Source organism: Flavobacterium sp. 9, from assembly GCF_002754195.1.
In the GTDB taxonomy this organism is placed as follows: domain Bacteria; phylum Bacteroidota; class Bacteroidia; order Flavobacteriales; family Flavobacteriaceae; genus Flavobacterium.
In genome coordinates, this window is sequence record NZ_PEEU01000001.1 from 5,419,131 (window position 1) to 6,328,714 (window position 909,584).

783 protein-coding genes, 5 tRNA genes, 3 rRNA genes, 4 pseudogenes and 1 riboswitch (1 of these 796 only partly in view) are annotated in these 909,584 nt (G+C 33.3%); of the genes and pseudogenes, 446 read left to right on the forward strand and 349 right to left on the reverse strand.

The genetic code is table 11. From position 1 onward, the window contains the following. Together CLU81_RS22670 and CLU81_RS22675 are read right to left on the reverse strand one after the other, a co-directional pair. A protein-coding gene (locus CLU81_RS22670) for an NADH:flavin oxidoreductase (RefSeq protein ID WP_099711895.1) crosses the window boundary here: on the reverse strand, positions 1-791 show its 5' portion. Its footprint begins 316 nt before the window's first position; the window shows 791 of its 1,107 coding nt (coding positions 1-791); the start codon lies at positions 789-791; its stop codon lies off the left edge, out of view. Positions 792-797: 6 nt separating this feature from the next. Then, the gene (locus CLU81_RS22675) at positions 798-1,100 is read right to left on the reverse strand and encodes a helix-turn-helix transcriptional regulator (RefSeq protein WP_041518777.1); all 303 of its coding nucleotides are present in this window, start codon (positions 1,098-1,100) and stop codon (positions 798-800) included. 247 nt (positions 1,101-1,347) lie between these two features. On the opposite strand from CLU81_RS22675, the gene CLU81_RS22680 reads away from it, so the two are divergent. Both CLU81_RS22680 and CLU81_RS22685 read left to right on the forward strand, forming a co-directional pair. Next, a complete protein-coding gene (locus CLU81_RS22680; RefSeq protein WP_099711896.1) occupies positions 1,348-1,842 on the forward strand; it encodes a TlpA disulfide reductase family protein in 495 nt (164 codons plus the stop codon). A 19-nt stretch (positions 1,843-1,861) separates the two neighbouring features. Further along, complete coding sequence (locus CLU81_RS22685) at positions 1,862-2,335, forward strand: hypothetical protein (RefSeq protein ID WP_144444542.1); 474 nt, start codon at positions 1,862-1,864, stop codon at positions 2,333-2,335. Positions 2,336-2,364: 29 nt separating this feature from the next. Here CLU81_RS22685 and CLU81_RS22690 read toward each other — a convergent pair whose 3' ends face one another. Further along, positions 2,365-2,748, reverse strand: coding sequence for a hypothetical protein (locus CLU81_RS22690; protein ID WP_099711898.1), 384 nt, complete (start codon positions 2,746-2,748; stop codon positions 2,365-2,367). Between the two features lie 215 nt (positions 2,749-2,963). Here CLU81_RS22690 and galA point away from each other — a divergent pair, with 215 nt between their 5' ends. The 8 genes from galA to CLU81_RS22730 all read left to right on the forward strand — a co-directional run bounded on the left by galA (position 2,964) and on the right by CLU81_RS22730 (position 13,544). Next, complete coding sequence (gene galA / locus CLU81_RS22695) at positions 2,964-5,801, forward strand: beta-galactosidase GalA (protein ID WP_099711899.1); 2,838 nt, start codon at positions 2,964-2,966, stop codon at positions 5,799-5,801. A gap of 140 nt (positions 5,802-5,941) precedes the next feature. After that, positions 5,942-7,513, forward strand: coding sequence for a Na+/H+ antiporter (locus CLU81_RS22700; protein WP_099711900.1), 1,572 nt, complete (start codon positions 5,942-5,944; stop codon positions 7,511-7,513). A 73-nt stretch (positions 7,514-7,586) separates the two neighbouring features. Then, positions 7,587-8,459, forward strand: coding sequence for an AraC family transcriptional regulator (locus tag CLU81_RS22705; RefSeq protein WP_099711901.1), 873 nt, complete (start codon positions 7,587-7,589; stop codon positions 8,457-8,459). 188 nt (positions 8,460-8,647) lie between these two features. Then, the gene (locus tag CLU81_RS22710) at positions 8,648-9,064 is read left to right on the forward strand and encodes a cupin domain-containing protein (RefSeq protein ID WP_099711902.1); all 417 of its coding nucleotides are present in this window, start codon (positions 8,648-8,650) and stop codon (positions 9,062-9,064) included. A gap of 93 nt (positions 9,065-9,157) precedes the next feature. Continuing rightward, positions 9,158-9,562: a cupin domain-containing protein gene (locus tag CLU81_RS22715; protein ID WP_099711903.1), complete on the forward strand. Its 405-nt coding sequence runs from the start codon at positions 9,158-9,160 to the stop codon at positions 9,560-9,562. A 383-nt stretch (positions 9,563-9,945) separates the two neighbouring features. Next, a complete protein-coding gene (locus CLU81_RS22720; protein WP_099711904.1) occupies positions 9,946-10,998 on the forward strand; it encodes an NAD(P)-dependent alcohol dehydrogenase in 1,053 nt (350 codons plus the stop codon). A 204-nt stretch (positions 10,999-11,202) separates the two neighbouring features. Next, the gene (locus tag CLU81_RS22725; RefSeq protein ID WP_099711905.1) at positions 11,203-12,075 is read left to right on the forward strand and encodes an AraC family transcriptional regulator; all 873 of its coding nucleotides are present in this window, start codon (positions 11,203-11,205) and stop codon (positions 12,073-12,075) included. Between the two features lie 107 nt (positions 12,076-12,182). Beyond that, positions 12,183-13,544 (forward strand): amidohydrolase, encoded by a 1,362-nt coding sequence (locus CLU81_RS22730; RefSeq protein WP_099711906.1) that lies wholly within the window; start codon positions 12,183-12,185, stop codon positions 13,542-13,544. Between the two features lie 390 nt (positions 13,545-13,934). Here the strand turns inward: CLU81_RS22730 and CLU81_RS22735 are convergent, their stop codons facing one another. After that, positions 13,935-14,522, reverse strand: a complete 588-nt coding sequence (locus tag CLU81_RS22735; RefSeq protein WP_099711907.1) for a DUF4142 domain-containing protein — start codon at positions 14,520-14,522, stop codon at positions 13,935-13,937. A 667-nt stretch (positions 14,523-15,189) separates the two neighbouring features. Here CLU81_RS22735 and CLU81_RS22745 point away from each other — a divergent pair. The 11 genes from CLU81_RS22745 (at position 15,190) to CLU81_RS26680 (ending at position 22,879) form a co-directional block, all read left to right on the forward strand. Continuing rightward, on the forward strand, positions 15,190-16,086 hold the full coding sequence (locus CLU81_RS22745) for a hypothetical protein (protein ID WP_199174587.1): 897 nt from the start codon (positions 15,190-15,192) through the stop codon (positions 16,084-16,086). Between the two features lie 271 nt (positions 16,087-16,357). After that, entirely contained in the window at positions 16,358-16,828 is a 471-nt protein-coding gene (locus CLU81_RS22750) for a hypothetical protein (protein ID WP_099711909.1), read from the forward strand. A gap of 133 nt (positions 16,829-16,961) precedes the next feature. Further along, positions 16,962-17,444: a hypothetical protein gene (locus tag CLU81_RS22755; protein ID WP_099711910.1), complete on the forward strand. Its 483-nt coding sequence runs from the start codon at positions 16,962-16,964 to the stop codon at positions 17,442-17,444. Positions 17,445-17,644: 200 nt separating this feature from the next. Further along, entirely contained in the window at positions 17,645-18,763 is a 1,119-nt protein-coding gene (locus CLU81_RS22760) for a serine hydrolase (RefSeq protein ID WP_099711911.1), read from the forward strand. 58 nt (positions 18,764-18,821) lie between these two features. Further along, the gene (locus CLU81_RS22765; RefSeq protein WP_099711912.1) at positions 18,822-19,331 is read left to right on the forward strand and encodes a GNAT family N-acetyltransferase; all 510 of its coding nucleotides are present in this window, start codon (positions 18,822-18,824) and stop codon (positions 19,329-19,331) included. Positions 19,332-19,486: 155 nt separating this feature from the next. After that, on the forward strand, positions 19,487-19,753 hold the full coding sequence (locus tag CLU81_RS22770) for a hypothetical protein (RefSeq protein WP_144444543.1): 267 nt from the start codon (positions 19,487-19,489) through the stop codon (positions 19,751-19,753). 199 nt (positions 19,754-19,952) lie between these two features. Further along, positions 19,953-20,192, forward strand: coding sequence for a Rho termination factor (locus CLU81_RS22775; RefSeq protein ID WP_099711914.1), 240 nt, complete (start codon positions 19,953-19,955; stop codon positions 20,190-20,192). A gap of 119 nt (positions 20,193-20,311) precedes the next feature. Beyond that, positions 20,312-21,397 (forward strand): DNA topoisomerase IB, encoded by a 1,086-nt coding sequence (locus CLU81_RS22780; protein WP_099711915.1) that lies wholly within the window; start codon positions 20,312-20,314, stop codon positions 21,395-21,397. 109 nt (positions 21,398-21,506) lie between these two features. Then, entirely contained in the window at positions 21,507-21,668 is a 162-nt protein-coding gene (locus CLU81_RS22785; RefSeq protein WP_099711916.1) for a DUF1328 family protein, read from the forward strand. A 92-nt stretch (positions 21,669-21,760) separates the two neighbouring features. Beyond that, the gene (locus tag CLU81_RS22790) at positions 21,761-22,408 is read left to right on the forward strand and encodes a DUF5661 family protein (protein WP_099711917.1); all 648 of its coding nucleotides are present in this window, start codon (positions 21,761-21,763) and stop codon (positions 22,406-22,408) included. A 270-nt stretch (positions 22,409-22,678) separates the two neighbouring features. Next, complete coding sequence (locus CLU81_RS26680; RefSeq protein ID WP_144444544.1) at positions 22,679-22,879, forward strand: hypothetical protein; 201 nt, start codon at positions 22,679-22,681, stop codon at positions 22,877-22,879. A gap of 363 nt (positions 22,880-23,242) precedes the next feature. Here the strand turns inward: CLU81_RS26680 and CLU81_RS22795 are convergent, their stop codons facing one another. Together CLU81_RS22795 and CLU81_RS22800 are read right to left on the reverse strand one after the other, a co-directional pair. Continuing rightward, the gene (locus CLU81_RS22795; RefSeq protein ID WP_099711918.1) at positions 23,243-23,746 is read right to left on the reverse strand and encodes a hypothetical protein; all 504 of its coding nucleotides are present in this window, start codon (positions 23,744-23,746) and stop codon (positions 23,243-23,245) included. A 187-nt stretch (positions 23,747-23,933) separates the two neighbouring features. Continuing rightward, complete coding sequence (locus CLU81_RS22800; RefSeq protein ID WP_099711919.1) at positions 23,934-24,248, reverse strand: hypothetical protein; 315 nt, start codon at positions 24,246-24,248, stop codon at positions 23,934-23,936. Positions 24,249-24,438: 190 nt separating this feature from the next. Here CLU81_RS22800 and CLU81_RS22805 point away from each other — a divergent pair, with 190 nt between their 5' ends. From CLU81_RS22805 to CLU81_RS22815, 3 genes are all read left to right on the forward strand, one after another. Continuing rightward, on the forward strand, positions 24,439-25,011 hold the full coding sequence (locus CLU81_RS22805) for a ferritin-like domain-containing protein (protein WP_099711920.1): 573 nt from the start codon (positions 24,439-24,441) through the stop codon (positions 25,009-25,011). Between the two features lie 69 nt (positions 25,012-25,080). After that, complete coding sequence (locus CLU81_RS22810) at positions 25,081-25,812, forward strand: DNA-formamidopyrimidine glycosylase family protein (RefSeq protein WP_099711921.1); 732 nt, start codon at positions 25,081-25,083, stop codon at positions 25,810-25,812. Next, a complete protein-coding gene (locus CLU81_RS22815; RefSeq protein WP_099711922.1) occupies positions 25,809-26,522 on the forward strand; it encodes a DUF72 domain-containing protein in 714 nt (237 codons plus the stop codon). The genes CLU81_RS22810 and CLU81_RS22815 overlap by 4 nt, the downstream gene beginning before the upstream one ends. 111 nt (positions 26,523-26,633) lie before the next feature. Here the strand turns inward: CLU81_RS22815 and CLU81_RS22820 are convergent, their stop codons facing one another. Beyond that, a complete protein-coding gene (locus CLU81_RS22820; protein WP_099711923.1) occupies positions 26,634-27,140 on the reverse strand; it encodes a pyridoxamine 5'-phosphate oxidase family protein in 507 nt (168 codons plus the stop codon). Positions 27,141-27,390: 250 nt separating this feature from the next. Here CLU81_RS22820 and CLU81_RS22825 point away from each other — a divergent pair, with 250 nt between their 5' ends. After that, positions 27,391-27,822 (forward strand): response regulator, encoded by a 432-nt coding sequence (locus tag CLU81_RS22825; RefSeq protein WP_099711924.1) that lies wholly within the window; start codon positions 27,391-27,393, stop codon positions 27,820-27,822. Between the two features lie 34 nt (positions 27,823-27,856). Here CLU81_RS22825 and CLU81_RS22830 read toward each other — a convergent pair whose 3' ends face one another. Beyond that, positions 27,857-31,066 carry a PAS domain-containing protein gene (locus CLU81_RS22830; protein WP_099711925.1) on the reverse strand — a complete coding sequence of 1,070 codons (3,210 nt, stop codon included), beginning with the start codon at positions 31,064-31,066 and terminating at the stop codon, positions 27,857-27,859. A 203-nt stretch (positions 31,067-31,269) separates the two neighbouring features. On the opposite strand from CLU81_RS22830, the gene CLU81_RS22835 reads away from it, so the two are divergent. Both CLU81_RS22835 and CLU81_RS22840 read left to right on the forward strand, forming a co-directional pair. Beyond that, positions 31,270-31,608, forward strand: a complete 339-nt coding sequence (locus CLU81_RS22835; protein WP_099711926.1) for a hypothetical protein — start codon at positions 31,270-31,272, stop codon at positions 31,606-31,608. A 380-nt stretch (positions 31,609-31,988) separates the two neighbouring features. Continuing rightward, the gene (locus CLU81_RS22840; RefSeq protein WP_099711927.1) at positions 31,989-32,819 is read left to right on the forward strand and encodes a hypothetical protein; all 831 of its coding nucleotides are present in this window, start codon (positions 31,989-31,991) and stop codon (positions 32,817-32,819) included. Between the two features lie 351 nt (positions 32,820-33,170). On the opposite strand, the gene CLU81_RS22845 is transcribed toward CLU81_RS22840, so the two are convergent. Continuing rightward, entirely contained in the window at positions 33,171-33,431 is a 261-nt protein-coding gene (locus CLU81_RS22845) for a SemiSWEET family sugar transporter (RefSeq protein WP_099711928.1), read from the reverse strand. Positions 33,432-33,554: 123 nt separating this feature from the next. Next, entirely contained in the window at positions 33,555-34,403 is an 849-nt protein-coding gene (locus CLU81_RS22850; RefSeq protein WP_099711929.1) for an SDR family oxidoreductase, read from the reverse strand. 298 nt (positions 34,404-34,701) lie between these two features. Here CLU81_RS22850 and CLU81_RS22855 point away from each other — a divergent pair, with 298 nt between their 5' ends. The 5 genes from CLU81_RS22855 (at position 34,702) to CLU81_RS22875 (ending at position 41,607) form a co-directional block, all read left to right on the forward strand. Beyond that, on the forward strand, positions 34,702-35,916 hold the full coding sequence (locus CLU81_RS22855) for a response regulator (protein WP_099711930.1): 1,215 nt from the start codon (positions 34,702-34,704) through the stop codon (positions 35,914-35,916). Between the two features lie 184 nt (positions 35,917-36,100). Beyond that, on the forward strand, positions 36,101-39,670 hold the full coding sequence (locus CLU81_RS22860; RefSeq protein ID WP_099711931.1) for a response regulator: 3,570 nt from the start codon (positions 36,101-36,103) through the stop codon (positions 39,668-39,670). Between the two features lie 188 nt (positions 39,671-39,858). Beyond that, the gene (locus CLU81_RS22865) at positions 39,859-40,224 is read left to right on the forward strand and encodes a response regulator (RefSeq protein ID WP_099711932.1); all 366 of its coding nucleotides are present in this window, start codon (positions 39,859-39,861) and stop codon (positions 40,222-40,224) included. Positions 40,225-40,231: 7 nt separating this feature from the next. Beyond that, positions 40,232-41,041 (forward strand): protein-glutamate O-methyltransferase CheR, encoded by an 810-nt coding sequence (locus tag CLU81_RS22870; RefSeq protein WP_099711933.1) that lies wholly within the window; start codon positions 40,232-40,234, stop codon positions 41,039-41,041. Then, complete coding sequence (locus CLU81_RS22875; protein WP_099712842.1) at positions 41,023-41,607, forward strand: chemotaxis protein CheB; 585 nt, start codon at positions 41,023-41,025, stop codon at positions 41,605-41,607. The genes CLU81_RS22870 and CLU81_RS22875 overlap by 19 nt, the downstream gene beginning before the upstream one ends. Positions 41,608-41,840: 233 nt before the next feature. Here the strand turns inward: CLU81_RS22875 and CLU81_RS22880 are convergent, their stop codons facing one another. Next, positions 41,841-42,614, reverse strand: a complete 774-nt coding sequence (locus CLU81_RS22880) for a porin family protein (RefSeq protein WP_099711934.1) — start codon at positions 42,612-42,614, stop codon at positions 41,841-41,843. 9 nt (positions 42,615-42,623) lie between these two features. Beyond that, positions 42,624-43,745: a hypothetical protein gene (locus tag CLU81_RS22885; RefSeq protein WP_099711935.1), complete on the reverse strand. Its 1,122-nt coding sequence runs from the start codon at positions 43,743-43,745 to the stop codon at positions 42,624-42,626. Between the two features lie 320 nt (positions 43,746-44,065). Here CLU81_RS22885 and CLU81_RS22890 point away from each other — a divergent pair, with 320 nt between their 5' ends. From CLU81_RS22890 to CLU81_RS22910, 5 genes are all read left to right on the forward strand, one after another. Continuing rightward, positions 44,066-44,389 (forward strand): DUF6660 family protein, encoded by a 324-nt coding sequence (locus CLU81_RS22890; RefSeq protein WP_233209749.1) that lies wholly within the window; start codon positions 44,066-44,068, stop codon positions 44,387-44,389. A 108-nt stretch (positions 44,390-44,497) separates the two neighbouring features. Next, entirely contained in the window at positions 44,498-47,650 is a 3,153-nt protein-coding gene (locus tag CLU81_RS22895) for an efflux RND transporter permease subunit (protein ID WP_099711936.1), read from the forward strand. Between the two features lie 176 nt (positions 47,651-47,826). After that, positions 47,827-48,948: a TolC family protein gene (locus CLU81_RS22900; protein ID WP_233209750.1), complete on the forward strand. Its 1,122-nt coding sequence runs from the start codon at positions 47,827-47,829 to the stop codon at positions 48,946-48,948. A gap of 1 nt (position 48,949) precedes the next feature. Beyond that, on the forward strand, positions 48,950-50,215 hold the full coding sequence (locus CLU81_RS22905; RefSeq protein ID WP_099711938.1) for an efflux RND transporter periplasmic adaptor subunit: 1,266 nt from the start codon (positions 48,950-48,952) through the stop codon (positions 50,213-50,215). Between the two features lie 256 nt (positions 50,216-50,471). Continuing rightward, positions 50,472-52,478 (forward strand): heavy metal translocating P-type ATPase, encoded by a 2,007-nt coding sequence (locus tag CLU81_RS22910; protein WP_099711939.1) that lies wholly within the window; start codon positions 50,472-50,474, stop codon positions 52,476-52,478. Between the two features lie 52 nt (positions 52,479-52,530). On the opposite strand, the gene CLU81_RS22915 is transcribed toward CLU81_RS22910, so the two are convergent. Then, complete coding sequence (locus tag CLU81_RS22915; RefSeq protein WP_099711940.1) at positions 52,531-53,181, reverse strand: GNAT family N-acetyltransferase; 651 nt, start codon at positions 53,179-53,181, stop codon at positions 52,531-52,533. A 209-nt stretch (positions 53,182-53,390) separates the two neighbouring features. Between CLU81_RS22915 and CLU81_RS22920 the strand changes: the two genes are divergently transcribed. Continuing rightward, on the forward strand, positions 53,391-54,467 hold the full coding sequence (locus CLU81_RS22920; protein WP_099711941.1) for a BamA/TamA family outer membrane protein: 1,077 nt from the start codon (positions 53,391-53,393) through the stop codon (positions 54,465-54,467). A gap of 404 nt (positions 54,468-54,871) precedes the next feature. Here the strand turns inward: CLU81_RS22920 and CLU81_RS22925 are convergent, their stop codons facing one another. The 4 genes from CLU81_RS22925 to CLU81_RS22940 all read right to left on the reverse strand — a co-directional run bounded on the left by CLU81_RS22925 (position 54,872) and on the right by CLU81_RS22940 (position 59,477). Then, positions 54,872-55,273, reverse strand: a complete 402-nt coding sequence (locus CLU81_RS22925; RefSeq protein WP_099711942.1) for a tautomerase family protein — start codon at positions 55,271-55,273, stop codon at positions 54,872-54,874. 113 nt (positions 55,274-55,386) lie between these two features. Beyond that, positions 55,387-56,958, reverse strand: coding sequence for an arylsulfatase (locus CLU81_RS22930; RefSeq protein ID WP_099711943.1), 1,572 nt, complete (start codon positions 56,956-56,958; stop codon positions 55,387-55,389). 190 nt (positions 56,959-57,148) lie between these two features. Beyond that, positions 57,149-57,799, reverse strand: a complete 651-nt coding sequence (locus CLU81_RS22935) for a VOC family protein (RefSeq protein WP_099711944.1) — start codon at positions 57,797-57,799, stop codon at positions 57,149-57,151. A 217-nt stretch (positions 57,800-58,016) separates the two neighbouring features. Next, positions 58,017-59,477 carry a sulfatase gene (locus tag CLU81_RS22940; RefSeq protein ID WP_099711945.1) on the reverse strand — a complete coding sequence of 487 codons (1,461 nt, stop codon included), beginning with the start codon at positions 59,475-59,477 and terminating at the stop codon, positions 58,017-58,019. A gap of 196 nt (positions 59,478-59,673) precedes the next feature. Between CLU81_RS22940 and CLU81_RS22945 the strand changes: the two genes are divergently transcribed. From CLU81_RS22945 to CLU81_RS22955, 3 genes are all read left to right on the forward strand, one after another. Next, entirely contained in the window at positions 59,674-60,399 is a 726-nt protein-coding gene (locus CLU81_RS22945; RefSeq protein ID WP_099711946.1) for a hypothetical protein, read from the forward strand. Positions 60,400-60,481: 82 nt separating this feature from the next. Next, complete coding sequence (locus tag CLU81_RS22950) at positions 60,482-61,372, forward strand: serine hydrolase (RefSeq protein ID WP_099711947.1); 891 nt, start codon at positions 60,482-60,484, stop codon at positions 61,370-61,372. Positions 61,373-61,450: 78 nt separating this feature from the next. After that, positions 61,451-61,927 carry a hypothetical protein gene (locus tag CLU81_RS22955; protein ID WP_099711948.1) on the forward strand — a complete coding sequence of 159 codons (477 nt, stop codon included), beginning with the start codon at positions 61,451-61,453 and terminating at the stop codon, positions 61,925-61,927. Between the two features lie 93 nt (positions 61,928-62,020). Here the strand turns inward: CLU81_RS22955 and CLU81_RS22960 are convergent, their stop codons facing one another. The 15 genes from CLU81_RS22960 to CLU81_RS23030 form a co-directional block, all read right to left on the reverse strand. After that, positions 62,021-62,434, reverse strand: a complete 414-nt coding sequence (locus CLU81_RS22960; RefSeq protein WP_369804821.1) for an arsenate reductase ArsC — start codon at positions 62,432-62,434, stop codon at positions 62,021-62,023. Between the two features lie 540 nt (positions 62,435-62,974). After that, on the reverse strand, positions 62,975-63,448 hold the full coding sequence (locus tag CLU81_RS22965; protein WP_099711950.1) for a DUF6428 family protein: 474 nt from the start codon (positions 63,446-63,448) through the stop codon (positions 62,975-62,977). A 59-nt stretch (positions 63,449-63,507) separates the two neighbouring features. After that, positions 63,508-63,834, reverse strand: coding sequence for a helix-turn-helix transcriptional regulator (locus CLU81_RS22970; protein ID WP_099711951.1), 327 nt, complete (start codon positions 63,832-63,834; stop codon positions 63,508-63,510). 175 nt (positions 63,835-64,009) lie between these two features. Continuing rightward, positions 64,010-65,158 carry a cytochrome-c peroxidase gene (locus tag CLU81_RS22975; RefSeq protein ID WP_099711952.1) on the reverse strand — a complete coding sequence of 383 codons (1,149 nt, stop codon included), beginning with the start codon at positions 65,156-65,158 and terminating at the stop codon, positions 64,010-64,012. An 85-nt stretch (positions 65,159-65,243) separates the two neighbouring features. Next, entirely contained in the window at positions 65,244-66,737 is a 1,494-nt protein-coding gene (locus CLU81_RS22980; RefSeq protein WP_099711953.1) for a hypothetical protein, read from the reverse strand. After that, on the reverse strand, positions 66,724-68,202 hold the full coding sequence (locus tag CLU81_RS22985; protein WP_233209751.1) for a RagB/SusD family nutrient uptake outer membrane protein: 1,479 nt from the start codon (positions 68,200-68,202) through the stop codon (positions 66,724-66,726). Before CLU81_RS22985 ends, CLU81_RS22980 begins: the two co-directional genes overlap by 14 nt. Positions 68,203-68,206: 4 nt before the next feature. Beyond that, a complete protein-coding gene (locus CLU81_RS22990) occupies positions 68,207-71,560 on the reverse strand; it encodes a SusC/RagA family TonB-linked outer membrane protein (protein ID WP_099711954.1) in 3,354 nt (1,117 codons plus the stop codon). 2 nt (positions 71,561-71,562) lie between these two features. Further along, complete coding sequence (locus CLU81_RS22995; protein WP_099711955.1) at positions 71,563-72,675, reverse strand: FecR family protein; 1,113 nt, start codon at positions 72,673-72,675, stop codon at positions 71,563-71,565. A gap of 67 nt (positions 72,676-72,742) precedes the next feature. Further along, positions 72,743-73,342 carry an RNA polymerase sigma-70 factor gene (locus tag CLU81_RS23000; protein ID WP_099711956.1) on the reverse strand — a complete coding sequence of 200 codons (600 nt, stop codon included), beginning with the start codon at positions 73,340-73,342 and terminating at the stop codon, positions 72,743-72,745. Positions 73,343-73,724: 382 nt separating this feature from the next. Then, positions 73,725-75,071, reverse strand: a complete 1,347-nt coding sequence (locus tag CLU81_RS23005; protein ID WP_099711957.1) for a DUF3526 domain-containing protein — start codon at positions 75,069-75,071, stop codon at positions 73,725-73,727. A 1-nt stretch (position 75,072) separates the two neighbouring features. Beyond that, positions 75,073-76,524, reverse strand: coding sequence for a DUF3526 domain-containing protein (locus tag CLU81_RS23010; RefSeq protein WP_099711958.1), 1,452 nt, complete (start codon positions 76,522-76,524; stop codon positions 75,073-75,075). 5 nt (positions 76,525-76,529) lie between these two features. Further along, positions 76,530-78,818 carry a TonB-dependent siderophore receptor gene (locus tag CLU81_RS23015; RefSeq protein WP_099711959.1) on the reverse strand — a complete coding sequence of 763 codons (2,289 nt, stop codon included), beginning with the start codon at positions 78,816-78,818 and terminating at the stop codon, positions 76,530-76,532. A 32-nt stretch (positions 78,819-78,850) separates the two neighbouring features. After that, on the reverse strand, positions 78,851-79,546 hold the full coding sequence (locus CLU81_RS23020) for an ABC transporter ATP-binding protein (protein ID WP_099711960.1): 696 nt from the start codon (positions 79,544-79,546) through the stop codon (positions 78,851-78,853). Positions 79,547-79,983: 437 nt separating this feature from the next. Next, on the reverse strand, positions 79,984-80,334 hold the full coding sequence (locus CLU81_RS23025; RefSeq protein ID WP_199174588.1) for a hypothetical protein: 351 nt from the start codon (positions 80,332-80,334) through the stop codon (positions 79,984-79,986). A gap of 142 nt (positions 80,335-80,476) precedes the next feature. Next, positions 80,477-80,911: a DUF1810 domain-containing protein gene (locus CLU81_RS23030; protein ID WP_099711961.1), complete on the reverse strand. Its 435-nt coding sequence runs from the start codon at positions 80,909-80,911 to the stop codon at positions 80,477-80,479. A 595-nt stretch (positions 80,912-81,506) separates the two neighbouring features. Between CLU81_RS23030 and CLU81_RS23035 the strand changes: the two genes are divergently transcribed. After that, a complete protein-coding gene (locus CLU81_RS23035) occupies positions 81,507-82,256 on the forward strand; it encodes a 4-hydroxy-tetrahydrodipicolinate reductase (protein ID WP_099711962.1) in 750 nt (249 codons plus the stop codon). Positions 82,257-82,642: 386 nt separating this feature from the next. On the opposite strand, the gene CLU81_RS23040 is transcribed toward CLU81_RS23035, so the two are convergent. From CLU81_RS23040 to CLU81_RS23060, 5 genes are all read right to left on the reverse strand, one after another. After that, positions 82,643-83,389 (reverse strand): succinate dehydrogenase/fumarate reductase iron-sulfur subunit, encoded by a 747-nt coding sequence (locus CLU81_RS23040; RefSeq protein WP_099711963.1) that lies wholly within the window; start codon positions 83,387-83,389, stop codon positions 82,643-82,645. A 70-nt stretch (positions 83,390-83,459) separates the two neighbouring features. Then, complete coding sequence (locus CLU81_RS23045) at positions 83,460-85,370, reverse strand: fumarate reductase/succinate dehydrogenase flavoprotein subunit (protein WP_099711964.1); 1,911 nt, start codon at positions 85,368-85,370, stop codon at positions 83,460-83,462. Between the two features lie 155 nt (positions 85,371-85,525). Then, positions 85,526-88,444 carry a PQQ-dependent sugar dehydrogenase gene (locus tag CLU81_RS23050; RefSeq protein WP_099711965.1) on the reverse strand — a complete coding sequence of 973 codons (2,919 nt, stop codon included), beginning with the start codon at positions 88,442-88,444 and terminating at the stop codon, positions 85,526-85,528. A gap of 157 nt (positions 88,445-88,601) precedes the next feature. After that, positions 88,602-89,702, reverse strand: coding sequence for a hypothetical protein (locus CLU81_RS23055; protein WP_099711966.1), 1,101 nt, complete (start codon positions 89,700-89,702; stop codon positions 88,602-88,604). Between the two features lie 143 nt (positions 89,703-89,845). Next, positions 89,846-90,223: a helix-turn-helix domain-containing protein gene (locus CLU81_RS23060; protein WP_099711967.1), complete on the reverse strand. Its 378-nt coding sequence runs from the start codon at positions 90,221-90,223 to the stop codon at positions 89,846-89,848. A gap of 107 nt (positions 90,224-90,330) precedes the next feature. On the opposite strand from CLU81_RS23060, the gene CLU81_RS23065 reads away from it, so the two are divergent. Then, a complete protein-coding gene (locus CLU81_RS23065) occupies positions 90,331-90,942 on the forward strand; it encodes an FMN-dependent NADH-azoreductase (protein ID WP_099711968.1) in 612 nt (203 codons plus the stop codon). A 168-nt stretch (positions 90,943-91,110) separates the two neighbouring features. On the opposite strand, the gene CLU81_RS23070 is transcribed toward CLU81_RS23065, so the two are convergent. Beyond that, a complete protein-coding gene (locus tag CLU81_RS23070; RefSeq protein WP_099711969.1) occupies positions 91,111-92,391 on the reverse strand; it encodes an acetyl-CoA C-acetyltransferase in 1,281 nt (426 codons plus the stop codon). Positions 92,392-92,611: 220 nt separating this feature from the next. On the opposite strand from CLU81_RS23070, the gene CLU81_RS23075 reads away from it, so the two are divergent. Further along, entirely contained in the window at positions 92,612-94,987 is a 2,376-nt protein-coding gene (locus CLU81_RS23075) for a TonB-dependent receptor (protein WP_233209752.1), read from the forward strand. 295 nt (positions 94,988-95,282) lie between these two features. Here CLU81_RS23075 and CLU81_RS23080 read toward each other — a convergent pair whose 3' ends face one another. From CLU81_RS23080 to CLU81_RS23095, 5 genes are all read right to left on the reverse strand, one after another. Continuing rightward, on the reverse strand, positions 95,283-96,305 hold the full coding sequence (locus CLU81_RS23080) for an LLM class flavin-dependent oxidoreductase (RefSeq protein ID WP_099711971.1): 1,023 nt from the start codon (positions 96,303-96,305) through the stop codon (positions 95,283-95,285). A gap of 132 nt (positions 96,306-96,437) precedes the next feature. Continuing rightward, positions 96,438-96,845, reverse strand: a complete 408-nt coding sequence (locus tag CLU81_RS23085; RefSeq protein WP_099711972.1) for a DUF1634 domain-containing protein — start codon at positions 96,843-96,845, stop codon at positions 96,438-96,440. Next, complete coding sequence (locus tag CLU81_RS23090; RefSeq protein ID WP_099711973.1) at positions 96,832-97,668, reverse strand: sulfite exporter TauE/SafE family protein; 837 nt, start codon at positions 97,666-97,668, stop codon at positions 96,832-96,834. Before CLU81_RS23090 ends, CLU81_RS23085 begins: the two co-directional genes overlap by 14 nt. A 208-nt stretch (positions 97,669-97,876) precedes the next feature. Beyond that, positions 97,877-98,041, reverse strand: a complete 165-nt coding sequence (locus CLU81_RS26880; protein WP_158235357.1) for a hypothetical protein — start codon at positions 98,039-98,041, stop codon at positions 97,877-97,879. A gap of 235 nt (positions 98,042-98,276) precedes the next feature. Continuing rightward, positions 98,277-98,708 carry a DoxX family protein gene (locus CLU81_RS23095; protein WP_099711974.1) on the reverse strand — a complete coding sequence of 144 codons (432 nt, stop codon included), beginning with the start codon at positions 98,706-98,708 and terminating at the stop codon, positions 98,277-98,279. A gap of 78 nt (positions 98,709-98,786) precedes the next feature. Here CLU81_RS23095 and CLU81_RS23100 point away from each other — a divergent pair, with 78 nt between their 5' ends. Then, entirely contained in the window at positions 98,787-100,253 is a 1,467-nt protein-coding gene (locus CLU81_RS23100) for a PLP-dependent aminotransferase family protein (RefSeq protein WP_099711975.1), read from the forward strand. Between the two features lie 84 nt (positions 100,254-100,337). After that, positions 100,338-100,775 carry a GNAT family N-acetyltransferase gene (locus CLU81_RS23105; RefSeq protein WP_099711976.1) on the forward strand — a complete coding sequence of 146 codons (438 nt, stop codon included), beginning with the start codon at positions 100,338-100,340 and terminating at the stop codon, positions 100,773-100,775. A 113-nt stretch (positions 100,776-100,888) separates the two neighbouring features. Here the strand turns inward: CLU81_RS23105 and CLU81_RS23110 are convergent, their stop codons facing one another. After that, positions 100,889-101,530 (reverse strand): FMN-dependent NADH-azoreductase, encoded by a 642-nt coding sequence (locus CLU81_RS23110; protein ID WP_099711977.1) that lies wholly within the window; start codon positions 101,528-101,530, stop codon positions 100,889-100,891. A gap of 67 nt (positions 101,531-101,597) precedes the next feature. Then, positions 101,598-101,978, reverse strand: a complete 381-nt coding sequence (locus CLU81_RS23115; RefSeq protein WP_099711978.1) for a helix-turn-helix domain-containing protein — start codon at positions 101,976-101,978, stop codon at positions 101,598-101,600. A gap of 82 nt (positions 101,979-102,060) precedes the next feature. On the opposite strand from CLU81_RS23115, the gene CLU81_RS23120 reads away from it, so the two are divergent. Together CLU81_RS23120 and CLU81_RS23125 are read left to right on the forward strand one after the other, a co-directional pair. Beyond that, positions 102,061-102,939, forward strand: a complete 879-nt coding sequence (locus tag CLU81_RS23120) for an NAD(P)H-binding protein (RefSeq protein ID WP_099711979.1) — start codon at positions 102,061-102,063, stop codon at positions 102,937-102,939. 137 nt (positions 102,940-103,076) lie between these two features. After that, entirely contained in the window at positions 103,077-105,281 is a 2,205-nt protein-coding gene (locus tag CLU81_RS23125; protein WP_099711980.1) for a TonB-dependent receptor, read from the forward strand. Positions 105,282-105,330: 49 nt separating this feature from the next. On the opposite strand, the gene CLU81_RS23130 is transcribed toward CLU81_RS23125, so the two are convergent. After that, positions 105,331-105,594 carry a hypothetical protein gene (locus CLU81_RS23130; RefSeq protein ID WP_099711981.1) on the reverse strand — a complete coding sequence of 88 codons (264 nt, stop codon included), beginning with the start codon at positions 105,592-105,594 and terminating at the stop codon, positions 105,331-105,333. Between the two features lie 604 nt (positions 105,595-106,198). On the opposite strand from CLU81_RS23130, the gene metN reads away from it, so the two are divergent. From metN to CLU81_RS26885, 7 genes are all read left to right on the forward strand, one after another. After that, on the forward strand, positions 106,199-107,230 hold the full coding sequence (gene metN / locus CLU81_RS23135; RefSeq protein ID WP_099711982.1) for a methionine ABC transporter ATP-binding protein MetN: 1,032 nt from the start codon (positions 106,199-106,201) through the stop codon (positions 107,228-107,230). After that, a complete protein-coding gene (locus CLU81_RS23140) occupies positions 107,223-107,876 on the forward strand; it encodes a methionine ABC transporter permease MetI (RefSeq protein WP_099711983.1) in 654 nt (217 codons plus the stop codon). The genes metN and CLU81_RS23140 overlap by 8 nt, the downstream gene beginning before the upstream one ends. A gap of 399 nt (positions 107,877-108,275) precedes the next feature. Beyond that, positions 108,276-109,094: a methionine ABC transporter substrate-binding lipoprotein MetQ gene (gene metQ, locus CLU81_RS23145; protein WP_099711984.1), complete on the forward strand. Its 819-nt coding sequence runs from the start codon at positions 108,276-108,278 to the stop codon at positions 109,092-109,094. A gap of 183 nt (positions 109,095-109,277) precedes the next feature. Next, the gene (locus CLU81_RS23150) at positions 109,278-109,859 is read left to right on the forward strand and encodes a TetR/AcrR family transcriptional regulator (protein WP_099711985.1); all 582 of its coding nucleotides are present in this window, start codon (positions 109,278-109,280) and stop codon (positions 109,857-109,859) included. A 59-nt stretch (positions 109,860-109,918) separates the two neighbouring features. Continuing rightward, the gene (locus CLU81_RS23155) at positions 109,919-111,142 is read left to right on the forward strand and encodes an MFS transporter (RefSeq protein WP_099711986.1); all 1,224 of its coding nucleotides are present in this window, start codon (positions 109,919-109,921) and stop codon (positions 111,140-111,142) included. 155 nt (positions 111,143-111,297) lie between these two features. Beyond that, a complete protein-coding gene (locus tag CLU81_RS23160) occupies positions 111,298-111,834 on the forward strand; it encodes a hypothetical protein (RefSeq protein ID WP_233209753.1) in 537 nt (178 codons plus the stop codon). A 58-nt stretch (positions 111,835-111,892) separates the two neighbouring features. Then, the gene (locus CLU81_RS26885) at positions 111,893-112,063 is read left to right on the forward strand and encodes a hypothetical protein (protein WP_158235358.1); all 171 of its coding nucleotides are present in this window, start codon (positions 111,893-111,895) and stop codon (positions 112,061-112,063) included. A gap of 289 nt (positions 112,064-112,352) precedes the next feature. On the opposite strand, the gene CLU81_RS23165 is transcribed toward CLU81_RS26885, so the two are convergent. Further along, a complete protein-coding gene (locus CLU81_RS23165) occupies positions 112,353-114,977 on the reverse strand; it encodes a phosphatidylglycerol lysyltransferase domain-containing protein (RefSeq protein WP_099711987.1) in 2,625 nt (874 codons plus the stop codon). A gap of 230 nt (positions 114,978-115,207) precedes the next feature. On the opposite strand from CLU81_RS23165, the gene CLU81_RS23170 reads away from it, so the two are divergent. From CLU81_RS23170 to xylA, 3 genes are all read left to right on the forward strand, one after another. Next, positions 115,208-117,871, forward strand: a complete 2,664-nt coding sequence (locus CLU81_RS23170) for a polysaccharide deacetylase family protein (RefSeq protein WP_255410531.1) — start codon at positions 115,208-115,210, stop codon at positions 117,869-117,871. Then, a complete protein-coding gene (locus tag CLU81_RS27260; protein WP_255410532.1) occupies positions 117,864-118,595 on the forward strand; it encodes a glycosyltransferase in 732 nt (243 codons plus the stop codon). Before CLU81_RS23170 ends, CLU81_RS27260 begins: the two co-directional genes overlap by 8 nt. A gap of 153 nt (positions 118,596-118,748) precedes the next feature. Continuing rightward, on the forward strand, positions 118,749-120,074 hold the full coding sequence (xylA, locus tag CLU81_RS23175; RefSeq protein WP_099711988.1) for a xylose isomerase: 1,326 nt from the start codon (positions 118,749-118,751) through the stop codon (positions 120,072-120,074). A gap of 235 nt (positions 120,075-120,309) precedes the next feature. On the opposite strand, the gene CLU81_RS23180 is transcribed toward xylA, so the two are convergent. Beyond that, entirely contained in the window at positions 120,310-122,988 is a 2,679-nt protein-coding gene (locus CLU81_RS23180) for a T9SS type A sorting domain-containing protein (protein ID WP_099711989.1), read from the reverse strand. A gap of 576 nt (positions 122,989-123,564) precedes the next feature. Here CLU81_RS23180 and CLU81_RS23185 point away from each other — a divergent pair. The 10 genes from CLU81_RS23185 to CLU81_RS23230 all read left to right on the forward strand — a co-directional run bounded on the left by CLU81_RS23185 (position 123,565) and on the right by CLU81_RS23230 (position 135,790). Continuing rightward, positions 123,565-124,167 carry a TetR/AcrR family transcriptional regulator gene (locus tag CLU81_RS23185; protein WP_099711990.1) on the forward strand — a complete coding sequence of 201 codons (603 nt, stop codon included), beginning with the start codon at positions 123,565-123,567 and terminating at the stop codon, positions 124,165-124,167. Between the two features lie 72 nt (positions 124,168-124,239). Then, positions 124,240-125,505, forward strand: coding sequence for a TolC family protein (locus tag CLU81_RS23190; RefSeq protein WP_099711991.1), 1,266 nt, complete (start codon positions 124,240-124,242; stop codon positions 125,503-125,505). 8 nt (positions 125,506-125,513) lie between these two features. Then, positions 125,514-126,407 (forward strand): HlyD family secretion protein, encoded by an 894-nt coding sequence (locus CLU81_RS23195; RefSeq protein ID WP_233209754.1) that lies wholly within the window; start codon positions 125,514-125,516, stop codon positions 126,405-126,407. Then, on the forward strand, positions 126,407-127,315 hold the full coding sequence (locus CLU81_RS23200) for an ABC transporter ATP-binding protein (RefSeq protein WP_099711993.1): 909 nt from the start codon (positions 126,407-126,409) through the stop codon (positions 127,313-127,315). The genes CLU81_RS23195 and CLU81_RS23200 overlap by 1 nt, the downstream gene beginning before the upstream one ends. Before the next feature lie 184 nt (positions 127,316-127,499). Continuing rightward, positions 127,500-128,240 (forward strand): ABC transporter ATP-binding protein, encoded by a 741-nt coding sequence (locus CLU81_RS23205; protein WP_099711994.1) that lies wholly within the window; start codon positions 127,500-127,502, stop codon positions 128,238-128,240. A 22-nt stretch (positions 128,241-128,262) separates the two neighbouring features. Then, positions 128,263-129,366, forward strand: coding sequence for an ABC transporter permease (locus CLU81_RS23210; RefSeq protein ID WP_099711995.1), 1,104 nt, complete (start codon positions 128,263-128,265; stop codon positions 129,364-129,366). Continuing rightward, complete coding sequence (locus CLU81_RS23215; RefSeq protein ID WP_099711996.1) at positions 129,366-130,484, forward strand: ABC transporter permease; 1,119 nt, start codon at positions 129,366-129,368, stop codon at positions 130,482-130,484. The genes CLU81_RS23210 and CLU81_RS23215 overlap by 1 nt, the downstream gene beginning before the upstream one ends. 567 nt (positions 130,485-131,051) lie before the next feature. Then, a riboswitch (cobalamin riboswitch) is annotated at positions 131,052-131,287 on the forward strand. A gap of 144 nt (positions 131,288-131,431) precedes the next feature. Then, positions 131,432-133,438, forward strand: coding sequence for a TonB-dependent siderophore receptor (locus CLU81_RS23220; protein ID WP_233209755.1), 2,007 nt, complete (start codon positions 131,432-131,434; stop codon positions 133,436-133,438). Positions 133,439-133,470: 32 nt separating this feature from the next. Continuing rightward, positions 133,471-134,631: a YncE family protein gene (locus CLU81_RS23225; protein ID WP_099711998.1), complete on the forward strand. Its 1,161-nt coding sequence runs from the start codon at positions 133,471-133,473 to the stop codon at positions 134,629-134,631. 22 nt (positions 134,632-134,653) lie between these two features. After that, the gene (locus CLU81_RS23230) at positions 134,654-135,790 is read left to right on the forward strand and encodes a PKD-like domain-containing protein (protein WP_099711999.1); all 1,137 of its coding nucleotides are present in this window, start codon (positions 134,654-134,656) and stop codon (positions 135,788-135,790) included. A gap of 107 nt (positions 135,791-135,897) precedes the next feature. On the opposite strand, the gene CLU81_RS23235 is transcribed toward CLU81_RS23230, so the two are convergent. Beyond that, positions 135,898-136,491, reverse strand: coding sequence for a hypothetical protein (locus CLU81_RS23235; RefSeq protein ID WP_099712000.1), 594 nt, complete (start codon positions 136,489-136,491; stop codon positions 135,898-135,900). Between the two features lie 584 nt (positions 136,492-137,075). On the opposite strand from CLU81_RS23235, the gene CLU81_RS23240 reads away from it, so the two are divergent. After that, positions 137,076-137,498 (forward strand): OsmC family protein, encoded by a 423-nt coding sequence (locus tag CLU81_RS23240; protein WP_099712001.1) that lies wholly within the window; start codon positions 137,076-137,078, stop codon positions 137,496-137,498. A 66-nt stretch (positions 137,499-137,564) separates the two neighbouring features. Next, a complete protein-coding gene (locus CLU81_RS23245) occupies positions 137,565-138,362 on the forward strand; it encodes an alpha/beta hydrolase (RefSeq protein WP_099712002.1) in 798 nt (265 codons plus the stop codon). 346 nt (positions 138,363-138,708) lie between these two features. Here CLU81_RS23245 and CLU81_RS23250 read toward each other — a convergent pair whose 3' ends face one another. From CLU81_RS23250 to CLU81_RS23295, 10 genes are all read right to left on the reverse strand, one after another. Next, positions 138,709-139,674, reverse strand: a complete 966-nt coding sequence (locus tag CLU81_RS23250; protein ID WP_099712003.1) for a hydrogen peroxide-inducible genes activator — start codon at positions 139,672-139,674, stop codon at positions 138,709-138,711. A gap of 430 nt (positions 139,675-140,104) precedes the next feature. Beyond that, complete coding sequence (locus tag CLU81_RS23255) at positions 140,105-141,571, reverse strand: glycoside hydrolase family 130 protein (RefSeq protein ID WP_099712004.1); 1,467 nt, start codon at positions 141,569-141,571, stop codon at positions 140,105-140,107. A gap of 501 nt (positions 141,572-142,072) precedes the next feature. Continuing rightward, entirely contained in the window at positions 142,073-142,708 is a 636-nt protein-coding gene (locus CLU81_RS23260; RefSeq protein WP_144444545.1) for a DUF6193 family natural product biosynthesis protein, read from the reverse strand. A gap of 86 nt (positions 142,709-142,794) precedes the next feature. Beyond that, positions 142,795-143,271: a GNAT family N-acetyltransferase gene (locus tag CLU81_RS23265; RefSeq protein WP_099712006.1), complete on the reverse strand. Its 477-nt coding sequence runs from the start codon at positions 143,269-143,271 to the stop codon at positions 142,795-142,797. Between the two features lie 63 nt (positions 143,272-143,334). Continuing rightward, complete coding sequence (gene mug / locus CLU81_RS23270; RefSeq protein ID WP_099712007.1) at positions 143,335-143,841, reverse strand: G/U mismatch-specific DNA glycosylase; 507 nt, start codon at positions 143,839-143,841, stop codon at positions 143,335-143,337. Between the two features lie 24 nt (positions 143,842-143,865). After that, positions 143,866-144,471 carry a DNA-3-methyladenine glycosylase gene (locus CLU81_RS23275; protein ID WP_099712008.1) on the reverse strand — a complete coding sequence of 202 codons (606 nt, stop codon included), beginning with the start codon at positions 144,469-144,471 and terminating at the stop codon, positions 143,866-143,868. 17 nt (positions 144,472-144,488) lie between these two features. Continuing rightward, a complete protein-coding gene (locus CLU81_RS23280; RefSeq protein WP_099712009.1) occupies positions 144,489-145,046 on the reverse strand; it encodes a GNAT family N-acetyltransferase in 558 nt (185 codons plus the stop codon). 239 nt (positions 145,047-145,285) lie between these two features. Then, positions 145,286-146,827 (reverse strand): hypothetical protein, encoded by a 1,542-nt coding sequence (locus tag CLU81_RS23285; protein WP_099712010.1) that lies wholly within the window; start codon positions 146,825-146,827, stop codon positions 145,286-145,288. Positions 146,828-147,272: 445 nt separating this feature from the next. Next, positions 147,273-148,010: a hypothetical protein gene (locus tag CLU81_RS23290; protein ID WP_099712011.1), complete on the reverse strand. Its 738-nt coding sequence runs from the start codon at positions 148,008-148,010 to the stop codon at positions 147,273-147,275. Positions 148,011-148,517: 507 nt separating this feature from the next. After that, complete coding sequence (locus tag CLU81_RS23295) at positions 148,518-149,804, reverse strand: transglycosylase SLT domain-containing protein (RefSeq protein WP_369804805.1); 1,287 nt, start codon at positions 149,802-149,804, stop codon at positions 148,518-148,520. A 261-nt stretch (positions 149,805-150,065) separates the two neighbouring features. Here CLU81_RS23295 and CLU81_RS23300 point away from each other — a divergent pair, with 261 nt between their 5' ends. Next, complete coding sequence (locus CLU81_RS23300) at positions 150,066-151,247, forward strand: MFS transporter (RefSeq protein ID WP_099712012.1); 1,182 nt, start codon at positions 150,066-150,068, stop codon at positions 151,245-151,247. A gap of 12 nt (positions 151,248-151,259) precedes the next feature. Here the strand turns inward: CLU81_RS23300 and CLU81_RS23305 are convergent, their stop codons facing one another. Together CLU81_RS23305 and CLU81_RS23310 are read right to left on the reverse strand one after the other, a co-directional pair. Then, a complete protein-coding gene (locus CLU81_RS23305; RefSeq protein ID WP_099712013.1) occupies positions 151,260-152,186 on the reverse strand; it encodes a phytanoyl-CoA dioxygenase family protein in 927 nt (308 codons plus the stop codon). Positions 152,187-152,615: 429 nt separating this feature from the next. Beyond that, positions 152,616-155,258, reverse strand: a complete 2,643-nt coding sequence (locus CLU81_RS23310) for an Ig-like domain-containing protein (RefSeq protein ID WP_158235359.1) — start codon at positions 155,256-155,258, stop codon at positions 152,616-152,618. Positions 155,259-155,869: 611 nt separating this feature from the next. On the opposite strand from CLU81_RS23310, the gene CLU81_RS23315 reads away from it, so the two are divergent. Together CLU81_RS23315 and CLU81_RS23320 are read left to right on the forward strand one after the other, a co-directional pair. Then, complete coding sequence (locus CLU81_RS23315) at positions 155,870-156,232, forward strand: BlaI/MecI/CopY family transcriptional regulator (RefSeq protein WP_099712015.1); 363 nt, start codon at positions 155,870-155,872, stop codon at positions 156,230-156,232. After that, positions 156,229-158,307, forward strand: a complete 2,079-nt coding sequence (locus tag CLU81_RS23320) for a M56 family metallopeptidase (protein WP_099712016.1) — start codon at positions 156,229-156,231, stop codon at positions 158,305-158,307. The genes CLU81_RS23315 and CLU81_RS23320 overlap by 4 nt, the downstream gene beginning before the upstream one ends. A gap of 267 nt (positions 158,308-158,574) precedes the next feature. Here the strand turns inward: CLU81_RS23320 and CLU81_RS23325 are convergent, their stop codons facing one another. From CLU81_RS23325 to CLU81_RS23335, 3 genes are read right to left on the reverse strand one after another with little or no spacing between them, the layout of a single operon-like run. Then, positions 158,575-158,943 carry a polyketide cyclase gene (locus CLU81_RS23325; protein WP_099712017.1) on the reverse strand — a complete coding sequence of 123 codons (369 nt, stop codon included), beginning with the start codon at positions 158,941-158,943 and terminating at the stop codon, positions 158,575-158,577. Beyond that, positions 158,936-159,427, reverse strand: coding sequence for a thioesterase family protein (locus tag CLU81_RS23330; RefSeq protein ID WP_099712018.1), 492 nt, complete (start codon positions 159,425-159,427; stop codon positions 158,936-158,938). The genes CLU81_RS23325 and CLU81_RS23330 overlap by 8 nt, the downstream gene beginning before the upstream one ends. A 57-nt stretch (positions 159,428-159,484) precedes the next feature. Beyond that, positions 159,485-160,066, reverse strand: coding sequence for a TetR family transcriptional regulator (locus tag CLU81_RS23335; RefSeq protein WP_099712019.1), 582 nt, complete (start codon positions 160,064-160,066; stop codon positions 159,485-159,487). A gap of 287 nt (positions 160,067-160,353) precedes the next feature. Here CLU81_RS23335 and CLU81_RS23340 point away from each other — a divergent pair, with 287 nt between their 5' ends. Then, a complete protein-coding gene (locus tag CLU81_RS23340; protein WP_369804806.1) occupies positions 160,354-161,001 on the forward strand; it encodes a GNAT family N-acetyltransferase in 648 nt (215 codons plus the stop codon). A 327-nt stretch (positions 161,002-161,328) separates the two neighbouring features. Here the strand turns inward: CLU81_RS23340 and CLU81_RS23345 are convergent, their stop codons facing one another. Then, positions 161,329-161,871: an isochorismatase family protein gene (locus CLU81_RS23345; protein ID WP_099712020.1), complete on the reverse strand. Its 543-nt coding sequence runs from the start codon at positions 161,869-161,871 to the stop codon at positions 161,329-161,331. A 574-nt stretch (positions 161,872-162,445) separates the two neighbouring features. On the opposite strand from CLU81_RS23345, the gene CLU81_RS23350 reads away from it, so the two are divergent. The 7 genes from CLU81_RS23350 (at position 162,446) to CLU81_RS23380 (ending at position 169,618) form a co-directional block, all read left to right on the forward strand. Continuing rightward, complete coding sequence (locus CLU81_RS23350; protein WP_099712021.1) at positions 162,446-163,216, forward strand: alpha/beta hydrolase; 771 nt, start codon at positions 162,446-162,448, stop codon at positions 163,214-163,216. Positions 163,217-163,306: 90 nt separating this feature from the next. Then, the gene (locus CLU81_RS23355; protein ID WP_099712022.1) at positions 163,307-164,128 is read left to right on the forward strand and encodes an alpha/beta fold hydrolase; all 822 of its coding nucleotides are present in this window, start codon (positions 163,307-163,309) and stop codon (positions 164,126-164,128) included. Between the two features lie 292 nt (positions 164,129-164,420). Continuing rightward, positions 164,421-164,942, forward strand: coding sequence for an RNA polymerase sigma factor (locus tag CLU81_RS23360; RefSeq protein WP_099712023.1), 522 nt, complete (start codon positions 164,421-164,423; stop codon positions 164,940-164,942). 41 nt (positions 164,943-164,983) lie between these two features. Continuing rightward, positions 164,984-165,199 carry a hypothetical protein gene (locus CLU81_RS23365; RefSeq protein ID WP_099712024.1) on the forward strand — a complete coding sequence of 72 codons (216 nt, stop codon included), beginning with the start codon at positions 164,984-164,986 and terminating at the stop codon, positions 165,197-165,199. A gap of 12 nt (positions 165,200-165,211) precedes the next feature. Then, on the forward strand, positions 165,212-166,054 hold the full coding sequence (locus tag CLU81_RS23370) for a FecR family protein (protein ID WP_099712025.1): 843 nt from the start codon (positions 165,212-165,214) through the stop codon (positions 166,052-166,054). 100 nt (positions 166,055-166,154) lie between these two features. After that, entirely contained in the window at positions 166,155-168,767 is a 2,613-nt protein-coding gene (locus tag CLU81_RS23375; protein WP_099712026.1) for a TonB-dependent receptor domain-containing protein, read from the forward strand. 5 nt (positions 168,768-168,772) lie between these two features. Further along, positions 168,773-169,618 carry a DUF4249 domain-containing protein gene (locus CLU81_RS23380; protein ID WP_099712027.1) on the forward strand — a complete coding sequence of 282 codons (846 nt, stop codon included), beginning with the start codon at positions 168,773-168,775 and terminating at the stop codon, positions 169,616-169,618. A 231-nt stretch (positions 169,619-169,849) separates the two neighbouring features. On the opposite strand, the gene CLU81_RS23385 is transcribed toward CLU81_RS23380, so the two are convergent. The 3 genes from CLU81_RS23385 to CLU81_RS23395 form a co-directional block, all read right to left on the reverse strand. Next, positions 169,850-170,548, reverse strand: a complete 699-nt coding sequence (locus CLU81_RS23385; RefSeq protein ID WP_099712028.1) for a hypothetical protein — start codon at positions 170,546-170,548, stop codon at positions 169,850-169,852. Between the two features lie 122 nt (positions 170,549-170,670). After that, positions 170,671-171,192: a hypothetical protein gene (locus CLU81_RS23390; RefSeq protein ID WP_099712029.1), complete on the reverse strand. Its 522-nt coding sequence runs from the start codon at positions 171,190-171,192 to the stop codon at positions 170,671-170,673. Between the two features lie 22 nt (positions 171,193-171,214). Continuing rightward, positions 171,215-171,805, reverse strand: a complete 591-nt coding sequence (locus CLU81_RS23395) for a hypothetical protein (protein WP_099712030.1) — start codon at positions 171,803-171,805, stop codon at positions 171,215-171,217. Positions 171,806-172,344: 539 nt separating this feature from the next. On the opposite strand from CLU81_RS23395, the gene CLU81_RS23400 reads away from it, so the two are divergent. The 5 genes from CLU81_RS23400 (at position 172,345) to CLU81_RS23415 (ending at position 175,017) form a co-directional block, all read left to right on the forward strand. Next, the gene (locus CLU81_RS23400; protein WP_099712031.1) at positions 172,345-173,127 is read left to right on the forward strand and encodes a hypothetical protein; all 783 of its coding nucleotides are present in this window, start codon (positions 172,345-172,347) and stop codon (positions 173,125-173,127) included. 70 nt (positions 173,128-173,197) lie between these two features. Next, positions 173,198-173,389: a hypothetical protein gene (locus CLU81_RS27330; RefSeq protein WP_369804822.1), complete on the forward strand. Its 192-nt coding sequence runs from the start codon at positions 173,198-173,200 to the stop codon at positions 173,387-173,389. Beyond that, positions 173,386-173,658, forward strand: a complete 273-nt coding sequence (locus CLU81_RS27335; protein ID WP_369804823.1) for a hypothetical protein — start codon at positions 173,386-173,388, stop codon at positions 173,656-173,658. Before CLU81_RS27330 ends, CLU81_RS27335 begins: the two co-directional genes overlap by 4 nt. Positions 173,659-173,660: 2 nt before the next feature. After that, the gene (locus CLU81_RS23410; RefSeq protein WP_099712033.1) at positions 173,661-174,566 is read left to right on the forward strand and encodes a sporulation-delaying protein SdpB family protein; all 906 of its coding nucleotides are present in this window, start codon (positions 173,661-173,663) and stop codon (positions 174,564-174,566) included. Then, entirely contained in the window at positions 174,553-175,017 is a 465-nt protein-coding gene (locus CLU81_RS23415) for a hypothetical protein (RefSeq protein ID WP_099712034.1), read from the forward strand. Before CLU81_RS23410 ends, CLU81_RS23415 begins: the two co-directional genes overlap by 14 nt. Before the next feature lie 119 nt (positions 175,018-175,136). Here the strand turns inward: CLU81_RS23415 and CLU81_RS23420 are convergent, their stop codons facing one another. Continuing rightward, positions 175,137-176,120, reverse strand: a complete 984-nt coding sequence (locus CLU81_RS23420) for a beta-ketoacyl-ACP synthase III (protein ID WP_099712035.1) — start codon at positions 176,118-176,120, stop codon at positions 175,137-175,139. Between the two features lie 702 nt (positions 176,121-176,822). Between CLU81_RS23420 and CLU81_RS23425 the strand changes: the two genes are divergently transcribed. From CLU81_RS23425 to CLU81_RS23485, 12 genes are all read left to right on the forward strand, one after another. Beyond that, on the forward strand, positions 176,823-177,419 hold the full coding sequence (locus CLU81_RS23425) for an RNA polymerase sigma factor (protein WP_099712036.1): 597 nt from the start codon (positions 176,823-176,825) through the stop codon (positions 177,417-177,419). Between the two features lie 170 nt (positions 177,420-177,589). After that, positions 177,590-178,738 (forward strand): FecR family protein, encoded by a 1,149-nt coding sequence (locus CLU81_RS23430; RefSeq protein WP_158235360.1) that lies wholly within the window; start codon positions 177,590-177,592, stop codon positions 178,736-178,738. Between the two features lie 172 nt (positions 178,739-178,910). Continuing rightward, entirely contained in the window at positions 178,911-182,231 is a 3,321-nt protein-coding gene (locus tag CLU81_RS23435; protein WP_158235361.1) for a SusC/RagA family TonB-linked outer membrane protein, read from the forward strand. Between the two features lie 5 nt (positions 182,232-182,236). Then, positions 182,237-183,682: a RagB/SusD family nutrient uptake outer membrane protein gene (locus CLU81_RS23440; RefSeq protein WP_099712039.1), complete on the forward strand. Its 1,446-nt coding sequence runs from the start codon at positions 182,237-182,239 to the stop codon at positions 183,680-183,682. Positions 183,683-183,697: 15 nt separating this feature from the next. Further along, positions 183,698-184,471: a DUF4843 domain-containing protein gene (locus CLU81_RS23445; protein ID WP_099712040.1), complete on the forward strand. Its 774-nt coding sequence runs from the start codon at positions 183,698-183,700 to the stop codon at positions 184,469-184,471. A gap of 33 nt (positions 184,472-184,504) precedes the next feature. Continuing rightward, positions 184,505-186,001 (forward strand): PKD-like family lipoprotein, encoded by a 1,497-nt coding sequence (locus CLU81_RS23450; RefSeq protein WP_099712041.1) that lies wholly within the window; start codon positions 184,505-184,507, stop codon positions 185,999-186,001. A gap of 75 nt (positions 186,002-186,076) precedes the next feature. After that, complete coding sequence (locus tag CLU81_RS23455; protein WP_158235362.1) at positions 186,077-186,949, forward strand: thioredoxin fold domain-containing protein; 873 nt, start codon at positions 186,077-186,079, stop codon at positions 186,947-186,949. A 6-nt stretch (positions 186,950-186,955) separates the two neighbouring features. Continuing rightward, a complete protein-coding gene (locus CLU81_RS23460) occupies positions 186,956-188,431 on the forward strand; it encodes a retropepsin-like aspartic protease (protein WP_099712043.1) in 1,476 nt (491 codons plus the stop codon). 26 nt (positions 188,432-188,457) lie between these two features. Beyond that, positions 188,458-189,843: a TlpA disulfide reductase family protein gene (locus CLU81_RS27180; protein ID WP_233209756.1), complete on the forward strand. Its 1,386-nt coding sequence runs from the start codon at positions 188,458-188,460 to the stop codon at positions 189,841-189,843. Between the two features lie 299 nt (positions 189,844-190,142). After that, positions 190,143-192,959: a pitrilysin family protein gene (locus CLU81_RS23470; protein ID WP_099712044.1), complete on the forward strand. Its 2,817-nt coding sequence runs from the start codon at positions 190,143-190,145 to the stop codon at positions 192,957-192,959. A 144-nt stretch (positions 192,960-193,103) separates the two neighbouring features. Then, positions 193,104-195,146, forward strand: coding sequence for a cytochrome c biogenesis protein CcdA (locus CLU81_RS23475; protein WP_099712045.1), 2,043 nt, complete (start codon positions 193,104-193,106; stop codon positions 195,144-195,146). A gap of 521 nt (positions 195,147-195,667) precedes the next feature. Then, the gene (locus CLU81_RS23485) at positions 195,668-196,603 is read left to right on the forward strand and encodes a Dyp-type peroxidase (protein ID WP_099712047.1); all 936 of its coding nucleotides are present in this window, start codon (positions 195,668-195,670) and stop codon (positions 196,601-196,603) included. 349 nt (positions 196,604-196,952) lie between these two features. On the opposite strand, the gene CLU81_RS23490 is transcribed toward CLU81_RS23485, so the two are convergent. The 3 genes from CLU81_RS23490 to CLU81_RS23500 all read right to left on the reverse strand — a co-directional run bounded on the left by CLU81_RS23490 (position 196,953) and on the right by CLU81_RS23500 (position 201,829). Further along, the gene (locus CLU81_RS23490) at positions 196,953-199,316 is read right to left on the reverse strand and encodes an FdhF/YdeP family oxidoreductase (RefSeq protein ID WP_099712048.1); all 2,364 of its coding nucleotides are present in this window, start codon (positions 199,314-199,316) and stop codon (positions 196,953-196,955) included. Positions 199,317-199,397: 81 nt separating this feature from the next. Next, positions 199,398-200,279 (reverse strand): formate dehydrogenase accessory sulfurtransferase FdhD, encoded by an 882-nt coding sequence (gene fdhD, locus CLU81_RS23495; RefSeq protein ID WP_099712049.1) that lies wholly within the window; start codon positions 200,277-200,279, stop codon positions 199,398-199,400. Between the two features lie 95 nt (positions 200,280-200,374). Continuing rightward, positions 200,375-201,829: an NAD(P)/FAD-dependent oxidoreductase gene (locus tag CLU81_RS23500; protein WP_233209757.1), complete on the reverse strand. Its 1,455-nt coding sequence runs from the start codon at positions 201,827-201,829 to the stop codon at positions 200,375-200,377. A 196-nt stretch (positions 201,830-202,025) separates the two neighbouring features. Here CLU81_RS23500 and CLU81_RS23505 point away from each other — a divergent pair, with 196 nt between their 5' ends. The 3 genes from CLU81_RS23505 to CLU81_RS23515 all read left to right on the forward strand — a co-directional run bounded on the left by CLU81_RS23505 (position 202,026) and on the right by CLU81_RS23515 (position 206,724). Next, complete coding sequence (locus tag CLU81_RS23505) at positions 202,026-202,598, forward strand: Crp/Fnr family transcriptional regulator (RefSeq protein ID WP_099712051.1); 573 nt, start codon at positions 202,026-202,028, stop codon at positions 202,596-202,598. A gap of 92 nt (positions 202,599-202,690) precedes the next feature. After that, positions 202,691-203,413: an SDR family oxidoreductase gene (locus CLU81_RS23510; RefSeq protein WP_099712052.1), complete on the forward strand. Its 723-nt coding sequence runs from the start codon at positions 202,691-202,693 to the stop codon at positions 203,411-203,413. Positions 203,414-203,775: 362 nt separating this feature from the next. Beyond that, positions 203,776-206,724, forward strand: coding sequence for an Ig-like domain-containing protein (locus tag CLU81_RS23515; protein WP_099712053.1), 2,949 nt, complete (start codon positions 203,776-203,778; stop codon positions 206,722-206,724). A 264-nt stretch (positions 206,725-206,988) separates the two neighbouring features. On the opposite strand, the gene CLU81_RS23520 is transcribed toward CLU81_RS23515, so the two are convergent. Further along, positions 206,989-208,596: a class I SAM-dependent methyltransferase gene (locus CLU81_RS23520; protein ID WP_099712849.1), complete on the reverse strand. Its 1,608-nt coding sequence runs from the start codon at positions 208,594-208,596 to the stop codon at positions 206,989-206,991. Positions 208,597-209,516: 920 nt separating this feature from the next. Between CLU81_RS23520 and CLU81_RS23525 the strand changes: the two genes are divergently transcribed. Together CLU81_RS23525 and CLU81_RS23530 are read left to right on the forward strand one after the other, a co-directional pair. Then, positions 209,517-212,699: a SusC/RagA family TonB-linked outer membrane protein gene (locus CLU81_RS23525; protein WP_099712054.1), complete on the forward strand. Its 3,183-nt coding sequence runs from the start codon at positions 209,517-209,519 to the stop codon at positions 212,697-212,699. Positions 212,700-212,711: 12 nt separating this feature from the next. Next, positions 212,712-214,136 (forward strand): SusD/RagB family nutrient-binding outer membrane lipoprotein, encoded by a 1,425-nt coding sequence (locus CLU81_RS23530; protein WP_099712055.1) that lies wholly within the window; start codon positions 212,712-212,714, stop codon positions 214,134-214,136. Between the two features lie 129 nt (positions 214,137-214,265). Here the strand turns inward: CLU81_RS23530 and CLU81_RS23535 are convergent, their stop codons facing one another. The 3 genes from CLU81_RS23535 to CLU81_RS23545 all read right to left on the reverse strand — a co-directional run bounded on the left by CLU81_RS23535 (position 214,266) and on the right by CLU81_RS23545 (position 219,464). Further along, positions 214,266-214,715, reverse strand: coding sequence for a hypothetical protein (locus CLU81_RS23535; protein ID WP_099712056.1), 450 nt, complete (start codon positions 214,713-214,715; stop codon positions 214,266-214,268). A gap of 115 nt (positions 214,716-214,830) precedes the next feature. Then, positions 214,831-217,389: a leucine-rich repeat domain-containing protein gene (locus CLU81_RS23540; RefSeq protein WP_144444546.1), complete on the reverse strand. Its 2,559-nt coding sequence runs from the start codon at positions 217,387-217,389 to the stop codon at positions 214,831-214,833. A gap of 80 nt (positions 217,390-217,469) precedes the next feature. Then, positions 217,470-219,464 (reverse strand): DKNYY domain-containing protein, encoded by a 1,995-nt coding sequence (locus CLU81_RS23545; RefSeq protein ID WP_099712058.1) that lies wholly within the window; start codon positions 219,462-219,464, stop codon positions 217,470-217,472. A gap of 343 nt (positions 219,465-219,807) precedes the next feature. Between CLU81_RS23545 and CLU81_RS23555 the strand changes: the two genes are divergently transcribed. Together CLU81_RS23555 and CLU81_RS23560 are read left to right on the forward strand one after the other, a co-directional pair. After that, complete coding sequence (locus CLU81_RS23555) at positions 219,808-221,319, forward strand: SBBP repeat-containing protein (protein WP_144444547.1); 1,512 nt, start codon at positions 219,808-219,810, stop codon at positions 221,317-221,319. Between the two features lie 80 nt (positions 221,320-221,399). Beyond that, entirely contained in the window at positions 221,400-222,572 is a 1,173-nt protein-coding gene (locus CLU81_RS23560; RefSeq protein WP_158235363.1) for a BatD family protein, read from the forward strand. A gap of 87 nt (positions 222,573-222,659) precedes the next feature. On the opposite strand, the gene pgl is transcribed toward CLU81_RS23560, so the two are convergent. The 6 genes from pgl to CLU81_RS23590 form a co-directional block, all read right to left on the reverse strand. Next, positions 222,660-223,376, reverse strand: a complete 717-nt coding sequence (gene pgl / locus CLU81_RS23565) for a 6-phosphogluconolactonase (protein ID WP_099712062.1) — start codon at positions 223,374-223,376, stop codon at positions 222,660-222,662. Then, positions 223,357-224,889: a glucose-6-phosphate dehydrogenase gene (gene zwf / locus CLU81_RS23570; RefSeq protein ID WP_099712063.1), complete on the reverse strand. Its 1,533-nt coding sequence runs from the start codon at positions 224,887-224,889 to the stop codon at positions 223,357-223,359. Before zwf ends, pgl begins: the two co-directional genes overlap by 20 nt. A gap of 34 nt (positions 224,890-224,923) precedes the next feature. Further along, entirely contained in the window at positions 224,924-226,333 is a 1,410-nt protein-coding gene (gndA, locus tag CLU81_RS23575) for an NADP-dependent phosphogluconate dehydrogenase (RefSeq protein ID WP_099712064.1), read from the reverse strand. Between the two features lie 508 nt (positions 226,334-226,841). Next, positions 226,842-228,851 (reverse strand): sensor histidine kinase, encoded by a 2,010-nt coding sequence (locus tag CLU81_RS23580; RefSeq protein WP_099712065.1) that lies wholly within the window; start codon positions 228,849-228,851, stop codon positions 226,842-226,844. An 87-nt stretch (positions 228,852-228,938) separates the two neighbouring features. Continuing rightward, entirely contained in the window at positions 228,939-229,133 is a 195-nt protein-coding gene (locus CLU81_RS23585) for a hypothetical protein (protein ID WP_099712066.1), read from the reverse strand. Between the two features lie 326 nt (positions 229,134-229,459). Next, positions 229,460-230,173, reverse strand: coding sequence for a LytTR family DNA-binding domain-containing protein (locus CLU81_RS23590; protein WP_099712067.1), 714 nt, complete (start codon positions 230,171-230,173; stop codon positions 229,460-229,462). A gap of 100 nt (positions 230,174-230,273) precedes the next feature. Between CLU81_RS23590 and CLU81_RS23595 the strand changes: the two genes are divergently transcribed. The 5 genes from CLU81_RS23595 to CLU81_RS26900 all read left to right on the forward strand — a co-directional run bounded on the left by CLU81_RS23595 (position 230,274) and on the right by CLU81_RS26900 (position 236,665). Further along, positions 230,274-230,930, forward strand: a complete 657-nt coding sequence (locus tag CLU81_RS23595; protein ID WP_099712068.1) for a response regulator — start codon at positions 230,274-230,276, stop codon at positions 230,928-230,930. Positions 230,931-231,199: 269 nt separating this feature from the next. Beyond that, complete coding sequence (locus CLU81_RS26685) at positions 231,200-231,361, forward strand: class I lanthipeptide (RefSeq protein ID WP_144444548.1); 162 nt, start codon at positions 231,200-231,202, stop codon at positions 231,359-231,361. A 202-nt stretch (positions 231,362-231,563) separates the two neighbouring features. After that, positions 231,564-232,748: a lanthionine synthetase C family protein gene (locus CLU81_RS23600; protein WP_099712069.1), complete on the forward strand. Its 1,185-nt coding sequence runs from the start codon at positions 231,564-231,566 to the stop codon at positions 232,746-232,748. Between the two features lie 79 nt (positions 232,749-232,827). After that, a complete protein-coding gene (locus CLU81_RS23605) occupies positions 232,828-235,887 on the forward strand; it encodes a lantibiotic dehydratase (RefSeq protein WP_158235364.1) in 3,060 nt (1,019 codons plus the stop codon). A gap of 631 nt (positions 235,888-236,518) precedes the next feature. After that, positions 236,519-236,665: a hypothetical protein gene (locus CLU81_RS26900; protein WP_158235365.1), complete on the forward strand. Its 147-nt coding sequence runs from the start codon at positions 236,519-236,521 to the stop codon at positions 236,663-236,665. Between the two features lie 50 nt (positions 236,666-236,715). On the opposite strand, the gene CLU81_RS23615 is transcribed toward CLU81_RS26900, so the two are convergent. Beyond that, positions 236,716-237,330, reverse strand: a complete 615-nt coding sequence (locus CLU81_RS23615) for a YdeI family protein (RefSeq protein WP_099712072.1) — start codon at positions 237,328-237,330, stop codon at positions 236,716-236,718. A gap of 283 nt (positions 237,331-237,613) precedes the next feature. Here CLU81_RS23615 and CLU81_RS23620 point away from each other — a divergent pair, with 283 nt between their 5' ends. Beyond that, on the forward strand, positions 237,614-237,805 hold the full coding sequence (locus CLU81_RS23620) for a cold-shock protein (protein WP_072958530.1): 192 nt from the start codon (positions 237,614-237,616) through the stop codon (positions 237,803-237,805). 80 nt (positions 237,806-237,885) lie between these two features. On the opposite strand, the gene CLU81_RS23625 is transcribed toward CLU81_RS23620, so the two are convergent. Further along, a complete protein-coding gene (locus CLU81_RS23625) occupies positions 237,886-238,917 on the reverse strand; it encodes a hypothetical protein (protein WP_099712073.1) in 1,032 nt (343 codons plus the stop codon). A gap of 150 nt (positions 238,918-239,067) precedes the next feature. Between CLU81_RS23625 and CLU81_RS23630 the strand changes: the two genes are divergently transcribed. The 6 genes from CLU81_RS23630 (at position 239,068) to CLU81_RS23655 (ending at position 243,048) form a co-directional block, all read left to right on the forward strand. After that, positions 239,068-240,054: a hypothetical protein gene (locus CLU81_RS23630; RefSeq protein ID WP_099712074.1), complete on the forward strand. Its 987-nt coding sequence runs from the start codon at positions 239,068-239,070 to the stop codon at positions 240,052-240,054. Positions 240,055-240,110: 56 nt separating this feature from the next. Then, a complete protein-coding gene (locus tag CLU81_RS23635) occupies positions 240,111-240,743 on the forward strand; it encodes a hypothetical protein (RefSeq protein ID WP_144444550.1) in 633 nt (210 codons plus the stop codon). Positions 240,744-240,761: 18 nt separating this feature from the next. Next, positions 240,762-241,592 (forward strand): Sir2 family NAD-dependent protein deacetylase, encoded by an 831-nt coding sequence (locus CLU81_RS23640; protein ID WP_099712076.1) that lies wholly within the window; start codon positions 240,762-240,764, stop codon positions 241,590-241,592. A gap of 118 nt (positions 241,593-241,710) precedes the next feature. Beyond that, on the forward strand, positions 241,711-242,058 hold the full coding sequence (locus CLU81_RS23645; protein ID WP_144444551.1) for a hypothetical protein: 348 nt from the start codon (positions 241,711-241,713) through the stop codon (positions 242,056-242,058). Next, complete coding sequence (locus tag CLU81_RS23650) at positions 242,051-242,572, forward strand: hypothetical protein (protein ID WP_099712078.1); 522 nt, start codon at positions 242,051-242,053, stop codon at positions 242,570-242,572. The genes CLU81_RS23645 and CLU81_RS23650 overlap by 8 nt, the downstream gene beginning before the upstream one ends. Before the next feature lie 56 nt (positions 242,573-242,628). Then, positions 242,629-243,048 (forward strand): hypothetical protein, encoded by a 420-nt coding sequence (locus CLU81_RS23655; RefSeq protein WP_099712079.1) that lies wholly within the window; start codon positions 242,629-242,631, stop codon positions 243,046-243,048. 53 nt (positions 243,049-243,101) lie between these two features. On the opposite strand, the gene CLU81_RS23660 is transcribed toward CLU81_RS23655, so the two are convergent. The 3 genes from CLU81_RS23660 to CLU81_RS23670 form a co-directional block, all read right to left on the reverse strand. Further along, positions 243,102-243,893, reverse strand: coding sequence for a hypothetical protein (locus CLU81_RS23660; protein ID WP_099712080.1), 792 nt, complete (start codon positions 243,891-243,893; stop codon positions 243,102-243,104). Positions 243,894-243,948: 55 nt separating this feature from the next. Beyond that, complete coding sequence (locus CLU81_RS23665; protein ID WP_099712081.1) at positions 243,949-244,608, reverse strand: hypothetical protein; 660 nt, start codon at positions 244,606-244,608, stop codon at positions 243,949-243,951. A gap of 353 nt (positions 244,609-244,961) precedes the next feature. Beyond that, positions 244,962-246,263 carry a hypothetical protein gene (locus CLU81_RS23670; RefSeq protein ID WP_099712082.1) on the reverse strand — a complete coding sequence of 434 codons (1,302 nt, stop codon included), beginning with the start codon at positions 246,261-246,263 and terminating at the stop codon, positions 244,962-244,964. Between the two features lie 423 nt (positions 246,264-246,686). Here CLU81_RS23670 and ppk1 point away from each other — a divergent pair, with 423 nt between their 5' ends. After that, positions 246,687-248,720 carry a polyphosphate kinase 1 gene (gene ppk1, locus CLU81_RS23675; RefSeq protein WP_158235366.1) on the forward strand — a complete coding sequence of 678 codons (2,034 nt, stop codon included), beginning with the start codon at positions 246,687-246,689 and terminating at the stop codon, positions 248,718-248,720. Between the two features lie 33 nt (positions 248,721-248,753). On the opposite strand, the gene CLU81_RS23680 is transcribed toward ppk1, so the two are convergent. Then, complete coding sequence (locus tag CLU81_RS23680; protein WP_099712084.1) at positions 248,754-249,338, reverse strand: hypothetical protein; 585 nt, start codon at positions 249,336-249,338, stop codon at positions 248,754-248,756. A gap of 397 nt (positions 249,339-249,735) precedes the next feature. Between CLU81_RS23680 and CLU81_RS23685 the strand changes: the two genes are divergently transcribed. Further along, positions 249,736-253,401: an HYR domain-containing protein gene (locus CLU81_RS23685; protein ID WP_099712085.1), complete on the forward strand. Its 3,666-nt coding sequence runs from the start codon at positions 249,736-249,738 to the stop codon at positions 253,399-253,401. A gap of 204 nt (positions 253,402-253,605) precedes the next feature. Here the strand turns inward: CLU81_RS23685 and CLU81_RS23690 are convergent, their stop codons facing one another. Genes CLU81_RS23690 through CLU81_RS23700 form a run of 3 tightly spaced genes read right to left on the reverse strand, consistent with a single transcriptional unit; the run spans position 253,606 to position 256,076 of the window. Continuing rightward, positions 253,606-254,037 (reverse strand): hypothetical protein, encoded by a 432-nt coding sequence (locus CLU81_RS23690; RefSeq protein WP_099712086.1) that lies wholly within the window; start codon positions 254,035-254,037, stop codon positions 253,606-253,608. A gap of 18 nt (positions 254,038-254,055) precedes the next feature. Further along, positions 254,056-254,754, reverse strand: a complete 699-nt coding sequence (locus tag CLU81_RS23695) for a response regulator transcription factor (RefSeq protein WP_099712087.1) — start codon at positions 254,752-254,754, stop codon at positions 254,056-254,058. Then, positions 254,751-256,076 (reverse strand): sensor histidine kinase KdpD, encoded by a 1,326-nt coding sequence (locus CLU81_RS23700; RefSeq protein ID WP_099712088.1) that lies wholly within the window; start codon positions 256,074-256,076, stop codon positions 254,751-254,753. Before CLU81_RS23700 ends, CLU81_RS23695 begins: the two co-directional genes overlap by 4 nt. A 285-nt stretch (positions 256,077-256,361) precedes the next feature. On the opposite strand from CLU81_RS23700, the gene CLU81_RS23705 reads away from it, so the two are divergent. Together CLU81_RS23705 and CLU81_RS23710 are read left to right on the forward strand one after the other, a co-directional pair. Further along, positions 256,362-258,758: an outer membrane beta-barrel family protein gene (locus CLU81_RS23705; protein WP_099712089.1), complete on the forward strand. Its 2,397-nt coding sequence runs from the start codon at positions 256,362-256,364 to the stop codon at positions 258,756-258,758. Positions 258,759-258,872: 114 nt separating this feature from the next. Next, positions 258,873-259,895: an LLM class flavin-dependent oxidoreductase gene (locus tag CLU81_RS23710; RefSeq protein WP_099712090.1), complete on the forward strand. Its 1,023-nt coding sequence runs from the start codon at positions 258,873-258,875 to the stop codon at positions 259,893-259,895. Between the two features lie 123 nt (positions 259,896-260,018). Here CLU81_RS23710 and CLU81_RS23715 read toward each other — a convergent pair whose 3' ends face one another. Continuing rightward, the gene (locus CLU81_RS23715; protein ID WP_099712091.1) at positions 260,019-261,305 is read right to left on the reverse strand and encodes a WG repeat-containing protein; all 1,287 of its coding nucleotides are present in this window, start codon (positions 261,303-261,305) and stop codon (positions 260,019-260,021) included. Positions 261,306-261,629: 324 nt separating this feature from the next. Here CLU81_RS23715 and CLU81_RS23720 point away from each other — a divergent pair, with 324 nt between their 5' ends. Further along, complete coding sequence (locus CLU81_RS23720; protein ID WP_233209758.1) at positions 261,630-262,388, forward strand: carbonic anhydrase family protein; 759 nt, start codon at positions 261,630-261,632, stop codon at positions 262,386-262,388. Between the two features lie 308 nt (positions 262,389-262,696). On the opposite strand, the gene CLU81_RS23725 is transcribed toward CLU81_RS23720, so the two are convergent. Then, entirely contained in the window at positions 262,697-263,647 is a 951-nt protein-coding gene (locus CLU81_RS23725) for an AraC family transcriptional regulator (protein WP_233209759.1), read from the reverse strand. A 96-nt stretch (positions 263,648-263,743) separates the two neighbouring features. On the opposite strand from CLU81_RS23725, the gene CLU81_RS23730 reads away from it, so the two are divergent. Then, positions 263,744-264,931, forward strand: a complete 1,188-nt coding sequence (locus CLU81_RS23730) for an MFS transporter (protein ID WP_099712092.1) — start codon at positions 263,744-263,746, stop codon at positions 264,929-264,931. Here CLU81_RS23730 and CLU81_RS23735 read toward each other — a convergent pair whose 3' ends face one another. The 3 genes from CLU81_RS23735 to CLU81_RS23745 all read right to left on the reverse strand — a co-directional run bounded on the left by CLU81_RS23735 (position 264,932) and on the right by CLU81_RS23745 (position 266,996). Beyond that, on the reverse strand, positions 264,932-265,813 hold the full coding sequence (locus tag CLU81_RS23735) for an AraC family transcriptional regulator (RefSeq protein WP_099712093.1): 882 nt from the start codon (positions 265,811-265,813) through the stop codon (positions 264,932-264,934). Between the two features lie 77 nt (positions 265,814-265,890). Beyond that, entirely contained in the window at positions 265,891-266,286 is a 396-nt protein-coding gene (locus tag CLU81_RS23740; protein WP_099712094.1) for a nucleoside deaminase, read from the reverse strand. Between the two features lie 344 nt (positions 266,287-266,630). Next, positions 266,631-266,996, reverse strand: a complete 366-nt coding sequence (locus CLU81_RS23745; protein WP_099712095.1) for a DsrE family protein — start codon at positions 266,994-266,996, stop codon at positions 266,631-266,633. Positions 266,997-267,288: 292 nt separating this feature from the next. Between CLU81_RS23745 and CLU81_RS23750 the strand changes: the two genes are divergently transcribed. Next, a complete protein-coding gene (locus tag CLU81_RS23750; RefSeq protein WP_099712096.1) occupies positions 267,289-268,377 on the forward strand; it encodes an NADH:flavin oxidoreductase in 1,089 nt (362 codons plus the stop codon). 126 nt (positions 268,378-268,503) lie between these two features. Here the strand turns inward: CLU81_RS23750 and CLU81_RS23755 are convergent, their stop codons facing one another. Then, the gene (locus CLU81_RS23755; RefSeq protein WP_099712097.1) at positions 268,504-269,298 is read right to left on the reverse strand and encodes a polysaccharide lyase; all 795 of its coding nucleotides are present in this window, start codon (positions 269,296-269,298) and stop codon (positions 268,504-268,506) included. A 317-nt stretch (positions 269,299-269,615) separates the two neighbouring features. On the opposite strand from CLU81_RS23755, the gene CLU81_RS23760 reads away from it, so the two are divergent. Both CLU81_RS23760 and CLU81_RS23765 read left to right on the forward strand, forming a co-directional pair. Beyond that, positions 269,616-270,626, forward strand: a complete 1,011-nt coding sequence (locus tag CLU81_RS23760) for an NAD(P)/FAD-dependent oxidoreductase (RefSeq protein WP_099712852.1) — start codon at positions 269,616-269,618, stop codon at positions 270,624-270,626. A 19-nt stretch (positions 270,627-270,645) separates the two neighbouring features. Beyond that, positions 270,646-271,203, forward strand: a complete 558-nt coding sequence (locus CLU81_RS23765; RefSeq protein ID WP_099712098.1) for a cupin domain-containing protein — start codon at positions 270,646-270,648, stop codon at positions 271,201-271,203. 15 nt (positions 271,204-271,218) lie between these two features. Here CLU81_RS23765 and CLU81_RS23770 read toward each other — a convergent pair whose 3' ends face one another. Continuing rightward, positions 271,219-272,061 carry a helix-turn-helix domain-containing protein gene (locus CLU81_RS23770; protein ID WP_099712099.1) on the reverse strand — a complete coding sequence of 281 codons (843 nt, stop codon included), beginning with the start codon at positions 272,059-272,061 and terminating at the stop codon, positions 271,219-271,221. A gap of 351 nt (positions 272,062-272,412) precedes the next feature. Between CLU81_RS23770 and CLU81_RS23775 the strand changes: the two genes are divergently transcribed. The 3 genes from CLU81_RS23775 (at position 272,413) to CLU81_RS23785 (ending at position 275,597) form a co-directional block, all read left to right on the forward strand. After that, complete coding sequence (locus CLU81_RS23775) at positions 272,413-273,447, forward strand: hypothetical protein (protein ID WP_099712100.1); 1,035 nt, start codon at positions 272,413-272,415, stop codon at positions 273,445-273,447. A 154-nt stretch (positions 273,448-273,601) separates the two neighbouring features. After that, positions 273,602-274,300, forward strand: coding sequence for a DUF1826 domain-containing protein (locus tag CLU81_RS23780; protein WP_099712101.1), 699 nt, complete (start codon positions 273,602-273,604; stop codon positions 274,298-274,300). A gap of 268 nt (positions 274,301-274,568) precedes the next feature. After that, positions 274,569-275,597 (forward strand): rod shape-determining protein, encoded by a 1,029-nt coding sequence (locus tag CLU81_RS23785; protein ID WP_099712102.1) that lies wholly within the window; start codon positions 274,569-274,571, stop codon positions 275,595-275,597. Between the two features lie 126 nt (positions 275,598-275,723). Here CLU81_RS23785 and CLU81_RS23790 read toward each other — a convergent pair whose 3' ends face one another. After that, the gene (locus CLU81_RS23790; RefSeq protein ID WP_144444552.1) at positions 275,724-279,836 is read right to left on the reverse strand and encodes an HYR domain-containing protein; all 4,113 of its coding nucleotides are present in this window, start codon (positions 279,834-279,836) and stop codon (positions 275,724-275,726) included. A 375-nt stretch (positions 279,837-280,211) separates the two neighbouring features. Between CLU81_RS23790 and CLU81_RS23795 the strand changes: the two genes are divergently transcribed. From CLU81_RS23795 to CLU81_RS23810, 4 genes are all read left to right on the forward strand, one after another. Then, the gene (locus tag CLU81_RS23795; RefSeq protein WP_099712104.1) at positions 280,212-280,928 is read left to right on the forward strand and encodes a hypothetical protein; all 717 of its coding nucleotides are present in this window, start codon (positions 280,212-280,214) and stop codon (positions 280,926-280,928) included. A 41-nt stretch (positions 280,929-280,969) separates the two neighbouring features. Then, complete coding sequence (locus tag CLU81_RS23800) at positions 280,970-281,689, forward strand: hypothetical protein (protein ID WP_099712105.1); 720 nt, start codon at positions 280,970-280,972, stop codon at positions 281,687-281,689. Between the two features lie 94 nt (positions 281,690-281,783). Further along, entirely contained in the window at positions 281,784-282,131 is a 348-nt protein-coding gene (locus CLU81_RS23805) for a chitin binding peritrophin-A domain-containing protein (protein ID WP_099712106.1), read from the forward strand. An 84-nt stretch (positions 282,132-282,215) separates the two neighbouring features. Then, positions 282,216-285,011 (forward strand): TonB-dependent receptor, encoded by a 2,796-nt coding sequence (locus CLU81_RS23810; RefSeq protein ID WP_099712107.1) that lies wholly within the window; start codon positions 282,216-282,218, stop codon positions 285,009-285,011. A gap of 314 nt (positions 285,012-285,325) precedes the next feature. On the opposite strand, the gene CLU81_RS23815 is transcribed toward CLU81_RS23810, so the two are convergent. After that, entirely contained in the window at positions 285,326-285,754 is a 429-nt protein-coding gene (locus tag CLU81_RS23815; RefSeq protein ID WP_158235367.1) for a response regulator, read from the reverse strand. A 587-nt stretch (positions 285,755-286,341) separates the two neighbouring features. On the opposite strand from CLU81_RS23815, the gene CLU81_RS23820 reads away from it, so the two are divergent. The 6 genes from CLU81_RS23820 to CLU81_RS23845 all read left to right on the forward strand — a co-directional run bounded on the left by CLU81_RS23820 (position 286,342) and on the right by CLU81_RS23845 (position 294,084). Further along, entirely contained in the window at positions 286,342-287,925 is a 1,584-nt protein-coding gene (locus tag CLU81_RS23820) for a hypothetical protein (RefSeq protein ID WP_144444554.1), read from the forward strand. A gap of 2 nt (positions 287,926-287,927) precedes the next feature. Further along, positions 287,928-288,824, forward strand: coding sequence for a hypothetical protein (locus tag CLU81_RS23825; RefSeq protein WP_099712110.1), 897 nt, complete (start codon positions 287,928-287,930; stop codon positions 288,822-288,824). Positions 288,825-288,826: 2 nt separating this feature from the next. Continuing rightward, entirely contained in the window at positions 288,827-289,897 is a 1,071-nt protein-coding gene (locus tag CLU81_RS23830; protein WP_099712111.1) for a S8/S53 family peptidase, read from the forward strand. An 82-nt stretch (positions 289,898-289,979) separates the two neighbouring features. Beyond that, positions 289,980-291,911 (forward strand): hypothetical protein, encoded by a 1,932-nt coding sequence (locus CLU81_RS23835; protein WP_144444555.1) that lies wholly within the window; start codon positions 289,980-289,982, stop codon positions 291,909-291,911. 179 nt (positions 291,912-292,090) lie between these two features. Beyond that, entirely contained in the window at positions 292,091-293,515 is a 1,425-nt protein-coding gene (locus tag CLU81_RS23840) for an amino acid permease (protein ID WP_099712113.1), read from the forward strand. Between the two features lie 203 nt (positions 293,516-293,718). Continuing rightward, the gene (locus tag CLU81_RS23845) at positions 293,719-294,084 is read left to right on the forward strand and encodes a hypothetical protein (protein ID WP_099712114.1); all 366 of its coding nucleotides are present in this window, start codon (positions 293,719-293,721) and stop codon (positions 294,082-294,084) included. A 58-nt stretch (positions 294,085-294,142) separates the two neighbouring features. On the opposite strand, the gene CLU81_RS23850 is transcribed toward CLU81_RS23845, so the two are convergent. Continuing rightward, positions 294,143-295,267: a DUF4238 domain-containing protein gene (locus tag CLU81_RS23850; protein ID WP_158235368.1), complete on the reverse strand. Its 1,125-nt coding sequence runs from the start codon at positions 295,265-295,267 to the stop codon at positions 294,143-294,145. A gap of 257 nt (positions 295,268-295,524) precedes the next feature. On the opposite strand from CLU81_RS23850, the gene CLU81_RS23855 reads away from it, so the two are divergent. From CLU81_RS23855 to CLU81_RS23865, 3 genes are all read left to right on the forward strand, one after another. Next, a complete protein-coding gene (locus tag CLU81_RS23855) occupies positions 295,525-296,619 on the forward strand; it encodes a putative phage abortive infection protein (protein ID WP_099712116.1) in 1,095 nt (364 codons plus the stop codon). A 186-nt stretch (positions 296,620-296,805) separates the two neighbouring features. Beyond that, on the forward strand, positions 296,806-297,621 hold the full coding sequence (locus tag CLU81_RS23860) for a hypothetical protein (RefSeq protein WP_099712117.1): 816 nt from the start codon (positions 296,806-296,808) through the stop codon (positions 297,619-297,621). 49 nt (positions 297,622-297,670) lie between these two features. Continuing rightward, positions 297,671-298,372 (forward strand): hypothetical protein, encoded by a 702-nt coding sequence (locus CLU81_RS23865; protein WP_144444556.1) that lies wholly within the window; start codon positions 297,671-297,673, stop codon positions 298,370-298,372. 323 nt (positions 298,373-298,695) lie between these two features. On the opposite strand, the gene CLU81_RS23870 is transcribed toward CLU81_RS23865, so the two are convergent. Together CLU81_RS23870 and CLU81_RS23875 are read right to left on the reverse strand one after the other, a co-directional pair. Beyond that, positions 298,696-298,968 (reverse strand): hypothetical protein, encoded by a 273-nt coding sequence (locus CLU81_RS23870; RefSeq protein WP_099712119.1) that lies wholly within the window; start codon positions 298,966-298,968, stop codon positions 298,696-298,698. 269 nt (positions 298,969-299,237) lie between these two features. Then, positions 299,238-299,552, reverse strand: a pseudogene (locus CLU81_RS23875) (XRE family transcriptional regulator); the annotation flags it as partial. Positions 299,553-299,808: 256 nt separating this feature from the next. On the opposite strand from CLU81_RS23875, the gene CLU81_RS23880 reads away from it, so the two are divergent. Both CLU81_RS23880 and CLU81_RS23885 read left to right on the forward strand, forming a co-directional pair. Beyond that, entirely contained in the window at positions 299,809-301,413 is a 1,605-nt protein-coding gene (locus tag CLU81_RS23880; protein WP_099712120.1) for an arylsulfatase, read from the forward strand. 285 nt (positions 301,414-301,698) lie between these two features. Further along, positions 301,699-303,741 carry a DKNYY domain-containing protein gene (locus tag CLU81_RS23885; RefSeq protein ID WP_099712121.1) on the forward strand — a complete coding sequence of 681 codons (2,043 nt, stop codon included), beginning with the start codon at positions 301,699-301,701 and terminating at the stop codon, positions 303,739-303,741. Here CLU81_RS23885 and CLU81_RS23890 read toward each other — a convergent pair whose 3' ends face one another. Then, a complete protein-coding gene (locus CLU81_RS23890; protein ID WP_099712122.1) occupies positions 303,742-304,662 on the reverse strand; it encodes a hypothetical protein in 921 nt (306 codons plus the stop codon). A gap of 134 nt (positions 304,663-304,796) precedes the next feature. Beyond that, positions 304,797-305,150: a helix-turn-helix transcriptional regulator gene (locus CLU81_RS23895; protein ID WP_099712123.1), complete on the reverse strand. Its 354-nt coding sequence runs from the start codon at positions 305,148-305,150 to the stop codon at positions 304,797-304,799. A gap of 369 nt (positions 305,151-305,519) precedes the next feature. Between CLU81_RS23895 and CLU81_RS23900 the strand changes: the two genes are divergently transcribed. From CLU81_RS23900 to CLU81_RS23920, 5 genes are all read left to right on the forward strand, one after another. Next, positions 305,520-305,708 carry a hypothetical protein gene (locus CLU81_RS23900; RefSeq protein WP_144444557.1) on the forward strand — a complete coding sequence of 63 codons (189 nt, stop codon included), beginning with the start codon at positions 305,520-305,522 and terminating at the stop codon, positions 305,706-305,708. Positions 305,709-305,812: 104 nt separating this feature from the next. Beyond that, positions 305,813-306,001 (forward strand): hypothetical protein, encoded by a 189-nt coding sequence (locus CLU81_RS23905; RefSeq protein WP_144444558.1) that lies wholly within the window; start codon positions 305,813-305,815, stop codon positions 305,999-306,001. Between the two features lie 103 nt (positions 306,002-306,104). Beyond that, complete coding sequence (locus CLU81_RS23910) at positions 306,105-306,290, forward strand: hypothetical protein (protein WP_144444559.1); 186 nt, start codon at positions 306,105-306,107, stop codon at positions 306,288-306,290. 160 nt (positions 306,291-306,450) lie between these two features. Beyond that, positions 306,451-308,019: a thioredoxin domain-containing protein gene (locus CLU81_RS23915; protein ID WP_099712127.1), complete on the forward strand. Its 1,569-nt coding sequence runs from the start codon at positions 306,451-306,453 to the stop codon at positions 308,017-308,019. An 11-nt stretch (positions 308,020-308,030) separates the two neighbouring features. Continuing rightward, entirely contained in the window at positions 308,031-308,870 is an 840-nt protein-coding gene (locus tag CLU81_RS23920; RefSeq protein ID WP_099712128.1) for a DUF6625 family protein, read from the forward strand. Positions 308,871-308,971: 101 nt separating this feature from the next. Here CLU81_RS23920 and CLU81_RS23925 read toward each other — a convergent pair whose 3' ends face one another. The 32 genes from CLU81_RS23925 to CLU81_RS24075 all read right to left on the reverse strand — a co-directional run bounded on the left by CLU81_RS23925 (position 308,972) and on the right by CLU81_RS24075 (position 356,228). Continuing rightward, positions 308,972-310,321, reverse strand: a complete 1,350-nt coding sequence (locus tag CLU81_RS23925; protein ID WP_099712129.1) for a TlpA disulfide reductase family protein — start codon at positions 310,319-310,321, stop codon at positions 308,972-308,974. 171 nt (positions 310,322-310,492) lie between these two features. Then, positions 310,493-311,797, reverse strand: coding sequence for an ATP-binding protein (locus CLU81_RS23930; protein WP_099712130.1), 1,305 nt, complete (start codon positions 311,795-311,797; stop codon positions 310,493-310,495). Between the two features lies 1 nt (position 311,798). After that, the gene (locus CLU81_RS23935; RefSeq protein ID WP_099712131.1) at positions 311,799-312,620 is read right to left on the reverse strand and encodes a peptidoglycan-binding protein; all 822 of its coding nucleotides are present in this window, start codon (positions 312,618-312,620) and stop codon (positions 311,799-311,801) included. Between the two features lie 143 nt (positions 312,621-312,763). Further along, positions 312,764-316,909 carry a DUF4157 domain-containing protein gene (locus CLU81_RS23940; protein ID WP_233209760.1) on the reverse strand — a complete coding sequence of 1,382 codons (4,146 nt, stop codon included), beginning with the start codon at positions 316,907-316,909 and terminating at the stop codon, positions 312,764-312,766. A gap of 3 nt (positions 316,910-316,912) precedes the next feature. Beyond that, on the reverse strand, positions 316,913-318,280 hold the full coding sequence (locus tag CLU81_RS23945; RefSeq protein ID WP_233209761.1) for a DUF4157 domain-containing protein: 1,368 nt from the start codon (positions 318,278-318,280) through the stop codon (positions 316,913-316,915). A 40-nt stretch (positions 318,281-318,320) separates the two neighbouring features. After that, entirely contained in the window at positions 318,321-319,181 is an 861-nt protein-coding gene (locus CLU81_RS23950) for a DUF6734 family protein (RefSeq protein WP_099712132.1), read from the reverse strand. Between the two features lie 228 nt (positions 319,182-319,409). Next, positions 319,410-320,237 (reverse strand): DUF6734 family protein, encoded by an 828-nt coding sequence (locus tag CLU81_RS23955; RefSeq protein WP_099712133.1) that lies wholly within the window; start codon positions 320,235-320,237, stop codon positions 319,410-319,412. After that, positions 320,234-320,812, reverse strand: a complete 579-nt coding sequence (locus tag CLU81_RS23960; RefSeq protein WP_099712134.1) for a hypothetical protein — start codon at positions 320,810-320,812, stop codon at positions 320,234-320,236. The genes CLU81_RS23955 and CLU81_RS23960 overlap by 4 nt, the downstream gene beginning before the upstream one ends. Before the next feature lie 11 nt (positions 320,813-320,823). Next, positions 320,824-322,575: a contractile injection system tape measure protein gene (locus CLU81_RS23965; RefSeq protein WP_099712135.1), complete on the reverse strand. Its 1,752-nt coding sequence runs from the start codon at positions 322,573-322,575 to the stop codon at positions 320,824-320,826. Further along, the gene (locus CLU81_RS23970) at positions 322,559-326,020 is read right to left on the reverse strand and encodes a hypothetical protein (RefSeq protein WP_099712136.1); all 3,462 of its coding nucleotides are present in this window, start codon (positions 326,018-326,020) and stop codon (positions 322,559-322,561) included. Before CLU81_RS23970 ends, CLU81_RS23965 begins: the two co-directional genes overlap by 17 nt. Before the next feature lie 11 nt (positions 326,021-326,031). Then, positions 326,032-328,740: a hypothetical protein gene (locus CLU81_RS23975; protein ID WP_099712137.1), complete on the reverse strand. Its 2,709-nt coding sequence runs from the start codon at positions 328,738-328,740 to the stop codon at positions 326,032-326,034. Beyond that, positions 328,728-332,114 carry a baseplate J/gp47 family protein gene (locus tag CLU81_RS23980; RefSeq protein WP_099712138.1) on the reverse strand — a complete coding sequence of 1,129 codons (3,387 nt, stop codon included), beginning with the start codon at positions 332,112-332,114 and terminating at the stop codon, positions 328,728-328,730. The genes CLU81_RS23975 and CLU81_RS23980 overlap by 13 nt, the downstream gene beginning before the upstream one ends. A gap of 13 nt (positions 332,115-332,127) precedes the next feature. Beyond that, positions 332,128-332,538 (reverse strand): GPW/gp25 family protein, encoded by a 411-nt coding sequence (locus CLU81_RS23985; protein WP_099712139.1) that lies wholly within the window; start codon positions 332,536-332,538, stop codon positions 332,128-332,130. Between the two features lie 2 nt (positions 332,539-332,540). Next, entirely contained in the window at positions 332,541-332,831 is a 291-nt protein-coding gene (locus CLU81_RS23990) for a PAAR domain-containing protein (protein ID WP_099712140.1), read from the reverse strand. A 73-nt stretch (positions 332,832-332,904) separates the two neighbouring features. Next, positions 332,905-334,650, reverse strand: coding sequence for a type VI secretion system tip protein VgrG (gene vgrG, locus CLU81_RS23995; RefSeq protein WP_099712141.1), 1,746 nt, complete (start codon positions 334,648-334,650; stop codon positions 332,905-332,907). Then, a complete protein-coding gene (locus CLU81_RS24000; RefSeq protein WP_099712142.1) occupies positions 334,651-335,346 on the reverse strand; it encodes a hypothetical protein in 696 nt (231 codons plus the stop codon). It lies immediately after the preceding gene. 1 nt (position 335,347) lies between these two features. Continuing rightward, a complete protein-coding gene (locus CLU81_RS27005; protein ID WP_199174590.1) occupies positions 335,348-335,509 on the reverse strand; it encodes a DUF5908 family protein in 162 nt (53 codons plus the stop codon). 7 nt (positions 335,510-335,516) lie between these two features. Further along, positions 335,517-335,963 (reverse strand): phage tail protein, encoded by a 447-nt coding sequence (locus CLU81_RS24005; RefSeq protein WP_099712143.1) that lies wholly within the window; start codon positions 335,961-335,963, stop codon positions 335,517-335,519. 2 nt (positions 335,964-335,965) lie between these two features. Next, positions 335,966-336,394: a phage tail protein gene (locus tag CLU81_RS24010; protein WP_099712144.1), complete on the reverse strand. Its 429-nt coding sequence runs from the start codon at positions 336,392-336,394 to the stop codon at positions 335,966-335,968. Between the two features lie 31 nt (positions 336,395-336,425). Continuing rightward, entirely contained in the window at positions 336,426-338,600 is a 2,175-nt protein-coding gene (locus CLU81_RS24015; RefSeq protein ID WP_099712145.1) for a phage tail sheath C-terminal domain-containing protein, read from the reverse strand. 21 nt (positions 338,601-338,621) lie between these two features. After that, complete coding sequence (locus tag CLU81_RS24020) at positions 338,622-339,458, reverse strand: hypothetical protein (protein WP_099712146.1); 837 nt, start codon at positions 339,456-339,458, stop codon at positions 338,622-338,624. Beyond that, complete coding sequence (locus tag CLU81_RS24025) at positions 339,455-340,057, reverse strand: DUF4255 domain-containing protein (RefSeq protein WP_099712147.1); 603 nt, start codon at positions 340,055-340,057, stop codon at positions 339,455-339,457. The genes CLU81_RS24020 and CLU81_RS24025 overlap by 4 nt, the downstream gene beginning before the upstream one ends. 415 nt (positions 340,058-340,472) lie before the next feature. Further along, the gene (locus CLU81_RS24030; RefSeq protein WP_099712148.1) at positions 340,473-341,216 is read right to left on the reverse strand and encodes an Abi-alpha family protein; all 744 of its coding nucleotides are present in this window, start codon (positions 341,214-341,216) and stop codon (positions 340,473-340,475) included. Between the two features lie 76 nt (positions 341,217-341,292). Next, the gene (locus CLU81_RS24035) at positions 341,293-342,363 is read right to left on the reverse strand and encodes a DUF4291 family protein (RefSeq protein WP_099712149.1); all 1,071 of its coding nucleotides are present in this window, start codon (positions 342,361-342,363) and stop codon (positions 341,293-341,295) included. Between the two features lie 155 nt (positions 342,364-342,518). Continuing rightward, positions 342,519-342,929, reverse strand: coding sequence for a helix-turn-helix transcriptional regulator (locus CLU81_RS24040; protein WP_099712150.1), 411 nt, complete (start codon positions 342,927-342,929; stop codon positions 342,519-342,521). 191 nt (positions 342,930-343,120) lie between these two features. After that, positions 343,121-347,725 (reverse strand): hypothetical protein, encoded by a 4,605-nt coding sequence (locus tag CLU81_RS24045; protein ID WP_099712151.1) that lies wholly within the window; start codon positions 347,723-347,725, stop codon positions 343,121-343,123. A 4-nt stretch (positions 347,726-347,729) separates the two neighbouring features. Continuing rightward, the gene (locus CLU81_RS24050) at positions 347,730-348,731 is read right to left on the reverse strand and encodes a MoxR family ATPase (RefSeq protein ID WP_099712152.1); all 1,002 of its coding nucleotides are present in this window, start codon (positions 348,729-348,731) and stop codon (positions 347,730-347,732) included. A 6-nt stretch (positions 348,732-348,737) separates the two neighbouring features. Then, on the reverse strand, positions 348,738-349,976 hold the full coding sequence (locus tag CLU81_RS24055) for a DUF4062 domain-containing protein (RefSeq protein ID WP_099712153.1): 1,239 nt from the start codon (positions 349,974-349,976) through the stop codon (positions 348,738-348,740). A gap of 6 nt (positions 349,977-349,982) precedes the next feature. After that, positions 349,983-350,891: an N-acetylmuramoyl-L-alanine amidase gene (locus CLU81_RS24060; protein ID WP_099712154.1), complete on the reverse strand. Its 909-nt coding sequence runs from the start codon at positions 350,889-350,891 to the stop codon at positions 349,983-349,985. Positions 350,892-350,920: 29 nt separating this feature from the next. Then, positions 350,921-353,536, reverse strand: a complete 2,616-nt coding sequence (locus CLU81_RS24065) for a patatin-like phospholipase family protein (protein WP_099712155.1) — start codon at positions 353,534-353,536, stop codon at positions 350,921-350,923. 134 nt (positions 353,537-353,670) lie between these two features. After that, on the reverse strand, positions 353,671-355,620 hold the full coding sequence (locus CLU81_RS24070) for a KGGVGR-motif variant AAA ATPase (RefSeq protein WP_099712156.1): 1,950 nt from the start codon (positions 355,618-355,620) through the stop codon (positions 353,671-353,673). Next, on the reverse strand, positions 355,620-356,228 hold the full coding sequence (locus tag CLU81_RS24075) for a TIR domain-containing protein (protein ID WP_099712157.1): 609 nt from the start codon (positions 356,226-356,228) through the stop codon (positions 355,620-355,622). Before CLU81_RS24075 ends, CLU81_RS24070 begins: the two co-directional genes overlap by 1 nt. A gap of 729 nt (positions 356,229-356,957) precedes the next feature. Between CLU81_RS24075 and CLU81_RS24080 the strand changes: the two genes are divergently transcribed. After that, the gene (locus CLU81_RS24080; RefSeq protein ID WP_099712158.1) at positions 356,958-357,503 is read left to right on the forward strand and encodes a hypothetical protein; all 546 of its coding nucleotides are present in this window, start codon (positions 356,958-356,960) and stop codon (positions 357,501-357,503) included. 195 nt (positions 357,504-357,698) lie between these two features. On the opposite strand, the gene CLU81_RS24085 is transcribed toward CLU81_RS24080, so the two are convergent. Next, positions 357,699-359,108, reverse strand: coding sequence for a DUF1254 domain-containing protein (locus CLU81_RS24085; protein ID WP_099712159.1), 1,410 nt, complete (start codon positions 359,106-359,108; stop codon positions 357,699-357,701). Between the two features lie 277 nt (positions 359,109-359,385). Here CLU81_RS24085 and CLU81_RS24090 point away from each other — a divergent pair, with 277 nt between their 5' ends. From CLU81_RS24090 to CLU81_RS24120, 7 genes are all read left to right on the forward strand, one after another. Further along, a complete protein-coding gene (locus tag CLU81_RS24090) occupies positions 359,386-360,174 on the forward strand; it encodes an SDR family oxidoreductase (RefSeq protein ID WP_099712160.1) in 789 nt (262 codons plus the stop codon). A 230-nt stretch (positions 360,175-360,404) separates the two neighbouring features. Further along, complete coding sequence (locus CLU81_RS24095; protein WP_099712161.1) at positions 360,405-361,211, forward strand: phytanoyl-CoA dioxygenase family protein; 807 nt, start codon at positions 360,405-360,407, stop codon at positions 361,209-361,211. A 154-nt stretch (positions 361,212-361,365) separates the two neighbouring features. Beyond that, on the forward strand, positions 361,366-362,052 hold the full coding sequence (locus tag CLU81_RS24100; RefSeq protein ID WP_099712162.1) for a CDP-alcohol phosphatidyltransferase family protein: 687 nt from the start codon (positions 361,366-361,368) through the stop codon (positions 362,050-362,052). 1 nt (position 362,053) lies between these two features. Next, on the forward strand, positions 362,054-362,470 hold the full coding sequence (locus CLU81_RS24105) for a GtrA family protein (RefSeq protein ID WP_099712163.1): 417 nt from the start codon (positions 362,054-362,056) through the stop codon (positions 362,468-362,470). A gap of 226 nt (positions 362,471-362,696) precedes the next feature. After that, positions 362,697-363,275: a DUF4833 domain-containing protein gene (locus CLU81_RS24110; protein ID WP_099712164.1), complete on the forward strand. Its 579-nt coding sequence runs from the start codon at positions 362,697-362,699 to the stop codon at positions 363,273-363,275. Between the two features lie 555 nt (positions 363,276-363,830). Beyond that, the gene (locus CLU81_RS24115) at positions 363,831-364,151 is read left to right on the forward strand and encodes a helix-turn-helix domain-containing protein (protein ID WP_099712165.1); all 321 of its coding nucleotides are present in this window, start codon (positions 363,831-363,833) and stop codon (positions 364,149-364,151) included. Positions 364,152-364,430: 279 nt separating this feature from the next. Next, positions 364,431-366,122, forward strand: coding sequence for a S41 family peptidase (locus CLU81_RS24120; protein ID WP_099712166.1), 1,692 nt, complete (start codon positions 364,431-364,433; stop codon positions 366,120-366,122). A 69-nt stretch (positions 366,123-366,191) separates the two neighbouring features. Here CLU81_RS24120 and CLU81_RS24125 read toward each other — a convergent pair whose 3' ends face one another. Then, a complete protein-coding gene (locus CLU81_RS24125; RefSeq protein WP_144444560.1) occupies positions 366,192-366,488 on the reverse strand; it encodes a helix-turn-helix transcriptional regulator in 297 nt (98 codons plus the stop codon). 344 nt (positions 366,489-366,832) lie between these two features. Between CLU81_RS24125 and CLU81_RS27010 the strand changes: the two genes are divergently transcribed. The 15 genes from CLU81_RS27010 to CLU81_RS24195 all read left to right on the forward strand — a co-directional run bounded on the left by CLU81_RS27010 (position 366,833) and on the right by CLU81_RS24195 (position 383,616). Further along, positions 366,833-367,003, forward strand: a complete 171-nt coding sequence (locus CLU81_RS27010; RefSeq protein ID WP_198857312.1) for a hypothetical protein — start codon at positions 366,833-366,835, stop codon at positions 367,001-367,003. Between the two features lie 155 nt (positions 367,004-367,158). After that, positions 367,159-367,542, forward strand: a complete 384-nt coding sequence (locus CLU81_RS24135; RefSeq protein ID WP_144444561.1) for a hypothetical protein — start codon at positions 367,159-367,161, stop codon at positions 367,540-367,542. A 43-nt stretch (positions 367,543-367,585) separates the two neighbouring features. After that, positions 367,586-368,746: a lanthionine synthetase LanC family protein gene (locus CLU81_RS24140; protein ID WP_099712169.1), complete on the forward strand. Its 1,161-nt coding sequence runs from the start codon at positions 367,586-367,588 to the stop codon at positions 368,744-368,746. A gap of 47 nt (positions 368,747-368,793) precedes the next feature. Then, on the forward strand, positions 368,794-371,649 hold the full coding sequence (locus tag CLU81_RS24145) for a thiopeptide-type bacteriocin biosynthesis protein (protein ID WP_099712170.1): 2,856 nt from the start codon (positions 368,794-368,796) through the stop codon (positions 371,647-371,649). A gap of 12 nt (positions 371,650-371,661) precedes the next feature. After that, positions 371,662-372,999 carry a DUF6734 family protein gene (locus CLU81_RS24150; RefSeq protein ID WP_099712171.1) on the forward strand — a complete coding sequence of 446 codons (1,338 nt, stop codon included), beginning with the start codon at positions 371,662-371,664 and terminating at the stop codon, positions 372,997-372,999. A 6-nt stretch (positions 373,000-373,005) separates the two neighbouring features. After that, positions 373,006-374,334, forward strand: a complete 1,329-nt coding sequence (locus CLU81_RS24155) for a DUF6734 family protein (RefSeq protein ID WP_099712172.1) — start codon at positions 373,006-373,008, stop codon at positions 374,332-374,334. A gap of 2 nt (positions 374,335-374,336) precedes the next feature. After that, on the forward strand, positions 374,337-376,556 hold the full coding sequence (locus CLU81_RS24160; protein ID WP_099712173.1) for a peptidase domain-containing ABC transporter: 2,220 nt from the start codon (positions 374,337-374,339) through the stop codon (positions 376,554-376,556). Positions 376,557-376,592: 36 nt separating this feature from the next. Then, positions 376,593-377,885 carry an HlyD family secretion protein gene (locus CLU81_RS24165; RefSeq protein WP_099712174.1) on the forward strand — a complete coding sequence of 431 codons (1,293 nt, stop codon included), beginning with the start codon at positions 376,593-376,595 and terminating at the stop codon, positions 377,883-377,885. A gap of 332 nt (positions 377,886-378,217) precedes the next feature. After that, on the forward strand, positions 378,218-378,373 hold the full coding sequence (locus tag CLU81_RS27015; RefSeq protein WP_199174591.1) for a hypothetical protein: 156 nt from the start codon (positions 378,218-378,220) through the stop codon (positions 378,371-378,373). A 78-nt stretch (positions 378,374-378,451) separates the two neighbouring features. Further along, entirely contained in the window at positions 378,452-378,964 is a 513-nt protein-coding gene (locus CLU81_RS24170; protein ID WP_099712853.1) for a PRC-barrel domain-containing protein, read from the forward strand. A 47-nt stretch (positions 378,965-379,011) separates the two neighbouring features. Next, positions 379,012-379,386, forward strand: coding sequence for a DUF4440 domain-containing protein (locus CLU81_RS24175; RefSeq protein WP_099712175.1), 375 nt, complete (start codon positions 379,012-379,014; stop codon positions 379,384-379,386). Positions 379,387-379,575: 189 nt separating this feature from the next. Further along, positions 379,576-380,055 (forward strand): DUF1203 domain-containing protein, encoded by a 480-nt coding sequence (locus CLU81_RS24180; protein ID WP_099712176.1) that lies wholly within the window; start codon positions 379,576-379,578, stop codon positions 380,053-380,055. A gap of 434 nt (positions 380,056-380,489) precedes the next feature. Further along, entirely contained in the window at positions 380,490-381,962 is a 1,473-nt protein-coding gene (locus CLU81_RS24185; RefSeq protein WP_099712177.1) for a P-loop NTPase fold protein, read from the forward strand. A gap of 162 nt (positions 381,963-382,124) precedes the next feature. After that, entirely contained in the window at positions 382,125-382,715 is a 591-nt protein-coding gene (locus CLU81_RS24190) for a hypothetical protein (RefSeq protein ID WP_099712178.1), read from the forward strand. Positions 382,716-382,905: 190 nt separating this feature from the next. Further along, positions 382,906-383,616 (forward strand): hypothetical protein, encoded by a 711-nt coding sequence (locus CLU81_RS24195; RefSeq protein WP_099712179.1) that lies wholly within the window; start codon positions 382,906-382,908, stop codon positions 383,614-383,616. A gap of 382 nt (positions 383,617-383,998) precedes the next feature. Here CLU81_RS24195 and CLU81_RS24200 read toward each other — a convergent pair whose 3' ends face one another. Together CLU81_RS24200 and CLU81_RS24205 are read right to left on the reverse strand one after the other, a co-directional pair. Continuing rightward, positions 383,999-384,406: a helix-turn-helix domain-containing protein gene (locus tag CLU81_RS24200; protein WP_099712180.1), complete on the reverse strand. Its 408-nt coding sequence runs from the start codon at positions 384,404-384,406 to the stop codon at positions 383,999-384,001. Between the two features lie 138 nt (positions 384,407-384,544). Further along, positions 384,545-386,155 (reverse strand): serine hydrolase, encoded by a 1,611-nt coding sequence (locus CLU81_RS24205; RefSeq protein ID WP_099712181.1) that lies wholly within the window; start codon positions 386,153-386,155, stop codon positions 384,545-384,547. Positions 386,156-386,455: 300 nt separating this feature from the next. Here CLU81_RS24205 and CLU81_RS24210 point away from each other — a divergent pair, with 300 nt between their 5' ends. After that, entirely contained in the window at positions 386,456-386,998 is a 543-nt protein-coding gene (locus CLU81_RS24210; protein ID WP_099712182.1) for a DUF6252 family protein, read from the forward strand. Between the two features lie 184 nt (positions 386,999-387,182). Here CLU81_RS24210 and CLU81_RS24215 read toward each other — a convergent pair whose 3' ends face one another. Next, positions 387,183-387,812, reverse strand: coding sequence for a nitroreductase family protein (locus CLU81_RS24215; RefSeq protein WP_099712183.1), 630 nt, complete (start codon positions 387,810-387,812; stop codon positions 387,183-387,185). A 267-nt stretch (positions 387,813-388,079) separates the two neighbouring features. On the opposite strand from CLU81_RS24215, the gene CLU81_RS24220 reads away from it, so the two are divergent. The 7 genes from CLU81_RS24220 to CLU81_RS24250 all read left to right on the forward strand — a co-directional run bounded on the left by CLU81_RS24220 (position 388,080) and on the right by CLU81_RS24250 (position 394,203). Beyond that, the gene (locus CLU81_RS24220; protein WP_099712184.1) at positions 388,080-389,132 is read left to right on the forward strand and encodes a DUF1852 domain-containing protein; all 1,053 of its coding nucleotides are present in this window, start codon (positions 388,080-388,082) and stop codon (positions 389,130-389,132) included. A gap of 27 nt (positions 389,133-389,159) precedes the next feature. Next, a complete protein-coding gene (locus tag CLU81_RS24225) occupies positions 389,160-390,191 on the forward strand; it encodes a methionine synthase (protein WP_099712185.1) in 1,032 nt (343 codons plus the stop codon). Between the two features lie 58 nt (positions 390,192-390,249). Next, positions 390,250-391,242, forward strand: coding sequence for a bile acid:sodium symporter family protein (locus CLU81_RS24230; RefSeq protein WP_099712186.1), 993 nt, complete (start codon positions 390,250-390,252; stop codon positions 391,240-391,242). Positions 391,243-391,319: 77 nt separating this feature from the next. Continuing rightward, a complete protein-coding gene (locus tag CLU81_RS24235; RefSeq protein WP_099712187.1) occupies positions 391,320-391,772 on the forward strand; it encodes an Lrp/AsnC family transcriptional regulator in 453 nt (150 codons plus the stop codon). Between the two features lie 171 nt (positions 391,773-391,943). Continuing rightward, positions 391,944-392,246, forward strand: a complete 303-nt coding sequence (locus CLU81_RS24240) for a transposase (protein ID WP_099707978.1) — start codon at positions 391,944-391,946, stop codon at positions 392,244-392,246. Beyond that, a complete protein-coding gene (locus tag CLU81_RS24245; RefSeq protein WP_233209776.1) occupies positions 392,243-393,109 on the forward strand; it encodes an IS3 family transposase in 867 nt (288 codons plus the stop codon). Before CLU81_RS24240 ends, CLU81_RS24245 begins: the two co-directional genes overlap by 4 nt. Then, positions 393,106-394,203: an NADH-dependent flavin oxidoreductase gene (locus CLU81_RS24250; RefSeq protein ID WP_255410542.1), complete on the forward strand. Its 1,098-nt coding sequence runs from the start codon at positions 393,106-393,108 to the stop codon at positions 394,201-394,203. The genes CLU81_RS24245 and CLU81_RS24250 overlap by 4 nt, the downstream gene beginning before the upstream one ends. A gap of 501 nt (positions 394,204-394,704) precedes the next feature. Here the strand turns inward: CLU81_RS24250 and CLU81_RS24255 are convergent. Further along, complete coding sequence (locus CLU81_RS24255; RefSeq protein ID WP_233209762.1) at positions 394,705-395,148, reverse strand: nuclear transport factor 2 family protein; 444 nt, start codon at positions 395,146-395,148, stop codon at positions 394,705-394,707. Positions 395,149-395,566: 418 nt separating this feature from the next. Between CLU81_RS24255 and CLU81_RS24260 the strand changes: the two genes are divergently transcribed. The 3 genes from CLU81_RS24260 (at position 395,567) to CLU81_RS24270 (ending at position 398,127) form a co-directional block, all read left to right on the forward strand. Further along, positions 395,567-396,244, forward strand: a complete 678-nt coding sequence (locus tag CLU81_RS24260) for an IS6 family transposase (protein ID WP_099712190.1) — start codon at positions 395,567-395,569, stop codon at positions 396,242-396,244. A 327-nt stretch (positions 396,245-396,571) separates the two neighbouring features. Next, complete coding sequence (locus CLU81_RS24265) at positions 396,572-397,021, forward strand: response regulator (RefSeq protein ID WP_099712191.1); 450 nt, start codon at positions 396,572-396,574, stop codon at positions 397,019-397,021. 335 nt (positions 397,022-397,356) lie between these two features. Next, the gene (locus CLU81_RS24270; protein WP_099712192.1) at positions 397,357-398,127 is read left to right on the forward strand and encodes a Ku protein; all 771 of its coding nucleotides are present in this window, start codon (positions 397,357-397,359) and stop codon (positions 398,125-398,127) included. Here CLU81_RS24270 and ligD (CLU81_RS24275) read toward each other — a convergent pair. The 3 genes from ligD (CLU81_RS24275) to CLU81_RS24285 all read right to left on the reverse strand — a co-directional run bounded on the left by ligD (CLU81_RS24275) (position 398,124) and on the right by CLU81_RS24285 (position 401,514). Continuing rightward, complete coding sequence (gene ligD / locus CLU81_RS24275) at positions 398,124-400,658, reverse strand: DNA ligase D (RefSeq protein ID WP_099712193.1); 2,535 nt, start codon at positions 400,656-400,658, stop codon at positions 398,124-398,126. The two genes, CLU81_RS24270 and ligD (CLU81_RS24275), sit on opposite strands and share 4 nt — an antisense overlap. Beyond that, the gene (locus tag CLU81_RS24280) at positions 400,645-401,130 is read right to left on the reverse strand and encodes a hypothetical protein (RefSeq protein ID WP_233209763.1); all 486 of its coding nucleotides are present in this window, start codon (positions 401,128-401,130) and stop codon (positions 400,645-400,647) included. Before CLU81_RS24280 ends, ligD (CLU81_RS24275) begins: the two co-directional genes overlap by 14 nt. Before the next feature lie 126 nt (positions 401,131-401,256). Then, positions 401,257-401,514, reverse strand: a complete 258-nt coding sequence (locus CLU81_RS24285) for a hypothetical protein (RefSeq protein ID WP_099712195.1) — start codon at positions 401,512-401,514, stop codon at positions 401,257-401,259. A gap of 284 nt (positions 401,515-401,798) precedes the next feature. Here CLU81_RS24285 and CLU81_RS24290 point away from each other — a divergent pair, with 284 nt between their 5' ends. Both CLU81_RS24290 and CLU81_RS24295 read left to right on the forward strand, forming a co-directional pair. After that, positions 401,799-403,943, forward strand: coding sequence for a catalase (locus tag CLU81_RS24290; RefSeq protein WP_099712854.1), 2,145 nt, complete (start codon positions 401,799-401,801; stop codon positions 403,941-403,943). A gap of 25 nt (positions 403,944-403,968) precedes the next feature. Then, the gene (locus CLU81_RS24295; RefSeq protein WP_099712855.1) at positions 403,969-404,625 is read left to right on the forward strand and encodes a DUF6766 family protein; all 657 of its coding nucleotides are present in this window, start codon (positions 403,969-403,971) and stop codon (positions 404,623-404,625) included. Between the two features lie 73 nt (positions 404,626-404,698). Here CLU81_RS24295 and CLU81_RS24300 read toward each other — a convergent pair whose 3' ends face one another. Beyond that, entirely contained in the window at positions 404,699-405,175 is a 477-nt protein-coding gene (locus CLU81_RS24300; RefSeq protein ID WP_099712196.1) for a hypothetical protein, read from the reverse strand. Between the two features lie 18 nt (positions 405,176-405,193). Beyond that, positions 405,194-405,325, reverse strand: coding sequence for a hypothetical protein (locus CLU81_RS27265; protein WP_255410535.1), 132 nt, complete (start codon positions 405,323-405,325; stop codon positions 405,194-405,196). A gap of 210 nt (positions 405,326-405,535) precedes the next feature. Between CLU81_RS27265 and CLU81_RS24305 the strand changes: the two are divergent. The 4 genes and pseudogenes from CLU81_RS24305 to CLU81_RS24320 all read left to right on the forward strand — a co-directional run bounded on the left by CLU81_RS24305 (position 405,536) and on the right by CLU81_RS24320 (position 410,626). After that, positions 405,536-406,201, forward strand: a pseudogene (locus CLU81_RS24305) (IS6 family transposase). 487 nt (positions 406,202-406,688) lie between these two features. Then, a complete protein-coding gene (locus CLU81_RS24310; RefSeq protein ID WP_099712197.1) occupies positions 406,689-408,167 on the forward strand; it encodes a hypothetical protein in 1,479 nt (492 codons plus the stop codon). A 601-nt stretch (positions 408,168-408,768) separates the two neighbouring features. After that, on the forward strand, positions 408,769-409,248 hold the full coding sequence (locus tag CLU81_RS24315) for a DUF1203 domain-containing protein (RefSeq protein WP_099712198.1): 480 nt from the start codon (positions 408,769-408,771) through the stop codon (positions 409,246-409,248). A 208-nt stretch (positions 409,249-409,456) separates the two neighbouring features. Further along, positions 409,457-410,626 (forward strand): amidohydrolase family protein, encoded by a 1,170-nt coding sequence (locus CLU81_RS24320; protein WP_158235369.1) that lies wholly within the window; start codon positions 409,457-409,459, stop codon positions 410,624-410,626. A gap of 197 nt (positions 410,627-410,823) precedes the next feature. Here CLU81_RS24320 and CLU81_RS24325 read toward each other — a convergent pair whose 3' ends face one another. The 22 genes from CLU81_RS24325 to CLU81_RS24435 form a co-directional block, all read right to left on the reverse strand. Next, complete coding sequence (locus CLU81_RS24325; RefSeq protein ID WP_099712200.1) at positions 410,824-411,171, reverse strand: DUF4291 family protein; 348 nt, start codon at positions 411,169-411,171, stop codon at positions 410,824-410,826. Positions 411,172-411,245: 74 nt separating this feature from the next. After that, on the reverse strand, positions 411,246-411,716 hold the full coding sequence (locus CLU81_RS24330; RefSeq protein WP_144444562.1) for a hypothetical protein: 471 nt from the start codon (positions 411,714-411,716) through the stop codon (positions 411,246-411,248). Next, on the reverse strand, positions 411,664-411,882 hold the full coding sequence (locus CLU81_RS26905; protein WP_099712202.1) for a hypothetical protein: 219 nt from the start codon (positions 411,880-411,882) through the stop codon (positions 411,664-411,666). Before CLU81_RS26905 ends, CLU81_RS24330 begins: the two co-directional genes overlap by 53 nt. A gap of 439 nt (positions 411,883-412,321) precedes the next feature. After that, positions 412,322-412,732, reverse strand: a complete 411-nt coding sequence (locus tag CLU81_RS24340; protein ID WP_099712203.1) for a helix-turn-helix transcriptional regulator — start codon at positions 412,730-412,732, stop codon at positions 412,322-412,324. A 515-nt stretch (positions 412,733-413,247) separates the two neighbouring features. After that, positions 413,248-413,610 (reverse strand): DUF5004 domain-containing protein, encoded by a 363-nt coding sequence (locus CLU81_RS24350; protein WP_099712205.1) that lies wholly within the window; start codon positions 413,608-413,610, stop codon positions 413,248-413,250. Positions 413,611-413,701: 91 nt separating this feature from the next. Next, positions 413,702-415,630: a glucosamine-6-phosphate deaminase gene (nagB, locus tag CLU81_RS24355; RefSeq protein ID WP_099712206.1), complete on the reverse strand. Its 1,929-nt coding sequence runs from the start codon at positions 415,628-415,630 to the stop codon at positions 413,702-413,704. A gap of 273 nt (positions 415,631-415,903) precedes the next feature. Further along, positions 415,904-417,175, reverse strand: a complete 1,272-nt coding sequence (locus CLU81_RS24360; RefSeq protein WP_099712207.1) for an MFS transporter — start codon at positions 417,173-417,175, stop codon at positions 415,904-415,906. Between the two features lies 1 nt (position 417,176). Then, positions 417,177-417,842 carry a bifunctional 4-hydroxy-2-oxoglutarate aldolase/2-dehydro-3-deoxy-phosphogluconate aldolase gene (locus tag CLU81_RS24365; RefSeq protein ID WP_099712208.1) on the reverse strand — a complete coding sequence of 222 codons (666 nt, stop codon included), beginning with the start codon at positions 417,840-417,842 and terminating at the stop codon, positions 417,177-417,179. Beyond that, positions 417,835-418,845: a sugar kinase gene (locus tag CLU81_RS24370; protein ID WP_099712209.1), complete on the reverse strand. Its 1,011-nt coding sequence runs from the start codon at positions 418,843-418,845 to the stop codon at positions 417,835-417,837. Before CLU81_RS24370 ends, CLU81_RS24365 begins: the two co-directional genes overlap by 8 nt. A gap of 6 nt (positions 418,846-418,851) precedes the next feature. Continuing rightward, on the reverse strand, positions 418,852-419,646 hold the full coding sequence (locus tag CLU81_RS24375) for a gluconate 5-dehydrogenase (protein ID WP_099712210.1): 795 nt from the start codon (positions 419,644-419,646) through the stop codon (positions 418,852-418,854). A 303-nt stretch (positions 419,647-419,949) separates the two neighbouring features. Further along, positions 419,950-421,080, reverse strand: coding sequence for a DUF4861 family protein (locus tag CLU81_RS24380; RefSeq protein ID WP_233209764.1), 1,131 nt, complete (start codon positions 421,078-421,080; stop codon positions 419,950-419,952). 6 nt (positions 421,081-421,086) lie between these two features. After that, entirely contained in the window at positions 421,087-421,929 is an 843-nt protein-coding gene (kduI, locus tag CLU81_RS24385; RefSeq protein WP_099712211.1) for a 5-dehydro-4-deoxy-D-glucuronate isomerase, read from the reverse strand. Positions 421,930-421,976: 47 nt separating this feature from the next. Beyond that, positions 421,977-426,017 (reverse strand): two-component regulator propeller domain-containing protein, encoded by a 4,041-nt coding sequence (locus CLU81_RS24390; protein ID WP_099712212.1) that lies wholly within the window; start codon positions 426,015-426,017, stop codon positions 421,977-421,979. A gap of 95 nt (positions 426,018-426,112) precedes the next feature. After that, positions 426,113-428,797, reverse strand: coding sequence for a DUF4962 domain-containing protein (locus CLU81_RS24395; protein ID WP_099712213.1), 2,685 nt, complete (start codon positions 428,795-428,797; stop codon positions 426,113-426,115). 24 nt (positions 428,798-428,821) lie between these two features. Beyond that, on the reverse strand, positions 428,822-430,201 hold the full coding sequence (locus CLU81_RS24400) for a sulfatase (RefSeq protein WP_099712214.1): 1,380 nt from the start codon (positions 430,199-430,201) through the stop codon (positions 428,822-428,824). Between the two features lie 378 nt (positions 430,202-430,579). Continuing rightward, the gene (locus CLU81_RS24405) at positions 430,580-431,542 is read right to left on the reverse strand and encodes an ROK family protein (RefSeq protein ID WP_099712215.1); all 963 of its coding nucleotides are present in this window, start codon (positions 431,540-431,542) and stop codon (positions 430,580-430,582) included. Positions 431,543-431,673: 131 nt separating this feature from the next. Continuing rightward, the gene (locus CLU81_RS24410; RefSeq protein WP_144444563.1) at positions 431,674-432,009 is read right to left on the reverse strand and encodes a hypothetical protein; all 336 of its coding nucleotides are present in this window, start codon (positions 432,007-432,009) and stop codon (positions 431,674-431,676) included. A 16-nt stretch (positions 432,010-432,025) separates the two neighbouring features. Beyond that, entirely contained in the window at positions 432,026-433,912 is a 1,887-nt protein-coding gene (locus CLU81_RS24415; RefSeq protein WP_099712217.1) for a RagB/SusD family nutrient uptake outer membrane protein, read from the reverse strand. 16 nt (positions 433,913-433,928) lie between these two features. Next, a complete protein-coding gene (locus tag CLU81_RS24420) occupies positions 433,929-437,084 on the reverse strand; it encodes a TonB-dependent receptor (RefSeq protein WP_233209765.1) in 3,156 nt (1,051 codons plus the stop codon). A gap of 1,002 nt (positions 437,085-438,086) precedes the next feature. Further along, entirely contained in the window at positions 438,087-440,069 is a 1,983-nt protein-coding gene (gene hepC / locus CLU81_RS24425; protein WP_099712219.1) for a heparin-sulfate lyase HepC, read from the reverse strand. Between the two features lie 127 nt (positions 440,070-440,196). Then, a complete protein-coding gene (locus tag CLU81_RS24430; protein ID WP_099712220.1) occupies positions 440,197-444,117 on the reverse strand; it encodes a chondroitinase family polysaccharide lyase in 3,921 nt (1,306 codons plus the stop codon). Positions 444,118-444,431: 314 nt separating this feature from the next. Beyond that, entirely contained in the window at positions 444,432-445,637 is a 1,206-nt protein-coding gene (locus CLU81_RS24435; RefSeq protein WP_233209766.1) for a glycoside hydrolase family 88 protein, read from the reverse strand. 660 nt (positions 445,638-446,297) lie between these two features. On the opposite strand from CLU81_RS24435, the gene CLU81_RS24440 reads away from it, so the two are divergent. From CLU81_RS24440 to CLU81_RS24450, 3 genes are all read left to right on the forward strand, one after another. Continuing rightward, complete coding sequence (locus tag CLU81_RS24440) at positions 446,298-446,840, forward strand: cysteine hydrolase family protein (RefSeq protein ID WP_099712221.1); 543 nt, start codon at positions 446,298-446,300, stop codon at positions 446,838-446,840. A 175-nt stretch (positions 446,841-447,015) separates the two neighbouring features. Beyond that, the gene (locus tag CLU81_RS24445) at positions 447,016-447,888 is read left to right on the forward strand and encodes an AraC family transcriptional regulator (protein WP_099712222.1); all 873 of its coding nucleotides are present in this window, start codon (positions 447,016-447,018) and stop codon (positions 447,886-447,888) included. A 124-nt stretch (positions 447,889-448,012) separates the two neighbouring features. Beyond that, positions 448,013-449,368, forward strand: coding sequence for an MATE family efflux transporter (locus tag CLU81_RS24450; protein ID WP_099712223.1), 1,356 nt, complete (start codon positions 448,013-448,015; stop codon positions 449,366-449,368). A gap of 119 nt (positions 449,369-449,487) precedes the next feature. Here CLU81_RS24450 and CLU81_RS24455 read toward each other — a convergent pair whose 3' ends face one another. Then, positions 449,488-450,384, reverse strand: coding sequence for an SDR family oxidoreductase (locus tag CLU81_RS24455; RefSeq protein WP_099712224.1), 897 nt, complete (start codon positions 450,382-450,384; stop codon positions 449,488-449,490). Between the two features lie 118 nt (positions 450,385-450,502). Between CLU81_RS24455 and CLU81_RS24460 the strand changes: the two genes are divergently transcribed. The 6 genes from CLU81_RS24460 (at position 450,503) to CLU81_RS24485 (ending at position 455,961) form a co-directional block, all read left to right on the forward strand. Beyond that, complete coding sequence (locus CLU81_RS24460) at positions 450,503-450,835, forward strand: helix-turn-helix domain-containing protein (protein ID WP_099712225.1); 333 nt, start codon at positions 450,503-450,505, stop codon at positions 450,833-450,835. A 699-nt stretch (positions 450,836-451,534) separates the two neighbouring features. Further along, complete coding sequence (locus tag CLU81_RS24465; RefSeq protein WP_099712226.1) at positions 451,535-452,221, forward strand: AraC family transcriptional regulator; 687 nt, start codon at positions 451,535-451,537, stop codon at positions 452,219-452,221. A gap of 187 nt (positions 452,222-452,408) precedes the next feature. Then, complete coding sequence (locus CLU81_RS24470; protein ID WP_099712227.1) at positions 452,409-453,464, forward strand: serine hydrolase; 1,056 nt, start codon at positions 452,409-452,411, stop codon at positions 453,462-453,464. 53 nt (positions 453,465-453,517) lie between these two features. After that, positions 453,518-454,303, forward strand: coding sequence for a subclass B1 metallo-beta-lactamase (bla, locus tag CLU81_RS24475; protein WP_099712228.1), 786 nt, complete (start codon positions 453,518-453,520; stop codon positions 454,301-454,303). Positions 454,304-454,341: 38 nt separating this feature from the next. Further along, complete coding sequence (locus CLU81_RS24480) at positions 454,342-455,184, forward strand: prolyl oligopeptidase family serine peptidase (protein ID WP_099712229.1); 843 nt, start codon at positions 454,342-454,344, stop codon at positions 455,182-455,184. 114 nt (positions 455,185-455,298) lie between these two features. Further along, the gene (locus CLU81_RS24485) at positions 455,299-455,961 is read left to right on the forward strand and encodes a dienelactone hydrolase family protein (RefSeq protein WP_099712230.1); all 663 of its coding nucleotides are present in this window, start codon (positions 455,299-455,301) and stop codon (positions 455,959-455,961) included. Between the two features lie 874 nt (positions 455,962-456,835). On the opposite strand, the gene CLU81_RS24490 is transcribed toward CLU81_RS24485, so the two are convergent. The 3 genes from CLU81_RS24490 to CLU81_RS24500 all read right to left on the reverse strand — a co-directional run bounded on the left by CLU81_RS24490 (position 456,836) and on the right by CLU81_RS24500 (position 459,508). After that, positions 456,836-457,537: a M23 family metallopeptidase gene (locus tag CLU81_RS24490; RefSeq protein WP_099712231.1), complete on the reverse strand. Its 702-nt coding sequence runs from the start codon at positions 457,535-457,537 to the stop codon at positions 456,836-456,838. Between the two features lie 2 nt (positions 457,538-457,539). Continuing rightward, entirely contained in the window at positions 457,540-458,268 is a 729-nt protein-coding gene (locus CLU81_RS24495; RefSeq protein ID WP_099712232.1) for a hypothetical protein, read from the reverse strand. A 94-nt stretch (positions 458,269-458,362) separates the two neighbouring features. Then, a complete protein-coding gene (locus CLU81_RS24500) occupies positions 458,363-459,508 on the reverse strand; it encodes an AraC family transcriptional regulator (RefSeq protein WP_099712233.1) in 1,146 nt (381 codons plus the stop codon). 1,026 nt (positions 459,509-460,534) lie between these two features. Between CLU81_RS24500 and CLU81_RS24505 the strand changes: the two genes are divergently transcribed. Beyond that, complete coding sequence (locus CLU81_RS24505; RefSeq protein WP_099712234.1) at positions 460,535-461,839, forward strand: M20/M25/M40 family metallo-hydrolase; 1,305 nt, start codon at positions 460,535-460,537, stop codon at positions 461,837-461,839. A gap of 828 nt (positions 461,840-462,667) precedes the next feature. Further along, positions 462,668-463,051, forward strand: coding sequence for a response regulator (locus tag CLU81_RS24510; RefSeq protein WP_099712235.1), 384 nt, complete (start codon positions 462,668-462,670; stop codon positions 463,049-463,051). A gap of 360 nt (positions 463,052-463,411) precedes the next feature. Here the strand turns inward: CLU81_RS24510 and CLU81_RS24515 are convergent, their stop codons facing one another. The 4 genes from CLU81_RS24515 to CLU81_RS24530 form a co-directional block, all read right to left on the reverse strand. Beyond that, on the reverse strand, positions 463,412-465,397 hold the full coding sequence (locus CLU81_RS24515) for an ATP-binding protein (protein ID WP_099712236.1): 1,986 nt from the start codon (positions 465,395-465,397) through the stop codon (positions 463,412-463,414). A 6-nt stretch (positions 465,398-465,403) separates the two neighbouring features. Further along, complete coding sequence (locus tag CLU81_RS24520; protein ID WP_099712237.1) at positions 465,404-465,784, reverse strand: response regulator; 381 nt, start codon at positions 465,782-465,784, stop codon at positions 465,404-465,406. 150 nt (positions 465,785-465,934) lie between these two features. Further along, on the reverse strand, positions 465,935-466,693 hold the full coding sequence (locus CLU81_RS24525) for an SDR family oxidoreductase (protein ID WP_099712238.1): 759 nt from the start codon (positions 466,691-466,693) through the stop codon (positions 465,935-465,937). Positions 466,694-466,720: 27 nt separating this feature from the next. Next, entirely contained in the window at positions 466,721-468,901 is a 2,181-nt protein-coding gene (locus CLU81_RS24530) for a hypothetical protein (protein ID WP_099712239.1), read from the reverse strand. A 497-nt stretch (positions 468,902-469,398) separates the two neighbouring features. Between CLU81_RS24530 and CLU81_RS24535 the strand changes: the two genes are divergently transcribed. Together CLU81_RS24535 and CLU81_RS24540 are read left to right on the forward strand one after the other, a co-directional pair. After that, entirely contained in the window at positions 469,399-470,010 is a 612-nt protein-coding gene (locus CLU81_RS24535) for a ferritin-like domain-containing protein (RefSeq protein ID WP_099712240.1), read from the forward strand. Positions 470,011-470,434: 424 nt separating this feature from the next. Beyond that, a complete protein-coding gene (locus CLU81_RS24540; RefSeq protein ID WP_233209767.1) occupies positions 470,435-471,061 on the forward strand; it encodes an alcohol dehydrogenase catalytic domain-containing protein in 627 nt (208 codons plus the stop codon). Here the strand turns inward: CLU81_RS24540 and CLU81_RS24545 are convergent. The 5 genes and pseudogenes from CLU81_RS24545 to CLU81_RS27340 all read right to left on the reverse strand — a co-directional run bounded on the left by CLU81_RS24545 (position 471,037) and on the right by CLU81_RS27340 (position 474,058). Further along, on the reverse strand, positions 471,037-471,957 hold the full coding sequence (locus CLU81_RS24545; protein WP_144444448.1) for an IS3 family transposase: 921 nt from the start codon (positions 471,955-471,957) through the stop codon (positions 471,037-471,039). The two genes, CLU81_RS24540 and CLU81_RS24545, sit on opposite strands and share 25 nt — an antisense overlap. After that, a complete protein-coding gene (locus tag CLU81_RS24550; RefSeq protein WP_099707978.1) occupies positions 471,900-472,202 on the reverse strand; it encodes a transposase in 303 nt (100 codons plus the stop codon). Before CLU81_RS24550 ends, CLU81_RS24545 begins: the two co-directional genes overlap by 58 nt. Before the next feature lie 447 nt (positions 472,203-472,649). After that, entirely contained in the window at positions 472,650-472,844 is a 195-nt protein-coding gene (locus tag CLU81_RS24560; RefSeq protein ID WP_233209768.1) for a hypothetical protein, read from the reverse strand. A gap of 56 nt (positions 472,845-472,900) precedes the next feature. Next, positions 472,901-473,380: a CinA family protein gene (locus CLU81_RS24565; RefSeq protein WP_099712241.1), complete on the reverse strand. Its 480-nt coding sequence runs from the start codon at positions 473,378-473,380 to the stop codon at positions 472,901-472,903. Positions 473,381-473,402: 22 nt separating this feature from the next. Next, positions 473,403-474,058, reverse strand: a pseudogene (locus tag CLU81_RS27340) (DUF6766 family protein). A gap of 289 nt (positions 474,059-474,347) precedes the next feature. Here CLU81_RS27340 and CLU81_RS24575 point away from each other — a divergent pair. From CLU81_RS24575 to xseB, 8 genes are all read left to right on the forward strand, one after another. Further along, on the forward strand, positions 474,348-475,514 hold the full coding sequence (locus CLU81_RS24575; RefSeq protein WP_099712242.1) for a sorbosone dehydrogenase family protein: 1,167 nt from the start codon (positions 474,348-474,350) through the stop codon (positions 475,512-475,514). A gap of 2 nt (positions 475,515-475,516) precedes the next feature. Continuing rightward, positions 475,517-476,476, forward strand: a complete 960-nt coding sequence (locus CLU81_RS24580; RefSeq protein ID WP_099712243.1) for a gluconolaconase — start codon at positions 475,517-475,519, stop codon at positions 476,474-476,476. Positions 476,477-476,502: 26 nt separating this feature from the next. Next, positions 476,503-477,612: a catalase family protein gene (locus tag CLU81_RS24585; RefSeq protein WP_099712244.1), complete on the forward strand. Its 1,110-nt coding sequence runs from the start codon at positions 476,503-476,505 to the stop codon at positions 477,610-477,612. A 21-nt stretch (positions 477,613-477,633) separates the two neighbouring features. Then, positions 477,634-478,272, forward strand: a complete 639-nt coding sequence (locus CLU81_RS24590) for an NAD(P)H-binding protein (RefSeq protein WP_099712245.1) — start codon at positions 477,634-477,636, stop codon at positions 478,270-478,272. Positions 478,273-478,321: 49 nt separating this feature from the next. After that, a complete protein-coding gene (locus CLU81_RS24595) occupies positions 478,322-478,555 on the forward strand; it encodes a hypothetical protein (RefSeq protein ID WP_099712246.1) in 234 nt (77 codons plus the stop codon). A 310-nt stretch (positions 478,556-478,865) separates the two neighbouring features. Beyond that, complete coding sequence (locus CLU81_RS24600; protein WP_099712247.1) at positions 478,866-479,249, forward strand: response regulator; 384 nt, start codon at positions 478,866-478,868, stop codon at positions 479,247-479,249. Positions 479,250-479,329: 80 nt separating this feature from the next. Then, complete coding sequence (gene xseA / locus CLU81_RS24605; protein WP_099712248.1) at positions 479,330-480,766, forward strand: exodeoxyribonuclease VII large subunit; 1,437 nt, start codon at positions 479,330-479,332, stop codon at positions 480,764-480,766. Beyond that, entirely contained in the window at positions 480,744-480,950 is a 207-nt protein-coding gene (gene xseB / locus CLU81_RS24610; RefSeq protein WP_099712249.1) for an exodeoxyribonuclease VII small subunit, read from the forward strand. Before xseA ends, xseB begins: the two co-directional genes overlap by 23 nt. A 92-nt stretch (positions 480,951-481,042) precedes the next feature. On the opposite strand, the gene CLU81_RS24615 is transcribed toward xseB, so the two are convergent. From CLU81_RS24615 to CLU81_RS24625, 3 genes are all read right to left on the reverse strand, one after another. Continuing rightward, on the reverse strand, positions 481,043-481,357 hold the full coding sequence (locus CLU81_RS24615) for a hypothetical protein (protein ID WP_099712250.1): 315 nt from the start codon (positions 481,355-481,357) through the stop codon (positions 481,043-481,045). Between the two features lie 60 nt (positions 481,358-481,417). Next, entirely contained in the window at positions 481,418-483,460 is a 2,043-nt protein-coding gene (ligD, locus tag CLU81_RS24620; protein ID WP_199174592.1) for a DNA ligase D, read from the reverse strand. A 70-nt stretch (positions 483,461-483,530) separates the two neighbouring features. Continuing rightward, the gene (locus CLU81_RS24625; RefSeq protein WP_099712251.1) at positions 483,531-483,770 is read right to left on the reverse strand and encodes a hypothetical protein; all 240 of its coding nucleotides are present in this window, start codon (positions 483,768-483,770) and stop codon (positions 483,531-483,533) included. Between the two features lie 217 nt (positions 483,771-483,987). On the opposite strand from CLU81_RS24625, the gene CLU81_RS24630 reads away from it, so the two are divergent. Further along, positions 483,988-484,236 (forward strand): hypothetical protein, encoded by a 249-nt coding sequence (locus CLU81_RS24630; protein WP_099712860.1) that lies wholly within the window; start codon positions 483,988-483,990, stop codon positions 484,234-484,236. A gap of 827 nt (positions 484,237-485,063) precedes the next feature. On the opposite strand, the gene CLU81_RS24635 is transcribed toward CLU81_RS24630, so the two are convergent. The 7 genes and pseudogenes from CLU81_RS24635 to CLU81_RS24665 form a co-directional block, all read right to left on the reverse strand. Then, positions 485,064-485,900: a DUF1214 domain-containing protein gene (locus CLU81_RS24635; protein ID WP_369804824.1), complete on the reverse strand. Its 837-nt coding sequence runs from the start codon at positions 485,898-485,900 to the stop codon at positions 485,064-485,066. Continuing rightward, positions 485,901-486,466: pseudogene (locus CLU81_RS27345) on the reverse strand (DUF1254 domain-containing protein); the annotation flags it as partial. A gap of 27 nt (positions 486,467-486,493) precedes the next feature. Continuing rightward, entirely contained in the window at positions 486,494-488,869 is a 2,376-nt protein-coding gene (locus tag CLU81_RS24645; RefSeq protein ID WP_099712254.1) for an arylsulfatase, read from the reverse strand. 64 nt (positions 488,870-488,933) lie between these two features. Beyond that, positions 488,934-490,424 carry a DUF1254 domain-containing protein gene (locus CLU81_RS24650; RefSeq protein ID WP_099712255.1) on the reverse strand — a complete coding sequence of 497 codons (1,491 nt, stop codon included), beginning with the start codon at positions 490,422-490,424 and terminating at the stop codon, positions 488,934-488,936. Positions 490,425-490,443: 19 nt separating this feature from the next. Beyond that, complete coding sequence (locus tag CLU81_RS24655; RefSeq protein WP_099712256.1) at positions 490,444-491,934, reverse strand: DUF1254 domain-containing protein; 1,491 nt, start codon at positions 491,932-491,934, stop codon at positions 490,444-490,446. Between the two features lie 28 nt (positions 491,935-491,962). Continuing rightward, a complete protein-coding gene (locus CLU81_RS24660; RefSeq protein WP_099712257.1) occupies positions 491,963-493,309 on the reverse strand; it encodes a DUF1214 domain-containing protein in 1,347 nt (448 codons plus the stop codon). Between the two features lie 26 nt (positions 493,310-493,335). Continuing rightward, positions 493,336-494,163 (reverse strand): hypothetical protein, encoded by an 828-nt coding sequence (locus tag CLU81_RS24665; RefSeq protein WP_099712258.1) that lies wholly within the window; start codon positions 494,161-494,163, stop codon positions 493,336-493,338. 849 nt (positions 494,164-495,012) lie between these two features. Between CLU81_RS24665 and CLU81_RS26690 the strand changes: the two genes are divergently transcribed. Beyond that, on the forward strand, positions 495,013-495,201 hold the full coding sequence (locus tag CLU81_RS26690; protein WP_144444564.1) for a hypothetical protein: 189 nt from the start codon (positions 495,013-495,015) through the stop codon (positions 495,199-495,201). Between the two features lie 546 nt (positions 495,202-495,747). Here CLU81_RS26690 and CLU81_RS24675 read toward each other — a convergent pair. The 8 genes from CLU81_RS24675 to dinB form a co-directional block, all read right to left on the reverse strand. Beyond that, entirely contained in the window at positions 495,748-498,135 is a 2,388-nt protein-coding gene (locus CLU81_RS24675; RefSeq protein ID WP_099712260.1) for an ATP-dependent helicase, read from the reverse strand. 149 nt (positions 498,136-498,284) lie between these two features. Further along, entirely contained in the window at positions 498,285-498,512 is a 228-nt protein-coding gene (locus CLU81_RS24680; RefSeq protein WP_099712261.1) for a hypothetical protein, read from the reverse strand. After that, positions 498,499-498,705, reverse strand: a complete 207-nt coding sequence (locus CLU81_RS24685; RefSeq protein WP_099712262.1) for a hypothetical protein — start codon at positions 498,703-498,705, stop codon at positions 498,499-498,501. The genes CLU81_RS24680 and CLU81_RS24685 overlap by 14 nt, the downstream gene beginning before the upstream one ends. 21 nt (positions 498,706-498,726) lie before the next feature. Next, the gene (locus CLU81_RS24690) at positions 498,727-499,557 is read right to left on the reverse strand and encodes an IS982 family transposase (RefSeq protein ID WP_099712263.1); all 831 of its coding nucleotides are present in this window, start codon (positions 499,555-499,557) and stop codon (positions 498,727-498,729) included. An 81-nt stretch (positions 499,558-499,638) separates the two neighbouring features. Beyond that, positions 499,639-499,818, reverse strand: a complete 180-nt coding sequence (locus CLU81_RS24695) for a DUF3606 domain-containing protein (RefSeq protein WP_099712861.1) — start codon at positions 499,816-499,818, stop codon at positions 499,639-499,641. A gap of 134 nt (positions 499,819-499,952) precedes the next feature. Beyond that, positions 499,953-500,573 (reverse strand): alpha-ketoglutarate-dependent dioxygenase AlkB, encoded by a 621-nt coding sequence (locus tag CLU81_RS24700; RefSeq protein ID WP_369804807.1) that lies wholly within the window; start codon positions 500,571-500,573, stop codon positions 499,953-499,955. A 58-nt stretch (positions 500,574-500,631) separates the two neighbouring features. Then, complete coding sequence (locus CLU81_RS24705) at positions 500,632-503,688, reverse strand: DNA polymerase III subunit alpha (protein ID WP_099712264.1); 3,057 nt, start codon at positions 503,686-503,688, stop codon at positions 500,632-500,634. Continuing rightward, entirely contained in the window at positions 503,688-504,872 is a 1,185-nt protein-coding gene (dinB, locus tag CLU81_RS24710; RefSeq protein WP_099712265.1) for a DNA polymerase IV, read from the reverse strand. The genes CLU81_RS24705 and dinB overlap by 1 nt, the downstream gene beginning before the upstream one ends. 326 nt (positions 504,873-505,198) lie before the next feature. Between dinB and CLU81_RS24715 the strand changes: the two genes are divergently transcribed. After that, the gene (locus CLU81_RS24715; protein ID WP_099712266.1) at positions 505,199-505,654 is read left to right on the forward strand and encodes a response regulator; all 456 of its coding nucleotides are present in this window, start codon (positions 505,199-505,201) and stop codon (positions 505,652-505,654) included. Between the two features lie 79 nt (positions 505,655-505,733). Here CLU81_RS24715 and CLU81_RS24720 read toward each other — a convergent pair whose 3' ends face one another. The 6 genes from CLU81_RS24720 to CLU81_RS26695 form a co-directional block, all read right to left on the reverse strand. Next, on the reverse strand, positions 505,734-506,270 hold the full coding sequence (locus CLU81_RS24720; RefSeq protein ID WP_099712267.1) for a nucleotidyltransferase family protein: 537 nt from the start codon (positions 506,268-506,270) through the stop codon (positions 505,734-505,736). Between the two features lie 185 nt (positions 506,271-506,455). After that, positions 506,456-507,019 carry a nucleotidyltransferase family protein gene (locus CLU81_RS24725; protein WP_099712863.1) on the reverse strand — a complete coding sequence of 188 codons (564 nt, stop codon included), beginning with the start codon at positions 507,017-507,019 and terminating at the stop codon, positions 506,456-506,458. 137 nt (positions 507,020-507,156) lie between these two features. Beyond that, positions 507,157-507,546 (reverse strand): VOC family protein, encoded by a 390-nt coding sequence (locus CLU81_RS24730; RefSeq protein ID WP_099712268.1) that lies wholly within the window; start codon positions 507,544-507,546, stop codon positions 507,157-507,159. Between the two features lie 362 nt (positions 507,547-507,908). Then, positions 507,909-508,829: an IS3 family transposase gene (locus tag CLU81_RS24735; RefSeq protein ID WP_144444448.1), complete on the reverse strand. Its 921-nt coding sequence runs from the start codon at positions 508,827-508,829 to the stop codon at positions 507,909-507,911. Next, entirely contained in the window at positions 508,772-509,074 is a 303-nt protein-coding gene (locus tag CLU81_RS24740; protein WP_099707978.1) for a transposase, read from the reverse strand. Before CLU81_RS24740 ends, CLU81_RS24735 begins: the two co-directional genes overlap by 58 nt. 97 nt (positions 509,075-509,171) lie before the next feature. After that, positions 509,172-509,390, reverse strand: a complete 219-nt coding sequence (locus tag CLU81_RS26695; protein WP_144444565.1) for a hypothetical protein — start codon at positions 509,388-509,390, stop codon at positions 509,172-509,174. A 24-nt stretch (positions 509,391-509,414) separates the two neighbouring features. Between CLU81_RS26695 and CLU81_RS24745 the strand changes: the two genes are divergently transcribed. After that, positions 509,415-509,624 (forward strand): hypothetical protein, encoded by a 210-nt coding sequence (locus CLU81_RS24745; protein WP_144444566.1) that lies wholly within the window; start codon positions 509,415-509,417, stop codon positions 509,622-509,624. Between the two features lie 21 nt (positions 509,625-509,645). Here the strand turns inward: CLU81_RS24745 and CLU81_RS24750 are convergent, their stop codons facing one another. Continuing rightward, positions 509,646-509,870 carry a hypothetical protein gene (locus CLU81_RS24750; protein WP_099712270.1) on the reverse strand — a complete coding sequence of 75 codons (225 nt, stop codon included), beginning with the start codon at positions 509,868-509,870 and terminating at the stop codon, positions 509,646-509,648. A gap of 648 nt (positions 509,871-510,518) precedes the next feature. Continuing rightward, positions 510,519-512,123 carry a hypothetical protein gene (locus CLU81_RS24755; protein ID WP_099712271.1) on the reverse strand — a complete coding sequence of 535 codons (1,605 nt, stop codon included), beginning with the start codon at positions 512,121-512,123 and terminating at the stop codon, positions 510,519-510,521. A 309-nt stretch (positions 512,124-512,432) separates the two neighbouring features. Between CLU81_RS24755 and CLU81_RS24760 the strand changes: the two genes are divergently transcribed. The 18 genes from CLU81_RS24760 (at position 512,433) to CLU81_RS24845 (ending at position 528,969) form a co-directional block, all read left to right on the forward strand. Then, positions 512,433-512,675, forward strand: a complete 243-nt coding sequence (locus tag CLU81_RS24760) for a hypothetical protein (RefSeq protein WP_099712272.1) — start codon at positions 512,433-512,435, stop codon at positions 512,673-512,675. Between the two features lie 119 nt (positions 512,676-512,794). Further along, positions 512,795-513,559 (forward strand): hypothetical protein, encoded by a 765-nt coding sequence (locus tag CLU81_RS24765; RefSeq protein ID WP_099712273.1) that lies wholly within the window; start codon positions 512,795-512,797, stop codon positions 513,557-513,559. Positions 513,560-513,648: 89 nt separating this feature from the next. Continuing rightward, a complete protein-coding gene (locus CLU81_RS24770) occupies positions 513,649-514,269 on the forward strand; it encodes an OmpA family protein (protein ID WP_099712274.1) in 621 nt (206 codons plus the stop codon). 36 nt (positions 514,270-514,305) lie between these two features. Next, on the forward strand, positions 514,306-514,788 hold the full coding sequence (locus CLU81_RS24775; RefSeq protein ID WP_099712275.1) for a hypothetical protein: 483 nt from the start codon (positions 514,306-514,308) through the stop codon (positions 514,786-514,788). Positions 514,789-514,862: 74 nt separating this feature from the next. Further along, positions 514,863-515,792: a hypothetical protein gene (locus CLU81_RS24780; RefSeq protein WP_099712276.1), complete on the forward strand. Its 930-nt coding sequence runs from the start codon at positions 514,863-514,865 to the stop codon at positions 515,790-515,792. Continuing rightward, entirely contained in the window at positions 515,764-516,591 is an 828-nt protein-coding gene (locus CLU81_RS24785) for a DUF2490 domain-containing protein (protein ID WP_099712277.1), read from the forward strand. Before CLU81_RS24780 ends, CLU81_RS24785 begins: the two co-directional genes overlap by 29 nt. Positions 516,592-516,630: 39 nt before the next feature. Beyond that, positions 516,631-517,632 (forward strand): hypothetical protein, encoded by a 1,002-nt coding sequence (locus tag CLU81_RS24790; RefSeq protein WP_099712278.1) that lies wholly within the window; start codon positions 516,631-516,633, stop codon positions 517,630-517,632. A 60-nt stretch (positions 517,633-517,692) separates the two neighbouring features. Continuing rightward, positions 517,693-519,294, forward strand: coding sequence for an arylsulfatase (locus CLU81_RS24795; RefSeq protein ID WP_199174593.1), 1,602 nt, complete (start codon positions 517,693-517,695; stop codon positions 519,292-519,294). A 135-nt stretch (positions 519,295-519,429) separates the two neighbouring features. Then, the gene (locus CLU81_RS24800) at positions 519,430-520,443 is read left to right on the forward strand and encodes an HAD family phosphatase (RefSeq protein ID WP_099712279.1); all 1,014 of its coding nucleotides are present in this window, start codon (positions 519,430-519,432) and stop codon (positions 520,441-520,443) included. A 799-nt stretch (positions 520,444-521,242) separates the two neighbouring features. Next, entirely contained in the window at positions 521,243-521,659 is a 417-nt protein-coding gene (locus CLU81_RS24805; protein WP_144444567.1) for a hypothetical protein, read from the forward strand. A 155-nt stretch (positions 521,660-521,814) separates the two neighbouring features. Further along, on the forward strand, positions 521,815-522,681 hold the full coding sequence (locus tag CLU81_RS24810) for a helix-turn-helix domain-containing protein (RefSeq protein ID WP_099712281.1): 867 nt from the start codon (positions 521,815-521,817) through the stop codon (positions 522,679-522,681). A 131-nt stretch (positions 522,682-522,812) separates the two neighbouring features. Continuing rightward, positions 522,813-523,955 carry an aldo/keto reductase gene (locus CLU81_RS24815; protein ID WP_199174594.1) on the forward strand — a complete coding sequence of 381 codons (1,143 nt, stop codon included), beginning with the start codon at positions 522,813-522,815 and terminating at the stop codon, positions 523,953-523,955. Positions 523,956-524,216: 261 nt separating this feature from the next. Beyond that, positions 524,217-525,059: an SDR family NAD(P)-dependent oxidoreductase gene (locus CLU81_RS24820; RefSeq protein ID WP_099712282.1), complete on the forward strand. Its 843-nt coding sequence runs from the start codon at positions 524,217-524,219 to the stop codon at positions 525,057-525,059. A 14-nt stretch (positions 525,060-525,073) separates the two neighbouring features. After that, entirely contained in the window at positions 525,074-525,955 is an 882-nt protein-coding gene (locus CLU81_RS24825; RefSeq protein ID WP_099712283.1) for an AraC family transcriptional regulator, read from the forward strand. Positions 525,956-526,202: 247 nt separating this feature from the next. Next, positions 526,203-527,222 carry a S9 family peptidase gene (locus tag CLU81_RS24830; RefSeq protein WP_144444568.1) on the forward strand — a complete coding sequence of 340 codons (1,020 nt, stop codon included), beginning with the start codon at positions 526,203-526,205 and terminating at the stop codon, positions 527,220-527,222. Positions 527,223-527,275: 53 nt separating this feature from the next. After that, positions 527,276-527,959, forward strand: a complete 684-nt coding sequence (locus CLU81_RS24835) for an NAD(P)H-dependent oxidoreductase (RefSeq protein WP_099712284.1) — start codon at positions 527,276-527,278, stop codon at positions 527,957-527,959. Positions 527,960-528,000: 41 nt separating this feature from the next. Further along, positions 528,001-528,465 (forward strand): NAD(P)H-dependent oxidoreductase, encoded by a 465-nt coding sequence (locus CLU81_RS24840; protein ID WP_233209771.1) that lies wholly within the window; start codon positions 528,001-528,003, stop codon positions 528,463-528,465. A 312-nt stretch (positions 528,466-528,777) separates the two neighbouring features. Beyond that, positions 528,778-528,969 (forward strand): cold-shock protein, encoded by a 192-nt coding sequence (locus CLU81_RS24845; protein ID WP_099712285.1) that lies wholly within the window; start codon positions 528,778-528,780, stop codon positions 528,967-528,969. Positions 528,970-529,053: 84 nt separating this feature from the next. Here CLU81_RS24845 and CLU81_RS24850 read toward each other — a convergent pair whose 3' ends face one another. From CLU81_RS24850 to CLU81_RS24885, 8 genes are all read right to left on the reverse strand, one after another. Beyond that, positions 529,054-529,248, reverse strand: coding sequence for a hypothetical protein (locus tag CLU81_RS24850; protein WP_099712286.1), 195 nt, complete (start codon positions 529,246-529,248; stop codon positions 529,054-529,056). Between the two features lie 637 nt (positions 529,249-529,885). Beyond that, positions 529,886-531,079 (reverse strand): hypothetical protein, encoded by a 1,194-nt coding sequence (locus tag CLU81_RS24855; RefSeq protein ID WP_099712287.1) that lies wholly within the window; start codon positions 531,077-531,079, stop codon positions 529,886-529,888. A 105-nt stretch (positions 531,080-531,184) separates the two neighbouring features. Further along, positions 531,185-532,396, reverse strand: a complete 1,212-nt coding sequence (locus CLU81_RS24860; protein WP_099712288.1) for a Shedu immune nuclease family protein — start codon at positions 532,394-532,396, stop codon at positions 531,185-531,187. 169 nt (positions 532,397-532,565) lie between these two features. Next, positions 532,566-532,823 carry a hypothetical protein gene (locus CLU81_RS24865; RefSeq protein ID WP_099712289.1) on the reverse strand — a complete coding sequence of 86 codons (258 nt, stop codon included), beginning with the start codon at positions 532,821-532,823 and terminating at the stop codon, positions 532,566-532,568. A 314-nt stretch (positions 532,824-533,137) separates the two neighbouring features. Further along, the gene (locus CLU81_RS24870; protein ID WP_099712290.1) at positions 533,138-533,773 is read right to left on the reverse strand and encodes a hypothetical protein; all 636 of its coding nucleotides are present in this window, start codon (positions 533,771-533,773) and stop codon (positions 533,138-533,140) included. Positions 533,774-533,834: 61 nt separating this feature from the next. Next, positions 533,835-534,980: a hypothetical protein gene (locus CLU81_RS24875; protein WP_099712291.1), complete on the reverse strand. Its 1,146-nt coding sequence runs from the start codon at positions 534,978-534,980 to the stop codon at positions 533,835-533,837. Between the two features lie 67 nt (positions 534,981-535,047). Continuing rightward, positions 535,048-535,968: an IS3 family transposase gene (locus CLU81_RS24880; protein WP_144444448.1), complete on the reverse strand. Its 921-nt coding sequence runs from the start codon at positions 535,966-535,968 to the stop codon at positions 535,048-535,050. Beyond that, positions 535,911-536,213, reverse strand: a complete 303-nt coding sequence (locus CLU81_RS24885; protein ID WP_099707978.1) for a transposase — start codon at positions 536,211-536,213, stop codon at positions 535,911-535,913. The genes CLU81_RS24880 and CLU81_RS24885 overlap by 58 nt, the downstream gene beginning before the upstream one ends. Positions 536,214-536,329: 116 nt before the next feature. Here CLU81_RS24885 and CLU81_RS24890 point away from each other — a divergent pair, with 116 nt between their 5' ends. Further along, entirely contained in the window at positions 536,330-536,893 is a 564-nt protein-coding gene (locus CLU81_RS24890) for a hypothetical protein (RefSeq protein WP_099712292.1), read from the forward strand. A gap of 28 nt (positions 536,894-536,921) precedes the next feature. On the opposite strand, the gene CLU81_RS24895 is transcribed toward CLU81_RS24890, so the two are convergent. Both CLU81_RS24895 and mobC read right to left on the reverse strand, forming a co-directional pair. After that, on the reverse strand, positions 536,922-539,597 hold the full coding sequence (locus tag CLU81_RS24895; RefSeq protein WP_099712293.1) for a UvrD-helicase domain-containing protein: 2,676 nt from the start codon (positions 539,595-539,597) through the stop codon (positions 536,922-536,924). 206 nt (positions 539,598-539,803) lie between these two features. Next, positions 539,804-541,792, reverse strand: coding sequence for a conjugal transfer protein MobC (mobC, locus tag CLU81_RS24900; RefSeq protein WP_099712867.1), 1,989 nt, complete (start codon positions 541,790-541,792; stop codon positions 539,804-539,806). A gap of 421 nt (positions 541,793-542,213) precedes the next feature. Between mobC and CLU81_RS24905 the strand changes: the two genes are divergently transcribed. Beyond that, positions 542,214-547,031 (forward strand): sacsin N-terminal ATP-binding-like domain-containing protein, encoded by a 4,818-nt coding sequence (locus CLU81_RS24905; RefSeq protein WP_144444569.1) that lies wholly within the window; start codon positions 542,214-542,216, stop codon positions 547,029-547,031. 145 nt (positions 547,032-547,176) lie between these two features. On the opposite strand, the gene CLU81_RS24910 is transcribed toward CLU81_RS24905, so the two are convergent. Then, positions 547,177-548,445, reverse strand: coding sequence for a relaxase/mobilization nuclease domain-containing protein (locus CLU81_RS24910; RefSeq protein ID WP_099712295.1), 1,269 nt, complete (start codon positions 548,443-548,445; stop codon positions 547,177-547,179). Then, positions 548,430-548,822, reverse strand: a complete 393-nt coding sequence (locus tag CLU81_RS24915; protein WP_099712868.1) for a plasmid mobilization relaxosome protein MobC — start codon at positions 548,820-548,822, stop codon at positions 548,430-548,432. The genes CLU81_RS24910 and CLU81_RS24915 overlap by 16 nt, the downstream gene beginning before the upstream one ends. A gap of 338 nt (positions 548,823-549,160) precedes the next feature. Between CLU81_RS24915 and CLU81_RS24920 the strand changes: the two genes are divergently transcribed. The 3 genes from CLU81_RS24920 to CLU81_RS24935 all read left to right on the forward strand — a co-directional run bounded on the left by CLU81_RS24920 (position 549,161) and on the right by CLU81_RS24935 (position 551,563). Beyond that, the gene (locus tag CLU81_RS24920) at positions 549,161-549,448 is read left to right on the forward strand and encodes a hypothetical protein (RefSeq protein ID WP_099712296.1); all 288 of its coding nucleotides are present in this window, start codon (positions 549,161-549,163) and stop codon (positions 549,446-549,448) included. Between the two features lie 222 nt (positions 549,449-549,670). Further along, positions 549,671-551,191: a MauE/DoxX family redox-associated membrane protein gene (locus CLU81_RS24930; protein WP_099712298.1), complete on the forward strand. Its 1,521-nt coding sequence runs from the start codon at positions 549,671-549,673 to the stop codon at positions 551,189-551,191. Positions 551,192-551,287: 96 nt separating this feature from the next. Continuing rightward, positions 551,288-551,563, forward strand: coding sequence for a DUF6520 family protein (locus CLU81_RS24935; RefSeq protein WP_099712299.1), 276 nt, complete (start codon positions 551,288-551,290; stop codon positions 551,561-551,563). Between the two features lie 76 nt (positions 551,564-551,639). Here CLU81_RS24935 and CLU81_RS24940 read toward each other — a convergent pair whose 3' ends face one another. From CLU81_RS24940 to CLU81_RS24950, 3 genes are read right to left on the reverse strand one after another with little or no spacing between them, the layout of a single operon-like run. Then, positions 551,640-554,273: a prolyl oligopeptidase family serine peptidase gene (locus CLU81_RS24940; RefSeq protein WP_158235370.1), complete on the reverse strand. Its 2,634-nt coding sequence runs from the start codon at positions 554,271-554,273 to the stop codon at positions 551,640-551,642. 53 nt (positions 554,274-554,326) lie between these two features. Further along, entirely contained in the window at positions 554,327-555,715 is a 1,389-nt protein-coding gene (locus tag CLU81_RS24945; protein WP_099712301.1) for a RagB/SusD family nutrient uptake outer membrane protein, read from the reverse strand. Between the two features lie 11 nt (positions 555,716-555,726). Further along, a complete protein-coding gene (locus tag CLU81_RS24950) occupies positions 555,727-558,747 on the reverse strand; it encodes a SusC/RagA family TonB-linked outer membrane protein (protein WP_099712302.1) in 3,021 nt (1,006 codons plus the stop codon). Between the two features lie 521 nt (positions 558,748-559,268). Between CLU81_RS24950 and CLU81_RS24955 the strand changes: the two genes are divergently transcribed. From CLU81_RS24955 to CLU81_RS25015, 14 genes are all read left to right on the forward strand, one after another. Further along, the gene (locus CLU81_RS24955; protein ID WP_099712303.1) at positions 559,269-559,511 is read left to right on the forward strand and encodes a helix-turn-helix domain-containing protein; all 243 of its coding nucleotides are present in this window, start codon (positions 559,269-559,271) and stop codon (positions 559,509-559,511) included. Between the two features lie 42 nt (positions 559,512-559,553). Further along, on the forward strand, positions 559,554-559,730 hold the full coding sequence (locus CLU81_RS26910; RefSeq protein WP_158235371.1) for a hypothetical protein: 177 nt from the start codon (positions 559,554-559,556) through the stop codon (positions 559,728-559,730). A gap of 355 nt (positions 559,731-560,085) precedes the next feature. Then, complete coding sequence (locus CLU81_RS24960; RefSeq protein WP_099712304.1) at positions 560,086-561,054, forward strand: hypothetical protein; 969 nt, start codon at positions 560,086-560,088, stop codon at positions 561,052-561,054. Next, positions 561,041-561,646, forward strand: a complete 606-nt coding sequence (locus CLU81_RS24965; protein ID WP_099712305.1) for a hypothetical protein — start codon at positions 561,041-561,043, stop codon at positions 561,644-561,646. The genes CLU81_RS24960 and CLU81_RS24965 overlap by 14 nt, the downstream gene beginning before the upstream one ends. Next, complete coding sequence (locus CLU81_RS24970; RefSeq protein WP_099712306.1) at positions 561,624-563,633, forward strand: hypothetical protein; 2,010 nt, start codon at positions 561,624-561,626, stop codon at positions 563,631-563,633. The genes CLU81_RS24965 and CLU81_RS24970 overlap by 23 nt, the downstream gene beginning before the upstream one ends. Positions 563,634-563,859: 226 nt before the next feature. After that, positions 563,860-564,492 (forward strand): hypothetical protein, encoded by a 633-nt coding sequence (locus CLU81_RS24975; protein ID WP_199174595.1) that lies wholly within the window; start codon positions 563,860-563,862, stop codon positions 564,490-564,492. 57 nt (positions 564,493-564,549) lie between these two features. Continuing rightward, the gene (locus CLU81_RS24980; protein WP_099712308.1) at positions 564,550-565,368 is read left to right on the forward strand and encodes a serine protease; all 819 of its coding nucleotides are present in this window, start codon (positions 564,550-564,552) and stop codon (positions 565,366-565,368) included. Positions 565,369-565,572: 204 nt separating this feature from the next. Next, positions 565,573-566,259: a hypothetical protein gene (locus CLU81_RS24985; protein WP_099712309.1), complete on the forward strand. Its 687-nt coding sequence runs from the start codon at positions 565,573-565,575 to the stop codon at positions 566,257-566,259. A 233-nt stretch (positions 566,260-566,492) separates the two neighbouring features. Continuing rightward, positions 566,493-568,478, forward strand: a complete 1,986-nt coding sequence (locus CLU81_RS24990; RefSeq protein WP_099712310.1) for a class I SAM-dependent DNA methyltransferase — start codon at positions 566,493-566,495, stop codon at positions 568,476-568,478. Then, a complete protein-coding gene (locus CLU81_RS24995; RefSeq protein ID WP_099712311.1) occupies positions 568,471-569,709 on the forward strand; it encodes a restriction endonuclease subunit S in 1,239 nt (412 codons plus the stop codon). Before CLU81_RS24990 ends, CLU81_RS24995 begins: the two co-directional genes overlap by 8 nt. Further along, complete coding sequence (locus CLU81_RS25000) at positions 569,699-570,961, forward strand: AAA family ATPase (RefSeq protein WP_099712312.1); 1,263 nt, start codon at positions 569,699-569,701, stop codon at positions 570,959-570,961. Before CLU81_RS24995 ends, CLU81_RS25000 begins: the two co-directional genes overlap by 11 nt. After that, positions 570,958-571,683: a retron system putative HNH endonuclease gene (locus CLU81_RS25005; RefSeq protein ID WP_099712313.1), complete on the forward strand. Its 726-nt coding sequence runs from the start codon at positions 570,958-570,960 to the stop codon at positions 571,681-571,683. The genes CLU81_RS25000 and CLU81_RS25005 overlap by 4 nt, the downstream gene beginning before the upstream one ends. 1 nt (position 571,684) lies before the next feature. Beyond that, on the forward strand, positions 571,685-574,708 hold the full coding sequence (locus CLU81_RS25010; RefSeq protein WP_099712314.1) for a type I restriction endonuclease subunit R: 3,024 nt from the start codon (positions 571,685-571,687) through the stop codon (positions 574,706-574,708). A 96-nt stretch (positions 574,709-574,804) separates the two neighbouring features. Continuing rightward, positions 574,805-577,711, forward strand: a complete 2,907-nt coding sequence (locus tag CLU81_RS25015; RefSeq protein WP_099712315.1) for a hypothetical protein — start codon at positions 574,805-574,807, stop codon at positions 577,709-577,711. A 20-nt stretch (positions 577,712-577,731) separates the two neighbouring features. On the opposite strand, the gene CLU81_RS25020 is transcribed toward CLU81_RS25015, so the two are convergent. Together CLU81_RS25020 and CLU81_RS25025 are read right to left on the reverse strand one after the other, a co-directional pair. Next, the gene (locus CLU81_RS25020) at positions 577,732-578,010 is read right to left on the reverse strand and encodes an AraC family transcriptional regulator (protein ID WP_099712316.1); all 279 of its coding nucleotides are present in this window, start codon (positions 578,008-578,010) and stop codon (positions 577,732-577,734) included. 103 nt (positions 578,011-578,113) lie between these two features. Next, positions 578,114-579,424: a lipopolysaccharide assembly protein LapB gene (locus CLU81_RS25025; protein ID WP_099712317.1), complete on the reverse strand. Its 1,311-nt coding sequence runs from the start codon at positions 579,422-579,424 to the stop codon at positions 578,114-578,116. A gap of 408 nt (positions 579,425-579,832) precedes the next feature. On the opposite strand from CLU81_RS25025, the gene CLU81_RS25030 reads away from it, so the two are divergent. The 17 genes from CLU81_RS25030 to CLU81_RS25105 all read left to right on the forward strand — a co-directional run bounded on the left by CLU81_RS25030 (position 579,833) and on the right by CLU81_RS25105 (position 595,207). Continuing rightward, the gene (locus CLU81_RS25030) at positions 579,833-580,717 is read left to right on the forward strand and encodes an AraC family transcriptional regulator (protein WP_099712318.1); all 885 of its coding nucleotides are present in this window, start codon (positions 579,833-579,835) and stop codon (positions 580,715-580,717) included. 37 nt (positions 580,718-580,754) lie between these two features. Then, complete coding sequence (locus tag CLU81_RS25035; protein WP_099712319.1) at positions 580,755-581,954, forward strand: hypothetical protein; 1,200 nt, start codon at positions 580,755-580,757, stop codon at positions 581,952-581,954. A gap of 172 nt (positions 581,955-582,126) precedes the next feature. Beyond that, positions 582,127-582,555: a hypothetical protein gene (locus CLU81_RS25040; protein WP_099712320.1), complete on the forward strand. Its 429-nt coding sequence runs from the start codon at positions 582,127-582,129 to the stop codon at positions 582,553-582,555. Between the two features lie 202 nt (positions 582,556-582,757). Then, on the forward strand, positions 582,758-583,024 hold the full coding sequence (locus CLU81_RS25045) for a DUF4134 domain-containing protein (RefSeq protein ID WP_199174613.1): 267 nt from the start codon (positions 582,758-582,760) through the stop codon (positions 583,022-583,024). 117 nt (positions 583,025-583,141) lie between these two features. Beyond that, positions 583,142-583,456 carry a DUF4133 domain-containing protein gene (locus tag CLU81_RS25050; RefSeq protein WP_099712322.1) on the forward strand — a complete coding sequence of 105 codons (315 nt, stop codon included), beginning with the start codon at positions 583,142-583,144 and terminating at the stop codon, positions 583,454-583,456. A 44-nt stretch (positions 583,457-583,500) separates the two neighbouring features. Further along, positions 583,501-585,969: a TraG family conjugative transposon ATPase gene (locus tag CLU81_RS25055; protein WP_099712323.1), complete on the forward strand. Its 2,469-nt coding sequence runs from the start codon at positions 583,501-583,503 to the stop codon at positions 585,967-585,969. A gap of 13 nt (positions 585,970-585,982) precedes the next feature. Continuing rightward, positions 585,983-586,666 carry a conjugal transfer protein TraI gene (locus tag CLU81_RS25060; protein ID WP_099712324.1) on the forward strand — a complete coding sequence of 228 codons (684 nt, stop codon included), beginning with the start codon at positions 585,983-585,985 and terminating at the stop codon, positions 586,664-586,666. Between the two features lie 14 nt (positions 586,667-586,680). Further along, complete coding sequence (locus CLU81_RS25065) at positions 586,681-587,304, forward strand: hypothetical protein (protein ID WP_099712325.1); 624 nt, start codon at positions 586,681-586,683, stop codon at positions 587,302-587,304. A gap of 2 nt (positions 587,305-587,306) precedes the next feature. After that, positions 587,307-587,939 carry a hypothetical protein gene (locus CLU81_RS25070; RefSeq protein WP_099712869.1) on the forward strand — a complete coding sequence of 211 codons (633 nt, stop codon included), beginning with the start codon at positions 587,307-587,309 and terminating at the stop codon, positions 587,937-587,939. A gap of 71 nt (positions 587,940-588,010) precedes the next feature. Next, positions 588,011-589,150 (forward strand): conjugative transposon protein TraJ, encoded by a 1,140-nt coding sequence (traJ, locus tag CLU81_RS25075; protein ID WP_233209786.1) that lies wholly within the window; start codon positions 588,011-588,013, stop codon positions 589,148-589,150. Between the two features lie 17 nt (positions 589,151-589,167). Continuing rightward, complete coding sequence (gene traK, locus CLU81_RS25080) at positions 589,168-589,788, forward strand: conjugative transposon protein TraK (protein WP_099712327.1); 621 nt, start codon at positions 589,168-589,170, stop codon at positions 589,786-589,788. Between the two features lie 413 nt (positions 589,789-590,201). Continuing rightward, the gene (traM, locus tag CLU81_RS25085) at positions 590,202-591,467 is read left to right on the forward strand and encodes a conjugative transposon protein TraM (protein ID WP_099712328.1); all 1,266 of its coding nucleotides are present in this window, start codon (positions 590,202-590,204) and stop codon (positions 591,465-591,467) included. Positions 591,468-591,482: 15 nt separating this feature from the next. Next, positions 591,483-592,313: a conjugative transposon protein TraN gene (gene traN, locus CLU81_RS25090; protein WP_099712329.1), complete on the forward strand. Its 831-nt coding sequence runs from the start codon at positions 591,483-591,485 to the stop codon at positions 592,311-592,313. 19 nt (positions 592,314-592,332) lie between these two features. After that, on the forward strand, positions 592,333-593,133 hold the full coding sequence (locus CLU81_RS25095) for a hypothetical protein (protein ID WP_099712870.1): 801 nt from the start codon (positions 592,333-592,335) through the stop codon (positions 593,131-593,133). Positions 593,134-593,136: 3 nt separating this feature from the next. Beyond that, positions 593,137-593,424, forward strand: a complete 288-nt coding sequence (locus CLU81_RS25100) for a hypothetical protein (RefSeq protein ID WP_099712330.1) — start codon at positions 593,137-593,139, stop codon at positions 593,422-593,424. A 71-nt stretch (positions 593,425-593,495) separates the two neighbouring features. Further along, a complete protein-coding gene (locus tag CLU81_RS26915; RefSeq protein ID WP_158235372.1) occupies positions 593,496-593,660 on the forward strand; it encodes a hypothetical protein in 165 nt (54 codons plus the stop codon). Then, the gene (locus CLU81_RS25105; RefSeq protein WP_099712331.1) at positions 593,657-595,207 is read left to right on the forward strand and encodes a recombinase family protein; all 1,551 of its coding nucleotides are present in this window, start codon (positions 593,657-593,659) and stop codon (positions 595,205-595,207) included. The genes CLU81_RS26915 and CLU81_RS25105 overlap by 4 nt, the downstream gene beginning before the upstream one ends. On the opposite strand, the gene CLU81_RS25110 is transcribed toward CLU81_RS25105, so the two are convergent. Continuing rightward, positions 595,173-595,246, reverse strand: a tRNA-Arg gene (locus tag CLU81_RS25110). The two genes, CLU81_RS25105 and CLU81_RS25110, sit on opposite strands and share 35 nt — an antisense overlap. 115 nt (positions 595,247-595,361) lie before the next feature. On the opposite strand from CLU81_RS25110, the gene CLU81_RS25115 reads away from it, so the two are divergent. Then, entirely contained in the window at positions 595,362-595,874 is a 513-nt protein-coding gene (locus tag CLU81_RS25115) for an adenine phosphoribosyltransferase (RefSeq protein ID WP_099712332.1), read from the forward strand. A gap of 42 nt (positions 595,875-595,916) precedes the next feature. On the opposite strand, the gene CLU81_RS25120 is transcribed toward CLU81_RS25115, so the two are convergent. From CLU81_RS25120 to CLU81_RS25170, 10 genes are all read right to left on the reverse strand, one after another. Further along, positions 595,917-596,561 (reverse strand): response regulator transcription factor, encoded by a 645-nt coding sequence (locus CLU81_RS25120; RefSeq protein WP_099712333.1) that lies wholly within the window; start codon positions 596,559-596,561, stop codon positions 595,917-595,919. Further along, complete coding sequence (locus tag CLU81_RS25125) at positions 596,551-597,243, reverse strand: sensor histidine kinase (RefSeq protein WP_233209772.1); 693 nt, start codon at positions 597,241-597,243, stop codon at positions 596,551-596,553. Before CLU81_RS25125 ends, CLU81_RS25120 begins: the two co-directional genes overlap by 11 nt. 721 nt (positions 597,244-597,964) lie before the next feature. Further along, a complete protein-coding gene (locus CLU81_RS25135) occupies positions 597,965-598,396 on the reverse strand; it encodes a hypothetical protein (RefSeq protein WP_099712336.1) in 432 nt (143 codons plus the stop codon). A 393-nt stretch (positions 598,397-598,789) separates the two neighbouring features. Next, positions 598,790-601,210 carry a phenylalanine--tRNA ligase subunit beta gene (pheT, locus tag CLU81_RS25140; RefSeq protein WP_099712337.1) on the reverse strand — a complete coding sequence of 807 codons (2,421 nt, stop codon included), beginning with the start codon at positions 601,208-601,210 and terminating at the stop codon, positions 598,790-598,792. 286 nt (positions 601,211-601,496) lie between these two features. Beyond that, positions 601,497-602,426 (reverse strand): type IX secretion system membrane protein PorP/SprF, encoded by a 930-nt coding sequence (locus CLU81_RS25145; protein WP_099712338.1) that lies wholly within the window; start codon positions 602,424-602,426, stop codon positions 601,497-601,499. Next, entirely contained in the window at positions 602,419-604,605 is a 2,187-nt protein-coding gene (locus CLU81_RS25150) for a gliding motility-associated C-terminal domain-containing protein (protein ID WP_099712339.1), read from the reverse strand. The genes CLU81_RS25145 and CLU81_RS25150 overlap by 8 nt, the downstream gene beginning before the upstream one ends. Before the next feature lie 60 nt (positions 604,606-604,665). Next, positions 604,666-605,529 (reverse strand): bestrophin family protein, encoded by an 864-nt coding sequence (locus tag CLU81_RS25155; protein WP_099712340.1) that lies wholly within the window; start codon positions 605,527-605,529, stop codon positions 604,666-604,668. A 27-nt stretch (positions 605,530-605,556) separates the two neighbouring features. Next, complete coding sequence (locus CLU81_RS25160; protein WP_099712341.1) at positions 605,557-606,867, reverse strand: TolC family protein; 1,311 nt, start codon at positions 606,865-606,867, stop codon at positions 605,557-605,559. Between the two features lie 79 nt (positions 606,868-606,946). Then, complete coding sequence (locus CLU81_RS25165; RefSeq protein ID WP_099712342.1) at positions 606,947-610,045, reverse strand: efflux RND transporter permease subunit; 3,099 nt, start codon at positions 610,043-610,045, stop codon at positions 606,947-606,949. Between the two features lie 79 nt (positions 610,046-610,124). Further along, positions 610,125-611,186, reverse strand: coding sequence for an efflux RND transporter periplasmic adaptor subunit (locus CLU81_RS25170; protein WP_099712343.1), 1,062 nt, complete (start codon positions 611,184-611,186; stop codon positions 610,125-610,127). A gap of 550 nt (positions 611,187-611,736) precedes the next feature. Between CLU81_RS25170 and CLU81_RS25175 the strand changes: the two genes are divergently transcribed. From CLU81_RS25175 to CLU81_RS25185, 3 genes are all read left to right on the forward strand, one after another. Beyond that, positions 611,737-612,333, forward strand: a complete 597-nt coding sequence (locus CLU81_RS25175; RefSeq protein ID WP_099712344.1) for a peroxiredoxin — start codon at positions 611,737-611,739, stop codon at positions 612,331-612,333. Between the two features lie 28 nt (positions 612,334-612,361). Beyond that, positions 612,362-613,216 carry a hypothetical protein gene (locus tag CLU81_RS25180; protein ID WP_099712345.1) on the forward strand — a complete coding sequence of 285 codons (855 nt, stop codon included), beginning with the start codon at positions 612,362-612,364 and terminating at the stop codon, positions 613,214-613,216. Positions 613,217-613,421: 205 nt separating this feature from the next. After that, on the forward strand, positions 613,422-614,024 hold the full coding sequence (locus CLU81_RS25185) for a PAS domain-containing protein (RefSeq protein ID WP_099712346.1): 603 nt from the start codon (positions 613,422-613,424) through the stop codon (positions 614,022-614,024). A gap of 475 nt (positions 614,025-614,499) precedes the next feature. Here the strand turns inward: CLU81_RS25185 and recG are convergent, their stop codons facing one another. Next, positions 614,500-616,608, reverse strand: coding sequence for an ATP-dependent DNA helicase RecG (gene recG, locus CLU81_RS25195; protein WP_099712348.1), 2,109 nt, complete (start codon positions 616,606-616,608; stop codon positions 614,500-614,502). A 275-nt stretch (positions 616,609-616,883) separates the two neighbouring features. Between recG and CLU81_RS25200 the strand changes: the two genes are divergently transcribed. Both CLU81_RS25200 and CLU81_RS25205 read left to right on the forward strand, forming a co-directional pair. Further along, the gene (locus tag CLU81_RS25200) at positions 616,884-617,297 is read left to right on the forward strand and encodes a hypothetical protein (protein WP_099712349.1); all 414 of its coding nucleotides are present in this window, start codon (positions 616,884-616,886) and stop codon (positions 617,295-617,297) included. Positions 617,298-617,379: 82 nt separating this feature from the next. Then, a complete protein-coding gene (locus tag CLU81_RS25205; protein WP_099712350.1) occupies positions 617,380-617,922 on the forward strand; it encodes a DUF1697 domain-containing protein in 543 nt (180 codons plus the stop codon). Positions 617,923-617,992: 70 nt separating this feature from the next. On the opposite strand, the gene CLU81_RS25210 is transcribed toward CLU81_RS25205, so the two are convergent. Beyond that, positions 617,993-618,733 carry a diphthine--ammonia ligase gene (locus CLU81_RS25210; protein WP_099712871.1) on the reverse strand — a complete coding sequence of 247 codons (741 nt, stop codon included), beginning with the start codon at positions 618,731-618,733 and terminating at the stop codon, positions 617,993-617,995. A 96-nt stretch (positions 618,734-618,829) separates the two neighbouring features. Here CLU81_RS25210 and CLU81_RS25215 point away from each other — a divergent pair, with 96 nt between their 5' ends. From CLU81_RS25215 to CLU81_RS25225, 3 genes are all read left to right on the forward strand, one after another. Then, the gene (locus CLU81_RS25215; RefSeq protein WP_099712351.1) at positions 618,830-619,681 is read left to right on the forward strand and encodes a transposase; all 852 of its coding nucleotides are present in this window, start codon (positions 618,830-618,832) and stop codon (positions 619,679-619,681) included. Positions 619,682-619,687: 6 nt separating this feature from the next. Further along, positions 619,688-621,763: a M1 family metallopeptidase gene (locus CLU81_RS25220; protein ID WP_099712352.1), complete on the forward strand. Its 2,076-nt coding sequence runs from the start codon at positions 619,688-619,690 to the stop codon at positions 621,761-621,763. Between the two features lie 165 nt (positions 621,764-621,928). Further along, entirely contained in the window at positions 621,929-622,828 is a 900-nt protein-coding gene (locus tag CLU81_RS25225) for a patatin family protein (RefSeq protein ID WP_099712353.1), read from the forward strand. 99 nt (positions 622,829-622,927) lie between these two features. On the opposite strand, the gene CLU81_RS25230 is transcribed toward CLU81_RS25225, so the two are convergent. Further along, the gene (locus CLU81_RS25230) at positions 622,928-623,449 is read right to left on the reverse strand and encodes a hypothetical protein (protein WP_099712354.1); all 522 of its coding nucleotides are present in this window, start codon (positions 623,447-623,449) and stop codon (positions 622,928-622,930) included. Positions 623,450-623,573: 124 nt separating this feature from the next. Between CLU81_RS25230 and CLU81_RS25235 the strand changes: the two genes are divergently transcribed. The 3 genes from CLU81_RS25235 (at position 623,574) to CLU81_RS25245 (ending at position 627,839) form a co-directional block, all read left to right on the forward strand. Beyond that, entirely contained in the window at positions 623,574-624,341 is a 768-nt protein-coding gene (locus CLU81_RS25235; RefSeq protein ID WP_099712355.1) for a TSUP family transporter, read from the forward strand. Positions 624,342-624,696: 355 nt separating this feature from the next. Next, on the forward strand, positions 624,697-627,033 hold the full coding sequence (locus CLU81_RS25240) for an ATP-dependent helicase (RefSeq protein WP_099712872.1): 2,337 nt from the start codon (positions 624,697-624,699) through the stop codon (positions 627,031-627,033). 185 nt (positions 627,034-627,218) lie between these two features. Continuing rightward, a complete protein-coding gene (locus CLU81_RS25245) occupies positions 627,219-627,839 on the forward strand; it encodes an L-threonylcarbamoyladenylate synthase (RefSeq protein ID WP_099712356.1) in 621 nt (206 codons plus the stop codon). Positions 627,840-628,028: 189 nt separating this feature from the next. Here the strand turns inward: CLU81_RS25245 and CLU81_RS25250 are convergent, their stop codons facing one another. From CLU81_RS25250 to CLU81_RS25260, 3 genes are read right to left on the reverse strand one after another with little or no spacing between them, the layout of a single operon-like run. Continuing rightward, entirely contained in the window at positions 628,029-628,862 is an 834-nt protein-coding gene (locus tag CLU81_RS25250; RefSeq protein WP_099712357.1) for an OmpA family protein, read from the reverse strand. Positions 628,863-628,896: 34 nt separating this feature from the next. Then, positions 628,897-629,916 (reverse strand): glycosyltransferase family 2 protein, encoded by a 1,020-nt coding sequence (locus CLU81_RS25255; protein ID WP_099712358.1) that lies wholly within the window; start codon positions 629,914-629,916, stop codon positions 628,897-628,899. A 29-nt stretch (positions 629,917-629,945) separates the two neighbouring features. Further along, positions 629,946-630,392 carry a type I restriction enzyme HsdR N-terminal domain-containing protein gene (locus CLU81_RS25260; protein WP_099712359.1) on the reverse strand — a complete coding sequence of 149 codons (447 nt, stop codon included), beginning with the start codon at positions 630,390-630,392 and terminating at the stop codon, positions 629,946-629,948. A gap of 83 nt (positions 630,393-630,475) precedes the next feature. Between CLU81_RS25260 and holA the strand changes: the two genes are divergently transcribed. From holA to ettA, 3 genes are all read left to right on the forward strand, one after another. Then, positions 630,476-631,480 carry a DNA polymerase III subunit delta gene (gene holA / locus CLU81_RS25265; RefSeq protein WP_099712360.1) on the forward strand — a complete coding sequence of 335 codons (1,005 nt, stop codon included), beginning with the start codon at positions 630,476-630,478 and terminating at the stop codon, positions 631,478-631,480. Between the two features lie 66 nt (positions 631,481-631,546). Further along, complete coding sequence (locus CLU81_RS25270) at positions 631,547-631,729, forward strand: CAL67264 family membrane protein (protein ID WP_089351409.1); 183 nt, start codon at positions 631,547-631,549, stop codon at positions 631,727-631,729. An 82-nt stretch (positions 631,730-631,811) separates the two neighbouring features. Continuing rightward, positions 631,812-633,503, forward strand: a complete 1,692-nt coding sequence (gene ettA, locus CLU81_RS25275; RefSeq protein WP_099712361.1) for an energy-dependent translational throttle protein EttA — start codon at positions 631,812-631,814, stop codon at positions 633,501-633,503. 265 nt (positions 633,504-633,768) lie between these two features. On the opposite strand, the gene CLU81_RS25280 is transcribed toward ettA, so the two are convergent. After that, on the reverse strand, positions 633,769-634,182 hold the full coding sequence (locus tag CLU81_RS25280) for a thiol-disulfide oxidoreductase DCC family protein (protein ID WP_099712362.1): 414 nt from the start codon (positions 634,180-634,182) through the stop codon (positions 633,769-633,771). A 329-nt stretch (positions 634,183-634,511) separates the two neighbouring features. After that, positions 634,512-636,677: a DNA mismatch repair protein MutS gene (locus CLU81_RS25285; RefSeq protein WP_099712363.1), complete on the reverse strand. Its 2,166-nt coding sequence runs from the start codon at positions 636,675-636,677 to the stop codon at positions 634,512-634,514. A 109-nt stretch (positions 636,678-636,786) separates the two neighbouring features. Between CLU81_RS25285 and CLU81_RS25290 the strand changes: the two genes are divergently transcribed. Continuing rightward, positions 636,787-637,455, forward strand: coding sequence for a uracil-DNA glycosylase (locus CLU81_RS25290; protein ID WP_099712364.1), 669 nt, complete (start codon positions 636,787-636,789; stop codon positions 637,453-637,455). Positions 637,456-637,593: 138 nt separating this feature from the next. Here CLU81_RS25290 and CLU81_RS25295 read toward each other — a convergent pair whose 3' ends face one another. From CLU81_RS25295 to CLU81_RS25325, 7 genes are all read right to left on the reverse strand, one after another. After that, positions 637,594-637,980, reverse strand: a complete 387-nt coding sequence (locus CLU81_RS25295) for a DUF4258 domain-containing protein (protein WP_099712365.1) — start codon at positions 637,978-637,980, stop codon at positions 637,594-637,596. 36 nt (positions 637,981-638,016) lie between these two features. After that, the gene (locus tag CLU81_RS25300; RefSeq protein WP_099712366.1) at positions 638,017-639,216 is read right to left on the reverse strand and encodes an alanine dehydrogenase; all 1,200 of its coding nucleotides are present in this window, start codon (positions 639,214-639,216) and stop codon (positions 638,017-638,019) included. 83 nt (positions 639,217-639,299) lie between these two features. Continuing rightward, on the reverse strand, positions 639,300-639,773 hold the full coding sequence (locus CLU81_RS25305) for a GNAT family N-acetyltransferase (protein ID WP_099712367.1): 474 nt from the start codon (positions 639,771-639,773) through the stop codon (positions 639,300-639,302). Then, positions 639,760-640,530, reverse strand: a complete 771-nt coding sequence (locus tag CLU81_RS25310; RefSeq protein WP_099712368.1) for a DUF4262 domain-containing protein — start codon at positions 640,528-640,530, stop codon at positions 639,760-639,762. Before CLU81_RS25310 ends, CLU81_RS25305 begins: the two co-directional genes overlap by 14 nt. A gap of 9 nt (positions 640,531-640,539) precedes the next feature. Beyond that, positions 640,540-640,947 (reverse strand): tRNA (adenosine(37)-N6)-threonylcarbamoyltransferase complex ATPase subunit type 1 TsaE, encoded by a 408-nt coding sequence (tsaE, locus tag CLU81_RS25315; protein ID WP_099712369.1) that lies wholly within the window; start codon positions 640,945-640,947, stop codon positions 640,540-640,542. Between the two features lie 20 nt (positions 640,948-640,967). After that, the gene (locus CLU81_RS25320) at positions 640,968-641,630 is read right to left on the reverse strand and encodes a M48 family metallopeptidase (RefSeq protein ID WP_099712370.1); all 663 of its coding nucleotides are present in this window, start codon (positions 641,628-641,630) and stop codon (positions 640,968-640,970) included. A 107-nt stretch (positions 641,631-641,737) separates the two neighbouring features. After that, positions 641,738-643,291 carry a bifunctional response regulator/alkaline phosphatase family protein gene (locus CLU81_RS25325; protein ID WP_099712371.1) on the reverse strand — a complete coding sequence of 518 codons (1,554 nt, stop codon included), beginning with the start codon at positions 643,289-643,291 and terminating at the stop codon, positions 641,738-641,740. A gap of 221 nt (positions 643,292-643,512) precedes the next feature. Between CLU81_RS25325 and CLU81_RS25330 the strand changes: the two genes are divergently transcribed. From CLU81_RS25330 to CLU81_RS25435, 22 genes are all read left to right on the forward strand, one after another. Continuing rightward, positions 643,513-644,742: an HD domain-containing protein gene (locus CLU81_RS25330; protein WP_099712372.1), complete on the forward strand. Its 1,230-nt coding sequence runs from the start codon at positions 643,513-643,515 to the stop codon at positions 644,740-644,742. A gap of 39 nt (positions 644,743-644,781) precedes the next feature. Further along, positions 644,782-645,825: a UDP-3-O-(3-hydroxymyristoyl)glucosamine N-acyltransferase gene (gene lpxD / locus CLU81_RS25335; RefSeq protein WP_099712373.1), complete on the forward strand. Its 1,044-nt coding sequence runs from the start codon at positions 644,782-644,784 to the stop codon at positions 645,823-645,825. Next, complete coding sequence (locus CLU81_RS25340; RefSeq protein WP_099712873.1) at positions 645,818-647,206, forward strand: bifunctional UDP-3-O-[3-hydroxymyristoyl] N-acetylglucosamine deacetylase/3-hydroxyacyl-ACP dehydratase; 1,389 nt, start codon at positions 645,818-645,820, stop codon at positions 647,204-647,206. The genes lpxD and CLU81_RS25340 overlap by 8 nt, the downstream gene beginning before the upstream one ends. Positions 647,207-647,281: 75 nt before the next feature. Then, a complete protein-coding gene (gene lpxA / locus CLU81_RS25345) occupies positions 647,282-648,067 on the forward strand; it encodes an acyl-ACP--UDP-N-acetylglucosamine O-acyltransferase (RefSeq protein ID WP_029270176.1) in 786 nt (261 codons plus the stop codon). 92 nt (positions 648,068-648,159) lie between these two features. Continuing rightward, positions 648,160-648,726, forward strand: coding sequence for an elongation factor P (efp, locus tag CLU81_RS25350; RefSeq protein WP_099712374.1), 567 nt, complete (start codon positions 648,160-648,162; stop codon positions 648,724-648,726). A 136-nt stretch (positions 648,727-648,862) separates the two neighbouring features. Beyond that, complete coding sequence (locus tag CLU81_RS25355) at positions 648,863-649,792, forward strand: UDP-3-O-(3-hydroxymyristoyl)glucosamine N-acyltransferase (protein WP_099712375.1); 930 nt, start codon at positions 648,863-648,865, stop codon at positions 649,790-649,792. 1 nt (position 649,793) lies between these two features. Further along, positions 649,794-650,156 (forward strand): nuclear transport factor 2 family protein, encoded by a 363-nt coding sequence (locus tag CLU81_RS25360; protein ID WP_099712376.1) that lies wholly within the window; start codon positions 649,794-649,796, stop codon positions 650,154-650,156. A gap of 84 nt (positions 650,157-650,240) precedes the next feature. After that, positions 650,241-651,113 (forward strand): succinate--CoA ligase subunit alpha, encoded by an 873-nt coding sequence (sucD, locus tag CLU81_RS25365; RefSeq protein WP_089351425.1) that lies wholly within the window; start codon positions 650,241-650,243, stop codon positions 651,111-651,113. A 141-nt stretch (positions 651,114-651,254) separates the two neighbouring features. After that, positions 651,255-651,683: a hypothetical protein gene (locus tag CLU81_RS25370; protein ID WP_099712377.1), complete on the forward strand. Its 429-nt coding sequence runs from the start codon at positions 651,255-651,257 to the stop codon at positions 651,681-651,683. Between the two features lie 384 nt (positions 651,684-652,067). After that, complete coding sequence (locus tag CLU81_RS25375; protein ID WP_099712378.1) at positions 652,068-652,679, forward strand: RNA polymerase sigma factor; 612 nt, start codon at positions 652,068-652,070, stop codon at positions 652,677-652,679. Positions 652,680-652,768: 89 nt separating this feature from the next. Then, the gene (locus CLU81_RS25380) at positions 652,769-653,884 is read left to right on the forward strand and encodes a FecR family protein (RefSeq protein WP_099712379.1); all 1,116 of its coding nucleotides are present in this window, start codon (positions 652,769-652,771) and stop codon (positions 653,882-653,884) included. Positions 653,885-654,189: 305 nt separating this feature from the next. Next, the gene (locus CLU81_RS25385) at positions 654,190-657,927 is read left to right on the forward strand and encodes a SusC/RagA family TonB-linked outer membrane protein (protein WP_099712380.1); all 3,738 of its coding nucleotides are present in this window, start codon (positions 654,190-654,192) and stop codon (positions 657,925-657,927) included. 11 nt (positions 657,928-657,938) lie between these two features. Continuing rightward, positions 657,939-659,444 carry a RagB/SusD family nutrient uptake outer membrane protein gene (locus tag CLU81_RS25390; protein WP_099712381.1) on the forward strand — a complete coding sequence of 502 codons (1,506 nt, stop codon included), beginning with the start codon at positions 657,939-657,941 and terminating at the stop codon, positions 659,442-659,444. Positions 659,445-659,461: 17 nt separating this feature from the next. Then, positions 659,462-660,325: a putative zinc-binding metallopeptidase gene (locus CLU81_RS25395; protein ID WP_099712382.1), complete on the forward strand. Its 864-nt coding sequence runs from the start codon at positions 659,462-659,464 to the stop codon at positions 660,323-660,325. Between the two features lie 21 nt (positions 660,326-660,346). After that, entirely contained in the window at positions 660,347-661,678 is a 1,332-nt protein-coding gene (locus CLU81_RS25400) for a DUF4302 domain-containing protein (protein ID WP_099712383.1), read from the forward strand. 210 nt (positions 661,679-661,888) lie between these two features. After that, a complete protein-coding gene (locus tag CLU81_RS25405) occupies positions 661,889-662,089 on the forward strand; it encodes a hypothetical protein (protein WP_099712384.1) in 201 nt (66 codons plus the stop codon). A gap of 261 nt (positions 662,090-662,350) precedes the next feature. After that, complete coding sequence (fabG, locus tag CLU81_RS25410) at positions 662,351-663,097, forward strand: 3-oxoacyl-[acyl-carrier-protein] reductase (RefSeq protein WP_099712385.1); 747 nt, start codon at positions 662,351-662,353, stop codon at positions 663,095-663,097. 107 nt (positions 663,098-663,204) lie between these two features. Next, positions 663,205-665,232 carry a hypothetical protein gene (locus tag CLU81_RS25415; RefSeq protein WP_099712386.1) on the forward strand — a complete coding sequence of 676 codons (2,028 nt, stop codon included), beginning with the start codon at positions 663,205-663,207 and terminating at the stop codon, positions 665,230-665,232. A 275-nt stretch (positions 665,233-665,507) separates the two neighbouring features. Further along, positions 665,508-666,293: a hypothetical protein gene (locus CLU81_RS25420; RefSeq protein WP_099712387.1), complete on the forward strand. Its 786-nt coding sequence runs from the start codon at positions 665,508-665,510 to the stop codon at positions 666,291-666,293. A 225-nt stretch (positions 666,294-666,518) separates the two neighbouring features. Then, positions 666,519-667,379, forward strand: a complete 861-nt coding sequence (locus CLU81_RS25425) for a hypothetical protein (RefSeq protein WP_099712388.1) — start codon at positions 666,519-666,521, stop codon at positions 667,377-667,379. A 27-nt stretch (positions 667,380-667,406) separates the two neighbouring features. Beyond that, entirely contained in the window at positions 667,407-668,303 is an 897-nt protein-coding gene (locus CLU81_RS25430) for a LysR family transcriptional regulator (RefSeq protein WP_099712389.1), read from the forward strand. Between the two features lie 74 nt (positions 668,304-668,377). Beyond that, positions 668,378-669,343: a YeiH family protein gene (locus CLU81_RS25435; RefSeq protein WP_099712390.1), complete on the forward strand. Its 966-nt coding sequence runs from the start codon at positions 668,378-668,380 to the stop codon at positions 669,341-669,343. A gap of 10 nt (positions 669,344-669,353) precedes the next feature. On the opposite strand, the gene CLU81_RS25440 is transcribed toward CLU81_RS25435, so the two are convergent. Further along, positions 669,354-670,307, reverse strand: a complete 954-nt coding sequence (locus CLU81_RS25440) for a hypothetical protein (RefSeq protein ID WP_099712391.1) — start codon at positions 670,305-670,307, stop codon at positions 669,354-669,356. A 173-nt stretch (positions 670,308-670,480) separates the two neighbouring features. On the opposite strand from CLU81_RS25440, the gene CLU81_RS25445 reads away from it, so the two are divergent. Further along, positions 670,481-671,479 carry a zinc dependent phospholipase C family protein gene (locus tag CLU81_RS25445; RefSeq protein ID WP_099712392.1) on the forward strand — a complete coding sequence of 333 codons (999 nt, stop codon included), beginning with the start codon at positions 670,481-670,483 and terminating at the stop codon, positions 671,477-671,479. A 390-nt stretch (positions 671,480-671,869) separates the two neighbouring features. Here the strand turns inward: CLU81_RS25445 and CLU81_RS25450 are convergent, their stop codons facing one another. Then, entirely contained in the window at positions 671,870-673,960 is a 2,091-nt protein-coding gene (locus tag CLU81_RS25450; protein ID WP_099712393.1) for an LTA synthase family protein, read from the reverse strand. Between the two features lie 200 nt (positions 673,961-674,160). Between CLU81_RS25450 and CLU81_RS25455 the strand changes: the two genes are divergently transcribed. From CLU81_RS25455 to CLU81_RS25510, 12 genes are all read left to right on the forward strand, one after another. Beyond that, entirely contained in the window at positions 674,161-674,826 is a 666-nt protein-coding gene (locus tag CLU81_RS25455) for a response regulator transcription factor (RefSeq protein ID WP_099712394.1), read from the forward strand. Continuing rightward, a complete protein-coding gene (locus CLU81_RS25460) occupies positions 674,827-676,227 on the forward strand; it encodes a cell wall metabolism sensor histidine kinase WalK (RefSeq protein WP_099712395.1) in 1,401 nt (466 codons plus the stop codon). It abuts the gene before it with no gap. A gap of 309 nt (positions 676,228-676,536) precedes the next feature. Further along, positions 676,537-677,394: an ATP phosphoribosyltransferase gene (gene hisG, locus CLU81_RS25465; RefSeq protein ID WP_099712396.1), complete on the forward strand. Its 858-nt coding sequence runs from the start codon at positions 676,537-676,539 to the stop codon at positions 677,392-677,394. A 101-nt stretch (positions 677,395-677,495) separates the two neighbouring features. Next, a complete protein-coding gene (hisD, locus tag CLU81_RS25470; protein WP_099712397.1) occupies positions 677,496-678,779 on the forward strand; it encodes a histidinol dehydrogenase in 1,284 nt (427 codons plus the stop codon). A gap of 129 nt (positions 678,780-678,908) precedes the next feature. Beyond that, the gene (gene hisC, locus CLU81_RS25475) at positions 678,909-679,955 is read left to right on the forward strand and encodes a histidinol-phosphate transaminase (protein WP_099712398.1); all 1,047 of its coding nucleotides are present in this window, start codon (positions 678,909-678,911) and stop codon (positions 679,953-679,955) included. Between the two features lie 40 nt (positions 679,956-679,995). Beyond that, entirely contained in the window at positions 679,996-680,475 is a 480-nt protein-coding gene (locus CLU81_RS25480) for a hypothetical protein (protein ID WP_099712399.1), read from the forward strand. Between the two features lie 171 nt (positions 680,476-680,646). Further along, the gene (gene hisB, locus CLU81_RS25485) at positions 680,647-681,783 is read left to right on the forward strand and encodes a bifunctional histidinol-phosphatase/imidazoleglycerol-phosphate dehydratase HisB (RefSeq protein ID WP_099712400.1); all 1,137 of its coding nucleotides are present in this window, start codon (positions 680,647-680,649) and stop codon (positions 681,781-681,783) included. Between the two features lie 79 nt (positions 681,784-681,862). Then, positions 681,863-682,444 (forward strand): imidazole glycerol phosphate synthase subunit HisH, encoded by a 582-nt coding sequence (hisH, locus tag CLU81_RS25490; protein ID WP_099712401.1) that lies wholly within the window; start codon positions 681,863-681,865, stop codon positions 682,442-682,444. Between the two features lie 53 nt (positions 682,445-682,497). After that, positions 682,498-683,223 (forward strand): 1-(5-phosphoribosyl)-5-[(5-phosphoribosylamino)methylideneamino]imidazole-4-carboxamide isomerase, encoded by a 726-nt coding sequence (gene hisA, locus CLU81_RS25495; RefSeq protein WP_099712402.1) that lies wholly within the window; start codon positions 682,498-682,500, stop codon positions 683,221-683,223. A gap of 83 nt (positions 683,224-683,306) precedes the next feature. Then, on the forward strand, positions 683,307-684,062 hold the full coding sequence (gene hisF, locus CLU81_RS25500; RefSeq protein ID WP_099712403.1) for an imidazole glycerol phosphate synthase subunit HisF: 756 nt from the start codon (positions 683,307-683,309) through the stop codon (positions 684,060-684,062). A 128-nt stretch (positions 684,063-684,190) separates the two neighbouring features. Continuing rightward, a complete protein-coding gene (gene hisIE / locus CLU81_RS25505) occupies positions 684,191-684,787 on the forward strand; it encodes a bifunctional phosphoribosyl-AMP cyclohydrolase/phosphoribosyl-ATP diphosphatase HisIE (protein ID WP_099712404.1) in 597 nt (198 codons plus the stop codon). Positions 684,788-684,916: 129 nt separating this feature from the next. Continuing rightward, on the forward strand, positions 684,917-685,522 hold the full coding sequence (locus CLU81_RS25510; protein WP_099712405.1) for a hypothetical protein: 606 nt from the start codon (positions 684,917-684,919) through the stop codon (positions 685,520-685,522). A gap of 254 nt (positions 685,523-685,776) precedes the next feature. Here CLU81_RS25510 and CLU81_RS25515 read toward each other — a convergent pair whose 3' ends face one another. Then, positions 685,777-686,475, reverse strand: coding sequence for a carbohydrate-binding family 9-like protein (locus tag CLU81_RS25515; RefSeq protein ID WP_099712406.1), 699 nt, complete (start codon positions 686,473-686,475; stop codon positions 685,777-685,779). Between the two features lie 168 nt (positions 686,476-686,643). Between CLU81_RS25515 and CLU81_RS25520 the strand changes: the two genes are divergently transcribed. Both CLU81_RS25520 and CLU81_RS25525 read left to right on the forward strand, forming a co-directional pair. After that, positions 686,644-688,299, forward strand: a complete 1,656-nt coding sequence (locus tag CLU81_RS25520) for a M1 family metallopeptidase (RefSeq protein ID WP_099712407.1) — start codon at positions 686,644-686,646, stop codon at positions 688,297-688,299. 316 nt (positions 688,300-688,615) lie between these two features. After that, positions 688,616-688,822 carry a hypothetical protein gene (locus tag CLU81_RS25525; RefSeq protein ID WP_099712408.1) on the forward strand — a complete coding sequence of 69 codons (207 nt, stop codon included), beginning with the start codon at positions 688,616-688,618 and terminating at the stop codon, positions 688,820-688,822. Positions 688,823-688,964: 142 nt separating this feature from the next. Here CLU81_RS25525 and CLU81_RS25530 read toward each other — a convergent pair whose 3' ends face one another. Both CLU81_RS25530 and CLU81_RS25535 read right to left on the reverse strand, forming a co-directional pair. Further along, positions 688,965-690,356: a hypothetical protein gene (locus CLU81_RS25530; RefSeq protein ID WP_099712409.1), complete on the reverse strand. Its 1,392-nt coding sequence runs from the start codon at positions 690,354-690,356 to the stop codon at positions 688,965-688,967. Positions 690,357-690,708: 352 nt separating this feature from the next. Next, complete coding sequence (locus tag CLU81_RS25535; protein WP_099712410.1) at positions 690,709-692,253, reverse strand: hypothetical protein; 1,545 nt, start codon at positions 692,251-692,253, stop codon at positions 690,709-690,711. 155 nt (positions 692,254-692,408) lie between these two features. Between CLU81_RS25535 and CLU81_RS25540 the strand changes: the two genes are divergently transcribed. The 7 genes from CLU81_RS25540 to acs all read left to right on the forward strand — a co-directional run bounded on the left by CLU81_RS25540 (position 692,409) and on the right by acs (position 703,133). Beyond that, positions 692,409-693,584, forward strand: coding sequence for a 2-isopropylmalate synthase (locus CLU81_RS25540; protein ID WP_099712874.1), 1,176 nt, complete (start codon positions 692,409-692,411; stop codon positions 693,582-693,584). Between the two features lie 82 nt (positions 693,585-693,666). Further along, positions 693,667-694,785: a 3-isopropylmalate dehydrogenase gene (gene leuB / locus CLU81_RS25545; RefSeq protein WP_099712411.1), complete on the forward strand. Its 1,119-nt coding sequence runs from the start codon at positions 693,667-693,669 to the stop codon at positions 694,783-694,785. A 269-nt stretch (positions 694,786-695,054) separates the two neighbouring features. Continuing rightward, positions 695,055-696,728, forward strand: a complete 1,674-nt coding sequence (ilvD, locus tag CLU81_RS25550) for a dihydroxy-acid dehydratase (RefSeq protein WP_099712412.1) — start codon at positions 695,055-695,057, stop codon at positions 696,726-696,728. A 167-nt stretch (positions 696,729-696,895) separates the two neighbouring features. Next, entirely contained in the window at positions 696,896-698,584 is a 1,689-nt protein-coding gene (gene ilvB, locus CLU81_RS25555) for a biosynthetic-type acetolactate synthase large subunit (RefSeq protein WP_099712413.1), read from the forward strand. An 86-nt stretch (positions 698,585-698,670) separates the two neighbouring features. Then, positions 698,671-699,192, forward strand: coding sequence for an acetolactate synthase small subunit (ilvN, locus tag CLU81_RS25560; protein ID WP_099712414.1), 522 nt, complete (start codon positions 698,671-698,673; stop codon positions 699,190-699,192). Positions 699,193-699,252: 60 nt separating this feature from the next. Continuing rightward, positions 699,253-700,722: a ketol-acid reductoisomerase gene (gene ilvC / locus CLU81_RS25565; protein WP_099712415.1), complete on the forward strand. Its 1,470-nt coding sequence runs from the start codon at positions 699,253-699,255 to the stop codon at positions 700,720-700,722. A 503-nt stretch (positions 700,723-701,225) separates the two neighbouring features. Beyond that, positions 701,226-703,133 (forward strand): acetate--CoA ligase, encoded by a 1,908-nt coding sequence (gene acs / locus CLU81_RS25570; RefSeq protein ID WP_099712416.1) that lies wholly within the window; start codon positions 701,226-701,228, stop codon positions 703,131-703,133. 246 nt (positions 703,134-703,379) lie between these two features. On the opposite strand, the gene CLU81_RS25575 is transcribed toward acs, so the two are convergent. The 3 genes from CLU81_RS25575 to CLU81_RS25585 are packed head-to-tail and all read right to left on the reverse strand — an operon-like array spanning position 703,380 to position 704,623. After that, positions 703,380-703,598 carry a DUF4287 domain-containing protein gene (locus CLU81_RS25575; protein ID WP_099712417.1) on the reverse strand — a complete coding sequence of 73 codons (219 nt, stop codon included), beginning with the start codon at positions 703,596-703,598 and terminating at the stop codon, positions 703,380-703,382. A 23-nt stretch (positions 703,599-703,621) separates the two neighbouring features. Beyond that, the gene (locus CLU81_RS25580) at positions 703,622-704,167 is read right to left on the reverse strand and encodes an SRPBCC family protein (protein WP_099712418.1); all 546 of its coding nucleotides are present in this window, start codon (positions 704,165-704,167) and stop codon (positions 703,622-703,624) included. A gap of 33 nt (positions 704,168-704,200) precedes the next feature. Continuing rightward, a complete protein-coding gene (locus tag CLU81_RS25585; RefSeq protein WP_099712419.1) occupies positions 704,201-704,623 on the reverse strand; it encodes a VOC family protein in 423 nt (140 codons plus the stop codon). A gap of 149 nt (positions 704,624-704,772) precedes the next feature. Here CLU81_RS25585 and CLU81_RS25590 point away from each other — a divergent pair, with 149 nt between their 5' ends. Then, a complete protein-coding gene (locus CLU81_RS25590; RefSeq protein ID WP_099712420.1) occupies positions 704,773-705,777 on the forward strand; it encodes a GlxA family transcriptional regulator in 1,005 nt (334 codons plus the stop codon). Positions 705,778-706,026: 249 nt separating this feature from the next. Here CLU81_RS25590 and CLU81_RS25595 read toward each other — a convergent pair whose 3' ends face one another. After that, complete coding sequence (locus CLU81_RS25595; protein ID WP_099712421.1) at positions 706,027-706,623, reverse strand: PolC-type DNA polymerase III; 597 nt, start codon at positions 706,621-706,623, stop codon at positions 706,027-706,029. 3 nt (positions 706,624-706,626) lie between these two features. Continuing rightward, on the reverse strand, positions 706,627-708,543 hold the full coding sequence (locus tag CLU81_RS25600; protein ID WP_099712422.1) for a DUF294 nucleotidyltransferase-like domain-containing protein: 1,917 nt from the start codon (positions 708,541-708,543) through the stop codon (positions 706,627-706,629). A 611-nt stretch (positions 708,544-709,154) separates the two neighbouring features. Here CLU81_RS25600 and CLU81_RS25605 point away from each other — a divergent pair. From CLU81_RS25605 to CLU81_RS25645, 10 genes are all read left to right on the forward strand, one after another. Next, on the forward strand, positions 709,155-709,481 hold the full coding sequence (locus CLU81_RS25605; protein ID WP_099712423.1) for a hypothetical protein: 327 nt from the start codon (positions 709,155-709,157) through the stop codon (positions 709,479-709,481). Between the two features lie 152 nt (positions 709,482-709,633). Further along, positions 709,634-710,827, forward strand: a complete 1,194-nt coding sequence (locus CLU81_RS25610) for a hypothetical protein (protein WP_099712424.1) — start codon at positions 709,634-709,636, stop codon at positions 710,825-710,827. A 277-nt stretch (positions 710,828-711,104) separates the two neighbouring features. Continuing rightward, complete coding sequence (locus tag CLU81_RS25615) at positions 711,105-711,824, forward strand: hypothetical protein (protein ID WP_099712425.1); 720 nt, start codon at positions 711,105-711,107, stop codon at positions 711,822-711,824. Between the two features lie 3 nt (positions 711,825-711,827). Beyond that, a complete protein-coding gene (locus CLU81_RS25620; RefSeq protein ID WP_099712426.1) occupies positions 711,828-712,259 on the forward strand; it encodes a hypothetical protein in 432 nt (143 codons plus the stop codon). Between the two features lie 111 nt (positions 712,260-712,370). Then, complete coding sequence (locus CLU81_RS25625) at positions 712,371-712,772, forward strand: hypothetical protein (RefSeq protein WP_099712427.1); 402 nt, start codon at positions 712,371-712,373, stop codon at positions 712,770-712,772. Between the two features lie 102 nt (positions 712,773-712,874). After that, a complete protein-coding gene (locus CLU81_RS26920) occupies positions 712,875-713,042 on the forward strand; it encodes a hypothetical protein (RefSeq protein ID WP_158235373.1) in 168 nt (55 codons plus the stop codon). Continuing rightward, positions 713,035-713,580 (forward strand): hypothetical protein, encoded by a 546-nt coding sequence (locus CLU81_RS25630; protein ID WP_099712428.1) that lies wholly within the window; start codon positions 713,035-713,037, stop codon positions 713,578-713,580. Before CLU81_RS26920 ends, CLU81_RS25630 begins: the two co-directional genes overlap by 8 nt. A gap of 158 nt (positions 713,581-713,738) precedes the next feature. Further along, complete coding sequence (locus CLU81_RS25635; protein ID WP_099712429.1) at positions 713,739-714,317, forward strand: hypothetical protein; 579 nt, start codon at positions 713,739-713,741, stop codon at positions 714,315-714,317. A gap of 14 nt (positions 714,318-714,331) precedes the next feature. Continuing rightward, positions 714,332-715,183, forward strand: coding sequence for a hypothetical protein (locus tag CLU81_RS25640; RefSeq protein ID WP_099712430.1), 852 nt, complete (start codon positions 714,332-714,334; stop codon positions 715,181-715,183). A gap of 914 nt (positions 715,184-716,097) precedes the next feature. Beyond that, on the forward strand, positions 716,098-716,658 hold the full coding sequence (locus CLU81_RS25645) for a hypothetical protein (RefSeq protein ID WP_099712431.1): 561 nt from the start codon (positions 716,098-716,100) through the stop codon (positions 716,656-716,658). 184 nt (positions 716,659-716,842) lie between these two features. On the opposite strand, the gene CLU81_RS25650 is transcribed toward CLU81_RS25645, so the two are convergent. Further along, positions 716,843-717,226, reverse strand: a complete 384-nt coding sequence (locus CLU81_RS25650) for a hypothetical protein (protein WP_099712432.1) — start codon at positions 717,224-717,226, stop codon at positions 716,843-716,845. 104 nt (positions 717,227-717,330) lie between these two features. Then, on the reverse strand, positions 717,331-717,750 hold the full coding sequence (locus CLU81_RS25655; protein WP_099712433.1) for a hypothetical protein: 420 nt from the start codon (positions 717,748-717,750) through the stop codon (positions 717,331-717,333). Between the two features lie 150 nt (positions 717,751-717,900). On the opposite strand from CLU81_RS25655, the gene CLU81_RS25660 reads away from it, so the two are divergent. Beyond that, positions 717,901-719,130: a multidrug effflux MFS transporter gene (locus CLU81_RS25660; protein WP_099712434.1), complete on the forward strand. Its 1,230-nt coding sequence runs from the start codon at positions 717,901-717,903 to the stop codon at positions 719,128-719,130. Between the two features lie 208 nt (positions 719,131-719,338). On the opposite strand, the gene CLU81_RS25665 is transcribed toward CLU81_RS25660, so the two are convergent. The 5 genes from CLU81_RS25665 to CLU81_RS25685 all read right to left on the reverse strand — a co-directional run bounded on the left by CLU81_RS25665 (position 719,339) and on the right by CLU81_RS25685 (position 725,064). Then, positions 719,339-720,616 carry an NAD(P)/FAD-dependent oxidoreductase gene (locus CLU81_RS25665; protein ID WP_099712435.1) on the reverse strand — a complete coding sequence of 426 codons (1,278 nt, stop codon included), beginning with the start codon at positions 720,614-720,616 and terminating at the stop codon, positions 719,339-719,341. A 122-nt stretch (positions 720,617-720,738) separates the two neighbouring features. After that, positions 720,739-721,263 (reverse strand): GNAT family N-acetyltransferase, encoded by a 525-nt coding sequence (locus tag CLU81_RS25670; RefSeq protein WP_099712436.1) that lies wholly within the window; start codon positions 721,261-721,263, stop codon positions 720,739-720,741. A gap of 84 nt (positions 721,264-721,347) precedes the next feature. Then, positions 721,348-722,682 (reverse strand): DEAD/DEAH box helicase, encoded by a 1,335-nt coding sequence (locus CLU81_RS25675; protein ID WP_099712437.1) that lies wholly within the window; start codon positions 722,680-722,682, stop codon positions 721,348-721,350. A 198-nt stretch (positions 722,683-722,880) separates the two neighbouring features. Beyond that, complete coding sequence (locus tag CLU81_RS25680; RefSeq protein WP_099712438.1) at positions 722,881-724,422, reverse strand: DEAD/DEAH box helicase; 1,542 nt, start codon at positions 724,420-724,422, stop codon at positions 722,881-722,883. A 111-nt stretch (positions 724,423-724,533) separates the two neighbouring features. After that, positions 724,534-725,064: a DUF6155 family protein gene (locus CLU81_RS25685; protein WP_099712439.1), complete on the reverse strand. Its 531-nt coding sequence runs from the start codon at positions 725,062-725,064 to the stop codon at positions 724,534-724,536. 103 nt (positions 725,065-725,167) lie between these two features. Between CLU81_RS25685 and CLU81_RS25690 the strand changes: the two genes are divergently transcribed. Next, positions 725,168-725,455: a DUF3817 domain-containing protein gene (locus CLU81_RS25690; RefSeq protein ID WP_099712440.1), complete on the forward strand. Its 288-nt coding sequence runs from the start codon at positions 725,168-725,170 to the stop codon at positions 725,453-725,455. Further along, positions 725,448-726,704: a mechanosensitive ion channel family protein gene (locus tag CLU81_RS25695; protein ID WP_099712441.1), complete on the forward strand. Its 1,257-nt coding sequence runs from the start codon at positions 725,448-725,450 to the stop codon at positions 726,702-726,704. The genes CLU81_RS25690 and CLU81_RS25695 overlap by 8 nt, the downstream gene beginning before the upstream one ends. Positions 726,705-726,890: 186 nt before the next feature. Here CLU81_RS25695 and CLU81_RS25700 read toward each other — a convergent pair whose 3' ends face one another. Together CLU81_RS25700 and CLU81_RS25705 are read right to left on the reverse strand one after the other, a co-directional pair. After that, complete coding sequence (locus tag CLU81_RS25700) at positions 726,891-727,319, reverse strand: hypothetical protein (protein ID WP_099712442.1); 429 nt, start codon at positions 727,317-727,319, stop codon at positions 726,891-726,893. 88 nt (positions 727,320-727,407) lie between these two features. Continuing rightward, positions 727,408-727,791, reverse strand: coding sequence for an acyl-CoA thioesterase (locus CLU81_RS25705; RefSeq protein WP_041516175.1), 384 nt, complete (start codon positions 727,789-727,791; stop codon positions 727,408-727,410). A 59-nt stretch (positions 727,792-727,850) separates the two neighbouring features. Between CLU81_RS25705 and CLU81_RS25710 the strand changes: the two genes are divergently transcribed. The 4 genes from CLU81_RS25710 to CLU81_RS25725 all read left to right on the forward strand — a co-directional run bounded on the left by CLU81_RS25710 (position 727,851) and on the right by CLU81_RS25725 (position 730,445). After that, positions 727,851-728,258, forward strand: coding sequence for a glyoxalase (locus tag CLU81_RS25710; protein WP_099712443.1), 408 nt, complete (start codon positions 727,851-727,853; stop codon positions 728,256-728,258). A gap of 9 nt (positions 728,259-728,267) precedes the next feature. Continuing rightward, positions 728,268-728,723, forward strand: coding sequence for a hypothetical protein (locus tag CLU81_RS25715; RefSeq protein WP_099712444.1), 456 nt, complete (start codon positions 728,268-728,270; stop codon positions 728,721-728,723). Between the two features lie 21 nt (positions 728,724-728,744). Next, entirely contained in the window at positions 728,745-729,320 is a 576-nt protein-coding gene (locus tag CLU81_RS25720; protein ID WP_099712445.1) for a Crp/Fnr family transcriptional regulator, read from the forward strand. A 153-nt stretch (positions 729,321-729,473) separates the two neighbouring features. Continuing rightward, complete coding sequence (locus CLU81_RS25725; RefSeq protein WP_099712446.1) at positions 729,474-730,445, forward strand: zinc-binding alcohol dehydrogenase family protein; 972 nt, start codon at positions 729,474-729,476, stop codon at positions 730,443-730,445. A 191-nt stretch (positions 730,446-730,636) separates the two neighbouring features. Here the strand turns inward: CLU81_RS25725 and CLU81_RS25730 are convergent, their stop codons facing one another. From CLU81_RS25730 to CLU81_RS25755, 6 genes are all read right to left on the reverse strand, one after another. Continuing rightward, a complete protein-coding gene (locus CLU81_RS25730) occupies positions 730,637-731,428 on the reverse strand; it encodes an AraC family transcriptional regulator (protein WP_099712447.1) in 792 nt (263 codons plus the stop codon). Positions 731,429-731,442: 14 nt separating this feature from the next. After that, entirely contained in the window at positions 731,443-732,573 is a 1,131-nt protein-coding gene (locus CLU81_RS25735) for an MBL fold metallo-hydrolase (protein ID WP_099712448.1), read from the reverse strand. Positions 732,574-732,579: 6 nt separating this feature from the next. Continuing rightward, positions 732,580-733,224, reverse strand: coding sequence for an NAD-dependent epimerase/dehydratase family protein (locus CLU81_RS25740; protein WP_099712449.1), 645 nt, complete (start codon positions 733,222-733,224; stop codon positions 732,580-732,582). 12 nt (positions 733,225-733,236) lie between these two features. Further along, positions 733,237-734,313, reverse strand: coding sequence for an aldehyde reductase (locus tag CLU81_RS25745; RefSeq protein WP_233209773.1), 1,077 nt, complete (start codon positions 734,311-734,313; stop codon positions 733,237-733,239). Between the two features lie 351 nt (positions 734,314-734,664). Next, the gene (locus CLU81_RS25750; RefSeq protein WP_099712450.1) at positions 734,665-736,407 is read right to left on the reverse strand and encodes a DUF885 domain-containing protein; all 1,743 of its coding nucleotides are present in this window, start codon (positions 736,405-736,407) and stop codon (positions 734,665-734,667) included. 67 nt (positions 736,408-736,474) lie between these two features. Beyond that, complete coding sequence (locus tag CLU81_RS25755; RefSeq protein WP_099712451.1) at positions 736,475-738,451, reverse strand: thiamine pyrophosphate-dependent enzyme; 1,977 nt, start codon at positions 738,449-738,451, stop codon at positions 736,475-736,477. 171 nt (positions 738,452-738,622) lie between these two features. Between CLU81_RS25755 and CLU81_RS25760 the strand changes: the two genes are divergently transcribed. From CLU81_RS25760 to CLU81_RS25810, 11 genes are all read left to right on the forward strand, one after another. Further along, on the forward strand, positions 738,623-739,573 hold the full coding sequence (locus CLU81_RS25760; RefSeq protein ID WP_099712452.1) for an isopenicillin N synthase family oxygenase: 951 nt from the start codon (positions 738,623-738,625) through the stop codon (positions 739,571-739,573). Between the two features lie 112 nt (positions 739,574-739,685). Continuing rightward, on the forward strand, positions 739,686-740,018 hold the full coding sequence (locus tag CLU81_RS25765; protein ID WP_099712453.1) for a translation initiation factor: 333 nt from the start codon (positions 739,686-739,688) through the stop codon (positions 740,016-740,018). Positions 740,019-740,466: 448 nt separating this feature from the next. Beyond that, positions 740,467-741,336 carry a nucleoside phosphorylase gene (locus CLU81_RS25770; protein ID WP_099712454.1) on the forward strand — a complete coding sequence of 290 codons (870 nt, stop codon included), beginning with the start codon at positions 740,467-740,469 and terminating at the stop codon, positions 741,334-741,336. Continuing rightward, positions 741,336-741,599 (forward strand): hypothetical protein, encoded by a 264-nt coding sequence (locus CLU81_RS25775; RefSeq protein ID WP_099712455.1) that lies wholly within the window; start codon positions 741,336-741,338, stop codon positions 741,597-741,599. Before CLU81_RS25770 ends, CLU81_RS25775 begins: the two co-directional genes overlap by 1 nt. A gap of 26 nt (positions 741,600-741,625) precedes the next feature. Further along, on the forward strand, positions 741,626-742,066 hold the full coding sequence (locus CLU81_RS25780; protein ID WP_099712456.1) for a DinB family protein: 441 nt from the start codon (positions 741,626-741,628) through the stop codon (positions 742,064-742,066). A gap of 4 nt (positions 742,067-742,070) precedes the next feature. Next, the gene (locus tag CLU81_RS25785; RefSeq protein ID WP_099712457.1) at positions 742,071-742,463 is read left to right on the forward strand and encodes a VOC family protein; all 393 of its coding nucleotides are present in this window, start codon (positions 742,071-742,073) and stop codon (positions 742,461-742,463) included. Between the two features lie 75 nt (positions 742,464-742,538). Further along, complete coding sequence (locus CLU81_RS25790; RefSeq protein WP_099712458.1) at positions 742,539-743,012, forward strand: DUF4265 domain-containing protein; 474 nt, start codon at positions 742,539-742,541, stop codon at positions 743,010-743,012. Between the two features lie 64 nt (positions 743,013-743,076). Then, the gene (locus tag CLU81_RS25795) at positions 743,077-743,928 is read left to right on the forward strand and encodes a substrate-binding domain-containing protein (protein ID WP_099712459.1); all 852 of its coding nucleotides are present in this window, start codon (positions 743,077-743,079) and stop codon (positions 743,926-743,928) included. Between the two features lie 20 nt (positions 743,929-743,948). Next, positions 743,949-744,881 carry a transglutaminase gene (locus CLU81_RS25800; RefSeq protein WP_099712460.1) on the forward strand — a complete coding sequence of 311 codons (933 nt, stop codon included), beginning with the start codon at positions 743,949-743,951 and terminating at the stop codon, positions 744,879-744,881. Between the two features lie 337 nt (positions 744,882-745,218). Beyond that, entirely contained in the window at positions 745,219-745,587 is a 369-nt protein-coding gene (locus CLU81_RS25805; RefSeq protein WP_099712461.1) for a hypothetical protein, read from the forward strand. 388 nt (positions 745,588-745,975) lie between these two features. Further along, on the forward strand, positions 745,976-747,562 hold the full coding sequence (locus CLU81_RS25810) for an ABC-F family ATP-binding cassette domain-containing protein (RefSeq protein WP_099712462.1): 1,587 nt from the start codon (positions 745,976-745,978) through the stop codon (positions 747,560-747,562). 185 nt (positions 747,563-747,747) lie between these two features. On the opposite strand, the gene CLU81_RS25815 is transcribed toward CLU81_RS25810, so the two are convergent. Then, positions 747,748-747,942, reverse strand: a complete 195-nt coding sequence (locus CLU81_RS25815; RefSeq protein ID WP_099712463.1) for a hypothetical protein — start codon at positions 747,940-747,942, stop codon at positions 747,748-747,750. A gap of 86 nt (positions 747,943-748,028) precedes the next feature. On the opposite strand from CLU81_RS25815, the gene CLU81_RS25820 reads away from it, so the two are divergent. The 14 genes from CLU81_RS25820 (at position 748,029) to CLU81_RS25885 (ending at position 761,729) form a co-directional block, all read left to right on the forward strand. Then, positions 748,029-748,742, forward strand: a complete 714-nt coding sequence (locus CLU81_RS25820; protein ID WP_099712464.1) for a S24 family peptidase — start codon at positions 748,029-748,031, stop codon at positions 748,740-748,742. Between the two features lie 317 nt (positions 748,743-749,059). Continuing rightward, entirely contained in the window at positions 749,060-749,383 is a 324-nt protein-coding gene (locus tag CLU81_RS25825; protein ID WP_099712465.1) for a helix-turn-helix transcriptional regulator, read from the forward strand. Between the two features lie 5 nt (positions 749,384-749,388). Next, positions 749,389-749,856 (forward strand): SRPBCC domain-containing protein, encoded by a 468-nt coding sequence (locus CLU81_RS25830; RefSeq protein WP_099712466.1) that lies wholly within the window; start codon positions 749,389-749,391, stop codon positions 749,854-749,856. Positions 749,857-749,882: 26 nt separating this feature from the next. Next, positions 749,883-750,260 carry a DoxX family protein gene (locus CLU81_RS25835; protein WP_099712467.1) on the forward strand — a complete coding sequence of 126 codons (378 nt, stop codon included), beginning with the start codon at positions 749,883-749,885 and terminating at the stop codon, positions 750,258-750,260. A 163-nt stretch (positions 750,261-750,423) separates the two neighbouring features. After that, positions 750,424-751,497, forward strand: a complete 1,074-nt coding sequence (locus CLU81_RS25840) for a hypothetical protein (protein WP_099712468.1) — start codon at positions 750,424-750,426, stop codon at positions 751,495-751,497. 262 nt (positions 751,498-751,759) lie between these two features. After that, a complete protein-coding gene (locus CLU81_RS25845; RefSeq protein ID WP_099712469.1) occupies positions 751,760-752,620 on the forward strand; it encodes a helix-turn-helix domain-containing protein in 861 nt (286 codons plus the stop codon). Positions 752,621-752,699: 79 nt separating this feature from the next. Further along, positions 752,700-753,884 carry an NAD(P)/FAD-dependent oxidoreductase gene (locus CLU81_RS25850; protein ID WP_099712470.1) on the forward strand — a complete coding sequence of 395 codons (1,185 nt, stop codon included), beginning with the start codon at positions 752,700-752,702 and terminating at the stop codon, positions 753,882-753,884. A gap of 120 nt (positions 753,885-754,004) precedes the next feature. Further along, positions 754,005-754,484: a hypothetical protein gene (locus CLU81_RS25855; protein WP_099712471.1), complete on the forward strand. Its 480-nt coding sequence runs from the start codon at positions 754,005-754,007 to the stop codon at positions 754,482-754,484. A 25-nt stretch (positions 754,485-754,509) separates the two neighbouring features. Beyond that, on the forward strand, positions 754,510-755,268 hold the full coding sequence (locus CLU81_RS25860; RefSeq protein WP_099712472.1) for an AraC family transcriptional regulator: 759 nt from the start codon (positions 754,510-754,512) through the stop codon (positions 755,266-755,268). A 32-nt stretch (positions 755,269-755,300) separates the two neighbouring features. Beyond that, positions 755,301-756,470, forward strand: a complete 1,170-nt coding sequence (locus CLU81_RS25865) for an NAD(P)/FAD-dependent oxidoreductase (protein WP_099712473.1) — start codon at positions 755,301-755,303, stop codon at positions 756,468-756,470. Positions 756,471-756,763: 293 nt separating this feature from the next. Further along, entirely contained in the window at positions 756,764-758,350 is a 1,587-nt protein-coding gene (locus CLU81_RS25870) for a serine hydrolase (protein ID WP_199174596.1), read from the forward strand. Positions 758,351-758,397: 47 nt separating this feature from the next. Continuing rightward, complete coding sequence (locus tag CLU81_RS25875) at positions 758,398-759,054, forward strand: hypothetical protein (RefSeq protein WP_099712474.1); 657 nt, start codon at positions 758,398-758,400, stop codon at positions 759,052-759,054. A gap of 200 nt (positions 759,055-759,254) precedes the next feature. Continuing rightward, positions 759,255-760,691: an MBOAT family protein gene (locus CLU81_RS25880; RefSeq protein ID WP_099712475.1), complete on the forward strand. Its 1,437-nt coding sequence runs from the start codon at positions 759,255-759,257 to the stop codon at positions 760,689-760,691. Between the two features lie 3 nt (positions 760,692-760,694). Beyond that, entirely contained in the window at positions 760,695-761,729 is a 1,035-nt protein-coding gene (locus CLU81_RS25885; RefSeq protein WP_099712476.1) for a hypothetical protein, read from the forward strand. Positions 761,730-761,762: 33 nt separating this feature from the next. Here CLU81_RS25885 and lepB read toward each other — a convergent pair whose 3' ends face one another. Continuing rightward, positions 761,763-763,370: a signal peptidase I gene (gene lepB, locus CLU81_RS25890; RefSeq protein ID WP_099712477.1), complete on the reverse strand. Its 1,608-nt coding sequence runs from the start codon at positions 763,368-763,370 to the stop codon at positions 761,763-761,765. Between the two features lie 314 nt (positions 763,371-763,684). Here lepB and CLU81_RS25895 point away from each other — a divergent pair, with 314 nt between their 5' ends. After that, positions 763,685-764,473: a TlpA disulfide reductase family protein gene (locus CLU81_RS25895; RefSeq protein ID WP_099712478.1), complete on the forward strand. Its 789-nt coding sequence runs from the start codon at positions 763,685-763,687 to the stop codon at positions 764,471-764,473. Between the two features lie 20 nt (positions 764,474-764,493). Beyond that, positions 764,494-764,919: a hypothetical protein gene (locus CLU81_RS25900; protein ID WP_099712479.1), complete on the forward strand. Its 426-nt coding sequence runs from the start codon at positions 764,494-764,496 to the stop codon at positions 764,917-764,919. Between the two features lie 71 nt (positions 764,920-764,990). Here the strand turns inward: CLU81_RS25900 and CLU81_RS25905 are convergent, their stop codons facing one another. The 4 genes from CLU81_RS25905 to CLU81_RS25920 form a co-directional block, all read right to left on the reverse strand. Then, entirely contained in the window at positions 764,991-765,488 is a 498-nt protein-coding gene (locus tag CLU81_RS25905; protein WP_099712480.1) for a hypothetical protein, read from the reverse strand. 59 nt (positions 765,489-765,547) lie between these two features. Continuing rightward, positions 765,548-766,414 (reverse strand): chromate resistance protein ChrB domain-containing protein, encoded by an 867-nt coding sequence (locus CLU81_RS25910; RefSeq protein ID WP_099712481.1) that lies wholly within the window; start codon positions 766,412-766,414, stop codon positions 765,548-765,550. Positions 766,415-766,485: 71 nt separating this feature from the next. Next, positions 766,486-766,887 (reverse strand): DUF5958 family protein, encoded by a 402-nt coding sequence (locus CLU81_RS25915; protein ID WP_099712482.1) that lies wholly within the window; start codon positions 766,885-766,887, stop codon positions 766,486-766,488. 66 nt (positions 766,888-766,953) lie between these two features. Next, a complete protein-coding gene (locus CLU81_RS25920; RefSeq protein ID WP_099712483.1) occupies positions 766,954-768,159 on the reverse strand; it encodes a PQQ-binding-like beta-propeller repeat protein in 1,206 nt (401 codons plus the stop codon). A gap of 377 nt (positions 768,160-768,536) precedes the next feature. Between CLU81_RS25920 and CLU81_RS25925 the strand changes: the two genes are divergently transcribed. The 7 genes from CLU81_RS25925 (at position 768,537) to CLU81_RS25955 (ending at position 773,738) form a co-directional block, all read left to right on the forward strand. Beyond that, positions 768,537-769,406, forward strand: a complete 870-nt coding sequence (locus CLU81_RS25925) for a DMT family transporter (RefSeq protein ID WP_099712484.1) — start codon at positions 768,537-768,539, stop codon at positions 769,404-769,406. Between the two features lie 228 nt (positions 769,407-769,634). Beyond that, the gene (locus CLU81_RS25930) at positions 769,635-771,452 is read left to right on the forward strand and encodes a hypothetical protein (RefSeq protein ID WP_099712485.1); all 1,818 of its coding nucleotides are present in this window, start codon (positions 769,635-769,637) and stop codon (positions 771,450-771,452) included. Between the two features lie 18 nt (positions 771,453-771,470). Continuing rightward, positions 771,471-771,884 carry a carboxypeptidase-like regulatory domain-containing protein gene (locus CLU81_RS25935; protein WP_099712486.1) on the forward strand — a complete coding sequence of 138 codons (414 nt, stop codon included), beginning with the start codon at positions 771,471-771,473 and terminating at the stop codon, positions 771,882-771,884. A gap of 2 nt (positions 771,885-771,886) precedes the next feature. Further along, positions 771,887-772,237, forward strand: a complete 351-nt coding sequence (locus CLU81_RS25940; protein WP_099712487.1) for a hypothetical protein — start codon at positions 771,887-771,889, stop codon at positions 772,235-772,237. Between the two features lie 47 nt (positions 772,238-772,284). Continuing rightward, on the forward strand, positions 772,285-772,767 hold the full coding sequence (locus CLU81_RS25945) for a hypothetical protein (RefSeq protein ID WP_099712488.1): 483 nt from the start codon (positions 772,285-772,287) through the stop codon (positions 772,765-772,767). Positions 772,768-772,812: 45 nt separating this feature from the next. Continuing rightward, on the forward strand, positions 772,813-773,073 hold the full coding sequence (locus tag CLU81_RS25950) for a hypothetical protein (RefSeq protein ID WP_099712489.1): 261 nt from the start codon (positions 772,813-772,815) through the stop codon (positions 773,071-773,073). A 23-nt stretch (positions 773,074-773,096) separates the two neighbouring features. Beyond that, complete coding sequence (locus CLU81_RS25955) at positions 773,097-773,738, forward strand: hypothetical protein (protein WP_099712490.1); 642 nt, start codon at positions 773,097-773,099, stop codon at positions 773,736-773,738. Between the two features lie 5 nt (positions 773,739-773,743). On the opposite strand, the gene CLU81_RS25960 is transcribed toward CLU81_RS25955, so the two are convergent. Then, positions 773,744-774,412 carry a hypothetical protein gene (locus CLU81_RS25960; protein WP_099712491.1) on the reverse strand — a complete coding sequence of 223 codons (669 nt, stop codon included), beginning with the start codon at positions 774,410-774,412 and terminating at the stop codon, positions 773,744-773,746. Between the two features lie 183 nt (positions 774,413-774,595). Here CLU81_RS25960 and CLU81_RS25965 point away from each other — a divergent pair, with 183 nt between their 5' ends. Continuing rightward, positions 774,596-775,063 (forward strand): hypothetical protein, encoded by a 468-nt coding sequence (locus tag CLU81_RS25965; RefSeq protein WP_099712492.1) that lies wholly within the window; start codon positions 774,596-774,598, stop codon positions 775,061-775,063. A gap of 1 nt (position 775,064) precedes the next feature. After that, positions 775,065-775,436, forward strand: coding sequence for a hypothetical protein (locus CLU81_RS25970; protein WP_144444571.1), 372 nt, complete (start codon positions 775,065-775,067; stop codon positions 775,434-775,436). A 95-nt stretch (positions 775,437-775,531) separates the two neighbouring features. Here CLU81_RS25970 and CLU81_RS25975 read toward each other — a convergent pair whose 3' ends face one another. After that, the gene (locus CLU81_RS25975) at positions 775,532-775,939 is read right to left on the reverse strand and encodes a helix-turn-helix domain-containing protein (RefSeq protein WP_099712494.1); all 408 of its coding nucleotides are present in this window, start codon (positions 775,937-775,939) and stop codon (positions 775,532-775,534) included. 369 nt (positions 775,940-776,308) lie between these two features. Between CLU81_RS25975 and CLU81_RS25980 the strand changes: the two genes are divergently transcribed. Next, positions 776,309-776,935 carry a hypothetical protein gene (locus CLU81_RS25980; protein ID WP_099712495.1) on the forward strand — a complete coding sequence of 209 codons (627 nt, stop codon included), beginning with the start codon at positions 776,309-776,311 and terminating at the stop codon, positions 776,933-776,935. Between the two features lie 2 nt (positions 776,936-776,937). Continuing rightward, a complete protein-coding gene (locus CLU81_RS25985) occupies positions 776,938-777,618 on the forward strand; it encodes a hypothetical protein (RefSeq protein ID WP_144444572.1) in 681 nt (226 codons plus the stop codon). Positions 777,619-777,659: 41 nt separating this feature from the next. On the opposite strand, the gene CLU81_RS25990 is transcribed toward CLU81_RS25985, so the two are convergent. Next, complete coding sequence (locus CLU81_RS25990) at positions 777,660-778,082, reverse strand: hypothetical protein (protein WP_099712497.1); 423 nt, start codon at positions 778,080-778,082, stop codon at positions 777,660-777,662. Positions 778,083-778,259: 177 nt separating this feature from the next. Here CLU81_RS25990 and CLU81_RS25995 point away from each other — a divergent pair, with 177 nt between their 5' ends. Both CLU81_RS25995 and CLU81_RS26000 read left to right on the forward strand, forming a co-directional pair. Beyond that, positions 778,260-778,751: a GNAT family N-acetyltransferase gene (locus tag CLU81_RS25995; protein WP_233209774.1), complete on the forward strand. Its 492-nt coding sequence runs from the start codon at positions 778,260-778,262 to the stop codon at positions 778,749-778,751. A 215-nt stretch (positions 778,752-778,966) separates the two neighbouring features. Beyond that, on the forward strand, positions 778,967-780,049 hold the full coding sequence (locus tag CLU81_RS26000; RefSeq protein WP_099712499.1) for a nuclease-related domain-containing protein: 1,083 nt from the start codon (positions 778,967-778,969) through the stop codon (positions 780,047-780,049). Positions 780,050-780,109: 60 nt separating this feature from the next. On the opposite strand, the gene CLU81_RS26005 is transcribed toward CLU81_RS26000, so the two are convergent. Further along, a tRNA-Val gene (locus CLU81_RS26005) sits at positions 780,110-780,184 on the reverse strand. Positions 780,185-780,391: 207 nt separating this feature from the next. Between CLU81_RS26005 and CLU81_RS26010 the strand changes: the two genes are divergently transcribed. Then, positions 780,392-781,729, forward strand: coding sequence for a WG repeat-containing protein (locus tag CLU81_RS26010; RefSeq protein WP_099712500.1), 1,338 nt, complete (start codon positions 780,392-780,394; stop codon positions 781,727-781,729). On the opposite strand, the gene CLU81_RS26015 is transcribed toward CLU81_RS26010, so the two are convergent. The 4 genes from CLU81_RS26015 to CLU81_RS26030 form a co-directional block, all read right to left on the reverse strand. Continuing rightward, entirely contained in the window at positions 781,726-782,271 is a 546-nt protein-coding gene (locus CLU81_RS26015) for a hypothetical protein (protein ID WP_099712501.1), read from the reverse strand. The genes CLU81_RS26010 and CLU81_RS26015 overlap by 4 nt on opposite strands. A gap of 38 nt (positions 782,272-782,309) precedes the next feature. Further along, positions 782,310-783,296 (reverse strand): hypothetical protein, encoded by a 987-nt coding sequence (locus tag CLU81_RS26020; protein ID WP_099712502.1) that lies wholly within the window; start codon positions 783,294-783,296, stop codon positions 782,310-782,312. Between the two features lie 204 nt (positions 783,297-783,500). Beyond that, entirely contained in the window at positions 783,501-783,752 is a 252-nt protein-coding gene (locus CLU81_RS26025; RefSeq protein ID WP_099712503.1) for a GIY-YIG nuclease family protein, read from the reverse strand. A gap of 60 nt (positions 783,753-783,812) precedes the next feature. After that, positions 783,813-783,887, reverse strand: a tRNA-Val gene (locus CLU81_RS26030). 263 nt (positions 783,888-784,150) lie between these two features. Here CLU81_RS26030 and CLU81_RS26035 point away from each other — a divergent pair. Next, on the forward strand, positions 784,151-785,941 hold the full coding sequence (locus CLU81_RS26035) for an ABC transporter ATP-binding protein (RefSeq protein WP_099712504.1): 1,791 nt from the start codon (positions 784,151-784,153) through the stop codon (positions 785,939-785,941). 310 nt (positions 785,942-786,251) lie between these two features. On the opposite strand, the gene CLU81_RS26040 is transcribed toward CLU81_RS26035, so the two are convergent. Further along, complete coding sequence (locus tag CLU81_RS26040; RefSeq protein WP_099712505.1) at positions 786,252-787,421, reverse strand: proline dehydrogenase family protein; 1,170 nt, start codon at positions 787,419-787,421, stop codon at positions 786,252-786,254. Between the two features lie 441 nt (positions 787,422-787,862). Between CLU81_RS26040 and aroB the strand changes: the two genes are divergently transcribed. The 5 genes from aroB (at position 787,863) to recQ (ending at position 794,595) form a co-directional block, all read left to right on the forward strand. Further along, positions 787,863-788,930, forward strand: coding sequence for a 3-dehydroquinate synthase (aroB, locus tag CLU81_RS26045; protein WP_099712506.1), 1,068 nt, complete (start codon positions 787,863-787,865; stop codon positions 788,928-788,930). Positions 788,931-789,227: 297 nt separating this feature from the next. After that, entirely contained in the window at positions 789,228-790,631 is a 1,404-nt protein-coding gene (locus CLU81_RS26050) for an arginine decarboxylase (RefSeq protein ID WP_099712507.1), read from the forward strand. A gap of 108 nt (positions 790,632-790,739) precedes the next feature. Continuing rightward, positions 790,740-791,708: a deoxyhypusine synthase family protein gene (locus CLU81_RS26055; protein WP_099712877.1), complete on the forward strand. Its 969-nt coding sequence runs from the start codon at positions 790,740-790,742 to the stop codon at positions 791,706-791,708. Between the two features lie 7 nt (positions 791,709-791,715). Next, entirely contained in the window at positions 791,716-792,126 is a 411-nt protein-coding gene (locus CLU81_RS26060; protein WP_099712508.1) for a DNA primase, read from the forward strand. Between the two features lie 150 nt (positions 792,127-792,276). Then, complete coding sequence (recQ, locus tag CLU81_RS26065) at positions 792,277-794,595, forward strand: DNA helicase RecQ (protein ID WP_099712509.1); 2,319 nt, start codon at positions 792,277-792,279, stop codon at positions 794,593-794,595. Between the two features lie 181 nt (positions 794,596-794,776). On the opposite strand, the gene CLU81_RS26070 is transcribed toward recQ, so the two are convergent. The 4 genes from CLU81_RS26070 to CLU81_RS26085 all read right to left on the reverse strand — a co-directional run bounded on the left by CLU81_RS26070 (position 794,777) and on the right by CLU81_RS26085 (position 799,709). After that, positions 794,777-795,292, reverse strand: coding sequence for a DinB family protein (locus CLU81_RS26070; RefSeq protein ID WP_099712510.1), 516 nt, complete (start codon positions 795,290-795,292; stop codon positions 794,777-794,779). Between the two features lie 29 nt (positions 795,293-795,321). Next, complete coding sequence (locus CLU81_RS26075) at positions 795,322-797,907, reverse strand: phosphoenolpyruvate carboxylase (RefSeq protein ID WP_099712511.1); 2,586 nt, start codon at positions 797,905-797,907, stop codon at positions 795,322-795,324. Positions 797,908-797,997: 90 nt separating this feature from the next. Continuing rightward, on the reverse strand, positions 797,998-798,477 hold the full coding sequence (locus CLU81_RS26080) for an Lrp/AsnC family transcriptional regulator (protein WP_007805990.1): 480 nt from the start codon (positions 798,475-798,477) through the stop codon (positions 797,998-798,000). A gap of 77 nt (positions 798,478-798,554) precedes the next feature. Continuing rightward, positions 798,555-799,709 carry a M14 metallopeptidase family protein gene (locus CLU81_RS26085; RefSeq protein WP_099712512.1) on the reverse strand — a complete coding sequence of 385 codons (1,155 nt, stop codon included), beginning with the start codon at positions 799,707-799,709 and terminating at the stop codon, positions 798,555-798,557. Between the two features lie 313 nt (positions 799,710-800,022). Between CLU81_RS26085 and CLU81_RS26090 the strand changes: the two genes are divergently transcribed. Continuing rightward, positions 800,023-800,499: a helix-turn-helix transcriptional regulator gene (locus CLU81_RS26090; protein WP_099712513.1), complete on the forward strand. Its 477-nt coding sequence runs from the start codon at positions 800,023-800,025 to the stop codon at positions 800,497-800,499. 83 nt (positions 800,500-800,582) lie between these two features. Here the strand turns inward: CLU81_RS26090 and CLU81_RS26095 are convergent, their stop codons facing one another. After that, on the reverse strand, positions 800,583-801,134 hold the full coding sequence (locus CLU81_RS26095) for a 1-acyl-sn-glycerol-3-phosphate acyltransferase (protein WP_099712514.1): 552 nt from the start codon (positions 801,132-801,134) through the stop codon (positions 800,583-800,585). 65 nt (positions 801,135-801,199) lie between these two features. Here CLU81_RS26095 and CLU81_RS26100 point away from each other — a divergent pair, with 65 nt between their 5' ends. The 6 genes from CLU81_RS26100 (at position 801,200) to CLU81_RS26125 (ending at position 805,976) form a co-directional block, all read left to right on the forward strand. Beyond that, the gene (locus CLU81_RS26100; RefSeq protein WP_099712515.1) at positions 801,200-801,865 is read left to right on the forward strand and encodes a spermidine synthase; all 666 of its coding nucleotides are present in this window, start codon (positions 801,200-801,202) and stop codon (positions 801,863-801,865) included. A 12-nt stretch (positions 801,866-801,877) separates the two neighbouring features. Beyond that, positions 801,878-802,555, forward strand: a complete 678-nt coding sequence (locus tag CLU81_RS26105) for a peptidoglycan DD-metalloendopeptidase family protein (RefSeq protein WP_099712516.1) — start codon at positions 801,878-801,880, stop codon at positions 802,553-802,555. Positions 802,556-802,561: 6 nt separating this feature from the next. Next, positions 802,562-803,038, forward strand: coding sequence for a hypothetical protein (locus CLU81_RS26110; protein WP_099712517.1), 477 nt, complete (start codon positions 802,562-802,564; stop codon positions 803,036-803,038). A gap of 9 nt (positions 803,039-803,047) precedes the next feature. Beyond that, positions 803,048-803,572: a hypothetical protein gene (locus CLU81_RS26115; RefSeq protein WP_099712518.1), complete on the forward strand. Its 525-nt coding sequence runs from the start codon at positions 803,048-803,050 to the stop codon at positions 803,570-803,572. A gap of 50 nt (positions 803,573-803,622) precedes the next feature. After that, positions 803,623-804,093 carry a nuclear transport factor 2 family protein gene (locus CLU81_RS26120; RefSeq protein WP_099712519.1) on the forward strand — a complete coding sequence of 157 codons (471 nt, stop codon included), beginning with the start codon at positions 803,623-803,625 and terminating at the stop codon, positions 804,091-804,093. Between the two features lie 140 nt (positions 804,094-804,233). Further along, a complete protein-coding gene (locus tag CLU81_RS26125) occupies positions 804,234-805,976 on the forward strand; it encodes an APC family permease (protein ID WP_099712520.1) in 1,743 nt (580 codons plus the stop codon). Between the two features lie 437 nt (positions 805,977-806,413). Here the strand turns inward: CLU81_RS26125 and CLU81_RS26130 are convergent, their stop codons facing one another. The 3 genes from CLU81_RS26130 to CLU81_RS26140 all read right to left on the reverse strand — a co-directional run bounded on the left by CLU81_RS26130 (position 806,414) and on the right by CLU81_RS26140 (position 809,815). Then, on the reverse strand, positions 806,414-807,019 hold the full coding sequence (locus CLU81_RS26130) for an NAD(P)H-dependent oxidoreductase (RefSeq protein WP_099712878.1): 606 nt from the start codon (positions 807,017-807,019) through the stop codon (positions 806,414-806,416). Positions 807,020-807,140: 121 nt separating this feature from the next. Further along, on the reverse strand, positions 807,141-808,004 hold the full coding sequence (locus tag CLU81_RS26135) for an AraC family transcriptional regulator (protein WP_099712521.1): 864 nt from the start codon (positions 808,002-808,004) through the stop codon (positions 807,141-807,143). 323 nt (positions 808,005-808,327) lie between these two features. After that, complete coding sequence (locus CLU81_RS26140; RefSeq protein WP_099712522.1) at positions 808,328-809,815, reverse strand: aminotransferase class V-fold PLP-dependent enzyme; 1,488 nt, start codon at positions 809,813-809,815, stop codon at positions 808,328-808,330. 181 nt (positions 809,816-809,996) lie between these two features. On the opposite strand from CLU81_RS26140, the gene msrA reads away from it, so the two are divergent. Both msrA and CLU81_RS26150 read left to right on the forward strand, forming a co-directional pair. After that, complete coding sequence (msrA, locus tag CLU81_RS26145; protein ID WP_099712523.1) at positions 809,997-810,530, forward strand: peptide-methionine (S)-S-oxide reductase MsrA; 534 nt, start codon at positions 809,997-809,999, stop codon at positions 810,528-810,530. Between the two features lie 149 nt (positions 810,531-810,679). Beyond that, positions 810,680-812,248, forward strand: coding sequence for a YdiU family protein (locus CLU81_RS26150; protein WP_099712524.1), 1,569 nt, complete (start codon positions 810,680-810,682; stop codon positions 812,246-812,248). Positions 812,249-812,388: 140 nt separating this feature from the next. Here CLU81_RS26150 and CLU81_RS26155 read toward each other — a convergent pair whose 3' ends face one another. Then, positions 812,389-813,354, reverse strand: a complete 966-nt coding sequence (locus tag CLU81_RS26155; protein WP_099712525.1) for a YpdA family putative bacillithiol disulfide reductase — start codon at positions 813,352-813,354, stop codon at positions 812,389-812,391. A 4-nt stretch (positions 813,355-813,358) separates the two neighbouring features. Further along, the gene (locus CLU81_RS26160) at positions 813,359-813,832 is read right to left on the reverse strand and encodes a CYTH domain-containing protein (RefSeq protein ID WP_099712526.1); all 474 of its coding nucleotides are present in this window, start codon (positions 813,830-813,832) and stop codon (positions 813,359-813,361) included. A gap of 213 nt (positions 813,833-814,045) precedes the next feature. Between CLU81_RS26160 and CLU81_RS26165 the strand changes: the two genes are divergently transcribed. After that, entirely contained in the window at positions 814,046-814,957 is a 912-nt protein-coding gene (locus CLU81_RS26165) for an OmpA family protein (protein WP_099712527.1), read from the forward strand. Between the two features lie 19 nt (positions 814,958-814,976). After that, on the forward strand, positions 814,977-815,528 hold the full coding sequence (locus CLU81_RS26170) for a hypothetical protein (RefSeq protein WP_099712528.1): 552 nt from the start codon (positions 814,977-814,979) through the stop codon (positions 815,526-815,528). Between the two features lie 47 nt (positions 815,529-815,575). Here the strand turns inward: CLU81_RS26170 and CLU81_RS26175 are convergent, their stop codons facing one another. From CLU81_RS26175 to menD, 10 genes are all read right to left on the reverse strand, one after another. Continuing rightward, positions 815,576-816,622: an o-succinylbenzoate synthase gene (locus tag CLU81_RS26175; protein WP_099712529.1), complete on the reverse strand. Its 1,047-nt coding sequence runs from the start codon at positions 816,620-816,622 to the stop codon at positions 815,576-815,578. Between the two features lie 103 nt (positions 816,623-816,725). Next, on the reverse strand, positions 816,726-817,928 hold the full coding sequence (locus CLU81_RS26180; RefSeq protein WP_099712530.1) for a M48 family metallopeptidase: 1,203 nt from the start codon (positions 817,926-817,928) through the stop codon (positions 816,726-816,728). A 41-nt stretch (positions 817,929-817,969) separates the two neighbouring features. Beyond that, complete coding sequence (locus CLU81_RS26185; protein ID WP_099712531.1) at positions 817,970-818,482, reverse strand: DUF2199 domain-containing protein; 513 nt, start codon at positions 818,480-818,482, stop codon at positions 817,970-817,972. Positions 818,483-818,710: 228 nt separating this feature from the next. Next, positions 818,711-819,388 (reverse strand): metal-dependent hydrolase, encoded by a 678-nt coding sequence (locus CLU81_RS26190; RefSeq protein WP_099712532.1) that lies wholly within the window; start codon positions 819,386-819,388, stop codon positions 818,711-818,713. Positions 819,389-819,419: 31 nt separating this feature from the next. Next, on the reverse strand, positions 819,420-820,382 hold the full coding sequence (gene menA / locus CLU81_RS26195; protein WP_099712533.1) for a 1,4-dihydroxy-2-naphthoate octaprenyltransferase: 963 nt from the start codon (positions 820,380-820,382) through the stop codon (positions 819,420-819,422). Between the two features lie 92 nt (positions 820,383-820,474). Next, a complete protein-coding gene (locus tag CLU81_RS26200) occupies positions 820,475-821,308 on the reverse strand; it encodes a 1,4-dihydroxy-2-naphthoyl-CoA synthase (RefSeq protein ID WP_035681238.1) in 834 nt (277 codons plus the stop codon). 709 nt (positions 821,309-822,017) lie between these two features. Next, a complete protein-coding gene (locus CLU81_RS26205; protein WP_144444573.1) occupies positions 822,018-822,791 on the reverse strand; it encodes a hypothetical protein in 774 nt (257 codons plus the stop codon). Between the two features lie 208 nt (positions 822,792-822,999). Next, on the reverse strand, positions 823,000-823,857 hold the full coding sequence (locus CLU81_RS26210) for a S1 RNA-binding domain-containing protein (RefSeq protein WP_099712535.1): 858 nt from the start codon (positions 823,855-823,857) through the stop codon (positions 823,000-823,002). A gap of 196 nt (positions 823,858-824,053) precedes the next feature. Continuing rightward, positions 824,054-824,398, reverse strand: a complete 345-nt coding sequence (locus CLU81_RS26215; protein ID WP_099712536.1) for a DUF2853 family protein — start codon at positions 824,396-824,398, stop codon at positions 824,054-824,056. Positions 824,399-824,494: 96 nt separating this feature from the next. Further along, entirely contained in the window at positions 824,495-826,156 is a 1,662-nt protein-coding gene (gene menD, locus CLU81_RS26220) for a 2-succinyl-5-enolpyruvyl-6-hydroxy-3-cyclohexene-1-carboxylic-acid synthase (RefSeq protein WP_099712537.1), read from the reverse strand. A gap of 175 nt (positions 826,157-826,331) precedes the next feature. On the opposite strand from menD, the gene CLU81_RS26225 reads away from it, so the two are divergent. Together CLU81_RS26225 and CLU81_RS26230 are read left to right on the forward strand one after the other, a co-directional pair. After that, positions 826,332-827,510, forward strand: coding sequence for a thioredoxin family protein (locus tag CLU81_RS26225; RefSeq protein ID WP_099712538.1), 1,179 nt, complete (start codon positions 826,332-826,334; stop codon positions 827,508-827,510). An 18-nt stretch (positions 827,511-827,528) separates the two neighbouring features. After that, positions 827,529-828,026 (forward strand): GNAT family N-acetyltransferase, encoded by a 498-nt coding sequence (locus tag CLU81_RS26230; RefSeq protein WP_099712539.1) that lies wholly within the window; start codon positions 827,529-827,531, stop codon positions 828,024-828,026. A gap of 214 nt (positions 828,027-828,240) precedes the next feature. Here the strand turns inward: CLU81_RS26230 and CLU81_RS26235 are convergent, their stop codons facing one another. Together CLU81_RS26235 and CLU81_RS26925 are read right to left on the reverse strand one after the other, a co-directional pair. Beyond that, complete coding sequence (locus CLU81_RS26235) at positions 828,241-828,828, reverse strand: glutathione peroxidase (protein WP_099712540.1); 588 nt, start codon at positions 828,826-828,828, stop codon at positions 828,241-828,243. Between the two features lie 373 nt (positions 828,829-829,201). Beyond that, positions 829,202-829,354 carry a hypothetical protein gene (locus CLU81_RS26925; protein WP_158235374.1) on the reverse strand — a complete coding sequence of 51 codons (153 nt, stop codon included), beginning with the start codon at positions 829,352-829,354 and terminating at the stop codon, positions 829,202-829,204. A gap of 356 nt (positions 829,355-829,710) precedes the next feature. On the opposite strand from CLU81_RS26925, the gene CLU81_RS26240 reads away from it, so the two are divergent. The 4 genes from CLU81_RS26240 (at position 829,711) to CLU81_RS26255 (ending at position 832,278) form a co-directional block, all read left to right on the forward strand. After that, positions 829,711-830,241, forward strand: coding sequence for an RNA polymerase sigma factor (locus tag CLU81_RS26240; RefSeq protein ID WP_099712541.1), 531 nt, complete (start codon positions 829,711-829,713; stop codon positions 830,239-830,241). After that, on the forward strand, positions 830,241-831,029 hold the full coding sequence (locus CLU81_RS26245; protein WP_099712542.1) for an anti-sigma factor domain-containing protein: 789 nt from the start codon (positions 830,241-830,243) through the stop codon (positions 831,027-831,029). Before CLU81_RS26240 ends, CLU81_RS26245 begins: the two co-directional genes overlap by 1 nt. An 89-nt stretch (positions 831,030-831,118) precedes the next feature. Continuing rightward, positions 831,119-831,502 carry a DoxX family protein gene (locus tag CLU81_RS26250; protein ID WP_099712543.1) on the forward strand — a complete coding sequence of 128 codons (384 nt, stop codon included), beginning with the start codon at positions 831,119-831,121 and terminating at the stop codon, positions 831,500-831,502. Between the two features lie 47 nt (positions 831,503-831,549). Next, positions 831,550-832,278, forward strand: coding sequence for a DUF3667 domain-containing protein (locus CLU81_RS26255; protein WP_099712544.1), 729 nt, complete (start codon positions 831,550-831,552; stop codon positions 832,276-832,278). A 269-nt stretch (positions 832,279-832,547) separates the two neighbouring features. On the opposite strand, the gene ccsA is transcribed toward CLU81_RS26255, so the two are convergent. Then, entirely contained in the window at positions 832,548-835,769 is a 3,222-nt protein-coding gene (ccsA, locus tag CLU81_RS26260; RefSeq protein ID WP_099712545.1) for a cytochrome c biogenesis protein CcsA, read from the reverse strand. A 301-nt stretch (positions 835,770-836,070) separates the two neighbouring features. On the opposite strand from ccsA, the gene CLU81_RS26265 reads away from it, so the two are divergent. From CLU81_RS26265 to CLU81_RS26350, 18 genes are all read left to right on the forward strand, one after another. Next, positions 836,071-837,759 (forward strand): glycoside hydrolase family 28 protein, encoded by a 1,689-nt coding sequence (locus CLU81_RS26265; protein ID WP_099712546.1) that lies wholly within the window; start codon positions 836,071-836,073, stop codon positions 837,757-837,759. 176 nt (positions 837,760-837,935) lie between these two features. Further along, positions 837,936-838,697 (forward strand): Rossmann-like and DUF2520 domain-containing protein, encoded by a 762-nt coding sequence (locus CLU81_RS26270; protein WP_099712547.1) that lies wholly within the window; start codon positions 837,936-837,938, stop codon positions 838,695-838,697. Next, positions 838,681-839,208, forward strand: coding sequence for an HAD family hydrolase (locus tag CLU81_RS26275; RefSeq protein WP_099712548.1), 528 nt, complete (start codon positions 838,681-838,683; stop codon positions 839,206-839,208). The genes CLU81_RS26270 and CLU81_RS26275 overlap by 17 nt, the downstream gene beginning before the upstream one ends. 138 nt (positions 839,209-839,346) lie before the next feature. Next, positions 839,347-840,273: a geranylgeranylglycerol-phosphate geranylgeranyltransferase gene (locus CLU81_RS26280; protein WP_099712549.1), complete on the forward strand. Its 927-nt coding sequence runs from the start codon at positions 839,347-839,349 to the stop codon at positions 840,271-840,273. Continuing rightward, positions 840,266-840,850, forward strand: a complete 585-nt coding sequence (locus CLU81_RS26285) for a Maf-like protein (RefSeq protein WP_099712550.1) — start codon at positions 840,266-840,268, stop codon at positions 840,848-840,850. The genes CLU81_RS26280 and CLU81_RS26285 overlap by 8 nt, the downstream gene beginning before the upstream one ends. A gap of 10 nt (positions 840,851-840,860) precedes the next feature. Further along, positions 840,861-841,391 (forward strand): mechanosensitive ion channel family protein, encoded by a 531-nt coding sequence (locus CLU81_RS26290; protein WP_099712551.1) that lies wholly within the window; start codon positions 840,861-840,863, stop codon positions 841,389-841,391. 114 nt (positions 841,392-841,505) lie between these two features. Continuing rightward, complete coding sequence (locus CLU81_RS26295) at positions 841,506-842,606, forward strand: AI-2E family transporter (RefSeq protein ID WP_099712552.1); 1,101 nt, start codon at positions 841,506-841,508, stop codon at positions 842,604-842,606. A gap of 85 nt (positions 842,607-842,691) precedes the next feature. Continuing rightward, a complete protein-coding gene (locus tag CLU81_RS26300; protein ID WP_099712553.1) occupies positions 842,692-844,503 on the forward strand; it encodes a hypothetical protein in 1,812 nt (603 codons plus the stop codon). 189 nt (positions 844,504-844,692) lie between these two features. Next, positions 844,693-845,220 carry a hypothetical protein gene (locus CLU81_RS26305; RefSeq protein WP_099712879.1) on the forward strand — a complete coding sequence of 176 codons (528 nt, stop codon included), beginning with the start codon at positions 844,693-844,695 and terminating at the stop codon, positions 845,218-845,220. A gap of 219 nt (positions 845,221-845,439) precedes the next feature. Continuing rightward, positions 845,440-847,068: a hypothetical protein gene (locus CLU81_RS26310; protein WP_099712554.1), complete on the forward strand. Its 1,629-nt coding sequence runs from the start codon at positions 845,440-845,442 to the stop codon at positions 847,066-847,068. Between the two features lie 206 nt (positions 847,069-847,274). Continuing rightward, the gene (locus CLU81_RS26315) at positions 847,275-849,806 is read left to right on the forward strand and encodes a PIG-L family deacetylase (protein WP_099712555.1); all 2,532 of its coding nucleotides are present in this window, start codon (positions 847,275-847,277) and stop codon (positions 849,804-849,806) included. 121 nt (positions 849,807-849,927) lie between these two features. After that, positions 849,928-851,652: a sodium:solute symporter gene (locus tag CLU81_RS26320; protein ID WP_099712556.1), complete on the forward strand. Its 1,725-nt coding sequence runs from the start codon at positions 849,928-849,930 to the stop codon at positions 851,650-851,652. Between the two features lie 12 nt (positions 851,653-851,664). Further along, on the forward strand, positions 851,665-852,351 hold the full coding sequence (locus tag CLU81_RS26325) for a hypothetical protein (protein ID WP_099712557.1): 687 nt from the start codon (positions 851,665-851,667) through the stop codon (positions 852,349-852,351). Between the two features lie 28 nt (positions 852,352-852,379). Continuing rightward, complete coding sequence (locus CLU81_RS26330; protein ID WP_099712558.1) at positions 852,380-853,177, forward strand: hypothetical protein; 798 nt, start codon at positions 852,380-852,382, stop codon at positions 853,175-853,177. Between the two features lie 56 nt (positions 853,178-853,233). Next, entirely contained in the window at positions 853,234-853,725 is a 492-nt protein-coding gene (locus CLU81_RS26335) for a hypothetical protein (RefSeq protein WP_099712559.1), read from the forward strand. Next, a complete protein-coding gene (locus tag CLU81_RS26340; protein WP_099712560.1) occupies positions 853,704-854,192 on the forward strand; it encodes a hypothetical protein in 489 nt (162 codons plus the stop codon). The genes CLU81_RS26335 and CLU81_RS26340 overlap by 22 nt, the downstream gene beginning before the upstream one ends. 77 nt (positions 854,193-854,269) lie before the next feature. Continuing rightward, positions 854,270-854,878: a hypothetical protein gene (locus CLU81_RS26345; RefSeq protein ID WP_099712561.1), complete on the forward strand. Its 609-nt coding sequence runs from the start codon at positions 854,270-854,272 to the stop codon at positions 854,876-854,878. Positions 854,879-854,950: 72 nt separating this feature from the next. Beyond that, positions 854,951-855,580 carry a hypothetical protein gene (locus CLU81_RS26350; protein WP_099712562.1) on the forward strand — a complete coding sequence of 210 codons (630 nt, stop codon included), beginning with the start codon at positions 854,951-854,953 and terminating at the stop codon, positions 855,578-855,580. On the opposite strand, the gene CLU81_RS26355 is transcribed toward CLU81_RS26350, so the two are convergent. The 7 genes from CLU81_RS26355 to CLU81_RS26385 all read right to left on the reverse strand — a co-directional run bounded on the left by CLU81_RS26355 (position 855,581) and on the right by CLU81_RS26385 (position 860,844). Then, the gene (locus CLU81_RS26355; protein ID WP_099712563.1) at positions 855,581-855,994 is read right to left on the reverse strand and encodes a nuclear transport factor 2 family protein; all 414 of its coding nucleotides are present in this window, start codon (positions 855,992-855,994) and stop codon (positions 855,581-855,583) included. Between the two features lie 2 nt (positions 855,995-855,996). After that, positions 855,997-856,521: a TetR/AcrR family transcriptional regulator gene (locus CLU81_RS26360; RefSeq protein ID WP_099712564.1), complete on the reverse strand. Its 525-nt coding sequence runs from the start codon at positions 856,519-856,521 to the stop codon at positions 855,997-855,999. Positions 856,522-856,927: 406 nt separating this feature from the next. Then, positions 856,928-857,770: a DUF2911 domain-containing protein gene (locus CLU81_RS26365; RefSeq protein ID WP_099712565.1), complete on the reverse strand. Its 843-nt coding sequence runs from the start codon at positions 857,768-857,770 to the stop codon at positions 856,928-856,930. Between the two features lie 69 nt (positions 857,771-857,839). Then, positions 857,840-858,502, reverse strand: a complete 663-nt coding sequence (locus tag CLU81_RS26370; RefSeq protein ID WP_099712566.1) for an HAD family phosphatase — start codon at positions 858,500-858,502, stop codon at positions 857,840-857,842. 240 nt (positions 858,503-858,742) lie between these two features. Continuing rightward, on the reverse strand, positions 858,743-859,459 hold the full coding sequence (locus CLU81_RS26375; protein ID WP_099712567.1) for a ThiF family adenylyltransferase: 717 nt from the start codon (positions 859,457-859,459) through the stop codon (positions 858,743-858,745). Positions 859,460-859,597: 138 nt separating this feature from the next. Next, a complete protein-coding gene (locus tag CLU81_RS26380; protein WP_099712568.1) occupies positions 859,598-860,245 on the reverse strand; it encodes a TatD family hydrolase in 648 nt (215 codons plus the stop codon). After that, positions 860,245-860,844, reverse strand: coding sequence for a DUF1684 domain-containing protein (locus CLU81_RS26385; protein ID WP_099712569.1), 600 nt, complete (start codon positions 860,842-860,844; stop codon positions 860,245-860,247). The genes CLU81_RS26380 and CLU81_RS26385 overlap by 1 nt, the downstream gene beginning before the upstream one ends. 97 nt (positions 860,845-860,941) lie before the next feature. Here CLU81_RS26385 and CLU81_RS26390 point away from each other — a divergent pair, with 97 nt between their 5' ends. From CLU81_RS26390 to CLU81_RS26420, 7 genes are all read left to right on the forward strand, one after another. Next, positions 860,942-862,159: an MFS transporter gene (locus tag CLU81_RS26390; RefSeq protein ID WP_099712570.1), complete on the forward strand. Its 1,218-nt coding sequence runs from the start codon at positions 860,942-860,944 to the stop codon at positions 862,157-862,159. Between the two features lie 445 nt (positions 862,160-862,604). Next, positions 862,605-862,973, forward strand: a complete 369-nt coding sequence (locus CLU81_RS26395; RefSeq protein ID WP_099712571.1) for a BlaI/MecI/CopY family transcriptional regulator — start codon at positions 862,605-862,607, stop codon at positions 862,971-862,973. Positions 862,974-862,979: 6 nt separating this feature from the next. Further along, positions 862,980-864,563: a M56 family metallopeptidase gene (locus CLU81_RS26400; RefSeq protein WP_099712572.1), complete on the forward strand. Its 1,584-nt coding sequence runs from the start codon at positions 862,980-862,982 to the stop codon at positions 864,561-864,563. A gap of 24 nt (positions 864,564-864,587) precedes the next feature. Then, positions 864,588-864,956 carry a BlaI/MecI/CopY family transcriptional regulator gene (locus CLU81_RS26405; protein WP_099712573.1) on the forward strand — a complete coding sequence of 123 codons (369 nt, stop codon included), beginning with the start codon at positions 864,588-864,590 and terminating at the stop codon, positions 864,954-864,956. A 4-nt stretch (positions 864,957-864,960) separates the two neighbouring features. Continuing rightward, positions 864,961-866,715 (forward strand): M56 family metallopeptidase, encoded by a 1,755-nt coding sequence (locus CLU81_RS26410; protein ID WP_099712574.1) that lies wholly within the window; start codon positions 864,961-864,963, stop codon positions 866,713-866,715. A gap of 246 nt (positions 866,716-866,961) precedes the next feature. Beyond that, a complete protein-coding gene (locus tag CLU81_RS26415) occupies positions 866,962-867,102 on the forward strand; it encodes an SsrA-binding protein (protein ID WP_099712575.1) in 141 nt (46 codons plus the stop codon). 112 nt (positions 867,103-867,214) lie between these two features. Further along, positions 867,215-868,060, forward strand: coding sequence for a DMT family transporter (locus CLU81_RS26420; RefSeq protein ID WP_099712576.1), 846 nt, complete (start codon positions 867,215-867,217; stop codon positions 868,058-868,060). Positions 868,061-868,149: 89 nt separating this feature from the next. Here the strand turns inward: CLU81_RS26420 and CLU81_RS26425 are convergent, their stop codons facing one another. Then, entirely contained in the window at positions 868,150-868,704 is a 555-nt protein-coding gene (locus CLU81_RS26425; protein WP_099712577.1) for a fasciclin domain-containing protein, read from the reverse strand. A gap of 210 nt (positions 868,705-868,914) precedes the next feature. On the opposite strand from CLU81_RS26425, the gene CLU81_RS26430 reads away from it, so the two are divergent. Further along, positions 868,915-869,442 carry a biopolymer transporter ExbD gene (locus CLU81_RS26430; RefSeq protein WP_099712578.1) on the forward strand — a complete coding sequence of 176 codons (528 nt, stop codon included), beginning with the start codon at positions 868,915-868,917 and terminating at the stop codon, positions 869,440-869,442. A gap of 12 nt (positions 869,443-869,454) precedes the next feature. After that, entirely contained in the window at positions 869,455-869,985 is a 531-nt protein-coding gene (locus CLU81_RS26435) for a biopolymer transporter ExbD (RefSeq protein WP_099712579.1), read from the forward strand. Between the two features lie 180 nt (positions 869,986-870,165). Here the strand turns inward: CLU81_RS26435 and CLU81_RS26440 are convergent, their stop codons facing one another. The 3 genes from CLU81_RS26440 to CLU81_RS26450 form a co-directional block, all read right to left on the reverse strand. Next, positions 870,166-872,373, reverse strand: a complete 2,208-nt coding sequence (locus tag CLU81_RS26440) for a T9SS type A sorting domain-containing protein (protein WP_099712580.1) — start codon at positions 872,371-872,373, stop codon at positions 870,166-870,168. Positions 872,374-872,512: 139 nt separating this feature from the next. Further along, a complete protein-coding gene (gene rpsA / locus CLU81_RS26445) occupies positions 872,513-874,291 on the reverse strand; it encodes a 30S ribosomal protein S1 (RefSeq protein WP_099712581.1) in 1,779 nt (592 codons plus the stop codon). A 428-nt stretch (positions 874,292-874,719) separates the two neighbouring features. Beyond that, positions 874,720-875,265, reverse strand: a complete 546-nt coding sequence (locus CLU81_RS26450; protein ID WP_099712582.1) for an NAD(P)H-dependent oxidoreductase — start codon at positions 875,263-875,265, stop codon at positions 874,720-874,722. A 99-nt stretch (positions 875,266-875,364) separates the two neighbouring features. Here CLU81_RS26450 and CLU81_RS26455 point away from each other — a divergent pair, with 99 nt between their 5' ends. Then, positions 875,365-875,736, forward strand: a complete 372-nt coding sequence (locus CLU81_RS26455; RefSeq protein ID WP_099712583.1) for a helix-turn-helix domain-containing protein — start codon at positions 875,365-875,367, stop codon at positions 875,734-875,736. A gap of 51 nt (positions 875,737-875,787) precedes the next feature. Beyond that, positions 875,788-876,297, forward strand: coding sequence for a hypothetical protein (locus CLU81_RS26460; protein WP_099712584.1), 510 nt, complete (start codon positions 875,788-875,790; stop codon positions 876,295-876,297). Between the two features lie 3 nt (positions 876,298-876,300). Here the strand turns inward: CLU81_RS26460 and CLU81_RS26465 are convergent, their stop codons facing one another. The 9 genes from CLU81_RS26465 to lon form a co-directional block, all read right to left on the reverse strand. Then, positions 876,301-877,545, reverse strand: a complete 1,245-nt coding sequence (locus CLU81_RS26465; protein ID WP_099712585.1) for a hypothetical protein — start codon at positions 877,543-877,545, stop codon at positions 876,301-876,303. A 161-nt stretch (positions 877,546-877,706) separates the two neighbouring features. Continuing rightward, entirely contained in the window at positions 877,707-877,835 is a 129-nt protein-coding gene (locus CLU81_RS27270; protein WP_255410537.1) for a hypothetical protein, read from the reverse strand. Between the two features lie 2 nt (positions 877,836-877,837). Then, on the reverse strand, positions 877,838-878,080 hold the full coding sequence (locus CLU81_RS26470) for a hypothetical protein (RefSeq protein ID WP_099712586.1): 243 nt from the start codon (positions 878,078-878,080) through the stop codon (positions 877,838-877,840). Between the two features lie 78 nt (positions 878,081-878,158). After that, entirely contained in the window at positions 878,159-879,535 is a 1,377-nt protein-coding gene (locus tag CLU81_RS26475) for a nucleoside permease (RefSeq protein WP_099712587.1), read from the reverse strand. A 68-nt stretch (positions 879,536-879,603) separates the two neighbouring features. After that, complete coding sequence (gene cmk, locus CLU81_RS26480; protein ID WP_099712588.1) at positions 879,604-880,296, reverse strand: (d)CMP kinase; 693 nt, start codon at positions 880,294-880,296, stop codon at positions 879,604-879,606. 46 nt (positions 880,297-880,342) lie between these two features. After that, complete coding sequence (locus CLU81_RS26485; protein ID WP_099712589.1) at positions 880,343-880,945, reverse strand: murein L,D-transpeptidase catalytic domain-containing protein; 603 nt, start codon at positions 880,943-880,945, stop codon at positions 880,343-880,345. A 126-nt stretch (positions 880,946-881,071) separates the two neighbouring features. After that, positions 881,072-881,674 (reverse strand): murein L,D-transpeptidase catalytic domain-containing protein, encoded by a 603-nt coding sequence (locus CLU81_RS26490; RefSeq protein WP_099712590.1) that lies wholly within the window; start codon positions 881,672-881,674, stop codon positions 881,072-881,074. A gap of 4 nt (positions 881,675-881,678) precedes the next feature. After that, positions 881,679-882,698, reverse strand: a complete 1,020-nt coding sequence (gene porQ / locus CLU81_RS26495) for a type IX secretion system protein PorQ (RefSeq protein WP_099712591.1) — start codon at positions 882,696-882,698, stop codon at positions 881,679-881,681. Positions 882,699-882,934: 236 nt separating this feature from the next. Then, positions 882,935-885,388 carry an endopeptidase La gene (lon, locus tag CLU81_RS26500; RefSeq protein ID WP_099712592.1) on the reverse strand — a complete coding sequence of 818 codons (2,454 nt, stop codon included), beginning with the start codon at positions 885,386-885,388 and terminating at the stop codon, positions 882,935-882,937. 534 nt (positions 885,389-885,922) lie between these two features. Between lon and CLU81_RS26505 the strand changes: the two genes are divergently transcribed. The 5 genes from CLU81_RS26505 (at position 885,923) to CLU81_RS26525 (ending at position 890,959) form a co-directional block, all read left to right on the forward strand. After that, positions 885,923-886,477 (forward strand): RNA polymerase sigma factor, encoded by a 555-nt coding sequence (locus CLU81_RS26505; RefSeq protein WP_099712593.1) that lies wholly within the window; start codon positions 885,923-885,925, stop codon positions 886,475-886,477. Then, entirely contained in the window at positions 886,474-887,007 is a 534-nt protein-coding gene (locus CLU81_RS26510; protein ID WP_099712594.1) for an anti-sigma factor, read from the forward strand. Before CLU81_RS26505 ends, CLU81_RS26510 begins: the two co-directional genes overlap by 4 nt. Then, a complete protein-coding gene (locus tag CLU81_RS26515; RefSeq protein WP_099712595.1) occupies positions 886,991-888,049 on the forward strand; it encodes a hypothetical protein in 1,059 nt (352 codons plus the stop codon). Before CLU81_RS26510 ends, CLU81_RS26515 begins: the two co-directional genes overlap by 17 nt. A gap of 19 nt (positions 888,050-888,068) precedes the next feature. Next, on the forward strand, positions 888,069-888,794 hold the full coding sequence (locus tag CLU81_RS26520; RefSeq protein ID WP_099712596.1) for a head GIN domain-containing protein: 726 nt from the start codon (positions 888,069-888,071) through the stop codon (positions 888,792-888,794). Between the two features lie 311 nt (positions 888,795-889,105). Beyond that, the gene (locus CLU81_RS26525) at positions 889,106-890,959 is read left to right on the forward strand and encodes a serine hydrolase domain-containing protein (RefSeq protein ID WP_099712597.1); all 1,854 of its coding nucleotides are present in this window, start codon (positions 889,106-889,108) and stop codon (positions 890,957-890,959) included. 17 nt (positions 890,960-890,976) lie between these two features. Here CLU81_RS26525 and CLU81_RS26530 read toward each other — a convergent pair whose 3' ends face one another. The 6 genes from CLU81_RS26530 to CLU81_RS26555 form a co-directional block, all read right to left on the reverse strand. Beyond that, positions 890,977-892,296 (reverse strand): MFS transporter, encoded by a 1,320-nt coding sequence (locus CLU81_RS26530; RefSeq protein WP_099712598.1) that lies wholly within the window; start codon positions 892,294-892,296, stop codon positions 890,977-890,979. Between the two features lie 177 nt (positions 892,297-892,473). After that, positions 892,474-893,283 (reverse strand): M48 family metallopeptidase, encoded by an 810-nt coding sequence (locus CLU81_RS26535; protein WP_099712599.1) that lies wholly within the window; start codon positions 893,281-893,283, stop codon positions 892,474-892,476. Positions 893,284-893,368: 85 nt separating this feature from the next. Further along, positions 893,369-895,768: a glycoside hydrolase family 31 protein gene (locus CLU81_RS26540; RefSeq protein ID WP_099712600.1), complete on the reverse strand. Its 2,400-nt coding sequence runs from the start codon at positions 895,766-895,768 to the stop codon at positions 893,369-893,371. A 201-nt stretch (positions 895,769-895,969) separates the two neighbouring features. After that, positions 895,970-897,874 carry a 1,4-alpha-glucan branching protein GlgB gene (gene glgB / locus CLU81_RS26545; RefSeq protein WP_099712601.1) on the reverse strand — a complete coding sequence of 635 codons (1,905 nt, stop codon included), beginning with the start codon at positions 897,872-897,874 and terminating at the stop codon, positions 895,970-895,972. Positions 897,875-897,912: 38 nt separating this feature from the next. Then, positions 897,913-899,193, reverse strand: coding sequence for a glucose-1-phosphate adenylyltransferase (locus CLU81_RS26550; RefSeq protein WP_099712880.1), 1,281 nt, complete (start codon positions 899,191-899,193; stop codon positions 897,913-897,915). Then, the gene (locus CLU81_RS26555) at positions 899,183-900,610 is read right to left on the reverse strand and encodes a glycogen synthase (protein WP_099712602.1); all 1,428 of its coding nucleotides are present in this window, start codon (positions 900,608-900,610) and stop codon (positions 899,183-899,185) included. Before CLU81_RS26555 ends, CLU81_RS26550 begins: the two co-directional genes overlap by 11 nt. Before the next feature lie 138 nt (positions 900,611-900,748). Here CLU81_RS26555 and CLU81_RS26560 point away from each other — a divergent pair, with 138 nt between their 5' ends. Both CLU81_RS26560 and nth read left to right on the forward strand, forming a co-directional pair. Next, positions 900,749-901,615: an alpha/beta hydrolase gene (locus CLU81_RS26560; RefSeq protein ID WP_099712603.1), complete on the forward strand. Its 867-nt coding sequence runs from the start codon at positions 900,749-900,751 to the stop codon at positions 901,613-901,615. A gap of 48 nt (positions 901,616-901,663) precedes the next feature. Next, positions 901,664-902,308 carry an endonuclease III gene (nth, locus tag CLU81_RS26565; protein ID WP_099712604.1) on the forward strand — a complete coding sequence of 215 codons (645 nt, stop codon included), beginning with the start codon at positions 901,664-901,666 and terminating at the stop codon, positions 902,306-902,308. 6 nt (positions 902,309-902,314) lie between these two features. Here the strand turns inward: nth and CLU81_RS26570 are convergent, their stop codons facing one another. The 8 genes from CLU81_RS26570 to CLU81_RS27205 all read right to left on the reverse strand — a co-directional run. Next, positions 902,315-902,749, reverse strand: a complete 435-nt coding sequence (locus CLU81_RS26570; protein ID WP_099712605.1) for a nuclear transport factor 2 family protein — start codon at positions 902,747-902,749, stop codon at positions 902,315-902,317. Between the two features lie 23 nt (positions 902,750-902,772). Beyond that, positions 902,773-903,225 carry a DUF1569 domain-containing protein gene (locus CLU81_RS26575; RefSeq protein ID WP_099712606.1) on the reverse strand — a complete coding sequence of 151 codons (453 nt, stop codon included), beginning with the start codon at positions 903,223-903,225 and terminating at the stop codon, positions 902,773-902,775. 399 nt (positions 903,226-903,624) lie between these two features. Further along, positions 903,625-903,734, reverse strand: a 5S ribosomal RNA gene (rrf, locus tag CLU81_RS26580). A 153-nt stretch (positions 903,735-903,887) separates the two neighbouring features. Beyond that, positions 903,888-906,768, reverse strand: a 23S ribosomal RNA gene (locus tag CLU81_RS26585). Positions 906,769-906,904: 136 nt separating this feature from the next. Beyond that, positions 906,905-906,978 (reverse strand) — tRNA-Ala (locus CLU81_RS26590). A 157-nt stretch (positions 906,979-907,135) separates the two neighbouring features. Next, positions 907,136-907,209: transfer RNA gene (locus CLU81_RS26595), tRNA-Ile, on the reverse strand. A gap of 124 nt (positions 907,210-907,333) precedes the next feature. Further along, positions 907,334-908,843: ribosomal RNA gene (locus tag CLU81_RS26600) — 16S ribosomal RNA — on the reverse strand. Together the 16S, 23S and 5S rRNA genes with 2 tRNA genes alongside form the textbook arrangement of a ribosomal RNA operon. Before the next feature lie 547 nt (positions 908,844-909,390). Further along, positions 909,391-909,584: hypothetical protein (locus tag CLU81_RS27205; RefSeq protein ID WP_233209775.1), on the reverse strand; the 194-nt coding region annotated here is incomplete at its 5' end.

Genomic DNA, 909,584 nt, shown 5'->3' on the forward strand with positions numbered 1-909,584 from the left:
CTGCGTTGTGAAGCATGTACAATATCAACTCCGGCATCAACAAGAGGCGTAAGCCAAGCTTCTAATTCCTGTGGATTTTTAGCCAATTTATAATTGTAATCAGAAGGTTTGAATTGAGAGAATCTCATGATAACAGCAAAATCGTTACCTACTTGTTTTCTCACTTCTTTTACAACTTCAATTGCAAAACGGTTACGTTCCGGAAGAGTTTTTCCACCATAAATATCAGTACGTAAATTAGTTTCTGCTCTAAAGAACTGGTCGATTAAATAACCGTGTGCACCGTGAATTTCGATCGTGTCAAAACCTAATCTTTTAGCATCAGCAGCAGCTTTTCCAAATGCAATAATAGTGTCTTCGATATCTTTTTCAGACATTGTTATTCCATTTCTGAAATCTGGTCTGTTTAATCCTGATGGTCCTTCAAAAGGAACTGGCGGAACCCAACCTGAATGGTGATTATCCATGATTCCCATATGCCAGATTTGTGGTCCCATTGAACCTCCGGCAGCGTGAACTTCATCTATAACTTTTTTCCATCCTTTTAGAGATTCATCTCCATAAAAGTGAGGTACATTTGCATCATTTGACGATGAAGGTCTGTCGATAACAGTTCCTTCAGATAATATTAAACCAACTTGACCTTCGGCTCTTTTTTGGTAGTAAGAAGCAACTTCGTCAGTTGGAACTCCGTTTGGAGAAAATGAGCGCGTCATTGGCGCCATTACGATTCGGTTTTTAAGATTTAACGATTTTAAGTTAAATGGCGAAAACAGGTTGTTTGTACTCATAGTAATTTACAAATTAGATTGGATTAATTTACTGAGTGCTTCAAAGGCACCTTCGTTACGTTTATAATAGGTCCATTGTCCAACGCGTTTAGATTCTATAAATCCGGCACGTTGCAAAATAGACAAGTATTCAGAAACTGTTGATTGCGTCAGACCGGCTTTGGCTTGAATTTGACCCACACATACTCCGTGTTCAAATCCGGCATGCTGAAGTTGATCCGGAAAGTTTATTTCGGGTTCTTTTAACCATTCCAGCATTTGCAATCTGGACTTATTAGATAATGCTTTAAAGATTTCTATATTTTCCATGGCGCAAAGATATCGACTTTTCCCGATATACCAATTAAAGAAAAAATATTTAGCAAAAATTTAAGATAGGGGAAACAAAACAGTGGAAGATTTAATAAAGAAAATATATATTTGCTTGTCTAATAATCTCGCAAAGTCGCGAAGTCGCAAAGTTTTTACAGAAAGACTTAAAAAAGAATTAAACTTTGCGACTTCGCGACTTTGCGAGAGTTGAAACACGCCCCCAATTAAATAAACTTAATCAATTATGAAAAAAACTTTACTCATTTTAGGATTCTTATTTTGTTTTATAACCAACTCAAAAGCTCAGGTTGTTGGAGTTGAAGTAGGAGATATTACGCCTGAAATTGATCTTCCGGATACAAAAGGAAATAATGTTGTACTTTCTTCTTTTAGAGGAGAATTAGTTTTGGTTGATTTTTGGGCTTCCTGGTGCGGGCCATGTACTAAAGAACATCCCGAATTAATAAAATTGTACAATGCTTATCCTGATAAATTTGCGATTTATAGTGTTTCAATGGATACTAAAAAGCCACTTTGGTTAGGTGCAATCGCAAAACAAAAACTTCCGTGGACTCAAGTAAGTGATTTAAAATATTGGAAATCTCCGGTTGTTGCTGATTACATGCTTCAATCTGTGCCATTAAACTTTTTAATTGACAAAAACGGAATTATTATTGCCAAAAACATTCATGGAAATGCATTGAATGATTTGGTTAATAGTTTGTTATCTCCAAAATAAAAAGGAAATTAAAAGTCAAATGCAATCAAAACTCAACTTATCTGAATTCCGCACAAAATTACAGGATAATACAGAGATTGGTTCTCTAAAATCAACATTAGGACAGGTTAGAGTATTTCCCGTATCTGGTGCAATTAAACCATTTTACGGACTTTTTGATGATAAAAGTTTTCACTTGACCATAAATTCAATACAATCGCCAACACCTTATATTATAAAAGGAAAATATAAGAATATTAATAATACAGTTAAAGTAGATTACGTTATTGAACTAAACAATAAATTTCAGCTGCTTTGGACTAGATATTTTCCAATAGTTTGCATAATAGCCATAAATATATTTTTTCTCTTTTTTGCTAGAGGACTTCGGCGAGCGTCAACAATTGTCAATTTGTTTTTGCTTTTTATGGCTTTCTATTCAAGATGGAATACAGAGCGAAAGAGACAGAAACTAGAAAAAAAATTTCTAAGAATTTTTGAAATTCGAGCATAAAAAAGTCCGATTTGTTTAGATCGGACTTTTTAATGAGAATCAGTATGAGGTTTCTTGACACCTCCAAAATTTGTTTTGAGAATTTCTCTAATTTGGAGCTGGGTTTTATTTCTGGTACTGTTTTTCCATTCGTTAAAATCAAAAATATGAATTTGATCTGCATAAGGATTGGTAACAAAAAAGAGTCTTGAAATCGAAAACTTATAATACTTCAATTCGTGCGAGATATGACGATCCGGCACCACAATAAGAATCGTTTCCCAACTCAGGTAATCCTTTGGTACATCTTCTCTTTCCGTTAATCCAAGGGATTCGAAAAAGGCATTTATCTTTTGATCGTTGATCTTGTCAATCTTCTGATCAATGCGTTTAATAGTGCTAAGAAGTTTATCTTCATCTTTAATAACACTCATGATAGGCTTATTTTTATTTGAATTTTAATATAAAATTACATCAAAAGAAAATCATTTAACAAAACATAGCCAATAGAATGATTCTAAATTTTAATTCTCGATTTTCAGCCCGAAATTAAAAGAGAAATCGATCACCTTTTGATAAAATACTATTAACTTTTAAGAGTTAAAAAAGCTATTTTTATCATCACTAGCTCACCACTTTAACTTTACTTATGAAAACCATTTTTCCAAAAGAAATTCTGCTGTATTTTATTTTTTTGATTTCCATTTGCACTTTCGCACAGAACAAATCAGAAAGAGAATTGATTTTGATCGATAAAGAATGGCGTTTTTCATTGGGACATTCATACGATAAACAAAAAGATTTTGGTCACGCCGAAGGTTATTTTTCTTATTTGGCGAAAACTGGTTTTGCCGACGGTCCTGCATCATCGCAATTTGACGATCGTGCCTGGAGAATACTCGATTTACCACATGATTGGATCGTAGAACAATCTTTTAGCGAAAGCGCGAGTTATAGCCACGGATTTAAAGCTGCGGGAAAAGGTTTTCCTGAAAAAAGTATTGGTTGGTACCGAAAAAAAATCTCAATTCCCGAAAGCGATCAGGGAAAAATTATCTCTTTAAAATTTGACGGCGTTTTTAGAAATTCCAAAGTCTTTTTCAACGGTTATTTTCTTGGAACTGCCGAAAGTGGTTATAATGGTTTTGAATATGATGTTACTTCTTATGTTAATTACGGCGGTCAAAATACAATTGTTGTTCGCGTTGATGCTTCAATGGAAGAAGGTTGGTTTTATGAAGGCGCGGGAATTTACAGACATGTTTATCTCCAGAAAACAAATCCGTTACATGTTATTGAAAACGGAACTTATGTAACTTCAGAAATAAAGACTAATAATGCCGAAGTTAGTGCAGAAGTTTCAATCGAAAACAAAGGAAATTATAAAGGTGCAATTGAAATAATCCAAACTATTCTGGATCCTTCGGGTAAAGAAATTACGAGTAGTTCTGAAAATGCTTTGGCACCGGATTTTTACAAAACAGTCAAATATTCTTCAAAACTAAAAGTAAATAATCCATTTTTATGGGATATTGATTCGCCAAATTTATATCGTTTAGTTACGCAAATAAAGCAAGAAGGTAAAATTGTAGACCGTTATGAAACTTCTTTCGGAATTAGAACAATTAAGTTTGATCCTGAAAATGGTTTTTTCCTTAACGGAAAAGCCTTAAAATTAAAAGGAACCAACAATCATCAGGATCACGCCGGAATTGGAACTGCTTTGCCGGATGAACTTCAATATTACCGAATAAAAAAGCTTAAAGAAATGGGTTCAAATGCCTATCGTTGTTCGCATAATCCGCCAACGCCTGAATTGCTCGAAGCTTGTGATAAATTGGGAATGCTGGTAATTGACGAAACACGTTTGATGGGAATAAATGAGTATCATCTCGATGATTTGAAGCGAATGATAGAACGCGATCGAAATCATCCAAGTATATTTTGCTGGTCTGTGGGCAATGAAGAATGGAATATTGAAGGAAATATTGTTGGTGAACGCATTACAAATGTCATGCAGGGATTTGCAAAAAGTATAGACTCGACAAGACCTGTAACGGTGGGAATTAGTAGTGGTTTTAAAAGCGGAATTTCGTCTGTTGTCGAAATTATGGGCTATAATTATATGGGTAACGGAGATATTGATGCACATAGAAATGAGTTTAAATCCCAACCCGGAATGGGAACGGAGGAAGGTTCGACCTTTGCAACGCGCGGTGTTTATTTTACAGACGATACAAAACATTATCAAAGTGCATATGATAGAAAACCGCGTCCAACATTTTACAGTATCGAAGAAGGCTGGAAGTTTTATGCAACGCGTCCGTATCTGGCAGGAATGTTTATCTGGACAGGTTTTGATTATCGCGGCGAACCAACTCCTTATGGCTGGCCGTCGGTTACGTCTTATTTTGGAATGATGGATGTTTGTGGTTTCTCGAAAGACAATGTGTTTTATTTGAAATCCTGGTGGGGAAATGAACCAGCTCTTCACATTATGCCACATTGGAATTGGAGCGGCATGGAAGGACAAGAAATCGATGTTTGGGTACATTCTAATTGCGATGAAGTAGAACTTTTCCTAAATAAAAAGAGTTTGGGTAAAAAGAAAATGGAGCAATATGGACATTTAGAATGGAAAGTAAAATATACTCCGGGAACTTTGGAAGCAATTGGATATAAAAACGGCAAAAAAATCCTTTCGGATATTCAGAAAACGACCGAAAACCCAGAAGCTATAAAACTTTCCATAGATAAAGAAAATAATGTGAATGCCAATGTTTCTGTAATAACGGTTGAGGTTACAGACAAAAAAGGACTTCATGTTCCAATGGCAAATAATGAGATAACATTTGCTATAAAAGGCGGAAAAATTTTAGGCGTTGGCAACGGAAATCCAACTTCTTTGGAAAAAGATCAATTTATTGACGAAATTCTGCTTACTCCAATTACGGATTTTGAAGAGCAAAAAGTAACTACAGAAATTTTACCGCAACAATTACCTGTGTATTCAGATAATGATTGGACGACAGCTTTTAAGGATAGAGATTACAAAAAACAAGCGCCTTCTTATGTTTATCGCGGTCAGTTTGAATTAAAAGATTATTCGGCTATTAAAAACGTAAACTTCTTTTACAAGAAAATAGGAGTAGAAGTTGTGGTTTTTGTCAACGGAAATAAAGTGAATTCAAGTGCCGAAGATCCTCAGAAATACATTCTGAATTCTAATATTTTAAAAGAAGGTGAAAATTCCCTCTATATTATCGCAACACCATTGCAAAAAATAAAAGATTGGGATGTTATGAATACAGATCCGGGAATCATTCAGGTCGTAACACCAAGTAAACCTTGGACTAGACAGCTTTTTAATGGTTATGCTCAAGTTATTATTCAGAAAGAAAATAATAATAAACCCGTTATTTTGTCCGCTTCTGCGAAAGGATTAAAGTCACATACCATTACAATTTCAGGAAAAGAATATCTATAAGGTGTTTTATGTCAATGTTTTACGTTTGAAGCTTTGGATGTATTTTATATAAAAATATTTCCTAATATTGATAGTTCAAAGACGATAGCGTAATTCTATATCGTTTTTAATCAATATTATTTCTCAAAAAAGTTATTCAAATGCTGAACGATTTTCCGTTTTATTTAATCCTTGTCATCGTTATTCTTTTATTAATAATGTTGAGCAATAAAATCAAAGTTGCATACCCTGTTTTGTTGGTTTTAGGAGGATTGGCAATTAGTTTTATTCCCGGAATTCCAGTGTTGCGCATCGATCCGGAACTTATTTTTGTGATCTTTCTTCCGCCATTATTGTATGAAGCAGCGTGGAATATTTCATGGAAAGAATTATGGCGCTGGCGACGCATTATTTGCAGTTTTGCCTTTTTGGTCGTGTTTTTTACGGCATTTTCTGTGGCTTTGGTTGCCAATCATTTTATACCCGGATTTACATTAGCATTAGGATTTTTGCTTGGCGGAATCATTTCTCCTCCAGATGCCGTTAGCGCAGGAGCAATTCTTAAATTTGTAAAAGTACCACGGAGATTATCATCAATTTTAGAAGGCGAAAGTCTTTTAAACGACGCATCATCACTTATTATTTTCAGATTTGCATTGATTACAGTTGGAACAGGACAATTTATCTGGCAAGATGCTATTACAAGTTTCGGATGGATGTTATTTGGCGGAGTTGGTATTGGCGTTGGAATAGGTTTTATTGCCATGAAATTGCATAAATACTTGCCAACCGACGCTAATTCTGATATCATACTTTCTCTCGTTACACCTTATATCATATACATTGCGGCCGAAGAAGTTCATAGTTCAGGAGTTCTTGCCGTTGTGAGCGGAGGTTTATTATTATCACATTTCAGACTTTCGTTTTTAAGCAGCAGTTCGCGTTTGCGTGGCGTGAATGTCTGGGAAAGTTTCTGTTTTATCTTGAATGGATTGATATTTATGTTTATCGGACTTGATTTGCCCGAGATCGTTTCCGGATTAGAAGGCGTGAGTCTTTCATCAGCAATTGGTTACGGATTATTAATTACAGCCGTGCTTATTGTGGGTAGAATTTTATGTGCTTTTGCTGCTGTTTTTACCACTATTATTGCCAGAAATTTTATTAAAGTGGCCGATGCGAGACATCCGGGATTCAGAGGTCCGATTTTAATTGGCTGGACCGGAATGCGCGGCGTAGTTTCTTTGGCTGCAGCCTTATCAATTCCCGTACAATTGGATGGAGCGCCGTTTCCGCAGCGAAATCTGATCTTGTTTATCACATTTGTCGTAATCCTGACAACGCTGGTTTTGCAGGGATTGACATTGCCTTATTTAATTAAGAAGTTCCACATGAAAGATCCTGATTATACAAAACCGGAAGACGAAATCTATAATCAGATTAAAAGAGAACTTGCAGATCACGCTTTAAATCATCTGAAAAGCACTTATAGCAACGAATTAGAAAGACAGCCCATTTTACAGCAAATTGCTCGTAAATGGGAAGATATTCATGTAAATACGGATGATAATATTCTAATGTCTGATGAAACCAAGATTATTTATCTCAATTTACTCGAGCATCAGCGTAATTGGCTTTTGGATAAAAATCACGAAGAAATTCTGGATGAAGAAATTATCCGCAGGCATTTACTTTATTTGGATTTAGAAGAAGAGAAATTGCAGTTTATGTAATCGCCGGAAATGCTTTTCTATTCTTTAACATTTTCAAAACCTAACTTTTGTTTGATTTTCATAACTTTGCGGCATGAAAGATCAATTAGAGTTTCAGGCTTCTGAACTTGGTACAAACGATTTAAAGCTAAAAGGCTTTAAAGTATACGAAGTAAACGATACAATCAGTAAAATTCCGACTTATAACCGCAGGGATTTTTACAAAATCTGTATTAATACGAGTAAGAGTTTAATTCATTATGCAGACCGTGGTATAGAAACTGATGGTACTATATTATTCTTCGGAAATCCGCATATTCCATATTCATGGGAAATTATTTCGCCTGAATATGAAGGATATGCTTGTGTTTTTACCGAAGAATTTTTAAGAGCCAATGATCGTTCTGAAAGTCTTCATGAATCGCCTTTGTTTAAAATTGGCGGAACTCCTATTTTTACCTTATCTGCTGAACAAAAGGTGTTTATAGATTCGTTGTTTAAGAAAATGATTGAAGAACAGGAAACTGATTATGTTTTTAAAGATGATTTAATTCGAAATTATATCAATCTGATTATTCATGAATCAATGAAAATGCAGCCTTCAGAAAATTTCTTTAAACATAAAAATGCTTCTTCCCGAATCACTTCTTTATTTTTGGAATTATTAGAAAGACAATTTCCAATAGAAACCAAGAACGAACCATTGGCTTTAAAGACGCCACAAGATTATGCACAAAGCCTTGCGGTTCATGTGAATCATCTAAATCGTTCTGTAAAAGAAATCACAGGAAAGCCGACAACGGCGCATATTACCGAAAGAATTATCAGTGAAGCAAAAGCATTATTGCATCACACAGATTGGAGTATCTCAGACATTGGATATTCTCTTGGATTCGAATATCCGAGCTATTTTAATAATTACTTTAAAAGACTTACAGGAACAATTCCGAAATCATTAAGAACATAAATTGTTTCATATTCTTAATTTTTTGTTTGATTATTGTTATTTCTAATTGTCGTTGCTAAAGTAATTTTGCCTTCAAATAATTAGTATTAACCACTTATCGGTTTTTAGCTGACTAAATATAACTTCTATAAAGCGCATTCTAGCTTTCTGATTTAGTTTCCGGCACTGATATTAAAAAACAAATAATTATGAAAGAACCAGAAAATCAATTAAATGAATCTATTTTCCCAAAAGGAGACTTAGCTTCAGCGGATTATTTTACAGGAAAAGCATGGGTGAAGATGTTGGTTCCAAATGATCCGATTTTAAATACGGCCGTAGGAAATGTGGTTTTTGAAGCCGGCGCACGCAACAACTGGCACACACATCCCGGAGGTCAAATTTTAATAGTTACCCAAGGAACAGGTTTTTACCAAGAAGTAGGGAAGCCAATTCAATTGTTAAAAGAAGGCGATGTTGTAAACATTCATCCTGAAATTAAACATTGGCACGGAGCTTCTCCAGATGGCGAATTTACTCATATCGCAATCAGTACAAATACAGAAAAAGGTATTGTAGACTGGCTTGAACCGGTAACAGACGAACAATATAATAGCTTTAAATAATTAAAGTTAAAGTGTTGTTGGTTGATCTAACGATGATTAACGGTATTGTTAGATCTTTTTTTAAATAAAAATCAATCTCAAAAAATCAATTTTATGTCAACACTTTATACTTCCGCTATTGAAGAGGGCAAAGTCCCAAATACATTTATGACTGGTGATGTTTCTTATAAAAAACAAACCAGCAATATTCATCCGGACAACACCATGATTAAAGAAGTTTCCTTCGAACCGGGTGCAAGATGCAAATGGCATATTAATGCAAGTTTGCAATTGTTTATCGCTACTGACGGAATTGGCTATTTTCAGGAAAAAGGCGCTGCTATTCGTTTACTTCATAAAGATGAGGTAATTACGATTTTACCTGGCATAGAACATTGGTATGGCGCAACACCGTTCAGCCGATTTTCACACATTAGCATCATTACAGAAATCGACAAAGGAAAAGGAATCTGGCTGGAAAGCGTTACAGATGAAGAGTACTTTAGTTTTGGAAAATAATCTAATTAGATAATTCTTTAATGTAGAAACTTATTCTCTTTTTGACTTATTAATGATGAAATTTTTCTCGCAGATTTGGCAGATTTTTTTTTGCACACTTTTTACTACTCTTGATTAAAAGGATTTCTATAAAAGGAGTAAAAATTTACAAATTCAATGGTTAATAGTATTATTAGAATCAGAAAAATCTGCTCACCCGAGCGATAGCGAACAGGCGGAGCAATCTGCCAAATCTGCGAGAAACAAAAAAACATCTTCGAAAGAAACAAAAATCGGTTTAGATCTGCTTAAATCAGTAAAATCTGCGTGAAACTCATTTAAGATTACAATTATCAAACTTGAAACCTGAAACAAAGAAAACCTGAAACAAAAAAAACAAAAAAATGGAAACAAAAAACATAAAAGCCTTTGGTACAGAAGCTGCAGAAGCACCATTACAAACATTAGACATCAAACGTAGAACAGTTTTGGCGCATGATGTAGAAATTGAAATCTTATATTGCGGAATCTGTCATTCAGATTTACATTCTGCCAGAAACGAGTGGCATGGAACAGTTTATCCAATAGTTCCGGGACATGAAATCGTTGGACGAGTAACAAAAGTAGGAGATCACGTAAAACATTTCAAAGTTGGCGATCTTGCCGGAGTTGGCTGTATGGTTGATTCTTGTAGAGAATGTGAGCATTGCAAAAATGATTTAGAGCAGTTTTGTGATGAAGGAAGTACATTGACTTTCAATTCTCCGGACAAACATTTAGGCGGACAAACTTTTGGAGGATATTCTCAAAGTATTACAGTCGATGAAAATTATGTATTGCATATTTCAGATAAACTGGATCTTGCAGGAGTTGCACCTTTACTTTGCGCAGGAATCACAACATATTCGCCATTAAAACACTGGAAAGTTGGTCCTGGACAAAAAGTCGGAATCGTTGGTATTGGCGGTTTAGGACATATGGGAATCAAATTGGCAAAAGCAATGGGCGCTCATGTTGTAGTTTTCACAACTTCATTATCTAAAACCGAAGACGCAAAACGCCTTGGAGCAGATGAAGTAGTTTTGTCTACAGATGCTGAACAAATGGCAAAACACGCCAAAACACTTAACTTTATCTTAGATTGCGTATCTGCAGAGCACAATATAGATTCGTATTTGAATTTACTTAAAGTAGATGGAACGTTAACTTTGGTTGGCGCGCCTATGGAACCACTTCCTGTAACTTCATTTAGTCTTATATTAGGAAGAAGAAGTTTTGCCGGATCTGCTATTGGCGGAATCGCAGAAACTCAGGAAATGCTTGATTTTTGTGCTGAACACAATATCACTGCAGATATTGAAATAATTGGCGTTAATGAAGTAAACGATGCTTACGAAAGATTGCTTAAAGGAGATATTAAATATCGTTTTGTAATTGATATGGCTTCTCTTAAGTAACGAAGAAGAGGTTCAGAGGTACAGAGATGCAAAGGTTCAGAGGTTAAAAACTTTGCGACTTAGCGCCTTTGCGAGATTTTAAAATTTTTATATAAATACTTAAAAGGCCTGACTTTAATAACGTCGGGCCTTTTTTTATTCTTTTATAGACTTATATCATTTAATTATTAATTTTGAAAAGGAACAACCAAATCCTATTTTGCTTTGAATAAACAATCGATTCCTACTTTATCAGTTGGTAATATACTTGGAGAAGAAACTTTAGATATTACTTTGTTTCGCCATAGCGTAAAGGGACGAAATGAGTTTGAGCAACCTCATAAACACGATTTCTATCTCGTTTTTTTTGTCGAAAAAGGTTCTGGTGTTCACAATGTCGATTTTACAAAACATAATGTAACCGATTATCAGGTTTATTTTATAAGACCTGGACAAGTTCATAATTGGTCTTTAGATGTTGATACAACAGGATTTCAGCTGATGCTTTCGGGCGAAATAGTTACTATTTTTCCAAATTTGGTTCAGTTTCCGTTTTTCGAACAAAGCGTTCCTGCTTGTCTTTCTTTAAATGAGGAAGAATTTTTGGGATTTAAAAACCAATTACAGGAAATAGAATTGATATTGCCTCAAAATGATCAGCTTACAAAAGAAATTGTATTGCTTCGTTTGCATTTATTATTGAAATTGCTGCAAAAGGAGTTTTTAAGACAATTTCCCGAACATGAATCGGCTACAAAACCTGAAAAAGTGATCAAAAATTTTATCGCATTACTTGACAGTCATTTTAATCAGGAATCATCAGTTAACTTTTATTCGAATAAACTAAATATTACGCCTAATTACCTTAATATCCTTTCTCAGAAATACTTGAAAATGCCCGCTGGCGATGTTATAAAAGAGAGAACCATACTTGAAGCCAAGCGTTTACTGACCAGTACAGATTTGTCTATAAAAGAAATAGCGTATCAGCTTGGCTTTAATGATAATGCTTATTTCAGCAAAGTATTTAAAAAGTATGCGGGGAAATCACCCGGAGATTTTAAAGAAAGTTATAATTTTTACCATCCTTATCCGTAATATTACCGTTCTCATTTTAAATTCTATACGATTTTTGCAAAGCAATGTTTTTATTGCTAACAGGATTTTTTTAAATAAAACCAAACTGCAAAATTCAAATATAATTTATGGAAGAAAATAAAATAAGCAGAAAGAAATTCTTAGGACTTGGAGCCGCAGCCACCGGAGCCGCTTTGTTTTCAGGAATTGGCGCAAACGCAATGACAAATGTGATGTCTTCAGAAAATAAAGGCGGAGATTTGAAAGAATATATTTTAATCAATGTTCGATTAGAAGACGGTTTTGAATACAATGAAAAAAATGAAGTTGTAGCGACCAAAACAGCTTTGTATAATATTCATATTGCCAATGGTAAAATTAAAAGTATTACGTCAGGAAAGCCAGCTTTAAAAATAAAAACAGTTGATGCAAAAGGACTTTTGATGCTTCCCGGATTACGAGATATGCACATTCATATCGATAAAACGTATTATGGAAGCGGAACCTGGAATGCCGCACCACGAAAAGGCTATACGGTAAAAGACATGATTACGCTGGAGCAAACATTGATTCCGAAATTATTGCCAGATTCACAACATAAAGCCGAAGAAGCAATTAAACTAATGCAAAGTCAGGGAAGTTATTTTGCGCGTTGCCAATGCAATATTGATCCTGTAAGCGGATTGAAAAGTTTGGAACATCTACAAGCAGCTTTAGAGAAAAATAAAGACAGTTTTGGTTGGGAAATAGTAGCTTTTCCGCAACATGGAATCCTTTATTCAAAATCAGAACCTTTGTTGAGAGAAGCTGCCACAATGGGAATTGACTTTATTGGCGGACTTGATCCCACAAATGTTGACGGAAATATGGAAAAATCACTTGATGTGATGTTTCAAATTGCACTTGATAATAATAAAGGTGTCGACATACACTTACATGAATCGATACCATCTGGTAAAGCTGCGATTGAATACATGATTAAAAAGACCGAAGAAAACAAACAATTACAAGGGAAAACATATATAAGTCACGGTTTTGCGCTTGCCAGAATGGATCCAAAAGATTTAGAGAAAATTGCCGAGCAAATGGGAAATCTTGGAATAGGAGTAGTGTCAGGAATTCCGATTGGGAAAACGGTTATGCCAATTCCGACTTTGAAAAAATACGGTGTAAAACTTATGACTGGAACAGATAGTATTGTCGATCATTGGCAGCCTTTCGGAAGTTGCGATATGCTCGAAAAAGCAAAATTATGCGCACAACTTTACGGTTGGACAGACGAATATAATCTAAGCAGATCTTTACACATCGCTACAAAAGACGAAATATTACCGCTTAATGACGCAGGAACTCGTGTATGGCCGGCAGTTGATAATGAAGCCAATTTTATTCTGGTAAAAGCAAGCTGTTCCGCTGAAGCCGTAGCACGTTTACCAAAAAGAGAAGGCGTTTTTTATAAAGGTAAAATGATTGCTGGGGAGCTTTCTTGATAGGTACAGAGGTTCAGAGTAACAAAGGGGCAAAGGTTTTGTAGAGGCGCACAGCAGTGCGTCTTTTTTTGTGTTTATTTGACATTCTTTGCGTATGATGGATTAAAATCCATCCCTACAATATATCTTGTTCCTCCGGAACGGCTTGACAAAATTGCGGATTCAGCCTTTATCTCTTTGCGCCTAAAAAAGAAAAAACTTAGTACCTCAGAACCTCAGTAGCTTAGAACCTTAAAAAGGAAAAACCCCTCAAGCAATTCAACTCTCAAGGGGTTTTGGAAAATAAATAACAATCGATTATTTTTTTGAGCTTCTAAGTAAAAATCTTAGAATCTCAGTTCCTTAGTATCTCAGTACCTTTAAAAAAGTATCTCAGTACCTTTAAAAAGATCACTTTTTATCTAAATCTTGTTTTAGCAATTTTGCATGCTCTAAATGAGCTGTAAGCGGTGCTATATTATTTGAAGCCCAAAGCTTAACGTCTTGGTCTTTTGCATCTTCAGTTGCTTTTTGCAATTCTTTAATTGCTTTTTCGTGTCCGTCGATCATCATATCAGCGAACTTTTTATCAAAATCAAGACCCGATTTTTCATTTAGTTTTTTGTATTCCTCTTTTCCATCTTCGGTAATCGAAATTGGTAAAGTGAAGTTTTTAGCTTTAGCTAAAGCACTAACTTCAGAAGCCGATTTGGTATGCTCATCAACAAGCATTTTTCCAAATTTCTTCACCTCAGGATTGGTACTTTTTGTTTGAGCCAGTTTTCCGATTTCGATTTCAGCAAGATTCACTTCTGCGATATCTACTAAAAAATCCGAATCATCTTTTTTCTCCGCAATAGAGTCAAATTTGGCTTCGTTTGTGTCTTCAGCAACTTCTTTTGGATCTTCTTGTTTAGTTTCATTTTTACAAGAATTCAGAAATATTATAATTAGTCCTGCTCCCAAAATTGCTTTTCCGGCTATTAGTATTCTTTTCATGATTTTATAGTTTAAATGTTATAATGTAAAATTATTCAGATTGTAAAGGAATGTCTTACAGCATTTTTGGATAATGTTACAGGATTTGGATATTATGCTGTTATTGTAAGTTATTTTGTAATAGAAATAGTTTTATATTAGCACAAGAAAACCGCTTTTTAAGCGAATTGCCTATTAAGGATTATGATAAAACCATTACAATTGACTTTACTTTTTATGATACTTCTCTTTGGGAGTTGTCAAAAAAAGATTAGTGATTTAGAATTCGAAAAAAATGTAATGACTGAGATTTTTCCGGATTTGATTGACAATACTTCGGTTTCATGACATTAATAAAAAAGATTATAGGTTTGTTTTTAATTTTTATTGGAGGCTTATTATTCATTGTGACCTATGGAACTTTGTTAGAAGCAGTTATAAGCTATATAAAAGCATCGACGAATGAAGATTTTTGGTATCTAATAGCTTTCATAGTGCTAGTTTTTTTTCTCACTATAATAATAATCTATATGATAAGATTTGGTCTAAAATTAATTAAACGAAAAGCTATTCCGGAAGATTCAATTGACGATATTGGATCTTGAAATAATATAGAATAAAAAGTATTAAACTTAAAGAATACCGTAATTAATAAAAAAAACAAACAAATAATTGAACCTAATATTTTATGAATGCTATAGCAAATCCCACAATTCAGCAGAAAATTTTAATAGCATTACTTTTTTTAGCTTCAATTCAATTAACAGCACAAACAACTTATACGGGATTTATAGACAAGTATCCGATAGAATTTATCACGGATATTAGTTCAGATGGATCTGGAAATGCCATTTATACCTATTCTAATTATAATACTCCAATAGAAATAAGCGGAACTTTAAAGAATAAAACCTTAACCTTTTATGAAAAAGATAAAACGGGTAAGAATACTGCTAAAATGACTTTTGAAAATTTTAATCCTAAAAGCAAGAATCTGGAAGGAATCTGGGTGGATTTAAACACAAAAAAAGAGCTTATCATTACTTTATCAAAAACATTTGAAATTAAAGATGGAGATGCCTCAGCATGGAAAAACAAAGAAATTCTGCAACCGGTTTCACTAAAAGGTAAATACTTTAAGTTGATTATTTCGAAAACTAAAGGTGATTTTGCGAAAGTGACAGGAGTCAAAATTTTAGAGAAGAAGACCAATAAACTAATTCAGAAATTTGATTTAGAATGTCAGCTTTTGGGATTGAATAATATAAGTATTGGAGATTATAATTTTGATGGTATAGACGATTTTTCTGTTTATGAAGCAGGATCTGCCGGACCAGATTCTTCGAGTTTGTATTTTCTTTTTGATTCTCAGACCGGAAAATATTTTCAAAGTACTTTTAGCGGAAGCTCGTTAGAATTTGATAGTAAAACGAAAAGAATTACCGAACATAGTGAATGTTGTGCAGGATCGAAACAGAGAGACGCGGAATACAAAGTTGTAAATAATAAAATGGTTTTAGTAAAGCAAACCTGTCTGGAATTAGACATGAAATCCGGAAGTTTAAAAAAGGTAAAGTGCGATTAAGTTAACTTTTAGGTGTTCTAGTTTAAATATAAAGTAGTCCATATAGTAAAGGAATGTCTTACAGCATTTTTGGATAATGTTACAGGATTTGGATATTGTGTTTATAAACAAGTATAAATGTGGGTTGTCGTTTTTTTTATTTGATAGTATACTTACTATTAATAAAATTTTATATAAAATATGGTTTTCCGTAAAACAGATATTTATAAAAATCTAATATTTGTTTTGATTTCATATAATTTTAATCAAACTATAAATAAAAAAAATAATCATGAAGAAATTAATACTATTACTAATAATAATTGCCACATCAATTTCTTGTAATCAATCAAAACAATCAAAAACACAAAGTCCCAATGTAATCGATATTAAGAGTCTTGCAAGTAAAAGTAAAACGGAAGTTGAAAAAATACTTGGAAAACCTAATAAACTAGAACCGTTTTCTGAGAGTTCTACACCATGTAAAAATACTGCTTGCCAAAAAGGTTATTATCAAAATAATAAATTTGAAATAATATTTGTAAATGAGAAAGCTGATTGGATAACCATTAATGACTTAGAAAAATATGATTTTAATGAAGATAATATTGAAATATTTGGATTAACAAAAGTAGAGCCTGAATTCAAAAATCCAAAAGATCTAATAAGATGGAAAAATATTGAGGGATTTAATGAAATTACTATTTTTAATAATGGATCAGATAAGATTTCGTATGCGTATATTAAGGTTTTAGCAGAGTAAAGTAAAGTAATGGAAAGGGCAGAGTATAATAATCAACATAATATTAGTAATCAAAAGATTTAAATTAATTATTGATTTTGATAAAAATATAATCAAACCGATAAAAAAATATAAAACAAATAATCTAAATAATATGAATAAAATTGTAAGAATTTTAAGAGTTACCTTTAATTTTAAAATAGGTAATTTGACATATAAAATTGCCTATTTAAGGAATATTAACGATAATGATTACGATATGGAGAATGGTGATGTTCTAGACCAAGCAATCTTTGTTTTATTTTCCGCAAAGAATCCTACGAATATTATTTGGGAATATTTTGGTAGACATAATCAAAATATTGATCTATCTCGTTATTCAATTGGTTTTTCTTCAAAAAATATCCCATTAATTATATCAGCTAAACTTAGCGAATCATTAAGTTTATTTGAATTAGATGATTTAGCAAATAAAGGAACAGTATTTACCGATCAAAATCGTACAGTAAAACTTTTCTTCCGAACAAATGTTAATGAAGAACATGATTTTTACTCTTTTTTACCAACATCTATTAGAGTTGCAATAGATCGTTCAATATATATTGACCTTGCTCAAACAATTCTCCCATTAGTTTAATAGTTTTAATAAGTATTAAATTGAGTTATAACTTGAACATATTGAGTTAGCTTCATAAAGGTAATTATTTACTAGCACAAGCTTAGTGTAAATTGATTTTAAGTTTTAAGCATTCCTTATAAATACCCTAATAGATTATTTTTCGAAATCAGAACTTTAATTTGTATTTTCGTTTAGCTAAAAACTAAATGTAATGTCTTATGATAAAGTGTTTTATGTTTAAAGTTCTGCCTTTTAAGATTCTTCTTTTGTTTCCTTTTTTATGTTTTTCTCAGGTAAAATCAGATAATAATTTAAAAACTTCATTAGATTCTCTGATAGACAAAAACGTAAAAACGTATTATAAAGACCCAAAAGCGGTTGGGCTTTCATTAGGAATTGTTCTCGACGGGAAAAAATATTTTTATAATTACGGTTCAATTGAGAACGGAAAAAATATTTTGCCTACAAACAAAACTATTTACGAATTAGGTTCTATCACAAAAACTTTTACAGGAATCGTGCTTGCGCAAGCCACTTTGGATAAAAAAATCAAACTGGATGATAATCTTCAGAAATATTTAAAAGGCGATTACCAAAATTTAGCCTACAATGGCAAATCGATAAAGATTCAGGATCTTTCTAATCATACTTCGAGAATAACAAGAATATTTCCGAATTTATGGAAACGAGCAGAATGGGATTCGCTAAATCCATATGCCAGTTATACAAAAGAATTGCTTTTTGAGGGACTTCACGAAATGAAAATGGATACTTTGCCCGGAGTTAAATATACGTACTCAAATATGGCCGTGGGGATATTAGGAATAGTTTTAGAAGATCAATATCAGAAAGATTACTTTTCTCTCGTACAACAATTTATTCTAAAACCTTTGGAAATGAGTTATACAACTAAAGATCTTTCAAAGGTTGATAAAAAGAATATTGCGCTGGCACATAATAAAAAAAGAGAAGTTATTCCGTTTTGGGACAATGCAATAATGCCTGCGATTGGGGGATTGCGTTCAAATACTTTTGATATGACTAAATATATTATCGCAAATAATAAAGATGTTTTACAAAGTATTAAGCTATCTCATCAGTTTACATTTAGCGGTACAGAGGGCGATTTGGGATTAAATTGGTTTCTTCACACAACTCCCGAAGGCTACAAAATATATGAACATACAGGAGGTACAGGAGGCTCGAGATCATCAGTATATTGTTTTCCGGATCTTGATTCGGGTTTTATTATCTTGTCTAATAGTCTCGCTGATCGGAAAGGTTTGGAAAAAGAATTATCAGCGATCATTATAAAGTTAAATTCAAAAAGTAAATAATGATTGTAATAAGAATAGTTCTGCTTAAATTAGATTTTAATTTTTAATTATCTTTTCAATGAATACATCAAATACAATCATAAAAGCAGCAACACTTGCAGATTTACCTGGAATTGTAAAACTTCAGAAAGAGAATCAAATCGCTCAAGGCGGAAGTTTATCGGCAGAACTTACGTCGGAACAAATTCGGGAAATGATGAGCGATATGCCACAGATTGTTGCAATTGTTGATGATGAGGTTGTTGGTTTTTTATTGACGACTTCGCAAGAGGTGAATAAAAAACGAAATTTAGCGATTGTAGACGCAATGTTTACTTCGTATAAAGCTAATTCGGATTCTTATATTTATGGTCCTGTTTGTGTTAGCAATACGCAACGCGGAAAAGGTTTGGCGCAACTAATGTTTAAAGAACTTTTGCAGAAAGAACCCAATCGAGAAGGGGTATTATTCATAAAAGGCGATAATGAAGCTTCTTTGAGAGCGCATGAAAAAATGGGAATTAAAAAAGTAAGCAGCTTTAAATTTAATAATGCTGATTTTGACGTTTTTGCTTATTCTTTCTCATAATATAAAATTAGAAATAGATAAATAACTTTAAAGAACTAAAATTGACAATGGAAAGCATTACTTCGGAAAAAAATCTAAAAGATAAGATTGCTAATATTTCAAATCAAAAACTCTTTTTTATTACGTTGGGTTTGATAATTCTAAATTCAATTTTTATGATTCTTATGTCAAGAATAATGGGAACTTACAATTTAGATGGTACTTACAATTCAGCAAATAGTTCTGCAATGATAATTAGCGGAATTGTAGGGCTTGTGATCAGTTTTCCTGTATTGTGTCTGTTTTTAGCATTTATTACAACAATTTTTATTAATAAAGATCTGCCTTATAAGAAACGCTATTTAAAAGGATATTTATTCACTTTGATTATTATAAATACAATTTTTGCAATTAGGCTAGCTTATAATGTATTACAAGGATAACGTAATAGTGTAATTACATAATTTAGTAAAAATCCCAATTCTTATTGAATTGGGATTTTTTTTATGTCTGAATTTTAATAATATGACATAGAGTTAATTATGAAAATTATTACAGGAATTGTATAACGACTCGCAATTATTTATAAACGAATTTTGGAATACCATATTGACAGAATTATTAATCTCAAAAGTTTAAGTGATGCCAGATTCAAGAATTAAAAATGAAGAACAATATCGAGCACTTTTAGAAATAGGATATAGTAAAGAAAAATCGGCTCGAATTGCCAATACGCCAGATGCCGGTGTAAAAGGCGGACATGCAAAACCATATAACGAATGGACAAAAGCCGAATTATATCAGCAAGCACGACGAGTTGGTATTCCGGGACGTTCGTATATGTCGAAGAAGAATCTTATTCATTCTTTACGAAATAATTAAAATTAAAATACGCCACTCCTGATAGTTAGCGGGAGGAAAGATAAGTTGAATATCGGAAATAATCTTTTGAATCTCTAATCCCGATAGCTATCGGGCGTGGCTATATAAACCAAACGACCATGAATGCAGCAGCCAAAACCGAAAAACTAATGAATCAGCTTATCAAAACGCCACATTTGGTGATTGATAAATTGGATTTAGTGTATATAAACAATCAAAAATTACCCATTGAACGTTGTGAAGGCGAGGAGGGTTTTGTGTATAAAAAGAACGGACGCTGTATTAAGCAAAAAAGCGAATTGAAACGTTTTAGCAGTTTGGTACTTCCGCCGGCTTGGGTAAATGTTCAGATTTCGGATTTGCCAAACGGTCATTTACAAGCCGTTGGTTTAGACGATAAAAACAGAAAACAATACAGATATCATCCTAAATGGAATTTGATCCGAAATCAGACTAAATTTTACAAAATAGCTGAATTTGGAACCAAATTGCCTTTAATCAGAAAACAAGTCGACGAAGATTTAGAACAAAAAGAATGGTCGAAAGAAAAAGTAATCGCTTTGGTGATTCGGTTAATGGAAGAAACGCATATCAGAATCGGAAACGAGAAATACGCCAAAGACAATAAATCATACGGACTTTCGACTTTAAGAAAACGCCACATCAATATCAATAAAAATTCCCTGAGATTTGAATTCATCGGAAAAAAAGGAAAAAAACACACGATCACAACCCGAAACAAACAATTGGTAAAGTTGGTGAGTCGTTGTGAGGAAATTCCGGGTTGGGAAGTTTTTAAATATTACGATAAAAACGGAGAAAGAAAGGTTTTAGACAGTCACATGGTCAATGAATATCTGCATGAAATTTCAGGAAAATATTTTAGTGCCAAAGATTTTAGAACCTGGGCGGCATCGATTGTGTTTTTTGAAACTTTAATGGATATTGGAATTACTTCTGACGAAAAAGAAATAAAAAAGAACATCTTATCTGCTTTTGATACTACGGCCGAAGCTTTGGGAAATACCAGAAATGTATGCCGCAATTATTACGTTCATCCGTTGTTGGTTTCGACTTATGAAGACGGTTCGATTCAGAAATATTTTGATCGCGCCAAAAAATGTCGAAGCAATAAATCTAATTTTTCGCATAGCGAAATTGCTTTTTCAGAACTTATACAGAACTATCAAATCAATTTGGCTTAAAAGAGATTTAATAGCGCTAAAAATAGAATGTTTTGAGTTAATGCATCTCTTTAAAAAGCATGAAATTTGAGTAACAAACAAAATCATTATCAACTAAAATCACAAGCTTATGTTACGTTATACAGTTATCTTTATTATTCTCGCTATCATAGCCGGAATATTTGGTTTTGGCGGAATTGCCGCTGGAGCAGCAAGTATTGCTAAAGTTTTATTCTTCATATTCTTAGTTTTATTCATTATATCACTAATTAGCGGAAGAAGAAGCGTTTAGCCTCAGACAAATAAAAAAAAAGTAAAAAAACGGCACATATATCTCGGTAAATGTGTCGTTTGTATTTTCAAAAAAAAATAAAAAATATAATTATGGGAACAAAGAGCGGTGCTTACCAGGATGTTTACATCAAAAGAGACAATGAAATGGTAAGCTTAAAAAACGATGTAACGGATTTCTGCGAAAAATACTTAAAACCTGTACATCCACAAAACTGGGATTGGTCGACGCGTGATTTCGAAAATCCTAAAAATGATCCAACAATTGCCGAAGCAAGAGCAATTGCAAACGTGGTTTTTAAGGATTTAAACGATAAAAAAGAAACTGACGTTGATTTGTCTACAATGAATAATGTCGAAGCGATCAAGGCTTATTTAAATCCGAAAAGCAAATATGAAGCTTTTAATATGGAAGAATTTGCTTTTGCCTTGAAAGTAGAACTCGAACACGGAAAAATTAAAGACGTCAACGTAACCAATAATCATCCGTTTTTGACCGCTATGATTGCACTCGCACATATGACCGAAAGCCTCACGTATTACAAAAGATTGAAAGTAATGGAAGCTGAAGGTGAAATTTATGAAATCATGCGCAAAATCGAAAATTCAAAAACCGGAAAGGATAAATGGTACAAAGAACTAATCAAAGCCGAAGAAGAATTAATAGAAGCCAGAACAGGACTCGCAGAACGTTTAGAAAAAATGGATGATATACCGGTTCTTGAGATTATTGGGGATTAGGAAAAGAGAATAGAAAATAGAGAATAGAGCCAAGATGAAAGAGGCAAGATTATAGATTATAGAAAATAGACTAAAGTTTACTTACAGGAGCTGAGGTAATAAAATGTTTTGTTCCTGCGGAACCATCTCACACAATCTTGTCATTTCGATTTCTATTTTAAAAGTAATTATGCCATTCTTTCTTGATGGATCGAAATCCTAATTTTAAAAATAAAGAATTCCTACGGAATTTCATAAAAACGTTCCGGAGGAACAAAATATATTGTAGGGATGGATTTTAATCCATCATTCGCAATCAAAACACAATCATTCGCAATTGGAACACAATCATTTGTAATCCTGAATACAATCATTCGTAATCGGAATACAAACATTCGTAATCCGGAACACAATCATTCGCAATTTGAAAACAATCATTCGCAATCAAAATACAATCATTCGCAATCCGGAACGCAATCATTCGCAATTTGAAAACAATCATTCAGAACCATATCACACAATCTTGTCATTTCGAGGAACGAGAAATCTTCGCGAGAAACTCTACAAAGATTGGCGATTTTACTTATCGAGCTACTTACGAAGATTTCTCTCCCGAAGCTTCGGGATCGAAATGACAAGATTACTCACAAAAATAAAAGATTTCCACATAAAAAAACCGTTAAGCAATTAACGGTTTTTTTAACGCAACAAAGTTGCAAAGCAATATCAATTCAAAGTTTTTTAAAATTAGTCCTTTTACTCCTTCAAATCTTCAGTCTATTTTCTATAATCTGTAATCTTGGTTCTTTCATCTTGCCTCTATTGTTCTTTCATCTTGCCTCTATTTTCTAGCATCTATTCTCTATAATCTATTTTCTCAGCTTTCTCAGCGTCTTCTTCCTCCTGAACATCATCCTCAATATATTCTTCTTCCTCTTCATCGTCCTGGTCGAGATCTTCTAAATCATCCTCGGTTTCATTAAAATCATCTTCCAGAACATCTGACGGATTATCGAATTCATCGTTAACCTCGTCGGCGATGTTGTTGCCGCTTAAATCCAGTTTTTCCAGATATAAATCGTCACTATCGTGTTTTAGGTCTTTTTCAGAATGAAAATCATCGTCTAAATCCTCTTCGTCTGCAATTTGATCCGGATTTGGTTTATTTGGGTTGTGACCATTTCTAATTGTATAACCACGCTCAGCGATTTCTCGGGTATTATCATCGCTTTCTTTCATGTCATCGATATCATATAGCTCTTCGTTCATAAGAGTGCTTCTATCGGCCTTATTTTGATTCTGATTTCTAGGATCTTTATTTCCTTTAATCGTGCTGTATTTATTATCTGTAGTATTCATGATATTTAGTTTTAATGTTACATATACAAATCTAATACTGAAACGAGAGGATTGCATTATAGAATTATAAATCGTAATTGTATAATTAACAGATTGTTACTTTGCTGAAGATGAGTTTCTGCATAAAAAAAGACCGTTAATGATTTAACGGTCTTTTTAATGGATTTATAGTGCTAATTCAAAAATACTAATTGTCGTTTCTTTCTAAATCATCGTCATCAAAATGATCTTCGTCTTCAATATGTTCTTCCTCGTCAAAATCGTTTGGTTCAGGAAGAATGTTGTCATCTTTCTCCGTTTTTTCGATAAAATCATCTTCATTTATAACTTGTTCCTCATTCGGAATATTTTCATTTCTCGTAATACTATCTTTTTTCAGAAGATTATCAATCGCATTATCAATAAGAATTGCAGTATCTACGTCTAAATGACCTTTTTGATATTGTTTATGAAAAAAAAGTATCGCTTCCTGATAAATAGTATCTGTAGTATGTGATTTCATTTTAGTATGTTTTTTTAATTTTCAACAATACAAACCTATCTTACAAAACAAAAAAAAGTCTTACAGAATTCTAAAATGTCGTTGCATAATATACAGGTGTTTAGAATGCAATTTTAGTCTATAATGATATAACTAGTCTGATAATCAAGTGGGTAATTTTATCAAATATTAATCTTATAAAATTATTACCATGAAAACTACTGATAGTAAAAAAGCAACTACTTCGAAACAAGAAGTAAAAAAAGGAGCAACAAAACCAAAATCAGATGCAGCATCCGGATTAACCGAATTATTCGAAAACGGATTAAAAGACATCTATTGGGCCGAAAAAGCGTTGACGAAGGCAATCCCTACAATGACCAAAAATGCGACGTCAGCGGACTTAATAGAGGCTTTAAACGCCCATTTGACCGAAACCGAAGAACATGTCATTCGATTAGAGAAAGTTTTTGAGCTTATTGATCAAAAAGCAGTCGCTAAAAAATGCGATGCAATGGCAGGTTTAATCGAAGAAGGCAAGGGGATTATTGAAGAAACTGAAATTGGGGTTGTACGTGATGCGGGTATTATCGCAGCAGCACAAAAAATCGAACATTACGAAATCGCTACTTACGGAACTTTAAGACAATTTGCCGAAACACTTGGCTGGGCCGAAGTTGCCACTTTGTTAGAGCAAACGCTTGAAGAAGAAAAAGGCGCCGACAAAAAATTGACCATTATTGCTGTAGACGCAGTAAATCTTGAAGCTGCAGAAGCAGATTAATTACAGAATAACAACTAAGAAAGTGCGACTGTTAAGTGGCACTTTTTTAGTTTATAAAAAGAAAATATTATGCCAGAAGGTCCGTCAATAGTGATTTTAAAAGAAGAAGTGCAGCAATTTACCAGACAGAAAGTGATTTCGGTTTCCGGAAATAGCAGTATTGATATTCAAAGGCTTAGCGGTAAAACAATTCTTGAGTTTAAAACCTGGGGAAAGCATTTTTTAATATGTTTCGAAGGTTTTACAGTCAAAACCCATATGCTCATGTTTGGTACGTATCGCGTTAACGAACGCAAGGAAACCGAGCCAAGACTTAGTATGGTTTTTAAAAACGGAGAACTTAACTTTTATACCTGTTCAATTAAAATCCTTGAAGGCGATATTAATGCGATTTATGATTGGGAAGAAGATGTGATGAACGAAAATTGGAACCCTAAGAAAGCAAAACAAAGTCTGGATAAAATTCCGAATGAGATGATTTGTGATGCTGTTTTAGATCAAAACATTTTTGCAGGAGTAGGGAATATTATTAAAAATGAAGTTTTGTACCGTTGTAGAATTCATCCCGAATCTTTGGTTGGTAAAATTCCATCGAAAGATCTGAAACAAATTATTGAGGAATGTTCGATTTATAGTTTTGAATTTTTGCATTGGAAGAAAAACCACGAACTGAAAAAACATTGGCTGGCATATACAAAAACAACTTGTTTAAGATGCAATCTTCCAATGAAAAAAAAGCAAACGGGAAGGAGAAATCGCAGAAGTTTTTTCTGTAACAACTGTCAAAAATTACATTTATGAAAAATGAAGTTTTAATAGGATGTTCAAGTTACAATAATCGGCTCTGGAAGGGAATTTTCTACCCTGACAATTTGTCTGGTTCAGGGTTCTTTGAGTTTTATAGCCAGTACTTTAGCACGTATGAGTTCAACGGAAGCTTTTATAGGTTTCCGACCATAAAAATATTTGAAAACTGGTACAAAAAGACACCTGAGAATTTTATTTTTTCGGTAAAAGCGCCAAAAGAAATCACTCATATTAGAAAATTTACAGATTGCGAAACGCTAATTTCTGACTTTTATAACGTTTGTAAAACAGGCTTAAAAGAGAAATTAGGATGCGTTTTATTTCAGCTTCCGCCGAGTTATCACTTTAGTTCTGAAAAACTTCATCAGATTATTGGCAATTTGGATCTGAAATTCAAAAATGTAGTCGAATTTCGCCATGAAAGTTGGTGGAATCAAGAAGTTTGGGACGCTTTTCGAGAACATAATATCACGTTTTGCAGCGTTAGTCATCCGCAATTACCAGATACAATTTTTAAAGATTTTCCGTTGATTTATATTAGACTTCACGGAAAACCAAAGATGTTTTATTCGAGTTATTCACTTGAAGAATTACTTTATATAAAGAATGAAACTAATTTAAAATCAGCATTTATATATTTTAATAATACCGCAAGTGAAGCAGGGATTCTCAATGCTTTAGAGTTACAGAAAATGATGAGGTAAAAAAAATTAACCGCAAAGTTCGCAAAGAAAAAAAACGCAAAGAACACAAAGAAATTAAACTTTGCGAACCTTGCGTAAATCTTTGCGAACTTTGCGGTTAGGTTTTTAATGCTAACTCTGCAATTTCAAGTTTCCTTCAATTCCATCGTCCATTGTTTTACCGGTTACTAAGGCTGCGGCCATTTTTGCAATTGCGGCCATTTTCCCGTTTTTAGTATCCCAATAATAACCGTCTTCCGGAACTACTTTGATAACGCTTAAGTTTGGATCGTCTTCGCCGCCTGGCATCCAGACTTTAACGATTGGATCCCATAATTCTTTGATTGTTTCGCGATCGTACGAAATAGTTGCGGTTCCGTGTAGCGTCAGGAATTTGTCGTGTGGTTCCGAAAAGAAAATCTCAACCTGAGGATTCAGTGTGATTTCGGCATTATGACTGCTGTTTCGGTCTGATAGAAACCAAAGCTGTCCCAAATCATCAATTTTCTGAACAGACATTGGGCGCGATAGCAATCTGTAATCGTTGTAAGTGCAAAACATACATGTTTTTATATTTGCTGCAAGATCTTTTATTTTATCTACAGCAAACTCATTCGTAAGGTCTTTATGATCTCCCATGACTTTATAATTTTTAGTTAGTTATTCGTTAACATGAATTTGTTAAACAGCTCATATATTGAGTTATATGTTAATCAGCTTCATTTAAAACTTAAGAATGGTAAAGTTGGCTTTTTTATATTTTTTTGAGTTATAGAATTTGATTTAAAACTTATTATATTCCAATTTAAAAAACTCTTTTTACAGAAAATAAAACAAAATATTTTAGCTATATTTGAAGAATATTTCAACCCCATTTATACAATACCACATGACTGAATTTACTATTTTTTATACCGATGATGATGAAGACGATTTGAGCATTTTTTCAGATGCCGTCGAATCATTACCAAAAAAAATAAAGCTTCAGACTTATACTGGGGGAGAAAAGCTATTGAATGCAATTTACAATCCGCCGCCAACGCCTCATGTTGTATTTTTGGATTTGAATATGCCTGGTAAAAATGGTTTTGATGTTCTGACTGAACTTAAGAATTCAGAAGAGAAAAATGATATTCCGGTTATTATTTTCTCTACTTCAAACGAGCCAAGTATCATTGAAAAGTGTCGAAATCTAGGCGCAAGTTACTTCATCACAAAACCTATTTTGATGAAGGATATCGTAAAATCTATAGAACACGCAATTGAAATCGATTGGGATAAATTCGATCCAGGCGAAAAAGACTTCGTTTATAAGTCATAAACGAAAAATTGCGATAGATTTGATTATTTTAAAACTATTGTAATTCAGGAATATAAATATCGAAAGTGGCACCTTTGTCTTTTTCGCCATTTGCTGTTATAATTCCTTTATGATTTTCAACGATTTTTTTAACGATTGCAAGACCAATTCCGGTTCCGGCGAACTCAGTTTCAGTGTTTAAGCGTTGAAAAACCTCAAAGATGCGTTCCTTGTATTCTGGATCAAAGCCAATTCCGTTATCCGAAATTTTAAGGTGATAATAAATCTTATCCGGAAAATCAACAGGCTGTTTTAAGCTATTTCCTTTAATTCTCTCCGCTTTAATTTCTATAATTGGCACAATGTCCTTTCGGGAGAATTTTAACGCATTACCGATCAAATTATGCAATAATTGTCTAAATTGAAACGGAATTACAGTTACTTCGCCCAAAGGCTGAAAATTGATTTGAGCATTTTTCTCTTCAATACGTTCCGAAAAATCGCTTGTAATTTCCTCAGCAATATCATCAAGATTAACGGTCACAAAAACTCTTTCTGCCGAATTTGTTCGTGAATACGTTAACAAATCCTGAATCAAAGTTTGCATTCTTTTTGCTGCAAATTCAATTCGGCTTAAATAAGTTTTGGCATTCGCCGAAATATTTTGCTCATCTAAATCCGCTAATCTACTGGCAAAAGTTTGAATTTTTCGAAGTGGTTCCTGCAAATCATGACTAGAGATATAAGCAAAAGACTGAAGTTCAATATTCATATTGATCAAGTCTCTGTTTTTAATTTCAAGCTGTTCCGTTCGTTCATGAACTTCTTTTTCCAATCGATTGGTAAAATCCTTTTGATCTTGAATATCAGTACTTGTACCAACCCACATTTGAATCTTTCCTTCTGAATCTTTCTGAGCAATGGCGCGGCTTAATTGCCATCTGTATGCACCATCAAAACGACGAAAACGATGTTCTAATAAAAAGTCATTTCCGGTTTTTATAGATTCCATCCACGTATTTACGTTCTCTTCGCGATCATCAGGATGAATAATTTGCAGCCAGCCATGTTTGTCAATGTCGTTTTTATCTAGACCTGAAAAGCTGTAAACAGATTGGTTAAAGTAATTCAGATTTCCCAGAGCGTCACTTGTCCAGACAAATTGCGGCATCGAATCGGCCAAAAGCCTGAATTTTTGCTCACTTTTCATCAAGATTTCCCGACCTTCTTTTTCATCCGTAATATCCATTACGGTTCCAATCATTTTGATAGGTGCTTTATTTTCATCAAAAAATATCTTGCCATGCGCTCTAATCCATGCGATAGAATCGTCAGGTTTAATAATGCGGCATTCATATTTGTAAATACTTGATTTAAGAGCTATTGTATACGCTTTTTCTAAAATAGGAAGATCTTCGGGATATATCTGATTTAAAATCTGCGGACGCGTAATTTTTACAGCTTTATCCAGGCCAAAAACAGTCGGTAAATTCTCAGAGTATATTAATTTCTGATTCGAAACATTCAAATCCCAAGTTGCGATTTCAGCTATTTCGGCTGCAAGACGCGCTCTTTGTTCTGCATTTTCTACCTTTTTTCGAGCTTTGACTTTATCCGTAACATCATTTACCGTAACCATAACGCCCGATATTTTGCCTTCTTTTTCGAACAAAGGCGTGTATTGATAATCAAGATAAAATTTTTGCAGTTTTCCTTTGATATCAACATAAGCAAGCGCTTCTTTTTCTTTGACAATTTTTCCTTTATACAAAACTTCATCAAGAAGTTCAGGGTATTTTTGTCCTCGTAATTCAGGGAAAACATCAAGTAACGGTAGGCCAATAGCTTCATTTTCTTTTTTCTGCCAGATGGTTTTCATCATTGTATTATTGGCCAATTCAATCGTATGATCTTTACCTCTAAAAATCGCCATCGCAATAGGAGAGTCCATAACCAGTTTTCTAAAAGCAGTTTCACTTTCAGTCAAGAGATATTTTGCTTTTACAGCTTCTGTAACTTCATGCGAAACAATTATAACGCCGGATATACTGCCATCTTCTTCCCTTAACGGATGAAAAACAAGATTAAAATAACAATTTTCTTGTCGGCCATAACGGTTTAAAGTAACCGATAATTCATCTGTATAATATGGGATTCCATCCTGATAAACCTTTGATAGCAGCGGATAAACAGTATCTCTGGCTTCCGGAACAGAAGTAAAAACAGGTTTGTCTAAAACTTCTTCTTCGGTTTTATCTACAATTTGCAAGTATGTTGCATTAGCCATTTCTACAATTAAATCAGCGCCTCTAAGAATTGCAATTCCCAGCGGAAGCTGCTTTACAGTATCTTTAAATCGTTTCTCACTTTCTTCAACAGCATTGCGGGAAACCACCTGAAGCGTCACATCATTTGCAATTGCGACAATTCCAGAAATCGTTCCGTCAGGTTCTTTTAAAGCTTCATAAACGACATTTATAAAGGTATTTACGATTTTGCCTTTTCGGGTCAATTTTACAGGAAGCTCGTACGCCATGAATTTCTCGCCGGTTGTAAAAACGTTTTCGAGAATATCCTCAAGACCTTGACCTGTGGCTTCTGGTAAGGCTTCAAAAACGGGTTTATTAATTACGTCATCGATTTTGCGTTCCCAGATTTCAAGCATCAGTTCATTGGCGATTTCGATAACATAATCTTTTCCTCTAAAAATGCACATAGCATTTGGCGTCTGAAGAATGTTGTTTCGATAACGTTCATTACTGTTTTCAAGCTTTTTTAGAATATTTACTTTATCGGTTGTTTCATTGCAAATTACAAGTACACCGCCAATTTTTCCTTCATCATTACTAACCGGACTATAACTAAAAGTCCAGTAAACATCTTCCATTTTTCCGTTTCGGTATATTGGCAAAAGCTGATCTTCGTGCCAGGTAGCTTCACCTTGAATGAGAACCTGATCGATCAAAGGCTTAATAAAATCCCAGATCTCAGACCAGAATTCGGCACCTTTTTGACCCAAGATTGCAGGATGTTTTCCGTCGTTTCCAAGACTTGGACGATATGCATCATTATAAAAACAAATATGATCTGGTCCCCAAAATAAAAACATCGGAAATTTTGAGTTCAAAAGAATTCCCATAGTTGTACGCAAGCTTTGTGGCCATGAATCAACACTTCCAATCGGAGTTTTGCTCCAATCTTTTGCACGTGTTAATGCGCCCATTTCGCCTCCGTTTGCCAGGAAATCTTGATTTTTTGTACTCATTCTAAGGTTATATTTTGATTTTGATATGGTCTTCTAACTTTTTAAGAAATTAGATAATTGTTAAAATTAGTAAAATATCCTAATGATTTCCTGTCAATTTTTGAATGAGCTAATAATTAAATCTATTGAGTTAATTTTATTTGGTTTCAATCCTGAAATTTGAATAAACAATAGATTCAGGAAATCTTAAATGGAATAAAATCATGAAAAGAGAGCAAAAACACGAAACCGACTATATAAAAAAGTACCAAGACGAAGGCTATACTTGTAATTATTTATTTGCAGATGGATCGCTTTTAGATTCTGAAACTAAATATGCTTATCAGCCTGACGAAATATACATCGTGGCGCATCATCGATATGAAGGTATGAGTGATCCGGATGATATGTCGATTTTATATGTCATCGAAACAAAAGATCAAAAAAAAGGAACGCATTTATTAGGATACGGGCCAACCGCAGATCTCGAAGAAGCCGAATTTTTTAAAGATATCCCAAAAGCGAATTACGCTAAAAACGCCGATATCAACGAACTTACATAAGATAAAATAGAGAAGTATTTTTTATTTTGCTGGGGAGCAGTTGTTTCAGATTTATCTGGAGCAGCTGCTTTTTTTCTTTAAAGGTACTGAGGTTCTGAGTTGCTAAGGTTCTGAGGTGAGAATGTGTCAATTATATAATTAGTGAATTAGATAATTCATTGAATGCTTAAATTTTGATTCTTCGCATTAGCAGGTTTTACATTTTACATTTCACAATTCACAATTTACCCTATTCTAATAATTATGAAATATCTCTCTGAAATTGTATAAGGGTTTGATTTGCAATATGTACGAAATTTGACTTATAGAAATGCAATAAAAACCAAAGTTGTTTTTTGTACGTAAATAAGTACTAACCACTTTATTTAAACTGAACCAAAATGAAAAAACTTTACTTAAATACAGGAGGATTTGACGCTATTTTTAACGATCTTAAAGATAGTTTTAATGGGGAATTGACTACCAATAACAATGAATATAATTTGGCTATCAAGTCAAAATGGGCAAAAGGAACGATTACAGGCGTTTGTTTTGAAAACAGAATGTCACATTTGACTTTTGATCTTATATTTAATTGTGATGTAAATTTAAGTATCGAATCTTTTCAGTCGGCGCCAATATTTTTTGCGCATTGCGAAAAAGGAAATCTGACACATAGTTTTGGTATAAATGGAGAGAAAAAGAGTCTTTCAAAGAATCAAACCGGTATTTTGAATAATACATCATTGGTAAACAGTCTTTTGTCTTTTGATAGTCACAAACATATTCAGTTTTCATTGATTGGAGTTCCAACAGAAAATTTAGGAACAGAAGAGAACCAGGAATTAATTACTGACTTGAAAAAAAGGTTTATGAATGAAACCGGAAATTACATTTATGTAGCTTCTGAAAATTTTAAAGTTGCCGAAAAATGGCAAGAATTAAAAACGCTTTCGCAACAAGGAATCGTTAGAAATTTAGTCAAAAAATTGATTCTCAAAGAAATTGTAGACTTAGAGATAGCCCAACATAGTTATAATTACTTAAAAACGTTTGATCAAATTTTAAATTTGGCAATCAAACCAATAAACGAAATCAGAAGAATATCAAATATGAATCTTACAGAAGTAATTTATACTGCCGGATTAGCTAGCCGAAACTATTTGCCTCGTATTTTCAAAGAAAAATACCATTTATCTTATAAGCCATTCAATCAAAAATTAGTTAGCTAACAAGCATTAAATACACTTCTTTATTTCGAAAAAAACAGCTTTAACGAGCTGTTTTTTTATTTGTTGTAAGTTTGAAATGGCAAAATAGCACGCGGATGACACGGATTCGCTAAAGCGAAGACGCGGATTAAAAACGGATTTTTTTTATAAGATAATGTAACCCCAGTTTTGTCATCCCGAGGAACGAGGGATCTCCGCAAGAAACTCCACACAGTAAGTTGCCAATCTTTGGCGAGCTACTTGCGGAGATCCCTCGTTCCTCGGGATGACAAGATTGCGTAAACCTCTCTAAAAGAATAAAAATTCAGAACCTTAGCAACTTAGCAACTTAGTACCTCAGAACCTTAAAAATCACTCTTTTTCGTAGTAAATAATAAAGTAAACCATAATCAAGTTCAGGCACAAAGAAACGCTATTTGTTATTATTATAGGTAAATCATTTTTTAAGAAGCCATAGATAATCCATATCAAAATTCCGAAAGTCAGAATTCCGAAAGTTTTAAGCGAAATCTCTTTTACCTTCTTGGTTTTCCAGACTTTTAAAATCTGAGGAATAACTGAAATGGTAACGCAAGTTCCTGCAAAAAGACCGATGATATCTATGAAGTTCATTTTTTTTGAGGGTCTAAGGTTCTGAGGTACTAAGGTTCTGAGGTTTTCTGGTCACAGTCGCAGTTTCAGTCGCAAAGCAACCTGAAACTTGAAACCTGAAACATACAATTTGAAACAAAAAATTTATCCACTCACTAATTCGCCACCATTTATATGTATAAATTGTCCGGTGATATAACTACTATCCTCACAAGCCAGGAATACATAAGCTGGAGCAACTTCTGATGGTTGACCGGCTCTTTCCATGGGATTGTTTTTTGCGAAATCTTCTAAATTATCGAAAGTAGCAACAATCAAAGGCGTCCATATTGGGCCTGGAGCAACACCATTTACACGTATTTGCCTTTTGACTAACATTGTAGATAATGATTTTGTAAAACTCACAATCGCACCTTTTGTACTCGCATAATCAGCAAGATGTTCGCTGCCGCGATATGCTGTGACTGAACTTGTATTGATAATAGTATCGCCTTCTTTCAAGAAAGCCAATGCAGTTTTTGTGACATAGAAATAGGGATAGATATTGGTTTCGAATGTTTTATGTAGTTGCGCAGCGGTTATTTTTTCTATTTCGTCTTGCGGAAATTGTATCGCCGCATTATTCACCAGAATATTTAACTTTTTAAAGAAAGTATGGCATTTTTTTACGGCACTTTTACAGAATTTCTCGTCTTTTAAATCGCCGCTTATTAGCAAACATTGCTGACCTTCTTTTTCTATAAGTTCCTTTGTTTTCAAGGCATCTTTGTCTTCTTTTAGATAAACAATCGCAATATTAGCGCCTTCTCTTGCAAAATGTACGGCAATGCTTCGGCCAATTCCGCTGTCACCTCCAGTTATAAAAGCAACTTTTCCTAGAAGTTTTCCGCTTCCTACGTAGTTTTCTCTAATAATTTCGGGTTCGGGATTCATTTTATATTCATGACCCGGAAGTTCTTGTTTTTGTTCTGGGAATGTCTTTATCTTTTTCATGATATTAAATTTTAGCGAATAATCTAATCCTAAGTTAGATAAAGGTTCAGGAAGATATTAACTGATATAAATTAAAGATTATCGTAATAAAACTGAATGCATAAAATAGAGTCAAACATGGGAATTATGTAACGATTTTTATTCTGAATAAAAAAGGACTAAAATTATTTTTCCTAAATTTGAGGGTTTATCTGACGTTATTTAAAAATAGGATCAGCTGTTTTTAAATAACATTTTTCAGGAATAATTTCCAAACCAAGAATAATTTTAACCCTAATGCTTTATTCCCCACAACAGCATGGTATTAATCGTAGATGATATAAAGGCAAATATTATTGCCTTAAAAAAAACATTAGAACTGCATAATATCGATGTAGACACTGCCGAGTCGGGTGAAGAAGCCCTTAAGAAAATTCTCAAAACAAATTATTGCTTAATCATTATGGACGTTCAGATGCCTGGACTTGATGGTTTTGAGGTTGTAAAAATTCTTTCAGGCAACAAACGAACAAAAGATATTCCGGTTATATTTCTTTCGGCACTTAATATCGAAAAGAAATACATCTTTAAAGGATACGAAACTGGTGCTGTCGAGTACATTACGAAACCCGTAGATACTGATTTGCTGATTTTGAAAGTAAAGACATTCATTAAGATTTACGAACAGCAAAACGAACTAAAAGGCATAAAAGACCTGCTTTCTAAAGAAATCAAAATTAGAAAAGAAGCTCAGGACAATCTCGAAATCAAAATCGCAGAAAGAACCAAAGAACTGGTTTTGAAAAACGAAGAATTAGAGATGAAAAATCATGAACTACAACAGTTTTCCTGGGTAGTTTCGCATGATTTGAATGAACCAATCCGAAAAATTCAAATCTTTATAAAAATAATCAAAGAACTTTATCTTGCCGATGACGCAAAAGCGGTTGATTATGTTGACCGAACGATTAAATCTGCGGAAAGAATGCAGACTTTAATTACGGATCTTTTGGCATATTCGAGATTATCATCGCAGGTAAAACCCGAAATTACAGACCTGAATGTGGTTTTGCAGGAAGTACTTTCGGATTTTGATTACTTGATCGAAAGAAAAAATGCTACGATAAAAACCAGCGAATTGCCTACAATAGATAGTATTCCGAGTCAGTTAAGACAGGTTTTCCAGAATTTGATTGGAAATGCTTTGAAATTCTCCGGAAACGCTGAACATCCTTTGATCGAAATTACTTCTGAATTGATTGCAAACAAATCATTTGACAGTCCAACTTCCCCGGAAGGGAAATTTTGTCGAATCATTGTAAAAGATAACGGAATTGGTTTTGACGAGATTTATCTGGATCGAATATTTATCATTTTCCAAAGTTTAAACGATCGTCAATCTTATGAAGGAACAGGGATTGGTCTGGCTATAGCCAAAAAAATAATCGAAAAACATAACGGATTAATCACAGCAAAAAGTCAAGTAGGCAAGGGCGCAAGCTTTATTATAATATTGCCTTTGAAATATGAATAAACAAAGGAAGCCCACGGATGAAACAGATTAAACGGATTTACACTGTTTTTTTTTAATCATCGCAATCTGTGAAAAAAAAATAACAGGATTCAACAATTTCAAAACAACACAAAGTGTAAAACGTGAAACAAAGAAAACCTGAAACAAAATACCAAAAACAAAGAACACCTGAAACAAAAAATATATGAAGAGTAATTTTAAAAGGAATTTATTAATAAGCTCATTCGTTTCATTACTGGTTTTGATGATCAGTTCGACGGCTTCTTTTTTGAGCATAAAAAGCTTATTAAGCAGTAATTTTTGGGTAAACCATACTCAGGAAGTGATTTATAATCTGAACGAAGGTTCTGCGATTATAACTGAGGCTCAAACAAGTATGCGTGGTTATTTAATAACCGGAGACGAGCAATTTGTAGAAAGATACAATGATGCTGAAATAAAATCTAATGGTTATTTCGAAAAAGTAACAGAGCTTACTGTTGATAATGAGTCGCAGCAAAAGGAACTAAAAGAGCTAAAAGAACTTCGTGCCAGCTTCTTTAAATACTTGAATAATCAAATCGTCAAAAAGCGATTGGGCAAGGACAACGTTGTGTTTGATCTCAATGAAGGGAGAAATATGATGAATGATTTGCGTGCGAACATTAAAAGAATTGAAAATACAGAACAAAACCTTTTAAAAGAAAGAAACGAAAATTCTGAACGTTACGGAACGTATAGTATCGCTTTAATTATTGTTGCGTTTATTATTGCGTTTTTGATTTCGATTGTTTTCTTGATGCGTATTTTAAAAGATTTTAATGAACGTGCTTTACTTCAAAGCGAATTAGAGAAAAAAGATCGCGAAACCGAAGAGAGAATCGAGGTAATTAGTAGCATTGCCAGTAATATTTCGAGTGGAAATTATGACATTCGCGTAGACGATACTAAATCTGATGCTTTGGGAAGCGTTGGTGAATCACTGAATAATATGGGAGTTTCGCTAAAAAGCTCTTTCGATTTATTGTCTCAAAAAGAATGGCTTCAAAGTGGTATTGCGAGTCTTAATAATGTAATGTTGGGCGATAAAACCCTTCAAAAATTATCAAAAGACGTTATTGAATTTGTATGTCAATATACCAATAGCAGCGCGGGAGTTTTGTATATTTTGGAGGATAACGAGCTTTTTGTTTCGGGCGGATACAGTTATATTCCAAGTAAAAACAGAGAACGTATTCGAAAAGGCGAAGGATTAATTGGTCAGGCGATTACTTCCGGAAAAATATTAGAATTAAAGACTTTATCTCCGGATGATATTCAGATAAATTATGCTTTGGGGCAAATAAAACCAACACATATTGTTGCTGTTCCGTTGATTGATAACAGAATCGAAGGCGCACTTGAATTGGCAAGTATTTATGGTTTTTCGGACTTGCATTTGGAGTTTTTAAAAACGGTTTCGAACAATATAGGAATCGCGATTAAATCGACTCAAAACAGAAAAAGAGTGATGGAATTGTTGGAAGAAACCAAATCTCAATCTGAGGAACTTCAGCAACAACACAGTGAATTGGAAGCTATTAACGCCGAATTGGAAGCGCAAACGGAGAAACTTCAGGCTTCTGAAGAAGAACTGAGAGTGCAACAGGAAGAGTTGGAGCAAACGAATGAAGAGTTATCTGAAAGAAGTGTTTTATTAGAAGAAAAAAACAATGAAATTCAGAAGAAATCAGAAGCTTTGGAACTTACGACACGTTATAAATCAGAGTTTTTGGCGAATATGTCACATGAATTAAGAACGCCTTTGAATTCGATTTTGCTTTTGAGCCGTTTACTTTCTGAAAATAATAACAAAAGCATGGTTGCTGAGGAAATTGAATTTGCAAAAGTGATTCAGAGTTCCGGAAACAGTTTATTGGGCTTAATCGATGAAATTTTGGATTTATCTAAAATTGAAGCCGGAAAAATGGAGCTTGAATTCCTTGACGTTTCTACAAAAGAAATCACGGATAATTTGTGGAATTTGTTCAATCAAGTGGCAAAAGAAAAAGGAATTATATTCGAAATTATTTCTAAAGACGCACCAATTGTTATCAAAACAGACAAAATGCGTTTGGAACAAATTTTGAAAAACCTGATTTCGAATGCGATTAAATTCACAGAAAAAGGAACGGTAAGTTTAGAAATAAAAATCAATACTGACGACGATAAAATCATTTGCTTTATTGTAAAAGATACCGGAATTGGAATTCCGTTAGATAAACTGCCTTTGGTTTTCGAAGCTTTTCAACAAGCGGATGGTTCTACAAAACGTAAATATGGCGGAACTGGTTTAGGATTATCAATTAGTAGAGAATTGGCAAAACTGCTTAGAGGCGAAATTATTCTGCACAGTAAAGTCAAAGAAGGAAGTACGTTTACATTGTGTCTTCCGGTGTTTGGATCTGCGATTACTAAAATTAATGTCGATAAAATTCCTCCAACGGAATTTACTGAAGTTGAAGCTGAAGAAAAACCTACAACTAAAAATAAGTATTTAAGCGCTACGATTCCTGATGAAATTGAAGACGACAGGGATACTATTAAATCCGGCGATAAGGTTATTTTGATTGTTGAGGATGATATCAATTTTGCAAAATCACTTTTGGCTTTCACCAGAAAAAAAGGATATAAAGGAGTTGTTTCCGTACGAGGCGATTATGCTTTGAATTTTACCTTACTTTATAGACCTGTTGGCGTTTTATTGGATATAGAATTACCAATAAAAAGTGGTTGGGAAGTTCTGGAAGAATTAAAAAATCATGCACAAACCAAACATATTCCGGTTCATATTATGTCTTCGCATAAATTGAAACAAGAAAGTTTGCTAAAAGGCGCGGTAGATTTCTTAGACAAACCGGTTGCTTTTGACAAAATTCCGGATGTGTTTTTGAGAATCGAACATATCATAAGTAAAGAAGCTCAAAAGGTTTTGATTATCGAAGACAATCCAAAACATGCAAAAGCATTGGCTTTTTTCTTAGAAACCTATAATATTAATTCGGAGATTAAAAGCGAGGTTTCTCAAGGTTTAGAAGCTTTAAATAAAACTGAAATTGATTGCGTGATTCTCGATATGGGAATTCCGGATAAACATGCTTATGAGATTCTGGATGGCGTAAAGAAAAGTCCTGGATTAGAGAATCTTCCAGTAATTGTATTTACAGGAAAAAGTTTATCGCTGAAAGAAGAGGTTAAAATTAAGAAATATGCGGATTCTATTATCGTAAAAACCGCACATTCGTACCAAAGAATGCTTGACGAAGTTTCACTTTTCCTTCATTTAGTCGAAGATAAAAAAGACGTAAAAGACAAAAAGGAAAGTTATAAAAAGCTAAATTTACTAAACAATATTCTACACGAGAAAAAAGTGTTGATTGTAGACGATGATGTTCGTAATATTTATTCGCTGACAAAAGCGCTGGAAGTATTCAAAATGAATGTTATCACGGCTTTTGATGGTAAAGAAGCAATTAAAATATTAGGCGAACATACTGATACTGATGTTGTTTTGCTTGATATGATGATGCCAAATATGGACGGTTATGAAACGGCGGAAAAAATAAGAACGATGCCGAAATTCTTAAATCTGCCTGTAATTGCTGTTACGGCAAAAGCGATGACGGGTGACAGAGAAAAATGTATCAAAGCTGGAGCTTCGGATTATATTACAAAACCTGTTGATATTGATCAGTTGTTGTCGCTATTGCGAGTTTGGCTTTATGATAAGATTTAAGAGAGTTTTATTGTAGAGGAAAGATTATAGAAGCAAGAAGCAAGAAGCAAGATTATAGATTATAGAAGAAAGAATTTTGTTGTGAATTGCACAAATTGATTATTTAATTTATTTATCTGGAATTAGTGAAAATTTGTACAATTCGTGGCAAAAAACCGTGACAAAAAAACTTTAAAAAGAAGACGAAAATGAATAAAAAAAGACTCTTAATTATTGATGATGATTCTAGAAATATTTTTGCTTTAGAAAACACTTTACGTGCAAAATCATTCGATTGTTTGTCTTGTTTAAGTGCTGAGGAAGCTTTGAAATTATTAGAATCTGATGAAATCATAGATGGTGTTTTAATCGATATGATGATGCCGGAAATGGATGGTTATGAAGCCATTCCGTTAATAAAAAAGATTCCGTCAAGAGAATCAACTTTTGTAGTTGCAGTAACCGCTCAGGCGATGGTAGGCGATAAAGAAAAATGTTTGGAGGCGGGAGCAGATGAATACATTTCGAAACCCGTTGATGTAGATAAATTACTGCTTATTTTGGGTAAAATTTGAATGAATTATGATTGAGGATATCGAATTAGAAACGCTTATTAATGATGTTTACGAATATTATGGTTTTGACTTTGGAAGCTATTCCAGAGCTTCATTAAAAAGGCGTGTTACCCGAGTAATTCAGTTAGATGGCTTTAAGCATTTTCATGAATTTCTCTCGAAAGTTCGTTCAGATCCTGAATATTATAAAAGAATGGTTGATGAAATCACGGTCAATGTAACAGAAATGTTTCGTGATCCTGGTTTTTATGCTGTTGTGCGCAATGAAATTTTACCTTTATTAGGAACAAAACCCTTTATCCGATTATGGCATGCAGGCTGTTCTACAGGCGAAGAAGTATATTCGATGGCAATTATGCTTAAAGAAGCCGGTTTACTTCATAAATCGTTACTTTATGCAACTGATATAAATGCAACGGTTTTAGAAACGGCCAAAAAAGGTATTTTCCCTTTGCGAATGATGAAAGAATACTCAGAGAATTATCGTACTGCGGGCGGACAAGAAGACTTTTCGAACTATTATATTGCCAATTATGGTATTGCTAAGTTTAATGAAGAACTGGCGGAAAAAATGGTTTTCTCACAACATAATTTGGTTTCAGATACTTCATTCAATGAATTTGATATGATTTTATGCCGAAATGTTTTGATTTATTTTGATAATGATCTTCAAAAAAGAGTTATTAATTTATTCGATGAAAGTTTGGCTGTTTTAGGATTTTTAGCGCTTGGAACAAAGGAAACGATTAAGTATTCGATTGATTTGGGCAAATACAAACAGCTGGACAAAGAGAAAATATGGAGGAAAGTAAAATAATATCAGGCTGTAAAGTTGTAATTATAGGTGGATCTGCAGGAAGTTTGAATGCTTTGATGCAAATCTTGCCGGAATTGTACCAACTAAATGATTTTGCGATTGTAATTGTAGTTCACAGAAAAAGTACTGACGATCAAACATTGGAAGATCTTATCGCTTTGAAAGCAAAAGTTACCGTAAAACCTGTTGAAGATAAAGTGCCGCTTTTACCCGGATTTATTTATATCGCGCCCTCAAATTATCATTTATTATTCGAAAATAACGAAACACTTTCTCTGGATACTTCAGAGAAAGTAAACTATAGTCGACCAAGTATAGATGTTTCGTTTGAATCTGCGGCAGAAGTTTATAAAGAAACTTTAGTTGGAATTTTATTATCAGGTTCAAATACTGACGGAACTTATGGTTTAAAGAGAATTAAAGCTTCGGGAGGAACTATTGTAGTTCAGAATCCTCTTGCTGCAGATATGCCTTTTATGCCGAATAATGCAATCGAAAAAACTTCTCCTGATTTTATCTTAGATAATGAAGAATTATTAGCATTTATTACTTCAATCAATACTTAAAAATAAAATTGATTAAGTATAATTGTTTTAACACATAGAAACATAGCTTTTATTTACTTAAAAAAAGGCGTTTCACTTAATTTAAATACACATAGCACTATCTATGTGAAAGAAATATATTTCTTTTATTATCTCCTTTTTGCACACATAAAATCTATGTTTCTATGTGTTTAATTTTTTATACATCAAGCGGAAGGAAATAGAATGAGTAATTAAACTCAACGGGTCAAAAATTACTTTTTGAGCTGAGGCGCTTCGTCTGAAGGAAGTACAATCTTGTTGAGTTCAGCTTCTTTTTCAGCTCTTTTTTGTGCTGCTTTTCCTCTTCCAATTGGGATTCCTGCTGTTATGTACAAAGATCTGTTGTAAACATTTGGACCGTCGCCTTTCATTACAGGAACCAATCCGTAGTAATATTGAACGGTAAAATTCAATCCGTTTCCAACATTCATATGATAACCCGCGCCCAGAGCAACTCCGGCGTCAATAACACGAATTTGATCTCGGATATTCTTTTTATAAATCACATCATCTTTATCATATTCTTGTTTGAATTCATCAAAAGCTTTGGCTAATAAACCAAATTGAGGTCCTGTTTTAAAGTAAATTCCGTTTTTGAATTGGTACTTTATTAAAATAGGCACATTAAAATAGCGTAATTCACGATTTACACTTCCGTTGGCAAACGTATTATCCAGATTTACATCGTCTAGTGAATACACAGGCAATCCATGCGCTCCCATTGGCGATTTTACGATAACGCCAGTATTAATCATCCATGAGGGATTTTTATGCGATCGAATATCAAAATAAAAACCAAGATTAAATCCAGGTTCTGTCCCTGAAGTATCCAAACCAGAAATCGTGGAGAGATTAATTCCGCCTTCTAAACCAAATTCCAGAAATGGCGAATTCAGTTTATCTCCAAAAATCAAGGAAATTAAAACTTGCGAATGAGCAGGAGCAAAGCAAAGCAGTGCAAAAAGCAATAATAAACCTTTTTTCATATAATTGGGTTAAAGTCCAAAACGATATTGAAGACCACCTAAAACTTGTGTACGACTGCCTAAAAATCCAACTTCGGCACGGAACATAACATGTTTATTGTATTGAAACTGAGTTCCTATTAGAAAGTTCCACATATCTTTTGGCGCTTTCTGAAGCGAATATTGTACTGATGAATCGCCGGCAGTACTCAAGGCTCCGTCTAAAGTTGTTAAGAAGGTTCCAGCTTTTTCTAGCGCTCGGTTTGCAGTATTGTGTTTTGCAACATTTATTGGATTTGCTTGTTGCGCAGGCGTCAATCCATCCCACCAAGTATTGACTTTGGTTTGATTATCAGAGACTTTTGCCAATCCATCATCCACTTTTTGTTGCGCAGTACTTAGATCAAATATATCAGACATATCAATGTTTCCGTTGGTATCTCCTGAAATATGTACTCTAAAAGCACCAACCCAAAAAGCAATATTTTGATCTTGCTTATGAAATTTAAAAGTTTTACCCAATCGAGGTCCAAAAATATAAGAGAACGCTGGTTTATCAAGAGAACTTATATCCGTCCATGCCATGTTCATGTCAAGAGCCAGCCAGCCACCGCCAATACCAATTGTAGGCGTCATACCAAATCCAAATGTAGTAGCGTTAAAATCTGCTTTTGTACTAAAACTGGCAACTTGCGACCAGTTGTTATCAGCGTCTGGAACCCATATACCTGCATTTATTTTGGTCGAAGTAGAAGCTTTTCCAAAAATTCCATAAATATTTAAAAAAGGCAATAACCAAATATCAGGTCTGATAGTAACAGAACTTGCCTCTACAGAAGATTTATCAAAACGAACAATTTCATCTAAATTATATAAAGGACCATTGTTAAAACCAACTTCAAGATCCTTGATCGTAATCTCAGAATCCTGCCAAAAATAATTTACAGAAAGTCCGGCAGAATAAGGCAGATTGTATCCTTTTTGAGCCACTTTTTCTCCCCAAATTGGTAAAGCATATGGATAACTTTCGATTTTAAGACTGTCTTTTAGAACTTGATTTTTTTCTCCAACGATTTTATCGGTGTAAACCTGTCCAAAAATCTGTATACTAAAAAGTAATAATAAGGCTGATATTAGTGTGTTACATTTCATTGATTTTGTAGTATTATAAAATTAATTAATATAGGACTGCGTAAAATAAATATGTACTAATGTATTCTTATGTAAAAAGTCTTCTTATCTTTTGTATTTCAATGTATTGGATTAAAATTGGAGCGGTATTTTGTTTTTAGATTATATGTTAATTATTGTTAAAGTTAAATAAATTTTCTTACCAGTTGCAATATTTTTCAAGAAAGTACACTTTTAAACCGAAAAAAATCAATCGGTTTTGTAAGGCATTTGTTGTTCTTCGGGAATAGCATTTTTAATTATTTAAGTTTTTGAATAGAAATAAATAGTATTTTTGTACCGTGAAATGGATAACAATTATATTGTCAGTTTATTTAATGGCGCTTTCAAATATGCCTTGTGCAGATATGGAAGTAGATAGCGCCGTTCATAAAACAGCCCAATTTTCATCAGAAGCAAATCATTCTCACGATAAAGACAATGATTTATGTTCCCCGTTTTGTGCTTGTAATTGCTGTGGAGCGCAGGTTTTAAGTTATCAAACCGTTGCAACTTTTGATTTTCAGGCAGTAAATCCTATCATTTCGATTCAATTACCAAGTTATAATTCTGTTTTTGCTTCCAATTTCTACGGAAGTATTTGGCAACCCCCTCAAATAGCATAATGATGCCCAACCCAATAAAATGGGCTTTGGGATAGAGAGTTGTGGATTTTCCACAGTATTCAAATAGGCAAAACTTTGCCTCATTTCTCATATCATTATACCAATAAAATGTTAGATAAAATCATACAGTTTAGTATAAAGAACAAGTTTGTTATACTATTATTTACCCTTGTTTTAATAGCTTGGGGAAGCTATTCGCTCAAACAATTGCCACTTGACGCCTTGCCGGATATTACCAATAATCAAGTACAGATTATTACAACGGCGCCAACATTGGCAAGTCAGGAAGTGGAGCAATTAATAACATATCCTCTGGAACAAGCTGTAAAAACAGTTCCGGATATTATAGAACTCCGCAGTATTTCTCGTTTTGGATTATCAGTTGTAACCGTTGTTTTTGAAGACAATGTTGATATTTACTGGGCTCGTGAACAAATATTTCAACGTTTAAAACAAGCCGAAGAAAATATTCCCGCTTATGCCGGTTCGCCGGAATTAGCACCAATTACAACAGGTTTAGGCGAGATTTATCAATATGATGTTTATGCCAAAAAAGGCTATGAAAACAAATACGATGCAGTAAAACTAAGAACCATTCAGGATTGGATAATTATTCCGCAATTGCAAGGAGTCAAAGGCGTTGCCGATGTAAGTACGTGGGGCGGAAAACTTAAACAATACGAAATCGCCGTAAACCCAAATACACTAAATAGTTTGGGCGTTACGATTACCGAAATTTTTGAGGCTTTAGAAAAAAACAATCAAAATACCGGAGGCGCTTATATCGAAAAAGATCAATACGCTTATTTTATTCGTGGCGTTGGAATGGCAAAAGACACTAAAGATTTAGGAAATGTCGTGGTTAAAAACCGAAATGGTTCGCCCGTTTTAGTTCGGGATGTTGCCGAAGTCAGAGAAGGTGTTGCCTTGCGTTACGGAGCTTCTACAAAAGACGGTAAAGGCGAAATTGTTTCGGGTTTAGTTTTGATGCTAAAAGGTGAAAATTCAAGCGCTGTAGTCAACAGAATCCACGAGAGAATGATTCAGATTAATAAAAGTTTGCCGGAAGGTGTTGTTGCCGAAGCTTTTATCGACCGAGGAAAATTAGTTGATAATGCGATAGGAACCGTTACAAAAAACTTATTAGAAGGAGCTTTAATCGTAATTTTTGTCTTGATTTTATTTCTGGGGAATCTTCGCGCTGGTTTAATCGTAGCTTCAGTGATTCCGCTAGCGATGCTTTTTGCTATTATTTTAATGAATGCCTTTGGCGTAAGCGGAAATTTAATGAGTTTGGGCGCAATCGACTTTGGAATAATTGTCGATGGAGCCGTAATTATTGTTGAAGCCACAATGCATCATCTTCAAAAACTCAAACTCAAAAAAGAATTATCGCAAGGCGAAATGGATGCCGAAGTCTATAATTCGGCTTCAAAAATTAGAAATAGTGCCGCTTTTGGCGAAATCATCATTCTGATTGTCTACTTGCCAATTCTCGCTTTAATAGGAACCGAAGGAAAAATGTTCAGACCTATGGCGATGACCGTTGGTTTTGCCGTTATTGGAGCTTTTATCCTTTCGCTGACTTATGTGCCAATGATGAGCGCTTTATTCTTATCTAAAAATACAGAACACATAGAAAATTTCAGTGATAGAATGATGGCTTGGCTAGAATCCATTTATACGCCATTTCTAGAGAAAGCGCTGCAATTTAAAAAGATCGTTTTAGGAATATCACTTGGTTTATTTGCGTTTGGATTAGTAGTTTTTAATAATATGGGAGGAGAATTTATTCCAACAATCGAAGAAGGTGATTTGGCTATAAATGCTACAATTATGACCGGAAGTTCGCTTACGCAGATGGTTGAAACGACTACAAAATACGAACAGATTCTAAAAGCTAAATTCCCTGAGATTAAAACCATCGTAACCAAAATAGGAAGCGGTGAAATCCCGACAGATCCAATGCCAATTGAAAGTGGTGATTTGATTATTGTTTTGAAAGACAAAAAAGAATGGAAAGGCAAATATCATAATTGGGAAGATCTGGCGAATGCAATGAAAGAAGAAATGGAAGTAATTCCGGGCGCTAATATTGAGATTTCGCAACCTATACAAATGCGTTTTAACGAGTTAATGACCGGAAGCCGAAGCGATATTGCCATCAAAATTTTTGGTGATGATCTGGAAATTCTGGACACAAAAGCAACAGAGTTAATTTCGAAAATAAAAAACATCAAAGGAATTGGTGACTTAAAAGCCGATAAAGTAACGGGTTTACCGCAAATAACGATTAAATACGATTACAATAAAATCGCATTATACGGATTGAATATCTCAGACATTAACCGAATCATTCGTTCGTCGTTTGCCGGAGAAAGTGCCGGAAAAATCTATGACGAAAGCAAACGATTTGATGTTGTCGTGCGAATGAATGAGAACAATCGCGCTGATATTACAGATGTGAGCAATTTGTTTATTCCGTTGCCAAATGGTCAGCAAGTGCCGCTTTCGCAAGTTGCGACGGTAGATTATGAGCAAGGTCCGGTGCAAGTCGTTCGCGAAGATGGAAAACGTAGAATCACAGTTGGATTAAACGTTCGTGGACGAGATATTAAAAGTGTTGTCGAAGAAATTCAGCAAAAGCTGGATAAAAATTATAAACTTCCGGCAGGTTATTATGTAACGTATGGCGGTCAGTTTGAGAATTTAATCGAAGCTACAAAACGACTTTCGGTTGCGTTGCCAATTGCATTAGGATTGATATTGGTATTGCTTTATTTCACTTTTAAAAGTTTCAAACAGGCAGGATTAATTTTTACAGCAATTCCGTTATCGGCGATTGGGGGAGTTTTTGCGCTTTGGTTACGCGGAATGCCTTTTAGTATCTCGGCAGGAATTGGTTTTATAGCCTTATTTGGAATCGCGGTTTTAAACGGAATTGTATTGATTTCGTATTTCAATCAGCTTAAAACCGAAGGAATTCTAGATCCGCTGCAAAGAGTTTTAATTGGAACCAAAACCAGATTACGTCCCGTTTTAATGACCGCAGCCGTAGCTTCTTTAGGCTTTTTGCCAATGGCATTATCGACAAGCGGAGGAGCAGAAGTTCAGAAACCTTTAGCAACCGTAGTTATTGGAGGTTTAGTTTCAGCGACTTTATTGACATTAATCGTTTTACCGATTTTGTATTTGTTGTTAGAGAAGAAGTTTAACCGCAAAGAGCGCGAGGATTTACGCGAAGAACGCAATGAAGATTAAAAAGAGACAAGATGAAAGACACAAGATATAATTTAAACACAAACCCCTTTGCGAACTCTGCGAATCTTCCTTTGCGAGCTTTGCGGTTAAACAAGTTCCAATTGGGCAATAAAACTTTCTGGTTAATCACGTTCCTATTAACCGCAATGTTATCGCAAGCACAAGAAAAAATTAGCTTGGAAAAAGCAATAGAACTTGCCAAATTAAACAACATCGAGTTAAAAATTGCTGATAAAGAAATAGAAAGACAAACAGTTCTAAAAAAGACAGCATTTCAGCCGGAACCGCTTCAGGTACAATATCAAGGCGGACAATTTAATAGTGCCGATTTTGATCATAATGTTTCCATTCAGCAGTTTTTTCCGATAGGGAATATTACAAAAGCGAATAGACAATTGCAGGAAGAACTGGTAAAACTGGCGGAAAAACGAAAAGCTTTGTCTTCTTACGAATTAGAAAAAGCAGTTACGTTGGCGTATTATCAGTATTTGTATGGAGTTTCGATTCAGAAATTGAACTCGGAATTAAATGATATTTATACCAAATTTCTAAAGAATGCTGAACTTCGATTTCAAACCGGAGAAAGCGGAAACATTGAAGTTATTAGCGCTAAAGCGAAAGTAAAAGAAATCGAAACGCAAAAAGAACAATTAGAATATGATTTGGCGATTTACCAAAAACAGTTGCAGTTTTTTGTTGAAACGGATCAAAATATTGTTCCGGATGAAAACACAGCTTTGCAATATTCGATTGTAAAAGAAGAAGGAAATTTGAAAGTCGAAGGTTTAATGACGGATTATTATCAGCAACAAATTTCGGTATATCAAAAAGAAGCGAATACGTATAAAGCAATGCGAACGCCTAAATTAGGTTTGGGTTATTTTGCGCAAACCATTAATACCGAATCTTTGTTTCAGGGTTTTACGGCTGGATTGCAAATTCCGTTGTTTGGAGGTGTAAATACTGCAAAGGCGCAGGCTTCGGCGATAAGTATTTCGCAATCGCAATTGGCTTTAGATAAAAATAAATTAGCGCTGAATCTGCAAAAGCAAGAATTAGAAAACAACTTCAAAAAGCAGCAAAAAGCATTAGATTATTATCAAAAAGAAGGATCGCAATATGCCGATCAAATCATAAGTACGGCGCAAAAGAGTTATGCCAATGGCGATTTGAGTTATTGGTCGTACATCAGTTTTTTAAATCAGGCAATTGATATTAAAAAACAATATACAGAGGCGACTCATAATTATAATCAAAGCGCTATTGAACTTCAATTCCCAACCATCAAAAACAATTAAAATGAAAAATATAGTTAAAAACTTAACCGCAAAGAGCGCAATGGATTTTTCGCAAAGTTCGCAAAGTTTAATTTCCTTGCGTGCATTGTGCTTTTTCCTTGCGTGCCTTGCGGTTATATTCTTTGCATCTTGTAATGAAAAGAAAACCGAAGAAGCTCCTGAAGAAGAGAAATCGCAAACAGAAGTCGCTCTAAACGAATCTCAATATAAAACCGTTGGAATCGAAACCGGAATTGTCGAAAACAGAAACCTGAACAAAATTATAAAAGCAAACGGTTATACAACGGTTCCGCCGCAAAATTCTGCCGAAGTTTCGACTTTGATAGGAGGAACTGTAAAAGATATTTTTGTTCTGGAAGGCACTTTTGTGAACAAGGGCAAAGTTTTGGCTACGATTCAGAATCTTGAAGTAATCGAAATGCAGGAAGATTATCATTCGGCTACAGCCAATATCGAATATTTGCAATTAGAATACAATCGTCAGAAAACGTTGAGCGACGAGAATGTGAATCCGAGGAAAGTTTTTCAGGAAGTAAAATCAAAACTGGCAGCAGAAAGAGCGAGAGCACAAGCAGCAAAAAACAAATTAGACGCTTTGCATGTGAGCACAAAAGGCAGTACTTCGTTAGTGCCAATCGTAGCGCCAATAAGTGGTTATGTGGGAAATATAAAAATTGCAAAAGGAGCGTTCGCACAAAGCGGAGTAACATTGTTTGAAGTCGTTGATAATACACAGATGCATCTTGATTTGAATGTTTATGAGAAAGATTTAGGTTCGATTTCGGTTGGACAAGTTATTGATTTTGTGCTGACAAATCAGTCGAATAAATCTATTAAAGGAAAGATATTCGGAATCAATAAATCTTTTTCTAATGAAAGTAAAACCGTTGCTGTTCACGCCAAAATTGATCCGGCAGATGCCAAAGGATTAATTCCGGGAATGTATGTTTCGGCAAATATCAATATTACAAATACGACGGTTCCGGCTTTACCAAAAGATGCGGTTGTTCGAAATGCAGATAAATATTTTGTGTTTGTTCAGGAAGAAGATCACGAAGAGAAACACGAGGAAAAGGCAACAGAAAAGGGAACAGCGCATGAAAAAGAAATCCACTTTAAAGCAATTGAAGTGATTCCGGGCACAACAGATCTTGGTTTTACAGAGGTAAAGTTTGTGGACAAAATTGCGCCTGAAGCTAAAATTGTTACAAAAGGTGCGTTCTATTTATTATCGGCATTGAAGGGCGGAGGAGAACATGAGCACTAGAAGAGTTTCAGGTTTTTCTTTGTTTCAGGTTTCAAGTTGGTTTAACCGCTAAGTTCGCTAAGATTTACGCAAGGTTCGCAAGTTTTGAACCTTGAACCTGAAACTTGAAACAATATTTTTAATTTCAGTACATATAATATTTAAAAAAACTTTGCGACTTAGCGTCTTTGCGAGATTAAAATAGTCTAACATAAAAACATTTGAGACAAAATCCGTAAATTTAGAAGCTATTTAGATAAAACTTGAAACCCATTTTATGGAACATATACATACAGAAGAAAAAATAATAAAAAAGAAACCGAAACAATCTACTTGCTGTTGTTCACATGACGAACCCGTTCACTCTGAAAATGACGGACATGATCACGGAGACGGACACGATCATGAACATAATGCGGATAGCGGTTTATTCCGAATGTTTTTGCCAGCGATAATCTCATTTGTTTTATTGCTTATTGGGATTGGCTTAGACAATTATTTTCCGCAAAGCTGGTTTACAGGTTATGTTAGAATTGCTTGGTACGTAATCGCCTATTTACCAGTTGGAGTTCCTGTTTTGAGAGAAGCGTATGAAAGCATTATGAAAGGTGATGTTTTCTCGGAATTTTTCCTGATGTGCATCGCAACGATTGGTGCTTTTGCAATTGGAGAATTTCCCGAAGGAGTTGCCGTAATGTTGTTTTATACCATTGGAGAAAACTTTCAGGGATTGGCAGTTAGCCGGGCAAAATCAAATATCAAAAGCTTATTAGATCAACGTCCGGATGAGGTAAATATTTTAGAAAATAATGTTGCTACAAAAGTCAAAGCTGCCGATGCAAAAATAGGATCGATTATTCAGCTTAAAGCTGGAGAAAAACTAGGATTAGATGGCAAATTATTATCAGATACAGCTTCGTTTAATACGGCGGCACTTACCGGAGAAAGTAAACCTGATACTAAGGTAAAAGGAGAAACTGTTCTGGCGGGAATGATTAACGGAAACACGATTGCGCTGGTAAAAGTAACAACGGCTTATAACGATAGTAAACTTTCTAAGATCTTAGAAATGGTACAAAATGCCACGACTAAAAAAGCGCCAGCCGAGTTATTTATTAGAAAATTTGCGAAGATTTATACACCAATTGTCGTTTATTTGGCGATTGCAATATGTGTATTACCATGGCTTTTTGTAGATAATTACGTCTTTAGCGATTGGTTGTACAGAGCTTTGGTTTTCCTGGTAATTTCATGTCCATGTGCTTTGGTTATTAGTATTCCGTTGGGTTATTTTGGCGGAATTGGCGCTGCGAGTAAAAACGGAATCCTGTTTAAAGGAAGTAATTTTCTCGATAGTATATCAACGATTCAGAATGTTGTGATGGACAAAACCGGGACAATGACCGAAGGCGTTTTTAAAGTTCAGGAAGTTATTATTGCCGAGGAATTCGATAAAGAAGAAATCTTAAAATTTGTCAATGTTCTCGAAAGCCAAAGTACACATCCTGTGGCAACGGCGATTCATAATCATGTTGGAAAAATTGATGCTTCGATCGAATTGAAAAATGTCGAAGAAATCTCTGGACATGGATTAAAAGCTGAAATTAACGGGAAAGAATTGCATGTTGGGAATTTCAAATTATTGGATAAATTCAATATTAAATATGATATTGATCCAAATTCAGTTGTTTATACGACGATTGCAATTGCATACGATAAAAAATTTGCAGGATATTTGACCATCGCAGACGAAATTAAAGAAGATGCACAAGAAGCTGTAAATAAATTAAAAGCTTTGGGCGTTAAAGTAACAATGCTAAGTGGCGATAAAACCAATGTGGTACAGTTTGTTGCCAATAAATTAGGCATTACAAATGCGTTTGGAGATTTACTTCCGGAAGGTAAAGTCGATAAACTAAACGAGATAAAAGCAAAAAACGAAACTGTAGCTTTTGTTGGCGATGGTGTAAATGATGCGCCCGTTATCGCTTTAAGCACCGTTGGAATTGCAATGGGAGGATTAGGAAGTGACGCCACAATCGAAACCGCCGATGTTGTAATTCAGGACGATAAACCAAGTAAAATTCCAATGGCAATCAATATTGGAAAACAAACCAAAAAGATTGTCTGGCAGAATATTACACTTGCTTTTGTTGTAAAAGCTTTTGTATTAATTCTTGGCGCCGGAGGATTAGCCACAATGTGGGAAGCTGTTTTTGCCGATGTTGGCGTAGCATTATTAGCGATATTAAACGCGGTAAGAATACAGAAAATGAAGTTTTAATATAAAAAGAAACCGTTTCAGAGTAAAATTTGAAACGGTTTTTTATTTCTTTTTAATTATTATCAGGAATTACAATCGAAGTGTAAAGAGAATACACTTCCCAACCTAAAGACTGGTACAATGATTTGCCTTCTTCGGTTGCAACCAAAAAATTATTATGAATGTTATTTGCTAAAGCAATATTCTCCAATTCTTTCATAAGTAAAGTAGCGAGCCCCATCCTTTTATGTTGAGGTTCGGTTGAAATTCGATCATAAACTGCTAAATCATCAACAAGAACAACGCGTCCTGTTGAGGCTAATTGACCTTCTTTAGTAACAATTCGGACAAGATAAGTAGTGTTATATTGTTCAAATTCTAAGGTATAATTATCGTTTAAACTGCGGTTTAAAATATTCATTGGATGAAAACAAGTCATCATATAACCTTGAGGCTGAATAATCCATTTATCAGAGATTCTGTTTTTTAATTCATCAGCAGAAGCGCAAACTTTTAGAAAAATCCAAGGCTGATTTATAGATTCTGACAATTCAATAAAATCATCATTAAGTTGAGGAAAAACATATCGTCTTTTTTGATTTTCATAGCCAACTTCGGCCACAAATCCTGATTTGTATTTGTCAGGCAAAGGTAAATTTCTTGATAATGTCCAAGCTGTAAGCCATTTTTCGACAATACTAAAAGGAATGTTTTCTTGAGTCATAATACTAAAAGCAGAATTGTAAATGTAAAGAAATAATACAGAGATTGTAAAAATTACTTTTTCAGATCATCCTGTTTTTCGAACAATTTTAGATTTAAAAACTTGTAAAGATGGTTGCATTTTAGAATATGAAACACAAGATCAATTAAATTAAAGAATTGTTTTTCAGTGAAGTATTAGCTTTGTTTTTATACCTCAAAAACAAAAATATGAAGAAAGTACTTTTCCTTGCAATACTATTATTCTTAAGTTGTTCGGCGGCGTGGACACAAACAAAAATTTCGGATAGTACCAAAACAGCCAAGGCAAAAAATAAGAACATTGATTTTAATGTGATGCCTTATCTTAACTACAATCGTACTCTTGATTTTATGTTTGGAGCGATCCCAATGATGATGTACAAATTAAACAAAACAGATACTATTTCGCCTAAATCGCTATCGGGAATTTCGGCAGTGTATACGACCAATAAATCTTATTTTATAGCTTCATTCAATAAATGGTATATCAATGAAGATCGCTGGCGCGCGCAATTTTTCGTGGCAACAGGCAACCAAAACGCGCAGTATTATGTGGATGATATTGATACTCCGGATTTTTATAATTACGGAACCAAAACTACGATGGTCAACTTTAGTCTACAGCGCAAAGTGGTAAAAGCTTTGTATGCAGGACTTGGTTATGCCTATGCGCATTATGACACAAAATACGAAGACGATGTCCAGCCAACTTCGATAACACATACAAATGGTTTGCAGTTACTAACGATGTACGATACACGCGATGCCGTTTATTATCCTACCAAAGGTGATAAAATCAAATTGCGATGGTTAAGTTATCCCGAATGGTTTGGAAATGATGTTAGTGCGAATAAAATACTATCAGAATTTAATAAATATTTTCCAATGCGAAATGGTGTCGATGTTCTTGCAGCTCGTTTTTCGGGTAAATTCGGATTAGGGAATATTGCTTTCGAACAGCAAGTAACCATCGGAAATGAAGATATCAGAGGATATTCTGAAGGGAAATACCGTGGCGACGGACTTATGGATTTACAAGCAGAATATCGATATAATTTTGGTAAAAAAATGGGACTTGTCGGGTTTGCAGGTGTTGCTACGATTTATGGTTCTGATACCGAGAATTTCAATTGGAAATTATATCCCGGAGCCGGAGCCGGTTTTCGCTACAGAGCTTTTAAAACTGAAAAATTTAATGTTGGACTTGACGCCGCTGTCGGAAAAGGAGATTGGGGACTTTATTTCCGAATTGGCGAAGCTTTTTAGAAAATCTATAACATTATAAAATACCTGTTGAACGTAATGTTTTAACACAAAGAAACATAGTTTTTGTTTTTTTAAAAGGAGTTTCACTTATTTAAATGCATTCTAACGCTTCGGGCAATGTCGTTAAATTTAAGCTTTTAGAAAATAAATTAATCTCGCAAAGGCGCTAAGACGCGAAGTTTAAATACAATGTTGTCATTTCGACGGATGAGAAATCTTCGCAAGTAACTCCGTAACGAGAATCCAATCTTTGTCGAGCTTCTCGCGAAGATTTCTCCTCCGTCGAAATGACAAAATCTTTGCGATTTTGTGTCTTTGCGAGGGATTTATTCACCATATCTAAATGTGTTTAATTTTTTATACGCCAAGCGAAACAAACGGATGAATTATATTCTGCCAAAAAATTATAAATTCATTAAATGTGCAGAGATTTGAATTTCTCCATTTCCAAAAGACCAATTTTCAAGACCATTATTTTCTAATAAAACAATAATGACATTGTTGATCTGGATTTCTGTTGAGGTCGAAATTTTGGTTGCAATCTGATGGTATAATTTCTTCTTTTGTTCGCGGGTTCTGCCTTGTCCGGCTGTTATTTGAACATATACAATTGAATCAGAATGTGAAACACCAAGATAACTTTCAGGATATTTTATTTGATGAGGTTCTAATTCTTCAATTACATGAAAATAATCATCTTTCGGAATATGAAATTCTTCGACTAAAGCCTGATGAACAGATTCTGAAATATTGTTTTTAGTTTCCAGCGAAAGTATCTTAGGAAGGCTGATTCGTACAAATGGCATTTGGATTTTTATTTAAGGTTGAAATATAAAGATAAATCTTCTTTTTTAAAGAGTAATAAAATTTAAAAGAAAACCCCGAAAATTTCTTTCGGGGTTTATATTTTATTAGAAAATTATCTTTCTATCTGTGGTTTCGGCAGTTTTGCAATTACATCATCTATTGAGAATGTTGCCGGAGCCTGACGTGGCGGAAACTTACGGTAGGTTTCCAGATATGCTGCGACTTTTGATACTGCCGGCAAAATTAGAAATGCACGATCCATCATCCATTTTTCATATCCAATAGAACCATCTACAGAATATTCGAAAGGATCTGCTAATAAGTCAATTATAAACGGTCCTCTTAGTTTTAGCATTGGGTCACGCCATATTTCCATTCCTTTGGCATATTGAGCGGCAAAAGTATATTTAAAACGGTCATCACGATATGCAACTAAATTTCCATCATCATCAAAATAAACAAAATCATGACGATTACTTCCGCTTTCACCTTTTAGATACGACAATTGATTGTAACCATCTAAGTGAACTTTGAAGTTTTTGCTTCCTTCCTGCACACCATTTTGAGCACTTTGTACTAAATTTTGATCACCTCCTGCCGCAGCGACTAAAGTTGGTAACCAATCTTCTGCCGAAAATAATCCGGTTAAATTACTTCCCGGTTTGATAACTCCCGGCCAGCGAACCACAGCGGGAGCACGATAAGCGCCTTCCCAGTTGGTATCTTTTTCTGAGCGAAATGGAGAAGAACCTCCGTCAGGCCATTGATTTTTCATCGCACCATTATCAGTAGACCAGATTACAATCGTATTGTCGGCAATTTTAAGATCGTCTAATAGTTTTAAAAGTTCGCCAACCATTGCATCGTGTTCAACCATTCCGTCAGCTTGAGTTCCAAGACCTGTTTTTCCTAAAGAAGAAGGTTTTAAATGGGTGAAAACGTGCATTCTGGTACTGTTAAACCAAGTGAAGGAAGGTTTTCCTGCCTTAGCTGATTTGGTGATAAAATCTTTGGCTGCAGCCAAAAATTCTTCGTCTACAGTTTCCATTCTTTTTTTAGTCAAAGGTCCTGTATCTTCTATTTTTCCGCCTGCAGTTGCTCTTAAAACACCACGAGGTCCAAATGCTTTTTTGAATTCTGCTCCTTTTGGATAATCAGCATTTTCCGGTTCTTCTTCAGCATTTAAGTGATAGAGATTCCCGAAAAACTCATCAAATCCATGTTCGGTTGGTAAGTATTTGTCCTGATCTCCAAGGTGATTTTTACCAAATTGTCCGCATACATAACCTAGTGGTTTCAGGAATTCGGCAATTGTTGGATCTTCTTTTTGTAAACCAACGGGAGATCCCGGAAGTCCAACTTTTGTCAAACCGGTACGATAAGGAGATTGTCCTGTAATAAGTGCAGCACGACCGGCAGTACAGCTTTGCTGTGCATAATATTGAATAAAAACAGCTCCTTCATTACCAATTTTGTCGATATTGGGAGTTGTAAAGCCCATTAAACCACGGCTGTAAGCGCTTACGTTTGTAACTCCCACATCATCACCAAAAATAATTAGAATGTTAGGTTTTGATTTGTTTTTTTGAGCTACAATATTTGTAGAAATTCCGAATAACAATAAAATAAGTAAGGACAATTTCATCGTTATTTCAATCCTGTTTAATTTTTTTGATGAATTCATGAAAATTGTTTTTAAGGGGTTCTATTTGTGTTAGGGACTAAGTTCTTGATTAGGTAAGAATTAGTACACGTAAAGTTATTTATTTTTAAGGTTTGGTTTTTAAGGTATTATGTTTCAAATTATAAATTGAAACATAAAAAAAGCCCAATTCATAAGAATTGGGCTTGGTGTTTTTTTTGAAATTTTAGCATTAGAAAGATAATTCTATAGAATCGCTATTATTTTCAATCCTGACTTTTGTTTTATTTCTTTGAGAAGGCGTTTGCGTTGGATACCAATTGCGATAAGGTTTTACAATGATAAGCAAGCCTTCGTCGTCTCCAATTGCAGCAAAATTTTCGCTATTAAAATTTTTAGCAAAAAAAGAAAGACCATAATCTTCTATTAATTGTGTTCCTAATTCTATTGGATTTTCATCGACAATACCAATTTCGCTAATGTTTAATATTGATTTATAACTGAAATCTTTTATCTGTGAATTATCAAGATCATGTCTGGCAATAAACTCTAATAAATTGCCATTGTTATCATAAAAATAAACTGCATTTGCATTCCAGGTTTCAAAATTTGCAATTACACGTTTATCTTCAATAACTACTAAATCAATTTTGTCGTTACACCATTTTATTGCTTCCTCAAGTTTGTTCTCCGGAATATTGAAAGCAAAATGATACATAGAATTAAAATCAGGGTTTTCCACAAATTTCAAGATTGAATTTCCTGCTTTAATGGTAACAGATTTTGATGTTTTTTCTATGATTGGCAATTCGAGAATATCTCTATAAAATGCAACAGTTTCCGGAATATTGTTGGTTTGAATTTGAATATGTTCTAACTTCATAATAATAGTATTTTATGTTGAGGCAAAAAACTTCTTTTCGTTTCAAACAAATTTAAAAAACGGTTATAGAATTCTGAATACGCTACGATTTTATACTTCAATGAAAGAATAAGAAATTATTATGAGAAAGGAATCTATTATTCGAAAAGGAGAGTTTTATCAATAAAAAAAGCCAATTCATATGAACTGACTTTGGTTATTAACTGAATTATGGTCTTTAAAAAGTGGCAGGATTTCTAAGATTCTTCCCAATTTTATTATTCAAATCATCGCCCAAATCTTCTCGGGCAGTTTCTGCAATTTTTTGTATTTGCTGTACAATTTCAGGATATAATAATTGCACATCACGAGCTTCTCCGGGATCATGAGACAAATCATAAAGCGCTAGAGGAACTTGCATTGTTGCACCTTCGCCACGAAGTCCGTCTTTGCCTTGCAGTTTTTGATTGTAAGTTGTTGATTTATGCGGAAAAACTAATTTCCAGTGTTTATATCGAATTGCTTCAAGATTATTGCTTCCAACTCCAAAATAATAATAAAAAGTATCTCTAGGTCCGGTTGCTGTTTTTCCGGTAAGAAGCGGTAAAAAGTTTAAACCGTCAATTTGTTTTTCCGGCAAAGAAGCTCCAGTAATAGCCGCAATAGTTGGCAGTAAATCCATATTAGTCATTAGGGAACTATTTACGGTTCCGGCTTTTATTTTTTCGGGCCAACGAATTAAAAAAGGAACCCTCGTGCCGCCTTCCCAAGTAGTGGATTTTCCTTCTCTAAATCCTCCCGACGAACCTGCATTATCTCCAAATATCAACCACGGACCGTTATCGCTGGTTATAATTAGTACCGTATTTTTGGCAATTCCTTCGTTATCCAGTGTTCTTAATATTTCGCCAATTGACCAATCGAGTTCCATAATTACATCGCCAAAAAGTCCTAAATCGCTTTTGCCTTTAAACTTGTCTGAAACCGCGAGTGGGGCATGAGGCAAAGGATGTGTCAGGTATAAAAAGAAAGGATTTTTTTTGTTCTTTTTTATAAAACCAACTGCTTTTTCTGTAAAAAGTGTAGTCAAAGCCGAAGCATCTTTGATATTTTTAATAGTATCAATAATAGTCGTATTACTTATTAACGGAAGAGGAGGAAAGCCCGATCGCATATCTTTCGCATCTGTTACTTTTGAGTAACCATCATAATCAATTGGCCAGACGTCATGCGAATACGGAATACCAAAAAATTCATCAAAACCATAATTTGTAGGCCAATATGGAAGTTGGTTTCCTAAATGCCATTTGCCATAATTAGCGGTTTTATATCCTGCTTTTTTCAAAAGTGTTGCAATAGTTTCTTCATTTGGATTTAGCGCACGTTTGGCTCCGGGAAGCAACACGCCGGACATACCAATACGATTGGGATAACATCCTGTTAATAAAGCAGCTCTCGATGCGGTACAAATGGCTTGTCCGGCATTAAAATTAGTAAAACGCATTCCTTCCTGCGCAATCTCATTAAAATGCGGAGTCGCAATTCCCGTCATTCCATAAGGTTCCGTATCGCCGTAACCCATATCGTCCATGTTGATAATGATGATATTGGGTTTTGAATTTTGTGTTTTATTTTGAGCACTAATATTCAGGATAATGGTAAAAAAGAATAGGATTATCAAAACGAAACCTCTTTTCATAATTGATGGTTTTTGAGATAGTAAATAGTAGTTTGGCTTTTATTTAGTCAAATACAAATATATTCAAAAGTCAAAACTTAAATTGTTTTATAAAAGCATAGAACGAAGGTTTTATGTTAGAAAAGAAAGAGCTTTTTAATTTTTATTAATAGTAATACTAATAATTAATTTTTAGTATGTTTGAAAGAAAAAACGGATGAATGAATATCTAAAGAATTATTATAATATTATAAAAGAGAACATAACTATGTTTGCTATTGTGCCAACAATATTAGGCGGAATATGGCAATTATGGATGTTAGGTTCTATTTCATCAAATATGATTCGTTTTTTCTCGATTTCGCAGTTGATTTCTGATGGTTTGCTTGTTTTAGGTTTTTTCGTTTTTCCAGTTTCAATTGTTTTTCAAACTATTAAAAATAGGAGGAAAACTGAAAAGGTGAAAACAGAACCGACAAGTAAATTTGTAGATGTTTATGTCGCTTTTATTGTTTTAACAATTGTGCTGGTGATTATTACGGTTTTACTTCTTGTTTGGATCATTAGTGACATTCGAGAGATTATACAATTAAAAGAGCTTAACTCTTTATGGAAGCTTTTATTTCTTTTAAACGTATTAACGGTTTTGGTTTATACCTATTTCGGGAAGTTTATTGAAAGAAGACTAACTTTTGGTTTATTTGTAGCTATTGTGTTAATAATGAATATGATAATTACCTTGAGATGTTTTTCTAAAGTTTCAAAAGATGTTTCAGGTATAGAAAACATTCAGGTTTTGCTTGATGATATTGAGAAAAAGGATTGTTATTCTAAAGCTCCTGAAATCTTATATTTTAATGACAAATACATTTTTATTGCTTTACAGAAGAAAAACAAACAAAGCATTTTGATTAAAAAGTTTGATGCTCTATTTGAAGAATAAACGTTATCTGAATTAAAAAAAGTTTCAATAACTGTCACAAAAACAAAAAAGTAGGGTCTATTATACTTGAAAACCATTTACTATGACAAAACTATTTATTTCGCTTACCGCAATATTATCTTTTTCGTTTTTAACGGCGCAAGAACAGACAAAGACAGCAAAGGAATTAAATACTAAGATTGATCAATATTTAACTGAAGTTACAACCAAGTATAATATGCCTGGAATTGCTGTTGCGGTAATTAAAAATGGCAAAATCATTCACCGAAATAACTACGGAAAAGCAAATATTGAATTTGATGTTCCAGTATCTGACAAATCTATTTTTAGAATTTATTCTTTGACAAAAACGATTATTGTTACAGGAGTTTTTCAATTAATTGAGCAAAATAAACTGGCATTAGAAGATCCTATTTCAAAATATCTTCCTGATTTACCAGCAACATGGAATTCAGTTCAAGTAAAACATTTAGTTTCACATTCATCAGGACTTCCTGATATTGTAAATTACGAACAATTGCCGGAAAATGAAGCTAAAGCAAAAGTATTTGTCGATGCTATTCAATTTGAGAAAGGCGAAAAATACGAGTACAATCAAACTAATTTTTGGCTGCTTCAAAAAATTATAGAAACCATAAGCAAACAAAATATTGAAACGTTTATAATTGAAAATCAGTTTGGAAGTCAAGCGGATAATAAAGATGTTTTTTTCTCTACAGATTCACGAGATATTTTTGCAAACAGAGTTACACCTTACAATAATTTTTCGGGAGGTAAAATGCAAATCGGACTTTCTAATAACGGAAGTTACCTAAATAGCTGCAATGGTATAAATATTACTATGGATGAGTTTATAAAATGGGATAGTAAATTCAACCAAAATAAACTCATTAATGAGAAAACTAAAAACACAATGTGGACTTTATTTCCGTTCACAAAAACAGATTATAAATTTACTTTAGGTTGGGATTAACGCAATATAAACGGACACATTTCATATGGTTTTTCGGGAGGAAGAAGAGTTGCGTACAGAAATTTCCCCAAAGACAATTTGAGTATTATATTCCTGGCAAACGGAATTGGAAGCGATGCAAATGTCGAAGATATAATCAATCATATTGCTAATTTTGTGGATAATGATATCATAGATTATGGTTTTGTGGCGTATGAAACTTTAATGAAAAGTGCGCAGGAAAACGTTTCAGGTTTAAAAAATACTTTTGCTGCTTTGAAAAAAGATCCAAAATATGCCAATGTCAATTTAGAAGAACATCTTAACAGAATTGGATATGTACTTTTATATCATGATCAAAAAGTGCCCGAAGCAGTTTCGGTTTTTAGTTTGAATGCCAAAGAATATCCTAAATCAAGTAATGTTTACGATAGTTTAGCAGAAGCTTATGAAGTAAATAAGGATATAAAAAATGCTTTACTGAGTTATACAAAAGCAGCAGAATTAAATACTGACGCAGATTATCGCGCCAGAATCAGCAAGAAAATAACAGAGTTAAAACAATTGCTTAAATAAAACGAAAACTCAAATTCAGAACTCAGTTCTAAAATAAAAAAAGCCTATTTCCAAGATCCGAAAATAGGCTTTTAAATTTTAATTCAACAGCAATTAAGAAATTTGTAATGCGCTGCAATATTCTTTAATCATTTGTCTAACACGTCTGAATTCGTTTAAAATTTCTTCTTCAGTTCCTGTCGCTTTTGCAGGATCAGGGAAGTTTTGATGTAGTTTTTTGGCTTTTGTTGGCAAAAACGGACAGCGTTCTTTGGCATTATCACAAACGGTAATTACGATATCAAAATCAATATTTTCATATTCATCAACGTGATTTGATGTGTGATTTGATATATCAATTCCATCTTCTTTCATTGTTGTAATCGCTCTTGGATTTACACCGTGTGTTTCAACTCCGGCGCTGTAAACTTCGGCTTTATCATCAAAAAAATGCCTTAAATAAGCTTCGGCAATTTGACTTCTGCAACTATTTCCGGTGCAAAGTACGAGAATCTTCTTTTTCATAATTTTAGACTAATAACCAAATGATATTGATAATGCAAAACTTTGGCTCAAAGCCAAAAATAAGCTGCAACACAATAACAGATGTGGTGATGATAATTGGTTTTTTGTATTTAATTAATAGATCGAACATATTCAAATCAAAATTTCGAAGATTTTTTTTATGCCTTTTGGCACAAAATATTGGTTAAAAAAAAATCGGAAATGTATCTAGCGTGCCGTAGGTACGCAATGGTCATCGTTTTGTTGCGTACCTACGGCACGCTGTTACTTTTTTAATCTAAATTGCTACCAATATATAGTGCCTAAAGGCACATTTCAATTTTTGTTTTGAATATGTTTCGCTCAAAATTTTGAAGGTTTTTTTGTGCCTTTAGGTACAACAGATTGGTAAAAAAAAAATCGGAAATGTATCTAGCGTGCCGTAGGTACGCAATGGTCATCGTTTTGTTGCGTACCTACGGCACGCTATTACGTTTTTAACCTAAATTGCTACCAATATATAGTGCCTAAAGGCACATTTTAATTCTTGATTTGCACATATTATTAACAACAACCCGAATCTGGTGAACAAGAATTTGCTGAGTCACTATGCAATTGAGTCAAACTTATTTTTTGCTTTTGCGAAGGAATTCCGCATGCATCTTGCGCTAAACAAGCTGTAGTTTTACTTTTCAGAATAAAATTTTTGCCATTGAATTCTAGGTCATATCTGCCAATTGTTTCGCTTTGATATTCAACTTCAATCTCTAGATCTTCGATGTTTAATTTTTCTTCAGAAAGAGTAATGATGTTCAAAAGTTTAGTTGGTTTTAAACGATGTTCAAAATCATCTGCATTCCAAAGTTGAAAGTTTACTGCTTTTTCATGACGAATTACACCGCCACAATCAATAAAGTTTTTTGAGATCATTCCAACTTCTGTAACATGGAAATGTTCTGGAACAAAAGTCCCGTTTTCTAATTGAAATTCTACGTTTTCAAGTGTCGGAAGTATACGTTTAATGTCTGATAGTTTCATTGTTTTTTTGTTTTATAGTTATAATGCAATATTACGATATAGGTAATTAAAAAAATGCTTTAGCAACATTTCTGATCTTTGGTGACAGCAATAATATTCGAAAAGTAAGTTTTTAAAACATCAAAAGTTTCCTCGTTGATGCAATAACAAATCGCATTTCCCTCGATATTTCCTTTTATAAGCCCGGCATTTTTAAGTTCTTTAAGATGTTGAGAAACGGTAGGTTGCGCAAGTGGCAATTCGTTTACAATATCACCACAAATACATTCGTTTACCTTCAAAAGATATTCAATAATGGCGATTCTTGCGGGATGTCCTAATGCTTTGGCAATAGTTGCAATTTGGTTTTGCTTATCTGTAAAATGTTCTGTTTTAGTCGCTCCCATAGCTTTTATTTTTATATTGCAATATTACGATATAGTTTTTGAAATACAAATATTTTAGACAGTAATTTTTATTCGGAAATAATTTAGTTGTGAATAAAAAGTAAAAAAGCCCATTTCAAATTAATGAAACGGGCTTTGCAGGTTTGAAATTTTATGGGGCAAATTACAAACTAAATTATTTCGGTAAAGTTGGAATTATAATTCTTCGGGTTGGTGTACTCAAAGTTTCTATAAAAGCCAAAAGATCATTAATTTCTTCTTTGTTTAAATCCAGTTTTTTAAGCATCGGATCTGCTTTTGGAATCAAAGAATCGCGTTCTGTACCCAGATATTTTTTCTGAACAGGCGAGGGATTTCCCAAATTGTATAATTCAACAACATCCAATAAAGACGGAAAATGTCCGTGATGCATCCATGGTTTTGTATTTACGACTTCACGTAGTGTTGGCGTTCTGAATTTCCCAATATCTGCTTTGTTTTTGGTAACATTATAACGTCCGAAATCTTCATTTTTTGTTCCAAATAAAGTTTGTCCGTCATTATGAAATTGATTGTCACTAAAATAAGGTGTATTATGACAATTGATGCATTGCGCTTTGGTTCTGAACAAATGCAAACCTTTTACTTGTGAATCTGTATAAGCATCAGATTTTCCGCTAACAAACTGATCAAATTTACTTTTAGGACTATTTATTGATCTTTCAAAAGTTGCGATGGCATATTGTATGCGTTGCAAGGATACTTCTTTATTTCCAAAAGCAGCCTCAAAAAGAGCGTTATAGCCTTTAATTTTTGCAATTTTATCAACGGCAATTGTTAGTTTTTCGTTCATTTCAAGAGGATCTCCAATCGGAAATTGTGCCTGATCTTCTAAACTTTTTGCACGTCCGTCCCAAAATAAAGATGTGGCATACGCCGAATTTAAAATCGTCATCGAATTTCGTTTTCCCGTTTGGCGATCATGACCAAAAGAACGCGTTAAATTATCTGTCCAGCCCAATTCCGGATTATGACAGGAAGCGCACGCAATTTGTCCGCTTGTAGATAACCTCGGATCAAAAAACAATATTTTACCCAGACTTTCTTTTTCCTTAGAATACGGATTATATTCAGGATAAGGCACAGTAGGAAGCACTCCAATATCACGGAATGTTTTTTTGTCTACATTTTTATCCAATTCAGCCTTTGGCCAAATGGATGGATCTCCACTTGAATATAATTTTCGTAATTCCTGAACATCGATATAATCCGGTTGATCAATGCTTTTGTAAGCCGTTAAACTTAACAGGAATAAAAGAGGGATTATCGTTTTTTTCAATTTCATTTTTGTTTTTTTAGACGTAAACCTTTGTCAAAGTTTTAAACTTTGACAAAGGTGATTTGCGTTTGACTGCGACTGAAAACTTAAATTACGGTAAAGTAACTTCCTTAGGACAAGACTCGTTTAAAGGTGCTAATTTTGGGTATGTTTTATTGTTATACATTCTATATTGACATGAAACAGTTCCTCCAAAAAGTAACTCGTTTGTTAGTTTTAATTCAAAAGAAATCTCAAACAAACCGGCGCTTATTTCTTTATAAGTTCCTTCTCCTGAAATCTCGATAACATGACCGGGTTTATCTTTTCCGTCGGGACCTTTTCCGCTTGGTGCAATTGTTATCGATTGCGGATTTACAAGCACGCTCCCGTTGGTTTTACTAGTTCCGTTTTCTGGGAAAAATTCAAGCGCTGATGTGATATTAAGTCCCGGAGAATTTGCTCCATTTACATTTTCGTTTGTAAACCATCTTTTTAAGTTAAAGGAATTTGTAGTCGAATTTCCTGTAACTACGTTAAATCCTATTTTAAAAGCATCGTGATAGATATCATCATTTGTATTGCTTGTACCGTTATCACTATATAATATGGCATTTTCTGAATCTTTTGCTACAACAACCGGAAACGTAAAGGCATTATAAGATTGCCAACCGCAAGTACCGCTTTTATCAAACCAGTTTTCGCCATAAGTCAGGTAAAATTTATTCGATAAATCGTAGAATTTAGAAGCCGGATTAGTTTGTATATCTCGCGGTGATTTGATTGGTTTTATGATTTGTAAAACGGTATTTCCGGCTGCAATATAATTGGTGGAATTAATCAGTGTAATTTTGGTTTCAAACCTGACATCGTCGTTTTGTATGTCTTCCAAAAGTGTCAAATGATAGGTAACAGAACTTCTGTTATCACCAAATTCGTCATGACTTAATGCGTATTCAAAACCATTTACAAATTTAAAAATAGATTGATTTTCAATTTCCGATGGAATAAATCCGTTAGGGAAATTTACTTTAAAATCGACTTTTTCGCCAGCAATTCCTTTTATGGTAATTTGTTTGTCAGGAATGGTATAAGTTGTACTTATTTCTGCCAAATTAATGGTAAAAGTATTGTTTGGTGCTGCTGTATTCAGGTTTCCAATATGAATTGCAGGATCAGAAGTATTTTCTAATTTTAGGGTTATAGCTTGTTTGTCTTTCCATCTTTTATCAAACGAAAGATAAATAGTATCTGTCAGTTTATTGCCTTCAAATAATAATTGATTTTCCGGTTCTACGCTAAAAGTATTGACATCTCCGGATGTTACGGCGCTAAAATTGACTGTAACAGGCGATTTTAATGTTGTTGAAGTTAGCGTTACCGGAACTTTTAATTTTTTAACTGATTTATTGTCATACGTTGTTGCTGGCGCCAATGTGGTACTTACAGCAGGATATTCGAGCGGAACTCCTGCAGCAGTTGCCAGAAAATTGAAGCGTACAAAAGGTTCAACATTTTTAGAATCTAACCTGTAATCGTCCTTAGAACAAGATGCAAATAAGGCAACAACAATGCTTAATACGGATATAATTTTAGTATGATTCATTTTGTTTCAAGTTTGGATTAAGGTTAATGTTGTAGCGCGGTATTGGCATTATATATTTTGGCGACGGGTAGGTAAGCGAGCAGTTAAGCGAAATACAACCGTCATTGCGTGAAATGTCTTTTTTGTTTCTGGCAATGTCAAAAAGTAAATGACCTTCAAAACACAATTCTTTTCTTCTTTCGATAAATAAAAGCTCTTCGAGGTTGTTTGTATCGGTCAATAAAGTGGCATTAGATCTTGCTCTTATTGTATTAATATCTGCTTTTGCCTTCTCCGGATTGTTAAGTTTTAATGCAGCTTCGGCACGAATTAAATATTGTTCACTTAATCTAAAGGCAACATATCCGGGGTTTCCCTGAAATTTTTTGGTAAAATAATACTTCTTGTTTTCGAATTGCAAATTGACAAGAGTTGGAATTGTTTTTTCCAGAAATAATTGTTTTCTGATATCATTACTTTCGTATAAATCCAATAAATCCTGAGAGGCAGCATAATCGCCATAAACAGTTGCAGAAGTATATCCGAAAGGAACAGATAATGATCCGCTGGCAGTTCCGTCAGTAGTTTTGGGAATCGTAAATTCAAGTAAAATTTCAGAAACTGGCAAATCTGGTTGTTCCCATTGTGCGATATAATCAGCTGAATTCACTAAGCTTACGCGTGAGTTTAAAATAATATCATTCGAAGTTTCGTAGGCGTTTTTCCAATCTTTTTTAGACAAATAAACCCTTGCCAATAATGCTTTTGCACTTGTTTTATTAAAATAAGAATAAGCAGGACCAGTCAAAAGCGAAGCGTCAGCATATAGATTTAAAGCCTTTGTAATATCATCGATTATCAAAGTATAAGTATTGGCAACGGTTTCTCTCGCCGGATAGGTAAGACCTTGTACCAATGAAGCTTTGTTGTAAACGATTCCTAAATGCGATGCGTCATCTGTATAACTGTAATTTTGGCTGTAAACTTCGCTTAATAAAAAATGAGAATACGCTCTAACAGTCAAGGCTTCGGCTTTTATTTGATTTTTTTCAGCTTCAGTAGCATCCGGCAATGCATCGACAAATTCTAAAATCAAATTTGATTGATTGATAGTGCTGTAACTATTGCTGTAAAAAGACGAAAAATTAGAATTATCAGATTGATCTTCAAAAGAATAAAGGTTTGTAATAGGCGACGGAATACTAATTAAACCTAGTGAACTGGCTGTCGTTGAAGGTGTAAATTTTAAATTTCCGCCCTGAACATCCGCATAAACAGGAAAAACACCTCCACGTACATTAGCTTCAAGACCACGATACATACCATTTACTGCTTGTAACATACCTTGTTTGTTTTTTAGCTGTTCTGTAATCGAAATTTGTGTACCAGGTTCTTGCTCCAGAAAATCACTACAGCCTTGCAAGGAACAAAGTAAGGTGAAAAGCAGTGCAAATTTAAACGCTGTTCTATTTTTAAAATATTTCATCTTTTTAAAATTTAGTATTAATTCCGCAGGAGATTGTTCTGGCTTGCGGATAAGTGTAATTAAATTCTCTGATACCATTCATTCCCGCCGGACTTTTTTCTTTGTACCAATACAATGCATTCGAAACATCTGCAAAAAGGGTCAAAGTATCCAGAAAAGTATTTTTTAGCGGAACATTATAACTCAGGTTTATATTGCTGATTTTGATATAAGTAGCGTCATAAACATATTTACTCATATTAGGTAATAATGTATTGTTACTAGGCGCAGGCTGCGAAACAACATCGCCCTGATTTCTCCAGTAATCGTATGCATTTACAGACATATTTCGGTTTGAAGTCGTTCTGGGTTTTGAGATCATTTCATCCGAAATTAATTTATCGCCACCCCATTGAAAAGCGCCTGTTACAGATAATGTAATATTGTTTAGCGTAAAACGATTGCTAAAACCTCCAAAAGCCTTGGGTTGTGTATCACCAATTGGTTCCCAATCAGCATTGGTAAACAATCTGTTGTAAGTCGCGGCATCATAAACTTGTCCATTTTTTTTAACCAAATCTCTTCCTGTTGCGGGATCAACGCCCACCCAGTTTATACCCCAGATAGTTGAAGTACTGTAACCAATTTTTTGAGCAAGAGCAATATTAGCCAATGAATAATCGCTTCCTAAACCTACCAAATCCGTTACTTTATTATCTACCGTCGAGATATTAAAAGAAGAAGTCCATTTGAATTTTCCTTTTTGAAACCATTTGATTCTTGTCGTAAATTCAAAACCTTTATTGTACATATCTGCCGCATTTAATTGCACAGAACTATAACCGGTTTCGGTTGGAATATCGCGTGCAACAATCAAATCAGATAAACTATCATAATAATATTCTAATGAAAGTTCGATTGTATTGAATACATTAAAATCGATTCCGGTATTGAATTTTACATTTTTCTCCCAGCTTAAATTTCCGTTAGGAGAAACGCTTGATGATGCACTTGTATCGCCATTATAACCATTTTGCAAAACAGTATAAAGACCTTTTGATCGATAAGAACCTATGCGCGAATTACCGGTTGAACCATAACTTATTTTCAATTTTAAGAAATCAATCCACGAATTTGATTTTAAGAAATCTTCGTTGCTCGCAATCCAAGCTAAACCTGCACCGCTATTGTAAGCAACATTTGTATCGTCGCCAAAAACAGAACTTTCGTCACGTCTGAAATTGACTAAAGCATAATATTTTTTCTTGTAATTGTAGTTGATCTGCGAGAATAAAGAAACTCTTGAATTATAATTAATGTCAGATCCGTGAACCTGTCTCGTTTTACTTTCATCTACCAAAGGAGTTGCAGGATTATCATCTTGCATCGCATCTTCAACGCGATTAATTACGTTAGGATTTACAAATCCTGAAGCCGATGAATAATCAAAATTGGCCTTTTCTTCAGAAAGTTCAAAACCTACAACGCCGTCTATCGCATTGTTTTTATTGATTTCTTTATTAAATAACATTTGTCCCTGCCAGTTCCATTTGGTAGCATTTCGGTTATTTATAAGGCGTCTTCCCCAATTGGGATATGTTTTTTCGTTCAAGACGAAAGTTCCATTGTTTTGTCCGCTTTCATTTTCTCCCGAAAAATAGCGATCCTGAACTTTATCGATATAATCCAGACCAAATAAAGTCCCGAATTTTATATTTTTATTTAATTCATAACCTAAATTCAAACTTCCTAAAATTCCACGGCTTTCCGTTTCATTCTTATTTTGTTCAATTGCTGCCAAAGGATTTCCACCGGTATTTCCTCCCGATACACCAAGATTTGAGTAAGTTTCGTCTTGATTATAAGGCGAAATTGTTGGCAAATAAGCAAAATCATAATAAATATTAGGAGCATCTTTTTTGATATAACTAGGATTTAATGACAAATTAATATCCCATTTTGAATGTCTATATCCTAAATTAATTCCTCCGTTAAGCTGTTTTGTAGTATTGCCTAATTGCGGTTCATCGATATTTAGATAAGTGATTGTGCTTCGATACGAGAAATCCGATGTAGCTCCGGAAACACTAAAATTATATTTATTATAAATCCCGCTTTGGTTCAATAATCCAAACCAATCCGTGTTGATTCCATTATAAGGAACCGGAACATAATCTGTAGAACTATTTTTTAAATAATCATTTCGCAAGTCCGTATATTGCGCGCCATTCAAATATTTAATTTGATTAATAGCCGATGAAACTCCAAGTTGGTTCGAAAATCCAAATTGAACTTTCCCTTTTTTACCCTTTTTTGTCGTAATCAAAATCACACCATTTGCACCATCAGCACCATAAATTCCAACAGCAGCGGCATCTTTTAAAACCGTAAAATCTTCAATATTATCAGGCGAAATCATCGCTAACGGATTCGATAATCCCTCAGATAATCTTCCTCCGTTAAAATATTCATTATCAATACCAGCTTGTTCACTCATAATTACGCCATCAACAATAATCAAAGGCTGAGTAGAAGTGCCTAAAATAGAGTTAGATAAAGATTTTAAAGTTCCCTGACCACGAATATTAATTTTAACCGGACCACCAATTCCGGAAACATTTTCGACCAAAACCCCGGCAATTTGCCCTTCGACCATTTTATCAATACTTTCTGAGGCTTGTTGTACCGGAATATCTTTAGTGTTTAAGCTCGAAATACTTCCAACAACTTCTTCTTTAAGTTTTTTAGTTCCGTAAGAAGACGTAATAACAACCTGATTTAGTTCATCTGTAAATTCTTCCAGATAAAATGTAAATTCTTTTTTATTATCTGCCTTAATAGCTTGAGATTCCATTCCTAAAAAGCCAGCTTCAAGCACCATATTATTGATGTTATTTCCTTTTAACTGATAAACAAATTTTCCGTTAAAATCAGTTATAGCGCCCATTCCAGTACCTTTTATACGTATTGTTGCTCCGGCAAGCGGTTGTTTTTCTTTGGCACTATAAACGATTCCGCTAATAAATCTTTCCTTTTCATCAGGATTTGAAGAAGTTGGAGCAGGAGCAGAGTTCGTTAACAAAACCTGCTTTTTCTGTATGTAAAAAGAGATGTTTTTACCAGTAAATAATTGCGTTAAAACAACTTCTAAAGACGCATTTTGAACATTAATATCCGCGAGTTGATCGGCATCAATTTTTCTTGCATTATAAATGATTCTAAAATCAGTTTGATCTTCAATTGATTTGATAATGAAACTAATAGGTTTATTTTTTAGCTGTAATGTTATGCCTTTATTTTGAGAAAAACCTTTAAAACTGGATATGAGAAGCGCTAGGAAAAATAGAATTTTCCTGAAATTTGGTATCGTAAAAGTCATGTTTATTTAGTTATGGAAGGATTGGTAATAGTAATAGTATTTTCTTCGATCGAATAATTAAATGGCGTGTCACGTTTTAGAAGTTCTAAAATGTTTTCGACACTTGATTCACTAATTTTAATCGTACCGGTAAAATTCTGTTTGGCCAAAACAGTATTTTCGTTGATGATTTCGACATCGTAAGTACGTTGAATTATTTTAGCGATCGTTGAAAATGGAGTATCTTTAAAAGCAAGTTCGCCCTTTGTCCATGCCGAATAAAAACTTGGATCAACTGCTTTTGTTGTAATTTTTTTAGCGTTATTTTGCCAGGTTGCCATTTGATTTGGTACAAGTAAAACCAAATTTTCTTTGTTCTCAACCTCGTACATCTTAATACTTCCTTCGATCAAAGTACTATTAACCGTTGGGTTTTCAGGATATGCACTGATATTAAATTTTGTTCCAAGAACTTCAATATCAACCTTATTAGCGTTTACAATAAACGGATGCTGTTTGTCTTTTGCAACTTCAAAAAAAGCTTCACCGGTTAAGAATACATTTCTTTTACCGTTGATACCAAATTGTTCCGGATAACGAAAAGTTGTCCCGGAATTTAAACTCACAATCGTTCCGTCAGAAAGCGTAAGTTTAAAGCGTTTTCCGTATGGAACTTTAAGCGTATTATAAACCACTTTCTGATCCTGAACTTTTCCGAAGTAAATAATATGGTTTGGAAATTTCTTTGCGATCAAACTTCCTTTGTCGTTTATAACTTGAGTTTGATTACTTTTTGTGATGATTTCAGAAGTTCCATCCGCTAATTCTAAAACAATTTCTTTTGATGATTTTGTTTTTTGACTAAAGTCGAAAGCCAGTTTTCCTAATCCGAATAAAACTAAAAATACTGCAGCATATTTTAAATACTGAACTGCATTATTCTTTGGTTTCATCGAAATTACCGAAACCGATTCAGTTGTAATTGTATCCGAAAGAGATGTTAAAGCCCAAGTTTTCTTTAAAGATATAAAGTGCTTTTTGTTTTCTTCAGAAGCATCAATCCAATCAAAAAGAGATTGAACTTCTTGTTCTGAAGCTTCATTAGAAAGATATTTATAAATAAGTTCCGATGTCATTATTTTGGTTTTAAACTTCTGGTTATAGTAAGTACACTTCAGAAATAAAATACCCTACCTTTTATTTTTAATTATTACAAATAAGGATAAAAATTAAGAATAAATAATCCGATAATTTGGTTTTTAAAATCTTCAAAGCCTTTGTCATGTGGGCTTCAACGGCTTTTAGCGATACTTGCATTTCTTCGGCTATTTCTGCATTTTTTTTATTCTCGAAACGCTTTTTTATAAAAACTTCTCTGGTTTTTGGCGGAAGATCGCTTATTGATTCCTGAATTAAACGTTCTAATTCCGTTAATTCTAAAGTATCAAATTGTACCGAATTTAAGATTTCGATATCCAATTCACGTTCTTTCTGATTTAAAACTTCACTTTTAAATTTATCCTTTACTTTATTATGGCGAATCATGTTCAGACATTTCGATTTTGCATAAGTGTACAAGAAAGATTGTATTCCGTTTATCGATTCTACAGTTTCTCTGCTTTGCCATAAATGCAAAAAAGCTTCTTGCGCGAGATTTTCGGCTTCATCTTTATCGTAAATAAATTGAACACTAAAAGCGGTAATTCGACGGAAGTATTTGTCGTAGAAATAAGTGAAAGCAGTTTCGTCTCCTTCTTTGAAAGATTCAAAAAGATTTAATTCGAAACTGTTATTAATGTTCATCAAACGAAATTTACTTTGGAAAAGCAATATCGGTAAATTTAGAAAACTACCAGAATTTGCCAAGAAAGCGGCAAATATAAAAGTTTATTTATATTAATTCTAAATAAAATTTAAATAAAGATTGTTTGAAAAAATATTAGTCAGAATAAGAAGAAAAAATCTTAGCAACGTGGATTTTACCGCAAAGCACGCAAAGTTTTTTGTTATGCTGGTTTTTATAAAAAAGCAAAGTCCGCAAAGCTTTGTCTAATACCTTTGCGAACTTTGCGTAAACCTTTGCGTTCTTTGCGGTAAAAAAAATGCACAAAATCCGCAAAGCTTTGTCTAAAACCTTTGCGAACTTTGCGTAAACCTTTGCGCTCTTTGCGGTTAAAAAAAACGGTTAAATAATATTGCTTTTAAAATTCCTCCATCCAAAACCAATCAACAATAAATTGAAAAGTAATAAAGGCAAAAACGCTTTCATAAAACTTATTTCTGAAGGATCACTAAATGTTTCAACTTTAAATTTAGACCAGTTTTCTTTATTTACAGCTGCATTATCGAAGATTTTTGGATAGAAATACAAACGGAGTTTTTCATGAAAATGCTTGGTTTCTTTCAAAAACAAAAGCTGATTTCCTATGTCGGATTTAGCAATTTCGTTCAATTGAATCTGAGTATGTAAAGTGGGAATAAATTGCGCAATCAATTGGCTTGCTTTGTTTCGTTGTTGCAATTTAGACTCTAATTCTCTCGATTGTTTTGCCGAATCGTCGTCGCCCGCTTGTTGCATCGCATAATACCAAAGCCAGCTAAACTCGGCGTTTGGCAAAGGATAATGCTTGAATTGTGGATAATGATTGTAGAATTTATCCATCGTGATTTTTTTATCCATATCCCATTTTTCATGATAAGCATTTCGTTGTTTTACAGTCAATTCGAGAGCTTCGGGAATTGGATATTTATTGACAATATAAGTGTTGATTGTTGCTGGTAAAATGATAATTAGAAACAACCAAATCGTCAATAAAATAACCGCATTAAAGTTCGAATGTTGTTGTAATGAAACGATAAAAAAGCTTACGGCAAACCAAAAAAGAATGTAGAGAATTGCTATTGTGTAAAAAGTAAAAAGTGCTTGGTTAAATGGAATATTCAGAAACAATATTGCTATAAAAAGTACGATCGTCAATAACGCAATCAAGGTTAAAATTCGAATATAAAATAACTTCAAAATGTATAGAAAAGTGTTTTGGCTTTGAGTCGCGACAATTTTCCAGGTTCCGCTTTCTTTTTCTTCCGAAATCAAATTATAAGAGAAAGCAATAATCAAAAGTGGAAAAAGGTAAATCAATACAAAGCCAAAATCGATATTTCCGGACAAAAGATTATTCGGATTATTGAGTTCTGAATCATATTTCTGAGCTTCAAGACCACGAATTGTAACACTTTGAATCGACGGATTTACATCGCGCTGACCAATTGCCAAACTATTAATTGGCAATGTTTTATTGACCAAAGAAAACTTGATATAATAGAGTAGAAGTCCAATTTCGTCTTTGTGAAAAGCAGCATTTCTCGCAATATGTTCTTTTTGATAAATTGCCGCTTCGGTGATATTATTTTGTTGTTTTTGTTGAAACTGTTGTCCAATTAAAAGACTTATAAAACAGATAATCAATAGAAATATCAGCCCAATTTTGGTTCCTTTTGATCGGATGAAATTTTTAAAAAGTAATGCTAACATATTAAATGGCTTTAAGGTTTTTAGCGGCAATTCGGATGAAAATAAACAACAATATAATCCAGAGAAAAATGGAGATAAGCGCAATAATTTCAGATTTCAAAACATCCTGAATTCCTTTTGGTTCATAATGAAATTCCTCGAGATCAGCCCAATGTTCTTTGCCAATTGTCAGAGGTTTATCCGTTGGTTTTGGCTTATTATTACTGATATATTTTACCTGCAATGCATTCATTTTTTGCGCCATTGTATAGCGATAATCTTCAGCTTGTTTCTGGAAATCGATATACGAATCATAATCTGTATTGGATAATCCCATCGATAAATTTTTGATTGCGATGTACGGATTTATAAAAGAAATCGTCTTAGAAAAACTGTTTTGCTTTTCATAAACCTTCAATAGATTTTCTAAATGCTGATTGTAAATTTTAGAACTTATTTTCTCGCCTTCGGTCATAATAAATCCCGAATAATTAAAAGGAAGTTTCTGTACAGAATTGACTTTGTAAATACGCAAAAGCGAATCTTTAATAGCTTTATAATGCAAATCATTTGGATTATGACTGTCGCCTTGTTTCAGAATATCTTTCTCAATATCGCTATTGAATGGTATTTTAGAAGGCGCTTCATAAATATAAGCTCCGATTGCCTGAGTGGTTCTTGGCAGAATTATCGTGAAAACCAGCCAAATTCCAATCAATGAAATCAGCGCTTTTTTTGATGTTTTGCTTGACGCCGAAATTAAAACGGAAATAACGCAAAAGAACATCAGATAGATAAAATGAAAGAGAATAAATAATACCATTTTGATTGTTTCATCGGCAGAAATGCTAAAATTTTGAAGTAATAACCAGATAAAAACAAGTACGATAATTGTTGGCAGAAAAAGCATCATAATAACAGAAGCAATTCCTAATGTTTTACCAATTAAAAGCTGTTTCCAATTGATTCCCTGACTTAAAAGCAGTTTTAAGGTTCCGTTTTCTCTTTCGGCTGCGACCGAATTAAAGCCTAAGAAAAAGATCAATAAAGGCAATAAAACCTGCAAAACCATCGCAATACTGATTTCTCCAAAACGAAGCATACTATTTGAAAATCCCGCTTCAGAGAAATTGGCTGTATTTTGTTTGTGCGCTTCCAGAAATATTGCATTTCCAAAAAACGGTTCCATTCCAAATTCAAAAACACTCAAAGGCGTACTTTTTCTGAAGGCAAAATTTCCGTAATGCGCCATTCTATGTGGGTTTTTATCTGGATTTCTCAACCAGTCTTCTCTTGATTCATGTTGGTATTTCTCGCTGGTTTCGTTTTGGTTGGTATAATTTTCCCAACCCGAAAACGCAGCATAAAGCAAAATAAGACCAATAAAAAGCGTGATAATAAATACCGCTTTATTCTTAAATACCGAGTTCTTTAAATGCTTGGCGATTAAAATTTCTATGTGTAATGATTTCATACCAATTAAAATTTATAAGTTACAGTAAGGCTGAAATTTCTTGGTGCTCCGGGAAATAATCTCAAATAATTCTGTGCACCTAACCAATATGTTTTGTTGAATAAATTGCCTGCATTCAAAGCAATTTGCATATTACTTTTGTTGGGTTTGTAATATAAAGCGGCGTCAAAAACGGTGAAATCCGGAAGCGTGAAAGCTCTTGTAAACCAAGGCACTTTGCTGCTTTGATATTGCATCCCAAAACCAACGCCCAAATCCTTCAAACCTGAATCTGAATTAAAATTATAGCGCGTCCATAAATTGGCGCTATTTTTTGGTGTGTTTTGTTTTCTGGCACCAATTAATGAAGGATCGCGATCGTTAGTAATTTTAGCATCTATATAACTGTACGAAGCATTTATTTGCCAATCCGGAGTGATATAACCCGCAAGATCGCACTCAAAACCACGGCTTCTTTCAGCGCCTCTTGTTACCAATAAATCCGGATTTGCAGGATCGTTGGCATTCATTAGAATATTACGCTGATTGATTTCGTAAACCGCTGCATTAAAGCTTATTGAATTATTAAAGAATGTCGCTTTTACACCAACTTCTTTCAGATTACTTTCAAGGGGATCAAATAGACTTCCAGCGGGTAAACTTCCCGTTTGAGGCATTAAAGTCACCGTATTCGATTGTGGCTGATAACCTTCAAGATAAGTCGTGTAGACATTAATTTCGTTGTTAATCGCATACGTAAGTCCTACACGTGGCAACAATGCCGATTTTTTGACCGTCAATTCCTTGTTGGTTTCATAATTGGTAATGTCCTCAAACCATTCGTTTCGTAAACCCAACAAAAAGGTGAATTTTTCCCACTGAATCTGATCCTGAATATAAATTGCATTTGTAGTCGTCAACGCAGACGGCAATGCAGTTCTGACATTTAGCGTGTAATCTTCAGGACTTGTTAAGGTGTAAACAGGATTGTTTAAATTGAAATAATTGACATTTGGTTTTGGCAAAACGACGCCATCAATTGTTGTCGTTTGGTAATTGGCAGCGTTTGCGGCAACAAAAGTACTTGCCACAGTTCCGTCTTTTAGCAAATAACCTCTTGCCGCATTTTGTCCGCCGCCTTTGGTTTTGTTCCAACTGCTTAAATCGTAACCTGCCAGTAGTTTATGTTTTAGTTTTCCTGTTTTTAAATCAAAATTAAAATAAGTACTCAAATTGTCAATGTCCCAATATTGTTGACGTTGTACAAATTGCATCATCGCCAGACTTGTAACAGGTTTATTGTTCATATCGACCGCAAAAGCATTTGTAGTTCTGTGTTCCTGAAGGTTTTCGGTCCAGGTTTGTTTCATATATTGGGCATTAAATCCAATTTTAGAATTGAATTTATGAGTGAAATTCGTCATCAAAATCATTTCTTTCGATTTAAAGAAATCACTTGGAGCGCCTAGATTTAAGCTAATTGGTGTTTGATTTAGATTCGTAACTCCGGCAACAGCGCCAAAAATTGGTTGTCCGCGATCTAGAGTTCCTGTCATGTTGCTTAAAATCAATTCGGTATTAATCGCTGTTTTCTCATTCGGAATATAACTGAACGATGGAGAAATCAAAAACGATTTATTACTCACCAAATCCCGAAATGATTTTGCTTCCTGATACGCACCGTTTACACGATATAATAAGGTTTTAGATTCGTTAAGCGGTCCTGTAAAGTCAAGAGTTCCGCGTAAAGTGCTAAAACTTCCTACGCTCAAACTCACTTCTTTTCGGTTAACTGCCAGAGGTTTTTTAGTTACCAAATTAATGCTTCCGCCAGGATCAACTGAAGAAAATGTGGCGCTCGAAGGACCTTTTATAACTTCGACGCGTTCGATATTATTGGTTAAAGGCTGCAGAAAATAATATTGGCGTGTTCGCATTCCGTTTACAATCTGACCTTCTTCGTTTTGACTAATTCCGCGAATGGTATATTGATTGTAATAACTCGCCGGAATTACGCCACTTGCCATTTTTACGGCGTCAGCAAGATAAAAAGCGCCTTTGTCAGCAATTAATTCCTTTGTTATTGTCGAGATAGATTGCGGAATATCTTTATTCAAAGCGGCCGTTTTTGTCGCTGCAAAAGAATAATCGCTATTGTATTTTTTAGTCGAACGACCAATGATTTCAACAGTTTGAAGTTCATTTCGTTTAATAGAATCCTGGGCAATACTATCGTTTACTTTTTTATTTATGTTTTGCGATTGAATAAACTGCGAACTGCTGAATACCAATAGCATTAAAATTGTATGTTTCATTTTTTTGGTTGGTTTTGAAAATGCTATTTCTTTTATACAGTTTGTAAATACAAGTTTTCGAGTTCGTTTGCCGATATTTTATCAGCTTCGATCACCGTTACTAAATTGCCTTGTTTCATGATTCCAATATGTGTAGCAACTTCTCTGGCTCTGAAAATATCGTGCGTTGCCATTAATATTGCCGTTCCGTCTGCCGAAAGTTCTTTCAGGATTTGAGAAAATTCGTTTGAAGCTTTCGGGTCTAATCCGCTTGTGGGTTCGTCCAGTAATAATACTTTGGCTCTTTTGGCAATCGCAATGGCAATGCCTACTTTTTGGCGCATTCCTTTAGAATATCCGCCAAGATTCTGGTCGTGCGCTTTGAGTTGTAAACCAGCTTTTGAGAGAAAATAAGTCAATTCTCCAGATGAATATTTGAATCCGGCGAGTGAGGAGAAGAATTTCAGGTTTTCTAAACCGCTCAAATTTGGATATAACATTACCGTTTCAGGAATATAAGCGACATATTCTTTGGTTTTTGAAGCATTTTCTATAACCGATATATTATTGATTTTAAGTTCTCCGCCTGTTGGCTCGATAAAACCTAAAAAGAGATTAATTGTTGTTGTTTTTCCGGCACCATTCTGACCTAAAAGCGCAAAGATTTCGCCTTGTTTAATGGTTAAATTTAATTTGTTTAAGGCAACATAATCGCCGTATTTTTTCGTAAGATTCTCAGCTATAAGCATAGTTTTTATGTATTTGGGTGATTTTTTAGTTTTCGATCGCAGGATTTTAGTCGCTGTTTTTGATACAACGATGATTTTAAAATTGGAGTAGGAGGAATGGATAGTTTACAACTATTGTAATAGAAGAATTTCTATTGGAAGATGAAGAATAAGGATTTGTTGTTTAGATAAATTAGAAAGAAATAACCAATCACTATAAAATATTGTCACATAGCCAACGGTTTCTACCGTTGAAGCGCATTTCATTTCTTGCATTTTATTATCAATTACAAGCTCTCCCAAGGTTGAAACCTTGGGCTATGTTTGAAATAGCATAAATAGAGAGAATTTGAATTCTTTCTTTGGCTTTGAATAATATAAATGCTTAATTTTTATGGTTTAACATTTACTGCTGAACCATAAGAGATATTCTTCTTCTTCGAATAAAATGTAGTAAACTATAAAATAGAAGGTGGTGCTCTAAGGGCAAAAAGACTGCCTTTAAAGAAGTTTGAAGACGCTTTTGTATAAAAGAATACATAAGAGGTTTCAGTAATTACTTTATGAAATGATAAAGTTTGAAATGAATTGGGAATAAAAGTGCTGAACGCAAAATGACAAACGTGACAATTATTGTCTACAGAATGGCTGTGTGTAATTTGCTTTTGTCCATCAACAGAATTGTGGTGACACTGTTTTTCAGTTAGTTGTCTGTAAACATGTTCGTAAGAATGTATGGTCTGAAACAGCATTGCGAACAATACGGTTAAAGACATAAAAAGATTAATTAAGACAATTTTCTTTTTCATTCTTGTTTTGGCAATCAGCGTGTTTACTCGACTTTCTGAGTTATTAACTAACGCAACTTGGTTGCAAATATAGTTTTCTTATTTAGAAATACACTAAAAAGGAATAATTTTTTAGCTATTTTCTCAGACGACTATATCAGGTTTAGAAATTACTATACAATAATTGAAGCGTATGAAAATCTGAAGAACCATCAAAATATTTGTCCAATACTTCTTCAAATATTGGTTCAGAATTTTGAATACTGGCGAATAATGTCATGCACGATTGCAGTTTTTCATCATCTGGATTTCCGAATATATCTGCAGCAGTTTTTTCGTCTGTTTTGATTAATTCAGATGTAATTTCCAATAGATGTTTTCCCAGAATTGGATGTTCTAAAAACGCAATTGCTTCGTCAGCATTTTTAATTTCGTAAAATTTTGAGGTATCGCAGGAACCAAGCCCTTTTATCTGAGGAAAAATAAACCACATCCAAGGAGATTCTTTTTTTCCTTTTTTAATTTCGGAAAGTGCCGATAGGTATAATTTATTTTGTGCGTCTAAAAAACGTACTAATTCTTTATTGTTGTAGGCCATTATTTGCTGATTTTATTTGGGGTCAATCAGGTCGTAAAACTACTGAAAATATGTTAAGTTGTACATTCGTATTAACATTTTTGCATCTATTTTTTTAAAATATAGTAAGTAAATAATATCCTGTAGTATTAATCGGAAAATTTTATTTTAATGTCAAAGATTAAAAGTTTTTTTAGTGATTTATGATAATCTCGCAAAGACGCAAAGTCGCAAAGTTTTTTTTGTAAGTTATAAATTTGGCGACTTTGCGACTTTGCGCGAAATTCTCGGTGCTACATCAAAAAAAACTTAATAAATAATCTCGCAAAGGCGCAAAGACGCAAAGTTTTTTTATTCTAGATTGTAAACTTAGCGGCCTTTGCGAAAAACCTTTGCAACTTTGCGGTTAAAAAAAATTCACAATATTATTCCTATTAACAAGGCTCTTTTTTGTTACAAAACTCAATAATAGTTAGTCTTCCCGTGATAATATCCCTATTTTTACTAATAGAGGATAATTATCGACTTAGATAATAATTAAATTTTTGATTTGGCATGAACTTCAAAATATGTCAATTTCTATTAACGAGCATATCGCTCAATAAAAAAATAAATTATGAAAATAGGACTAATCGGATTCGGAAAAACTGGAAAATCAGTAGCATCAATACTACTCGAAAACAATAAATTTTGCCTGGAATGGGTTTTAAGACAAAGCACTGTTTTAGAACACAGATCAGTTCCGGAATTTTTTGGTGTTCAGTCAGACGAACCGGGATTAATTTACTCTAGTTCCAAAACTTCGGTAGAAGAATTGCTGGACAAACATCCGGTTGATGTAATTATCGATTTTTCGTCAAGCGAAGGAATCTATACTTATGGTGAAATTGCAGCAAATCGAAAGGTTAAAATTATCTCGGCAATTTCTCATTATAAAGATAAAGAACTTCAATTATTAAAGAAATTAGCGCATAAAACAACCGTTTTTTGGTCTCCAAATATTACTTTGGGAGTGAATTATTTACTTTTTGCAGCCAAGTTTCTAAAGAAAATTGCGCCTTGGGTTGATATTGAAGTCAATGAAGAACATTTTAAAAAGAAAGAAGGAACTTCAGGAACGGCGGTTAAAATTGCTGAAGCTTTAGATGTTGACAAAGACAATATAAACTCAGTTAGAGCTGGAGGAATCGTCGGAAAACACGAAGTTATATTTGGATTTCCGTATCAAACGGTTCGTCTTATTCACGAATCGATTTCAAGAGAAGCATTTGGTAACGGAGTTGTTTTTGTTGCAGAAAACTTAGAAAACAAGAAAAAAGGATTGTATAATTTTGAAGATATTTTGACGCCTTATTTTGCAATTTAATTAAAATAAAGCTCAAGAAATAATCTCGCAAAGTCACGAAGTCGCAAAGCTTTTTATTGTAAGTTTTGAATTTCGCGCCTTTGCGACTTTGCGTGCAATTCTCGATGCTGCGTCAAAAAAACTTAAAAAAATAATCTCGCAAAGTCGCGAAGTCGCAAAGTTTTTTGTTTTAAGAAACTTGTTGGGATTTACTTTGAGATTGAAATATAATTTTTAAAAATATTTATTTAACACATAGAAACAGAGCGAGTATGGGGCAAAAAGGCTTCAAAAAAAGAACTGCATTTCTCTCAAAAAGATTGTTATGCTTATTTTTATTAATTGAAATGCCATTTTTTGAGTTACAATATCAATGTTTCTATGTGTTTTAAATAAATAATATGTTGTTATTTTCTAAAAATTAAAGCTTTAGCATATTCTGAATTCATTTTTGCAATGGAAAGAATGGAAATACCTTGCGGACATTCTATTTCGCAAGCTCTTGTGTCTGAGCAATTTCCAAAACCTTCTGCATCCATTTGACTTACCATCGTTAAAACTCTTTTTGAAGCTTCAATTTTTCCTTGCGGAAGCAAAGCCAAATGCGTGATTTTTGCTCCAACAAATAATGCGGCACTTGCGTTTTTGCAAGTTGCAACACAAGCTCCACATCCTATACAAGCGGCAGCATCAAAGGAAGCTTCAGCAGTTTCATAAGATATCGGAATACTATTTGCTTCGGGCGCCTGACCCGTTGAAGCGCCAATAAAACCGCCTGCTTCAATTATAGAATCAAAAGCGGATCGATTGATTTTTAAATCCCTTAAAACCGGAAAAGCTTTTGCTCGAAAAGGTTCAATATAAATCGTATCGCCATTTTTAAAACTTCTCATATGAAGCTGACAAGTTGTAGTGTTTTTTAATGGTCCATGCGCTCGTCCGTCAATCATAACGCCACATTGACCACAAATCCCTTCTCTGCAATCGTGATCAAATTCTATAACGCGTTCTTTTTTCTGAATAAGAGATTCATTCAAAAGATCGAGCATTTCGAGAAAAGACATATGCTCAGAAACATTATCAATTTCATAATCTACCATTTCTCCTTTGGAAGAAGTATTAAGTTGTCGCCATATTTTAAGATATAGTTTCATAGGTAATTATTAATTATAAATTGTTAATTGTTAATTATGAATTATTGGATCTTTAATTAACGTTCAATAATTATTTGTAACTTCTCACAGCAAGTTGAACGGATTCGAATACTAAAGGTTCTTTGTGTAATTCCGGTAATTGTTGTTTTCCTTTCCATTCCCAAGCCGAAACGTAACAGAAATCCTTATCATTTCGAACCGCTTCGCCATCAGGAGTTTGATATTCTTCTCGAAAGTGCGCGCCACAGGATTCTTCTCTTTGCAGAGCATCGTGACACATTAATTCGGCGAGTTCTATATAATCTGCAATGCGTCCGGCTTTTTCAAGTTCACTGTTAACTGTATCATCTCCAGTAATTAAAAGGTCTTTTTCAAAAGAATCTTTTAGTAATTTGATTTCGTTTAAGGCATCTTCCAGTTTTTCTTTACTTCTCGAAAGACCACATTTTTCATAGAGTAATCTTCCAATTTTTTTATGGAAATAATCTGTCGAAAGTGTTCCTTTACTATTCAAAAATTTATCTAATTGTGCTCTTACTGAAGTTTCGGCTTCGTCAAAAGCAGGATGATTTATATCAGATTTTGGAGCATTTAATTCTCCTGCCAAATAATTCGGAATTGTGTAAGGCGCAATAAAATAACCGTCTACACAAGCTTGAAGCAATGAATTTGCGCCAAGTCTATTCGCGCCATGATCGGCAAAATTAGCTTCTCCAAGAGCAAATAATCCTGGAATTGTACTCATTAATTCATAGTCAACCCAAAGTCCGCCCATTGTAAAATGCGCTGAAGGCGAAATTAGCATTGGTTCTTTGTAGGCATTGATTCCGGTAATTTTCTCGTACATCGCAAAAAGATTGCTGTATTTGGCTTCGATTTTATCTTTTCCCTGCGTTTTTATAGCATCGGAGAAATCCAGATAAATAGCATTTTTCATTGGTCCAACGCCATGTCCGGCATCAATTTGTTCTTTTGCAGCTCTTGAGGAAATATCGCGTGGAGCAAGATTTCCAAAAGAAGGATATTTGCGTTCCAGATAATAGTCGCGTTCTTCTTCGGGAATTGTATTTGGATCTCGGTCGTCTTTGGCAGTTTTCGGAACCCAGATTCGGCCGTCATTACGCAAAGATTCCGACATTAAAGTCAATTTAGACTGATTTTCTCCATGTTGCGGAAGTGAAGTAGGATGAAACTGAATCCAGCTTACTCCAGCCATATAAGCGCCTTTTTTGTGTGCCCGCCAAATTGCCGAACTATTACAACCCATTGCCAATGTTGACAGATAATATACTTTGCCATAACCTCCGGAAGCTAAAACGACAGCATCAGCAACGTGACGCTCGAGTTCTCCGGTTTCAAGATTTCGTGCAATAATACCTTTGGCTTTTCCGTCAATAACGACCAATTCCAGCATTTCATGTCGCGTATGCATCGCTACTTTTCCTAATGAAACCTGACGTAATAAAGCCTGATAAGCTCCCAGTAAAAGCTGTTGTCCCGTTTGTCCGCGAGCATAAAAAGTTCTCGAAACCTGAACACCTCCAAAAGAACGATTATTAAGATATCCGGCATATTCTCTGGCAAAAGGAACGCCTTGTGCAACGGCATGATCAATTAAATGTGCAGAACATTCCGCCAGACGGTAAACATTTGCTTCACGTGATCTAAAATCGCCACCTTTTATAGTGTCGTAAAACATTCTGTAAGTACTGTCTCCGTCGTTTTTGTAATTTTTTGCAGCATTAACTCCGCCTTGAGCAGCCACAGAATGTGCTCTTCTTGGAGAATCCTGAAAACAAAATGATTTGATATTGTAACCTTGTTCAGCCAATGATGCAGCGCATGAAGCTCCTGCAAGACCAGTTCCTACGACTATAATGTTTAGTTTTTTTCTATTTGCGGGGTTTACAAGCTTAGCTTTTGCTTTATAATTATTCCATTTTTCAGCTAGAGGACCTTCTGGTATTTTTGAGTCGATCATTTTGGTTTTATTTAAAATGAAACTTGTCTTTAAGAAGCTGTAATTTACTACAAAAAAATGAATTTTAAAACAAAAAAAGGTTATGATTTAAAAAATGCCCTGAGAAAAATAAGAATTCTTTACAGGGCATTATTTGTATTTAGAAAAGTAAACTATTATTGTTTGCCTATCGAAATTGCTTTACTGGCAGCATTTGTTTTTACAAAATAGATTCCTGTTGGATGTTCTGAAATCGAAATTACACTTCCGCTTCCTTGTTTTATTTTAGTTCCTGAAGCCGAATAAACGGTCCATTCCAACTCTTTTGACAAATGAAATATTCCCGTTGATGGATTTGGAAAAACGATGATTTTATTCGATTCTCCATTTGGGTTTTCAATACCAAGATTGCAATTGTGTACCATATATGCAACTTCTTTTTTATTGTCTCCAGCAGTATTACTAACGGTTAAGGAAACTGTTTTTGTTCCTTCGGTTGAATAAATTACGCTGTGAGGGCCAATTCCTGTTGCGGTTGCCGGTGTTGCGCTTTCGCCAAAATTCCACAGATAATTATCAACAGTTCCAAGTGAAACAGACGTGAAAGTAACTGCCGTATTCAGACATCCCATTTGAGTATTTACCTCAAAATCTGCAACTGGAGCGGTTGTACTTCCGGTTAGGACAAATTCCATTTTATTGACGTTGATATCTCCTTCTTCAAAAAATAAAGTAATAACACGTGTTCCTTGCGTTAAAGCAATATTAGGAATTGTAACGGTTTGCCACGCCTGAAATCCTGTAGTATTTGGAATATTTACAGTTCCTGTAACATTTACTCCGTCAACTTCAAGATGTAATTTTCGATTTGCATAAGGCGATGCAATTCTTAAAAGGATATTGTAAGTTCCGGTGGTATTTACTTTTGAAGTGTATTTAAGCCATTCATTTTTGCCAACATAAGCAAGGTTAAATCCGCCTTCATTGCAAGCTTCAGTTCCTACGCCATCTCCAGCTCTGTAAGCAGTATCGCCACCGCCATTAATGTCAAGAAAAGCGCTTGGACCAACATCGTAATTTTCGGCTTCAATTGTACCCGGAATTTGCGCTACGGTTCCTAAATATGGTGCATTAAGAAGTGTTGTTGCAGTATAAACAGCGGTATAAGTTGCAGTTCCTGTTGCCGGAGCTTTGAAGGTTTGATTGGCAGCTCCGCCATGATCCCAATGGTCAAAATCATATCTGATATTATTGATGTATTGTGGAGTAGGAGCGTTTAAAGTTTGCAATGCTGCATTTGCCACAACTTGTTTTGTTAACGGCGCTGTAACAGGTTTCTGATTGAATTCGAGAGCTAATAAAGCCGGCGAACTTGTAACCGTCACATCGACTAAATTAGGTTTAATATCAACAAAAGTTGAAGCTGTTAAACCATTGCTATCGGTAACTTTTACTGTAAATCGATACCATACATTTGGCGTTTTTTCACCTTGATTTGATGCTGTAAAATCACCTGATTTTGCACCTTGCGGACTTGCTCCGGGATGCGAATGACCTGAACCTGGAATGTCTTCGTGAAAAAGATCAATATTCCATGAAAAAGCGCTTGCAGGTAATGTTCCGTCTTCTATATCTGTTGCTGTTGCTTCAAAGTGTATAAGATCATCAGCATTCCATTTTAAAGTTGGCAAAGGTGAAACGATCGTAACTGTTGGCGCATTGCTAAAAGGTGTCACCGTTAAAGTCGCGGGATCACTAGTTGCATTGCCAGCAGTATTAGAAACTATAACATGATAATCGCCTGCATTTGCATTGGTTACATTTGCAATAGTATATGTTGCGGCGTTTGCTCCGGGAATATTTACATTGTTAAATTGCCATTGATACGAAAGTCCAACGCCACTTGCAGAAACTGTAAAAGTTACGGGAGTTGTTTGCATAATGGTTTGCGAAACGGGATGATTTACGATAGTTGGAGCGGCAGTTGCAATATAATCCAGCTTAATTAGTGAACCGTTATTTCCGTAAGCACAATAATAAATGTACCCGTCGTTGCCCAACATCATTCCGAGTGCTTGCTGTTGTGGCGCCGAATAGAATTCGGTAGAAACAGGATCAGCAACGTTTGGATCAAACCAACGAATTGCATTTCGAACAAAATCTTTGATAATAAATTTCCCCTGAAGATCAGGATAACGAGAAGTTGTCGGGTTATAAAGTAAGCCGTTTGTTAAAGCATTTCCAATACTTCCGGTTGCGTATGTAAAAATCGGATTGGTAAATAAATTGGTTTCAGTTTGTTTTCCGTCACCGCCTTGAGGATGTCCCCAAGCGTAGTTGCGAATTGTGGGATTGCTAATTTCGTTGATTTCTTCCCAAGAAGTTCCAACATCCAAAACAAATAATTTATTGGACGTTTTATTGGCTACAAGTCTCCACGGATTTCTGAAACCATAAACCCAGATACTTTGTCTTTGTACAGAACCACTTCCATAGAAGGGATTTCCTGGCGCAGGTTGTCCGTCTTCGGTTAGTCGAAGTATTTTACCTTTGTAAGTGTCAAGATCCTGAGAATTTGTGTTTTGCTGACTATCTCCAACGGTTACGTAAAGAAATCCATTAAAGAATTTCAGATCGCCGCCATTATGAAAACCGCCACCAATAGGCTCTAATAATAAAATTTCCTGTCGGCTTACAACCTGATTGGCATTGTCGATTTTTATTCTCTCTATTCGATGTCTGATTACGCCATCATTTATAGAGTAAAACACATAAATATAACCGTTTGTAGCAAAATCAGGATGCAAAGTTAAGCCAAGTAAACCTTGTTCATTATCTGTTACGGTTTGAACGGTAAAGACGGTTGAAACGGCATTATTTTGAAATACTTTGACAATTCCGCCTCTTTCAGCAATAAAAATTCGTCCATCAGAAGATTGTTCCAGCGAAAGTCCTTCTTTAATAACCGCTGTAGGAGCAAGGTTTTGTGTGATATATTGACAAGTTCCGTGCAGGGAAAGCAATAAAAAGAAAGTGCACAATAAAGGCGTTAACATTCGCCTTTTTAGAAAATAAGCAAGTAGATTTTTTTTCATAATTATTAAGAATGAATTTATAATTTGGGTAACCAAATGTAAACTTTTCTTAATAATTATTTTAGTTTCTTATATTGTGTTTTTTTGTAATTTATTGATTATTAGGTATTATTGATTTTGTTGTGTAAGGATTTGATGTATTCTTTAGCTAAAAATATTATTTGATAAATTTTTCTACATTCGGAATTTTCTTTAATGATTTGGTGTTTTCTTCGAGAATTTTGGCTGCAGCCTGATTTATTTTACTTGCCGGAATTGTTTTCCATTTGTCTAAGTTCTTTTCGTAATCAGTATTAAATAAAAAACGGGATAAATCTCTGATAACACAGTAAGCCGCAATAGAATGGCCGTTATCGCTGTCGTAATTTCCATTATTTATAAAAGACTGTATTCTTTTGTAAAGTCCGTCCTCAGAGTAAAGTGATAACTCCGTCAGTTTTCCTCTGTATTCTAAATCGGCAGAACCAACACCTTTTAATTTTGGGAATAATTTATAATCAGCAAAATGTCTGCCTTCATGGCCAATATAACTTACTCTGAAGGTTTCTGATTTTAAATCGTATGCTTTTTTTACACAAAATAAAGCTTCCTGAGTTGCCCAACCTGCAGGATAATAACGTCCTAAAGTGGCGTATTCGCTCCAGCCTAAGGTTATAAAATCATCCATAAAGTAGATTTTGATTGGAGTTTCTTTTCCTTCATAATTCACTTTATAGACTGTATCTTTTTCAGTTTTCCAGACTAATAAATCATAAAGTCCGCCGGTTTTTCCAAAACCAGTTGTATGATAGCCTAAGTTTGAGATGTATTTTTTTTGATAGACATTGATACTGTCTTCGTTAAGTGGTAAGTTTTTTGCAGCCGGAAGATTTTTTTTAAGAAAATTGGCAACATTTTTCATAATCAGAGTATCAGTTTTCTTTTCTTTATTTAAGAAAGAGAATCTCCAGTAATCTCTGTAAATTTTTAAAAGCTCGTCTATTTTTGATTTTCGGGTTTCCAGGAAATCACTTTTATCTGCTGCAAACTTAAATCGGTTTTCGAAATTGGTTTTGAATTTTAAGTCTTTCTGCGCTATTTTTTTAGTGGGATCAATTTCAAGTAAAGGCAAAGCTTGTTTAGGATTTCCGTCTAATGCGAGCGCATAAATTTTAGTATAATCGAGTTTTATACTGTCATTTGGAGTAGTTTGAGCATTTGTTTTCGAAAATGAAAAGAAATTCAAAATCAGTAATGTAGCTAGTTTTATGGTTTTCATAATAAAAATATCAAGTTGATTTTATGACTTTTTTATTATAGAGACGACTTTTTTGATTTTGTTACACTTTTGGTTCTTATTTTATTAAAAAATTAAACCCGACAGGTTTTTAAAACCTGTCGGGTTTGGATTTTGTTAACTATCTAATGTCCAATGATTTCTTTTCTGTGCAAAGTTCCCCATTCGTTTAATGCGCCAATGACATTATATAATGTGTGGCTGTGTTCTGTTCTTGCGTATTCTACAGTTGGCGGAAAAGTATCATAGACAGTTCTGGTAACCAGTTTGTTTATCTCCAGATCTTTAAGTTCTTTCGAAAGCATTTTATCTGTGATTCCGTTTATATCTTTCGAAATCTCCTTAAATCGTTTCGGTCGGTTTGACAATGCAATTAAAATTGGCAATTTCCATCTTCCGCTTAAAACTTCCAAAGCATCTCTTACCGGTAATAATGCTGCGAGACATTCTTCCGGTTGATGTCCACAAGGCATTTCTTCTGTTAATTCACTCTTTGTTTTCATATGTATTGCGTTACTATCCTCAAGGATAGCGCTATCCTTGAGGATAGTACTATAAAAGAGATAGCAAATGTAGATAAGTTTGTATCGTAAACAAAATAATTATAAAAATGAGTAAAAAGATTCTGAATATAGTAACAAGCATCAAAGGAGATGCTTCATTTAGCAACAAATTATCGAATGCTATTCTTGATAAACTGAAAGCGGAATACAGCGAAATCGAGGTTCAAACGCTTGATCTTTCTAAAACGCCTTTGCCTTATTTGAGCGAATTGGATATTAATGCTTTTTATACTCCGGCAGATCAACATACAGAAGCTCAGAAAGAGACGCTGAAATATTCGGATGCAGCAACAAAAGATGTTTTAGAAGCTGATGTTATTGTTATTGGTGTGCCACTTTACAATTTTGGGATTCCGGCAGTTTTAAAAGGCTGGATCGATCAGGTTGCGAGAGCAGGAAAGACTTTTAGCTATGATGAGAATGGGCCAAAAGGATTATTGACGAATAAAAAAGTGTTTTTAGCGATTGCTTCGGGCGCTATTTTTTCTGAAGGACCTTATAAAAGTTATGATTTTTCTGAGCCGTATTTGCGCGCTGTATTAGGTTTCTTAGGTATAACCGATGTTACTGTTTTTCGCGTAGAAGGAACTGCTATTCCTGATTTTGCCGAAAATGCTTTACCTAAAGCGTTGTCTGCAGTTGAAGAATTTGCTTTTTAAAGTAAAAACTACGAGAGTTGGACATTTTCGTATGTAGTAAACCCGACAGGTTTTTGGAACTTGTCGGGTTTTGTTTTTTTTATATATAATCTTTGTCATCCTGAGCGAAGTCAAAGACTTAAACGAAAGTAGGTATGGGCTTCGACTTCGCTCAGCCTGACAATAGTATTATTTCTCAATAATCATCGTAACACCTTGTCCTCCGGCGGCACAAATTGAAACAAATCCTCTTCCGGAACCTTTTTCGTTTAATAATTTAGCCATTACGCCAATTATTCTTCCGCCTGTTGCGGCAAAAGGATGTGCGGCGGCAAGACTACTTCCTTTTACGTTTAGTTTTTCTCTGTCGATTGCGCCAAGAGGTTTTTTAAGCCCTATTTGAGCGCTTAATTCCGGACTTTCCCAGATTTTTAAAGTTGCGAGAACTTGTGCTGCAAAAGCTTCGTGAATTTCATAATAATCAAAATCCTGCAAAGTCAAACCTGCTTTTTCCAGCATTCTGCTTGCTGCAAATAATGGCGCTAATAAAAGGTTTTGCTGATTTTTGACGTACTCAATTGCTGCAATTTCGGCAAAAGAAATATAAGCCAGAATAGGAAGTCCTTGTGCTTTTGCCCATTCTTCGCTTGCCAAAAGTATGCATGACGCGCCATCTGTAAGCGGAGTAGAATTTCCTGCTGTCAAAGTTCCGTTTACTTTATCGAATGCGGGTTTTAGTTTTGCCAGTTTTTCAATTGTGCTGTCTCTTCGAAGGTTATTGTCTTTTTCAAGTCCATTAAACGGAGTTATCATATCATCAAAAAAGCCTTCGTCGTACGCTTTTGTCATATTCAAATGACTTCTGAGCGCAAAGTTATCCTGATCTTCACGGGAGATTTGATAATGTTTAGCCGTAATTTCGGTATGGCCACCCATCGAAAGTCCGGTTTGTGATTCTTCGTTTTTAGGAACTAATGGCGACAAATCTTTTGGACGAAGTTTTAGAAACAACTTAATTTTTTCGCCTAATGATTTTGCTTGTCTGGCATTCAATAAAATCTTTCTGAGTTTTTCGCTTACAGCAATTGGCATATCACTAATCGAATCAACGCCGCCTGCAATTCCGGATTCTATTTGCCCCAGAGCAATTTTATTCGCAATATAAATGGCACTTTCTATTCCGGTGTCACAAGCTTGTTGCAAATCACAAGCCGGAGTTGCGGGATCAAGAGCTGTTTTCATGACACATTCTCTGATCAGATTATTATCATAAGTATGTTTAATTACAGCTCCTCCGGCAACTTCGCCTAACAATTTACCTTCAAGATTATATTTGGTAATAAGTCCGTTTAGGGCAGCGGTCATCATTTCTGTATTTCCAACTTCGGCGTAAGCGGTATTTGCCCTTGCAAACGGAATTCGATTGTAACCTACTATGGCTACTTTTCTAACTGTACTGGTATTATTCATAATATGAGGTTTGTTTTTGGAAGTTCCTTTTTAAATTTTTCAAGCTTAAAGATAAGCAGACTTATTTATAATTGGAGTTTTTGTAAGATAATATTGTTTTAACTTTTTGAGAGGGTTATAGGTGTTTATTTTTATTTAGAATAATTAAAAATAATCTTGTTTAAGAAATATTTAGCATTTACTTTTGCACGAAATTCAAAACCAATTAAAAATGAATATAATGACCCTAAAAAAAGTTTTACTTAGTCTTATGTTTCTAACTTCATTGCAAATGATGAGTCAGGAACTTGGAAAAATAACAGGAAAGATTTCGCTAAGCGGAAATGTTCCTGCAGAGAATATTACTGTTGTTCTGAAAGGAACAAGATATGTTGCCACCACCAATGAAGACGGGCAATATGAGATTAAAAACGTAAAACCTGCAACTTACATAATTATTATAAGATCTGTTGGAATTCATAAGGTTGAAGACCAAATTGTGGTTACTGCAAAACAAACAACGACTAAAAACTTTACACTTTCTGAAAGTCAGGAAGATCTTGATGAAGTTGTGATTACAAAAAATAAATACAAACAAGACAAGCCTTCATTATCTTTAAGATTGCAGACTCCTGTTCTTGAAATTCCTCAAAATATTCAGATTGTAAGTGCTCAGACTTTAAAAGATCAGCAAATTACAAGTATGAGCGATGGAGTTATCAGAAACGTGAGTGGAGCCGTGCGTCTGGAACACTGGGGAGATTTGTATACTAATATTACGATGCGTGGTTCTCAAATTCAGGCTTTCCGTAATGGTTTTAATGTGGTTTCTTCTTTCTGGGGACCTCTTACGGAAGATATGAGTTTTGTAGATCATATTGAATTTGTAAAAGGACCTGCTGGATTTATGCTTTCGAGCGGTGATCCAAGTGGACTTTATAATGTGGTTACTAAAAAACCAACGGGAATTACTAAAGGTGAAGTTTCAGTATTAGGCGGAAGCTATGATTTTTACAGAGTTAGTATTGATCTTGATGGAAAATTAGATAAAAAAGGAAAATTATTATATAGATTCAACGGAGCGGCTCAAAATAAAGGTTCGCATCGTGCTTTCGAACACAACAATCGTTATGTAATTGCTCCGGTAATTTCATACCAAATTGATGATAAAACGAAACTTACGGCGGAATATAATTTTCAATATGCAAACATGACCGAGGTTGGTTCTTACTACGTATTCGGGCCTAAATCTGAAGGTTATGCGACTTTGCCAGTTGGATTTACAATGATGCAGCCAGGATTGCCTGATACTAATATTCAGGATCATAGCGGATATCTTATGTTCGAACATAAGTTTGATGATAACTGGAAATTGACAGCGCAAACGACTTATTTTAAATATCTTCAGCAAGGATATAGTTCTTGGCCAAGCGCTGTTGGTTCAGACGATGATGCTCTTGGAAAGGGGAATATCATTAGAAATGTTGGAATCTGGGATGCAGAAAGTAATATGTATTTAGGTCAGATATTTGTAAACGGAAAGTTCAATACAGGATCAATTACACACAAAATATTAGGAGGTTTAGATTTAGGAAGTAAAGATTATATGGCTGATTGGGGACAATCTCATAATCTTGATACACCTGCTAATCCGTTTAATGTTTATAATCCAAATTATGGAACTCCTTCAAATGGTTTTCCGAATTTCGATCATACAACACCGCTTTCAGTAAGAGCTGGTGGAAAAATGAGCTCAGAGTATGCAGCGGCATATATTCAGGAAGAAGTTGGTTTTTTTAGAAACAGACTTAGAGTTACTGTAGCAGGAAGATATACCTGGATTAGTCAGACAAGCTGGGGAGAAACTCAGGCAGATAGTCATATCACGCCGCGTATTGGTATTAGTGCTTCTATAACGGAGGATCTTGCGGTTTACGGATTATATGATCAGGCGTTTTTACCGCAATCGGGTATTATTAAAAATGGAGATAAAGTAAAACCGTTAACCGGAAATAATATAGAATTTGGTGTTAAAAAAGATTGGTTTGACGGATCTTGGAATACCTCATTATCGGTTTATCGCATCATAAAAGAAAATGAACTTACAGCTGATCCTATGAATGGACCAAAAGATATTTACAAAATTGTTTTGGGAGAAAAAAGAGCAGAAGGTGTTGAATTTGATGTAAGAGGAAAATTATTAGACGGACTTAATCTTATAGCAAATTATGCTTTTACAGAATCAATAGTAACGAGTTCAAATATTTTGAAAGTAGGTTCTGTTGTTCCGGGATATTCTAAACATACTGCAAATGCATGGTTAAATTATACGCTTCAAAGCGGAAAACTTAAAGGTTTAGGAGCGTCTATTGGCGGTACTTATCTTGCAGGCCGTCAAACGGATACGTGGAGTGAAGGTGGAGAAAGATTACCAAACTATTTCAAACTTGACGGAGGTTTATCTTATGAAACCGGAAAGATAAAAGTTACGGCTAACGTATTCAATATTTTAGATAAATATCTTTATAGTGGATCTTATTATGAATGGCTTTCGGCTTATTATTGGCAAACAGAAGCACCAAGAAATTTTAGAGTTGGTGTAACTTATAAATTCTAATTTTTTTTAGCCCACGTATTTGGCGGATTCAAACGGATTTTCGCAGGTTTTTTAATTTGATAATCTATATGAAAATAAAAAGCATCAGTTTCGGCTGATGCTTTTTTTATGTTTAGAAGTTTTAGCCTCCGGATTGCACGGATTAAACGGGTTTCCAGAGGTTCTTTTAATGTAAATCTTTGTCAAAGTTTAAAACTTTGACAAAGATATTTTTCAAGTCTTCTTTTGTTGAAATGATGAAAAAATCAGTGAAAATCCGTTTAACCCGCCAAATCAGTGGGCAAACACATAAAATTTATCCTTTACGTATCAACGGAATCACTTTTGATCCTATAAGTTCGATAGCATTCATTAATTGAGTGTGTGTAAGTCCTGCATTATCCATTTGGAATGTAAATCTTGAGATTCCTCCAAGTGCTTCGCTGTGTTTTAAGATTTTCTCGGCAACACGTTCCGGACTTCCTACGATTAAAACGCCTTGATCGTCAATAAGTCCGTCAAATTTGGCTTTTGTAACTGGTGGCCAACCGCGTTCGAGTCCTAATTTTGTCCAAAGTTCAGCATAACCCGGATAATATTCTTCGATTGCTTTTTCGGTTGTAGTTCCAACAAATCCAGGAGAATGTAATCCTACTTTAAGCTCTTCGGGTTTGAAACCTGCAGCTTTTCCGGCTTCATGATATAAGTCGATTAAAGGGCGAAAACGATGTGTTTGTCCTCCAATAATGGCGACCATTAAAGGTAAACCAAGACTTCCGGCTCTCACAAAAGATTCCGGAGTTCCGCCAACGCCAAGCCAAACCGGTAATTTTTCTTGTATTGCTCTCGGATAAATAGGAAGATTATTCAATGCGGGACGAAATTTCCCTGACCACGTCACAAATTCATTGTCTCTGATTTGTAGAAAAAGGTCTAGCTTTTCTTTAAAAAGCGCATCATAATCATTTAGATTAAATCCAAAAAGGGGATAAGCTTCAATAGAAGATCCGCGGCCTACGACGATTTCTGCTCTTCCTTTCGAAATCAAATCCAAAGTTGCAAAGCTTTGATAAACTCTGACAGGATCTGCAGCACTTAAAACCGAAACGGCGCTTGATAATCGAATGCGGCTTGTTTTTGCAGCAGCGGCGCTTAGTATAACAACTGTAGCCGAATCTAGAAACTCTTTTTTATGATGTTCTCCAATTCCAAAAACGTCAAGTCCGGCTTGATCTGCAAGTTCAATTCTTTGCAGTAATTGCTCCATTGCATCAACACTGCTCAACGTATTATTGTCTCCGTACATTGCCGAAGCAAAGCTGTCTATTCCTATTTCCATATTTTTTTATTTAGCTTTAAGCTTTAGGCAATATGCTTTAAGCTTCATAGCGTTTACGATTAGTTTAAAGTTTTAAGCAACATATTTTAAGCGTTCCCAAAGAAAGCCTAAAGCTTAAAGCCTACAGCGTTATCAATGTGAAAAACCAAAAGAAACACTAATTAAAATGATCACAATCACAATTAGTGTAATGCCAACATAAAGATAATCTTTTTCTAAAAGGAAAGAAAATAAAGAAAGTAACACACGTAAAACGGGCGTTAGAAAGAGAAGAATAATTCCAACAAAAATTAAAGATTCTCCATTTCCCTGAATCGCACCATTATAAACAGCCGAAATTACTTCGAATATATTGCGGTCATTTTCATGAAATACCGAGTAGTTTTCGATATCTGTACTATGTCCGAATAAATAGACGATTCCGCCAATAAAAGCTACGGACAATGAAGTCCAAACGCCATAACGCAACAAATTACCAATTATATATTGAAAGTTTTTTTCTCCAAATTTTTCGTTTTGCATAACCTTAGATTTTTCCATTAATTCCGTTATAAATCATATTCACTGCAAGTACAAAAATCAGGCAGGCAAAAAATATTCTTAGTTTTTTAGGGTTTGTTCGGACTAATACTTTGGCTCCAGCCATAGCCCCAAACAAAACACCAATAACAACAGGCATACAGATTCCGGGTTCGATATATCCTTTTTGAATGTAGATTACAGAACTCGCCATTGCAGTAACGCCCATCATAAAATTACTGGTTGTAGTAGAAACCTTAAACGGAATTCTCATAATATTATCCATCGCAATAACCTTAAAAGCACCGGAACCAATTCCTAATAATCCTGACATCATTCCGGCAATTCCCATCATACCAAAACCTCCAACGACGTTTTTAGTTCCGTAACTTACGACTTCACCATCATGCGTGGGATAAGTTCCGTTTAAGCGTAGTTTTTTTGCCAAAGGACTCGATTCTAAAACAATATGTTCTTCTTTTTTTCGAAGAGAATTTATAGCAGAGAAAATTAAAGTAAGACCAAATAATATGGCAATAAATGAAGTTGGCGCAATTGTAGAAAGCAAAGCTCCACAAACGGCACCGATTGTTGTGGCAATTTCGAGAAAAATTCCCAGTCGCATATTTGTGATTCCTTCCTTGACATATGCAGAAGCTGAACCTGAAGAAGTTGCAATTACCGAAACCAAAGCGGCACCAATTGCATAATGTATATCAACACCAAGAACGACCGTTAGAAGTGGAATAATTATGATTCCGCCACCTAAACCTGATAATGAGCCAATAAAACCTGCTAAAAAAGCACCAAGAATCATAATCAGGGTAAATGTAAGTACTGTCATTCGGATAAATTTTGTTTGGCGCTAATTTACGAATAGAAATTTGGCAGAAGGATATTTAAGGGCTTAAAAAATCCTTAAAAATAATTCAGCTTTGTTTTTTTGGCAACTTTAAATATTCTAAGAGGTTTTAATTAAAATATTTAGTTTATAAAATATAAAAGGAGCCAATTAGGCTCCTTTTATTATAGTTATGGATTAGAAAATCGATCTAAAAAGTTAATTCAATTTGAGTAATTACTTTATTGACTTCTTCTATTTTATTTGAGACAAAATTTACATTTTTAATTTTATCTAATTTTTTATCTACAGAAATAGTTGAATTAGTACTTGATACATTTTTCTTTATTGCTATTTTTTTATCTAAATTTTTCATTATTTATTTTTTGTAAATTGTATACATTAAAGATATTCCTAATAAACTATAATACCTAACAGGTTTTGTAAACCTGTTAGGAGAGAATTCGTTTTGCCAGATTAAGCACTTTATAAAAATAACTGCCCTAGGCCAGACAAGAACGACATCCTTTTTCTCCCTTCTTTAGGGAGGAAAAGATATAGTGGATGGCTGGATTAGCTTCTAATTAATGAAAATAAAAATTATTCTAAGCTTATTTATTGTCTACAGAAAAAGAAGTTTTGCCAATCGCAGAAAGTAATAATGCTGCAGCAGAACTTGTAAAAACCGAATAATCAAAAGGTGCTTTTATAGAAACAGAAATCGCCATACTAAGAGCAAAAAGCAACATTAATCCGGAAGTTCCTAAAGCAACGATTCGGGTTTTGAAGCCGATGATTAAGAATAAACCAAACAGAATTTCAAAAAAAGTAGTCAAAGCACCTAATATTCCGGCTACAGATTTACTGGCAAAAGAGTTTAGAGTTTGCGTATAGGCAATAAAATTATCCCAGTTTCCCCATGCAACGCCAGGATCTCCGGGCGCGCCCCAAAGTCCAAAACGATCTGCAACTGCTGATAACATTGTGATTCCTAAAACAATTCTTAGAATTAAACCTGCTTGTGGTATTGTTATATTTTTCATTTGGATTAAATTTTTATGTAAATGTATAAAGATGTTGGGTAACTTAGCAGACCAATTTATATAAAAACCACAGCCCAGATGTTGCCGTATAAAACTCTAATTCTAATTGATCGCGAATCGTCAGTAACACTTTATATACAAGTGTGCAATACTTTTATTTCGTTGATTACCAATGGTACTTTGAAGCCTTCAGATGCGTTACCAAGTTCACGTGTTTTATCGGAACTCATTGGTATTAACAGAAATACGGTTAAATTGGCTTACGAAGAATTAATAAGTCAGGGTTGGGCAGAATCTATAGATCGGAAAGGTGTTTTTGTACTTTCGAAATTGCCTATAATTTCTAAAGTAAAATTACCGGAAACCAATAAAAATCAGTTTCAGGAAGGTTTTATCTGGACGAATACTTTTGAGAAAGAAGTAGAATCATATGGAAAAAATATTCACAAAGATCCAATTGTTATTGATGATGGTTTTCCCGATGTTCGCTTGGCGCCAATAGACCAATTGATGCGCGAATACAGAAGTTTATCCAGAAAATTCTATGGCAAAAACTTCCTGAAATATGGCAGCACATTAGGATCTGAAAATCTTAGAATTGCGATTTGTAATTATCTTTCGAATACAAGAGGATTAGTGGTTTCTCCCGAAAATATTATCATTACAAAAGGCAGCCAAATGGGAATTTATCTGGCGTCTCAGTTAATTTTGAATCCAAATGATACAATCGTTGTTGGTGTTTCGAGTTTTGCAACTGCCGATGATACTTTTAAATATTGTGGCGCAAATTTAGAACGAGTTCCTATCGACGATAACGGAATGGATGTTGATTATTTGCAGGAAATTCTGAAGCATAAAAAAATAAAAGCCGTTTATATAATTCCGCATCATCATTGTCCAACTGGCGTAACGATGAGTATGGAACGTCGTTTAAAACTGCTGAATCTTGCCAAAGAATATCGTTTTGCGATTATAGAAGATGATTACGATTTTGATTTTCACTATGATAATAAGCCTTATTTGCCATTGGCGAGTATTGATCACAATCAGAATGTGATTTATATTGGCTCAATTTCAAAAACTTTTGCGCCCGCATTGCGAATTGGTTTTATGGTTGGATCTCCGGCTTTTATTGAAGCAGCGGGATCTTTACGAAAAATGATTGACAGACAAGGCGATACACTTCTGGAAGAAGCTTTTGCAATTATGTATGAAAATGGAGAAATGGAAAGGCATTTTAGAAAATCATTAAAAATCTACAAACAACGCCGAAATCATTTTTGCCAAATTCTGAGTTCTGATTTTAAAAACGAGATAGACTTTAGAATTCCCGAAGGCGGATTGGCGGTTTGGGCGAATTTTAATGAGAATATTAACTTGATAAAAATGTCTAATGAAGTTGGTAAAAAAGGACTTTCGATTAACAACGGAAATTTTTATAAAAACGATAAATTCTCTCCAAATGCAATACGAATGGGTTTTGCTTCTTTGGCAGAGAATGAAATGGAAAAAGCGTTGGCAATCCTCAAAAGCGTACTTCAATAAGACTTCTGGACCACTATCGATTTTAGAATTGGGGTATTTTAGATCCTGATTACTGTTCTAATTTTGTATAAAAAACATACAATTATGGAGTCTATTTATCAGATTAAAAAAATCGAAACAACATCAGAAATCGAGCAATGTTGGGATGTCGCTTATGTATTAAGACCACATTTGAATAAAAATAACTGGAATGCTACGATTACAGAAATGATGCAAAACGAAAAGTACAGCATTGCCGGAATCATGGACGAAGATAAGGTTGTTGCTTTTGCAGGATATCGCGTTATGACTTCTCTGCACAGTGGAAACATCATTTACATTGATGATTTATGCACGTTAGAAAATTACAGAGGAAAAGGTTTTGCGACTCAATTATTAAATCATGTAAAAGAAATCGCTATTTCGCTTGGCAAAGAAGCTGTAGTTCTGGATACTGGTTTTACGAATAATACAGCCCAAAAAGTATATTTAAAAAACGGATTTGAATTGACTGCGGTTCATTTGTCAAACAGATTAAAATAATAATTTAAACACGAATTTCACGAATTTGCACAAATTGAAATGGTTAAAATAGTTTGTGAAATTAATTTCACGAACGAGTTAGTGTAAATTCGTGAAATTCGTGTTTAATAAATCTAATTCAATTCTTTTTCGATAAAATCTCTTATCGCTTGATGTGAATTATTTATAGATTCCTGATATTTTTCGGGATCAAAACTTTCTCCGTTTACAGCAACTGTGTGAATGTTGGTAATACCAATAATATTAAAAACGGTTTTTAGATAATTGCTTTGAAAATTCATATGCTCGTTATATTCTCCTTTTTCATAACCCTGAGCGCCTCTTGAAAGTAACAGAAATACAGTTTTATTTTGAAGTAAACCAATATAAGGATTCTGCATATTCTCCGGATTTAGTTTCCAGGTTTCGTTGACTCTTAAAACCTGATCGATATAAGCTTTAAGGCTACTTGGAATAGACCAATTGTACATTGGCGCACCAATTACAATCACATCGGCTTCGCGCAATTCAGCAATATATTCGTCGCTCGTTTTTAAAGCTTCAATTTCTTGCAAAGATCTTAGGTTTTCGGGTTTGAAAGCCGCTGCAATCCAATTTTCGTTGATATGAGGAACATGACTTTCGCCTAAATCACGATAATTAATAAGGGCATTATTTTGAATGCTTTTCCAGTGATCTGTAAATACTTCGGTAAGTTTTCTGCTTTTAGAATTTTGCTTTCTGGCACTTGAATTTAAAACTAATACTTTCTTCATTTGAATAAATTTTTAAGCAAAAGTAAAATTATAGTGGACTGATTTTCTATACCAATTTATATAAAAACTACAGTCCAGATGAAGACTCATTAAACCCATCTTCCTTATCCTTAAAAGCCCACATTGCCATTGCTTCTATAACCGGCATTAAGCCATTTCCTGAGGCACTCAAACGATAAGTTACATAAGGAGGAACAACAGGCTTGGCTTCTCTGATAACAAGATTATCGGCTTCGAGTTGCTTTAAATGCTGAATCAACATTTTCTCTGTTACTGCCGGAATGGCTCTTTTTAATTCGCTATAGCGTTTACTTCCGCCAGAAAGATGATAGATAATAATGGGTTTCCAATAGCCGCCAATTTTTTCCATAACATACGTTACAGGGCATTTTTCTAAGGCATATTGCTTATTTTCCTGAATAGTCGAAGATTCTTTAATCGCTGTCATTTGCGCATACTTTAGGGTAAGTACTTGTGTAAAAGTAAGTACAAATATACCTTTGTTTCAGATAATAAAAAAATATAAAGCTATGAAAATTACAATTTTAGGTTCATTAGGAAATATAGGAAAACCTTTGACACAAAAACTTATTGCGTCAGGAAATCAGGTAACAGTTGTGAGCAGTAACTCAGACAGAGTAGAAGCTATCGAGGCTTTGGGAGCAAAAGCAGCAATAGGATCTGTTAGTGATGCTGACTTTTTGAAAAATACATTTGCAGAAACTGACGCTGTTTTTGCATTGACACCGCCAAATATGGGAGGATCAAATGTAATTGCGAATACTATAGATGCCGGAAAAGCGATCGCAACAGCAATTGAAGCGGCGGGAGTAAAACGTGTGGTTATGTTAAGTAGTATTGGTGCCGATTTACCTGAAGGAACTGGTCCGATTAAGGGACTTTATAACATCGAGAAAATATACGAAACATTAGAAAATGTATCGGTTACTTTTCTTCGCGCCGGATTTTTCTATACCAATTTATATGCTAATGTTCCGATGATAAAAGGAGCGGGGATTATTGGTTCAAATTATGCAGCAGAAACAGTGATTCCGTTTGTACATCCTGAAAATATTGCAACTGCAGCGGCCGAGGAGTTGACAAAAACGACGTCAGGAAAAAACATTCGTTATATTATTAGTGATGTTCGCACGTCAAATGATGTTGCAAAGATTTTAGGTTTGGCAATTGATAAACCGGAATTACCATGGATAGAATTTACAGATGAACAATCTCTTGGCGGAATGAAAGAAGCTGGAGTACCGGAAGAAATAGCCGAATTATACACAGAAATGGGATCGGGTTTAAATAGTGGTAAAATTCAGGAAGATTTTTTAGCCAATAAATTTTCTGTTGATGGAAAGACGAAATTAGAAGATTTTGCAAAAGAATTTGCTGCAAATTTCTAATTAACATAAAAAGAGCTGATTGTAAAAATCAGCTCTTTTTATTTATATGGTGTTTTTTGTTTCTCCATAAAAATAAAAATAATGTAGTATTATTTTTACATATATTTTATGCTATATTTGCACTTTTTTAAAAGAGCATGAAATTATTATTTGTATTTGGGATTTTTATATTGTCTTTTGCTGTAAAAGCACAATCAGTTAATGGAGTTGTTAATGCTGAGGATGGAAAACCTCTTACTGATGTAATGATTCGGAATTTAAGCTCTAAAACGCACGCACATACAGACATAAGCGGAAAATTTATACTCGAAGGAGTTCATATAGAAGATAGTTTACAAGTATCGAAGCAAGGATATATTACTCAAAAAATCCAGGTTGCTAATTACGATTTTATAAGTATTTCGCTTGACGAAAAGCCCTTTTTGCTTGAAGAAGTAAAGATTACCAATAACTTAAAATATTTAAATACTATTTCTAAGATAGATTTAGAAATTCAGCCTATTTCAAATTCGCAGGATTTAATGCGTAAAGTGCCGGGACTTTTTATCGGACAACATGCTGGTGGAGGAAAAGCAGAGCAAATTTTTTTAAGAGGATTTGATTGTGATCACGGAACAGATATTAATGTTTCTGTTGATGGAATGCCTGTAAATATGGTTTCTCACGCTCACGGACAAGGTTATGCCGATTTGCATTTTGTGATTCCGGAAACGGTGGATAAAATAGATTTTGACAAAGGAGCTTATTTTGCCGATAAAGGTGATTTTAATACCGCAGGATATATAGGATTTAGTACTAAAAATGCGTTGGATAAAAGCACTGTTTCTTTTGAATTGGGTGAGTTTAATACCTACAGAACCGTTGCTTTATTTAATCTATTGAATAAAGAAAATCAATCTGCCTATTTTGCGGGAGAATACATGATGACAGATGGTTATTTTGATGCTCCACAGAACTTTAACCGAATCAATTTATTTGCTAAATATTCGGCTAAAATCAATAATGGCGATAAAATAGCAATCTCATTATCACATTTTACAAGCCAATGGGATGCCAGCGGTCAAATTCCGGATCGTGCTGTGAACAGTGGAATGATTTCTCATTTTGGAGCTATTGATTCAAACGAAGGAGGAAACACCGGAAGAACGAATTTTAATTTGCAATACGATTCAAAAATTGACGAATATTCTCAAATTAAAAACACGGCATATTTAAGTAAATATGATTTTGAATTGTATTCTAATTTTACTTTTTTCCTGAATGATCCTGTTAACGGTGATCAAATTAGACAAAAAGAAAACAGAACAATAATTGGTTTTCAATCTGAATATGATCGAAAATTAAACGAAAAATGGGTTTTTAAATTAGGCGCAGGATTGCGAAATGACAATAATAAAGGTATTGAGTTATCTCACACTTTAAATCGTAAAACAGTTTTAGAATATCTAAGTTTGGGGAATATCAATCAGAGCAATCTTTTTGCTTATACAAGTTTTGATTTTACGTCTGGAAAATGGCTTATTAATTCTGGTTTACGTGTGGATTATTTTAAATTTGGTTATGAAGATCAATTACTTCCGGTTTATAGCAATCAAACTCAAAGCAAATCAATAGTAAGTCCGAAGCTTAACTTTTTGTACACACAAGACAATACTTTGCAATATTTTCTTAAACTAGGAAAAGGCTTTCATAGTAATGATACTCGTGTTGTCGTGGCTCAAAAAGGACAAAAAATACTTCCGGAAACCTATGGAGCTGATTTAGGAATTAACTGGAAACCTTTTCCAAGAATGATAATTAACTCGGCGATTTGGTATTTATATTTAGCACAAGAATTTGTATATGTTGGAGATGAAGCAGTTGTAGAACCAAGCGGTAAAACAGAAAGAAAAGGATTTGATTTTGGTTTTAGATATCAATTTACCAATTGGTTATTTTGGAATACTGATTATACATACACGCATGCACGCTCACTTGACGAACCTAAAGGAAACGATTATTTGCCGCTTGCTCCGGTTAATACTTTAACAAACGGAATTTCGGTTAAAGATTTAAAAGGCTTCTCAGGAAGTTTAAGAACAAGATTTTTGGGAGATCGACCTGCAAACGAAGACAATTCAGTTGTAGCAAAAGGATATTGTATCACTGATTTCTCAGTGAATTATCAAATTAAAAAAGTCTCAATAGGAGTGAATATCGACAATATCTTTGATACAAAATGGAAAGAAACTCAATTCCTGACTGAATCAAGATTGGCAAACGAAACAGATCCTGTAGAAGAAATTCACTTTACTGCAGGAACTCCTTTTAACGCAAGATTAATTTTGAAATATAGTTGGTAATTAAATCTTGATTTGAGCTAAAAAAATGCATTTTGTAGCTAAATCACATTTATATTTCCTCTGTATATTTTACAGAATACTTCTCAAGTATATTTTTTACATTGCTAATAAAATTTTCGGTGTTTTTGATTTCGGGTTTAATTTCATGATCATACTTTGATAAATGAAACTGCTCGAGCATATCTCTTTTTAAGTATTTAATTAAAGAATCAATACTTCGGGTGTCATTTTGATGCTCTCTTTTTAATTCTCGTTGTTTGCTTTCCAGATAATCCAAAGCTTTTTTTAACCGCTGAACGTCTAATTCCTCCAATATAATGCAATTTTAAATTTAATAAAAAACGATAATCTGGAGTGTGATAAAATTCAATATGCTCCAAAAACCAATACCATTTGAACCTATACCATTCCAGACTATCGTATTTCCCTACATACGTAAAATTTGACAGTTTAGTTTTATAAAGAACCTGTTATTTAACAGACTTTTAGCATGAAATTGATTTTGTTTGAATGTATGTGTTTGATTTATAGTTTGTTTGGTGTTTTTTGTGATAAAAAGAGATATCTAAAAGAATATAAAAAAGTTGATTTTTTTAACAATTCTTCAAAGTTTACGATTTATTAACCTATTACATTGATAGGATAATAAAAGTTTTATGGTTTTATGCATAAAAATTAAAAATAACTCTTTAAATTTGCCCCAGAAATGAAAAACAATAACCAGAATAGAATGTATTATAGCTGCAGCATGATGATGTGTTGTGATGTTGCTATGCGTATGTTTTGATCTGGCTGATATAAAAATTAATTTATTTTAAGGCCTTTCATAAACAATTGAAAGGTCTTTTTATTTTAAAATTTATCAAATTCTAAAGCAATGAAACATTTTATTGCCCAAAATAAACCTGAATAAAAAAATGATTGAATTAAAAAATGTAACTAAAAATTTCCATCAGAAAAACCGAATTGTTTCGGCTTTATCAGATGTTTCATTAAAAGTTCCTCCAGGGAAAATCTTTGGTGTAATAGGAACTTCCGGAGCAGGAAAAAGCACATTAATTCGATGTGTAAACTTATTAGAAAGACCAACTTCGGGAGAAATTATAGTAGATGGAAAATCGCTAATACAACTGTCAAATGCGCAGCTTGCAATTGAAAGAAGGCAAATTGGAATGATTTTTCAGCATTTTAATCTGCTTTCATCCAGAACTGTTTTTGAGAATGTTGCTTTTCCATTAGAACTTGTTGGAGTTTCAAAATCAGAAATCAAAACTCGTGTTTTAGAATTATTGCAATTAGTAGGTTTGGCCGAAAAAGCAAACGATTATCCTGCAAGTCTTTCTGGTGGTCAAAAACAAAGAGTTGCAATCGCAAGAACATTAGCCAATAATCCAAAAGTGCTATTATGCGATGAAGCGACGAGTGCATTGGATCCGGCGACAACAAGATCTATTTTAAATCTATTAAAAGACATCAATCGCCGTCTTAATATTACCATTTTACTGATCACACATCAAATGGAAGTTGTAAAATCTATTTGTGATGAAGTTGCGGTAATCAGTCACGGAAAACTAATAGAGCAGGGAAGTGTTGGTGAAATTTTTGCAGATCCAAAGCATGAATTGACAAAAGAATTTATTTCGTCATCCTTACATCTTGATATTCCTACGGTTTATCAGGAAAAACTTCAAAAGGAAGACGGCGAAGGTTTAAGTCCTTTATTAAGACTTGAAATGACTGGGAAATCAGTAAATGAACCTGTTATCTCTGAAGTTTCGAGATTATTCGACACTAATTTTAAAATTGTGAGTGCACAAATGGATCAGGCCGGAGACGTTAATTTCGGAGTTATGCTGATCGAATTGTCCGGTAAACGTGAAAATTACGAAGCTGCAATCCAATATTTTATTTCTAAACATATTAAAACTGAAATCATAGGTTATGTCTGAATCCATTTTTGAATTATTATTAAAAGGCACTTGGGAAACTATCGTTATGACATTTGTCTCTGGTTTTTTTGGCTTTGCGCTGGGACTTCCAACAGGAATTTTGCTTTTTCTAACTAGAAAAAATCAAATTTTAGAACAACCGGTTTTAAATAGAACTTTATCAGTTTTGGTTAATATTTTTCGTTCAATACCTTTCATTATTTTGATCGTTTGGATGATTCCGTTTACACGTGCACTTGTAGGGACCTCGATTGGTGTTAGTGCTGCATTGGTTCCGTTAAGTATTGGAGCAGCGCCATTTATAGCGCGACTTGTAGAAAATAGTCTATTAGGTTTGCCTGCCGGATTAATTGAAGCTGCAAGAGCTTTGGGGGCAACTCCATTTCAAATTGTGTATAAAGTGTTGCTTCCGGAAGCTTTGCCGTCATTAATAAACGCAGCGTCAATCACGTTGATCACACTTGTAGGATATTCGGCAATGGGTGGAGCCGTTGGAGCAGGCGGTTTAGGACAAGTTGGATATCAATATGGTTATATTGGATATGATGCTGTGACGATGAATTCGGTTTTGGCATTGCTTGTAATATTGGTGTTTTTGATACAGTTTGTGGGTGATTTTTTATCAAAACGATTTGATCATAGATAGGTTTCAATTAAAAATTGAGAATTAAAAATTAAAAAAACTAGGAGAATAACTTTGAGATTTTACCGGTGAGATTTTACCGCAAAGTACGCAAAGGTTTTACTTTTCTAAGTTTGTTAAAAACACAAAGAACGCAAAGCTTTGCGAACTTGAAATTGTGTTTACACAATCAAATCTTAGTGACCTTTGCGAAAATCTTAGCGAACTCTGCGGTAAAAAAAACACAAAGTACACAAAGAACGCAAAGCTTTGCGAACTTGAAATTGTGTTTACACAATCAAATCTTAGTGACCTTTGCGAAAATCTTTGCGCACTTTGCGGTAAAATACACACAGTGAACAGATAAAAATAAATTAAAACACACACAGAGAATAGATTATAATTAATTATAAAAATAAAAGAATGAATACTAAACTAAATTTTTTAAAAGCAGCCGGAATTATAGCCTTGTCATTATCATTGGCTAATTGCGGAAAAAGTAAAAACGACGATCCGCATCATATAAAAGTTGGTGTTGCTGCAGGACCGGAATATGCTGTGGCACAAGCAGCGCAAAAAGTAGCCAAAGACAAATATGGCTTAGACGTAGAATTGGTTTCGTTTAACGATTACGTAATTCCAAATGAAGCTTTGAGTCAGGGAGATATTGATGCAAATGCTTTTCAGCACAAACCTTATCTTGATGAGCAATCAAAACAACGTGGATATAAGTTAGCAATTATCGCAAAAACTTTCATTTACCCAATTGCAGCTTATTCTAAGAAAATCAAAAACCTTTCGGAATTGAAAAACGAAAGCACAATTATTATTCCAAATGATCCAACAAACGGAGGACGTTCTTTGTTGCTTTTGCAAAAAAACGGATTGTTGAAATTGCGTCCAAATGTTGGTTTATTGCCTAAAGTAACTGATATCGTAGAAAATCCTAAAAACCTTAAGATTTTAGAACTTGAAGCGCCACAATTGCCGAGAGCTTTAGACGATCAAAATGTAACGATTGCAATTATTAACAATACATTTGCTTCTCAAGCGGGATTAGTTCCTGCGCGTGACGCTTTGTTTGTTGAAGATAAAGACTCACCTTATGTAAATCTTATCGTAAGTCGTGAAGACAATAAAAAAGAAGAGAAAATACAGCAATTTGTAAAAGCTTTTCAATCTGCAGAAGTAGAGCAAGCAGCTGTTCGCGAGTTTAAAGGCGGAGCGGTAAAAGGCTGGTAATATCTTATTTACTATATATTTTCAATTTAAAACTCATCATAATCTGATGAGTTTTTTTGTTTACAATGATTTGAAATGAAGTCATTATTTGAAGACCAGATTTTCTTTAGAATTAAAAAAAAGTTAAAATATTTGTTTATTTAGACCGATCGGTCTTATCTTTGTCCCGTTAAATTTAAAGTCATGAGTAAAGCAGAACGTACCAGACAATTTATTATCGAGACATCGGCACCTATTATTAATAAAAAAGGAATGGCCGGTACTTCGTTGAGCGATATTATGGAAGCTACAAAGCTGGCGAAAGGCGGTATATATGGCAATTTTGAGAATAAAGAAGAAATCTGTACCGAGTCATTTTTATATCTAAGATCACAATTAGCAGCTAAATTAGACGCTGCTGTCGCTAAGGGAATTTCGGCTAAAGCCAAATTTACAAACCTGCTTGAAGCTTACGGAGACGATAAAAATACCGTTGGAGGTTGTCCGATTTTGAATTTTGGAGTAGAAGCAGACGACACCAATCCGGTTATTAAAGAATATGTGAAAAAATCGATTCATTCTGCTCAAAAAAGATTTTCAACCATTATCGAAAATGGTGTTGCAAACAACGAATTATCCTCAAATATAAAACCCGAACATTTTGCCATAAAAGTTTTTGCGATGATCGAAGGCGCGATTTTATGTCGTGAAATATTGAATAATAATGAACAAATGAATATTATCCTGGATAGTATCAAAACTGAATTTGAAAGCTACGTTTTGTAGTTTTTTTTTAATCATTTTTAGACCGATCGGTCTATTTATTAATAATTAATTTTTTGAAAATGAGAAATTTAAAAGAAAATCATAAAGGCTTTAGTACCTTTTTAGCCCTTGCCCTAATTCCTTTATCTGGTTTTGCAACCGATATTTATTTGCCGTCACTTCCTGCAATGGCAAAAGACCTGAATGTTTCTGCTTCAGCCATTCAGCTTTCACTCGTGTTTTTTATGTTTAGTTTGGGTGTCAGTCAGATATTTATAGGAAGCATACTCGATAGTTTCGGACGTTTTAAGATCAGTATTGTTTCACTTGCGGTATTTTCTTTAACCAGTTTTGTTATTGCCATTGTGCCGGATATTTATGTAATATATGCCATGCGAATTATCCAGGGAATCGCCATTGCATTTATTGTGATCGCAAAACGAGCTTATTTTGTAGACCTTTTTTCGGGTGATAAGCTAAAAAGTTACATTAGTTTATTCTCAATTATTTGGGCGTGTGCGCCAATTATGGCGCCGTTTTTAGGAGGATATTTGCAAAATATATTTGGCTGGAGATCTAACTTTTATTTTCTTGGCGGATTATCATTGTTATTTCTGATTTTAGAACTTCTTTATAGTGGAGAATCTTTAAAATATTTTCATCCTTTTAAATTAAAAAGCATTGCACAAACTTATGCAGGAATGATCAAAACGCCTGATTTTACATTAGGAATCGTAATTCTGGGTATTTGTTTTGGTCTGGTTGTTATTTTCAATTTGTCAAGTCCGTTTATTGTAGAACGTGTTTTAGGATATTCGGCTGTTACAACTGGTTACAGTTCTTTATTGTCTGGTTTATCTGTAATGACAGGCGGAATTATTTCGAAATCACTTATTCATAAACCTTTGGGCAAAAAAGTAACTATAGCTGTTTCTTTGCAAGCTGTTTTGGTATTGCTTATGATTTCTACGGCTCCAATGATTAGTAATATTTATACTTTGGTAGGTTTTACAATGGGAATAAATATCTGTGGAGGTTTCATTTTCAATACGATTTATGGATATTGTCTAAGTTTATTTTCTAAAAATGCCGGCGTAGCAAGCGGTTTAACCGGTGGAGCAACTTATATGGTAAGTTCAGTATTTAGTTATGGATTTGTGAATTTATATGCCGTAAAAAGCCAATTATTGCTTGGAGCAGCAAATATATCATTAATTGTTTTTATTAGTATTCTTTTTATCATTTTCAATAGATACAGAGTAAATAGTATCATTAGTAAAAGTCTTAATTTTCAGAATAAATAAGAACAAGTATTCTATATAATGGTTATTTTGTTAACACATAAATAAACAAACTTAGTAATGTGTTGTTTATGAGTTGACTATAAAAATAAAAGCAATTGATACTGCATTATGATATAATTCATAGAAAATTTCAATAATATTGTAAGAAAAAATTTATGAATAATATTGATATTTATGAAACGAACTTATCAATAGAAAATTCTATCGTACAGTATCTTTTTGAAAGTACAGGGAATAAAAAAATTATTAAAGCAGTTCAATACTCGGCTTTTGAAACTCAAAGTGGTGCAACTATTTATAATTTAGGTTTTGGAGATTATAATTCTGAAGTTCAAAGCATTTCTGATAAAGAAAATAGTAATAATGGTGATATGTGGAATGTATTTAATACAGTCTTAAGTACTGTACCTAGATTTTTTAATGATAATCCAGGATTTCCCATATACGTTCAAGGTAGTGATAGTTCAGATTTATTTGTAGTAGAGTGTAAAAAATCATGTTCTAAAAAATGTTCTGTAACTTGTAAAAACAAAAACAGAAGAATAAGAACTTACACTTACTTTGTAGACAAATATTTTAAAGAACTTTCAAAGGATTATATCTTTTTTGGTCTGGATGAAAAGGAAAGAGACTTTGTTCAGTATCTTCCAAAAAATAAGTACATTGCGATACTAGTTTACAAGAAAAAATAGATAATTTTGTACAATAATTGATTTCGTATGTATTAATAATCAATTAAATAAAGTGGTTATGAGAAAAGATAGTAAAACACTGAAGGAAGTAAACATAATTTCTATGTCGAGCGAGACTAAGAAAAAGATTTCTGAAGTTGCTAATGAGATAAATGGGAGAAATTTGTTTACAGAGAAAATTGAACTTGCAAAAAAAACTTTACAACATTTAAAATCCTTACCGATTTAAATTTGTCATTATAGGAATAAATAAAAGCGATCTATATTGGATCGCTTTTTTTATATTGTAGAAATAGAAAAGCCAATATCTAAAAACCAGAATCTATTTTTGGTTAAAGGGCTTTAAATTATTATCATTATATGCAGTAGGTAATTTATAAAACACTTTTTATAAAAAAATAATATTTTTCTGCCTATCCCAAAAAAAGCAAAAATATAGGAAACGAAATTGTTTATTACAGATTACACATTCTCTGATTTAGAGAATTCTCTTTCGAAGAAATAAAGTTATTTTAGAGCTAAGGTTTTATGACTTTAGATAAAATTCTAGGTATTTGAATTAAATCATAATCATCTTCAAAAACAATATATTGATTGTGCCACGAAGGAGAAAATTTGTCTTTGAAGTTGCGTAAACCTTTATAATGAGAAAATGATTTTACTTTTTCGTACGCATATTTCATTGATTTTTCCTGTATGGTTTGCGGATTTTCGATTCCGCTCATTGGAGCCAGACCAAGATCAACATAAGTAATGTCTTTTGATTTAAGATAATTAAAAAGCGCGACCATAATAAAGTCCATAATGCCATTTGGCGCATCATCAGTTTTTCGGATTAAATCATAAGTACTTTCATTTTTTGCATAATCGGGAATAATATTTATGAAAGCAAGAATTTTTCCTTCGCCGTTTTCGACCGTAATAATGGTTTGTTGTTTGAGTTCTTCCCACAGAAAAATTCCCTGCGAAAAAAGGATTTCTTTTCTCGAAGTTTCCTGAAGCCATTGATCGCTAACAGCTTTAATTTGCTGCAATAATCCATCTTTTATTGGGGGTTCATTTACAATAGATTGCAAACCAAGATCTGTAATCTTTTTTAAGCCATTTCGCAATGATTTCCGATTTTGCCCTTCCAAATGAAATTCTCCAAGATCAACAACCGCAGCTTGCCCGAGAAAGAAGTATTTTTTGCCAATATCAGTGTAGGTTTTCAGACTTGTTTCAGGAATTCGGTAATAAATACTTCTAAGCCCAAAATCGTAACAGAATTTATCAAATTCAAGAATGCAAAGTTTGATTTCTTCGATAGAACTTCCAACAGGATTTTCTAAAGCAACGGCAAAATTTCCCGCTAATCGATACGAAATAAAGGCATTTTTGCTTTTCGAAATAAAGAATGATTTATCAAAATAGGTTTTAAAATAACCCAGACTTGAGTTTCCGTATTGCTGCATTAAATTATTTGCAATCTCTTTTTCCTCGTCTGTTGGAGTATTTTTTAAGATTGAAGGTTTTACCAAAGTATAGATTAAAAAGCCGAAAGAAAGGAATCCGCTAATCTTGAGCGAAATTAGAAAATGTGTCGCAAAAGTTCCATTTGGATTCAGATTTTCGCTGCCAATCAAGAAATAATTCTGAAGCGTATATCGAATCGATTCTCCTAAACTAAAATCGATATTAAAATGTTTTTTATCAAAGAAATAAAAACCAAGAACACCATAAATTAGAACGGCTAAAATACTTAATAATGAAGTTTGTAAACCAATAAGACCAAGCTTTGGATTTGTTTTGATATAATATTCTTTTCTCGTAGCGATTAAAACAAAAAGTACTAAAAGTGCGATAGTAGATTCTTCAAAATCAATTGCTTTGGTTAGATTTCCTATCAAAGAAATTACAGATAAAAGCACCGCAAACCACCACGCCATTCGGAGCCCTTTTAGCATAAATGCCGAAGTAACCAATAGAAATAATCCGGTTGTGAATACCAGATAATTTGAGGTGCTTATAGCTTCAATTGGGAGGAAACTTTTAAGAATATGCAATCTGCTATGGATTGCGGGTGTGAGAACGGAAATAATATTGACAATACCAAGAATCAGCAAAAGCAAGGCGGGAATAACACGTAATAGAAGCTTCTGAATTTTGGAAACAAAAAGAATAATGCCTGCAAATAATGGAAGCCAGAATTCAAAAAAACGATAAAATAAAGTGATTGCAACGGCTTGCATATTATCAAAACCGTAGCGAATTAAAATATATCCCATAGAAACTTCGACTGCGCCCAAACCTCTTAAAAATGGAGATATAATCAGGAAAATAACTGCAACAACATAAGCCATTGTTGCGGCAAAAAGCGACGACTCAAATTGAAGCGCTTTCATGGCAATGTAAATGTGCAAGATTCCAACGGCATCAATTATTACGGAACATAATACTATTTTGAAAAAGCCAATTCTGTTTATTTTGTGTTCTTGTAAGTCAAGTAAAAACGGTTCTATTTTAGGAAAATTTCTCAAAATAAATCTATAGAGTTTTCCCTTTTGAAGTACCGAATTAAACAATAGAAAAAACAACGGAATAATGACGATTACAAGACCAAAAACCAACCATTCGTTATAACCAATATCTCCTTTTAGAAGAGAAAAAAGAAACAACGGTATTGCAAAAAGAATTACGGAAAGAATACCTGTAAAACCATAAATTGCTGAGGCTAAATGAACGTCTGTTTTGGTTACGCCTTTCTTTAGCAAAGGTTCGGTAAAAAATAGAAGCGAGGTAATACCGCCAGCAGGAATAAATACACTGATAAAATTACGTTTCAGAAACAAATTTGTAGCATCTTTCAAAGTGATTTTGGCGCCAATTGCCGAAAACGAAACGACATACATTAATCCTTGTAGAAAGATATAAGAAAGCGTGACTAAGAAACCAATTAATATCCATAAAGGATTTGCTTCTGTAATGCTGTTTTTGATTTGATAAAGTTCGGTTCGTTCTTGTTTTATAAACCAAAAAGCAATTAGAAAAAAAATAAGCGTCAAGACAATCTGACCTAATAATTTACCCTTTTTCGAAAAGAAATTAAACACTATTTTTTTGAAAAAGTTTAGTTTGGTATTCGTGTCTTTTGCTTCTGTCATAATAAGCTTACTTATTTACTTTATTATAAAAATACCACAATTATTTGTTATTTAAGAGGCTTGATTCTTTAAAAGTCAGCGAATTAAGAATTATATAAGGAAAATTGGTGTTTCAATATGAATTGGAATCAGAATTTATATTTACAACGTAAAAACTTGTTAATACATCGGAAATGAATTAATAGAATAAAAATTTTGGTGTACATTTATACATCAATTTTCAGAAGATTATGGAAGATAAAAAACAAGTATTTCAGACGGAAACAAAATTGCGCTGGCGAACTTTTCAATGGTCAACGCGATTGATTATTTTTTTCTTATTAATGTTAATTCCGGTCTTTATTATCACTTTGCAAAGAGGTTTAAAACCTGTTTTGCCAATTTTGGGTAATGATCCTTCGACACAAAAATTATTGAGTCCAACTATTCCGCAGGAGCTTAGTGCAAAAGACCTTAGAAAATACAAAGGTTTTGATAGTTTTTTGAGATCAAAATCAAAAATGGAAGAGCTGAAAAAACAAAATCAGGCAGTTGATCTTCAGGAAATCCGTGCTGCTTTTTATGTAGATTGGGATCCGCAGAGTTTGTTTTCGCTTCAAAAAAATATTGATAAACTCAATATGGTGATTCCCGAATGGTTTTTTATAGATCCTAAAACTGATTTGCTTCGGACAGAAATTGACACGGCAGCTTCGAAGATTATGAAAAAGGCCGGAATCAAAATTATTCCAATAATCAACAATATTAATGACGCAAAAGGTGGAGATTTTGATGGTGATTTGGTACACCGAATTCTGCATGACAATGTAAAAAGAGAAAGACTTATAAATGATATTGTAAAGAATCTGAAGCAATATAAACTTCAGGGAATTAATATTGATTTTGAAGAATTTAAGGAAACTAGTGATGAACCAATTATCGCTTTTCAGAAGGAACTTTACGAAAAATTGCATGCACAAGGCTTTATCGTCACGCAGGATATCATGGCTGACAATGGCGATTTTAATATAAAAGCATTGGCAAAGTACAATGATTATATGTTTTTGATGGCATATGATGAACATTATGCAGGAAGTGTTCCGGGCGCAATAAGCAGCCAGAAATGGACAGAAAGAATTCTTGATCAGATTGCGAAAGAAATTCCATCGAACAAAATTATTCTCTGTTTTGCAGGATATGGTTATGATTGGGAGCAAAACAAAGAGGCAATAACGGTTACTTACGATGAAGCATTATCGCTCGCAAAACAATATGGCGCAACGATTACTTTTGACAATAATACTTACAACAATTCTTTTAGCTATAAAGACGGAAGAGGGAACAAGCATCAGGTTTATTTTACAGATGCAGCGACCAATTTTAATACCATTCGTTTTGCAGATGAATACGGAACTGCCGGAACCGCATTATGGCGATTAGGCAGCGAAGACGGCAGATTGTGGCATTATTATAATAGAAGTTTAACGAACGAAAGTGTTACAAAAAATGCGTTCGATTTTAGAACTTTAGAAAAAGTACACATGATTTTTTCGACGCCGGATTATATTGGAGAAGGCGAAATTCTGAATGTTTTGACAGATCCTCAGCCGGGAAAAATTAAACTTCAAACAGATCCGAAAGAATCGATTATAACTGAGGAAAGTTATCTTGAATTGCCAACAAAATATGTAATCAGCAAGTTTGGAAATGTACATAATGAGGTTGTTTTAACTTTTGATGATGGTCCGGATCCAACTTATACACCGCAAATTCTGGATATTTTGAAGCGTGAAAATGTGCCTGCAACCTTTTTTGTTGTGGGACTTCAGGGCGAGAATAATATTCCGCTTTTACAGCGAATTTATACGGAAGGACACGAAATAGGGAATCATACTTTTACTCATCCAAATATTGCATTGGTAAGTAAAGAACGAGCTTCGGCAGAAATGGAAACCACGCGTTTGTTGATCGAAGCGGTTACTGGCAGAAGTACCGTACTTTTTAGAGCGCCCTACAATGCAGATGCTGAACCTACAACTGAAGCTGAACTTAGACCTGTTGCGTTGAGTAAAGCTCAGAATTATTATACGGTTGGCGAAAGTATCGATCCCAACGATTGGGAAAAAGGCATTATTGCGGATAGTATTTATGCCAGAGTCATTCGAGAATATGAAGAAGATCCAAGCAAAGGGATAATTTTGCTTCATGATGCGGGCGGAAACAGGCAACAAACTGTAGAAGCTTTACCGCGAATTATTAAATATTTTAAAGATAAAGGCGTTCAGTTTACGACTGTTTCTAAGTTATTAGGAAAAAATAAAAACGAAATTATGCCTAAAGCCAAAGGAAACTTAATGACGATTGATAACATTATTTTTGGTTTGGGATATTGGTTTGGACATTTTATTACGGCTGTTTTCTGGATTGCAATTCTGTTGGGATTCTTTCGTATTTTGTTGATGGCAATCATGGCTTTTTACAAGAAATGGAAAGACCACAAACATCCTTTATCCTATACTACAGAAGGAGAAAATTATCCTAAAGTAAGTATTATTGTTCCGGCGTATAATGAAGAAGTAAATGCTGTAAAAACAATTCAGAATTTGCTGCGACAAGATTATCCTAGTTTCGATATTATTTTTGTTGATGATGGCTCAAAAGACAGCACTTTTTCTAAAGTCGATTTAGAATATAAAAATCATCATATTGTAAAAGTTCACACCAAAGTGAATGGCGGAAAAGCTTCTGCTCTTAACTACGGAATTTCCATTACAAACAGTGATTTTGTGGTTTGTATTGATGCCGATACACAATTAAAAACCGATGCACTTTCGCAATTAATGAAGTGTTTCAGGCTGCAATTCAAAAAACAATCAACAAGTTGGTGCCGTTGCCGGAAATGTAAAAGTGGGTAACGAAAATACGATGTTGGCAAGATGGCAAAGTATCGAATATACAACCGCGCAAAACTTTGACAGGCGAGCTTTTGATTTAGTTAATGGAATTACAGTAGTGCCGGGCGCTATTGGAGCTTTTAGAAAAGAAGCGATAGAAATTGCTGGAGGTTTTACAACAGATACTCTTGCCGAAGATTGTGATTTGACCATTAGAATTTTGCGAAACAATTATCGTATCGTCAATTGTGTTGAAGCAGTTGCGGTTACAGAAGCTCCTGAAACTTTGAACGAGTTTATGAAGCAGCGTTTTCGTTGGAGCTATGGAATTATGCAGGCATTCTGGAAAAATCGAGACGCTTGCTTTAATCCAAAATATAAAGGTTTGGGAATGATTTCGCTGCCAAATGTGCTGATATTTCAGATTCTGCTTCCAATATTTGCTCCATTGGCAGATTTAATTTTGATTCTAAGTTTAATATGGAATCATAACGATCCGGATAGTCTTCATAAAATCGCTATTTATTATCTGGTATTTATGCTTGTCGATATGTTAGTAAGTGTAATTGCTTTTGTCTTCGAAAAAGAGCGATTAAGCAAACTAATATGGCTTATTCCGCAGCGATTTGTGTATCGTCAATTGATGTATGTGATATTGTTCAGAGCTATCAGAAGAGCCATAAAAGGAGAAAGTCAGAGTTGGGGAGTATTAACCAGAACCGGAAATGTAGGGTCATTAGATTAGTTTTCAGTAGGTTATTCTTTTATAACAAAAATCTACTCTAAAGTAAGAATTCAAACGTTTTTTTATTTTCAAATGGTCATTTAAACTATATATTTGGATCCTGATATAGCAAGGCTTAGAAAAGAAAATTAGGTTAATAATAAAGCAAGAAAAATGGTAGTTTTAGGAGACAAAGAGTATTATAAAGGAATTGGTAAAATCAATTTTGAAGGAAAGGATTCAGACAATCCTTTGGCTTTCAGATATTACAATCCTGATCAAATTGTTGCAGGCAAAACTATGCGTGAACATTTTAAATTTGCGATATCTTATTGGTACAGTTTCGGAGGTGCAGGATCAGATATTTTTGGACAATCAACTCAGACTCTTGCCTGGAATGAATTAAGAGAGCCTATTCAGGCTGCAAAAAATCGTGCCGATGCCGCTTTTGAATTTATAAGCAAAATGGGATTTGGTTATTATTGCTTTCACGATCACGATTTGGTTCAGGAAGGACAAACTTTTACCCAGTCTGAATTGCGATTGGCAACCATGACAGATTATTTAAAAGAAAAACAAGCTGTCTCAGGAATTAAAGTACTTTGGGGAGCTGCCAATTGTTTTTCGAATCCAAGATATATGAACGGAGCTGCTACAAATCCGGATTTTAAAGTAGTTGCCAGAGCTGCGGCTCAGGTAAAATTAGCGATGGATGTGACTATTGCACTTGAAGGCGAAAATTATGTTTTTTGGGGTGCGCGTGAAGGTTATTTGAGCTTATTAAATACAGACATGAAACGCGAACTGGATCATATGGGAACGTTTTTGTGCAAGGCAAGAGATTATGCACGAGGACAAGGTTTTAAAGGGAATTTCTTAATCGAACCAAAACCTATGGAACCTTCTAAACATCAATATGATTTTGATTGCGCCACGACAATTGGTTTCCTGCGTCAACATGGTTTAGAGAAAGATTTTAAAATAAATATAGAAGTAAACCACGCAACATTAGCACAGCATACTTTTCAGCATGAGCTTGATGTAGCGGCGATGTCAGGGATGTTAGGAAGTATTGATGCTAACAGAGGAGATAATCAGAATGGCTGGGACACGTCTCAGTTTCCAAATAATATTCAGGATGTTACAGAAGCGATGTTGGTTTTTCTTAAAGCTGGTGGAGTTAATGGCGGTGGCGTAAATTTTGATTCAAAAATTAGAAGAAACTCTACAGATATGGAGGATATTTTTCTGGCTCATATTGGTGGCGCAGATGTTTTTGCAAGAGCTTTATTAACAGCGGATAAAATTATTACTTCATCACCATATGAAAATTTAAGAAAACAACGTTACAGTTCTTTTGATAGCGGAAAAGGAAAACAATTTGAGCAAGGCAAACTGAATTTTAAAGATTTGTACACGATTGCAATCGAAAACGGTGAATTGGAATTACAAAGCGGAAAACAAGAGTTTTTTGAGAATATAATCAATCGTTATATCTAGTTTAGAAGAGTCATAAAAAAAACTATTAAAATGTTATTCCGGAGCAGATATTCTGAATCAATTTTAAACACAAGTATCACTAATTTTTACAAATTCGAAGGATTTGCTTAGTTTGTGAAATTAATTTCACAAACTAATTAGTGGCAATTAGTGAAATTCGTGTTCAAAATAAAAAAATCCCATTCACAGAAGCGAATGGGATTTTAAGGTTATAATTAAGGGCAAATTGTAAAATTTAATTTTTAACGAATTTAAAGTTTTGTACCGAATTCCCTTCTGTTGAAGCTTTTATCATATAAACTCCTTTTGAAAGACCATTTACAGGAACTTCAGAAGTAATCATGTCTTCGGCAATAATAGTAGTTTTCCAAACTTCTTTTCCGGCTATATCGTACATAGAAAGCGCAACAGGACCATTTATAGTATGATCAAATTTTATTCTGAAAGTACTTGATGCAGGATTTGGAAACACATAATTGGTCGCCGCAGTTTTAAAATAATTTGGTGTACTTAAATTTGTTGCCACCGAAATTGCATACAAAGCAGCATCAGCCTGAGGCAATTGAACACTCAAAGTTCCTTGCGATGTACTAGTTGTACCAGAATACAATTCTTTAACTGTATAATTTCCCGAGCCTAAACCAAGACGGCTTAAATTGACATTGTTGGTTACTGCAGCATTGCTATAATTAAACACAGCAACATAAGTAACGCCGTTTTTTGTAGCCGAAAAAACATTGGCAGCATTATAACCTGTATTTCCATCTGCAGGGCGGAATTGAATATCAGCGCGGGCAACATTCATAACATCATTATTTTGTAAAAGTGATTGTGCTTTTGCTTTCCACGCGCCTGCAACAGAGAAATCATCACCACTTGTAATCGTTCCTGTTACAATACTGCCTAAAAGTCTAGCACGATTTTCTCCCGCAGTAACAGTTCCAAACACAACGTGATCCGCATCCAGATAATCATAAATTTGATTTTGCCACCAGCCATAAGTCGTGCTGTTAAGCGTATAATCGCTATCGCCAATACTGCTGTAAGCATCGCAGGCAATACGGCGCATATGTACATAAGGTCCCGTCGCAATATTAGGCGATATCGCAGCTTCGACTAACATTGTACCATTAATTTCGTCTACTAAATATTTCATTCCTTCCTGATAAGCCTCCATTCCTGTATGCAATTGATAATTCACAAAACTATCAGCTTCGATACTGGCGTGCGTCAAAAAGTCGACTTTTACCATTTCAAAACCAGCGGCTTTAAAACGATTGATAAAATAATGTATTCTGGCCTTAGTTCCCGGACTTGTTGGGTCCATTGCATAAGCGCCATCCAATTCAAAAGGAGCACCATTAACGGTAGTCCAACATTGATTGTAGTTGTACGAACTGCCTTCGACCTGACGATTGTATTTTCCCCAATCTACAAACGGAGCCCAATAAATACCGGCTTTAAAACCTTTGCTTTTGGCATAAGTAACAAATTGTGCCAGTTGTGCATCAGACATATTATCCCAATACGAATCAAGATCTATGAATAAAGTATTGTCTTCGGTTTTGAAAGCCGGACAATCATTCTTAAAAAAGTCTACAACGGCATTAACCTTTGTTAAATTAATAGAAGTCTGCATTGCGCCCCAACTATTCCAACCCATTGGTTTTGGTGCTGTCCAGTCGAAAATATATTTAGGTTGAAGCGCCGCATTTGCCTGAGCAAATTCTTCGAAACCAGTTCGCCAATCGTCATTTGCATTTATAATTACTTTAGGCGAAGGACAACTTGTTTGACCAACATTTACCCAGCCATGACCACGAGTATCTCTTGTAACTTCCTTTTTTGTCCATCCTGCAATAACTGAAACGTAGGCAGATGAGGTTCCGCCGCCATTTACCGTAATTCCCGTTTTCCATTTTGTGTGTTCAAGAGAACCAATAACCAATCCTTTTCGGTTCGTATTATTGTAAATATTAGTAATCTCAGATGCTGTAAAATCTGCAGCATTAAGCGGATAAGCATTATAACGAACCCAAGCATCATTATCATAAGGTACAAAAACTGCTCTGGTATCTCCCGTACCAAAGTTTGGTGTAACCTGATTACTCGTCAAAGGTGACATTTTGTAGCAATTAGAACCATTTCCCGTAAGGACAACCTGAACGGCAAGGTAATTTTTGTTGGTATAAGTGTAGAAAATCTGTTGCATTCCCAACGTATAATTTCCACTTAAAGTGAAAATATGCTTCGTGCCGCTTCCAATATTATCCGTAAAAGATTCTGTAGAATAAACCGCTGAAGCAAAATTACTGCTCACATATTGTTGATCGCTAGACGCATAAGCAGATGCATTAGTAATTACTGTAGCGCCATTAAATTTTACGTTATACGTTTTGTTGGTTAAATTGTAAACCACACTGTTATTTGTTCCAAAATTCACCGTTTGAGTTGTTGACGCCGCCATTGGTGTCAAAACAAACTTGTCTAAATTGGGCGCCCAGGAATTCGTGTTATCCCAAAGCAGAGTAGTGGTTCCGCTGTTTAAATATACACTGATGTTTTGCGAAGCTGCGGTACTCCAGCCTCCGCTAGGATCACACGGAATTGAAATTGCTGTTGCTGATCCTGCCGTTAAACGAATTGTTCGCGGATCTCCCGTGCAATAAAACAATTGCAGCTTGTACCAGCCAGTTGTCGCTACAGAAACGTTTACCGAAACACTGCTGTCACCGCCCAAATTCCCAACTATTTTGTTGGAACAGGCATCGCAGTTTTGTATGTTGGCGCTATTGGTGCGCGTGCCATTTTCGAATTCATAAGTCTGAGCCGAACTGCATAAGGCAAATAATAATACTATGACGGTAAGATATGCTTTAACCGAAAATTTTTCTTTTGTAATTTTTTCTTGCATAATAATTTATTTTAAATAGTTAAGATGCAGTACTATACTATACTGTGCTACAATGATAAGAAAAATATTAATATGATGTATATAATGTTAAAAAATAAATGATTTAATTATTTTTTAATTACTTAATTATGGTATGTGTTTATGCGTTATTGATAATGTTTAGGAAAATTCATTTATTAAGGTCTAAAAAACGAAAACTATTAAGTACATAATTATATATAGAAACCAAAGGTTGAAAAGTGCCGTTAGTTACAAAATATTGGTAGAAAACACGAATCGAAATAAATTTAGCGTATCGTAGGTACGCAATGATTAGCGTTTTGTTGCGTACCTACGGCGCGCCCAATGCCATTAAGTTAGCTTTTAGAAAATAAAATCCGTTTTCATCTGCGTTTTTACGAAGTAAATCTGTTTTTATCCGCGTCAAAATTAGACGCTGATTTTACTGATTCGCTAAAGCGAAAACGCAGATGAAAACGGATTTTTATTTCATTTATTATTAAAATTAATCATTTGATTAAATCTTTTGTTTAATTCTAAAAATAATTTTTATCTTTGCCCCAGAATAAAATAATTATGGCACCAAAAAGCAAAGACGCAAGCACTGAGGAAAGAATAAAAGAAGCAGCCCGAACTGTATTTACACAAAAGGGATATTCGGCTACGCGAACTCGTGATATTGCTGAAGAAGCAGGAATTAATCTGGCATTGCTAAACTATTATTTCAGAAGTAAAGAGAAACTTTTTGAGCTTGTAATGGCTGAGAAAGTAGCAAAGTTGTTTGGCGTAATTGCACCAGTTGTCAATAATGAACATACTTCGCTTGACGAAAAAGTAACCTTAATTGCTGATGCTTATATCACAATGTTGACTCAAAATCCTGGTTTGCCTTTGTTTGTTTTAAGTGAAATCAGGAATAATCCGGAACATTTTGGGAATAAAATGCAAGCCGGAAAATTATTGACTGAATCTTATTTTGTGAAGCAATTATTAGAAAAAAGACCCGATATTCATCCGTTGCATTTTATTATAAATGTTTTGTCGATGTGTATTTTTCCATTTATTGCGAAACCGGTTTTAGAATCAGCCGGAGTGATGTCAGATAATCAATTAAGCGATTTTACGGAAGAAAGAAAGACTTTAATTGTAAAATGGTTTAAAGCTATGATAGATTCGTAGCTATTTTTTTGGATTTAATTTAATCAAATGATTAAAACGAAATATTAAATATTAAATATTAAAAAATTGAGTATGAAAAGGTTATTGATTGTTGTACTGGTTATTTTTCCTGTATTTCAGTTTTATGCACAGCAAGAACGCAAGTTTTTAAAACTCGAAGATTGTTATGCATTGGCAGAAGAAAATTATCCATTGTCTAAAAAAAGAGATTTAATTGCCAAAAGCAGCGAATTTACGATTGATAATATTGCGAAAGGATATTATCCGAAGTTTGATATTTTTGGTCAGGCAACGTATCAGTCAGATGTTACAAAATTGCCTGTTAGACTGCCAGGTTTAGAAGTTCCGATTTTAAAAAATGATCAATATCGGGCTTACGCCGAAGTAAACCAGCTTCTTTATGACGGAGGCGCTTTGAAACAACAGAAAGAAATTGTCGAAAAGCAAACCAAAGTTTCAGAACAACAACTTAAAGTCGATTTATATGCGGTAAAACAGCGTATTACTGAACTTTATTTTGGAATCCTTGTTTTTGATGAACAGCTTCGTCAGAATGATTTGCTTAAAAACGACATCAATATCGGGATAAAAACCGTTGAAGCTCAGCTTGCAAATGGTACGGCTTTTAGAAGCAGCGTTGATTTGCTTAAAGCAGAATATCTAAAAGCAGATCAAATTGCGATTGGGATTCGGAATTATAGAAAGTCATATTTAGACATGCTCGGACTTTTCATTAATTCAGAATTGACTTCGGATACAAAATTAGAAACTCCTGCAAATATTGTAAATTCAACAGAGATTAAACGTCCTGAACTGGATCTTTTTAGTTATCGAAATGAAAGCCTTGAAATCGGCAAAAAAACAATTGAAATTCAGAATTTACCAAAGTTCAATTTTTTCGTGCAAGGCGGTATGGGAAATCCGGGATTGAATATGCTCGAAGAAGGCTGGAAAGGCTATTATATTGGCGGCGTTAGACTTAATTGGTCTTTAACGGGACTTTATACGGATAAAAAACAAAAGCAAATTATCGATATTAATAAGCAACAAATCGAAGTCGATAAGGAAGTTTTTCTTTTTAATACCAATCAATCTGTCAAACAGCAAAATGCCGAAATCACGAAGCTTGAAGAATATCTGGTTTCTGATACTGAAATCATAATGCTTAGAAATAATGTGAAGAAAGCAGCTTTGGCACAATTAGAAAATGGCGTTATCGATTCCAGCGATTATTTGCGTGATGTAAACGAAGAAAATACGGCAACGCAAAACAAAATAATCCATGAAACTGATTTGCTTTTGGCCAAATACAGACAAAAATTAATAACCGGTAATTAATTATAAAGATGAAAAGAGTATTATTCATAACAATAGCAGCATTTGCAATATCATGTTCGAACAACAAAAATGAATTTGACGCTACAGGAACTTTTGAAGCCGTAGAAACTATTATTCCCGCAGAAGCTGGTGGAATTATCAAAGAATTGAAGGTTGAGGAAGGAAATGCTTTAAAAGAAAATCAGGTTGTAGGTTATATCGATACGATCCAACTTTCGCTTAAGCGCGATCAATTATTAGCGCAAATTAAAGCAACACAAAGTAAAAAACCGGATATTAACTCGCAATTAGATGTTTACAGAGAAGAATTGCGTCAGGCGAAAATTGATCAGCTACGCATGCAAAACCTTGTAAAAGCTGATGCCGCAACGAGAAAACAGCTTGATGATGCTACAACAAAAGTTGCCGTATTGCAAAAACAAATTAATGCTTTGCAAACGCAATTGAATATTAGCACAACAGGAATTGATGACGAAACGCAGACTTTAAAAGTTCAGATAAGTCAAATTAAAGATCAATTGTCAAAATCGAAAATCGTAAATAAAACCAACGGAACTGTATTGACAAAATATGCAGAAGTAGGCGAAATGGCGACAATTGGCAAACCTATGTATAAAATTGCAGATTTGTCGACCATAATTTTGAGAGTTTATATTACCGGAGATCAATTACCAACGCTTAAATTGAATGATAAAGTAAAAGTTTTTGTTGATGCTACAAACAAAACTTACAAAGAATATGAAGGTGTTGTAGAATGGATTAGTGATAAAGCGGAGTTTACGCCAAAAACAATTCAGACGAAAGATGAACGTGCCAATTTGGTTTATGCCGTAAAGGTGAGAGTTAAAAATGACGGTTACCTTAAAATTGGAATGTATGGCGAAGTAAAACTTTCGAAATAATGGAATCTGTTGTTGTAAAAAATATTGTCAAAACCTACGGAAAGGAGAAAAAAATTGCTGTAAACGATGTTTCTTTTTCTGTAAGCAAAGGCGAGCTTTTTGGATTAATTGGTCCTGATGGCGCAGGAAAAACCAGCATTTTCAGAATTTTGACTACGCTTTTATTGGCAGATCAAGGTTCGGCTTTTGTTGGTGGTTTGGATGTGGTGAAAGATTTCAAATCAATTAGAAACACAATTGGTTATATGCCGGGAAAATTCTCGTTGTATCAGGATTTAACTGTCGAAGAAAATCTTAATTTTTTCGCCACATTATTCGGAACCACGATCGAGGAGAATTATGATTTGATCAAAGACATTTACATTCAAATAGAGCCTTTTAAAACCCGAAGAGCAGGAAAATTATCAGGCGGAATGAAACAAAAACTGGCTTTGTGCTGTGCATTAATCCATAAACCAAATGTGTTGTTTCTGGATGAACCTACAACAGGCGTTGATCCTGTTTCGAGAAAGGAATTTTGGGAAATGCTCAAAAAATTAAAAGAACAGGAAATCACCATTATTGTATCAACGCCATATATGGATGAAGCCAATCTTTGCGATAGAATTGCCTTGATTCAAGACGGAAAAATACTTTCGATCGATACGCCCAAAAACATAATTAGCAATTATCCGGACGCACTTTTTGCGGTAAAAGCTGCCGAAATGTATCCGCTTTTGAAAGCTTTAGCAATTTACCCAAACCGACTTGCGAGTTATGCATTTGGAGAATTTGCTCATTTTTCTTTCAAAGGAAATCCTGATAAAGAAGATTTAGTAAAATTTCTTGAAAGTAAAGGAATTAAAAACATCGATATAAAAGACGCAGAAGTAACAATTGAAGATAGTTTTATTAAGCTTTTGAGCTAAAGCCAAAAGTTAGTAAGCGCATTTTTGTCATCCCGAGGAACGAGGGATCTCCGCAAGTAGCTCGACAAAGATTGGAAACTTACTTTACGGAGTTTCTTGCGAAGATTTCTCCTCTGTCGAAATGACAATAATTGAGGTTACTATATCTTAAAAATGCGAAGACAGTTTTAAAACCAAAGTAATTATGAATGAAAAAGTAATTTCATGCAACGCATTAACCAAACGATTTGGAGATTTTACAGCTGTAGATTCCATCACATTTGACGTGCAAAAAGGAGAAATTTTTGGTTTTCTGGGTGCAAATGGCGCGGGAAAAACTACTGCAATGCGAATGTTATGCGGATTATCAATTCCGACATCTGGAGAAGCTACAATTGCGGGATTTAATGTTTATAAAGAAACCGAGAAAATAAAGAAAAGCATTGGTTATATGAGTCAGAAATTCTCTTTGTATGATGATTTGACGGTGCAGGAAAACATTACATTTTTTGCTGGAATTTATGGTCTTTCTGATAAAGCTATTAAAGAGAATAGTGCTTCACTTTTGAAACAATTAGGGATGGAAGATCAGGCGAATATACGAGTTGGATCGCTTCCGTTGGGATGGAAACAGAAACTGGCATTTTCGACGGCGATTATTCATAAACCCGAAATTGTATTTCTGGATGAACCAACCGGAGGAGTTGATCCCGTAACGCGCAGACAGTTTTGGGATTTAATATATGAAGCCTCTGGAAACGGAATTACCATTTTTGTGACAACGCATTATATGGACGAAGCCGAATATTGCAACAGAGTTTCGATAATGGTTGATGGCAGAGTAGAAGCGCTTGATACGCCAACGAATTTAAAAAAGCAGTTTAATGTTGCAACAATGGATGAGGTGTTTTATCATCTTGCGAGAGAAGCAAAACGAGGAGAATAATTAGACGTGAATAACTAAGAATATGAAACAGTTTTTGACATTTGTAAGGAAAGAGTTTTTGCACGTACTGCGCGACAAAAAAACATTATTCATTCTTTTTGGGATGCCAATAGTGCAAATCCTGATTTTTGGTTTTGCATTGACAAACGAAGTGAAAAATTCGCAAATTGTTGTGGTAGATTATGCTAAAGATATGGCTTCGCAGGAAATCATAACTAAAATAGAAGCAAGTCGTTATTTTGAAATCACCAAAAGTCTTGCTGGAAGCAAAGAACTTGAAGCTGCTTTTAGAACCGGAGAAATCAAAATGGCCATTATATTTCCGGAAGGATTCAACAATCAATTATTACATCAGAATAAAGCCCAGATTCAGGTTATTGCAGATGCTTCAGATCCAAATAATGCGACAACATTAACCAATTATGTATCATCGATAATAAGCGATTATCAGGCACAAATGAACGAGAATGTGCCGGTTCCTTATCAAATCAAGCCCGAAGTAAAAATGTTGTATAATCCGCAGTTAAAAGGCGCTCCAAATTTTGTTCCCGGTGTTATGGCTTTGGTTTTGATGCTTGTTTGCGTGATGATGACGGCAATTTCGATCGTGAAAGAAAAAGAAACAGGAACGATGGAAATTCTTTTGGTTTCGCCCTTTAAACCTCTTATGGTAATACTCTCAAAAGCAGTTCCGTATCTTTTGCTTTCAATGATAAATGTGATTTCTATTTTATTATTGAGTGTTTTTGTACTCGATCTTCCTATTGCGGGGAATATTTTCTTGCTTTTTGCCGAAAGTACTTTGTTTATTATCACTTGTTTAACGCTTGGAATATTTATTTCGGTGAAAACAGATTCACAGCAAACCGCAATGTTGATTTCGTTACTAGGAATGCTTTTACCAACGTTGCTTTTCAGCGGATTTATGTTTCCAATAGAAAATATGCCAGTCCCTTTGCAATGGTTTTCCAATATAGTGCCTTCAAAATGGTATTATATTATCGTAAAAGGTATTATAATCAAAGGATTAGGGTTTTCATTTGTATGGAAAGAGACGCTGATTCTATTTGGAATCACGGTTTTCTTATTGATAATTAGCCTTAAAAGCTTTAAAATACGTTTGTAATGAGAATTATAAAATTTTTGCTTGTCAAAGAATTTAAACAAATATTTCGTAATCGCGCAATATTGGCCGTTATAATGGTAATGCCGGTTATGCAGCTTATTATTTTACCGCTTGCTGCGAATTATGAAATCAAAAACATCAATCTGGCAGTTGTAGACAATGATCGATCTGATTATTCGAGAGATTTGACCAATAAAGTTGTTGCGTCAGGATATTTTAAACTTCGCAGTTACAACGATTCTTATAAACAAGCTTTTACTCAGGTCGAAGAAGATCGCGCCGATTTAATTCTGGAAATTCCACATGGATTTGAACAAGATTTGATACGCGAAAATCATCAACAGCTTTTTATTGGCGTAAATGCCATAAACGGAACAAAAGCGGGATTAGGCGCGGGATATATTGCCGACATTATAAGAGATTATAATAGTAATCTAAGCCTAAAAAATAACCCAAAAGGAAGTTTTAATCCAATTCCTCAAATAGAAATTGCGTCGTCAAATTGGTACAATCCGCATTTGAATTACAGATTGTATATGGTTCCGGGAATATTGGCGATTTTGGTAACGCTTGTTGGAGGATTTTTGTCGGCATTAAATATTGTAAAAGAAAAAGAAGCCGGAACAATCGAACAAATCAATGTTTCGCCCGTCAAAAAATATCACTTTATATTAGGAAAACTGATTCCGTTTTGGATTCTGGGCAATGTTGTATTTACCTTAGGATTATTGGTTGGATGGCTGTTTTATGGAATAATTCCGTTAGGAAATCTATTGGTTTTATACGCTTTTGTATGCGTTTATTTATTGGCGATTTTGGGTTTTGGTTTACTGATTTCAACCATTTGCGAAACGCAGCAACAAGCGATGCTTATTATGTTTTTCTTTGTCATGATATTTGTTTTAATGGGCGGTTTATTTACGCCAATTGATAGCATGCCGGATTGGGCAAAAACGGTTTCGAAATTTAATCCCATAAGTTATTTTATTGATGTTATGCGAATGGTAATCATCAAAGGAAGCGGTTTTAGGGATATTTCAAAACATATTCTGATTATAATAGGTTTTGCAATTGTATTGAATTTGGCTGCAATTCTTAATTACCGAAAAACATCTTAAAATAAAGTAAGTCAGTTTGATAAAATATTGATTTTTATTTGGTTAGTTGATTTAAAATTAAGTATTTATTCTTTATTTGGATCACTATAAATGAATTAAATTTGATTCGAAGATTAATCTCGCAAAGACGCAAAGTTTTGGTCATTTTGATTTCTATGATAAAATTATTTTTTAGGAGCTAATCCCGCTATCCGTTTCAATCTTTTGTGGCTCCCGAAGCCTCGGGACCGCCACAAAAGGATTTTCACTTCTATCGGGGCTAGGACAATCATTTTCATAATAGTATTCTCGTCTAGTTTGTCATTTCGAGGAACGAGAAATCTCCACAAGTAGCTCGACAAAGATTGGTGACTTTGATTACGGAGTTACTTGTGGAGATTTCTCGTTCCTCGAAATGACAAAATCTTTGCGATTTTATGTCTTTACAAGAAATTTGGTCACTATAATATGTGTTTAATTAATTACTTCTAATAATCTAGTTTTATTTTTAAAGCATTAACTTTTAGATGTATAGACTTCTATTTTCTGTTTTTTTTAAGAAATTAGATATTAACTGATGTGTTTATGTATCTTTGCGCTCGCAATGGTTTAGCTATTCTTTTCGAGTTTAGCTGACGAAGAGGGAATCAGGTGCAAATCCTGAACAAGCCCGTTACTGTAAATTCCATGCAACATTTTGACTGATTCAATCGCTTTTTAAGCCTTTGAAATCGAATCTTTTGCCACTGCATTTTTTCTAAATGTGGGAAGGCTGATCAAAATGGGAATAAGTCAGGAGACCTGCCAATGCTTATAATTTCAAACTCTCGTGGACCAGAGTTTTGAGACAAACACAAATATCAAACTAACATTTGATTTCGATTTTACCGTTAACAACTATTTAGTTAAATAGAGTATTTTTTATGCACTTATGTGAACATAGGCGTTTGCGTCTAATACATAGTGGATTGTTTGTATTTGCATGGATTTTATTTTTGAATCCGATGTATGGACAAGATAATCCTCTGAAAAATAATAAGGAGTCAGATTCTTTAAAGAAACATCAATTGAATGAGGTTATTGTAACCACAAGCAAGCGTGAATTTAAGGTAGAATCTCCTATGCCTGTCCAAATATTGTCAGGAAAACAGCTTGAAAAACTAAATAGTCTTTCTGTTGCAGATGCTGTGCGTTATTTTTCGGGTGTGCAACTAAAAGATTATGGCGGAATTGGCGGTTTAAAAACTATAAATGTCAGAAGTTTAGGAAGTGCTCATACAGCAGTTTTTTATGACGGAATGAGTGTTGGAAATGCGCAAAACGGACAAGTAGATCTCGGAAAATATTCACTGGATAATATCGAAGCCATTGAATTGTATAATGGACAAAAATCTACTATTTTTCAGCCTGCACGAGGTTTTTTCTCTTCGAATACGCTTTTCTTAAAAACAAAAATTCCTGATTTCTCTTCTGGAAAAACCACAAAAATAAGAGTTGGCGTAAAAACGGGTTCGTTTGGACTTTTTAATCCTTCTTTTCTATATCAACAAAAATTATCGTCTAATTTCTCTCTTACAGCAAGTACAGAATGGCTTAAAGCCGATGGAAAATATAAGTACAGATACCAAAAGACGAATGGTTATGATACAACGGCTGTCAGGCAAAATGGCGATATCACGGCTTTAAGAAGTGAATTGGCATTACAGGCAAAAGTTGGAACTACGGGTCAGGCTACATTAAAAGCTTATTATTATGATTCTGAACGTGGACTTCCGGGAGCGATTTTAGCCAATAAATATGAATATGTACAGCGGCAATGGGACAGAAATTTCTTTGTTCATGGTTCTTTTCAAAATTCATTTTCGAAGAATTACGAACTGCTTGCCAATATAAAATTCAGCAGAGATTATAATCGGTACATTGATCCTGATTATAAAACATTGCAAGGCGCGCTGGATAATAAATATTATCAAAATGAATTTTATGCTTCTGTTGTAAATCAATATACGATCAAGGAATGGTGGAAAGTTTCTTTGGCAACAGATTTTTCGATCAATACACTTACTGCTAATTTATACCGATTTCCATATCCAACCAGATATTCTTATTTGGGCGCATTATCTACAGAAATGCATTGGTCAAGACTTGATATTCAGGCAAATTTGTTAGGCGCATATGTCGACGAACAGGTTAAATATTATCAGCAAGGAGATAGTCAGCACGTTTTTTGTCCGGTTGTATCCGCTTCTTATCAACCTTTTGATACTAAAAAATTCAGGGTTAGAGCATTTTATAAAGAATCTTTCAGAATGCCAACTTTCAATGATTTGTATTATACTTTTATCGGAAACAGCTCTTTAAAACCTGAATTTACTACGCAATATGATTTTGGTTCCACTTATATTATTGAGCCGAAAAAGTTTCTGCAATCGGCTTCCTTTCAGGCAGATGTATATTATAATCACGTAAAAGACAAAATTGTTGCGATGCCATCTGCCAATTTATTTCGATGGACGATGATGAATCTTGGGGAAGTTGATATCACAGGTTTTGAATTGAATACCAATTTTGTATTCCGTTTTCCGGAAGAAATATTTCTGGATTTGGGCTTGAGTTATACGTATCAAAAAGCAATTGATGTTACGCCAAAAGGCACAACTTACGGAGATCAGATTCCGTACACGCCAATGAACAGCGGAACAGCAACTTCGTCTATAAGCTGGAAAAACTGGCAGTTGAACTACAGCTTTATTTATACCGGAGAACGATACAGTCAGAAAGCCAATATTCCTGTAAATTATGTAAAACCTTGGTATACCAGCGATATGGCTTTGATTTGGGATGGAAAATTCCTGAAACTTCCAACAAAAGTAGGAGCGGAGGTCAACAATATATTCAATCAATATTATGATGTGGTTTTAAATTTTCCGATGCCAGGGAGAAATTATCGCCTGAGTATGTCAGTAAATTTTTAATGTAAAAGATACTAATAATTAAATTTTCTATTATGAAAACAAACTTCAAGTTTTTGATTCTATTGGTTTTAATAGCGATGAGTTTTCAAGCGTGTCAGCAAGATGATCCTATTATCCCAGAAGAGGTAGTTGTTTTGCCTCCGGAAACGGTTACAAGCGTCGACGGATTTTATCTCCTTAACGAAGGAAATATGAATATGAACAAATCGTCATTAGACTATTATGACTATCAGTCCGGGACTTACAGACGAAATGTTTATGGTCAGGCAAATCCGGAAGCGACTTTAGGCTTGGGAGATGTGGGAAATGATATTGGTATTTACGGATCAAAAGTTTATGCTGTGATCAATAACTCAAATAAGATCGAAGTTATGGATGCTGCAACAACTAAACGTATTAAAGTTATTGATGTAAAAAACTGCCGTTATGTAACTTTTGCAAACGGAAAAGCCTACGCAAGTGCTTACGATGGCGAAGTACAATTGGGAGAAAATTCGCCAAATGGTTTTGTTGCCGAAATCGATACGACATCACTTAAGATTACAAGAACGGTAAAAGTAGGACGTCAGCCTGAGGAAATGGCGATTGTTGGTGACAAATTATACATCGCAAATTCCGGCGGATATAGTCCGCCAAATTATGAAAGAACAGTTTCTGTAATTGACTTAAAAACCTTTACAAAAATCAAAGATATTGATGTTGCAATTAACCTTCACAGACTGGAAGCAGATGCTGACGGAGATATTTATGTAAGTTCTCGTGGTGATTATTACAATATTCCTTCAAAACTTTTTGTAATCGATACAAAAACAGATAAAGTAAAGAAAACCTTTGATATTGCTTGTGCTAATCTTTCTATCGTTGGCGATAAAGGTTACATAATTGGATCAGAATTTAGTTATGTCACTTTCAAATGGAAAATAAATTATTCTATGATCGACGTAAAAAATGAGACTTTACTTGAAGGAAGTTTTTTACCAAAAGCAGTTAGTGATCAAATTAAAACGCCTTACGGACTTGCGGTTGATCCTTTTTCGCTAAATGTTTACGTAACAGATGCCGGTGATTATGTTTCGCCAGGAAAACTGTATTGCATCGATAAAAACGGAGAAACCAAGTTTACTGTAATTACAGGAGATATACCGGCTCATTTTGCCTTTAAACTAAAGAAAACAATCAAAAACAATAAATAACCTTTAAAATTTAAAAAAAAGAATGAAGAAGATTTTATTTACCTTGTCAATTGTCCTGTTCTTGGCGGGATGTTCTAAAGATGATGATGCTGTACAGAGTCCTCCGAAAATTGAAATTACGATTCCTGCAAATGGTTTTGTTACAGATAAAATGCAATGGTTCAGTGTTAAACCTCAAGTGGGAAGTGAGATAGAGAATACCTATAAATGGATCGTGAATGGCAAGGAAGTGTCAACAACCGCTGATTTATCTTATGTATTTGCAACAGCAGGAACTTATAATATTGAATTTAAAGCTAAAAATGGAGCAGGCGAAAGCTCGAAATCATTTACTGTTACAGTAAACGATAAAGCGTATTTGAACAGAATCAAAAATGTGTTCGATTTCTTTCCGGCGCCGGGACAATTCACCAATGGTTTACCTGAATATATTGCGGGAGATACTGATGAAACCATGCGAGCAAAAGCTGAAAAAGCAATCACGACCGATAATAGCATGATTACTCTTGGAGGATTTGGAGGTTATGTAACCTTTGGTTTTGATCATACGGTTATTAATAAAGAAGGAAATGATTTTATCGTACTTGGAAATGCTTTTTCAAATTGGGCAGAACCTGGAATTATAATGGTTTCGATCGATGCTAACGGAAATGGAAAACCAGATGATGAATGGTTCGAAATTGCGGGTTCTGAGCATAAAAAAGCAACTACAATTAAAAACTACGAGATAACATATTACAAACCTGCTACAGAGCCGGAAGATCCAAGTGAACCAAATTATATTCGCTGGACGGATAATCAGGGAAAAACAGGTTATGTTTCGAAAAATCCTTTTCACAGTCAGCCTTTTTATCCATCTTGGAAAGGAAGTACGATTACTTTTAAAGGAACATTTTTGCAATCTAATGCATTCGATCAATCAGGAACGGGAAGTTACTGGGTTTGTCCGGCATATGATTGGGGTTACGCAGATAACTGGTCTAATACTGATGACAAATCGCAAATTGATATCAATTGGGCTGTAAACTCAAAAGGAGAACCTGTAAAACTAAAAGGTATTGACTTTGTAAAAGTTTATAATTCGAATCGTGCAGAAGCAGGTTGGTTAGGAGAAGTTTCTACGGAAGTTACAGGATTTAAAGATTTGAATTTACCGTAAATTATTATTATTATTATTATTCAGAATCTTATTAAAGAATATTAAATAGTAAACCCGACAAGTTTTTAAAAGCTTGTCGGGTTTGTTTTTTAGATTTCGGAATAAAATTATTCTTTATACAATATAATAGTTGCTTTATAACCAGTTCCAACATTCCATTGACTGGCTTTGATTACTTCGCCTTTTTCGTCATAAACCTGAAACTCGGCTGTATTTGGTGATGCAGAACCTTCATTTAAAGCTTCAAAATCAATTTTGTTGATTCCTTTTACCAGAGTTATTTTGAATCCCTGAAATTCACCATTTAAACTTACTTCTTTTTCAATCACTTTATCATTCAGATAAACCCTGATTTTGTCGCCATCTACAAAAGCAGCATCACGATATCGAACTGACGAAACGGTTGTATTGGTAACATAACCGCCTAAATATTCATTTCTTCTATAAAAAATTCCTTCAACATTAGCTTCTTTTTTATAGAGACTATTATTTTTATAAAGATCATCCGGATTGATTTTTAAAACTGTCGGATCTTTTACCGGCGGCGTATCTGTATTTGGAGGTATTTCTGTTGGTGGTAGATTTTCTTTTATTTCAGAATTGTTGGCCGGAATTGGCTTGTATTTACCATTTACTTCTTTTTGCGCATATCCATGTAGAGAAACCCCGGTTATTATAATTATAAACAATATTTTTTTCATACTTCCTGTAATTAATTTTAAAGCATTAAAAACGTATTAATGCCTATGTAGATAACATTTATTGATAGGTGTTTATTGCATTCGGCAAAAATTAATTGTATCGTAAAGTAGACTTTTCATCAATTGAGTATGATCTGAACTTATATTCTAAAGTTACTAAATTTTTGAATACGAATGCTTTATAAGTACAAGTCTAATTGAAGTTGTATTTAACGGAAGTTCTAATTGTTGCTTCTTTTGTTTGTGACGAGATATCAATACTCTTTAAGATATTATAGCGAAATGTGACAATTGCAAGAAAAGATTTTAGTCTAAATATCCCTTTTATATAGAGATTTTAATCATGGCACATATGTTGGCTAAAAATAATTGGAAAATAAAAGCGCAAGGCTTTAGAACCAATATTGAGCAAAATACTATAAAAGAAAGGCTTTTATTGAAATTAGAAATCAATATTATAAATTTAATTTATAAGACTACAAAATTATCAATTTGATTAATGAAGATAACCGCCATACATTTGTCTCATCAAATCAGAACAATTATTTGAAAATCAAAAATTTATAACATTAAAAACTTTAGTCATGAAATTTACAAGAAACGCAAACGCAAACTGGAAAGGTACAGGAATGGAAGGAAATGGAACCATTACTACTCAAAGTACAACATTAAACAATGCACAACTGTCTTTTAAAACTCGTTTTGCAGAAGGAGTAGGGACAAATCCTGAAGAATTGATCGCTGCAGCACATGCAGGATGTTTTACAATGCAATTGAGCTTTTTATTATCAGAAGCAGGTTTTGTGCCTGAAGATTTAAATACGGTTGCAAAAGTAACTTTTGAAGATGGTACAATTACTTTAATCACTTTGGAACTTACAGGTTCAGTTCCTGGGATTTCAGTTGATGATTTTGAAAAAACAGCTCAAAAAGCAAAAGAAATCTGTCCAATTTCAAAATTACTTAATACTGAAATTGTTTTGAAATCAACTCTAGTGTCTTTATAATCAGTATTTTAATAAAATTTAATAACTTTAATACACCTAATCATTCACATCTTAAATAATAAAAACATGAAAACAGCAATTTTAAAAAGACAATTGAATCGTTTATTCTTGTCTGCAGCATTAATTTTAAGTCTTTTGGTAGTAACAAATGCAAACGCACAAACAGCGCCAACAAAGGTTAAAAATGTAGTTTTGGTACACGGAGCTTTCGCCGATGGTTCCGGATGGAGAAATTTATATGATATACTTTCGAAAAAAGGATATAAAGTAACAATCGTTCAAAATCCTTTAAGTTCTCTTGAAGATGATGTTGCAGCAACAAAAGTGGTACTTGACAATCAAGACGGACCAACAATTTTAGTTGGACATTCTTGGGGAGGAACTGTAATTACAGAAGCTGGAAATCACCCAAAAGTTGTTGGATTGGTTTATGTAGCGGCTTTTCAGCCTGATAACGGAGAAAATACTGTACAATGGTTACAAACTGCACCTCCAGCGCCAGAAAACGGTGTTTTGCCTCCAAACGATAAAGGAATTGTTTATTATGATGAAGCTAAATTTCATGCAGGATTTTGTGCCGATGTAAGTAAAGAACTAGCTGCATTTATGTACGCATCACAAGGTGCTTTTTATGCAAAAGGATTTGGAACACCTGTAACAAAAGCAGCATGGAAAGATAAACCTGCTTATGCAGTTCTTGCAACACAAGATAAAAGTATTGATCCTTCGATTCAACGTGCAATGTACAAACGTTCAAATACTAAAGTTACTGAAGTAAAAGGAAGCCACTGTGTTTTCATTTCTCAACCTGATGCAGTTGCTAACGTAATCATTGGTGCAGCCAAAGATTTAAGCAAAAAATAATTCAAACATCTTACTTATAGAAAAGCCGAAATGCTGTAAAGTATTTTGGCTTTTTTTATGATTTATAGAAATAAAGAATGTGCTGTTAAACATATAATGTTGGTAGAAAACAGGATTTTTTTATGATTAATATGAATCGAGAATTGGATTGTGCCGTTAGGTACAAAACATTGGTAATAATAAGAACAGAGCTTTTTTGGCGTGCCGTAGGTACGCATCAAAACGAAATGTATTGCGTACCTACGGCACGCTAAATCTATTCCAAATTCATATTTTCTACCAATATTTAGTGCCTAAAGACACATTTGAAACTCTTGATTTGAATGATATGACTTTCGATAAAAATTTATCTCGTGGTTGCTTTAATAAAATAAGGAGAATCGTTCCATTTGATTTTTTTATACGCAAAATTTTGCTGTAAGGATTCCGGAAGGCAATTCCAAATTGCTTCATTCATTTTTTCGAGTAGTAATTTTTTCGAAAAAGTATCTGAAACTACAAGACTGATTTCGCGAACGGGTTTAGGTTCTTTGAAATGTTTAAAAAGTCCCGTTTCAACTTCATTAATCATCGAAAGTTCCGGTATTATAGCAAATCCTAATTGTGCTCTTACCAGATTTTTTAAGGTTTCAATCGAACTAATATCATAACTGAATTGTTCTTTTATTTTCCCTGGATTCTTAATGTCACAAATATCCAAAAGTTGTGCATTATAACAATATTCATTTTGGAGTAAAAGCAGTTCGGCTCTGTCTGACGGCTGCAATTCATAATGAGATTCTGCTGCCATAGGATGTATTGTATTTAAATAAGCAACAAAAGGTTCTTTGAAAACCGGATGTTCTATTAAATGCGGATTCCCTGTGGGAGTTGCCATAATTGCTACATCAAGTGCTCCGGTCATAACATCATTCATAAGCTGACCTGTATTAGCTTCTTTTATAATGAATTGCATTTTGGGAGTTGCCTTTTTCATTGCCTTAATAAAAAGCGGAATCAAATAAGGTGACAATGTCGAAATAATACCGATTTTGACTTCTCCTTCAAGCTTATTTTTTTCATTAACTACAAAATCCCGAATTTCATCGGCTTCACGAAGGATTTTTTTGGCACGGTTTATAATTTCAATTCCAAGTATAGTAGGAGTTAAGGGCACTTTATTTCGATCAAAAATTTTGATTCCAATTTCTTCTTCCAGATTTTTTAACTGAATTGTTAGTCCGGGTTGCGTTACCATACAAACTTCTGCAGCTCGTGCAAAATGGCGTTCTTCGTCTAATGCTACAATATATTTTAACTGTTGAATGGTCATCTTTATTAAATTTTTATATAAAGATAGAAAAATATTAGTTTAAGTTATTAAGTTTTCATTTTCAAAATCAAACATAGGCCAAGGTTTCAACCTTGGGAACGCAATAAATCGTTATAATGACATTGTAAAATTAATTAAACATAGCCCGTGGTTTCAACCATAGGAACGCAATAAATTATCACGATTTAAATCCGAATTCCAATTCGTATCCCAAGGTTGAAACCTTGGGCTATGTTTGAAATACGATTGAAATATGATTTAATTTATCCTTATTTTCTGAATTGCCTCCAGCTTTAGCTGGAGATTGAGTTATTAATAATGAATTGGGCTTTAGCCAAATAATAGGCATTTTGGCTAAAGCCCAATTTTTGGTTTCATTTTATAACTCCAACTAAAGTTGGAAGCTATTCAAAAAGGTGGAAATTCAATATTATTTGCTGTTTTTCAATGCATCTAAAAGTACTATCATATCAACAATGGCATAAGTCGAAGAGTAATCGGATACGGCATAAGGCAAAATCAAACTATTATTGTGAATAATTGCGCCACAAGAATACACAACATTTGGTACATAACCTTCACGTTCGTCTTCTAATGGCGAAAGTAATGGTTCTTTAAGTCTTCCAATTTCTTTTGTTGGATCATCAAGATCAAATAACGAAGCGCCAATGCAATAACGTCTCATTGTACCAACGCCGTGCGTGATTACAAGCCAGCCTTCCTCTGTCCAAAGTGGAGATCCACAATTTCCTATTTGCGTAAATTCCCAAGTATAGCGCGGTTCTTGCAGTAAAACAGGATTATTCCATTGTGTAACTCTGTCAGAATACATGATGTAATTATTTACGCCATCGATTCTGGCGAGCATAGCAAATTTGCCTTTTATTTTCTTTGGAAATAACGCTAAGTTTTTATTTTGAGCACCAATACCATGCAAAGGCATTACTCTAAAAGAGTAGAAATCTTCGGTTGAGATAAGTTTAGGCAATATCGCGTGACCGTTATAAGCCGTGTAAGTTGCCATAACTCGGGTGGAACCATCATCATCAGTAAAACGAACAAAACGTGCATCTTCTATACCGCGGCTTTCAGATTCAGAGATTGGAAATATAACACGTTCCGTAATATCAGAATCGTGTTTGAATTCTAAATCGTAGAATGATTTCGCCAGCCACATTATTTCGTTTAGGGCAATTCTTCTTTCTTCGCGAATCGAAGGATCGCTTAAAGCAACAGTGACCAGGTTTTTCAGAACAGCATACTCGAAGTCATTTGGTAATTCCTGCATGATTTGTGTGATGTATCTGTCTTGCGTGTGCATTTCGGACAATTTCGACAAGAATCGTTCTTTATTGAAAGTCGATTTATGATTAATCTCGGCCTTATCAATATTATGACCAATTTTCATGACTTGCAGATTATTGTTTTTGTCAAGAATTCCTCGTCTAAAAACAATTGATGAAATATGTCCTTCACCCGTGGCTCTAAAGGAAATGATAACACGTTTTTCGCCTTCTTCAAGTCCTGACTGATCAAAATCTTCGACAATAGACGGATTAAAAATGGCTGCAGATTCTATGGCGTATTCCATTGTGCAATAAGAACCTATGAGCATTTTTCTGTCTAGAGACATCGCTTCATAATCAATTTGCAAAGCTTCGATTAAAGGTCTTATTCGTTCGCAATGTTTAAAAAATATTGCAGAAATATTTCGGTGACGTCTGGCAAACTCGCGAAGTGTCTGTTCTAAGGTTTCCAGAACTTGTTTTTCGTCGAGCATCATTATGCGGAGAACCATTTGTTGGGTTCGTTCATCACCATTCATAAAATATCGGGCAACAACTCTTTTAGAATCTGGGCAAAATAATATATTTTTTCGTATGACTGGTACTCGCATAATAAATCTTTTTTTGATGTTAGAAAAATTACTTTAGATATACTACGTACAATTTTGTTCTGGAAAAAAATGGGAAAAATAGAAGAATAAAAACAAGATTAATACTATATATTGTAGTAATTATATACAAGTTAGTGATTTTGTTAAAGAAAAAAAACTTTATTTTTTTATTCTTTTTCGATGGGTTAATCCCGAAGCTTTGAAATTAATCGATTCTTAGTAAACAGAATAGTCATTTTTGTCATTTCGAGGAACGAGAAATAACAGTCGAAATTCCACAATCAAAATCACCAATCTTTGTCGATCTGCGAGTGTGATTTCTCGTTCCTAGAAATGACAAGATTGGGTTTCGTTCCTAGAAATGACAAGATTGGGTTCCGATTGAGAATGATGGATTGAAATCCATCTCTATAATATATTTTGTTCCTGCGAAACTCTTCGAAAAAAAATCACAGATCAACTTGAACTTAAATCTTTTTCAAAGGTGAAATAAATGTTTTTTTAATCTTTTGCGACTCCTTTTCTGGCGAGTTCCAAGCCTTTTGGTAAATTAGCTTTAACAATTTTTAGAGCAGTAGCAGCATTTCCTTCACCAAGATATTCCATATTATTTATTGTCACTACAAATTGTTTTTCATTTGAAATTTCTGAGTTATTTTCAAATTCTTTGGATGTTACATGTGGTAAACCTTCAAAATCATAAGGGTAGCCTGTACATTTGCTAAAACATAAAGTATCATGACTTGTAAATGGAAAAAGATTACTTAAAATTTCATCGTTAATTGCTAAGCTAACAAATTCTTTAAGATCCCAATCATTATCATCTTCTAATAAACCTTCCCATTGATATTCAATTTCTCTTCCCTCGTCAAAAGCAAAAGATTTTTCACTAGTGTGAATAAATTTAAATTTTTCAGAAAACATTTTAGTGGTTACATCCTGGCATAACCAATAATCTAAGGCTTTTGCAAATTCTGTAATGTTTGGCGCTTTTCCGCATGCTAAATAAACGCCATCTCTCCAAAAATCAGATCTATAAATTTTTTCCTCTTCAATAATATTTATTTGCGAAAATCTATTTCCATTTTCAACTATTGCTGAATTCTGAGATGCTTTATTTGGGTTTTCTGAAATCAAAACTTTTAAAGTTGAATTAATTTTGGCAAATTCTCTATTTAAAATTTCTGCAATTCCTTCGTTTTTTTCAATCTCCATATAAGTAATTAGTTAATCTCGTAACGCATTTCGGTCATTATTTTTTTGAAGCCTGCTTTTTCATAAGCACGAATGGCGGCTTCATTATCAGAGTAAACTTCGAGTCGGACTTCAGAGATTCCTTTTGATAAAATCCATTTCTTAAGATCGTTCATCAATAAATTATTAATGCCTCTTCCTCTAAATTCCGGTTTTACAAACATAAAGCCAAGATATCCATAAAGCTCATAGTTTTTATAAGGTTTTGCAGATCGAATTTGGGCATATCCGCATCCAATAATTTCATTATTTTCTTCGATTACCAAAAGTTCTGTTTTTTCGTCTGAGATAAAATCCTGAATATTATAATAGAAAATTTTCCCTTCTTTTAAGGTTGGATCAAAAGGGCGTTCTGCTTCAACGAGAAATTGCAGAAATTCATTAAGCTGCGGCAAATCTGTGTTTGCAGCTGGTCTTATAATTATGTTTTTATTATTTATATCCATATCTCAAATGTATTTAAAATAATTAAAAAGGACAACAAAGCAGCGATGTGATTTGGATTTTTGCTAGGCTTGATTTGCAATAACCAAATATAATTCGGAATAATGAGTAATAAGATCGTCTATGCTAAATCCTCGATTCAAACCACTGGGATTTGGTAAAACCCAAACTTTAGAACCACAGAAATCTTCTTCTTGTAAGCCCCATAAAATTTGCTTTTTGCCTGAAAAAGCTTTGTACGCTGCTTTGCCCAGAAACGCGATATATTGCGGCTGAAATTGATTTATTTTGTTTTTGAATATTTGGATAGAATCCCTAAATTCCTCTTTAGAAAGTTCGTCTGCACGAGTTGTTGGTCTTGCGACTGCAGTTGTTAATCCGTATCCTAATTCAAGAATTATAAAGTCATTTTCGGGTTCGATTTGATGTGGTGTAAAACCAGCCTGATGCAAAACTTTCCAGAAACGATTACTTCTTCCGGAAAAATGATGACCGTCTGAAGCGGATTTTAAACCCGGATTAATTCCGCAAAAAAGTACTTTAAGATCTTTGGCAATAATATCGGTTAGCATTGGTTATTGGTTGATTTTAATAATTTAAAACTTGTTAGGTTTGCTTACATATTTGTTGTCTTTTATACAAAAACGCCACGGCAAAAGAGCATCTTCCTGAGCATATGCAACACCTACGCGAGGAACTGCTACAATTTGATCATCCGTATATCGAATTCCATGATCTTCGATCCAGATTTCTTCTCCGGCTAAATCTTTTCCGTTAAAAGAACGATCAATTCCTAAAGCTTTGGCAGCAGAACCCGGACCAGATGAAATCGCCGCTTTAGTAATCGCCATTTTACGCCTTAATTCTATAATATCTTTGCCAATTAAAGGTTGAATTGCCCGAATCAAAACGGCATGAGGTTCTCCTTCGACAGAACTCACAATATTAAACAGATTATGGATTCCGTAGCAAAGATAGACATACGAGATTCCGCCTTGATTGTATAAAGTTTCCGTTCGATCCGTGCGTCGGCCACCGTAAGCATGCGATGCTTTATCCTGAACGCCAAAATAAGCTTCGGTTTCTACGATTATGCCAGCAGTTATTTCTCCGTCGATTTGAGTGAAAAGAACTTTACCTAAAAGATCTTTAGCCAGAAAAAGCACATCCTGATTGAGGTAATAAGAGAATTGTAGTTTCAAATTGATTTTTTTACTTATTAGATGGCTTTTAGAGTATGAGGATTTCTTAACGTAAAAGTGACCAGATTTTTTACTTTTTCATGAGTGTTATTGTATTTATTCTCCTCGAATTCGAAATTTAGCTTTTTTAGCATTGCAACAGAACTATTATTATCAGAAGATGGAAATGCCGTAATTATTTTTGCTTTCATTTCTTCAAACGCATATTCGATTACTTTTTTAAGCGCTTCGCCCATAATCCCTTTTCCTTGAAATTCACTCAGCATTTCGTATCCAATTTCAACAATTTCATTTTCAGGATCAAAATTCCACAGACAAACACATCCCATCAGATCTTTGTTTTCTTTTAAATTGATAACCCAATAAATGCATTCATTTTTCTGTATTAAATTCTGTATTTTAAGGATATAATCTTTTGCTTTTTCTAAAGTAGAGGAATTATCTCTGCCCACAAATGCATTTACAGTTTCATCTGAACGCAGTTTATGAATTAAGGCTACATCTGTATTCTCAATGTTTCGTAATATTAATCGGTCTGTTAGGAGTTGTGGGAATTTTTTAAAATCCAAAACCATTCTCTAGCTTTTTAAATTATCAATAGGTTCACTAAAAAAAATGCAGTTGCTTTATTTTTCAGATCACGAAAGTTAAAAAATAAATACCAAAGTAAGTGATGTTGTGAAGCGGTCTTTTAAAAAGAGAAATAGTAAAAACAATTTATTATACTCATTTAAAAAAAACATCCCAAAAAGAAATTTTCTTAATGGGATGTTTTTGTAATTTATAAATATCTGAAAACGATTATATGCGGATTTTAGTTCTCGCAGAAATCACCAATTTGCTGCAAATGTTTTTCTGTTTGGTATTTATTAAAGTTATCCCATTTAGGCGGAGAACTTGTTTTTTGTCCGTACATAGCATCCAGACAAACGTTGTTGTCTTTGTACTTGTCGTGTAAAACAGCCAGAATTTTAAAGAAAAACTCGTCTAATAAAACAATTGCTTCAAATTCAGATTTTAGAGTGTCGTAATTAGAATCTGATGGATTTAATATTTGTAATAAATCCAGAACTTCTTTCTTTTCTTCGTCATTAATTTCAGTCGAATAACCCATTTTTAAGGTTTTGAAAACTAAATTATTCCAGGCTTTACTGTCATGCGCCCATTGAACATCAGGCAGATTTAAAGAATGTTCGCAAATCAAAATAATAGAGAAAAGAACATCATTTAAATATTCAGCAGGAAATTCATCAAAGCTTCTGAATTCGAATCCGCTTTGGTACATTTTTTCCTGATTAAAATCCAAACCAACTTCAGAAAGCATTTCATATTCCATGTCAGCTTCAATCTGATCGCGCCACCAAATGTTTTCTTCTTTTTCGAATTTTAGTAATTTTCTAAAATCATCCACTTTATAAGTTAGAATTTTTCCTTTTGGCATTGCTTTATTATAAGTTCCAACACCAATGTAACGTGACATTGCGTTTCTCATAGAACCCAAAGTAAATTTTTTGTCCAGACTATATTTATCACTTATAACTCCCATAATATCTGGGCTTCCAAGCGTTGCTATAAAGAAAGGTTCAAACCATTGCAGTAAATAAATTGCGTTACCATGCGTTTTATTGAACTCATTATAATCTACAATTCGGCTATCTTCTGTCAATGATGGTAATGTAATATGAAAGTGGTACGTTCCGTTGTTGAACAAAACAAGATTTTCCTGATTTGTCATGAACATATTAAGACCATTGTTATAATCCGGAAAGCTTAATTTTCCGTCTAAAACAGCAGATTCATTGATTTTATCAAGAAATAGTTTTTTAGTCGCTTTTAGTTCTTTGCAAGAATCAGCTATTGTTCTGTTTTCAAAATATTTAGTTACAAATTCGATTGAATCACCATCAAAATGTACAGAACCCATCGTTTTATTTCTTTGGGTAATCATACTTTGAATGTTATAAGGCTGATCTTCAAGAAAAACTTCCATGATAGATTGTCCCAGATAATCAGGATTTTCAATTGGTTGAGCAATAACTTCGCCAGTTTCAGTATCCATTAATGGTTTTATTGGCGATAATGTTTTATGCTGAAAATTAATATCCAGTTTTTCAAGCGAATGACTGTTCATCATTCTGCTTACTGTATAGTTTTCGTTTATGTCAAAAGCTTTTTTCAAAACAGGAGTTAAACTCTCTGGTTTGTAGCATTTTCTGTAGTCGATACTATATTTCTCAAAGCCAATTTTTTCTTGTATAAATTCACCAGAGACAATTAGGGATTCTTCAAATTGCATGTAGGTTTCGTTTTCTAATCCTATTCCCCAATAATATTTTTGTGTCTGATTGTCTTTCATTTATACTAATTGTCTTTTTTATGGTTAATTTAATTTTTTAAAATCACTGCTTTTTATTCGGAAAAAAATAAAACTAATCTGCTAACAATCAGAGGCAAGAAATCTTTTAACGGATAAAGCATAATTGGTTGCATCCATTAAAAAAGTCTTGATTTACTTTTAAAATTGTATGAATTTATATTAGTTTTAGAAATTTTGCACTTGTATCGACTGAATGATTGATAAAATCAATATAATTTTATAAGTAGGTTATAAAATTAGTATTGATGTTAATTGCTTTTATATCAATAATTTAAGAAGATGAATAGCCGAATGACAACTTTTACTATTCCTGTTTTTTCCAAGTTGCAAAAGTAGTTTTTTATTATGTGATTTACAAATAGTTAACGCATTGAAAATCAATAAAGTTTTTAGAAGTTTAAACAATTAAGGCAATTGTTTTTATTTAATCATGGTAATATAAGACATAAGAGGAATATAGCTCGTCATTCCACCAGTCTTCACGAACTTCTGAAAAGTAATTATAGTTTAATTTTCCGGCTTGTGATTGTAGCGGATATACTACTATATCATTTTCTCGATATGCTTTATGTAAGTCTGTTTCGGGAACAACGGGAACGATATGACCTGAAAGTCCTTTTTCTTTTCTTTTTGCACAAATAATTCCAATTCCGCCATTAGCATTTACCTTATTTTGAAGTTCATCAACGGTAAATATCCTTTGCCAGCCAAAACTAACTCCCCATTCCAAAAACCAATCGTGTATGGCACTGGAGTAAATACGATCGACAGTTTGCTCAAAAATGGGTTCAACTTCTTGTCCTTGCAAAACTTTTTCAAGAGATTCATCTGTCCACCAAACTGTTGGTAGATATACTTTCGAAAAATAACAATAATCGTAGGAGTAAACATTGCAATACGTATCTTCTACAGTTCTTTGATATCTAATATTAGTTTCGACATCAAGTTTATCAATCAATTTGGTAATGCTTTCTTTTTTAGTCGCAACATTTGTTAAATCTCTAAACGGAATAGTAGAATCCATAAGAGGTTTTTCTTTCATTTCCATAGAATCTAATCGAGATTCAGGATCTGGTAATAAATCGACTTTCTTTATTTTATCGTTGGGTATTGTATTATCCTCTAAAGTTGATGACACTACTGATACGTTATATTTTTCCATTCTGACTTCTTAAAATTAATTGGTTTAACGGTGCGATAATTCATTATTTGTGACACGTTATTCTATTAACCAAAACGTAAATATATTTTAATCTTTTTAAAGAGCTGTATAAAAAGGCAAATTTTAGAAAATTTTTTACATTTAATAGCGTTGGTTCAGGAGTTTCAAAACTGCTAAAAACTACTTTTATTATGTGATTAAACCGTTAATAAAAGTAGTTCAAATACCAATCAAGAGTTGAAAGTCTATAATTTGTGCCGTTAGGCACTAAATATTGGTAGTCATTGTAGATTCAAAATACGTTGGCGTGCCGTAGGTACGCAACAAAATGATAACCATTGCGTACCTACGGCACGCTAAATTTATTCTAATTCCTGTTTTCTACCAATATTTAGTGCCTAACGGCACATTTTAACCTTGGGTTTATTTCTAATAAAAACCTCTATTTAATACTATTTTCCTGTTATTTTTAAGCTTTTGCCTAATGCTAATAATTCGTTATTTATTTTATTCCATTTTTTTTAGTTCAGAAACACTTACAGAATATTTTCTTGCGATGCTGCCCAAAGTATCTCCTTTTTGAATAACGTAATATTTTCCTTTTTCAAGTGTTGCAGACTTTTTTGAGTTTGTAGTTTTAGATGCAATCATCATAGAATTCTGAGACGGTTTCTCACGCAAATTTGCTTGATATTCAGCGTAAGCATAGATTTTTTCTTCATTCGAAGTAAAAACGGCTATTTTATCCTGTGGCAATCTTAGATAATGGTTTTGTTTGTCATAAACAGGAATAATATTCAATTTATAAGAAGGATTTAATAATTCTAATTGGGCTATTGGAATGTCGATTAAGTCAGAAATTTGCTTGAAACTCATTTGCTTTTTGATCATTATGGTATCTGTGGCAAAATGTTTTACTAATGCTTTTTCGGGTTTAATTCCATGTTCAGCATGATATTCATAAAGGTACATTGTAGCAAGAAAAGCAGGAATATAACCTTGTGTTTCTTTTGGTAAATTTTTTCTAATATTCCAGTAATTTTTTTGTCCGCCAGAACGGTTAATCGCTTTAGAAACGTTTCCTGGACCAGAGTTATAAGCGGCTAGAACCAAATCCCAATCACCAAAAGCTTTATACATACTATTCATGTATTTTGCCGCAGCTTCTGTAGATTTTAGAGGATCATGACGTTCGTCAACATAAGAATCTATTTCCAGTTTATATTGTTTTCCGGTATTATACATAAATTGCCAAAGTCCTGTTGCGCCCATATTCGAAACCGCTTTTGGATTTAAAGCAGATTCTACAACGGCTAGATATTTGATCTCAAGTGGAATTTTTTCTTTTGCTAAAGCTTCTTCAAACAATGGGAAATAATATTCAGAAGCAGCCATTAATCGACCAAATGATTTCTTTCTGTATTTTAGAAACGATTTAATAACGGTTTCAAGCTGTGGATTATATTCAATATTAAAAGGCGATTTAGCATTCATAGCGGCTAATCTCGATTTAAGCAATTCAGTAGGTAATTCTAAATCAATTTTTTGATCAAGAGCACCGTTTTCAATATCAGCCGTAAGCGTATTAAAAGTATCCAGACTTGTTAATTCCTTCATCCATAAGCTATCAACACGCGCAGACATAGTATTCTTGACAAATGTCTTTTTTACAGAGTCAAGGTAAGTATTGTTTTTCTCTTTTAAAGTGATTGCCTTATTCTGACCAATTACTTGCGAAAAGAATGGAATTAAAAATAGGATATAAAAGTACAGCGTGGTATTTTTTGTTTTCATATTTATAAGAGTTAATGCTTTGTTATTTAGGTTATTACTTTTGTAATTTCCTTTTTATTACAAAGGCGCAAAAGTACAATGTGCCTGCCTTTTATTATGACCATAATAAGTTATAAAACAATCAATATCAGACTTTTATTAGTGTGTTTTGAGAAGGGTTTAAAATTGATTTAGCCATAATATTTATCTAATTAGCTTTATGATTGAACCATTAGTTTGAAATTAGAGTTTTCTCTATCTTTGCATTTCTAAAAATTCCTCATGAATTCCCCAATCAAAGCCATTCACCCAATCTATAATCTGCAATTTGGATTAGTTTGTTTAAGTTCCTTACTCTTTTCAGCGAGTTTTAATATGTTGATTCCGGAACTTCCTGAATATTTGAGTAATATGGGCGGAGCTGAGTATAAAGGATTAATTATTGCTCTTTTTACGTTAACGGCTGGAATTTCAAGACCTTTTAGCGGTCGATTGACAGATACTTTAGGTAGAGTTCCTGTTATGGCGGTTGGATCTATTGTTTGTTTTGTTTGTGGTATTCTTTATCCGGTTTTAGGCACGGTTTCCGGTTTTTTATTCCTGCGTTTGATTCATGGATTTTCTACAGGATTTAAACCTACAGCAACGGCAGCTTATGTTGCAGATATTGTTCCAAGAGAGCGTTGGGGAGAAGCTTTAGGATTGCATGGACTTTGTTTTTCGATAGGAATGGCTTTGGGACCAGCGATTGGAAGTACCATTAAAATATATTCTTCGATGAACATGCTTTTCTATGCATCTTCTGTTTTTGCCTTGATGTCGATCGTAATTTTGATGAACATGAAGGAAACTTTAAAAAATAAACAGCGTTTTAGCTTGCGTATTCTAAGGATTTCAAGAAATGACATTATAGCTGTAGAAGTATTGCCCGCAGCTATTGTAACGTTTCTTTCTTATATGGCTTATGGCGTGATTTTGACATTAATTCCGGATTGGAGTCAGCATTTAGGAATCGCCAATAAAGGATTGTTTTTTATGGTCTTTACAATTACTTCGGTAATGATTCGTTTTGGAGCCGGAAAAGCATCTGACAAATACGGTCGTTTGCATATAATAGCAATTGGTTTGTTCTTTTTGATTATGTCACTTTTCATTGTTGGATTCTCGACTTCAATCACAGGACTTTTAGCAGGATCTGCACTTTACGGAGTTTCTACCGGAATTGTTTCTCCGGCTTTAAACGCCTGGACGGTTGACATGAGTTTCGCCGATCATCGCGGAAAAGCTATGGCAACGATGTATATTGCTCTTGAAGCAGGAATTGGTCTTGGAGCACTTATTGCAGGATGGATGTATCAGGATGTGATTGCAAAAATCCCAATGCTTATGTACGCGAGCGCAGCAATGGTTTTCTTAGCATTAGGATATGTTTTGATTCGTTTGCGAAAAGTGGAAAACGCTTAATAAATTCTAAATTTATATCCATTCTCCATCAGCATTATATTCATTTGGTAAATAGGTAAGATACTGAACCATTCTTGGATTTTTTCCTTTGTTTGCTGTAGCACAATGCGGTAAAGTATTATTCCAGATTATAAAATCGCCGGCATTTCCAGCAATAGGTTTCGGCTGTAATGTCGCAATTGCTTTATCTCTCGGGTTTTCATCTGGTTGGAGATTGTCAAGCCAATGATTTATCTCATTGTGAAATCCCGCAACACAATGAAAAGCTCCTTCATCAATGTTACAATCCGTGAGATAGAGTAGTCCCTGAAGCCCAAATTTAATAGGTTGTTTTAAACTTGTATCCCAATGAATCGGACTTCCTAAAAAAGTAAATTCTGAGGTTTCAGGAGGATTGAAACTTACTTTATCAATGGTTTTATAGATTTTATCTGTATTATAAAGTTGTTCGTATGCTTTTTTTATTCTTGGCGAAAGTCGGTTTTTATTTAAGGTTTCATGATCCGAAAAATTAAGCATTAAGCCTTTTTGATTTTCGTGTCTGTTATACCAGGTTTCTTTTTTATTGGGATCCATTTCTAAGAAATCCCAAATTGCTTGTTGTGTAGTTTCACAATCTTCTTTTGAGATCGCATTTTTTACAATTACATAGCCGTTTTTATCCCAAAATTCAAGGTCTTCTTTTGAAAGAACATCGGCAGTAAAACCGTCAGAATCGGAGTTATTGCTTTTGTTTTTCTTGTTTACCCAGTTTTTAAACGTTTCGAAATCAGGTTTTTCAAAGTATAAAAATTGCAGCGCATCTTCCATACCAATACCCAATTGATACAACGCTTTTATTTCATCGTCCCAGTTTTGAATTTCATTCGTTGAAGATGTATTGGAAGGATTTAAAGTTCGTTCCCATAGTTTTTCAAGAATAGTAAAAGGTTCTTTCATTTGGATAGATTTATAGTAAGAATCTGCTTATTCAAAAATAGCAATTATTAGTTTTCTATCTAAAGTATAAATACCTGTTTTAGTTTCTGAATATAATTTGGGATTCTATGAAACAATTAAAGGATTCAGAAAAGATATTTTCGATCGAAATTTATAAAATGCAAAAAGCCTAAATCAGAACAGAATTAGTTTGTTCCAATTTAGGCTAATTAATTATATCAAAAATAAATCCGTTGGGTGTAATTCAACAAAAATAATCTAACACATAGAAACATAGATTTTATACTTAAAAAAGGAGACAAAAAGAAACACGTTTCTTTCACATAGTGTGGCTATGTTTATTTAAAAAAAGTGAAACGTCTAATTTTCGACTCTAAAAGCTATGTTTCTATGTGTTGAAAATAATTACACCCAACGCGTTAAAAACAATTATTGCTTAATAACCGTAATTGCTTTTTTCATTCCCGGATAAGTAATAAAATAGATTCCGGTATTTAAATCATTAAAATCAAATGTATTTAAACCTTTTGTAACCGAATGTATCTCTTTTACAAGCGAACCGTTTTGACTATAAACCGAAATACTTTGAGGCGCAAGATCATAAAAATCGATATTTAGTACAGAAGTAAAAGGATTTGGATATGCTATTACTTCATTTGCTGTAATTTGAGTTGCAAATTCTTCCTGAACAAGAGCTTTTTTACCTGTCGATGGAGCGCTTACACTAATAGTTGACGTTAAAAATTTACGGTGATTTGGCTCTACAACTTCCTTGTTTTCTAAACCATCATTATACGGAATGTCTGAACCCAAATCTGACACTAAATCTAAAGTAAATGATCCCGAAATATCAGCCGGAACATCTACGATACCTTCCGGTTTAAGGTTGGCTAAATTAGCATTAAGTAAAACCGGAGCAGTTGCACTTTGACCATTCCATGAGTATAATTCAAACGTTCCTGTAGCAGCATAACTTCCAGCTACAATGATATAATTGTTTGAAGCATTTTTACCTAAACTTCTAATTCCGTGATTGTTCAGGTTTAATTCGATTGGAGAACCAAAAACAGGATTAGCAGAAGGGCTTCCGTTTCCAAACCAAGATTCAAAATTTTGCAAAGGACAGATTAACGCTTTGTTAGTTCCGCTTCCAACATATGGCGCTCTAAAACCAATATAAAGAGTTGTTCCGTCAGGACCCATTTCGAGACCTTCAATATTAAAACCATCTATACGTTTTGGTTCAATTCCTGTAGCAGCTTTTGCTGTAAAATTGTAACCATTATTATTTCCCCAAGTAATAAGTTTACTTCTAAGATTACTGTAATATCCAACAAAAACAAGCGTTGCATTAGCTCCGGTTCCTACAATATCCGTAGCAAAAATTCGGTTTCTGTCCGCTCTTGCTTCTCCGGATTTAGAATTACTCAAAGAACCAATCCAGTAAATACGATTTGGTTTAGTTGTACTTCTAAAAGACGCTTCAATATCAACTTCAGTTCCGCTTAAAGCTAAATATTGATTCACATCAAATTGATAAACAGAAAGCCCCGAATTGTTTCGGCTAAATAATTTAATCACATTTGTTTCATCATCGGCAGCAAACATATAATTTTCATCAATAGGAATTGCAGTCGAACCATCGGCAACACCAGCGTGATAAATATCTTTAAGAGAAGCTGTAGCCAATGCTTGAGAAACGGCCACGTTTACCGTTATAGATTTATTTCCGCCTTGAGCGTCAGTCACTTTTAAGGTTAAAGTCGAATATCCAACTCCTGTTGGGTTAATTCTGAGTTTACGCGCATTACCAGTTCCGGTTACCGTAAAATTAGCGTTTGGAACCACGCTTGTTTTAGAACTCGTCATAGAGAATGTTAGTCCGTCAAGATTATCATCAGTTACTGTAATATCAAGACCGGAAACGATAAAAGGATCTGTATTGTTATTCATCACACAACCCACTTTTGCAGAAGTAGTTGATAAACTCACAAATTTTGAAGCCGTTGTATTAAAAACTAGCGTTGGCGCCACATTTACAGTGCTGTTTACCGTTACCGTTTTTACAGAAGAAACTGTTGCATTATTGCTATTATCAGTTGCTTTTGCTGTAATCGAATAAGAACCTGCAGCAACATTTGTCCAAAAATATGTATATGGAGAAGAAGTCACAGAAGTAAGCAAAGTAGATCCGTTAAAGAATTCAACTTTAGAAATCGTTCCGTCAGAATCTGTTGCAGTTGCAGATAAACTTACAGTTGCTGGAGCATTTCCTGAAACTGTTGGCGTTGCCAAAGTAATTGTTGGATTAACATTCCCAACTGGCGTTCCTGCAATAGTTATAGAAGTCGAATTATAACTTGTAGTACTTGTCAAAGCCCATGTACGAGCTGTTGTAAAAGTATTAGTCGACGTGTTGTAAACGCCAGAAGTTGCTTTTACTAATTCGTCACTTCCAGGATCTGGCGCCAAATAAGAAGAAGTTTGTAATTTTCCTCCATTATATTTATCATTTACAGGCAATTGATAACCAGAACCAGAGCTTTTGAAAGCGCTTCTTACAGCATCACCAAAAAATAGAGCATCAACAGGAACGGTAGAAGACGAGATTGAAGAAGCTGTTACATCAAATACCGCAACAGCATCGGCATTGCTGCCGCCATTTCCTAAAACTCCGGAAGTATTTTTAGAACCAAAACTATCTCCCGCAGTTGTTCCGGTATTTTTAGTTTTTAAGGCAATTCCACCTTGGCTTAAAGGCAACATCGAAGAACCTCCAACATATACAACTTGTCCAGCTGTGACTGATCCTGAGTTGATTAAGAAAGCGTAAGTAACAGAACTTCCGGCTTTCCATCCGTTTGAAGTTGCCGTACCATTGTCTGTAAAAACAACTGTATAAGGTGTAGTTGCAAAATTAATTGTAGTTGTGGCTACAAGTTCAACATATTCTAATGGAGAATCATCACCATTGGGATTCGTCAGAATCTCTGAGATAAGCAAACCTTTCTGTGAAAAGGCATTATTGCAAATTAAAGTAATTGCAAAGATTAAGAGTAGTTTTAGTTTCATTTTTGACAGTTTTTTTGTGTTATTTAAGTTGCGAAGATAGAATCGCAACATTACCTTAATAACATGAATTGATTAATGTATTGTGTTTGTAATGTTAAATTTTAATAGATTTTATATTTGAATAAGTCAATATTGTAATTATGTTTAAAATTTTAAGATTTGTTTATGTTTAGTTTGTGTATTACTTCTGTTTATGCCTGTTCAGGCAAAATTATTATTGAATTATAGAATTGTTAAGAATATGATTTTGTTCGAAATGATTCCGCCTGACGCTACTATTTGTGTTATTTATAGTTTGCAGAATTCGTTAACTTTTAATTAAAAATTAAACAACCTTAGGTTAATCTGGCTTTGAAAAAAGTGATTTTTTTCTATTTGGGAACATTTTTTTTTATTCGAAATCTAAAAAAAGAATACAAACCTCTTTATTATTAGAAATTTATTGTTTTCTAATAAATTGTATTTAAGTTTTTGATTTACTTAGTTTTAGTAACTTTGTGAAGCGCTTTTTTTATGAAAATTTAATCCAATTACTAACTTATTAGTAAAAATACTAATCAATTAGTTTGTCTACTAATTAATTAGTAGTACCTTCGTAAAAAGATTTAACGATGATAAAACTAGCCAAAAGAGAAGAACAAATCATGCAAGTGTTTTGGGATTTAGACAAAGCCTTTATAAGAGATATAATTCCATTATTGCCAGATCCAAAACCACACTATAATAGTGTAGCAACAATTGTCAAGATTCTTAAAGACAAAGAATTCCTAAATAGTGAAACGGCAGGGAATATGCATTGCTTTTTTCCGGTGATTAGTAGAGAAGAATACCAACAATTTGCATTGAAGGATATTGTTAGCCAGTATTTTGATAATTCTTACCCAAGAATGCTTGCCTTTTTTGCAAAAGAACAAAAGCTTACAGAAAATGATTTAGATGAAATCGTAGACATCATTAAAAAAGGAAAAATATGATACCATATATTTTATACACAGCCCTTATTCTTGCAGCCTGTTTTGTGTTTTATAAACTGCTTTTGCAAAAAGAGACTTTCTTTTATCTCAACAGATATATATTATTGGCCTGTATGATTATGGCTTTTATTTTGCCGCTTGTTCCGGTTCCTCAGCAATTATCATTAAGAAAAACAGCAGTAGAAAAACCTGTTGTAGTTGCCCAAACTCCGGTTAATAAAATTGAAACGACAAAACCACAAATACAACCTGTAGAATCAACAGTTGTAGAACAAACCAAGGAAACTTTTAAGATCGAATCAGTTGTTCAATGGTTGGTTTATTTGTATTGGTTTGGCGTAATCGTTTTTGCACTTAACTTTTTAATGCAAGTCGTTATATTGCTTTACAGAGCCTATTCGCAATCTGTTATTCAAGACGGAAAATTTCGTATTATAGAAATTACAGGCGACAAAGCACCGTGTTCTTTTGGGAATAATATCTTTATCAATCCAGAGAAATATGAGTGGGAAACCTACAATCAGATTTTGCTTCACGAAAAAATTCATATTGAGCAAAAACATACCATCGATCTTTTGCTTGCAGAGATGGTTTTGATCTTTCAATGGTTTAATCCGTTTGCCTGGCAATGGAGAAAAGCATTAGAAATTAACCTTGAATTCTTGACAGACGATCAAATGCTACAGCAAGATACTGTCGAGAAAGAAAGCTACCAATTTAGTTTACTAAAAGTAGCCGCTCCACAATTCCCTTTGAGTCTTACAACTAACTATAATCAATCATTATTAAAAAAACGAATCATCATGATGAACTCGAAAAAATCAAACGTGCACACCACTTGGAAATATTTTTTCCTATTGCCAATATTGGTGTTGTTTGCGTGCCTTTTTAATCAACCGGCAGCGCAAAGTCAAAATCTTTCTTCTATAGAAGAACCAAAAGAGAATACAAACATTCACAGCAGTGTAAGAACTGAAGGAGATTGGTTTGCTACAATTAAAGAGAATACAATCAATATTCAATTTAAAAGTGACGAACATGACAATTCTACAAGTACTTTTCAAGTAAGTGAATTTTCAAGTTTGCCAAGAGATAAAGAAGGTACATTTACCTTAACACGCGAAGCAGGAACAATGTCTTTTGTTGGGAAATTTGAAGGAAACAAAGGAATGGGAACTTATAAATTTACGCCTAATAAAGACTATAGTCAAGCATTGTCTAAAGAAGGAGTTGTACTTAAAGACGACAATAATCTTATGGTTTTCTTTATGATAAATATCAAAAAATCTTACGTTCAAATGCTAAAGAAAAATGGTTTCAATAATATCGATAAAGATCAGGTTATTCCACTTGCTGCTTTAGATGTAAATGAAGCTTATATCGCATCGATCAAACAGGCAATTCCGGATATCGATTTGGACAATCTGGTTCCTTTTAAATCATTAGAAATAGACAAAGCTTTTATCGAAGAGATCAAAAAAGCAGGTTACAAAAATGTTAGTCCAAGTAATCTTATAGCATTGAAATCTCAGGGAATTGACGGAAAATATATTGCCGATGTTCGCAATTCTTCAGGTGCCAAAAATGACGAAGATGCTGATGATGATATCATTGCTTTTAAATCTATGAATATCGATCAGGACTTTATTAATTCGTTTAAAAAAATAGGATATAATGATATTTCGAACAGTAATTTAATTGCGTTGAAATCTTTAAATGTAACTGCCGAATATGTAAACGGTTTTCAAAAAGCAGGTTACAAAGACATTAAACTGGACGATTTGATCGCAATGAAGTCCTTAAATGTAACACCTGAATATGTAAACAATTTTCAAAAAGCAGGATATAACAACATAAAACCAGACGATTTGGTTGCTTTGAAATCTCAAAATATTACACCGGAATTACTGCAACAGTACAAAGATCTTGGTTTCAGTAATTTGGATATTGACGATATCATTGGCGCTAAAGCAACTGGAACAACGCCAACTTTCATAAAATCGATGAAAGGTAAAGGACATAATTTTAATGACTTACAAAAGTATATCGAATTAAAAACAGTTCTGGGTTATTAATAAAAAGCAATCAGAGTTGTAAGACTATAAAAAGCCCAAACCGAAAGGAATGGGCTTTATTAATTGTAATTATTTTCAACACATAGAAACATAGTTTTTAGAGTCGAAAATTAGACGTTTCACTTTTTTTAAATAGACATAGCCATACTATGTGAAAGAAACGTGTTTCTTTTTGTCTCCTTTTTTTAACTATAAAATCTATGTTTCTATGTGTTAGATTTTTTTTTAAAATTATATCTAACGGGTTATTTAAAGTAAAAAATGATATTATGAACCTAAAAATTGTTTTGGGTCATAAAAAAACTTTTCCTTCTTTATAAGTTCATTTTCCCAGTTTTGATAAGCGATTTCTTCAATTTCAGAAACACGTCCATCTTTCCATTCAAATCTAAAAAACCATTGAATAACAACAGAATCACCATCTATAAAGTAGGGGCGAACGCATTTGGAAACTAATGATTTAACCTTCAAAAGAGTGTTTTTTTCGTTTGCAACAAGAAGATCTCTGCCAATTCTTGGTTCAGATTGATTTTCCTGCATTGAAGCATCAATTGTATAAAATTTTTCAATCGCTTTGTCATGTTCGTTAGATTCGACCATTGCGATAAATTGTTCTATTGTTTCTACTTTAGGCATGAGTTCTGGCTTTTAAATTTTGAATAGTTTCTAAATATCTATTTTCAAAAACAGACTGATTTACAGGCACAACAACAGACTGAAAGAGTTTCATTAAATCTTCGGAATGATTTGCCGCTTTTTTTGTCTGAACGTTATACGGAATAAATTTTATCCATAGAATAGCCTTTAATTCGGTTTCGTTTTCATTCCACATTTTCATTTCAACCAACAAAAGATTCTCGCTATATTGAATCAATTGCGATTCAATTAATACAGTTTCCATTGTAAAAGCCGGTTTTATATAACTGATTTGGTTAGAGGCAACAACCCAACTAAGTCCCGTTTTGTGCATGTATTTAAACACATCAAGATCATAATGTTCTGCAATTTGATCTTCGCGCGTATTAAGGAAATATTCTAAATACTTGGAGTTGTTTAAATGATTAAAAGGATCACAATCCTGAAATCTTACTTTTCTTTTTGTTTTTAATACTTTTTCCATTTTCTAAAATATATTACATCAAATACCGATCGGTATCTGAAAAGTTAAATTTTTTTTCTACTTCCTAATGCTTTCAATTAGTGTATTATCAATAAAATCCATCGCATTGTTTATATAGCTTTGGTCATTATGAGTAAAGGCAAGAAGCGAACTTCCTTCAATAAGCGATAATATTATTTTTGAATATTTGACAGCATCCGTATTAGGCTGAATTTCATTATTAATAATGCCATCGTTAAGAATAGTAGTTAAACCCAAAGTGAATTTTTGAGATAAATTTTGCGCCGCTTCAAATAGTAACGGATTATTAAATTTGGTATCAACACCAACACGCAACATTGGACACCCGCCTCTGTCTTTGACTAAATCATAATAGTTTCGTTGATATTCCGTTATGACGTGTAATTTATTTAGAGCTCCTTGTGTACTAGCAACTATTTTGAATAAAGGTATTATTGCGATGCTTATATTGAGTTGAAATGATTGTAATGCTAAATCTTCTTTATTAGAAAAATTACAATAAATAGCACCTTTTGTAAGACCGGTTGCTTTTGTTATATCGGTTAAGCTAGTTCCAATATATCCTTGTTTATTGAAAATAGGCGCCACTTTGTCCAGTATAAATTCGGAAGTATTCATAATTTTTGTTTTGAAATAAATAAGATCAGAACAAATATAAACATAAATACCGATCGGTATCTGAAAATTTTATTTAATGTTTAAAAAAATATTAGACAGATTAAAATAGAATGAGAACGATGCCAAAATGATAAAATCATATCATTTTGATAACCATATTTATAAGCGATAAAGCCTTGTTTATTTCGTAAGTTCAAGAGAAACAGGTGATAACGCTTTTGGTTTTACTATAAAATAATTGTGGTATGTGGTTTGAATATTCGGTTTTGTATTTCCAAATATCAAATATGAAACTCGAACTTCCCCCCATAGATTTTTCAGGCAAAGTTTTTCCATTGCCTACTTCATTTCCGAATAAAGCAATTTTATTTCCGGACAATCAAATTCCCGAAGAGTTACTAGATTTTACGATTGAGGTTGCTAACGCGAATCATATTTTTTGGGTAAAAGAAATTTGCGACACAACATTATCTTCTGCTTTAGCACGAGGAACAGGAATTTCTGGCCGTTCTCCCGAATCGCTGGAATCAAAAATAAAAAATGGTGAAGCGGTTATTGCTTTTGCGTCAGACGGATCATGGGCAGGTTTCTCGTTTATTTCTTCTTGGGAAAATGACAAATATGTTTCGAATTCCGGATTAATAGTCGCGCCACAATTCAGACATACAGGTCTTGCAAAAAGAATTAAAAGAAAAATTTTTGAATTAAGCCGTCAAAAATATCCCGAAGCAAGCATTTTCAGTTTAACCACAGGATTGGCAGTTATGAAAATGAATCACGAACTTGGTTTTGAACCCGTTACTTATTCAGAATTGCCAAATGATGAGGTTTTCTGGGAGAATTGTAAATCATGCGTCAATTGCCCAATTTTAATGAGCAAAGAAAGAAAAAACTGTTTGTGTACGGCAATGTTATATGATCCGAAAAAGGCATAAGTTTTGTATTATTTTGTAAAGTGTAGTTTCTACGGGCAGTGTCATTAGGTTAAGGAAAAACGCAATGGAACAATTTGTAAGGACAATAATTTATCACTTTGTTTCTGTTCCATCGGAACATTTCATCGGTAGTAGCCCAATAAATGCGTCGTTTTTGCACGTTCCGTAGGAACGTTTGGTTTTATGAATATTTGATTTTATAAATAATATTGATAAAAACAAATATGGATTACATATAGAATTTCTCAAACGTCCCAATGGGACGATGTTTCTCTCGATGCATTTTTTTCTACCGATGAGTTGTTCCGATGGAACACAATCTGTTTATCACTTAATAAAGGTTTTAAGCACAATCTTAAAAAGTTCAGTTTCTGCTTTTTCCAGCCATTCAAACGCAAGCATATCTTTGGTAATTATTTCAGCACCATTTTGCTGCATTCTTTGTAATGCTCTTTCTTTATCAATTGGATTTCGGGTTCCTACAGCCGAATCTAATATAAAAACTTTATAGCCTAATTCCAGAAAATCCAAAACTGTTTGTTGAACGCAAATATGAGCTTCGGTTCCTGCGACAATAATTTGTTTTCTTTCTTTTTGGATATGTTCCAGAAGATTTCCTTCGCGAAATGCCGAAAAATAAGTCTTTGTGACAATGTCAATTTCTTCAAATTTCTCTCTGATTATCGCCGGTGTAGTTCCAATTTTCTCCGGACAATGTTCCGTTAAAAGCATTGGAATTCCAATTGTTTTAGCCAAATCTATTGCCCAGATTACATTTTTCATTACCTCTTGATTTTCATAAATCTTTGGCAATAATTTTTCCTGTACATCAATGACAAGCAACGTAGAATTTGATGGTAAAATCTTCATATACTTTAGTTTTTAGAATGCAATTCAACCAAATTTAGTAAAAAAGTCGATTACTTCACTTACATTAATTAGTAAAGTATAGTCCCTGAAGGCAATGTCATTAAGTTAAGCTTTTAGAAAATAAAATTCGTTTTTATCCGCGTTTTCGCTTTAGCGAATCAGTAAAATCAGTGTCTAATTTTGACGCGGATAAAACAGATTTACTTCGTAAAAACGCAGATAAAAACGGATTTTTCTAATTACTTTCTTAATTAAACTGTTAAGTGATCAAAATCAAGGATATCACGGGTGAATTTTATGTCTTTTCGCGGAACGCATTTTTTTGTTATATATCATAAAAGGGAATAAAAATTAGCGAAATGTAGCGAGAAATAAAATATGTTTAAATGTTTAATGTGTTGATAATTAGTATTTTGTATATTTGGCTTAATGATTGCCTGAGTTTTCGAGATCGCAAAATTAAGGGCATAATTAGACTGATTTATTCTAAGAAATATCAGAGTAATAATTTGAACTTAAAAAAAACACATATCGTCATTGTCCATACTTTATTACTCATTAAATATTAAATCTTATGACAAAATCAAAATCCATAATTCTTATTCACGGAAATTTTGTAAACGACCTTACCTGGACAAAATGGAAAACCCATTACGAACAAAAAGGATACACGGTTTACACACCAGCTAATCCGGGACACGAAGGAGTTCCGGCAGATTTAAGAAATCAGGTTCATCCTGCGCTTACCAGAACAGGATTTATTGATATAATAAACAATCTTTTGGAACTAATTAAAACCTTGCCGGAAAAACCATTAGTTGTTGGACATTCTATGGCAGGAATGGCGGTAATGAAATTGTTAGAATTAGATAAAGTTTCTGCAGCAGTAAGTATTGACGGCGCACCGCCAAAGAATGTGTTTCCGCCACTTTCGACCTTAAAAGCAGCACTTCCTGCATTTGGTTTTTTTTCCAGCAAAAAGTACTTTTTGGGAAGCCGCGATTGGTACGATAAAAACTTTTTCAACACATTGCCGGAATCCGAAAGAGCAAAAGCTTATGATGCCGTTGCAGTGCCGGAAAGTTTTAAAGTAAACAGAGAATTGGTATTAAACTCTTTTTCTAACATTGATTTTAAAAAACCGCATCAGCCTATATTATTTATTGGCGGCGGAAGTGATAATATATTTTCGCCTGCATTGACAACCACATTGGCAAATAAATATTCAGATAAAAATAGTCGTGTCGATTTGAAGATATTTCAAGGAAAAAGCCACTTTATTTGTGGTGAAAAAGGGTGGGAATCCGTTGCAGATTATATTTTAGATTGGTACGAAGGATTATAAAACTTCACAAAACACTTTAGTTTAGAGAACAAAGTTAAGTAAGACAAATTCAATTTTAAATCATTAATAAACCCATTAAACGAAATTAAAATGAGCAAGTTTACAGTAAAAGACGGAACAGAGATTTATTACAAAGATTTGGGAACAGGACAGCCAATTTTTTTTCATCACGGTTGGCCATTGTCTGCAGACGATTGGGATGCACAAATATTTTTTTTCTTAGAGCAAGGCTATAGAGTAATTGCTCACGACAGACGCGGACACGGCAGATCTACACAAACTGCGACAGGAAATGAAATGGATACTTATGCAGCTGATGTTGATGAATTGACAACATTTTTGGGCTTAAAAGATGCAATACATGTTGGACATTCAACCGGAGGTGGAGAAGCAATACATTACGCAGCAAAATACGGAAAAAACAAAGTTTCGAAAGTTGTACTTATCAGTGCCGTAACGCCTTATATGATTGTTGATGACAATAATCCAAACGGAGTTCCATTGGCAGTTTTTGATGATATTCGTTTTAATACGGCCAATAACAGACACCAATTTTATATTGATATAACATTTCCGTTTTACGGATATAATAGAGAAGGAGCTGATATCAAAAAAGGAATTCAGGACAATTGGTGGCGTCAGGGAATGAATGGCGGAATTAAAGCGCATTATGATTGTATAAAAGCATTTTCGGAAACTAATTTTACCGAAGATCTTAAAAGTGTTGATGTTCCTGTATTGATATTGCACGGAGAAGACGATCAGATTGTTCCGTATGCAACGACCGCTTTGAGAGCAATTGATCTTTTGAAAAACGGAAAAATCATTACTTATCCTGGTTTACCTCACGGAATGCCAACAACTCATGCCGCAACAATTAATGCAGATTTATTGGCATTTATTAAATCTTAGTAATCAAAATTTAAATAACATATAAGCGTTGTTATTTATTTTGGTAATATCATAACCTCTTCATTCCGAAGAGGTTTTTTATTTTTGATTCTTCCACGAAAGTGAATTTTGATTTTAAGATATGATTTATTAAAGTATAATTTTCTGTTAAATAATTCTAGAATAAAATTTATTTCTGTTCTTTGCACCTTAGGATTTATTAAGAAAATGATTAAGGTAGTCTTAAGACGTCGTTTTTATAATGCAATATTATAATAGACAATGAGTTTAGACTAATTATCATATTTAAGTTATGGACAATAGAAAGTTTATATTAAGTTTAAAAAAAGGTAATGAGGCTTCTTTCAAGGAAGCTTACCTTAATTACTATGATAAACTGATCAATATTGCCAGACGATTTAACTTTACAGTACTTACTCCGCAGGATTTTGTTCAGGAAACTTTTTTAAGACTTTATAATAAAAGAGAATTGCTTAACGAAGACGTTTTGTTCGATAAACAATTGTTCACGATTTGCAAGAACATTATCATCAATCACGTAAACCGCGAGAATAAAATCATTCAGCTTGATTCTTTTCACGTTCAAGCCGAAGAAGAAGACACAGAAACCGAAGTTTTTGAAGAAAGACAAGAAATATTATATAATTTCATAAATCTTCTTCCGGAGCAACAACAAAAAATATATACACTACACAAACTGGAAAACCTTAGTTATAAGGAGATTGCAGCAATGACAGAGCTTTCTGAGAAGACAATTGCCAATCATATTTATCTCGCCAGTAAATTTATTCGAAAAAAAATCGAAAACCATTAGGAACTTTTGTGATCTCGTTTGTTATATATAAAAACGACATCATGAAAACCAATATAGAAGCTTACAAAACAGATATTACAACCAAGGAAGACGCACGTTTTATTGTAAGGCTTCTTCAATTTGTTATTTCTGATTGTATCATGAATTTTGATTTAGAAGATTCTAATCATGTTCTAAAAATCGAAACCAACAGAGAAATTAAAGAAATGGTTTATGGTGTTTTTAATAAACAAGGATTTTATTGTCAGAAACTTTAATGCCCCAAAGATATGAGTGATAAAAAAATAGAAGACGAATTAAAAAAGATCTGGGACGAAGTTCCTATTTCGCACTCTGATAGTGAGAAAGAAGCTTCGTGGGAAGATTTTCAATCTAAAGCTTTTTCGGCAAAGAAGCCAAAATTTAAGATTTGGCGTTATGCGGCAGCAGCGGCAGTTTTAGTATTTGCATTGATTGGAACCGGACTTTATTTTAACAGAGATTCTGTAACGCAAAATACAATAGTTGCTACTAATGTAATTGAAAATACAACATCGAAAATAAAAACTGTTTTCTTACCGGATAGTTCCAGAGTTGAGTTAAGTCCTAATTCTAAACTTTCATACGCTGATAATTTCCAAACCAACAGAAAAATAGAAATTGAAGGCGAAGGATATTTTAAAGTTCAAAAAGACAAAAAACATCCTTTTCAGGTTTTTTGCAAAGAAACAACAACAACAGTTTTAGGAACTTCATTTACGGTAAAAGGAAGTTCAAAAAATAGTGTGAGTGTTTCTCTTTTTGAAGGAAGCGTTGAAATGAGCGTTAAAAATCAGGACAAAAAATGGATTCTTGTTCCGGGCGAAACATTTACGTATGCAAACAATACGGCTGAAGTAACGGAGTTTAGCAGGTTTGTAGATTTTGACAACCAAAAATTAACCGATGTAAGCGTTTATATTCAGGAGAATTACGGTTATAAAGTGATAATTCCCGCAGAATATTCTAATCAGCGAATTACGGTAAGAATCAATAAAAAAGAAGATTTAAAAATAATTGTACAATTAATATCAGAAATGTATAACCTAAACTTTGAAATAAACGATGAATTAAAAGAAGTTACTTTTCAATAGAAAAGAAAAGGATGCACTAGCCGCGAAACTACACATCCTCCTCATAGTAAGGATAGTATGAAACTATTCCATTTAATAATATTCAAAAATACAAAATTTCATGAAGCATATAATTTCCGCATGCTTTTTTTTATTCGGTTTAAGTGCGTTTTCCCAAAACGTTACAGTAACGGTAGATAAAACGGTAGCTTTAAAAGAATTCTTTAAACAAATTGAAAATCAAACCGATTTTAAATTTGCCTTTACAGATCAGATTAATACAAGTCAGCATTATTTTACCCACCAAAAAACATATAAAAATATTGAAATAAAAGATCTTGTTAATGAATTAAATAAAACTGCAACAGTTCAGTTTTCGATTGTTGGCAACAACATTTTTGTGAAGCAAAAAGCAACGAAAACAGCTAAAAAAAAAAACAAGCTGACCGGACAGGTTTTTGACGATAATAACGAACCTATTATTGGCGCCAATGTTTATATAAAAGAACTGGAAACTGGTGTAACAACAGACAGAAACGGAATGTTTGCTATAGACCTGGATAAAGGAAGTTATACGGTTGCGATTAGTTATATTGGTTTAAAAAATAAAGAAACGAAAATAGCTGTATCTGATGATGCAAGGATAAATTTTACAATGGATTCTGACAGTCAGGAGCTGGAACAAGTGATCATAACCACCAGTAAAGCTGTTGATGTTAAGAATACTCAAATGAGTGTTAGTAAGCTTTCGATGGCTGAGATTAAAAGAATTCCGGCTGCTATGGGCGAGCCGGATCCTTTAAAATCATTATTGACATTGCCGGGAGTTACAAACGCCGGAGAAGCTTCGTCAGGATTTAACGTTCGTGGTGGTGCAGCAGATCAGAATTTAATTCTTTTGGATGGCGCTCCTGTTTATGGTGATTCTCATATGTTTGGATTCTTCTCTATTTTTAACGCAGATATTATAAGCGGAATAGAATTATACAAAGGTGGGATTCCTTCTAAATTTGGAGGACGTGTTTCTTCAGTTCTTGATGTAACACAACAAACCGGAGATTTTGACGAGTATAAAGTTAACGGAGGAATTGGTTTAATATCAAGCCGACTTTTGGTACAGGGACCAATCCAGAAAGGAAAAGGTTCGTTTATAGTTGCGGGACGTACTTCGTATGCACATTTATTTTTGAAACTGGCAGATAACAGTAATTCAGCGATGTTTTATGATCTTAACGCCAAATTTAATTACCGTTTTAACGCGAATAACTCTATTGCGTTTTCAGGATATTTTGGGAATGATGTTTTTGATATCGATAATCGTTTTACGAGTACTTTCGGAAATACTATGGGAACCTTAAACTGGAAGCATAAATTTTCGGATAACTTAAGTACCAATTTATCCGTTTTCTATAGCGATTACAGATTTAATCTTGGCTTGCCTACAGAATTCTTTAAATGGAATAATAACATTCAGACTTCCGGACTTAAGTATGCCTGGAATCATACTGTATCAGAAAAGCTAAAACTAAATTACGGAATCGACGGTCAATATTATAACTTCAATCCGGGAACGGTAGAACCTACCAACTCAGCTTCGCAGTTTAATTACAAGCAATTAGATAGAAAATATGCTTTTGAATCTTCGGTTTATTTAGACTTCGAACATCAGATTACAGAGAAACTGAATTTAAGATACGGACTTCGTTATAGTATGTTTTATCGTTTAGGAGGCGAAGAAATAAGCACGTATGAAAATGGGCAAGCGGTAGTTTACAATCCGTTATATCATATTTATGAAAAAGGAACTCCAACGGGAACTATCTCTTATAAAAGCGGAGAAACGATAAGTAAATTTGATAATCTGGAGCCACGTGCAGCATTGTCGTATGCTTTTAACGACAATACATCTGTAAAAGCAAGTTATAACAGAATGGCACAATATATTCATATGTTGTCAAATACACAATCGCCATTGCCAATGACGATCTGGACGCCAAGCGGACCTTTTGCAAAACCACAGATTCTGGATCAGTACGCGGTAGGATATTTTAAGAACTTTAAAGACAAAGATTATTCTTTTGAAGGAGAATTGTTTTATAAGAAAATCCAAAACCGTATTGATTATATAGACGGAGCTGATATATTGGCAAATAATAATGTAGAACAGGTAATCCTGAATGGTAAAGCCAGATCATACGGTATGGAATTATCGTTGAGAAAGAATACCGGACGTTTTACAGGATGGGTTTCGTATACTTTATCAAGAGCAGAGCAAAAAACACCAGGAAGAACTCCTGAAGAACCGGGTATTGCAAATGGAGAATGGTATTTGTCAGGATACGACAAACTGCACAATTTGAGCATTGTAGGAAGTTACGAATACAGTCCTAAATGGTCTTTTAATGGTAATTTCACGCTTCAATCTGGTCAGCCGGTAACATATGCAAACGGATATTATGAATTTGGCGGAATCAATATTCCTAATTTTTCTCTTAGAAATGAAAACCGTTTACCACTTTTTCATCACTTAGATTTGGCAGCGACTTATACGCCAAGACCGGACAAAAAGAAAGGATGGCAAAGTTACTGGGTATTCAGTCTTTATAACGTGTACAATAGAAAAAATGCTGCTTCAATCACGTTTACAACAAATGATGATACAGGAGCAAATGAAACCAGAAGACTGTCAATTTTTGGCGTAGTACCTGGAGTTTCTTATAATTTTAAATTTTAATAAATATGCAAAGGATTAGAAAGTATAATTTTAAAAGTAAAGCGCTGTTTTTTTTAAGCCTTCTTTCTGTGATGTTTTTTTCATCTTGTGAAGATGTTGTAAAACTTGATTTAGAAACCGGAGAAACAAAACTAGTTGTCGATGCAGAAATTATCTGGCAAAAAGGAACTACCGGAAATGTGCAAGTTATTAAAATCAGTAAAACTGCACCATATTACAACAATACGACACCAAAGGTTTCTGGAGCACAAGTAAAAGTTGAAAATAGTAATGGAGACGTTTTTACTTTTAATGAAACCGAACCGGGTTCTTATGTATGTAATAATTTTGTTCCAGTTCTAAACATGGATTACACACTTTCTGTAACCGCAGAAGGGCAAAGTTTTAAAGCGACCGAAAAGCTGACATCTGTAACACCAATTGATAGAGTAGAGCAGGAAATTCATAAAGATGCAGTAGGAGATGAGTCAATCGAAATTGTATTTTATTATAAAGATCCGGTTGATCAGCTCAATTATTATTTGACAGATTACAAAGCTGATTTCCTTTTGTATCCGGAATATACACTTACAGACGATGAATTTTATAACGGAAATGAGATAAACAATCGATTCACCAACGACGACGACAAAATACAGCCGGGAAAAACGATTAATATTACACATCGCGGTATTTCTAAAAACTTCTATAATTATATGAACCTAATTTTAGAAATATACGGTGGAAGTCCATTTTCAATTCCTCCCGGAAACATCAGAGGTAATATCGTGAATACTACTGATTCAAATAATTTTGCTTTCGGTTATTTCAGACTTTGCGAAGCCGATAAAATAGCATACTTGGTAAAATAATAGACACTTAATTAAGTTTTTTTTTGACAATTATGACTTGAAAAAAATCTCGCAAAGTCGCAAAGGCGCCAAGTTTATGATCTCTTTGCGACTTCGCGACTTTGCGAGATTCATTCGATACAGTATTAAAAACATACTTATATTTTGAATAGCTTACACAAAAAAGGTTTAATTGTACGTTGATTTGTAATTACATCTGGCATATAAATATTTATGTCAGATGTTTTTTATTTACATAATTTCGAAATACTTACTTGGAACAAAACCATCTTCATTTTTTTGAATTAATTCCATTTCTATTTTGTTTGAATTATATTTTTGACCTCTATAAATCCATCTGAAAATATTAGGATATAGACTATTGTTTACAATATCTCGTTTATCTATAATTTTTTCTTCCTTCAAATCATAGACAAAACAAAGATTAGAAAATGCCTGAATAATTTGAATTTGCGTTGGATTGATAAAATACGCCCATTCGATGTCAATATCTTCAGTAAATTTTATTCTTTTCTTTTCTAAAGTTGCCAAATCGGTTACAACCAAACTCCTTTTATTGATTGTTAAATGAAGATCCGGATAAAAAAAACTTCCCACCAATGAATCCATAACCATAGATTTATCAACTCTGTGGTACGTATCTAAATTTGTTTTTTGATAAGTAGAAATGTTTATTAAAAAAGAACCAAGACTCCAAATAAATGCAAAATTTTTAGTTGGATGTTCAATTTCAACCTTTTCATCTATGGAACATTGAATTCTTTTTTCTCCAAAAATCTCCTGCGTTCGGTTAAAATCATCAATCAAAACAGCATAATAAAAAATTTCCAGACCACGATTAAGTTCTTCCCAACCCAAATATTTCACTTGTACCCTGTTGTTTAGATTTTTGATTAAACTTAAACTTTCAATTTGTTTTACTTGTATCATTTATTTATGTCAGAAGGCTTTTGTGATTATAAAATTTATTTCTAAGAAGTTGATAATCTTAGTTTTGTGGATAGTTTTTAATTAAAGAATTTCTCCATAATGCCAGTAAACATAAGGAAAATCTACATTTTTAACTTTGCAATTATCTCATCTGTTAATAAAGGATTTTCCCAAAAACCTAAAACGTACGTAATATTTTCGCCAAGCGAATCTTCCCCAGCAGATCTTGGTTGATATTCGAATTCCCATCGATTAAATTCGATTCTCAAATACTCTTTATCGTCTTCTTCAATGAAAATTATATCTGCAGAACTTGTATAAAGCGGATGAATTTTTAAAACACTGGTTAAATATCCTTCATACATATCATGTTCGACAATATCGAATTTATAGGTTTCCGAAAGAAAAAGAAATTCCTCTTTAGTAAAAGATTCATTTGAATAAGGATCCGGATTTGCCCGTAAAGTTTTTACAAAAAGCTTTCTATTTTTATTGGTTGTTATATCGCTATTTTCGCCAATAAGTCTAATTAACGGACGTTTTAATTCTTGTTTGACAGAAACGATTCCTTCCTCAACAATCTTTTCAGATCCATCGCCAAATCTTTCCGTTTGAATACAATAAAATTGGTCTATTAGTTTCATTTATAATTGGTTTATTGCTTTTTTATAAAGTTTCAAGAAAAGAATATTGCTTCATAATTTCATTGTATTTTAGAGAAGGAGTTAAACCTTCTAAAAGTAGTTTTTCCTTCATTATTACAATTTCCTGAAAAACTTTTAAATCATAAAAGTGTACAATATCTTCTATAAGTTCTCTTTCGTTGATGTAAAAACTATATTCTCCACGATGTTTGAAAAAGTCAAAAAGCAGTTTTTTTTCTTCAATCGTAAATTGCGGATTATTGAAAATATATTCAAAAGGATCAACACCAATAATTCCGTTTAATACTAAAATATCAGAGTAAGATCCAGAATTTATATCCTTAAAAGAATGTTTATTAAAATCTTCACGAGGAAACATTTTCGTCATTAACAAAGTCCAGTCTTTTAGAAGGAAATCTTTCCATATATCTGGACAAGAAAGAATTAAAGATAAAATAAATCCTTTGTCATAGTTTTTAAAACAATAAACTAAGAGATCAATCTTTTCAGTGTTGGAAAATTTAGAAAATTCATTTTCAAAACTAACTTGAAATCCTTTCAGTAAAGGTTGTGATTTATAAAGCCTATCTGCTAATAGTATTATTTTTTCCATTTAAGCACTTATAAATATAGTTTTAAGTTTTTTTTCTCCCAGATCATATCGGTTTTTATAGCCAATATATGCAAACATATATATTTCTGATTACAAATTCTCAACAATAGTAAGACTTTAGAATTTTAGAGCGATTTAGAAACTTGGATTAGAAAAACAATGCAATAATTAAAATAAGAAATAATTGGTGTAATTGAGGTTTTACGTAAGAAAAAGAATAATTTATTATTGATATTTGGCGAAAATTACAGCTAATTAGTATAATTTATTGAGAATTCTGCAAGTAGGCTTTTAAGGAAAAAAGAACCATTTTGCCCTTATTTTATTAGCGTTTGCTCAAGAAAATAACGTTAACTCTTAGCTGGAAATGAGTTTTTTTAAGCAGTTAAATTTAATTTTTTTGGGTACAAAAAGGCTTACCACCTAACTATGGAATTTTGAAAAATAATACCAGTCCGTAATAATTTGATCAGAAAATGGGAATCAGATTATCTCAAGGGCAAAAAATCTATTAATTATTTAAAACAAAAATTTATTAAATGAAGAATTTCAGAAATCACGCAAGAAAAATCTCAGCAGTAATGGCGTTGAGTATTTTATTTGTAAGCTGTTCGACAAATGAAGATACTGCAGCAGCAGGATCTGCGCAACAAAGTGCTGTATCAAAACAGTATTCCGGTGAAGATCTTTTTAGAGGAATCTTTTTCTCTGAAGGAGTTGTAGCTTCAAAATTATCTAATTATGGAAAGTTTGAAGATGTAAAAGGCCAATTAAATGCAGAGCAGAAAAAAGAGCTTTTAACGCTGCAAAACGAATTAATTAGCTATATATCGAAAAATGATCCGACTTATTTTTCAAAATTTCAGAAATCGATGAACAGCGGTAATCCTGTTGTAATTCGTGCTGCAATCGCAGAATCGAAAGGCACTTTAAAGCAAGCAGTTTTAAAAATCACCAATGTTAATTTGACCGATGTGGAGAAAAAAATTAATATGGAGAAAGCCAAAGGCGTGGTTGATTTAAATAAAATAAAGGATTTAAAAACGCAGCTTGGAAATAATCCTTATAATTCTTCAAAAGAAGTTGCTGTTTTCCCAGTTTGGGCAGTTGCTGTAGTTGTTGCGGTAGTTGTAGCAGTTGCGGTATATGCTGATGTGGTATATTGGTCTGTAATTGAGCCAGTACCTTTAGATCCTGAAGATCCAATCATAGGACCAAGACCTATAGATCCAGAGCCAATATTTGTCCCTGAAGATCCGGGTCTTAGATTGGAAAAAGAGCAATTTGTTAATTCAATAATAGAATTAAATGCTATCCAATAAAAAGAAAATCTTTATTCTTTTTAACCTTATTGGGTGGTTGTTTTTGGGCATTATCTTCTTTTATGGAGTAATGCCCGAAACTCCCATACATGTGGATAAAAATCTAAAGAAACAGATCACGATTATATTTCCTAACCGATGGATTTTTTTTACCAAAGATCCCACGGAAGATTATCTCTATATTCTAAAAAAAACGCCTAAAGGATATGTTTTTCATGAGAATTTTCCAAACTCATCTGTATCAAACTATTTTGGAATATAAGCTATCAGAAGGCTTTAGGTCTTGAATATGGAATCATTGCCAATCAGATTGATGATAATTTATGGAGTGAAAACAATACCGGAAAAAGCTTATTTAATTTTGTAAATAAGGATAATATTAAAGTTTTGGAATTAAATAGAACAAAAGAAATGACAACATTAATTGGAGAATTTTTATTCATTAAGATTGAGCCGGTTCCTTATTTGTGGAGAAATAAGATTCGTCCTTTTGAAATGCCTTCCAAATTTGTCAAAATTAAAATTAAGTAAACATGAATAATTTTTTCTTAAATATCTATCATAAATCACAGGGAATTAATTATCATACAAATACATTAGGATTGGTAAGAAGCCTTCTTGCGTTTTCAACCTTGATTATATTACTGGTAAATCCGGCGAGTCTTATTTTTCATACCGGACTTGGCGTTCCACAGATACCATACTGCAGCGATAGTTTCTTATCTAGAATTAACTTGTTTTGTGTTTTTTCAGAGCATCTGGTTTTCGGGCGAATTTTAGCCATAGTAATTTTACTGGCAACAATTTCCGGTTTTTTTCCAAAAATTACTGCACCATTGCATTGGTGGGTAACTTTTAGTGTCAATGCGGGTTTGGTAATCGTAGACGGAGGTTGTCAGGTAGCAGCAGTTTTAACCTTTATGATTATTCCGCTTGTGTTTACAGATAATCGAACAAATCATTGGAGTATTTCTAAAAAGCATACAAATGAATACGCAAATATTACAGCTTATTTGGCTCTGCAAGCTTTAAAATTACAAGTTGCTTTTATTTACCTTGATTCGGCAATGTCTAAATTATCTGCACCTTGGTGGACGCAGGGAACGGCGCTGTATTATTTTATAAATGATCCAATTATTGGAGCCACTGGAATCAGACTTGAACTGTTTAATATGATTTTTAATTTTCCGGTTCTTTTAGTGTTTTTTACCTATTTTGTTATCCTGTTAGAATTTGCATTAGGATTAAGTCCGTTGTATGCCAATAAAAAAAAGAAATCTATTCTTTTTAAACTCGGAATACTTTTTCATATATTGATTTTTCTTACATTTGGCATATTCACATTTGTAGTAACCATGTTTGCAGCTCTAATTATTTTATTTCTGCCAATGGAAAATAATATCCGTCTTAATTTTAGAAAAAACGATGAACGAAAATAATATCCTTTACAAAAAAGTACAGTTTGCTTACTGGATTTTGGTGATCTTTTTAGTCGCAGGTTTAATGATTGGTTTGGTTGGTAAAAACGGTACATATTCAATTGCACCATTAATTATTCTGGTTATTGTCTTTTTCTTTTTTCATAAATTGACAATTGTAATAGATAATGATAAAATCGCCGCATATTTTGGATTTAATTTTTTCAGAAGAGAAATGACTTTTGAAGAAATAGATCCCGAAACCATTGAATCAGTTAAAATAAACTGGCTTACCGGAATTGGTATCAGAATCACAGGAAAAGGGACTCTTTATAACGTAAAATACGGCAAAGCAATTCATATAAAATCAAAAAACAAATCTAAAACTTTCTATGTAGGAACAGACGATTTTGAAGAAATCAGAAAAATTTTGATAGAGCAAATTCAAAAAAATAAACAGGATAATTTATAAAGTACCATTTAAATATTTTGGTATAGATTTCTTTAGTCCTATCACATAAAAAAACACTCAGTACAAATTTTGCACTGAGTGTTTTTTTATAAAACCTAAATATTAGACTTTAGTATAAATTACCATTTGATGTACATACTTCCCCAAGAGAATCCTGCACCAAAAGCAGTTACGATGATATTATCACCTTTTTTGAAATCATTTTTAAAATCCCAAAGACATAAAGGAATCGTCGCTGCGGTAGTATTTCCGTATTTCTGAATGTTTATTTTAAACTTTTCAATACCAATACCAATATCCTCACTTACCGCCTGAATAATTCTCAGGTTTGCCTGATGTGGTATAACCCAGTCAACCATTTCAGGAGTTAAGGAAGCTTTTTCCATTAATTCCTTAGAAGTTCCACTCATGTTTTTTACAGCTTGTTTGAAAACAGTTCTTCCTTCTTGTTGTACAAAATGCTGTTTGTTATGAATCGTTTCTTCAGAAGTCGAAAGTAGAGAACCTCCGGCACGAACCGTAAGATATTCAGCTCCTGTTCCGTCAGTTCTAAAAATGTTTTGTTGTATTCCTCGTCCTTCAGTATTTGGCTGTAAAAGTACTGCTCCGGCACCGTCACCAAAAAGAATACAGCTATTTCTGTCTTCATAATTAACGATAGAACTCATTTTGTCAGCGCCAATAACGATAACATTTTTATATCTGCCGCTTTCAACGAAACTTGCACCAACAGAAAGTGCGTACAAGAAACCGCTGCAAGCAGAGTTAAGGTCAAATCCCCAGGCATTTTTCAAGCCCGCTTTTTCGCATACCAAACTGGCTGCAGGAGTTAAAATACGATCTGGTGTAGAGGTTGCCAAAATAAGACAATCAATATCAAGCGGATCTATTGCGTAGTTTTCAATTAAATCTTTAACTGCAAAAGAAGCCATATCTGAGGTTGCCAAAGCAGGATCATCAAGTATTCTTCTTTCTTTTATACCCGTGCGTGAAGTAATCCACTCATCTGAGGTATCTACCATTTTTTCTAAATCAGTATTGCTTAAAACCGTTTCCGGTACATATCCCCCAATAGCAATAATGGAAGCGTTAAGTGTATTCATTTATTTATTGTTTCTCTATTGTGTTTTTTTTTTATTTTGATTCCCTAAGCAGCATTTTGCTTAGGTGATTTCTCAAAGTCAGATAAAGAAACTGTGAAGTAAAGAGAAGTTTTTGTTTTTCTCTAATCAAAGTCATTCTTATAGTTATTTTTAATCAGGACAGTGAGAGGATTATTTCGAAGTAAAAATCAAAACGATTTTACCGGAAACAAAAAAAACTTTGACTTATAAAATGAGCCTTATTTTTTTGGTGCAAAGATAGAAATGTAGTAGGAGCAATCCTAAATTTATTTGTCTGTAGAGCTGCTTAACAGTATTAAAAAATTGTTAAACAAGCAAAATAATCGAAGTTCGGGATGTTTTGATCGACGTTTCAACTTTTATCCCTTATCCCGAAATCGATTTCTTAAAATGTTATTTTAACACTTTTGTTGTTTCAGAAAAAACTTAAAAGCAGTATTCGGAATTAATGAAATTACTAAAAAAACGTTTTTAGGAAAAGCATTTTTAAAGTTGAAAAGAATTATGGAATGTAAATTTTTTCAGCAAAGAAATTATTAATTATTGTTATTTCTACAAGTTTAGTAGAGTTTAAAGCCAGCGCAAAGAAGCAGAACCGGATTTCTTGTTTAACGTCAAATTAAATTTATTGAATTATTTTATTATGTTTGCTCCAAATAGAATTATCCAAAAGAAAAGAAATTGTTAAATCAAAGCTTAAACCAAGACACTATTCTCATAAATCGCCTGCGTAGCGGTGATGAGACAGCTTTGACAGAATTATACAATAGATTTTGGCAGGCATTATTTGTTTCTGCTTATAATGTTCTAAAAGACAAGGAATTGTGTGAGGATATTATTCAGGATATCTTCATGAATATATGGCACAATCGCGAAAAACTGGAGATAAATATTTCGCTAAAAGGCTATATGTATGCCTGTGCGCGATATCAGGTCTTTAATCAATTCAAGAAAAATAAAGACAAAATTCATGTTGAACTTTTTCAGGAAATTGATAAACGTTTTCAGCATTCAACTCCCGAAACTTTGTTGATGCACGAAGAACTTGTGCATCAAATAAATGCAATAATTGAAACCCTTCCGGAGAAATGTCAGCAAGTTTATAAGCTGAGCAGAGAAGAACAATTAACGCATAAGGAAATTGCTGAACGATTAAATATTTCTACAAAAACAGTCGAAAACCACATTACAAAAGCACTTCATGTTATCCGATTTTCTATGGGAAGCACTGCAAGTGTGGCGATGGTTTTATGGCTTTCGAAAAATCTTTTCAAATAGAAATGCATTATTCTGGATCATAGGATATTATTTGATTTTATAAGATAAAACTTTTCCTATTTTTTAGATGAATTTCAAAAAAAAACAAAAAAAATCATATTTCGACTAGGGGGTACAAGTCACTTTGTATACTTACTAGTATTATTCCCCGATTAATATATTAAATGAAAATGAAAAGAGAAGAATTTTTGGTGTTACTAAATAAATATCTTTCTGGTCAGACGAATGCCGAGGAGAATAAGTCATTATTGAATTATTACGAAAGTTTTCAGATCACATCAGATTGGGATGCAAATTTAGGTCCCAAAGAAGAACTTGAAAGCAGAATGAGAAATCGAATTCAAAATACTTTGGCATCAGAACAAGTAAAAGTTGTACCAATTAGTAAACCTTTCTATTCAAAAACAATATTCAGAGTTGCTGCTGCGGCAGTTGTTTTATTGTTTGTTTCAATTTCTGTATTCTATAATAACGATGTATTTAACAAACCCGAAAATTCGGTTATTATCAATAAAAAGATTTTGATAGGAAGTGATAAAGCAACTTTAACTCTAGAAGACGGATCTGTAATTGCGCTCGAAAAAGGAAAAACATACAAAACCGGAAACGTTTCGAGTAACGGAGAAAAATTAGTTTACAATTCAGAAAACAATAAAAATACAATCGCCAATAACTTTTTGACGATTCCAAGAGGTGGACAATTTTTTGTGCAATTGGCAGATAGTACAAAAGTTTGGCTAAACTCAGAATCGCAATTAAAATATCCGGTTGAATTTGTAGATGGCGAAACGCGCCAGGTAGAATTGGTATACGGAGAAGCTTATTTTGAAGTATCGCCAAGTACCAAACACAAAGGCTCGAAGTTTAAAGTAAAAACACAAATGCAAAATGTTGAAGTAATAGGAACGCAATTCAACATTAAAGCTTATAAAGACGAAACGAATATTTACACCACTTTGGTAGAAGGAAAAGTAGCGATAAGCAATGCAAAATCGAGAGAATTATTAGCGCCAAGCGAGCAATCAAAAATAAGTCGTGATACTGATAATATTCAAATTACGACGGTAGATGTTTACAATGAAACATCATGGCGAAAAGGACTTTTTGTATTTAAAGGAATGCCGCTAAAAGATATTGCAAAAGTCTTATCACGCTGGTATGATGTTGATATTGAGTTTGCTGACCCGGCTTTAGGAAACGTGAAATTTAATGGAGTTTTGAATAAAAATCAAAAACTGGAAGATATATTAACCACTATAAAGAATATTAATTTTATTACCGCCTATGAGATAAAAAACCACAAAGTAATAATAAAATAAAAAGAAAAGGGATTGAAGTTTAGACTTCCGACGGTACCGCGCTTCATCCCTTTTTTGAGATTAATCAACTAATCGATTTTAACAACCAACCAACCAATTAACATGTAAATTTATGAAATTTAAATTAACCGGAGTCTTTTTCTCTTTTAGAAAAAGGCTAATTATTAACATTATGAGAACCTTCATTTTCTTGTTTTGCACCGCAATTTTTGGTTTTACGCCAGGAAATATGTTTTCTCAAAATCTAAAAGTTGTGATTCCCGCTGATAAAACGGTGACCGTAGATGAAGTTTTTGATATTATTAAACAACAAACAAACTACACTTTTATTTATCAGGAAGATTTATTTAAAAAATTACCTAAAGTACATTTAAAGAAAGGAAAAATCAGAGTAAACGATTTACTTGAAGCCAGTTTTCCTAAAAAAGATTTTGATTTTAGCTTTACCAATGGCAATACGATTTTAGTAAAAGAAAACAAGCTGGAGAAAGTAATTGTTCTTCAACAAGCCAAACCTATTGAAATCACTGGTATTGTTACAAATCAAAAAAAAGAACCGCTGCCGGGAGTTAACGTAAAAGTCAAAGGAACAAACGCAACTGCGCAAACTGATTTTGACGGAAAATATACTATTACAGCGCCAAATGACGGGATTTTACTCTTTAGTTATATTGGTCACAGATCTGAGATTATCGCTGTAAACAATCGAAAAGTAATTAATATTTCGCTTAACGAAGAGACAAGACAATTAGAAGGAGTTGTTGTAAATACCGGAGTTACAGTTCGTAAAAAAGAACTTATTACCGGAGCCGTAACAACTTTTAGAGGAGAAGAATTAAGACAAATTTCGACTCAAAACGTTGTTCAGGGTTTAAAATCTTTAGATCCTTCGTTCATGGTTTTAAACAATAATATAACGGGTTCAAACCCAAATGTTTTGCCAACGATAGAAGTAAGAGGACAAACGAGTTTATCTGCAAATCAGGTAGATAGTCAGTTTAGAGACGATCCTAATCAGCCGTTGTTTATCCTGGATGGATTTCCTACGACTTTGCAGCAAGTTGTTGATTTAGATATTAATAGAATCGCCAGCATTACATTATTAAAAGACGCCGCTTCGACAGCATTATATGGATCTCGTTCTGCAAACGGAGTTGTAGTTATCGAAACCAACAAACCGGTTCCGGGAAGATTGCAGTTTTCTTATGTTTACAATTCGTCGTATGAATTAGCAGATTTAAGTGTTTATCATTTAATGAATGCCGAACAAAAACTGGAATTCGAAAGACTTTCAGGCGCTTATAATGCAGGTTTAAATCCAGAGTTGCAGTTTCAATGGGATCAGGAATACAACAAACGTTTGGCTGCAGTTCGTCGCGGTGTAAATACATATTGGCTGAACGAACCAATTCAAATGGGAATCACTTCAGGACACAGTTTGTCTCTTGGTGGTGGATCTGAAGAGTTTAGATTTAATATTGCCGGAAACTACAAAACCCTTACCGGAACAATGAAAGGTTCTGAGCACAATACCTGGGGATACAATACAACAATCGCTTATAGAAAAAACAGATTTAGCCTTAACAACAACTTTTTTGTTTCGGGAGGTAACAATCAGGAATCGCCATATGGTTCTTTTGAAACTTGGGCAAAAGCAAGTCCATATTATCCAAAAGTCAATGAGAACGGGATAATAACGCGATATCTCGATGGGACATCTTTGCCAATTCCGGCAAACCAATATACCATTGTTAATCACGCACCTAATCCGCTATACAATGTTTTTTTGCCAAGTTATAATAAAGGAATCGATTTTAATTTCACAAACAACTTTGCTTTAAATTATGATGTAAGCGAACATCTTAAAACTACAGGAGCAATTTCAGTTTCCAGAAATAGTACTATAGGAACTGTTTTTGTATCGCCGGATGACACTAGTTTTATTACTGAAATCGCAACCAGAAAAGGAACATACGCCAGAAAAGAATCTTTAACCAATAAATGGAATGCCAATCTTGGAGCAACATATTCTAATGTTTTCAATGATGTACATTCTTTCAATTACACCATTAGAGCGCAGGCATTAGAAACAAAAAACAACTCTTATTTATCTGAATTAAGAGGTTTTCCGCTTGGTGTTCCCGGAAATCCGTCGTTTGCTTTTGGGTATGAACCCAATGAAAAACCAACGATTTATACGGAGTTAATTCGAAGCGTCGATTTAACCAATCAGATTAATTACGCTTACGATAAAAGATTTTTGTTTGATTTTACCCAAACAATTTCCGGAGCAACAAACTTTGGAACAAACAAAAAATATTCGCCATATTGGGGAGTTGGTCTTGGATGGAATTTGAATAACGAATTCAAAATGAATCAGGATATTGTCAACATCTTAAAAGTACGTGCGAATATTGGTCAAACCGGAAATCAGAATTTAGTAGGATATGCGTCTTATGATGTATATGCTTATGATGCCAACACGAATGTTTTTGGTCCGGGATTGGCAATTTCTCAAATCGCAAATCCTAATTTAGAAGCACAACGTACCAAAGATTTATCAGTAGGATTAGATCTTGCCATGTTTAGAAACAGATTAACAGCAACATTAGGCGCTTATCGTCGTAGAACTTCGCCACAAATTGTTGCAATAGATCTTGCAGCTTCAACAGGAGTAAATGCTTATCCGTTGAACGTAGGTTACTTAACAACAGAAGGATTAGAGATTAAAATAAACTACAACTTTATTTATGACCTGAAAAACAATTTTGTTTGGGGCGTAGGATTAATGTCTACATCTGGAGATAATAAATTGGGAGGTTTCAATAATGCATTAGCTTCTTTAAACGAAGCGGCACAAAAAACAACCAGCTTAACAAGATTCTACGATGGCGCAAGCAGCAATGATCTTTGGGCAGTACCATCTTTAGGAATTGATCCTGCAACCGGAAAAGAAGTTTTCCTTAAGAAAAACGGACAAACGACTTTTATCCTAGACAAAAAAGACGAGGTTGTAATGGGGAATTCCAGAGAAACTGCAACAGGAGTTGTTTCTACAAATATGAATTACAAAGGCTTTAGTTTTGGATTATACGTGCGTTACAGCTTTGGCGCAGACCGATTTAATAATGCATTATATGATAAAGTAGAAAACATTTCTAAGGATAATATTTTTGATAATCAAGATGCAAGAGCTTTTACAGATCGTTGGACAACACCGGGACAAATTGCACAATTTAAATCAATTGGATTAACAAACGCAACACCAATATCGTCAAGATTTATCCAGAAAGACGATTATATCTCAGGAGAATCTATTCGTTTTGGATACAGAGTAACAGACAGAGCCTGGCTAAAAAGAGCAGGACTTACAGCGTTAGCATTTAATGCATTAGGAAATGAATTTTTTAGAATATCTACTATAAAAGCTGAACGAGGCATCGATTTTCCTTTTTCCAGAATCTACTCACTTAGTTTAAACTTATCATTTTAATAATTATGAAAAAGTACTTATATAAAATCACATTGACTTTTCTTCTATCTCTTGTAGCCGTTAGCTGCAGCGATTTTTTGGATGTTGTGCCACAAGACAAGATTTTAGAAGATCAAACTTATAGTTCAGAAACAGGAGTTCAAAATGTACATAACGGACTTTATCTGCAATTGGCGTCAAACTCACTTTATGGGAAACAATTGACCATGGATGCCGTTGAGATTTTGGGACAGCAATATAATATGGGAGGATCGCACTCACAAGCCAGAATGGCAAGTTATTCTTATGCCGAAAAAACTCCAAAAGCAACCATTTCGGCAATTTGGGAAAAAGCGTTTACCACTATTTTATCAGCAAATAAATTCATAGAAAGTATAGACGAACATCAAGGTGTAATCTCAACAGAAAAAGCAAATTTATTAAAAGGAGAAGCGATTGCCATTCGTGCCATGCTTCATTTTGATATGCTGCGTATGTTTGGACCAATTTATAAAAATGCTCCTTCAGATCCTGCAATCCCTTATTATGATGTATTTGTAACTACAAATAATCCAATTTTGCCAGCAAAAGATGTTGTTGCAAAAATCCTTTCAGATTTAGATACATCTTTAAATTTATTGGCAAAAGATCCGGTACTTACCGTTGGAAAATACGATACAGCAAATACTTTTGACGGTATTCCTTATTATGCCGGAAATCGCGGACAAAGAATGAATTACTTAGCCGTAAAATGTCTAAAAGCCCGTGTTCTTTTATATTCAGGCAATAAAACTGGCGCATCTGCAGTGGCAAACGAAGTAATTACTTTTGCAAAAACAACGACACTTTTTCCTTGGACACCATTTCTGGAAGCTACAAATTCATCAAATCCGGACAGAACTTTTTCATCAGAAAATTTCTTTTCACTAAGCGATTATACTTTATATACAAAACAAGCAGATTTGTTTGATTCAAGTCTTGCCGATGATAAAATATATGCGCCATTATTAAACAGATTAAATACAGTTTTTGAATCTAATGATAATGATTACAGAAGTTTACCAAGTTGGAAAATTCCAATTATTGGAGGAAAAACACAAAAAACCTTTTTTAAATATCAAGATGTAAATGATAAAACCAAGCTTTTTCGTTTGCAGATTCCAATGTTTAAACTTTCAGAAATGTATTTGATCGCGGCAGAAACAGCAGCGACTCCAGCAGAAGGAATCGCGTACTTAAACACATTTCGCTTTAACAGAGGTTTATTGGATTTGGGACCAAAAGCAGTTTTAACAACAGAAATTACAAAAGAATACAGAAGAGAATTTATAGGCGAGGGGCAATTATTTTTCTATTATAAGAGAATTAATTCTGCAACAATTCCTAACGGTTCGGCATCATCAGGAAACATTTCGATGGGACCGCTTCAATATATTGTGCCGTTGCCGGATTCTGAGATTAATTTTCAATAATTTAAAAAAGTAAACATGAAAAAAATATTGATTTTAAGCATCATTCTTTTGTCTTTTTTAGGATTTACATCCTGTAATCAAGAAGAAATAGAAACCTATAAAAGTACCGATAATATTTATTTTTCGCCATCCGTATTTCCAATTGCGATAGCTGGAGCAAAAGTTTTAACAGACAGCGTAGGATTAAGTTTTGGCTTGGAAAATCCGTCAATTATCGAAAAAACATATAAAATTCCAATAAGAGTACAAGGAAAACTAAGCGATACAGACAGAAAAGTAAAAGTAAGCGTAGATCCGTCAAGTACAGCTATTGCAGGAACACATTTTAAACTTCCAGACAATATTGTAATGCACGCCGGACAAGAAGTTGATACCATCGAAGTAAAGATTTTCAGAACTCCGGACATGAAAAATAAAACGATGCTTCTGGTTTTGAACTTAGAACAAAATGAAGCATTTACCACAAAGATGAAAGACAAAGTGCTAAATGTTTTGACGCAAAAAATGATGAGTTTTATAAGTTTCAAATTGTCATTTGATGATAAATTGACAGTTCCTCCGGGATGGTTTTCAGGATTTTTGGGAGATTTTACAGCCAAAAAGTTCTTTTTGATGTGCGATTTAATGCATTTAGAACCGGCAATGTTCAATAATAAATTAGGAAGTACCGGATTATCGATTTCAGATATACAGTACTATCAAAACTTTATGAAACGATATCTTAACGATCAAAAAGAACAAGGAAATATAATTTATGAAGAGGATGGAAGCGAAATGTTTTTTCCTTGATAATTATTCATTTTTAATATAAAACATACGACGATGTCAAAACATATAAAAATATTATTTACGCTTTTAGTGCTTCTTTCTTTAAGTTGGAGCTGTACAAACGACGAAGGTAATTATAGTTACAATGCTATAAACGAAATAAAAGCAAGCGGAATCGAAGAAACATATACGGCATATACCGGAGATAATTTTAAGATTACGCCAAATTTAAATCCAACAATTGACGATGGCAGTAATCCGGATCGTTATAGTTATGAATGGATTGCGGTAAATCCTGTAAAACTTGCATTAGAATCAAAAACAACTATTGGAACAACAAAAAATCTTGACGGAACATTAAAATTACCGCCTGCAAAATACAATGTTTACTATTTTGTAAAAGACAAAGTAACAGGAGTAACCTGGCAGCACGAACCTTTTGTGCTAAATGTAGTTTCGTCTATTTATGCAGGTTGGTTAATAGTAGGTGACGCAAACGGAAAACCACGCTTAGATATGGTTTCAATTTTGCCGGATGTAGCGCAACCGCGTATTATTACAGATGTTCTGGATGCAACAGGTTCAGCTCTAAAATTAACTGGAAAAGCGGTTGATGTTCATTGTTTTAATCAGCCTTTTGTTACGCCGCTTATGTACGGAATTTACGTAACAACCACAGAAAATGGTACAGCAAGATTAGAGCAGGATTCATTTAGTTGGACACAATCTCAAAACATTGCTTATGAAACAGTTGGAGGTTCGTTGCCAAGTAATTTTGGAGTAGATTTTATGGAATCTTATGGCAGTGGTGAAAATTTTATTTACAGTAAAGGCAATATTTATTATTACATGAGAATAATGCAAATAAAATACGGTCTTCCTCAAAATATTGTAGATATAGAAAGTAAACCATTTTATGCAGCACCATTTATTGCCGAAAATATGGGATCTTTAGGAACACCGGTTTTTTATGATAAAGATGCGCGCCGTTTTTTACGTTATAGTTATTCAAGAGGAAACTGTTCTGCAATGCCACCTTTAACGGGTTCACCAACAGTGTTAGACTGGAATAATACCAATAGTGATTTGGTTTTTATGGCATCAACAAATTACAATCAGGGAGAAAATTTTGCCGTATTAAAAAACATTTCTACAGGAAAGTATAGTTTACTTCGATTTAGTGTAGAATTGGCGCAGGTTTATTATAAAGAAATCCTGAATGCACCGGATTTTGACAAAGCAACCAAGTTTGCTGTAAGTCCTGATACAGGATATTTGTTTTATGCTGTGGGAGGAAAATTATACGAGTACGATAACGGAACTCAATCGGCTAAATTGATGTTGGACAAAGGAGCAGAAGAAATCACTTATATAGATTTTAATAGCAGATCACCAGTAGATTTTAGACAAAAACTAATCGTAGGAAGTTATAATGGAACCGCTGGAAAGATGGAATTATTTACAGTTCCGCCCGTAAATGGTGCTTTAATTCTGAATACGACTTACAACGGTTTATGCAAAATCGTAGACGTAGCTTACCGCTCGAGATAACTTAAAAACCTTAACTATTAAAAAAGCCGAATGATTTTTCAGAAGTCATTCGGCTATAAAAAAACCTCACATTTTATGAAACGTATTTTTCAAATTGCAAGTGCATTTTTGCTGCTCGCCTGTCCAACTATTGCCTTAAAAGCACAGACACAAACCACAGATGAAAGTTGGGAATTGGTTAAAAAACAAGCTGTTGCCGAGAAGAAATTAATCTTCGTAGACCTTTATTTCACAGGTTGTATGCCATGCGCACAAATGGACAAAGAAGTATTTCCAGATCCTAAAGTTGCTGCATTATTGAGCGCGGATTTTGTCACTTTTAAATCTGATATTATGAAAGAAGAAATCGGAAAAAAACTGTGCATGAAATATGGCGTAACAGGATTTCCAACTTTCTTATTTGTAAATTCTGATGGAAAAATTATTGATGTTGCCGGAGGTTTTCAAGGCGTAGAGCAATTTACGGCATTACTTCAAAACGCAAAAGAAGCTGCTGCAAAAGGAAATTTCAAAAAATACAGTCCGCAAATTCAGGAAAAAGATTATCCGGAGTTTTATCAGCAAGCGTATATGGCAGGCAAACGCAATGTATCTTTTGACGTGATTGACGCTTATTTAAAAGCACAGCCATCATTATTGGCAGAAGTTCCGTTTGTGATCATTTCAGGATTAAGAGTTGGAAAAGATTACGACGAGTTTTTCCTAAAAAACATCAAAACACTATATAAAGATTACGGAAGATCAAGCGTAAACGTTCACTTGTTTGACATTTTGCAACGCAAGAAAAAAGAGTTCGAAAAAACCAATGATTTAGCGTCATTCAAAAAATTATTAGAAAGCTCAAAAGAATTTTATACACCACAAGAATGGACCAGATTTGAAGGCATTTTACTAAAAGATTTTGGAGGCACAAAAACAGCGGATAACCCGTATACATTGCAAAAATAATTTCAAATGAAAAAGATATTGATGTTCTGGATATCGTTTACCGGATTATGTGCAAATGCTCAAAAAAACACAATTCCGCAAGTAATTAAAGCCTTTGAAGAATCATTTCAAAAGAAAGATTACAACACTATAAAACAGCTTTTGGCGCCACAATTTAATGTTGGAGTTGGAGATTCGTCATCAAATGAATTTTATTTGAATGGGATTTTTAATGCATTTCCGGATTTAGATTCTTTGCAAGTTGGAAAATCTGTTACCGCCAAAAACGAAACTCGTGTTGCTGTAGATTTTTGCTTTCGCGGAAAAGAAAAGAAACCATCAGAAATTGTTTTTGACAAGGAAAACAAAATTCTATATGTGACTTTTTTCGACAAATTGTACAGAGTCGATCGCAATGCAGTCGTAAAAAAAGTAGCAACTATACCTTTTGAAATAATCGAAAATGCAATTGCTATTAAAATAAAACTAAACAAAGCAGATCGCGAATTTTTAATGCTTTTTGATACCGGAGCCGATGGAATGGCACTAAATCCGGACAGCGCTCACAAAGCGGGAGTTGTCGTAACGAGCAATAAATCAACATCTGTTGTGGGCGGAAATCAGCAAGTTCAGTATTCGGCAAACAATACAATTTATATTGGCGATCAAATAATACCAAATCAAGGATTGGTTATTTTTCCAAAAAGCAGTGTTTACGACGGATTGTTTGGCGCAAATTTACTTCGCAATTACATCACAAAAGTCAACTTTGATACCAAGACAATTGAGCTTTATAATTTTGGAAATTATGTATATGATGGAAAAGCAAAACCGTTTGTTTTCGATTATAAAACAGGTTTACCGTTAGTAAAAATGGGATTAACCTTTGAAGATAAAAAAACGATCGAAGGCATATTCACTTTTGATACCGGAGCCGGTTATAATTTGATCGCTTACGGACCTTTTAATCATAAACATAATTTGCAGCAAAATGTCAAAATAGATTTCAATTCGACAAATCACAGTTTAGGATATCAAACGCAAATTGTTGCGGAAACAATCCCGAATGTTTCGATTGACGGAAATAATTTTCCAGACGTAACAATTGCGATGCAGGAATATCAGGAAAACAATAAAAGCTGGGCTTCCGCAGATGGATCACTGGGAATTGATTTGATAAAACGTTTCAATTTTACGATCGATTTATTGCACAAAACTATGTATCTGGAACCCAATAAAAGCTTTAAGAAAATGGGCTCTTTTTATCTGTCAGGAATTGATTTAGAATTTGATGAGCAAGATAATCTAATTATAAAAAGCATCTTAAATACCGAAAACGAAGAGCTTAAAAAGATAAAACCAGGCGCCAAAGTAACGCAAATTAATGATTTTGAAATTGCCGATTTACGCAATCCGGAGAATATCAAAAAGCTAAGAAACACCAAAGAAACTAAAGATTTTATAATAGAACAGAACGAACAATCTGTAAGGATTTCACTTTAACAAACAATCAAAAAACAAAAAACATCATGAAAAAACAAACCATTTATCTATTATTAATTGCCATTTTTATTGGGCAATTTGGTTTTGCTTCAGGCAATTCTGAATACGCTCTTATAACAGGAAAACTTTCAGGAATAGAAGAGAAAGTCAAAGAAATCACGATTCACAACGCCGTAGAAGGAAAACCGGAAATAGTTGCAACAGCAAAAGTAAATGCATTGGGCGAATTTGGTTTTATGCTGCCAATCACAACTCCGGGATTTTATTATATAGATTACGGACAATTTAAAAGCCGAAATCAATTAATTCGTTTGTATTTAGAACCAAAAACAGACTTAAATCTTGTCATCAATAAAGACAATTATGTCTTGAGCGGAAAAAATGTTGGTCAAAATGCTTTAGTTCAAAAAGCAAATGAAATTTACAACGAATTTGCCGTTTACGCAAGATTAGGAGGAAACGTAACGTATCTGGATTTTTATCCGTGGCTTGATGGAGCAGTTGCAAAAGCAGACACATTTAGCAAAACAATCAAAACCAAAGATGCCATATTTAATAAGTTATTAAAACTTGCCGTAGCAACAGATGTTGAAGAATTAAGCTATACTTTTTTCAGAATGCCAAGAACAGCGTTTCCTGACAAAGACGATCGTCCGGCAGTTATCAAAACATGGCAAACAGACAAAAAGTTCACAGATCCGGATTTATTAAAACTGGCAAACGGCGTTTCATTAATGTCAAATTACTTCTTTTATGTGACTATGAATAGTGGTACGGCACCAAAACGTCTGGACTTAGCAGAAGCAATCACACACATTACAGATCCGTTATTGATAGACGCTTATTTGCATGACGGAATTGCAACATCACGTATGAAAATTGAAGAATACGAGAAAGTTGCACCAGTTCTTAAACCTTATTTAATTTCAGAAAACAGCAAAGCATTTATATTGGAATATGAAAAAGTATTGCATAAAAATGTAGGTCAAAAAGGAATCAATTTCACTTATAATGACGTTGAAGACAAACCAGTTTCATTCTCAGATTTCAAAGGAAAATATGTATATGTAGATTTATGGGCAACTTGGTGCGGACCTTGTAAAGCAGAAATTCCTCACATGAAAAAAATCGAAGAAGATTATCACGGAAAAAATATTGTATTCGTAAGCCTTTCTTTAGACAAAGCAAAAGACAATCAAAAGTGGAAAGATTTCGTCAAAAAAGAGCAATTAAAAGGCATCCAAATTATGGCTGATAAAGACTTTAACTCAGATGTAGCAAAGAATTACGACGTAAATGCCATACCAAGATTTTTATTATTTGATACAAAAGGAAACATCATCAATTCAGATGCATTTCGCCCATCAAATCCTGAATTAAGAGAACAATTAGATAAATTATTAAAAGTATAAGTAACTTTTTGGGGAAAGTGAGACTTATAGGTTCGTTGTAGAGTTGCAAAGGTGAAAAGGTGCAAAGGAACAGAGGTGCAAAGGTGCAAAGGAACTAAGACACAAAGAAACTAAGACGCACAAAGTTTTTGTCATTTCGACGGAGGAGAAATCTCCACAAGAAGCTCGACAAAGATTGGATTTTCGGTGCGGAGTTACTTGCGGAGATTTCTCCTTCGTCGAAATGACAAGATTGTGAAAAAACTTAGCGTCTTCGTGGCAAATCTTTACCCAATTAGACAAAAAAAAAGAAAAATAATATGTTTTATAAACAAAAGTCTACACTAATTTTTTTATTTATACTTGGAATATTTCAGGCGAATGCTCAGGATTTCAAGGCAAATGATCCAATTGCGGTTAATCAGAAAATAAAAAAAGGAGTTTTGCCAAACGGCATGACGTATTATATTTATCCAACAACCGTAAATAAAAATACAGCAAGTTATTATATCATTCAAAACGTAGGTTCGATTCTTGAAAATGACAAACAAAAAGGTTTGGCGCACTTTCTGGAACACATGGCTTTTAATGGAACGAAGCATTTTGAAGGAAAAGGAATTTTGAATACACTTCAGAAACAAGGCGCTATTTTTGGCAAGAACATAAACGCTTATACGAGTACAGACGAAACCGTTTATAATCTCGACAATATTCCGTCGAAAGAGGACGGCGTTGTTGATACTTGTTTATTGGTTTTGCACGATTGGTCGAATTTTTTGTCCTTGACAAATGAGGAAATCGATGCAGAACGTGGCGTAATTACCGAAGAATGGCGCACGAGACAAAATGCGTCACAACGTATTTACGATCAGCTTTCGCCTTATTATTACAACAATAGTTTATACGCAGATCGCAAACCAATTGGCGATATGCAAATCGTGAAAAGCTTTGATTATCAGGTTTTAAAAGATTTCTATAAAGATTGGTATCGTCCGGATTTGCAGGCAATCGCAATTGTTGGAGATATAAATGCTGCCGATATCGAAGCAAAAATCAAAAAGCTTTTTGCAGATATTCCAACGCCGGTAAATCCTAAAAAGCGTATTGAAATCGCGATTCCAAACAGTGATAAAGCAACCTTTAAACTAGCATTAGATAAAGAAGTTTCGGCATCAAATATTACTTTCATGATTCGTCATGATGCCGAAAAACCAACAACAACCTTCGCTGATTTAGAAAAGTCAACGCAACGTAGTATTGCCTTTTCACTAATCAATAACAGATTGGCAGAAATGGCGCAAAAAGAAGATTGTCCGTTTAAAGGCGCTCAAATTGGATATCAAAATTACAGCCGTTTAAATGATGTTTTGTTTGCCAGTATTTCGCCTAAACCAAACCAGCAACAAGCCGCTTTTACAGCCGTAATGAATGAATGGATTCGTGCCGCTAAATTTGGTTTTTCTAAAGGAGAAATTGAAAGAGCTGTTGCCGAAAATATTGCCTATTATGAAGATTATCTTGAAAAGTTAAATGAGATTTCGCATAAAAGTGTGATTGGAATGGTGAAAGAAGATTATCTAAAACATGAAATCATAAGCGATCCCGTTGCTGAATTTGAAATGGAAAAGGTGATTTATAAAAATTTAGATACAGTAATTCTGCAAAAGCAACTTAACGAATTATACACTGCAAACAATAGAGTAATTGGAGTTACAGGAGTAGAAAATGAAGACAATTTAACACAGGAACAAGCTTTTGATATTATCAATAAAGCCGAAAATAATCCTGCTTTAAAACCATATGTAGACACATTTGTGGCTCAAACTCTTATGGGAGACACGGTTTTGGCGCCTGGAAAAATTGTGTCAGAACAAAAAACGGCAGCAATTGATGCAACGACTTATGTATTGAGCAATGGCGTAAAAGTACATTACAAATTTGCTGATAAAAACAAAAAAGAAGTATCACTGGTGGCCGAAAGTTTTGGTGGCGCTTCATTATACGAACCTGTAGATATTCCATCAGTTGATGGCGCTGCAACGTTGGCGATGATGTCAGGTGTTGGATCACTTTCTAATACAGATTTAGAAAAAGTTCTGAAAGGGAAAACGGCATCAGCAAATGCGTCTATTTCTAATTTGACCGAAAAGATTCAGGCTAATACAAACGTAAAAGATATAGAAACCATGATGCAATTGGTTTATTTGCGCTTTATGAAACCAAGATTTGATCCTGAAATATATGCCTTGACAAAACAAAGAAAACAGAATTCTTTGAAGAATAAAGAGAAAAATATCAACGCAAAAATGTCTGATAGTTTAACGTATGCGGTTTACGGAAAAAACAATCCGAAAATACGTCTAATGGACCAGCAATTTATCGATGATTTGTCTTTTGATAAAATGAAAGCAATCTATTTGGAGCGTTTTGGAGACATTGGAAATTTCGAGTTTTATATCGTGGGAGACATAACTCCGGAGGTTTTAAAACCATTATTAGAAAAATATATTGCAAGTATTACAGGAGCCAAAAGAAACGAAAAATTCAAGGATAATACCGTTAAATGGGTTTCGAATAAAATTCAGAAGAATATTTATCTAAAGATGGAAACGCCAAAGAGTTCGGTTAAAATCAAATATCAAAAAGAATATGCTTATAACCAGAAAAATGTAATTGCAGCTTCGTTTTTAGGAGATATTTTAACCTTGAGACTAACCGAAAGTTTACGTGAAAAAGAAGGCGGAACTTATGGTGCGCAAGTTGGAGCGAGTGTTGTAAAACTACCAAAACCTACAGCGACACTTGCTGTTGCATTTGATTGTGATGCTAACAAAGTCGATCATTTAGTGCCAATTGTTTATCAGGAAATTGATAAAATTAAAAAAGGCGAAATAGTAAAAGAAGACTTAGAAAAAACAAGAACCAATTACATAAAAGTTAAGCAGGATCAGAAGGATTTTAATTATAACAGCATGGATTTGATTTATAATTATTTTCAGAATAATCTAAATATGGACGACCCAAAAAATTATCTGGACATTGTAAATGGTATGAAAGCAAAAGATATTCAAGATTTTGCAAATTCTTTCCTGAACAAAGCAGATTCATACGAAGTCGTTTTTAAACCACAATTATAATTTCTCTTTAAAGATTTTTATAAAAGTGATTAATTATTTTCCCTATAACTAAATATTTTGAATTAGTAAGCAAATAGATTTTTATAGTGGATTATACGGAGGGTTGTTTGGCAATCCAACCCTCCTTTTTTTAAAATTTTAACCATGAACAAAAACATACTTTTAGCGAGTTTTTTACTGTTGTTTTCGATAATGGTAAAAGCTCAAATTTATAATCCAATTAAGTGGAAACCGAGCGTTCAGAAGATCTCGGATACAGAATATGAGTTGCAGATAAAAGCAATTATAGATTCCGGCTGGCATTTGTACAGTCAGAATGTGAGCGATGGCGGACCAATTCCAACGCATTTTAATTTCCCAAAAAGCCCCGATTTTCAATTGATTGGAGACGTAAAAGAAGAAAAAGGGAAAACAATTCAGGATCCGGTTTTCAAAATGCCAATTAAGTTTTTCGAAAAAGAATCAGTTTTTAGACAACGCATTAAAGTGCTTTCTTCAAAACCATTTAAAATCAAAACAGATGTTGATTTTATGGTTTGTAATGACGAAAATTGCTTGCCGCCAAGTACCGAAGAAATTGAATTTTCGGTAAAACCGACAACAGAGAAAATCACAGAAAAAGCAGATCAAAAAACAGAAATTAATGCAGTTTCTACAGATTCGGCAATTGTTTCGACAACAACAGATTCGCTTGAAAATAAGGTTTTAACCAAAGAAATTAAAGAAGTCAAAAAGGAAGTAAGTAACCCAATTCAGAAAAAAAGCAAAAGCTTTTGGGGGATTTTTATAATTGCCTTTTTATCCGGATTTGCAGCTTTATTAACGCCTTGTGTTTTTCCGATGATTCCGATGACGGTAAGTTATTTCACAAAACAAAGTAAAACCAAAGCCGCAGGAATGAGAAACGCTTTGATTTACGGATTTTCAATCGTGATTATTTATGTTTTATTAGGATCAATTGTAACCGCGGTTTTTGGCGCAGATTCTCTAAATGCGCTTTCTACAAATGTGTGGTTCAACTTGATTTTCTTTCTTTTATTAGTGGTTTTTGCGTGCTCATTTTTGGGTGCTTTCGAAATAATGCTGCCAAATGCATTAGCCAACAAAGTCGATTCTCAAGCCGATAAAGGGGGATTAATCGGTATTTTCTTCATGGCTTTGGCTTTGGCCATTGTATCATTTTCCTGCACAGGACCAATCGTAGGCACTTTATTAGTCGAAGCAGCATCAAAAGGCGGAATTGCGCCAATTGTTGGAATGTTAGGATTTTCGATCGCCATTGCATTGCCATTTTCTTTATTTGCGGCTTTTCCGGGTTGGTTAAATGCGTTGCCAAAATCAGGTGGATGGCTCAATACTGTAAAAGTGGTTTTGGGCTTTTTAGAATTGGCTTTAGCATTCAAATTTTTATCCAATGCCGATTTAGTTTTGCAATTGCATTTTCTGTCAAGAGAAGTTTTTCTAACGATTTGGATTGCCGTTTTTGGAATTCTGGCGCTTTATTTATTTGGAAAAATTACTTTACCGCACGATTCTCCTTTGCCACATATTTCTGTTGGAAGACTGACTTTTGGAATATTGGTTTTGAGTTTTACGATTTATTTAATTCCGGGACTTTTTGGAGCTCCGCTTAAATTAATTAGCGGTTTTCCGCCGCCAATGCAATATAGCGAATCACCTTATGGCGTTGGTTTTTCGAAAAATTCTGAATCAACAACTAAATCTATTTTGCCCGAAGGAGCAGAATATGGACCGCAGGATATTATCACTTTTCATGATTATGACAAAGGAATGGAATTTGCCAAAAAAGCGGGAAAACCAGTTTTGCTAGATTTTACAGGATATGCCTGTGTAAATTGTAGAAAAATGGAAGAATTAGTTTGGTCTGAACCTAAGGTTTTAGGCGTTTTAAAAAAGGATTTGGTTTTGATTTCCCTTTATGTCGATGATAAAAAAGAGTTGCCTTTAGAAGAACAATATGTTTCTGAAACTACAGGCAAAAAAATAAAAACCGTTGGTAATAAATGGAGCGATTTACAAATTAAAACATACAAAGCAAATGCGCAGCCTTTTTATGCTCTTGTCGATCATAACAACTCGAATTTGATAGAACCATCCGCTTATAATCCGGATAGTGATGATTATTATAATTGGTTAAATACTGGAATCAGGAAGTTTAATTTGTAAGATGTTTCAGCCTGATTTATTAGAAATTGTTTAAAGGAAAGAAAGTGCTAAATTGAAAGATTTAGCGCTTTTTTTTCATTCTTCAGGGATTTAGAATTTCACTAAAAAACATGAAATGATCTTTAAATATCAGATGAATTATTTGAAAAAATAGCCAGGCAGAAATCATGGAAACGCCCATAATTGTTACAAAATAAAAGACATTCGCAGTCCAGCTTCTAAAGTATCTGAAGTAAACAATTGAAGTGTTGAATTGGAAATCTATTTTAGTAATTGCAAAAGAAATTCCAAATAGAATTATCCAATAGAGAAAAATTGTAGTTTCCATTTAATCCTATGGGTTTAAAAACTAATTGAATAATGTAAAATTATAAAATTTAATCCATTTTTATTCAGTTGTTTAGTGAAGTTTACTTTATGATAATGTTAACTTTTAAGACTGTTTCTATTTAGCGAATAGTAGGTCTTTCTTTAGAATTTTATTTTTAAATTTGATAGAAAATAACCAACAAATACCAAGTATGAATCACTCGCAAAGCGTCACCGACTATCCAAATAATAATACCATTTTTATGGTTTGGAAATTTAAAAATGAGGCGGATATAAAACCTGCATTTGAGAAAATTTGTGCATTGGTAAGTAATTTAAACAATTCTTATACGATTAGAATTCCCGACGGAAGAACCAGTTGTGTTATGGGAATTGGACATGATGCGTGGATAAAGCTTGGATTACCAACGCCTTTGCCTAAAGAATTGGTGAATTTTGAACCAATTGTAGGCGCTAAACATGCTGCAATTTCAACGGTTGGCGATCTTCATTTTCATTTAAGAGCTCAAAATGCAGCGATTTGTTTTGATATGGCAATGGCAATTTCAAATGTATTGGAATTAGTTGCAGAATGTCTTGAAGAAGTGCATGGTTTTAGATATTGGGATGGTCGTTCAATCATTGGTTTTGTTGACGGCACCGAAAATCCGATAGGCGAAGAAAGAGATTTTTTTGGTGTAGTAGGAGAGGAAGATTCTGCTTATAAAGGAGGAAGTTATTTATTTGTCCAGAAGTATTTTCACAACATGAAAAACTGGGAAAATCTATCCACAGAAGATCAGGAAAAAGTTATTGGAAGATCTAAAATGAATGATATCGAAATGGCTGACGACGTAAAACCAACAAATTCGCATAGCGCACTTACCGCCATAACAGATGAAAATGGTGAGGATTTAAAAATTGTACGCGATAATATGCCTTTCGGAAATCCTTCAAAAGGAGAAGTTGGAACTTATTTTATTGCTTATGCAAGCAAATTCAGTACAACAAAAAAGATGTTAGAAAATATGTTTCTTGGTAATCCTCCAGGAAATTATGATCGAATATTAGATTTTAGTACAGCACAAACCGGAACGTTGTTTTTTGTACCAACATTTGATTTATTAGATGATTATTCAGCGGAGTAGTTGCTTTTGTCATTAATGAATCTCGCAAAGACGCTAAGTCGCAAAGTTTTTGTCATTTCGACGGAGGAGAAATCTTCGTGAGAAGCTCTGCAAAGATTGTCGATTTTGATTGCGAAGGATGGATTGAAATCCATCCCTACAATATAATTTGTTCCTCTGGAACGCTATGATGAAAAAATCTCCTGCAAAGGCAAAGTCCTGAGGTTTATTAGGGAGTAAAGGTTTTGTCAGAAATGACAATATTGTGTTTACAAAAACTTTGCGACTTAGCGTCTTTGCGAGATTATTTTTGTTTTCTAAAAGCTTAACTTAATGACATTGCTTGTAGAAGCTACAATAATGTACTCAATTACAATCGACCTATTCGATCATAAATTTTAGGATCGTGTTTTTTGATTTTAATCTTCACATATTTTGATGCCGGCATATTACTATCCTTCACAACATTATTAACCGAAACCAAAACATTAGTTTCGGGAAAATAAGTAACCGTATTTTTCTCCGGTATTTGGTACGAAACAATTATAAACAAAGGCGCAATTCGTTCGATATTGTCATCATAATTGAATAAATCGACTTTGTCACCGGCTTTAAATCCTGCCAGATCAATATCTTTTTGATTCATGAATATTACTCTGCGTTCGTTTTTTATACCGCGATATCGATCGTCTAAACCATAGATTGTGGTGTTGAATTGATCGTGCGTTCGTGTTGTTGCCATCATGTATTCGTCAGGCGAAAGTTCGTTGTTTGGAATTGTTGTTAAGGTGAAAGGCGCTCGATCGCCAAATCTTTTCGTAATAAATTGTCCGTGTCGTGCGGCATTTGGCAGATAAAAACCGCCTTTTTCGCGTACACGTTTATTATAATTTTCAAAACCCGGAATACATTTTTCGATATCATCTCTTACTGCATCATAACTGTCGTGATAACGTTTCCAGTCAATTACAGATTTACTTCCTAAAGTTGCCATCGCCATTTTGCATACAATCTGAGTTTCGTTAATAAGGTTATCAGAAACCGGTTTGAGCATTCCTTTTGACGATTGTACGACGCCCATAGAATTCTCTGTGGTTATAAACTGTGCTTCGCCATTTACAATATCAAGATCACTTCGGGAAAGAGTGGGTAATATAAGCGCTTCTTGTCCGTGAATCAAATGACTGCGATTGAGTTTAGTAGAAACGTTAACCGTTAAATTAAGCTTTCTTAAAGCGCTCGCAGTATAAGTCGTATCTGGCGTTGCAGACAAAAAATTACCTCCCATGCAAAACAGTAATTTCACTTTTTCTTCCTGCATGGCTTTAATAGCTCGAACGACATCATAACCATGACTTCTAGGCGGATTAAAACCATAAAACGCCTGAAGGCGATCAAGCTGTTCGTCTGTTGGTTTTTCGTCAATCATCATCGTTCTGTTTCCTTGCACATTGCTGTGGCCACGAACGGGACAAACTCCTGCGCCCGGTTTACCAATACTTCCTTTTAGCAATAAAATATTTAGAATTTCCCTGATCATTTCGACGCCGTTGGGTTGTTGTGTAAGTCCCATTCCCCAACAAACAATAATTCGTTTTTTGAAAGCAATAATTTCGGCAGCTTCATAAATTGCTTCTTTCGAAACGCCTGAAAGCGAGACAAGATCATCAAGATTATAATCGTCAAACTGTTTTAAAAACTCTTCATATCCAGTAGTTTTCTCTTTGATGAAATCATAATCAAAGACTTTTGCAGGGTTTTTATTTTCGAGTTCAAGTAATATAATTTCAAGAGCTTTTAGCAAAGCCATATCACCGTTTATTTTTACAGGCAAATAAAGATCGGCAAGTTTAACGCCGCTTCTAATAATACCATTAATTTCCTGCGGATTTCGGAATCCCATTAATCCTGCTTCCGGTAACGGATTTATGGCAATAATTTTTGCTCCGTTCTTTTTACCTTTTGATAAAGCGCTCAACATTCGTGGTGCGTTAGTTCCGGGATTTTGCCCAATGATTAAGATAACATCTGTATCGTAAAAATCGTCTAATGTTACGGTTCCTTTTCCAATGCCAATTGTTGGTCTTAGAGCAGATCCAGAAGTTTCGTGGCACATATTCGAACAATCGGGCATATTATTAGTACCATATTCTTTCGCAAAAAGCTGATAAAGAAAAGACGTTTCATTACTAGTTCTTCCTGAAGTATAAAAAGCAGCTTCATTGGGAGATTCTAAAGCATTAAGATGTTCTGCTATTTTTTTGAAAGCATCGTCCCAACTTATTGGCTGATAATGTGTAGCATTTTTAGGCAGATACATAGGTTCTGTCAAACGTCCCATTTTACCAATTTGATAATCGTCTAATTTGGCAAGATCGTAAACAGAGTTTTCTTTAAAGAATTCAGCTGTAACTTTTTTGGTAGTTGCTTCTTCTGCCAACGCTTTAGCACCGTTTTCGCAGTATTCGCCAAGCGGAGATCTCTCGTCATCAGGATCAGGCCAGGCACAACTTGGACAGTCAAAACCACCAACCTGATTCATCTTAAATAATGCTTTTGTTCCTCTAACAAGCGTTTTTTCTTCGATAAGATCACTAAAAGCAGATATTACAGCAGGAACTCCTGCAGCCCAGTTTTCTACTTTTGTCAATTTCAGGTCTAAAAGTCTGTATGGATTTTCAGGATCCGGTAATTTTTGTGGGTCAGTATTTTTATCGTGTTGATCTTCTTTCATAGCTTTTCTATTTAATTAGCTCGGGAACAAAAGTGTTGAATAATGATGATTTTTTCGGGATGATGATCTTCAATATTTTTTTCAGTATTGATGCGAAGTTTCTATTATCACTTCATCGCTGGAATTATAGATATTAAAACGATCTTCTTTCAGAAATCCCAAAAGTGTGATATTAAATTCTTTTGCCAATTCTACCGCAAGACTTGACGGAGCACCAATTGCCGCGACAATCGATATTCCGGCCATAGCTGCTTTTTGAATTAACTCAAAACTGGCTCTTCCGCTAAGAAGTAAAATATGTTGGTTTAAAGGCAATAAATCTGAAGCCAAAGCGGCGCCAATTAGCTTATCCAAAGCATTGTGACGCCCTACATCTTCCTGCAAAAGCATAAGATTTCCTTCAATAGAAAAAAGGCCGGAAGCATGAATTCCTCCTGTTGAAGCAAAGTCGCTTTGGGCTAATCTTAATTTTTGTGGCAATTGATGTAAAATGTCTGTCGAAAGACTTAATTGAGGTCTGTTTGTGTGATTAAAAGAACTAACGGTTTTTATGGATTCAATCGAACCTTTTCCGCAAACGCCACAACTCGAAGAAGTATAAAAATTACGATCTGCCTGCATTAAATGCGGAATAAAATCCTCTTTTAACTCAATAAGAATATTATTTTTCTTTTCGAATTTACATCCGGTTTGTAAATGAAAAGCATTTTTTACAACATGATAAGACGATATAATTCCTTCGGTAAATAAAAAACCTATGGCAAGTTCCGGATCATTTCCGGGAGTTCGCATAGTTACAGAAACGTTCTTTTGTATCCTTTGATTTTCAGGTCCGTATTCGATCTTGATTTCCAAAGGCTCTTCTACAGAAAGAATATCCGATACCGTTGAACTGTTGAAACCATTGACCTTTTTAATTAGTACTTCCTTAATGGAAACTAATTCCAAATTATTCATTTCCATGTAAGTTGATTATAAAAAGCTTAGTAAATTTAAGAAAATAAATCCTTAAATAATAACTCTTACTTCTTATAATTGAATGTTACAGGAAGGAAATATTAAGCGTCTTTTCGCTTTAAACAACGTCCTCGAGGTTCGTCGCCTTCATGAAGTACAATATCAGAATGTAGAAATTGAGCAGCATCGGCTGAATCTTTTACTTTGGTGGCGCTTCGTTTCAACATTTCGGCTTCAAATTCGGTTAAGACATTTTTTCTTATTCCGAGTTTTCTCCATTCAGATGAAGGTCTGCAACCTTTTGAAATTCCGCGAGCGAGCATAAGTGCATCAAGTAAAGCCTGGTTTGCACCTTGCCCTTTAAACGGACTCATAGGATGTGCAGCATCGCCAATTAAAGTTATTGAACCAGCTTTTTCCAACAATTCCGGTTGAAGTAATTCGCGGTCATAAACAGGATATCCTGAAATTTGAGCTTCGGCAGTTGCCAATAAAATTTGCGGAATCGGATCGTGCCATTGTGTTCTTAAACACGCTTCTTCTTTAAGTGCTTTTGGACCTTTGGCACTTAATGCTTTAGCTTCATCTTCCGGCATCGGAAAACTAAGTTGCCACATTACAGAATCTGCTTTATAAGGCATAATATAAATTCGTTCATTGCCATTTGCAGTTTGAAAAACCGTAGCAGAATCTAATAAAGAATTATCAAGATTTTCAAGCGCATTTAATGGACAAATACCCAAAATCACGATACAATCCAGATAACGTAAAGGAGCAGATTCTTCGCCAATTAGCAAGTTTCTGATCGAACTTCGAATACCATCGGCACCAACAACAAGATCGGTTTTGACGCTTTTTATTTCGCCATCAACTTGAAAGTTTAGTGCAATACTTTCGTCGTCACATTTGGTATAATCAATTAATTGATGTCCCCATTTTATGGCATCATGTCCGCCAAGTTGTTCCAATAATGCCAAACGCAGCGATTGACGCGCGATATGCATATTAGAACGTTTCGTAGAAGTTTTCTCGTCAGACTGAATCCATTTTCGAATTCCCCATTCTCCAATAACCTTACCTTCAGTAGTATGTACCAAATGTCTTGTTGAAATTACGCGGTCTTTTAGCGAAAAAATACCTAATCCTTCGATGGCTTTACTCGCTTGTTGCAAAGTAAGTCCGTAACCTTGAGATCTGGCGTCAAAACTAGTATCGCGTTCATAAATCGTAAAGGGAATTTTTCGGTGTAAACAAGCTACAGCCAGAGCAACTCCGCCAATTCCGCCGCCAATAATAGCAACGTGCGGGTAGTTTTCTGTATCTGCAACAGGAGGATTTTCAGAAGGAATCAATCCCGATCCGGAACATTTCGGGCAAATGTGTTGGTGTCCTTTTGGAGGAATTGGAGCGGTTGTTTCGCCATTTGTTTTTTCAAATTGGGCTAACGCATTTTGATAGCGAAGTTTTGCTTTTTTGGTAATTCCACGGCTTTTTTTACCGCGTCCCTGACATTCTTCGCAAATGATCCAACTCGTTTCTTTATTTTCTACTTCCACTTTATTTTGCCTGATCCAGACTCTCGTTATTTATATTTCCCAATATTTTGCTGTTTGTCACGGCTGTGCAAATTTAAGGTAAAAGATTGCGAGTACAAAAACTACTTTCGAACGTAATTTTCTAAAGCTTCAGTAAATCTTATATCTTTGATAGAGAAAATGAATAGTAGAAAAACCCTGAAAAGATTATAATAATATGTTTGAATCCCTTTTTAATTATTTAGAACTTTTTCAAAAAAGACCTTCGGAAGATAAAAACAGTATTGAACAGATTTTAGAATATCGAACTGTAAAAGAAGGTGAAATTCTGTTTGAGGAAGGAAAAATTGCAAACGAAATTTTTTTTGTTTGTAAAGGTGTTTTGAAAATAGTAAGTATTAATGATAAAGGGAATGAAATTATCCATTTCTTTTTTAGCGAAAATCAGTTTTGTACGATTTTAAAAAGCTTTACTGAAAATACATTTTCAACAGATAGAATTCAAGCAGCATTTGATGCAGAAGTAATTGTTTTCAAGAAAAATAAATTAGAGCTTTTGTATCAGGAATTGCCTTATTTCAAAAGCATTTTAGACAATATATTTCAACAGTCTTTGCTTAATAAAGTTGAATTGCGTAATTTTTATCTTGGTGAAGATGCAACTTCGCGTTATCAAAAATTTATTGTTCGACAAGCTAATATTGCGTCGAGAATTTCACAAACCGATATTGCTTCTTATCTGGGAATTGCAAAACAATCTTTAAGCCGAATTAAAAAGAATACACTCTAATTTGCTTTTTAACAATTGTTAAATCCTTTGTTTATCCCGCTTTCTACTTTTGTCCGACTAAAAAATAGTCAGGAACATTAAAAAAGTAAAAAATGGAAAATCTAAAAGGCAAAAAGGTAGTAATTATTGGTGGAAGTTCAGGAATTGGCTTAGCTACAGCAAAATCAATTGCTTCAAAAGGAGGAAATGTAATTATTGTTTCGAGTAATCAAGGACGCATTGATAAAGCTTTACAAGAAATATCCGCTGAAAGTATAGGATATGCGGTTGATGTAACAAACGAAATTCAGGTAAAAAATCTTTTCGAAAAAATTGGTTCATTTGATCATTTAATCTTTACTGCGGGAGAAAATCTTATTCTTTCAAATGTTGAAGATACTACTTTGGAAGATGCCAGAAATTATTTTAATATTCGTTATTGGGGCGCTTTTGCAGCTGTAAAATATGCAGCAAAATTTATAAATCCTAAAGGTTCTATTGTTTTAACAAGTGGTATTGCAAGTAACAGACCCAATAAAGGTTGGGCTTTGGGCGCGAGTATTTGTGCTGCTATGGAAGGCTTTACAAGAGCAATGGCTATGGAATTAGCGCCAATAAGAGTAAATATTGTTTCTCCTGGAGTTGTAAAAACAGAACTTTGGGGCGGTATGTCAGAAAGTGACAGAGAAGCTATGTACGCCAATATCGGAAATGCATTGCCGGTTATACGAGTGGGCGAGGCGGAAGATATTGCTAAAACATTCCTGTATTTATTAGAGCAGGAATATGGAACCGGGCAAACATTAATTATTGACGGCGGCACTTCGTTAGTTTAAACTGCATTGGGAATAAATCTAAAACAACCTTCGGGTTGTTTTTTTATAGTATTGAATAGATGGATTCTATATGATTTTTATTATTTGGTTTTGAAAAAGAGAATCTACTATAATTGATGTTAATTTTTTTCCATATTCTTATTCTTAATGCTTAAAAATGCAGACTTCACATCTATATTAATTCTTGATTTTTTATTTATTGTAAAATATTAATGTATTGATTTTTAGTGTTTTAATATAGCAAAAACGATATATTAACCTCGATTTTTAATCTATATTTTTTATTTGCTCTTTTTTAAATCTAGTTTCGTTGTACCCTTTTTTTAGGAACTAACTTACTAATTTTAAAAAACCGAAAAATTATGAAGAATCCATTACATTTTAATTTTTTTAGAAGAGAGAAATATTTCCATATCATATGGATTTGTTTTGTGCTCTTAACCTCAGGTCTGTATGCGCAACGAGGTTATTATGATGCGGCGTATAAAAGGTACGAAGCAAACGTTGGACAATTGTCTAATGGCGCTGCAACTACTTCAAAATCATACATTCAGTCAGATCTTCAATCGGAAGCGACAGATCAGCAATGTGTGAATATGTCTGCGACAAATGCTACAGTTCAATGGACGCTAACTGAAGCTGCAGACGGACTTGTAATCCGATACAGCGTTCCTGACGGACAAACGGCGACTTTGGGCGTGTATAATGGGAATACAAAAATTACCACGTTAACCTTGACTTCAACCTGGTCTTGGGAATATTTGTGGAGCAACGGAAATCCCAATAACAACGGAATCACGAATCAAAATCCTAGAATGCGATTTGATGAAGTACGTTATAAACTTCCGAGCAAAATCGCAGTTTCGGGAACTTTAAAACTGGTGCGTGAATCTGGGAATGTTCATGTAGATTTTGCTGAGATAGAACCAGTTCCAACAGCTATTACGGCTCCGTCTGGCGCTGTGACTTATACCGGAAACGGAAGCGATCTTCAGACTTTTATTGATGCAAACGGCGGTAAAAAGATTTTTCTTCCAACTGGTGTTTATAGCGTAAATCGCGAATTGTATTTTGGTGCTGCCAATACTTCTTTGATAGGCGCGGGAATGTGGTATACTCAAATTAATTTTACGAATACGAGCAGCCTAAACGGAGGATTGCGTGCTAATGCAGCAGGAATTTCATTTACGGATCTTTATTTGACTACAAATTCGGCGTCGAGAAGTAATTCTTATAAAGGTATAAATGGAGTATTTACAGCTTCTTCGATTGTAAAAAATATTTGGGCAGAACATTTTGAATGTGGCGCCTGGATTGCACAATACAATACTGGAGGTCCAGCAATTGCTGATGGTTTTACGCTATCTCATTGTCGTTTTAGAAATAATTATGCTGATGGAATTAATCTTTGCAAAGGAACTGCAAATTCAATTGTAGAGCATTGTAATTTCAGAAATAATGGTGACGACGATCAGGCGATTTGGTCTGCAGATGGATTGGAATGTATCAATAATACGTTTAGATACAATACTTCTGAAAATTGCTGGCGTGCTTGTGGACTTGCTATTTATGGCGGAAAAAATAATAAAGCTTACAATTTAATTATAAAAGACAATCTTGAAGCAGGTATCCGTGTTAGTAATAATTTTCCTGGAGCGCCATTTAACAATGATGGAATGCACGAAATTCATGATATCACGGTATCAACATGCGGAACTTTTAATGATACTTACAATAATCCTGTAGCTGCTGTAGATATTTTTAGTGCTACAAATGCGGGAAGTCAGGTCAAAAATGTTCAGCTTTATAATATCGATATTCTGGATTCAAGAAACGATGCAATTTCGATAAGCAAAAGATCGGGAGACGGTATTTATAACCTTAGTTTCAAAGACATTACGGTTAACGGAACAGGTAAGGAATATCCAAACAATAATGCGCTTAACAGAAACTGGGGAAGAGGATATTTTGTACTTATCGCGGGTTCTCCAGCCGGAAACGGAACGTATTGCAACATGAATTATTCAAATAGAGGAGGAAATGCTGCGGCAAATGAAGAAATCAGTGCAATTGGTACATTCTCTTGGACAGCAGGAAGTAATTGTTCGAGTACGCCAGTTGCAGTTACAGGAGTAACTATTTCGCCAACTACAGCGACTTTAGGCGTTGGCGCAACCCAACAATTAACTCCAACTGTTGCTCCGGCAAACGCTACAAACAAAACGGTGAGTTATAGTTCTAATAATACTGGTGTAGCAACCGTAAATGGTTCAGGATTAGTTACTGCAATTGCTTCAGGATCTGCAACAATTACGGTTACAACTCAGGATGGAGCAAAAACTGCAACTGTTGTAATTACTGTAAATTCATCAAATATTGCGGTAACAAGTGTAAGTTTAAGTCCAACAACAGCATCATTGGCAGTAGGAGCAACGCAACAATTAACGCCAACGGTTTTGCCTTCGAATGCAACGAATAAATCGGTTAGTTATGCTTCTAATAATACTGGCGTAGCAACTGTTAATGCTTCGGGTTTAGTGACGGCTGTTTCTAACGGAACGGCAACAATTACAGTAACAACTGTAGACGGAAGCAAAACAAGTACAGCTGCAATTACGGTTAGTACGGCAACAGGAAACTATTTTACAATCAAAAATAAATGGACTGGCAATTATTTATATGATGCCGGAGCGAATGTAGGATATGGCGCAACTGTAGCAAATAATAACTACAAATGGGAAAAAGTTGCTGTTGATGCTACTTATTATATCCTAAAAAATGTAGGCACGGGAGATATCATGAATATTGAAAATTTGACTGGTGCGGTACAATGTAATGCCGGATCAACAGGTTGGTATAGTGCACAATGGTCAACTGAAAATGTTGATGCTACATGGGTAAGAATTAAAAACAGATGGCAAACGGGAAGCATGATTCATATCGAAAATCTGAATGGTTCTGCTCAATATGCCGGAGGTCAAAACAACTGGGAAAGTGCGCAATGGCAATTTCAAAGTACTTCGACATCCAAAAGAGCAAATGGTATTGAAACAGCAGTAACGGTTGAGAATAATTCGCTGGTTAGTCTTTATCCAAATCCTTCGATCAATAATGAGTTTAATGTTGTTTTTCCAGATCTAAAAGCTGGTAATCAAGCAACAGTAACGGTTACAGATATAAACGGAAGAAAGGTTTTGGTAAACAAACTGAATACATCTGGAAAAATTGATCATCATTTGACTTCAGGAGTTTATATTGTTACCATTAGTTCTAATGAATTTAATGTGTCTAAAAAACTGATTGTGAAGTAATTTATTAAATATGCAATTAAGAGTTTAAAGTTTTTAATTCGTGCCGTTAGCCACTAAATGTTGGTAGAAACATGAATTGGAATAAATTTAGCGCGTGCCGTAGGTACGCAATAGTTATCGTTTTGTTGCGTACCTACGGCGCACCAACGTATCTCGAATCTATTATAACTACCAATATATAGTGCCTAACGGCACATTCTAAACCTTGATTCGCATTAAATGCTAAAACAGAAAATGCCAGACTTTTGATCTGGCATTTTTTATTTATTTTCCTTTTAATAAATTGATACTTACCGTAGCGATATTAGCGTCAGGAAATTGTTTAGAAAAGGAGTTATCGGGAAATAATCCTGCTTCTGCAGCAATTTTATTAAAAACAGGAAGCTCAACAATATATTGATCAGAAAAACCGTGTGTGGCGTCGTAAGCTGTTGCAGGAGTTTTTCCTAAATTATTGGCTGCAAGTTTTGGATCTATAGTATGCAATTCGATCAAAAGTAAACCGAATTTACGAACATATGGCGACCATTTTTGTAAATGCTCCAGAAGATTATCTTCGACCAAATTGTTGCTGATTCTTTTTCCTCGAAAGGCAAATGCGCCGGTAGATTTACTGATTCTTTCTTTGTGAATGTGTTCCGGATCTGTCCAAATTCGATTGTGATCTAGAAAAGTTCTCACGTTAAGCAAATCTTTTAAATCGATGTTATAATTTTCTTTCAAGTCATCAGAAAGTAAATCGGGACGACCAATATCTCCCCAAATTACTTTTGCCCAAATATCTGCTTTTATAAGATTAGCTCTGGTTACTTTTAGTGCAGCCTGATTATAATCGGCTCCAACGAGAAATAGTGGATAATCATCGAGCATTTTTCCTCTTAAGGTTTGTCTTTCGATTACTTCAAAAATATGTTGCAGAAAAGCACCATTGCCGCAACCCATATCCAGGATTCCTTTTGGTTGTTGCTCAATTGGCAAATTAAAAAGACTTATAATAATTTCATCGACAACTTTAAAATAAGTATCGTGAGCACCGCCGCTTCCCCAAACATTCATTTCGCGATCAACATGAATTTCGTTTTCGCCATCGGCAATTGCTCTTAAAACGGTTGGATCACCAAAAATTAATTCCTCAATTTTGGCAAATGTTGGTAAATACGAAACGGTAACGCCATAAGCACTGGCTCTTTTGGCAAAAAACAAACCGACTTCGGTAAATTGATAATTTCCATTTTTTTCAAGAAACCATCCAAGATGAACAAAAAAGTCTAGTATTTTTTTGAAATTTTCAGGAGATTTATGAAACTCTTCTGGTCTGAAAGAAGTTTCCATAAAGTATTTGTGAAACATTCCGTTCATCGCTAAACGAACGATTGTTGGACCAATTAAATATCCTTCAATGTGTTTTAAAACTTGTTCCTGAATATCATTTTTCAAAGGATTATCAGAAGGTTCGATTCCGTATCTTTTTTTATATTTTTCGAAAATAATATTGAGTTTTTCAAATGGAGCGTCATCAAAAAGGCGGGAATGAAACTGGGTAGAAAAATGGAGTAAATCAACCACATCCTGATAAAGATGAAACATTGAAAAAGCAATTTCTGTTTTTTCATTTACAGAAATCTTAATTTCCTGTGTTTCGTTATTGACTTCGTATTCTAAAAAGTCCTGAGAAACCAAAATTCTTAAAGCAACATTCAGATAACCTTCATTTGCTTTAAAAACAGTTACAAGTTCAGATAAGTGAGTTTGCTTTTTTTCTAAGATAAATTCTAAAACGCCGTGATTTTTTAATGCAATTGCTACCGGAGCAACAGCTAAGCCGTCAAGATGTCTGAAAATGGAGCTTCGGAGTTGTGATTTATCTGTCATAGTAAGATATTGAATGTTTACTAAAATTAGTGATTTTTTTCTAACAGAGAACAACATATTTTGCATTGCTGATTATTTCATATTCCAAAAAACTCTTTGAATCTTTTATTGCTTTTTCTGATAAATGACTTCATTTTAAACCCCAAATTTTGACGACTATTTCGCTTTACAAATAAAAAAACATCATAATAATTCGCATAAAATACAATTCATATTGTGAGTATTTGCAAAATGGATTAATCCAAAACTATGATGATTTCAGAAGAAATTTGGAGAAAATGGAGGTCAAATTATCATTTATTCAACAAAAAATGAGGTTCGTTTTATTAAATGCAGGTTTTAAAACAATAGATTTTTCTGGTTTAATCCTGTCAATTTGCAAAATTTCTTACAGATGTTAAAAAAAGCGAATCGGCATTAACTCTTTTGTTTTTAGCGTTTTAAAGTTTTACTAAAATTTTAATTAACATTTTTTTTGCAAAAAAAACGATTAAACTTTTGGAGTTAATATTTTTAACATACTTTTGTTCTATCAAATTAGTAGGGTTTAAAAATAAAGTAAATAAAAAAAGATTAAAGGTTAACAAATACAATTCATTTTTGAGCAGGCAAGAACCATTCGGTACTATATCCCTTCTGATTTTTCGGTGTTAAAAAAACTCTTCAATCTCTAATTCATATAATTTTTTAATAAAGACGGACCTGAATTTTAGGGTCGAAATCTTATAAAGACAAAATCAAAATAATAATAATCAAAAAAAAAGAAAATGAAAAAACGAATGCAATGCAGTTAAAAAAAAACCATTTCTGTTGCAGCAGAAATGGTGAAGCTTAAAGAAATTGTACATCTCTCTATAAGGAAAGTGGGAGTGGAGTAAATCCTTCCGGACTTGCCTTATTTATTAAACCAAAACAAAGTAATGAAAAAAAAATTAAATAGATATGCATACCTATGCATTTTGTTGATTTCCATAGGGATTAAGGCTCAGGAAACCAAACCGTTAATTCAGTCCAAGCTAGAAGGTATAGTGATTGATGCTGCTACAAAGGAGCCGGTTATTGGAGCTTCAATAAACATAAAAGGTACTACACACGGGGTTCAGACAGATTTTGACGGAAAGTTTTATTTCCAGACAGGACAAAAATTTCCTTATACTTTAATCGTAAGTTTTTTGGGATATAAAAGACTGGAAACTGTAGTGAATCAAAATTCGGTTGTAATTGAAATTACTCAGGAACAAAATGCACTTTCAGAAGTTGTAGTTACTGCTTTGGGTATTTCAAAAGAAAAGAAATCTCTGGGATATACCACTCAGGCAGTTAAAGGCAAGGATTTAGGAGAAACAAAAGAAACGAACTTCCTGAATAGTCTTAGCGGTAGATTGGCTGGTGTACGTATCACCAATTCTCAGGGAGATATGGGATCTTCGCGTATTGTGATTCGTGGAGAAACTTCAATCGCTGGAAATAACCAACCCTTATTTGTGGTTGATGGAGTTCCTGTAGATAACTCGCAATTAGGAAGCGTTGGTGGAGCAACCCGTGATTTCAAAAATGCAATTGCAGATATTAACCCACAAGATATTGAAACATTAACAGTATTGAAAGGTCCAAATGCTGCGGCACTTTACGGATCACGTGCTGCGCATGGTGTTGTTTTGATTACTACAAAATCAGGTAAGAATCAAAAAGGACTTGGTATCACTGTTAATACTGGTATTACGGTTTCTCAGGTTACAACTTTGCCTCGTTTTCAAAACTCATTTGGTCAGGGATCAAACGGAAAATTTAGTTTCGTAGATGGTAAAGGTGGCGGAGTTAATGATGGAGTTGATGAAAGCTGGGGACCAAAATTAGACGGACGCCTTATTCCTCAATTTAATTCAAATGGTGTAGCGGTTCCTTTTGTCGCGCATCCTGATAATGTGAAGGATTTCTTTAATACGGGACTTACTTATGATAACAGTATTTCTATTGCAAAATCAGATGATAAATCAGATTTTCGTTTAGGAGTAAATAATCAAAAACAATTGGGAACTGTACCAAACAGTGAAGTAAACAAAACAAACTTTACGGTTAATACGAATTACCAAATTTCAAAAGGCGTTAGAGTTGGTGTAAATGCGAACTATATTGTTACTGATGCTCCGGCACTTCCGGGTGGTCCGTCTGGTAACCGTGCTGCGGGTGTAATGCTTCAGTTTCTTTGGTTTGGACGTCAGGTAGATACTGAGGAACTTCAAAGAAACAGAAATGTAAACTGGAACAACAGCTATTATAGTAATCCATATTGGAATGCTTATTACAATACAACAAGTCAACAACGTAACCGTTTGATTGGAGATATCCATTTGGATGCAAAACTTGCGGAAGGATTTAATTTTAAATTCCGTACAGGAATTGATTATTACAATGATCGTAGAAAATATGAGATTAAATATGGTACAAACGGAACTCCTTTTGGATCGTATGCTGAAGATGCTTATACTGTAAGCGAACAAAATACTGAGGGTATTTTTACTTATACTAAAAAATTAAATGATGATTTTAGTTTAGACGCTCTTGCAGGATTCAACGTTCGTACACATAGTGATGCAAACAATTATCAAAAAGCGCCGCGTCTTGCTGTTCCGGATTTATATACTTTGACGAATTCACGTGATCCGTTAACTTCATCAAATATTTATTCAAGATTAAAAGTTTATAGTGCATATGCTTCGGCACAATTTGGTTTTAGAAACTATGCATTTTTTAACGTAACTGCTCGTAACGACTGGTCATCAACATTGCCAAGTAATAACCGTTCTTATTTTTATCCTTCTATTAATGGAAGTGTGATTTTAACAGACGCTTTGAATTTGAAAAGCAATACACTTGATTTCTTAAAATTACGTGGTGGTTGGTCTGAAGTTGGTAATGATGCTGATCCGTATCAATTGTCTACAGTTTACAATTTTCAAACGGCATTTGACGGAAATCCAATTCAAACTTCTTCTCAAAAGAAACTTAACGATAACCTGAAACCAGAAACTACACGTTCTACGGAAGTTGGTTTAGAAGCTTCTTTTTGGAAAAACAGACTTCATTTTGATTTTGCTTATTATAACACAAACAGTTTAGACCAGATTTTAGAAATTAAAACGACTGCTGCGAGTGGATATAATTCACAATTAATCAATGCAGGAAAAATAAACAATCATGGTGTAGAGATTCAATTGGACGGAAATCCTGTTCAAACAGAAAATTTCAAATGGAATGTTGCTGTAAATTATGCAAAGAACATAAGCAAAGTTGAGATTCTTGATTATGATAAACAGATTCAAAACTACACAATTGGTACTTCTGGAGGTGTTGATGTATTGGCATCTGTAGGTCAGGCTTACGGAGCGCTTTATGGAACTGCTTATTTACGTGACGCAAACGGAAACATTGTAGTTGGTGCAAATGGATTGCCAAAAGCAGATCCGCAAAAGAGAGTATTAGGACATTATACTCCGGATTATACAGGTGGTGTTACAAACACATTAACATACAAAAATCTTGAACTTTCGTTTCTTGTTGATGCAAGTGTAGGTGGACAGATTTTCTCTGGAACGAACAGAACTGGTAATTATACAGGAGTATTAGATCAAACAATGCCAGGTCGTGATGCAGCAAATGGTGGTTTAAGTTACTATGTAACTGGTACTACAAAAACTTTATTACCTGCAGGAGCAACTGCTCCGGGTGGTGCACAAGTATACGATGATGGAATGATTTTTAAAGGAGTATATGCTGATGGAACTCCAAATAATACATTACTTAGCGCGCAGGAATATTACAAAGCATCTTACAATATTAGTGAAGCTTATCTTTATAGTTCAACTTACGTGAAATTAAGAGAAGTAAAGCTTACTTATAATGTTGATAAAAAACTAGTTAAGAAATTGGGATTAGCCGGAGCAAGTTTTACTGCTGCAGGTCGTAACCTGTTCTTTATTTACAAAGACGCACCAAATATCGATCCTGAATCGGCTTTTAATACTGGAAATGCACAAGGTTTAGAGAGTTTGTCTCTGCCAACTACCAGAAGCGTCAGTCTTAATGTTAATCTTAAATTCTAAAAACACGAAATCATGCTAAAAAAAATAGCTTATATAACTCTATTTGCATTGTCGCTGACTTCTTGCAGCAACGATTTGGATGAAATAAATAAAAATCCAAATGCAACCGAAACGCCATTGGCACCTTACCTGTTAACAGGATCATTAAAACAAGGCGCAGACTTATATTGGGGTTCAACAAATAACTTTGATTCGTCTTTATTATTTGTTCAGCATTGGGCTAAAATTCAATATACTGAACCGGACAGATTTGATGTATCTAACACGTCTTTTACGACTTTGTGGAATACAGGATATGCAACTTTAATCACGGATTTGAACACAATTCTGAATTTCTCTGATCAACAGGCAAATTCAAATTATAAAGGAATTGCACTAACATTGCGTTCATGGACATTTTTGCTGTTGACAGATGCTTACGGAAGTATTCCTTATAAAGATGCAGGTCTAAAAGTGACACCAACTTATAATACTCAAAAAGAAGTTTATACAGGATTACTTGAAGATTTGAAAAAAGCGCAGTCTTTACTTGCTACAACAAATGGTACTGTAACTGGTGATTTAGTTTACAAAGGAGATATTCTAAAATGGAAGAGATTGGTAAATTCACTTCGTTTGCGTATTGCGTTGAGAATTTCTGACAGAGAACCTGCTTTGGCTAAACAAGCTGCAATTGATGCAACAACAGATCCTGCAGGAGTTTTGAGCAGCAATAGCGATACTTTTCAATTTGTTTACATCAGTTCGCCACAACAAAATCCAGCTTCGGCATGGTTTGAAACGAGAGATGATTACCGTATTTCAAAAACATTAGTAGATAAATTATATGCATTATCTGATCCGCGTTTGCCAGTTTATGCACAATTACCATCTGATGCAACTGTAGGTAAATATGTTGGCGGAGCTAACGGATTATCAAATAGTGATGCTAATAGTCAAGGTTTTGCCAAAACATCGAAACCGGGTAAATATTTCTTAACGTCAACTTCTCCGGCTGTAATTGCTTCTTATTCTGAAACATTATTCAATCTTTCTGAAGCTGTAGCACGTGGTTTTATTCCAGGAGATGCAGAGCAATTTTACAAAAGTGCAATTACTGCTTCATTAAATCAATTTGGAATTAACGATGCGACAGTTGTTTCGAATTATCTTAATCAGGCTACTGTAAAGTACGATGCTACAAACTATGCGAAATCAATTGGTACTCAAAAATGGATTGCATTCTACGGACAAGGTCTCGATGCTTTTGTAGAGTGGAGAAGACTTGATTATCCAGTATTAACAGCTGGTCCGGCTACAGTTTTGGACGGACAGATTCCTTCGCGTTTCTTTTATCCGGGTACAGAGCAATCGTTAAACGGAACTAGTTACCAAGCTGCAATAGCAACTCAAGGAAAAGATTTATTGACTACAAAACTTTGGTTTGATATAAAATAATATCGATTCAAACGAAATACACTCGATTTTAGTGCTTACTAATAAATCACATTAATGAAAAAATCCGCAAATGTCTATTAATGACTTTGCGGATTTTTTTTATGTTTTTCAGATGATAAATTATAGTAGTTATAACTGAATTAACCAATCTACAGAAAAAGCAATAATGATAAAAATATTGTGTACAAATACAAGTTGCAGATAATACCCTTTAAAGTTTTTAGTATGAGTTGATGGTATAATTTCAACGAGAAAAGTCCAGCTAATAATTCGGATTAAACCATTAATGAAACCAATAATAATAGTTGTTGTCCATGAAATTTCTGCAAATTCATTATACCAAAGCAAATAATAAATGGTAGCAAAACAAAGTCCGAAGCTGTGATGCAAGATCTTTCCGGCTTTTAATTTCGCTTTAAGCGGTAAATTTATATTAATAGCAAAAAGAAGGCTTGTTAGAAGAGTAGGTTCACGATAAAATTCATTGTCTGAGTTTGATAACGCTGTGTTGAATATTTTGAGAATACAACAGGTTAACAACCAGGAAATCAGAATTTGAAAAAGTAGGTATAAGATCATAAAGGGGCGTAAAATTTTTTACGCGGCAAAGATAAGCATGAAAGTGATAAGAATAAAATTAAAATGGTTAGAATGACCTTTTCCTTTAAATATTCAATTAAACTAACGTCTTATTTTATTGGCATGAAGTACTAAAAATCACACCAGAATCTTTGAACCATCTCGAAGAAGGAAAATCCACTTTATCAACCTGAATGCATTTGAGATTTTCATTTTTAAGAGCAGAAACATAGGATATTGTGCTATTATTTCCGTTTTTGAGATTAAGAGAAGTCAATTCATTCGAAGAACAAATTAAATCAAGTAATGCTGTGTTATTGGATAAATCGAGGGTTTTCAATTTGTTTTTTTCGCATGAAACTCTGGTTAATTGCAGATTGTGAGACAGCTCTAAATTTTCCAGTTTATTTTGCTGACAACGAAATTCTTGCAAAGCTGTATTTTTAGTGATATCCAAAGTCTTCAATAAATTAGAGTGGCATTCAAGATACATTAAAAGAGTATTTTGACTTGGATTCAAATTAGTCAGTTTATTTGAACTACAATTAAAATACCACAAAACGGTGTTTTTAGACACATCCAAAGTCGTTATTTGATTCGATGCGCAGCTAAAATTACGTAGTATTGTATTTGAACTTACATTAAGTTCTTTTAATTTATTCTCATTGCAATACAGCGTGCTCAGGTTTTTATTTTTAGAAATATCCAGATTTGTCAATTGATTATCGGCACACTCAAGTTTTTCTAATTTTGGGTTCAGACTTATGTCTAAAACAGTTAAGAGATTATGACTGCAAAATAACTCATCTAAAATTACATTTTTAGATAAATCCAAAGTTGTCAATTTATTGTCATTACATCGTAAAATTGTCAAAGCAGTGTTTTTGGAAATATTTAAATTCTCCATTTTATTAGACTGACAATCAATGTAATCCAAACGCACATTTTTAGACAAATCCAGGTTTGTTATTTGATTTGCATAGCAGCCCAATTCGATTAAAGAAGTGTTTTTACTAACGTCTAGCTCCGTTAATAAGGCATTGTCACAATATAAAGTAGTAAGTGCTTTGTTTTTAGATAATTTCAAAGATTTCAAATCGTTGTAACCACAGCTCAAATTTAGTAAAGCTTTATTTTGGCTAACATCTAAAGAAGTCATATGATTATTTTCGCAATTTAAAAAAGTAAGTGCTTTATTGTGAGAAACATCTAAATCGATACTATTCACTTCACAATTTAATTCTTTTAAAGCCTTATTTGTAGAAATATCCAAAGTAGTAAGCCAATTTTCCTGACAGTAAAGCGCAGTCAGATTTTTATTATTGCTTACAGTTAAGTAGCTCATTTGGTTTTTAGTACAAGTAAGTTTTGTCAAGGCTTTACATTCGGTAATATCAAGATTTTCAATTTGATTTTTAGAGCAATCCAACGTTTTTAAAGCGATAAAAGCTTCCAAACCTTTTAAGTCTTTGATTTGGCTATTCGAAACATCCAAATCTGTAATAGTGGCAATATTTGCGGTAAAGACTCTTCCGTCCGGTTCACCAGAATCATATTTCAGTGCAATTAAAGCTTTCTCAAAATTAACATCAGGAATCACCGTATATCCAGGTTCGAGTTCTATACATATTATTTTGCATTTTGAAAAATCAGACATACCACTCCCATCATAAGGTTTACCATCAAAATCTGCACTAATACATTTTAGATCAGGATTCTCTTCGGCAAACATATAACTTATACGAGGACAATTCTTAATGTTCAAATCAGTTAATTGATTTGCGGAACAATCAAAACCTTTTAGAGAAAGACTGTTTGATAAATCCAATATTTTTAACTGATTCCCTCGACATCCCAAATCTATCAAAGCTTTGTTTGGACTAAGATCCAATTCAGTCAATTGATTGTTGAAACAGTTTATATAAGTAAGGATATTATTTTTTGAAAAACTTATAGAGGTTAACTTATTTTCATAACATTCTAAAGAAGCCAGATTAATGTTCTGAGTTAAATTCAATTGAGTTAATTTATTATCTTGACATTCTAAAGTAGTTAAATTTTTATTTTGGCTTAAATCCAGCGAAGTCAGTTCATTATTAAAACACTGCAAATATTGTAAAGCAATATTCTGATGCAAATTCAAAGAAGTTAACTGATTTTGAAAACAAAATAATTCTATTAAAAGACTGTTTTTACTTACGTCTAAAGTTTCTAATTTGTTGCTGGAGCAAAATAACTCACTTAGCTTTGTATTCTGTGTTACATCTAATGCTGTTAATAAATTATTGTAACAACGTAAATAAATTAGGGCTGTATTTTGGGTTATATTTAATGATTTCAGCCTGTTATCAAAACAATCTAAATTAGTCAAAGCGGTGTTTTTGCTAAGATCGAGCCTCGTTAATTTATTTCCGCCACAGAACAATTCAGTTAATGACTCAAAATCTTGTATGCCAGTTAAATCTGAGATGTTTTTTTTCGAAATATCCAATCTTTTTACATTGACAATAGTAGCAGTCAATACTTTTCCGTCAGGTTTACCAGAATCATATCCCAGATCGATTATACATTTTTCGAAATTAGAGTCGCGGATTAAAGTATATCCGGTTTTGGCTTGCGAAAACAAATTATTTGACGCGCAACAAAGCAAAATAACAAATAGTATTCTTTTCATAAATGTCTCTTTTATACCAATGGGAATTACCGAATATGATTTTTCAAACATAAACAGATATAATAATTTTTGATGCTAATTTATTTCTGAATAATGAATGGAGTAGTATAAGCACACCTTACTGTTTTTCCTTTTATCTGTCCCGGAATCCATTTTGGCATTTTATTCAGGACTCTCAAAGCTTCTGCGCCGGAACCATAACCATAATCTCTCATTACTTTTTGATTCGTAATTGTTCCGTCTTTTTCTATTACAAAATACAAATAAATTTTCCCTTGAATTTTTTCTCCTTCGTCTTTTGGTGCCTTAAAGTTTTTATCTATAAACTTATTTCTTGCGGCCATTCCTCCGTTATAATCTGGCAGTACATCTAGGTCTACTGTATTATAAATCCAATTTTCGAGTATAGTTTCAGGTGTGATTATTGCTGGAGGAGTATATAGAGTACCAATATTTCCTGTACCTTTAATTGGTTTATTTCCTAAATATTTAATCTTAACTGTATCTGAAATTAGAGCAAGCCAATGTCCTTCATCATTTTTAAGAAAATAATAATCAGATGAAGGAGTTTTATCTAAACCACAACCGGGTCTGTTTCCTGTTATAACCGCTAATATTTCGGTATTCTTATTTTTTATTACTTTATTGACGCCACTGTAGATATAATCTTTGTCGGCCAGAAAATTAAAAAATGGCTTAACGCTTTGTGCATCAATTCCTTTTATAGGAATAAGCTTGTCACTTCTATAATAAGTGTAAACATTATTTTTGTCTTTATAAGAATTCAGAATTCTTTCAAAAGTTTCAGCATCTGCAGTTGTTTCTTTGCCATTGATATAAATTTTCTTATCAGATTCATACAACTGATATTCGTAAAGTTTCTTTCCTGCTGAATTGAAGATGTCTTTTTTAGCGTTTTTTGCTGCATTGATTTGCGTCTGAGATAGATTTTTATACATTTTCTTTTTAGAAAGATCGTAAGCCTGATTTTCATATATCAAATAGCGATAGGATTGGCCAAGAAAAGTATTTTTGGACGAGACTTTTTTAGTATAAACAAATGGGAATTTTTTAGATTCAGATTTTTGCGTTTTTTCGTTCCATACACGTTCATAAATTCCATTTTTATCAAAGTACCAATCTGAAAACGGAATCATTCCAAAAGTTTTAGCGTCAACTTCAGGAAATGGATATTTTGCACCCGCATAAACCATTTTTCCATCAGAAATAAATCGGCTGTTTTCCTGATCCCAAGCTTTTATATTTTCTGGATTTTTTGCTGTCAGTATAGTTTTTTCGCCATCATAATACACAAAATTCTTATCTATAGAATAATGTCGAGACAATGGTCGAATGGTATTTGCATCAATATTTGGAACAACAATCCAGTGGGTTAATGTCAATACTTCTTTTGAAGTTTTCATTAAATAATCATTTACAGAACGAAGCGTATCGCCATTATGCAGACCAATCTCGCCATTTATATAAACATAGTTTTTGTCATACATAATAGCTTCAAAAGTTTCTGAAAGTGAATTTACATCAGCGTTTTTTATCTTTTTAAAATTGTAATAAAGATGATTTTTGTCTTTAAAATAAAGTGTTGAAGAATAACTGGCTGATCTGAAACTTTCGATATCAATATCTTCTGTAATCTCGATATTGTTTTTAAAAAGTTTATACTTTGTTTTCCATACCAAATCCGGGCGACCAAGGTATTCTGTATTCCTGATTTCGGCCAGGATTTTAAATCCGGTTGTATCAGTTGCTATAAAATCTCCATTATAATAAACACCATTTTTATCTAAAGCAAAAAGGCCATTGTCATTATATCTTGGAAATGTAAAAGATTCAACATCTGCGTCTTTTAGAATTTTTCGTTCACTCGCATTTTTTTGAAAAACAATATAATTTTTGTTTTTGATGTAAAGCGGAGCCATATAACCAGCACTTGGATATATTGCAAAAGTAGAATCTACAACAGGATCTATTACCGAAAAAGAATCCGGAGTTTGTGCACAGCTTAAATTTGAAAGCAATATAATTGATAATACTAAGAAGTAATATTTATTCATGTTGTGGTATCTTTTATGGTTTTTCGGTTCTCTTTATTATATAGATACATTAAAATCTAAAAAGGTTGGGAGGGGAGAAACTTTTTTTATTCTATCAATTATTGCACTGTTAAAAATGCTAATATATAGATTAGTTTGCGATAGTTTATGGTTTAATTTGGTAGTAATGAAAGTTAAAAAGTGAGAAATGATTTTATGAGGTTTTTAAATTCCTGAAAGCTTTAATTTTTAATTTTAGTAGTACAGATAAACTATAAACTGACTTATATTTGGGTGAAAAATAAAGGTTGTTTTTGATATTACTGTAAGTTGACAATCTATAACTGTTTCTTAAAATTATTTTATGAATTTAAAAACTAGATTTTTACACAGATTACTTTTACCAATGTTTCTTTTTATATTCATGCCTGTTATTCAGGCTCAAACTTCGCTGCAATTGAATTGGATTAATCCATTAGAATCTAATGCGCTATTTTCTGTTAAAGCTAAAAGCGTAAAAACCGATGCTTCAGGGAATATCTATCTTGTTGGTAACTTTACCGGAACAACCGATTTTGATCCAAGTGAAGGAATAGCCAATTTGACGAGTGCCGGCGAAGAAGATGTTTTTGTAGCAAAATACGATATCAACGGAAAATATATATATGCCTGTGCTTTAGGCGGAATCGAATATGATAATTGTAACGCACTTGCTGTTGACCGTTATGGGAATGCCTATATTACCGGAAGCTTTAAAGATAAAGCCAGTTTTAATTCTAAGAAAAAAATAATAAAAAAGGCTAGTGCAGGTGATTTTGATATTTTTATTGCTAAATATGATCCTGACGGAAGATTACTTTATGCGAATACAATAGGCGGAAAAGAGCGTGATTATGGACAAGCTATTACAGCAGATGATAATGGAAACGTATATGTTACGGGTTATTTTGCCGGAATCTGCGATTTTGATTTAGGAAAAGGAACTGCTAATCTCTCCAGTCAAGATGGCGTTCATTTATTTTTTGCCAAATACGATGCAAATGGTGAGTATGTATATGCAAAAAACATAAATGGCAACAGTTCCGGAATTGCCAATGATGATAAAGGCAACATTTATCTTACCGGATATTATGAAGGTACTGCAGATTTTGATCCCGGAAAAGGAGTTGAAGTTATGAAGAGTATTTATGATGAGAATATTTTCTTTGCAAAATATGATTCTTATGGGAATTTCGTTTTTGTAAAAAATATAGGAAGCGAAAGATCAAAAGACGAAAGTAGAGCTATAGCTCTTGATCGTGACAATAATATCTACCTTACCGGATTTTTTGAAGACGATGCAGATTTTGATCCCGGAATAGGAACCGCAATTTTATCTACACCCGAACCATGCGGAATGTTTCTCGCCAAATATAATGCAGAAGGAGATTATATTTATGCCAAAAGTATGTCTGGCGGAAGAGGTGTAATTGGCAATGCTATCGCTGTAGACAGCACAGGAAATGCATATGTTACGGGCTATTTTGAAGGTACTGTTGATTTTGACCCAAGTGCAGAAATTGCCAAGCTGACAAGTCCAGGGCAAACAAAAGAATCTACAGGTTATGAAGCTGATATTTTTCTGGCGAAATATGACACTAAAGGCAATTATATTTACGCCAAATCTATGGGAGGCAAGGATTATGATAAAGGACATGGTATTGCACTTACAACAGACGGAAGGATATATCTTGCGGGAACATTTGAGAGTCCGACAAATTTTGATCCGGTGAATAATACCAATTTTGTCAAATTAAAAAAGGCTATTTATGGTGCTTTTCTAGCTTCCTATAGTGAATGTAATGTCAATGAAAATGAGATAATAAAGACCAATTAGAATATTTTTATTTGATGGAGAACAGCTTTAGACATCATACTTTTATTATTATAAAACCAACCAAAAACCAAATTACCCTTATGAAAGTAAAAATTTCATTGCTTATTTTTTTTGCCTTTTTTACCGTAACTGCTTTTTCGCAAGATATTACCGTTCGCACTAAAGTTTCCACAGACATTATTGGCTACTTTGATATCTTGAGAGTTAGTTTTGAGGCAAATAGTAATGAAGTCACACTTAGAGAACCTTATTTTGAAGATTTTACAATTTATAAGGGTCGGGATACAAAAATAGAACAAAGTTATCTAAATGGTAAAACGACCTCTAAAACGATTATTTCTTATCTTTTAAAGCCTAAGAGAACAGGTGAATTAACTATAGATAGGGCAGTTTTTGAATATGACGATAAAGTTTTTGCAACAGATCCGGTTACCATAATAGTAAAAGGAGATACCTTGACAAACGATCCTTCAAAAAAAGACAGTAAGATTTTTGTTTTTGCTCAAGTTTCCAATTATACACCGTTTTGTTATCAGCCAGTAATGATAGAATACAAATTGTATTTTGATGCAGATATAAAACCTTCAACGATTGGCTTTGATTTTAAGAAAGAATACACTGATGATTTTTTAATTTATGCTATTACTTCAGGTGAATCAGTTAATACAGAGGTAATTAATGGGAAAAAGTTTAATAGTATTGTTATAAAGAAAGACGTCATTCGATTTAAAAACCAAGGCGAAATTTCTATTAATAATAATGTAGTGGTTGAGTATAAAACAAGTAAACCAACGAAGGACGATGAAAACGCTGACCAAATTTCGGAAAAAAGTCTGCCAGTAGTTTCAAATAAAATTAAGTCGAAAAAAATGGAGAAAACGCCCAATTTTCCTCATGATATTCAATCGTATGGCGATTATAAATTAGATGTGTTTTTTCCTGAATACACAATAATCAAAAAGAATAAAATTTTCGAAATTACTGTACAACTTTACGGAGAAGGCTATATAGAAGATGAAATTTTACCACAACTTAACATTCCCAAAGGATTTGAAGTTATTTCGAATACAATCGTAAATGATCCTGTTATGGAAGACGAAAAAATAAAATCTGTAGCCACAAGAACCTATAAAATAAAGCCTTTAGCGATTGGTAGTTATAAATTTCGCCCCGTTAGTTTTTATTTCTATAATGAAAAGATAAAACAAAGAAAAGCCGTTTCGTCTAAAGAATTTACACTTACAGTGAAATAAAACAGACTTTGATAATTTGATAAAAACAAAAAAGTTTATGCTTTATGGGCATAAACTTTTTTAATATAAGGGTATAAAAACAATTTCTTAGTTTGTTCCCGCAGCGCTTTTATCCACAAGGAATAATAATTCTCCTGAAACAGGTTTAATCAATTGCATTGGGTAAGTTTCAGGATTATAACTTCCTGTTGTAACTTCCTTTAAAGCATGTGCTTTTTTCTCTCCAAAAGCTACAACTACGATATTTTCGGCTTTGTTTATTAACGGTGCCGTAAGCGTAATTCGGTGCATTTTTTGAGGTTCAAGATAATAAGCATCAACCCATTTTGTTTGTTCTTTTAATACTTCTTGTCCTGGGAAAAGAGAGGCTGTGTGTCCGTCATCGCCCATTCCTAATAAGATAAGATCAAATTTTCCTTCATCGCCCAAAACTTTTCGAATAGATTGTTCGTAAGAAGCTGCATAATCTTCTGGTGTAACACCATCTTTGTACATTTCAAAGATATTTTTCTTCGGAACAGGAACGTGGCTTAATAATGACGCATAAGACATTTTTGCATTGCTTAAATCATCATTTAAAGGTACCCAACGTTCATCACCCCAAAATACAAAAACTTTACTCCAGTCAATTTTTGTTTTGTAAGCATCAGAAGCTAATAATTTGTAAATCCCTGCAGGAGAAGAACCTCCCGTAAGTACAACGGTAAATTTGTCTTTCTCTGCAATTGCTTTTTGTGCAGCTGTTACGAAAATATCGGCAGCTGTAGTATTAATTTCTTCTGTATTATTGTAAATCTTTATCATCTAAAATTTCTTCTTTCGTTTGTATGTTTGGAATCCATTTGTGACCCTGACGTGCTAAAAGTTCGTCAGCTTCTTCAGGTCCCCAGCTTCCTGCTTTGTAATTAGGGAAATTGGTTGGCGCCGTAGTTTTCCAAACTTGTTGAATCGTATCAATTGCATCCCAAGCTTGTTCTACCTGATCCCAACGCATAAATAGAGTAGGATCTCCCGCCAAAGCATCGGCGATAAGCGTTTCATAAGCTTCCGGTGACATTGTAGAGCAAGAGAAATAATCAAATATCATTTCTGCAGGTCTTAATGAAAGTGACAGTCCAGGTTTTTTGGTCATAAACTGCAACTTGATATCCATTGCCGGCTGAATATTGATAATAAGTCTGTTTGGCGTCATTCCTTCTTTTCCATAAGAAAATGCAGAATGCGGAACTGGTTTAAACTGTATAATTATAGAAGATTGTTTTTCTTTCATTCTTTTTCCGGTACGCAAATAAAACGGAATTCCCTGCCATCTCCAGTTATCCAGATAGATTTTCATGGCAACGTAGGTTTCGGTATTAGAATCCGGAGCAATTCCTTTATCTTCACGATATCCTACAACTGGTTTTCCTTTTATCAATCCTGCATCATATTGACCGCGAACAATATAGTGATCAACTTCATCAGGTTTAATGCGGCGAATTGATTTTAAAACATCAGCTTTACGGTTTCTAATATCATCTGCTTCTAGTGAAGCCGGAGCTTCCATAGCGGTCATACATAAAATTTGAAGCAAATGGTTTTGAATCATATCTTTTAATGCACCAACGCCTTCATAAAAGCCACCGCGTTCTTCAACACCAACTTCTTCGGCAACTGTTATTTGAACAAAATCAATAAAATTACGGCTCCATAAAGGTTCAAACATTGAGTTTCCAAAACGAAAAGCCAAAATGTTTTGTACCGTTTCTTTACCTAAATAATGATCGATTCTATAAATTTGTTCTTCTTGAAAAGTCTGCGAAAGCATTGCATTCAATTCAATTGCAGAAGTTTTATCGTAACCAAAAGGTTTTTCGATAATAATACGATCTTGTTTTGGATTAGCTGCAAGACCAATTTTTTTAATATTACTTGAAATTGTAGTAATAAAAGAAGGCGTAATCGAAAGGTAAAATAAACGATTGGCACGTTCTCCAAACGCTTCATCGATACTGTTTATCTTGTCGTTTAAACTTTGATAAGATTCTTCTTTGTCAATATCAAGACTGTGATAACTTATATGTGAAAGAAATTTTTGAGTTTCAGGATCCGAAAGTCCTTTTTTTCTCGAAAAGGTTTCCAGATTTTCTAAGACATAACTACGGAATTCTTCGTTGCTTTTTTCGGCTCTTCCCAGTGCAATAATCTCAAACTTATCAGACATACGTCCGTCAAGATAAAGATTTTGAAATGCAGGAAAGAGTTTTCTTTTCGCTAAATCTCCGGTTCCTCCAAAAATCACAATGATTGTTGGATTTATATTTTTGAACTTACCCATTTGTGTGTGTTGTCGTTGTGTTGTTTACAGTTCTTTATTCAGACCATTTTGTGTGAAAGACACCCGGAACATCAGTACGTTCGTAAGTATGCGCTCCAAAATAATCTCTTTGTGCCTGAATTAAATTTGTTGGAAGATTTTCTGATCTGTAAGCATCAAAATAAGCCAATGAATTCATAAGTCCGGCTACAGGTAATCCTTTTTGAACAGCAAATTGAATAACTGCTCTCATTCCTGTTTGGTTGTTTGTTAATTCTGAAGCGATTCCAGAATCTAAAAGTAAGTTTGGTAAATCAGATTTTGCAACATATGCTTTTCTGAAATCTTCTAAAATTGCAGCACGAATAATACATCCACCGCGCCATATTTTGGCAACAGTTTCAAGATTTAATCCGTAATTATATTCTTTAGAAGCGGTGTGAAGCTGTGCTAATCCTTGTGCATAAGTCACAACGATAGAAAAATATAAAGCCGATTTTAATGCAGCAATTGCTTCACTTGTATTTACGTCAGTTTTGGCAGCGTCCCAAGTTAATTTCTTAGCAGCTTCAATTCTTTCCGGTTTAGTTTTAGACATATCACGCATAAAAACTGCTGCATCGATTGTTGGAATCGGAACTTGCAAATCCATTGCGTTTTGAGAAGTCCATTTTCCTGTACCTTTAGATTTTGCCCAATCCGAAATTTTATTGATTAACGGACTTCCGTCTTCGTCTTTTTCTTTTAAGATACTTCCGGTAATTTCGATCAAATAAGATTTAAGTTCGTGCGTTTGGTTCCATTCTTCAAAAGTTTTCTGAATCGTTTCTTCATCAAGATTATAACCTCTTTTCATCAAGTCATAAATCTCAGAGATCAACTGCATAATTCCGTATTCGATTCCGTTATGAACCATTTTTACATAGTTTCCGGCAGAACCGTTTCCTAGATATTCTACACAAGGTTCTCCATCAACTTTTGCTGCAATAGCTTCAAAAATAGGACGAAGTCTTTCGTATGCTTTCTGATCACCGCCCGGCATCATTGCAGGACCAAATCTCGCACCTTTTTCTCCGCCTGAAATTCCCATTCCAAAGAAATGAATTCCCTGAGCAGATAATTCTAAAAATCTTCTGTCAGTATCTGTATAAAAAGTATTTCCACCATCAATTATAATGTCTCCTTTATCAAGATGAGGCAATAAACTTGCTATTGCGCTGTCAACAGGTTTCCCCGCAGGAACCAGCAACATAATCGCTCTTGGTTGTTGAATAAGCGATACAAAATGTTTAACATCTGTAGTCGCTTCAATTATATGATCAGGATCAGCTTCCTGTTGAAGTGAATTAACTTTCTCAGTATCTAAATCTAAACCTGCTGCAGCAAAGTTATGACTCGCAATATTCAAAAGTAAATTACGCCCCATTACACCGAGTCCTACAATTCCAAAATCAAATTTGTTCATAGTTTTCAATTAACTAAAATTATTATAAAATGCTTTTCTAAATAGAAACCAAAGAAAATAGTAATCCATTTTCTTTCAGTTCGTTATCAAAAAAAGTTAGTTTTAATCTTATATTTTAAGATCTACAGCGCTAAGTTAGAGAAAAATGGTGAAATAAGAGGTGATTAATAATCCACTTTTAGGCTTATTATCATACTTTTTTTCTTGTGGAAATAAAAATTCAAAATCTGTAGTATTTCTATTGGTTCAGGATTTTTAAAAGCAAAGCTTAAACACAATTTTTTTGAATAGGCTCCAGCTTTAGCTGGAGTTTATATTGGCAAAGACGCAAAATCGCAAAGGTTTGTCATTTCGACGGAGGAGAAATCTCCACAAGTAACTCCGCAACGCAAATTCAATCTTTGTGGTGCTTCTCGCGGAGATTTCTCCTCCGTTGAAATGACAATATTGTGTTTGAACTTTGCGTCTTAGCGCCTTTGCGAGATTAAAAACATCGTAGAAATCAGCTTTAAAAAATCACTTCTATAGTAGTTCCTTTTCCTGATTCGGATATTATTTTCATTTCTCCGTTTAGTGATTTCGCTCTTTCTTTTATGTTTCGCAATCCGATACCTTCTTTTATTTTTTCGATATTAAATCCAATTCCGTTATCCCAAATGCGAATCGTAATTTTATCTCCGGTTTTTAAAAGCATTATATAACATCTTTCGGCTTTAGAATATTTATTGCTGTTTTGCAAAGCTTCCTGAATAATGCGATAAATATGTATTTTATTAGTACTTGAAACCGGCGACCAATCTATGAGTTTATCAACCGAGAAATCAAACTTTGTATTGTATTGATTTTGTTGAGATTCTACCAGATTTTTAATTACATCAGTAAAACTATTATCTTCAAAAAGTTGGTTTTGGGTTAAATTATGAGAAACTCTTCTGATTTCATTCTCTGTTTTTTCGAGCTCTTTTACAAGTTGTTCTTTTTTATCATTTTGGGTAGAATCCAATTGAATCAGATTAAAACGCGTCGTAAAAACACTGTTTACAATTCCGTCGTGAAGTTCCATTGCAATACGATTTCTCTCTTCATTACGTACACATTCCGTTTCTGATTGCTGTTTCAGCAAAAGCTGATAAATTCTTTCATTCGCTTCTTGTTGTTCTTTTATAAAAGAAAGCTCTTTGTTTTTTACTCTTAAACGAAATATAATTATAAAGATTCCTAAAAAGAGAATTATAACCGCGGAACTAATTATAATAATGGTGTTTCTACGGGATAAAATCTCATTTTTTTCTTCGACCTGATCCGTTTCGTATTCTATTCTTGCAAATTTGTCTTTTGTAATTCTTTCGACTTTCTGCAGACTGTCATTAATTTTTAAATATTGAGAAGTATAAACGTTTTTGTTTTCTAAATCATTCGCCATTAACAACTTCAATGATTCAATTGTATGCAGATTGCTTTTGATTTCTTTAGACAATTTAAGCCCTTCTTTCAGATAAGCCAATCCTTTGGTTTTATCCTTTTTATAAAGATAATATTCACCAATATTAATTTTACTCGATGCTATACCAATTGCAACATCAAGGCTATCTCTTATTTTTAAGGACTCAAACAGAAGTTTATCAACACCTTTAAAATCGCCAATTTTCATTTTTGAGTAGGCAAGATTATCCAATAACATCGCATAAGATTTTGGATGTTTGTTTTTTATGTCCTTTATTTTCAGGCCTTTTTTGTATAAACGAATTGCTTCGGGATAGTTTTTAAGTTTTTCGTAAACTCTTCCGATATTGTTAAAACAAGATACTCTCGATTTTTCGATTTTGCTTTTAGGATAGCCTTCTCTTTCCTGTTTTTCTAATTGTTTTAGAGCAAGGTCAAAATATTTTAGAGATTCAGTACTGTTATTTAGCTCTTTTAGTGAAATCGCCAATATTACATAACATTCATAAATTAGTCGTGTATTATTAGTTTTTATAAGTAATCTCAAAGCTTCTACAGCTTGTGTTTCACTTTCAGAAAAGATTCCGGCATCAAACAAAATTCCGGCTTTGTATAATTTTGTTCTGCCAATGTTTAGCGTATCTTTTATTTGAGAATATACTTTTTCAGATTGAGAATAGTAATTAAAAGCACTGTCCAATTGTGATTCTTCGTCATAATAATCTCCAAAATAATACAATGATTTTGCGATATGAGAATCGTCTTTTGCTTCGACAGATAAATTATGGACGTTTTTAACAACAATCAGAAATTTGCTGTATTTATCGATGCTATAATATTTACTTGCAATTTTGAAATAAAGATTTCTATTGATCGAATCGTTTTTATGTTCTAATAATTGATCGTAGAGTGTGTCAATTATTTTATCTTTTTCGTCATTTCCCGCTGATGAAGAATCAAGGTTTTTTAGAGCGATGGTAACATTTTTTTTTAATTCGTCAGTTTTGTGTGCATCTTCGCACGCTGTAATTTGAAAAAAAATAATTAGCAGTACTATTTTAAAGCTTGCTTTCAATTGTTTTGGACATAGTGGTTATACTTCCAAAAATAAATATTAATAACCAGATAATAATAGTATTATCTGGTTATTAATTAAAAAATCTTATCCTTGAGCTTTATCTTTATCATCCACGCCATCTAATAAAGGCTTAGCCGTAGTATTTGGGTTGGCTGGAGGAGTTACCTTAGTTTCTTTATTCAGAGCTTCAGTATTTGGTCCTTCAACACTGTCTGCAGTACAAGATGACATTAAAATAATTGCTGTTAAACAGCCGAAAGTAGTTATTAGTTTTTTCATTAGAAAATAGTTAAAAATTAGAAAATGGTTTATTTGGGCATTATCCACAACGGAATACCTTTTTTAAGAAAAGTCGGGAATTGACCATTCTGAAATATTAAAAATGACACTGCATAAAAGCAGATGTTCCCCCATTTTTAATACCAATTTTTAGAAGCTTCTTTGGTTTAAATCTGTTGCAAATTAAACGGTTATAAGAGACAGATTGTTGAATTTTAGGCACGTTATAGTGAGCCTGTTTACCAGAATAGTTTTAAGTAGAATCTGCGTGGTGAAATAGGAGTATTTGAAATTTCTGTTTTTAGAGAATTATAAAAAGACTAATCTTAAATATTGATTTTCCTGATTATTGCATCAACATTGTCTTTGTACGTCAATGAAAATGGCAATATTTCATTGTAATTAAGATAACATTTTGATTTGCTCAAATGTATTCTCGATACATGATTGATGTTTACGATGTAGCTTTTATGAATTCTAAGAAAATAAAATGGCAAAGTGCCTTCAAAATGTTTCAGCGTTTTATAGGCATTAACCGTTTTGCCGTTATCCATTTGAATATCAGTAGTATTATTGTCTGCTTTTAAATAAGTGATGTTTTGTAAATCAACAAATTGATAATCGCTATAAGATTTAATACAAATTGTAGAGACAACATTTGGAGGATTTCTTTTTTCGAATTTAAACAACATTTTCCCTAATTCGTGCAAATGCAAAGGTTCAATCATATAATCTGAAAATCCGGATTGTATGGCACTAAGCGCATAATCAGGCGTTGAAGCCAAGGCAATGAAATACGGAATGTAATCCAGATACTGAAATAACTCTGTTACGGTTTTAAAGAATGCATTAGCATCATTAGATTTAGCAGAAATGCGAAAAAATACCAATTGTGGTTTTATTTTTATAATTTGGTTTATCGCTGATTGACTATCTTTGACAACACCAGCGCAAAAATAATTAGGGAAATTGTCAAAGAGTTCCAAAGTTCCTTTGACATTAGTGGCATTGTCGTCGATAAGAAGAAAAGAAAATCGCATTAAATTACAATAAGAATAAAAAGCTGCAAGCTAGGCAAGTAAATATTTTTTTTGTTGCAGAAAAACTGCTTGTTTTGTTAAAGTTTAAAAAAATGTTTGAATGAATGTACTCATAGTAGATGATCATCCAATGACCGTAGAAGGTTATATAAATGCACTCTCAATGGCACCTTTTGCATTAAATTCTCCTATTTTTTCAAAAGCCCATAATTGCGAGGAAGCTTACAATTGTCTTATGAAAACTTCACTGACCAAAGAATCATTTGACATTGCTATAATTGATAAAGGTTTGCCGGGATATGAAGAAAAATCTATTCTGTCAGGAAGTGATTTGGCTGGTTTTATTAAAGAAATCATGCCCAATTGCAAAATCATTATGATCACCGCACATACCGAAGTTCTCGTTGTTTATGAACTCTACAAAAATGTGCGATTAGATGGACTTATCATAAAAAATGATATTACGCCTGAAAAATTGCAACAAGCTGTAGCAGAGGTTTTACAAGGCAATTCATATAAAAGTATTACAGTACAAAACTGCATTAACGACATCTGGAAAAAAGAGTTGATGGTCGAAGATTATAACCGTCAGATTCTATTTTATTTATCCAAAGGTTTTAAAGTAAAAGAACTCGAAGGAGTTATCTTTTTGACTACAAGTGCAATCCAAAAACGCATTATCAGAATGAAAAGAGCCTTTGACGTGACAGACGATTCCGGTTTGGTCAAAGAAGCCATTAAACAAGGGTTTATCTAAAACCACTTTCCAAAAATTAACAATATTTATCTAAAAACAACCTTCTTTGTTAAAGGTTGTTTTTGCTATGTATACAATTCATCTCTTCTTTATATGTTTGATAAAAATTATCAATTATTTGCTTTTTTAACAAAAATCAAGTACACATGATTAATGTTAGAGAAGGGTTGGTTGCAATTTTTTAGAATTGAGGGAACATAAAGGAGAAAACCTTAAACCGCATAAACCACGTGAAGGAGCGATACAAAAAAACATAAAAAACAATTAACATGAAAAAAGTAAAATTCGTAGGTAAATTAACTCTGAACAAAGTTACCGTTGCAAAATTAAATAATGAGCAAATGACTAAAGTTGTTGGTGGTGGACAAACTGAAAAACCATCTACAACAAAATCAACTGTTTATACTTGTGGATTTTTATGTACTTACTAAGATTTTTTGGTTTTTAATACTTTGAGACACCTTCCTGTTTTAACCTTGAAAAATGGGAAGGTGTTAAATTATAAGATCAAATGAAAATGAAATTATAAAAAAATGTAATAATTCATTAGAAAATGTGAATGCCCATATTTTTAATATTGAAAGCATCATTAAAATTATTTTAAGAATTCGGTGATATTTAATTGTATAACAAATGTGGAATAAAATTATAAAAAACGAGGATTTAGTAAGTAAAGTGGAGAAAAAACTAAAGGAAATTTCAAAATCCTTCGACACTTACGATGAATCAGATTGTTCTTTGTTTTTAGGACAATCAGGATTGGTATTATTCATGGCTTATCATTCTAAGCATAAAGAGCGCCTGAATGAAAGTGAAGCTTATGTTCAGGAGTTATTTGATTATTTTCAGGAGCCTGATAATTTGAATTTCTCTTTTGGAATCGCCGGAATTTTGCATACGCTTTATCATTTAGAGAAAGAAGATTTTTTTGATTTTGAGGATAACATCAGCGATTTTGACTATTCAATTTTTCATGAATTTATTTCTAATGATACTTCTTTAGATTTTTTGCACGGTAATACAGGCGTTGTATTTAGTCTCTTAGAACAAAATATAGGGTCCAAATATGATTATTTATTTGATGCCTGGCTAGCTTCGATAGATAGAATAAAAGAAAATGATCCAAATTTTTTAAAATGGAAAGTTGATTTTACATTGGCAAAAGATGAACATCCTACAGAAGGATATTCTTTTGGACTCGCACATGGAGTTCCGTCTATAATTCTTGTTCTGCTAAAATTATTTGACAGAAAGAAAGATTTTAAACTATTAAAATACTTAAATAAAAGTATTGACTTTTTGCTAAGCGTTAGATTTGATGCTTCGTCAGAATTTTATTTTCCAAGTCAATTAGTAAATAATGATAAAACCGACAGTAATCTGGCTTGGTGTTATGGTGATTTAGGAGTTGCAATGGCAATTTTTCAATATGCTAAATATTTTGACAAAAGAGAATTAGTAGAATTTGCATTAGAAATATTTACCAAACATTCCTCAAAAAGGGATGTTCATACATATACGGTTTTTGATGCAAGCATTTGCCACGGAAGCGCTGGTATTGCACATATTTACGCAAGAATCTATAATTATACTAATATCGAATTATACAGAGAAACTGCCGAATATTGGTACGGAATCACTTTAGAAAAAGCGGAACATCCTGATGGAATTGCCGGATATAAGCAATTTCACGGTAAAGATGAGCCATTAGTAAATGAATTTGGTTTGTTTGAAGGAGTTTCCGGTATCGGACTTTCTTTGATTAGTGCAATCAGTAATATTGAACCAAGATGGGACAGGACATTATTATTATCATAATTATATGAAATTTCATTCTCACTTTATTTTTCGCTCGCCATTTTATAGCACAGAACAAAAAATTAATGAAACTAATTTTTTGGAAGCATTATATGTGGCATCACCGGCATTTTATGAAGAATTTAGAAAACATCTTAATAAACCTATTACTGATAATAAGGATCTAAAGAAAATCAATAATTCGTTGTACAAATATCAAAGTCGTGCAAGTAATCGTTGCACACCATTTGGTTTATTTGCAGGTTTGAGTATTGGTAATTGGTCTGACGAAAATAAAATTGAGCTTAGTAAAGATTTAAATAAAACCCTGAATCGCAGAACTCGTTTAGACATGAATGTGCTTTTTTGGATTGCACAGGAAATAACAAAACAATCTTTTATTAAACCTCATTTAAGATATTTTCCTAACGCAAGTATCTATTTAGTTGGAGATTGTTATCGTTATATCGAATATTATTATCTTAATAATCGTCGTTTTCATAAATTAAATAAAGTTGATTATTCACCTTATCTGGATCTTATTTTAGAACAAAGCAAAAACGGATTAAATCAGGATGATCTCGTTCATTTATTGATTAATGACGAAATTAGTTTTGAAGAAGCCAATGATTTTGTTGAAGAAATAATTGCTTCACAATTGCTTATAAATGAATTTGAGCCTACAATTACCGGAGAAGATTATTTCTCAAGATTGCTTGAAAATCTGGACAATATCTTTAAAATAAATCCTGGTAATGAACTAAAGCATTTAATTAATTTACTCGATTCAGTCGATGAATTAATTGAAATTAATGACACATCACTTTTCAATTCTATTGATGCCTATAAGAGTATCCATCAAAAATTAAAAATCATTCTGCCTGAATTGAGTGAAACAAACTTGTTTCAGATTGATTTGTATAAAGAAGCCGAGACTGCGACTTTGAACAAAACAATACAGACACAATTACAGAATGCGATTTCGTTTTTAAACAAAATTACACCACCGGAAATAAATTCAAATCTCGAAAACTTTAAAACCAGATTTGAGGATTATTACGAAGGCAAGGAGATCCCATTATTACTGGCATTAGATACAGAAACAGGAATTGGATATCCGCAAAAAGACAACAATGGAATTAATGATTTAATTGATACTATTTATGCAGATGTTACAAGCAAGGAGCAGGAAATAAAATGGGATTCTGTACAGCCGCATTTACTGAAATTAATTATTAGCAGCATTAAAGAAAATAAAAAAGTTATTGAAATTAGCGAATCAGATTTTAAAGGAATCGATTTTTCAGATTCAGTATTAACTTCTTCTTATTCAATAATGTTTAAAGTACTTAATGCCGAAATTAATAAAATTGCGATTTCAGGTACAGGTAATAGCAGCGCTATAAATTTGCTTGGCAGATTTGCGGGCGGCAGTAAAAAACTCGAAAATATTGTTAAAGAAATTGCAGTATTTGAACAGCAACAAATGCCTGATAAAATCCTGGCAGAAATAGTTCATTTACCCGAAAGCAGAACCGGAAATGTTTTATCGCGACCAGCTTTTCGGGATTATGAAATTCCTTATTTAGCCAAAAGTTCTGTTGATGATGAATTTCAGGTTAAAATGGAAGATTTAGTGCTGAAATTAAAAGACGATAAAATTATTTTATTCGACAATCGTCTAAAAAAAGAAATTATTCCCCGTATGGGAAATGCACATAATCACAGCAATAATAGTTTACCGGTTTATCATTTTTTAGGTGATTTACAAACTCAATATTTTGCAAAAACAGCTTTAGGTTTCAATTGGGGAGTTTTGACGAATCAATTTAGCTTTTTGCCAAGAGTCGAATATCAAAATTCAGTTTTAAGTCCGGCAACATGGCAATTAAATAAGCATGATTTAGAACCATTTCAGAATAAAACAGCAACGAATATTGAAAAACAAAAGTTCTTTTTTGATTTAAAAGAACGAATTGAATTGCCAAACAAGTTTTTAGTAATTGAATATGATAACGAATTATTGATTTCAACGGATAATCCAATAGCGGTTGACACCTTTATAGATATGGTAAAAAATAGGGATCAACTTACCATATTTGAGTATTTATTCGAAAAAGATTCGGCACTAATTAAAGACACAGAAGGAGCAGAGTTCGCAAACGAATGCATTGCAATTGTACTAAATGAAACCACTAAAAAGGAATCACAAAAAGTTGTAGAAAAGAAGACTTTTGCAACCAAACAAACATTTGGCATTGGAAGCGAATGGTTGTATTATAAAATTTATTGTGGTGTAAAAACTGCCGATTCTATTTTATCGGAAAAAATAAAATATATAACCGAAAAGCTTTTAAGCGAAAATAGTATTGATCAATGGTTTTTTATCAGATATGCAGATCCTGATATTCATCTAAGATTTAGATTGCATATTACTAATTTCGAAAAGTATGGCGAAATATTACAGCTTATAAATACCGAATTAGAACCATTATTAGACCAACATATTATATCTAAAATTCAAGTTGATACATACAAGCGAGAATTAGATCGATATGGCGATAATAGCATTGAACTTGCCGAACAATTGTTTTATAATGACAGCGTATTTGTTATGGATATGCTGGAAATGATTGATGCTGATAATGGCGGAACAATTAGATGGCAAATGGCAATTCGATCAGTCGATGAATTTTTGAATGATTTTAGATTGACATTAGAAGAAAAGTATAATTTGATAGAAATGCTTAGTAATTCTTTTTTTAAAGAACACGGCGGAAAACAAGAGTTAAAAAGAACTTTGAATCAGAAATTCAGAACATTACGAAGTCAACTAGAAGATATTCTGGATTCGAATAATGAAGAAGAAAAAGAATATTATCCAATTGTAGAATTACTTCAGATTCGAAGTCAATCTAATCAATTAATTGTGGATGAAATTCTAAAATTAAGAGATCAAAACGAATTAAAAGTAAAATTAGGCGGATTACTTTCAAGTTTGTTGCACATGAATTTAGACAGACTTTTTATGGGACGCAATCGTACCAATGAGTTTGTAGTTTACGATTTATTGGCGAGATATTACAAAGGGAAGTTAGCAAGATTAAAATTTGATTGTAAAACGTCTCTAATAGATTCTGAGCTTATGCAGCTGCGTTAAAGCGCAATGTCATTAAGTAAAGGAAAATATTTTAGCACTGCATTGAATGAATCTCTCGCAAAGTCGCGAAGTTGCGAAGACTTAAATGAAGGATATAAATTTGGCTTCTTTGTGACTTTGCGAGAAAATTTTCTCGTCATAATTGTGTAAGTAAGCTTAACATAGTGACATTGCGTTAAAGTAAAAAAATAATAAATGCCTTTCATTTTGGAAGGCGTATCGTATCATTTTGATAAGAAAATATAAAGTATATAAAGATTTGGTTTTGTAATTATTTATTAGTCAGTAATTTGTGGTGTTTTGGAGTGGTTTGGCATAGCGTTTGTTTTTTATGGTTTTGAAATAAACTTATATAGTCCCAAAACACCATCAAATTATTAGAAATATGAAAGCAAATAAAACAAGAAACAAAGAGATTACTAAACTTTATATGTCAAATAAATCATTGAAGAATAAAGACAGAACCATTAACTTAATGGTATTTTCTATCGTCTTTTTTATAGCTATTTTGCTAATCTCTCAAATAGTTTAGGTAAAATTTAATACAAGTTGTTTCAGAATCATAAAATTTTATTATTTTGGCAAAAACTTTTACTATATAATTTACTAAACCGAATTTAACCAAACCATTATGAAAATTATAAACCCTATTATTGATCCTAGAATCAACCTAACATCGAAAAAAAGTTTCTTTTCAAGCTTATTTCAAAACAAAACAGAAGAACCGGTTAATGCTACAATAGAAAAGCCAAATAAAGAAGTTCGTAAGAATAAATAAATAAAAACCTCCAAAGTCATTTGATTTTGGAGGTTTTTTATTTTATAAAATTATTTCTTTGCGTATTGCCAGAATCTGCCTTTTCCTTCGGCAATCCATTCCAGAGATTGTTCTATTCGTTTTTGTCTTGTAGCGTCTGTTTTAGCGTCGATTATCCAAACTAAATAATCTTTGCGAAAAGAATCTGATTTCGATTCCCAAACCTCTTTTGCTTGTTTATTTGCGTTAAGCACTTCTGTTAAATAATCTGGCGTTTCAAACACTTTTGGTTTGTCAGATACAGGCTTTTCTTTTTTGATTCCATTCTCATTAATTGTCATTGCTTCTTTAAGAAATGAAACCAAAACTTGCTTTGATGGTAATTCAGAAACAGATTTCAGTTTATCCATATAGCCAAATTTCTTTCCGGCTTTTACACTTTCTACGATTTCTTTGTCTTTCATGAATTCTGCTTTATACAGACTGAAAGAGCAATGGTTTTTGAAACCCGCAATCATACATAAATGGTCGCCTTTGTATGAGTAATGAGGAGTTCCCCATTTAATATCTTCCGCTGCATCCGGACAGGTTTCATGAATAATTTGTCGTAGATATTCGAGGATTGGCTTTGCAAAGTCTTCCGATTTTGCAATATATCCGTCTACTTTTGAATTTAATTGTGCCATTTTAAGTGTGTTTTGAGAATGGGAAATCTGCAGCTAAAGATAATTCGTATTTTTAAGTTTCTCAAAATTATCATATTAATAAATGCAAAATAGGATTGATATCCAGATAGTTTGATTCAAAGCTTAAGTTTGTTTTAAGTTATCGCGATGTTATGAGACTATAAAAATGTGAGGTATTTAGCTTAGTTATGTTACAATTTATATATTGTTTAGGTCTAATTCGTTCTTTTTCAGTTTTGTACTGTTAAAATTAATATATTTACACCAACAAATAATTATTAAGATGCAAGAAGGTACAGTAAAATTCTTCAATGAAGAAAAAGGTTTTGGTTTTATTACACCAAAAAATGGTGGAAGTGAAATTTTTGTTCATGTTTCAGGTTTATCAGAAAATATACGTGAGAACGATGAAGTACGTTATGACATAGCAGAAGGTAAAAAAGGACCTAATGCTGTAAATGTTGTAGTAGCCTAATACATTAGGACAAAGAAAAAAAGCACCTGTCGAAAAACAGGTGCTTTTTTTTGGAAAAAACATTTAGAGATATCTAGCTCTTATAAAGGATTATTTAAGAACTTAATAGTATTCAAATCAATTGTATAAGGTTCCTGAACATTCATTTCGTAAGTTACTTCTATTTCATTTTCAGATACAAATTCTATTGTTTTAGCGCATCCATGAGCACAGGATTCCACAATAATAGGAAAGTACAATTTTTTGTTTTTGTCATATCCTATAACGTTGTGTCTAAAATAAGTGACAATTTTGAAAGATTCATTTTCGGTAACCTGGTCTTTATCATATTCGCCATTAAGTTTAAATAAATCTTCAGAATAGTATGTGCTTGTTATAATATCAGGCGATTTCCCGTTTTTTGGAGCATTATCTGAATACCATTTTTGCTCAAAATTCGTATAATAATTAATGTCTTTTTCTTTTCCCGTTGGTTTGTAAATCCATTTGCTTTGATTCGCGAAATCATATAATTCTTTCTTGATTGCAGGATTAGAATCTAAAGTTTTATTTTCTTCGAAATTGCCATCAACTGCTTCTCCGGATCTTACTGTATTTTCTCCAATATATTCTAATGTATAGAATTTAAGAGTATTCATGTTTAACATTATAAAACTCAAATACAAACCAGGATCTCCATTACCCATTGGAGATTTCTGTACTGCAAATAGAAAATAGTCTACATTTTGAATCTTCTTTCTTAAAAAAAGTTGGGGATCGATATTGACAAGAGAATATTCAATTTTTAATAAAGTATCTGTTTGAATTAATTTTAAGTTCTCTTTGCTTTTTTTAAATTTTGAAATTATCAGTACAACTTTATCTCCGGAAAACAAAAATTTATCATCGTCGGTGGCTGCGTCTTCGTTACCCGATATTTTAATTACTTCAGTATTATTAGAATTAGCAATAGAAAATATAGTCGACATTTTAGGACTAGCATCTATTTTGGTACTATCTTTTTTAATGCTTGTATTTGCGTTATTATCAGCTGTTTTTTCATCATTCTTGCAAGAAGATAAAGTAATAAGAGCTAAAAGAATTGCGGCTAGTTTGTTTTTAATTGCTTTCAATTAATAGTCTGTTTTTGGTTGATGGAAAGATAAAATTTATTTTAGAATTTAAAAATAAAGTAGCCAAAGTCTTTTTAAAATTTTATAATTATTGCTTTAATCTTTTGGATTTGACAATTAAAATTTGCTAGTTTTACTTAAAAACAAATCGTGGTAAAAAAAGTACTTTTTCTATTTCTTGTTTCAATAATTACAATTTCCTGTAAAAAGGAAAAGCAAGAACCTATTAAAGAAATCCCAAAAGAAACCCAGAAAGTTGCTAAGGTTGAAACTTATGATGATACAAATAAGGATTTTACAATTGCTCCCGTCGATTTTTTGGATGAAAAGTATAAAACCAAAGGGTTTGTTCTTCCGGATCATGCGCCTTCATTTCCAACTTATACTTACTTTGATAAAAGTTTGGGAGGATTTGTAGTTAACTACATTGGGAAATCAGCATTCATTCAGTACAAGTGGAGTGCTGATTATTCAGGGAGTTATTTTTCTCAGTTTAAAGATTTAGGGGTAGAAGGAGAAAATAATAAAGCAAAACAAGTAAACGAGATCGTAACTAAGATTTTAAAACGAGAGTTGAAGGATTATTATATCGTTGCTGATTTTTTGCCTAAAGAAGCTATTCGGGAATATATGAATGATGGATCGGGAGAATTTGAGCTGAAAGAAAATGCACAAACTTATTTTTATGTTTACGAGAATAATAAATGGGTTTTTATAAAGAAACTTCCAACCATGAAAATTAAAAAAGAAGGAGTTGATCTTTATAATGATTTATTGTTGTTTCATAAACTAAAAAATATCAAACCAATTGCAGAAAAGTTTCAAGGAAAATTTAGAGCCGAAGTAGACGGAGAAGTTACAATGAATGAAATAGGTCATACGACATATTATTTTACAATTACGGAGAACCAAATTGATTTGAAATCTGAAGCCATTAGAGGAGATTTTGTATGTGAGGGAAATTATAAGGGGATCCAAGAAGATAATATCTTAGAATTGTATTATGATAGAAATGATCAACGATGCATAAAGTTGGAGGCAACATATTCAATAAAAAAAGAAGGAGATGATTTTTTTATTAAAGGAATTGGCGGTGAAGTAAGGGCCAATGATTGGATAAAAATGTATATAGAATAGAGAACAAAGAGCAAAGAATAGAGAATAGAGAATAAAGAATATAGATAAAATAAAAGATGAAAATTAGAATAATTATTGGTGTGCTGTTTTTCTCTTTATTTACTTGTAATGAAGCAAAAAAAGAAACGAAGAAAGAAATAAAAGAAAAAGTACCAAAAGTAACTGAAGATAAAATTGAACCAGTAATTAATGATCAATTAACTGATTTCGTTGGATTGTATGAGTATAAAGATGTTGACAATCCAAGGGAAAGTCTTTTTCTGGTTTTGAAAATAGTTGATCCTGGAAGCATTCCTAATTTTGAAGGATATTTGTGGAAAGAGAAGAAAGAGAACGGAGAAGTTGTTGAGCAAACATTAGCGGGATTGCTTTACGGTAATACAGATTTGTTTGATGAAGTAAGAGAAGGTTATGCGCCCGGTTTTTTCGTTGCCAATATACAAGTAGAACCATTTGAGAATAATGAATTAAAAGTGACTATAGATGGAGATTCTTCGGCTATTTTCGAAAATCCCCTTCCGTTTAGTATTAAATCAACCAAAGAAGCTCTTGCAAAAGGATATAAAATATGGGAAGTTACAGAAATGGATATTTCCAAAAATTTGATTTTTGAAGTAAAAAATCCTAATGAATTAATACTGAGATCAGATCTTGGTTCAGATGAAAAAACATTCAGTAAGACAAAATAACATTTAGAGAATTAAAACATGAATGAGCAACTTACTGAAATCATAAGGCAGGTTTATCATAAGAAAAACAGAAATCTTTTTACGTTTTTGACCGGCGCCGGAATTTCAGCAGAAAGCGGTATTCCAACTTATAGAGGAGTTGACGGAATCTGGGTAAAAGGAACTAAATTTCATAAACCGGAAGAATTTGGAACCTTTAAATATTTTAAAGAAAATCCCGAAGAAGTTTGGCAATATTCTCTCTTTAGAAAAAAGATGTTTGAAAGTGCTCAGACAAACAAAAGTCACGATGAAATAGCAGCAATTGAAAATCTTTTGCAAGACCGATTTCATTTGATAACTCAAAATATAGATAATCTGCACAGGCGTTCCGGTGTAGAAAGGATATACGAAATACACGGAAATAACAGAGAAATTAAATGCTCGAATGGTTGTAAAGAAATCGAATTTTTACCCGCTGAAATTGAAGGTAAAGACATAGACCAAGATTTAACCGAAAAAGATATTGAATTACTGAAATGCAAAGAATGCGGAAGCTGGATGAGACCAAATATTTTGTGGTTTGATGAGTATTATGACGAAAAGACAAACAAAAAATTCAGTTCCTTGAAAATCGCCAAAAACTCAGGAATTCTTTTTATTGTAGGAACGTCAGGAGCAACAAATTTGCCAATGGCAATTGCAGAAACTACATTAAAATACGGAGGAACAATTGTTGATATTAATACAGAAGATAACTTATTTACGGCGCTTATTAAGGACAAGAAAAATAAAATTATAATTCGGGAAACTTCAACTGAAGCTTTAAAAACAATTCGGGAAATATTAGAAAATATAGTAAAAGAATAAACTGTTTTTAAGAATAAAATTTATGTGCGAAACCGGAAAAGAAATTAAGCTTTGTACTTGCGTTCCAAACGGGATGAATAGAATTGTACACAATAAAAATTCCCGATGATTTAAAAATTTGCCTAAAGAATTTACCTGGACCTTACGAAAATATATTGGCTTTAGCAGTTCCATGATGGAGGGAATGATAACCTTTCCGCTCCATATGCTATCAGAAGATCTTACGACAGAAAAAATGCTTGAAGATCTTAATAGTAGAAATTGTTTTGATTTTAATTATCAACCCAATGAAGGTGATAATCTTCAAATTTTTACACCTGAAAAGTACTCGAGACAGTTTTTATCTTTCATCTATAGAAATGGAGAATGGATTGCTGACTTTTATGATGGTTTCAGGTATGAAACCGAAAAAATAAATCATGGGAAAGTATATTTTGACGAAAAAACAGAAAATAAAAATGATTAAAAAAACACTACTTTTAATACTAGGATTCACAATCTTAACAAGCTGTAAAAATCAAAAAGAAGAGAATAAAGTTATAGTTACAAAAAGCGATAACAGTAAAAATTCGGAAGAACTTTTAGAAAAAGACAAAGATTCTAAAACCTTAGATTTACAGGATGAAAATAGCGATGAACCACCTAAAGAATCACTTTTTAAATGTAAAGAGAACGACAATGGTGTTTCAATATATGACGATCCTCTAAATAAAACATGTGTATGCAACGATAGCACATTCAATAAGGCTTATGAAATATTTTATACGGAATCACCGGATTACATTCAGCGCAATTTATTGAAAAAATTGCCACAGAAAAATCACGAATGGAAAGCTGTTGATGCAGATATTACTTATACCTGGGTTTTGCAGGATACTTTAAAAATAAAGATGTTTTTTCAAGGTGGCGAAAACAATTATGTCTTTTATAAAAACAGCGATAATAAAATGGAATACAAAGAATATTTATCGCTTCCTTAATTGAAATTTATCACAACGATAAACAGAGATATAAACGATTTTAGTAATAAAAATTTATGTGCGAAACCGGAAAAGAAATTAAACTTTGTACTTGTGTGCCAGATGGTATAGATAAAATTGTACACAACAAAAATTCCCGCAGATTCAAAAAAAATCGTAACGAGTTTGCGTGGACATTACGAAAATATGTAGGTGACAGCAAATGTACGATGGATGGAAGGATCATTTTTCCGCTCGATGTTTTATCAGAAGCTTTGACAACTGAAAAAATGCTTGAAGATCTTAATAATAGAAATTGTTTTGATTTTGATTATCAACCAAATGAAGGCGATAATCTTCAAATTTTTACTCCACATAGATACGGACGAGAATTTTTATCCTTTATCTATCGAAATGAGCAATGGATAGCTGATTATTATGACGATTTAAAAGATGAAACTGAAAAAATTAATTATGGAATAGTAAGTTTTGAATAATTTAATCGCAACTTAAACCATACAAATCTAATTTGCCTGATATGGTTTTAAATTTATCTTTTGGTTTGCTTAATAATTTCTTTTAAAGTTAGCCATTGTTCGTTTTTACAATTCTCAACACTAAATTCCTGAGTATGATGTCCTGTAAAAAATAGTACCGGCATTTGTTTTTGAGATTTAGGGTCAGTTTCTTCGTTTCCGTCTCTAATTATTTGATGGTTTAAAGAACAGAATAATTCAATATTGTCTCCGTTTTTTCGTGCTTTTATATTTTTGATATCCCATGGATATCCCCAATATTTTTTTCCGTTTTCTATTATAACCGGATTTACATAAAGTAAAGTAATGTCTTTTCCGGTTGATAAATTTTGATCCGTAATAACGTAGTCTGCACCATCTTCGTCGCCAATTCCTTCAAATATTTCAGGTTCAGGATCGCCGTCTAAATTTATAAACCAGCGGTAATGAAAACCATATGCAAGTTTTGTTTTTTTAATTGTTTTGAATTCTGATGAAACCCAATATTCAGTACCATTTCCTAAAGAGTCAATTGTAGTTTTACAGATATAATCCGGGATTTTATCTCCTGTAAAATCAACTTTTTCTACACTATCAAGTTCTACTTTCAGATAATTTCTAAGTTGGTCTGTAGCAAGTATTTTTTCTGATTTTATAAAATAAACAGCTGGAAGTCCTGTTGATGAATCAGCAATTTCAGATTCTGTTTGTTTAGTATCGTTTGTGACTTCTTTTGATGAAGTTTTTTCGACTTTATCGCTTTTATCTTTACAGGAAATAAATAAGGAAAATGAAATTATAAAGATTATTATAGTTGCTTTTTGCATTGAAATTTTTATTGAAAATTGTTTAATTATAAAGAGTGTTTTTTTTAGAGGATAATTAGCAACAACTTATAAGATCAACAGCTTTCTTTTGTTTTTTTGAATAACCAATATAAGTGGTATCTTCTTCTCCAAGTGAAATTATGAATAAAGGTCTTTTGTCATTTTCACATTCTATAAAAGTATCATAATCTGTAAATTCTTCTTTTGATTGACCAAGAACGCCATCCTTTTTTATTTCATTTGTGATGTACATAAATGAATCCTTTTCTAATATTTGTTTGGCTTTAGTCAAAATATATTTCACCATTTCGGCATCATTTTTAATATTTTCCAATTCATAACCATTTGCCATATATCTTGTTGTAAATGATGTTTCGTATAGCAATTCACCAGCATTATTAAAGATCTTCAATACTGATGTTGTATGATTTATATTTCCTTTAGGAACAATAAGGATAAATTTATCATCAGTTGATAAATCTGAAAATTTTGTAAAAAGTGAATCCTTATATTCTTCTTTAATTATCGAATTATTAAATTTAGAATATACTACTGAATCCGGATTTTGTACAGCACTTAAAGTGTCTTCTTTGGGTTCTGTATTTTTCAAACTATCACTTGCTATTGAAGCTTTTTCGGTTTGTTGTTTTTCAGCTCGATTGCAGGCATAAAAACATAAAACAATAACAAAACAAATTAGAGTATTTCGAAGCATTTTTGGTGATTATATTTTGGTTATGGTTAATTCAAATATACAGAAGTATTTTATTAAAAATTATCAGTTTTATAAAGTTATTTGTGCCTAATAGCACATTTCAATTCTTGATTTACATTATGAAAAAAAGGATATGCAAACAAGAATATAGTTTAGTTCTATATTTTCATTTGCATATCCTTGATAAAAAGGAAATTTTGCGGACACAAATATTATAAATGAATTTCAAACACGAATTGCACGAATTAGCACAAATTCTAATGATTTAACCTTGTTTGTGAAATTAATTTCACAAACAAATTAGTGATAATTAGTGCAATTAGTGTTTTTCATACTTGTGTACACACGGTAGTTTACAGAGCAGTAATTTTTACAGAACTGGCTTTATCATTAAAACTTCCTAAACAGCTATTATTTCCTGTTATTACAACAGATTCTCCGCCATAATTATCGTTTTGATACATTGTAATTTTGTATCCGCTTTCTAATCGAACAGAAGACAAATCATCATTTGCAATACCATAAGATTTTAGCTGAGCCAATGTATAATTGCCAGCAGGCAAGGCGATTGCATAACCTGTATAATTGCAATTTTGGTAAAGCGTTACGATACCGCCAGCCGAAGCATTGTATTTATTATCCGTATAAATGCGGGAAAGATTACCTACACCATCAAAATAATTATCTGCTAGTTTTGCAGGATCTGTTGCAAATTCTCCACCTTGTACAATCGCATCATTTCCATCATTCCATGCCCATGGAGCGTTTGCACCACCAGTTTTAAAATCATTTCCTGTAAATCCTCCGCCTGGACTAGAGAATAATTGTGTATTAAATCTTTGATCCCATAATCCGCCGCTTTCAAAAATATCGACAAGTTTGTATTCTACATAATTATCGTAATTATCAGCTGGTATTTGCGCCACTCCGCTTGCCGATGGATAATAGATAATTCCGTCTCCGTCAATATCGTGCTGTGGCCACGCTTTAAGACTATGTCCTTTAGAATCTTGCGCCGTAACAGGATGCAATTCTCCGTTAAAATCTCTCATTTGCAAAGTTCCGTCAACACTTTCCAATCCGCTTACAAAAGAACTTCCAGACGGAACATACGAAAAGAAATCAGAGTGACTTACTGTAACCGCTCCTTTTAAAGTTCCATAAGTTGAACCATTTTTTTCTACAATCATTAATACACCTTCTAAATCATTTTCGTGTTGGTCTAATGAATACAAAAGCGGATTATCTGTCCAATCTCTTGGAGAGAAAAAAGCATACGTAATGAACCAATGCGTGTTTGATTCTACTACAGAATAGTAACAATGTGCCGCTAAAGAATTAGCATAAGCCGGAAGATTATTCCAGTTGTTTTCGCCATTCCAGTCATTGTCATAATTAATAGCTGTAAGATAATCTGATTTTCCTCCTTCGGCATACGTTCCTGTGGCATCTACATCTTTGTAATGAATAGGCGCCCATCTTCTTGCCAAATCAGAACTTGCTGCTGAACTCATTTTCTTGAAACTTTTTTGTTCTTTTACCACAGCGGTAGTTTCTGCTTCGTCCATTGTCGTGTCCTGACAAGAGAATGTAATTGCAGATAATGCAATAATTAAGACTTTACTTAAAATCTTTTTTGGATTCTGTTTTTTCATAATTCTAGGTTTAATGGTTTATAATAGATTTAAATGCACTGATTTTGATAAATTATGGATTAGCATTAGAAACTTGTTTTTGAATTATAATTCTTACTAGTTATAAGTACTGTAAAAGAGAAATCGTACTATCTGAAGGGTATTATAATACGGTTAACAAAAAGTTAATAGGATTAATATTATTTGTCGCTTGCGAAGTCAGTAAAAGCGCTGAAGTATTTTAAGTATATATCGCAGTTATAATGGCGTGTGTAGATAAGTTATAACCTTGATATAAGGAAGATTAAGATATGTTACCGATAAATTAAATTATGGTTAACTGGTTGTGTTTGATTCTATTTTAATGTAATTAATTCTCAAATTTACAGACGTGTCAATAAAGCATAAACCAATTTATTCTCTTATAATAGTACCTTAATAAACGTGCAAAACTACCTTATACCTTCAGAAATTTCATGGCTTTCTTTCAATAACTGTATTTTGGATGAAGCAAATGATGCCAATAATGCATTATACGAACGAATCAAGTTTTTAGCGATTCATTCTTCAAATCTGGATGAATTTTTTAGAGTTAAAATCAGAAAATTGCTGATCAAAAATTCAAAGAAAAATAAAGATTTACTGGAGAAGATTTTAGCCGAAATTAATCTTCAGCAAAATAGATTTGGGGCAATCTGGAACAATTCGATAGTGCCGGAATTAGCCGCAAATAATATCGTTTATTATGAAAATCAAGAACTTTTAGAAGAGCATTTGCATGAGATCGAATATTATTTTAAAAGTATTATTTTGTCTTATATTCAGGTAATTTATATATCGGTAAACCTTCCAAAAACTTATTTTTTAAACAATCGCAGTTTATACTTTTTAGTCAAGCTAAAAGATTCGGCGGGCAATTATCATTATGCTTATTTGAATATTCCATCGGACAAACTGGATCGCTATAAAAAATTGCAAAGTCTCGGAGATACACACTATATTATTTCGATTGATACGATTATAAAAAAATGTTTGTCTCTGATATTCCCAACCGGAAAAGTGGTTTCCTGCAATGCAATAAAGCTAAACAGAGACGAAAATTATCTTATCGAAGATGAAAACTCCGGAGATTTAATTGCAAAGATTGAAGCAAAAATTGAAGAACGAAAACGAGGTTCATCGACACGATTTCTGTATGATTATAATATGGATGCCGAAACAATTTCGGTATGTAAAAAAGCGTTCCGACTTCATAATAATGAAATGATAAAAGGAGGAAGTCATCACAATCTTTATGATTTATTTCGGTTTCCAAATCCTGTAAAACCAAATCTTCAAGGAGCAAATTATCCAGGTCTTCAACATTTGCCTTTCGAAAGTAATAAGTCGGTTTTTGAAATTATTGACAGACAAAATCAATTGCTTCATTTTCCGTATCAATCGTATTATTATGTACTTCAGTTTTTTAATCAGGCAGCAATTAATAGAAACGTTCTTGAGATAAAAATTACTTTATACCGTATTTCATCAGAATCGTTAATTGCAAATGCTTTGATAAGTGCGGCAAAAAACGGTAAAAAAGTAACTGTTTTTGTAGAAGTTAAAGCACGCTTTGATGAATATAATAATTTATTCTGGTCGAGAGAAATGAAAAATGCCGGAATAAAGATTATTCAAAGTATGCCAAATTTAAAGGTTCATGCCAAAGTTGCAATGGTAACCATGAAAGATAAGTACGGAAACAAGAAACATTATAATTATCTGTCAACGGGAAATTTTAATGAAAGTACCGCAAATATTTATTCTGATTTTGGTTTTTTTACTTCGGAAAAAAGATATACAGATGATTTGAAAAAAGTCTTTGCATTCTTAAAAAGCAAGAAGAAAACCGAAGCTCCAAAACATATTCTGGCCGCAGGTTTTAATATGAAAGAAAAATTAATAGAATTAATAGACGACGAAATAAAGAACAAAAAAGAAGGTAAAGAAGCGTACATCTTTTTGAAAGTAAACGGAGTCGACGAAAAGGATATTATTGATAAACTTATTGAAGCAAGCAAAGCTGGCGTTGATGTAATCATGATCGTACGCGGAATTTGCACATTATTACCGGGAATTAAAAATGTATCCGAAAACATCGAAATTTACCGCATTGTAGATATGTTTTTAGAACATTCGAGAATCTACAAGTTTGCAAATAATGGTCAGGAAAAAGTCTATTTATCATCGGCAGATATGTTAAGTCGAAATTTAAACAGAAGAATAGAAGTTGCTTTCCCGATATACGATCAAAGAAATATTGCGGAAATAAATAAGATTATTGAATTACAACTCGAAGACAACACAAAACGCAGAAGTGTAAATAGCGAAGGAATTAACGAATTGGAAATCTTAGATTCAGAGATTCCGAGGCGTGCTCAGACCGAAATTTACAATTGGATTGCTGAGAATAATAAAGTGGAATCTCAAGACTTTTAATTGCCATTTAGACACAAAGAGAATATATTAGTTTCATAACAAGATTGGATTGTTTTCTATCTGTCTAAATTGGTTCTTTTGAAGTCTTATACTTTTTATTTGATGAAGACATTCATTAACGAGATTTTTTATTTCGAGGTAAGTCACATTATGAATTGAAGTAATAGAACTTTTGACCATGTCGATATAATTTCCGGCATCAATTAAATCTGTTTCGAGTTTTTTTAGAATAGTACTTTCAGGATTTTTGCTTTTTTTATAATAGTAAATGCAATTATGAAGATCTTCAATTTGACCACGTAAATCAAATACTGCATTTTTTGAAATTGCACGTCTGTAATAATTCGAAAACTCTAACGGATTCTCTTCAATCAATTTATCAAAATCTTCAATTGCCTGCGAATGTTTATTTAACTTTTGAAGACACTTTGCTCTTAATTTAAAGACTTTTAAATCAAATCGGGAATTTAAAGAATTATCAAAGTATAGTAAAGCCTCACCAAATTTGTTAGACAAATAAAGTTTTTTCCCTTTTTTTAAATTGATCAATTCCTGTGTAGACTTCGATTTAAAAAAAGTAGTCTTAAGTTTTGCTTCCAAATTATTAAACCATTTCATATGCCAAAAAATTAGATGGTTAGAGTTTTACTGATGCAATTAAAAAGAAATTTTTGGGATTTAAATTTAGTTGTTTTTTTTTAATTCGATAGCTTTTAAATAGAATTAAATTTACAATTACTTTATAATTAATTGTGTTAGTTAGCAATAAATGGGAGTTTCGCTTAAAGATTCTACAGTTTTATTAACCATTTTTTTATGATGATTTTAATTACGTTTAGTTAGAAATTTTTTCTGAATAGTGAGAATTCATCATTAACTCTTTATTAACCCTTAATACGGGAAACCGTATTAAAAAAGTAAAGTTTTTTGGTATGTTTGTACCGATTTGATATTTTCATTTTCTTGAGATTCTTATGCTTACCAAATTATTATAAATAAAAAATACCACTAGTCTATGAAGAAAATTCTACTCTTTTTTTGTGTTTTACAATCTTTAATAACTTTTGCCCAAAACCCTGCTGATATAGAGCACAACTTTGGACCAGGACCTGGATTTGGCAGTCTTGTAAATTGTATGGTAACCCAACCAGATGGAAAAGTAATTATAAAAGGATCTTCTGTGTATAAAGGCGCGATAACCAAATTATTGATTCGTATTAATCCTGACGGAAGCGTAGATCCAACTTTTGATTATTACGTGGAAAATGCTTTTGATATAAAAACGGTTGCTTTACAGCCTGATGGAAAATTACTTATAGGAGGTCTCGATAAAACTCTAAGAAATCGTGTAATACGTTTAAACAGCGATGGTAGTAAGGATACTTCTTTTGAGTTTGGGGCCGTGCAGGAGGTTAGCGCTTTTGTTAGTTTAATAACATTACAACCCGATGGAAAAATACTTGTAGTCAATAAAAAAGATTCTGTAGAACCAAGGAGACGCTTAATTCGTTTGAATGCTGACGGAAGCCTTGATTCAACTTTTGATATAAAAAACGGATTTGATAGCAATGTTTTTGCAGTTGCTGTTCAATCTGACGGAAAAATAATTGTAGGTGGCAGCTTTAGTACCTATCAGGGAGTAGCACAGAGTTATTTGGTACGTTTAAATGCAGATGGTACAAAAGACACTTCATTTAGTATAGGAACAGGCTTCGCTGGTAGTTCGGTCGCGTCTATTGTAATACAAAATGACGGACAAATAATTGTAGGCGGTGGTTTTACACGCTATCAGGGAGTAGCTCAGAAATATTTGGTTCGTATAAATCCAGACGGAAGCATTGATACTTCATTTATCAGTCCACCTAGTTTTATGTACATGACTAGTGAAAGTGTGAATAATATGTACTTGCAGCCTGATGGAAAATTACTTGCAAACCTTTATAGATCTAATGGTAATGACGCTGTTTATCGTTTTAATACTGACGGAACTACAGATACTACTTTTTCAATTCCTTCTTTTAGCGAGAGCGCAAATATTCTTAATGGGCGTTCAAATGCGGATGTTAACGCCATAACCCTTTTAAATGATGGAAAAATCCTTATTGGAGGAAAATATAGTTACTGTCGGGATATTATTGATAAAGGTATTATTTGTTTAAATGCTGATGGAACCAGAAATGCTACTTTTAACAAAGACACAGGTCTTGACGCTGCAGTGTTTTGTTCAGCGGTACAAACTGATGGGAAAACTTTGATAGGAGGTTTTTTTGACAATTATCAGGGAGTTACACAAAAAAAGCTGATTCGTTTAAATGCTGATGGAAGCAAGGATACTTCATTTAATCCGGATTATAAGTTCAATAATGAAGTGAGTTCAATACTATTACAACTGGATGGGAAAATATTAGTTAGAGGAAAATTTACGGATACAGGCAATGGAGGCAGAAATTCTCTGGTTCGGTTAAATCCAGATGGTTCGCTGGATACTTCCTTCATTAAGAGATTTGAATATGCGGTTGAAGAAATGGCTTTACAGCCTGATGGCAAAATACTTGTAAGTGCTTTTGTGGATAGTTATCCAAACTTACCCTATAGAAAATTATTTCGCTTGAATATCGATGGCAGTGAAGACAAATCTTTTAAACCTGGAACTGGTTATGATTTTACGAATGCTTTAATTTCTTCTATTGTAGCACAACCAGATGGTAAAATACTTTTAGGAGGATCATTTACTACTTTTAACGGACTTGCTGAAAAGTATTTGATTCGTTTAAATCCCGATGGAAGTAAAGACACTTCCTTTAATGTTGTAACGCTGCATGATTCAGCAATTGATGTTAGTGATATAGTCTTACAGCCAGACGGGAAAATACTTGTAAACGTAGGTTTTTCTAACGCTCAGGTAAATTATCAAAGTTATTTGATTCGTTTAAATTCAGACGGAAGTAAAGATGTTTCATTTGCTGACGGAACCATAACTGAAAATGTAGGAACAGGATATAGTGGTACCATTATTTCTGTGGTTTTGCAATCAGATGGAAAAATACTTTTAGGAGGAGAATACAATACTTATCAAGGCGTTACTCAAAATCGTTTGACACGTTTAAATACTGATGGAACAATAGACAATACCTTTGACTCAAAAACAGGATTTGGAAGTCCGGTTTACACTATATCTTTATTTCCTGATGGAAAAATTAATGTAGGCGGAGTTTTTTCAGGTTACCAAGGTATTACGTCTGCTTATTTTATTCGCCTAAAAGGGACTTATGTTAAACCTACCGTAAGCGCAACAACGATTCAAACTAATTTAACTTGTCCTGGCAATCAATCCGGTTCAGCTTCGATAGTATCAGTTTATGGCGGAAAAAGTCCTTATACTTATCTTTGGTCAAATGGAGCAACAACAGCGACCGTTAGCGGATTACCGGAAGGAAATTATTGGTGTAAAATAACGGACGCCAATTCGGAAAGCGTAACGAAGAATTTTGTCATAATTACAGATCCAGATATTGAAAAACCAACAATCATTGCTCCGGAAGCTGTAACCGTAAATTTAAATACAGGTTGTACAGCAACACAAATTTCATTAGGAACTCCTGTAACAAGAGATAATTGTATCATAACTTCAGTTACAAATGATGCTCCAACAGAATTTCCGTTAGGAGACACAAAAGTAACCTGGACCGTAAAAGACGCAAACAATAATACTTCAATCGCAGTTCAAACAGTTACAGTAAAAGATGTTACTTTGCCTACGATCACAGCTCCAGCGCCTGTAACGGTGGAAGTTGGAGAATATTGCAGCGCTAAAGATGTAGTATTAGGAACACCAACAACGGCTGATAATTGTTCTGTTGCTTCAGTTAAAAATAACGCTCCAAAAAGTTTCCCTTTAGGAAAGACAACCGTTACCTGGACTGTAACTGACGGAAGCAATAATAGCGCAAAAGCAACACAAATAGTAACCGTAAAAGATACAACTCCACCAACTATAACAGCTCCTGCAGATGTTGTAGCAGAAATGGAAACAAATTGCAGTGCAATAAACGTTACATTAGGATATCCGGTAATAACGGATAGTTGCGCAAATGTTTCAGTTACAAATAATGCTCCCGGAAGTTTTCCTATAGGAAAAACAACAGTAACCTGGACAGCAAAAGACATAAGTAATAACATTGCAACAGCGACCCAAATAGTAACCGTAAAAGGTATTGATGTAACCATTACATTCAATGCAGGCAAACTATCTGTTGCCGAAACTGGTGCTACATATAAATGGGTGACTTGTAATAATGGAACATTTACACCTATTGCAAATGAAACTAATGCTGTTTTTACACCAAAACAATTAGGAAGTTATGCTGTTGAGGTTATAAAAAATGGATGTTTAGCAAGAAGTACTTGTTTTGATGTTACAGTTTTGGGAACAAAAGATTTTGAACTTCAGAATTCATTCAAATTATATCCAAATCCGGTTAAAGATTTCATTACAATTGAAATGAATTCATCAGATAATGCAAAATTGAATGTATTTGATGTAACTGGTCAAATTGTCCTTTCGAAAGAATTAAAAGCGACATCAACGAAACTAAATATCTCTAATTTACCAACAGGAGTTTATATGTTTCAGATTTCAAATGAGACAGGAATTGTAACGAAAAAAGTAATTAAAGATTAAGTTTAATACTGACATAAAAGTTTAATCTTCTTTGAATAAAAAAAGCCGAAAATCAGTGATTTTCGGCTTTTTTTATTATGTTCTCTTGTTCTAAACATATAAACTCCAGCTAAAGCTGGAGCCAATTCAAAAAAACTTCGCTCCCGAAGCCTCGGGATTGAGACTTTGCGAGATTAATTTTATTTTGAGATCTAAAAGTAAAGTTTAGTTTTTTGAAAGTGTTTCAGAAATTTTATCTCCCAAAGCTTGTAATTTCTCAAAGGTTTCATTAGAAACTAATTCTTTATCAATGCTAACTTTTAATTTTCCTTCTTTTAGAACAAAAGAATAAGCAGTTTCGCCATTGTTGTCTTTCTTCCAAATTTTGCTGCCACGCTCAGTTGATTCCATATCGTTGTCTAAGTTATCAGACAATAATTTTTCTATTTTTTTAGTTTTAGAAACATCGAAATTTGCCAGTAAAGAATAAGAATCATCTGAATTAGAAATCGAAACAGATGAAGAAGATTTTGTCGTTTTTGTTTGTGTCGAAGGCACTTTTGCAATAGCAGTTGTATTTCCCGAAGTTGCCGTTGCTGTTTGTGCCTGAGCTAAAGTTCCCCAAATTAAAAGGGTTAGTAATGAGATGATTTTCATAATAGAATTTTTAAATTTTTATTCGTTGTTAGTAGTAAATTTAAATCCCAAACCTCGTACGCTTGGAATAGAAATATCAGGATCTTCACTAAAATATTTCCGAAGGCGACTCATAAAAACGTCCATGCTTCGTCCTGAAAAGAAATCGTCATTGCCCCAGATTTCCTTTAAAATATCTTCACGTTTGAGAAGTTTATTTTTATTGGTATATAAAAACCGAATCAAATTTGCCTCTTTTTCGGTAATTTGATGTGTAATTTTTTCATGGGAAAGCGTATAATTATCACCATCAAAAATATATTTACCAATAGAAAATACCATAGGTTCCGGCGCGTTTTTTACGACTGGTTTTTGACTTCGCTTCAGAATGTTTTGAATTCGCAAAATCAATTCTTCGACTTCAAAAGGTTTTACCACATAATCGTCGGCGCCAAGACGCAAACCTTTTATTTTATCTTCTTTAAAACCTTTTGCTGTCAAAAAGATAAAAGGAGTTTCGGCATGTTTGTCAATAATGTTTTCAGCCAGCGTAAAACCGTCCATGTGAGGCATCATGACATCCAGAATACAGATATCAGGTTTCGTGTCCGGGAAAATTTTCAAAGCTTCCTTACCGTCTTTTGCCCAGGTTACATTAAAACCCGAAAATTCAAGATATTGCCTTAATATAGACGCATAATCAAAATCGTCTTCGACTAATAAAATATGATGTTTCATACCGGAATTGTAATGGTGAATAATGATCCTTTTTGTTCTTCGCTTTTAACGCTAATAGTTCCTTTATACGTTTGTACCAATTGTTTAATATAGAATAATCCAAGACCAAGACCTTTGTTATTGTGAATATTCCCTTTTTCGACTCTGTAAAATTTATCAAAAATCGAAACTTGTTCCTGAACCGGAATACCTTTTCCGTCGTCTGTTACAGAAAGAATGAAGTTTCCTGTCGTTAATTTTAAGTCTACCAAAATTTTCAAAGCACCATATTTTACCGCATTATCCAGAAGATTTATCAAAATCGTATTGAAATGAAAACGATCCATTGCAATGGTAAAAGCTTCTTTTTGACTTGTAAATTCAATAGTTATATCAGGCCTCGAAAGTTCAAAATCTGCAATCATATCCTTAATTTCTTCACTCGTAACCTGAATAATATCTTTGCCGGCAATAGGCGTTAAAGAAGCTTCGGTTACCTGACGAAATAATTTTTGCAGTCTTTCATTTTGCCTTGCAATCATAGCAAGCGTATTTTTATAATGCTCCGGACTCATTTGCGCATCTTTTCGTTGTAATGTTTTGATCGCGAGATCCATCGTAGCAAGAGGCGTTTGAAACTCATGCGTAATATTATTGACAAAATCCGTTTTGATATCCGCAATTCGTTTTTGAGTGATGAGGTTTTTGAGTGACATATAATACAAGAAAACCACAAACGCCATTAATAAAACAGAAAAGATTAATAAACCTGCCATTTTCGAAATAATAGTTTGCTGCAATTTCTCAAAATTATAATAACGATTACTTTTTATAACGATTGTAAGTTCGTCTTCCGTATTTTGAGTTTCCGAACGTCCCATCGAAGAGAGAATTTGGTTCTTTTTTAAAGTATCATTAGCCAGAACTAATATTTTTCCATTAAACAAAGTCTCCGGTTTTCCATGATTCACGATTGCAACTGAATTGATATAAACCGAATAACTAATGGGATAATCTTCTGGTTGTGCCTTCCTTTTCATGTAAGCATTCATGGCTCTCGAAAGCGAATCTCTGTTGCTAATAATGTATTTGGTATAATCTTGCTTTGTTGCATTTCCCTTCACATATTCCTTTACATATTTTTTTGATTGTAATATCCAGGTATCGTTCAGATTTTCGCATTCATCAGTGTCTTCCAGACGGGCAATTTGCTTTTTAATGGCCGTATTTATTTCCTTTTCATTTAATTTATAAATATTGTAGATAAAATAGCCTTGAATTGTAGCCAAAGCAATTACTGTAAAAATACAGGCACCAATTAAAAGCATTATTTTTCTTTTCATCTGTTTTCAAAGTTTTGATTAAGAAAGGAAATCAGTTTGTTTTACTAAAGCAAAGCTATTGCATTTTTAGCTTTTTCAGATTAAAAATACCACCGTTAACCCTACTTTAACCAAATCTGTAAACCATAAATCAGGCAAACCCGTGCCACGATTAAAATGTCTTTACCAAAAGCTTTTTTGCGTTTACAATATGTTTTTTACCTTCCTGTGTTTAACCCTTCGTTAACCCTATATTAACCATTTTTCGAAAATGATTTAAAGAGATTTGCATCAAATAAATCATCAATGAAAAAATTAATCATGTTACTGTTGTGGGGTTCTTTTGCGGGATATTCGCAAGAAGTTTCCCTGTCTGGAAAGGTAATCGACGGCTCTAATCAAGCCGTACCTTTTGCAGATGCTTTGCTTTTGCAAGCAAAAGATTCTGTAAGTTATAAAGAAACGCAGACAAACGAATCCGGAGAATTTCGCTTTAGCGGAATAATAAAAGGCGATTATCTGCTAAAAGTGAAAACGGTTGGTTTTGAAGAATATTTCAAAAAGATAACCATTCAAAAAGATACCGTTTTGGGAATCCTTTCTTTAAAAGAAATTTCGAACAATCTTGACGGAGTTACAATTACCACAAAAAAGCCAATTGTAAAAAGATTGACTGACAGACTTGAGTTTGCGGTAGAAAATTCATCACTTTCTTCAAACAATGCCTGGGAAATTTTAAGTAAAACACCAAGCGTAACGACAAGTTCTACCGGAGCAATTAGCATTCGCGGAAGCCAAAGTATTCTTGTAACGATCAATGACAAAAAAGTCTATCTGAGCGGAGAAGAACTAAAACAGTTTCTTGAAAACACAAGCGGAGAAGAAGTAAAATCAATAGAAGTTATTACCAATCCGCCTGCAAAATACGAAGCGCAGGGAAGTGCCGTTTTGAACATTAAACTAAAAAAGAATCTATCATTAGGTTACAAAGGTTCTGTCAATACCGCGTACATACAATCTATTTATCCAAAAGGAGTTGCGTCGACAAACCAGTTTTACAAAGGAAAAAAATTGTCTCTTGCCGGAAGATATGGTTTTGGAGCAGGCGTATATGTCAATGAAGGAACAGATGTCGTGCATTATTTAAAAGAAGATGGTTCGATCGATTCGCGCTGGGAAAGCATTATGAGACGCAAATCAAAATCATTGCAACAACATTCTTATCGTCTTCAGGCTTCTTACGAAATTGATTCGCTTAATACGATTTCTGCCGGAGGAACAGGATTTATAGCGCCCAAACAAATGGGAGATTTTACAGTTCCAACCTATATTTACGGAGGAAATGGAGTTTTAGATTCGCTTTATGTAACCCGAAATAATCGTAGAACTCCGTTACGAAATAATGCCTATAATATGTCTTTCGATCATTTGTTTGATGCAAAAGAGAAAATATCCGTAACGGCAGATTATACAACATATTGGCATCAGGAACGTCAGGATATTACTTCTTCATTTTCGCTTCCCGAAGAAAGTCCTTATCGTACAACACGCTTTATCAGTGATAATATTCAGGATATTCAGCTTTTTTCGGCTCAAACCGATTATTCGAATGAAAAAAACGGCACATTTGAAGCAGGATTAAAATTCGGAAACGTAAATGCCAAAAGTAACCTCGATTATAAAGACGAAGTCAATGGCGATTTCGTGAATAATCCAAACAGAACGAGTCTTTTTCTTTATGATGAATCTATTCTGGCAGGATATACAAGTTATGACAAAGAATTTGGGAAATGGAGTCTGAAAGCTGGTTTACGTGGCGAATACACAAGTCTGAAAGGAAACTCGGTTACAACTTTTGAAGTCAATGAACAGCATTATTTTAAGCTTTTTCCAACTTTCTATGGACTTTACAAACCATCAGAAGGTCATGAAATTGGAATTTCGTACGGAAAACGAATTACACGTCCGCAATACAGCAGATTAAATCCGTTTCGTTCGTATTATAATTCCTATTCTTATTTTACGGGCGATCCAAAATTGTTGCCAACAATAAGTCATAATCTTAATTTGCTTTATACGCTGAAAAACAAATACAATTTTGATCTTTTTTACCGCTTAGAAAAAAATCCTTCGATGGAAATTTCTTATCAGGATTATGAAACCAATACGCTTGTTTATCATTTTACGAATATTAAAAAAGATTATGCCTTTGGACTGGAATTTAATACCAATCTTACTTTTTATGATTTCTGGGAATCCGGAATACAAGCAGGATTAAGTTATGTCGAAGATAGTTTTCAGGGCAGAGACGGGAATTTACATAAAAACGGAAAACCAACTTATAATACAATCATTAGCAATCGTTTTGTTCTGAACAAAAAGAAAGAGTTAACCGCAGAATTAAATTTTCAATACAATTCATCATCAGTTCAAGGGACATTTGTTTTTAGCCAGACCTCAAATCTTTCGGCTTCGATTCGAAAGAAAATATGGAAAAGTTACGGCGAAATATATGCGATCCTTTCAGATATTTATCGTGGCGAAAAAGAAAAAGTCGCTACAGATTATGCAGATCAATACAATTACTTCTTGTCTTATGGCGACAGTCAAAGTATTAGATTAGGATTTAAATATAATTTTGGAAACCAGAAGTTGGAAAACAAAAAGAAAGAAGGTCAAACCGAGGAACAACAACGATTATAGTTAACAAAAAGCCCATCTCGCGAGAAATGGGTTTTTACATAATAAGAAATAGTGCTTAGAAATACTCGATAATGATGCGTATATTTGAAATAGTAAATAATAACAATGCTATCTATGAAAAATATAGGATTTTTATCTTTTGGGCATTGGGCGAATCATCCTTCCTATAAAGCTCGTACGGCAAGCGATACACTACTTCAGTCTATTGATTTGGCGGTTGCTGCAGAGGAAATTGGTTTGGATGGCGCTTATTTCCGAGTTCATCATTTTGCGCAACAGTTGGCATCGCCATTTCCTTTGCTTTCGGCAATTGGAGCTAAAACGAGTAAAATAGAAATTGGAACAGGTGTTATCGATATGAGGTATGAAAACCCTTTGTACATGGTAGAAGATGCCGGAGCCGCTGATTTAATTTCAGGCGGACGTTTGCAATTAGGAATCAGTAGAGGATCACCGGAACAGGTAATTGACGGTTGGCGCGCTTTTGGTTATGAACCTGAAGAAGGTGAAACGGATGCTGATATGGGACGCAAAAAAGCGTTGGAATTTTTAGAAAGACTTAAAGGCGAAGGATTTGCGGAACCAAATCCATTTCCAATGTTTCCAAATCCTCCGGGTTTATTGCGCCTTGAGCCATATTCTGAAGGATTAAGAGAAAGAATTTGGTGGGGAGCTGCATCTAATGCAACTGCTGTTTGGGCTGCTGAAAACGGAATGTATCTGCAAAGTTCTACTTTGAAGTATGACGAAAACGGAAAACCTTTCCATATTCAACAAGCAGAACAAATCAGGCTGTATAAAGAAGCATGGAAAAAAGCTGGACATGAACGCGAACCACGAGTTTCTGTAAGCCGTTCGATTTTTGCATTGATGAACGATCAGGACAAAATGTACTTTGGCGATCAAGGCAGAGGTTCTGACAGTTTTGGTAATATAGAAAGAGATAAACGTGCAATCTTCGGAAAAAGTTATGCCGCTGAACCAGAAAAACTAATCGCAGAGTTAAAACAAGACGAAGCAATTCAGGAAGCCGATACGTTGTTGCTGACTATACCAAATACATTAGGCGTTGACTATAATGTGCATATATTATCGTCCATACTTGAACATATTGCTCCGGAAATGGGTTGGCGATAATTTTTTTTATCGAAAAGAATATTAGATATAAAAAATGCTAAACATTATCGTTTAGCATTTTTTTATGAAGTGAAAGTAATCTCTTTTTTAATATAAGTCAAAAACGAACTTTAAAAGTTTAAACTACTTTTTAGAGTAATATAGTTTCCCTTCTTGATTTGAATAACAAAAGAATTTTCCGTTTTCATCAAAAAGCTTCAATAATGGCTGGCCTTTTCCAAAATAATTATATTCAGTAAGTGTTGGGATTTTATCAAAGATTGGTTCTATGATTTTATGATTTGGAGCATCATATATAAAAATACCATACTTTTTATTATCCTTCAAAATATAAGCAGCTCTGTCTCGAGACGAACCATCTTCCATAATTTCATCATATTTAATAGGAACCAACAATTCACTGCCATAAACATTAAACAGCCCCGCTTTTCCCTTACTTGAAAGAATGTATCTTTCATTTTCATTAAATGTTTTATCAATGAATTCTATTTCTTCAACACTTTTAGGTAAGTAATAAAGATCGGTTTTTATTTCGATTCGATTTATGGTAAGTATCTTTTTCTGCTCGTTTCCACTAAAATTTTGAGGTGTATTTTTTTCAGCAGGAGCATCTTCTACAGTCATATGATCTATTGTTAAATCATAATCATCTCCTCTGTTAGATCTATTATTTCTTTTGCTTATATCAGCAATTTCGGTACTATAAATCTTGAATTGGTTGTTTTCAATTTTTATCTTAATTTTTTTCCCTTTACCGGTTTCATCTTCATAAATACAGGTAATTGTTCTGTCAGTATAATTATCCTCGTAATTGTAATTGATATTCAAAAACGGAGTTTTATTAAGTAAGGTACGTGTGATTTTTTTAGATAATTTGTTATAAACCAGAATAGAGAATTTTCCGGATAAGTCTTTGGTTATTATTAAAACTTCCTGCAAATTTTTCTTAGGTTCATGCATAACCGACGTATTTTCAAAATCTTCAGTTACTGAAATAATCGCCAAACCTTCGTCAAAGATTTTTTTTCCATCAAAATCATACAAATAATTTATTTCCCCTGTTTTTTGAATTCTTCCGGATCTTGCATCCTTTTTAAGCTGATATTTTGTTGCAATGATAAAATTGCCATCGATATGATAGTCAGAGTAATCTTTGTTATTGATTATTATTTTGTTATTGAAAATAAAACTCGACAAACTTGTAGTGTCTTTTATAGTAAAAGCCTGAAAATAAGCTTTACCTTTTTCTAAGTTAACAGAGATATAATCATATTCAGGTTTGATGATTATAGTTCCATTTTTATCTGAAATTCCAAATTTATCTCCTACACGAAAAGGTAATCCATTTTCCTGGCTGAATATTTTTACATTAAAAACCAGAAGTGATAAGACTGCTAAAATTATTTTCATAAAATACTTTTAATAATAGTTAATTAGTCATCGAAAATACGAATAAAAATCTTAAACAGTCAAGTTGGTGAAGCGGTTCTATTTGAATTTAGAAAGAATTACTTTCGGCTGAAATAGTAACAAAATCAAAACTTTCCTTGAAGTATTTTTTACGATAGGTTTCAAGTTATGATTTGCAAATTATAAAAATTATATTTTAGTCTAATTGGCTATAATTTAGATTGTTGATATTCAGTATTTATACTGCTTTTAGATTGCAAAATATTCTCTACTTTTATAAGTATAAAATACACACTTATTAGTTGGATATTAAATTACATTATTATGGAAAAAAGATTATTTATTATTGCTATTCTTATGTTGGTGTCTTGCGGAAAAGAAACACCGTCATCACAAACACAAGTGCAAAATGATACTGTAAATACGGTGTCAATAAAAAAAAATCACATCTTAGAAACTGAACCTCTCACAGCAGAAGAGCAGGCAAAACTGAAACCAATCGATGTGATTAATCGTTTAAAACAAGGAAATAAAGATTTTGTAGAAGATAATTTAACGGTTCGAAATACTACTGAACGTGTTAGAAATGCTTCGCTGGGTCAGTTTCCTAAAGCAGTTATATTATCCTGTCTCGATTCCCGCGTTCCTGTTGAAGATGTATTTCATAGCGGTTTAGGCAATTTGTTTGTTGCCAGAGTTGCCGGAAATATTATCAATGATGATATTTTGGGAAGCCTTGAATATTCTTGTAAAGTGTCCGGAGCAAGAGTAGTAGTTGTATTAGGTCATGAATATTGCGGAGCAGTTATATCAGCTATTAAAAATGTAAAACTTGGAAATATCACAACTTTATTGGATAAAATACAGCCTGCTATAGCAACGGCTAAAAAAGATTTTAAAGGCGAACCTAAAGCCGAAAATGAAGAGTTTGTAGAAGCAGTTTGTGATGCAAATGTTTATCATTCGATAGCGGAAATTAGAGAAAGAAGTCCAATTTTGAATGAGATGGAAAAAAAGGGCGAAATAATTATTTGCGGAGCCGTTTATAATATGAAAACGGGTAGAGTGGAATTTTTAAAATAACCAATAATCGATTATAATTAAAGTCAGTTCTTCGTTCGAAATGACAAAAAACTCAACGATAGATTTATAGAACTGTCGATACCTTTGTCAAAGTTTAAAACTTTGACAAAGGTTTGCGTAATCTAAATATACCTCAATATTGTCATTTCGACGGAGGAGAAATCTTCGCAAGTAACTCGACAAAGATTGGATTCTCGTTACAGAGTTACTTGCGAAGATTTACTTCGTCTGTTCGCTATCTCTCGGGTCTCCTCCGTCGAAATGACAAAATCTTCTCGATTTTGTGTCTTTATTATTAGAATTCTATTTTACAATTTACTGTATTGCTTCGGTTTAATACCAATATGAGCAGCAAATACTTTCGAGAAATGGCTTAAATTGGTAAATCCTAATTTGTAGCCAACATCAGAAACGGATAAATCTCCTTGTTTTAAAAGTATTGCAGCTTCTTTCATTCTAAATTCCTGATAATAATTGAAAATACTATTCCCGAAAATCTGCTTAAATAAATTCTTTAGTTTGGTAGGACTCATATTGGCAGAAATGGCGAGATCTTGAATCACAGGCGGAATGCTTAGATTTTCAAGCATTTGCTGTTTTACTTTGTAAATTTTCTCAACATCATTACTATTTAAAGTATAGAGTTGTTTTGTATCTCGCTTTTCTAATTCAATTAATAATCGGCAAATCAGTTCTTCTGCTTTTATTCTTAGGAAAAGGAGTTTAAAAGTTTTAGAAATAGATTCTGATACAATTTCATTTACAATTTTTTCTAAAGAAGGATACATCATTTGTTCAAACAACAAAGGCTGTTTATTCTGAAGTAGATTATATAAAATTGTCGATTCTTCGGAAATTTCAAAAAGTTCGCTTAAATAATCAGCATTTATCTCAATATTGATAGTGGCAGTATTCGTATGAATTGGAATTACAGTATCGGTATTTAAACTGCTGGTTCCAATTAAAACTGACGGAAGCATTTTTGACTGCGTTTCTAAAGTTTCTGTTGCAGGAAATATATTCTGAAACTTAAAAAATAATGTCTTCTTTGAATGATCTACATCTATATTTTCGACAATTATATCTTCATTCAGTTCATAATTAGAAATGATCATTCTGATATTGGCATTGAATCTAAAGCCAATGCAATATCCTCTCCCAAACTTTTCGGGAATTTCCAGTTTCCAGTCTTTTATTTCGGTATTCAATAAATGAGCAAATGCTTTTAAAACATTTGGTACCGTTTGCTTTTGAATCATAAAATGTCTTTTACGGCTATTTTTATATCTAATGAGGTTATTTTGACTCTAATATACAAGATAAATTTGTACCATAATTGAAAATTATTTAAAATCATGAAATCTAAGAAATATAAATTATGGATTATTATAGGAATCGTTCTTTTGAATTCCATTGGGTTTTCTATTGTATTGCCGCTTCTGCCTTTTCTAATAAGCAAATATTTACCCTCTCAACAAGTGGTTGTAGGCATGAGTTTACTGATGTCAATATTTGCTGTTTGTTCCTTTTTTTCGGCACCGGTTTTTGGAGCATTAAGCGATAGATACGGAAGAAAAAATATCCTTTTAATCAGTTTGTTAGGTTCAGTAATTGGTTATGTTTTGTTTGGTATTGGCGGCGCATTATGGATTTTATTTCTGGGAAGAATAATCGACGGACTTACAGCGGGAAATATCAGTATTTTATTTGCCTACATCGCTGATACAACTGAACCAAAGGAAAGAGCTAAATGGTTTGGATATATTGGTGCCGTTATGGGAATAGGAAAAATAGGCGGACCTGCTTTGGGCGGTTTATTAGGAAGCATATCTATTGGATTGCCATTTTTTGTAACGGCAGCTTTGATATTTCTTTCAGGAATGGCGGTTTATTTTCTATTACCCGAATCATTGGCTGCTGAAAAACGAACCAAACATTTATCGGTTTCCAGCTTCAATACTTTCTCCCATTTTAATGAGATTTTCAAACTAAAGGGACTGAAACCTTTATTGATTTTAGGCGTTTTATTCTATATAGGTTTAAGTATTTTTCAGTTTAATTTTACCCTTTTCTTAAAAGATATTTACCAATGGACTCCTGGATTTATTGGCGGAATCTTAACCTTTGTTGGTATTTGTGATATTCTTACCAGAGCCGTTTTATTGCCTTGGTTATTGAAACATTTCAATGAGAAAAATATCGGAATAACAGGTTTAATTATTTTGGGAATTGGTTTAGGATTAATTCTGTTAAGCGTTTATGTACATTCGACAGTACTTATTTCGCTTGCGGTAATTTGTATTATTTCTGGTGAAGGTTTGTTTGATCCAACATACAATGGCAAATTATCGCAATCTGTAGAAGAAAGTAAACAAGGGAAATTGCAAGGCGTAAATCAGAGTTTGCAATCGGCTATTAATGTGTTTATTCCGTTATTGGCGGCGGCTATTTATTATTATAGTCCGAGTGTTTTGTATGCAACAGCGGCATTTATTGTGCTCTTCGCAGCAATTATGTATGCGAAGTATAAACCTAAAAATTAATTAGCTCAAAGCAGCTCGATTAAAACCTATTGTATCTCTGTATAATTGCGGCGAGATATCGGTTTTACCCTTAAATACGCGGCTAAAATAATATTCATCATCATAACCAAGTTCGTAAGCAATTTCTTTTACGGTTTTGTTTGTGAGATATAATTCTCTTTTTGCTTCAACAATGATTCTTTCGGTTATCAAATCAGAAAGTGTCATGTTGAAGTGATTTTTTGCTGCTCGTGCAAGAACAACAGGCGTTACATGCAACATATCAGCATATTCACTTGCAGAATGTTTGGTTCTGAAATTATCCTCAATTGCATTTCTTAAGTTTTGTATAATGAGCAATTGTTTGTCATTGCGAACTTCATCATTAACAGTTTGTTGTTCAAGTTTTATTCTGGTTGCCAGCACTAAAAATATTTTCAAATAAGAAACCAAAACCTCGTCTTTTCTTAATGCTTCCATTTTCAATTCGGCGATAATTTCTCCAACGATATTCAGCAAAGTTTGTTTGTTGTTTTGATCCAAAAGTATAAAAGGCTGCTGATAGATATTATTGAACAAAATACCATTTGCAGCAATCTCTTTATGGTTTCTGTATATGCAGAAGAAATCATGATGAAACTGAATCGAAATACCTGTCAAAACGCCTTCTGAAGCCAACATAAAAGGTTGATAAGGATAAAAAGCAAACAGTGTATTTTCTTTAAAACTATATTCAGAAAGATCAACTTTTGCTAATCCTTCGCCTGACGTAATAAGAATCAACGTGAAGTAATTATTACGCTGAATATGATCGAAATAACTGCTGTTATCAAACTCAAATACTTTGAATGATAAGTTGCCATTTTGCTGATTAACGAGCGTATATACAGATTGTAATAGCATAATGATTCACGATTTGTTTAATAATTCTAAAAATTGAGCATTAAGTGCATTACATTCTTCGATGCAGATATCGCCGATTACTTTGGGTTTATTTCCCCATTTAGAACATCTTCTGTTGCTAGAACATCATATTTTGAAGTAAAACCTCCAACATACGGAACACTTGTGCCATAAACAATTTCAGGTATTTTGTGATGACGTATCATATAAGAACACATAATGCAAGGTTCGTGTGTCGTGTACATACTTGCCAAATGTAATTTATCCGAATATCCATTTTTGAGAGCGTCTCTAACTGCCATTATTTCGGCGTGATTGGTAATGTCTCCGGTTGATTTTCCTGATTCGATACCTGTACCAATAACTTTTTCATCTAAAACAATAATTGCGCCCACAGGCGGATTACCTTCTGCCAAAGCAGTTTTGGCAAGATCCAAACATTGATGCATATAATCTTGAAATTCCTTTTGCATAATTTATAATTTAACGCGGATTTTAGTTTTATAAATGTATTTCAAGTTCTGCTAAATTACTCAAAAAAATAAGGATTTAGGACAACTACTTGGAGCAGAAATAAATTAAAATTATTCCGTTACGTGTAATTTTTAACACATAGAAATATAGTCCCGAAGCTTCGGGATAAACTAAAATAAGGCGTTTCACTTATTTAAATGCACATAAGTTACTATGTGAGAGAAATGTATTTCTTTTTGTCTCCTTTTGTTGCACATAAAATCTATGTTTCTATGTGTTTAACATTTTTTTCATGATTAAAAACTGTCCTCTCTGGAAAAAAGAGGACAGTTTGAAAATTGAATTAGAAAATCAAAATTTCGTAACCTTCTTTTCTAAGGTTAAGAAAACTTGGTAAACCCGGAGTTCCCGGTACTTCGTTATCATTCAATAATTCATAACCCGAAACTTCGGTGCCAAATACGGCAACACAACCTTTAGAAAGACCATGAACGTGATCTTTTACTTCGTTATAAAGAGCATTAACCGGATGCTCAGGTTTTTCTAGTTGTTCAGGCCATCTGATTCCTGCGCCCTGAAAAATAATTTTTACATCTTCATCTTCGTGTTTGAATTCATATGCCGATGCTAAAGCATTGAATACACGTCCTAACGCTTCTTCTGAACCCGCTTTTGGATCAGAAAGAATAATAATAGCTGTTTTTTTCATTTGATTAATTTTTATTAACAGGGCAAAGATCCGCCAGCAATTGTCGCCAAAGAATGGATGAAATTTACTTTATGATGGAGAATTTTTTCATTACCAGATTTCATATTAGATAATGTTATAAGTAGGATTATAAAACTTTAAAAAATAAAGGAATCACTCAGAATAAGACTTTGAAAGATTAGGTCCAAAACGTCCATTATAAAGTAAAAATCATCCATTTCTTCCGAAGTAATCTCTGAGCAACTTTGCATCAGATAATAATTCGAATAAGTAGAACTTAAAAAATAATAATATGTCTGTTTCTGATTTATTTAAACCGCTTACTTTGCTGCATGGTCCGGCAATGAGAAATCGTTTCATGCTAGCGCCGTTAACCAGTCAGCAAAGTGATTTTGATGGCACAGCATCCGAATACGACCAATATTGGATGGAACAACTTGCTCAAGGCGGCTACGGATTAATTCAAACGAGCGCTTCAACCGTCGAAGCGGGAGGTATTGCTTTTGAACGCCAATTAGGGATTCATAGTGATGATCATTTATTTGGTTTAACCAAAATGGCAACTTCTATTCGAAATGGAGGCGGATTATCTGCGGTACAATTGCATCACGCGGGACATCGTGCCAAACCATCAATAGGAGGGATTCCAGCTCCGGCTTCGGGTAAAACAGTTGAAGGAATCAAAGCTATTACAACTGAAGAAGTTGAACGCATACGCGAAAGTTTTATCGCTGCTGCAAAAAGGGCTCAATTGGCAGGATTTGACGGAATTTCAGTTCACGGCGCTTTCGGATGGATTCTTTCCGAATTTATGTCTCCAAATCTGAACGATCGCACCGATAAATATGGCGGAAGTCTGGAGAATCGTGCCCGTTTTACAATTGAAGTTATTGAAGGAATTCGGGAAGCTTGCAGTCCTGATTTTCAAATAGGATGGCGATTGTCGATTGAGCGATATGGACTTCTTTTAGAGGAATTACGCGAAGTTACCGCTGAAATTTTTAATCGGGAATTAATCGATTATTTAGATTTAGCTTTATGGGATTCGGCTCAGATTGTTCGTGACGGAACTTTTAAAGGTAAAACAATGTTGAGTGTTTTTACTGAACTTCCGCGTAAGGGAGTGCGTTTAGGCGCTGCAGGAAAAATTATGAGTGCGCAACGTGCCGGAGAACTTTTGGATGAAGGCTGTGATTTTGTACTTATCGCTCGTGCAGCAATTCTTCAGCGTGATTTTCCTCTTCAGGTAAAGGCAAACTCAATGTATGATAGTCCGCAGTTGCCTATAATGGCAGATTATTTGCGTCAAGGCGGATTAAGCGAACGGTTTATTGATACCATGCGAGGATGGCAGACTTTTGTGAAGGCAGGTTCGTTATAAAAAAAAATCCCATTTCGATAGAAATGGGATTTTAATTTTGCTATCCTTTCTCACTTCATAATTTAGTGTTGAGAAAAGGTATTATTATTATTATTATTATTATTATTATTATTATTATTATTACAACTATTGGGCATCCCAAGAAGCGCTAGGATAAGTAATAGAACTTGTTACCGGAGCTTTCCAGTATTCCTGACTTCCACCACGGAAAGTGTGAAGACTTACCGCATTTACATTTCGCTTAGAATCATTAGTTACCCAACGAATGGTTTGATTCAATAACTCTGTACCGTTTACATAATATTTTACATATCCGTTGGTACTTGATCCAGTGTTTAACTTAACAGATATCTGGCAATTGTAAGTAACTCCCTCTTGTATGAAGTACTTTTTCCCAAAATCATTACCAAATTGTCCCGGCTGATCTCTGTAATATACATAAGGCTGAAGATAAGCTCCACTTCCTTTAGCAGAATTTGATCCGTTTGGACAATACCACATAAATCTTGCGCTACCGCCATTTCCGTCCCATCCCGGATCACCACCGGTATTTTGATCGCCAATTAATATTCCGTATCCGCATTTACCGCCTCGGCTCCAATAAAAACCGGAATTAAATTTCATCTGGAACCAAACGGTATAAACGCCTTCTGACCAAACTCCATAAGATGTACATAAACCGCCTGGACATGATAATGTATTGGTTTGTAATGTGATAGTTCTCGATCCGGCGCTACCGGCTAATGCAGCAGCAGCTGACGCAGCGGCTTTTTTAGTGTTTTCTTGTAATTCATTGTTGACGATTTGTGTTTCGTCTTTGTTAACGCTTTGTTGCGCATTTAAATCTTGTTCCTTTTCGCAGGAGTTAAACACTAATGCTGTAATAAATAGCATACTTGTTAATTTTAATAATTTTTTCATTTTTAAAGGTTTAGGGTTAGTAAAAAATTGTAACTACATTATTGATAATCAAAGAGAAGACTTTACGGAATTTTTAAAATCATCATCAATACAATAAGTAATTAGTACAGCAAAGTTGGTTAATAACAATTTGTAAACGGATTAAAAAAGTACGATTTTGGGTACACAATAATCCTGAAGAGGTATTTTCTGTCTATTTTTTCGATTTTTTCTTTTGTCTCATATCGTCAAGATAATGAGCTATATATCCATTTTCTATAATCTTCTCTTTAGTGAACTTTGTCAGCGATAATGAAGCTCCTAAAACCGATACTGTTATGGAAACAACGTCGAGAAGAAATTTTATAAAACAAACAGGAATGGCACTTGGTGCAGTGATGCTGCCTTTGAGTGTATTCTCATTTAAAAAACAATATACTATGAAGGATGTATCTCTTTTTGATGTCATTATAATCGGTGGAAGTTATGCCGGACTTTCTGCAGGAATGGCTTTAGGCAGGGCTTTGAAAAAAGTATTAATTGTAGACAGTGGCCAGCCGTGTAATATACAGACACCACATTCTCATAATTTCCTGACTCAGGATGGTAAAGCACCAAAAGAGATTGCAGCTCTTGGTAAAGAAGAAGTATTAAAATACAAGACGGTACACTTTCATGAGGGACATGCTGTCATGGCTAGTAAAGTCAGCGAAGGATTTGAAGTGTGTATGCTTTCCGGCGTTGTTTTCCGGGCTAAGAAACTCATTTTTGCTACGGGAGTTAAAGATATTATGCCTCAATTGGATGGTTTTTCAGCTTGTTGGGGTAAATCTATAATTCATTGTCCTTTCTGTCATGGTTATGAGGTTAAAAACCAACCAACAGGAATTCTTGGCAATGGAGATGCGGGATTTGAATTTGCCAAGATGCTTTCGAACTGGACTCAGGATCTTACCTTGTTTACAAACGGCCCTGCCACATTTACAGACGCACAGTTGAAAAAATTACAGTACCATCATATAACCATTATCGAACAGCCGATTGCTTATTTTGAACATCAGAACGGATATCTGAAACAGATTGTATTTTCTGATTTAACCGATCATCCAATCAGTGTCTTATATGCGAAGCTGCCTTTTGTACAGCAAAGTGTTCTTCCTTTGGCACTTGGCTGTGACCTTACTGTCCAGGGACTTATTAAAGTCAATGAGTTTCAGAAAACTTCTGTGTACGGTATTTCCGCCTGCGGTGACAATGCTAATCCTTTACGATCTGTTTCAAATGCTGTCGCATCGGGCACAGTAGCGGGAGCGATGATCAATAAGGAGCTTACAGATGATACTTTTTAATTAATATCAGATTAGGATTATGCCAGTCAAAGGTCAGAAACTTGAGAATCCCCATACAGGAGATACGTATGAATTTTTAGAAACGGCTGCCGATACAAATGGAAATTATATCAAGGTGATGGTTACTTTGAAATCAAAGGGAATTCGGATGCCAGATCATATTCATCCGCTTCAGGATGAATTTTTTGAAGTGATTTCCGGTAAGCTCACAATTATAGACAGAGGTGAGAAAGTGGTTATCTATCCTGGTGGAGAAAGGTTTTTTCCTTGCGATCAACCGCACAATCATTACAATGATCATCTTGGTAAAGTAATTTTTATCCAAACCGTTTCACCGGCATTAGACTTTGATTATCTCTTGGAAACCCTGCACGGACTCAGCTGTGATGGTAAAATAAGAAAAGGAAAAATTGGTTTTCTGCAGCAGATGGTACTGCTTAAATATATAGAAAGTAAAAGGGTGTTGGCCGATGTTCCCCTGGGATTTCAGAATGCTCTGGTGAATGCGCTTGCACCGGTTGGGCGTATTTTAGGGTATAGAGCAATCTATAAAAAGTATTCCGGGATCGAGAAATAAAACTGGCACCTTTATTTATTGCTGCTTCCTGAAATCAGAGGGTTTCAGGTTAGTGGCATTTTTAAAAAATCTGCTAAAATGTCCTGCATCGCGAAAACCCAGTTCATAGGCTATTTCTTTAATAGAAAGCGTTGTATAGGTAAAAAGTCTTTTGGCTTCCATTATAATACGATCCTGAATAATGACTGAGGGAGAGCTGTAATTGAACCCATTAAAAATTCTGGTGAGCGTTTTGGGAGTTTTGTAAAGCTGTCCTGCGTAATAGCTTACCTGATGCTGATTTTTAAAGTCCTTATCCACCAGAATATTAAACTGCCTTATAAGATCAAATTTTTCTTCTTCATAAAATTTCCCTGCCAAATACTGCTCCTTAGCCAGTCGGGTAGTTAAAATTATAAGTCTCTTAAGGAGCATTTGCAGCATATCAGTCTGAATGGTATCGATGGTTTCAAATTCTTCGATAAAGAGCTGTTTGAGTATATTAAATTTTTCCCTGCATTCTTCTTTCATATTTAGGAACTGACTTCCTCTAAAACCAAAAAACAGCACACCAAAACAGCTAATTTCAAAATTGCTGTCTACGTTGCAGTAAAAATCCCTTGAATACTGCCACGCTGTAATCTGTTCTGGTTTTTCAAAACTATAATCCTGGGCAGAAACCAGCGGTATAATAGAGTAGGGAGGAAATTCATGAAGTTCCCCATTGATGACAATCTGCTGAGACTGTTCTCCGTTAAGGGCAATGGTGAGAAGCAGGTCTTCATTGAGTCCATTTTTATTGAAATAGGATGGCGTGGATTCCTGATGTGTAAAAATCAGTTTGGCTTTAGTCTTTGGACAATGGTGTATAAGCTGCATATATCAATGGATTATTGGTGCTGCGGTTGCAAAACTATTGATAATCTGTTCAAAAAAATGAAATTGGGAAAATTCGTCAAGTCTTTGAGAAATATGTCCCACTCTTTTTGCAGAATCCATATTTAGATTTGCATGCATTAAAAGTTAAACCCTAAATTATTACTAATGAAAACAATACCATTTTCCTTTATCGTGACTTCTTTTTTTGTCAGGTTCGTGATGGTGAAAATCCCATTGGGACCACCACCGCTTGATAATCTGTTGATGTACCTTTTAATAAAACCAAAAGGCACTTAAAATTACAATGAAAAATTCAGAATTTATCTTTAAAAAATCTTAAAAAAATCCTACATGAGAACAACCTTTAAAATGTCTTTATTGTCTTTTCGTTTTTTGGCTATAGCCTTTGTCAGTGTTTTATTTGCTGTCGCCTGCAGCAGTGAGCCATCTGAGGCAGAAACTGATCCAAAGGAAGAAGTTACAACCCCAAAAGAGCCAGTAAACAATCCCATCGCAGATCTGCAGGATTGTAAAAAGAAGCCAAGCCAGATTATCTACGGTCTTCATAAAATTGATGTCAAGTACAATGATAAAGATCAGGTGATTGAATTTACAACTAATATGGTCAATGACAGAAAGCTTTCTGATCCGCCTGTTAAAACAGTCTACACTATTACTTATAATGGAGCAGGTAAACCAGAGAAGGTAAGCAAATCAACTGCTGACAAACCAGACGGTCACTATGAACTGGAATACAATACCAAAGGGCAGGTTAGCAAACAATCAGAATATGATGCAGCAGGTAAACTAATTTATTACACTAACGCAGAGTATGATACTGCCGGATTTCTAAGCAAGATTACCACTTTTAAGCAAGGCAATGATAATGGCATGGATCTGAGTAATACTTATGAATTCACCAATGGTAATCTGAGTAAAAAGACAACTAAAAATTTGTTTGATAATGATTCAAAGGAATATTATAATGCAGATTACAAGTATATTTATGAAGATAAAGAAATGAAAGTAAAGCCAATTTTTGACGGTCCGTTGGGACTGCGTATTCTTGCTAATATTGCACAGAGTCCTACGCTTCAGTACCAGTCTATTGATTACATTGCGCAGTATTTTCAAGTTCACGAAGCCAGCGCCAGCAAGAATATGCTTAAAAATATTGAAATTATTGCGCATCGCTACGGAACACGTGATACAACCAATATTGACTATACATATGAATATGATGCCGATGGGTTTCCTATTTTTCAGAAAGGAGTATTAAAAAACATTACAAGACGTAAATCCAACGGCTCATTTGGTGTTGATATTATTACGACGACACCACATAACCAGACAATTAAGTTAGGTATTGAATACAAATGTAAATAAACCCACTTCCAAGTAAAGCTCCTGCTGTAACAGGAGCTTTTTTTTTTGAGGATGAAATATGATAACTCAAATGTTTATAACGATAAAAATTTCTCAACTCGTTACTATTACATAATTTTGTGAGCACGAAGTAACGAACTTCTTGATATATACTATGAGCAATACATTTTCTGACAACAGCCAAATAGGATTAGTTTCTACTTTCTCTGAGCTTATAAATACCGATTTCAAAGGAGAAATGAATGCGCTATGTTGGCACAGAAAATTGGATGGCGATTTTAATGAGATCGTAGCTCAACTATCTCTGGAAGATAATATTACAGAAGTTTGTCCCGAAGATCTAATCGCGCTCCAACTATCCGAAAAAGGAAATATAGCAAGGGAAATAATCTTAAACGATTTACAATTATTAGCGGATTTTGGCGCTTCGCCTTCTCTTAATTTACTAAAGTGTTATGAACGTGATGACGAATTTGATTTCATATCGACTGATGTGTATTCGTTTCATGTTGATCGTTCGCCTATTGCAACAGATACTTTTTTATGTACTTATCACGGAGCTGCAAGTGATATTGTTTCTAATTCGGAAGCAGAACAAAAAGTCCTGATTCCGGAAATTCGCGCAAAGCTAAAAGAACTGCATGATGGACCAGCAGAAGAATTCGAAGACTTTTTGAAGGAAAATTATTTTGATTTGCATTATCAGTTAAATACAGATGCAAAACCTGTTAATCTAGGTTTAGGACATCTTTGGCGACTTGCTGTAGATCATCCAAAACAAGAAGTTTTGCCTTGTATTCATAGAGCACCAGTAGAAAATGAAGGAGAATATAGGTTGTTGTTGATTTGTTAAGGAAATAAATTTTAAGGATTACAACCTTCTTATATCCTGATGATTTCAAATGAACACAAAGTAGTACTTCTGTTTTTTTAATCAACTACCTGACAAAGAAAAAATCAGACTCATTGAGCATAAAATCTCATTAACAAAATAATACATTTGGTTGGCTTTGATTAGTTTTTTCTCCAAAATATTTGGCAGAAAGCAAGAACCGTAGTGAAATTTTCGTCTTTTTAGAGAATAAAGCAGTAACAAAAGCGTTCTTAAATAAAACTATATTATGGGCTTATTTGATTTTATGATAGTGGAAATAGCTATGGATTTGGGAACAGCTAATACTTTAATAATTTATGATGGAAAAATCGTAGTAGACAGTCCGTCAATTGTGGCAAGGGATATTAGAAATGGAAAAATTATTGCTGTAGGTAAAGAAGCTAGTTTAATGCAGGGTAAAACACACGAAAATATTAAAACAATCCGACCGCTAAAAGATGGGGTTATTGCAGATTTTGATGCCTCGGAGAAAATGATCAGCTGGTTTATAAAAAATATACCAGAATTAAAGAAGAACTTTTTTACGCCTGCACTGCGAATGATTGTATGTATTCCTAGTGGTATAACGGAAGTAGAAATGAGAGCTGTAAAGGAGTCTTGCGAAAGAGTTAATGGTAAAGAAGTATTTTTAATTCATGAGCCTATGGCAGCTGCTATTGGAATGGGGCTTGATGTTATGCTTCCTCAAGGAAACATCATTGTAGATGTTGGAGGAGGAACTACCGAAATTGCCGTTATTGCTCTTGGAGGTATAATTTGTGACAAATCGATAAAAATTGCCGGTGATGTTTTTACCAATGATATATTGTATTACATGAGAACACATCATAATTTGTATATTGGAGAGGCGTCTGCAGAGGCAATAAAAATTGATGTTGGAGCTGCTATGGAAGAACTTGAAATGGCTCCTGATGACATAACGGTTCGCGGAAGAGATCTTCTTACCGGAAAACCTAAGGAGGTACACGTTAGTTATCGTGAAATTGCAAAAGCTTTAGATAAATCAATACAAAGAATTGAAGATGCTATTATGGTGACGCTTTCATTGACGCCGCCAGAACTTGCTGCCGACATTTATAATGCAGGATTGTATCTCGCAGGTGGAGGAGCACTGTTGCGCGGTCTCGATAAAAGGATATCTCAGAAAACAGAATTACCCGTATTCATTGCAGAAGACCCTTTAAGAGCGGTGGTTAGAGGCACGGGAATTGTTTTAAAAAACATATCTAAATATAAAAGTGTACTTATAAAATAGATCGATTTTGTCGCGTCTGTTTTAGATAAAACTTAGCTATGAATGCGAAGGAATCTAACATTACAGAACAAAAAAATGCCGGACTCTTCAAAAGAATCCGGCATTTTTAATATAAAGTAAGTTATTCTATTTCTTGATGATTTTATTAATAGATAGTATTTTGTTACCACTACTTAAAGTGTAAATATAAATACCTCTCCAAAGACGACTTATATCTATTTGCACTGTGTTTTCAGTTGCGTTTCCTGTTATTTCTACTGGTGCAACAACTTGAAATCCGAAGATATCATACAATTTTATCGTCATATTTTTTGGTTTGTCTGCTTTAACCGTAAAATTGACAAAGTCAGTTGCAGGATTAGGATATGCTTTTATCGAAACTCCTCCGTTTGGTTCACAATCTGGCGGTAAATTTTTCACAATATTTACAGTAAAAGAACAGCTGGTTGTGTTTCCTGCTGCATCAACTACTTTGAAAGTATTGGTTGTAATACCCATTGGAAAAACACTTCCTGATGCCAATCCTGATGTTTGTGTAACAGTAATACTTGAACAGTTATCAGTTGCTAAAGGAATTGAATAGGTTACTTTTGCACCATTTAATCTATTATCTTTTTTCTGGATAATGTTTTCCGGACAGCTTATTATTGGTAGTTCTGTGTCTTTTACAATTACATTAAATGAAGTTGTTGCTGTATTTCCAGATGCATCCGTTACTTTAAATGTATTGGTTGTTGTTCCAACCGGGAATACATTACCTGAAGTTAATCCTGCAGTTTGAACAGTAGTTGCTCCCGGAAAATTATCAGTTCCTACTGGAGCTACATAGTTAATTTTTGCTCCGCAAATTCCTGTATCATTGCTTTGCGTTATTGTTGCAGGTGCTATAATAACAGGTAATTTTGTGTCAGTTATGGTTATTGACTGATTAACATCAGCGGCAGCTAAATAATATTCGTTTCCTAATTGAGAAGCCGTAATTGTTACAGTTCCTGCGCTAATTATTTGGATTTTTCCATTAATAATTTTTGCAATAGCTTCATTAGAACTTACGTAAGTAACCGCTAAACCAGATGTGGCTGTAGCATTTAGATCATAAGATGTAGCTTCTGTAATGGTAACAGGAGGGAAGTTGATGCTTTGAGCTGCTTTCTTAAAATCAAAACGTGCAATAACAGGCCCGTGATCAGATGTTGTGTTTACATAATTTGCAATATCCAAACGTGGATCATAAACAGCAACAGAATTTGGAATGTACTCGTTTGTCAGTTCATTAGAAATAATAATGTGATCTAGAAAACCTCCGGAAGCTAAGTAGCTATAAGCGCCAGCTTTACTAATTTCTAAAGTTAAAGCATTATAACGAGCAGTATCTTCGACTATTTTTTGATACGAAGAAGGATTTGGAGTAATAACAGATACATCGACATCATCATTATAATCTCCCAGAATCATAAAGTTTGCATTAGGATATTCTACATCTAAACTATCCTTTAACAATTCAGCGTCGTACTTACGCATATTGTATTTCGAAATATCAGTTCCGCTATTGGCACGACCATGAAGATCAATAATGTTCAATTCTTTTTTAACTCCGTTAATATTGGTTTCAATATTTACTAAATACGGCAAACGTCCTGAGGCAAAGAAACTAGAACTATTTCCTCCCGGATAATTAGGTAAACTGGTATTTCCTGCACGAATATTATCGTACAAAGCGTTAAACATAACACGGGTTTTGTTTACTTTAGTTGTTTGTGTATTGTAAATAACAACTAGTTTTTGAGGAGGGAAAAGAGGATCCGGTGGCGAAAATGAATAAGACCACGCTGGAGAAATACTTTTGTCAAATGTTTTGCCATTAATGCTTATTTTTTGAATCAAAGATTCCAATGCAGCCTCATCAGATACTTCCTGAACTACATAAACATCGGCATTTAATTTATTCATTACTTTGGCTACATTCTCAACTTGCAAAGCATCGTCAATTGGACCAAATTCTCCGCTTGTTCCAACTACATCACTTCCAAAAAACTCTAAGTTGTAACTTACAATATCGAAAGTTTCAGATTTTGGAAAAGAAGAACCTGCAAAATGACCAATTTGCTGGTTTAATCCTGTAGATGTAACAGTCAATGAGCCTTCTAAACTTAATGCTTTTACTGAAGGTGCAAAACGGGCATAAATAGTTTTACCTGCTAATGCATCGTTTGCAGAAACAACAAGACTTGATTGAAAATTAGTATTGTCAAGCGATAATTGGAAATTGGATGGTGCTGAGATATTAAAATCACCATAACCTCCAGCCATGAAAACAAATGATTGACTATCTGAAGTTGAATTTGCGTTTGTTTCGCTAAAATTTAAATTAGGATTAGAAGCTAAAAATGTTGCTTCATTTGTAATACTTACATCATCTATTGTCCATTCGGCTGCATTGTCTGCACCTGCAGCGGTAGTTTCATATACCCAGGCAATATAAGTATTGTCAGATTTATAAGCACTTAAATTGATGAAACTAGAAGCCTTAAATACTCCTGTAGTCAAAGGGAAATCACCTTGAAGTTCTGTCCACGTTGCAGTTTCAGGGCTGCTTGTTCCGTCGTAATCAACAGAAACCATTAATTTTAAGTTTGGACCCGAATAGAATTTACGGGAATAAAATGATAATAATGGAAATTTATCGAAACTATCTAAATGTAATCTAGGTGAAATTAACCAATCTTTACTTGCTCCGTTTTCAGCGTAGCCATTTATTGATACTGCGGCTGGTGAACTATTAAAACGGCTCGTTGTACTAGCCCATTTAATTTTATCTCCTGCTACACTATAAGCAGTCCAGCCACTGTTTGTAAGTACATTTACATCATTAAAATTTTGAGTATAAGGATTGATCCCTGTACCAGTTAATAGTACCGTTTTAGTACTTGCTCCTGAAGTTTGATGGTCTATTTGTCCTGAAAAACTACCTGTTGCATTAGGCGTAAATCGCACATAAACCGTAGGAGTATTATTAGCATCAAAATCCAGAACATTAAAAACCAAAGAAGATTGGAAACTATCATTTGGATTTTTTGAAATTGTAAAATTATTAGAAGCAGTAACAGTAACGACATCATTAAGATTTTGTGCCTGAATTTGATAACTGCTTGTTTTTGATGCAAAATTTTGCTCTGAAAAACCAAAATCCAATGCTGTCTTTGTTGTCGATATTGAAGGTACTAAAACATTAGAGGTTTTTACATTCAGCTGATTACTGTCGGTTTGAATATTACCATAAGAATCTTCCGAAATAGCGTAAACAACATAATCAGTATCAATAGTTAAGTTGGAAATGCTTTTAGAATAAGCCAAAGTTTTATCGGTAATATCAAATATACCAGATTGTAAGGCGGTATTTCCATTAGCATCTAAACCTGATTTTATTTGAGAAGCACTTGGTTTTGAACTTCCGGAAGCTAATAATACAAAATACGTTTTTCCAATTTCGTTTAGTTGAACTGAAAAATCAAAACCATTGGATAGAATATTTTCTATTTTAGGATATCCATCAGCATAAGCAGGTGGCGTTGTGTCATTTTGAATCGTAATATTATCAATAGCAAAAGAAGGACGTGAGCCTGCTCCTGAGTTTTGCTTAGAAATCCATCTTAATTGTACAACCTGCTGATTGTCGCATTCAGCTGGTAAAATTACAGTGATAGTAACTGGATTTAAAGGAGAGGTAACTCCAGAAGTGGTTTGTTTAACAGTATTGCTTAAGTATGAAGTCGAAGGCAGGGTAGTAAAAATAGAAGAATCGCCTATTCGATATTGCAAAACCATTTCATTAATACGAGTGTTGGCAGTTCCGTCATAAGGATTACGAATTACCATCGCATCATATTGTACTACAATGCCCGACTTTGTCAATGTGTTAATTGCTAAACCAATTGTTAAGTCTAATGAACCGGAGTTTAAAAAACCAATTTTTCCATTATAATTATGAATATTACCGCTTGTAGTAGAAGCAGAGCTGCTAGCTGTTAAGGTTCGGTCTCCAACTAAGATGGCGTTCGTATTGTATGAACTTCCGGGAATTGTACTTGCTGTCCAACCCTGTAATCCCGAGGGATATGCGGTAGAGGTCGCTTCTAATAAAGAAAAATCTTGTACATATGGCAAATTTTGAGGTGCCGGAGATGTTCCTTGTGCAAATAAGGACATTGAGAAGCACCAAAAAAGACTTAAAAAAGCCATAAGATGGCGAGTTTGGTAAAAGTGTTTCATTTGTTAAGAAATAAGGTTGTTAGAATTCAAATTTAGGACCTTTAAAGTTAAGCTATTATTATAAAATTTATAAATTTATTGTCTTTATCTAAGAATTTTAAGATTAAAATTAATCAATTTATTCAGTAAATTAATCTTATTGATTAAAAAAACATGTAAGATTTGGAGGATAACAAATATTTGAATAATTAAATTTGATAATGAAGAAAAGGAAAAAGTAGAGAGAAATACTGGTAAAATTTACGGTTTTGCCACAATTGAGATTTATAAAGAGCGTATATATTTGTAAAAAATATATTACTGTTTTCAAGGTTTTTTACCTAACATATTACGCTGATTTAAAACATGAAAAAACTCCTGTATGTAATCTTTGCATCTTTTATTTTTATTACTTTTTTCTCGTGTACAGAGAAAAACACAATAAAGAAGTTAGACAAAAAAACGTCTGTCAGTGCGTTGATTCATCAAAATACTGAAAATCATCCTATTTTATTATTGATCAAAAATGATAAATGTGATGCTTGTAAAATTTTCTATAAGTACTTTGATGCAAACTTTGAAGCATTAGTTCTCCCTAAATTGCCAGAAGACACTCGGGTTTATCAAATTAGTATAAATGATTTTAACAGCAAAAATATGTGGCTGTTTCATGTGCTCGAAGGGTATTCTTTTCCTACAGTTCTCTATTTAGACAAGAATAATAACATTAAAAACATACACAAAGGAGCGGACTTATATGCTTTTAGCAGTTTTTTAGATAAAATAAATCAAGAGGAAACCAAAGAATTTATTTCAAGAGATTTAGAGAAAAAATCAACATTACTAAAAAGTTATATCGCTTTAGAAGAGGATCATTTTATCTCCAAATCAAATTTTAAGGAAATCTCAAAAATTAATCACGAAAGTCCCGGTTTTATGAGTGCACTCCTTGAAGGGTACTATTATAAATACAATAAAATTCATGTGGATAGAATTTTCTACATAAAAGAAATATTGCAAAAAAGTTTGAATAGTTCAAATCAATATTTCAAGATACATGAAAATCTTGTTAAAGAATTATAAAGTATTAACAGCATCAATTTACTGCTTAAAAAGATAAAAACTTGAAAAAATACAATTATTTGATACCATTTTTCTACGGCTTTCTTCTGTTATTTTCAATTTCGCTAAAAGCGCAAGTCATTGTTGATGGTGATCTCAGCGAATGGGGAGATAGTAAAAAAATGAAGTATGATAACGAAAACAACTTGTATTATGCTTTTAAAAAAGACAATCAGTTTCTTTACCTAAGCATATTAAAAAACAAAAATGCTTCCAAATTTAACGGAGGAGGTATACAGGTTTTTTTCTCTAATAAAGAAGCCGACACGACTGGTTTACAAGTGCTATTCGCTAATAGGGTTAAAGATACTGAGACTAACAAAAATCAAAAATACACACACGATTTTTTTTCGGTAAAAAATTTAAACGGAGTTTTAAACCAGCAGTTAGCAACTTACAATGAAACAGGTATTTTGGTAGAATGGAAAGTTACAGATATTCAGTATTTTGTAATAAGAAACGGAGTAGTGGATGAAATGGCGACTCCTGCCAATCCAAATGTTTTTACTGCCGAAATTCAAATTCCTTTAGCTTATTTACAAAAATACAATTTGGATAAAACCATTCATTTCGGAATCTCAATGCGGGGCCAAGCGTACAATTTTAAGATGCCCTGGTCGTCTGTAGTGGGTGGAGGCAATAAAAGCACCAGCCAAAAAGAGTTTTTGGATAAAATGACACCAACTTCCTTTTTTGGATCGATTGATTTAAACGAATTATAAATGCTAATTAATCGTAAGTAAGCAATCGTATAATCTCAGGCAATTTAAAATACAATTCAAAAAGAATTTAATAAGTAACCTTAAAAATGTAAATATGAAAAAAAACATGCTCTCACTTTTATTATTTATTTGCGTAACAGCTTCTTCATTAGCGCAATATACACCGCAAGAATGGTTTTTAAGAATTCACGATACGGGACGGTTTGTTTCTGGAGCAATTTATTTTGCAAGCGCCTGTAGAGGATATGAAAAAGATGGTGCCATATTGAAAAATTCTACAAATCCATTTTCATTCTATTTCTGCGACAATTCTGATTTTACAACCAATGTGATGGGATGTCCTAATGGCCTAGCTTTTAATCCCTCGATACTAGGTTGTGATTATCGCTCGAATATTGATCTTTCTGAATATCCTAATTTTCCTTGGGAAGAGTATCCATAATACATTAAAAAAACCTGCTATTAAAATATATCATAGCAGGTTTTTTCTCTCTTCTATTAAAATATATTTTCCAAATAAAATTACATGTTTAAAAAACAACTTTACAGATCTTTTATTATAAGAAAGACTAATTTCAATCTACTTTTTATAGTAATCGGTTTTCTTTTTAGTAATGCAAATTTAACAGCTCAAACAACTCCCTCTACTGTGCGAAATGTAACTGGCATACTTCGTGATTCGTTAAACAAACCTATAAGTGGTGCAGATATTCGATTGATTTCGGCAAAAGACACATTAAAAGCGACAACTAATATTTACGGATTTTTTGGTTTTGCAAAAGTTCGTTCTGCTGATTTTCTTATAAGTGTAAAAGCATTAGGGCATCAATCGTTCAACCGAAAGTACTTTAATAACGATACCAAAACACTGATTAATTTGCCGCCTATTCAGCTAGGAATAAAAGAAGAACAGCTGGAAAATGTTACTATTACCCGCTTGAAAGGACCCGCGATAAAAGGTGATACCACTGAGTTTTGGGCTAAAGATTATATTGTTCGGGATTTTGCACGGCTTGAAGATTTGTTAAAACGAATGGAAGGTGTACGAATTGATGCTAACGGAACTGTGTTTTATAATGATGAAGAGGTTGTGAAAACGCTTTTTAACGGTGCCCAATATTTTAACGGATCAGTTAGAGAGGCCATTAAAGAATTACCTGCAGATATTATAGAACGTATTCAAATTATCGATATGGACGAATCGGGCAATGCTTCCAAAAAGCTGAAAACCGATAAGTCTGTCAAAGTATTAAACATTGTAACCAAAGCCGATAAATCTGCCGGAAAAATGCTTGATTTTACTGGCGAAGGTGGATCACAATCCAGAATTCGTGCAGCGGCAAGTATAAAAAATATTGATGAATCCAATCAATTTTCGGCATATGGAGATTATCAGCAAGAACCTTTAGGCATCAGGAACACGACAGTTCCCGGTTCATTGGCGAAGCAAAATTTTATTTTAATGCGCACAAATTCTGAAGGTATGAATGGGCGGTTAAAAAACATGAACGCCGGAATTGCAAAGAATTTTAAATTTAAAAATACAAACTTATTTAGTGATTTAAGATATTCTCGTACTATCAATAAAAATACTGCTAAATCAATTGGCGAAAATTATTATGAAGATGGTAATTTGTACAAAGAAACAGTTAGAGAATCTACATCTGAAAATGGTAATCTAAATTTGACCAATAATTTTGTCTCTAATTTTAAAAATAACAGCAGCCTTGTTGGGGCCCTCGCTGTGACTATTGGTACAAATGACTCAAATTCGTCCAATAAAAGTCTTCAATCAGGGTTAATTGATAATTTTGAAGATGCAAATTCTGCAGTAAATTCCAAAAAACTTGCCTACAATTTCAATACGCAATATCGTACTAATATTAATCAAAATTTATCTTTTAATCTTTGGTTAATAAGTGCTTACAATGCCAATAGATCAAAAAATAATTCGATTACCAATATTTACAAAGACACATTAAATTTTATTGCCGCTGATAGTACGCTGCATCAATTTAAAAATATTAAAAGCAGGGGTTTTGTAAATTCGATCAAAAATGAATTGAATTGGAATTACAATAAACAATTGAAATTTAAAGCAAATCTTAATTTCGACAGCAATGCTAATTTAAATGATACCAATACTTCGATAGCCGAAAATGAATCTATTAGCTATGATCCTACTTTGAGTTATTTCCAAAAAGATGTAACATATCAGATTCCTATTTCCTTTAAAACGGAATATGCTCTGAAAAATGGTTTAACGATATCTCCTGTTTTTGGAATGAGAAATAATTGGATAAAAGGAGAAATTGGGCTCGAAAAAAACAAAGTAAGCCGCTACGACTTACTGCCCGAAACTGCGTTTGATGTTGCATATAATAATAGTGCGTTTGGACAATTACGCATTTTAGTTTCTCAAAATTTTAGACAGCCTTCATTAAATGCACTAAATCCTGTACCAAATAATGCAACTCCTTACTATACAACTATTGGAAATCCTAATTTAAAAAATTCAGAAATACTAAATTATAACATTACATACTCCAAATTTTTTAGAAGTCTCCAGCTTAATACCTCAATAAGGTTTTTATCCATGGCTTCTAAAAACGGCGTTGGAGCTGTAACAAGTACGATTGTAGATCCTGATAAAAATACACTTACAACGGTTAATACTTTTGCTAATATTGATGGTCAGAAATCGAGGATGATAAATTTTAATTTTGGAAAAAGCTTATCCATATTTGATTCGAATATTCAACTAAATGGTTATATTTCACAATCTGATAATCCATATTTTCTAAATGAAGCGCTCGAAATGCGAAAATCAACAATGCAAAACTGGAAGGCTGATTTTATGTTTCATCCCAAAAAATGGTTAGAAATTACAACAACATTAGAATATTTATCTCAGGTAGACCGAAATTCTGCGTCTCCGGTCAAGACTTTCAATCAATTGTTTAAGGGCAATTTAAACCTAAATCTATATTTTGCTAAAACCTGGAATATGAATTTTTATTTAGAGCAAAATATAAATCATACTTCAAATAGTGAGCAAAAAATGACTCCATTTGTTTTAAATATGAATATCGAAAAACGAATTTTTAAGAAAGAAAACGGAATTATCAGTTTTGTTATAATGGATTTGACAAAACAAAATTATCTTGTAAACTATACTAGTTCTGATAACGGATATCAACAAAGTCTGACGAACAGAAATAGTAATTATTTTTTACTTCAATTTTCCTGGCAGCCGCAAATGTGGGGCAAAAGCCAATTTGATAACGGACAAGGAAGAAAAGGTAATGGCAGCTTTAAATGAGAAAATGGGAAAATGAAATATTAAAAATCAATAATTTTAGTTTAATTCAAATTGTTGATTTTTAATGTGTTATTTGGCGTTTTTTAAAAGGTTGTAATCTTATATAAAACCTTCTTTTCTAACTTTATCCAGTAATGATTCATCGCTTTTTACATTAAAAAGTTCTTTTATTTTACTTTTTCGTTTTTCTATAGCGCTTAACGATAAAGGAATAAATTTCACGAGGTTTTTTGTTCTCACACCTTGAGAAAGGTTCTGCAGAATTTTGAAATCTAATTCATCAAGAATAAAAGTTTGCTTTTCGGCGATAATTTTTAAAGCTTTACTGTCAGGCTATAAAATGAATTACCTGCAAGAACAACATCTAGCGCTTCCAGAATGATCTCGGGCGTGGCATCTTTTTTAATTAATAAAGCATGAAAGGGAATGTTTTTTAAAATAGAAAACATCTTTGCTTTATTTTCGGATATTTCCAATATAATTTTGGTCTTAGGAAACTTGCTTCTTATCAAAATAGTTAGTCTCTCTCCTGATATATGTAAATTATCATTTGAAGAGGATAATTCAAAATCAATGAAAACCACATCAAAGTTGTTGCTGTTTAAAATCACCAGAGCTTCACCATAAGACTTAACAATATGTGAGTTTATTTCGTAATTATTATTATCGAAAAAAATTCTTTTGTAAGCTTCTGTAATAATTGGATGGTCGCCAATTATTAGAATGTTTAATTCCTTTTTCAAAAATTGTCTTAGATTAGAATTGATGTATAGTAGTTGATAGTTATATAGTAAGTATCAAAAAAGGTATTAATCCCCTAGTTGAATTGGTGTTTTTTATAAGTTATTTTTTACCGGACAGAAAAAAATGCCCAAGATCCTGGATTTGACCTGGTAACGTTCTGCATTTATTTAATCAAAATGCTCGATACCGTTAGGCTAATGAAAGAAAGAGGCGTTGAGAAAATCAAGAAAGGAATCAGATTGTTTCTGTAACAGTTTTTTTGCTTATCCCGCCTTTAAAAATACGATATTATAAAAGCTTCAATATCGATTTTTTTTGGCTATTATATTTACCATTTTGCAAAACAGGTGTTTTTACGTTGTAGTATATTATTTATTTTTTTTAACTTTGATTTATTTTTAATTATCTGATTTTTAGATTTTTAACTAGTTTTGTTGATTTAGATATTATGTAAGAAAGAGTACTGGATTCGGTGTTTTTTTGACATATTTTCATTTAGTTGAACAAATACTATTAATCAGGTTTGTTTACAATTCTGATCGCATTCACAAAAGTTGACATTTATAAATATCTAAATATTATCGATATGATAAATAATGTAGCCCTCGATGTTTTTATTGGACTTACTTTCATTTTTTTACTGTATAGTCTTTTAGCAACAATAATTCAGGAAATGATTGCTGTAAGATTTTCTTTTAGAGCAAAACTGCTCGAGAAAGCCATTCTTAGAATGTTGGAAGATGGTAAAACAAAGGTAGGATGGTCCTCTTTTATTGATGATAGGATATATGGAACACTTCATTTGTTTGGAGTAGTGAACATACTCAAAAACAAGCAAGTGGCAGTTTGGTTTTATTCGCATCCATTAATTAAATATCTGGCAGAAGATAACTACTACAGTAAGCCTGCTTATTTGACAGCAGCTAACTTTTCGAAAGTAATTATCGATTTATTAAAAGGTTTTAATCAGCCCGAATCACAAGCGGTACAAACCATTAATCAATCGATAATAAATGGTACAATTTACAAATTACCCATTAGCAACAAAAATGCTCAGGCAGATAAGTCAAATCCAGCTTTTAAACTATTAATTGAAGCAGATAATCTTCGGGAAGTTGATACAGATACTGCTTCTCAAACTATTGAAATAAATCCAAATACCGCTTTTTTTCTAAGATCACTTTGGCAGGAATCAGGTGCGGATATTGACATATTTAAATCAAAGCTGGAACAATGGTTCAACGATACAATGGAGAGAACAACGGGCTGGTATAGAAGATATACCAGAGTTGTGTTGTTTGTTATTGGTTTTATAATGGCTTGGAGTTTTAATCTGGACACAATTGCTATTCATAGAATTCTGAGCAAAGATAAAGTTGCAAGGGAACAGCTTGTTCAAATGGCTATTAAAGATCAGGGCAATTATGCTGAGGCTGTTGATAATATTCGAAATGGAACGCTGCCGCAAAATAAAACAGATCTTCAAAAAACATATGATATGGTAGCCAAGGATGCTAAGGAAGCTGAGAGTATTATGGGTTTAGGAAGACCGTGGAAGGATTCGTGTGCTACTTGTGAAAAGTATTTTAAATGTGATAAAAAAGTATCAGAAGTAAAGAAAAACATGAGCGCTTTACGAGAAAAAATTACATCAATTGAAACTTTTCTGGTAACAATTAGTAGTTACGATAAACAATTAAAAGACAAAGAGTCATTGTTATTAAAACCAGCTTTTAAAGATAGTATTGACAAACTGAATAAAGACATTAAAGAGTTAAAAAAACAGAAAGATTCGGTAAGTAAAAAAATAGAAAAAAATAGTCTTGATAGCTTAACAACGTTCAAAGACACTTTGAATAAAATGACTGTTTTAAGCGCGCGATGTCCCAAGATACAAGATGCTAAATGGCTGCAGTATAGTTCCTATCAAAAAGGAGAATTAGAAACTATTATAGGCTGGCTGATAACAGCATTAGCGGTCACTTTGGGCGCTCCGTTTTGGTTTGATCTTCTTAGTAAGTTAATCAGTGTTCGTGGTGTTGGATCTAAGGCTTCTACAAATACAGATCCTGATTCGACAGGAGGAAAACCAAATGGAACAGGTTCAAATTCTAATAGTACAAGTCCGGTAACAATTATTAATAATTCAGGTGAGGAGGCTGTTGGTTAATTATGGCACAATTAAAAGTAATCGTAAATAAGTTGAATAAAAGAACAGGTCCGATAACTGATTTTAATGATAAATCAAATATCAAAGGAGCGGTTTTCAAGGGGCACATATTCGATGCAGAAGAAAAGCTAACAAATATTCTGGGTAAATGGTACTGCGATCAAAACGGATATTATTATTGGGGAGGAGGAATTAGCATTATTTCGTTGTCTCCAATAAACAATATTCCACCTGTAGCTAATACGCAAGCAGGGAAAGCGGTTATTGTATTACCAAAAGCCCCGCCGAAAGATTTACCGCTAAATGAAACACTATGTTTGAAGGTAGCAAGGTGGATGGAAACTCATTTTGGGGCTAAATGCGAAACCGCTGTAGCGAATACACCTTTTACAAAACAGCTACTTTATGCAATTGTCTGTAAAGAAACTGCTATTTATATCTATAAATGGATCGATGAATATACACCCGAAGAGATATTAGGCTTTTGTGTTTTTGACGCCAGTGGTGATGCTAATGGAACCCGAAAAGCGTTTCCTAAAAATACCGCTGCTTTTGTTGAAAAATATGGACAAACGTTGGCAGACAAACTTATCAAAGAAGCTAATAAAACAAGAGCAATAAGAGGTTTGGGACCAAAACAGTGGGTATATGCAGGTTATGGGCTTTTTCAATATGATTTACAGCATATCTTAACAGATCAAATTTTTTTCGAACAAAAACGATGGTATTTTATCGATGATTGTATGGATAGGGTTATAAAGGAACTTATGAGCAAATGGAAAAACAATCCCAATGATCTCTTTCACACCATCAAAGCTTATAATGGCAGCGGAGTAATGGCCGAAAATTATGCCAATAGTGTTTTGCAGTTTCTTAACTGGATTAATAAAGGGACATAATTATGAAACTAGTAGTTACAGCAAATAAACTCAACGTCCGCAAAACTCCCGTAATTGATTTTGCGAAGAAAAGTAATATTGTAGGGGTTATTGTAAAAGATTCTATTCATGAAAGTACCGAGCAACATGAAAACATTTTAGGAGTTTGGCATAAAATAGATGATGGTTGGGTAAATGAGAAGTGGTTAAGTGAAGATAAAACTCTGGAAAATATCAATTGGTGGTTTGATAAATATAAAATACCCGATTGGTGGACTTTAACTAAAGGTGAAGATGTACTTGTATCAGTTTTTGATTCTGGTATTGATACAAAAAATAAATACATAAACACCAAAATTGATTTTGAACTAAGTAAAAATTACTGGAATAATAATAATGACATAACGGATTTATACTTTCATGGTACTCATTGTTCTTCGCTGATAGTAGCGGATACGTATAATACTTTCTCAGGGATTGCACCAGAGGCAAGGATTTCTGTGATAAAAATTACAAACAAGGGAAGTATTTTAAATAGTGTAATTGCAAAAGCATTAAGGGATATTATTATTAATCCAAGTATAGATATAATATCAATTTCTCTTCAAATTGAAACAGCCAATGACGAATTAATTTTATTATTTAAGGAAGCTGTAACAAAATATAATAAAATCATAGTTTGCTCAATAGGGAATAACGCCGATAAAATACCTGTTGAACAAGATGTTTATCCGGCTAAATTGTCGCTTTCAATTCCCATTATTTCAGTGGGTTCACTAAATTCTTTGGAAGAGTTTTCAGAATTAAACTATTTATTCCCTGCAACTATTTTTTGTCCCGGAGAGGATATTTATTCTTTCAATGCCTCTCAGGTATTAGTTAAGGAATCAGGTACAAGCCAATCTACAGCAATAATGTCAGGAATCATTTCCTTAATTATATCAAGGCTAAAGCAAAAGAATAAACAAGTTTTACCCGAACTTATAAAGGAGATGATTTCATCTTCCACAAGAAAAGAGAAATCTGAGAAATATGATATAACATACAACAAACTTGACATGGATCTTCTTTTCGAAACCCTAAAATCTATTTAATTCAATATTTATGGAACTTAAAAAATCTTTATTACTCCTTTTATTCTTAGTTTTTTCTTCCTTGGTTTTTTGTCAAAAAAAAATGCCTTCAAGAAGCATATATTATGATGCAAAATTTATAAGAGAACATTTAGATCCTGATCATAATATCTTTGATGGTGACTCTATCAAGAGTATATTGAAACAATATTTTCCAGCACAAGGCTTTACAGATGCTCTACAGAAAAATCCATTTCTAAAAGAATATGTTCCGGATGGATATACTGCATCTTTTACATCAGGTTTACTTAAAAACACTATTAACCAAGTTGGCGGTCTCGACGTAACAAACTTTGCAGACGGACTTGCCAAATTTTTGGTAGAACGCAGCAAAGAGGAGCTAAACGTTGCTTTTTTTAGAAAATTTCAAGATTTTCTAAAAAAATATCCTGAAGCAAGAATTGTTTTTCCCACTACTGTAAGTGTCATAAATAATATAGCAGCCTATAATTATGCTGCAATGTTACCTGCTTTGAGAGCTTCGTTTCAAAAAGATTTGAATGCTATTAGTTCCAATCTTCTTAGTTTACGTGATACGTCTAACTATGATGGTTATGATACCGATGATATAATAAAAGTGCGGGCAGATGCCATATCTCATTTTTTAAATGATAGTATTTCTGGGAGATCTATCAGTGCTGCAATAATTACTGCCGATGAAATCATTAAAGGCACTAATACTGCCGACATTATAGATCAGATTGCAAATGATAAAGCATGTGAACCTGAAGATAATTTTTCGAATGCAATTTTGTTTGTTAATTTAATCTCAAAATCTTTAAGAAGTACTGAAGATCATCAGGTTTGGATTACAAAGCAACAAGTTAACGACTTAGTAAAAGATGAAATTGCATTAAGAATCTATTTCGGATTGCTTTATGAAGCAGATAAGAATAGCAGTCGTCCGGTTACCTTTACAACGCTATCATTTACATTACAAAGTTTTTTAACAGAGTTAAATACAAAATGGAATGATCCGGCTGGTCGTAAATTTATTGGATCGTTTAGAAATCTTGCTCTAAAAGCGAGTAGCGTGGCAGATAATACAAAAAGTATTATGGCTATAACACAAAAAAGTGAACAACCTTCAATAATACAATATGCCGAGTATGCATCTTCTATTTCTGATTTTCTAAAATTAACTGTTCAACTGCTTCCTAATAATGCAGCTATAGATTCTACTGCTTCAAAGTTAACTGCTGATATTAAAAAATTTGTAACGGTTATTGACGCTGCTACAAACTTGTGTTATGATATTAAATCACAAAACTACAGTGCGCTGATATTGCACACTTCGCTTTTGCTTCCTGAAATAAAAGGTATAAATCCTGAATTAAAAGAAAAATATATCAAATACGGAACTTTTATGGCCAATATTGTAGAAGCCAAAAGTTCTGACGAAGTTAAAGCAGCTATCGAAACAGCAGTATTGCCTGTAGGCAGTTCATCTATTAAGCGAGAAACAGATTTTAATATTTCATTGAATGCATACATAGGACCATTTGCCGGTTATGAGTATATGCCTACTCTTAAGAAGGAAGATCGATACGCTTTTTCATACGGAGTTACAGCTCCGGTAGGTATAGCTTTTAGTTGGGGAAACATTGGCAAATTTAAAAGCGATGGAAAACCTAACACAAGAGGGAAAGGCGATAATATTGTTGATGTGGGAGGTAAAAGTTTTACCATTTTTGTTCCCTTAATAGACGTTGGTGCTGTAGCCGCGTTTAGAGCTGGAGATGATGGCAGTAAAGTTGCTTCTGAGGTTACGCTCTCTAATATTATTTCACCAGGTTTATATTTTTATTTAGGCTTTGGAAAATGTCCGATATCGCTTGGTGTAGGCGCACAATTAGGTCCGCAATTAAGAGAAGTTACAGCAACCGATATCAATGTAGATAAGAATTATTATGTAAGATATGGTTTAAATCTCGTTGTAGATATTCCTTTTTTTAATTTATATACGCAAAATTAATTCTGGTTTTCGGGTAAAAGTATTCGAGTAAATACATTGCTGTTTTTATTTGTTTTGCCTTTGCAAAGACAAATAAATATTTCTTTGGCATAATGCATGCTTTGTAGGATTCCTTTTTTAACTTATATTCGCTGTTTATACATTTGTGGGTATATTTTACTCGCTTAAAAATTTAATTTGTGAAAAACACACCCGAAGACGCACAAGATAATCAGCTTAAACGTGGGCTGACGAATCGCCACATTCAGTTAATTGCTTTAGGCGGATCAATAGGAACAGGACTTTTCCTTGGTATTGGTCCAGCGGCAGTATTAGCAGGACCATCTGTTATTTTAGGATATGCTATTGCCGGGATTATCGCTTTTTTTATCATGAGACAACTTGGCGAAATGGTTGTCGAAGAACCTGTTTCAGGAAGCTTTAGTCACTTTGCCTATAAATATTGCGGTTCTTTTGCCGGTTTTGCATCGGGGTGGAATTATTGGATTTTATATATCTTAGTGAGTATGGCTGAACTTACAGCCATTGGTGTTTATGTGCAGTTTTGGTGGCCCGAAATTCCGCTATGGGCATCGAGTTTGTTTTTCTTTCTGGTTATTAACGCTTTGAATTTTGCCTCTGTAAAAGTTTATGGAGAAACAGAATTTTGGTTTTCGATCATAAAAGTTGTTGCCATTATTGCAATGATTCTTTTTGGTACTTATTTGCTAATAAGTGGAACAGGAGGAGAGCACGCTACAATTCATAATTTATATAACGATGGAGGTTTCTTTCCAAAAGGTTTCTTTGAAAAAACTGCAACCGGTGATTTTCAAGGTTTATTATCTGCAATGGCGCTAATTATGTTCTCTTTTGGAGGTTTAGAACTTATTGGAATTACCGCTGCCGAGGCCGAAAATCCAGAGAAAAACATTCCGAAAGCGACAAATCAGGTTATTTATAGAATCCTTATATTTTATGTTGGTGCATTGGTAATTTTATTTGCTTTGTCGCCTTGGAGACAAATTACTACAGATAGTAGCCCGTTTGTAATGGTTTTTCAAAATCTAAACGGAATGGAATTTGAGCTATTTGGCACCAAAATATTTTTTACAAAGCTTATTGCTAATGTGCTTAATTTAATTGTATTAACTGCAGCTTTGTCTGTATATAACAGTAGTGTTTATAGTAACTCACGTATGTTATATGGTTTAGCAGATCAGGGAAGTGCTCCTAAGTTTTTAAAGAAACTAAACAAACATTCAGTGCCAATTAATGCTATTTTAATCTCTTCGTGTTTTGCAGCGATTTGTATTTTAATAAATAAAGTAATGCCCGAAGAAGCCTTTAGTATTTTAATGTCTTTAGTAGTGTCTTGCTTAGTTATTAACTGGGTTATGATTTCGTATACGCATCTAAGATTTAGACTTTCGAAAGACAAGGAAAACACAAAAACTAAGTTTCCTTCCTTATTTTATCCGGTAAGTAATTATATCTGTTTTGTGTTTTTATTTGGTATTTTATCCATCATGTGGATCACAAATATGAAGTTATCCGTAGAATTAATTCCTATTTGGTTAGGTATTCTTTTTATATGTTTTAAAGTTTTGAAAACGAAAAAATAGGTAGGTTTTATTACTTCATGTATAAAATTATTTTGCAATAGATGAAGTAACAAGCTTCTTAATATTTTAATATGCTATTAAATATTCGATAAATTTAAAAAAGGTCATTTCATTTAGACAAATAATGGTCAATTTAAATTGGTCTTTCTAATTATTTAGTGATTCGTGTAATGGATTAAATCCAATAAAATAATTATTAAAAAATGCAGATTCAAAATTTAAATCAACTATATCTTTCGTCGAATTTAACTTATTGGAACATTTTTGTTTACAATTTATTAAAAAATGGAGTTTCGATAAAAATATCCATTTCGATAGAAATTGCCGACAATGGCGGATTGATTCCGGCTCTCACGAATTACAAAATGGTATTCCATAAAGGATATTTAAATACTACTCCTGATTTACGTAAGGTTGCAATTGATGTTTCTCTTCCTTCTTACGATTCTAATACCTTATTTGCGCAAGCTATTCGTATGATAATCTTAAAGGGAGGATATGTTGAGTTTGAACGTAGTTCAAGTGAATACCATTTTTTATTCAAATATAGAGCTAAAACGAAAACTTAATTTATGCGTAATTAATTTTCCTCCGCTGGTACGAGCGGGACACTCGCGCTAGCGGGTATTATGACTTTTCATCAATTGGTAGAAATCTATAAACTATGTGAGTATAAGCTTTGAATTTTACGTTTTTCCTGTATTGATCATCAAACGACTTTAGTTTGACAGTGGATGATTTAGAGATAAAGTTTAATTTTTGAACACATAGCTTGATATTTAGATCTGAAACACCCATTTCTATCATTTGCGCGGTAAGGTTATCAAACCCTTTGGGAATATTCATTTTGTGCACGTTAATAGATGCATCGTTCGCTTTTTTATATTTTTTAGATCTTTCATAAAGTGTGTCTATATAAAGTTTAGATGCCTTATGATTAAAATTAATTGTAGTTTCAGAATTGAGAAACTGTAGAAGATTAAATTGGTCAATACTGTTTTTATCATCGATGGTTACTACCTGCTGTTTTTTAGACCCAAGTTTATAAATATTAGGATCATATGCAATTAGCATATATGAATCGTTCAGTGGCAAGAACAATTGCAATCCTTTTAATCCAAAATCTCTTTGGCTGCCGATCGTCCAGTTTCGTTTTTCTAAAAACTGATTGTAGAGAACTAGGGGATTATCTGAAATAATGAAGGGGGTTGAAGTTGTATTTTTAATGAGTTTGTATTTGAGGTCCAAAAGATCAGAAGCCAGTAGTTCTGCGGATTGGAGTGAGTCATGTTTTCCTTGATAAGTTTGATGTTCCTTTAATTTAGAAACCATGTCATCACTGGAGAGATTACCTTCACTAATTTTAGATTTAGTTTCGGGAAGCTTTTGCTCAAGATTATTTAGAATTTTGAAATGAATAGGATTTCGAAGATCCAAAACAACCATAAAATGCAACATTTTAAAATGATCTTTACTTTGGGTAATTGGCAGTTTTTCTTTTTCCCACATTTCTTTGAAGATTGGAGCGGAATCAGTTTCGTGCTGTGAAAGCCAATTTTCCAGATTTCCGTCCTGGTCATAAAAGTAATCACTGCTGAGTTGTGAAGAAATCGACACCTGGTTTTTGAAAGTATTCAATTTTGTATTAAACATACCAATTGTTTTTCCATTATTTTCATAAGAGAAAAAACGCTGGAAAAACTGCGGAACAAAGTGCTGATTTTTTGTAATATGTTTTTTCTGTTGAGCCATTTTCATTTTTCTAATAATCTCGCGGCAGAATGGGATTTATTCAGTTTATAATTAAGCCGGGTTAAATTCTAAAAAAATGTTTCAAATATATAAAACTTACCAAAATCAAAAAGCAGTATAAATACGTATTGTAAATGATTTTGAAAATTATTTCTTTGTTACGGTTTTCCGTAATAAAATTATGCATTAATTAATTTTATTTGTGTGTAACTAATATTAAAACATAATTTTTTATAATTAAATGCTGCTTGAATATTATGAGTAAAGAAATAAATAAGGAGAATGAAGCAATAAAATTTGGAACAAGGCTAAGTATACTTTATATAATTCTAGGTGTACTAGGCTTTGTTTTAATAATGTTACCTATGATTGCTTATTCTAGTGATAAATTGGAAAATGTAGGTATTGTTGGCGATACACTTGGAGGTATTTTAAATCCAATCTTTGCAGTTCCAGCAACCATTTTAACTTTTTTAGCATTTTGGGTACAATTTAAAGCTAATCAAGAAGTACAGAATCAATTTAAAATCCAACAATTTGAGAGTCAGTTTTATGAAATGGTACGACTTCACAAGGAAAACATTAACGAAATGAAAATTTCGGGTTATGACTATAATATTTCTAAAACTCTCAATGAGAAAACAGGAGATAGTACAATTACAAGGAGCCAAGTAGAAAGATTTGTTGAAGGTAGGAAAGTTTTTGTTTCGATGGTTAAGGAGTTAATTGCTTGTTATGAATTTTGCAAATTATACGATATAACTAATAAATATAATTCACAAGAATTATTAGAACTATCATATAGGATTTTCTTTTTTGGTTCTCAGTCAAGTCTTGTTTCCTCAAAGACAATTGATGATGATTATATTCAAATGATTAAAGATCAGTTAAAAATAGTAAGAGATAAACATAAAGAAAGCATCGGTGGAATAAATGAATTTTATATACAAGAATCAAATAAGACCATAAAACTGCATATTAAATATGCCCCATTTACGGGACATGAAAACCGATTAAGTCATTATTACAGGTATCTTTATAGTACCGTTAAATATGTTGTAGGAAAAGAAAAAGAAGGACTAATAACATACAATAAATCGCGTGAATATTTGAAAGTTTTAAGAGCACAAATATCAAATGATGAACAATTAATGCTTTATTATAATTATATAATTGGATTTGGAAAAGATTGGGAAAATGAGGGTTATTTAACAAAGTATAGAATGTTGCATAATTTACCTATTGATAAAGTAAAATATGCTGTAGCTCCAAGAGTTCATTTTCAGAGCTTTATAAGCTCTATAAATCAAGATGAGGGAGATTTGTTTGAATGGGGAGATATAGATAACTAAAATTTAATTCGAGGAACATAAGTAACAATTCAAAAAATGCTGAATATAAAATTTTCAATAGCAAAAAAAGTAAATTCTGATCGTCTTCTCTGCAAAGACAGCTTTCGAGCTAAATTTTAAGACAGGAGGTAAAAAAAATATACAATTTGTTATGATTTTTAAATCAGAATTAAAAAAAAATAAATAATGATTAAAATCATTTATCAAGCAATGAAACTTAAACAACTAATTTATATACTTATTGCACTAGTATTATTTGTAATAATATTATTGACAATAGATATTTTAACGGGATTTTGGTATTGGAATCGATATAACTTAATTTTCGATTCGTATGAATTCAATAATCTAGTTACTCCTAGTCTAACAATTATTGCGACTATTATTTATGCATACGCACTATTTCTTAGTCTTAAACAAAATAAGATAGTACTGAGTCAAAATATAAAACCGCATTATGAAAGAGAAACAGAAAATTTGATTAATGATGCTCGTAACATTAAAATTGAAAACAAGACAATTCATTCTGATCAAGATATTAATGTTACAAATTATATTCAATTTATAAATGAATCAATACTAAACCTTGCAAAGAACAAAGAATTTTTAGAGGATTATCAGAATTATAATAAAGGAGAAAAAATAACATCGGAATACATTATGAATAGAGATTACATATGTGATCTTATGTTTTTATCTGGATTTACTATGTTAAATAAAGTTTCATTTTTTTATGACAAACTTAAAGGTTTTATTGAAGAAATTAATCATTCAAAATTAATATCGGAAGACAAAGAACTTATAAAAAAAAGATTAACGGGTAGTTTATTAAGTGACTATATTTCCTTTATTGAATTTGAAGATAATTATGGAAATATCATTCCTCCAGTTCCGTTACTTTTTGCTGATCTTAATAAAAGTGAGGTAAAATTTGAACATATTAGTAAAACTGATTTTAGAAAACATTACGAATATTTCAAAAAGGAATTTAACAAGCCATAAAATTAGAATAGCAAATTGTATCATTAAAATTTTAAATAAAATTAAATATATGGATCTTATTAACGTCAGTAGAAGAATAATGGTAGATATTGAAAAACTGGATGATATTGTAGATTCTTACTTTGAACCTATTAAAGATTTAACAGATACAGCTTCAGATATTTTTACTCCTATTAAGGCAATTCATTCATTATACACTTTTAATAAAAAAATAAAATTCAAGAAATTCCTTAAAGCTTATGCAAAGAGCTTGAATGAAAATGGGTTTAGCAATTTTGATGATACTGAAAAATTAAAAAGATATCTAAAAGATGAGAAGAATTTTAATTTTCTGAGTGATACGATTGAAAATGCTATTAACTCGAAATCTATGTTTGGATCTGTTTTGTTAGGATATTATGCGGGGCAGATATTATCTCAATGTGAAAGAATAAATTATAAGGATCTTATTATTATTGAAGGGCTAAAAGAGTTAAACGATATCGAATTATCTTGTTTTGCAAGAATTTATAATAGGGCTGATCTTTCAAAAATGGTGATTTTTCATGAGTTAAATTTACGCGGATTTGAATTTTTTTCAAAATTGACAATTGATAAACTAATTCAGTTGAGATTTATCACAAAAGATCATACTGTTTATCATGGATCTAATGGAAGTTACAATTTTATATCTACAAATGTTGCTGAAGAATTATTTTTCCTCATAAAAGTAGTAGGATTAAACGACGAATTGCTAAATTTTCATTATTAAATAATGTTCCAAAACAAAAAAAGAGACTTTAAAAGTCTCTTTTTTAAATTAATATATCTTTATAAATGATTATTTATGCAACTGTTTCAAGTCTCCTAAATTTGGACACGTTTGTTATGTCAAAATTGTACTTCAATTTTCATTAGCTACGAAATTTCAGAAAACGTATAATTAAGCATAGATTTTGACATAAAAAAGCCCTTTTCTTACGAAATGGGCTTTTCGTCTTGTGATCCTTACTAAATAATTTACAAAGAATCGTAAGATTCCTAATTTTTTAAGGGTTACGTTTTAATTAATTTCTGTTATTCTATAATAATCTTTTAAGAATGAGTAAAAATATGAATAGATCTGCCTTCGCATGCGCCTTGATATTGTTGAAAAACAACTGCTGATTTAGCAATTCTACTCATTGTTCTTGAGCTACAAGCTTCGCTAAAGGATGAACTAAAATTTCCGTAAAACCAAGAAGAATCGCTTGATAGAGTGTCATAAGCTGCCCATGATTGCTTAATAGTGCTGTAGGGTGCAATTTGATTTACATCAAGTGATTCATTTACAGGAAGTAATTCAAAAAAATCATCTAATTTTTCCATAATTTAGTTTTTAAGTTAGTAGTAAATAAAAGAAAAATTATATAGTATTTAACACGTATTTATACCTGATTTTATGTTTCTTGACTTTTATTGTAAAAAAATACAGTCATTTTATTAGTCTTAGCAATTGTTATATATCTGAAACTCGCTCTACTAAGAGTTCTTTTTAAAAGGCAAATGTTTCCTGACTTCGCATTTATAATACTTCCAAAACCAAAAAAAGAGACTTAAAAAGTCTCTTTTTTGTTTTAAATATCTTTATAAACAAATTATTTATCCTTAATCAATTTCTCAAACCTCGCCATCATTTCATCTTTCTCTTTCAACATACGCTCATACAAAGCAATTTTTTCATCATATAATTCCACAATTTTGTCAATTGTATTAAAAGTAGGATTGTCATTTCTTTGATATCCAATACCATTATCACCAAATGAATTAGAAATAACATTCACCGCTTGTTCTTCATCAAAATTCTGAAAAGCTTCAACTGGAATTTTTAATACAGCTGAAATTTGTTTTAACAGATTTTCTTCAATTACATCTTTCTGCTTAAGCATAGAAATTTTCTTCTGATTCCAGTCATTTCTCGGATTTTCTGGGTTTTTCTGTTACAAATGCTTGAAAAATTGTCATTTAGTTTAAGTTGCATTTTGATTTTTGTTGTTTCATATTATAACATGAAACAACTTTATGTGGTTTACTCGTAAGTACTTTCTTTAAATTTATCTTATCGATTATAGTATTGCCAAAAAATAATGGATTTCCATTATTTAAAAATGTAATCAATTTTGAGATACTATAGAAATCTAAAGCTTTGAATAATTTAAAACCCTTATTATGAACAGAAAAAAACTTTTATTATTAGTATTGGTGATTTCGTGTTTTTCGAGTCTGCTTATTAATGCGCAGTCAAAGAAAAGCCCGAATATTATTATTTTATTGTCAGATGATACCGGATGGGGAGATTTAGGTCCTTATGGCGGTGGAGAAGCAAGAGGAGCTGCAACTCCCAACATCGATCGTATGGCAAATGAAGGTATGCAGTTTTGGTCATTTTACGGACAACCAAGCTGTACACCGGGAAGAGCAGCATTAATAACCGGAAGAATACCTAATCGAAGCGGTATGACTACGGTTGCATTTCCTGGAGATGGAGGTGGTCTTCCTAAAGCAGAATGGACATTGGCTTCTCTGTTAAAACGTAAAAACTACAATACATTTTTTGCCGGAAAATGGCACCTTGGCGAAGAAGATTATTCTATGCCAATTGCACAAGGTTTTGATGTTATGAAGAACGTTACTTTATACCACTTAAACGCTTACACATATACAGATCCGGAATGGAATGCTGATATGCCAGACGATATTAGAGCAACATGGGTTAAAGGAACCAAAGGAGCTTTAGAAGGAGAAGCTGGAAAACCATACAGAGAAGTTAGAAAAATAGATGGAAAAGTAATTCCGTTTTTAGATCAATATACAGAAGAAGAATCTATAAAATGGCTTAAGGAAAATGCAAAAAAAGACAAACCATTTTTTATGGAAATTTCTTTTGCTAAAAACCACCAGCCAAATTTACCACATCCGGATTATGCTGGAAAATCTGCAGGAAAAAACAAATACGCCGATTGTATTGTTGAACTAGATGCCAGAATTGGCCATATTATGGATGAGGTTCGTAATCTGGGAATTGCCGAAAACACTTTAATTATCTATACAGTAGATAATGGTACTTGGCAGGATGTATATCCAGATTGCGGATATACACCTTTTAGAGGTACAAAAGGTACAGATAGAGAAGGAGGAAGCCGTATTCCAACATTGGCTTGGTGGCCGGGACAAATTAAAGCAAATAGCAAGAATAGTGATATCTTAGGAACACTTGATTTTATGGCAACATTTGCAGCATTGTCAGGGCAGGAATTGCCAACGGTAGACAGAGAAGGTAAGCCAACAATTTTTGATAGTTATGATATGTCTCCGGTTTTATTTGGAACTGGAAAATCAAAACGAACAATGTGGTTTTATTTTACAGAAGATGAATTATTGCCGGGAGCAATAAGAATTGGAAAATTTAAAGCAGTCTTTAATTTACGTGGTGATAACGGACAAGCAACTGGAGGTTTAGCAGTAGATTCTAATTTAGGCTGGAAAGGCGGCTCGAGTTATGTAGCAACTGTACCACAAATATTTGACTTATGGGCAGATCCGCAAGAGCGTTACGATTTATTCATGAACAACTTTACAGAGAAAACGTGGTTCTTGCCAACTGTTCAGAATATTATTGGAGAATTTGCCAAAACCTATGAAAAATATCCACCTCACGTAGTACAAAGTAACCTGTATCCTGGTCCAATTACTATTGATAACTATTTGAAGCTTAAAGATGCACAAGAGAAATTAAAATCGATATCAACTTCTAAAAGAAGTGGTGGCGGGTGAAAATAAAAATCAAATTTATTTATAATTTAGTACTGTTTCATGCAAGAGCCTATAACTTATTTAAGTTTTAGGCTCTTTTTTAATGTTTTAGAATCTGATTGTTTCTTTATCGAAATAAAATATTTCTTCCCAACCTTTTCGCATTTTTATGCCTCTATCTTTATAGGAAGAAAATTTACTTTAAAGATTTTTGTTTCAGTACTCTTGTAATGGAATAAATTTTTGTTTTTTTACTTCTGTATAATAGTTGAAAATTCAAAAGCATTCTCCACTAAACAAAAATCGATGATAAAAAAGTTTTTCATAACCATTAGTTTCGGATTGTTATTGAGCTGTCAAAATAGTAGTATTCCGGCATTGGCAGATCCTGCATTAAAAGTAGAATACGAATCCGGAGGATGTAATTTTGTTGAAAATCCAGCCTACATCGTCAACAAAGATTATGTTGTTTATCAGGACTATTGTACGCATATGGTTATTTATCCTGATTTAGCTTCTTTTTCGATTAGAAAAAATGAAGAATCTGCTTTTGCTTTCGATAAAAACGGAATGTACGTAAAAGGCGAATTTATTAAAACAGATACTTCAGGATTTACCGTTTTAGGAACGAATAAAGAAATGGATCTCCTTTGGAAAACAAAATATAAAGTATTCAAAAATTCGACCGAATTAAAAGACATTGATGTAGCAACCTTTCAGGCTAATCCAAGTAAAAATCTGAGTCGAGAGGATCAGGTTTTATATTTTAAAGACAAAAACTCTATTTATTATTTCGATAAAAAGATTGAAGGTTCTGATGGCGCATCGGCAAATACAAATCCGAATGATTTTTGCCACGATAAAAATCATATGTATTCTAAAGGCGAAATCGCTTCTTTTGGTAATGAGCCGTATCAATATGTGAATTATGACTTCTTTAAAACAAAAAATTTCGTTTTTGACAGGCAGCATCTCATTGATAATATGAAGCCTGATTCCTTACAAGCGCTATCAGGAAGTTATACAAGATACAAAAACGACGTATATTATCAGGGTAGAAAAACACCAATTCAGCTTGACAAACATAGCCAAGTTAAAGTCTGGAGTGTTAATAATCAAGACCGTTACATTACTGACGGAAAAAAACTTTTTAGAGACGATGAAGAAATTCATAAAAAAGTAGATCTGTCTTCTTTCGGATTCTTTTTCAATTCTGCTTGTTTTTATGATAAAAACGGAGTTTATGAAATAAGATATGATCCCGAATCGAAAAAAGATATCATTGAAAAACTGCCTTTTAATTACACCGAAAAAGTAAGCAGTGCGAATACTTCTTACAACTATTTTTCAAAGATTGTATTTTATAAAAATCAGGCTTATGCAACTCGTACAAAATCTTTCTACGAAAATTTAAGTCAAAAGGAGATTGCATTGGCAAAAGCACAAAAGAAAGATATTGATGATTTTGACGGTTCCAATAAGGTTATTATCGATTTTAGTTTTTCTAAAATGAATGATCGTATTTATTGTAATAATAAAAAGACAGGATTTGATGCAGAGACATTTGTGTTAATGGATAAAAAAGCTAAATATTATAAAGATAAAAATGTTGTTATTTATTATGAGGAAAGAGATCACGAGATAAAAATACTAAAAGATATTGATGCAAAATCAGCCCGAACTTTGAATATATTTTTGATCGATAAAAACTACTTGTATTGCCGAAATGTAAAGATTATCAAAAGTACGAATATAGAATTACTGGCTGCTTTTTCTGGATATAGAGGTGGTTTTTGCGGTAATGATTCAACACCGATTTCGGATTTTTATTTATTTAAAAATTCAGAAGGTTTCTGGCTTGTAAAAATCTCAGACGATATTTCGTATCGCTTTTTAGGAAAAGTATTTGACCGCAAATGGGATCCGGCTTTTGAACCAATTGATCTTGCTAAAAAATATGGAAATAAGAGAACAATTGTGCTTCAAAAACCTGTTGTTATACAGGACAAAAAGAAACAGTATGAGGAAAATCGAGTTTTTTCTGCTTCTGAAGTAGAGATATTACCAACATTTCCGGGAGATATCGATAAGTTTTATGCTTTTTTAAAGAAGAATTATGTTGTGCCAAAAGCAATACTTGATGAAGAATATTCGAGCGGCGCAGTTTTTGCAAGTATAAGAATTGAAAAAGATGGCAGTATATCTGAGATAAAAATTCTTCGTGATCGTGGTTATGGTTCAGGAAAAGAATTAGAAAGAGTCTTGAAATTATCTCCAAACTGGATTCCGGCAATGATAGACGGAAAACCAGTAAGATGTTTGTTTACTATCCCGCATTATATTCCGTAATTAAATGCTATTTAGTCTTACTGATAAACTTTTTAAATCTTGTTCAAGAGAACGAACGGTGGCTTGCAGTTCATTTAGCATATTGGCTCTGGAATATAAATCATCGGCGGTGTAAATTCCGCCATCGTAGAAAAAAAGCTTTTCGGTTTCAGTATCTATTTTCCCATCAAAATTGTATTGCAGCCATCTGTTTTTGATACTTTCCTGAAGATCATTTTTACCGGAATTACTAAATTGTTTTTCGTTTAGAATTGCCCATATAGAGTTGGGATATGCGCCATCAGAATTATCATTGAACCAGATATTTCTAAGCAGATTTCTTTGTAGTTTTAAGTTGATTTTTTTTCCTTTAGGAGCAATGGTCAGCGCTCCTAATCCGGCACTTAATAATCCGCCGCTTACACCAACTATATCACTTGAATTATTGTTTTTTATTAAAACAGTTGCCACAGTCGTTAATGCTCCAATAGTTACAGAAGCGACCGTAAGATTTCTGGTTTTTTTATTATTGATATCGTTAACAAAATTGGCTAGTTTATTGATGCGTTCGCCATTACAATCTAATTCCGAAGCCAGTGCATTTATCTCTATACTGGTAAGAATTAAGCGATCCGTGATTTTTTGTTTTAATACCAGTCTTTTCAAAGTGTCTTTTTTGGTTTGGAGATATTCTGTCAGATAGGTTTCAATACCAATAGCATTGCTTATCAGGATATCATGCTGAGATAAATTAGCTTTTAAAATACTGTCGTGGTTTGCTGATTTATTTGGGAAAACTTCGAGTTTAGAATAATCATAGTCAATTGTAGGCTGACAATAGTTACTGGTGAGATAATCAATTTTTGGACTATTCAAAACCGTTGAACATGATGATACAAAAACAGATATAACTAATAAAATAAATACTTGAAGCTGTTTCATATAGATTTAGTTTAACATTAAAAATACAAATTAACCTTTTACAGTTATCGATAAAATCAAATAAAAAAAGCCCATTTCGAGAGAAATGGGCTTTTCAGTTTGTGATCTTAACAGGAATGTTAAAAAGGAATAGTTTAAGAAGATTGAAGCTGCATCTTTAAAAGCATATTTTCGTTTTCTAATTTTTCAATGTATTTTTTCATTACTGCCAATGTAAGATCATAATATTCATTGTCAGGAGCGAAATCATTAGACCGATTGATGTTTGTATTATCATCCAGGAAATAAACATCATCTTCTGATTGGTATATGGTTTCAAGATTGGTTTCTAAAACTTTGGCTAAGATATTCCATTCGCTCTTTTTTATTTTAGTAATGCCGGATTCTCTGCGGCTATATTGAGATTGAGTGATTCCTAAATGAAAAGCCATTTCCTCTTGTTTTATATTTTTTTCTATTCTTTTTTTTATGAGTTTTTGTTTAATCATGAATCTTGTTTTGTTAATGAGGTTGTTTTGTTGTTATGTGTAATTTTTGGCTATTTTTTTCTGAATTTATTTTAAAAATAGCTTTAAAATGAGTTTTTAGCATATTTTAAACTGATTAATAAACACATCAAAAACTTATCAATACGACGTTTTGTTAAACAAAAAACCTGAAAAACTATAACAATTGGGCAATTATGCTCTTTTTAGCATATTATATGCTTAATTGAACATAGGTAAAACCTTACGGATTTTTGACATTTGGAAAAGTTATTCTTCTTATTTCAAGTCAAGTGCACGTGATTTAAATAGTAAGCATGACCCATTCATTAACATTAATAACCTAAAAAAATAACTATGAAAACTCAAAAAATGAGCCTTAGCAACATTCAGGGCAGACTTACAAGAAGTGAATTAAAAACAATTATGGCAGGAAGCGGAGTCTATGATGGACCTAAGTCGGTTAAATGTTGTAATCAATCTACTGGCCGTTGTGGTGACTGTGCATCTAGTACTGGTATACCAACTTGTTCTCAAGGATATGAACTAAAAGATTGCTAAAATTTAAAAAAGGGCAGAAACTATTTCAAAGTAGTTTCTGCTTTATATAAGAATTGTCAAAACAAACAAAGAACATTAAAAGATAGTATATGAAAACTCAAAAAATGAGCCTTAGCAACATTCAAGGCAGACTTACAAGAAGTGAATTAAAAACAATTATGGCAGGAAGCGGTGTCTATGATGGACCTAAATCTGTTAAATGTTGTAGCCAGGCTACAGGCCGTTGTGGTGATTGTGCATCAAGTACTGGTATACCAACTTGTTCACAAGGCTACGAACTAAAAGATTGCTAAAATCTGTAAAGAGCAGAAACTATTTTAAAATAGTTTCTGCTTTATATGATAATTGTCAAAACAAACAAAGAACATTAAAAAATATTATATGAAAACTCAAAAAATGAGCCTTAGCAATATTAAAGGGCGACTTACAAGAAGTGAATTAAAAACAATTATGGCAGGAAGTGGTGTCTACGATGGTAATAAAGCTTGGATGTGCTGTTATTATTTTGGAAAATGTAGTGACTGTGCATCTGGTCAGGGATTCCCTACCTGTAGTCCAAATACTGAATTAAGACCTTGTTAAAAAATAAAAAAGCAGAAACTATTTTCAAACTATTTTCTGTTTTTAAACTAAAGATCAAATTAAATTACAGCTATTAAAAAAATTGTACTCTTGAATTGTTAGTAGTATAAACAGCCAAAAAAATAACCAACAATCAAAAAATAAAATAAAGAGAATTATTATGCTTCAAAACTACAATTGCCTTCATACATATCTTAAGGCAGAAGGGATAAATATTGATAAAGAAGAATTAATATTTCAAAATAAGTCTCATCCTAATTATCCTTCCTTACTATCAATTTCTGATACTTTAAGTTTTTTCAATATTAAAAATGGTGTTATTAAAGTGGCGATTTCAGAATTAGAATTGTTACCTGATCGATTTGTTGCATTTTTAAAGAATGAAATTGGGTTATACGAACTTTGTTTAATTGAAAAATCAAAAGAGAATTACTTTTTTAGCCAAAATGGTAAAAAAGGAATAATTAGCAAAGAAGAGATTGAGAATAAATGGGATAATATTGTGCTTTTGGTTGAAAATTCAGAGACCGAAAATGAAGTTACAAATGACTATTTAAAAAAGAGTTTACCGCTCTTAACTACTGTTTTTTTTATTTATTGCATATTGCAATTTGGAAAAACTTTTGAGATTAAGACTTTTTTTATATTCTCATTTATTGGCCTTTTTTTATCTGCTATTTCTTTAAAAGATTTATTTGGTATCGATGGCGGATTTTTGCAAACCATATGTGATAACAAAAAAACAGGCACAAGTTGTACTACAATAACGAGTTCTAAAAAGTGGAAAATATTTAACTATGTTACTTTTAGTGATTTGAGTATTATATTTTTTCTTTTTCAGTTTATTGGTTTGTTTTTATTTAATCTGAGAAACGAAACAGCAATTTTCTTATATATCCAAAAAGCAGTTCTTTTTTCCTCAATTCCTATATTGATTATTTCTGTTTATTATCAAAAATTTGTAGAGAAAAAATGGTGTCCGGTTTGTTTATTAACGGCTCTTTTGCTTTTGGCAGAACTCTATTTTTTAAACTTATTTTCTCATGATATTGTTGTCGTGACAAAAGAAATTTTCTTTTTAGGTATAACCTGTTTTTTTGCTGTAAGTATTGGTTGGTTTAAACTTAAAAAAATATTAGTTGCACAAAAAGACTTAAAAGAATCATCAGTAAAGAATAATCGTTTTGTGAGAAACTATGATATTTTCAAAAGTGTTTTATTGTCTAATCCAAAAATAGACGTAAGCGTAAACAATCCAATTATTCTTGGAAATAAAGATGCTAATACCGAAATAACCCTTATTACAAGCCCGTTATGTAGTTTTTGTAAAGACGCACATCTTTTAATAGAAAGCTTATTAGACAAATATAGAGACGATTTAAAAGTTGTAATGATCATAAAAGTTGATATTGAAAAACAAACAGAAGATTATAAATGGTTTTATAGAAAACTAATGCAAAATTATTTGATTGAAGGCGAGGAGGTATTTACAAGCGCTTTAAAACATTGGTTTCTAACAAAAAATATTGATGATTTTAATGCAAAAGATAATTTTCAGATTGAGATTGAAAAAATTGACGAAATATTCAATTCGCAAAACGATTGGTGCATAGAAAACAGTATATATTCAACGCCAACAATCCTTATAAATGGTTATCCTTATCCCAGACCATATGAGAGAGAAATTTTAGAACATTTTATTAATGATCTTTTAGATGATAATTTTTAATTTCTCTGATTATGAATGACACTTCCAGAATTGCTATTATTACTTGTTGGTATGGCAAATATCCTTGGTACTTTCCTTATTATCTTCATTCGTGTGGATATAACGAAACGGTTGATTTTTATATTATTACGGATAACACAGAGGTAATTCCGAATAAACCCAATAATGTAAAAATTATCCATAAAACATTAGAAGACATAATTACTGATGCTTCAGAAAAATTAGGATTCACTGTAAATATTGATCATCCGTATAAACTTTGCGATTTTAAACCAGCTTATGGTTTTTTGTTTCCCGAAATTATAAAGGATTATGATTTTTGGGGACAAAGTGATTTGGATATTATCTATGGCAATGTTCGTGATTTTATAGATGAAGAAATGCTTCAAAAATTCGATTTTATAAGTCTTCGGCATGATTACACGACAGGATGTTTTGCCTTGTACAAAAATACTCCATTGATGAATAATTTCTTTATGCGAAGTAAAGATTATAAAAAAGTGTTTTCTGATCCAAAACATCATTGTTTTGACGAATGTAACTTTGTCTGGGATGCACTAACAGATGGAGAATCTATATTTGATCTCGACACTGAAATTGAAAGTTTTACTCATATTATAAAAAAAGCAGAGCAGGAGAATGAAATTAAAGCTCATTTTGATTTTATTCTGCTTGAAGGACTAACAGGACGCATAAATTTTGATAACGGAAGAATTTTTTACAAAAATCAATTCGAAGGAATATTATATCATTTATTCTGGCTGAAAAAAGATTACAAACCGGACAAAGTTCCAAGTAGAATTCCGGAGAAATATTACATTAGTAAAACCAGAATTTATCATTCAAGATAATTCAATCAAACGAAGGATTTAAAAAGCAAGATATTGATCTTTAAAATTGTAATTGTTATTGCAATTTTGATCCGTATTTTGCTTTTTAAATCCTTTATCTGTTATTGTATTTTTAAACTATTTAAAAGCTCAATAAGTTTAGGATCAGAAGGTGTTGGCGCGCGTGCACTAATAATATTGCCATTTGGATCAAGAAGAATAAATGTTGGAATTCCCTGAACATTATAATCTCTTATAAATTTTGATTCCCATTCATTTTCTGCCAATAATTGAATTCCGCCTAATTGTTTTTCTGTAACAAATTTGCTCCATTTACCGCGATCTTTTGCTGCATCTATCGAAATACTGACAAACTCAATATTTTTTCCTTTATACTGTTCCTCTATTTTCTGAAGAAATGGAATTTGTTCCAGACAAGGACCACACCATGTTGCCCAAAGATCGATGTAGATATATTTTCCTTTCAGATTTTCTAAAGCAATTTTTCCTCCTTTTTGATTTTCATAATCGAATTTTGGAGAAGGATTTCCAAGTTGTAATGCGTTGGTTGCATTATAGTTTTTGGTAAGTGTTTGTTTTATAACAGGATCGTTTGTAAGGGATGAAAATTCTTGATATATTTTATCATAATCCTGATTTTCCATGCTAATATCGTTTGTTGAGTTTTCGATTAAACGATTTTTTATGCTTTGACTTTTTAAAGCCTTAATTTTTGGAATTACATTTTTAGCCGAAAGTGTAGGACTATCGCTCTCAACGTTTTCATAGAATTTACTTAAAACAATTTCCTGATATTCACTTGAAAATAGAAAATCAGAATTATTATCCAAATCGATTGTTTCATCAATCTTTGGGTATTTTTCAGAAACGGTAAAACCATTTACGTTTCCGTAATAATAATGGTATTTTTTATAAAAAAGCAAATGTTTTTGTTCCAGGTAATGAATATTTCTGGCTTCTTTTTCTTTAAAATTAAGATCATTAAATTTTGTTTTGAGGTACAAAATGTTAACTGAATTTTTTATTTCCTGAAGCTTTTTCAGGAAGTCATTTTCATTAAGTTTATAAAGTTCCTGATCGGTAATTGCTGAAGTTATAAGTTGCTTTTTAGCAAGATATTGATTTTCGATATTTCCTTTTCCGGTAAATTTTAAACTTGAAGTTAGGTTTGCATCATCAGCATTTATTATCAATTTGGAATCTTTAGATAAATAGATCGGAATACTATTTTTAGTGGTTTCAATTTTATAAATCCGACCACTTTCTAATGCAAGATTTTCTGAAAAACTGCCATCTGGTTTTAGTTTGATTTCTTTATCAAGTAATTCTCCTTTAATTTTAATTATTCCATCTTCAGTATTTGTTATTTTGCCGGAAACAATTATTGTATCCTCAGAAGTTGTGAAAGAGTACAAAATTACAATTAGTAATAAAAAAAAGGTTTTTTTCATTTTTGACGGTTAAAGAGTTTGGACTTTATCTAGATACTTATTTTTAAATAAGTATTTAAAAATAAGTATTTTTTAAGAATAAAACTATAAAATGATATTATTTGTAAAATCTGCCGTTTTAACCGGAAATCTCAAAATTTCACCTACATCATTTCACCTACATCATTTCACCTACATCATTTTACCTTCTTTTGCATATTCTTTTTTAATTCCCTGAAGCAGATGATTTAAGTTGATACTTTCATTTTTATCTTCTAAAGTTCGCAGACAAGCATATTGAATAATATTGACAATATTAGCGCCTGTAATATCGTATTTTTTTGAAAGTTCATTAAGGTTTACATCTTCAGCAATCTTAATTCCTTTAGGCAGATTATTTTTCCAAAGCTGTAAACGCTCTCCATACGAAGGCACTTCAAACTCAATTATAGATTGAAATCTTCGGGTAAAAGCGGTATCAATATTGGTTTTAAAATTAGAAGCCAAAATCACTAATCCCGGATGATTTTCGATACGTTGCAGTAAATACGAAACTTCCTGATTGGCGTATTTGTCGTGTGCATCCCGAACATTTGTTCTTTTTCCGAAAACGGCATCAGCTTCATCAAAAAATAGAATCCAGTCTTTGTCTGCGGCTTTGTCAAAAAGAGAAGAAAGATTTTTTTCGGTCTCGCCAATGTATTTCGAAATTACCATTGACAAATCAATTCTATAAACATCTCTTTGAGTATATTTTCCTAAAAGTGAAGCCGTAAGTGTTTTTCCGGTTCCCGGTGTTCCGTAAAACATGACTCTGAAACCGGGTTTTATTTTGGCTTTCATATCCCATTCATGCAACAGAATTTCGTTGAATTTAAGCCAGGTTTCTATTTCTTTTATCTGATTTAAAGTATTCGAATTAAGAACCAAATCGTCCCAATCTAATTGCGTTTCTATTAATTGCGCAGGGAAAGTACTGCTCAATTGAGGTTTCAGGATTTTTCCGGTTATGAATTTTTCAATGTATTCCTCTTCTAAGATTAATAAACCACTTAGTTTAGGTTCACCATTGGGAACAGATTCTATTTTTATAATGCCTTTATGATAAAGATAAGATTGATTGTGCAGGTAATTATAGAATGAAATTCGGTTTTCCAGATCATTTCCGGCAACTAAAAACTGAGCCGTTTCTCCGGTTGGTAAAATTCCTCGATGATTTTTTGTTTTCAGTCCGCCAAACTCAGGCAGTTCACCGCCATTTGGTAAATATTCGGCAATAATCGAACTCAAAAAATCAGGCTTCATATGTGGAACGAGAGATAATCCCAAGATAAGAATATCAATTTCAGACAGATTATTTTCGATGATAAATTCGTCAACAAAACCATTTGAACCAAGTTGATTTAAAACAGGTTTTTCTATTTGATTCTCAACCTGAAAAAGAGCATCAAGCTGAAACGCAAATTGGTTTTTTAGGTATGTGAATATATTTTCCATTTTATGCTACTAATGATTCAATTGAAAAAAAGTCAATTTTGGATTGTTTAAAGTTTCTGATTCTGTTCATGACAGCGTTTCCATTATGTGAACCATCAGAATTTGTATTTCCTTCTATAGTTTCAATGATATCGCCGTGAACTGCAGTTACAATTCCTGTATGAATCCAATCGTTTGGTGTTTTTTGAAGCAGAAATATATCTGCTGGTTTTATCAAAGCCGAATTCGTTCTTGCCGTTTGATAACGAGTCAGTATTTTTTTCTGAAGACCAGTTGCACCAACAATATCACAACTGTAAGTTAACGGCATCAGGTTTTTAAAGTTTTTTCCCTGAACAGAAGCCGCCTGATCGATAATTGCCTCAACAAAGCCCATACACCAAAACCAGTCTGTTCCTTCATGACCGTCCATATAACTTCGTACCCAAGGTCCGGTATTACTTTGATTGTTGATTGTAAGTTCAAAAGGATGATTTTTGAGATGGTTTTGAGCCGTATTGAGAATTAATTCTCTTAGATTGCTTCCTGATATTGGACTTTCAAAAGCTTTTTTGAGTGGCGACGCAAGTTTTTCGAACAAGTTTTGATCTACATTTCCGTTTTGAGGCAAACCGCTGAATTTTTGATAATTCAATACAGCCTTTTCTGTTGCAGGACCAAAATCGCCATCAATACCCGTTGCCGTTGCCGAACCAGGATTCTGCATAGCAAATAAATTAAGCCAGGACTGAATTTTTTCGACGTCTTTCTTGTTGTTGTTTGCTCCGTTTCTTTGTTGTGTCGCTTTAATAAGCAGTTCTTTTTGGTAGAATGTTTTTTGCATGACTTTATTTTTTTAAATGTTTTCAAATTATTGTCTATACAATCTCTCCAGTTTTTATTTTATTTTGGTCGCCCTGAAGATTGAATTATTATTAACTTTTTTATTCTTTCGTTAATAATGAAAGCGGTAAATCATTAGCACTTTTATGGTGGTGTATTTAATCTTAAAAATTCATTAATCTTAGCAACAAGCGCAGCCCTTGCCTGAGTTTCTCTTCTCATCATCGTTCTTCTAAATCCAGTATCAACAGGAATATTCAATTCAGCGTGACGAGTCCATTGTGAATACGATTTTGAACCTTTTGATGAATTTGCTCTGGGGCTTAATGCGGCAAAGTTGTCTATTAAGTTTAAAACAGCAATTTTTTGTTCAGTAGTCAGAAAGTTAAAATCAGACATTTGTACAATTGTTGCAAATGGTATAATATGATCCGCATGTGCAGTACCGTCAACAGTTAACGATAAAAAGGCAGGGTCTGGAGCAGTAGATGGTAATAGGGATTGTGCCCAAGATTGTATTTCCGGAGAAGGCGTTTGGCTTCTCAAATATTCATTATCTTCATTTATAATGATTATTTCTCCAGTACTTATTTTGGTAACAAAATTACTAAATACAGTACTGAATTTACCACTTTGTCTACGGAATCTATAAGAAACTAAACCTTGTCTTTCTGGTTCTACTATTTCAGCTACATAAGATCCTGTTATATAAGGAGCTTTAATATGTTGTCCAATACTTACAGGTGAGCTGCCTCCCGGAATGAGTTTTTCCCAAGTTCCTTGTGCAATACCTTCATTTATAGTTGAGGTATTATAGGCAATAGTTGAAGTAGGGTGATTTAAAATTTTCATTGTTAATTGTTGTGTAGCTGCATTTTTTGCAGTAACTAAATAATAGGTATCATTTGGTTTATCCAACAACAAATCTTGAATATTTATTTCAGCTCCTGATTTAGAAATGTGTATAACAGACCTCTGAACATAGGTGAAATCCCAATTTTCTCCACCATCGGTAACAGATGAAATATTAATAACATTAGCATGATCGGTATTGACTTTATTTTTAACTGCCTCTGCTTCTTCCTGAGTAATTTGTCCTCCGTCTTTTTCTTTTTCAGATTCACTATTAATTTCAGCTAAAGCTCCCGCAATTGGGCCACCTGCTGTTGCTGCTTCAGGTTGGCTTCTTCCCATTACTCTGTCCAATAAAGCCATTCCTCTGTCAACAGCTTGATTCACCAACCATGTAAGCGCTTCATCAACCATTTGTTGTACAGAAATAATCATTTCGCCAATTCTTGCGCCAATTCCGGTTAAGCCAACCTGATTTGCCAGGAATCCTATTACGACAGGCATAGCTTGTCCCATTGTTCTTTCGAGATAATTGGCTGCTGTGGCGACATTACCTCGGGCAAGATCTGCAACTCCGTTGACAAACGAATTGACAACTTCGAGCATTTCACGTAAGTATTTTATAAAACTTTGTATCGCATTAAAGAAAGCCATAGCGCCGTTTATCACCGCCATGATTCCGGTTGGATCTAACATGCTTAAAAGCCTAGCGGTAATTCTATTCACAATGCGTTCCATGACAAAGTTTTTCACAGCATCGAGAACGGTATTCCATAAATTACTAAGCTGTTCTTGTATTTTATCCCAAATGGCCGCCATACCGCGTTCCTGAACATCTTTTATAAATGTCCAGATGCCTTCGAGCGTATTAATCGCGCTGCGGATTCTGGCAACTCTTGCAGCACCAATTCGAGGATGTGCGGCAAGTTTTTCCCAGATTTTTTCCATCGAGATATTCAGCACTTGTAATACCCAGGCAATAACACCGCGTAGAGAGAAATCAGTAAGTACCGGAATATTGGCATCTTTCAACTCGCTCATCAGCCAGCCGGTTACACCATTGATTAAATGGGTTACAATATTGTCAAAGAATTGTATAAATCCTTGTTTAAGCGCTCGCAATATATTTTTCAAGAAACCAATTGGATCTTTCTTGATGTCTTCAATAGCTTCTAATGCTCTTGTAATGATATTTCCGATGAGGTCAAAAGGGAAATTCATGATTTCGAGAATGGCTATAATTACAATTCTGACAATTTCTGCCACAAAAGCGATTAGTCGGCCAATAGGTTCTCCAAATTTGTCAATGATTCTCAAGAAAGCATCTAGCGGATGAATAAGATCATTGATAGTCATCGAATCCCAAATATCAGTAAAGAGCTGTATTATTGATTGTGGCGTCATGTTGAGCGCTGCTACTGCGGCTTCAACTTCGCCTGCAATTCTGGCTATTGCACCAGATTCAACCATTTGTGCATATTGTTCTTCTCCGCCATCCATGAGGCTCATAAATCCTCTTATTAGATTTGGAATTGTACGTGGTACAGCTTCTTGTGTAAAAGGATCTTTACCAATAATTACTTTCACAAGCGAATAACCTCTTACAGTTGCAGCTTGCGAAGACAGCCATCCTAATAGTGAATCCTTAACAAGTTCTAATACTTTTAGCGCTACGCCTGAGGCAAAATCCCAAACCTTTTGCAGGAATGTTCCCGCCTGAGTGGCAAGCGCAGAAAGACTATCGCCAATGTTTGCCAGATTTGCAGGCTGAATGGCATTCCAGGCTGCAGTTATAAGTCCGCGAAGTTCACCTAATAAAGAATTGAAAGTTCCAACCTGAGTATCAAGCCAGTCAGCAGTTTTTTGAAGCGTGCCTTTTTCACGCATTTGCTCAAGCTCTGTTTGCTTGTCTATCAGGATTAAGAAATCTTCTAATATTTCGACCGTTGTTGAATTGACTGCCACATCGCGAAGCGGATCGTATTTGATTATTTTTTTGATTAATGACCACGCTTTGTTTTCTGCAAGTAAAGGTTCTGCAACACCAATTAAAGCTTCTTTTATCCAGGTAATTACCTGATCAACAAGCGAAGTTGCGAAAGTAGTTACGCGATTTACTAAGTCATTAAATTTAGTTCTGGCAACATCTATAAAAGTTGTAACCGAAGATTCGTCCCAGGCATCCTGAACGAGTTTGAGTAACGAATCCATACTAAGACCCAATTCGCTCAAACGAGTATTGACCCAATCAAAAACGCGATCAATAATACCATATTCTTGCAATTTATCGAATATGGCTGTCCCAAAAGGAACCAATCCCATAAACCCTTCGATAAGATTAATGGCATTTCTTTCGACATTTACATCATTCAATGGATCGTAACCTGCTACAACTGTAAGAAGCGTATAACCGGGAACATGTCTGACGTTGTTTTTTATAAAATCAGGAATCGCAAAGGACAATAACGAACCCTGAATCATTTCGGGAGCAGGGGAGATTGGTTCCGCTTTTTTTCTAATAGCTGCTCCTTGCTGTACTGTATGTGTTAATTCGTGGGCGAGTAAATGTTTACCGTCTTTTGAATTTGGATTGTATTTTCCTTCGTTAAAATAAATATTGTTTCCCGTTGCAAAAGCCTGCGCACCCAATTGCTTATTCATTTGAACAGCATTGGAATCATTGTGTATGCGAACATTGCTGAAATCGGCTCCAATGCCTGATTCCATTTCGGATTTTACTTTTCCGGATAGAGGAGAACCGCCGCCTTTACTGCTGTTTAAATTGGATTCTAAATTAGAATTATCACTAGGATTGGCATCGCCGGAAGGGCTTTTTTGTATTTGTTTATCCTCGTCTTTGCCTTGTTTATCTTCTTCTTTTTTCTGTTGTAAATTTTCTTCTTCTCCTTTATTTTTATTTTGGATTAAAGGTTTAAGTGAAAGTGTTTTTTTTGAGGCAGTTTCTGTTTTTTTGACTTCTGTCTTTTTCTGAATTGTCTCCTCTTTCTTCTGAACTTTATCTTCGAGTTTATGCTGAATTAAAGTTTTTGAAGAAAAAGCCGGATTGATTTCTCGTTTTTCCGGTATTCTGGAATCGAGTTTATTTTGAATTAATTCCTCTTTTAGCTGTACAATAGGTGTTATGGTTTGGGCTACAGTTTTTCGCTGAATTTGTTTGTTTTGCTCTTCTTGTTTTTGAACATTACCTGCCAATCTTTTTTGTACTACCGGCGATGGCGAAAAGAAAGTGTCTGCTTTTGCTGTTTGTTTATTAGCAACCACTTGGTCTGCAACTCTATCGGCTTCAACTTCAAATTTATCGTTAGATTTTCCTATATTCAATTTTGCCTGTACCCCAAAAAAAGATTCCTTCCCCTTGTCATGATGTGACGCGGAGTGCGAAGGATTCGTATTTGTTTTTTTGGTTAAGACTGGCATATTTTATTGACTTACACTATAACTTGATTTTAAAGCTGAACTGGATCTTGAATATATTCTAATGAAATATTTATCTCCGGGAGTAACACTTGCAATCTTAAATTCTAAGGTCGAAGGAATATTATCCGGCGATAGTCTTTTTGAACCTATATTAGTGTCATCGAACCGACCACATTTTATAACCTGAGCACTGAAATCTTCTTTAATCCAGGAGGCAGGAGGTTCCATATAATCTACATCAATAACTATTTTTAAAGCATCACTTTTAGAAGGGATAAAAGTTTCTGTATAACAGGTATTGTGATAATCAGAACACGAGCCGGATAAAGTTAAGGTTGTTGTTGTACCACAATCCGAATCTGATAGTTTTTGAACATTATTTGTTGTCTTGCTGCCTGTTTGCTGTATCGTATGTGTGAGTTCATGCGCAAGCAAATGTTTTCCTTCTTTGGATTCCGGGTTGTATTTTCCTTTATTAAAATAAACATCATTACCATGCGTAAAAGCCTGTGCGCCCAACTCTTCGCTCATTTTAACGGCTTTGCTGTCTGTGTGGATGTTTACATTACTAAAATCAGCTCCAAAACCAGATTCCATTTCTTGCTTTGTGTTTTTGTCCATTCCATTTCCACCGCCTTTTGAGCTGTTAAGGTCACTTTCAACTCCTTCATTTACAGTGTTCGAATCTTTTGATTTTGCCTGAACCGGTTTTTTCTCTTCCTTTTTTTCTTCTTTTTTCTGAGCCTTTTTGTCTTCGCCCTCACAATCAGCACATTTTTTTTGGACTTTCTTGTCGTCTTCTTTTCCGCCCTTTTTCTGAACTTTTTTATCTTCTTCCTTATCGGATTTCTTTTGGACTTTCTTGTCGTCCTCTTTTTCGCCTTTTTTCTGAACTTTTTTATCCTCTTCTTTATCGGATTTCTTTTGGACTTTTTTGTCGTCCTCTTTTTCGCCTTTTTTCTGAACTTTTTTGTCTTCTTCCTTGTCAGATTTTTTTTGGACTTTCTTGTCGTCTTCTTTTTCGCCCTTTTTCTGTACTTTTTTATCTTCGTCTTTATCAGATTTCTTTTGGACTTTTTTGTCTTCTTCTTTTTCTTTGCCCTTTTTTTGTAAAAGTTTTTCTTGTGCCAAATCTTGTTTTTGAACCGATGAAATGGTTTCTGAAATAGGTTTTTGCTGCACAGCTTCTTCGCTTCTTGATTGCAATAAACCGCCAGTTTTACGTTTGTTAACGACTTTATCAGCAACATTATCGGCTTCGGTTTCAAACTTATCTCCGGGAGTTCCTGTAGTTAGTTTCTTTTGGATTTTTGGTCCAAAAAAAGGAGAAGGAGAGGAGTTAGCTATTTTTTTTTGTTCAAATTCTCTCATGATTTATTATTTTACCATCTTGAATTAATAATTTGTTTCACTAAACAAACTGCAGATTATTCGCCACAACACCTTCTTTCTCTAATGCGTTTTTTATTTGCATATACCAATACGGAAATATTTTAGAGAGCCGAAGTTCAATCTCGTCAACAACATATTTTTCATATTTTTTCATTCCAAAAAAATGAGAATACCCAATATTATCTGCATATTTTCCTTGTTCTGTTATGTTTTCTCCTTTCAATAATATTGTAGGATCATTGTTTTTATAATTCAAAAGCGATGCAAGTGTATATTGTTCGATTAAAATACAAGTCTCATAACCTTCTTGTTTCAATACAGAAAAGTTGTTTTGGTTTTCAACGTATATTTTCTCCAAATCATAATAGCTTTTTATAAATTCATCGCGAAGCTTGAGATCGTTAAAACCGAATATTCCGCAATTATATGAATAGCCCAAATTGTTATGCCAATAAGGCAAGTTATTGGTGTATTTATTAAAAAATTCCACTTGCTTCTTGTAATGAATTTCATAAGTATCTTCCTTGCGTTCTACTATTACATCATCAAAACTAAAATCTATTTTTTTCTTTATAAATATGTCGGTGTCTACGTGAACAAATGGTTTTGTTTGTAGTTCCATAGCATTAATTTTAGATTTCATCCAAAGTTCAATTCTGTTGTCATTATGCACTTTGGTAACCGCACAAGGAAGCATATACAAAAACTTAAAGCCAACTTCATCTACATAAAGCTCAATTTCATCATACCACAAATGACTATATAAGACACTTAGAGCAGTCATGTATATAGTTTCCTTTAGTTTGTCTCCCATATTCCATCGATTATTTGTTATAGGACGCACATCAAGGCTATAAATCATCTTGTGTCGTTGTTTCATATATAGCTATTTATAGTTTAACTCTTTAAACGTAATCGTCTTAACACATAGAAACATAGATTTTGTAAGCTCGAAAAAAGGCGTTTCACTTTTTTAAAACACATCCCGAAGCTTCGGGACTAACTATGTGAAAGAAATGTATTTTTTTATTACATTCTTTTTTTAATTAAAATCTATGTTTCTATGTGTTAAAAATTTCATGCATTACACTCAACGTGTAGTTTTATTTTAAACGATACCTTCTTTCGCCAAGGCATTTTTTACTTCTTTGTACCAATACGGAAACAGTTTAGAAAGCCTGTTTTCTATTTCCTGAACAATCTCAATTCTGTATTTTTTTTGTCCGGCAATGTGTGTGTAACCAATTTTATCTGCAAGCTGACTGTTTTCGTACAAGTTTTTTTTCCACAGTAATAATGTTGGTTTAACATTATTGTGATGTAATAATGCCGCAAGATTATATTGTTCTAAAACAATACAAGGTTCTACTTTTGTTATTCCCGGATTATTATTTTTTATAAAAATTTCCTCTAAAGCATAAAAAGCTTTTAGAAACTGATCCCGAAGTTCAAGGTCTCTAAAACCCAAAACTCCGCAGTTAAAAGCGTATCCTAAATCTGGTTTCCAATAGTCTAAATCCTGAGTAAATTGATTAAAAAAATCCAAACGATATTGGTACATACTGTATAATTCATAATCGTTTTGTTCGACAATTACCTTCTCAAAATCAAAATTTATTTTTTTCTTTATAAAAGCGTCATTATCAAGATGTATAAAAGGTTTAGTTTGTTTTTCGATGACATCAATTTTCGATTTCATCCAAATAACAGTGTCTTTATTACTGCTAATTTTACTAACTCTGCACGGAAGCATATACAGAAACTTATAAGCCGTTTCATCAGCATAAAGTTCAATATCCTTATACCATAAATGGCTGTATAATACGCTCAATGCAGTCGAATAAATTGTTTCTTTAAATTTATTTCCTTCATTCCATCGATTGTTGCTAATAGGAAATGCATCTAAGCTGTAAATTATTCTAGGCTCTTCCCTCATAATATATTTTTTTTAATAGTATGAATTAAGTTTTTTTCTTCCAGGAAAGTTACATTGTTGTACAAAGAAGCTTTTCGGCTGTGTTTATACAATCGTCTCCATTCATAATCGTTACCCTTTGCCTGTGAGGTGTTTAGATGTATTTCATTATTATGATTTATTTTACTTTCTTCAAACGAAGTATGCCAGACCATTTTACCCAACAAAGGCGATTGTATATGAGTTACGTTAGAAAAATCCCTTGGAAAACTGTCTATATTAATCGAAGTTTCTCCAACTCTGAATATGTTTACTAACGCTTCACCATTTTTTGTTTTATAGAATTTAGACGGATATCTTCTTGTTGCCAATTTGCTAATCATGGGTTGTAAATCCTGTTCGTTTTCAAAAATTATATCGATATCATTAATTGTAATGTCATAATACTCGCGAAGATTAATATAGTCTGCAATGCCTCCGCAAAAGACCACTTTAGACATGTTTACATTATTAAATAAAAACTCTAAAGCCATTTGCTGAAAGCCGCGAATATTTCTTTTATCGTATTCTAAAAAAGAGGTGTTTTCAACATTCATATTTTTAATTTTTACCAGTTAACATATATGATTCGTTTTTTCCAAGCCAATTTTATGATGCTCAAATTCCAGCTTAATTTGTCTAATAAAACATCTTGCGTTTTTCGTTCTATAATTATTGTGGGACTTTCGTCTCCAATAACGCTCAGTTTTCCCGGGCGTTGCAAAAACTCGTTTTGAAGTAATTCTGCCGATGATTTTTTCATGATATCCCAATTATCCAATACCGCCTGAAGCATTTCTGCCGCTTCTTTTTTCATTTCTTCAGAGAGTACAATGTTTCTTTCAATAGGTTCGTCTATTGGAATATTGCATAAGAATTTTTCGAAAGTCATAGCATTCTCATAATCCTGTTCTTTTCCGGTCGCGACATAATGCAAAAGGTGCGTGGCAACTTCGGGATCATTTATTGTATTGTCTTTATCGAGCAATTTGCAATTAACAAACAGTGATTTCAAAAAGGGATGAATCAACATTAAACCCGCATTTTCTACATATAAACCGCTAATATCTGCTTCTAAAATATTTTCTTTTTTATCAAGCGAAAGCTCTTTTTTATCGATTACTTTTTCATGATTATTTGGCGTTTTTTCTTCTGAATCATTCGATAATGATTCGATATTTTTCTCGTCTTTATGAACAGTTTCTTCTTTGTTTTTTATCGAAATAAAATCAGGATCAGGTGTTGTCGTTTCCTTATTTTTCTGAATTTTTTCTGCTTCGATTTCTGATTCTATTTCAGTTTTATTTTTTATCTCTGTTTCTGTTTCAGGTTTTATTGGTTCTTGTTTTTTTGAGGAAGTTTCGATTCCGGTTTCGATTCCCGTTTCTTTTCCTTTTAAAATAACCTTGTCTAGTTTTTTTTCGATAATCGAAATAATAGCATCTAGATTAGCCAGTAGTTCCAATTCGTTTTGGTTCTCAATTTGATTTTCAATTTCCTTTAGAAAAAGTTCTGTGTGTTTTAAAAAACTGTTCTGTTTATGAAATTCAAACACATTAGAAATCAATGCGAAAAGCTTTTGTTTTAAAATTGTATTGCTTGTTTCCAAAAGGCTTAAAACAACTATTTCCCACATTAAAAATCGTTGATTCGGAATCAATATATTTTTTGAAATACTGGTTTCAATAGATTTTTTTATCGCTTCAATCCTGATTATTTTGGAATTGCTTTCAGCATTATTTTTTTTAAGTAATATTCCTTTTTTAATTATTGTTACAATTTGTTCATCACTAAATTGCTTGATAAATCGTGTTCTCGCAATTGGTTTTCGGACTGTATTTTTCCACTTAAAAGAAAAACTTTCATCATTTAGTATTTCATCAAAAGCCGTATCGTCAACTATTTTAAAATTATGATCTAAAGTTGTCCACCAAACATTTGTGCCTGTTTCCAGGAAATAAAAAAAGCTTTCGATTTCTTTTTCCTGTGGTTTGATGATTTTATAACCTTCTATATTATTTGAATCTTCTTTTTCAAAAACTTCTTCAACTTGTTTGGTGATTTTGTTTAGGATTTGCTCTTTAAAATCTTCAATATCCAAATTTTGATTAATGGCAATATCAATGTTTAGTTTGTCTAATTGTACGCTGTACGAAGGATTTTTAGAATCTAATTCATTAAAGTAATTTTCTAAAACTTTGAATATTTCCTGTTGTAAAAACGCATCAATATTGTCCTTGAGATAATATCCTTTTTCTTTAGAATCGGTATTTATCTCAAGGAAAACTTTATTGATGATATGTTTATTTGAATTTAGCACCAGTTGTAAGTTCGTCTATTTGTTTATTTAAATTATTCAGTATAAAATCTACTTTTGAGAATACTTTTAGCATGCTCAGCAAGAAATCTCTCAATGATCCGTTGGTATCGGCATTGAATTTCATTGCGATAAAATTTTCAAATAAATTATTAAAAAGTACTCCTGTTGAGAAAATTTGTTTTTCAGAAGCCTTAAGCGTTTCCGGATCCTGACATCTCAAAATTGTGTAAAACAAAGAAGTATTTAATTTGATAAGTGTTTGTACTGCAGTAATCTGATTTGAATTTTGCAATCTAATGGCAGCGGCAACAACTGTAGCTATAGAATTGAAATATTCTTGTTTGAAGATTTCAGATAATTTAGTATTTGACTTACCGTTGATGTAACTCGGAAGATCTTTTTGAACATCGAGAAATCTGCTTTCGGTATCAGCAATGAAGTTAACGGTTTCCTTATTGAATTTATTTATATCAGAAGTTTCTCTTAAATTGGTAGTCGTTTCAATTGACTCTTTTACAAATAAATCAGCATTGTCAAGACATAGATTTACTTCAGGCACTTTTTTAAACTCAATTAATTTTGGACCATCGGTTACTGAGCCACATTTACCTTCAGCAGTTAATGCAACGAAAATAGAAGGTTGATTAAATGAAGAAACTTGCTTTACTATTGGATCTTTTTTATCTGTACTTATTATTTCCTTATCAATTTGCCAAGTGTAAGTTGCAGCATTTACAGAGTTGTTGGTTAAGGTTAGATTTCCCAATGGATCGATAACAAAAGCAAAACTTGCAGTAGGAAGATCTAAAAGTGTGATTGTTAGATTGGATGGTTTTCCGTCTATCAAAATATTTACACTTGTAACACCAGGAGAAACACTACCTGGATTAAACTGAACTCCTGCTCTTGAGATTAGAATAACTCCTTCTCCGGAAATAACAGCTCCTTTTACATTTGGTTCAAGGGTAAGTATCACTGGTTTATCGTTTCTGCAAAAGGATATTTTATTGACTAATTTGCCATCTATCAGTACTTTTGGGTCTTCAATTTCAAAACTTACTTGATGACTGATATGAAAACCACAATTGCCATTATCAGCATTAAGAACAACATCAAATGTGAATTTTTTCTGTGATTCACTATTATACTTGTAGATGTGTTTTATTTCTGTTTTATCATCTGCGACAAGATTGGTTTTGTCTCCAAAATCCCAGATATATTTATTGCCGGCAATATTATCTCCGGTTATGGTAAAAGTAACTTCGGTTTCATTAATTCCTGATGGTTTTAAAGGAACTGCGTTAAAATCGAATATTGGTTTTTCGAAAATGGTTATCGCGCAATCCGTATCAAAATTATTAACGGTAAATGTTATGGTTTGACCAATTAATTCTTTGCTGACAAAATTTGGATCAAACACAAGTTCTCCAAGTTCATTTACCGTTATTCCTCCGTTTTGATCATATCTCACATTGGCTTTTACAAAACCTCCCGCTGGAGAAATTTTAAAAGGCAGAGGTGGAGTTTTGCTGTCAAAACAAATTTTATCTACAGGCAAACTAAGACCAATATTGTTTTCATCACAACATAAATACGGAATCGAAAAATCAGCCACAATTGGATTTAAAATAGGGATTCCTTCAGCAAATTTTTCAAAATCACTCGTTAAAGATGGTCTGCGAGCGTTGTAATAGTAATAATAAGGTACTTTTTCCTCAAGATATATCATTATAAAAGTACCTCCGGGAACTACGCCGGCTTTATGCTCATAACCATGATTTTTGTTCAGGTAATATTTGGTGAAATTCTGAATGGTTTTATCCAGTTCATTAGCATTTACGGCAAGAATCATTATGTTGAATCCAAGTCCGTTATCTAATCTAATTTGTTGAATAGCTTTTAGTGCTTCTTTGTAATTGCGTCCCTGATGTCCTTCGATTCTGTAGAAATCACTATCAAGATGAATTTCAAGTGGATTTTTAGTATCCAGTAAATCATCGTGATAACTAACATTGTTTTTTTCTAAGCCTAAAATGGTTTTATCAAAATCCCAGGCTTTAATAAGCGAATCGTTTACATTATTGTAAAAAGGGATTGCTTTTTTACCCAATTTACCCAATTGCAAAGACGGCGTAATTTTTATAAAATCAAATGCTGAGTTGTAGTTTTCTAATAATTGAGCACTTCTCAAAATAAGACTGTACATTCTTTGTTTGGCTGTGTTTTCGCCGTAGCATAGTTGCAGTTCATCTGGAGTTTCTTCTTTTTCTTTCTCCTTTTTGTCTGAATCTTTAACGGGAACTTCAGCATCTGCAAGACAGTCATTGCAAGTGGTTAGGTTTTCTCCTGTAAGTAAAGGCGATTTGTAAAATGCATGACGGAATTCATAACAAGGCTCCGTTTTAATTAATTCGCCCAGCATTAAATGTTTTGGAAAAGCATTGATATCGGGAGAACAATAACTATCGTTTATAGAAAGCAAAAGCGCTCTGATTTCGTTGTAAGTATCAACAAGATCGTTAAGCAAATCATACAGATATTGAAAATCAGCAGGAAGTACCGGATCTCCTTCAAAATTAAATAGTTCGTCTATTTTTTTCTGAATTGAATCTAAAACTGTTGGCATATTTAAGCCTTTCAGTAATTGAGTGTAACCATCCTGTAAATTTTTAACAACATTGTTTTTGAAAATGCCTTTGGTAAAAGTTTGTTTTATTGCCTCAAGATGTGCAAAATCATCTGGTTTTAATACAATTCTGTTTGATTTTAGGTCCGGTAATGAATAATATAAATTAGAATAATTGATTTTGCCAATCATGCTGTCACGATTCATTATTTGTGCGGCAACGACTTTGCTGACAATTAAAACTTTAAAATTGCCAACAATTTCTAATCCCTGATTGTCACACGAAAGACTTACACAAAGGTCAGATTCTTTTTCATAAGACTCCAGATACAAAAGAATTACAGCTTCTTTAAAATCAAATTTTGTATTTGCGCTAAAATCTGCTAAAGCAAAATTGGGATCTTTTTCTTTTTTTTGCTCTTCTTTTGTCAAGAGTTCAAAAAGAGGCAATTGCTTGTTTCCGTCATCATAAAAGAAGGGTTTATAAGCCGCTTTTTTATTATCGTAAATTTTGCAATGCGTATAGGTTTTGGAGTCAAAATCTATTTTTTTGTTTCCCAATACATCTGCCAGATATAGTTTAAAAAGATCACCATCAGTAGTAATACCATTTCCTTGTGTTATTGAAATAGTTTGTTGATCCGGATTATAAGCAGTATAAAATCCGCAAACTATACCAACGCCACTCAGGTAAATGCGGGAAAGGCGATCCTGATCGTCAAAAAAATCTACTACCTCATTAAGGTTTCCTTCTGTAAGTACCTGATTCTTTGTGAATCTGCGGTATTGTGTTGTTATTGTTGAAAGTTTTGCTGACATGGGAATAGTTTTTATAGTGATCCTAAATTCGTTTTTCCTAGTATAATTTTATCTGACAATCGCTCGTTTTCATCGCTGCAATCAAACAGTCGTCCGGTTGGGTAAACATTGTCCAGAACGGTTAACGCCTTAATAAAGCTGATTAATTGTGGTTCCGGCTGCTCTTGATTCAAATCGGTTTTGGCGATTAAGTAGTCTTTATATGTTTTTTCAAATTGAACAAGCTGGTTTTCTGCGGGATCTTTTACATCTTTTTCCCTATAGCCAATCCAGCATATTTTTGCCAGAACGTGAGCCGGCAATTCTTCTTTAATTATTTTTTCGATATAATTTCTAAAATCGGTATTGGCAAATCGTAAAGTATATCCCGGCAGTACAACGCTCACACGGTAGGAGTAGGGATCTATTGGTTCGTAATTATCGCATTCATCGGCGCAGATAGGCATGAAAGTATCCGGATTTACAGATGTGAGATTTACATCCGGACGAAGCATCATGTGTTCGATCAAAAACATTCCTTCTTCTGTAAAATCTTCTTTCATGAATTGAATTAAATCCAGAATCGATTTTTCTAAATCAGGTAAATTAGTGTAGTATTCAAATCTGCGGGCAATAATGCGGTTTGGGTTTTTCTTGTCTGTGATTGCCGGATTTATAATGTCATAAGAATATTTTCCGGCATCAGACTCTTGAATTAAAATATTGTCAACAATAGATAAATCTGTTATTGTACCGTTTTTAAAAGCCTCTTTTATTTTATATTCCCGAGTCTGAATAATTTGTAATACAGCAAAATAAAGCTCCTTATTTGCAGCAGAAGTATCAAAATATTCTGCTGTTGAAGAAAGTACAATATCTTCATTCTTGTCTACAATACGCCATCTATAAACAGATTGATTGTCTGTATCTATAAAATTATACATTTGGACAAACGAATGAGAAAGATTTCTGCGACTGTAATCTCTAATACCAATGAGTCTTGAAATCCTTTTTTCGGCTCCTGAAACATTATTGGTATTCCATAAATTGGCAATGGGTTGTTTGTAATAATCGAAAGCATTGCCGCGGTCTTTGCTTACTACTTTATAATCTTTCAGAAAGTTTTCTTTGTCACGCAATACGACCTGATCTGTGGTGTTGCCATAAATGGTTTTGTTAACGAATACGTATTCTGAAAAATTCTCTGCAAAACGTGATAAAAGATGGTCTAAAATTTTATTTCTTCGTTCAATATTATTGTCCTGCTGATCAAAAAGCAGTGCTGTAATAGTTTCATCGTCGTAATTTTCATATCCGTTTACAATATCATTAGCGCCTTCAATATCCTGAACAACTTGAGTAAAAAGAGTTCGGGACAAATTCCCGCTTACCGAAAGCAATTCGCTTACTTGCCCTAATTGTTTAAAATAACTTCCTAATATCTGATCAAAAAACAAAAGATATCCTTTTAATTGTTTTGCTTTAGATTTACGTTCAACAGATGCTCTGGTAGGAAGTCCCACTTCGCCAATACCATATGTTTCAGGAAAATCATTTTGTATGGTGGTATAAAAATCCGTGTTAAGATATTCGCCATTTGGTATTTCTAATTCCTTATTTTGACTGGCATTGGTTGTCGCTTTGTCTTTTTCGAGTTTTATGGCGTCTAAATAAAATTGTACTTTTGCCTGATTGATATTTAAGGGCAATAATCCTTTGTTGTAATTGAAAACACTTTTAGGACAAATAACAGGTTTTTCGTAAGGTGCAAGACAGATAAGCCATTTGTTTTCCAGATCATCACCAGCACAATTCCCTAAAGAAATATCTTTAATTAGCAGTACGTCCGGCACTGATATTATTATTCTCATAATATCCGAAAGACGCACTTCGTTTCTCAAATCGGCGATAAGCAATTCTTCAGTATCAATAAAACCATGCTGTAAAGTTGGTCCGTCAAAAATTTCCAAAGTCGAATATCCTTTGTCAATCATTTGCTTTAGAGAATAAAAATTGACCGTTGTCGATAAGTAACTTTCCAGTGCATCACGGACATTTGCATGAACCAATTCTTCATCGGCTTCGGTATTTACTTCAATATCTGCGCATATTTTTATTGGATAGTCTACAACTTTTTTTATGTCAACAAGATCTTCGCAAAGGTTTCTGTTTGCATGATATTGCTTTCTTATTTTTTCTTTAACAATCGCTATATCTGCAGGTTTTGAACTTACAAAATCTACATACAAATCATATAAACCATTGAGCTCAAATGATTTTCTTAATTTTGGAGTTGCTGATAAATCATTAAAATCCTTAACATCATAAGAAAGTTTATCTTTTTTACAGTCTACATATACTGTTTTTTCATGTTTTGCGAGCCAGCAGTTTCGAACTCCTTCTATATCTATAAATAGTTTTCGGTAATCATTTTGCGTTACAGGACTTGATGACAATACTTCTGAGGCTTTAAAAAACTGTTTCGGAATACCCTTATTAATGTCATTAGATTCTAATATATTTTCGATTGGCAGATTGAGTCTCATGCCAAGATCAGAAATAGCGTAGCAAAGCATCTCCAGCATCGTAATACCTGGATCGTGCTCATTAAAATCAGTCCAAAATTTACTACCAAAAGACTCTATATATTCGATTCCTTTTTTTCTCAAATAAAAGAAATCCAAATCGTCATCGGTTGCTGATTTTTTAGGAATGGTGATATGTTGGTTTAGTATTGACATTTTTCAGGATCTACTGGGGTTGTTTTTTTACAAGTTATTATGTTGGTACCGATAATGTGGTTTTTAACAGAGACTAAAATGTTTTTTGGACTTGATGGTGAAAGCGTGGTCTGAAAGTCTAAAAGGCTTACTCTGGCTACGTTATCTTCTTTATCTTCTAATGGTTTAAGTTGGTCCTTATTTGTTTTTTTATCTATGTATATTGCCATTTCAAGCTGAGATAAAAAATCTACATAATATAAATTTTCAATATATTCTATAACAATACTTCGTTGTAACTCAACTCCAAATATGATTTGCTTAGAAGTATCAAAAGCCCAAGGCGATAAAAATTTTATAAGATCTTCATTAAGCTGTTTTTTATAAAAATTTTCATCATATTGTGGATAAAACTTCACATCCAATTTTATTATAACTTTCTCGTAATCAGGATTAATTACTTTTGCAGACACTTGCATTGAATTTTTAGAATTAATAAAATTTTCTATGCTGTTCAATGTTGCTGTACTTACTCTTGGCTCATAAATATCAAATACATTTTTGTCGACGATATCCGGAATTACTACAAGTGTTACTTTTCCCGGAGATAAAAACGAAGTGCTTGTTCCCGAAATAAAAGTGTGATTAAGGCATTTTACTCTAAAAACACTTGGAAATTCCTGTAAAATCAGATGTTCATAATCCCAAAGTGTTATAGCTCTGTTTTTGTGGCGCAAGCGTTCGCTTACACGCAGATAATAGGAGGGATCTGACTCCAATGGCTTTCCGGAAAATGAATTAAAAGGCTGGTCAATACTTTTAATTTGCGGAACTCTCGTAATTAATTTAGATATTGTTTTGGCTGGTAATGAGCTGTCTAAATGAGCTAAATTGTTGTTGTTATCAAAAAATTCTGCGGTAACAACCTGAGTTTTCACATCAATAACTTTACAAACTGCATCATAATCTTTGTGCATTTTTGCTTTTACCCAAATTGTATCGGCTGGAAATAACGTATTATCATTAGATGCCTGCTTTGGAATATTAAATTTTACGATACCCGATTTTAAAAAATTATCGATACCATTTGCCAAAATATCCTTATCAAGAGTTTTCCAGTAATTATCGCATAATATATACCATGATACTCTTTCTTTTCCTTTAAAAGTGTCAACGCTGATATTTTCGCTTCCTTCTAATATTTGAAATAATAATGAAATCTGCTGCATTGTTTCGGCATCGTGAAGACCTATATAAAATTCGCCTCCATTACAATAATCCGGAACCAGACAATTGGTAGTTAGCGTTCCAGTCTCTAAAATCTCTTTATTGATGGCTTGTTGTTTCAAATAAGAATGCTCTTCGCGCTGACCAAAAGGAGCTTCATGAAACAATTTTATTCGGTTAGACTCGTAGTGCTCAAAATCAATATTTTCCTCAGCAGAATAATTCAGACTTATGCTTTCTACAACTGGCGTGTAAGGTTCATTTGGAATAGGCGTTGTTGGCTCTGCAGCGATATTCATTATTGCCAGAGTATATATTCTTGGAAATAAAGAATGTAAAAACGACTGATTTAATGTCAATCGTATCGGACCGCTTTTGTCAATGTCATATTTGCTACCATCTACATGGATATTAGTTTCATATATTTTATCATTATCCGGATCATCAAATAAATTGACAATTTTATTTTGTTCATCCCAAACTTCTTTGTTTAAAACTGCTAATGTTGCTTTAAAATAGCCTTCTGTAACAATTGGACCATTTGGGTTTGTTGCAGGTGGATCGGTATTTTCTGTAGCAATTTTTGGTTCCGGAGCGCTTCTTTTTGCGATTCCATCTTCAGGTTGATTGGCATTCATTGTGGTTACAGTGCTATCGTCGCTGAAAATTGCATCAATAAAACTTTGTTTACTTATGGTTTCAAGAAAACTTTCTTTGTAAGAAGCATAATGAGTTTCAAATGATAATGGAGTGTTTTTCCACTTTATATGAATATCTGCATCTGTCCATTTTTTAGAAAATATTTCAGGATAATTTATTATAAAGGAGCTGTTTTTTTCAGGTTGAGTTGTAAAAGGATAAAAGGGTTTTGCAGCATTAAGTAAACCGTTATCACTCTCTAATAATAGAGATTTAACATCCTTAACTTCAACTTTTACATTAATGTTGTCTATTGTGTTTGTGACTAAAGCTCTAAAAAGATTATGTCCATGTCCCTTTGGATCTTGCGTATTGATTAAAAATCGAATTACAGGAAGTTCTGTTGAGAAATATTCGCCTAAAACTTTCTGGTCATAACCAACAACTGCCGGATCATCTTTTGGTATCTGAAAAACCAATGTTAATTGCTTTCCTCCAACGCTTGAAGATAGACTTCCAGCTTTAAAAAGAACGTTTTTGTCCGGTTTTAAATCTCCAATCCATGCTTTTTTCCCACTATACAAAATACTGATATTTGTTGGAAGATCGTCTGAAGTAAATGGTTTATGAAAATTTAGGTCAGCAGCAAAAGTAATTGTGATAGCAATATTTCTATCGCCTTCTTTAAGATTAAATAACTCTGAAGCTATTGCAAAACCTAATTTTGCATCGTCCAGTTTCGGGTATTTTTTTTCTTTGGATGTATATCCAAAAGGAAACCAATATTGAGCGTCTTCTTTTAAGGGTTCACCTTTTCCGTCCAGAGAATTTGCAATATCGCTGTATTTTATTTCGCCCAAATCAAAGTCATTATACACGCTTTTTAGGTACGCTATATTGGCTTTATTAGCAATAAATTCTTCTGTGGTTTTGTATATTAATTTTTTGCCATCAGGATCTTTTCCTGCGTCAAGTTCTGTATTTACGGCGATTTTTTCTTCGGCAATTTTTTTTGCCAACTCAAAAATGATACTAACTTTATCTGCTTTTGCAGGAAGTTTTTCGATTTGAAGTATATCTTTATAGAAAAAATCTAAATGCTTTTTTGTAATAAGATTAAGTTTGTTTTGGGATAATTCTAATAATTTCAGGAAACACACAAACAATGTCATGTGCGGCGTAAGGTCCTGATTGATATTGGCATTCGATAATGTTCGGGTAATGTCTTCTTTTAAAATATCATAATTTTTCTCTGTTCTTTTTGGAATATTACCATCCGGAAGATTATCTTTTGAAAAACTGAAACAGTTAAAAAATTCCTGCCAATCTCCTTCCGGTTTTTTATCGTTATTAGTGTCGAAAAAGTTGACTTGTTTCGCAAAATTAAAAGCAAACAACAACCAGTCTTCAATAGTAAAATCATGAAGTTTCAGGTTTTCTGGCTCTAGTGCGTAACTAAAGCGTTCTTCCTGATTGACTCCATTTCTTTTAAAAATAACATTGTCTATTTGGCTGCCGTCAGTATTCATAGCTTATAAACTTTTAAATATTAGTGCCTTCTCCTTTGTAAAACGGATAAACAAGATTGCTTCTTGAGTTTGTGCTTCTTATTCTGTAATCGATTATGACTAATAATTCACCTTCTAAATCGTCACTTTGTGTTATGTCAATTTTTTCAACATCAATTCGCGGTTCGTAATATAGAATTGCCGTTTTTATTAGTTCAGAAACATAGGTTTTTAATGTTCTGTCTAATGATTCAAAAAGTAATTCGTCCATATTACAACCATATCTGGGCAGCATAATGCGCTCGCCAATTTTGGTGGAAAGCAATATCTCTAAACTGCTTTTAATATCTGCCTCGTCAGATGTCATTACAACTGCTTTCGTGTTTTTTTTAAACTCTGGCGGAAAACTCCATCCGGTACCTAAAAAAGCTTCTTTATTTTCCATAATTAGCCTATTAAAACAGTTGGACATCCTATTATAATTGTTCCGCCATGCGCTGTGGAATCTCCCATTCTTGCGGCTGGTTTTCCTCCAATAAGTACTGTACTTGAACCTGCGATAATGCTATCCGGAGGTCCGGTGCAAACGATCATATCGCCTAAACAAGCTGCTGGTTGACCGCCTATCAATACTGTAGGTGCGCCTGGGGGCAATATTGGCCCGCCTACATGAGGAACTGTTGCGGTTACCATTGGGCAAACGTGCATATCGTTGATTCGTGCGGCTGGTGCTCCCATGATTATTTATTATTATTATTATTATTATTATTATTATTTCGTTTAAAGACCGAAAAGTGATTGAAGGAATAAGTTAATTTATCTGAACAATACTGCCTTTAACTATCGCGACTGCTGCTGATGACATTTCTGCTCCGGCACTGCCTTCGGCTTTAAATTGGGCGGTTGCTTTTAGATTTACATTAGTACCTTCAATTTTTACATCGCCTGTTGCCTTTATCGAAATATCGCCCGCACTTTCCATCTTTATTCCTGCGCTGTCAATTGTAATCACGTTCGAATTTTCGTCTTCAATAACTATTGATCCTTTATCTTCGTCAAGTGTTATTTTTTTGCCAGCGGGAGTTTCAATGGCTATCGATTTTTTATCATCGTCAAAGAGCACTTTCATTTCGCTTCGGGTAAAAATCCCTTTTTGATGGTTATCGTCAGAAGCTTTTAGCGGAGCAGGTTTTGCGCTGCTGTGGAGCATTCCTAATACAATCGCATCATTAGGATCTTCGTTAATGAAGCCAATAATTACTTCGTCTTCAATTTCAGGTCTAAAAAAAGTTCCTCTGTTATCACCGGCATCAAGAGCAGCAACTCTGCACCAAATACCTTGTTCTTCGTTATTGATAATTGGTATTTTGACCAAAATTCTGTCTTCGCCGTCGGGATCGTCCTGAAGTTGGGTTACAATACCAATATGCAGTCCTTTTATGGATGGAATTATTCCTGAAGCCGATGGTGTATTGACATCATAAGTTTCAGAAAACCATTCCGGATTTAATCCAAATTGTGCGTTTACAGTCCAATTACCGTTTGCAATTTCATGGAAAACCCCAGTAATATATGCTTTGCCATTAAAACGATCTCCAACGCCTTCAAGCATAATAATCGTGTTGGGTTTTACTGCGGGAATGCCTTGAAATTTTACTCTTCCGCGAACTTTTGACAGTTGTTGAAATAATAATTTTGCATCGGCCCAATCTTGCAATTCAGTATCGGTAACATGACCGCCGTGACGCAATTCTAAGTTTTCGAGCTTTACGATATCGGATAAATCCGAAGGAGATAAATTCCCGTTTAGACTTACGCTTGGATCTTTGGCTTCAATTTCTAATAATTCCTGATTGGATGCATTCCAACTGAAAGAGGAAACTTTGGCAAACTGATTTCGAGCATCAATTTCGGCATCAAAGTCTAGCATACTGGCACCAAAAGCAACTGTTTCAACTGCTTCTGAAGCTAAATCTGGTTTTTTAATCGAGATTTTGCCGTTTTCAACAAAACATAATTTTCCATTGGCTTGCGCACGAGAGACAATAAAATCCCAATCGGATGTATTGTATTGCACTAATTCTTTATGACTATAATTAGTACTTTCGACATCTTTTTCTAATCCGTAAGTGCCTATAATGTCTTCAAAAGCATCACTGTCTTTTACGTCATAAAAATATTTGCTTTTTCTGCCAATGGTCATTTTTACGGCTTCGTCTTTGCATTCCACAATTAGCAGGGACGAATTGTCTTTTATTTTTATGGAATGTTTTACAACTATTCCTTTATATATAGTTTCTTCGTCACTGTGATAGCCGGCTTTTATTTCAATTTTTTTCCCCGGAATCAGCAAATCTTCATTACTTAATTTAAAATCTCTTGCAGAAGCATCTCCATCGGTCAAAATAATTTGCGCCATCGGTATTCTATTCACTTCGTTATGAACTACAATGCTCATTACTTGGTAAATACCAGATAACTCATTTCCCTCAATGAGCAATTTGTGCGTTACTAAATCTGCACTTTTACTGGTTTGTATGACGCCGCTATTGTTCATCTATTGTTGTTTTTGAAGAGGAGGGAAGAATATTTTTTGACCAATTTTTAGCTTTCTAAAATTTATAATCTTGTTGGCTCTTGCTACTTCAAGATAGTATTTTGAATCGCCATAGATTCTAAATGACATTAACGGAAGCGTATCGCCAGCTTTTACAGTTCTGGTATGCGTTAAATCAGGAGATTGATTGTTTTGCTGTTTTGCCCTTAGCTCATCTTCAACAACTCCTTTAAATTTTCCTTTTGCAATAGCTCTAATTGGCGTTCCATCTGGTCGGAAAAGTTTATACTCAATGGTCATTTCTGTAAGAGATCCTTTGAATAGCAGACTTCCCCAGGCAATTTTTAAGTAATTTGGCTTATGTTCTGTACCATTATATTCTAAAATTACTTTTCTAAAATGCTCAATGTCTTCAATAACACCATTTTCGGTACTTTCTTTTCCGGCAATAACGCCTGTTCGATCAAAAACAAAATCCAATTCTAATTCCTCCGGAGCAATCGCTGTAAATCTTGGTGCAGGACTGCTCGTTCCGGCGGCTTGGGTTGTATCTTGCTCTATCTTGTAATGAAAAGTATACTTTTCGGGATTCATCAAAGTAATGAACTCTTCAATATCCGAAATAGGATTGTTGAATTGAGGATCGCTGTAAGCAATGATCTTCAGTTTTTTTAATTCACCATTAGTCGTTGTCATATTAGCGTTCTTTTTTTCGTTCAATAATCTTCATTACTTGCTCGACACAGTCAGCCACATTATCTTTTTTATTAGTGGATGAAGAAGAAGCTGGTTTTGCACTAGAATTTGAATTTTCGTTCACGTTTATTTTAATGTGAAGCTCTTTGATTTCAATTGGCATGGTAAAATTATTTTTTGTGAAGAGTGAAATAATTATAAGTAAGCTCAAAGCTTTCAATAACAATTTTGCTTTCCAGAGCGCTAAAATCTTCAACTGCCCATTTTACGGGATAGGCATGTACAACTTTCCAGTGCATTAAAGGTTCGTGATCCTGATTCAAGAGTTTTACAGTTAAATCGACAGGCTTAAATTCAAAATTTTCTATTGCTTTTCTGCACCATTCAATTACGTCAGAATCAATAAGTATCCCTCTTTTTAGAACCAAATTTGGATATTTGGTTTTTACAGGAACTTTGTGTTTGAATCTGTTTTCTCCACCCTCGACAAATTCTTCCGTTTCAAGATCTACGGATAGTCCTGAAACAGATTGAAATTGATGGTCTTTTTCTTTCGTTCCCAGTTGATCGAATTCAACGAGAAAATGAAAACCTACGGGTGGATAGTAATTAGCCATGATTAGTCATTTTGAATAGATAAACCTTCGTGAACCAATTCTATTGACTCGATAGCAACTTCGTTTCCATCGGCTTTTAAATCAGTTGATTGAACCTTTGTTGGCCATGCATTTTTTACTTTCCAGGTAATCACTGGTTCGTGTTCCTCGTTAAGTAATTTGATGGTGATATCTCTTCTTTCGATAGTGTTTAGTTTTACCGAATTCCACCAGGCATAATATTCATTATCGCTTTTAAAAGTTCCTCTTTTCATGGTAATGTTAGAGAACTTCTGCATGCCCGGCATCTTGATCTTGCTGTATTCCGGACTTGCGCCCTGACGGTATTCAATAACTTCAGTTTCTACATCTAATCCGGAAACCTCTGTAAAACCTATTTTTGTTCCACCCCAGTCAACTGAGAAATGAAACTTTGATAATGGATAACTCATGATCTATATATTTTTAATGATGATTATTTAATTAAGATTCCTGCATTTTGTGAGAGAAACGAAGGATGATAAACTCAGCCGGACGAACTACCGCCAAACCAATTTCGATTATCATTTTACCGTCTAAAATATCCACCGCAGACATGGTTTGTCCCAGTCCGATTCTTACATAAAAAGCTTGTTCTGGTTTTGCTCCCGCCAAAGCTCCGGCTCTCCATTGTAGAATTAAGAAATTCTCAATCATAGCTCTTACTCTTATCCAGGTATTGGCATCGTTAGGTTCAAAAACGAATTGTTCGGTTGCTTTTTTAATGGATTCTTCGGCCATATTAAAAAATCGGCGAACCGGAACATAACGCCATTCGCTATCGTTACCAGCTAAGGTTCTTGACCCCCAAACCAAGGTTCCTTTGCCGGTAAAAGTTCTAATAGCATTAATAGATTTACCTGCCACGGTATCAATATTCAATCCGTCTTGTATATTATTAGTGATTTTTACCGTAGGAGCAATGACATAGTTTAAACTAACATTTGCCGGTGCTTTCCATACGCCACGATCACCATCGACTCTTGCATAAATTCCTGCTATAGCAGAACTTGGAGGCAGAGTTATTGAAAGATTAGAAATTTCGGAAAGTATTTTATTGTAGGTAACATTATCAAGCTCTGTAATATCTGCTAAAAAGCGGCCATTCATAGCACCGTTATTTTGATCATTTGGTTTTGCGGTTGTTACAGCAGCAATAATTGCATCAATATTAGCTGTAATAGGCGCAAAAAGATCAACATCAATGGTGATAGCTGCCGGAAAGTCAAGGATAGAAGCTGGTGCTGTGAAATGCAGAATTTTTGGAATTTCAGAAAGTACAGTAGTAACACCTGCTGCGCCTTTGATATTAGCGGTTATTTTTACTTTGGTATTTGCTGCTTTTGCTTTCCCTAATAAATCAGCCAAATTGGTTTTAACGCTTTCAATTTTATTAGCTAATTCAAAAGCATCAGTGAGAGTTTTTAAAGCTGCCGTGATAGCGTCTCTGGTTGGTTGGTCTTCTTCATCAGAAGCTATTGCTGCTAATGCTGCTTTTTTAATTTTTTCTTTTTCTCCTATAACGTTGCTTAGATCTTTAGTCAAAGTTTCTAACAAGGGGATAAAGAGCGTATTTTTTGCTACCGTAAAAGTTCCTGCAGCTGCAGCTGCGGCATCTGCATCTGCTTGTGTTCCTCCTCCAGTGATAACTGCTTCTGCTGCTGCAGTTGCTGCTGCATTATTAAAGCCGGCTGCTGATTCAATAAATTTCAAAACTTCGGCTATACTTCCTGTTAGATTATCATTTGTTCCCGGAACTGTTTTTAATTTACTGATTAGTGGTGCAATTGCAGTTTTTGAACCTCCTAAATCGCTTAATACAGTTGACATGGCATCAGGTGTAGGTGAGGTAAAATGCTTAATCAAAATTTCGCTTGCATTGTATCTGTAATCTAAAATAGTCTCTAAATGTGGATAATAAGCAGCGCCATATTTTAAAGTATCTTTCTCTGAACTGATAACTCCTCTCAAATCATCAATGTTTGTATCTGTTGGACTGGTAGCATCATAGCTAAGCGTGTCGATAATTGTAAATCGATCCTGCAGATTTCTACATTGGTTTAAGGCATCATTATACAAACCATAAAAATCAGTTGTATTAATACCGGTTACCTGAGTAGCATCCGGAAAAAGGATAAGTGTTGGTTCATCCATTTTTTCTAGTTCAAGCAAGCCTTTTTTTAATTGAGAACTATCATTTATAGAAGTTACTTTTGTATCAGCGTCATCCAAATCTTCGCCATAACGGCCAACGGATATAATATAACATGGACCGCCGCCATTTGCAAAAAACAATTGCATCGAATAATACATCAAAAAAGGCTGTCTGCTAGTTGGTTGATTTACAATCACTGATCTTGCTGTCGAACCATTATCAACTATATCATTAATGGTAACACTAATTGTTGTCTCTGGTTTTGCAAAGCCAAAAAAGCGTTCGTATTCTAAAAGAGATGTTATTCTTGTTGGTTTCAATTTCAAATCTCCATTAATCTTGTTCGTGGCTTTTTCAGTATAGCCAATAAAAGCAGGAATCGCTGTCTCTACCTGGGCAACAGAAGGGGGAAACTTTACGATTTCCTCAACATATACTCCAGGCGTTTTGTAAGTTGTTGCCATAATTGAATTGTTTTTTAATTATTAAATAAATATTTCCGAATAGTAATCACTATTGATTTTTGTTATTGATTTTACAGATGGATTTGGGTATTGACTTTCTGCCGGTTCTGCCGGAAAAAAATCGTTAAGCGGGTCAATTTCAACAAAACCGGAACGTGTTAGTGGTTTTACGGTTTTGGTTTCAATTGTGGTTCCTGCTTTACGGTTGATATATTTCCAAAGTGTTTTTCGATTATCAAAATGAATTTTAAAACTTGGACTTATCATTTTTCCCACATTGTTTATAATGTTTCCTGAGCTATTATCACCCTTCGCGGTTAGTGAAATAATCCCAAAGACATTTTGTTGTTCTGACGGCTGCAGTGTCGAAACTAAATCTGCAGTGGTTTCTTCAGATACTAAATAGGCGTTTGAAATAAGTTTATTGTCATTTATTTTTGGAAGATATTCAAACGAAACAGGCTCAGTCAATGGTTTTACATTACTGAAAAGATATACCTGAGTAGGAGCAAAATCAAGATTAGTATAATTTTCAAATTGATAGTCATTAATTTTAATTAAAAACTTTAGGTTCAAATCAATAGGGACTTTTATAAATGGGTCAGATTCACCTTTGACTTTAATGTATATTCCGAAACCTGTTTTGGTTTTTTTGAATATCATTTTGTGGTTTCGCAGTACAGTATTGGTTTCTAAAGTTGGCGTTATTGTCGAAAATGCATCTGTATCAAATTGTTGCAGCATTTTTTCTTTATCAGCATTTGTCATACTTGCAAAAGTTTTTTCTCCATTATTCAAAAAATAATTGTGAGGAAGCGTGACTTCAAATAGCAATTCATATGTAGCGGTAAAACTCATGACTGTTCTTTTCTTTTGGTTGTTCCTGAAAACTCGCCAATTAATTGTCCTTCGGCCTGAACGATATTGCGTTCGATTTGTATCATACTCACTTTATATAAGGCCGATGGAAGCTGTTTTCCGCCCAATGTTCCCCAGATATAATTCAGTTCTTCAAAAGTGGGAGTATAGAGTTCAACCGTAAATCTAAAGTTGTCTACATTGCTCATCGCACTAGTGCTTCTGTTAAAGATGGTATTGGCTTGAGTAAAAAGTCTTTTCCCTTGAAAAAATTCAATAATCTTCGAAATATCTTTAAGCGAGTTGATGTATATATCTCTATTTGCACTAAAAAGGATATACAGATTTAAATTGACGACACTATTTTTATAAATTGTTTTAGTATTTTCAACACTATGGTTTGGGAAGTTTTTTAAAGTAGCTTCTTCGGCTAAATTGATTACTGTAAGTGCTACGCCATCTTTTAACTTATTGTCCGGATCATCTTTTTGAGATTCTAAAAAAGCTATATTTTCAGGAACAACAGATTTCTCTAACCCAATTTCGGCGAGATAGCTGTTTACTTGTTCTGAAATTATTTGTATTACTTCAAAAATCATCTTTTGATAAAATTTATTATAAATACTAAATGAAATTAACTGAAAGGAATATGATTTTGGGCGCAGAGTATAATTAGAAATAGGGGGCTTCTGACTGTGCTTAAAACTTATGGTAAAAACAGGGCTTTTAATATTTGACTAAATTAGATAAATGTAAGTGTACCAGAAAAGGGGAAAATTCCCCTTTTTTTATTTATTTAAGATATTGGTTTTTAGTTAGTTGAGAGCGTTTTTTGATTCTTTAAAATAAGGAAGATTTCAAGCAAAAAAAAAGCTCCAGATTTCTCTGAAGCTTTTACTTTGTGAGCTCGTGTGGAAATAAAGGTTACGAGTAATATGTTGTAGATCAGTATTAATATATGTGTATTGGCAAATTTGTGGGAAGCTTAGCTTTTGACCCTTAACCGTTTAAAATCTAAACTTGTTTAAATTCTTTTGCGTTGACTAGGTTGGGTCTCCAGTATACGCTTGGATCACCATTGTAACCTTGAGACTTTAAATATAAGTTTAATCCTAAAGCACTAGGGGTGATGGATGCATTTAAACTATCATCATCAACATCGAATCCTCCTTCATTACTAATTAATTGAAGTGATCTTAAATGATCAAGCTCTCTATCAAGTCTATGAACATCTGTAACTCCTGTTAATTTAGTTAGTTCAGGGAATTCGATTTCAAAATCGAAGCCTAAAATCAAGCCATTTTGATAAATAACTTTTTTTGAGTTTTCACACGCATATTTAAGTATTTTGGCTTGAACTTTTGTGATTTGTTTTAATAAGTCTATGAAAATTAGATTCTCATCTTCTTGACCTTCTTTTGTACAAGATGATGCAAAGAGTCCAGCCCATAGGTCTTGCATATCTGGATCGTCATTAAGAGAACCGTTTTCGATAATTGATATAGCAATTTTGGGATCTGCCTTGATTTGAAGTTGATTTTCAGAAAAGTCAATTTTTCCTTGTGCTTTTTCAATAATGTTAAGTACGTTTTTAAATCTCCATGATCTTACTTGGTCTTTCGCAAGTAGTCCGACTTCCTCTAATGCGGGAGCACAGACTAATTTTAAAAAGCCTTCAATTGCTTCAAATGACTTTGTCACTGTTGTTTCAATTGCTTTCCCAATCGGCTCTATTCCAAGTACATCTTTTATTTCCATAATCGTTACTACTTTTTAATTAATTTTTTGCTTTTTGTTACTTAGTTATGTTCTGTTTTTGTGAGGTTAAAGTTGTTTACATCCATTTCTCATCAATGAGTTCGGGTGTTTCAAAATCAACTATTCTTTCTTTAGGAAGCATTAGTTTATCGATCTGATTTTGGTCGATATATTGTTTTTGTTCTTTAATAAAATCCGAAAGGTCGAATACAAAATCAATTTTTTCTTTTATCAGTTTCTCAAAATCCTCTTCGTTTAAATCAAGTTGAATGGTTTGTCTTTCGAGTTCTTTTCCAAAATAATCATAGTCGGGATTCCATTTTGGTGTTACTTTTTGTAAAATCTCTTTAAAGACTTCTTTTTTTATCCAAATAGCCAATACACTTTCCTGATTTTCTTTTTGTCTTGAATTGTAATCGTGTATTATTGATAGGAAACTTAGCTGTAATGAATTTGCTTTCAGACCACTATAATCAGGTTTTTCAAGATCTTGGCTTTCTGTAATAGTGGCAGCTGTACTTTTTTCATTAACAAGATATAATACAATATACTCCGTTACGATACCATGATATGGTGGAGCATTATCAATAATATCAACGTTTTTCATCATATAACCTATTATATCTTGTCCGTTTTGAGGCAATTCTTTTAGCCTTTCTGAATAACTTTCAAGCCCTATTTCAAAACCTTGATAGCGTGATTCTCCTATTGTAGGAACTTTTCTTCTGAATTCAAAATCCCATTTTACCAGTCTTTTGGTGGCGTATTCCGCTATTGTTTCATTGGCTTGCTCTGCTATTTGTTCTAAATATTTTTTAGCCTCATTAGTGCCAATGTCTGCAAGTGCCCAAGTACATTTTCTCTGTAAAGGAAAATATTCATTCCATCTAATATATTCAAAGTCCGAAAATGCTACTTTAAATAAAGTTTCTACAGTAATAGGATTTGAAATATACTGAAAAGCCCTAGCCATATCTTCATGTCCCTTATGCCAGTCAGATTCGAAGATTTGAAAAAGAAGTAAAAGAATTTCCTCGTCTTCTTCATAGGTGTGAATAAAAGAAAAACCATTTTCATACGCTCCATCACCGTCTTTCTCGGCTATAATTTTTTTTAGTTTAATTAAATCAGTTTCTCTTTGGTTCATTTGTTTATTAAAGATTTGGTTTCTGGTTAAAGTTGTCCGAATGTCTCCTGAATTCGTACTTATGATTTTGATTGGATGATAAATAGAACAAATACGATCAAAAAAAAGAGACTTTAAAGCCTCTTTTTTGAATTAATATATCTTCTATAAATGAATTATTTATTGAGTAACTTTTCAAATCTTGCCATCATTTCCTCTTTCTCTTTGAGCATTCGCTCATACAATGCAATTTTTTCATCATATAATTGAACAATTTTATCAATTGGATTAAATGTACAGTGTGGGTTAACTGCATTTAATGTTGATGTATCGTTACTTGTAAAAGTATTCGAAATAATATTTATAGCTTGTTCTTCATCAAAATTCTGAAAAGCTTCCACGGGAATTTTTAATACTGCTGAGATTTGTTTCAACAGATTTTCTTCAATTACATCTTTTTGTTCGAGCACAGAAATTTTCTTCTGATTCCAGTCATTTCCTAAATCAAAAGCTAATGCTTCCTGTTTTATGTTAAGCATTTCTCTGAAACGTTTTACGTTTTTTCCCTGATGTATTTTCTGTTCCATAATGAATATCAATTTTCTAAAGGCTCAATCATAAAGCCCTTCGGATTAAAAATCCTGAATTTCAAAGATAGAAAAATATCCGTAATCTAAATTTTAAAAACGATATTATGAAAAGTTGAATTGCGATTTTCTTACACTATCATCATATGTTGTTTTAATTGAATTATACTTTTTAGGATAAAAAGTGTAACCTATTTTTGCATTTCACTCGAGTTTGAAGTACCTAAAATAAACATTTCCAATTCGTCAAAATCCGAGTAAAAATGTGTTACACCATTTTTTAATAATTCAGATTGGTATTTTTTTATTGTTTCCGGATAAGAGAAAATGATAATCTTTGATTTATCGCTTATCCTATTTATTAATTCCACACCAGCTTTATTTTTATCAGAGACTGCTTTTTCATCATTGTTACGACCTATGTCTGTTATTATAAAATCATATTCATTATTGTTTTTAGAAATATTTGCGATTGCCTCATTATTAGTTTTTACTAAATCAACTGTAATTCCAATAGATTTGAACTTATTTATTACATCAGAGTTATTTTCCGGATGATCGTCAACCCATAGAATTTTTGGTAACGGTGGACCATTATCTATAAGCTTAATTTCAATGCGATCAAAACATTTTTGTTTTTGATACTCTTTATTCCCCATATCTATTGCGCGTATTCTTTCTGAATTAATATCATTTTTAAGAAGTCGGCTTAGTGCGGAATCCAAACGATTTTTGGATTGTTTCGAACCAGTGCTTGAGTGAGAAATGATTGTAGCTGTAAGATTAGGATTTTTTCTTAATTGACTTAAAGTTTTATCAAGATACATTACACCATCAGGTGGCAAATTCATTGTTTCAGAATCAAAATAAATAATATATGTAGAATTATTGTTAAAGGCTGATGGGCATTCTACTATACAGCCAAATTGGTTATTATCTAAATTATCCAGGGTCAATACTGCACAGCTATCATAATCGGCATTATATGCGAGTTCTACATTGTATATTAGATTAGATTTATATCTTAAAGCCTTTATAGTAAATCCTTGTTTTATAATATCTTTAGTAAATTCAATTGCCTCCTCTTTCGTCGTTTTTTCACCATAGTATATGCAATTATTATTTCGCTCAATTCCCCCATCCTTAGCTAAGGATATTTTCATGCTACTGTCTTTGAGGTATTTATATAGCATATCTGATTGACTTATTCCATTTAACAAAACAGTCCATTTCAGCAATGTTACCACTAATACACGTGGATCGTTATAAGGATTATAACTAAACTTTTCTGAGATTATCTTTCGTTTCAATGCATTGGTTGCAATTTTAGCAAGTGTGTCTGCATCTTTTTGAAAATCTTTTTGATGCACCGATATTCCTTCCTCATTAGATAGGCTAACCTGACCATCCGAAGATGTATGAAAGGTAATTTTTGAATATTTAAAACCACTCTTAATAATTGCCTGCTCTAATTTTTTAGCTTCGTCATAATTTGATTTCGGAAAATAAGCAATTTTGATTTCTGGTTTCAGGATTTTGGTTCCCCGTTTCGGGATTTTATTTCCCCAAAAATATTCATCAAGCTCTTCTTGTGTTTCAATTATTTTTGTGTCAGATTTCCTTTGCTCAAGTAATATCTTTACGTCAGCATTTTTAACCTCATCATTACTAAAATGTTTATCCATAATAATTTTCTGTAGAGGAAATTTTCTTTTGATCAAATCAAGACAGAGTTTATATACAAAGGCAGAATCAACATCAGATCTAAAAATAAGACTATTTGTGTTATCGCTCGATGGAATATTAGTGGTTTGTAACTGTTCTGTTTCCAAAACATCTTTATAGAGATCATAAGTTCTGCCATAAAACTCTGCTTTAATTCTATTACAATAAAATCCTGCGATATTAACAATAGAAGTTGGTTGCTGTATCTTTAAAACACTTGAAATTTTGTCATTTTTATCAGAAATAAATTGAAATGAAAGTTCCTTCCCAAATACTGATTTCAATGAAATAATACTGTCCTTTTCGTTAAGAGAGTTATTATAAATTATTTTCCCTTTATCTGATATTATAAGTTTTTCGGGATTAAATGCCTTATAACAATCGTCACTATTCAATTTAATAATACATTGGTATGGCACTAACTTTTGTTTGTTTACAAACAGACCTATAGCAGGTTTTGTAGCGCCAATAAATGCCAAAGCAGCTACTATAATCAGAAAGAAAAGTGAAGTAGCACGTAAATAATTTTTAATATTTTTAGAAATAATATCCTGTGGAGTTGGATTAGTCTTAGTAAGGTAATATTGCTCGAGGTTGTCGATCCCTTCTTCGGTACTTTCTTTCATCAGACTTTTCCAAGCATCTTTTTTATCGGGATCAATGCCCTTAAGATATATTTTTGTTGGAATATCTCTAATTTTATCATCCCGATAAAGCATTAGAAATTCCTTTTCTTCTTTTTCATACAAAGCAAAAGTTATAGGATCGTATGAAAACAAGATAAACTTATTGAATATTAACTGAATGATACGCTCATTATTTGAAAACGAATTATCATCTTTTTTTGATTCTTCTTCCAATAGTTTTATTATGGTCTTTCTCGCTGCAATCTCATATTTGCTATCTAAATTTTTTAGCAATTCAAGTCGGATTCGGGTTGGAAAGCTTCCGTTTTGTACCCATTTAATCCTGCTTATTTTTAATAGATTGTCATAAGTAACAATGGTTGAATTTATAGTTTCTCCAATGCTCATGATTATTTCCCATGTAATTTTAGGATAAACGGCAATTGCACATAACCACTGAAACATTTCATCGTTTACAAGGTAGGTTTTAAGGCTCTCTATATCTTCAAACTCAATAAATTTAGATGTGTAATTAGTATCTTTATTATTAATAGTCTCTTTATTATTAGCTATTTTTTGGTTGTAGCGGCCTTTTTCAAGCACTGAAGAAATATTAAGCAAATCACTACTATCTGCAGCAACAATATGAAAAAATGAAGCAAGTATTTTTTCATTAACAGACCAGTCCAATGAAGTCATTGGAGTAATTAAAATCCGTTTGTCCCAATATGAATATTCTTTTTGGATTGGAGCATATATTTCGGGTGCATTTGCATCTAAAAAGTTGTAGCCGTTACCAAAAACGATGAGTACTGATTGATAATACTTATCCTTTAGAGTTTTTATATCAATAGAGTCATCAATTTCTTTTTTAAATACTCGTATAGGATCTCCAAAGTAGTAATTAACATCTAAGTCGACTTGGCTTTTCTTTAAATGGTTAATTAAAAAGGTAAATAACTTTATCTGAGTACTTTTGGAATTGCTGACATCAATTAAGAATAGGTAGCGGCGTTTGGCATTTTTATTCTCATAAAGAGGTGTTAATAAATCAAAATTTCTGATACTTGCCTTGATGGTATGTTTCAGATCAATTTTTGAGTCCTCGGTGGCTATCTTTCTTTGTAGATCAAAACCTAGCTTTTTGATATTTTGCCTGCGTTTTATAAGTCTGTCTTTATTATAAAAACTAATATCGATTGGAGGATTATTACCAATGAAAATAGGTTCGGGAGTATCTTTAAAATATTCCTGAGCTTTCTTACGATTGGCTGCATTAAAATAGCGGCTAATTATTTTTGCATATAAGGAATATATATAAGGAATAAATAATGTAAGCAGACAGAAAAGCAATAACAGTAATGCAATTCCTAAAAGCCAATAAAAAATATTCGAAAGAGTAGTTAAAGATGGATAAATGTACGGTTTATCAGGTCTTTTATTTACTGTGAACACCTCCCTGTTTACTACAGTAATTTTTTTATTATTGATACCTTTATGAGTACATAACTGATCCTGAATTTTGCAGCTAATATTATGATTTCCTCTTTCAATAAAGGTATATTCAAGCGTATTGCTTTTTGTAATGGTGTCTCGTCCATCAAGTGTCCATGTCACGGATTTATTAGGAACTGAAGTTGCTTTGAACGTTACTTTTTTATCTACAAAAATAGAATCTGGTACATTTATATTAGGAGGAGGTTCGCAAATAAAGATGGAGTCTTTATAGGTTCTTTTTAGATGATTATTATATAAAAAACTAACAGCAATATTTTTCTTCCCTGAAGATTTAAAACGATACTCAATGTTTTTTTTGTTTTTTATAATTGTATCCTCAAAGTTCCATACGACTTTTAACCCTATAGTATTATAACTAGGTTTAAATAGGCTCTGATAAATGGTTTGTTTTGATTCCCATTTTTTATCAGTAGATATATCGTTTTTTACGGGATTATTAAAAGTAGAAAAACTTACCATTTTATCAGTAGTAAAATGATCAGATGTTTTTATTGGCTTTTTTTCGCCTGTGTATTGCTCGGTTTTTACAATTGGTACAAAACAAAGAAAGATTAATATCAATAATACAATATCCAGTAAGATGAATGTAAAAAGTATTATTCTTTTTTGTCTAGTAGTCCTCTTAGTTTCGTTTAATAATTGTTCCTTTTTATTATTTATAAATTCTGCCTCTTCTATATTTTTTTTAATATGATCGTCAAACAATTGATAAAATTTTTCCTGCTCTTCTGCATTTCTACAAATGATTGCTGCAAGCGAATATTTGGTCTGTTCAACTGTTAATTCCTTGTTTGAAAAAAGATTATTGATTTGGGTCGCGACTACATAATCATCAATATCAATAGAAAAATCATTTCTTTCTAGTGATTGAAGAAAATCATTTAGAAGGAAACCGTTATTTTCAGAATTGACAGTATTAAGACTCATATCTTTAGATAATTGATAACATTTTTTTTGCTTCTTTAAAATCTTCGTCTTTTTTTAATAATATAGAAAGCGTATGTACGCAATCCGCCATAGGTTTATTTAATAAGCTATTTTTATGCAGATAATTTAGCCAGTCGATGCATTCGCTGGTATAAGGTTTTTTGTCTATGTTATCATTATTGAAAATTTGAAAGAAGAGACGAATTTTATCACTCAAGCCTTCAAAATCTTTTATTGTATCGATTTCCTCCAGATTTTGTATTTGATTGATCTTCGTTATTTCTTCTTCATTTAACTTTTTCAGGCTTAATTTTTTTGCAATAATCTGTGCTAACTCTTTGTCTTTGGGAAATTCAATATAATGAAACAAACATCTTCTAAGGAAGGCATCCGGGAGGTTTTTCTCATCGTTGCTCGAGAGGATAACAATTATTTTTTCTTTTTGGGAATCATCCAGACTAACTTTTATACTTGGCGAAGCTTCTTTTATTGTAAAGGATAGATTTTCGATTTCATGCAGTAAATCATTCGGAAAATCTCTTGGTGCTTTGTCAATTTCATCAATCAGGACTATGCTTTTTTCTTTTATTTTTTCTTCATTTATATCTGAATTCGCAGCAATTTTCTTAAGCCTTTCATCCTCAATGTTTTCAAATCCTTTAACGCACACGATGGCTTTTCCTAAAGCAGTGAGCGTTATAAAGTCAGTGACATGTTTGTCTCCATCCTTATTCCTAAAATGGGAAACCGCATCATATTCATAGAACAAATCGTTGTAGACTGAGGTGGATTTAGTATTAAATTGGAATACCTCGTTAAAATCGTTTTTGTTCTCCTTATTGGTTGCATACCAATGAGCAAACTGTGTTTTTCCGGTTCCCGGTTTTCCAGTCAATAACAATGGACGTCCTAATGAAATGGCCATGTCAATTGCTGTTTTCAATGCTGGCGAAGGATCATAACTGGCAATATCTTCTTCACGAGTTAGTTTTATTATTTTTGTCATGATTGATTATTTGTTTGTAATTGTTTTTAAAATTTCTTCAGCTTTTTCTAATTCTTCTAGTACGGAACTCATTGATTTAGGAAAGGGACTAATGAAATATTTTTCTATATACTCTTGTGCAACATTAGGATTACTGTTTATATTCTCTCTAATCCATGTTTTTACTTCTTCAAATTCAATAGGTTTTAATATTCCTAAGTCATTATAGACGATAGTATTATTATTGACATTGATTATTGAGTTAATATTCATAATGTCAATATCCTGGAAGTTTATGATGAATACGATTTTTTTATCTATAATTTCAGATATGCCTTTAATGAATAAATGAAATAAATCTGAGATAATTTTGTGGTTGATATTTATTTCTTCGCTATGCGTTAATAGAATAGGTATAATTAACAAATTGTTTTTATAGGTTTTGTAAAATGAGTTAAATTCATTTATGTCAAATAAATCTTTACCAAATGTTCTTGTTGAAATTTCATTTATAAAGCAAGAAAGTAAAGTGTCCAATTCGCCATTTTGAATAGATATTATTGTGGACAGATTTAGGAAGAACTCTTTATTAAATTCCAGATTAGCAGGATTTGAGTTAAGTATACTTAATCTATAATTTAAGTAATGTGCAAAATCATTTTCTTTTGATTGGTAGTAAAAAAATATAACCTTTTCGTTCCTTAAAATGTTATTTCTGAGTTTATAACTCATTATTTGATTTTTGCGGTCAATGACACTCATTACTTCTGCTGGAGAACGTTTAATTATGTAATTATCATTACTATCTGTAAGTGAAAAAAAACATTCTAAGTAGGCAATCCTAAAATCCTTTATATCTAAAAACTGGTGAACATCAATACCGTTAAATAAATTTCTTAGCTCGTTATATTTTTCAAGATTATCACATTCTTGTTCTTTAAATTCTGAATAAACAAACCTAAATATTGTTTTCCCTGCTTTAAGTGCTGTAATATATTCATGCATTGTATAGGTTTTTTCAATATCGTCAGGAGGAAATGAACCAGCATTTTTACCTAATATTATGATGTATATATCACTAGCCATAACTTGTTCCAGACAAGTATTTAAAAAAGGTTTACTATCTCCTTTGTCATACATATGCTCCATTAGCTCAAGCTTTTCAAAATGGTTTTTTCCCTGTTTATCGAAAAAATCAATTAGCACGGCTCTAAAACCTTGTAAATCTTTAAATGTGGATGATATGTATACCTTTTGTTTAGCCATGTTTTTTTATTTCAAAATCAATAACGAACTATGTATCCATCCAATTTCTTTTTTACTGCTGCCATCAGGATTAACGACATCTTTTCGTTCATTTACTAAATAAACTTTGTACCAGGAACCATTGGTTTCGATGAGTCCAACTTCATAATCTTTTTTAAGGCTTTTTATTGGGGTATTTTCTTTTGATGGGGTACTTCTAAAGTTGGTGCCATTTTCTGTAACCTTAAATATTCTGCCAACAAAATCAGTTTTTCCAAAGACTGCCTTTTTGAAATCATCCCAAGGGAATGCAGGACCCGGATCTGGTTTTCGCGCAGGCGAAATATCGTCGTGACCAATAGCGGTAATCAGTTGATAATGTTTTGTAAGCAAGTTGCTTAATTCATATACAGCATCCAGTTGTGCCTTTGGAAATTGAAACCAAAGATGATTATCAGAATCTGTCCAGAATTTATGTTTATGATCGCCAACATAAATTTTAGAAGCAATAGAAGCAGGGTAGGTCTTATAAACAGGCTTCTTGTTTTTGTCTTGTCCAACATGTCTTCTGTAACTTCCGTCAGGTAATTTTTCTAAATAGCCAGGATTAACGATTTCTATACCTATCGCATGATCATTAAATCCGGATATTTTATCCCAAACACTGTATCCTGCATGATTAGCCCTTCTGTTAAAAGGAACTAGTTGAGTAATTGTACCATCTACATCTACAACAATATGTGCTGCAATTCGGTCTGGATTACCCTTGTCTTGTGTTGTCATAAACCAATTAATAGCTGATTCTGCAGTATCACCGGCAGTGTAATGAATAACCAAATATTTAGGAATAATAATATAACGTGCGTTTGGAGAAATCAGTTTTTTTATTTTTTCCGCATCTGTATCTGAAACTAGCCAATCTTTATTTATTTTCATGATAATTCAGTTTTTAAATTAATAATGATTTATCTCATTTTTCCTATTTTATTGTATAATTTATTGAAAGACAGTAAGTAAATATTAGATAATAAAAAACCAAGAAAAATGATGATGATATAAAAAATATTTTTCTTTATCCAGCTTTCAATATTTATGTATTTGGCAAACTTATAATATATGGAAAGAACAATCAGGATGGCTGCTACAGCTACTTCCTGATAAGTAATTGTGAAAATTGGATCAGGAGATTCCCATTTTTTATAGAACATATTTATCAAAAGTATTAATAAGACAATACCTAATGCGGCGGCAAAATATTGTAATAGTTTAGAAAGACGCACAATTTTGAAAGGGACATAAGTACTTATTTTAAGTTGATTTATTAGTTGAGTTTCTTCTGCAGGAAGTGTGCAACTAGGTTCAATTTTTTTAAATGACCATTGTTCTGGTGTATCGCTAAATGCATAATCAACTTCATGATTAGTTTGTTGGTATCCGCTATACATTAGTGCAAAGGATTCTAATTCATTAAATGAATCCAGGTCTGTTCTGACTTCAGAGAGTTGTTGTTGAATTTTTTTCATCAAACCGTAATCTAATAGTACATTGGGGTCTTCAATTTTACCGTCATGAAGGATTTTTCTATTCACATCAGTACAGTTAATCCAACTTACAGGAAGCTCACCTAATCCTTTTTTTAGATGTACTATATAAAGTTGATTAATGTTTTCACTGTACTTTCTGGATTTCAAATCAAGTAATTGTATTTCTCTTAAACGTTCCTGCAGAATAGTGTCTACTCTTAAAAAAAGTGATAATTCATTAGCAACATTTTTATAATTATTAGACATTTGAGCACTGCCATCACTTATAATAATAGAACTACATTCTTGTTCTAGTATAGAGGCAATACCCTGATTGTCATGAACGCCTCCATCTATTAATTCTAAATCAATATCCTCGTACAAATCGCTTAATAATAGAGGTTCAAAAAGAACAGGTACACAAGAAGAAGCTGCGACAGCATATCCTAATCGAAATTTTTGATAAGCCTCAGGGGCATTTTGATAATACATTCTTCGTAATCTTGGTTTTACATCAACAGTATCCGAAATATATGTTGGTGGTTCTCCCATCCAAGTAGCTGTAAATTGCCAGTTATGTCCGGTATTTACTGCTGTGGAATTCAGTATTAATTGAGGAATTTTATTTTTTCTTTTCCAATTATCATTATAGATATTAAAGTTTGAAGCACTTTTAGGTTTGATAATTAAATCACCCATATAAATAGCTTTTACGTTCTTATCAAAATATTTGTTAAATAGTGGCAAATAAAAATGCTCTTCATACAATTCTCCTAATCGATAACTTCGGGAGTATTTTTTTGTGTAGTACATTTTGACATTCTTAAATAAATTGGAGAAAACCTGAACTCTTAAATTTTTCTCCACTGCAGCTTGAAACTCAATCTCAATTTCTTTAACAATTTCGATATAATCGAGTTTGGTTATTTCATCATCAACTTTGGTTTCTAGTAAGTGTTTTAATTTTAAATAATAGTAAACTCCAATTATAGAACCTCCAGATACACATGACATGACTTCGATATCTCTTAATTTATCTTTTTCGGCCAGACTGGCTAAAACACCTATATGAAATAATGCAGCTCTGAATCCTCCTCCGGATAGTCCAATTCCAAGTTTTCCTTCTTTTTTGGATTCAAACTCTGAAGGAGTTAAGTTCTCTTTTTCATTTTTTTCTAATGCTAAAAAGCATTGTTTCTGCTTTTTAGTATCTATTTTTTTTGTTTCGAAAGGATCATTTGGCAGTTGATTAAACTTTTTTTCTGTTTCCTGAAATGAGGCAATGTGATAAAGCTGTTGAGCAAATGTTTGTATTTTCCACGTTTCCTCAATGTCAGCAACATAGAGTTTTATAAAATGTATAGCTTTTTCATATTGTCTTGTTCCAAAATAAGCTTCAGCTATAGTAGCATTAAACCATTTGTCGGGACCATCAGTTATTAGCGAGAGATCATCGTTTACATAAGTATTTATAATCTCTTTCCGTACATTTTGTGAAGTAGTGAATTTTTTTATTACTTCATCCGTTACTCCTTCTATTTCTGAAAGTTGTTCCAGACTCTTAACCACAATTAATTCATTTGCATAGGCATAGTTTATAGCGGTATATTCAGAAGAAAGGCGTGAATGATCTTCTTTCCATAATTGATATCCTTTTTTATAATAGGCTCTGGACTTTAATAAATTTCTGAACTGATGGTCAAATTTCCATTTGTATTTATAAATAGCTCCTGCAATTCCAAGTGTTTCACAATCTAATGTATCATCTAATTTGCAATGCGTTTTTAAAATATTTAAAGCTTTACCAAATTTAAAATAACCGGATAGAGTAGTGTCTTTATATACATTTCGGGCCAATTCATGATAAAGTTTCGGCGTTGTTGTTTCGCCTTTTTTTTCTATTTCCTCAATCCTTTTTAGAATAATTTCTGTAGCATAACCAAATTGTTCATATTGAATCAGGCCTTCATATAATTCCTTATAAGTTTCCGTATCAATTTCTTCACCTCTCAAGTGATTTTTAGCCAATGTTATTAAGTCGTGTTTATCTTTTTTCATAATAAATAAGTGTTATGCTTTTTTTATTTTAGATGGTTTAAAAACATTCTGCTCAGTTTTTAAGACTATAAAAACCCGAAAGAGAAATTGCTGTTTACATTTTTGTTTTGAACTGGGCTATTCCAAATTATTTATCATCCTATTTCCAGTTCTTTTAATGCGGATTTAATTACAATAATTTGATTTGGATCTTGGACTATACTTTTTTCAATATTTTTTTTCGCTATTTTCAAAGTCTCCTGAATCTCTTTTTTATATTCTTTTCCAAAAGACCTTGATGCTATATAAATTGCAACACAGGCATTATAACCGATAAAGGGTTTTTCAGAATTCCCTACATGTTCAGCCAACCACTTTAAATAATCTGAATTTGGAAATTTTTGAAGTTTAGCTATAGCGAGTAATCTTTTACCTGTTGACGTACTTTTTGTCCAAGTTGATAAATTGGCTATTGGGTCATTCATTCCTGCTTTCATTTTGACTACAATGTTTTCCATTAGTTTAGTTCTTGAAATACCACTTGGCATTTTCCGTCTAATTTCTTCATAATCTTTTGCAAATTGTAATAGCTCTTCCAGGTTTTCCTCAGTCTTTATTTCTTCTTTATTGGCAGATTTTATATTTTGATTTATTGATTTAACAATTGCTAAAGATAATTTTTCAACTTCCTGGCCAAATTGAGAGCGAAGTTTGGTGCTTTTAATAGTCTCTTCAAGATTAAAGGCGCTAAAATCTATGAAGCTTCTTGAATTTAAACTTGAAGGTAAAAATTCTATTGTTTTCAAATTTGAATGGCCATATGTGATAGGAAACAAAAGATTTTTTCCAGTATTTTTTTCCCTATTTAGAATAGAAGTTAATTCGATATTCAAAAATGTGTTGTCAAGCCCGGAGTCAGTAACAACGAATATGTATGTTTTTGCTTTTTGGATAGCTGTTTCGGTACTTAATGTTGTTGATTGAGAAATATTAACTTCGTTTATGTCAAAATATAGATTAGGAATATATCCTAATTCATCGATTAAATATTCGTTCAATGCAGGAACAAGTAATTCTCTAACCCATTGATAAACTTCTCTGGGATAGCTTATATAAACATCATACAAATATTCCGTTTCTTCCTGTTTTTTATTTGAATTATTAATTAAGTCAAACTCGTTTTTCTTCAATTGATAATATTCTTTACCTACAAAACTTTCAATATCACTGAAATCCGATATAAGAAGTGTCGCTATCTTTGAAAAGATAAATCCCATTCCTTCAGGGTCATTAGTTCCTTGTTCTACTACTGCTAATTTTTCTCCAAAGCTGAAGTAATCAAATTGAGGTATTTTAATTTGTTCCAGAATATATTTTGGTTCAATCCATTTGGGTAGCCAATCACTATAACAATCTTTTAGTATATCTGCAATTCTTTCAAGCCATTCCTGAGATTCTTTAAATTCTACTCTTGTTCCAAATCTTGAAGGTATTGGAAGAACGGTTAAAGCCATTCTATCAACTTCAAGTTTTTGTCTTGCAGTTTGGATGTATTTCACAATATCACGAATTCCAAATAGGCTTTGATAATTTGCCGTAAACATTGGAATTAGTATGTCAGGCATCAATATAGTGCAAATACCACTTGAATCACTTAAACCTGTTCTGCTATCAATTAAAACAAAGTCAAAATCTTTATGCCAGGCTTCTCTTAAAGATTCTAAATGTAAACCCCCATTTTTATTTGAGAAAAAATCTGACCAATCAAAGGATTGAAGTAATGATGAGTAGATTGCGGGATCTTTATCTCTTCCGCTATTTAGTAATGAAATTGGAAATTCGTTTAAAGTTTCGATTTTCCATAAATAATCCTGATAATTTGGTTCACTATCACTTTTAAATGCGACCAATAATTGAAGCAATCCTTCTGAAGAATTTTCAATTTTAAAACTACTAAAATACCGCTCAATTCCAGGAGCTTCCAGATCCCAATCCACAACAAGAACTTTCTGTTTTCTTTTAGATAATTCATATGCGATATTGGCTAAAGCCATACTTCTGCCAACACCTCCCTTATAGGAATAGAATGTTATTATATTACTCATCAGTTTGAAAATCTAGGCGGTTGGTTTTGTGTTGATTCTTCTTTATGAAATTGCTTAACAAAGCTATTAACAGCTTCGATCTGCCAATCATTTTGCCATTGGGGAGCGTCGTCTATTGCTTTAGCAATTTTTCCTGCTAATGTTTTTACTTTATCTTCAAATTCAGTGTATTTTTGACCATCTTTGTTAAGTGTTAGTTTAAAAAATTCCTGCATTTCTACTTTCTGAATTGTTGATATTTGTATAGGCATAGTTTCTCCATCATGAATAACAGTTGGAAAAATCAATCCATCTGGCCTTTCTATTGTTCTGTATCCATTCTTTTTTTCCCTTTCTAACATATGACCTATTTCACACGAACACCATAGACTTTCTAAGTATTTTTTTGACCATAATAATATAATAACCTTAGAAGTAGAAATTGTTTGCCCTAAGACATTTGGCCAGGAGTCTCCAGTTTCAATTTGCGAATCAGTAAAAATTATGGGGTTACGGCCCAATTCCTGACTAAGGTGATTCTCTAATAGTGGAACAAAGTAGTTTTCGATCCAGGTTCGAGTATCGCCAAGTCTTCTGTAACTTATAAATATATCGTGGTTGTATGCCATTTTAAATTTTATTTTAATAATTAATTACTTTTTTGAAGTTCATTTTACTTAAATGAAAATAAGACACAGCACTATTGTTTTGCGTCTAAATGACCAAAAGGATGTAGAACCTGTGTTTTTTCATCTTTACTTGTACCTAATTTTTCTAATATTTTAATAGCCTGTTTTCTTGTCGTCTCATGGCTTCCAATCGAGTTTGGTTCGATAAGAAATCGTCTTCTGTTACTTCCTGAGTTTCTAAATTTCAGGTAATAGATATTTTGTTGAATAATTAAGAAAAAAGAAATAAAAGGCGTGTAGAATTTTCTTTTGGAGATATAGTGTGTATATAAAAAATCAACAACGATATAAATAACTGTCTAGTAGTTAGTTGTTGATTTTTTGTTAAATCAAATTTATCAATATATAAGATATTAACAAAGAGTATTTATACTTGTTTTTTTAGTTGGTATAGAAATTCGGTTAATATTTTTTCCAAAACAAACCAATTTTAAAGAAATTGAATCGCTACTTAATTTTAACAAGGATTTAAAAACATTAGATCAGTTCATGGTAATTTCTTCTTCTAAATTTGTAAATTTAAAAAAATCAAATAGTGAGGTTAATTTAATAGGTATTTTTTTATGGTCGAAATCTGGTTTTCAGCAGAAAGATCTACAATTTATTTCTAGATTAGATAACATAAAATCTTTACCTATGATTCAAATTAATATTATATCATAAAACAGCATGAAACATTATTTAATATTTAGCGGGCACTTGATCGATAGACCAGATCGGGTGCAAAAGAGATTTCCGCAGGAAAACGAGGAAATTATAAGATTGAAAATAAAAAAATGTGTATCTGAAATTAAGAACAACACTAATGCAGAGCTTTACGGTATCGCGGGTGGAGCTTGCGGTGGCGATATTTTATTTCATGAAATATGTGACGAACTTCAAATTCCGACTGTAATTTATTTGACATTGCCTCCAGATGAATTCAAAAAAGAATCGGTTTCTTATGCCGGTAAAAATTGGGATACCCGATTTGATGATTTGCTAAAAAGAAAGCAGTATAAAATACTTTTGCAAACCAATGATAGTCAACAAAACTCCATATGGGAAGATACAAATGTTTGGATGCTAAATGATGCGCTCAAAAAAGGTGGTGAGCATGTAACTCTTATTGCGCTATGGAATAATAAAGAGGGAGATAATAAAGGCGGAACAAAGCATATGATTGATATTGCTGAAAAAGCAGGCGTAAAAAGAGAAATTATTGATAGTAATTAGTATAAAAAGGCTTTCAAAAAATAGATACTTTTTTAAATTGCAATATCACAAATTAATCAATAATATTTAATCTTAATGTATTTGAAGTTGACAGTACTATAGAGATGAAACTGTTTTGTATTTATGAGTAAAGTCAGCTAAATAATATAAAAAAAAGCCCATTTCGTTGAAAATGGGCTTTAAATTTGTCTGGATTTATTGTTTGGCAATTTCAGGTAAAGGCATTTTCCAAATGTTATTAATTACATCGGGTTCCGGACCATAAATTCTCATTACAAACATGAATTTTTCATCTTTTGGAGTAGGGAGCCAGTTGCTTTCTTTTTCTTTTCCAGGGGAATTTTTTTGTAGATAAATAATCAAATCTCCATTAGGTTCATATTTTAAACCTTTAGTTTTATTTCCAATAGAATATCTGTTAATCGGATTTGAAATAAGGAAACGTTTAGGTAGATTATACATGGTTATACTCCAAAAATATTTTGCTTTTGGCAGCTGATTTTTGCTGAATTTTAAAATATAATTGTTATTTCCTAAAAGCGGTTGGTTATTCTTGTCATTACTGCTTCCCGTATAAACTGCTTCTTCTTTTGTGTTGCCATAAATTCCGGCAGCTGCTGCAATTGCACGGTTTAGGTAATTATTTTTAAGTTCAGCCCGCGTACCAAAAAGATTTCCGAAATCTTTCAAATTATTCAATTTAGTTTCCAGCTCTTGTTTTGCTTCTGCGATTCCTTTTTCTATTGCTTTAATAGTTTCTGGTGGATACTTAGAGCTATCGTAGGGAACTCCGGGTACAATTCCAATTTTTGCAAAACGCGCTCTAAGTTCTTTTTCGCTGCTGTCTTCGCTGGCATATTGCAACAAAGAATTTAAGACATTGATAAATTGTGGAGAACTGTAATCACTCTCTTTCCAGACAGGAAGCGGCAGATTATAACTTTTAACTTTCGGCGCCGCCTGCTTTGTATATTCGTGCAACGGAATTAATTTATATTGCGTTTGTATTCTTTTAAGATTCGACAAATCACCTGGATCGTGAAGCTGAGTTCTGCCAACCACAAATATTAAATTTGTCTCGGAATGTAAAACTTTATCAATTCCCTTTGGAGTTTCACCTTTCCAGTCCGGTCCTGCAATCAGATATTTCCCCGGATTATTTCCCGTTGCACGAGTCCCGATATATTCGTAATTAAAAGTATAGAGATCTACTAACTGCATTACATAATATCGGTCGTTTTCGATTTTTGGAACTTCTAGTACAACAGGTTCATTTGAAACATCGAGAGAAGCCATCGAATATGGAGTATCATTATTTATGGTTATTACTAAGGTATCTGCAGGAGTTGCACTCATTGCAAAGTTTTTAAATTTATTAAACCCGGCATATGATTTATCATCTTTATTTATTGCACTTGCATAAATGGTTTTATAATTGTAAAATATTGGATATCCGTAAATCCAAGCTTCTTTTGCAATTACTGTTATTGAATCAGATGCTAATGCAGTTGTACTTTTAGTGTCTTGTTCAACTGTTGAATGTTCTTTTTTGCAAGCTGTTGCTACTAAAAGTGAAATCATTAAAAAATAGGATAGTTTTTTCATAATTCTACTAGATTATTTTGTTTTCATATAAAAATCTCATAACCTTAAAATTAGAATTTAAAAGAACATTTTATTTTTTTTTAATCTTAAACGTGGTTGCATATTATAAATTGAAACCATTTTTTGTTATGAAATTTGTACGAAGTGGTTCGATTGAAAGGGTACTATAAAATAGTGTACAATAAAGAGAGTAAGGAAGAAGAGGAGAACCATTATGCACGTTGCAGAGCCAACAGTTTACAATTAATCTCTATATTTGATTTATTAAATTAATAAAATGAGCGAAAAAACTAAACCGTATGCTTTAATAACCGGCGCCAGCAAAGGCATTGGAAAATCTATTGCTTATGAATTGGCTAAACAAGGTTATCCACTATTGCTTGTTGCAAGAAGTGAAGAGGATTTAAAAACTCTATCTGATGATCTTCAGGTTAAATACGGCATCGATGCTTCTGTTTTACCGATTGATCTTTCGACGAATGATGCATCGCTAAAAGTAACAAATTGGATAAAAGAGAATAACTATCCAGTTGGTTTTTTAATAAACAATGCAGGTTATGGTGTTTGGGGCGATTTTAGTCAGTCTTCTCTAAGTGATCAGCTTGGAATGATGCAACTTAACATGAATGTCGTTGTAGAGCTTTCGCATTTATTAGTACCTATACTTTCACAACAAAAACAAGCCTATATTTTAAATATATCGAGTACTGCTGCATACCAAGCTGTGCCAACGCTTGCTGTTTATTCGGCAACAAAGGCTTTTGTTTTATCGTTTACGCGTGCCTTGCGTTTCGAACTTGCTCAAACTTCAATTTCAGTTACTTGTTTTAGTCCGGGTCCGGTTGATACTGGTTTTGCTGAGAGAGCTGGCTTAAATGCTTTTAGCAAAATGGCCGAAAAGTTTAATATGCAACCTGATGAGGTTGCAAAAATGGCTGTAAAAGCCATGTTCAACAAAAAATCTGAAGTTATTCCGGGTTTTACAAATATTATTTCGGTTTATGCGAATCGCATACTACCAAAGGCTTTCATCGAAAAAACCGCAGCCGGAATTTATAAAATTTAATTTTTTTCGAAAAAAAATAAAAAAAATATTCTTTGCAAAAGAAAAATTATATTATGTTTGTATTAAATTCTACTAATTCTATAGAGTATGTCAGATAAAAGAAAAAATATGTTTAGTTTTCCTAAAGGCCGAATGCACACAAACATGCTAATGTATTGTTGTTGCTGTTGTTGCAGTCTTTTAGATAAAATTACAAACACTATTATTTCATTTATTAAATCTATATTATCATGGTATCTTCTTATAAAACCTTCACCCTTACTGAGCAATTAACTAATGAGCAAATTGCATTTTTTAACGAACATGGTTTCATCCATTTCAAAAAATTTATAAATCCCGAAACTGTTTCATCAATCATTGACGCCTCAAAACAAGTAGAGCAAAATTGGATTGAAAATGATCTTCAAAAAGTAAACGGCGTTCCAATTAAATATGGAAAAGATTTAGATGGTTCTCCAATTGTACAACGTTTTGCTTTTATCAACCAACATCATCAAACTTTAAGCGGTCTTTTACTTGATCCAAGATTTGATGGTTTATTGCCATTGGCAGGCGAGGGCGCAAGATTAGGAACGGAAGAAAAAGACGGAATGGTTTTCAATCATTATATCAATGGACCAGAAAGTAAGTTTACTAAAATGGGTTGGCATACAGATGGTTTGAGAGATATTTTTTATGGGGCAAAATTAAACCCAATGCTAAATGTGGGTATTCATTTAAGTACTTTAAAACCTGAAAACGGTGGTCTTAAAATCATTCCGGGAACTCATAAACAAAGTATTTATCAAATGCTTTTTCGCAAAAAATACTTTTTAGATAATAAACCAGATGCAGAGGAAGTTGCTATTATTCCGGAAGCTGGAGATTTAACGATTCACGATGGCCGTTTGTGGCACAGAGTTGCAGAATCTTCTATTATAGGCGAAGAAAGCAGAAGGAGAGTTATTTATATCCCGATTATAGCCGGAAAATATGCTCCTAAAAATGAGAATAGTCCAACGGTTTTCTATCAGCGCTTTGCGGGAATTGTTAAATAATCATGCTTATTATCCTCGCATTTAGTTATCTGGTTAGATCAGGTAAACTAAAAAGTACGACCGATTTTTTAAAAAATAGTCAGAGAAAAGTAAAACTAAAAATTGCAAAAGTAGAATTGACGATACTTTCTGGCTTACAAATATTACGCTATTAATGGGAAAAGAAATACAGATTGAAGATTACAGTGCCATTGCACAAAGAACATTTTCAGACCGTAAGCGAACTAATATTTTAAAAAGAGCAGAACAGTTAACGATTGTATTTTTGCTTCCGAAAGTACCTAAATTCATTTCGCCAAACGTACTTACTTTAATTGGTACGTTTGGTTCGGGATTAATTTTTCTAGCCTTTGTTTTAGGTACTTATTTAACAAATTGGTATTTGCTTTTGGGTATTATTGGTTTGGTTATAAATTGGTTAGGCGATTCTTTAGATGGAAGATTGGCTTATTATAGAAATATTCCGCGTCGTTGGTATGGTTTTGCACTCGATATTATTGCCGATTGGATTGGTATTGTACTCGTAGGTTTTGGCTACTACATTTATGCTAAAAACGGCACAGAAATAGTAGCTTTTGCTTTTGTCGCATTGTACGGTTGGTCTATTATTATCAGTCAATTACGCTACAAAATTACAAATGAATACAGTATAGATTCTGGCTTTTTTGGTCCAACAGAACTTAGATTTATTATTGCTTTAATTTTAATTATAGAAGTTTTATTTCACGGATCAATTACCTATTTGGCGGGCTTAATTTCTATTATCTTATTTATAATCAATACTATTGATAGCTTAAAACTTTTAAAGTTAGGCGATTTAAGGGATAAAAACCAAGTCTGAAATGTTCAGGAAAAAATCTGTTTATACCTTTCTACAAGCACAAGTTGCGGCATTTTTAGGTGGCATTACTGATTATGCCTTAATGATTTTATTAACAGAAGTATTTGAATTGCATTTTACTTTTTCTATTCTAATCTCCGGAACCGTTGGCGCAATTATCAATTTCAGCATCAATAGATTTTGGGTATTTAAAACTCAATCCGGTTATAGCAGCCACATCAATAGTCAGCTTTTTAAATTTGCGTTGGTTGTATTGGGAAGCATTTCCTTAAAATCATTTGGTACGCTTATTTTACAAAAAGTATTTCAAATCGATTATAGAATCGGAAGATTAATCACGGACAGTTTTGTTTCTTATGGATTTAATTATCCGCTGATTAAATATTGGGTTTTTAAAGTAAACGAAAAAAGAATGTAATCGAATCTAATCTAATTAGAATATAAATAACCAATTAAGTGTTTTCTTCCAACACATAGAAACATAGATTTTATATGTAAAAGAAGAATACAAAAAGAAACTAGTTTCTCACACATAGTCAACTATGTTTGTTTGAATGAGTGAAACGCCTTTTTTAAGCGTCCTAAATCTATGTTTCTATGTGTTAAAAATAATTGTAACCAATAGGTTATATAAAAACTTCGATATGAATAATTTATCATTTAAATATATTACAAAATCACTAATCGTTATAACGATCTTAGTAACTATAATTTCTGAAAATGTATTGGCACAATCTAAAAATCCATCGCCATTAAATTTTCCAACGCCTAAGAATATAGATAATATGCTATTTTATATTCAGCGTGACCCAAATATAAACACTGCTATTTATGCTATAAACTATCAGGAAAATGGAAAAATAAACAAAAGCAATCCTATAAAAGCCTATTGGATTCGATATGCTGAAAACGGAGAAAAAAAAGATTTGAATTATATGCAACGCAAATTTGCATACGGATTAGAAAGCAAAACCTTAAACAATGAAGAATTTGAGCTTCAATTTGTATCGTATAAAAAGTTGCCTTTAACCTTGAAAAAAATAGATTCAGATCAAAAATATCATGTTTTTGTAAGTGTGAATCAGAAGAGAATTCAAGTCGAAAAAATATTTGTGCGCATTGAAGGAGGTTCTTTTTGGTTACCAAATGTAAAGTATGCCGAAGTTACCGGAGTTGAAACTTCCTCAAATAAAATAATTACGGAAAGAATGTTATTGAAATAAGATACTGAGACAACTTTTTATTTAAGTGTAAATATGAATAAATAAAAAGTCAAAAAAAGCCCATTTCGTTAGAAATGGGCTTTTCATGTTTTGACCTTGACGGGGACAATTTACAAATCATTTTTTCTTTTTTAAGAATCTTTTGCGCTTTTTTAGAGCTACTACATCGATAATTTACCTGCTAAATTTCTATATTTTATCTTGATATTTATTTTTGCACTATAAATGTATGTATTTGATTGTTAATTTTTTAGATCTATATAGCAGTTTTTTAAATCTTGATTTTTATTGGATGTTTTTTTATTTTTTGATTTTTAATATAGTTTCGATTTGTCCTTATCAGGGATTTTACTAGTTAAAAACTGCATTCATGAAAAATCAATTATTACCACTTTTTAATAAAGGAGCGTACGTGATCATTTATAGCTTTTGTGTGTTCTTAACCTCCAACTCTCAATCCTCTGATCTTGTACAATAACAACAGACAGAACGAAAAAAGGATAAGTATTATTTCTTAAAATAAACTCAGAAGTGATTAAATTAAAATTGCAGATTATGCGATTACAAAGACAATTATCGCAGGAAGAAATTGCTGATTTAATTGGTATGACACAGTCAACTTATAGCCGAAAAGAAAAAGGAGTTACAAATATAACAATGCAGGAATGGATAAAAATTGCTAAAGTTTTAGGTGTCGAAAAAGACGAAATCTATCAGGCAAGTGTTTCCAAAAAAGACAAACTAAATGTGTCGGAGAATCAAAATCTCTATATTGTTACTTACGTTTTGGAGCAAATTGACTTTTTGCAGAGGAAAAATTATGAACTTAAAGAAGAAATAAGAATACTTCAAAATAAAGATGCTGTTTTTAATTAACTGATAATGAGTTTATTTAAAGGCAGGTATGAATAGTTCTGGATTGTATTAAAAATTTTATAAAATATAGGCAATCGGTACTGTCTTTTGATAATATCTTAGTTTTGAAATTAACTTTTTCCATTCTTCAAGACAATATTCCCTATAAAACATTTACTATTAATATAACTATGAATTGTTTTCTTGGAAATCAATCTGTTCAATAAAATATTTTATTTACAAAATGCTCTTTCTAAAAGACATTAATTTGACCATGCAAGTAACTATTTAATCCATTCTATGAAAAAAATTATTCTGCTTTTTATGCTTTTAGCTGGTATATATGGATATTCGGCAACATTGAGAACTAGTAATAATTCTTATAACAATGAATTAACTGAAGTTGAAAAACTATATGCAATAGGTAAAGTTTGGGGCTTTTTGAAATATTATCATCCAAATGTTGCTAATGGCAGCCAAAATTGGGATGATCAACTATTTAAAATTTTACAGGAAACAGAAAAAACACAAACGCAGGAAGAATTTTCCACTGTTATTTTTGAGTGGATCAACTCTTTGGGAGAAGTTAAAAATAGTGTCAACTTATTAGAGCGATCGTCTAAAAATGATTATTTCGACAAAAACTTAGGTTTTGCATGGTTTAAGAATAGAAAGTTTTTCTCAAAAGAACTGTCTGAAAAATTAGAAACTATTGAGGCAAATAGATTTCAAGGTCCCAATTTTTATGTTTCTTTTCAAACAACGAATCCAAATGCCTCTCCTTTGCAATTTACAAATGAGGTTAAATATTCTAAATTTGAATGGTCTGACAAAAAAATGAGGCTCTTAGCCTTATTTAGATATTGGAATTATGTTGCTTATTTTTTTCCTTATAAATACCAAATGGATGAAAATTGGGATAAAGTCCTCGTCGATATTTTGCCGGAATTTATAAATACAAAAAGTGAAATTGAATTTCATTTAGCAATGCGCGAATTATCGATTAAATTAAATGATAGTCACGCATCTATTGGAACAAGTAAAATGTTTGAAAAATTTGGCGATAAATTTGTACCAGCTGATTTTAAAATTATTAATAAAAAAGCAGTAGTCATAAGTTTGAAAAATGATTCTCTGGCAACTATTTCTGATATAAAAGTAGGAGATGTTATTACAAAAGTGAATGGAAAAACCATTGATTTTTTAATTAAGGAGAACAGCAAGTATGTTGAGGGATCTAACGAAGCAGCTATTTTGCGAAATATGTATTGGGTGATTTTTAATGGAAAATCAGATTCTCTACAAGTTGAATATAACAGGGAAGGAAAAACAGCCTTAAAGTATATAAAGCGATATCCCTATCAGAATATAAAAAATAAGGTTGTTGAAAAAGATAAATGGAAATTTTTGGACAATAATGTGGCCTATATTGATATGAGTGCAATTACAGAAGATGACGTTCCTACAATCATGAAAGAATGCATGAATAGTAAAGCAATTATTTTTGATTTGAGATATAATTCACAGGGTACCAATTATATAATATCAGAATATCTGAACCCGGAACCACGAGAATTTGTGAAATTCATCGACAACGATTTAACCACTCCTGGTAGATTTGTCTGGAGAAAAGAAATCGAGAAATGCGGAAAGATTAATCCTGATTATTACAAAGGAAAGGTCATCATATTAGTAAATGAAGTCACCCAAAGCCATGGTGAATATACTGCAATGAATTTTCAGACAGCACCATACGCGACTGTTATTGGCTCTCAGACCTCAGGAGCAGATGGAGGAGTGGTACGCTTTGAAATCATAAATGGATTTTGGACACAATTTAGCAGTTATGGTATTTTTTATCCTAATAAAAAAGAAACCCAGCGAGTTGGAATAGTACCCGATATTAAAGTAAAACAGACTATTTTAGGGATTCAGCAGGGGAGAGACGAATTCCTTGAAAGAGCTTTGTTATTTGCTCAGACAGGAAATTGAAAATTAAGGTACCCAGTTTAATTTTTTTCCCAACTCCTGTTTTTTTAAATACAGACAAGTTTAGTAGTGTTATTTTTGAAGTATTCTTAATTTTTCCTGAAGTTCAAAATTTTCTTTTTGCAAAAAGTTTATTTTCTCCAAAAACTCGGGAGGAATGTTTAGATTTTCGAACACCTTAAATATGTCTTTTTTGGAAATGCTTGCCTGATAGATTTCATCTTTTTCGACAGCCAAGACTTTAGCAATTTTTATCCATTCCTGCATTGTTATATTTGTAACTCCTTTTTCTTTTCGACTATAAGTTGACTGAGTCATACCAATTAAATCAGCAATTTCTTCCTGCGATAATTGTCTCTTTAATCGCATTTTTTGCAATTTTATTTTAATCACTTCTGAGTGTTTTTTTGTAAGCAATAATACACAATTTATAAGAATATACAAACATATTGTATGTAATTGAATTTTATTTTTAATTTTTTTTTGTGATATTTTTTATTTGTAATGTAATTAAATGTGTAAAAGGAAATAAATAGTGTGTTAAAATTGCATAAAAAATGCATAAGACTTAATTTGTATCTAACCTATTTTTGAATTCAGTCTTGATTGAAAAATCGACCTGTTTTTATCAAAAGTCGACGTGGTTTAAAATAGGTTTTTTTGGTTAAGATGGAACTATAAAAAACAATGTCAAACATCAAACAAAATTAAAGATGAAAAAAAAATTAAGTTTAAAAAGTCTAAAAGTTGTTAAATTATCAGATCAGGAAAAATCTACAATCACTGGCGGAAGTGGAACTTGCGGAAATTCTGGAGCAAATTCTTGCAACCAGACATCTGTATGGCCAATCAATTGTTATACTACAATGGTTTTCAGCTGCTAAAACAAAGTTTCTGAATTTAAGTTAAGTTTAAAACCTGAATTTAAATTTCTACAAAGGGTATTTTCAGTTTTGAAAATATCCTTTGATTGAAATTAATAAATAAAATTACTGTCGGGAGAAATCCTGACAACATTTTAAAAAGAAAAAATTATATAATGAAAAAATTCATGCTTCTTGTTACCCTTTTTATTGGACTTGCAGGGTATTCTCAAAGTTTAGATTGTGCAAGATTTAAAAATGTAAAATATTATTCTCCGGCTCATCCCGGACAATATGCTATTATGAAAGATTCGATTCAGGAGAATTACACTAATGATAAATTAGAAATTACCTGGAGTTTAAACTGGTTATCAGAATGTAAATACGAAGTTGTGTGTACAAAAAATACAGGCTCAGAACCTATACAGCCCGGCGACAGGCTTATATACACAATCATTAATACTGATAATGATTGTTTTACGGTATCTGTATTATATAAAAATAAAGATAATACCGCTGAGAAAACTTTTCAGAGAGGCTTTTGTATCAAAAAAGATTAGAAATCTTAGTTTTTACATTTAACTAGGTTAATTTTTTTAGTATATGGAAGATGCAATATTAAAGGTTGAAAAAAATATTTGGGAATCATTTGAAGGTGAAAACAGGATTGGGCTATTAACAGGTTTATCCGGAATGGCTTTTTTTTACAGTAAAATGTATTCAGTTTACAAACTGGATGATTATTTGGTGAAATTAACAACAATTATCGAGAAAGTAAATAATATACTTGAAAACGAACCATCTATAACTACGTTATGTTCAGGATTAGCCGGATTTGGTCTCGTATTGTTAAGTTTAGAAGATGATATAATTGATATTGATAGAGAATATTTTGAAAGTATCGATTCCGTTTTATTAGAAGATTTGAAAAGTAACTGTGAAGCAAATCACTATGATTTCCTCCATGGTTCAATGGGAATTGCAATGTATTTCATTGAAAGATGTAAATCTGATAAAAATGAACAAAACATAGCAGAATTAAATCATTTTTCTGAAAATTTACTTTATAAAATAAATAATAACCTGCAGGAAATTTTAATTTCAGAAGTGGCGTTAGACAGTGATGATCGATTCTGCATTTATTTTGGTATAGCTCATGGAATAGCCGGTTATTTAAATTTTTTACTCTATCTGCAAAGCAATTTTGCAGAACTAAAATCAGACATCACTTCTTCTTTACAAACGTGTATTTCTTATTTAAAGTCGTATAAAAAGTTTGATGAAAATTCGAAGCAATTTTATCCAAACTTACTTTTAATACACTCAAATACAATTGTTAATTCAAGATTATCTTGGTGTCAGGGTGATTTTGGAATTGCTAACTCCTTATATAATTGTGGAATTTATTTAAATGATACTCATTTAATAAAAGAATCAGAAGAGTTAATAGCATCCTGCCAGAAAATATCTTTTGAAGAATCCTTTGTAAATGATTTTGGATTATGTCATGGATCTGCAGGAATAGCGATTCAATATCATTTAGCTTCCAAAAAACATGAAACTCTTTTTTCAGAAGATATTCAAAAATGGCTAAATATAGTTGAGAGACAAACTTCAAATTATCAGCAATTCTTAGCTTATGAAAAAGGCAGTTATCATTTAGAAACAAATCTTTTAGAAGGCTCAGTTGGTCTTGGTTTGATCCTGTTAACACTAGAAAACAAGATTGACCACAAGTGGCTTGAGCTGGTGAATTTGCATTAATAAAGCATTTTACCAACCCTAAATTACAATTAATAAACAGCATAAAAATGATTTTTTTTGACGCAATTATCAAGAGAGCTACCAACTTTTCGGTTCAATCATATAGCATTCATAGAAATGATATAGTAGATTTTTTTGATGCAAACGATTTATTCCAGCTTTCAGTATTAATTTCTTCAAACAGCCTTTATCATGATGTAAAAAAGAATAAAAGAGACAAGATTGAAGGTTCATTATCAAAATATTATACGAGAGCGCACTTTAATCCAACGCCTTTTGGATTATTTAGCAGCGTAGGCATTGCAAAATGGGGCACTTCTACAAAATTGCCCAAATCAAAAAGCATTAAGTTATCTATTACTCACGATAATCTTTTTTTGTCTTTGCACCAGAATAATAAGTTAAAGACAGATTGGAAGGGACTTAAATATTCAATAAATCCTTCGCTACATTTTTTAAATAATGATAAAATTGGTTTTTATAATTCTGAGGCAAAAAAGAATGATAAAATTGAGATAAATTTTGTTGAACTTGATTATGATGAGGATTTAAAATGGTTACTGGAAAAATTTAGGCAAAGTACTGATATCGGTCAATTAATCAATGATTTATTATTAGAAGGATTTGAAACAGATGAAGTCGAAGTTTATTTACTGCAGTTAATTGATATTGGATTATTGATTGAAAATTTTCTATTTAATCCGTACGGAAAAAAATTAGAAACCAATTTTCCGGTTTATTTTTCTGATTTGATAGCCAAAAAAAGTTATCACTTACAGGATAATAATGATGCGAAGTTGTTTAATAATCAATATATTCTGGAACAGGATTTGTTTTTCAAAGAAACTGAAAACAAACGCTTTTCGCATTCTATTAATTCTTTTGATTTGCAAATTGGTTCTGTCAATTCGAATATTCAGCCATTAATAGAAAAATATATAGATTTTATTTTAAGTTATAATTTTAATACAAAACCTGTTACAGGAAAAATTAACGAATTTATAGCTAAAGTGTCCGAAAGCTATAACGATGGTTTTATTCCTTTAAATTCAATATTTAATCCTTATTCGGGAATTCGCTATCAAGATGATAATGCAGATTTTGTTCTAAAACTTCATCAGGATATTTTCCGTAAAATTATAGCATCAACAGAAAAAGAATTATTTCTAAATCTGCCAACAGAAGCAAATATTAGTGAAAAGAAAAAACAGCTTCCGCTTACTTTTAATGTTTTAGCAGAGATTTTAAAATGTAAAAGTACAGGTGAAGAAATTGTGTTTATGCGAGGTTTAGGCGGTGGTTCTGCGCTCGATATTATTTCGCGATTTAGTGAAGTCAATACCGAATTGTGTAAGGAAATAATTAATTATGAAAAGGAGGTTAACAAGAATAAAATCCTTGCGGATGTAAATTGTGTTGGTAACTTTAGAAGTATTAATATTTCACCAAAAGAGCAATTATACGACTACTGCATCCCAATCAATACCTCTTATGCAGAAAGTAAAAATCCAATATTTACATCAGATATATACGCTTATTTAGAAAGCGGAAAAATGCGTTTGGTATCAAAAGAACATCAAAAAGAGATTAAACCCAAAAAAGTATCAGCGATTAATCCTAAAATGTCCGAGTCTGATTTATACAAGTTTTTGTGTGATTTTGAAGTTTATAATGAAGAAATATATGGCATCAATTTCGATTTTAATACTTATTCGTGTTTTAGGGATTTTATTCCCAGAATATATTTGGAAAGCAATATATTGTTAGCACCAGCTCAAATTCTTTTGGTAGACGATGATTATAGTTTTGAAGAATTTAAAAATTATTTTCTTGAAAAAATAGTGAAGTTTGAATTTAGTAAAACAGTTAATTTTTATTATTTAAAAGGAAATTCAATCATTGACACATCCAAAGATGAAGAGCTGAAAATTATTTACGACAGTCTTAAAACGCGTGATTATTTTTATGTTTCTGAGAATATTTACGAACAATTTCATCCGGCAGTAGAGAATGATTCGGGTAATTATGCTCATGAACTGATCTTGAGTGTAAAAAATAGTTATTATAAATCGGAAGAGTTTACAAGAAATATTGTTATAAACAACCATGCAAATACTCATATTCCGCTGGTTTCTGATTGGATATATTTTGAGGTTTATTGTAATTCTTACGCAGACAATGATATTTTAAAAAGGATATACAGCGAACTCTGTACAGCAAATAAATTGACAGAATTTTTCTTTGTTCATTATGACAGCAATGGTCGTCAATTGCGATTACGTTTTAAAACTGATTCGGTTGATAATAAAAGAGATATTATAAATTTTGTGGATAATTTGCAGGTAGACAATATGATCAAAAAGTATCAGATTTTACCTTATGCACCAGAAACTTTCAGATATGGAGGTCCTGTATTAATGCGTTGTGCTGAGTTTATTTTTAATTTGGATAGTAAAGATTTGATAGAAAATGTCATTCTAAAAGATCTCGATTCTGCAGATTATTCTATTGTTGCCATACATAAAATTATAAATTATCTTGACTTAATTGGCTTCACAAATGATGAGATGATTCATTATTGCGAAAACTGTATTCAAAATTTCTCCAAAGAATTTCAACTGACTACAGATTTAAGAAAGAAATTTAATGAAGAATATGCTAAAATAAGGTTCAATGTTGCGACCTATAGTTATACCAGTTTTGTTCATAATAGGGATCTAAAAAGCAAATTATCAGAAGAGTTAAAGCAAAATACAATTCCGGTTGCTTCTTTTATATGGCTCATAATTCACATGAGTATGAACAGGCATTTTAATGAAAAACAAAGATTCAATGAATTCAAGTCTTATTATTTGACCAAATGTTATCTGAATCAATTGAAATTTAAAAACTTAGCTAATTAGTTTCTCAATCGAATGAAAATTATACAAAGTTTTTGGTCTGGAAATCAAAAAAAAATAGATACTGAATACGGTTGGTGTAAGTCTCAATATCATTGGATGGGATGGATACTTAGTGTAAATCAATTAGTTAAGTATTATGATAAAGTAGAGCTTTATACAGATGATTTTGGATATGAGATTCTTATTAATAAGCTTCAATTGCCTTATACGAAAGTTCATGTTGTTTTAAATGACCTTAATGAATATCCGGCAGAACTTTGGGCTCTGGCAAAAATTAAGGTTTATTCGATGCAGGAAGAACCGTTTATTCATGTTGATGGCGATGTTTTTGTATGGAGCGAGTTTTCAAATAATTTAAAAAAGGCCGCTTTAGTTGCTCAAAATAAGGAAAAAACGACAAATTACTATCATTTTATGTGGACTAGTATAGCTCCGTTTTTGTCTTATATACCCGTTGAGATTGAGGATTTTGGCAAGAATGCTTCACATTTAAGTGCTAATATGGGAATTACCGGAGGCACTGACATTTCATTTTATAAGCAATATGCAAAAAAGGCTTTTGAGTTTGTTGAAAAAAACAAACAAATCTGGACCGATATAAACCTATTCAACTTTAATATTTTTTTTGAGCAGGTGCTTTTTTATAAAATGGCCGAGATAAATAGTTTACCGATAGCGTATTTATTCTCTGAAATTTGGGAGGACAATTTATACACAGGATTTGGAGATTTTCATCATGTTCCTCACCAAAAAACGTATTTGCATTTATTGGGAGACTTTAAAAGAAATCTATCCGTGTGTAAGGCAATGGAAGGATATATAATGAAATTTTATCCTAAAGATTATTCTCAATTAATGAAATTATATCTCTTGAAAGAAGCTGTAATAGGAAAGGAGCATACTTTAAATGATAAGGTTGTAGCCGAATTATCTGAAGAATTTGAGTTGGAGGTTCAAAAAAATAAATTTTCAGAATCTCATTTTCTTTTAAAAAGAGACCTTAATAATGTTGGTTTAAATAGGGAATATAAAAAATTTCTGGAAGAAGAAAATGATTTTAAAGTGGTTCGTTTGCCCGGTTTTAATATTGTTGAAAAAGATGAAATAAAAACACTGGAAATAGAGGAGTATAATTCAGATTTAAGAATTTTTGAGTTAGATCAGGTAGATGAAATACTTATGGAGGTATTGCTTGTTCCAATATCTTATTTCGATCTTATCGACGAAATGAACTTGTATTTAGAAGATGAGAACGATCAGGATTCCGTACAAGAAATGGCAGCTGTTATTAAGGGTAAAATTGAAATTTACATCACTTTAAAAATTATAGGTATTTACAGTTTTAATTAAAAAAAAATGAAAGTTATACAAAGTTTCTGGAGTGGAAATCAAAATAATTTTGATAATTCCGGGGGATGGTATTCTTATCGGTATCATTGGATGAGCTGGATTTTGAGTTGCCATCAGCTCATTAAATATCACAATGATGTAGAATTATATACGGACAAATTTGGTTATGAAATTTTGATCGAAAAATTAAAATTGCCTTATACCAAAGTTCATGTCATTTTGGATGAAGTCAATGATTATCCCAAGGATTTTTGGGCAATTGCAAAAGTCAAAACTTTTCAAAAACAAAACGAACCTTTTTTACACGTTGATGGCGATGTTTTTGTATGGAATTCGTTAACAGACCAATTTAAGAATTCAAATTTGGTTGTTCAAAGTATGGAAGTTACGGATATGTATTATCGCAATATCTGGAAAGATATTTATCCGGAATTGGTTTATTTACCGGAAGAATTGCAAAAATTTCATATCGACCAAAGCAATATTTCATACAATATGGGTATTGTTGGGGGAAATAACGTGAATTTTTTTAAAAACTACTGTAAAAAAAGTATCGAGTTTGTTGATGCTAACAAGGTTTCCTGGAGTCGGATAAACGGGCTGCATTTTAATGTATTTTTTGAGCAGCTTTTACTTTGTAAATATGCAGAATCAATGAAACAGGAAGTTAATTTTTTATTTCCTGAAAAGCCTGTTGATAATGAATATTTTGGTTTTGCTGATTTTCATAAAGTTCCTGACAAGACATATCTGCATTTGTTAGGAAACTATAAAAAAGAGCCTGTAATATGCAAATTCATGGAAAATTATATCATGAGATTTTATCCGGAATCTTACGCAAATCTGGGCGCATTAATCAATGAATTTAATGAAATAGATTCAGAAATTGAAATTCTAAATCCGGAAATTGTTCAGGAATTAATGAATGAATTTCAAGCTGAATTGCGAAACGATAGTTTTGATTCGAATCAATTTTTATTAAAAAGAGATCTCTATAGCGTAGATCTGTATAAAAAAATAAATGTTTTTTTTAAAGAAAATCAGGATTTTAAGATCGTAAAATTAAATGGTTTTGAGCTAAAGGAATCTGCTTCTGATCAAAATAGTATAGTAATTGAAGAACTTAATTCGCCTTTTAGAGAATATATATTAGATGAATTGGATGAAATTTTATTAGAAGAACTAAATATTCCTGTTTCCTATGTTCATCTTGCAGAAACTATAAAAGAATATTTGGAAGACGATGACGAGGAATCTGTTAATGAAATTTCAGAACTATTAAAAACAAAACTTAAAAATTATATTAAGTTAAAAATAATAAGTATATACAATTAATTTTGAAAAAATTTACCAATTATATTCAGGCTGATTCTAAAGATTGTGGAGCGACTTGTATAAAAATTATTGCCAAACATTATGGTAAAATTATTCATATTCAGGATTTAAGAACTTATAGTGAAACCAATCGCGAAGGCAGTAATTTATTGTTGTTAAGTGACGCTTGCGAAAAGATTGGTTTTAGAACATTAGGTGCAAAACTTAGCTGTGAAAAACTCAGCGAGATTCCCCTTCCGTGCATCATACATTGGAATAAAATTCATTTTGTGGTATTGTATAAAGTTAAGAATAGAAAATATTTTATATCAGATCCGGCATTTGGTTTATTAGAATATGATGAAGAACAATTCATAAAATTATGGATAGGAAGTAACTCAAATCGTGAAACCGAAGAAGGAATAACGCTCTTACTAGAACCAGCTCCGCTTTTTAGCGAAAATGAAGAAAAGGGACCTGAAGAAAATAAATTTGGATTTTCGCTATTATTCAGATACATCATTCCTTATAAAAGATTTCTGGTTCAGTTAGCCGTAGGATTACTTGCTACAACAATGCTGCAGTTGATTTTTCCATTTTTGACACAGAGTATTGTTGACGTTGGAATACAAAATCAGAATATCAATTTTATTTATCTCATTCTATTTGCCCAGCTTTTTTTATTTGTTGGTAAAACTGCTCTGGATCTTATACGAAGCTGGATTATGCTTCATATGTCAGCAAGAATCAATATATCTTTAATTTCGGATTTTTTCATAAAATTAATGAATCTGCCTATTTCATTTTTTGATGTCAGGATGACGGGTGATATTATGCAGCGTATTAATGACCATCAGAGAATTGAAAACGTTTTAACTTCTTCATCATTAACCGTTTTATTTTCAATAGTCAACATGGTTATTATGGGCGGTGTTTTAGCGTATTACAGTATCGAAATATTTGTTGTTTTTTTCTTAGGAAGCGCCTTTTATTTTTTATGGATTATATTGTTTTTAAAAAGAAGATCTGTTTTAGATTACAAACGATTTGCAGAGGTAAGTCAGGAACAAAGCAAGGTGATAGAATTAATAAGCGGAATGCAGGAAATTAAACTTCACAATGCTGAAAAGCAAAAAAGATGGGGTTGGGAATATATTCAGGCGAGATTATTCAAAGTGTCAATTAAAAGACTGGCTTTAGAGCAAACCCAAATTACGGGATCGAATTTTATCAATGAAATAAAGAATATAATTATAATTTTTCTGTCGGCTAAATTTGTTATTGACGGACAAATTACTCTCGGCATGATGCTCGCTATAAGCAGTATAGTAGGAAGTTTAAACGGACCTATAGTACAAATTATCACTTTTGTGAGAGAAATTCAGGATGCAAAGATATCTCTGGCCAGACTATCTGAAATTCATGAAAAAGAAGATGAAAGTCAGCAGGAAGAATATCAGACCCATGATTTGCCTTCGCAATTTGATATTTTAATTAATAATCTGTCGTTTCGTTATGCAGGTTCTAATAACATCGTTTTAGATAATTTAAATTTATTAATACCGGCAAACAAAATAACGGCTATTGTTGGTACAAGCGGCAGCGGAAAATCGACCCTGATGAAATTATTATTAAAATTTTATGAATTAGAAAATGGCACAATTACACTGATGCCTAAATTGCTTAACGAACAAAACAATGCTATTGATTTAAAAAATATTGCTCAAAAAGTATGGCGTCATAGTATTGGAACGGTAATGCAGGAAGGGTTTATTTTTAATGATACCATTGCCAATAACATTGCAGTTGGAGTTGATAAGATTGACAAAAATAAACTAAAATATGCAGCAGAAGTGGCTAATATATCAAGTTATATTTTGGGGCTTCCGTTAGGATATAATGCTAAAATTGGAAGCGAAGGTACAGGTATGAGCACGGGACAAAAACAAAGATTACTTATTGCGAGAGCCGTATATAAAGATCCTGAAATTTTATTTTTTGATGAAGCAACTTCGGCTCTGGATACCAACAATGAAAAAATTATAATGAAAAATTTATCAAATTTTTTCGAAAATAGAACAGTGGTAATTATAGCCCACAGATTAAGCACAGTGATTAATGCAGATAAAATAGTGGTTCTGGATAAAGGCCAGATTATTGAGGTTGGAACGCATCAGGAATTGGTTGGATTTCAAGGAGCTTATTATGAATTGGTTAGAAATCAGTTAAACTTAGGCTCTTAGTTTGTATTCAAATGAATTAAAAAGATTAAATAGTATATGCCCGAAAATAGACAAATTGAATTAAGAAACGAAGAAGTTCAGGACATTCTCTCCAAAATACCACACTGGATGATACGTTGGGGAACCGTTTTAATATTTGTGATACTTTTTATGCTGTTTTTTGTGTCCTGGTTTATCAAATATCCGGATGTGGTAAATACCGAAATCGTAATTACAACCAATATTCCGCCAGAAAAAATAGTTTCAAAAACATCAGGACGTATTGAAGCAATTTTGGTTAAAGATAAATCGATTGTAGAGAAAAACACAACTTTGGCTATTATTGAAAATACAGCCAACCATAAAAATGTTTTTTTATTAAAAAAAATAATTGATAACTATAGTATTAACGACACAAAGATAGATTTTCCGTTTAAGTTGCTTAAAAATGCACAATTGGGAGAAATTGAAAGTGCGTATGCTGCTTTTCAAGAAGATTATCAGGCACAGAAATTAAATGAAAATCTGCATCCTTTTGAAGTCGAAAGCAGAGCGCAGTTATCTGAAAAGATTCAGATACAGGAACGACTGAAAATATTGCAACAGCAAAAAGCTTTAAGTGAAAGCGAACTGCAACTCAAAAAAAATGAAATTGCCCGTTTTGAAACCCTTTTCGATAAGGGAATCATTTCAGTTCAGGAGATGGAGACCAAAAAGTTAGGCTATCTTCAGGCTCGAAAGGATTATAAAAGCATTTTGACATCTGTTTCTAATCTCAAATCTACTTTGATAGATAACAAAAAATATAGTCAAAGTTCTTCTATAAACACTATAAAAGAGGGGGTTAACCTGCAGCGCGGCACAACGCAGTCTTTCTATCAGCTGAAAAAAGTAATAAAAGACTGGGAGCTCAATTATACACTGAAAGCATCTGTAAGTGGAGTTGTTACATTCTTACAGGTCTGGACGGAAAATCAAACTATAAATAGTGGTGATAATGTATTTTCAATAATTCCCGCTTTAAAAAATGGTTTTGTCGGAAAAGTAAAAGCGCCTGTCTTGAATTCAGGAAAAATAAAAGTGGGCCAGAAAGTAAATATCAGACTGGCAAATTACCCGGACCGAGAGTTTGGCGTATTACAAGGCAAGGTTCAGAATATTTCTTTGGTTCCGGATAAGGATGGAAATTTACTATTGGATGTGGCTTTTCCAGATGGATTGCGAAGTTCTTACAAGAAAGATATTTTGTTTCAACAAGAAATGAAAGGAAGAGCTGAGATTGTAACGGAAGATTTACGCTTGCTTCAGCGGATTTTGTATCAATTCAAGAGTCTTTTTGTACAATTTTAAGAGTATATCTGGACAAGTTCCATTCTTCCAATTTAGAATTAGAAAGCTTGCAATATCGATACAATTTTTTATGTTAAAAGGCTCTTCATATCTTTTTAACGACTTTACTTTTAGATCATTCTTTTAATTGAGATATAAAATTCAATTATCTCGAAGATATTACCAATAAAAACATTATAAAGGTTTTATAATCAAATAGTAAATATATCTTTCGAATCAAATCTACTGGGAATTTTGTAACATCCTAGTGGAATTAAATACTTCTTAGTCTCCTCTCATTTGTATCTTTAATACTGTTATTAAAACTATTATAAAATCAAAATAATTAAGTTATGGCAGAAATTAAAATTGAGAAGAAAAAACCAGTATGGCCGTGGATTGCAGTATTACTGGTTATTGGAGGAATTATATATTACATCTATTTTGTGGATCATGAAACTCCTACCGAAAGCAGTACCGAAATCGAAAACACCACAAGTGCACAATAGAACATAATGACTGGGAAATACTAAAGTTAAACCCAGATGAAAAGTGAATATGCATACATACAATTAAAAAAAGAAATTATGGAAAATAGAGATAAAAATTTATACAGGTTAGACGAACTATCTGATTATAAAATCGCATCAAATTATTCTGATGTAAGAGGATGGAAAATTGTTGATTCTGATAACCAAACGGTAGGTGAAATTGATAATTTGTGGGTTAATAAAGATATGCAACGTGTTGTATATTTAGATGTTAAACTAGATAAACGATTATTAGAAGACAGCCGTAATGAGGTTAGAGATGTTATAGCAAACGACAACGGAAAAGAGTTTATTTATAAAGAAGGAGCCAGCCATATTATTATACCAATAGGATCCGTAAGTATAAATAAAGACACGAAAATTGTTATGGCGAACAGTTTAGGATATGATACCTTTAGAAATACAAACAGATATGATAGACAGCACAATTTTGACAGGGAATATGAAAGAAGAGTAATGAATTCGTATTATCCTCAAAATAATCCTGATTCTGTTTATTATAGTGACGATGACTCTTTTTACAACCGCAGAGAATTTGATAATAAATAATACTTTTTCAGATTTCCTGTAAACTGTTTAATTTAAAAAAAACGATCATGGAAACGCAAATCATTGAATTAGAGAAAAAATATTGGAAGGGAATGGAAAATCATGATTATGATACAGTAAAAAATCTTACGCTGTTTCCTTGTGTAATTGCCGGTAAAAATGGAGTGCAAAGTGTAGACGAATCTAATTTTAAAAAGATGTTTGAATCCGGTGATGCTCACAAAATAAAAGTAGTAGCTATTTCTAATGTAGAAGCAAAGTTAATTGCTGAAGATACGGCAATAATTGGATACTTAATTGAATTAGGAAGTGGAGATGATAAACAAAATCAAGCTATGAAATGTGTCTGCACTTCGACCTGGATTTCAAAAGATAATAATTGGGTTTGTGCATTGCATACAGAAACAGAATTATCTCAGTGAGATTATATAAATAAAATAAAAAAAAGCTCTGAATCATTGATTTAGAGCTTTTTTTATGATTTCTACTGAACAAATTTCTATACATTTTATAAAGATTTGAAGAAATTGAAGGGCTTTAATTGAGCAAGAAACGGGTTTTTAATAAGAGGAACAGCATATAAATTTGTTTTGATTTAAAATATAAAAAACATGAAAAAATTTAAAATTGTTCCGTTGTCTAAAGAGTTTGCGAGCCAAATTCGGAAAACAAGTATTGATAATTTTGGTAATCAGGTTTACGAGCAATTAGCAACGGGAAAAGGACCATGCCGAATTTCGTTGAAACCATTTGATGTTGGTAAGGATATTCGTTTGGTTTTTGCTTATAGTCCGTTTTCAGAAAACAATGCTTTTAATCAATCCGGACCTATATTTATTCACAAAAACGAAGTCGAGCAATATTCGGATATTTACAATTTCCCAAAAGAGTTAAAAGCAGATAAAGAAAATTTTCCTTTATCGCTAATTGGCTATAACAAAGAACAAAAAATGATTTTTACTAAATTAGTTGGCGATAATGATATCGATTTACTAATTGCTGAAATCTTTGAAACAAAAAGGGATGTTGAATATCTTCACGCAAGAAATTCAGAAGCTTGTTGTTTTATTTGTAAAATCGAAAGGGTGTAGTTGTGCGCTTTTAAAAATTGAAATGTAAACACAAAAAAAAATTAGCGAACGAATAAGCTGGTCTTTGAAGTGTTATCATGAAAAGCTGCGCAAATGTCTTTGACTTTGCGCAATTTTTTGTTCCTTAGAAATTATAAATCTATTAGAAGTCTCTTTTTATTTAAAATCTGTTAAGATATATTTTGTGGGCGTGGATTACAAATTTGCACGATCAGGTTATCAAAGCAGCAAGACCACAGAAATTTACATGCATATTAGTACGAAAAGTATTCCACAAATAAAAAGTTCGTTTGATGATTTATGAAATAAAAATCCTATTTTTGAAAGCAAATAAAAACTGAAATTTATCAAACATATCGACCAAATTTAGAGTAAATAACTCTGATATCTTTAGACATATATACAAGTTAGCGGCAAGTAAAAAAAAAAAGACAATGACAAACAAATTACTACCTAATACACCAATTGAAAACTTAAATTCTGAAACAGATTTTCTTGGAATTCTAGATAAAGCAACGCTTATAAAAGACTTCCTGAAGGGGTCGAAAAACAACTCTGAGAATATTAAAATGTTTTCATTGTATGGTAATTGGGGTAGTGGAAAAAGTTCTTTAATGAAATTTCTCCAAAAAGAGCTTTCTCAAGAATACAATACTTTTTTCTTTGAAGCATGGGAATTTGAAAAAGATGAAAACTTATCTTTTTCACTTTTGGAATACTTGACTTATGAAACAAAGGATTTGACAGAAGAATTTGCTGATGATGTTCTTAAATACGGCGGAAGAATACTGAGGGGGTTGGGAAAATCTATAAAATTAAATATCCCACTATTTCCCAATGGTCCTGCTTTAGAGTTAGATCCTTCAGCATTCGTCGAAGAAATTTCGAAAAATGAAGAGCTAACATTTTACGAAGCAATTAAAAAATTTAAATTAGAGTTTCAAAGATTAGAAGATCTAATGACGCGCCAAGGTCGACCTAGTCATAATATTGTATTTATTGACGACTTAGATAGATGTGAACCACAACAAGTCTTAAACTTAATTTCCGCAATAAAACTCTTTTTTACATTAGGGAAAAAGACTATCTTTTTTTGTGGTGTAGATAAGAGTGCTGTTGAAGCAGCAGTAGAAACAAAGTATGGAAAAGTAGTAAAAGCAAATGAATACCTAGAAAAGATTTTTGATATTTCTTTTTCAATGCCTGAAAAATATGACTTACAAAAACTTATTAATCAATATTTTGATGAAACCTTTTATTCATTAGGTGAAACTGAAATGGGAATTAATATATGGATTAATAATTTTTTTGAATCTTTAGAATTTACAAACCCTAGACGTATAAAAAAGGTGTTAAATAAATTTCAAATGCTTCGAACATTTGCGAAAATGGATTTAAACAGCAACAAAAACATTCCTAATATTGATCTTCAAAATAATGAAGAAAAGGGCTTTTTAGAAACAATTCTTATTTTGTATTTAATAATATTACATGAATTTTATCAAAATGAATTCGATTCTTTCTTAAACTTTGAACAAAAAAAAGAAGTCTATTTTAAAGTAAATGAAGGTAGTCCAAATATGCTTACAGCTTTTAAAGATGCTATTGAAACAAATTTTAGTTTGGAACTTTTTGAAAATATAGCTCAAAGAAATTTGACAAATCAAGGATTAAGACTACAAGTTGAACGTTCTTTCTTTGTTTGCCTTTCACCAGTTAATGTCGAGAGATTTAATATCAACTCTCTTCAACCAAGAAAAATTAGCGAGATGACAGTAAAAGAAAAATATATTGATTATTTATTTTATAAATATATTTCTTCTTTTGACGTTCAAATCTTATTGAGTAAAAGTCAAAATAAAACATCTTTTATGTCATTAAAGAATCTCATAAAAACATTCTTATAAAAAAAAGTCACTAACATTTGAGATTTGACTTAATGAAAAATTGGTTTGTATTTGGAAGAATTGCCAAATCCGAATAATGGATTTAATTTAGTTCCAAATCCGCTGTAGTGTCAGAACGTTAGTGGTAATGTAAATCGGCAATCATCTAAATAACATATATATATGGAATTTAACAGCGATATTTGGAAAGTCCTCACTACTGCATTCTTTGCACTATTGGGAGTTATTATTGGAAGTATACTATCATACCGAAATTCCTTTAAGCTTTTTAAAAATCAAAAGAAATACGATAATAGGAGAATCGCATATTCACGTTTGCTTGCTTACAAGTATATTTGGCCTCAATCAATAATATTTCATCTAGGAACACGATTCTCAGCAGAATATTTCTATGCGAAATTTAATTTATTTTCCAACGAAAAGGATTTGGAGCAATCTAATAAAGAATTTGATAGAGCAGCTAATTTGATGAGAGATACATCTATTTATCAAAAAGAGATATTTGAAACAATTGGTTTAATTCAAACTTGCTACATAATAGATTCTGAACTTGAGTTAGCTATAGAGGAGTTATTTGGAGCCGGAACAATCCAAATTCAACCATTTCCTAAAACTCTTAAAACTCTTAACGAATTAAATCACTATAATGATGAAAATGGTGCAAAAATTCCAATGATGGCAGAAGCCAAATATGTAGTTAGAGTAAATAAGTTATTGAAACTTCTGAAAGTACAATTGGATTCTGAAAAGTAGTACCAACACTAACGATTACTACCGCAGATTTGCGAAATAATCCTTATATGTATCGTGAGGGGTAAATGTTAAAAAACGTTAATTCGACAAAGATATAATTTGTATTGGACTGATTAGTATTTGTAAATTTATGAAAAAACTTAAGATAAATCAGAGTACTTTTGTATGTTTGAGCTATTTATAAAAAACAATGAAAAAAATTAAGAAAAGAACGCTTTTGAATACAAGTGTAATTCTTTGTGTAATTGTATTTTTAATTCCATTTTTTCTAAAAGATGACAGTGATACTTTGTTAACTACAATTTCTGTATCGTTTACAGCAATGGGTGCTACAGCTACTTTGATAACTTTGTTTATTGCAATTTTTCTTTACGAAAGATTTGGTTTAGAATCAAGATTTGTTAATAATCAAACTGATAAGGTTTTAGAGTTAGTAGACGAATTAAAAGGTAAAATGTTTAGAGGAGTAACTAACAATGGAACGTATTTATTCGGCACAAATAGAGATAAACTTAAATTTATAAAAGAATTTTCAGAATTTAAGGAAGATGATAAAGAGAAAATAGTTTTAATCAGTTTGGAAGATTATAATGATTGTTGGGATAAAATATTAGAAATTAGTCGCAGTTATTGGCTTCCGAAAATTATTAAAGAGAAAATTTCATTTCTCAACTTGATTATGGTAAATGAGACTGAAAACCCATTAAATGATGAATATGTTAGATTAAAGTTTGGAAAGGAAGTTGCTGGTGAATGGTTAATAACTTTACCTAAATTTACATTCTTAGAATTTATTGATCATTTAGATAGTTTATCTTCTTCGATAGAAGAGTGGCTTAAACAGCATTCAGACCTTACTATTGACTTTAAACTCGAAGAACCTGAAAAACAATCCAGCTAATAACAAAGTATAACTGCTTAATCAAAAAGTGGACATATAAATTAGTATTTAATTGTCATAAGTATAAACCCCGCCCTCCGAAGTTTTTCCAATGAAAACCTGTGTAAATGTCTCTGACTTTGCATATTTATTTTTGCATCTTAGAAATTCTATACCTGATAAAAATCTGCTGACTTCGTACCCGTAATCTTGATTAGACGGACAAAAATAATTCTGATGATTAATCTAAATTGGAGATTAGTTTTAATCTTGAATTATAAAAGTTGTAATTTTAAAAGTAAAGGCAACATAATTAATATAGTTAAATAGAATAAATACTTCCAAAACAAAAAAAGAGACCCGAAAGTCTCTTTTTTGTTTTAATATATCTTGTATAAATAAATTATTTTTTAATCAATTTTTCAAGCCTTGCCATCATTTCATCTTTCTCTTTCAACATACGCTCATATAATGCGATTTTTTCTTCATGAAGTTGAATCAATTTGTCAATTGGATTAACATTAAATGTTGCAGTATGACCTGTATTTAAGAAAGCACCATGATCAAAAGTATTAGAAATAACATTCACCGCCTGTTCTTCATCAAAATTTTGAAAAGCTTCAACAGGAATTTTTAATACTGCTGAGATTTGTTTCAACAGATTTTCTTCAATTACATCTTTTTGCTCCAGCACAGAAATTTTCTTCTGATTCCAGTCATTTCCAAGATCATAAGCCAATGCTTCCTGCTTTATGTTAAGCATTTCTCTGAAGCGTTTTACGTTTCTTCCCTGATGTATTTTCTGTTCCATAATGAATATTGATTTTCTAAAGACTCAAAGATAAAGCCATTTTTTGAATTAAAACCCTGCGTTTCAAAAATTAAAAAAAAATCCCATTTCGTTAGAAATGGGATTTTTTGTGCCCCTTACTGAGCAATTTATAAACTTTTAACTTTTCTTGAAAATTTGGTATTTTGGTTTTTCGTAATCAGTTATGTCCAAAATAATATCATAAACGCCTGTTGAAATTTCAATATTATCTCCTTTTGGCATTATTCCGTCGCTCATATCTTTTCCAAAATTTAAAGTCCAATCGTCATTAAAACGAAATTTAAGCTCTCCTGTTTTTAAAGTCACATTTTTAATTGTCCAAATTCCTTTTGTTTCAGTTTCAAAAAGTTTTGCATCGGGACCTTCCCAGCCTTTTTCTGTAGCAGTTCCTACAATTCCCCAAGAAGGAAATATTTTATTTGCTTTTTTTAGTTGATTTCCTACATGAAAACTTAATGACTCTATTTGTGAAGTCTTGTCTCTTTCAAAAATTACATCACCCATTAATTCTTCAGCGAAAAATAAATTTTCTTTTACAGGATATAGAATAGTTGTGGGGCCGTTTCCACTTTGCAATTTTAATTTATTGTTTTCAACTGTAAGGTAAACTACAAAATTGTCTTCTACTTGATAAGTTCCCACATATTGCTTTAAAGTTTCTGAGCTTACGTTGGCTACAATTGGAATTTTATAATCTTTATCGTATAAATTATACAAAGTTTTCATAATAGCATAAGTGGCAGTGTTTAAACCTCTTTCTGTATTTGTAAGCAGTATAATGCAGATGTCATCTTCGGGAATTTGAACAAAATTGCTGCAAAAACCGGCTGCATAACCACTATGACCAACTGTCATTTTTCCAAACATTTTCATTGTGATCCACCCATAACCATAATTTTTTTTGAAAGGTGTGTATGCTTTTTCTAAATTTTCTTTGGAGATAATTTTGTAATTTTTTAGTCCATTATAATATTTGTTTAAATCTTCAACAGTTGAGTATATACCACCGGCTGCAAAAGGCATAGGTGGATCATAAACAATCGATGGTTTTTGTTCTTTTTCAGTAAAAATCTCATAGCCAATGACTTTATTTTTACTTTTTAGATTTTTAAAAGCAAAACCACTTTGCTTCATTTTCAATGGTTTAAATATGTATTTTTCAACTGCTTTTTCGTAACTTATTCCAGTAACTTTTTCAATTACATAGCCTAGAAAATAATATCCCGAGTTAGAATAACTCCAATCAGTTCCAACTGGAAAATCCAAAGGTTTTGTTTTTTGAAATTCAACAAATGATTTTTCCGTTTGGTCTTTCATATCATTTCCTCTGGTATAGTCATAAACTCCAGCGGTATGGGTTAACAAACTTTCAATTGAAATAGCATTTGCATCGGGATAATCCGGATAGAACTTTGAAAGTTTATCCTGTAATGAAAGTTTTTTTTCTTCTACTAATTTTAAAATTACCGTTGCTGTAAAAGTTTTTGTAATGGAATATATTTGAAAAATGCTGTTAGCGTTATTTTCCTTTTTTAAAGCTACATTTGATAATCCATAACCTTTATCTAGTAAAGTTTCTCCTTTTTCAGAAATAAAAACAGAACCGTTAAATAGATTTTGTTGATTGTAAAATTCAAAAAGTTGCTCTAATTTTTCTTTCTTACTTTGTGTAAAACCTAATTGTGTTATAAATAATAAAATAAAAGTTATTGATTGAATTAATTTCATATTTTTTTGACTTTTTATTGAATTTTAATTAACGGTTTGCCCTTTGTGACAGTTGCGTAAATTTATAATAAAAGATTACAAATAAAAATTCCTAACTGAATTTTCAAGCAAAATTCAGAGCACAAGCTAAGCGAACAGATCCTGTTGGGGATTAAACCAAAAATCTATTGATTTCTATACTATTTAGCCATTTTTTTTACTTCAAAAAATGAATATGTTAAAAACCAAATAAATAAAAAAAATAATGTAAACTTTATCTTATGTATAAAAAATATTACATCTTTACAAAAACTTTAAATCATGAGAAAAATATTATCACTTTTTTTTGTTTTGTTTCTGTTTACTTCCTGCGATAAGGACGGCAGTATTTTTAAAGGAGAAGAACAACTGCCACCAGCAACAACTACCGGAGCAAACACTGTAGGATGTCTAGTCGACGGCAGAGTATTCTTGCCACATCAAAGCGGCATTAATCCTTCAGTAAATTGTTTCTATCAAATTGAAGGAGGAGAACAATATTTCGTTCTGAATTTCGCTGATCTTCGCAAGGAAAAAAATGAAATGGTCGTGGTGATGCTCAGAAAAGTTGAAGTAAAAGAAGGAGAAGTGTACAAACTAAACAAAACATTTTCCATAGCACCTGAACTCACCGGAGCAATAGGAGTTTACAGTACAGCAGATAGTCAGTTATATTATACTAATGAAATCGTGAAGGGTGAATTGAAAATAACGCGTTTAGACCTTTCAAAATCAATTATAGCAGGGACTTTCTGGTTTGACGCTGTTAGTGATAAAGGTGCAAAAGTGCAGATAAGAGAAGGACGTTTTGATTGGAATTATTAATATTAAAAACAGTATATGATAAGAAAAATTACTTTTTAAACATTTATTCCGCTTACTTGATTTAAAGAAATTAGCTTACTTTCAAGTTGATTTGTAAGATAATTATTTTAAATTTTTATAAGTAAACGGTTTGTATACCCATCCAGTCAAGGTTAAATGTTAAAACATATGCATTCTTATAACATTAATAAACTTTCGTTATCATTTCATCTATAGGCAAACGAACTTTTTTCGTAGTTGCCATATAGTCTTTTTCCAAATCACGATATCCTAAAGCGAGGATAACTGTAGAATGCAACCCTTTTTCTTTCAAACCCAAAACGGCATCGATAATGGCGGCATTAAATCCTTCGATAGGAGTGGCGTCGACTTTCAATTCTGCCGCAGCAATAAGTGCAGTTCCTAGTGCAATATAAGCCTGTTTGGCCGCCCAAAGGGCTTTTTGTTCTGCGTCAATAGCGCTGAAATAGGAATGCAGTCCATTTCTAAATCCTGATAAGGCACCAGGATCAAGACCTCTTTGCTTTTCTGTCATTGCCATATAATCGTCAATGTAAGTCGAAGACATGTCATTGAATGCAGCAAAAACCAACAAATGAGAGCAAGAGCTAATCTGTCCATTATACGAATTAGCGCCTAATTTTTTTTGAATTTCCGGGTTGCTTACAACAAAAATACGGTAAGATTGCAGACCACAAGAAGATGCTGAAAGATTTATAGCTTCTAAGATCTGATCAACCTTCTCTTCTGTTACTTTAATGTCATTGTAAGCTTTTGTGGCGTAGCGCCATTTTAAATTTTCTATCAAATTCATTGCTATATCTATCTTAATTTTTGGCAAATATAAATGATATTGTTTTCTTTTTCGAGTTTTTGTAGCGCTCTGGGAAACTCCAAATCAATCATCTTAGGTCACTAAAGAATATTTATCTGTTTTCTTTCATTATCACATTTGTTTAAAGATTAATAATCTTTAAAAATGTGTATAAAAAGAATATTTAACTGATTTTATGTTAAAATAAAAATATTAAATCTTTTATTTTCAAATTTGCAGGGTAAAAAAACTAAATATTGTCATCATATGAAAGCGAACATACAAGAAGATAGGGGAATAAACGAAAAGCAGAATATTGAAAACACTCAGAATACAATCCCGAATGATTTTGTATTCACACTAAAGAGGACTTGTTTAGATGAAAACTATCACCCCTCAAGTGAAACGCGTTTGACAACCAATTTTGCAAACCTGGCTAGAGGAGGTAATCGCCAGCAAAATTTACGTAATGCCTTAAATATGATTAACAATCGATTCAATGCATTGGCTCATGTAGATAATCCAAAAGCTGATCGTTACCTTGTAGAACTTGAAATCATCACAGTAACGATGAGTATTGATGATAAGAATGGTATTAAAAATCTGCCGCTGATTGAAGTTTTAAAAACGAATATTTTTGACCGCAAGACTAGCCAGCGTATCGAAGGTATTGCCGGAAATAATTTTTCGTCTTATGTCCGTGATTATGATTTCAGTATTTTATTGATCGAGCACAATAAAAATAAATCTAATTTTTGTATTCCTGAAAATTTTGGTGATTTGCACGGAAAACTTTATAAGTGTTTTGTCAATTCAGCCACTTATAAAGAGCACTTTAAGATGTCACCAATCATTTGTCTGAGTGTATCGAGTAACAAAACTTACACTCGCACTGAGTATCAGCATCCGGTTCTGGGTTTTGAGTATCTGCAGGATCAGTATTCTATCACTGATGAATATTTCTCTAAAATGGGCTTAAAAGTTCGTTTTTTCATGCCTCAAAATAGTGTGGCACCGATGGCTTTTTATCATTCAGGAGATCTACTTGCTGATTATACTGATCTTGGACTAATCAGCTCAATCAGCACGATGGAGACTTTCCAAAAGATTTATCGCCCTGAAATTTACAATGCAAATTCAGTGGCTGGAAAAATCTATCAACCTACCCTTAAACACGAAGATTATTCACTGACTCGCGTGGATTATGACCGCGAAGAGCGCAGCCAATTAGCTGTTGAACAAGGTAAATATGCAGAAGAGCATTTCATTAAGCCTTACAAAAGTCTCCTGGAACAATGGTCTGCTAATTTTACCCTTTAATTGATTACAACACATTAAATTACTACTATGAAGAAATTATTATTACCTACCTCTATTGTTGGAAGTTTACCTAAACCTGCCTGGCTTGCACCACCCGAAAAACTTTGGTCTCCATGGAAATTAGAAGGCGATCAGCTACTTGAAGGTAAACAAGATGCTTTACGCATTTCTCTGCAGGAACAACAATTGGCAGATCTGGATATCATTTGTGACGGCGAGCAGACACGCCAGCATTTTGTAACGACTTTTATCGAGCATTTAAGCGGTGTAGATTTTGAAAATCGTAAAACAGTAAAAATCCGTAACCGTTACGACGCGAGTGTTCCAGTGGTTGTAGGTGAGGTTGCACGTCAAAAAGCAGTTTTTGTTGAAGATGCAAAATTTTTACGCAAACAGACTAATAAGCCTATAAAATGGGCATTGCCAGGCCCGCTGACAATGGTAGATACCTTGTACGACGACCATTATAAAAGCCGTGAAAAATTGGCATGGGAATTTGCGATAGCACTCAATGAAGAAGCAAGAGAACTTCAGGACGCAGGGGTAGATATTATCCAGTTTGATGAACCTGCATTTAATGTGTTCTTTGATGAAGTAAACGATTGGGGAATGGCAGCATTAGAAAGGGCTATTGAAGGTTTACACTGTCAAACTGCGGTTCATATTTGCTACGGTTATGGAATACAGGCAAATACTGATTGGAAAAAGACATTAGGTTCAGAGTGGCGACAATACGAAGAAATTTTTCCAAAAATTCAAAAATCTAAAATTGATGTGGTGTCTTTAGAATGTCACAACTCTAATGTGCCTTTAGATTTAATGGAACTTGTTCGCGGTAAAAAAGTAATGGTAGGTGCCATTGATGTGGCAACCAACACTATCGAAACACCAGAAGAAGTAGCTGCTACCCTGCGTAAAGCCCTTGAGTTTGTAGGTGCCGAAAATCTTTACCCTTCTACAAACTGCGGTATGGCACCGTTATCTAGAGATGTAGCCAGAGGCAAGTTAAGTGCTTTAAGCGCAGGAGCAGAAATTATACGCAAAGAACTTGGGATTTAGTCTCAGTATATTAATAATAAAGTCCGTGCCTCCACGGAGGAATAATATTTAAAACACATTGAAGAAATTATTAGAAGTATTAAAAAAAGCAGGTTTCGACGGTTTCCTGTTAATGATAGCCACCATGATTCTGATGGCTTATTTTTTGCCAAAGCCAGGCATGGTCAAAGAACCTGTTTCACTGGAAGAGATTGCCAATGCTGGAGTTTCCTTGATTTTCTTGTTTTATGGCATGCGACTAAGTGTTGAGAAGCTAAAAGCCGGACTTTCCAACTGGAAAATGCACATTATCGTCCAACTGACAACCTTTTTATTTTTTCCGCTCATTGTTTTGGCATTTCGCCCGTTGTTTGTTAATAACGGCTTTGAGCTGCTTTGGCTGGGAGTATTTTTTCTGGCAGCATTGCCGTCTACAGTTTCCTCTTCGGTGGTGATGGTTTCGATCGCTAAGGGAAACATTCCTGCAGCCATTTTCAATGCAAGTATTTCGAGTTTGATCGGAGTAGTCGTTACGCCTATTTGGGTTGGGCTGTTTATAGCTTCTGCGACAGGCGATTTTGATGTTACTCATATCGTCATAAAGTTGATTCTGCAAGTATTGCTGCCTGTCATCATTGGCATAAGCCTCAATTCCTGTTTCGGTGCCATTGCCGAAAAATACAAGAAACAGCTCAAATATTTCGATCAGGCAGTTATTCTAACGATTATTTACACATCGTTTTGCAAGTCATTTTCCCAACATCTTTTTGAAGGCTTCACCGCCCTAGAACTTACTGGACTCGCTGCAGGGATGATGGCGTTGTTTTTCGCCGTATTCTTTTGTGTCGGACTAATTAGCCGCCTGCTTGGTTTTTCAGATGAAGACCGTATTACTGTCTTATTTTGCGGATCTAAAAAGTCATTGGTACACGGCACCGTTATGTCAAAAGTACTTTTTCAGCACAGTACTATCACTGGTATTGTATTGCTGCCGCTCATGCTTTACCATGCCTTGCAATTGATTGCCGCCAGTATCATCGCTCAGGGTATGGCTCGGCGAAAAGAAGTATAATGAGATTTTTGTATTGTTTTTAGTTATATTTGAAGGATTTTATTCTGTCTTATAAATAAATTAAACCAAAATATTCTATGGAACAAATAGACGATATTGATCTTCAGTTATTAAATATACTTCACGATAATTCTAAATACACTGTAAAAGAGCTTGCTAGAATGGTAAATCTTTCAGCATCGCCTGTTTTTGAGCGGATTAAAAGATTAGAAAACAATGGTTATATTAAAAAATATATTGCCCTGCTTGATGCAGAAAAATTAAACAGAGGTTTCATTGTTTTTTGTAATATCAAACTTAAACAGCACGATCGTAATATCGGGAATCAGTTTGTTAGTGATATTATGAAAATAGAAGAAGTTGTGGAATGCTATAATATCTCAGGGGATTACGATTTTTTAATGAAAGTATCTGCCAAAGACATGAAGCATTATCAGGATTTTGTGTTTAATAAATTGGGATCAGTTGAAAGCATAGGGAGTACCCAAAGCACCTTTGTTATGTCGGAGATAAAAAATTTGTATGGATAGTTTGTTTGTAATCGATTTTATTTAAATCTCAATAATTATTGTAATTACAAGAAGATTACCCCTCGCTCTCCGAAGTGTTCTCATAAAAAGCTGCGCAAATGTCTGGAGTTGCTACATTTACTGGGACATAAATTTTAAGACTGTTTAAATAAAAATAAATATCTTAGAATTATGAAAAAACGAGTTTACAGTGCTGAGTTTAAATCATCAGCAGTACGATTAAGTTACGAGCGAGAAAACATCAAAGAATTAGCAGATGAACTAGGCGTCCAGGTAGAGCGTATTTATAAATGGAGGTCTTCTCAAAAAACATTTACTAATCTACAACCAATTATTTCTAAAAAGACAGAGATAGATTCTTTAGAAGTAAAACAATTACGAAAAGCCCTTAAAGAAAAAGAATTAGAGCTTGAGATATTAAAAAAGGCCGTTCACATCTTTTCCAAGAGCGATGGGAAATCTACCAATTTATAGTCAGCTATAAACATTTATATCCTATTGAAAAGATGTGCAGCGTTTTAAAAGTAAGCCGAAGTAGTTATTATAGATGGTTCAGTGGCGGTCCTTCTAATAGATTTATAGAAAATAGTCTATTTACAGATTTAATAAAAGAAGTTTTTGATCTAAGCAGTCAAACTTACGGAAGTCCCAGAATAGCGGAACAGCTAAAAAGAAAAGGATATAAAATATCCAAAAGGAAAGTTGCTAAATTGATGCTTCTTAATGGCTGGAGAAGTAAACTTAAAAGACGCTTTAAAGTAACCACAGATTCTAATCATCGATATCCAGTGTGCAGTAATCATCTCAATAGAAATTTTACACCAAAATCACTTAATGAGGTTTGGGTGTCTGATATAACCTATATAAGAACAGCTGCCGGCTGGTTATATCTTACTACTATTATTGATTTATATGACAGGCAGGTTATAGGATGGTCGTTAAGCACACGAATGTATACCGATCAAACGATTATTCCAGCTTGGAAAATGGCAGTATCAAAAAGAGAAATAACAGAATCTTTACTTTTTCATTCAGATAGAGGAATACAATATGCTTCGATAGAATTCAGAAAATTGATTAATAAAAATACTTTAATCACTCAAAGTATGAGTAGAAAAGCTAATTGTTGGGATAATGCTGTAGCTGAAAGTTTTTTCAAGACCCTTAAAGCAGAACTTATCTATCAGCATAAATTCACAACCATTGAAGAAGCTAAATTAGCAGTCTTTGAATATATAGAAGTATGGTATAATAGAAAACGTCTGCATTCTTCTTTGGGATATAAAACACCTAAAGAAATGGAACTAGAATTTTATAAAATAGAAAGTGTAGCATAGGTCTTAGAAAATTTGTCCGACTTTTTGTTGCAAGTCCAATGACTACCTGGTCATCTAATGAAGACTTCACTATATCTGATGAAGAAGTTGAATATTACAAGAAAAGAGTAAAAGGTGTTGGTTTAGTAATCACAGGATGTACCCACGTTACAGCAAATGGCATTGGTTTTACCCACGAATTTGCAGGATATGACGATACCTTTCTTCCAAGTCTGAAGAAGTTGGCGGATGCTGCAAAAAGTGGTGGGGCACCGGCAATTTTACAGATGTTTCACGCAGGCAATAAAGCAATCCCCGGACTTATTCCAGATGGTGAAGTGGTAAGTTCAAGCACCGTTTCAAGTGGTCCTATAGTGCTTTTGGAAAATGAAAATTTCCCAAAAGAATTGAGTGAAAATGAAATTTTAGAAATTATCAAAGCATTTGGAGAGACCACCAAAAGAGCAATTGAAGCAGGTTTTGACGGTGTAGAAATTCACGGGGCACACGGATTTTTGCTTCAAAATTTTATATCACCTTTTTTCAATAATAGAAATGATAAATGGGGAGGTTCTCTGGAAAACCGTTTGCGATTTAGCCTGGAAATTTTGAGAGAAGTAAAAAAAATAGTTTCAAAATATGCTGATCGTCCTTTTTTGATAGGGTACCGAATTTCACCTGAAGAATTTCCGCAACAAACATATGGACTTCCAGATACATTCGTTCTAATGGATAAATTGATTGAAGAAAAGATTGATTATTTACATTTTTCCTTGCTGGATGCTGTCAATCAAAAACCAATTGATTCAGCCTTTTCTAAAGAACCTATATCAGTTGTACTAAACAATTATGTTAACAGCAGAGTTCCTGTTCTAGTTGCCGGAGGTGTTACAACACCAGCAATGGCTAATCAGGTTGTAGATTATGGTGTTTCTATGGTGGCAATCGGAAGAACTTTGATTGTTAATCCTGATTGGGTAGAATTAACTCAAAATGGAGAAGAAGATAAAATCACTTCAATTCTTAAACTCGCAACAGTACAAGAGAAAAAGATCCCATTAAAATTAATGGCAATATTCGAAAAAATAGAAGGTTGGGTACAAGTAGAAGCTTAATGGAATTAATATCGAAAATAAAGATATAAAAAATGGCGTCAATTGTCTTCAATTGACGCCATTTGGCTGTATAGTGACCGCGACGGGACAAATTTCTATAAATTTTTTGGAAGATTTGAAGAAATTGGCTTACTACATTTAGTAGCTGTCTTTCATTGGCTTTATGAATTTGGTTTAGATGTCCTGTTGGAGATTGACGAAAAATGTAGTATCAAAAAAACAAATCATTAACCACAATTGATATCCAATATTAATCCGAACGATCGTTGCAATACTCAACATCGCCATCAATTATTTTTTTTAAAAAGCGAGGCATCACATTAATTAAATGAAACCAAAAAAAGCAAACTGTCCATCTTTAAAATTTCATTTTTCAGAAGATCGGTTTTTTAACCCTCATTTTATCTGTCTGATCTTTTGCTTCTCTGCTTAAAAAACAATATAAAAAAGGCTAATGTGTTTATCATGTTATCATGCACATCATAGCTTCTTTTTTTATATTTATTTCGTTTGGGTTTTAGTACTATCTTCAGTTTGATGATCGTAACTAAAGCATCTTGACAATTTCCAAACACCATCTTTTAATAGCCAGACATGCGTAAATCGTGCTGTACTGCTAAAATTTTCTTTAGCGTTCGCCAAAGATTCATTTTTTTCTACTGATTTTTCATAAAATTGATGAATCCCCATTTGCATCGCACCGTACAAGACACCTTTATTATACAATGGATAAACTTCTGTAGTATTTGGAACTAAATATCTTCTATATTGACGCGTTCCAATAAAACCACACAAACCTTTTTGCATATTTTTTACAAACAAAGTCTTGTCAGAAGTTCCAGACCTGTCATGATAAAATTCCAAATCGTTGCTAAATAGATTTTCAAACTGTGAAATGTCGCAAGTATTAAAGCCAATATTAAAGAGCAGGCTGTCTTTTGACATAATGATTTTGTATAGTTCTGAGTTTTTTTTCTCTTGAGAAAATCCACATTGGAATTGGAAAAATAAGAACCCAATTAGAATTGTTTTTAAGAGGAAAACGGATGAATTGATTTTCATTTTATAATTGATTTGATTTGATTGATGATTTACAATATTACTATTAAAATTTTTAAAATTGTAAATATATTCAAACGAAATGTTAGAATCAAAGGTGCTTTTTTTTCCTCCCCAAATTTATAGACTCGCAATAGGCTATTACTTAAGAAAAAAGTACGGAAGATTGTAACTTTATTTTCATAATAGCTTTTCTTTAGAAATAATATTTTGCACTAAAAACCTATTATTGTCCATGCAAAGTATGAAGCTAATAACTGGTTCTGTCGCATCTAAAGCTAAGTTTTATCTTTACCTTTTTTAAATTCTTAAACTCATAAATACAAAAGGCCATTGCTATCCGAAGTCTATTATACTGCAGGCAGTATATTTTAAACTTAGGTTTACATTAAGCTATCGGGATGTTGAAGAGATCATGAAAATGCGAGGAGTTCCTGTTGATCATGCTACTATTCAGCGCTGGGTTTATAAGTTTACACCTTTGCTTGAGTCAGAGATGAAGAAGAGAAAAGGCAGAGTGGGGGCGAGCTGGAGATTAGATGAGACCTATATCAAAGTAAAAGGTATTTGGTGTTATTTATATCGAGTGGTAGATAAATTAGGCAATACAGTAGACTTTCTTTTGACCAGAAAAAGACAAAGAATGAGCGCTCAGTCTTTTCTAATTAAAGCAATTGATAATAATTGCCGGCCAAGAGTAATAAACATTGATAAAAGCGGTTCTAATGCAGCAGCGATCAAAGTCTATAACAAACGTTCATTCTCAAAGATTAAAATCCGGCAGTGTAAATATCTCAACAATATTGTCGAACAGGACCATCGTTTTATCAAGTGGCGCATACAAAACGGATTAGGTTTTAAAAGTTTTGAATCGGCCCGACGAACATTGAGTGGAATTGAAGTTGTGCATATGCCCAGAAAGAATCAGATGGTTAGACCAGGGATTACTACATTTAAATCATTCTGTAAATTGGCAGTTTAACTTTTAAATTACTTAAATTCTTATATTTGATTCTGACAGATGCGACAGAACCTTAGTTTCTAATATTGTATAATGTAGGTGGTAATTATTAGAATGGTAAATCATAATAAAGTTTTAGATCTAAATTCGGTATGCCTTGATTTTGCTAGTTTCCATTTTTCCACACGTAAGGACGTTTTTTTTGCCTATTTTTTTTTATATTTACATTATCACTAATTATTGCACAATATAATTCGATTACTTATCGATTACAAAAGATTGTATTGTAAATAAAAGTTGTAGGTTTTTAGACTTTTTTTTGTGTTAATAAATGGAAAACAGATAGTTATGTCCCTGATTAATCAAAATTCCCACAGATATATTTATATAGCAGATGACGATGAAGATGACAGAACACTTTTTACAGAAGCTATTCTTGAAGTTGACCCTTTTGTAATTTTAAAAGAAGCTCAGGATGGAATCGAGCTGATGCATATTGTTGATACTTTATCTAATCCGCTGCCCGATATTATTTTTCTTGATATCAATATGCCAAAAAAAGATGGTTTTGAGTGTCTGGAAGAAATACGAAAACAGGATGGCGCTATAAAGGATGTAAAAGTTATAATACTTTCCACTAGTAGTAATCCCGAAGATATTGAAAAGGCATTGGAGCTTGGCGCAACCTTTTACGCTGTGAAACCCAGTAGATTTGAAACTCTGAAATTATTTCTGGAAGATGTATTAAAGACGAACTGGGAAGTATTAAAAAATAAAAAAAAATTTCGACTGATTTAATAACAGGATATTTAATCCTTGTTTACCTGATAAATCCTTGCTTTTTAAACCTCATGTCCCACAATTTGCCACAAAACTCTTTTAAGCACTTTCATGTAAGTTATTTTTTTAATGAAAGGTATAATTTTTTTTTTACACTGTCAAATTATATTATTTAATGATAAAGTAAAGAAAAAATTATATCAATATTTTTGTAGTAAACATACTTAAATCTACATTATCTACCTCTGAAATGTAAAATTATTAAGAAGAAAAATATAATATGTTTTGATGATTATGTAAGAGTCGATTAGCTTGGATGATTTAATTTTAGTTCAATTTTAAATTAAGAAGTTATGAGAGCAATATGGACAGGGGCTATTAGTTTTGGGTTAATTAATATTCCAATTAAGTTATTTTCAGCAGTTCAGGAAAGCAATCTGGATATGGATATGCTTGATGAAAAAGACCATGCTAATATTAAGTTTAAGCGTGTAAATGAAAATACAGGCAAAGAGGTCACTTTTGCAAATATTGTAAAAGGGTATAAACTCGATGATAAATATGTAATTCTTGAAGATTCAGATTTTGAAGCGGCAGATGCTGAAAAAACCAAAACGATAGACATTGAAAGTTTTGCTTTCGAAAAAGAAATCGAAAGTATTTATTATGAACAGCCTTATTATCTGGAACCTGACAAAGGCGCTATGAATGCTTATGCGTTGCTTCGCGATTCGCTTGCAGCTTCGGGAAAAGTTGGTGTTACCCGTTTTGTTTTGCGTAATAAAGAAAGTCTGGCAATCTTAAAACCGTATAAAAATGCCATTGTTCTAAACAGGATCAGGTTCGAACAGGAAATTAGAAATACAACAGATTTAAAACTTCCTCCGGCTTCAAAAGTAAAAACAAAAGAACTGGATATGGCCAATAAATTAATCGAACAGCTAACAGAGAAATTTGATATCAGTACTTTTAAAGATGAATATACAGCGAAGCTTTTGGAAATAATTAAAAAGAAAGCCAAAGGAAAAGCTACCAAACCAACTGAATTAAAAGTTGTTCACAAACAAAGTGATGATTTAATGAGTATGCTTAAGGCGAGCTTAGAAAGAAAAAAATCTTCTTAGTCTTTTTGTCTTTCTTCCAGTTTTTTAAGAATGTGTTTAATGTTGGTACCTTTTGACAAAACCGGCGCCCACAAATCTCCTTTTTTCTCAAATCTGGTCAATACATTTTTAATGGTAAATTGCGACGGATGCAATTTATCATTCACCTCATTCCATTCTAGAGGTGTCGAAACCGTCGCACCCGGTTTTGGACGAACAGAGTAAGGAGCGGCCAGAGTTTGCCCTCTGCGGTTTTGCAGATAATCAATATAAATTTTATGATCTCTCTTTTTAATGCTGCGTTCGAGAGATGTCGTTTCCGGCAAACGCACTTGGATTTCTTTTGCCAATAATTCGGCAAGGATTTTTATAGAATCATAATCATATTGTGCTCCAAGCGGTATATAAACATGTAATCCTGAGGCACCCGAAGTTTTGCACAAACAATCGGTTTCTAATTCATCCATGACTTCTTTTACGACCAATGCCGTTTTTACAACTTCCTTAAAATCGTCTTTGTCAGGATCAATATCAATCACCATCCAATCTGGATTTTCGATGTGCTGTACGGTAGAATACCATGGATTAATTTCGATACAGCCAAGATTTGCCATATACAATAGAGTTTCTTTATCATTGCAGATTAGATAATTTACATTTGCATCAGTCGAATCAGAAAATATTTTTTTAGTTTTAAGCCATGAGGGGATTTTTTCAATATCAACATCTTTCTGATAAAAACTGGGAGAATTGATTCCGTTAGGAAACCGATTCATTGATTCCGGACGATTTTTAAGATAAGGCAATATCAAAGGAGCAACTTCATTATAATATTGCACAATATCACCTTTCGTAATTCCGTTTTTTGGGAAATATATTTTGTTTTGATTGGTTAGATGAAGTACGGTTTTTCCAACTTTCAGATCAAAATCATTTTCCGTTTTGTTCAGGGATTTAGTTTCCATTTTTTCTTCTTTTAAAGTAGTATTCGTAACATCAGAAGTTAAAAAAACTTCTGCAGGTTTTTTATCAATTCTAAGGCCGAGATAAACCGGGTGTCTGAGGTTTTTATCCTGAGTCCATTCAGAAAATTTCACCTGACAAACCAGTTTGGGCTTCACCCATTGTATTTCATCTCTCAAATTAATTTTTTCGCCAAGCGGAGATTCAGTAATAAAAAGAGGTTCTAGTTTTGCATAAAGTTCTTTCAGTGTTGATTCAGAAAAACCAGTTCCGCACTTTCCAATATATTCCAGTCTTTTTCCATAATATTGGGCAAGCAGCAAAGCGCCAAAAAATTTGCGTGAATTTTTAGGTTTGGTAATCCCAATAATAATCGCTTCTTCCTGATTAGAAGTTTTAATTTTTAGCCAGTCACTGCTTCTTTTATTTGGTAAATAAATACTGTTCGCTTTCTTGGCAATAATACCTTCTTCCTTATTTTTTTCGGCGATCTCAAATTGTTTTATACCTTTTTCGACAGTATGTTCCGAATAAAAAACATTCGTAAAATCATATTTATTAAAGAGTATTTTAAGTAATTCTTTTCTATCGAGCAAAGACAATCCCGTGATCTGGTTTCCATCTAAATTCAAAAGATCAAAAACGTAATAGTTTAATTTTCCTAAGCCTGTTTTAAGATAATTTTGAAGCAATTGAAAGTTTGCTTTTCCCTTTTCATCTTCCACTACAATTTCGCCGTCTAAAACCGCAATATGATCGATTTTCTTCAACTCGTCAGCAATAGGTTTAAAAGGAATATCGAAGGAAATTTCATTCCGGCTGAATAATTCGACTTCATTTGGATTTATCACTGCAACGGCACGATAACCATCATATTTTTTTTCAAAAATCCATTCTGAATCATCAAATGCTTCTGTTTTTGTATTCGCTAACATTGGTTTTATAAAGGAAGCCTTTAAGGAAAGTTTAGTCTTTTTTTTTAAAGGTGTTTTTTCTTTTTCTTCTGAAACTATTTTTTCTGATTTTTTTTGTAAATCTTCTAAAGGTCTTTGCGATAGTACAGATTTGTCTTTGGTCAGAATATCAATATGTGTGGCATATTCATCATTTTTTTTAATTAATAGCCAGGCATTTTCCTGTTTGCCCGGCAATTTTACCAGACTAAAGACGCCTTTAAGTTTTTCTCCTTTCAGAATAAAACTCAGATGTCCTTTTTTAAGATTGGCGATCAATGTTTTTTCAGGATTTTCAGATGATTCTTCCGGTTCATACGTGCCATTATCCCATACAATTACATTTCCTGCGCCATAATTTCCTTCCGGAATTGTGCCTTCAAAATCTTTGTAACTGTATGGATGATCTTCGACCATTACTGCAAGACGTTTAACAACAGGATTTGTTGAAGGCCCTTTTGGTATAGCCCAGCTTTTGAGTACGCCATCCATTTCAAGTCTAAAATCATAATGCAAATGAGATGCTGCATGTTTTTGCACCACAAAAATCAATTCATGTGCAGATTTTCCAATTTTGCCTTTTGGCTCTTGAGTTTTCTTAAAATCTCTTTTCTGATTGTATTTAGATAGTGACATATGCTTTTGTAAGTATTAAAAAAGTTAATGAAAGCGAATAAAAGGCAGTCGCTGTAATGGCAAAAATTAAATGAGCAAAAAAGAGCTGCAAATAATAGCCTTTGAAATCAATATGAGGCTGATGATTGCTTATTTTAAAAATAAACATCCAGCCAATAATGCCAATTATTCCGCTGATAGCACCCAATAATAGAGCACTTAAAATTGAGATTGGCAAAATATCACGCACCCAAAGGAAATGATAAGCCAATACAAATAAATAACCAATCAAAAAATGAAGCAGCCATCCGATCGTTTTTTCTGGTTTGACAGACGATTTCATTTTGAATTTGGAAAGCACAAACGAAAGCAAAACAGGCTCTTTGTAAAGTTCCTGAAATTGTTTTGACATAAAATAACTAAACCATGTCATTGCCGCCGTTGCGATAATGGAAACTGTTAGAAGCTGTAAAAAAGTGTAAAAGTCCATCATTCAATATTTTATAGATTTGAATTAATAAAATAAAAGAAGAATATACTTCCTGTGCCTTTTTTTTTTTAAAGATTCAGAAAGTATATTAATCTTAATTATTTTCTAGTTTGAATCTTTTCAGGATCATCATTCTTGTTGATTTTCAATTTGCGAATCAGACGAAGAATGAGATAATTTTTTATAACAGCCAACTGCCAATAGTGGCAATGCCCATTTTGCGATCCAGGAACCTACAGAGCGTTTTCCTGCAATTTTTAATGTAGCTCCTAACAATAAGGAGCCCGCAGCACAATACAATATTTTATTGGCCGATATTGGCGAGAGATTTTTTTCTGTAAAATAACCTGGATTTTCTCGGGTTTGAGGATTGAAGATATTTTCCATGATATTTAAATTTAAATTGATCGATTCTTTTTAGTTTATAATTTTTAAACAAATCAAATTTAATATCAATAATGTATTTTTTTTTATAGAATTCAGTTTTGTAATTGTATAATTATCAGTCTTTTAATGTGTTTTACTTGGGATTACAAATTGAACAGCAGAAATAAAGTTTAAATGTTATAAATCTCAATTTTAATTATGTAAGTGCTTGATTTGTAACTACTTTAAATTTGCTTGGACATTACAAAACTGTACTTCATACACAAACATTAAAAGACGAGAAAATGAAAAATTCAAAGAAAACAAATCCAGACCTTTCGGATGCTAAACAAAGAGATTTGGATGTTAATCGATCTAATGCTGAGAATCAATTTCTAACCACGGATCAAGGTTTAAAAATTAACGATAATAACAATTCATTAAAAGCGGGCGAGAGAGGACCTTCTTTATTAGAGGACTTCATTTTAAGAGAAAAAATAACAAATTTTGATCACGAACGAATTCCAGAACGTATCGTTCATGCCAGAGGTTCTGCAGCGCATGGTCATTTTGAACTTTATAAAACAATGGAAAAATATACCAAAGCTGGTTTTTTGAACGATATTAAAATCAAAACGCCTGTTTTTGTTCGTTTCTCTACTGTTGCAGGTTCCAGAGGTTCTACAGATTTAGCACGTGATGTACGTGGTTTTGCTGTGAAATTTTACACACAGGAAGGTAATTTTGATTTGGTTGGAAACAATGTTCCCGTATTTTTTATTCAGGATGCGATGAAGTTTCCGGATTTGATTCACGCAGTAAAACCAGAACCACATCACGAAATGCCACAAGCAGCATCTGCGCATGATACCTTTTGGGATTTTATTTCGTTAATGCCGGAAACGATGCATATGATTATGTGGGTTATGAGTGACAGAGCGCTTCCAAGAAGTTTGAGAATGATGGAAGGGTTTGGTGTACATACCTTTAGATTTATAAATGATAAAAATGAATCCCATTTTGTAAAATTTCATTGGAAACCAAAATTAGGAACTCACGCCGTTGCCTGGGATGAAGCCCAAAAAATTTCAGGTAAAAATTCCGATTTTCACAGACAAGATTTGTGGGAAGCGATCGAATCAGGCAATTTTCCGGAGTGGGAACTGGGAGTTCAAATAATCCCTGAAGCGGATGAACACAAATTTGATTTTGATCTTTTAGACCCTACCAAGTTGGTTCCTGAAGATTTAGTTCCCGTAACAATTGTTGGAAAGATGGTTTTGAATAAAAACCCGGATAATTTTTTTGCAGAAACAGAACAAGTTGCTTTTCATCCCGGACATATTGTTCCAGGAATTGATTTTAGTAACGATCCGTTGTTGCAAGGAAGATTATTTTCTTATACAGACACACAATTATCCAGATTAGGAAGCCCAAACTTTCACGAAATTCCAATTAACAGAACTGTTGCTCCAATGCACAATAACCAACGTGATGGACATATGCGTCAGGAAATTGCTGTTGGCAGAGTGAGTTATCATCCTAATTCATTAGGCAACGGATGTCCTTTTCAGGCAAAAATTGATGAGGGAGGTTTTGCCAGTTTTAACGAACGAATAGATGCACACAAAGTGAGAGCAAGAAGCGAGAGTTTTTCAGATCATTTTAGTCAGGCTAAATTATTTTATAATAGTCAGACCCAGGTCGAGCAGGATCACATTGCGAATGCGCTGTCTTTTGAACTAGGAAAAGTTGAAACACCTGCAATTAGAGAAAGAATGTTAGGCTTATTATCCTTTGTTGATAGTGCTCTGACTGCTACGGTTGCAAAAGCATTAGGAATAAAAGTTCCCGTAGATATTCAAAAGCCAATTAATCATGGAGTAGGTGCAGATGATGAGGGAAAACAGGAACCAACGGATAAAAAGCAAAGTATAGAAAGTTCTGATGCCTTGAGTATGTTGAAAAATGCAACAATTTCAAACACTATTGCTACCAGACAAATTGCTTTTTTATGTGCCGAAGGTGTAAATGCAGCTTCTGTAAAGACGATGAAACAAGCATTGAAAAATGCCGGAGCTAAAGCAATAATTATTGCGCCACATTTAGGAACCATAGTCTCAGAAGAAGGACTGGAAATTCCCGTGGATCAAAGTTATCGTATTGCCTCTTCTGTACTTTTTGATGGCGTTTTTATTCCCGGAGGAAAAGGAATTATTGCACTAAAAGACTTGAAAGAGGTACGAGAATTTATAAATGATTCTTATAACCATTGTAAGTTTATTGCAGCCGAGGCACAAGGAATTAAAGTACTGGAGGATAAAATAGAAAAAGTAAAGAAAGACAGCGGAATTATTACAAGCGAAAGCGTTGGAGATAAATCTTTAAGCGTATCGTTTATAAAGGCTTTGGGAAGACATCGCTTTTGGGAAAGAGAAAAAATGTTGTAAAGTCAGTATTCTAAATATGTTTCAAATGAAAAAAATCATTTATCAAAACAGTTTGTCCATCGTATTTCTGTCATTATTTATTCTTGTTTTTGCAGGACAAATATACTTTGGGATACAAGAATACAACAAAGAACTGGTTGATAATGGTTTTCATACTGTCGATTTTGTTGAATATTTAAGTACGGGACATTTTATCGAAGCAACTTTTGAGAATTGGGAAAGTGAATTTTTGCAAATGGGTTTATTTGTTTGGTTTACTATTTTTCTCAGACAAAAAGGATCTTCAGAATCAAAAGGTTGTGATGGCAAAGAAGAAGTAGACAGAGAACCAAATCCGAAGAAAAAAAATGCACCCTGGCCTGTTAAAAAAGGAGGGATTTGGCTAATGCTGTATCAAAATTCGCTGACCATTAGTTTACTTTTATTGTTTGTAATTTCTTTTGTACTTCATTTCTATGGAAGTCTAAAAGATGAAAACACAATGAATATTTTAGAAGGAAAACCGCCATTATCAGCCTTAAACTATTTAACCAATTCGCGATTATGGTTTGAATCTTTTCAGAATTGGCAAAGCGAATTTTTATCCGTATTTGCGATTATTATCTTATCTGTTTTTCTTCGTCAAAAGGGTTCATCACAATCTAAACCCGTTGATGCGCCACACGATGAAACAGGCGAGTAGAATTTAAAATAGTAGTATAAAATAAAAAACCATTAGTAATGATTTACTAATGGTTTTTTATTTTCATGAAGAATTAGAATTTCCGCGGATTATTAACCGGATCTACTTCTTCAAGATCCTGATCAATATCGAATTCCTGATCATATTCATTTCTTTTCAGTTGATCTGTAGCAAAGCCGTCCATTTCGCGATCATTTTCGTCGTAATCTTCTTCAAGATCATCGTCAATATCATCAGGGTTAATATCGTCCTCATCAATGTCATCGAGATCGTCTTCATCTTCATTCCAATCATCATCATCTCTTTCAAGAGAATTTGAGAATTGTTCGTCCAGATTATCTGGATTATTTGTAATGTCACTGTTTTGATTTACAACTTGTTGTTCTTCCATTTTTTCCCTTTGATATTCGTCGACATAACTTTCGTTGTCTTCGGGATTGTAAGTATTGGCAATGCCATTATTTTTGTCTGAATTGGATCTGATATCATCTTCCGGATGATAAAAATTACGGTCATCCCGACCGTAATTTCCATTGTTTCCTGTTATCATAATAAAATGATTAACCACTTATTTTTTAGTCATCGACTTGTGACTGTCGTTAGACTTAGTGGTTTTTGAGCCAGTTCCTTTTGCATCAGATTTTTTGGCTGATGTTTTTGCACCTGTAGTGCTGCTGTTTTTTTGATTTGAAGTGTTCATAATAGTTAATTTTTAATTAATAGATATAACTTTCTTTTTGTTCTAAGACTGAACCTGAAAGCTTTAATTCAAAATTAACTTTTAAATAAAAAACATGCTTATAAGATAATCATTGATAATTATATAATTATCAGTGTTTTAAGATAAGTCTTCTATGTTCTGTCGCATTTGGTAATAACTTTATCTTTATAATCTTAAACCCATCAAAAAATGAATACCAAAGGTCATTGTTATCCAAAGTCTATTATTCTGCAGGCAATATATTTTAAGCTTAGGTTTACTTTAAGTTATCGAGATGTTGAATAAATAATCAAGATAAGGGGAGTGATTGTGGATCATGCTCCGATTGAGCGTTGGGTTTATAAATTTACACCTTTCATTGAATCAGAGATGAAGAAGAGAAAGGTCAAAGTTGGGACAAGCTGGAGATTAGATGAGACCTATATCAAAATAAAAGGCATTTGGTGTTATTTATATCGAGCATTAGATAAATTAGGCAATACGGTTGACTTTCTTTTGACCAGAAAAAGACAAAGAATGAGCGCTCAGTCTTTTCTAATTAAAGCAATTGATAATAATTGCCGGCCAAGAGTAATAAACATTGATAAAAGCGGTTCTAATGCAGCAGCGATCAAAGTCTATAACAAGCCTTCGTTCACAAAGATTAAAATCCGGCAGTGTAAATATCTCAACAATATTGTCGAACAGGACCATCGATTTATAAAATGGCGTATACAAAACGGATTAGGTTTTAAAAGTTTTGAATTGGCAAGACGAACATTAAGTGGAATTGAAGTGGTGCATATGCTTAGAAAGAATCAGATGATCAGACCAGGGATATCCATGTTTAAATCATTCTGTAAATTGGCGAGTTAATTTTTAAATTACTTAAATTCTTATATTCGATTCTGACAGATGCGACAGAACCTTATAATTTTCTTAATATATAAAGCCTACAAGGGGCATTTAATTTGGTCGACAATTAAAAACGAAATTTTGTTTTTAATTTTGACAGGACTATTAATGACTATTTTTTATTTTGTAAATGCTTATAGTGATACATCATAGAAGGAGGGTTAGTTCATGAAATTCTATGATTTTAATAAAAAAAAAGGATGTGGTACGGAAAACCGTAAGAATATCTCTGTATAGTTTAATACATTTGAAATTATAAGTGATAAATATCACTATATTATAGATAGGAAAAACACCAGATTAAAATTGAAATTGGCTGAAATCGATTGCCAATGAAGCGAGCTAGCTTTTACTCTCTATGCAACTTTTCGATATAATTTGTTTTTACTATTTTCTATTTATCATATAATATAAATTTTAAATTACTATAAACCCCTAAAAAAAACTTATGAAAAGAATACTTTTAAGTATCGTCTTGTTATCTTCTGTTTATTTATCTGCCCAAGAAACTGTTATTATTGATAAAAAGTTTGGGGAAAAAGATCTTCCGGTAAGTTTCGAATATCTTCCTATTTCTCAAAAATTTGTTTTTTTTAGTGGTGAAAAAATTACCATGACAGGTTCTTCATTTACAACAACTGCATCAGCATTTGATGGAAATGGGAAAGAATCTAAATTATTCGAAAACCAAAAGTATTTTAGTTGTTCCTATTCAAGTACTGAGAATTCATTTATGAATATTGATATTGAAAAGTCAATTTGGACCTACAACTATAAGATTTATATTAAGGATCAAATTGTAGAGATGGGTTCTGAAAAAATTAAAGATATGAGTTTTAGTTATTTTGGAAATATCATTAATGATGTAGCTATAGCCAAAAGTCAAGGTGGTCGTGGAACGATTGATGGGGCATTTAACGATTTTTATCTTTTAGGTTTCTCAAACCAGAAGAAAAAAGATAAGGTGGATTTTGAAAAAGATGATGTTTTTTTAGAAGTAATTGAATTTAAAACCGGTTCTAGAAATAGATTTCAAATAGAGAAGCCTGATTTAACAGCACTAAAAGGTGATTCTTTTGCTAAAACAGAACACAAAGTAACCTTTACGTGCAGATTAAATGGCAATGATAATTTTGATTTAATAACAAAATCAATCTCGAACGATTTTCAAACAGTCATAATTTATAAAACAACATACGATTTTGCAGGAAAAAAAATAAAGATGATTCCTTTTACTCTTAAAATTGAAAATAATTTTTTTGTAACGTCTAATAATGGCGGTGGGCCACAAATATCAACTGCTAATGGAGGTACTAAACTTGATGGTTTGTCTATTAATAATTATTTTGAAGATAGAAAAAATGGTGATTTGTACGTGTTTGGAATTTTTAGCGATAAATCACAAAAAAAGATTGGTGGTAGCATCCATCCTAATGGATATTACGTGTTTAAGTTTGATAAGGATGGAAATAAATTATGGGAATCCATTAATAATATAGACGGTAAAGATTTTCTTGAACGAATTGATTATGCTCCAGGACTTGATGTTCGATTAGCAGAGTATAAAGAAAATCTTGTTTTTTCTGTTTCAGTTAATGATTTCACTGAATTTACAAATGCTGCAATTGTAGATAAAACCAATGGTTCTATCTTAAAAAGTAGTTTTTTAGAATATAATAACAATACGGCGCATGAAAAATTTAGTGCTTTTATTAATAATACTTACGATTATAAAGAGCTAAGAAATAAGTCTTTTTCGCCAAATGCATTCGCTGCAATGACATTAAATGACAGTTTATTTAAGTATTTAAAAGGTATTCCTGAAGGTGATAAAAGATTACATTTTAGTACATTGTTTTCTAATCAGGGAATTTGGCTGGTAGAAACAAATAATAAAGATTATTATAAAGTTCTTTTATTCAAATAAAAAAAAGATCCAAATTAGACAACTTGGTCGGAAGAAAAATCTTCCGACTTTTTTTTGTTCTTTCCGAAAGCTAGCATTCAATTTGTATTCTGCTTGTACCTTAAACCCATTTTGAATTACTTAAAAATGGAAATTTAATTTCTGGAAGTGAAATTCGCAATATTGAATTTTCTAAACTTATGATCAATTTAATAATGGACTTGTTTTGTTTTAAATATCATTTGTTAGTATGAGGGGAAAGAATGTCGGCGATAATATATTCCGTCAACTTAGAAGATGTTTATAATCTATAAGATGTATTGATGAAAAACGAAAACAAAAAATTAGCTAATATATTGATTAATATTTTTTAAATAAAAAATGGCTCCAATTGTCTTCAATTGGAGCCATTTGGCTGTAGTGAACTCGACTGGACAAATTTCTATACATTTTATGGAAGATTTGAAGAGATTGGCATATCACATTTAATGTCTGTCTCTTATTGGCTTTATGAATTTGATTTGCATGTCCTGTCGGCGATAGATAGAAAATTGAGCAAGAAACGGATTTTTAATAAGAGGAACAGCATATAAATTTGTTTTGATTTTAAAATATAAAAAACATGAAAAAATTTAAAATTGTTCCGTTGTCTAAAGAGTTTGTAAGCCAAATTCGGAAAACAAATATTGATAATTTTGGTAATCAGGTTTACGAGCAATTGGCAACGGGAAAAGGACCATGTAGAATTTCGTTGAAACCATTTAATGTCGGTCAGGATATTCGTTTGGTTTTTGCTTATAGTCCGTTTTCAGAAAACAATGCTTTTAATCAATCCGGACCTATATTTATTCACAAAAACGAAGTAGAGCAATATTCGGATATTTACAATTTTCCCACAGAATTAAAAGCAGATAAAGAAAATTTTCCTTTATCGCTAATTGGCTACAGCAAAGCACAAAAAATGATTTTTACTAAATTAGTTGGTGATCATGATATCGATTTACTAATCGCTGAAATTTTTGAAACAAAAAGCGATGTTGAATATCTTCACGCAAGAAATTCAGAAGCTTGTTGTTTTATTTGTAAAATCGAGAGGGTGTAGTTATGTACTTTCAAAAATTGAAATAATTGTAACAATCAGCAAAATTTGTAGTCTTTGATACTAATTATTTGCATTTCACCAGAATCAAAACTAACTAATTCACTATAATATGAATAATATCGTTCACACTTTCCTGACGTTTTTTATTGTCTTTAGTTTACACTGTAGTATTGTTAATGGACAAGAAACCAAACAAACTAAAAATGCTTTGGCGTTCGTCAATGCCACTATATATGTTTCACCAACCAATCCGGCAATTCTTGACGGAATCGTAGTTATTGAGAATGATAAAATAATTGCAGTTGGTAAAAAGAACGTGGTAAAACTACCAAAGAACGCTAAACTAATTGACTGCAAGGGTTTAACAATTACAGCGGGATTCTGGAATAGTCACGTCCATTTTACCGATCCAAAAATTGCCAATGCGCCAAGTTTAAGTAATAGTGAATTATCCGCCTACCTTGAACAATTTCTAATCAAATATGGGTTTACTTATGCCTTCGATATAGGTTCATTTCCAGAGAACACAAATAACATAAGACAACGTATTAACAGTGGTTCCATTTCAGGTCCTCTCATCCTGACTACTGGCCTTCCACTTACGGCTGAGGATGGTACTCCTTTCTATGTGAAAGCAATGAATATAAAATTGCCGGAACTGACTTCTATAGATGTCGCTGCAAAAATCGTAAACCAAAATATTGCCGATGGTTTAGATGGAATAAAAATATTTGCAGGATCTCCTATGGGACCCGGCAAGGCCGAAAAGATGATGCCTGTAGAAATAGCGAAAGCTGTTATCATTACTGCCCATAAAAAAGGCAAACTCGTCTTTGCACATCCTTCTGTAAATGACGGGATTTTAGTTTCATTAGAATCCGGTATCGATATACTGGCGCACACCACTCCTGATGGCGGTCTGCCTTGGGATAGACAAATGATTCAACAAATGGTTAAAAAGAATTTATATCTAATTCCAACATTAAAACTTTGGAAATGGAGTTTACTTAATAACAATCAATCTCCACAACAAATTGAAGATTTTGTTTCTATCGCTATCAGACAAGTAAAAGATTTTAATGAAGCAGGAGGGAATCTTTTATTTGGAACAGACATTGGTTTCATGGATGATTTTGATCCAACAGATGAGTATGTTTATTTGCAAAAGGCAGGACTTGATTTCCGACAGATTCTGGCAATGCTTACTACAACACCTTCAGAAAAATATGGTTTTTCAAAGCAATATGGCAGACTTGCTGTTGGCATGACTGCAGATATGGTGGTTTTTAAGGGAAATCCAGAACTAGACATCAGAACTTTGTCGGATGTAAAATATACGGTTAGAAAGGGTGAAATTATATATACAAAAACAGATTGATTATAAAATTATAAGAAGCACTTGTTTAAAATGGCGCAAAGTCAGTCCCGAAGGCTTTCGGGATTGCGCAGCGTAAATAAGAACACTTCGGAGAGCGGGGGATTATAAGCAAAAAAAAGCTCCGGATTTCTCTGAAGCTTTTGCTTTTTACCACTTAGTAATTTAGTTATGTTCTGTTTTTGTGAGGTTACAATTGTTTACATCCATTTCTCATCAATGAGTTCGGGTGTTTCAAAATCAACTATTCTTTCTTTAGGAATCATTAGTTTTTCAATCTGATTTTGGTTGATATATTGTTTTTGTTCTTTAATAAAATCAGAAACGTCGAATACAAAATCAATTTTTTCTTTTATCAGTTTCTCAAAATCCTCTTCGTTTAAATCAAGTTGTATGGTTTGTCTTTCGAGTTCTTTTCCAAAATAATCATAATCGGGATTCCATTTTGATGTTACTTTTTGTAAAATCTCTTTAAAGACTTCTTTTTTTATCCAAAGAGCCAATACACTTTCCTGATTTTCTTTTTCTCGCAAACTGTAATCGTGCATTATTGATAGAAAACTTAGCTGTAATGGATTTGCTTTCAGACTACTATAATCAGGCTTCTCACGATCTTGGCTTTCTATAATAGAGGCAGCTGACTTTTTTCATTAATCAAATATAATACAATATACTCCGATACGATACCATGATAGGGTGGAGCATTATCAATAATGTCAACGTTTTTCATGATATAACCTATTATATCTTGTCCGTTTTGAGGCAATTCTTTTAGCCTTTCTGAATAACTTTCAAGTGCTATTTTAAAGCCTTCATAGCGTGATTCTCCTATTGTAGGAACTTTTCTTCTGAATTCAAAATCCCATTTTACCAGTCTTTTGGTGGCGAATTGCGCTATTGTTTCATTTGCCTGCTCTGCTATTTGTTCTAAATATTTTTTAGCCTCATTAGTGCCAATGTCTGCAAGTGCCCAAGTACATTTTCTTTGTAAAGGAAAATATTCATTCCATCTAATATATTCAAAGTCCGAAAACGCTACTTTAAACAAAGTTTCTGCCGTAACAGGATTGAAAAGCCCTTGCCATATTTTCATGATCTTTATGCCAGTCTGATTCGAAGATTTGACAAAGAAGTAAAAGAATTTCTTCATCCTCTTCATAAGCGTGGATAAAAGAAGTTTTACTATTATAAAATCCATCACCGTCTTTCTCGGCTATAAATTTTTTTAGTTTAATTAAATCAGTTTCTCTTTGGTTCATTTATTTATTAAAGATTTGGTTTTTAGTTAAAGTTGTCCGAATGTCTCTTGAATTCCCTCGCTGGCGCGCAATGTCATTAAGTTAAGCTTTTATAAATAAAATTAATCTCGTAAAGATGGAAAGCTTAAACACAATTTTTTGAATAGGCTCCAGCTTCAGCTGGAGTTTATATAAAATCAATGTGAATGGCTTTAGCCAAAATGCGTGATTTGGCTAAAGCCTTATTCTTTGCATAATAGGTTTCTCCAGCTGAAGCTGGAGCCTATTCAATAAATTTAATACTTAAAAAAGTGGCGTCTTTAAGAAGTTTTTTCAAATTTAATTATCTTAAAAAAAGCTTAACTTAATGACGTTGCGCTCGCGCCAGCACGGGTAAATACGATCAAAAAAAAGAGACTTTAAAGCCTCTTTTTAGAATTAATATATTTTTTATAAATAATTATTTATTGATTAATTTTTCAAGTCTAGCCATCATTTCCTCTTTCTCTTTTAGCATTCGCTCATACAATGCAATTTTTTCATCATATAATTGAACAATTTTATCAATTGGATTAAATGTACAGTGTGGGTTAACTGCATTTAATGTTGATGTATCGTTACTTGTAAAAGTATTAAAAATAATATTTATAGCTTGCTCTTCATCAAAATTCTGAAAAGCTTCAACAGGAATTCTTAATACTGCTGAAATTTGTTTCAATAGGTTTTCTTCAATTACATCTTTTTGCTCAAGCATAGAAATTTTCTTCTGATTCCATTCATTTCCCAAATCATAAGCTAAAGCTTCCTGCTTTATGTTAAGCATTTCTCTGAAGCGTTTTACGTTTCTTCCCTGATGTATTTTCTGTTCCATAATGAATATCAATTTTTCTAAAGACTCAAAGATAAAGCCATTTTTTGAATTAAAACCTTACGTTTCAAAAATTAAAAAAAAATCCATTTCGTTAGAAATGGATTTTTTTGTGACGTTTAGTTTACAATTCACAAACCATTTTATGCAAGATTTAAAGAAATTAGCATATTTCCAAATGAATTTGCAAAATAATATTTTGAGTTTTTGGTTAAAAGCGGTTTGATTGTATTGTAAGGGTTAAATGTTAAAATTGTTAAACGATAAAGTTTTATAATTCATCAAAAAGCTAAATGTTAGGTTTATTTTTAAACATTAGAATTTTACATTCAATTGAGAATTCTGTTTAGTTTTTAGTAAAGTTAAATTATAGTTCTGAGATTATTCTCCTCAAAATTTGTGGATGATAAATCTAAAGATTGACAAACTTGTGTAGAAAGAAAGTATCAGTAACAAAAAAAAGAGCATTATATAAATGCTCTTTTTTTTTGAATTCTAAAAACAGATTTTATACTTTCTTAAAGTACTTTCTCATATTCTAAAGTTCCTAATTGATCTGTTGTAATGATTCTCTTTTTTGAATCAAAATAGTTAATTTTAAAAGGCACTGTAAAGACTCCGGAAATTATAGTAAGTTCATCGTTATTTCTGGATAACTTCCATTTTCCTTTATGGGTTTTGTCACCAACAAGACTTTTAAAGCGGTTATCATCTTCAAATACCTGATAAACTTGATCTGTTTTGTAATATTCCTTAATATCTTTTTCTTTACCTCTTTGTGTCCATTTTACTAATTTCCATTTTCCAATAAGTTCAGTTGATGTTTGTGAATAGGAGGCAAGTCCATAAATGCAAAATAATAAAAGGATTAATTTTTTCATAATTTTTTATTCTAATATGATTTTAGTTCCGTAATTGTTTAAGAATCAAATTTGTTTTTTTTATTGATTTATCTAGGAAAGAATACTTTAATTAAAATTCCCATCTCACAAAAGCTTCCATAGCTGCATAGCGAGACAAACCTAATTCGTTGTATAAGTCTGCAGTTTCACTATTTCTGTCTTCTGCTCTTTGCCAAAATTCTCTTGCATCAGTTCCCTGAAAAACAACTCCGTCTTTTTGAGATTGGTGTTTGAAAATTCCGTGACGTTTTGCCAAAACCTGATCCGGACTCATTGGTACAGCCATTTCGACTTCGTCAATTCCCCATTCCTGCCAAGCTCCGCGATATAACCACAACCAACAATCATTCATAAAAGATTTTGGTTTCAAGGCTTTTACAGCTTCAAAAATAGCGTCAAGACAAACTTTATGTGTTCCGTGTGGATCTGCTAAATCTCCTGCGGCATAGATTTGATGAGGTTTAATTTTTTCGATTAAATCCATTGTCAGTTGAATATCTTCAGGACCTAAAGGCTTCTTTTCGATCGTTCCGGTTTCGTAGAAAGGCAATTCCATAAAATGAATTTGCTCGTCTGGTAAACCCACAAAATGACTTGTAGAACGCGCTTCTCCTTTTCTAATTAAACCTTTTAGATATCGAACTTCAGGAATATCAATTTCACTTGTTTTTTTGTTTCTAAGAAATGCAATTGCTTTTTTATAAATGGCTTCAGCTTCCGGACTTTTGATGCCGAATTTATCGTTATAATCGCAAACAAAACTGGCAAAACGTAAAGCTTCATCATCCGCAACAGCGATATTTCCAGAAGTTTGATACGCAACATGCACTTCATGTCCTTGCTCTTGCAAACGCATAAAAGTTCCTCCCATACTAATAATATCATCATCAGGATGTGGGCTAAAAATCAAAACTCGCTTTCTTGTCGGTTCCGCTCTTTCAGGACGATTTGTGTCGTCTGCATTTGGTTTTCCACCTGGCCAGCCCGTGATTGTATTTTGAAGTTTATTAAAAATTTTGATATTGATGTCGTAAGCAGGACCAGAATCGGCTAATAAATCACTCATTCCGTTTTCGATGTAATCAGCATCTGTAAGCATTAAAATTGGTTTTTTAAGCTGAAGCGCCAATCCTAAAACCGCTTTACGGATTAGTTTATCCGTCCATGTGATTTTCTCTACAAGCCAAGGTCTGTTTATTCGGGTTAGTTTTGAAGACGCTTCTTTATCCAAAACAAAAACGACATCATTGTGCTCTTGTAAAAAGGAAGCCGGAATTTGATTGGTAACTTCTCCTTCAGCAGATTTTCTAATAATATCTGATTTTCCTTCGCCCCAAGCCATCAAAATTACTTGTTTAGCTTCCATGATTTTTTTCACTCCAAGTGTGATTGCAGTTCTTGGTGTATTACTCAAACCTGAGAAATCGCCGCTTGCTGCAACTCTCGTAATGTGATCTAAAGCAACCAAACGAGTTTTTGAGTTTTGTAAAGATCCTGATTCGTTAAAACCAATATGTCCGTTACCGCCAATTCCAAGAATCTGAAGATCGATTCCGCCCAAAGCTTCAATTTTAGCTTCGTATTCGTGGCAATAATCTGCAATTTGTTCTTTTGTCAAAAGACCATCCGGAACATGAGCGTTTTCAGGTAAAATATCGATATGATCAAACAATAATTCTTTCATGAAACGAACATAACTGTTGATAGAATTGGGTTCCATTGGATAATATTCGTCCAAATTAAAGCTAATTACATTCTTAAAACTTAAAGCTTCTTCTTTGTGTAAACGAACCAATTCAGCATACAATCCTTTCGGAGAAGAACCTGTTGCAAGACCTAAAATGCATGATTCATTATTTTCTTGTTTTGCTTTGATAAGTGCCGCGATTTGTTGCGCAACAGCTTTGGAAGCTTCAGTCGAATTTTCGAAAACAACGGTATTGACGTTCTCAAATCGTTTTTCGAACCCCGTTGCTTTATCTATTTTACTTTTTATCATTTTGAGTTTATTTTAATCTAATAGGTGTAATTATTTTAACACATAGAAACATAGGCCTTGTATTCTTAAAAAAAAAGGTATTTCATTTATTTAAAAGGCACAGAGCCCATGCTATGTGAAAGAAATATATTTCTTTTTGTATCCTTTTTATGCTTTATAAAATCTATGTTTCTATGTGTTAATTTTTTTGCTAATCACAGCTAAAGAAATTGTTTTTTAGAATGTTTAATTTGATCTCCATATTTTTCAATAGCTAATACTGATGAAAAATAATTAACTTTTCTTTGAGGTTAGAAAATGCATGACAATCCACGCCAGTAAATAGGCAGAGCCACATATAATGAATATGATATTGTAACCTGCAGAAATATTTCCTAATAGTTTATAATGATCCAGAATTATCCCGATTGCCAAAGGAAAAAGAATACCTCCAACTGACCCGGCCATACCACCAATTCCTATAACGGAACTAATATCTTTTTTAGGAAAATAATCGGATACGGTAGTAAATATATTGGCGCTCCAAGCTTGATGAGCCGCAGCCGCAAAACTAATTAATCCAACTGCAATCCAGATATTTTTGGTAAACTGCGCCAACATGATTGGTAACACACAAAGCGCAATAATGAACATGGTTGTTTTGCGGGCTTTTTGAACATTCCATCCTTTTTTTATGAGATAAGAAGATAGAAATCCGCCGCCAATACTGCCAATAGTTGTGGCGGTATAAACAATTACCAAAGGCAAACTAGGCTTCTTTAAATCCAGATTAAAGGTTTCGGAGAAATAGGAAGGGAGCCAGAATAAGAAAAACCACCAAACAGGATCTGTCAATAATTTCCCGAAGATAAAAGCCCAGGTTTGTTTTATTTTGAATAATTCAATCCATTTTACCGGAACTTCTGTTTCTGAAACTACTTCGTTGTCACTATGGATATAATCAAATTCTTCTTTGGATATTTTTTTATGACGGGCAGGAGTTTCATAAAATTTCCACCAAAAAATCAACCAAATAAAACCAATTGCTCCAGTAATCACAAAAGCTTCCTGCCAGCCATAAGCGCCAAGAATTGCGGGAACCATAATAGGCGCAACCACAGCACCAACATTTGCTCCTGAATTGAAAATTCCGGTGGCAAGGGCGCGTTCTTTTTTAGGAAACCATTCGGCTACGGATTTTATTGCCGCAGGAAAATTACCTGCTTCTGCAACACCTAAACCAACTCTGGCTAAGCCAAAACCCAATGTGCTTTTTGCAAATGCATGTGCTACAGCAGCAATACTCCAAAAGAAAACGGATACTGAATATCCTAATTTTGTTCCTATTTTATCAATCCATCTTCCAAAACCCATCAAACCAATTGCATAAGCCGCAGAAAAAGCCATTACGATATTGCTATAATCTGTTTCTGTCCAATTAAATTCTTTTTCTAATGTGGGTTTTAGTAATCCAATTACCTGTCTGTCGATATAGTTTATGGTTGTTCCAAAAAACAATAAGGCAAGGATGCCATATCGAACTCTTTTTTCTGAAGATTTATTCATTTTAAGAGTTTTTACAAGATTGAATTAAAAGCATGACTTTTGAGATATAATCCGAAAGGGCTTCAAAATTGTTTTCTTCAATAATGCTGTTTTTTAGAAGTTTACTTCCCATTCCTACAGCAGAAACTCCCGCATCAAACCAATCTCTTAGATTTTGTCGTTCCGGTTCAACGCCGCCCGTAGGCATAAAAAGAAGCTCCGGAAAAATGTCTTTTATAGTTTGTATATAGGAAGATCCAACTAAATTGCCTGGAAATATTTTTATAAGTTTGGCTCCCAATTCCTGTGCCTGATGAATTTCTGAAGGTGTTAAACATCCCGGAATCCAGGTTAAATGATGTTCTGAAACTACTTTAGCAACTTCAGAAGAAACTATTGGGCTTACTATAAAATCTGCACCAAGATCTATAAAATCTTTGGCTTGTTTTGCCGTTTTTATTGTGCCAATTCCCAGCAATAAATCAGGCATTTCTTGTTGTGCTATTGTCTTTAAAACTTTAAAATTTTCTAAGGCATTTTCGCCTCGATTGGTATATTCTAATACTCTGATTCCGGATTGATATAAAGCTTTTAAGATTTCGATACTTAAATCTTTACTATCATTGTAATATAAAGGCAACAAACCCGCTTGAATGATTTGTTGAATAACGCTTTCTTTTTTATTCATTTTGCTTTATTAACTGTTCGATTTCGTCCACTTTTGATGTTGTCGCATCTCCTTTTATGAATAATTTTTGATAGGCCGCATGTGCTGCAAAACCTACTATTTGCTGTGATTTTTTTTGATGCAGGATTCCGTAAATAAGTCCTGCCATAAAGCAATCTCCGGTTCCTACTTTATCAATAGTATTTGTTGCAAATAAGGTTTCACTTTTATAAATATTTCCGTTTTGATATAAAGTTGCAAAATACTTTACGCTTTCTTCTTCGCTAAAGCGGAAGGTATTTGCAATGGTTCTACAATTGGGATATCTGGCCAAAATTTCTTTAGAAGTAATACGGGCTTGTTCTACTAAATCAGGATCTTTTTCAGATGCGATTAAATTTGGATCAATTGCTATTCCCAACATTTTTTCGGCAGACCAGATATTTCCCATAATTACATGTGCATAATCTGCCAGTTTAGGCATTACTTGCTTAGGATTTAAACCGTATTTCCAGAGTTTTTCTCTGTAATTTAAATCTAAAGAAATAGTAATTCCTTTTTTTGTGGCAACAATTAAAGCTTCTTCACAAAGTGCTGCAACATTAGTGTTTAAAGCAGGAGCAATGGCTGTAAAGTGAAACCAGGAAACGCCTTCAAAAACTTCTTCCCAGTTGATAGTTGATGGTTTTAACTGTGAAAAAGAGGAATATTTACGATCATAAATTACTCCGGCATTCTTGACATCGGCACCTTGATTAAGGTAATATGTCCCAATTCTTTCTCCGGATTTAATTATGGAACTTGTATCAACTCCCATTTTATTATAATACGCCAGAATTGTATCTGATAAAAAATGATCCGGCAAAGCTGTACAATACCCAACAGGAATATTCCAATTTGCCAATGCTAATGCAACATTACTTTCTGCGCCACCAATGTAGGCAGACATATCTTGTTGCTGAGGAAAATTTTTCCCCATGCTGTATCTCAAAAGAATTTCGCCAAAACAAAGAACTTTACCCATGATTTATTAGTCTTCGTTTGATGGTTTTCCTATCGTAGCCAGAATTCCTCCGTCTACATAAACTATATGTCCGTTTACAAAATCACTTGCTTTAGAACTCAAAAATATCGCTGCTCCCTGCAAATCTTCGGGATCTCCCCAACGTCCTGCTGGTGTTCTTCCAATAATAAATTCATTAAAAGGATGTCCGTTTACTCTAATTGGTGCCGTTTGACTTGTTGCAAAATATCCCGGACCAATTCCGTTTGTCTGAATATTGAATTTAGCCCATTCTGTAGCCATATTTTTGGTCAGCATTTTCAATCCTCCTTTTGCAGAAGCATAAGCACTTACAGAGTCTCTGCCAAGTTCGCTCATCATCGAACACATATTAATAATTTTACCACCGCCACGACTGATCATTCCTTTGGCAACATTTTTTGAAACGATAAATGGCCCTGTTAAATCTACTTTGATTACGGCTTCAAAATCCGCAACTTCCATTTCTATAATTGGAGTTCTCTTGATAATTCCTGCGTTGTTTATTAAGATATCAATAGGACCAACTTCGGCTTCTATTTTGTTGATTGCTGCGATTACTGCGGCTTCATCCGTAACATCAAAAATATATCCGTAGGCTTCGATTCCTACTGACTTATATTCAGCAACAGCAATGTTTACTGCATCTTGCGAAGAGTGATCGTTTATAACAATTTTTGCACCGGCATGTCCAAGTCCTTTTGCCATCGCCATTCCCAGACCATGAACTCCGCCTGTAATAAGTGCTATTTTTCCAGTTAAATCAAATAAGTTAATTGACATTTTTTTTTCTTTTTTTTGGTTAATAGTAATCTGATATTTTTATTGAATTGCCTGCAGCTTTAGCTGGAGGTTAAAGAGTTGATGACAGATGTGGCTTTAGCCAAAATGTTTTTTTAATTCGGCTAAAGCCAACACTAATATTTCCATTTATTCCTCCAGCTAAAGCAGGAGGCTATTCAAAAATTAAGATAGAATTGATGCTAAATTCTTTTCAAAATTGACATAAGTAAGACCGTCAACTACAATTTAATGCATTGATTAAGTCAGTTTATATAAAGTTTTTATTTATATAATAAAGAAGCCTTATTCTACTTTTGTAATAAGCGGATTTTTTAATTGCAGGTAGAAATTATCCAGATAATTGAACCATTGTTTTGCATCGGTAATTTTTCCAGCTTTGTTCCATGCAGCTCCGGTGTAATAGATGATTGGTTCATTATTGGTAACCGTAGTTTTGGCTAATATTTGCGTATTCGTTACAAACATATTTTTTACTGGTGTCGTTACTATCGAACCAACTCCAGTTGTTCCGTCTTCGCCAAAAGTTGGCTCCCAATAACCCAAAATACCTTGTTGCTCGTTTAGCGAAATAACTCCAGCTTTCTCTCTTTTGCTTAGACCGACTACAACATCCATTGTTTTATTTCCATCAAAAGTATAAGTGTTTTCTACTCGATTAAGTTGTGAACCAGCGTCGATAGAAATCAGTTTTGTGGCTTTTACTTTGATTCCGCCAGCATCCCAGGCATCATAAGACAATAAAAATGTACTTCTCAAAGGACCGTTATCAAACACTTTCCATTGGTGATAATTTGCCGAATAACGGATACTGTCTTTTACATAAGGCGCCATATTTCCTGCGCCCAATGTTGGTCCAACATGATAATAATCCATTCCGTCACCGGCATCGATATGATAATTCCCTCGTTTGTAACGATCGTTTAGTATCATTTTATTCGTTCTTTTAACCCAAACATCAAAACCCGAAGCATCTTCGCTGGTTTTTTCTATAGCTTTTCCATAAGCGCGAAAAGCTATTTGGTCGTTTTCCCAGGCAAAATCATCTTTGCGTTCCGGTACATAACGTGCGTAAGTTTTAACCGCAAAAGTTTCCGGTTTTCCTTTTTGAATTATAAGCTTAACAGATGTTTTTGGTTTAAGACTAATCTGAACCAGTAAATTTTGAATAGAAGAATGTCCACGATGTTCTAATTGAAAAGGAACTTGCTTTTTTGTAGTTTGATTAATTACAACAAAATTTGCAGTATCTATTTGCGGATAACGTGCCAAAACAGTTTGCCAGTTTATAGAAGCTACAGTTTCTTTTCGTTCTAATACCGAATTATTCTGAATTGTTATTGTCGCTTTTGTTTGTGCCAAAAGGCTCAATGGTAATACAAAAGCAAAACCAATAAGGTGTTTTATCATTTTCATAATCTGTTATTTTAAATCATTAATTGCGCAGTGATCCATATCTCCATAATCTAAATTTTCTCCCGCCATTCCCCAAATAAAAGTATAATTTGAAGTTCCCGCGCCGGAATGAATCGACCAGTTTGGCGAGATCACCGCTTGTTCATTTTGCATCCAGAGATGTCTTGTTTCTTGCGGTTGTCCCATAAAATGACAAACACTTTGATTTTTTGGTACTTCAAAATAAAAATACGCTTCCATACGTCTGTCGTGCGTGTGTGCCGGCATCGTATTCCAGACACTTCCTGATTTTAGTTCTGTCATTCCCATTTGAACCTGACAAGTTTGCACTACACTATTTACAATCAATTTGTTGATAATGCGATGATTTGCCGTTTCCATAGCGCCCAATTCTACAATTTCGGCGTCAGCTTTTGTTATTTTTTTAGAAGGATAAGCATGATGTGCAGGAGCAGAGTTCAGATAGAATTTGGCTGGAAAATTTGAATCTGCTGATGCAAAAAAAACTTCTTTGGTTCCTTTACCAAGATATAAAGCTTCTTTAAAGTCAATTTCAAATTGTTCTCCGTCAGCAGTGATAATTCCTTTTCCGCCTACGTTTATTATTCCTAATTCTCTTCTTTCCAGAAAATATTCCGCTTTTAAATCAGCAGGATTTGGCAAAATAACTTTTTCATTTATTGGCATTGCGCCGCCTACAATATATCTGTCAAAATGCGATAAGGTTAATTTTACCTGATCTTCGACAAAAACGGTTTCGATTAAAAAATTTTCGCGTAATTCTTCAGTATTCATTTGTTTTGCCTCTTTTGGACTGACAGCAAAACGGCTTTCAAAATTGGAATTCATAATTATTTGGTTTATTGTAATTTCAGTTTGTAAACTGTATTTAGAAGTTAATTTTCAGTATTCAATTTGGCGAGATATTCGCTTGGCATACAGCCATAATGTTGTTTAAAAGCGGTCGAAAAATACGATGGCGAATTAAAACCACACATATAGGTAATTTGTGCAATCGTGTAGCGCTTGCTTTGCATTAGTTCAACGGCTTTTTTAAATCGGATTCTTTTGATAAAATCCATTGCAGATTCACCCGTAATAGCTTTTAGTTTCAGATACAAATTTGATCTGCTCATTCCTATTTCTTTACTAAACTGATCGACTGAAAATTCAGAGTCTGCCAAATGATCTTCGACAATCTGAATCGCTTGTTTTAGAAATTCTTCGTCAAGCGTATTAAAAGCAATATTCTCAGGAACCATTTCTTTTCCAACAGAATAATATTCTTTTAGTCGTTTACGGGAACGCAACAGATTCGTAATTTTTGCTGCCAGTAAAGGTGTCGAAAAAGGCTTCGTGATATAATCATCGGCGCCCATTTCGAGCCCTTTTAATTGTTGGCTGGTTTCATTTCTTGCCGTTAAAAGCATTAATGGAATATGCGATGTATTGATGTTTTGTTTTACTTTTTTACAAAAGTGTAAACCATCCAGTTCCGGCATCATAACGTCACTTATAATAAGATCAAATTGCTGAATTTCTAAAAGTTCCAAAGCCATTTGACCGTCAAAAGCTATCGTAACATCGTATATTTTGCTGAAATAATCCTGCAAATAATCCAAAATCTCTTTGTTATCGTCTACAATTAAAAGCTTGATTGGCTGATCTCTTTCTATTACTTCATTTTCTTCCGGCAATAAAGAATCGTCTGTTTCGAGTTCATTATCAGATATAATCGACAAATCATAAGCAGATTCTTCAACATGCTGATCATTTTTATAAACCACATCTAAAACCGGAATTGTTACTGTAAAAATACTTCCTTCCTGCGTGGTACTTTCGGCAGTAATTTCGCCATGATGCAATTCGACCAAACGTTTTGTAAAGGCCAATCCAACACCGGAACCCAAATTCATCTCGCGATTATTTACCTGATAGAAACGGTCGAAAACCTTAGACAAATCGTCTTCGCTAATTCCGACCCCCGTGTCAGCGACCTTTATTTGTACCGTATCATTTTTCTTAATTAATTCTACATGAATTGTCTGACCGGTTTTGGTGTATTTAAAAGCATTCGATAAAAGATTAAATAAAATCTTTTCCATTGCATCTTTATCAAAATAAAACTGCAATTGCGGTTCTTCTGAATGATAGGTATAATGAATGCTGTTTTTCTCAGAAAGTGGTTTAAACGATTCAAAAATTTCCTGAGTAAAACTTACAATATCGCCTTTGCCTACTTTAAGCTGACGGGTTCCCATTTCGGTTTTTCTAAACTCAAATAACTGGTCTACTAAGTTGTAAAGTCTTTTGGCATTGATGAACATTAATTCGTGTTTCTTTTTGGATATTTTATCTGCAAAAGGCATTTTTAATAATTCTTCTAAAGGCGCTAAAATCAAGGTCAATGGTGTTCTTAATTCATGTGATACATTAGTAAAGAAATCCATTTTTACCTGATTGATATAATTCCCACGTTCCTTGTCGATACGTTCTAGTTTTAATTGCTGAACGGCTTTTATTCTTTCTTTTATAATTTTAAAACCAATATAGGCTGCTGTGCCAATTATTGTAAGCAATAACAAAGAAAACCATATCGTTTTGTACCAAGGCGGGAGTATTGTAACTTTCAGACTTCGAACGGCGCTCATTTCGCCATTTGGACCAATTGCTTTGATTTGAAAATTGTATTTTCCCGCAGGCAAATTACTGTAGCTAACTTTCAATTCATCTGTTCGTTGCCAATCTTTGTCAATTCCTTCTAACTTGTAATAATAGTAAGTTCGATTGGAAGAGATGTAGTTGAATGTATTAAAAAAGATACTGAATTGTTTGTATTCCGGTCCAATTTCCAATTCATTTGTTTGATCGATATGCTCTTCAAGAATGTCCGTTTCATCGGCAACGGCAACGTTTTTATTTAAAACTTCCAATGCTGTAAAACTTAATTTTAGCTGAAGCGGACGTTGTTTAACCATCGAAGGATAGAAATAAGAAACGCCTTTTATTCCTCCAAAAAGAAGCATTCCGTCTTTGGCTTTATAGAAAGAATAATCGTTGAATTGTTTGTTTTGTAAACCATCGCTTTCGTCAAAAGTCTGAACAGAATCTTTGTCAGGATTAAATTTAATTAACCCGCTGTTGGTCGAAATCCATAGGTTTCCATCGTCATCAGGAACTATTCCGTAAATGGTTTCTTTAACGAAATCTTTACGGGCTTTAAAACTGGTAAATGATTCCTGCGTTTCATCATAAAGGCGTAAACCTTCTCTTGTACCAATCCAGATTCTGTGTTTTTGATCCTCAGTAATACAATTTACAATATCATCGCTTTGTTTTCCGTGTCCAATGTTTCCAAATAACATTGTATCAGGATAAAAAAGCGTCACGCCGTTTGTGGTTCCAATCCAGATTCTATGTTTGCTGTCTTCAAAAAGAAAAGTAATATCGTCTGAAGTTGGCCGTTTTCCTGCTTTGTCTAAATGAATGTGCGTAAATGACTTTGTCTCAGGATGAAACTGATCTAATCCGGATCTTGTTCCAACCCAAATACGGCCTTTTGAATCTTTTAATAAGCTGTAAACCAAATCTCCGGCAATCGTGTTTGGATTATTTTCGTCATGAAGAAAACGCTGCGCAGAACCTGTATTTGGGTTCAGTAAATTCAATCCGCCGTTATGTGTTCCAATTAGTACATTTCCGTTATCGTCAAATTCGATAGCTTTTATATTATTCGAACTTAAACTGTTTGGATTGTTTTCACTATTCGAAAAATAACTGATCGTATTCGCATTTTTATTCCAGTAATTAATGCCTTTATCGTTACTTCCAATCCAGAAATTACCTTTTGAATCTTGTTTGATAACACCAATTACTTCATCATTCAAAGAAGGTTTTCCTGAGTTTTGACTTAAAAGATTGAACTTAATATCGTTTTTATGATAATAGTTTAAACCTCCATAATACGTTCCCAACCAAATTCCGTTTTGTTTGTCTCTAAAAAAACAACGAACCGAATTTTGACTAATAGTGTAAGGTTGAGATATTTGATGGTAATAATTGGTAAATGAATTATTTGTTGGATTAAAAATAGTAAGTCCTCTAAAAGTTCCAAGCCAGATATTTCCCTCGGTATCTTTTCCTATGCATCTTATATTATTATCGGCAATACTATTGGTTCCGGTTTTATGAAGCAGGGAATTAGTCTGTCCATTTTCCGCATTGTATTGAATTACGCCTTCGCCTTCGGTGGCAACCCATAATTTTTTTCCGTCTACGAAAACATCATTTATATAAGGTTTTTTGGGACCTAAATTAATTTTTATTAGTTCATGTGTATTGGCTTTTAGCTTAAAAAGTCCAACATCAGAACCCAGGATTATTTGCTTTTGCCAAACGCCTATGTAGGCTATTTTCTTAATTTCGTGAGAAGAAGCATTAAACTTAACCGTTGTAAAATTCTGGCCTTTCGGCGAAAGAACAAAAACTTCCCCTGTAATCGAGGTTGCCCATATTTTATTGGTGCTGTCTTCGGTTATTGATGAGATATACCATTCGCCAATACTTCGCGGAAGCTGATAGTTTGTAAAGCTGTCTGTGTTGTAATTATAAACACTGATTCCTTGATTTCCTCCAACCCATAATCGCCCTTTACGATCTGTAAACAAGCTTCGAATGTAATACGATTGTAAACTTGTTTTAACGTTTTTTACGGGGCGATATACTTTAAAACCCTTACTGTCATAGCGATTTAATCCGTCCTGAGTTCCAATCCAGATAAAACCAAGCGTGTCTTGCTGAATGGCAAAAACAGAACTTTGCGATAAGCCTTTATCGACCGAAATAGTACGAAAATATCGGTCTTGTACTTGCGCATGGCTCTTCGCAGCGAAAAGAACTATGTAGAAAAACGTAATGAAGGCGATCGTTTTCTTCATGAAAGTGGTATTATAATTATTTTGTTCTTGTTTAATCTTTTTGATAAAAGTAAAATCTCCTCTAATTTAAAGAAAAAGTCAACATCTTATTTGCTTTAATTTTTATCGTATTTAGCAACATCCGGCAATTCGTCAATTACTTCTTGTTTCGTTATTTTTTTGTTGTTTATTTCCAGTAATACAGAACTTCCGGCGATTTTAGGCGAATATGTTTTTCCTTCAAATTTAATGGGCAAATTTCCATAGCTAAACAATGATTTAGCACTTTTACCAACGATTTGTAAGGCTGCAGGTTTTTCACCGTTTAGTTGCACGTGAATATCCCAATCTCCAACCTGAAAATGGGATAAACCATCATTGTCAGATAGTGTTTTAATTGTTTCTGTTTTGCCATCTTTGATTTGAATAATGGTTAAATATTTAAATTTTTGTTTGGATTCAGAAGTTATTCCGGCATGCCATTGGTCTTTAAATTCTTTGATTTGACCTTCGTCATTTGTGACTTTATTCCAGTTTACGGCAGCTTCGTAAAATTTGTTATGTACAGCCATTTTCAACGGACTATTGGCAAAAACACTTGCATTTACATTTCCCAGATCTGTTTTTACAATGAAATTTTGTTGTTTGGCATTCGCCGAATTTTCTCCTTCAATTGTATAATATGGACAGTGAAATTGAGTGGTCCATTTTACAGGATTTTTAGCTTCTAATTCGTCGTACAAAACAATATATCCACCTTCTAATTGCAACATATGTCTGCGGTATAATGTTACGCCCGAATCTCCGTAACCGTTTGCTTTGCTTGGTACAACATTGATTTGTTTGAATCTGTCGAGCCAGAAATCGCTTTTTATTTCGCCATAAGCATTGCTGGCATCTCCTAAAGCATATTGAATGCGCTGACCCGAAATTGCTCTTGGAATCCAACCGTAACCTTCTTCACCAATTTTCTGATTTAAACTATCGGCCAAAATAGTATTGTATGCTTTTGATGATCTGTAATATAAAAGATTGTGTTTGTCGCTAAAATTGCTGTAATAACCCGTTCTGCCAAAGATTACTTTGCCTTTATAGTTGATAGTAAAAGCATTTTGCGAAGCATGGCCATGTCCTGAAGACCCAAACGGACTGCTGAATAAATAACTGCTTAATGTTTTATTGGCTTTCGCCAAATCTTCATGCATAGCAACTACACCAACGTCACCAAATTTGCGCGATTTAGGCAGTTTTTCAGGTGAGGTTGCGGGTAAATTTCGGTTAGGTTTATAGTTTAATAATCTAAAGAATAAGAAATCGTCTGTGCCGTGATAATAGCTTGGATAATCTCGTTTTATCTCGCCAACATACCAGTTTAAGTACGGATTGTTCATTCTGTATGTAAGTGCATCGGCAAACCAGGCTTCGCCTTTTACGATATACGGAATATTCTCCCACATATCACCAATTGCAGTACTTGCAGCACCACTTGGATGTGTGTACATCATGTAATACGGAAGGTTTTCCATCCAGGGCAATTTAAAATAATCCACTCCGCTAAAGTCTCCAAACATTTGAGACAAGTAAATTATGGATTTAAAGTTTACTCTGAAATAGCCGTTTCCTTCGTGCCAGCCACCATCTGTTGTGCCTAAAACGGGGAATCTTGCTGACCAGACTTCATACATATAGGTTAACCATTCTTTGGCTTCAGGAACGTCATTGATTACTGCAACTGTTGCAATAGCAAGGTTTCGCAATGTAATTTGCCAAACATGATTGTCGCTTACATGGAGTTCAAAACGATTTGGCAAATGACTGTAAACTCGTTTGGCTCTAATTGTAATTATGTTTTTGAATTGTTCTTTTTCGGCAGGAGTTAGAAATTCGTATCCTGCATCATAAAACCAACCTAACGCTTCGAGAACTGCACCACTTGTAAAATCATCGCCTGTTGCTAATCCGTCAGGATTCATATTGGCAATGTTTATTGCTCTGCGTTTTGCATCGAGAATAAAACGTTTGTCTTTTGTGAGTTGATACGCGATACATAGATTGCGAACAGGATTTCCCACAGCATCACCAAAACCGTGATACATTCTTTCTATAATGATCTTTTTCTCGAGCTTATTTTTTCCGGTGGTGTCAATTACTCTCTGAGGTTTTTCAGTAGGAAGAGGCGCTTGCATTAGCTTTTCTGCGAAAGCAATAAATTTTTTAGCTTCAGGATTCTCCAGATTACTGCGATAAAAATCTTCACCAATACGATTCATATCCCATAAAAGTGGGTGTGCACCTTCGTTTCGTTTAAGAACTTCACTTATTGGCGGAGACACTTTTTGATCCGCATATTTGGCATCGACTACAAAATCGTAAACAGATGACCATGTCCATTGAGTGCTTTCTTTTAAGGCGTACCCATATTTCCAATACCATTTTCCAGCTTTTAAAGCGTGATGTAAAGGATAAACTGCCCAACGTTGTTCTGTTCCTAATAGCAAATCTTTTGTGAAGTCGGGATTACTTGCCAGCATTATTTTGTAACGCACATTGCCAATGTTTGGATCTTCAGGAACTTCGCTGCCGCTTTCCATTGGTTTAACCATTTCTTTGCCATTTGTTCCCGGCCAAAGCAGGGCAGGAGCATTGGTAGGAACCGTTATTCCGTTTACAGGATAAGGCCATTCGCGTACTCTTGAATGCAATTTTTCTGCGGTCAGTTTTATAATTGCGGATTGTTGCTGGCTGAAAACAGACAAGCTTAAAATGGAGAATACGACAGTATATATTTTTTTATTGATCATGATAATTTTCTTCTTTTATGCGAATTACAATCCTGAATTGAATGTGTCTCCATTGTTTTTGCACCATTGTTTTAGATAACGACGCATGGCGATTAGTTCTTTTTTGTATGTTTTGTTTACGGCAAGATTTGTGATTTCTCCCAGATCTGTGGTTAAATTGAAAAGTTGTTCTTTTAATTCGCCTTTGTTGTAGACTATATATTTGTAATCTTTTGTGATGACGGCGCGTCCGCTAATGTTTAATAGTTCTTCATTATCAGCAAAATCAGTTTCAATGACTAAAGTATCTCGCAGTTTTTCTGTTGGATTTTCTATTTTTTTACTGATGTCGATTCCTTTTAAATATGCTGGTTTTGGAACACCTGTAAAACCACAAATCGTTGGGATAATATCGGTTCCGTTGCAAACTAATAAATCATCAGTTCTGGGTTTCCATTCGCCAATTTTTGAAATGATAAACGGGATTTTAGCAGATTCTTCATATAATATTTGCTTCTGATTCCAACTGTGTCCTGCATAACCGTCGCCGTGATCTGCTGTAAAAATGATGATGGTGTTTTTTTCGATATTATACTTTTTCAAAGAAGCAAGAACCATTTCGATATAACTGTCTACTTTTTCAACAAGGCGATTGTATGCCCAACGGTATTGACGCCATTGATCGGGACTCCAATTGACAGTTGGATAGGTTCTGAAACTTATTTTTTGCTGATCGCGGACAATCTTCGGTTCGTTGTCAGGGATTTTCCAGTTCGCGGGTAATTGCGGACATTGATCTGCGGGAGGTGCTTTTTCTAAGATATCCATTTTTAGATCTTCGTCACGAGCCCATTCGCAAATGTCATGCGGATTTAAAAAAGAAGCAACTAAAAGAAACGGAGTGTTTTTATTTTCTTTGATAAATCGTGCGCAGAAAGAAGGTGTTGCGGCATCGTTGTAATCCTGAAAATTGGTGTTTTCGATATATTCAAAACCATGCTGACTTTTCTTAGTTGTGGGAACTGGTAAATGCCATTTGCCTACATATCCGGTTTTATAGCCTCCGTTTTGGAAAATTTTTCCCATCATCAATAAATCTTCCGGCCATTGACCGTCTTTTTCAGGAGCGTTGCCTATAAAACCTGTTTCAAAAGGCATTTTACCGCTCATTATAGAAGAACGTGATGGCGAACATAATGGCTGGGCGCAATAGGCTTTGGTAAAACGGATTCCGTTTTGTGCCAGTTTATCCATTGCAGGTGTGTGCAAATCGTTGTTGCCGGAGATACTCATGGCATCGGCGGTTTGCTGATCTGTCATGATGATCAGAATATTTGGACGCGCAGCAGTTTGTGCAGTACTTAATAAAGGAATGTTTAGTATCCCTAATAGACATAGAACCAATATGTTTTTTTGAAACATCATATCTGCCTAATTTTAATAGATTATTTTTTGCTTTGTAAACTCTTAAATGCAAAAACGAATTTAATCAGGAATACTTTAGAAAGGTTTTGAATTTGTGTAAAATGATATTAATTTTAGCTAAAACCCTTGAATTTGGATAGTTTCGTGAATTTCCAGCGGAATTTTATCGCAATCCTAATAGTTATCAGGAGTAAATTTTTTTGAATTGCCCCTAGTTTTAACTAGGGAAATTTAGATTTAAATAGAAAAAGGTTTTAGCCAAACTATTACAGCTTTGGCTAAAACCTTTTTCCGCTTCGTATCTTTTTACATCCAGCTAAAGCTGGACGCTATTCAATCATCATTGAAACGAACTTGCGACTTTGCATCATTAATTTATTACAATGCGTATTCTGTCTTTTTAAACTTTTGAAATGCATTCGCGCAAGCGCCCAATAATCCGGCTTTATTACCTAAATCTGCAGCTACAATTTTGGTGTGTGCAAAAGCGACAGGAATTGCAAATGTTTTAACTCTTTTAGTTAATTCATCAGTATAAAAGGGACCTGCTTCACTGATTCCTCCACCAATAATTACTTTTTGAGGACTAAATATGTTTACAAAATTAACTATTCCCGCAGCGAGATAATCAAAATGATGCTGCATGGTTTTTACGGCATGATCTTCACCTGACAGGTATTTTTCGATTATGGTTTTACCGTCGATGTTTTCTTCGGCTGCTGGGTTTATAGCTTTATAATAATTGATTAATGCCGTCACAGAAGCGTAGGTTTCTAAACAACCGCGTCCGCCGCAATTGCATAATATTCCGTTTTGCTGAATTACGGTATGTCCTAATTCACCACCACGATTTTTGAAACCGCTATAAAGTCCTTTATTGATCATAATTGCTCCGCCAATTCCTGTTCCAATAGTTAGAAAAACAGCATCGGTACTATCTTTGGCTGCGCCGTAGATTAATTCAGCAAGTCCCATTAAGTTGGCATCATTGTCAATTACAATATTATGACCTGTAAGCTCATTCAGAATTTTACCTAATGGCAATTGCTCAAAACCAGGCAAATTAACGCCACCGCCAATAATAACATCATCTTCGATAAGACCGGGAAAACCAATTCCGATACCAACAATTGGTTCTTTTAACTGATCTGTACATTGTGTGATAGCGTTGACCATCAAGGTTATAATTTCTGCTTCGGTTTTAGCCTCTTTTAAGGAAACTATAAACGAAAATAAAATTTCGCCCTGTTCATTCACTACGCCACATTTAAGGGATGTGCCACCAATATCTATTCCAATGGCATACGATTTAGATATTTGGGCAGGCTTTAAGGTATTCATAATTTTTACTTTGATATATTATTTTATCTAGTTCCAAAAACAATTAATGCAGAACGGCAAGTTCTGCATTAATGTCCAAAAAGCAAATAATTTTCTAAAAAAAAATATTTTTTATTCTAAAAGAATCTGGATTATGTCTTAGACTTATTTAAAGATTTGGCAAAATCCCTCCATATTTTAAATTGATTTGGAGTTAGAGTTGATTTTTCTTTGGTCGTAATGCCGTTTTTCCAGAGTAAAAGTTTCTCTTGTCGCTGATCATAAAAAAGCGCAGGATCGTCTTTTATTGCCTTTTGACCTTTTCCATTTTCTGCGATTAAATCGTACATTTTTTGTCTATTTACTTTACTCAGTTTCATAACTGTAAAGATAGAATCTCGTAGAATTTTCATGTCTCTTGGTTTGTCTTGCGCAAACGTAACCGAAGTCATTAGGATTAAACTGAATACTACTATTACCTTTTTCATAATTGTGTTTTATATTTTAATATTTTGGATTTTGACGTGTAATGCTTTTATTTACATCGGTTTCATTTTGCGGGTAAGGATATAACTCATGTTTTCCGGCAACAAAATTGGCAATTGACGGATAGAAATAATTCGAGCGAATCAATTTCACAGCAGCATTTGTCTCGGTTATTTTATCGGCCAAAATTCCCCATCGAATTAAATCGGCTCTGCGCATTCCTTCACCGGCAAGTTCCCAGGCTCTTTCTTGCTGAAGTGCTTTAAGGAAATCAGCTTTGTTTAATCCGATTTGTAAATTCATTTCGCTAGTTGTAGGTTTTGGTAAAATTCGGGCTACTGCTGTCGCTCCGGAACCTTTGCCGTTTGTACTGGTTATAGTTACTGTTGGTACAGAAGTATAGCCATCACCGGAACGAAGCATTGCAATTGTGCCAATACCTCCACTCGCAAGTGTAACTACAGCTGCCGAAGCATCTGAACCTCCACCGCCTGTAATTGATATTACGACATTTGCAGGAGCAGTATATCCGGTACCCTTATTTACAATATCAACAGCGATTCGGCTTCCGGCAATATCAGCACCAAAACCTCTTCTACGAACTTGATTTATAGCATCATATGCAATAGGAGTGGGACCTTCGTTTAATTCATTTTCGACTTCGGCACGCATTAGCAATAAGTCAGAGTAGCGCATCACAACCCAATTGATATGTGTATAAGCTCTTTCCTGAGCCGAGTTGGTTTGATACTCACGGCTCCATTTTGCGGCTGTCCAGGATTCATCTTGTCTTGCGGTTAAAAGCGGAAGTTTGTTTCCAACATTATTGATAGAATAGGTTGCAACCGAAAAATCTCTTCGTTGATCGCCATCTTTAAAACTTGTATAAAATGGTTTTGGTACTAAACAGCGTCCTATTGAATTTGGGTATAAACCTGTTGCAGTAAGCGGTCCGTTAAAATAACCAACCCAGGAACCATTGCTCATTGTTCCTGCGGGATTGTAAAAAGCAACTTGAAAAATATTTTCACCAGGTTCTAAAACGTGCTGACATTGATTTTTGAATACTTTAGAAAAGGAAGGATTCAGCTTGTATGGATTTTGTGCCAATACTTCGTTGATTTCTTTTTGTGCCAGTTTGTAGTATTCTTTATAATTGGAAGAACGTTTCATTGTTCCGTCTGCGTTTAAAGAATATCCTCCTGCAAACATCGCAATTCTGGCAAGCATTGATTTTGCTGCCCATTTATTGATGCGTTCATCTGCTGGTGTTTGCTCCGGAAGAACAAGAGCGGCTTCCTGTATGTCTTTTATAACTTGGGTATAAATTTCCTGACGATCCACTAAAGCGCCTTTCAGATTATCTCCGGATTGTGAACTTTTGGTTTTGAAAGGGACATCGCCCCAAAGTCTGACAAGTTCAGAATAGTAAAAACCACGCAGGAATTTAGCTTCTCCAACAAATCGGGCTAATTGTTCTTTTTGAGCAGGATTTCCGTTTGTGTACAAATCCATTTGCGGAATTCTTTCGATTACCACATTTGCTCTGTCGATTCCTTCATACAATTTACTCCATGCATTATAGAAAACGGTGGTTTGAGAAATTCCCTGATAATGACCAATTGTACGCCAGTCATCAGCGCCTAATCCGCTCATTTGACTGATATCAGTATCGGCATCAAAAATTAAGGAAATGTCATACCCATAACTATCAACAGACGACATGGATTCATAAACTCCTAAAGTTGCCATATAAGCTTCGTCTACATTTGAGAAAAAGGTAGAAGTTGTGAAATACGAATATGGCGTAACTTCCAGTTCGTTGTTACAGGAATTAAGCGGTAACAGTAGACAGGTAATGCCGGCTGCAATAATAACTCTGCGGGAAAATATATATTTTTTCATCTTTTTAAACTTTAAATTATAGTGTAATATTTAATCCTGTCAAGAAAGTTTTACTTCTTGGATAAGCACTAAAATCTACTCCTCTGGTTATTGCATTATTCATCACACTTACTTCAGGATCATATCCGGAATATTTGGTAAATACATATAAATTATAAGCTGTAAAATAGATTCTGAGGTTTGAGATTTTCGATTTTTTCAACCATTCTTTTGGCAATGTGTATCCTAAGCTCACATTGTTGATTCTTAAAAAAGAACCGTCTTCGATAATATCGCTGTACAAACGTCCGGTCGCATTACCATTGTAAGCAGGAATTGTTTTACCCACATTCAAAGCTGCAAGTTCTGTAGGATCTGTAACGCGTTGTCCTGCTGCATTTATCGTAGTCCATCTGTCAGCATAAATTTGTAATGTGTTTAAGTTCTCAAAATTAAGTCTGGAGTTGTTCAACACGTTTGCATTGTAAATATCATTACCAACTGTAAAATCCAGAAATACACTTAAATCAATTCCTTTATAACTAAAAGTGTTATTTAAACCTCCTGTAAATTTAGGATTAGCGTCGCCAATAGCAGTTCTGTCAAGATCATTGATTACGCCATCAGGAGTTCCCTTTGGTCCGCTAATATCTTTGAATTTAATGAATCCCGGCTGTACGGCAACGTTATCACTAACAACTCCGGTTTTTAAGGTATAGGCACTTGTGGCCGGGTTATAATCAAAATCATTAACCTGATATAATCCATCACTTACATAACCGTACATTACACCAACAGGTTTGCCAACTTGCAGGATGTAGTCGTTTTTGTCGGTATAACTATTGGTTACTAATGAATTTTCTCCCTCGCTTAAAGCAAGAACTTTCGTTTTATTGAAGGCGATGTTAAAGCTTGTATTCCAATTAAAATTACCATTTTTGATATTAACGGTATTTAAGGTAAACTCAAGTCCGCGGTTTGAAGTGGCTCCAATATTCTGAAACTGTTTTTTGAAACCTGAACTTGAAGGAATACGCGTGTTATAAAGCAAATCCTGAGAACGATTATCATAAAGTTCTGTAGTAAGAGAGATTCTTTGTTTAAAGAATCCTAAATCCATACCAATATTGGTTGACTTTGTAGCCTCCCATTTCAGAAAAGGATTTGGAATATTGTTTTGAAATGCCGTAATATTTACCTGATTATTAAGCGGGTAAGATCCTGAATTAAGAATACCTAATGCTGCATAATTTGCAATTCTGTTGTTTCCGGCTTCTCCATAACTAAAACGGAATTTCAAATCAGAAAACACAGGAACGTGTCTCATGAAATCTTCTTCGATAACTCTCCACGCCAATGATACTGATGGGAAATAACCCCATTGATTTTCAGTTCCAAATTTAGAAGAACCGTCAGCTCTAATACTTGCCGAAAGTAAATATCTGTTTTTGTAAGAGTAATTTGTTTTTCCGAAAAAGGATAATAAAGTATCATCTTCAGAGAATGTTGTTGGAATTCCTGCGATAGTTCCCAATTGCAATTTGTCCCAACCTAAATTAACACCAGGAAACGCAGAAGCTGTAGCTGTAATTCCTTCTGAATAATTATAAATATATTCTTGTCCGGCTGTTATATCAAACTTATGATTTGTATTGAAGGTTTTGCTGTAAGTTAAGACGTTGTTGTAGTTTAAACGAGTTGATATATTGTGTGTAACTCCACCATTTGGTCCACCGCTTCTAATGGCTTGAATACCACTTGCATCATTAAAATATTTGCTTTTATCGCTATTGTCCGTGTAACTTATCAATCCTGAATAAACTAAGTCAGGAGTAATGTTGTATCGAAGCTGCATGCTCATATTTATGGCTCTGTTTACAGCTTCTCTTTTTTGGCTTTCGATAGTTATAAGCGGACTTTGAAATGTTGGTGAAGCCTGATTATCCAGCGGATCTACGGTTAGATATTTAAGATCATCATCTGATCCGTTTTTTCCAATTGTTGGACGGTATTGCAATAAGTTTTGCAACATACTTAGTCTGGCATTTCCGCCGTCTGCAGGAGACAATCCAGTTATTTTTTGATTAGAAAAATTGACAATAGCATTGATAGATAATTTTTTGCTCACATTATGTGTAACGGATAGTTTTGCGATGTTTTTAATAGATTCGCTTCCTAGCATAATTCCCTGATCATTATTAACAGAATAAAACGCGTTGAATCTTGTATCATTTTCGCCTCCGCTAATCGCAAGTTTATGATATTGGCTTACTACGGCATTTCCAAAAATCTCCTCTTGCCAGTTTATACCTTGTCTGTTTTTGTATAATCCTTCAAGCTGATCGAAAGTTCCATAATTGTCTTCAAATTTTTGTTGTCTTACTGGATCATTTACTGCTCCTTCATACATTAATTGAACATATTGATAAGGATTCAGTACCGGAAGTTTTTTTGCAATTGTTTTGATACCTGCGTAGCTATCATAGCTCAATTGCAGTTTTCCGCCTTTTGCACGTTTTGTAGTTACGAGAACAACACCATTTGCACCTTGAGCACCATAAATAGAAGTAGACGAAGCGTCTTTCAAGACATCGATAGTTTCAATATCTGTTGGATCCAGAAAATTTAATCCTCCAGTTTGCGCCACACCATCAACAACATACAAAGGCTCGTTGCTTTGTGTGATTGAAGTTCCTCCACGAATTCTTAACGATGGCTGTGCTCCGGGAGTTCCGTCAGGCATTGTAACCTGCATACCTGCAATACGTCCTTGCAATGCTTGTGCTACGTTTTGCACCGGAACTTTAGCTAGTTCTTCCCCTTTGACAGACGAAACGGCTCCGGTAAGATTCTTTCTGGTTTTTGTTCCATATCCTACCACAACGACCTCATCAAGATTGTTGGTGTCATCCAGAAGTTTGGTATTAATAAGAGTTCTGTTTTTTACCTGTTCTTCTTTAGGTTTTGTTCCTAAATACGTAAAAACTAATGTTGCGTTAGATTTTACTTTAATTTGATAATCACCATCAATAGAGGTAGCAGTACTGTTTTTAGTTCCTTTTTCAGAAACTGTTGCTCCCGGCATTGGCATATTTTGCGCATCGGTGACTATACCTTTTACGGTAATAACATCCTGACCGTACATAACCTTACAAGTTGTAAGGAGTAAAAATAAAAATAGAGTCCTTTTCATAATTTTTTTTTAAATTGGAATAAGTGTGACCTTAATTCCTATTGGTATTATTTAAGTTGAGTTTTTGCCTTGTTAAATAAATTATCTCCTTTTTTTACTTCAATGTCAATTGATAAATACCAATAATTTTGGTATTATTAGAACTGGAATTCCAAAATACATTTGTAATAAATACGATTTAATGTTACTTATTAGTTTCATTATATCAATATGTCAAATGTCGTTTGCGGAGAAAATTATAACAATTTATTAATCTGTGAAAGGGGCTGGGGAATTTTGCGCCTTGTAAATAAAAATAGATGCTGTGCTGTTCGGGTCATTTTCTTTGGATTGGTCATGTTTTTTTTGATTTAATAAAAACAAATATAGAAATCGACTATATACAGCAGTTTTGAAAATGTCCAAATTACTATTGATTTTGATTAATTATACTTTTGAAACCCTTGTAAACACTCATTAAGCCAGTGTTTTGTCCTATTTTTTTGGTTTTGTTTTTAGGTAGAAAGTGCCGTTTTTACTGAACAATTTTAAAATATTCTGTGTAGTCTAAATGTTAATTTAAAGTGAGAATAGTGTTAGCGAAAACGATGTAATTTTTAGTGAAATTTAGATAAAGAAGTGCTTTTTCTTTTTTCTTCTACAGATAAAACTGATTAAAGTTTTGGTTGTAGTTCTTTCAGGGTTTCCTTGAGAAAATAGATTGATAGAAAAATTGAAGTTTTGCTGATAGAATTGGTAAAAGCGTGACGAAATTGCGAATAGGATGGAAGTGATATTTTTAGTCCCGGCGGGACGATATATTTATCTAGTAAGGATGTCGCTTCGCTGAAGCTTTATTGAAAAAAAACGAATATTGAAATGGCTATAAATAGTACACTCCTCTGGAGTTATGCGGATTTATTGAGGGTTAAAATGATTTTGATTTTGTATTAAACGAGAAACCCGACAGGTTTTTAAAACCTGTCGGGTTTGCTTGTTGGAATAACAAACGTTGCGACTTCCTTAATCGTTCAAACTTGTTATTACGTCACTTTTCTTGCCGTCAATAGCAACAGTTATACTGATATTTCCTTTTTCATAATCATTAGCCGTATTTGGTGTAATGCTAATTTCGGGCGCTTTATTTCCGTTGTACGGATATACTATTGTTATAAATTGTTGTGTTGAATTGTCATTTTTAGGTTTTTCGAAAACAAAAGCAGGTCTTGCGATTTCTTTAGCATAAACATAAGACACTTTTCCTTCTTCCTCTTTTAGCGTTACTTTATCCGTATTTAAGGATTGTATCAAAAGATTATTTCCATCTTCATACGTTGTAGAAACGCTGTTATTGGTGGTATCAAAAACAGGTTTGCTATCTTCTTTCAATTGAAAATGAATGCCTAAATTTCCTGTAGCCTTTCCAATAGCTTTATCTATAATTAGAAAATATTTCTGATCTATAAAAAGCACGCTGCGCTGGTGGTTTAAATCTGTATAACTGGGATTTGTATAGGTTAAAAGATCAAGGTTTTTACTGGTTTTCCACTTGTTTTGCTCTGCTTTGGTAATAACCATATTCTGATTGTCTAATGTCAAAGTATTGTGAACTCTTGTCTGGCGAAACCAATTCCTCATTTTGGTTACTTCGGCATCGCCGCTATAAATATAACAACCTGTGTCGGGCATAAAATTGCGTCCTTTAACCCAAAGTTCAAAAGTACCATTATCCGGCTGCGCGTGAAACTCTGCGGGTGGTCCGGCTTTTAAAATCAGTACGGTTGATTTATTATTCCAACCATTTCTAAAGGCATAAAAACCACCATTTGGGAATTCGTTTGCGGTATAATTTGGCAGTGAACCTTCTTTTCCGTCCGTACCTAAGTATCTAATTAGTCCATTTTCAGGGAAGATTTTCGACCAGCTTAAAAATTGCTTTATTCTGCTATTTTTGTCAAATATCCAGGAATCACCAAACATTGGATTACTGTAATCCGGAAAAGACATATTGGCTGTGACCAAAATCATTTTCTCGATGGTTTTGATATAAGTATCAGGAAATTCTTTTTCTAAGTTAGCCATTTTTGCCGAGTTGTATGCTTTTAGAAAGATTTCAATACAAGCAACATGATAAGTAGGCGAGAGTTCCCATTGAACACCGTCCTGAAGAACTTGCAATTTGATTTCGCGAATAAGAACTTCGATACCACTTTTGCGCCATTCTTCGGCTTGTTTAAGTTCCGGAAAAGAAGCTCCTGCACCCAAAACACGTTGTGCTTCAAACAATAAATGATTGCCTTCTTTGCTATAATTCTTTGGAATATATGCTGCTTGTTTGCTGAAACTGTTTAGAAATTCCATTAAAAAAGCGGGTGTAAAATTAGAAGAAGCTACAAATAAGTTGAAGGTTCCGGGAAGACTTTGGATGCGTTCTGAAACTTCCAGAGGTCGCCACGCAATTTGGTCATTTTCTTTAGATCGGCCTAAGTAATTTTTCTTTTCCCAATCCCGAAATTGTAAAACCCATTCTTTGGCATATTTTTCGTCACCACTGCTGCGATATGCCATTCCCATAGGCTGCCACCAAGTTACTCTGTGCAATTGCCAGCGTACTTCATTGTCTTTTACAGGCCAGTAATCCCAGTTAATATCTTGTCCGTAGTCAAAAAAGCCATATCCTTTTTGGGGCTGAAATTGATGTAATAAAGCGTTATCTGCTTTTTCCTGATTGTTTTTTCCAATTTCTTTTCCTCTAAATTGGGTTTCTTCACCCACATTAAAATCAGGATTTTTGACCGTTTTTCGATTGCGATAATAGGCTAATAATTCTTTGGCTGCAGCCTCATATTTAGCGGCTTTAAAAAATATCTTGACTTTCTCTAAGCCCGGATAGTCAAGATTAATAGCATCAAAGCTTTCTTTTTTTACCGGAGCTTCCTGAGCTTCAGCAAAACAGACTGTCATTAACATAAAAAACAGTGCTGTTGTTTTTTTTAGATTCTTCATTTGGTTTTAATTAAAATAAATGCTGTTAGTAGTTTTAAAATAAAATAAGAAGCTATTAAAATTGATTTTTCAGATCAAAAATAGCTTCTTATGTTTTGATTTGCGTGTTAAGCAAACTAAAGTTTAATTATAGTTTTATTAGTTTGACTGTTTTCTTATTGTAACCCTGACTGATTTCTGCAAGATATAATCCCGGACATAAATCGGTACCAATTGAGATTGTTTGTTCATAATCTGATTTTAGTGTTTTTAGTCTTCTTCCTAAGATATCAAATATCGTTACGACAATTTCTTGTGTGTTATCGCCTCCGTTTATGTTTAGGTGAAAGGCTGTTTTTGTTGGATTTGGAGCAACAATCACTGTGAAATCTTTAATTGGTGAACTGTTTCCTGTATCTGTATAATGGCAAGAACCTAAATAACAGCCGTGTGCCAAATGGCTTGCCACAGCATTTGTCGAGATACATAGACTTTTATCGTTGGTGTGGCATATTGTTATTTTTTTTCCTGAACAACGAACATCAATTACGGTAATTTGTTTTGTTAATGTAATATAACAACCCAAAGCGTCCGTTATAGTTACAGTATAATTGTGTGTTCCAACAGTTGACGGATTCACTGTAGTATTTTGTGACGTAGCTCCATCATTCCATGAATAAGTGTAAGGCGCAATACCATTTGAAGCTGTTGCAATCAAGGTCAGAGAAGATGGACCATAACCTAAATAAATAGTATTTGGGTTTCCTCCGGGATTTACAGCATAAACATTTGCAATATTTGCAGTGATTAGGTTGTTTATTGTGACTATTGTGGTATTGGTTTTGCTATTTCCTGCATTGTCCGTAACTGTCCATGTTATTGTTGATGTTCCTGTATTGAAATTACCACTTGCATCCAATCTGTTTCCAGTTCTTGTGGTTGCGCCAGTAATTTCATAAACAATAGTATTAATAGTGCAGTTATCAGTGGCTGTAGCCAAAGGAATATTATAAATACCGTTTGGATCGTAACAAAGAGAAACAGAAGCTGTAGTACTTACTGTTGGAGCTTCAGAATCCGTAATTGTGATGGTTTGTGTAATGGTGTTTATGTTACCATTTTCATCTTCTGCCTTCCAGTTTACAATTGTTGAACCTACAGGAAATATTGCGGGAGCATCATTTGTAATACTTGCAATACCACAATTATCAGTCACAATTGGATTTGTTAGCGTTAGAGTTTTACTACATTCACCAGAATCATTGCTTACAATAATCTCTATTGGCGTTGTAATAACAGGTTTTTCTTCGTCTTTTACTGTAACTGTAAAAGTTGTTGTTGAACTGTTGCAATCATCAGTTGCCTTCCAGATAACTGTAGTAATTCCTTTGTTGAAAACAACGTTTTGTAAAGTTGTGTTGCCCGTTGCTATTGTTGCTCCACTTAAAGTGTAAGTAAGAGAAGAGGTTCCACAATTGCTTGTTGCTGTTGCATCAAATTCATTGTTAGCCACTGTATAAGTGCAAACACCTGGATTTGTATTGACTGTAATATTTTCTTTTGGATTAATTGCCAATGAAGGTTTTATCAGTTCAGTTTGGATGGTTAATCCGTTAATCGTTTTAAAAGTAACCTCTGTGTTTGCTCCGTTTATGGTTGTCGTTACATTGTTTGAAGGTGATGCCAAAGCCCATTTTCCGACAATTGTTAGTGTTACTATTTCGACTTGTGGCGCTCTGTTCAGAATTGAGTTTTGACCGCTAATTTGGTTCCACGTATAAGTTTCGTTTGAAGCCAATAATCCTAAATTCGGATTGGTTAGACTTACTTTTAATTTATTTCCACCATCTATTTTTTGAGTCATTATTGCTGCCGGTTTGTTTACACTTATGACAACGTCATAAGTAAAAACCGCTGCAGGATTGAAAATTACGTATCCAAATATAGATTCCGGAATATATTCAACAATATGAGCCTGACTGTTTTGATGGTAAATTTTAAAATAGGAAGAAAAGTTATTCGCCAGTTGTTGCGTAGCTGTTTGTCCGCCTTGCATTACAATCGCATATTGAAATTTTGCCTGAGCCGGAGCAATTCCATGATTAATATAGGCGGTTGTAAAATTTCCTGTAGTATTGGCGGTATTACTGTTATTGCGTGAATTTTGTACAGATCTGTTAATAGTAATTGCATCTGTATTGGAAGAATTTGCTGGAATCACATACCCATTTCCAATGGCATCAGTTGCCCAGAAACCGCCGCCTGTTTGCGTAAAATTAAAACTAGTTCCGGTTGCGGTATTACCATTTACATACGTTGGAGTATTTACATCGGTAAGATTCGTTTGAAATAAAGTAGTCTGGATAGGATAAGTTCCGTTTGTGTCCCTGATATTTGAACCAAGGCAAAGAATCATGTCTTTAAAAAAGAAATTAGATTTTAAAGCGGTCATTGCCGTAGCCGAATTATAATCTTTATAATCAATCCCGAAAACGCCATTGTTATCCAATGAAGCATGTGTCAGAAAAGATTTTCCGTTCATTTCTCTCATTTTTCCGGTACTAAGAACATTTAGAGGAAGATAGGCAACAGTAGTTCCGGGAACATGCGACCAATCCCAGCCGTTTTCTGTAAAACCGTTTGTAGTTCCTGATGTAAGCAATTCTAAAGCTCCGGCTGATGTATATCTTCCAAAAACATTCTCAGTTGTTGAATTTTCAAAATGCCAGATATTCTTGCTTGTTCCTTTTGCACTGATTTGATATCCATTATATTTGTGAACGCTTAAACCTGCATAAGGAAAATTAAAATGTCCTTCGGTTATTTCAGGAAGTGCAGTAAGTCCGGAGTTTAAAGTCTGTATCATATCCATTACAGCACCTGGTGTATAAACCATAGTAATAGACAATGCGTTTTGTCTTAGTAAGTTTGTATTTGCTGTAGCAGAAATATTCCAAAGCCTGAGAAACTCACGTCCGGCATCTGCATTAGCGACAGGATCTGTTAGGTATAAAAAAGCCAAAGCTGGTCGTAAATCATTATTTGCATCTGTATTTGTTGGAAATCTACCTGCCAGACCAAGCGGCATTTCAAAACCTTTGCTGAATTTACTGTAGCTTAAAATAGCATTTTTCAGATTACTTTGTGCTTCTGTACTTAACTCATAAACGGTATTTTTTAGCATCATATTCATAATCGAAGATTGATGTAAAGCATCTACACCATACGAATTTGAATAAGCTCCTCTGTGATGGTAGGTAATAAAATCTGGTTTAATGCAATCATTCCAGCCATTGCTGATTTTTAAGGCGTTGTTTATAAATCTTTTCAGGAAATCCATATTAGCAACTTTTGTAGTGTCAGAATCTTCCTGAGCCAATATGTAGCAAAGTCGCTGCTGAATAGAAGAGCGGATAATATCTGTATTAAATCCGGGATTGGTAAAATTAAAACCTGTATAATCCGGCGAGATAAAAGCGGTGAGGGTTTTAAGCGCCCCCATATGATGGTTAAATTCTCCTGCAGCAATTAGTTCGTCTTTCATCAGGAAAATTGCCGTAGCATATCCTGAAGAACGCAAACAAATACCATGACCGCTGGTAATAACTTCTTCGGTTGCGGGAATGGCGAGATAAGCAAAATCTGTCGTACTGCTAATACCTTTTGCTTTCATATAATTGAAAAGCGAAAGTATCGAATCTCGTAAAGCCGGACTGTGATAATCCGGATTAGGGTTTGTCAGAGAACCTTTGAGCTGATACAGAAATACCAGACGAATCAGTTTTTGTTCGACCAATACCTGATAAGCATTTTGATCTGCACTTACGCTGAAATTCCAAACAGAACCAGGATTGGCAAAATCATAAGCCGATAAATTTTTGGCAGCTATTCCGTTTGTGAGAAACCTACTGTATCGCTCATTGGCCTGCGAATTCGAATAATCAAGGTTTTCGCCTGTGAGCCAATTTTGATACTTTGTTTTAATGTTGCTAATGTCGCTCAATTGAGCATACGAAAAGTTGAATACTAAGGCGATTAGCCATGCGGAGAAAAGTAATTTTTTACACATAAGATTAATTTTTAATAGACTAATTATTAGAATTATTTTGGTTTGGTTATTCTGTATTCTTAGCAATTATTTCCGTAGTATTCTTAAAATATCTATTTCAATAAAGTCAATTATTTAGTTTTAAATTAGAATAATATCGGTTTTTATAATTAAGCTATTAGGTCAGGAATTCTTTAGAGCAAATAGTACTTCAAATGTTTTTTGGCAAACTAGGTATCATTCGATCAAGTACTCTATTTTTTAAAATTCCTAACCTGATAAGCTTAATTTTTCAGTGTTTCTTCCGCTGGCTGACAATCCGGTTGATCGGCGTTTTAGATTTCAATTTTTTTGATTGTGGCGTATCTTTTTAGTGCTTCCAGATAATAATAATCGGCATAATCAAGAGGCGTATCAATCTCTGAATTGTACAAAAATGCACCAACGCTGTGTTTTAAAAGGAAATAATTATTCTCGCCCGGTTTGGCTAAATAAGCATCAGATGATAATGACTTTAAAATTTCTTCGGCATAATCAGCATATTTTTTTCCGTCTTTAACCTGAGTACTCAAATCCAATAAAGCTGATGCAATAACAGCTGCAGCCGAAGCATCTCTTGGAGCCAGAACTTCTGTATCTAAGGCATTATGAACATCAAAATCCCAAACCGGTACTTTGTCTTTTGGCATTGTTGGATGATTCATAATAAAAGACGCAATATGCTCCGCTTGCTGCAGAAACTTCGGATTTTTAGTATTCTCATAACACATGGTGTAACCGTACAATCCCCACGCTTGCCCGCGTGCCCAGGCCGAAGCATCGGTAACGCCCTGATGTGTTCCTTTGCGTAATACTTTTCCCGTTTTAGGATCATAATCTACCAAATGATAAGAGCTATAATCTTTTCTAAAATGATTTTTCATAGTAGTCAAAGCATGTGTGCTGGCAGCATTTGTATATTCAGGTTTGCTAAACTGATTTGCGCTCCAATATAAATACTCCAGATTCATCATATTGTCGATAATAACAGGATAATTTAGCCATGCAAAATCCCACGAACGTATTGTTCCTACAATTGGGCTAAAACGTGCATAAAGATTTGCTGCGCCATCTGCCAATACCGGAAGATAAATTTTGTCACCCGTGATTCTATAAGCATTTCCATAAGAGCAATAAAGCATAAAACCTACATCATGCGTGTTTTTTATATTGCGTATAGAATCTAATGCAAGTGTGAATTTTTTGGCTTCTTCTGCCAATGTTTTATCTCCGGTAAGTTCATATCCGTACCAAAGACTTCCGGGAAAGAAACCCGTTGTCCAATCTGTCAAACCGGCAAGTCTTACAGTTCCATCAGGATTTACGGAACGAGGGTTTTTTCCGGGTTTATAAGTTTGTGCGGCTTTGTTTAATTGAAAATGAACTACTTCAGTTGTTTTTTTAAACCAAAGTAAAGAGGGATCGTCCTGAACAGGTTTAGCAAAAGAACTAATAGTAATGGTCGAGATGGCCAGAAATAAGTTGAAGGTTTTTTTCATCATTTAATCGTTTATATGAATATTCAGTTTGGTAGAATATTTTATAAAGCGAATTTAAACGGGAGACTGAAAACGGCCTTTCAGTTTTTATTATAAATGTTTTGAATTTGTGTAAAGATCATTTTTAAAGTCTTGAAATTATTGATTGAATCAATATTTGATTTTGTTTTTTATCATTTTTAAATGTAAACAAAGAGCCTATAATAAAGATGCAATTGAAAAGTTCTAATTTGTAGAATAGGTCGATTTAGTAGAGATCCTGAAAATTGTTTATCTGGAGTTTGTTATTAAATATTAGCTCAAGATTCCTTAAAACTTAATTAATTAGATTAAAAGTTTTTAATAGTTGTTTGATTCATCCTCTTTGTTTTTACTTAAAAATTCCCATACTGCTTTTAGTATCTATCTCTGATTAGCTTAAAGAATTTGATTAGATGTCCTGTTGGGGATTAAAGAAAAAATGTTGTCTAAATTTGAGTTTGTCTAATAAAGGTTATCATTCCAAACCAAAATCGTGAGCCACTTTTTCTTTTTTTAATTTCAAGGTTGGTATTTGAAAAAAAAGTACTTATCAAAATGGTATCTATTGGGAATGCTTTGGTATCTGATATCATTACTCTACGATTTAATTTTGTCAGATATAAATTTTAAAATTAAAATAAAATGAATAAGGCATTATTATTAATTGATATACAAAAAGAATATTTTGAAAATGGAGCGTTAGAACTTGTAAATCCTATTGCTGCAAGTGAAAACGCCAAGAAACTATTGGAGCATTTTAGAAAAGAAAATGGGACTATTATTCATGTCCAGCACATATCCGGAGAAGGAGTTCCTTTTTTTGTTGCGGGGACAAAAGGAATAGAAATTCATGAAAATGTAAAACCGTTAGAAGGGGAGAAAGTTATCACTAAACAGTTTCCTAATAGTTTTAGAGGTACTGATTTACTGGAATATCTTGAGTCAAAGAAGATAACACATTTGGTTATCGCAGGAATGATGACGCACATGTGCATTGACGCAGGAACAAGAGCTGCTGTTGACTATGGATTTGAATGTACAGTAATTGGAGATGCCTGCGCTACAATGAATCTTCAAATAAATGGTCAAGATATCAAGGCTGCAGATGTTCATAATGCATTTTTGGCGGCATTAGAATTCTTTTACGCAAAAATTATCACAACAGAAGATTATTTGCTTTCGTAAAATAAGTGATTAAATAAGGAATCACTTTTATATAATGAGCCGTAATTTATTACTGCTCATTTTTTTGGTATGAAGTAATTTGTAAATGAAGTTGTAAATTTGCTTTAATTATAACATTAGAGCAAATCTTAAAAGTAAAAGAAACGGATTTCAATAGGTTAACTAATTAAAGAAAATGGAAACAGTTAAATTTCATAAAACAGAATGTGGTGTTGAAGTGCTTCTAAATGTATTGCACGGCGATATGCTGAGTAAGAGATATTTGGAGCGCAATACTTATAATACTGATTTTTTTGAAATATTGCTTTTTAATACCGCCAAAGGATCCTTAATCTTAAATCAGCAGAAAATCAATATAACCGATAATACGATGGTTTTTATTTCTCCTTTTCAAAAAAGGCAATGGACTTTGGAGAAAGAAGGATTGGATTATACTGCTCTGGTTTTTCAGGAAAATTTTCTTAATGATTTTTTTTCAGACAAATTCTTTACATACCGGCTTCTTTATTTCTATCAATTGAATAATCCTTTAGATATTAGCATTGAAAAGGAAGAACTTCAAAAAGCACTTGACCAACTTGCAGAAATTAAATACGAACTTGTTAATAGCAGAACAGACAGTATTCATATTATACGATCTCTTACTTATTACTTGCTTTTGAAGTTTAACAGAATTTATGCTGACACAAACAATCTTTCAATTGAGAGGGCAGAAAATAATTTTGCTTACCAGTTTAAACAATTACTGGAAATACATATCAGGCAGAAGCAGCGAATTGACTATTATGCAGATTTATTGAATGTGAGCAGGATTACAATTAATACTTGTGTGAAAAAGCAGTTTAATGTTACTGCGACAGAGCTCTTAAAACAGAGATTGCTTTTTGAAATAAAGAATGACCTGATACATTCCGGAAAAACTATTGCTGAGATAGCCTATGATCTTCAATTTTCGGAACCCGGACACATGATGCGATTTTTCAAAACGCAGACAGGAATAACCAGTAGCCAGTTCCTTTCAGATTACCAAAATGGTATATTTTCATAGCATTTTAGTAAGGTTATTACAAAATAAGAAAATCTACAACAAAGAATAACGATGCATTAAATGAAAGTTTAAGGTATAACAATTTCAATACATTAATCTGCTTTAAGGCAGTTAAAATTTTAATATGTTCAATAAATACAAATCCAATAAGATATATTACCAAAGCACAATAACACTTGCAGGGCCAGTTGTAATTTCTCAATTAGGGCATACCCTGGTGCAGACTCTCGATACCATTATCATAGGGCATTATGCAGGAACTATATCTTTGGCGGCAGTCTCATTGGTCCACTCTGTTTTCATGGTCGTTTTGGTAATTGGATTAGGTGTTGCCTACGGATTGACACCTTTAATTGCGCAAGAAAATGGGAAATCAAATTTTAAGGAATGTGCCGAGCTTCTGTCAAACAGTTTATGGCTTAATGTAGCAGCTGCTATTTTTCTTTTTTTAGTAGTATACTATGGTTCTATGTTTGCGATGCAACATGCAGATCAGGATCCTCAGGTTGTAGAAACAGCAAAACCATATTTACTTATTTTAAGTTTATCTATTCTGCCTTTAATGATATTTCAGACTTTTAAACAGTTTGCAGAAGGGCTGGGTTTTACAAAGCAAGCAATGTCTATAACGATATGGGGAAATGTACTTAACGTAATTATTGCAGTCATTCTGGTAAAAGGAATGTTTGGAATTGAGCCAATGGGAGTTCGCGGAGTAGGAATTGCAACATTGATAGATCGGGTTTTAATGATGCTGGTCATGATGTGGTATGTGGTTAAATCTGAAAATTTTAAAGTTTATATCAAGCATTTCTCTGTTAAGTTTGTTGATTTTTCAAAAATTCTAAAAGTGGTAAAAATAGGATTGCCTGTGGCGATGCAGTATGTTTTTGAAATAGGAGTATTTGCAGTTGCGGCTTTAATGGCTGGCAATATAGGTGCAACGGAACAGGCAGCTCATCAAACAGCAATAACCCTTGCGGCAATGACCTACATGATGGCAGGAGGAATTGCATCGGCGGCAACTATTAAAGTCGGAAATAGTTTCGGAAATAAAAACTACAAAAGACTCCAGAAGTTTGCTTATGCGTCTTATCATTTAGTTATCATTTTTATGATGTTTTTTGCCGTAATTTTCACACTCTTTAATCAATATTTACCTTACTTAATAACAAATGATGCAAGTGTTGTAGCTCTGGCTGCACAGTTATTGATAATTGCTGCAATATTCCAACTTTTTGATGGTACGCAGGTTGTTGGATTGGGAACATTAAGAGGAATGGCAGATGTAAACGTTCCTACTTTTATAACTTTTGTTGCCTACTGGCTTATTGGGCTACCTGCAGCCTATGTTTTAGGAATTTATTTTAATGCAGGAGTAAAGGGAATCTGGTACGGTTTGACTCTGGGATTGTTAACATCATCTGTCTTACTGTATTTAAGATTCCGATATGTAATAAATAAAGTTTTAGAAAATTAATTTATTAAGTCAATATAGATTTTTTAATTAATTCAATTATTAAAGAGAATGTCTGTAATTTAAGAATATTATAAAAGCAGCAAGAATAGGACACTATTCTTGCTGCTTTTTTTTACAACTTAATTAATAAAAAATTCTTTATGCATTTTAACCCATTCTTCCATTGAAGTCATTTTTACAGGCAGTTTTTCCAATACCTCTTGCAAGTTAGGATTGAATTTTGTTGGATATACCGCAAGACTGGCCAGCATTTCATAATACCCTTGTACACCTCTGGCACTTTCTTCTCCAACAAGAATGCTTAATTTATCTCCAAACTCTTGCGGAGGCATTGCGTAGAAATCAATTTTTTCGCCCAAACCAAGAGAGAATTTTTCGGCAAGACCATTCCCTTTCAAGTCATCCAAACCACTCACAAGAAATGATTGTCCGGATAACTCTGGTTTGTATAAAGCTTCTACCACAAAAGTGCTGACATCTCTTGATGCAATATAACCAATAGGCATATTTTCTGGAGTTGGGTAAGCTACTTTTCTTTCGTTTTTTACATAATCGGTTGTATAAGGAGCCAGTAAATTTTCGGCATAAATAGAGGGCTCAATGATTACATACGGTACTCCGCAATTTTGAAGATATTCCTTTGTGTCCAGTTTTACATCTTCCATAGGAATTCCTAATTTTTGTGGTGCCAAAAATCCGCTGGTATTCCAAACTATCATTTTTACGCCATTTTCCTTAGCTGCATCAATTACGTTTTTGGCAAGTTGAAATCCATCTGCCGGATTAGGCAGGGAGACAGGAATCAGCAAAGCAACAGCATCAATCCCCTTAGTGATTTCTTTCATTTTTAGAGCATCAGACATATCGCCCAGTACAGGGATTGCACCTGCGTCTTCTAGTTTTGAAAAGTTTTTTTCTGAACTTGTTGCTGCATAAACAATTGCGCCTTTATTTTTTGCTTCTCCAATTACATGGAATTGCTGTGAACCAGTGGCTCCAAATACTAATACTTTCATTTTATTTTTTTATTTAATTGTTTTAATTTTTTGGTAAAACTAATTAATAACTTACTTTTGTACAAGTACTTACGTTTTAGTTGGGTACTTACCAAATAGTTAGAAATACTGAAAATCAATGGAAAAAAATCTAAAAATAATTAATGCATGTGATGAAAACTGCCCGGTAAAAAAGTCTTTAGGTTTATTGGGAGGAAAATGGACAATGATGATTTTGTATCAGCTTAATACCAGAACCATTAGATATGGTGAACTTAAAAGGGCTGTAGTGGGTATTAGTGAAAAAATGCTGATTCAGGAATTGAATTCTCTAGTAGAAAACAAATTGGTCAATAAAAAAGCCTATCCTGAAATCCCTCCAAGAGTAGAATATACATTAACAGAACTGGGTTTGAAGACTTTACCAATTATAGATCAAATAGCTGCTTTTGGATTGGAAAATTTGGTTTAGTTTGCTTGCTCAAATCTAACATTTAGCCTTTCTTTTTAAGCATTGTTTTCGCCTTTATTGGTGAAATTTTCCCTTTATATCTTCGTAGCCGCTTAAAAAAATAAATTAGTAAAAACGAGTAAAACTTATATTTACAGGATATATGAAAAAAATGGCGCCAATTGTCTTCAATTGGCGCCATTTGGCTGTGGTGACCTCTACGGGACAAATTTCGATAAATTTTATGGAAGATTTAAAGGTATTGGCTTACTACATGTAGACGCTGTCTTTCATTGGCTTAGTAAATTTGGTTTGGATGTCCTGTTGGGGATCCATGCAAAAAATATATAAACTCAATTTGTTTACCACATTAAACTATTATACAATTCTACTAATATTATGAAGGATTTGAACAGATTCTTATAGTTAACGTAGAATTGTCTTTCATTGTCTATATGAATTACTGTTTCGGATTTAAAAATAAAGCTATTTGTTTTTTTTTGGTTAGATAAGTCTTTCGTAATTTTCGTGGTAAAAATATCAGGGTTAATCATTCGAATATGTTACTTTCCTAAAAAATACGAAAAATCCTGTTTTAATATTAGCAGTTTATTATATTTGTTTTAAGCAACAGAAGTTTTTTCACAGACTAAAGTCGATAACAATCTCATTGAACCAATAGTAATTAAAACAACTCTTCAAAATTATAATAGCAAGTTAATGAAAATAGTTTTTTACCAACCTAAAAATAGCATTCTTAAAAAATATATGGAAGGTTACTATTTTATGACTCCTGATGATTCTCATCAACCATTTCACTACCTCACTTTTCCAAATAATTTTTTTATTCTTTCTGTAGCAATAGGCAGTCAGATTATGACTGATGATAAGCAAATTATAATCTCCCATTCCCCAGCAAACGAAATAATAGCGGATTTTCTAGCACGTTATACAAGACCAATTGAGATTCTATATAAAGATCCCGTACCAGAAATCACCATTTATTTTAAGCCTTCGGGCATAAATCATTTTATTGATAAGGCTTATCTGCTATTCGGGCAGAAAACGGCAATCAACTTCAATCCCTTTGCTGATTTTTATGAAGCAATGAAGGGTATATTGGAACTGAAGGATCTAACACTCCAAATAGAGATGCTTGAAGAATACTGGCTTTCAAAATTTGAACAAAAAGACCTTAAATTGATCGAGGATATTTTACTAGATATAGAGTCAGATATGAAAATTTCAGACATTGCTTCAAAGCATAATATGTCAAGACAGCATCTTAATACTCTATTCACAAAAATAGTCGGAAAACCCTGTTCTGAGTATAGAAAGATCTATCGTTTCAGATCGACAATTGAAAAAAAGAAAAATACAAAAAAAACTGACCCAGCTTACATATGACAATCTCTTTTATGATCAATCTCATATGATAAAAGATTTTAAAGACCTTACCAAGGTAAGTCCTCAATCTTTCTTTAAAAAAATAGATATAGACAAAAAAAATATTTGGCTTTACATATAGACTTTACATTTTTACAATTTTCGCTGTCGTGATAAGACTACTTTCGTAATCTTATAGGAAAAAAAAATGAAACACAATTTCAAGCTTGCATTTTTTGCAAATATCATTTTATTTGCAAGTTGCAACTTATCGGCACAGCAAAAAGACAATTACTCAACAAAAATCGACAGTTTGCTGAAAACCAAAAATCCAAGAAATTTTAATGGAGCGGTTATTATTCAGCAAAAGGGAAAATTAAAGTATGCAAAAGCGTTTGGGTTTGACGATTTCAATAAAAAAACTTCGCTGAAAGTCGACGATAAATTCTCTACAATGTCGCTGGCAAAACAATTTACAGCAACACTTATTTTACAGCAAGTAGAAAAAGGAACGATTGATTTGCAAACACCTATTCGTAAATATTTGCCAGATTTTAAATATTCCTGGGCAGACACGGTTACCGTTCATCAGCTGCTGAATAACAGTTCGGGTTTGTACAGCGAAAGTTTGGACAAACCGCTGAAGTTTAAGCCTGGAACAGCTTTTAGTTATTCAAACGTTGGTTATTATGTGGCTGGATTGGTTTTGGAAAAGCAAAGCGGGAAAAATTTTGAAACTTTAGTAACAGCGCTATTCAAAGCATGCAAAATGAAGAACAGCTATTATCCGAATGAAACCAATAGCCAATTTTTGACGAAAGGACACTTAATAAAGAAAGATGGAACGATAAATCAATTTGATAAAATAAGCTTAACAACTGACCAATATTGGGGGAGTCATTTAATTGTATCCGCACAAGATCTTGCAAAATGGAATGAATGTTTACACAACGGTAAATTACTAAAGTTAACTACTTATAAAATGATGACGGGTTATTCAATAACCAATACGCATATTCTTTTTAGCGAAAAACCAATTGGATATGGATATGGATTACGTATAAACGATAAAGAAAATATACTTGAAATCGGACATACAGGCTTTCATCCAAGCGAAGGATTTACAGCGGTCAATTTATATTATCCTAAAACAGATACAAGTATTATTGTTATGGAGAATCAGGCGAACGAAAATTTTGAGATTGCATATTATTTTGAACAGCAAATTAGAAAAATTATAAAAAAAAGCCAGCTTTTAAAATAATCCTAATTCATGACACGAGACAACTTTTACACTCAATAATCTTAAGAACAGATATGAATCAAATTTTTAGATTACCATTTCTTGGAATATCACTTCTATTTTTAAGCTGCAATTCAACTTCAGTTGTTAGAAAACAAAATGGAAAACTATCAGCTGATACTTATTTGCCTAAAGTGGTTTATAAATCAGGCGATTTTGTCATAACGCAATTAACTGAAAATGCATTTGAACATAAGTCTTTTCTGCAAACAAAGAGTTCCGGGAAAGTGCCTTGCAATGGAATGATAGTTAGAAACAGTGGTGAAGCAGTTATCTTTGATACAACATCCGACAGTCTTTCCTCTGCGAAATTGATTTCATGGGTAAAGGAAAAACTGAACTGCAAGATAAACGCTGTTGTGCCAACCCATTTTCATATTGATAATTTGGGTGGGTTGAAAGCATTTGAACAAGCCGGAATTCAGTCATATGCTAATTTTAAAACCATTGAATTTGCAAAAGAACGAAATGAAAATTTACCACAAAATGGTTTTACGGATTCGCTTGTAATAAAAGTTGGAAACAAGAAAGTCATAGCAAAATTTTTTGGAGAAGGTCATACACGTGATAATACTGTTGGATATTTTCCTGATGAAGAAATATTATTCGGAGGCTGTTTAATAAAAGATATTGATGCCACCAAAGGCAACCTTGCAGATGCAAATGAAAATGAATGGTCAAATACGGTAGCAAAAATAAAAAAATCATATCCCAATATTAAATACGTGATTCCAGGGCACGGACAATATGGTAATCAAAAATTATTAGATTATACTATCGAATTATTTAAAAAACATTAAGAATATTCTACAATAAGACAACCTCATAAAAAAACACAATGGCAAAGAACTTTTTTATTTTATTTATTTCTACAATTTTATTAATAGGCTGTTCGACAAATAAAGAACAATTCGGAGAAAGTACTATTGAAAATGCTACCGGCACAGCTTTATCGAAAGATGAGTTTTCTAAAATCAGGAGTTTAAACAATGAGACTTTCGATACGGTAAATTTTGTAAGTAGAGAGAAAGTAGGACTCAAGTATCGCTTATATAGGCCCAAACAGCAAAAAACATGTAAATCATTCCCATTAGTAATCGTGTATCATGGTTCCGGAAGGCCCATTGGAAGTGATAATAGTTCTCAATTGGGGGTTTTACCAAAACTATTTGCAAGTGCAGAAATACAAGATAAATATCCAGCATATGTTTTAGCGCCGCAATTCTCTGAGCGGTCTTCAGACTATGAAACCGACAATAAAAGAAATCTGCTGTATTCAAAACCTAGAGCTTCCCTAAATTCAGTAATGCAGCTTATAGACTCGCTAAAATCAAATTTAAATATTGACAGTAAAAGAATTTACGTAGTTGGATATTCTATGGGCGGTTCAACTGCAATTAATTCATTGGCATCAAGACCGGATCTTTTTGCAGCAGGAATTAGTATTTCTGGCATACCGCAGTTTGATAAAACAGAAAAGCTGAAAACAATTCCCATTTGGCTTATTCATGGTCTTGATGACACAGAAAACCCGATTAGCAGTGATGAGCAATTTTATAAAGAAATGAGCACTAATATCCGTTTTTGGAAACTAAAGGGAACAACCCACGATAATATATTTACCACTACGATTTTAGGAGAAACATTACCGGAATGGTTGTTCAAACAGCATAAGAAATAAAACTGCTGCTGATATCGATTTTGCAAAAATAAAAATTTCAAAAAATACCAGATATGATGTAGTTACGAATTTTAATAAAAAGATTTTATAAAACAAATTAAACAAAACTTACCTATGAAACAATTACCAAAGTTATTCTTTACCTTTTTACTTATTATGTTTTTTGGTTGTACTGCTTTTAGCCAAGAAAAAGCGATTGCCAGTGACCAACGTTATATTTTCTTTTTTCATAATGGTTTTATTGAACAAAATGATCTTAGTGTAGCACATCCTGAATATGGAAAAGCAGAATACAATGAAATTTTAGATTCCTATAGAAAGGATAATTTTATTGTTTTTAGCGAAATTAGAAAGAAAGATACTGATGTTCATAAATATGCAAAAAAGGTAGTCAAACAAATTAAAGGATTACTAAAAAAAGGTGTTTCACCAGATAAAATAACCGTAATAGGAACTTCGAAAGGGGGGTACATTGCACAGTACGTATCAACTTATCTGGCAAATCCAGAGGTGAATTTTGTTTTTATCGGATGTTTCAGGGATATCGATATTGAAGAATGGCCTGATATTAATTTTTGTGGAAACATTCTAACTATATACGAACAATCAGATGTATTGGGCGTTTCAGCTATTAGAAGAAAAGTAACTTCGAAACTTAAAGTAAATCATTTTAAGGAAATAGAGTTATATACTAATCTTAAGCATGGCTTTTTATATAAAGCCTCAGACGGATGGATTGCACCTTCTAAAAAATGGGCAAATGGGAACTATGAATAGTGCATATAATTTGACAAACCTGTGGAAAAAAGTAAACAATTTTGGACTCAGTTGATCCGTAATTGATTAGGTACAAGTAGGAGAGTGGTTTATAAGATTATAGACCACTTTGTAAATTGTGTTTTATAATTAGACCTTGAAAATTAGTTCAGCAAAATTTAGAAAAATGTTAGTCTTTGTTTTAACTCATTCAATGTTTTCGAATGCTGTTAATTTATCTTATTTAAACGGAAAAATGATTTAAAGGTAATTTCTTTAGTAGTCGAAATAAAAAAATGGCGCCAATTGTCTTCAATTGGCGCCATTTGGCTTTGTAGTGACCTCAAAAGGACAAATTTCTATAAATTTTATGGAGGATTTGAAGAGATTGGCTTACTACATCTAGTTTCTGTCTTTCATTGGCTTTACAAATTTGGTTTGGATGTTCTGTTGGGGATCGAAGGAAAAAATTCTCGAACCATTTTAAAATTGTCTTTAAAAAATATCTAGTTTCAATCCCTTGACTGGACAAATTTCTATATTTTTTTTTCAAAGATTAGAAGATCTTAATTTTGGGCAGTGGTTGTCTTACATTTGCTTTATAAACTTGGCTTAATGTATGTAAGAGTAAATTGGATGTGCTAGAGAAAAAAAGGAGATTTAGTTACAAGTACATTTTTGGTAATTAATCTATTTTATAGATAGACTAATGTACTTTAAAATTCGCTTTAGCTTTTTGTGGTGGAAAAGTTATCAAGTCCAGTTAGAATCATGTTCCAGCTTCGAGAAAAAATATAAAGCATGAGAAATTAAATTTCTCATGCTTTTTTGTGATTCAATAATTTAATTTTTGTCAATTTGGTTAATATACCAAAAGATTGAAAATTATCATTTTTTAATTTTTCCTCACTATCTGGGAAGTAATTGGCTCTCCTCTCTCTGTTAAAACATCGTCGGCATAGTAGTTTTGAAATTGCATAGGGAGACCAACACCAGTTGTAAGAGATGAAGTTGTCTGCAGATGATAATGCAGATGCGGCCCTGTAGAATAACCGCTGTTTCCAGCCAGACCAACCTGCTGACCTCTCTCTACCGTATCTCCAATCGCTACTATTATAGAATTCTTTTTTAAATGAAGCATAAAGGAAAACTCCCCATTCAAATGATCAATAATAATATAATTCCCTAACGATTGCTTACTGTTTTTAATTCCGGGAACATTATCCTCAATTGCGTTTTCCATCGCTATTATCTTTCCGTCTCCAGGCGCATTCAAACGTTTCCCAAAACAATAATAATCTTCATTTTTGGTTCCGTCTCCTGTATTCCCTCTTCTGTTTATTATATGAACAATGTCCAGTGCATATCTCTGGTGCCGGTTAGGCATAAAATGATGATTTAATTCTAGAGATTTCCCTCCTGCGACTATATACCAGTCGTCTTCAAAAGGCAATTCTAATACTGTTTTTGTCTTGTAATTTAAATAGATGTCTTCATCGTATTTTCCTTCATCACCCATAAGCATGTCTGCACAGGAGGTAAATAAAACCATAAAGATAATTGCAAAAAAGCACGCCAAAGATTTGATTTGTTTCATGATTAAAATTTATAGTTAATACCCAGATTTAATTGATGCTGCAGTTCTCTGTATGCACTTGGCACCTGAAGCCTCGCATAATTAAAATTATAGACTGCTTTTACATCAAAATGATTAGAAAGCTTATAACCATACTCCAATTCCCATAAAACACTTTGATAGTTGTCTATGGTATAAAACTTACCTTCTGCGTTGGTAACTCTAAGTAACACTACAGGAAGAGTTAATTTTGACGATAAATATTGTTTTTCACTAGATTGGTATCTAAATCTACCCGTTATCCCAAATTCCTGATGTAGCGTATAATAATCCTCATTATTAAAAGAAGAAGTGTTTGGATTGCTATAAATAGAAGTATTGGTCTGTGATTGAAGTCCTCCATATATAACAAATCGATCTTTATCATAAATCTTTTTGAGATAAGAAAAATCCAACCCGACTTTCGCAAAATCATTATTGAGATTGGAAAGTTTATCGGTTTTTAATTCAGATGAAAGATAATCAATCTTAATTTCAAATAGATTTTCTTTTTTACTAGTATGTGTGTAATTTAATTTATACACCGAGCCTTCATACTCATACATCTGCACTGGCGCAAACTCGAGGTTTTTCAAATAGCCAAAATTATAGCCTGTCGAAAATTCCAGCTGGTTCTTTTTTTCGGTAGTTTGTGCTTGAACCGAGACTGCAGACAAAATCGCAGTCGTAAAAATAAGTCGATTTAATTTCATATAAATTGAAATGATTAAGTTGATTATGATGGCAAACCTAAATGAAATAAAAACCGATAAAGTCCAAATATCTTAAGACTGGAGAAATCCGAACTTATTTATTGGTATTCCGAAAACTGTTTGGTGTCATACCTGTAGATTTTTTGAAGGCATTGTGAAATGTTGTCTTCGAAGTGAATCCAGATTCTAATCCTATTGCCAGTAAGCTGTAGTTTTCATAGTCTGAATCTAGAATCATTTCTTTCACGGCTTCGACCCGATAGTTATTTATATAATTGGCAAAGTTATCTCCCGTAATCATATTAATGAGTTGCGAAACATATCCTGCACTTATTCCTAGCTGTTCTGCTACTTTTTCTCTGTTTAGATTGCTATTTTTATAAATTTGATGCTCTTCGCAAAGTATTTCCAGCCTCTTAAAATAAGGGTTTTCTTTTGTAAAGAGATCTAAACCATTTGCATCATTTCCTTTTTTAAGGATTACTTCTTCGACAGATATTTCATCTTCTGACAAAGTCTTTTTATTTAACAGTTCTTCTATTCCTGCTTTATTGTCGGCCAGCCTGTATCTAAACACACCATAATAAGCTGTGCAATGAATTAAAAATGTAGCAAACAATGCCAGAATCTGCATAACATACGAAAGATCATATTCAAAAAGCAAGCCTGTCAGAATAGCCACCATCCAGGAAAGCATTAATAAATAAACCAAAAACCATAAAAAAGTAATCCATTTCTTTTCCTGTTTATCTTTTGAAAATTTAATAAATCCGAAGGTATAAACAGTCATAAAGGGCATAAATACCAGAACAAGATAAAAATCAAAACTTCCAATAGTTTCTATAATGCTTTTAAGAAAATGCGGAATTGTAAAAATATGCGCTACAGCATCGCAGTCATAAAAAACATTTGTAATGGCTGAATATAGAAACGGTGCATACAACCATCGAATCTTTTTCGAATTTCTGATGGGATGATTCAACTGATGTATAACAAACATAAAAATTAAAACAGGAAAGAGAAATGCCCATTCGACATCATCAAGAAAACGCAGAAAAGGTATACTGCTGTAAAGATCAATTATTTCAAAGACGAGGTTAGCAATAAGAATGGAAAGCGTAAATATTGCATAAGCCAAATATTTATTGGCTTTGCTTTTGAACAATGGTGATTTTAAGATAATTGCTCCTAAAACTATTCCTTGAAAAATTGCTGTGTTAAAAAATATTGTAAAGATCAATCTATATAGCTTTTGTTTAAATATACTGATGCTATAATGCTTCCAGTACAAAATTATTTTTAGTCTATTGCCTACATTTTATTTCACGAAACTATACTTAATTCATTTCATTTTATGTTAAAGGAAATACAATTAAAACTAAATAAAAAGACAATTAATAAGATCCAGAATTACAAATCATGAAGCCGCGATTCTTTCATTATTTTAGTTATGGAAAAACCAATTTTTTGCTTCAGTCGAGCAACAATTATATTTGAAAAAATGAGAGCAGGAAATTCAAATAATTATGAAATATTAAATCATTTAAAAATGAGATTTCATTTTCTGAAATTGAACAGTAACTAGAAAAAAACAGGATATTATAAAGTCATAGTTTCTCTTCATTCTTGGTGTTCGAATCCTGTTAAGTTATCGAATGATAAATCAACTATTTATGTTATTTTTCATATAAATATATACACCGATGCAGCTTTTTGTTTTAGAGAAAGAAAATAAAAGCAAAAAATGATTCAAAGTTATTGCATTTAGTAGAAAGAGTAAAAAAAATGGCGTCAATTGTCTTCAATTGACGCCATTTGGCTGTGGTGACCTCGACTGGACAAATTTCTATAAATTTTATGGAGGATTTGAAGAGATTGGCCTATCATATATAGTGTCTGTCTTTTACTGGCATCAGAAATTTGGTTTGGATGTCCTGTTGAGGATCCATATGTTTTTCGGTATAAGAATAAGTGAATGAAAAATGTTTCTATTCAAAAGTTATTAATCTTGATAGACGAATATTGAGCCGAATTAAAGTTGTGCATATGTTGAGAAAGAATCAGATGATTGAACCAAGGATAACTATGTTTAAATCATTCTATAAATTGGCGGGCTAACTTTTAAATTACTTAAATTCTTATATTTGATTCTGACAGATACTACAGAACCTCAGTTTTTTCAATCAAAAACTTTTACTAGCACTAAGTTTTGCAAATAATTAACGTACTTTTGGTTTAACTAAAAGGTTATTTATAAAAGTAAAATATGAAAAAAATTATTGTTAGTATGTTTGTTCTAAGTCAATGTTTTAATGTACATGGACAATCGATTGATAAAATTATTACGAACAAGGAAGTAACTCGTATAGAGAAAATACTTTCGGCTGATGATATGCAGGGTAGGAGAACTTTTACTCCCGGTATTGACAAAGCATCTGCCTTTATAGAATCAGAGTTTAAAGAAATTGGTTTGCAAACTTTTAATGCAGCAACAAATTACAGACAAGAATTTTCGATGACTACTTCTAAAGCAGTTTCTTCAAAAATTACTATTGATGGCAAAGAAATAAATAATAATCAAGTTGTAACATTCTCATACCTTCCTCAAGTTTCTTTAACTGAAAAAAGCCATATTTCTATTGTAAAAATCACTAAAGGGGATAACATTGGCGAGAAATTTAGTGAATATTATAAAAGTCCGAAAAATATTTTGGTACTAGTTGATCCTTCATTTGATAGTGTTTTACCGAATATTCAACATATTGATCGAGTAAATGCTAATCCAGGAAACAATACGATTATGTTTGTTTTTGGTACCATAGAAGCGACTACTTTTTCTGTTGAATTAACGAATGTAATCTCCAAAAAAACATTGAATAATGTTGTTGGAATATTACCCGGAAAAACTAAACCAAATGAGTATGTGATTTTTTCAGGACATTATGATCATTTAGGAGTAGGCTCTCCCAAAGAAGGTGCTCCGCATCCTGCAACAGATTCTATTTATAATGGTGCTAATGATGATGCCGCGGGAACAACATCAGTAATTATGCTTGCGAAATATTTTAAAAAACAAAATAACAACGAGCGTACTATTATTTTTACCACATTCGTAGCTGAAGAAATAGGTGGTTATGGAGCCAAATATTTTTCTAAACAGCTTGCGCCAGAAAAAGTGATTGCGATGTTCAATATTGAAATGATAGGTACAGAATCTAAATGGGGTAAAAACTCTGCTTACATTACAGGCTACGAAAAGTCGAATATGGGGCAGATTTTACAAACTAATTTAACAGGAACAAGTTTTACATTTTATTCAGATCCTTATCCAGAACAACAATTATTTTACCGCTCAGACAATGCTACGTTAGCCAAGCTTGGAGTTCCTGCTCATACCATTTCTACTTCAAAAATGGATAGTGAGCTAACGTATCACACAGTCGATGATGAATTTGAAACGTTAGATATTGATAACATGACCCAAATAATAAAATCAATCGCATTAAGTTCTTCTTCGATTATTAGTGGAAAAGATACGCCAACAAGAGTTGATACTACTCAATTGAAATAATATAAGTAAATTATAAAAAATCGAAAAAGCACTGAAGATGATCGATTTTCAGTGCTTTTTTATTATTTACCTTGTTCTGATATACTATAAATATCAATTAGTATATTTTATAAGTTTTTTTTTTAAAATCTAAAGAGCTGTTTTGCCAACAGCTCTTTTTTTTGGCTCTATTTTTAATATTGAACGAGGGTTTCAGCATGGTGCCGCGATGACTTTAGAAAAATTATTACTGGGCAGTGTAGAGGAAGTAAAGACAATGTGGAAAGATGAGATTTGATTTTAAAAATCAATGTTAAGCAATTGAAAACAATCTAGGAGAATATAAACTTAATTTCCGGTGCGTTCTTGGCGTTCGAATCCTGTTAGGTTATCACACACTAAATTTTAAATTTACCTTATTTTTCATGTAAATACGTATTCTTTTGCAGTTTGCCTCTTTATTTTAGTGTGATCGTAGCTATTCGAAGTCTTCCAACTTCGGGCACATTTGTTATTTCCAAGTTGTAAATCTATTTGCTATTCATTAAAAAATCTCTTTAAAGAAGTATAAGTATAAAGAAAAAGTCAAAAAAAAATCCCATTTCTTATGAAATGGGATTTTAATTTTTGGGAACTCGATAGGACAAATTTATATAAATTTTATGGAAGATTTGAAGATATTGGCTTACTACAGATATAGCCTGTATTTTAATGGAATCAACATTTTGGTTTGGACGTACTGTTGGGACTGATGTAAAATTTTATCAACTTTCATATGTAGATCGATTAATAATTCAAATCGTATATAAGGCTCTTGCTGTAAAAATCATATTTTCATAAATTTGTGAAATGAAATTTAAGTATATATTCCATATTGACGATGACCAGGACGATACGGAGTTTTTTTTCTCTGCAGCCCTTGAAGCGTCTCATGGGGTAAATGTTGAGATATTTTTTGATTCACGTAAGGCTTTGGAAAAGCTTTTGGATATGGATGTGAATGTGATGCCTGATGCCATTTTTCTGGATCTCAATATGCCTGTGCTGAGCGGTTTTGAATTCCTTAAGGAAATAAAGTGTCATTCCAGCCTTAAAATGATCCAGGTAATTATTTTATCCACGTCCTCTCAACAAGAATCAAAAGAAACTGCTAAGAAATTGGGTGCAGATGGTTTTATAACCAAACCTTCAAACTTCTATGAATTGGTAAGCATTCTGAAGTCCTATTTGTGAATTATTAAAAAGTTGCATATGCCGCATGGCAGCGGATAATAGTTGGTAGCACTTTATTATTGTTATGCAAATTTTCTGCGAAGTTTGTTTAGCCAGCTGTAGTGATGAAAGTGGTTAAATTATTGCTGTAGATGAGGGTTAATTATAAAACGAATCTGCCGCAAACTAAATATAATTTATAAAACTGCAAATTCGTTTCAAATGATTATATAATTCTGTATTGAAATGAAAAATAAGTAATCCCTTTTCATTAAAACAGAAAATTAACAGCTTTAACTTTCTATGGCAAAAAAGGCAGCAGAGCCATATTTTAGTATGTTGGCATTTGAATCTTTATTGTAATTCTAATAAAGAAGTTACTTATGCAGGCAGGTACACATTAAACACTGCACCATTCTTGCTGCTGCCTTCAGCATCGATTTCACCATTATGATTTTGGACAATTTTCTTGCACATTGCCAGCCCGATGCCGGTACCTACATACTCATTTTTTCTGTGCAGTCTTTGGAATATACTGAATATTTTATGAGTATTTTCTGGATCCATACCAATACCATTATCAGTAAATTGAATTTTATAATAAGATGCTCCTTCTTTTAGATTTAGCGGCCTTATTTCCTCTGGCGTGGCAATACTGCAATGGATTTGAATTTTTGGCTGTACATCTGCGCGTATAAACTTTAAGGCATTTCCAATGAGATTGAAAAACAGCTGGGACATTTGAAGCGGAATGCCTTTAATTATCGGCAGGGTATTCCAAGTAACTGCCGCTCCTGTCCGGTCCAGCAAAACGTCATAATCTTCCAGTGCATGTTTTACAGTATTTTCAAGGTTTACTTCCTCAAAAGAGTAATCGTTTTTAGGCAGTGCCGAATAGGCGAGCACATCCCTTATAAGTTTGCTCATACGTACCGTGGCATCTTTTATTTTGTTTATATAACTACGCGACTTTTCGTCAAGATGATTTGTGATGCTGCTCTCGAGCAGTTCCATAAATGTACTGATCTTGCGAAGTGGCTCCTGTAAGTCATGCGAGGCTATGTATGCAAATTGCTCCAGTTCCTGATTGGAATGTTTCAATTGTAAATTGGTCTGCTCCAGTTCTTCATTTGTTGCCCTTAATTCCTCTACAACAGAAGCGATTTCCTCGGTGCGCTGCTGCACTTGATTCTCCAGTTCGATTTGGAGTTTAGTCTGTATCGTAATATCCTGTGCCGTACCGTTTAATCGGACAGGTTTTCCTTCGGGATCAAAAACTGTTTTACCCTGTGCATGCAGTATCCTTTTATTTCCTGTTGTGGGATGAATAACAGTATATATCTCATCGTACAATCCGCCAGACTGCGGATTTAATGCCCATGCTACTGCATCTGCGACCCGTTTCTGGTCTTCGTCTGAAAGAATTGGAATCACTTCATTATAATCCTTTGCTGCGGGGTCAAAGCCGAACCATTCAATTAAGCGGTCCGAATAGGTCAATCCATTTGTAGCTACATCAATGCTCCATGTGCCCAGTTGTGCTAGTTCCACTGCGCCTCTCATGCTGAGCTCGGCTTCTTCAAGTCTGTTTCTTGAAATTACCTGATCGGTCACATCTATTATAGTAAATATAACCCCGTAGACGCTCCCATCTGTATCTTGCAGCGGCTTAAAGGTATAATCATAATACCCGACAGAAGATATGCCGTCTTTGATTAACTCGATACGCTCGGCTGAATTAGTATAAGTTTCGCCCGTTCTTAAAACATGCTGATACTCGTCGGGAAGCCTGGTATTTTTGAGTTCGGGTACCGTTTCCAAAATTGGAGTGCCGATTATAGAAGGCTTTTTTCCAAAAAAATCCAGCATTTTTTCATTTGCCTCGCGCAGCAGCATATTGCTGCCGATCAATACGATTTTGGCAACTGGAGAATTATAAAATACGGTACGCGCAAATTTTTCGCTTTCTTCTACTTTTCGCCTCTGAATTACCTGGGGGGTATTTTCCAAAACCCATATAGCAATTTTTTCCACTTTCCCTTTGGCACTTTTTAAGGGAGTATAAACAAAAGTAACATACACAGTTTCTTCCCTGCCGTTTCTTATTAATATAAGTTCAGCTTCATTTGCAGAGAAGGTCTTGCCATCACTGACAACGCCGGCCAACGCAGCTTCATAGTATTCCCGTACTTCTGAAAAAGTATCCCAGTAAAAGCGGTCCAGGATCGCTTCCCGAGGTTTTCCGGCTACGGCTATAAAACTGTCATTTACAATTTCTGCTTTTAGTGTATCAGCATCCAGAACACAGATGCCCACTGGCGCGCTCATTACTAACAAATATAGTTCCTTTTCGTTTTCGATATTCATAACACTTTAAATTAGGTAGGGGCGAAGAAGATTGACCAGTTCTTTAATGCCGGAAGGTTTAGTAAGAAAACCGCTTGCACCATCGCTTTTTAGCTTATGAATAGTGTAAGAGTCTGAAGAAGTGGAAAGTATTATTACAGGAATATGCTCCAACATTTCATAGGCTTTGAGTTTCAACAAAAATTCCTGCCCGTTGATAATCGGCATATTGAGATCAAGAAATATAGCATCTGGAATCATCTCTCCATTTATTAGTTTCTCCAGCGCAGCTGCGGCATCAGTAAATGAAAAGCAGTTTGCTGAGGCTGACAATTGATTTACTGCTTCAGCAAAAAAATCAATATCGTCGTCGTCATCGTCAATATGAAAAATTGTTGTATAGCCCATAATAGCAAGTTAATAAATTTTTAATAATTAAAAAAATATTTCTCGCTTACCCATAAGAGCAGACTATTACCATTAAAGCACCTGTCGTATACAGGAGCTTTGATATCATAAATAAGCTTAGGGTTTACTATTTGACATCAGAAATTGCAATTAAATGATCTGCAGATGAGGACGAATCTGCATCGTCACGATATCGCACCTCTTTGGCTGAGACAGACAAAACAAGGTGCTCATTGCAATATCTTCTGCTTTGAGCATTTCCAATTTCTCTATTTTTTGCTTTTGTTCTTCTTTCGAACTTTTTTGCATATCGCTTGTAACCGCTCCCGGTTCAATTAAGGAAACTTTGATACCTAGCGGATTCAATTCTTTGCGAAGCGATGTGCTAAAACCTCTTATGGCTGATTTGGTCGCCACATAAATCGTACTGGCCGGTTCACGGCTTTCTGCGCTCATAGATCCAATGTTTATGATATGCCCTGATTTTTGACCTTTCATTCGTGACGCAGCTTCTTCACAAAAAGCGAGATAACCCGTAATATTGGTATCGATTACATATTGGTAATCTTCATAGGTGCTTTTTGTTATTCCTTGGGCAGATAATGCTGCGTTGTTGATTAGAATATCAATTCCGCCTAATTCATTGTCTACAATTTCCATGATTTTAGCAATGTCTTCTTTTTTGCTGACATCGGCAGGAGTGCCATATATTTCACTGCCCGGAAACTGCTGTTTAATATCTTTAACGGCTTTTTTGAAATCTTCATGATCTCTTCCAAAAATAACAACGCGACCTCCAAGAGATACTAATAAATCAGCAATTGCTTTGCCGATTCCGGTTGTTCCACCTGTGATTACAATTCTTTTATCTTTTATATTTTGTCCAAAGTAATTTGTTAATTTTTCCATTTATTAGTTTTATTTATTATTAGTATATCACAATTGAATTTTAATTAGGCCCTGACCTGAAATTTTGTATTCGTGCATTTTCGCAGTTTTTCTGTACGGACTAAGCATTTCATTATCCTGCGAAACTTTAAAGTCTATTTTGCTTTTAGAAAGCTTTATAATTTTCAAATTGCAGGTCATCTCTATATCTCCATCCAGGCGTATCGTGATTGATTTTCCTCTTTTAGTAAATTGATGTGGATAATCGATAAATATCAAAAAGTCTTCATCGATTTTGATGTATTGTCTGGGTACTATCCCAAAGGCCATTCCGGCGCCGTACACTTCCTGACCGACCTGACCGCTCTGTTCCCATCCATTGTATAAATCCTCCAGTGGAACCCACAAATCAGCTTGTAATTCTCCTGTTTTAACTTCTTCGGAGAGCATTTCTTTTGGCAGCTTAGGCGGATAATAATAGGCAATTCTGTTTACCGCATATTTAATAAATTCCGGAATTAATGTTTTTAGGGATGGTAAAATTTCAACATCCGTAGCCTGAATAAAATATTCTGATAAAGCAGCATAAACTTCCAGTTCCTCATATGCGGCCGTATAAGGCGCATCATTGAGTGGGAATATCGAAAAGAAATTGGTGTAATTTTTACCAAAACCGTACCTGCAGTCGTAAAGCTGTATGTTTTTAAATAATCCGCTAAGACAGGTATAACTGATCTCGAGATATAATTTTTTATTGGTAATTTTATACAATTCTAATAGTGCTCCGGCCGCAAAAGCTGTGTTATTGGCCTGGTACAAAATATTGAGGCCCAGTTCAGTTAATTTTTTTGCTGCTTTCTCTGCTTCGTATAAATATCGTTTTTCTTTGGTTAGCTTAAAAAGAAGAAGCATTAAATGTGCGTAGGCGCCAGAAACATCTTTTTCTCCCCCTGCGCCGGGTGCTGTTTCTTTTTTGATTACTTCGAGCGTTTCCATATCATAAAATACTGGCCATTCGTATTTAAAATGGTGGGCAACTTTGATAGCATAATCAATAGAATCCAATAGCAGTTTTTCGGCTGTTTTGTCTCCGTGCAGAGCCAGCCTTGCTAAATTCATTAATGGATGATGCAGATACCAGGAATCCATCACCATCTCTTTTTTTTGTTCCTCTGACTGATCCAGTTTGTCGGCTAGAGATGGAAGCCATCGGTTTATACAGTTTATCTTCGGATCGTAAAATGCAGGCAATCCGCTAATTAAATCATTGTAAAGCGGGTGCTTTTCACTGTTCCATATCTCATATTCACGATATGGAGACAATACAGAGAGCTGAACCATACTTTCTGCAGGCGTTTCATAATCGCACAAATAAGCATTTAGATACGGAATTCCGTTTTTTTGTGTCCAAGCGCCTTTATTTTGTGATAAATCACTTAAAACATTCTGGGCGATTTCTGGCCAATTGTGATATTCAATTCTTGGCTGCTGAAGCACTTTATATATCTTGACCAGATTATTTAAAAAGTGCTCACAAATAGACAGTGTTTCCTTTACTATTTCAGTTTCTAATACTATATAGGCATCTGATATTGTAAAAGTTTTACCTGCGGGAAGCGGCAGTTTATCAGTAATTGGAAGCATAAACCCAATTTCCGGCCAGTTTCCGCCAACTGTATTTTTCGATTCCGTTTGAGTTGCCTCACAATATTCAGATAGTGAGGTAAGATTTTGAAAATAAAAAAAGGAACCCGTTTTTGGTTTTGTGATGCTGGCAAATATGAGTCCTGATCGTGATCCAAATTGTTCCATATGAATTTTTCCAGCTGTGTTTTCGATATTCCCGTTTTCTGTAAGCGGAATTATATCGCGTGGCCAAAACGGAATCATAAGTGCCGCATTTGCCTTAAAAGTGGTCATGTAATGCAAAATACGTGATGATTCATCGGGAAAATTAATACGGACCTCATAACTGCCCAGCCTGGTATCGAGTGCAAAAACAATAGTGTCCTGGTCATCAAAAAGGTTGACAACTTCAAAACAGCTGTTCATTGCAAATGCTGCGCGAAAAGCTAATTTTCCGTTTTCGGGCATAAGTGCCACAATCCAGAGCGAATCGCCTGTATTATAAAATTGATAGGTATAATCAAGAATTTTTCTTTCTAAAAGTATTTCGCTATTTTCAATATCTGCCTGAGCAGTTTTGCTCCACGCTGTAACTGTATGCATACAAAAGAATTTTAGTTTATATTAATGTAACGTCCAGTAAATAATGAAAAAGAATCAGTTTGAACCCTCATTTTGAGAACCTTATAGTGCTATTCACTAAAAATGAAATGACTCATCATTAGCGTTCCCAAAGAAAGCGCTAAGAAATATAAGAATAAGCCATATGTTCGCAAATAGATATTCATCATCAAACTGATTTATAGCAAATTTCAGCAAAAACACTTTTTTTTTCTTATACAATTTTTTCAACTTTTTATAAGATTAAGTATCAATGGATAAACTTGTAAAATAAATCTCATCTAAATTTTAATGTCGGTATTATAATGTCGGTAACTGTGCAGCGCATTTTAAGAATCGTTGCAATAGCAGATAAATGCTTTTAATGTATAAGAAGCTCGTAATCAATGTTTAAATACTGTAAAGTACAGATGAAAAGTTGTAAGGTAAAACAATACAGTGCATTGTAATTTTGGCCTATAACCTTAAAAAGTAATATTATGAAAACTGCCGTAAAAAATAATGCTGCTACGACAAGCAAAACCGGAGCTGCCAGTAAATCAACAGCATCTAACACTGCGTCAAAAGGAACTGTAAAGGCTAAACCTACCGCTGCGGAAGGATTAAGAGAATTGTTTGTTGACTCATTAAAAGATATTTACTGGGCTGAAAAAGCATTAGTAAAAGCACTTCCAAAAATGGCCAAAAATGCCACTTCAGAAAATCTGATCACGGCCATTAACGATCATCTAGCCGTAACACAGCAGCAGGTAGCCAGACTTGAAGAAGTTTTTAAATCTGTGGGCGAAAAAGCAGCCGCCAAGAAATGCGATGCGATGGAGGGACTTATCAAGGAAGGCGAAAGCATAATGGGAGAAACAGAGGCCGGACCTGTTAGAGATGCAGGAATTATTGCCGCATCACAAAAAATAGAGCATTATGAAATTGCTACTTACGGAACACTGGCAGCCTTTGCAACAACATTGGGGGAGGATGATGCAGTACTGTTGCTGGAAAAAACACTCGGTGAAGAAAAACAAGCTGATGTTACCCTCACTGAGGCCGCGTATAATACTATTAACTTCGATGCAAAAGAAGAAGATCAAAGATAATTTCAAATTGCAATTCCACAAGTAAATTTGATTTTTTATGAAACCTGTACCATTATTTTATAAAGGTGCAGGTTTTTTAACTGCCTTAATTTCACTATTTTAAATTCCAGTGGTTCAAAAAAAACATAAATGAACCTGATAAGTATTGCTAAATTCTATTTTAATTACAACTAATTTTTCAGGTGACTTACCCGATGATTTTTTTTTAGTAAGCTCAAGGTTCATGCCCACCATAAATCAAGAGCAGCACAATTAGTACCAAAGCACTTTCCGGTTTAGATCAGCTAAGTGGAGCAAGAAGAATCTATTTCCTAAACTATGGCTGTCTATTGTGTTTTATTTGTAAGAATTCCAAAAGATCTTGTAAAATTAATCCTCTAAATAATACGTACTTAGGGGGCTATTAATTTAAAAAAAAACTATCATGAAAGCAGCAGTTATTCACGGACCAGGTTCCGTTAAATATGATACGGTAGAAGACCCAAAAATCAATGCTCAGGACGATATAATCTTAAAGGTCACCTCAACGGCAATATGCGGATCAGATCTTCATATTTACTCAGGTGCCATGCCGACATCTCCTATGGTGCTTGGCCACGAATTTATGGGGATTGTAGAAGAAACAGGATCAGCCGTTACACATTTGAAAAAAGGAGACCGTGTGGTGGTTCCTTTTCCCATTGCCTGTGGGAATTGTTTTTTCTGCAACCATGATGTTCCGGGAAATTGTGAACACAGTAATCCCGAGCATTACGGTCCTGAGGGTGGAGTCCTGACTGAAAAGGGCGGAGCGCTTTTTGGATATACTGACCTATACGGTGGATATGACGGTGGGCAGGCACAATACGTAAGAGTGCCCTATGCCAATTACGGACCACGCATTGTTCCGGAAAACCTAACCGATGAGCAGGTCCTTTTCCTGACTGATATTTTCCCTACGGGTTACACAGGAGTGGACTGGGGCGAGGTAAAAGGAGGTGAAACGGTTTGGACTTGCAACAAAAAGTCGGACAAATTTTCTAAGACCTATGCTACACTTTCTATTTTATAAAATTCTAGTTCCATTTCTTTAGGTGTTTTATATCCCAAAGAAGAATGCAGACGTTTTCTATTATACCATACTTCTATATATTCAAAGACTGCTAATTTAGCTTCTTCAATGGTTGTGAATTTATGCTGATAGATAAGTTCTGCTTTAAGGGTCTTGAAAAAACTTTCAGCTACAGCATTATCCCAACAATTAGCTTTTCTACTCATACTTTGAGTGATTAAAGTATTTTTATTAATCAATTTTCTGAATTCTATCGAAGCATATTGTATTCCTCTATCTGAATGAAAAAGTAAAGATTCTGTTATTTCTCTTTTTGATACTGCCATTTTCCAAGCTGGAATAATCGTTTGATCGGTATACATTCGTGTGCTTAATGACCATCCTATAACCTGCCTGTCATATAAATCAATAATAGTAGTAAGATATAACCAGCCGGCAGCTGTTCTTATATAGGTTATATCAGACACCCAAACCTCATTAAGTGATTTTGGTGTAAAATTTCTATTGAGATGATTACTGCACACTGGATATCGATGATTAGAATCTGTGGTTACTTTAAAGCGTCTTTTAAGTTTACTTCTCCAGCCATTAAGAAGCATCAATTTAGCAACTTTCCTTTTGGATATTTTATATCCTTTTCTTTTTAGCTGTTCCGCTATTCTGGGACTTCCGTAAGTTTGACTGCTTAGATCAAAAACTTCTTTTATTAAATCTGTAAATAGACTATTTTCTATAAATCTATTAGAAGGACCGCCACTGAACCATCTATAATAACTACTTCGGCTTACTTTTAAAACGCTGCACATCTTTTCAATAGGATATAAATGTTTATAGCTGACTATAAATTGGTAGATTTCCCATCGCTCTTGGAAAAGATGTGAACGGCCTTTTTTAATATCTCAAGCTCTAATTCTTTTTCTTTAAGGGCTTTTCGTAATTGTTTTACTTCTAAAGAATCTATCTCTGTCTTTTTAGAAATAATTGGTTGTAGATTAGTAAATGTTTTTTGAGAAGACCTCCATTTATAAATACGCTCTACCTGGACGCCTAGTTCATCTGCTAATTCTTTGATGTTTTCTCGCTCGTAACTTAATCGTACTGCTGATGATTTAAACTCAGCACTGTAAACTCGTTTTTTCATAATTCTAAGATATTTATTTTTATTTAAACAGTCTTAAAATTTATGTCCCAGTAAATGTAGCAACTCCACATAAACATATTGACAAGTTATTGGAATACGTGGTTCAGGGAAAAGTACAGCTTGATGATATTATTACCCACAGGCTGCCTCTGTCTGAGATCTCGCATGCATATGATATTTTCAATAAAAAAGAAGATGGCTGCGTGAAGGTGGTACTGGATCCTTGGAAATAATCAAGACATTGCTTGCTATAATCAGTAATTCTCTTTCATTTAAAATCTGTTGAGAATCTGGCTTATTATATCATGCGTAAGTATTAAGTGAAAAAATCTGCACCTTGTGCAGATTTTTTTTATCCTTTCTTTGCATGCTAAAGTAAAAAAGTGGTTATTAAGTACGCGCAGCAATTTAATTAATGCAATCTAAAGGCTAAAGTTAGTTAATTACTTATGAATCTGATTCTGTGGCAGGTACCAGAACTGAGTCCATAAATTTTCCTGTAATAATGTTACCCTGCTCATCCTGCCATTGGGTGATAATATTTTCAATCAGTTCAGGTTCCAAACCAATTACTTTCATTACCGGACCGCCGAATTCCTGCTGTACCCTTTGTTGCTTCTGAAATTTCATACTCTTTTTCATCTCTTTATTGTTTTTTGCTAATAACCTGTTTAGGTCAGTTAAAATTACTGGTTTATTTATAGGCTTATTTTGTTGAGAATCAGTTCTGCTGTTTTCTCTGCTGCCTGCTGTATGATCTGTTCAGCACTGCCAGAGAAGATTTCACGATGAATAATACTGCCCAGCGGCGTTATGATGTGCAGAAAAATGGTACCTACGGGTTTCTGCGGGGTTTCACTTCCTCCTGAAGTCGTGAGACCGGTCAGCGCTACGGTAATATCTGAATTAAAAATAAAGGCAGTCCTCTCGGCCAGCGCCTGAGTCACTTCGTGGGATTCAGGGGTAAACTCTTCGATAAGAATTTCCGGTACATGCAGTATCTGTTCCTTGACAAATACTTCATAACATACAATTCCGCCACGGAGAATTTTGCCTGAATACGGCGTAAGTGAAAATTCAGTACTTAATTTTCCGGCTGACGCGCTTTCGGCAAACGCAATTTTCCAGCCTTTATCCGCAATTGCCTGACTGCAATTGGTAATGATTTCTGATGACATAGCTTTAGTTTTAAATTATGTTTTATTCTCCTGTTTCCATATTAGGGGCGTCAACGGGCTTGGACTGCGAGGATCCGATCTGGCGCAGGTAAATGGACAGCATTACAATAGCAAAGACAGAAAGGAATTCGCTCTGCCAGTTCTGAAAAGATTCAAACCAAAATCTGGAACCGGCAATATATTGAGAAGCGCTCTCCAAGGACATTCCTTTGAGCGAAAGCTGTTCATTTTCATCCTTAAGGCTGCCGTAAAAATGAACACCAAAAGATATAAAGAATAGCAGCACTAGGGAGAGCGTCAATGAATGTTTGTACAGGTAGAGAATCCATCCGCCTTTTTCTACGGGCCAGGGAGCATTTTTCCGGCCAGCAGAAGGTTCCCTGTCCACTTCTTCCTGCTTGTCAAATCTTTGGATTCCGATGAGCCCTTCTGCTGAAAAAATATCGTAAGGATGACAAATAGTGCCATCTGGAGGAATTCGCTCTCCCAGTTTTCAAAAGTGGACTGCAGAAAATGGCCTGAAGAAAAGTACTGTAAAATGGGAATTGCAGCTGCCCCTTCCTGCTGCAGTTCCTCATTATGCTCCTTAAATCCAAATACGATTTGTCCGATTATCGAACCGATGAATAAAAGAAAAAAAACGATTGATAGCCCGTTGCTGCGTAAAAATGTTTTCATAACAGATGTATTAGCTGTACAAATTTCAGAAAACAGGTATTGTATCTGTTATATATTTTGCGCGAGAATTTATAAAATTTTTAGTCATTGTTCAGCACTTTGTATCATTTTGAACCTTCAACGTAATCCTGTGCGATAATTTCTTTGGCTGTAAATTCTATAAATCGCATCATTTATTTTGTAAATTTTTAATAAATCAAGTTTATACTTTTGGCAATCAAAGTGATGCACTAAAATTTTTATTTTAGGGTCAGGACATCCTTCCTTGTTAAACTGTCAATTTATATATATGAAAGCTAGATACACCCTTACCGCATTTCTGTGTTTTACAGCACTGCTGTCTTACAGCCAGAAAGGTATTCCTCCTAAGGAAGATACCAAGAAAGTAACCATCACCAATTTTCCAACTCATCTTGAATACAGTTCCGCCTTAGCCTCTTCTCTTAAAACTGCCAAGGGCTGGGAGGTCACGCCTGTTGCCACAGGGCTTGGAAAACCCCGTATGCTTTACATTGGAAAAAAAGGACAATTATACATTACCAGACGTGATGCAGGTGATGTGCTGATGCTCACCGATACCGATAATGACGGCAAGTTTGATGAGATGACCCGTGTTGCGGATTTTCCCGGAGTTCACGGAATTACTTCGAAAGATGATTATATGTACCTGTGCAATAACAACAAAGTACTGAGATATTCCCTGAACACAGACGGCACTCTGGGAAAAGTCGCCGATACCCTTATTAAGGATTTGCCCAGCGGAGGCCAGCATGCCAACCGCACGATGGATTTTGGACCTGATGGAAAATTATATATTTCGGTAGGAAGTGTCTGCAACGACTGCAAGGAAAGTGATAAGGAAACCGCCACGATGCTGCAGGTAGATCCTCAGACCTGGAAAAGAACCTTGTTTGCCTCGGGCCTTCGTAATACCATTGGTTTTGACTGGCACCCGCAGACCAAAGAAATGTGGGGTGTAGACAATGGAGGAGATACCAAGGGAGACGACTGGCCGCCTGAGGAATTAAATAAGATCATTATGGGAGGCAATTACGGATTTCCTTTTGCTTACGGCAAAAAGGCAGTAGATCAGAGCAGGGAAGATCCGGTGGGCAATACCAAGGAAGGTTGGGTAAAACCGACTCAGGCTTCAGTACTGGAATTCCCGGCACACAGCGCACCGATTGCTTTTGCTTTTTTTGATACCGGAAAAAATAAAGGAGATGCTCTTGTATGCTGGCATGGCTCGTGGAACAGACAGAATCCCAGCGGATATAAAGTGGAGCTTATCAAGTTTGACAGTAAAGGAAATGCTGCGGGATCTGAAGACTTTTTAACAGGATTCCTCATTGGCAATGAACGTTTTGGAAGGCCGGCAGGATTGGCTATTGGCCAGGATGTGGTTTATGTATCTGATGATGCGAATGGTATTATTTACGCCCTTAAACAAAAATAAAGATGAAAAAGTATATTATACTGCTGCTGATGGCCCAATTAACCTGGGGGCAGGAACCGACAAAACGTATTGAATTTGAAGCGCCTGAAAGCTATCCCGAAGGAGTGGCTTTCGATAAGGCTGCTAATGTATTTTATGTATCCTCGGCACGATTGGGTACTGTAGGGAAAGTCACCAAGGATGGAAAGTATTCGGAATTATATGCCGATAAAACCCTTAAATCAACCTATGGGCTTAAAGTGCAACCTGACGGGAAAAGGCTTTTTGTCTGCGCAGGTGATGCCAACTACAGCAAATTCAGCACGCCCGATACCAAAAAGAAAATGGCTAGGCTTGTAATCATTGACCTGAAAACCGGCAAAAAAATAAATGATATAGATTTGGCAGGGCTGATTCCAGGTGAGCATTTTCCTAATGATCTGGATTTTGACAAACAAGGGAATGTTTATATTACAGACAGCTTTGCAGATGCCATATATAAAGTAGATAAGGCAGGCAAGGCAACTGTTTTCAGTACAAGTGAACTGCTTAAAACCGCAGGGGTGGGGCCAAACGGCATTGTATTTCATCAGGAAGGTTTTCTTCTTGTGGCAAACAATGGTACAGGGGCACTTATAAAATTACCGGTTTCCAGTCCAAATACTGGAACAAAGGTAAAAATTGACCAGTTTTTTCCCGGTGCTGACGGTATGCTTTTAAACGATACTACTACTTTAACAGTAGTACAAAATGGAGGGGTAAACAAAATCTTTAAAATCAAAAGCTCCGATAACTGGACTACGGCTCAGGTAGCAGAATCTACATCGGTGGAGGACCGTTTTGCCTTTCCGTCTACTGCAGCTATATCTGGCAGTGAGACCTGGATTATGAATGCTAATTTCAGTGAACTTGCAGAAGGAAATAACGTTCCATCGAAAAAATTCTCGCTGCAGCAGGCTGTATTTGCTCCTGTAAAAAAATAAATTGATACCAACCAATTCTAAGATAAATGATACAATCCCTTAACTATATACCATACAGTGATTCTATAGAAGTTATACAGTCCGATGAGCAGGAAATCAGCCAGAAAATTGTAGACTCAATGGCGAGGGTTAACCGTCTGATGTACGAAAAATACCGTCATGCTATTAGGGATGCCCATGCTAAAAGCCACGCCATTTTGAAAGGCGAACTGCAGGTGTATGAAAATCTGCCCGAACATCTGGCGCAGGGTCTGTTTGCCAAAGCGAAAACCTATCCGGTTATTGTGCGTTTGTCGACTGCTCAGGGATCCATCTTGCCCGATAAAATGTCTGCATTCAGGGGTATGGCCATAAAAGTGATTGGAGTAGAAGGCGAAAAACTTCTGCCGGAACTTTCCGATGCCCTGACGCAGGACTTTCTTATGGTGAATTATCCGGTAATTCCAACCGGTACGATAATGGAATATCTAAAGATGCAGCAGGGACTTGAAAAGCAGGCAGACAGTGGGGAACTGTTTCAGGAAATAGCACAGAAGGCGGCCGTTGGGGTTCAGAATGTACTGGCCGCAGTAGGTCTTGCAGATCATACCAATGAACTGAGCGCACCCGGACCGCACATTTTGGGTGATACTTATTTTAGTATGGCAGCATTGCGATTTGGTGCTTATGTAGCCAAAATAAATGTCAAACCGCTATCGGAAAATATCAAAGAGTTATCAGGAAAGAAAATTGATAAAGATATAATCGAATCTGACGAGCATGCTTTTTTGACTAAAATCATCTCTGATTTTTTCCAGTCGGGTACAGCGGAATATGAACTCGGCGCGCAGCTATGTACCGATCTGGACATTATGCCGGTGGAGGACGGATCCGTGCAGTGGCCCGAGGATAAAAGCCCGTATCAGCCTGTTGCAAAACTTACTTTTCTTCCTCAGCAGACTTTCAGTCCCGAGCGCCGGGTGTATGCGGATGATACTCTTAGTTTTAATCCGTTTCACTGCCTGCCGGCGCACCGCCCGTTGGGAAATATAATGCGCGTGAGAAAATTAGCCTATGAAACTTCAAGCAGGTACAGGCATCATATGAATGCCATGGCACGCGTTGAGCCGGCAAGCATTGACGAATTACCAAATTAGATTCACACCAAAGAAAAAGCTATGAAAGCATTGCTAATAGGAGCTACGGGCTCCACCGGAAAATTTCTCTTAAATGAGCTGATACAGGATGACGATTATACCTCGGTAACTGTTTTTGTAAGGCGGCCCACGGGCAGATCCCATCCTAAATTGATTGAACATGTTATTGACTTTTCCAATCTGGATCAATATAAAGAGCAGATCACAGGAGATGTTTTGTTTTCCTGTCTAGGCACAACTTTAAAGAATGCTGGTTCACAGAAAAAACAATTTGAAATTGATTTTGAAATTCCTGCCAGGTTTGCCAGAATTGCAAGACAGAACAAGGTCAATTCGGTCGTATTGGTTTCCTCGTCAGATGCTTCGCCAAAAAGCAGGATTTTCTATTCAAGAATGAAAGGAGAACTGGAAACCGCCATTACAGCGCTTGATTTTGGGCAGTATATAATATTCAGGCCCGGGCCTCTCCTGCGGGAAGGAAGTGACAGGGCTGGTGAAAAAGCACTCGTAAAAGTCCTCAGCTTTTTAAACGGCATCGGCCTGCTTAACAAGTACAAACCTCTGCCGACCGAAGTCCTTGCAATGAAGCTGGCCAAGGCGCCCTGGAAACTGCCGCAGGGTACTACCGTTTTAAAACTTCAGGAAATTGCTGCGTTTTAAAAAGAGTGTACAGGAAAAACTTAAGTTTGATTAGGATAAATTAGTTAATATGGAAGAGTTAATTGAACAGTTTGAAAAGGATTTAAAAGCGCATCTTGAAAGTACGTTCGCGGCTTCCAGTGAGCAGGATCCAATTAAAAAATTAAATGAAACTGAACAGACCGTTTTTGAATATGTTGATAATTATCTCTTGGAGACAACTTTAATCGCAAAAGATGTAGAGAGGCCAACGCAGCAAATTTTAGATGAATTTGCAAAGGCAAAGACAAAATATATTGAATAGTACTTGAACAGGGATCGGATTGTGTATATACGCTAAAATTGTAAAAAACCACCATGGAATTATAAATACTCATGGCAGTTCAGAGAATGGTGCAATGTTCAATATTTATCTGCCATTATAGTATTTACACAGTGAATATTCAAATACTGCGTCATCAGCCGCTTTAAGTTATTACAAAGTTTTTCAGTGTTATTACAAATTAGCATTACCCCCTTTTGAGATACGGTTATTTTATTATAAAATTGCACTGAATATAAAGAAAATAACTCTCCTGGGGTAAAACTTTTACTGCTAAAAACCAAGCTGCGGAATGAATTATAAAAATGTATTACTAGTCAACGATATTAATGATGATGCTGAAACTTTTTTATTAGTTCTCAGCACCATCAATCATAAAATAAGATCATCTGTAGAAGGAAGCGCACTTGAGGCACTAAAAAAGCTTAAGGATTCAAAATTATCACCCGATATAATTTTCCTGGATTATAACATGCTGCATCTTGATGGTTCTGTATTTCTAAAATTACTTCGTGGTATTAAAGGCCTGAAAAACATTCCAGTTGTACTTTATTCCCGTAATTCAGGAGAAATGGTGCAGCAGGCACTGACTCAATTTAAAGGAGTGCAGTATATGAAAAAGCATGCTGACTTTCGAAAACTTTTTAAGTCCCTGAAGAAGATAATTATGGCTTAATGTATCAGCCGGCCTTTTCAGTTTTTGAAATTCTTCTGTAATATTAGTACCTTAGCTGAACAGTTAAGTAACCGCGGCCAATGGAACCCCAGCATTATATCAGACTCTCAGCGCTTAATGATATGATTCATGACACGATCAATTCGCGTTTTGAGGGACAGCGTTTCTGGGTACTGGCCGATATTACCAATCATTCCTTTAAGGCAGACAAAAAGATCCATTACTTTGAGCTGGTGGAAAAAGCGCAGAAAGGAAGTGCCATAACTGCTAAAATACTCGGAAAATCCTGGGGCATCGGAGCAGTCCGTATCGAAGAGTTTGAAAAAAAAACGGGACAGCTCTTTACCAACAACCTGCATGTGCTGGTTCAGGTGAGCGTGGATTATCACCCCTTATACGGTTTGTCAGCCAGCGTGCTGGATGTTGACAGCAATTTTATGCTGGGCATACTGGAGCAGCAGCGAAATGCAACCCTGGAGCGTCTGGTCAGAGAAAATGATTTTATAGAGAAAGCGGTCGATGGCTACTCCACGCTTAACAGCCGTTTAAAACTTCCTGCGGTAATTCAGAGAATGGCTGTAATCTCATCGAGCAGTTCGGCGGGAAATGAAGATTTCCGCCACACGATGCAGCACAATGATTTTGGCTATGTTTTCCAGATTGATGATTATTATACCGTTGTGCAGGGCGATAACAATGCAAAACTATTCTTAAATAAACTCATCGAAATATATAATACGGGAATCCCTTACGATGCCGTGGTAATTAACAGGGGAGGCGGTTCTCAGTCGGATTTTCTGATCTTTGACAATTATAATATCGGACGGGCAGTAGCAAAGTTCCCCATCGCGGTCATAACAGGTATAGGCCACCAGAAAAATGTAAGCATAACGGACCTGATGGCACATACGCATACCAAAACACCAACTAAGGCAGCTGAGTTTATCATTGCACATAACCGAAGTTTTGAGATACAAATCCTTTCCATTCAGCAAAATATTGTAATTAAATCACAGCAGCTTTTTCATGGCCGTTACAGAGAACTAAACGAAATCAATAATGCAGTTTCCCGTAATGTAAGGCAGCTGGTGCAGCTGCATGGTGAAGAGCTGACGCGAACCAACCAGCGGATTATTAGCAGCTCAAGAGCCGTTTTGTATGAACATCAAAAGATACTTATCTTATCGGCCCATCAGATGGTGCAGAGTCCTAAAATTCTGCTGCAGCAGAAAAAAAATGATTTGGTTCAGATCCGAAATAGTATAAAAAATTCTTCCGATGCGTATCTTCGCCGAGAGAAACTTATGCTCGAGCACCATCAGAAAAGCATTCTTATGATGTCCCCGCAGAATATCCTTCGCAAAGGTTACGCAATTGTCAAGGTCAATGAAAAAATTGTCAGCAGCGGTGAGAACATAGAAGCCGGACAGGAGATAGAAGTAATATTGCGGGACACAAAACTGATAAACACCGTTAAAGAAAAAATACAATACGATGGAAGAGAAACTGACCTATGAGACGGCGCTGGCAGAGCTGACTGCCATTTCAAAAGAAATTGAAAGTGAAAAGATATCGGTAGATGCCCTGGCTTCAAAAGTGAAAAGAGCATCAGAGCTTATTGAGTTCTGCCAAACCAAGCTGAAAAACACGGAAGCGGAAGTTACCAAGATTATAAGCAGGATGGAAAATACTCAGACATAAGTGTGATTTCTAATGCGCACAGCTTTTATTTGCTATAAAATACATAAGTTGTAGGGTAAAACAGGAATTTATTTTTTAAACAAGGGCAGAATTTAATATTCCAGCCTGTTTAATATAAAGCCTTCCAGTTCTTTATCCACAGCATCATCACGACGCGTTGCAGTAAGGATTTTGCTGTAAAGCGTTATATTGTTTTCAGTAATAAAATCATCCATATCTTTCAGGCATGACAGAAAAGAAGGCTGCGCTGTCTGCCATATCAGTTTGTTTTCAGAGGAAATATCAGTCAGTAGCACATTGTATTGATCACCTGACTTCATAGTATTTTGATCTGGAACTGCAATGGTGAGTTCAAAGTCATTATCGGCATCATTATAGGAGCCCGTAAGAAAATAAGCTGTGTTCATAATCAGTTTTTTAGTTAGTTCAAATCGTTTGTGCGTTTCTGTTTTTTTACATCACCAGGTTTAGAAAAAGATGCTCTGCGCCTTAGCCAGCGCTTTTTTCATATCGATGCCTTTCTGCAGCGCACCCTTGAATATATCCCCTTCGGCCCTCATACGGGCGATGGAGTTTTCGATATTAAAATCCTTCATGGTAAGTCCTTTTTTGATTTCTTCCCAATGCAGGGGCATGGAAACCGTTGCGCCTGTCTTAGGGCGCAGTGAATAGGGACAGGCAATGGTAGCGCCGGGACGGTTCTGCAGGAAGTCCAGGTACATTTTGCAGTCCCTGTTTTTGATCTGGCGCTCGATACTGGTAAAGTCCGGGAGCTGGTCATGCACGATAGTTACAATGAGCTTGCCAAACATTTGTGACTGGTCATAGGAATACTTCGCTCCCAGGGGAATATAAATATGAATTCCCGTAGAGCCAGATGTCTTGACAAAGCCGGTTATTTCCATGGCATCAAGAATTTTTTTAACCTCCTGAGCCGCGGTGATCACCTGCTCGAACGTGTTGTTTTTATCGGGGTCAAGATCAATAACGCAATAATTGGGGTTATCGGGATGCTTTATGGTGCTGAACCAAGGATTCATTTCAATACAGCCCAAAGAAGCCATATACAAGAGTGTAGCTTCGTCGCCTCCGACAAGGAATTCCTTGTCCTCTTCGTCACTGGTAGTATAGGGAAAAGTTTTGGCCCACTCGGGCGCTTTGCCTTTGACGTCTTTCTGGTAAAAACTTTTGCCGTGAATACCTCCGGGAAACCGGTTGAGCGAAAGCGGCCGGTCTTTAAGATAGGGAAGGATATATTCAGCCGCCTGATAATAGTAATTAAACATATCACGTTTGGTATATCCGTCCTCGGGCCAGTACACTTTGCTCAGATGGGAAAAAGTAAGGGTGTGGCCTTTTATCTTCTTGGTCTGTGTTTCCTCGGTCGGGTTAAGCAGTCTTTTGATTCCTGTATCTTTGGCCCCCTTAACAAGACCATTGTCCTTCTCGGCTTCCAGAACCGTTTCGGCCGTGGATGAGGCTGTTTCACGTACCACATCGGCAGCTTTTTTATCCGGCCGCATGCCTTCAAAAGAAGGATGACGGAAAACACCATCGGCTGTGACCTCCGCGAAACTTACCTCGCATACCAAAGACGGCTCAAGCCACGTTGCCACGGCATTGGGCGGGTTAGGACGAAAACGTGATGGTTTGTTGATGTCCGGCTCTGATGCGAATGGGATTTTTTTGGTAATCAAAGGCGTAAATTCTTTTATCATCTCTTTCTGGAGTTTGTCACTGAATCCCGTGCCGACTTTGCCTACATACTCAAAACGTCCGTTTTCATAAACACCCAGCAGAAGGGAGCTGAACTCTTTGGAAGACCCGTCATTTCTGGTAAACCCGCCGATGACCACTTCCTGTCTCAGGTTCACTTTTATTTTCAGCCATTCCTTATTGCGCGCATCGGGAGTGTAAAGCGAAGTGAGCCTTTTGGCCATAATACCCTCAAGGCCCATTTTTTTTGCCGCCTCAAAAAAATCAATACCTCCGCCGGCAAATACCTGTGAGAGGCGGATACGGTCGTCACCTGCAGGAAATACCTCTGAGATGATTGCCTGTCTCTCAGATAAGGGCAGTCCCATAATATCAGTACCCTTGTACCAGAGAAGATCAAAAACATAATAAACCAGATCACCGTCGGCTTCGCTGCGCCAGTTCTGCAGCGCACCGAAATTGGCTTTGCCGTCTTTGCCGATCACTACGATCTCGCCGTCCAGTACCGCCTCGAAAGGCCAAAGGGACAGCGCCTGGGTAATGGGATAATATTTCTCGGCAAAAGATTTGTTATTGCGTGAGGAAATAGCAACGGATCCCTTTTGGATATAGGCCAGTGCACGGTAGCCGTCCCATTTGACCTCATAGCTCCAGTCGGGATTGTCAAAGGGTTCACCCACCAGTGTGGCCAGCATCGGTTTAACCCCGGTGGGCATCTTGGCTGTAATGCCGTTTTTTAACAGAGCAATGTTTTTCAATACGGCTTTTCCTGTTGTTTCTTTTTTTGTGTTCATCTTTGTTTTGATTTTATTTCATACCGCCTGGTCGGAAATATTGCGCTGTAGAGTGTTTTACAGCGGTATATTATAAATTATCGAGCTGTTCCGCAGCACTTTCCGTACTGCCGTCCCCGCCCGAGTTTTCATTGGAACCCTTTTCGAATTTGCCGGGCTCATAACGTTTGGGATCGGTTCCCGATTCATCGGGCCTGCCGGTCTCTTTAGGGGTGTCTTTTTCAGCATCCGTGCTGTTTTTTGTATTTTGCCCGCTGTGGTAAGGGCATTTGTGAAGTTCTTCGGCGCTGTAAAGGTGTAAGTTATCCATGACTTATTTATTTAAGTGGTTAATGCACTTAAAATTAATACTATAGCATCAATTATTTTTATATTAAAAGGCACAGTTATTATCAAATTTACATTCGGATGTCGCCTGTTTTGATCAAAAAAATGAAAGTTAAATCTCCTCCCTGAAACTAAATATTGTGTAATAATTTTTATATTTGATAGGAAATACCAAAAACATATTATTTAAATTACAGGCAATGGAGAAGGGGATGAAGCTGAAGGTTCGAAAAGAACTGGACAGCAAACAGCAGTCGAATATTATTAAATTAAAAGGCAGTTTAGTTGCAAAAGGCTACACGGAGATTATACACATTTTGGATCAGGATGAGGAGTTTCATATCAATTCTTTTGACATTGAGAATGGAACGGGCATTGAAGTGCGTGAATTTATTACGGCATTTATTGCCAGGGAGCAGCTTCAGGACAGTATATCTATTTTGAAATAATAGGTGGACAGAATTGTGGACGGCTTGAATTAATATTATATTAAGAATTGTTACAGGAATGTAATTTAAGTGATTAAGGATCGTCAATTGTATATCATTCTTTTTGAGGAGCTCTTCCCGCTATATGTTCCAATCTTATGTGCCGAAATCGGCACAAAAGGATTTCCACTGCTATCGGGGCTAAGGCTGCTGCAGCGCCTTTTTTATTCTGGAGAACTAATATTCGCCCCAATTGTTTAACCTCTAATTAGTATATTAAATTTTTCAGATTTTATAGTTTTAAGATACGAAGATTCAGTAGGAGATCAAAATTTAAATTTTGAAAATTTTATTTATAAAAATTTAAATCCAGAATCACATAGACCCAAATGAGAATGGGATACGCCATATTTTTATAAATATTGAGGTTGTTTAATGCATTGTTTGCGGTATTTTTTTTCTAGTGTGATTTGAATAAACCAAACGAAAACAAAAAATTACCTAATATATTAATTAGTAATTTTTTGAATAAAAAATGGTCACACTGTCTTCAATTGGCGCTCTTTGGCTGTAGTGATCCGTAAAGGACAGATTTCGCACCATTTTATGGAGGATTTGAAAAGATTGGCTTACTGGATGTAGGGACTGTCTTTATATGTCTTCAGGATTTTGGTTTGGATGTCCTGTTGGGGATTGGTGTAAATATATTTCTTTTTATATCTGATTTTGCAACAAAACTTAATATAGCAATCCTGTCAATGACATTAAAATAACTATATGAGGAACAAGTATGATATGCAGAAAACATTAAGATATTATTTTCATTGAAAAGCACTATTTGATACTTTTTATTTCACTTGTTCCGGCTGTGCAGCTTTCCATGTTCCATCTAAAATTGATTTCTCAGGCCCGTAAATTCGGATCAGATAATAAAAAGCATCCTTGGGAGCCGGCAGCCAATTCGATTCTTTTCCCTTCGGAGCTTCATGCTGAATATAGATAATAAGATCGCCGTTTGGCTCGTATTTTAAACCTGTCGTCCTGTCTCCGATTGAATATCTGTTAATGGGATTATTTACCAAGTAACGGCTTGGAAGTTCGTATAAGGTGATGCTCCAAAAATATTTGTCAGGAGGTGTCTGTCCTTTTGGAAAGCGAATCACATATTTGTTTTTCCCCGACAAGAAATTATTCGCTTTATCAGATCTTGTTCCAATGTAAACGGCTTCTTCTTTTGTATTTCCAAATAAACCTGCAGCGGCTCCCAAAGCTCTTTTATTATAATCTCCATTAATCATTTCACGGGTCCCAAACAAATCAGTGGCATTGGCTAACTTATCGGTTCCTTCTTTTAACTCTTTTCCAGCTTCCTGAACCCCTTTATTAATGGCCTTTAAAACTTCCGGAGAATAATTTTTAGGATCAAATTCTTTTCCCGGAACAATTCCAATCTTTGCAAATTTTGCTCTTAATTCTTTTTCTTGATCGTTAACAGAAGTGTATTGCAGCAGGTTGCTGGTTAATCCGATAAATGCAGCCGATGCTAAATCAGTCTGCTTAAATGCCGGAAATGGCAAAAAATATTCTTTGTGTGCCGGCGCTGTTGTTTTTGTAAATTCATGAAATGGGGCCAGCTTATATTGTGCCTGCAGTTTTTTTACATTCTCAATATCTCCGGCGGCCATTTTTAGCTCTGTCCTTCCCAGTAAAGTAACCAGATTGGTTTCTGACTCAAGCACTTTATCAATTCCGGCTGGTTTATCGCCTTTCCAATCTGGTCCGGCAATAAGATATCTGCCCGCTTTGTCTCCTGTCACGCGGCTTCCCAAATACGCAAAATTAAAGGTGTACAGATCAATAAACTGAAACGAATAATACCTGTTTTTTACCTCTGGAACTTCAAGGATAACTGGTTCACAGTCAGATTTAAAATTGCCCAGGAATAAGGCGTGTCATTGTTTGGCGTAACGACCGCAGTATCGGAAGCCGTAAAAATTTTATCGTAATGCTTGAATTTATTAAAACCGCCTGCATAATCCGGATAGGTTTTATCCAAAGCATATAGATGCATCGTGCGGTAATTCATGGCCATCGGAAAAGCATAGGTCCATGCTTCTTTTGCAATGGCTTTGGCAGAATCTGCTGATTTTGTAACAGCAGTAGCTGCTGCTGGCGCATTACTTAAATTTTCTTTCTTTTTACAAGAGAAGAAAGAAATTAAAATGACTGCTATGAAGAGTGTTTTTTTCATTTTCGTACCTTTTAAGTTATATTTTGATTATTCAATGGCCTTTTTTGCTTTTTTTTGCTGCTGCTGTGTTTTAGCCTGCACTTCATTGCTTACCGGTGCAGGCAATAATTTAAAATTTACCGATTCGATTCTTCCATTAAATGCAAAATTGTCTTTATATTGTGTAGAAGCAGGCTCCCCGGTATCTTCTCCAATATCAAATGTCTCTGTTGCGCTGTATCTTGCCGGGGGGACATGTGCAAAAACACCTTTTGCCACTTCTTTCCCGTTTATTAGTAATCTGGCTGTTCCGCCTTCTCCGTACTTTTTACCTGTATGGGTGTATTCAAAAACAGCAGTAACTTTTCCTTTTGGCAGTTTGTCGCTTGATTTAATAACGTTTCTTTCTTTAGAGAAGAAATTATTTTCATACATCAGGTAGCCGTCTTTTATAAAAAACGAATATCCGCCGCTTCCCCCAGCAGCCACTAGAACCCCTTGAGCTTTATCGGAATTAGAAATTTCAATATTTGCCGTTATGATATGTGATTTGGCTTTAATATTCGGGGCGGATCCTTCAGGAATTCGAACAGCCCCCGAGTAATAAGTAAAGTCAGTTTTGCCCTTTGTTACACTTGGCCTTTCAGGAACTACAGCTCTTTCGGCAAAACGGTCATCAAGGGGATAGACTTGGTTTTCTTTGGCCTGCAGATCAAAGAGCTTTTGCAGTTCTTTTAATTTTTCGGGATTTTGGGCTGCTAGATCATTAGCTTCTGAAAAATCGTTGTCAATATTATAAAGTTCCCATTTATCATTTTCAAAATCACCTTTTTTTCCAACCAATACCCATGGCAAACCGTGTCTTGCAGTAGCGATCCATCCATCATTATAGATGGCTCTGTTTCCAAAGATTTCAAAATACTGGGTATGATGTGTTTCAGGAGATTTAGCGGCAGTAAATGTCGGTACGATGCTTGTTCCTACCAGTGGGACCTGCTTTATTCCCTGTACAGACTCCGGCATTTTAATTCCTGCGGCATCATAAATGGTAGGGGCAATATCAACAACATGATAAAACTGTGAACGAATCTCTGAATTTCCCTTGAACTTCTTGGGCCAGGAAACAATCATTCCGTTTCTGGTTCCTCCCAGATGGCTGGCCACTTCTTTTGTCCATTGAAAAGGGGCATCTACTGCCCAGGCCCAGCACGCAGAAAAATTATTTTCATGTTCCGGCCCGCCCAATCCTTCATTAGCTTTAAGCATAGTGGGCATGTCGTCAGGAAAACCATTCTGAGTTGCCATATTATTAACGGTTCCCTTTAATCCGCCTTCAGGAGAACAGCCGTTATCACCCAGAATCGCAATGATCATAGTATTATCTGCATTAGGGCTGTTTTCAACAGCATCCAGCAAACGGCCTATATTTTCATCCAGATGGGCCAGAAAACCGGCAAATGTTTCCATCTGACGGGCATATACTTTTTTATCATCTGCACTCAAAGATTCCCAAGCAGGCATTTCAGCAGGTCTTGCGGTAAGTTTTGTATTGGCAGGGATAATTCCTTTTTTAAGCTGATTGGCATAAACCTCTTCTCTGAATTTGTCCCAGCCCATATCGAATTTACCTTTAAAACGGTCGATATATTCCTTTGGAGCATGATGCGGTGAATGCATCGCTCCGGGGGCAAAATACATAAACCAGGGTTTGTCCGGAGCAATTGAATTTTGATTTCCCAGCCACGAAATTGCTTCATTGGTCAGATCCGGAGTCAGTAAATAATTAGGATCGTGCGTGATTCCTTTCTCTATGGGCTGAATATTTTGATACAGTTGAGGATAGTACTGATTGGTTTCTCCCCCTATAAAACCATAAAATCTTTCAAACCCTTTCCCGGTTGGCCATCTGTCAAAAGGTCCTAGCGGGCTTGTTTCCCAATCCGGGGTATTGTGCCATTTCCCAAATGCGGCAGTATTATATCCGTTATCTTTTAAAATCTCGGGAATTGCGGCGTTTTCCTGACCCCAAAAGCTGTCATAGCCGGGGAATCCAGTCGAACCTTCGGTTATCCCTGCGTTGCCGCTTTGATGGTGATTTCGGCCTGTTAGCAATGCTGCCCTTGTGGGAGAACATAGTGCTGTGGTATGAAAACGATTGTATAACAATCCTTTTTTTGCCAATCGGTCTATGTTTGGGGTAGGAATCAGACCGCCAAATGGCTGCGTACCTCCAAAACCAAGATCATCAATAAGTATCAAAAGTACATTTGGGGCTCCGCTTGGAGCAGTTATGGGCTGGGGAAAATCAGGTTTTGATGTTTTATATGTTGTTTCTATTTTTCCGTTAAATGGGGGAGTCGGTTTTGGCAGATTCTGAGAAAAAGAATAAGTCGACACTAAAAGAATTATTATAAATACTCTCATTTTATTTTCATTTTATTTTATTACACTATATTTTCCATATATTCTACTGTGTTCCATTACGCTATTACTTCGTTTTTACAACTGCAGGAGGCAGCCAGCTATCTTTTACCACCCTGTCTTCCGGCCAATAACATCTTATATATAATGAGAATGTTTCTTTAGGTGATGGCAGCCAATTACTCAACTTATCATTTGATGGTTGTGTATTTTGTACATACAGTGTCAATGAGCCATCAGCATTATACTTTAAATCTTTATTCTTGGTTCCCAATGAAAATCGATTGATGGAGTTTGGTGAAAAGAAATGATACTGATTGTACAAAGTAAGTGACCAAAAACCTTTTACAGGTGGTATTTCACCTTTTGCAAAAGTTATAGTATACTTATTATTGCCCTGTAATCTGGTGCCGGCAACATCTCTGTCCTGATAGAAATATTTGGTTTCATTAGGTTTGTTAACAAATATGTTAGCTTTGGCGCAAGCCGTTCTGGTCAAATAATCCAATCCGAATTGCGCTCCGTTCCCTTGGGTTGTCCAATTGTCTTTTAATGGATACCCTACGTTAGAGAATTGAAATAAAGGATTTATTAATTTCTGATCTGCTTCCATAGCAGCTTGTTTTAGCAGGTCTTTAATCCTTGTATCTTTTGCAGCTGCAGCGAGAACAGATTCTATTTGTCCATAAATCGCCTCCTCTCCAGGCAATGGCGGAACTTCTTTTAAGATAACAGGCAATTCATCAAAAAATACTTCAGGTTTTACCCACTTTGTTTCTTCATTCCCAGCAGTTGGCGCAGATGGCAGTACAGGAATTTTTGTCCAGTCCTTTGTTTTTGTTTTTGCGTCAAACTGGTTCAAAGGATACATTAATATTTTTTGAAGTGTAGGCTGTATTGATTTTTTATCGGCAGGATCATCAGTTTGAAATACCCGGGGAATTACAACTCCCAAATCAGTATCACATTTAAAAACCTGTGTAATTCCTTCCGGTACTTTTCCATTCCATTTAGGTCCGGTTAATAAATAAAATCCCGGTTTTGTTCCGTACATTTTCCCCAATTGCGCGTAGCCGTCCGTGCGCTGGTTACAGACCTGATACACCCAAAAACGGTCTCCAAAATCCGGCACTTGAATTACCAAGGCATCTTTTGAAAAATCAGTTAAACCAAAACCATATACCACATCCTGATTAGGACACGTAACATCTTTTTCTCCGGGTTTAATATAATCCGTAAGCATACATAATTGATTTGGTGGACTCAGTGGTACAACTCCTCCTTTATACAATGGCTCAGGAAGCTTCTCAAAGGTTACTTTTCTATTATGAATATTCACCATAGGCCAGCCCCATAAATAGGCCAGAGTACCAATATGTTTCACATACTCATCAGTCATAATGGTATTTGCCATCGGACCTGCCGGGAGATTTTTTTTAATAGCAGAAGTATCTTTAATTGCTAAATTATCATTATCAGCTTCTCTGATTTTTTTCTCCTCTTTACAGTTTATAAACAATAAACAAGTTGCAAATAACAGTATATATGACTTCTTCATTTTCGTTTTTAGTTAGTTATTACTTCACCTCTTTAATATCATCCATTTTCCAGCTCTTATCAAAATAAGCCGCTGTTGGTCCGTAGAAACGCATATAGGTAAACCAATGTTTTCCCGGTAAAGTCTGAACCCAGTTTTTCTCTTTTCCTGCCGGTGCTTTTGGTCCGAAGTATAAATCGACAGATTCGTCACTATTTTTTATTAAATCCTTACGGGAAGATAAATCGGCATTTTTCTGCGGATTATCAATCAAACATCTCGTAGCCGAGTCATAAATCGTAATCGACCAGAAGTTTACTGCCGGAGGATTGGCAGGAATATTCAAAGTATAGTTTTTGCCTCCGTCCAGCCAGTTTCCTTCGCTGTCATAGTAAGAGCCCAGATACGCCTGACCCACGTTTGGTATTTTGGTAATCATAGCTTTTGAGTAGGTAACGGCTTCATAGAAATAAGAAGTTCTCTCGAAGAATTCATCGTAATAATCTGCATGTTGCGACGGATCTTTGATGATCATTACATAATCCCATTTTTTATCCGGCCAGTGTTTTACATCTGCAAAACGTTTGTTGAAGGAATTCGCCATTGCCATTTGCTGTCCTTTTGTGGCAGCGGCAATTAAAATTTTCTTCTGACGCTGGTCCGGAGCAAAAGGTTTTCCTTTTTCTATTCCCAGATTTCTAAGCCATGCCATAAAAAAACGATCACGTTCTTCAACAGGTTCGTTTTGCAGAATAGCATGAAGACGCTGCCAATAGGCAATTCCAGCTGGCTGAATTCCGTACCATTTTTTTCCTGCCGGCGGACTAACGACTTTTGTTGGTGTTGGGTTCGCTCTTTTATCGTACGGATAAATTTTTACTTGTTTTACTAAAGTTTCCGTTGCTTTTGGATCCGGATCTAAAGCCCTGAACCCGAAAAACATATTTACGGTTGTACATGGAACTATAAAATATCCAGCCGGTTTAAAGTTTTTCATTGTTGGCGGAACTAAAATATATTTCCCGCCTTTTCCTTTATCAGGTCCCATTTCACCTATTACGGCCTGCTCGCGCTGCCAGAAATCTCCAAGTCCTCCTGCTGTGTGTCCGGCGGGCATTTCAATGACTGTTGGCCCATTTTTGGATAAATCAATAAAGGAAATAATATATGGTGTTGTGGCATTTGCAGTAAGGATTCCCAAACGATCATTATACGTATTGTAAAATATCAAATCGTTGCTTGTTGCATTAAAAGTTTTGTACTGCTGCTCTTGCCATTCAGCGAAAGCCACAATAGGCAATCCCCATAAATAACATTGTGTTGCCTGCTGAAAATCCATTTCGTCGAACAAAGCCGGAATAGATTCTTTTGAAGGCAGTTCACCATCCATTTTTATTTGTGTTCCAAATTCAGAAACTACAACCGATGTAGAGTCTAATGATGGTGGTTCATTTATTACGGTCTTTTTTTTACATCCGACAGCTAAAATTAAAAATGCAGCAACTAAAAAAATAAAGGATTTATTTTTCATGGGATTTGTTTTTGGAAGTTATAAGTAATTATTTCTTTTCTTCGATAGGAGCAGGAAACCATTGTCCGTCAAGAACTGGTTTCTTAGAGACATACATACGGAATGTTAAAGCAAAACCTTTTCCAGCTGGAGTTGGCAGCCAGTTACTTTCTATTGCTCCTTTAGGCAATGAAGAAGCCAGCCAAATGCTCAAAGAACCGTCAGGATTTTTCTTTAAACCCGAAACATTATTAAGATTATATCTTTTTAATTTATTATCGACTACTCTGTAATCCGGAACGCTATATAAGGTCACAGACCAAAATGCATTGACTACAGCATCCGGAAGTGCCTCTTTAGGAAACTTGATTTCATAGACTTTATCACCGCTTAATAATTGTTTATTACTGTCTGTTAGTCCCACAAAATAAATTGCTTCTTCGACTCTGTTTGCCCACAAACCTCCGTAATTGATAATGTCCCGGGCCAATATATCATCACCAAAATTTCCTGCCGCATACGATACTGACCATCCGCCTTTTTGTGTACCAAAACCTTTTGCTCCGGCTAAGAATGCCGGAATTGCTTTGGTTTTAACTACCTTTTCAATGTGAGCTTTTGCCTTATCATTTGTTTTAGCATATTCGCCAATTGCTTTTGCTTTTTCCTGATATTCTTTTGCTTTAGGCATTGCATCCGGATAAGAATTGAGTACTTCCTGAACTTTGTCAAATATTTCACCACCAATTGGTGCTTTCGGAGTAAATTCTGGAATGGTAATTGGTGCTGCAATTTTAATTCCATCCGGTACATTAAAAGTAAATTGTTCCTGAAGTTTTTTGGCAACAGCCGGAGTTCCTTTTAATTCTACACGAGCCAGCATTTTTACTTTTTCTGATGGCAATTCGATTTTTACTGCGCCGGTAGGAATCGTTGGATTTGAGCCTTTTAATACCAAAGCAAATTTTCCATAAGGTGTTTTAGGAAAATTACGTTCGTTGATATTTACGATTACTTCTCCCCAGCCGTCTAATAATTGCGCAGTATAATAACGACCCTCAATTTTAGGAACATTCAAAATAACAGTGTGGTCTTTATCTACTGCAATCCAGGCTTCAAGGTAAGCAACATCTAAATTTGGATTCACAAATTGTGCTGAACCCAGCGGATTGTATTTGATTTTATTATAACCTGCTTTCTCTACATTTATATCATGATTTTCCTGTTGGATTACGAGATATCTTGCATATAAATATTGGTAAGCATCTATAATGTCCTGATCTGTAGGAACTGCATTCGTTTCTGAAACAGCAGTTGTCGAATCTTTAGTTGCTGTTTCTTTTTTACAACTAATAAATAGACCTATCGCAACTAGTATAAGAAGTGATTTTTTCATGGAAGTGATTTTAAAATTGAAATATTTTATGAACCAGGAAATACAAAAGCCAATACGGCTCTTAATCCCCAATCTGGTCTGCTTTCGCGTGGCCCGACAATTGGAATTAAGGGCATTATGGCAAACTGAACCACCTGATCTCCGAGTTTTGTTACTGCACCAATATTTGGGCTTATGGTAACCAGGGTCGATTTGCCTTCCCAGTTTTGAGTGATTTCTGAAGTTATCCCTAAACTTGCACCGCTTTTGTAACTGTGGGTAAGAAATATTTGCGTATAAAACTGATTAAAGTCAGTACGGTCCTGGTTTCCGGCAACCGACCAGATCTGATTGGCTATAAAACCAATGGATAATCCTTTTCCCTGATGCATAACCAAAACACTTGGGCCAACACCGAATTTCTCTGTTCCTAAAAACTTCTCTGTTGCGGTAGGCACCAAAAATGCAGGTCCCACTCCAAAAATAATCCCTTTGGTTTTAGGAGCGAAAAAAGCCGTTACCGTGGCATCGCTGAGGCCAAATTCGTGAGTGTTTTCCCCTGTAATGTCTCTTTGATCAACGACAGGGAGGATGTAGCGGGTAATCAAATTAAGATTATCCGATAATTTAAAAGGGATCACCGGCTGGATATTAATAGTGTATTTGGATCCGTTGTAAGGACCAATCCCATAGAGTAGATTATTTTGCAGCGGAACGCTTATTAAGCTGGCTACCGGATTGGCTAGTTTGTCTGCCAGTTCCTGAGCGCTTGCGCCGCTTTTTGCAGGCGTTTCCTGCCCGGATGCTTTTAAACTGACAACGAAAATTGTGATGCATAATAATCTCGATGCTAAAAGTAAATTTGAATATCTCATAATGGCTTAAAATTTTATGTGTACTGTTGGATACGTTTTGTTATTAATAGAACTCAATGATCAGAGCATTGCTGCTAAATTTGCAGTAAAGAATTAATACACTCATTAAGATTTATCTAAGTTTTAATCTTAAAACCATTCACAAAAATATTAAAGGGACGTATTGTAAGAAAATCTACAATCCTATTTTTGCAGACAGCAGAGCGATACTTTTTTAACTATTGTCTTGTGATTTACCTATTAATAGGTAATAAGCTAAAGATAAATAATTTATAAATACGATTTGTGTTTTTTTTAAGATTTTACCTAAGTTTTTTTGTCCCAGGTAAAAAAAATATCTGCTTACTGCATTTGTTATTATGTAAGAATAAAAAAAAGCGGTTCTCCCGCCGATCCAGTTCTGGTTTTATAAGTTTGCACCTTTGCTTGTGATAGAGATGAACTGTAGAATGGTGCCAGTAGGGCACGCTGGAGAGTGGATGAAACCTATGCCAAATTTTAAGGTAGTATGTCCTATTTTATTTGTTTTACGCATGATCCAAAGCACAAGTTTTGTTCATGATCCATAAGTTAATTTGCAGATTATAAGAATTCAAAAAAAAAGCGCCAATTGTCTTCAATTGGCACCTTTTGGCCTTGGTTACCTCGGTGCATAGCGGACAGGCATGATAACCGCTCTATAATCGTGACATCACAAATCCCAATTTAAGGCTGGTATGAATTGGAGAAAAAACGATTTCAGATGTTATACTAGACAGGCTTATACACCAATCTCATCAACTGGTTGTATATGCGGGGTTTTAAGGTCTTATTAAATATAATGGGACTTTTTTCTATAATTTATTTTAAATGATAAATAGAATAAGGCCGCCGGCTTACAATAGCCGGCTGATGTACGTGAGAAGTAATAATAAAGGTATCAATTTATTTTATGGAATCTTCAATTGGAATCCGGGAAATAATTTTATTTTTGATACCAAAGAGCATCGTATTACTTATATAAATTGCAATGGCAAAGGGGATGAAACTGAAGGTTAGAAAAGATCTGGACGGCAAACAGCAGTCCAATATTATTAAGTTAAAAGGCAGTTTAATCTCAAAGGGCTACACGGAGATCATACACATTTTGGATCAGGACGCGGAGTTCCATATCAATTCTTTTGACATTGAGAATGGAACGGGCATTGAAGTGCGTGAATTCATAACAGCATTTATTGCCAGGGAGCAGCTCCAGGACAGTATATCTATTTTCAGTTGATTGTTGTCTGATTTAGTTTTAAGTAACCTTTAAAAAAAAGTACAAAAAAGGGTCCTTTTGAATAAATGGGGGCTTTTGATTTTGTATGTGGTATAAAAAAAGGAGTTAGGGATTATTAAATATTATTTTTAGGAGCTATTCCCGCTATTCGTTCCAATCTTTTGTGCCGAACACCGGCGCAAAAGGATTTCACTGCACACGAGCGAAGCGAACTGGCGAAGCAATCGGGGCTAGGGCTTCAGGAGCGCTGTTTTGTAGTGTACCAATAACCGGCGCAGCTTGCCAGTGCACCAATAGAAAAAGTTATCAATAGAAATTTTGTTTTTTCAGAACTTCCACCACTTTTTATCCTTGCTTTCAGCTGTATCCGTAGCAGTGTCTGAACCTAAATTCTCGCCTGAAGCAGCTGTGTCATCTTCATCGAATTTTTGATCCTGTGAAGACTTCGCATCTGAAAGCGCATTGAGGTCCTGGTCAAATGGATTTTTCTGGGACTTCAAATGAGATTGTAAATCCTGCGAGGAATCTGCACCATCATTCTCATTGGATTCTGAAATGGAATTGTCGTCTATTTTTTTAAGGAAGCGGAAATTGAAGTCTATTGGTTTTTCTTTTCCAATTTCAAAAAAGTCGATTGTATATTGGTTTTTATCCGGATTGACTGCCTTGACTCTCCCTTTTTTAAATACCTCATGCAAGACCAGATCCCCGACAGCAAAAAGCTCCTTGCTTTGCGCATCCGAATTTCTAACCGGTACTTGAGAGGCCTGCAGTATCTCAGGACTTAATTTGCCTTTACGGATGTAAAATTCCTCGCTGATTTCAAAAAGAAAGCGCGATGGATATTTTTGGAGCCCCGTGGTGAAATTATATCCTTCCGAATCAGTGATATAAAATCTTTTCTCGGCGCGGGTCACCGCAACGTAAGTAAGCCTTCTTTCTTCCTCAATGGCGCGGCTTCTTCTTTCTTTGATCGACAGTGCGCTTGGCAGCACGCCTTCGGTAAAACCGCAGAGAAAAACATACGGGAACTCCAGTCCCTTTGAAATGTGGATCGTCATCAGTTTTACCTTGTCCTGATTTTCATTTTGGGTATCCAGATCGGTGTACAGGGCAATTTCCTGCAGGTACTCTTCCACGTTGACGGGCTCTTTATATTCCTTTTCAAGCAGGAGCATGGAACTGACAAGCTCCTTGATGTTTTCCAGGCGGTCCTCGTCACCGTCTTTCCGGTACAATTCAGCCAGTCCGCTTCTCTCCAGGATCTCTTTGACCAGATCCGATATGGATTTTGTTTTGGCAACCTCTTTCAGTCCGGCTATTAAATCCAGAAATTCAGCGGCCCCTTTTTTAGCCAGCTCCTTGTCAGTACTGTTTTGTTCGAGCGCACTCAGAAGGGAAAGGTTTTGCTCGCGTCCCAGATAACTCAGGCGTTCGATAAACTTTTTGCCAAGACCCCGGGAGGGATGGTTGAACATGCGAAGGAATGAAATATTATCGCCCGTTACAATTAACCTTAAAAGGGATAGAACATCTTTTATTTCTTTTCTTTCAAAGAATTTAACGCCTCCAAAAATCGTGTAGGGAATATTTTCCTTAATGAGTGACTGCTCTATGTTTCTGGAGATATGATTGGCACGGTACAGTATTGTGATATCGGAATATTTTGCCTTCTCGGTTTTAAGGATCTCCTTGATTTCCGAGGCTACCCAGAGGGATTCCTCAAAATCATTTTTGCCGTGAAAATGGACCACTTCAAACCCTGCAGGCTTCTCGGTGATCATATCCTTGTCGACCCTTATTTTGTTGTTTTTAATGATGTGGTTGCCAACTTTCAGGATATTGGGAGTAGAGCGGTAGTTCTGGTTCATGATGATGGTTTCGCAGTCTGGGAACATTTTGTCAAAATCCACCAGGTATTCAGGTTTGGCACCGCGCCACTCGTAAATGGTCTGGTCAGGGTCGCCCACCACAAATAAATTCTGATGAACACGCGAGAGCATTTCCACAAGCTCAAACTGGCTGTCGGAGCTGTCCTGGGCCTCATCAACTTGTATGTAATGCATGTTTTGCTGCCACTTTACAAGTATCTCATTAAAAGTATTCAGGATGTATACCGTGAAATGTATCAGGTCGTCAAAGTCCAGGGCATAGTTCCGCTTCTGTTTATCGAGATATTTGTGAAATACCTTAAGTGATAAATCCTCGGTGTTTTCGTCCTCAAAGCTTTTATTGGCCAGAATGTAGCTTAAATAATCAGATGTGCCTTTTGATTTGGAAATGAACTGCAGGACCTGCTTAAAGGTCAGGTTTTTGGAGTTGATGTCCAGTTCGTTAAACACTTCGCGCAGAATGGTCTTTTGATCTTCCGCGTCGAGTATGATGAAATTTTTGGGATACTGGATCTTGTTGATTTCCTCGCGCAGAAACCGCACGCAGAATCCATGATAGGTGGTGATAAGGCTCACATCATAGGTGTCGCCAATGAGCATTTTGACCCTTTTTTTCATTTCCTGGGCTGCCTTGTTGGTAAAGGTCACACAAAGTATGTTGGAGGAGTTGATCCCAAGCCTGTCCACAATATAGGCAAACCTTGAGGTGAGGGCTTTTGTTTTTCCTGATCCGGCCCCGGCAATCACGCGCACATATCCTTCGGTAGTTTTCACTGCCGCAAGCTGCTTTTGGTTTAGGTTCTCTAAAATCGGATCAGTCATTTTGTTTTTTAGTTTGAAGAAATATTGTTTTTGGAATGTATCAGGCTCATTTTACACCTTCGGATAAAATCAAAAATCCTGAAAAGAATTTACCATAAAAATACTAAATTCTTTTCAAGATCTATAAGTGTAATTATAGTCTGCCAGTGTTAGATATCGGACAGTTTTGAAGGATCAGTGGCCTCGGCAATGCTTTTTCCCTCCGGGTTGTTTTTTTTCTCTGACCCGTCTTGGGTGTCCTCCTCCTGATAGTCATTCAGGCGGCCGGCTTCTCCGGTTCCTGCTCCGGGCTGCATGCTGCCAGAACCGCTGTACGCGCTGTTGGCATTTTCGTTGGTATTTTCCTTGTTTTCGTTTGTGTTTTTATTGGTTTCCATGATTTTCAGTTTTATCGGTTTTCTCTTTATGATTTTTGAGCAGCTCACGGGCCTGCTTGAGTCCGGTGGCTATAGCAGTTCCTTCTTCTGCGCCGTCCCCAAGCAGGGCATTGGCGATCTCGACAGCCTTTTCCCGGAGTTCAGCGGGCTGGTTTTTATAAGATGGGGGATAGTCCCCGTTATGCCAGGGCATGATATTAATTAATTCAAGTTGCTAGTTGATTGCTTTATTTAACTGGAGTCCAAATACAAACAATGTCAGTTTTATCATAAAACCTTCTAATGTTACTGCATGTATAGTTCTTGGAAACATTTTTTTTATGTCGCTTATTGTTGTTTCTACTCTTTTTCTCATTTTTAACTTTTCTTTTTTTTGCTCTATTGTATCTGTTCGTTTAGCATTTGACTTTCTTTGAATTTTTAATAAAACACATTTTTCCATTAGGGCAAAATCTTCTAAACCGTAATCAGTATAAGCACTATCTCCATAAATCGATGCTTCAGCAGGCAGCTTATCTATCATTTTTCCTAAAGCTTTTATGTCAGCTGTTTTACCTGGAGTGAAATGAAACGCTATAGGTATTCCATTTTTAGTTGTCAATAACTGAACTTTTACCCCATAAAAATAGTTTCTCATACTTGCTGTATAGCCTCTGTACTTTTTGCCTTTAAGAATCTTAGAGTTTGTAATCCTCATGTTTTTACAAACTGCTACGGGAAATGAATCTATAATGTATTGCATCTCACAACAGAAATCTTTAAAATAGGAACTTATGGTCTCAAATAATTCATATAGAAGTCTGCCAACTTTATGTAAACGTCTGTTGAACCTGCTCTTATCAAGCATCTTTGGAATAAATCCATATTCTTTCATAAACTTAATGGCTGAGCAGTGATTACCATAAAAACTTGTCGAAGAAACAATTGCAGTCAGGATAATTTCGCTATCACTTACATGTCTTCTTACATCTTCCGGATGATTAATTCCTTGTAAAATATCGTCTATTAAACAAAAAATTGATATAATTTTGTCTTTACAAAGCATGGGTAAGGTTTATTGGTTCGCAAAACAAATTTACTGAACCTGTGCTTTGTTTTTTTATTACCTCTAAACTAGCAACTTGAATTAATTATTTTCTGCCAGATAATCCCTGACGTCATCCACTCTGGTGCCTGCGGCTCTCACGGCACTTTTTAATGTTTCCTGCGGCACATTGAACTTTTCAGACCAGTACTGCACCTCATATGATTCGTTTATATTAATCTGCGAATCATCTGCTTTTCCTGTTTTCGTTTTATCATCCATGATTTTTGCATTTTTTAGTTTATCTAAAGTTACCATAACGGTGCAGGAATCCTGTTATAGGATAAAAGCCGATTTTTACAGGATTGCAATGACGCAGCAGCCGATAAGTCATTTGAAACCGGATCAGTTACTGTTTATCTCACCTGACGAAAAGTAAGGTTGATCCTCGGGAGCACATCGCGGGCTGTTTTAGGAACCTGGTGCTCCCAATACGTATTGGTATGTCCTGCCATCAGCAGAAGGGTTCCATGATGCAGGGGTATCTCAATCGGGGCAATGTGCTTGAGGGTTTTATGGCGCAGGCGGAACAGCCGTGTTTCCCCAAAGGTTACCGATGCGATGTTCATGTCTTTATTGGTACTGGTAGTTTTGTCGCTGTGCCAGCCGACCCCGTCACTGCCGTCCCTGTAGAGATTGAGCAGCACGGCATTAAAATTAATAGCGGTATGCTGCTCCACGCGTTCCCTGATCTGAAGCAGTTCGGCGGGCCAGTCGGGATTTGATTTTCTTTCGGGCCTTCTTGTCTCGCCGTACCATGTAATCATTCTGGGGGCAGTGACCACCTTGTCGTACATCGGCATTTCATATTCCCTCCACTGGGAATTATGGTATAAAAAATTATAGTAATAATCGGATTCTTCCTTGCTGAAAAAATTATCAATCAGCATCAGGTCCGCATCAGGGACGTCAAAAATCCTTTTGCCGCCTTTGCCTGATGAAAAAATTTCGGTATCATCAAACAGCATCATTTTCATAAGTTTTAAATTATACATATACATAAACCATAATCTAAAGAGTCAAATAAAAGCGTTCTTAATTACTCATCTTAAGCCTGGGCAGGTTAATTTCATGTTCCTGCGGGTAAGGCTGGCGGTCGGTCATGCTCACATCTTCCCGCAGCTGTCCATGTACTGTAAACTGGCGGTCATCAGAGTTCGAATACCTGGGATCGGCAATAAAAGGCATCTTGGCCATTTTAGAAACGGTAATGGTAGGGAAGTGATAATCTACTTCGACATGTCCCAGAAGCAGATAACATCCACCTCCCTGAAAAGGATATTTGGCCAAGCTGTCTGTAAAATGCGCCGTATCAAAAAAATCTCCATCCGCATCAATCCATGTACCGAAATACATCGCGCCCATTTTCGTTGGTACATGTTTGCGTGAGATCAGGTAAGCCAGCATTCGAACTGTTTTTTTATGATGTTTTAATAAATCTTTTGCCAATACATCACCTCTGAATTTAGTCTGTAGCAGATCAAAAGGGGAGCAGGAGACAGGAAAACTTAAAAGCTCAATTTCATCGAAAGCATCTTCAAATTCAGAACGTTCCAGTTTAGGAAGTTCATATTCCTTTACAGGCTCCTGAATCAGCATAAGGCTTCTGTTCTCGGGCTTGAAATTGACTAGAATCAGCCTTGCAATTACCAGCAATTGATTTTTAGTTTTTCCGGTAAAACGGAATGCCCCTATAAAAATCAGAATCTGTATCCCTTCGATACCAATCGCAATACGATTGATAAAATCCTCAAGTGATTTATACTCCCCGTTTTGCTCCCGTTCGGTTTGTATTTGTATTGCTATTTTAGATTCCAGGCTCTGCAGGTGCATAAAGCCCAGATAGACATCTGATCCGTAAAGGGTGGTTTCAAGCCCGCTTTTGTTCACGCAGGGATTGTGAATTGCAGCCCCTGACATTCTAGCTTCATGAACATACACTTCGGTGCGGTAAAAACCGCCTTGATTATTGATCACGGCCACCATGAATTCCACAGGATAGTGCACTTTCAGATAAAGGCTCTGGTAGCTTTCCACGGCATAAGATGCCGAGTGCGCCTTGCAGAAGGAGTATCCGGCAAAGGATTCAATCTGGCGGTAAATTTCCTCGCTGAGTTGAAGTGGATGTCCCTGAGCTGCGCACGATACAAAGAAGTTATCTTTTACTTTCTGCAGTGCTGCCTTGGAGCGTCCTTTCCCTGACATGGCACGCCTGAGGATATCCCCATCTTCTGCGGGCAGTCCGCCATAATGCAAGGCAATTTTAATGACATCCTCCTGATAAACCATAATCCCGTAGGTTTCCCCAAGCTGCTGCTCAAAAACAGGATGGAAATACTCGAATTTGTCGGGGTAGTTATGTCTGAAAATATATTCTTTCATCATGCCTGACTGCGCCACGCCGGGACGTATAATGGAGGAAGCCGCTACAAGGGTTTTGTAATTGTCACATTTCAGGCGACGAAGCAGTCCACGCATTGCCGGACTTTCAATATAAAAACAGCCAATTGTATTACCTCGTCCCAAGAACTCATTACACCTCATTTCATTCTTTGAAATTGAGGTATCTCGAATATTAAGACGTATACCACGGTTTTTCTCGATAAGCTTCACACTGTCATCGATATGACCAATCCCTCTTTGACTCAGTATATCGAATTTTTCAAGGCCGATATCCTCGGCAATATGCATATCAAAAAGCACAATGGGAAAGCCTTTTGGAGGCATTTCCAGAGGCGAGTAATTGGTAATTGGTTCCTCTGAAATAAGAATACCGCAGGAATGCATACTTCTTTGGTTGGGATATTTCTCCAGCAGCATCCCATATTCCTGTACCTGTTTTACCACTTTGTTTGTGGCATGGAGTTCCATTGGATTTTTCGCCAGCGTATCGAGTTCTTCCTTTGGAAGCCCGAAAACTTTGCCTACTTCACGAAATATGGATCTGTATTTAAACTCGACATTTGTTCCGCAAAAGGCAACATGATCATAACCGTAGCGGGAGAATATATATTCGAGTATCGTATCACGTTCTTTCCAGCTCCAGTCAATATCAAAATCAGGAGGACTCTTGCGATTGAGATTCAAAAAGCGCTCGAAATACAAGTCAAGTTCCAAAGGGCAGATGTCCGTTATGCCCAAACAATAGGCAATGATGCTGTTGGCTCCGCTGCCCCGCCCAATATGCAGAAATCCTTGGGAATTACTGAAACGGATAATGTCCCAGGTAATGAGAAAATAGCCGCTGAACTGGAGCTGATCAATGACTTTGAGTTCCTTGAACATACGGGATTTGGCCTCTGCATTGTTTTTGCCATAGCGCCACTCCAATCCCTGCTGCGCCAGGGTGGTCAAAAGGTTAATATCGTCTTTTCTGTTATTGGTGTAAAATTTTTTATTTTTTGGTGTTGTAAAATCAAATTCAAAATGGCATCCGGCAATTATTTTTTGGGTATTGGCAATGATCCCGGGATATTCTGCATAACAGGTGGTCAGCCTTTCGGGCGAGACCATTATTTCGGTTTTCCGGCAGTAATCTGCCGCAGCAAGGCGCGATAAAATTACATTCAGGTCAATAGCCCGCAGTATTTTATGCAGCTGGTACTCTGCTTTAGTGCGGAACGTTACAGGCTGGAGTATGACCATGCGGTCTATTTTGGTTTTCCAATCCGTCAATATTAGTTTAGACAGCTCTTCGGGGCGGATTCCAATAAACTCGTTTTCCTTTAAAACGTCAGGGACATTTTCCAGAGGATAAATCACAAACACATTTTCAAACTCAGGCGCATAGGGCGGAAGTGCTGTTTTCTCAAAATTATGACCGGTCAGAAAACGGTTCATTTCCGCAAGCCCCGAAGCATTTTTGGCAAGGCCTATAAAGCGGAGCTGGTGATCCGAGCGGAATTCCATTCCTATAAGGGGTTTGATCCCAACATTCTGGCATCCCTTTATAAAATCATAAATTCCCGTTACGGTATTGATGTCCGTAAGTGCCATGGCACCCACACCGCAGTCAGCAGCCTTAGATATCAATTCCTCAGTGGGAATGGTACCGTAGCGCAGGGAATGGAAGGAATGACAATTGAGATACATTAGTCTGATTTACGTTTTAAAATTTCATTTTTATTGTTGGGTTTAAACGATGCTCCGGCGCAGCGCATTACCGCATCAAACCCGTAACGTGTTTTCATCCGGTCCATGGCCTGATAGAGAGCAAGCATTTCTTCGGTATCCTGAAAAAGATCGATCTGGTAGGTGCCTCGGACCAGCCCGCTGAACCTTACCCCGATAAGACGAAGCCTCATTCGGCGCTGGTATAATTTCTCAAAGAGATCCGTAACGGTCTGGGTCAGGATATGATCGGCCGAGGTATACTGCACACGGCATTGTTTGGTCTCGGTATCAAAATTGGCATAACGGATTTTAACGGTTACCGTTGAGGTCAGCCACTCTTCAGAGCGCAGCTGAAAGGCTAGTTTTTCCACCATACCCAATATTACTCTTTTGAGTTTTGGAATATCGATGGTATCCTGAGAAAAGGTATGTTCCGTAGATATGGACTTTCTTTCGGTATAAGGCTCTACGGGATTATGATCTATGCCATTGGCTTTCTTCCAAAGTTCGGACCCGTTTTTACCAATCATCTGCTGCAGTACTTCGCATGGCATTTTGGAAAGGGTTTCAATTTTTCTGATACCGATTCTTGACAGCAACTGAAATGTCTTTTCACCTACCATGGGTATTTTCTGAACGGATAAGGGATTTAAAAAAGACTGCACTAAATGTTCAGGAATCTCCAGATTCTGTTTCTGTTTTCCTTCCCCGGTTCCAATTTTGGACACGGTCTTGTTGATGGACAATGCAAAGGTTAGGGGAAGGCCCGTTTCTTTTATAATGGTCTGGGCGAGTTCACTCGTCCATTTGTAGCTGCCGTGGAATTTGTCCATACCGGTAATGTCCAGATAAAATTCATCGATGCTGGCTTTCTCCACCACGGGCGCTTTTTCCTGAATGATCTCGGTAATGTCGTGCGAGAGCCTGGAATATAATTCCATGTCGCCCTTCATGATTTTGGCCTGCGGGCAGAGTTTGGTGGCCAGATGGATCGGCATGGCAGAGCGAACCCCGAAACGCCTGGCTTCATAAGAGCAGGAAGCCACAACGCCTCTTTCGCCTCCGCCGATAATAAGCGGTATTCCCTGAAGCTCGGAATTAGTCAGTCTTTCGCAGGACACGAAAAATGTATTCATATCGATATGTACAATTGACCTTTCCATACTCTTCTCATTTTATACAGGACAAAATTAGTACGGATCGTAACATTTTTTACAGCTTATTATGTTCTAATTTATAACAAAATTAATTAGTCATTTTTTTCTTATAGGGCAAATACCCGTAAATATTGAATTTCTGAAGATAAAAGGGCTGAAAAGAAATAGTTAAAAGTTTTTTTTTAATGTGTTTTTTCCTAATTATGAATTATCTTTACTACCCTTAATTCTATTTTGGAATATTTAATGCCCTTACTTTTACATCGCCTGTAAATTGAAAATGCCATTTTGCTTTAGCAAAATCTCTTATCATTAATATAATTTTTTTTATTATGGCTTTTGACAACCACAATACTCAGAGATATATTTATTTGGCCGATGATGACAGCGATGACAGGGAGTTCTTTGCTGATGCGGTGATGGAAATTGACCGGAATGTTATTTTAAAACAGGCCCGCGACGGCATGCATCTAATGGAGGATCTCCGGACACTTTCCGGCTCAGAGCTTCCCGAATTTATTTTTCTGGATATCAATATGCCCGGCAAATCAGGGCTTGAATGTCTCAAGGAGATAAGAAGCTGCGAAGGCAAACTAAAAGAAATAAACATTATTATGCTCTCCACCAGCAATGATCCTCAAAATATTCAGAAGTCATTGGAATTGGGCGCTACATTTTACGCAGTCAAGCCCAGTTGTTTTGAGAAGCTTAAATCCATACTAGAGGAGATACTCAGCATGAACCTGGTTTCGGCTCTGGGCGCGAGCAGGAAATTCCTTTTGGTTTAGCATATCCCAAGAGAAGCAAATTTGGAAATCAACGAAATCTAAGGAACTGAATTTGTTGGAAAGGTTATGAGCTGCTGCCTTATATTTTTAGTTTTCCCCATTGTTTTCCCCATTGTTTTTCATTTACCCTTTTTTGAAAAAGGGCTGAATCAAAATGTGGTGTAGGCTTAACAATTAAATCAAACAAATCATTTAAACCGTATGGCGCCAAAATTTCGACGATATTCTTTGAATTTAATCGCACTGCAATAGCCGTTGCGGTCTCGGGCCAATGCGAAATTGCATTTTCAGTGTTGCTATATCTGGGATGGTTATTGCGTAAATGCATTCTTGCCTGATTCTTGACAGACCAGCTGGTCTTTGGATCTGTTTGAGTAAGTTTTAGCTCTATTTCTTTTTCCAGTGTTTCTGATATATTGCTTTGATCAAAAAAGACCACATCTGTATCAGTAAGTTTTATTGTGTTTTGCCCATGTAAAAAATCCCAAACTTTATTTCTTACAAATCCGGCTCCAATCCAGCAATCATTTAAATTTAAATTTTTAACGATTCTCAGAGTTTGGATCATTAATTTGTCGTTTACGATTATATCAGTCAGTTCTTTTCGGTGTTCCATTGCTTACTACAGCTTATGATTTGTTTTGCTTTAATTATATAAGTTTTCTATTGTAACTCAAAACCCGAGGTAAGGGTTGCAGAGCTGCAAAGCAGAAAATTTAAAGTCCAGATCTTAAATTTAGCGGAGAAAATCCATTTACCAGTCCTTACTGCCAGTTATGGCTGCTGGGTATCATTGGTCAATTAGTCCCAGGGAAGGATATTTATATTGTGCCAGCGGCTTTTAAAACTTTTTGTCATTATTACATAATTATTTTTTGTCATTGTCAGTCTATTAGGCCGGACAATCATATCAAAAGCATCATCAAGTCCATAAGGGGCAAAGATTTCCAATTTATCTGACTCCATCCGTACTCCAATGGCGAAGGCCGATAACCAGGTTTCAATACCCTGCCGGGTTGTGCTGAATTTTTCAATAACACTTCCAAACTTTTTAGGATACCACTGGTAAACATATGCCTGGTTGGTAATGTCAAGTTTAAATGTATGTGCGGCGATTTTTTCAATATTTCTCTGATGTGATTTCTCTACTAAACTATCCTCGGTGTCACAGTAGTATACGATATCAAAATCTTTCACATTTTCAAGGTTTGGCCTGCCCAGTATATTGTTCCATAGCAGCTGGGTTACTGCTCCTCCCGCCAAATAATACTCTGGCAGACCATAGTCATTGCATATCTTTAAGGTGTCAATGATTTGCGGGCAATTTTCTAAATATGAAATCAATTGTTTCTTTCGATCTGTCATTGCTGCTGGCATTTGGGCTGGGTGGGCGATTAAGGTTTTTGATATTGCTGCAGCAAAGTGATTGCCTACTGGTATGAATAGTAAGCTGAGCCTTTGCCGATCATTTTGCTGTACAAAATTACAAGATTATCCCGTTTTTATGTCAGGTCTGAATACAGTTCGAACAAATTGTGCTCCGGGTCCCTAAAGTGTACTGCCCTGATTCCCCAAGGGGTCATGTCTTTTGGCGCTGTGAGAAACTGGACACCTTTCTCCTGCAGGGAAATATAGCTTTCATCGACATTGTCCACCTTAATTATGATGGCCATTTTGTCTTGCAGAATTTCGTTTTTTCCGGCCTTGCTGTTTATGGCGCTGCCCATTAATTCTGCCTTAAACAATGCCAGTGCCGATGGCTCCCCAAGGCTGAAACTGGCATAATTTTCTCCGGGTTTGCCCCAGGTACATTCCAAACCAAGGATGTTGTTGTAAAAAGTGAAGCACTTGTCAAAGTCGCTTACTAAAAGCCTGATGCTGCTGAATTTCATTTTGCTGTTTTTAAATATTAATGATGCAAAACTACTTTTCTTTCATTGTCGCTAATTGTAAAAATCGGTCGTTTTTGTTTTCAAACAATTCCGTAGGTCTGTTTCCTGTATATTTTTTTAAGTCCTTGATAAAATGGGACTGGTCAAAATAATTCTGCTGCGGATAAAGCTGTCCTTTCTTTACCTGCTTAAATGAATCATAGCATTTTAAAATCCTGCAGTATGATTTCAGCGGGATATCAAACCTGTCTTTGAAATATCGGTTGATCTGCCGCGTGCTCCAGAAAACCTGCTGCGAATACCATTCTACGCTCTCTTGCCCATTGGACTTGCAACAAAAAGTCGGACAAATTTTCTAAGACCTATGCTACACTTTCTATTTTATAAAATTCTAGTTCCATTTCTTTAGGTGTTTTATATCCCAAAGAAGAATGCAGACGTTTTCTATTATACCATACTTCTATATATTCAAAGACTGCTAATTTAGCTTCTTCAATGGTTGTGAATTTATGCTGATAGATAAGTTCTGCTTTAAGGGTCTTGAAAAAACTTTCAGCTACAGCATTATCCCAACAATTAGCTTTTCTACTCATACTTTGAGTGATTAAAGTATTTTTATTAATCAATTTTCTGAATTCTATCGAAGCATATTGTATTCCTCTATCTGAATGAAAAAGTAAAGATTCTGTTATTTCTCTTTTTGATACTGCCATTTTCCAAGCTGGAATAATCGTTTGATCGGTATACATTCGTGTGCTTAATGACCATCCTATAACCTGCCTGTCATATAAATCAATAATAGTAGTAAGATATAACCAGCCGGCAGCTGTTCTTATATAGGTTATATCAGACACCCAAACCTCATTAAGTGATTTTGGTGTAAAATTTCTATTGAGATGATTACTGCACACTGGATATCGATGATTAGAATCTGTGGTTACTTTAAAGCGTCTTTTAAGTTTACTTCTCCAGCCATTAAGAAGCATCAATTTAGCAACTTTCCTTTTGGATATTTTATATCCTTTTCTTTTTAGCTGTTCCGCTATTCTGGGACTTCCGTAAGTTTGACTGCTTAGATCAAAAACTTCTTTTATTAAATCTGTAAATAGACTATTTTCTATAAATCTATTAGAAGGACCGCCACTGAACCATCTATAATAACTACTTCGGCTTACTTTTAAAACGCTGCACATCTTTTCAATAGGATATAAATGTTTATAGCTGACTATAAATTGGTAGATTTCCCATCGCTCTTGGAAAAGATGTGAACGGCCTTTTTTAATATCTCAAGCTCTAATTCTTTTTCTTTAAGGGCTTTTCGTAATTGTTTTACTTCTAAAGAATCTATCTCTGTCTTTTTAGAAATAATTGGTTGTAGATTAGTAAATGTTTTTTGAGAAGACCTCCATTTATAAATACGCTCTACCTGGACGCCTAGTTCATCTGCTAATTCTTTGATGTTTTCTCGCTCGTAACTTAATCGTACTGCTGATGATTTAAACTCAGCACTGTAAACTCGTTTTTTCATAATTCTAAGATATTTATTTTTATTTAAACAGTCTTAAAATTTATGTCCCAGTAAATGTAGCAACTCCAAACCGCAGAGGAAAAATTAAACTATCTTCTTAACCGTCAATTTTGTCCTTATGGTACTCCCTGAGCCATTTCTCCATTTTCTGAAGCAGCAGGATTTGTTTCGGGTCGCCTGTGGGATCTGAAAGTCCTGTGATGGTTCGGCTGTAATTGAATTTTTTGTCCTCAAAGCGGCAGGTAAACCTTGGTAGCTCATTATGGGAAACCATCCAGCTGTCGGGTTCTATTTTTTTTATTTCAAACTTTTTCATATCTCATGCCCGTTTAAAGCTGCTATGACAGCTTTAAATCTACTGTCAAAAGGCAAAATTAACGGTTTTATTTTTATTGCCGCACGCTTTGATGTTAAGTTAGCGGCCGTACCAGAAATTGAACGGCTGGTAGGGGTGGACTTCCCGATTAGTTACGCCTTAAAAACAATTAAAATTAATCCAAAAAAAAGCCTTCTAAATGCAGTCATTCAGAAGGCTTTTCATTTTTTGTAATCTGCGGTAAGAGGTATATCTTTAATCCTTGTCATCCTCATCGGCCTGGGACTCATCCAGGGTCCTTCTGTCCGCATCGTCATGGTCCAGTTCGGTGGGCTGGTGGTCGGCCGATCTTTCATCGTCATCATGCTGGTTGATGGCCGGATCGGTATGTTCCATGGTTTCCGAGTGGATGGATTCTTCTCCCATGTGATACATGCTGTCTTCCTGACGGTAAGTATCGTAGTTTTCCTGTGGTATCATACTGTTTTAATTTAATAGTTTGTAATTTCTTTAAAGGCCTTCTTCGTATTTTTTTGGGCTTAGAAAAGCTTACTGGAAGAATGCAGGATAAAATTAAAAATTTGAAACCTTATAAAATTATATGATAACCCGATATACTTGTATTATTTTCAGATGGTTATGCTTAATTTTAGTCTTAGCATTAATTATTTTTAGGAGCTATTCCCGCTATTCGCTACAATCTTTTGTGCCCAGCCTCGGCACAAAAGGATTTTCACTGCACACGAGCGAAGCGAACTGGCGAAGCAATCGGGGCTAGGGCTGCTAAGGAGCGCTTTTTTTTCTTGGAGAACTGTATATGGACACCATTTTATGGAAGATTTGAAGAAATTGGCTTACGGAAATAGAGGCTGTCTTTTTTATATGTCTTCAGTATTTTGGTTTGGATGTCCTGTTGGGAATTGAAACAAAAATGTATTTAGTTTTATATATGATTTTGCCATAAAATGTAATCTTATAATTTACTTAAAGTAAAAAGAGACAGCCTTAACTTTTTGTGGCAAAAAAGGTATCAACTCCAAAATCCATGTGCCATCATTCTGCCGCAAAATTCAGAGCAATGTTGATTGAAATCTATTTGCTGTAAATATCTTTTCATTTTGCATATGATTATTTGACTGGAATTTTCTGAATTTCCATAAGACCTGCTTTGTTTAAACCAACAATTATCTCTTGCACAAGATCATCTGATAATAATAATGTCGAGAGCATAATTTTTATATTGGCTGGAGTCTCAGGTTCCAATTCAAGAAGTTTTAGCAGTTGATTTTCTGCGCAGCCATTTTTATTCAATAAGGCCAGGGTTGTAGATTTTAGTAAAGGATCCCAAAAAGTTTCTCGAGAATCTATTTTATTAGCCCAATGATATGCCGTGGAGTAGTCTTTTTTGTGTAAATAATAAAAGCTGAAACCACAGTTTATCCACCATGGATAATGGGGATTAAGTTTGATTGTTTTTTCTAATATTGTAAAACCTTCCTCAAAATAACCCGCGCAAATAAGCATTACAGCGACTCCTGAAACAATTACAGAGCAGTTTGGGTTTAGCTGTATGCATTGTCTGGCTGCAATTAAACACTCTTCTTTCTCTTTTTTAAACACATGAGCCAGCGTAAGAGTATAAAAGCCATGCTGGCATGAAGGATCTATTTTTAAGGCCTCCATGCAACAACGATATCCTTCTTCAATTGGGCTGTCGATATCCTTAATAGCAAGTCCTGCACCATTGAGGTATATTTCTCCCAACATGGCCCAGGAAACAGCATGCTGGGGATGCTGTACCACGGCATGGCGCAAAGATATAAGGGCAACTTTATAATTTTCAATGGAGTAAGAACGCTGGTATTTATAATAATTATAAATTCCTTTCCAGATACTTATATTCTTCGATACCTTTTCTGGTGCAGCTTTTTCCATTTCCTGGAATATTAATCCGTAATACCCCCCAACCGAGGTAATCACAGACTTTATAATTTCATCCTGTATCTCGAAGATATCTGATACTATTTCCTTTTCAATAGATTTTGTCATCATAATTTCTCCAGTGGCAGTGATTAGCAATATTATTCTAACCCGCATTTTCTGTTCACTATATTGAATACTTCCTGTTATAATATAATCTGCTCCTGATAACTTTCCGGCTTGTAAAATATTATCGTTGATTTTTGCAATCACATCTGCAGAATAATATCCTATAACTGTTATATCTTCAAATCTTGAAAGTTCTGCAGTTAATTCATTTCGAAGTAATGCCGCAAATAAATCAGCATCTTTTCTTTTAGGTGTACATTGAAAAGGGAATATTGCCACGGTTGGATTAATACTATCCGTGTTTGAATAGGGGACAAAAGATGGCAATGCCGCCAATTTTTGAGGAATTTTAAACTCAGGAATATAACCTCCTTTTGGAATTGAAATTATTATAGAATCCTGTATACCATCACTTAGATAATAGTCATTTAAAGTTCTTCTCAATCTTCCGGCATGAATCCGGACTGCCGCATCATCATTAGAGTTAAAATTGCTGGAGCGCTTTAAAACATTGACAGCAATAGAATATTCTTTAAGAAATTCTTCTCTCTCATTAATTGTTTCATGGACAATATATGATAGAAAATTAGTGAGGGTTGGAGAATTTTTAAATGATTTAAAATTTAAAATATATTCCAATTGCAGGCAAATTTCTTCTGATGAAAAATTTTTTATTTTTTCCATTCTTAATATGTGATTTGATTGTAAAAGGTAATAGGGTAATTGATTGTTAAACAATGAGTTAAAATTAATATATATTTTGGTATTATTAACATAAACTTAAGATTTTTCCTTAAGTGTGTTTTGTAAAATGTTTATAAACAATCGTTTAACGGTTAATAACCTTGTAAATGTTAGAACAGTGGATTCGTTGTATAAATTTACTTCACAAATATTAACATTTGGCTTTAATGTTTGTTATTCAGTAAGATAGAACATTGCGAATAAAATTTATTAGTTAAGAAATAATTTTTAACCTTTAAAATTGAGATTATGCCAATACCAGAAGTCCTTAATGTTGAAAAATTCAAATCACATAGAGAATTGATAAGGATATTATACCAGGTTGATGGCGATTTTAAAAATATGTGTGATGATTACAGTATGAGCAGATTTTGTATTGAAAAGTATAAGGAAAAGCTGGCTCAGGATCTTGGAGTTAAAAAAGAATATGAAAAACTTTTTGCAGAGCTGGAAAAAGAAATACTCAGGTACATAAAAAATAATGAAATCTGAAATCAAATCAATGTTCGGTTAATTAAAATTTGTTCCCAATGAAATTAAAATACAGTTATTGATCTGGTTTCTGTTTTCAGGTATATATTCATTTGCAACCAATCCTAAAAATGACACCCATGAAAATAAAATACATGCTACTGATAGCCGTACTAAGTTATCCTTCGTTAGAATTGCTGGCACAGGAATTTCCGGTTGAACAAGGATGGTCATTTTATGCAGAACCTTATGTGATGTTCCCTAATATGAGCGGGAAAACAGCACTTGGAAATTTGCCGGAAATGAATGTAGATGTAAAGTCAAATAAGATTTTTGATCAGCTTCAATTTGGGGCGATGTTGTACTTGGAGGCTTCAAATGAGAAATGGAACTTGAATTCTGATCTTCTGTATATGGATATCGGGCAAGGGGTTAAAAGCAGTACATTAATTAACAATGGTGATGTTACGGCCAAACAGCTCGGTTGGGAATTGGCCGGACTTTATAAAGTGAGACCAGGGCTTGAAGTGGGAGTGGGAGCTCTTTTAAATTCGATTAAACTCGAACTTGATATCAATCGAAATACTATTGGAGGAGGCACAACAAATATCAAAAAAGAAATGACGCAAACCTGGGTTGACCCCATGGTGATTGCGGTTTTTAAAAATACACCCGCAGAAAAGTTTCTATACAAAGTACGCGGAGAAATTGGCGGATTTGGAATAGGTTCACAATTTGCCTGGCAATTTCAGGCGTACGCAGGATATCGATTTTCAGAATTATTTCAAATTCAGGCAGGTTATCGCATTATTTCGCTTGATTATGATACCGGAAACGGAGCGGATTACTTTTTATATAATGTAGATACATCCGGCCCGGTTGTGAAATTTGGCTTTCATTTTTAAAAAGTGATAATGGAAACAGCATCGAATAATCTTTTCAAAATAATGTATTTATAAGCAATATGAATCCCTAACAGATCAAATCAAAAATCATGAGACACTACATTTTATTAATGATTGCTTTACTGTTGTCAATAGCCGCAAAAGCACAGGATACGGGATCCCTATCCCTGAATTTATATGGAGGTTATACTTTTTCGGATAAAGTACAATACAATAATTCTTATGGTTATGTAGAAGATGGCTTTGAATATGGTGCAGGTCTTGAATACTTTTTGCCTGAGAATAATTCCGTTGAATTGAAATACCAAAGACTCGATACCAAATTGCCTTTATACGCACCTAGTAGAACCCAGGTAAACGCAGGAGATGATAAAGGAGCCATAAATTATATTTTGCTTGACGGAACTCATTATTTTGGAGGAAATACACAAAAAGCTTTACCCTATCTGGGAGCTGGAGCGGGGATTGCTGTTCTTGAAACACCGCAAAGCGGCAGCGGAACCTATTTTGCATGGGAAGTTAAAGGAGGCGTGAAAATTAAAACCAATTCGGCAGTATCCATAAACCTGAATGCTTATTTACAATCAATGGCGGTAGCCGTTGGAAACAGTTACTACTGGACCTACATTGGTGTTGTTGGTGTGACAGATTATGTTTCAACTTATCAGTTTGGACTGGGAGCGGTATTGAGTTTCAATTTTAAAAATTAAACAAATCAATTAATTATAACCCTTAAAAATAAAATCATGAAAAAATTACTTATCGTTTTAATCTTGACCTTATCAGCAACTTTAAACGCACAATCCTCTGCAAAAGATGAACTTGCCATTATTCAAAGCAGTTACGGAAAATCAAAAACAGATTTGATTAATCAGTACATGGCTTTGAGTCCCGAACAAACAACAGCTTTTCAGCCTGTGTACGACAGTTATGAAGCAGAACGCAAAGTTTTGGGCCAGAAAAAAATTCAGATTATTGATGACTATGCGGCGAAATATGCTACGCTGACCGATGCTGACGCGGATCAATTGACAAAAGCAAACCTGAAAAATAATCTGGACGTAGAGAAACTATATAGCAAAACCTATGAAAAGGCCAAAAAAGCTATTGGAGCCACCAATGCTGCCAAGTTTATACAGCTTGAAGTTTATCTTCAAACCTCAATACGAGAAGAGATTCAGGATTCTATACCATTTATTGGTGAGATTGACAAAACCAAATTGAATTAGACATTAAAAAAAAGTGATGGCTCAGCGCAGTTATCACTTTTTATCTAACTGTTTACAAAAGAAATTGAATTGAAATGCAGGACCAATACTATTATGAAATTAAAGATACTATTTTGCACGTAATGGTTTTTATATGTTTAGGAATGCCTTTTTTAATGTTTTGCCAAGAAACTGCGCAAAACATGACATTTTCACTTCAGGACGGAAATGAATTGAACCGGAATCAGAAAGTAAAACCTGAGCTGCCATGGTTTGTAAGACGCATAAAAGCAAGTGTTGGATTATTTATACCAATAAACAATACAATAATAGAAGTAGGAAGTGCAAACGGCGATTATGGAACCACAATTGATCTGGAAGATGATTTGGGTTTTCGCAAATCGACCAATACGTTTTTAGCAGATCTGCAATGGCGGATATCAAGAAGATCACAATTTGAAATAAGCTATTTCTATTTAAATCGTACAACATCCAGAACATTAAAAAGAACAATAGAATTTGGAGATCATACCTATCCGGTTGATGCTGCTGTTGAATCTTTTTTTAAGACCAGCATTTTTAGGGTTTCTTATGGTTATGCTTTTTTTGTTGATCCAAAATATGAATTTGGATTAATGATTGGGGCGCACATTATTCAAAGTGAAGTTGGCATTAGTCTTTTGGGAGCAACGGTAGGCCTTAGTTACAAAGACGAATATAATTTTACAGCTCCTTTGCCGGATATTGGTATCTGGGGAGGATACGCCATCTCTGATCGGTTTGCCGCAAAAGGCAATGTGAGTTATTTTGCGTTAAAAATAAACAATATAGACGGGAAGGTAACCAGTGGCGATTTTTCAGTTTTATATAAAGTAATAGAGAACCTGCATTTTAGCCTTTCTTACACCGGATTAAACTTTAGGGTAGACGTTGAGAAAGAAAAGGGGCAAGGCTATTTTAAATGGGGGTATAACGGTCCGTTAATAACTGCTTCGTATGCATTTGGAAAAAAGAAACCATTTTAAGGTAAGGCAAAGTTTCAGTAAAAAGATTTGGTATTTCCTGTTGATTATTGCCAGTACCCATTTACAGGCACAAACCGATAAACTCAATCAGTTTTGGAATGAGTACGACTTTACCAAAGATCTAAGCCAAAAATGGGTATTACAGTTCGATGCCGGGCTTGTCACAAGCAGTACACCTGAGGACAGTGATATTTTTCATAACATCACACAGTTTTATATTAGGCCTTGGGCACATTATTATCCTTCCCAAAGATGGAAAGTTTCTGTATTTTACGCCTACTATTCGAATCAAAATGTACCGGAACTCAATCAGAGAAAAGCCCCTGAATTCAGAACAGCTATTCAGGCCACTTATAATCTGGTAAAGTTGCCGCAAATTAAAGTAAACCTTAGGGCAAGAATCGAAGACCGGCATATTGAAAATGATGATCATTATCTGGAAGCCGTCGAGCGATTCAGGTTTCAGATAAAAGCAGTTTGTCCGGTGACCACTTTTGGCTTAAAAACAAAAGCCATGTATGTTTTTGCTTCAGATGAATTGTTTTTTAAAACCAAAAGCCAGGTCAGTGGTCCTGATTTATTTGATCGAAACCGGGCAAGTCTTGGAGTCGGATTTACGCTCATAGATAATATACAGCTAGAAGTGGCTTATGCCAATGAATTTATGCCCAGAGACCCCACCAATAAAATGGTAAATGCCATTCAGCTCAAAGGGATTTTTAATAATTTTTTTCCAACGCTTCTAAAATCATTTAAACGCAAAAAAAGCGCAGTTGATCTGGGCGAGGGAAGTCTGTAACAGATCTTTTTACTTCCATTTCACTTTAATACTAAAAACATGAAAAATTTCATTTTTACAATAACCGTTTTTGTAATGAGTTTGTTAAGTCTGCCCGTTTTCTCACAAGGAGATAAGGAACCAAAAGCTTTGGGACTTCCGGGAGATAATCTCGATCTGTATGCCGTTCTGGATCTTTTTCAGAAATCAAAAACAATCGAAGATTTTGAGTCTTCCTTAAATTCGGAAAAACAAGGCATCAATAATCTGGATTTGGATAACGATAAAAAAATTGATTTTATCAAAGCCGTTACCAAAAAAGAGAATGATTCCTATACCATCATACTTCAGGATCCGGTAAGTAAGACCGAAACTCAGGATGTCGCTGTAATTCTGGTAGCAAAGGATAAAAATAAAAAAGTGACACTTCAGATTGTAGGTGATGAAGCCCTTTACGGTAAAAATTATATCGTTGAACCTGCACCGGCAGCAACTACCTCTGTTACGCCTAATCCGGCCTATGTAGGAACTAATCCTGTTGCCGCCGCACCGCAAGTTGTAGTGGTCGAGTCAAGCCCGGTAATTGTGTATTTGTATTCTCCGGTTTATGTGCCTTATGTTCCGCCATATTATTATGGATTTTATCCGCCTTATTTCCATCCCTGGGCACCTGTTTATTTCAGCATGTATTACCATCATGTGTACCATCATCATGCTTATTATCAAAATACGGTTATCATACGCAGCCCTAATTATGCTCATTATTCAAGTTCTTACCGTAGCACTTCTGTAACGGTAAACAATTATAATAAAAATGGTAATTACAAAGGAACTTATCAGGGCAATACTTATAAAAAGCCAACAACTCTGCCTTCAAATGCATCGTCGCTCACGTCAAATGCGAATAGAGCTGTGAATACACAAACGACTAATCGTGCCGCTAATACTACATCTCTTCCTTCGAATGTCAATAAGTCCAATGTTCCACAAGGGGCTAATCGTCAGCAAGATGCCAATATACAATCAGCCAAAGCGAATGCGGCAGGAAAAAGGAGGCGTTGAGAATGTTCTTCCATACAAATCAGACGAGTAATTAAATTATGAACGAATCAAATCAAAGAAATGAAAAAAGTACAAACTTTAGCGCTGTTATTTATGGCAGTTTCTTTTGTTGCTCAGGGGCAGCAATCAAAGAAGAGTAATTCAAAAAACTCAGGAAAACCTAACATTATTATCATCCTTGCCGATGATGTTGGTATCTGGAATATAAGCGCTTATCATCGGGGCATGATGGGAGGCCGAACTCCAAATATTGACAGAATTGCAAGTGAAGGAGCTTTGTTTACGGATTATTATGGACAGCAATCCTGTACGGCAGGACGAGCTGCACTTATTTTGGGTCAATCACCCTTTAGGACCGGTTTATTAAAAGTGGGTCTGCCGGGGGCTAAACAAGGTGTGCAGGAGGTAGATCCTACCATTGCTGATTTGCTTAAAACGCAGGGTTACGCAACAGCGCAAGTTGGTAAAAATCATTTAGGCGACCGTAATGAATTTCTGCCTACTGTACATGGTTTTGATGAATTTTTTGGAAATCTGTATCACCTTAATTCTGAAGAAGAACCAGAAGATCCTGATTACCCTAAAGATCCTTCATTCCACCAAAAATTTGGACCCCGGGGAGTGTTAGACTGTAAAGCAACTGATACAGATGACCTGGCGGTGGACCCACGTTTTGGCAAGGTAGGAAAACAGACTATCAAAGACACTGGGCCATTGACAAAAAAACGTATGGAAACGGCAGAGGAAGAACTGCTGCCGCGTTCGCTTCAATTTATTGAAAAATCGGCTAAGGCAAACAAACCGTTTTTTCTATGGCACAATACTACAAGAATGCATGTATGGACACATCTTTCTCCAAAATGGGAGAATAAAAGCGGTTTTGGCCTATTTGCAGATGGCATGATGGAACTTGATTATAATGTGGGAGAAATTCTGAAGAAATTGGAAGAGCTTGGAATTGCAGATAATACTATAATAGTATTTACCAGTGACAACGGGGCTGAAATGTTCTCCTGGCCTGATGGGGGGATGGTACCTTTTAAAGGGGAGAAAGGAACAACTTTTGAAGGCGGTTTCAGGGTTCCTTGTGTAGTTAGATGGCCGGGAACAATTAAACCTAATACTATTGTAAACGATGTGATGTCTCATGAAGACTGGATGCCTACTTTTCTTGCAGCGGCAGGTGATCCTGATGTAAAAGAGAAATTACTGACAGGATTTAAAGCAAATAACAAAACCTTTAAGAATCATTTAGACGGTTATAACTTTCTTCCATTTTTTAAAGGACAGGAGAAGGAAAGTCCGCGTAAAGAGATCTTTTATTTCGATGATAATGGAAACCTGAATGCACTTCGTTATGGCAACTGGAAGATAGAATTCTCGTGGATAGAAGGGAATCTTTTCACTGGTAAACGAACAAGTATGAATGTACCGCTAGTGGTTAATCTGCGTCAGGATCCTTTTGAGAAAGCGCCGTTCGAATCCGATTTGTACAGAAGATGGGCTGCAGAGAAGCTATGGACATTAGTTCCTGCTCAGGCCATAGCAGGTCAGTTTGTCCAGTCTTTTAAAGATTATCCGCCAAGTCAGAAGAGCGGAACTATGAATCTGGATGCAGTTATGGAAATGCTCTCCAATGGTGCCAGCGGCGGGGGTAAATAAAAGACAATATGCAGTAATATGTAATTTTAAAAAAACAGTAATAGCTAAGCTACACGCAGAAAATATGAACATAAAACTATTGAAATGCTTGGGTTGTTACTAACTCAGGCATTTCAATAAATTAAAAATAATATTATGAAAAGAATATATGTATTACCCGTACTTTTATTTTTCCTTGTTTCTTTTAATACAATAGAAAAATACACAACTATTAATGCAAGAGATAGTATTGCAGTTGTTGCAACTAGCCAGGATCCGCTGCCAAGCTGGAATGATGGACCATTGAAAAATGATATTACTGCTTACGTAAAAAAAGTCACAACAAAAGGAAGTCCTGATTTTATTCCCGTTGAAAATAGAATTGCCACTTTTGATAATGATGGAACGCTGTGGGCTGAAAAACCGTATGTTCAGGAATTATTTGCTTTTTACCGTGTTAAAAAAATGGTAGAAGCAAATCCGGCCTTAGCCCAGCAGCAGCCTTTTAAAGCTGTTGTTGAAAAAGACAAAGCTTTTTTTGAAACTGGCGGTGAAAAGGCGCTTATACAATTAGTTGCAGCAACCCATACCGGAATGAGCGAAGATGAATTCGAAGCCTCGACTGCAGCTTTTTTTGCCGAAGCGAAATATCCCGGCAAAAATGTAACATTGAAACAAATCAGGTACCAGCCGCAATTGGAGTTGTTGAATTACCTGCGGGCAAACGGGTTTACAACCTATATCGTAACGGGCGGTACAATTGAAGTGGTAAGAGCGATTTCAGAAAATTTTTACGGGATTCCCAAAGATCAGGTTGTGGGGACTTCTTTCAAATATACATTTGATGATGCTTCTAATAGTATAAAAAGAGAAGCTGCCTTAGACCATTTAAATGATAAAGAAGGAAAGCCGGTTGGAATTCAGCTTCATATTGGCCAGCGTCCTGTTTTTGCATGCGGCAACGAAGGCGGAGCAGGGGACATAGCCATGCTGAGATATTCTCAGGGAAATAAATATCCTTCTTTTCAATTGCTGGTAAATCACGATGATGCCGTCAGGGAATACAGTTATCAGGAAAAAGATAATTTGTCATTGAATGCAGCGGCAAAAAACAATTGGCACGTTATCAGCATTAAAGGCGATTGGAAAAAGGTTTTTGCTGATCAGTAATAGGTTAATAATCTATTTTATAAAAAAAACAACGGTTTTTTTTATTTGGCAGCAAAATCTGAATGCATTAAAAATTTCCCTGGCCAAATTCATCACGGTTCAGCTCGTCATTATTTATTTCATCGCTGCTGCGTTCATCGTTTTTAATCTCTGCGCGGCTGAGTTTCCCAATTTCGAATTCTTTTTGAACCGGGTTATCCGGGTCCAGTTCCCTGGTTTGAAATTGGCCGCTTTCAAATTCATCGCCCTATGGCTTATTAATTTGGTTTTCAAACCCCTTTGAAGGGTCATTATCTATAAGGTCCTTCTCTATGTCCTTCCCGGTTATGTCTTTGGGGTCGCTTTGGGATTCCTTACGGGGGGTCTCCGGGTCATAAGGGTTGCTCTTTGGACCTGCGTGTTTTGGGTCTTTGTTTTGGTTTTGAGAATTACGGTGGTCCTTGTCGTAATTTTTTGTTGTATGGGAAGTTGTAATTTTATTTTTTGAATTAGATTATTGCTGTTGTTTTTTTTAAAGGGGTGGCGAGGGGGGAAGGTTGGGCGGTATGGCAGTGCTGGTTTGGGGTTGTACTTTATTCTTTGTTTGTACTTTGTCCTTTATGCTCTGCCTTTGCCTTTGTTTTAGTGCTTTGACTTTATGATTGTCTTTGTCAAATGTAAAAAGGATAAGGAACACTTTTTTTTACAGAATAATGGTTTGTATTTATAAAATAGCGATCAGTTAATCAGGCGGGTAGATGCAGTATTGTATATTATAGACCATGCTGATCACTGAGTTTTTAGGCTTGATGTTATTATTTTGGGAGCTTTTTCCCGCTATCCGTTACAATCTTTTGTGCCGAACACCGGCACAAAAGGATTTTCACTGCTATCGGGGCTAGGGTCCGATTGTCTTCAATTGGCGCCGTTTGGCTGTGGTGACAGGAACAGGATAATTTTCTATAAAATTTATGGACGATTTGAAGAGATTGGCGTATTATATTTACTGTCTGTCTTTAATTGGCTTTATGAATTTGGTTTGGATGTCGTGTTGGGGATTGATGGAAAAATTCATTTAATTTTTTATATAATTTTGCTGCAAATCCAAATTCCAGAAATTGAGATGGAAAGTAATTTGACAGCCATAACCTTTTATACAATAAGTCAGGAAATCATCACTAACATTGTTATGTGTGAAAATCAATTAAGAAAAGTACTAATTAGAAAAAGGATTTAATTGCAAAAAAATACAAGTGTAACATAATAATAAATTTTAATAATCATAGATTTGTATTCTAATGCTACTTTTTAAATAATTTAGAACTTAGAATAAAGTATTTTTATTTTTAAGATTTTTAATTGTTTGTTATCTAAATTTTCAATTTTACTTATATGAGAACATTCACGGATTTTAAATCATATAATCAGTTTATGGGTATGGAAATACCTCTGGATAACGATATTGACGTAGGTTATTATGATCCTCCAAAAATAATTTTAAATTCTCAGCCTGTTGTTGTCGATTTTTATAGAATTTCAATCAAAATAAAATATAAAAGAAAATCTACTCCGGATGTTGCGCCTGTTTCTGCGGTATTTTTTAATACACCGGATTTAATTATCGAACCAGGCTGGGATGCCGAACCTACTTATACCGGGATGTATCTCCAGCTTTCAAAAAAAATCATTGAAGAAAACAGGTTTTTATTCAAAACTTACTTAGATTACGGACAGCACGAAGCCTTATATTTAACCGATGACGAAGTTGAAGAAGTGTCTGCAGTCTTTAAATTAATGATTAAATATTATCAAAGTGAAATAAAACATTTTGGAGTTTTACTTTCTTATGTAAATGTGCTTGTATCTTTGGTAGAAGCATTTTACAAAAGGCAATTTTCCACTGACCCTAAACAGTACAACCGTGTTGTAACAGATTTTCAACAAAGTCTGATCGATTATTATAATGAGCCTGTAAAGCAGCTTCCAAACGTCCAGTATTTTGCAGATCAATTAGGAGTGACAGCGAATTACCTCGGTGATATCATCAAACACTTTACCCAAAAATCGGCTTTGGAGAATATCCACGATTTTATCATTAAAAGGGCAAAAGAATTGTTGGTCCAGAATCAAAAATTCAATACGGCTGAAGTTGCTTACGAACTGGGTTTTGAATATCCCAATTACTTTTCAAAATTTTTTAAAAAGCAGGTCCATCTCACACCAAGAGAATTCCGATTGCAAGCCATCGGCAGAAATTAAATAAATCAAAACACCTCCACAAGAGGTGTTTTTTCATTTTCAGTAATTTGTATCTTTTTTACAGGTAATCTGTTTCTGTCAATTATTTTTTACAATGGTAAATTTGCTAAGCAATTTTAAAACATCTTAAAATGAAACACGATAATACCAGTCAAAAGGACGAAAATCCGAGACGAAAATTCTTTCAGCAAACAGCAATTGCCGGGGCAGGCTTAATGCTTACACCAAGCCTTATCACTGCTTCATCCGGCAATATTGAAATTAGTGAACAAAACAAGGATAAAGAAAATAAAATGACTACAAGAAATCTTGGAAAGTTAAAAGTTTCTGCATTGGGTGCAGGCTGTATGAGCATTAGTGCCAATTATGGTGCGCCGGCAAAAATTGAAGAGGGTATTAAAACCATCCGCAAAGCGTATGAAAGCGGTGTTACCTTTTTTGATACCGCTGAAGTTTACGGCCCGTACACCAACGAGAAATTAGTGGGAGAAGCGTTAGCTCCCTTTAGAAATAAAGTGGCTATTGCTACTAAATTTGGTTTTGAAATTGGTGCGCCAAATATCACTTTAAACAGCAGACCCGAACATATTAAAAAAGTGGTCGAAGAATCATTAGCCAGACTTAAAACAGACAGAATCGACCTTTTATACCAGCACCGTGTTGACCCTAATGTACCAATTGAAGATGTTGCAGGCGCGGTAAAAGACTTGATTGCAGCAGGTAAAGTACTGCATTTCGGTTTATCGGAAGCAAATACTGCAACCATTCGCAAGGCACATGCTGTACAGCCTGTCTCTGCCATCCAGACAGAATATTCATTTATGGAACGAAGCGTGGAGAAAAATGGCGTGTTAGATTTATGCGAAGAATTAGCAATAGGTTTCGTTCCGTGGGGACCACTTGGAATGGGGTATTTAGCCGGACAACTTAATGCGCAGACACCTTTTGATAGTAAATTGGATCTGCGTTCCGCTTTCGAAAGATTTACAGCTGAAAATTTAGCTGCTAATATGCCAATTGTTAACCTGCTGAACCGTTTTGCATCAAACAGAAATGCAACAGCGTCCCAGATTGCACTTGCGTGGCTTATGGCTAAAAAACCTTTCATCGTTTGTATTGCAGGAACTAGGAACATCCCTCATCTGAGTGAAAATTTAGGCGCTTATGATGTCGAGTTATCTGCCGCAGAATTTCAGGAATTGGAGACTGAATTTGCTAAATTGAAAGTTTATGGCGGGAGAATGAACGCAATGCAAATGACTTTTTGCCAATAATCTAAATTGGGCAGCAATTAAAATTGACTTTCTTCAAATAGAATTATTAATATAGATTCAAAGAAGGAATGATCCTTTGAGTAACTCATTTGGCATAAGTGAAGATTAAATGATATTCAATTATTGTTACAAAAACGCTCTGCTGCCCAGAGCGTTTTTTCTATCAGTAAAATGTTTCTTTTTTATTAGTAATCCGTTTCCATCATGATCATTGCTTGTCTATACCTTTGTAGTGTAATTATAACATTAAAAAATTAAAAAATGACAAATAATAAAGTTTGGCTCGTAACCGGAGCAAGCAGTGGAATAGGATTGGAGATTACTAAAGCTGCGCTAGCAGCAGGCAATAAAGTAATAGCGACTGGCAGAAATGCAGAGAAAGTAGCTAAAGCATTTGGAGAACCTACTGATAACTTACTGGTGGTACAATTGGATGTTACCAATACGGAAGAAATAAATACAGCCTTGGATGCCGCCATAGAAAAATTTGGAACTGTTGATGTTTTGGTAAACAACGCAGGCAGCTTTTATGCCGGTTATTTTGAAGAATTGAGCCAGGCTCAGATGGAGCTTCAATTTGCAGTAAACGTATTTGGACCGATGAATGTGACAAGAGCTGTTTTGCCCATTATGAGAAGCAATAAATCAGGCCACATTATTACCGTTTCATCAACAGCAGGATTAGTTGGTTATGAGCTTTGTACGGCTTATGCAGGATCTAAGTTTGCACTGGAAGGCTGGATGGAATCCCTGCAGTTGGAAGTTTCACAATTTGGGATCAATACCACTATAGTAAATCCGGGATTTTTCAGAACCAATTTATTAGAGCCATCTTCAACAATTTGGAACGAATTGCATATTGCAGATTATGCAGAACGTATTGCAATGCTTCGTCCGGGATGGCAGGCAATGAGCGGAACCCAGGGAGGGGATCCTGCAAAATTAGCAGCAGGTTTACTAACTATTGCAAGTGAGGCAATACCTCCAAAACGTTGGTTTGCGGGCGCAGACGCGATTGCAGAAACAGAAAGAAAAATCAAGGAATTACAAGACCAAGCTGATGCCTACCGGGAATTATCTTCTTCCTTGGCGATTGATAAATAATATCTAATTTTTCAATGAAATTATTCAAAGACATAGAATCGTTTAACCGGTACATTGGTTTGCCAAAACCATTGGATAACAATATTGACATAGGATATTATGATGTTCCGGCAATACTTCTCAAATCAGCACCTGTGGCGATTGATTTTTATCGAATTTCTATCAAGAGTAATTTCATTGATAAATCTGTTCCCGGCTATGATCCACAAACCACTAAGCCTTTGAACGCGGTTTTCTTTAACAGTCCTCAAATAAGAGGCGGATGGGATATGGAGCCTGGTTTTAATGGGATTTATTTGCAGTTTTCTAAAAAATTGATCGAGGAGAACCGTTTTCTTTTTAAGAACTATTACAATTACGGACTTCACGAACCATTGTTATTAATTGAGGATGAAGAAAAGGAAATAAGAATGATTTTCAGTTTAATGCTGAAATATTATGAGAGTAAAAAAGACAATTTCACGGTGCTGATTTCTTATGTCCACGTAATGGTTTCCCTGGTAGAATCCTTTTATAAAAGACAGTTTTCTACAAATATTAAACAATACAGTCCAATTGTTTCAGAATTTCAGCAGCTGCTGATGGGATATTACAATGATCCGGTCAATCAGATTCCTGCAGTTCAGTATTTTGCCGATAGGATGGGATTGACTCCAAATTATCTGGGCGATATTATAAAGCAAATTACAAAGAAAACAGCCATAGAAAACATTCATGAATTTGTGATCGTAAAAGCAAAAGAAATGCTTGAAAATAGAAATGATCTCAATACCACGGAGATTGCTTACGTTCTCGGATTTGAATATCCAAACTACTTTTCAAAATTTTTTAAAAAACAAACAGGATTGACTCCGAAAGAATACCGTTTACAATATACTAAGATGCTTCAAAATTAATGTAAGGATTTCTTCTTAGGCAATACAGTAGAATCTATTAATAACCAATTTTTTTTAATGCTTTTGAAAGATTAGAAAAAGCAGGGGTGAAGCGCCGATTTGTCATTGATGTGGCAAATTCAGAGAACTACTATCTGGTCAGTTAAAAGGATAACGGTAAAATGTTTCTTTTATACTGGTAATCTGTCCCCATCATTTTCAGCACTGAGATCTAATTTTACACTATCCAATTAATCATCAATTCAATATGAATATCAATAGAATTATTAAGGTATCTACAGCAATTTGTTTTGCACTTATCGCTGTTGCTGCAATGGCGCAAAATAAGGCCCAAGAAAGCTCACAAAAAGAAATAAAGAATACAGCAGATGCAAAAACCGATGAATTTATCGATGGAATTGCCGAGCTAATGGCATATTCTGCCCGTACACCAATTTTGCGCACACCAGACCAATACGGGATGGCATACGAAGATATATTTTTCCCTGCAATGGATGGCGTAACATTGGAAGGCTGGTTTATTGCTGCAAAAAATTCCAATAAGCTAATTATCTGTAATCATCCTATGCCTGCCAATCGTTATGGCTACCCGGGTCATTTGGAACCTTGGAAAAACTTTGGAGGTTTTGAAGTCAATTTTTTACCGGAATATAAAATTTTGCACGATGCAGGCTATAATATTATTGCTTATGATATGCGCAATCACGGGCGCAGCGGTGCCGGTAACGGTGGTATTGTTGGACACGGCATCGTGGAATATCGTGATGTAATAGGTTCATTGCGTTATGCCAGGTCAAGAACTGGTACAAAGGATATGAAAATAGCCTTGTACAGCCGTTGCCTGGGCGCGAATTCCACATTTGTTGCTATGGAGAAATATCCGGAAGAATTTAAAAACATAACGGCAATGATTGCGCTGCAGCCTTCGCCTCCGCGCGCCTTTGTAAAGACGGCGATGGATAATGCCAAAATACCTAACGGTTATGAACTGTTCGATCAGGCCCTGCAAAGAAAAACCGGTTATGTATTGGATGATTTCAGACCAGTAGAAAATTCTAAGGCAGACTCTATACCAACACTTGTAGCTCAGGTAAAAGCAGATTTTTTAATGCCTTTTTACTATGTGGAAGAAATCTACAATAACATTTCTGCAAAAGATAAAAAGCTCTTTTGGATTGAAGCAACAGACCAGCGTTTCCAGGGATATAACTACTTCGGGCAAAATCCAAAAGTAATGCTGGAGTGGTTTGACACGCATTTTAAATAATAGAAAGCTTAAAAGTACATCAAGAAATAGATATAATTTAAAAGAAGATTAGAATGAAAACAAGAATATTTTTTGCAATGCTGATAACAGTATTAACATTCGCAACTAAAATTAATGCACAAACAAAATCAGCAGATAAGCAAAAAACTGTTTTGCTGATTAATGCACATTTAACTTATCCGGGATTATCAGAAGGTCAACTTAACAAGGCTTTTTATGACAAAGCCAAAGAATTTTTCCTGTCACAAAATTTTAAAGTTTTAGAAACAAAAATTGAGGCCGGTTATAGTGTGGAGCAGGAAGTGGAAAAACACATGCAGGCAGACATCATCGTGTTGCAGACACCCGTGAATTGGGAAAATACGCCTTGGATATACAAAAAGTACGTGGATGAAGTTTTTACCAGTGCAATGTTTAGTAAAAAATTTCTCTCCGGCGATGGCCGATCAGAGAATGACCCCACTAAAGAATATGGAACCGGTGGAAAAATGCAGGGTAAAAAGTTTTTGCTTTCTGCAACCTGGAATGCTCCCAAAGAAAGTTTCAACAATCCAAAACAACCGCTTTGGAAAGGCAAAAGCGCCGATGATGCTTTGTCTAATATAGGTGCCAATTATGCATTTGTTGGATACACGGTACTTCCGGGACATTATTGCTACGATGTTTTTCATAATAAGCATATAAAGGAAGATTTGGAAAATTACCCCAAATATTTGAAAAAAGTATTTGGACTTTAAAATAAAAATTAATTAAAAAAAAATATTTAAATAAAATTATAATGAGTACTACAAAAAAAGTTCTATTAATCAATACACATTTAACGTATCCTAACTGGAGCGAAGGCAAACTCAATGATTCATTCCACCAAAAGGCTAAAGAATTCTTCGAAGCTAACAATTTTGAAATTTTAGAAACAAAAGTAGAAGATGGTTATGATGCAAACGAGGAAGTTGAAAAACATCTGCAAGCAGACAGTATCATTTTGCAGACGCCCATCAATTGGTTTGGAGCGCCTTGGATCTATAAAAAATATGCGGATGAAGTTTTCAATAGCGGACTGATGAGCAAAAAATTTCTTAGCGATGACGGGCGGACAAGAGAAGACCCAGCTCGCCAGTACGGAACCGGAGGACACTTACAAGGCAAGAAATTTATGGTTTGTGCAACATGGAATGCGCCTAAAGCAAGTTTTGATGATCCAAATCAGGTGCTTTTGAGGGGAGAAGTACGGCCGATGCTTTAATTCAAATCACCAGTAATTATCGTTTTTGCGGTGTTGATATTGTTCCGGATTACAACTGTTTCGATATTTTTAAAGACGGTGATATTGCCGGAGATTTGGAAAATTACCCAGCCCATTTGAAAAAGGTATTTGGCTTATAGAATTTCGCCGGCAAAAGGTATTAAAATATAGTTTAGATGGAAGACTCCAAAAAAAGTATAAAGGCGGGAATAGTATTAAAAACGTATTTTACTTCATTCTAAAAATAAAATCTTCAATATCAATAGGCTCCCATTTTTATAATGTTATCTTTGGGCAATTAAATACATTAAAATGCAAGAAGGTACAGTAAAATTTTTCAATGAAGAAAAAGGATTCGGATTTATAACTCCAAATAATGGAGGGGCCGAAGTTTTTGTTCATGCTTCAGGTCTATCAGAAAACATCGCTCAGGACGATGCAGTGCGATATGACATCGAAGAAGGCCGTAAAGGTCCAAACGCAGTAAACGTAGTTGTAGCATAATCATACTATCACAGTGAGCTTTTAAAGGCACCTCTAACGAGGTGCTTTTTTGTTTTATGGATACAGGCATCAAATCTGGGTGCATTAGAATTTTCGCTGGGAAGGTTTCGTATTGCCCGGTGCACCGCCGTCTGTCGCGTCTCGGGTGAGTTCATCTTCCTGAAGCTCCTCATTGCTAAGTTCTCCCATTTCAAATTCCTTCTTTACGGGATTATCCGGGTCCGGTTCAAGGGTTTGAAAGGCTGCGCTTTCAGCCTCATTGCTCTTTTGGGTATCCATATCAGTTTGGGACCCCTTTGAAGGGTCATTCTCTATTAGGTCCTTTTCTATGTCCTTCCCGGTTATGTCTTTCGAATCGCTTTGGGATTCCTGACGGGGGTTCTCCGAGTCATAAGGGTTGGTGTTGGGACCTTTGCTTTTTGGGTCTTTGTTTTGGGTTTTGAGAATTACGGTTGTACTTGTCGTAATTTTTTGTTGTATGGGAATTTTTTTTTTATTTTTTTGATTAGATTATTGGTGTTGTTTTTTTAAAGGGTTGCCCCGGGGCAGGTTGGGCGGTATTGCAGTGCTTGTCTGGGGTTGTACTTATACTTTGTTTGTACTTTGTACTTAGTGAATTGTATATAGTTTTATTTTTTGGAGCTTTTTCCCGCTATCCGTTCCAATCTTTTGTGCCGAACTCCGGCACAAAAGGATTTTCACTGCTATCGGGGCTAGGGCTGTAAAACAAGAAAAATCTTATCTTAAGTCATTTCTTTTTGTTTTTGAGCTAAGAGAATGAGCAACGTTCTACTATTACAGCGAGTTTGGGAAAAATTAATCCCGTTAATTGGATTTCCCAAAATCATCACAAATAAATCATCAACTTCAATTAAGTCAATTGCCCAAATCCCTTGTAGTACGTGTTAGTAGCCGCTTATTCTAATTCGTCAAATTGGAATTTTAATTCTTCCGTTGCTTTTTCTCCAAGTAATTTACTTATTTGATTGTTGAGAAAATTACCAGGAAAAACTAAAATGCTATTACATAATTCAGATGGATAAATACATTTGTTATGATTTTCTATGGTACTATTATTATACCGTTTAAGTTGAACTTGTATGTCTAACATTTTCTGATAATCAATTTTTTTATAGTAATATATAAGTTTGTTTCCATCTATTTCTTTTGAGAACATTTTTGTCGGTTTCAAATCTTCCAACTCGAATATATCCTTTACTTTATAATTAGTTTCTCGTTGTACTTCTTTAAGGTAATTAAGCCATAAACCTGCAATTTCTTTATTGCGATTGAAAACAAGTTTTGTTGTAGCTTCTTCTATATACCTAATGTTTTCTTCCAGGTTAAAAATAAATTTAGGGTTGTTTTTAGTTGAACCTGATGCTTCTTTTCCAGAAATTACTTCTTGTAGCAGAAAATCTGTTGAAATTTTATCATTATAGATATTTATAGTTCTATATGTTGGAATTAATTCTTTGCTTTTCAACGGTTTGATTAAATAGGAATATTCTTGGTATATCAAGTCTGTACCACCACTTGATTGGCTGTATGGGTCAAAATTAATTCTCAAGAAGCAAAGTACAATAAGATTAATTATTAAAAAATTTGTCAATGTAATAAATGTAGCTTTCCCAAACTTTTGTTCAATTGCATAACCAAAAAATAAAAACATATAAATACTACTTATTGCTGAAAAAATATTTTGGATAAAATAATAAGTGTAATTTTCACTAGTAAAAAAAATGGCAGTCAAAATGTTAATTATTGGTATGGCAATCAGATGAAAAATTATTACATACGCCAAAGTTCCACCAACATATTTTTTACCGAAAAACCTACTTACTAAACAAAATATTAAGGCTATGGGAAAAATATAAAAAAGATTTAAAATTGCCGGTTTTATTCCAGCTGTTAGGCTAGTTTCAACACTTAGAAAAATAAATGTTGCAGCGTAAACAAAAAAGTAAAATAAAAATTGTCTAGTTTTTTGCTCTTTATTTTTTGATAAGATATCATTGATTGTCGTCCTTGGGTTTAAAAAAAAATTATAATACTCTGTAATCCATTCATACACTTCGTTAAAGGTAAAGTCTTTTTGAAATTCAAACATATAATTGGGTTTCTAATAATTAGTTTTTATTAAATGGCTGCTCACTTGCATATTGTGATAATTCACACAAAGCTACTTGTGGTAGCTATTATATCAAGCCCATATTTATTGAGCAATATTTTCTTTTTTATGGCAAATATAAAACGCTCTTTGGTAAAGTTCGTCATATGTGAGAATTTCTATGTTTTTTAAGTTTTTTCTAAACATTTCAAATGATGAAAATTTAATTTCATTGATTTTATCGTCTTTTATAAACTCGTTTAGATTACCAATTAAGATAAAAGCTTTAGGATTGTACAGATAAAGTTCTTCACCTGTTAAATAATCTTCTGAATCTTTAATTTCTGTTTTAGTTGAAATTTCTTTTATAGCTTTTTGAACCGTTCTCTGAACCTGAGCTATTGCGCCTGATAAATGATCAGAGATTTGCCAAGACTCTTCGCGATAAGAATTTTTGATTTCTTTTAGTAATGAATGCGAACTTAATTTTAGTTCACAGAAACAAAGTGAATTGATTGCGCCTTGTGATTTTAATAATGCATCTATTCTTTTGCCTTTTGCTAAAAAATTTGAACCAGATGTTACTTGTTCTAATTTTTTTTCATCCAATTCTGAATTAAAAATATAATCTAAACCGTAGCCTAATATCCAAGTGTTTTTTTCGAAAAATTTTTGCCAAACGGCTTCATCTCCCTGACTTTTATTTAATTCATTTTTGATCTGCTCCTTGTACTCATCGAAAAAGCCATCAAGGTTTAAAAGTTTATCAAAAATTTCTAATTGATTTTTTCTGTAACCGAAATTGATAATATCTTTAGAGGTAACATTATTACTTAAAGCTTCTTGTAATATTTCCAAATTTTCGGCAATCAATTTTACTGCTTGATCTTTATTTAAAAGCATTTTTGCAAGTTCAGCATCACTAATATTAAATGTGTTGTCATTTGGAAATTCAACTTCTTTAATGCTTTTTAGAAATTGATAGAGATGTTCTACTTCTCTGCCGTGAAATGAAGCTTCTTTCTGAGAATTTTTTAGAGGATTTCTCTTGACATCAAATTGCTGGAGGACGAGTTTCTCAATATTTCGATTGTCATCTTGAAAAAACAAAGCTTTTAACTGTCTTAGGCCACTTAAAGTGTGCCCTAATGTTGTTTCATCTTTTAGAAGATATTCGTTTTCTTGATGGTCTAATATTTTATGCGCAAATTTTTTCTTAAAGTTAGAGAAAGTTGGCTGAAAACTTTTCGAAAAATATGTTTTACCAACTACGCGCTGTGACGCATGGAATTCATCTTGATTCATTTCTTCATTCATAGTTATAAATTTATTGAATAGGTGATATGGATTTTATATAAATTACTAGCGCTAAAAGCAGTGTAGGATTAAATTAAGGCCATTATTCGGATTTGCCAAATATCCCAAACATCAACCAACTTCCCATTTGGTCTAAAACTAAATTGTATCTAGCGAGGGTTAGCGGCAGTTATTCCACTTCGGTTAATGCTCCCAGTTCATGTTGAATACTTGAAATTTCCTTTATTTGAAATTTAGCTACGCCTAAGCCTAAAGGGAAATATGGATGTGCATTATCGTAATCGTAAAAGAATTTTATTATCGATACAGATGAACCAATGATCCTAAAAATATCGTTCTCAAGTAACCTATCATATAGATCTGAATTTAATTGAGTTCCGTCCTCGATAGTTTTTTGGTGAACAATTTGATTTCTAATTTGTTCCAATTTTTTAAATTGTGGCCAGAATGATTGATTCTTTATGTTTTCAGTTTTTAAAAAGATAGGAAGTATTTCACTGATTTTTTGTGAAGTAGAAAACCATCTTTCAATATTTTCTTTTGTCCATAATTCTTTAACTTGTTTTTCATTTACTCTTTCGTAAATAAAATCATTTGGTATGGATGCATTAGCAAAAGATTCAACAGCAATATAAGCAAAAATTACACTTGTTGTTATTGATTCAAAATATTCATAAAGATCAACCTTGTCTTTTTCTTTAAGCTTAATTAATTTTTGCTCACGCGTTCCGAGTAAAACTTTTAAATGTTTTTTGACTTTTTATATGATTTCTTCATTAAACTTAATGATAAAGAAATATTATTTGGTGTATAATAAACTATCTTTTTGTCGGAATGTTTTGCCTCTTTTCCCTTATTTAGGAAATATATTTTATCTGTTTCCTTGTCATGAAGTTTAATCATTCTTTCATCTCTGATGTCATTCTTAAATGAATTTTCATCTAGATGTCCGCCGTATTCTAATACATGATTGAAGTTTTCATAAAGTTTATTTTGTTTTAAAACAGAATTTTCGAACAAATTTACATATATTGATTTTATATGTATTAACTCATGGGCAGAGTATATAGAACTTAAATTTTCGTTATTAACTAGATTTAAAATTTCAATATCTAAAAGTATAATATTTTGATCAGTTAGTGCTAGAAATAAAATCCCATAATATATCAGGTCATGTTGTTTATTTTTGTAATAAGGAGTCTTCAGACAAATTGTATCTTCTATTAAAAAGAATGATTTATTATCCTCATAAGTTTTGTCACGCAACCATGACCAACCTTCAGGTAAATTCCTTTTTATTGAGTCGAAATATTTGTTTAATCGAATATTATTCTTAGAAGTAATTGTTAAATCTGTAAAAACATTTTGTTCAGACATATATTAGAGAAGTAAATTAATTTAAAAAATCTATTTTTTTTTGTAAGGATTATTTTGTTTTTTACCAATCCATGTCTGCCGAATTATCAAAAACTCCTTGTAAATAATCACAAAATTTCTGCATTGTTTCGGCATCGTGCATAGCTGATTCATAAAATCCATTATTGGCATGTGGTAATATGGTTATTAAACCATGATATTGTGTATAAATTAAAGCCGGTTTTAAATTACTGTTATTTAAATCAGTAATAAAAGACTCAATTAAATTAATAACTTCATTTTCATTAAATTCAAGTGTTCCTTGAAATGAAAATCGATTTCGATTCTTTTTAAAACTCATTGTTACAGGGACAGCACCAGCACCAGAATGAAAATAGAATGCATTTCCCGCTTTTCCAAAAGCTCCATGAGCAACAAAATTTCTTACTTGATTTCTAACTAATAACAAATCATTAAGATATTTATTTAAAATTGGGTCTGAAATTGCTATATTAAATTTTTCTTTCCATTCTCCATCTATTAACTTAGTAACTTCAACACCAGTTTTAACCTTCTGAGTAATTATCGCAAGATGAATAAATAAATGTTCTGTCCAACTAAAAAATGACTCAATAACAGATATAGCTAACCATTTGGCATTTTTTCTTGCATCAGAATATTTTTGAGAATCAAAAATAAAATTGACAGTAGTTGAATTTTTCTCTTTCGAAAAATTTCTTAACTTTTGATTTTCTGATTTATAGAGATTTAAAAAGTATGTAAAACGATCAAATAGATTTTCATTGTTGTTTACAATGTTGATTTGTGAGCTCTTAATTGCTTGTTCAGCTAAATAGTTAAAGTATGGTCTTGAAGATTTTATTGCAGCATTAATTTTGCGTGTAATTATTTTAGCATCATCTTCATCCTCCTGTTTATCAATGAAAATTCCAACACCCATTTTACGATGCTCAATTAAAAATACCTTTCCATTATATTCAACAGGAATAGACCATGCTAATTTTTCAAATTTACCAAGATTTCTAAAATCTAATAAGTTCACAAATAGAAAATAAACTAAATAATAATCTTGTATTTGTCGACCGGCCTCACTTCTAATAGCATTATGTAAAAAGAAACTGCTGACTTTAATCTTTTCACCGGCTGGTTTAACAGGACTTAATATTTTTAAGGCATTTTCTTTATACTTTACTATATCTATACTCATTTTGTTTCTAAAATTACATCCCTCTTATTTGGACTTGCAACAAAAAGTCGGACAAATTTTCTAAGACCTATGCTACACTTTCTATTTTATAAAATTCTAGTTCCATTTCTTTAGGTGTTTTATATCCCAAAGAAGAATGCAGACGTTTTCTATTATACCATACTTCTATATATTCAAAGACTGCTAATTTAGCTTCTTCAATGGTTGTGAATTTATGCTGATAGATAAGTTCTGCTTTAAGGGTCTTGAAAAAACTTTCAGCTACAGCATTATCCCAACAATTAGCTTTTCTACTCATACTTTGAGTGATTAAAGTATTTTTATTAATCAATTTTCTGAATTCTATCGAAGCATATTGTATTCCTCTATCTGAATGAAAAAGTAAAGATTCTGTTATTTCTCTTTTTGATACTGCCATTTTCCAAGCTGGAATAATCGTTTGATCGGTATACATTCGTGTGCTTAATGACCATCCTATAACCTGCCTGTCATATAAATCAATAATAGTAGTAAGATATAACCAGCCGGCAGCTGTTCTTATATAGGTTATATCAGACACCCAAACCTCATTAAGTGATTTTGGTGTAAAATTTCTATTGAGATGATTACTGCACACTGGATATCGATGATTAGAATCTGTGGTTACTTTAAAGCGTCTTTTAAGTTTACTTCTCCAGCCATTAAGAAGCATCAATTTAGCAACTTTCCTTTTGGATATTTTATATCCTTTTCTTTTTAGCTGTTCCGCTATTCTGGGACTTCCGTAAGTTTGACTGCTTAGATCAAAAACTTCTTTTATTAAATCTGTAAATAGACTATTTTCTATAAATCTATTAGAAGGACCGCCACTGAACCATCTATAATAACTACTTCGGCTTACTTTTAAAACGCTGCACATCTTTTCAATAGGATATAAATGTTTATAGCTGACTATAAATTGGTAGATTTCCCATCGCTCTTGGAAAAGATGTGAACGGCCTTTTTTAATATCTCAAGCTCTAATTCTTTTTCTTTAAGGGCTTTTCGTAATTGTTTTACTTCTAAAGAATCTATCTCTGTCTTTTTAGAAATAATTGGTTGTAGATTAGTAAATGTTTTTTGAGAAGACCTCCATTTATAAATACGCTCTACCTGGACGCCTAGTTCATCTGCTAATTCTTTGATGTTTTCTCGCTCGTAACTTAATCGTACTGCTGATGATTTAAACTCAGCACTGTAAACTCGTTTTTTCATAATTCTAAGATATTTATTTTTATTTAAACAGTCTTAAAATTTATGTCCCAGTAAATGTAGCAACTCCACTTTATTATTTAATAAAAACGCAGGATGATTTTGATAATAAAACCCTGTTGGACCATCTAAAAAAACATCTCGACATACTGCAAAGCATAACAATTGATACCCTTCAAGAAAGTAAGGTCGTACTTGTTGATTTTCTTGCTTTTTTAATTCATTATGATAAGTATAGGCAATTCAGAGGAGATTTTCCTTCAAGCCGTTACAACGGGCATCTGGTTAGCCCCCATTACTATCCTGAAAAAGAATTTTTAGAAATTTTCGATATCATGGCAGCTTACAGTTTTAGTGCCGCAATTTCAGTTTATGAAAAAGGAGGAGATTCAAATGCTATCGCTTTTAAAATTCTAGATTGTCTTCTTTCACTACCAGATTTAATAATTTTACTTACTGTACTAGATGATCTTACCAAGCAGGATAAAATGGAGGCGGTGATTATTTTAATCAGAGAGTTTCCAAATGTAGTAACACGTGAATTTGCAGGACAGATTGGCTACATAATAGGAAGACTTGATCTTGAGCCTGTAAATACTGATGATATTATTTCTGATAAATGGCTGGATCAGCTACATGAAAATGTATATAATTTGGCAATTGAAAAGTTTAAACTGGAATAATTTTAATTAATGCAGGAACAGATACGGATTACAAGTACAGTTTGTTGTAATTAGTCCATTCAGTGGTGGTGTAATCACAGCCATATAAATAATTACTGCAGCCAAAGAATTTATAGGTATTGCCGTTGCTGGCAGTTCCGGTTTTTCTCACCACAATATCTGCAGTTTTACAATTCGGACACTTTTTATTTGGCGAGAGCCCGGTTTTAACTTCAAGTTCAGTGATAAATTTTGATTTGTTATAGCTATCTGCTACAAAATAAACTTGATCTTTTGCCCGGGTCATAGCTACATAGAACAAACGTCTTTCTTCACCGTTTTCAAATTGGTCAGCATTACTCAATAGTAAATTAAGTACAGGATCATCAGACATTTCGGAAGGAAAACCAAATTTTCCTGAATTACAATTCAGTACTATAATAATATCTGCTTCAAGTCCTTTGGACTTATGAACAGTCATAAACTGTGCTTCCAATTTTCTTGTTACTCCTGTATCAATCAGCGTGCTGTAAGTTATTTTTGCATTAGTACTGTCAATTTTTAAAAGTCCATTTTCATTTTTTATTCTATTAATATCAAAACTATACCTGCCCAAAATAAGTATTTCTTTTTCTGCAATTGACTCATCGACAATGAGAAGTTGTGTAAAAATTCCTAGAATTGCTTCTGTATCATCCTGATAACCTGAATTGGAATAATGTATTTTATAATTGGTGCTTTGCGTGCCGCCTCCGGGGTTTAGTTTTTTCTGCGTTTGGTTTGGGTTTTTCTGAATAAAGTCACTTGAAATTCCAATCAGTGGATTATTAAAACGGTAGGTTGTTTCAATTTTGCTTTTTACAGTAAAGCCAAAATACTTTTCGAACTCTTTGAAAAGTGCAATATCACTACCCGTAAAGCGGTAAATAGACTGCCAGTCGTCTCCAACACAGAAGAGTTTGCAATATGGATTGTTTTTTTTAATAGCTTTTACGAGCTGGTACCTTCCAATGGAAATATCCTGAAATTCGTCTATTATTACATAGCTGTATTTTTTGTTGAATGCGCCATTTGAGATATAGCCAGAGGCTTTATTGATCATATCATTAAAGTCAATTTCATTTCTATCCTTGAGATAACTTTCATAACGTTTAAAGATTGGTTCAATGATTTCAATAAACAGTTTATTTCTGTCTCTGAAAAAAGGTGCTTTTTCAGAATTGTTTTTAGCCAGCAGACTGGTAATGGAATAATTGTTTGATTTTAATAAAGTGATAAAGGTGCCAAATAATGTAATGAAACTGTTTACCTCATCATTGGCGGCCTGGGTGATGATATTCCAGATTTCTTCAGATGGTCTAGGCTTTAAAATTATGCCAACGGCTTCCAGATTGGCTTTTAAATTGCGGTACAGAATGTTTTCACTCATTTCATAACTGTAGCTTTCTATTAAGATAGTATTGTTTTTTTGATGAAGTTCCTGCTTCCATTTCATATCATCCTGGTACTTCTGAGTTGGTGTGCGGTTCATGTCGCCTTCGAACCATTTAGGAACTGAACCGTTTCTTGAAATACCGAAATGCTCCAAATAGACTTTTTTACCATTTTGAGTTATGGTAAAGTCAGGTTTATACTGCCTGAATTTCTCGTTGGCCGTATTATGCTCATAAGGATACTCATATTCATAATCAATTCCATTGAATAAAAGAAAATTGGCTATTTTGCATTCTTCAATGCTTTTAACCACTTCCATTTTAAAAGTGATTTTTCCCTTGGCAGTAACTTCAATAAGTTTGTAACTCTGGAAGTTTTGGTCTTTAAGATATTGGATGTAATCTCCTTTATTTTCAAATTCAAATTGGGATTTGCTTGGTTTGAGAAAGTCTAAAAAGTATCGAGTTACCTTTTCCAGATAATCAGAATTGGCAATTAATTCTTTAAAGTATTTGGTAATTAAAGGCTTGAATTGTGCCTCGTCAAAAATGCTTGGTTGCTGTCCTTCACATGTAACGATGATATCTTTACCAAATTTGTGGAACGTTTTAGCTTCCACGCCTTCAATATTAATTCTGCCGGCTAGAGTGGAAGCAGATTTGTTTGTGAATGAAATAAGAAGTATTTCCTCAGGCTTGATTTTATAGCGGTCAATGATATAATTAACCTTTCCTACAATAGTGGTAGTTTTACCCGATCCTGCCCCTGCAATTACAATATTGCTCTGTTCATCTGTAACAACTGAAGTTCTTTGCTGTAAATCCAATTTACGGCCTTCAATAGTGTCAAAAAAAGTGCTGTAATTTTTTAGCTCTTCTTTTACAAATCTCTGGTTGAATTCATCGCGCATTATACTACCGTCTGTACAGTAGTTATAAAAATTTTTGATGATCAAAACCTCCTCATTGGACAAACCAATATTGTCGTATCGGCTGCCTTTTATCTCATTAAATTTACTAAGAGTTTTAGTGGCCCAGACTGTCCATTGATAATGTGTAAAGTAACCGGTTTTTAAGTCGAGTAATTGATAAAATATCTGATTTGCACTCTTAATCCCTTCTAAATTGGTTTTAAAAAAATCATATAATTTTTGTCTTTCAATCTCAAGAAGTCTTTGCTTTTCTTCTTCATTTTTTTTCCTGTTACGCTTATTTTCCTGTGCGTTATAGTAGATTATAATGCCCACAACAAGAAATAAACACAAAAATATAAAAGTACCAATGCTATTCATTTAATTTATTTTTTGAGGTTAAGCAACCTTTAATACGCCAGTAAAGCGGAATTAACGACCAGCAATATAATTGCGAGCATTAATTTTTTAAAGTATGTGCCTAAACTACAAATAAATATAGAAAATTTATATAGAATTGATTGGATTTACGTACTAAATTTTGATTTTAAAGTTGCCGGTACTCAATACAAATCATATTTGAAATTCTATTTTCCCTTTTTAATAACCAAATGTGTTAAGGATAAGTTACCAACTAGTCGCTCGATTTCGAAGTCAACAATATCATTAATATCCTGTTTAATCTGAAGATAATTACGCTGTACTAAAGTATTGTCTATTCTTCGTATCACTGGAATTTCAGTATAGTTATCTATTTCTTTTTCCAGTGCTTGATGATCATTTATTATTTCGTTGTGAAACGTTTTAAGTTCAATTTTACACTTTGGATCGTCTGCAACCATACCAACAAATTCTCCAGAACTTAAAGAAGAGATTTTAGAAGCCGGAACTGCTGATTCCAATTGTTTGGATCGGCTTATTGAGGTGTCTGAACTGTTGATAGAGAGACTCTCACGATCCTGCATGATCTTTCCAAATCGTTCCGAAAGCTGTTTGGCTGTATCTCCTGTTACCTGACCGCTTATGATATTTCCGGTGATATTTAATATAACTTCTGCCTGTTCGCGTCCGTAATCTTTTCTAAGCTGGCTGAAATCCTGAATTCCCAAACAGGTGGCCACTTTATTGCTTCTGGCTGTGGCGATCAAACTGTCCATATTATTGAGATAAATGGTTGGAAATTCATCAAATATCAGACTGCTTTTGAGTTTTCCTTTCTGGTTAACCTGTTTGATTAATCGGCTGACGTATAAAGATAAAACAGCTCCATACGTTTGAATTTTCTGGGGATTGTTTCCCATGCAGACAATTTTTGGCTCCGTTGGATTATTAATATCCAAAGTGAAATCATTCCCGGAAAGAACGTAATAGAGTTGGGGAGAGGCAAGCCTGGCCATAGAGATTTTAGCAGATGCAATTTGTCCTTCTAGCTGCTCCATGACATCATTTAGATAGGCATTGACAAAGGGATTAATTAGTACATCAATTTCTTTTTCTGTTCTAAGAATGGTGAAAAGATTGTCGTAATCCACCTGCATCAGTTCAATCACATGAGGCAGGGTACAGAATTCACCATCATTGTATTTGCGCAGGTACCATATGATGGCAGTGAGGAAATTAATGGGGGATTCTACAAAAAAATCCCCCTGTTTTTTAATCCATTCGCGGTTAAGACCAAGCAAGATTGTGCGGGCTGACTCAGCTGCATCCGTAATATCGGTCATAGTGGAAGGATCTAGGGGATTACACCTATGAGTACGGCTCAGATCATCAAAATTTATAACATAGAATTTAGGTTCAACAACGTAGAGATGCTTTACTTTGAGCCATGTATTATAAGCAATTTTGGTCAGATCATCGAATTTAAAATCATAGATAAACATGCTGAATCCTTTTTTGATATGCTGGGTAATAACATGACGGATTACAAAGTATGATTTACCTGATCCAGGTGTTCCTGCAACGAGTAAAGACCGAAAAGGATTTATGATGTTGATCCAGCTATTTCGGATTTTGTCTTTCAGATAATATTGCGCCGGCAGGTTAATGGAATATTCATTTTCAAGCAGCCTTTCTTCCTGAGGAAATGTTTCGTTCTCTTTATTAAAAATATCTTTGTGATTTATTCTGCTCGTTATAATTCGAGTGAGTAAAATACCACCAGTCAGAAGAAGCAGATATCCACACGAAGTAAAAAACATGTAAAGAATTACCCTAATGTTTACAGGAAGAGACAATACTATAAACATATAACTGGAGAAGTAAAGGCATATACCTGAAATTAAATAGGATAAAGCCATTTTTAACTGCAGTTTTTCATTCTTTCTCCCTTTTGCACCCAATAGAGAAATTAGAAGAAAAGCAAGCACTAAGAGCTTTGATTTATGAAAAAAATTAAAGAGTCCTGTTTTATAAATATTGTCCAGAATGGTATCACTTAATGGACTTACAAGCTGCCATTGTTTAAAAGCGCTATAACCGTAGTAATAAAAATGTATACCCAAAAGCACAATGCTGATGAGGCGGGTCATGTCTAAAATTTTTCTTAGTGCCTGTTCATTTTCTCCTGTCTGCATCATCAATCATTCAAAAGGTTACATAAAAAAAATGTTGTTTACTTTAATTTGAAGCATTAAAGTTAATGATGATTTAATGATTTATTTTAGTCAAAATATGGTGGGAAACAATATTTAATATCATTCTTCTTCAGAATTGAATTCTTAATCTTATATCCATTTTTATTAAATAAACGCGTAAAACTACCTGCTCTTCTTTGTTTGTTAGTTAATATTTTTGAGATTAATAAATCAATTATGGTTTTACGTAATAACCTTATAGAATAAATTCTAATATTTGTTTTTGGAATCTGTTATTGAGAACTATAGTACTGTAAATTAAAAGTTAATTTATAAATAGCAGCAAATGATAAATTTTGAACAGCTTATCTATAGCTTTTCGGAACCTAATCACTAAGTAACATTGTTTAAAATTATTCAAATGGAAAAAGAACAAACTATATCAATTCAGGAAATAGCTAAAAATCAATTAGATATAACAAAAAAAGTATATTTACTAAGCCCTAATAGAATGTTTTCCGAATTTAAAGGAGAAAAAGAAAATGTTAAAAACTATAACAATAGGCAGCTTTTAGAAATGCTTCAAAATGCCGATGATGCTGCTTCTGAAGCAAAGGAAGAAAAGAAAGTTTTAATCAAATTAACGGGTAAAAAATTAATTATTGCTAATACTGGATATGGTTTCTCTGAAGAAGGTTTAAATTCTATTTTCCACAGTCATTTAAGTCCAAAAGAAGCGATGGAAGGCCAAATCGGCAAAAAAGGATTAGGATTTCGTTCTATTTTAAGTTGGGCAAAAAAAGTGACTATTGATAGTCATGACTTATGTGTTGGATTTTCAAAAGATTATAGTAAGAAGGTATTATTTGAACTTTTACAAAATCAAAAATTTAAGACAGCCTTCGAAAAATTAAAAAACAAGGAAGAATTTCCTATTTCAACTTTAGTTTGTCCGGAGGTAGAAGGTGCTGTGGTTGACTATTTTGAAGGAAAGGAAGATTTCGACACAATTATTCAAATTGACTTATTAGATAGTGCAATAGAGCAGGTAATAAAACAATTAAGTCAGGATATTGACAGTGAAGTATTATTGTTTTTAAATAATCTTACATCCATTTATATAGATATCAATGGGATACAATGCAGTTATAAAAAAGAAAATATATCAAAAGATATTCTGAAAATTATAAATACTACAGAAGAAAGCGTAACTGATAATATTTGGAACATTTACAATATCGAAGGCAAATTTGAAGACATCAAAAGAGATTATCATTTGAGCGTTGCATGGCAAAATGATTTTGTTCAAACTAAAGATGTGGTTTATTCCTATTTCAGAACAAAAGTGCCTATTCAATGCAAAGGAATTATTCATGGATCATTTGAACTGAATGCTGATAGAAATCTTATTATTGATGATGAAGAAGATTATAATAAAAAACTAACCGCTTTAATTCCGTACTTACTTACAGAAGCTTCTGAGAAAATTGCCCAAATTGAAAATGATAATTTTAATTTTAAATCAGTAAGTTTTTTACAAGCCGATTTTCAGTCTTTAAACCATCTGGCAGATAATAATGATTTAAAAAATAATATTTTAAACCTCATAAAAGATAAAAATGTTTTTCCAGTTACAAGCAATCAATATATAAAATGGGATAATGATAATAAACCAGTTTATTTTGTTGAGCGAATTATTCCAAAGTATTTGAATCCCGATCAATACCCTGATTTGCTATTGCATACTGAAGATGAATTTGTTTTAAATTTTTTAGAAAATCTGGGATATGAGAATTACAATGTCGAAGTCGTAATTCCTAGTATTGCCACCCATAGAAAGGATATTAACCTTCCGGATTATGCACTTTTAATAAAATCGATTGGTAATTATATTGGAAAAGATACGGAATTATTAAAAACCGAGGGCGTATTTTTTGATAACGAAAAGAATTTATTGTCTTTTGATAAACCAATTTTTCTGCCAAATCAAGGTGTAAAATACAACTTACCTCATGAACTAGGAATTCAAATAATCAGTAATGATTTAGCAGCCGAATTATTAAAAGTATATCAGTGTTCCGATTTCAAGAACCTAGCAGAAGCTCTTTCAAAATACAACTTAAAAGAGTTTAATTTTAATGAGGTTGTTGAAGCTTTAATTTCACATTATTCACAGCATGAAGAGGTTTCGTTAGATGATGTGAAAAACCTGCATAAAACACTTTTTGATATTTACAAATTGGAACTTCACACAGATTCTAATTGGAAGGGCACAGCTATTCATATAATCAATAAAAAAAATAAAATTGAACTGGCTAATAAATTATACTTCGGAAAAGAATATGGTAATCCGCTGGCGGAGGAAATCTATAGTTATGACAAAGCAAAATTAATAGCATCTCATCTGAAATTTGAAATAGAAGGCCTCAATACAATCAAATGGAAAAAATATATCGAGTGGCTGGGTGTGGCATATTATCCAAGAAAAGAAACTGTTAGAGTTAAAGATGATTATGCTGATTACGTTATGAAAAATTATAATTACAGAAATTCTGTAGGTGATTATACTTTCAAAAAAGGCTATAAACAATTTAAAGACACATTAACAGGTGGATATGGTCCGGTGAATGTTTTATCAATTGATGATTTTGATAAAATTTTATTGAATAATACATCAGAATCAATTATTAACTTAATTGACAAGGATTTAGAAATCTTTAATTCGATCGATAAAAATATAGAACCACATTCCAGTTTAATATATTTTGATTTTTTTAATACGAGGAATTACCGTAAAATAAATGGCAGTATGATGACTTCTTACATTAAATGGAAATTAGAACATTCTACTTGGTTGCAAACAGAAGCAGTTATTAAAACAGAGCCTTCAAAATGTTCATCAGCAGCATATATTAACGAGGAATTTAGTGGTTTAATTGAAAAGCCTAAAGTTGATTATGATGTTCTTAAATCAAAACAAGTTCAAAGAGAAAAAGTTGATTATATCTTAAGTTTAGTGGGAGTTCATAAAACTATAAATACACTTTCTCCTGAAATGATTTATACTATACTTCATAAATTACCCGAGATAGATCCATCAGGTAAAAAAGCGAAAACAATTTACAATCAAATTGCTGTTAACTATGATGAAAAAGCACTGTTTAAAATAAGCACTCTGGATCGTGAATATAAAAATTATATGACATCAGGAAGAGTTTTCTGCAAAGATGGAGTTGACTATCCTTTAAATGAAGTTTATTATGTTAATGACAAAAGATATGGTGAAACAGTAATAAAACAGTTCAATATCATTGAGATTGAGAGACGAAGAGGAAAAGATAAAATTAAAAAGATATTTGGAGTTCAGCCATTAGACAATATTGACTTAAATGTGGTTGGTATTCCCGAGGTGCATACTTTAAATTCAAAATTTGAATTGGAAATTGAAAATTTCAAACCTTATGTTTATGTATTGAGAAAAGAACAGGATAGTGGCAATGAGAAAAATATAATTAAAAATACAAAGTTTCAATTAGTATCTAATTTAACTGCAACACTAAGTATATCGGGACAACAAAAAATATTTGAATTGGATGATTTTGAATATTTATACATAAAAAAAAGAAATATAATTTTCATTAAAGTTCCAATATTCTTTGATGAAATTATTGATCTAAAAGAAAGCATATTTTTCTGTTCAACAATTGCAGAAGTTTTTTCGGCAATCTTAGATGTTGATGCACAGAGACTTCAAATTAGAGAGCTATTCTCTAAAAGCGCTTCGGTTAGAGATGAATTATTACGTTCAGAAACGGATGATATCAATTTGGAAAAACTTAACGATGCAAGAAAGAAATTAGGTGTAATCAGCAACCCTAAAATCGACTTTTGGAAAGCTTTTGTTAAGTGTTTTAAAAACAAAACGCTAAATATTAAGACTGATACAGATCAGGCAATATTAGAAGCATTAATGATACATTTTCCAAAAAATCAGGAACTAATTCTAAACACTATTGATTTTATTAATTATCAGGATTTAAATGAAGAAGTCAGCGCTGAACTTATAATCAATTTATTTAAAAGCACAGGTATTACAATTTCTCAATTCAATACCTTTCATTATCCATCCATTAATATTTCACTGCTTTATGAAATTAATTTTAAAGAAGCAGTTAATGATAACTTGGAAAAATTTAAGAGCATATTATATGATTTTTGTTTAGCCAATAAGTTACCTAAAAATAGATTTTTAGAGATGGTTAATACCTATTTAAATCTAACTTCTGAACCTTTCAATGAAGTCAATTTTGATGTAATAAGCGATTTAAAAACAATTATAAATGAATTATTTGAGATTGACTTGAACGCAGGTGGCGAAATAATCGACTGGAGTGTTCTGTATGCTTTAAATACTGAAAAAGTATGGGAAATGGTTAAGACACCTGATCTTGATAAGAAGCTTTTCAACCAATTTATTCAAGAGAGTTATTCCATACAATCATTACTGTTTTTTGAAAATGAATTTCCTCAAATTGATGTATCATTTAAAACCTGGCTTGGAAAAAATATTGCTGAAAAATCAGATTCAAATACAACTCCATCAAAATCCAACAGAATTGTATTTGGTAAAGAACCTATATTTTACAATGACTTATTAGATTTAAAAAACCAAATAGATAATTTATTATCTGATGTAGAAATAAAAAAAATTGGATTTGCAAATGTAAAAATTGCTAAAAAAGACATTATAAATGGAAAAGGCAGCCCATCAGGAAGTGGAAGATCAAGAGGCTTAAATCCGAAAAAGCCTAAAGAAGAAATAGGTTTTTTAGGCGAATATATTGTTTACAAACATCTTTTAGAAATTAGTGAAAACAAATCTGATGTAAAGTGGGTTTCGGGTTATGCCAAGGATTGCGGTGTTAATCTGGATGGTGTGGATGGGTTAGGATATGATCTGATGTATTTACCAAAAGGGGCCAAACATTCAAGAAAGGTAGAAGTAAAAGTAGTCGGATGGGAAGATGCATTTCATATAACATCCAATGAAGTTAAGGTTGGAGAAAGACTAAAGAGAAACTATGAAGTATTTCTCGTTAGAAACATTGATAATATATCAGAATTAAAAATTGAAAAAATACAAGGATTGTTTGATTATAAAGGAAAATCCTTTACGGATAATGAACTTTTTACAGTCGTAAACGACAATTTTATTCTTAAATTTAAAAAAGCGAACTAATGAAATATACAAAAATAAAAGCTTAATAAAAAAAGATTCAAGTAATGCAATAATTTATCAAAGGAGCAAACGAATATGCAAGTAAAATAAAGAGGATAAACAGGATGTAATAAAAAATTTTATTACTTAAGTTATTTTTTAATTATTAAGAAAGTCCTCTTTTCCTTTTCTTGCTTCTTTTCTTTTTCAAATGATTTGGTATGCAGTCGGAAGTATATTCTGCATGTGTCAGCAAATCCAATATCTTAACCAGATCAGGAATATTTAAATTTTCTTTTTGATATTGAAGGTTGTCAATTAAAGATTCTTTAGAAGGCAATTTTTCATACATCTGATTATTTTTATCTTTCACTGCATCCCTTAATCCACATCTTTCTTCTATAGCTTTTGCACTGTATTCTTTTCCCAGACTACTTCCGTTAAAAACATTTCTTGTCGTGTGGTCAATGTATGTAACACCGTAAAGCATACCTTCAGTACTTCTTCTAAAAACAGTACAGATTCCCTCTTTTTCTAATAGTTTTGCAAGTTTGCTTACTGGCATTGCGTGCTCTCTGAGCAATGCCATATTAATAGCATTTTTTACCCGCACCTTGTCGGATGTTTTTCTTATTTGATTCTGCTTAAATTTCTCTCCCAGCAGTTTTAAGGTAGGTTTAAAATAAAAATCACTGGCTTTAATGGGAACACCTGTAGGATTTCCTTTTTCATCCAATATTCTATACACTAGTCCACTAGCTAAGAATACTCTTGATTTTTCACTGCCACGATCAGCCAAAACATTGTATTGTTTCAGTACCGCATTAAGTTCGGGAAGGCTAGAATATTTGTACTCATTTATTATTGTGTTTATAACATTGCTTAAGGCTTTCTTGGATTCAATCTTTCCGTAGCGAACTCTGCTTATTGAAATGGGTTTTAAATTAAACTGCTCTCTGTTTTTTCTCCCTTCTGCCTTTACAAGTCCAAAAAATTTTTCTATTTCCTTTCTCGCAGGTTCTGACTTTCTTATACCCAAATGGTGCAGATCAATTCGTCTGCCATCCCTTTCGATATTTATAGAAACTATATGTACGTGCGGATGTCCAGCATCGTGATGCTGATAGACGAGATAGGGTTGTTTTCCAAAGCCTATTTTGTCCATATATACTTCCGCAATACCCATTAGTTTATCTTTGGAATGATTTTCTGACGGATCAAAATTGAGGGATATATGTACGCTGTTTCTCTTGGTATTTTCGTTTAATGCAAGTCTTTTTGTAAAGCGATTTAGCTTTGCAAAATAGGTTAATTTTTCTACATCAACGGGATAGTTTCCTGCACCGATAAACTCTGCCACACCTTTTTGTACTTTATTTTCATTGTAATTTAAAACACTTCTGATGGAATGGCTTGTTTTTATAATTGCAACCATATCTCCGTGATTTTATAAATATGATTTTGAATTTTATTTATCTTTTGAAAAAGAATCTTTCTTTCCTCTTCATAACGGACAATCCACTCTCTGAATTCAGGAATCTGCTGCAGGGTATGCATCTTTTTTACGACCTGATTTAAATTGTTCCCAACGGCATTAAGCTCATTACGCATTATTATAATTTCTTCCATCGCATCATCTATAGATTGATTTCGGTAATAGGTTGTTATGGGCTTGTTAAATAAATGCCTGCGTATATAATCGCTAAGCTTACGACACGTACTCTCTTTGTATCTGCGCTCAATTTTAGCATATTCTTCCAGTGTCAGTCTTAGGGTAATTCTACGTGATCTGTTTGAATTTTCTCTTTCCATCATCATTAATTTTCATTGTTATCAAACTCTTTTTTGGCTTCTCAGTGTCACTGATCCCGAGTTCCGAGGATAGATCAGCCAGATCCGGTTGTCCGACAACCGTTCATCTGGCCGATTGCAGGAACGTGGCAATCTTTCAGCTTTTCAATAATATCTTAGATCTCTTCCTTAAAATTTTAGAAGCCAAAATCATTTACAGGCAGCTTTACTGTTAAATCATCGGAACGAAATTATAAAAGTCTGCACTGACAGGCAATCCCCGCCATATTTTGACTATTATAAAATCAATCAAGCTGATTATTTTTACATCATCGAATATTAATTTAAAAGTGAAAATTATGATTACAACAAATGAAGTAGCCAAGGTATATGATACTGTTTTGAGTATCCCTGGCATGAGTGAGCCAGTGAGGATTGATTTGAAAATTTCACGAAAAAATGTACTCTTATTAAGCCATGTCATTATGCGCGGACTGAACTCCAAAGATGAAGATCTGAGTCCCTTAGGCAGTGTTGCAGAGGAGTGTTTAACAGAGCTAAAAAATGTTTCTGAAGAGTGCCTCCAAAAAGCGGGACTAGTAGAATTAAATCAAAAGCTGATTGCTTTGAGCGAAGCCTGCAGATAACAAAAACAGTTCACCATTCAATGAGTGCTTACCATGTATCTAATATCTGGTAAGCATTTTTCTTTTAAAATTAATCTGTTTTTAAAATTGACCTGTTTTTGGCAATTAATGTCCTGTTTTTGATAACGTCCTGAAAGATTTTTCGTTCTAGTTTTGTTTATGTTTTCCTTAATTCTTTTAGACAAGTCCAGTAGAAATTGCAAACTCATAAACTTTAGGATCATGAAATTAACGGCAAAAATTTCCAGTAAAATAGTAGAGATTATCAGTCTTTTGTATATCCTTTTATTTGTCTACGCAGCAGTCAGTAAACTACTGGATTTTGAAAATTTTCAGGTGCAGCTCGGACAGTCTCCGCTACTTAGTCCTTATGCAGTCTGGGTATCGTGGATGGTACCTGTAATGGAATTGTTAATTGTAATCTTACTACTTGTCCCAAGCTGCAGAAATATAGGGCTATTGGCATCGATAAGTATGATGACTATGTTTACCGCTTATATTTTTATTATACTTCATTACAGTTCTTTTGTGCCTTGTTCCTGCGGAGGAATTCTGGAGAAGATGACATGGAATGTACATATGGTTTTTAATCTGGCTTTTGTGCTAATAGGTATAATTGCTTTAGGATTAGACAATGGAACATGTAGCCGAAGAACCGCTGAGAGAAACAGAAGAGTAGGATTTAAAACGATTTTAACTTCAATGCTCTTTAGCATCATTCTGGTCCTGGTTTTGTTTTTAACCTCGGAGGAAATCATGAAGTATGAAAACCCATTTATACGGCGTTATCCCCAGCATCCCATCACACAACAGAAAACAGTTAATCTAAAATTTAATTCCTATTATTTTGCCGGAAACAGTGACAGCCATATCTATTTGAGCAACTACACAGATCCGCTTCATATTATTGTTTTCGATACCAAGCTAAAGAACAAACAGACCATTAGAATACAGTTTAACCCAAAGGATATAACGTTTAAATCGGTTAAAATTTCAGTAAGAGGATCTTACTTTTTCCTGATGGACGGGACAGTGCCCTGCATATATAGAGGCAGTACTGAAGACTGGAAAATTACGCACGAACTAAAAGGAATTCATTACTTCACAAGTGCTCAACCAGTGGATAGCTCCTCTGTAGTATTCAGGTCTAACAGCGGTAAAAATTCGTCTCATATTATTGGAAGTTACAAGGAGCATGAGTGCCCTAAAATCACGTATAACGATTCGCTTTTACAGCAACAGATTGACGGTGTCTTTGATACGGACGGAATGCTGGTCTACAATGAGAGAATAAGAAGAATGGTTTACCTGTATTACTACAGAAATGAATTTATTGTGGCAGATCAAAATGCAAAACTAAAGTACAGAGGAAATACCATTGATACCATATCTCGTGCCCAGATTAAGGTTGCTTATCTTAAAGACAATACAGAGAGAAAAATGGCAGCACCGCCGCTGGTGGTAAATGCAGATTTGATGGTTTATCAAAACCTGCTGTTTGTACATTCCAAAATTCAGGGTCAATTTGAAGATCAAAAATTATGGCAAAAGGCAGCTATCATTGACGTGTATGATCTCAATACAAAGGTTTATCTAATGAGTTTTGCTGTCTATCACAGCGGGGATAAAAAGCTACGCTCATTTATAGTTACCGATGATAATTTTTACGCTCTTATGGGTGATGAGCTGCTTGTTTATAAGCTGCGAAACATGTTAAAAAAAGAAATGAAACTGCTGAAATAAAAAGCTCAGCATTTAAAATATATCGCGCGATGTCAGGAATTAGATCGAACACCTGTAGAAAAAAGTAGATCGTGTTTTAATTTAATATTTATTATTATGAAAACGTTATTTTTAAAAAAAGTGGCACCAGTGGCAGTAATTGCTTTTGGTATTGCGGGAGCATTTGCCACTATGTCCATGCAGAATGCTTCAAAAGGGAACCCTCCAAAAATTGGGTATGTTATGAATGCACAGGGAGCTTGTAATATTCCGACAGACTGTAGCACAGACGGAAATCAATTGTGCCGTCTTAACGGCGCTAGCGGCCCTCAAGCCTTTGGGAAAAATCCCCAAGGCAACTGTAGCGAAGTGCTGTACCGACCAGCCAATTAAAAGACTAAGTCTTTAATAAATGGCAACGCAGCTTCAATTGGAGCTGCGTTGCTTTTGTTGTTTAAAAAATCAAGAATTATTTTACACCCTCAGTAATCCATTCTGCTGACAAGTCATCTTTTAGATAATAGGCAAACCATTGCTGCATACGATCGGTCAAATCTTTTTGATTGACAGCTTTTGAAAAGCTGTGTCCTTCTTGAGGATAAAGCAGCATAATACATTTTTTATTCATACTGCGAAGCGCAAAATAAAATTCCGTTGTCTGATGCGGATCTATGTTATGATCCTCAGTTCCTGCGTATAATAACACAGGAGTTGTCACTTTATGGGCATGTACGATTGGTGAATTACGCTGATATGCAGCAGCGGCTTCAAATGGGCTTTTGGTCATTTTCCATTGTCCATTAAAATATCTAAATATATTTGGCAGATAAAAATCTTTGGCCAGGGTAAAATAAAAACTGTTCAGATCCGATACTCCCGCTCCTGGAGCGGCAGCAGCAAATAAATTGGACTGTGTTATGATAAAGGTACTTTCATACCCGCCGAATGAAAACCCTGTGAGACCAATTTTTTTTGGATTAATTATGTCTTTGGATATAACTTTTTCCACTGCAGAGGTAACACAATCAAGGGCACTCATACCAGGATCATCAGCCTCTATTATGATGTCGGGTTGGAGAAAAAAGTAACCCTGAGAGGTCCAAACTACGCCATTTTCACCTTCCTCAGTGTAAGAAGTAGGGTTCTCATATTTATGATGTAGTTCATTTTTGATTTGGTAGATGTGCACGATCATCGGATACTTTTTAGCTGGATCATAATTAGCAGGATATCGAAGTACGCCTTTCATTTTTATGCCTTTTGAATTTTGATACTCGATCAGTTCGGATTTGCCCCAGTAGTATTTTTTCTGCTGCTTGTTGCTTTGAAATAAAACTACTGCATCAGATTTATTTTGCTTCATCATTATTCGTGGCGAGAGATCAAATTTTTGCTCTCGGTAAAACAAATCTTTTTTTTCTGTGGTGTAGATCAACTGGTCTAAATGACTGTCTTTATAAGTAATGGGACTTTCTCCTAAATTTTTATTCCATTTAAAATACCCTGTTTTTCCATCATCTCCCTGTCCGTGCAGAAAAAGTTCTTTATTCAAATCAAAATTATCTATTGTTAGTCCGTTATAAATAAAATTAAATTTATTTCTACCGGGACTATTTACCAATCGATAGCTGATATTTAATTCCCTTCCTTTGGTTAATCTTCTGTAAGCACTACCATCTGGTTTAATATCCCATAAGTCATACTCATCATAGAGCAGTATTTCATTATCATCAACACTCCATCCTGCATTATTGTTTTTTCCAGTAAGTGAATATCCAACATCAAATGCAGTAAATTTGGTTTTGACGGTAGCTGTAATATTTTGATGTGACTCTGTAGCGATATTGTATGTCCACCAATTTCCATCTTTATAATACGCAAGATACTTGCCAGAGGGAGAAGGAATCATTTCAAAAAAATGTGTTGAATGTCTTTCCAGGATTCGTTTTTTATCAAATGTTTGAAGATTCATGATATAAACGTCGCTGGGGCCTCCATTAGTAAAAATCTGCGGTTCATATTGTTCCTGATTAAATAGAAATGCATATTTCTGATCACCTGATAACATGAGTTGCGGAAAATCTTTTGAAGTAACAGCGGTAACCAAATTATTTGTTGGAATCCATAGAGCCACTCTAGGAAAATTATCTGGATTACCATCTTTTTTACGCTTTAGATAGAGCGATTTATCATTTGCATTCCATACCTCGACATCAGATCCGGCAATTATTGGAACCTCCGCATTGTAGATTTTAGTTGTAAAAAATACTCTTTGCAAATCATCGGATATTGTCAGTTTTAAGGTGGGGTCTGCTGGTATAAAAGTATTTTTGGCAAGACTGGATCCAGCAGGATTCATCTGATAAAGCTTATCATTTTGTAGTATATAATAAAACAAAGAGTTGCTGGTTACCAGATCTGATTTTAGAACAAAAGCGACCGCTTTTCCATTTTTATGCCATGTAAAACCAAAGCTGGTATCGGGATTATTTATGACTAAAAATTTCTCGTGATTTAATTCTCTTAAATCTAAAAGCATAACCGAATGTTTATTATTTACAGAGATTCCGTAAATCAGATGCTGCTTATCAGGACTAAGTAAAAAATCCGTTACATCCGTTATCTCCCTTACTATTTTTCCATTTGGATTTTGAATCAATAACTTCTTTTTAGCATCGGGAGAATCAACTGTTAGAATTAAAAGATCAGTTAAGGCTGAATAGGAATATTGTTGTGTTAAAGGTATAGACTGTTTTTTACCGGTCTTTAAATCCAATATCTCAAGCCCTTTATTGCCCATCGATACAAAAGCATCTTTAGTGAATTGGGAACTATAGGACGTGGAAAAAGCATATGTTTTCTGATTACGCGTACTTTGCACAAAAAGTGTATCAACGTTTTTCTCATAACCCATAGTGTAAGTGATCCACTGACTATCAGGAGATATTTTCTCCATATTCATGGTGCCCCAAAGGTGGTAATCTTGAGGTGTAAGATCTTTTTTTTGCACCTCCTGTCCCCATAAGGGACAGGATACTAATGGCAAAATAAAAAATAAAATTAAACAAAAGTGCAGACACACTTTCAGCGATAAAACTCCCATTAGAGGAATTGTTTTTTTTCTGACGTTGTTCTTGAAAAACATAATAGATTGATTTAATATCCCGGATTTTGAGGCCGGAGGTTAGGGTTAGTACTTAATTCACTTTGAGGCAAGGGAAACAAACCATCGGAGGGATTCCATCCGGATTTTGTGCTCGATAGCACTGCATCAATTTTATTGGATCGTTTCAGATCAAAAAAGCGATGTCCATGTTCGGTAAAAAGTTCCCATCTTCTTTCCTGAAGTATAGCTTCGAGAATCTCCCCCTGAGTAACGGCTACAGTATCTGGAAGTCCGGCGCGATGACGTATTTTGTTTAAATCTTCTTTAGCACCGATAAGGTCGCCCTGATACGCTCTTGCTTCGGCTCTGATGAGGTACTGTTCTGCAAGCCTGAAAACAATTGAATATTCTTTAGAGATTGAAGTAAAGTTCTGTTCTTTGTATTTATAAGAATGGTACCATATTGATGTCCCATCGGTCACCTCTCGAATCCAGTTGGATTTTCGGAGATCGGAAGCAATAAAGGAGTTTGCTAGATCTGGATTCAGCCCTACTAAGGGAGGAGGACCCGAGAGGAATATAAAAGTCAAAGCTTCCTCCGAGTTCTGACCAGACTCAGCAGACTGGAGTTGCCAAATGGTTTCTTTGGAGTCAAGCAAAAATACCTGATGTATGTCTTCTAATTTAAACTCATCTGTTTGATTAAGAACTGCTGAAGCCTTATCAGCCGCAGCTGCATAGGATTTTGTATACAAATAGACTCTGGCCAGAAGGGCGTTAGCAGTATTTTTATCCACGCGGATTTTTTGCGCAGTGCGATATTGATCCTGCAGAAGTGTAATAGAATTCTCCAGATCACGAATAATATTTTCATATACCTGTACAGAAGCCATTCTGCTTACTGTGCTGGTCTGTTTATAATCTGTTCCGGTAATATAAGGCACATCACCAAAAAGATTGACCAGATAAAAATGCAAAAGAGCGCGTATAAAAAGAGCTTCCCCCTGAAGCTGATTTTTTTGCTGGTCTGAAATCGTTTCACTTGCCTGCAGGCCTTCTATAACAGCATTAGCGCCATAGATTTGATTATAAGTAGTGTTCCAATAATCTGCTACACTGGGATTTTCAGCTAAAAGATTATTGCTGTAAAAGATACGGCTGGGACTGGACGGTACACCGTAGGGAATAATTTCATCAGTATAGTTCCCAAGCTGATTGGACAGTCCTGTGTTGGTTCCTGTAAGCAGTCCCTTATCTCGGATATTTGCATACACTGCCATGAGAGATGCATTAGCCGTCGCATAATCTTCAAAAACAGTTGCAGTAGTAAGCTGTGATTTGGGAAGATCAACCTCTACAAATGAATCGCAGGAGTTTACAAGTAAAACCAGTGCTACTGCCCATACTTTCTTCTTTGTAAGACGATAAATTGTTTTCATAATTTCATAATTTAAAAAGTTAATTGAATACCTGCTGTTACAACCTTTAGCGGGGGCAGATAACCTGAGGAGGTAAATTCAGGATCTCCATACTTGTATCTGGTAAAAGTCAAAATATTCTGTCCTTGCAACATTAATTTGCACTGTACGGCATTTAACTGCAAGGGTAGCTGATAGGTAAGCGAAATGTTTTTCAGACGAATAAAAGAAGCATCGGTTATCGCAGCATCACTTCTCTCGTATAAATAATCCGCAGTTACTGCCTCACTGTTATTTCCGGTAGTGTAGAGCTGATACGTGGCATTGTCTCCGGTTGTTTGCCAGCTGTCTGTCAGCAAAGTTGACTGATTGGACATCTGGCCGGCATATCCCATTGAATTGATTCGGTTTTTTTGTTTGACAAACTGAAATAAAAAGTCAAGATTCCAATTTTTAAACCGAAATTGGTTCTGCAGTCCTCCATAGTATTCAGGGTTGAGATCTACTACTTTCTGCCTGTCTTCGGGAAATGTAATTTTACCGTCTTTGTTAAGATCCTCAAACTCATATACACCGGTCTCCGGATTGATGCCTTTATATTCATAAACAAGCTGCATATTCAAAGGCGCACCAATGCGGTATTTCTGGCTGTAAGGTGAACTCTCCAGTCCAGGAAAGCTAAGTAGTTTGTTCTTGGCAAAAGTGAGATTGAAACTGGTCGTCCAGCTGAATTGTTCACGGCTAAAATTGCTGGTTCTAAGGGTTAGTTCCAAACCTCGATTCTGCACTACGGCGTTTAAATTGGACTGAAGTACGGTAAAACCTGTTGTTCCGGGAAGCGGAACCCCAACAAGCTGATTGGATGATCTGTTTTGATACCAGGATGCAGTGGTAAATATTCTGTCCTTAAAAAAGCCCAGTTCCAGAGCCGCTTCGAGTTTTTTATTGGTTTCCCATCCAAAGTCAGGATTGTAAAGCCTTGTAGGTTCAAGCCCAATAATACCGTCGTAATTTACACCTGTAGTGGAATAGGTATTGAAGAACTGATAATCACCAATCTGGTCACTACCTGTAGTTCCATAGCTGGATCGAAGCTTTACAAAGCTAAGCCATGAGCTGTTTTTAAGGAAATTTTCGTTGGAGAATAGCCATGCTGCACCCACGGCTCCAAAGGTGGCAAACTGATTACCTGGGCCAAAACGGCTCGAACCATCGCGTCTGCCGGCAAGGTTAATAATGTAACGCTTATCAAAATTATAGTTGATGCGTCCAAAGAATGCCTGATATTTATAAAGGGTTTCATCATTTAACAGCACTTTGATATAATTGGCTGATGCCAGATTATAAATAAGACTGTTGGAACTAAATCCGGTCCCAGATTGATACAGCCTTGTAGTGTTCTGATTCTGAAAAGTTGTTCCAGCAAGCAGATCCAGTTTTCCACGGCCCAATTGCTTTTCCCAGCTGATCTGCGGCTCTATACTCCAAGATGATCTGTCTGTATTATTTACATACAATATCGAACTAGCACTGCTGATATTATAGGCGGGATTATAAATTGTAGAAGGGGAGGTTCGGGTTTCAACAGTACTGAGATCAGTGTAACCAAAACTACTTTTTATCACAAGTCCCGGTGACAGCTCATAGGAAAGCACTGAATTAGCGATCAGATCATTTGTTTTGGATTCAAATTTTGCATTTAGATTGCGAAGCGGATTATCCCAAGTGCCGTTTTCCCAGTTTAAATTTCCCTGTTCATCATAAAGTGCCGGAGCATTAGGAGCAAGGGATCGGGCATCATACGTCAGGTCAAAGGCCGGTTGGTCATTGTTCTGACTAGTATACCCTGCAGAAAAGGTAAGTCTGAATCTGCTGTCTTGTGAACGGTGATTTAAATTGATTTGAGAGCCTCCTTTCTTGTACAGAAAATCCCCGGGAAACACACTGGACTGGGTATGATAATTACCGCTCAGCAGAAACTGTGTAGTTTCAGATCCTCCCGACAAGCCTGCCTGCAGGTCCGTTATACGTGAAGTGCCGCCGATAAGCTCTTTCTGCCAGTCGGTATATCGGTTCTGGTCCCACGTTCCATTCACATCATAGTCCCATGGATTATAAGCAACACCATCATTGATAAAGGCCTGTTTACGCATAGCTAAATACTGCTCGGTGTTCATGAGTTTCATGAATTTAGTCACATTACCAACTCCGGTTGATGCGTTTACAGTAAAGGCTGTCTTTCCTGCTTTTCCTTTCTTGGTTGTGATCAGGACAACTCCATTGGCTCCACGAGAACCATAGATAGCTGTAGCATCAGCATCTTTAAGTACTTCAATACTTTCAATGTTATCGGGATTAATACTGTTAAGGGGACTAGTAGTAGTCGGGTAAACAGTGGAAGTCTGATTGTATCCGATGGGATCAGAAGCATACGGAACACCGTCAATCAAATAAAGCGGAGCGTTGGCATCGGTGCGGATACTGTTCTGCCCGCGAATTTTGATGTCAAATCCTCCTCCGGGCACACCTGTGGACTGAATAATATTCACTCCAGCCATACGTCCCTGCATGGTAGCAAGTACATTGGAAACGGGTTGTGATTCGATATCTTTGGAAGTGATTCGGGCAATGTTTCCTGTACGTTCGCTTTCTTTGACCGAATAGTAACCAGCATTGACACGAACTTCCTGCAGAACGGTGGTGTCATAGACAAGCTGAATATCAATTTTTTTTCTTCCCCTTATGGGAATAATTGCGGTTTTGCAACCAATAAAAGAGATAACTAAAGTATCGGAAGGGGAAGCAGAGATTGAATACTGACCGTTAAAATCGGATATAACACCACTACTGGATTTTCCACGAAGAGAAACAGTTACACCCGGCAAAGGACTGCTGCCATCGGTAATAGTTCCCTGAACTTGTGATTGTTGTAATTTTTCAGAGCGTGGCCGCACTGAATGATTGGCCTGAACAGGAGCGGAAGCTAAAAGAAATCCCATAAAAAATAGGTAACAAAAAGCCCTGCCACCCATGTAAAATGAAATAATTTTCATAATATTGGAATGGTTAAATTATTAGAAAGTTAGTTTGGCTACGGTCCTCTATGGTTGTTTGGCGACGAAATAGAGGACCATTTTTGTGAATTAAGTGGAGTACTTAATAATCATGACTAAGAGTTTTACTTCACATGTAAATATTTTAAAGGTTCGACATCAAAATGCGCGACGTTAAATAATATGTAAAGATTTGCTGTGAATTTTATCTGATTGCTATAATAAAAAAAGCGCGGAACTCAGCTTATCGAACAGAGGTACTGGCGGCACCAACCACAATAAGTGAGCCCACGCCAATGACGTGAGCATCTTACTTATCCTCTCGTGGTTTAAAAACGCCAGTTTTCTGTTCGAGATTCAAAGCGAATGCTTCAAATATTTTTAATTGAAGAGTCGCAAAATTAATAAAATCCTATTTAAAATTTCTTTAAATAATTTTTTAGAATTCAAATATATGAAAAAAATCACAAAATTGTCAAATTTGACAATTTTTTTTCTTCTAATTATCTCAATTTCACTTTATGAAGGAGATTAGAAAAAAATATTATATAGCATTTGGACAGAATTTACAAAGGGTTATGATAAAGAATAACAAAGATGTTATGACTGTTGCTTCTGTTGGAAAACTTGAACTCAAGCAGGTATATAGAGTTCTAAATGGTGAGCATGGAGCATCATTGGGTACGATAATTTCAATAGCAAAAGGGCTTGATATTGAACCTAAAGAATTATTTGATTTTAAATTTGATTTAGAAAAGGAATAAATATTAATAGATGCATGAGCATCTTAATTAAATTACATAAATATGACACAAGCAGAGATTAATGATTTAGCAAATGAGATTTTTAATGAGATTCCAAATGGAGATATTAGAAAGTATATTACAGAATGTATCAATGAAGGGGAAACAACAAAAGAAGAAGTAAAAGCATGTGTGTTATTTAAAATTGCACAAAATTTTAGAAAAAACGCTGGATTGTAAATAAATAAAAAAAAAGATGCTTTAGCATCTTTTTTTTTGTTCTTTAAAAAAATTATAAAAACAGGTAATAATACGGTACTCATTTATTAGTTAAAAAACTAATTTGCTACGGATAAAAGTCTATTATGGAAAACCGTAAAAGATATTGAATGATGTTTTGTATGTTTGATAATTATGATGAAATAATTGTTTAATATTAAAGCGATATATTATATAAATACCAATTTATGTTATAAGGAACTCAGAGTGCAATAATTTGAAACGAAATTTTTGTAAATATAATAGATATTAGTACAGAGTATATTTATAATGAAATTATTAATTTTCTGAAATCTATGAATAAACATTTAAAAATATGCCAATCAGTGGAAGTGATTTTGAGAAAATAATTAAACCATTCTTTCAAGAAATATTTGAAGAAATGGGGTATATTGTTTTTCAAGTTAGACAACAAACAGCCGGAACACAGGATGGCTTTGATATCAGTGTTTTATTTTTGGATTTTTGTGGTTTAGAAAGAGAAATGTTTTTCGAATGTAAGTATTATACATCATCAGCTTTGCAATGGTCCGATATTTTTAACAAGCAATTGCAACTGAAAGCATCTAGCCATAAACCTTGTGCTTTCATATGTTTATCTCCTTTAAAGGATTTAAGCAATATTGATCATAATCTGCAAGCGAATATTGTAAAGAATTTTAAATATCCGGTTGATTTTTGGACTCCTGATAAAAAAATTGAAACTCTTTTTGCTCTTAATATTGAGGTCTATAAAAAAGTATACGATGTTGCAAAATGTAATATTTCATTCGATAGAGATAAGGAGCTTAGAAAATATAGGGCCAAAATTGATCTAATGATTCAACAAAAAGATTTACTTCAATATTCAGATCTAATTAAAATTGAAGATGTTGCAATTGATCCAATTGAAGATATTAATTTAAAAACGGCTATGGACGAAAAGTTAAACGCCATATTGTCTGTTGAAGACCCTAAACGTATAGAATTTCATCGACTAAGAGCAAATTATAAAGTATTTCTTGAATCGTTAGTTGATCTTAATCCAGAATTGAGAGATAATATTTTAAGATGGGAAAGTAATTTAAGATTAAAAGCAAGCAGATTAACTGATAAATTCAATATTGATAGTTCATATTCAACAGAATTATTTTTTCATGATTTCTTTGAAGAAGCGGAAAAAGACATGCTAACTTTTTACTCAGATTTCAATTTAAAGGGAGATAGAGAAAAATTATTAAATGGAGTTGTATTTGAGTTAGCGGCTCAATGTCCCTTAGATTGGCGAAAAAATGGAAAAGCTTAATTATTTAATTACCTCGATATCTTCTAAAGAACTAAGACCAACTATTAATTTGGATAGGCCAACTTATATTCAGCCTGAAGATAGAATTCAATATAGATCAATTCGATTAATTATAATTTTAGGCATGTTAAATACTAAATTTGGCTTAAGTAAAAATGTCATAGCTTGTGTTGATTTTCTATTAAGAAATGATTCTTTTCAGTTAAAATTTATCTCTGAATATTTCTCTGGTCAAAAAAATGTGATTAGTAAATTAATGAAACTTGAGTTATCATCACAAACTGAAATAGACTTTAACGTTGTTCAATACAAAAGCGTACCATGGGATTTAAGATTTAATGATATGCTTTTATTTTTGTATGTAAGAGACTTAATTTTATACAAATCCGATAAAGATAATAATAATATAAGAATTCTTCTTTCTGATAAGGGGATAGAAGTCTTTGGAAAACTAAAAGAAATTTTTCCTAGCGAAGTTAATTTTTTGGAACTATTTGGCAGTCGAATGATTGAAGAAAAAACACTTAAAATAATTACTGACGTTATTCCTAATTCATACTGGAAACAAAATGCGGAAACTAAAAATAAATAAGCTTATTTATAAAGTAACAACAGTTAATGATAATATTTATGGGGCCACAATTCCTTTCAAGGATGGTTTAAATATTGTTTATGGCCCTAATTCTGTTGGGAAAACAAGTATTGTTACCGGGATAATATATGGACTAGGTTCAGAAAAGGGATTAGGCATATTTAAGTCTATTCAAAATCCATTCAAACCAGAGTTTTATCAATCTATTGATGGGGAACAAATAAAAAAATCTTTTTTACTTCTTGAAATCTTTAACGGTAGTAAAACAGTTACTATATTTAGATATATTACTGGTGGAGATATAAATATTGTTGCTGTTAAGAATTGTATTGCAGACAATTTTTTTAAAACTGAGGAGGTAGAAAAATATATTGTAGTAGGTGAAGGGGTTTTTTCAGAAAATGGATTTCAGAATTTTTTATTCGATTTTTTGAACCTTAAAACAGTTGAAGTTCCAACTTATGATCAAAAATATTCTAAGTTATACTTCGAAAATATTCTTCCTTTATTTTTTGTAGAACAACGTGCCGGTTGGTCACAAATTCAAGCAAGGCAAGTTGTTAGATATAATATAAAAGATGTAAAAAAAGTAGCTTTCGAATATCTTTTTGGTTTAGATAGATTTAATCTTCATTTATCAGAACTTAAACTTAAAGAAATAGATGTTCAATTGAAAAAAAATATCAGTGAGTTGAGCGGTAAGGAAGAAAATTTATTTATAATTGCTAATGCAGAAAAGATAGATGAAATTTTACTTATTGAAACAAAGGTGATTGGTAAATCTAGTATTTACGATTATATCAAGTACTTAAAGGAAAAGTATAAAATTGAAAGTGATTTGATTAATAATGTATCTAGTCAAAATAAAGAATATGAAGATTCTAATTTAAAACTAAGAGACAGCCTAAAACGTCTAGATTATGAATTTAGATTTAGAACAAATCAAATTGAAAAAATAACTTTAGAAATTGAGGGGTATAAGAATTATCTTGACAGAATACAATCAAATAAGTATAAAAATAAACAACTTAAAAAAATACAAGAATTTGCAATTGAATTAAATATAAAAACTTGTCCTGTATGTGAAGCAAATTTAAGTCATTCAAATTTGGAAGAATGTTTTCTATGCCATTCAGATTTAAATAAGAAAATTTCATCACCAGAGCAAAACCTTGTGTTTTTAGAAGATGAGGAAAGTACTTTTAAAAAAGTTATTTCGCAACGTAATTTAGATAGAAAGAAAGTAATTGAAGATAGAAACAATATTAAGGATAAAATATCATCATATGAAACACAATTAGACCATCAAACGAATACATATGCTGGAAAAGAGTTTGCTATATTGAGACAAAAGATTCTAGATGCAGATGCAACATATAAAGAACTGGAAAAGTATTCTAGAATTGAAATTCGTTGGAGAGATCTTGATCCCTTGCGATTATTAATAAAAAAGCTTCAATCTAAGTATGATACTTTAAAGCTGGAAATTGACGCGCATAATCAAACGGAAAGAGATATAAAAATTTTAAATACTATTAAATCTTTCATACATTTAAATGTCAAAGATTTGGGATTATTTAAAGGCAATCAAAAAATGATTAGCGATATTAGATTGGATTCAAATGATAATTATTCTCCTTATTTAGATAATTTTGATATTTATAACATTTCAAGTTCAAGTGATAATATACGTATCATTTTGAGCTATTATTTGGCTCTTTTACAAACATCAATAAAATTAAAAGCTGATAATAAGATTAAATACCCTAATATTTTAATTCTGGATGAGCCTAAGCAACAAAATTTAGATAATGACTCTCTTATTAATTGTATAAACACAATTTCGAAAATCTCCCCCTCAGATGGTCAAATAATTCTAACAACATATAGCGAGCTGCCAGAAGATAAAGAAAAATTTAAAGAACATATTATTTTCGAAATGAAAAATAAAAAAGATTATCTACTCAAAAAAATAAAAAAACAATAAAGCCTTTTATTTAATTTAAAAAATGTTTGTCACTTTAAGTAGTCTAATTAATTCTATCGTTTTAGTATTAAACTAATTTGTTTTTTAAATAATGCTATTATGAAAAACCATAAAATAAATTAAAAGTGGTTTTGTATGTTTGATGATGACATAGCTCTTTAAAAATACCAATCATTGTATGGCAGGAATAAATTAGTTAGAACAATTTTTTATAAAAAAGACACAAATGATGGAAGATAGAAATAAGCAGCTTTCAAAATCTCTTACAGAAACTTTGACAAGTTCAAATTTACCCAAGATAGGAAATGATATTGCTGAAATAACTTTAGATTCTGTTTTAAAAGAAGGTGTTTTGAAAGATTTTCCAATTATCGGTTCTTTAGTTGGAATTTGGAAAACAGGTGTTGCTGTTAATGACTACAGATTTTTAAATAAATTACTTCTATTTCTACAGGAATCATCAGTGATCTCAAGTGCAAAGAGGGAAAACCTCATTAATAAACTAGAAGATGATAAATATCAATTAGAAGCTGGCGAAAAACTTATAGCTGTAATAGATAAATTAGAAACAGGTTCTAAGGCCAAACTCCTAGGAAAAGCTCTAGCGCTTTTTGGCAATGGTCTTATCTCTAATGATGAATTTTGGAGAATATCTTTTGTAATTGAGAGATTACCAATGACAGACATTATTGCCATAAAGAATTGGCGAGGTACTGATTTAAATCAGGTTTTTGAAATCAGAAGACATCTATATCTATCTGTTGGGCTCGGTTGGTTTGTACTTAATGCATCATCAACAGGATTTTGCTGGCAAGAAAGACTTTGCGTTATATTTGAACAACATTTACTAGCTGAATAAAATTGTGCATAAGGTTTACCTAATGAGATTTGAGTAAATTGCTTAACGCGAGACAATATGAGAAAGAAAAAAAATAATAGAAAAGTAAAGAACATTAGCATTGTTAAACGAGTAAAAGCATTGAAAAATAAAATTTTCTACGCCCGTCTTAAATCTGCATTTGAATCTACAATTTGCTTTTTCCGTAATGACGATCAAAATGTAGTTGCTCCGGCAGGTAGTGGTGTTTTTATTAAATACAAAGAAAACTATTATGTCGTAACAGCTGCTCACGTTTTAGCTGAATATTATAATGAAACTTTCGTTATACTTCATGATACAGAGCTAACTATTGGCGGACAACTGTATAATACAGAAATGCCTAAAAGTGGCATGAGAGCTGATGATAAAATTGACATTTCAATTCTTAAAGTTGACAACAATAGTGCTACAAAACTTTTGACAAGATTCAAAGCTCTTGAAAGCTGCTCTGAAATTGCGACTAATCACAACTTGTCAAACGCTGCTAGTTACTTTTCCGTAGGATTTCCATTGACAAAAACAAAAAAAGTATGGGGTAAAGATGAAATTAAATCGATTGGTTTTACATATCAAACAGAACCAATTTTAAACTATGAATTTAAAAAATTCGGTTTTGATTCTTTATCTACAATTGCAATAAAATTTGATGGACAAGTGATAAATGCAACAAATCCACATCCACATTTTTCCCCAAATCTGGCAGGAATGAGTGGAAGTGGGCTTTGGCATTTTTACGATAAAGGAAAAAAAGCATTAATAGGAATTATCATTGAACAAATAAAGGAAACTGGACATAAAGCTGTACTTGCAACAAAAATTGACATTGTACTAAAAATGATTGATGGAATTAAATAAAAAAAGAACCTGCATCTTTGATTGTAATTTAGCATTGCGGGGTAATTTTTTCCAAAATTTTTAGAAATGAATAATGTTTTAGGAATTGAGGTTATAAATCAGATTAAATTATAAAATTGCTTCAAACGAGGGATAAATATCAATTTGATATTTTTCTCAATTAAGTACTATTTTAAATTATATACAAAGTTTAAAAATCTAGAAATGAAAGATATTAAAGAAAAATTAGTACAAGCAAGTAAGGCTTACTCCGATCAAATAGTACTTCGTGCAGCAATAAATGCAATCCCACAAATTGGAGGTTCTTTAGATATACTTTTATCTTCATCAGGACAAAATTTTGTTATTAAGCGAATTGAAGAATTTGTTTCGGAACTTAGTCATCAGATTGAACAGCTAGACACATCGAAAATTAATTACGATTTTTTTGAAAAAGAAGAGTTCTATGACTTAATTATAAAAGCTTTTAATTCCGCATCAAGAACTAGACAATCAGAGAAGTTGCAATTATATGCTAAAATTGTTAAAGGTGCTTTAATTGAAGGTGCAGAATATGAAGAAGATGACCCTGAACTTTATTTAAAAATTATTGAAGAGCTTTCGGTTAAAGAGCTCAGAGTTGCAAAATTTTTGTATGAAATAAAGACATTAAATAGCACTGAGCTTGAGGAAGTATCTAAAAGAAATGGTGAAAATTTAAATAACGACGCCGCATTGTTGTCAAACTTGTACCCAGAGTTTGATGAAGACGATCTAATCTCAGTATTTGTTAGACTGGAGAGAACTGGTCTGATCAAAGAAATGGTAGGAAATTATTTTGGTTATGCAGGAGGTTTATATGATATAACTCCACTATTTAAAAAATTATTAAATTTTATAGAAAAAATTTAATCTAATTATGAATTTGTTAAATTTGAAAACAAATCAAATTTTACTCTCAAAAAGAATGAGTTAAAAATAGAATCCTAAATTACAAAGATGCCATAGAGCATCTTTTTTTAAAATTATTTACTTACACTTTAATTTAAATATTTAATGTCAATATTTAAAATGAATAGTATATGGATAATATTATCTTTGTAATAATAACGATAATAAATAATTTCTGATCTAATTTACCTTTAATGTCAAATCATCAAGAACATATAAATTTTATTTGGCATATTGCCGATTTACTACGAGGACCATACAGACCTCCACAATATGAAAGAGTAATGCTCCCAATGACTGTTCTTCGTCGATTCGATTGCGTTTTATACAATACAAAAGATGAAGTAATAGCAAAGCATGAAAAGTTAAAAGGAAAATTGGAAGGAGAGGCTTTAGATGCAATGCTTAATAAAGTATCAGGTCAAAAATTTCATAATCATTCTCCATTTACGTTTGAAAAACTTCGCGGAGCACCTGATACAATTGGAAAAGATTTAGCAAGTTACATTAACGGATTTTCATCAAACGTAAGGCGTATATTTGAATATTTTGATTTCGAAAAAGAAATTGAGAAAATGAATGAAGATAATATCTTATATCTTGTTGTTTCTCAATTTTGCAAGGTTGATTTACATCCTATAAAAGTAACTAATATTGAAATGGGTATGATTTTTGAAAATCTTATCCGCAGATTTAATGAATTAGCAAACGAAACTGCTGGTGACCACTTTACTCCTCGAGAAGTAATTAAACTTATGGTTAACCTACTATTTATCAACGATGATGCATTTCTTTCAACACCTGGGACTATCAGAAAGATGCTTGATCCAACTTGTGGCACGGGAGGGATGTTGGCAGAAGCACAATCATATATAAAAGATCATCATTCTCATGCGCAATTATATGCTTATGGACAAGATTACAATAAAAGGGCATTTGCTACTGCTGCCTCAGATATGCTTATTAAAGAAGTTGCTCATAATGGTACAGGTGAAAACATTCGCTATGGAGATAGTTTAATTGAAGATCAATTTTATGGTGAAACTTTCGACTACCTTATAGCAAATCCACCATTCGGAGTTGATTGGAAAAAGCAACAAAAAGAGGTTATAAGAGAGCATGAAAAACTAGGTTTTTCTGGACGTTTTGGAGCAGGACTTCCTCGCGTAAATGATGGGGCATTATTATTTCTGCAACATATGATTAGTAAATTTGAGAAAGTCAATGAGAAAAATAAAAAATATGGAACGAGGTTGGCAGTTATTTTTAGTGGTTCACCTTTGTTCTCTGGTGGTGCTGGATCTGGAGAAAGTAATATTCGTCGTTGGATAATAGAAAATGATTGGCTAGAAGCAGTAGTTGCACTTCCAGAACAAATGTACTATAATACTGGTATAGGTACTTACATTTGGATATTGACTAATAGAAAGAGGGAAGACAGAAAAGAAAAAATACAATTATTTGACGCTCGTGATTTTTATGTTTCGATGCGAAAAAGTATGGGAAGCAAGAGAAGAAAACTTGGAGAAAAGGAAGATGATGAACCTGATCATATCGGGCAGATAGTAAAATTGTATGGGGAATTTGTTGAACAACCACATTCAAAGATTTTTAGTAATAAAGAATTTGGATATACACGCGTAACCATAGAACGCCCTTTGAGACTTAGTTATCAAATGAATTTAGAGAATAAAGCACGTTTTCTGGATGTATATCCATCCTTGTTAGATGATATACAACTCATAGACAAAACATTAGGACGAGAAGTTTTTATGAATTGGAATGAAGTAGAAAAAAAGATACGTAAGTTATTGAAAGATAAGAACTCAAAATGGAAAATAACAGAACTTAAGCTTTTTAAGAATATTTTTACCAAGAAGGATGTCAATGCTTATAAAGTACTTAAAAACAAAGAAGAATTTGAAGCTGATACGGAATTAAGGGATTACGAGAACATTTCATTTCAATATGATATTAATAAATATTTTGAAACTGAAGTATTACCACATGTTCCTGATGCGTGGATGGATAGAAGTAAGGATAAAATTGGTTATGATATTAATTTTAATAATTATTTTTATAATAAAATTAAAGTTAGAGAACTTGATAAAATAGATAAAGAGTTAAAAGACGTTGAACATGAAATCTTCCAATTATTAAATTCCGTCGTAGATGAATAAGATAATTAATAGAAAAGATTGGTTTTTTGGTAAAATTCCAGCAGATTGGGATATTGTACCATTAAAATATGTTTGCGATAAATTTTCTGTTTATGGAGCAAATGTATCCGCAGATAATTATTCAGTGCATGGTATACGTTTTTTGAGAACAACAGATATAAATGATGACGGAACATTAACAAATAATGGAGTATACATTGATGAAAAGATTGTTGGTGACTACAAATTAAATGAAGGAGATTTACTTTTATCAAGAAGTGGTACTTTGGGGCGTTCATATATTCATAGTTACAAGAATGGTACTTGTGCATATGCGGGGTATTTAGTTAGGTATATTTTAAACAAGAAAGTCAATCCGAAATTTGCATTTTATCTGACCAAAACAGTTTTTTTTGAAAATTGGTTAAGTAGTTCATTAATTGAAGCAACGATTGGTAATGTTAATGGTGAAAAGTATGCAAATATGTTAATACCATTACCTTCATTGGAGAAACAAAAACACATAGTAAATTATTTAGATAGAGAAATTTTATTAATAGATGATCTGATAAATGCTAAAGAAAAATTAATTTCGTTAATGTTAGAAAAACGTGAAGCTTTAATAACGAAAGCTGTAATTAAAGGTGTTAATTCAAAAATTAAATTTAAATCATCGGGCATCGAATGGTTAAAGGAAATACCTGAAGACTGGGAAATAAAAAAAATAAAATATATCTCTAATTTAAAAAGCGGAGAGTTTATTTCAGCTGAATCTATTAAAGAATCTGGTAATTATCCAGTTTACGGAGGAAATGGCTTAAGAGGATATACGAATAAAAATACACATGGTGGTGAATTCGTATTAATTGGCAGACAAGGTGCTCTTTGTGGAAACATTAATTATGCTGAAGGTGAATTTTGGGCAACTGAGCATGCTATTGTTTGTCACCCAATTGTGAACTATGATTTATTTTGGCTAGGAGAGCTATTAAGGATTATGAATTTAAATCAGTACTCTGTGGCTGCCGCTCAACCAGGTCTCTCTGTTGATGTTATTAAAAATTTATCGATTCCTTTTCCATCTTTTGACAACCAGAAACAGATAAGTGAATATATTCGTGTAAATCTGTCTAAAATAGATAAGTTAAAGAGTGCTACCTCCAGAAGTATTAAATTACTAAAAGAGAGAAAAGTGTCATTAATTTCGGGCGCAGTAACTTGTGGGATAAAAATATCAAAAAATGATTATTAAAGGACTAAATATTGCGAATCTTAGAGCTTATAAAGTAGCTGAGTTTAAATTTCAGCCTGGTATGAATTTACTTGTAGGAGTCAATGGAGTTGGAAAAACAACATTACTAGAAGCCTTGCGAGTTTGCCTTTCACAGATTCAACCGGAAATTAGCATATCAAAAAACCGTAAAGAGAATTTTGCAATATCGGATATTAGAATTGGGACTGATAGTTTACAGGTTTCATGTGATTTTGAAATAGAGAAGCAATCTTTTAATTTGTTAATTCATAAACAACGTGAATTAATAAGAATTAAAGATACAGAAAACATTAGAGAACAAATCGAAGAGTTATCTGATAAGGAAGTGATGACTCCATCCATAAAAGGAGTTTTTCCTAATGCCAGCAAATCTGATACACAAAGTTTAGGTATTTTCTTTTCTACACGAAGATCGCTAATGGTTGATAGAGAGCCTGGTAGATCAGCAAGTATAGGAGGTCAAGGTACTGCCTTTAGTGATGCATTATCAGCTAATAGGGAGTTCAATTTACGGATTTTTGCAGAATGGTTTAAAGTACAGGAAATTTTAGGGGAGGAAAATTCTAATTCTCTAAGGAATATCAAAGTATTGAAAGATGCAGTTTGCGGTTTTTTACCAGGTTTTTCTGACTTAAAGGTTGTGGAAATTGCTGGCGAACAAACATTTTCAATTGTTAAAAATAAAACAATTTTAAACATTAAGCAGTTATCTGATGGTGAACGTGGTGTACTATCTTTAGTATTGGATATTTCTAGAAGATTATCACAAGCTAATCCTAAGCTAAATAACCCTTTAAAAGATGGAAAAGCTATTGTGCTTATTGATGAACTGGACTTACATTTACATCCCAAATGGCAATATTCAATTATAGAAAATCTTATTAAAGTCTTTCCAAGTTGTCAATTTATTGCTACAACTCATTCACCTCAAATGATTTCCTCACTTGATGTTGATAATATATATATCATTGATGAAGGTAATATATTTAAACCAGATAAAAGTTTAGGAATGGACACTAATTGGGTTTTAAAGTATATAATGGATGGGGAAGATCGCTTACCATTGGCCTCGGAGGCTATAGATAAAGTTGAGAATTTAATTTTAGATTTAGATTTTGATGCAGCTCGTCAGTGCATTCAGAAATATATAAAGGAAGGTCTGGACATATCAGAATGGACAATATTTGAAGCAAGAATGTCAAATTTAGAAATACTTGGCGAAGGCGAATGAGGAGAATTGTAAAAAAAGGAGAGCCAAAAGAACTAATTGACTATAAGCTTTCAAATAAGGATGTAAAGAAAAATTTAGATTACAGATATCTAGGCGCAAAAGAAAGAGGACCGCTGAAAGAAACCTTAATTATGGAACAAGGTTATTTGTGCGCGTATACGATGAAGAGAATTTCAATGGATACCTGTCATATTGAACATATTAAACCAGAAGGCCTCTGCAGAGAACAAGCAAATAGGGGATTACAAACTGTTTCTGATCTTGATTATTTAAATATGGTTGCTTGTTTTCCTAAAGAAGGTATGTCGAGTAAAATACGTTATGGTGCGCAATTTAAAGATAATTGGTGGGATGATGATGGTAGAAACTTTATTTCACCTTTGGCATCAAACTGCGAAGATCAATTTTCTTTTGATATAAAAGGAAATATCTCGGGAACAACAGTGTCAGCCAGAACGACGATAGATGTTTTAAAACTAGATCATGGCTCATTAACAGAAGATCGAAAAAGAGCTATTGATACTTTTTTATATGGGGAAAATCAGAAACCAATTTCTAAAGCAAAAGCTCAAAGCGCACTTATAGAAATAATGCAATTACAAAGTGGTATGTATCCTCAATTTTGTTTAACCATTAAGTGGGCATTGCAAGAGCATATAAGTAGAATTGACAAATTAGCTTTGAAAGCGAAACATATTAAGTCTGCGAAAAATAAAAAATAAAATGAATATCAATAGTAGGGAAGCAGCTTTTGAAAATATTATTGAATCTAGTCTATTGCAAAGGGGATATACTAGTCTTGAACGAATAGATTACGATACGGAAAAAGCTTTATATCCGCGGATAATTATTGAATTTATACGTACAACTCAATTAAAGGAATGGAGTAAATTAGAGAATTTATTAGGTAATCAAATTGAAGATCAGGTTATAAGTGATTTATGTAGATGGATTGAATTACATGGCTCACTTTCAACTTTGAGACACGGATTTAAGTGTTATGGACGTTTGCTGCAAGTAGCTTATTTTAAAGCTTCACATACGATGAATGTGGAGTTAGATAGTCAATATAAAAAAAATATTTTAGGTATAACCAGACAACTTCAGTATTCTAAACGTAATTCAAATTCACTTGATACTGTACTAAGTATTAATGGCATCCCTATTATAACACTTGAATTAAAAAATCCTTTAACTCTTCAAACTGTCGAACATGCCAAAAGGCAATATAAGATGGATCGTGATCCTCGTGAATTATTATTTGAATTTAAAAAGCGTGCACTAGTACATTTTGCGGTCGACACCGAAAATGTATTTATGACTACTCGACTTGCCGGCGATGCAACATATTTTTTACCGTTCAATAAAGGAAATGAAGGAGGAGCAGGTAATCCTCATGATAAATTTGGAAATAATTACAGGACTGCATATCTCTGGGAAGAAATTTTGCAGGCAGACAGTTTACTGGAATTGATCTCCCGTTTTATTCACATGCAAGTGGAAGAAAAATTAACGGATGAGGGTAGAAAAATTAAAAAAGAAACTTTAGTCTTTCCTAGATATCACCAGTTAGATGCCGTCCGTAAAATTATAGATGTTGCTTTTAACAACGGCGTTGGAAATAACTACCTCATTGAGCATTCTGCTGGAAGTGGTAAAAGTAATACTATTGCATGGTTATCACATCGTCTTGCGTCATTGCATAACGCACAAAATAATAAGGTTTTTGATTCAGTAATTGTTATTACTGATCGAGTAGTTTTAGACAAACAGTTACAAGATAATATATATCAATTCGAACATAAACGCGGAGTTGTTGAAAAAATAGATGTTAATTCTAGGCAATTAGCAGAAGCATTGGAAAATAGTATACCTATTATTATTACTACTTTGCAAAAATTTCCTTTTGTTTCACAGCAGTTATTAAAAATGGCAGAGGAAAAAGGAGAAAAAAGTAATGGCTTATTAAAAACGAAAAAATTTGCAGTAATTATTGACGAAGCACATAGTTCGCAAACTGGAGAGACAGCTACTGATTTAAAAGAAGTTTTAGGAGGGGAGGACTTAGTTAATTTAGCCAAAGAAAAAGCGCTTAGTGAAGAAATCTTTGGTATGGAAGAGCTTTATAGGAGTATGGCAAAAAGAGGAAAGCAAAGTAATATTAGTTTTTTTGCATTTACAGGGACTCCTAAACATAAGACTCTGAAAATTTTTGGAGCAAATAATAAACCTTTTCACAAGTATACAATGAGGCAAGCTATTGAAGAGGGATTTATTATGGATGTACTAAAGAACTACACTACCTATAAGACATATTATAAACTTCTTAAGGCAGGACAAAATGACCCGAATGTAGAAAGAAAGAAGGCAGCACAAGCATTAACTCGTTTTTTAAAGCTACATCCTCATAACATTTCCCAGAAAACAGAAGTAATGATAGAACATTTCTATTCCAATACTTATCATAAAATTGGCGGACATGCAAAAGCTATGGTAGTAACAGGTTCGAGATTAGAAGCAGTGCGCTATAAGCAAAGTTTTGATAAATATATCAAAAATAAGAATTATGATATTAAATCTCTAGTAGCTTTTTCAGGAATTGTAAATGATAATAAAAATCTTGAAATTAAATATAGTGAAGAGCAGATGAATAATGGCATAAGGGAAAAAGAATTGCCTGAAATTTTTGCGACTTCTGGCTATCATGTACTTTTAGTTGCAGAAAAATACCAGACAGGATTTGATCAACCATTATTACATAGTATGTACATCGATAGAAGATTATCGGGAATACAAGCAGTCCAAACATTGTCAAGATTGAATAGAATTCATCCATTAAAAGAAGATACATTTATATTAGATTTCGTAAATGATCCTGTGGATATACAAAATGCTTTTAAAGCTTATTATGAAGGAGCTGAAATTGGTGAGGAAGTAGATCCTGCAAATCTATATAGATTGCAAAATGAGTTACACCTCTCTCAAATTTATTTTGATGAAGATATTTCAAATTTTTGTGACATTTATTTTAAACCAAAGCAGAAGCAGAGTATATTGGATCATCAGTTAATGAATGCAGCTTTGGATCCATCTGTATCTAGATTTATTAAGATGCATCAAGAAAATGAATTTGAAGCTGAATTGTGGAAAAACAAACTTAATTCTTTTCGTACACTATATGTTTTTTTAAGTCAAATTATTCCATATCAAGATTCAGACTTAGAAAAACTATTTATTTTTTTAAGATATCTCGCTCCAAAATTACCTAGACGAGATAATGGTGAAAATTATAATTTTGATGATTCTGTAAGGTTAGAGTATTATCGCTTGCAAAAAATTAGTGAGGGATCTATTAGTCTTATGACAAATGAAAAACATTTTTTAAATGGTCCGATGGAGATTGGAACTGGAAAGGTTATTGAACTTGAAGTCCCATTTTCTAAGTTAATAGATGTTGTAAATGAAAGATTTGGAACCGATTTTAATCAGGCTGACCAATACTTTTTTGATCAATTAATAGAGTCTGCCATTTTAGATGCTACGATTATAAAAGCAGCTGAAGTAAATCCAGAAGATAAATTTGAATTAGTTTTCAAAAATCTATTACAAAATTTATTTATGGAACGAATAGATCAAAATGAGGTGATTTTCTCTAAATTCATGAACGATTCTAGATTTCAAAAAGTAGTAACTAATTGGTTGTCTAATCAAGCTTACAATAAGATAAAGCAAATTGAAAAAATATAACAAATATAATATAATAGAAGGTTCTGGATTCTTTCTTCATTTTTTTTGTCTTTCTCTATTTTCAAGCTTTACTAACTAATTATATAATTCTAAATCATGAATCTTAAATCAATCTTTTCAGAAACTTTTTTAGCGCAATATTTGAATGATTTTAGATTATCAAGTGTAACGAATATTAGAAATATAACAATTTTAATTAAAGATTACATCGAAGAGCTGGAGTCAGGCAAAATCGAAAAATTAAAAGAAGAGGAAATTAAGTCAAGATTTGTTAGCATATTTTTTGGAGATGTTTTAGGCTTTAACTATGGTAATTCAAGCAAGTGGTTGCTTCGAGAAGAGAAAAAATCTACAACTGACGGAACAAAACCGGATGCAGCATTGGGTTATTTTTTTGTTGAAAGTAATAATGATGATGTAAGAGCAATTATAGAAATTAAAGACGCAAAAACGGACCTAGATGAAAAACAGAAACGAGATGGTAATCAATCCTCCATTGACCAGGCTTTTAGTTATGTGCCAAAAGCAGGAGGGAAGTGCAAATGGGTTATTGCATCAAATTTGATTGAGATAAGGTTTTACGATTCTCTTGACCGATCCAAATATCAGTATTTCTTAATAAAAGATCTGGTTAACGAGAATAAATTAAAAGAGTTTCTATTTCTATTTCATAAAGATCGATTGATAGTTGAAAACAAGAAAGAAAAATCACCTACTGACAGATTGCAGGAACTTGCAGGGAGAATATCATCTATAAATGAGAAACCAATACATGTAATTGATAAGCTATACAACAGTTTAAAACGATTTGAAGGTTTTGGATTTGTTGATCCAAATTATATTGCTATCATTTATCCGTTTAACGTATTAAATGATCATGTTTGGCATTATAGATGTCCAACATTATTTACGCTAAACAATGAAATTTATGATTTTTTATTAGAAGTGGAAATCGAAAACTATTTGATTACATTTTCTGATAAATTAGTAACCGAGATTAAAGATTTTAATATTGTTGAAGCTAAGTACAAAGTAAATTGGGTTTTTAAATTTTTAAATCATTGTTTAATTCATGAAATATCAGCAATAAAAGATTATAAAAAGGTTGAATCAGAAAAAGATAATGATAAAGTAATTGGCCCCGGGGTGAGACATATATTTCATTTTGGTGAAGATGAAGGAATAACAAAAAGTATTAAAGTACATAATGCGGATAGTTGTGATTGCATTGCTTGTAACTACAAAGATTTAGACTTTACTAAGATTTTAAGTAAAATGAAAGTTGCAGAGGGAGACCAGGATTTTAATACGTTTGAATATGGTTATGCCAATTATCTAACCGCTTCGAATAATTTTAAAACTGCTTATACTATTTATAGAGATATTGCAAACAAAAATAAAGGTAAACAGAATAAAGCTATTGAATATTTTCTGGCAAATCTAAATCTGAAACTCCTGCATAATTTAATTGAGGATTACTCTCATGATGATAGAAATATTATTATGGATGATATTAAATCTATTGATTTGGATAAAGTAATTTATAATGAAATTGAATTCGATGTAGATAAGGAAGTAAAAAGGTACTTAATTGAGGTTAAAGAAGAAAATTTAATTTATAGAACTCAGGATCGAATTGAAGAAACTCTTTTTGCAATTGAAAATTTATATAATAGATATAAAAGAGGTGGTAAACAAACAGCAGGTCCGCCATTGGCAAGACAGTTAATGATAAACTATCTTTTGCTTTATAACCATTTTAATGTAAACTGTATTATTTATGACAGTTTTAAGCGTTATAAAAATTTAACTGAAAAGGTTTTCAAAGGAATGATTTTAAGCTATAATACTCCAGATTGGGGAATTACTTACTTTAGCAAATTCATCATAATGGAAGCAATTTTAAATATTTATCCTCAATCTCTGCAGGAATTGTTAAAAAATGAAAGCGACATCCTTGTGGAAAAAGGATGTGTTGAACTACTTTTGAAAAGATTAAATAATTTTACTTCATGTATTTATAATGACGGGTTATTTGCTGATTCGTCATATGAAAATGAGTTATTAGCATCACAATTGCAATTTTGGTCCTTTGAAGATCGATTCACTAATATATTTGCCAACATTTTCACGGTTCTCTCTAGATTGGAAATATCCAAGGATAAGTTTAGAAACTGTGTTGCGCCTCTTTTAAAATTTCTGAGAACAGAAAAGGTTTTATATTGGTTTGATTTAAAAGAGCTTTCTCAATTTATAAAAACTCGGGGTAATGCATTCGAATCAAAAGATTTAATTGAAATTTTAAAAATATGTATTGAGTTTGATAAATACGGGAATAATAAATATAGTGAGCTTTTGATTACTATTCCAGAAAGTATAAATAAATTTTACCCTGATTACAGATTTGAAAATAGAAAATTAATCAGTCTGGCTATTCTAAACAATACTGCTGACGATGGAACGATAAGTGATTATCACAATTTAATTTGGCTAAGTAAAATTTGCAGTGAAAGTTGTAAAGACATTCTACATAAAGAGTTTGAAACATTTTTAGATACTTCTTTTAGTATAAGTTTTTATGAAGAACTAATTCGAATTACCGATTATGATATTAATAATAAAGAATATTTTAAAACCTATTCGGAAAAAGTAAATAGCGGCAAGGCACAGTCCGGAAAATATGGCAAGCATAAGTTTACTGACTTTCTATTTATTAATTATATTCTAATACTATACAATTATAATATTGATCTCTCAAGACCTGAAATTAAATTGCTGACAGATCTAAATGATTTTGAGGTTTGGATTTTAAATCCGGTTCAATTTAATTACAATAAATTTGTAACCACTTGGTTGATAGATCTTGATTTTCCAATTATTTTAGATAAATTAAAAGGTAATCAGAAGATTACGAAAGCAATTGAACAAGAGCTTGTCGAGAGTTATGATTCAAAGCTTGCTGAAGTTCTGTACAAATATTTTAAACCCGTTACTATTGTTTGATAGTAGATGATGACTTCTATCTATTCTCCTTTTTTTAGTTGCTCAATAAAATAGGTTACGCTGATACCAGTCCTTGCTAAAAAAGCGGTAGCAAACCGTTGAGTACTACTAAAACCAACTTCCTCGGCAAGTGCTTTATTGGTATAGTTTCGGGTACGTTTTTCAGTATTCAGTAGTGTAATGATATAATCTACTTTTAAATCGTTGATGTAATCAGCAAATTTTTTTTCCTTGTAATGAGATATGATTTTTGAGAGATATGTTACATTTACATCAAAAGATGCAGCGAGTTTTCCCATGGTCAGATCTTTGGCTATATATTTATGTTCCTTTTCAAATTTTTCCAACTGTCTTAGAACGCTTGCAACGGCATCCGGGTGTATGTCCAGAATATCTGCTTTTTTAGGCTTGGTTGTCTGCTAAGGTTCTGTCCTTGTTTATATTTGACATCAGTTGCTCAAAATTACTTTTATAAGTCCGGCAATTTGTATAGTGCCTAAAAGCATAATAACAGACAATTGCTATTGCAAGAATAATTAGTCCTATAATAATTGGCACATGATTGTCATTACCGGACAGCTGCTTTGTTAATTTTTGTTGCTCAAGGATTAATTGCTTAGCATCATATTGTCTGCTAATTCTTCGTGATAAATGATTGTAGTTTATGTTAGTAAGTTTATCAGCTTTAAGGAATTGATCTACATAATGTAATTGGCTTACAGGGTCGTCTTTTTCTCTGTAATATTCAATGAGCAGTTTATAGACTTCCCTTAGTTCCAAAGTCATATAGTTTTCATCGTCAAATATTTTATCTACTTTTAAAAAATAGGGAAGGGCTGTCTCTTTACGATTCAAAGCCAGGTAACTTTTTCCAATATAAAAGCTCGCCAATGATTCATTTTTAAAATCACTATTTTTAAAGTGATGTAGCGAAGATTCAAGCTTTGAAACAGCAGAAGTATAATTGTGTTTGAAATACTCATTGATACCATCAGATAAAATAAAATAGGGTTCCATTTTTCTAATATTCAGCTTCTTTGCGGCATTAATTCCTGTTTGATTGATTTGTGAACATTTCTCATAACTTCCATTTTTAATATAGCAAAGGCCTATCGAATAAAGAGATTTTAGATAAAATTCATCGTCACTTTTTTCAAAGTAATCGATAGTTTCTCGCAGTAATGAAATCGACTCGTCGTAATACGCCAACTGATACTTTATAAGGGCTATATTGTATTTTACTTTATTGGTTAAATCTTCGCTATCAGTTCGGGATGTGTGGTTATCCGCTTTTATAAAGCAATCGAACGCTTTACCGTAGTTTTGAAACTCATAATAAATAACACCTTTGGAGAGATGCGCTGATCCTATCAAAGAATTGTTATTTGATTTATTGGCGACTAAAATTAAGCTGTCTGCATAGGCCAGCTTTTTTTTCTCTGTAGCATATTTTACTTTTTCATTAGATGTAGCAGAATTGTTCGAATTATTCTTTAAAGTGGCATTTTCGACACATTTTAAGAAATATCCATCACTTTTGGAGGTATCCTTTTTAAGCTCAGTTTCTTTTGGCTTTAAGCCGGTTTGTTTCCCATACTGCAAATGATCGAGAGTTTGACTGCGATTACTTTGCGCCACGACTATCTGACAAATAAATATAGAAGCTGTAAGTAATAAAAACCTTTTAAAAGTAATAGTTAAAGTTCCACTCATATACCATTTTTTAGTAAAGTTCAGGATTGAAAAGGGGCGATATTATTCTTGCATAATTCGATGCCAAAAATATGATAATCCATTTGAATCACCCCATTTCTAGATCAGGTCGTGTATGGATTTTAATAAAATCCATACTTAAATTTATTAAAAAGGACAGATGTAGTGTTGTGGGAAAACTTTTGCCTCTATAGATTTGCCTCATCTTTTAAATAAAGCCCTGTATTTAAAACCTACAACTGCAGGCATCTGAATTAAAACGAACCTATGCTTATTGTAAAACTGTCCCAGGTTTTGAAGTGTAAACTATAAAATTTTTATAGATGGCAAATTCTTTTAAAAGCGAAGTATAGATTTAATCCATCACCATATTTCGTATTCATTTGGTCTCTCGAAAGAGTTTAAATCATGATCAAGGATTTAATAAATATTGAATTAAATGATCTTCCCATTAAGGGACTGGATATTCATGTGATTAAAAGGTATGTTGTTAAGACCAGACCTGACGAGTCTTTTATCGTTAATAATTTTTCTATTTTACTAATTAAATCCGGACGGTTTAAAATTCAGCTAAAAGATATTATCAGCGATTTGGCTCCCCATGATCTAATGGTAATTCCAAAGAATTCATTTTGCACACTTTTAGAAGTTCATGGAAAACTGAAGTTATTTTTGATTTCTTTCAATTCTGATTTTGCATTTGAAAACTGTTTAAAAAAGGAGCTTTTGGATTCCTGTTATTTTTTTATTTCAAAGTCTTCTCTTTCAATTGCTCTTGATAGAAAAGATTTTCAGCTGCTATCGCTAATCTATAAATTAATCTATTTTATAAATAAAGACGCAAAACGAAATGGAGTTGAACAGGAACTGCAGCGTGTAAGTTTTAATCTCTTTTTATACGAGCTAAAAGTTATTTATGCTAAATATACTTCCAGCAGCATAATGAACTTCAATAGAATGGAGAGCCTCACCATTCAGTTTTTGACGATACTGACCATACACTGTAAAAAGCAGCATAGTGTAAAATTTTATGCCGGCTCTCTCTTTGTGACAGCGGACTATTTGAATAAAATGGTAAAAAAAGTTACAGGAAAGACTGTAAAAAGCCTGATTGCCGATGCGATTATTAACGAAGCTAAAAACCAATTGAATGATAATATTCATTCAATTGCCAGCATAGCTGAAGATTTTGAGTTCACTACCACATCGGGTTTTACTTCATTTTTTAAAAGACATACTTCAATGTCACCTTCGGAATATCGTTCGAAATTTATCGACAATACAAGCCGCTAGTTTTCGACGTACTAATTGTTAACCTAAAAGCAGTACGATGATCAAATTATATCCATTAGAATGGTTAGATTCTTTGATATTACAGACTTTTAATCCAAAGAAAACTAATGTAAATATCCTAACAGAAACGGATTTAGCGCATATTGCAGAGAATGTTGCAAAGGAATCCCAAAGCATACAGCTTCAACTCAAGAAACAAGTATTTTCCATGCGAAAGAAGCGACAGATTCGTCTACTGATCCGCAAATATCATTCAACACTTATTTTTCTCCTGAACAGTGTAGTTGAAAACAAAAATAATGAAGCTTTAAAAAGCAAAACAGTTTCGGATATTCTCGATACCATTGTTTTAACACTAGATGAACTCTTAGGATTTGTAGAGAATCGCTTTTCAGGTTATTTAAACCTTGATGAACGTATTCCAGTTACTTACTGGATTGTTTCGCAAAATGAAATATTGCAAAAATTAGATCTATTAAAGAAAAAGAAGCAAGAGGAGTACATAGATACTCGAATTATAAAAATAGTTACTGATACCCTTATTAATTCGCTCGCTTCAAGCATTGCCGGTAAAATAACGTACAGACAAATAATGTATTATAAAGAAATCTTATCCCATTTAGAAAAGGCTGAAATTTCGCTTGAAAAAACAGGACTATATTCCACTATAGATGAGATTTTAATAGAATCTAATTTCAATAGTTCAGTTTATATCAATTATTTCACAGGAAAGATACTTCAGAAGCTTCATTCTCAAAGTACTATTAACGCAACGATGAATGAGCTTTTATTGTTTTATAAGGAGTTCTGCCACCTTCATTTCAATGAAAAAATATCTTTTGACCCCACTCATGATAATATAAAACATGTATTAGGTAATTGGTTCAGAGATGAGATCGCTTATCTGGAGAAAAAAATGACATTATCACCATCCAGCACAAACGATCCAGAAGTGCAAAAGGATTCGTTTTTGGAAGTTCAGGATAATAAAATTGAATGCATATTGTCTACTGACCAGATGGGTTTGATACTAAGGGCTACTGATGAATCCAGAATTATAAAAGCCAAATCCATGAGCCAGGTTTTTAAAACCATAATTCCGTTTTTGTCTACTCCCTTTAAAAAGGATTTATCCTATCAATCGGTGAGGAGCAAATCTTACACGGCAGAGGATCGGGATAAGGAAGTAGCCATTCAGACTTTGGAGAAAATCATCAATAAAATTAAATCTTATTAAAAATATACTACGCTAAGACTTTTGTTTACAGGGGTACAGGTGGGTACAACTTAAAGTTGTACTTGTAGGGCAGTATTTGTAATTGTTCCTTTGATCCGTAGAATAAAACATACCAAGGCTTTGGTGTTTTATTGGAGTTTCAAAAAGAATGTTGAACAATTAATTAATAGTTATGTTATCAAATATTTCATGGGGCAACTATTTTATTGCCGTTACTGTCTTAATTCTGGCTTGGTATTTTTTTATAGGATTAAAGTTTTATTACAGGGATTTTAAAGATATACTCAGCGGAGATAAAAAAATTAAAATACCCTTTAAAAAAGTTAATAAACGGTCATATGCGGAACCTCATACAACTTTAAGGGAAGTTGAGGAATTATCTAATATTCTCATTAAAGCTACCGAAGAATATGCAGAGAAAAAATCGTCTCATATTGAGTACAAAAATTATATCAAGCTTACGTTTGATGAATATCCGCTATTAAAAGATTCATCTGAAAGGGTAAAAATAAATCAACTTGTGGTTACACTTAGTGGAAAATATCCTCATCTACAGTTGACTTACACAGATGTGGATAGTCTTTGGGACCAAGATATTTAAAAATAAGGCGGAGGAAGTAATCCCTGTTCTCTCTGGTGCGGTATGGCTTAATGTGACAGGAAATAGAGTTTGCAACAGTGATCTTCTTCTGCTTTTTGAAATGTAATGTTAAACTTAAAAATGATATGTGATGAGAAAGAGAGGTTGGGAATTAAAGAACATTGACGGGAGTAAAATACTGTCTTATGGTATTCTTGCAGTTATGTTGTTCTACGAGTGCAGTGCTTTTGCACAAGATGGAGTCGCCGGAATTAATGAAGCGAATCAAAAGGTGAGAAGTTATTTCGATGCCGGTACGGAATTGATGTATGCCGTCGGAGCATTATTGGGTTTGATCGGGGCAGTTAAGGTATATCAGAAATGGAATGCAGGGGATCCTGATACTGGAAAAGTTGCCGCAGCATGGTTTGGAAGCTGTGTCTTTTTAGTGGTTGTAGCAACTGTTATTAAATCATTCTTTGGAGTATAGGTTGTTGTAAATCATTGTAAAGCTTATGTTTATTTGTTTGATTATAACTCATTGATAAACATTGTTTTAATTATTTTAAAAACTAATAATAGGTTTTCTTTATAATAGCAAAATACCATGAATAATAGCGTTTATCAAATAAATAAAGGTATCAATCAAAGTATCGAATTCAAAGGCCTCAAAGCGCAGTACATATGGTATCTGGGAGGAGGTGTAATTGTGCTAATGATTCTTTTTGCAATACTTTATATCATTGGATTGCCATCGATCTTTTGTGTTGTGCTAATTGGCGCCACAGGCGGAATACTTATTTATAAAATTTATAAGATGAGTAATAAATATGGTGAGTATGGACTAATGAAAACTTTAGCCAGAAAGCAGATTCCTAAAAAAATTAAAGTCAACAGCAGAAGAATTTTTACTATAAGATAGTTATAAAACGTTAGATTAAGGATAAGTGTAAAATCGAGAGGAAGATGGAGAAGAAGATGGAAGATATATTGCCAATTATGGCAGTGGAGCACGATTGTATTTTATCAAAGCAAGGAGATGTAACAATAGTTTTTAAAGCGGAATTACCAGAGATTTTTTCTTTGTCTGACCAGGAGTATGAAGCTTTTCATCAGTCCTGGATTAAGGCAGTGAAAGTTCTACCGAAATTTTCTGTTTTTCACAAACAGGATTGGTTTTTAGAAAGCAGCTATAAACCGAGTTTTGCTAGCAATGACAGCAGTTTTTTGACCAGAAGCAGTGAACGTTTCTTTAATGGCCGGCCTTTTTTGGATCATTCCTGTTATATTATGCTAACTAAAAAACCTGCAGGCAGAAAGAATTCCAGTTCCTTGTTTTCGACATTGATTAGAAGTTCACTGGCACCTGAGGAAAATTTAAAACCTCAATTGCTTCAGGATTTTATCGATAGTGCCGGACAGTTTAAAAGGATTATGGAGGATAGTGGATTTGTCAAGCTAACACGATTAAAAAATGATGAATTAAGGAGTCAAAGCAGGAGTAAAGGCCTTGTAGAGCAATACTGTTTTCTATCTGAAAAGAAGGATTCTTATATATACCAGGACATCAATTTTGACAAAGGACTGCAGGTAGGTGATAAACATTGTCAATTATTTACCTTGGGTGATGCTGCAGATCTGCCGGCTTTGTGCGGTTCCAGAATTAACTTTGATAGGTATTCAACCGACAAAACCAAGTTCAGTATTGGATTTGCCTCAACTCTTGGTCAGCTTTTATCCTGCAATCATATTTATAATCAGTATATTTTTATTGATGATGCTCAAAAAACAATACAGAAACTAGAAAGTAAAAGGCTTCGGCTTCAATCTTTATCAGCTTATAGTAGAGAGAATTTAATTGCACGTGATGCAACAAATGACTTTTTAAATGAGGCTATAGGACAGCGGCGACTTCCTGTAAAAGCTCACTTTAATGTACTGGCATGGTCATCAGAAGCGGAGGAACTAAAGGATATTAAAAACAAAGTATCCTCTGCACTGGCGCAAATGGATGTGGCTGCAAAACAGGAAACGGTAGGGGCTCCACAGATTTATTGGGCTGGCATGCCTGGCAATGAAGCTGATTTTCCCATGAATGACACCTTTGATACGTTCACAGAACAGGCGGTTTGCTTTTTAAATATGGAGACGGGTTATAAATCATCCTTAAGCCCTGTGGGTATTCGCCTGGGCGATCGCATTACCGGAAAGCCTGTTCATGTGGATATTAGCGATGAGCCGGTTAGGATGGGAATCTGTACTAATCGCAATAAATTCATACTAGGGCCTTCGGGCAGTGGTAAATCCTTTTTCACCAATCATATGGTCAGGAGTTATTATGAGCAGGGAACGCATGTTGTACTAGTAGATGTGGGTCACAGTTATAAAGGATTGTGTGATATGGTTGGAGGTTATTATTTTACTTACGATGAGAAGAATCCCATCCGTTTTAACCCTTTTTACATTGGAGAAGGAGATAGTCTGGATACTGAAAAGAAGGAAAGTATTAAAACGCTTTTACTTGCTTTATGGAAAAAGGATGATGAAACTTTCAATCGCAGCGAATATGTGGCCTTATCCAATTCTCTGCAGCTGTATTACGAAAAACTAGAAGGCAACTCCGAGATATTTCCGTGTTTCAACAGCTTTTATGAGTTCTTAAAGGATGATTTTATTCCAATTTTGGAGGGTGATAAAGTAAAGGAAAAAGATTTTGATGTCAATAATTTTCTCTATGTATTGCGTCCATATTATAATGGGGGAGAATTTGATTATCTACTTAATGCCACTGAAAATCTGGAGCTCCTGCAGGAACGTTTTATCGTTTTTGAATTGGACAATATCAAAGATCATCCCATACTTTTTCCGGTTGTTACCATCATCATTATGGAAGTTTTTATCAGTAAAATGAGAAAACTTAAAGGGGTGCGTAAAATGATTTTAATTGAGGAAGCATGGAAAGCTATTGCCAAAGAAGGAATGGCCGAATATATTAAGTACTTGTTTAAGACTGTTAGAAAGTTTTTTGGAGAAGCAATCGTGGTTACACAGGAAGTTGAGGACATAATTTCGTCACCTGTTGTTAAACAGGCTATTATCAATAACAGTGACTGCATAATACTGCTGGATCAAAGCAAATATCAAAACAAGTTTAATCAGATTCAGGAATTACTGGGTCTAACCGAAAAGGAAAAGGCATTGGTGTTGTCGGTGAACAAGGCAAACGACCCCGATAAAAAGTACAAAGAGGTCTTTATTTCATTGGCTGGGATTGTATCAAGGGTATTTAGGACTGAGGTTTCTTTAGAGGAATATTTGGCCTATACCACTGAAGAGAGTGAAAAGGTAAAAGTGAATGCGTATACTAAAAAATTTGATGGCAACATTAAAAAAGCAATAGCTGCATTGGCTTTGGAGATGAAAGGCGGAAATTAAATCTAAAACGAAAATGAAAACAAAAATTATGGCTTGTTTGCTGTGGTTGCTATTATTAGGAACTCCAGCACAAGCAGCTAGTAGTGTAGCAGCTATACCGATTCTGGAATTAGTAAAGGTGGTAACTAAAAAAGTGATAAAAGCTATAGATCTGCGGATTCAGCGCTTACAGAACAAAACGATTTGGCTTCAGAATGCTCAAAAGAGAATTGAAAATATTTTATCAAAATTAAAACTAGATGAGATATCGGAGTGGACGCATAAGCAGCGTGATCTCTACAAGGAGTATTATGAGGAACTCATGAAGGCGAAGTCATATATAACATACTATCATCGAATCAAGGACATGGCACAAAAACAGGCTCGATTGGTGCAGGAATATGAGCGCTGCTGGAACCTTTTTAAACAGGATGATCATTTTAAAGTATCTGAATTGGAGTATATGCAAGATGTTTATTCGGGAATTTTAGAGGAAAGTGTAAAAAATATTGATCAATTATTTTTAGTACTCGATTCTTTTGCAACGCAGATGAGTGATATGAAGAGACTGGAAATTATTAATACTGCAGCAGATAAAATTGATGAGAATTATGATGATTTAACTCTCTTTAATAAGCAAAACATCTTAATGAGCCTACAGAGAGCGAAAACTCAAGCTGATGTAAATAAGGTTAAACAATTTTACGGAATTCCGTAATTAATTAAATTATTATGAAAAAAGCTGTTTTGATACTGTTAGTTAACTGTGTTTTCTTTCAGGGACTTCATGCTCAAGCTAAGCAGCGAAAGGAATTACTTCTGCAAATTGCTGCTCTAAGAATTTACGCGGACTATGCTAAAAAAGGGTATACTGCGGTTAAAAAGGGACTTCATTTCATCAGTGACTTGAAAAATGGTGAAGTTGATCTGCACAAAGATTATTTCCACTCTTTGGAATCAGTGAACCCCCGAATTAAGAACTATGGGAAAATTGCCTCAATTATTTCTTTGCAGATTAGTATTATCAGGATTTACAAAAATACCTGCCGAGAACTGCAAAACAATGATTTATTCCATGGTGATGAACTGGATTATGTAGAGAGAACTTTTGACCGGCTGCTCGAACACTGCAGTGATTCCCTGGAACAACTGTATGTACTTACGACAGATTCAAAGCTTGAATTACAAGATCAGGAACGGTTAGCACGAATTGACAATTTACATATAGAAATGATGGATGACTATGTCTTTTGCCAAGCCTTTAGCAGAGAAGCAAAAATGTTGGCCAGATCGAAGATGAGAGAGCGCAATGATATAAAAAAAGTGGAAGATTTGAATGGTTTAAATTCAGAATGATTATGAAAAAGATACTTATTACTATTTCTTTTTTTATGTTCCTTTCAATTTATAATGTAAGGGCGCAGTCCCAGGAAATTCAGCAACTGATTTTGAATATTGAAAAGCTTACTCAGTTCAAGCAGATATTGAAGGACATGAAGAAAGGTTATGAAATTCTAAACGGAGGATACAATGCGGTTAAAGACATCTCAGAGGGAAACTTCACACTTCACAAAACTTTTTTAGATGCCCTGATGCAGGTCAGTCCCACGGTGAGAAAGTATAAAAAGATTGAGCAAATTATCAATTACCAGATTCTTTTGGTAAAAGAAAGTAAAAAAGCATATTCCCGGTTCGCAGGTGCCAAAAACTTCTCTCAAAAGGAACTGGATTATTTTGAGAAAGTCTACGGCAATTTATTGCGGCAAAGTCTCCGTAATCTGGATGAACTCACCCTTGTTATTACGGCTGATAAATTGAGAATGTCTGATGATGAAAGGCTCTCAGCTATTGATAAAATCTATATTCAGATGGAAGATAAAGTACGATTCCTGAGGGCTTTTAATACTTCTTCCAATATTCTGGCACTACAGAGATTAAAAGAATCCAACGATGTAAAAACATCTAAAGAAATACATAATCTAAAAAACTAGTTGAGATGAGCTTACTAAAATTAAATAGCAAAATTTTTCTTGTTGCTGTTATCACGTTATTTCCGGCATCGATGCTCGCACAAAGCATAGGTTATGAGATGAATAGTCTTCATGGTATATTAGATAAACTGTATGACGAAATGATGCCTCTGTGCAGTGGTCTTATGTCGGTGGGTCAGGGAATTGCAGGATTTGGGGCAATTTGGTATATCGCATCCAGGGTTTGGAGACATATTGCCAACGCGGAACCAATTGATTTTTATCCTCTTTTCAGGCCTTTTGTTATCGGCTTTTGTATCATGATATTTCCTTCCGTGCTTTATTTGATAAATGGAGTAATGAAACCTACTGTTACTGCCACTGCATCAATGGTAGAAGGCTCAAATAAGGCCATCGCTCTTTTGCTGCAAAAGAAAGAGGAGGCTATAAAGACGACAGATGCATGGCAGATGTATGTTGGAGAGTCAGGAACCGGAAATCAGGACAGATGGTATAAATATACACATGATAATGCAGATCCGGCAGATGAAGGAATGATTGCGGGTGTTGGTACTGCTATTAAATTCGCGATGGCAAAGCAGTCCTATAACTTCAGAAACTCAATAAAGGAGTTTATGAGCGAAGTCTTACGGGTTCTTTTTGAGGCAGCTTCACTGTGTATTGATACTTTGCGAACTTTTCAGCTGGTGGTACTTTCTATTTTAGGTCCACTTGTATTTGGGATTGCTGTATTTGATGGTTTCCAGCATACTCTTACCGTGTGGCTGGCTAGGTATATAAACATATTCTTGTGGCTTCCGGTGGCTAACATATTTGGAAGTATTATTGGGAAAATTCAGGAAAAGATGCTTGAGCTGGATCTTTCTCAGATTTCAGATTCCGGGGATACATTTTTCAGTACTACAGATATCGCCTATTTAATTTTTATGATAATAGGTATCGTGGGGTATTTTACAGTCCCATCTGTTGCAAATTACATAGTTCACGCCGGTGGAGGAGGAGCGCTAGGTCAGAAAGTAACAAGTTTATTTGGTGGCTCAACAAGCTCTGTAATTAGAAGTTCGTCACAGGGTGCAGGAATGGTTTTAGATGCAATGGGTGCTGCTGATAGCAGAATGACAAAAAACATGGCTGCTACTGCAGGCAGCAGTCCCTATTTTGTGGATAAAGGAAATTATATGAGCGATAAGCTTAAAGGAAATTCAAAGTAATCTAAAAAGAGCAAATCATGTTTACTAAAATGAGAAATATTGAATCTGCATTTCAGTATGTAAGAAGGTTTACAATGCTGGTTATTGTAGGATGTATAATAATTTGCTGTTATACCCTTTATAAAAGTTTTGAATCAATTGGCATGATGCAGGATCGGGTATATATTTTAGCCAATGGCAAAGCATTGGAAGCATATTCTTCAGATCGGAAGGATAATGTAATAGTGGAAGCAAGGGATCATGTAAAAACTTTTCACAAATTATTTTTCACACTTGATCCTGATGATAAAGTGATAAAACTAAATGTTACTAAGGCACTTTACCTAGCTGATGAAAGTGCTAAGCGTACTTATGACGACCTAAAGGAAAATGGATTTTATGCCAGTATTATTTCAGGAAATGTAAGTCAAACCATTACGGTAGACAGTGTAGCCATTAACATCGATGCTTATCCATATCAGTTTAAGTGTTACGGGAAGCAGAATATTATTCGTACTACGAGCATTGTAAACAGAACTCTTATCACAGAAGGCATTTTAAGGAATGTTTCGAGAAGTGATAACAATCCTCATGGATTTTTGATTGAGAGATTGACTACTCTTGAAAATCGAGATTTAAGTGTCGAAAATCGGAAATAATATTATGTGGTCACTTTTCAAAAAGCGCAGTCCTCCTGTAATAACTGAAAACCAAGGAGAGAATCCATTTTATGAATTTTTAAACCGGTATTATTTACTTGTACAATCTAAGTGGGTTAATAAAATGAACTCACTCACCGCAGGCCTATCTCGACGAGGGTTGATATACTTACTTTTCCTATTTGTCATTCTTCAGGTGCGATAAGTATTTATATCATGTATCGAGGTTTAAATAGTCATTCATTAGCAACATTCCAAGTCAGTTCTAGTGCAAAAGTAATCCAAGTGAAGTAATTGATTCGTCAGTTTTTTTAAGGTTTGAACTTGGTTATGTCTGCTTTTGTATCCGGTTAGGATAGAAAACATCCTTTCGGATAATCAATTATTAAAAACTAAATTTTAAAAACAAAGTGATGGAAGAAAAATCTATAACAATGAAAGAACTAAAAAAACGTAGAATGCTAATAGTGCTCCCTTTATTGACACTGCCCTTTATAACCTTTTTGTTTTGGTCTTTAGGCGGAGGAAAAGCACAGGAAGATATTCTTGAAAATAAACAAAAAGCTGGGTTTAACATTGACCTTCCTTTACCTCGGTTAAAAGAAGACTCCGCCTTGAATAAAATGAGTTATTATGAAATAGCGGTTATGGATTCTTTAAAGCTGCAAGATGAAATCAGGAATGATCCTAACTATTCCGATAATTTGGTTTCCAGCGATAGTTTAATTCATGATGATTATACTCTAAAAAGCAATAACAAACTTCGCAATATTTCTTCGAAAAATGAAAATGAAGTGAAAGTATATGAAAAACTGAAAGCGCTACAAAAGGCCATCAGGAAGCCGGCGGAGGGAAATGAAAATACCCACGATATGCGCGAATTTCAGAACTATGCTTCATCGGACAGTAATGAAGATGAAGTCAGAGGGTTGGAACGTATGATGACAATTATGAATACTCCTCAGGAGCCTGATCCTGAATTAAAACAACTAGGAGGTATGTTGGAGAATATTCTGGATATTCAGCATCCTGAACGGGTTGAAGAAAAGTTAAAACAGTCTTCACTGGATCAGAAAGTTAAAGTATTCACGGTGCAGAAAATGGAAGGATATCAAAATTTTCATATTTCTTCACTAGAAAATAATATCAAAACCCCACAGTTAAACAACAATTCATTTTACTCTTTAGATGAAAACCATAGTTTCAATTTTCAGCAAAATGCAATCGAAGCAGTAATTCACGAAACGCAGACCATAGTAAATGGATCGACAGTAAAAATAAGAATATGTAATTCCATTATTATCAATGGGATTCAAATTCCTAAAAATGTATTTGTATTTGGGGCTGCTACTTTAAAAGGGGAAAGACTAGAGATAATGGTCAATACAATTAAATATGGCAATACTATTTTTCCAGTGGCTTTAAAGGTATTTGATATGGATGCCATAGACGGAATTTATATTCCAGGTGCGATTTCCCGTGATGTAGCTAAATCTTCTGCTGATCGTTCTATGCAAGCTGTTAATTTTTCGGGCTTAAATGATTCCTGGACAGGTCAGGCAGCGGGGATGGGAGTAGAAGCGGCTAAAAGTTTACTTAGTAAAAAAGTGAAATTAATTAAAGTGGTGGTCAAAGCAGGTTATCAGGTACTGCTTTGTGATGAAAAGGACTTGAAATAACAAAAAAAAGAAAACATGAAAAAGATTAAACTAGGGTTAATAACCAGTGCACTGCTGAGTTTTGTTTTTGCATACTCACAAACGGTGGAGAGAAGTATTTCGGATTTTATAACAGTAGGTTTTTCTAAAACGACAAGTATTGTATTTCCGTATTCAATTGCAAGTGTTGATAGAGGAAGTCAGGAAGTTTTGGTTCAGAAAGCGAGCGGCTCAGACAATATCTTACTTGTAAAGGCGGCTAAACAAAATTTTTCAGAAACAAATCTGACGATTGTTACCTCAGATGGAAGGCTACATTGTTTTGTGCTTCAATATGATGATCAGTCGCCGATGCTGAATATTGTAATAGATGACCATGATACTGTTCAAGGTAAAGTTTTATTAACTGATGAAAGTAAGAATCAACAGCAGATTCAGCAATATGCTACTCTGGCTTTAATGAAAAGCAATGAAGTTAAAGGTTTGAAGACAAAGAGATTTACAGTAAAACTTGAAGTGACAGGGATTTTTATTCATCAGGACGTGATGTACTTCAGAATAAAACTAAGCAATTCTTCAAGGATCAATTATGAGATTGAACAGATGCGATTGTTTATTCGAGACCAAAAGAAATCTAAACGGACAGCCTCACAGGAGATTGAAGTTATACCGCTTTACACATGTAATTATAATGCAAAAATAGCCTCTGAATCTGAGATGAGCTTTATTGTAGCTGCATCGAAATTTACGATCCCAGAAAACAAATATTTAGCAATTCAATTCAATGAGAAAAATGGAGGAAGACATATTGATCTTTCTGTAAAGGACAGGGATCTCCTGATGGTTGAAATACTTAATAGCAATTAATAATTTAAAATCTAAAATCATGAACGAGAAAAATTTAGAATTTTTAAAAGACCAAGTTCAATACACGGGATTCGGCAATTCAATGGAAAATGTTTTACGAGAAAACTTATTGAAAGGTGAAAAGGAGTTTAAAATAAATCATGAACTAAAATTTGGAAGTGATACCATAGGTACAACTTTGAATTTTAAAAAATCAGATCAGAGCGACATTTATTTTTTTAACTCGTATCAGGTCAATCTTCACAAAGATGATTCGAAAGAAGCATTGCAGCAGACTTTTTACATTAATAAAAGCAATAATATTACAGCTAAAGAAGCTTATAATTTAATGGAGGGCAGATCTGTTAACAAGGATTTAAAAAACAAAGAAGGAGAAGTTTATAATGCTTGGATTAAATTGGATTTTAAAGAATCGGATACCTCTGGCAACTTTAAAATTAATCATTACCATCAAAATTATGGCTATGATCTTGAGGCAAGTTTACAAAAGCATCCTATAAAAGAGTTAGAAAATCCGCAGTACAAAGAAGATCTATTAAATTCTCTTAAAAAGGGTAATCTACAGTCAGTAACATTTGTTATGGGTGATACGGAAAAGAAACAATTTGTAGAAGCTAATCCGCATTTTAAAACCGTAAACGTTTACGATGGCAGTATGCAAAGAATAAATACTCGTGAACATAAAGATCAAAAGCAAACTGAGTCTGAGCAAAACTCAAAGGGTAAGGAGGTTAAACAGAACAATGATGCTGATTCAGATGCACCAGATTCCGGTCAGAAAAACAATACTCGAAAAAAAAAGCATAGTAAATCAATATAGAAAATGGAAAGTTTAAAACCCTTATCAGATTTCTTTTTAGCCATTAAGAATGATTATCGTATCAGTACTACGCATATAGCCATTTATGCGGCATTACTCCAGTACCGAATAGATAAGGGTTTTATTAATCCTATTGAGGTATACAGGCATGAAGTAACTCCTATTGCAAAAGTTTCTTCGGCATATACCTATCATAAATCCGTCCGTGAATTAAGTGATTATGGATATATAAAATATGAACCTTCTAATAAAAAGACACAGGGCAGTAAAATTTACTTCTTAGAGAGTTGATGTATCTATTAGTTATTCAATTAAACAAAAGCCCTATAAAGGGCTTTTGTTATAATATAAAAGTATGAGCAATGGAAGATGAAAAGGAAACCAATAGAGGGAAAATAACCCCAGAGAAAGCTATGCAAATGTTAAACTCTGAGGGTATGAATGTTACAATTGAAGAAGCAACTGAAATTTTGCTATTTTTACGAAAATTGGCCCATGCGGTCGTATCAAAATTTTTAGAATCATGAGTATTATTGCAGATTTATACATTCGGGTGAGTACAGACGAACAGGCTGAAAAGGGCTATTCACAAAGAAATCAGGAAGAAGTCCTGCGCAAGTACTGTTCAATAAACTATATCGAAGTGCGTAATGTTATTTATGAAGATCATTCAGCGAAAACCTTTAATAGACCTCAGTGGAATAAACTACTTCTTAATTTTAAAAGAGAGAAAAATAAATGTGATTTTGTTTTATTTACAAAATGGGATAGGTTCAGTAGGAACGCAGGAGATGCATATCAAATGATAGGCATATTGAGAAAGTTCGGTGTGGAACCTCAAGCGATTGAACAACCTCTTGATTTATCCATTCCGGAAAACAAAATGATGCTTGCTTTTTACCTTGCTGCTCCTGAAGTAGAAAATGACAGACGAGCGTTGAATACTTTTCATGGAATGAGGAGAGCTAAAAAAGAAGGAAGATACATGGGGACTGCACCTTTTGGTTATGCTAATAAGTCAAAAGAGGACGGAACTAAATATATTGCTCTTGTAGAGCCCGCAGCATCTGTAATGAGATGGATTTTTGAAGAAATTGCAAGGGGAGTGTTTAATACTGAGCAGGTTTATCATCTTGCTTGCAAAAGAGGATTTAAAAGAACCAAAAGCAATATGTGGGGATTAATTCGTAATCCAATTTATTATGGTAAAATTTTTGTGCCAAAATATAAAGATGAAGAAAGTATATTAGTTACAGGACAGCATGAACCTTTAATTTCTGAAGGACTTTTTTATAACGTTCAGGATATTTTAGATGGCAAATCTCGTATATACAGACCAAAAATCAAGACAGTTGTAGAATTTCCTCTTAGAGGATTTTTTATATGTCCAAAGTGCCAAAAAAATCTTCAGGGAAGTAAGTGTAAAGGCAGACACAAGTACTATTACTATTACCATTGTGAATCTCAGTGTAAATTTAGAATTAACGCTGAAACTGCTAATGAGTTATTTATTGAAAATTTCAAAAAATATCAACCAATACCTGAGGTTAAAAAATTATACAGCTCTGTTTTGTATGAAACTCATCGAGAATTAGCTAATAATGCTGGTGAACAAAAAAAGAGGCTTTTGGAGCAGATAAAAGATTATGAGCTAAGATTGACAAATGCTAGAGATCTGTTGTTGACATCAAAAATTGATCCTGATGATTATAAGCTTATGAAAGAAGACTATGGTGTACGAATTACAAACCTTGAGAGAGAATTTTCAACCATTGCAAAAGACAAGCATAGCATTGAAGCCCTACTGAATAAAGGGATTGACAATCTGATCAAGATAAATCAGGCTTATTTAGATATGGATTTATCAGATTCTCGTGTCTTAATTGGTTTGGTTTACCCTGAAAAATTCACAATTCGAGAAAATAAAATACAAACCGCTAGAGTGAACAAAATTGTAGAGTCTATCTATTTGATTAACAAGGAATTGGAGGGTAAAAAAAATGGGACAAAAGATGATTTTTATCTTTTGTCCCGTAGAGTGACCTCGACTGGATTCAAACCAGTAACCTTCTGAGCCGTAATCAGATGCGCTATTCAGTTGCGCCACGAGGCCTTTTTTGTTATCAATTCAGCTATTTTTTGTAGCTTTGTTGATTGCTTATTGCGGGTGCAAAGATAGGAAGAAATGTGAGATAAACAAGAGAAAAATAACATAAAATTAAAAAAAAATGCAGTTAGAAAAGTATATACGTGATATTCAGGGTTTTCCAAAAGAAGGAATTTTGTTTAAAGATATAACTCCGCTACTAAATAACCCAATTGCGACTAAAGAATGCCTTAAAATTCTAGTTGAATCTCTAAACGGACAAAAAATCGACAAGGTAGTAGGAGCAGAAAGTCGTGGCTTTTTCTTCGGAATGTTGTTGGCGCAGGAATTAAATGCAGGTTTTATTCCCGTAAGGAAACCAAAAAAGTTACCGTATGAAACAATTTCTGCGTCATATGAATTAGAATATGGCACAGACAGCTTAGAAATGCACACAGACGCAATAAAAAAAGGAGACAGGGTTTTAATCCATGACGATGTTTTGGCGACAGGAGGGACCGCAAAAGCAGTTTGTGAATTGGTAGAGAAATTAGGCGGCGAAATTGTGCAATGTAATTTCCTTATGGAATTAAGCTTCCTTAACGGAAGAGAAAAAATCAAGGAAAATCCAATTTTTGCTGCAATAACGTATTAAGCAAAATCAGAATAATCAAAAAACAAAATTGTCTTAGTTATTTTAAACTAAGACAATTTTATGTTTTATAGCATATAATACTAAACCTATTCGGGTTTTGATTTCTAGTTTATCGAATAAACATTCTCGATAACCATCAATTGTTTTGGGACTTAAACACATTTCTGAGGCAATCTCCTTGTATGTTTTTTCGGTGCAGGCGTGTTTTATAAAAATGATTTCTTTGTCCTTCAAATTGATTTTAGTCGAATCACTGTTGGCTTTTTTGACTAACATTCCGGATACCAATTCGGTAAAATAAAAACCTTTTTCGATAACAGATGTAATACCAGTTCTAAAAATTTCAGGAGATGTGTCTTTAAGGAGATAACCTTTGGCACCATTGGTCAGCATTTTAATAATGACTTCTTCGTCATCATTTACAGATAAAGCGATTACTTTAAGTGAAGGTCTGTTTTCTTTAATCCATTTCATGGCGCTTAAACCATCTAAAACAGGCATATTTACATCCAACAAAATTAAATCAACTTCTAAGTCGACGTTTTCCTGTAAGTACGAAATGAATACTTTTCCGTTTTCAAAGCGATTAATTACTTCAAAATCTTTAAAACTATTGATCAAAAGTTCTAGTGATTGTGAGAATAATAAATGGTCATCTACAATAATAATTTTGTTTTTAGGTTTCATCGGGTTCAGTTAAAGGATATTCTAGTGTTACAGCGGTTCCAGACGAATCTGAATTCATAATTAATGTTGCACCAATTAATTTGGCTCTCAATTTCATGTTGTTTAAACCAATTCCTGAATTTGTTTGAAGCGGATCATAACCAATTCCGAAATCTTTAATTTTTAGACAAAATAAATCATCGGTTGTATTGATATTTACTTCAAACAAATCGCTGTGCGAATGTTTTAAACTATTGTGCAATGCTTCTTGAAAAATTCGGTAAATAAACAAATCATGTTCCTCGCAAATACGAGGAATTTCGCCTGAAAGAGTATATTTATATTGAATTTTCTTAAGCTTCTTTATTCGCTCTAAATCCTGTTTAATGGCTTCGATAAAATTGCTTTGCAGTAAGTTGTCTTTATTTATAATTCGGGACAAAATTCTTATTTCGTCCAGAGATTTGGCTAAAATTTCTTTAAGATCACGCAGTTCATTTGGTTGAATTGCCTTCTCATTATTGATATGCATATTTAGTTGCATAATTCCAACAGAGATTATTTGGCCTATATTGTCGTGTAGTTCTTTGCTGATTTCAGAGAGCGTCTGATCCTTTATTTCTATTCGGGTTTTTACTAATTCGGACTGAAAATAAAGCTCAGATTCCATTTTATCAACCAGATAGCTATTTTTTTTCTTCAAAAAGTAAAAGAATATAACAAGCAAAGTCACAAGTAAAGTTAAGAAAACAATACCTAATGAGATGACTAATAATTGTATTTCTTTTCGCTCCATATAAATCCAATTATAAAACAACTATGCGCCAGAAAATTCAGGATAAACAAAACCAAACTAAATATGGATTCGTCTTGTCTTATTAAAAACCAGTTGATTGCCAGCATAAAAGGCAAAAATGGCACATGAAATACCAGAATACCTAAGATGTACCAAAAAAAAACTGATTTTTTGAAATTTAATATTTTGTCTGAATTGAAAATCTCTACCAAATATAAGCAAGATAATATCATAACTAACAGAACTCCAATTGCAAAGCTATAAATAAATGAATGATTAACGTTCTCTTTGAAGTACCAAATATTTAGAAAAAAAGAAGCGATAAACAATATCAAAAATATATAACCAGCAAATTTGTAGGAGCGATTTAATAAAATGCTGCGAATTAGTAGTATATAGGCAGAAAAACTTACGAACATATAGAAATTATAAACATAATAGTTTAATAAACCTGTCCATTGCGTAAAGTAGTAGCCGACTATTTCTATTAATACGGAGAACCAAATTAAAACAACTAAAAATTTAGCTTTTTTACCAGGCAGTTTGTTCAGTGAGAACAAACCAATAATACCTGATAATAAAGCTAAATAGACGATATAAGATCTTAAAAATTCAAACATAATTTTTTTTAATATGTTAAGCTAGGTGGTCTTCCAATATTTCCATAATTCATTGGTGAAAGAGTTTCTACGTCGCTTGAGGTTTGTTCTTGAACCAAAGCAAAACTTTGCACTTTTGCAATGGAAGTTACTGTTTTCTTTCCGGTTGGCACCAAAAATAATGTGGTTAATCCGGCTTTTTCTCCGTGTTTTTCATCATTTGGATAAACTCCAAAATAAAAACGGATACCATCTACTGTATAACCATCTTCTAATCCTTGAGTTTTTATATAATGAATGTAGTTTTCCAGTTCTTCTAAGGAATACCAAATCGCATTTGCATCTTCTTTTTTAGCAGCTTTGGCAGCCAGACCAGCTCTTGTTTTATTATAATTCTGATTCAGTTGTTTAGCGAATTCCTTAGTAATTAACTGACTCGGTTTTGCAGGTGGATTTTTCATGACTTTTAGTTTTTATTGGTTGGTTAAAAAATTAGTTTATTGAATACTTTAAAATATTCATGCCAAAATTATTTCAATCGTTTCATCAGAACAAGGGTGAAAACACCCTTTTTTGGTTTGGTAAATTTGTTTCATGTTTTCTTTATTTCAAGTTTCAGGTTTTCTTTAGATTGAACATAATTTTACCGCAAAGTTCGCAAAGATTTACGCAAAGGACATTACACAAAGCTTTGCGAAACTTTGCGTAAATCTTTGCGAACTTTGCGGTTAAGTAAAACATTCCAACAACTTTAAACCTGAAACAAAGAAAACCTGAAACAAACATTAAAAAAAAGAAAAACCCGACAAGTCCTAAGAACCAGTCGGGTTTATATATTATAAAAGAAGTTGTTTTTATCTTAAAACAGCTCCAATTTCAGTCTCAAAAGTTTGTTGTAATTTCGACATGATTTTATCAATTTGAGAATCGGTAAGTGTTTTAGTATTGTCCTGAATAGTGAAACTCAAAGCATACGATTTTTTACCTTCCGGAAGTTTATCACCTTCGTAAACATCAAATAAATTAACGTCTTTTAAGAGCGTTTTCTCCGTTTGTTTAGCCAAATTATAAATACGCTCATAAGTTGTACTTTGATCGATCAATAAGGCTAAATCTCTACGAACTTCCGGGTATTTAGGAATTTCGGTATATTTGATTTTTCCGGTAATAATTTTCAGAACTAAATCCCAGTTGAAATCAGCATAATAAACATCTTGTTTGATTCCGAAATGTTTCAATATCGATTTTTTAACCACACCCATTTCAACCAAGGTATCGTTGTTGTAGCAAATCGCAGTTCCTTCTGAGAAAATATCAGATTGTACCGGAGCATTTGAGATTTTTTCAATTCCTAAACGAGTAAGAATTCCTTTTGCATATCCTTTCAATAAAAAGAAATCAGTTAATTTTTGAGGATTTGTCCAGCTTTCTTTGTTTCTGTTTCCAGAAATTAATAAAGTAAGGTGTTTGTGCTCTTCGTAACCGTTAAGGTATTTATGGTATGATTTTCCGAATTCGAATAATTTCAAATCAGAATTTCTTCTGTTAATGTTATAAGAGATTGCTTCTAAACCAGAAAACAACAAAGATTGACGCATTGTTGCCAAATCACTACTTAAAGGATTCAGCATCGTAACATTATGTTCTTCTTTTAAAGTAGTCGATAATTTTGCATAAGCCGCTGTTGTCAACGAGTTTGCCATCATTTCGTGAAATCCTTGCGAATTCAATTGTCCTGCAATTACATTCTGAACTTTATAATCTTCAGTTCTTGGAGAATTAGCAACTGTTGCATTGAATTTTTTAGAGAATTCGATGTTGTTATAACCGTAAACTCTTAAAATTTCTTCGATTACATCAATTTCACGTTGAACATCAACACGATAAGCCGGAATTGTTAAGCCTAAACCTGAATCAGAAACACTATTGACTTTAATATCTAAAGAAACTAATATTTTCTTAATTGTATCTTTTGGAATTTCTTGTCCGATGATTTTCGAAACGTGACTGAAATTCAATAAAACAGAGAAATCTTCTACTTTTTTAGGATAAACTTCAACAACATCAGATGTTAGTTTTCCACCAGCAACTTCCTGAATCAAAAGTGCTGCACGTTTTAACGCATATTCCGTAATTGTTGGGTCAATTCCTCTTTCAAATCTAAAAGAAGCATCTGTATTTAATCCGTGGCGTTTTGCTGTTTTACGAACACTTACAGCGTCAAAATAAGCACTTTCTAAGAATATAGAAGTTGTTCCTTCAGTCACACCAGATTTTTTCCCACCAAAAACACCTGCAATACAAAGCGGTCCTTTTTCGTCACAAATCATTAAATCTTCTTTGTGCAATGTTCTTTCGACATCATCCAAAGTGGTGAATTTTGTGCCTTCCGGAAGTGTTTTTACGATAATTTTTCCGTTGATTTTTGCAGCATCAAACGCGTGCAAAGGTTGTCCTAATTCATGCAAAACATAATTAGTAACGTCAACAATATTATTTTTTGGAGTTAATCCAATAGCTTTCAAACGATCTTGTAACCAGCTTGGAGATTCATGAACAGAAATTCCAGAAATGGTAACACCGCAATATCTAGGCGCCAATAAAGGTTCCTCAACATTAACGTCAATTTTTAAAGTACGCATTTCAACTCTGAAATTACTTACAGATGGCGTAATCAATTCGATATTAACACCACGTTGAAGCATTCCTGCTCTTAAATCACGTGCAGTACCAAAATGGCTCATTGCATCGGCACGATTTGGCGTTAATCCAATTTCGAAAACTTCATCATTAGCAATCTGAAAAACCTCAGAAGCAGCTGTTCCCGGTACCAAAGCATCATCAAGAACCATGATTCCGTCGTGGCTTGTACCTAAACCTAATTCATCTTCGGCACAAATCATTCCGTGGCTTTCCATTCCGCGAATTTTTCCTTTTTTAATGGTAAATTCACCACCGTCTTTATCATATAAAATGGTTCCAATAGTTGCAACAGGCACTTTTTGTCCGGCAGCAACATTTGCAGCACCGCAAACAATTTGTATAGGCGCTTCCTGACCAATATTTACAGTCGTAACTCTTAATCTGTCAGCATCAGGGTGTTTTTCGCAAGTAAGTACGTGTCCTACAACAACTCCTTCTAAACCGCCTTTAATCGATTGGTATTTTTCGACAACTTCAACTTCCAGTCCTAAATCTGTAAGTAATTCTGAAGTTTGCTCCGATGTCCAGTCTGTTTTGATGAACTGTTTTAACCAGTTGTAAGATATTTTCATGTGTAACTTTATTATTCTTGTATGAGGATACAAATATAAGGATTGCGTGTTGTAGTAAGAAACAATTTATTTGGTTTTTTTAAGGGTATTTTAATCTGTTGAAAATTAATTATTTCTGATTTTTATTCATTTTAGAATCATTATTTTATGAATTAGACATAAAATGAAACTAGTAGGGATTAATATGGTTTTTTAACTGAAAAAAAATAACAAGAAAGAAAAGCTTAAGCTAATTATAAAACTTTAAAATAAGATAAAATGTAGTCATTAAGACTTTGTAACGAAGTTAATAGATCTTGCAGCTGCATTTTTCGCTATTTTCATTTAATAAAGTATAGGTCAGCAAAAAGGTGTGTGTACCATTGTTGTAACGGCTGAACTTGGTTATGGATTGATCGTAAGCGTAACCAACTTTGAAATTATCAAACAAACGAACTCCAAAAAGAAGCCCAACACTTGAATTGTAGTCAAAATTTAAACTGGCGATATATTTTTCATACCAATTGAGGTTAAGAGAAGTTAGAACACTAATTGGAGCGCCTTCTGTAACTCTGACTAAAGCTGCAGGAGTTAAGGTAACGTCTCGTCGCAGTTCAAATTTATAGCCAGTATTGAGGTAATAATTGTTTTTACTTTTCGAAAGAGTACTAGAATTATTAGCATTATAATATTTTGAAACCAATAGATTAGGAGTTGAAAGTCCGATAAAAAATTTATCTGAATACAAGTTCAGTCCCAGTCCTAATATGAATGATAAATTGTTCTCAAAATTTGAATTAAAAACTTGTTCGCCAGGTTGGTAAACATCTAGCTGATTGATGTCGACTTTATAAGAATGTAATCCGCTTTTTAGTCCCAACGCCAGTTTGTATTCGTCATTTACATCAATGTAATAAGCAAAATTTCCTTCAATATTATATTCTCTTGCCGGACCAATAGCATCATGATACAAACTTAAGCCAAGTCCAATTTTATTATATGGTAATTTTGTATCTACAGATAAATATTGCGTTTTTGGAGCGCCATCAAATCCATACCATTGACTGGAATAAATTCCTGCTACATTTAATCCGTCAGCTGCGCCTGCAAAAGCTGGATTATAAATCAAAGGATTATAATTAAAGATGGATAATTTAGAGTCGTTTTGTGATCTTGCTATTAATGATAAAAGGAAGACTCCAGCAAAAACTATTATTTTTTTTGATTTGCTATTCATTGTTGCTGATATAGAGAAAACCTTTTTGTGAATTATTTTCTGATGAAATGTTCTTTTTAAAATTTATTACATAAAAATAGGAACCGGTTGGAAGTTTTTTACTTTTTTGAAATACTTCTCCGGCGTTTGCTTCGCCATAAAAATAATTCTCATTTACGCCATATTTTGCGGTACGATAAACCAACTGACCAAAACGATTATAAATTTCGACAGTATTCTCAGGAAAGAATTCTATGTTTTTTACAACAAAGTGATCGTTTAAATTATTTCCGTCAATTGTAATTGAATTAAAAACCACTAATTGACATGGAACTACGGAAACCAAAATAGCAGCTCTTTTTGCACTTTCACAATTGGTTTTAGAATCAGATATAGAAGCATAATAGGTAGAACCATTTCTAATAGGAGTATTTTCTGAAAGAGGAATGGTAGCATTTTCTGAATCGTAAAAAATCATTTCAGTATTATTATCTCTCAAAGAACGGATCAATAATTCGTCGTCTAAGCATAATTGTTTCGTATAACTTGCGGGTAAAATATTTGAAGGATCTTCCAGAACAACATTAACTTTCAAGCGCTCTTTACTTTCACATCCTGTTTGCAAATTAGTTTGTGCTGCATAATAAGTAGTATTGGTTAATGCTGTTGATGCAATCAAAGCGTTCGTATCTGTTGGACTTTTAAACCATTTTATTCCATTACCTTTTGCATCTAGATTACTAATTGTCGGTTTGTTAATTGTACAGAAGTATTGAATTGGATCACCAATTGGAGGAGGAAAATTTGATACAGAAGCAGTAAAAGCGATTCGGTTACCTATACAGCCATTATCATATACAGCCGCATAATATGTTGTTTTGTCGACCAAAGGGGTTGAGGCTGCAAGTTCTTCTGCTGATGTTAAAGAACTGAACCATTTTAGATTTTGGCTACCAACATTTATACTGCCAATTGTTGCATTTTGATTGCAGAAATTTTGGTCCGCATTTAAAACAGGTTCTAAAATAGGATTATTATTGATTGAAATAGGTTCGCTAAAATTAAAGGTACATCCGCTTTCGCTCGTGGCTGTTAAATTTACAATATATCGTCCGGAATTTGTATAAACATGTTTAGGAGACTTTTCTATTGAAGTTGATCCATCACCAAAATCCCAATTCCATTTTACATTTGTTTCAGTTGTAATAGACTGATTTTCAAAAACTATTGGATTGGACGTAATTTGAGATGTATTACAAGATGTTATTGCTTCAAATAGAGGAGTAATTTTTGTTGGTTTTGTTAGTATTATCTCAATTTTTGATTCACAAACATTAGAATTACTATAAGCGGTCATCGTACATTCAAAAATTGCGCCCTCAGGATAATCTGCCACCGGTAAAGATGTTGTTGATGAGTTTGTACCGACTGGTTTTCCTAAATAAGTCCAAAGATATTTGCTGAATCCATATGGAGCGATTAAATCAAAGTTTAGGTTATTTGAACATACTTTTAAATCAGCTTTTAATTTATTGCATCTCGCTGAAATATAGGCATAGCCAAAATGCTCTTTTAAAGCACAATCTTTTGTAGTGAATTCGATCTTTACAGTGGTTCCAATATAAGCAGATAAGTTCACGCCAACTGTTTTCCAGTCGACCCATTTTACAATCCTTGTACGGTGTGTTTTAGGATCTATGTAATCATAAGTATTAAAATTTTGCCCAGGTTGACCAGCATAGACATTATAATCGCCACATAATGGATCAATAGTTTGACCATTTACATCTGTAATTGTAACACTAAATTGAGGCTGTTCTTTTGGGGTATGATCAGGGTCTTCAACGACAACAGCATATTTGTATAAAAAAATGCTGTTTTCAGGTGTAACATTCATGGAATAAATTAGCACTTCTGTCTCAGCGCCCGCAGACTCATTTCCTAGTTTTGCAGCAAATTTTTCTCCTGGCGGTATTGTAGCCAGCATATTACCGGTCCTTGGATCTAATGTAGATTCAGTTATGATTGTCTGTCTGGTTTCTTTGAAACCTTTATCTTTTTTAGGACGATTGTACGTACCGGTATAACCTTCCCATCCAGAAAAAGTTCCTGCTGAAAAATCCGAATTATAGCATTCAGACTGACTGAATCCTAAATTTACAAATAGAATAAATAGTAAAAAGAAGTTTTTGTTTAGCATATATTTTACTAATTTATTAAAATTATAAAATATATCAAGATAATTAAGAGTTGTTTTTAATTAAATCAGTTCTTCGACGTGTTTTTTGATGTTTTCCGCAATCTTCTTTGTCGGTAAATCATTTTCATCATTACCAAACGGATCTTCGATTTCCTCTGCAATAAGCTCTAAGCTTGCTAATACATAAAAGATAAAAACAACCACCGGAGCCACAAGATATCCTAAACTTATGGAGTAACCAAAAGGCAATGTCATCGTATAAATAAAAATGAATTTTTTTATAAAAGCACTGTAAGAGTAGGGAATAGGTGTGTTTTTTATTCGCTCGCAAGCACCGCAAATATCTGTAAATGCTTGTAATTCGTCGTTTAAAATTATAAGTTGTTCTCCGCTAATTTTTTTTGCATCATACAAATCATTGATTTTATGAAACATCATTCTCTTGATCTGATTTGGCTTGTGTTTATGATGATCAATTTCTAAATCTACATCATCAAAAAGCTGTTTGCTGGTATCTTCATCATGAAGATGTTTGTGTAAAATTGCAGCATATGCAGGAATAAATTTTCTAAAGAATTTACGATCATTTTCATCCTTTAACATTGCTGAAAGTTTAATCGCAAGATTGCGACTATTGTTTACAAGACCACCCCATAATTTACGGCCTTCCCACCAACGATCATAAGCGGTATTGGTTCTGAAAACAAGCAACAACGAAATTACAAATCCCAACATTCCGTGCATTACCGGAATATTATGGATGTAATCATTTTTACCAACTTTGAAATAAGAAACTTCAAGATATCCGATAAGGGAAGAATAAATTCCGATGGCAATCATTATCGGAAACAATTTTCTAACAGTATCTGATTTGTGAAAATGGAAAATAAAAGTAAACCAATCTTTGGTATTATATGAGATCATTTATATTTGTTTTGAAACAAATTTAAATTAAAAATTAATATTTCCAGCTAATTCTTTCAAAGCAATTTCAGATAATTTTGCTTCATATTGAGCGTTGCTGTAACGTACTTTTGCATTAACATAATTAAGCTGAGCCGTTCTAAAATCAAGCGTTGTAATGGTTCCAATTCTAAATTTATCCAACGTAATATCCAGGTTTTGTTTAGCAATTGCTTCGTTATCTTCTTCTAAACCAATTAATTCAAGATTAGTTAAGTAAGTTTGAAAAGCTGTACTCAATTGTGTATTCAGAATCATGTTTTGTTGCTCGATTGCGATCTGAGAATTCTCAATTTGCAGTTTTGCTACTTTTTCATTTCGATGTTGATTAAAACCATCAAAAATGTTTAAAGTCGCATTAAAACCATAATTAAAACCTTTTGAAGAAGCTGAACTTGTAAAACCTAAACTAGACTGACTTTCTGTAAAAGTGTATCCAGATGTCAGATTTACAACAGGATAACGATCTGCTTTTATTTGCTTAAGTTGTAATTCGGCAATTCGTTTGTTAATGATTTGCGATTCTAAACCAGGGTTTTGTTTCTGAGCCAAATCCATTAAATCTGCCAAAACTAATTTATCATCTACTTTAACCAAATCAGTTACCGTAAAATTTATTTTTGGATCACGCGCTAAATATTGGTTCAATAAAATCTTTGCATTTGCATATGATTCCTTTTGTCTCAGGAAAGCAACCTGATCAGAATTTAAATCTACCTGAGCATTTAAAACCTCTAATTTTGAAGCTTTTCCAATACTGAAACGATTTTGTGCCAATGTCAATCTTTGCTTAGAAATTACGATTGTAGTATCTAATGCTGATAATTGATGTTGTTGCTGAACTAAGTCATAATAAGCGGAATTTACCTGACCAATTTTTACCAGAATAGTTCTTTTTAATTCAGAATCACCCAGTTTTTGCAACTCTTTTAATTGGTCTAATTTGGCAAACATTTTCATACCATCAAAAACTGTCCAGCCTAAACTTACACCATAATTTAAGTTATTATTTTTGGCATTGTTTAATTGTGTCGAAGTTCCATCCTGACGTGTTTGAGAGGAATTTGTAACGCTGTTATTGTCTGTGATTGAAGCAGTAGCTTGTGGTAACATTCCTGCGTTTCCAACGGTTACATTTGTTTCACTAATTTTTGTGTTGTTCTTAGCAATCTTAATTTCAAAATTATTTTCCAGCGCTATTTTCATAGCATCTTCGATCGTTAGAACCTCTTGTGCATTACTTTTTGCTATACAAAACAAAAATAAAACGAGACTTTTTAATACTATCTTAGTTTTCATATTATGAAGGATTAGCTTTGAATTTCAGTTTACTAACTTAAAATTCAAAGCTTTTATTTTATTTCAAAAAAATTAGAATCTATACTTTGCTATCTCTTTCATATTCTTCAATATGATCAAACTCCGGATAATGTTTTCTGGCTTTAGACCACATTAAATAAATTGCAGGAATTACAAATAGGGTCAAAGCCAAAGAGAAAATTGTTCCTCCAACGATTACAACTCCCATTCCAATTCTACTTGTAGACGCAGCTCCAAGTGACATTGCAATTGGTAAAGCTCCTAAAGCAATTGCCAAACTCGTCATCAAAATTGGACGTAAACGCGCTTCTGATGCTTCGAGAATTGCTTCCATTTTTGGTTTTCCCTGTTCTCGTAGCTGATTCGCAAATTCGACGATCAAAATACCATTTTTAGTAACCAGACCAATAAGCATTACGGTACCAATCTGACTAAAAATATTCCAGGTTTGATTGAATAACCATAACGAGAATAATGCTCCCGCAACCGCCATTGGTACTGTCAAAATGATAATTAACGGATCAATAAAACTCTCAAATTGTGCTGCAAGAATCAAAAAGATCAGTAATAAAGCCAATCCAAATGCAAAAGAAGTATTAGAACTACTTTCGACAAAATCTCGTGATTCTCCACTTAAATCGGTTGTAAAACTTTGATCTAAAACCTTAGTTTTAATTCGGTCCATTTCTTCAATACCATCACTAATACTTTTCCCGGGAGCTAAACCAGCTGAAACTGTTGCAGACATATATCGGTTATTGTGATACAATTGCGGCGGATTACTTTGTTCTTCCACTTTTACCACGTTATCCATCTGGATCAACTGACCTGATTTGTTTCTAACAAACATAGAAGTTAAATCCAATGGTTTAGATCGGTCTTTTTGATCAAATTGACCAATTACCTGATATTGTTTTCCGTTTTTAATAAAATAACCAAAACGCTGTCCACTTAAAGAAAGTTGCAAAGTTTGGGCAATATCCATAATTGATATTCCTAAACTTTCGGCTTTTGCACGATCAATACTTACGTTGATTTCAGGTTTATTAAATTTAAGGTTGACATCTGAAGTAGAGAAAACATCACTTTTACCAACTTCATTCATGAAAACCGGAATTTTTTCTCTTAGTTTTTCAAAAGTCGGAGCCTGAATAATATACTGAATCGGTAAACCTCCACGTCTGTTTACGGCAATTGTAGGTTGCTGAATTACAGATGTTTTAGCATTTGGATATTTTTTAGTCCATTTGGTTAATTTATCAGCAATATCTTTTTGAGATCGTTTTCTTTCATCCGGTTCTTTCAACGAAAGTCTGATGAAACCTGAATTGGTCGCAGAACCTCCTGAACCTCCGGCTGTGATTACTAAACTTACTTTTTTCTCCGGAATAGAATCATCTACCAATTTTGACATTTCCTGCATAAAACGATTGGTATATTCATAAGAAGAACCTTCAGGAGTTGTCATACGCATCGTTACAGAACTACGATCGTCATATGGTGCAGTTTCTTTTGGAAGAATTGTAAAGAATAAATAAATCAATCCAAAACACGCTATCAGGATTGGGAAACTAATCCATTTTTTAGCCATGAAACGCTCTAAAGCTTCTGCGTAGCCACTATTTAATTTTTCGAAAAAAGGCTCTGTTTTAACGTAGAATTTTGACTTTTTCTGTTCTCCGCCTTTCATTAAATAGGCATTCAACATTGGTGTTAAAGTCAAAGATACAAAGGCCGAAATTAATACTGCAGCACCAATTACAACACCAAATTCCCGAAAGAGTCGGCCTACGAAACCTTCTAAGAAAATTACTGGTAAAAATACCGCTGCAAGTGTAACAGAAATCGAAATTACGGCATAGAAAATTTCATTAGATCCTTTGATTGCCGCTTCGATTGGCGACATTCCTTCTTCGACTTTTTTGAAGATATTTTCGGTAACTACAATTCCATCATCTACTACTAAACCAGTTGCCAATACAATTGCTAATAAGGTCAATACGTTGATCGAGAACCCGAAAAGCCACATGATAAAAAACGTAGCAATTAACGAAACCGGAATATCAATTAAAGGTCTGAATGCAATTGCCCAGTCTCTAAAAAACAAATAAATAATAATGATTACCAGAATAATCGAAATCCCTAAAGTTTCGGCTACTTCAAGTACTGATTTTTTTACGAAAAGTGTATTATCAAGCGCAATATTCAGTTTGATATCCTTTGGAAGATCTTTCTTTAAAGCGTCATATTTTTTATAAAACTCTTTCGAAATATCAAGATAATTGGCTCCGGGCATTGGTACAATAGCTAAACCAATCATTGGAAGCCCTGATGATGTTAATGAAGTTTCAATATTTTCAGGACCTAATTCAGCACCACCAACATCGCTCAAACGAACAATTTTATCTCCATCGGTACGAATGATAATATTATTGAATTCTTCCGGTTTAGAAAGATTTCCAATTGTTTTTACGGTCAATTCGGTATTGTTTCCGGTTAATTTTCCGGATGGCAATTCTACGTTTTGCGCGTTCAAGGCATCTCTAACATCAGAAACCGTACAATTATAGGCATTTAATTTTACGGGATCGATCCACAAACGCATAGCGTAACGTTTTTGTCCCCAAATTTGAACACCGCTCACTCCAGGAATCGTTTCCAGACGTTGCGAAATAACATTTTCAGCATAATCACTCAATTCTAAGGAACTTCTGGTGTCACTCTGAACTGTCATCGAAATAATAGATTCACTGTCAGCATCGGCTTTAGAAACTACCGGCGGAGCATCTATATCCTGTGGTAAACTCCTAACAGCTTGAGAAACCTTGTCACGAACGTCATTTGCAGCTTCTTCAAGGTTTTTATCTAAGTTAAACTCGATGGTAATATTACTGCTTCCCTGATTACTTGAGGAAGTTATATTTCGAATTCCGTCAATCGCATTTACGGCTTTTTCAAGAGGTTCTGTAATTTGCGATTCGATAATATCAGAATTGGCTCCGGTATAATTGGTTCTGATAGAAACCTGTGCCGGATCAATAGAAGGAAATTCCCGAACACCCAAAAACGTATAACCAATGAAACCGAATAAAATAATTAAAAGATTCAGTACAATCGTTAAAACGGGTCTTCTTATACTTGTGGTTGATAAACTCATTATGATTTTAGATTTTAGATTGTTGATTTTAGATTGCAGATTTATTGCTAAATCTTACTACTTATCTTAAAATCTAGACTTATTTTTTTACTACAACTTTTATTGGGGCTTCATCTTTTAATGACATAACGCCGCTAGTAATTAATGTGTCTCCCGCTTTTAATCCTGACAAAATCAAAATAGAAGCATCTGTTCTTGTCGTTGCATCAACCTTAACTTCTTTGGCTTTGCCCATATTAGCGATAAATACTTTTTTACCATCTTGTATTGGAACAATCGCTTCAGAAGGAACTACGATCGCATCTTTTATAATGTTCAATGGTAATTTTACATCGGCAAATGTTCCAGGGAAAAGCTTTCCGTCGATATTATCCGCAATAGCGCGAACTTGTAAAGTACGTGTTGCAACAGCTACTTCCGGCTCAATTGCATAAATTTTTGCCGAATAAACTTTATCAGATCCTGAAACCGAAAAATCTATTGTTGATCCTGATTTTACTTGTGATGCATATTTTTCAGGAATAGAAAATGTAATCTTCAATTTTCCTGTATTGACTAATTTTGCTACTAAAATAGTTGGAGTAATATAAGTTCCCGGTGAGATAGAACGTAAACCAATTTTTCCGGAAAACGGAGCTTTTACAGAAGTTTTAGCAATTTGAGCTCTTATCAATTGGCTTTGCGCCTGAGAAGAAGCGTGATCTGCTTTTGCAACATCAAATTCTGCCTGACTTATAGCTTCTTTTTGAAGTAGTAATTTAGCTCTTCTTTCATTTTCGGCAGCCAAACCTTCTTTGGTTACAGCTTGTCTTAATTGTGCTTTTAGTTCGATATCATTTACTTTAAAAAGCACCTGACCTTTGTTTACAAAACTACCTTCATTAAAGTAAATACCTTCAACAATTCCTGAAACTTCACTGCGGATTTCAATTTGTTCATTTGCTTCAATTGATCCTGATAATGAGAGATTATTGTCAAAAGTAGAAGTGTTTACTACAATCCCCGTCACAGTTGTTGGAGTATCTTTGTCACCAAATTTTTTAGATTCGTCGTTTTTACTTTTGTTTGATACCACTCTGTAGGCAATAAAACCTCCTAGAACGATAATTAGAAGGGCGTAAATTAGGTTTTTTACTTTCATAAAATTAGGGTGAATGTGTTTTGGTCTGTGTTTTTAGTAAACTTGCAAATTTAACTTTTTGTTGTGAAAACTAAAGCTGTTAGCTTTTATTTAACACTTGTATGTACAAGTTTTTTAATTAATACAAGTCTTAGACTATTCTTCTTAACAATGGTTTAATGTTGATCGAAAAAAAAGTTTTTTATGATTCTTTTTGAGGATTTAAAAGTATTAAAAAAAGCGTCATTTTTCCTTGTTTTTTACTCGTTTTGTAAGTTTTTACTTTTTATTTAAGTATAATTAACTATTTGTTATTACGGAAAAATCTTTCAATATTGCTATTTAAAGTATTTTATCTGATTTATGTTGCACTTTATCGATTTTATTTGTAACATTGATAAGGTTAAACAAAATATATTTTTTGATACATAAAAACCTATATTTTTAATTCGTAAACGGTTCAGATATGAGAATTGGCGCCCTTTTTTAATAAAAAGTCTTAATTTTGCAAGTAATTGCGTTAACAAGTGTTTATCTTTTTTTATTCCCTCAGTAAGAAAATAATCAATTTATGAAGAAAAAAATACTTTTAGTCTTATGGTTTTCATTATTACTTGTTGCAATTTCTTTTTTGTTTTGGCAAAACGAATTTAAATATAGTTTACCAACACCAATTCCTCGTGATTATCATGAGATAGCCATGGGAAGTAAAATTGATCTAAAATGCTGCACGGCAGATCGCAGACCGGTTTTTATTCATTTCTTTAATCCGGACTGTCCATGTTCCCGCTTTAATATACCTCATGTAAGCGGATTGATTAAGAAATACGGAGATCGTATTAACTTTAAAATTGTTGTTCTCAACAAGCAGAAGAGCTTTACAATCGAAGAAATCCAGAAAAAATTCGACGCTAATATTCCAGTCTATTTTGATGATGGAATGGCAAAGAGCTGTGGTGTTTTTTCGACTCCGCAAGCAGTTCTTCTTGACGATTCTCAAAATTTATATTACCGCGGAAATTATAATAAAACAAGGTATTGCACCAATGCCGACAGCAATTATGCCCAACAGGCAATTGAGGCTTTGCTGAAACAAAACCATGCCCCTTCATTTGATGCTTTAGCTCTGAGAGCTTATGGATGTTCGTTACCAAAATGCACTAAATAAATCTATCCTTAACCTAATTATTTAATTTATGAAAACAAAAGCCAGTTTGAATGAACAAGACTATCTGTACAATTTTACGTCTACAATGACACAAAAATCAGATACAATTATCAATTATGTTCTTGCCGCTTATTTCCTTTTCGGAATCGCGTTAGCCTTTAAATATGATACTTTTGAAATAGGAGTAGGCGTTGGTACTTTGAATTTATTACTGTATTATTCGGCAAAGTTTTTTGTCAAAAGATCTACTTTTTACCAATATGTGTTGTCTGTGGTTTTAGCAATATTTATGGCGCAGTATATCTATCAAATGCACGGATTGTTTGAGATGCATTTTACGGTTTTCATTGCAAGTACAATTTTGATTATTTATCAAAACTGGAAACTTCAAATTCCGCTAACATTACTGGTAGTATTGCATCACGGAGCTTTGGCTTATATGCAAAATTTTACTTTTACTGATCCAAAAGGTTTACAATTGTATTTTTCGCAGGTTAATTTTGACCTTGAGACTTTTGTAATTCACGTAGTTTTAGCAGCAGTTGTATTTTTCATGAATGGATATTGGGCGTATTATTTTAAGAAACACAGCCAAAATCATATTTCTAAAATTTCTGATGAATACGAATTAGAAAACATCAAATTGGCATCTGCAAAATATAGCTCTCAAAGTGCTACAAAAGACTATAATGATTTTATTCACAGAACAACTTTAGATTTAAAACTGCCTGTAAATTCAGTTTTAAAACTTATCGATGTTTCAAAAGGACATACTGACAATGACAAACTGCTTAGTTATTTAGAAATGATGCGTGAAAGTGCTAAAAAGATCGACGATTTAGTAAACGACATTCATGTTAAGTCAACAAACAGCAGGGGATAAAATTTAATAGAAACCAACTTCCAGATTAATTATTAAATCTATTTTATTTTACATGTCAGTATGATTTTTAATCGGCCAGTCCAATGTGCTGATTACAAAAGCATATTAATGATTTTAGAACCAGAGCTTAATTAGAATAATGCTTTAAAAGAATTGACTTTATACGCAGAAATCTAACTGTATATTAATTTTAAAGACAAAAATTATGGATACCAGAACTAACCGTCCAACTCCATCAGATCGCGAAGTTGATTGGAATAAGAGTAAAGTATTACTCAGTAAAACAGATACAAAAGGGACGATTCTATACGCCAATGAAGATTTTATAGATGTATCCGGATATGATGAATTTGAGCTTGTTGGACAACCTCACAATATTGTACGTCATCCTGATATGCCAAAAGTTATTTTTAAATTCTTGTGGGATAGTATTAAGTCAAGCCAAAATATTCATGTGATTATCAAGAATATGTCCAAAACCGGCAGGTTTTATTGGGTTGTCACCGATTTTAAAATCATAGCTGATGCTGATGGAGAAATCGTTGGATACTTTGGAACCAGAAAATCAGTTCCAGAGGATATTATCGTAAAGTTTATAGAACCTTTGTACAAAAAACTTCTGCATATTGAAGAAGTAAGCGGACTTCACGCTTCTGAAGAATACCTTGTGGGTTTTCTGGAAGAGCGCAAGAAAACTTATATGGAATATGTGGATCACCTTATCGCAACAAAAAAAGATGATAAAAATAAAGTAAGTAAAGGTTTGTTCAATGGTTTATTTGAAAAGAAAGCACCTCCAAAAAAGTAATAACACAACAACTAACTCTAACAATATGCTTCATTGCATCAGTTAGAATATTCAAAATTTAATATTTGACCCCCAACAAATCTGAATCACCTTTAGAAATGGTAATTGAATATTCGAATCCTAAACGCTGTTTAGGTATGATACAGTGAAGTATATTTTTTTTAGGAGCTAATCCCGCACCCGAGCCTGAAAGTGCGAACTGGCGAAGCAATCCGTTCCAATCTTTTGAGGCGAACCCCGCCACAAAAGGATTTTCACTTCTATCGGGGCTAGGACAAACATTTTCATAACAAATATTAAGCTGATAAAATCCGTTTTAATCCGTGTTTTCGCAAAGCGAATCCGCGTCATCCGCGTTCTATATTGTAGCCAATCTTTGTAGAGTTTCGCGTGTGATTTCTCCTTCGTCGAAATGACAATATTGTGGAAAACCTCAGTTCCTCAGAATCTCAGTTCCTCAGCACCTTAAAAAGAATTAGCTTATATAATTCCAGATATTTTTCTTTTTAGTCAGCTCAAGAAATACAGCTTTCAAAACCGCGTGTTCCGGTTTTTGCAACGGACCATCTTCTTTAAGAATTTTCATGGCATAATTTCGGGCAAGACTCAAGATATCACGATCTCGGACAATATCTGCAATTTGAAGATTTAAAACACCACTTTGCTGCGTTCCCATTAAATCTCCGGGACCACGAAGTTTAAGGTCGACTTCGGCAATTTCGAAACCATCATTCGTCTGAACCATTGTTTCCATTCGAGTTTTACTGTCGGCACTCAATTTATGGCTAGTCATCAAGATACAATAACTCTGCTCGGCGCCACGACCAACACGACCACGCAATTGGTGAAGCTGAGACAATCCAAAACGTTCGGCACTTTCGATAATCATTACACTCGCATTTGGAACATTTACACCAACTTCGATTACTGTTGTTGCGACCATTATATTAGTTTTACCTTCAGAAAAGCGTTTCATTTCAGCATCTTTATCTGCGGGTTTCATTTTTCCGTGTAAGATCGAAATCGAATATGGAGGCAACGGAAAATCACGGGAAATACTTTCGTAACCGTCCATTAAATCCTTATAATCCATTTTTTCGGATTCCTGAATCAGCGGATAAACAATATATATCTGTCTTCCAAGAGCGATTTCATCTCTTAAAAATTTCCAAACCTTCAAGCGATTACTGTCAAAACGATGAACAGTCTGAATAGGTTTTCGACCAGGAGGTAATTCATCAATTACCGAAATATCTAAATCGCCATACAAACTCATTGCCAAAGTTCGCGGAATAGGAGTGGCGGTCATAACCAAAACGTGCGGAGGAATATCGTTTTTCTTCCATAATTTAGAACGTTGTTCTACGCCAAAACGATGTTGCTCATCGATTACAGCCAATCCCAGATTCTGAAATTTTACTTTGTCTTCAAGTAAAGCGTGCGTTCCGATTAAGATATTTAAAGTTCCGTTTTCAAGTTCTTCGTGAATGATTTTTCGAGCCGAAGTTTTAGTTGAACCCGTAAGTATTTTGATATTGATATTTAAGGTTTCTGCTAATTCTGATAAACCAATAAAATGTTGATTAGCGAGAATTTCTGTCGGCGCCATTAAACAAGCCTGAAAACCATTATCCATTGCCAGAAGCATGCTCATAAAAGCCACAATTGTTTTCCCGGAACCAACATCACCTTGCAGCAAACGGTTCATTTGAGCATTACTGCCCATATCTGAACGGATTTCTTTGATCACCCTTTTTTGCGCATTTGTAAGCTCAAAAGGCAAATGATTCTGATAAAACTCACCAAAAAACTCTCCTACTTTAGAAAATGGATGTCCTTTTATTTTATGTTTCCGAATCAGGTTTTTGGTAATTAATTGCAACTGAATAAAGAACAATTCCTCAAATTTTAGTCGGAATTGGGCTTTCGCCAAAATCTCGGTGCTTTTAGGAAAATGTATGTTGAATAAAGCCGCTCTTTTTGACATTAAATTTAATTCCGCGATCAAATAAGGAGGAAATGTTTCTGTAAATAAAGCTTGAGTTTCAATAAACAATTGCTCCATTATTTTGTTAATCGTTCTATTTGAAATTCCTCTGTTTGCCAGAGTTTCAGTCGAAGGATAAACAGGTTGCATTGCAGAGCGAAGACTTTTTTCATGCTCGCTAAACAACTCAATTTCCGGATGCGCCATACTAAACTGACTTCCGTAAAGAGAACATTTTCCAAAAATCACACAAACTTCATTCAACTTTAAACTTTCACGAACCCATTTATGTCCCTGAAACCAGTTTAAGTCCATTTGTCCCGTATCATCCACGAAAGTAGCGACAAGACGTTTTTTGTTTTTGGCAAATTCAACCGTTTTTATGTTGATGATTTTTCCAATAATCTGAACTTCTGAACCTGTATTTTGAAGTTCGTTTATCTTATAATAACGAGTTCTGTCGATATATCTATTCGGAAAAAAATTAACTAAATCCCCATATTTATGAATTCCCAATTCCTTACGAAGCAATTGACCACGAGTTGGGCCAACACCTTTTAAGTATTCGATAGGAGTTTCAAGGAGATTATAGGACATTTTTTTAGACTTCTTAAAATTTAGAGTATAGAAAATAGATTATAGAACAAAGAAACGAGATTGTAGAATTAAACGTCAAAGTTCGGTCTATATTCTTGCTTCTATAATCTTTTCTCTTTGGAAAAGCGAAGATAGATTTTAATTGGGAAATTTGAAAATGTATTGTTTCTCATAAATTATTGAATACAAATATCGTAAATTTAGCAAGTTAGGACGCAACCATTTTAAGAAAGTAAAATCTTAATAATAAGTAACCTTAAAAAACCTTTTAAAAAATGAAAATAACTGCACTTTTATTTACAGTCCTGTTTGTTGCTATTTCTTGTTCGTCTAATGATTCAGATGACAAGCCTGTGGTTTCTAATTATTATGGAAAATGGATCAATGTCGTTGATGCAAAAGATATTGATAACCCGTATGTTTTTAGAGAGTCTTATAAATTTAACAGAGGTAATACTTTTACAAAAACCAGAATTGACAGAGGCGTAACCACAACAGCATCAGGGACATTTGAAGTCTCAACTAACGAAATAGGAACAAATTTAAAATTAACTTATTCTACTGATAGCATGCTAATATTAAATTGTTCGAATAGTTTAATAGAAACCCTAACGATAACTAAAGCAGGTCTGCTGGACAATGACGGACGTATGTGTGATGCTGAGTCAACATACGAGAAAACGAAATAAAAATCGTAAATTTGCTAAAGAATAAAAAAAGTATTCAATTTTTAAAATTGGATACTTTTTGTTTTTAAATAAAAAAAATAAAATGACAACACATTTAGCACTTTTACGAGGAATCAACGTTTCGGGACACAATATGATGAAAATGGAGGCTTTGAAAACAATGTTGGAAAATATTGGTTTTAAAAATGTGAGAACGTATCTTCAATCCGGAAATGTTTTTGTAGATACGGACGAAGAAAGTGCGTCGAAAGTTGGTTTTATGATCAAACAGGAAATTTTTAAAGTTTTTGGACACGAAGTTCCTACGATTGTAATCACAAAAGAAGATTTGGAATTATGTTTTAAAAACAGTCCGTTTTTGAAAGAAAAAGAAGTTGATACTAAAAAGCTATACGTCGCTTTTGTTTCGATTGCGCTAAAAAGCGAAAACATCAACGATTTAAAAATAAGCCAGTTTAAACCTGATGAAGCCAGTATTGATGGCAACAGAATCTTTATTAAATATGCTGTTGGCGCTGGAAAAACGAGATTTGATCAAAAATATATTGAGAAAAAACTAAACGTTACAGCAACAATTAGAAACTGGAATACGGTGACTAATTTGTTGAATATGTATTCAGAATAATTAAATAATGAGATAATGAGATAATTTATTTGAGTGTTCTAATAATTATCTCATTATCTCATTATCTAATTTAGTTTTTAGGAACCAAATCACAATACCAAAATCCGTAATCAAAAGCATCGGTTGAATTGGTGTCGCAAGCTGTATTTGAAGAATCTTCGGTTTTTGGTTTTTCATATTTTCGATAAACAATTTCTCCGATTTCAAAATTTATAGGTTCTGAAAAAATTGGTCCGTCAAAAGTAAAAGTGTGAAATTCGCCATTTTCGCCACAAACATCTACATTTTCGGGTAGATCATTTATAAAACTCTGATCGATTATACGTCCAACAAAGCTTTTGTCCAGATAACGCTCGTTTACACAAACTACAATAGTTTTGAATCCTAAGGAAATAAACTCCTGAATCAAATCGTGAGTCGGGATTTTCCAGATTGGGAAAACGCCTTCAAATCCCATTTTTGCCAATTGATCTTCGCGGTATTTTCGTAAATCTTCCAGGAAAATATCCCCAAAAACTGAATGTGTAATACCACCTTTTTTTAATTCGGTTAAAGATTTGGTCATTACATCTTCATAAACTTCCATTGTTGGCATTTCCGGAATTTGCAGAATTTTCAATGGTAAACCAATACTTTTTGCTTGCGCTTCAAGTAATTCAACACGAACGCCATGCATCGAAATACGCTGGAATTGTTGGTTGACGCTTGTCAATAAACATTCGATTTTATAATCAGGATTCTGTAAAATTTTATATAAAGCAAGTGCAGAATCTTTTCCGCTGCTCCAGTTAAATAAGGCTTTTTTGGGTATTGACACGATAATGTAATTTTCTGTTGGTAAACTTACAAATTTCGTTCGATTTGTTGGCGAAACCTTTGTAACTTTGGATTTCTTATACGCCAAAAAATGACATTATTTAAAGATAAATATAAAATTGATTCTAAAAGATTGAAAAATTGGGATTACTCTAGTGAAGGAATGTACTTTGTTACATTAGTGACTAAAAACAGAAAATCTATTTTTGGATTAATCGAAGAAGATAAAATGATTCTGAATGAGAACGGACAAATAATCGAAATGGAGCTTTTAAAATCAATAAAAATTCGTAAAAATTGGTTTTTCCATAATTGGATTGTTATGCCAAATCATATTCATGTATTGATTGAAATAATGGAACCAAGATTAGAAGGTCTACAGATTGCCAGTATGCAGAATGTAGACATTCAGAATACCCGCACGCATATTGTAGAGGCGCACAGCAGTGCGTCTCCGTCCAGTATATCGACAAAGATTGGGTCAAATATTGCCGAGACGCACTGCTGTGCGCCTCTACGTGGTAATTGGGACGGAATTGAAAATGGGCACAAAAATCAATTAGACACAGAAATCGTAGAGGCGCACAGCAATGCGTCTCCGTCCAGTATATCGACAAAGATTGGGTCAAACATTGCCGAGACGCACTGCTGTGCGCCTCTACGTGATAATTGGGACGGAATTGATAACGAGAAGATGAATCGTAAATATGAAAACGAGAACCAAAATTCATTAACTACAACATTATCACGTAAACCAAATTCAATATCTTCATTTGTTGCCTTATTTAAATCGGTAAAAACCAAACAAATTAATGGAATCGAATCTATATGGCAAACCAATTATCACGACCATATTGTTCGTAATTACAAATCATTTGAAATTATTTATAATTATATAAAAACCAACCCAAGATTGTGGGAAATGGATTCTATGAAACTTTAATCGTCAATGAAATATATTCTTCTATTTTTTACCACTTTCATTTTTGCACAACAAACTCAATTTGTCGATTTCAAATCGGTTAATAGCCAATTGAAATTAGATGTATCAGGCAAAACAATCGCCGGTTCAGTAGAATATCAGTTTGATGTTTTGAAACCAATTGACACGATTAAAATTGATGCCAAAAACATGGAATTTACGAAAATCCGAATCAATCAAAAAGAGGTCAATTTTGTAAATACAGGCAAAGAATTAAAGCTTATTGATAATTTTCAGAAGGGAAAAAATACTTTGACTTTTGATTATTGGGCAAAGCCAAAACAAGCGCTGTATTTTATTGATATGGAAAATTCAGAAGTTCAAATTTGGACACAAGGACAAGGAAGATATACGAGTAATTGGTTTCCGAGTTTTGATGATGTCAACGAAAAACTGATTTTTAATTTCGGAATTACTTTCAATAAAGACTATCAGGTAATCTCAAACGGAACTTTAAAAGAAAAAACGACAAATAGCGATTTAACGCAATGGCAATACGGAATGGAAGAACCAATGAGTTCTTATCTGGCAATGATTGCGATTGGGAAATATGATAAAAAAGAACTGAAAGCAAAGTCAAAAGTTCCGTTGGAATATTATTTAGAAAATAAAGATGTTAGTCGTTTTGAATCAACATATCGTTATTCAAAACGAATTTTTGATTTTCTGGAGAAAGAAATAGGAGTAAAATATCCATGGGAAATTTATAGAGAAATTCCGGTTCGTGATTTTCTGTATGCAGGTATGGAGAATACAACATCAACACTTTTCGCCACACGTTATGTGGTAGATTCAATAGGTTTTGAAGATCGCAATTATACAAATGTAGATGCGCATGAATTGGCACATCATTGGTTTGGGGATTTAATTACCGCTGAAAGTAGTACACATCACTGGCTTCAGGAAGGTTTTGCAACTTATTATGCTTTGCTTGCTGAACGTGATATTTATGGAGAAGACTATTTTTATTCGAAATTATATGATTCTGCACAACAAATAAAATTCGCTTCCAGAACAGATTCTGTTCCGGTTTTGAATGCCAAAGCAAGTTCTCTGACTTTTTACGAAAAGGGAGCTTGGGCATTATTCGTTTTACATGAAGCAATTGGCGATAAAGCATTCAAAAAAGTGATAAAAAGTTACTTGAAAAAGTATTCTTATCAAACCGTAAATACGCAAAATTTCTTTGACGAAATAAAGAAAGTATCTGATTTTGATTTAGACAAATTTCAAAAAACATGGTTAGAATCTCCAGCTTTTGATACTCCAACAGCAAATGCTTTATTGAGTAAAAACAAAGCGATTCAAACACGTTTAGAAGTTGATAAATTAAAGAAAACGCCTTTGGCTGAAAAAGAAGTTTTTCTGAAGAAAACTTTAGAATCAGATGTTTTTCAAGGCGTGAAACAAACAATTGTTGATCAATTAGCAAATGAAAAATACGAAGCTAAAAAAGATCTTTTATTAACAGCTTTAAAAACAAATAATGTGCAAGTCCGTCAAGATGTTGCAAGTACTTTGACTAAAATTCCGGAAGATTTTAGATTAGAATATGAAACCTTGCTTGACGATAAATCATACCAAACTCAGGAAATTGCTTTGTTTTGGTTATGGAAAAACTTTCCGAATCATCGTTCAGAATATCTTGACAAATCAAAAAACTGGACAGGTTTTAACGACAATAATCTTCGTACAATGTGGCTTTCATTAGCTTTATCGACACAAAATTATAGTAGTAATCCAGAAGAGTTAATTAGCGAATTGATTTCTTTTTCTTCAACAAAATATGAAGCTACAACGAGACAAAATGCACTTGAAAAACTCATTTCCTTCAAAATTATTAATGATCAGGTTTTGACTAATTTAGTATCGGCAACAACGCATCATATGTGGCAGTTTTCTAAGTTTGGAAGAGATACAATTCGCTTTTTATTAAAAAATTCAGAGATGCGTGTTTCATTTGAAAGAATTTTGCCTAATTTGACCCCTGATGAACAATTCCAATTGGATCGTTTGTTGAAAGAGAAAGTAGTGGAGAAATAGAGAATAAAGAATAAAGAATAAAGAATATAGAATATAGAATATAGAATAAAGAGAATAGAAGCAAGAAGCAAGAGTAAGGATTTAAACGAATAAGAAGTCTTTGCTCTTTATTCTTTATTCTATTTTCTTAAAAAGTTTCCAAAAACAAATACCTACAATATATTTATGAGAGCATTGGTTATTTCTGGTGGAGGAAGTAAAGGCGCATTTGCTGGTGGTGTGGCGCAATATCTAATTGAAGAAAAAAATCACGAATATGATTTGTTCATTGGCACTTCTACCGGAAGTTTGCTGATTCCGCATTTGGCGTTGGGACATATCAAGAAAATCCATTCCGTTTATACCAATGTTACAATGGGAAGTATCTTTAATATTTGTCCATTTGTGGTTAAAAATAAGGATGGAGTCGATATTGTAACTATAAATCACTTCAATGTTTTACGTCAGTTTTTTAAGGGAAAGCGAACTTTTGGAGAGAGTAAAGGATTAAAGAGATATATTCAGAATAACTTCAGTCTTTCGGATTTTAATAAATTAAAGAAACTGAATAATGATGTAATAATCACCGTAACCAATTTTACCAAAAACGAATCAGAATATAAATCTATAAAGGATTGTAGTTATGAAGAGTTTTGTGATTGGTCCTGGATCTCTAGTAATTATGTTCCGTTTATGAGTTTGGTGGAGAGAAATAATTCTGAATATGGCGATGGCGGATTTTCGAGTTTGGTTCCTATTCGTGAAGCTATTAATCGCGGCGCAACAGAAATTGATGTAATTATTCTGGAAACAGAAGTAAATATGGATAAAACCGTTATTGGTAAAAATCCATTTTCGCTAATGATCGATTTGTTTAGAATTGCGTTAGATCAGGTTGAAAAACATGATATTGCTATAGGAAAACTTATGGCAACCAATAAGAATGTGAAACTTAACTTATATTATACGCCAACAAAATTGACTAATAATGCGCTTATTTTTAATAAGGAAGTAATGAAAGTTTGGTGGGAACAAGGATATGAATATGCTCAGAATAAGTCTGAAATTATGAGTGATAACAGGTAATTTAAGAATGTTGATTTTAGATTTTAGATTGATGGGAACCTAAATGTTGTTCTTAATAAAAAATCTAAAATCTAAAATCTGAATTCTAAAATTAAAATCTTACCAAAGTTCGGCTACTTCATTTTTAATATATGCCAAAGCAGCATTACTTGGAGATTGTTTCTCTAGTAAATCATTCAAAATCTTTTCGCGCAATTTGTCTGCACTCTCAACACGATCGCTCATGGCAGCTTTACGAATGATTTGTATTGTTGAGTTTTTTGCTGTTGTAATAATCGTCCAACATTCATCAGACATATAAATTTGTTGTGTCAGATTGTGCTCAAATTCTTGTTCGATTTGATCGATTACAAAGTTCTCATAATCGTGTTTTTCGTTAGAAATTGGAGCAATTCTGATCAATAATTTCGTAAGGTTGATACGCTCTAAATACAAAGTCATACGCTCGTAAGCCTGCAAACGTATTGGTAACGATTGTTTTTGATATTCTCTGTTTAATAAAAAATTACGTTTTTTATCATTGTTTTTAATGTGCAGTTCAAAAAAACTATAAGCCACAAATCCGGTAACGATGGCTGGTAAAGTGTAACTGGCTAATTCTATAATTCTATTAAAATCCATTTGGTTTAATTTTTCAACAAAAATATACTTTTTGAGGAGAAATCCGCTTTAAATTTATTGTAATAAACAAAATGGAAGTTTACTTTTGTTTCCTTCTTCTAAAACCTACTGAAACACAACATTAATGGATTCATACATTATACTTTTTCTTTGTTTAGCAGCTTTTGCAGCTGGATTTATTGATGCAATTGTAGGCGGCGGCGGATTGATTCAAACTCCAATGGGATTGATTTTATTACCTAATTTACCGGTTTCGACTGTTATTGGAACGCTGAAATTACCGGCTTTTAGCGGAACCGCTTTTGCAGCTTTTCAATATTTGAAAAAAGTAGTCATTCAATGGAAGTTGCTTTTGATAATGATGTGTTTAGCAGTTCCCTCGGCATTTTTAGGCTCTACTATATTAACAATGGTAAGCAATGATTTTATGAAACCGCTTTTATTGGTCGTTTTATCATTGTTGTTTATTTATACGTATGCAAAGAAAAATTTTGGACAGCATGAAGCCAAAGATCATTCGGCAACTACTCAAATTTTATACGCGGTTGTTATCAGTGTAATTGTGGGTTTCTATGACGGATTTATTGGTCCGGGAACGGGAAGTTTTTTTGTAGTTGCTTTTATCGCACTTTTAGGCTTTGACTTTTTACACGCTTCTGCAAATGCTAAAATGGTAAATCTGGCAACCAATTTTGGCTCGATTTGTTTATTTATGATTAAAGGAAAAATCATTTGGTCAATCGCAATTCCTATGGCAATCAGCAATGGACTTGGCGGATGGCTTGGAGCCAAACTGGCAATTAATAAAGGAAATGGTTTTATTCGGATTTTCTTTCTGATTGTTGTAATTGGTACTTTGATACGATTTGCTTACGACGTATTTTTTAAATAAAAAGGTTCTGAGGTACTAAGATTCTAAGTTGCTAAGTTTTTTAGTTAATTATTAAGGATTATGGTGTAAATCTATTATTCTAAAACAAAAACTTAGAACCTTAGCCACTTAGAGCCTCAGTACCTTTATAAAAAAGAAACGGATTGTTTGTTTATAGCCCCGATAGAGGCGGTATCCTCGCAGTGAAACGGAGAGATATAGCCGAAAGCGGGAACTATGTTTGTTGAAAAAGCCTAATGTTCTGCTTCAAAAAAAGCTTAGAAACTTATAATCTCAGAAACTTAGTAACTTAAAAAAAGGTAGTAGCTTATTCAACCATTAATTCTTATTTTTGCATAATATGGAGAAAAATTTCATGCAAAAGTACATTGATCAACTCAATGAAGCGCAACGACAACCCGTGCTGAAAAAAGACGGGCCAATGATTATTATTGCTGGTGCAGGTTCGGGAAAAACCCGTGTTTTAACTATTAGAATTGCTTATTTGATGGCGCAAGGAATTGACGCTTTCAATATTTTATCGCTTACGTTTACGAACAAAGCTGCTCGTGAAATGAAGCACAGGATTTCGGATATTGTGGGTGCATCTGAGGCAAAAAATCTTTGGATGGGAACTTTTCACTCGATTTTTGCACGTATTCTTCGTGCGGAATCGGAGCATTTGGGATATCCATCCAATTTTACCATTTATGATTCTCAGGATTCGGCGAGACTGATTTCTTCTATTATTAAGGAGATGCAGTTGGATCGTGATATTTATAAACCAAAACAGATTTTAGGTCGTATATCTAATTATAAAAACAGTTTAATTACGGTAAAAGCGTATTTCAATAATCCTGAATTGGTAGAGGCCGATGCAATGGCTAAAAGACCACGTTTAGGAGAAATTTATCAGCAATATGTAGAGCGTTGTTTTAAAGCAGGCGCGATGGATTTTGATGATTTGTTATTGAAAACCAATGAATTATTGACTCGTTTTCCTGAGGTTTTGGCAAAATATCAGAATCGTTTCAGATATATTCTGGTTGATGAGTACCAGGATACGAATCACTCTCAGTATTTGATTGTTAGGGCTTTGTCTGATAAGTTTCAAAATATTTGTGTTGTTGGTGATGATGCGCAGAGTATTTATGCTTTCCGTGGAGCAAATATTAATAACATTCTGAATTTCCAGAAGGATTATGAAGGCGTAATTATGTTTCGTTTAGAGCAAAATTATCGTTCAACAAGAAATATTGTTGAAGCGGCAAATACGGTGATGGAGCACAATAAAACAAAACTTGATAAAGTTGTTTGGACTGCAAATGATTTTGGACAAAAAATCAAAGTACACCGCAGTTTAACGGATGCCGAAGAAGGACGTTTTGTTGCAAGTACGATTTTTGAACAAAAAATGCAGAATCAATTGCATAATGGTTCGTTTGCGATTTTGTACCGTACCAATGCACAATCTCGTGCAATGGAGGATGCGTTGAGAAAACGTGATATTCCTTATCGAATTTATGGAGGTTTGTCATTCTATCAACGTAAAGAGATCAAAGACGTTTTGTGTTATTTACGTTTGGTAATTAATCCAAAAGATGAGGAAGCGTTGGTTCGTGTAATCAATTATCCGGCACGTGGAATTGGTGATACTACTGTTGAAAAACTTACGATTGCTGCCAATCACTACAAACGTTCGATTTGGGAAGTGATGGTGAATATTGATAAAATTGACTTGAAATTAAACGCTGGAACGAAGAATAAAATCAATGATTTTGTTACGATGATTCAGAGTTTTCAAGTAATTGATCAAAATCAGGATGCTTTTTATATTACAGATTATGTAGCTAAAAAAACCGGTCTTGTTCAGGAATTGAAGAAAGATGCAACGCCGGAAGGAATGGCGAAGATTCAGAATATCGAAGAGCTTTTGAATGGTTTAAAAGATTTTACTGAAGGACAAAAAGAAATTGATGGCGCAAGAGGAGCTTTGTCTGAATTTATGGAAGATGTGGCGCTTGCAACTGATTTAGATAAAGATACATCTGATGAAGATCGTGTGGCTTTGATGACGATTCACTTGGCAAAAGGACTTGAATTTCCGCACGTTTTTGTGGTAGGAATGGAGGAAGATTTGTTTCCGAGTGCGATGAGTATGAGTACCAGAAGTGAATTAGAAGAAGAACGTCGATTATTTTACGTAGCTTTAACTCGTGCAGAACATCAGGCATATTTGACTTACGCACAATCGCGTTATCGTTGGGGGAAATTGACAGATAGTGAACCGTCACGTTTTATTGAAGAAATCGACGGACAATATCTGGAATATCTTACTCCTGCGGAAACTAATTATAGATACAAATCGCCAATTGATGGTGACATTTTTGGAGATATTGATAAATCTAAATTGCGTTTAGCAAAACCAATTGGTTCAACGCCACCAAAACATGTTACGGATAATCATCCAAAACCGGATTTGAATATTCGTAAACTAAAACCTGTTACAGGAACTAATCCAAATAGTGCTGCGCCAAATTTATTCGACAATAAATTGACGATTGGAAATGTTGTAATGCATGAACGTTTTGGAAAAGGTGAAGTTGTAAATCTGGAAGGTGTTGGAGCGGATAAAAAAGCCGAAATAAAATTTGAAGTGGGAGGTCTTAAAAAATTGTTACTTCGTTTTGCTAAATTGGATGTTGTTGGTTAAGAAGAAAGAATATAGAAGAAAGAGGATAGAAAATAGATTTTTGAAAAAAGTTGTTTTTTTATTACTGGATTTGATTTTCTTGCTTGGCAATTTCTCGTGACTTTTGTTATTATTTGTTTTAAAAACTTTAAAAGAATTAAAGATTAGTCTTTATTCTATAATCTAATTTCTTTATTCTAAAAAAAATGGCTGAGTTCATAAAAATATATCCGGATAAACCTAGTGAGGCAGCAATTGCCAAAGTGGTAAAAGTGCTTCAGAATGGAGGATTGGTAATTTACCCAACTGATACTGTTTATGGTTTAGGTTGTGATATTACAAATTCACGTGCATTGGAGAAAATTGCAAAAATTAAAGGTGTGAAACTAGAGAAAGCAAATTTCTCGTTCATTTGTCATGATCTGAGTAATTTATCAGATTATGTTCGTCAGATTGATACATCGACTTTCAAGATTCTGAAAAGAGCTTTGCCGGGACCTTATACTTTTATTTTGCCTGGAAATAATAATTTACCAAAAGAGTTTAAAAAGAAAACTACTGTTGGTATTCGTGTTCCTGATAATAATATTATTTTAGAAATTGTTCGCCAATTAGGAAATCCTGTGGTTTCAACTTCTATTAGAGATGAAGATGATGTGATTGAATATACTACAGATCCTGAATTAATTTTTGAAAAATGGCAGAATATTGTCGATTTAGTTATCGATGGTGGCTATGGTGACAATGTTGGATCGACCATTATTGACTTATCAGATTATGAGCCAGTTATTGTGAGAGAAGGTAAGGGCGATATTGGTATTTTGTAAAAAAATACTGAAATTGAATAATAGTTAAAAATAAATAACTAACTTTAGTATAGTTAAAATTTAGTTAGTTAATTTAAAATAATGCTATTCTTGATTTATATTTAATTGGTTATTAAAAAAATTAAGGATACATAAAAGCAGGTCAATTGACCTGCTTTTTCTGTATTATAAAGTATGTAAAAACTAAGATTATTTAGCTTGTTTTTTCATTTCTTTTTCAATCATATCATAGAATTGATCGATTTTTGGCATAACCACAATACGAGTTCTTCTGTTACGAGCTTTGTTTTCTGGAGTATCATTAGCAACTAATGGTACGTAAGAACTTCTACCAGCAGCAATTAATTTTGCAGGGTTAACTCCAAGATCGTTTGTTAAAACACGTACAATAGATGTAGAACGTTTAACACTTAAATCCCAGTTGTCTAAGATTATACCGTTGCTTTTGTAAGGAACGTCATCTGTGTGACCTTCAACCATACATTCGAAATCTGGTTTGTCATTTACTACTTTTGCAACTTTAGCTAAAACAGATTTTGCTTTGTCGCTTACGTCATAGCTTCCGCTTTTAAATAATAATTTATCTGCAATAGAGATAAATACAACTCCTTTTTCTACATTGATTTCGATATCTGGATCGTTAATACCAACTGCTCCTTTTAAACTAGTAACTAAAGCAAGTGTAACACTGTCTTTTTTAGTTAAAGCATCTTGAAGTCTAGATATTTTTAAATCTTTCTCTTTTAAACTTTCTAAAGATTTTTCAAGATTTTCAGCTCCTTTAGTAGTTAATACTGTTAAATCTTTAGAGCTATTGATTAAGTCTTGATTATGTGCTTTGTAGCTTTCAGCTGTAGCAGCAAGTCCAGCTTTTTCTTCAAGACAAGAATTTAATTTTACGGTGCAAGAGTTTAATAAATCCTGAATCTCTTTGTTCTTAGCTTCTAATGCTGCATATTCTTTTTTCGATACGCACGAAGTTAAGGCCATTAATACTGTTAGTGCGATAACTATTTTTCTCATAGGTATTATATTTAATTAAACGTTGATTACAAATTTAGTTTTTAATATTTTGTTTAGTGTTAAAGATTTCTTTAAAAACACCCAATTTCCTGATGTAATATAGGTAAACGATACTTTTAACGGTATAGTATTGCTGTATTTGAAAATCTTTTCTTTTACTTAGATATTTTAAAGATAGGCAATAAAAAGAGAAGTGCGCCTTTAAAATAGCAAAAGTATGGCTGAACTTACCTTGTGTAAGAAAGCGGATACCGGCGATACCATCTAAAACCATTCGGAAGAAAATCACAAAAAACAACCCCTTTTTAGGTAAGTTTTTGACAAGCATTAATAGTGAATTTCTAAAATTCAAAAATGTCTTTTTCGGATTTCCTTGTTGCAATGTGGCACCTCCAACATGATACACAACAGATCCTGAATTGTATTTTATAATATGGCCTTCATTTGCAGCTCTCCAGCATAAATCGATTTCTTCCTGATGCGCAAAAAACGTTTCGTCGAATCCTTTTAATTCATGATATACTTTGCTTCTGATAAAAAAACAAGCTCCTGAAGCCCAGAATAATTCGCAATTATCGTCGTATTGTCCGTTATCTTTTTCGATTGTATCAAAAATTCGGCCACGACAGAAAGGAAAACCATATTTATCGATAAATCCTCCGGCTGCACCAGCGTATTCAAAGTATTCCTTTTTCTTAAAATCAAGAATTTTAGGCTGAATTATAGCAGTTTGTATTTCAGTATCAAAAGTATGAATTATAGGTTGAAGCCAATTTTCTGTCACTTCAATATCTGAATTTACTAAAGCATAAATCTCAGCATCTATGTGTTGTAATGCATCATTATAACCTTTTGCAAAACCATAATTTCCACTATTCTGAACAATTTTAATAGTAGGGAAGTTTTGTTTGACAAAATTTATAGAATCATCTGTAGAAGCATTATCTGCGACATATATAGTGGCTCCTTCTGAAAATTGAACGACCGAGGGTAAAAATTGTTCCAACAACTTTACACCGTTCCAATTTAAAATGACAACAGCTATTTTATCCAAAAGTAAAATTTATTTGTTTTTAGTATTTTTTATTTCTTATAATCTGGCAAGTCTCTTAAAAACTGGTATTTTTCGTTTTCAAAATCCATCTGACAATAAAAATGGCTGAGACCATTCGTTACATTCAAAAACCGTGCCTTCATTGTCATGTTATAACGGGCAATTTGATCAAAAGTTGCCTGAGAAATTTTTACTTCAGGCGCTTTGCATTCCACTAATATATGTATTGTACCATCTGAATTAAAGACAACAACATCGTATCGTTTTCGTAATCCGTTGACAGTTAAAACTTTTTCTACATTAATAAGCGATTTTGGGTATTTTTTTTCATTCATTAAAAAATGAACAACATGTTGACGAACCCATTCTTCAGGAGTAAGAATGATAAATTTTTTCCTGATTTCATCAAAAATAGACACTTTATTTTCGCTATTTTTGAATCGGAAAGTATAAGTAGGAAAATTTAATTGCTGCATAGTACAAAAATATTAAAATAGTTTAAAGTTTCAAGTTGTTAAAGCCAGAACCTGAAACTTTAAACTTGAAACAAAAGATTTGAATGGACGAAGTTGTAAAAATTGTTAACGATATAAAGGCCGGAAATATTAAACCGATATATTTTTTAATGGGTGAAGAACCTTATTATATAGATAAATTGTCGGAATATATTGAGCAAAATGTTCTTTCGGAAGAAGAGAGAGGATTTAATCAAACGGTATTATATGGTAGAGATGTTTCTGTAGAAGATATTGTTTCAACGGCCAAGCGCTATCCTATGATGGCTGATCGTCAAGTTGTTATCGTAAAAGAAGCGCAGGATTTATCAAGAACAATTGATAAAATAGAATCGTATGTCAATAATCCGATGGAAACAACTGTTCTTGTTTTTTGTTATAAATATAAAACACTTGACAAACGTAAAAAAGTAACTAAATTGCTTGCTCAAAACGGAATCGTTTACGAAAGTAAAAAACTTTATGAAAACCAAGTTGGAGATTGGATAAAACGCGTTCTTGCCGGAAAAAAGTACACAATTGATCCTAAAGCAAACGCCATGTTGGTGGAGTTTCTAGGTACGGATTTGAGTAAAATTAATAACGAATTAGAGAAATTACAGATTATTTTACCGCAAGGAACTGTAATTACGCCGCAACATATTGAGGAAAATATTGGCTTTAGTAAAGATTATAATGTCTTTGAACTTAGAAAAGCAATTGGAGAACGTAATCAGCTAAAAGCATATATAATAGCGGAGAATTTTGCTCATAATCCAAAGGAATATCCGTTGGTAATGACAACAGGTTTGGTTTTTGGATTTTTTGTTCAGCTTTTAAAATACCATGGATTAAAGGATAAAAACCCTAAAAACGTTGCTGCTGCAATTGGTGTAAATCCTTATTTTTTAAAGGAATATGATTTAGCCATAAAGAATTATCCTATGCGAAAAGTGAGTCAGATTGTTGGTGCCTTGCGAGATGTTGATGTAAAAAGTAAAGGAGTAGGAGCAAGTGCATTACCACAGTCAGATTTGTTAAAAGAAATGCTTTACAAAATATTTAATTAAGCCGTGGAAATTCACGATATTTGCACTTCTAAAAATAAATCACATTAAAAAATAATTATCACAATTATGGGAATGAATAAAAATACCGTTTTAGGATGGGCTACTTTTATAATGATACTTATGGGATTGTTACTTATAGGTCTTGGAGCTTTTAGATATAGTGATGTATCAGGCTGGGGATTTGCCGCAGCAGGAGTTGGCTTTTTAGCTAATGCCTGGGTTTTTAATGCGTTGAAAGGTAGAGTTTAATTCTATACAATATCAATTGCAAGAATCAATTGCAATATCAAAGTCAATAAAAAATAATTAATTAAAATAAAAAATAAATAGAATGTCAGACGATAAGAAAGTAATTTTCTCAATGCAAAAATTGAGCAAAACCTATCAGGGAGCAGACAAACCAGTGCTTAAAAACATTTATTTAAGTTTCTTTTACGGAGCTAAAATTGGTATTCTTGGACTAAATGGTTCTGGAAAATCTTCTCTTTTAAAGATTATTGCCGGAGTAGATAAAAATTATCAAGGAGATGTTGTTTTTCAACCAGGTTACACAGTTGGTTATTTAGAGCAAGAGCCAATTCTTGATGATTCTAAAACAGTTATCGAAATTGTTCGTGAAGGAGCTGCAGAAACGATGGCAGTTTTAGAAGAATACAATCAAATCAATGATTTATTTGGTCTTGAAGAAAACTATTCAGATCCAGATAAAATGGATAAATTGATGGATCGTCAGGCAGCATTGCAAGATAAAATCGATGCTCTTGGTGCTTGGGAAATCGATACAAAACTTGAAATCGCAATGGATGCGTTACGTACTCCAGAAGGTGATACACCTATTAAAAACCTTTCAGGTGGAGAGCGTCGTCGTGTAGCTTTATGTCGTTTGTTGTTGCAACAGCCTGATGTATTATTACTTGATGAGCCTACCAACCACCTTGATGCTGAGTCAGTTCTTTGGCTAGAGCAACACTTAGCACAATATTCAGGAACTGTAATTGCTGTAACGCACGATAGATATTTCCTTGACAATGTTGCTGGTTGGATTCTTGAGTTAGATAGAGGAGAAGGTATTCCATGGAAAGGAAATTATTCTTCTTGGTTAGACCAAAAATCAAACCGTATGGCGCAAGAAGAAAAAGTAGCTTCAAAACGTAGAAAAACTTTAGAGCGCGAGCTTGACTGGGTTCGTCAAGGAGCAAAAGGTCGTCAGACAAAACAAAAAGCGCGTTTACAGAATTACGATAAATTATTAAACGAAGATCAAAAACAACTGGATGAAAATCTGGAAATTTATATCCCGAACGGTCCACGTTTAGGAACAAATGTTATCGAAGCTAAAAATGTTGCAAAAGCATTTGGAGAAAAATTATTATATGATAATTTAAACTTCACTTTGCCACAAGCCGGAATAGTTGGAATCATTGGACCAAACGGTGCTGGTAAATCTACCATTTTCAAAATGATTATGGGAGAACAAGCTACGGATAGCGGAGAATTTTCAGTTGGAGAAACTGTAAAAATTGCTTACGTAGATCAATCGCACTCTAATATTGATCCGAATAAATCTATCTGGGAAAATTTTGCAGATGGTCAGGAATTAATTATGATGGGAGGAAAGCAAGTTAACTCAAGAGCTTACCTTTCTCGTTTTAACTTTGGTGGAGGCGAGCAAAATAAGAAAGTTTCAATGTTATCAGGTGGTGAGCGTAACCGTTTGCACTTAGCAATGACGTTGAAAGAAGAAGGAAACGTACTTTTGCTGGATGAGCCTACGAATGATTTAGATGTAAATACACTTCGTGCACTTGAAGAAGGTTTAGAGAATTTTGCTGGTTGTGCCGTAATTATTTCGCACGATAGATGGTTCTTAGATAGAATTTGTACACACATTCTAGCTTTCGAAGGAGATTCTGAAGTTTACTATTTCGAAGGAGGTTTCTCTGAATACGAAGAAAACAAGAAGAAACGTTTAGGTGGTGATTTAACTCCAAAACGTTTGAAATACAGAAAATTAATCAGATAATAATTCTGGATAATTTTTAAATTTTAAAATCCCAAATTCGAATTGATAGATTTGAATTTGGGATTTTTTGTTGTCGTTATGATTCGTGTTAAGTTTGTTATTTCGAATTCCATGATATTTTCGTGTAGTTTGTCATTTCGAGGAACGAGAAATCTTCGCAAGAAACTCGACAAAGATTATACTTTTCGTTGCGGAGTTACTTGCGAAGATTTCTCGTTCCTCGAAATGACAATATTGTGAATTTGGAATTTTTAAATATTGGAATTTAAATAAATTTATTCCTCAATTCAGGAGTTGGAATCATACAGCTTTCTTTTTTGCCGTACCATTTATAACGATTCTTCGCAATATAATCGTAAATATAATTTCGAACTTTTTCCGGAAATATTTTAAAAATAGAAATCAAACTATAAATTCCTCCAAGCTCTTCAGCGATTTTAATTGCAGCTGTAGATTTGTAATAATACGCAACACCAGGATTGTATAAAATTATACTATCGATTTTAGTTTGATCAACGCCAATATAATTGCAAATCTCAATTCCTAATTCTGATTGCAAAGCCACAAAACGGAAAGTATCTTTCTTATCATTTTTGATAATAAACTGAACAGCGCCGTTGCATAAATTGCAAACACCGTCGAAGAGAATTATTTTTTTGTTTTCTGGAAGGTTTTGCATTTTGAGGAAAAGTTTAAAAGTTTCAGGTTTTAAGCTTTGTCAAAGTTTTGAACTTTGACAAAGCTGTAACATCTAGTTTGCCATTCCTCGTTCCTCGGAATGACAAATATGAGGATAATTAATGCTATAAAAATAACTTATAAGAATTCAAAAATCAATAATTTTTACAAATTAAAAACAGCTTTCATAAATTGTTTTTAAGCTGTTTTTTAAAAATATTCATCTTCGTTATCGTATTTTTAAAAATAATTAGCTAAATCGCTTTATTTTAATTTTGGACTAATTTTCATGTATTTTAAGACTGAAAACCGCTCCTAAAAACTAAAAACTTACTTTTTTCCGGCTTCGACAAATTCCAATTCATCTAAACTTACTTTTGAAGTAAAGATTCCGTAATTAACAGTTGCTTTGTTTTTTTCGATAGAATCAATGCTTCCGACAGATCTTCCGTCGAGCATTCTCACGCGATCTCCAACTTTTAGAACTGGTTTTGGTTTTTCGACAATAGGTTTAAGTTTCTTTTCTTTTTTCTCTTTCCGAATTTCTTCCACCTGAACGGTTACTTCTGCAATGACTTCTTTTTTCTTTTCGATTATCGCTTTGGCTTCCTTTGGAGTTGCTTTTTTGCGTTTTGAATTTTCGATTTCAATAATTTTCAAGAATTCGCCAATAAGTTCCTTCTTGTTTTTATTGTTGAAATATTTCTCAGAGATATCTTCAATTTTCTGACCAATGTAAATTGTCTTTTGATTACTATCATATAATTCCTGATAGCTTTCTAATTTCTGTTTGATTTTTACATTGATGTTTTCCATCTTCTTACTTTCTTCGCGCGCTCGGGTTTCTTCTTCTTTAAGATTTATAGAAGTTTTTTCGAGTTTCGATCTTTCTTTCTGAAGTGTTGCAATCGTTTTGTCAAAACGAACTTTACCAACTTCGATCTTCTTTTTGGCACGATTAATTAATCCAAACGGAATTCCGTTTTTCAATGCAACTTCAAAAGTAAACGAACTTCCAGCTTGACCTAATGCTAACTTATACATTGGTTCCAATGATTTTTCGTCAAACATCATATTTGCATTTGTTGCAAAAGGTAATTCGTTAGCGAGAATCTTTAAATTTGAATAATGTGTTGTAATAATTCCGAAAGCTTCACGATGATAAAATTCTTCTAAGAAAATTTCCGCCAAAGCGCCACCTAATTCCGGATCAGAACCTGTACCAAATTCATCAATTAAAAACATGGTTTTCTTGTTACATTTCTTCAAGAAATAATTCATGTTTTTTAGTCGGTAACTATAAGTACTTAAGTGATTCTCAATAGATTGGTTATCTCCAATATCTGTTAGAATTCTATCGAATAAAAAAGTTTCACTTCGTTCGTGAACAGGAATCAACATTCCTGATTGTAACATCAATTGTAATAAACCAACTGTTTTAAGCGAAATTGTTTTTCCTCCGGCATTTGGACCAGAAATTACAATGATTCGGTTATCTTGTTTTAATTCAATAGTTTGTGGATGCGTGACTTCGTTTTTTTGCTTATTATTCAAATATAAAATCGGATGATAAGCTTCTCTAAAAAACAATCTTCTTTCTTCTGTGATTATTGGTAAGATTCCGTTTATTCTATTTGCGTATTTTGCTTTTCCGGCAACAACATCAATATCACTTAAAAATTCCTGATACTCAATCAATAAAGGTAAGTATGGACGAATTTGATTTGATAATTGCTTTAAGATTCTGGTAATCTCTTCTTTTTCTTCGTATTCAAGATTTGCTAATTCACGTGAATATTGCAAAGTTGCTTCTGGTTCGATATAAGCAATGCTTCCGGTTTTGGAACTTCCTAGAATTGAGCCTTTTACTTTTCGTCGATACATTGCAAGAACTGCTAAAACTCTACGATTTTGAACAAAACTTTCTTTAATATCGTCTAAGTAACCAAGGCTATTATTGTGAGTAAGTGCAACTCCAAAACTTTGATTTACTTTGCCGCGAACAATATTCATGTTTTGGCGAATGCTCAATAAAGCTGGTGAAGCATTGTCTTTTATTTCGCCATATTTATCTACAATGGCATCGATTAAAGTTACAATGTCTTTGGTATATTCAACTCTTGAAGCTCTTGCATTCAAGTTTGGGTAATAATCATCGAACTTTTTAAGGAAATTCAGCAAGAAATTCGATGTAGAAGAAAGTGTTGCAATTTTTCTAAAACTTCCTACTTCAAGAAAGCTATCTTCAATTGCTAAAAACTTAATTTCGTGTGTTATAGCGTCAAAACCGTGATTTGGAATTGCGTTATTATTTTGAAAAGACGAAACATACTCTGATGTCTGCATTAAAGCTTGCATCAAAGTTTCTTTGTCTCTAAAAGGTGTTATTTGTAAAGCTTTTTCTTTTCCAATATCAGTATTACAGCCTGCTGAAATGGTTTCGAGCACTGTTGGAAATTGTAAATCTTGTAATGTTTTTTCGGTAATGGATATCATTATATATCGTAAGTTGTAAAGTTCAAAGTTACAAAGTTTTAAAACTAAATAGCACTATTAATTGGTACTTTGGAAAAAACTTTGCGTAATTTGTATAAAATTTAGTAAAATGAAAATTAATCTTTCTTCTGAGTGGCAGGCAATTTTAAAAGACGAAATCCAAAAGCCTTATTTCAACGAATTGATGTTGGCTTTAGATGTCGAATACAAAACTCATACTTGTTATCCTCCGGCAGAATTAATTTTCTCGGCTTTTAACAACTGTTCTTTTTCAGATCTAAAAGTTGTTATTATTGGCCAGGATCCTTATCATGGAGAAGGTGAAGCCAATGGTTTAAGTTTTTCGGTAAATGATTCAGTTAAAATTCCGCCTTCATTGCGTAATATTTTTAGAGAATTAAATGATGATCTTGATTCCATTTTTATGCCAACTTCAGGCAATTTAGAAAAATGGGCTCAACAAGGTGTTTTACTTTTAAATGCTTCATTAACAGTTCGTAAAGACAGTCCAAATAGTCATAAACACTTAAAGTGGAATCTTTTTACAGATGCTGTAATCCAGGCAATATCTGATCAAAAAGAAAATGTTGTTTTCTTGTTATGGGGAAGTTTTGCTCAGAAAAAAGGCCTGAAAATAGATCGTTCAAAACATTGTGTTTTAGAATCTGGTCATCCTTCACCAATGAGTGCTAATCAGGGAAAATGGTTTGGGAATAAACATTTCAGTAAAACAAATGAGTTTCTAAAATCAAAAGGAATTAAGGAGATTGAATGGTAATATTTAAACCATATAAGTGATGTAAGTCAAATATAAGATTTATTGTGAAAACTAATCGCCAATCTTTGTCGAGTTTCTAGTGTGATTTCTCCCTTTGGTCGAAATGACAAAAAACTCGATTAATAAAGTCTTAGTAGATTACTTTTCTACAGGTTTCTTAACAATCTCGTCTAGAATTGCTTTGTTTTCGTAGTTAATTACTTTAAGGATAATCTCTTGGTTTTTAACTGTTTTTCCTTCTATAATGTATAGTTTTCCTTTTTTGAAAGGAACATTACTTTGATCAAAATCAACGTCTCCGTAAGTTAATGTGTTTTTGATATCTAAAGTATCAACCCATTTTTCGTTTAAAGTCTGGATTGCCTTTGGAGAATATTGAAAAGGTTTTGTTCTTAAATTATTCAAAACTCTGGCGTTCGGAAAGTAATTGCAACGAGTATCTTTTCCACTAAAAACAAGGGCTACAAAAAAGCATCCCATAATCAAACCAATCAAATAATATGCAAAACGATGTACGAACTTCATGAAATAAAATTTTTGCAAAGGTACGCTAAAGTTCCCTTAAAATACAAGTAAATTAATATCGTTATCTGGCAAATCAAACCATTCGCCAATTGCTTTGTTGGTAAGGATTCCGTGGTATAAATAAATTCCGTTTTTTAGACCTTTATTACATCTGATTGCGCTCTCTAAACCACCATCTTCAGCTATCTGAAGTAAGTATGGAGTTAAGATGTTACTGATTGAAAGTGAGGCAGTTTTGGAATATCTTGACGGAATATTTGGTACACAATAGTGTAAAACATTACTTTTTATAAAGGTTGGTTTTTCGTGAGTTGTAACTTCTGAACTTTCGAAACAACCTCCTGTATCAATGCTAACATCAACAATTACAGCACCTTTTTTCATGTGTTCAACCATAGTTTCTGTCACTACAATCGGACAACGTTCTTTTCCGCGCATCGCACCAATAGCGACATCACAACGTCTTAAAGCCTTTAATAATGCTTTTTGCTGAATGGTCGAAGTAAATATTCTTTGGTTTAAATTGTTTTGTAAACGACGTAATTTGGTGATTGAATTATCAAAAACTTTCACGTTTGCACCAAGTCCAATTGCGGTTTTAGCAGCAAATTCACCTACAGTTCCTGCACCAAGAATTACAACTTCAGTAGGAGGGACACCGGTAATATTACCAAATAAAAGCCCTTTTCCAAATTCGTCCGTAATCATTAATTCCGCAGCAATAAGTATAGAAGCGGTTCCTGCGATTTCGCTTAATGATTTTACTGCTGGATAAGAACCGTCTTCATCCTTAATATATTCAAAAGCAAGCGCAGTAATTTTTTTCTGAGCTAAAGCTTCGAAATATTCTTTCTTTTTAGTTTTTAACTGAATTGCTGAAATGATAATCGTTTCCGGATTAATCATTTTAATTTCAGCCAATGTTGGAGGTTCAACTTTAAGTAATAACGGACAGCCAAAAACTTTTTTAGTGTCTTTTGTTACTTCTGCACCAGCATCTGCATATTCTTTATCAGAATAGCTAGAGCTTTCTCCGGCACCAGATTCAATCATAACACGATGACCTTCGTAAGTCAAAGAGTTTACCGCATCTGGAGTCAGGCAAATACGACGTTCCTGGTAACTTGTTTCTTTAGGAATTCCTATAAAAAGTTCACTTTTGAATCGGCCAATTTCAAGTTTTTCTTCTTGTGGCAACAATTGTTGTTTCGTAAATGGAGTTAAGGTAATTGACATGGGTTGTGCAAAATATTAAGAGTACAAATTACGTAAAAAGTTTTAAAATCAATGTAAAAATTGTGCTAATACTGTTTTAATAATTAAGGTATTAGTTTTTCCATTTTAATGTCGGCTCTTTCGTAAATCCCATCTTCTAAAGGAATCTCTTCAAAGCCAAATTTTCTATAGAGATGAATTGCGGGAAGTAATTTTCGATTTGAATATAAAAGTACTTTTTTAATACCGTTTTCTTCGGCGACAGCCAGACAATGAATTAATAGTTTATTCCCAATTCCAAGACCTTGCGCTTTGTCAGAAACTGCCATTTTACTCAATTCAAATGTTGTATCGTCAATTTTCATTAAAGAAACCGTTCCAATAATTTCGTCATTATATTTAGCGTAGAAAATAAGTCCGCCTTTATCAATAATTTCTTCTTGCGGATTTGAAAGCACTATTTCATCTTTTTCTTCTACTCTAAAATACTTTTGAAGCCATTCTATATTTAAGGTTTTGATGTGATCTTTTAAATCTTGAGAAAAAGGGATTATTTCTACTATATTATTCATCGTCATTGTATTCAAATTTATTTCTAACCCATTTATCTCCAATGAAATCTCTTTCAGCTTCTTCTCCATATTCGAGGTCAAAAATTTCATTTAAAGTTTCATCACTTAGAACTAATTGTTCTAATGCAACAATTATCGAATTTTCTGTTGTTATTTCGTCATTTGTTAGAAACTGCCAATCACCATCTCCATCATGAACGACACGTAAAATTGGTTTTCCTTCGTTAAGCCAATGCTTTGTTGTAAAAGTGGTAAGGTTTTTTGGTTCTCTAAATTTAAATTGAGCATTTCTATCCAATAAAGGCTGTTCATGAAGAAATTCTTCTTCAAAATTTTCTTCCCAAGGAAATTTGTCATTTCGGTCTGTCCAAACTAATTGAAGTGCCGGAAAATTATCAGTATCGTAAAGTTTTATAGCTGTACCAAAATAGTCGTTGATATTTCTTGGATCTACTTTTAGAAACTCTGCTCTACTATCTTCAAAAATATTTAGATAGGCTTTATTTTCAACTAATATTTCATTTGCTTTTATTATTTCTGCAACATCATTTATTATTTCGTGTAATAAAGATGTAGATAATCCAAAGCAAATTATTTCTGGATGTTTATATTTTTGCCATAAGCCAACGCTATACGCGAAAGATGGTAAGTAATCAGTTGATTTTATAATTATGACATGAAGGCCATACTTTTCAATATTAAGTTTGGCATTCGTAATTAAGTCATCGGGATCAATGCAATTATGTTGATTTTCTGTGGTCACTAAATTTGATTAAATTAATTCTAAACTTCTTTTTCCGTCAGCCAATAATTCAATATTGATTGTAGAAGTTTCTTCAGGAAGTAGATTTGCAATTTTTTCAGACCATTCGATAAAACACCAATTTCCCGAATATAAATAATCATCAACACCCATATCGAGTGCTTCGGTTTCTTTGTTTAATCGGTAAAAATCAAAGTGATAAACGATTTGATTGTTTGAAGTAGAATATTCATTTACAAGTGAAAAAGTTGGGCTGTTTGTTGCACTTTCAACTCCTAAACTTCTGCACAATTGCTTGATAAGAGTAGTTTTTCCAACACCCATTTCTCCATTAAAAAGAATAATCTTTTTAGGATTTGAGGCTAAAATTTGTTCTGCTACTTCTTGAATTTGATCTAATGAAAAAACGATATTCATTGTAAGTATTTAATTTGGTTTTATTTCTTTTTTGCAAGTTTCCTAACTTCCGGATTGATTAAATTAGGATCAATTTCGTCTGTTTTTTTGATGTATTTATTTAAGCTGTCTTTTTGAGAATAATAGGCGTAAGAATTTGCTAATTGCGCATAATAACTTCCATTCTTTGGTTCAATTTTAACAGCTTTATTTAAATTTTGAATAGCCAGGTTTAAATATTTTTTATCATTTTTCTCCATGAATATTTGACCATAACTTGTAGCTGCGCAATAAAATACTTTTCCGTTATTTGGATTTAATGCAATGGATTTTTCCAAATAAACGGCAGATTTTTCATATTCTTTTTTCTTTCCTAGAATAATTCCAAATCCCCAAAAAGCATTAGGATTTTGATTATCCAAAAGCCAAGCTTGATTGAATCTTTTCATTGATGTGTCAAGATCATCTTTATAGAAATATTCCCATCCTTTACTGACATAATATTCAGAAGCCTCTTTTTTATTTTTAAATTGTTTTTCAGATTCTTCAATAAATTGATTATCACTTTGTATTTGCTGAGGACATTTTTTGACTTCGCCATACATGGGAATCAAATTGATTCCTTGGGGACAATCTTGAGCGCAACTATAATTAATATTTGCTAAGAAAACTAAAAAGAATAAAAAATTTAATGGTTTCGTCATATAAAAGTTGTCTTTCTATTTTGGATTAAATTCTATGCTTATTATATAAGTCTCAGTCGCAGTTCTAAGTATCAGCTGAAAACTGAAAACTGCGACTGAAAACTTTTTTATTTCGGATTAAAAACCAAAAACGGAATAATCATTTCTTCTAACGAAATTCCTCCGTGTTGATACGTATTTCTGTAATAACTCACATAATGATTGTAATTGTTTACATAAGCTAAAAAGAAATCATTCTTAGCAAAAATAAACGAACTACTCATGTTTATAGCCGGTAAACCAATATCTTTTGGCTCTTTTACGACATAAACATCTTTTTGCTCATATGTTAAACTACGACCAGTTTTGTAACGCAAATTTAAGCTTGTATTTTTATCTCCAACAACTTTCGAAGGATTTTTTACATTAATTGTCCCGTGATCTGTTGTCAAAATTAATTTAAAACCTAAAAGTTGTGCTTGCTGAATAATCTCTAAAAGTGGAGAATTCTTAAACCAGCTCAAAGTCAGAGAGCGATAAGCTTTATCATCAGAAGCAAGTTCTTTTACGACTTCCATTTCAGTTTTGGCGTGCGATAACATGTCGACAAAATTGTAAACAACCGTAACTAAATCATTTCCTTTTAAGGCTTTGAAATTTTCAGCCAGTTTTTTTCCGCCAGCGTAATTGGTAATTTTAAAGTAATCTTCCTTAATATTTAATCCTAAACGCTTTAATTGTGCCGAAAGAAATTCAGCTTCGTAAAGGTTTTTTCCACCATCTTCGACATCATTTTTCCAATATTGAGGGAATTGTTTTTCCATTTCAATAGGCAATAATCCAGAGAATATCGCATTTCTGGCATATTGTGTTGCCGTTGGAAGAATTGAGAAATACGGAACTTCTTTTTCTAATTTGTAATAGTTAGAAACCACTGTTTCAAAAGATTTCCATTGATCATAACGCAAATTATCAATAACAACAAACAAGATTGGTTTATCTTTTTTCTTGATTTCCGGAACTACTAATTCTTTGAATAAGTTGTGAGATTGAATTGGTTTATCTGCTTTTGGAGCAAACCAATCTTCGTAGTTTCTTTCGATATATTTTCCGAATTGTGAATTAGCTTCAACCTTTTGAGATTCAAGAATCTCTATCATTCCCTGATCGTTTATATTTTCTAGTTCAAGTTCCCAGAAAATCAATTTTTTGTATAATTCAACCCAATCTTCAAAGGAATTTACCATCGCCAATTCCATTGAGATTTTGCGAAATTCTTTCTGATAATCTAAAGTGGTTTTCTCTGAAATCAATCTCGAATGATCCAGATTTTTCTTCAAACTCAACAAAATTTGATTCGGATTTACAGGTTTTATAAGGTAATCTGCGATTTTAGAACCAATCGCTTCTTCCATTATATATTCCTCTTCACTTTTGGTGATCATAATCATCGGGATTGCCGATTTCTTTTCTTTCATTTCCGAAAGCGTTTCCAAACCACTCATTCCTGGCATATTTTCATCTAAAAAAACAATATCAAAATTGTCTTCTTCAAATAAAGAAATAGCGTCAAGGCCGTTATTACAAGTAGTTACAGCGTAGTTTTTTTTCTCCAGAAATAATATATGTGGTTTCAAAAGATCGATCTCATCATCGACCCAAAGTATTTTTATCTTGTCCATAAACGATTTTATTTTTAATGCAATTTAGAAGTATAGAACTTAAAAAGTATTAAAAATAGTATAAATTTCAGAATAATGATTTATGATTTTTATAGAATATCTTTTTTTTATTTTGTTATTATATTGAGAATCAGTGTTAATTATTGTTGATTTTTAAGTAAAAAACAGGAAGTGAATTATAGTTATTTACTTATATTTGTTGATCTAAAAATAACCAAATAGTGACTCATATCAATAAGTTAAAAATATTCAATGATCCCATTTATGGGTTTATTTCCATCCCGAACGAACTTATTTACGACTTAATCCAACATCCGTACTTTCAGCGTTTACGCCGCATTTCGCAAATGGGATTATCGTATTTGGTTTATCCCGGGGCAAATCATACCCGTTTTCATCATGCGTTGGGATGTATGCATTTAATGCAGAAATCTGTCGAGACTCTTCGTTTTAAAGGAGTTGCGATTTCTCCCGAAGAGGAAAATGCTTTATATATTGCTATTTTACTGCACGATATTGGTCACGGGCCGTTTTCTCACGCAATGGAAAAGAGTATTGTTGAAGATGTGAATCATGAAGCTATTTCGTTATTATTTATGAATCAGCTTAATGAAGAATTTGACGGAAGATTGAGTTTGGCTATTCAAGTTTTTAAAGGTGATTATCACAGAAAATTCATGTTGCAATTGATTTCAAGTCAGTTAGATATGGATCGAATGGACTATTTGAAACGTGATAGTTTTTATACAGGAGTTGCAGAAGGAAATGTTAATTCTGAACGTTTGATTCAGATGATGAATGTGGTTGATGGCACTTTGGTTATTGAGGAAAAGGGAATTTATTCAGTCGAAAAATTTCTGCTTTCGCGTAGATTAATGTATTGGCAGGCTTACTTGCATAAAACAAGTTTGGTGGCCGAATTAATTTTGATGAAAGTATTAAAAAGAGCTAAAGAATTGACTTTAAAAGGAGTTGCTTTGCCTTGCAGCGAGCCTCTTTTGTATTTTATGCAGAACAAAGTTGCGTTGGAGGATTTTAATGCCGAAAAGCTTGATTTGTTTTCTCAATTAGATGATTTTGATATTATTAGCGCTCTAAAAGCGTGGCAGAAAAATAGTGATTTTATACTTTCTACTTTAAGTAAAATGCTTATTAATAGAGATTTACTTAAAATTAAATTGAGTGCAGAAAAAATTCCGATGGAAGAATCCCAATCTTTAAAAGAAGAATTTGCAGAAGCACATCATATTTCGGCTGTTGATGCCGGATATTTCATTTTTAGAGGTAAAATAAAAAATCAGGCTTATAGTAAAGAAGCTGAACCAATACGAATTTTGAAAAAAGATAAAACAATTGAGGATGTTGTAGAAGCGTCTGATCAGCTGAATTTGAAATCGTTATCTAAATTGGTGACAAAATATTACATCTGTTTCCCAAAACAACTTATCTAAAATTAACATTTAAAATCTATTTTTTATATTTTTGTCGCAATGAAATTTACAGCAGAACAAATAGCAGGAATTTTAGAAGGAGAAGTTGTTGGGAATCCCAATGCAGAAGTTTCTCGGCTATCTAAGATCGAAGAAGGCGAGGAAGGTTCACTTACTTTTTTGGCTAATCCTAAATATATCAACTACATATATACTACCAAAGCTTCAGTGACAATTGTTAATGATAGCTTTATACCTGAACAAGAAGTTACGACAACTTTAATAAAAGTAGAGGATGCTTATGCTTCCTTTTCGAAGCTTTTACACTTTTATAATCAAGTAAAATTGAATAAAAACGGTATCGAACCACAATCTTTCATGACCGAAGGAACTAAACACGGAGAGAATCTATACTTAGGGAGCTTCAGTTATATAGGGCAAAACGTGGTTTTAGGCGATAACGTAAAAATTTATCCAAATAGTTTTATTGGTGATAATGTTGTTATTGGCAATAATGTATATATTTTTGCAGGCGCTAAAATTTATTCTGAAACTATAATAGGAAACAATTGCACGATTCATTCAGGAACTATTATAGGTGCTGATGGTTTTGGTTTTGTGCCTAATGAAGAAGGAGTATATAGTAAAGTACCTCAAATTGGTAATGTTATCATTGAAGATAATGTTGATATTGGAGCAAATACGACAATAGACAGAGCAACTCTAGGTTCTACAATTATTAGACAAGGAGTTAAATTAGACAATCAGATTCAGGTTGCTCATAATGTAGAAATTGGTAAAAACACGGTGATTGCGGCGCAATCTGGTGTTGCCGGTTCTACTAAAATTGGAGAAAACTGTATGATTGGTGGGCAAGTTGGTATCGCAGGTCACTTAACAATAGGTAATAATGTGAGATTGCAAGCTCAGTCAGGAGTTGCAAGAAACATCAAGGATGGTGAGATTTTGCAGGGGACGCCGTCACTTGGATATACTGATTTTAACAAATCGTACGTTCATTTTAAGAACTTACCTAAAATCGTAACCGAAATTGAAGAATTAAAAAAACAAATAATAAACCCAAAAAATGGAAATAATGGTTAAACAGAAGACCATCAAAAATGAAATTTCACTAACAGGCGTTGGATTACACACTGGAAAAGAAGTTACAATGACTTTTAAACCAGCTCCAATTAATAATGGTTTCACTTTTGTAAGAGTAGATTTGCAAGGTCAACCAGTCATTGAGGCTGATGCTAACTATGTTGTTAACACGCAAAGAGGTACTAATTTAGAAAAATTAGGTGTAAAAATTCAAACACCAGAACACGTTTTAGCTGCTTTAGTTGGATGTGATTTGGATAATGTTATCATTGAATTAAACGCTTCTGAGCTTCCAATAATGGATGGTTCTTCAAAATATTTTGTTGAAGCTATTGAAAATGCCGGAATCGAAGAACAAGATGCTAAACGTAATGTTTATGTGGTAAAAGAAGTTATTTCGTTTACTGATGAAACTACGGGAAGTGAGATTTTGGTTATGCCAAGTGATGATTATCAAGTAACTGCAATGGTTGATTTTGGTACTAAAGTTTTAGGTACTCAAAACGCAACTATGAAAAGTATAGCCGATTTTAAAGATGAAATCGCTAATTCAAGAACTTTTAGTTTCTTACATGAATTAGAATCTCTTCTTGAAAACGGATTAATTAAAGGTGGAGATTTAAACAATGCTATTGTATATGTAGATAAAGAAATATCTGATGCTACAATGGAAAACTTAAAGAAAGCTTTCGGGAAAGATAAGATTTCTGTTAAGCCAAACGGAGTTTTAGACAACCTTACTTTACATTATCCAAACGAAGCTGCAAGACATAAATTATTAGATGTTGTTGGAGATTTATCTTTGATTGGAGTTAGAATTCAAGGAAAAATTATTGCTAACAAACCTGGACACTATGTAAATACACAGTTTGCCAAAAAATTAGCAAAAATTATCAAAATAGAGCAAAGAAATCACGTACCGGTTTACGATTTAAATCTTGAGCCGTTAATGGATATTCATAAAATTATGGCTGTATTGCCACACAGACCTCCATTTTTGTTAATTGACAGAATTATTGAAATGTCAGATAGCCATGTGGTTGGAATGAAAAATGTAACAATGAATGAGAATTTCTTCGTTGGACATTTTCCTGAAGCTCCGGTTATGCCAGGGGTTTTAATTGTGGAAGCAATGGCACAAACAGGTGGAATTTTGGTTTTAAGCACAGTTCCGGATCCTGAAAATTATTTGACATATTTCATGAAAATTGATAATGTTAAATTCAAACACAAAGTATTACCTGGTGACACCTTGATTTTCAAGTGTGAATTGATTTCTCCTATCAGAAGAGGAATCTGTCATATGCAGGCAAATGCTTACGCAAACGGAAAATTAGTAACTGAGGCAGAATTAATGGCTCAAATTGCTAGAAAACAATAATCATTTAATCGATTTTATTGTTTACGTTTGTTGCCCAAATTAGATTATTTTAAATTTAAAATATAAAACATACAGATGAATCAACCATTAGCATATGTTCATCCCGGCGCCAAAATCGCTAAAAACGTTGTAATAGAGCCTTTTACAACAATTCACAATAATGTTGTTATTGGTGATGGTACTTGGATTGGTTCAAATGTGACCATCATGGAAGGTGCTCGTATTGGTAAAAATTGTAATATTTTTCCAGGAGCTGTAATTTCTGCGGTGCCACAAGATTTAAAATTCGGAGGAGAAGATTCTCTTGCCATTATTGGAGACAATTGTACGATTAGAGAATGTGTTACTATAAACAGAGGTACAGTTGCGTCTGGACAAACTATTCTTGGTAACAATTGTTTAGTTATGGCGTATGCACACATTGCGCACGATTGCGAGATTGGTAACAATGCCATTATCGTAAACGGAGTAGCTCTTGCAGGTCACGTAGTTGTTGGTAATCATGCCGTAATTGGTGGTTTGGCAGCAATTCATCAATTTATTCACATTGGTGATCATGCTATGATTTCTGGTGGATCTCTTGTTAGAAAAGATGTTCCTCCTTATACAAAAGCTGCAAAAGAGCCATTATCATACGTAGGAATCAATTCAGTTGGTTTAAGAAGAAGAGGATTTAGTACTGAGAAAATCAGAGAGATACAAGAAATCTATAGAATTTTATACCAAAAGAACTATAATACAACACAAGCTTTAAGTATTATTGAAGCTGAAATGGAAGCAACTCCTGAGAGAGATGAAATTCTTGATTTTATCAGAAATTCATCACGAGGAATTATGAAAGGTTATTCAGGAAACTATTAGATAAAAGTTTAATCGTTTATTTGTTTGTCGTTAAATCGGAAACAGATAAACGATTTAACGATTCAACAAAATATTAAACAAAAAAGAACAAAATGGCATCTACATCAGATATTAGAAACGGATTGTGTATTAAATTCAATCATGATATTTATAAAATCGTTGAATTTCTTCACGTAAAACCTGGAAAAGGTCCAGCTTTCGTAAGAACAAAATTAAGAAGTTTAACTACAGGAAGAGTATTAGATAATACGTTTTCTGCAGGTCATAAAATCGACGTTATTCGTGTAGAAACACATAATTATCAGTTTTTGTATGCTGAAGGAGATGAATTTCATTTTATGAATACAGAATCTTTTGAGCAAATTTCTTTGAATAAAAACATTTTGGATGCTCCGGGATTATTAAAAGAAGGAACAAGTGTAATGGTTCAGGTAAATACTGAAACTGATTTACCTTTATCTGTAGATATGCCATCTTCTGTAATTCTTGAAGTTACTTATGCTGAGCCAGGAGTAAAAGGAAATACAGCTACAAATGCTACAAAAAATGCAACAGTAGAAACTGGAGCATCAGTAAACGTTCCGTTGTTCATCAACGAAGGTGATAAAATTAAAATTGATACAGCTTCAGGTTCTTACATGGAGCGTGTAAAAGAGTAATTTTTAATTAGATAATTTGTCAATGAGTCAATTAGAAAATTAATGCATACGCAGAAATTGAATAATTTTTATTTTCTAATTGACTCATTTTCTAATTGACACATTCTCTAATTGACAAATTTTCTAATTTAAATATATGAAATTTCCAAAGATTCATTCTTTACAAGAAATTGCAAATTTGCTTCAATGCGAATTTATTGGTGATGAAAACTTTCCGGTTTCAGGCATGAACGAGATTCATGTTGTTGAACCTGGAGATATAGTTTTTGTAGACCATCCTAAATACTACGATAAAGCTTTACAATCAGCTGCAACTATTGTTTTGATCAACAAAAGAGTAGATTGTCCGGAAGGTAAAGCACTTTTGATTTCTGATGATCCTTTCAGAGATTTTAATACTCTTACGAAACATTTTAGACCTTTTCAAGCTACAAATGTATCAATCGCGCTTTCTGCAAATATTGGAGAAGGAACTGTGATACAACCCAATTGTTTTGTTGGAAACAACGTTACAATTGGTAAAAACTGTTTGATACATCCTAATGTTACCATTTACGATCATACCGTAATTGGAGATAATGTAATGATTCATGCCGGAACTATTTTAGGTGCCGATGCGTTTTATTATAAAAAACGTCCGGATGGTTTTGATCAGTTAATTTCTGGCGGAAGAGTTGTAATTGAAGATAATGTTGGTATTGGTGCGCTTTGTACGATTGACAAAGGTGTAACTGGTGATACGACAATTGGAGCAGGAACAAAATTGGATAATCAGGTACATGTTGGACATGATACCGTGATTGGAAAAAAATGTTTGATAGCTTCGCAAACCGGTATTGCAGGTTGCGTTGTTATTGAAGACGAAGTTACGATCTGGGGACAAGTAGGAACAACTAGCGGAATCACAATAGGAGCGAAGGCTGTTATTATGGGGCAAACAGGTGTTACTAAGTCAGTTGAAGGTGGGAAATCTTATTTTGGAACTCCTATCGAAGAATCAAGAGAAAAGCTAAAACAATTAGCGAACATCAAGAAAATTCCTGAAATTTTAAATAAATTGAAATAATATGTCTATTAAAGAATTTGTTCAAAAATTTTACAAGTCAGATGCCTTAATCGATAGCGAAATCATGAAAACGTATTTACATCCCGATGTAAAGTTAGATTGGAACAGCACGAAAGGATTGATCGAGATGGATTATAATTCGATGTTAGATATGGCGAATGAGCTAAGTCGTGCTTATGTGCGTTCTAAAGTCAGAATTAGCCATATTATTGCCGAAGAAGACTTGGTTTCAATTCGTTATTCTCATTTTGTAAAAACGATTGAAAACCCAAGAGAAGAGATGTTATTGGCCCATTTTGCTACAATTTGGCAAATAAAAGACGATAAATTATATCGTGGTTATCAAATGAGTCAATTTTCTTAATTTTTTTGAAGACAAAAAGGTTAAAATACGTTACAAAACCTTACTTTTGCATCACAATTTTAAAAACTACATAAAATATATATCATGAGTGTTTTAGTTAATAAAGATTCCAAAATAATTGTTCAAGGATTTACAGGAAGCGAAGGAACTTTCCACGCTTCTCAAATGATTGAGTACGGTACTAATGTTGTTGGTGGTGTTACTCCTGGAAAAGGAGGAACTAGCCATTTAGATCGTCCGGTTTTTAACACAGTAAAAGACGCTGTTGACCAAGCTGGAGCTGATACATCTATTATTTTTGTACCGCCAGCTTTTGCTGCTGATGCAATTATGGAAGCTGCTGACGCTGGAATTAAAGTAATTATTGCTATTACAGAAGGAATTCCTGTAGCAGATATGATTAAAGCAAATAATTATGTTAAAGAAAGAAATTCTAGATTAATTGGACCAAACTGTCCGGGAGTTATTACTCCGGGTGAAGCTAAAGTTGGTATTATGCCAGGTTTCGTTTTCAAAAAAGGTACAGTTGGAATCGTTTCTAAATCAGGAACTTTAACTTACGAAGCTGCTGACCAAGTTGTAAAACAAGGTTTAGGAATCACTACAGCTATTGGTATTGGTGGAGATCCAATTATTGGAACTACAACTAAAGAAGCTGTTGAATTATTAATGAACGATCCAGAAACTGAAATCATCATTATGATTGGTGAAATTGGTGGTCAACTTGAAGCTGATGCTGCAAGATGGGTAAGAGCTGATGGTAACCGTAAACCAGTTGTTGGTTTTATCGCTGGAGAAACTGCTCCTGCTGGTAGAACAATGGGTCACGCAGGTGCTATTGTTGGTGGTTCTGATGATACTGCTGCTGCTAAAAAACAAATTATGAGAGACAACGGAATTCACGTTGTTGATTCACCAGCTGAAATTGGTAAAAAAGTAAAAGAAGTACTTGGATAATCTCCAATATTCGAAATAAAAATTCCAGAAAAAAGTCTCAATATTTTGTTGAGACTTTTTTCCATTTTTAAAATGCTGGAATATAAATTAAAAACTTAGCAACTTAGAACCTCAGTTTCTTAGAAGCTTAAAAAGAGAAATATGTACAAAGAATTAGAAAAGTTTAAAGTAAGCAATAGCTTTACTTTTACCATTGAAGATAGTTTAGAACAAACTTGTAATGCTCCGGAATCTGGTGCAGGAGTTTTTGTGGTTTATGCTGTTGAAGGAGATGCAAAAGAATTAATCATGGTTGGTTCTACAGGAACAGTTCAAAATGATGGAACTTTAAAAAGTAAAAACGGTGGTTTATACGATAAAATCGTAAACGGACACCAATTTGCTAAAACAGGAAGAAAATATTCTTGGCCAGCACAAATGAAGTTAGAAAATATCGATGCTCTTGAAGTAGTTTGGTACGAAACTTTTAATGCTGATGTAAAAGGAATTCCTACTACTGTTGAAGGACAAGTTTTGCAAAATTTCTTAGATGAAAATGCAAAATTACCAAGATGGAATGTAGCTTTCTAAAAAACTGTTTTTAGAATAAAATTCATAGAACCTTGCTATTTTTTTAGCAAGGTTTTTTTGTTTTATAGGTTTATTTCTGAATGATAAACTAAATTTCAATACTTAAAATCAGAAAATAGGATTGCGAAATTATTGTAGTAAAATCTCACAATTGGTATATTTAACAAAATAAAATTAAGATTTAAATAACAGGGATTAGATTAACTAAACCGTAATAAAGAAGCAGTTTTCTAATATTAGGAAACTGCTTCTTTTGTGTAAAAAAATTTGTTTTAAACTTTTGCTTTTATATATTTATCGCACAAAATGAAAAGATAATGTTAAAAAAACATATTCTTTGTATTAAGTAGAAGATTTACTTTTAGAATATCAGCCACAAGCACTATGAAAACCTCAATCCTTGAATTTAGCACCTTTGATGACATTACCCTTTGGACTAACCTAAAGGAAGGAGATGAAAAATCCTTCTCAATGTTGTTTGAAAGATATTACGCAGATTTAGTGAGTTATGGAAATTCACTTTCTCCATTTCACGAAAAAGTGCAGGATTGTATTCAGGATGTTTTTACTGATATTTGGGTGTATCGCAATTCATTACAGCCGTCTGTGGTTGTAAAAGCATATTTGTTATCAAGTGTGCGCAAGAGAATTGCACGGCTTCATGAACGTGATCATATTTTTAGAAAAGCTACAAATACTGATTCTATTGCATTTTTGTTGGAATTTTCTGTGGAGCACGAACTTATAGATGATGATTATGCAACTAAAGAAAAAGTTACCTATCTGAATAAATTATTAAATGATTTACCGCCTCGTCAAAAGGAAGCTTTGTATTTAAGATACCATCAGGGACTTACTGTAGAACAAATTGCCGAAATGCTTGATGTTAATTATCAATCGGCTAGTAATTTGTTGTATCGTGGTTTAATGGCACTTCGCAAAGAATGGAAAGGTAGTTTTTCATTATTTCTGCTACTATCTTCAAGTAGTTTTTAAATTTTTTCAAAAAAATATAAAAATAATCACAATTTGGTGAGTATATAATCAAAGAAGTGTCCTCTATGTTTTTGTAACCTTATTTTTAGATGCAAAAACGTAATACATATACCGAAATAGAGGATTTTTTATCTGACGAATCCTTCCAATCATGGATTTTATTAAAAATTGACAATGATGGTTGGGAAGAGTGGACTCTGGAAAGTCGTCAACGTGCCAAATTAGTCGAAGACGCAAGGCATTTATTGTTGGCAATGAAAGTTCCGGATTCAAAATTATCAACCTCAGATATTCGCAGAGCGTTAGAAACAACGTGGTCGAAGATCGAGCGAAAAGAAAATCAAAGCAATTTATCTGAAAACTCAAATAGCAGATTCGTTAGAAAATGTTTTCTTGCCGGAGTCGCAGCAACTTTAGTTTTTGGATTAATCTCTACCTGGTTTTACAAAAATAACTTCCAGACAGAAAATAAAGTTGTCACTTACAAAGAACTTATTGATGAAAATAGTGAAGGATTAGTTGAGCAAACAAACAATTCTGATAAACCGCAAATCATCACATTATCAGATGGTAGTTCGGTTTTATTACAGCCAAATAGTAAATTAAGTTATCCTAAAATCTTTACCGGAAACGAAAGAAAGGTGTATTTATCCGGCGAAGGTTTCTTTGAAATTAGTAAAAATCCTAAAAAACCTTTTTACGTTTATGCAAACGAGATTGTCACAAAGGTAGTTGGAACTAGTTTTAGGGTCAAAGCTTATTCTGATCAGCCTGATGTTGAAGTTCTTGTTCGCACCGGTAAAGTTAAGGTTAGGTCAAATGAATTGGTCTCGAAATCAGATCATGAAGAGATCGTTTTACTTCCCAATCAAGCATTGCGATTTGTACGTAATGATCTAAAGTTTAATAAAATTACCAATATTACTGAAGATGTTGAACTGGCTCAAAGTGTTGGAAACATCGAACAATTAAGCTTTGAATTTAGCGATATTCCGGTTTCTCAGATTTTTGAAACTATCGAGCAAGCTTATTTAGTCGATATTGATTATCCTAAAGACAAGCTTAAAGATTGTCACCTTACAACTTCACTGAGTGATCAGCCATTGACAGAAAAATTGAAAATTGTCTGTAAAAGCATTGGCAATAATACCAGTTTTGAAATGAACGGAAATCAAATTACTATCATATCAGAAGGCTGTAATTAATTTGATTGTTTAACTGTAATTAAACAAGAGAAAATCAGGCTCTGAAAAACAAAATTTTGAAGTAAATACTTTCTTTTTAAAACAAGAATGTAATTTATTTCTTTTGAAACAAACCAAAACCAAATTATAAACTAAAAACCAGAAAAAAACCAAAAATGCCTATGTAGAAGACCATGCATAAAAAAAGTGCCGAAATGCTGTAACATTCCGACACTTATTAAAATTGAATTTCTCTCTGTAAAGAGTTATTCAGTACGTTTCTTAAAATACACTCGAATCAGTATTAATCAAAACAAACCAAAATTATGAAAAAACCAGTTGTTAAACAACGATTACTCCATCGAATCATGAAAATAACACTATTTCAGTTTGTCCTTGCACTTGTGTTTTCAAGTGGTGCAATGGCGAACGATGTAAATGGGCAAAAAAAATTAGATACCAAAGTCACAATTACAGTTGAAAATTTGACATTGGATAGTGCATTATCTAAAATTGAAAAGTCTGCACATGTAAAATTTTCCTATAATTCCAGATTACCACAATTAAACCAAAAGGTTAGTATTGAGGCAAATCAGGAAACATTATCCAGTATTCTGGACAGAATATTGCTTCCATTTAATATAACATTTGCAGAAGTTAGTAACCAGATTATTTTGCAAAAGAATGTTATTAATCCATTTGCAAATTCAGATAATCATGATTCATTATTTGAAATATTAGTTGGTCCAACTATCAAAGGAAAAGTTACTGATTCAGCAGGAAATCCTTTGCCTGGAGCAACAGTAATGGCAAAAGGAACTAAAACGGCTGTATTAACGGACTTTGATGGTAATTTTACTATCGAAGTTCCTGCTAATAGTGATAAATTGATCATTTCTTATGTAGGTATGGAGACAAAAGAAATTGATACAAACAATACAACGCCAACGATTGTTTTAAATGAAGTGGGACAAAATCTGAAAGAAGTTATTGTTACTACAGGTTACGAAAAAACTTCTAAAAGAACATTTACAGGAGCAATTAGTAAAATTTCTGGAACGGAATTGAAAGTTGATGGTGTAGTTGATGTTAGTAGAATGATTGAAGGAAAAGCAGCAGGGGTAACGGTTCAAAATGTAACAGGAACTTTTGGTACAGCGCCAAAAATCACGGTTCGTGGATCTTCGTCAATCTTTGGAGATACAAAACCTTTATGGGTTATTGATGGTGTTGTTCAAGAAGATATTATTAATATTTCATTTTCTGATTTAGCTTCTGGTAACTCTGAAACTTTATTGAGTTCTTCTGTAGCAGGTTTAAATGCTAATGATATTCAGAATATAGAAATCTTAAAAGATGCATCGGCAACTTCTATTTATGGTTCAAGATCATTAAATGGAGTTGTGGTTGTAACTACAAAACAAGGACGTAGAGATTCGCCTTTAAAAGTGAGTTATTCTGTTGAAAATACGGTAAGAACTGTTCCGAGTTATTCGCAATATGATATTTTAAATTCTCAGGAATCTATGAGTATTTTAAAAGAATTAGAAGGATATGGCGGAGACGGTAAAGGATTTTTGGAAATTGCATCATCACTTAACGGAAGATTTGGTGGAGTTTATAATATTTTGGCAAAACAAATTGATACTTACAATAAAACAGGAGGTCAGTTTGGAGTTAGAAATGACGAAGTTAGCCGTAATCAATTTTTAAAGAAATACGAATTAGGAAATACAGATTGGTTTAGTGTTTTATTCAGACCATCGATCACTCAAAATCACTCTTTGAGTTTTTCAGGTGGTGGAAAAAACAATACTTTCTACGCATCTCTTGGTTATTATACAGATCCGGGATGGACTATTGCGGATAATGTAAAACAATTGACTTCTAATATAAAAGGTACTTTTTATATCAATGACAGATTAAATCTTACTTTATCTACAATGGGTTCGATTCGTAATCAAACTGCACCGGGAAGTTATGAAAGCAAATCAGATCCCGTGTACGGAAGCGTAAACAGAGAGTTTGATATCAATCCATTTAAGTATGTTTTGAATACAAGCAGAACTTTAAGACCTTATGACGAAAATGGAAATTTAGAATATTACAGAAATAACTGGGCTCCAATGAATATTATCAATGAGCTTGAGAATAATACATTGGATATTAAAGTAAATGATATTCGTTTTCAATTGGATTTAGAATATAAATTAAACAATCATTTGACTTATAATCTTACAGGTTCAGCAAGATATGCCAATACTTCTAGAGAGCATAAAATTTATGAAGATTCAAACGTAGCTGCAGCTTACAAAGCCGGTACTGCTTTAAGTTCAGAAGGTGAAAATGCGATTGTTCAGGAGGCAAATATCTTCTTATACCGTGATCCGGATAATTTGACAGCACCAAAAGTTTCTGTACTTCCAAATGGTGGATTCTTAAGAAAATTTACAAATGATATGACTTCTTACAACATTAGAAATAGTGTTAATTATAGAAATACATTTAATGACAAACACGAAGTAGAAGGTTTCTTTGGTACAGAGCTTAGATCTGTAGACAGAAACAGCGATAATTTTACAGCTGTAGGACTTCAGTTTGACCGTGGACTTACGCCTTTTATTGATCCAAGATTGATTTCTAAAATCGTAAATGATGGAGATTCTTATTATGGTTTTGATGCTGAAAGAGAAAGAACAGTTGGTTTCTTCGGGAAAGTAGGATATACTTATGATCGTCGTTATACTGCGTCTCTTACAGGTCGTTATGACGGTTCTAACAGACAAGGAAACAGCGGATCTAACAGATGGTTGCCAACTTATACTGTAAGTGGAAAATGGAATATTACTGAAGAAAATTTCATGAGAAATGTTAAGTCTATAAACAATTTAGCATTAAGAGCTTCTTACGGACTTACAGCAACTGCAGGACCGGCTACAAACTCATTGGCGATTTACAAAAGTTTTATCACAGACCGTCTTTTTCTTGCAAACAGAGAATCTAAGATATCAATTGATGAATTACAAAATGGTGATTTAACCTGGGAAAAACAATATGAAACTAACATTGGTTTAGACTTAGGAATGTTTAACAACAGAGTACAATTTGTAACTGATGTTTATACTCGTAATGCCTTTGATTTGGTTGATTTTGTGACAACTTCTGGTGTTGGAGGAGAAAGTATCAAGCAAGGTAATAATGCTGATATGAGAACTAAAGGTCTTGAAGTAGGTTTCACGACTCAAAATATTGTAACCAAAAATTTTAAATGGTCGACAACACTTAATTTCTCTGTTTATGATCAAAAAATCACAAAATTACAGAACAAACCATCTGCTTTTAGCTTAGTAAACGGAAACGGTGGAAATGCATTAGGATCTCCTAGAAATTCAATTTATTCTTATGAATTCACAGGATTAAATAATCAGGGATTACCAACTTTCAAATTGCAGGATGGAGCTGAGAATAATATGACAGATGCAGATTTTCAAGACACAAAAGACGTAACTAAATATTTGAAATATGAAGGTTCTATTGAGCCAAATAAATCTATAGGTTTAGCGAATACTTTTACTTATAAAAACTGGTCATTATATGTATTTATTGTTGGTTCAGGAGGAAATAAAGTTCGTTTGAATCCTGTTTATGACAGCGTTTATGATGATTTGACAGTATTTACAAAAGACTTCACTAATCGTTGGATAAATCCTGGAGATGAAAATATTACAAATGTTCCGGTTATCGCAGACAAAAGATTGATTGAAAATAATGGAGGAGAACGTACGTTAGCAAAAGCTTACAATACTTATAATTATTCCGATGTTAGAATTGCTGATGGTGATTTCGTGAGATTGAAAAATATCTCATTAGGTTGGGAATTCCCTAAGGATTTCAAGAGAAAATTAGGAGTTAGCACATTTACATTAAAAGGATCAGCAGTAAACCCTTGGTTGATTTATTCAGATAAGAGACTTAACGGTCAGGATCCTGAATTCCGTAATACAGGAGGTGTAGCTTTCCCAATTACATCACAATATACATTCGCCATAAACCTTTCATTTTAATATAATTGATTATGAAAAATATAAAAATAGCTTTATCACTATTAATACTTGTTGGTTTTAGTAGTTGCGATGATTTCCTTTCGGAAACTCCAGATAACAGATTACAGATTGACACACCAGAAAAAATATCAGAATTATTGACAGACGCATATCCGGACGGTACTTATATCGATATTGCCGAAACGATGACTGATAACGTATCTGATAATAAAAGTTCGCTTGTAAATATAAATAATGCTCAAAACTACAATTGGGAATTACAGGATGATCAAACCGGTAGAGATACTCAGGGATTTTACTGGAACGCGGCATATAAAGCAATCGCAACAGCAAATCAGGCATTAGCATCTATAAAAGAACTTGGAAACACGCCTAATCTAAACCCTCAAAAGGGTGAAGCATTGCTTGCAAGAGCTTATGCTCATTTTATGTTGGTTTCAATATGGTCTAATCGTTACAATCCGGCTACTGCAGGAACTGATTTAGGAATTCCTTATGTAACAGAGCCTGAAAAAGCTTTAATTGTAAACTACAAACGTAATTCAGTAAAAGAAGTTTTTGATCTAATTCAGGCAGATATTGAAGAAGGATTAAAATATGTTACTAATGATTACAGAACTGATTATTTAAAATATCACTTTAATAAAGAAGCAGCAAAAGCTTTTGCAGCAAGATTTTATACTGCAAAAGGGGATTGGAGACGTGTATTGGAACTTACAGACGGATTAGGAAATAAACCAGTTGGAAAACTTAGAGACTGGGTTGCTTATAACTCTTATGATTTCCCCAATAAACCAATCGAATATGCAAAGAATACACATGTTACAAACCTATTAATAGGATCTCCAAGTTCAATTTGCGGAAGAGCAACAACTTCAAACAGATTTGCTTTTACAAGAGCAAACGAAAGAGATCAGATACTTGGCAGCGATACTAATATATTCAATAAAGATTGGTTAATTGATATTTCAATTCAAGGAGCGAGCGGAGCAAATGTGGCTGTATATAAATTTAATGAGTATTTTAAATATACAAATGTAACGGCACAAATTGGTCTTCCATTTACAGGAGTTGTACTTTTTTCAAACGACGAAATGTTCTTAAATCGTATCGAAGCTCACGTTATGACAAATCAATTGGATGTTGCTACAGCAGAGTTAGAATATTTTCTGGGAACCAGAACAGATGGATATGACAGCGCTACAGATGTGTTGACCAAAGAAATGGTGTTAGAAAAATATCCGGTTGTTGCTAATGAATATACACCTTTTTATTCTTTAACTCCAGAGCAAACTTCTTTTATCAAAGCAATTACAGAAGCAAGAAGAAGAGAGTTTTTACACGAAGGACTAAGATGGTTTGATATCAAGAGATTTAATCTGGTTGTAGTACACAATACTTATAATCCACAAGGACAGATAACTAAGAATAATATCTTAGTTAAAGATGACAAGCGTCGTGCGGTACAAATACCACTAAATGCATCTAATAATGGAATTGAACTAAATCCGAGATAAATTTAATTTAAGCGATTATGAAATTAATTAAACAATATAAAAATATAGTACTGGCTGTTGGTTTATTGACACTTGCATCTTGTTCTCAGGAAGATCAGCCGAAGGAAAGTTTATTGGATTTTACTCCAAAAGTAAAAACTGATTTAGACAAATGGATTGATCAAAACTATATCGATCCTTATAATATAAGTGTGCAATATGAGTGGAATCAAAATGTTGTCGATAATAATAGATTTTTATTTCCGCCAGAGGTTGACAAAGTACAACCAGCATTAGAAATAATCAAAAAAATATGGATCGATAGTTATACAACAATCGGAGGAAAAGATTTCGTTAAGATCATTGCACCTAGAGATTTTGTTTTGGTTGGAGGCGTAAATGTGAATCCTGATGATGTTTCAAACACCTTAGGTTTAGCCGAAGGAGGAAAGAGAATTTCTCTTTTTCAGGTTGATTATGTAGATAAGAAAAACCGTGAAAGTGTAACAGAATTTGTTCATACAATTCAGCATGAATATGTACATATTTTAAATCAAACTAAAATTTTTGATGTAGAAGCCTGGGCAAAAATAACACCTAAAGATTATACCTCAGATCCGTTTAGTATTTCAGATGGTGAAGCTCAGGAACTTGGTTTTATAAGCGCATATGCAAGATCAAATTATACAGAAGATTTTGCAGAAACAGCAGCAATAATTTTGCTTAGTTCAAAAGAAGAGTATGCGGCATTGCTTGCAAGTATCGTAAATCCGGCTGGAGTTGATGCTATTAAGAAAAAAGAAGCGCTTGTAGTTCAATACTATAGAGATGCTTTTAATATAGATTTTTATGAGCTAAGAGACGAAGCACAGAAGAATACAACAGATGTTCTAAATGATTAAAAATTTAACAAAAGAAAAATTATGAAAACTAAAAATATATTTAAGTATTTGTTGCTCATTATTTTGATGTTGCAAGTAAATAGTTGTGTGAGCACAGATGCCGAACAAAAGTTTGACGATACGCCAACGGAGCGATTAAACAAGCAAAAAAAGGAACTTAATGATTTATTACTTTCTGCAGATCAGGGATGGAAAGTAGTCTATTATACAGATGATAATCAATTAGGAGGATTTACACATTTGATTAAATTCCAGCCTAATGGAAAAGTAACTATGGCTTCTGATTTTGATGAAGATACAAAGAAACATGATAGTCAGTATGAAATTCAATTAGGAAGTACTGTAAGTGTGGTTTTTACGACAAAAAATAAAATTCATTTATTGTCAGACTCTGGTAATTCACCACTTGCTCCGGGAAGAGGCTTTTTAGGTGATTTTCAGTTTTTATTTTATGGAGTAGAAAATGAAGACCTTGTTTTCAGAACCAATAGAACTGTAAAAGAAGTTCGTTTTGTAAAAGCAACAGCTCAAGATTGGGATGATTTGGCAGGAAACACTATCATGAACAAAAACCTGACAGGTGATATTAATAGCCCGTTATTCAGAACGCTTGAAACTACAGATGGAACAACAGTTAAAAAATACGAGCTTAACTTTAATCCAGTAGTTCGATTTGGAACAGCATCTCCTTTAGAAGAAGGAAATGCCGAAACACTTAAATTGGCAGTTGCTTATACACCAACTGGAATAACTGTAAAGCCTGCAGTTACTGTTGGATCACAAAAATTATCAGTTTTCGCTTATAATGCGACTGATAATAACTTTGTAGCAACAGGAACAAGCGGAGCAAAAGCTACTATTCAATTTACAAATGCACCACCAAGATTAACAGATGATTACAAACTGTTTTTAGAAGGCGGAGGACAAATTACAATAGGATATATAGCTGCGAATTTAGCCAATGCCGGTACCAACTCGCCTTATGCTAAAGCAATATTAGCGCAGGTAAATGCTAGTTTGCCTGCAAATCAAAAAATTGCAAGAGTTCAGATAGCTTTTAATGATCCATTGAATGGTAACTACATTGCGTATACATTTACTGGAGGAAAAGGACCGATCTATCACTTTTTCACAACTACTGAAGATGCGGTAAATAAGACGATTATCTTAACCAATGACGGTTGGACAGCCTCTGCGGCGACAAGAGCATTTTTAAAAATCTTAGATGATGAGATTACTAATCCTAAAGGATTATATATTAAAAAAGAATCGTTTACAATCTTCTATACGAATGTTATTTACACTTATGCAAGTGCAGCAGCACCGTTTAGATTAACAAACTACAAGTTTTAAAAGAAGAGTTTTTTTTAGTTTTGTTTTTAATTTTGGAAAAAAAGCGGCTCCAATCGAGCCGTTTTTTTTAAAACAAAGTCAATTTTAAGAACATAATTAATTTGCTTTTTTGTCTGTATATCAAAAAATAATGAATCCATTTATTGTTACGTCTGAAACTCAACAGACATAAAATGATTGAGAATACAAATATTAAACAACTGAATTATTATGTTAGAAAAAATTTTAAACCTTAGAGGAGTTGAAGTACTTAGTATTAGTGAACAAAAAAATGTAATGGGCAGCGGAACTGTGAGATGTACAATTCCTTGGACTCCATTTCCTTATAACGGACCATGTATTATGGAACCACAAATCTTTCCGGTTGAGCCAATATGCAAAGCAACAATCGATGGTATAGAATGCTTGTAATAAAGTTATTTCTTTTAGAACCGTTTCACAATTCGTGAAACGGTTTTTTTATTCTTTTTCATTTTAAAGAAGCGTTCTTCTTCATAAAATATACTATTGTTATTTTTTTAAAAAGGGAATTATCATATATTTGGCAAGTCATTCATAGCCCTGATAGAAGTGGTATCCTTTTAATGGTTTTTTTGCCAGAAAAAGATACAAGCGTCCCGAGGCTTCGGGAGCAGGAATAGCTACAAACAATTATTAAAATTAATTTTGAATATGAAATTACTAGAAGGAAAAGTTGCCATCATTACGGGCGCTAGTCGTGGAATTGGAAGAGGAATCGCTGAAGTTTTTGCTAAACATGGTGCAAACGTTGCTTTTACATACAGCTCATCTGTAGCATCTGCAGAAGCGTTGGAAGCTGAGTTGAACAGTTTAGGAGTTAAAGCAAAAGGATACCAGTCAAATGCGGCCGATTTTAATGAAGCACAAACTTTTGTTGACGCTGTTTTGGCTGATTTTGGAACAGTTGATATTTTGATTAACAACGCTGGAATTACAAAAGATAACCTATTAATGCGTATGTCTGAGGCTGATTTTGACCAGGTTATTGATGTCAATTTGAAGTCAGTATTTAATATGACAAAAGCAATTCAAAGAACTTTCCTGAAACAACGTGCAGGTTCTATCATCAATATTAGTTCAGTTGTTGGAGTATCAGGAAACGCAGGACAAACTAACTATGCAGCATCTAAAGCTGGTGCAATTGGTTTTACAAAATCAGTAGCATTAGAATTAGGTTCTCGTAATATTCGTTGTAATGCAATTGCTCCAGGATTTATCGAAACTGAAATGACAGCAAAATTGCCGGAAGATGTAGTAAAAGGATGGAGAGAAGGAATTCCGTTGAAACGCGGAGGAACAGTAGAAGATGTGGCAAATGCTTGTCTTTTCCTTGCTTCAGATATGAGTGCATACGTTACAGGACAAGTCCTTAATGTTTGCGGAGGAATGTTGACATAAGGAACTATCCCGAAGGTTCTGGACTGAGTTGCAAAGGTTCAAAGGTTCAAAGGCTTTATTTTGAGATCTTTGAATTATTAAATATTCCCAATCACTAAACTATAATTATGACTACAAACACGATACTATTATTATTGCTTTCATTAGTAATAGCGGGAGGTTTGTCGTATTTTCAATATTTTTTTAAAGCCAAAAACAAATCCAATGTGATTTGGTTTTTGGCTTTTTTACGTTTTTTAGCCATCTTCGGGTTATTAGTCTTATTGATAAATCCAATAATGACCAAGAATTCACTCGAAATAACCAAAACACCATTAGCAATTGCGGTAGATAATTCGAGTTCGATTTCGGTTTTGAAATCAGATAAGAAAGTTGCTGAATTGTATCAGAAATTAATTTCGAATCCTGCACTTCAGGAAAAATTCGAAATTCAATCTTACCAATTTGATGTAGATTTTAAACCGTTGGATAAATTTGATTTTAAAGGAAAACAAACCAACTTAGACGAAGTAGCTAAAAATCTAAAAAGCATCAACAAAAATCTGATTTTTCCAACGGTTGTAATTACAGACGGAAATCAAACTACAGGAAACGATTATGTATATCGATTTGATCCTGTCAATAAAGTTTATCCTTTGGTTGTGGGAGATACAACCACTTTTCTTGATTTAAAAATCAATCAGCTTAACGTAAATAAATACGCTTTTCATAAAAATAAATTTCCCGTTGAAGTTTTTCTTCAATATTCAGGAGATAAAACCACAAATGCCGATTTTACAATTGTGCAGGGAAATTCGGTTGTAGCCAAAGAGAAAGTTTCTTTTTCTCCTTCTAAAAAAACAGCTACTTTAAATTTGCTTTTACCCGCAGATAAAGTTGGATTGCAAATTTTTAAAGCTAGTATTTCATCAGGAACAAAAGAGAAAAACAGTTATAATAACGTAAAGAATTTTGCTGTCGAAGTCATTGATCAAAAGTCAACAATTGCGATTGTTTCGGCTATAAATCATCCGGATATCGCTGCATTAAAACGTGCAATTGAAGTTAATGCACAACGCAAAGTGATTTTGGTTAAACCAAATGATATTAGTCAATTACAAGATGTTTCTGTTTTAGTTTTATATCAACCAACAACAGCATTTAAAGCGATTTTTGATAATAATAAATTAGCAGGAACAAACACTTTTATAATCACAGGAAACAACACCGATTTTAATTTTCTAAACCAACAACAAAATAGTTTGGTTTTTAAAATGAGCGGACAAAGAGAAGATTATTTATCCGAATTTCAATCGCAGTTTAATTTGTTTGCGATAGATAATATAGGTTTTGAAAATTTTCCGCCGTTGCAAAATTTATTCGGAACTGTTACTACAAATGGGAATGTGTCTGTTTTACTTTCGTCAAAAATTAGAAATGTTTCTACAAATGCGCCTTTATTGGCTTTCGCCGAAAATCAAGGAAAAAGAACCGCTTTTCTTTTAGGAGAAAATAGCTGGAAATGGCGTTTGCAAAGTCATATCGACAATCAATCATTTGAAAAATATGATGTTTTTATTGATAAAATAATTCAATATTTAGCCTCAACAACTTCAAGAAAATCACTTGTTGTAACACATGAAAGTTTCTATAATTCTGGAGAAGCAATTGTAATTAACGCGCAATACTTCAATAAAAACTATGAATTTGACGAGAAAGCCAGATTAACAATTACAGTTACAAATGCTGAGACAAAGCAAGCTAAAAACTACGATTTACTAAAAGGAAACAATTCTTTCTCTGTAAATCTGGACGGTTTAGTTACAGGAAAATATAATTTTACAGTAAAAGAACTAAATACAAATACATCATATTCAAGTCATTTTGAGATTTTGGATTTTGATATCGAAAAACAATTCGTAAATCCGGATGTTACAAAACTAAAACAATTAGCGCTTCAAACCGGTGGAAAAGCATTCTTTGAAAATCAAGCCGATAATTTGATCAATACACTTCTTGAAAATAAAGAATACAAATCAATAGAGAAAAATATTTCAACCAAAACTCCATTAATTGATTGGGTTTGGTTGTTGATTTTAATCGCAATTTTCTTGACAACTGAATGGTTTGTTAGAAAATATAATGGATTGCTTTAGAAAGGGGCAAAGGTTCAGAGGAACAAAGGCACAAAGTTTGTAATAATTAATTTGTTGTAGTGTTTTTTGCCACGACCCGAGCCTGAAAGAGCGAACAGACGAAGTAATTCCACAAATCTACACGAATTTTATTGAATAGGCTCCAGCTTTAGTTGGAGAGAATTAATTACATAATAGTTTGGCTTTAGCCGAATATTGAAAATCGAATTTGGCTAAAACCATTAAAATTATTTCTAAGAAACATTTAAATTAAGTAAAATCTAATTTTTTAATATATGCCAAATTCATTCGAAAGCAATAACAAAGAAGATATTGTTTTTAATAAGTTCAAAACACAGCTTGAAAGCAAAGGCTTAGCCATTGATTCTATTGATAAAGATGGATTTATTCTTATCGATGTAGAAGGTTCTGAATTAAAAGTAAGTTTAGAGAATGTCAGACGCAATTACGAGAGAGATTCTGATGATAGGCATATTGTAGATTTAGTTAATGTAATTGTTTCACATTCATTAGAAAAAGAAGATTGGGAGATTATAAAAGATAAAGTATATATACAATTTTTTCCTAATGACTTTGAGTTTGAAAACCTAGCACATGAAAAGGTAACAGATGAATTCAGTAAAGTTTTTATGGTAAATACTAATAATAACTTTTCATTTATTTCTCATGATGATTTGATAGACTGGAATTTAGATTTAGAAGAACTAAAAAAACAAGTTGATTTAAATTTAGATACTCTTTTAGATAAAGTTCAGGTAGAAGTTGAAGATCTTGATAATCATAAACTAGGAATGATTGATATTGAGGAAGTTTGGCTTAAAAGTGCTTGTCTTTTTTCTTCAAAAATTAAAGATTTGGTTAAGAATAATATTGGCTTCCCATTTTATGCTGTTATTCCTGTGAGAGACTTTTGTTATATTTTTGGAGAGCAAGATTTTGAGTATTTTTCTGAACGTCTTGGTCCTATCGTAGTAGAAGAATATGAGAATTCGGGATATCCAATTACAACTGAAATTTTAAAATTCACAGATAATGGAGTTAAAGCAATGGGGAAATATTAAAGAATAATATGGATTTCAGGCTAAAAAGTATCCTGTAACGTTATGCTCGAATTTTATTGAATAGACTCCAACTTTAGTTGGAGAAAATAAGAGAGTAAAGTATTGGCTTTAGCCAAATATCATAAGCTAGTTTGGCTAAAGCCTATTAAATATCTTTTGTATAATACTCCAGTTAAAACTGGGTACTAGATAAACAACTGCAAAAAGCAAATAAAATAATTAGCAATGAAGAATAAAATAAAATTCGAGCTTTTAACTTCGGAATTATTCGTTCTGGGAATTTTGCTTGTTCTTGTAAATGATTTTTATTTAAAATATGCTTTTTCAAATGTAATTACCGGAAAACTAAGTGATTTTGCGGGACTTTTTATTTTTCCCTTTTTTATTTCCATATTTTTACCAAAGCATGCCTTAAAAAATTATGTTTCAACAGGTTTATTTTTTATTTTTTGGAAATTAGAAATTTCAAATAGTTTTATTGGTTTTATTTCCCAAACTTCAAACTTTGCGTTCTATAGAACTGTTGATGTTTCTGATCTTATTGCTTTATCTGTTTTACCTTTCTCTTATAAATACTTTAAAAAAGAAAGTGTAGTAGACAAAAAATCATATTTTCTTATAAATTCGATAATTGGAACACTTTGTTTTTTTACCATTTTGGCAGATAGTCAACCAGGACAAAGAGTAGGCAAGAAAATTAAATCTGATAAAGTTTATACGCTTTCAATTAAAAAAGAAAAGCTTTATAAAGAACTTAATTCACATGAAGCAGGTTTGTATTTAGGAGAATCGGATAGTTTAATTTATTTTTATTTTGAAATTCCAAAATATAACGCAAGTGCAACTGCAAAAGTGATGATTAAAGAAGATTCGGAAAGAAATACAATTATCAAAATTGATAGTATTTCTGATATTACTATAACAGGGAGATTATTTTTTGGGATAAATAATAGTAATGTTGAAAATTGTAAAAATTTAAAAAAGGAAGAATTAGAAAACTTTTTTAAAGAAAATTGTATTGATAAATTATTTACAACGGCAGATACTAAATATCCAACTTATGCAGTTGTAAATGGAATGTATTAAATCAATAATTTTCAATTAATATAAGATATGGATTTCAGGCTAAAAGTATTCTACACCGTTGCACTCCGCTTAAATTTTACAAAAGCGGCTACTGAATTATATATCTCGCAGCCAGCAGTTTCTAAACACATTCAGGAACTGGAAGAAACTTATAAAACAAAACTTTTTGAGCGTAATGGTTCTAAAATTGCATTAACTCCAGCCGGAGAAATTCTGCTAAAGCATACCAAAAATATCTTCGAAATTTATCGTGAAATTGACTTTGATATGAGTTCTTTTATAAACGAACGTCAGGGTTTATTGCGTTTAGGAGCAAGTACAACAATTGCGCAATATCTTATTTCGCCGGTTTTGGCTCGTTTTCACCAAAAGCAAAAAGATATAAAAGTCAATTTGCTAAACGGAAATACAGAGCAAATCGAGAATGCTTTAATCAACAAAGAAATAGAAATAGGAATTGTAGAAGGACAATCTAAAAATCAGTCTATAAAGTATATTCCGTTTTTAAAAGATGAATTGGTTTTGGTTTGTAATATCAATAATCCTTTTGCAAAGAAAAATGAAGTTTCGGTTGAAGATTTAAAAGCAATGAAATTCATAACTCGTGAACGTGGTTCTGGAACACTTGAAGTTATAGAATTTGCTTTGAAACAAATTGGTTTTAGAATAACCGATTTACAAATTGAAATGCAATTAGGAAGCACAGAAAGCATAAAATCATATTTATTAAATTCAGATTGTTTTGCTTTTATGTCAATACACGCAGTAGATAAAGAGCTTAAAAACAATGAACTTATGGTTTTGGATGTAGAAAATCTATCCGTCGAAAGATATTTTTATATCATCACTTTACTAGGAAAAACAGATTCATTGTCAGAACTTTTTATTCAGAATATTTCTTCTTACTATAACTTGGGGTTATAGTCGATTGCAATTTACGATTAGTGATTATGATATAAACGGCAGACCTTTGTAAAAGAAATATCAAATCTATTATTTTGAAAACGAAACAACATACAAGCTCACATTTATTAGAAGTTAACCTTTATATACAACAAGGAATTTTTACTTTGATTATTGCTCTTTGCTTATTTTCTATAATTTCTCCGCCAATTGCATTATTATTAGGAGTTATAATGGTGAATATTTTTGGAAATCCATTTGTTGAATTCAATAATAAAGCGATTACTTATTTATTACAATTTTCTGTAGTTGGTTTAGGTTTCGGAATGAATGCTTCCAGCGCACTTTCTGCCGGAAAAGAAGGTTTTTTACTGACTATATTTTCTATTTTCAGCACTTTAATATTAGGTACATTTCTAGGGAAATGGCTTAGAACGGATAGAAAAACATCACATTTAATATCTTGCGGAACTGCTATTTGTGGAGGAAGCGCGATTGCAGCGATTTCACCAGTTATAAAATCAAATGAAAATCAAACCTCAATCGCATTAGGCGTAATCTTTATTCTGAATTCGATCGCATTATTTGTTTTCCCGTTTATCGGACATCAGCTTGACTTATCTCAGAAAGACTTCGGATTATGGTGCGCAATTGCTATTCACGACACAAGTTCTGTAGTTGGAGCAGCAAATAAATATGGAGCCGAAGCTTTGCAAATTGCAACAACTGTAAAATTAGCCAGAGCATTATGGATTATTCCAATTTCGATTTTGACTGCCGTAATTTTTAAAAGTAAAAACAGTAAAATTAAAATTCCTTACTTCATAGGATTATTTATTCTTGCGATGCTTTTTAATACTTATGTGCCGGCAACTGCTATTATTGCGCCTCATATTGTGGGAATTGCAAAAATTGGATTAACAATCACATTGTTTCTGATTGGAGCAACCTTGAATATAAATACTTTAAAATCAGTAGGCGTGAAGCCGTTGTTACAAGGAATCTTCCTTTGGATATTTATCGCTTGTTTAGGATTAGCTTCAATACTATACTTTCATTAAAAGAACAAAACTATTTTACATTCGAGAATTTAACAATTGGTTTATCAACCATTTTGTAGAGTTTTCCTTTAAACGAAAAATGTTTTTCAATCTCGAATTTAAACTGTTTTTTGGTTTTAGCCATTGCAGCTATTTCCGCAGGTAAATTAACTTCGAATTCATCATTAACTTGTTCAGCTTTATCAAAAGTACCGCTTGTTTTAATGATAATATCTCTAAAGTGTTTTTTAGTATTGTCGTTTACAACAGTATAAGAACTTGACCACGTTACACTTGCAACATTCGTAAGTTGATAGTCATAAACTTGCATGATTGGTTGGTATTTACCTTCAAATCCTGCAACAAGATATAGAATACCTTCAAACGGACCGCCAGCACCGCCATTAACATGTAATAATGTAAAAGCATATTGATCTTCGCCAATCTCGATAAGTTTAGGTTTTGGTGCTTGTGCAAATGCGCCAAATCCCGCAACTGCAGGTTGAAAAGATCTCATTTGCCAAATTTTATCATTTTTTGCAAACTTGGCAACACCAACAAGGCCACCAGAAAATCTTCCGGTTTGTAAGCCGTCTTCATCGTAAATAGAATGATTGAAAAACAAGAGTTTAAATTGATTTCCTTTAGAATCTTTATAATCGATGTTTTCCAAAAGTCTGGTTGCAACGCCTCGTGTATATGAAAACATTTGATCGCCTTCGACCTCGTTAACATCTTTAAATGCAGTAGGTTTGCAACTTTTGCAATTCCAGCTTATAAAAGTATTATGATCTGATAAATTGTATAATTTGCCCGGAAAAAGCTTTTGCATTGTTTTTACAGCGTCTAACGGATCAGAAATCTGCAATGTTCTTTTAGTATTTAGAATAGTATCGCTAACATTTTTAAGCTTTATAATATCATCTTGTGCAATACAAACGGAAGAAACCATCAAAAAAAGAAAACTCAGGCTGATTAGGCGCATAGGAAATAATTTAGGGCTAAAGTAAAACGAAATTACAAATAAACTTTGGATTTGAGGTTATCTCATTTAAATGGTTTAAATGCCATACAAAATTAAATTTACACAATATTTGAAAGTATTCTTTTGAATTATATTTAAATGAGATAAATTTGCCCCCTCAAACAAATCTATAAATGAAAAACTTTAAAATGAAACCAAAACTAATTGCTTTTTTTGCATTAGGAATTGGATTTTTGACATTATCCTGGGGAATCGTTGGACATGAACGTATTAACAAAGCAGCGGTAATGGCTTTACCTCAATCGATACAAGTGTTTTTTTACAATCACATTGATTTTATTACTCAGGAAGCTTCTGTACCGGACATCCGTAAATATGCTTTAAATTATAAAGACGAAAATCCAAGACATTATTTTGACATGGAAAGTTTTGGTTCGCCAGAGACTTTTCCAAAAACTTTAGAAGAAGCAAAGACTAAATACGACGCTAAATTTTTGAATGAAAACGGTATTTTGCCTTGGTATATCGAAGATATGATGGTAAAATTAACTAAAGCTTTTAAAGAGAAAAACAGAGCTGAAATTTTATTCCTTGCAGCAGATTTAGGTCATTATATTGGTGATGCACATATGCCATTGCATACGTCTGCAAATCATGACGGACAATTAACGGATCAAAAAGGAATTCATTCACTTTGGGAAAGCAGATTACCTGAGTTATTTGCTAAAAACTACAAGTTAAATGTACCGCAAGCGCAGTATTACGAAGATGTTCACAAAGCAACTTGGGACATGATTAATGATACTCATAGTTTAGTCGAGCCTTTATTGGCAGTTGATAAAAAACTAAGAACTGCAACTCCGGAAAATCAGGTTTTTGAAATGGATGCAGATGGAAAAGTGGCTAAAACTAAATACAATACAGCTAAATTCTCTGAAAAATATGCTGCTAAATTGCACCAGGAATTAAACGGAATGGTTGAAAGCCAAATGAGAAAAGCAATTGCTGCAACAGCAAGTTTTTGGTATACTGCCTGGGTAAACGCTGGAAAACCAGATTTAAGCAAGTTAGATTCATTTGAAGTTACACAACGTAACAATGAATCTTTGAAACAAGATCAAAAATTATATCAGGACGGATACTTATTCGGGATGAAGAATCAGAATGACTAAGGAAAGTTTTTTTAGTTTCAGGTTTCATGTTACAAGTTGAAATGTGGTAATGAAACTTAATAATTCCCATTAATAAAAAGAGCCTCAAATTCATTAGAATTTGAGGCTCTTTTTTGTTTTGTTATTTCATTGAAGTAAGATATCCTTGAAAATCGAATTTTTATAGTTATTAAGGCTTTGCGACAATCTTGTCATTTCGAGGAACGAGAAATCTCCACAAGCAGCTCGACAAAGATTGGATTCTCGTTGCGGAGTTACTTGTGGAGATTTCTCGTTCCTCGAAATGACAAAACCTTAGCGATTTTGCGTCTTTGCGAGAGATTCTGTTCGCCATAACATTATTCTTTTCTTAACTTAATGTCATTAAGCTTCGGGAATGGACTTTCATCACTACTTCTGATATTTCTTTTTCTTCAACATATCTGAAGCCGTTTGATAAAACGAAATAGTTTCATTAATCAAATCAGCTCTTTCTTTATTCGTTGGAATTTCATTGTAATCAATTTGAAATTCAGGAGCAAGACCTGGTTTTGGATTGATTTCTAAATCAAACTGTTTTACTTGCTGTTTAGGAGATAAAATAGTTAAAACATTATCCTTAATCAAACCTAAATCCTGATAAGTTGCAATAAAAGCTCTTGGTTTGTAATCAGGTTTTAGAACATCCTGACCAAAGAATTTACTTTCATAACTAAAATTCAATAATCCAAAAAGCGTTGGCATAAGATCAATTTGCGACATTATGTTATTATACTTTTCAGGTTTTGCATCTGGAGTATATATAAAAGCTGGGATTCTGTATTTGTCTAACGGAAGTTGTGTTTTTCCCGCGCTTGAAGCACAATGGTCAGCAACAATTACGAAAACAGTATTTTTGAACCAAGGCTGTTTACTCGCCATTTCAAAGAATTTTCTCAATGAATAATCCGTGTATTTTACTCCGCCGTCACGTGATTTAATATCTCCGGGTATATCAATTTTATTATTTGGATAAGTAAAAGGCCTGTGATTACTAACAGTCATAATATGGTTAAAGAAAGGTTTGTTTTCCTTTGCTTCAGCATTCATAACCTTAATCGCCTTGTTGTACATATCTTCGTCGCAAACGCCCCAAACATTAGAAAACGTAATTTCTTCAGGAGAAAAACTTGATTTGTCTACAATTTCGTAACCATTTCCGCTGTAGAAATCCTGCATATTATCAAAGAAAGCATCTCCGCCATACATGAATTTTACATTGTAACCTTTTTGTTTGAAGATTGCTCCAGTTGAGAATTTATTCTTATTGTCTTCTCTTTTTACAACACTTTCTCCGGCAGTTGGAGGTAAGCATAAAGTTACTGCTTCAAGTCCGCGAACCGTTCTGTTTCCGGCAGCATATAAATTGGTAAACAGTAAACTTTTCTGAGCCAAACTATCTAAGAAAGGAGTAATGTTTTGCTCGTTTCCGTACATTTTCATGAATTCGGCGCTATAACTTTCGATAGTAATTAATACAACATTCTTGTGATTTTCAAGAGAATCACTCGTTATTTTACGTGAAGTATTTTCGCCTGAAATGGTTGGGAATTGTTGTTTTAATAATGCAAAAGCTTCCTGATTTGGTAACGTTTTATAGAATTTAAAATAATCTAATTTATTATTCTGAAAAGCAAGATAGAATTTATACAATCCATTAGCTTGTAATTCATTTACAAAGACATTTTTAGAGTTTTCGGTCTTAGCCAAAGTAGGAATTGCAATCAAAGAAATTACGAACAAGGTTATATAAACCGCGCTGATTTTTATTTTCTCACTAAAAGAAGGAATCTCGTTGATGAAATTTTTAGATTTTTTAAGAATAAGATAAGTAATGATTCCGGTTATTAAAAACAAAGCCGAAAATATTGGAATAACAGGGTAAGACTGCATAATATTCCCGATAACTTCATTTGTATAAATTAGATAGTTAACAGCAATAAAATTGTATTTAACACCAAATTCATTCCAGAAGAAATATTCACTTAAACCATTTTGAAGAATCAATAAAACATACAGAAAAACCACAAAAGCAAATAACCAATATCTGATTTTCTCTCTTTGTTTTGGAATAAAAAGTAAAAGAGCAAAAAGAGTCATTTTAATTCCAATAAAAATTAAAACAATATTTGGCAAAGCTCCGCCATATTCTGTAACGATACTTTTACCTGAAGCAACATAAAGGAATAGCGCTATAAAACCACCTAAAATGATGTAACCCCAAGGTTTATTGTATTTAGTGTTAGAAACAGTAATTAAATACAGCCATAAAAAAATACCTGCAACTGCAAAAACAAAGAAATCTGAAACAAGTCCTAATGAAAAGATTTTCAGGCTTTCAAGAATAGTAAATGAGCTTTGAGTTATAGGATGAAAAAACAAAACAATTCGTAGAACAAAGCTTACGATAAAGTAAAACAATGCAAGATTGAAAAGTGGGGAATATTTCTTGTAAAAAGTCATCTAATTATTTTTTTGAGCAAAATTAATCCATATACATTAGTTCCGGATTAAGTTATACTTTCATGTTACTTAACGTTATCTTAATATTTGCTTAAGATTAATTGGTTTGCGCTATTCTTATGGTTTTAAGCGGTTTCTGAGCTCAAAATCTTTATCTTTGAAGATAAAATTTAAAGTTTTAATCTAAAATTTAATATTAAATGCACATTTTAATAGTTGAAGATGAACTAGGTATCGTTCAGTTTTTACAGCAAGGTCTACAAGAAGAAGGATATCAAATTACAACCGCAAATGATGGTTCAAAAGGTTTTGAATTGGTTCAGGAACAAAAGTTTGACTTAATTTTGTTGGATTGGATGTTGCCAAAAATTAATGGTTTGGCCTTGTGTAAAGCTATAAGAATCAAGGATCAAACAACACCAATTATTTTTCTGACCGCAAAAGATACCGTTCAGGAAACAATTGAAGGATTAAAAGCAGGCGCAAATGATTATATCAAGAAACCTTTTAGTTTTGAAGAACTCGTAGAACGTATTAAGATTCATTTTAGAAATCAAAAAAAAGCAGAAATACTTACTTTAGGAACAATTACAATAGATTTATCAAAACATGTTGTTCTAAAAAACGCCGAAGAAGTTTCTCTTACACAACGAGAGTTTGAATTACTGACTTATCTTATTAAGAATAAAGGAAAAGTTTGTACACGAAATCAAATCTTAAAAGATGTTTGGGAGATAAATTTTGAATATGATACCGGCGTAATTGATGTTTTTATGAACGCAATCAGAAAAAAACTCAATTTAAAAATTGAAGAAGATTATATTAAAACAATTCGCGGTATTGGATATATCGCTAACGACTTATAAATGTTGCAACTTTCTTTTAAAAACAGAATTGCCTTAAACTATATTATCACGACAGGTTTGTTGATTTTGGTAGTTTTCTCTATTATATATTCCATTGTAAAACATACTGTTTATAGCCATATTGATGAAAATATCAATGTCGAAATCAAAAATCATTTAGAAGAATTAAAGGTTGTAAATGGCAAAGTAATTTTTATTGATGCCGAAGAGTGGAAAGAACGCGAACATAATACTGTTGACGTGAATCCGGTTTTTGTAGAGTTTTTAGATTTGAATAAAAAAGTGATAGAAAAAGCACCAAATCTAAAAACAGAAACACTTGAATTCAAAGATTCGGTAGAAGATTTTAAGCTATTTGATACTAAATTAGGCGATCATGCTGTACGACAAATTCAGGTTCCACTTCATATTAATAATAAGAAAATAGGATATGTAATTGTCGCAATGTCATTGGCAGATTCTAGAATGGTATTGAATAATTTGTTTGACATTATGTCTCTATCATTCCTGGGGATTTTAATTTTGTTGTTTTTTATAGCACGATTTTTTGCTGGCCGAAGTATAAAACCGATAAATGCGATTATAAATACCTCAAAAATAATTACAAAAGATAACCTGAAAACACGAATTCCCTTACCCAGAACACGTGATGAATTGTATACACTTTCTAAAACCATAAACAATTTATTAAACCGAATTGAAGATGCAATAGAACGTGAAAAACAGTTTACGTCTGATGCTTCTCATGAATTAAGAACGCCTTTGACAGTAATTAAGGGAACGCTTGAAGTTTTGATTCGTAAACCTCGTGATAATAAGGAATATGAAGAAAAAATAAATTATTGCATTAAAGAAGTAGATCACTTAAATATGTTAGTGGATCAGCTTTTATTAATGGCTCGTTTTGAGAATCAAAAGAAAGGTATAAGTCCGGAAACGGTTTATTTAAACGCAATGATTTTGGATGTTTTAACGCTAAATTCTGAGAAGATAAACAATCTGAATATCGATATAAAATTCGATGCTTTAGAAGACTATTACATCAAATCAGATAATTTCTTAGTAGTGACAATTCTTAGAAATATTATTTCGAATGCAATTAAATACACTAAAAAAGACGGAGCAGTTTCAATTTTACTTTCGAAACAAAATGAAAAAATAATCTGTAAAATTTCTGATAACGGAATCGGAATTGCCAAAGAAGATCTGGAAGCAATTTTTAATCCTTTCTTTAGATCAAATTCAACAGATCATCCTGAAATTAAAGGAACTGGATTAGGATTATCAATTGTAAAAAGAATTACAGAATTGCTGCATATTAAGTTTAAAATCGAGAGCGAAATAGGAGTTGGAACCACTGTTTTTTTGAGTTTTAATGAAAACCTGAAATCGTTATCGTAGAATTAAAAAATGTAATAAAAACGGCATAGATTGCATTTTTTAACAATAAACTATCGTTAAGTTAAATTAAAAATTGCTTTTTTATTAAATTAACTGTTATATTTGCAACCGAATCAAAGAATTAAAAAATAAACCAAGTCATGATTTCTATTCAATTACATCATCATCATTTTCATTATTGCTCTCAAGCGATGTGTTAATGGTATGCATGTAAATCATCATATTTTAAAACCCGTTTGAGTACATCAAACGGGTTTTTTTATACCAATTCTTTGTACTCAGACTATTAATCCAACAAAAACTAAAAAAATGAGTACATTAAAAATTGCAATTCAAAAATCTGGTCGTTTAAACGAAGACAGCATTCAAATCTTAAAAGATTGCGGTATTTCGATCAACAACGGAAACGATCAATTAAAAGCTGAGGCTTCAAATTTTCCATTAGAAGTTTTGTACCTGAGAAATTCAGATATTCCCCAATATTTAATTGACGGAGTCGTAGATCTTGCTATTGTAGGAGATAATTTATTGGTAGAAAAAGGAAAACATATTGAAGTAATTCAAAAATTAGGATTTTCAAAATGTAAGGTTTCTGTTGCAGTTCCTAAAGCCTTCAATTACAACTCAATTCAGGATTTGGCAGGTTTACGTATTGCAACTTCTTACCCAAATACAGTTAATGAATATTTCGATTCTTTTGGATTAAAAGTTGATATTCACCAAATTTCAGGTTCTGTAGAAATTGCTCCAAATATTGGTCTTGCTGATGCAATTGTAGATATCGTATCAAGCGGAAGTACTTTATTCAAAAACAACTTAAGAGAAGTAGAAGTTATACTTAAAAGTGAAGCAGTTTTGGCAGTTTCTCCAAAAGTTTCACCGGAAATTCAGAAGCACATCGATACTTTAAAATTCAGAATACAATCGGTTTTAAGAGCAAGAAATTCAAAATATATTTTGATGAATGTACCAAACGATAAAATTGACGAAATTGGTAAAATATTGCCGGTTTTAAGAAGTTTAACCGTTTTACCACTAGCACAAGAAGGCTGGAGTAGTGTACACTCAGTAATTGATAAAGATACTTTTTGGGATGTAATCGACAAATTAAAAGAGGCTGGAGCCGAAGGAATTTTAGTTTGCCCAATTGAGAAAATGGTACTTTAGGGCTTTGCCCGCACTAGGCTTTAGGCAATATGCTTTAAGCCCAAAAATGACAAAGTTAATAAAGCTTAAAGCCTACAGCTTATAGCATAAAGCAGAAAATAATGATTAAAATAGACAATCCAAAACCAGAAACCTGGTCAGAAATATTAAAAAGACCAACCAAAACTATCGATGATATCGAAGTTACGGTAAAAGAAATTTTTAAAGAAGTTCAGAAAAAAGGAGATGAAGCTGTTGCTAAATACACTTCGATTTTTGACGGAATCACTTTAGAAAATTACGAAGTTACAACTGAAGAAATTCAGGAAGCAATTGGTTTGATTTCAGATGAACTGAAAGAAGCGATTCAATTAGCAAAAGCAAATATTCTAAAATTTCACACTGCTCAAAAAACAGAACGAATTTCGATCGAAACCACAGAAGGTGTTAATTGTTGGCAGGAAAAAAGACCAATTCAAAAAATCGGACTTTATATTCCGGGAGGAACAGCGCCTTTGTTTTCAACAGTTTTAATGTTGGCCGTTCCTGCTGAAATTGCAGGTTGCAAAGAAATCGTATTATGTTCGCCACCAGATAAAACAGGAAAAATTAATCCTGCTATTTTATATGCAGCCAATTTATGTGGCGTAACCAAAATCTTAAAAGTAGGCGGAATCCAGGCAATCGCAGGAATGACATTCGGGACAAAATCAATTCCGAAAGTTTATAAAATCTTCGGACCTGGAAATCAATTTGTAACCGTTGCCAAACAATTAGCAACACAATTTGGAGTAGCGATCGATATGCCGGCAGGACCATCGGAATTATTGGTTGTGGCTGATGATACTGCGGTTCCTGCGTTTGTAGCTTCGGATTTGTTATCTCAGGCAGAACACGGAACGGATAGTCAGGTGATTTTAGTTTCGACTTCAAAAAGATTAATTGATGCTGTCGAAAATGAAATTCAGACTCAAATTGAAGTTCTTCCACGAAAGGAAATTGCTAAAAAAGCGATTGAAAATTCAAAATTGATTTTTGTTGAAAACGACCAAATTGCTTTAGAATTAATCAATGAATACGGACCGGAACACTTTATTATCTGTTCAGAATTTGATGATTTCTATTGCAACGGAATTGTAAATGCAGGTTCTGTTTTTATTGGAAATTATACTCCGGAAAGCGCTGGTGATTATGCTTCCGGAACAAATCATACTTTGCCAACAAACGGATACGCAAAGAATTATAGCGGTGTAAATCTGGATAGTTTCATGAAATCAATGACTTTTCAGAAAATATCTAAAGAAGGAATTCAAAACATTGGAAAAGCGATTGAAGTTATGGCTGAAGCCGAAGGTTTGCAAGCGCACAAAAATGCTGTGACGCTTCGCTTAAAGAGTTTGGAGTAGAGAACATAGAAAAAAGAGAATAGATTATAGAAGAAAGAAGAAAGAAGCAAGAAGCAAGAAGTTAAAGGATTAGATTTTAGTCTTGTTTCTTGCATCTTGACTCTTTCCTCTCCTCAAAAAAATAAAAAAATGAAATTCAATATAAATACAATAACGCGTGAAAACGTAAAAATATTAAAGCCTTATTCGTCGGCGCGTGATGAGTTTGAGGATTTTGATACGGCCGAAATGATATTTTTGGATGCTAATGAAAACCCGTTTCAGAATGGTGTGAATCGTTATCCGGATCCGCAACAGAATTCGGTTAAAGCTATTTTGGCGAAGAATAATAACGTAAAGTCAAGTCAGATTTTATTAGGAAACGGAAGTGATGAAGTATTAGATTTGCTTTTCAGAGCTTTCTGTGAGCCAAAAACGGATAATATTATTTCGTTGCCACCAACTTACGGAATGTACAGTGTTCTGGCGAATATCAATGCGGTAGAAAATAGAGAAGTTTTACTTTCTACAGATTTTCAGCCACAAGTAGAGAAAATTTTGGACGCTGTAGATGAGAGTACAAAAATCATCTTTTTATGTTCGCCAAATAACCCAACTGGGAATTCTTTTTCGGATGAAAGTGTGGTGAAATTGCTTCAGAATTTTAAAGGTTTGGTCGTAATCGACGAAGCTTATATCGACTTTTCGGATAAAGAAAGCTGGTTGACAGAAATCGATGAATATCCAAATTTGGTGATTACTCAAACTTTGTCAAAAGCTTATGGTTTAGCGGGAATTCGTTTGGGAATTTGTTATGCTTCAGAAGCTGTGATCTCAGTTTTGAATAAGATAAAACCTCCTTATAATGTAAACGAATTAACGCAGCAAAGAGCTATTGTCCGTTTAAATGATTCGGATAAAATAAAACAAGAAATAGCTTCTATTATTGAACAAAGAGAAGAATTGCTTAAAGTTTTACTTGAAGTAAGTTTTGTAGAAAAAGTATATCCTACAGAGGCTAATTTTGTCTTAGTAAAAGTGGATAATGCGAATAAAAGATACGATGAATTAATTGCTAAAGGAATTGTAATTCGTAATAGAACAACTCAGCCATTATGCGAAAATTGCCTTCGTTTTACGATTGGAATTCCTGAGGAAAATGCAGTTTTGATTAAAGAATTGAAGTTGTTGAAGTAAAATTTAACCGAAAAATTTTTGCTTAAAGAAATTATAATTTATGATTCCAATAGAAACACGAATGAATGATAATGAAATGAAAATCTTAAAAAACAAGATTAGACAAGTTGGTATTTTAATTACTTTTCTTTCATTATTTATTATTGGTTTTACAATTGCTTGTTATTATTCTTCGGGATCTTTTTTTGTTGTTTATGCTGGTTTTGTCATTTTGTGTCTACTAATTTATTATTTCTCTACACAAATTTTTGGAGCCAGAAAGGATTTAAAAGAAGGAGTGAAGATTATTAATGAATTTATAATCATTGACAAAGAAGAAGGTTTTAGAAGAAAAAATCCTTCAACATTCAAAATTATTTTCGATTCGAATGTAATAAAAAGCTGTAATGTTAGTGAAAAAGTTTTTTTTAAATTAAAAGTAAATGATGTTATTGATATTGAATACACAAAATATGGTAATTGGCTCTTAAGTGTAAAATTCAAAGGAACTGATATTGAAAGTAAATATCATATAGCATAAAAAAATAATAACTATAAAGATCTCGAAAACCGTTTTTGCGTGAGGGATAGAGGCGGTATCTCGCGATTTAGAAAAACAAGGCTTTTTAGCCGTAGTTTTTGTTAATCGGGAATATAGACGAAAGCCCGACCCGCCTTTTTCGGCGGGACACGCCCAAAATATAAATAAACTATGAAAAAAGTACTTTTTATCGATCGTGACGGAACGATTGTGTTAGAACCAGAAAATTATCAATTAGATGCTTTGGAAAAAGTAGAATTTTATCCAAAAGCTTTTCAATATTTGGCTAAAATTGCCAATGAATTAGATTACGAATTGGCGATGGTGACCAATCAGGACGGATTAGGAACGGATAGTTTTCCGGAAGATACGTTTTGGCCAACGCAAAATTTTATCTTAAAAGCCTTTGAAAATGAAGGAGTTTTGTTTGATGATATTTTTATCGACAGATCTTTTCCGGAAGATAATGCGCCAACACGCAAGCCAAGAACGGGAATGCTGACAAAATATATTAATAATCCGGAATATGATTTAGCAAATTCATTTGTTCTAGGAGATCGTTTGACTGATGTTGAATTGGCTAAAAATCTTGGTGCAAAAGCCATTTTTATCAATGATAATGACGGAATTGGAAGTAACGAAATTTCATCTAAACGTGAGGAATTAGACGAAACGATTATTCTTCAAACAATGAGTTGGAAAGAGATTTATGAGTTTTTGAAACTTGAAGCGCGTTCGGCTTCGATTACGCGTAAAACTAATGAAACCGATATTTTTATCAATTTAAACCTAGACGGAACCGGAAAAAGTAAAATCGAAACCGGAATTGCTTTTTTTGATCATATGTTAGATCAAATTTCGCGTCACGGTCAAATGGATTTGGAAATCCTAGTAAAAGGCGATCTTGAAGTTGATGAACACCATACAATTGAAGATACTGCAATTGCTTTAGGAGAAGTTTTTGCTAAAGCTTTAGGAAATAAACTTGGAATAGAACGTTACGGTTTCTGTTTGCCAATGGACGATTGTTTGGCGCAAGTTGCAATTGATTTTGGCGGAAGAAACTGGTTGGTTTGGGAAACCGAATTTAAACGCGAAATGGTTGGAAAAATGCCAACAGAAATGTTTTTTCACTTCTTTAAATCATTCTCAGACGGCGCAAAAGCTAACATCAACATAAAAGCCGAGGGAACTAATGAACACCACAAAATTGAGGCAATTTTTAAAGCTTTCGCGAAAGCAATAAAAGTAGCGGTGAAAAGAGATACAGAGAAAATGATTTTGCCTTCGACAAAGGGTATGTTGTAAAAAAGTGTCAAGTTTCAGATTTCAGGTTGCACAACAGAACGTGAAACCTGCAACTTGAAACAAAACAAACAAAAACAAAATGAAAATAGTAATTATAAATTACGGAGCAGGAAATATTCAGAGCATTATGTTTGCTATTGAAAGGCTTGGTTTTAAAGCTGTTTTGAGTAATAATCCGGATGAAATTTTGGCGGCTGATAAAGTGATTTTTCCTGGAGTTGGAGAAGCAAGTTCGGCTATGAAAAAGTTGAAAGAAAGCGGTTTGGATAGTTTGATTCCGAATTTGAAACAACCGGTTTTGGGAATTTGCCTTGGAATGCAATTAATGTGTAAATCATCTGAAGAAGGAAATACCAAAGGACTTGGGATTTTTGATGTTGATGTGATTAAATTTACTTCAAAAGTAAAAGTGCCACAAATGGGTTGGAATCAGATTTATGATTTAAAATCGGATTTGTTTAAAGGAATTTCTGAGAATGAATTCATGTATTTGGTGCATAGTTTTTACGCCCCAAATTGCGATGAAGCTATTGCTGTAACGGATTACGAACTTGAATATGCATCGGCTTTGCAAAAAAACAATTTTTACGGAACTCAATTTCACCCAGAGAAAAGTGGTGCCGTTGGGGAGAAAATATTAGAGAATTTTTTAAAAATGTAAAAAGATTAAAGACTTTACGACTTTAGACTTTCTAACTTTAAGACATAAATAAAATGAGAATAATACCAGCCATAGATATCATCGACGGAAAATGTGTTCGCTTATCAAAAGGGGATTACGATACCAAAATAATTTACAACGAAAATCCGCTTGAAGTAGCGAAATCATTCGAAGCACACGGAATTGAGTATCTGCATTTAGTAGATTTAGATGGCGCAAAATCGAGTAAAATTGTCAATTATAAAATACTAGAGCAAATTGCAACACAAACGAGTTTGCAAATTGATTTTGGCGGTGGTTTGAAATCTGATAATGATTTGAGAGTTGCTTTTGAAAGTGGTGCGAGTCAAATTACAGGCGGAAGTATCGCTGTAAAAAACAGAGCAATTTTCGAAAAATGGATTTCGGAATATGGCTCAGAAAAAATTATTCTTGGCGCTGACGCTAAAGATGAAAAAATTGCCGTTTCGGGTTGGTTAGAAGATTCAGATGAAGATTTGATTCCGTTTATTCAGGAATATCAAACTAAAGGAATTCAGTATGTTATCTGTACGGATATCGCAAAAGACGGAATGTTACAAGGTCCGAGTTTTGATTTGTATAAGAAAATTTTAGCAGAAGCAAATGGTTTAAAACTAATTGCTTCGGGTGGAATTTCAACTTTCGACGAACTTCCTAAATTAGCTGAATTAGGCTGCGAAGGAACTATAATTGGAAAGGCGATTTACGAGAACAGAATTACCTTGAAACAACTAGAGGATTACATAATTAGAAAATGAGATAATTAGTCAATTAGATAATTCTTTACGTTGTGTTTAAAATTATCTAATTATCTAATTCTCAAATTGACACATTAAAAAAAATGTTAGCAAAAAGAATCATTCCTTGTTTGGATATAAAAAACGGAAGAACTGTAAAAGGTGTTAATTTCGTTGACTTGCGCGATGCTGGTGATCCGGTTGAACTGGCTGAAATCTATTCGGCTGAAGGTGCAGATGAATTGGTTTTTCTGGATATTTCTGCCACTGAAGAACGTCGCAAAACGTTGGTCAATATGGTAAGAAGTGTTGCGGAGAAAATTAATATTCCGTTTACGGTTGGCGGTGGAATTTCGTCTGTTGAAGATGTTGAAATCCTTCTGAATAATGGAGCTGATAAGGTTTCGATAAATTCATCGGCAGTAAAAAATCCGCAATTGATTAATGATTTGGCTCAGAAATTCGGAAGTCAATGTGTTGTTGTTGCAATTGATGCGAAACAAATTAACGGACAATGGATCGTACATTTAGTTGGCGGAAAAGTGCCAACAGAACTTAATTTATTTGATTGGGCAATAGAAGTAGCAGAACGCGGCGCAGGAGAAATTCTATTTACTTCGATGGATAATGACGGAACCAAAAATGGTTTTGCAAACGAAGCTTTGGCCAAATTATCGACTTTAATAAATATTCCGATTATTGCCTCTGGCGGTGCGGGAAATATTCAGCATTTTGTGGATTCTTTTAAAGTAGGAAAAGCTGATGCAGCTTTGGCTGCGAGTGTTTTTCACTTTAAAGAGATTGAGATTAAGGCTTTGAAAGAAGAACTTAGAGATAATGGAATTGAAGTTAGACTTTAGAAAATAGAGTATAGAATATAGAAGAAAGATCTTAGAAGCAAGATTATAAATAAATAGTGATAATATAGGAAGTTCGAATCTAGTTTTATCTTTAAGACTTTCGACTTTAAAACTTTAGACTACAAATTATGGAAATAGATATAAAAAGCGCACACGGTTTGATTCCGGCAATTATTCAGGATTCTGAAACAAAAAATGTTTTGATGCTGGGATATATGAACGAAGAATCTTTGCAAAAAACAATAGAGACCAAAAAAGTAACTTTCTTTAGCAGATCCAAACAAAGACTTTGGACAAAAGGCGAGGAGAGTGGAAACTTTTTGAATCTAGTAGATATTAAAAACGACTGTGATGGTGACACACTTTTGATCCAGGCAAAACCAGTTGGGCCAACGTGCCACACGGGAGCTGATACGTGTTGGCAGGAAGAAAACAAGGAAAATTATGGTTTTATTTCTCAATTAGAAAATACAATCAAAACCAGAAGAGAAAACGCCGATTCTGAGAAAAGCTACGTTGCTTCTTTATTTGAAAAAGGAATCAATAAAATTGCCCAAAAAGTTGGTGAAGAAGCGGTAGAAGTTGTTATTGAAGCCAAAGATGATAACGATGATTTATTCTTAAGCGAAAGCGCCGATTTGTTATTTCACTACTTGATATTGCTTCAGGCAAAAGGTTTTCAGTTGAATGATGTTGTTGAAGTCTTGAAGAAACGCCAGAAGTAGTTTAGGTTTTAAAGGAAAGAAAATAAGATTGCATTGTGATTTATAACTATTAGAGTTTTAAACATGATGCAATTTTTTGTATGTAATATTTGAAAAAAAAGTACTTTTAATACCTCTAAATATTCTTTTATGAAATTGTATATCTGTTTATTAATGTTGATGAATACTTGTTTTAATTACGCTTTTAAGAAACATGAAATACCATATTCAATTGTTATTGCAAAGGCAGATTTAATTGTTGACGGAACAGTTTCTAAAGTTTCAAAGAATGAATACGAATTTACAATAAGCCAGTTTGTAAAAGGAAAATCACCTGTGAAAATTAAAGTTGCAATCTGGGAGGAATGGATTTGTGATCCAAGAATTAAAGCGCTAAAAGCTGGTCAGAGATTAATTTTGTTTCTAGAAAAATCACCTTATGGTAATTTTAGTACAATTAACGGTAGCACTGGAGAGATATATGTCGATAATGATTCTTTTATAAATATATTTCTTCCAAAAGAGTTTACGAATCCTAAAGTTTTAAAAGAAGGAATTACAATGTTTTTACAAACTTATAAAGTTTATGGAGATTTAAATGATCGGTTTTTACAAAATATTCATTTTGAATCCAATAAATCTATATTTGAAATTTATAAAATGAAAGAAGATAATAAGGTTTTTGATTTTTTATCGCCTATAAGTTTTTATTATCCTGAAGTAAAATATAATTTGACACCACAGTTTATCAATTAAGGATAAAAAAAAAAAAACTAATTAATAAATCTAAAATCCAGTTTGTTGAATTGCTTTGTGGGGCTTCGACTTCGCTCAGCCTGACAAAAAAAGGACAAACAAAAAAGAAAAAATCCGCATAAATCCGCGTTTTCGCTTTAGCGAATCTGCGTCATCCGCGTTCTATAATTATAATTGTTTGCGGGGAGCTTCCTCATTCCTCGGGATGACAAACTATGCGGTTAAACAATTTACCAAATAAACGATTAAACTCCTTACTCCATAAACTCAAAAACAGTAAATTGATCCGGTTGATGAAATCCAAATCTTCCGCTTTTATAAGGTTGTAATGCAAGATATTCGGTTGTGTTACCGTAATCAATTCTAAAAGCATTTCCTCTCCATTTTGTGCCTGCTTTAGGTTTACTAAAATTACCGTTTTGAATAGTTTCTAAACTTGAGAACGGAATCTTAATTTCTGTAGTAAAACCTTCAGGAGTTATTTTACTTTGCGCTTCCATTCCTGTAATATTAAATGCTATTGAAGTATTCCAACCGCCACAAAGAGGCGAAATGCATTTAAGTAACATATCATAATGGCTTGAAAATGCATTTACTCCAATTTCAACATAATTTTGACCGTCACCATCTGGATCGATAAAAATTTCGACTAAATCATCTGTATTGAAAATTTGAGAATCTTTTTTTTGGTTTGTTCCAACTATTTTAGAATCTGCTGAACGATAAGCTATATATAGGTTTTCATCATTCCACGAAAGTGAAACCATTGTGTTTTGTGTTGCTTTTTCGGCTGAATTATGAATTACAAACGGACCTGAAAAAGGTGTTTTCCAATCAGATAAATCTCCATCAATAATTAATTTTTCGTTTGTTTTGTAAACAGGAATATTTTGCGAATAAGTTGTTATCGAACACACAAAGCATACAACAGCTGCAATTTTTCTAATTTTCATATAGAGCAGTAATTTTTTTGATTTGCTAAAGTAAAAAAGAATAAATGAATTTTAACATTAAATTTTCGGAATAGAAATTGTAAAATCATTTGAAACTTAATAGGATTGTTTACATTTGTTGAAGATTAAGCTGGTTTAATTACCTTATTTATTACAAATTTATAAATAATGAAAAAATACTTTGGTGGCGTTTTTATCGCCTTTTTAGTTGGTTTTACAGCCAATGCGCAAGGACTTCTTAATAAGTCTGAAACGGTTTTTACACATCAGGATACTTTACGCGGAAGCATTACTAAAGAGAGAGCTTGGTGGGATTTGAAATACTATCATTTAGATGTGAAAGTAAATCCAAAAGATAAGACTATTACAGGTTCAAACACTGTTCGTTATACTGTTTTGACGCAGAATAACAAAATGCAAATTGATTTGCAGCAACCAATGCAGATCTACAAAGTAACGCAGGATGGAAAAGAACTGAAGTTTGAAAGAGACGGAAATGCTTTTTTTATTGAATTAACTGCAGCTCAAAAAGTGGGTGAAACAAAAGAGATAATTATTTCTTTTGGTGGAATACCTAAAGAAGCTATTAAACCACCTTGGGATGGCGGAATTACCTGGAAAAAAGATAAAAACGGAAAAGATTTTATTGCTTCATCTTGCCAAGGTTTAGGCGCAAGCGTTTGGTGGCCATGCAAAGATCATATGTATGACGAAGTAGAAAATATGTTAATCAGCGTGAATGTTCCGGGAGATTTGACTGATGTTTCGAACGGAAGATTACAAAGCGTTAAAAAAGAAAAAGACGGTACAAAGACCTTTAATTGGTATGTTTCGAATCCTATTAATAATTATGGTGTAAATATTAATATTGGTGATTACGTTAATTTCTCTGAGAAATATAAGGGGGAAAAAGGCGAATTAGATTGTAATTATTACGTTTTGAGAGATAATTTGGCTGTAGCCAAAGAACAATTTAAGGACGTTCCTAGAATGTTAAAAGCTTTCGAAAACTGGTTTGGACCTTATCCTTTTTACGAAGATAGTTATAAATTGGTCGAAGCGCCTTATTTAGGAATGGAGCACCAAAGTAGTGTGACTTACGGAAACGGCTTTAAAAATGGTTATTTAGGACGTGATTTAAGTGGAACTGGTTGGGGATTAAAATTTGATTTTATTATTATCCACGAGTCTGGACACGAATGGTTTGCTAACAATATTACGTATAAAGATATTGCAGATATGTGGGTTCACGAGAGTTTTACCAACTATTCTGAAAGTTTATTTCTAGAATATTACTACGGAAAAGATGCCGCAGCTGAATATGTAATTGGTTGCAGAAAAGGAATTAGTAACGATAAACCTATTATTGGTCATTACGACGTAAATAATGAAGGATCAGGAGATATGTATCCAAAAGGTGCAAATATGCTGCACATGATTCGTCAGGTTATTAACGATGATGCAAAATGGAAATCGATTTTAAGAGGTTTAAACAGTACTTTTTACCATAAAACTGTTACAGGAAAACAAATTCAGGATTATATAAATGAAAAATCAGGAATTAACTTTAATAGAGTTTTTGCACAATATTTGACTACAACACAAATTCCGGTTTTTGAATATATGTTCAAAAATGGCACTTTTGGATATCATTGGACAAATTGTGTTGCCAAATTTGATATGCCGGTTAGAGTGAAAATAAATGGTGTTGAAACTTGGTTAAAACCAACAACAGAATGGCAATCTGAGAAAACTACAAATGAAGACAGAAAGCTGGAAGTTGATAAAGATTTCTATGTTACGACTTCTAATATTGTGGAATAATTTTAAATTCCAATATTTTAAAAATCCCGAATTCCAATTATGTTGGAGTTTGGGATTTTTTTATTTCGATTACTTCACGTAAAGACCTTTGTCAAAGTTTTGAACTTTGACAAAGGTTGGAACGCAAACCATTTGGAATTTGGTCCCGAAGCCTCGGGATAAAAATTGGAATTTTTTTCATAATGTTAATTGCATAGTTTGTACGAATATTACCGTTTTATTTTTTTACTTTAGATTCTATTAATTTGAAAATGAATAAATAAAGCGTAATCCGAAAAGCTAATAGAGTAGGAAACAAATCAAAATCAAACTATTTATGAAAAATTTAAAAAACCTAAAAAATGTTGAAATCCTAAGTAAAAATGCTCAAAAAAATATTTTTGGAGGTGTACTTCCGTACGTAAATCCAACAATTGGTTTGTGTGATAGATTATGTGGTGAAGCTGGCGGAATTCTTTCAAATACACCAGGAAGAGGAGATGTTTGTCTGGCAGGAACTTCTACTTGTTGCTATTGCAGATAAAATATTCTAGGGAACGAAAATCAAACTCACAATTTCGTTCTTAAAAATAAACCCGACAGGTTTTTGAAATCTGTCGGGTTTATTTATCTTTAATTGAAATCTTCTTTTAAGTTTTATTTATTTAAAAATTTCTCTATATAAATTAATCTCCTCCGCAACCACCGCAAGAACTTCCGCATGAGCTGCCACAAGAACTAGTACAGCTCGATCCGCTACTGTCAGAGCTCGTGCAGCTTGATCCGCCGCTGTCAGAAGAACTAAAACTATATCCTTTTGAATGTGATGTGAGCGGAATAAAAGCACCTAATAGCACTACTTCACCATAGAAAAAATAATTCCATTGCCAGTCTTTTTCATTTTCTTCATTACGTTTTTCTTCTTTAACTAATGATGGAATTGTATCGATAAATAAGTAATTTAAAATCTTCCTGAGATAAAAAATAGCGACAGAAATCAAAATAATCATTACAAAAAATAAGTACACCACTGGTTTATGCCTGTTTATTCCTAGAATAAACCTCGTAATCCCAATACTTAACAGAAAACCCAAAACCAACATTACAATCCTTACTATGCCAATAAATTCTTTAGAATCATTAATTGTTTTTCTAATTCTAATTACGCTTTTTTCCAGTTGCTTAAATATTGGTTTTTGTCGTACTATTTTATTCAATTGATGATATTGAATTGGATCAAACTCTTTCAAAATTTCAATAACACAATTTTCATATCGATTATCAGTTAACTCTTCATCAATTAAATCCAATCTGTTATTGCTTATAATTTTAATCTTTTTATCTCGAACTAAATTGTTTACCACACCATGAATAACATAATCTAATTTATTTGTTTTAAGAAGAATTAATTCGAAAGGGCTTAGATTCGAAAAAATTAAATTTGATTTAATATTATTATAAAATGAAGTAAAAGCCTTTGTAACATATTGCATTAACAAATAAATTGCAACGGCAAATAATAAAATGTAATAGATTAAAAAATCAGGGTTTTTAATTTGAATCAGAATTGACTTTAGTAAATAATATAGAGGAAAAAGCGACACTACAAACAATACTAAATATCTGTTTTTAAATCTTTTGATATCGAGATCGTTTTTATTTAAATTTAGTAAACTACTATAATCGTGGTGTTCCCAAATTTCTTTCGGCTGATTTCCGAATTTTTGCTCGTAAAATTCTTTTGTTCTTTCTTTAGCTTTTTGAAATTTTTCTACCTCAGATCTGTTATGTGTCGACGGAATATGTTCGATTCTTTTCTTTAAAAGCGTACATAAATCAGAATAAGAATTGGTAAATATTAAGTGTTGATGCCAAACGATATCTACAATTTCAGAAGGTGAAACCATTTCAAAAGAACTAGCTGCCAAATACATGAACTTTTTGTATTCAAGAATTGCCGTTTTTGTAAAATGAATGGTCCAATTATTTTCAAATGCTAATCTTGTTGAAAATCCATATTCATCATTCGGATTATCTAAATCAAATCTTAAAATTTCTGACCAAAGCACTGTATTCATTAAGGTTTTTTAGTTAAGTTAGAATTTTTAATTTATCGTGAAGATAGCTTTATTTTTGATTTTAAGAAATAATTTGTTTTTATGTTTATGTGAAAATTTTATGGTTCTTCAATACATAGAAAACCCGACAGGTTTTTGAAACTTGTCGGGTTTGTTGTTTTAATATTCCTTAGGAATATCTCATTGGTAAAATAATAATATCGTTTTGCGTTGTGTCCTGTAGGGACACTTGTTTAAAAAAAAATGCATCTGTTATGTTAATCAAACGTTCCCATGGAACGTACTCCCATAATTCAAATTTACTACCAATGAGACATTCCTACGGAATGATTTTTATTGGAATTTCAAACCCTTAACGACTATTCAATTTTGCTTTCTCTTTAATGATATCAGCAATTTTTCGGTTTTCGATTTTGCTTTCGAGCCAAGAAATAATGTCAAGATATAAGAAGGCTCTCTTTTCGTAGGTGTTTTTTTCAAGTTCTACAAAACGAGCGTGCATTTTAATGAATTCTTTCTTAATATCAGCGGGATATAAGTTGTTTAGGTTTCTTAAGAACTTAATGATTTCCTTTTGAACCTCATGTAAGTCGTTCATTTTAATTAAGAACTTATATGTGTTTTTAAGGTGATTTTCTAGATAATAATCTTTTCCTAATTCATAATGTGCAATCAAAGACAAAAGTCTCGCAAAACACATTAAATCCTCGCGCATGCTTAAGTTTTTGTTGTTAATGATTTTGTCTAAGTAAGCAATACATTCGTTATATTTTTCATTTCCAAAATAAATAGAAGCAATCTTATAGAAGAACAACATCTCGTGATGTTCATCAAGATGTTCGCTGTGTAATTTTATTTTTTCCAGAATCTCAGGAATCAAATATTCGCTTTCGGCAAAAGTACCTTCGAGAATATGTAAATTCAGTTTATTGTTGTAAACGTATAGAAATGATAGCGATGCAATGTTATCGTTTACCGGAAACTTAGGATCTTCGATAGTTTCTTCTAAAAGCGTTAGATACTTCTTGAAATTCGATTTGTATTTCAACATATATAAGGATTCCAAAAAGTAATGATTTCCTTTTAAGAAAAATACAGGATTCTGAATAATCATATTTGGATTGTCATAAAACAAACGAACCCATTTGTAAGCATATTTGTAACTGGCAAGAAAATCCTGTACCAAGAAACTACGCCATAAATTTGCATTGTAAAACCAATATTTCTCGCGGAAACCAAACTTGCTTTCGTCTAATTTGGATATATGTTTGTTGAAATAGTCGTCAATATATTTATATTCTTCATCGCTTTTTACATAGCCGGTTTTTAACATTATTCCGTAGAGCTGAAGCGATAAATTAGATAATTTACTTGAAATAGTATTTCTGTAATTCAATTCTTTGGCCTGAATTACCAATTCGTCGGCGCGACCCTGAATACTTCGGGTAATATATTGTGATTCGATTAGTTTTTCGAATTCTACAATTTCATACGCCATATATTTTTCATCATTTTCAAGCGCAATGATTTTGGTTTTATCCAGAATTTTTAAACTCTGTTTGTATAGCCCTTTATTATATAAAATAACTGCAAAATCTATTTGTTCGCGCAATTGATAACGAATGTTCTGACTAGGAATATTCAATCGAATACTAACCAGAATTTGCTTGTATAGATATGATTTTAAGTTAGATAGCTGTACTTTCTTGATGATTCCGCTCTTTAAAATGAGCTTTTCGTCATAGTTTTCAGACTTGTCCAGAATATTAAACAATTCGATAAATTTCGTATTAGAACTGGTTTCTAAGCGGCTTGCAAAAATTTTAAACTGTCTTTTTTCGGATTTAGAAAGTGATTTTATTAATACAAATAAGAAATCTTTTTGATGGTTAGCCATTGTAAAATATAATAATGTAACTTATTGATTTTAAGTTGATTAATGTGTTATAAATTGTGTTATGAACAGTATAATTTCATTAAAATGAATTTCGTACTGAAGAAGTACAATATATATTTGTTATCAAGATGTGAAATTACATTAAATAAATGAATATGAATAGAGAGAAAGTTCAAATTTTTGACACCACTTTGCGCGACGGCGAACAAGTTCCAGGATGTAAGTTAGATACTAAACAAAAATTAGTTATCGCAGAACGACTTGATAAAATGGGAGTTGACGTTATCGAAGCAGGTTTTCCTGTGTCAAGTCCGGGCGATTTTTTATCGGTCTCTGAGATTTGTAAAATTGTAGAGAATGCAACCGTCTGCGGACTAACAAGAGCTGTAAAAAACGACATTGATGTTGCCGCAGCTGCTTTAAAGCATGCTAAAAAACCTAGAATCCACACAGGAATCGGAACATCTGAATCTCATATACTCCACAAATTAAATACCACAAGAGAAGATATTATTGCAAGAGCAAAATTTGCTGTTTCTCACGCAAAATCTTATGTAGAAGACGTTGAGTTTTATGCTGAAGATGCTGGTAGAACTGATAATGCTTTCCTTGCACAAGTTTGCGAAGAAGTGATTAAATCCGGAGCAACTGTATTGAATATCCCTGATACAACAGGATATTGTTTACCAGAGGAATACGGAGCAAAAATTAAATATTTGAGAGAAAACGTAAAAGGAATCGAAAACGTAATCCTTTCATGTCACTGTCATAATGATTTGGGAATGGCAACTGCAAACTCTATCGCAGGCGCTATAAATGGAGCGAGACAAATAGAATGTACTATTAATGGTATTGGTGAAAGAGCCGGAAACACGGCGCTTGAAGAAGTTGTAATGATTTTTAAACAACATCCTTACTTAAATCTTGATACGAATATCAATACTAGAGAATTGAATGAAATGAGCCGATTAGTTTCTGAAAGTATGGGAATGATCGTTCAGCCTAATAAAGCTATTGTTGGAGCAAATGCTTTTGCACATAGTTCTGGAATTCACCAGGATGGTGTGATCAAAAACAGAGCAACTTACGAAATCATGGATCCGCTTGATGTTGGAGTTAATGAATCTTCAATTATTCTAACGGCTAGAAGCGGAAGAGCAGCATTAGCTTATCGTGCTAAAAAAGTAGGTTACGAATTGACAAAAGTACAATTGGACATTGTATATATCGAGTTCTTGAAATTTGCTGATATTAAAAAAGAAGTTGTTGATGCTGATATTCATCAGATTATTGAGGCTGCTAAAATTCAAGGCGAATTAATCAGAAGCTAGTTCTTGAGTAGAGAATAGAATAAAGAGTAAAGAAGAAAGAAAAATAATAGATAGGGTTTAAATACATAAAGAACGAGACGTTATGAATTTGAAAATAGCAGTTTTACCAGGAGACGGAATTGGACCAGAGGTAATTTTACAAGCCAAAAAAGCCTTATATGCAATAGGCGAAGTGTATAATCATGAATTTGTTTTTGAAGAGGCGCTTATGGGAGCGATCGCTATCGACAAAACAGGAAATCCACTGCCGGAGCAAACTCTAAATCTGTGTTTGAATACAGATGCAGTTTTGTTTGGAGCAATTGGAGATCCTAAATATGATAATAATCCAAATGCAAAAGTTCGTCCGGAGCAAGGATTATTGAAGCTTCGTAAAGAACTGGGTTTGTTTGCTAATATTCGTCCTATAAAACCTTATAAATCATTGCTTGATGCTTCTCCTTTAAAAAGAGAAATTATCGAAGGTGCTGATTTTACAATTTTCAGAGAATTAACGGGTGGAGCTTATTTTGGAGCTAAAACTCTAAATGAAGAAGGAACTCACGCTTCGGATTTATGCGAATATTCAGAAGAAGAAATTACAAGAATTGCACATTTAGCTTTTAAATCGGCACAAAACCGACGCAAAAAACTAACAATGGTTGACAAAGCAAATGTTTTGGAAACTTCAAGATTGTGGAGAAAAGTGGTTCAGAAAGTAAGTGAAGGATATCCGGATGTAGCTTTAGACTTTTTATTTGTGGATAATGCAGCAATGCAGATTATCTTAAATCCGAAGCAATTTGATGTGATTTTGACAGAGAATTTATTCGGAGATATTTTATCAGATGAAGCAAGTGTAATTACAGGTTCTATCGGATTATTGGCTTCGGCTTCTTTAGGAGAAAAAAATGCTTTGTTTGAGCCAATTCACGGTTCTTATCCACAAGCAAAAGGAAAAAATATTGCTAATCCAATCGCTTCAATTTTATCAGCAGCAATGTTGTTAGAGCATTTCGGATTGTTTACAGAAGCAAATGTGATTTATAAAGCTGTTGAAAAAGCAATTGAATACAAAGTTGTTACGGTTGACTTAAAACCAGATTCAAAATTTGGTACAAATGAAGTAGGGGAGTTTGTTTCTAATTTCATTTTTAGCAAAGATGATCTGTTATATTTCAATAATGACAATGTAAGTATTGGTCAATCTACAATAGTTTAGATTTTTTATTAAAATAATGAATTAAATAACAAGAAGTATGTAAAATGTTGAGATTTTATTTTTTTAGTCCTATAAGTTTTCATACTTTTGTGACACTACAAAAAATAAAAGATGCAAATCTCAATTATTATTACTTCTGTCGTTGTTGTCAATGTGATTCACACATCTGCATCGGGAATGGTATAAATATAATTGAAAAACTATATTACAAACCTTCCAAATACTGGAAGGTTTTTTTTTGAATAAAAATTAAAATAAATAATACAATAATGGAATTAAATAAGTACAGCAAAACCATCACTCAAGATCCTACACAGCCTGCGGCGCAAGCTATGTTATACGGTATTGGTTTAACTGAAGAAGATCTGAAAAAAGCACAAGTTGGAATTGTTAGCATGGGTTACGATGGTAACACTTGCAATATGCACTTGAATGATTTAGCAAAAGATGTTAAAAAAGGTGTTTGGGATGCAGATCTTGTCGGACTTATTTTTAATACTATTGGTGTTAGTGACGGAATCTCAAACGGAACTGAAGGAATGCGTTATTCATTAGTTTCTCGTGACGTAATTGCAGATTCTATTGAAACAGTTGCAGGAGCACAATGGTACGATAGTATTATTGCAATTCCTGGCTGTGATAAAAATATGCCTGGAGCGTTGATCGCAATGGGAAGATTAAACCGTCCGTCTCTTATGGTTTACGGAGGTTCAATTCACTCTGGAAAATGGAAAGGTGAAACACTAAATATTGTATCAGCTTTTGAAGCTTTAGGAAAAAAAGTGAGAAACGAAATTACTCCAGAAGACTTTAAAGGAGTTATCCAAAATGCTTGTCCCGGAGCTGGTGCTTGTGGTGGAATGTATACGGCAAATACAATGTCGTCTGCAATTGAAGCATTAGGGATGAGTTTGCCATATAGTTCTTCAAATCCTGCTTTGAGTCAGGAAAAAAGAGACGAATGTCTTGCTGCAGGAGCTGCAATTAAAATATTATTAGAAAAAGATATTAAGCCAAAAGATATCATGACGCGCAAAGCTTTTGAAAATGCTATTACAATTGTAGCAGTTTTAGGAGGTTCTACAAACGCAGTTATGCACTTAATTGCAATGGCACATTCTGTTGGTATTACAATTACTTTAGATGATTTTCAGGCAATTAATGACAGAACACCTGTTTTGGCAGACATGAAGCCAAGTGGTAAATATATGATGGAAGATATTCATGAAGTTGGAGGAATTCCTTCAGTGATGAAATATTTATTGAAAGTAGGACTTATTCACGGAGATTGTTTGACTGTAACAGGAAAAACAGTTGCCGAAAATTTAGCTTCAACTCCGGATTTACAAGATGGACAAGAAGTAATTCACGAAATTCAAAAAGCGTTGAAACCAACTGGAAATATTCAGGTTTTATACGGAAATCTTGCCTCTGAAGGTGCTGTAGCAAAAATCAGCGGAAAAGAAGGAGAATATTTTGAAGGTCCAGCTGTTGTATTTGAAGGTGAATTTGAAGTAATTCCAGGTCTTGAGGCCGGAAAAATAAAACCCGGTAATGTAGTCGTCATCAGGTATTGTGGACCAAAAGGTGGTCCGGGGATGCCTGAAATGCTGAAGCCTACATCTGCGATTATTGGAGCCGGATTAGGTAGCACCTGTGCTCTTATCACAGACGGTAGATTCTCTGGAGGTTCACATGGCTTTGTCGTAGGACACATTACACCAGAGGCTTATGATGGTGGAGGTATTGCTTTAGTAAAAGATGGAGATTTAATCGCGATCGATGCTGTAAATAATACAATCAACCTGAAAATATCTGACGAAGAATTTGCAGCAAGAAAAGCGGCTTGGGTTCAACCGCCGTTGAAAGTTACAAAAGGAGTTTTACTTAAATATGCAAGATCGGTTTCAAGTGCTTCTACAGGTTGCGTTACCGATAATTAATTTGACAATAACAATTTCAAAAATCAATGGCAATATCAATAAAAACAGCAAAATTTAATTGCAATAAAAAATAGAAATATAAAGAATCACTTTAAAATTGATTTTTGACATTGCCATTGAATTTTGAGTTTTGAAATTGATTTTTGACATTGAAAAAAAAATATACTATGAGAATATCAGGGGCAGAAGCCGTTATAAGATGTTTGTTAGAAGAAGGAGTAGACTTAATTTATGGTTATCCAGGTGGAGCAATCATGCCGGTTTACGACGAATTGTATAAATTTCAAGATCAGTTACACCACGTTTTAGTACGTCACGAACAAGGTGCAACACATGCAGCTCAAGGTTATGCAAGAGCTACAGGAAAAGTAGGGGTTGCGATTGCGACTTCTGGACCAGGAGCAACAAATTTAGTTACAGGAATCGCTGATGCTCAGATAGATTCAACTCCGCTAGTTTGTATTACAGGACAAGTAGGCAGACATTTATTAGGATCTGATGCTTTTCAGGAAACGGATATTATCGGAATTTCGACTCCGGTAACCAAATGGAATTTTCAGATTACTGAAGCTTCTCAAATTCCTGAGATTATTGCAAAAGCCTTTTATATCGCACGTTCTGGACGTCCTGGACCTGTTTTGATCGATATTACGAAAAATGCTCAGTTTGATGAGTTTGATTTTAGCTATGAAAAATGTACAGGAATTAGAAGTTATGTTCCGGTTCCGAAATTAAATTTAGATAAAGTGGCCGAAGCTGCTGCTTTAATTAATAATGCTAAAAAACCTTTTATTGTTTTTGGTCAGGGAATTATTCTTGGTCAGGCCGAAGAACAATTAAAAGCTTTTATCGAAAAATCAGGAGTACCAGCTGGTTGGACTATTTTAGGACTTTCGGCTTTGCCAACAGATCATCCATTAAATGTTGGAATGTTGGGAATGCATGGAAATTACGGTCCAAATTTATTGACTAATGAATGTGATGTTTTAATTGCATTAGGAATGCGTTTTGACGACCGCGTTACAGGTAAATTAAGCACATATGCAAAACAGGCAAAAGTAATTCACTTTGAAATTGATCCTGCAGAAGTTGATAAAAACGTAAAAACAGAAGTTGCCGTTTTAGGAGATGTAAAAGAAGCTTTGAACGCAATATTGCCATTAATTGAAGCAAAATCGCATGATTTATGGCATAATGAATTTAAAGAATTGTACAAAATCGAAGTTGAAACGGTTATAGAAGAAGAGTTAAACCCAACGAATGGTAAAGGAATTTCGATGGGAGAAACGCTTGAAATGATTAATAAACACTCAAAAGGTGATGCGATAATTGTTTCAGATGTTGGTCAGCACCAAATGTTTGCTTGTCGTTATGCTAAATTTAATTCAACCAAAAGTAATATTACTTCTGGAGGATTAGGAACAATGGGATTTGCTTTGCCAGCTGCAATTGGAGCAAAAATGGGTAGACCAGATCGTGAAGTTGTAGCTATCATTGGAGACGGTGGTTTTCAGATGACAATTCAGGAATTAGGAACTATTTTCCAGACACAAGTTCCCGTAAAAATCGTGGTATTAAACAACGAGTTTTTAGGAATGGTACGTCAATGGCAAGAATTGTTTTTTGATAACAGATATGCTTCAACAAAAATGATTAATCCAAATTTTGTCGCTATTGCGGAAGGATATCATATCAAATCTAAAAAAGTAACAGAAAGAGAAGATCTTGATGCAGCTGTCGCAGAAATGATGGCTTCAAAAGATTCGTATTTCTTAGAAGTTATGGTAGAAAAAGAAAACAATGTTTTCCCAATGATTCCAACAGGAGCATGTGTTTCTGAAATTAGATTAAGCTAGAAAAAAGTTTCAGGTTTCAGGTTTTTTGAGTTTCAAGTTGTAGAACGTGAAACCTGAAACTTGAAACAAAATAAACTAAAAAACAAATGGAAGATAAAACATTTACCATATCGGTATATTCAGAAAATAACGTGGGCTTGTTGAATAGAATATCAGGAATATTCTTAAAGCGTCACATTAATATATTAAGTTTAAACGTTTCAGAATCAGAAATCGAGAATGTTTCGAGATTTATCATTGTAGTAAATACAACTGAGAAATGGGTTCAGAATATCGTAGGACAAATTGAAAAACAAATCGAAGTTATAAAAGCTTTTTATCACACAGATGAAGAGACTATTTATTTGGAAAATGCATTATTCAAAATTGCTTCAAGTTTGTTATTCGATGAAAAACAAATTCAGAATATCATCAAAGACAGTCAGTCTACAATTGTTACTGTTTCTCGTGATTTCTTTGTGATTTCGAAATCAGGAAGACGTTCAGAAATTGAAGATTTGTACGAAAAATTTAAACCTTACGGTATTATGCAATTCGTGCGTTCAGGAAGAATATCAGTTTCTAAAGAAAAAATGGAAATTTCGACTTTGTTAGAAACATTCAAATAGTATCATTTTATACATATTAATCAATTATTAAATTACAACATCATTAAATATTAAAAAAGAATGGCAAATTATTTCAACACATTACCACTTAGATTACAATTAGAACAATTAGGAGTTTGCGAATTTATGGAGCAATCTGAATTTGCAGACGGAATTGCTGCACTTGCAGGAAAAAAAGTTGTCATCGTAGGTTGTGGTGCACAAGGTTTAAATCAAGGTTTAAACATGAGAGATTCTGGTCTGGATATTTCTTATGCATTGCGTGCAGATGCAATCGCTGAAAAAAGAGCTTCTTATAAAAATGCTACTGAAAACGGTTTTAAAGTAGGTACTTATGAAGAATTAATTCCAACTGCTGACTTAGTTTGTAACTTAACTCCGGATAAGCAACATACTGCTGTAGTTACCGCCATTATGCCATTAATGAAACAAGGATCGACATTATCATATTCTCACGGTTTTAATATTGTTGAAGAAGGAATGCAGATTCGTAAAGATATCACAGTTATTATGTGTGCTCCTAAATGTCCTGGTTCTGAGGTTCGTGAAGAATACAAAAGAGGATTTGGTGTACCAACTTTAATTGCAGTTCACCCTGAAAATGATCCAAACGGTTTTGGTTTAGATCAAGCAAAAGCTTACGCTGTAGCAACTGGAGGACATAAAGCAGGAGTTTTAAAATCATCTTTCGTAGCCGAAGTAAAATCAGATTTAATGGGTGAGCAAACTATCCTTTGCGGATTATTGCAAACGGGATCTATTTTATGTTTTGATAAAATGGTCGAAAAAGGAATCGATGCTGCATATGCTTCAAAATTAATTCAATACGGATGGGAAACTATCACTGAAGCTTTGAAACATGGTGGAATCACAAATATGATGGATCGTCTTTCAAATCCTGCAAAAATCGAAGCTTATGAACTTGCTGAAGAATTAAAAGACATCATGCGTCCATTATTCCAAAAACACCAAGATGATATTATTTCTGGAGAATTCTCAAGAACTATGATGATTGACTGGGCTAATGACGATGTGAATTTATTGAAATGGAGAGCTGCAACGGGAGAAACTAATTTTGAAAAAACAGCTCCACAAGAAGCTCCAATTTCTGAACAAGAATATTTTGACAATGGAGTTTTGATGATTGCTATGGTTAAAGCTGGTGTTGAATTAGCTTTCGAAACAATGACTGAGGCAGGAATCATCGAAGAATCAGCTTATTATGAGTCATTACACGAATTGCCTTTGATTGCAAATACAATTGCAAGAAAAAAATTATTCGAAATGAACCGCGTTATTTCGGATACAGCTGAATACGGTTGTTATTTATTTGACCACGCTTGTAAACCATTATTGACTGAGTTTATGAAAACGGTTGAAACTAATATTATAGGAAAACCATTTTCGACTTCAAATGGAGTGGATAATGCTATTTTAATTGCAGTAAACAAAGAAATTCGTCAACATCCTATCGAAGAAGTAGGAGCATGGTTGAGAGAATCAATGACTGCAATGAAAAAAATTGGATAATAAATTGGGAATTACCACACATTCGGGTGTGATGGGATTTTGCACTGTATCTCTTTTTATATAATATTTTGAATTAGTAAGCACTTATTAAAAAAAAATTGGATATAGATGCATTCTGCATTCACTTAACTTCTGTGAGTAAGTAAGTTAAGTGAATCTGATCCCTAAATTAGGGAGTATGTTTTGAAAAAAATATACTTGCTGAAAGTTTCATTTTTAATTAATAAAGATGCTTCTATTTTCAAAATAGAGTAAAGCATTGTAATGCAGAATTACAAAATTAATTGTTATTGAAATTGTTAAAATTAAAAAGGCGTGGTATTTATTTATTACGCCTTTTTTGCAATATGTAATTTTTCTTCAAAAACGAAAAAATTGTGTTATAGGTAGAAAAAGGCGATATTTTTTTTAATATGTGTTTTTTTTTGCTGAAATTTATGAATTAAATAATTTTAAGAATACGTTGATATTTAATACATTTATAAAAAAAATTCCAAAAACATATGAGTTATTATAAAATTGAAAATTTAGAACAATATTTTAAACATTACAATAAGTCAATAAGAGAACCAAGAAAATTTTGGGGAAAAATAGCTGAGGAAAATTTCACTTGGTATCAACAATGGGATAAAGTAGTTGATTTTAATATGGCTGATGCCGAAGTAAAATGGTTTACTGAAGCAAAAGTTAATATTACTAAAAATTGTATCGATAGACACTTAAGCAAAAGAGGAGAGAAAACGGCGATTATTTTTGAACCGAACGATCCTTCTGAAGAAGCTTTACATATAACATATAATGAATTATACGAACGCGTTTCAAAAATGGCAAATGTTTTGCGTGAGCAAGGTATTCGTAAAGGAGACAGAGTTTGTATTTATTTGCCAATGATTCCAGAATTGGCAGTTGCAGTATTGGCATGTGCGAGAATTGGGGCAATTCACTCTGTTGTTTTTGCAGGATTCTCAGCATCAGCAGTTTCTGCAAGAATTAATGACTGCGAATGTAAAATGGTTATTACATCTGATGGTGGTTACAGAGGAAATAAAACAATCGATCTAAAAGGAATCGTTGATGAAGCATTAGATACTTGTCCATCTGTTTCTAAAGTTTTGGTAGTAAAAAGAACCAATACTGATATCAAAATGAAAGAAGGACGTGACCAATGGTTACAACCTTTATTAGACGCAGCTTTAGATAATAGTGTTGCTGAAATTATGGATGCCGAAGATCCTTTGTTTATCTTGTATACTTCTGGTTCTACAGGAAAACCAAAAGGAATGGTGCATACTACAGCTGGATACATGGTTTATACAGCTTATACTTTTAAAAATGTTTTTAGTCACGAAGAAAATGATATTTTCTGGTGTACTGCGGATATCGGTTGGATTACAGGTCACTCTTATATATTATACGGACCATTATTAAATGGTGGAACAACTGTAATTTTTGAGGGAGTTCCGTCTTATCCTGATTTTAGCCGTTTTTGGGATATTATCGAAAAACATAAAATTACACAATTCTATACAGCGCCAACAGCAATTCGTTCGTTAGCAAAAGAAAGTTTAGATTACATTCAAAAATACCCACTTAAATCACTAAAAGTTATTGGATCTGTTGGAGAACCAATCAACGAAGAAGCTTGGCACTGGTTCAATGACCACGTTGGAGACAAAAGATGTCCGGTGGTTGATACTTGGTGGCAAACAGAAACTGGTGGAATCATGATTTCTCCAATTGCTTTTGTAACACCAACAAAACCAACATACGCAACTTTGCCATTGCCAGGAATTCAGCCTGTTTTAATGGATGAAAAACGCAATGAAATCGAAGGAAACCAAGTTGTAGGTAGTTTATGTATTAAATTTCCTTGGCCTGGAATCGCCAGAACAATTTGGGGAGATCACCAACGTTACAAAGACACTTATTTTTCTGCTTTCCCTGGAAAATATTTCACTGGAGACGGAGCGTTAAGAGACGAAGTTGGATATTACAGAATTACCGGTAGAGTAGATGATGTTGTAATTGTTTCAGGTCATAATCTGGGAACTGCGCCTATTGAAGACGCGATCAACGAGCATCCTGCAGTTGCCGAATCTGCAATTGTTGGATTCCCACATGATATTAAAGGAAATGCATTGTATGGTTTTGTAATTCTAAAAGAAACCGGAGAAGTTAGAGATAGAACTAACTTAACGAAAGAGATCAATCAATATATTTCTGATCACATTGGGCCAATTGCAAAATTAGATAAAATTCAGTTTGTGTCTGGTTTACCAAAAACTCGTTCAGGAAAAATCATGCGTAGAATTTTACGTAAAATAGCCGAAGGAGATTTCTCTAATTTTGGAGATACTTCAACATTATTGAATCCTGAAATTGTAGAAGAAATTATGAAGAATAAGATTTAATATCTTTTCAATACATAAAAAGTAAAGCTGTCTCAAATCGAGGCAGCTTTTTTTATTTAATATAATTAAAGCTTCGAAATCGGCTGACTTTAAAGAATATTCTTATGCTTAAATGCAAAAACCCGAGGAGAAACATAATATTTTAAACGCAAAGCTCACTAAGATTTAAATCTAACAATGTGTTTTTATTAAATCAGATATGCAAAAAAAACTTTGCGAACTTTGCGGTTAAATTCATCCTTAATTTTACTTTCTTATTCCTTTAAGAAGTGCGTAGATTGCCATTGCGTGTCCGTGACCTAAATCAAAATCAGCTTTTAGCCAAGTGACAATTTCACCCGCTTTTATTTCTGGTTTTAGTTGTCCGTTTACAGAATAACCTTTTTGATCTGAAAGTTTTTTAAAATCATCAGATTCCATTCCTGTCTTTGCTTTGATGTTTGTTAAATATGCTTGAAATGACATAATTTTATAAGTTTAATTGTTAGTTATTTTTCGACAATAGTTTTTATGTTGTTTAGGCTTTCTTCTACATCAGTGCCTATTATTTTATCCATATTTAGAAAAATCAGCATGAAATTTTTAGGCCAGTTCATTCCACTGTTATAAACCCAGATTAGTTTTGTTTGATTTGGAGTTAGACTTTCGGTAGTCATAGATCCATTAGCGGTAAATACATAAGGCGCTAAAAAACGAAGCTCAAAATCGACTTTTTCTCCTTCGGTAACTTTTTTTATTTCCCATTCACCTTTTCCTGTTTTGTGATGTTTACTTTCAAAAGTTAAAACAGATCCTGACATACCATCCGGATTCCCTTTTATTTCGATTTTAGTATTTGGGTCAAGTAATAACCATTTACTGTATAATTTCTGATTTTGGTTTAGTTTTATAAAATCGAAAACTTCCTGTTTGGGTTTATTAATTACGATTTGTCTCGTTATCGTGTATTTATCTTTTGTAAACATCGCTACTACTAAAGCCAGTGCTATTATGGCTACTAAAACAATTATTATTTTTACGAATATCATTTTCATTTTTGTTAAGTTGATTAATTAAAAGTTTTCTAATTAGTTATTTTGATTTTGGTTAGGATCGAAATTAAACATCCATTGATTTCCAAACTTGTCGGTTAGATGTCCGAATAAGGCACCCCAAAACATCATTTCAAGTGGTTGAGAAGTTTCTCCATCCTTTGATAAATTTGAATAAGCTTTTCGGGTTTCTTCCTCACTTGAAAAATTAAGCATTAATGAAACCGCGTTGCCCTTAATTAAATTTTGAGGCGACATATCCGAACCCATAATTATAATGTCGCCACTTCTAAGCATTGAATGTAGAATACATTCTTTCATTTGTGCAGGCAATTGTTCTGATACAGGCGATTCGTCAACTGTTTGAAGAACAAGCTCGCCTCCTAAACATTCTTTATAGAATGTCATTGCTTCACGACAATTGCCGTTGAAAGTCAAATAAGAATTTATTGTTGTCATTTTGCTTTATATTTTATGTTGACTCTTAATTGAACCAACAAGACAAAGTTGCAACTACTTACAAAAATAAAAACTGTACGGAAATGACAACAAAGAGGTTGTTTGCGTCATTTTTTTTATCTTTATTAAAAAAATAAAAGTGGTAAAAGATGAAAAAAGTAAGTATTCTTGTTCTTGAAAGCTCCGTTTTGCAAGCCATTGCTGACCCTCAATATTTGTTTTCGGCAGTCAATCAGTTTATGATTGCGTCAGGAAAAAAGGCGTTGTTTGATGTTCAATTAGTTGGATTAAAAAAAGAAGTGAAACTCAATAACGGTTTATACTCTGTAAATACTTCTCAACTTTTAAAAGATATCGAAAAAACCGATTTGGTTGTAATACCAGCTTTATTTGGCGATATGAAAAGTGCAATTGCTCAAAACCAAGAATTATTGCCATGGATAAATGAGCAATATAATAAAGGTGCAGAAGTTGCTTCGCTGTGCGTTGGCGCATTTTTATTAGCATCAACAGGTTTGCTTAATGGCAAAAAATGCTCAACACATTGGGGTTTTCAAAATGAGTTTCGAGAGATGTTTCCGGACGTTGAAGTAGTTGACGGAAGTATTATAACTGAAGAAAATAGAATTTATTCAAGTGGCGGAGCAAAATCGTATTGGAATTTATTATTGCATCTAGTAGAAAAATATACAGATCGGGAAACTGCAATTTTAGCTTCAAAATATTTTGCGATAGACATAGATAGAGAAAGTCAATTGGCATTTGCAATGTTTCAAGGACAAAAAAATCATAATGATGATGTTATAAAAAAGACGCAGGACTTTATCGAAAATAATATTCAGGAAAAAATAACAATTGAAGAATTATCTGAATTAGTATCGTTGGGAAGAAGAAGTTTTGAAAGACGTTTTAAAGTCGCTACCAATAATTCGGTATTAGTGTATATAAACCGAGTTAAAGTAGAATTTGCTAAACGCAGTTTCGAAACAAGTAGAAAAAATATTAATGAAGTAATGTATGATGTAGGTTATACGGATACAAAGGCATTTAGAACAATTTTTAAAAAAATAACCGGTCTTACTCCAATTGAATACCGTAATAAATACAATAAAATGACTTTTCAAAATAATGTAGAAATAGAAATAGCGTCTTAATTTCAAATAAGTTTTTTTATTTAAAATTTTTAAAACACCCCTAATAAGTTTTAAGAATATTAGATTAAGGTAAAAAAGCTTTTACTTTATTTTTAATCTGAATCAATGATAGAATAGAAAACAAAAAAAGCCTCTTAATTTTAAGAGGCTTTTCTATATTAGAATATTTGTCAGACTGAGCGAAGTCGAAGTCCGACAATGTTCGGGTAAAAACTTAAATTTCCTTATATAACTTATATGGTAAAAAAACTATTTAATTCCCAATCTGGATTTTAGTTTCAAAAACAAAAGAGCAATTTTGTATGCATCTTCAGCAGATGAATTTCGATCACTCTTCGGAATTTTGAATATTTCCGTTAAATCGTCAAGCGAAAACTGTTTATCATTGATATCAGTTAATTTTCTGTACATCATATCAACGTCCAAAGCTTCATTTTTCAATCTTCCGCAATCAAGACGTTCTAATGCAGCATTTAACATTTCTATGTCAAAATTAATATGATGACCAACCAAAATCGAATTACCAATAAAATTCACCAAAGCTTCAATGGCATCTGGTTCAGGCATTTTAAGCATTTTGCTTTCGATGATGAACTCATTCGAAAGACCATTATCCTGCAAAAATTTGTACTGTAACAAAACAGCTTCAAAATTATCCTTTATTATAATACTATCATCCACTACAGAAAAAGCACCCAAAGACAAAATAACATCTTTATTTGGGTTTAATCCTGAAGTTTCAGTCGATAAGACTACAAATCTATTAGGTTTTGTTTCGAATTTAGTCAGGTAATCTTTCCAGAAATCCGGATACTCCTTATTGATATTTTTAATCCAGTCTAGCATATTTTATGAGAATTGGGTCAATTGAAATTTACTTTTAATTAATTCCTCAAGATCTTTCATTGGAGTCAAAGCATTTTTTAACTTCTCTTTGTCTGTTTTAGATATTTCTCTCAAATTTATATATTGACCAGAATCGTCATTTTTTAATCCTTCAACAGTTCTAAATTTTGACAAAGTTAAAAAAGCTTCTGCACAACTTAAGTATATCTCCGCATTTTTAGAATCTGTTATTGCTAATTGTTTGAATCTTAAATAGGTATTCTTGATTCCTTTAATATTCGAATTTAAAATTAATAATCGTGCGCCATCAATCAAAGGCATTAATGCACGTGTTTTGATATCAAATTTTCCTTTTTCCGGACCTTCTTCTTCAACAATGAATTTTTTGAAAAAACTCAAAGGAGAATTCTTTTTCAAAGCGTCATTTCCTAAAAAGTCAAAGAATAAAGTATTGTTTACGGCATTTTTAAAAATGACATTTTCAATAACTTCTTCAATTTTAGGTTCTCCAAAAACGATCTCGTAATCAAAGAAAATACTGCTCAAATCATTACTGTTTTCACCTGGAGTATTCATCCAACTGTTGTACTGTTTTGTCCAATCAGTCAATGACTTACACCAAAGCATATTACTTCCCATATGCCCGTTTGGACAAAATTCATAACCAACTTTTTCCAGTATTGATGTGGCTCTTTTTGCCAATCTCAGGAAATAATCTTTTACTTCTCTGTATTTTTCGGGAGCAACATCTTCAAAAATCAAAATACTATCCTGATCTGTCAATAAAAGTTGTTCCTTACGCCCTTGACTACCAATGCTTAACCATGCAAAACGAGCAGGAGGGGAGCCTAAATCTAAAATTGATAATTCGACAGCACGTTTAATGATTGCCAGATTAATTTCGCTTACAATATTACTAATATGCGAAATTGGAATATTCTTCTGAATCGAATTTTGAATCAAATCAGACAAACGATCACGTATTTGTTTTAGATCTTTTGGCAGTTGAGAACGTTTAATTTCTTTAATTAAAACACCAGGGTTACTCGCTTGAGCCACAATTAGATCGTGCTCAGAAATTATTCCTTTCACCGCAGATTTACTTGTACCGTCTTTTGTAACACATAAGTGCGTTACGTTGTGTTTTAGCATTAGTAATTGCGCTTCGGCAAGAGAAACATTCTCGATTACCGTAACCACAGGCGATGACATTATTTTGTCAATTGTCTCTGTGATAGGATAACGTCCTGTCGCTATCTTAGAAGCTAAATCTGTAGCTGTAACAATACCAATTGGGCGATTTTTTTCGCATACAATGACATTATCCATCATAGAATCAGTCATTAATATCGCAACATCCTTAACAATATGACTTGCATCAGTGGTTAAAGGCGAATTGTTATAGTTAAGAGACTGAATATATTGCATTTCTGACTGCTGATCTACATAAAATGAGGTGTCAGAAATCATTTTTCCATTAGAACTAACGCTATCTTTTGTATGTCTTGAATTTGTAGCGAAACTTTCTAATAAAAAGTTCAAAACATCTGAATTATTAGCAACAAAAGGTCTGAAAACAGCAATAGGAATTGCGTAAATAATACTTTCTTCACGAGCTTTGGCCGTCATCATGTAGTTATTCTTAGCAAAAAACGGACGTAACCCAAAAATATCACCTTCATGACATTTGTTAATAATCGTTTCTTCGGCGTCAGCAATTGTTGTTAAATTTATGATACCAGAAGCTACAACATAAAAACTGTCGTGAAGTAAATCATTGTTTTGAAATAATACCGCATGTTTTTCTAAATTTATAACACGAATATTGGTTGCAATATCAGATAATTCCTGAAAAGTTAAATTATCAAATGGCGGGTATTCTTTTAAAAAATCTGCAATATGCTCAGCTATTGTATTCATATATTTTGATAATTTTTTTAAAGTATCGAATGTAAAAATAATAAAATAAACTCTTACAACGAAAGCATCTTTGTGAGAATCTAAGATATTTTAAAAATTTACAAAAAAATATTTAATTCTAAGGCTTAAAATTCACTTAAATATTTTGAAAGCCTTAAAAAGAAGAGATATTCAGCAGAAATAAAATTTGTTTAAAGAATATTCGTAAGGAAACTGAACAGGAGCATTTTCTAAAATATTCTATTTTACATAATATAAATTATAGTTCATTTGTGGTATAACTAATTAACAAATACCACATGGCTTTAAAACGATCTTCTTTAGAGAATTACACTCTGTTACTTGTAGAATTAAATAAAATGCGTCACACAAATTTCAGTGCAAAAACATTCTTAAAAAAAATGCGACCATTCTGTCAAACTTCACATTTAAAATATCAAATGTTATTCATTCGAATACGTGGTTCAAAGATAGGAATTTGTATTAAAGTTTGTACGGATTGTTTTATAGTCACTCAATCGTATTGCGTTCATGAATTTATTTTTTACTGCAATTCTCAGAAAACACTGATTTCAAAACTTCTTAAACATAATCTTTTAATTCCTTAAAATATGTCAACAATTCAAATTTTAATTCAAAAACGAGAAAATTTAATCTTGGAATTAGCTGGTTTAAATCATGATTTAAACGAGTATTCAAAAAATCCTGTAGAAACTGTCGATTTGATTGGACTTAAATATCAGCATGATTTTACCATTAGAGAAATTACGAAAATTGGTCAGCAGATAAATGTTTTTTTTAATTCTCAAATTTCTAATTATAAAAGCAAATTTTTTGAAATCGAAAAGAAAATAACCGAAGCTGTTTCGAAAAAAGAATTTACTGTTACTGATTTACCGAAATATCATTTTTCAATGTTTGAAACCCCTACTCTATAGCTATGATACTTTTTGTAATATCAATCTTTCATTTATTAGTAATACTACTTATAAGTGATGACGATAATGATAATTTATCATTCTAGCATTTTTTTTTAATCGTTGCCGTAGGGTATAACGGCAACTAACTCACTCAAACCTACTAAAAAACTATGATTTCATACAAAGAAAGGCATCAAGCCCAAAATAAAATTAAAAGAAACAATTTAAAAACTACTCTTATAAATATTGACTATTTAATTATTAATCTCGAGGGTCAGCCTTACGGAGAATTTCCCGAGAATTCAAAATTTCGTATGAAACCATACGAATATGGCACTAAAATATTTGAGATTAGAGCCGATCTATATTTTGAAAATTTGAAAATCGGGATTTACACAGCAAAACCTCGTTCTGCAATTATGAGTGCAGATTTTGCACAACTACAATTCGAAAACAATCTATTTTACACTTTATCTAACGATGCCTTAAGAGGTATTATAAACGCTTTTTGCGATGAAACGAACTATTTTTTTAAGTCGATTAATAGACTGGATATATGCCTTGATAAGTCTGATGTCAACAATTCTTATCGTAATTTATACGGTAATGTTGTTTCAGGTAACTATCTTATTTCGGGGCGTCCTAAAAATTTGCAAAGCTATTTTGAAACCTACAAAGGCAAATCAATACTTAATGGTTTTCAAATTGGGAAAAGAACATCTGATAAAATAATACGATGTTATAACAAAACGCTGTCTTTACAGTTAACCGAAAAACCATATATAAATGAGTATTATCAGAATAACGGTTTAAAAAATGATAATGTATGGCGTTTTGAGTATCAGTTAAATTCTGCGTTTTTCAGAGGTTTAAATGAACATTCGAAAGCTGATATAAATATCAGTCAGGCAATGACTTGGGGTGTTTTTGATAAAGCAAATCTTTATGAATTATTGAAAATTGCAAATAAAGGTTTTTTTGAGATTCGCGAGAATACTGGCAAAAGTCAAGTTAATAAAGAAAAGCTTATTACTCTATTTGATTTTGATTATTTACAATCTCAAATATCAAAATTCAATCCTATAATCAAACGTTTAAAGAAAGTTGTTTTGTCGTCTACAACAATTAAAAAACGTCTTGCAAAATCTCTATTTAGAGAATATTACTCAAACAATCAAGATATATCTTATATCGTTGCTCTAAATCTTTTACTGGAAGATTTAGACATGACTACTGAAAACCAACTTTTAGTATGGTTTCAAAACAAGTTGCATTTCTATCTGCATGAATTTAGAACAAAGGAAAAAATAGTTAACGATTTTGATTTTGAATTATTCCACGAACATCAAATTTTATTTTTATAAGCCATGAAAACACAAAATACAAGCCAAAAAGTAACTAAGACCCAGTTAATGCATATTCTTGAATTAAGCTATAAAACGGCTTGTAAAGAATATCAAACAATTATTGACTCTCTAGCTTTAAAAAGGAACTATTTGACCGTTCAAGACTTGATTAAATACGGCATATTATAGGGAAAATTAGGGAAAAATAGGGAGTTATAGGGAATTTTAGGGAGCGTCAGTTTAGAGTTGTAATAACCTTTGTAGAGCAAAAATTAATAATTTAAAAATTATACAAATGAAAATTACAACTTTAACTGGTGTTTTAAAATCTCCAGAATTAACGGTAACTAAATCTATTGGTTCTTTGATTGTAGCTACTGATTTAGAACTATCAGCTTTAACGAACGAGAAGATTAGTATCTATATCGAGCGTGGTAATGGTTCGAATGTTATTCTTGCTAATAAAATTCTTTTGAAGGACTTTATTTTGGCTAGTACATACGGAACTGAAAACACTCAGTCTGATGCTAATAATGCTACAATTGCATTATGTGAATTGGCTGTAGATGGCGGTATTTACTTGGACGAAAAAGAAAGTATTAAAATCTTACTTGAAGATTTGAAGTCTGCGAAACGCTATGATTTGTACGGAGTTGAAGAGCCTTTGACTACAAGTGTTTTGTACTTCTTAGAACAAAAATCTGTTGCTTCTGAGGAGGTCAATAAAAAAATTGACGTAGCAGGGTTTGATTTGGCTATTATGACGGTTGATGAAAGTGTAAGCGATTTATCATATCAATATGATAACGGTCAGGTCGTTAAATATCTGCCTTTCGAACTTCAAACTTTAAGTCGTGATATTGACCCAATACAATATATTACTTCTGCAGGTGTAGTCATTCAAGGGTTAGATAATAGAGTTTCATTGCCTTTAGTTCATGTTACTGGTTTAGAAATAAACAAGTCGCAAGGTGCAATCGTAAATTTTGTAGTAAGAACAACTAAACACGTGTAAAAGATGGGACTATTTAAAAAAATCGGACAAAAGATTAAAAGGGTTGTTTCTCTTAAAAATGTGATCAATACAGTAAGTGGTAATTTTGGTGCAGTTGCTAAAGATGCTGTGAGAATTGCAACTACTGAGAAACCTACTAAAGAAGCTCCCGTTATTAATCAAGTTGTGTCGCCTACTCCTGTAGTGATTCCGCAAACTATTTTAGACATTGCAGATGCTCAGGGCGCTAAATTTTCTCAAAATTTAACTTCAAAAATCGCTAAAACTGATACTGCTCAGGACGCTAGTTCTTTCCTAGCAAAAATTGGTATGCAATCTTTATATGAAAAGTATAAAACTTGGATTACCGTTGGTGCTTTGGCTTTGTTAGCCTTTATTCTTTGGAGGGTTTTCGGTCATAAAAAAGGAACTGCTAGAAGTCGTGCAAGACGATAAACCGAAAAATTACCATCGGATTTATTTATATGTATTTCTTATAGATTCGGTGGTAATAATTCTCAAAAAAATGGCGGAGTTCATATTATTAATTAAACACATTATAAAGTAATGGCATATAATAACAAAGGTAATAACTCTAATAACAAGGGTTATAACAATAATCAAAATCAACAAAAGGTTAAGCACTCAGGCGCTAAAACCACTAAATACTATCCTAAAACAGGACCAAATGCAGGTGTTGAGCAGTATTTAACTACTGGGTGGAGATTGTCTAATAAGGAATTAATTTCTATTAAAGCAGTAACTACTTCAAAATCGAAACTTAGTGAAAAAGGTTGGTTAGGCTCTATAGCCGTAACTTTTACTAACACTAAAAGTGGTACTCAGGAATTTCATTGGGGAACTATGCAAGCTTCAACGGGTAAAGTTGTAATAGATGCGATGGCATTTGTTATGAATCCAAAAGCTAAAAACGGAGGTTATGCGGGAACTTTTGTACGCTCTAACTAGTGTTTAGGTTCTTATTAAAATTCCTTCCTCTGATTCTTCATGAAGGAGTTGATTTGCTAAAAGAGTATTTAGATAAAAAGAAACAATTAAAACAAAAAACTGATGAATAAGTTAAAAGGAGTTATTTCGATTATAGGACTTGTTGCCAAATATGGCGCTGTAGTTCTAGCGATTGTAAAAGGTCTTGAATTGGTTCATGACGAACTTAAGAAAATTGATTTTTCAGATTCTGCAAAGCCTGAACCTATAAAAGAAGTTGAAAATGAGTAGTTTTTTAGGTAGAAAGGATTTGAGTAGAGGAATTAGAAATAATAATCCGGGCAATCTTATAATTACAAATGAAGCTTGGAAAGGTAAGATTTCTAAAAAACTCAATACTGATGGTCGTTTTGAGCAGTTTACTGATATTAAATTTGGTATTCGTGCTATGCTTCGAGATTTAATACATGACATTGACAAGGGGAAAAATACTATCAGAAAGTTAATTTCTGAGTATGCTCCAAAATCTGAAAACAATACAGAATTATACATTCAATCAGTTTGTAAGGCTTTAGGTCTTGCCCCAGATGAACAAATTAAAAATGTAGATTCTTTGTTTTTGGTAACTCTTGCGAGGGCAATTATTAAATATGAAAACGGTACTGATGCAGGTTTAGTTTTAAACTCACATATACAGGATGCTATTGATATGATTGGAGATTTTAATCTAAAAAATGTCGTAGTGTCTGCTAAGAATAAATTTAAGCTGAGTTCTTTAATTATTCCTGTGGTGCTTTTTTTTTATACTGTTTACACCGTTACAGTCTAAACAAACGATACAAGCGTTAAACAAAATTATTAATTCAAATAAAAATACAATGTTAGAAAAAATCAAAACTTTTTATAATAACAACAAAACAACTGTTATTGTTAGTGGTGCTATAGTAGTAGCTTATTTCTTGTACAAAAAATTTAAAAAATAGTTGCATGACTGTTCAAAGAAATAGTAGAAATACAAAAAGAGGTGCAGTCTTAGATTCTGCACTTCTTTTCTTTTCCAAATACTGGATATATATAGTAGTACTGATTTTTGGAGTTCCTCCATTAGTACGCTATATAAGAACTGTTCTAGCTTTAAATCAAAAAAATAAGATCAATACAGATATTGTTATTAATAATGCTGAAAATGGAACTTCTGACCCCGTTACCATAAAGAAAAAGATAACTACTGTTCAAAAGAAGTACCCAAATTTGACTGATAAGGACATGCAAAGATGTGGTACAGTTGCTCAGGGAATTGCTATTGCTTTAGGTACAAATGTTGAAGACAATCATTTTGTGTTAGATACTGATATATATAATGTCAGTGCATGGTTTGAAGATGAAGCCAAAGCGGTTAGATTACTTAAAACAGTGCCAGGCACTTTTCCAGTTGTGGAAGATTTGTATTTCAAGGTTTGTACTAGGTCAAGGAATCTCAAATATGATCTATTAAAGTATCTCTCGGATTCTGATTTAGCTAAGGTTCGAGCAACCTATAAAAAATATAATAAAACGTGGATTTAAAAAAATAAAGCAATATGGATTTTATACAATACATAGATGATACTTATGCTGTTAAGGTAAAGGAAGTTATTTTGGATTATGAGCAGGGTTATCTTGTAAAAGATATTGAAACACCTTTTTTCATAGTTTCATTATATATTGAAAATAAGCGTGTTAATGGTGTTCGATTTAACAATTATGATAGTTTACCTATGCTGTCAATTATTAATGATTTGGGCAATGTCGATTTAAATGTAATTCCCGAAAATTATTTTGCGACTGCTTATACAGAAATGTTTCTTGGTGTTTCTTTTAGTGCGGGTTCGGGGGTAGAAATTTCAAATTTTAGCGACTTTCAAAAAAAGCCTTTACGATATTTGAAAGAATATAAATTACCTCAGTTTAGATTGGATGGAAGATTTTCGCAAGGTTCGGGCTATTCGTACGATACTAGAGTTTATTCTTTAATTAAACTTGGAACAATTCAATCTGACAATAAGTTCTATACAGCGTTTTACGATACTTATAGAAATGGTACTCATGTTGATACTTTAGAGTTTCAAGGTGAAAGCCCAAATTACATTAGAAGTGGTTATGATTTAGTTACGTCTTTTCCCGTTCAAAATAACGGTAGTATTGTTCAGTTTGGAGATTATTATGTAAAAATGACTACAACTAATCCGTATCCGTATGGTCTTAGTGTTTTTATTTTTACCGATATAAGAACTAATGAATTTTGGTTTTATGTAAACTACATTGAAGTTGGTACAAGTATTATCAAAAAAGGAGAATTTGACATTTCAACGTTTGTTTGTATAAATGGAGGTTTTAAAATTAAGAACCTACTTTATGGAATAGAGGTGCAAATCAGCAATATTTATGGCTAATAATACTCCCACCCCATATAGCTGTACAGTATTTAATAAAGATAAAAATGTACTCCCAATAAAAATAGAGTTTTGTAAATCAATTTTTTATCTACATAACTGGTGTAAAAATGTGGGATTTGATTATCACTACATTAATATTTACAATAGAAAAACAGGTAAATATATTTCAAGACAATATTCTGACGAGTTCGTAATTGATAAGCCTTTGTATTAATTTACAAGGGCTTTTTAAAAATTATTTTGTTTTGGAATTTATATGGTATTGTCATCAATAAGTGATGAGTTTTTCAAATTAATGTTGTTTTTTTTAAATTAATGTTTGTTTTTTTCAAACTAATGTTTACTTTTTTCAAACTAATGTTTGATTATTGAAAAAGAATAGTTACTTTTGTAGTGTAATTAATGAAAAATAAAAAACCTAGCCTTATCGACTAGGAGTTTTAAAAGCAAATGTATTGGACGTACATTTTTGCGCTTGATTAATAACATTTATTTTTTGTTTCTTATTCTTACTACAAGGTCAATTGTAGAAATAATTGCCATATAGGCTGAAACAATCGCCGGAACGGCAGACACGAAGTCTTGAACGCTTATTACTGTAAGCATAGGCATATTTATGAAAAGGGTTACCTCTGCTCGATTGAGTTAGAGGTTTTTCTCATGGTGTAAATATAGTAAATGTTTTGTTACCCTCAAAATTGATTAAATTTCCTTTAATAGAGCACTTGTGAACCCCTTGTTTTATTGAATTAATACGCAGTTAATTGGTTGCTTATTTATATTTTCCCCTCCTTTCTTTTTTAAATTAGGTATAATTATTTATTCTTTTATAGCAATTGACAAAGTGAAATTAAAATTATTGGCATTATATTTGGAAATCTTTAGTAAATTTAACCTCACAAACCACGCTTATGAAAAAAACTACTTTAATAAAAATTTTGATCGGATTGGTAACGGTTCTTATTATTCTTGTTTCCTTATCGTTTATAGATTCACATCATGATTTTGAGGAACAATTAAGTATTAATAAAAAGGTGGATTCTGTTATGCAGGATGATGCTAATCAAAGATATCTACATGATTTAACTGTAAGAAATAAACAGATTAGAAATTCTTGGAAAGATTACATTAAGATTTCAACTAATGATTATAACTATTTTGATTTAGGAGGTGTTGAGAATTTAAAAATCATTTGTAAAAACGATACTCCTTATAAGCTTGATGTAGTTTATGTTGATGTTTGTTATATTATTGATGATGGTACATGTTATAAAACAGAGGAGTTAACTTTTAATAATGTTCCTCCAAATTCTGAGATGTCTTTAGATGCTCCAAATTCTCCACGTGGTAAAAGAATTAGTGTAGATGTTTTAGAAATGTACAGCGATGAATTGAATTTTTTATATAATCTCACAACCGCCCTGCCTGATGGTACTAACGATCCTTACTTTTCTAAGGTAAGACATAGATAAATCAAATAAATAAGCCCCAATAAAACGGGGCTTTTTTTATGTTCTTATATTTTTTGATTTTTTGGTTTCGTCTAAAACAAGGGGCTAAATGTGTTGTTAATAAAGTTGTTAACATCTTCTTGGACGTACTGCAATTCATACTATAAATTATAGTTCAAAATGTATACGCTTTTAGAAGCGCTTGTTAATCGTATAACTTAGTCAGAATCGTTTCTTTTGGGATTAAATCAGATCCGCCTCTTTTATTGAATTGCATTGCGCCATCATTTGCAACAAGAACTGCGCTTGCAGATAAACCACCATCTTTGCTTTTAATCTTAATCTGAGCTCTGTCACCTAAAACATAAACATATCCCGTAATTTCCATAATTCCTGAATTAAGCTCTTTGTCGTCGCTCACAATTTCAGCGGTTCCATATATTTGACTCACAGATTGTGCTATATTTAATTTCAAAATATATTTCTTGCTGCAATCCTTGCAATTTTCAGTGCTCCAGGTTCCTGTAAAACGATTTTGAGAATACGCTGTAAATGAAATTAATACCAATAATAAAATAAACTTTTTCATTAAATAAATTTTCTAATAATATATTGCGTCAAATATAAATCAAAAAAAGCACACGCTGTTGTGGCGTATGCTTTTTCTATATTATAACTGTAACATTTATTGTTTTATTTTAATTTTTTTGTGTAAACTGATTTACCATTTAAAGAAACGTTTATTTCATTGTTTTTTTCTGAAAAAGTTGTTCTTAAAGCATTTCCTTTAAAAATAGTAACATCACCAAAAACTTTTCCGGTTTCATCAGACGAATATTCGAATAATAATTTTTTATTATCCGGCTCAAGTCCAATTTTGTAAGTTGAAAATTTTGAAGTTGCTAAATCAAATTCCTGGTGTGTATCAATGATATTACCATCGGCATAAAAGTTTGTAACCGTTTTGTTTAAAGTAATATCGGGATAATATTGATTAACTTTTTGCAGTAACGCATACTGCTCCGGATTTGCATCTTCTTTTTTAGATACGATTGTTTGTGCGAATGAAATTGTTGTAAAAATAAGTGTGAATAGTAAAATGTAATTTTTCATAATTTTAAATTTAAGATTAGTGTTTAAACGATTTTTTGCAATCTAACTAATGCGTAATGGAATCAAACTTTTATTAAAAAATGTTTTAATTATACTACAAGATATGAAATCTTTACCTTTGTAAAAAATTAAAAGCACTTTTTTAAGAAAATGACAACAAAAAAATACATTCAATTAATACTTATTTTAGGTTCTTTAACCGCTCTTGGTCCTTTTTCAATTGATATGTATTTACCTGGTTTCTCGGGTATTGCCAAGGATTTAAATACAACTGTCGCAAAAGTTTCTATGACTTTATCCAGTTATTTTATCGGAATTTCGGCTGGACAATTACTTTATGGTCCTTTATTAGATCGTTTCGGACGTAAAAAGCCATTGTTTATCGGTTTGATGGTTTATATTCTGGCTTCATTAGGTTGTGTTTATGTTGCCGATATTGATACTTTTATATTTTTGCGTTTCATTCAGGCAGTTGGTAGTTGTGCTGCAACAGTAGCTTCTGTAGCAATGGTCCGTGATTTATTTCCTGTAAAAGACATTCCAAAAGTATTCTCGCTATTAATGCTTGTTCTTGGCCTTTCACCAATGTTAGCGCCAACAATTGGCGGATATGTGACCGAAGATTATGGCTGGCATACCGTATTTTTTATTTTAATGTGCATGGGAATCGTGATTTTGATTGCTTCACAAATTGGTTTGCCAAATTCCTATAAACCAGATACTTCAATATCTTTAAAACCGAAACCAATTATTACAAATTTCTTAAAAGTACTCAAAGAGCCTCAGTTTTATACGTATGCATTTACCGGCGCAATAGCTTTTTCAGGCTTATTTACATATGTAGCGGCCTCTCCGATCATTTTTATGGACATTTACCATGTTGATGCTAAGATATACGGATGGATTTTTGCCTTCATGTCTGTGAGTTTCATAGGTTCAAGCCAGTTGAATTCAATTTTATTAAAAAGATTTTCAAGTGAACAAATGATTTTTGGCGCATTAATTTTGCAATCTGTTATTGGTATTGTGTTTTTACTATTAGCATTAAACAATTTGTTGGGATTATACCAAACTAGCGCAATGTTGTTTTTATTCCTTGGTTGTTTAGGAATTTCAAATCCAAATACTGCCGGACTAACAATGGCTCCTTTTGCTAAAAATGCCGGAAGCGCTTCAGCTTTAATGGGTGCTATTCAATTAGGTTTGGGTGCTTTAGCTTCTTTTGCAGTTGGAATTTTTGTGAAAAACTCTGTTGTACCAATGGTTTTAATCATGACTACAACTACAATTATAGCTTTTATTGTTCTAAATATTGGTAAACGTTTTATCAAACAAAAAGTCGAAATTTCTGAAAATGATGATGTTGTGGTTGGACATTAGATAAAGTAAATTTCAAATTTTCACGCAATCTTGTCATTTCGAGGAACGAGAAAGCACACACGGAATTGGACAAAGATTGACAACTTTAGGAATGTAGTTTCTTGTGTGATTTCTGGTTCCTCGAAATGACAAAAATGAGCATAAAAAAAGCCTGAATCTACAATGATTCAGGCTTTTTTTTATTTAATATTCGTTATACAATTGGAGTTTAAATTTCTTTATCTTCTAAGGATCTTTTTTCTGGTCTGATAATCATTCTCAGAGATTGATCTCTGGCGAAATAAGCAACCATCCAGTTCCAGAAAGTATTTAATCTGTTTCTATAGGTAATCAAGGAAATTAAATGAATAAAAAGCCAAATGATCCACGCAAAAAATCCTTTGAAATGCCATTTTAGACTTGGTAAATCAACCACGGCTTTATTTTTTCCAATAATTGCCATCGAACCTTTGTCATTGTAAGCAAAAGGTTTAAGTGGTTTATTTTGAACTAAAGCTTTAAAGTTTTTGGCTAAATTTAATCCTTGTTGAATTGCAACCTGAGCCACTTGCGGATGTCCGTCTGGGAAATTTTTATCTCCGGCTAAAATTGCAGTATCGCCAATTGCATAAATATTTTCGAAACCATTTACTTTATTGTACTGATCTGTTGCCATACGTCTTCCACGACCATAACTTTCTTTAGGGATTCCGTCAAAAAGTTTAGCAGAAACTCCGGCTGCCCAAATTAAATTTTTGGTTTTAATAGTTTCTCCGTTTTCAAAAAATACAGTATCATCAACATAATCAGTTACTCTGGTATGCAATTTAACTACAACGCCAAGTTTTGTAAGTGCTTCTAAAGTGTCTTTTTGAGAAGCTTCGCTCATAGGCGAGAGTAGTGCGTCTCCCCCATCGACCAAATAAACATTACTGGCAGAAGTTTCTAATTCAGGATATTCTTTTAATAGAATGTTTTTTCGCATTTCGGCAAACATTCCTGAAACCTCTACTCCTGTTGGTCCGCCTCCCGCAACTACGATCGTCAATAGTTTACGGCGTTTACGCATATCTTTGGTAATAGCTGCTTTTTCAAGGTTTTTTAGCAACGCATTACGCATTTCGATGGCATCATTTAAGGTTTTCATCGGAATAGCGTTTTTCATTACGTTTTCCATGCCAAAATAGCTTGTTTCAGCTCCGGTAGCAAAAACTAAGTAATCGTATGTTAATTCACCATTGCTGAGGATTATTTTATTCTCGGCAGGAACTGCAGAAAGTAATTCGCCTAAGCGAAATTGCAGGTTTTTTTTGCCTGCAAAGAATTTTCTAAAAGGATAACTAATGCTTGACGGTTCTAAAAATGCGGTTGCAACCTGATATATTAGTGGCGGAAAAAAGTTATAATTGTTTTTGTCTACAAGTGTTACTTGTATTTGAGGATGGTTTACAAGCTCTTTTGCGAGATTGATCCCTGCAAAACCACCTCCTATAATGACTATTTTCATATATATTGCTTATTAAGTAGGATTTATGAGTGAAACTATTTTTGCTTTTGCAGTTCTATAAATTTAACATTATAATTTCAAATAAAAAATCCATTTAAGGTTTTCTTTTGATTCTTAAAAAATTAATTTATAAGTTTGAGTTTCATCATAATATCAGTCTGTTCATCGTTTCCAAGTTTAAAAATGTGTTTATCAAATTCGACAAAATCATTCTTTTTATAAAAACTTAAAGCTCGATGATTTTCTTCCCAGACACCTAACCAAACATAGTCAACATTCTTGGTTTTGGCTATTTGTATCGCTTTTTCGTAAAGTATTTGTCCGACTTTTTTACCATGAAATTCTTTCGAAACGTAGATTCTCTCTATTTCCAAAGCCTTGGCATCTTGCAATTCGGTTTGAGATTCGCCAAAATTTACTTTTAAATAACCAATAACATTATTCTCAAGTGTTGCAAAATAAAATTCAGAATTGGTATTTTTAAGTTCTTCGGTTAATTTGTCGCTGGAGAACTTTTCGTCAAGATACTTTTTCATATTTTCTTCATCATTTGATTCTGAAAATGTTTCCTGAAAAGTTTTTCGGCCAATTTCTTTCAATTGATCAATCTCCTGTATTGTTATTCTTTTTATTTCAATAGTTTCCATAGGTAACTTCCTGTTGTTTTTTTTAAGGTTTAGAATACCCTATAAAAATACAACAGAAACTATGAAAAGTAATAATTCAGAATGTTACTTTTTGAATTTTTTAACAGGTTTTTCAGTTACTTCAACTTTGTTTTGTAAAACGTAATTTGCCATCAATTTTTCAATTAATTCATCCTTTGTAAGATGGTGAAAAACTGTTTTTACCTTTGTTTTTAAATCTGCTGAAATATCGTGATTTGGCTTCGTTTTAAAGATTTGTTTCGCCCATAAAAGCGTATTGTTTTCTTCTAAACTTACAACTGAAGGTTTTTGGAATTTAGTAAATTTTATCCCTAATTCTTTTTCAAATTCCGGAATTTCAACCACTTCTTCCTCTTGCAAAACCGTTAAAGAAAGTCCTTTTGCTCCTGCTCTCGCAGTTCTTCCGCTTCTGTGAACGTAAGTTTCATAAGTATCCGGTAAATGATAATTTACAACATATGAAATTTCTTTTACGTCGATTCCTCTCGCAGCTAAATCTGTAGCAACCAAAATATTAATGTGTCCTTCACGGAATTGCTCCATTATTCTGTCTCTAATTCCTTGTGATAAACTACCGTGAAGCGCGCCTGAAGAAAAACGGTTTATGGCTAAGTTTTTAGCCAGTTTATTTACTGCAGCTTTAGTTTTACAGAAAATGATTCCGCGTTCGCCATCTTTTGAATTTAAAAAATACATTAAAACATCCAATTTTTCGATTGGATCAACAACAATATATTCGTGATCAATTCCTTGGTTACCAACAGTTTCCATGTTTGCGCTAACCTGAACTACATTTTTGTTTAAGTAATTCTGAATCAATTGTTTAATTATTCCCGGTAAAGTTGCAGAGAACAATAAAGTGCGGTGTTTTTTAGGAAGTTCGGCTACGATTTCGTCCAAGCTTTCCTTTAGAATTGAAACCATTTCATCTGCTTCGTCTAAAACTAAATATTCAGCTTGTTTTAAGTCAATTGCTTTACGCTGAATCAAATCGATCAAACGTCCCGGAGTTGCAACAACAATATGTGTTGGTTGTGTAAGGCGTTCAATTTGTGGCTTAATGGGGATTCCACCACAAGTTGAAGCTATAGAGATATTTGGAATATGTTTTCCAAAATCCTCTAAATTTCTGAATATTTGCTGTCCAAGTTCTCTGGTTGGAACCAAAATAACGGCTTGAACAACAGAAGATTTTGTATTGATTAATTGCAATAATGGCAATCCGAAAGCGGCAGTTTTACCGGTTCCGGTTTTGGCTAAACCTACAACATCATGACTTTCAGATAAAAGTAACGGAATTGTTTTTTGCTGAATTTCTGTTGGTTCAACAATATTCAATTCGCTTAAAGCTTTTAAAATTGGTGCTGAAATTCCTAATGATGAGAATTGTTTAGACATCTTTTATTTTTGTTTATTTTGTTTTTATTTGTTTCAAGTTTCAGGTTGCTTCGAAAACTTAAAAATGAGTTTCTAGTAATTTGCAAAGGAGAAATCGCAATAGAATAAATTACTCTAAAATGCTATTTCTCCTTTATAAGAATATAATTTTGTCTAGATTCCAAAAAAAACTTGAAACCTTAAACCTAAAACAACTTTCTATTCGTCCGGTTCGTTCATGATTTTTTCACGATACTTTTTACCAATTAACAAAACTAGTTTTAGTTTGTAATCGTCAACCAGCCATTCGCGGTAGTTTTTACTACATTGACTCAAACATTTTGCATAACGTTTGATACGGCATTCGATATCGTCATCAAGCTCTTTTCCTAATGATTTTGCTTCTTGTAATGTTTCTGTATTGTCGACACACATTGCTGCGTGTTGTTCTAATGATTTGTCTAATACAACTTTAGAACGTAAATTTTGTTTGATGATTAATTTGTGTTCTTCATCAACATCAAAAGTTACATCTGCAGTTTTGCTGAATTTTGCTCTTAATTCAGGCGGCATGCTGTATTTAAAATACAACTCAATTTCGGTATCATCACGTAAGTTCTCCAAATAAAACTCAGGTGATTTAAAAATGTGCTGCCAATTTACAGGCTCGCTCCACAGACCAAAACGTGCTGCATTATTTCCTAAATCGATCACCGTAAACTCATCTTTACCAGGTAATTTACGAGATCCACGACCAATCATTTGGTAGTATAAAGTTAATGATTTTGTTGCTCTGTTCAGGATAATTGTTTCAACTGTAGGTTCATCAAAACCAGTTGTTAAGATTCCTACCGAAGTCAAAATTGCATCCGGAGTCTTTTTAAACCATTGTAAGATGTCTTTACGTTCTTCAGAACTACTTGTATTGTCAAGGTGTCTAATGTCGTAACCGGCTTCTCTAAACGTCTCATATACATATAATGAAGTATGAATACCGTTGTTGAAAATCAACGTTTTCTTACCTAATGAACGTTCTGTATACGCATGCAAAAGTTTTTCCTGCATGATGGTATTCGTATATAAATCATCTGATGATTTTACGGTGTAATCTCCATTGATACCAACTTTTAGAGATGTCAATCCCACATCATAACTATAAGTTGTAGCACGAGCAAGGAAACCTTTGTCAATCAATGAACTAATGGTGTCTCCCACAATAAGTTCATCGTAACTCTGGTGCATTGGTAATTTTATATTCGAACTCAAAGGTGTTGCTGTTACTCCAAGAATAAAAGCGTTTTTGAATGAGTTTAATAATTTTCTGAATGAATTGTAATGTGCCTCATCAATAATAACCAAACCAATGTTGTCAAGATGTAATTTCTCGTCGTTGATACGGTTTTTCAAAGTTTCTACCATCGCCACAAAACAAGAAAAGTCGTTTTGATCCGGTAATTCTTTTACTTTACTATTGATAATTTTATTAGAAACGCCAAAACCTTTTAACATTTTTGAGGTTTGTTTACAAAGCTCGATACGGTGTGTTAAAACAACCACTTTTTTATCATTATTAGCTAAATAACGACGCACGATTTCGGAAAAAATCACTGTTTTTCCGCCACCTGTAGGCAATTGGTATAATAAATGATGTTTCGAAGGAGCATTGTCTAAACGTTCAAAAATGGCGTCAATATCGCCTTTTTGGTATGCATAAAGTTCTTTTTTCTCTTCTCTTTCTATTTCTAAAGTGTTTTGAGACATTGTTTATTTTTGGATTTTTGCAAAAATACACCGAAAAAACAGTTATTCATCTTATTTTAACTTAAAATAAATGTTTTTTTTAAATAAGATTTTTTATGAGAAGTACTTTTTTTAGTCGATTTTGTCTAAGATTGCTTCAAAATCGTACTTATTTTTCCATTTTTGTTGAATAGTTTCTTTTTCGATTGCAATAATTCTTTCTCTGAAATCAGATAAAATTCCGTTTGAAATCGAAAAATTTACGGCTTGTTCAAATGAGTTAAATATACTCTTGTAAAATAATTCCTGCTTTATAAAATTTTGCGACGAATAAGTTTGAGCAATTTCGATGTTGTAAAGCATAATATCAGCAATTACAAAAGGATCAACACCCAATAAAATGAAATGTTTTATGTATTTCTGAGCTACAGAACGACGCATTTTGGCTTTCGGACGTCGTTTTGAATTGGGCTTTTTAATTGGAAAATATTCCTGCGAGATTTTGACTTTGCATTCCTGCAGCAATTTGTCTTCTTTTGGATTGAAAACAAAATCATAATAGACTTTTACAGGACTAAACTTTTCATACAACTGAATTATTTGTTCTTCGAGTTGTTCTTTGCTCAATTCGTTCAAATATTTTTTTAAATCGCGTTTACTCATTATCAAAGTTTAAGATTACAAAAGTAAATTACTTTCCTGATTCATGTCGCAAAAACCAACCATAATACTTAATTTTGCTTCAATAAACTCAAAATATATATACATGCTCAAGATTTTCAAAGTTACTGCAATTTTAGAGGGAATCTCTTATTTAGTGTTATTTACCAATATGCTTTTCATTAAAACCAACAATCCTGAACTTTACCATACCTTATTACGTCCGTTAGGAATGACGCACGGCGTTCTATTTATAGGATATGTTTTGTTGGCATTTTTACTTAGAAAGCCACAAAACTGGGATTTAAAAACTTTCGCAATTATTCAAATAGCTTCTCTTATTCCTTTTGGAACTTTTTATATCGAGAAAAAATATTTAGAAAATAATGCCTAATCTTTTGAATAAAATATTCAACTTTTTATACCCTCTTTTTAGAGACTGGGGAATGAGCCGCAATTTTGCGTCTTATGTCAGCCTTGTCTTTAATATTGCTATAATGATCGTTTTGGCTTATGCCATTTATTATATGGCAAAATTTGTTTTGGTAACCTTAACGGCAATTTTTGCACAAAAGACCAAAACAAAATTTGACGATTATTTAATTCACAATAAAACCACAAAATACACCGCGTATTTAATTCCGTTTTTCTTTATTTATAAAGCCGTTCCAATTATTTTGGACAAATATGAATATTGGGAAACGCTTTTTGGAAAAATCGTAGGTATTTATATCGTTTTAATCAGTTTATGGATTATTAGAACGATTTTTAATGCCTTACGCGATTATCTAAAACAAAAACCGGAATACAGCGATAAACCGATCGATAGTTTCGTTCAGGTTATTATGATTGTACTTTGGATTTTTGGTGTTGCCATGATTATTTCGACTTTATTCGGAATCAAACAAGGCGAATTGTTGACGATTTTAGGGACACTTTCGGCAATTATTATCTTGATATTCAGAGATACTATTCTAGGATTTGTATCCAGTGTTCAGGTGGCCATAAACGATATGGTTCGTATTGGTGACTGGATTACGATGGATAAATTTGGTGCTGATGGTGACGTAATTGAAATTAATCTTACAACGGTTAAAGTTCGAAATTTCGACAACACGATTACTACAATTCCAACTTATGCTTTAAGTTCAGACTCGTTCCAGAACTGGCGTGGAATGCAAAAATCTGCCGGAAGACGTATTAAAAGACACGTTTTGATTAAAAGCAGCAGTATTCGTTTCTTAACGGATGAAGATTTGGAACAAATGAAAAAAGTACAACTTCTAAGCAATTACATCGAAACAAGACAATCCGAAATTGTAAAATACAACGATATTCGTGGCGTAGACAAAACTTTGGCGCTTAATGGCCGAAATATGACTAATCTGGGATTATTTAGAAAATATATTATTCAATATTTAATCACACATCCTGGTTTAAATAAAGAAATGCATATGATGTGTCGTCAGTTACAATCGACTGCACACGGAGTTCCGTTAGAAATTTATGCTTTTTCAAGTGATAAACGCTGGGCAAACTACGAATATATAATGGCCGATATTTTTGACCACGTTATGGCTTCTGTAGAATATTTTGACCTCGAAATCTTCGAATTACCATCGAAAATTGGGCATTTAGATTAGGAATTTTGTTTCAGGTTTTCTTTGTTTCAAGTTTGAAAAATGTTCTTAACCGCAAAGTTCGCAAAGTTTTTTCGCAAAGATCGCAAGGCAATACTTTGCGTTCATAGCGTAAAACTTTGCGAACTTTGCGGTTAAATTATGCTCAAAGCAAAACAACCTGAAACCTGAAACAAAGAAAACCTGAAACTATTTTTTAACTTCTTCAAAAACAAACTCAGCTTTATTATATTCTATAGGCTGATCCGGCATAAAAAGCGGAAGATTAAAATAAGTTCCAATTACTCCTTTTCCCATAAAAAGTTTGTTTTCTTTTTTCAAGATTGCCAGCGGAATCCTTTTCCAGCTTCCTCCGTTTGAGATATAATGAAAATCACCTCGTAGCGTATCGCCTTTTATATCTCCCCTAACATCTCCGGAATCTTTACCGATTTTATAATACGAGATTTCATAACGACCGTAAAAGCGTTTGTCGTTTATATTCAGGCTTAAAATTGCGGTATCTTTATTATGTACAGCACGGTACATAACCTGATTATACTGACTTTTATCTTCCTTATTATTGCAGGAAACCAGAAACATAATCGACAAAGAAACCAGTATAATTTTTTTAGTCATTTTTGAGAAGGATTTTTAACCATTTAAGTTATGTAAGGAATTATAAGTTTAGCTTAAATTAACTTAAATAACTTATATGGTGAATAAATTATAAACGATCTTTTACGAATTCGATTTGGGTTTTTCCATGCGCTTTTGGTTTTCCGTTTTCGTCAAGATTTACCATTGTCGTTTGATCGATTGTAATAATGATTTCGCGAGTCATCATATTTCGAACGGCACAAGTTAAAACCAAAGAAGTATTTCCGAATTTCACAACATCAATTCCAATTTCGACAATATCACCTTGTCTGGCCGAACTCTTAAAATTAATTTCAGACATGTATTTAGTTACAACTCTGGTGTTTTCTAACTGAATTATCGTGTACAATGCCAGTTCTTCGTCGATCCAGGCCAATAATTTTCCGCCAAATAAAGTTCCGTTTGGATTTAAATCTTCGGGTTTAACCCATTTTCTGGTATGAAATCGCATAATTTTAGTTTAAATAAAAATTTTTGTATTGGAATTTTTTCTAAATTTAAAGAAAAAACATGGAAGATAGAGATGCTTTTTTAAGAGAATTCAGAGGCGAAACTTTAGGAACTGTAAGCGCTCAATCTTCACCAGATGAGTTGTTTCAAAATCAGACGATTAGACCAATTTTAAAACTTCAAAATGATTTGTTTATTGCGGTTTTTATAAATTATGTAAATAAAAACAAGGCCGATTTCTATTCTTATACAGTTGAGAAAAAACTTCAGGTTATCGAAAATTCTATTCAAAAAGACATTAAGTTCAGAAATTCTCTTAAAGGAATTGTCATGGCACTTTTTACCATTGAAGAATATGAAACTTATATTCAAAACTCGTCAAGCTTAAACAAAAGAATGATGAATTTATTAATTGAACGATTAAAAAGTCAGGTTCAATTGTTTGAATTAGAGTCTAATTCGAATTAGAGATTCTGGATGGAAATAGAAATAATCGAAAAGCAAAATCAGAGTTTATTTGTTTATAAAAAAGGTGAACTTTTATTTTATTCAACAGTAAAATTTAATTGGTTCAATAAAATTATAAAGATATATAATCCTTATGATGTGTTAGCTTTAGAATTAAAAAACGATCCTTTTTTCTGTGAGATTTTCCATCAAAACAAATTTATGACTAAGCTTATATGTAAAATTAATAACGAAGCTATAATTTTCGATAATGATAAGCGTTTGTATATTAAATCGGCATATTTCATTTCTATAAATAATAATTTTAATTACTTTTTTGAAGGAAGAAAAATAGCTCAGGTAAAACAAAAGATCGTGGGTTTTTCGACTAAGTTTTTATTAACTGTAAATGATGAAAATTTAGATTTTCTAGATCAAATCATCTTTCATATACTATCAATTAAAACGGGTTTTTCAATAGATTAAAAACCTCAAATAGATAAATTAATGTTCAGCCAATTCCGAAATAAATTTCCATTAACAGATGAAAAATGGATCGAATACACCAACTATTTCAAGCGTCTTGAAGTTCCTGCTAAAACAGTTCTTTTAGAAGAAGGAGAAATCTCAAAAAGGCTTTTTATTATCGAAAAAGGCTGTATCAGAGTTTGGTTTAATAATAACGGAAAAGATTTGACAACTCAGTTTTTTTTCGAAAATCAAAGTGTGGCTTCTATAGAAAGTTTCATGAAAAAATTGCCAAGTCCTGTGGTTGTTGAAACTATAGAAACCTCGATAGTTTGGTGGATTTCTAAAAATGATTTAGATAAAATCCTCGAAGAAATCAAAGAAATCCCAGCGTTGAGAGATCGTTTTATAGATATGCTTTTTCAGCGTACATTTGATTATATGAAATATTTTGTTTCTTTTATAAAGAACTCTCCTACTCAGCGTTATCTTAACTTAATTGAAGAAAGACCTCAAATCATTCAACGAGTTCCACAACATTATATTGCTTCTTATTTAGGAATTACCACAGTTCATTTAAGCCGAATAAAAAGCAAATTAGTGCACAAAAAATAACGAGATTTTAAACCATATAAGTTATATAAGAAATTATAAGTCAAGCTTAAATGGACTTATATAACTTAAATGGTTTATAATTTCATTTGATAACAAATGTTATCGTCTGCCCATAAATGTCTACCGAACTTTGCATCATAAAATTTAATAATTATGAAAGCAGCAGTAGTTTATACAAAAGGCGAAATGCCAAAATATGCAGATTTTGCAGAACCGATTCCGCAAAACGAAAATCAGGTTTTAATTTCAGTAAAAGCCGTAGCGATTACAAATCTCGATAAAGGAAAAGCCAGCGGTAAACATTATTCGTCAGAAAATCACAATCAAAATGGTTTTGTAATTGGAAGTGACGGCGTTGGTTTACTCGAAAACGGAACGAGAGTTTATGCTCGAGGAATTAGCGGTACAATTGCCGAAAAAGCAATTATCGATAAGAACATTTTAGTACCATTACCTGACGGAATTAGTGATGGAGTTGCGGCTTCATTGCCCAATGCGGTTGCAGGATCTGCAATGGCGTTAAAATTTAGAGCCGGAATAAAAGAAGGTGAAACTGTTTTAATTAATGGCGCAACTGGTTTTACAGGACAAATGGCGATTCAGCTTGCCAGACATTACGGCGCAAAGAGAATAATCGTAACCGGAAGAAACGAAAAAACTCTTCAAAGTCTATTAGAATTAGGTGCTGACGAGATTATTTCGCTTAAGCAAAATGACGAAGAATTTATCAAACAACTTAAAGAAATTCACTCCACTACTCCAATCGATATTATTCTGGATTATTTGTGGGGACATCCTGCAGAATTGATTCTTAGTGCTTTAAAAGGAAATGGTTCCTTCACAAACAAAGTAAGATACGTGAATATTGGCGGAATGGCGGGCGATTCGATTCAGTTATCAGCAGGTATTTTGAGAAGCGTAGATTTGCAATTATCTGGTTCCGGTTTAGGAAGTTGGTCTAAAGCCGAAGTGAAATTACTATTCTCAGAAATACTTCCCGAAATGTTTCTTTTGGCAGCTCAAAACAAACTAAAAGTCAATATTCAAGAAGTTAAAATAGCTGATATCGAAGAAATGTGGGCAAAAGAAGCTCTTGATGGTCAACGATTGGTGGTTATTATTTAGGTTTCAGATAAGATCTTTGTCAAAGTTTTAAACTTTGACAAAGATTTACGAGTATTAGAATCAGTCCAATCTTTGTCATTTCGACGGAGGAGAAATCACACGCGAAACTCGATAAAGATTGGCGACTTTCTATACGGAGTTTCTAGTGTGATTTCTCGTTCCTCGAAATGACAAGATTGCGGTTAATTTTACTACTTCTGTTCCATTAGTTTTTTTGGCGCAAAACCAAATAACTTTTTAAAGGCAAACGAAAAATGAGATAAATCTTCAAAACCTAGATCAAGATAAATATCAGAAGGCTTTTTGTCTTTTTTCTCAATTAGAAAATAAGCTTCTTCCAATCGTTTTTGTGTTAGCCAATGACTTGGTGTTGTATTGAATATTTTAACAAAATCCCTTTTAAAAGAAGATAAACTTCTGCCGGTTAAATACGCAAAACGTTCCAGACTCACATTGAATTTGTAATTGTGGAGCATGAATTTCTCCAGATTAATTTTCTCAGGAACATTAAAATCAAAGAAAATCGTTGCCAGTTCAGGTTTTAACTTTAGCAGAATAAAAACTAATTCTTCTCTTTTTATATCCGAAAATGTATCATCGATATCGCCTGTTTGATTATAATAAGGCGACAAGGACTGAATGAAATTCGGAATTAAATCATTTTTTTCGAATGTTAAAAAAGCTTCAGTTGGTTTAGAACTTGAAACTGATATTTGATGTCTGTCTTTGATCTTTTTTAGAAATTGTTCATCGAGAATTATAACTACTTTTTCGAACTCTTCATTCTCTTTTTCTTTGTTATATCTGGCGAGATAGTTTTTACGCACAATGCAATAATCTCCTGATTTTAGGGTATAATTTTTATTGCCGTCGTAACCATGAACAGTGCCTTTTGCGAGATACAAAAAGAAATGCTCTGCGATAAATTGCTCAGGCGAAATCTCAGGTCCGATATAACATGATTTTATTTCTGTAATTTTCATTATTCCCAATTAAATTAATTGACATTTTCCCACCAACGCTTAAATGGTTGCTGATTATTGTTCAAATCTACTTCCTGACCAATCATTGGTGTAACTAATCGATACGGTTTATTTAGAGACAATTGCGTAATTTTTTTCAAAGGTTCGTCCCAAGCATGTTTTCCTAAAGTAAATTTTGAATTATGCACCGGAATCATATTCTTTGCACCTAAATCAACGGCTGCTTGTGCAACTTCTTCGGGTAAATTATGAACAGATTGCCATGCTTTATCATATTGACCACATTCTAAAATCGCCCAATCAATTGGTCCAAATTTCTCACCAATTTTTTTAAATCGGTCATCAAAACCTCCGTCTCCGCTAATGTAAATTTTTAAGCTTGGAGTTTGGATTAAATAAGACATCCACAAGGTTTTACCGCGCACAAATCCCCTACCCGATTCATGATGAGATGATTCTGTAAAAATAGTAAAGTTATGATCTAATTCGATTTTTTTATTCCAGTCTTTCTCGATTATTTGCTCCGGTTTATAACTCCAACGTTCAAAATGTGCTCCTACTCCAAGTCCGCAAACAACGTGTTTTACTTTGTCTTTCAAGCCAATAATAGTTTCATAATCTAAATGATCATAATGATCGTGAGAAATGAATAAATAATCAATTTCAGGCATATCGGCAACGGTATAAATATCGCTTCCTTTGTAGGCGCTTACTCCCCAAGGCAATGGCGATGCTTTGCCGCTAAAAACGGGATCAATCAGGATTTTTTTGCCTTCAAGCTGCATAAAAACCGACGAATGTCCAAACCAAACCAGTGCGTTTGAATTAAGCGGAATGTTTTTTAAATCTGTTCTTACAGATGGCAAAGAATCTTTCGGTTCTCTTCTTGGGTATTCTTTAAAAACGACACTATACATTTCTCCCAACATTGTATATCCTTCTGATAAGGTTGGTCTTTCGACTAAATTATTAAATCTGTCATTTTTAAAATGAGCCGATTTTTCGATTTCGACAAGTCGTTTTCCTGATGGGTTTTCGCCAAATTGTGACAGTTGCAAGTACAAATATGTAATCGTTGCAAGGAGAAATATAATAATAAAAAAAGTGATCATAATTTTCTTAAATCTTTGTATGGATTTTTTCATTTAGAGTTATTTTGCGGCGATTTTTATATCATCGATTTCGAGTATATTTTTCGAATATCCACGAACTACGCAGTTTATCATTGCTTGTCCCACTTGTTTTAAGGTTAATGATTTTGTGGGAAGTAAAATCGGAAACAAGAAAATCAGCGGTTTAAAAAAGGCCTTTACATTTTTTTGTCCTTTGAATGGTTTCATAAAACCTGGTCTAAAATTGTAGGCTTTTTTAAAAGGCAATTTCAGTAAATCATTTTCGGTTTTTCCTTTTACTCTCGCCCACATTACTCTGCCTTTTTCTGAACTGTCCGTATGACTTCCGGAAACGTAAGTAAAAACCATATTTGGGTTTAAAGACGCTAGTTTACTCGCAAAACTTATTGTTGTATCATAAGTTATTTGTGTAAATTTTGCTTCGTCCATACCAACAGAACTTATTCCGGCACAATAAAAACAAGCGTCATAACCTGTAAGTTGGGCTTCAAAAACGCTTAAATCCATGAAATTTGGAACAATTAACTCCGTCAATTTTGGGTGTTTTACAGGCGATGGTTTTCTGTTTACCATTAAAACTTTTTTTACTGCGTCGTTTTCAAGGCATTCAAACAAAACGCCTTCACCAACCATTCCTGTTGCACCAGTTATAATAACTTTCATATCTTTTTTAAATTAAATTTTTACTCCTCCAAATTGAAATAAACTTTCGGCAGAAGCCAATAATGCTTCCTCGCTGGTTCTGGGTTTCCAGTTCAAAGTTGTTTTTGCTTTAAGATTACTTGCATTTTTTATTCTGTTCAATTGAGGGACAATATTTTTGGCTTTATCATTAAATAAAGCAATAATACGAACGGCCCAATTGGGTAAAATTGTTGTAGAAACCTTGCTGGCTTTATTTCCTAGTTTATTCTTTAAAAGCTGAGCGATTTCAGGCAATGAGATTATTTCTCCTGCAAATGCCAGAAAGCGTTCACCGTTTGCAGCGGGATTTATCATAGCGCGCAAATGTAAATCGGCGACATCGCGAACGTCTACAATCCCAAAAGAAACTTTAGGAATCGCTTTCATTGTTCCGTCAAGCATTTGTTTTAAAACTTCAAAACCACTCGAAATATCCGGTCCTAAAGATGGTCCAAAAATCCCCATTGGATTAATTACAGAAAGTTCTAACCCTTTTCCTTCGTTTGCGATATAATTCCAGGCTGCTTTTTCTGCCAGAGTTTTTGATTTTAAATACGCCGAAAGCGTTTTGTCAGTTGGGTCTGTCCAGGATTCTTCGGTAATTAAGGTTTTGGGATCATTGTGGCTGTAGCCAACGGCAGCAAATGATGAAGTTAATACAACTCTTTTTACGCCGGCTTCTTTTGCTGCTTTCAAAACTCTTAAAGTTCCTTCAACAGCGGGTAAAATCACATCATTTTCGTCTTTTGGAACTTCCAGCGAGATTGGTGTTGCAACGTGCAAAACGTAATCACAATTTTTTACGGCTTCATTCCAATTATCGTCTTTTGAAAGGTTTGCTTCTATAAAAGATAAATTTTCGAAGGAAGAAATACCGCCAAATCGCAGCATATCCTTCACTTCTTCTTGTCTGTTCATAGAACGAAGTGTTGTTTTTACAGTATAACCTTGTTCGAGCAATTGCAAAATACAATGTATGCCCACGAAACCTGAGCCGCCTGTAACCAGAACTGTTTTATCTTTATTTGAATTTGTCATTTTAATACGAATTAATAATGCAAATTTCATTATAAAATCAATTGTAAACTTTGTTTAAAAGTCCAAACTTGTTTTGTTCAGAAGTTCAAAAAAAGAATGTCTAATAATTCAATTCTATAATGTAACTGTGCTTTTATGGCACACGGATGAAACTGATTCGCTATCGCGAAAACGCAGATTTACACGGATTTTGCTCGCATTTTTGTCATTTCGACGGAGGAGAAATCTTCACGAGAAGCTCCACAATGATTAGATTTTCGTTACAGAGTTACTTGCGGAGATTTACTTTGTTCGTTCGCTATCGCTCGGGTCTCGTTCTTCGAAATGACAAAAAAATGTAAAAAAAAAGACTGCCCTTTTTGGGACAGTCTCTTTTTGAATTTATTCTTTAGAAAGCATTAACTCTTTCATGTATTTTACTGGAGCACTTCCAAAACTCAGGAATTTTTCATGAAATTTTTTCAGATTAAATTTATCTCCTTCTTCTTTTTTAAGTTCTTCTCTCAGGTTGTAAATTTCGGTATATCCTGTAAAGTAAGAACATAATTGCACTTGAGATAAAGTGACGCGTTTCCATTTTCCATCGGCTTCGGCTTGTTGCTGAAAAGCTTCTTTGGTCAATAATTTCAATGCATCTTCTTTAGACATATTTTTTGTGTGAACGCTTATGTCAAGAATCGTATTGCAAGTTGCTCTTAAATTCCATTTATAGTACATCAACCACATTTCATCAGAATTTTTATAACCACTTTCAAGCATCATTTTCTCAGCATAAACTGCCCAACCTTCAATCATAGCGCCATTTCCTAAGATAGATTTTATAATACTTGGCGATTGATTGCTGTAAACCAATTGCGCGTAATGTCCAGGAATTGCTTCGTGAATATTAAGTATCTGAAGGATATAATTGTTGTATTCTCGTAAATAACTTTCAGCATTTTCCGGAGTCCAGCCAGACATACTTCCTACATTGTAATAGGTGTTTGCGTTTTTGTCGTAAGGTCCGGGCGAAGAAATTGAAGCGCCGGCAACTCCAGCCATATAGGCCGGTTCTTTGCGCACCACAAGAGGTTTTGACGGATCGATGTACAATAAATCTTTAGCTTTTACATAAGCCGCCAATTCCGGAATTTGTTTCTCAATCTCAGATTGAAATTTCTCAGGAGTTGTATGCTGTAACGAGATTTTGTTGATTACTTGCTGAATTAACTCCAATTTATCAGTAGGTTTTGCTTCGTTTCCTTTGTATTTTGTCCAAAGTTTATCAGCCAGAACGAACATTTTATCATGTAAATCTTTTTTGTGATCTACAGCAATTTTAAAAATTTCATCAGAAGAATATCCGGATTGAATATCATAGTTAAATTTCTTAGCATATAAAGCTGTTCCTAATCTAAAAGAACGAGGTGTTTTATTTGGTAGGTTTTTTAACCAATTTGCATAATCAGTAATTGCTTTTACAGAAACTTGAGCTTTTGCAAGCATTTCTTTTTTCTCAGTATCAGTTAATTTACTTTTATCTAATGCCGTTTTTAGTTCATCCTGAAATACCGTTGATCCTCCAAGATTTTGATTTATAGCAAGTTCTGTATGTTCAACAGTTGGATTTTTGATATTCTTTTTGGCAGCTTCATAATAAGCTGGAATATTATTCATTTTTGCGTTAAAAGCGCGTAAACGAATTTCTGGAGTGTCGTAACTACCATTTAGAATTTCGGCAAAAGCACCACAAACATTGTAGCTGGAAGGATCCCATTCGCCTGATTTCAATTCATTAATATCGAAAATAACAGTTTCGAGTTCATTTTTAATCAAATGAAAATCAGTTTTGTTATTATCCGATAATTCATCAATATTGAACTTTTTTAAAGAATCTAATTGCGCATTGACAAAATTAAGGTCTATCTTTTTTTGATTGTCATTTGGTACAATCAAAACACTATCTAGTTTGTGATAACCAACACTTGAAGCCCAATTTGGACTAATTTTCCATAAAGCGGTTACATATCCATCTTTATAAGTGTCAAATTTTTGATCTAAAGCTTTGTCTTCATTAGACTTAGTACTTTTATTACAAGAAAAAAGTAAAGTCATTGCGAAAAAAGAAACGAAAAGTTTTTTCATAAATTATTTTTTTATTGTTTAAAGATAAAAAAAATGTTGTTTATGCAAAACTATTTACTATTTGCGTCTAATATTTTAATAAATCTAACAAAACATTCTCAAAACGATCTTTTGGCAAAAACTGATCTTCCAACGCTTTAGTAAATGGAATTGGCGAATCTAAACTGGCAACTCTTTTTACCGGAGCGTCAAGATATTCGAAACATTCTTCCATAATTAGTGCCGAAATATCGCTTGCAATTCCGCCAAACAAAGTGTCTTCCTGGTAAATAATGACTTTTCCTGTTTTTCTGACCGAAGCAAAAATAGTTTCAGTATCTAAAGGCTGTAAAGTTCTTAAATCTATTAAATCAGCTTCAATTTCGGGATATTTTGCCAATGTTTCTAATGCCCAATGTACCGGAGCGCCAAAAGCAATAATGGTTATAGAACTTCCTTCTTTCAATAAAGCTGCTTTTCCTAACGGAATTGTGTAATAATCTGTTGGAACATCCTGATAAACGCTTCTGTATAATTGTTTATGTTCGAAAAACAAAACCGGATTTGGATCATTTATCGAAGTGTTTAGTAATCCTTTCGCATCATATGGAAACGCTGGATATACGACTTTTAACCCCGGAGTTTTGGTAAACCAGGCTTCATTTGTCTGTGAATGAAATGGCCCCGCCTGAGTTCCACCGCCACAAGGCATTCGAACGACAACATCGGCTTTTTCGCCCCAGCGATAATGTGATTTTGCCAATAAATTTACAATTGGATTAAATCCTGTAGAAACAAAATCGGCAAATTGCATTTCTACAATTGCCTTATATCCGTTGATTGATAAACCCATTCCGGCAGATATTACAGCGCTTTCGCAAATTGGAGTATTACGTACACGTTCTTTTCCAAACGTTTCAACAAAACCTTCCGTGATTTTAAAAGCACCACCATATTCAGCAATATCCTGACCCATAATAATCAGGTTTTCGTGGCGCTGCATAGATTGGTCTAAACTGTTTCTGATAGCGTCTATAAACCGAATATTCTTAGATTCTGAATCTGTATTAACTTCTTCATATTGAAAAGGTTCATACACATCGTTTAATTCTTCGCTATAAGTTGGAATAATTTCAGGTTCGGCATTTGCAATAGCCCAATTTTCTTCGATTTCATGTTTAATTTCTTCATGTAAAGCTGCATCGTATTCTTCGGTTAAGATACCTTCTTCCAGTAAAAACATTCTGTAATTATCGACAGGATCTTGTGTTGCCCATTTTCTTAATAATTCATCGGGAACATATTTTGTGCCACTCGCCTCTTCATGTCCGCGCATTCTAAAGGTTTTAAATTCCAATAAAACTGGATGCGGATCATTTTGCATATGTTCTTTGAGCTGCGTTATTTTGTGATAGACTTCAAGGATATTATTTCCGTCAATTATATAACTGTCGATTCCGTAACCAATGCCTTTATCGGCGAGATTTTCGCAGGAATATTGTTCGTTTGTTGGAGTCGAAAGCCCGTAACCATTGTTTTCGATGATAAACATTACAGGCAATTTCCAAACGGCAGCAATATTTAATGCTTCGTGAAAATCTCCTTCGCTTGTAGCGCCTTCACCGGTAAAAACGGCTGTAACTTTTTTATTATTCTGAAGTTTATCGGCAAGAGCGATTCCGTCTGCGATCCCTAATTGCGGACCTAAATGCGAAATCATTCCGATAATATTGTATTCCTGAGTTCCAAAATGAAAACTGCGATCTCTACCTTTTGTAAAACCATTTGCTTTTCCTTGCCATTGCGAGAATAATCGATGCAACGGAATGTTTCGGGTTGTAAAAACGCCTAAGTTTCGGTGCATTGGCAAGACATATTCATGGTCTTCTAATGCAGCGGTAATTCCCACAGCGATTGCCTCCTGCCCGATTCCGGAAAACCATTTTGAGACTTTTCCCTGCCGAATGAGAATTAGCATTTTTTCTTCGATCAAACGAGGTTTTAGAATTTTTTTATATAAGTCTAATAATTGAGTATCAGTAAGGTTCTGTTTATAAAAAATCATTTGATCGGCTGTTTAAGTATTTCAAATATAGAAAATTATAACAATTTTATTTCTTTTTGTTAGATATTTTTAATTTTATTCTAACTTTTAAAATTCAAATATAAAATATTCTCTACCTTTGTTATTGAAAGGTCTTAATTGACCTTTTATCTTTAAATAAAAATGTAAAGTATGCAAAACATTCCTAGTGTAGACTTACGTGATTTCCTTTCGGACGACCCGAAACGTAAACAAAAATTTGTAAATGAAATCGGCAGTGCATTTGAAAACATTGGCTTCGTAGCCCTAAAAGGTCACTTTTTAGACGACCAGTTGGTAGACGAGCTTTATAGCGAAATTAGAGAATTTTTCGCTTTGCCAGTGGAAACTAAGCATAATTATGAAATTCCCGGTATTGGCGGACAACGAGGTTATGTATCTTTTGGAAAAGAACATGCTAAAGGACGTAAAGAAGGTGATTTGAAAGAATTTTGGCATTTTGGACAATATGTTGATGCTTCTTCAAAATATGCTTCGGAATATCCGGAGAATGTTGAAGTAAAAGAATTACCTCGTTTTAATGTTGTAGGTAAAGAAGCGTATCAAATGCTTGAAAAAACAGGTGTTTATGTATTAAGAGCTTTGGCTTTGCACTTAGGTTTAGATGAATTTTATTTTGACCAGTATGCAAAAGAAGGAAACTCTATTTTGAGACCAATTCATTATCCACCAATTACTTCTGAGCCAGAAAACGCAATTCGCGCAGCTGCTCACGGTGATATTAACCTGATTACCTTATTAATGGGTGCGCAGGGAAAAGGATTACAGGTTCAAAATCATGATGGCGAATGGATTGATGCAATCGCTGCAGACGATGAATTAGTAATTAATGTTGGAGATATGTTGTCAAGACATACTAATAACAAACTAAAATCTACGATTCACCAGGTTGTAAATCCGCCTAGAGAATTATGGGGAACTTCTCGTTATTCAGTTCCGTTTTTTATGCATCCGGTAAGCGATATGCGTCTGGATTGTCTTGAAAACTGTATCGATGCTGAGAATCCTAAGAAATTCGAAGATATTACAGCGGGAGATTATTTATATGAACGTTTAGTAGATTTAGGGTTAATTAAAAAATAAACTTTTAAAGCTTCAATTTTTTAAATTCCAAATTCCAATGCTAACTTTGGAATTTGGAATTTAATTTTTACAAACTATATTTATTGAAATTTATTTTCAGAATAAAAATTATATGGACTTACAAGATCAATTAAAAAACTTATTTCCGGATCATGTTGAATCAAATGAGCCTGAGGAAATTCAGGAGCAAGCTCATGTGCTTTATATTCAAAAAGAGCCTATGATTTGCAAATTTGAAAAACGAAAAGGAAAAGCCACCACGATTATCGAAGGTTACGAAGGATCTGATGAAGATTTTAAAGTTCTCGCCAAAGAAATTAAAACCAAATTAAGCGTGGGCGGAACTTTTAAAGATAGTTCGATCATTATTCAAGGCGATTATCGCGATAAAATAATGGAAATCCTAAAAGCAAAAGGATTTAAAACGAAACGTGTTGGAGGATAGAAAAAGTTTAGAATTGTTTCAGGTTTCAGGTTTCAAGTTTCAAGTTTGTTGTTGAGACTTAAAATGATTTTAAAAATTTAACCGCAAAGTTCGCTAAGAATTATAATTTGATACCGAAACGTTGGGTGTTAAAAACACAAAGATCGCAAAGCTTTGTCTTGAAAAATTAGATTTCCAGTTATTGAAAAATTAGAAAAAAAATAAAAATCAGTGGCAATCTGTTAAATCCGTTAAATCTGTGGGCATAAAAAAAAGACGCACTGCTGTGCGCCTCTACAGAAAACCTTTGTGCCTTTGTAACTTTGCCACTTTGAACCTTAAAAAAAAATAAATCAGTGACAATCAGTTCGATCTGTTAAATCTGTCGGCATAATAACACACAAAGTTATACGTCTCCAAAGAAAACCTCAGAACCTCAAAACCTTTGCCACTTTGAACCTCAAAAAAAATGATACAAAACTCAGAATTAATACTAAATCCAGACGGAAGCGTTTACCACTTAAACCTTCGTCCTGAACATATTGCTCACGATATAATTTTTGTTGGAGATCAAAACAGAGTAGAGAAAATCACTCAGTTTTTTGATTCTATCGAATATTCAACTCAAAAAAGAGAGTTTAAAACGCAAACCGGAATCTATAAAGGAAAAAGAATATCTGTAATGTCAACAGGAATTGGTCCTGACAATATTGATATTGTTGTGAATGAATTAGACGCTTTGGTAAACATAGATTTAGAAACTCGTTTACCTAAAGAAAATCTGACTTCGCTAAATATTATCAGAATCGGAACTTCGGGTTCTTTGCAGACAGATATTCCTGTGGATAGTTTTGTAATGTCTAAATTTGGATTAGGATTAGACAATATGCTTCGCTCCTATTTGATCGACGAAGTTTCGAATGCCGCTATCGAAGATGCTTTTATTGCACACACAAATTGGGATATTAGAAAAGGAAGACCTTATGCAATTGCGTGTTCTGAAAAATTGGAAAAGATCATTGAATCTGATAAGATTTTCAAAGGAATCACTGCAACTGCCGGAGGATTTTACGGACCACAAGGACGTGTTTTACGCTTGAATATTCAAGATGAAGAATTAAACAATAAAATGGATAATTTTAATTTTGATAACCAAAGAATCACTAATTTAGAAATGGAAACGGCTGCGATCTATGGGCTTTCGGCGCTTTTGGGACATAATGCTTTGTCTTTGAATGCTATTATTGCAAATCGCGCATCTGGAACTTTTAGTGAGGATCCTTATAAAGCTGTTGATGAATTGATTACTTATACATTGAACAAACTGGCGAGTAATTAATGTTTAGTTTTTTTATCGATCATTTGATTTATAAACCGCTAAGAAAATTTACTTTAGGTATGGGAGGTTTGTTTAGATGGAGTTTTTTTCAGTTTCTAAATGTATCAATCGAAGAAAAATATCCTAAAAGTTTAGATTATTATTGGGATAATGATGATGAAAGTATTGATAAAAATGGATTTACAACTGCTCAGAAAAATTTATTTGCTGGATTTATGCTTTTTATTTGTTTTATAATTTTGATTGAAAAAATAGAAGGCTGATCTGAAATCAAAAAAAATAACTATTCATGCAAGAAGCTATTCTTAAATTTGAAAGATTATTGTTGGAGAATGTTTCTTATTTTCCAACAATAAATCAAAATACTTTAGAAGAAAGAAAACCTGGAAAATGGTCTAAAAAAGAGGTTTTAGGGCATTTGGTTGATTCTGCAATTCATAATCTGGTTCGTTTTACAGAAATAAATTATGTAGAAAAACCTTATCGACACAGGCCATATAGTCAAATAGATTTGGTAAATTTAAACCAATATCAAACAATGGATATTGACGAGTTGACGCAGTTGTGGTTTGTGCTTAATAAACAGATTGTCAGACTTATGAAATCTGTTGATGAGAAAGCTTTAGATTATGAAATTGTGCTAAGTGACGGTTCTGTAATTGATTTAAAGTTTCTGATGACAGATTATGTGGAACATTTAGAACATCATATAAACCAGATAAAAGCTTAAGATTATGTTTTTGAGAGTTGCCCGACATACTGATGATTTAGAAAGAATTGTAAACTTTTATGTTGATATTCTTGGTTTTGAACTATTAGGAGACTTTCAGAATCATAATAATTATGACGGTATTTTTGTTGGGAAATCCGGTTTAGACTGGCATTTTGAATTTACAAAATCACACGAAAAAGCGAATCATACTTTTGATCAGGACGACGTTATTGTGCTTTATCCAAAATCAATTATAGATTATGATGTATTGGTTAGTAATCTGTTACATGCGAATATTTCAATAGTAACTGCAAGTAATCCTTTCTGGAATGAAAACGGAAAAATGTTTCTCGATCCAGATGGTTATCGCATTGTTATATCACCGTTGAAAGCAATAATAAATGAAATTAACTAATTAGATAATTAGTCAATTTGAGAATTAGATAATGATTCTAATTCTTAAGCTTAAAAAAATATTACAAAAAATATAATGGCAGAAACACACAAAAAAATCTTATTTAAATATTACAGTACTTATCTGGAAGAAATAGTTTCAGAAACCATGTGGGCTGAAATTATAGATTTGGAAAAAGGATATTTTAAATTGGATAATATTCCGTTTTTTGGACCTTTGATTGCAACGGATGATATTTTTCGTGCAGAATATGACGAGACCGAAAAATGCTTTATTCACAGAGAAACACTTGAAAGCTCAGGAAATTCAATTGTTCAGATTTTAATTTTAGAAGGAGGTTTTGACAAAGAAATAATTAGAGAAAAATTAAAATCAATTAATTGCATATCAGAAAGCCTGAACGATACATTTCTTGCAGCCGAAATCGTAAAAGAAGTAGATTATTCGATCGTAAAAAATATTTTGGATGAGTATGAATCAAATTCAGTTATAGAATTTGCAGAACCTTGTCTTTCTGAAAAACACCGTGCCGATTTATTAAAAAACTAAACCCAAATAAAACACAAACAAACTTATAATACGCATACCAAACTTAACTTAAACTTAAACTATAATGAAAACTGTAAAAATTGTAGGTGTTCCCGAACACTTCAATTTGCCATGGCATCTATGCATTGAAAATGGCGAATTTGAAGCTGAAAACATTGATTTGCAATGGAAAAATATTCCGGAAGGTACTGGTAAAATGTGTCAGATGCTGCGTGACGGAGAAGCTGATATAGCAGTTATTCTAACGGAAGGAATTGTAAAAGATATTGTTGCCGGAAATCCAAGTAAAATTGTTCAGATTTATGTGCAATCGCCTTTAATTTGGGGCATTCACGTTGCCGAAAAATCAGATTTTCATACCGTAAGTGATCTTAAAGACAAGAAAGTTGCAATTTCAAGAATAGGTTCAGGATCTCAGTTAATGGCGTATGTAAATGCACATGAACAAGGTTGGGAAACTGATAATTTGCAGTTTGAAATCATCAATACTATCGATGGCGCGGTTGAAGCGCTAACAAACGGAACTGCTGATTATTTTATGTGGGAACGTTTCATGACAAAACCTCTTGTTGATAAAGGTGTTTTTAGACGCGTTGGCGATTGCCCTACTCCATGGCCGTCATTTGTGATTACCGTTCGCGACGAATTCTTGAAAAAGAATCCAAAAACTGTCGAGAAAATTCTTGAAATTATAAATAATACAACCCACGATTTTACTCAGATTCCTGATATTGATAAAACTTTATCGGAGCTTTTTAATCAAAAATTAGAGGATATTCAGGAATGGTTAAAGCTTACACAATGGTCTCAGAAACATTTAAGCGAAAAAGCATTTATTAAAATCCAAAATCAATTATTTGACCTAGGTATTATTGATAAAAAAAGTACTTTTGTTGAAACGGTAAAAGCACTGTAAAAAAACTGCTTTTGATTCTTATGATAAAATTCCCTAAAATTGACTTTCCGCAATTAAAATCCAAGTTACAGGTGAAATCACCTTGGGATAGGGTTATTATTATGATATTGAGTCTTTTGATCACAATCCCAATTTTTATCATTTTGCACCAGAATTTAATTGATTTAAATTGGGCTTTTAACTTAGATCGTGTATTCATATTTATATTTGTTTTTGCTGCAGTTTTCTTTCTTTTAATGCTGTTGCGAACGATTATAATATTGTGTATCGCGGTTTATTTATTGATTTTAGTTTACGGAACCGTTATCGGGAATTATGGATTTAGTGAGATTTCCGAAGATTATAATTCGATGATTTATACGATGTCAGATAATCCCTTTCCGCAGGATATTATTGTGGCAAAGTTGCTTCCGTTTCCAAATAAATCAAAAATCATAAACGCCATAGAATATCAGAATCCAAAAGTTCGGAATTTTGCTATTATGGCAACTACAAAGCATTTTAAAGGCATAAAAGGATATTCTGATTACAGAACCATTATTCAGTGTTTTGCGGTCTTTAAAGAGATTAATAGCCGTTGGAATTATGTCAACGACCCAAAAGAAGGTGATTATATTGCAACAGCAAGTGAATCGTTAGAATATTTCTCTGGAGATTGTGACGATCATTCTATTTTAATTGCTGCTGCAGTGCGCTCTATTGGCGGAACTCCACGATTAATTCATACCAAAGGGCATATTTATCCTGAAATATTAATTGGCTCTTTAATCGATTTAGAGAAAGTCAATTATTTGATTAAAAACGTGCTTTTTGTTAAAGAAAGTTACGGCAAAAAAATACATTATCATGTTGATGATCGTGGTCAGGTTTGGATGAATCTGGATTATACCGCGAAATATCCCGGAGGACCATTTTTGTACGAAGAGATTTTGGGAGCGTTAACTCTTAATTAAAAAGGTACAATCCCGAAGCTTCGGGACTGAGGTACAAAGGGACAAAGGTTTTTCTGTAGAGGCGCACAGCAGTGCGTCTTTTTTGTTTTATCTGTTTTTTAATAATTTATCCGTGCTTTCCAATCTTTGCGGAGACGCACTGCTGTGCGCCTTTACGTTTATTGGTGGCTATAAATGGAATTACGTTAATGTTCTCTTTTCTATGTGTTTATAAAAAACGTCATTTTAGATTAAAATTCCATATTCAATTCCTGCCGCTTTATAAATATTTGATTTTTAGATTTTTAATTAGAAAAAATTTTGTAATTTTCTGTAGTTTAACTTTAATCACAAAATCATGAAAAAATCTAAATTATTTATCTTCGGAATTGCAATGGTGGCAGTATTAATGATTTCATGTCATAAGAGTAGAAATGAATTGGTGAACTCCTGGAAAGTTACCGCCGTTGAGCCTAAAATGCCTCTCTCTGATTCAATAAAAAATGTAATTCTAACTGAAGGAACATTAACCTTCACTAAAGATGGGCATGTAACTGGATATTTGCAGAGCGAAATCAATAATGGTACTTATGCTTTGACAAAAGGAGGAAAAAGTTTAGTAATTAAAGATGAAACCGGTACTCCATACCCTTGCGAAAGTACTATAACAGAAGACAAACTGATACTGGATAGTAAAGAAATGAAACTTACCCTTAGCAAAATATAACCATCAAAGTTCATTGTTTATGAACTCAAAATATTTAATCAGCAAACCATATTGTACCCAAAAGCAATATGGTTTTTTTATTTTTTTTTAAAAGAGTTTGCCACGATTTTTGCGAATTAATTTCGGGCAATAAATATTAAAAAAAATCTGTTTAAATCTGCGTAAATCTGTGGCTAATTTTTAAGCAGTTTCAAAATAAAAATTTGAAAAAATTCGTTACAAAAAAACAAATTCCCCTACCCTTTGCACACTAAAACATAAAATTATATCTTTACAAAGCTTATAACTAAAGCATTAATTTATGTGAAAAATAATTTCTTTCAGGCAATTTAGAGAGTAAACCGCAATTTGTGGTGGCTCAATTTATTCATCTTTAGAGAAAGAAATTATGCTTATTCTACAAAACATTTCATATAAACACAATAACAAGGAATTGTTATTTGACAACATCAGTTTTACTGTAAACAATCACGAAAAAATTGCATTAATTGGTAATAATGGTTCGGGAAAATCGACTTTACTAAGGATTATTGCAGGCGAATCAGAACCTTTAAACGGAGAGTTGAGATTAGGTTCTGAACCCTATTATATTCCGCAGATTTTTGGACAATACAATGAACTTACAATTGCCGAAGCATTGCGTATTGCCGATAAACTTAAGGCATTTAAAGAGATAATCGAAGGCAATGTTACCGAAGAAAATCTAAATATTCTAAACGATGACTGGACAATTGAAGAGCGCTGTAATAATGCTTTAAAATACTGGAAATTACAAGATTTAGACCTAACGGCAAAAATGAATACTTTAAGTGGCGGACAAAAGACAAAAATCTTTCTTGCCGGTATTTTAATTCATCAGCCGGAACTGGTTTTGATGGATGAACCCAGCAATCATCTCGACGCAGCTGCCAGAGAATTGTTATATAATTTTATTGAATCTACATCGAGTACTTTGCTAATTGTGAGTCACGACAGAAGTTTGCTAAACAAACTCAATACAACTTATGAATTAAACAAACACGACGTTGCTGTCTATGGCGGGAATTATGATTTTTATGCTGAGCAAAAGCAAATCGAAATAAATGCTTTAAATCAGGATTTACAGTCCAAAGAAAAAGCACTTCGAAAAGCCCGCGAAAAAGAAAGGGAAACATTAGAAAGACAGCAAAAACTAGATGCTCGGGGTAAAAAGAAACAGGAGAAATCCGGAGTTGCGAGAATCATGATGAACACGCTGCGCAATAATGCCGAAAATAGCAGTTCGAAACTAAAAGGAGTTCATGCAGAAAAGATTGATGGTATTTCGCAGGAATTACGTGAATTGCGCTCTTCGATTCCTGATATTGATCAAATGAAAATAGGTTTTGATAATTCAATCTTACACAAAGGAAAAGTGCTTTTTAAGGCAAATGAAATTAATTTTAAATATAAAGAACAACTTCTTTGGAAAGAAAATCTAAATATCGAAATCATCAGCGGAAATAGAATTGCATTAAAAGGCGCGAATGGTTCCGGTAAAACGACTTTGATTAAAATTATATTAGGAGAATTAGATACCCAAATAGGAACTGTTTTTAGAGCTGATAATAAATCAATTTATATCGATCAGGATTATTCTTTAATTCAAAATCAGCTTAAAGTTTATGATCAGGCTCAATATTTCAATACATCTGGATTAGAAGAACATGAAATCAAAATGCGTCTTAATCGCTTCTTGTTTTCAAGAGAAGATTGGGATAAACCTTGTTTTGCTTTAAGCGGAGGCGAAAAAATGCGCTTAATGCTTTGTTGTCTTACGATAAACAAAGAATCTCCGGATCTTATTATCTTAGACGAGCCAACAAATAATTTGGATATTCAGAATATTGAAATCCTGACCAAAGCAATTAACGAATATCAAGGTTCACTGATTGTAGTTTCGCACGATACTTATTTCTTGGAACAGATTAATATTGAGAACTTTATAGTATTATAAATTAACGCAATAGATATTCTGTCATATTTAAAACATTTAAAATAAAAAAAAAGCCTCCAAAATCCAGGATTAAGGAGGCTTTCGATTTAGTGATTAGTGGTTGAAATCCTCTAAATCAAGGAAACAAATCGTTTTTGATATTATTTGCCTTATTATGTTTTATAATATTAGATTATTCTACTTTTTTAAAGTGTTTTTAGAAGCGTTGCAATTGCAATTTCCATCTTTTTGTAATCTTTTCTTACAGTATCCGTCATCTCACTTTTTCGATCACCGGAAAGGCTCATTGTGATAAATCTTTTTGATAAACCATATTTTTCTTTGATACGATTAAGGATTTCTGTGTTGTAAATGTTTTTCTTTTTCGTTTCTTTGTCCATTGCCTTGTCTGTTCCTGTTGCGGGAACAAATATATAAACAATAGTCTATAAAACAGCAAGGTTTAGTAAATATTTTCTTATATTTTATGAAAGCAATTGAAAGACTCTATCAATACCTTGATTATAAAGGAATTAAGCCAACTCGTTTTGAGAAGGAGAATGGCTTGTCCAATGGATATTTAGGTACCCAATTAAAAAGAAATGGAAATTTAGGAGAAGATGTCTTCAATAAGATAATAAACAATTGTTTAGATCTAAATCCGGTTTGGTTGCTTACAGGAAAGCAAAAAATGGTCAAAAATCAGATTTATAGTGAAAATTCGAATAGTGAACATAATAATTTTGTAAACGAATCTCAATCAGAAGAAGACGAATATCAAAAGCAAAATATTCCACTTTTTGACGTTCACGCATCCGCATCAACATTATTTGATGACGAAAGTACAGAGAAGTTAATTGATCAGATTACGGTGCCAAATTTACCAAAATGTGATGGCGCAGTTTATGTAAGCAGCGATAGTATGTATCCGCTGCTAAAATCGGGAGATATCATTATATATAAAAAGATCACAACTTCGATCGGGAATATTTATTGGGGCGAAATGTACCTGATTTCCTTAGTTAATGATGAAGGTGAAGAATTTGTGATGGTAAAATGGATTCACAAATCTGAGAAAGGTGACGAATTTATAAAACTCGTTTCTGAAAATAAACACCATCAGCCGAAAGACTTTCATATTGATGCTGTAAAAGGCTTAGCGCTTATAAAAGCCAGCATTAGAATAAATGCTACTTATTAATTTTTACTTCTACTCTAACCCGTTGAGTGTATAGCAAAATCCGTTTTAATCAGCGTTTTCGCTTTAGCGAATCAGTAAAATCAGCGTTTAATTTTGACGCGGATAAAACAGATTTACTTCGTAAAGACGCAGATAAAAACTGAATTTTTTTTAAGCTTAACTTAATGAAATCGTAGTTAACAGGTTTTTATTCTACTCTTTTTTAATAATTTACATTTAGGTTTTTTAAATTATTTTAAGGTTTTACTTAAAAAAAGTCTTCAAAAAATTTGTGCAGTCAAATAACTGCATTATATTTGCAGTCAAATAACTGCACAATGGAAATTAGAAGAGACGTTTTTCAGGCAATAGCAGATCCTACTCGCAGAGCAATCTTGAGTTTGGTTGCGCTTCAGGCTATGACACCAGGTACAATAGCGGAGAATTTTAGTTCGTCACGACAAACTATTTCAAAACACATTCAGATTTTGAGTGAATGTGAATTATTACATCAAACACAAAACGGAAGAGAGATTTATTATCATTTAAATCCCGAAAAGATCAAGGAAATTGACAATTTCATAGAGCCTTTTAGAAAAATGTGGGACGAAAAGTTCAATAAACTCGAAGCCATAATGAAGAACTATCAACCTAAAAAATAAAATTCATGGAACCAAAAACTAAAATTCATGCCGAAAATGGCAAACAGGATTTAGTAATTACGAGAGAATTTGATTTGCCTCTTGAATTACTTTTCAAAGCTTATGTAGAGGCTGAAATTGTTGAACAATGGATGGGAACAAAAGTTTTGAAACTTGAAAATGTAAAACATGGCGGTTGGCAATTTGAAACCACAGATGCTAAAGGAAATGTGGTATTTCAGGCAAATGGCGTGATTCACGAAATAATCGAAAATAAAAGAATCACCAGAACTTTTGAGATGGAAAATACTCCTTTTCCGGCACAACTTGAGTTTTTAGAATTCACAAAAGTATCAGATCAAACGAGCGCACTTACAATGCAAATCGTTTACAAATCACCGGAACTTAGAGATCAAATGCTGAAACTTCCGTTTGCTCAGGGCATTAATATGGCGCATAACCGTTTACAGGATTCTGTAAATAAATTAAAATAACTAACAACTAATTAAATCAAGTAATTATGACTAAGAGAAACAAGATTATCTATTGGGTTGCAACGCTTTGGCTTGCATTAGGAATGACTGCAACTGGAATTGTACAATTTATAAAAGTAAAAGATCAAGGTGATATGATGGCTCATTTGGGATATCCGCTTTATTTTTTAACGCTTTTGGCTGTTTGGAAATTTTTGGGTGTTATTGCGATTCTTATTCCAAAGTTTGCGTTGTTGAAAGAATGGGCTTATGCTGGATTTTTCTTTGCGATGTCTGGTGCTATTTTCTCTCACGTAGCAAGCGGAGATGCGGCTAAAGAACTTTTTGGACCACTATTATTAATCGTTTTAACAGTAATATCGTGGTATTTTAGACCTGCTGACCGAAAAACGGTTTTGGCTTAATTAAGTTTAAAACTGAAATATATTTAAAACTCCATTGTATTCAATGGAGTTTTTTTATTGCCTTTACAAATCGTTTTCTGCAATAATATAAACATAATTGAATTTATAATTTCTATTTTCGTCTGACAAATATTTCGCTAAAAGAAGATATAAAATTGAATTTATGGAATCGGTAACTTATAAATTGACAGAAGATATTCAGGTTTCTTACGGGAATATTTTAAAGATGCATTTTATTCCAAATTCTAATAAACTTGCATTGCTTAGGGTTAATTCATCTTGGGGATTATTTGTTGAAATTATCGATTTTAATAGTTCTTTAAAAACAAAAATTACGCTCGACAATAAGTTGCGTATTTATTATAGTGAATTTGAACATAATACTTTTGTCAATTATAGTAAGGATTTGAGTCATTTAGGCGAATATTCTTTAAGACATATTTTTAAGTTTTATTTATCTGAAGATTTAGAATTCATTTATTTAAAAGCAAGATTTAAAAAATCTAAAGAGGAAGTTTGTCATTTTAAAATTGATTTGGAAGGAAAAGTAGTTCTTGAAAAAATAGAAGACGAATCCCATAACCCTCTGGACGATTACTGTTTTTTGAAGAAATATCTTGTAAGTGATAATTTTATTTTTTTAGATTTAGAGGACTTTAGCGAACATGATTTAGCAGATTTTTTTGATACGGTTTTTTATAAAGACGATTTCTTATTTTTAAGATTCAATGGTGATGAATATCCAATATTTTCATTGCCTGATAAAAATCTTCTTGGTTTGGTTTTTTTCGACAGAGACGGAAATTATCCAAGAGGAAGTTTTAATATTTTTAGAATTAATGATATAAAAAAACCTGTGCTTCTGTTTTCTTATAAAATCGATGAATTTGGAAGTAATCATATTTTTAATTCTAGTGGAAATAAAATAGTGTATTACAATCATATAGATTTTGGTGAGATAAAAATTAAAATAAGAGAACTGTCTCAAGATGATTTTGAGAATGCTATTGAGTTTACACTTTCTTATTCAAAAGAGGATTCAGCTCCGCACGAACTATTTTTGTCTGATACCAATTTAATTTTATTGGTTTTTTACGATAGAATTGAAGTTTATAACATTCATACCTTAGAACGAATTTCTATTTATAATCGTGATATAGGAACTTCGTATTGTTTTGATAAGAATAAGTTATTCTATATTTATTTGAATAAATTAAAAATGGAGATTTTGGCTTAAAAGAATTCTTGTTTAAAGATGCCAATTTTTGAGTATTATTATTATTATTATTATTTATTGAATTGCCTCCAGCTTTAGCTGGAGTTAATTAATATGGACAATGTAAGGCTTTAGCCAAATTCGATATTTTTGGCTAAAGCCATTTAGATTTATTTATGCAAACTCCTGCTAAAGCTGGAGCCTATTCAAAAAACGGATTGCTTTGCTCCTGAAAATTCCCATCAAATAATTAAATATCTTTGTATAAAGAAGCAAAATTATAATGTCTAAAAAAGCAAAATCAATTCCTGTAAATCCTGCTGCTGGCGAATTTGAGTCTGGAATTGCAATTATTGGAAGAATATCTGTTAAAGATTTAGATTCTTTTGAAGAATTTGAAGAGTCGCATCGGGATAATTTTCATTTGTTTCTTTTGCAGGAAAGCGGAACTACGGGCATCGAAATTGACTTTCAGACTTATAAAATTCAGCCTTCTTCCCTACTCTATATTCATCCCAATCAGATACATCGTTTAATAGGTTTCGAAAATGTAACTTTTAGCGGTTGGGCAATTGATAATGAAAATCTAAATCCTGAATATCTGAAATTATTAGAAGATATTACGCCCGTAAAACCTTTGTTGATAAACGAGGAAACATTTTCTGTGATTTCAGAAACTATTGCGCTTGGTGTAAAGATATCCGAAAGAAACCACGAAAAGTTATATCATTCGATACTTAAAGACAGTTGCAACGTATTAATTGGATTGGTTATTTCGCAATATTTAGAACAAACCAAAACTCCAGATTCACTTTCCAGATTTGATACAATAACCAAAGCTTTCAAAGGGCTTTTAGAACGCAATTATACTTCTGTCAAAAAACCTGTGGAATATGCTGAAATGCTAAATATATCAACGGCTTATCTTAACGAATGCGTAAAAAATACGACAGGTTTTTCTGTTACTTATCACATTCAGCAACGCATTATTCTTGAAGCAAAACGAATGTTATATCATTCAGATAAATCTGTAAAAGAGATTGCAGCTGATTTGGGTTATGATGATTATCCGTATTTTTCGAGATTATTTTCTAAAGTAACCGGAATAACGCCTTTAGCTTTTAGAAATAAAAACCACGAATAGTCCAATACATACTTTGTTTTGATATTTTGCATTCCGTTTAATCGCCATTTCTTTGCACTACAAATAAAAGGTATCAAAAATGGAAGCATTAAAAGGAATAAATCTAATAGAAAATAAAAGTATAGCAATTATTGGCGGTGGTCCGGGCGGACTTACTTTAGCAAGACTTTTACAGCTTAAAGGCGCAAACGTAAAAGTATACGAAAGAGACGAAAATAGACATATAAGATTGCAAGGCGCGACGCTCGATTTGCACTTTGAATCTGGGTTGAAAGCAATTGAAGCTGCTGGTTTGCTGAACGCTTTCAAAGAAAACTACAGACCTGACAACGACAAATATCGCGTTGTGGATCAAAACGGAATCATTTTTCATGACGATCATCAGAAAGAATCAACGGGTGATTTCGGCGACGAATGGTTTAGACCGGAAATCGATCGCGGACCGTTAAGAGATATTTTGCTAGATTCGCTTGAGTCAGAAACTGTTGTTTGGAACAGTCATATTGTTTCGGTAGAAAATATTGAGAATGTGTGGCAAATTGTTTTTCAAAACGGAAACATTGCAAATGCCGATATTGTTATTGGAGCTGATGGCGCCAATTCTAAAATCCGTCCGTTTGTTACGCCAATCAAACCTGTTTATTCGGGCGTTACTTATTTGGTTGGAAATATTGAAAACTCAGAAAAGAATACTCCGCAAATTAATGACTTATTAAAAGGCGGGAAAATATCGGCAATGGCAGATTCTAAAACCTTGTTTTTAAGCGCTAAAGGCGACGGAAGTTTAGATTTTTATATTGGATGGAAAACGGATGAAAATTGGACAGCAAAAAGTGGTATTGATTTTAAAAATGTAAAACAAGTTCAAGCTTGGTTTAATAAAGAATTCAAGAATTGGTCAGGTATTTGGCAGGAATTATTTAAGGAAAATGAAACGACTTTTGTTCCAAGACCTTTATACGGAATGCCTTCTGATCAAAACTGGGAATCGCAATCGAATATTACTTTGCTTGGTGACGCGGCGCATTTACTGCCTCCAAACGGTGAAGGTGTAAATGCGGCAATGCTTGATGCGCTTGAATTATGCGAAAATCTAACCAATGGAAAATTTCCGAATCTAAAAGAAGCAATTACTGATTATGAAAAAGAAATGTTCGAAAGATTTGTCAAGGAAGAAAAAGTAACTGAAGAGTTTCTGGATTTTATGTACTCGCCAAAAGGCTTGGAAATCATGGTCGAAATGTTTCATGAATTACCAAATTGATTTTATAATGTAAAAGTTATTCTTTCGTCAAAATTTACTTCTGAAAGTGAGATAAATTCTATCTTAGCAATTGCAAAAATTAAAGAGATAGTTGAAGATTAACTTATACAGATAAAATTAATGGGAGTTTACACGTACGTGGAAGTTTATAAAAAAGATCAGAGTTATATTATAAGTGAGAATTCTGTTTTAGGAATTTTTCAGGTAGATCATGAAGGTAAAGATAAATTTAGGCTGAGTAATTATTCTAAATCTTTTTATGGAGGTATTCGCTCTTTGGATATGCTTAAATTTGTAAATCTGGGTTATACGTATGAAGTTTACGAAGATTATTTTAAGCTATTTATGTTTTATGCCTTAGCTTCTGGTGATTATGGTGAAACTACGACAACTGTAGATGGAAAAGTTGAAGGACTATTATTTGAACCTGTTCGTGTTCTGAGAGGAATTGAATCTTTATTGCAAATTATTAAATACTTTGAAAGTGATGCTTTAAAAGAACTACAAGAGTATAATGAATTGGAAAATTTAGAGGAATTAAAAGAAATTCTCCTAAAAGCTATAGAAGAGGATAGTTTGATAGGTTGTGCAACTGCTTAAGGATTTAGATTTTAAAACACTAAAAATGCCATCTGACGAAATTCAATATAAAAAAAACTTGTCTGACGAATCTATAACAGATTTTGTTGAGTGTTTTTGGATGGTTGATAATTCGACGGGAGTTGAAAAAGAAGTTGTTGTGATGCCAGATGCCAATTTTGACTTGGTTTTTTCGAAAGATAAAGACGAGCCATTTCAGATTTATTTACTTGGACTTGGAACTTTATATGATAAAAGAAATATCGAAGCTAATACTAAAATGTTCTTTATTAGCTTCAAACTTTTGGCAGCTGAATATATTTTTCAGCAATCTATAGCGCATCTTTTAAATGAGTTTCAGTTATTGCCAAATAATTATTTGGGGTTTGTAGAAAGTGATCTTGATGATTTTGATTCTTTTTGTTTGAAAGCAAATCATATTATAAAAGAATTGATTCCAAAAACGATTGACAGTAGAAAACAAAAGCTTTTTGAGTTAATTTATACTTCAAATGGAGAAATGTCGATTAAAGAATTCTCAGAGAAAACATTCTGGGAAAGCCGACAAATAAACCGTTATTTCACAAAGTATTTTGGAATTTCTCTCAAAGTTTACTGCGGATTTCTGCGCTTTCGGGTTTCATTCGACCAAATCAAAAAAGGAGAACTTTATCCTGAACTTAATTTTTCTGATCAGGCTCATTTTAGCAGAGAAGTTAAAAAATTATCCGGCGTAAATCCGCGTGAATTATCCAGAAATGAAAACGACCGATTTATTCAAGTTTCCGCTATAGACAACAAGTAATTTTGTGCTGTAAATATTAAATACAGCAAATTATGTTATTAAAAGATAAAAAAGTAGCAATCATAGGCGGCGGACCTGTAGGCTTAACCACAGCAAGACTTTTACAGCAAAAAGGTGTAGATGTAACCGTTTATGAATGGGATAAAAATGCACAATCAAGAATATCTGGAGGAACGCTGGACATTCATAAAGGTTCTGGTCAAATGGCGCTCGAAAAAGCGGGTTTACTAGAATTATACTATCATTATGCAAGACCAACCGGAGAACGCAGTTTAGATATTCATGCCAATATTCTCGAAGAAAGTTTGCCTACGGAAGAAAACAAGTTTGATCGTCCGGAAATTGACAGAAATCATCTGAGAAAAATTCTGCTTGACAGTTTAGATAAAAATACGGTTGTTTGGGACAGTCAATTAACTGAACTTGAAAAACTAGACGATCAATATCGTTTGCATTTTCAGAACGGAAAAACTGCATTGGCTGATTTTGTAATTGTTGCTAATGGTGGAAAAAGTAAAGCAAGACAAATAGTTACGGATATTGTTCCGCAATATACTGGTACTTATATTATTCAGGGTGAAGTTCTTGATCCCCAAAAAAGTTGTCCTTTATTTAAAAAACTTTGTGGTGAAGAAAATACAATGGCTCTTGCCGAAAGAAAAATGCTTTTTTGCCAGGTAAAATCTAACGGCGCTTTGAATTATTATCTTTCTTTTAAAATTGACGAAAATTGGGTTGAAAAAGAAAATATGGATTTTTCTAACAAAGAAATGGTTCTTAATTATCTCGATAAACTTTTTGTGAATTGGGATTCGACATTCAAGGAATTATTTAACGCAACTGATAATTTTGTTGGATTGCCAATGCGGAGAATGTTCTTGAATGAACCTTGGCAAAGTCAAAGCAATATTACGTTGGTTGGTGACGCTGCACACGTAATGCCTCCATTTGCCGGAATTGGTGTAAATATTGGTTTACTAGACGCTTTACATTTGGCGAAAAGCCTTACTGAAGAAGATTTTCCTGATCTGCTTTCGGCCGTAAAAGATTACGAACGAAAAATGATTGTTTATGCAAGCGAAGCGCAGGAACAAACACAAATGGCGGAAGAAGGAATACATTCTGATGAAGGTTTTGAAGAAAATCGAAAAGCTAAAGAAGAATGGGATCAAAAAATATTAGAGCCAAAAGAGATAAAATAACAATCCATTTTTTAAATGAAAAACCTCCAAAGTCATCTGATTTTGGAGGTTTTTTGTCTTATAAGTTCATTACTTCCTTTATTGTAGATTTTTGTCATTAATTTTGAGAAACGCTGTAGTAATTGTTTAATAAGCGCTATTATTATCTTGGATTAACTAATTATTTAACATAAATATATTTTTTATATTCAATAAAATAATGCTATTTTTATAAAAAAAATCCTTATAATTTTAAATTATCGAGATTGTTTTATTTCCATCCAAAAGTTAACTATAAAACCCGAAAAGCCACAATGTTCAAAAACAATCGCTACTCCAGAAAAGGAACAACTATTTTAACTTCATTGCTTTTTATTTGCCTTGCTTCTACTCCAACTTTCGCACAATTAACATCACAAAAAATTGATTTATTGATGGAAGATGCTTTGACAAAATTTAAAGTTGCCGGCGCTTCGATCGCAATTGTCAAAGATGGAAAAATAATTCACCAAAAAGGATATGGAGTTGCTTCTATTGAAACTAAAAAAGCGGTAAACGAGAACACAAATTTTCAAATTGCATCAAATAGTAAAGCATTTACAACTGCGGCACTTTCTATTCTTGAAGACGAAGGAAAATTGAAATGGACGGATAAAGTAAAAGATCATATTCCTGAGTTTAAAATGTATAACGATTATGTAACTGAGAATTTCAATATTCAGGATTTGTTAACGCATCGCAGCGGACTTGGTTTAGGCGTTGGTGATTTGATGTTTTTTCCTGATGGATCAAACTTTACGATTAAAGATGTCCTGAATAGTTTTCAATATTTTAAACCGGTTTCTGCTTTTAGAACGCAATATGATTATGATAATTTGCTTTATATTGTTGCAGGCGAATTGATTGCGAGAACAAGCGGAATGAGTTATGAAGCATTTGTACAAAAGAGAATTATAGAGCCTTTGCAAATGAATAATAGTTTTGCTGCAAGCAATTTAATCAAAGACAAAAGCAATTTGGCTGTAGCACATTCATCAGAATCCGGAACTATAAAAACAATTGACAGTTTTGGAATTCAAATGAATGGCGCAGCAGGCGGAATAATTTCGAATGTTGCAGATATGGCAAAATGGATGACGGTTGCTATGAATAAAGGACAATATGGACCTGATTTGAAAACTACATTATTTTCTGAGAAAAACCATAACGAAATGTGGCGCATTCATACTGTTGAAGAAGCAGATCAAAATCCCAGATATAATTCTCATTTTAGAGGTTATGGTTTAGGTTGGGAATTAGCAGATGTAAAAGGAAACTTAGAAGTATCTCACACGGGAGGTTTGCCTGGAATGTTGTCGATTGTAAAAATGTATCCTGATCAGAATCTAGGTATCGTAATTTTGACAAATACTCAAAATGGCGGCGCTGGACTTTTTATTGCGGTTTCAAATGCTATTTCGGACAGTTATTTAGGATTGGATGATTTTGGATGGACAGATAAAATGGTCACTTGGATGAGTCAGGATGAAGCTGGTGGAGACGATGTAACTAAAAAAGTATGGGAAAAAGCAGCGTCTTCAAAGAATGTAAAAATCAAAAATGAAGATTTTATAGGTGTTTACGCAGACAAATGGTTTGGAGAAATTGAAGTTTTCGAAAAGAATAAACAATTATGGTTTAAATCATATCGTTCGCCTAAATTAAATGGCCCAATGGCTTTTTATAACGCTAATACATTTGCTATAAAATGGGAATATCGAGCAATGAATTGTGATGCATTTGCTATGTTTTCACTTGATGAAACTGGCAAAGCACAAGCTATTAAAATGAAAGGTATTTCTCCAAATATTGATTTTAGTTTTGACTTTCAGGATTTGGACTTAAAAAGAGTTCAGAAATAAAGAGATTTCGCATAGATTCAGGATCAGTATTTTTAAGGTATTAAGCTATGACAGCAAAAGATTTATTATACAAAATATTAGACTATAATTATTTGTGGTCTTCACCGGAAAGAAGAAATTCTAAACCTGCAAAAATTAGACTTTCGCAAATCGAAACACTTTTGGAAGCTTTTGAATTGACAAAAAAATATGTCAATCCGTTAGTGCAAATAAAATACTCGTTTACCGGTAATACCGAAAAACTTACCAGAGCGCAGCATCTAAATAAGTTAACAAATCTTGAATATGTCTTATCAGGAGAATTTCTTCATGACAGAGAAAAAGATGCAAATAATGAATTATCAGATAAAATAATAACACAAATAACGGCTTTGTATTCTGATCCTGACCTTCTTGATCATATCAGGCACAGAACGGTTGATATTGGTTGGCTTTTTAGTGATTTGATGAATTTTAGAGAAGAAATTTATAAAGTAACGCTTCCGGAAAACGGAATGTCAGAAGGCTTTTCAAGCGGATTGCATTATAGTTTTTATCTAAAAAGACAACTGAAAGATATAATAAAAGCAAATCTTTCAGACATTGACGAAACGCTTTGGGAAATCCTGGATCCTTATAAAAGAGAAGTTAGCAAAGAAGAAATCAATTATCAGGATGTAAACTTAGATGTTATTGATCATGAATGGATAATCGATAATTATTAAAATTTTCGGCATAAATAAAAACTTTAATTTTTTTCGGATAATCTTTTTTATATTAGCCGAAAATACCAGTATTATTTATACTTAAAGACAATCTGAATTGAAGCTATTGGAGTCAATTTTATTGTTAGTCTAAACATTTTGCATTATGCTGAATGAAACTACTGGACAAACAATAAATACCACAAAAATAGACTAAAAACATGCTTTTTAATTCCATAAACTTTGTTCTCTTTTTACCGTTTGTTTTTATATTATATTGGTTTATTGCAAAAGGAAATTTAAGGCTTCAGAATGTAATTTTACTTGTTTCCAGTTACTTTTTTTATGCTTGTTGGGATTGGAGATTTCTATTTCTTCTCGTTTTCTCGACATTATTAGATTATTACACAGGTATTAAAATGTGTGATGCGAAAACTGAGAAAGCTAAGAAGTTTTGGTTTTGGTTAAGTATTTCTGTTAATCTTGGTTTTCTTGGAGTTTTTAAATATTACAATTTTTTCATCGAATCTTTTTCAGAAATTTTAAGTGGCGTTGGATTAAAGTTTGATGTCTGGACCTTAAAAATTATACTTCCCGTAGGTATTTCGTTCTATACCTTTCACGGTTTATCTTATGTAATTGACATTTATAAAAACCGAATAAAAGCAGAGAAAAACTTTATCGATTATTCACTTTTTGTTAGCTTTTTCCCATTGTTAGTTGCGGGGCCAATCGAACGTGCGACGCACCTTTTGCCTCAAATTCAAAAAAAGAGAACTTTTGATTACGCAAATGCTGTAGATGGTTTGAGGCAGATTTTGTGGGGATTATTCAAGAAAATCGTCATTGCAGATCAATGTGCCGAATATGCAAATCAGATTTTTAATGGTTCTGAAGCTTATTCCGGGAGTGATCATGTTTTAGGCGCTATTTTCTTTACGTTTCAAATTTATGGTGATTTCTCCGGTTATTCTGATATTGCTTTAGGAACCGCGCGTTTGTTTGGAATCGAGTTATTGAGAAATTTTGCTTTTCCGTATTTTTCACGTGATATTGCCGAGTTTTGGAGACGTTGGCACATTTCGCTTTCTACTTGGTTTAGAGATTATCTCTATATTCCGCTTGGCGGAAGCAAAGGAAGCATGTTGATGAAAGTGCGAAACGTTTTAATTATTTTCATCGTAAGCGGATTATGGCATGGCGCAAATTGGACTTTTGTAGTTTGGGGATTACTGAATGCGCTATATATTATGCCTTCGATTGTATTAAATTCGAATAGAAATAATCTCGAAATTGTTGCAAAAGGAAAATATTTACCAAGTTTGAAGGATGTATTCGCTATCGCAATTACATTTGGTTTAACCGTTTTTGCATGGATTTTCTTCAGAGCCGAAAGTTTAAGTCGTGCAATACAATATATTTCTCAAATATTTTCAAAATCCTTATTCTCAGTTCCTACTGTAAGACCATCTTATTTGTTTGTTTTGCTTTTAATTTTTATACTTATCGAATGGTTTGGCAGAGAAAGAGAATATGCAATTGCTCGCCTTGGTTTAAAATGGAATCGAGGTTTTAGATATGCAATGTATTATGCCATTATTATCGCAGTATTTTGGTTTGGAGGAAAAGAATCTCAATTTATTTACTTCCAATTTTAAGCCATGAAAAAATTTATTTTCAAAACCCTATTGTTTACGGTTCCTTTTTTGGCTTTATACATTATTACGTCTTTGTTTTATTCTACAAAAGAAACTCCGGACTTATTGCGACTTGGTTATATACCAAATATTTATCAGGATTATAGAAAAGCTTTTGATTTTAGTAAAACTAAAAAGTATGAGTTATTGTCTAAATCGAAACACAGAAAATTCAAAATTCTTACCATTGGAGATTCCTTTTCTGAGCAAGGCGCTATAGGATATAAAAATGAATTGGCAAATGATTTTACAGTTCTTCATGTTAACAGATTTATATCGAATAATCAAATTCAGACGTTAATGAATTTAGTAAATGGAGACTTTTTTGACACTTACAAAATCAAGTATGTTGTGCTTCAAAATGTGGAACGCTTTATTATAGATAATAGCGAAAACATTGATTCTAATAGTAAATTAACTATTAAAGATATCGATACTTTGGTTGCTAATTCTAAACCCAAAAAAGAGGTTTTTAAATATGATTTTTTCTCCAGCGCAACCCTGAAATTTCCTTTATCGTCTACTCTGTTTTTCTTTAAGGAGAATTATTTGTCCAATAAACAGGTTTATAATGTTCAGCTTAATAGTAAATCTTTGTTTAGTAATAATTCGGATAAATTGCTGTTTTTCTATCAGGATTTTACTCAAACCAATAAAAATAATTTGGTAGAAAATTCAGAAAAACTCAATGAAATTTTAAATACAATATCTGGAAAACTCAAACAAAAAAATATAAAACTAATCGTGTTGCCATCACCGGACAAATACGATATGTATTATGATTATATAGTTGATAAAAAGAGTTTTACAAAGCCTTTGTTCTTTGAAAACTTTAAGAAATTAAAAAAGGATTATAGCTATATTGATTCAAAGAAAATATTGTCTGAAAAATTAAAAACTCAAAAGGATATTTACTTTTTTGATGATACACATTGGTCTCCAATAGCATCAAAATTAATAGCAAACGAAATTAAAAATGTTATAAAAAAAGCTCCATAATCTAATGGAGCTTTTTTATGATTTTACGAATGATTATTCTTTTACTTTTTTCTTTAGTATTCTCTTTCCTATCACATAAAGAAAAACTAAAACTAAAAAGTGAATTAAATAAGATTTAGGTTCGCTGTTTCCGTTTACGACAGAAAAAATTCGATTCCATCTTATTTTGTTCAAGCCGCTTCCCTCCTTATTCCAGCTAAACCAAATAAAAACCGGTTTGCCCAATACGTGATCAAAAGGAACGTATCCCCAGAATCGCGCATCCAGAGAATTCTGACGGTTATCCCCCATCATCCAATAATAATCTTGTTTGAAAGTATAACTGTTGCTTACTTTTCCGTTGATTATAATTTCGTTGCCATTTACTTTTAAAGTGTTTTTTTCATATTCCTGTATAATTCGCTTATAAAACGGAAGTGTTTTTAAATCTAATTTGACAGTTGCTCCTTTTCTAGGAATATAAATTGGTCCAAAATTGTCAACATTCCAACCTAAAGAAGCCACGTGCGGAAAAACGTCTTCATTTTGTCCCTTTGGTGACAGATATTTCTTAACGCTTTTAACAACCGAATTGTTTGCAATTGCTTTTGCTTCGCTATCAGTTAGAGTTAGAAAATATTCTCCGTTACGGGTTTGAGCAAAATCTCCGTTTTCATATTTCATGCCTTCTTTTGCGCCATAATAATTTACCAGAACATCCTGATTTATGGGAACACCTTTTGTATCTACAATAAAATTAAACTGAGGTTTAGCGCTTTGAGGTAATATGCTTAATTTTCCGTTTATATAAATATCTCCGTTTCTAATTTCCAGAGAATCGCCAGGAATTCCGACACATCTCTTTACTAAATTTGTTTTTTTATCAATTGGTTTATAATAATTTCGATCCGGTTTAAAATTATCCATATCGCGCAACGTATCTGCTGGCTGATTGAAAACTACAATTTCGTTTCGTTGGATTGTTTCTATCGCCGGAAATCTAAAATAAGGCAACTGAAACTTGTTTAATATCGATGTTTCCTTTTTTGTCACATCATCATTAAACAAATAAGATTTTTTTCCTATAAAGGGAATTGTATCATGAACCATAGGCAATGCAACGGTAGTCATGGGAGTTCTTGCTCCGAAATGAATTTTGCTCACAAACAGATAATCACCAATTAATAATGTTTTTTCTAATGATGAAGACGGAATTGTAAATGGCTGTATCACATAAGTATGAACCAATGTTGCAACAATAATTGCAAATAAAAGGGAACTTATTGTGTCGCCGGTTTTTGTTCTGGGTGTTAGATCTCTATTCTCAATGTAAGTGAGATCTTTAGAAGTATAATTCAAAAAAGTAATATAAAATCCAAATGTTAGCAAAACTGCAGCAGTATCAAAACTTGAATTTTTTCCGAAACTTCTAATCGTTTCTACCCAAACTACAGGAATTACAATAAGATTGATAATTGGAATAAAAAGCAGAAAAACCCACCAGCGAGGCCGATTTATAATTTTCATCAAAACAATCAAATTATAAATTGGTATAAATGCTTCCAGAGGTTTTCTACCTGCTTTCGAGTAAAGTTTCCAAGTCGATAAACCATGAATAAATTGCATGATTAAAATAAAAACGAGCCATTCTGATATATTCATAGATTGAATTTTATTAGTTATTTGAATTATTTAAATCAGTCAAAATATACTGTCATATATATGTATGATTTTAACTAATATGTTACAGAATGGTTTGAAATATTTTAATTCTTATTCATAAGATCTTTAGCATTTGTTAAAAAACATTTATTCTAACAATGTGAGTTTTAAATTATTTAGAATAAAAATTTTCTTATATTCGTTATCAGTAAATTTAATTTTAGGATTCTAAATCGACTAAATCAAAGTCAATTAAACCTGTTATTCCGATTATTAAATGAACTAAAATCATCAATCAATCAATCAATCAAAAAATGAAAAAATTACTTCTTTTTGCGCTTGTAATAGCGTCACAGTCTTTTTATGCACAAACCAGTGTTGTTAAAAAACCAGAATATGTAATATTAGTTAACAACGAGATTTCGACTATGGCACAAGTCGAAAAATACGGCGCCGAAGGTTATGTCAAATCCATGAACAAAGGAGTTTCTGAAAAGGAAAGAGACGAATTAGCGAAAAAATTTGGGGATAAAATTGGAGACCGAGAGTTTATATTTAAAATTGAGCTTTATACCGAACAGGAAAAACTGGAGAATGACAAAAAAGCCAAAGTTCAGGCAATACAATTCAAAAAGATAGCTGAACCCAAAAACGAGTTTATTTTGAATGTAGAAGATAAAGCAAAAGATTTTACATTAAAATTAATAGACGGTAAAGAAGTTAAACTTTCTGATTTAAAGGGTAAAGTTGTTCTGGTAAATTTTTGGGCAACTTGGTGTGCGCCTTGTTTAATGGAATTGTATGATATTCCTGCAAAAATCATTACGCCTAATAAAGACAAAGATTTTGTGTTTCTGGCAATTTCAATAGGTGAAAAAGAAGCTGTAGTTCAGAAAAAAGTAGAAAAACTAAGAAAAGACGGTATTGATTTTAATTTTGGACTTGATCCAAATTCAAAAATATGGAATGAATATGCTAAAGGTTCAATTCCTAAAAGTTTTATAATAGACAAAGAAGGCGTTATAAAATTTGAATCAATGGGAAATACTCCGAATAATTTAGAAAACATGGCGGCAGAAATAGAAAAATTGCTGGCTAAATAAAAGGTGAGAAATTGATTTTCATGAAAAAAATTACAAAAGATAAGTTATTAGTTGTTTTATATAGTCTAATTGTAGGTTCGACATTTTATATGCTACTAGACAGATATCAGGAATTATGGCAAAAAGCAGCATTAGTAATGCTTGCTGTTATAACTATAGTATTGCACATTAGGAATGCGAACAGAACTTTATATTATAAACTTATTGACGATGTTCTGGTTACTCGCCAAATATTCTCTAAACAGAAAAAATATTGCTTAAATGCTGTTTCAAGTTGGACAGAAACTCAATATCATTTTCTGGAAGTTAATACTGCTCTAATTATAGTTTTAAACATGAAGGAAGGAACTAAACTCAGTTTGTCTAAAAGGAATTCTAAAGATTTTGAAAAGCTTTCAAACTATTTGAATGAAAATATTCCTGATGCTTTTGAAAGCAAGAAGTAATCCTTTATTATCATGATAATTAAAATAAAACCTCCAAATTTAGTATGCTAGATTTGGAGGTTTTCTTTATTCTAGAAAGCAATTCCAAATTGAAAACCAACCGTAAAAGTGCTCGGATGATCATTGCCAAAACGAACCGGCAACGGAACGGCTACATAATAACTACAATTGGTGCTTTTAATGTTTGTTTTATTGAATACGGGCGTGAATCCATATCTTCCGCTAGTTTCAAAAGCAAGTCTTCCTGCAAAAGTGTATCCTTTTCCTAATGCAACCAAAACTCCGGGATGAAACAATAAATTGGTTACTTTGCTTGTTCCGTTATCGTCTTTTATGTTGGGAACAAATTCAAGTGAAAATCCAATTTTTTCGCTTTTCCATATATTAATTCCGGTTGGGAAACCTACGGCATAATAATCTCTGAAATTAAGAGTCGTTTCGTCTTCGCTGAAAGTTACAATTGGATGCATGATCCCAAAATAACCCGTAATTTTAGGATATGTAGTTTGCGAAGAAACATTCAAACTGGATAATAATACTGTAATCAGAAAAGTTAATTTTAAATACATGGTTTTAGTCTTAGTTATAAAAACAAAGCTAAAAGTCAAGGCTCATTTAAAATAGAACCTTATTTACCTTTTGTATCTGAATTACTTTTTTTAGTTTTTTTTCGATAAGAAGATGGATTTTTCCCTGTATGCGCTTTAAAAATTCGTGTAAAATGACTTTGATCTGAAAATCCTGTCATGTAAGCAATTTCGGTTAGGGAATGTGTTGAGTTTGAAATAAGATTGATTGCTTTTTCAATTCGGAGTTTTCTAACGTATTCACCAAAATTCAGATCTTCAAAATGCTTCGAAAATTCCCTTGATAAATAAGAAGGATTTAAATCTAATTCATTCGAAATTTTCTTTAAATCGAAGGCAAATTGAGCATCGATTTGGTCTTGAATTATTTCTTTTAAATCTTTGACCCAAGTTGGTGTTTTGGCTGCAGATTTTTTGTCTTTCAGGAATTTATTATAAACCTCGTGAAGCAAATTCTCAAAAGGACTATTTTGTAAATGATTTTGTTTATAAAGATGCGTTGCCCAACTATATAAGGCATCGTAGAGAATCATTCCGCTTTCCAGTAGTTTACAATCGTCGGTAATATTATAAGAAAGTCCCGCAGAAATTGCCCAAAGTCCCGCCGATTCTTTGGCTATATCGTGCCGATCTGTATCTGCGCCGCGAACAATTCCGGCAATAATTAGAATTGCTGGATCATTGATTTCATACTTTTTAACGATGTAATCAAATGTACTTTGGTCGTTATAATGCGTAAACTCGACATCAGGAATATCAAACGGAATTGCATTTAGTTCTTTGGCTTTGTCCAAAACAAGACTAAAAGGCACATAAAAAAACTCGGCTTCCTGGTCAACAAATTTTTTAATTAACCAAGGACATGCAATTCGATCTATTTTTGGTCTTTCTCGGGTAATCCACCTCATTTTAAATGATTAAAGTCGTTTTGGTTCTCAAATCTACTTCATTTTTATTTATAAATGTAATCTTCAAAAAATTAAATAATCTCATGCCAATCATGTCCACATCCATTTTTGCATTCCGTTTCGCGACGTTCTGTATCTGTGATTTTAAAAATCCATAGAAGCGAAATAATTATTTTTTCATATTCACTTTCTGGTAATTCACTTAATTTGATGAAAGCAATTTTAGTCGAAAATTTAGTAAGTATAACTATTGGTGTAAAGGTTTGCTTGAGCGGAATACTTAAAATAGCTTTTTGATAAGAAGCTGAATTATAATCGGTTTTTTCAGGAATAGAATTAAAAATGAAAAATTTTAAACTTTCAAATGTCTTCTTAAAATCGAACTCAGAATTGCTCAAAATCAATTTTACACCTTCATTAAATTCAATTCTGTTTTGAGCTATTAAATTTATTTGTTTTTCGATTGTTTCCATTTAATCAAACGTCAAATTTTATATAAAAAAGCCACTTCTATATTGGAAATGGCTTTTCTTCTTTTGTTATCTAATTTTCTTTACAAATGCGCTATAAGCATTGTCTTTAATAGAAGTTCGGAGATAAACTTCGTTTTCGTCTTTTGTTTTAAATTCAAACTGAATTAAAGCTGCATCAGAATAATAAAACAAGGAATCATCATTTGCAAATTCAAGATTTGAAATAGGTTTCGTTGTCAATTTTGCCTCAAATGCTATTTCTCCATTCGTAATGTCAATTTGAAAAAGTTTTGCTTTGTGCGTATATCCAAATATATTATCACTTTCTTCAAGAATGTATTCGATATTATCGTCTTTAAAGTCCGTTTTCCAAAGCTGAGTTCCCGTTTTAGAATCTAACGCATATAAAGAAGAAACCGTTGTTCCTTGTGCTGCAAAGTATATTTTTTTGTCTTTGCAAACGATACGATCCTTAATATTAGATTGATTTTCATCTATTTTAAATTGCCATAAAATATCTGGTTTATTTGGGCTTAGAGCATAAACTATATCTTTTTCATTTGCAATAAATACATTTTCACCATCTGTTACAGGTTTTCCGTGTATAGGTTCTTCAAAGCTTTTTTGGTAAATAAGTTTTCCTGTATTTGCTTCAAAACTATAGAATTGAGTTCCGCTTTGAGTAAAAACTTTGTTGTCAAAATAGAGAACCGAAATATCATTGTTTGTAGAATCTAATTTGTAGTTCCATATTAAACTACCATCTTTTAGATCAAGCGCATAAATGTTATTGTTTGGGCTTTGCGTTGTAATAAACAGTTTCCCATCATGAATTACAGGAATTTGATCTTTTAGTATAATTTGATCTGTAATATTACCTAATCTTGTTTTCCAGAAAACAGCTCCGGTTTGATTATCAATTGCAAAAATTTCACCGTTAATAAACGGAACGTACACTACTCCATCTAATAATGTTATTTGATTTGCACACATTTCGGTGTGATTATCTGTAGCTTTTACGGTCCAGGCGATTGTCTCAGATTCTAAATCAAATGCAAAAAGAGAACCATCATAATCGTAAATTAAAACTAAAGCTTCGTCTAACGGAACTTTTGCAACAGCCTTTATTACTTTATTAGTAACGATATCATTAACCGTTAATTCTTTATTGTTTGAATAATTATTTTTGCTGGTTTTTGAAGTGTTTGGCGCTTGCCCAAACGTATTTATAACTGTAAATACAAGTAAAAGAGTTATTAGATTTTTTTTCATTTGCAAGATTTGGGGTTCATGATTTGATGTCTTTTGTTTGACAATAAGCTTGCCAAATAAAATAATATCTATGCCAAATGTAGTGAAAAATCATTTTAGCATTTAGATGATATTATAGTTCATTTATTTTTTTGAATCTCCTTGGTTTTAAACAGTATCAAGTCTTGTATTTGTTTAAGTTTTTGTTATTTTTACGGTCAATAATAAAATAGATATGAACAGAAAAGGTTGTCTTCCTCCGCCAAGATTTTAATATTTCTTAGAAATTTAAAAGTATGACTCGAATATTTTATTCGCTGCTTTGTTGTACTTAGAATTCTCGATTAAATTTTAATTTTAAAATCTTGTCCTTAACGGGATTGGTAGATAATTTATTTATGAAAAAATCATATTTATTATTACACTTTGCTGTAATACTAGCCGGCTTTACCGGTATTTTTGGAAAACTCATTTCCCTTAATGAAGCTTTATTAACTTGGTACAGAGTATTATATTCGGCCGTTATTCTGTTTCTAATTCTAAAACTTTTCAAAATTACTAATCGAACTACATTAAAAGAAAAGTTTGATATTGCAAAAATAGGTTTACTAATCACAATACATTGGGTTTTCTTTTATGCAAGTATTAAATATTCTAATATTTCTATAGGCGTTATTTGTTATTGTTTGACAAGTTTTTTTACTGCAATTTTTAAACCTTTGATTGAAAAGTCGAAGTTTAGAATCACCGAATTATTATTAAGTGCGTTGACATTGTTTGGTATCAGTCTGATTTTTCATTTTGATAGTTCTTATCAGTTGGCGATTGCGTTGGGTGTTGTTTCGTCAGCTTTTGCGGCACTTTACACAATTTATAATGAAAGATTAGTGAAAGTTTACAACTCGATGATTATCAATTATTATCAAATGATTGGCGGCACTATTGGTTTAGGAATTCTACTTCCTGTTTACCTTTATTTTTTTCCTGTAGAAAGTCTTATTCCTAATTTGAAGGATACTTTTTACCTGATTTTATTGTCACTTTTTTGTACAGTTGGTCTATATGTTTCTTTTGCCGAAGTACTAAAAAAGATTCCTGCTTTTACGGTTAATCTAAGTTTCAATCTTGAACCCATTTATGCAATTGTATTGGCATTTATGTTTTTTGATGAAAGCAAGCAAGTAAACACTTCATTTTATATAGGATTGTTTTTTGTAATGATTTCGGTTATTCTGCAATCGGTAATTTCTTTAAGGAAAAGCAAATAGATTATAAATTTTTTTAAAGGCACAAGTATTCAGTTCTTGTGCCTTTTTTGTTTTAGATTTTAATTCTGTTTTTAATTATCGAGTTATAAATTATTAAAAATATTTTCAGTTAGCTTCCCAACCTTTTTCATCCAATTGTTATCAATAAATAATAACGATGAATATTCAGGTATTTCATTTAATAATCTATATTTTAGACTTTTTAATTCTTATTTAAGAAAGTAATATATGTTGAAAACAAAAGGATTGATTCTGTTTTTTTTGATGTTGGTAAATTACACATTTGCTCAGCCGGGATATGTACAGATTAACAAGAATCTGAATGATTTTTCAGAAGCTGAAATTGGGAAGGGTAAAAATGATCGTTATTATAGGTTTACTTTTATCATTGATTCAACAACCAATTTAGAAAGATTAGAGCTTTTATCCTCCTTTCAATCTTTAACTTTTGTAATTGATCTGCCAGCGATTCCAAAAAAATTTAGTGCTGTAGAATTTGATAGTTTGACTGATCTTAGCATTAGATTTGGGCCAAATTTTATTAGTCTAAAAGAGTTTTCGAATATAAAAGCTAAAAATCTCGAAAACTTAACTATTAGTTTCCAATCTAATCTTCAGGATCTTGACGGATTAGGACATCTTACAAATCTAAAATTACTCTCCATTTATTCTTTTAAGGGAAAAACGCTTCCGGATGAATTTGAAAAACTTTGTTCTTTATCTTTTATAGTGATTAACGGGGCAGATATTGAAAACATTGATGTCTTGACTAAAATTGAAAAATTAAACAGTATATCTTTATCTTACTGTAAGAAACTTAAAAGCTTTCCTCGATTTAAATTGAATAATACTATTGAAGATCTTGATTTATATACTGGATCTGGTTTTAATGATTATGGCAACATAAGTACATTGCAAAAACTAACCAGACTAACTATTTATGATGGTGCTATGACAAAGTTTCCTTCCAATTATAGTAAAGATCTTCGAACTGTAAATTTATATCTTTTGCCTTTGTTAGAGGATGTATCAGAACTTGCAAAATATCAAAAACTTAATTCATTTCATTTATATAAGACAGGATTAAAAAAATTAAGTGGTGATTTTTCGGCACTAAAATTATATGAATTCTCGATTTCAGAAAACGATTCCTTAAGCTCTATAGAAGCATTATCAACCATAACGTCATTAGATAAAATCGAGATTAAAGATTTATCATCTTTAGAAAAAATTGATTTTGACATGAGTAAATGCAATTTCAAAAGAATAACTTTATCAGGTCTTCCAAATCTTACAAGCATTGATGGAATTTGCAGCAATACTTCTTTAGAATATTTGTTACTATCTAAAATTGGAATAAAAGATTTACCGACAAACTTTTATAAATTAGAAAAGCTTAAAGGGGTATATTTTGATCATAATAATCAATTGATAGATATTTCTAATCTGCGAGATATGAAATCTTTAGAGAAAGTGGAGTTCTACCAATGTCATCAATTGAAGAATATTCCATCTTCATTTTCAAGCAATTCGAATCTAATAGAATTAAGACTTCAATTGATGAAAGGATTGATTAATGTGGGCGGAATTTCAAATTTAAAAAGTTTAAAAAAATTGCATATCAGTTCGCTTAACAAGGCTTTTTCGTTGCCTGTAGATTTAGAAAAATCAAAAAAAATCGAAGAAATCGCTATTAGTGGAACTGACAATATTTCGATGATTAAAAATTTAAAAGAATTAAAATTTTTAGCGTTTAATGGTTTATCCAAAATTCCTGCTTCTCTTTATACAAACGAAAATCTCGAATTTTTTGAACTTTATAACAGTCCTATAAAAGATCTGTCTTCTTTAATACAATTTAAAAAACTGAAAGAACTACGTTTAGGTGAAAATCCTGATTTGGTAAAAATTCCTGATCTGAAAAAGTTCAAGTCTTTGAATAAGGTTTATATTGTGCGAAACAAAAAATTACATGTTTCAAAACGCTATAATGATATTGATGAATGGGATGTATACGATAATGGACCTCAAAAGAGTGTAAATTAAACTAAATCAATTTTGGATATGAAAAGGAGAAAAATAGTTTTAATGATATCTCTTTTTACGCAGTTAATTTTTGCACAAAAAAGAGAAGTTAAAGGAATTGTGAAAGATAATCTTGGGCAAGTTCTTCCTGGTGCAACAATTACTATTGATGGAACAAAAAAGGGTACTCAAACAGATTTTGATGGCAACTACACTATAAAAGTTAATTCAGATCAATTTTTGGTTTTTACTTATGTGGGAATGTGTCCGGAGAAAATTATCGCAAATAAAGATCAAATAAATGTGATTTTAATGCAAGATGAACCAATTCAAGAAGTAATCGCGCCTGATGTACCTCGTAATCGTAAAAAAGAAAAAGCTCAGTATTTGCAAATGATGAAGACAATTTCTGAGAAAGACATAAAAACAGTAAATAATAAAACAAACAAATAGATATGAAGACGTATGATTTGTATTTCAAGGAAACTTTAATTGGATCTCTGACAGAAACAAATTGGGATATGAGAAGTTCTGGAGACATAATCTATGCTTTTGATTATTTAGCAGAGTTTCCTGAGAATCCACATTTGGCTAATTATATCAAACATTCTATCGAAGTGAGCCTGTTTTATGAAAATGGTGATGTAGAAAACGAAGATAAATTGATTGAGGAAGCAAATAACTATCTTGATCTGATAGATAGTTCAGATTGGTTGCTGGTAAACGATAAAGGTGAAACTAAAAAAACTCTTTGCCCAATGTTTCATGAAAATAATGGAATTACCTGGCAAGTAGATCTTAAATAACATCAGGAAGCAAATTCGTGTATTATAAGCCTAATAAAAACCAATAAATGAAAAAACTATCTCTCCTACTCCTATTGTTCTTATTTGTTTCATGCAATTCAAATAGAAATATTTACGGAACTTATAGGTCTAATTTTGCGCAACTTGGTTTTTTTGTAACTGCAATAAAATTTAATGCCGATAGTACGGTTAAATATAAAATGGCCGGGGATTTAATGAATGAAGAATTGACAGGGAAATTTAAAATATCAAGAAATATTGCCTATATAAAGTTTGACAAACTAAAATACGATACAGCAGCAGATACTTTATCATTTGATGAATTGATGGAAATGCCAATTGATACAAATCAGTTTCAAAATATGCATTTGTATGATTTAAAAAATGAAAATGGAATTCCGTATCATTTAAAATATAAAATAAAACACAATAAACTTTTGGTTTATCATATGCAAACAGGCAAAATTGTTCGAAGAGCTAAAGGTTCGAAAAGAATTGCAAAATTTTATTTAAAGAAACTTCCTAATTAATATATTTAGTTTGATTTAAAATTATAATAAATACAAAGTCACATCATGAATATAGAACTACCAATAATGTATAGAATAGAATTAAAGGGTAAAACTGGCGAGGAATATCTGGATCATATTACAAATATCTTAGACAATTATTGTAGTGAACGAAAGCTCTTATTGTTTGTACAACAAGGTATAGATTTTATGGAGGGATTTGTAGACTATTCTGTGAATCTGGGAAGAAGAACTGAATTAATTGAAGATTTCAGAAACGAAATAGAAAAAATAGACGACAAAATAGAGATTGTATATTGTCACTAATAGCAAATAAGCCTTATAGAAAAATGAAAAAGTGTATCGCAATATTGATTTTGGTAACAACCGGGCTTTTTTCCTGTAAAAAGGATAATAAATCAACGTCAGTTTCGGTAAAAAATGTCCAAAGTAAAAAACTAGATAAAAATGTTTGCACCAAATATGTATATACTGATTCTAACGGTGGAAGTTTAACAATACAAAACAGCTTTCCGAAAGGCGGAATAAGATATACGGATTCTAAAGGCGATGTATATGTTTACGCTGTATTCTGGACCCAAATAAGTAATAAAACAGATAATCCTCTTGAACTGAATATTGACTTTCCTCCAGATTCATTTGAGATTCCGACACTTCCGGGTAAATACTTTAAAGTGTTGATTCCTAAAGATACAATGACGTTTGAAAAAGTGTCTTTGTTTAATTATGGTTTGACAGATTTAAAGCCTTTTTTTGATAAAAACATTGATAAACCGTCTTCGCTAAAAAGAACTATTAAACCAAAAGAATCGAGTGCTTTTTATCTTGTAACGTTGCGTTTGTTTGAAGGTGTTGGTGGAGTTTTGCGAACAGAACTTAGTCTAAAAGGACAAAATCTTTATTATAAAATAAACAATAAAGAAATTCAGTGTGGAAGTATTAGTTTAAAGAATTTAACATTAAAGAAATAAACGCTCTAATTTACAATTTGTTGATATCCAAAACCTTCATCTGAAATTTTTAATGAATTCCATGGAAATTCTATTTCATAATATTCATTTCGGGTTCCTTCAGTTTTAGTTAGAAATGTGATAATCCAAAATAATTTGTTGGTTTCTTTTTTATAGATCAAATCGAATTTATAGGATTGATATTCAATATTTTTAGATGTAATGTGTTTTAAAGCTGCTGTTTCAATTTCTGTTAAAGTTTTGAATTTCTCAAAGACAAGAGTTTCTTTAGGCCAATTAGTTTCTAATATTTGTCCATATTCATCAAGTTTAATCTCTAAATAATAATTTTTTATGCCAATTGATTTATCTCTTAAGTAAAAACTTAGTTCATACGCTGGTATTATTCTGGAATTATTATAAGTTGAAGGCTCTTTTTCGAACATTTTTTTTAAATCTATAATTTGACCATGAGAAAATGTGATGCTGTCAATAATTGTTGGCAAAATCTTATTCAAATATCCTTTCAAATTAGATTGTACATTTTCTGACAAACTTTTTTCTGATCTTAATTCTTTGGCATAATTTCCATAATAAATGTTACCTCCTCTTTTATTGATAGTTTTTTCGGTTTGTGCTGTTAGACTATTTATACAAAAAGTTAGCAGCGTGATTATAATTAAGAGGTTTTTCATTATGAAATTTTTATTTGCTTGTAGAATGATTTTGTGTTACAACGTTTAGAACTAAATTAAGCTTATTATTAGTCTTTTTTGAGATTTTTAAAACAATAAAATGAAATGTTTTTTAATAGATCCAAAAAAAACTCCATATTTTCGTAAGGATTTTCAGAACCTAAGATTTAAAAAATAAAAAATATGAAAAGCACAATACTACTTTTTCTACTTTTTAATAGTTTGTATTTGTTTGCTAAGAATGTACACGAAAAGCCTAAATTATTAAAGTCTGAAAATATAAAAATGGACAGTATACAAGTTCAAGTTTCTATTTATGAAGGAAAAACATTTGTAACCGAAAGCTATTTTGAAAAAAGCAAAAGCAAATTAAGTGTTGTTTATTCAGGTTTTGGGAAATCATCCTATCAAATTTCAACAAGAGAAAATAGTGCAATGCCAGAAGATTTTTGGCGTACGAATATATTCAAATTCGAGAATGGAAAAGTGTTGAATCGAAAAGAAAATTTTTGCTTTACCGGAAAAATGAATGCAATATTTGGAAAAACTGATGAAGAATACAGAAAATATTTTAGTAAAACTCTAAATTCTGAATTTGTCGAAAAGTATGTTGTCGAGTTGTTTCTAAGAATTAAAAAACAAAATCATTAAAATGAAATACATAACAATCCTTGTATTATTTTTTACAGTAAATATGTTTGCTCAGGATAGTATAGTGATGAAACAGTCCAAATCTGTGATGTTTTCGAATTGGTATGTTTTTTATGCAGATAGTACCTTTAAACATTACTTTCAGACAGATGATGGACAAATGTGGTTTGGTGTTGGAAATTATGAAGATAAGGGACGAAAAAGAATTTTAAAATTTAAAGATCCGGATTTGAATTTCAAATGGATTGTAAAACCTCGTTATGAATGCAATTTTGAACGTGTTTTAACGCGCAGAAAATCTCGTTTTAAATCTAAAGATTATTATCATACTTCAAAAAGAAAATTCGTCTATTTTGAACCTGATAAAAAATAATAAATTGAAGAAAAATAGTTAATATTCAATTTTATCGAAAACAAAAAAGAGACTTTCTGAGTCTCTTTTTGAATTAATATATCTTGTATAAAAGTTTATTTATCTTTTAATAATTTCTCTAAAGCTTTAATATGTTCCTCTTTAGATTTCAAAAGTTCAAGATTTAATCTTTTGATTTCTTCTAAAGCTTCGATCCATTTATCTACAGGATTTATATTGAAAGTTGGATAATAATTGTATCCATTAGAGTGATCATTAAAAGTATTAGAAATGATATTTATTGCTTGTTCTTCGTCAAAGTTCTGAAACGCTTCAACAGGAATTCTCAACGCGCCTGAAATTTGTTTCAACAGATTATCTTCGATTACATCTTTTTGCTCGAGTACAGAAATTTTCTTTTGATTCCAATCATTTCCCAAATTAAAAGCTAATGCTTCTTGTTTGATGCCAAGCATTTCTCTAAAACGTTTTACATTTCTTCCCTGATGTATTTTTTGTTCCATAATGAATATCTATTTTCCGAAGGCTTAAATATAAAGCCATTTCGATTAAAAGTTTGAATTTCAAAGATAAATAAATATCCCGTAAATTATCTATTTGTCAGATATTATACCAACTCTATTTATGTCTTGCTCCAATGTTTTTTTGGTGTAATGCCGATGTAATATGAAAATAGTACAATGCAATTGGACTATATTGAATATACAATCGGTATTATATCTGTATTCTGTCTTGATAAAAATATGGTTTCTTGGTGTAATTTTAAGAATCGAAATTAGATTTCTTATATTAGCACAAAAGGAAATCTAATTAATGACACAAAGCTCACATCGTTTTCGAGTGTTGCAGCGATTTTAAAACAATATAAAAAAATGGGAGTTGATTTAAGAATTATATTTGGACATAATCTAACATCAAAAGAGATTATTGAATTCCCTTATTCGTTAAGCAAATCCAAAGAACTTAAAGACGTTTATATCGACGAAATTCAAAGTAAAATAGATCATAATGGATCTGTTGAACGTGTATTATCAAGTCTTGAGGAAGAATATAATTGGGAAAACTTTACAGAAAACGATCTCATAAATTCATGGATAAATAATGAAAACCCGGAATTAGTTGATGAAAATGGCTTTATGGCACATTCCTTAAGTACTTATTTCGGACTATTATATTTCAATAGACGAACTGTTGAAATCTTATATTTACCCGAACATAAATACGCAAACTTGAACTATGAGTCGCACAGGAAATTTATATTTAATTATAGTAAAGCATTTGCTAAGTTTTTAGGATCTGAAAAGATCGTTTATTTTTCTGATACTTTTGAAACTCAAATTATTGAAGATTGGGCTCAGGAAGGAATGACAATCGAATCAATAATAGATTTAGCGATAGCAAAATTTGGCAAACCTTCAGAAATATTAGAACAAGCAATCGAAAACAGATTTATAATTGGCGATGTAACAAATTCTTATTTGGAAACTTTTAAAAGATAACAGTGAAGCAAATACTTTGTATATTTTTATTGATTTTATTGCTTTTCAGTTGTAATCGAAATAGTAAAAAGAAAGTCTACCACGCTCCTATTCCGGCTAATAAAGACACGATTATTAAACTTAGTAAATTGCAAAAACTATTTGTAATTGGTGATTTTGATGGAAACGGAAAGCAAGACACACTTTTTCAGCATAATTTTTCGAAGAAAACACAAACTGAAATCGAGAAATCTCCTGATGTTTTTCAAAATGATTGGGATAATGTAGTAAAATGGTTTTACAATCAGGATTCAGATTTGTACTTGACCACAAATCAAAATAACAGCGACACTTTGCATCTTGGCGAAGCGCAAGGACTTTATTGCTTAATTAATATTGGAGATAATAATGGCGACAATAAAGACGAAATAGCATTAGTAATTGATAAATTAGACTTTAGCAGAGTCAACAATTGTGAAATATATTCGCTTTGTAATGAAAAATGGACAGAATTAAAGCATTTTGGAATTCACGAAGGTTCATTTGATTTTAATACCGAAAAAGTACCCGTTTTTAGCAAAATAACTGATTTTCTTGAAAAGCAAAATGGCAAATGGGTTTACCGAGACTATTTACAAGACACCTATGAAACCGAAGAAGAAGTTGGAAAAATGAAAAGGCTAAAACTTGAGAAATGTAATTAATAGTGGCGCAAATTCATTGTAATAATTGTTAATTGTTATTTTTATTTTAGATCGGGTATTTCTATAAATTGATATTCATTTCTATTTTTAAATCCGTTTATTAAACTTTTTAATTTTAATTGAAGAACGCCATTTTCGGTTACTTTTCCTTTGTATATTACAGTTCCGTATTTATTAGTCGTTGAGAAAAAGATCGTGTCATTTTTAATTTGATAGTTACCAATAGAAATGTCCTCCTTTTTTAGATTGAACCAGGTTTTTAGATCAAATACAGTTGCGTCACACTCAGTTGTAACAGTTATTACTTTTTGATTTGGATAAAACCGAATAAACGATTTCTCGCCGTCAGTATCTACAGAATCACATTTTGTCTCGTAAATTCCATTGAAATTTAAAATTTCGATCTTATTTGTTTGTCCAAAAATAGATGAACAAATAAAAAATAGTAAAATTAATGTTCTCATGTACAGATATTTTTCTATGATCTAAATATAGAACAATTCTTTAAAAATCTGCTAACGAATTATTTTTAGAGAATTTAAAGAAATCACGATCGAATCAATAATAGGTCGATAAATAGAGTACAAATATTTCTTATATTAGCTAGATAAAAACCAAAAAACTTGCAAACCTTCCCTATTTTGATCACTGATAGATTTACTCTTCGGAAACTTTCAAAAAATGATTCCGAAGAAATATTGCAATTGCGTTCTGACAAAGAAATAAATAAATTCCTTGGCAGAAAACCAAGCAAAACACTAGAAGAAGCCTTAAATTTCATTAACAATATAATTGAAAATGAAAATGAGGAACTTTTTTATTGGGCAATTACAAAGACTGGCGAGGATAAACTAATTGGTACAATTTGTCTCTTTGACTTTATAGAAGATTCAAAGAAATGCGAAATTGGATATGAACTTCTTATCGAATATCATGGTCAGGGAGTTATGATTGAAGCTGCGAGAAAGGTCATCGATTATGCCAGTAAAACACACGGAATAAAGATAATAGATGCACAAACACATAAAGATAACCAAAGTTCAACTAAACTTCTTCAGAAATTAAATTTTAAAATAATGGAGGATATAGTCGAAAACAATCCAAATCTTATTTTATTTAGATTGATGATTTAGCGTTGTTAAGGCTCTAATTTAAGAGGGTTTTGGTGAAATATTTCAAGAATTGCGATCAATCATAAGAGTGAAAATATTTCTTATATTAGCTTGATAAATAGCAACGTATAATTAAGATCTGTCTTAAAAAGTTGTATTGATGCTGTTTTTTATAATAATTAATTTGTAGGGAATAATAAGTAATGATACCTAACAATTAACAAAAGGTAGATGAAATGTGCAGGACTTATAATAAGATTGGTTCGCTGACGACTTTAAAATTACATTTAGAGGAAAAAAAAATCTATGACTTTAAGTCATTAAAAGAAGTTCTCGATTTTCAAAAATCATATGCAATTTTCCGACAGCAATTAATTTCTCATCACGAAAATCTAATTGAAGAAGAAAAAAAACGACTAAATAAAGATTTAACTGATTTAAATGTAGCAATCGAAATCCAAAGACAGCAGTCAGTTCAGATATTGACAAATGAAATTGAACAGCTGAAACAAGAACTTGAAACTTTAATAAGCACTGTTTCAATAAATTTATTTCAGAAACTAGCAAATCCTTTAAAACATTGGAACTATAAAAGAAAAATTAAAAACGAAGAACATAATTTTGACATTGTAGTGAAAAGGTCAATAAGTAAACTTGTTGCAGATTACCGAATCAAAAGCAATCGTTATCAATTCATAACGTCACATTTTAATGAAGCGGTAGCGCAAAGCGTTCAACATTCTTTACTAGAACTTGAAAGAAAAAAAAAGACAGTGGACGAGCTTGACAGTTTTATATATGGTGCGTTAGGAGAGCAAAAAGTTGTTAAAATATTAGAAAATTTATCTGACGAGTATTTTTTGATTAATGATTTTACAGTTTCATTTTTCCCTGCTATCTTTAATAGAAATGAAAATGATTATATAAAGTCTGTTCAAATTGACCATATACTTGTTGGACCATCAGGAATATTTCTTATTGAGACAAAGAATTGGAGTGAAAAATCATTAAAAAATTTGAGTTTACGTTCCCCAATTGAGCAAATTAAAAGGTCAAATTTTGCGTTATTTTATTTGTTAAATAATGAGATTACTAATTATCATTTAGGTTTAGACATACATCATTGGGGGGAGAAAAAAATACCAATCAAAAATCTCATTGTATTCACTAGCGCAAAACCAAAAGAAGAGTTTCAGTATGTTAAGATTTTGACTGTCAATGAACTTGTTAGTTACGTTAAATATTTTAAACCAATATTTTCATATACTGAGACAAATAGGATTACTGAAATTCTTTTAGGAATGGGTGAAATGAAATAAAAATTTCAATATTAAAATTTTGAATAAAAAAAACTCCTTAATTTCTTAAGGAGTTTTTTGTGGGCGATGAGGGGTTCGAACCCCCGACCCCCTCGGTGTAAACGAGGTGCTCTGAACCAGCTGAGCTAATCGCCCTATTTTATTAGGCTGCTATCATTTTGTGATTGCGAGTGCAAATATACAGCTAGATTTTGTATTTGCAAGTGTTTTTAGAAAAAAAATGAAATAATTATTCATAATCGCATCTACCAGCGTTGTGTGCTGCTTCGTGTGCATTTCCCAATCGGGATTTTAAATCTTCAAATCCAAATTTTCTATATTAGCGATGTAAAACATACATTAATGGAAAATATAGATGAAATGTTCAAAAACGATTTTGGAACATTAGAAAAGTTAAATGAATACTTAAATCTAAATTCTTTAGAGAATAATTTAGATTTAGATAATTTAAAATATAAGATTTACTCCATTTCACCTATTAAAGATTCCAAATATTTGTTTAATTACAATGGAAATGAATATGAAATATCTCAATCTGATTATTATGAAGATCGTGTTTTTTATACCTTTTCATTTTACAGATATACATTTTCTTCTAGGAACAATTTATTTGCGTCTATTAAATCTAATAAGGTTGCTATTTTGCCTTTTTTTGAAAATATTATTTTCCACGAAAAGTTTAATACAATTATTTGTTCCAGACCTCCTGACCAAATTAATCTAAATAATTTAAACGCAAAAAAACTGTATTACTTTGATATACATAGTAGATTTATTAAAGAAGAAATAGGTTTGCTAACTGATTTGCCAAATATCGCAATGATTGAGAATGAAATTATTCCTATTTCATTTAATCGAAATTATTATTTAGAAAATATACATGATTATAACCTATTTGAAGTCTCTAAAAGAATAGATGATGATATTGACGTTTATAGTCTTATCGATAATAATGGTATTTTGTATAGCGAAGATTTTTATAATACAATTGTTGTGAACAAAGAAAATGATAATGCTATTCTTCAAAAAGATGGTTTTATTTTTAATTTGAATATAAAAAATCGGACAACTAAAAGATTGCCTTATAATGGATTATCTGATTATAATGATAATTTAATTAAAGTGATTATTAATAATTCCGATTCAGATAAATACGGAATTATCGATTTTAGTGGTAATGAGGTAATCAAGGCAATCTTCGATTTTATTGATTTTAATCTTGAAAAAGATAAATTCAAAGTTTTTAATGGTGCTTATGAATGGGTTTCTAACAAGGAATTTCGAAATGAATTTGAAACAATAAAAGAAAAGATTAAAAATCCATATAGCATTAGAGAAGCTTATTTAGAAGGTAAACTATTGAATGGAAAATGGGGAATTATTAATTCGGATTTAGAACATATTATTCCTGTTGAATATGATTGGATCGAGGATTATAATCAAGATTTATATCTAGCAAATATTGGAAGTAGTATTTATAAATATGCATCTTTTGATTTAGAAGCTGCAGAAAATTTTGATAAAGAGATTTCGATTCACGATCAGATAGCTGTTTTTGGCGGAAAGTGGTTTGCAATAAATAAAAAAACATTGCAAACTGAAGAAACTAAAATAGAACTGTTTTTGGGTGGGGAATTGCTAAATGGGACACCTTTAAAATTAAGCGGATATTACGATTAATCTTTTCCAAGTATTTGAAGAAATAATATTTTTGTAGCATCTATTTCAAATATTAAATCAATTCCTATAAGTCTGTAGGATGAACTTTTCTCTTTGATTTTTAGTTCATATACGGCCATTGAATCAGTTATAAATTCATTCTTCAACATACTGATAAAATACTCATTAACAATTCTCGTCCGAAGTTCTAAGTCTTTGACTAAGCTGTTTTCTGTATAATCTAATTCCTGACCAGTGGATTTAGCGCTTTCTATTGGTATTCTTCTTTTTAAAGACGCATTTAATTCTGACTTTAATCTATTTTCCCAATCGTTAATTTGTTCAATTTCAATATTCCAATCATTAGGATAAACTCCAAATAGTTCATATGCATTATTTTGAATACATTTTTCAATATCACCAGCCGAAAAGTTGAAAGCATATAATTTACATTTCATTCCAACTATTGAATACGAATTAAGTAATGCTAGCGAAGTAAGATAGCCATTAATATAGTTGACTTTAGTATTTAAAATTTGATCTTTAAGTTCTTCGTTTAGCATATATTTTGTAAAAGTAAGTGATAGATTGTTATAATAGATTAATTGTTAATTGATATCGTTAATGGAATCTCAGCTAAAAAGTCAACTTTTATTCCTTTGTTAATAGCTGGTTCTGTTATATTTAGTTGATTTATACTTCTCGTTACTTCATTACAGAGTTTGCTGTTTTTGTGGTTTACTTTAATGTTAATAATTTGCTTGTTTTTATCTATAACAAACTTTAAAAAAATACGGTGAGTGCCAGGAGTCAAGCCAAAAGTGTAAAAATCTACATCGGTCCAGATGTATCTCGCAATACTTTCTTTAAAACATTCTATTGATTTATCATTTTGCGTTGAGCATTTTTTTGTAATAGGAACTTGATCTACATTATTAGCTAGAAATAAATTTTTATTATCTATTTCTCTAAAAATTAATTCTTTCTTGATAAACTGTCTTTTGAGTTTTTTTTCTCCTTCATTTCTTTGGTATTCTAATCTAACAATATATTCTTGTTTTTCTCTTTTAAACTGAATGGAAACTTTTCTATCGTCTTTATTAGCAATAAAATTGTCGCTAAATCCTGTTTTTTTATTGTCTTCAAAATCTTTGTAATGGAGTGGTTCTACAGACATTATTTTTTCTATTTCAATTTTTTTATCTCTATAGAATATTTTTGCTGTTTTAGCATTTGAAAAATGATAATAGCTCCAGATAATTAGTAAATTTTGGTAATATTTCTCATTTTCTAAAATAGTACCTCCAGTTGATAATTGAATTTCTATACTATCAGCCAAAACATTTCCTGAGGTTTTGGTATCTAAGTAACCGTTAAATGTTTTAATAATATTGTCATCTTGAGATACGATTCTATTCGAATGCTTTTCTATAAAACCATATTTTTTGATTGATGAGTAGATAGTGTCTCTATTTGATTCTAAAGGTAAATTGAAGAATAATTTATTAACATCATTTTGAGCATATGAATTTAATAAACTCAAAAAATGTATTAGAATAATTAATATCTTTTTGTTTTGTAATTTCATATTTTACTAATTAGCGACATTTTAAATATACACACTAACTTACAATAAAAAGTATTTTCCGGAAAGTAAAAGACATAAAAAAAACTCCTTAATTTCTTAAGGAGTTTCTTGGTGGGCGATGATAGCTTGTTCCGATTTTTCATCGGAAGGTTCGACCCCCCGACCACTTCCGATGAAAAATCGGAATGCTCTGAACTAGATGAGCTAATCTTTATTTTTTATTAATTCTTGAATTTTAATTCTGCTTTTCCATGACTTAATTTGTAATTCTCTTTTATGCGCGAGTTCTTTGGTTTCATAGTTCTCAGTATAAATTACTTTCCAGTCATTTACATTTTCTGTAAAACCTTTGCTTTTTTGGTTATGACGAATAAGTCTTTCTTCTAAATTAGAGGTAAATCCAATGTAAAATCTATTCTTGCTTTCACTAAATAAAATGTAAACTATAAAATCCATAAAATGTATATAAAGCAAAAAACTCCAAAATCTAATGACTTTGGAGTTTTTGGAATTTTGTGGGCGATGAGGGGTTCGAACCCCCGACCCCCTCGGTGTAAACGAGGTGCTCTGAACCAGCTGAGCTAATCGCCCTATTTTACTAGGTTGCTATCGTTTGTGATTGCGAGTGCAAATGTACGCCTAGATTTCGTATTTACAAGCATATTTTAGAAAAAATTGAAATAGTTTTCGAAGATATTTTTTAGTAAACTCTTTTACAGCTTCTTAAAAGTAAAGAAAAATTTAAAATTTATTTACTTTTAGTTAAAAACAGCAATACGAAAGCCTAATTCATAATATTCTTTTGTAATCATTTGCTATAGTCATACATTTGCATATCTTAATTGTATACTCAAATGGCAAGATTTCAAGAAAATGATTTACCTAAGGCTAAATTAGACTCTAATTCACTTCAAAAAGCTTTCAGAATTTTTAAATACGGCAAAGGTCATAAATGGAAATTTTTCCTGGGTTTGATCTTCTTATTATTAACGAGTGCCACTGCCCTCGCCTTTCCTAAATTAATGGGAATGTTGGTTGATTGTGTTACCAACAAAAACCTTGACAGAGCAAACGAAATTGCCGTTGGATTAATGGTAATCCTTACGCTTCAAGCTATCTTCTCTTTTTTCAGAATTTCTCTTTTTGTAAATTTTACTGAGAATTCGTTATCTAATATTCGTTTTGCTTTGTATGAAAATCTGGTAAAACTACCAATGTCTTTTTACTCTCAAAAACGTGTTGGAGAATTAAATAGTAGAATAAGTGCTGATATCTCGCAATTACAAGACACTTTTACGACTACAATTGCAGAGTTTTTACGTCAATTAATCCTAATTGTTGGAGGATTTGTTATTCTGGGAAATATCAGTCCAAAATTGACTTTAATGATGTTGGCAATTGTGCCAATAGTTGCCGTTGCTGCCGTTATTTTTGGAAGATTTATTCGTAAATACGGAAAGAAAACACAAGATAAAGTAGCCGAAAGTCAGGTTATCGTTGAAGAAACACTTCAGGGAATTAGTAACGTAAAAGCTTTCGCTAATGAATGGTACGAAATTCAACGTTATAAAAACAAAATAAAAGAAATTGTAAAAATCGCTATTAAAGGTGGTCAATATCGTGGTTATTTTGCTTCGTTTATCATTTTATGTCTTTTTGGATGCGTAGTTGCAGTAGTTTGGTACGGAATCACATTGACCATAAAAGGTGAAGTTGAAGGTGTTGGAGATTTAATTTCATTTGTACTTTATACAACGTTTATTGGAGCTTCTTTTGGCGGAATTGCTGAAATGTACGCTCAAATTCAGAAAGCGGTTGGAGCAACAGAACGTGTTTTTGAATTATTAGAAGAAACTCCGGAAGCGATCAATGCAAATCCAAAAACATCTCCAATTGAGAAAATTAAAGGGATTGTTTCTTTCGAGAATGTTGCATTTAGTTACCCTTCAAGAAAAGAAGTTCAGGTTTTGAAAGATGTAAATTTCTCAGCAGAATTTGGACAAAAGATTGCGATTGTTGGTCCAAGTGGAGCCGGAAAATCTACTATTTCTTCGCTTTTATTACGTTTTTACGATATCACTTCGGGAGAAATCCTTGTTGATGGAAAAAATATCTACGATTATGATTTAGAAAATCTTCGTGGAAACATGAGTATTGTGCCTCAGGATGTTATTCTTTTTGGAGGAACAATTAGAGAGAATATTGCTTACGGAAAACCTGATGCAACAAATGAAGAAATTATGCTGGCTGCAAAACAAGCAAATGCTTTGAACTTTGTAGAAGGGTTTCCGGAGAAATTCGAAACTTTGGTTGGAGAACGCGGTGTAAAATTATCAGGCGGACAACGTCAACGTATTGCGATTGCAAGAGCATTGCTTAAAAACCCGAGTATTTTGATTCTGGACGAAGCAACATCATCATTAGATAGCGAAAGCGAGAAACTGGTTCAGGAAGCTTTAGAAGTATTAATGGAAGGAAGAACGAGCATTATTATTGCGCACCGTCTTTCGACTATTAGAAACGCTGATAAAATATTAATTCTGGATAACGGAATAATAACAGAAGAAGGAACACATCAGGAATTAATAAATCTTGAAAACGGGATTTATAAAAACTTAAGTAATTTACAGTTTAGTAATTCTTAAAATTAGAAATTTCAATTTTTATCCCGAAGCTTCGGGACCAAATTCCGATAAAAAAAGCCTGAAGTAGTTAACTATTTCAGGCTTTTTTTGTCATTTCGAGCAAAGGGAGAAATCACACGCGAAACTCGATAAAGATTGACGATTCTAGGCACGGACTTTCTTGTGTGATTTCTACCTCTGGTCGAAATGACAAACTAGACGAGAATACAAGTACAACTACAAACCTGAAAGTTTGGGAATAAAAAAACTCCATTTGCGAATGCAAAATGGAGTTTTGTATAAATCTATAATCTATAATCTAAAATCTAGACTATTTCCCTTTTCTACGTTTGCGTTCTGCTTTAATCATTGACAATTCGCGACTTGTTTGACCGGCAACAGAAGTATTTTCTTCAGCACGACGAATCAAGTACGGCATAACGTCTTTTACAGGTCCAAATGGAAGGTATTTAGCAACATTATAACCGTTTTCGGCTAAATTGTAGCTAATATTATCGCTCATTCCGTATAATTGTCCAAACCAGATTTTATTATCGTTTTTGGCAATTCCTTTTTCCTGCATCATTTCCATCAATTTATAAGAACTCAATTCGTTGTGAGTTCCTGCAAAAATTGACATTATCTCTAAATGCTCTAACATATAATGTACAGCAGCATCATAATTAACATCTGTAGCTTCTTTAGAAACACAAATTGGCGAAACATAATTTTTCTCTTCCGCTCTTTTGTTTTCTTTTTCCATGTAAGCACCACGAACTAATTTCATTCCAATAAAGAATCCTTCGTTTTTGGCAATTTCATGTAGTTTTTTCAAATAATCTAAACGATCCCAACGGTACATTTGTAAAGTATTGAAAACGATTGCTTTCTCTTTATTATACTTACGCATCATATCTGTAACAAGATCATCAGCAGCATCTTGCATCCAGCTTTCTTCACCATCAATTAATAAAGCCACATCTTTTCTGTGCGCTTCACCACAAACATGATCAAAACGGGCTACTACTCTATCCCACTCAGCTTGTTCTGCCGGAGTTAATGTTTGTTTTTCTCCTAATTTTTCATACAATTCAAAACGACCAAAACCTGTTGGCTTAAAAACAGCAAACGGAATCGCTAAACGTTCTTTAGCAAATTCAATGGTTTTTAAAGTCATTTCTAAGGCAGCATCAAATTGCTCTTCCTCTTCTTTTCCTTCAACTGAATAATCTAAAACAGACGAAACACCTTTTGTAAACATTTTGTCTACCACTGTAATACAATCGTCTTCGTTTACACCACCACAAAAATGGTCAAAAACAGTTGCACGAATTAATCCTTCTACCGGAAGATTTGCTTTAATAGCAAAATTGGTAACAGCAGTTCCTATCCTCACTAAGGGTTGACTGTCGATCATTTTAAAAAGAAAATAAGCTCTATCAAGTTCCGTATCGCTTTTTAGTGAAAATGCAACTTGAGTGTTATCGAATATTTTTTCCATTTTAGGTTATTTTTTGTGCAAATATAGAGAGAGTTTTGAATATTATTTAGTTAAACAGGGCATATTTTACGTTCAATACTGTTAAAAAGCAAAATTAAGCTTTAACACAAAATCATTAAATTGATTATCATTTTCTTCCTTATTTATAAATCTTTTGGATTGTATTAAAAATCAAACTTGAGTTATTCTATAAATTGTCTTTAATAATTATGTATAAACGTTTTTCTTTGATCTTGTCGGTGATTTTTCGATAATAAAGCATAACTTTAAGCTAATTAAAGATTTAGGGTTTTCTGGAGTGATAAAATCTGAAGTAAAAATGAAATTTCCTTATTTAATGTCATTTTATTTAAGCTGTTTTTAAAACAAATTAGAACAAAAGATTGAATATTATTTCCTTAAAAATGCCTTATTTTGCGGTTTCAATATAACTACACATATATGCAATCTATTCAAGCCAATAATTATCTCGTACATTTTAACCAAAATGCATACGAAGCCCTAAATAATCATTTAAAGGAAACTAAATACTCTAATTTGTTTATTATAGTTGATAATGAGACAAATGAATATTGCTTACCTAAATTTTTACCACTTCTTGAAACTGATTTAACGATTGAAATTATTGAATTTGAATCTGGTGAAGCCAATAAAAATATTGAAACTTGTATTGAAATCTGGAATGTTTTAACAGAACTTGGTGCTGACAGAAAATCACTTGTAATTAATCTTGGCGGCGGTGTTGTTACGGATTTAGGTGGTTTTGTGGCTTCGACTTTTAAACGTGGAGTTGATTTTATAAACATCCCAACTACTTTATTATCTATGGTTGACGCTTCTGTTGGAGGAAAAACAGGAGTTGATCTAGGAAATCTTAAAAACCAAATAGGCGTAATTAACGTACCTCAAATGGTATTAATTGATACGCAATATCTTGATACTTTATCGCAAAGCGAAATGCGTTCTGGTTTGGCAGAAATGCTAAAACATGGTTTAATCTATGATGCAGCTTATTGGAAACAGTTTTTAGATTTGAAAGCCATTGATTTTGCTGATTTTGATGCATTGATTTATCGTTCTGTCGAAATCAAAAATGATATTGTAATTCAGGATCCAACTGAGAAAAACATTCGTAAAGCTTTAAATTTCGGGCATACATTAGGGCACGCAATCGAAAGTTACTTTCTGGAAAGTGAAACTAAAACAACATTATTACATGGTGAAGCTATTGCTATTGGAATGATTTTGGAAAGTTATATTTCGTTACACAAAGGTTTAATTACAGCCGAAGAATATGCTGAAATCAAAACTGCCATAAAAGGTATTTATGATGATGTAAAAGTGGAAGAAAATGACATCGATCCGATTCTTGAATTGCTAATTCACGACAAAAAAAATGAGTACGGTTTAATTCAATTTGCATTAATTGAAGGAATCGGAAAAATAAAAATTAATCAATCCGTTGAAAATAAATTGATTCTAGACGCGTTTCAAGATTATAAATCTTAAACTTTTTTTAATAAAAAGCTTTGCTTTGGGTATATATTATTTTTTACATTTGCCACGATGAAAACAAACAAGAAACAACAACAATTTAGCTCTTATAGAAACCGGCTCAATAGTTCCTTACTAAGGATGTTGAATCGTTTTTATAATAGTAAAAGTCCGTTTTGTTTTGATGTTTTCCTTTGCTCGAAAGCAGAACATGAAAAACTGCAAATAGTATTTGCAAATATTAGGGTTTGAATTTTAGATTTAGCACAGTTTCCTAAATTAAAAATCACAATCTATAATATTTAAAAATAAATGAATACAAAATATTCTGATCTAATTAATCAAACTTACTATTTCCCGCAAGAGGAATTCAAATTAAATAAAGACAACTTACAATTTCACAACATTGATTTGATGAAATTAGTTGAACAATATGGTACACCATTAAAATTTACATATTTACCGCAGATTTCTGAGAATATTAATAAGGCAAAAGCCTGGTTCAGAAAATCAATGGAAAAGAATAAATACGATGCAAAATACTTCTATTGTTATTGTACAAAAAGCTCTCATTTTGAATATATTATGAATGAAGCTTTCAAGAATAACATTCACATAGAAACGTCTTCAGCATTTGACGTTAATATTGTAGAGAATTTGCTTGAAAATGGTAAAATCAACAAAAGTACTTATGTAATTTGCAATGGTTTTAAGAGAGACGAATACATTAGTAATATTGCACGATTAATCAATAGCGGACATAAAAATACTATTCCGATTATTGATAATTATGAAGAATTAGATTTGCTTCAGGCTGAAATAAAAGGAAAATTCAAAATCGGAATCCGTATTGCAGCTGAGGAAGAGCCTAAATTTGAGTTTTATACTTCAAGATTAGGAATTGGATATAAAAACATAGTTTCGTTCTATAAAAAACAAATTCAGGAAAATGACAAATTAGAGCTTAAAATGCTTCACTTTTTCATTAATACCGGAATAAACGATACATCATATTACTGGAATGAGTTAGTAAAATGTATTAAAGTATACATTGCACTTAAAAAGGAATGCCCTACTCTTGATGGTTTGAACATTGGAGGTGGTTTCCCGATTAAAAACTCACTTGCATTCGAATATGATTACCAATACATGATTGATGAAATCATCAATCAGATTAAAATTGCATGCGATGAAGCTGAAGTTGATGTTCCAAACATTTTTACAGAATTTGGATCATTTACAGTAGGTGAAAGCGGTGGCGCAATCTATCAGATTTTGTATCAAAAACAACAAAATGATAGAGAAAAATGGAACATGATTGATTCATCATTCATTACCACTTTGCCGGATACTTGGGCTATAAATAAACGTTTTATTATGTTGGCGGTAAACCGTTGGAATGATACATACGAGCGGGTTTTATTAGGAGGATTGACTTGTGATAGTGACGATTATTACAACTCAGAACAAAATATGAACGCCATTTATTTGCCTAAATACAGCAAAGAAAAACCATTATACATTGGTTTCTTTAATACTGGTGCGTATCAGGAAACTATTGGAGGATACGGTGGTTTACATCACTGTTTGATTCCGCAACCTAAACATATTTTAATCGATCGTGATGAAAATGGCATTTTAGCGACTGAAGTTTTCTCAGAACAACAAACTTCTGACGACGTATTGAAAATTTTAGGTTACAGAAAAAAAGCATAAAAAAAAACTTGCAAATTAAATGTTAATAAAATTAAAATTATTAATTTGCAGTATCATGTAAAAGGTCAAACTTTTAATTCAAAAAAAGAAAAACAAAAAACAAAACAAATGAAAGGACCAATCAGTCAGTTTATTGAAAAACATTATTTACACTTTAACTCTGCTTCTTTAGTTGATGCTGCAAAAGCATACGAACAACAATTGGCAAATGGTGCAAAAATGATGGTAAGTATGGCTGGCGCTATGAGTACAGCAGAAATTGGTAAAATTTTTGCCGAAATTATCAGACAAGATAAAGTTCAGATTATTTCATGTACTGGAGCCAATCTAGAAGAAGACATCATGAATTTAGTGGCACACTCTCACTACGAAAGAGTACCAAACTATCGTGATTTGACACCAGAAGACGAGTGGGCTTTACTTGAAAGAGGATTAAATCGTGTTACTGACACTTGTATTCCTGAACATGAAGCTTTCCGTCGTTTACAAAAACACATTTATAAAATCTGGAAAGATGCAGATGATAAAGGTGAGCGTTATTTCCCACATGAATTCATGTATAAAATGCTATTATCGGGCGTTTTAGAAGAATATTACGAAATAGATCTAAAAGATAGCTGGATGTATGCTGCAGCAGAGAAAAATTTACCTATTATTGTTCCGGGATGGGAAGATAGTACAATGGGAAATATCTTTGCTTCATACGTAATCAAAGGAGAATTAAAAGCTTCTACCATGAAATCAGGAATTGAATATATGACATTCCTTGCAGATTGGTATCCAAAAAATAGTACTAACGGAATTGGATTTTTCCAAATTGGTGGTGGTATTGCAGGAGATTTTCCTATTTGTGTGGTACCAATGTTGTATCAGGATATGGAAATGCATGATATTCCATTCTGGAGTTATTTCTGCCAGATTTCAGATTCAACAACTAGTTACGGATCTTATTCCGGAGCAGTTCCAAACGAGAAAATCACTTGGGGTAAATTAGATGTTAAAACCCCTAAATTTATTATTGAGTCGGATGCTACAATTGTTGCACCGTTAATTTTTGCTTATTTATTAGATTTATAGGATATTTATGAAAAGAGTTATAGTAGACTACGCTAAACTTACCAACGAAATTTTGAACCTTTTAGTAGAGAAATTTCCTGATGGTTATGATGATTCGGATGTAATCCGTTTTAGAAATGCTAAAAACGAATTGATCGAAGCTGTTGAAGTTCGTACTGAAGACACTATTTATTTAGTAAAAATTAGTACCAAACTTGCTGACAGAATTGAGAACTACGATGAAGATGACGACATCGATCTTGATGTGGACACAATCGAACCAGTAAAAGGTCTTGATCTTGATGATGATAGCGATGACGATGACGACGATGATGCAATAGACAAACCAGATACTGATGGCGGAGACGATGATGATGACGATGACAAAGATCCGGATGATATTGCTGACGAAGATGATGATGAAGACGACGAAGATTAATTTATATCTTTCAAAATAAATTAAAGGAACTCAAATTGAGTTCCTTTTTTTATGTAATTAATAATTGAGGGTAAGATATTTAATTTATAAGAAAATTAGTATATTTAATATTTTTACAGCACTTAAAACAATGATAAAAATATCTGCCAAATGAATTCAGAAATATTACACGCCAAACTAAAAGAGAATTTTGGTTTTGAGAAATTCAGGCCAAATCAGGAAACAATCATAAATACAATTCTTTCTGGTCAGGATACTTTGGCAATTATGCCAACTGGTGGTGGAAAATCAATTTGTTTTCAATTACCGGCCTTAGTTTTACCAGGAATTACAATAGTTATATCTCCATTAATTGCCTTGATGAAAGATCAGGTCGATAGTTTAAAAACCAATGGAATTAATGCTTGTTATATTAATAGTAGTCAATCAAGTGAAGAACAGCAATTTTATATTGACAACTTAAAATCTAATAAATTCAAACTTGTTTATATAGCGCCGGAAAGCTTATCTTATCTTGATGTGGTCTTTAACGAGTTGACAATCAGTTTGATTGCAATTGACGAAGCACATTGTATTTCGTCTTGGGGACATGATTTTCGTCCTGCGTATACTAATTTAGGATATTTAAAAAGCCGCTTTCCTTCTACTCCAGTTCTGGCTTTGACCGCAACTGCTGATAAAGCAACGCGTACAGATATTACAAAACAATTAAAATTAAGAAATCCAAAAACCTTTGTGGCTTCTTTTGATCGAAAAAATTTAAGTTTAGAAGTTCGTCCGGCATTAGATCGTGTAAAACAAATCATTGATTTTGTCGAAAAGAAACCTAATGAATCGGGGATTATTTATTGCTTAAGCAGAAAAACTACTGAAGAACTTGCCGAAAAACTTAAAAAAAACGGTGTAAAAGCCAAAGCGTATCATGCCGGTTTAGAAAATAAACTTCGTGCAAAAACTCAGGATGAATTTATTAATGACGATTGTCAGGTGGTTTGCGCTACAATTGCTTTCGGAATGGGAATTGATAAATCTAATGTTAGATGGGTGATTCACTATAATTTACCTAAAAATATAGAAGGTTATTATCAGGAAATTGGTCGTGCAGGCCGTGATGGTTTAGCAGCGGAAACTGTTTTATTCGAAAGTTACGCAGATGTAATTCAGCTTCAAAAATTTGCTTCAGAAGGATTGAACTCTGATGTACAATTAGCAAAATTAGAAAGAATGAAACAATATGCGGACGCATTAAGCTGCCGTAGAAAAATTCTACTTTCTTATTTCGGAGAATTGGTTAATGAGAATTGTGGAAACTGCGATATTTGCAAAAATCCTCCAAAATTTTTCGATGGTACAATTCTCGCGCAAAAAGCATTGTCGGCAATTAGCCGTTTACAGGAATCTGAGCCTTTGGCTGTGATTGTAGATTTTTTAAGAGGCTCGAGAAACGCGTATGTCTACGAAAAAAATTATCAAGACCTAAAAACGTACGGAATTGGCGCCGACATTTCATGGTATGATTGGAATCAATATCTAATTCAGCTTATAAATCTAGGATATTGTGAAATTGCCTTTCATCAACACAATAAAATTTTACTAACTCCTTTTGCAAAGAAAGTTTTGTTCGAAGGTGAAAAAGTAAAACTGACAACAGTTGTTAAAAAAGTAATTGACAAAAACGAAATCAAAGAAGCAAAACCGAAAGCGGCTAAAAATTCTCTTTTTGAAATACTTCGAAAATTACGTTATGAAATTTCTAAAGATGAAGAAGTTCCGGCATATGTAATTTTTAGTGATGCCGCTTTAAGACAAATGGAAACATTGCGACCAACGAGCGACGAAGAATTCCTTGCTATTGATGGAGTTGGAAAAGCTAAACTTGAAAAATATGGTCAGGAATTTATAGATGCTATTACTTATTATGAAAAAGTAAAAAAAGAAAAAGCGAAAGTTAAAAAGGAAAGCAATACTTATAAAACAACTCTGGCATTTTTTAAAGAAGGAAATAGTATTGAAGAAATTGCCGGAAAAAGAAATTTGGGACAATCGACAATTGTTTCGCATTTAGCTAAATTATATGTAGATGGCGAAGATTTAGATTTAAACCAATTTGTTACAGATCTCGAAGTCAAACAATTACACAAAGCTCAAGTTGATCTTGAATATCCAACAGCCTTAAAACCTTATTATGACCATTTTGAAGAAAAATTATCTTATGATAAGATTCGTTTTGGATTAGCTTTTATTGAAAGGCACAAAGATGACGATGAAAAGCTAAAAATTAAAGCTTATTCAGTGGATGAGAAAAGATTAGAAAATCCTGAAGCCTATAAAAAATGGAGTTCAGAGGAAGATTCAGATCTTGTTCATAATTTTTATCTAGGAAAGAAAGTGAAAGAAATAGCGCTTTTGTTAGGAAGAAATGAAGGCGCAATAAACTCCAGATTGAAAAAATTAGAATTGAAAAAATAATTTTCTCGTTTTTTTGTCATTTCGACCGAAGGGAGAAATCATACTAGTAATTCGACAAAGATTGACATCTTTAGGAATGGAGTTTCTTGTGTGATTTCTACCTTCGGTCGAAATGAGAAGATTATAAACAAAAAATCCTGTGAACTAAACTTCACAGGATTTTTTTATGTCTATAAGAAAACTATAAATATCTTTCTTCAAAAACTTTTTGATGATGCTTTTGATGTCCAATTATTACAAAGCCCAAAGCACGAACAGAAATTTGATTGTTTGATGCTGTTCCAATTCTTTTTAGTTGTTCTTCAGATAAGCTTTTGAAAAATAACAAATTAGAATGTCTCAAAGCTGACAACTCAGTCAATAAACTTTGAATACTTCTACTTCCTGAGTCTGTACTATTTGCATAATCATCTTCTTCAAAACTTGGCAAAGGAGTTTTGTCGTTTCTTGAAAATCGTAAAGCGCGATAAGCAAAAATTCGCTCGCAATCCATTATGTGTTGGATAATATCTTTAATCGTCCATTTTCCTTCAGCATAACGATAATCAAATTTATCCATTGGAATATTTTGAACAAATTTTATAAAATCATGCAAAGAGATTTCTAATTCTTCAAACAAATTTACATTTCCGGCTTCTCTAATATAATTAGCAAATCCACCTGAATACTCATTTTCGGTTAATTGATCTCTATTCATTTTTTACCAATTTTTATATTATAATTTTATTAAGCTGAGTTTCTACTTGCGTTTGTATTTCCGAAAAGAGATCTTGTAACGATTTTTTCATATACTTTGATCAGATCTTCATTTGGACTATTTTCTTTATTTAGCTCATTAATTCTCAATAAAGCAAATTGTTGTATTGTTAAGAGTGGCAACACAATACGTTCTCTCACTTGAATTGATGCTATACCATCAGGGTAATTTTCCATCAAAGTTTTATGTCCTGCAATTTTCAATAAAAGACGTTTTGTTTCTTGAAATTCATCAAAAATAATTTGCCAGAATTCACCAAACTCAGGATCGTTTCTCATGTAAGCTGTTAATGGTAAAAATGATTTTGCCAATGACATCATACTATTCTCAAGCAGCGTTTTAAAGAATAATGAATTATGGTATAAATCGTGTACTTTATCCCACTGGCCATTTTCTTCAAAATATTTTAAAGCTGTTCCTACTCCAAAAAATCCAGGTACGTTTTGTTTTAATTGACTCCATGAACCTACAAACGGAATTGCTCTCAAATCGGCAAAATCTAATGATTCTGATTTGCTTCTTTTTGATGGACGACTTCCAATGTTTGTTTTAGAGTAATATTTCAACGTACTCATTTTCTCTAAATACGGAATAAATTTAGGATGATTCTTGAAACTTAAATATTTCTCATATCCTAAATCTGCCAATTGCGTCAGGATTTGAGTTTCATCAGCGCTTAATTCATTTTTTCCTTTACTGAAAACCTGATTTGTTACTCCGGCCGTTAATAAATTTTCGATATTATAACGACAAGAATCTAAAGTTCCAAAATTAGAACTAATCGTTTGTCCTTGAACTGTGATTTGAATTTCGTTATTTTCAATTTTTGGACCTAAAGAAGCATAAAATTTATGTGTTTTTCCACCACCACGTGCTGGAGGTCCACCACGGCCGTCAAAGAAAATAGCTTTTATTCCGTATTGTCTCGAAATTTCTGTAAGTGCAATTTTTGCTTGATAAATACTCCAGTTAGCCATTAGATAACCACCATCTTTAGTTCCGTCAGAGAAACCTAACATGATTGTTTGCTTATTTCCTCTCGCTTGTAAATGTTTAGAATATTCAGGATTAGTATACAATTGCTCCATTATTTGGTGCGCATTTTGCAAATCATCAACTGATTCAAAAAGCGGAATAATGTCCACAGAAGGATTTTCCCAGTTGTTCAAACGAATCATTGCGAACGTTTCCATTACGTTTAATGCACTTTCGTTATTACTAATAATATAACGATTTGCACCAAATTCACCATTTGCATTCTGAATTGTTTTAATTGCCTGAACAGATTCCAAAGTAGATCTTGTAATTTCATTTTCAAAGTCTGCCGGATTTAATTCTCCTTTAACATTCGATAAAACTACTAATTTTTCATTCTCCGATAATTCAAAATAATTCTTTGGAAAAACATCTGAACCAGAATTCAAATAATAATCCACAACATCTTTAAAAACGATATTATGAATTTTACTATTCTGACGAATATCTAAAGTTGCAAAATGGAATCCGAATAAGTTAATTTTTACTAAGAAAGCTTCTAATTCATCTAAATATAGTGATTGGTGTTTCTCAATAATAATGTCCCTTATTTTGTTTAATTGCGATAATAATTCTTCTAAAGTGATGTATATTTCTCCTTTAGAATAAAATACTGAACGGTAAAGTTTATGTTCAAGTTCAGCTACTAAAGTGTCTACTCCTGAGAAAGTTAACTTACGTTTTAAACTTCTCATTTCGATATAATAACACTTTAAGATTGAGGTTCTTAAACGGTCTGCAACTTTCAAAGTAATTTCGGTAGTTACAAAAGGATTTCCATCACGATCTCCCCCTGGCCAGAATCCAAGTTTTATCAATTGATTTTGAATTGCATTTCCGTCAAGGATATTTTTCTGTAAATAATGAACAATTTCTCCTGAAGTTGCATAAAACACATTCTCTAAATACCAGATCAAACTAACCGCTTCATCATATGGATTTGGTTTTTCATTCTGGATAAAAGGTGTTTTACCCAATTGCGCTAACAATTGTTTTATTTTTAATAAATCATTTAAACGAATTGCATCGGTCAAATCATTTATAATTCCTAATACAGGACCAGGATAAAACTGTGTTGGATGCGCTGTTAGAACAGTTCTAACATTAAAATTCTCAAGAAATTCGATTAATTGATCGTCTTTTTCTTTTGCATCTGATTTTTCTTTGATATCACGCAAAGATCCGCGTCCTTCCATATTATTAACTTCTGGAAAAGCAGCATCTTCGATTGCGTCAAATAATACAATCTGACGTTCGATATACTGAATAAATCGGAACATTAAATCAATCTTCTCTGATTCTGATGCATTGTTTAAGTATCTGTCAGAGAAGTAATTAAAAATTTCTTTAGGAGTTTCCTGTTTTTTAAATCCCGTTTCGCAAGTTTCTGTAAATAAAGGAAGTAAAGCCCCTGTATTATCTATAGAATCAAATGGTAATGTTATAAAAACACTATTATAAATGTGGTATTTAGAAAGAACATCTTGATTAAAACGTTCGATTTTTGGTAACGTGTACATAATTGTGTTGTAGTTGGTTGGTTAATTAGTCATAAAAAAACCCCAAGAATAAACTTGAGGTTATATTTTAATATAGCATTCAAGAAAATATTACATATTTTTAAAAATAGTATGCATCAAACGCTTCTTATCGTTTATACTTTCTTCTAATGAAATCATTGTTTCAGTTCTGTAAACACCTTCAATATCGTCAATCATAAAGATAACTTCTTTTGCGTGCTTAGTATCTTTTGCTCTAATTTTGCAAAAAATATTGAATTTACCAGTAGTTACAGATGCTACTGTAACGAAAGGAATTTGATTGATGCGCTCTAATACAAATTTAGTTTGAGACGTATTATTAAGGAATACACCTACATAAGCAATAAATGAGTACCCTAATTTATCGTAATCTAAGGCCAATGAAGAGCCCATTATTATTCCGGCGTCTTCCATTTTTTTTACTCTAACATGTACTGTTCCAGCAGAAATCAATAGTTTTTTTGCAATGTCAGTAAACGGAACTCTCGTATTGTCTATTAACATATCTAAAATCTGGTGATCTACTTCATCTAAACGAAATTTACTCATAATTCTTTAATTAATATTACTAATTGCTATTACAAAGTATAAAAATATATATAAAAAACAACAAATTCACATAAAAATTAACTTTTTATCAATCCGTTAACAAATTTAACATTTTTATCTAAATAAAAATCTGCTTTTTGATTCATTTTCGGAAAATTTGTAAAGTCATCTGAATAAAGTGCTCCTTTTGCATCGTATTCATAATGTCCAAAATAATTTTCCAACTCACCTACTTCAACTATGTAAGCGTTGAAATGAATCTTATTTTCAATCAATTCTTCTTTGTATTGTGCGACAAAATTCGTAATAATTTCGATACCATCATAATTTATTTTGATATTTTTATACATAAAATCATAAAAAACGACTTTATTTTGTGAAATATTCAAATAATCATGAATTCTATTATCAACTAAATCGTTTTCGCCGATCAGTTTAAAACTCGTAATAAGTGAGAAAAATAGGAGCTTTCGGGTTATTTCTCTATCGTAATCATTAGGGAAATGTCCGCCTTCAAACAAGATTGTTGGTACTCCTAAAAACTGAAAAGTATCTCCTATACAATTGATATTGAACGAATCATCAAAGCGTCCAACCTGTTCCGGAATGTATTTTTGCAATACATCGTTGATTCCGGCGATCACATTTATAGCTTTTAATCTGTTGTCGTTAATCTCTCTTTCTTCATTATAAGAAGGCGCTAAAAATGATACTGTTGCTGGTTTTCCAGTTTCTCCTGCGCCAAAAATAGTTCGCTGATCATGAAGGTTAAAACAGTAATGAGGCTTGAAAGTTTCAAAAACTTCTCTCAAAACCTTACTTTCTGGTTGTGTCAGGTTTTGAGAATCGCGATTTAGATCAATTTTATTGGCATTTTCGCGTGTATAAAGTCTTGCTCCGTCAGGATTTAGTATAGGAATACTATAAAAAGTAAATGTTTTAAGCATTTTCTCCGCAAATTCTGAACCGCTATTTAATACATTAATGAAATCAAATAATGCTTTTGTGGTTGTGCTTTCGTTTCCGTGCATTTGCGACCAAAGGTAAATACGCGTTTCTCCGCTACCAATTTCGTAACTATATATAGGTTCTCCTAAAACAGATGTGCCAATAACTTTGACTTGATTATTTGTATTTAGTTTTTCTAATAATGGTGTAATATGGTCTAGAGTCAAGTAACGTCCTGCTATAGATTGTTCTTTGTATTGGTCAAATAGTTCTTCTAAATTCATTGTCTTTCTGATTAGTTTACAAAAGTAAACATCTTTATTTTTACAATTGTAAACAGTAAAAATTGAGTAAAATTTAGAAATGTAAACAATAAAATGAGCTTTTATGGAATGCTAGATTCTATTAAAGTTGACAAATGTTATTACTTTAAATGAATAATTATAACATGCTTAATATTAGTGTAATATTATTTATCATATAAAGTATTAGTTATAATAAATCTAGCTTTAAAAATCAATTTACAACTGTAAAATAGGTTATCTAATCCTTTTTAATTACATTTGTAAACATGAGAATTAATTATAATAATTTACAATGGTAAACATCGATGATTTTGTAAAAAGACTGGAAATTATATTGGATTACTACGGTATTAATGCCTCTTCTTTTGCTGATAGAATTGGCGTACAACGTTCCAGTATGTCTCACCTACTTTCGGGAAGAAACAAACCTAGTTTAGATTTTGTCATGAAAATATTAGACGTTTTTCCTGATGTAGATCTTTATTGGCTTTTGAATGGAAAGGGAAATTTTCCTAAAAATGAAGAAGAAAATAGTAAAGTTAAAAACTATGAAACTTTAGAAACTGAAAAAACAAACCCTCCTATTTCATCAAATGATAATTTTGTGGCTGGCGATTTGTTTTCACAAATAAATTATAAAGAAGAAGAAAAAGCTCCGATTAGATATTCATCGGAAGTAAAAAATCAAAATCTAATTCCGGAAGAAGGGGAAATTGAGAAAATAGTTATTTTTTATAAAAATGGGACATTTAAGGCCTATGCCCCATGATTTATAAAAATCGCGTATTTGAAAATTTTTTAAAATATTTTTTATTTAAGGGATTCTCACGCAATTGAAAAAACAGCGAAAATTTACAATTGAAATCCGTTTTCAGGAATTTTACCAATAACTCCATCATAATGTTTTTTCAAAACTTGAAGATCGGCTTCGTAGTCGCCAGTCGGGAAAAATGGCTTTCCTAAATTAACTTCTTTTTTACCCCAATCAAATGCAACGGGAACAATTGGCACATTTGCTTTGAGCGCTATATAATAAAATCCACTTCTAATTTCTTTTACCTTTTTACGAGTTCCTTCAGGAGCAACTGCTAATCTAAAAACTTCTTTGCGTTCAAAAATTGCAGCAATCGAATCTACTTTGTTCAATCCGCCTGAGCGATCTAATGGTTCTCCTCCCACACTTCTGAAATAATATCCGAAAGGAAATTTGAATAATTCCTTTTTTCCAACCCAGTTCATTTCCAATCCTGAGATTCCACGAGTGAAAATTCCCAAATAAAAATCATGATTACTTGTATGAGGCATCACCATTAGAATACATTTCTTAACTTCAGCATTTTCTATTCCTACTATTTTCCAGCCCATTAGCTTAAAAAAGATGAATTTATAGAATTGTTTTTTCATTAAAATTTATTTTTTCATGCAAAATAAAAGATTTAAAGTGGTAATTTTGAGTAAAAGCCCGTAAAATGATTCAAAAGTTATTCAGTTATTTAATTCCAATTAAAATATTTAAAAAAAAATCCGCCAGAAGTAAAATAATTGAGGTTACTTGGGCAAATGGAGAATTGGTTTTAGATTCTGAAAATACAAATTATTCATACGGAAGTTTGCAACGTATATTAAGGTACGGACTTAGAAATATTGGATATAAAGCAATTCTCGAAATGGACCATATTCTATTACTTGGTGTTGCCGGAGGAAGTGTCATAAAAACTTTGGTTGATGAAGTGGAATATAAAGGTAGGATTACCGGTGTCGAGATTGACTCTGATATGATTCAAATTGCAAATGAATATTTCAACCTTAATCAAATAAAACAGCTGGATGTTATTATTGATGATGCTTTTGAGTTTGTTTTAAAAACAAAAGAAAAGTACGATCTGATAATCATTGATATTTTTGAAGACATTAATATGCCAAACTTTTTGTTTGAGAAGTTTTTTAGCGATCGTGTTTGTTCGCTTTTAAAAGATCAGGGTTTTGTTTTATTCAATACCATGATTCTGGATGAAGCACATAATGTTCGAAACAAAAAATATATTGCCGAAATTAACGCCGAATTATTTACTTCGAAAATGCTGCCCCGCATAGAAGTGCATAATGAATTAATAATAATTGAAAAAGTCGCCTAAATTTTAAATTTTATGAAACCTCTTGCCTCTATTTTAAAAACATTACCACCTACTAAAGTAATTGATTCAAGTATCGATTTTTCAAAATACCTAGCTTTGGATTTATCGGTTACGAATCAGGAATTAATGGAATCTAAGCCTGAAAACGCAGCCGAATTTGAGCTTTTTATTTCTAATTATCTCGAAAAAAATAATGCCGAAGTCGCTTTTGGCGGATATATCGAAGGACGGACTTTGTATCAAAGAAGTACAATTTTCAAAAACGATTCTATTCCGGAACGAAATATTCATATTGGTCTCGATTTATGGACAAAAGCAAATACAGCTGTACTAGCTCCGCTTGACGGAAAAGTTCATAGTTTTAAAAATAATGAAGGTTTGGGCGATTATGGCCCGACGATTATTTTGGAACATGAAATTGAAAATGAAGTTTTTTATACTTTATACGGACATTTATCGTTAGAAAGTATAGAAAACCTTAGCGTTGGGACTGTATTTAAAAAGGGAGATAAAATTGCTGCTTTAGGAAAATCAGACGTTAACGGAGATTATGCGCCTCACGTACATTTTCAAATTATAAAAAATATTGAAGAATATTGGGGAGATTATCCCGGAGTTTGCAATACAAATGACCTTAATTTTTATATAGAAAACTGTCCCGACCCTAACTTATTATTAAAAATTACTTAAATTGTTATGAAGAAAGCAGGATTGATTATATGTTTGTTGTTATTAATTGGATGTAAATCTAAAACCATTACCAGAGATACAGAAGATTTAAAAGTAAAGAAAGTTTCAAGCGCCGAAATTAATGTGAATCAGCAGAAAAAAGCGTACGAATTAGGCAAAAGAGTTCTGGAAACTTGCAATACATCAAAATTTAAACCTTTTAATGAGACTGAAGTAACCCAATCGGTTATGGAAAATACGACCGAAGAACGATTGACTAAAACTTGTACAAGATTTAGACAATATTACGGAAGTTTTATTGACTTAAAATTAGATGGCGTTTACAAAACAAAACAAGAAGTTATATATCGATACCATGCTTTATATAGTAAAAAGGTAGCCAACAAAGAGTTACGTGTTTTTGTAAATGAAGAAAATCTAATTTCGGCAATAAAATCAATGGATTGGGATGAAAAATTTGATTCAAAAATAACAGATCAATAAACTAAAACTATGAATTTAAGACTACCGCTATTTGTATTATTGCTAATTTCTAGTTTTGCAAATGCTCAGGAAAAAATGATTGTAAATAATTCAAAACCTTTTCCGGCAACGCAAAATTATACTTTCATTTGTGAAAAATATGCCTTTACCGGCGAAGCAAATGTTCAGATTGCAAAAACAGATAAAGGCGGAATCTTAAAGGTAACAGTTTCAACGGCAAATGATAAAGCCAGAATTGCCGGCGGTTTATATGTAGATTTAGCCAATGCAGATGTAATTCCTTGTGTTGATAAAAATGTAAAGGAAAGTTCTGATGGCAAGACTTCGGCGTATTATTACTTCACTCCTGCCGAATTTGCAAAGCTTAAAAAAACGGATATTTATGCTGTTCGATTTATTATTTCCGGAGGTCCAAATACTTTTGGAAATCAAACCGGATATTTTACGGCATATAATAAAATGAATTATTTTTCGACAGCATACGATAAATCAAAGAAGTCGTTTGATACCGCAAAAGAAATTAGTCTTTTATAGTAAGACATTTAATAAATTAAATCTTATATTTATAATCTAATTCTTTTTATATGAACGCCAACGAAGCTTTAATTACAAAATTCTATACCGCTTTTGCAAACGCCGACGCTAAAACAATGGCTGAATGTTATCATCCAAAAGTTCATTTTATAGATCCTGCTTTTGGTTTATTAAAAGAAGAGCAAGTTTCTAAAATGTGGGAAATGCTGCTTATAAAAAGCAAAGGGAACTTAAAAATTGAATTTTCAAATGTTAAAGCTGATGAATTTGCGGGTTCTGCAAATTGGGTTGCAACTTATAATTTCAGTAAAACAAACAGAAATGTAATCAATCGAATTGCAGCCGAATTTTCGTTTCAAGATGGCTTAATCATCAAACATACAGATAATTTTGATGTTTGGAAATGGTCAAAACAAGCCTTTGGACCAACCGGATATCTATTAGGCTGGACAGGTTTCTTTCAAAAGAAAGTTCAGCAACAAGCCTTGTCATCACTTAGAAAGTTTGAGGAATCCAAATAATTTTCTTAAATTGAATATTCTAAATATACACATTAGCTAAAATATACTTTTAGTTCTATTCATTCTATCTGCCTTTTTTAAGAATTTGTTTGTCTGTTACTATTTTTATTGTGTTAATCGTGTTTTAATCCTGAATATCGATGAAAGAAATTGTACACAAAAAATTAAATCAATTACAAGCAACAGCAATTTGCGGAAACGACATAAGCTCTTCCTGTTTATACGTTTCAGCGCTAACGATTCTATATGCAGGTCAATATGCCTGGATTTCATTACTAATTGTTGCGGCAGTTTTATTTCTTTTCAGACGAATTTATGGCGAAGTTGTTGGCGCAATCCCTTTAAATGGTGGTGCTTACAATGTTTTATTAAACACTTCAACCAAACGATTAGCATCTCTGGCGGCAACATTAACCGTTTTGTCTTATATGGCAACCGCAGTAATTTCGGCCTCAGAAGGAATGCATTATTTACACGGAATTTTCGAAACCTTAAATGTAACCATCGCAACAGTTGTAGTTTTGGTATTATTTACCGGACTTGCTATTTTAGGAATCGGAGAATCTGCATTTGTAGCCGTAATTATTTTTATCACACATATTGCAACTTTATCTCTACTCGTTTTAGCTTCGCTATGGTTTATTTTAAATAATGGATTAGAAACTTTTCATATCAATTGGGAAACCCCAATTGCCTACGGAAATATAAAAACAGCCCTTTTTCTAGGATTTTCTGCTGCCATGCTTGGGATTTCAGGTTTCGAAAGTTCTGCCAATTTTGTTGAAGAACAAGAACACGGCGTTTTTCCAAAAACATTGCGAAATATGTGGGCAATCGTAAGTTTCTTTAATCCTGTAATTGCGATTTTATTAATTAGCGTAATTCCATTAACTGAAGTTGGCGCCAATAAAGAATCCCTTTTAGCACATTTAGGACAAACAACTGGAGGATCCTGGCTCGCTTGGTTAATTTCTATAGATGCGGTTTTAGTTTTATGCGGAGCCGTATTGACCTCATTTGTTGGAGTTTCCGGATTATTGAACCGTATGACTTTAGATCGAATTCTACCAAATTATTTTCTGAAGAAAAACAAAAGAGGATCACATTATAGAATTGTAATAAGCTTTCTTATTTTATGTATATCGGTGCTTTTTGCGACAAGAGGGCATTTAGAATCATTAGCAGGAGTTTATACATTTTCCTTTTTGGCAGTAATGGCATTATTCGGGATTGGAAATTTATTACTGAAATTCAAACGAAGCAAATTACCAAGACCAGAACGCGCACGCGGAATCGCAGTTGTAGTTGCAGTTTCATTTATTATCGCCGCTTTCATTGGAAATATGAAACTCAACATCAACGCATTTTATACCTTTTTGAAATATATGGTGCCGTCGTTGATTTTTATCGGAATCATGCTCAATCGCGTCATTCTGATAAGACTCATGATCCAGGCTTTAGAATATTTCTATCAGCCACTCCGAAGATTCGTTATCGTCAGTAATCGATATTTGCAAAAAATGAGCGTTGAGATTAATTCGCAGGAATTTGTCTTTTTTACCAAAGGCGATGATATTGCAATTCTCAATAAAGTACTTCAATATGTTGAAAATAATGAAACTACCAAAAAACTAAAAATTGTCCATGTAAAAAATGATTCCTCAAATAACGAAGCCTTAATAAAAGACCTCGAAGTTTTAGATCGAGCTTACGACGACATCGATATTGAATATCTCGAAATTCAAGGCGTTTTTGGTCCCGAAATTATAGACGAACTTTCTCAAAAGTGGAAAATCCCAAAAAACTTTATGTTCATAGGCTCTCCCGGAAATAAATTCTCTTACAGAGTTTCAGATCTTGGTGGCGTTCGCTTGATTATGTAAAGAATTTTTAGGAGAATTTAATTAATCTTTACCGCAAAGGACACAAAGATTTACGCAAAGTTCGTAAAGCTTTATGTGAATTAAAATTTGTGACAATTTGTGACATTTGTGGCTAAAAAATTTAACCGCAAAGTCCGCTAAGTTTTTCTATTAAAGATTTTATAAAAACGAAAAGTTCGCAAAGCTTTGTATTTAAACAGCTTTGCGAACTTTATGTTTTCTCAACAAAAAAACAAACCTTGCGTTCTTAGCGTAACTTAGCGGTTAATTCTCCAACCAAGAAACCCTACAGTCCTGACACTTCGGGATAAAACCTATCGGGTTTACTTTGCGTACTTAAAAAAGACAACGTAAACACAACAACCTTAGTGTCCTTCGCGAAAAAACTTAGCGAACTTTGCGGTTAATTCTCAAACCAAATCAATCCAGTTAACTCTTTATAAATTAAAAACCTTAGCTAAATGCTTAGGATAATTTTCAAGATCATTTTCTATCGTTCCTCCTTTAAAAATATCAAAACAATTATAATCCGGAGAAATATCACAACCACAAAAACGATAACTACTTGAAATATTCAAAAACAAATCTGATGTTGTTTTACCTTGCATAAAATCTTGAGATGGATTTCCGAAAGCTTCCTCTGGAGCATTCCAGGTTGCAGAAATCATAAACTTCTTTCCGTGTAATTTTCCACCGCTTCCGTATTGCTTTGTCAAATCTTCGCGCGTTCTTCCGTCACCCAAAAGGAATTTTTGACTGTGTAATCCGCTATTAAAAACTTCGTCAGTATATTTTTTGTAAATCCACGGTGCGCCAAACCAATTTACAGGCGTTTGCACAATGACAATATCGGCGCTTAAATGTTTTTCAACTTCTTCATCGGCATTGTATCCATTCTCAACTTTTGTTTCCAGAACTTCATAATTTCTAGTTTCAAAAAAATGTTTTGCAACTTCCATAAAAGAATTGTTTAATTTTCCTTCCGTCCAATTTGGGTAAGTTAGATGTGTATTGATCAATAATACTTTCTTTTGTTTTTCCATTTTAATAATTTTTACTCCACAAAAGTAAAAAGGGATCATTCGGCGGAAAGAGACAAATTACCAGTAAAAAAGAAACAAATTACTGATAACAAAAAAGCACTTAAAAAGTGCTTTGAAAGTATTAAAGATTCGTGTTTTTTATTTGTTCCCGATATTCTTTTGGAGTCAAATTTACCTGCTTCTTGAAAAACTTAGAAAAATAATTTGGATACTCAAAACCTAATTCATAAGCCACTTGAGTATTATTCATAGAGTCATTTTTTTCTAATAAGTCTTTTGCTTTTTTTATTACAAATTCATGAATATTCTCCAGAGCAGATTTATTTGTAAAATGCTTAATAATATCTCCCAAATAATTTGGCGTCAAATCCAATTTATCAGCAAAATACTGAACACTTGGAAGTTGTTTCACAGGCTGATTATAGTAATCTTTTAAGCTTTGTTGAAAGTCAGTTACAATACGATTGTATTGTTTTGGATTTGTAGAAAATTGTCTGTTATAAAAAGCTTCAATTACAGAAATCAATACATTCGCATAAGAAAGCAAAACACCAAAATCTTGTTTTTCGCTTTTATAATATTTGTACATTAAACCAAAAAGTGTATTTATTTCTTCTACTTCACTTTCAGTTAAATATAAGGCTTCATGCTGTCCGTAATCAAGATAAGTTTTAAATAAAAACCTATTTTCATCTATTATCTTTTTAGAAAGCTGCACATACATTCCTGTGTAATTCGGTTCGACATTCCATCCATTTACCATATCCGGACTGCTGAAAAAGATTGCCGTTATTGGTTTTGGAACAGGTAACGATTTATCGGTATAATTAATTTTTATAGAAATACGATAGAAATCAGCCTTTACAGGTTCAGATTGAGATCGCATATTTGGAGAATCATAATAACCAATATCGATATCACTATCGATTGGCTTTTTTAATCCAACATATTCGTTAAACGACTCAAAATCTTTAAAGATTATCATTATACAAGTTTTAACAAAGATTAGAAAAAAACAAGAAACTGAAAACTCTTTTATGATTGAATTTTCAAATTGAAACTGATTAATTTTACCGCAAAGAACGCTAAGTTTATTTTAACGTATTCGAGATTTTATAAAAACGCAAAGTTCACAAAGCTTTATCAATTATAACTTTGTGAACTTTGCGATTAATGTCAAAAATCAACAAACCCGACAAGTTTTAAAAACCTGTAGGGTTTACTTTGCGAACTTTAAAAATATAAAGTGAACACAATAAGCTTGTGTCCTTCGCGGAAAAACTTAGCGAACTTTGCGGTAAAATCACGCTACGACTTAAACCATCCTGCAACCAATTCATCTTCAAATGAATTAGCGTTTTTATGAATAAATTCGTTTGTGTTTTTATTATAAGCATAATCTAAAGCCCATGATTTGTGGTTTTTAGCTAAATCTTTAATGCTTTCGCAAACGTAAGCGATTTCTTTATCAGTAGTCGTTGGGTGAATAGACATTCTAATCCATCCCGGTTTTTTGATTAAATCACCGATAGTAATTTCATTAACCAATTTATTTGAAGTTTCCTGATCTACATGTAGTAAAAAGTGTCCGTAAGTTCCGGCACAACTGCATCCGCCTCTCGTTTGAATCCCGAATTTATCATTCAGCAATTTTACACCTAAATTAAAGTGAAGATCTTCAATAAAAAATGAAATTACACCCAAACGATTTTTATGTTGACCAGCCAAAATTTTAATATTCTCAACTGGATCTAATTCATTAAAAACAAAATCAACAATTTCGTGTTCGCGTTGCAAAATGTTATCGATTCCCATTTCTTCCTTAAGCTCAATTGCCAGTGCAGTTTTAATAACCTGCAAGAAACCAGGAGTTCCGCCATCTTCACGATCCTCGATATTATCAATATATTTATGTTCGCCCCAAGGATTTGTCCAGCTTACAGTTCCTCCGCCAGGACAATCAGGAATCATATTATTGTATAGTTTTTTATTAAAAATCAAAACTCCTGAAGTTCCAGGCCCTCCTAAAAATTTATGCGGAGAAAAGAAAATAGCATCTAAGTCAGCTTCAGGATCTGCAGGATGCATATCAATTTCTACATAAGGTCCTGAACAAGCGAAATCTACAAAACAAACTCCATTATGTTTGTGCATTAATTTTGCAGCTTCGTGAAACGGAGTTTTTAAACCCGTAACATTTGAACATGAAGTTATAGAAGCAATTTTTATCGTTCTGTCAGCATATTTTTCAAGCAATAAAGCCAAATTATCCAAGCAGAAAAGTCCTTTTTCACAAGAAGGTATAATTTCAACATCGGCAATAGTTTCCAACCAGGAAGTTTGATTAGAATGATGTTCCATATGCGAAATAAAAACAATAGGGCGTTTTTCAGCAGGAACTATAGTGCAATCCTTCAGGTTTTCCGGGATTTTTAAACCTAAAATACGTTGAAATTTATTGATAACGCCAGTCATTCCGGTACCGTCATTAATCAAAACATCATCATTATTCGCATTTGTATGACGTTTTATGATGTTTCTTGCATGATGATATGCTTTTGTCATGGCAGTACCTGACACAGTTGTTTCTGTGTGAGTATTGGCAACAAAAGGTCCAAATTCATTCAAAAGTTTCTCTTCAATAGGACGATACAAGCGTCCGCTGGCAGTCCAGTCCGTATAAACGATTTTTTTTCTGCCATATGGAGAGTCAAATTCCTGTCCAATCCCAACAATATGCTGTCTAAAATCCTGAAAATAAGTCTCAAGAGTGATGGTATTATTTTTGCTATTCATTAGTGTGCCTGAGTTTGATTGCAAATATATTGCTTTTTTATAGAATTGCGAATTTATCAATTGTAAACTTCAAACATTACACAACTGATCAGTATATTTATATAAATTACCTTTTTATTGATAATTTGTCATAATATTCTATCGGATTAATGGGGCAATAGAACTTAAGGAGAAGTGTTTTATGAAAAACTTACAAGTAGCCACTTTTGGTGGTGGATGTTTTTGGTGTATAGAAGCTGTAGTTCAGCGTTTAAAAGGTGTAGAATCTTTAAAATCAGGTTATTCAGGCGGTTTTATTAAAAATCCTCCATATCGTGAAGTTTGTACAGGCAGAACCGGTCATGCAGAAGTTATAAAAGTAACTTTTAATCCTGACATAATTTCATATCACGATTTGATTTTTATATTCATGACAAGTCACGATCCAACAACTTTAAATCGTCAGGGAGCTGATGTTGGAACACAATATCGTTCAATTATTTTATATCATAACGCAGAACAAAAAGCGGTCGCAGAACAAGTTATTGAAGAAGTTAAACCATTTTATGAAGATCCAATTGTCACTGAACTAAAAGCTTTTGAAGTATTTTATAATGCCGAAGAAGATCATCAAAATTATTACAATAACAATCAGGAAGCGCGTTATTGCCAGATTGTAATTGATCCGAAAGTACAGAAATTGAAAAAAATGTACGCCAATAAATTAATTGACTAAATAAAAGTTTTAGCCACTTCCGATAACTATCGGGATAAAAGGAGGAAAATGGTTTTCCTTACTTACTTTTAGATCTCATAGGTTTAAAAAGAATCATTTAAATCTTCGAATCCCGATAGTTATTGGGAGTGGCTTAAAAAATAACACAAATGAAAAATTTAAAAATAAATAACAGATTTACTGCTGAATTACCCGCAGATCCAAACGAAGTCAATGAAGTTCGTCAGGTTTCTAATGCGCTTTTTTCTTATGTAAATCCAACAAAACCATCAAATCCTAAATTGATTCATGCTTCTCAGGAAGTTGCTGAATTGATTGGAATTACGGCTGATGAAATTCAATCTGAAGCTTTTTTGAATACCTTTTCAGGGAAAGAAGTTCTTCCTGAAACGCGTCCTTATGCAATGTGTTATGCAGGGCATCAATTTGGAAATTGGGCCGGGCAACTTGGTGATGGACGTGCTATTAATTTGACGGAAGTAGAAAATAAAAATGAGTTTTTTACACTTCAGTTAAAAGGTGCAGGAAAAACTCCATATTCAAGAACTGCTGATGGTTTGGCTGTTTTACGATCTTCTGTCAGAGAGTATTTATGTGCCGAAGCAATGTATTATTTGGGAGTTCCCACTACCCGATCACTTTCGCTGATGTTATCTGGTGACGAAGTTTTGCGAGACATTCTGTATAACGGAAATCCGGCTTATGAAAAAGGTGCTATCGTTTGTCGTGTTGCGCCGTCATTTATTCGTTTTGGAAGTTTCGAAATGTTGACAGCGCGAAATGAACTCAAAAATTTAAAACAGTTTGTTGAGTACAATATCAATCATTATTTCCCTGAAATAAAAGGCGAGCCAAAAGAACAATATTTACAATTCTTTAAAACCGTTGCAGATAAAACACGTGAAATGATTTTGCATTGGCAACGTGTGGGTTTTGTACATGGCGTGATGAATACTGATAATATGTCGATTCACGGAATCACGATTGATTACGGACCTTATGGTTGGTTAGAAAATTATGATCCAAATTGGACTCCAAATACAACAGACAGCCAAAATAGAAGATATCGTTTTGGAAATCAACCTCAAATTGCACAATGGAATTTGTATCAATTAGCAAATGCAATTTATCCGTTAATTAATGAAGCTAAACCTTTAGAAGATATACTTGAATCTTTTATTACAGATTTCAATTCTGATTATAAAATTATGTTTTTAAGTAAATTAGGATTGTTTATTTCTAGTAAAACTGACGATGAATTAATTGATTCTCTGGAAACTACTCTACAATTATCTGAAACTGATATGACTATCTTTTTTAGGAATTTAAGCAAGATTCAAAAATCAGATTCTGTTGAAAAAGCAATCGAAAAAATTCAGGATTCTTTTTATATCGCTGAACAAATTACTGGTGAAATATTAGATTCCTGGAAAAAATGGTTTACTCTTTATATCGAAAGATTAAATGAAGAAAAACTTTCGGATAAAGAACGTTCAGAGAAAATGAATACAATTAATCCAAAATATGTTTTAAGAAATTATATGTCTCAATTGGCAATTGATGCAGCAGATCAAGGCGATTATTCCTTAATAAACGAGTTATATTTGTTATTGCAAAAGCCATATGATGAACAACCGGAATATGAAAAATGGTTTGCAAAACGACCGGATTGGGCACGATCTAAAGTTGGTTGTTCAATGCTTTCTTGTAGTTCTTAAAAGTATTTTTGCCACGAACTTTTTATTGAAATAGTATGTCACATTGAGCGAAGTCGAAATGCACACAAAGTGTTCTCGACTTCGCTCGAACTGACAACAACAATTCGTGAAAATTCGTGAAATTCGTGGCAATTTTTTTTTTATTTTGAAGTAATATAATCTACAATCATATTTGCGTGAATGCGTGAATTTTCGATAAACCATTTGTGAGTATGCATTCCGCCACAAACAACTCCTGCAAGAAATAATCCGTCAATATTTGTTTCCATAGTTTCTGGATTGTAAGTTGGTGTTTTTAGTTCATCTTCAGATAGTTTAATTCCCATTTTTTCAAGAAAAGTGAGATCAGGTTTATATCCGGTTAATGCCAGAACAAAATCATTTTCTATAGTAACTTTTCCTGTTGGAGTTTCAATTTCAACTTCATTTTCTCGAATTTCAGTAATATTCGATTCAAAATAAGCTTTGATACTTCCTTCAGCAATTCGGTTTTCGATATCTGGTTTTACCCAATATTTCACCCTGCTGTTTATTTCGTTTTTACGAATAACCATTGTTACATTCGCCCCTTTTCGCCAACATTCTAAAGCGGCATCAACAGACGAATTATTGGCGCCAACAACAAGAATATTTCTAAAAGCATATTCATGCGCTTCTTTATAATAATGTCTCACTTTTGGCAACTCCTCGCCTTTTACATTCATTACAATCGGAATATCATAAAAACCTGTTGCAATTACCACATTTTTTGCTTCGTACAAAGCTTTATCTGTTGTAATAGTAAAGGAACCGTTTTCTTGTTTTTGTACTTCAGTTACTTTTTCAAATAAATGAATTGAAAAATTAAAATAACGATGAATATTTCTGTAGTATTCTAAAGCTTCCTGACGTCCGGGTTTTGGCGCTAAGCAATTAAACGGAATATCACCAATCTCAAGTCTCTCTGCAGTAGAGAAAAAAGTCATGTATAAAGGATAATTGAAAATGCTATTTACAATAGCTCCTTTTTCAATAATTAAATAACTTAGATTTTTCTTTTGAGCTTCAATTGCACAAGCCAGCCCAATTGGACCGCCGCCAACAATGATCAAATCATATTCTTTCATAACTTTATTTCTCCCAGTATTTAAAAGGATTTTTACTCAAATAAGCATTATAATATCTTGGATCATTTGTAACTTCATCTCCTAACCAATCTGGTTTTTCAAAAGATTCTGTTTCAGATTCCAATTCGATTTCGGCCATTACTAAACCCTCATTTTCACCATAAAACTCATCAATTTCAATAGTGTGTTTTCCCGATTTTACTTCAAAACGAGTTTTTTCGATTTTGCCTTTTTCGCATAATTTAAGTAATTCCAATGCTTCGCCAAGTGGAATTTCATTTTCCCATTCAAAACGAGACATTCCTCCTTGCTGCCCTATTCCTTTTATAGTTATGAATCCTCTTTCACCTTTAACTCTAACTCTCACAGTTCTTTCTGGCACTGAACTTAAATATCCCTGAGCTATTCTGTTTTGGGTAAAAGCTTGTTCTTTAAAATCATCTGATTTTACAAGAAACTTTCTTTCTATTTCGAGCATTTTGTGTTTAAATTAATTTTTTTATGCAAGTTACTCAATTTCATTAAAACAATCGAAATCTTTAAACTTCATCTTTTTAGGCAATTTTCTACAGTAAAGCTTCCTAATAAAATATTAAGAAATACCTTATTTTGATATAAAAATAACTTATTGATAAACAGGTACATAAGTTTTTATTTATTAAATTTGAGTAAATTTTAAATCAAATTTTTTATGTCTAAAAAAGCACTTTACCTATTAGGAATTGTAATAACTATAATATTAGGTACGTTTTTGTACTTGAAATTTTGTTGCAATTGCAATGTAGAAACACCACCAGTTGGTACTGAAAAGGTCACAAATGTGGTAGTCAAGGACACCAATTTTGTTCCTTTTATTCTTAGCGGTACAGGAATTGACTATCGTACAAATGACAATCTCAAGTTCCTGAAAAACAGTTCGGCATTAATTACGCCAGTAAGTGATTCTGTAAATGTTGGAATTGAAAATCTCAAAACATTTTTAGCTGCAAATGCAAAGCAAAAAGTTACGATAACGGGTTACGCTACTTCTGATGAAACCAATACAACTAGTTTTGAAAATCTTGGTTTAGCGAGGGCAAACGATATTAAAAATTACTTTGTTTCTAAAGGTTTACCGGCGGCTCAATTTGATACAAAAGGCGAAGTTATTGATAAATGGAAAACGAGCGGTGATACTCTTCTAGGTCCTGCCGAATACAAGTTTGAAGCTATTGACACAACTGCTGTTGCAAGTGATGAATGGACTGCTTTGAAGGATTCAATCAATGCCGATCCTTTGATCTTACACTTTAATACCAATAAATCAAGCAATAATCTAACTTCTGTCGAAAAATTAAAAGTTGGTGCTATTGTAAAATATACCGAACATGTCAAAGAAGCTGTTGTTTTAATTGTAGGACACAGCGATAACGTTGGAAATCGCGATTCGAATGTTGTTCTTGGACAAAAACGTGCTGAATTTTCTAAAAAATATTTATCGAAAAACGGTATCGATGCTTCCCGAATTGCAACAGAATCAAAAGGTCCTGATGAACCGGTTGGAGAAAATACAACTGCTCAGGGAAAAGCAAACAACAGAAGAACCGTAATTACAATCAAATAATTAATCAAAATATACTATTATGAATATACCTTGTATCTTAATACCTGCGCTAGTGGGATTAATCTGTGGAATTTTAGGTTACTTACTAGGAAAAATGAATTCTAAAGGAGATGATTCTCTTGCCTTGTCGCTACAAGCAGATTTAGATGCTTGTAAAGCAAATACACGAAATTTAACTGCTAAAATCGCCTCACTTGAAGCTGATTTGGCTGCAAAAGCAAAAATAGCTCCATCAGTGCAATCATTTGCAGCAGCGGCAGCGCCAACAATACTTTTTGATAGCGCATTGGCAGCAACGGTTTACGGTAAAAAAATAAAAGAGAATGATTTGAAAATCGTTGAAGGAATCGGACCAAAAATCGAAGCTTTATTTAATGATGCCGGAATCAAAACCTGGTATGAACTCTCTCAGGCTTCTACTGAAAAACTTCAATCTATTTTAGATGGCGGTGGTGAGAATTACGCGATTCACAATCCTGGAACCTGGGCAAAACAAGCTTTACTTGCTTATGAAGGTAAATGGCAAGAGTTGAAAGACTGGCAAGAAGGTTTATTAGGAGGGAAAGAATAAAACCACGATCAAAATAACCCTGAAAACTGGCTTTACCGCCAGTTTTTTTATGCTTTTTCCAGAAAAGAAGAATCCCAGTTTTTAGCTTTATTATACCACAATTGTCCTTGTGAAACTTCAAGCGGGCAATCAAAATTATTGGTATAAAGTGCCCCGGTTCCTAAGCCTTGCGGCATTTCTGAATTTTGTAGAAAAGTCCATTGTGCGATTGCATTTAATCCAATATTACTTTCTAAAGCTGATGTAATCCACCAACCAATATTGTATTGATTTGCTAAATTTATCCATTCCAAAGTTCCTCTGAAACCGCCAATAAAGCTTGGCTTTAATATTATGTATTGAGGTTTGATTTGAAGCAGTAATTTTTCTTTTTCTTCTAATGAAAATACGCCAATTAGTTCTTCATCCAACGCAATTGGAAAAGGAGTGTTTTTACACAAATCAGCCATTGCTTCAATGTTTCCTTTTTTAATTGGCTGCTCAATACTATGTAATTGGAATTTATTAAGTTGTTCCAGTTTATTTAAAGCTTCATTCAAAGGAAAAGCACCATTCGCATCTACACGAATTTCTATTTCTTCTGCTGAAAAATGACTTCTGATAAAGTGTAATAATTCCAGTTCTTTTTCAAAATCTATAGCGCCAATTTTAAGTTTTACACAATTAAAACCATTGGCTATTTTTTCTTCGATTTGCTCTTTCATGAAAGAAGCCTCTCCCATCCAGACTAAACCATTTATAACAATAGATTTTGAATTATTTGTAAAATCAGATGGGAATAATACATATGGATTTTCACTTTTAAGTGATAAAAAAGCCATTTCGATTCCAAATTGTATGGAAGGAAATTCTAATAAAGCTTCCCAAAGTGCTGTTTCTCCCAAATGAATATTCTGGCAAGCCCATTGCAGCTTTTCTTCATAATCGTCTCGATCGTCAGCACTCAAACCACGAAGTATTCCGCACTCGCCTATCCCTTTTTTACCATTCTCTTCCAGAACAATAAACCAGGTTTCTTTCTCGGTCATAATACCTCGCGAAGTTCCTGAAGGACGCTTAAACTCGAGCATGTATTTGTGGTAAGTTGCTTTCATATTGTTATTTAAACCATATAAGTGATTTAAGAAAATTTAAGTTTTGCTTACTCGCACTACTACTTTAAATGAACTTAAATCACTTATATGGTTAAAGGAAATTTTAATTATAAAGATTTAAAACTTTTTCGAAGTCTTTTGATGGCAATCCTGCATTTTGGAAAACCGTGAAATCTTGTTTAGTTTTTTCTTTCCAACTCAAACTGTCTGTAACGTTTTGAGTTTGATATTTTTTATAGATGGCTTTTGCTTCGCTATATTCATCATTTACCAAATAAACGTGTGCTAAATTTAATTTGACTAATAATTCTGTATCGTCAAGTTTCTCGCCTTCTTTAAGAAATTTGATAGCTTTTGCATATTGTTTAGTCAAAATATAGCAATATCCAATAGAGCTGTAATCTACCGCCGTTGCTTTTCCGTCGTTTATAATCGTATTTAATTTCGGAATTGCTTCGTTGTATTTCTGAGCTTTTATTAATGATGCAATCTGAGTTCTTAAATCATTAAAAACGTTTTTAGAAATATCAGCATCTTTATAACACATGTTCCCGAAATCTTTATAAACCTTAGTTTTTTCGATTGCCAGCAATTTCTGAAATTCTGTGTAACGATATTGTTTCATGATTTTATCCAAAATGCAAACGCAGAAATCATCAGAATTGGCCATTTTTTGCGCCATTGTTGATGTTTTACAAAGACTTATGATTTCGTTTTTATTGTCTTGATTCCAACCACGATTTAATTTTGTGTCTACCCAAGGCACAACTTCCAAAACTATTTTCTGGTTTAATAACCAGTTTTTGCTGTGGAAACCAAACCAAATTGTACTTATATTATCGCCTAAACAAGATGATTTATCAAGCGATAATCTCTTTGCATCTTTGCTTAATGGTTCTTCCTGAGCGAAACAAGCTTTATCAGTTTTTCCGTCATCGATATACTTTTTAGCGCTATCATTTGAGGTAAAAAGCGCATATGAACAAGTATCATCACCAGAAATTTTAGACATTAAAAAAACTGCTCCGGCTGAACCCTGACTGATTCCGGTTGGATCCGGAATTGCTTTTAGTACTGAAACTAAACTATTTGTCATTTGTTGGTTTTCGTCTAAAAGTGTGATTCTGTATACGATTTCAGTTGTTCCAACGGGCAAATCTTCGGTTTTAAGAAGGATTCGGTCACGGGCAGAAACTATAATTTCTTTTGTAGTAGCACGTTCTTTGTCCCAATAACCGTCTTTTTGGGCGTATGAGCTATAAGAAACTGCAATTAAAAAAAACAGGGCAACTTTTTTTAAATTCATTTTATAAAATTTAGTTTAAATGTCTTATACAAATTTCAGGCCTAATTTTTTAACATTTCCCTAATTCTTTTTTCTGCTTCTTCTTTTGTGATTCCTTCGTAATAATCTTTTACAAATGGATGGTCAAAATCTTGATGCGGAAAAATTTCAGGTCTGTCGTTACCGCTTTTGGTAACAACTGTTGTTGGAATACTATTTGAGAATTGATATTGTGAAATATAATTGGAAAGCCATCCAAAATATTGCGTTTCATGGTTTTCATTGTCAAAGTTTTCAAGATAATCCTTAAAACTTGTTTCACTTAAGGAAACCCAGAAACCATATTCTAAATCTTGGCAATGGTCGTTAACTTTCTGAATTAAAACGCATCTGATAAAGCGATTTATTTCCTGATCTGAATATTTTATAACACAAAAGTCCGGATCGATTACTGCTATTTCTTCTTTTTCCTGATCGGAAAGATTGTGATAGCTATTTGGGGAATTGTACGTAAGTGCGGGCCAGCTAACATGCTCTTCTCCGCAACACTCACAAATAAATTTAATTTCGTCCATTTTTTATAAACGTAAAGGTGTTTTTAGCCCCGATTACTTCACTAATCTTTTATTTTCATAGGAGTTCAGTGAACTTCGTTTGAGGCGGTATCCTTTTTTGAGACAATTTTTCTTTGTCTCAAAAAAAGATATAGCCGAAAGCGGGATTAGCTCCTCCTTCGACTCCGCTCAGGATGACAATTTGACTCCGTTATAATCTCTATTCGGTTTAGTATAAAATGTCAAACTTTATAGTTCTATTGATTCTCCGATTTCAAGAAGCATTAAATCTTTTCCTTTATTAAAGAATTTACGGATTGCTTCTTCGTGATCGATTTTGATGTAACCAAAAGTATCAAAGTGATATCCTAAAATTTTATCGCATTCTACAAAATCTGAAGCAATGATAGCGTCCTCAACATCCATTGTAAAATTATTTCCGATTGGAAGTATTGCCAAATCCAGTTTTGTGCGCATCGGAATCAGTTTCATATCCATTGTCAATGCGGTATCTCCGGCAATATAGATGTTTTTGTGCTCGCCTTCGATTACGAAACCTCCGGGATTACCGCCGTAAGTTCCGTCAGGGAATGAACTTGAGTGTATTGCGCTTACATATTTTACTTTTCCGAAGTCAAATTGCCAGCTTCCTCCGTGATTCATTGGATGCGCTTTGAATTCTCTTTGAGCATAGTAACTTGTGATTTCGGCACCGGAAACGATCGTTGCATTTGTGCGTTTTGCAATCGCCTCAACATCCAGAACGTGATCGCCATGTGCGTGTGTAAGCAAAATATAATCTGCTTTTAGGGTATTTATGTCGATTGCTGATGCATGTGGATTTCCGGTAATGAAAGGATCAACAATAATATGTTTTCCTCCAACTTCAATGCCTAAAGAGGCGTGTCCGTAAAATGTGATTTTCATTTTTATAAAATTTTAAAGTTGAAACTTAATTTTATCTACCTCCTAAAAATAGATTAACAATGATGTCTGAAATCAATGAGATCATGCAAACTGTTAATAGTATTGAAAGTAAAAATGTGCTTAGCGCCAGTTTTTTTAATTCCGGATCTAAAAGCTTAGGGTTTTGATTTTTATAAACGGTAATTAAATGCTTAGTTAAAGGTATGTAAGCCAATAAAAACAAATATTGATCGAAATTATAATCGCTTAAAAAGGCAAAAATAACTACCAAAAGCATTGCTGTAATAATCAATGTAAAGTGATAAATCTTTGCTTTTGCTCCGCCAATTTTAACTACGATTGTATTTTTTCCTGATTTTCTGTCTGATTCTTCATCACGCATATTGTTCAGGTTTAAAACGCCAACGCTTAATAATCCGATAGAAATTGCCGGTAAGATTAAAAGTGGATCTACTTCTTTTGAATATAAAAAGTTCACACCCAATGTGCTTACAAGTCCGAAGAATATAAAAACAAATAAATCTCCAAATCCTCTGTATCCGTAAGCTGAGTTTCCTACTGTATAGCGAATTGCTGAAACAATTGCAGCAATTCCAAGTAATAAGAAAAAGATTGAGTATGCGAAATTAGTTTCTCCAAAAGCAAAATAAATCAGGATAATAGCTGATAATAATGTCAAAACAGACGTAATTACAATTGCTTTTTTCATGGCCTGAGGCGTAATAACTCCACTCTGAATTGCTCTTTGCGGACCAACTCTGTCAGCATTATCAGTGCCTTTTACTCCGTCTCCATAATCGTTTGCAAAATTGGATAAAACCTGTAAACCTAATGTTGTTAGTAGTGCAAAACCAAAGATTTTCCAGCTAAATACTTCTGTTGGTGTATTGATGGTTTCTGTTGGGTTTGATAAAGCATAAATACTTCCTACTATAATTCCCGAAACTGATAAAGGTAATGTGCGCAAACGTGCGGCTTCAATCCAATGTTTCATTATGTTTTGTTTAGTTAATTTTTTGTTTCAGGTTTCAAATTTCAGGTTCGTGACTTGAAACCTGAAACTTGAAACTATTTTTTAAAACTTTTTTATGGAAGCCATTTGTTTTCGCCAAAATTTGGTTTTCTTTTTTCTAAGAAAGCATTTCTTCCCTCTTTAGCTTCTTCTGTCATGTAAGCAAGACGTGTAGCTTCTCCAGCAAAAACTTGCTGTCCAACCATTCCGTCGTCTGTTAAATTCATCGCGAATTTTAGCATTTTTATAGAAGTTGGTGATTTTTGCAGAATTTCCTGAGCCCATTCATAAGCTGTATCTTCTAGCTCATCATGCGGAATCACAGCATTTACCATTCCCATATCCATAGCTTCCTGAGCAGAATAATTTCTACCTAAAAAGAAAATTTCACGTGCTTTTTTCTGTCCAACCATTTTAGCCAGATAAGCAGATCCGTAACCGCCATCAAAACTAGTTACATCGGCATCTGTTTGTTTGAAAATTGCATGTTCTTTACTTGCCAAAGTCATGTCGCAAACTACGTGCAAACTGTGTCCGCCACCAACTGCCCAACCCGGAACAACTGCAATAACAACTTTTGGCATAAAACGAATTAGTCGCTGAACTTCAAGGATATTCAAACGATGTTGTCCGTCTTCACCAACATAACCTTGGTGTCCGCGTGCATTTTGATCTCCTCCGCTGCAAAATGAATATACACCATCTTTAGTCGACGGTCCTTCGGCAGAAAGCAAAACTACGCCAATTGACGTATCTTCCTGTGCATCGTAAAAAGCCTGGTATAATTCTGAGGTTGTTTTTGGACGGAATGCATTTCTAACATTTGGTCTGTTAAAGGCGATTCTGGCAACTCCGTTACATTTTTTATAGGTTATATCTTCAAATTCTCTGGCAGTAATCCAATCCATTTCTATTTGTTTTATTTTAAATAATTATAGTGTAAAAATAAAGCATTTTTATATTTTTACCTACTCAATTTACTTTAAGTCTGTGCTAAAATTACTTTGAATGTTAACAAATAGGATTTACTTACAAAAAATAACATTTTTTAACATTAGTTTTAAAAAATAATATTTAATTTTACACCCTAGAAATCAATGAGATACATTTTATTTCATTGATATAAGATTGATTTTCTTTCACTGATTTATTAACCTAAAAAATGATTTTTTTGAGAAAATTTAAAAAATTTGTCGCTCATTTTTTTACGGTTTTTATTCATAAACCTGTGATTAATGGGCAAATGATTTATTCGTTTGTTGAAACTTCAAAAAGGAAATAGTAACACCTAAGGTTAAACGCTAGAATTGTTTAGTAATTAGTATAAAATTGATTACGAAAAGAGGAAAAAATGCTAACTAAAACTTTCTATAAGTTATTTTATCAAACCAAATGGACTAGCCGTGAACTTAAATTTTTGCTTTTAATATGAATGTATATATTGTTTAAAGACATACCGTTTCAGGAAGTAATTTCTAAAATTTTTAAAGCTATTATTTTTTGAATGGATTCGAATTTATTTTATTTCTGTTTTTTTTTAATTACAATTTTTTTTAAAACTAGAATAAAAAGGGAAAGGCTGCTTGTAATGAGCAGCCTTTCTTGTTATATATATTGTTATTTTTTAATCGTTATCAATTTCACCGGAACTTTGTTTGAATAAATAATTCCGTCAAATAAAACATATCCGTTTTCTTTTATCTCTTTTTTACGATCCTGACTTAATCTTTTATTGGTAAAAACGGAATCATTCTTTAAAGAAAGTGAACCTAAATTTGGTTTCTTCTTATCTATATTCGAAAACCACATTTGACTGTTTCTATAAGGCAAATTAATTACTGAAGTAAAATATTTTGTTTCTCCAGGCTGAAGAAAATAACCTTGTAATGATTCATCAATATCATTAACATATTCTAACTGGTATTTTCTAAAAACTTCATTCTTTCTTAAAAACTTAGAGATTATAGTATCCAGCTCTCTAATTTTTATTTGCTCAAAACCGTTGCCGCACATGTTTTCAGCTCTTGTGGAACTGCCATCTAAAATAGAATCGTTTTTATACATGCTAAAGCCAATCGAATTAAAAGTATAATCTTTTTTTCCTAAAGCTTCTCTGTAAAGATCTCGTTCTACGGTTCCCAGATTATTCTCGTTGAGCATTATAAAATATTTTTTATCTGAAATATTAGTTATTTTATAATGAAGAATGTTTTTTGAAAGGCTGTCGTATTCTGCATTTGGTTTATAAAAAACTTCCCGAAAATCATTCATATAAACATCTTCAACACAAACAATCTCATTTGTTAGTAATTCAAGCTTTAAATCTTTTTTGTTTTTTTCACATGAAAATAGAATCAAAAACAAAAAAACTAAACAGATCGTTTTTCTCATAAACTTTAAGCGTTTTAAATTCCAATTAAAAAAATCCAAATTCCAACTCGATATAACTTGGACTGCTGCGATACTTAAACATTCGGAATCTTTCCCAAGGTTGAAACCTTGGGCTATGTTGGGATAAATTTCACTAAAAAAATCCAAATTCCAAAACTTTGTAAAGTATTGGAATTTGGATTTTAAGAAATTTGGGATTTTAAAGAGACTATTCTTCTTTTATCAGATAAATTCCGTCTTCTTTGATTTCGATGAGTTTGTCTTTATATAAAGCTCCAATTGCTTTTTTAAAGGTTTTTTTACTCATTTTTAGTACCGTTTTAATGTCTTCCGGATGCGAAGCGTCATTTAGACGTAAAAAACCACGATTGGCTCTTAATTCATCTAAAATCTTCTCTGCATTTGGCTCAATACTTTGATAACCTTGCACTTGCAATGCAACATCTATTTTATTATCAGGACGAATGTTTTTGATATAACCACGCATTCTGTCTCCCGTTCTTATCGCATCGTCATAAACTTCGTCTTTGTACAACAATCCTTTGTGTTGTTCATTGATGATTACGTTGATTCCTAATTCGGTGATATGTGAAACGATCAAATCTACTTCTTCTCCTTTTTCAACGGTTAAGTTTTCATTGCTTAGAAATTGATTCAATTTACTTGAAGCTACCAAACGATTGGTTTTTTCATCCATATAAAGGTAAACTAAGTAACGTTTTCCTTTTTCCATCGGACGTGCTTGCTCTTTAAACGGAACAAGAATGTCTTTTTCCATTCCCCAATCCATAAATGCACCAACCTGATTGATGTAATTCACCCTTAAAAGCGAAAATTCATTCAATAAAATATAAGGTTCCAGCGTTGTTGCAACCGGACGTTGTTCATGGTCTAAATAAACGAAAACAATAAGCTCCTCGCCTATTTCAAATTCATTTGGAACGTATTTGTTTGGTAATAAAATGTCGTGAATTCCTTCAGGATCTTTTTCAGGATTTCCTAAAAATAAACCAACTTTGGTGTCACGTAATATAGTAAGGGTATTGTATTTTCCTATTTCAATCATATTCTTGAGGTTCTAAGCTATAAAGTAGCTGAGTTTCTAAGGTGCAAATGTACGAAGTTTGAAAATGGTTCGACGAATAATATTTTAGATAAAAGACAGTAAATTCTATTTTTATTGTAATTATTTCAAGTTCCGCATAAAATTGAAATAAAAAAGCACCAATAACGGTGCTTTTTGTATTTGTAATAATAGCAATTTACTTATTGTAAACACTTTCTTTTTTGAAGTGTACTGTCAATAGATAATAAACTACCGCTCTGTATTTATGTTTATTAGAATGTCCGTATTTTTCAAGAACTGCATGAATTGCAGCTTCTAATTCAGGTCCATTTGGCAATCCTAATTTTTTAATCAGGAAATTATTTTTAACTGTATCTATTTCAGAATGTTGCGTTGCTGCTACTGTTGAAGTGTCTGCATTGTATATAGACGGTCCGCAACCAATAGTTACTTTTGTAAGCAAATCCATGTTTGGTGTTACACCACATTTCTCTTTTAAGTCAGTTGCATACTTTTTAATTAATTCTTCTCTTGCGCTCATAATTTATTATTTAATGATTTTTCTTACTTTTTGAAGTCTCAAATCTAAAACAAATATTTAGTAATACGCAAAAATTAACATTATTTTTATTACAATTTAAATTAACTCTTTAAAGAACTGTTTTAGAATCACATCATTTTCAAATGTTGGCGTAAAAACTTCCAAAATAGTGGGCGCATTATTACTGTTATAAAGTAATTCTATATTTTTTTCTAAAGAATCTGAATCTGATGCCGTGAAATAATTCATCTTATACATTTTAGCCAAATGTTCAGCCGTTAAATGATGAGATGTTTCGAAAAACGTATTAAAAACTGGCTTTTCTTCGTGTCCAGGTAAAATCCTGAAAATTCCTCCCCCTCCATTATTAATCAAAATAATTTTGAAGTTTTGCGGAATATAAGAGTTCCATAAAGCATTGCTGTCATACAAGAAACTAATATCTCCGGTGATAAAGATATTTTGCTTTTCGTTTCCTACAGCGGCGCCAATTGCGGTTGATGTACTTCCATCGATTCCGCTTGTTCCGCGATTGCAAAAAACTTCTATTGATGGATCAATATCAATTAATTGTGCGTATCGTATTGCTGAACTATTACTTATTTGTAATTGAGTGTTTTTAGGCAAAGATTCTATCAGTTTTTCAAATGCTTTAAAATCCGAAAATGCAGTTCTTTCAAGATATTCTTTTCTTCTAATTTTTCTTAAATCATAAATTTTCTCAATTTTCGAAAAATAATCACTTTCCGCAAAAATAGTTTTAGGAAGTAAGTCTTTGAAAAAATCATTTGGCTGCATCACAAAATGATTTGTCAATGCATTAAAAGTATCATAAGCACGCAAAGTGTCAACATGCCAATGTTCTTTTGGCTGATACTTTCGTAGAAAAGCTTTAATTCGTTTAGAAACAATCATTCCGCCAAAAGTCACTAATATTTCTGGCTGTAATGCTTTAAAATCAGCATCTTCAAATGGTGTAATTAAAGTATCGATACTTGCAACAAAACTTGGATGATGCAAGTTCGAAGTCGTTTCTGTAAGAACCACAATTGACGGATCTTTTGCAAAATTTTCTATTATACTTTGATCAATAGAATTTGCTTCGTTTACGCCAATTAAGATTAATTTTTTCTTAGCTGAATTCCATTTTGAAATAACTTCTTCGCTATTTTCAATAATTTTAGTTCCAAGAATTTCTTCTGAATGTGTGATTGTTGATTGAACCAAAAGTTCTTCAACTGTTTCATACAAAGGTTCTTCGAAAGGCGCATTGATATGAACCGGGCCTTTTTGAAGAATTGCAGTTTCTATGGCTTTATTGATTTTTAAATCATTTTCTAGCGAAGCATCTTCGGTTAAATTAGCATTGAAAACCGAATGATTCTGAAAAACATTTTCCTGACGAATAGTTTGTCCGTCTCCAATATCAATTTTGCTTTGCGGACGATCTGCAGAAACAACAATTAACGGAATCTGACTGTAAAATGCTTCGGCTACAGCCGGATAATAATTCAATAATGCAGATCCTGATGTACAAACAATTGCAGTTGACTGTTTGGTTTGTTGCGCGATTCCTAATGCAAAAAAAGCCGCGCAACGCTCGTCAGCAATGCTGTAACATTTAAAGTTTGAGTTTTGAGCAAATCCTATCGTTAAGGGTGCGTTTCTTGAACCTGGAGAAATTATGATGTTTTTGATTCCTTTTGCAGAAAAAATTTCGATAATGCTTTGAGCAAGCGCTATTTTGGGGTAAATCATTCGTATGGTGTATTACTTTTTAAAGAAAAGCTTAATGTCTAAGTTTTCCTTTTTGATATTACAAAGTTACAAACTTCGCATTGGATTTAACTTATAAATAGGAAGATATTAAGAGCGTTTATAGAAAAAGGGAATATATTTGTAATAGCCAATTTTTGATTAAAATAAACTCGATATGCGTTTTCTATATATATTCTTTCTTTTTTTATCGCTGCAAACTGTAAAGTCTCAGAATCAGTTTGTTCCCGATGATACTCCTTATAAAAAAGCATTAGAAACTGCAAAATTGCAAAATAAACCTCTTTTTGTAATGCTTTACGCAGATTGGTGTCCGCATTGTAATCAAATGAAAAAAGAAGTTCTTAGCGATCCAAATGTGATGGATTTTCTGAAAGAAAACTACGTTTGCGCCTGGAAAAACATTGAAAAAGAAGAAGGAATTGCTCTTAAAGACAAGTATAATACCAAATCTTTGCCTACTTTCTTGTTTATTGATCCAAATAATGAAACGCTTTTATATGCTTTAAAAGGAGAAATGAAAACACCGGAATTTATGACGGAAGTAAAATATGCCTTAAATTCCAGAATGCAATTGCCTTATTTAGAAAAGGAATTTCTGGCTGATCCAAGTAATTCAACTAAGTTTTTTGCGTATTTAAACACATTGAAAAAAGGAAAAGACAGAACTGATTTATCAATTCCAACTCATATTTATCTTAATACACAATCTGATGCTCAATTAGTTTCTGAAACCAATTGGCGCGTAATAGCAAATGGTGTTACGGATATAAAATCGAGAGAATTTCAATATGTTCTAAAACATCAGAAAGAGTTTGCTGCCGTGGCTTCGCAAAATCGTGTAGACCGAAAAGTAGAAAGTATTGTAACGGAATTGCTTCGTCCTTATGTTGACAATTTAGATACTATAAATTACTATAAACAGCGCGAAGTTGCAAAATCTATTAAATTACAAAAAACAGATTCTCTTGTTTTCAAGTTTGATTTGACATTGGCAGAAAGAACTGAAAAATGGCAATTTTATAAAAAAGTAACGCTTGAAGATACCCAGAAACTGGTTTGGAATGATACTAGTTTCCTTAAAGATATTGGACAAACGTATTTAAAACATATTTCTGATACTGAGAGTTTAAAGAAATCTATTTTCTGGGTGAAACATTCTTTAGAATTAAATGATTCTTATGATGGAAATTTACTCTTAGCGAGACTTTATAATAAAATAAAGGATAAAAAGTTAGCTTTGCAATATGCCAAAGATGCGAAGGAAATTTGTACCGAAATGACCTGGAGTACAAAAGAAGTTGATACTTTATTGGCTGAATTAAACACAAAATAAAAGCATAAATCAAACAAAATGAGCCTTAATCTTAGACCTGCGACAACAAACGACTTAGAGAAAATTCTGGAAATTGTAAATCATTCTATTTTGCATACTACAGCAAATTATAGTTATGAGGTTCAAACTCTTGATGTTCAGACAAAATGGTTTGAAGACAAAAAAGCAAAAAAACTGCCTATTGTTGTGGCTGATTTAGATGGTGAAGTGGTTGGTTTTGGAAGTTATGGGCAGTTTCGAGAAAAAATTGGTTATCAATATACTGTAGAACATTCTGTGTATGTGGTTGATAATGTGATAGGAAAAGGTATTGGATCTAAATTACTTACAGAATTAATTAGATTGGCAAAAGAACAAGGTTTTCACGTTATGATTGGCGCCATTGACGCTGATAATGCTGGAAGTATTGCTTTTCATGAGAAATTTGGATTTGTTGCCACCGGAACAATTCGTGAAGTAGGTTATAAATTTGATCATTGGCTGGATTTGGTTTTTATGCAGCTTATATTGGTTTAGATATAAAGTGCGAATTTGCACGCGGATGACACGGATTCGCTATCGCGAAAACGCTGATTAAAACAGATTTTTTCTTATTTTGACGAAGGGATATATAGCAACTGTCTTCAAAAGCTTTGTCCCTTTGAACCTTTGCCTCTCTGAACCTAAAAAAAAATCCCAAAAATTTGAGTTTCTCAAATTTTTGGGATTTTTTTGACTTAAAAAGTTTTATTTAGCTTTTGATCCAGTTTATAACTTCTGGTTCTGTTACTAATGTTTTTGGTTTAATTACTTTTACCAATTCTCCTTTTTCGTTGATTAAGTATTTTTGGAAATTCCACTCTACTTCAGAATCCTGTAAACCATTTTTAGATTTTTGAGTAAGGAATTTGTAAACGTCACACATATCATCTCCTTTTACAGAAACTTTATCCATCATTGGGAAAGTTACACCATAATTTTGTTGGCAAAACGTTTCGATTTCTTTGTTTGTTCCCGGTTCCTGAGAAGCAAAATTGTTAGCAGGAAAACCTACAATTACAAAACCTTTGTCTTTGTACTCTTTATAAACAGCTTCAAGATCTTTGTACTGAGGCGTTAATCCGCATTTTGAAGCAGTATTAACGATCAAAATTTTCTTTCCTTTCAAAGATGCAAAATCAAATGGATCTCCTGACAAATCTGTTACTTTAAACTGATAGATTGTTTCTTTTGTCATCACTTTATCTGTTTTAGATACTTTAGTTTTACTTGTTTGTGCCTGAAGTTGAGAACTCAGGAAAAAGACCACGCTACAAGCTATAAATGCTATTTTTTTCATTGTTGATTTTTTTATAAAATTAGTTAAAATCTATATTACAGAAACTCTTTGCTTCTATTATTTTGTATTAAAGATTAGTTAAAAAAATGAAGCCTAACGTTAATCAGACGTTAGGCTTCCCCCCATACAAACAAATCAAACCATGAATTTACTATTGTGCTTTTATGCAATCTCTTTAAAATTATAGTTGATGCCTCGGTTATAATGAACTTTTTACTGAACTAAAATATTCTCAATTACGATTATTTTAATGGCGTGGATCTGACTAGTTTACTAATTCGTGTACGAGTGTAATTTCGAGTATGTATATAATTCTTTTAAAACGTTCGGCTGGAAGTCCGAAGACATCAACTATTTCATATTTTTATTTACTTTATAATTTATCTTTTGCGCTTGATGAAAAATTAGTCAACAAATAGAAAGATCTTGTTTTCTCTTCTTTTAATTTTTCTTTTCCAAAATTGGTAAGTGCCAGAACGGTGGTTAAACCAACGATCAATATTTTTAGGCTATTTATCTTACTCATAACTATTTTGTTTTTGTTTATTGAAATTTTGCTTTACCAATTAGTTTAAACAAATGTTAAATTTCACACTTTCCAAACTCCTTAATAAGCTTCTAATAATCAACTAAAAAGCTTTTTCTTTTTGGTTTCTGCTATTTTTCTAAATAATCATTTTATGTTATAATAGCATTTACGTAATTGGATTGCTTTTGGTTTTAAAAAAATGAAAAAAAAATAAACTTTTTTTCAAATCCCCTATTTTACTAGGGATACAGCTACTAAAAAAAATATAAAATTCCCGAAAAAATAAATTATCTTTATCTCAAGTAATGAAATAATGTTTAATATTTTTTGTTTAAACTTTAAAATCCAAATCTATGAGTCAAGAAGAATTGCTAGTTTTAATTTACAAGAAAGACGAAAGAGCTTTTACCCATTTGTACGATATGTACTCTAAAAGTTTGTTCTCTGTAATTAATGTTCTAATTAAAAACCGAGAAGAAGCTGAAGATGTTTTACAGGAAGTTTTTGTTAAAATCTGGAAAAACATCGATTCTTATAATGAAAGTAAGGGGCGTTTTTATACGTGGATCCTTAATATTGCTAGGAATACTTCGATCGACAAGCTGAGATCTAAAAATTTTAATAACAGCCAAAAAAACCTTTCCTCAGATAATTTCGTAAATCTGTTAGACGACAGTAACAAACTCGTTAATAAAATTGATACGATTGGTATACAAGAATTTGTAAAAAAATTAAAACCAAAATGTATTGAAATTATCGATTTGTTATTTTTTAAAGGATATACCCAACAAGAAGCTTCAGAAGAATTGGCAATGCCATTGGGAACTATCAAAACGCAAAACAGAAACTGTATTAACGATTTAAGAAATTATCTAAAAATATAATGGAAGCACAAGAATATATTGAATCAGGAACTCTAGAACTTTATGTATTTGGTCTCTTGACCGAAGTTGAAAATTTAGAAATAGCCGAAATGGCAAAGAAACATCCAGAAATGGATCAGGAAATTATAGCGATCGAAAAAGCTATTGTGGCTTTATCATCAAGCTTCTCTCCTTTTCACTCGGTAGCAAATTTCGAGAAAATAAAAGCTCGTTTAGAACTGAAGCATGGCAAAGTAGTCGACATGAAACCAGCATCAAACTGGTCTCAATATGTGGGCTGGGCAGCTGCGGTACTATTGCTTTTGGGTCTTGGCTACCAAACTTTAGAGTTGACAAAAACAAAAGAAGCAATCGCTACTGTTGGAACTGAAAAAAGTAAAATCGAAAAAGATTATGCTTTCTTAGACCAACAAAATAAACAAACGGAGAAGAGTTTAACTATTGTTAGAGATATCAAAAATACTGGTGTAACTCTTGGCGGACAAGCGGTTTCTCCAACTTCATTTGCAAAAGTGTATTGGAATAAAGATACCAAAACGACTTATATCGATGCGGCAGGTTTACCAAAACCTCCAAAAGGAATGGTTTATCAAGTTTGGGCTTTAAAATTAAGTCCTGTATTGACACCAACAAGTATTGGTTTACTGGATAATTTTGATGCAAATTCGCAAAAAATATTCGCTGTAGATCAAACACAATCTGCTGAAGCGTTTGGAATTACTTTAGAGCCAGCCGGCGGAAGTTTAACGCCAACAATGACTCAATTATATACTTTAGGAAAAGTTTAAAATTAAACTGGTCATAAAACTTAAAACGCGTATTATACTTTAATACGCGTTTTTTTGTTATTTTTAATTCAACTAACACTAAAATAACTATGAACGGAACTTTACTTTTGAGAATTGCTGTGGCAATTATTCTTTTAACTCATTCTATTTTTGGAATTTTTGATAACGGAATTAACGATTTTGGAAATTTATATCTCAATCAAATTGGCTTTGCTCCATTTGGCATCGCTATTGCCTGGAGTATTAAATTATCTCATATCGTTGCTGCTGTACTTTTAATCTGGAATAAATACATCAAGTTGGCTGGATTTGTCACCATTTTTGTTCTGATTATGGGAATTATTCTGGTACACTTTCAAGAAGGTTGGTTTGTTGTTGGCGGCGGACGAAATGGTGTAGAATATAACTTTTTACTGATTATCGTTTTGTTGGCAATTATGTATCCTGATGGATTTAAAAGAACCAAAATTTAAAATTTAAAAACTCAATTGCAAAAGTTAATATTCAAAACAAGATAGGAATGGAAATAATTTGCAAAAACTGTAAGCATGTTTTTCATGGAAAATATTGTAATAATTGCGGACAAACGGCTGAAACGCATAAGATAAACGCGCACTTTTTATGGCACGATATTCAGCATGGATTATTGCATTTTGATGTTGGAATACCGTATTCTATAAAACAATTATTTACAAGACCCGGACATTCTATACGGGAATTTATTGAAGGAAAACGTGTCAAACACTTTAAACCGTTGTCTTTGGTTGTAGTACTAGCCACGCTTTATGGTTTACTATATCATTATTTTCATATCAATTTATTTGCAAATACTGATAAAACAGAATTTGATTATGATACTTTTAATGAATGGATGGCGACGCATTTTTCGTGGACAACAATTGCAACTATTCCTATTTATACAATTGGAACTTATATCGCTTTTAGAAAACAAGGTTATAATTATGTTGAATATTTTGTACTGAATACTTTTAAGGCTTCGCAAAGAATCTTTGCGCAAATATTGATGTTTCCTATTCTATTGTATTCGCATAGTGCGTCACATCTTCAATGGTATTCGAATTTGACTTATATCGTTGGTATGATATTAATATTTTGGACTAATATTCAATTCTTTAATAAAATCTCAAAAACTAAGGCGTTCTTTTTGACTTTGTTGAGTCATGTGATCTTCTTGATTTGTTTCACGATACTTTTTGCATTGATTCTGGCTATAAAATCAATATTGTAAATAGTTGGTTTCAAGTTTTAGGTTTTCTTTGTTTCAAGTTTCATGAATTAGAGTTTTGTTTATTCTGAAATTTCTATTGAAACGATTGCCCTAGCCCTGATGGTAACGGCATCCTTTTTATTCGCTTTTTTGCGGATAAAAAGATATAGTGGACAGCAGGAAACAGCTCCTAAAACTTATTATTAGCTAAATTTTAATTTAAAGCAATAAAAAAAAGTTCAACTTGACGTTGAACCTTTTTTATGAATTAATAATTATTCCTAAATTATTTATTTTTTAACCTTTTTTACTTTTTTGGTTTTATAATATTTGTGGTATTTAGGATACGTTATTATTCCAATTAGAGTGATTGTTCCTAATGAATAATAAACCCAGCTTAATGAATGTGCTTCTCCGCTTGCGTAAGAGTGAAGTCCAACTAAGTGGAAGTTTACTCCGTAATAGGTGAATAAAATCGACACAAAAGCATACATAGTCATTAAATTGAAAAACCATTTTCCTCTTAAAGACGGAACAAAACGAGCGTGAATTACAAACGCATAAACCATAATCGAGATTAATGCCCAAGTTTCTTTTGGATCCCATCCCCAGTAACGTCCCCAGCTTTCGTTGGCCCATTGTCCTCCTAAGAAGTTACCAATAGTTAACATGATCAAACCAATTGTAATTGACATTTCGTTGATATAAGTTATCTCTTTTATGTTTAGGTCCATTTTTGCCTTGTTTTTCTCATTGGTAAAGAAAATCAATATCAGGGCTACAAAACCTAAAATCATTCCAAGTGCTGTAGGTCCGTAACTTGCCACAATAACGGCAACGTGAATCATTAACCAATACGAATTCAAAACAGGTTGTAAATTTGCAATTTCAGGATCGATCCAGTTTGCGTTTGCTGCCATGAAAATCATCGCTGTCACAAATGCTGCAGATGCAACGGTAAGTTTTGATTTTCTATCAAAAGCCAATCCGAAGAACATTGTTGACCACGCAACATATACAATTGCTTCGTAAGCGTTACTCCACGGCGCGTGTCCTGAAATGTACCAACGCGCAATTAATGTTATTGTATGAAGTACGAATATTAAACCGATCAATATGTGAAAACCATTTACGGTAATTCGCAACCATTTTTTATCGAAAAATATACTGAAAAGTGTAAAAATCAACATAAAGATTCCTGAAAGAGAATACCAGTAAAACATTTTTGGTAAAATATTATAGGTATTGTAAGCAATCTCAAGATCAATTTTTTGCTCATTTGGACGCACTTTACTTCCAAATTTCTTCTGGAAACCGTTGATGCTTTCTACTAATTGATCTGCGGTTTTAAAATCTTTAGTAATAGCTCCGTTGTTTAAAGCGCTAAAATATAAAGGCAAAATTTGTTTGACATAAGTAGAATCCATGCCTTTTAATCCTGCATGATCTAACTCCAGGTATGAAATCCATTTATTGTTTGGATCATTTGGAATTGGGAAGATTCTCAAAATACTTCCGCTTAACGCCGATTCCAATAAGTTTACTTTTTTATCAGCTTCGATAAAATCTTTCTCAAACTGATTTGGATTTCCTGCTTTATAAGCAGCATCTAAATAAGGTGAAAGTTTATAATTTCCGTTTTCATCGAAGAACTTTACAAAAGGTGCAAATTTCATCCCTTTTTCGATACCAATGATTTTACGAATACTATCATCTTTTGTATTCAGATAAATGATAGGAACTTGTATCCAAACCTGAGCATATTGCGTCATTGACAAAAATACCTGATCAGAATTCATTCCGTTATAAGTATCGCTTTGACTTACTTTACGAAGCAATTCAGATGAGAAAGTATTAATAGGCTTCATTCTACCTCCAGCATCCTGAATAATCAAACGTCCAAATTTGGCTGCGTGTGCTTCCGGTGCTTTATAAATAGAAAGTAAAGAATCTAATTGTTTCTGACTTGGTGGAGCCGTTACGTGATTTGCGTGATCGTTAGGATCTGTTGAATGATTGTGATCGTGTCCAGGTGTATGAACATGAGGCGCTTGTGCGAAACCACTCAAACCAATCATTAAAACCAAAATGGTAATTAATTTTTCTTTTTTCTTTTTTACAACGTCTAATTTGCGTTTCAAATCTGCGAAACGAGAGTGTTTTGTAAACATAATTGCCATTAATCCAAAAAACAACATAAAATACCCTAAATAAGTGATAGAAGTTCCCCACCAATCGTGGTTTACAGATAATACAGTTCCTTTTTCGTCCGGATCAAATGAAGATTGGAAAAATCTGTATCCTTTATGGTCTAATACGTGGTTCATATAAATACGAGCGTCAAAAGTTTCTGAAGAATCCTGAACAGTTACTTTACTTTCAAAAGAGGAATAACTTTTCTCAGTTCCCGGATATTTTGTAGCGATAAAATCGTTTAGTTTTATTTTAAATGGCGTTATATATGCTTTACTTCCGTAGAATAAACTGTATTCTATATTTCCAATTTTTACAGTTTGAGGCTCGCCTACGCTTCCTTTAGAACCAAGAAGTCTTACTTCTTTTTCTTGTCCATCAGCTTTAACTTTTACGATTAAAGCATCTGTGTGAGACTTTGCTTTATAATCGTTATTTGACTCATAATCAACAACTCCTCTTACTGCAGGATCTGGAAAAACGATTCTAATATCGCCAATACTGTACAAAGAACGCATCATAAGCGGCTGTACATTATCTTTGGTTACAGTACCTTTTAATTTATCTGCCATTCGCATAAATTCTCCTTCAAAAGGAGTTTGAATGGTATATTTTTCACCAGTTGTATTGATGTTAATTGCACCAGCTGTTTGCTTGTTTAATGCAAATAAAACATTGTGAATGTTTTGAACTTCACCTTCTTTCAGGAAATGTTCTTCACGTCCGCCAGCGCCAGCTTCAACCAATTTTAGGTATAAAGCTCCGTTTGGACTTGGTTTTATTTTTTCTTTTGCTCCCATTATATAGTTAACATAAGTAACTTCAAAAGGAGTTTCGTCAAATTTGCCCGAAAGCGTAAAATCATTATTAGTTACCGGAGAAAACAATAAATGTTTCTCAAAAACTCGACGTTTCATTTCGCCTTTGTATTCTCCGTCTGCAAACACAGTTAAGAATGTTTTATCTGAAAAAATTTGATTTTCAGCAGCGCCTTCACGAATTGGCATCATACCTTCATAGCTGATATAACGTGTAACAAAAGCTCCTATAAGAATGAAAATAAAAGCAATATGAAGCAATAAAGTTGCCCATTTTTCTTTTTTATGTAGTTGGTAACGTTTGATGTTTCCGAAGAAATTGATCAGGAAAAAGACCATTATGGCCTCAAACCACCATGTATTGTAAATTAAAATTCGGGCTGTATCAGTATTGTACTTACTTTCGATAAAAGTTCCAACACCCATTGCGATCGCAAATGTTAAAAAAAGAACAGACATTAAGCGTGTAGAAAACAAAAAAGAGAATATTTTTTTATCCATTTTTAAGGAATTACATTGTATAAAAGTGGCACAAAAGTACTTAAAAATGTTGAGTTCCAATATTTGTCGTTTGTTAATAAAAACTAAAAAAGGAATATTTTTTAAGGATAAACTTAACAATTCACAGGAATATTTTTACAAATAAAATAGAATCAAACAATCGCTTTGTTTGTGAATTATTTTTTATATGTTTGTGTAATCGATTACAATATCATTTTATCGTTTTTGTAGCCTTGTTATTGAATTGTTAATGAAAATCAAAGCTGCAAAATATCATTACTAAAACTATTACGACCAAATAATGAAACTAAAAACCACTTCAACCAACCTATTTTGCCTTGCTTTGACCGTTTTACTAATTAGTTGGTCAAAAGATACGATTGCTCAAAATTCAAAAGATATTTACGCCGGAATTGAATTTAAAATGCTGAAAGTCAAAGAACCTGTAATTCCTAAAAACACGGTAAATATAAAAGATTTTGGTGCTTTAAATGGTGGTTATGTTTTAAATACAAAGGCTTTCGCCGATGCAATTGCCGCGGTTTCAAAAAAAGGAGGTGGAAAAGTGATTATTCCTCCAGGAATCTGGCTTACAGGACCAATTATTTTGAAAAGTAACCTTGAATTGCATGCTGAAACTGGCGCATTAATAAAATTTTCAACAGATAAAACTTTATATCCTATTATAGAAACCAGTTTTGAAGGTTTGAATACCTGGCGCTGCATCTCTCCTATTTACGGCAAGAATTTAGAAAACATTGCTTTTACAGGAAATGGCGTTTGGGATGGTTCCGGTGAAGCCTGGCGACAGGTAAAGAAAAGTAAACTGACAGAGGAACAATGGAAGAAATTTGTTGCTTCAGGAGGAGTTCTTAATGAGAAAAAAGATTCCTGGTATCCATCTGAGCAATATTTAAAAGGTTCTAAAGGCGCAGATCAAAACATTCGATTGGATCTTAAAACCAAAGAAGATTTTGAAGCAATTCACGATTTTCTTCGTCCGGTTTTGGTAAGTATTCAAAATAGTAAAAGGGTATTATTTGATGGACCGGTTTTTCAAAATTCTCCAGCATGGAATATTCATCCTTTGATGGTTGAAGATTTAATTGTTCGAAATATAACCGTTAGAAATCCTTGGTATTCACAAAATGGTGATGGCCTAGATGTAGAATCCTGTAAAAATGTGATTATCGAAAATTCTAGTTTTGATGTTGGCGACGATGCTATTTGCATTAAATCCGGAAAAGATAAAGATGGTCGTGATCGTAATATTCCTTGCGAAAATATTATCGTTAGAAATAACATTGTTTATCACGGACATGGCGGCGTAACGGTTGGAAGCGAAATGTCTGGCGGCGTAAAAAACCTTCATGTTTCAAATTGTACTTTTATGGGAACTGATGTTGGTTTACGCTTTAAAAGTACACGTGGTCGTGGCGGAATTGTAGAAAACATTTATATATCAGATATTTTTATGACTAATATTCCATCTCAGGCAATTTCATTTGACCTTTATTATGGAGGAAAATCTATTGCGGAAACTTTAGCCGAAGGCGGAAATAAAATTAATACTAAAATAGTTCCGGTAAATGAGGAAACTCCACAGTTCAAGAATATTTCGATCAAAAACATTACAATAAAGGGCGCTTATCAAGCTGTTTTTCTACAAGGTTTACCCGAAATGAATCTTAAAAACATCGAAATTTCCAATTTAATTGCCAAAGCAGAAAATGGCTTCTCGATCATCGATGCTGACGGAATTAAACTTAATAATATAACATTAGACATTGAGAAACCAACCGTTTTTGAAATCTATAACGGAAAAAATATGTCGTTTAAAAACGTAGAATTCAATTCGGTTTCTGATAAAGCAATTTCGATTAATGGAGAAGTTTCTAAAAACATCGAGTTTGTTTCGTCTCCAAAATTAGACTTTTCGAAAATTACAACAATAAATGAAGTTGTCCCGAAAGATGCTGTAAAATTCTAAACAAATAAAAATCAATAATCTAAATCCGTTGTGAGCAATTATAAAAAATAATTAACCACAACGGATTTTTAGTTTCGTTAAAATCTAAAGTCAAAATCTTGCCAAAAGAGATTCTGAGCGAAGGACAAACGAATCAAAAGCAATCGACATTAAAAAAATAATGCTAATTTTGCGCTATGACTCGAATAACGATAATTGGTTCCGGAAATGTCGCGCAACATTTGATAAAAGCTTTCACGAAAAGTGAACTTATTGAAATTGTTCAGGTTTTCTCGAGAAAAAAAGAGGCTTTGTCTTCTCTAATTGATTACGATAAAATTGTAAATGATTTTGAAGAATTAATTGAATCTGACTTATATATTATCGCCGTTTCAGACAAAGCTATTTCAGAGGTTTCTTCTAATTTACCTTTTCAAAACCGAATCGTAGTTCATACTTCGGGAGCTGCTTCACTTGATGTTTTAGATCCAAAAAACAGAAAAGGCGTTTTTTACCCGCTTCAAACATTTTCTAAAAAGAAAGAAATTGATTTTTCAACCATTCCAATGTGTTTGGAAGCTGAAAATACATTTGATTTCCGCGTTTTAGAAACTGTTGCAAAAAGTATTTCAAATGCCGTTTATCCTATTAATTCCGATCAAAGGAAAGCTTTGCACGTTGCCGCCGTTTTTGTAAACAATTTTTCGAATCACTTATATCAAATTGGACAGGAAATTTGTAATGAACATCAGGTTCCGTTTGAAGTTTTGAAACCTTTAATTCAGGAAACTGCCGAAAAAATCAAAACTCTCGATCCAATTGATGCACAAACCGGTCCTGCAAAACGCAAAGATTCTAACACAATTGAAGCGCATTTGGAATACTTAACGAATGAAAATCAAAAGAATATTTATAAAATACTAACACAATCTATACAGAATAATGGCAAAACATTTTAAAGAGATAATGAACGACATCACAACTTTTGTTTTTGATGTAGATGGCGTACTTACAGACAGTTCGGTTTTTGTAACCAATGAAGGAGAAATGCTTCGTACGATGAATATTCGTGATGGTTATGCAATGAAAGCGGCTGTTGAAAGTGGTTTTAATGTTTGCATTATTTCTGGCGGAAGCAATGAAGGCGTTCGCATTAGACTTCGTAATTTAGGAATCAACGATATTCATTTAGGAGTTCCTGACAAGGTTGCAACTTTTAAGGAATACACAGAAACTTACAATATTAAACCAGAGCAAGTGTTGTATATGGGAGATGATATTCCTGATTTTCATGTAATGAAATTAGTAGGATTACCAACTTGCCCGCAAGATTCAAGTCCTGAAATTAAGAATATTTGCCGTTATGTTTCGCATGTAAAAGGAGGAAAAGGTGCTGCGCGTGACGTTATCGAGCAAGTAATGAAAGTACAAGGAAAATGGATGGAACATTTTAGTGGGAAACACGATTGATAATTGTGAATTGTTAATTGTGAATTATTAATTTTAGTGCCGTTTTATCTTTGTCAAAGTTTAAAACTTTGACAAAGATTCTCAAGCCAAAAAAAACTTAGAACCTTAGCCTCTTAGAACCTCAGAACCTTTAAAAAAATGAAATTCCTCAAACTCATTCGTTATCAAAATTTACTGATGCTTGCTTTTATGCAGGTTTTGTTTCGTTATGCTTTTTTAAAACAGCAAAATATTCCTTTGGCATTATCTGATATTCAGTATGGATTATTGGTTTTAAGCACCGTTTTATTAGCAGCAGCGGGATATGTGATTAACAATATATATGACGTTGCCACGGATACAATAAATAAACCTCAGGATGTTGTAATTGGTAAAGGAATATCTGAAACTGCGGCTTATAATATCTATTTTGGTTTGAATATTACTGGAGTTGCGATAGGTTTTTATTTGTCGAATATTATTTTGAGACCTGGTTTTGCAACGATTTTCATTCTGATTGCTTCCATGCTTTATTTTTATTCTACAACATTAAAACAAATTATGATTGTAGGGAATGTTGTTGTGGCATTGACGCTTGCTTTGAGTGTTATTATCATTGGAGTTTTTGATATTTTTCCGGCAACAAATGCTGAAAATAAAGCGCAAATGGCAAGTTTATTTTCAATCCTGACAGATTATGCTTTGTTTGCATTTATGATTAATTTCATACGCGAAATTGTTAAAGATATTGAAGATGTAGATGGAGATTACAATCAAGGAATGAATACATTACCAATTGCAATTGGTAAAAGTCGTGCAGCAAAAATTGCTTTAGGTTTTGCTATAATTCCGTTTATTTTATGTTTGCTTTATATCAATACCTATTTCTTTAAAAACAATCTTATTTTTGTTACTCTTTATACTTTTGCCTTTGTTTTAGCGCCGTTATTGTACTTTATAGTTAAGATATTTGGAGCTAAAACTCAAAAAGAATTTCATCATTTAAGTACGGTTTTAAAACTGATTTTGTTTTTCGGAATTTTATCAATTCTGGTTATCACCTTAAATATTCATTACAATGCTTAAAGAAAAACTAAAAAAATATACCATAATTCTTGCATCGGGATCACCAAGAAGACAACAATTTTTCAAAGATTTAAATCTTGATTTTGAAATCAGATTAAAAGATATCGAAGAAATATATCCGCCTGAATTAAAAGCGGTAGAAATCACTGATTTTTTAGCAGAGCTAAAAGCAAGTGCGTTTGAAGGTGAACTAAAAGAAAATGAAATTCTGGTAACCAGCGATACGATTGTTTGGCACAATGATAAAGCGTTAGGAAAGCCCAAAAATGCCGATGAAGCTTTTGAAATGATCAAATCAATGTCGAATGCGACACACGATGTAATTACGTCTGTTTGCTTTAAAACAAGCACTACTTCTACCCTTTTGCACGATATTACAAAAGTTACTTTTAATGATTTATCAGATGAAGCGATTTTATATTATATCGAAAACTACAAACCTTATGATAAAGCCGGAGCTTACGGAATTCAGGAATGGTTTGGCTTCATGGCAGTTGCAAAAGTCGAAGGTTCTTATACCAATGTTATGGGATTGCCTACAGCTAAAGTTTACGAATATTTGAGTACTTTAGTGTAAAAATTTATTTATGTTTTCTTTTAAAGAATATAGCGAGGAAATTCTAAGCACTATAATTGTCTTAATTGCTTTAGTTGCGTTAAGAATTATTATTGCAAAATTAATCCGCCGCTACGCCAGTTCAAGTCAATTATTAGAACATCGAACCAATTTGGTAATAAAGTACATTCATATCCTTATGAATATACTGGTTACGATTAGTCTGATTGTAATTTGGGGCGTTGAAACTAAAGATATTTTCATCACTGTTTCGTCAATTGCAACCGTTATTGGTGTTGCAATGTTTGCGCAATGGTCTATTTTGAGCAATATTACTTCTGGAATGATTTTGTTCTTTTCATTTCCTTTTAGAATTGGAGATACGATCAAAATTCACGACAAAGATTTTCCTATAGAAGCTGAAATAGAGGATATTAGCGCTTTTCACGTCAATCTGAAAACAAAGGAAGGTGAACGAATTATTTTCCCAAACAATTTATTATTACAAAAAGGCATTTCGATTATGCCGGCACACTACGAAGACAAGGAGTTTTTTGACTAAAACATTTGAATGGGAATTTTATAAACTATAAGAAAAAAGCTAAAACGTTATTACTGAAATAAAGTATAATATTTGCTTAACCAATTTTAGTTTTATAAAAAAAACTCCATAAAAATGATTCAGCCAATTAAGTTGCCTTTCTATGCAAAAATTGCATGCATACTAATAAGTTTAATTTCTTTTGCCTATATATTTTGTATTGCAAAAGATATCATTACGCCAGTTTTAATGGCCTTTTTGTTTGCTGTTTTATTGCTTCCTGTATTTACTTTTCTAAAAACAAAATTGAAGTTTCCCAGACATCTTGCTGCGATTTCCTGTGTTTTGCTTTTTGCCGCCTTTATCATCGGAATATTAGTTTTTATATCCTATGAAGTAACGGATATGGCAAATGATTTTGATACCATAAAAAAGAACGCAAATACTTTTATAACGGATATTCATAAGTTTATTAAAGATAATTTTCACGTAAGTATTGGCGAACAGAAAAAATATCTGGATAACGTTACAAAAGATTCTGTTCAGAACGGAAAAGCTACAATAGGTTCTGCAATTGTATCTATTACAGATTTACTTTTGGATTGTACAATTATCCCAATTTATACCTTTCTGTTTTTACTGTATAAAGATCATTTCATACTTTTTCTTGCTAAATTAATTGATAAAGAAAATCATGGTATTTTGCAAGGTATTTTATCTCAAATAAAAGTTTCCATAAACAATTATATCGTCAGCTTGATTATTGAAATGATTGTTGTCGCAGCGTTAACGAGTTTAGGACTTTGGATTATTGGTATAAAATATTTTATTCTCTTGGGATTAATCACCGGAATTCTAAACGTGATTCCGTATATCGGAATCCTGATTGCAGGAATTATCACGGTTCTGGCATCTTTGACAGGATCTGCCGAAACATCTATTATCTTAGGAATTCTTATCGTAAATATTATTGTGCAATTAATCGATAATAACCTAATTGTGCCATTAATTATCAATTCTAAAGTAGAAATTAATGCTTTTGTATCTATTATCGGAATTATAATTGGCGGTGCTTCTGCAGGAATTTCAGGAATGTTTTTAGCCATTCCGCTTTTAGCGATATTAAAAATTATTTTTGACAGAATAGAATCACTTGAACCGTGGGGTTATGTTATGGGAAATCATATGCCCAAAAAATTTACATGGAGAATCAGGAAAGTTAAAGCTGAAAATTAAAAATTAACTCATTTGTTAAATTTAAGCTTATAATTTTCTTACCTTGATCTAAGAATCATTTGTAAGCCAGTCAAAAATCATCTAAATGTTTGTGAACAGAAAAATAATTATTTTTATTCTCTTATGCTTTTGCTTACAAGGCACTTATGCTCAGGTTAAAACCGAGAAGAAAGACAGTACTGATATTTATAAAAAAATACGTAATTATTCAAAAAAGAATAAATTTACGCAAAATCTTCACAAGCTTTTTTTTAGAACAAATAAACCCAAAAAGAAAGAAGAACTCCTTGTTACAGATACAACGAATTATGACGGAAAAATAATCCGAAAGATTAATATCGTTACGCTTGATCCTTTTGGTCATTCTATTACAGATACGACTCAAATGCCTAAAAACTGGGGAGAAAGAACGGGAAACCGATTGCATTTGAAAACTAAAAAAATTGCAATTTATAATCTTCTTTTATTCAAGAAAAACACACCATATAATGCTTACAAAGTGCAGGAATCTGAGCGTTTGATTCGTGCTCAAAAGTATGTTACTGCTGTTCGAATCTCAAATAAACTCACAAGTGTAGCATCAGATTCTGTAGATGTTACCATTCGGGTTTTAGATTCCTGGAGTACAATTCCTAAGTTTTCTATATCCAGTAATCAGGTTTCGGTTGGGGTAAAAGAAAAAGACTTTTTTGGTTCCGGGCAACAACTTGAATATCGATTTACCAATAGATTTGATGATGGTAGAAATGCTAATGAAGCTACTTATACAATACCAAATATCAAAAATACTTATATTAAGGCAATCCTAAATTATAAAATAGATCTCGATAACAATTATAGCAAAAGTGTTGATATAGAAAGAGATTTTTATTCTCCGTTAACAAAATGGGGCGGCGGTGTTTATGTGGGGCAAAATTTTAGAAAAGACAGTTTACAAGCACCAGATTTAACGTATGCATTTCAACCTTTTAAGTATAATTTTCAGGATTTATGGGCTGGAAAAGCTTCAAAAGTTTTTGAAGATGATTCAAACGGAATCACAAATTTGATTGTCTCCGGACGATTTTTAAATGTTGATTATACTGAGAATCCTTCTGAAATTTATGATCCTACCCATTTTTATTCTGATGAAAAACTCATTTTAAGCGGAATTGGAATCAATACACGTAAGTTTATCAAAGACAGTTATATTTTTAGAAATGGTCAGACAGAAGACGTTCCCGTTGGGCGGATTTACGGTATTACATTAGGTTATCAGTACAAAAATATGATGTGGAGGCCTTATTTTGGTGCGCAATTTTCATTTGGAAATTACTATAAATGGGGATTTTTAAGTACTAATTTCGAAGCCGGAACTTTTCTTCATGATTCAAAAACATATCAGACCGCTTTTCTATTCGAATCAAATTATTTTACAAAACTCTTTACAATAGGAAGATGGAAATTAAGACAGTTCGTTAATCCTGAAATAGTTATAGGTATAAACCGTGAAGATATTATTGGAGATCAGCTTAATATAAATGAACAAAATGGTTTGGCTGGTTTTAATAGCGCCATTTATGGGACTAATAAAATGGTTTTGTCTTTACAAACACAAACCTACTCTCCTTATTCTGTATTAGGATTTCGTATGAATCCGTTTTTTAATTATTCAATTGCGGTATTAGGAAGTCCAAATGATGCGATGGGACGAAACAAAGGATATTCAAAATTGACAATAGGATTATTAATTAGTAATGACTATTTAGTATTTAGTTCCTTTCAGCTTTCGTTGTCATATTACCCGACAATTCCGTTTCAGGGAGATAATGTATTTAAAACCAATACATTTGAAACTACTGATTTTGGTTTGCAAAGTTTTGAGCTGGCAAAGCCAAGAATTGTTGAGTATAAATAATAGAAAAAAAATATTTTTTTTTTCAAAATTCTACACTTTTAGAAACTCATTAAAAATCAAAATATTACATAAATATTAGCGAATTACAACTCGTTAAAAAGCATCATTTATCCGACGAAATGCATTTGGTTTTAATTTTTGGCACAGTATATGAATATTACTAAACAGAACAAATTAAAACTAAAAAAAATGAAAACAATAAAAATAGCAATCGTTGGATTATTCCTTTTGGTTGCAAGTGCCACGCAAGCTCAGGTATCAATAAATGTTAATATAGGAACTCCTCCGGCTTGGGGTCCTGAAGGATATGCAGAAATGGAATATTACTATTTGCCGGACATCGAAGCTTATTATGATGTTAGAGCTTCTCAGTTTATATATTTTGGAGGAGGAAGATGGGTTAGAACAACTTATTTACCAAGACAATATAGAAACTATGATTTGTACGGAGGTTACAAAGTAGTTTTGAATGATTATCACGGTAGAACTCCATACACTTATTTTGATCGTCACAGAGTAAAATACTATAAAGGATACCACGGAGCGCCACAAAGATGTTATAGACCAAGACCAGTAGCATATGGTTATAATGATCGTCGTGATGACCGTAATTACAGACATTATGATAAAAAACGTTATGACAAACATGATAGACACGACAGACATGATGATGACCACGATGATGATCACGGACACCGTGGACACGGAAGACGTTAATATAATTGCTAAATAACTAATTTTCAACACAAAAGAGTATCAATAATTTGATACTCTTTTTTTATGCACGCATAATACTTTAATTATGAGTTAATTTATTGAGCATTCTTTAAATATATAGTAATAAATCAACAATTAGTTAAACTATTCTTAATCATTACCTTATTTTAATATAAATATGCCGTATCTTTGCAAAAAAAATATAAGCACAGATAGAATATGAGAAAGAGAGTTTATTTATTTTCGTTAGCCGCAATGTCACTTTTTACATTTTGTACTAATAATGACGAATCCAACACGGATACACAAGCAAAAGATAATAGTATTCAAATTAACAACGACGTTACATCTTTGAATAAAAGGCTGGATTATACAAATTCAGGAGTAATTTCGATTGCAAATTCATCAACTTCAAAATTATTACGCAGTGAAGCAGCAACAGATGCTTTGCCATTAGTGCAAATAGCCGAAGTAAATCCGCCAAAAGATAGTAACGGAAGAACTTTGCAGGCAAATCACGTTGCTGTAAACGGTAATTTTGCTTATGTTGCTTATACAATGATGGGCGAAGTTTATTCAGGAGCGATTGACGTTATTGATGTTTCTGATCCTTATAAGCCAAAATTAATTACATCTGCATTAATTGCAAATACAGATATTACATCACTTACGTACTCAAACGGAAGCTTAATTATTGGTGCTGCAACAGATATTGATAAAAAGCCGGAGCTAACAAATCCTTCAATTGTTATAACAATGCAATTGAGTTCAGGTTTGCTTACGGATAACTATACAATCACAAATCTTGAAGGGAAAGTAACTACAGATGTTGCTGCAAATTCAAGCTCTTATTTTGCCGTAACCGGAGATCAGGGAAGTTTGTTTAAAATAAACAACTCGTCTAAAGCTGTTTCAGGAAAAGTAACTGTAGAAGATTTACGTTCTGTAGCGATTAGTGGAGATAAAATTGTTACGCTAAGCGGAACAAAAGGCGTAAATATCTATAATGAATCTACTCTTTCTTTGCAAAAAAGCTTCACAACTTCTACAGATGTTAGCGCTGCAAAAAGAACAATGGATTTTGACGGCACAAAATTATTAGTTTCTGAAGGATATAATGGTTTAGGTGTTTATGACATCAATAGTGGTTCTAAACTTCAAAGTATTCCATTGGCAGCTCCAGGCGAAGATAATGTTACAAATGCAGTTTCTGTAAACGATGGATATACATTTGTTGCAAATGGTGCAGCTGGTTTAAATGTTTATAAAACAGGTTCTCAACTTAGTTTATTAGGAACGGTTGGTATCGTAGGTTCATCAAACTATGTAAAATCTAGTGGCGATTATATCTATGTTGCAAGTGGAAAAGGTGGTTTGAAAATCATTAAAATGGAAAAACCAAACACTACTTTTGCAGGTTGTACAGGATACGGAACTTATAATCAAGGACAAAATCTGATTTTAAATTCAAACGAAATTAAATCATATTCAGGTTCTACTGCAATTAGTTCAGTAATGGTAAATTCAGGTGCTGTATTAACACATTGTGGTTCAATCACGATTCAAAATGGTGTAACTTTAAATAGCGGAGGAACTTTCAACATGAGAGGAACTATGGCTCAGGGGAAATACCAACAACAAAATCCAACAGAATTAATTATAAATAGTAATGCCTTATTGCAAATTGAAGGTACTGTAGTAATTTGGGGAGATTTAAGATTAAATAGTGGTGCGAAAATCAATTTTATTGGTAACGATTCGTCAATTACTATTTATGGAAAAGTAACCAAAAACAGCAATGTAACTATTACAGGAAACTATAAAGACACAGAGAACAAATTGAAATAGTTTCTGTAATCCTAGGAAATACCGCTTGATTTAATTTTTTAAATCAAATTATCTTAAAAGCTGCCAGATTTGATCTGGCAGCTTTTTTTTTTGAATCGTTTTTCTTAAAAAAGCTAATCAATAACCAAACATTAACATTTCATTTAAATACTGTTCAAAGATATAATTACTACTTTTGAAGCTCTTTCAAAACATTTAACTACGCTATGCGAAAAATTCAAATACAAATTCTTCTTATTTTTCTAACAGGAATTTCCTTTTCTTTTGCACAACAACCACAAAAACCTAGTTCTGTAGAAATTTACAATCAAATCAAAAAATTAAATTTTTTAGGTTCTGTTTTGTATTTGGCAGCACATCCAGACGACGAGAATACGCGTTTGATCTCGTATATGGCAAACGAAATGAATGCAAGAACCGGATATTTGTCTTTGACTCGTGGCGATGGAGGTCAAAATTTAATTGGTCCGCAATTGCGCGAATTACTTGGCGTAATAAGAACTCAGGAATTAATCGAAGCCAGAAAAATTGATGGCGGAGAACAGTTTTTTTCGCGTGCAAATGATTTTGGTTATTCCAAAAATCCAGATGAAACCTTAGAAATTTGGGATAAAGACAAAGTTCTTTCTGATGTGGTTTGGACTATTCGAAAATTTCAGCCTGACGTAATTATAAATCGTTTTGATCATCGCTCGCCAGGAACAACGCACGGACACCATACATCATCGGCAATGTTGAGCGTCGAAAGTTTTAAGCTTACAAACGATCCTAAAATATATCCGGAACAATTAAAATATGTAAAACCCTGGCAAGTAAAACGCACATTTTTCAATCCTTCATGGTGGTTTTATGGAAGTCAGGAAAAGTTTGATGCTGCCGATAAATCAAAATTTACAAGATTAGAAACTGGCGTTTATTATACCGGAATTGGAAAATCAAATCAGGAAATTGCTGCTTTAAGCCGTAGTCGTCATCAATCACAAGGTTTTGGAAGTACCGGAGCTCGTGGTCAGGAAACCGAATATCTTGAACTTATAAAAGGAGACAGTCCTATTGACCGTGATAATTTATTTGACGGAATCGACACTTCATGGAATCGTGTTAAAAACGGAAAACCTATTGGTGATTTAATTACTAAAATTATCTCTAAATATGATTTTAGCAATCCATCTGCAAGTATTCCTGATTTAGTAAAAGTGTATTCAATGATTGAAGCTTTAGACGATGATCATTGGAAACCTTTAAAAGCTGCTGCTGTAAAAAACATAATCGCATCGTGTTCAGGATTGTATCTTGAAGCTGCAGCCTCTGAACAAGAAGCAACTCCCGGAAGTACAATTAAAGTTAGTATTGAAGCAATTAACAGATCGCCTGTAGAAATGCAATTGATCAATATAACGTCATTACCGGACAATAAAAATACAGCTCAAAATATTGCATTAAAAAACAATAACGATCAAAGATTAACTCTTAATATTCAAATTCCTGAGAATATTGAATATACGCAACCTTATTGGTTAAAAGAAAAAGCAACGGTTGGAATGTATACCGTTTCTAATCAGGAAAACATTGGAATACCGGATATTATAAGGCAAGTAAAAGTTGTTTTTAATGTAAAAATAAGCGGAATCGAAATTCCGTTTGAGCGCACAGTTGTTTACAAATATAACGACGGTGTAAAAGGCGAAATGTATAATTTCCTGGATATAGTTCCAGAAGTTACAACATCAGTTCTGGAAAAAGTACTAATATTTGGAACTACCAAAAGTAAAATGGTTCCTGTAAAAGTTCGTGCCGGAAAGGACGGAATTAAAGGAAATTTACAATTAGAATTGCCGAAAAGCTGGGATGTTTCACCAAAAGAAATTCCGTTTACATTAGAGAAAAAAGGAAACGAGCAAATCTTTTATTTTGAAGTTACACCGCCCGTAAATCCTGAAGAAGTTGTTGCAAAAAGCATTGCAATTGTAGACAATAAACGTTTTGATAAAGACCAGACTATTATTGATTATCCGCATATTACCAAACAAATGGTTTTGAAACCTGCTGAATCAAAATGTATTAGAATTGATCTAAAAACAAACGGAGATGCAATCGCTTATATTATGGGCGCTGGCGACGAAGTTCCGGAAAGTTTAGCGCAAATGGGCTATAAAGTTTCAATTATAAAACCAGAAGAAATCACGCCTGAGAAATTAGATTCTTTTAATGTCGTGATTACCGGAGTTCGCGCTTATAATACCGTAAACGCTCTGGCAAACAAGCAAAATATACTTTTTAATTTTGTGAAAAGTGGGAAAAACATGATTGTGCAATACAATACTCCCGGTAAAACCGTAACCGAACAAATTGCACCATATTCATTAAAAATCTCAAATGATCGTGTAACCGAAGAAAATGCAAAAGTTACTTTTCTGGCGCCAAATCATCCAATTTTGAATGTACCAAATAAAATCAGTACCAAAGATTTTGAAGGCTGGAAACAAGAACAAGGTTTATATTATCCAGATCAATACGATCCTGCCTTCACTCCTATTCTATCGTCGCATGACAAAGGAGAATCTCCTAAAGATGGAGCATTATTGGTAGCGCCATATGGAAAAGGATACTATATTTACACCGGTTTAAGCTTTTTTAGAGAATTACCAGAAGGAGTTGCAGGTGCCTATAGACTATTGTCTAACATGATTTCCTTAAAGCAGCCAATAGAAGCTCCAAAACCAGAATTAAAGAAATAAAACATTCACAATGGAAGCTAAAAAAGTAAAAAAATGGAAAAAAAGCTACACTTATGTTTTGGTAGCCAATGCAATTTACATTTTGATTTTTTTCTTAATCATGCAATTATACTCATAACTTATGCAACTATTTGATTGGATCGTACTAATTGTTACACTTTTATTTATTGTTGGGTACGGTTCCTGGAAAACCAAAGGAAGTAAAAATGTCGAAGATTTTATCTTAGGCAATAACGAAACGCCTTGGTATACCGTAGGACTTTCGGTAATGGCCACACAAGCCAGCGCCATTACATTTCTTTCGACACCGGGACAAGCTTATCACGACGGTATGGGATTTGTACAATTCTATTTTGGATTGCCAATTGCTATGATTGTTATTTGCTTGACATTTATCCCGTTATATCATAAAAACAAAGTATTTACAGCATACGAATTTCTGGAAAAGCGATTCGATTTAAAAACACGCTCACTCGCAGCAATTCTATTTTTGGTACAACGAGGTTTAGGAACCGGATTAACCATTTACGCTCCAGCCATTATTTTATCAGCGCTTTTAGGTTGGAATTTAACCTTAATGAACGTTATGATTGGTGTTCTCGTGATTATATACACCTTTTCAGGCGGAACAAAAGCTGTAAACGTAACCCAAAAACAACAAATGTTTGTGATCATGTCGGGAATGTTTATCACATTTTTCCTGATTTTACATTACTTGCCAAACGATATGACTTTTACCAGTGCATTGCATATTGCCGGTGCAAATGATAAAATGAACATCGTAGATTTCTCTTTTGATCCCGAAGAAAAATATACTTTTTGGAGTGGAATTACCGGAGGTTTTTTCCTTGCCCTCGCCTATTTTGGAACAGATCAATCGCAAGTTGGTCGTTATTTATCCGGAAAATCAGTTCGCGAAAGCCAAATGGGATTAATCATGAACGGACTTTTAAAAGTGCCAATGCAATTCTTTATTCTGCTAACCGGAGTTATGGTTTTTGTGTTTTTTCAATTCAATCCAGTTCCTTTAAACTTCAATCCGAATAATAAAATTGTCATTGAAAAATCGGCTTATAAAGAAGAATATCACGCTTTAGAAAAGAAATTAAGCACGCTTTCAGAAGATAAAAAAGTAATTAACTTATTGTATATCGATCAGCTGAATCAGGATTTTGACAATCCAATTTTGCGAAAAGAATTGGTTACATTATCCAACAAAGAAAAAGATTTGCGCGATCGCGCCAAAGAAATTATTCTAAAAGCTGACAGCACAAGCGAAACGAATGATAAAGATTACGTGTTCTTTCATTTTATTCTGCATTATTTACCAAAAGGACTTATTGGCTTATTATTGGCGGTAATTCTTTCGGCAGCAATGTCATCAACCGCTTCGGGATTAAATGCTCTTGCTTCTACAACCGCAATTGATATTTATAAACGAAATCTGAAAACCGAAAAATCAGAGAAACATTATCTAAATGCAACTAAGTTCTTCACTTTATTCTGGGGAGTTGTAGCGATACTTTTCGCTTGCGTCGGAACTTTATTCGAGAATTTAATTCAGTTAGTAAATATCATTGGATCTATTTTCTACGGAACCGTTTTAGGAATCTTCCTTGTTGGATTTTACCTTCGTCGAGTAAAGGCAAAAGCGATGTTTTACAGTGCTATTATAAGTCAGACAACCATTTTTGTAATCTATTATTTCATGATTTACAAAGAAGAAAAACTAGGTTATCTATGGCTGAATTTTATTGGCGCAATGTTAACTATTATTCTTGCTTTAATAATGCAAGTTGCGTTTTTCAAAAATGAACCGGATTCTGAGGAAGTTGTTTTGGAGTAAATCAAAATCTTTATGAAAAACGTTTTATGTATTCTGTTTTTACTAAACCTGAGCTTTTCCTATTCGCAATTTGCAATTGTTAAGGATTCTGATGGGTATGTTAATGTTCGAAGTTCAGGAGAAATAGCTAATAATATTTCAGACAAACTCAATAATGGATTTATAGTTTATTATTTTGAACCAAAAGGGAATTGGGCAAATATTGATTATAAAAAAAACGGAAAAGAATTAAACGGATATATTTATAAAGGCAAAATTAAATTCATAAGTGATTTTACAAATATCCCTTTAAAATTAGATCAAGTCACAGAAGTTTTATTTTATAGTCCAAATGTAAAAGTTAAAATAACCGAAAGTCCTTTCGTTAAAGAGAAGCATAAATTGCAGTTTCTAAAAGAAGATTCAAGAATCCTTACAAAAATAGATGATTTGGATTTTTTAGGAACAGATGGAGAAATCCCTAAAAGACAATATAAAAGTATAGAAGTTCAAATAAATAATATAAAAGTACCAATACCAAATGAGGCTTTAAGAAATTTATACGAACCCAGTTTATACAACTCTCAAATAAATTATGATAAAATAAATGATATCTTATACATCCAATCTTCCAATAGTGATGGTGCCGGAGGTTATGAGATTATCTGGGTTATTGAAAAAAAGAAATATAAGACTAGAATTGAAGCTTACGGATTTTAATATTTTCTAATCATTAATTTAAAAAATTATGAAAATTAAACGTTACTTTACTTTTGTTTTTACTTCAATATTTCTAAGCGTTAATGCTCAAAAAAGTAACTCAGTTAAAATAGATAGCTTGTTTGTTGAGTTTAAGAAAAGCTCATTTTACGGAAATATTTATCCAGCTAAAAAAGAGCTTGAAAATTACCAAAAAGCTATTATTCCTGAATTAATTCTACTTTTAAAAGACACTGCTTTTTCAAAATTAACAGGTACTACTGACCTAATTTACCCAGGAACTACAAAATTTTATGGTCACGGACAGTATTTGCCATATAACATAGATTGGATTGCTATTCGATCAGGTTGGTTGCTTGAAAATCTAACGTTTCAAGATTTTGGCTATAAAAATCTTGATGTAACTGATGAAAAATTAATGAAGCTTTCGAAAGAAAACTATAATAATTATATAAAAAACGGGAACTATGAATTAGATTGGAAAAACAAAACCATCGAAGAAAGAACCGCACAATACAGAAAAAATCTTTCGCTAAATGTCAAAAAATGGTGGAAAGAAAATGGCAAAAAATGGAATAGAATTTCTGCAATTAAAGAAGCTTTAGAGTCTAATAATGAAAATAGAGTTAGTGATGTTTTTCAATATTTAAGATACGGAGAATCAAAATGTGATAATTTGACTGTTGAAATATATAAAAATGAAATAAAACCAATAATATTGGCTTTAAAGACGGCAAACAAACTTCCTGAAATACAAGAACAAATTGAATTAATTTTAGTCGAATCTGTAAATTCAAAAATATTAGACTTATCGAAAGTTCAGTAAAGAATATTTTAGATTATTTTAAATTGTAGAATTTCTAATATTAGAACATTTAAGAAATGAAAAAACAAGAGTTCTCATTCCGTTTAAAAAATGCCAGTTTTATAGCAATTGATTTTGCTGAACGTTATGTTTTGAATAAACTGCAACCAAATTTTAAATACAATGTGATCTTTACTTCCTCAAACCATGATAATGATGCTAAGTTTGATATTTACCCTGAAGACGAAGGAATTATAAAATTAAATTTAACCGATATTGAAGTAATTGATTTGCTTTATCGAAAGAATAAAGTTCCAATTTGGATTGATATAAATGTTCTGAAATCAAGTAGAAAAACTACAACTTTTAATCTTCTATGTGCTGGAAGATATAGTGATGACGATGATGAATTATATTATAATGAGGATCACGCGGGGCCATTTGGTATCAAAAGTCCCACATTTCCAATTGGTTATAAAGAAGGTGTAAAATTCAAATTAGAGAAAGATAATGCCTTTCGAAAATTATATCTTAAAATAAAACGGTTATGTTTCAAAAACTCATTCTGATTTTATCACTTTATTTTTCTGCCCAAATTCAAAGTCAAAATCTCGTTGAGGATGAAGGAACTATAGGCAATTCAATCTCTTCTCAACTTTACGCAAAATGCTTTGAGAACATAAATCAGGGAGCTGAAATTTTAGAAAAGTATCCCGCTTTTAAAAATACAAAACTCTGTTCTCTTATGTATTGTATGATGCTTTTGGTATACGAGGATAAGGAAATACAGCAAATTGCTGAGGATCGATTAATAGGAATTGCGACGCAACTTTATCATGAAGGAATTCCTGTTATATTAACGATGGGAATGGATATTTATCTGGAAGCAGAAAAGAGAAACCAAAATCTCGAAGACGACGATCATATCGTTTATATAAGTTATGGGGAATGTACAAATCCACGATTTCTAACTCAAGCAGCTGAAATTGTAAATAAACAAACGATGACATTAATTAATCAAAATAAAAAACAATAATTTTCTTTGTAATACATCTATTGAATATTTGTAATAAAAAAGTACTATTTTAGTATTCGCCAAAAACAAACCATTTAATGAAATATTCAGAGGAAATACAAAAACTACTTCCCCTAGGTTACATTTATCTTGTAATATTAGGAATACTCAAAGAGAGCATCTTTTATTATCAATTAGGAATAAATATTCTGAAATACTCAACGATCATGGACATTTTGATTAGTCCAATTGCGGAGTTTACCTCAAATCCAATAACTCTGTGTTTTATAGTAGCTCTTTTTCTATTTCATTTTTATTTGCCAAAAATATTTCTAAAATACAAAGACAATAAAAAAGTTCAAAAAAAATTCGATTTAAAATCTACTGAAGGATTATCTGAACAAGAAACTAAAAATTATTACATGTATGCTTCTTTCAAAATTTTTGCAGTCATATTATTGTCATTTTTCATTGGAACTGGACTTGCCGGTGGCTATGATAATATGCGTCGAATCAAGAATAATAAGGTAGATTACAATTATACTTTAAATTATAATAGTGGTGAATCTGAGCAAATTTACCTTATTAGCACCAATAGCATTTATTATTTTTATGTTCAAAAAGGAAATAAAAGCATAAAAATTGCGCCAATTGCTTCTATAAAAAATATTGAGAAAACGCTAAAAGTTGGGATACTCTCAAAATAGATTTGAATAATTTCTTGATTAATAAGCTTATTTGAGAACTTGCTTTATAAATCAATTTTAAAATGCATCATTATGAAGGATTTAAAAAAATACAGCAATAAAACCAAAGCTGCTTACATTTTGCTTGTTGTGATGCTTATAATTTTGCTTGGAAATTTTAACACACTTCAAAATTCGAAAAATGTAAACGAAAATATTAATGCCATTTTTAATGATCGATTAGTTGTCGCGCATTATATCTTTCAATATTCTAAAGAGCTACATTTCATAAAAGCCGAAGCCGAAAAATTAGATCTAAGCGACAATACTAAAAAAGACGAAATTATTCATACGCTGGACATCATTCATAATATTGATGATTTGTATGCTAAAACAGTTTTAACAAATAAAGAAAAACAGTATTTTGATATTTTTTTGATTTCCTGCAAAGAAATAAACAATCATGTTGCCAGTAAAAATTGGGGCAAAATTGTTGCTTTGAGTCAGCAAGCTTTAACAACATTAGAATCTTTATCACAAATACAAATTCAGGAAGGAAAAGCAAAATTGGCAAGCGCTAATGCAATGTATAATAAAAACAATAGCCTGGGACAATTACAAATTGCTTTACTCATAATTCTGGGCGGAATTACGTTTTATCTTTTAATTGTGAAAAAGATTAAGCGAAATATCAAAATACCGGAACCACCAAGTTTAAATTAATTATCTCAATTTTCGATCTTCTTCTTTAATCGCAAGATCATTTATACTGGCAAATCTTTTTTGCATTAAACCGTTTGCATCAAACTCCCAGTTTTCGTTTCCGTAAGCTCTAAACCAATTTCCTTCGGCGTTTTGATATTCATATTCAAATCTAACGGCGATTCTGTTATCGGTATGTGCCCAATATTCTTTTTTTAATTTATAGTTTTTTTCTTTTTCCCATTTTTTAGTCAGGAAACGAACTATTTCTTCTCTTCCGTTTACAAATTGGTCTCTATTTCGCCATTCGCTGTCTACAGTATAAGCTTTTGAAACTCTCTCCGGATCTTGACTATTCCAGGCGTCTTCTGCTAATTGAATTTTTTCTAATGCCGTTTTATACGTGAAAGGTGGCAATGGTAATTTCTGTTCCATTTTTATAAAATTAAAGTTTGAATGATTTTTTTTGATTGTTCTATAAGATCGTTAGATTTAAACAACTGACTTTCAATAATACAACTTTCAAAAAGCAAATAAACATGATCTGCTGTGAGCTCATTATTAATCAGGTTTTTAAAATAATTTCTAAGATCAGATTTATGGCTTTGAATTACACTTAGAATTTTTACATTATCCGAAGAAATTTCAGAAAGTATGTTTAAAAAACTACAACCTCTAAAGTTTTCTTTCTGATTCATAAATATCAAAAAATCAAAAGAAGCCACAACCTTTGATATTGAGTCTTTTTCATTTAAAACAAATTTCTCTAATTGTCCAAACCAAAAATCATGACGCTGATTCAAAAAGGCCACACATAAATCTTCTTTAGATTTAAAGTGTTGATAGAAACTCGCTTTCGCCACTTTTGCCTCGTCAATAATCTGATTTATTCCCGTAGCACTATATCCCTGCTTGTGGAATAAAACTGAAACTGTATCTAAAATTCTTTCTTTTGGTTGCATTTGTAATGAATTAATAATACAAATGTATAAATAAAAGCAATACAAACAGACAAGTCTGTCTATTTTATTTTAAAAACAAATATTAAGCGCAATATTGTCATTTCGAGCGAAGGGAGAAATCACACAAGAAGCTCGACAAAGATTAGTCTTTGCGAGGAACGAAGCAATCTCATTTGCTGAATTCGATTCGTGTTTTTTTTTAGTGTGGTTGCTTCGTTCCTCGCAATGACAATTATTGGGCTTACTTTGTCGAGTTTATGGTGTTTTATCTTTGTCAAAGTTTAAAACTTTGACAAAGCTTTACTAGTGAGATGACAAAAAAACGAGCAAAAAAAAAATCCAAATCTCAATATTAATTGGAATTTGGATTTTCTAAAATTTGGAATTTAATAATTCTAAACAATTATTATCTGCTCCATTCAGCGATACTATCTTTATTTAGTTTTACGTAATCTTGATTGTTAGCAGCTTCTGCAGCAGCAAGTGATGCTTTTGCAGTTTCAACAGCTCCTTTTTTGTCACCTTGTTTTGCCTGAATCTGAGATTTTAATCTTAAGATAAAGTATGGTTTTTCAGTACTCATATCTAAAGATTTATCTACATAAGTTCTAGCGCTTTCGATATTTCCGTTAGATTGAAATAAATATTGAGCTGCAGCAAAATAATCATTTGCACTTGGTCCGCCTAATACTTTTTCGATGCTAGCTGTAGCAGTTTTTGCAGTTGGAACTTCGAATTTTAAAGCAACATGAGAGTTTTCCCAAGCCATTTCTAAATATCCAAAGTTTGGATCTAAACCATTGATTCCAATTGTAAAAGTCTCAACAGGAGTTGGTAAAGCATTTTCTTTTACAGTAGTTCTTAAAGCAACATATGCATCGCTCCAGTTTTCTGGCAATCCCCAGTTATCAGTAGAAAGGTAAAAAATAACTTCCCAGCTTTCGATTTTAGGAATAGTATAAATTGCATATTTTCCTTTCTTTAAAGTCTTACCATCAATCACAACATCATCGCTAAAATTGATGATTGTGTTTTCATTAGCTCCAGTTCTCCATAATTTACCAAACGGAACTAAATTACCAAATACTGCTCTACCTCTGGCGCCTGGTCTTGAATAGGTAACTTCAACATCAGTCAAACCAACTGTTTGCTTAATATAGCCTTTCGGACTCGCTTGTGGGGTTTTTATTTGTGCTTCTGTAGCAAAAGGAGCCAAAATAATGGCTAATGCAATAAGTAGTTTTTTCATGTGTGAGTTTATTTTATTTGTTCAAATTTACAAATTCAATTAGGTAACAAATGTTAAATTTTATATAATTCAAGCACCTAATTGTGATATTTTTTGTGCGTTTAATTCGTTAAAATGATTAATAATTAAATCAGCATCAGACAGATCTTGCAATTTAGAATGAAGACTATTATAGCCAACACAATAAATTTCTGCTGCTTTTGCCGCTTTTACTCCGTTTGTGCTGTCTTCTATGATGATACAATTTTCTTTTGGTGCTTTTGACAATGAAGCTGCGTGCACAAAAATCGCTGGATTTGGCTTCGATTGCGGAAAATCTTCACCACTTACAATATCTGTAAAATATTGGTGCAAATTAAATTTCGTAAATACACGCTCTATCGTAACTTTTGAAGCCGAAGAAGCTAAAATCAATTGTATTCCGTTAGCGTACAAATCTTTAATCAAATCTTCTACGCCATCTAATAGATACAAATCTTCTTTGGTATCAAAAGCATCATTAAAAATAGTTCTCTTTCTCTGAATCAAATCTTCTACTTCATGCTCTATAGTCGGAAAAAATCCCTTCAAAGCCTGAAATGTGTTGCGAGTCGAAAATCCGGTAAACGAAGTGTACATCTCCTCGCCTACTGTAATATTTAATTCCGAAAATTGTTTGTAATAAGCATAACGGTGAACTGGTTCAGTGTCTACTATTACACCATCCATGTCAAAAATTACTGTTTTAATCATTTTTTTAAAAGGTACTAAGGTTCTGAGGTACAAAGGTTCAAAGGTTTTCTTTTGGAACCGGATAATCTTGCTTGTTTTATTTTGTAATTATTCTTTGGTTGCGAAAACTTTGTCAAAGTTTTAAAGTTTGACAAAGTTTATCAGATTTGAACTTGAAACATTTTTCAAGGCTCTAAGATTTTCCGATTTTCAGTTGCAAACTTAGTAACTTAGCATCTCAGAACCTTAGAACCTTACAAACTATTCTTTAGCAAGTAAATGTCTAATTACTGTTTCGGCAACATGAAGGCCGAATAATCCTGGCATATAACTGTTGGTTCCGTAGAATGATTTTTTGAAATTTTTACCATCTGTCAATTTCAAGCTTTTTTCGTCTTGAATTTCTGAAGAGAAAACTACTTTTAACTTGTTGATTTTTTCAACTTTTAAACGTTTTCTGATAGTTTTAGAAAAATAACAGTTTATCGTTTTAGAAATATCTGTTACTTTTACTTTTGAAGCCAACATTTTTCCACCAGCGCCCATGCTGCTTATGATTTTTACTCTTTTGCGTTTTGCAGCGATAATCAAATTTAATTTCGGAGTAATACTATCGATACAATCCAAAACATAATCAAACTCTGGAGTAACAATTTCAAAAGCTCTTTCTGGAGATAAAAATTCCTGAACGCGAGTTAATTTCAATTCCGGATTAATATCCATTAAGCGATCTCCAACAATTGTAATTTTTGGCTGACCAACAGTCGAATGCAAAGCTGGTAATTGTCTGTTAATATTCGTGATATCTACCACATCTCCATCTACAATTGTCATGCTTCCTACTCCGGCTCTTGCCAAAAATTCAGCTGCAAATGATCCAACGCCACCTAAACCTACAACCAAAACATTTGAATTCTGTAGGTTTTGTAATCCTTCTTTAGTAAATAAAAGCTCGGCTCTTTCTGTCCACTCTGCCATATCTTAATTTTGTTTCTTTTGTTTAATTTCTTTTTACTTTTTTCGTTTCAGGTTTCACTGCCTGTCAGGTTGAGCGAAGTCGAAACCTAGCGTCCAATTGGAATGCCCTTCGACTTCGCTCAGGGTGACAAAGTCAAATTACCTCTCAAATACACTTTTAAAATTACTTGAAATAATCTCTTGCAATTCTTTGATTGTTATGTTTTTATATTCTGATGCTAAATCATAAACCTGGCTAATTCCTTCTTCAATTGTATCTGTTTCCAGAAAAAATCGATCATTTGGTACATTTAGAAAAACCGATTTTAATTCCGGATTTCTAAGTAAATATTTTCCAAACGAAATATAAAATCCTGCTTTAATAAGCTGTTCGGCAATTTGACTATTTTTAGAAAAACCGTGAATAATCATCGGAACCGAAATCTTCAATTTCTTTTTAATTGCAATCACTTCCTGAAAAGCTGCAACGCAATGAATTACAACAGGCTTTTTATATTTTTCGGCTAAAGCCAATTGTTTTTCAAAAACGAAAATTTGCTTTTCTAGCGGAACTTCGATTCGTTTATCTAAACCACATTCTCCAATTGCAAGACAATTTTTGGTTTGCAATTTTTCTTCTATAATTTTCAAATCGGCATCAATTTGATCTTCCTTTATATACCAAGGATGAATTCCAATCGAATAAAACGGAATTGTAGCATCAAATTCTTGCGGATATTGATTAACCAATTCTAAAATATTGGGTTGATTTGTAAATTGATGCGTATGAAAATTAAATAATTCCATTAATGAAAAGTTTTTACACCCGCTTTAATTTCGACTTTCAAATCGTTTTCTAAAGGAACCAACGGACATGAATATTTATGATTATAAGCACAATAAGGATTGTAAGCCTCATTAAAATCTACTGCAATTGTGTTTCCTTTCGGGATTTTTAAATCAATATATCTTCCTCCAATATAACTCTCTTTACCGCTTGTCAAATCTGAGAATGGCAAGAATAAATGATCTTTATATTCTTTTGTTTTCGAAAGTTCAATATTTCGGTACACATTTAACTTCAAATCAACGCCGTCTAAAGCAAAATATAATGTCCCGTATTTTATATATTTTGGCGTTCTTGTTCCTGTTGTTTTCATTTCGAAAACTTTCTCATCTTTCGCTTTTTCAAATTTTGCAACAACAAAATATTTACCGGAAATTGGGAAGAAATCCAAAGTTTTAAAGTTCTTTAAATCTTCAGCCATTAACGGACTTGTCTTAGCATCAGCATATTCTGAGTTAATTTTGTCCTGAAATTTTTTCGCATCATTCTGGTCAAATTTCTTTTGGCTAAAGCCAAAATTAAAAGCCAATATTAAAGCAAGTACGATAGCATTTTTCATCTTAGAAATTTTCAGCAAAAATAGTTTAAAAGTAACAATGCGACAACCACTATACGTGACAAAGTTTCCTAACTTTGTTGCAAATAACTTATTTATAATGCTCAAAACTGCTTTTAACCATTACATCAACAACTTTAAAGGATTTTCAAGAGAAATTTGGATACTTACAATTGTTACTTTTATCAATCGCGCCGGAACAATGGTGCTTCCTTTTTTGTCAAAATATTTAAAAGAAGATCTTCAATTTACTTATAATCAAGTTGGTTGGATAATGGTAGCTTTTGGACTTGGATCAATGTTAGGTTCTTGGTTAGGCGGTAAATTATCCGACAAAATTGGATTCTACAAAATCATGATTTTTAGCTTATTTACATCAGGAATCTCCATGTTCCTTATACAATATGTTACTACATTTTGGGCATTGTGCTTCGCAATGTTTGTTTTAATGACGATTGCAGATATGTTCAGACCGGCAATGTTTGTTTCGTTAGGCGCTTATGCAAAACCCGAAAACAGAACACGAGCATTGACTTTGGTGCGTTTGGCGGTAAATCTTGGTTTTGCTGCAGGACCAGCTTTGGGAGGTTTGATCATTATGGGAATTGGATATTCGGGTTTATTCTGGGTTGATGGAGCGTCGTGTATTATCTCTATTTCAATATTTGCATTATTAGTTAAGGAGAAGAAAAAAGTCGTTCATGAAGATAAAATCGAAAGCGCAGCTGAAATAAAATCAGTATTTCATGATAAAATCTTTTGGGTCTTTTTGTTTGTAAGTTTTGTTACGGCAATGATTTTCTTCCAGCTTTTTACAACGCTACCTTTATATCATAACGAGAAATTTGGCTTAAGCGAATTTCAAACGGGATTATTAATGACTTTAAACGGACTCTTAATCTTTGCTTTAGAAATGCCAACGGTTGGTTTTATGGAAAGAAAAGGCTTTCCGAAAATAAGAATTATAATCCTCGGATCATTTGTTATGGCATTAAGTTTCTTTCTGTTACTAATTAATGTTTGGGCAGGAATTTTGGTTATAAGCATGATTTGTATTTCGATTGGCGAAATCCTTACCTTCCCTTTTTCTAATGCTTTTGCGCTAAGTCGAGCGCCACGAGGACAAGAAGGTCGATATATGGCACTTTATACAATGAGTTTTAGTCTGGCTCATATTGTTAGTTCGAAAGTTGGTTTCGAGATTATTTCTCGTTTAGGATATCAAATCAATTGGCTCTTCATGGCGTGTATTGGAGTTTTTGCAACTCTGTGCTGTTTTTGGATTAAGAAAGCGCTATATAATGAGAGAATTAGTTAGATCTTTCTATTCGATATAAATTTAACCGCAAAGCACGCAAAAGTTATTTTGTTTTAAATTGTGGTTAGTAAACGCAAAGTTCGCAAAGCTATATTTAGATAAAGCTTTGCGAACTTTGCGTTTGTATACATATTATAGATAAAAAACTTAGCGTGCTTTGCGGTTAAATTTTCATTTCGATAAAGAATAAAATAAAAAATCCGTCAAAATCCGCGTTTTCGCTTTAGCGAATCCATGTCATCTGCGTTCCATTTTCTTTCCCACTTTCACAAACTAAAATATTTATAGAAAAAAAACTCAACTCGCTCTCATCCCAATTTTAAAGGTCTTAAAAGCAATTTTTTTATTCAAAAATAATATTCAAACGCTTTTTTTAGTTAAGTAACTAGTTTTATAGTTGCGTAACTAGAAAAATAGTTGTAGGTTTGAATTAAAATTAGAAAACATGCAAAAGTTAACCAATAAAGAAGAGGAAATCATGCATATTTTATGGAAGCTTAAAAAAGCTTTTGTAAAAGAAATCCAAGCAGAAATTACCGAAGATCAACCGCATTACAATACGCTTTCGACGATTGTTCGTAATCTTGAAGAAAAAGGTTTTGTGGGACATAATGCCTTCGGAAATACACATCAATATTATCCTGCAGTAACGCTTGAAGCTTACAGTAAAAAGTTTATGAATACCGCTATTGATAATTTTTTCAATAGTTCTTATAAAAATATGGTTTCCTTTTTTGCTAAAGAAGAAAAAATTTCTGCAGCCGAATTAAGAGAAATCCTTGCTATGATTGAATCTCCAAAAGAAGAAAAATAATCGTTTATGGAAGCACTTTTTATATTTATAGCAAAATCAAGCGGATTATTACTTTTGTTTTTCTGTGCCTATATCTTTTTATTACGCAAAGAAACATTCTTCAATAGTAATCGATGGTTTTTATTGGCAGGTTTAATTACTTCTGTTGTATTGCCGTTTTTGGTTTATACCAAAGTTGTCTGGATTAATCCTACTCCGCTTTCGAATATGAATTATACGGAGCTTCATTCACTAAGTGCAGAAAGTAACTCTTTTGAGATCAATTGGAACATTGTCTTTATAGCGGTTTATATTCTTGGATTAATTGGCTTTCTAATCAAATTTGGAATCGATTTTTACAGTTTAAACACTATTATAAAAGGTAAAAAAGTACAACAACAAGCCGATTTTAAATTTATAGATATAGAAGAGAACATTGCTCCTTTCTCCTACTTTGATTATATCGTGTACAACTCATCAATGTATACGGCAGCAGAATTAGAGAGTATTCTGGAACATGAAAAAGTTCACAGCGATCAAAACCACTCTGTAGATGTTCTTATTTCGAGAGTATTTTGCATCTTGTTTTGGTTCAATCCTATAATGTGGTTTTATAAAAAATCAATTATTCAAAATCTTGAGTTTATTGCTGATAAAGAAGCTGCTCAAAAAATTTCAGATAAAAAAGCATATCAATACACGCTTTTAAAAATCACGACACACGAGAATTGTCTCGCTATTACCAATCATTTTTATCAATCATTAATCAAAAAACGAATCATTATGTTAAACAAAAATCAATCAAAAAAGAGTAATTCATGGAAGTATTATGTGGTAATTCCAGCTCTGGCGGCATTTGTATTATTATTTCAGGTAGAAGTAATTGCAAAAGAAAAAAGAGAAACACCTGTTAAGGTTTCTAAAAAAGAAATTAGGGCGATTGACATTTTCAAAATCAAAAAAACAAGTACAGATCATGACTTAAAAGTTATTGCAGAAAAGTTAAAACTAAATCACAATGTTGATTTTACAATTTCAGAATTAAAACGAAATTCTCAAAACGAAATAATCGCAATAAAACTACACGCAAAAAGCGGTTCTGAGCAAGTTCAGGAATACGAAGTTCTTGGTGACAAAGGAATTAGAGATTGCGGAATCATGATCACAACAAATGACGATGGCGCTAAAAAAATCAGCTTAGTTGCAAATGACAAAGTTGCAGATTCTAGTGAGAAAGCAAACAAAATTGAAATCGTAAAAGTTCAAAACTCTAAAACTAACACTGATGTTAACATTAATTCTAATACTAGCGCAAAAGCTGATTGCAATGTTAGTAACGCTACTAATACTACTGTAAGCACTAACGTAAACGGAAACGTAAATACAAATATTACCATAACCAATAAGAACGGTCAGCAAACTATAAAAATAAACTCGGATCCGTTATATATCATTGACGGTGTGGTAATTGGGAATCTTAGCAAAGATGACACTAATTCTATTGATCCAAATACTATCAAATCAATGACGGTTATTAAGAGCTCAGAAGCTACAGTGAAATACGGAGAAGAAGGTGCGAATGGAGTTATTCTAATTGAAACAAAAAAATAATTTCAGCATTTAAAAACTAAAATTATGCAAAAGCTGACCAACAAAGAAGAAGAAATCATGCATATTTTATGGAAGCTTAAAAAAGCTTTTGTAAAAGAGATCCAAACAGAAATAACTGAAGATCAACCGCATTACAATACACTTTCGACTATTGTTCGTAATCTGGAAGAAAAAGGATATGTGGGGCATAATGCTTTTGGAAATACACATCAATATTATCCAATTGTAACTATTGAAGATTACAGTAAAGGTTTTATGAGTACAGCAATTGACAATTATTTCAATAGTTCTTATAAAAGTATGGTTTCATTTTTTGCTAAAGAAGAAAAAATTTCGGCGGCAGAATTACGCGAAATCCTGGCTATGATCGAAACTCCACTTGAAGTAAAATAACGTTATGGAAGCACTTTTCATTTTTATCGCAAAATCAAGCGGATTACTGCTACTGTTTTACTTTGCTTATTTTTTATTATTACGCAAAGAGACTTTTTTCAATAGCAATAGATGGTTCTTGCTTGCCGGACTAATAACTTCAGTTGTATTGCCATTTTTGGTTTATACCAAAATTGTCTGGATCGATCCAACTCCTGTGACAATGTCTGCAATAGATTATTCAAGAGCTTATATTCCGCGTGCGATTGAGCAGGAATCTTTTCAAATTAACTGGAATTATGTAGTTCTTGCTATTTATAGTATCGGTTTTCTTGCTCTGATAATAAAATTTGCGCTTGATTTCTATAGTTTAAATTCTGTCTTAAAAGGAAAAAAAGTTCACCAACAAGCTGATTTTAAATTCATAGATATTAGCGAGAATATTGCTCCTTTTTCTTATTTTGATTATATTGTGTACAACTCATCAATGTATACAGCTTCAGAATTAGAAAATATTATCGAGCATGAAAAAGTGCATAGCGATCAAAATCATACTATGGATGTTTTGATTTCAAGAGTTTTTTGTGTGCTTTTTTGGTTCAATCCAATTATTTGGCTGTACAAAAAAGCGATTCTTCAAAACCTTGAATTTATTGCTGACAGTGAAGCTGCCAAAAAAATTTCAGACAAAAAAGCCTACCAATACACGCTTTTAAAAATCACAACGCACGAATCATGCGTTGCAATCACCAATCATTTTTATCAATCATTAATCAAAAAACGAATTGTCATGTTAAACAAAAATCAATCAAAAAAATGGAATTATTGGAAATATTACGCTATAATTCCCGCACTTATTGCTTTCGTGCTGTTGTTTCAAATTAAAACTATTGCTCAGGAAAAAAGCCAGCCTCAGGAAGTTTCTCAAACTAATGATTCAGACGATGTTTATAACATTACTAAAAACACCACTGATCAGGAGTTAAAAGTAATTGCTGAAAAATTAAAAAAAGATCATGGTGCAGATGTTGCCGTTTCTAATATAAAGAGAAACTCTAAAAAAGAATTAATAGGAATCAAAATCAATATTAAAAAAGGAACTGAAGAAGTTCAAACTATTCAAATTGATGGCGATGAAGCTATAGATAGCTTTGGAATTTCTGTTTTAACTGAAAAAAATGGCATAAAAAAAATTGGCATTGTTACAGATACAGAAAGCGATAACTCAACTGAGTATCAAAGTCGTGTAGCTGAAGTCAGAGAATATAACGGTCAGAACATGCCTGCTCCGCCGGTTCCTCCTACACCGCCTGCAACAGCTGCATTACCTCCAGCGCCCATTGCACCGATAATGCCTGTATTGCCAAAAGATTTAGAGCTTCCTCCAGTGCCAAATATGTCAAAAATGCCAAAACCTCCTGTGCCACCAAGAAACACTTCGGACAGAGTGGCTATGAAAGATTTTGACAAAAAAATGGCAGAATTTGATAAAAAAATGGCTGCTTTTCAACCGCAATTGGATGCTTATGAAAAACAAGTAGATGAAATCATGGCTAAACGTGAAGGTGGCTATGATAAGGAAATGGAAAAGTTTGAAATTGCAATGGAAAAATTTAGTGTTGAAATGGACAAATACAGCGCTAACATCGACCTGCAATTTGGAGCTGATTTTGAAAAAAAGATGGAACAATTTGAAAAAGACATGAAAGTGTATGAACAAAATATGAAGCTGCATGAAAAAAGCATGAAGAAATTTGAAAAGGATAATAAAAGATCTTAATGCAAAATAAAACAAAAGCCAGTGTCCAGAAACACTGACTTTTGTTTTGAAAAGCTATATTTCATCTGAATAAATTCATAATTAACAGAAAAAGACAGTTTAAAATACATTAAACGCAGAAAATGGCATAAATAAAAACTGAGTCTTAAATATCAAGTAACCTTTTAATAATCAATGCCAAATCACCAAAAGACTTTGCTTAATCGCAAGGTCTTTTTTTATATCTTTGCCAAAAATTAACCTACCATGTATAAAGTTTTAGCCAAAATCAACAAAATTCTTTTACCAAGTTTTACGAAACAAGGTTTAGATATTTCGAAAGCAAAAAAATGGCAAATGGCAATTATTGGTTACCGGGCTTTTATCACAAAAAGAGCTTTACAATAATATAATATGTTTTAAAATAGTTTGGAATTAATTCCAACAATACTTTCTTCTAAGAGATAAAAGAATTCACTTTTCTTATTTACATTCTTCTTATCTCCTTTTTATAATTATCATGAAAAATAAAGATTTTAATATACCGCCTGTTTATGCAGTACTTTTGGCTATTGTAAGTGTACAATGTGGCGCTGCAATTGCAAAAACCTTATTTCCTGCAATTGGAGCTGCGGGAACAGCATCAATACGAATTGGAGTTTCGGCTATAATTTTACTGATCGCATACAGACCAAATTTAAAGCAAATCACAGCTGATCAGTGGAAAATTGTTGTTCCGTATGGTTTGGCTTTAGGCGCAATGAATTTGATTTTTTATATGGCAATAGAAAGAATCCCAATTGGACTTGCCGTAACCTTAGAATTTATAGGTCCTTTAGTAGTTGCTATAGTTGGTTCGACACGTTTAATTGATTATTGCTGGGTTTTACTGGCAGCAATCGGGATTGTACTTATTGCGCCCTGGTCTAATAATAGTATCGATTCTCTAGGAGTTTTATTTGCTTTATTGGCAGGAGCTCTTTGGGCGGCTTATATTGTTTTAGGCGGAAAAGTTTCTAAAATAATGCATGGCGGTCAAGCAGTTGCAACCGGAATGTTATTTGGTGCAATTTTAATACTTCCGTTTGGTTTTTATGAAAACGGATTGTCTAATCTGACTCCAAAACTTCTTGGAATGGGCGTAGCGCTTGCACTTTTATCAAGCGCTATTCCGTTTACTCTTGAAATGAAAGCTTTAGGTCAGCTTCCTCCTCGTACTTTTAGTATATTAATGAGTTTAGAGCCTGCTGCAGCTTCAGTTTGTGCTTTTATATTCTTGCAGGAATACCTGAATTTTTATGAAATATTAGCCGTTTTCTGTGTTGTTACAGCTTCTGTTGGCTCGACTTTGACAGCTAAACGCTAAACTTTTAAAATTCTAATCATAAAAAATTCCAAATTCCAATTTATAAAGTTGGGATTTGGAATTTTTTATGATTGGGACTTTGTACAGTATTACATTTTTGGCAACAATACTGTATCAACTACATGAATTACACCATTAGATTGGTTTACGTCAGCAATTGTAACTTTAGCTTTGTTTCCGCTTTCGTCGCTAATATAAAGGTCTTTCCCTTGCATCCATGCCGTTAAAGAACCACCGCTTACGGTTTTAATAGTTGCTTTTCCTTTACCTGCTTTAATTGCTTTTGCAATATCAGAAGCATTCCATTTTCCTGCAGCAACATGATAAGTCAAAATAGTTTGCAATGTTTTGATGTTTTCAGGTTTCAATAATGTATCAACAGTTCCTGCTGGTAATTTTGCAAATGCTTCATTTGTTGGGGCAAAAACGGTGAACGGACCTTTTCCTTGTAATGTTTCTACTAATCCCGCAGCTTTTACAGCAGCAACCAATGTAGTATGATCTTTTGAATTTACGGCATTTTCAATAATATTTTTGTTTGGATACATTGCAGCTCCACCAACCATTACAGATTTTTGTGCAAATGATGTAAATCCAAATCCTAATGCTAAAATTGCTACTGCTAAAAATTTTCTAGTTTTCATAATGAATGTTTTAAGTTATAAGCTCATTTACGGGATAGTTTTCGATTTGGTTTTATTAAAAATTCAAAAAAGTTTCAAAATCATTGAAAAATCCTTAAAAACAGTTGTAAAACAACACATTAAAAGATTAATTTATTTTTAATTATTTTCAAAATCATCAAAGTCTTTGTATTACTTTTATTATTAACTTTAGTACAAAATTGACTCGATATGGAAAATCTACCTAAGAAAATAAGAAGTAAAAAATTAAGTACGAGAGTTGATTTAACCGCAATGGTAAGCGTTTCTTTTTTGTTGATTATATTTTTTATGGTTACAATTGAGTTGGCAAAACCAAGAGTATTAGTTTTAGATTCACCAGATTATGGATGTTGTGACTGTCCGCGCTATTATTCACATGAAGGAGAAAATAGATCAATAACTGTAATGTTAGGCGAAAACAATAAACTGATATATTATATGGGACTTTTAGAGTCTCCAATGGTTTCTCCCAAAGAAATAAAATACGGTAAAGACGGAATTCGAAGAGAATTATTGCAAAGAAAAAATAATCTTCTTAAATATGCTGCTAATGGTGCTAAACTGGAAAATATTACTGTAATTATAAAACCAAGTAAAAAATCCAATTATAAAAATTTAATCGATATTTTAAACGAAATGGAAATTGCAAAAATTAGTACTTATGCAATCGTACCTGAATTTACACCCGAAGAATCAAAATTATTAGCTTCTAAATAAAAAATCTCAAACATGCAAAATCTACCTAAGAAAGTTAGAAGTAAAAAATTAAGTACAAGAGTTGACTTGACTGCAATGGTTAGTGTTTCTTTCTTGTTAATTATCTTTTTTATGGTTACAATTGAGTTGGCAAAACCAAGCGTTTTAGAATACGGAACACCTGATTGTGATGATTGCGGTGAGACTTTTGGCTGTAATATGCCTGATGAAAATCGCTCAATGACAATACTACTTGATGATAATAATAAACTAATAACATATTGTGGTCTGTTATCGTATCCCGTGGATGCTCCGAGAGAGGTTCATTATGGCAAAAATGGAATTCGTCAGGAATTATTAGAAAGGAAGAAAAAAGTTTACGAATATTCCGCGAGCAGAGGTAAGCCAGGAAGAGGAGTTACAGTCATTATTAAACCAAGTAAAAATTCTAATTATGGTAATTTGGTGGAGATTCTTGATGAAATGAAAATAACAGGAATAAGCTCTTATCTAATTGTAGATTACTATACTCCTGAAGAATCAAAATTATTAGCTTCTAAATAAAAAATACTTCTCTTGAAAACGATTGCCATAGCCCAGATAGAAGGGAAAATCCTTTTGTGCCGTCGTTCGGCATAAAAGATTGGAATGATAGCTGGAAATAGCTCCTAAAAACTAAACTTGAAACAAAAAGATATAAAAAAATCCCACATTGCTGTGGGATTTTCTATTTGCAATAGTTAGTTATAATTTAATAAACTTCATACTTGAACTTCCTTTATCTGATTTTACTTTTATAAAATAATTACCTGTTCTAAGCTTTGAAACATCAATATTGGAAACTGATTTTGCATTTGGAATGGCGATAACCAATTGTCCCAAAATATCATAGATTCTAAATGAATCCATTTCTATAGCTTGAGTCGCTTCAATATTTAAAACATTATTAGCAGGATTTGGATACAAGGTAAAATAGTTCGAAAATTCAAAATCCTTAGTTCCTAAAGTTTTAAAAGTAGAAGTTGCTTTATTCGTTAAAATCGGAAAATTATAATCAAAATAAATGTTGGCATCATTTGTAAACGTATCGCCTACTACTAATGTTGGTTTTGTTTTAATTTTAAATGCAATGTAACCATCATTATTAGCGTCATCAAAAGGCAGGTTAATATTTTCGAAAATGAATTCTACTTTGTTTTCATCTGAAATTTTAGTTACAAAAGAATGGCTTGAACTTGTTGGAATTAATGTAGAAATATCAAATTTTGATAAATCAATCATGTCTTTTACTACAATATTTTGCGCTGAAAAAGTTCCCGTATTTTCAAAACGAATCATATAGTGTACATACTCACCAATTAAACTTGGCGTGATTACTTCACCTTCTAAACATGTTTTATCATTTGGATCGAAAGATCCAACAACAGTTTGATTTAACGTAAATGTGTTATCATTTGGAGTTTCGTCATTATCTTGCAATGAAATTGATGCTGTATGATTTAAAATGTCTCCGTTATTTACCGCAGGAGTTTCCGTTGGTCCATTTAAATTTAGGGTAAAGAAGATTTCGCGTATTTCAAAAGGTTGTAAATTAGTAAAATTCCAAGTCAAATTATTGGTGTTTTGAGTTGAAGCAATTGGATTAGCTGTTACTAAATTTAATATTGTACCATCGAATTTAAAATTTACCGTCCCTGACTGAGTGTTATTGCCTTTGTTTTTATAGACTATTTTGTATTTTGCGTCAAAACCTGGCCTTGCTCCTTGAATGGGTAAAAGCGAAACTTCCAGATCAGGATGAACACCATTTGCTGTTACACAAAAATCTTGAATAAATGGACTTGCTTGTGTTGGAAAGGTAATGTCTACCGTTGTTGGGGAAATATTAAAATAGGTAGGGTTTTCTAGAATTGGGACTATAGTGTGCGTGCCTTCCTTAACGCCAATAGCAAATGATTTGTTTTGGTTTGTAGTAATTTGTTCTTTTTTATCTTTACTATTAATCAGGTAATTAATTCCTTTTGTAAAATAATCATCAGTATCACAACCATTTTTTTCATTGTCGAATTTTGTATTTCCTTGTATAACAAAAAAATCTCCTCCCGGATTAGAAGTGCAATATGTATTTATTTCATAAGGTCTTATTTGTGCCTTTGATAGCATTTCTTTTACGTCTTCAATACGATTGTCGTCTACACAAACGTAATTTAAATAATAAGAGTATTGTAAAAACTCTAAATTGGTTTTAAATCCGTTTTTCATATTTATAATTGAAGAAGAACAAGCTAGACTTTTTAATTTAGTCAACGGGCTAACATCAAGTGAATAAATAGCACAAGTTAATGTATTTAGTTCTTCTAAATTTTTCGCATTAGCTGTTTCTAAAGACTTTATCTGAGTTCCTGCGCAGTTTAAATAATTTAGATTTATTGAATGACTGATATCTAGCTCCGTTAATTGATTGTTTGTACAATCCAAATATTTCAGAAAAACAGAATTACTTAAATCTAAAACAAATATATTATCATAACTACAAATTAACTTTTCTAAATAAATTAAGTTCTTTATATCCAAAACCTGTAACTCATTATTATGACTACAATCGATATATTTTAATTTTGACAAATTAGTTACGTCAAGATGATCTAAATTATTACTAGTACAATCTAAATATTCTAAATTTATAAAATTTGATATACCATTTAAATCTCTTAAAAATACATGATCAACTAAATTTAAATAACTAATATTTTTTGCTTCATCAATTTGAATTTGCTGGTCATGATTAACATCTATAGTACAATAATCTCCTGATAAGTTTTTTGCAATCATATTTTGAGGAGTTGCACTTAATAACATCTCTTTAAATTCTGTATTTGGCATATTAGCAATCTGTGCTTTTGAAGTCGAAAAAAAACATAAAGCAAGAACCAAAAAGTAGATTTTCTTCATATAAGGAAATTTTTAAGTAAAAATAACTTTTTAAGATTATAACACAACTTTATTTGTTAAATTTTCTTAAAATCAAAACTATAGCGCAAAAAAAAGTCCCACATTTCTGTGGGACTTTCTATTTAGAGGAAACTAAGAATTATTTTTTCTCAGTTTTTTCCATTTTAGCTTTTAATGCAGCTAATACATCATTGTTATCTCCTAAAGTTGCAGCTGGTGCATTTGTAGATGATGCAGATGAAGTATTTTCAGTTGCAGCTTTCACGTTTTTCTCTTCTTCTTCACGGAAGATAGCAGTGTGAGAAGCAACTACTCTTTTGAATTCTTTGTTGAATTCGATTACTTTGAAATCAGCAGTATCACCTTTTTTCAATTTCTTTCCGTCTTCTTTTTCAAGGTGACGAGTAGGAATGAAAGCAACGATATCATCTCCGAATTCTACAGTAGCTCCTTTGTCAACGATTTCAGAAATCTCACCATTGTGGATAGTTCCTACAGCGAAAGAATCTTCGTATTGATCCCAAGGATTAGCAGTAGTTTGTTTGTGACCTAAAGATAATTTACGTCCTTCAACATCTAATTCTAATACAACTACATCAAGTTTCTCACCAACATTTACAAATTCAGATGGGTGTTTGATTTTCTTAGTCCAAGAAAGGTCAGAAATGTAGATTAATCCATCAATTCCTTCTTCTAATTCTACGAAAATACCAAAGTTTGTAAAGTTTCTAACGATACCTGTATGTTTAGAACCTACTGGGTATTTAGAAGTGATGTCAGTCCATGGATCTTGAGTCAATTGTTTGATACCTAATGACATTTTACGGTCATCTCTATCTAAAGTTAAGATAACAGCTTCAACAACATCTCCAACTTTTACGAAATCCTGAGCAGAACGTAAATGAGTTGACCATGACATTTCAGAAACGTGGATTAAACCTTCAACACCTTCAGCAACTTCGATAAATGCACCGTAATCAGCGATTACAACTACTTTACCTTTTACTTTATCACCAATAGTTAAATTAGCATCTAAAGCATCCCATGGGTGAGCGTTTAATTGTTTCAATCCTAATTGAATTCTTGTTTTCTCGTCATCGAAATCAAGGATTACAACGTTTAATTTTTGGTCTAATTCAAGAACTTCACTTGGGTGGTTGATTCTACTCCAAGAAAGGTCAGTAATGTGAATTAATCCGTCAACACCACCTAAGTCAATGAACACACCATAAGAAGTAATGTTTTTAACAACACCTTCTAATACTTGTCCTTTTTGTAATTGACCGATGATTTCTTTTTTCTGTACTTCGATATCAGCTTCGATAAGCGCTTTATGAGATACAACAACGTTTTTGAATTCGTGGTTAATTTTTACCACTTTGAATTCCATCATTTTGTTTACATATACATCGTAGTCTCTAATTGGCTTAACGTCAATTTGAGATCCAGGTAAGAAAGCTTCAATTCCAAAAACGTCAACGATCATACCACCTTTAGTTCTGCATTTTACAAAACCATTAACGATTTCTCCTGTTTCGCTTGCAGAAATAACTCTATCCCATGATTTAATAGTACGTGCTTTTCTGTGAGATAATACTAATTGACCTGTTTTGTCCTCACGGATGTCGATTAATACTTCTACTTTGTCACCTACTTTTAAGTTTGGGTTGTAACGGAACTCGTTTAAAGAAATAACACCTTCAGATTTAGCATTGATATCAACGATAACGTCTCTATCTGTAATTCTAACAACAACTCCTTCAACTACTTCTTCTTGATCTGTAGCGATGAAAGTTTTAGATACTAGTTCTTCAAACTCTTGTAAGTTTTTCTCATCAACTGCATCAATTCCTTCTTGGAAGTTATGCCAGTTAAAATTTGCTAAAAACTCTTCTTGTGATTTTAATTGTTCAGACATGCTGATAAAAAATTTGTATTCTGTTTTTCTTGAGTTTCTTAAAGCGATAGAAAAAACAGAAGTTGTTTTACATAAATAGTTGATCCCTAATGGAAACTCTTCTCTGCCAAAAGGTTTGCAAAATTAATACATTTATTTGTAATAGCAAAACAATTCTAAATGATTATCAGTCATTTATTCAGAAGCAGATCTTGTAAGACTTTTCAAGAACTTTATTCCCGCTTTCACCTATATCTTTTTCTGTCTAAAAAAGCCAGAAAAAGGATACCGGCTCTATCGGGGCTAGATTAGAAGTATTTGGTTTTTTAAGCACTTATTACGACAAACTCAACAGCTTTTATCCCGAAGCTTCGGGACTGTAGGACTTACTGTGCGCGGCTATCTTTGTCAAAGTTTAAAACTTTGACAAAGATTTGGAATCTTAAAAGTTAAACAAGTTCTTCAACATAACTCAGCAAACCATTCGCATATAATCTCGCGCGTTCTTTAATTTCATCTTCTGTAAAACCATCAACCGCAGATGTACCATGAAAAAACATCGGATCTAAAAAAGTCATTTGAGCAAAATAAGCCGTTTGTTCAATATTTTTAAAGAATTCCGCTATTCTGAAATTATGTTTTCCAAAAGGCTTATATTCCTTTTCGATTGAACCAACAGTAACACTCGTCAAAAGTTTTTTACCATTTAACTTATCCCCTTTTGATCCATAAGCAAACTGATGTTCAAAAACCACATCAAACCAATGCTTTAAAATCGCCGGCATATTATACCAATATAAAGGATACTGAAAAATTACGATTTCGTGTCGCAGTAATGCCTTTTGCTCTTCTTTGGCATCGATATTAAAATCGGGGTATAATTCAGCTAGATTTCTAACCTCAATATCTGAATCATTCTTCTGAATTTCTTCAATAATTGCCTTATTTGCAATTGATTTATTTAACTGTGGATGTCCTAAAATTATTAATGCCATATCTTAAATTTTATACTATAATTTTTATAGTAACAAAATTATTTATAGTTTTACAATTACACAATAACTATCCAATTTGATAGTCTAAAAGTCAAGATTATGAAAACAGAATGTCAACCCGATTTGATTAAGCTGGAAGGGAAAATTTATCCTTGTACAGTAAGTCTTGTAATGGATTTAATGGGCGGAAAATGGAAAGCCGTGATTCTGTATCATTTAAAAGACAGCCCAAAAAGATATAACGAACTTCGTAAAGAAATGCCAACCGTTACAGAACGAACTTTAAGCCTGCAACTCAAGCAACTGGAAGAAGATGGTCTTGTATTTAGAAAAGTCGAAGGAAAAAAGCCTCCAATTAAAGTAACTTATGGCTTAACCGAATTTGGAAAATCTTTTAAAACCGTTTTAGATTCCATTACAGAATTAGGGAATTCAATTGTTCTGGAAAAAGGAGAATTTATTAATAGTTAACAAAAGACTCGCCTAGCTTCACTATAATTTTAATATTTTATTATCGTCCTTATGAAACTTGAAGATATAAAACAAAAAATAGAAACTTTCCATAAAAACGGACAAGTTATCAATGCTGTTTATTGGCTTTTAAAAAAGTACAATCTCAAAAACAAGAATCTAAAAGGATTTGAATTTAGAGAAAATGCAAAACCTGATTTTATACTAATGACTACTGAAGGCGAATTTGGAGAACCTCAGACTATTAGAATTCCTCAAAATACTTTCGAATTTCCTCTAGAATTAATGCTTATCCTAATTGCTCATGAAATGGTTCATGTCAATCAGAAAACTATAAAACCATATATTTTAGACAAAAATGAGCGTGAATGGCAAGCTTATTACGAAATGAATTTTCACATTCTATTTCCCCAAGTTCCGGAAATCTCCAAATTCCATAAGAAGTTTTTCGCTCAGAAAGGTCTGGAATATTACAATCGAATGGGACAAGGTTCTGAACTACAGCAAAAATATGCTGAACAGAAAAAGCAAGTCGAAGATTTGATTGCATCATTAGAATAACTATTATTTTTCTAAAATAAGTTCAAACAACTTTGGGCTTTCAATTTTACTTTCGTCTAATTGGCCATTTTTATCATAAAATTTCCAGGGAGAATTAGCAAAAAAATATACCTTATTTTTAACTAAAGTTGCTAAAGCTGGCTCGTCAAAAACTTTTCGATTATTATCTAAAACTGTAAAATCAACTAATTTAGTTTGGGATTCATTCAGTTTATAACGTACAATTCTTATTGGCACGACTCCATTTTCAATTGCAATTAATGAATTCTTATAAAAAACCAATCCATCAATTCCTTTTTTAGAAGCATTATCCGGAAATTCCAACCAACTTTCTTTTTTACTTTTTATATCAATATTCAGGATTCCTTTTAAATAATCAGCAATAAATATTTTAGATTCATTTGCGTTTAATGTAATTCCCTGCAAGTTAAAAGCTTCTTTTCGAAGATCTTTCCATATACTCAAGCTTTCATTTTCAATTTTATAGATTATCGCTTCACCACTATCTGAAATGTAAACATCATTATTTTTAGTTATTACAAGATCTCCAAAAACATGATTTCCCTCAATCGTATAACGTTTTACAAGTTTTCTTGTCGTTATATCAATTTTCAGAATCTCACTTTTACCTTCCATTTCTTTAGAAAAACCTTTCATTTCAGGAATTGCTGAACAAGTTATCCATAAAAACTTCTCTTTATAATCTGCTTTTATTGCAAATACCGAATACAAACAATCTGTAAACCAATCAGAACAATTGCCTTTTTCATCAAAAGAAACTACTTTTTTATTCCGAATACTTGACGATAACCAAAGTTTATATTTCTCTAAATAAAGCAAATCTTCAGGATGCAAATCTTTCTCAGAGAGACTGAATTTCTCTTTTGAACTTACGATTGTTTTAGATTGAAAAACTTTCAGTTCTAATAAATCTTTAAAACCTTTTTCATTTTTAATCCCATCAAAATCTGAATCGCCTTCGAAATCTATAGTATTATTTGCTAAAACAACAGTTTTTAGAACTCTTAAGGATTCCTCTTTTTTACCATTTAAAGAATATGCCGAAGCTAAATTATAAGTAAAAGTAGGATGCATTGGACGAATACTGTCTAATTGCTTTGCTAATTTCAAAAACAAAACGTAGTCTTTGCTTTTATAAGCTTCTACACTTTGATTGTATAAAACCTTAGTTTGAGAAAATGCGGAAATCCCAAATAAAAGAAACGCAAATAGTCTAATTATCAGCATATTTTTAGCTTTAAAAATGATGAATAAAGTTATTGTTTTTTATTTAAATAGAAACCTTTAAAAAACGACAAACCCGACAGGTTTTAAAAAACTGTCGGGTTTACTATGCGCGTTCTATCTTTGTCAAAGTTTAAAACTTTGACAAAGATTTAGATTAGTACTTATTTAATTCTAGAAATTTCTTTACGAAGTTTTTTTTCGTAATTATCTCTTTCTTTAATGCCTGGTTTCCCAATAAACTTGTCTTTCATTTCAGAAAGAGAATATGATTTTATTTTCACTTTTTCCATTATTATACTTTTTTCCAAACTTGATTAAATTCTTCCTCCCTTATAAAATCAGATTTTTCTAAATCAAGTTCAGAAAGTTTTTGATCATACAACATAGATTCTCCTTTTATTGGTTCTTCTAAAGTCAGATATACCTTCTCATCAGATTTAACTTCAATTTGTCTTACTGCTTCATCATCCTGAAAATGAATATAGAATAATATATCTTCTTCATCCCAATACTTTTTAATAAAATCTTCTTTCATTATCTATTATCATTTAAAAAAGAAAATCCCCATTTCTAATTGCTAAAAAAGGGGATTCTATATGAATTTATTTTTTTTTTAATGACTCAAATTCTCAATCTCTTTTGGATCATGTTTATGTTTAAATAAGACCGCAAAAGCAATAGCAATTACCAAAGCATAAGCTGCAAATGACAACCAGATTGTATGCCAGTCCTTCATTAAAATTGGATTTGTAAAAATACCATCTGTAGAAATTGTATTTCCCTGACCTTTTACAAAATCCAGCATTTTTGAGTTCGAAGCGTCGGTTTGCAAAAATCCGGCTAATTCAGTTGTGTTAGTGAACGATTTTGTAAAGAAACGATCAATTGCCCAACCAGAAGTTAAACTTCCTAAGACGGCTCCTACTCCATTTGTCATCATCATGAATAAACCCTGAGCTGATGAACGGATTTTAGAATCCGTATTACTTTCTACAAATAAAGAACCCGAGATATTAAAGAAGTCAAATGCCATTCCGTAAACAATACATGACATAATGATCATCCATAATCCTCCAACAGGATCTCCAAAAGCAAATAATCCAAAACGTAATACCCAAGCCAACATACTAATCAACATAACTTGTTTGATTCCAAAACGTCTTAAGAAAAACGGAATCGCCAAGATAAATAAGGTCTCAGAAACCTGAGAAATTGACATAATAATAGTTGAATATTGAATTACGAATGAATCTGCATATTTTGGAAAATGCTTGAATTCATCTAAGAATACATCTCCGTAAGCATTTGTCAATTGCAAAGCGCCTCCTAAAAACATAGAAAACACAAAAAACAAAGCCATTTTATAATTTCCGAATAATTTAAACGCTTCTAATCCTAAAGTTTCAGTCAATGAAGCGTCTTCTTTAGTTAAACGTTGTGGCTCACATTTTGGCAATGTAAAAGCATAAATTCCAAGGATTAAAGCACCAATTCCAGCAATATAAAACTGATATTCAGTTGCTTTACTTCCGCTTAAATTAGTAATCCACATTGCGGCAATAAAACCAATAGTTCCCCAAACACGAATTGGCGGAAAATCTTTTACAATGTTTTTATTGTTTAATTTCAGTGAAGTGTACGAAATTGAATTACTTAATGCAATTGTTGGCATATAGCAACACATTGCGGCAAACATTACGTAAATAAAATTGTCAGGAGTTGTTACGTGTGCAATGCTAAACAAAACTACTGCATATATTATATGTAAAAAACCATATAATTTTTCAGCGTTTATCCATCTGTCAGCAATGATTCCTGTTAATGTAGGCATGAATAAAGAGGCAATTCCCATGGTTCCAAAAACAAGACCAAACTGAGTTCCTTCCCAATTTTTAGTACCAAACCAATAATTTCCAATTGTTATAAGCCACGCTCCCCAAACAAAAAATTGAAGAAAGCTCATTATAATCAACCTGTTTTTAATTCCCATATGATGAAATTGTCTTTTAGTAAAAATGAAGCGGTAAAACTACCATTAAAAATGATATCTACAAAAAATTAAACAGTTTTAACAACATCATTTACTAATTCTAAAACGGCTGAAAATTGTTCTTCTCTATTAAGGTAAGAATTATCTATTTCTATGGCATCATCTGCAATCACCAAAGGAGAATCTTCACGGTGCGTATCTATATGATCTCTTTCTACAACATTTTTCAAAACGTCTTCATAAGATACATTATCACCTTTTTGCTGTAGTTCATCAAAACGTCTTTGTGCGCGTGTTTCTGCACTGGCAGTCATGAAAATTTTAAGTTCAGCATCTGGAAAAACTACAGTTCCTATATCTCTTCCGTCCATAACGATACCTTTGTTTTTTCCCATTTCTTGTTGTTGTTCTACTAATTTAGAACGCACTTCAGAAACTTCGGCTACTTTACTTACAAAATTAGAAACTTCAATAGTTCTAATTTGTTTTTCGACATTCTCACCATTCAAATACATCTCAGCAAAACCAAGATCAGCATTGAATTTAAATTCTAATTGAATATTTGGAAGTGAATCCACTAAAGTTTTTTTATCAAAAAAATCAGCTTTAATAAGCTCATTCTGCATTGCGAAATAGGCAACAGCGCGGTACATTGCTCCGGTATCTACATAAACATATTCTAACTCTTTTGCTAATTGTTTGGCCAAAGTGCTCTTTCCTGTTGATGAGAATCCATCAATTGCAATGGTAATTTTTTTCAATTTTTTATTTTTTAAATTTTAATTTCTTTAGTGCTTTAATTTGATATTAATAATAGATACTCATCAGAATATCTGACTCTGAGTTATCAATTATTTGTGCTATCCTGTCAAAGTATTTTTTATTGACCATAGGACAGCCGTAGCCGTTGCAAATATAACCATCTTTCTCTTTATACGGAACATCAAAGTAGTAATGAAAAACAACATCTCGCTCAAAAGCATTACTATTTGTTTTGTCCAATCCGTATAGTTTGTAGGCTTTCCCGAATCTTCCGTTGTAATGATTTCCTATAGCATATTTTCCTAATGAAGTACTTAGTGAATTTGGAATATTACTAAATCTCAATTTCCCTTTTACACCAGTTTCAGATCCGGAACCATGAGCAACTAATCCTTTATCTATGATTTTGTTAGCTTTTAAATCATAAACAAAAAAGCGATTCTTACCAGAAGGGATTTTCATATCAATAAAAAACGCAATCCTATTATTATACTTCGAATTACTCTTTATTACTTTCTTGACTTCATTGATTTGCCTTATATCAATTTTCTTTTCAGTTAATGAAATAGCTTTTTCGTCTTTCCAAAAAATCTTAAATCCAATAAAAAATAACAGCGCTGCAAAAAAAGCAAAAATGATCTTCTTCATATTAAACTGTTTGTTTTACGAGCTAAAATTTAAGTGTGGGAAATTTATATAATTTCAAAAAAAATGCTGTTGAAAAATTTACAACAGCAAAAGCTTAATTATATTGAAATTGTACGAAATGTTATTTTAGTAATAAATATCCAAGATGATATTCGACTTAGAACTATCAATTATTTTTTCGATTCTTTTGAAGAATTGCTCATTTACCATTGGACAGCCGTGACTATTACTGATATAATAATCTTGCTCTTCATAAGGAACCGCCGAATAATAATGTAGAACTATCGCTCTTTTTAAAGCATTACTGTTTGTTTCGTCTAAACCATTTAGTTTGTATGATTTTCCAAAACATCCTTTATAACATTTTTCGATAGAATATCTGCCCAAAGCTGTGCAGTTTGAGTTTGGTGTATTGCTAAATCTTAAACTTCCTTTTACTCCGGTTTCAGATCCTGAACCGTGTGCCACAAGACCCTGGTCAATTATTTTATTATTTACTAAATCGTAAACAAAAAAACGATTTTTACCTGAAGGTATTCTCATGTCCACAAAAAAAGCGATTTTAGTATTGTATTTGGGATCAATACTCATCATGTTTCTTATCTCGCTAACTCTTGTATTAATCCTCTCTATTTCCATAGTGGTAATAGAAGTTTCTTCTTTGTAGTAGTGTTTTGAACCCGTAAAAAACCCTACAGTCATAAACAAAAACAAACTAAATATTTTCATATAACTATTGAAAATTTAAAATTAGACCAAAAAGACTCGTATTTGCTGCCAATGTATATCTAGAGTATGAATAATTAAACTTTAACTTATTCATCTTTAAACCAAACCCTAATGAAACTCCTGAAAAATTGCGTTGATCTGCCACTCTTAATTCTTCACCTCTTCTAAAATTATATCCTAAACGCAAATTAAATGCTCTTTTGGGGAAAAGCTCCACACCAAAAACAACGTGTCGCAAAGCATTATTTACAAACGAAACTTTCTCATCATTTGTTGATCCATCAATTTTAGTTTCTCCGCGAACGGGATTCGAAAAAGAAATATTCCATTGTTGCAAATTTTCTAATGAAAGATGCCAACGAATTGGAACGTGTTCTAATTCCTGAGAAACTCCTGCAATGATTTCAAACGGTAATTTTTCCTGTATACCAGAATATGTTGTAAACTGTGTACCAATATTACGAAATACCAATGCCAAATTTACATCATTTTTTTCAATTTGATACATAATTCCCACATCAATTGCACCACCAATTGAATTATAACTTTCTAAAGTTGAAGTTATTAGCTTGGCTGTAGCGCCGATATGTAGATCTGTAAAAGGAACATTATACGCGTAGCCCAATGATAGCGCGCCTTCGCTACCTGAAAAGCTGGATGTTGCCTGACCATTTTCGTCATATCCTTCAAATGAACCATAGTTTACATAACTCATTCCGGCATAAAACGTCTGCACATGTCTATCGTAAGTATAAGCGTACGAAGCAGTTCCGTAAGAAGCCTCGCCGTAATAACTACCATAATTCATTGCCAAATGATTATCCATATCTTCATTTAATGCTGCCGGATTAGACATTACCTGATTCACGTCTTCATCGTATATTGTAATCGTTTCACCTCCTAATGCAGCTTGTCGAGGTGAAGTCGTTAAATTTAAAAATTGATAAGTATATCGACCACCAATTTGCCCGTAAGAAACTGAACAAACTAAACTAAAAAAAAGTAAAACAAATCGTTTTAACATGCTTTTGGGGCGATTCCTATATGGGAATAACGCAAATGCGAAGATAAAATTATATAACTTATAAAATAAAATTAATTATAAATTAAATTCCAAAACTGAACTATGTTAAATCGGAGTTTAAAAACATTAAAGTTTCCAGTAAATATTTAGCTCAATAAAAAATTCCAAACTCCAAAACTGAGTTATCAGATTGGAATTTGGAATTTTATAAATATTAGGAATTTAACTTTAAAATCTTATTTTAGAATTTTTGCGTTTTTTACATTTTGATCCGTCAAAGCCAAAGCTAAAACTTCGCTCATTTCTTTCACATAATGAAAAGTCAAGCCTTCTAAATATTCTGCTTTTATTTCGTCAATGTCACTTTTGTTTTCATGACATAAGATGATTTCTTTAATACCGGCTCTTTTTGCTGCTAAGATTTTCTCTTTGATACCACCAACTGGTAAAACTTTTCCACGAAGTGTAATTTCTCCAGTCATTGCTAAGCTTTTCTTTACTTTCTTTTGAGTTAATAAAGAAACCAAAGATGTCAACATTGCAATACCTGCACTTGGTCCGTCTTTTGGCGTTGCTCCTTCTGGAACGTGCAAGTGAATGTTATATTTTTGGAAAAGCTCAACATTTAAACCTAATTTCTTAGCATTGGCCTTAATATATTCTAAAGCAATTGTTGCAGATTCTTTCATTACAGTCCCTAAATTTCCTGTAATACTTAATGAACCTTTCCCCTCAGAAATTAAAGATTCAATAAACAAAATATCACCTCCAACACTTGTCCATGCAAGACCTGTTACAACTCCTGCAATATCATTGTTCTCGTATTTATCACGCTCTAATCTTGGTACACCCAAAACGGTTACAATATCTTCGTCGGTTACTTTTTTATTGTACTCCTCTTCCATTGCAACTGCTTTTGCAGCGTTACGAATTACCTGAGCGATTTTTGTTTCTAAATTACGAACACCAGATTCACGTGTATAACCTTCTACAATTTTCTCTAATTGTTTTTTACCAATTGTCAAATCTTTGTTAGTCAATCCATGTGCTTCCAATTGTTTTGGGAAAAGGTGTCTTTTTGCAATTTCAACTTTCTCTTCAATAGTATAACCTGACATTTTGATAACTTCCATTCTGTCACGCAATGCTGGCTGAATAGCCGACATATTGTTCGAAGTTGCAATAAACATTACTTTAGATAAATCATATCCCATTTCAAGGAAGTTATCATAAAAAGCACTGTTTTGCTCCGGATCTAAAACTTCTAATAAAGCAGAAGATGGATCACCGCTATTTCCGTTTGACAACTTGTCAATTTCATCCAGAATAAAAACAGGATTCGAAGTTCCCGCTTTTTTCAAACTCTGAATAATTCGTCCTGGCATAGCACCAATATAAGTTTTTCTATGTCCGCGAATTTCAGCTTCGTCACGTAAACCACCTAACGAAATACGTACATATTCACGACCAAGAGCTTCGGCAACTGAACGTCCAATAGATGTTTTACCAACTCCAGGAGGTCCTGTCAAACAAATAATTGGCGATTTCATATCGTTACGAAGTTTCAAAACTGCCAAATGTTCAATCATTCTTTTCTTAACTTCTTCAAGTCCAAAATGATCTTTATCTAATATTTTCTGAGCATGTTTCAAATCGAATTTATCTTTAGAATATTCGCTCCAAGGCAATTCTAAAAACAACTCTAAATAGTTACGTTGAATTCCAAAATCAGGAGATTGTGGATTCATACGACGCATTTTTGACAATTCTTTTTCGAAATGTTTCTGCGTCTTTTCGTCCCATTTTTTAGTTTTTGCCTTCAGCCCCATTTCGTCCATTTCTTCCTCTTGCGAAACGCCTCCCAATTCTTCCTGAATGGTTTTCATTTGCTGATGTAAGAAATATTCGCGTTGTTGCTGGTCTAAATCAAAACGAACTTTTGACTGAATGTCATTCTTCAATTCTAATTTTTGCAATTCAACGTTCATATAACGTAAAGTTTCAAGCGCTCTGTCTTTTAATCCGTTGATAGACAATAAACCTTGTTTTTCTTTTACGGATAAATTCATATTCGAAGAAACAAAATTGATCAAAAACGACTGGCTTTCAATGTTTTTAATCGCAAAAGTAGCTTCTGACGGAATATTTGGACTTTCTTTTATAATTTGAATTGCCAACTCTTTTACAGAATCTAAAATAGCTGTAAATTCCGTATCATCTTCTTCCGGACGTTCTTCTGCAACCTCTTTTATAGTTGCAGTAATATAAGGTTCTTCTGAAACTACTTCGTCAATTTCAAAACGTTTTTTTCCTTGCAAAATAACCGTAACATTTCCGTCAGGCATTTTCAGAACGCGTAAAATTCTCGCTACAGTTCCTATTTTATGAATATCGTCTTTTGATGGATCTTCGTCTTCTTCATTAATTTGAGAAACTACACCAATAATTTTTCCGCCGGCATTGGCATCATTAATTAGTTTGATTGATTTATCTCTTCCTGCCGAAATTGGAATTACAACTCCCGGAAAAAGAACGGTATTACGCAAAGGCAAAATTGGCAACGAAAGCGGAAGCTCTTCGTTGTTCATTTCTTCTTCGTCCTCTGGAGTTAATAATGGAATTAATTCGGCTTCTGAATCAAATTCTTGAAGTGACAGATTGTCAATAGTAAGTATTTTATGGTTTGACATAATAATATATAAGTCGTTTTGTCATTAAAAGTTTAATCCTAACTGCAAATTTATCCAAACGCTATGTAGTTTTTAGTACAACTTCATTAAGTGTTTGATTTACATGATAGGCAGTAAAAATAGACAATCATTATGCCAAAACCAAAAAAGAAAGTTTTCAAATGTCACTTTTGGTATTTTATATTATTAAACAACATTAATTATAAAGGATAAAAAAAGCAAAAGTAGTTTCAGATTTTCGATAAGTAATTTATTTCTTATTTTTTAACATCATAAGTTTTTAAAGCTTTATATTTCTCATAATTTTATTCTTTTTAAAATTATAGTATCTTCATTTTCAAACATCATACTGTATTACAATTATTTACGATATAAATCCCAAGATGTTAATACAAAAACATATCGTATTCATTACTTTTAAATTATGTATGAAAATGAAATCTAAATCTTTTGAAAAAAAAATAAAACTTTTTTTTCCGAAAGTGTAACAAACCAAAAAAAGCAAAGTCATTATAAAAAACTAGCAATCAAAACTTGAACATAACCAATCAAAATATCGAAGAATTAATCGCTCTTTGTAAAGAAAACAATCAAAAGGCTCAATTCGAAATTTACAATAGTTACTGTAAAGCTATGTATAACGTGGCTTACCGTATTGTGAAGGACGAACATTTTGCACAAGACGTCATGCAAGAAGGCTTTTTGAAAGCGTTTACAAAAATCAACGACTACAAACAGGAAGTCGCTTTTGGAGCGTGGTTAAAAAAAATAATTATCAATTATAGTATTGATTTTTACAAAAAAAATAACGCGTTTCAAGTCGAGGATTTGAGTAAAACACTTTATAAGATAGAAGAAAATGACAGTTTCTTTTCTGAAAATATAGATCTGAATTCACTTAAAGTGAAACAGGTTTTGGATACCATTTTATCATTAAAAGATAATTATCGAATGGTTTTGACGCTATTTTATATTGAAGGTTATGATCAGGAAGAAATTTGCGAAATTTTGAATATTAGTTATGCCAATTGCCGAACAACATTAAGCAGAGCTAAAGAAAGTTTACGAAAAAAATTAGAGGAAATATGAAAAAGGAAAATGACAATTTAGACCAATTATTTAACAAATTTGAAGATCAATGGGATATTCAGGAAATGAATTCTGACCATCAGGTTGATTTCTTAAATAAATTAAATAAAAAGCAATCCAAAAGGAAATATTGGTTTGTAACAGCTGTTGCGGCTTCAATTGTATTGATGTTAGGAATATCTGTTTTTTATAAAAATGACAAACCAAAAGAATTCAAGTTTGCATCTAATGAAACCAAAAGAACTGATTCTATTTTCAGCATTTTAATCGATAATGAACTTGTAAAACTAAAAGAGAAAAATTCGCCTGAAAACGAACAAATTATTAATGATGCGCTAAAGCAAATGAAAGTTTTTGATGCCGATTATGCAAAAATCATAAAAGAGCTTCAGAAAAATGGTGAAAACAAACAGATTATTTACGCCATGATTAGTAATCTGCAAACGCGAATCTCTTTTTTACAAACTGTTTTAAAACGAATTGAAGAAAACGAAAATCTAAAAAACACATCTGATGAAAAAACATTATAACTTACTTATTCTATTCATTTTAATACCTTTACTAGGGTTTTCAAATGATGATAATTACATCTCAAAACAAAAAAGTATCAAAAAAACCTATATCGTAAATTCGAATGCGGGAATTGATATTACCAATAAATATGGAAACATTACAGTATCAACCTGGGACGAAGATAAAATTGATCTTGATATTACAATAAAAGTAACTGGTGGAAATGAAAACTGGGTTAACGAAAAATTAAACAGTATCGATGTTGATATTACAGCTTTAAAATCATTGGTTACAGCTGTGACGAATATCGGAAGCTCGTCGTTTAAAAGTAAAGGAAGCAGTAATAGTTTCGAAATTAATTATGTGATAAAAATCCCTAGAAACGGTTCTGTAAAGCTCGAAAACAGGTACGGAAATATTACAACACTAAATCTGGAATCTACAACTGATATTTCATGTAAATACGGTAAAATAAATTTGGGACGATTAAATGGTTCAAACAATAATATTCATATCGAATATTGTCAAAATTCAAATATCGATTACATCAAAAATTCAAATATTGAAGCACGTTATTCAAATTTAAAAATTAACGAATCAGGAAATATAAATCTTGATGCCAATTATAGTGATTTGACTGTTGGAGATAGTCAGAATATTAAATATGATTGCAATTACGGAACCTTTAAGTTTCAAAAAGTCAACTCTTTTGCAGGATCAGGAAACTATCTGACAATATTGATTTCTGAGCTTTCAAGCAATCTGACTTCGGATATTACTTATAGTAAATTGAGTGTTGGTACTATAAACGACAAAGCTGGCAATGCCAATATTAACTCTAGTTACTCTGATGTTTCATTAGGATACAGTCCAAATTATTCTTTTGATTTTGACATTGCAACGAGATACGGAAGCATTAAAACAGGTGATGATTTAGAAATTTCGGTAAGCGAAAGTAAAAGCAGCACTAAAAATATAAGTGGTTACCATAAAAGAAAAGGTCAAAATAAAGTTCAAATATCATCAACTTACGGAAACGTATCATTAATCAAAAAATAATAACTTAAAATTTAAAACAATGAAAAAAGTATTACATCTTATAGTTTTTGGAGCATTTTTAGTTGGATTTATTGCAAATGCACAGTCAGGTAAAATAAATGGAAATGGTAAAGTTGTTACCGAAACCAGAACTACAGCAGAATATGATGGTATAAAAATATCAGGTTTTTATGATGTCGATTTAGTTGCTGGAAAAGAAGGCAAAATCATCATTAAAGGAGAAGAAAACATTCTCGCAGCTATTGTTGTTGAAGTTGAAGATAATACACTTAAAATTCACAATAAAAACAATACGAACTTACGTCCAAGTATGGGAAAAAAAGTTCAGTTGACAATTCCGTTTGATAAAATCTCAGAATTAGCATTGGCAGGTTCAGGAGATATTCAGACTAAAAATACAATTAAAAGCGATAAGTTTTTGGCAAAATTATCTGGTTCAGGGAACTTTAATTTAGCTGTAGATTCAAATTCTTTAGAACTTAATTTAAGTGGTTCAGGAAATGTACGCTTAAAAGGAACTGCTGATAACTTCACTACAAAACTTTCAGGATCAGGAGATATCGATGCTGCCGATTTAAAATCTAAAAATGTAGATGTTAACGTTTCAGGTTCTGGAAATAGCCGTGTTAATTGCAACGGAAGTTTAACAGCGAGAGTTTCTGGTTCTGGAGATATCAAATATAGTGGAAATCCGGAAAAACGTGACGTAAAAGTTTCCGGTTCAGGAAATATTTCAAAAGCATAATGTTGATTAAAGCTCAATGATAAAAGAATTTTCGAAAATCATCAAATCAAAAAATAAACAGAATATCTTTTTTTATTATTGAGCTTTTTATTTCAATCTTCAATCAAACAAAAAAATATCTTAAAGAGGAATTTCGCCTTAATAATTCAGATATTTTGTATCACGCTTCCTTATATAATGTCGGTTTAAGTAAATTATTAAACTTGACAACGACATTAGATTACACTTCAAAGATTTACCGAAAAGCAGAATTTATATATCAATTATAAATTCCGGATCATAAATCAATTCAATCTCTTAAAAACTAAAATATGAGACGGACAATATTAATTATCCTTCTGGCTTTTTCTTGTGCCCAATCTTTTGCGCAAAAAAAGGAAGATATAAATAAGATTAACGTTTTTGAAGATCTTAAAAACAGCACTTCGGAAATGATGCGAAAATATAATCTTAAAGGTTTGAGCGTTGCTGTATTTGAAAATTATAAAATAATATGGACAAATCAATGGGGAATAAAAGCTTCTGATTCTAGTGAGAAAATCGACGAAAACACAGCATTTTCAACCGCTTCGATTTCAAAACCAATAACGGCAATTGTTTGCGCAATGCTCGAAGAAAAAGGATTAATAAATCTTGATGATCCAATCGAGAATTACCTTAAAAGATGGAAACTTCCTGAAAGTAATTTTACAAAAGATATTAAAGTAACCTGGAAACAACTTTTATCTCACACTGCCGGAACAAGTCAAGGCGGTTTTGAAGATTATTATGAAGGTGATTCTATACCAACTATTGTAGAAAGTTTGCAGGGAAAATTACTTCCGAGATCAAAAAAGCCAATTGAATTTCTTTTTAAACCGGCAACAAACTTTGAATATAGCGGTGGCGGTTATGTAATTATTCAATGTGCTCTTGAAGATCATTTTAAAAAACCATTAGCGCAAATCGTAAAAGAAATACTTCTTGATCCTTTGCAATTGCAAAATTCAACGATGTTGCAACCCAACGAGAAAGGCTTTTTGAACAATATTGCCAAAGTCCACAATAGTAAAGGCGAAATCATTAGAACCGGAATACCAATTACTCCACAAGTTGCGCCATCAGGTTTATGGTCTACTCCTACTGATTTAGCGTTGATTGCGATCGAAATGCAAAAGGCATTATCAGGAAAAGGAAACAAAACAATTTCGACGGCTGTTGCCAAAAAAGTGACTGATATTGCTACTATGAATGGTCCTCGCGGTTGGAGTTATGGTTGGCAACGAAGTTTAGGTTATGGAAATCTGGAATGGTTCTCGCATGACGGATCAAACACTGGAACTGGAGGCGATTTATTAGCTACAATGACAAACGGCAACGGAATTGCAATTTTGGCAAATGGAGATAAACCCAATCGTTTGCCGGTAATGTGTTACGTTGATAAAGAAATTATCTCAAAACTTCATTGGATAAAACCAATCAATAATAATAATAATAATAATAATAATAATAATAATAAAATTCCTAAGGCTTTAAAAGATGCTATAAAAGGCTATTATACGGAGATACTTTATGGCTACGATAGATTAGGCGTTACCAAAATCGTTGAAGAAAACAATCATTTATATCTTCACTCGCCATATCTAAAAGATAATTTTGGTGTCGAAAAAAACGAAATGTATTATATTGGCAATAACTCTTTTAGAATTGAAAATTATCCAAATATAATTCGGTTTAACCTAAATAAAAACGAACTCAAAGGATTAACTATTTCCCGACCAAAATATACGTCAAAAGAATTAACTCTCACATTAGATCAAATAAGAACGCCACAAACTCAGTTGATTGAAATTTTTAGCGAGAATACTTTTGAAACAGCAGTAAATCATTTTAGAAAACTAAGATTAAAATTTCCTAATTATAATTTTGAAGAAAACCTTAATAACTTAGGTTACAATTACTTTAATAAAAATCAAATAGATCTTTCGCTTCAAATCTTCAAACTTAATTGCAGCGAGTATTCTCAATCAGCAAATACTTATGATAGTTTAGGAGAGATTTATGAAGCCGTTGGAAAATTGGAACTTGCAAAACAAAACTATCAAAAATCATTAGAATTAAATCCTAAAAATGAAAATGCTGCACAAATGATTGCAAAAATCGATGCGCAGCAAAAATCAAAATAATTTATTAGAAGGCACTTTTAAAGTGCCTTTTTATGTACTCGTCTCAATAAGAAAATTGCTGTAACAAAGAAAACTCCCAATATTACAATTGCAGCGCGAGGGCTTCCGGTAATTTGATCGATAATACCGTAAACACACATTCCGATTACGATTCCTATTTTTTCTGCTACATCATAAAAGCTAAAAAATGAAGCTGTATCTTCGGTTTCCGGTAATAATTTTGAATAAGTAGAACGTGATAAAGCCTGGATTCCGCCCATTACAAATCCTGCAACCGTTGCCATAACATAAAAATGCATTGGTAAAGTTATAAAGAAAGCCAAGGCACAAAATACTGCCCAAACGCTATTAATTACAATTAAGGTTGGAATATTTCCAAATTTAGCAGAAGCTCTAGAAGTCAAAACTGCTCCAATAACTGCAACTAATTGTATAATTAGAATACAAATAATTAATCCAATAGTTCCTTCTTCTTTTGATGACCATTGAATTTCCTGAGCTCCAAAATAAGTAGCAACAAGCATAACGGTTTGTACTGCCATACTAGAGACAAAGAATCCACCTAAATATCTTTTTAACGGAATATTTTCTTTTAATAATAACCAAACTTTCTTAAGTTCTTTGAAACCATTAAAAACAACAGATTTTGTCAATTTTTCGCCTGTTTCTTTGCTTCCTTTTGGCAAATAATAATAAGTGTATTGGCTAAATAATATCCACCAAACTCCCACCATTATAAAAGAATAACGCATTGCTTTCATTGCAGCTTCGCCATCTGTTCCAGTGATTCCAAAAAGTTTTGGTTTCATAATCATTGCCAGATTGATAATCAATAAAATTACACTTCCAATGTAACCTAATGAATAACCTTTGGCACTAATTCTATCTTGTTGCTCTTCAAATGCAATATCCGGTAAATACGAATTATAAAAAACTAAACTTCCCCAATATCCAATTAATCCAAGGAAATAAAATGCCAATCCTAGATAAATATTCCCAAGATCAAACCAATATAATCCCATACAAGATAAAGCTCCCAGATAACAGAAAAACTTCATAAAGGATTTTTTATTCCCAACATAATCAGCAATTCCTGATAATAAAGGTGAAATAAAAGAAACAACTAAAAATGCAAAAGCAGTGGTAAAACTAATTAAAGCTGAGTTTTTAAGATGCATTCCAAAAACATCAATATAATGATCACGGTCTGAGAATAAAGCTTCATAAAAAATAGGAAATACTGCCGAAGCAATCGTAAGAGTATAAACCGAGTTTGCCCAATCATAAAACGCCCAGGCATTTAGTAATTTTTTATCTCCTTTTTGTAGGTTTTTCATAGAAATGGTTTTGTTAATGCGCTACGAATTTATCTAATTTTTATCATAAACAACTAGATTTTAAAAAATTCCTGTATTATTAAATTATGAACAATTCAGAAACCAGCACGTATTATATCACAATAAAAAAGCTACTCTAAAACTAGAATAGCTTTTTTATTTATCCAATGATTTTCTTTATTTTATAATACCAACTTTAAGCGCTGTTGCTTTGGCTTCTGGTATCAATGCTTTTAAATTTGCAATTCTTGTCGCATCAGATGGGTGCGTACTCATAAATTCCGGGGTTCCTGCACCTCCTGAATTAGCTGACATTCTGGTCCAGAATGCAATTGCATCATCTGGATTGTAACCTGCTATTGCCATTAATGTTAATCCAATTTTATCAGCTTCACTTTCGTTGCTTCTGCTAAACGGAAGCATTACTCCTACTTGTGTACCCATTCCGTAAGCTTGCGAAAATATTTCTTTAGTTTGTGCAGATTTATTGCTTGTTGCAGCATCCAAAACTGCACCTCCTATTGATTGTAATTGCGCAGCACTCATTCTCTGTGCTCCGTGATTGGCTAATGCGTGCGAAACTTCGTGTCCCATAACCGTCGCTAATCCTGATTCGTTTTGGGTTACAGGCAAAATTCCCGAATAAACGACAATTTTTCCTCCAGGAAGACACCATGCATTTACTTCTTTGTTGTCTACAAGTTTATACTCCCAACGATAATCTTTTAAATATTGCGATTGCCCTAAATAATTTAGATATTTTTCGGCAGCAGACTTAATTTTTGATCCTACCAAATCAACTCTTTTTGCATCAGCGGTTCCTGTAATAACTTTATTTTCAGTTAAAAAAGTACTGTATTGTTGAAATGATGTCGGAAATAATTCGCTGTTAGAAACAAAGTTTAAATTTTGTTTTCCCGTAATTGGATTGGTTGCACATCCGGCTAAAACGACCGCAAATAGACCTATTATTAAATGTTTTTTCATGATTTTGATATTTTACAACACACAAAAATACAATTATTATTAATTTCCAATTTATATAATTTTCATAAAATTTATCAGAATTTACTTATTCTCCAATAATATGCAATTCAGTAAACTCTTTATCAACAATTAAGAACTTATTCTCCTCAAAAGCAATTTTGTCAAACACTACATTTTCATTGTCAATTTCAATTTCAGTAACTTTAAACGGCAAACCAATCAAATTAATTTTGTACTTGGTATAAGGAGTATCATATTTTCCTTCTTTATGAAGCTGAACAATTAATTCTTTTTCTTTTCCCACTGTAGTGAAAGATAAAAAGCTATAACGTCCTTTTTTATAATCGTAACCGTCCTGAGCATCTTCATAAACTACTGATTTCTCTTTTCCGTTTTTAAAGTACAAATCAAGAACCAATTCATCAAACTCAAGTTCGCCAACATATTGCTGCACTGGATATTTTGGAATTATCGCGCCTGCTTTTACAAACACCGGAATCTCATCAAATTTGGTGTCAACCCAAACTTCTCTTCCTCCTGTAGAAAATTCATTTGTCCAATAGTTATACCATTCACCTCTTGGAATATACATACGTCTACCTACAGCATTAGGTTCAAGGATTGGACAAACCAAAATCTGGTTTCCAAAGATGAATTCATCGTTACGATAATGCGTTTGTGTATCGTCCTGATCGTAATAAACCAAAGGTTTAAGCATCGGAATTCCTTCTTCGATATATTGCCAAAACATGGTATATAAATAAGGTAATAACTGGTAACGCAAACTCACAAATTTGCGGGTAATATTGATCACTTCTTCGTCAAAAGCCCAAGGTTCCTGATTTCCATGATCTCCGGAAGAGTGCGTTCTACAAAACGGGTGAAAAACACCTAATTGAATCCAACGCGCATATAATTCTCCGGTTGGCTGCTCCGCAAAACCTCCAATATCAGAACCTGTGAATCCCATTCCTGAAATACACATTCTCTGTACCTGAATATTTGCAATCCACAAATGTTCCCAAGTTGCCACATTATCTCCTGTCCACGATGATGTATAACGTTGTGCGCCTGAATAAGCAGATCTAGTTATTACAAATGGACGTTTTGGATATGCAAATCGCTTTACACCATGATAGGTTGCGCGCGCCATTTGTGTTCCGTAAATGTTGTGTGCTTTTCTATGACTACAAGGATTTCCGTCGTAAACGTGACGAACATCCATTGGAAAAGTTTTATTTGGAACCTCCATAACTGCAGGTTCATTCATATCATTCCAAACTCCTTTTACTCCAAAGTCTGAAATTAATTCTTTAAATAATCCCGCCCACCATTCTCTTACAACGGGATTTGTGTAATCAGGAAAGTTACATTCGCCTGGCCAAACTTTACCTTTCATATAAGGTCCATCGGCTCTTTTGCAGAAATAATCTTTTTCCAGAGCTTCTTTATAAACCCAATAATCTTTATCAATTTTAATTCCCGGATCAATGATTACAACAGTTTTAAAACCGTCTTCGGCTAATTCTGCGACCATTCGTTTTGGGTCGGGAAAATATTCTTTATTCCAGGTAAAACATCGAAATCCTTCCATATAATCAATATCAAGATAAATGGCATCGCATGGAATTTTTAGTTCTCTAAATTTCGAAGTAATCTCTTTTACTTTACTTTCCGGATAATAACTCCATTTACATTGATGATAACCCAAAACCCAAAGTGGCGGCAACTCTGGTTTACCAGTCAAATCAGTATATGTAGTGACTACATCTTGCATTTGTGGCCCGTAAATGAAGTAATAATTCATTTCGCCACCTTCAGCCCAAAAGCTGGTAACGTTTCTTCTTTCCTGACAAAAATCAAAGAAAGTTCTAAATGTATTGTCAAAGAAAATTCCGTAAGATTGCTTGTTATGCAATCCAATATAAAACGGAACTACTTTATATAATGGATCTTGCTCTTTTTGATAAGCGTATTGGTCAGTGGCAAAATTTTCTAATCTTTTACCCTTTAAATTCATTTGAGTTGCTTTGTCACCAAGACCGTAAAAACATTCTCCATCTTTTGAAGATTTACTCATTTTTACGATATTTCCGCCATATTCATAGCTTTCTTCCCAGTGAAAACCAAGCTCATCTTCGAGAATCAAAAGATCATTTAAATCATAAATAGACAAACGAAGATCTGATTTTTGAATCTTGCATTTGACTTTACTGGTTCTAATCTGGAAATAAGTTTCCTCTTCTGTAAGTTCTAAAAAATTATAACCGTGAAGCTGTGTTTTATCAATTGCATACGAAAAATCGTTGCTAAAATATCCTTTTGTAGTAAAACGAAATCGGATTAAACTATCTCTAAGAATAGTGACTTTTAAGATTACTTTATTGTCAGTATGAAAAAAGATTGAATCGCCTTCATGCTGAAACGAGACAATTTTTGATGGATATAAATCGCCTTTATATTCTAATGATGTATTTGTAATCATATCGCTAATGAATTAATTGTAGATCGCTAATCTTTATTTCAAACATACAAAAAAACTAGATAAACCTCTATGAATAAAAGGATTATTCACGAAAACGTTTTTTCTGAATGAGTACTAAATAACGGCTCAAAAAATCACCAATTCGACAATTTTAAAACACTAAACTGACAAAATGATATTCTAAAAAATAATCGACGTTTTTTATGCAAACGAATAAACGGTAACGCTCAAAGGCGGTAAAATTAATTCGACTGAAAAATCTCTGCCATCATAAGGTATTGCTTCTATTTTTATTGTTTTAGAATTTCCAATACCACTTCCGCCATAGATTGCTGCGTCACTATTAAAAATTTCTTCCAGCTTTCCTTTCTGCGGAATTCCTATTCTGTAATTTTCTCTTACTACTTGCGTGAAATTACAAACTACAACTAAATTTTCATTAGCATTATTTCCTTTTCGGATATAAGATAAAATTGCATTTTGATGATCTGAGTAATTAATCCACTCAAAACCTTCGCCAGTAAATTGCTTTTCATACAATGCCGGACGCGATTTATATAAGTGATTTAAATCTGTAATTACTTTTTTTATTCCCGAATGATAATCATACTGTAGTAAATGCCAATCTAAACTTTTTTCGAAATTCCATTCATCACTTTGACCAAATTCAGATCCCATAAACAATAGTTTAGTTCCCGGATGCGTGAACATATAACCGTAGAGTAATCTTAAATTGGCAAATTTCTGCCATTCATCTCCCGGCATTTTATTGGCAATAGATTTCTTTCCATAAACTACTTCGTCATGAGAAAATGGTAACATAAAATTCTCTGTAAAAGCATATGTCATTGAAAAAGTCAAATCGTTTTGATGGTATTTTCTATAGACAGTTTCCTTCTGAAAGTATTTTAAAGTATCGTGCATCCATCCCATCATCCATTTCATTCCAAAACCTAAACCGCCAGTAAATGTTGGTCTTGAAACCATCGGAAAAGAAGTGCTTTCTTCTGCAATAGTTTGAACTCCATTAAAATTAGCGTAGATTACTTCATTAAATTCTTTAAGGAAACTTATCGTTTCAAGATTCTCTCTTCCGCCATAAATATTAGGTTCCCATTCGCCGTCATTTCTGGAATAATCAAGATACAACATCGAAGCAACAGCATCGACTCTCAATCCATCGGCGTGATATTGCTGAAGCCAAAAAACAGCATTACTAATTAAAAAAGCACGAACTTCATTACGCCCATAATTAAAAACCAAACTTTTCCAATCCGGATGATACCCCTTTCTGCGATCCGGATGTTCATACAAATGAGATCCATCAAAGAAACCTAAACCGTGCGCATCATCAGGAAAATGTGATGGAACCCAGTCTAAAATTACGCCAATACCAGCCTGATGTAATTTATCAACCAGAACCATAAAATCCTGCGGTTTCCCAAATCGAGAAGTTGGCGCAAAATACCCCGTTAATTGATAACCCCACGAAGGATCATAAGGATATTCCATAATTGGCATGAATTCTACGTGTGTAAAACCCGTTTCCTTAACATATTTCACTAAATCGTCTGCCAATTCCAGATAAGTCAAAAAACGATTGTTTTCGGCGCGTTTCCAAGATCCTAAATGCACTTCATAAACCGAATAAGGTTTATCGAGAGCGTTATTTTCCTGGCGAGATTGCATCCAATTTTCGTCTTTCCAGTTATAATCTAAATCCCAGACAACAGAAGCTGTATGAGGCGGCTTTTCACAATACAAAGCAAATGGATCGGCCTTTTCGGTCACGATTCCGTTTATATTCGATTGAATTTTATATTTATAAAGCGCTCCTTTTGTAATATCCGGAATAAATCCTTCCCATATTCCAGAAGAATCCCAACGAACTTGCAATAAATGTTCACCTTGAGTCCAATAATTAAAATCACCAACTACCGAAACAGATTCTGCCGTTGGAGCCCAAACCGCAAAATAAACGCCTTTTACTCCGTTAACTTCAATTAAATGCGCTCCTAATTTTTCGTATAATTTGAAGTGTTTTCCGGCTTTGAATAAATCAATATCAAAATCAGTAAAAAGAGAATGCGTGATAACTTTATTCATATTTGGTTTTTAAGGCAACAATTAATTTTTTGGTATTTTTATTCTATTCTAAAATTATCAGCGAGAATAGCTCCTTTTTTTATGACAACAATTCCGTCTTTTATACTATACAATTCATTCGTGAAATTATCCAAATGCTTTCCACCGCTAATATGAACGTTGTTTCCTATTCGAACATTTTTGTCAACCAAAGCATTGTGTATAAAACAGTTTTCACCAATTCCTACATGAATTTTATTGTCGCTGCTTTCCTGATGCATTTCATCAAGATCCTGATAAAAATCATTACCCATTACGTAGCAATTTTCAATAACAGTACCTGCGCCAATTCTGGAACGAATACCAATAACAGATCTTTTAATTTCTTTGGCATTTATAATGCAACCTTCAGAAATCAGAGATTGATTTATAATTGAATTTCTAAATTTTGATGGAGGTAATAATCTTGGTCTTGTGAAAATTTTGTTCTCATTATCAAATAAATTAAACTCCGGAATATCATCAGTTAAACCAATATTGGCTTCAAAAAAAGATTCAATGTTTCCAATATCTGTCCAATATCCTTCGTATTGATAACTTAAAATTTTATGTTTATTAACCGCCTCCGGAATAATTTCTTTTCCAAAATCTTTCGTTTCAGGATTACACATTAAATCAACCAACAATGATTTATTAAAAATATAAATACCCATCGAAGCTAGGTATTTTTTACCTTTTTCGCGCATTTGATCACTTACTTCAGATTCCCATTCAGGTAATAATGAAGCATTTGGTTTTTCTATAAAAGCCTGAATACGATTTTCATGATCTGTTTTAAGGATTCCAAATTCTGGAGCATCTTTAGCATTTACAGGTAAAGTTGCAATAGAAATCTCTGCATCGGCAGCAATATGAGCTTCTAGCATCGCGTTAAAATCCATTTGATACAATTGATCACCAGATAAAATCAAGGCATGATCAAATTCATGTTTTAAAAAATGCGGCATACATTGTCGAACAGCATCAGCAGTTCCCTGAAACCACGTTGGATTATCCGGAGTTTGCTCAGCTGCCAAAATATCAACAAATGACTGACTGAAAATACTAAAATTAAAGGTGTTTTTGATATGAGCATTCAAAGATGCAGAGTTAAATTGTGTCAAAACAAATATTTTAAAAATATCCGAATTGATACAATTTGAGATTGGAATATCAACCAATCGGTATTTTCCACCAATCGGAACTGCTGGTTTTGATCTTGTTTCTGTTAATGGAAACAAACGTGATCCTTGTCCTCCTCCTAAAATAATAGCAACTACATTTTTCTTTTTAAATTTCATTTTTCTCAATTATTAGGTTGTATATCTCGATATATTCTTGGCAAACTCTTTCCCAGGAATGATCTATTGCCATTCCCTTCTTTACTATTTTATTGAAATTTATTTTATCGTCATACAACTTGACCGCACGATTTATAGAGTAACAAATATCACCAACTGAAGCCTGATCATGACAAATTCCGTTTCCATCGTCACCAAAATCAATAACAGTATCACGTAATCCGCCTGTTCTTCTCACAATTGGAACCGTTCCGTAACGCAAAGCATACATTTGATTTAATCCGCAAGGTTCAACTCTTGAAGGCATTAAAATATAATCTGAACCCGCATAAATCAAATGAGCCAATTCCTCATTATAACCAATAAAAACATTATAATTCCCATTGTAATCATTTCGTAATTGCACCAATTGTTCTTCAATTAATGAATTTCCTGAACCTAAAATTAAAATATTAATGTTTTCGAAATTTTCTGATAATGCCAATGCTGAAGCTTGCGGCAATAAGTCTCCACCTTTTTCTTCAAACAAACGACCAATAAAACTGAATAATGGTTTTGTCGGATCTAATTCAAATTGCTCACAGAGTTTTTCTTTATTCTTTTGTTTTCCTGTTTCGAAAGTTTCAATAGAATAATTTTCAGCAATCATTACATCTTTCGAAGGATCCCAAACCTCAATATCAATTCCGTTTAAAATTCCTCTTGATTTATAACGCACAGAATTAAACAATCCCTCTAATCCATTTGCGGAGATATTTATTTCGTTCAAATAACTAGGAGAAACCGTCGTTACAGCGTTTGCACATTTAACTCCAACCGCCAGAGAATTTAAAGAATTATTCCATTCTAAAAATCCAACATGAATCAAATCAAATTCCGGTAAATAATGTAATTTATCAAAACCAAACCAACCTTGATACAATCCATTATGAATTGTAATTACCGTTTTTATATTGGCTAAACTTTCATATTTATAAGCATATTTTATCATAAACGGAATTACACCAGTATGATGATCGTGACAATTAATCACATCCGGAACCGTTTTTCGTGCCAGAATCCAATCTAAAGTTGCAATTTGAAAAGATAAAAAACGCTCAATATCATCTTCATATCCATAAACATTTGGGCGATTGAACAATTCATTAATTTCTATAAGATATAATTCATAACCCAGCTTATCTGTAGTTTCTTTTAAAACACTAAACGGAAAATTAAAATTTCCCAACTTAACACTTCCCCAATGAACACATTCAAATTCATTTTCTTTTCGAAATTTAGTATCATAACAAGGTACAACAACTCTCACCTGATGACCGGCATTTGTTTGATATTTAGGCAAAGCGCCAACTACATCTGCCAATCCGCCAACCTTTGCCATTGGGTAACATTCTGCACTGATATGAAATATTTCCATGCTAAAATTTTATAATCGTATTAAATAGTAATTTGTGAATTATTTTTTTCAGTAAACATTCATTAATATGCTACTTTTATGTTTTTTAAATTTAGGAAAAAATAAACAAAACTAAGCCCTCAAAAAAAATTTATTGATATGACAAAAAAGGCAACTAATCCTATTAAATCATTAGAAATTCCTCAGTTTATAATTATATCCTGTAAAATATGCGCTTTTATTTCAACCAAATTAGTTACGTCATACGCAGCAAAGCTCTTTACCACACCAATAAAACATAAGATTCCCAAACGAGAGTTTGAGATGGATCAAAAAAGTACCCAAAAAACTGTTTACGTTCCAGCTATTAATCAAAGCGTTGTGACTTATCACTACGGACAAAGTGATCAAAAAATTCTGTTAGTTCATGGTTGGTCAGGACGAGGCACACAATTATTCAAAATAGCAGATGAACTTTTAAAAAATGGATATTCGACTATTAGTTTTGATGCTCCTGCACATGGAAAATCCAAAGGAAAAACAACAATAATGTCTGAGTTTATTGCTTCAATCTTAGAAATTGATAAGCAATATGGTCCTTTTGAAATCGCAATTGGACATTCATTAGGCGGAATGTCAGTTTTGAATGCAATAAAAGACGGGCTAAAAGTAAACAAAGCAATAGTAATAGGAAGTGGAGATATTGTTCAGGATATATTAGATGATTTTATCTCAAAACTTGGTTTAAAACAAGAAATAAGTGATCGTCTTCGTGACCTTTTTGAAGATAAATATCAAGTAAAAATGGATGATTTTTCAGCTTACAGAGCAGCACAACAAGTAAAAATTCCAGTATTAGTAATACATGATAATGACGATCCTGAAGTTTCTGTAAAAGCTGGAATTCATATTCATCAACAACTTGAAAACGGAACTTTGTATCTAACCGACGGATTAGGACATAGAAAAATACTTGGAAATCAAAATGTTATTAAAAAAATCTTAGAATTCATTAAAACTAACTAATTTTGTGATAGTTACAATTTTGATTATTAAATTCTAAAGAAAACAAAAATGGATTTATTTGGAGAAACATCTAATTGGGAAACGAAACTTGCACCAATTTTAGATAAATATAAAGGTAAAAAGCATCCTTTAGAATATCAAAATACATATCAATTATTGGTTATGGTTGTTTTATCAGCACAGGATTCTGATGCGAATATTAATAAAATTGCGCCAGCTTTATTTGAAAAATATCCCACTTTAAATAGTTTGTCCAAAACTGATCCTGAGACCTTTATTCCTTATATTAGTAAAGTTCGAAATTATCCAACCAAAGCGCAGTGGCTTTTGGAAATTGCGAAAACCATTCAAAATGATAAAGATATTCCATTAAATATGAAGGAATTGACAGCTTTGAAAGGTATTGGAAGAAAATCTGCGAATGTAATCCTTAGGGAAACTCATAAACCAGCTGAAGGAATTATTGCTGATTTACACGTAATTCGTGTGGCACCAAGAATAGGAATAATAAAAGAAGCTAAAGACGGGATTAAAGTCGAAAAAGATCTTATGCAAGTTTTACCGAAAAATATCTGGTCCGAAATTGGAATGGCAATCTCTTTTTTAGGCAGAGAAACTTGCAGACCAAAACCAAAGTGCGAAGAATGCATAATTGCCGATTCTTGCAATTATTACCTAACGGAAGTTATCTAAAAAACATTATTTCCTTCTCGTGTCAATTAGATAAATAATCTTCCAGGAATCTTTTTCTTTAAATAAAGTAAAAGTATTTACTCCGGAATGACTCAATTTATCGTTCAGATAAAATTCATAAGGAGCCCAAACATGTGCCATCGAGCCATCAATTTGAATATTGTAACTTAAAATCTTTTCATTGAACTTAAGATTAGAAGGAATAGCAGCAATAGAATTATAAAACTCTTTTGCGCTTTCATCAGATAATTTATTCCCCTTAGTTTTACTCTCACTAATCGATTGCAAAATAATCTTATCTGAACAAACCGATTTGAGTTTAATCGTGTCTTTTTGATGAAATCCTTCAAAAAATGACTCAATAGTTTTCTGAACATCTTGTTTCTGCGCATTAACAGACAATCCAAATAATAATGCAATTAATAAAACATATACTCTCATAAAAATCAAATTAAAAGATATAATTAAACACCAAACTGACTCAAATGATGCTCCAGATGTTTACTAAACATATTATTCCATTCTCCTGCGCGCAATTTCCCAAAAGAAAGAGACTCTTTTCCTTCAAATTCTTTTTCGCCTAATTCCTCCGTTTTATTAATGTAAGCAATTAAACGATCCTTTTCGATATCAAAATTCCGATCTCCTTTAATTATAAACTGTGGTGCAGTTCCATTATTTCTCGCATAAGGTTTATCATCTATCACTTTATTTTTGACAAGCAATTTTAATATAAATCTAAAAAAAGCATTAGGTTTTGGATGAATGTTGTCATAAACCATTTCGTAAGACACATTACAATGAGCAAGCATTTGCGAAACATTCATTTTTCCCCAAAGTGCTTTTGACTCTGGAGTAAGTTTATTAATTCGATTTATAAATTCATTACAAACTTCTTTATCAAAAATGTTTTTCATAATTTATTCTGGTTTAAAATTTTGGTATCGATAATGTCACAAAAATATAAAATCTAGCATAAATAAGTATTATGCTAGTAATTTAATTACTTTGCTGAGAATCTCTTTATCACAATAAGTATACGATAATTTTCAAATAAACGATTCTCAGCGCATTATATTTCCCCTTTTCTAATCAGGGTTCCCGAATAATTATGGCGTTTCCCTTTGGGTCGGGCTGACCGCTAAATCTTTTGTGATAGTAGTTTTTGCAGAAAATAAGAAGTTTAAGTCATCACAAAAGGATATCGCTCCCATCCCTAACGCACTCTGAGATAAAAAGAAGTTCATTTTTCAACAGAAAAAAGAGAAAACTATTATAAAACAAAAAACCCTATCTATTGGATAGGGTTTTCTAAAGAAAGGCGACGACATACTCTCCCACATAACTGCAGTACCATCTGCGCAGGCGGGCTTAACTACTCTGTTCGGGATGGGAAGAGGTGAGCCCCGCCGCAATAACCACCTTAAGGTCGTTAGTTGCTTTAGGCAACTTTTTAATTGTTAATTGTCAATTATAAATTGTTAATTATCAATTAAAGAATATCTTAACATACTGAGATAAAGAAACATAAAAGTATTTAGAAAGTTTCTCCCCGCACCTTGCAGTGCGGGAAAAGGGTGTACATAAGCTTACGGATTATTAGTACTACTCGACTATGACATTACTGCCTTTACATCTATAGCCTATCAACGTGGTCATCTTCCACGATCCTTAAAAGAAATCTCATCTTGTGGTGGGTTTCGCGCTTATATGCTTTCAGCGCTTATCCCTTCCAAACGTAGCTACTCTGCGGTGCCCCTGGCGGGACAACAGATACACTAGAGGTTTGTCCAATTCGGTCCTCTCGTACTAGAATCAGATCCACTCAAATTTCTAACGCCCACAGTAGATAGAGACCGAACTGTCTCACGACGTTCTGAACCCAGCTCGCGTGCCACTTTAATGGGCGAACAGCCCAACCCTTGGGACCTTCTCCAGCCCCAGGATGTGACGAGCCGACATCGAGGTGCCAAACCCCCCCGTCGATATGAGCTCTTGGGGGAGATCAGCCTGTTATCCCCGGCGTACCTTTTATCCTTTGAGCGATGGCCCTTCCATGCGGAACCACCGGATCACTATGCTCTACTTTCGTACCTGATCGACCTGTATGTCTCTCAGTCAAGCTCCCTTATGCCATTGCACTCTACGCACGGTTACCAAGCGTACTGAGGGAACCTTTAGAAGCCTCCGTTACTCTTTTGGAGGCGACCACCCCAGTCAAACTACCCACCAAGCAATGTCCCCCACAATATGGGGTTAGGCCTCAGATAAACAAAGGGTTGTATTTCAACAATGACTCCACAACGCCTGGCGACGCCACTTCACAGTCTCCAACCTATCCTACACATCATTTATCCAAGGTCAATACTAAGCTATAGTAAAGGTGCACAGGGTCTTTTCGTCCCACTGCGGGTAAACGGCATCTTCACCGTTACTACAATTTCACCGAGCTCATGGCTGAGACAGTGTCCAGATCGTTACACCATTCGTGCAGGTCGGAACTTACCCGACAAGGAATTTCGCTACCTTAGGACCGTTATAGTTACGGCCGCCGTTTACTGGGGCTTCAATTCAATGCTTCTCCGAAGATAACATCTCCTCTTAACCTTCCAGCACCGGGCAGGTGTCAGGCCCTATACTTCATCTTACGATTTTGCAGAGCCCTGTGTTTTTGATAAACAGTCGCCTGGACCTCTTCACTGCGGCCAGCTTGCGCTGGCGACCTTTCTCCCGAAGTTACAGGTCTATTTTGCCTAATTCCTTAGCCATGAATCTCTCGAGCACCTTAGGATTCTCTCCTCAACTACCTGTGTCGGTTTACGGTACTGGTACTAATTACCTGAAGTTTAGAGGTTTTTCTTGGAAGCCCTTAGGCGCACTATCTCTTTGTCCGAAGACTCCGAGTACTATCGTATTTCCCCAAGATCTGTGGATTTGCCTGCAGATCTTATAGGTAGGTACTTCAACGAACTATTCCGTCAGTTCGCGGCGCTTTCATCACTCCGTCACCCCATCACAGTAATTAGTAGTACGGGAATATTAACCCGTTAGCCATCGACTGTCCCTTTCGGGTTCGCCTTAGGACCAGACTAACCCACAGCTGATTAGCATAGCTGTGGAAACCTTAGTTTTTCGGTGTGCGGGTTTCTCGCCCGCATTATCGTTACTTATGCCTACATTTTCTTTTCTAACCAGTCCAGCATACCTTACGATACACCTTCAACCCTGTTAGAATGCTCCCCTACCACTTACAGTAAACTGTAAATCCATAGCTTCGGTAATACGCTTATGCCCGATTATTATCCATGCTCGTCCGCTCGACTAGTGAGCTGTTACGCACTCTTTAAATGAATGGCTGCTTCCAAGCCAACATCCTAGCTGTCTGGGCAGACAAACCTCGTTCTTTCAACTTAGCGTATATTTGGGGACCTTAGCTGATGGTCTGGGTTCTTTCCCTCTCGGACTTGGACCTTAGCACCCAAGCCCTCACTGTTATGAAACATTATATAGCATTCGGAGTTTGTCAGGAATTGGTAGGCGGTGAAGCCCCCGCATCCAATCAGTAGCTCTACCTCTATATAACTTTATGCATAACGCTGCACCTAAATGCATTTCGGGGAGTACGAGCTATTTCCGAGTTTGATTGGCCTTTCACCCCTACCCACAGGTCATCCGAAGACTTTTCAACGTCAACCGGTTCGGTCCTCCACTGTGTGTTACCACAGCTTCAACCTGCCCATGGGTAGATCACACGGTTTCGCGTCTAACACTACTGACTAAAGCGCCCTATTCAGACTCGCTTTCGCTACGGATCCGTGGCTTAACCACTTAACCTTGCCAGCAACGTTAACTCGTAGGCTCATTATGCAAAAGGCACGCCGTCACCCCACGAAAGGGCTCCGACCGCTTGTAAGCGTATGGTTTCAGGATCTATTTCACTCCGTTATTCACGGTTCTTTTCACCTTTCCCTCACGGTACTGGTTCACTATCGGTCTCTCAGGAGTATTTAGCCTTAGCGGATGGTCCCGCCAAATTCAGACAGGGTTTCACGTGCCCCGCCCTACTCAGGATCCCACTATCTATTATACTTGTTACCCATACGGGACTATCACCCTCTATGGTGTCACTTTCCAGTAACTTCCGGTTCCTTGTACATAAAATGTCGTGGTCCTACAACCCCAACAATGCCGTAACATCATTGGTTTGGGCTAATCCGCGTTCGCTCGCCACTACTTACGGAATCACTTTGTTTTCTTCTCCTCCGCCTACTTAGATGTTTCAGTTCAGCGGGTTTGCCCACCTATCGGTGTACTATGTCTTCAACATAGTGGGTTGCCCCATTCAGGTATCTACGGATCAATCGGTGTGTGCCCGTCCCCGTAGCTTTTCGCAGCTTATCACGCCTTTCATCGCCTCTGAGAGCCTAGGCATCCCCCATACGCCCTTATTTTGCTTATTGTACCAATCATAAAATTAATTATGACCGTTTTTTTTTGCTTTTTACAATAAATTGTAAAAAACGCTTTCTACTTTTTATTATTTTCTTATCTCAATATGTCAATGAACTTTTATTTACTATCTTCACAGTAAATCAGTGGAGAATAACGGAGTCGAACCGTTGACCTCCTGCGTGCAAGGCAGGCGCTCTAGCCAGCTGAGCTAATCCCCCTTTTTAATTAAAAATAAAAATCGTGAATTAAAAATTATGAACTTTTGATCCTAAATCTTTCAACTTCTAAAATTTCCTTTTTCTAAGCATACAGTCTTTTAATTTATTTGCTTCTTATAATTTACAATTCATAATTTATAATTAACAATTTAAAAAGTAGTCCCGGGCAGACTCGAACTGCCGACCCCTACATTATCAGTGTAGTACTCTAACCAGCTGAGCTACGAGACTCTGTTTTACTTAAAATTTATTATTTGAACTAACAGCAAGAGTAATTGAATCTGGTGATTCAGAACCTTCTAAATAAACATCTTTTTTCCTCAACGTGTGTTTCCACTAACATTTGAGGCTCTAGAAAGGAGGTGTTCCAGCCGCACCTTCCGGTACGGCTACCTTGTTACGACTTAGCCCTAGTTACCAGTTTTACCCTAGGCAGCTCCTTGCGGTCACCGACTTCAGGCACCCCCAGCTTCCATGGCTTGACGGGCGGTGTGTACAAGGCCCGGGAACGTATTCACCGGATCATGGCTGATATCCGATTACTAGCGATTCCAGCTTCACGGAGTCGAGTTGCAGACTCCGATCCGAACTGTGACCGGTTTTATAGATTCGCTCCTGGTCGCCCAGTGGCTGCTCTCTGTACCGGCCATTGTAGCACGTGTGTAGCCCAAGGCGTAAGGGCCGTGATGATTTGACGTCATCCCCACCTTCCTCACAGTTTGCACTGGCAGTCTTGTTAGAGTTCCCGACATGACTCGCTGGCAACTAACAACAGGGGTTGCGCTCGTTATAGGACTTAACCTGACACCTCACGGCACGAGCTGACGACAACCATGCAGCACCTTGTAATTTGTCTTGCGAAAGATCTGTTTCCAAACCGGTCAAACTACATTTAAGCCTTGGTAAGGTTCCTCGCGTATCATCGAATTAAACCACATGCTCCACCGCTTGTGCGGGCCCCCGTCAATTCCTTTGAGTTTCATTCTTGCGAACGTACTCCCCAGGTGGGATACTTATCACTTCGCTTAGCCACTGAAATTGCTTCCAACAGCTAGTATCCATCGTTTACGGCGTGGACTACCAGGTATCTAATCCTGTTCGCTACCCACGCTTTCGTCCATCAGCGTCAATCCATTAATAGTAACCTGCCTTCGCAATTGGTATTCCATGTAATCTCTAAGCATTTCACCGCTACACTACATATTCTAGTTACTTCCTAATAATTCAAGTTTAACAGTATCAATGGCCGTTCCACCGTTGAGCGATGGGCTTTCACCACTGACTTATTAAACCGCCTACGGACCCTTTAAACCCAATGATTCCGGATAACGCTTGGATCCTCCGTATTACCGCGGCTGCTGGCACGGAGTTAGCCGATCCTTATTCTTACGATACCGTCAAGCTGCTTCACGAAGCAGTGTTTCTTCTCGTATAAAAGCAGTTTACAATCCATAGGACCGTCATCCTGCACGCGGCATGGCTGGATCAGGCTTGCGCCCATTGTCCAATATTCCTCACTGCTGCCTCCCGTAGGAGTCTGGTCCGTGTCTCAGTACCAGTGTGGGGATCTCCCTCTCAGGACCCCTACCCATCGTAGCCTTGGTAAGCCGTTACCTTACCAACTAGCTAATGGGACGCATGCTCATCTTTTACCGTTGTGACTTTAATTATAAAATGATGCCATTTCATAATACTATAGGTATTAATCCAAATTTCTCTGGGCTATCCCTCTGTAAAAGGTAGATTGCATACGCGTTACGCACCCGTGCGCCGGTCTCTAATTCCGAAGAAATATACCCCTCGACTTGCATGTGTTAAGCCTGCCGCTAGCGTTCATCCTGAGCCAGGATCAAACTCTTCATCGTATATTTTAATATTATATTGCGATGATATCTATCGGTTCTTTTCAAATCTCTCGATTCTATTACTCTTTTCTTTTGTTTTAACATCTCTGTTAAAACGGCTGTCAATTCAATATGTCTACGAACGTGTATTTCTTTTTCTTTTCGCTTGTCTCTCAAAGCGGGTGCAAAAGTAGAAAACTTATTTCTAACTGGCAAATGTTTTTTGAAGTTTTTTTTAAGAAAATTTTCGTCTCTTTTAACTTCTTTATTTACCAATCTTTCAATGAACTTTCCGTGTTTTGCGGGGTGCAAATGTAATATCCCTTTTCGAATCCCACAAGCTTTTTTTAATCTTTTTTTGAAAATAAATTTTCGTTTTAATCTTAATCGCTTGTCAGTATTTCTGTGAACGTCTATCGCTGTTGCGGGTGCAAAAGTACACTCTTTATTCGCTTCTGCAAGCTTTTATTTTACTTATTTTTGATATATTTTCTAAGTGACTGGTTTGGCGTTTTTACAAGGCAATCTTTTTTTTCGATTTTTACCGTTTTTGAGCAATTGGGCCATTTTACCGCAAGAGGCTAAGTTTTTCTTCTCTGGTTTTGTTTGCCAAAGATCGCAAAGCTGGATTTTTCCTTGGTTTTATTAATCGCGCAAAGACGCAAAGGCGCAAAGTTTTCTCTTTTATCTCGTATTTTTCTGTTTTACGCCTCGTCTTTCCTTTGAAAACCTCTGCCCTAGCCCCGATAGTCCCGAAGTGTC

Coding starts and splice junctions, on each gene's coding strand:
- CLU81_RS23385 (WP_099712028.1), bottom strand. CDS start 170,548: ATGATACAAGTAAAACAAATTGAAAGTTTAAGTTTAATCAAAAATCTA.
- ligD (WP_199174592.1), bottom strand. CDS start 483,460: ATGAACACAAAAAAAGAAACAACAGGAAAAGCCGTATTGAAAAACATT.
- CLU81_RS24370 (WP_099712209.1), bottom strand. CDS start 418,845: ATGGGTAAAGTTCTTTGTTTTGGCGAAATTCTTTTGAGATACAGCATG.
- CLU81_RS23350 (WP_099712021.1), top strand. CDS start 162,446: ATGACAAAATCAAAATCCATAATTCTTATTCACGGAAATTTTGTAAAC.
- CLU81_RS23520 (WP_099712849.1), bottom strand. CDS start 208,596: ATGACAGATAAATCACAACTCCGAAGCTCCATTTTCAGACATCTTGAC.
- CLU81_RS23665 (WP_099712081.1), bottom strand. CDS start 244,608: ATGCTTCGAAATACTCTAATTTGTTTTGTTATTGTTTTATGTTTTTAT.
- CLU81_RS25870 (WP_199174596.1), top strand. CDS start 756,764: ATGTTCAAAAACAATCGCTACTCCAGAAAAGGAACAACTATTTTAACT.
- CLU81_RS24295 (WP_099712855.1), top strand. CDS start 403,969: ATGAAAAAAATCATTTATCAAAACAGTTTGTCCATCGTATTTCTGTCA.
- CLU81_RS24240 (WP_099707978.1), top strand. CDS start 391,944: ATGAAAAAACGAGTTTACAGTGCTGAGTTTAAATCATCAGCAGTACGA.
- CLU81_RS23225 (WP_099711998.1), top strand. CDS start 133,471: ATGAAAACAAACTTCAAGTTTTTGATTCTATTGGTTTTAATAGCGATG.
- xseB (WP_099712249.1), top strand. CDS start 480,744: ATGGAAGAGAAACTGACCTATGAGACGGCGCTGGCAGAGCTGACTGCC.
- CLU81_RS23360 (WP_099712023.1), top strand. CDS start 164,421: ATGGACAATAGAAAGTTTATATTAAGTTTAAAAAAAGGTAATGAGGCT.
- CLU81_RS23455 (WP_158235362.1), top strand. CDS start 186,077: ATGAAACGTATTTTTCAAATTGCAAGTGCATTTTTGCTGCTCGCCTGT.
- CLU81_RS24575 (WP_099712242.1), top strand. CDS start 474,348: ATGAAAGCTAGATACACCCTTACCGCATTTCTGTGTTTTACAGCACTG.
- CLU81_RS24560 (WP_233209768.1), bottom strand. CDS start 472,844: ATGAAAAAGAGTATGAAATTTCAGAAGCAACAAAGGGTACAGCAGGAA.
- CLU81_RS25715 (WP_099712444.1), top strand. CDS start 728,268: ATGGAAATAGAAATAATCGAAAAGCAAAATCAGAGTTTATTTGTTTAT.
- CLU81_RS23315 (WP_099712015.1), top strand. CDS start 155,870: ATGATAAAACTAGCCAAAAGAGAAGAACAAATCATGCAAGTGTTTTGG.
- CLU81_RS24845 (WP_099712285.1), top strand. CDS start 528,778: ATGCAAGAAGGTACAGTAAAATTTTTCAATGAAGAAAAAGGATTCGGA.
- CLU81_RS22730 (WP_099711906.1), top strand. CDS start 12,183: ATGGAAGAAAATAAAATAAGCAGAAAGAAATTCTTAGGACTTGGAGCC.
- CLU81_RS24095 (WP_099712161.1), top strand. CDS start 360,405: ATGGTATCTTCTTATAAAACCTTCACCCTTACTGAGCAATTAACTAAT.
- CLU81_RS24655 (WP_099712256.1), bottom strand. CDS start 491,934: ATGAAAAATAAATCCTTTATTTTTTTAGTTGCTGCATTTTTAATTTTA.
- CLU81_RS26325 (WP_099712557.1), top strand. CDS start 851,665: ATGAAAAACGTTTTATGTATTCTGTTTTTACTAAACCTGAGCTTTTCC.
- CLU81_RS26430 (WP_099712578.1), top strand. CDS start 868,915: ATGGAAAATCTACCTAAGAAAATAAGAAGTAAAAAATTAAGTACGAGA.
- recG (WP_099712348.1), bottom strand. CDS start 616,608: ATGTCCTATAATCTCCTTGAAACTCCTATCGAATACTTAAAAGGTGTT.
- CLU81_RS24700 (WP_369804807.1), bottom strand. CDS start 500,573: ATGAAAATGATGCTGTTTGATGATACCGAAATTTTTTCATCAGGCAAA.
- CLU81_RS24790 (WP_099712278.1), top strand. CDS start 516,631: ATGAAAAATTTCATTTTTACAATAACCGTTTTTGTAATGAGTTTGTTA.
- CLU81_RS25730 (WP_099712447.1), bottom strand. CDS start 731,428: ATGAAAATTACAGAAATAAAATCATGTTATATCGGACCTGAGATTTCG.
- CLU81_RS25720 (WP_099712445.1), top strand. CDS start 728,745: ATGTTCAGCCAATTCCGAAATAAATTTCCATTAACAGATGAAAAATGG.
- CLU81_RS23860 (WP_099712117.1), top strand. CDS start 296,806: ATGATTAAAATCATTTATCAAGCAATGAAACTTAAACAACTAATTTAT.
- CLU81_RS25905 (WP_099712480.1), bottom strand. CDS start 765,488: ATGTATTTAAAATTAACTTTTCTGATTACAGTATTATTATCCAGTTTG.
- CLU81_RS26025 (WP_099712503.1), bottom strand. CDS start 783,752: ATGGATTTTATAGTTTACATTTTATTTAGTGAAAGCAAGAATAGATTT.
- CLU81_RS23510 (WP_099712052.1), top strand. CDS start 202,691: ATGGAAAATCTAAAAGGCAAAAAGGTAGTAATTATTGGTGGAAGTTCA.
- holA (WP_099712360.1), top strand. CDS start 630,476: ATGGACGAAGTTGTAAAAATTGTTAACGATATAAAGGCCGGAAATATT.
- CLU81_RS24600 (WP_099712247.1), top strand. CDS start 478,866: ATGAATTATAAAAATGTATTACTAGTCAACGATATTAATGATGATGCT.
- CLU81_RS23030 (WP_099711961.1), bottom strand. CDS start 80,911: ATGGCCTACAACAATAAAGAATTAGTACGTTTTTTAGACGCACAAAAT.
- CLU81_RS23450 (WP_099712041.1), top strand. CDS start 184,505: ATGTCAAAACATATAAAAATATTATTTACGCTTTTAGTGCTTCTTTCT.
- CLU81_RS24450 (WP_099712223.1), top strand. CDS start 448,013: ATGTTCAATAAATACAAATCCAATAAGATATATTACCAAAGCACAATA.
- CLU81_RS24760 (WP_099712272.1), top strand. CDS start 512,433: ATGCCAATACCAGAAGTCCTTAATGTTGAAAAATTCAAATCACATAGA.
- CLU81_RS25155 (WP_099712340.1), bottom strand. CDS start 605,529: ATGATCTCATATAATACCAAAGATTGGTTTACTTTTATTTTCCATTTT.
- CLU81_RS23690 (WP_099712086.1), bottom strand. CDS start 254,037: ATGAAAATCATCTCATTACTAACCCTTTTAATTTGGGGAACTTTAGCT.
- zwf (WP_099712063.1), bottom strand. CDS start 224,889: ATGGGTAAGTTCAAAAATATAAATCCAACAATCATTGTGATTTTTGGA.
- CLU81_RS26370 (WP_099712566.1), bottom strand. CDS start 858,502: ATGATTAAAACAGTAATTTTTGACATGGATGGTGTAATAGTAGACACT.
- CLU81_RS22940 (WP_099711945.1), bottom strand. CDS start 59,477: ATGAAAAGAGGTTTCGTTTTGATAATCCTATTCTTTTTTACCATTATC.
- CLU81_RS23695 (WP_099712087.1), bottom strand. CDS start 254,754: ATGAAACATCATATTTTATTAGTCGAAGACGATTTTGATTATGCGTCT.
- CLU81_RS26020 (WP_099712502.1), bottom strand. CDS start 783,296: ATGAAATTACAAAACAAAAAGATATTAATTATTCTAATACATTTTTTG.
- CLU81_RS25295 (WP_099712365.1), bottom strand. CDS start 637,980: ATGAAGTTCGTACATCGTTTTGCATATTATTTGATTGGTTTGATTATG.
- lepB (WP_099712477.1), bottom strand. CDS start 763,370: ATGAATATATCAGAATGGCTCGTTTTTATTTTAATCATGCAATTTATT.
- CLU81_RS24770 (WP_099712274.1), top strand. CDS start 513,649: ATGAGACACTACATTTTATTAATGATTGCTTTACTGTTGTCAATAGCC.
- menD (WP_099712537.1), bottom strand. CDS start 826,156: ATGATTTACCCCAAAATAGCGCTTGCTCAAAGCATTATCGAAATTTTT.
- CLU81_RS22750 (WP_099711909.1), top strand. CDS start 16,358: ATGAAGAAATTAATACTATTACTAATAATAATTGCCACATCAATTTCT.
- CLU81_RS25600 (WP_099712422.1), bottom strand. CDS start 708,543: ATGAATACAATAGCTGAGCATATTGCAGATTTTTTAAAAGAATACCCG.
- CLU81_RS25425 (WP_099712388.1), top strand. CDS start 666,519: ATGAAGAATAAAATAAAATTCGAGCTTTTAACTTCGGAATTATTCGTT.
- CLU81_RS25885 (WP_099712476.1), top strand. CDS start 760,695: ATGAAAAAATTTATTTTCAAAACCCTATTGTTTACGGTTCCTTTTTTG.
- lon (WP_099712592.1), bottom strand. CDS start 885,388: ATGTCAAACCATAAAATACTTACTATTGACAATCTGTCACTTCAAGAA.
- CLU81_RS26310 (WP_099712554.1), top strand. CDS start 845,440: ATGAGAAAGAGAGTTTATTTATTTTCGTTAGCCGCAATGTCACTTTTT.
- CLU81_RS24580 (WP_099712243.1), top strand. CDS start 475,517: ATGAAAAAGTATATTATACTGCTGCTGATGGCCCAATTAACCTGGGGG.
- CLU81_RS26230 (WP_099712539.1), top strand. CDS start 827,529: ATGAGCCTTAATCTTAGACCTGCGACAACAAACGACTTAGAGAAAATT.
- CLU81_RS24930 (WP_099712298.1), top strand. CDS start 549,671: ATGAAATTAACGGCAAAAATTTCCAGTAAAATAGTAGAGATTATCAGT.
- CLU81_RS25005 (WP_099712313.1), top strand. CDS start 570,958: ATGAGGAGAATTGTAAAAAAAGGAGAGCCAAAAGAACTAATTGACTAT.
- CLU81_RS26880 (WP_158235357.1), bottom strand. CDS start 98,041: ATGAAAAATTTAGATAAAAAAATAGCAATAAAGAAAAATGTATCAAGT.
- CLU81_RS23945 (WP_233209761.1), bottom strand. CDS start 318,280: ATGAGAGAATTTGAACAAAAAAAAATAGCTAACTCCTCTCCTTCTCCT.
- CLU81_RS26090 (WP_099712513.1), top strand. CDS start 800,023: ATGGTAAACATCGATGATTTTGTAAAAAGACTGGAAATTATATTGGAT.
- CLU81_RS25010 (WP_099712314.1), top strand. CDS start 571,685: ATGAATATCAATAGTAGGGAAGCAGCTTTTGAAAATATTATTGAATCT.
- CLU81_RS25800 (WP_099712460.1), top strand. CDS start 743,949: ATGATAAAATTCCCTAAAATTGACTTTCCGCAATTAAAATCCAAGTTA.
- CLU81_RS25585 (WP_099712419.1), bottom strand. CDS start 704,623: ATGACAACAATAAATTCTTATTTGACTTTCAACGGCAATTGTCGTGAA.
- CLU81_RS25810 (WP_099712462.1), top strand. CDS start 745,976: ATGCTTATTCTACAAAACATTTCATATAAACACAATAACAAGGAATTG.
- aroB (WP_099712506.1), top strand. CDS start 787,863: ATGCAATCTATTCAAGCCAATAATTATCTCGTACATTTTAACCAAAAT.
- CLU81_RS24650 (WP_099712255.1), bottom strand. CDS start 490,424: ATGAAGAAGTCATATATACTGTTATTTGCAACTTGTTTATTGTTTATA.
- CLU81_RS25395 (WP_099712382.1), top strand. CDS start 659,462: ATGAAATTAATTAAACAATATAAAAATATAGTACTGGCTGTTGGTTTA.
- CLU81_RS25970 (WP_144444571.1), top strand. CDS start 775,065: ATGAAATACATAACAATCCTTGTATTATTTTTTACAGTAAATATGTTT.
- CLU81_RS24040 (WP_099712150.1), bottom strand. CDS start 342,929: ATGGAACAGAAAATACATCAGGGAAAAAACGTAAAACGTTTCAGAGAA.
- CLU81_RS24645 (WP_099712254.1), bottom strand. CDS start 488,869: ATGAGAGTATTTATAATAATTCTTTTAGTGTCGACTTATTCTTTTTCT.
- CLU81_RS26435 (WP_099712579.1), top strand. CDS start 869,455: ATGCAAAATCTACCTAAGAAAGTTAGAAGTAAAAAATTAAGTACAAGA.
- CLU81_RS25000 (WP_099712312.1), top strand. CDS start 569,699: ATGATTATTAAAGGACTAAATATTGCGAATCTTAGAGCTTATAAAGTA.
- CLU81_RS24695 (WP_099712861.1), bottom strand. CDS start 499,818: ATGGATGATAAAACGAAAACAGGAAAAGCAGATGATTCGCAGATTAAT.
- CLU81_RS23245 (WP_099712002.1), top strand. CDS start 137,565: ATGAAAACAGCAATTTTAAAAAGACAATTGAATCGTTTATTCTTGTCT.
- traM (WP_099712328.1), top strand. CDS start 590,202: ATGGAAGAAAAATCTATAACAATGAAAGAACTAAAAAAACGTAGAATG.
- CLU81_RS25735 (WP_099712448.1), bottom strand. CDS start 732,573: ATGAAAAAATCCATACAAAGATTTAAGAAAATTATGATCACTTTTTTT.
- CLU81_RS26295 (WP_099712552.1), top strand. CDS start 841,506: ATGATTCAGCCAATTAAGTTGCCTTTCTATGCAAAAATTGCATGCATA.
- CLU81_RS23445 (WP_099712040.1), top strand. CDS start 183,698: ATGAAAAAAATATTGATTTTAAGCATCATTCTTTTGTCTTTTTTAGGA.
- CLU81_RS23555 (WP_144444547.1), top strand. CDS start 219,808: ATGAATTTAAAAACTAGATTTTTACACAGATTACTTTTACCAATGTTT.
- CLU81_RS23420 (WP_099712035.1), bottom strand. CDS start 176,120: ATGAATACACTTAACGCTTCCATTATTGCTATTGGGGGATATGTACCG.
- CLU81_RS25135 (WP_099712336.1), bottom strand. CDS start 598,396: ATGAAAAATCCACCTGCAAAACCGAGTCAGTTAATTACTAAGGAATTC.
- CLU81_RS26360 (WP_099712564.1), bottom strand. CDS start 856,521: ATGCAACCAAAAGAAAGAATTTTAGATACAGTTTCAGTTTTATTCCAC.
- CLU81_RS23065 (WP_099711968.1), top strand. CDS start 90,331: ATGAGTAAAAAGATTCTGAATATAGTAACAAGCATCAAAGGAGATGCT.
- CLU81_RS23670 (WP_099712082.1), bottom strand. CDS start 246,263: ATGAAAAAACAGAATCCAAAAAAGATTTTAAGTAAAGTCTTAATTATT.
- CLU81_RS23535 (WP_099712056.1), bottom strand. CDS start 214,715: ATGATCTTATACCTACTTTTTCAAATTCTGATTTCCTGGTTGTTAACC.
- CLU81_RS26245 (WP_099712542.1), top strand. CDS start 830,241: ATGGAAGCACAAGAATATATTGAATCAGGAACTCTAGAACTTTATGTA.
- CLU81_RS24060 (WP_099712154.1), bottom strand. CDS start 350,891: ATGAAAATAAATAAAGATTGGCTAGTTTCAGATACAGATGCGGAAAAA.
- CLU81_RS24990 (WP_099712310.1), top strand. CDS start 566,493: ATGTCAAATCATCAAGAACATATAAATTTTATTTGGCATATTGCCGAT.
- CLU81_RS23820 (WP_144444554.1), top strand. CDS start 286,342: ATGATAAATAATGTAGCCCTCGATGTTTTTATTGGACTTACTTTCATT.
- CLU81_RS26240 (WP_099712541.1), top strand. CDS start 829,711: ATGAGTCAAGAAGAATTGCTAGTTTTAATTTACAAGAAAGACGAAAGA.
- CLU81_RS23180 (WP_099711989.1), bottom strand. CDS start 122,988: ATGCAAGAAAAAATTACAAAAGAAAAATTTTCGGTTAAAGCATATCTT.
- CLU81_RS26420 (WP_099712576.1), top strand. CDS start 867,215: ATGAAAAATAAAGATTTTAATATACCGCCTGTTTATGCAGTACTTTTG.
- CLU81_RS24915 (WP_099712868.1), bottom strand. CDS start 548,822: ATGGAAAGAGAAAATTCAAACAGATCACGTAGAATTACCCTAAGACTG.
- CLU81_RS25945 (WP_099712488.1), top strand. CDS start 772,285: ATGAAAAAACTATCTCTCCTACTCCTATTGTTCTTATTTGTTTCATGC.
- CLU81_RS26345 (WP_099712561.1), top strand. CDS start 854,270: ATGAAATATTCAGAGGAAATACAAAAACTACTTCCCCTAGGTTACATT.
- CLU81_RS22685 (WP_144444542.1), top strand. CDS start 1,862: ATGCAATCAAAACTCAACTTATCTGAATTCCGCACAAAATTACAGGAT.
- CLU81_RS23950 (WP_099712132.1), bottom strand. CDS start 319,181: ATGAAACAACGACACAAGATGATTTATAGCCTTGATGTGCGTCCTATA.
- CLU81_RS24470 (WP_099712227.1), top strand. CDS start 452,409: ATGAAACACAATTTCAAGCTTGCATTTTTTGCAAATATCATTTTATTT.
- CLU81_RS24215 (WP_099712183.1), bottom strand. CDS start 387,812: ATGAATTTGATAGAAAATTTAAAATGGCGCTACGCCACAAAAGCTTAC.
- CLU81_RS23955 (WP_099712133.1), bottom strand. CDS start 320,237: ATGAGGGAAGAGCCTAGAATAATTTACAGCTTAGATGCATTTCCTATT.
- CLU81_RS23460 (WP_099712043.1), top strand. CDS start 186,956: ATGAAAAAGATATTGATGTTCTGGATATCGTTTACCGGATTATGTGCA.
- CLU81_RS23080 (WP_099711971.1), bottom strand. CDS start 96,305: ATGGAAATAGGAATAGACAGCTTTGCTTCGGCAATGTACGGAGACAAT.
- CLU81_RS25120 (WP_099712333.1), bottom strand. CDS start 596,561: ATGAAACCTAAAAACAAAATTATTATTGTAGATGACCATTTATTATTC.
- CLU81_RS23320 (WP_099712016.1), top strand. CDS start 156,229: ATGATACCATATATTTTATACACAGCCCTTATTCTTGCAGCCTGTTTT.
- CLU81_RS23295 (WP_369804805.1), bottom strand. CDS start 149,804: ATGAAAACAAAAAATACCACGCTGTACTTTTATATCCTATTTTTAATT.
- CLU81_RS26275 (WP_099712548.1), top strand. CDS start 838,681: ATGGCAAAACATTTTAAAGAGATAATGAACGACATCACAACTTTTGTT.
- CLU81_RS24415 (WP_099712217.1), bottom strand. CDS start 433,912: ATGAAAAAATATATATTTTCCCGCAGAGTTATTATTGCAGCCGGCATT.
- CLU81_RS23015 (WP_099711959.1), bottom strand. CDS start 78,818: ATGAAACATACAATTTTAATGCTATTGGTATTCAGCAGTTCGCAGTTT.
- CLU81_RS22905 (WP_099711938.1), top strand. CDS start 48,950: ATGAAAAATATAGTTAAAAACTTAACCGCAAAGAGCGCAATGGATTTT.
- CLU81_RS22910 (WP_099711939.1), top strand. CDS start 50,472: ATGGAACATATACATACAGAAGAAAAAATAATAAAAAAGAAACCGAAA.
- CLU81_RS24200 (WP_099712180.1), bottom strand. CDS start 384,406: ATGGAACAGAAAATACATCAGGGAAGAAACGTAAAACGCTTCAGAGAA.
- CLU81_RS23100 (WP_099711975.1), top strand. CDS start 98,787: ATGTTGCCGTATAAAACTCTAATTCTAATTGATCGCGAATCGTCAGTA.
- CLU81_RS23025 (WP_199174588.1), bottom strand. CDS start 80,334: ATGAAAAAGAAAATTGTCTTAATTAATCTTTTTATGTCTTTAACCGTA.
- CLU81_RS23660 (WP_099712080.1), bottom strand. CDS start 243,893: ATGCAAAAAGCAACTATAATAATCTTTATAATTTCATTTTCCTTATTT.
- CLU81_RS24120 (WP_099712166.1), top strand. CDS start 364,431: ATGAAAAAAATTATTCTGCTTTTTATGCTTTTAGCTGGTATATATGGA.
- CLU81_RS24505 (WP_099712234.1), top strand. CDS start 460,535: ATGAAAAAAATTATTGTTAGTATGTTTGTTCTAAGTCAATGTTTTAAT.
- CLU81_RS24795 (WP_199174593.1), top strand. CDS start 517,693: ATGAAAAAAGTACAAACTTTAGCGCTGTTATTTATGGCAGTTTCTTTT.
- CLU81_RS23705 (WP_099712089.1), top strand. CDS start 256,362: ATGAAAAAATTAATCATGTTACTGTTGTGGGGTTCTTTTGCGGGATAT.
- CLU81_RS24290 (WP_099712854.1), top strand. CDS start 401,799: ATGAAAAATTCAAAGAAAACAAATCCAGACCTTTCGGATGCTAAACAA.
- CLU81_RS26185 (WP_099712531.1), bottom strand. CDS start 818,482: ATGGACGAAATTAAATTTATTTGTGAGTGTTGCGGAGAAGAGCATGTT.
- CLU81_RS26550 (WP_099712880.1), bottom strand. CDS start 899,193: ATGAAATTTAAAAAGAAAAATGTAGTTGCTATTATTTTAGGAGGAGGA.
- CLU81_RS23655 (WP_099712079.1), top strand. CDS start 242,629: ATGTGCGAAACCGGAAAAGAAATTAAACTTTGTACTTGTGTGCCAGAT.
- CLU81_RS24715 (WP_099712266.1), top strand. CDS start 505,199: ATGGCTTTTGACAACCACAATACTCAGAGATATATTTATTTGGCCGAT.
- CLU81_RS26100 (WP_099712515.1), top strand. CDS start 801,200: ATGATTCAAAAGTTATTCAGTTATTTAATTCCAATTAAAATATTTAAA.
- CLU81_RS24985 (WP_099712309.1), top strand. CDS start 565,573: ATGAAAGATATTAAAGAAAAATTAGTACAAGCAAGTAAGGCTTACTCC.
- CLU81_RS24330 (WP_144444562.1), bottom strand. CDS start 411,716: ATGAAAATATGGCAAGGGCTTTTCAATCCTGTTACGGCAGAAACTTTG.
- CLU81_RS23440 (WP_099712039.1), top strand. CDS start 182,237: ATGAAAAAGTACTTATATAAAATCACATTGACTTTTCTTCTATCTCTT.
- CLU81_RS26135 (WP_099712521.1), bottom strand. CDS start 808,004: ATGATAATCTTTAAAGATTTTGAGTCGTTTAACGAATATGTTGGATTA.
- CLU81_RS25050 (WP_099712322.1), top strand. CDS start 583,142: ATGAATAATAGCGTTTATCAAATAAATAAAGGTATCAATCAAAGTATC.
- CLU81_RS25060 (WP_099712324.1), top strand. CDS start 585,983: ATGAAAACAAAAATTATGGCTTGTTTGCTGTGGTTGCTATTATTAGGA.
- CLU81_RS22745 (WP_199174587.1), top strand. CDS start 15,190: ATGAATGCTATAGCAAATCCCACAATTCAGCAGAAAATTTTAATAGCA.
- CLU81_RS25225 (WP_099712353.1), top strand. CDS start 621,929: ATGAGAGCATTGGTTATTTCTGGTGGAGGAAGTAAAGGCGCATTTGCT.
- CLU81_RS25035 (WP_099712319.1), top strand. CDS start 580,755: ATGATCAAATTATATCCATTAGAATGGTTAGATTCTTTGATATTACAG.
- CLU81_RS23165 (WP_099711987.1), bottom strand. CDS start 114,977: ATGACAGAAGCAAAAGACACGAATACCAAACTAAACTTTTTCAAAAAA.
- CLU81_RS25250 (WP_099712357.1), bottom strand. CDS start 628,862: ATGAGAAAAATAGTTATCGCACTAACAGTATTAATGGCCTTAACTTCG.
- CLU81_RS24225 (WP_099712185.1), top strand. CDS start 389,160: ATGAAGAAATTATTATTACCTACCTCTATTGTTGGAAGTTTACCTAAA.
- CLU81_RS23190 (WP_099711991.1), top strand. CDS start 124,240: ATGAAAAGGTTATTGATTGTTGTACTGGTTATTTTTCCTGTATTTCAG.
- CLU81_RS25430 (WP_099712389.1), top strand. CDS start 667,407: ATGGATTTCAGGCTAAAAGTATTCTACACCGTTGCACTCCGCTTAAAT.
- efp (WP_099712374.1), top strand. CDS start 648,160: ATGGCATCTACATCAGATATTAGAAACGGATTGTGTATTAAATTCAAT.
- CLU81_RS22935 (WP_099711944.1), bottom strand. CDS start 57,799: ATGAAGTTAGAACATATTCAAATTCAAACCAACAATATTCCGGAAACT.
- CLU81_RS23765 (WP_099712098.1), top strand. CDS start 270,646: ATGCCAGTCAAAGGTCAGAAACTTGAGAATCCCCATACAGGAGATACG.
- CLU81_RS26225 (WP_099712538.1), top strand. CDS start 826,332: ATGCGTTTTCTATATATATTCTTTCTTTTTTTATCGCTGCAAACTGTA.
- CLU81_RS24550 (WP_099707978.1), bottom strand. CDS start 472,202: ATGAAAAAACGAGTTTACAGTGCTGAGTTTAAATCATCAGCAGTACGA.
- ccsA (WP_099712545.1), bottom strand. CDS start 835,769: ATGGATAAAAAAATATTCTCTTTTTTGTTTTCTACACGCTTAATGTCT.
- CLU81_RS22995 (WP_099711955.1), bottom strand. CDS start 72,675: ATGACATCGGAACTTATTTATAAATATCTTTCTAATGAAGCTTCAGAA.
- CLU81_RS23730 (WP_099712092.1), top strand. CDS start 263,744: ATGAAATCTAAGAAATATAAATTATGGATTATTATAGGAATCGTTCTT.
- CLU81_RS26285 (WP_099712550.1), top strand. CDS start 840,266: ATGCTTAAAGAAAAACTAAAAAAATATACCATAATTCTTGCATCGGGA.
- CLU81_RS24935 (WP_099712299.1), top strand. CDS start 551,288: ATGAAAACGTTATTTTTAAAAAAAGTGGCACCAGTGGCAGTAATTGCT.
- CLU81_RS22815 (WP_099711922.1), top strand. CDS start 25,809: ATGAAAAATGAAGTTTTAATAGGATGTTCAAGTTACAATAATCGGCTC.
- CLU81_RS23985 (WP_099712139.1), bottom strand. CDS start 332,538: ATGGAAAATAAAGAAGCTTTTTTAGGTACCGGATGGAGTTTTCCGCCA.
- CLU81_RS26180 (WP_099712530.1), bottom strand. CDS start 817,928: ATGAATTTAAAAAAAGTTGCCCTGTTTTTTTTAATTGCAGTTTCTTAT.
- CLU81_RS22760 (WP_099711911.1), top strand. CDS start 17,645: ATGATAAAGTGTTTTATGTTTAAAGTTCTGCCTTTTAAGATTCTTCTT.
- fdhD (WP_099712049.1), bottom strand. CDS start 200,279: ATGGAAATGAATAATTTGGAATTAGTTTCCATTAAGGAAGTACTAATT.
- CLU81_RS26525 (WP_099712597.1), top strand. CDS start 889,106: ATGAGACGGACAATATTAATTATCCTTCTGGCTTTTTCTTGTGCCCAA.
- CLU81_RS26560 (WP_099712603.1), top strand. CDS start 900,749: ATGACAAAAAAGGCAACTAATCCTATTAAATCATTAGAAATTCCTCAG.
- CLU81_RS25540 (WP_099712874.1), top strand. CDS start 692,409: ATGAATAGAGAGAAAGTTCAAATTTTTGACACCACTTTGCGCGACGGC.
- CLU81_RS25200 (WP_099712349.1), top strand. CDS start 616,884: ATGAAAATAACTGCACTTTTATTTACAGTCCTGTTTGTTGCTATTTCT.
- CLU81_RS26680 (WP_144444544.1), top strand. CDS start 22,679: ATGGATTTTAATCCATCATTCGCAATCAAAACACAATCATTCGCAATT.
- CLU81_RS25115 (WP_099712332.1), top strand. CDS start 595,362: ATGCAGTTAGAAAAGTATATACGTGATATTCAGGGTTTTCCAAAAGAA.
- CLU81_RS25180 (WP_099712345.1), top strand. CDS start 612,362: ATGAAAACAAAAGCCAGTTTGAATGAACAAGACTATCTGTACAATTTT.
- CLU81_RS24870 (WP_099712290.1), bottom strand. CDS start 533,773: ATGTCTGAACAAAATGTTTTTACAGATTTAACAATTACTTCTAAGAAT.
- CLU81_RS23375 (WP_099712026.1), top strand. CDS start 166,155: ATGAAGCATATAATTTCCGCATGCTTTTTTTTATTCGGTTTAAGTGCG.
- CLU81_RS22825 (WP_099711924.1), top strand. CDS start 27,391: ATGACTGAATTTACTATTTTTTATACCGATGATGATGAAGACGATTTG.
- CLU81_RS24270 (WP_099712192.1), top strand. CDS start 397,357: ATGAGAGCAATATGGACAGGGGCTATTAGTTTTGGGTTAATTAATATT.
- CLU81_RS24745 (WP_144444566.1), top strand. CDS start 509,415: ATGACAGCTTTAAATCTACTGTCAAAAGGCAAAATTAACGGTTTTATT.
- CLU81_RS24480 (WP_099712229.1), top strand. CDS start 454,342: ATGGCAAAGAACTTTTTTATTTTATTTATTTCTACAATTTTATTAATA.
- CLU81_RS23075 (WP_233209752.1), top strand. CDS start 92,612: ATGACCCTAAAAAAAGTTTTACTTAGTCTTATGTTTCTAACTTCATTG.
- CLU81_RS25285 (WP_099712363.1), bottom strand. CDS start 636,677: ATGATATCCATTACCGAAAAAACATTACAAGATTTACAATTTCCAACA.
- CLU81_RS24325 (WP_099712200.1), bottom strand. CDS start 411,171: ATGCACGATTACAGTTTGCGAGAAAAAGAAAATCAGGAAAGTGTATTG.
- CLU81_RS25975 (WP_099712494.1), bottom strand. CDS start 775,939: ATGGAACAAAAAATACATCAGGGAAGAAATGTAAAACGTTTTAGAGAA.
- CLU81_RS25530 (WP_099712409.1), bottom strand. CDS start 690,356: ATGAATACAGTGCTTTGGTCAGAAATTTTAAGATTTGATTTAGATAAT.
- CLU81_RS26450 (WP_099712582.1), bottom strand. CDS start 875,265: ATGGCATTAATAATTTTAGGACATCCACAGTTAAATAAATCAATTGCA.
- CLU81_RS24720 (WP_099712267.1), bottom strand. CDS start 506,270: ATGGAACACCGAAAAGAACTGACTGATATAATCGTAAACGACAAATTA.
- ilvN (WP_099712414.1), top strand. CDS start 698,671: ATGGAAGATAAAACATTTACCATATCGGTATATTCAGAAAATAACGTG.
- CLU81_RS24005 (WP_099712143.1), bottom strand. CDS start 335,963: ATGGCTAATTACTATCCACCCGTAGGTTTTCATTTTCTCGTTGAATTC.
- CLU81_RS25165 (WP_099712342.1), bottom strand. CDS start 610,045: ATGAGTTTATCAACCACAAGTATAAGAAGACCCGTTTTAACGATTGTA.
- CLU81_RS23185 (WP_099711990.1), top strand. CDS start 123,565: ATGGCACCAAAAAGCAAAGACGCAAGCACTGAGGAAAGAATAAAAGAA.
- CLU81_RS26520 (WP_099712596.1), top strand. CDS start 888,069: ATGAAAAAAGTATTACATCTTATAGTTTTTGGAGCATTTTTAGTTGGA.
- CLU81_RS24850 (WP_099712286.1), bottom strand. CDS start 529,248: ATGGATACCCAAAAGAGCAATGAGGCTGAAAGCGCAGCCTTTCAAACC.
- CLU81_RS22965 (WP_099711950.1), bottom strand. CDS start 63,448: ATGAAACTATCAGACATTAAACGTATACTTCCGACACTTGAAAACGTA.
- CLU81_RS22830 (WP_099711925.1), bottom strand. CDS start 31,066: ATGAGTACAAAAAATCAAGATTTCCTGGCAAACGGAGGCGAAATGGGC.
- CLU81_RS26455 (WP_099712583.1), top strand. CDS start 875,365: ATGAAAACAGAATGTCAACCCGATTTGATTAAGCTGGAAGGGAAAATT.
- metQ (WP_099711984.1), top strand. CDS start 108,276: ATGAATACTAAACTAAATTTTTTAAAAGCAGCCGGAATTATAGCCTTG.
- CLU81_RS25205 (WP_099712350.1), top strand. CDS start 617,380: ATGACAACACATTTAGCACTTTTACGAGGAATCAACGTTTCGGGACAC.
- CLU81_RS25785 (WP_099712457.1), top strand. CDS start 742,071: ATGTTTTTGAGAGTTGCCCGACATACTGATGATTTAGAAAGAATTGTA.
- CLU81_RS23900 (WP_144444557.1), top strand. CDS start 305,520: ATGAGCCTTAGCAACATTCAGGGCAGACTTACAAGAAGTGAATTAAAA.
- CLU81_RS25685 (WP_099712439.1), bottom strand. CDS start 725,064: ATGAGTAAACGCGATTTAAAAAAATATTTGAACGAATTGAGCAAAGAA.
- CLU81_RS22715 (WP_099711903.1), top strand. CDS start 9,158: ATGTCAACACTTTATACTTCCGCTATTGAAGAGGGCAAAGTCCCAAAT.
- CLU81_RS25510 (WP_099712405.1), top strand. CDS start 684,917: ATGAAATTGTATATCTGTTTATTAATGTTGATGAATACTTGTTTTAAT.
- CLU81_RS24840 (WP_233209771.1), top strand. CDS start 528,001: ATGAGTACTACAAAAAAAGTTCTATTAATCAATACACATTTAACGTAT.
- CLU81_RS24815 (WP_199174594.1), top strand. CDS start 522,813: ATGAAACACGATAATACCAGTCAAAAGGACGAAAATCCGAGACGAAAA.
- CLU81_RS25825 (WP_099712465.1), top strand. CDS start 749,060: ATGGAAATTAGAAGAGACGTTTTTCAGGCAATAGCAGATCCTACTCGC.
- CLU81_RS23475 (WP_099712045.1), top strand. CDS start 193,104: ATGAACAAAAACATACTTTTAGCGAGTTTTTTACTGTTGTTTTCGATA.
- CLU81_RS26350 (WP_099712562.1), top strand. CDS start 854,951: ATGAAGGATTTAAAAAAATACAGCAATAAAACCAAAGCTGCTTACATT.
- CLU81_RS26920 (WP_158235373.1), top strand. CDS start 712,875: ATGAATAAGTTAAAAGGAGTTATTTCGATTATAGGACTTGTTGCCAAA.
- CLU81_RS24975 (WP_199174595.1), top strand. CDS start 563,860: ATGATGGAAGATAGAAATAAGCAGCTTTCAAAATCTCTTACAGAAACT.
- CLU81_RS25355 (WP_099712375.1), top strand. CDS start 648,863: ATGAAATTTCCAAAGATTCATTCTTTACAAGAAATTGCAAATTTGCTT.
- CLU81_RS22785 (WP_099711916.1), top strand. CDS start 21,507: ATGTTACGTTATACAGTTATCTTTATTATTCTCGCTATCATAGCCGGA.
- CLU81_RS24455 (WP_099712224.1), bottom strand. CDS start 450,384: ATGAAAGTATTAGTATTTGGAGCCACTGGTTCACAGCAATTCCATGTA.
- CLU81_RS22895 (WP_099711936.1), top strand. CDS start 44,498: ATGTTAGATAAAATCATACAGTTTAGTATAAAGAACAAGTTTGTTATA.
- CLU81_RS25790 (WP_099712458.1), top strand. CDS start 742,539: ATGGCAGAAACACACAAAAAAATCTTATTTAAATATTACAGTACTTAT.
- CLU81_RS22970 (WP_099711951.1), bottom strand. CDS start 63,834: ATGGGAGCGACTAAAACAGAACATTTTACAGATAAGCAAAACCAAATT.
- CLU81_RS23560 (WP_158235363.1), top strand. CDS start 221,400: ATGAAAGTAAAAATTTCATTGCTTATTTTTTTTGCCTTTTTTACCGTA.
- CLU81_RS24800 (WP_099712279.1), top strand. CDS start 519,430: ATGAAAAGAATATATGTATTACCCGTACTTTTATTTTTCCTTGTTTCT.
- CLU81_RS23750 (WP_099712096.1), top strand. CDS start 267,289: ATGTCTGTTTCTGATTTATTTAAACCGCTTACTTTGCTGCATGGTCCG.
- CLU81_RS26235 (WP_099712540.1), bottom strand. CDS start 828,828: ATGAAAAAAATAGCATTTATAGCTTGTAGCGTGGTCTTTTTCCTGAGT.
- CLU81_RS25910 (WP_099712481.1), bottom strand. CDS start 766,414: ATGAGGTGGATTACCCGAGAAAGACCAAAAATAGATCGAATTGCATGT.
- menA (WP_099712533.1), bottom strand. CDS start 820,382: ATGAAACATTGGATTGAAGCCGCACGTTTGCGCACATTACCTTTATCA.
- CLU81_RS22945 (WP_099711946.1), top strand. CDS start 59,674: ATGAATGAATATCTAAAGAATTATTATAATATTATAAAAGAGAACATA.
- CLU81_RS25580 (WP_099712418.1), bottom strand. CDS start 704,167: ATGAAAATGATATTCGTAAAAATAATAATTGTTTTAGTAGCCATAATA.
- CLU81_RS23530 (WP_099712055.1), top strand. CDS start 212,712: ATGCTAAAAAAAATAGCTTATATAACTCTATTTGCATTGTCGCTGACT.
- CLU81_RS24775 (WP_099712275.1), top strand. CDS start 514,306: ATGAAAAAATTACTTATCGTTTTAATCTTGACCTTATCAGCAACTTTA.
- CLU81_RS23725 (WP_233209759.1), bottom strand. CDS start 263,647: ATGATTCAAAAGCAAACGGTACCAAATGTTTTAAAAGCATTTGCTCAT.
- CLU81_RS23265 (WP_099712006.1), bottom strand. CDS start 143,271: ATGGATATAAATAATAAAAACATAATTATAAGACCAGCTGCAAACACA.
- CLU81_RS25215 (WP_099712351.1), top strand. CDS start 618,830: ATGACATTATTTAAAGATAAATATAAAATTGATTCTAAAAGATTGAAA.
- CLU81_RS25070 (WP_099712869.1), top strand. CDS start 587,307: ATGAAAAAGATACTTATTACTATTTCTTTTTTTATGTTCCTTTCAATT.
- CLU81_RS23365 (WP_099712024.1), top strand. CDS start 164,984: ATGAAAACCAATATAGAAGCTTACAAAACAGATATTACAACCAAGGAA.
- CLU81_RS25775 (WP_099712455.1), top strand. CDS start 741,336: ATGTTTAGTTTTTTTATCGATCATTTGATTTATAAACCGCTAAGAAAA.
- CLU81_RS24000 (WP_099712142.1), bottom strand. CDS start 335,346: ATGACAACGACTAATGGTGAATTAAAAAAACTGAAGATCATTGCTTAC.
- CLU81_RS23715 (WP_099712091.1), bottom strand. CDS start 261,305: ATGAAAATAATTTTAGCAGTCTTATCACTTCTGGTTTTTAATGTAAAA.
- CLU81_RS25390 (WP_099712381.1), top strand. CDS start 657,939: ATGAAAAATATAAAAATAGCTTTATCACTATTAATACTTGTTGGTTTT.
- CLU81_RS24785 (WP_099712277.1), top strand. CDS start 515,764: ATGCATTTGGAAAAAAGAAACCATTTTAAGGTAAGGCAAAGTTTCAGT.
- CLU81_RS26690 (WP_144444564.1), top strand. CDS start 495,013: ATGATAAATAGAATAAGGCCGCCGGCTTACAATAGCCGGCTGATGTAC.
- CLU81_RS26405 (WP_099712573.1), top strand. CDS start 864,588: ATGCAAAAGCTGACCAACAAAGAAGAAGAAATCATGCATATTTTATGG.
- CLU81_RS26315 (WP_099712555.1), top strand. CDS start 847,275: ATGCGAAAAATTCAAATACAAATTCTTCTTATTTTTCTAACAGGAATT.
- CLU81_RS24835 (WP_099712284.1), top strand. CDS start 527,276: ATGAAAACAAGAATATTTTTTGCAATGCTGATAACAGTATTAACATTC.
- CLU81_RS23435 (WP_158235361.1), top strand. CDS start 178,911: ATGAGAACCTTCATTTTCTTGTTTTGCACCGCAATTTTTGGTTTTACG.
- CLU81_RS25645 (WP_099712431.1), top strand. CDS start 716,098: ATGAAAAAAACTACTTTAATAAAAATTTTGATCGGATTGGTAACGGTT.
- CLU81_RS25650 (WP_099712432.1), bottom strand. CDS start 717,226: ATGAAAAAGTTTATTTTATTATTGGTATTAATTTCATTTACAGCGTAT.
- CLU81_RS23825 (WP_099712110.1), top strand. CDS start 287,928: ATGGCACAATTAAAAGTAATCGTAAATAAGTTGAATAAAAGAACAGGT.
- porQ (WP_099712591.1), bottom strand. CDS start 882,698: ATGTTAAAACGATTTGTTTTACTTTTTTTTAGTTTAGTTTGTTCAGTT.
- CLU81_RS26925 (WP_158235374.1), bottom strand. CDS start 829,354: ATGAGTAAGATAAATAGCCTAAAAATATTGATCGTTGGTTTAACCACC.
- CLU81_RS24755 (WP_099712271.1), bottom strand. CDS start 512,123: ATGGAAAAAATAAAAAATTTTTCATCAGAAGAAATTTGCCTGCAATTG.
- CLU81_RS25460 (WP_099712395.1), top strand. CDS start 674,827: ATGTTGCAACTTTCTTTTAAAAACAGAATTGCCTTAAACTATATTATC.
- CLU81_RS25450 (WP_099712393.1), bottom strand. CDS start 673,960: ATGACTTTTTACAAGAAATATTCCCCACTTTTCAATCTTGCATTGTTT.
- CLU81_RS26335 (WP_099712559.1), top strand. CDS start 853,234: ATGAAAAAACAAGAGTTCTCATTCCGTTTAAAAAATGCCAGTTTTATA.
- acs (WP_099712416.1), top strand. CDS start 701,226: ATGAGTTATTATAAAATTGAAAATTTAGAACAATATTTTAAACATTAC.
- CLU81_RS26485 (WP_099712589.1), bottom strand. CDS start 880,945: ATGAAGAAGATCATTTTTGCTTTTTTTGCAGCGCTGTTATTTTTTATT.
- CLU81_RS25220 (WP_099712352.1), top strand. CDS start 619,688: ATGAAATATATTCTTCTATTTTTTACCACTTTCATTTTTGCACAACAA.
- CLU81_RS25145 (WP_099712338.1), bottom strand. CDS start 602,426: ATGAATAGCAAATCAAAAAAAATAATAGTTTTTGCTGGAGTCTTCCTT.
- CLU81_RS22820 (WP_099711923.1), bottom strand. CDS start 27,140: ATGGGAGATCATAAAGACCTTACGAATGAGTTTGCTGTAGATAAAATA.
- CLU81_RS22795 (WP_099711918.1), bottom strand. CDS start 23,746: ATGAATACTACAGATAATAAATACAGCACGATTAAAGGAAATAAAGAT.
- CLU81_RS24705 (WP_099712264.1), bottom strand. CDS start 503,688: ATGTATCTCAATTGTCATTCCTTCCATTCCCTGCGCTACGGTACCATT.
- CLU81_RS24115 (WP_099712165.1), top strand. CDS start 363,831: ATGCGATTACAAAGACAATTATCGCAGGAAGAAATTGCTGATTTAATT.
- CLU81_RS24175 (WP_099712175.1), top strand. CDS start 379,012: ATGGAAACGCAAATCATTGAATTAGAGAAAAAATATTGGAAGGGAATG.
- CLU81_RS26015 (WP_099712501.1), bottom strand. CDS start 782,271: ATGCTAAACGAAGAACTTAAAGATCAAATTTTAAATACTAAAGTCAAC.
- CLU81_RS23735 (WP_099712093.1), bottom strand. CDS start 265,813: ATGCTATTACAATCTGTATATACGCTCGTTAATCAGCAAAATGGCAAC.
- CLU81_RS24210 (WP_099712182.1), top strand. CDS start 386,456: ATGAGAAAAATATTATCACTTTTTTTTGTTTTGTTTCTGTTTACTTCC.
- CLU81_RS22925 (WP_099711942.1), bottom strand. CDS start 55,273: ATGCCATTTGTACGAATCAGCCTTCCTAAGATACTTTCGCTGGAAACT.
- CLU81_RS23490 (WP_099712048.1), bottom strand. CDS start 199,316: ATGAAAGAAGATCAACACGATAAAAATACTGACCCACAAAAATTACCG.
- CLU81_RS23970 (WP_099712136.1), bottom strand. CDS start 326,020: ATGTCAGCAAAACTTTCAACAATAACAACACAATACCGCAGATTCACA.
- CLU81_RS23650 (WP_099712078.1), top strand. CDS start 242,051: ATGATTAAAAAAACACTACTTTTAATACTAGGATTCACAATCTTAACA.
- CLU81_RS25025 (WP_099712317.1), bottom strand. CDS start 579,424: ATGAGTGGAACTTTAACTATTACTTTTAAAAGGTTTTTATTACTTACA.
- CLU81_RS26540 (WP_099712600.1), bottom strand. CDS start 895,768: ATGATTACAAATACATCATTAGAATATAAAGGCGATTTATATCCATCA.
- CLU81_RS23160 (WP_233209753.1), top strand. CDS start 111,298: ATGAATAATATTGATATTTATGAAACGAACTTATCAATAGAAAATTCT.
- CLU81_RS24540 (WP_233209767.1), top strand. CDS start 470,435: ATGAAAGCAGCAGTTATTCACGGACCAGGTTCCGTTAAATATGATACG.
- CLU81_RS23795 (WP_099712104.1), top strand. CDS start 280,212: ATGAAAAAACTCCTGTATGTAATCTTTGCATCTTTTATTTTTATTACT.
- CLU81_RS24140 (WP_099712169.1), top strand. CDS start 367,586: ATGGAAGATGCAATATTAAAGGTTGAAAAAAATATTTGGGAATCATTT.
- CLU81_RS23830 (WP_099712111.1), top strand. CDS start 288,827: ATGAAACTAGTAGTTACAGCAAATAAACTCAACGTCCGCAAAACTCCC.
- CLU81_RS25040 (WP_099712320.1), top strand. CDS start 582,127: ATGTTATCAAATATTTCATGGGGCAACTATTTTATTGCCGTTACTGTC.
- CLU81_RS24165 (WP_099712174.1), top strand. CDS start 376,593: ATGCCCGAAAATAGACAAATTGAATTAAGAAACGAAGAAGTTCAGGAC.
- CLU81_RS25840 (WP_099712468.1), top strand. CDS start 750,424: ATGGAATCGGTAACTTATAAATTGACAGAAGATATTCAGGTTTCTTAC.
- CLU81_RS22800 (WP_099711919.1), bottom strand. CDS start 24,248: ATGAAATCACATACTACAGATACTATTTATCAGGAAGCGATACTTTTT.
- CLU81_RS26475 (WP_099712587.1), bottom strand. CDS start 879,535: ATGGGAATTAAAAACAGGTTGATTATAATGAGCTTTCTTCAATTTTTT.
- CLU81_RS25640 (WP_099712430.1), top strand. CDS start 714,332: ATGGATTTTATACAATACATAGATGATACTTATGCTGTTAAGGTAAAG.
- CLU81_RS24090 (WP_099712160.1), top strand. CDS start 359,386: ATGAGCGAAAAAACTAAACCGTATGCTTTAATAACCGGCGCCAGCAAA.
- CLU81_RS23935 (WP_099712131.1), bottom strand. CDS start 312,620: ATGCAAAAAACATTCTACCAAAAAGAACTGCTTATTAAAGCGACACAA.
- CLU81_RS26215 (WP_099712536.1), bottom strand. CDS start 824,398: ATGAGCGCAAGAGAAGAATTAATTAAAAAGTATGCAACTGACTTAAAA.
- CLU81_RS23115 (WP_099711978.1), bottom strand. CDS start 101,978: ATGACAGCGATTAAAGAATCTTCGACTATTCAGGAAAATAAGCAATAT.
- CLU81_RS24565 (WP_099712241.1), bottom strand. CDS start 473,380: ATGTCATCAGAAATCATTACCAATTGCAGTCAGGCAATTGCGGATAAA.
- ettA (WP_099712361.1), top strand. CDS start 631,812: ATGTCAGACGATAAGAAAGTAATTTTCTCAATGCAAAAATTGAGCAAA.
- CLU81_RS24530 (WP_099712239.1), bottom strand. CDS start 468,901: ATGCATACAGTTACAGCGTGGAGCAAAACTGCTCAGGCAGATATTGAA.
- CLU81_RS25405 (WP_099712384.1), top strand. CDS start 661,889: ATGTTAGAAAAAATTTTAAACCTTAGAGGAGTTGAAGTACTTAGTATT.
- CLU81_RS27270 (WP_255410537.1), bottom strand. CDS start 877,835: ATGGAAAAAGTGAAAATAAAATCATATTCTCTTTCTGAAATGAAAGAC.
- CLU81_RS22710 (WP_099711902.1), top strand. CDS start 8,648: ATGAAAGAACCAGAAAATCAATTAAATGAATCTATTTTCCCAAAAGGA.
- CLU81_RS25820 (WP_099712464.1), top strand. CDS start 748,029: ATGAAAGCAATTGAAAGACTCTATCAATACCTTGATTATAAAGGAATT.
- CLU81_RS25325 (WP_099712371.1), bottom strand. CDS start 643,291: ATGGACAAGATAAAAATACTTTGGGTCGATGATGAGATCGATCTTTTG.
- CLU81_RS23055 (WP_099711966.1), bottom strand. CDS start 89,702: ATGAAAACCATAAAACTAGCTACATTACTGATTTTGAATTTCTTTTCA.
- CLU81_RS23905 (WP_144444558.1), top strand. CDS start 305,813: ATGAGCCTTAGCAACATTCAAGGCAGACTTACAAGAAGTGAATTAAAA.
- CLU81_RS25100 (WP_099712330.1), top strand. CDS start 593,137: ATGGAAAGTTTAAAACCCTTATCAGATTTCTTTTTAGCCATTAAGAAT.
- CLU81_RS24820 (WP_099712282.1), top strand. CDS start 524,217: ATGACAAATAATAAAGTTTGGCTCGTAACCGGAGCAAGCAGTGGAATA.
- CLU81_RS23355 (WP_099712022.1), top strand. CDS start 163,307: ATGAGCAAGTTTACAGTAAAAGACGGAACAGAGATTTATTACAAAGAT.
- CLU81_RS25765 (WP_099712453.1), top strand. CDS start 739,686: ATGGACTTACAAGATCAATTAAAAAACTTATTTCCGGATCATGTTGAA.
- CLU81_RS24970 (WP_099712306.1), top strand. CDS start 561,624: ATGCGGAAACTAAAAATAAATAAGCTTATTTATAAAGTAACAACAGTT.
- CLU81_RS23635 (WP_144444550.1), top strand. CDS start 240,111: ATGAAAATTAGAATAATTATTGGTGTGCTGTTTTTCTCTTTATTTACT.
- CLU81_RS23685 (WP_099712085.1), top strand. CDS start 249,736: ATGAAGAAAATTCTACTCTTTTTTTGTGTTTTACAATCTTTAATAACT.
- CLU81_RS23150 (WP_099711985.1), top strand. CDS start 109,278: ATGAGTAAAGCAGAACGTACCAGACAATTTATTATCGAGACATCGGCA.
- CLU81_RS24615 (WP_099712250.1), bottom strand. CDS start 481,357: ATGAACACAGCTTATTTTCTTACGGGCTCCTATAATGATGCCGATAAT.
- recQ (WP_099712509.1), top strand. CDS start 792,277: ATGAATTCAGAAATATTACACGCCAAACTAAAAGAGAATTTTGGTTTT.
- CLU81_RS25710 (WP_099712443.1), top strand. CDS start 727,851: ATGGAAGATAGAGATGCTTTTTTAAGAGAATTCAGAGGCGAAACTTTA.
- CLU81_RS24485 (WP_099712230.1), top strand. CDS start 455,299: ATGAAACAATTACCAAAGTTATTCTTTACCTTTTTACTTATTATGTTT.
- CLU81_RS24590 (WP_099712245.1), top strand. CDS start 477,634: ATGAAAGCATTGCTAATAGGAGCTACGGGCTCCACCGGAAAATTTCTC.
- ilvB (WP_099712413.1), top strand. CDS start 696,896: ATGAGAATATCAGGGGCAGAAGCCGTTATAAGATGTTTGTTAGAAGAA.
- CLU81_RS25240 (WP_099712872.1), top strand. CDS start 624,697: ATGCAAAAGTACATTGATCAACTCAATGAAGCGCAACGACAACCCGTG.
- metN (WP_099711982.1), top strand. CDS start 106,199: ATGATTGAATTAAAAAATGTAACTAAAAATTTCCATCAGAAAAACCGA.
- CLU81_RS25615 (WP_099712425.1), top strand. CDS start 711,105: ATGAAAATTACAACTTTAACTGGTGTTTTAAAATCTCCAGAATTAACG.
- CLU81_RS23805 (WP_099712106.1), top strand. CDS start 281,784: ATGAAAAAAAACATGCTCTCACTTTTATTATTTATTTGCGTAACAGCT.
- CLU81_RS23925 (WP_099712129.1), bottom strand. CDS start 310,321: ATGAAAAAAACCTTTTTTTTATTACTAATTGTAATTTTGTACTCTTTC.
- CLU81_RS25045 (WP_199174613.1), top strand. CDS start 582,758: ATGTTGTTCTACGAGTGCAGTGCTTTTGCACAAGATGGAGTCGCCGGA.
- CLU81_RS24825 (WP_099712283.1), top strand. CDS start 525,074: ATGAAATTATTCAAAGACATAGAATCGTTTAACCGGTACATTGGTTTG.
- CLU81_RS24460 (WP_099712225.1), top strand. CDS start 450,503: ATGGAAAAAAATCTAAAAATAATTAATGCATGTGATGAAAACTGCCCG.
- CLU81_RS24965 (WP_099712305.1), top strand. CDS start 561,041: ATGGAAAAGCTTAATTATTTAATTACCTCGATATCTTCTAAAGAACTA.
- CLU81_RS25805 (WP_099712461.1), top strand. CDS start 745,219: ATGAAAAAATCTAAATTATTTATCTTCGGAATTGCAATGGTGGCAGTA.
- CLU81_RS23545 (WP_099712058.1), bottom strand. CDS start 219,464: ATGAATAAATATTACTTCTTAGTATTATCAATTATATTGCTTTCAAAT.
- CLU81_RS27005 (WP_199174590.1), bottom strand. CDS start 335,509: ATGCCAATTGAAATCAAAGAGCTTCACATTAAAATAAACGTGAACGAA.
- CLU81_RS24875 (WP_099712291.1), bottom strand. CDS start 534,980: ATGAGTATAGATATAGTAAAGTATAAAGAAAATGCCTTAAAAATATTA.
- CLU81_RS22880 (WP_099711934.1), bottom strand. CDS start 42,614: ATGAAAAAAGGTTTATTATTGCTTTTTGCACTGCTTTGCTTTGCTCCT.
- CLU81_RS23745 (WP_099712095.1), bottom strand. CDS start 266,996: ATGAAAAAAACAGCTATTATTATTCTTTCTGATCCAAAAGCGGGTTCA.
- CLU81_RS26440 (WP_099712580.1), bottom strand. CDS start 872,373: ATGAAGAAAATCTACTTTTTGGTTCTTGCTTTATGTTTTTTTTCGACT.
- CLU81_RS24110 (WP_099712164.1), top strand. CDS start 362,697: ATGAATAATTTATCATTTAAATATATTACAAAATCACTAATCGTTATA.
- CLU81_RS25260 (WP_099712359.1), bottom strand. CDS start 630,392: ATGCAGCAATTAAATTTTCCTACTTATACTTTCCGATTCAAAAATAGC.
- CLU81_RS23720 (WP_233209758.1), top strand. CDS start 261,630: ATGGAAAAAAGATTATTTATTATTGCTATTCTTATGTTGGTGTCTTGC.
- CLU81_RS23980 (WP_099712138.1), bottom strand. CDS start 332,114: ATGAATACTGACGGCAGCCAAATAGACAATGTTATTTTTAAAAGAAAT.
- CLU81_RS24405 (WP_099712215.1), bottom strand. CDS start 431,542: ATGAATACCTTAAAGCCTGCCCAAATATCTAAATCGTATGCCATTGGA.
- CLU81_RS24490 (WP_099712231.1), bottom strand. CDS start 457,537: ATGAAACAAATCAAATCTTTGGCGTGCTTTTTTGCAATTATCTTTATG.
- CLU81_RS25830 (WP_099712466.1), top strand. CDS start 749,389: ATGGAACCAAAAACTAAAATTCATGCCGAAAATGGCAAACAGGATTTA.
- CLU81_RS24625 (WP_099712251.1), bottom strand. CDS start 483,770: ATGGATAACTTACACCTTTACAGCGCCGAAGAACTTCACAAATGCCCT.
- CLU81_RS24185 (WP_099712177.1), top strand. CDS start 380,490: ATGACAAACAAATTACTACCTAATACACCAATTGAAAACTTAAATTCT.
- CLU81_RS25920 (WP_099712483.1), bottom strand. CDS start 768,159: ATGAAAAAAAATCTAATAACTCTTTTACTTGTATTTACAGTTATAAAT.
- CLU81_RS23920 (WP_099712128.1), top strand. CDS start 308,031: ATGAATGACACTTCCAGAATTGCTATTATTACTTGTTGGTATGGCAAA.
- CLU81_RS26280 (WP_099712549.1), top strand. CDS start 839,347: ATGAAATTCCTCAAACTCATTCGTTATCAAAATTTACTGATGCTTGCT.
- CLU81_RS23410 (WP_099712033.1), top strand. CDS start 173,661: ATGAATAATTTTTTCTTAAATATCTATCATAAATCACAGGGAATTAAT.
- CLU81_RS23680 (WP_099712084.1), bottom strand. CDS start 249,338: ATGAAATGGTTTAATAATTTGGAAGCAAAACTTAAGACTACTTTTTTT.
- CLU81_RS26340 (WP_099712560.1), top strand. CDS start 853,704: ATGTTTCAAAAACTCATTCTGATTTTATCACTTTATTTTTCTGCCCAA.
- CLU81_RS26060 (WP_099712508.1), top strand. CDS start 791,716: ATGAAAAGAGTTATAGTAGACTACGCTAAACTTACCAACGAAATTTTG.
- CLU81_RS25855 (WP_099712471.1), top strand. CDS start 754,005: ATGGGAGTTTACACGTACGTGGAAGTTTATAAAAAAGATCAGAGTTAT.
- CLU81_RS24340 (WP_099712203.1), bottom strand. CDS start 412,732: ATGGAACAGAAAATACATCAGGGAAGAAACGTAAAACGCTTCAGAGAA.
- CLU81_RS24910 (WP_099712295.1), bottom strand. CDS start 548,445: ATGGTTGCAATTATAAAAACAAGCCATTCCATCAGAAGTGTTTTAAAT.
- CLU81_RS24010 (WP_099712144.1), bottom strand. CDS start 336,394: ATGAGTTATCCATTATCAAAGTTTCATTTCTCAGTTGACTGGGGTGGA.
- CLU81_RS23810 (WP_099712107.1), top strand. CDS start 282,216: ATGTTTAAAAAACAACTTTACAGATCTTTTATTATAAGAAAGACTAAT.
- CLU81_RS22735 (WP_099711907.1), bottom strand. CDS start 14,522: ATGAAAAGAATACTAATAGCCGGAAAAGCAATTTTGGGAGCAGGACTA.
- CLU81_RS25375 (WP_099712378.1), top strand. CDS start 652,068: ATGAAAACCTCAATCCTTGAATTTAGCACCTTTGATGACATTACCCTT.
- CLU81_RS25795 (WP_099712459.1), top strand. CDS start 743,077: ATGAAAACTGTAAAAATTGTAGGTGTTCCCGAACACTTCAATTTGCCA.
- CLU81_RS25015 (WP_099712315.1), top strand. CDS start 574,805: ATGAATCTTAAATCAATCTTTTCAGAAACTTTTTTAGCGCAATATTTG.
- hepC (WP_099712219.1), bottom strand. CDS start 440,069: ATGAAGAATCTAAAAAAAACAACAGCACTGTTTTTTATGTTAATGACA.
- CLU81_RS23155 (WP_099711986.1), top strand. CDS start 109,919: ATGAGAAATTTAAAAGAAAATCATAAAGGCTTTAGTACCTTTTTAGCC.
- CLU81_RS23095 (WP_099711974.1), bottom strand. CDS start 98,708: ATGAAAAATATAACAATACCACAAGCAGGTTTAATTCTAAGAATTGTT.
- CLU81_RS25185 (WP_099712346.1), top strand. CDS start 613,422: ATGGATACCAGAACTAACCGTCCAACTCCATCAGATCGCGAAGTTGAT.
- CLU81_RS25705 (WP_041516175.1), bottom strand. CDS start 727,791: ATGCGATTTCATACCAGAAAATGGGTTAAACCCGAAGATTTAAATCCA.
- CLU81_RS23395 (WP_099712030.1), bottom strand. CDS start 171,805: ATGGAAAAAATAATACTATTAGCAGATAGGCTTTATAAATCACAACCT.
- CLU81_RS25875 (WP_099712474.1), top strand. CDS start 758,398: ATGACAGCAAAAGATTTATTATACAAAATATTAGACTATAATTATTTG.
- hisG (WP_099712396.1), top strand. CDS start 676,537: ATGAGTACATTAAAAATTGCAATTCAAAAATCTGGTCGTTTAAACGAA.
- CLU81_RS25980 (WP_099712495.1), top strand. CDS start 776,309: ATGGGAGTTGATTTAAGAATTATATTTGGACATAATCTAACATCAAAA.
- CLU81_RS26460 (WP_099712584.1), top strand. CDS start 875,788: ATGAAACTTGAAGATATAAAACAAAAAATAGAAACTTTCCATAAAAAC.
- CLU81_RS26365 (WP_099712565.1), bottom strand. CDS start 857,770: ATGAAAAAACTACTTATTGCATTAGCCATTATTTTGGCTCCTTTTGCT.
- CLU81_RS22865 (WP_099711932.1), top strand. CDS start 39,859: ATGAATAAAAAAAGACTCTTAATTATTGATGATGATTCTAGAAATATT.
- kduI (WP_099712211.1), bottom strand. CDS start 421,929: ATGAATTCCAATTTTGAAAGCCGTTTTGCTGTCAGTCCAAAAGAGGCA.
- galA (WP_099711899.1), top strand. CDS start 2,964: ATGAAAACCATTTTTCCAAAAGAAATTCTGCTGTATTTTATTTTTTTG.
- dinB (WP_099712265.1), bottom strand. CDS start 504,872: ATGGAAAGGTCAATTGTACATATCGATATGAATACATTTTTCGTGTCC.
- CLU81_RS23770 (WP_099712099.1), bottom strand. CDS start 272,061: ATGCAGCTTATACACCATTGTCCAAAGACTAAAGCCAAACTGATTTTT.
- CLU81_RS24255 (WP_233209762.1), bottom strand. CDS start 395,148: ATGTCAAAAGACAGCCTGCTCTTTAATATTGGCTTTAATACTTGCGAC.
- CLU81_RS23290 (WP_099712011.1), bottom strand. CDS start 148,010: ATGGAAAAATATAACGTATCAGTAGTGTCATCAACTTTAGAGGATAAT.
- CLU81_RS25755 (WP_099712451.1), bottom strand. CDS start 738,451: ATGATTTTTTATAAACAGAACCTTACTGATACTCAATTATTAGACTTA.
- CLU81_RS25595 (WP_099712421.1), bottom strand. CDS start 706,623: ATGCTAGACTGGATTAAAAATATCAATAAGGAGTATCCGGATTTCTGG.
- CLU81_RS23335 (WP_099712019.1), bottom strand. CDS start 160,066: ATGAATACTTCCGAATTTATACTGGACAAAGTGGCGCCTATTTTCAAT.
- CLU81_RS22875 (WP_099712842.1), top strand. CDS start 41,023: ATGGAGGAAAGTAAAATAATATCAGGCTGTAAAGTTGTAATTATAGGT.
- CLU81_RS23400 (WP_099712031.1), top strand. CDS start 172,345: ATGAAGAATTTCAGAAATCACGCAAGAAAAATCTCAGCAGTAATGGCG.
- CLU81_RS23050 (WP_099711965.1), bottom strand. CDS start 88,444: ATGAAAAAAAATCTACTTGCTTATTTTCTAAAAAGGCGAATGTTAACG.
- lpxA (WP_029270176.1), top strand. CDS start 647,282: ATGAATCAACCATTAGCATATGTTCATCCCGGCGCCAAAATCGCTAAA.
- CLU81_RS24400 (WP_099712214.1), bottom strand. CDS start 430,201: ATGATGTTTCAAAAAAACATATTGGTTCTATGTCTATTAGGGATACTA.
- CLU81_RS23880 (WP_099712120.1), top strand. CDS start 299,809: ATGAACAGAAAAAAACTTTTATTATTAGTATTGGTGATTTCGTGTTTT.
- CLU81_RS26200 (WP_035681238.1), bottom strand. CDS start 821,308: ATGGATTGGATTACTGCCAGAGAATTTGAAGATATAACCTATAAAAAA.
- CLU81_RS26170 (WP_099712528.1), top strand. CDS start 814,977: ATGAATATACCTTGTATCTTAATACCTGCGCTAGTGGGATTAATCTGT.
- CLU81_RS26320 (WP_099712556.1), top strand. CDS start 849,928: ATGCAACTATTTGATTGGATCGTACTAATTGTTACACTTTTATTTATT.
- CLU81_RS26415 (WP_099712575.1), top strand. CDS start 866,962: ATGTATAAAGTTTTAGCCAAAATCAACAAAATTCTTTTACCAAGTTTT.
- CLU81_RS23485 (WP_099712047.1), top strand. CDS start 195,668: ATGAATCACTCGCAAAGCGTCACCGACTATCCAAATAATAATACCATT.
- CLU81_RS22755 (WP_099711910.1), top strand. CDS start 16,962: ATGAATAAAATTGTAAGAATTTTAAGAGTTACCTTTAATTTTAAAATA.
- CLU81_RS25480 (WP_099712399.1), top strand. CDS start 679,996: ATGATTCCAATAGAAACACGAATGAATGATAATGAAATGAAAATCTTA.
- CLU81_RS26055 (WP_099712877.1), top strand. CDS start 790,740: ATGAAAGGACCAATCAGTCAGTTTATTGAAAAACATTATTTACACTTT.
- CLU81_RS25605 (WP_099712423.1), top strand. CDS start 709,155: ATGTCAACAATTCAAATTTTAATTCAAAAACGAGAAAATTTAATCTTG.
- CLU81_RS24080 (WP_099712158.1), top strand. CDS start 356,958: ATGAAACATTATTTAATATTTAGCGGGCACTTGATCGATAGACCAGAT.
- traN (WP_099712329.1), top strand. CDS start 591,483: ATGAAAAAGATTAAACTAGGGTTAATAACCAGTGCACTGCTGAGTTTT.
- CLU81_RS24025 (WP_099712147.1), bottom strand. CDS start 340,057: ATGATTTTTGAAGTAATACAAATAATTTCAGAACAAGTAAACAGCTAT.
- pheT (WP_099712337.1), bottom strand. CDS start 601,210: ATGAAAATATCTTACAACTGGTTAAAACAGTTCATCAAAACAGACTGG.
- pgl (WP_099712062.1), bottom strand. CDS start 223,376: ATGATAAAGATTTACAATAATACAGAAGAAATTAATACTACAGCTGCC.
- CLU81_RS24310 (WP_099712197.1), top strand. CDS start 406,689: ATGAAAAGAATACTTTTAAGTATCGTCTTGTTATCTTCTGTTTATTTA.
- CLU81_RS25300 (WP_099712366.1), bottom strand. CDS start 639,216: ATGTCAATTACCTTAACTCCATTTACGAAACAACAATTGTTGCCACAA.
- CLU81_RS24065 (WP_099712155.1), bottom strand. CDS start 353,536: ATGAAAAAAGATAAACACGACTTAATAACATTGGCTAAAAATCACTTG.
- CLU81_RS24680 (WP_099712261.1), bottom strand. CDS start 498,512: ATGGAAACCAATAAAAACACAAACGAAAACAAGGAAAATACCAACGAA.
- CLU81_RS24145 (WP_099712170.1), top strand. CDS start 368,794: ATGATTTTTTTTGACGCAATTATCAAGAGAGCTACCAACTTTTCGGTT.
- CLU81_RS25360 (WP_099712376.1), top strand. CDS start 649,794: ATGTCTATTAAAGAATTTGTTCAAAAATTTTACAAGTCAGATGCCTTA.
- CLU81_RS23870 (WP_099712119.1), bottom strand. CDS start 298,968: ATGGAAAAATTAGATGATTTTTTTGAATTACTTCCTGTAAATGAATCA.
- CLU81_RS24995 (WP_099712311.1), top strand. CDS start 568,471: ATGAATAAGATAATTAATAGAAAAGATTGGTTTTTTGGTAAAATTCCA.
- CLU81_RS25065 (WP_099712325.1), top strand. CDS start 586,681: ATGAAAAAAGCTGTTTTGATACTGTTAGTTAACTGTGTTTTCTTTCAG.
- CLU81_RS24390 (WP_099712212.1), bottom strand. CDS start 426,017: ATGAAGAAAACGATCGCCTTCATTACGTTTTTCTACATAGTTCTTTTC.
- CLU81_RS23060 (WP_099711967.1), bottom strand. CDS start 90,223: ATGAAAACAAAGAGTGAATTAACAGAAGAAATGCCTTGTGGACATCAA.
- CLU81_RS25850 (WP_099712470.1), top strand. CDS start 752,700: ATGGAAGCATTAAAAGGAATAAATCTAATAGAAAATAAAAGTATAGCA.
- CLU81_RS26400 (WP_099712572.1), top strand. CDS start 862,980: ATGGAAGCACTTTTTATATTTATAGCAAAATCAAGCGGATTATTACTT.
- CLU81_RS24285 (WP_099712195.1), bottom strand. CDS start 401,514: ATGGAAAATATCTTCAATCCTCAAACCCGAGAAAATCCAGGTTATTTT.
- CLU81_RS24220 (WP_099712184.1), top strand. CDS start 388,080: ATGAAAGCGAACATACAAGAAGATAGGGGAATAAACGAAAAGCAGAAT.
- CLU81_RS22770 (WP_144444543.1), top strand. CDS start 19,487: ATGATTCTTATGTCAAGAATAATGGGAACTTACAATTTAGATGGTACT.
- CLU81_RS26395 (WP_099712571.1), top strand. CDS start 862,605: ATGCAAAAGTTAACCAATAAAGAAGAGGAAATCATGCATATTTTATGG.
- CLU81_RS24155 (WP_099712172.1), top strand. CDS start 373,006: ATGAAAGTTATACAAAGTTTCTGGAGTGGAAATCAAAATAATTTTGAT.
- rpsA (WP_099712581.1), bottom strand. CDS start 874,291: ATGTCTGAACAATTAAAATCACAAGAAGAGTTTTTAGCAAATTTTAAC.
- hisB (WP_099712400.1), top strand. CDS start 680,647: ATGAAAAAAGTACTTTTTATCGATCGTGACGGAACGATTGTGTTAGAA.
- CLU81_RS23250 (WP_099712003.1), bottom strand. CDS start 139,674: ATGACCATTCAACAGTTAAAATATATTGTAGCATTAGACGAAGAACGC.
- CLU81_RS26555 (WP_099712602.1), bottom strand. CDS start 900,610: ATGGAAATATTTCATATCAGTGCAGAATGTTACCCAATGGCAAAGGTT.
- CLU81_RS23140 (WP_099711983.1), top strand. CDS start 107,223: ATGTCTGAATCCATTTTTGAATTATTATTAAAAGGCACTTGGGAAACT.
- CLU81_RS25670 (WP_099712436.1), bottom strand. CDS start 721,263: ATGGAAACTATTGAAATAAAAAGAATAACAATACAGGAGATTGATCAA.
- CLU81_RS24855 (WP_099712287.1), bottom strand. CDS start 531,079: ATGTTTGAATTTCAAAAAGACTTTACCTTTAACGAAGTGTATGAATGG.
- mobC (WP_099712867.1), bottom strand. CDS start 541,792: ATGCAGACAGGAGAAAATGAACAGGCACTAAGAAAAATTTTAGACATG.
- CLU81_RS23415 (WP_099712034.1), top strand. CDS start 174,553: ATGAACGAAAATAATATCCTTTACAAAAAAGTACAGTTTGCTTACTGG.
- CLU81_RS23340 (WP_369804806.1), top strand. CDS start 160,354: ATGAAACTCGAACTTCCCCCCATAGATTTTTCAGGCAAAGTTTTTCCA.
- CLU81_RS24665 (WP_099712258.1), bottom strand. CDS start 494,163: ATGAGATATTCAAATTTACTTTTAGCATCGAGATTATTATGCATCACA.
- CLU81_RS26085 (WP_099712512.1), bottom strand. CDS start 799,709: ATGAATTTAGAAGAACTATTTGACCAATACAAAGAACAATCTATAGCA.
- CLU81_RS23710 (WP_099712090.1), top strand. CDS start 258,873: ATGAAAAATATAGGATTTTTATCTTTTGGGCATTGGGCGAATCATCCT.
- CLU81_RS25105 (WP_099712331.1), top strand. CDS start 593,657: ATGAGTATTATTGCAGATTTATACATTCGGGTGAGTACAGACGAACAG.
- CLU81_RS24945 (WP_099712301.1), bottom strand. CDS start 555,715: ATGAAAACAATTTATCGTCTTACAAAGAAGAAAGTATGGGCAGTAGCA.
- CLU81_RS26490 (WP_099712590.1), bottom strand. CDS start 881,674: ATGAAAATATTTAGTTTGTTTTTGTTTATGACTGTAGGGTTTTTTACG.
- CLU81_RS24525 (WP_099712238.1), bottom strand. CDS start 466,693: ATGGAAAAATTAACAAATTACTTTGGACAAAATATAAAAGATAAAAGA.
- CLU81_RS23070 (WP_099711969.1), bottom strand. CDS start 92,391: ATGAATAATACCAGTACAGTTAGAAAAGTAGCCATAGTAGGTTACAAT.
- CLU81_RS24725 (WP_099712863.1), bottom strand. CDS start 507,019: ATGACAGATCGAAAGAAACAATTGATTTCATATTTAGAAAATTGCCCG.
- CLU81_RS25880 (WP_099712475.1), top strand. CDS start 759,255: ATGCTTTTTAATTCCATAAACTTTGTTCTCTTTTTACCGTTTGTTTTT.
- CLU81_RS23885 (WP_099712121.1), top strand. CDS start 301,699: ATGATAAAAAAGTTTTTCATAACCATTAGTTTCGGATTGTTATTGAGC.
- CLU81_RS25420 (WP_099712387.1), top strand. CDS start 665,508: ATGCCAAATTCATTCGAAAGCAATAACAAAGAAGATATTGTTTTTAAT.
- CLU81_RS23845 (WP_099712114.1), top strand. CDS start 293,719: ATGCAGATTCAAAATTTAAATCAACTATATCTTTCGTCGAATTTAACT.
- lpxD (WP_099712373.1), top strand. CDS start 644,782: ATGAAATTTACAGCAGAACAAATAGCAGGAATTTTAGAAGGAGAAGTT.
- CLU81_RS25950 (WP_099712489.1), top strand. CDS start 772,813: ATGAATATAGAACTACCAATAATGTATAGAATAGAATTAAAGGGTAAA.
- CLU81_RS23595 (WP_099712068.1), top strand. CDS start 230,274: ATGAATGTACTCATAGTAGATGATCATCCAATGACCGTAGAAGGTTAT.
- CLU81_RS23255 (WP_099712004.1), bottom strand. CDS start 141,571: ATGCGAGTACCAGTCATACGAAAAAATATATTATTTTGCCCAGATTCT.
- tsaE (WP_099712369.1), bottom strand. CDS start 640,947: ATGAATATCGTTTTTTCATTAGATCAAATTCAAGAAGTAGCAGAACAA.
- CLU81_RS24360 (WP_099712207.1), bottom strand. CDS start 417,175: ATGAATAAATCTTCAGAAAAAAGAGTTCGATATGGCATCCTTGCCTTA.
- CLU81_RS23505 (WP_099712051.1), top strand. CDS start 202,026: ATGTTTGAATCCCTTTTTAATTATTTAGAACTTTTTCAAAAAAGACCT.
- CLU81_RS24365 (WP_099712208.1), bottom strand. CDS start 417,842: ATGAATAAAAAAGAAAGCGTTATTCAACAAATCATTCAAGCGGGTTTG.
- CLU81_RS25695 (WP_099712441.1), top strand. CDS start 725,448: ATGCCTAATCTTTTGAATAAAATATTCAACTTTTTATACCCTCTTTTT.
- CLU81_RS23090 (WP_099711973.1), bottom strand. CDS start 97,668: ATGACAGTACTTACATTTACCCTGATTATGATTCTTGGTGCTTTTTTA.
- CLU81_RS23585 (WP_099712066.1), bottom strand. CDS start 229,133: ATGAAAAAACTAATAACTACTTTCGGCTGTTTAACAGCAATTATTTTA.
- CLU81_RS26155 (WP_099712525.1), bottom strand. CDS start 813,354: ATGAAAGAATATGATTTGATCATTGTTGGCGGCGGTCCAATTGGGCTG.
- CLU81_RS26885 (WP_158235358.1), top strand. CDS start 111,893: ATGAGAAAAGATAGTAAAACACTGAAGGAAGTAAACATAATTTCTATG.
- CLU81_RS23310 (WP_158235359.1), bottom strand. CDS start 155,258: ATGAAACTAAAACTACTCTTAATCTTTGCAATTACTTTAATTTGCAAT.
- CLU81_RS25020 (WP_099712316.1), bottom strand. CDS start 578,010: ATGGGAAAACTCGCTGCATCTTTTGATGTAAATGTAACATATCTCTCA.
- CLU81_RS23215 (WP_099711996.1), top strand. CDS start 129,366: ATGAGAATTATAAAATTTTTGCTTGTCAAAGAATTTAAACAAATATTT.
- CLU81_RS24030 (WP_099712148.1), bottom strand. CDS start 341,216: ATGGAAATAAAAGATGTACTTGGAATAGAGCCGATTGGGAAAGCAATT.
- CLU81_RS24050 (WP_099712152.1), bottom strand. CDS start 348,731: ATGACAAAAATAATAAAACTAACTCGTGAAGAAGATATTGCCAGTTAT.
- CLU81_RS23600 (WP_099712069.1), top strand. CDS start 231,564: ATGTGGAATAAAATTATAAAAAACGAGGATTTAGTAAGTAAAGTGGAG.
- CLU81_RS22700 (WP_099711900.1), top strand. CDS start 5,942: ATGCTGAACGATTTTCCGTTTTATTTAATCCTTGTCATCGTTATTCTT.
- CLU81_RS24125 (WP_144444560.1), bottom strand. CDS start 366,488: ATGCGATTAAAGAGACAATTATCGCAGGAAGAAATTGCTGATTTAATT.
- CLU81_RS24105 (WP_099712163.1), top strand. CDS start 362,054: ATGTTCAGGAAAAAATCTGTTTATACCTTTCTACAAGCACAAGTTGCG.
- CLU81_RS23345 (WP_099712020.1), bottom strand. CDS start 161,871: ATGAAGATTTTACCATCAAATTCTACGTTGCTTGTCATTGATGTACAG.
- CLU81_RS25860 (WP_099712472.1), top strand. CDS start 754,510: ATGCCATCTGACGAAATTCAATATAAAAAAAACTTGTCTGACGAATCT.
- CLU81_RS25760 (WP_099712452.1), top strand. CDS start 738,623: ATGCAAAACATTCCTAGTGTAGACTTACGTGATTTCCTTTCGGACGAC.
- CLU81_RS22885 (WP_099711935.1), bottom strand. CDS start 43,745: ATGAAATGTAACACACTAATATCAGCCTTATTATTACTTTTTAGTATA.
- CLU81_RS25660 (WP_099712434.1), top strand. CDS start 717,901: ATGACAACAAAAAAATACATTCAATTAATACTTATTTTAGGTTCTTTA.
- CLU81_RS24740 (WP_099707978.1), bottom strand. CDS start 509,074: ATGAAAAAACGAGTTTACAGTGCTGAGTTTAAATCATCAGCAGTACGA.
- CLU81_RS24135 (WP_144444561.1), top strand. CDS start 367,159: ATGAAAAAATTCATGCTTCTTGTTACCCTTTTTATTGGACTTGCAGGG.
- ilvC (WP_099712415.1), top strand. CDS start 699,253: ATGGCAAATTATTTCAACACATTACCACTTAGATTACAATTAGAACAA.
- CLU81_RS26905 (WP_099712202.1), bottom strand. CDS start 411,882: ATGAACCAAAGAGAAACTGATTTAATTAAACTAAAAAAATTTATAGCC.
- CLU81_RS24445 (WP_099712222.1), top strand. CDS start 447,016: ATGGAAACAGTTAAATTTCATAAAACAGAATGTGGTGTTGAAGTGCTT.
- CLU81_RS26035 (WP_099712504.1), top strand. CDS start 784,151: ATGGCAAGATTTCAAGAAAATGATTTACCTAAGGCTAAATTAGACTCT.
- CLU81_RS26385 (WP_099712569.1), bottom strand. CDS start 860,844: ATGAAAAATGCTATCGTACTTGCTTTAATATTGGCTTTTAATTTTGGC.
- CLU81_RS25575 (WP_099712417.1), bottom strand. CDS start 703,598: ATGTCATTTCAAGCATATTTAACAAACATCAAAGCAAAGACAGGAATG.
- CLU81_RS24535 (WP_099712240.1), top strand. CDS start 469,399: ATGAAAACTGCCGTAAAAAATAATGCTGCTACGACAAGCAAAACCGGA.
- CLU81_RS25740 (WP_099712449.1), bottom strand. CDS start 733,224: ATGAAAGTTATTATAACTGGTGCAACAGGAATGGTTGGTGAAGGCGTT.
- CLU81_RS24960 (WP_099712304.1), top strand. CDS start 560,086: ATGCCAATCAGTGGAAGTGATTTTGAGAAAATAATTAAACCATTCTTT.
- CLU81_RS24810 (WP_099712281.1), top strand. CDS start 521,815: ATGAGAACATTCACGGATTTTAAATCATATAATCAGTTTATGGGTATG.
- CLU81_RS23910 (WP_144444559.1), top strand. CDS start 306,105: ATGAGCCTTAGCAATATTAAAGGGCGACTTACAAGAAGTGAATTAAAA.
- hisF (WP_099712403.1), top strand. CDS start 683,307: ATGTTAGCAAAAAGAATCATTCCTTGTTTGGATATAAAAAACGGAAGA.
- CLU81_RS26305 (WP_099712879.1), top strand. CDS start 844,693: ATGAAAACAATAAAAATAGCAATCGTTGGATTATTCCTTTTGGTTGCA.
- CLU81_RS23850 (WP_158235368.1), bottom strand. CDS start 295,267: ATGGCTCAACAGAAAAAACATATTACAAAAAATCAGCACTTTGTTCCG.
- CLU81_RS25895 (WP_099712478.1), top strand. CDS start 763,685: ATGAAAAAATTACTTCTTTTTGCGCTTGTAATAGCGTCACAGTCTTTT.
- CLU81_RS23045 (WP_099711964.1), bottom strand. CDS start 85,370: ATGATCGACTCAAAAATACCAGAAGGTCCTCTAGCTGAAAAATGGAAT.
- CLU81_RS24395 (WP_099712213.1), bottom strand. CDS start 428,797: ATGATCAATAAAAAAATATATACTGTCGTATTCTCCATTTTAAGCTTG.
- CLU81_RS25725 (WP_099712446.1), top strand. CDS start 729,474: ATGAAAGCAGCAGTAGTTTATACAAAAGGCGAAATGCCAAAATATGCA.
- CLU81_RS26130 (WP_099712878.1), bottom strand. CDS start 807,019: ATGGAAAAACAAAAGAAAGTATTATTGATCAATACACATCTAACTTAC.
- CLU81_RS25935 (WP_099712486.1), top strand. CDS start 771,471: ATGAAAAGGAGAAAAATAGTTTTAATGATATCTCTTTTTACGCAGTTA.
- CLU81_RS26115 (WP_099712518.1), top strand. CDS start 803,048: ATGAATTTAAGACTACCGCTATTTGTATTATTGCTAATTTCTAGTTTT.
- CLU81_RS23205 (WP_099711994.1), top strand. CDS start 127,500: ATGAATGAAAAAGTAATTTCATGCAACGCATTAACCAAACGATTTGGA.
- CLU81_RS22805 (WP_099711920.1), top strand. CDS start 24,439: ATGAAAACTACTGATAGTAAAAAAGCAACTACTTCGAAACAAGAAGTA.
- CLU81_RS24435 (WP_233209766.1), bottom strand. CDS start 445,637: ATGATGAAAAAAACCTTCAACTTATTTCTGGCCATCTCGACCATTACT.
- CLU81_RS25525 (WP_099712408.1), top strand. CDS start 688,616: ATGAAAAATTTAAAAAACCTAAAAAATGTTGAAATCCTAAGTAAAAAT.
- CLU81_RS22705 (WP_099711901.1), top strand. CDS start 7,587: ATGAAAGATCAATTAGAGTTTCAGGCTTCTGAACTTGGTACAAACGAT.
- CLU81_RS25320 (WP_099712370.1), bottom strand. CDS start 641,630: ATGACGAAACCATTAAATTTTTTATTCTTTTTAGTTTTCTTAGCAAAT.
- CLU81_RS25675 (WP_099712437.1), bottom strand. CDS start 722,682: ATGTCTAAACAATTCTCATCATTAGGAATTTCAGCACCAATTTTAAAA.
- CLU81_RS23200 (WP_099711993.1), top strand. CDS start 126,407: ATGGAATCTGTTGTTGTAAAAAATATTGTCAAAACCTACGGAAAGGAG.
- CLU81_RS23855 (WP_099712116.1), top strand. CDS start 295,525: ATGAGTAAAGAAATAAATAAGGAGAATGAAGCAATAAAATTTGGAACA.
- CLU81_RS25915 (WP_099712482.1), bottom strand. CDS start 766,887: ATGGAAACAATCGAAAAACAAATAAATTTAATAGCTCAAAACAGAATT.
- CLU81_RS25630 (WP_099712428.1), top strand. CDS start 713,035: ATGAGTAGTTTTTTAGGTAGAAAGGATTTGAGTAGAGGAATTAGAAAT.
- CLU81_RS23640 (WP_099712076.1), top strand. CDS start 240,762: ATGAATGAGCAACTTACTGAAATCATAAGGCAGGTTTATCATAAGAAA.
- CLU81_RS27330 (WP_369804822.1), top strand. CDS start 173,198: ATGCCCGAAACTCCCATACATGTGGATAAAAATCTAAAGAAACAGATC.
- CLU81_RS23865 (WP_144444556.1), top strand. CDS start 297,671: ATGGATCTTATTAACGTCAGTAGAAGAATAATGGTAGATATTGAAAAA.
- CLU81_RS24885 (WP_099707978.1), bottom strand. CDS start 536,213: ATGAAAAAACGAGTTTACAGTGCTGAGTTTAAATCATCAGCAGTACGA.
- ilvD (WP_099712412.1), top strand. CDS start 695,055: ATGGAATTAAATAAGTACAGCAAAACCATCACTCAAGATCCTACACAG.
- CLU81_RS23940 (WP_233209760.1), bottom strand. CDS start 316,909: ATGCCAGTCTTAACCAAAAAAACAAATACGAATCCTTCGCACTCCGCG.
- CLU81_RS24265 (WP_099712191.1), top strand. CDS start 396,572: ATGTCCCTGATTAATCAAAATTCCCACAGATATATTTATATAGCAGAT.
- CLU81_RS24495 (WP_099712232.1), bottom strand. CDS start 458,268: ATGAAATTAAATCGACTTATTTTTACGACTGCGATTTTGTCTGCAGTC.
- CLU81_RS24315 (WP_099712198.1), top strand. CDS start 408,769: ATGAAAAAATTTAAAATTGTTCCGTTGTCTAAAGAGTTTGTAAGCCAA.
- CLU81_RS27180 (WP_233209756.1), top strand. CDS start 188,458: ATGAAAAAACAAACCATTTATCTATTATTAATTGCCATTTTTATTGGG.
- CLU81_RS25380 (WP_099712379.1), top strand. CDS start 652,769: ATGCAAAAACGTAATACATATACCGAAATAGAGGATTTTTTATCTGAC.
- CLU81_RS23890 (WP_099712122.1), bottom strand. CDS start 304,662: ATGAAACAGCTTCAAGTATTTATTTTATTAGTTATATCTGTTTTTGTA.
- CLU81_RS24280 (WP_233209763.1), bottom strand. CDS start 401,130: ATGATGGACTTTTACACTTTTTTACAGCTTCTAACAGTTTCCATTATC.
- CLU81_RS25770 (WP_099712454.1), top strand. CDS start 740,467: ATGATACAAAACTCAGAATTAATACTAAATCCAGACGGAAGCGTTTAC.
- CLU81_RS23325 (WP_099712017.1), bottom strand. CDS start 158,943: ATGCCTAAAGTAGAAACAATAGAACAATTTATCGCAATGGTCGAATCT.
- CLU81_RS24685 (WP_099712262.1), bottom strand. CDS start 498,705: ATGCCCTGGCATAACGGGGACTATCCCCCATCTTATAAAAACCAGCCC.
- CLU81_RS25095 (WP_099712870.1), top strand. CDS start 592,333: ATGAACGAGAAAAATTTAGAATTTTTAAAAGACCAAGTTCAATACACG.
- CLU81_RS22780 (WP_099711915.1), top strand. CDS start 20,312: ATGAATGCAGCAGCCAAAACCGAAAAACTAATGAATCAGCTTATCAAA.
- hisIE (WP_099712404.1), top strand. CDS start 684,191: ATGGAAATAGATATAAAAAGCGCACACGGTTTGATTCCGGCAATTATT.
- CLU81_RS23930 (WP_099712130.1), bottom strand. CDS start 311,797: ATGGAAAATATATTCACATACCTAAAAAACCAATTTGCGTTTCAGCTT.
- CLU81_RS23790 (WP_144444552.1), bottom strand. CDS start 279,836: ATGGCTTTTTTAAGTCTTTTTTGGTGCTTCTCAATGTCCTTATTTGCA.
- CLU81_RS22690 (WP_099711898.1), bottom strand. CDS start 2,748: ATGAGTGTTATTAAAGATGAAGATAAACTTCTTAGCACTATTAAACGC.
- CLU81_RS25680 (WP_099712438.1), bottom strand. CDS start 724,422: ATGTCTCAAAACACTTTAGAAATAGAAAGAGAAGAGAAAAAAGAACTT.
- CLU81_RS25170 (WP_099712343.1), bottom strand. CDS start 611,186: ATGAAAGTAAAAAACCTAATTTACGCCCTTCTAATTATCGTTCTAGGA.
- CLU81_RS26075 (WP_099712511.1), bottom strand. CDS start 797,907: ATGTACACGTTACCAAAAATCGAACGTTTTAATCAAGATGTTCTTTCT.
- CLU81_RS26575 (WP_099712606.1), bottom strand. CDS start 903,225: ATGAAAAACATTTTTGATAAAGAAGTTTGTAATGAATTTATAAATCGA.
- CLU81_RS23470 (WP_099712044.1), top strand. CDS start 190,143: ATGTTTTATAAACAAAAGTCTACACTAATTTTTTTATTTATACTTGGA.
- sucD (WP_089351425.1), top strand. CDS start 650,241: ATGAGTGTTTTAGTTAATAAAGATTCCAAAATAATTGTTCAAGGATTT.
- CLU81_RS23305 (WP_099712013.1), bottom strand. CDS start 152,186: ATGAAAGAACCTTTTACTATTCTTGAAAAACTATGGGAACGAACTTTA.
- CLU81_RS23895 (WP_099712123.1), bottom strand. CDS start 305,150: ATGATTAAACAAAAACTCATAAAAAAAAGAATAGAAAAAAATATAAAA.
- CLU81_RS26010 (WP_099712500.1), top strand. CDS start 780,392: ATGGAAAATATAGATGAAATGTTCAAAAACGATTTTGGAACATTAGAA.
- CLU81_RS23740 (WP_099712094.1), bottom strand. CDS start 266,286: ATGCAAAAGGAATTTCAAGATTATATGCATCAATGTTTGGATCTTGCC.
- CLU81_RS26125 (WP_099712520.1), top strand. CDS start 804,234: ATGAAAGAAATTGTACACAAAAAATTAAATCAATTACAAGCAACAGCA.
- CLU81_RS23380 (WP_099712027.1), top strand. CDS start 168,773: ATGCAAAGGATTAGAAAGTATAATTTTAAAAGTAAAGCGCTGTTTTTT.
- CLU81_RS24380 (WP_233209764.1), bottom strand. CDS start 421,080: ATGAAAATGATAAAACACCTTATTGGTTTTGCTTTTGTATTACCATTG.
- CLU81_RS26095 (WP_099712514.1), bottom strand. CDS start 801,134: ATGAAAAAACAATTCTATAAATTCATCTTTTTTAAGCTAATGGGCTGG.
- vgrG (WP_099712141.1), bottom strand. CDS start 334,650: ATGAACAATAGCGGCGTCATACAAACCAGTAAAAGTGCAGATTTAGTA.
- CLU81_RS23785 (WP_099712102.1), top strand. CDS start 274,569: ATGGGCTTATTTGATTTTATGATAGTGGAAATAGCTATGGATTTGGGA.
- CLU81_RS23780 (WP_099712101.1), top strand. CDS start 273,602: ATGAGCAATACATTTTCTGACAACAGCCAAATAGGATTAGTTTCTACT.
- CLU81_RS25965 (WP_099712492.1), top strand. CDS start 774,596: ATGAAAAGCACAATACTACTTTTTCTACTTTTTAATAGTTTGTATTTG.
- mug (WP_099712007.1), bottom strand. CDS start 143,841: ATGCTAACCGATATTATTGCCAAAGATCTTAAAGTACTTTTTTGCGGA.
- CLU81_RS25900 (WP_099712479.1), top strand. CDS start 764,494: ATGAAAAAAATTACAAAAGATAAGTTATTAGTTGTTTTATATAGTCTA.
- CLU81_RS26375 (WP_099712567.1), bottom strand. CDS start 859,459: ATGGCAGAGTGGACAGAAAGAGCCGAGCTTTTATTTACTAAAGAAGGA.
- CLU81_RS25415 (WP_099712386.1), top strand. CDS start 663,205: ATGACTACAAACACGATACTATTATTATTGCTTTCATTAGTAATAGCG.
- CLU81_RS26535 (WP_099712599.1), bottom strand. CDS start 893,283: ATGAAAAAACATTTAATAATAGGTCTATTTGCGGTCGTTTTAGCCGGA.
- CLU81_RS23085 (WP_099711972.1), bottom strand. CDS start 96,845: ATGGAAAAATCTAAGGTTATGCAAAACGAAAAATTTGGAGAAAAAAAC.
- CLU81_RS25930 (WP_099712485.1), top strand. CDS start 769,635: ATGTTGAAAACAAAAGGATTGATTCTGTTTTTTTTGATGTTGGTAAAT.
- CLU81_RS26410 (WP_099712574.1), top strand. CDS start 864,961: ATGGAAGCACTTTTCATTTTTATCGCAAAATCAAGCGGATTACTGCTA.
- CLU81_RS26425 (WP_099712577.1), bottom strand. CDS start 868,704: ATGAAAACTAGAAAATTTTTAGCAGTAGCAATTTTAGCATTAGGATTT.
- CLU81_RS23040 (WP_099711963.1), bottom strand. CDS start 83,389: ATGAAACTATATCTTAAAATATGGCGACAACTTAATACTTCTTCCAAA.
- CLU81_RS23285 (WP_099712010.1), bottom strand. CDS start 146,827: ATGAAAGACAATCAGACACAAAAATATTATTGGGGAATAGGATTAGAA.
- CLU81_RS23390 (WP_099712029.1), bottom strand. CDS start 171,192: ATGAAACTAATAGACCAATTTTATTGTATTCAAACGGAAAGATTTGGC.
- CLU81_RS24055 (WP_099712153.1), bottom strand. CDS start 349,976: ATGGCTAAACAAAAGGTATACATATCATCCACATTTAAAGATTTACAA.
- CLU81_RS22810 (WP_099711921.1), top strand. CDS start 25,081: ATGCCAGAAGGTCCGTCAATAGTGATTTTAAAAGAAGAAGTGCAGCAA.
- CLU81_RS25535 (WP_099712410.1), bottom strand. CDS start 692,253: ATGGCTAACCATCAAAAAGATTTCTTATTTGTATTAATAAAATCACTT.
- traJ (WP_233209786.1), top strand. CDS start 588,011: ATGCTCGCACAAAGCATAGGTTATGAGATGAATAGTCTTCATGGTATA.
- CLU81_RS24950 (WP_099712302.1), bottom strand. CDS start 558,747: ATGAAAATTATTTCATTTTACATGGGTGGCAGGGCTTTTTGTTACCTA.
- nth (WP_099712604.1), top strand. CDS start 901,664: ATGGATTTATTTGGAGAAACATCTAATTGGGAAACGAAACTTGCACCA.
- CLU81_RS23330 (WP_099712018.1), bottom strand. CDS start 159,427: ATGGAAAAAGTATTAAAAACAAAAAGAAAAGTAAGATTTCAGGATTGT.
- CLU81_RS26570 (WP_099712605.1), bottom strand. CDS start 902,749: ATGAGAGTATATGTTTTATTAATTGCATTATTATTTGGATTGTCTGTT.
- CLU81_RS25055 (WP_099712323.1), top strand. CDS start 583,501: ATGGAGAAGAAGATGGAAGATATATTGCCAATTATGGCAGTGGAGCAC.
- CLU81_RS26040 (WP_099712505.1), bottom strand. CDS start 787,421: ATGGAAAAAATATTCGATAACACTCAAGTTGCATTTTCACTAAAAAGC.
- CLU81_RS25690 (WP_099712440.1), top strand. CDS start 725,168: ATGCTCAAGATTTTCAAAGTTACTGCAATTTTAGAGGGAATCTCTTAT.
- hisC (WP_099712398.1), top strand. CDS start 678,909: ATGAAATTCAATATAAATACAATAACGCGTGAAAACGTAAAAATATTA.
- CLU81_RS25455 (WP_099712394.1), top strand. CDS start 674,161: ATGCACATTTTAATAGTTGAAGATGAACTAGGTATCGTTCAGTTTTTA.
- CLU81_RS26110 (WP_099712517.1), top strand. CDS start 802,562: ATGAAGAAAGCAGGATTGATTATATGTTTGTTGTTATTAATTGGATGT.
- CLU81_RS24595 (WP_099712246.1), top strand. CDS start 478,322: ATGGAAGAGTTAATTGAACAGTTTGAAAAGGATTTAAAAGCGCATCTT.
- CLU81_RS23525 (WP_099712054.1), top strand. CDS start 209,517: ATGAAAAAAAAATTAAATAGATATGCATACCTATGCATTTTGTTGATT.
- CLU81_RS25270 (WP_089351409.1), top strand. CDS start 631,547: ATGGGAATGAATAAAAATACCGTTTTAGGATGGGCTACTTTTATAATG.
- CLU81_RS22855 (WP_099711930.1), top strand. CDS start 34,702: ATGGTATTAATCGTAGATGATATAAAGGCAAATATTATTGCCTTAAAA.
- CLU81_RS23990 (WP_099712140.1), bottom strand. CDS start 332,831: ATGGGAGCACCAGCCGCACGAATCAACGATATGCACGTTTGCCCAATG.
- CLU81_RS24300 (WP_099712196.1), bottom strand. CDS start 405,175: ATGATAACAGGAAACAATGGAAATTACGGTCGGGATGACCGTAATTTT.
- CLU81_RS23195 (WP_233209754.1), top strand. CDS start 125,514: ATGAAAAGAGTATTATTCATAACAATAGCAGCATTTGCAATATCATGT.
- CLU81_RS25590 (WP_099712420.1), top strand. CDS start 704,773: ATGAAAAAAGTAAGTATTCTTGTTCTTGAAAGCTCCGTTTTGCAAGCC.
- CLU81_RS26270 (WP_099712547.1), top strand. CDS start 837,936: ATGACTCGAATAACGATAATTGGTTCCGGAAATGTCGCGCAACATTTG.
- CLU81_RS24420 (WP_233209765.1), bottom strand. CDS start 437,084: ATGAAAAGGACTCTATTTTTATTTTTACTCCTTACAACTTGTAAGGTT.
- CLU81_RS24585 (WP_099712244.1), top strand. CDS start 476,503: ATGATACAATCCCTTAACTATATACCATACAGTGATTCTATAGAAGTT.
- CLU81_RS26000 (WP_099712499.1), top strand. CDS start 778,967: ATGTGCAGGACTTATAATAAGATTGGTTCGCTGACGACTTTAAAATTA.
- leuB (WP_099712411.1), top strand. CDS start 693,667: ATGAATTTGAAAATAGCAGTTTTACCAGGAGACGGAATTGGACCAGAG.
- CLU81_RS26120 (WP_099712519.1), top strand. CDS start 803,623: ATGAACGCCAACGAAGCTTTAATTACAAAATTCTATACCGCTTTTGCA.
- CLU81_RS26265 (WP_099712546.1), top strand. CDS start 836,071: ATGAAACTAAAAACCACTTCAACCAACCTATTTTGCCTTGCTTTGACC.
- CLU81_RS24085 (WP_099712159.1), bottom strand. CDS start 359,108: ATGAAAAAACTATCCTATTTTTTAATGATTTCACTTTTAGTAGCAACA.
- CLU81_RS24075 (WP_099712157.1), bottom strand. CDS start 356,228: ATGGCATACAACCACGATATATTTATAAGTTACAGAAGACTTGGCGAT.
- hisH (WP_099712401.1), top strand. CDS start 681,863: ATGAAAATAGTAATTATAAATTACGGAGCAGGAAATATTCAGAGCATT.
- glgB (WP_099712601.1), bottom strand. CDS start 897,874: ATGAATAAAGTTATCACGCATTCTCTTTTTACTGATTTTGATATTGAT.
- CLU81_RS24955 (WP_099712303.1), top strand. CDS start 559,269: ATGAAGGAGATTAGAAAAAAATATTATATAGCATTTGGACAGAATTTA.
- CLU81_RS22675 (WP_041518777.1), bottom strand. CDS start 1,100: ATGGAAAATATAGAAATCTTTAAAGCATTATCTAATAAGTCCAGATTG.
- CLU81_RS23240 (WP_099712001.1), top strand. CDS start 137,076: ATGAAATTTACAAGAAACGCAAACGCAAACTGGAAAGGTACAGGAATG.
- CLU81_RS23370 (WP_099712025.1), top strand. CDS start 165,212: ATGAGTGATAAAAAAATAGAAGACGAATTAAAAAAGATCTGGGACGAA.
- CLU81_RS26355 (WP_099712563.1), bottom strand. CDS start 855,994: ATGGAACAGAAATTACCATTGCCACCTTTCACGTATAAAACGGCATTA.
- CLU81_RS24920 (WP_099712296.1), top strand. CDS start 549,161: ATGATTACAACAAATGAAGTAGCCAAGGTATATGATACTGTTTTGAGT.
- CLU81_RS23960 (WP_099712134.1), bottom strand. CDS start 320,812: ATGAATGTTGAAAACACCTCTTTTTTAGAATACGATAAAAGAAATATT.
- CLU81_RS23515 (WP_099712053.1), top strand. CDS start 203,776: ATGAAGAATCCATTACATTTTAATTTTTTTAGAAGAGAGAAATATTTC.
- CLU81_RS26050 (WP_099712507.1), top strand. CDS start 789,228: ATGAATACAAAATATTCTGATCTAATTAATCAAACTTACTATTTCCCG.
- CLU81_RS23000 (WP_099711956.1), bottom strand. CDS start 73,342: ATGAACATTAATAACAGTTTCGAATTAAATCTTTTTGAATCTTTCAAA.
- CLU81_RS26290 (WP_099712551.1), top strand. CDS start 840,861: ATGTTTTCTTTTAAAGAATATAGCGAGGAAATTCTAAGCACTATAATT.
- CLU81_RS25835 (WP_099712467.1), top strand. CDS start 749,883: ATGACTAAGAGAAACAAGATTATCTATTGGGTTGCAACGCTTTGGCTT.
- CLU81_RS26205 (WP_144444573.1), bottom strand. CDS start 822,791: ATGAGAAAAACGATCTGTTTAGTTTTTTTGTTTTTGATTCTATTTTCA.
- hisA (WP_099712402.1), top strand. CDS start 682,498: ATGAGAATAATACCAGCCATAGATATCATCGACGGAAAATGTGTTCGC.
- CLU81_RS26150 (WP_099712524.1), top strand. CDS start 810,680: ATGAAAAATTTAAAAATAAATAACAGATTTACTGCTGAATTACCCGCA.
- CLU81_RS25925 (WP_099712484.1), top strand. CDS start 768,537: ATGAAAAAATCATATTTATTATTACACTTTGCTGTAATACTAGCCGGC.
- CLU81_RS22950 (WP_099711947.1), top strand. CDS start 60,482: ATGACAAAACTATTTATTTCGCTTACCGCAATATTATCTTTTTCGTTT.
- CLU81_RS24780 (WP_099712276.1), top strand. CDS start 514,863: ATGCAGGACCAATACTATTATGAAATTAAAGATACTATTTTGCACGTA.
- CLU81_RS24940 (WP_158235370.1), bottom strand. CDS start 554,273: ATGGGAGTTTTATCGCTGAAAGTGTGTCTGCACTTTTGTTTAATTTTA.
- CLU81_RS23210 (WP_099711995.1), top strand. CDS start 128,263: ATGAAACAGTTTTTGACATTTGTAAGGAAAGAGTTTTTGCACGTACTG.
- CLU81_RS24045 (WP_099712151.1), bottom strand. CDS start 347,725: ATGAGTCTTAATACTGTCAATTCTGAAAATAACGGTTTCCTTCTAAAT.
- CLU81_RS24520 (WP_099712237.1), bottom strand. CDS start 465,784: ATGGGCTATACAACAATTTTTCATATTGACGATGACGACGACGATATT.
- CLU81_RS26175 (WP_099712529.1), bottom strand. CDS start 816,622: ATGAAAGCAACTTACCACAAATACATGCTCGAGTTTAAGCGTCCTTCA.
- CLU81_RS23005 (WP_099711957.1), bottom strand. CDS start 75,071: ATGTTAGCATTACTTTTTAAAAATTTCATCCGATCAAAAGGAACCAAA.
- CLU81_RS26390 (WP_099712570.1), top strand. CDS start 860,942: ATGCTCAAAACTGCTTTTAACCATTACATCAACAACTTTAAAGGATTT.
- CLU81_RS25370 (WP_099712377.1), top strand. CDS start 651,255: ATGTACAAAGAATTAGAAAAGTTTAAAGTAAGCAATAGCTTTACTTTT.
- CLU81_RS26900 (WP_158235365.1), top strand. CDS start 236,519: ATGAAAATTATAAACCCTATTATTGATCCTAGAATCAACCTAACATCG.
- CLU81_RS25385 (WP_099712380.1), top strand. CDS start 654,190: ATGAAAAAACCAGTTGTTAAACAACGATTACTCCATCGAATCATGAAA.
- CLU81_RS23020 (WP_099711960.1), bottom strand. CDS start 79,546: ATGCTTATAGCTGAGAATCTTACGAAAAAATACGGCGATTATGTTGCC.
- CLU81_RS25305 (WP_099712367.1), bottom strand. CDS start 639,773: ATGACGATGAATAATATAGTAGAAATAATCCCTTTTTCTCAAGATTTA.
- CLU81_RS25780 (WP_099712456.1), top strand. CDS start 741,626: ATGCAAGAAGCTATTCTTAAATTTGAAAGATTATTGTTGGAGAATGTT.
- fabG (WP_099712385.1), top strand. CDS start 662,351: ATGAAATTACTAGAAGGAAAAGTTGCCATCATTACGGGCGCTAGTCGT.
- CLU81_RS23755 (WP_099712097.1), bottom strand. CDS start 269,298: ATGAAAAAATTATTAAAATTAACAAGTATGCTATTTATTACAGCATTA.
- nagB (WP_099712206.1), bottom strand. CDS start 415,630: ATGATAAAAAGTAAAATAGATAAAGCAACGGGGTTCGAAAAACGATTT.
- ligD (WP_099712193.1), bottom strand. CDS start 400,658: ATGTCACTATCTAAATACAATCAGAAAAGAGATTTTAAGAAAACTCAA.
- CLU81_RS25280 (WP_099712362.1), bottom strand. CDS start 634,182: ATGCAAAACCTTCCAGAAAACAAAAAAATAATTCTCTTCGACGGTGTT.
- CLU81_RS25245 (WP_099712356.1), top strand. CDS start 627,219: ATGGCTGAGTTCATAAAAATATATCCGGATAAACCTAGTGAGGCAGCA.
- CLU81_RS24170 (WP_099712853.1), top strand. CDS start 378,452: ATGGAAAATAGAGATAAAAATTTATACAGGTTAGACGAACTATCTGAT.
- CLU81_RS25445 (WP_099712392.1), top strand. CDS start 670,481: ATGAAAAACTTTAAAATGAAACCAAAACTAATTGCTTTTTTTGCATTA.
- CLU81_RS23620 (WP_072958530.1), top strand. CDS start 237,614: ATGCAAGAAGGTACAGTAAAATTCTTCAATGAAGAAAAAGGTTTTGGT.
- CLU81_RS26695 (WP_144444565.1), bottom strand. CDS start 509,390: ATGAAAAAGTTTGAAATAAAAAAAATAGAACCCGACAGCTGGATGGTT.
- CLU81_RS22920 (WP_099711941.1), top strand. CDS start 53,391: ATGAAGAAAGTACTTTTCCTTGCAATACTATTATTCTTAAGTTGTTCG.
- CLU81_RS26465 (WP_099712585.1), bottom strand. CDS start 877,545: ATGCTGATAATTAGACTATTTGCGTTTCTTTTATTTGGGATTTCCGCA.
- traK (WP_099712327.1), top strand. CDS start 589,168: ATGTTTACTAAAATGAGAAATATTGAATCTGCATTTCAGTATGTAAGA.
- CLU81_RS26685 (WP_144444548.1), top strand. CDS start 231,200: ATGAAAAAAGTAAAATTCGTAGGTAAATTAACTCTGAACAAAGTTACC.
- CLU81_RS27015 (WP_199174591.1), top strand. CDS start 378,218: ATGGCAGAAATTAAAATTGAGAAGAAAAAACCAGTATGGCCGTGGATT.
- CLU81_RS25665 (WP_099712435.1), bottom strand. CDS start 720,616: ATGAAAATAGTCATTATAGGAGGTGGTTTTGCAGGGATCAATCTCGCA.
- CLU81_RS25750 (WP_099712450.1), bottom strand. CDS start 736,407: ATGAAAAAACTTTTCGTTTCTTTTTTCGCAATGACTTTACTTTTTTCT.
- CLU81_RS25815 (WP_099712463.1), bottom strand. CDS start 747,942: ATGGACAAAGAAACGAAAAAGAAAAACATTTACAACACAGAAATCCTT.
- CLU81_RS26330 (WP_099712558.1), top strand. CDS start 852,380: ATGAAAATTAAACGTTACTTTACTTTTGTTTTTACTTCAATATTTCTA.
- CLU81_RS26140 (WP_099712522.1), bottom strand. CDS start 809,815: ATGAATAGCAAAAATAATACCATCACTCTTGAGACTTATTTTCAGGAT.
- CLU81_RS22790 (WP_099711917.1), top strand. CDS start 21,761: ATGGGAACAAAGAGCGGTGCTTACCAGGATGTTTACATCAAAAGAGAC.
- CLU81_RS23035 (WP_099711962.1), top strand. CDS start 81,507: ATGAAAATAGGACTAATCGGATTCGGAAAAACTGGAAAATCAGTAGCA.
- CLU81_RS25160 (WP_099712341.1), bottom strand. CDS start 606,867: ATGAAAACTAAGATAGTATTAAAAAGTCTCGTTTTATTTTTGTTTTGT.
- CLU81_RS26530 (WP_099712598.1), bottom strand. CDS start 892,296: ATGAAAAACCTACAAAAAGGAGATAAAAAATTACTAAATGCCTGGGCG.
- CLU81_RS22915 (WP_099711940.1), bottom strand. CDS start 53,181: ATGACTCAAGAAAACATTCCTTTTAGTATTGTCGAAAAATGGCTTACA.
- CLU81_RS22775 (WP_099711914.1), top strand. CDS start 19,953: ATGCCAGATTCAAGAATTAAAAATGAAGAACAATATCGAGCACTTTTA.
- CLU81_RS23700 (WP_099712088.1), bottom strand. CDS start 256,076: ATGAAAAGAAAAATAATGCTTTTAATTGGTGCCTGTATTTTTACAGTA.
- CLU81_RS23120 (WP_099711979.1), top strand. CDS start 102,061: ATGAAAATTACAATTTTAGGTTCATTAGGAAATATAGGAAAACCTTTG.
- CLU81_RS24150 (WP_099712171.1), top strand. CDS start 371,662: ATGAAAATTATACAAAGTTTTTGGTCTGGAAATCAAAAAAAAATAGAT.
- CLU81_RS25940 (WP_099712487.1), top strand. CDS start 771,887: ATGAAGACGTATGATTTGTATTTCAAGGAAACTTTAATTGGATCTCTG.
- CLU81_RS25235 (WP_099712355.1), top strand. CDS start 623,574: ATGGATTCATACATTATACTTTTTCTTTGTTTAGCAGCTTTTGCAGCT.
- CLU81_RS25610 (WP_099712424.1), top strand. CDS start 709,634: ATGATTTCATACAAAGAAAGGCATCAAGCCCAAAATAAAATTAAAAGA.
- CLU81_RS24180 (WP_099712176.1), top strand. CDS start 379,576: ATGAAAAAATTTAAAATTGTTCCGTTGTCTAAAGAGTTTGCGAGCCAA.
- CLU81_RS22990 (WP_099711954.1), bottom strand. CDS start 71,560: ATGACTTTTACGATACCAAATTTCAGGAAAATTCTATTTTTCCTAGCG.
- CLU81_RS25400 (WP_099712383.1), top strand. CDS start 660,347: ATGAAAACTAAAAATATATTTAAGTATTTGTTGCTCATTATTTTGATG.
- CLU81_RS24235 (WP_099712187.1), top strand. CDS start 391,320: ATGGAACAAATAGACGATATTGATCTTCAGTTATTAAATATACTTCAC.
- CLU81_RS23235 (WP_099712000.1), bottom strand. CDS start 136,491: ATGAAAAAAATATTGTTTATAATTATAATAACCGGGGTTTCTCTACAT.
- CLU81_RS24015 (WP_099712145.1), bottom strand. CDS start 338,600: ATGGCAACAACTTACAAAACGCCTGGAGTATATGTTGAGGAAATCGTA.
- CLU81_RS26300 (WP_099712553.1), top strand. CDS start 842,692: ATGTTTGTGAACAGAAAAATAATTATTTTTATTCTCTTATGCTTTTGC.
- CLU81_RS25955 (WP_099712490.1), top strand. CDS start 773,097: ATGAAAAAGTGTATCGCAATATTGATTTTGGTAACAACCGGGCTTTTT.
- CLU81_RS23230 (WP_099711999.1), top strand. CDS start 134,654: ATGAAGAAGATTTTATTTACCTTGTCAATTGTCCTGTTCTTGGCGGGA.
- CLU81_RS25865 (WP_099712473.1), top strand. CDS start 755,301: ATGTTATTAAAAGATAAAAAAGTAGCAATCATAGGCGGCGGACCTGTA.
- CLU81_RS24860 (WP_099712288.1), bottom strand. CDS start 532,396: ATGAATGAAGAAATGAATCAAGATGAATTCCATGCGTCACAGCGCGTA.
- CLU81_RS25655 (WP_099712433.1), bottom strand. CDS start 717,750: ATGAAAAATTACATTTTACTATTCACACTTATTTTTACAACAATTTCA.
- CLU81_RS22765 (WP_099711912.1), top strand. CDS start 18,822: ATGAATACATCAAATACAATCATAAAAGCAGCAACACTTGCAGATTTA.
- CLU81_RS24980 (WP_099712308.1), top strand. CDS start 564,550: ATGAGAAAGAAAAAAAATAATAGAAAAGTAAAGAACATTAGCATTGTT.
- CLU81_RS23615 (WP_099712072.1), bottom strand. CDS start 237,330: ATGGCACAATTAAATTCAAAAGTAGACGGATATATTGCAAAATCGGAA.
- CLU81_RS25230 (WP_099712354.1), bottom strand. CDS start 623,449: ATGGATTTTAATAGAATTATAGAATTAGCCAGTTACACTTTACCAGCC.
- gndA (WP_099712064.1), bottom strand. CDS start 226,333: ATGAACAAATTTGATTTTGGAATTGTAGGACTCGGTGTAATGGGGCGT.
- CLU81_RS23010 (WP_099711958.1), bottom strand. CDS start 76,524: ATGAAATCATTACACATAGAAATTTTAATCGCCAAGCATTTAAAGAAC.
- CLU81_RS24195 (WP_099712179.1), top strand. CDS start 382,906: ATGAAAAAAATTAAGAAAAGAACGCTTTTGAATACAAGTGTAATTCTT.
- CLU81_RS22975 (WP_099711952.1), bottom strand. CDS start 65,158: ATGAAATTGAAAAAAACGATAATCCCTCTTTTATTCCTGTTAAGTTTA.
- hisD (WP_099712397.1), top strand. CDS start 677,496: ATGATTAAAATAGACAATCCAAAACCAGAAACCTGGTCAGAAATATTA.
- CLU81_RS25960 (WP_099712491.1), bottom strand. CDS start 774,412: ATGAAAAACCTCTTAATTATAATCACGCTGCTAACTTTTTGTATAAAT.
- CLU81_RS24035 (WP_099712149.1), bottom strand. CDS start 342,363: ATGAACCAAAGAGAAACTGATTTAATTAAACTAAAAAAAATTATAGCC.
- CLU81_RS24765 (WP_099712273.1), top strand. CDS start 512,795: ATGAAAATAAAATACATGCTACTGATAGCCGTACTAAGTTATCCTTCG.
- CLU81_RS27010 (WP_198857312.1), top strand. CDS start 366,833: ATGAAAAAAAAATTAAGTTTAAAAAGTCTAAAAGTTGTTAAATTATCA.
- CLU81_RS22720 (WP_099711904.1), top strand. CDS start 9,946: ATGGAAACAAAAAACATAAAAGCCTTTGGTACAGAAGCTGCAGAAGCA.
- CLU81_RS22860 (WP_099711931.1), top strand. CDS start 36,101: ATGAAGAGTAATTTTAAAAGGAATTTATTAATAAGCTCATTCGTTTCA.
- CLU81_RS25520 (WP_099712407.1), top strand. CDS start 686,644: ATGAAAAAATACTTTGGTGGCGTTTTTATCGCCTTTTTAGTTGGTTTT.
- CLU81_RS23760 (WP_099712852.1), top strand. CDS start 269,616: ATGGAAACAACGTCGAGAAGAAATTTTATAAAACAAACAGGAATGGCA.
- CLU81_RS23915 (WP_099712127.1), top strand. CDS start 306,451: ATGCTTCAAAACTACAATTGCCTTCATACATATCTTAAGGCAGAAGGG.
- CLU81_RS25340 (WP_099712873.1), top strand. CDS start 645,818: ATGGTTAAACAGAAGACCATCAAAAATGAAATTTCACTAACAGGCGTT.
- CLU81_RS23110 (WP_099711977.1), bottom strand. CDS start 101,530: ATGAAGAAAGTATTAGTTTTAAATTCAAGTGCCAGAAAGCAAAATTCT.
- CLU81_RS23835 (WP_144444555.1), top strand. CDS start 289,980: ATGCCTTCAAGAAGCATATATTATGATGCAAAATTTATAAGAGAACAT.
- CLU81_RS25150 (WP_099712339.1), bottom strand. CDS start 604,605: ATGCTAAACAAAAACTTCTTTTTACTATTTATTCTATTTGTAAATTTA.
- CLU81_RS26915 (WP_158235372.1), top strand. CDS start 593,496: ATGGAAGATGAAAAGGAAACCAATAGAGGGAAAATAACCCCAGAGAAA.
- CLU81_RS26080 (WP_007805990.1), bottom strand. CDS start 798,477: ATGAGTAAATTTCGTTTAGATGAAGTAGATCACCAGATTTTAGATATG.
- CLU81_RS22680 (WP_099711896.1), top strand. CDS start 1,348: ATGAAAAAAACTTTACTCATTTTAGGATTCTTATTTTGTTTTATAACC.
- CLU81_RS25990 (WP_099712497.1), bottom strand. CDS start 778,082: ATGAGAACATTAATTTTACTATTTTTTATTTGTTCATCTATTTTTGGA.
- CLU81_RS24020 (WP_099712146.1), bottom strand. CDS start 339,458: ATGAGTTTTACCGCTACATATGAATTGCTATTTGAAGTCACGCTTCCT.
- CLU81_RS26515 (WP_099712595.1), top strand. CDS start 886,991: ATGAAAAAACATTATAACTTACTTATTCTATTCATTTTAATACCTTTA.
- CLU81_RS23280 (WP_099712009.1), bottom strand. CDS start 145,046: ATGGTTTTGGATTTTAAAAAATTCCCACAACTCCTAACAGACCGATTA.
- CLU81_RS22845 (WP_099711928.1), bottom strand. CDS start 33,431: ATGAACTTCATAGATATCATCGGTCTTTTTGCAGGAACTTGCGTTACC.
- CLU81_RS24895 (WP_099712293.1), bottom strand. CDS start 539,597: ATGAATAGCATTGGTACTTTTATATTTTTGTGTTTATTTCTTGTTGTG.
- CLU81_RS23170 (WP_255410531.1), top strand. CDS start 115,208: ATGGAAGATAAAAAACAAGTATTTCAGACGGAAACAAAATTGCGCTGG.
- CLU81_RS26190 (WP_099712532.1), bottom strand. CDS start 819,388: ATGAAAATCACATTTTACGGACACGCCTCTTTAGGCATTGAAGTTGGA.
- CLU81_RS25745 (WP_233209773.1), bottom strand. CDS start 734,313: ATGAAATTTGCATTATTAATTCGTATTAAAATGACAAATTCAAATAAA.
- CLU81_RS26380 (WP_099712568.1), bottom strand. CDS start 860,245: ATGGAATTATTTAATTTTCATACGCATCAATTTACAAATCAACCCAAT.
- CLU81_RS24190 (WP_099712178.1), top strand. CDS start 382,125: ATGGAATTTAACAGCGATATTTGGAAAGTCCTCACTACTGCATTCTTT.
- CLU81_RS26105 (WP_099712516.1), top strand. CDS start 801,878: ATGAAACCTCTTGCCTCTATTTTAAAAACATTACCACCTACTAAAGTA.
- CLU81_RS24350 (WP_099712205.1), bottom strand. CDS start 413,610: ATGAAAAAATTAATCCTTTTATTATTTTGCATTTATGGACTTGCCTCC.
- CLU81_RS23125 (WP_099711980.1), top strand. CDS start 103,077: ATGAAATTATTATTTGTATTTGGGATTTTTATATTGTCTTTTGCTGTA.
- CLU81_RS22835 (WP_099711926.1), top strand. CDS start 31,270: ATGAAAAGAGAGCAAAAACACGAAACCGACTATATAAAAAAGTACCAA.
- CLU81_RS22850 (WP_099711929.1), bottom strand. CDS start 34,403: ATGAAAAAGATAAAGACATTCCCAGAACAAAAACAAGAACTTCCGGGT.
- CLU81_RS24515 (WP_099712236.1), bottom strand. CDS start 465,397: ATGAATATCGAAAACGAAAAGGAACTATATTTGTTAGTAATGAGCGCG.
- CLU81_RS25290 (WP_099712364.1), top strand. CDS start 636,787: ATGAAAATTAATCTTTCTTCTGAGTGGCAGGCAATTTTAAAAGACGAA.
- CLU81_RS23105 (WP_099711976.1), top strand. CDS start 100,338: ATGGAGTCTATTTATCAGATTAAAAAAATCGAAACAACATCAGAAATC.
- CLU81_RS23590 (WP_099712067.1), bottom strand. CDS start 230,173: ATGCGATTTTCTTTTCTTCTTATCGACGACAATGCCACTAATGTCAAA.
- CLU81_RS24205 (WP_099712181.1), bottom strand. CDS start 386,155: ATGAAATTAATTCAATCAATAACTTTTATTTTATTATTTATAACACAA.
- CLU81_RS25620 (WP_099712426.1), top strand. CDS start 711,828: ATGGGACTATTTAAAAAAATCGGACAAAAGATTAAAAGGGTTGTTTCT.
- CLU81_RS26160 (WP_099712526.1), bottom strand. CDS start 813,832: ATGCTCGAAATAGAAAGAAAGTTTCTTGTAAAATCAGATGATTTTAAA.
- CLU81_RS26070 (WP_099712510.1), bottom strand. CDS start 795,292: ATGAATAGAGATCAATTAACCGAAAATGAGTATTCAGGTGGATTTGCT.
- CLU81_RS23540 (WP_144444546.1), bottom strand. CDS start 217,389: ATGAAAAGAATACTATTTGTTATTTTGCTTTGTTGCGCGTCAAATAAT.
- xylA (WP_099711988.1), top strand. CDS start 118,749: ATGGTAGTTTTAGGAGACAAAGAGTATTATAAAGGAATTGGTAAAATC.
- CLU81_RS25635 (WP_099712429.1), top strand. CDS start 713,739: ATGACTGTTCAAAGAAATAGTAGAAATACAAAAAGAGGTGCAGTCTTA.
- CLU81_RS23775 (WP_099712100.1), top strand. CDS start 272,413: ATGAGAACAACCTTTAAAATGTCTTTATTGTCTTTTCGTTTTTTGGCT.
- CLU81_RS26470 (WP_099712586.1), bottom strand. CDS start 878,080: ATGAAAGAAGATTTTATTAAAAAGTATTGGGATGAAGAAGATATATTA.
- CLU81_RS24635 (WP_369804824.1), bottom strand. CDS start 485,900: ATGGCCGCCGGAGATATTGAGAATGTAAAAAAACTGCAGGCACAATAT.
- CLU81_RS26510 (WP_099712594.1), top strand. CDS start 886,474: ATGAAAAAGGAAAATGACAATTTAGACCAATTATTTAACAAATTTGAA.
- CLU81_RS26250 (WP_099712543.1), top strand. CDS start 831,119: ATGAACGGAACTTTACTTTTGAGAATTGCTGTGGCAATTATTCTTTTA.
- CLU81_RS24630 (WP_099712860.1), top strand. CDS start 483,988: ATGGAGAAGGGGATGAAGCTGAAGGTTCGAAAAGAACTGGACAGCAAA.
- CLU81_RS24070 (WP_099712156.1), bottom strand. CDS start 355,620: ATGAGTAATATAATAACATTCTATTCCTATAAGGGAGGTGTTGGCAGA.
- CLU81_RS24430 (WP_099712220.1), bottom strand. CDS start 444,117: ATGTGTAAAAAATTACTTTTCTCCGCATGGCTAATCGCCTTAGTATTC.
- CLU81_RS24375 (WP_099712210.1), bottom strand. CDS start 419,646: ATGTCAATTAACTTATTTGATTTAACTGGAAAAATAGCACTTATTACA.
- CLU81_RS25175 (WP_099712344.1), top strand. CDS start 611,737: ATGAAGAAAAAAATACTTTTAGTCTTATGGTTTTCATTATTACTTGTT.
- CLU81_RS26210 (WP_099712535.1), bottom strand. CDS start 823,857: ATGATTGAAATAGGAAAATACAATACCCTTACTATATTACGTGACACC.
- CLU81_RS24440 (WP_099712221.1), top strand. CDS start 446,298: ATGAATAAGGCATTATTATTAATTGATATACAAAAAGAATATTTTGAA.
- CLU81_RS25030 (WP_099712318.1), top strand. CDS start 579,833: ATGATCAAGGATTTAATAAATATTGAATTAAATGATCTTCCCATTAAG.
- CLU81_RS26165 (WP_099712527.1), top strand. CDS start 814,046: ATGTCTAAAAAAGCACTTTACCTATTAGGAATTGTAATAACTATAATA.
- CLU81_RS25700 (WP_099712442.1), bottom strand. CDS start 727,319: ATGACTAAAAAAATTATACTGGTTTCTTTGTCGATTATGTTTCTGGTT.
- CLU81_RS24730 (WP_099712268.1), bottom strand. CDS start 507,546: ATGAAATTCAGCAGCATCAGGCTTTTAGTAAGCGACTTTGACAAGTGC.
- CLU81_RS24905 (WP_144444569.1), top strand. CDS start 542,214: ATGGAAAAAGAACAAACTATATCAATTCAGGAAATAGCTAAAAATCAA.
- CLU81_RS23975 (WP_099712137.1), bottom strand. CDS start 328,740: ATGTCAATACTAAACCAACATATCACCATTCCTAAAAAATCAGCAACC.
- msrA (WP_099712523.1), top strand. CDS start 809,997: ATGAAAAACTTACAAGTAGCCACTTTTGGTGGTGGATGTTTTTGGTGT.
- xseA (WP_099712248.1), top strand. CDS start 479,330: ATGGAACCCCAGCATTATATCAGACTCTCAGCGCTTAATGATATGATT.
- CLU81_RS22870 (WP_099711933.1), top strand. CDS start 40,232: ATGATTGAGGATATCGAATTAGAAACGCTTATTAATGATGTTTACGAA.
- CLU81_RS24100 (WP_099712162.1), top strand. CDS start 361,366: ATGGGAAAAGAAATACAGATTGAAGATTACAGTGCCATTGCACAAAGA.
- CLU81_RS27265 (WP_255410535.1), bottom strand. CDS start 405,325: ATGAACACTTCAAATCAAAAAAACAGCAGCACTACAGGTGCAAAAACA.
- CLU81_RS25515 (WP_099712406.1), bottom strand. CDS start 686,475: ATGAAAATTAGAAAAATTGCAGCTGTTGTATGCTTTGTGTGTTCGATA.
- CLU81_RS24510 (WP_099712235.1), top strand. CDS start 462,668: ATGAAATTTAAGTATATATTCCATATTGACGATGACCAGGACGATACG.
- CLU81_RS22840 (WP_099711927.1), top strand. CDS start 31,989: ATGAAAAAACTTTACTTAAATACAGGAGGATTTGACGCTATTTTTAAC.
- CLU81_RS24690 (WP_099712263.1), bottom strand. CDS start 499,557: ATGCTTTGTAAAGACAAAATTATATCAATTTTTTGTTTAATAGACGAT.
- CLU81_RS25625 (WP_099712427.1), top strand. CDS start 712,371: ATGGCATATAATAACAAAGGTAATAACTCTAATAACAAGGGTTATAAC.
- CLU81_RS25440 (WP_099712391.1), bottom strand. CDS start 670,307: ATGCGCCTAATCAGCCTGAGTTTTCTTTTTTTGATGGTTTCTTCCGTT.
- CLU81_RS24675 (WP_099712260.1), bottom strand. CDS start 498,135: ATGACTGATCCGATTTTAGAGAACCTAAACCAAAAGCAGCTTGCGGCA.
- CLU81_RS22985 (WP_233209751.1), bottom strand. CDS start 68,202: ATGAAATATTTTAAAAATAGAACAGCGTTTAAATTTGCACTGCTTTTC.
- CLU81_RS26255 (WP_099712544.1), top strand. CDS start 831,550: ATGGAAATAATTTGCAAAAACTGTAAGCATGTTTTTCATGGAAAATAT.
- CLU81_RS24465 (WP_099712226.1), top strand. CDS start 451,535: ATGAAAATAGTTTTTTACCAACCTAAAAATAGCATTCTTAAAAAATAT.
- CLU81_RS24660 (WP_099712257.1), bottom strand. CDS start 493,309: ATGAAAAAATCACTTCTTATACTAGTTGCGATAGGTCTATTTATTAGT.
- CLU81_RS24410 (WP_144444563.1), bottom strand. CDS start 432,009: ATGAAAAAGGTAATAGTAGTATTCAGTTTAATCCTAATGACTTCGGTT.
- CLU81_RS22930 (WP_099711943.1), bottom strand. CDS start 56,958: ATGAATTCATCAAAAAAATTAAACAGGATTGAAATAACGATGAAATTG.
- bla (WP_099712228.1), top strand. CDS start 453,518: ATGAATCAAATTTTTAGATTACCATTTCTTGGAATATCACTTCTATTT.
- CLU81_RS26910 (WP_158235371.1), top strand. CDS start 559,554: ATGACACAAGCAGAGATTAATGATTTAGCAAATGAGATTTTTAATGAG.
- CLU81_RS25845 (WP_099712469.1), top strand. CDS start 751,760: ATGTCTAAAAAAGCAAAATCAATTCCTGTAAATCCTGCTGCTGGCGAA.
- CLU81_RS23300 (WP_099712012.1), top strand. CDS start 150,066: ATGAATTCCCCAATCAAAGCCATTCACCCAATCTATAATCTGCAATTT.
- CLU81_RS23430 (WP_158235360.1), top strand. CDS start 177,590: ATGAAAAGAGAAGAATTTTTGGTGTTACTAAATAAATATCTTTCTGGT.
- CLU81_RS24830 (WP_144444568.1), top strand. CDS start 526,203: ATGAATATCAATAGAATTATTAAGGTATCTACAGCAATTTGTTTTGCA.
- CLU81_RS22980 (WP_099711953.1), bottom strand. CDS start 66,737: ATGAATCATACTAAAATTATATCCGTATTAAGCATTGTTGTTGCCTTA.
- CLU81_RS24750 (WP_099712270.1), bottom strand. CDS start 509,870: ATGATACCACAGGAAAACTACGATACTTACCGTCAGGAAGACAGCATG.